The 922,746-nt window shown below is 46.9% G+C and carries 739 protein-coding genes, 45 tRNA genes, 18 rRNA genes, 2 other RNA genes, 3 pseudogenes and 10 riboswitches (2 of these 817 running past the window's edge); of the genes and pseudogenes, 606 read left to right on the plus strand and 201 right to left on the minus strand.

Annotated features, from left to right (window positions below; all coding sequences use genetic code 11):
* The 3 genes from MHI06_RS00545 to MHI06_RS00555 form a co-directional block, all read right to left on the minus strand.
* A protein-coding gene (locus tag MHI06_RS00545) for a C40 family peptidase (protein WP_340402025.1) crosses the window boundary here: on the minus strand, positions 1 to 63 show its start. 393 nt of this gene lie to the left of the window's left edge; 63 of the gene's 456 nt are visible here — the first part of the coding sequence; its start codon is at positions 61 to 63; its stop codon lies beyond the left edge, outside the window.
* An 18-nt stretch (positions 64 to 81) separates the two neighbouring features.
* A riboswitch (cyclic di-AMP (ydaO/yuaA leader) is annotated at positions 82 to 219 on the minus strand.
* Between the two features lie 253 nt (positions 220 to 472).
* Entirely contained in the window at positions 473 to 1,315 is an 843-nt protein-coding gene (locus MHI06_RS00550; RefSeq protein WP_340400083.1) for a hypothetical protein, read from the minus strand.
* Positions 1,316 to 1,325: 10 nt separating this feature from the next.
* Entirely contained in the window at positions 1,326 to 3,317 is a 1,992-nt protein-coding gene (locus tag MHI06_RS00555; protein ID WP_340400084.1) for a M1 family metallopeptidase, read from the minus strand.
* A gap of 101 nt (positions 3,318 to 3,418) precedes the next feature.
* On the opposite strand from MHI06_RS00555, the gene MHI06_RS00560 reads away from it, so the two are divergent.
* Entirely contained in the window at positions 3,419 to 3,922 is a 504-nt protein-coding gene (locus MHI06_RS00560; protein WP_017691308.1) for a YwhD family protein, read from the plus strand.
* 198 nt (positions 3,923 to 4,120) lie between these two features.
* Here MHI06_RS00560 and MHI06_RS00565 read toward each other — a convergent pair whose 3' ends face one another.
* Positions 4,121 to 6,199: a PBP1A family penicillin-binding protein gene (locus MHI06_RS00565; protein ID WP_340400085.1), complete on the minus strand. Its 2,079-nt coding sequence runs from the start codon at positions 6,197 to 6,199 to the stop codon at positions 4,121 to 4,123.
* Between the two features lie 413 nt (positions 6,200 to 6,612).
* Between MHI06_RS00565 and speE the strand changes: the two genes are divergently transcribed.
* Positions 6,613 to 7,440 carry a polyamine aminopropyltransferase gene (gene speE, locus MHI06_RS00570; RefSeq protein ID WP_017691306.1) on the plus strand — a complete coding sequence of 276 codons (828 nt, stop codon included), beginning with the start codon at positions 6,613 to 6,615 and terminating at the stop codon, positions 7,438 to 7,440.
* A gap of 14 nt (positions 7,441 to 7,454) precedes the next feature.
* Positions 7,455 to 8,324, plus strand: coding sequence for an agmatinase (speB, locus tag MHI06_RS00575; protein WP_169483070.1), 870 nt, complete (start codon positions 7,455 to 7,457; stop codon positions 8,322 to 8,324).
* 425 nt (positions 8,325 to 8,749) lie between these two features.
* On the opposite strand, the gene MHI06_RS00580 is transcribed toward speB, so the two are convergent.
* Entirely contained in the window at positions 8,750 to 8,881 is a 132-nt protein-coding gene (locus MHI06_RS00580) for a hypothetical protein (protein ID WP_017691304.1), read from the minus strand.
* A 618-nt stretch (positions 8,882 to 9,499) separates the two neighbouring features.
* On the opposite strand from MHI06_RS00580, the gene MHI06_RS00585 reads away from it, so the two are divergent.
* From MHI06_RS00585 to argS, 5 genes are all read left to right on the plus strand, one after another.
* Positions 9,500 to 10,687, plus strand: a complete 1,188-nt coding sequence (locus MHI06_RS00585; protein WP_340400086.1) for a hypothetical protein — start codon at positions 9,500 to 9,502, stop codon at positions 10,685 to 10,687.
* Between the two features lie 218 nt (positions 10,688 to 10,905).
* On the plus strand, positions 10,906 to 12,387 hold the full coding sequence (locus MHI06_RS00590; protein ID WP_340400087.1) for an alpha-N-arabinofuranosidase: 1,482 nt from the start codon (positions 10,906 to 10,908) through the stop codon (positions 12,385 to 12,387).
* Between the two features lie 3 nt (positions 12,388 to 12,390).
* Complete coding sequence (locus MHI06_RS00595; protein WP_340400088.1) at positions 12,391 to 12,657, plus strand: DUF6171 family protein; 267 nt, start codon at positions 12,391 to 12,393, stop codon at positions 12,655 to 12,657.
* Positions 12,658 to 12,922: 265 nt separating this feature from the next.
* Positions 12,923 to 13,348, plus strand: a complete 426-nt coding sequence (locus tag MHI06_RS00600) for a DUF1934 domain-containing protein (RefSeq protein WP_340400089.1) — start codon at positions 12,923 to 12,925, stop codon at positions 13,346 to 13,348.
* Positions 13,345 to 15,024 (plus strand): arginine--tRNA ligase, encoded by a 1,680-nt coding sequence (gene argS, locus MHI06_RS00605; RefSeq protein WP_340400090.1) that lies wholly within the window; start codon positions 13,345 to 13,347, stop codon positions 15,022 to 15,024. Before MHI06_RS00600 ends, argS begins: the two co-directional genes overlap by 4 nt.
* A 287-nt stretch (positions 15,025 to 15,311) precedes the next feature.
* Here argS and MHI06_RS00610 read toward each other — a convergent pair whose 3' ends face one another.
* A complete protein-coding gene (locus MHI06_RS00610; protein ID WP_169483065.1) occupies positions 15,312 to 16,466 on the minus strand; it encodes a S8 family peptidase in 1,155 nt (384 codons plus the stop codon).
* 462 nt (positions 16,467 to 16,928) lie between these two features.
* Here MHI06_RS00610 and rpoE point away from each other — a divergent pair, with 462 nt between their 5' ends.
* The 49 genes from rpoE to MHI06_RS00855 all read left to right on the plus strand — a co-directional run bounded on the left by rpoE (position 16,929) and on the right by MHI06_RS00855 (position 61,772).
* Complete coding sequence (gene rpoE, locus MHI06_RS00615) at positions 16,929 to 17,498, plus strand: DNA-directed RNA polymerase subunit delta (RefSeq protein WP_340400091.1); 570 nt, start codon at positions 16,929 to 16,931, stop codon at positions 17,496 to 17,498.
* Positions 17,499 to 17,952: 454 nt separating this feature from the next.
* Positions 17,953 to 19,557: a CTP synthase gene (locus MHI06_RS00620; RefSeq protein ID WP_062838120.1), complete on the plus strand. Its 1,605-nt coding sequence runs from the start codon at positions 17,953 to 17,955 to the stop codon at positions 19,555 to 19,557.
* A 230-nt stretch (positions 19,558 to 19,787) separates the two neighbouring features.
* Positions 19,788 to 20,174 carry a response regulator gene (locus tag MHI06_RS00625; protein WP_340400092.1) on the plus strand — a complete coding sequence of 129 codons (387 nt, stop codon included), beginning with the start codon at positions 19,788 to 19,790 and terminating at the stop codon, positions 20,172 to 20,174.
* A gap of 260 nt (positions 20,175 to 20,434) precedes the next feature.
* A complete protein-coding gene (gene fba / locus MHI06_RS00630; protein WP_169483062.1) occupies positions 20,435 to 21,289 on the plus strand; it encodes a class II fructose-1,6-bisphosphate aldolase in 855 nt (284 codons plus the stop codon).
* Positions 21,290 to 21,436: 147 nt separating this feature from the next.
* Positions 21,437 to 22,690 carry a UDP-N-acetylglucosamine 1-carboxyvinyltransferase gene (locus MHI06_RS00635; RefSeq protein ID WP_169483061.1) on the plus strand — a complete coding sequence of 418 codons (1,254 nt, stop codon included), beginning with the start codon at positions 21,437 to 21,439 and terminating at the stop codon, positions 22,688 to 22,690.
* 467 nt (positions 22,691 to 23,157) lie between these two features.
* Entirely contained in the window at positions 23,158 to 24,483 is a 1,326-nt protein-coding gene (gene rho / locus MHI06_RS00640; protein ID WP_062838116.1) for a transcription termination factor Rho, read from the plus strand.
* A gap of 94 nt (positions 24,484 to 24,577) precedes the next feature.
* Positions 24,578 to 25,852 (plus strand): radical SAM protein, encoded by a 1,275-nt coding sequence (locus MHI06_RS00645; RefSeq protein WP_169483060.1) that lies wholly within the window; start codon positions 24,578 to 24,580, stop codon positions 25,850 to 25,852.
* Positions 25,853 to 25,954: 102 nt separating this feature from the next.
* The gene (gene rpmE / locus MHI06_RS00650; protein WP_036607255.1) at positions 25,955 to 26,152 is read left to right on the plus strand and encodes a 50S ribosomal protein L31; all 198 of its coding nucleotides are present in this window, start codon (positions 25,955 to 25,957) and stop codon (positions 26,150 to 26,152) included.
* A gap of 147 nt (positions 26,153 to 26,299) precedes the next feature.
* Positions 26,300 to 26,567, plus strand: an RNA gene (gene ffs / locus MHI06_RS00655) — signal recognition particle sRNA large type.
* Between the two features lie 174 nt (positions 26,568 to 26,741).
* The gene (gene dnaX / locus MHI06_RS00660; RefSeq protein ID WP_340400093.1) at positions 26,742 to 28,487 is read left to right on the plus strand and encodes a DNA polymerase III subunit gamma/tau; all 1,746 of its coding nucleotides are present in this window, start codon (positions 26,742 to 26,744) and stop codon (positions 28,485 to 28,487) included.
* 41 nt (positions 28,488 to 28,528) lie between these two features.
* Positions 28,529 to 28,840, plus strand: a complete 312-nt coding sequence (locus tag MHI06_RS00665) for a YbaB/EbfC family nucleoid-associated protein (protein ID WP_036607248.1) — start codon at positions 28,529 to 28,531, stop codon at positions 28,838 to 28,840.
* Positions 28,841 to 28,875: 35 nt separating this feature from the next.
* Positions 28,876 to 29,475, plus strand: coding sequence for a recombination mediator RecR (gene recR, locus MHI06_RS00670; RefSeq protein ID WP_062838113.1), 600 nt, complete (start codon positions 28,876 to 28,878; stop codon positions 29,473 to 29,475).
* Between the two features lie 243 nt (positions 29,476 to 29,718).
* A complete protein-coding gene (locus MHI06_RS00675; RefSeq protein ID WP_340402026.1) occupies positions 29,719 to 29,946 on the plus strand; it encodes a DUF2508 family protein in 228 nt (75 codons plus the stop codon).
* A 34-nt stretch (positions 29,947 to 29,980) separates the two neighbouring features.
* On the plus strand, positions 29,981 to 30,250 hold the full coding sequence (locus MHI06_RS00680) for a pro-sigmaK processing inhibitor BofA family protein (RefSeq protein WP_340400094.1): 270 nt from the start codon (positions 29,981 to 29,983) through the stop codon (positions 30,248 to 30,250).
* 348 nt (positions 30,251 to 30,598) lie between these two features.
* Positions 30,599 to 32,151 (plus strand): 16S ribosomal RNA (locus tag MHI06_RS00685).
* Between the two features lie 158 nt (positions 32,152 to 32,309).
* Positions 32,310 to 32,426, plus strand: a 5S ribosomal RNA gene (rrf, locus tag MHI06_RS00690).
* 36 nt (positions 32,427 to 32,462) lie between these two features.
* Positions 32,463 to 32,539, plus strand: a tRNA-Ile gene (locus MHI06_RS00695).
* A 22-nt stretch (positions 32,540 to 32,561) separates the two neighbouring features.
* A tRNA-Ala gene (locus tag MHI06_RS00700) sits at positions 32,562 to 32,637 on the plus strand.
* 207 nt (positions 32,638 to 32,844) lie between these two features.
* A 23S ribosomal RNA gene (locus MHI06_RS00705) occupies positions 32,845 to 35,771 on the plus strand.
* The 16S, 23S and 5S rRNA genes sit together here with 10 tRNA genes alongside, the layout of an rRNA operon.
* An 81-nt stretch (positions 35,772 to 35,852) precedes the next feature.
* Positions 35,853 to 35,944: transfer RNA gene (locus tag MHI06_RS00710), tRNA-Ser, on the plus strand.
* Between the two features lie 43 nt (positions 35,945 to 35,987).
* Positions 35,988 to 36,064: transfer RNA gene (locus MHI06_RS00715), tRNA-Met, on the plus strand.
* Between the two features lie 9 nt (positions 36,065 to 36,073).
* Positions 36,074 to 36,149, plus strand: a tRNA-Val gene (locus tag MHI06_RS00720).
* A 5-nt stretch (positions 36,150 to 36,154) separates the two neighbouring features.
* A tRNA-Thr gene (locus MHI06_RS00725) sits at positions 36,155 to 36,230 on the plus strand.
* Positions 36,231 to 36,239: 9 nt separating this feature from the next.
* Positions 36,240 to 36,317, plus strand: a tRNA-Asp gene (locus MHI06_RS00730).
* A 21-nt stretch (positions 36,318 to 36,338) separates the two neighbouring features.
* Positions 36,339 to 36,411 (plus strand) — tRNA-Phe (locus MHI06_RS00735).
* Positions 36,412 to 36,423: 12 nt separating this feature from the next.
* Positions 36,424 to 36,509, plus strand: a tRNA-Tyr gene (locus MHI06_RS00740).
* Between the two features lie 7 nt (positions 36,510 to 36,516).
* Positions 36,517 to 36,589 (plus strand) — tRNA-Lys (locus MHI06_RS00745).
* Positions 36,590 to 36,732: 143 nt separating this feature from the next.
* On the plus strand, positions 36,733 to 37,929 hold the full coding sequence (locus tag MHI06_RS00750) for a helix-turn-helix domain-containing protein (RefSeq protein WP_340400095.1): 1,197 nt from the start codon (positions 36,733 to 36,735) through the stop codon (positions 37,927 to 37,929).
* 103 nt (positions 37,930 to 38,032) lie between these two features.
* Positions 38,033 to 39,157 carry a sn-glycerol-3-phosphate ABC transporter ATP-binding protein UgpC gene (ugpC, locus tag MHI06_RS00755; protein ID WP_062837775.1) on the plus strand — a complete coding sequence of 375 codons (1,125 nt, stop codon included), beginning with the start codon at positions 38,033 to 38,035 and terminating at the stop codon, positions 39,155 to 39,157.
* Positions 39,158 to 39,576: 419 nt separating this feature from the next.
* Positions 39,577 to 40,515: an HPr(Ser) kinase/phosphatase gene (gene hprK, locus MHI06_RS00760; RefSeq protein WP_017691278.1), complete on the plus strand. Its 939-nt coding sequence runs from the start codon at positions 39,577 to 39,579 to the stop codon at positions 40,513 to 40,515.
* A gap of 121 nt (positions 40,516 to 40,636) precedes the next feature.
* Positions 40,637 to 41,662, plus strand: a complete 1,026-nt coding sequence (lgt, locus tag MHI06_RS00765) for a prolipoprotein diacylglyceryl transferase (protein WP_340400096.1) — start codon at positions 40,637 to 40,639, stop codon at positions 41,660 to 41,662.
* A gap of 6 nt (positions 41,663 to 41,668) precedes the next feature.
* The gene (gene ppaX, locus MHI06_RS00770; RefSeq protein WP_340400097.1) at positions 41,669 to 42,325 is read left to right on the plus strand and encodes a pyrophosphatase PpaX; all 657 of its coding nucleotides are present in this window, start codon (positions 41,669 to 41,671) and stop codon (positions 42,323 to 42,325) included.
* Complete coding sequence (locus MHI06_RS00775) at positions 42,322 to 42,864, plus strand: DapH/DapD/GlmU-related protein (protein ID WP_169482095.1); 543 nt, start codon at positions 42,322 to 42,324, stop codon at positions 42,862 to 42,864. The genes ppaX and MHI06_RS00775 overlap by 4 nt, the downstream gene beginning before the upstream one ends.
* A 402-nt stretch (positions 42,865 to 43,266) precedes the next feature.
* On the plus strand, positions 43,267 to 44,466 hold the full coding sequence (locus tag MHI06_RS00780) for an ATP phosphoribosyltransferase regulatory subunit (protein ID WP_169482096.1): 1,200 nt from the start codon (positions 43,267 to 43,269) through the stop codon (positions 44,464 to 44,466).
* Between the two features lies 1 nt (position 44,467).
* Positions 44,468 to 45,127: an ATP phosphoribosyltransferase gene (gene hisG, locus MHI06_RS00785; protein ID WP_340400098.1), complete on the plus strand. Its 660-nt coding sequence runs from the start codon at positions 44,468 to 44,470 to the stop codon at positions 45,125 to 45,127.
* Between the two features lie 139 nt (positions 45,128 to 45,266).
* Entirely contained in the window at positions 45,267 to 46,571 is a 1,305-nt protein-coding gene (hisD, locus tag MHI06_RS00790; protein ID WP_340400099.1) for a histidinol dehydrogenase, read from the plus strand.
* Positions 46,564 to 47,193 carry an imidazoleglycerol-phosphate dehydratase HisB gene (gene hisB, locus MHI06_RS00795; RefSeq protein ID WP_197997954.1) on the plus strand — a complete coding sequence of 210 codons (630 nt, stop codon included), beginning with the start codon at positions 46,564 to 46,566 and terminating at the stop codon, positions 47,191 to 47,193. Before hisD ends, hisB begins: the two co-directional genes overlap by 8 nt.
* Positions 47,194 to 47,196: 3 nt before the next feature.
* Positions 47,197 to 47,823, plus strand: coding sequence for an imidazole glycerol phosphate synthase subunit HisH (gene hisH / locus MHI06_RS00800; protein ID WP_340400100.1), 627 nt, complete (start codon positions 47,197 to 47,199; stop codon positions 47,821 to 47,823).
* Positions 47,824 to 47,885: 62 nt separating this feature from the next.
* A complete protein-coding gene (gene hisA, locus MHI06_RS00805; RefSeq protein ID WP_047841450.1) occupies positions 47,886 to 48,620 on the plus strand; it encodes a 1-(5-phosphoribosyl)-5-[(5-phosphoribosylamino)methylideneamino]imidazole-4-carboxamide isomerase in 735 nt (244 codons plus the stop codon).
* A gap of 30 nt (positions 48,621 to 48,650) precedes the next feature.
* The gene (gene hisF / locus MHI06_RS00810) at positions 48,651 to 49,412 is read left to right on the plus strand and encodes an imidazole glycerol phosphate synthase subunit HisF (protein ID WP_017691268.1); all 762 of its coding nucleotides are present in this window, start codon (positions 48,651 to 48,653) and stop codon (positions 49,410 to 49,412) included.
* A gap of 1 nt (position 49,413) precedes the next feature.
* Positions 49,414 to 50,133, plus strand: coding sequence for a bifunctional phosphoribosyl-AMP cyclohydrolase/phosphoribosyl-ATP diphosphatase HisIE (gene hisIE, locus MHI06_RS00815; protein WP_169482178.1), 720 nt, complete (start codon positions 49,414 to 49,416; stop codon positions 50,131 to 50,133).
* A gap of 12 nt (positions 50,134 to 50,145) precedes the next feature.
* Positions 50,146 to 50,970: a histidinol-phosphatase HisJ gene (hisJ, locus tag MHI06_RS00820; RefSeq protein WP_169482099.1), complete on the plus strand. Its 825-nt coding sequence runs from the start codon at positions 50,146 to 50,148 to the stop codon at positions 50,968 to 50,970.
* A 302-nt stretch (positions 50,971 to 51,272) separates the two neighbouring features.
* On the plus strand, positions 51,273 to 52,220 hold the full coding sequence (locus MHI06_RS00825; protein ID WP_036616184.1) for a ribose-phosphate pyrophosphokinase: 948 nt from the start codon (positions 51,273 to 51,275) through the stop codon (positions 52,218 to 52,220).
* Positions 52,221 to 52,471: 251 nt separating this feature from the next.
* On the plus strand, positions 52,472 to 54,733 hold the full coding sequence (locus MHI06_RS00830) for a helix-turn-helix domain-containing protein (RefSeq protein ID WP_340400101.1): 2,262 nt from the start codon (positions 52,472 to 52,474) through the stop codon (positions 54,731 to 54,733).
* A 447-nt stretch (positions 54,734 to 55,180) separates the two neighbouring features.
* Positions 55,181 to 56,770 (plus strand): extracellular solute-binding protein, encoded by a 1,590-nt coding sequence (locus MHI06_RS00835; RefSeq protein ID WP_340400102.1) that lies wholly within the window; start codon positions 55,181 to 55,183, stop codon positions 56,768 to 56,770.
* Positions 56,771 to 56,912: 142 nt separating this feature from the next.
* Positions 56,913 to 57,812 (plus strand): ABC transporter permease subunit, encoded by a 900-nt coding sequence (locus tag MHI06_RS00840; RefSeq protein WP_062837760.1) that lies wholly within the window; start codon positions 56,913 to 56,915, stop codon positions 57,810 to 57,812.
* Between the two features lie 70 nt (positions 57,813 to 57,882).
* On the plus strand, positions 57,883 to 58,755 hold the full coding sequence (locus tag MHI06_RS00845) for a carbohydrate ABC transporter permease (protein WP_169482102.1): 873 nt from the start codon (positions 57,883 to 57,885) through the stop codon (positions 58,753 to 58,755).
* Between the two features lie 50 nt (positions 58,756 to 58,805).
* On the plus strand, positions 58,806 to 59,756 hold the full coding sequence (locus MHI06_RS00850; protein WP_340400103.1) for a TIM barrel protein: 951 nt from the start codon (positions 58,806 to 58,808) through the stop codon (positions 59,754 to 59,756).
* Positions 59,757 to 60,020: 264 nt separating this feature from the next.
* Positions 60,021 to 61,772, plus strand: coding sequence for a hypothetical protein (locus MHI06_RS00855; protein ID WP_340400104.1), 1,752 nt, complete (start codon positions 60,021 to 60,023; stop codon positions 61,770 to 61,772).
* Positions 61,773 to 61,868: 96 nt separating this feature from the next.
* On the opposite strand, the gene MHI06_RS00860 is transcribed toward MHI06_RS00855, so the two are convergent.
* Positions 61,869 to 62,321: a hypothetical protein gene (locus MHI06_RS00860; RefSeq protein ID WP_340400105.1), complete on the minus strand. Its 453-nt coding sequence runs from the start codon at positions 62,319 to 62,321 to the stop codon at positions 61,869 to 61,871.
* Between the two features lie 331 nt (positions 62,322 to 62,652).
* Between MHI06_RS00860 and MHI06_RS00865 the strand changes: the two genes are divergently transcribed.
* From MHI06_RS00865 to MHI06_RS00910, 10 genes are all read left to right on the plus strand, one after another.
* A complete protein-coding gene (locus tag MHI06_RS00865; RefSeq protein WP_340400106.1) occupies positions 62,653 to 64,386 on the plus strand; it encodes a tetratricopeptide repeat protein in 1,734 nt (577 codons plus the stop codon).
* A gap of 173 nt (positions 64,387 to 64,559) precedes the next feature.
* Positions 64,560 to 65,519, plus strand: coding sequence for a thioredoxin-disulfide reductase (trxB, locus tag MHI06_RS00870; RefSeq protein WP_340400107.1), 960 nt, complete (start codon positions 64,560 to 64,562; stop codon positions 65,517 to 65,519).
* Between the two features lie 162 nt (positions 65,520 to 65,681).
* On the plus strand, positions 65,682 to 66,713 hold the full coding sequence (locus MHI06_RS00875) for an AI-2E family transporter (RefSeq protein ID WP_076333536.1): 1,032 nt from the start codon (positions 65,682 to 65,684) through the stop codon (positions 66,711 to 66,713).
* A gap of 443 nt (positions 66,714 to 67,156) precedes the next feature.
* Positions 67,157 to 68,107 (plus strand): ROK family glucokinase, encoded by a 951-nt coding sequence (locus MHI06_RS00880; RefSeq protein ID WP_169482108.1) that lies wholly within the window; start codon positions 67,157 to 67,159, stop codon positions 68,105 to 68,107.
* Positions 68,108 to 68,158: 51 nt separating this feature from the next.
* A complete protein-coding gene (gene rapZ, locus MHI06_RS00885; RefSeq protein ID WP_340400108.1) occupies positions 68,159 to 69,058 on the plus strand; it encodes an RNase adapter RapZ in 900 nt (299 codons plus the stop codon).
* Between the two features lie 13 nt (positions 69,059 to 69,071).
* Positions 69,072 to 70,058, plus strand: a complete 987-nt coding sequence (locus MHI06_RS00890; RefSeq protein ID WP_017691250.1) for a YvcK family protein — start codon at positions 69,072 to 69,074, stop codon at positions 70,056 to 70,058.
* A 6-nt stretch (positions 70,059 to 70,064) separates the two neighbouring features.
* A complete protein-coding gene (gene whiA, locus MHI06_RS00895; RefSeq protein WP_036616210.1) occupies positions 70,065 to 71,003 on the plus strand; it encodes a DNA-binding protein WhiA in 939 nt (312 codons plus the stop codon).
* A 257-nt stretch (positions 71,004 to 71,260) separates the two neighbouring features.
* Positions 71,261 to 71,530, plus strand: a complete 270-nt coding sequence (locus tag MHI06_RS00900; RefSeq protein ID WP_017691248.1) for an HPr family phosphocarrier protein — start codon at positions 71,261 to 71,263, stop codon at positions 71,528 to 71,530.
* 157 nt (positions 71,531 to 71,687) lie between these two features.
* On the plus strand, positions 71,688 to 72,440 hold the full coding sequence (locus MHI06_RS00905; protein WP_340400109.1) for an SIMPL domain-containing protein: 753 nt from the start codon (positions 71,688 to 71,690) through the stop codon (positions 72,438 to 72,440).
* A gap of 386 nt (positions 72,441 to 72,826) precedes the next feature.
* The gene (locus MHI06_RS00910) at positions 72,827 to 73,924 is read left to right on the plus strand and encodes a DUF4163 domain-containing protein (protein WP_340400110.1); all 1,098 of its coding nucleotides are present in this window, start codon (positions 72,827 to 72,829) and stop codon (positions 73,922 to 73,924) included.
* 170 nt (positions 73,925 to 74,094) lie between these two features.
* Here the strand turns inward: MHI06_RS00910 and clpP are convergent, their stop codons facing one another.
* On the minus strand, positions 74,095 to 74,691 hold the full coding sequence (clpP, locus tag MHI06_RS00915; protein WP_169482112.1) for an ATP-dependent Clp endopeptidase proteolytic subunit ClpP: 597 nt from the start codon (positions 74,689 to 74,691) through the stop codon (positions 74,095 to 74,097).
* 178 nt (positions 74,692 to 74,869) lie between these two features.
* A tRNA-Arg gene (locus tag MHI06_RS00920) sits at positions 74,870 to 74,944 on the minus strand.
* Between the two features lie 427 nt (positions 74,945 to 75,371).
* Between MHI06_RS00920 and MHI06_RS00925 the strand changes: the two genes are divergently transcribed.
* From MHI06_RS00925 to MHI06_RS00990, 14 genes are all read left to right on the plus strand, one after another.
* Positions 75,372 to 76,397 carry a sugar-binding domain-containing protein gene (locus MHI06_RS00925; protein ID WP_169482113.1) on the plus strand — a complete coding sequence of 342 codons (1,026 nt, stop codon included), beginning with the start codon at positions 75,372 to 75,374 and terminating at the stop codon, positions 76,395 to 76,397.
* A 108-nt stretch (positions 76,398 to 76,505) separates the two neighbouring features.
* Positions 76,506 to 77,513 carry a type I glyceraldehyde-3-phosphate dehydrogenase gene (gap, locus tag MHI06_RS00930; protein ID WP_017691243.1) on the plus strand — a complete coding sequence of 336 codons (1,008 nt, stop codon included), beginning with the start codon at positions 76,506 to 76,508 and terminating at the stop codon, positions 77,511 to 77,513.
* Between the two features lie 149 nt (positions 77,514 to 77,662).
* On the plus strand, positions 77,663 to 78,844 hold the full coding sequence (locus tag MHI06_RS00935; RefSeq protein ID WP_340400111.1) for a phosphoglycerate kinase: 1,182 nt from the start codon (positions 77,663 to 77,665) through the stop codon (positions 78,842 to 78,844).
* Positions 78,845 to 78,877: 33 nt separating this feature from the next.
* Entirely contained in the window at positions 78,878 to 79,630 is a 753-nt protein-coding gene (gene tpiA / locus MHI06_RS00940) for a triose-phosphate isomerase (RefSeq protein ID WP_076333467.1), read from the plus strand.
* Between the two features lies 1 nt (position 79,631).
* A complete protein-coding gene (gpmI, locus tag MHI06_RS00945) occupies positions 79,632 to 81,176 on the plus strand; it encodes a 2,3-bisphosphoglycerate-independent phosphoglycerate mutase (protein ID WP_169482115.1) in 1,545 nt (514 codons plus the stop codon).
* A gap of 242 nt (positions 81,177 to 81,418) precedes the next feature.
* Positions 81,419 to 82,705 (plus strand): phosphopyruvate hydratase, encoded by a 1,287-nt coding sequence (gene eno / locus MHI06_RS00950; protein ID WP_169482116.1) that lies wholly within the window; start codon positions 81,419 to 81,421, stop codon positions 82,703 to 82,705.
* 212 nt (positions 82,706 to 82,917) lie between these two features.
* On the plus strand, positions 82,918 to 83,151 hold the full coding sequence (secG, locus tag MHI06_RS00955; protein ID WP_036616231.1) for a preprotein translocase subunit SecG: 234 nt from the start codon (positions 82,918 to 82,920) through the stop codon (positions 83,149 to 83,151).
* A 555-nt stretch (positions 83,152 to 83,706) separates the two neighbouring features.
* On the plus strand, positions 83,707 to 86,505 hold the full coding sequence (rnr, locus tag MHI06_RS00960; protein ID WP_340400112.1) for a ribonuclease R: 2,799 nt from the start codon (positions 83,707 to 83,709) through the stop codon (positions 86,503 to 86,505).
* Between the two features lie 261 nt (positions 86,506 to 86,766).
* Complete coding sequence (gene smpB / locus MHI06_RS00965) at positions 86,767 to 87,249, plus strand: SsrA-binding protein SmpB (RefSeq protein WP_062837738.1); 483 nt, start codon at positions 86,767 to 86,769, stop codon at positions 87,247 to 87,249.
* 582 nt (positions 87,250 to 87,831) lie between these two features.
* Positions 87,832 to 88,196: a transfer-messenger RNA gene (ssrA, locus tag MHI06_RS00970) on the plus strand.
* An 88-nt stretch (positions 88,197 to 88,284) separates the two neighbouring features.
* Entirely contained in the window at positions 88,285 to 88,482 is a 198-nt protein-coding gene (locus MHI06_RS00975) for a hypothetical protein (RefSeq protein ID WP_340400113.1), read from the plus strand.
* 283 nt (positions 88,483 to 88,765) lie between these two features.
* Positions 88,766 to 90,019: a mechanosensitive ion channel domain-containing protein gene (locus tag MHI06_RS00980; RefSeq protein ID WP_340400114.1), complete on the plus strand. Its 1,254-nt coding sequence runs from the start codon at positions 88,766 to 88,768 to the stop codon at positions 90,017 to 90,019.
* 191 nt (positions 90,020 to 90,210) lie between these two features.
* Positions 90,211 to 92,130 (plus strand): AraC family transcriptional regulator, encoded by a 1,920-nt coding sequence (locus MHI06_RS00985; protein ID WP_340400115.1) that lies wholly within the window; start codon positions 90,211 to 90,213, stop codon positions 92,128 to 92,130.
* Positions 92,131 to 92,271: 141 nt separating this feature from the next.
* Positions 92,272 to 93,126, plus strand: a complete 855-nt coding sequence (locus MHI06_RS00990) for an aldo/keto reductase (RefSeq protein WP_340400117.1) — start codon at positions 92,272 to 92,274, stop codon at positions 93,124 to 93,126.
* Between the two features lie 422 nt (positions 93,127 to 93,548).
* Here the strand turns inward: MHI06_RS00990 and MHI06_RS00995 are convergent, their stop codons facing one another.
* On the minus strand, positions 93,549 to 96,719 hold the full coding sequence (locus MHI06_RS00995; RefSeq protein ID WP_340400118.1) for an alpha-mannosidase: 3,171 nt from the start codon (positions 96,717 to 96,719) through the stop codon (positions 93,549 to 93,551).
* 199 nt (positions 96,720 to 96,918) lie between these two features.
* Between MHI06_RS00995 and MHI06_RS01000 the strand changes: the two genes are divergently transcribed.
* Positions 96,919 to 97,842 carry a helix-turn-helix domain-containing protein gene (locus MHI06_RS01000; RefSeq protein ID WP_340400120.1) on the plus strand — a complete coding sequence of 308 codons (924 nt, stop codon included), beginning with the start codon at positions 96,919 to 96,921 and terminating at the stop codon, positions 97,840 to 97,842.
* Positions 97,843 to 98,054: 212 nt separating this feature from the next.
* Here the strand turns inward: MHI06_RS01000 and pdxA are convergent, their stop codons facing one another.
* The 4 genes from pdxA to MHI06_RS01020 form a co-directional block, all read right to left on the minus strand.
* Entirely contained in the window at positions 98,055 to 99,056 is a 1,002-nt protein-coding gene (pdxA, locus tag MHI06_RS01005) for a 4-hydroxythreonine-4-phosphate dehydrogenase PdxA (RefSeq protein ID WP_340400121.1), read from the minus strand.
* Complete coding sequence (locus MHI06_RS01010; protein ID WP_340400122.1) at positions 99,053 to 100,348, minus strand: four-carbon acid sugar kinase family protein; 1,296 nt, start codon at positions 100,346 to 100,348, stop codon at positions 99,053 to 99,055. The genes pdxA and MHI06_RS01010 overlap by 4 nt, the downstream gene beginning before the upstream one ends.
* 95 nt (positions 100,349 to 100,443) lie before the next feature.
* Positions 100,444 to 101,430: a 2-keto-3-deoxygluconate permease gene (locus MHI06_RS01015; RefSeq protein ID WP_340400123.1), complete on the minus strand. Its 987-nt coding sequence runs from the start codon at positions 101,428 to 101,430 to the stop codon at positions 100,444 to 100,446.
* 167 nt (positions 101,431 to 101,597) lie between these two features.
* On the minus strand, positions 101,598 to 103,280 hold the full coding sequence (locus MHI06_RS01020) for a PrpR N-terminal domain-containing protein (protein ID WP_340400124.1): 1,683 nt from the start codon (positions 103,278 to 103,280) through the stop codon (positions 101,598 to 101,600).
* A 230-nt stretch (positions 103,281 to 103,510) separates the two neighbouring features.
* Between MHI06_RS01020 and MHI06_RS01025 the strand changes: the two genes are divergently transcribed.
* The 9 genes from MHI06_RS01025 (at position 103,511) to MHI06_RS01065 (ending at position 111,553) form a co-directional block, all read left to right on the plus strand.
* Positions 103,511 to 103,729: a hypothetical protein gene (locus tag MHI06_RS01025; protein WP_340400125.1), complete on the plus strand. Its 219-nt coding sequence runs from the start codon at positions 103,511 to 103,513 to the stop codon at positions 103,727 to 103,729.
* Between the two features lie 109 nt (positions 103,730 to 103,838).
* Entirely contained in the window at positions 103,839 to 104,792 is a 954-nt protein-coding gene (locus MHI06_RS01030; protein ID WP_340400126.1) for an alpha/beta hydrolase, read from the plus strand.
* Between the two features lie 204 nt (positions 104,793 to 104,996).
* Complete coding sequence (locus tag MHI06_RS01035; protein ID WP_340400127.1) at positions 104,997 to 105,701, plus strand: PspA/IM30 family protein; 705 nt, start codon at positions 104,997 to 104,999, stop codon at positions 105,699 to 105,701.
* 36 nt (positions 105,702 to 105,737) lie between these two features.
* Positions 105,738 to 106,769, plus strand: coding sequence for a TFIIB-type zinc ribbon-containing protein (locus tag MHI06_RS01040; protein ID WP_264934806.1), 1,032 nt, complete (start codon positions 105,738 to 105,740; stop codon positions 106,767 to 106,769).
* Between the two features lie 44 nt (positions 106,770 to 106,813).
* A complete protein-coding gene (locus tag MHI06_RS01045) occupies positions 106,814 to 107,566 on the plus strand; it encodes a TPM domain-containing protein (RefSeq protein WP_340402027.1) in 753 nt (250 codons plus the stop codon).
* Positions 107,567 to 107,612: 46 nt separating this feature from the next.
* Complete coding sequence (locus tag MHI06_RS01050) at positions 107,613 to 108,647, plus strand: SPFH domain-containing protein (protein ID WP_340400128.1); 1,035 nt, start codon at positions 107,613 to 107,615, stop codon at positions 108,645 to 108,647.
* Positions 108,648 to 108,898: 251 nt separating this feature from the next.
* Entirely contained in the window at positions 108,899 to 109,126 is a 228-nt protein-coding gene (locus tag MHI06_RS01055; RefSeq protein ID WP_076333539.1) for a DUF896 domain-containing protein, read from the plus strand.
* 132 nt (positions 109,127 to 109,258) lie between these two features.
* Positions 109,259 to 110,215: a ring-cleaving dioxygenase gene (locus tag MHI06_RS01060; protein WP_076333492.1), complete on the plus strand. Its 957-nt coding sequence runs from the start codon at positions 109,259 to 109,261 to the stop codon at positions 110,213 to 110,215.
* A gap of 249 nt (positions 110,216 to 110,464) precedes the next feature.
* The gene (locus MHI06_RS01065) at positions 110,465 to 111,553 is read left to right on the plus strand and encodes a low temperature requirement protein A (protein WP_340400129.1); all 1,089 of its coding nucleotides are present in this window, start codon (positions 110,465 to 110,467) and stop codon (positions 111,551 to 111,553) included.
* A 121-nt stretch (positions 111,554 to 111,674) separates the two neighbouring features.
* Here MHI06_RS01065 and MHI06_RS01070 read toward each other — a convergent pair whose 3' ends face one another.
* Entirely contained in the window at positions 111,675 to 112,355 is a 681-nt protein-coding gene (locus tag MHI06_RS01070) for a PBECR4 domain-containing protein (protein WP_340400130.1), read from the minus strand.
* 673 nt (positions 112,356 to 113,028) lie between these two features.
* Between MHI06_RS01070 and MHI06_RS01075 the strand changes: the two genes are divergently transcribed.
* The 19 genes from MHI06_RS01075 (at position 113,029) to MHI06_RS01165 (ending at position 140,664) form a co-directional block, all read left to right on the plus strand.
* Positions 113,029 to 115,812, plus strand: coding sequence for a glycoside hydrolase family 3 C-terminal domain-containing protein (locus tag MHI06_RS01075; protein ID WP_340400131.1), 2,784 nt, complete (start codon positions 113,029 to 113,031; stop codon positions 115,810 to 115,812).
* A gap of 189 nt (positions 115,813 to 116,001) precedes the next feature.
* Positions 116,002 to 116,193 carry a hypothetical protein gene (locus MHI06_RS01080; protein ID WP_017691199.1) on the plus strand — a complete coding sequence of 64 codons (192 nt, stop codon included), beginning with the start codon at positions 116,002 to 116,004 and terminating at the stop codon, positions 116,191 to 116,193.
* Positions 116,194 to 116,647: 454 nt separating this feature from the next.
* Complete coding sequence (locus MHI06_RS01085; RefSeq protein WP_340400132.1) at positions 116,648 to 117,412, plus strand: copper homeostasis protein CutC; 765 nt, start codon at positions 116,648 to 116,650, stop codon at positions 117,410 to 117,412.
* A gap of 30 nt (positions 117,413 to 117,442) precedes the next feature.
* Positions 117,443 to 118,924: an alpha-L-fucosidase gene (locus MHI06_RS01090; RefSeq protein ID WP_340400133.1), complete on the plus strand. Its 1,482-nt coding sequence runs from the start codon at positions 117,443 to 117,445 to the stop codon at positions 118,922 to 118,924.
* Entirely contained in the window at positions 118,905 to 120,662 is a 1,758-nt protein-coding gene (locus MHI06_RS01095) for a beta-galactosidase (RefSeq protein WP_340400134.1), read from the plus strand. The genes MHI06_RS01090 and MHI06_RS01095 overlap by 20 nt, the downstream gene beginning before the upstream one ends.
* 191 nt (positions 120,663 to 120,853) lie before the next feature.
* Complete coding sequence (locus tag MHI06_RS01100; RefSeq protein ID WP_340400135.1) at positions 120,854 to 121,720, plus strand: sugar phosphate isomerase/epimerase family protein; 867 nt, start codon at positions 120,854 to 120,856, stop codon at positions 121,718 to 121,720.
* 253 nt (positions 121,721 to 121,973) lie between these two features.
* Positions 121,974 to 123,032 (plus strand): Gfo/Idh/MocA family oxidoreductase, encoded by a 1,059-nt coding sequence (locus MHI06_RS01105; RefSeq protein WP_340400136.1) that lies wholly within the window; start codon positions 121,974 to 121,976, stop codon positions 123,030 to 123,032.
* A gap of 885 nt (positions 123,033 to 123,917) precedes the next feature.
* A complete protein-coding gene (locus MHI06_RS01110) occupies positions 123,918 to 125,330 on the plus strand; it encodes an alpha-L-fucosidase (RefSeq protein WP_340400137.1) in 1,413 nt (470 codons plus the stop codon).
* A gap of 347 nt (positions 125,331 to 125,677) precedes the next feature.
* Positions 125,678 to 126,622, plus strand: coding sequence for an ABC transporter permease subunit (locus MHI06_RS01115; protein ID WP_223868815.1), 945 nt, complete (start codon positions 125,678 to 125,680; stop codon positions 126,620 to 126,622).
* Between the two features lie 15 nt (positions 126,623 to 126,637).
* Positions 126,638 to 127,546: a carbohydrate ABC transporter permease gene (locus MHI06_RS01120; RefSeq protein ID WP_017691189.1), complete on the plus strand. Its 909-nt coding sequence runs from the start codon at positions 126,638 to 126,640 to the stop codon at positions 127,544 to 127,546.
* 129 nt (positions 127,547 to 127,675) lie between these two features.
* Positions 127,676 to 129,313, plus strand: a complete 1,638-nt coding sequence (locus MHI06_RS01125) for an ABC transporter substrate-binding protein (protein WP_340400138.1) — start codon at positions 127,676 to 127,678, stop codon at positions 129,311 to 129,313.
* A gap of 175 nt (positions 129,314 to 129,488) precedes the next feature.
* Positions 129,489 to 131,708, plus strand: coding sequence for a helix-turn-helix domain-containing protein (locus tag MHI06_RS01130; protein ID WP_340400139.1), 2,220 nt, complete (start codon positions 129,489 to 129,491; stop codon positions 131,706 to 131,708).
* Between the two features lie 50 nt (positions 131,709 to 131,758).
* Complete coding sequence (locus MHI06_RS01135) at positions 131,759 to 134,071, plus strand: glycoside hydrolase family 3 N-terminal domain-containing protein (protein WP_340400140.1); 2,313 nt, start codon at positions 131,759 to 131,761, stop codon at positions 134,069 to 134,071.
* Positions 134,068 to 137,214, plus strand: coding sequence for an alpha-mannosidase (locus tag MHI06_RS01140; RefSeq protein ID WP_340400141.1), 3,147 nt, complete (start codon positions 134,068 to 134,070; stop codon positions 137,212 to 137,214). The genes MHI06_RS01135 and MHI06_RS01140 overlap by 4 nt, the downstream gene beginning before the upstream one ends.
* A 38-nt stretch (positions 137,215 to 137,252) precedes the next feature.
* On the plus strand, positions 137,253 to 138,128 hold the full coding sequence (locus MHI06_RS01145; RefSeq protein WP_036674684.1) for a sugar phosphate isomerase/epimerase family protein: 876 nt from the start codon (positions 137,253 to 137,255) through the stop codon (positions 138,126 to 138,128).
* A 12-nt stretch (positions 138,129 to 138,140) separates the two neighbouring features.
* A complete protein-coding gene (locus MHI06_RS01150; protein ID WP_340400142.1) occupies positions 138,141 to 139,013 on the plus strand; it encodes a sugar phosphate isomerase/epimerase in 873 nt (290 codons plus the stop codon).
* Between the two features lie 187 nt (positions 139,014 to 139,200).
* A complete protein-coding gene (locus MHI06_RS01155) occupies positions 139,201 to 139,428 on the plus strand; it encodes a DNA-binding protein (RefSeq protein WP_169482155.1) in 228 nt (75 codons plus the stop codon).
* A gap of 79 nt (positions 139,429 to 139,507) precedes the next feature.
* The gene (locus tag MHI06_RS01160) at positions 139,508 to 140,068 is read left to right on the plus strand and encodes a hypothetical protein (RefSeq protein ID WP_340400143.1); all 561 of its coding nucleotides are present in this window, start codon (positions 139,508 to 139,510) and stop codon (positions 140,066 to 140,068) included.
* Positions 140,069 to 140,235: 167 nt separating this feature from the next.
* Positions 140,236 to 140,664, plus strand: coding sequence for a VOC family protein (locus tag MHI06_RS01165; RefSeq protein ID WP_047841503.1), 429 nt, complete (start codon positions 140,236 to 140,238; stop codon positions 140,662 to 140,664).
* Between the two features lie 102 nt (positions 140,665 to 140,766).
* On the opposite strand, the gene MHI06_RS01170 is transcribed toward MHI06_RS01165, so the two are convergent.
* Entirely contained in the window at positions 140,767 to 141,624 is an 858-nt protein-coding gene (locus MHI06_RS01170) for a hypothetical protein (RefSeq protein WP_340400144.1), read from the minus strand.
* 222 nt (positions 141,625 to 141,846) lie between these two features.
* Between MHI06_RS01170 and ytxJ the strand changes: the two genes are divergently transcribed.
* The 3 genes from ytxJ to MHI06_RS01185 all read left to right on the plus strand — a co-directional run bounded on the left by ytxJ (position 141,847) and on the right by MHI06_RS01185 (position 144,501).
* Positions 141,847 to 142,386, plus strand: coding sequence for a bacillithiol system redox-active protein YtxJ (gene ytxJ, locus MHI06_RS01175; RefSeq protein WP_340400145.1), 540 nt, complete (start codon positions 141,847 to 141,849; stop codon positions 142,384 to 142,386).
* A gap of 112 nt (positions 142,387 to 142,498) precedes the next feature.
* Positions 142,499 to 143,266, plus strand: coding sequence for a hypothetical protein (locus MHI06_RS01180; RefSeq protein WP_340400146.1), 768 nt, complete (start codon positions 142,499 to 142,501; stop codon positions 143,264 to 143,266).
* Positions 143,267 to 143,304: 38 nt separating this feature from the next.
* Positions 143,305 to 144,501, plus strand: coding sequence for an XRE family transcriptional regulator (locus tag MHI06_RS01185; protein WP_340400147.1), 1,197 nt, complete (start codon positions 143,305 to 143,307; stop codon positions 144,499 to 144,501).
* A 169-nt stretch (positions 144,502 to 144,670) separates the two neighbouring features.
* On the opposite strand, the gene MHI06_RS01190 is transcribed toward MHI06_RS01185, so the two are convergent.
* Positions 144,671 to 145,972: an alpha-glucosidase/alpha-galactosidase gene (locus MHI06_RS01190; RefSeq protein WP_169482159.1), complete on the minus strand. Its 1,302-nt coding sequence runs from the start codon at positions 145,970 to 145,972 to the stop codon at positions 144,671 to 144,673.
* 203 nt (positions 145,973 to 146,175) lie between these two features.
* Here MHI06_RS01190 and MHI06_RS01195 point away from each other — a divergent pair, with 203 nt between their 5' ends.
* Positions 146,176 to 147,003: an AraC family transcriptional regulator gene (locus tag MHI06_RS01195; protein ID WP_340400148.1), complete on the plus strand. Its 828-nt coding sequence runs from the start codon at positions 146,176 to 146,178 to the stop codon at positions 147,001 to 147,003.
* 77 nt (positions 147,004 to 147,080) lie between these two features.
* A riboswitch (cobalamin riboswitch) is annotated at positions 147,081 to 147,273 on the plus strand.
* 674 nt (positions 147,274 to 147,947) lie between these two features.
* Here the strand turns inward: MHI06_RS01195 and MHI06_RS01200 are convergent.
* The 4 genes from MHI06_RS01200 to udk form a co-directional block, all read right to left on the minus strand.
* Positions 147,948 to 150,851, minus strand: coding sequence for a DUF5704 domain-containing protein (locus tag MHI06_RS01200; RefSeq protein WP_340400149.1), 2,904 nt, complete (start codon positions 150,849 to 150,851; stop codon positions 147,948 to 147,950).
* 490 nt (positions 150,852 to 151,341) lie between these two features.
* The gene (locus tag MHI06_RS01205; protein WP_340400150.1) at positions 151,342 to 152,607 is read right to left on the minus strand and encodes an S-layer homology domain-containing protein; all 1,266 of its coding nucleotides are present in this window, start codon (positions 152,605 to 152,607) and stop codon (positions 151,342 to 151,344) included.
* Positions 152,608 to 152,954: 347 nt separating this feature from the next.
* Positions 152,955 to 153,284, minus strand: coding sequence for a chaperone CsaA (gene csaA / locus MHI06_RS01210; RefSeq protein WP_340400151.1), 330 nt, complete (start codon positions 153,282 to 153,284; stop codon positions 152,955 to 152,957).
* A gap of 112 nt (positions 153,285 to 153,396) precedes the next feature.
* Complete coding sequence (udk, locus tag MHI06_RS01215; RefSeq protein ID WP_169482164.1) at positions 153,397 to 154,029, minus strand: uridine kinase; 633 nt, start codon at positions 154,027 to 154,029, stop codon at positions 153,397 to 153,399.
* A gap of 314 nt (positions 154,030 to 154,343) precedes the next feature.
* Here udk and MHI06_RS01220 point away from each other — a divergent pair, with 314 nt between their 5' ends.
* The 4 genes from MHI06_RS01220 to MHI06_RS01235 all read left to right on the plus strand — a co-directional run bounded on the left by MHI06_RS01220 (position 154,344) and on the right by MHI06_RS01235 (position 159,717).
* Complete coding sequence (locus MHI06_RS01220; protein ID WP_340400152.1) at positions 154,344 to 155,189, plus strand: PRD domain-containing protein; 846 nt, start codon at positions 154,344 to 154,346, stop codon at positions 155,187 to 155,189.
* A 127-nt stretch (positions 155,190 to 155,316) separates the two neighbouring features.
* Complete coding sequence (locus tag MHI06_RS01225; protein WP_340400153.1) at positions 155,317 to 157,245, plus strand: beta-glucoside-specific PTS transporter subunit IIABC; 1,929 nt, start codon at positions 155,317 to 155,319, stop codon at positions 157,243 to 157,245.
* A 48-nt stretch (positions 157,246 to 157,293) separates the two neighbouring features.
* A complete protein-coding gene (locus MHI06_RS01230; protein WP_340400154.1) occupies positions 157,294 to 158,751 on the plus strand; it encodes a family 1 glycosylhydrolase in 1,458 nt (485 codons plus the stop codon).
* Between the two features lie 6 nt (positions 158,752 to 158,757).
* Positions 158,758 to 159,717 (plus strand): 2-keto-3-deoxygluconate permease, encoded by a 960-nt coding sequence (locus tag MHI06_RS01235; RefSeq protein WP_340400155.1) that lies wholly within the window; start codon positions 158,758 to 158,760, stop codon positions 159,715 to 159,717.
* A 103-nt stretch (positions 159,718 to 159,820) separates the two neighbouring features.
* Here MHI06_RS01235 and MHI06_RS01240 read toward each other — a convergent pair whose 3' ends face one another.
* Positions 159,821 to 160,504 carry a type 1 glutamine amidotransferase domain-containing protein gene (locus tag MHI06_RS01240; RefSeq protein ID WP_340400156.1) on the minus strand — a complete coding sequence of 228 codons (684 nt, stop codon included), beginning with the start codon at positions 160,502 to 160,504 and terminating at the stop codon, positions 159,821 to 159,823.
* 385 nt (positions 160,505 to 160,889) lie between these two features.
* Here MHI06_RS01240 and MHI06_RS01245 point away from each other — a divergent pair, with 385 nt between their 5' ends.
* Positions 160,890 to 161,354, plus strand: a complete 465-nt coding sequence (locus MHI06_RS01245; RefSeq protein WP_340400157.1) for a hypothetical protein — start codon at positions 160,890 to 160,892, stop codon at positions 161,352 to 161,354.
* Positions 161,355 to 161,465: 111 nt separating this feature from the next.
* Here MHI06_RS01245 and MHI06_RS01250 read toward each other — a convergent pair whose 3' ends face one another.
* Positions 161,466 to 164,486, minus strand: a complete 3,021-nt coding sequence (locus tag MHI06_RS01250) for a DEAD/DEAH box helicase (protein ID WP_340402028.1) — start codon at positions 164,484 to 164,486, stop codon at positions 161,466 to 161,468.
* A gap of 5 nt (positions 164,487 to 164,491) precedes the next feature.
* Entirely contained in the window at positions 164,492 to 166,270 is a 1,779-nt protein-coding gene (locus MHI06_RS01255; RefSeq protein ID WP_340400158.1) for an SWIM zinc finger family protein, read from the minus strand.
* A 280-nt stretch (positions 166,271 to 166,550) separates the two neighbouring features.
* On the opposite strand from MHI06_RS01255, the gene MHI06_RS01260 reads away from it, so the two are divergent.
* Positions 166,551 to 167,369: an endonuclease/exonuclease/phosphatase family protein gene (locus MHI06_RS01260; protein ID WP_076320084.1), complete on the plus strand. Its 819-nt coding sequence runs from the start codon at positions 166,551 to 166,553 to the stop codon at positions 167,367 to 167,369.
* Positions 167,370 to 167,535: 166 nt separating this feature from the next.
* Here the strand turns inward: MHI06_RS01260 and MHI06_RS01265 are convergent, their stop codons facing one another.
* Complete coding sequence (locus MHI06_RS01265; RefSeq protein ID WP_169482172.1) at positions 167,536 to 168,363, minus strand: methyl-accepting chemotaxis protein; 828 nt, start codon at positions 168,361 to 168,363, stop codon at positions 167,536 to 167,538.
* Between the two features lie 370 nt (positions 168,364 to 168,733).
* Here MHI06_RS01265 and MHI06_RS01270 point away from each other — a divergent pair, with 370 nt between their 5' ends.
* From MHI06_RS01270 to MHI06_RS01435, 34 genes are all read left to right on the plus strand, one after another.
* The gene (locus MHI06_RS01270; protein ID WP_340402029.1) at positions 168,734 to 170,980 is read left to right on the plus strand and encodes a glycoside hydrolase family 88 protein; all 2,247 of its coding nucleotides are present in this window, start codon (positions 168,734 to 168,736) and stop codon (positions 170,978 to 170,980) included.
* Between the two features lie 348 nt (positions 170,981 to 171,328).
* Positions 171,329 to 172,669, plus strand: a complete 1,341-nt coding sequence (locus MHI06_RS01275; protein ID WP_340400159.1) for an ABC transporter substrate-binding protein — start codon at positions 171,329 to 171,331, stop codon at positions 172,667 to 172,669.
* A 48-nt stretch (positions 172,670 to 172,717) separates the two neighbouring features.
* Positions 172,718 to 173,668, plus strand: coding sequence for a sugar ABC transporter permease (locus MHI06_RS01280; protein ID WP_248278232.1), 951 nt, complete (start codon positions 172,718 to 172,720; stop codon positions 173,666 to 173,668).
* On the plus strand, positions 173,665 to 174,513 hold the full coding sequence (locus tag MHI06_RS01285; RefSeq protein WP_340400160.1) for a carbohydrate ABC transporter permease: 849 nt from the start codon (positions 173,665 to 173,667) through the stop codon (positions 174,511 to 174,513). Before MHI06_RS01280 ends, MHI06_RS01285 begins: the two co-directional genes overlap by 4 nt.
* A gap of 28 nt (positions 174,514 to 174,541) precedes the next feature.
* Positions 174,542 to 176,392 (plus strand): sensor histidine kinase, encoded by a 1,851-nt coding sequence (locus MHI06_RS01290; protein ID WP_340400161.1) that lies wholly within the window; start codon positions 174,542 to 174,544, stop codon positions 176,390 to 176,392.
* Positions 176,389 to 177,999 (plus strand): response regulator, encoded by a 1,611-nt coding sequence (locus tag MHI06_RS01295; protein ID WP_169482176.1) that lies wholly within the window; start codon positions 176,389 to 176,391, stop codon positions 177,997 to 177,999. Before MHI06_RS01290 ends, MHI06_RS01295 begins: the two co-directional genes overlap by 4 nt.
* Positions 178,000 to 178,053: 54 nt before the next feature.
* Positions 178,054 to 178,599, plus strand: a complete 546-nt coding sequence (locus tag MHI06_RS01300; protein WP_340400162.1) for a GNAT family N-acetyltransferase — start codon at positions 178,054 to 178,056, stop codon at positions 178,597 to 178,599.
* A gap of 627 nt (positions 178,600 to 179,226) precedes the next feature.
* Positions 179,227 to 180,779 (plus strand): 16S ribosomal RNA (locus MHI06_RS01305).
* 307 nt (positions 180,780 to 181,086) lie between these two features.
* Positions 181,087 to 184,013 (plus strand): 23S ribosomal RNA (locus tag MHI06_RS01310).
* Positions 184,014 to 184,089: 76 nt separating this feature from the next.
* Positions 184,090 to 184,206: ribosomal RNA gene (rrf, locus tag MHI06_RS01315) — 5S ribosomal RNA — on the plus strand.
* 39 nt (positions 184,207 to 184,245) lie between these two features.
* Positions 184,246 to 184,319, plus strand: a tRNA-Ile gene (locus MHI06_RS01320).
* A 34-nt stretch (positions 184,320 to 184,353) separates the two neighbouring features.
* Positions 184,354 to 184,429 (plus strand) — tRNA-Ala (locus MHI06_RS01325).
* A 1-nt stretch (position 184,430) separates the two neighbouring features.
* Positions 184,431 to 184,506 (plus strand) — tRNA-Asn (locus MHI06_RS01330).
* A 4-nt stretch (positions 184,507 to 184,510) separates the two neighbouring features.
* Positions 184,511 to 184,582: transfer RNA gene (locus tag MHI06_RS01335), tRNA-Glu, on the plus strand.
* A 6-nt stretch (positions 184,583 to 184,588) separates the two neighbouring features.
* Positions 184,589 to 184,664: transfer RNA gene (locus MHI06_RS01340), tRNA-Val, on the plus strand.
* Between the two features lie 17 nt (positions 184,665 to 184,681).
* Positions 184,682 to 184,755 (plus strand) — tRNA-Met (locus MHI06_RS01345).
* A gap of 25 nt (positions 184,756 to 184,780) precedes the next feature.
* Positions 184,781 to 184,858: transfer RNA gene (locus MHI06_RS01350), tRNA-Asp, on the plus strand.
* Between the two features lie 17 nt (positions 184,859 to 184,875).
* Positions 184,876 to 184,951, plus strand: a tRNA-Phe gene (locus MHI06_RS01355).
* Positions 184,952 to 184,970: 19 nt separating this feature from the next.
* Positions 184,971 to 185,046, plus strand: a tRNA-Thr gene (locus MHI06_RS01360).
* 9 nt (positions 185,047 to 185,055) lie between these two features.
* Positions 185,056 to 185,141, plus strand: a tRNA-Tyr gene (locus MHI06_RS01365).
* A gap of 9 nt (positions 185,142 to 185,150) precedes the next feature.
* Positions 185,151 to 185,226: transfer RNA gene (locus MHI06_RS01370), tRNA-Lys, on the plus strand.
* A gap of 6 nt (positions 185,227 to 185,232) precedes the next feature.
* A tRNA-Leu gene (locus MHI06_RS01375) sits at positions 185,233 to 185,313 on the plus strand.
* A gap of 10 nt (positions 185,314 to 185,323) precedes the next feature.
* Positions 185,324 to 185,398, plus strand: a tRNA-Gly gene (locus tag MHI06_RS01380).
* Positions 185,399 to 185,405: 7 nt separating this feature from the next.
* Positions 185,406 to 185,482, plus strand: a tRNA-Arg gene (locus MHI06_RS01385).
* Positions 185,483 to 185,499: 17 nt separating this feature from the next.
* Positions 185,500 to 185,578: transfer RNA gene (locus MHI06_RS01390), tRNA-Leu, on the plus strand.
* A gap of 7 nt (positions 185,579 to 185,585) precedes the next feature.
* A tRNA-Pro gene (locus tag MHI06_RS01395) sits at positions 185,586 to 185,659 on the plus strand.
* Between the two features lie 10 nt (positions 185,660 to 185,669).
* Positions 185,670 to 185,740 (plus strand) — tRNA-Gly (locus MHI06_RS01400).
* A 392-nt stretch (positions 185,741 to 186,132) separates the two neighbouring features.
* Entirely contained in the window at positions 186,133 to 187,998 is a 1,866-nt protein-coding gene (iolD, locus tag MHI06_RS01405) for a 3D-(3,5/4)-trihydroxycyclohexane-1,2-dione acylhydrolase (decyclizing) (RefSeq protein ID WP_340400163.1), read from the plus strand.
* A gap of 64 nt (positions 187,999 to 188,062) precedes the next feature.
* The gene (gene iolE, locus MHI06_RS01410; protein WP_340400164.1) at positions 188,063 to 188,965 is read left to right on the plus strand and encodes a myo-inosose-2 dehydratase; all 903 of its coding nucleotides are present in this window, start codon (positions 188,063 to 188,065) and stop codon (positions 188,963 to 188,965) included.
* A 197-nt stretch (positions 188,966 to 189,162) separates the two neighbouring features.
* Complete coding sequence (gene iolC, locus MHI06_RS01415; RefSeq protein ID WP_100528699.1) at positions 189,163 to 190,173, plus strand: 5-dehydro-2-deoxygluconokinase; 1,011 nt, start codon at positions 189,163 to 189,165, stop codon at positions 190,171 to 190,173.
* Positions 190,174 to 190,271: 98 nt separating this feature from the next.
* Positions 190,272 to 191,747 (plus strand): CoA-acylating methylmalonate-semialdehyde dehydrogenase, encoded by a 1,476-nt coding sequence (locus MHI06_RS01420; RefSeq protein WP_340400165.1) that lies wholly within the window; start codon positions 190,272 to 190,274, stop codon positions 191,745 to 191,747.
* A 69-nt stretch (positions 191,748 to 191,816) separates the two neighbouring features.
* Positions 191,817 to 192,869, plus strand: coding sequence for an inositol 2-dehydrogenase (gene iolG, locus MHI06_RS01425; protein ID WP_340400166.1), 1,053 nt, complete (start codon positions 191,817 to 191,819; stop codon positions 192,867 to 192,869).
* A gap of 101 nt (positions 192,870 to 192,970) precedes the next feature.
* A complete protein-coding gene (gene iolB, locus MHI06_RS01430) occupies positions 192,971 to 193,777 on the plus strand; it encodes a 5-deoxy-glucuronate isomerase (RefSeq protein WP_169483204.1) in 807 nt (268 codons plus the stop codon).
* A 126-nt stretch (positions 193,778 to 193,903) separates the two neighbouring features.
* Complete coding sequence (locus tag MHI06_RS01435; protein ID WP_340400167.1) at positions 193,904 to 194,911, plus strand: LacI family DNA-binding transcriptional regulator; 1,008 nt, start codon at positions 193,904 to 193,906, stop codon at positions 194,909 to 194,911.
* A 167-nt stretch (positions 194,912 to 195,078) separates the two neighbouring features.
* On the opposite strand, the gene MHI06_RS01440 is transcribed toward MHI06_RS01435, so the two are convergent.
* Positions 195,079 to 197,058 carry a methyl-accepting chemotaxis protein gene (locus MHI06_RS01440; RefSeq protein ID WP_340400168.1) on the minus strand — a complete coding sequence of 660 codons (1,980 nt, stop codon included), beginning with the start codon at positions 197,056 to 197,058 and terminating at the stop codon, positions 195,079 to 195,081.
* Between the two features lie 479 nt (positions 197,059 to 197,537).
* Here MHI06_RS01440 and MHI06_RS01445 point away from each other — a divergent pair, with 479 nt between their 5' ends.
* Both MHI06_RS01445 and MHI06_RS01450 read left to right on the plus strand, forming a co-directional pair.
* A complete protein-coding gene (locus MHI06_RS01445) occupies positions 197,538 to 198,065 on the plus strand; it encodes a hypothetical protein (RefSeq protein WP_340400169.1) in 528 nt (175 codons plus the stop codon).
* Complete coding sequence (locus MHI06_RS01450) at positions 198,062 to 198,613, plus strand: GNAT family N-acetyltransferase (protein WP_340400170.1); 552 nt, start codon at positions 198,062 to 198,064, stop codon at positions 198,611 to 198,613. Before MHI06_RS01445 ends, MHI06_RS01450 begins: the two co-directional genes overlap by 4 nt.
* 109 nt (positions 198,614 to 198,722) lie before the next feature.
* Here the strand turns inward: MHI06_RS01450 and MHI06_RS01455 are convergent, their stop codons facing one another.
* From MHI06_RS01455 to MHI06_RS01465, 3 genes are all read right to left on the minus strand, one after another.
* A complete protein-coding gene (locus MHI06_RS01455) occupies positions 198,723 to 199,082 on the minus strand; it encodes a hypothetical protein (RefSeq protein ID WP_264936225.1) in 360 nt (119 codons plus the stop codon).
* A 262-nt stretch (positions 199,083 to 199,344) separates the two neighbouring features.
* Positions 199,345 to 200,145: a DUF4261 domain-containing protein gene (locus MHI06_RS01460; RefSeq protein WP_340400171.1), complete on the minus strand. Its 801-nt coding sequence runs from the start codon at positions 200,143 to 200,145 to the stop codon at positions 199,345 to 199,347.
* 115 nt (positions 200,146 to 200,260) lie between these two features.
* Entirely contained in the window at positions 200,261 to 200,617 is a 357-nt protein-coding gene (locus tag MHI06_RS01465) for a DUF1304 domain-containing protein (RefSeq protein WP_201028122.1), read from the minus strand.
* 267 nt (positions 200,618 to 200,884) lie between these two features.
* Between MHI06_RS01465 and MHI06_RS01470 the strand changes: the two genes are divergently transcribed.
* The gene (locus MHI06_RS01470; RefSeq protein ID WP_340400172.1) at positions 200,885 to 201,418 is read left to right on the plus strand and encodes an MOSC domain-containing protein; all 534 of its coding nucleotides are present in this window, start codon (positions 200,885 to 200,887) and stop codon (positions 201,416 to 201,418) included.
* Positions 201,419 to 201,513: 95 nt separating this feature from the next.
* Here the strand turns inward: MHI06_RS01470 and MHI06_RS01475 are convergent, their stop codons facing one another.
* Positions 201,514 to 202,251 carry a WecB/TagA/CpsF family glycosyltransferase gene (locus MHI06_RS01475; protein ID WP_340400173.1) on the minus strand — a complete coding sequence of 246 codons (738 nt, stop codon included), beginning with the start codon at positions 202,249 to 202,251 and terminating at the stop codon, positions 201,514 to 201,516.
* On the minus strand, positions 202,248 to 202,787 hold the full coding sequence (locus tag MHI06_RS01480) for an SUKH-3 domain-containing protein (RefSeq protein ID WP_340400174.1): 540 nt from the start codon (positions 202,785 to 202,787) through the stop codon (positions 202,248 to 202,250). The genes MHI06_RS01475 and MHI06_RS01480 overlap by 4 nt, the downstream gene beginning before the upstream one ends.
* Before the next feature lie 167 nt (positions 202,788 to 202,954).
* Here MHI06_RS01480 and MHI06_RS01485 point away from each other — a divergent pair, with 167 nt between their 5' ends.
* On the plus strand, positions 202,955 to 203,404 hold the full coding sequence (locus tag MHI06_RS01485) for an SRPBCC family protein (RefSeq protein WP_340400175.1): 450 nt from the start codon (positions 202,955 to 202,957) through the stop codon (positions 203,402 to 203,404).
* Positions 203,405 to 203,585: 181 nt separating this feature from the next.
* Positions 203,586 to 205,115: a PAS domain-containing protein gene (locus MHI06_RS01490; protein WP_340400176.1), complete on the plus strand. Its 1,530-nt coding sequence runs from the start codon at positions 203,586 to 203,588 to the stop codon at positions 205,113 to 205,115.
* 140 nt (positions 205,116 to 205,255) lie between these two features.
* On the opposite strand, the gene pyk is transcribed toward MHI06_RS01490, so the two are convergent.
* On the minus strand, positions 205,256 to 206,671 hold the full coding sequence (gene pyk / locus MHI06_RS01495; RefSeq protein WP_074093123.1) for a pyruvate kinase: 1,416 nt from the start codon (positions 206,669 to 206,671) through the stop codon (positions 205,256 to 205,258).
* A 113-nt stretch (positions 206,672 to 206,784) separates the two neighbouring features.
* Between pyk and MHI06_RS01500 the strand changes: the two genes are divergently transcribed.
* Complete coding sequence (locus MHI06_RS01500) at positions 206,785 to 207,564, plus strand: AraC family transcriptional regulator (protein WP_169483192.1); 780 nt, start codon at positions 206,785 to 206,787, stop codon at positions 207,562 to 207,564.
* 134 nt (positions 207,565 to 207,698) lie between these two features.
* On the opposite strand, the gene MHI06_RS01505 is transcribed toward MHI06_RS01500, so the two are convergent.
* Positions 207,699 to 208,370 (minus strand): phosphatase PAP2 family protein, encoded by a 672-nt coding sequence (locus MHI06_RS01505; protein ID WP_169483191.1) that lies wholly within the window; start codon positions 208,368 to 208,370, stop codon positions 207,699 to 207,701.
* Between the two features lie 305 nt (positions 208,371 to 208,675).
* On the opposite strand from MHI06_RS01505, the gene MHI06_RS01510 reads away from it, so the two are divergent.
* The 4 genes from MHI06_RS01510 (at position 208,676) to MHI06_RS01525 (ending at position 210,859) form a co-directional block, all read left to right on the plus strand.
* A complete protein-coding gene (locus MHI06_RS01510) occupies positions 208,676 to 209,464 on the plus strand; it encodes a CPBP family intramembrane glutamic endopeptidase (protein WP_340400177.1) in 789 nt (262 codons plus the stop codon).
* 142 nt (positions 209,465 to 209,606) lie between these two features.
* On the plus strand, positions 209,607 to 209,843 hold the full coding sequence (locus tag MHI06_RS01515) for a hypothetical protein (RefSeq protein WP_169483189.1): 237 nt from the start codon (positions 209,607 to 209,609) through the stop codon (positions 209,841 to 209,843).
* A gap of 395 nt (positions 209,844 to 210,238) precedes the next feature.
* The gene (locus MHI06_RS01520) at positions 210,239 to 210,439 is read left to right on the plus strand and encodes a cold-shock protein (RefSeq protein WP_024633772.1); all 201 of its coding nucleotides are present in this window, start codon (positions 210,239 to 210,241) and stop codon (positions 210,437 to 210,439) included.
* 192 nt (positions 210,440 to 210,631) lie between these two features.
* Positions 210,632 to 210,859: a cold-shock protein gene (locus MHI06_RS01525; RefSeq protein ID WP_017691121.1), complete on the plus strand. Its 228-nt coding sequence runs from the start codon at positions 210,632 to 210,634 to the stop codon at positions 210,857 to 210,859.
* Between the two features lie 246 nt (positions 210,860 to 211,105).
* Here MHI06_RS01525 and MHI06_RS01530 read toward each other — a convergent pair whose 3' ends face one another.
* Positions 211,106 to 211,453, minus strand: a complete 348-nt coding sequence (locus MHI06_RS01530) for a hypothetical protein (RefSeq protein WP_340400178.1) — start codon at positions 211,451 to 211,453, stop codon at positions 211,106 to 211,108.
* A gap of 163 nt (positions 211,454 to 211,616) precedes the next feature.
* Between MHI06_RS01530 and MHI06_RS01535 the strand changes: the two genes are divergently transcribed.
* Positions 211,617 to 212,351 (plus strand): class I SAM-dependent methyltransferase, encoded by a 735-nt coding sequence (locus MHI06_RS01535; protein ID WP_169483187.1) that lies wholly within the window; start codon positions 211,617 to 211,619, stop codon positions 212,349 to 212,351.
* A 56-nt stretch (positions 212,352 to 212,407) separates the two neighbouring features.
* Here the strand turns inward: MHI06_RS01535 and MHI06_RS01540 are convergent, their stop codons facing one another.
* On the minus strand, positions 212,408 to 213,052 hold the full coding sequence (locus MHI06_RS01540; RefSeq protein ID WP_169483186.1) for a GntR family transcriptional regulator: 645 nt from the start codon (positions 213,050 to 213,052) through the stop codon (positions 212,408 to 212,410).
* 321 nt (positions 213,053 to 213,373) lie between these two features.
* Here MHI06_RS01540 and MHI06_RS01545 point away from each other — a divergent pair, with 321 nt between their 5' ends.
* The 25 genes from MHI06_RS01545 to MHI06_RS01665 all read left to right on the plus strand — a co-directional run bounded on the left by MHI06_RS01545 (position 213,374) and on the right by MHI06_RS01665 (position 225,231).
* Positions 213,374 to 214,195 (plus strand): transporter substrate-binding domain-containing protein, encoded by an 822-nt coding sequence (locus MHI06_RS01545; RefSeq protein ID WP_340400179.1) that lies wholly within the window; start codon positions 213,374 to 213,376, stop codon positions 214,193 to 214,195.
* Between the two features lie 23 nt (positions 214,196 to 214,218).
* The gene (locus MHI06_RS01550) at positions 214,219 to 214,875 is read left to right on the plus strand and encodes an amino acid ABC transporter permease (protein WP_340400180.1); all 657 of its coding nucleotides are present in this window, start codon (positions 214,219 to 214,221) and stop codon (positions 214,873 to 214,875) included.
* A 142-nt stretch (positions 214,876 to 215,017) separates the two neighbouring features.
* Entirely contained in the window at positions 215,018 to 216,223 is a 1,206-nt protein-coding gene (locus tag MHI06_RS01555) for an ornithine--oxo-acid transaminase (protein WP_340400181.1), read from the plus strand.
* Positions 216,224 to 216,228: 5 nt separating this feature from the next.
* Positions 216,229 to 217,194, plus strand: a complete 966-nt coding sequence (rocF, locus tag MHI06_RS01560; RefSeq protein ID WP_340400182.1) for an arginase — start codon at positions 216,229 to 216,231, stop codon at positions 217,192 to 217,194.
* Between the two features lie 607 nt (positions 217,195 to 217,801).
* Positions 217,802 to 219,354 (plus strand): 16S ribosomal RNA (locus MHI06_RS01565).
* Between the two features lie 309 nt (positions 219,355 to 219,663).
* Positions 219,664 to 222,590: ribosomal RNA gene (locus tag MHI06_RS01570) — 23S ribosomal RNA — on the plus strand.
* A 76-nt stretch (positions 222,591 to 222,666) separates the two neighbouring features.
* Positions 222,667 to 222,783 (plus strand): 5S ribosomal RNA (gene rrf / locus MHI06_RS01575).
* A 59-nt stretch (positions 222,784 to 222,842) separates the two neighbouring features.
* Positions 222,843 to 222,916, plus strand: a tRNA-Ile gene (locus tag MHI06_RS01580).
* Between the two features lie 34 nt (positions 222,917 to 222,950).
* Positions 222,951 to 223,026 (plus strand) — tRNA-Ala (locus MHI06_RS01585).
* 1 nt (position 223,027) lies between these two features.
* A tRNA-Asn gene (locus MHI06_RS01590) sits at positions 223,028 to 223,103 on the plus strand.
* A gap of 3 nt (positions 223,104 to 223,106) precedes the next feature.
* Positions 223,107 to 223,198 (plus strand) — tRNA-Ser (locus MHI06_RS01595).
* A 15-nt stretch (positions 223,199 to 223,213) separates the two neighbouring features.
* Positions 223,214 to 223,285 (plus strand) — tRNA-Glu (locus MHI06_RS01600).
* A 6-nt stretch (positions 223,286 to 223,291) separates the two neighbouring features.
* Positions 223,292 to 223,367 (plus strand) — tRNA-Val (locus tag MHI06_RS01605).
* A 17-nt stretch (positions 223,368 to 223,384) separates the two neighbouring features.
* A tRNA-Met gene (locus MHI06_RS01610) sits at positions 223,385 to 223,458 on the plus strand.
* A 25-nt stretch (positions 223,459 to 223,483) separates the two neighbouring features.
* Positions 223,484 to 223,561 (plus strand) — tRNA-Asp (locus MHI06_RS01615).
* Positions 223,562 to 223,585: 24 nt separating this feature from the next.
* A tRNA-Thr gene (locus tag MHI06_RS01620) sits at positions 223,586 to 223,661 on the plus strand.
* Positions 223,662 to 223,758: 97 nt separating this feature from the next.
* Positions 223,759 to 223,834, plus strand: a tRNA-His gene (locus tag MHI06_RS01625).
* An 11-nt stretch (positions 223,835 to 223,845) separates the two neighbouring features.
* A tRNA-Gln gene (locus tag MHI06_RS01630) sits at positions 223,846 to 223,920 on the plus strand.
* A gap of 9 nt (positions 223,921 to 223,929) precedes the next feature.
* A tRNA-Lys gene (locus MHI06_RS01635) sits at positions 223,930 to 224,005 on the plus strand.
* A 9-nt stretch (positions 224,006 to 224,014) separates the two neighbouring features.
* Positions 224,015 to 224,101 (plus strand) — tRNA-Leu (locus MHI06_RS01640).
* Between the two features lie 8 nt (positions 224,102 to 224,109).
* Positions 224,110 to 224,184, plus strand: a tRNA-Gly gene (locus MHI06_RS01645).
* A 6-nt stretch (positions 224,185 to 224,190) separates the two neighbouring features.
* Positions 224,191 to 224,267, plus strand: a tRNA-Arg gene (locus tag MHI06_RS01650).
* A 16-nt stretch (positions 224,268 to 224,283) separates the two neighbouring features.
* A tRNA-Pro gene (locus tag MHI06_RS01655) sits at positions 224,284 to 224,357 on the plus strand.
* 12 nt (positions 224,358 to 224,369) lie between these two features.
* A tRNA-Gly gene (locus tag MHI06_RS01660) sits at positions 224,370 to 224,440 on the plus strand.
* Positions 224,441 to 224,625: 185 nt separating this feature from the next.
* Positions 224,626 to 225,231, plus strand: a complete 606-nt coding sequence (locus MHI06_RS01665; protein WP_340400183.1) for a short chain dehydrogenase — start codon at positions 224,626 to 224,628, stop codon at positions 225,229 to 225,231.
* Between the two features lie 223 nt (positions 225,232 to 225,454).
* Here the strand turns inward: MHI06_RS01665 and MHI06_RS01670 are convergent, their stop codons facing one another.
* The 4 genes from MHI06_RS01670 to MHI06_RS01685 form a co-directional block, all read right to left on the minus strand.
* On the minus strand, positions 225,455 to 226,501 hold the full coding sequence (locus MHI06_RS01670) for an ABC transporter substrate-binding protein (protein ID WP_340400184.1): 1,047 nt from the start codon (positions 226,499 to 226,501) through the stop codon (positions 225,455 to 225,457).
* 97 nt (positions 226,502 to 226,598) lie between these two features.
* A complete protein-coding gene (locus MHI06_RS01675; protein ID WP_340400185.1) occupies positions 226,599 to 228,281 on the minus strand; it encodes a helix-turn-helix domain-containing protein in 1,683 nt (560 codons plus the stop codon).
* 369 nt (positions 228,282 to 228,650) lie between these two features.
* A complete protein-coding gene (locus MHI06_RS01680) occupies positions 228,651 to 229,511 on the minus strand; it encodes a hypothetical protein (protein ID WP_340400186.1) in 861 nt (286 codons plus the stop codon).
* A 146-nt stretch (positions 229,512 to 229,657) separates the two neighbouring features.
* On the minus strand, positions 229,658 to 230,566 hold the full coding sequence (locus tag MHI06_RS01685; protein WP_169480923.1) for a LysR family transcriptional regulator: 909 nt from the start codon (positions 230,564 to 230,566) through the stop codon (positions 229,658 to 229,660).
* A gap of 367 nt (positions 230,567 to 230,933) precedes the next feature.
* On the opposite strand from MHI06_RS01685, the gene MHI06_RS01690 reads away from it, so the two are divergent.
* From MHI06_RS01690 to MHI06_RS01705, 4 genes are all read left to right on the plus strand, one after another.
* Positions 230,934 to 231,950 (plus strand): ABC transporter ATP-binding protein, encoded by a 1,017-nt coding sequence (locus MHI06_RS01690; protein ID WP_340400187.1) that lies wholly within the window; start codon positions 230,934 to 230,936, stop codon positions 231,948 to 231,950.
* A gap of 69 nt (positions 231,951 to 232,019) precedes the next feature.
* Positions 232,020 to 233,093, plus strand: coding sequence for an ABC transporter substrate-binding protein (locus tag MHI06_RS01695; RefSeq protein WP_340400188.1), 1,074 nt, complete (start codon positions 232,020 to 232,022; stop codon positions 233,091 to 233,093).
* Between the two features lie 160 nt (positions 233,094 to 233,253).
* A complete protein-coding gene (locus MHI06_RS01700) occupies positions 233,254 to 234,852 on the plus strand; it encodes an iron ABC transporter permease (protein ID WP_340402030.1) in 1,599 nt (532 codons plus the stop codon).
* Entirely contained in the window at positions 234,849 to 236,438 is a 1,590-nt protein-coding gene (locus MHI06_RS01705; protein WP_340400190.1) for an MBL fold metallo-hydrolase, read from the plus strand. The genes MHI06_RS01700 and MHI06_RS01705 overlap by 4 nt, the downstream gene beginning before the upstream one ends.
* Positions 236,439 to 236,517: 79 nt before the next feature.
* On the opposite strand, the gene MHI06_RS01710 is transcribed toward MHI06_RS01705, so the two are convergent.
* From MHI06_RS01710 to MHI06_RS01720, 3 genes are all read right to left on the minus strand, one after another.
* Positions 236,518 to 237,078 carry a GerMN domain-containing protein gene (locus MHI06_RS01710; RefSeq protein ID WP_340400191.1) on the minus strand — a complete coding sequence of 187 codons (561 nt, stop codon included), beginning with the start codon at positions 237,076 to 237,078 and terminating at the stop codon, positions 236,518 to 236,520.
* Positions 237,079 to 237,112: 34 nt separating this feature from the next.
* The gene (locus MHI06_RS01715; protein ID WP_340400192.1) at positions 237,113 to 238,525 is read right to left on the minus strand and encodes an N-acetylmuramoyl-L-alanine amidase family protein; all 1,413 of its coding nucleotides are present in this window, start codon (positions 238,523 to 238,525) and stop codon (positions 237,113 to 237,115) included.
* Between the two features lie 154 nt (positions 238,526 to 238,679).
* On the minus strand, positions 238,680 to 240,080 hold the full coding sequence (locus MHI06_RS01720) for a serine hydrolase (protein WP_340400193.1): 1,401 nt from the start codon (positions 240,078 to 240,080) through the stop codon (positions 238,680 to 238,682).
* A 267-nt stretch (positions 240,081 to 240,347) separates the two neighbouring features.
* Here MHI06_RS01720 and MHI06_RS01725 point away from each other — a divergent pair, with 267 nt between their 5' ends.
* The gene (locus MHI06_RS01725) at positions 240,348 to 242,321 is read left to right on the plus strand and encodes a methyl-accepting chemotaxis protein (RefSeq protein ID WP_340400194.1); all 1,974 of its coding nucleotides are present in this window, start codon (positions 240,348 to 240,350) and stop codon (positions 242,319 to 242,321) included.
* 215 nt (positions 242,322 to 242,536) lie between these two features.
* Entirely contained in the window at positions 242,537 to 243,733 is a 1,197-nt protein-coding gene (locus MHI06_RS01730; RefSeq protein WP_340400195.1) for a DUF2087 domain-containing protein, read from the plus strand.
* Between the two features lie 117 nt (positions 243,734 to 243,850).
* Here the strand turns inward: MHI06_RS01730 and MHI06_RS01735 are convergent, their stop codons facing one another.
* Positions 243,851 to 245,851 (minus strand): methyl-accepting chemotaxis protein, encoded by a 2,001-nt coding sequence (locus MHI06_RS01735; RefSeq protein ID WP_340400196.1) that lies wholly within the window; start codon positions 245,849 to 245,851, stop codon positions 243,851 to 243,853.
* Positions 245,852 to 246,255: 404 nt separating this feature from the next.
* Between MHI06_RS01735 and MHI06_RS01740 the strand changes: the two genes are divergently transcribed.
* The 6 genes from MHI06_RS01740 (at position 246,256) to MHI06_RS01765 (ending at position 253,534) form a co-directional block, all read left to right on the plus strand.
* On the plus strand, positions 246,256 to 246,930 hold the full coding sequence (locus MHI06_RS01740; protein ID WP_145325773.1) for an AzlC family ABC transporter permease: 675 nt from the start codon (positions 246,256 to 246,258) through the stop codon (positions 246,928 to 246,930).
* Positions 246,921 to 247,250 carry an AzlD domain-containing protein gene (locus MHI06_RS01745; RefSeq protein ID WP_169480914.1) on the plus strand — a complete coding sequence of 110 codons (330 nt, stop codon included), beginning with the start codon at positions 246,921 to 246,923 and terminating at the stop codon, positions 247,248 to 247,250. Before MHI06_RS01740 ends, MHI06_RS01745 begins: the two co-directional genes overlap by 10 nt.
* A gap of 141 nt (positions 247,251 to 247,391) precedes the next feature.
* Positions 247,392 to 248,048, plus strand: a complete 657-nt coding sequence (locus MHI06_RS01750) for an SGNH/GDSL hydrolase family protein (protein WP_340400197.1) — start codon at positions 247,392 to 247,394, stop codon at positions 248,046 to 248,048.
* 298 nt (positions 248,049 to 248,346) lie between these two features.
* Positions 248,347 to 250,344 carry a heparinase II/III family protein gene (locus MHI06_RS01755; protein ID WP_340400198.1) on the plus strand — a complete coding sequence of 666 codons (1,998 nt, stop codon included), beginning with the start codon at positions 248,347 to 248,349 and terminating at the stop codon, positions 250,342 to 250,344.
* A complete protein-coding gene (locus MHI06_RS01760; RefSeq protein WP_340400199.1) occupies positions 250,337 to 252,295 on the plus strand; it encodes a glycosyl hydrolase in 1,959 nt (652 codons plus the stop codon). Before MHI06_RS01755 ends, MHI06_RS01760 begins: the two co-directional genes overlap by 8 nt.
* A 102-nt stretch (positions 252,296 to 252,397) precedes the next feature.
* Positions 252,398 to 253,534 (plus strand): glycosyl hydrolase, encoded by a 1,137-nt coding sequence (locus MHI06_RS01765; RefSeq protein ID WP_340400200.1) that lies wholly within the window; start codon positions 252,398 to 252,400, stop codon positions 253,532 to 253,534.
* A 381-nt stretch (positions 253,535 to 253,915) separates the two neighbouring features.
* Here the strand turns inward: MHI06_RS01765 and MHI06_RS01770 are convergent, their stop codons facing one another.
* Entirely contained in the window at positions 253,916 to 254,521 is a 606-nt protein-coding gene (locus MHI06_RS01770; protein ID WP_340400201.1) for a class I SAM-dependent methyltransferase, read from the minus strand.
* A gap of 212 nt (positions 254,522 to 254,733) precedes the next feature.
* On the opposite strand from MHI06_RS01770, the gene MHI06_RS01775 reads away from it, so the two are divergent.
* Complete coding sequence (locus MHI06_RS01775) at positions 254,734 to 257,106, plus strand: Ig-like domain-containing protein (protein WP_340400202.1); 2,373 nt, start codon at positions 254,734 to 254,736, stop codon at positions 257,104 to 257,106.
* A 187-nt stretch (positions 257,107 to 257,293) separates the two neighbouring features.
* Here MHI06_RS01775 and MHI06_RS01780 read toward each other — a convergent pair whose 3' ends face one another.
* From MHI06_RS01780 to MHI06_RS01805, 6 genes are all read right to left on the minus strand, one after another.
* Complete coding sequence (locus tag MHI06_RS01780) at positions 257,294 to 257,839, minus strand: chromate transporter (RefSeq protein ID WP_340400203.1); 546 nt, start codon at positions 257,837 to 257,839, stop codon at positions 257,294 to 257,296.
* Positions 257,840 to 257,841: 2 nt separating this feature from the next.
* Positions 257,842 to 258,429: a chromate transporter gene (locus tag MHI06_RS01785; protein ID WP_017691071.1), complete on the minus strand. Its 588-nt coding sequence runs from the start codon at positions 258,427 to 258,429 to the stop codon at positions 257,842 to 257,844.
* A gap of 12 nt (positions 258,430 to 258,441) precedes the next feature.
* Positions 258,442 to 258,936 carry an Lrp/AsnC family transcriptional regulator gene (locus MHI06_RS01790; protein ID WP_036616550.1) on the minus strand — a complete coding sequence of 165 codons (495 nt, stop codon included), beginning with the start codon at positions 258,934 to 258,936 and terminating at the stop codon, positions 258,442 to 258,444.
* A 271-nt stretch (positions 258,937 to 259,207) separates the two neighbouring features.
* Positions 259,208 to 260,323 carry a PAS domain-containing protein gene (locus MHI06_RS01795; RefSeq protein ID WP_340400204.1) on the minus strand — a complete coding sequence of 372 codons (1,116 nt, stop codon included), beginning with the start codon at positions 260,321 to 260,323 and terminating at the stop codon, positions 259,208 to 259,210.
* On the minus strand, positions 260,316 to 260,966 hold the full coding sequence (locus MHI06_RS01800) for a response regulator transcription factor (RefSeq protein ID WP_336763934.1): 651 nt from the start codon (positions 260,964 to 260,966) through the stop codon (positions 260,316 to 260,318). Before MHI06_RS01800 ends, MHI06_RS01795 begins: the two co-directional genes overlap by 8 nt.
* Before the next feature lie 109 nt (positions 260,967 to 261,075).
* On the minus strand, positions 261,076 to 261,507 hold the full coding sequence (locus MHI06_RS01805) for a GAF domain-containing protein (protein ID WP_340400205.1): 432 nt from the start codon (positions 261,505 to 261,507) through the stop codon (positions 261,076 to 261,078).
* 376 nt (positions 261,508 to 261,883) lie between these two features.
* Between MHI06_RS01805 and MHI06_RS01810 the strand changes: the two genes are divergently transcribed.
* Complete coding sequence (locus tag MHI06_RS01810; protein ID WP_248278147.1) at positions 261,884 to 262,660, plus strand: Crp/Fnr family transcriptional regulator; 777 nt, start codon at positions 261,884 to 261,886, stop codon at positions 262,658 to 262,660.
* 93 nt (positions 262,661 to 262,753) lie between these two features.
* Here the strand turns inward: MHI06_RS01810 and MHI06_RS01815 are convergent, their stop codons facing one another.
* The 3 genes from MHI06_RS01815 to MHI06_RS01825 all read right to left on the minus strand — a co-directional run bounded on the left by MHI06_RS01815 (position 262,754) and on the right by MHI06_RS01825 (position 264,038).
* Complete coding sequence (locus MHI06_RS01815; protein WP_340400206.1) at positions 262,754 to 263,311, minus strand: GNAT family protein; 558 nt, start codon at positions 263,309 to 263,311, stop codon at positions 262,754 to 262,756.
* A 124-nt stretch (positions 263,312 to 263,435) separates the two neighbouring features.
* Complete coding sequence (locus MHI06_RS01820) at positions 263,436 to 263,591, minus strand: hypothetical protein (RefSeq protein ID WP_167350941.1); 156 nt, start codon at positions 263,589 to 263,591, stop codon at positions 263,436 to 263,438.
* A 153-nt stretch (positions 263,592 to 263,744) separates the two neighbouring features.
* Positions 263,745 to 264,038, minus strand: coding sequence for a hypothetical protein (locus MHI06_RS01825; protein WP_076332602.1), 294 nt, complete (start codon positions 264,036 to 264,038; stop codon positions 263,745 to 263,747).
* A gap of 228 nt (positions 264,039 to 264,266) precedes the next feature.
* On the opposite strand from MHI06_RS01825, the gene MHI06_RS01830 reads away from it, so the two are divergent.
* From MHI06_RS01830 to MHI06_RS01850, 5 genes are all read left to right on the plus strand, one after another.
* Positions 264,267 to 265,781, plus strand: a complete 1,515-nt coding sequence (locus tag MHI06_RS01830) for a DUF6359 domain-containing protein (RefSeq protein ID WP_340402031.1) — start codon at positions 264,267 to 264,269, stop codon at positions 265,779 to 265,781.
* Between the two features lie 220 nt (positions 265,782 to 266,001).
* Positions 266,002 to 266,631 (plus strand): sporulation-specific diadenylate cyclase CdaS, encoded by a 630-nt coding sequence (cdaS, locus tag MHI06_RS01835; RefSeq protein WP_169480903.1) that lies wholly within the window; start codon positions 266,002 to 266,004, stop codon positions 266,629 to 266,631.
* Positions 266,632 to 266,767: 136 nt separating this feature from the next.
* Positions 266,768 to 267,874 carry a Glu/Leu/Phe/Val dehydrogenase gene (locus MHI06_RS01840; protein WP_340400207.1) on the plus strand — a complete coding sequence of 369 codons (1,107 nt, stop codon included), beginning with the start codon at positions 266,768 to 266,770 and terminating at the stop codon, positions 267,872 to 267,874.
* 235 nt (positions 267,875 to 268,109) lie between these two features.
* Positions 268,110 to 270,185 carry a methyl-accepting chemotaxis protein gene (locus tag MHI06_RS01845; protein WP_340400208.1) on the plus strand — a complete coding sequence of 692 codons (2,076 nt, stop codon included), beginning with the start codon at positions 268,110 to 268,112 and terminating at the stop codon, positions 270,183 to 270,185.
* A gap of 169 nt (positions 270,186 to 270,354) precedes the next feature.
* The gene (locus MHI06_RS01850; protein WP_340400209.1) at positions 270,355 to 270,723 is read left to right on the plus strand and encodes a VOC family protein; all 369 of its coding nucleotides are present in this window, start codon (positions 270,355 to 270,357) and stop codon (positions 270,721 to 270,723) included.
* Positions 270,724 to 270,867: 144 nt separating this feature from the next.
* On the opposite strand, the gene MHI06_RS01855 is transcribed toward MHI06_RS01850, so the two are convergent.
* The gene (locus tag MHI06_RS01855; protein ID WP_340400210.1) at positions 270,868 to 272,076 is read right to left on the minus strand and encodes an MFS transporter; all 1,209 of its coding nucleotides are present in this window, start codon (positions 272,074 to 272,076) and stop codon (positions 270,868 to 270,870) included.
* 285 nt (positions 272,077 to 272,361) lie between these two features.
* Here MHI06_RS01855 and MHI06_RS01860 point away from each other — a divergent pair, with 285 nt between their 5' ends.
* Positions 272,362 to 272,940 carry a TetR/AcrR family transcriptional regulator gene (locus MHI06_RS01860; protein ID WP_340400211.1) on the plus strand — a complete coding sequence of 193 codons (579 nt, stop codon included), beginning with the start codon at positions 272,362 to 272,364 and terminating at the stop codon, positions 272,938 to 272,940.
* Between the two features lie 99 nt (positions 272,941 to 273,039).
* On the opposite strand, the gene MHI06_RS01865 is transcribed toward MHI06_RS01860, so the two are convergent.
* Complete coding sequence (locus MHI06_RS01865; RefSeq protein ID WP_340400212.1) at positions 273,040 to 274,164, minus strand: LLM class flavin-dependent oxidoreductase; 1,125 nt, start codon at positions 274,162 to 274,164, stop codon at positions 273,040 to 273,042.
* 264 nt (positions 274,165 to 274,428) lie between these two features.
* On the opposite strand from MHI06_RS01865, the gene MHI06_RS01870 reads away from it, so the two are divergent.
* The 6 genes from MHI06_RS01870 (at position 274,429) to MHI06_RS01895 (ending at position 279,900) form a co-directional block, all read left to right on the plus strand.
* Positions 274,429 to 275,814 carry a transcriptional regulator gene (locus MHI06_RS01870; RefSeq protein WP_340400213.1) on the plus strand — a complete coding sequence of 462 codons (1,386 nt, stop codon included), beginning with the start codon at positions 274,429 to 274,431 and terminating at the stop codon, positions 275,812 to 275,814.
* Positions 275,815 to 276,070: 256 nt separating this feature from the next.
* Positions 276,071 to 276,568: a helix-turn-helix transcriptional regulator gene (locus MHI06_RS01875; RefSeq protein WP_340400214.1), complete on the plus strand. Its 498-nt coding sequence runs from the start codon at positions 276,071 to 276,073 to the stop codon at positions 276,566 to 276,568.
* 103 nt (positions 276,569 to 276,671) lie between these two features.
* A complete protein-coding gene (locus tag MHI06_RS01880; RefSeq protein WP_340400215.1) occupies positions 276,672 to 277,628 on the plus strand; it encodes an IS30 family transposase in 957 nt (318 codons plus the stop codon).
* A 97-nt stretch (positions 277,629 to 277,725) separates the two neighbouring features.
* Positions 277,726 to 278,523, plus strand: coding sequence for a hypothetical protein (locus tag MHI06_RS01885; protein WP_340400216.1), 798 nt, complete (start codon positions 277,726 to 277,728; stop codon positions 278,521 to 278,523).
* Between the two features lie 353 nt (positions 278,524 to 278,876).
* Complete coding sequence (locus MHI06_RS01890) at positions 278,877 to 279,401, plus strand: pyruvate kinase (protein ID WP_340400217.1); 525 nt, start codon at positions 278,877 to 278,879, stop codon at positions 279,399 to 279,401.
* A 310-nt stretch (positions 279,402 to 279,711) separates the two neighbouring features.
* Entirely contained in the window at positions 279,712 to 279,900 is a 189-nt protein-coding gene (locus MHI06_RS01895; RefSeq protein WP_340400218.1) for an aspartyl-phosphate phosphatase Spo0E family protein, read from the plus strand.
* A 144-nt stretch (positions 279,901 to 280,044) separates the two neighbouring features.
* Here the strand turns inward: MHI06_RS01895 and MHI06_RS01900 are convergent, their stop codons facing one another.
* The 4 genes from MHI06_RS01900 to MHI06_RS01915 form a co-directional block, all read right to left on the minus strand.
* Positions 280,045 to 280,695, minus strand: a complete 651-nt coding sequence (locus tag MHI06_RS01900) for an amino acid ABC transporter permease (RefSeq protein ID WP_169480891.1) — start codon at positions 280,693 to 280,695, stop codon at positions 280,045 to 280,047.
* A gap of 85 nt (positions 280,696 to 280,780) precedes the next feature.
* Positions 280,781 to 281,503 carry an amino acid ABC transporter permease gene (locus MHI06_RS01905; RefSeq protein WP_340400219.1) on the minus strand — a complete coding sequence of 241 codons (723 nt, stop codon included), beginning with the start codon at positions 281,501 to 281,503 and terminating at the stop codon, positions 280,781 to 280,783.
* A gap of 102 nt (positions 281,504 to 281,605) precedes the next feature.
* Positions 281,606 to 282,436 carry a transporter substrate-binding domain-containing protein gene (locus MHI06_RS01910; protein ID WP_169480890.1) on the minus strand — a complete coding sequence of 277 codons (831 nt, stop codon included), beginning with the start codon at positions 282,434 to 282,436 and terminating at the stop codon, positions 281,606 to 281,608.
* Positions 282,437 to 282,475: 39 nt separating this feature from the next.
* Positions 282,476 to 283,228 carry an amino acid ABC transporter ATP-binding protein gene (locus MHI06_RS01915; RefSeq protein WP_340400220.1) on the minus strand — a complete coding sequence of 251 codons (753 nt, stop codon included), beginning with the start codon at positions 283,226 to 283,228 and terminating at the stop codon, positions 282,476 to 282,478.
* A gap of 454 nt (positions 283,229 to 283,682) precedes the next feature.
* Here MHI06_RS01915 and MHI06_RS01920 point away from each other — a divergent pair, with 454 nt between their 5' ends.
* Positions 283,683 to 285,296, plus strand: coding sequence for a glycoside hydrolase family 28 protein (locus tag MHI06_RS01920; protein ID WP_340400221.1), 1,614 nt, complete (start codon positions 283,683 to 283,685; stop codon positions 285,294 to 285,296).
* Positions 285,297 to 285,447: 151 nt separating this feature from the next.
* On the opposite strand, the gene MHI06_RS01925 is transcribed toward MHI06_RS01920, so the two are convergent.
* Positions 285,448 to 286,299, minus strand: a complete 852-nt coding sequence (locus MHI06_RS01925) for an AraC family transcriptional regulator (RefSeq protein WP_340400222.1) — start codon at positions 286,297 to 286,299, stop codon at positions 285,448 to 285,450.
* Between the two features lie 257 nt (positions 286,300 to 286,556).
* Here MHI06_RS01925 and MHI06_RS01930 point away from each other — a divergent pair, with 257 nt between their 5' ends.
* Positions 286,557 to 287,018 carry a cupin domain-containing protein gene (locus MHI06_RS01930; RefSeq protein ID WP_169480886.1) on the plus strand — a complete coding sequence of 154 codons (462 nt, stop codon included), beginning with the start codon at positions 286,557 to 286,559 and terminating at the stop codon, positions 287,016 to 287,018.
* Positions 287,019 to 287,104: 86 nt separating this feature from the next.
* On the opposite strand, the gene MHI06_RS01935 is transcribed toward MHI06_RS01930, so the two are convergent.
* Positions 287,105 to 287,932 carry an aldo/keto reductase gene (locus MHI06_RS01935; protein ID WP_340400223.1) on the minus strand — a complete coding sequence of 276 codons (828 nt, stop codon included), beginning with the start codon at positions 287,930 to 287,932 and terminating at the stop codon, positions 287,105 to 287,107.
* A 332-nt stretch (positions 287,933 to 288,264) separates the two neighbouring features.
* On the opposite strand from MHI06_RS01935, the gene MHI06_RS01940 reads away from it, so the two are divergent.
* The 4 genes from MHI06_RS01940 (at position 288,265) to MHI06_RS01955 (ending at position 291,837) form a co-directional block, all read left to right on the plus strand.
* The gene (locus MHI06_RS01940; RefSeq protein WP_340400224.1) at positions 288,265 to 289,521 is read left to right on the plus strand and encodes a DUF445 domain-containing protein; all 1,257 of its coding nucleotides are present in this window, start codon (positions 288,265 to 288,267) and stop codon (positions 289,519 to 289,521) included.
* 353 nt (positions 289,522 to 289,874) lie between these two features.
* On the plus strand, positions 289,875 to 290,156 hold the full coding sequence (locus MHI06_RS01945; protein WP_169480883.1) for a hypothetical protein: 282 nt from the start codon (positions 289,875 to 289,877) through the stop codon (positions 290,154 to 290,156).
* 15 nt (positions 290,157 to 290,171) lie between these two features.
* The gene (locus tag MHI06_RS01950; protein ID WP_340400225.1) at positions 290,172 to 291,512 is read left to right on the plus strand and encodes a hypothetical protein; all 1,341 of its coding nucleotides are present in this window, start codon (positions 290,172 to 290,174) and stop codon (positions 291,510 to 291,512) included.
* 52 nt (positions 291,513 to 291,564) lie between these two features.
* The gene (locus MHI06_RS01955) at positions 291,565 to 291,837 is read left to right on the plus strand and encodes a hypothetical protein (protein ID WP_017691024.1); all 273 of its coding nucleotides are present in this window, start codon (positions 291,565 to 291,567) and stop codon (positions 291,835 to 291,837) included.
* A gap of 245 nt (positions 291,838 to 292,082) precedes the next feature.
* Here MHI06_RS01955 and MHI06_RS01960 read toward each other — a convergent pair whose 3' ends face one another.
* From MHI06_RS01960 to MHI06_RS01975, 4 genes are all read right to left on the minus strand, one after another.
* Positions 292,083 to 292,859, minus strand: a complete 777-nt coding sequence (locus MHI06_RS01960; protein ID WP_340400226.1) for a YcnI family protein — start codon at positions 292,857 to 292,859, stop codon at positions 292,083 to 292,085.
* Between the two features lie 458 nt (positions 292,860 to 293,317).
* The gene (locus MHI06_RS01965) at positions 293,318 to 295,033 is read right to left on the minus strand and encodes a copper resistance protein CopC (RefSeq protein WP_340400227.1); all 1,716 of its coding nucleotides are present in this window, start codon (positions 295,031 to 295,033) and stop codon (positions 293,318 to 293,320) included.
* Positions 295,034 to 295,234: 201 nt separating this feature from the next.
* Entirely contained in the window at positions 295,235 to 295,891 is a 657-nt protein-coding gene (locus MHI06_RS01970; protein WP_340400228.1) for a response regulator transcription factor, read from the minus strand.
* A 1-nt stretch (position 295,892) separates the two neighbouring features.
* A complete protein-coding gene (locus tag MHI06_RS01975) occupies positions 295,893 to 296,723 on the minus strand; it encodes a histidine kinase (protein ID WP_169480880.1) in 831 nt (276 codons plus the stop codon).
* Positions 296,724 to 297,028: 305 nt separating this feature from the next.
* On the opposite strand from MHI06_RS01975, the gene MHI06_RS01980 reads away from it, so the two are divergent.
* The gene (locus MHI06_RS01980) at positions 297,029 to 297,196 is read left to right on the plus strand and encodes a hypothetical protein (RefSeq protein WP_169480879.1); all 168 of its coding nucleotides are present in this window, start codon (positions 297,029 to 297,031) and stop codon (positions 297,194 to 297,196) included.
* A gap of 133 nt (positions 297,197 to 297,329) precedes the next feature.
* On the opposite strand, the gene MHI06_RS01985 is transcribed toward MHI06_RS01980, so the two are convergent.
* The 3 genes from MHI06_RS01985 to MHI06_RS01995 all read right to left on the minus strand — a co-directional run bounded on the left by MHI06_RS01985 (position 297,330) and on the right by MHI06_RS01995 (position 301,948).
* The gene (locus MHI06_RS01985) at positions 297,330 to 299,162 is read right to left on the minus strand and encodes a diguanylate cyclase (RefSeq protein WP_340400229.1); all 1,833 of its coding nucleotides are present in this window, start codon (positions 299,160 to 299,162) and stop codon (positions 297,330 to 297,332) included.
* Between the two features lie 532 nt (positions 299,163 to 299,694).
* Positions 299,695 to 300,285 carry a DUF5317 domain-containing protein gene (locus MHI06_RS01990; RefSeq protein ID WP_340400230.1) on the minus strand — a complete coding sequence of 197 codons (591 nt, stop codon included), beginning with the start codon at positions 300,283 to 300,285 and terminating at the stop codon, positions 299,695 to 299,697.
* A gap of 241 nt (positions 300,286 to 300,526) precedes the next feature.
* A complete protein-coding gene (locus MHI06_RS01995) occupies positions 300,527 to 301,948 on the minus strand; it encodes a hypothetical protein (protein WP_169480876.1) in 1,422 nt (473 codons plus the stop codon).
* A gap of 278 nt (positions 301,949 to 302,226) precedes the next feature.
* Between MHI06_RS01995 and MHI06_RS02000 the strand changes: the two genes are divergently transcribed.
* The 6 genes from MHI06_RS02000 to MHI06_RS02025 all read left to right on the plus strand — a co-directional run bounded on the left by MHI06_RS02000 (position 302,227) and on the right by MHI06_RS02025 (position 308,550).
* The gene (locus tag MHI06_RS02000) at positions 302,227 to 303,258 is read left to right on the plus strand and encodes a BMP family protein (protein WP_169480875.1); all 1,032 of its coding nucleotides are present in this window, start codon (positions 302,227 to 302,229) and stop codon (positions 303,256 to 303,258) included.
* 342 nt (positions 303,259 to 303,600) lie between these two features.
* Positions 303,601 to 305,100 (plus strand): ABC transporter ATP-binding protein, encoded by a 1,500-nt coding sequence (locus MHI06_RS02005; RefSeq protein WP_340400231.1) that lies wholly within the window; start codon positions 303,601 to 303,603, stop codon positions 305,098 to 305,100.
* On the plus strand, positions 305,097 to 306,164 hold the full coding sequence (locus tag MHI06_RS02010) for an ABC transporter permease (protein ID WP_169480873.1): 1,068 nt from the start codon (positions 305,097 to 305,099) through the stop codon (positions 306,162 to 306,164). The genes MHI06_RS02005 and MHI06_RS02010 overlap by 4 nt, the downstream gene beginning before the upstream one ends.
* Positions 306,148 to 307,071, plus strand: coding sequence for an ABC transporter permease (locus MHI06_RS02015; RefSeq protein WP_169480872.1), 924 nt, complete (start codon positions 306,148 to 306,150; stop codon positions 307,069 to 307,071). The genes MHI06_RS02010 and MHI06_RS02015 overlap by 17 nt, the downstream gene beginning before the upstream one ends.
* Before the next feature lie 47 nt (positions 307,072 to 307,118).
* Positions 307,119 to 307,790 (plus strand): sulfite oxidase-like oxidoreductase, encoded by a 672-nt coding sequence (locus tag MHI06_RS02020; protein WP_017691010.1) that lies wholly within the window; start codon positions 307,119 to 307,121, stop codon positions 307,788 to 307,790.
* Between the two features lies 1 nt (position 307,791).
* On the plus strand, positions 307,792 to 308,550 hold the full coding sequence (locus tag MHI06_RS02025; RefSeq protein ID WP_340400232.1) for a nucleoside phosphorylase: 759 nt from the start codon (positions 307,792 to 307,794) through the stop codon (positions 308,548 to 308,550).
* A gap of 563 nt (positions 308,551 to 309,113) precedes the next feature.
* Here MHI06_RS02025 and MHI06_RS02030 read toward each other — a convergent pair.
* Positions 309,114 to 309,983, minus strand: a complete 870-nt coding sequence (locus tag MHI06_RS02030; RefSeq protein ID WP_340400233.1) for a hypothetical protein — start codon at positions 309,981 to 309,983, stop codon at positions 309,114 to 309,116.
* Positions 309,984 to 310,268: 285 nt separating this feature from the next.
* On the opposite strand from MHI06_RS02030, the gene MHI06_RS02035 reads away from it, so the two are divergent.
* From MHI06_RS02035 to nfsA, 9 genes are all read left to right on the plus strand, one after another.
* The gene (locus MHI06_RS02035) at positions 310,269 to 310,454 is read left to right on the plus strand and encodes a hypothetical protein (protein WP_017691007.1); all 186 of its coding nucleotides are present in this window, start codon (positions 310,269 to 310,271) and stop codon (positions 310,452 to 310,454) included.
* Positions 310,455 to 310,577: 123 nt separating this feature from the next.
* Positions 310,578 to 311,066 carry a GNAT family N-acetyltransferase gene (locus MHI06_RS02040; RefSeq protein ID WP_340400234.1) on the plus strand — a complete coding sequence of 163 codons (489 nt, stop codon included), beginning with the start codon at positions 310,578 to 310,580 and terminating at the stop codon, positions 311,064 to 311,066.
* A 55-nt stretch (positions 311,067 to 311,121) separates the two neighbouring features.
* Positions 311,122 to 312,384, plus strand: a complete 1,263-nt coding sequence (locus tag MHI06_RS02045; RefSeq protein ID WP_340400235.1) for a hypothetical protein — start codon at positions 311,122 to 311,124, stop codon at positions 312,382 to 312,384.
* A 95-nt stretch (positions 312,385 to 312,479) separates the two neighbouring features.
* Positions 312,480 to 312,881, plus strand: a complete 402-nt coding sequence (locus MHI06_RS02050; protein WP_340402032.1) for a metal-sensitive transcriptional regulator — start codon at positions 312,480 to 312,482, stop codon at positions 312,879 to 312,881.
* Positions 312,882 to 312,942: 61 nt separating this feature from the next.
* Positions 312,943 to 313,143, plus strand: coding sequence for a copper ion binding protein (locus MHI06_RS02055; protein WP_169480867.1), 201 nt, complete (start codon positions 312,943 to 312,945; stop codon positions 313,141 to 313,143).
* 219 nt (positions 313,144 to 313,362) lie between these two features.
* Positions 313,363 to 315,840, plus strand: a complete 2,478-nt coding sequence (locus tag MHI06_RS02060; RefSeq protein WP_340402033.1) for a heavy metal translocating P-type ATPase — start codon at positions 313,363 to 313,365, stop codon at positions 315,838 to 315,840.
* Positions 315,841 to 316,191: 351 nt separating this feature from the next.
* On the plus strand, positions 316,192 to 317,352 hold the full coding sequence (locus MHI06_RS02065; protein ID WP_340400236.1) for an ABC transporter permease: 1,161 nt from the start codon (positions 316,192 to 316,194) through the stop codon (positions 317,350 to 317,352).
* 165 nt (positions 317,353 to 317,517) lie between these two features.
* Positions 317,518 to 318,117 carry a TetR family transcriptional regulator gene (locus MHI06_RS02070; RefSeq protein ID WP_169480865.1) on the plus strand — a complete coding sequence of 200 codons (600 nt, stop codon included), beginning with the start codon at positions 317,518 to 317,520 and terminating at the stop codon, positions 318,115 to 318,117.
* A complete protein-coding gene (gene nfsA / locus MHI06_RS02075; protein ID WP_340400238.1) occupies positions 318,110 to 318,853 on the plus strand; it encodes an oxygen-insensitive NADPH nitroreductase in 744 nt (247 codons plus the stop codon). The genes MHI06_RS02070 and nfsA overlap by 8 nt, the downstream gene beginning before the upstream one ends.
* A 122-nt stretch (positions 318,854 to 318,975) precedes the next feature.
* Here nfsA and MHI06_RS02080 read toward each other — a convergent pair whose 3' ends face one another.
* The 6 genes from MHI06_RS02080 to MHI06_RS02105 all read right to left on the minus strand — a co-directional run bounded on the left by MHI06_RS02080 (position 318,976) and on the right by MHI06_RS02105 (position 324,155).
* Positions 318,976 to 319,806, minus strand: coding sequence for a TatD family hydrolase (locus MHI06_RS02080; RefSeq protein WP_340400239.1), 831 nt, complete (start codon positions 319,804 to 319,806; stop codon positions 318,976 to 318,978).
* Between the two features lie 81 nt (positions 319,807 to 319,887).
* Positions 319,888 to 320,796, minus strand: coding sequence for an ABC transporter ATP-binding protein (locus MHI06_RS02085; protein WP_340400240.1), 909 nt, complete (start codon positions 320,794 to 320,796; stop codon positions 319,888 to 319,890).
* 38 nt (positions 320,797 to 320,834) lie between these two features.
* Positions 320,835 to 321,593 carry an ABC transporter permease gene (locus MHI06_RS02090; RefSeq protein ID WP_340400241.1) on the minus strand — a complete coding sequence of 253 codons (759 nt, stop codon included), beginning with the start codon at positions 321,591 to 321,593 and terminating at the stop codon, positions 320,835 to 320,837.
* The gene (locus MHI06_RS02095) at positions 321,593 to 321,883 is read right to left on the minus strand and encodes a thiamine-binding protein (protein WP_090904115.1); all 291 of its coding nucleotides are present in this window, start codon (positions 321,881 to 321,883) and stop codon (positions 321,593 to 321,595) included. The genes MHI06_RS02090 and MHI06_RS02095 overlap by 1 nt, the downstream gene beginning before the upstream one ends.
* A gap of 263 nt (positions 321,884 to 322,146) precedes the next feature.
* Complete coding sequence (locus MHI06_RS02100) at positions 322,147 to 323,187, minus strand: ABC transporter substrate-binding protein (RefSeq protein WP_340400242.1); 1,041 nt, start codon at positions 323,185 to 323,187, stop codon at positions 322,147 to 322,149.
* A 308-nt stretch (positions 323,188 to 323,495) separates the two neighbouring features.
* Positions 323,496 to 323,608, minus strand: a riboswitch (TPP riboswitch).
* 160 nt (positions 323,609 to 323,768) lie between these two features.
* Positions 323,769 to 324,155 carry a VOC family protein gene (locus tag MHI06_RS02105; RefSeq protein WP_340400243.1) on the minus strand — a complete coding sequence of 129 codons (387 nt, stop codon included), beginning with the start codon at positions 324,153 to 324,155 and terminating at the stop codon, positions 323,769 to 323,771.
* Between the two features lie 233 nt (positions 324,156 to 324,388).
* Between MHI06_RS02105 and MHI06_RS02110 the strand changes: the two genes are divergently transcribed.
* The gene (locus MHI06_RS02110) at positions 324,389 to 324,874 is read left to right on the plus strand and encodes a hypothetical protein (protein WP_340400244.1); all 486 of its coding nucleotides are present in this window, start codon (positions 324,389 to 324,391) and stop codon (positions 324,872 to 324,874) included.
* A gap of 407 nt (positions 324,875 to 325,281) precedes the next feature.
* Here MHI06_RS02110 and MHI06_RS02115 read toward each other — a convergent pair whose 3' ends face one another.
* Positions 325,282 to 326,517, minus strand: coding sequence for an MFS transporter (locus MHI06_RS02115; protein WP_340400245.1), 1,236 nt, complete (start codon positions 326,515 to 326,517; stop codon positions 325,282 to 325,284).
* 388 nt (positions 326,518 to 326,905) lie between these two features.
* On the opposite strand from MHI06_RS02115, the gene serS reads away from it, so the two are divergent.
* From serS to MHI06_RS02190, 15 genes are all read left to right on the plus strand, one after another.
* Positions 326,906 to 328,204 carry a serine--tRNA ligase gene (serS, locus tag MHI06_RS02120; protein WP_340400246.1) on the plus strand — a complete coding sequence of 433 codons (1,299 nt, stop codon included), beginning with the start codon at positions 326,906 to 326,908 and terminating at the stop codon, positions 328,202 to 328,204.
* Positions 328,205 to 328,694: 490 nt separating this feature from the next.
* Positions 328,695 to 329,801 (plus strand): Ig-like domain-containing protein, encoded by a 1,107-nt coding sequence (locus tag MHI06_RS02125; protein WP_340400247.1) that lies wholly within the window; start codon positions 328,695 to 328,697, stop codon positions 329,799 to 329,801.
* A 163-nt stretch (positions 329,802 to 329,964) separates the two neighbouring features.
* Positions 329,965 to 330,516, plus strand: a complete 552-nt coding sequence (locus tag MHI06_RS02130; protein ID WP_340400248.1) for a GrpB family protein — start codon at positions 329,965 to 329,967, stop codon at positions 330,514 to 330,516.
* A 4-nt stretch (positions 330,517 to 330,520) separates the two neighbouring features.
* The gene (locus MHI06_RS02135; protein WP_340400249.1) at positions 330,521 to 330,925 is read left to right on the plus strand and encodes a DUF2809 domain-containing protein; all 405 of its coding nucleotides are present in this window, start codon (positions 330,521 to 330,523) and stop codon (positions 330,923 to 330,925) included.
* Between the two features lie 32 nt (positions 330,926 to 330,957).
* Entirely contained in the window at positions 330,958 to 331,515 is a 558-nt protein-coding gene (locus MHI06_RS02140) for a GNAT family N-acetyltransferase (RefSeq protein ID WP_340400250.1), read from the plus strand.
* A 51-nt stretch (positions 331,516 to 331,566) separates the two neighbouring features.
* A complete protein-coding gene (locus MHI06_RS02145; RefSeq protein WP_036673184.1) occupies positions 331,567 to 331,896 on the plus strand; it encodes a DUF952 domain-containing protein in 330 nt (109 codons plus the stop codon).
* A 68-nt stretch (positions 331,897 to 331,964) separates the two neighbouring features.
* Complete coding sequence (locus MHI06_RS02150) at positions 331,965 to 332,555, plus strand: DUF1572 family protein (protein ID WP_340400251.1); 591 nt, start codon at positions 331,965 to 331,967, stop codon at positions 332,553 to 332,555.
* Positions 332,552 to 333,142 (plus strand): histidine phosphatase family protein, encoded by a 591-nt coding sequence (locus MHI06_RS02155; RefSeq protein WP_340400252.1) that lies wholly within the window; start codon positions 332,552 to 332,554, stop codon positions 333,140 to 333,142. Before MHI06_RS02150 ends, MHI06_RS02155 begins: the two co-directional genes overlap by 4 nt.
* Before the next feature lie 3 nt (positions 333,143 to 333,145).
* Positions 333,146 to 333,979, plus strand: coding sequence for a DUF2785 domain-containing protein (locus MHI06_RS02160; RefSeq protein WP_340400253.1), 834 nt, complete (start codon positions 333,146 to 333,148; stop codon positions 333,977 to 333,979).
* Positions 333,980 to 334,030: 51 nt separating this feature from the next.
* Positions 334,031 to 334,747, plus strand: a complete 717-nt coding sequence (gene pxpB / locus MHI06_RS02165; RefSeq protein WP_340400254.1) for a 5-oxoprolinase subunit PxpB — start codon at positions 334,031 to 334,033, stop codon at positions 334,745 to 334,747.
* Positions 334,744 to 335,778: a biotin-dependent carboxyltransferase family protein gene (locus MHI06_RS02170; protein WP_340400255.1), complete on the plus strand. Its 1,035-nt coding sequence runs from the start codon at positions 334,744 to 334,746 to the stop codon at positions 335,776 to 335,778. The genes pxpB and MHI06_RS02170 overlap by 4 nt, the downstream gene beginning before the upstream one ends.
* A complete protein-coding gene (locus tag MHI06_RS02175; RefSeq protein WP_340400256.1) occupies positions 335,775 to 336,548 on the plus strand; it encodes a 5-oxoprolinase subunit PxpA in 774 nt (257 codons plus the stop codon). Before MHI06_RS02170 ends, MHI06_RS02175 begins: the two co-directional genes overlap by 4 nt.
* Before the next feature lie 87 nt (positions 336,549 to 336,635).
* Complete coding sequence (locus tag MHI06_RS02180; protein WP_340400257.1) at positions 336,636 to 337,094, plus strand: NUDIX domain-containing protein; 459 nt, start codon at positions 336,636 to 336,638, stop codon at positions 337,092 to 337,094.
* 457 nt (positions 337,095 to 337,551) lie between these two features.
* Complete coding sequence (locus MHI06_RS02185) at positions 337,552 to 337,968, plus strand: pyridoxamine 5'-phosphate oxidase family protein (RefSeq protein ID WP_340400258.1); 417 nt, start codon at positions 337,552 to 337,554, stop codon at positions 337,966 to 337,968.
* A gap of 484 nt (positions 337,969 to 338,452) precedes the next feature.
* Positions 338,453 to 340,696, plus strand: a complete 2,244-nt coding sequence (locus MHI06_RS02190) for a bifunctional 2',3'-cyclic-nucleotide 2'-phosphodiesterase/3'-nucleotidase (RefSeq protein WP_340402034.1) — start codon at positions 338,453 to 338,455, stop codon at positions 340,694 to 340,696.
* Positions 340,697 to 340,781: 85 nt separating this feature from the next.
* Here MHI06_RS02190 and MHI06_RS02195 read toward each other — a convergent pair whose 3' ends face one another.
* A complete protein-coding gene (locus MHI06_RS02195) occupies positions 340,782 to 340,922 on the minus strand; it encodes a hypothetical protein (protein ID WP_340398421.1) in 141 nt (46 codons plus the stop codon).
* Positions 340,923 to 341,631: 709 nt separating this feature from the next.
* Between MHI06_RS02195 and MHI06_RS02200 the strand changes: the two genes are divergently transcribed.
* From MHI06_RS02200 to sdaAA, 10 genes are all read left to right on the plus strand, one after another.
* Positions 341,632 to 342,669 (plus strand): EAL domain-containing protein, encoded by a 1,038-nt coding sequence (locus MHI06_RS02200; protein WP_340400259.1) that lies wholly within the window; start codon positions 341,632 to 341,634, stop codon positions 342,667 to 342,669.
* A gap of 196 nt (positions 342,670 to 342,865) precedes the next feature.
* Entirely contained in the window at positions 342,866 to 344,962 is a 2,097-nt protein-coding gene (locus MHI06_RS02205) for a methyl-accepting chemotaxis protein (protein WP_340400260.1), read from the plus strand.
* Between the two features lie 178 nt (positions 344,963 to 345,140).
* A complete protein-coding gene (locus tag MHI06_RS02210; RefSeq protein ID WP_340400261.1) occupies positions 345,141 to 346,433 on the plus strand; it encodes an arsenic transporter in 1,293 nt (430 codons plus the stop codon).
* A gap of 687 nt (positions 346,434 to 347,120) precedes the next feature.
* A complete protein-coding gene (locus MHI06_RS02215; RefSeq protein WP_169480840.1) occupies positions 347,121 to 348,047 on the plus strand; it encodes a phosphate ABC transporter substrate-binding protein in 927 nt (308 codons plus the stop codon).
* 141 nt (positions 348,048 to 348,188) lie between these two features.
* Complete coding sequence (pstC, locus tag MHI06_RS02220) at positions 348,189 to 349,097, plus strand: phosphate ABC transporter permease subunit PstC (RefSeq protein WP_100528178.1); 909 nt, start codon at positions 348,189 to 348,191, stop codon at positions 349,095 to 349,097.
* 2 nt (positions 349,098 to 349,099) lie between these two features.
* Entirely contained in the window at positions 349,100 to 349,987 is an 888-nt protein-coding gene (gene pstA, locus MHI06_RS02225) for a phosphate ABC transporter permease PstA (protein ID WP_026081329.1), read from the plus strand.
* A 12-nt stretch (positions 349,988 to 349,999) separates the two neighbouring features.
* Positions 350,000 to 350,755, plus strand: coding sequence for a phosphate ABC transporter ATP-binding protein PstB (gene pstB / locus MHI06_RS02230; protein WP_169480839.1), 756 nt, complete (start codon positions 350,000 to 350,002; stop codon positions 350,753 to 350,755).
* 202 nt (positions 350,756 to 350,957) lie between these two features.
* Positions 350,958 to 352,010 carry a phosphotransferase gene (locus MHI06_RS02235; protein WP_340400262.1) on the plus strand — a complete coding sequence of 351 codons (1,053 nt, stop codon included), beginning with the start codon at positions 350,958 to 350,960 and terminating at the stop codon, positions 352,008 to 352,010.
* A gap of 361 nt (positions 352,011 to 352,371) precedes the next feature.
* Positions 352,372 to 352,495: riboswitch (glycine riboswitch) on the plus strand.
* 251 nt (positions 352,496 to 352,746) lie between these two features.
* Positions 352,747 to 353,436, plus strand: coding sequence for an L-serine ammonia-lyase, iron-sulfur-dependent subunit beta (gene sdaAB / locus MHI06_RS02240; protein WP_340400263.1), 690 nt, complete (start codon positions 352,747 to 352,749; stop codon positions 353,434 to 353,436).
* Positions 353,426 to 354,397, plus strand: coding sequence for an L-serine ammonia-lyase, iron-sulfur-dependent, subunit alpha (sdaAA, locus tag MHI06_RS02245; RefSeq protein WP_340400264.1), 972 nt, complete (start codon positions 353,426 to 353,428; stop codon positions 354,395 to 354,397). Before sdaAB ends, sdaAA begins: the two co-directional genes overlap by 11 nt.
* Positions 354,398 to 354,566: 169 nt before the next feature.
* On the opposite strand, the gene MHI06_RS02250 is transcribed toward sdaAA, so the two are convergent.
* Positions 354,567 to 356,333, minus strand: a complete 1,767-nt coding sequence (locus MHI06_RS02250; protein ID WP_340400265.1) for an alpha-glycosidase — start codon at positions 356,331 to 356,333, stop codon at positions 354,567 to 354,569.
* Positions 356,334 to 356,558: 225 nt separating this feature from the next.
* Here MHI06_RS02250 and MHI06_RS02255 point away from each other — a divergent pair, with 225 nt between their 5' ends.
* From MHI06_RS02255 to MHI06_RS02275, 5 genes are all read left to right on the plus strand, one after another.
* Positions 356,559 to 357,242 carry a response regulator transcription factor gene (locus tag MHI06_RS02255; RefSeq protein WP_169480835.1) on the plus strand — a complete coding sequence of 228 codons (684 nt, stop codon included), beginning with the start codon at positions 356,559 to 356,561 and terminating at the stop codon, positions 357,240 to 357,242.
* A gap of 56 nt (positions 357,243 to 357,298) precedes the next feature.
* Positions 357,299 to 358,804, plus strand: a complete 1,506-nt coding sequence (locus MHI06_RS02260) for a HAMP domain-containing sensor histidine kinase (protein ID WP_340400266.1) — start codon at positions 357,299 to 357,301, stop codon at positions 358,802 to 358,804.
* Positions 358,805 to 358,890: 86 nt separating this feature from the next.
* Positions 358,891 to 359,805 carry an ABC transporter ATP-binding protein gene (locus MHI06_RS02265; RefSeq protein ID WP_145325645.1) on the plus strand — a complete coding sequence of 305 codons (915 nt, stop codon included), beginning with the start codon at positions 358,891 to 358,893 and terminating at the stop codon, positions 359,803 to 359,805.
* Positions 359,802 to 360,518, plus strand: coding sequence for an ABC transporter permease (locus MHI06_RS02270; protein ID WP_340400267.1), 717 nt, complete (start codon positions 359,802 to 359,804; stop codon positions 360,516 to 360,518). The genes MHI06_RS02265 and MHI06_RS02270 overlap by 4 nt, the downstream gene beginning before the upstream one ends.
* Position 360,519: 1 nt before the next feature.
* Positions 360,520 to 361,254 carry an ABC transporter permease gene (locus MHI06_RS02275; RefSeq protein ID WP_340400268.1) on the plus strand — a complete coding sequence of 245 codons (735 nt, stop codon included), beginning with the start codon at positions 360,520 to 360,522 and terminating at the stop codon, positions 361,252 to 361,254.
* Between the two features lie 94 nt (positions 361,255 to 361,348).
* Here MHI06_RS02275 and MHI06_RS02280 read toward each other — a convergent pair whose 3' ends face one another.
* Entirely contained in the window at positions 361,349 to 361,774 is a 426-nt protein-coding gene (locus tag MHI06_RS02280; RefSeq protein ID WP_340400269.1) for a DapH/DapD/GlmU-related protein, read from the minus strand.
* Positions 361,775 to 362,066: 292 nt separating this feature from the next.
* Here MHI06_RS02280 and MHI06_RS02285 point away from each other — a divergent pair, with 292 nt between their 5' ends.
* On the plus strand, positions 362,067 to 364,775 hold the full coding sequence (locus MHI06_RS02285; protein WP_340400270.1) for a PAS domain S-box protein: 2,709 nt from the start codon (positions 362,067 to 362,069) through the stop codon (positions 364,773 to 364,775).
* Positions 364,776 to 364,913: 138 nt separating this feature from the next.
* Here the strand turns inward: MHI06_RS02285 and MHI06_RS02290 are convergent, their stop codons facing one another.
* Entirely contained in the window at positions 364,914 to 365,867 is a 954-nt protein-coding gene (locus MHI06_RS02290) for an L-lactate dehydrogenase (protein WP_340400271.1), read from the minus strand.
* A 543-nt stretch (positions 365,868 to 366,410) separates the two neighbouring features.
* On the opposite strand from MHI06_RS02290, the gene MHI06_RS02295 reads away from it, so the two are divergent.
* From MHI06_RS02295 to MHI06_RS02305, 3 genes are all read left to right on the plus strand, one after another.
* Entirely contained in the window at positions 366,411 to 367,097 is a 687-nt protein-coding gene (locus tag MHI06_RS02295; RefSeq protein WP_340400272.1) for a hypothetical protein, read from the plus strand.
* A 63-nt stretch (positions 367,098 to 367,160) separates the two neighbouring features.
* Positions 367,161 to 368,054, plus strand: a complete 894-nt coding sequence (locus MHI06_RS02300; protein ID WP_340400273.1) for a protein kinase — start codon at positions 367,161 to 367,163, stop codon at positions 368,052 to 368,054.
* A 163-nt stretch (positions 368,055 to 368,217) separates the two neighbouring features.
* Positions 368,218 to 368,466, plus strand: coding sequence for a hypothetical protein (locus tag MHI06_RS02305; RefSeq protein ID WP_340400274.1), 249 nt, complete (start codon positions 368,218 to 368,220; stop codon positions 368,464 to 368,466).
* A gap of 420 nt (positions 368,467 to 368,886) precedes the next feature.
* On the opposite strand, the gene MHI06_RS02310 is transcribed toward MHI06_RS02305, so the two are convergent.
* Positions 368,887 to 369,096: a hypothetical protein gene (locus MHI06_RS02310; protein WP_340400275.1), complete on the minus strand. Its 210-nt coding sequence runs from the start codon at positions 369,094 to 369,096 to the stop codon at positions 368,887 to 368,889.
* Between the two features lie 208 nt (positions 369,097 to 369,304).
* Between MHI06_RS02310 and map (MHI06_RS02315) the strand changes: the two genes are divergently transcribed.
* Positions 369,305 to 370,051: a type I methionyl aminopeptidase gene (gene map, locus MHI06_RS02315; protein WP_340400276.1), complete on the plus strand. Its 747-nt coding sequence runs from the start codon at positions 369,305 to 369,307 to the stop codon at positions 370,049 to 370,051.
* 174 nt (positions 370,052 to 370,225) lie between these two features.
* The gene (locus MHI06_RS02320; protein WP_340400277.1) at positions 370,226 to 371,239 is read left to right on the plus strand and encodes an NADP-dependent oxidoreductase; all 1,014 of its coding nucleotides are present in this window, start codon (positions 370,226 to 370,228) and stop codon (positions 371,237 to 371,239) included.
* Between the two features lie 122 nt (positions 371,240 to 371,361).
* Here the strand turns inward: MHI06_RS02320 and MHI06_RS02325 are convergent, their stop codons facing one another.
* Complete coding sequence (locus tag MHI06_RS02325; RefSeq protein WP_340400278.1) at positions 371,362 to 371,847, minus strand: cytochrome c biogenesis protein CcdC; 486 nt, start codon at positions 371,845 to 371,847, stop codon at positions 371,362 to 371,364.
* A 217-nt stretch (positions 371,848 to 372,064) separates the two neighbouring features.
* Here MHI06_RS02325 and MHI06_RS02330 point away from each other — a divergent pair, with 217 nt between their 5' ends.
* Genes MHI06_RS02330 through MHI06_RS02340 form a run of 3 tightly spaced genes read left to right on the plus strand, consistent with a single transcriptional unit; the run spans position 372,065 to position 375,827 of the window.
* Positions 372,065 to 373,219, plus strand: coding sequence for a HEAT repeat domain-containing protein (locus MHI06_RS02330; protein WP_340400279.1), 1,155 nt, complete (start codon positions 372,065 to 372,067; stop codon positions 373,217 to 373,219).
* Positions 373,200 to 374,642, plus strand: coding sequence for a glycosyltransferase family 2 protein (locus MHI06_RS02335; RefSeq protein ID WP_169480822.1), 1,443 nt, complete (start codon positions 373,200 to 373,202; stop codon positions 374,640 to 374,642). Before MHI06_RS02330 ends, MHI06_RS02335 begins: the two co-directional genes overlap by 20 nt.
* A 54-nt stretch (positions 374,643 to 374,696) precedes the next feature.
* Positions 374,697 to 375,827: a hypothetical protein gene (locus tag MHI06_RS02340; protein ID WP_340400280.1), complete on the plus strand. Its 1,131-nt coding sequence runs from the start codon at positions 374,697 to 374,699 to the stop codon at positions 375,825 to 375,827.
* Positions 375,828 to 376,003: 176 nt separating this feature from the next.
* Here MHI06_RS02340 and MHI06_RS02345 read toward each other — a convergent pair whose 3' ends face one another.
* On the minus strand, positions 376,004 to 376,576 hold the full coding sequence (locus MHI06_RS02345; RefSeq protein ID WP_340400281.1) for a TetR-like C-terminal domain-containing protein: 573 nt from the start codon (positions 376,574 to 376,576) through the stop codon (positions 376,004 to 376,006).
* Complete coding sequence (locus tag MHI06_RS02350; protein ID WP_169480819.1) at positions 376,573 to 377,304, minus strand: MBL fold metallo-hydrolase; 732 nt, start codon at positions 377,302 to 377,304, stop codon at positions 376,573 to 376,575. The genes MHI06_RS02345 and MHI06_RS02350 overlap by 4 nt, the downstream gene beginning before the upstream one ends.
* A gap of 430 nt (positions 377,305 to 377,734) precedes the next feature.
* Here MHI06_RS02350 and MHI06_RS02355 point away from each other — a divergent pair, with 430 nt between their 5' ends.
* Together MHI06_RS02355 and MHI06_RS02360 are read left to right on the plus strand one after the other, a co-directional pair.
* Positions 377,735 to 378,199, plus strand: a complete 465-nt coding sequence (locus MHI06_RS02355) for an Rrf2 family transcriptional regulator (RefSeq protein WP_169480818.1) — start codon at positions 377,735 to 377,737, stop codon at positions 378,197 to 378,199.
* 262 nt (positions 378,200 to 378,461) lie between these two features.
* Positions 378,462 to 379,088 (plus strand): nitroreductase family protein, encoded by a 627-nt coding sequence (locus tag MHI06_RS02360; RefSeq protein ID WP_169480937.1) that lies wholly within the window; start codon positions 378,462 to 378,464, stop codon positions 379,086 to 379,088.
* Positions 379,089 to 379,267: 179 nt separating this feature from the next.
* Here MHI06_RS02360 and MHI06_RS02365 read toward each other — a convergent pair whose 3' ends face one another.
* Positions 379,268 to 379,951: an S-layer homology domain-containing protein gene (locus tag MHI06_RS02365; protein WP_340400282.1), complete on the minus strand. Its 684-nt coding sequence runs from the start codon at positions 379,949 to 379,951 to the stop codon at positions 379,268 to 379,270.
* A 158-nt stretch (positions 379,952 to 380,109) separates the two neighbouring features.
* Entirely contained in the window at positions 380,110 to 380,970 is an 861-nt protein-coding gene (locus MHI06_RS02370; protein ID WP_340400283.1) for an AraC family transcriptional regulator, read from the minus strand.
* Positions 380,971 to 381,202: 232 nt separating this feature from the next.
* Here MHI06_RS02370 and MHI06_RS02375 point away from each other — a divergent pair, with 232 nt between their 5' ends.
* The 7 genes from MHI06_RS02375 to MHI06_RS02405 all read left to right on the plus strand — a co-directional run bounded on the left by MHI06_RS02375 (position 381,203) and on the right by MHI06_RS02405 (position 389,853).
* Entirely contained in the window at positions 381,203 to 382,258 is a 1,056-nt protein-coding gene (locus MHI06_RS02375) for a lactonase family protein (protein ID WP_340400284.1), read from the plus strand.
* 236 nt (positions 382,259 to 382,494) lie between these two features.
* Positions 382,495 to 383,889 (plus strand): helix-turn-helix transcriptional regulator, encoded by a 1,395-nt coding sequence (locus tag MHI06_RS02380; protein WP_248278141.1) that lies wholly within the window; start codon positions 382,495 to 382,497, stop codon positions 383,887 to 383,889.
* Positions 383,890 to 384,284: 395 nt separating this feature from the next.
* A complete protein-coding gene (locus MHI06_RS02385; protein ID WP_340402035.1) occupies positions 384,285 to 386,030 on the plus strand; it encodes a rhamnogalacturonan lyase in 1,746 nt (581 codons plus the stop codon).
* A gap of 480 nt (positions 386,031 to 386,510) precedes the next feature.
* The gene (locus tag MHI06_RS02390) at positions 386,511 to 387,590 is read left to right on the plus strand and encodes a sulfate ABC transporter substrate-binding protein (protein ID WP_340400285.1); all 1,080 of its coding nucleotides are present in this window, start codon (positions 386,511 to 386,513) and stop codon (positions 387,588 to 387,590) included.
* Between the two features lie 87 nt (positions 387,591 to 387,677).
* The gene (cysT, locus tag MHI06_RS02395; RefSeq protein WP_017690928.1) at positions 387,678 to 388,514 is read left to right on the plus strand and encodes a sulfate ABC transporter permease subunit CysT; all 837 of its coding nucleotides are present in this window, start codon (positions 387,678 to 387,680) and stop codon (positions 388,512 to 388,514) included.
* 67 nt (positions 388,515 to 388,581) lie between these two features.
* Positions 388,582 to 389,457 carry a sulfate ABC transporter permease subunit CysW gene (cysW, locus tag MHI06_RS02400; RefSeq protein WP_169480811.1) on the plus strand — a complete coding sequence of 292 codons (876 nt, stop codon included), beginning with the start codon at positions 388,582 to 388,584 and terminating at the stop codon, positions 389,455 to 389,457.
* 156 nt (positions 389,458 to 389,613) lie between these two features.
* A complete protein-coding gene (locus MHI06_RS02405) occupies positions 389,614 to 389,853 on the plus strand; it encodes a YezD family protein (RefSeq protein WP_036607453.1) in 240 nt (79 codons plus the stop codon).
* Positions 389,854 to 389,951: 98 nt separating this feature from the next.
* Here MHI06_RS02405 and MHI06_RS02410 read toward each other — a convergent pair whose 3' ends face one another.
* Entirely contained in the window at positions 389,952 to 391,592 is a 1,641-nt protein-coding gene (locus tag MHI06_RS02410; RefSeq protein WP_169480810.1) for an extracellular solute-binding protein, read from the minus strand.
* A gap of 211 nt (positions 391,593 to 391,803) precedes the next feature.
* Positions 391,804 to 394,125 (minus strand): AraC family transcriptional regulator, encoded by a 2,322-nt coding sequence (locus MHI06_RS02415; RefSeq protein ID WP_340400286.1) that lies wholly within the window; start codon positions 394,123 to 394,125, stop codon positions 391,804 to 391,806.
* 364 nt (positions 394,126 to 394,489) lie between these two features.
* Between MHI06_RS02415 and MHI06_RS02420 the strand changes: the two genes are divergently transcribed.
* Positions 394,490 to 397,201: an S-layer homology domain-containing protein gene (locus MHI06_RS02420; RefSeq protein WP_340402036.1), complete on the plus strand. Its 2,712-nt coding sequence runs from the start codon at positions 394,490 to 394,492 to the stop codon at positions 397,199 to 397,201.
* A 246-nt stretch (positions 397,202 to 397,447) separates the two neighbouring features.
* Here the strand turns inward: MHI06_RS02420 and MHI06_RS02425 are convergent, their stop codons facing one another.
* Entirely contained in the window at positions 397,448 to 398,335 is an 888-nt protein-coding gene (locus MHI06_RS02425; protein WP_169480808.1) for a hypothetical protein, read from the minus strand.
* 111 nt (positions 398,336 to 398,446) lie between these two features.
* Here MHI06_RS02425 and MHI06_RS02430 point away from each other — a divergent pair, with 111 nt between their 5' ends.
* Together MHI06_RS02430 and MHI06_RS02435 are read left to right on the plus strand one after the other, a co-directional pair.
* Positions 398,447 to 398,875, plus strand: coding sequence for a GNAT family N-acetyltransferase (locus MHI06_RS02430; RefSeq protein WP_340400287.1), 429 nt, complete (start codon positions 398,447 to 398,449; stop codon positions 398,873 to 398,875).
* Between the two features lie 319 nt (positions 398,876 to 399,194).
* Positions 399,195 to 399,827, plus strand: a complete 633-nt coding sequence (locus MHI06_RS02435; RefSeq protein WP_169480805.1) for an NAD(P)H-binding protein — start codon at positions 399,195 to 399,197, stop codon at positions 399,825 to 399,827.
* 127 nt (positions 399,828 to 399,954) lie between these two features.
* Here the strand turns inward: MHI06_RS02435 and MHI06_RS02440 are convergent, their stop codons facing one another.
* The 4 genes from MHI06_RS02440 to MHI06_RS02455 form a co-directional block, all read right to left on the minus strand.
* On the minus strand, positions 399,955 to 401,607 hold the full coding sequence (locus MHI06_RS02440; protein WP_340400288.1) for a methyl-accepting chemotaxis protein: 1,653 nt from the start codon (positions 401,605 to 401,607) through the stop codon (positions 399,955 to 399,957).
* A gap of 26 nt (positions 401,608 to 401,633) precedes the next feature.
* Positions 401,634 to 402,647 carry a BMP family ABC transporter substrate-binding protein gene (locus MHI06_RS02445; protein WP_340400289.1) on the minus strand — a complete coding sequence of 338 codons (1,014 nt, stop codon included), beginning with the start codon at positions 402,645 to 402,647 and terminating at the stop codon, positions 401,634 to 401,636.
* A gap of 367 nt (positions 402,648 to 403,014) precedes the next feature.
* Positions 403,015 to 404,625, minus strand: a complete 1,611-nt coding sequence (locus tag MHI06_RS02450) for a gamma-glutamyltransferase family protein (protein ID WP_340402037.1) — start codon at positions 404,623 to 404,625, stop codon at positions 403,015 to 403,017.
* Positions 404,626 to 404,771: 146 nt separating this feature from the next.
* Positions 404,772 to 405,671, minus strand: coding sequence for a glucose 1-dehydrogenase (locus tag MHI06_RS02455; RefSeq protein ID WP_169480803.1), 900 nt, complete (start codon positions 405,669 to 405,671; stop codon positions 404,772 to 404,774).
* A gap of 155 nt (positions 405,672 to 405,826) precedes the next feature.
* Between MHI06_RS02455 and fosB the strand changes: the two genes are divergently transcribed.
* Positions 405,827 to 406,246: a metallothiol transferase FosB gene (fosB, locus tag MHI06_RS02460; protein ID WP_169480802.1), complete on the plus strand. Its 420-nt coding sequence runs from the start codon at positions 405,827 to 405,829 to the stop codon at positions 406,244 to 406,246.
* 135 nt (positions 406,247 to 406,381) lie between these two features.
* On the plus strand, positions 406,382 to 406,585 hold the full coding sequence (locus MHI06_RS02465; protein WP_169480801.1) for a hypothetical protein: 204 nt from the start codon (positions 406,382 to 406,384) through the stop codon (positions 406,583 to 406,585).
* A 128-nt stretch (positions 406,586 to 406,713) separates the two neighbouring features.
* Here the strand turns inward: MHI06_RS02465 and MHI06_RS02470 are convergent, their stop codons facing one another.
* Positions 406,714 to 407,964, minus strand: a complete 1,251-nt coding sequence (locus MHI06_RS02470; protein WP_340400290.1) for a helix-turn-helix transcriptional regulator — start codon at positions 407,962 to 407,964, stop codon at positions 406,714 to 406,716.
* A 185-nt stretch (positions 407,965 to 408,149) separates the two neighbouring features.
* Here MHI06_RS02470 and MHI06_RS02475 point away from each other — a divergent pair, with 185 nt between their 5' ends.
* The 17 genes from MHI06_RS02475 (at position 408,150) to MHI06_RS02555 (ending at position 425,982) form a co-directional block, all read left to right on the plus strand.
* Positions 408,150 to 408,341: a hypothetical protein gene (locus MHI06_RS02475; protein ID WP_169480799.1), complete on the plus strand. Its 192-nt coding sequence runs from the start codon at positions 408,150 to 408,152 to the stop codon at positions 408,339 to 408,341.
* 121 nt (positions 408,342 to 408,462) lie between these two features.
* Positions 408,463 to 409,473 carry a 3-oxoacyl-[acyl-carrier-protein] synthase III C-terminal domain-containing protein gene (locus MHI06_RS02480; RefSeq protein ID WP_100526941.1) on the plus strand — a complete coding sequence of 337 codons (1,011 nt, stop codon included), beginning with the start codon at positions 408,463 to 408,465 and terminating at the stop codon, positions 409,471 to 409,473.
* Entirely contained in the window at positions 409,412 to 410,800 is a 1,389-nt protein-coding gene (locus MHI06_RS02485) for an ATP-grasp domain-containing protein (protein ID WP_340400291.1), read from the plus strand. The genes MHI06_RS02480 and MHI06_RS02485 overlap by 62 nt, the downstream gene beginning before the upstream one ends.
* Positions 410,801 to 412,087, plus strand: coding sequence for a diaminopimelate decarboxylase (gene lysA / locus MHI06_RS02490; RefSeq protein ID WP_340400292.1), 1,287 nt, complete (start codon positions 410,801 to 410,803; stop codon positions 412,085 to 412,087).
* Between the two features lie 18 nt (positions 412,088 to 412,105).
* Positions 412,106 to 412,366 carry an acyl carrier protein gene (locus tag MHI06_RS02495; RefSeq protein ID WP_340400293.1) on the plus strand — a complete coding sequence of 87 codons (261 nt, stop codon included), beginning with the start codon at positions 412,106 to 412,108 and terminating at the stop codon, positions 412,364 to 412,366.
* Positions 412,366 to 413,244, plus strand: coding sequence for a hypothetical protein (locus MHI06_RS02500; RefSeq protein ID WP_340400294.1), 879 nt, complete (start codon positions 412,366 to 412,368; stop codon positions 413,242 to 413,244). The genes MHI06_RS02495 and MHI06_RS02500 overlap by 1 nt, the downstream gene beginning before the upstream one ends.
* A 20-nt stretch (positions 413,245 to 413,264) precedes the next feature.
* A complete protein-coding gene (locus tag MHI06_RS02505) occupies positions 413,265 to 414,221 on the plus strand; it encodes a 3-oxoacyl-[acyl-carrier-protein] synthase III C-terminal domain-containing protein (protein ID WP_340400295.1) in 957 nt (318 codons plus the stop codon).
* 15 nt (positions 414,222 to 414,236) lie between these two features.
* The gene (locus tag MHI06_RS02510; RefSeq protein WP_340400296.1) at positions 414,237 to 414,959 is read left to right on the plus strand and encodes a hypothetical protein; all 723 of its coding nucleotides are present in this window, start codon (positions 414,237 to 414,239) and stop codon (positions 414,957 to 414,959) included.
* Positions 414,959 to 416,116 (plus strand): acyl-CoA dehydrogenase family protein, encoded by a 1,158-nt coding sequence (locus MHI06_RS02515; protein WP_237177696.1) that lies wholly within the window; start codon positions 414,959 to 414,961, stop codon positions 416,114 to 416,116. The genes MHI06_RS02510 and MHI06_RS02515 overlap by 1 nt, the downstream gene beginning before the upstream one ends.
* Positions 416,109 to 417,077, plus strand: a complete 969-nt coding sequence (locus MHI06_RS02520; protein WP_169480792.1) for a hypothetical protein — start codon at positions 416,109 to 416,111, stop codon at positions 417,075 to 417,077. The genes MHI06_RS02515 and MHI06_RS02520 overlap by 8 nt, the downstream gene beginning before the upstream one ends.
* An 18-nt stretch (positions 417,078 to 417,095) precedes the next feature.
* The gene (locus tag MHI06_RS02525; protein ID WP_340400298.1) at positions 417,096 to 418,484 is read left to right on the plus strand and encodes an MATE family efflux transporter; all 1,389 of its coding nucleotides are present in this window, start codon (positions 417,096 to 417,098) and stop codon (positions 418,482 to 418,484) included.
* Between the two features lie 27 nt (positions 418,485 to 418,511).
* Positions 418,512 to 419,693, plus strand: a complete 1,182-nt coding sequence (locus tag MHI06_RS02530; RefSeq protein WP_340400300.1) for an arginase family protein — start codon at positions 418,512 to 418,514, stop codon at positions 419,691 to 419,693.
* 2 nt (positions 419,694 to 419,695) lie between these two features.
* Positions 419,696 to 420,673: a hypothetical protein gene (locus MHI06_RS02535; RefSeq protein WP_340400301.1), complete on the plus strand. Its 978-nt coding sequence runs from the start codon at positions 419,696 to 419,698 to the stop codon at positions 420,671 to 420,673.
* Between the two features lie 25 nt (positions 420,674 to 420,698).
* Complete coding sequence (locus tag MHI06_RS02540; RefSeq protein ID WP_340400302.1) at positions 420,699 to 422,006, plus strand: insulinase family protein; 1,308 nt, start codon at positions 420,699 to 420,701, stop codon at positions 422,004 to 422,006.
* The gene (locus tag MHI06_RS02545) at positions 421,999 to 423,222 is read left to right on the plus strand and encodes a pitrilysin family protein (protein WP_340400303.1); all 1,224 of its coding nucleotides are present in this window, start codon (positions 421,999 to 422,001) and stop codon (positions 423,220 to 423,222) included. Before MHI06_RS02540 ends, MHI06_RS02545 begins: the two co-directional genes overlap by 8 nt.
* 34 nt (positions 423,223 to 423,256) lie before the next feature.
* Positions 423,257 to 424,045: a 4'-phosphopantetheinyl transferase superfamily protein gene (locus tag MHI06_RS02550; RefSeq protein ID WP_340400304.1), complete on the plus strand. Its 789-nt coding sequence runs from the start codon at positions 423,257 to 423,259 to the stop codon at positions 424,043 to 424,045.
* 125 nt (positions 424,046 to 424,170) lie between these two features.
* Positions 424,171 to 425,982, plus strand: a complete 1,812-nt coding sequence (locus tag MHI06_RS02555; RefSeq protein WP_340400305.1) for an alpha/beta fold hydrolase — start codon at positions 424,171 to 424,173, stop codon at positions 425,980 to 425,982.
* A gap of 173 nt (positions 425,983 to 426,155) precedes the next feature.
* On the opposite strand, the gene MHI06_RS02560 is transcribed toward MHI06_RS02555, so the two are convergent.
* Together MHI06_RS02560 and MHI06_RS02565 are read right to left on the minus strand one after the other, a co-directional pair.
* Positions 426,156 to 427,193 (minus strand): aminoglycoside phosphotransferase family protein, encoded by a 1,038-nt coding sequence (locus MHI06_RS02560; RefSeq protein ID WP_340400306.1) that lies wholly within the window; start codon positions 427,191 to 427,193, stop codon positions 426,156 to 426,158.
* 21 nt (positions 427,194 to 427,214) lie between these two features.
* Positions 427,215 to 428,189 carry an SMI1/KNR4 family protein gene (locus tag MHI06_RS02565; protein ID WP_340400307.1) on the minus strand — a complete coding sequence of 325 codons (975 nt, stop codon included), beginning with the start codon at positions 428,187 to 428,189 and terminating at the stop codon, positions 427,215 to 427,217.
* 212 nt (positions 428,190 to 428,401) lie between these two features.
* On the opposite strand from MHI06_RS02565, the gene MHI06_RS02570 reads away from it, so the two are divergent.
* On the plus strand, positions 428,402 to 429,109 hold the full coding sequence (locus MHI06_RS02570; RefSeq protein ID WP_340400308.1) for a hypothetical protein: 708 nt from the start codon (positions 428,402 to 428,404) through the stop codon (positions 429,107 to 429,109).
* Between the two features lie 386 nt (positions 429,110 to 429,495).
* Here the strand turns inward: MHI06_RS02570 and MHI06_RS02575 are convergent, their stop codons facing one another.
* Positions 429,496 to 430,527 (minus strand): ribonucleotide-diphosphate reductase subunit beta, encoded by a 1,032-nt coding sequence (locus tag MHI06_RS02575; RefSeq protein ID WP_169480780.1) that lies wholly within the window; start codon positions 430,525 to 430,527, stop codon positions 429,496 to 429,498.
* 209 nt (positions 430,528 to 430,736) lie between these two features.
* Positions 430,737 to 433,055, minus strand: a complete 2,319-nt coding sequence (locus tag MHI06_RS02580) for a ribonucleoside-diphosphate reductase subunit alpha (protein WP_340400309.1) — start codon at positions 433,053 to 433,055, stop codon at positions 430,737 to 430,739.
* Between the two features lie 774 nt (positions 433,056 to 433,829).
* On the opposite strand from MHI06_RS02580, the gene MHI06_RS02585 reads away from it, so the two are divergent.
* The 3 genes from MHI06_RS02585 to MHI06_RS02595 all read left to right on the plus strand — a co-directional run bounded on the left by MHI06_RS02585 (position 433,830) and on the right by MHI06_RS02595 (position 436,008).
* Positions 433,830 to 434,156 (plus strand): MTH1187 family thiamine-binding protein, encoded by a 327-nt coding sequence (locus MHI06_RS02585; RefSeq protein ID WP_340400310.1) that lies wholly within the window; start codon positions 433,830 to 433,832, stop codon positions 434,154 to 434,156.
* Positions 434,157 to 434,382: 226 nt separating this feature from the next.
* Positions 434,383 to 434,751, plus strand: coding sequence for a hypothetical protein (locus MHI06_RS02590; RefSeq protein WP_340400311.1), 369 nt, complete (start codon positions 434,383 to 434,385; stop codon positions 434,749 to 434,751).
* Positions 434,752 to 434,775: 24 nt separating this feature from the next.
* The gene (locus MHI06_RS02595) at positions 434,776 to 436,008 is read left to right on the plus strand and encodes an exo-alpha-sialidase (RefSeq protein ID WP_340400312.1); all 1,233 of its coding nucleotides are present in this window, start codon (positions 434,776 to 434,778) and stop codon (positions 436,006 to 436,008) included.
* Positions 436,009 to 436,093: 85 nt separating this feature from the next.
* Here MHI06_RS02595 and MHI06_RS02600 read toward each other — a convergent pair whose 3' ends face one another.
* Entirely contained in the window at positions 436,094 to 437,218 is a 1,125-nt protein-coding gene (locus tag MHI06_RS02600; RefSeq protein WP_340400313.1) for a PsbP-related protein, read from the minus strand.
* A gap of 15 nt (positions 437,219 to 437,233) precedes the next feature.
* On the minus strand, positions 437,234 to 437,623 hold the full coding sequence (locus tag MHI06_RS02605) for a helix-turn-helix transcriptional regulator (protein WP_340402038.1): 390 nt from the start codon (positions 437,621 to 437,623) through the stop codon (positions 437,234 to 437,236).
* A 576-nt stretch (positions 437,624 to 438,199) separates the two neighbouring features.
* On the opposite strand from MHI06_RS02605, the gene MHI06_RS02610 reads away from it, so the two are divergent.
* From MHI06_RS02610 to MHI06_RS02635, 6 genes are all read left to right on the plus strand, one after another.
* Positions 438,200 to 438,304 carry a hypothetical protein gene (locus MHI06_RS02610; protein ID WP_017690880.1) on the plus strand — a complete coding sequence of 35 codons (105 nt, stop codon included), beginning with the start codon at positions 438,200 to 438,202 and terminating at the stop codon, positions 438,302 to 438,304.
* 43 nt (positions 438,305 to 438,347) lie between these two features.
* Positions 438,348 to 438,455: a YjcZ family sporulation protein gene (locus tag MHI06_RS02615; RefSeq protein WP_211175653.1), complete on the plus strand. Its 108-nt coding sequence runs from the start codon at positions 438,348 to 438,350 to the stop codon at positions 438,453 to 438,455.
* Between the two features lie 343 nt (positions 438,456 to 438,798).
* Entirely contained in the window at positions 438,799 to 438,927 is a 129-nt protein-coding gene (locus tag MHI06_RS02620) for a sporulation protein YjcZ (RefSeq protein ID WP_139331927.1), read from the plus strand.
* 775 nt (positions 438,928 to 439,702) lie between these two features.
* Positions 439,703 to 440,299: a sigma-70 family RNA polymerase sigma factor gene (locus MHI06_RS02625; protein WP_062837286.1), complete on the plus strand. Its 597-nt coding sequence runs from the start codon at positions 439,703 to 439,705 to the stop codon at positions 440,297 to 440,299.
* A gap of 188 nt (positions 440,300 to 440,487) precedes the next feature.
* On the plus strand, positions 440,488 to 441,276 hold the full coding sequence (locus MHI06_RS02630) for an anti-sigma factor (RefSeq protein ID WP_340402039.1): 789 nt from the start codon (positions 440,488 to 440,490) through the stop codon (positions 441,274 to 441,276).
* A gap of 251 nt (positions 441,277 to 441,527) precedes the next feature.
* Positions 441,528 to 443,039 carry an HD domain-containing phosphohydrolase gene (locus MHI06_RS02635; protein WP_169480775.1) on the plus strand — a complete coding sequence of 504 codons (1,512 nt, stop codon included), beginning with the start codon at positions 441,528 to 441,530 and terminating at the stop codon, positions 443,037 to 443,039.
* A gap of 4 nt (positions 443,040 to 443,043) precedes the next feature.
* Here the strand turns inward: MHI06_RS02635 and MHI06_RS02640 are convergent, their stop codons facing one another.
* The gene (locus tag MHI06_RS02640) at positions 443,044 to 443,697 is read right to left on the minus strand and encodes a phosphatase PAP2 family protein (RefSeq protein ID WP_169480774.1); all 654 of its coding nucleotides are present in this window, start codon (positions 443,695 to 443,697) and stop codon (positions 443,044 to 443,046) included.
* A gap of 241 nt (positions 443,698 to 443,938) precedes the next feature.
* Between MHI06_RS02640 and MHI06_RS02645 the strand changes: the two genes are divergently transcribed.
* The 4 genes from MHI06_RS02645 (at position 443,939) to MHI06_RS02660 (ending at position 448,126) form a co-directional block, all read left to right on the plus strand.
* Positions 443,939 to 445,354: an ATP-binding protein gene (locus tag MHI06_RS02645; protein WP_340400316.1), complete on the plus strand. Its 1,416-nt coding sequence runs from the start codon at positions 443,939 to 443,941 to the stop codon at positions 445,352 to 445,354.
* Positions 445,355 to 445,508: 154 nt separating this feature from the next.
* Positions 445,509 to 446,720, plus strand: coding sequence for an MFS transporter (locus MHI06_RS02650; RefSeq protein WP_340400317.1), 1,212 nt, complete (start codon positions 445,509 to 445,511; stop codon positions 446,718 to 446,720).
* 197 nt (positions 446,721 to 446,917) lie between these two features.
* Positions 446,918 to 447,604: an oxidoreductase gene (locus tag MHI06_RS02655; protein WP_340400318.1), complete on the plus strand. Its 687-nt coding sequence runs from the start codon at positions 446,918 to 446,920 to the stop codon at positions 447,602 to 447,604.
* A 147-nt stretch (positions 447,605 to 447,751) separates the two neighbouring features.
* Positions 447,752 to 448,126 carry a RidA family protein gene (locus tag MHI06_RS02660; protein WP_017690870.1) on the plus strand — a complete coding sequence of 125 codons (375 nt, stop codon included), beginning with the start codon at positions 447,752 to 447,754 and terminating at the stop codon, positions 448,124 to 448,126.
* 113 nt (positions 448,127 to 448,239) lie between these two features.
* Here MHI06_RS02660 and MHI06_RS02665 read toward each other — a convergent pair whose 3' ends face one another.
* Positions 448,240 to 448,998: a tryptophan-rich sensory protein gene (locus MHI06_RS02665; protein ID WP_339196825.1), complete on the minus strand. Its 759-nt coding sequence runs from the start codon at positions 448,996 to 448,998 to the stop codon at positions 448,240 to 448,242.
* A 232-nt stretch (positions 448,999 to 449,230) separates the two neighbouring features.
* Here MHI06_RS02665 and MHI06_RS02670 point away from each other — a divergent pair, with 232 nt between their 5' ends.
* Entirely contained in the window at positions 449,231 to 450,193 is a 963-nt protein-coding gene (locus MHI06_RS02670; RefSeq protein WP_340400319.1) for a bile acid:sodium symporter, read from the plus strand.
* A 361-nt stretch (positions 450,194 to 450,554) separates the two neighbouring features.
* Here MHI06_RS02670 and MHI06_RS02675 read toward each other — a convergent pair whose 3' ends face one another.
* A complete protein-coding gene (locus MHI06_RS02675; RefSeq protein ID WP_340400320.1) occupies positions 450,555 to 452,183 on the minus strand; it encodes a response regulator in 1,629 nt (542 codons plus the stop codon).
* 5 nt (positions 452,184 to 452,188) lie between these two features.
* Positions 452,189 to 454,018, minus strand: coding sequence for a sensor histidine kinase (locus MHI06_RS02680; protein WP_340400321.1), 1,830 nt, complete (start codon positions 454,016 to 454,018; stop codon positions 452,189 to 452,191).
* A 143-nt stretch (positions 454,019 to 454,161) separates the two neighbouring features.
* On the opposite strand from MHI06_RS02680, the gene MHI06_RS02685 reads away from it, so the two are divergent.
* The 6 genes from MHI06_RS02685 to MHI06_RS02710 all read left to right on the plus strand — a co-directional run bounded on the left by MHI06_RS02685 (position 454,162) and on the right by MHI06_RS02710 (position 461,740).
* Positions 454,162 to 455,043: a sugar ABC transporter permease gene (locus MHI06_RS02685; protein WP_340400322.1), complete on the plus strand. Its 882-nt coding sequence runs from the start codon at positions 454,162 to 454,164 to the stop codon at positions 455,041 to 455,043.
* Positions 455,043 to 455,879, plus strand: a complete 837-nt coding sequence (locus MHI06_RS02690) for a carbohydrate ABC transporter permease (RefSeq protein WP_340400323.1) — start codon at positions 455,043 to 455,045, stop codon at positions 455,877 to 455,879. The genes MHI06_RS02685 and MHI06_RS02690 overlap by 1 nt, the downstream gene beginning before the upstream one ends.
* Before the next feature lie 508 nt (positions 455,880 to 456,387).
* The gene (locus MHI06_RS02695) at positions 456,388 to 457,686 is read left to right on the plus strand and encodes an ABC transporter substrate-binding protein (protein WP_340400324.1); all 1,299 of its coding nucleotides are present in this window, start codon (positions 456,388 to 456,390) and stop codon (positions 457,684 to 457,686) included.
* Positions 457,687 to 458,117: 431 nt separating this feature from the next.
* A complete protein-coding gene (locus MHI06_RS02700) occupies positions 458,118 to 458,684 on the plus strand; it encodes a TetR/AcrR family transcriptional regulator (protein ID WP_340400325.1) in 567 nt (188 codons plus the stop codon).
* Positions 458,685 to 458,745: 61 nt separating this feature from the next.
* The gene (locus MHI06_RS02705) at positions 458,746 to 460,698 is read left to right on the plus strand and encodes an alpha/beta fold hydrolase (protein WP_340400326.1); all 1,953 of its coding nucleotides are present in this window, start codon (positions 458,746 to 458,748) and stop codon (positions 460,696 to 460,698) included.
* Between the two features lie 94 nt (positions 460,699 to 460,792).
* Positions 460,793 to 461,740: an aminopeptidase gene (locus MHI06_RS02710; RefSeq protein ID WP_340400327.1), complete on the plus strand. Its 948-nt coding sequence runs from the start codon at positions 460,793 to 460,795 to the stop codon at positions 461,738 to 461,740.
* Positions 461,741 to 462,142: 402 nt separating this feature from the next.
* Here MHI06_RS02710 and MHI06_RS02715 read toward each other — a convergent pair whose 3' ends face one another.
* Positions 462,143 to 464,122, minus strand: coding sequence for a methyl-accepting chemotaxis protein (locus MHI06_RS02715; RefSeq protein ID WP_340400328.1), 1,980 nt, complete (start codon positions 464,120 to 464,122; stop codon positions 462,143 to 462,145).
* A 351-nt stretch (positions 464,123 to 464,473) separates the two neighbouring features.
* Here MHI06_RS02715 and MHI06_RS02720 point away from each other — a divergent pair, with 351 nt between their 5' ends.
* The 5 genes from MHI06_RS02720 (at position 464,474) to MHI06_RS02740 (ending at position 471,082) form a co-directional block, all read left to right on the plus strand.
* Positions 464,474 to 464,905, plus strand: coding sequence for a chemotaxis protein CheW (locus MHI06_RS02720; RefSeq protein ID WP_062837311.1), 432 nt, complete (start codon positions 464,474 to 464,476; stop codon positions 464,903 to 464,905).
* Between the two features lie 261 nt (positions 464,906 to 465,166).
* Entirely contained in the window at positions 465,167 to 468,370 is a 3,204-nt protein-coding gene (locus MHI06_RS02725; protein WP_340400329.1) for a DEAD/DEAH box helicase, read from the plus strand.
* Between the two features lie 46 nt (positions 468,371 to 468,416).
* Positions 468,417 to 469,229, plus strand: coding sequence for a hypothetical protein (locus MHI06_RS02730; RefSeq protein WP_340400330.1), 813 nt, complete (start codon positions 468,417 to 468,419; stop codon positions 469,227 to 469,229).
* A gap of 308 nt (positions 469,230 to 469,537) precedes the next feature.
* Positions 469,538 to 470,503 carry a M15 family metallopeptidase gene (locus tag MHI06_RS02735; protein WP_340400331.1) on the plus strand — a complete coding sequence of 322 codons (966 nt, stop codon included), beginning with the start codon at positions 469,538 to 469,540 and terminating at the stop codon, positions 470,501 to 470,503.
* Positions 470,504 to 470,680: 177 nt separating this feature from the next.
* Positions 470,681 to 471,082 (plus strand): RidA family protein, encoded by a 402-nt coding sequence (locus MHI06_RS02740; RefSeq protein ID WP_169480754.1) that lies wholly within the window; start codon positions 470,681 to 470,683, stop codon positions 471,080 to 471,082.
* A gap of 545 nt (positions 471,083 to 471,627) precedes the next feature.
* On the opposite strand, the gene MHI06_RS02745 is transcribed toward MHI06_RS02740, so the two are convergent.
* On the minus strand, positions 471,628 to 472,698 hold the full coding sequence (locus tag MHI06_RS02745) for a copper amine oxidase N-terminal domain-containing protein (RefSeq protein ID WP_340400332.1): 1,071 nt from the start codon (positions 472,696 to 472,698) through the stop codon (positions 471,628 to 471,630).
* A 249-nt stretch (positions 472,699 to 472,947) separates the two neighbouring features.
* Here MHI06_RS02745 and MHI06_RS02750 point away from each other — a divergent pair, with 249 nt between their 5' ends.
* Both MHI06_RS02750 and MHI06_RS02755 read left to right on the plus strand, forming a co-directional pair.
* Complete coding sequence (locus MHI06_RS02750; protein WP_340400333.1) at positions 472,948 to 473,424, plus strand: GNAT family N-acetyltransferase; 477 nt, start codon at positions 472,948 to 472,950, stop codon at positions 473,422 to 473,424.
* 47 nt (positions 473,425 to 473,471) lie between these two features.
* The gene (locus MHI06_RS02755; RefSeq protein WP_047840275.1) at positions 473,472 to 474,542 is read left to right on the plus strand and encodes a Gfo/Idh/MocA family oxidoreductase; all 1,071 of its coding nucleotides are present in this window, start codon (positions 473,472 to 473,474) and stop codon (positions 474,540 to 474,542) included.
* Between the two features lie 88 nt (positions 474,543 to 474,630).
* Here the strand turns inward: MHI06_RS02755 and MHI06_RS02760 are convergent, their stop codons facing one another.
* Complete coding sequence (locus MHI06_RS02760) at positions 474,631 to 474,999, minus strand: hypothetical protein (RefSeq protein ID WP_169480750.1); 369 nt, start codon at positions 474,997 to 474,999, stop codon at positions 474,631 to 474,633.
* 98 nt (positions 475,000 to 475,097) lie between these two features.
* On the minus strand, positions 475,098 to 477,677 hold the full coding sequence (locus tag MHI06_RS02765; protein WP_340400334.1) for a UvrD-helicase domain-containing protein: 2,580 nt from the start codon (positions 477,675 to 477,677) through the stop codon (positions 475,098 to 475,100).
* A gap of 349 nt (positions 477,678 to 478,026) precedes the next feature.
* Between MHI06_RS02765 and MHI06_RS02770 the strand changes: the two genes are divergently transcribed.
* Together MHI06_RS02770 and MHI06_RS02775 are read left to right on the plus strand one after the other, a co-directional pair.
* Positions 478,027 to 478,842, plus strand: coding sequence for a zinc ribbon domain-containing protein (locus MHI06_RS02770; RefSeq protein ID WP_169480748.1), 816 nt, complete (start codon positions 478,027 to 478,029; stop codon positions 478,840 to 478,842).
* A 73-nt stretch (positions 478,843 to 478,915) separates the two neighbouring features.
* Positions 478,916 to 479,722, plus strand: a complete 807-nt coding sequence (locus tag MHI06_RS02775; RefSeq protein ID WP_169480747.1) for a TrmB family transcriptional regulator — start codon at positions 478,916 to 478,918, stop codon at positions 479,720 to 479,722.
* Between the two features lie 278 nt (positions 479,723 to 480,000).
* Here the strand turns inward: MHI06_RS02775 and MHI06_RS02780 are convergent, their stop codons facing one another.
* Complete coding sequence (locus MHI06_RS02780) at positions 480,001 to 480,693, minus strand: NUDIX domain-containing protein (protein WP_340400335.1); 693 nt, start codon at positions 480,691 to 480,693, stop codon at positions 480,001 to 480,003.
* A 79-nt stretch (positions 480,694 to 480,772) separates the two neighbouring features.
* Here MHI06_RS02780 and MHI06_RS02785 point away from each other — a divergent pair, with 79 nt between their 5' ends.
* A complete protein-coding gene (locus MHI06_RS02785) occupies positions 480,773 to 481,075 on the plus strand; it encodes a hypothetical protein (RefSeq protein WP_169480745.1) in 303 nt (100 codons plus the stop codon).
* 242 nt (positions 481,076 to 481,317) lie between these two features.
* Here the strand turns inward: MHI06_RS02785 and mscL are convergent, their stop codons facing one another.
* Positions 481,318 to 481,812 (minus strand): large conductance mechanosensitive channel protein MscL, encoded by a 495-nt coding sequence (gene mscL, locus MHI06_RS02790; protein WP_169480744.1) that lies wholly within the window; start codon positions 481,810 to 481,812, stop codon positions 481,318 to 481,320.
* Positions 481,813 to 482,078: 266 nt separating this feature from the next.
* Positions 482,079 to 482,178: riboswitch (purine riboswitch) on the plus strand.
* Between the two features lie 300 nt (positions 482,179 to 482,478).
* Between mscL and MHI06_RS02795 the strand changes: the two genes are divergently transcribed.
* From MHI06_RS02795 to MHI06_RS02805, 3 genes are all read left to right on the plus strand, one after another.
* Positions 482,479 to 483,066 carry a xanthine phosphoribosyltransferase gene (locus tag MHI06_RS02795; RefSeq protein WP_036613196.1) on the plus strand — a complete coding sequence of 196 codons (588 nt, stop codon included), beginning with the start codon at positions 482,479 to 482,481 and terminating at the stop codon, positions 483,064 to 483,066.
* Position 483,067: 1 nt separating this feature from the next.
* Positions 483,068 to 484,429, plus strand: coding sequence for a nucleobase:cation symporter-2 family protein (locus MHI06_RS02800; protein WP_340400336.1), 1,362 nt, complete (start codon positions 483,068 to 483,070; stop codon positions 484,427 to 484,429).
* Between the two features lie 436 nt (positions 484,430 to 484,865).
* Complete coding sequence (locus MHI06_RS02805; protein WP_169480742.1) at positions 484,866 to 485,024, plus strand: DUF418 domain-containing protein; 159 nt, start codon at positions 484,866 to 484,868, stop codon at positions 485,022 to 485,024.
* A 117-nt stretch (positions 485,025 to 485,141) separates the two neighbouring features.
* Here MHI06_RS02805 and MHI06_RS02810 read toward each other — a convergent pair whose 3' ends face one another.
* Positions 485,142 to 485,480: a hypothetical protein gene (locus MHI06_RS02810; RefSeq protein ID WP_062837331.1), complete on the minus strand. Its 339-nt coding sequence runs from the start codon at positions 485,478 to 485,480 to the stop codon at positions 485,142 to 485,144.
* 280 nt (positions 485,481 to 485,760) lie between these two features.
* Here MHI06_RS02810 and MHI06_RS02815 point away from each other — a divergent pair, with 280 nt between their 5' ends.
* The 8 genes from MHI06_RS02815 to MHI06_RS02850 all read left to right on the plus strand — a co-directional run bounded on the left by MHI06_RS02815 (position 485,761) and on the right by MHI06_RS02850 (position 496,244).
* Positions 485,761 to 487,341 (plus strand): hypothetical protein, encoded by a 1,581-nt coding sequence (locus tag MHI06_RS02815; RefSeq protein ID WP_340400337.1) that lies wholly within the window; start codon positions 485,761 to 485,763, stop codon positions 487,339 to 487,341.
* A gap of 25 nt (positions 487,342 to 487,366) precedes the next feature.
* Positions 487,367 to 488,515, plus strand: a complete 1,149-nt coding sequence (locus MHI06_RS02820) for a pentapeptide repeat-containing protein (RefSeq protein ID WP_340400338.1) — start codon at positions 487,367 to 487,369, stop codon at positions 488,513 to 488,515.
* Positions 488,491 to 488,988, plus strand: coding sequence for a DUF1629 domain-containing protein (locus MHI06_RS02825; protein ID WP_340400339.1), 498 nt, complete (start codon positions 488,491 to 488,493; stop codon positions 488,986 to 488,988). Before MHI06_RS02820 ends, MHI06_RS02825 begins: the two co-directional genes overlap by 25 nt.
* The gene (locus MHI06_RS02830) at positions 488,985 to 489,635 is read left to right on the plus strand and encodes a hypothetical protein (RefSeq protein ID WP_340400340.1); all 651 of its coding nucleotides are present in this window, start codon (positions 488,985 to 488,987) and stop codon (positions 489,633 to 489,635) included. Before MHI06_RS02825 ends, MHI06_RS02830 begins: the two co-directional genes overlap by 4 nt.
* A 20-nt stretch (positions 489,636 to 489,655) precedes the next feature.
* A complete protein-coding gene (locus MHI06_RS02835) occupies positions 489,656 to 490,033 on the plus strand; it encodes a DUF4280 domain-containing protein (RefSeq protein ID WP_340400341.1) in 378 nt (125 codons plus the stop codon).
* 30 nt (positions 490,034 to 490,063) lie between these two features.
* Complete coding sequence (locus MHI06_RS02840; protein WP_340400342.1) at positions 490,064 to 493,282, plus strand: AHH domain-containing protein; 3,219 nt, start codon at positions 490,064 to 490,066, stop codon at positions 493,280 to 493,282.
* A gap of 19 nt (positions 493,283 to 493,301) precedes the next feature.
* A complete protein-coding gene (locus MHI06_RS02845) occupies positions 493,302 to 494,579 on the plus strand; it encodes a suppressor of fused domain protein (protein ID WP_340400343.1) in 1,278 nt (425 codons plus the stop codon).
* Positions 494,580 to 495,005: 426 nt separating this feature from the next.
* Positions 495,006 to 496,244, plus strand: coding sequence for a hypothetical protein (locus MHI06_RS02850; protein WP_340400344.1), 1,239 nt, complete (start codon positions 495,006 to 495,008; stop codon positions 496,242 to 496,244).
* 115 nt (positions 496,245 to 496,359) lie between these two features.
* Here the strand turns inward: MHI06_RS02850 and MHI06_RS02855 are convergent, their stop codons facing one another.
* Entirely contained in the window at positions 496,360 to 496,635 is a 276-nt protein-coding gene (locus tag MHI06_RS02855; protein WP_169480740.1) for a transposase, read from the minus strand.
* Positions 496,636 to 497,034: 399 nt separating this feature from the next.
* Between MHI06_RS02855 and MHI06_RS02860 the strand changes: the two genes are divergently transcribed.
* The 9 genes from MHI06_RS02860 (at position 497,035) to MHI06_RS02900 (ending at position 504,684) form a co-directional block, all read left to right on the plus strand.
* Entirely contained in the window at positions 497,035 to 497,223 is a 189-nt protein-coding gene (locus MHI06_RS02860; protein ID WP_017690840.1) for a hypothetical protein, read from the plus strand.
* Positions 497,224 to 497,356: 133 nt separating this feature from the next.
* Positions 497,357 to 498,118 carry a type I methionyl aminopeptidase gene (gene map, locus MHI06_RS02865; RefSeq protein WP_340400345.1) on the plus strand — a complete coding sequence of 254 codons (762 nt, stop codon included), beginning with the start codon at positions 497,357 to 497,359 and terminating at the stop codon, positions 498,116 to 498,118.
* 598 nt (positions 498,119 to 498,716) lie between these two features.
* Positions 498,717 to 499,769, plus strand: a complete 1,053-nt coding sequence (gene coxB, locus MHI06_RS02870; protein ID WP_062837334.1) for a cytochrome c oxidase subunit II — start codon at positions 498,717 to 498,719, stop codon at positions 499,767 to 499,769.
* 32 nt (positions 499,770 to 499,801) lie between these two features.
* Positions 499,802 to 501,691: a cytochrome c oxidase subunit I gene (gene ctaD / locus MHI06_RS02875; RefSeq protein ID WP_340400346.1), complete on the plus strand. Its 1,890-nt coding sequence runs from the start codon at positions 499,802 to 499,804 to the stop codon at positions 501,689 to 501,691.
* Positions 501,688 to 502,314, plus strand: a complete 627-nt coding sequence (locus MHI06_RS02880; protein ID WP_047840264.1) for a cytochrome c oxidase subunit 3 — start codon at positions 501,688 to 501,690, stop codon at positions 502,312 to 502,314. The genes ctaD and MHI06_RS02880 overlap by 4 nt, the downstream gene beginning before the upstream one ends.
* A gap of 3 nt (positions 502,315 to 502,317) precedes the next feature.
* Positions 502,318 to 502,638: a cytochrome C oxidase subunit IV family protein gene (locus MHI06_RS02885; protein WP_340400347.1), complete on the plus strand. Its 321-nt coding sequence runs from the start codon at positions 502,318 to 502,320 to the stop codon at positions 502,636 to 502,638.
* 108 nt (positions 502,639 to 502,746) lie between these two features.
* The gene (gene ctaG, locus MHI06_RS02890; RefSeq protein ID WP_340400348.1) at positions 502,747 to 503,670 is read left to right on the plus strand and encodes a cytochrome c oxidase assembly factor CtaG; all 924 of its coding nucleotides are present in this window, start codon (positions 502,747 to 502,749) and stop codon (positions 503,668 to 503,670) included.
* Positions 503,671 to 503,705: 35 nt separating this feature from the next.
* Entirely contained in the window at positions 503,706 to 504,170 is a 465-nt protein-coding gene (locus MHI06_RS02895; protein ID WP_169480736.1) for a DUF420 domain-containing protein, read from the plus strand.
* 142 nt (positions 504,171 to 504,312) lie between these two features.
* Positions 504,313 to 504,684: a hypothetical protein gene (locus MHI06_RS02900; RefSeq protein ID WP_169480735.1), complete on the plus strand. Its 372-nt coding sequence runs from the start codon at positions 504,313 to 504,315 to the stop codon at positions 504,682 to 504,684.
* Between the two features lie 110 nt (positions 504,685 to 504,794).
* On the opposite strand, the gene MHI06_RS02905 is transcribed toward MHI06_RS02900, so the two are convergent.
* On the minus strand, positions 504,795 to 505,124 hold the full coding sequence (locus tag MHI06_RS02905) for a hypothetical protein (protein WP_340400351.1): 330 nt from the start codon (positions 505,122 to 505,124) through the stop codon (positions 504,795 to 504,797).
* A gap of 201 nt (positions 505,125 to 505,325) precedes the next feature.
* On the opposite strand from MHI06_RS02905, the gene MHI06_RS02910 reads away from it, so the two are divergent.
* The 10 genes from MHI06_RS02910 to MHI06_RS02955 all read left to right on the plus strand — a co-directional run bounded on the left by MHI06_RS02910 (position 505,326) and on the right by MHI06_RS02955 (position 517,224).
* Complete coding sequence (locus MHI06_RS02910) at positions 505,326 to 506,039, plus strand: hypothetical protein (protein WP_340400352.1); 714 nt, start codon at positions 505,326 to 505,328, stop codon at positions 506,037 to 506,039.
* A gap of 89 nt (positions 506,040 to 506,128) precedes the next feature.
* A complete protein-coding gene (locus tag MHI06_RS02915) occupies positions 506,129 to 506,518 on the plus strand; it encodes a GntR family transcriptional regulator (RefSeq protein WP_340402040.1) in 390 nt (129 codons plus the stop codon).
* A 15-nt stretch (positions 506,519 to 506,533) separates the two neighbouring features.
* Positions 506,534 to 507,430, plus strand: coding sequence for an ABC transporter ATP-binding protein (locus MHI06_RS02920; protein WP_340400353.1), 897 nt, complete (start codon positions 506,534 to 506,536; stop codon positions 507,428 to 507,430).
* Between the two features lie 20 nt (positions 507,431 to 507,450).
* Positions 507,451 to 508,353, plus strand: coding sequence for an ATP-binding cassette domain-containing protein (locus MHI06_RS02925; protein WP_340402042.1), 903 nt, complete (start codon positions 507,451 to 507,453; stop codon positions 508,351 to 508,353).
* A complete protein-coding gene (locus MHI06_RS02930; protein ID WP_340400354.1) occupies positions 508,346 to 509,641 on the plus strand; it encodes an ABC transporter permease in 1,296 nt (431 codons plus the stop codon). The genes MHI06_RS02925 and MHI06_RS02930 overlap by 8 nt, the downstream gene beginning before the upstream one ends.
* Before the next feature lie 217 nt (positions 509,642 to 509,858).
* A complete protein-coding gene (locus MHI06_RS02935; protein WP_340400355.1) occupies positions 509,859 to 511,079 on the plus strand; it encodes a TraB/GumN family protein in 1,221 nt (406 codons plus the stop codon).
* 536 nt (positions 511,080 to 511,615) lie between these two features.
* Positions 511,616 to 513,168 (plus strand): 16S ribosomal RNA (locus MHI06_RS02940).
* Between the two features lie 307 nt (positions 513,169 to 513,475).
* Positions 513,476 to 516,401: ribosomal RNA gene (locus MHI06_RS02945) — 23S ribosomal RNA — on the plus strand.
* Between the two features lie 77 nt (positions 516,402 to 516,478).
* A 5S ribosomal RNA gene (rrf, locus tag MHI06_RS02950) occupies positions 516,479 to 516,595 on the plus strand.
* Positions 516,596 to 516,870: 275 nt separating this feature from the next.
* Positions 516,871 to 517,224: a FlxA-like family protein gene (locus MHI06_RS02955; RefSeq protein WP_340400356.1), complete on the plus strand. Its 354-nt coding sequence runs from the start codon at positions 516,871 to 516,873 to the stop codon at positions 517,222 to 517,224.
* 157 nt (positions 517,225 to 517,381) lie between these two features.
* Here the strand turns inward: MHI06_RS02955 and MHI06_RS02960 are convergent, their stop codons facing one another.
* Positions 517,382 to 518,737: an MATE family efflux transporter gene (locus MHI06_RS02960; protein WP_340400357.1), complete on the minus strand. Its 1,356-nt coding sequence runs from the start codon at positions 518,735 to 518,737 to the stop codon at positions 517,382 to 517,384.
* Positions 518,738 to 518,899: 162 nt separating this feature from the next.
* On the opposite strand from MHI06_RS02960, the gene MHI06_RS02965 reads away from it, so the two are divergent.
* The 10 genes from MHI06_RS02965 (at position 518,900) to MHI06_RS03010 (ending at position 527,488) form a co-directional block, all read left to right on the plus strand.
* Positions 518,900 to 519,634 carry a class I SAM-dependent methyltransferase gene (locus tag MHI06_RS02965; RefSeq protein WP_340400358.1) on the plus strand — a complete coding sequence of 245 codons (735 nt, stop codon included), beginning with the start codon at positions 518,900 to 518,902 and terminating at the stop codon, positions 519,632 to 519,634.
* A gap of 230 nt (positions 519,635 to 519,864) precedes the next feature.
* Positions 519,865 to 520,443 carry a sigma-70 family RNA polymerase sigma factor gene (locus MHI06_RS02970; protein WP_340400359.1) on the plus strand — a complete coding sequence of 193 codons (579 nt, stop codon included), beginning with the start codon at positions 519,865 to 519,867 and terminating at the stop codon, positions 520,441 to 520,443.
* Positions 520,440 to 521,708: a hypothetical protein gene (locus MHI06_RS02975; RefSeq protein WP_340400360.1), complete on the plus strand. Its 1,269-nt coding sequence runs from the start codon at positions 520,440 to 520,442 to the stop codon at positions 521,706 to 521,708. The genes MHI06_RS02970 and MHI06_RS02975 overlap by 4 nt, the downstream gene beginning before the upstream one ends.
* A 59-nt stretch (positions 521,709 to 521,767) precedes the next feature.
* Complete coding sequence (locus tag MHI06_RS02980) at positions 521,768 to 522,226, plus strand: DUF523 domain-containing protein (protein WP_340402043.1); 459 nt, start codon at positions 521,768 to 521,770, stop codon at positions 522,224 to 522,226.
* Positions 522,227 to 522,391: 165 nt separating this feature from the next.
* Positions 522,392 to 523,069 carry an NAD(P)H-dependent oxidoreductase gene (locus tag MHI06_RS02985; RefSeq protein ID WP_340400361.1) on the plus strand — a complete coding sequence of 226 codons (678 nt, stop codon included), beginning with the start codon at positions 522,392 to 522,394 and terminating at the stop codon, positions 523,067 to 523,069.
* 135 nt (positions 523,070 to 523,204) lie between these two features.
* Positions 523,205 to 523,648, plus strand: coding sequence for a MarR family transcriptional regulator (locus tag MHI06_RS02990; protein ID WP_340400362.1), 444 nt, complete (start codon positions 523,205 to 523,207; stop codon positions 523,646 to 523,648).
* Between the two features lie 167 nt (positions 523,649 to 523,815).
* Positions 523,816 to 524,397, plus strand: coding sequence for an NAD(P)H-dependent oxidoreductase (locus MHI06_RS02995; RefSeq protein WP_340400363.1), 582 nt, complete (start codon positions 523,816 to 523,818; stop codon positions 524,395 to 524,397).
* Positions 524,398 to 524,511: 114 nt separating this feature from the next.
* Entirely contained in the window at positions 524,512 to 524,823 is a 312-nt protein-coding gene (locus MHI06_RS03000; RefSeq protein WP_062837657.1) for a helix-turn-helix transcriptional regulator, read from the plus strand.
* Positions 524,824 to 524,979: 156 nt separating this feature from the next.
* Positions 524,980 to 526,014, plus strand: coding sequence for an LLM class flavin-dependent oxidoreductase (locus MHI06_RS03005; RefSeq protein WP_340400365.1), 1,035 nt, complete (start codon positions 524,980 to 524,982; stop codon positions 526,012 to 526,014).
* Between the two features lie 313 nt (positions 526,015 to 526,327).
* Complete coding sequence (locus tag MHI06_RS03010; protein ID WP_169482783.1) at positions 526,328 to 527,488, plus strand: AI-2E family transporter; 1,161 nt, start codon at positions 526,328 to 526,330, stop codon at positions 527,486 to 527,488.
* Between the two features lie 154 nt (positions 527,489 to 527,642).
* Here MHI06_RS03010 and MHI06_RS03015 read toward each other — a convergent pair whose 3' ends face one another.
* The gene (locus MHI06_RS03015) at positions 527,643 to 528,014 is read right to left on the minus strand and encodes a metalloregulator ArsR/SmtB family transcription factor (protein WP_169482782.1); all 372 of its coding nucleotides are present in this window, start codon (positions 528,012 to 528,014) and stop codon (positions 527,643 to 527,645) included.
* Between the two features lie 227 nt (positions 528,015 to 528,241).
* Between MHI06_RS03015 and MHI06_RS03020 the strand changes: the two genes are divergently transcribed.
* The 7 genes from MHI06_RS03020 (at position 528,242) to MHI06_RS03050 (ending at position 536,441) form a co-directional block, all read left to right on the plus strand.
* Positions 528,242 to 530,587: a heavy metal translocating P-type ATPase gene (locus MHI06_RS03020; RefSeq protein ID WP_340400366.1), complete on the plus strand. Its 2,346-nt coding sequence runs from the start codon at positions 528,242 to 528,244 to the stop codon at positions 530,585 to 530,587.
* Between the two features lie 106 nt (positions 530,588 to 530,693).
* Positions 530,694 to 531,050, plus strand: a complete 357-nt coding sequence (locus MHI06_RS03025) for an SdpI family protein (RefSeq protein WP_062837654.1) — start codon at positions 530,694 to 530,696, stop codon at positions 531,048 to 531,050.
* 200 nt (positions 531,051 to 531,250) lie between these two features.
* A complete protein-coding gene (locus MHI06_RS03030) occupies positions 531,251 to 531,703 on the plus strand; it encodes a MerR family transcriptional regulator (protein WP_101315043.1) in 453 nt (150 codons plus the stop codon).
* Positions 531,704 to 531,933: 230 nt separating this feature from the next.
* A complete protein-coding gene (locus MHI06_RS03035) occupies positions 531,934 to 533,154 on the plus strand; it encodes an MFS transporter (RefSeq protein ID WP_340400367.1) in 1,221 nt (406 codons plus the stop codon).
* Positions 533,155 to 533,172: 18 nt separating this feature from the next.
* Positions 533,173 to 533,595: a universal stress protein gene (locus tag MHI06_RS03040; RefSeq protein ID WP_340400368.1), complete on the plus strand. Its 423-nt coding sequence runs from the start codon at positions 533,173 to 533,175 to the stop codon at positions 533,593 to 533,595.
* A 239-nt stretch (positions 533,596 to 533,834) separates the two neighbouring features.
* Entirely contained in the window at positions 533,835 to 535,259 is a 1,425-nt protein-coding gene (locus tag MHI06_RS03045) for an aldehyde dehydrogenase family protein (protein WP_340400369.1), read from the plus strand.
* Positions 535,260 to 535,628: 369 nt separating this feature from the next.
* Positions 535,629 to 536,441, plus strand: coding sequence for a TipAS antibiotic-recognition domain-containing protein (locus MHI06_RS03050; RefSeq protein ID WP_340400370.1), 813 nt, complete (start codon positions 535,629 to 535,631; stop codon positions 536,439 to 536,441).
* 110 nt (positions 536,442 to 536,551) lie between these two features.
* Here the strand turns inward: MHI06_RS03050 and MHI06_RS03055 are convergent, their stop codons facing one another.
* Positions 536,552 to 537,031 (minus strand): GAF domain-containing protein, encoded by a 480-nt coding sequence (locus MHI06_RS03055; protein WP_062837648.1) that lies wholly within the window; start codon positions 537,029 to 537,031, stop codon positions 536,552 to 536,554.
* Between the two features lie 185 nt (positions 537,032 to 537,216).
* Here MHI06_RS03055 and MHI06_RS03060 point away from each other — a divergent pair, with 185 nt between their 5' ends.
* The 3 genes from MHI06_RS03060 to MHI06_RS03070 all read left to right on the plus strand — a co-directional run bounded on the left by MHI06_RS03060 (position 537,217) and on the right by MHI06_RS03070 (position 540,021).
* The gene (locus MHI06_RS03060) at positions 537,217 to 537,513 is read left to right on the plus strand and encodes a hypothetical protein (protein WP_076254765.1); all 297 of its coding nucleotides are present in this window, start codon (positions 537,217 to 537,219) and stop codon (positions 537,511 to 537,513) included.
* 195 nt (positions 537,514 to 537,708) lie between these two features.
* Positions 537,709 to 538,281: a GNAT family protein gene (locus MHI06_RS03065; RefSeq protein ID WP_076334264.1), complete on the plus strand. Its 573-nt coding sequence runs from the start codon at positions 537,709 to 537,711 to the stop codon at positions 538,279 to 538,281.
* Positions 538,282 to 538,515: 234 nt separating this feature from the next.
* Positions 538,516 to 540,021: an MDR family MFS transporter gene (locus MHI06_RS03070; RefSeq protein ID WP_211175789.1), complete on the plus strand. Its 1,506-nt coding sequence runs from the start codon at positions 538,516 to 538,518 to the stop codon at positions 540,019 to 540,021.
* A gap of 83 nt (positions 540,022 to 540,104) precedes the next feature.
* Here MHI06_RS03070 and MHI06_RS03075 read toward each other — a convergent pair whose 3' ends face one another.
* Complete coding sequence (locus MHI06_RS03075) at positions 540,105 to 540,566, minus strand: MarR family transcriptional regulator (protein ID WP_062837645.1); 462 nt, start codon at positions 540,564 to 540,566, stop codon at positions 540,105 to 540,107.
* 348 nt (positions 540,567 to 540,914) lie between these two features.
* Between MHI06_RS03075 and MHI06_RS03080 the strand changes: the two genes are divergently transcribed.
* The 3 genes from MHI06_RS03080 (at position 540,915) to MHI06_RS03090 (ending at position 545,024) form a co-directional block, all read left to right on the plus strand.
* Positions 540,915 to 542,246 carry an MFS transporter gene (locus tag MHI06_RS03080; RefSeq protein WP_340400371.1) on the plus strand — a complete coding sequence of 444 codons (1,332 nt, stop codon included), beginning with the start codon at positions 540,915 to 540,917 and terminating at the stop codon, positions 542,244 to 542,246.
* 207 nt (positions 542,247 to 542,453) lie between these two features.
* Positions 542,454 to 543,803, plus strand: a complete 1,350-nt coding sequence (locus tag MHI06_RS03085) for a hypothetical protein (protein WP_340400372.1) — start codon at positions 542,454 to 542,456, stop codon at positions 543,801 to 543,803.
* Between the two features lie 48 nt (positions 543,804 to 543,851).
* The gene (locus MHI06_RS03090; RefSeq protein WP_340400373.1) at positions 543,852 to 545,024 is read left to right on the plus strand and encodes a hypothetical protein; all 1,173 of its coding nucleotides are present in this window, start codon (positions 543,852 to 543,854) and stop codon (positions 545,022 to 545,024) included.
* 80 nt (positions 545,025 to 545,104) lie between these two features.
* Here the strand turns inward: MHI06_RS03090 and MHI06_RS03095 are convergent, their stop codons facing one another.
* Both MHI06_RS03095 and MHI06_RS03100 read right to left on the minus strand, forming a co-directional pair.
* Positions 545,105 to 545,497, minus strand: a complete 393-nt coding sequence (locus MHI06_RS03095) for a type II toxin-antitoxin system death-on-curing family toxin (RefSeq protein WP_221818669.1) — start codon at positions 545,495 to 545,497, stop codon at positions 545,105 to 545,107.
* Between the two features lies 1 nt (position 545,498).
* Positions 545,499 to 545,792: an AbrB/MazE/SpoVT family DNA-binding domain-containing protein gene (locus MHI06_RS03100; RefSeq protein ID WP_105405851.1), complete on the minus strand. Its 294-nt coding sequence runs from the start codon at positions 545,790 to 545,792 to the stop codon at positions 545,499 to 545,501.
* 194 nt (positions 545,793 to 545,986) lie between these two features.
* On the opposite strand from MHI06_RS03100, the gene MHI06_RS03105 reads away from it, so the two are divergent.
* The 3 genes from MHI06_RS03105 to MHI06_RS03115 all read left to right on the plus strand — a co-directional run bounded on the left by MHI06_RS03105 (position 545,987) and on the right by MHI06_RS03115 (position 548,482).
* Positions 545,987 to 546,718: an ABC transporter ATP-binding protein gene (locus MHI06_RS03105; RefSeq protein WP_340400374.1), complete on the plus strand. Its 732-nt coding sequence runs from the start codon at positions 545,987 to 545,989 to the stop codon at positions 546,716 to 546,718.
* Between the two features lie 21 nt (positions 546,719 to 546,739).
* A complete protein-coding gene (locus MHI06_RS03110; RefSeq protein ID WP_340400375.1) occupies positions 546,740 to 547,987 on the plus strand; it encodes an ABC transporter permease in 1,248 nt (415 codons plus the stop codon).
* 111 nt (positions 547,988 to 548,098) lie between these two features.
* Positions 548,099 to 548,482, plus strand: a complete 384-nt coding sequence (locus tag MHI06_RS03115) for a hypothetical protein (protein WP_340400376.1) — start codon at positions 548,099 to 548,101, stop codon at positions 548,480 to 548,482.
* A 145-nt stretch (positions 548,483 to 548,627) separates the two neighbouring features.
* Here the strand turns inward: MHI06_RS03115 and MHI06_RS03120 are convergent, their stop codons facing one another.
* On the minus strand, positions 548,628 to 549,899 hold the full coding sequence (locus MHI06_RS03120) for an NAD(P)/FAD-dependent oxidoreductase (protein WP_340400377.1): 1,272 nt from the start codon (positions 549,897 to 549,899) through the stop codon (positions 548,628 to 548,630).
* Positions 549,900 to 550,094: 195 nt separating this feature from the next.
* Here MHI06_RS03120 and MHI06_RS03125 point away from each other — a divergent pair, with 195 nt between their 5' ends.
* The 3 genes from MHI06_RS03125 (at position 550,095) to nadE (ending at position 553,394) form a co-directional block, all read left to right on the plus strand.
* Positions 550,095 to 551,789, plus strand: a complete 1,695-nt coding sequence (locus tag MHI06_RS03125) for an ATP-binding protein (RefSeq protein WP_340400378.1) — start codon at positions 550,095 to 550,097, stop codon at positions 551,787 to 551,789.
* 221 nt (positions 551,790 to 552,010) lie between these two features.
* The gene (locus MHI06_RS03130; RefSeq protein WP_017690788.1) at positions 552,011 to 552,445 is read left to right on the plus strand and encodes a BrxA/BrxB family bacilliredoxin; all 435 of its coding nucleotides are present in this window, start codon (positions 552,011 to 552,013) and stop codon (positions 552,443 to 552,445) included.
* Between the two features lie 139 nt (positions 552,446 to 552,584).
* Entirely contained in the window at positions 552,585 to 553,394 is an 810-nt protein-coding gene (gene nadE, locus MHI06_RS03135) for an ammonia-dependent NAD(+) synthetase (protein ID WP_169482764.1), read from the plus strand.
* A gap of 160 nt (positions 553,395 to 553,554) precedes the next feature.
* Here nadE and MHI06_RS03140 read toward each other — a convergent pair whose 3' ends face one another.
* A complete protein-coding gene (locus tag MHI06_RS03140) occupies positions 553,555 to 554,370 on the minus strand; it encodes an alpha/beta fold hydrolase (RefSeq protein WP_340400381.1) in 816 nt (271 codons plus the stop codon).
* A 250-nt stretch (positions 554,371 to 554,620) separates the two neighbouring features.
* Between MHI06_RS03140 and acpS the strand changes: the two genes are divergently transcribed.
* Together acpS and mutY are read left to right on the plus strand one after the other, a co-directional pair.
* Positions 554,621 to 555,019, plus strand: a complete 399-nt coding sequence (acpS, locus tag MHI06_RS03145) for a holo-ACP synthase (RefSeq protein WP_340400382.1) — start codon at positions 554,621 to 554,623, stop codon at positions 555,017 to 555,019.
* Positions 555,020 to 555,048: 29 nt separating this feature from the next.
* The gene (mutY, locus tag MHI06_RS03150; RefSeq protein WP_340400383.1) at positions 555,049 to 556,416 is read left to right on the plus strand and encodes an A/G-specific adenine glycosylase; all 1,368 of its coding nucleotides are present in this window, start codon (positions 555,049 to 555,051) and stop codon (positions 556,414 to 556,416) included.
* 264 nt (positions 556,417 to 556,680) lie between these two features.
* Here the strand turns inward: mutY and MHI06_RS03155 are convergent, their stop codons facing one another.
* Positions 556,681 to 557,292, minus strand: coding sequence for a superoxide dismutase (locus MHI06_RS03155; protein ID WP_017690783.1), 612 nt, complete (start codon positions 557,290 to 557,292; stop codon positions 556,681 to 556,683).
* A gap of 416 nt (positions 557,293 to 557,708) precedes the next feature.
* Between MHI06_RS03155 and MHI06_RS03160 the strand changes: the two genes are divergently transcribed.
* The 9 genes from MHI06_RS03160 to MHI06_RS03200 all read left to right on the plus strand — a co-directional run bounded on the left by MHI06_RS03160 (position 557,709) and on the right by MHI06_RS03200 (position 568,546).
* Positions 557,709 to 558,134 (plus strand): GNAT family N-acetyltransferase, encoded by a 426-nt coding sequence (locus MHI06_RS03160; protein WP_340400384.1) that lies wholly within the window; start codon positions 557,709 to 557,711, stop codon positions 558,132 to 558,134.
* Positions 558,135 to 558,431: 297 nt separating this feature from the next.
* A complete protein-coding gene (gene lepB / locus MHI06_RS03165; RefSeq protein WP_340400385.1) occupies positions 558,432 to 559,037 on the plus strand; it encodes a signal peptidase I in 606 nt (201 codons plus the stop codon).
* A gap of 171 nt (positions 559,038 to 559,208) precedes the next feature.
* Positions 559,209 to 561,089: a tRNA epoxyqueuosine(34) reductase QueG gene (queG, locus tag MHI06_RS03170; protein WP_340400386.1), complete on the plus strand. Its 1,881-nt coding sequence runs from the start codon at positions 559,209 to 559,211 to the stop codon at positions 561,087 to 561,089.
* A 15-nt stretch (positions 561,090 to 561,104) separates the two neighbouring features.
* Positions 561,105 to 562,136, plus strand: coding sequence for an HD domain-containing phosphohydrolase (locus MHI06_RS03175; protein ID WP_340400387.1), 1,032 nt, complete (start codon positions 561,105 to 561,107; stop codon positions 562,134 to 562,136).
* Between the two features lie 165 nt (positions 562,137 to 562,301).
* The gene (locus MHI06_RS03180; RefSeq protein ID WP_017690778.1) at positions 562,302 to 562,565 is read left to right on the plus strand and encodes a YneF family protein; all 264 of its coding nucleotides are present in this window, start codon (positions 562,302 to 562,304) and stop codon (positions 562,563 to 562,565) included.
* Positions 562,566 to 562,798: 233 nt separating this feature from the next.
* The gene (folE, locus tag MHI06_RS03185) at positions 562,799 to 563,392 is read left to right on the plus strand and encodes a GTP cyclohydrolase I FolE (protein ID WP_036668229.1); all 594 of its coding nucleotides are present in this window, start codon (positions 562,799 to 562,801) and stop codon (positions 563,390 to 563,392) included.
* A gap of 196 nt (positions 563,393 to 563,588) precedes the next feature.
* Positions 563,589 to 564,443, plus strand: a complete 855-nt coding sequence (locus MHI06_RS03190) for a lipoate--protein ligase family protein (RefSeq protein ID WP_340400388.1) — start codon at positions 563,589 to 563,591, stop codon at positions 564,441 to 564,443.
* Between the two features lie 70 nt (positions 564,444 to 564,513).
* Positions 564,514 to 564,738 carry a hypothetical protein gene (locus MHI06_RS03195; RefSeq protein ID WP_036614132.1) on the plus strand — a complete coding sequence of 75 codons (225 nt, stop codon included), beginning with the start codon at positions 564,514 to 564,516 and terminating at the stop codon, positions 564,736 to 564,738.
* Between the two features lie 199 nt (positions 564,739 to 564,937).
* Positions 564,938 to 568,546, plus strand: a complete 3,609-nt coding sequence (locus MHI06_RS03200) for an S-layer homology domain-containing protein (RefSeq protein ID WP_340400389.1) — start codon at positions 564,938 to 564,940, stop codon at positions 568,544 to 568,546.
* A 96-nt stretch (positions 568,547 to 568,642) separates the two neighbouring features.
* On the opposite strand, the gene MHI06_RS03205 is transcribed toward MHI06_RS03200, so the two are convergent.
* Positions 568,643 to 569,923 (minus strand): Fe-Mn family superoxide dismutase, encoded by a 1,281-nt coding sequence (locus MHI06_RS03205; RefSeq protein ID WP_340400390.1) that lies wholly within the window; start codon positions 569,921 to 569,923, stop codon positions 568,643 to 568,645.
* A gap of 204 nt (positions 569,924 to 570,127) precedes the next feature.
* Positions 570,128 to 571,153 (minus strand): alpha/beta hydrolase, encoded by a 1,026-nt coding sequence (locus MHI06_RS03210; RefSeq protein WP_169482755.1) that lies wholly within the window; start codon positions 571,151 to 571,153, stop codon positions 570,128 to 570,130.
* A gap of 359 nt (positions 571,154 to 571,512) precedes the next feature.
* Between MHI06_RS03210 and MHI06_RS03215 the strand changes: the two genes are divergently transcribed.
* On the plus strand, positions 571,513 to 572,256 hold the full coding sequence (locus MHI06_RS03215) for an IclR family transcriptional regulator (RefSeq protein ID WP_017690772.1): 744 nt from the start codon (positions 571,513 to 571,515) through the stop codon (positions 572,254 to 572,256).
* A 148-nt stretch (positions 572,257 to 572,404) separates the two neighbouring features.
* Positions 572,405 to 572,518, plus strand: a riboswitch (TPP riboswitch).
* A 422-nt stretch (positions 572,519 to 572,940) separates the two neighbouring features.
* Positions 572,941 to 574,725 (plus strand): phosphomethylpyrimidine synthase ThiC, encoded by a 1,785-nt coding sequence (thiC, locus tag MHI06_RS03220; protein WP_340402044.1) that lies wholly within the window; start codon positions 572,941 to 572,943, stop codon positions 574,723 to 574,725.
* A 336-nt stretch (positions 574,726 to 575,061) separates the two neighbouring features.
* On the opposite strand, the gene MHI06_RS03225 is transcribed toward thiC, so the two are convergent.
* From MHI06_RS03225 to MHI06_RS03245, 5 genes are all read right to left on the minus strand, one after another.
* On the minus strand, positions 575,062 to 575,757 hold the full coding sequence (locus MHI06_RS03225; RefSeq protein ID WP_340400391.1) for an aspartate/glutamate racemase family protein: 696 nt from the start codon (positions 575,755 to 575,757) through the stop codon (positions 575,062 to 575,064).
* A gap of 177 nt (positions 575,758 to 575,934) precedes the next feature.
* Positions 575,935 to 576,102: a hypothetical protein gene (locus MHI06_RS03230; RefSeq protein ID WP_017690769.1), complete on the minus strand. Its 168-nt coding sequence runs from the start codon at positions 576,100 to 576,102 to the stop codon at positions 575,935 to 575,937.
* Positions 576,103 to 576,593: 491 nt separating this feature from the next.
* Entirely contained in the window at positions 576,594 to 577,772 is a 1,179-nt protein-coding gene (locus MHI06_RS03235; RefSeq protein WP_340400392.1) for an IS110 family transposase, read from the minus strand.
* A gap of 333 nt (positions 577,773 to 578,105) precedes the next feature.
* Positions 578,106 to 578,924: a zinc ribbon domain-containing protein gene (locus MHI06_RS03240; protein ID WP_340400393.1), complete on the minus strand. Its 819-nt coding sequence runs from the start codon at positions 578,922 to 578,924 to the stop codon at positions 578,106 to 578,108.
* Positions 578,925 to 578,997: 73 nt separating this feature from the next.
* Complete coding sequence (locus MHI06_RS03245; protein WP_340400394.1) at positions 578,998 to 579,948, minus strand: YafY family protein; 951 nt, start codon at positions 579,946 to 579,948, stop codon at positions 578,998 to 579,000.
* Positions 579,949 to 580,032: 84 nt separating this feature from the next.
* Here MHI06_RS03245 and MHI06_RS03250 point away from each other — a divergent pair, with 84 nt between their 5' ends.
* From MHI06_RS03250 to MHI06_RS03275, 6 genes are all read left to right on the plus strand, one after another.
* On the plus strand, positions 580,033 to 580,728 hold the full coding sequence (locus tag MHI06_RS03250; RefSeq protein WP_307415030.1) for a response regulator transcription factor: 696 nt from the start codon (positions 580,033 to 580,035) through the stop codon (positions 580,726 to 580,728).
* Complete coding sequence (locus MHI06_RS03255; protein ID WP_340400395.1) at positions 580,721 to 581,809, plus strand: HAMP domain-containing sensor histidine kinase; 1,089 nt, start codon at positions 580,721 to 580,723, stop codon at positions 581,807 to 581,809. The genes MHI06_RS03250 and MHI06_RS03255 overlap by 8 nt, the downstream gene beginning before the upstream one ends.
* A gap of 99 nt (positions 581,810 to 581,908) precedes the next feature.
* Positions 581,909 to 582,772 (plus strand): M15 family metallopeptidase, encoded by an 864-nt coding sequence (locus MHI06_RS03260; RefSeq protein WP_340400396.1) that lies wholly within the window; start codon positions 581,909 to 581,911, stop codon positions 582,770 to 582,772.
* Between the two features lie 28 nt (positions 582,773 to 582,800).
* Positions 582,801 to 583,361: a VanZ family protein gene (locus MHI06_RS03265; RefSeq protein WP_340400397.1), complete on the plus strand. Its 561-nt coding sequence runs from the start codon at positions 582,801 to 582,803 to the stop codon at positions 583,359 to 583,361.
* A 236-nt stretch (positions 583,362 to 583,597) separates the two neighbouring features.
* Complete coding sequence (locus MHI06_RS03270) at positions 583,598 to 583,996, plus strand: hypothetical protein (RefSeq protein ID WP_340400398.1); 399 nt, start codon at positions 583,598 to 583,600, stop codon at positions 583,994 to 583,996.
* Between the two features lie 35 nt (positions 583,997 to 584,031).
* The gene (locus tag MHI06_RS03275; RefSeq protein ID WP_340400399.1) at positions 584,032 to 584,346 is read left to right on the plus strand and encodes a hypothetical protein; all 315 of its coding nucleotides are present in this window, start codon (positions 584,032 to 584,034) and stop codon (positions 584,344 to 584,346) included.
* A gap of 107 nt (positions 584,347 to 584,453) precedes the next feature.
* Here the strand turns inward: MHI06_RS03275 and acnA are convergent, their stop codons facing one another.
* Positions 584,454 to 587,168, minus strand: coding sequence for an aconitate hydratase AcnA (acnA, locus tag MHI06_RS03280; RefSeq protein ID WP_340400400.1), 2,715 nt, complete (start codon positions 587,166 to 587,168; stop codon positions 584,454 to 584,456).
* Positions 587,169 to 587,545: 377 nt separating this feature from the next.
* Between acnA and MHI06_RS03285 the strand changes: the two genes are divergently transcribed.
* From MHI06_RS03285 to MHI06_RS03350, 14 genes are all read left to right on the plus strand, one after another.
* Positions 587,546 to 588,550: an amidase domain-containing protein gene (locus MHI06_RS03285; protein ID WP_340402045.1), complete on the plus strand. Its 1,005-nt coding sequence runs from the start codon at positions 587,546 to 587,548 to the stop codon at positions 588,548 to 588,550.
* Positions 588,551 to 588,687: 137 nt separating this feature from the next.
* Positions 588,688 to 589,788, plus strand: a complete 1,101-nt coding sequence (locus MHI06_RS03290) for a D-alanine--D-alanine ligase (RefSeq protein ID WP_340400401.1) — start codon at positions 588,688 to 588,690, stop codon at positions 589,786 to 589,788.
* A 30-nt stretch (positions 589,789 to 589,818) separates the two neighbouring features.
* Complete coding sequence (locus tag MHI06_RS03295) at positions 589,819 to 590,142, plus strand: hypothetical protein (RefSeq protein WP_062837611.1); 324 nt, start codon at positions 589,819 to 589,821, stop codon at positions 590,140 to 590,142.
* 155 nt (positions 590,143 to 590,297) lie between these two features.
* Entirely contained in the window at positions 590,298 to 591,299 is a 1,002-nt protein-coding gene (uvsE, locus tag MHI06_RS03300) for a UV DNA damage repair endonuclease UvsE (protein ID WP_340400402.1), read from the plus strand.
* A 98-nt stretch (positions 591,300 to 591,397) separates the two neighbouring features.
* Positions 591,398 to 592,270, plus strand: a complete 873-nt coding sequence (locus MHI06_RS03305) for an inositol monophosphatase family protein (RefSeq protein ID WP_340400403.1) — start codon at positions 591,398 to 591,400, stop codon at positions 592,268 to 592,270.
* Positions 592,271 to 592,499: 229 nt separating this feature from the next.
* Positions 592,500 to 592,790, plus strand: a complete 291-nt coding sequence (locus MHI06_RS03310; RefSeq protein ID WP_340400404.1) for a hypothetical protein — start codon at positions 592,500 to 592,502, stop codon at positions 592,788 to 592,790.
* A 201-nt stretch (positions 592,791 to 592,991) separates the two neighbouring features.
* Positions 592,992 to 594,314, plus strand: a complete 1,323-nt coding sequence (locus MHI06_RS03315; protein ID WP_340400405.1) for a stalk domain-containing protein — start codon at positions 592,992 to 592,994, stop codon at positions 594,312 to 594,314.
* A gap of 250 nt (positions 594,315 to 594,564) precedes the next feature.
* On the plus strand, positions 594,565 to 596,352 hold the full coding sequence (locus tag MHI06_RS03320; RefSeq protein WP_169482738.1) for a histidine kinase: 1,788 nt from the start codon (positions 594,565 to 594,567) through the stop codon (positions 596,350 to 596,352).
* A complete protein-coding gene (locus MHI06_RS03325) occupies positions 596,327 to 597,880 on the plus strand; it encodes a response regulator (RefSeq protein ID WP_340400406.1) in 1,554 nt (517 codons plus the stop codon). The genes MHI06_RS03320 and MHI06_RS03325 overlap by 26 nt, the downstream gene beginning before the upstream one ends.
* A gap of 221 nt (positions 597,881 to 598,101) precedes the next feature.
* On the plus strand, positions 598,102 to 599,385 hold the full coding sequence (locus MHI06_RS03330) for a sugar ABC transporter substrate-binding protein (RefSeq protein WP_169482736.1): 1,284 nt from the start codon (positions 598,102 to 598,104) through the stop codon (positions 599,383 to 599,385).
* 141 nt (positions 599,386 to 599,526) lie between these two features.
* Positions 599,527 to 600,429: a sugar ABC transporter permease gene (locus MHI06_RS03335; RefSeq protein WP_169482735.1), complete on the plus strand. Its 903-nt coding sequence runs from the start codon at positions 599,527 to 599,529 to the stop codon at positions 600,427 to 600,429.
* Positions 600,430 to 600,431: 2 nt separating this feature from the next.
* Positions 600,432 to 601,271, plus strand: a complete 840-nt coding sequence (locus tag MHI06_RS03340) for a carbohydrate ABC transporter permease (protein ID WP_169482734.1) — start codon at positions 600,432 to 600,434, stop codon at positions 601,269 to 601,271.
* A gap of 72 nt (positions 601,272 to 601,343) precedes the next feature.
* Entirely contained in the window at positions 601,344 to 602,585 is a 1,242-nt protein-coding gene (locus tag MHI06_RS03345) for a rhamnogalacturonan acetylesterase (protein ID WP_340400408.1), read from the plus strand.
* A gap of 370 nt (positions 602,586 to 602,955) precedes the next feature.
* Positions 602,956 to 603,372: a sensory rhodopsin transducer gene (locus MHI06_RS03350; RefSeq protein WP_340400410.1), complete on the plus strand. Its 417-nt coding sequence runs from the start codon at positions 602,956 to 602,958 to the stop codon at positions 603,370 to 603,372.
* 69 nt (positions 603,373 to 603,441) lie between these two features.
* Here MHI06_RS03350 and MHI06_RS03355 read toward each other — a convergent pair whose 3' ends face one another.
* The 4 genes from MHI06_RS03355 to MHI06_RS03370 form a co-directional block, all read right to left on the minus strand.
* On the minus strand, positions 603,442 to 604,638 hold the full coding sequence (locus tag MHI06_RS03355) for a Ger(x)C family spore germination protein (protein WP_340400411.1): 1,197 nt from the start codon (positions 604,636 to 604,638) through the stop codon (positions 603,442 to 603,444).
* The gene (locus tag MHI06_RS03360; RefSeq protein WP_340400412.1) at positions 604,635 to 606,107 is read right to left on the minus strand and encodes a spore germination protein; all 1,473 of its coding nucleotides are present in this window, start codon (positions 606,105 to 606,107) and stop codon (positions 604,635 to 604,637) included. Before MHI06_RS03360 ends, MHI06_RS03355 begins: the two co-directional genes overlap by 4 nt.
* Positions 606,088 to 607,194: an endospore germination permease gene (locus MHI06_RS03365; RefSeq protein ID WP_340400413.1), complete on the minus strand. Its 1,107-nt coding sequence runs from the start codon at positions 607,192 to 607,194 to the stop codon at positions 606,088 to 606,090. The genes MHI06_RS03360 and MHI06_RS03365 overlap by 20 nt, the downstream gene beginning before the upstream one ends.
* Positions 607,195 to 607,308: 114 nt before the next feature.
* Positions 607,309 to 608,244, minus strand: coding sequence for a DMT family transporter (locus tag MHI06_RS03370; protein WP_340400415.1), 936 nt, complete (start codon positions 608,242 to 608,244; stop codon positions 607,309 to 607,311).
* A 159-nt stretch (positions 608,245 to 608,403) separates the two neighbouring features.
* Between MHI06_RS03370 and MHI06_RS03375 the strand changes: the two genes are divergently transcribed.
* On the plus strand, positions 608,404 to 609,798 hold the full coding sequence (locus tag MHI06_RS03375; protein ID WP_340400417.1) for a PLP-dependent aminotransferase family protein: 1,395 nt from the start codon (positions 608,404 to 608,406) through the stop codon (positions 609,796 to 609,798).
* Between the two features lie 137 nt (positions 609,799 to 609,935).
* Here MHI06_RS03375 and MHI06_RS03380 read toward each other — a convergent pair whose 3' ends face one another.
* The gene (locus MHI06_RS03380; protein ID WP_340400418.1) at positions 609,936 to 611,255 is read right to left on the minus strand and encodes a glutamate-1-semialdehyde 2,1-aminomutase; all 1,320 of its coding nucleotides are present in this window, start codon (positions 611,253 to 611,255) and stop codon (positions 609,936 to 609,938) included.
* Between the two features lie 131 nt (positions 611,256 to 611,386).
* The gene (locus MHI06_RS03385; RefSeq protein WP_340400419.1) at positions 611,387 to 612,430 is read right to left on the minus strand and encodes an LCP family protein; all 1,044 of its coding nucleotides are present in this window, start codon (positions 612,428 to 612,430) and stop codon (positions 611,387 to 611,389) included.
* Between the two features lie 128 nt (positions 612,431 to 612,558).
* On the opposite strand from MHI06_RS03385, the gene MHI06_RS03390 reads away from it, so the two are divergent.
* From MHI06_RS03390 to bcp, 4 genes are read left to right on the plus strand one after another with little or no spacing between them, the layout of a single operon-like run.
* Positions 612,559 to 613,605: an ABC transporter ATP-binding protein gene (locus MHI06_RS03390; protein WP_062837593.1), complete on the plus strand. Its 1,047-nt coding sequence runs from the start codon at positions 612,559 to 612,561 to the stop codon at positions 613,603 to 613,605.
* Between the two features lies 1 nt (position 613,606).
* Positions 613,607 to 614,401 carry an ABC-2 family transporter protein gene (locus tag MHI06_RS03395; RefSeq protein WP_036614077.1) on the plus strand — a complete coding sequence of 265 codons (795 nt, stop codon included), beginning with the start codon at positions 613,607 to 613,609 and terminating at the stop codon, positions 614,399 to 614,401.
* 5 nt (positions 614,402 to 614,406) lie between these two features.
* Positions 614,407 to 615,192: an ABC-2 family transporter protein gene (locus MHI06_RS03400; RefSeq protein ID WP_036614076.1), complete on the plus strand. Its 786-nt coding sequence runs from the start codon at positions 614,407 to 614,409 to the stop codon at positions 615,190 to 615,192.
* Between the two features lie 46 nt (positions 615,193 to 615,238).
* Complete coding sequence (gene bcp / locus MHI06_RS03405) at positions 615,239 to 615,703, plus strand: thioredoxin-dependent thiol peroxidase (protein WP_340400420.1); 465 nt, start codon at positions 615,239 to 615,241, stop codon at positions 615,701 to 615,703.
* A 91-nt stretch (positions 615,704 to 615,794) separates the two neighbouring features.
* Here bcp and MHI06_RS03410 read toward each other — a convergent pair whose 3' ends face one another.
* The 6 genes from MHI06_RS03410 to MHI06_RS03435 form a co-directional block, all read right to left on the minus strand.
* Positions 615,795 to 616,904 (minus strand): endospore germination permease, encoded by a 1,110-nt coding sequence (locus MHI06_RS03410; RefSeq protein ID WP_340400421.1) that lies wholly within the window; start codon positions 616,902 to 616,904, stop codon positions 615,795 to 615,797.
* A 46-nt stretch (positions 616,905 to 616,950) separates the two neighbouring features.
* Positions 616,951 to 618,075 carry an endospore germination permease gene (locus MHI06_RS03415; protein WP_340400423.1) on the minus strand — a complete coding sequence of 375 codons (1,125 nt, stop codon included), beginning with the start codon at positions 618,073 to 618,075 and terminating at the stop codon, positions 616,951 to 616,953.
* Between the two features lie 20 nt (positions 618,076 to 618,095).
* The gene (locus MHI06_RS03420) at positions 618,096 to 618,332 is read right to left on the minus strand and encodes a hypothetical protein (RefSeq protein ID WP_340400424.1); all 237 of its coding nucleotides are present in this window, start codon (positions 618,330 to 618,332) and stop codon (positions 618,096 to 618,098) included.
* Between the two features lie 5 nt (positions 618,333 to 618,337).
* Positions 618,338 to 619,540 (minus strand): Ger(x)C family spore germination protein, encoded by a 1,203-nt coding sequence (locus MHI06_RS03425; RefSeq protein ID WP_340400425.1) that lies wholly within the window; start codon positions 619,538 to 619,540, stop codon positions 618,338 to 618,340.
* Positions 619,541 to 619,561: 21 nt separating this feature from the next.
* Complete coding sequence (locus MHI06_RS03430; protein ID WP_340400426.1) at positions 619,562 to 621,076, minus strand: spore germination protein; 1,515 nt, start codon at positions 621,074 to 621,076, stop codon at positions 619,562 to 619,564.
* Between the two features lie 165 nt (positions 621,077 to 621,241).
* The gene (locus MHI06_RS03435; RefSeq protein WP_169482718.1) at positions 621,242 to 621,886 is read right to left on the minus strand and encodes a DedA family protein; all 645 of its coding nucleotides are present in this window, start codon (positions 621,884 to 621,886) and stop codon (positions 621,242 to 621,244) included.
* Between the two features lie 241 nt (positions 621,887 to 622,127).
* Between MHI06_RS03435 and MHI06_RS03440 the strand changes: the two genes are divergently transcribed.
* From MHI06_RS03440 to MHI06_RS03465, 6 genes are all read left to right on the plus strand, one after another.
* Positions 622,128 to 623,429: a polysaccharide deacetylase gene (locus MHI06_RS03440; protein WP_340400427.1), complete on the plus strand. Its 1,302-nt coding sequence runs from the start codon at positions 622,128 to 622,130 to the stop codon at positions 623,427 to 623,429.
* A gap of 103 nt (positions 623,430 to 623,532) precedes the next feature.
* Positions 623,533 to 624,522, plus strand: coding sequence for a MoxR family ATPase (locus MHI06_RS03445; protein ID WP_340400428.1), 990 nt, complete (start codon positions 623,533 to 623,535; stop codon positions 624,520 to 624,522).
* Entirely contained in the window at positions 624,519 to 625,778 is a 1,260-nt protein-coding gene (locus tag MHI06_RS03450) for a DUF58 domain-containing protein (RefSeq protein WP_340400429.1), read from the plus strand. Before MHI06_RS03445 ends, MHI06_RS03450 begins: the two co-directional genes overlap by 4 nt.
* Positions 625,765 to 628,128: a transglutaminase domain-containing protein gene (locus MHI06_RS03455; RefSeq protein WP_340400430.1), complete on the plus strand. Its 2,364-nt coding sequence runs from the start codon at positions 625,765 to 625,767 to the stop codon at positions 628,126 to 628,128. Before MHI06_RS03450 ends, MHI06_RS03455 begins: the two co-directional genes overlap by 14 nt.
* Before the next feature lie 381 nt (positions 628,129 to 628,509).
* Positions 628,510 to 630,048: a glutamine-hydrolyzing GMP synthase gene (gene guaA, locus MHI06_RS03460; protein WP_169482713.1), complete on the plus strand. Its 1,539-nt coding sequence runs from the start codon at positions 628,510 to 628,512 to the stop codon at positions 630,046 to 630,048.
* A 158-nt stretch (positions 630,049 to 630,206) separates the two neighbouring features.
* The gene (locus tag MHI06_RS03465) at positions 630,207 to 631,136 is read left to right on the plus strand and encodes a tyrosine-type recombinase/integrase (RefSeq protein ID WP_340400431.1); all 930 of its coding nucleotides are present in this window, start codon (positions 630,207 to 630,209) and stop codon (positions 631,134 to 631,136) included.
* A 118-nt stretch (positions 631,137 to 631,254) separates the two neighbouring features.
* Here the strand turns inward: MHI06_RS03465 and MHI06_RS03470 are convergent, their stop codons facing one another.
* Together MHI06_RS03470 and MHI06_RS03475 are read right to left on the minus strand one after the other, a co-directional pair.
* Positions 631,255 to 631,494, minus strand: coding sequence for a hypothetical protein (locus MHI06_RS03470; RefSeq protein ID WP_340400433.1), 240 nt, complete (start codon positions 631,492 to 631,494; stop codon positions 631,255 to 631,257).
* Positions 631,491 to 631,718, minus strand: coding sequence for a helix-turn-helix transcriptional regulator (locus MHI06_RS03475; RefSeq protein WP_340400435.1), 228 nt, complete (start codon positions 631,716 to 631,718; stop codon positions 631,491 to 631,493). The genes MHI06_RS03470 and MHI06_RS03475 overlap by 4 nt, the downstream gene beginning before the upstream one ends.
* 170 nt (positions 631,719 to 631,888) lie before the next feature.
* On the opposite strand from MHI06_RS03475, the gene MHI06_RS03480 reads away from it, so the two are divergent.
* From MHI06_RS03480 to MHI06_RS03500, 5 genes are all read left to right on the plus strand, one after another.
* Entirely contained in the window at positions 631,889 to 632,374 is a 486-nt protein-coding gene (locus MHI06_RS03480) for a hypothetical protein (protein ID WP_340400436.1), read from the plus strand.
* A gap of 758 nt (positions 632,375 to 633,132) precedes the next feature.
* Positions 633,133 to 633,747: a hypothetical protein gene (locus tag MHI06_RS03485; RefSeq protein ID WP_340400437.1), complete on the plus strand. Its 615-nt coding sequence runs from the start codon at positions 633,133 to 633,135 to the stop codon at positions 633,745 to 633,747.
* Positions 633,748 to 633,827: 80 nt separating this feature from the next.
* Positions 633,828 to 634,034: a hypothetical protein gene (locus MHI06_RS03490; RefSeq protein WP_340400439.1), complete on the plus strand. Its 207-nt coding sequence runs from the start codon at positions 633,828 to 633,830 to the stop codon at positions 634,032 to 634,034.
* 203 nt (positions 634,035 to 634,237) lie between these two features.
* Positions 634,238 to 636,265: a hypothetical protein gene (locus tag MHI06_RS03495; protein ID WP_340400441.1), complete on the plus strand. Its 2,028-nt coding sequence runs from the start codon at positions 634,238 to 634,240 to the stop codon at positions 636,263 to 636,265.
* Between the two features lie 145 nt (positions 636,266 to 636,410).
* A complete protein-coding gene (locus tag MHI06_RS03500; protein WP_340400442.1) occupies positions 636,411 to 637,376 on the plus strand; it encodes a DUF2971 domain-containing protein in 966 nt (321 codons plus the stop codon).
* A gap of 958 nt (positions 637,377 to 638,334) precedes the next feature.
* On the opposite strand, the gene MHI06_RS03505 is transcribed toward MHI06_RS03500, so the two are convergent.
* Complete coding sequence (locus MHI06_RS03505; protein WP_340400443.1) at positions 638,335 to 638,859, minus strand: pyruvate kinase; 525 nt, start codon at positions 638,857 to 638,859, stop codon at positions 638,335 to 638,337.
* 156 nt (positions 638,860 to 639,015) lie between these two features.
* Complete coding sequence (locus MHI06_RS03510) at positions 639,016 to 639,816, minus strand: hypothetical protein (RefSeq protein ID WP_340400444.1); 801 nt, start codon at positions 639,814 to 639,816, stop codon at positions 639,016 to 639,018.
* An 880-nt stretch (positions 639,817 to 640,696) separates the two neighbouring features.
* Between MHI06_RS03510 and MHI06_RS03515 the strand changes: the two genes are divergently transcribed.
* Positions 640,697 to 641,542, plus strand: a complete 846-nt coding sequence (locus MHI06_RS03515; protein ID WP_340400445.1) for a hypothetical protein — start codon at positions 640,697 to 640,699, stop codon at positions 641,540 to 641,542.
* Positions 641,533 to 642,669: a hypothetical protein gene (locus MHI06_RS03520; protein ID WP_340400446.1), complete on the plus strand. Its 1,137-nt coding sequence runs from the start codon at positions 641,533 to 641,535 to the stop codon at positions 642,667 to 642,669. Before MHI06_RS03515 ends, MHI06_RS03520 begins: the two co-directional genes overlap by 10 nt.
* A 208-nt stretch (positions 642,670 to 642,877) precedes the next feature.
* On the opposite strand, the gene MHI06_RS03525 is transcribed toward MHI06_RS03520, so the two are convergent.
* A complete protein-coding gene (locus MHI06_RS03525) occupies positions 642,878 to 643,210 on the minus strand; it encodes a hypothetical protein (protein ID WP_340400448.1) in 333 nt (110 codons plus the stop codon).
* A gap of 192 nt (positions 643,211 to 643,402) precedes the next feature.
* Here MHI06_RS03525 and MHI06_RS03530 point away from each other — a divergent pair, with 192 nt between their 5' ends.
* Both MHI06_RS03530 and MHI06_RS03535 read left to right on the plus strand, forming a co-directional pair.
* On the plus strand, positions 643,403 to 643,897 hold the full coding sequence (locus MHI06_RS03530; RefSeq protein ID WP_340400450.1) for a hypothetical protein: 495 nt from the start codon (positions 643,403 to 643,405) through the stop codon (positions 643,895 to 643,897).
* Between the two features lie 356 nt (positions 643,898 to 644,253).
* Positions 644,254 to 646,125 carry an AAA family ATPase gene (locus MHI06_RS03535; RefSeq protein WP_340400451.1) on the plus strand — a complete coding sequence of 624 codons (1,872 nt, stop codon included), beginning with the start codon at positions 644,254 to 644,256 and terminating at the stop codon, positions 646,123 to 646,125.
* A 1,440-nt stretch (positions 646,126 to 647,565) separates the two neighbouring features.
* On the opposite strand, the gene MHI06_RS03540 is transcribed toward MHI06_RS03535, so the two are convergent.
* Complete coding sequence (locus MHI06_RS03540) at positions 647,566 to 647,931, minus strand: helix-turn-helix transcriptional regulator (protein WP_340400453.1); 366 nt, start codon at positions 647,929 to 647,931, stop codon at positions 647,566 to 647,568.
* A 146-nt stretch (positions 647,932 to 648,077) separates the two neighbouring features.
* Here MHI06_RS03540 and MHI06_RS03545 point away from each other — a divergent pair, with 146 nt between their 5' ends.
* The 8 genes and pseudogenes from MHI06_RS03545 to MHI06_RS03580 form a co-directional block, all read left to right on the plus strand.
* Positions 648,078 to 649,400: a stalk domain-containing protein gene (locus tag MHI06_RS03545; protein ID WP_340400454.1), complete on the plus strand. Its 1,323-nt coding sequence runs from the start codon at positions 648,078 to 648,080 to the stop codon at positions 649,398 to 649,400.
* Between the two features lie 21 nt (positions 649,401 to 649,421).
* Positions 649,422 to 650,105: a hypothetical protein gene (locus MHI06_RS03550; RefSeq protein WP_340400455.1), complete on the plus strand. Its 684-nt coding sequence runs from the start codon at positions 649,422 to 649,424 to the stop codon at positions 650,103 to 650,105.
* Positions 650,106 to 650,369: 264 nt separating this feature from the next.
* Positions 650,370 to 650,573, plus strand: coding sequence for a type II toxin-antitoxin system HicA family toxin (locus MHI06_RS03555; RefSeq protein WP_340400456.1), 204 nt, complete (start codon positions 650,370 to 650,372; stop codon positions 650,571 to 650,573).
* Between the two features lie 31 nt (positions 650,574 to 650,604).
* The gene (locus MHI06_RS03560) at positions 650,605 to 651,009 is read left to right on the plus strand and encodes a type II toxin-antitoxin system HicB family antitoxin (protein WP_340400457.1); all 405 of its coding nucleotides are present in this window, start codon (positions 650,605 to 650,607) and stop codon (positions 651,007 to 651,009) included.
* Between the two features lie 71 nt (positions 651,010 to 651,080).
* Positions 651,081 to 651,896, plus strand: a complete 816-nt coding sequence (locus MHI06_RS03565; RefSeq protein WP_340400458.1) for a toll/interleukin-1 receptor domain-containing protein — start codon at positions 651,081 to 651,083, stop codon at positions 651,894 to 651,896.
* 14 nt (positions 651,897 to 651,910) lie between these two features.
* On the plus strand, positions 651,911 to 652,558 hold the full coding sequence (locus MHI06_RS03570) for a hypothetical protein (protein ID WP_340400459.1): 648 nt from the start codon (positions 651,911 to 651,913) through the stop codon (positions 652,556 to 652,558).
* A 209-nt stretch (positions 652,559 to 652,767) separates the two neighbouring features.
* A pseudogene (locus tag MHI06_RS03575) lies at positions 652,768 to 652,878 on the plus strand (sporulation transcription factor Spo0A); the annotation flags it as partial.
* 198 nt (positions 652,879 to 653,076) lie between these two features.
* Positions 653,077 to 653,283 (plus strand): annotated as a pseudogene (locus MHI06_RS03580) (GMP synthase (glutamine-hydrolyzing)); the annotation flags it as partial.
* 104 nt (positions 653,284 to 653,387) lie between these two features.
* Here MHI06_RS03580 and MHI06_RS03585 read toward each other — a convergent pair.
* Complete coding sequence (locus MHI06_RS03585; RefSeq protein WP_340400460.1) at positions 653,388 to 654,644, minus strand: hypothetical protein; 1,257 nt, start codon at positions 654,642 to 654,644, stop codon at positions 653,388 to 653,390.
* Positions 654,645 to 654,886: 242 nt separating this feature from the next.
* Between MHI06_RS03585 and MHI06_RS03590 the strand changes: the two genes are divergently transcribed.
* From MHI06_RS03590 to rrf (MHI06_RS03610), 5 genes are all read left to right on the plus strand, one after another.
* Positions 654,887 to 655,138, plus strand: a complete 252-nt coding sequence (locus MHI06_RS03590) for a hypothetical protein (protein ID WP_340400461.1) — start codon at positions 654,887 to 654,889, stop codon at positions 655,136 to 655,138.
* Positions 655,139 to 655,541: 403 nt separating this feature from the next.
* Positions 655,542 to 655,641: riboswitch (purine riboswitch) on the plus strand.
* A gap of 171 nt (positions 655,642 to 655,812) precedes the next feature.
* On the plus strand, positions 655,813 to 657,189 hold the full coding sequence (locus MHI06_RS03595) for an NCS2 family permease (protein ID WP_169482711.1): 1,377 nt from the start codon (positions 655,813 to 655,815) through the stop codon (positions 657,187 to 657,189).
* A gap of 770 nt (positions 657,190 to 657,959) precedes the next feature.
* Positions 657,960 to 659,512: ribosomal RNA gene (locus MHI06_RS03600) — 16S ribosomal RNA — on the plus strand.
* Positions 659,513 to 659,818: 306 nt separating this feature from the next.
* A 23S ribosomal RNA gene (locus MHI06_RS03605) occupies positions 659,819 to 662,745 on the plus strand.
* A gap of 77 nt (positions 662,746 to 662,822) precedes the next feature.
* Positions 662,823 to 662,939 (plus strand): 5S ribosomal RNA (gene rrf, locus MHI06_RS03610).
* Positions 662,940 to 663,119: 180 nt separating this feature from the next.
* On the opposite strand, the gene MHI06_RS03615 is transcribed toward rrf (MHI06_RS03610), so the two are convergent.
* On the minus strand, positions 663,120 to 663,674 hold the full coding sequence (locus MHI06_RS03615) for an NADPH-dependent FMN reductase (RefSeq protein ID WP_340400463.1): 555 nt from the start codon (positions 663,672 to 663,674) through the stop codon (positions 663,120 to 663,122).
* A gap of 302 nt (positions 663,675 to 663,976) precedes the next feature.
* Here MHI06_RS03615 and MHI06_RS03620 point away from each other — a divergent pair, with 302 nt between their 5' ends.
* The gene (locus MHI06_RS03620) at positions 663,977 to 664,984 is read left to right on the plus strand and encodes a ketoacyl-ACP synthase III (RefSeq protein ID WP_340400464.1); all 1,008 of its coding nucleotides are present in this window, start codon (positions 663,977 to 663,979) and stop codon (positions 664,982 to 664,984) included.
* 174 nt (positions 664,985 to 665,158) lie between these two features.
* Here MHI06_RS03620 and MHI06_RS03625 read toward each other — a convergent pair whose 3' ends face one another.
* Complete coding sequence (locus MHI06_RS03625) at positions 665,159 to 667,093, minus strand: amidase family protein (protein ID WP_340400465.1); 1,935 nt, start codon at positions 667,091 to 667,093, stop codon at positions 665,159 to 665,161.
* Between the two features lie 371 nt (positions 667,094 to 667,464).
* Here MHI06_RS03625 and MHI06_RS03630 point away from each other — a divergent pair, with 371 nt between their 5' ends.
* From MHI06_RS03630 to MHI06_RS03745, 24 genes are all read left to right on the plus strand, one after another.
* Positions 667,465 to 669,594, plus strand: a complete 2,130-nt coding sequence (locus MHI06_RS03630) for a DNA topoisomerase III (RefSeq protein ID WP_340400466.1) — start codon at positions 667,465 to 667,467, stop codon at positions 669,592 to 669,594.
* Between the two features lie 164 nt (positions 669,595 to 669,758).
* Entirely contained in the window at positions 669,759 to 669,896 is a 138-nt protein-coding gene (locus MHI06_RS03635) for a hypothetical protein (RefSeq protein ID WP_017690703.1), read from the plus strand.
* Positions 669,897 to 670,023: 127 nt separating this feature from the next.
* Positions 670,024 to 670,287, plus strand: a complete 264-nt coding sequence (locus tag MHI06_RS03640; RefSeq protein ID WP_017690702.1) for a DUF1294 domain-containing protein — start codon at positions 670,024 to 670,026, stop codon at positions 670,285 to 670,287.
* A 244-nt stretch (positions 670,288 to 670,531) separates the two neighbouring features.
* Complete coding sequence (locus tag MHI06_RS03645; protein ID WP_062836206.1) at positions 670,532 to 670,966, plus strand: universal stress protein; 435 nt, start codon at positions 670,532 to 670,534, stop codon at positions 670,964 to 670,966.
* Positions 670,967 to 671,236: 270 nt separating this feature from the next.
* Positions 671,237 to 671,338, plus strand: a riboswitch (purine riboswitch).
* Between the two features lie 193 nt (positions 671,339 to 671,531).
* A complete protein-coding gene (gene purE, locus MHI06_RS03650; protein ID WP_017690699.1) occupies positions 671,532 to 672,017 on the plus strand; it encodes a 5-(carboxyamino)imidazole ribonucleotide mutase in 486 nt (161 codons plus the stop codon).
* On the plus strand, positions 672,014 to 673,216 hold the full coding sequence (gene purK, locus MHI06_RS03655) for a 5-(carboxyamino)imidazole ribonucleotide synthase (protein WP_340400467.1): 1,203 nt from the start codon (positions 672,014 to 672,016) through the stop codon (positions 673,214 to 673,216). The genes purE and purK overlap by 4 nt, the downstream gene beginning before the upstream one ends.
* On the plus strand, positions 673,213 to 674,511 hold the full coding sequence (gene purB / locus MHI06_RS03660; RefSeq protein ID WP_340400468.1) for an adenylosuccinate lyase: 1,299 nt from the start codon (positions 673,213 to 673,215) through the stop codon (positions 674,509 to 674,511). Before purK ends, purB begins: the two co-directional genes overlap by 4 nt.
* Positions 674,512 to 674,746: 235 nt before the next feature.
* On the plus strand, positions 674,747 to 675,619 hold the full coding sequence (locus MHI06_RS03665; RefSeq protein WP_340400469.1) for a phosphoribosylaminoimidazolesuccinocarboxamide synthase: 873 nt from the start codon (positions 674,747 to 674,749) through the stop codon (positions 675,617 to 675,619).
* A gap of 570 nt (positions 675,620 to 676,189) precedes the next feature.
* Positions 676,190 to 676,435: a phosphoribosylformylglycinamidine synthase subunit PurS gene (purS, locus tag MHI06_RS03670; RefSeq protein WP_090923368.1), complete on the plus strand. Its 246-nt coding sequence runs from the start codon at positions 676,190 to 676,192 to the stop codon at positions 676,433 to 676,435.
* Positions 676,436 to 676,439: 4 nt separating this feature from the next.
* Positions 676,440 to 677,129 carry a phosphoribosylformylglycinamidine synthase subunit PurQ gene (gene purQ / locus MHI06_RS03675; RefSeq protein ID WP_169482943.1) on the plus strand — a complete coding sequence of 230 codons (690 nt, stop codon included), beginning with the start codon at positions 676,440 to 676,442 and terminating at the stop codon, positions 677,127 to 677,129.
* The gene (gene purL, locus MHI06_RS03680) at positions 677,107 to 679,350 is read left to right on the plus strand and encodes a phosphoribosylformylglycinamidine synthase subunit PurL (RefSeq protein ID WP_340400470.1); all 2,244 of its coding nucleotides are present in this window, start codon (positions 677,107 to 677,109) and stop codon (positions 679,348 to 679,350) included. The genes purQ and purL overlap by 23 nt, the downstream gene beginning before the upstream one ends.
* On the plus strand, positions 679,335 to 680,813 hold the full coding sequence (gene purF / locus MHI06_RS03685; protein ID WP_340400471.1) for an amidophosphoribosyltransferase: 1,479 nt from the start codon (positions 679,335 to 679,337) through the stop codon (positions 680,811 to 680,813). Before purL ends, purF begins: the two co-directional genes overlap by 16 nt.
* Before the next feature lie 290 nt (positions 680,814 to 681,103).
* Positions 681,104 to 682,144: a phosphoribosylformylglycinamidine cyclo-ligase gene (gene purM / locus MHI06_RS03690; RefSeq protein ID WP_340400472.1), complete on the plus strand. Its 1,041-nt coding sequence runs from the start codon at positions 681,104 to 681,106 to the stop codon at positions 682,142 to 682,144.
* Positions 682,144 to 682,761 (plus strand): phosphoribosylglycinamide formyltransferase, encoded by a 618-nt coding sequence (gene purN, locus MHI06_RS03695; protein WP_340400473.1) that lies wholly within the window; start codon positions 682,144 to 682,146, stop codon positions 682,759 to 682,761. The genes purM and purN overlap by 1 nt, the downstream gene beginning before the upstream one ends.
* Positions 682,762 to 683,089: 328 nt before the next feature.
* Positions 683,090 to 684,637, plus strand: coding sequence for a bifunctional phosphoribosylaminoimidazolecarboxamide formyltransferase/IMP cyclohydrolase (purH, locus tag MHI06_RS03700; RefSeq protein WP_340400474.1), 1,548 nt, complete (start codon positions 683,090 to 683,092; stop codon positions 684,635 to 684,637).
* Between the two features lie 127 nt (positions 684,638 to 684,764).
* On the plus strand, positions 684,765 to 686,030 hold the full coding sequence (gene purD / locus MHI06_RS03705) for a phosphoribosylamine--glycine ligase (protein ID WP_340400475.1): 1,266 nt from the start codon (positions 684,765 to 684,767) through the stop codon (positions 686,028 to 686,030).
* Positions 686,031 to 686,744: 714 nt separating this feature from the next.
* Positions 686,745 to 688,082 (plus strand): hemolysin family protein, encoded by a 1,338-nt coding sequence (locus MHI06_RS03710; RefSeq protein WP_169482949.1) that lies wholly within the window; start codon positions 686,745 to 686,747, stop codon positions 688,080 to 688,082.
* A 232-nt stretch (positions 688,083 to 688,314) separates the two neighbouring features.
* Complete coding sequence (locus MHI06_RS03715) at positions 688,315 to 689,397, plus strand: hemolysin family protein (protein ID WP_340400476.1); 1,083 nt, start codon at positions 688,315 to 688,317, stop codon at positions 689,395 to 689,397.
* A gap of 394 nt (positions 689,398 to 689,791) precedes the next feature.
* The gene (locus tag MHI06_RS03720; RefSeq protein ID WP_153028258.1) at positions 689,792 to 690,745 is read left to right on the plus strand and encodes a ring-cleaving dioxygenase; all 954 of its coding nucleotides are present in this window, start codon (positions 689,792 to 689,794) and stop codon (positions 690,743 to 690,745) included.
* Between the two features lie 14 nt (positions 690,746 to 690,759).
* On the plus strand, positions 690,760 to 691,365 hold the full coding sequence (locus tag MHI06_RS03725; RefSeq protein ID WP_340402046.1) for an alpha/beta hydrolase: 606 nt from the start codon (positions 690,760 to 690,762) through the stop codon (positions 691,363 to 691,365).
* 200 nt (positions 691,366 to 691,565) lie between these two features.
* Entirely contained in the window at positions 691,566 to 693,857 is a 2,292-nt protein-coding gene (locus MHI06_RS03730) for a glycoside hydrolase family 3 C-terminal domain-containing protein (RefSeq protein WP_340400478.1), read from the plus strand.
* A 359-nt stretch (positions 693,858 to 694,216) separates the two neighbouring features.
* Positions 694,217 to 695,107 (plus strand): alpha/beta hydrolase, encoded by an 891-nt coding sequence (locus MHI06_RS03735; RefSeq protein ID WP_340400480.1) that lies wholly within the window; start codon positions 694,217 to 694,219, stop codon positions 695,105 to 695,107.
* 292 nt (positions 695,108 to 695,399) lie between these two features.
* Positions 695,400 to 696,692: a threonine ammonia-lyase IlvA gene (gene ilvA / locus MHI06_RS03740; RefSeq protein ID WP_340400481.1), complete on the plus strand. Its 1,293-nt coding sequence runs from the start codon at positions 695,400 to 695,402 to the stop codon at positions 696,690 to 696,692.
* Positions 696,693 to 696,706: 14 nt separating this feature from the next.
* A complete protein-coding gene (locus MHI06_RS03745; RefSeq protein WP_340400482.1) occupies positions 696,707 to 697,294 on the plus strand; it encodes a GNAT family N-acetyltransferase in 588 nt (195 codons plus the stop codon).
* A 151-nt stretch (positions 697,295 to 697,445) separates the two neighbouring features.
* Here MHI06_RS03745 and MHI06_RS03750 read toward each other — a convergent pair whose 3' ends face one another.
* On the minus strand, positions 697,446 to 698,414 hold the full coding sequence (locus tag MHI06_RS03750) for a hypothetical protein (RefSeq protein ID WP_340400483.1): 969 nt from the start codon (positions 698,412 to 698,414) through the stop codon (positions 697,446 to 697,448).
* Between the two features lie 316 nt (positions 698,415 to 698,730).
* Between MHI06_RS03750 and MHI06_RS03755 the strand changes: the two genes are divergently transcribed.
* The gene (locus MHI06_RS03755) at positions 698,731 to 701,886 is read left to right on the plus strand and encodes a copper amine oxidase N-terminal domain-containing protein (protein WP_340400484.1); all 3,156 of its coding nucleotides are present in this window, start codon (positions 698,731 to 698,733) and stop codon (positions 701,884 to 701,886) included.
* A 324-nt stretch (positions 701,887 to 702,210) separates the two neighbouring features.
* A complete protein-coding gene (locus MHI06_RS03760) occupies positions 702,211 to 703,116 on the plus strand; it encodes an AraC family transcriptional regulator (RefSeq protein ID WP_340400485.1) in 906 nt (301 codons plus the stop codon).
* A gap of 26 nt (positions 703,117 to 703,142) precedes the next feature.
* Here MHI06_RS03760 and MHI06_RS03765 read toward each other — a convergent pair whose 3' ends face one another.
* On the minus strand, positions 703,143 to 703,955 hold the full coding sequence (locus MHI06_RS03765; protein ID WP_340400486.1) for a hypothetical protein: 813 nt from the start codon (positions 703,953 to 703,955) through the stop codon (positions 703,143 to 703,145).
* 412 nt (positions 703,956 to 704,367) lie between these two features.
* Between MHI06_RS03765 and MHI06_RS03770 the strand changes: the two genes are divergently transcribed.
* The 3 genes from MHI06_RS03770 (at position 704,368) to MHI06_RS03780 (ending at position 706,574) form a co-directional block, all read left to right on the plus strand.
* Complete coding sequence (locus MHI06_RS03770; RefSeq protein WP_036606058.1) at positions 704,368 to 704,601, plus strand: hypothetical protein; 234 nt, start codon at positions 704,368 to 704,370, stop codon at positions 704,599 to 704,601.
* Between the two features lie 253 nt (positions 704,602 to 704,854).
* Positions 704,855 to 705,685 (plus strand): alpha/beta fold hydrolase, encoded by an 831-nt coding sequence (locus MHI06_RS03775; RefSeq protein ID WP_036606057.1) that lies wholly within the window; start codon positions 704,855 to 704,857, stop codon positions 705,683 to 705,685.
* A gap of 103 nt (positions 705,686 to 705,788) precedes the next feature.
* Entirely contained in the window at positions 705,789 to 706,574 is a 786-nt protein-coding gene (locus tag MHI06_RS03780; protein WP_340400487.1) for a class III extradiol ring-cleavage dioxygenase, read from the plus strand.
* A 170-nt stretch (positions 706,575 to 706,744) separates the two neighbouring features.
* Here MHI06_RS03780 and MHI06_RS03785 read toward each other — a convergent pair whose 3' ends face one another.
* Positions 706,745 to 706,957, minus strand: a complete 213-nt coding sequence (locus MHI06_RS03785; protein ID WP_340400488.1) for a hypothetical protein — start codon at positions 706,955 to 706,957, stop codon at positions 706,745 to 706,747.
* 158 nt (positions 706,958 to 707,115) lie between these two features.
* On the minus strand, positions 707,116 to 707,655 hold the full coding sequence (locus MHI06_RS03790) for a DoxX family protein (RefSeq protein ID WP_062836230.1): 540 nt from the start codon (positions 707,653 to 707,655) through the stop codon (positions 707,116 to 707,118).
* 338 nt (positions 707,656 to 707,993) lie between these two features.
* On the opposite strand from MHI06_RS03790, the gene MHI06_RS03795 reads away from it, so the two are divergent.
* The 5 genes from MHI06_RS03795 (at position 707,994) to MHI06_RS03815 (ending at position 712,865) form a co-directional block, all read left to right on the plus strand.
* Complete coding sequence (locus MHI06_RS03795) at positions 707,994 to 709,067, plus strand: DUF3048 domain-containing protein (RefSeq protein ID WP_340400489.1); 1,074 nt, start codon at positions 707,994 to 707,996, stop codon at positions 709,065 to 709,067.
* A 317-nt stretch (positions 709,068 to 709,384) separates the two neighbouring features.
* On the plus strand, positions 709,385 to 710,005 hold the full coding sequence (locus MHI06_RS03800; protein WP_017690670.1) for a DUF47 family protein: 621 nt from the start codon (positions 709,385 to 709,387) through the stop codon (positions 710,003 to 710,005).
* 14 nt (positions 710,006 to 710,019) lie between these two features.
* Complete coding sequence (locus MHI06_RS03805) at positions 710,020 to 711,009, plus strand: inorganic phosphate transporter (RefSeq protein WP_036668387.1); 990 nt, start codon at positions 710,020 to 710,022, stop codon at positions 711,007 to 711,009.
* 306 nt (positions 711,010 to 711,315) lie between these two features.
* On the plus strand, positions 711,316 to 712,275 hold the full coding sequence (corA, locus tag MHI06_RS03810; RefSeq protein ID WP_340400490.1) for a magnesium/cobalt transporter CorA: 960 nt from the start codon (positions 711,316 to 711,318) through the stop codon (positions 712,273 to 712,275).
* Between the two features lie 128 nt (positions 712,276 to 712,403).
* Entirely contained in the window at positions 712,404 to 712,865 is a 462-nt protein-coding gene (locus MHI06_RS03815) for a DIP1984 family protein (RefSeq protein WP_036606052.1), read from the plus strand.
* 403 nt (positions 712,866 to 713,268) lie between these two features.
* Here MHI06_RS03815 and MHI06_RS03820 read toward each other — a convergent pair whose 3' ends face one another.
* Together MHI06_RS03820 and MHI06_RS03825 are read right to left on the minus strand one after the other, a co-directional pair.
* The gene (locus tag MHI06_RS03820) at positions 713,269 to 714,357 is read right to left on the minus strand and encodes a DNA alkylation repair protein (protein WP_340400491.1); all 1,089 of its coding nucleotides are present in this window, start codon (positions 714,355 to 714,357) and stop codon (positions 713,269 to 713,271) included.
* 133 nt (positions 714,358 to 714,490) lie between these two features.
* Positions 714,491 to 715,129 carry a tyrosine protein kinase gene (locus MHI06_RS03825; RefSeq protein ID WP_169482963.1) on the minus strand — a complete coding sequence of 213 codons (639 nt, stop codon included), beginning with the start codon at positions 715,127 to 715,129 and terminating at the stop codon, positions 714,491 to 714,493.
* Positions 715,130 to 715,585: 456 nt separating this feature from the next.
* On the opposite strand from MHI06_RS03825, the gene MHI06_RS03830 reads away from it, so the two are divergent.
* The 11 genes from MHI06_RS03830 to MHI06_RS03880 all read left to right on the plus strand — a co-directional run bounded on the left by MHI06_RS03830 (position 715,586) and on the right by MHI06_RS03880 (position 725,900).
* Positions 715,586 to 715,876, plus strand: coding sequence for a YerC/YecD family TrpR-related protein (locus MHI06_RS03830; protein WP_017690665.1), 291 nt, complete (start codon positions 715,586 to 715,588; stop codon positions 715,874 to 715,876).
* A 1-nt stretch (position 715,877) separates the two neighbouring features.
* Positions 715,878 to 716,651 carry a CbiX/SirB N-terminal domain-containing protein gene (locus MHI06_RS03835; RefSeq protein WP_340400492.1) on the plus strand — a complete coding sequence of 258 codons (774 nt, stop codon included), beginning with the start codon at positions 715,878 to 715,880 and terminating at the stop codon, positions 716,649 to 716,651.
* Positions 716,652 to 716,965: 314 nt separating this feature from the next.
* Complete coding sequence (locus tag MHI06_RS03840; protein ID WP_340400493.1) at positions 716,966 to 717,634, plus strand: RraA family protein; 669 nt, start codon at positions 716,966 to 716,968, stop codon at positions 717,632 to 717,634.
* Positions 717,631 to 719,214 (plus strand): ABC transporter substrate-binding protein, encoded by a 1,584-nt coding sequence (locus MHI06_RS03845; RefSeq protein WP_340400494.1) that lies wholly within the window; start codon positions 717,631 to 717,633, stop codon positions 719,212 to 719,214. The genes MHI06_RS03840 and MHI06_RS03845 overlap by 4 nt, the downstream gene beginning before the upstream one ends.
* Before the next feature lie 143 nt (positions 719,215 to 719,357).
* Positions 719,358 to 720,167: a carbon-nitrogen hydrolase family protein gene (locus MHI06_RS03850; RefSeq protein WP_340400495.1), complete on the plus strand. Its 810-nt coding sequence runs from the start codon at positions 719,358 to 719,360 to the stop codon at positions 720,165 to 720,167.
* 47 nt (positions 720,168 to 720,214) lie between these two features.
* Positions 720,215 to 721,147, plus strand: coding sequence for an ABC transporter permease (locus tag MHI06_RS03855; protein ID WP_169482968.1), 933 nt, complete (start codon positions 720,215 to 720,217; stop codon positions 721,145 to 721,147).
* Positions 721,148 to 721,149: 2 nt separating this feature from the next.
* Entirely contained in the window at positions 721,150 to 722,052 is a 903-nt protein-coding gene (gene nikC, locus MHI06_RS03860) for a nickel transporter permease (RefSeq protein WP_340400496.1), read from the plus strand.
* A 79-nt stretch (positions 722,053 to 722,131) separates the two neighbouring features.
* Positions 722,132 to 723,109: an ABC transporter ATP-binding protein gene (locus tag MHI06_RS03865; RefSeq protein ID WP_340400497.1), complete on the plus strand. Its 978-nt coding sequence runs from the start codon at positions 722,132 to 722,134 to the stop codon at positions 723,107 to 723,109.
* Positions 723,106 to 724,077, plus strand: a complete 972-nt coding sequence (locus MHI06_RS03870; RefSeq protein WP_169482969.1) for a dipeptide ABC transporter ATP-binding protein — start codon at positions 723,106 to 723,108, stop codon at positions 724,075 to 724,077. The genes MHI06_RS03865 and MHI06_RS03870 overlap by 4 nt, the downstream gene beginning before the upstream one ends.
* 67 nt (positions 724,078 to 724,144) lie before the next feature.
* Positions 724,145 to 724,888 carry a creatininase family protein gene (locus MHI06_RS03875; protein ID WP_340400498.1) on the plus strand — a complete coding sequence of 248 codons (744 nt, stop codon included), beginning with the start codon at positions 724,145 to 724,147 and terminating at the stop codon, positions 724,886 to 724,888.
* Positions 724,889 to 724,964: 76 nt separating this feature from the next.
* Entirely contained in the window at positions 724,965 to 725,900 is a 936-nt protein-coding gene (locus MHI06_RS03880; RefSeq protein WP_340400499.1) for a dipeptidase, read from the plus strand.
* Between the two features lie 80 nt (positions 725,901 to 725,980).
* On the opposite strand, the gene MHI06_RS03885 is transcribed toward MHI06_RS03880, so the two are convergent.
* Positions 725,981 to 726,547, minus strand: a complete 567-nt coding sequence (locus MHI06_RS03885; protein ID WP_340400500.1) for a TetR/AcrR family transcriptional regulator C-terminal domain-containing protein — start codon at positions 726,545 to 726,547, stop codon at positions 725,981 to 725,983.
* A 175-nt stretch (positions 726,548 to 726,722) separates the two neighbouring features.
* On the opposite strand from MHI06_RS03885, the gene MHI06_RS03890 reads away from it, so the two are divergent.
* Positions 726,723 to 727,649, plus strand: a complete 927-nt coding sequence (locus MHI06_RS03890) for a 2-dehydropantoate 2-reductase N-terminal domain-containing protein (protein ID WP_340400501.1) — start codon at positions 726,723 to 726,725, stop codon at positions 727,647 to 727,649.
* A gap of 71 nt (positions 727,650 to 727,720) precedes the next feature.
* The gene (locus MHI06_RS03895; RefSeq protein WP_340400502.1) at positions 727,721 to 728,137 is read left to right on the plus strand and encodes a DUF4395 domain-containing protein; all 417 of its coding nucleotides are present in this window, start codon (positions 727,721 to 727,723) and stop codon (positions 728,135 to 728,137) included.
* 112 nt (positions 728,138 to 728,249) lie between these two features.
* On the opposite strand, the gene MHI06_RS03900 is transcribed toward MHI06_RS03895, so the two are convergent.
* Positions 728,250 to 728,966 carry an NPP1 family protein gene (locus MHI06_RS03900; protein WP_340400503.1) on the minus strand — a complete coding sequence of 239 codons (717 nt, stop codon included), beginning with the start codon at positions 728,964 to 728,966 and terminating at the stop codon, positions 728,250 to 728,252.
* A 518-nt stretch (positions 728,967 to 729,484) separates the two neighbouring features.
* Between MHI06_RS03900 and MHI06_RS03905 the strand changes: the two genes are divergently transcribed.
* Together MHI06_RS03905 and rlmD are read left to right on the plus strand one after the other, a co-directional pair.
* Positions 729,485 to 730,366: a diacylglycerol kinase gene (locus MHI06_RS03905; protein ID WP_017690659.1), complete on the plus strand. Its 882-nt coding sequence runs from the start codon at positions 729,485 to 729,487 to the stop codon at positions 730,364 to 730,366.
* A gap of 469 nt (positions 730,367 to 730,835) precedes the next feature.
* On the plus strand, positions 730,836 to 732,437 hold the full coding sequence (rlmD, locus tag MHI06_RS03910) for a 23S rRNA (uracil(1939)-C(5))-methyltransferase RlmD (RefSeq protein WP_340400504.1): 1,602 nt from the start codon (positions 730,836 to 730,838) through the stop codon (positions 732,435 to 732,437).
* Between the two features lie 1,264 nt (positions 732,438 to 733,701).
* Here the strand turns inward: rlmD and MHI06_RS03915 are convergent.
* Positions 733,702 to 734,202 carry a transposase gene (locus MHI06_RS03915; protein ID WP_340400505.1) on the minus strand — a complete coding sequence of 167 codons (501 nt, stop codon included), beginning with the start codon at positions 734,200 to 734,202 and terminating at the stop codon, positions 733,702 to 733,704.
* Positions 734,199 to 734,837 carry a transposase gene (locus tag MHI06_RS03920; protein ID WP_340400506.1) on the minus strand — a complete coding sequence of 213 codons (639 nt, stop codon included), beginning with the start codon at positions 734,835 to 734,837 and terminating at the stop codon, positions 734,199 to 734,201. The genes MHI06_RS03915 and MHI06_RS03920 overlap by 4 nt, the downstream gene beginning before the upstream one ends.
* 132 nt (positions 734,838 to 734,969) lie before the next feature.
* On the opposite strand from MHI06_RS03920, the gene MHI06_RS03925 reads away from it, so the two are divergent.
* Both MHI06_RS03925 and MHI06_RS03930 read left to right on the plus strand, forming a co-directional pair.
* The gene (locus MHI06_RS03925; RefSeq protein WP_340400507.1) at positions 734,970 to 735,641 is read left to right on the plus strand and encodes a hypothetical protein; all 672 of its coding nucleotides are present in this window, start codon (positions 734,970 to 734,972) and stop codon (positions 735,639 to 735,641) included.
* A 181-nt stretch (positions 735,642 to 735,822) separates the two neighbouring features.
* Entirely contained in the window at positions 735,823 to 738,657 is a 2,835-nt protein-coding gene (locus MHI06_RS03930; protein ID WP_340400508.1) for a caspase family protein, read from the plus strand.
* Positions 738,658 to 739,008: 351 nt separating this feature from the next.
* Here the strand turns inward: MHI06_RS03930 and MHI06_RS03935 are convergent, their stop codons facing one another.
* Positions 739,009 to 740,874, minus strand: a complete 1,866-nt coding sequence (locus tag MHI06_RS03935; protein ID WP_340400509.1) for a leucine-rich repeat domain-containing protein — start codon at positions 740,872 to 740,874, stop codon at positions 739,009 to 739,011.
* A 501-nt stretch (positions 740,875 to 741,375) separates the two neighbouring features.
* Between MHI06_RS03935 and MHI06_RS03940 the strand changes: the two genes are divergently transcribed.
* The 7 genes from MHI06_RS03940 (at position 741,376) to MHI06_RS03970 (ending at position 750,430) form a co-directional block, all read left to right on the plus strand.
* Complete coding sequence (locus MHI06_RS03940; RefSeq protein ID WP_340400510.1) at positions 741,376 to 741,984, plus strand: restriction endonuclease subunit M; 609 nt, start codon at positions 741,376 to 741,378, stop codon at positions 741,982 to 741,984.
* The gene (locus MHI06_RS03945; protein WP_340400511.1) at positions 741,981 to 745,193 is read left to right on the plus strand and encodes an HsdR family type I site-specific deoxyribonuclease; all 3,213 of its coding nucleotides are present in this window, start codon (positions 741,981 to 741,983) and stop codon (positions 745,191 to 745,193) included. Before MHI06_RS03940 ends, MHI06_RS03945 begins: the two co-directional genes overlap by 4 nt.
* Before the next feature lie 50 nt (positions 745,194 to 745,243).
* Complete coding sequence (gene rhuM / locus MHI06_RS03950) at positions 745,244 to 746,245, plus strand: RhuM family protein (RefSeq protein WP_340400512.1); 1,002 nt, start codon at positions 745,244 to 745,246, stop codon at positions 746,243 to 746,245.
* Positions 746,242 to 747,408: a restriction endonuclease subunit S gene (locus MHI06_RS03955; protein WP_340400513.1), complete on the plus strand. Its 1,167-nt coding sequence runs from the start codon at positions 746,242 to 746,244 to the stop codon at positions 747,406 to 747,408. Before rhuM ends, MHI06_RS03955 begins: the two co-directional genes overlap by 4 nt.
* A 15-nt stretch (positions 747,409 to 747,423) precedes the next feature.
* Positions 747,424 to 748,041, plus strand: coding sequence for a Fic family protein (locus MHI06_RS03960; protein WP_340400514.1), 618 nt, complete (start codon positions 747,424 to 747,426; stop codon positions 748,039 to 748,041).
* Between the two features lie 36 nt (positions 748,042 to 748,077).
* The gene (locus MHI06_RS03965; RefSeq protein WP_340400515.1) at positions 748,078 to 749,679 is read left to right on the plus strand and encodes a type I restriction-modification system subunit M; all 1,602 of its coding nucleotides are present in this window, start codon (positions 748,078 to 748,080) and stop codon (positions 749,677 to 749,679) included.
* A 115-nt stretch (positions 749,680 to 749,794) separates the two neighbouring features.
* The gene (locus tag MHI06_RS03970; RefSeq protein WP_340400516.1) at positions 749,795 to 750,430 is read left to right on the plus strand and encodes a hypothetical protein; all 636 of its coding nucleotides are present in this window, start codon (positions 749,795 to 749,797) and stop codon (positions 750,428 to 750,430) included.
* Between the two features lie 131 nt (positions 750,431 to 750,561).
* On the opposite strand, the gene MHI06_RS03975 is transcribed toward MHI06_RS03970, so the two are convergent.
* Positions 750,562 to 750,768 carry a DUF2536 family protein gene (locus tag MHI06_RS03975; RefSeq protein WP_340400517.1) on the minus strand — a complete coding sequence of 69 codons (207 nt, stop codon included), beginning with the start codon at positions 750,766 to 750,768 and terminating at the stop codon, positions 750,562 to 750,564.
* 388 nt (positions 750,769 to 751,156) lie between these two features.
* Between MHI06_RS03975 and MHI06_RS03980 the strand changes: the two genes are divergently transcribed.
* From MHI06_RS03980 to MHI06_RS04000, 5 genes are all read left to right on the plus strand, one after another.
* On the plus strand, positions 751,157 to 752,149 hold the full coding sequence (locus MHI06_RS03980; RefSeq protein ID WP_340400518.1) for a tRNA-dihydrouridine synthase: 993 nt from the start codon (positions 751,157 to 751,159) through the stop codon (positions 752,147 to 752,149).
* 223 nt (positions 752,150 to 752,372) lie between these two features.
* Positions 752,373 to 754,382, plus strand: coding sequence for an AraC family transcriptional regulator (locus MHI06_RS03985; protein ID WP_340400519.1), 2,010 nt, complete (start codon positions 752,373 to 752,375; stop codon positions 754,380 to 754,382).
* Between the two features lies 1 nt (position 754,383).
* The gene (locus MHI06_RS03990) at positions 754,384 to 755,412 is read left to right on the plus strand and encodes an iron ABC transporter permease (RefSeq protein ID WP_340400520.1); all 1,029 of its coding nucleotides are present in this window, start codon (positions 754,384 to 754,386) and stop codon (positions 755,410 to 755,412) included.
* A gap of 35 nt (positions 755,413 to 755,447) precedes the next feature.
* Entirely contained in the window at positions 755,448 to 756,422 is a 975-nt protein-coding gene (locus MHI06_RS03995; protein WP_340400521.1) for an iron ABC transporter permease, read from the plus strand.
* A 17-nt stretch (positions 756,423 to 756,439) separates the two neighbouring features.
* A complete protein-coding gene (locus MHI06_RS04000; RefSeq protein ID WP_340400522.1) occupies positions 756,440 to 757,486 on the plus strand; it encodes an NAD(P)/FAD-dependent oxidoreductase in 1,047 nt (348 codons plus the stop codon).
* Positions 757,487 to 757,704: 218 nt separating this feature from the next.
* Here the strand turns inward: MHI06_RS04000 and MHI06_RS04005 are convergent, their stop codons facing one another.
* Together MHI06_RS04005 and MHI06_RS04010 are read right to left on the minus strand one after the other, a co-directional pair.
* A complete protein-coding gene (locus tag MHI06_RS04005) occupies positions 757,705 to 758,304 on the minus strand; it encodes a hypothetical protein (RefSeq protein ID WP_340400523.1) in 600 nt (199 codons plus the stop codon).
* Positions 758,213 to 758,539 (minus strand): ankyrin repeat domain-containing protein, encoded by a 327-nt coding sequence (locus MHI06_RS04010; RefSeq protein WP_340400524.1) that lies wholly within the window; start codon positions 758,537 to 758,539, stop codon positions 758,213 to 758,215. The genes MHI06_RS04005 and MHI06_RS04010 overlap by 92 nt, the downstream gene beginning before the upstream one ends.
* Before the next feature lie 70 nt (positions 758,540 to 758,609).
* Here MHI06_RS04010 and MHI06_RS04015 point away from each other — a divergent pair.
* From MHI06_RS04015 to MHI06_RS04030, 4 genes and pseudogenes are all read left to right on the plus strand, one after another.
* Positions 758,610 to 759,146, plus strand: a pseudogene (locus MHI06_RS04015) (tRNA-dihydrouridine synthase); the annotation flags it as partial.
* Positions 759,147 to 759,277: 131 nt separating this feature from the next.
* Positions 759,278 to 763,603: a BREX system ATP-binding domain-containing protein gene (locus MHI06_RS04020; RefSeq protein WP_340400525.1), complete on the plus strand. Its 4,326-nt coding sequence runs from the start codon at positions 759,278 to 759,280 to the stop codon at positions 763,601 to 763,603.
* 163 nt (positions 763,604 to 763,766) lie between these two features.
* On the plus strand, positions 763,767 to 766,328 hold the full coding sequence (locus MHI06_RS04025; RefSeq protein ID WP_340400526.1) for an S-layer homology domain-containing protein: 2,562 nt from the start codon (positions 763,767 to 763,769) through the stop codon (positions 766,326 to 766,328).
* A gap of 199 nt (positions 766,329 to 766,527) precedes the next feature.
* Positions 766,528 to 768,087, plus strand: a complete 1,560-nt coding sequence (locus tag MHI06_RS04030; RefSeq protein ID WP_340398831.1) for an IS1182 family transposase — start codon at positions 766,528 to 766,530, stop codon at positions 768,085 to 768,087.
* A 131-nt stretch (positions 768,088 to 768,218) separates the two neighbouring features.
* Here the strand turns inward: MHI06_RS04030 and MHI06_RS04035 are convergent, their stop codons facing one another.
* On the minus strand, positions 768,219 to 769,274 hold the full coding sequence (locus MHI06_RS04035) for an ankyrin repeat domain-containing protein (RefSeq protein ID WP_340400527.1): 1,056 nt from the start codon (positions 769,272 to 769,274) through the stop codon (positions 768,219 to 768,221).
* 250 nt (positions 769,275 to 769,524) lie between these two features.
* Between MHI06_RS04035 and MHI06_RS04040 the strand changes: the two genes are divergently transcribed.
* The 5 genes from MHI06_RS04040 (at position 769,525) to MHI06_RS04060 (ending at position 775,113) form a co-directional block, all read left to right on the plus strand.
* Positions 769,525 to 770,094, plus strand: coding sequence for a hypothetical protein (locus MHI06_RS04040; protein ID WP_340400528.1), 570 nt, complete (start codon positions 769,525 to 769,527; stop codon positions 770,092 to 770,094).
* 170 nt (positions 770,095 to 770,264) lie between these two features.
* Positions 770,265 to 771,425 carry a cobalamin-independent methionine synthase II family protein gene (locus tag MHI06_RS04045; protein WP_340400529.1) on the plus strand — a complete coding sequence of 387 codons (1,161 nt, stop codon included), beginning with the start codon at positions 770,265 to 770,267 and terminating at the stop codon, positions 771,423 to 771,425.
* Positions 771,426 to 771,586: 161 nt separating this feature from the next.
* Positions 771,587 to 772,675 (plus strand): TIGR04053 family radical SAM/SPASM domain-containing protein, encoded by a 1,089-nt coding sequence (locus MHI06_RS04050; RefSeq protein ID WP_340402047.1) that lies wholly within the window; start codon positions 771,587 to 771,589, stop codon positions 772,673 to 772,675.
* Between the two features lie 21 nt (positions 772,676 to 772,696).
* Positions 772,697 to 774,157, plus strand: a complete 1,461-nt coding sequence (gene hemG / locus MHI06_RS04055; protein WP_340400530.1) for a protoporphyrinogen oxidase — start codon at positions 772,697 to 772,699, stop codon at positions 774,155 to 774,157.
* 248 nt (positions 774,158 to 774,405) lie between these two features.
* Positions 774,406 to 775,113 carry a DNA alkylation repair protein gene (locus MHI06_RS04060; protein WP_340400531.1) on the plus strand — a complete coding sequence of 236 codons (708 nt, stop codon included), beginning with the start codon at positions 774,406 to 774,408 and terminating at the stop codon, positions 775,111 to 775,113.
* Positions 775,114 to 775,325: 212 nt separating this feature from the next.
* On the opposite strand, the gene MHI06_RS04065 is transcribed toward MHI06_RS04060, so the two are convergent.
* Positions 775,326 to 775,865, minus strand: a complete 540-nt coding sequence (locus tag MHI06_RS04065; RefSeq protein ID WP_340400532.1) for a hypothetical protein — start codon at positions 775,863 to 775,865, stop codon at positions 775,326 to 775,328.
* A 23-nt stretch (positions 775,866 to 775,888) separates the two neighbouring features.
* Complete coding sequence (locus MHI06_RS04070; protein ID WP_340400533.1) at positions 775,889 to 776,443, minus strand: hypothetical protein; 555 nt, start codon at positions 776,441 to 776,443, stop codon at positions 775,889 to 775,891.
* Between the two features lie 331 nt (positions 776,444 to 776,774).
* Between MHI06_RS04070 and MHI06_RS04075 the strand changes: the two genes are divergently transcribed.
* On the plus strand, positions 776,775 to 777,956 hold the full coding sequence (locus MHI06_RS04075; protein ID WP_036668338.1) for a DUF4317 domain-containing protein: 1,182 nt from the start codon (positions 776,775 to 776,777) through the stop codon (positions 777,954 to 777,956).
* A gap of 170 nt (positions 777,957 to 778,126) precedes the next feature.
* Here the strand turns inward: MHI06_RS04075 and MHI06_RS04080 are convergent, their stop codons facing one another.
* Together MHI06_RS04080 and MHI06_RS04085 are read right to left on the minus strand one after the other, a co-directional pair.
* Positions 778,127 to 779,245, minus strand: a complete 1,119-nt coding sequence (locus MHI06_RS04080; RefSeq protein WP_340400534.1) for a response regulator — start codon at positions 779,243 to 779,245, stop codon at positions 778,127 to 778,129.
* Positions 779,242 to 782,373 carry an ATP-binding protein gene (locus tag MHI06_RS04085; protein ID WP_340400535.1) on the minus strand — a complete coding sequence of 1,044 codons (3,132 nt, stop codon included), beginning with the start codon at positions 782,371 to 782,373 and terminating at the stop codon, positions 779,242 to 779,244. The genes MHI06_RS04080 and MHI06_RS04085 overlap by 4 nt, the downstream gene beginning before the upstream one ends.
* A 242-nt stretch (positions 782,374 to 782,615) precedes the next feature.
* On the opposite strand from MHI06_RS04085, the gene MHI06_RS04090 reads away from it, so the two are divergent.
* Genes MHI06_RS04090 through MHI06_RS04100 form a run of 3 tightly spaced genes read left to right on the plus strand, consistent with a single transcriptional unit; the run spans position 782,616 to position 796,212 of the window.
* A complete protein-coding gene (locus tag MHI06_RS04090; RefSeq protein WP_340400536.1) occupies positions 782,616 to 783,326 on the plus strand; it encodes a serine protease in 711 nt (236 codons plus the stop codon).
* A gap of 22 nt (positions 783,327 to 783,348) precedes the next feature.
* Positions 783,349 to 788,511, plus strand: a complete 5,163-nt coding sequence (locus MHI06_RS04095; RefSeq protein WP_340400537.1) for a hypothetical protein — start codon at positions 783,349 to 783,351, stop codon at positions 788,509 to 788,511.
* Positions 788,512 to 788,532: 21 nt separating this feature from the next.
* Complete coding sequence (locus MHI06_RS04100) at positions 788,533 to 796,212, plus strand: S-layer homology domain-containing protein (protein ID WP_340400538.1); 7,680 nt, start codon at positions 788,533 to 788,535, stop codon at positions 796,210 to 796,212.
* Between the two features lie 106 nt (positions 796,213 to 796,318).
* Here the strand turns inward: MHI06_RS04100 and MHI06_RS04105 are convergent, their stop codons facing one another.
* Positions 796,319 to 797,260 carry an AraC family transcriptional regulator gene (locus tag MHI06_RS04105; RefSeq protein WP_340400539.1) on the minus strand — a complete coding sequence of 314 codons (942 nt, stop codon included), beginning with the start codon at positions 797,258 to 797,260 and terminating at the stop codon, positions 796,319 to 796,321.
* Between the two features lie 171 nt (positions 797,261 to 797,431).
* On the opposite strand from MHI06_RS04105, the gene MHI06_RS04110 reads away from it, so the two are divergent.
* The 3 genes from MHI06_RS04110 (at position 797,432) to MHI06_RS04120 (ending at position 801,106) form a co-directional block, all read left to right on the plus strand.
* Positions 797,432 to 798,451 (plus strand): glycoside hydrolase family 88 protein, encoded by a 1,020-nt coding sequence (locus tag MHI06_RS04110; RefSeq protein WP_340400540.1) that lies wholly within the window; start codon positions 797,432 to 797,434, stop codon positions 798,449 to 798,451.
* 13 nt (positions 798,452 to 798,464) lie between these two features.
* Positions 798,465 to 800,645 (plus strand): 1,3-beta-galactosyl-N-acetylhexosamine phosphorylase, encoded by a 2,181-nt coding sequence (gene gnpA / locus MHI06_RS04115; RefSeq protein ID WP_340400541.1) that lies wholly within the window; start codon positions 798,465 to 798,467, stop codon positions 800,643 to 800,645.
* A gap of 239 nt (positions 800,646 to 800,884) precedes the next feature.
* Complete coding sequence (locus MHI06_RS04120; RefSeq protein WP_340400542.1) at positions 800,885 to 801,106, plus strand: hypothetical protein; 222 nt, start codon at positions 800,885 to 800,887, stop codon at positions 801,104 to 801,106.
* Positions 801,107 to 801,247: 141 nt separating this feature from the next.
* On the opposite strand, the gene MHI06_RS04125 is transcribed toward MHI06_RS04120, so the two are convergent.
* Together MHI06_RS04125 and MHI06_RS04130 are read right to left on the minus strand one after the other, a co-directional pair.
* Complete coding sequence (locus MHI06_RS04125; RefSeq protein WP_340400543.1) at positions 801,248 to 801,571, minus strand: hypothetical protein; 324 nt, start codon at positions 801,569 to 801,571, stop codon at positions 801,248 to 801,250.
* A gap of 112 nt (positions 801,572 to 801,683) precedes the next feature.
* Positions 801,684 to 802,628, minus strand: coding sequence for an alpha/beta hydrolase (locus MHI06_RS04130; protein ID WP_340400544.1), 945 nt, complete (start codon positions 802,626 to 802,628; stop codon positions 801,684 to 801,686).
* Between the two features lie 179 nt (positions 802,629 to 802,807).
* On the opposite strand from MHI06_RS04130, the gene MHI06_RS04135 reads away from it, so the two are divergent.
* The 3 genes from MHI06_RS04135 (at position 802,808) to MHI06_RS04145 (ending at position 806,206) form a co-directional block, all read left to right on the plus strand.
* Positions 802,808 to 803,137, plus strand: a complete 330-nt coding sequence (locus tag MHI06_RS04135; RefSeq protein ID WP_062836296.1) for a metalloregulator ArsR/SmtB family transcription factor — start codon at positions 802,808 to 802,810, stop codon at positions 803,135 to 803,137.
* Positions 803,138 to 803,305: 168 nt separating this feature from the next.
* Positions 803,306 to 805,081: a sulfate permease gene (gene sulP, locus MHI06_RS04140; protein ID WP_340400545.1), complete on the plus strand. Its 1,776-nt coding sequence runs from the start codon at positions 803,306 to 803,308 to the stop codon at positions 805,079 to 805,081.
* Positions 805,082 to 805,216: 135 nt separating this feature from the next.
* Complete coding sequence (locus MHI06_RS04145; protein WP_340400546.1) at positions 805,217 to 806,206, plus strand: phosphotransferase; 990 nt, start codon at positions 805,217 to 805,219, stop codon at positions 806,204 to 806,206.
* A 113-nt stretch (positions 806,207 to 806,319) separates the two neighbouring features.
* On the opposite strand, the gene MHI06_RS04150 is transcribed toward MHI06_RS04145, so the two are convergent.
* The 6 genes from MHI06_RS04150 to MHI06_RS04175 form a co-directional block, all read right to left on the minus strand.
* Positions 806,320 to 807,309, minus strand: a complete 990-nt coding sequence (locus MHI06_RS04150) for a DUF4003 family protein (RefSeq protein ID WP_340400547.1) — start codon at positions 807,307 to 807,309, stop codon at positions 806,320 to 806,322.
* 37 nt (positions 807,310 to 807,346) lie between these two features.
* Positions 807,347 to 808,129 carry a hypothetical protein gene (locus MHI06_RS04155; RefSeq protein ID WP_340400548.1) on the minus strand — a complete coding sequence of 261 codons (783 nt, stop codon included), beginning with the start codon at positions 808,127 to 808,129 and terminating at the stop codon, positions 807,347 to 807,349.
* A gap of 382 nt (positions 808,130 to 808,511) precedes the next feature.
* Positions 808,512 to 808,730, minus strand: coding sequence for a hypothetical protein (locus MHI06_RS04160; RefSeq protein ID WP_340400549.1), 219 nt, complete (start codon positions 808,728 to 808,730; stop codon positions 808,512 to 808,514).
* Positions 808,727 to 808,906: a hypothetical protein gene (locus MHI06_RS04165; RefSeq protein ID WP_340400550.1), complete on the minus strand. Its 180-nt coding sequence runs from the start codon at positions 808,904 to 808,906 to the stop codon at positions 808,727 to 808,729. Before MHI06_RS04165 ends, MHI06_RS04160 begins: the two co-directional genes overlap by 4 nt.
* A 169-nt stretch (positions 808,907 to 809,075) precedes the next feature.
* Positions 809,076 to 809,441, minus strand: coding sequence for a DUF6713 family protein (locus MHI06_RS04170; RefSeq protein WP_340400551.1), 366 nt, complete (start codon positions 809,439 to 809,441; stop codon positions 809,076 to 809,078).
* 37 nt (positions 809,442 to 809,478) lie between these two features.
* Positions 809,479 to 811,164, minus strand: a complete 1,686-nt coding sequence (locus MHI06_RS04175) for a helix-turn-helix domain-containing protein (RefSeq protein ID WP_340400552.1) — start codon at positions 811,162 to 811,164, stop codon at positions 809,479 to 809,481.
* Positions 811,165 to 811,396: 232 nt separating this feature from the next.
* On the opposite strand from MHI06_RS04175, the gene MHI06_RS04180 reads away from it, so the two are divergent.
* The 3 genes from MHI06_RS04180 (at position 811,397) to MHI06_RS04190 (ending at position 815,794) form a co-directional block, all read left to right on the plus strand.
* A complete protein-coding gene (locus MHI06_RS04180; protein WP_340400553.1) occupies positions 811,397 to 812,386 on the plus strand; it encodes an ABC transporter substrate-binding protein in 990 nt (329 codons plus the stop codon).
* A gap of 316 nt (positions 812,387 to 812,702) precedes the next feature.
* Positions 812,703 to 814,082, plus strand: coding sequence for an amino acid permease (locus tag MHI06_RS04185; protein ID WP_340400554.1), 1,380 nt, complete (start codon positions 812,703 to 812,705; stop codon positions 814,080 to 814,082).
* Between the two features lie 182 nt (positions 814,083 to 814,264).
* The gene (locus MHI06_RS04190; protein WP_340400555.1) at positions 814,265 to 815,794 is read left to right on the plus strand and encodes an acetylhydrolase; all 1,530 of its coding nucleotides are present in this window, start codon (positions 814,265 to 814,267) and stop codon (positions 815,792 to 815,794) included.
* A gap of 26 nt (positions 815,795 to 815,820) precedes the next feature.
* Here the strand turns inward: MHI06_RS04190 and MHI06_RS04195 are convergent, their stop codons facing one another.
* Positions 815,821 to 816,804 carry a MerR family transcriptional regulator gene (locus MHI06_RS04195; protein WP_340400556.1) on the minus strand — a complete coding sequence of 328 codons (984 nt, stop codon included), beginning with the start codon at positions 816,802 to 816,804 and terminating at the stop codon, positions 815,821 to 815,823.
* A gap of 190 nt (positions 816,805 to 816,994) precedes the next feature.
* Here MHI06_RS04195 and MHI06_RS04200 point away from each other — a divergent pair, with 190 nt between their 5' ends.
* On the plus strand, positions 816,995 to 817,897 hold the full coding sequence (locus MHI06_RS04200) for an SDR family oxidoreductase (RefSeq protein WP_062836304.1): 903 nt from the start codon (positions 816,995 to 816,997) through the stop codon (positions 817,895 to 817,897).
* A 129-nt stretch (positions 817,898 to 818,026) separates the two neighbouring features.
* Here the strand turns inward: MHI06_RS04200 and MHI06_RS04205 are convergent, their stop codons facing one another.
* Positions 818,027 to 820,537 carry a transglutaminase domain-containing protein gene (locus MHI06_RS04205; protein ID WP_340400557.1) on the minus strand — a complete coding sequence of 837 codons (2,511 nt, stop codon included), beginning with the start codon at positions 820,535 to 820,537 and terminating at the stop codon, positions 818,027 to 818,029.
* Between the two features lie 303 nt (positions 820,538 to 820,840).
* Between MHI06_RS04205 and MHI06_RS04210 the strand changes: the two genes are divergently transcribed.
* Complete coding sequence (locus tag MHI06_RS04210; RefSeq protein ID WP_340400558.1) at positions 820,841 to 821,260, plus strand: ester cyclase; 420 nt, start codon at positions 820,841 to 820,843, stop codon at positions 821,258 to 821,260.
* A gap of 129 nt (positions 821,261 to 821,389) precedes the next feature.
* Positions 821,390 to 823,768: a glycosyl hydrolase family 65 protein gene (locus MHI06_RS04215; RefSeq protein ID WP_340400559.1), complete on the plus strand. Its 2,379-nt coding sequence runs from the start codon at positions 821,390 to 821,392 to the stop codon at positions 823,766 to 823,768.
* A 110-nt stretch (positions 823,769 to 823,878) separates the two neighbouring features.
* On the opposite strand, the gene MHI06_RS04220 is transcribed toward MHI06_RS04215, so the two are convergent.
* Entirely contained in the window at positions 823,879 to 824,646 is a 768-nt protein-coding gene (locus tag MHI06_RS04220; protein ID WP_340400560.1) for a GNAT family N-acetyltransferase, read from the minus strand.
* Between the two features lie 153 nt (positions 824,647 to 824,799).
* Here MHI06_RS04220 and MHI06_RS04225 point away from each other — a divergent pair, with 153 nt between their 5' ends.
* Complete coding sequence (locus tag MHI06_RS04225; RefSeq protein WP_340400561.1) at positions 824,800 to 825,462, plus strand: SprT family zinc-dependent metalloprotease; 663 nt, start codon at positions 824,800 to 824,802, stop codon at positions 825,460 to 825,462.
* Between the two features lie 118 nt (positions 825,463 to 825,580).
* Here the strand turns inward: MHI06_RS04225 and MHI06_RS04230 are convergent, their stop codons facing one another.
* Entirely contained in the window at positions 825,581 to 826,663 is a 1,083-nt protein-coding gene (locus MHI06_RS04230; RefSeq protein WP_340400562.1) for a saccharopine dehydrogenase, read from the minus strand.
* Between the two features lie 99 nt (positions 826,664 to 826,762).
* The gene (locus MHI06_RS04235; protein ID WP_017690570.1) at positions 826,763 to 827,083 is read right to left on the minus strand and encodes a metalloregulator ArsR/SmtB family transcription factor; all 321 of its coding nucleotides are present in this window, start codon (positions 827,081 to 827,083) and stop codon (positions 826,763 to 826,765) included.
* Positions 827,084 to 827,266: 183 nt separating this feature from the next.
* On the opposite strand from MHI06_RS04235, the gene MHI06_RS04240 reads away from it, so the two are divergent.
* Both MHI06_RS04240 and MHI06_RS04245 read left to right on the plus strand, forming a co-directional pair.
* Entirely contained in the window at positions 827,267 to 827,653 is a 387-nt protein-coding gene (locus MHI06_RS04240) for a DUF1801 domain-containing protein (RefSeq protein ID WP_169482394.1), read from the plus strand.
* Positions 827,654 to 827,694: 41 nt separating this feature from the next.
* Positions 827,695 to 828,225: an isochorismatase family protein gene (locus MHI06_RS04245; protein ID WP_340400563.1), complete on the plus strand. Its 531-nt coding sequence runs from the start codon at positions 827,695 to 827,697 to the stop codon at positions 828,223 to 828,225.
* A 282-nt stretch (positions 828,226 to 828,507) separates the two neighbouring features.
* Here the strand turns inward: MHI06_RS04245 and MHI06_RS04250 are convergent, their stop codons facing one another.
* A complete protein-coding gene (locus tag MHI06_RS04250) occupies positions 828,508 to 829,959 on the minus strand; it encodes a CAP domain-containing protein (RefSeq protein ID WP_340400564.1) in 1,452 nt (483 codons plus the stop codon).
* Positions 829,960 to 830,135: 176 nt separating this feature from the next.
* Between MHI06_RS04250 and MHI06_RS04255 the strand changes: the two genes are divergently transcribed.
* From MHI06_RS04255 to MHI06_RS04295, 9 genes are all read left to right on the plus strand, one after another.
* On the plus strand, positions 830,136 to 831,719 hold the full coding sequence (locus MHI06_RS04255; protein WP_340400565.1) for a glycosyltransferase family 39 protein: 1,584 nt from the start codon (positions 830,136 to 830,138) through the stop codon (positions 831,717 to 831,719).
* A gap of 4 nt (positions 831,720 to 831,723) precedes the next feature.
* Positions 831,724 to 832,272 carry a hypothetical protein gene (locus MHI06_RS04260; RefSeq protein WP_340400566.1) on the plus strand — a complete coding sequence of 183 codons (549 nt, stop codon included), beginning with the start codon at positions 831,724 to 831,726 and terminating at the stop codon, positions 832,270 to 832,272.
* Positions 832,273 to 832,676: 404 nt separating this feature from the next.
* The gene (locus MHI06_RS04265) at positions 832,677 to 833,672 is read left to right on the plus strand and encodes a phosphotransferase (protein ID WP_169482401.1); all 996 of its coding nucleotides are present in this window, start codon (positions 832,677 to 832,679) and stop codon (positions 833,670 to 833,672) included.
* 339 nt (positions 833,673 to 834,011) lie between these two features.
* Positions 834,012 to 838,634, plus strand: a complete 4,623-nt coding sequence (locus tag MHI06_RS04270) for an amino acid adenylation domain-containing protein (protein WP_340400567.1) — start codon at positions 834,012 to 834,014, stop codon at positions 838,632 to 838,634.
* A gap of 12 nt (positions 838,635 to 838,646) precedes the next feature.
* On the plus strand, positions 838,647 to 839,669 hold the full coding sequence (locus MHI06_RS04275) for a TauD/TfdA family dioxygenase (RefSeq protein ID WP_340400568.1): 1,023 nt from the start codon (positions 838,647 to 838,649) through the stop codon (positions 839,667 to 839,669).
* Positions 839,670 to 839,760: 91 nt separating this feature from the next.
* The gene (locus MHI06_RS04280) at positions 839,761 to 842,856 is read left to right on the plus strand and encodes an amino acid adenylation domain-containing protein (RefSeq protein WP_340400569.1); all 3,096 of its coding nucleotides are present in this window, start codon (positions 839,761 to 839,763) and stop codon (positions 842,854 to 842,856) included.
* Complete coding sequence (locus MHI06_RS04285; RefSeq protein WP_340400570.1) at positions 842,857 to 846,882, plus strand: amino acid adenylation domain-containing protein; 4,026 nt, start codon at positions 842,857 to 842,859, stop codon at positions 846,880 to 846,882.
* Positions 846,879 to 848,156: a diaminobutyrate--2-oxoglutarate transaminase gene (gene ectB, locus MHI06_RS04290; protein ID WP_340400571.1), complete on the plus strand. Its 1,278-nt coding sequence runs from the start codon at positions 846,879 to 846,881 to the stop codon at positions 848,154 to 848,156. The genes MHI06_RS04285 and ectB overlap by 4 nt, the downstream gene beginning before the upstream one ends.
* A 125-nt stretch (positions 848,157 to 848,281) precedes the next feature.
* A complete protein-coding gene (locus tag MHI06_RS04295) occupies positions 848,282 to 849,625 on the plus strand; it encodes an MFS transporter (RefSeq protein ID WP_340400572.1) in 1,344 nt (447 codons plus the stop codon).
* A 188-nt stretch (positions 849,626 to 849,813) separates the two neighbouring features.
* Here MHI06_RS04295 and MHI06_RS04300 read toward each other — a convergent pair whose 3' ends face one another.
* Positions 849,814 to 852,054, minus strand: coding sequence for an S-layer homology domain-containing protein (locus MHI06_RS04300; RefSeq protein ID WP_340400573.1), 2,241 nt, complete (start codon positions 852,052 to 852,054; stop codon positions 849,814 to 849,816).
* Positions 852,055 to 852,297: 243 nt separating this feature from the next.
* Complete coding sequence (locus MHI06_RS04305) at positions 852,298 to 852,897, minus strand: hypothetical protein (protein WP_340400574.1); 600 nt, start codon at positions 852,895 to 852,897, stop codon at positions 852,298 to 852,300.
* Between the two features lie 312 nt (positions 852,898 to 853,209).
* Here MHI06_RS04305 and MHI06_RS04310 point away from each other — a divergent pair, with 312 nt between their 5' ends.
* The 3 genes from MHI06_RS04310 (at position 853,210) to MHI06_RS04320 (ending at position 854,800) form a co-directional block, all read left to right on the plus strand.
* Positions 853,210 to 853,692, plus strand: a complete 483-nt coding sequence (locus tag MHI06_RS04310) for a GyrI-like domain-containing protein (RefSeq protein WP_340402048.1) — start codon at positions 853,210 to 853,212, stop codon at positions 853,690 to 853,692.
* A 221-nt stretch (positions 853,693 to 853,913) separates the two neighbouring features.
* Complete coding sequence (locus MHI06_RS04315; RefSeq protein WP_340400575.1) at positions 853,914 to 854,363, plus strand: hypothetical protein; 450 nt, start codon at positions 853,914 to 853,916, stop codon at positions 854,361 to 854,363.
* Complete coding sequence (locus MHI06_RS04320) at positions 854,360 to 854,800, plus strand: hypothetical protein (RefSeq protein ID WP_340400576.1); 441 nt, start codon at positions 854,360 to 854,362, stop codon at positions 854,798 to 854,800. Before MHI06_RS04315 ends, MHI06_RS04320 begins: the two co-directional genes overlap by 4 nt.
* 114 nt (positions 854,801 to 854,914) lie before the next feature.
* Here MHI06_RS04320 and MHI06_RS04325 read toward each other — a convergent pair whose 3' ends face one another.
* Positions 854,915 to 855,319, minus strand: a complete 405-nt coding sequence (locus tag MHI06_RS04325; protein WP_062836321.1) for a CBS domain-containing protein — start codon at positions 855,317 to 855,319, stop codon at positions 854,915 to 854,917.
* A 177-nt stretch (positions 855,320 to 855,496) separates the two neighbouring features.
* On the opposite strand from MHI06_RS04325, the gene MHI06_RS04330 reads away from it, so the two are divergent.
* Positions 855,497 to 857,596 (plus strand): penicillin-binding transpeptidase domain-containing protein, encoded by a 2,100-nt coding sequence (locus MHI06_RS04330; RefSeq protein WP_340400577.1) that lies wholly within the window; start codon positions 855,497 to 855,499, stop codon positions 857,594 to 857,596.
* A 113-nt stretch (positions 857,597 to 857,709) separates the two neighbouring features.
* On the opposite strand, the gene MHI06_RS04335 is transcribed toward MHI06_RS04330, so the two are convergent.
* Entirely contained in the window at positions 857,710 to 858,465 is a 756-nt protein-coding gene (locus tag MHI06_RS04335; RefSeq protein ID WP_340400578.1) for a class I SAM-dependent methyltransferase, read from the minus strand.
* Between the two features lie 278 nt (positions 858,466 to 858,743).
* On the opposite strand from MHI06_RS04335, the gene MHI06_RS04340 reads away from it, so the two are divergent.
* The 14 genes from MHI06_RS04340 (at position 858,744) to MHI06_RS04405 (ending at position 873,871) form a co-directional block, all read left to right on the plus strand.
* On the plus strand, positions 858,744 to 859,160 hold the full coding sequence (locus MHI06_RS04340; protein WP_340400579.1) for a VOC family protein: 417 nt from the start codon (positions 858,744 to 858,746) through the stop codon (positions 859,158 to 859,160).
* Positions 859,161 to 859,450: 290 nt separating this feature from the next.
* Positions 859,451 to 860,566: a hypothetical protein gene (locus MHI06_RS04345; protein ID WP_340400580.1), complete on the plus strand. Its 1,116-nt coding sequence runs from the start codon at positions 859,451 to 859,453 to the stop codon at positions 860,564 to 860,566.
* Positions 860,567 to 860,577: 11 nt separating this feature from the next.
* Positions 860,578 to 861,726, plus strand: coding sequence for a trypsin-like peptidase domain-containing protein (locus tag MHI06_RS04350; protein WP_340400581.1), 1,149 nt, complete (start codon positions 860,578 to 860,580; stop codon positions 861,724 to 861,726).
* A 121-nt stretch (positions 861,727 to 861,847) separates the two neighbouring features.
* Positions 861,848 to 862,447 (plus strand): TetR/AcrR family transcriptional regulator, encoded by a 600-nt coding sequence (locus MHI06_RS04355; protein ID WP_062836340.1) that lies wholly within the window; start codon positions 861,848 to 861,850, stop codon positions 862,445 to 862,447.
* A 32-nt stretch (positions 862,448 to 862,479) separates the two neighbouring features.
* Positions 862,480 to 863,700, plus strand: a complete 1,221-nt coding sequence (locus MHI06_RS04360) for an MFS transporter (protein WP_100526411.1) — start codon at positions 862,480 to 862,482, stop codon at positions 863,698 to 863,700.
* 139 nt (positions 863,701 to 863,839) lie between these two features.
* Positions 863,840 to 864,007, plus strand: a complete 168-nt coding sequence (locus MHI06_RS04365) for a DUF3934 family protein (protein WP_076333364.1) — start codon at positions 863,840 to 863,842, stop codon at positions 864,005 to 864,007.
* Positions 864,008 to 864,172: 165 nt separating this feature from the next.
* Entirely contained in the window at positions 864,173 to 864,604 is a 432-nt protein-coding gene (locus tag MHI06_RS04370; RefSeq protein ID WP_340400582.1) for a MarR family transcriptional regulator, read from the plus strand.
* An 80-nt stretch (positions 864,605 to 864,684) separates the two neighbouring features.
* Positions 864,685 to 865,860, plus strand: coding sequence for an ABC transporter permease (locus tag MHI06_RS04375; protein WP_340400583.1), 1,176 nt, complete (start codon positions 864,685 to 864,687; stop codon positions 865,858 to 865,860).
* A gap of 702 nt (positions 865,861 to 866,562) precedes the next feature.
* Positions 866,563 to 868,115, plus strand: a 16S ribosomal RNA gene (locus MHI06_RS04380).
* Positions 868,116 to 868,426: 311 nt separating this feature from the next.
* A 23S ribosomal RNA gene (locus MHI06_RS04385) occupies positions 868,427 to 871,353 on the plus strand.
* 76 nt (positions 871,354 to 871,429) lie between these two features.
* Positions 871,430 to 871,546, plus strand: a 5S ribosomal RNA gene (gene rrf / locus MHI06_RS04390).
* 237 nt (positions 871,547 to 871,783) lie between these two features.
* A complete protein-coding gene (locus tag MHI06_RS04395; protein ID WP_169482874.1) occupies positions 871,784 to 872,407 on the plus strand; it encodes a deoxynucleoside kinase in 624 nt (207 codons plus the stop codon).
* On the plus strand, positions 872,404 to 873,060 hold the full coding sequence (locus MHI06_RS04400) for a deoxynucleoside kinase (protein ID WP_340400584.1): 657 nt from the start codon (positions 872,404 to 872,406) through the stop codon (positions 873,058 to 873,060). Before MHI06_RS04395 ends, MHI06_RS04400 begins: the two co-directional genes overlap by 4 nt.
* A gap of 328 nt (positions 873,061 to 873,388) precedes the next feature.
* A complete protein-coding gene (locus MHI06_RS04405; RefSeq protein WP_340400585.1) occupies positions 873,389 to 873,871 on the plus strand; it encodes a hypothetical protein in 483 nt (160 codons plus the stop codon).
* A 482-nt stretch (positions 873,872 to 874,353) separates the two neighbouring features.
* On the opposite strand, the gene MHI06_RS04410 is transcribed toward MHI06_RS04405, so the two are convergent.
* The 7 genes from MHI06_RS04410 to MHI06_RS04440 all read right to left on the minus strand — a co-directional run bounded on the left by MHI06_RS04410 (position 874,354) and on the right by MHI06_RS04440 (position 881,049).
* Positions 874,354 to 875,097 carry a MerR family transcriptional regulator gene (locus MHI06_RS04410; RefSeq protein ID WP_340400586.1) on the minus strand — a complete coding sequence of 248 codons (744 nt, stop codon included), beginning with the start codon at positions 875,095 to 875,097 and terminating at the stop codon, positions 874,354 to 874,356.
* Between the two features lie 331 nt (positions 875,098 to 875,428).
* Positions 875,429 to 876,094, minus strand: a complete 666-nt coding sequence (gene thiE, locus MHI06_RS04415; RefSeq protein WP_340400587.1) for a thiamine phosphate synthase — start codon at positions 876,092 to 876,094, stop codon at positions 875,429 to 875,431.
* On the minus strand, positions 876,094 to 876,906 hold the full coding sequence (thiD, locus tag MHI06_RS04420) for a bifunctional hydroxymethylpyrimidine kinase/phosphomethylpyrimidine kinase (protein WP_340400588.1): 813 nt from the start codon (positions 876,904 to 876,906) through the stop codon (positions 876,094 to 876,096). Before thiD ends, thiE begins: the two co-directional genes overlap by 1 nt.
* Positions 876,903 to 877,715, minus strand: coding sequence for a hydroxyethylthiazole kinase (thiM, locus tag MHI06_RS04425; RefSeq protein ID WP_340400589.1), 813 nt, complete (start codon positions 877,713 to 877,715; stop codon positions 876,903 to 876,905). The genes thiD and thiM overlap by 4 nt, the downstream gene beginning before the upstream one ends.
* Before the next feature lie 513 nt (positions 877,716 to 878,228).
* A complete protein-coding gene (locus MHI06_RS04430; protein ID WP_340400590.1) occupies positions 878,229 to 879,302 on the minus strand; it encodes an ABC transporter substrate-binding protein in 1,074 nt (357 codons plus the stop codon).
* Between the two features lie 162 nt (positions 879,303 to 879,464).
* Complete coding sequence (locus MHI06_RS04435) at positions 879,465 to 880,295, minus strand: ABC transporter permease (RefSeq protein WP_340400591.1); 831 nt, start codon at positions 880,293 to 880,295, stop codon at positions 879,465 to 879,467.
* Entirely contained in the window at positions 880,282 to 881,049 is a 768-nt protein-coding gene (locus MHI06_RS04440) for an ABC transporter ATP-binding protein (RefSeq protein WP_340400592.1), read from the minus strand. The genes MHI06_RS04435 and MHI06_RS04440 overlap by 14 nt, the downstream gene beginning before the upstream one ends.
* Positions 881,050 to 881,207: 158 nt before the next feature.
* A riboswitch (TPP riboswitch) is annotated at positions 881,208 to 881,310 on the minus strand.
* Between the two features lie 205 nt (positions 881,311 to 881,515).
* On the opposite strand from MHI06_RS04440, the gene MHI06_RS04445 reads away from it, so the two are divergent.
* Both MHI06_RS04445 and MHI06_RS04450 read left to right on the plus strand, forming a co-directional pair.
* On the plus strand, positions 881,516 to 883,504 hold the full coding sequence (locus tag MHI06_RS04445; RefSeq protein ID WP_340400593.1) for a beta-L-arabinofuranosidase domain-containing protein: 1,989 nt from the start codon (positions 881,516 to 881,518) through the stop codon (positions 883,502 to 883,504).
* An 87-nt stretch (positions 883,505 to 883,591) separates the two neighbouring features.
* A complete protein-coding gene (locus MHI06_RS04450) occupies positions 883,592 to 887,563 on the plus strand; it encodes a DUF5695 domain-containing protein (RefSeq protein ID WP_340400594.1) in 3,972 nt (1,323 codons plus the stop codon).
* A 190-nt stretch (positions 887,564 to 887,753) separates the two neighbouring features.
* On the opposite strand, the gene MHI06_RS04455 is transcribed toward MHI06_RS04450, so the two are convergent.
* Positions 887,754 to 888,662, minus strand: coding sequence for an AraC family transcriptional regulator (locus tag MHI06_RS04455; RefSeq protein ID WP_340400595.1), 909 nt, complete (start codon positions 888,660 to 888,662; stop codon positions 887,754 to 887,756).
* Between the two features lie 157 nt (positions 888,663 to 888,819).
* On the opposite strand from MHI06_RS04455, the gene MHI06_RS04460 reads away from it, so the two are divergent.
* From MHI06_RS04460 to MHI06_RS04480, 5 genes are all read left to right on the plus strand, one after another.
* Positions 888,820 to 890,139, plus strand: coding sequence for an extracellular solute-binding protein (locus MHI06_RS04460; RefSeq protein ID WP_340400596.1), 1,320 nt, complete (start codon positions 888,820 to 888,822; stop codon positions 890,137 to 890,139).
* Between the two features lie 139 nt (positions 890,140 to 890,278).
* Positions 890,279 to 891,151, plus strand: a complete 873-nt coding sequence (locus MHI06_RS04465) for a sugar ABC transporter permease (RefSeq protein ID WP_169482929.1) — start codon at positions 890,279 to 890,281, stop codon at positions 891,149 to 891,151.
* 7 nt (positions 891,152 to 891,158) lie between these two features.
* The gene (locus MHI06_RS04470; protein ID WP_169482930.1) at positions 891,159 to 892,013 is read left to right on the plus strand and encodes a carbohydrate ABC transporter permease; all 855 of its coding nucleotides are present in this window, start codon (positions 891,159 to 891,161) and stop codon (positions 892,011 to 892,013) included.
* Positions 892,014 to 892,153: 140 nt separating this feature from the next.
* On the plus strand, positions 892,154 to 893,029 hold the full coding sequence (locus MHI06_RS04475; protein ID WP_340400597.1) for a radical SAM/SPASM domain-containing protein: 876 nt from the start codon (positions 892,154 to 892,156) through the stop codon (positions 893,027 to 893,029).
* A gap of 326 nt (positions 893,030 to 893,355) precedes the next feature.
* Positions 893,356 to 894,024, plus strand: a complete 669-nt coding sequence (locus MHI06_RS04480; RefSeq protein WP_169482887.1) for a pectate lyase — start codon at positions 893,356 to 893,358, stop codon at positions 894,022 to 894,024.
* 44 nt (positions 894,025 to 894,068) lie between these two features.
* Positions 894,069 to 894,177, plus strand: a riboswitch (TPP riboswitch).
* Positions 894,178 to 894,392: 215 nt separating this feature from the next.
* Here the strand turns inward: MHI06_RS04480 and MHI06_RS04485 are convergent.
* Complete coding sequence (locus MHI06_RS04485) at positions 894,393 to 894,533, minus strand: hypothetical protein (protein ID WP_340398421.1); 141 nt, start codon at positions 894,531 to 894,533, stop codon at positions 894,393 to 894,395.
* Between the two features lie 817 nt (positions 894,534 to 895,350).
* On the opposite strand from MHI06_RS04485, the gene MHI06_RS04490 reads away from it, so the two are divergent.
* From MHI06_RS04490 to MHI06_RS04535, 10 genes are all read left to right on the plus strand, one after another.
* Positions 895,351 to 895,944 (plus strand): ECF transporter S component, encoded by a 594-nt coding sequence (locus MHI06_RS04490; protein WP_340400598.1) that lies wholly within the window; start codon positions 895,351 to 895,353, stop codon positions 895,942 to 895,944.
* Entirely contained in the window at positions 895,945 to 897,522 is a 1,578-nt protein-coding gene (locus MHI06_RS04495) for an ABC transporter ATP-binding protein (protein ID WP_340400599.1), read from the plus strand.
* Complete coding sequence (locus MHI06_RS04500) at positions 897,497 to 898,291, plus strand: energy-coupling factor transporter transmembrane component T (protein ID WP_340400600.1); 795 nt, start codon at positions 897,497 to 897,499, stop codon at positions 898,289 to 898,291. Before MHI06_RS04495 ends, MHI06_RS04500 begins: the two co-directional genes overlap by 26 nt.
* A 100-nt stretch (positions 898,292 to 898,391) precedes the next feature.
* Positions 898,392 to 900,695, plus strand: coding sequence for a PQQ-binding-like beta-propeller repeat protein (locus tag MHI06_RS04505; protein ID WP_340400601.1), 2,304 nt, complete (start codon positions 898,392 to 898,394; stop codon positions 900,693 to 900,695).
* Between the two features lie 131 nt (positions 900,696 to 900,826).
* Positions 900,827 to 901,636, plus strand: a complete 810-nt coding sequence (locus tag MHI06_RS04510; protein WP_340400602.1) for an ATP-binding cassette domain-containing protein — start codon at positions 900,827 to 900,829, stop codon at positions 901,634 to 901,636.
* Positions 901,633 to 902,304, plus strand: a complete 672-nt coding sequence (locus MHI06_RS04515) for a methionine ABC transporter permease (protein WP_340400603.1) — start codon at positions 901,633 to 901,635, stop codon at positions 902,302 to 902,304. The genes MHI06_RS04510 and MHI06_RS04515 overlap by 4 nt, the downstream gene beginning before the upstream one ends.
* 46 nt (positions 902,305 to 902,350) lie before the next feature.
* The gene (locus tag MHI06_RS04520) at positions 902,351 to 903,208 is read left to right on the plus strand and encodes a MetQ/NlpA family ABC transporter substrate-binding protein (RefSeq protein ID WP_340400604.1); all 858 of its coding nucleotides are present in this window, start codon (positions 902,351 to 902,353) and stop codon (positions 903,206 to 903,208) included.
* 382 nt (positions 903,209 to 903,590) lie between these two features.
* Positions 903,591 to 905,549: a methyl-accepting chemotaxis protein gene (locus MHI06_RS04525; RefSeq protein ID WP_340402049.1), complete on the plus strand. Its 1,959-nt coding sequence runs from the start codon at positions 903,591 to 903,593 to the stop codon at positions 905,547 to 905,549.
* Positions 905,550 to 905,626: 77 nt separating this feature from the next.
* Positions 905,627 to 905,932 (plus strand): PAS domain-containing protein, encoded by a 306-nt coding sequence (locus MHI06_RS04530; RefSeq protein ID WP_340400605.1) that lies wholly within the window; start codon positions 905,627 to 905,629, stop codon positions 905,930 to 905,932.
* 194 nt (positions 905,933 to 906,126) lie between these two features.
* Positions 906,127 to 909,351 carry a response regulator gene (locus MHI06_RS04535; protein ID WP_340400606.1) on the plus strand — a complete coding sequence of 1,075 codons (3,225 nt, stop codon included), beginning with the start codon at positions 906,127 to 906,129 and terminating at the stop codon, positions 909,349 to 909,351.
* Between the two features lie 25 nt (positions 909,352 to 909,376).
* Here MHI06_RS04535 and MHI06_RS04540 read toward each other — a convergent pair whose 3' ends face one another.
* Together MHI06_RS04540 and MHI06_RS04545 are read right to left on the minus strand one after the other, a co-directional pair.
* Positions 909,377 to 910,051, minus strand: a complete 675-nt coding sequence (locus MHI06_RS04540; protein ID WP_169482896.1) for a response regulator transcription factor — start codon at positions 910,049 to 910,051, stop codon at positions 909,377 to 909,379.
* Positions 910,052 to 910,220: 169 nt separating this feature from the next.
* A complete protein-coding gene (locus MHI06_RS04545; RefSeq protein WP_340400607.1) occupies positions 910,221 to 911,066 on the minus strand; it encodes a helix-turn-helix transcriptional regulator in 846 nt (281 codons plus the stop codon).
* A gap of 138 nt (positions 911,067 to 911,204) precedes the next feature.
* Between MHI06_RS04545 and fabF the strand changes: the two genes are divergently transcribed.
* Complete coding sequence (gene fabF / locus MHI06_RS04550) at positions 911,205 to 912,443, plus strand: beta-ketoacyl-ACP synthase II (RefSeq protein ID WP_340400608.1); 1,239 nt, start codon at positions 911,205 to 911,207, stop codon at positions 912,441 to 912,443.
* Between the two features lie 122 nt (positions 912,444 to 912,565).
* Here fabF and MHI06_RS04555 read toward each other — a convergent pair whose 3' ends face one another.
* Entirely contained in the window at positions 912,566 to 913,795 is a 1,230-nt protein-coding gene (locus tag MHI06_RS04555; protein WP_340402050.1) for a nitrate/nitrite transporter, read from the minus strand.
* Between the two features lie 429 nt (positions 913,796 to 914,224).
* Between MHI06_RS04555 and nirB the strand changes: the two genes are divergently transcribed.
* The 4 genes from nirB to MHI06_RS04575 form a co-directional block, all read left to right on the plus strand.
* Complete coding sequence (gene nirB / locus MHI06_RS04560; protein ID WP_340400609.1) at positions 914,225 to 916,378, plus strand: nitrite reductase large subunit NirB; 2,154 nt, start codon at positions 914,225 to 914,227, stop codon at positions 916,376 to 916,378.
* A 21-nt stretch (positions 916,379 to 916,399) separates the two neighbouring features.
* The gene (locus MHI06_RS04565) at positions 916,400 to 918,532 is read left to right on the plus strand and encodes a molybdopterin oxidoreductase family protein (RefSeq protein ID WP_340400610.1); all 2,133 of its coding nucleotides are present in this window, start codon (positions 916,400 to 916,402) and stop codon (positions 918,530 to 918,532) included.
* Between the two features lie 335 nt (positions 918,533 to 918,867).
* Positions 918,868 to 919,287: a hypothetical protein gene (locus MHI06_RS04570; RefSeq protein ID WP_340400611.1), complete on the plus strand. Its 420-nt coding sequence runs from the start codon at positions 918,868 to 918,870 to the stop codon at positions 919,285 to 919,287.
* A 24-nt stretch (positions 919,288 to 919,311) separates the two neighbouring features.
* Positions 919,312 to 922,746 carry the 5' portion of a DUF4132 domain-containing protein gene (locus MHI06_RS04575; RefSeq protein ID WP_340400612.1) on the plus strand. 1,536 nt of this gene lie beyond the right edge of the window, so only the first 3,435 of its 4,971 coding nucleotides appear in the window; it begins with the start codon at positions 919,312 to 919,314; the stop codon falls past the right edge of the window.

Here is a 922,746-nt window from a genome sequence, read left to right on the forward strand (position 1 = left end):
TGCGAATGCGCTGCCTGCACCAAGCGATAATGCGAATGTGAGGCTAAGTACAGCTGCGGTTATTTTCTTCTTGAACAAGAGATATACCCCTTCCAACGCCTGCGAGGTTAGCTTAAGGATTCGGTTGAAGGTCCCCTATGATCCCTCTGTAGCAAGATCAATTCACCCATAACTGGTTCCCCCGCTTCCCAGGTGCCAGGAATTTGGCTATGCTAGTTATGCACCTGCGAAATCAAGAAATGACGATTTAATTTTAAGTAGTTACAAATATGAATGTAAAGATTACAAAGTTGTTACTAAAAACTCACTGCGATTATTGTAACAGAGGAGTACCGGTTTGGCAACGTTTAACAACAAAATTAGCAAAAAAACCTCGACCTTTGACGGGGAAAGGTTGAGGTTTGCCTATTTATAAGTACATATTAGGCCATAAGTTTAACATGTGATGGTAACAATTTTTAAACTATCTGCTCTAACCTTTGGATGTTTTGGACTGCCATAATCGGAAATGGGCGCATATTTTCCATAGGCTCAATAGACATCTGGCAAGTGGATACGTCTGTTGTAGTATAAGTCCGGTGAGTCCTGTTAGTAACCATGAGGCTGAAGTGAATGCCCCGAAGACAAGCAGGTGAGCTCCCCCCAGCAGCAGTGCAATGCCGATCACGGTGATGAGATGGCGCATTGTAATCCAGAGCGCTTTGAGTGTGCCGTGAGCGCCACCTTCCCCTTCCGGTGCGGAAACACCAAACTGCATGTAGAGCAGGGTATGGTGGATGATCCAGCCATATACGATCCAGGCGGCAACATAGGGTATGCCTGGCAAGAGTAATTGAAGGGAATGAAATCCATCCATTAGAATGGAATACAGCTTCGGCACGAGCCAGTAGCCGGGCAAAAGCATCAATAATGTACGAATGGTATGGAGCAGCAGCATCGGTTTCCATAGATTTTTAATCCCGCGGACGAATGGAATTCGCTCTTCTGTACTATTATAGTGCTGAAGCGAATAGAGCAGTCCTGCCTGAATGAGGGGGCTAATCAACATGCGAAGCAGCAGCATGGCCCCCAGAATCCACAGATAACGATGAACCTCCGGATGGGTAGACAGGTTAAGTTGGCTTTCCATTTTGAACAAAAGCGTACTTAGCTCCCCGGCATCGGGATCCGGATAACGCAGGAGTAGTGGGACGACAGCCGATTGTATCATTCGATAGAGGAAATATCCCCATATAAGTTGATAAAGAAATAAAAGTGCTGCAATGAACATATGCTGACGGACGAGAAACCAGCCTTCACGTATTTTCGCTTTCACCGTTTCCACCTCACCATGACAGACTTCCGAATATGGCTTCTATTAGTTTGGTTACACTCATGCTCCAGCGGGACTTCGCCCGCTCATCCAGTCCGGCATTCAGGAAATTGTTCATATGGCGGTTCTCCAGCACGATCGTGTACAGGGGATCGGTCATGGCCCAGGACACGGGAGATGTGTGAATTAATTTATAGGTGATGCGATCTTCTTTGCCATCCCATTGCTTGGTGAGGATATGTCCGTCTTCAAAAACAATGCGAACAGGAACGGCGCTGTAGTCGCTGCCTTTTTTCGCGATCGTCACAGATGACTCGTACCATGTTTGGCCGTCTTTCTGCACGGGTGTAACACGGATCTTCTCTACAGCAAAGTCAGCCATTCCGTTACCATAGACATATTGGTTAAAATAATCAGACCAGGAAGTACGGGTCACTTGTTCCACAACTTTTTGAAAATCAGCCGAAGTGGGATGTTTGAAGCGGTACTTCTTCACATAGGTAGAGAGAATACGTTCCATCTTTTTCACACCAACTTGATGTTCAATACCGAGTAATACAAGCTTGCCACGTGTGTAGACATTGGCTGCATACTCATTCTGTGAATCGAACTTCCAGGATTCTTGTGTTAAAGATGAAGGAGACGTAATCAGTCCCGATTGTACCGGCAGGTTCGGGATCAGTCCGTATTCCTGCTCCATCAGTTTGTCTTCTGCATAAGAGGTGAATCCTTCATCTAGCCAAGCTTCCTCAAATTCGTTGCTGGCAACCATGCCGTAGAAGTATTGATGTCCAATCTCGTGGACTACGGTTCGTTCCAGGTCATAACCTGGCGTGGTATCATCGGCTCCAAAGGCTGTGATTAGCGTGGGATATTCCATGCCTCCGGCACCGTTCCCCGTTTTGGGTGGAACAACGATGGATAAAGTGGCGTAAGGATATGGACCAAACCATTTGCTATAATTGGCTAGAGCGGCCTTCGCGGCGTAGAAATAACGTTCTTTCAGATCCTGATGAGCAGGGTCCAGATATAACTTGATTCGTACACCAGGTACATTGGGTGCAGAGAAAGGCTCCTCGGCATACACAAAATCGGGTGAGGCTGCCCAGGCGAAGTCATGCACATCATCAGCATAGAATTGATAGACTTTTTCTCCATTCTTCACCACGGCTTGCTGCGTCGGAAATCCGGTAGCAGCCACCTTGTATGTTTCAGGCACCCGAATACGTACACTATATATACCGAAGTCGGCGTAAAATTCCGAATTGCCGTGGTATTGGTGCAGATTCCAGCCTTCCGTTGTTCGTCCGCGCCTGCCCACAGGTTCATAGGCACTTAGTTTGGGAAACCATTGACCTGCCATGACAAAATTATCAGCAGTTCCCATCCTTGCAAAAATCTTGGGCAGATTCACTTCGAATCGGGTGTGGAGTGTGATGCTTTCCCCGCCTTTGACGGGTTTGGGCAAACGTACTTTAATGAGGGTGGTGTCCTTGATATTTCCGTCATCTGGCTGCACATACTGCATCCGGTGCAGAAGAGAGAGCCCGTCCTCCGTTTTCATTTCGGTAATATGCATGGAACCATAGCCATTGGTAGGCATGACATCACCCCGAAGCTTTCCGCCGGATTCCTTCATAAAGGTGGTGTCAGCAGAAGAGAAGGCATTAGGGTACATATGAAAATAAAGCTCATTGACGGTTTTTTTACCTGGATGTGTCCATGTAATCGTCTGAGTTCCTTCTAATACGTTCCCTTCTGCCAGCTTTACATCCATGTGATATTCCACAATGCGGTCGCTGTACACTTCGGCGGTAGGGGTCTGTACACTTTCTGGAGGTGCTGGGGTTGGAGCTATTGCCTTGGGCTTGCCCGATTCGGGGGCGAGTACTGGCAATTCGGAATGAGTTGAGCGAGTGTAACCCAGAGTGATCCATATCCCTCCGGCCAGCACACACAGGGCCAGGGATGCGGTGAGCCAGCTCTTGGCGCGTCGTGGAATCATCGTTAAATACCTCCCGTTGACAAGCATCTACAGCATGTATATGTTTGCAATGGGCCAATTATTAGTTAAAATATTTGTATCAACCCTTGGAGGCTATAAACATGGACCAAAACGAGCAAAACGGCAAAAAACAGATTGCCTTGAATATCGTTAGTGCAAAAAGCAAGCATAAAGGCTTCGGTGCGGGCTCCATTGAACTGAATAACCTTTCCCCGGTCATTATTGATAATGGCGAAGCCAAAATCGATATTGGTGCGATGCATGCGAAGAGTAAAGTGGAACGCAATATCAAGTTCTCTACCAATCGTGAGGATGTGCCCAACGGACGCCAGGTATGGCTGGTATGGGTAGCTGTCGATCGCACGGAGGAAGGCCAACTGTATGGTGGAGCAACGGCATGTGAGATGTGGATTGATACGGAAGCAAGACGTGGATGGAAACTGCTGGCCGAACATGTGAATCGCATGGATTATGCCTTGAAGCGTCGCTTCATGCTGGATGAGCTTGGACCCGAAGCTCGAGCTGCACTTAAGACACTGTTGATCTCACACAACGAAGACTGGTGGAATGCTTCTCCGGATGTATTGAAGGAAGCACTTGCCTAAGTTAGATCATTCAACACAGTATAAAAGAAAAAAAGCAAAAGGCCCTTTAACCGGAAAATTCGGTTGGGGCCTTTTTGCTTGTTCATTAACAGTATTCATCGATCTGAATAATTATGAGTTTTCATCCGAAGTGAATTTCCAAATGATCAATATAACCAGGGGTCGAAGGTGACGTAACTAAGTCATCGCGCATTTGCGTCATTCTACCCACCAACGTTTGAAATCTCCCCACCAGGAATGTTTCTCTTCCTGTATGCCTTGTTGATTCTGTACCTGACGGGTCTTCTCATCTTCTCCAGAATCCGAATCATCCGCCGTACCATGACATACCTCTGTCGGTTCAGTGCCATCAATAAAAACTTCCAATCGCTTCTCTTCACAGCCGTTGCCTGCCAGTTTGCCGGATTCGGGGTCGATATAGACACTTACAACACGATCAGGTACGGTAAAGATTTTGGGTGGTACGCTCGCAAGGGCCTGCTCTGTGAACTGGGCAAAGATCGGCGCCGCCCGTCGGCCATCCGAAGTCGAGATGGCTTTGCCTTGATCGTAACCAACCCATACCGCGGTGGAGAGCTCCGGTGTGAATCCGACCAGCCAAGCATCCGTATTGGTCGTTCCTGTCTTTCCGGCTACTGGACGTTTGATCGCAGCAGACACCCGGTTACCCGTTCCCCCATTTTCGAAGACACTTTCCATTAAACGAGTCAGTACATAAGCTGCCGCAGGTTCCACCACGGTCTCAGCCTTCGTCTGGGGCGATTCATAGAGCACACGTCCTGCGGCATCCGTCACTTGCAAAATGGCTACAGGTGGCGTCCGTTGTCCACTAGCCGCGATGACAGAAAAGGCCGACGCCATCTCTAGCGGACTGACAGGTGAGGTTCCCAGTGCAAGAGAGGGCACGGCGCTCAGGTTGCTTGTAATGCCGAGGCTTTTGGCCATGCTCACAACTTGCTCAGGACCAATCTGCATAATGGTGTTCACCGCATAGATATTGTCTGAAGCGGCGATCGCCTGTCTTAGATCAATCTCACCCAGATACTTGTCTCCAAAGTTGCCGGGTTTATAGGTTTTGCGGTCGTTGTCATAATGAAACAGGGTAGGTTCACTGTTAAACATGGATGCACTGGTGAGTTGCTTGGATTCCAGGGCTGCCAGATACATAATGGGTTTAAACGCCGAACCTGGCTGGCGTGTGGTCGCCAGTACATGGTTAATCTGATTGGTGCGGTAATTCTTGCCGCCTACCATGGCTTTGATATAGCCCGTTCGAGGGTCAATGGACACGAGGGCCGTCTCCAGCTCGCTTTTGGCATCCATACCTTTCGCTATGGCGTCTTCAGCTGCTTTTTGTACACGCAGATCCAGTGTAGTGTAGATGTTCAAACCCCCGTGATCCAGCATCGCTTCACTGATTCCCAGTTCTTTGATGGCCAGACTCCGAATATAGTCACGGAAAAACGGTGCGCTTTCCACTGTTTTACGCTCACTTTCCGGTTTGAACGAAAGCATTTTCTCATAGGCTTTATCCGCTTCGGCCTGGTTGATCTTGCCGATATCGGCCATGGCATTCAGCACAATCTTCTGTCGGTCTTTGGCATTCTTCATATGGTTATAGGGTGAATAGTAGGTGGGCCCTTTCGGGATTCCTGCCAGCATGGCGCTCTCTGCGAGATCCAGCTGTTTGGCTGATTTGCCAAAATACATCCGCGAAGCCGCTTCGATTCCGTACGCTCCATGCCCATAATAGATTTCATTCAGATACATCTGCAAAATTTCATCCTTACTGTATTTCATCTCCAATTGCGCCGTGTACATGGCTTCCTTGGCTTTACGAGTCCATGTTTTCTCATGAGATAGATACAGGTTACGCGCCAGCTGTTGAGTCAAGGTACTCGCACCCTGCGACATCTGCATATGTTCGAGGTTAACGAGCACAGCCCGTCCCATCCCTTGCACGTCGAACCCGTAGTGATTATAGAATTTTCGGTCTTCTACAGCCAGAGTGGCATTGACCAGATCTGGCGCGATATCTTCCAGTTGAACAGGTACAGAATCTTTGCCACCTGCGGAGAAGGTAGCGATGACTTCACCTTGACTGTCCAGCAATCTGGAATTCCGGTCCGAGTCTGCGAGAGGCAGGCTGGTTGCGTATAGATACACTAGTCCCGCCGCGGTAGCAAGCATGGCGAGCACGGCGAGCAGAGACAGGTTTTTAATGAATTTTCGTACACGGAACCCGCGTTTGCGGGTCTTTTGATTTGGCTTGGTCATGGAACGGGCTCCTCTCTTTTCTTCCAGTATGGGACTTGATTGGCAGGGATATTCAATCGGGTGCATAAGCGAACAAAATGTAGCATTTTCGCCGGAAAAACCGTTTTGCAGTATAAACGTCAATCGCGTATAATGCAAAAGGGTAATGAAAAGGTAAGATTCGGCACAAGATACTAAAGCGCGTAAGGACGAACAGACGAATGGTCATTGATTCATTGATTAGTCAGACGCTCTGCACGCTCTGGTCAAATTTAATCTATATAATGAAGTGAACCGCGGACCTTTCCCGCAGGCCAGCAATCATAACGCGATATGGCGCCGAACGCTGGACGTGCTTGGGCGAACCGATTATAGTGCATAGCGCTTGGTCGGATATGGCTGATCATTAACTTTACGGAAAGAAGGTAGAGATTATGGAATTGTGGTTTACGGAGAAGCAGACCCCGGTATTCGGGATCACCGCGAAGATTAAGCAGACCTATGTTACAGAGAAAACCGATTTTCAAGATTTGGCCATGGTAGAAACCGAGGAATTCGGTAACATGTTGCTCCTTGATGGCATGGTGATGACTACCGTAAAAGACGAATTCGTATATCACGAAATGGCGGCACACCCTGCGCTGAACACTCACCCGAATCCCAAAAAAGTTCTGGTTGTTGGTGGCGGCGATGGCGGAGTCATTCGTGAAGTCATTAAGCATGCTGCTGTAGAAAAAGCAGTTCTCGTCGAAATCGACGGTAAAGTCATTGAGTACTCTAAAAAATATTTGCCTGAAATCGCCGGCAAGTTGGACGAGCCTAATGTTGAAGTGCTCGTAAACGACGGCTACATGCATATTATTGAACATAAAAATGAATACGATGTGATTATCGTAGACTCCACGGAGCCTGTAGGCCCGGCTGCGCCACTGTTTGAGCGTGGTTTCTACCAAGGTATCTACGAAGCACTCAAAGAAGACGGAATCTTCGTTGCCCAAACGGACAACCCTTGGTTCAAGGCGGATCTGATCCAGAAGGTGAACAAAGACGTCAAAGAAATCTTCCCGATCGTACATGTGTACGGCTGTAATATTCCAACATATCCAAGTGGTTTGTGGACATTCACCATGGGTAGCAAGAAACATGACCCGCTCGAAGTGGATGAGACTCAAATCCCGGAGATGGATACCAAGTATTACTCTCCGCGTCTGCACAAAGCAGCATTTGTACTTCCTAAATTCGTGGAAGATTTAACGAAATAAAGGGGAAATCATTAATGAAACTGGATCAAGCTTATTCAGGAAACGTATTTATTTGCAGCTCTGAGGATTATGAGAACTCGAAAGCAGTTATCTATGGAATGCCGATGGATTATACCGTCAGCTTCCGTCCGGGTTCCCGTTTTGGCCCATCTCATATCCGTCAAGCATCGGTTGGACTTGAAGAGTACAGCCCGTACCTCGACAAAAGCATTGTAGACATGACGTACTTTGACGCTGGAGACTTGCTCTTGCCTTTCGGTAACGCGGGACGCAGCCTTGAAGTAATTCATGAATACATTGGTAGCCTATTGGCTGACGACAAATTCCCAGTTGGTCTCGGTGGCGAGCATCTGGTTACTTGGCCGGTCATCCAACAAATGTACAAGAAATACCCGGATCTTATCTTGATTCATATTGATGCACACGCAGATCTTCGTGAAAACTATGAAGGCGAGCCACTGTCACACTCCACACCAGTACGTAAAGCAGCTGAGTTGATGGGTGGCAAAAACATCTATCAGTTCGGTATTCGTTCTGGCTCCCGTGAGGAGTTCCAGTATGGTCGCGAGAACATTAACTTCTATCCATTTGAAGTGGCAGCTCCGATGAAGGAAGCTCTTCCGAAGATGGGCAATCGTCCGGTATACGTAACCATCGACATCGATGTACTTGATCCGTCAGCAGCACCAGGAACAGGTACAGCAGAAGCGGGCGGTATTACGTCCAAGGAACTTCTGGAAGCCATCCACATGATCGCTGGATCTGATGTAAATGTAGTTGGTTGTGATCTGGTTGAGGTTGCACCAATCTATGATTCAACACAACAGACACAGATTGTAGCTGCGAAGCTGATCCGTGAAATGCTGCTTGGATTCGTGAAATAATCACAGAATAATCGATAAGCAAGTATAATGCTCTCTGTCTGCGCGGGTTCAAATCTGCGTAGGGGAGGGCATTTTTTTATTACTAACGTTACCGCGTGTCTTCAACTATTCCAGCTTAAGGAACCGGCTGCATGATAGATCCGAAACTATTCTGCCAAGCGAAATAACGAGGTTGAATTCAATTAACTTAATTTAACTTCTGTCTGGAGCTATGTTATACTGGCTACATCAGTATTCAGTAGTATATGAGTTTATATATTACACTCGTGAAGTATATGGTGATCGGGTTCGACCATATACTAAAAAAAGAGCCTTTACCGCGCCAACGGCAAAGACTCTTAGGACCTGAAAGGCTGTGGATTGCCACGGCGTGCATGAATTAAATACTGTTATTCAAGCGAAAACCCACCGTCAGGCGTCCAACCTTATGAGGTGGGTTTTCGCTTGCTACGAAACTTTTTGCGTAACCAACGGTAAAGCTTTCGTCCGCTCAGTACAATACTGAGGATCGCAGCAATCCATCGGATCACATCAAGCAACGCCACAAGTTTGACCATCGACGTCACCCCCTCTCGGGAAGCTACGCCGTGATCCGAAAACATCCACCGTTATTCAAAAGTCCATAACATTAATTATAGCACGTACGTTCCTATGACTCTACCATTTATTGCATGTGTTAGTATAGGCTCGTTTATGCAGATATCCTGCTGTGGGATGATTCTATGTTAGTATTTATGTATAATATGGAAATAGAGGAAGGTGAACGTGTATGCGTGTGATTCGATCTCAATTGAGTATGTATCCCAAGTGGCTAACTGCAGTTTTTATAGTGTTTGTCATAAATTTTGTATTAGCAGTGACGGTATTTCTCAACTTCACATTGATGGTGGCTAACCTCGTGATGCTTTTTGCTGCATATAGTATTCGGGTATATAAATACAACAAAATATATTTTAGTTTATGCCTTTTCTTAAGTGTCAGTTTTGTTATCATTGGTATCAGGACATTTCCCATTTAACTTAGAGTACACAACGTTTAGTAATCAACCACCCTTTCCTACATGATCCAATCATGGGTAAAGGTGGTTTTTTTCTTGCGAAATTGTCATCGGAGTTCATCGGATTGTTACGTTAAAAGCATCCAATTTGGGTAAAACCATAGAAGGAGGTGTTACGATGACAACCAAGAGAACGATGACATGGAAACGGATTGGTGCGCTGGCATTATCGTTAACGCTGGCTTGGGGGATGGGACCGGTACATACGCTATCAGGTGCTAACGCTGCATCCTCACAGGCATGTGGAAAGGGAGACCATGGACTATCTGCTATTTTGAAAAAGGGTAGTGGTGTGGAAGAGCAACACCTGCAATTTACTGATATTGATTTTCTTAATGATACAACTGGACGAGCCGGGGGCGAGGGGTTTCTAATCGGTACATCGAACTCAGGCTGTACATGGCAGTCCATATATACCGGGCAGTGGCAATTCACACAGCTTGATTTTCCGAATAATGTGAACGGTTATGCGCTGGCACGAGTGAAGGATTCACCTGCAACCTATCTGATCCGTACCAATGATGGAGGATCTCACTGGACGCGGCTCGATACACCGGGTATTCAATTCAAACGCATTGATTTCCGCAATAAAGATGTAGGTTATGGTTACACCTATAATGGTGCATATCAGACGAAGGATGGTGGCGTAACCTGGAGCAAAATGAACACTCCTGTCAACACGCGTGCAGCTACCTTCGCGACAGAGAAGCAAGGGTATGCTGTCGTGGTTGTACCCGGATTGGGATATCAATTAAAGCAAACGAGTGATGGTGGCAAGAACTGGACCACTTCTCTCCGGGTTACATCGGATACATGGAGCGGAGCGGATCTGTATGCACATGGTCAGCAAGTATGGGCCCTTCTGTATGGTGATGCAGGCATGTCCCAACAATCCTACTCCCTCTATGCGAGCGGTAACCAAGGGAAGGATTGGACACAAGTATTTGCGCAATCCACAGCAGGGGGAGGGCCTGCACCGGGTGCGAACAGTACGGCTAAAGGAACTGGACCTGCCAATCCTGGCGGTCATCCAGGCAACATGGCGCTGATCGGTAATCAGACGGCTTATCTGTCCGCAGGGTCGCCTGCAGCTGGTAAAGTGGGGATTGGGCGTTCATATGATACAGGTTCCACGTGGAAAAACGTTGACCTGAAAGATCCGGGATATAGTTCCCGTATCTCGTTCCCATCTGCGAAGACAGGCTGGCTGGTAGTGACAAGTGATAACTCACCTGCGATTTATCAGACTACAGATGGTGGAACGACCTGGACACAAAAAATCTTGTTACCTTCAGAGCAGGATTAAATAGCCTGTTATTCTGAAATAACAACCAAGCAAATCCAAATTAGAAATGAATGAAAATCAATTTGGTATGTCTCTGCATGAATTTCTATAACAAACAAGTCTCTTCCTGATCAATTACACAGGAAGAGGCTTGTTTGTGTAGAAATAAAAACGGTTGAAACCTACTCCGAAACGAGTTATTGTAAGCGATAACAATACATTTTATGGAGGTTGAAATCATGGTCGATGTTATTTTAAAGGCGGATTCAGATCAAGGATTAATAAACCGCAACATATATGGTCACTTTTCTGAACACTTGGGGCGTTGTATATATGAGGGGTTGTGGGTAGGAGAGGATTCACCTATTCCGAATACGGATGGCATTCGAAATGATGTGTTAACGGCCTTGCAGAAGCTTAATATTCCAGTGCTTCGCTGGCCAGGAGGTTGTTTTGCCGATGAGTATCACTGGAAAGATGGTGTAGGTCCGAAGAGTGAGCGTGCTCGTATGATCAATACACACTGGGGCGGTGTGGAAGAGAACAATCACTTTGGTACACATGAGTTCTTGAGATTATGTGAGCTGCTCGGCACGGAGCCATATATTAGTGGCAATCTGGGTAGCGGTACAGTGCAGGAGATGCAGGAATGGGTGGAATACATCACGTTTGATGGCGAATCCCCGATGGCGAACTGGCGTAAGAGTAATGGTAGGGAAGAACCGTGGAAAATGAAGTATTTTGGCGTGGGAAATGAGAACTGGGGATGCGGCGGAAACATGCGTCCTGAATATTATGCGGATGAATATCGCCGGTATGCTACATATGTACGTAACTATTCCGGTAACGAGATTTATAAAATCGCTTGTGGGCCCAACGAAGGCAACTATGAATGGATGGAAGTCCTGATGCGGGAGGCTGCTCGCTTTATGGATGGAATCAGTCTTCATTATTACACCATCCCTACAGGAGAGTGGAATGATAAAGGTGCAGCAACAGGATTCGGCGAGGCTGAATGGTTCACCACCTTGAAGAAGACGCTATATATGGAAGAGTTGCTGGTGAAGCACTCCGAGATTATGGATAAATATGATCCAGAAGGCAGAGTCGGCATTATTGTGGACGAATGGGGTACATGGTACAACGTTGAGCCGGGCACCAATCCAGGGTTCCTGTATCAACAGAATACAATGCGGGACGCTGTGCTTGCAGGCGTTAACCTGAATATTTTCAACCAACATAATAAACGGGTACACATGGCAAATCTTGCGCAGATCGTCAATGTGCTTCAATCGCTTGTGCTCACGGAAGGGGACAAAATGCTCCTGACCCCTACGTATCATGTATTTGATATGTATCAGGTTCATATGGATGCGCAGCGACTGGACTTGAATTATGAAAGCCCTGGATACACCTTCGGAGAAGACACCATTCCTCAGCTCAGCTTGTCAGCCTCCCGTAACAAGGATGGGGTCATTCATGTGACAGCTTGTAATCTGAGTCACACGGATGAGTTAGAAGTCGTGTGTCAACTGGAAGCGACTCAAGCGGCTAAAGTATCCGGGCAGATTCTGCATCATGCTGATTTTGGTGCATTCAATACGTTTGAACAGCCGAATCACGTTCAGCCTGTGACGTGGGATGGAATCACACTTGAGAATAATACCTTGCGTTTTGTCCTTCCACCAGCATCGGTTGGGGTCATCGCTGTAGAGGGTTAATAAATGAAGAGGCAGGAACCTTGCAAGGGCTGTAATGATCAGTATGATGTGAAGATTAGTGATGCCAAAATGGCCAGACTTATTGAGATTGCCTCACGCTCACGATCGACGGTACAGGATGAGGAATATGAGCGTAGACTCTCCATCTGCTCGACATGTCCGGGATTGCAATATGACACAACCTGTCGGCATTGTGGTTGTCTCGTACAGGTGCGAGCGAAGCTGAGCGAGTCGACATGTCCTTTTCCTTATGAATCGCAATGGGCCTGATCGGATGAACGAATCTTATTATAATGAAGCAAAAGGGGGTTGCACTTTACAGGTGCGGCTCTTCTTTTTTGGCTTGATGAGGAAAAAACTCTGAATTTGGATTTGAATTGAGCGAGGGAACTGGATATAGTTATACAGTAGAGTGTAGGATAGCGAGCTATCCGGGAATATGAGCGCGTATAGCGACACAACAATACAGGAAGGGCTGTTCTCACCGGCCGTGCCTGATTTTGCGTCGCCTCGAATATAATGGAGGTTAACATTCATGTCGAACATGCGACCGGTACACATCCGGCTGCACAGCCGTTATGAAGGTGAAGATGTGCTGCAGGAAATGAAGGGTGAAGCCGTGGTGAAAGGGTCTGTTCTTTATGTTCGTTATGAAGAACCACAGGTTGGACCCGAGGGAGGCACAACCCGCACCACATTGAAGCTGGGCGGACAATCCATCAAGATTATACGTCATGGTGAGGTTGAATCGGAGCAGACTTTTGAATTGAATCGGAAGCTTCCTGGTTTCTACCGATCGCCATACATGTCGTTTGCCCTGTCCACGCATACACAGAAGCTGGAACTTTCCATTCAGGGATTGAGCGCACGCGCAGCGTGGAGCTACGACTTTTACCGCTTTGATGAAGAATCCGGACATTTCGCGATTAGTTTGCATATACAGGAGGAACCAATTTCATGACACGTAATCCACTAGATACGATTAACGAACGGGTAAGCACAGCCATCGGTAACGCCATTGTGGCGGCCGGGATTGTTACGCAGGACGAATTGCCAGCTATCACATTGGAAGTGCCGCGTGAGAAGACACACGGGGACTTGGCGACCAATGCTGCCATGCAGCTTACCAAGATTGCCAAGCGCAATCCGCGTCAGATTGCTGAAGAGATCATTGCTAATCTGAATCTGGCTGAAGCTGGAATCGAGAAGGCTGAAATTGCTGGTCCAGGGTTCATTAACTTCAAGTTGGACAAGAGTTACCTTTACCCAGTACTTGCGCTTGTGCAGGACCAGGGTGAAGATTACGGAAGAATTAACATCGGAGAAGGGCGAAAAGTCGAGATGGAGTTCGTTAGTGCCAACCCGACAGGTAGTTTGCATCTGGGTCATGCCCGTGGAGCAGCTGTAGGTGATGCACTATGTAACATCCTTGACTACGCAGGATATGATGTAACTCGTGAGTACTACATTAATGATGCAGGTAATCAGGTGTTTAATCTGGCTCGTTCCATTGAAGCTCGTTATCTGCAAGAGCTGGGTCAGGATGCTGAGATGCCTGAAGATGGTTATCACGGTGAAGATATTAAAGGATTCGCCAAGCAGCTTGTTGCTGAAAAGGGCGAAGAATTGCTGTCCATGCACCCGGGTGACCGTGCGGCTTATTTCCGTGACTTTGGCCTGGAGAAGGAACTGGACAAGATCAAACGTGACTTGAATCGCTTCCGTGTTAACTTTGATATCTGGTTTAGCGAAACTTCCCTGTATGACAACGGAGAAGTGCTGCGCGTACTGGATGAATTGCGTGACCGCAATGAGATCTATGAGCAAGACGGGGCAACTTGGCTGAAAACGATGCAGTATGGCGACGACAAAGAACGTGTATTGATCAAGAACGATGGCACGTATACTTACCTGACGCCGGACATTGCTTATCACCGTGACAAATATGCGCGTGGATACGACACGATGATCAACATCTGGGGTGCAGATCACCACGGATATATTCCACGGATGAAAGCCGCGATGCAAGCACTGGGCAATGACCCTGAGAAATTGGTGGTCTTGATTGCACAGATGGTAAGCTTGTTCCAGAACGGTGAAAAAGTGAAAATGTCCAAACGTACAGGTAAAGCTGTAACGATGGAAGACCTGATGGATGAAGTCGGCATTGATGCCATCCGTTACTTCTTCACAATGCGCAGCATGGACTCCCATCTGGACTTTGACATGGACCTTGCGATTTCGACATCTAATGAGAATCCGGTATTCTACGTACAATATGCGCATGCCCGTGTATGCAGCGTATATCGTCAGGCTGAAGAACAGGGTATTGAGCTGCTGCCACTGGCACAGATTGACCTGTCCAAGCTGACAACAGAGCATGAGTATGACCTTCTCCGCAAAATGGGAGAGCTGCCTGAGGAGATCTCGGCAGCGGCAACAGGATATGCACCTCATCGTATCATCCGTTATGTATACGAGCTGGCATCCCTGTTCCACAGCTACTACCGTGCAGAACGTGTTATTACGGAAGACGCGCAGCAAACTCAAGCACGTCTGGCACTGATCGGTGCTGTGCGCACCGTTATCGCCACAGCGCTTCGTCTGGTAGGCGTAACCGCTCCAGACAAAATGTAAAATCCAGGCTCGCGACACATCGCCGCTCTGCCTAAGGAAAAAAGTCTCCATGCCCACGTTGTGTCATCAACGGGGTACATGGAGACTTTTTTTGTTGTGTACCCAGGGCTACAGAAACCGGCCTATCCACTGGATACACAAGCCCGCCCTGCTCTGTCATCACAGCGGGCGCCAGCTAAAGGCTCTGCCGCTACGCCATGCTCTCTTTGCGCGTACGGTGCCGGGTGAACTACTGTGTTTCACCGCCAAGCTTCAATTGAGTCCTGCTGACCGCTGGCAGAGCCGGATCACTCCCCGCACTCTTGCATTAGCCGCAGGGCGTCAATCTCGCCACCGCGTACCTTGCTTTTGGCGGTGGTGGTCTTGCGAGCGCGCAGCGGGATCGTAGCACGCTTGACGAGTGCCTTGATTTCACTAGGGGATAACCCCGGATGTTTTGCGAGCAGCAAAGCGATAGCGCCACTCACATGTGACGTCGCCATGGATGTGCCGCTCATCTCGTGATGCTTGCCCTGTACCCAGGAGGAGACGATCTTATCGCCAGGAGCATACACATCCACGTATGCGCCGCGATTGCTGAAGGACGCAATACGCCTGTTTTTGTCGGTTGCCCCAACCGATATGGTCTGCGGATACCGTGCCGGATAATCAATACTGCGGCGTTTGCCGTCATTTCCTGACGAAGCAACAATGACGATTCCAGCATGGTATGCACGATTGACAACGTCAAGAAGCGCCTTGCTGCGTGTTTTCATGCCAAAGCTCATATTGATGATATCGACCTTGTTGCGTACACACCAGTCGATGCCAAGCACAATGTCGGATACATAAGCCGATCCATTGTGGTCAAATGCTTTCACCGGATAGATTAGGGAGCGTGGAGCTACACCGATCATACCTGCGGTGCTGTTGGCTGCGGCGATGGTCCCTGCAATGTGGGTACCGTGTCCATTATCATCATGGGGAAGCAGGCTGCGGTTTAACAGATTGATTCCGCGTGCCAGAGAGTAACGAAGATCTGGGTGATGGTAGTCAGCACCCGTATCAATCACACCGATTTTAATCCGGTGTCCTGTAGACACAGACCATACTTTGGGTGCCCGAATCTGCTTCACTCCCCAGGGTATGCCTTGAGCATTGCTTGGTTTGCTGTGGAGTGCGGTGGCGTGAAGTGAGATGGGCACGTCTGCTTCAATCGTAATCTCATCCCCATAGCGGTACAGATCCTCCGGGCGTTGCACTGGAGCGATAATGGAACGAGCGAGTCGCGAGGAGCGAACAGCCCCAAGGTCGGTGAATTCATTCCGCATTCGGGACAATTCCAGGAGACAGGCTTCGTACTGCTGCGGTTTGGCAAATCGGATCAAATATCGCCCTCCCTGTTCTGGTTCAGGGCGTCGCATTCCGTCAATCAATTGATGCAATAAACCAGTATAGTCCATAATGGGCAGCCCCCTTCGGGATGAACATGCTGAGGTATTCTATGAATGCGCTCATCCCGCCGCATGGGGAACTTGCCCTTTTTTTACAAAAACACATTCTCTTCGTGTCAAAACGGGCGCAGGGACATATGATGGATGGAGAGCTAGAGGGCTCTTGCGGGGAACCTGGTGAGGAGCAATCCTTCAAGGGTATACAGTCAGAAGGCGGAGGGGACTCCGTCTTTTTTATTATGGAGTTGTCTTTTTTGCAAATGAGGATAATTCTAGGAGTTCGATGTTACTTTGCGTTGAATATATGGACATATTGTTGCTGCTATCCGCATTTGCGTCACATCCGTACATAAAAACTTGCTTTTTAACGCTAAATAGGTTTTACTTAGGTTTGTTAATGGATATGTTATACGTAACAGTCCAGTTCGTAGGGGTTAAAAAGTGAATTTTGTGTGAGAGGAAGTGTCTGCAGTGAGTACCTCGCTCAATTTGAAAATTGATAAAGAAAAGGTAAAAGAGATCCCTTTGGTGGACCTTGCCTTTATGGTGCTGAAAGCGGCTAATACGCCGTATTACTATCGTGACTTGATGAATGAGGTAGCGAAGCAGCGCGGAATGACTGATGAAGAAATCAACGAGTTTATCGCCCAGCTATATACCGAGATTAATATCGATGGTCGTTTTGCTTGCGTCGGTACGAGTCTGTGGGGCTTGAAGCGCTGGTATCCGGTAGCTGGAACAGAAGATTCCATGACGGGTGCGAAACGTCCGCGTATCATCAACGATGAAGACGATGATCTGGAAGATGAAGACTTCGGTGAAGAAGACAGCTATAACAGCGACGAAGACTTCGACAGCACGAATAAAGACGAAGATGAAGACGAAGAAGATGAAGACGAAGACGACATCTTTGATGAAGAAGACAGCGAAGAAGAAGAAGTGCTGGTCGAAGATGACGATCTGGAAGATGAAGACCTCGAAGAAGACGAAGAAGAGTCCGAAAACGAGGATGAATTTGACGACGATTCTGATAATCGGTAGTCATTTTTGACGTCTATAATTTACCCGTTTCCCCGGAATAGTCAGCCTTGACAGCAGACGGGGTAACGGGTAAACTATTGCATGGGCTTATGAATGAGCGATAATATATTTATGTTTTTTATAGAAGGTGCCCCGTCCTGCGGGAGTACTTTTTTTTGTATTTTTAGAGGCATAATTTTGCAAAATGTTTTCATTTCCGCATGCTCCTGGCCAACATTTCGTGGCCCGTTTTTGTATATCAAAAACACCAAATGAAATGAAGGCTACCGGAATGTTTGCACCATTTTTTTGCTGTAGAACAACGTGTATTTAAACCGTCTTCGCAGAAAGAGCAGTTCGCAGATGCAGGGAATTTCTGCCATTGCTCTTTTTAACGATGATTACCTGGGAAACAGGTTACGATAACACCATATATCGCCTGAATTTCTGTACTTATATTAGGAGGGTAATAACAGTGACAAAGTATATTTTCGTGACGGGCGGAGTTGTGTCCTCCCTGGGCAAAGGAATTACGGCTGCTTCGCTGGGCAGATTGCTGAAAAACAGAGGGCTTAAGGTAACGATTCAGAAATTTGATCCATACATCAACATCGACCCAGGGACAATGAGTCCTTATCAGCACGGCGAGGTTTTTGTTACGGATGATGGCGCGGAAACGGATCTGGACCTTGGCCACTATGAACGTTTTATTGATATCAATCTCTCCAAAAACAGCAACGTCACGACTGGTAAAGTATACTCTTCCGTCATCAGCAAAGAGCGACGCGGGGAATATCTGGGCGGAACGGTACAAGTTATTCCACACATTACGAACGAGATCAAAGAGCGTGTATTCCGCGCTGGACGTGAAGCTGGTTCGGATGTGGTTATTACGGAAATTGGCGGAACAGTGGGCGACATCGAGAGCTTGCCTTTCCTGGAAGCTATTCGTCAAATCAAGAGTGATGTAGGTCGCGACAATGTAATGTACATCCACGTAACCCTTATTCCTTATATCAAAGCAGCTGGTGAAGTGAAAACAAAACCAACGCAGCACAGTGTTAAGGAATTGCGTAGCATCGGTATTCAACCGAATGTGATTGTATGCCGTACCGAGTATGAATTGTCTGACGACATGAAAGCTAAAATTGCTCTCTTCTGCGATATTGATGAGAATGCTGTAGTTGAATGTCGTGATGCAGACACGTTGTATCAAGTACCTCTGAACTTGCGTGAAGAAGGCTTGGATGAGATTGTGGTAAACCACCTCAAACTGACTACTCCTGCACCGGATATGAGCGAGTGGGAAGGGTTGGTTGACCGGATCAACAAGTTGGAGCATACGGTTGAGATCGCTATTGTTGGTAAATATGTAGCGCTGCACGATGCATATCTGAGTGTTGTTGAGTCCTTGTCTCATGCAGGATTTGCATCCAACGCTGATGTGAAAATTCGCTGGGTTCCTTCTGAAGATATTACGGATGAGAATGTAGGCGACTTGTTACATGGTATTGGCGGTATCCTTGTTCCTGGTGGATTTGGAGATCGTGGTATTGAAGGTAAAGTATCGGCAATCCGTTATGCTCGTGAGAAACAAATTCCGTTCTTCGGTATTTGCCTGGGTATGCAGGTTTCCGTTATTGAGTATGCACGTTCCATCGTTGGCTTGAATGGTGCAAACAGCTCCGAGATTAATCCGGCTACGGAATTCCCTGTGATCGATCTGTTGCCTGAGCAAAAAGATATCGAGAATCTGGGTGGCACGATGCGTCTGGGTCTGTATCCTTGTAAGCTTCAGGAAGGTTCTTTGGCGATGGCTTGTTATGATGACGAGCTGGTGTATGAGAGACACCGTCACCGGTATGAGTTCAACAATGAATACCGTGAAACGATCGAAAAAGCAGGACTGGTTATCTCGGGTACATCCCCGGATGGACGTCTGGTTGAGATCGTGGAACTTCCAGGACACCCATGGTTCTTGGCAGTACAATTCCACCCGGAATTCACTTCCCGTCCGAACCGTCCGCAACCATTGTTCCGTGAGTTTGTAAAAGCTTCTCTGGAGAATGCACAGAAATAATACATGGTTTTAGTGTTAACGTAATAGATATCGGGGATGTTCCTGGCAACCATTTAGCGGATGCCGGAACATCCCTTTTTTTATGTAAAAAGTAGGTCGAAATGCTTTTTGTCATTTTGTGAAGGTAGCAGGATTTTAATGGAAGAGGTAGAATACTTATCATGACGACTATGGGATAGTTATCCAGATTCGAAGACGTACATGCTTTCCTAATTCTAGGAGGTTACAGAGTGGAAGATAAAAAAGTTTTGATTGTTGATGACCAGAATGGTATTCGAATCCTGTTAATGGAAGTGTTCAGCAGTGAAGGATATAACACGTTTCAAGCACCCAACGGCAAGGTTGCCCTGGAGATTGTGAATAATGACAAGCCTGATCTGGTATTGCTCGATATGAAGATTCCTGGGATGGACGGTCTGGAAATCCTGAAGCATATTAAAGAAATTGATCCGGATATCAAGGTCATCATGATGACCGCTTATGGTGAATTGGACATGATCAAGGAAGCCACGGATCTCGGAGCGCTCATGCATTTTACAAAACCGTTTGATATCGATGAGATGCGAGTGGCTGTGAATATGCAACTTCGCAATAGTGCCGCCAATAAATGCAGCTGAATCCTGTAGATACAGGATTTTTTTGCGTGTGAAGAACATAGATGGTACTTGGTGGAACAATGGGGTATTTCGCTCCTTCATCCGGGGAATATTGGAAATGGGGAAGTCATAAAGCGGTGTCTATGAAAACTGTGCTGCAAAGCACAGCATTTTTGCAAATGCTTGTTTAGTATTTGACATGGGATGTGGTATAATAAGCCCGTATGTGATTTCGGCTAAAAACCATAGACACAACCCAAACCCCTAGGAGGATTGAAACCATGCCATTAGTATCTATGACAGACATGTTGAACAAAGCACTCGAAGGAAAATATGCAGTTGGTCAATACAACATCAATAACCTTGAGTGGACTCAAGCGATTCTTGGTGCTGCTGAAGAAGAGAAATCCCCAGTAATCCTGGGTGTATCCGAAGGCGCAGCACGTCACATTGGTGGCTTCTACACTGTAGTTAAAATGGTAGAAGGACTTATCCACGACATGAAAATCACTGTTCCAGTTGCAATTCACCTGGACCACGGTTCAAGCTTCGACAAGTGTAAAGAAGCGATCGATGCTGGATTCACATCCGTTATGATCGACGGTTCCCACCACTCCATCGATGAGAACATCGAAATGACTAAAAAAGTTGTTGAATATGCACACGCTAAAGGCGTTTCTGTAGAAGCTGAAGTAGGTACTGTAGGCGGACAAGAAGACGACGTTATCGGTGGTATCATGTACGCTGACCTGAACGAGTGTATCCGTATCGTTAAAGAAACAGGTATCGACACATTGGCACCAGCTCTTGGTTCCGTACACGGTCCTTACCATGGCGAGCCTAACTTGGGCTTCAAAGAGATGGAAGAAGTTCGTGACGCGGTACAAGTTCCACTCGTATTGCACGGTGGTACTGGTATTCCTAAACACGACATCGACAAAGCCATTTCCCTGGGTACATCTAAAATCAACGTAAACACAGAGAACCAAATCTCTTTCGCAAGAGTAGTTCGTGAAGTGCTTGCAGCTAAACCAGATGCTTACGATCCACGTACATTCATCGTACCAGGCCGTGACGCAATCAAAGAAACAGTTAAAGGTAAAATCCGTGAGTTTGGTTCCAACAACAAAGCGTAATTTATCTTTACCAGTTCCATACTGTGAAATGGAAGAACACCGCCTAGCCGGTGTCTTTCCATTTTCACACCTTATTTCTACATCGGAAGCCAACATCACGTATTGCCGTTCATCGGCTGCAAAACACGTAGGGGGACATTAAGCTTTATGGAAAAATTGATGATTAGTGGCGGACGTCCGTTACAGGGAACTGTAACTATAAGCGGCGCCAAGAACAGCGCCATTGCGCTTATTCCTGCAGCATTGCTTGCCGAGTCAGAAGTCGTGTTGGACAACCTGCCACTTTTGAGTGATGTGGCGGTTTATGCAGAAATTTTGGAGGAACTCGGAGCACATGTGACTTGGGAAGGCAGTCAGATGAAGATTGATCCTTCTGACATCAAATCCATTCCTATGCCGAATGGTCCCGTGAAGAAGCTTCGCGCTTCGTATTATATGATGGGTGCATTGCTAGGGCGCTTTAAAGAAGCGACCATAGGTTTACCAGGGGGCTGTAATTTTGAGCCTCGTCCAATTGATCAACATATCAAAGGGTTTGAAGCGCTTGGCGCAACCGTAACAAACGAACACGGCTCCATTCATTTGCATGCTAAAGAGCTGCGCGGAGCAAAGATTTATCTTGATGTAAGCAGTGTCGGTGCAACCATTAACATTATGCTGGCGGCTACTCGTGCCAAAGGCTCTACAATTATCGAAAACGCGGCTAAAGAGCCTGAGATTATAGATGTAGCAACACTTCTGAATTCCATGGGTGCCAGCATCAAGGGTGCAGGTACCGAAACGATCCGTATTGAAGGAGTTTCGGAGCTTAAAGGCTGTCGTCATTCTATCATTCCGGACCGTATCCAAGCAGGTACGTATATGATCGCTGCAGCGGCAACGCGCGGAGATGTTCTGATTGACAATGTGATTCCCAAACATCTGGAGGCTTTAACGGCAAAGCTGCTGGAGATGGGTGTTGGCATTGAGGAATTGGATGAAAGTATACGTGTCATGGGTAAACCGAATTATAACCATGTTGACGTGAAGGCACTTGTATATCCTGGTTTCCCAACAGATCTACAGTCACCGATGACCAGTGTTTTGACACAGGCAACCGGCGTGAGTGTCCTGAGCGACTTTGTATATAGTAATCGATTCAAGCATGTGCCTGAGCTGGTGCGGATGGGCGCAAAGATTCGGGTAGAAGGACGGTCAGCGATTATTGAAGGCAGTGCATTGAACGCGGCCAAAGTAAAAGCATCCGATCTTCGCGCTGGAGCGGCGCTGGTGATTGCAGGTCTCACCGTCAGTGAAGGTGTGACTGAAGTAACGGGGGTCGAATATATCGACCGTGGTTACGATCATCTGGTGACCAATCTGCGCCTGCTTGGTGCAGATGTATGGCGGGAAACCGATTAATATGGCAGTATCATGCATGATTCAGTCATACACATGTTTATTTTAGCTGAACTGCATATCCTTTCAGTAATTGGGTAAACCTGTTTTAATAGAGTTCTCAGTCTCTCCGGATAAAACGAAATGTTTCTGTTTCCTTTACCGGAGGGTCTTTTTTTGAATCAAACTTCATATGGCTGTAAGAACATCATTTCTCTTCCCCAACCCCCGGTTTTGTTTGAACTGCGCTCCATAGCCGGTCTATCCGGATTGATCGCCTCAATGCATCGTGTTCACTCATTAGCGGATCTTGCCGAATATTGGCCATCCCACCCGGAAACTTACACTCAAAGACAAGTATTTGCATTATAACGGTTACATTCCGTACAATGGACAGAAGAGATTGTGGCAGATGCTGCGCTCTATAGCCGGAACATCTAGCGAAACTATCCATTTCACACGGACTTATTAATTGAATAGGTGGTTATTATATGGATCTACAAATTTCCGATTTGGAAGAAATGAAACTAACGGACCTCTACAAGCTGGCCAAAAAATATCAGATACCTTACTATGGTACGTTAAAAAAGAAAGAATTAATCTTTGCTATATTACGCGCACAAGCTGAACAGAGCGGTCTGATGTTCATGCAAGGCGTACTCGAGATTCTACCTGAAGGTTACGGATTCTTAAGACCCATTAACTACTTGCCAAGTACGGAAGACATCTACATCTCAGCTTCTCAGATTCGCAAGTTCGACTTAAGAACAGGTGACCTCGTATCAGGTAAGTGTAGAACGCCTAAGGAAAACGAGAGATACTTCGGTTTGTTGCAAGTCAACGCTGTAAATGGTGAGAATCCATCGGCGGCTGCAGAGCGACTTCACTTCCCGGCACTAACCCCACTGTATCCGCAGAAAAAACTGGTTCTCGAAACATCCCCCAACCATTTGTCCACACGCATTATGGATGTGCTCGCCCCGGTAGGATTGGGACAGCGCGGATTGATCGTAGCACCTCCCAAAGCGGGTAAAACGCTTCTCCTCAAAGAAATTGCCAACAGCATCTCAACTAACAATCCTGAAATTGAACTATTTGTCCTGTTGATTGATGAACGTCCAGAGGAAGTAACGGATATGTCGCGTTCGGTAAAAGGGGAAGTTGTGGCTTCTACATTTGATGAACTGCCTGAGAACCATATCAAGGTGGCGGAATTGGTGCTTGAACGTGCACTTCGTCTGGTTGAGGCGAAAAAGGATGTCGTTATCCTGCTGGATAGCATTACGCGTCTTGCCCGTGCATATAACCTGGTTATTCCACCATCCGGTCGTACACTTAGTGGTGGTATTGACCCAGCTGCATTCCATCGTCCAAAACGTTTCTTCGGTTCTGCCCGGAATGTGGAAGAAGGCGGAAGCCTGACCATCCTGGCAACGGCATTAATTGATACCGGATCACGTATGGATGACGTCATTTATGAAGAGTTTAAGGGTACGGGTAATATGGAGCTGCATCTGGACCGTCGTCTGGCTGAGCGTCGTATATTCCCGGCGATCGACATTCGTCGTTCTGGTACGCGTCGTGAAGAGGTATTGCTCAGCAAGGAAGAGCTGGATACGATCTGGACGATTCGTAAGAACATGAATGATTCACATGACTTTGTCGAAGGTTTCCTGAAGAAACTTCGTAACAGCAAGACGAATGCAGAGTTTTTGGCGGCATTTGATTCAGCTGGTAATGGTCCAACAAGCAATTCGGGGACAACAACAACCCGTCGCTCACCGAGACAGACAGCTACGTCAGGTACATCGACTTAAGTGTCGTTCGACCAATAACATGCTTTTACAGCGTTGCTGGAATTTAAAATACACTCGTCGTTAGGTTTAACCCATTAGATGTGAGGAGAACATCATGTATTTAGTATACGCGGATGAAAAAGGTAATGTATTTGATCACCCTTCCCTGTACGGGCTTGCCCGCAGTGGAGATATGATCGTTGAGATTATGGAGGATGAGTTGATTCCTCTGCCAGAAGGTGCAACGTTGGTTGGACTCCCGAGTACCCGGCCCATTGGTATGGACCCGGACACCGGTGAGATGCTGCCAATGCCAACAGACACACAGGCTGTAGGTGCATTGCTTCCACAGGGATTCACTCGTTTGTGTCTCCCTGGTTATGTGAAGACGGATAAGGAATATAAGTTGCCGTTGTTCGGTTATTCCGCAGTAGTTTGGAAAGATGGCGGGTTCTATGTCACAGCTTCGAAGTCGGATAGTCCTGACCAATGGAATCCGCTGAACTGTGATCGTGATGATGTGCGTTCGGGGGTTAAACGGTTGACGGAGCAATATCCCGAGAACCGTCTATATACCCATCTGTCCAACTGTGCGCTCGGATATGAATGTCTAACTTCGTCGAACACGTTCCTGAATCGTTGGGAAGGCGGAGTGCCGGTATCCTATTCCTGTAATGCGGGCTGTTTCGGATGTATCTCCGAGCAACCGGATGACAGTGGCTTTGTTTCACCGCAGACACGTATGAACTTCCGTCCGCGTGTGGATGAGATTGTCCAGGTCATGATGGAACACCTGAAAACACCAGAATCCATCATTAGTTTTGGACAAGGTTGTGAAGGGGAGCCTTCCACGCAGGCCAAGCTGATTATTGAAGCGATTCGTGAAGTACGTTCTGTAACGGATATGGGGTATATCAACATTAATACCAATGCCGGTCTGAATGATCACATTAGAGGTATTGTAGACGCTGGATTGGATCTGATGCGCGTAAGTACAATTAGTGCACTGGATGACCACTATAACGCATACTATAAGCCGCGTGGTTATACCTTGGCTAATGTCGAGAAGTCGATGAAATACGCGGCGCAGCAAGGTGTATACACGTCCATTAACTATTTGATTTTCCCTGGCGTAACAGATCGTGAAGAAGAGATTGAGGCGATGATTGAGTTTGCACGAAGAACGGATCTACGTTTGATTCAGATGCGTAATCTCAATATTGATCCCGAGAGCTATCTGGGGTTAATTCCTCCAGCTCAAGGTGATATCCTGGGCATGAAGCAGATGATTGAGATTTTTGAAGACGAGCTGCCTGATGTGGTGATCGGATCGTATACCCACGTTCCACCAGCTGGAATGGCGCGTCCTAAACGGTTGATTACCTCTTAACAATAATGGATTGCAACAGGCAATAGGCCGTGTTATAATCTCAGAGTTGTGCCATTTACTCTGGGTCCGCTTGAGGCTCAGGGCGGAAAGAGGTGAAAGGTAATGAAAGAAGCAATTCATCCTAATTACACGATTGGTCAAGTATCTTGCGCTTGCGGGAATACTTTTGAGACAGGTTCGGTTAAAGACGGACTTCGTGTAGAGATTTGCTCCGCGTGCCACCCGTTCTTCACAGGTAAACAGAAGTTTATCGATGCTGGCGGCCGTGTTGATCGTTTCAAGAAGAAATACGGAATCTAATAGGACAATTCTTGGAGTTGTCTGCTAATTGCATTCAACATACCCCTGCTGATCTGGCGGGGGTTTTTATATTTTTTATGCATGCCTAGTTGCCTCCAAGTTCCTTCTGGTTGCAATTTGGATAACCTTACGTTATACTATTTCTTACCGTGCTAGATGGGGAGGTAGCGGTGCCCTGTAACTCGCAATCCGCTATAGCGAGGTTGAATTCCTGCTAGAGGTTTTGTCGATGTGAGGTTTGGTCCCTGAACGTGGTGTTGACGGTTGGGTCCTCCGCAATGAGTGCTCATGAACCTGGTCAGGTCCGGAAGGAAGCAGCCATAAGTGAGATTACTCTTGTGCCGGAGGGTCGCCTAGCCCGAGCTATTGTTCAGGGGTGCCACTTGGATCGCAAATATCGATAGCAGGTGCACGGCTTACCATTTAAATGTAGAGACCTTTGCAGTTGTATGTATGCAGAGGTCTTTTTGATATGTCTTAAAAAACCACGCATGAATGAGTCAGATAAAGTTTGGATTCACCCCGGAATATAGTATAATAGGGGAACGACAAAGGACTCGAATGCGAAGTGGAAGGAAGGTAACGCATCATGGAGCATATCGCGTTATACCGGGCTTGGCGTCCCCAGTCGTTTCAAGATATGGTGGGACAACAGCATATTATTCAGACCTTGCAGAACGCGATTCGTGAACAGCGGACTTCCCACGCCTACTTATTTAGCGGGCCCAGAGGAACGGGAAAGACAAGTGCCGCCAAGATTTTGGCCAAAGCTGTGAACTGCGAACGTGGGCCTGCGCCTGAACCTTGTAACGAGTGTGAAGCTTGCCGCAGGATTACGACTGGCGCTGTGATGGATGTACAGGAGATTGATGCTGCATCCAATCGTGGTGTTGAGGAAATCCGTGATCTTCGGGAAAAGGTTAAATATGCGCCAACCGAAGTCCGGCAGAAAGTCTATATTATTGATGAAGTGCACATGCTGACGACGGAGGCATTCAATGCTTTGCTCAAAACATTGGAGGAGCCACCGCCACATGTGATGTTTATTTTGGCAACAACGGAACCACATCGCCTTCCGGCTACCATTATATCGCGTTGTCAGCGATTTGATTTTCGCCGGGTTTCCTTGGAAGAGCAGACAGCAAGGCTTACACTGATCTGTGAACAGGAAGGTATGGAAGCTGACCAGGATGCACTCCAATACATTGCCCGTTTATCGGACGGTGGAATGAGGGATGCACTTAGTGTGCTGGATCAGATCTCTTCATTTACGGATGGACGAGTAACGTACCAGCAGGTTATGGATATGACCGGCGGAATTGCTTCGGAGCAATTTGCCAAACTTGCTGCTTCACTGCTTAAAGGTGATGTTGGTCAAATTTTGCAGATGATTGAAGGCTTTATGCATGAAGGAAAGAGTGCAGACAAGTGCATGGAGAATCTGCTTTATTATTTCCGTGATTTGCTTATGATTAAGATGGTACCTGATGCAGATAAACTGACGGACCGGGTACTTAATCCGGAATCTTTCCGTGATATGGCGGAGTCGTTTACCAAGGAGCAACTGTTCCACATGATCGACACCCTTAATCGGTATCAGAGTGAGATGAAATATGCGGTACAGCCACAGACATTATTTGAAGTTGCGTTGCTTAAACTGTGTAGTATTCCAGCACAAGGAGAGGTCTCTGTTCAAGTTGGAGCTTCATCACATGCGGCACCTGCTGATGGGGGAGAGATCAACCGCTTGAAGCAGCAACTTGCTGAGCTGGAGAAGAAGTTGGATCGTGCACTTAAGAGCGGGTTGTCTGGTGGAGAGGGTGCATCAAGCGCTCCATCGCGACCGGCAACGAGAGCCCCTGTATCGAGAGGGAACTCGCCTGCGAAGCTTCCTGCACAGTTGGATCAGTATGTTGCCCGCAAGGGAGCCCCTGAGTTCGCAGATCTCAGCAAAAAATGGAGTCAGATCCTGCAACGAGTGAAGGAAGAAAGGGTTACCGTTCATGCCTGGTTTGTGGATGGTGAGCCAGTATCATTGCTTGAAGACAATGTTCTGGTTGCTTTTAAAAACAATATTCACCGCGAAACGACGGAGAAGCAGGCTAACCGTGAAGTCATTGAGCGGGTGTTGTCCGAACAACTTGGGCGTCCAGCACGATTGGTGACGATGATGCTCAAAGATTGGACCGGGGCAATGGAAGGGGCTTCTGAAGCGCCAAAGGAGGACTTTAAGCTTGAACCTGAGCATGAAGACGGCGGTTCAGGCAACAAACAGCCTTGGATTGATGAAGCTATCCAGCTCTTTGGTGAGGACCTTGTAGTGATCAAAGAATAATGCGCACAGCGCGATAACTATAACAAAGGAGATGAACAATTATGAACAACATGAACCAAATGATGAAACAAGTGAAGAAAATGCAGGAGCAAATGCTGAAAGCACAAGAGGAACTGGCGGACAAGACAGTCCAAGGTACTTCGGGTGGCGGCGTTGTGACGGCTGAAGTTAACGGACACAAGAAATTGCTTGCTATCACGATCAAACCGGAAGCGGTAGATCCGGAAGATGTTGAAATGTTGCAGGATCTCGTTATGACGGCTGTTAATGATGCAATGGCCAAAGCTGATGAGATTGCCAACAAGGATATGGGCAAGTTCACAGGCGGCATGAATATTCCGGGATTATTTTAATTAAAAATTGATCCTGTCAAAGGAGACACAATCGATTGTATTATCCCGAACCAATAGCAAAGCTGATTGATGCCTTCACCCGGTTGCCGGGTGTGGGTCCCAAGACGGCAGCGCGTTTAGCTTTTCATGTGCTTAACATGAAGGAAGATGACGTTATCGACTTTGCCAAAGCACTCGTGAGTGTGAAGCGTAACCTTCATTACTGCTCTGTGTGTTGTAATATCACCGATACGGATCCGTGTCGCATCTGTCAGGATAAGTCCAGAGATGTCTCTGTAATCTGTGTAGTTCAGGATTCGAAAGATCTGGTGGCGATGGAGCGCACCAAGGAATTCGATGGGTACTATCATGTGTTACAGGGTGCAATTTCACCTATGGAGGGAATTGGCCCAGACGATATCCGTTTGAAGGAACTCCTGATTCGATTAAGTGATGAACGGATAAAAGAGATCATTCTGGCGACGAACCCCAATATTGAGGGCGAGGCTACAGCAATGTACATCTCCCGCTTGGTGCGTCCGTTTGAAATCAGTGTGACCCGGATTGCCCATGGATTGCCTGTAGGTGGCGATCTGGAGTATGCGGATGAAGTGACCCTTTCCAAAGCGTTGGAAGGGCGCAGGGAGATGCGTTAGTGTGTTTGAATTGGTTTAGCACAGCGTGCTTCCTTAGAAACTTCGGAGGCTGAATATGTTTGGATGTGCAAAGAGAGCCTTGGGGCTCTCTTTTTTTTTTTTTTTTGTGGTGAAAATGAAACGTCCAAGTTCTAAGTTTGTCCTTTCCCTGATATGTATGAGAATATGCTGTGCTGATCAGGAGGGGGAGAGTTTATGTTTATGTGGCGAAATGCACGGAACTCGGTAGAGAAACACAACAGAATGTTGAAGGAGCTTGAGGCAAATCAGATTTATGCGGATATTCAGACGGCAAAGCAGGAGTGGGAACGGGCGATGAGGCAGTTTGAAGATGCTCAGGGGCAGGATGAGATTGATTATGCCATCTATGTATTGGAGGCAGCAGAGCGGAAGTATCAGATCCATTTGAAGAGAGCCAAGCGTGCCAGAGCTAATAATGAGGTTGAAACACAGCGAGGGATTAGTATGTAGATTCAGGTTTGCACTATACATGGAGGTGTTGGATATGAAGAGTATCATACTGGGATCTGTATTGGTTATATCATTACTGGGGCTTATCGTTATTTTATTTAGGAAGAGGATGGGGTTATCGTTTTTCACATCATTTGGAATTCATTTGGTGCTGGCTGCAGTTGGGATATACATCGTTAATTATTCCGGCTGGTTAACTGGAACCTACATCCCTCTGAACCCTGCAACCATAGGAACTGTGACTGTTTTAGGGTTGCCAGGTGTGGGGCTATTATTGGGGTTGAAAATTTCTTTGTTTGGATAGTTGACTTCTGGAATATTTATATGGTACATTATATCTCGTTGCTTTGCTTGCTTGGTTACATGATTTTGATGAAATGAAGAAGTGCATTACGAGCTTCGAAAAAGAATTTCAAAAAAACACTTGACCAAAACAAACGAAGTATGATATATTATAAAAGTCGCCGCTGAGAGAAAATGGTGACGAAAAAACAAGTTTGATCTTTGAAAACTGAACAACGAGTGAGTAAACATTCTGCTTGCAGAATGAACGCAAAAGTTTGAGACAAGCCTTGGCTTGAATCGACTGGAGCACAAATGAGATTTTTAATCTCGTCAGATTCAAAATGAGCATATCGCTCTTTTCAATACTTTATTGGAGAGTTTGATCCTGGCTCAGGACGAACGCTGGCGGCATGCCTAATACATGCAAGTCGAGCGGACTTGATGAGAAGCTTGCTTCTCTGATAGTTAGCGGCGGACGGGTGAGTAACACGTAGGCAACCTGCCCTCAAGTTTGGGACAACTACCGGAAACGGTAGCTAATACCGAATAGTTGTTTTCTTCGCCTGAAGAGAACTGGAAAGACGGAGCAATCTGTCACTTGGGGATGGGCCTGCGGCGCATTAGCTAGTTGGTGAGGTAACGGCTCACCAAGGCGACGATGCGTAGCCGACCTGAGAGGGTGATCGGCCACACTGGGACTGAGACACGGCCCAGACTCCTACGGGAGGCAGCAGTAGGGAATCTTCCGCAATGGGCGAAAGCCTGACGGAGCAATGCCGCGTGAGTGATGAAGGTTTTCGGATCGTAAAGCTCTGTTGCCAGGGAAGAACGCTTGGGAGAGTAACTGCTCTCAAGGTGACGGTACCTGAGAAGAAAGCCCCGGCTAACTACGTGCCAGCAGCCGCGGTAATACGTAGGGGGCAAGCGTTGTCCGGAATTATTGGGCGTAAAGCGCGCGCAGGCGGTCATTTAAGTCTGGTGTTTAATCCCGGGGCTCAACCCCGGATCGCACTGGAAACTGGGTGACTTGAGTGCAGAAGAGGAGAGTGGAATTCCACGTGTAGCGGTGAAATGCGTAGATATGTGGAGGAACACCAGTGGCGAAGGCGACTCTCTGGGCTGTAACTGACGCTGAGGCGCGAAAGCGTGGGGAGCAAACAGGATTAGATACCCTGGTAGTCCACGCCGTAAACGATGAGTGCTAGGTGTTAGGGGTTTCGATACCCTTGGTGCCGAAGTTAACACATTAAGCACTCCGCCTGGGGAGTACGGTCGCAAGACTGAAACTCAAAGGAATTGACGGGGACCCGCACAAGCAGTGGAGTATGTGGTTTAATTCGAAGCAACGCGAAGAACCTTACCAGGTCTTGACATCAGCATGACCGGGCTAGAGATAGTCCTTTCCTTCGGGACATGCTAGACAGGTGGTGCATGGTTGTCGTCAGCTCGTGTCGTGAGATGTTGGGTTAAGTCCCGCAACGAGCGCAACCCTTATATTTAGTTGCCAGCACTTCGGGTGGGCACTCTAGATAGACTGCCGGTGACAAACCGGAGGAAGGTGGGGATGACGTCAAATCATCATGCCCCTTATGACCTGGGCTACACACGTACTACAATGGCCGGTACAACGGGCTGCGAAATCGCGAGATGGAGCCAATCCCAACAAAGCCGGTCTCAGTTCGGATTGCAGGCTGCAACTCGCCTGCATGAAGTCGGAATTGCTAGTAATCGCGGATCAGCATGCCGCGGTGAATACGTTCCCGGGTCTTGTACACACCGCCCGTCACACCACGAGAGTTTATAACACCCGAAGTCGGTGGGGTAACCGCAAGGAGCCAGCCGCCGAAGGTGGGATAGATGATTGGGGTGAAGTCGTAACAAGGTAGCCGTATCGGAAGGTGCGGCTGGATCACCTCCTTTCTATGGAGAATCGTTTCCTGCAACGGAAACATTCAAATAAGCAGGTTCTAAGAACCTGCGACAGCAATTCATTTCGGTTCATTACTTCGGTGTGGATGAAATGAAGAGCACAAGCAACTCACTCGTTGCTCAGTTTTGAGAGCTCAAACTCTCAAACGTTTGGTGGCGATAGCGAAGGGGTTCCACACGTTCCCATCCCGAACACGACCGTTAAGCCCTTCAGCGTCAATGGTACTTGGACCGCAGGGTCCTGGGAGAGTAGAACGTCGCCAAGCGTAACCCATTTTGGGTTCAAATAGTATAAATAATGTGGGCCCTTAGCTCAGTTGGTTAGAGCGCACCTCTGATAAGGGTGAGGCCGGTGGTTCGAGTCCACCAGGGCCCACCATCTATACCTTTAAACTTTATACGGGGCCATAGCTCAGCTGGGAGAGCGCCTGCCTTGCAAGCAGGAGGTCAGCGGTTCGATCCCGCTTGGCTCCACCAAAAATGATTTACAAGTTTGTTCTTTGAAAACTAGATATCGAAACGAAACAAACGCGAATTAGAACATTCCTTTTTAGCTGAACTTGTGCAAACAAGTTTCAATAAAAACGGTAGTTAAATTGCTTTTGCGATGGTATTGAATGGGAGCGACTTTTGGCTTTGCGCAAGCAAACCAAGGGAAGCGAGCAGTCAAAACCGGAGCAATATGGTTAAGCTACTAAGAGCACACGGAGGATGCCTAGGCGCTAGGAGCCGATGAAGGACGTGGCGAACAACGAAACTGCCTCGGGGAGCTGTAAGCAAGCTTTGATCCGGGGGTGTCCGAATGGGGAAACCCAGCTGGGGTAATTTCCAGTTACACCTAACTGAATACATAGGTTAGTGTGAGGCATACCAGGGGAACTGAAACATCTAAGTACCCTGAGGAAGAGAAAACAATAGTGATTCCGTCAGTAGCGGCGAGCGAACGCGGAGAAGCCCAAACCAGAGAGCTTGCTCTTTGGGGTTGTGGGACGTCTCACATGGAGTTACAAAGGAACCGGTTAAGCGAAGAGGTCTGGAAAGGCCCGCCAAAGAAGGTAAAAGCCCTGTAGTTGAAAGTTGGTTCCCTCCGAGACGGATCCCGAGTAGTGCGGGGCACGTGAAACCCCGTATGAATCCGGCAGGACCATCTGCCAAGGCTAAATACTTCCTAGCGACCGATAGTGAAGCAGTACCGTGAGGGAAAGGTGAAAAGCACCCCGGAAGGGGAGTGAAATAGAACCTGAAACCGTGTGCTTACAAAAAGTCAGAGCCCGTTTTAGGGGTGATGGCGTGCCTTTTGTAGAATGAACCGGCGAGTTACGTTCCCGTGCAAGGTTAAGGTGAAGAGCCGGAGCCGCAGCGAAAGCGAGTCTGAATAGGGCGAATTAGTACGTGGACGTAGACCCGAAACCGGGTGATCTACCCCTGTCCAGGGTGAAGGTGCGGTAACACGCACTGGAGGCCCGAACCCACGCATGTTGAAAAATGCGGGGATGAGGTGGGGGTAGCGGAGAAATTCCAATCGAACTCGGAGATAGCTGGTTCTCCCCGAAATAGCTTTAGGGCTAGCCTCGGAAAACAGAGTCGTGGAGGTAGAGCACTGATTGGGTGCGGGGCCCGCAAGGGTTACCAAGCTCAGTCAAACTCCGAATGCCATAGACTTACTTCCGGGAGTCAGACAGTGAGTGCTAAGATCCATTGTCAAAAGGGAAACAGCCCAGACCATCAGCTAAGGTCCCCAAGTGTGTGTTAAGTGGAAAAGGATGTGGAGTTGCACAGACAACCAGGATGTTGGCTTAGAAGCAGCCACCATTGAAAGAGTGCGTAATAGCTCACTGGTCGAGTGACTCTGCGCCGAAAATGTAACGGGGCTAAACACACCACCGAAGCTATGGCTTGATGCTTTGCATCAGGGGTAGGGGAGCGTTGTATAAGGGTTGAAGGTGTACCGTAAGGAGCGCTGGACATTATACAAGTGAGAATGCCGGTATGAGTAACGAAAAGATCAGTGAGAATCTGATCCGCCGAAAGCCTAAGGGTTCCTGAGGAAGGCTCGTCCGCTCAGGGTAAGTCGGGACCTAAGGCGAGGCCGAAAGGCGTAGTCGAAGGACAACAGGTCGAAATTCCTGTACCACCGTAAGCCGTTATGAGCAATGGGGGGACGCAGTAGGGTAGTGACGCGGACTGATGGATGTCCGTCTAAGCAGTGAGGCTGATGTGTAGGCAAATCCGCACATCATTAAGGCTAAGCTGTGATGGGGAGCGAAAATTGTAGTAGCGAAGGTCATGATCTCACACTGCCAAGAAAAGCCTCTAGCCAGGTGATGGTGCCCGTACCGCAAACCGACACAGGTAGGCGAGAAGAGTATTCTAAGGCGCGCGGAAGAACTCTCGTTAAGGAACTCGGCAAAATGACCCCGTAACTTCGGGAGAAGGGGTGCCCCGGTAGTGTGAATAGCACGAGGGGGCCGCAGTGAAAAGGCCCAAGCGACTGTTTAGCAAAAACACAGGTCTGTGCGAAGCCGTAAGGCGAAGTATACGGGCTGACGCCTGCCCGGTGCTGGAAGGTTAAGGGGAGTGGTTAGGAGCAATCCGAAGCTGTGAACCGAAGCCCCAGTAAACGGCGGCCGTAACTATAACGGTCCTAAGGTAGCGAAATTCCTTGTCAGGTAAATTCTGACCCGCACGAATGGCGTAACGACTTGGGCGCTGTCTCAACGAGAGATCCGGTGAAATTTTAATACCTGTGAAGATGCAGGTTACCCGCGACAAGACGGAAAGACCCCATGGAGCTTTACTGCAGCTTGATATTGAATTTGGGTACGATCTGTACAGGATAGGTGGGAGCCTTTGAAGTGTGAGCGCCAGCTTGCATGGAGGCAACGTTGGGATACCACCCTGATCGTATCTAGGTTCTAACCTAGTACCGTAATCCGGTACGGGGACAGTGTCAGGTGGGCAGTTTGACTGGGGCGGTCGCCTCCTAAAGAGTAACGGAGGCGCCCAAAGGTTCCCTCAGAATGGTTGGAAATCATTCGAAGAGTGCAAAGGCATAAGGGAGCTTGACTGCGAGACCTACAAGTCGAGCAGGGACGAAAGTCGGGCTTAGTGATCCGGTGGTACCGCATGGAAGGGCCATCGCTCAACGGATAAAAGCTACCCTGGGGATAACAGGCTTATCTCCCCCAAGAGTCCACATCGACGGGGAGGTTTGGCACCTCGATGTCGGCTCATCGCATCCTGGGGCTGAAGTAGGTCCCAAGGGTTGGGCTGTTCGCCCATTAAAGCGGTACGCGAGCTGGGTTCAGAACGTCGTGAGACAGTTCGGTCCCTATCTGTCGTGGGCGTAGGAAATTTGAGAGGAGCTGTCCTTAGTACGAGAGGACCGGGATGGACGTACCGCTGGTGTACCAGTTGTTCCGCCAGGAGCACCGCTGGGTAGCTATGTACGGACGGGATAAACGCTGAAAGCATCTAAGCGTGAAGCCCCCCTCAAGATGAGATTTCCCAGTATGTAAGACCCCTTGAAGACGACGAGGTAGATAGGCTGGGGGTGGAAGTGCAGCAATGCATGGAGCTGACCAGTACTAATCGGTCGAGGGCTTATCCAATAGCAAGTTGTAATTCGCGTGTTTCGTTTCGAATCTAGTTTTCAGGGAGCAATCCTTGAATGTTGTTGAAGATTGTTACTCGGAGAGATACCCAAGTGGCTATAAGGGGACCCTCTGCTAAGGGGTTAGACTGCGTAAGCGGTGCGAGGGTTCGAATCCCTCTCTCTCCGCCATCTTTACCTAAAGATGGACAAGCAATCAAGACACAATTAATATGGCGGTGTAGCTCAGCTGGCTAGAGCGTACGGTTCATACCCGTAAGGTCGGGGGTTCGATCCCCTCCGCCGCTACCATATTACCCAGGAGGCTTAGCTCAGCTGGGAGAGCATCTGCCTTACAAGCAGAGGGTCGGGGGTTCGATCCCCTCAGCCTCCACCATATACGCCGGTGTAGCTCAACTGGTAGAGCAACTGACTTGTAATCAGTAGGTTGGGGGTTCAAGTCCTCTCGCCGGCACCATTAATGCCTGGAACCGTGGTGTAGTTGGCCTAACATGCCTGCCTGTCACGCAGGAGATCGCGGGTTCGAATCCCGTCGGTTCCGCCATTAATCCTAAAAATTAAATATGGCTCGGTAGCTCAGTCGGTAGAGCAGAGGACTGAAAATCCTCGTGTCGGCGGTTCGATTCCGTCCCGAGCCACCTTTAATCCTTGGAGGATTAGCGAAGTGGCCAAACGCATCAGACTGTAAATCTGCTCCCGTACGGGTTCGGTGGTTCGAATCCATCATCCTCCACCAGTTTTATGAGTCATTAGCTCAGTTGGTAGAGCACCTGACTTTTAATCAGGGTGTCGAAGGTTCGAGCCCTTCATGACTCATCTTTAAGAAAAGAGTGATTAATCATTAATTTGATTATTCGCTCTTTTTTGTTATGTAATTTTAGCTGAATATGGATATTTATTAATGCTGTGCAAGATATGATAAAATAGTAGAAAACAAGCAGAGTGGTGGCGTTCATTATATGAAGCTCATACCTGATCTAAAACAGCAAATTGAAGTCATTATAGGCACAACTTTGGACGAATATGAAATCACAATACAAGAATGGACGCAATCCGTGGCAAATTTGGTTGGTCTTCATGGGAATTCAGAGACCAGTGGTGACGAAGGTGAGATTCAGGGGATACCTAATCAATTTATATCCCGAAGTACATTATCCGATGTGATCAGTTTGAATACGGGAGAGCGTATATTTTTTAAAGTTCGGATGAATGAGAAAGAAGAGACCGTCGTATGTTGGGGATGCGCTGCTAGATCTATTACCGTGGAAACACGTCGATTGATTGAGCTTTTGATCCGTACTAACATGGGACTACCTGATGAGATACAGCCTGTTGTATATGAGAATGATAGAGAGCAATATCTGACTGAATTGGGTCTCTGGCTTAAAGAGCAGATCGAACAACCAATCAAGCGGGAATCTGAAAGTGTTCCTGATCGCTTTGTTGTGGCTGCAGGGTTGAATGCTGAGAAAATTCTGTTCTTGCTACAAGGGGATACCCCTGATGCACATCGTTTACGATCCAAAGAACTGAACAAGTTGCTTGAGAGTTACTTTGGCGAGGAGATTGTATTAATTCCTTTAGGGGAGCAAGAATGGATCTTTATGGGTGATAAAGAGATTGTTACAGAAGAAGCCGAGGAAGATACAACGGAAGCCAAAAAAGATTCACTGAACGCTTTTTGTCTGGGATTACATGAACTGGTCGCCAGTGAGTGGGCAGGTGTATTCCATCTCTCTGCATCATTACCATGCATTCCCGCACAACAACTAGTATCGGTCACTGCCCTACTTAAAGAAAGTATTCACTTGGGCAGAGCATTCCATGTTACGCAGCACATTCATCTCCCATGGGATCTGCATCTGGAGCGATTAGTAGCAAGCATTCCAGATGAACAACGTATACGCTTTATACAGGAAACAGGCAAAGACACGTTAATCTTCAATGACAGTGAAACGCTTGCTACGCTGGAAACCTTTTTTAGCTTGGATTGTAATGTTAGTGAGACAGCCAAACGACTTTTCATTCATCGTAATACGCTTGTGTACCGTCTGGACAAAATAAAACAAGAGATTGGTTACGATGTAAGGCACTTCGAAAGTGCTGTTCTAGTGCAGTTTTTACTGCTTATGTACAAAGTGACGAAAAAGCATTGATATTTTTGTGCAGTTTGCGAATAGTCAGATCTCATGCAGATAGGGTATTATAAAAATACAAATTGTATTCGATTACAAAATGATCTCTGAGGAGGCAACAATCATGGCTGGAGTACGTTTAGAGCATATTTTCAAAAAATACCCGGGTTCTGATAAAGCAACTGTAGTTGATATTAACCTGGACATTAAAGATAAAGAATTTCTGGTACTGGTAGGCCCGTCCGGTTGTGGTAAATCAACAACACTGCGTATGATCGCAGGCCTTGAGGAAATTTCTGAAGGTAAACTCTATATCGGTGACCGTGTCGTTAATGATGTTGCACCTAAAGACCGCGATATCGCGATGGTATTCCAATCCTATGCCTTGTATCCGCATATGAGCGTATATCAAAACATGGCGTTTGGTTTGAAATTGCGTAAGGTTAAAAAAGATGAGATCGACAAACGTGTACGTGAAGCAGCTAAAATCTTGGATATCGAGCATTTGCTTGAGCGTAAACCTAAAGCATTGTCCGGTGGTCAACGTCAACGTGTCGCTTTGGGACGTGCGATTGTCCGTGATCCACAAGTGTTCTTGATGGATGAGCCTCTCTCCAACTTGGATGCCAAACTGCGTGGTCAAATGCGTGCAGAGATCACTAAACTTGCGAAACGTTTGGAAACAACAGTTATCTACGTAACGCATGACCAGATCGAAGCAATGACGATGGGTGATCGGATTGTTGTTATGAAGGATGGTATCATCCAACAAGCAGCTTCTCCGGAAGAGTTGTATAACCTGCCTGCTAACCTGTTCGTAGCTGGTTTCATCGGTTCCCCGACAATGAACTTTATCTCGGGTAAACTGGCTGAGCAAGGTGCTAACTTACACTTCGTAGCTCCAGGCGTGGACGTTGAAATCCCGCAAGGTAAAGCACAAGTGTTGAAATCTAGAGGATACATTGGCAAAGAAGTGATTCTGGGTGTTCGTCCAGAAGATATTCATGAAGAGCCAGTATTCCTGGAAGCATCCCCGAACTCCGTATTCTCTACACACGTAGATGTTACAGAGAACCTGGGTCACGAAATGCTCCTCTACTTGAGCGGTGTTGGTAACGATACAACGATCGCACGTGTAGACGGACGTTCTAACACTCGTGATGGTTCCACAGTTAAAATGGCCATTGACATGAACAAGGTTCATATCTTTGACAAAGAGACTGAAGTGAACGTACTTCTTCAAGACTAATATAACTGAGATTCCTCGTTGACGATGGAACCTGACAGTTAACGCAATTATACATTGTAATGAGAGCCCCTTCCGTTATTGCTGGAAGGGGCTTTTTTTAAGATTATAATTTATAAGTTTTCAGCCGGGCTAAAGGATTTGATAACCGTAATAAAAGCAACCGCTAAAACACGAATGTAGCATCGTCGATAGTGTTCGATGAGAGGTTTTTTTTACCAATGGTTGTGGGAGGCCGCGATTGCATTCAGCCCGGAATTCATTTAAGATTATTTGAAGGTCTGTCTTCTTATCATTAAGAGAATGGGCTGTTGGAAGGGCATGCATTTGTACCCAATGTTGTGAATGCGCTAATAATGGAAAGAACTGATACACGATCTGATGTACATAGAGGCACAGCGAATGCTGAAAGGAAGAGACAAATGGCGAAAAAAGTGAAAGTATCCGAATTGGTGCAGCAGTTTCAGTTAGAGGTTGTTTCTGGATCTCATGGACTGAAAAGAGTCATTACGGTAGATGATCTGAACCGTCCTGGTCTGGAAATGGCCGGTTATTTTGAATACCATCCACAAGAACGGGTACAGCTGCTTGGAAGAACGGAGTTAGCCTTTTTTGCAATGTTACCCGAGCAAGAGCGGCGCGATCGCATGCAACGTCTATGCACGGAAGAGACGCCTTGTATCGTTGTAACGCGTGGACTGGAAGTTCCACAAGAGCTGATTGATATCAGTGAAGAACAGAATCTGGCGGTACTTCGCAGCAACATGGCGACAACGATTCTATCCAGCCGGATTACCGGTTTCCTGGAGAAGAAACTGGCACCAACAGCAACCATCCATGGTGTACTTTGTGACGTCTATGGCGTAGGTATGCTGATCACGGGTAGTAGCGGTATTGGTAAGAGTGAAACAGCCCTTGAACTGGTTAAACGTGGACACCGACTGATTGCCGATGATGCGGTAGAGATCCGTCAAACGTCAGATTTTCAGCTGCACGGTACAGCACCTGAATTGATCCGCCATTTACTCGAAATTCGTGGTGTCGGCATTATCAACGTCATGACATTGTTCGGAGCCGGTGCGGTTCGGAATAACAAGCGGATTACCTTGGTTGTACGTCTGGAAGCTTGGCAGCAAGATAAACAATATGATCGTCTGGGTCTGGATGAAGAGACTACACGTATCATTGATACCGATGTGCCTCTGGTTACGATCCCTGTTCGTCCGGGACGGAACTTGGCCGTTATTATTGAAGTGGCCGGCATGAACTATCGTCTGAAACAAATGGGTCTGAATGCTGCACTGCAATTCACGAACAAGCTGACAGCAACCATTTCGGAAGATATGGAAGACATGGATTAAGAAACGTTTTATACAAGGAAAAGAAGACAGATGGTTGACATGTACTGCTTTTCTTAAGGCGCAGTGCATGCCAACCATTCGTCATGCGTGCGATTGAGCGAATTTATAGGAGTGTGAATGAATGGATACATTATTACTGTTGAACCCGATTGCGTTCTCTATTGGAGCGTTAAAGGTTCACTGGTACGGGCTTATTCTTGGTGCCGCGGCACTTATAGGATTACTGCTCGTGATCCGGGAGGGCAAACGCTACAATATCCCGCAGGAAGTGTTCATGGACATGGTTCTGTTGGGTGTGCCATCTGCCATCATCGGTGCCCGCATCTACTACGTCGCATTTAAGTGGGAAGATTATAAGGATAATTTCTGGGATGTCTTTAAAATATGGAATGGCGGTATCGCCATCTACGGTGCGCTTATAGGTGCAATCATCTGTGCAGTTATTTTCTTCCGTCGTAAAGGGTATAACTTCTGGCGTATGGCCGATATTTGTGCGCCTGGACTGCTCGTTGGACAGTTGATCGGACGCTGGGGAAACTTTGTAAATCAGGAAGCCTACGGCGGTCCTGTGGAAGAAGCATTTTTGAGAGACAAGCTTCATCTTCCGGACTTTATTGTGAATCAAATGAACGTGGATGGCGTATTCCACCATCCTGCATTTTTGTATGAATCGATGTGGAGTCTCGTTGGTCTGGTCTTGTTGCTGGTTCTGCGTCGTCAGAAGTTTCTCCGTTCAGGTGAACTGTTCATGTCTTATTTCATCTGGTACTCTATCGGCCGCTTCTTCATTGAAGCTCTACGTACGGACAGTCTGGGCTTCCAGGCTCCGCAGTGGGTTGCTTCATTAGTGAACGGGCTGTGGTCTCCAATGACTGCAATGGGCTTTGAACAAGGATATCTGGATCCTGCTTACGGTAACGTACGAATCTCGCAACTGCTCGCGATTGGCATCATTATTGTTGCTGTTGTATTCATTGTGGTGAGAAGAGTGACAGGCAAAGCGGACGTTCGTTACAGTGATCCAATTGTATCGTCCAAAGTTCCTTCAGATGATATGGAGCATACGGGAACGGTTGCTGGCAAAGAGAACAAGGTAACCCCTCCAACCAAAGATGAATCCAAGCAAGTTGATGATAAAAAGGAGTAATGCAACATGATTGACACGGTATTGTTCGATCTGGATGGAACGATTATTGATACCAATGAGCTGATTATCAGCTCATTCCAGCACGTCATGGGGGGATGGGAACATTCAGCTCCATGGACACGGGAACAGATTATTCCGCATATGGGTGGCACACTGGAGCAGCAAATGCGCACCTTCTCTGGCCAGGAGGAAGTCTCCGAGTACGTGAAAGGTTACCGTGCCTATAATGATATACATCATGAAGCGATGGTTAGACCTTTTCCACATGTTATTGAGGTAGTAAAAGCTCTACATCAGGCTGGTATTGTGATGGGTGTGGTCACAACCAAAATTCGTCCATCTACATTAAAGGTGCTGGAGCGATTTGATCTACTGAAGTACATGAAGACGATTGTAACAGTGACCGACGTGACGAATCCGAAGCCGCACGCTGAACCGGTACTGAAAGCGATGACGGAACTGGGGGCAGATCCTGCCAAAACGTTAATGGTGGGTGACAGTCCGGTGGATATCCAATCGGCACAGAATGCGGGCGCTCTCTCAGCGGGAGTTGCATGGTCTCTTAAAGGAGAAACGATCCTGAATGGATATGGCCCGGATCACATGTTGCATGATATGAGAGACTTGTTGAAACTCATCCGGGTTGAAACGGGACGTTCATGAGAAAAGTAACCCGCTATCCGGTAGAGGACCAGAATGCACTTTGGCATATCTACAAGACAGTGAGTCCGTGGAAGGGCGTGCGTAATTTTATCTGGATTCAGTTGTCACGCTACTGTCCGATTCTCTCGGTGAAGAACTGGATTTACCGCCGAATGCTCGGTATGAAGGTGGGAAAACATACGGCCTTCGGCTTGATGGTGATGGTGGATGTGTTTTTTCCGGAGAAAATATCGGTCGGTGAAAACTCGGTTATCGGTTACAACACAACGATTCTCGCTCATGAGTATCTCATTAAGGAGTACAGGCTCGGTGAGGTGATTATCGGGGAAAATGTACTGATTGGTGCCAATACAACGATTCTGCCCGGGGTAACGATCGGGGATGGAGCCGTTGTGGCTGCGGGAGCAGTCGTACATAAGGATGTTGCTCCAGGAGCTTTTGTTGGAGGCAATCCACTGCGTGATTTATCCCGTTCAGCAGCTTCCACGGAAGAGACTGTCTTTTACACGGATGATTCTTCTCAGGGGAGTGTGCATTAAATCAATAAAGTGATGAATGAAGAGGAATTAATGAAGATGGATTGAAGTAAAAAGCTGCTGATGGCAGCTTTTTTCGTATATAAATACCGATTGGTGAGGGTAGCGGTGTGTGTATAAAACATTATGTCCATCCAAGGGTGATCAAGCTTCGGTATTGTTGACTGTGGTGAGGATTTCATGTTATCATATCCCATATCCTTTAGTTTGTTAGCACTTTACCATGTGAAAGTATTTCGAGAGAATTTAACGTGATAAAGGTTGAACTAAACCAATAGTTGAAGATTTTTGCAGCAAAACGGTGATTCAGGGTTACAAGATAGAATGGGGATTTACACTACATAAATCCTGTTGAAATAGAACGAGCGCCACTCTTAAATTACTGACTCGGGGTGAATAATACCAATGTCCAAACCAAAAGGCTTTGAAAAACCGACCGGATTTCGTGACTACACACCACATGTAGTATCCAAGCTACGGACGATTGAGCGGAATGTACTGGAATGTATGGAACGCTGGGGTTACCGTCAGATCATCACACCAACAATTGAATACTACGACACGGTAGGTGTAGCAAGCTCTACATCTGATCGCAAATTGTTTAAATTACTGAACAGTCGGGGAACCACGCTGGTGCTGAGATCGGATCTAACGGCTCCGATTGCACGCGTCGTTTCATCCATGCTCAAAGATGAGCAGTTACCGCTGCGTCTGTCCTACCATGCGAACGTATTTCGTTCCATTGAAGAGGAAGCCGGACGTGAGGCTGAATTCTTCCAAACTGGCGTGGAGCTAGTAGGGGACGACTCACCTGAGGCGGATGCAGAAGTTGTTGCGCTTGCGATTGCCTCTTTGCAGGCAGCGGGCGTGTCTTCTTTTAAAATAGCCATGGGCCACATGGGATTCCTGAACGGATTACTGGAAGAAGTGATTCCAGGCCAGACCGCTGAGCAGGAGCAATTGAAGGAAGGGTTGCTTGGACGTGATTATGTCGGATATCGCCAGTCGATTGAAGCATTGAATCTGGAGCCGAAGCTGAAAGAACAGCTTGAAGCGATCCTGCGTTTGCGCGGAGGTAAGGAAGTATGCACACATGCGGCAGAGCTAAGTTCAAGTGCTGAAGCAGCCCAGTCGATTGCACATCTATGTGCAGTATTCGAAGTGTTGGAAGCTTACGGTGTATCCGAACATGTGCTGATTGATCTGACGATGATCGGTGATTTCTCCTATTATACGGGCATGACGTTTGAAGGGTATGCAGCAGAACTGGGCTCACCGGTATGTAGCGGCGGACGGTATGATAATCTGTTACAACAGTTTGGGCGCTCGTTGCCAGCTACAGGATTTGCACTGAAAACCAACCGGATTATTGATGGCGTTCACGGCATCATCATTGAAGAGAAAAAACCAATACTTATCCAATATAGCCCGAAAAGTCGGGCCGAGGCACTAACAGAAGCGGCAAGATTACGTAGTATGGGACAAAATGTAGTCACGCTCCTCCTTTCTGAAGCCGGAGCTGAGGCAAATGCTGTATCAAATGGAGCAACAACCGTTCAAGCGGAGCAGGTTATTACTTACGGATCTGAAGAAGGAGGACGCTGAGATGTCGGATATTCTGAAGGTGGCCATGCCGAAGGGCCGAATCTATAAAAAAGCCTCCAAACTGTTCCGTGAAGCGGGGCTGGATATTCCAGAAGACGTGGACGATACACGCAGATTGGTCATTGAAGTACCGGAAGCGGGAATGGAATTCATTATGGCGAAGCCAGTAGATGTTCCAACGTATGTGGAGTACGGTGTTGCTGATATCGGAATTGTCGGTAAAGACGTGCTGCTGGAGGAAAATCGGGACGTGTACGAACTGTTGAATCTGGGAATCGCTCAGTGCCGTATGTCTGTAATCGGACTTCCCGACTGGAAGCCCGGCATCCAGCAACGTGTCGCAACGAAGTATCCGAGGATTGCTTCGCAGTATTTCCGGGAGCAGGGACAACAGGTCGAGGTGATCAAGCTGAATGGTTCCATTGAGCTTGCACCTTTGATTGGTCTAGCAGACCGGATTGTCGATCTGGTGGAGACAGGTCAGACGCTACGCGAGAACGGATTGGTGGAGATGACAGGCATTCTGGACATCACCAGCCGTCTTATCGCCAATCGGGTAAGTTATCGGATGAAAAATGCACGAATCCAGGCTTTATGTGATGCGCTTCAGCAGGTCATTCCGGCATCGAATGAGATTTCGACGGGAAGCCTTCGGGGATAAATTAATGTTTTGGAAACATAGATGAGAAACATACAAAGCAGAAGCAAAAGTAAGAGTATGAGTAAGAGTAAGAGACACAACAAAGAAACGAATCGGCCATAATTAGGCAGGCATTACAGGGGATAAGGAGGTTGTACGCATGAAAATTGTACCTGCACGGGAGTTTGATCTGAAGCGGGAAGTAGAGTATGGTACGCCGGAGCAAAATGAAACGGTACGGCGCATTGTCAGCGACATTCGCCGTGAAGGGGATGCGGCACTGCTGCGTTACACAGAGCAGCTGGACCGCACGAAGCTGACGGCCGCGGATTTGCGCGTGCCGCAGGAAGAGCTGCAGGCGGCTTATGCAGCCGTGGAGCCATCCTTTGTGACGGCGATTCGGCAAGCCGCCGCCAACATTCGTGCGTTTCACGAGAAACAGAAACGCAACTCGTGGATGGATTGGCAGCCGGACGGCAGCCTGCTGGGCCAGGTCATCCGACCGCTGAAGCGGGTCGGCGTCTATGTACCTGGTGGCAAAGCAGCGTATCCATCGTCTGTGCTGATGAATGTGATTCCGGCACAGGTGGCAGGCGTGCCGGAGATTGTTCTTGTGACGCCGCCGTCAACGAACGGTGGCGAAGGTATTAACCCGTACATTCTCGTTGCTGCTGCGGAAGCAGGCGTGAGCGAGATGTACCGGGTTGGCGGCGCTCAAGCTATCGCCGCCCTGGCTTACGGCACGGAGAGTATTGCCCCGGTCGACAAGATCTGTGGACCGGGCAATATTTACGTGGCGCTCGCGAAGCGCGAGGTGTACGGTGCGGTCGATATCGACAGTATCGCCGGGCCGAGTGAGATTGTGGTGCTCGCCGATGATACGGCGAATCCAGTGTACGTCGCCGCCGACCTGTTGTCGCAGGCGGAACATGACGAGATGGCATCGGCCATTCTCGTCACGAATTCGACCACGCTGGCGGAAGCCGTGCAGGGCGAAGTGCAGCGGCAGCTTGAAGTGCTGCCGCGTCGTGATATCGCTGCTGCTTCCGTGGAGCAGTATGGCGCGATTATTGTGGTCGATTCCATCGATGAAGGGATCGACGTGGTGAACCGGCTCGCACCGGAGCATCTGGAGATCATGGTGCAGGAGCCGATGGCTTACGCTGGCCGGATCGAGAATGCTGGCGCGATCTTCCTCGGCCCATACAGCTCGGAGCCGGTAGGGGATTACTTTGCCGGACCGAATCATATTATTCCAACCAATGGAACCGCGCGGTTCAGTTCACCGGTGGATGTGGATGATTTTATCAAGAAGTCGAGTCTGATCTATTATAGTAAAGAAGCGCTGCTGCAGAACGGAGCGGCTATTATAGAGTTGGCCCGCCATGAGGGTCTTGAAGGGCATGCCCGTGCAATCGCTGTACGGTTAGAACAGGAAGGAAAGGCGGAATTGGACAATGGATAAGCAAAATAATGGTGTGGAACTTGAAAACAAAGGTGCAGTGCGCCAAGCAGAGGTTGACCGCAAAACAAACGAGACCAATATCCAGTTGGCTTTTACTGTAGATGGAACTGGACAATCCACGATTGAAACGGATGTACCTTTCCTGAACCATATGCTGGATCTGTTCACGAAGCACGGACAATTCGACCTGAACGTGCAGGCTCGCGGAGATATTGATATCGACGATCATCACACGGTTGAAGACATCGGAATCTGTCTGGGACAGACGTTGCGAGAAGCGTTGGGTGACAAACGCGGTATTAAGCGTTATGCCAGTGTTTTTGTACCGATGGACGAGGCGTTAGCTCAGGTCATTATTGATGTGAGTAATCGACCTCACTTTGAATACCGTGCAGAATACCCTTCCCAACAGGTTGGCAGCTTCTCCACAGAGCTGGTACATGAATTCCTGTGGAAATTGGCATTGGAAGCTCGGATCACGTTGCATGTCATTGTGCACTATGGTCAGAACACGCACCACATGATTGAAGCGATCTTTAAGGCGTTAGGACGTGCACTGGATGAAGCAACGATGATTGATCCACGTGTAACGGGTGTACCTTCCACGAAGGGAGTGCTGTAGACGATGGCGATTGCAATTGTCGATTACGGTATGGGGAACCTGCACAGCGTCGGCAAAGCGGTCGAACGTCTTGGCTACGAAGCGCTGGTCACGGGTGACCGGGAAGAGATTCTTGGCGCAGATGGTGTCATTCTGCCAGGCGTAGGTGCTTTTGGTGATGCGATGGTTCATCTGAAGGAGAGTGGACTGGATACGGTGGTGAAGGAAGCCGCTGCCGGGTCCAAACCACTGCTCGGTATCTGTCTGGGCATGCAATTGTTGTTCAGCTCAAGTGAAGAGCATGGAGATAATGAGGGACTGGATATTTTGCCAGGTAAAGTGGTGCGATTCGCACCAGGAGAACTGAAGGTTCCTCACATGGGTTGGAACCGTTTGGAATTCCTGCAAGCCGAAAACCCGCTATTTACGGGTCTTGAGGCAGGTCATGTCTATTTTGTCCATTCTTATCATGCACTTACTGAAAACAGGGACGATCTGCTGGCAGTGACGGATTACGGACATCCAGTTACAGCCATTGTAGGCAGAGGATCGAACTTCGGTATGCAATTCCACCCGGAAAAAAGCGGCGAGCTTGGTATGAAGCTACTCGGCAACTTTCTGGCTCTGACAGGATCGGTTGTACAAAGGTAAAACATCATCTCTTTTTAACTACAGAAAGCGTACAAATCTAATCAATATTCAGGAGGCCTTGTATGTCATCTTTTATCCTATATCCGGCGATTGATATCCGGGACGGCAAATGTGTAAGACTGGTGCAGGGAGATTATAATCAGGAGACCGTGTATAACGATGACCCGGTTCAAGTGGCTTTATCCTGGGAGAAGCAAGGCGGTACATACGTCCATCTGGTGGATCTGGATGGTGCCAAAGCAGGACATCCTGTTAACGATGAGCTGATCGGACGGATTGCCTCGGCGGTAAACGTACCCGTTCAGGTTGGTGGCGGACTTCGTACGGTAGCGGATGTAGAGCGTTTGCTGGGTCTGGGTGTTAGCCGGCTCATCATTGGAACAGCAGCGATTGAAGATCGTGCTTTTACAGAGGAAGTACTGGGACGTTACGGCGACAAAGTGGCAATTGGTATCGACGCTCGAAATGGTTACGTAGCAACTCGCGGATGGCTTGAAACATCGGAAGTACAGGCAGAGGTGCTCGCGAAGGAACTGGCGGCATATGGCGCAGAAACGTTTATCTTTACGGATATATCCCGTGATGGCATGATGCAGGGTCCTAACGTAGAAGCGATTGTATCTCTTGCCAAGGCGAGCGGACGGACGGTTATTGCTTCCGGTGGTGTAAGTGTGATGGATGATCTACTTCGTCTGAGTCGTCATGCAGATGATGGTGTTGGTGGAGCGATCGTGGGTAAAGCGCTGTATACTGGGAGTATCGATCTGTCTGAAGCAGTACGTGCGGTAAACAAGTAAAGGATATTCGGGTAGAGAGGAAGAGGTAGCATGCTGGCAAAAAGAATCATCCCCTGTCTGGACGTGAAGGACGGCCGGGTCGTCAAAGGCGTCAACTTCGTTAATCTCCGCGATGCGGGTGATCCGGTAGAGCTGGCGGCGCTATATGACCGCGAGGGCGCGGACGAATTGGTCTTTCTCGATATCTCCGCTTCAGTGGAAGGTCGCGAAACGATGGAAGAAGTCGTGCGGCAGACAGCAGGCGAGATCGCTATTCCCTTTACGGTAGGTGGTGGCATCTCGAAGGTGGAGGACATGAAGCGTATTCTCCGTGCAGGAGCGGATAAAATCGCAGTGAATACAGCCGCGGTACTTAATCCGCAGTTGATTGCAGATGGTGCACGTCGCTTTGGCTCGCAGTGTATCGTCGTAGCGATCGATGCCAAGTATAATGAAGCTTGGGGCGAGTGGGAGGTCTACACGCATGGTGGACGAAAACCCTCTGGGATCAAGGCATTGGAATGGGTTAAACAGGCAGAGAGCTTGGGCGCGGGAGAAATTCTGCTGACAAGTATGGATGCAGACGGAACGAAAGACGGCTTCGATCTGAAGCTGACGGCAGCGGTATCCGAATCTGTGCGTATTCCGGTCATCGCATCGGGCGGTGCGGGCAAGGAATCTCATTTCTATGATGTATTCACCACAGGCAAAGCGGATGCAGGTCTGGCCGCAACAATTTTCCATTACAAAGAAATCGCCGTACCGGCGCTAAAACAACATTTGAGAGAACAAGGGGTGGAGATCCGTGACTAAAGTGAGCGATGAAATCAAGGAACAGCTGTCCTTGGAGCAGGTTGTGGAACACATTCGTTGGAGTGATGGTTTGGTTCCTGCCATTGTGCAGGATGTGAATACTCGTGAAGTTTTAATGATGGCTTATATGAATCGTGAATCCCTGAAGTTGTCGCTGGAATCCGGTGAGACCTGGTTCTGGTCACGTTCTCGTCAGGAGTTGTGGCATAAAGGGGCAACATCCGGCAACGTGCAGACGATTACTTCCCTGAAATATGATTGTGACGGCGATACCTTATTGGTTGAGGTCAAACCAAATGGTCCTGCTTGCCATACAGGTGCGGTAACTTGTTTCCATAATGAAATTATTGGTTTGCCAGAGAAATCAGGAGACGAGACTTCAGATGGAGCGGATGCCGTTGCTGCAAATTCAAGTTCCGAAAGCCGCTTCGAGGTATTGGCTGAGCTTGAATCCGTTATTGCAGAGCGTGAACGTGAGCGCCCTGAGGGTGCATATACAACGTATTTGTTCGATAAAGGTGTAGATAAAATACTGAAAAAAATCGGTGAAGAAGCGTCCGAGACGATTATCGCCGCCAAAAATAAAGATAATGACGAGCTTCGTCTGGAAGTCAGTGACCTAATGTATCACCTGCTCGTCCTGTTACAAGAGCGCAAGTTGCCGCTGGACGACATTATGTCAGAGCTGAGCCGCCGTCATGAACGGCCTCGCCGCGATTAGGAGGCGAGTTACGTGCGTATAGACTATCATACACACCATGAGCGGTGTGGACATGCCGTTGGCAAACTGGAAGAGTACGTGCAGCGTGGTGTGGAGATCGGACTATCCCAGATTGGATTGTCCGATCACATGCCCTTGTTGCATGTGGATCCAGCTCAATATTATCCGGAAATGGCGATGCCTATGGATGAACTGCCGCGTTACGTGGAGGAGTGTTTCTCTCTGAAAGAACGTTACCGTGGGCAGATTGACGTACGTGTTGGTCTAGAAGGTGACTATATTGAAGGCTGGGAAACAGAAATCCGTGCAATCATTGAGCGTTATCCATGGGATTATGTGATTGGCTCCGTTCATTTCCTTGGTGAATGGGATATTACAGACTTCCGCCAGACCCATCACTGGGAGGGCAAAGACGTCCTTGAAGTATATCGTCAGTACTATGATGCCGTAAGCAAGGCAGCAGCAACGGGCATGTACGATATTATGGGACATGCAGATGTTATTAAACGGTTTGGATTTGTTCCTTCAGCGGAGCAGACAGAAGAACGTATCACATTGGAGAACGCAGCTCTGCAGGCTATTGCCAAAAGCGGCTGCGCCATGGAGCTGAATGCTTCCGGATTGTCCAAGCCTTGTGCCGAGATGTTCCCGAGTCGCAGAATGCTGACAGAAGCTATTCGCTTGGGTATTCCGTTAACCATGGGTTCTGATGCACATGACCCAATGAAACTGGGCGATTATTTGCCCGAAGCTGAAGCACTTTTACGTGAGTTGGGCTGTACAGAAGTCGCTGTTTTTGAAGGCCGTCATCGTTCTTTCATTCCTTTAAATGTATAAGCCAGTGGAGTATAATGAGGGTAGGAAATAACCTTTTAAAGGTAGTTCAAAAAGTCCGCTTTTGATTACGTAGGATGCCTAATGGCATCATCAGCATCGAAGCTGGAATTCAGCCGAAATGGGTGGATGCTTACGAAGTATGTTTCCTCTGGAAACATTGTAGTTGCTCACGTAGTTTTGCCTACGCTCCGCTACTCCATTTCTAGCTTTATCCCATCTTCTCGGTACTGAAAACCGGTCTTTTTGAACACTCACTTTTAAATAAGGGATTATATAGGGATTTCAACCCTCGGGAGGGCATTATGCAGCATTCGTTACGTATTTTTTCCGGTTCATCGAACCCTAAGCTGGCAGAACAAGTATGTGACAAGCTGGGAGTACAACTGGGCAAGATCAAGCTGTCCCGGTTCAAGAGCGGAGAAATTTACGTTCATTATGAAGAAACGATCCGTAATTGTGATGTGTTTCTGGTACAGTCGTTGTCTCATCCGATCAATGAGCTGTTTGTTGAGTTGCTTGTGATGATTGATGCCGCCAAGAGGGCTTCAGCGCGCACTGTGAACATCATTGTTCCGTATTACGGCTATGCTCGTCAAGAGCGTAAATCCGCTCCTCGGGAGCCGATCTCGGCCAAGATGGTAGCAGATGTATTAACGACAGCTGGCGCCAATCGGGTCGTAACGATCGATCTGCATGCAGCGGCCATACAGGGATTCTTCAACATTCCGGTTGACCATATGACATCGCTGGATCTGATTAGTGACTATCTGTTAAGCAAAGGCATTGAGAACCCTGTCGTGGTCTCCCCGGATGCGGGACGAGCATCGATGGCAGAGAAGCTGGCGAATCGTCTGGATTCTCCATTTGCCATTATGATCAAGAAACGTCCAAGCCATAATGAGTCGGTGATTACCCATGTCATTGGTGATGTAGAGGGCCGGACACCCATTATTATTGAGGATCTGATCGACACCGGAACAACGATTCTGAATGTCGTGGAAGGCTTGAAGGAACGTGGGTCCAAAAATGTATATGTGTGTGCAACACACGGATTGTTCTCGGATGGGGCAGTGAGTAAATTGAATCACCCGTCTATTGAAGAGGTGGTGGTTACGGACTCGATCGCACTGCCCGATGACCATCCTGAATGCTTCAAAGTGTTACCTGTTGCGCCCATGCTGGCCCGCGCCGTACGCATTATTGTGGATGGTGGCTCCATGGCCACATTGTTTAAGGATTCCGGAATTTAGAGCATCGAGGATTTAACGGTACTGCCAGATTAACTGATCCGTGTCTGAGTTGATATCTGCTCAGCACGGTTTTTTGCTTTTGACTCTGTGAATTCAATTCTTGCTTTGCTGCTCGGAGGCTTGTGCTATAATAACATAAAATCAGTTATGATAGCGTTATCATATAGTATTCAGCCCTGAGGTGAGATGGATGCTGAACAGTAGAACCACGGCTGAGAACATTGGCATCGTGGAGTGAGGAGTGGGGTCTATTGTCTCGTAATTGGTACTACCGGTTACTGTTCTCGTATTTCCCGATTTTTTTTCTTACGGTGACCATACTCATTTTCATCGCGTTTGTCTTCATTAATGACATCTCCAAGGAGGAAACGAAAAAAGCAGACCGGATCTCCTCCAGTTATATGTTAGACACGGTGGATCGTACAATCAGAGATATTGAACTATCTATCCTTGAAACGGCACAGAGTCAGCAGGCCTACAAACTCTATTTTAATAACACAAACCAGACCAGCTCAGACACGGTATATGCGATTGCGCAGAGTTTACGTGAGCTAACCAATTCGTCCTCATGGATTCAATCCATCTATCTGTATGACAAGCGAAATAAACATGTACTGACCGTAAGTGGTTCCAGAGAAGTGGAAAGTTTCTCGGATAAGGCATGGATCGATAAGATGGTTACCGGGTCTATCAGTTCGGGCTGGCAGCCGGTCCGGGAATTCGATGCGGACTCTGGTCAGCGTACCCCGATTCGTGTATTAACCGTGAACAAGGATATGCCTTTGCCTTTTGGCTCTCAGGGTACATTGGTCATTAATATCAAGATGAGCAGCATTGAACAGAGCGTAGACAGTATGGTTAATGGTCAGCTCTCGTTCCTGACAATTACGGATCGGGACGGTAAGGTTGTGTACAATGCACACTCGGACCAAGAAGGCTCGATAGACGGTCAGGAACTGAATACGCTACCGCTAGAAAGACTGGGCTGGACAATATCCAGTGGAATTAAAGCCGGCAACTTATTTGGCTGGGTATCTGTCGTGTCTTATGTATGGGTAATCATTGCGATTGTGACTGTCATCTGTGCGATTGTTTATATCGTATACATTACTCGCCGTAACTATAAACCTATTCAGATCATCATGAACCGGATTGAGTCACATCAGATTCGGGCGTTTGAACACACGGGTGCTCGCACGGATGAGATGAAGATGATTGATGGTGTGCTTGAGAATCTGATTAATCATATGATGGATTATGACAAGAAAAGCAGGGAAAATGTACTCATGCAGCGCAGCAAGTTGTTCAATGCCCTGTTGCATGGGGAACATATCGAAAATACTGCAGAGCAATTAAAAGAGCTTTCTCCACTGAATGATGTGCATGATTCGTCGCGCTTTGTCGTTGTTGTTGGAGAGATTAACCGTTATGAGAAGGGTTTTCAGGAGAGGTACACGAGAGGTGAACAAAATACGCTGAAGTTTGCCTTGATGAACGTTTTGCAAGAGCTGTCACGTAATACTGGAGTACAATGCTGGACGGAATGGATTAGTGTAGATCGAATTGCGATCCTTTTTGTGTTTAAAGAACAGAGTGATAACAACTTGGACATGTCTGGGCAGATTCGTATTTTAGCTGAGGAATGCAAATCCTGGGTAGAACAAAATCTACGCATTTCCTTAAGTTTTGCTATTGGACCTATCGCTCAGGGAATCGGTACAATACGAGACTCCTATGCGGCCGCAGAAGGAGTAATGCATCGCAAACTGTTGATGAATGGAGATGTCGGCCAAGCCGACTGCGGCGAACCACAGCATCCTTTGCTGGATACCTATACTTATCTACAGATGATTGCGGACTTTGTGAAGCGGTTCCGGATGTCGAGTGGACAGTGGCGGGAACAGCTGGAGGAGATCTTTACAGCATTTGAAAAGAACAAACTGCCAGATGACGAGATTCGTTCTCTGATTCAAGCCATGTTACAGATGCTCAGCCGAGAAGTGGCTATGATGTCGGAAGGGCTTCAGGAAGAGCTGTCCGAAGAAAACATCAACAGATGGTTGAGTGCTGTGGAAGAGGCAGAGACGCTTACGGATGTGAAAAATCTTTTGTTCGATGGTCTGACAGACTTGTTTAGAACATACGTGGCGGTAACGGAAACCAAGAGTTACAAAGCAATGGTCAACGAAATGAAAAATTATATTGAAGAACAGTTTGCGAATCCCGATCTTTCATTGCAACATCTGAGCGACCGATTCCAGATTACGGGCAAACATGCGAGTTATTTGTTCAAGACAGAATTCAACATGAAGTTTGTTGATTTTGTTACAGAGCTTCGAATGAAGGAGACAGAGCAGCTTCTGCTCAATACTGATTACTCTTTGCAGGATATTGCCCTGAAGGTTGGGTATGCAAATGGAATTACGTTGGGACGTGTATTTAAACGGGTAACGGGCATTACACCAGGAGATTATCGTCGTTTGAAACGTGAACATCGAGAACCCGAAGAGTAACGCAAAAGTGATCATATTCTGAGATCTGTACATCAGGATAGCACAGGGTGAATTTCATGCAGTCACTTTCCACCAGGAGAGCAGGCTTGCAGAGGTTCGCCCTGTTTTCGTTGAACAGTTCTCTGCTGCCTGAGATCGAGGCAACTGTTTTCGCAGGATAGCAAGCTGGTATTCCTGTTTTTTCCCCGTTTACGAAAATAGGCAGTGTGTGAAAATGGTTTATCCGAATGGGGACAGGAAGTTCCGAGTCGTGAGGCGTTGAGAGCCATCACAGCCTAGGGCAGTGCAACTTTGGGAAAATAATCAGTCTGCGAAAAGGGGCTTAACACATAAACTAAATTCCTTTTGTAAGCGCTTCCGAAATTGGTTTATTGCTAGAGTTCGGAAAGATGTGGAATACTCGGAGCAAGCCTTAAACATTCACGCAAAGTAAAAGGGGATGACAAAATGATTGGAAAAGCAACCAAGGGGAGTAAGAAGAAATGGATGGGTCTGGCACTTACGTTAGTAATGGGAGTGTCCTTACTTGCGGGGTGCTCGTCTGCATCAGAAAAAGAATCAGCAGAAGGCGGGGCAACAACTAAAGGTGAGCGTGTTACTTTGAAAGTGGAGGTTTTCGATCGTGGTAACAGTCCTTCTCCACATACGATCACGAACAACTACTTAACTAAATTTGTTCAAGAGAAATTCGGCGATCCGAATAACATTGATGTGCAATTCGTACCTGTTCAACGTTCAGAAGAAACAACCAAGCTCAACGTGTTAATGGCCAGCGCTAGCGACGTTCCGGACATTGTATTTGTATATGACTCAAGTGTGTTCTACCGCTATGCCCAGCAGGGGGGACTTACTGACGTAGGTGAGCTTATTAATGAACATGCACCTAATCTAAAAGAATATCTGGGTGAAGACTTGTTGAAATTTGGTCAGCTTGAAGGTCAGCAATTCGCTATTCCGGGTAAACGTGCCATTACGGCTCGTTACAACTCATATATCCGCCAGGATTGGCTAGATAAAGTCGGCATGAATGCTCCAACAACAACGGATGAGCTTTACGCAACACTGAAAGCATTCAAAGAGAAAGATCCGGGCAATCTGGGCAGCAAAAACATCCCAATGGGTATGGCACTTGCTCCAGCGCAGTACGAAACATTGATTTACTCCTTTATTAAACCCGTACAAGATGGGCTTACGTACAGTCAGCGATACGAGCTACCATTGCATGATGGCTTCAAAGATGCGATGCAGTTCCTTAACAAGCTTTACAATGAAGGTCTGATCAGCAAAGACTTCAGTCTTGATGAAGAAAAAACGCAATTGGTCAAAGACTTCCAGAACGGTAATATTGGCTACATGTCTGAGGACGTAGGTCAGATTCTATATGCAGATGGTATGCTTGATAATTTGTACAAAAATGTACCGGATAGCAAAGTTGTAGCAGTTGACGCTTACACCAACCTGAATGTGGACAACAAACACATCAAATCACGTTATGGCAGCAACGGTATGTACATCATGATTCCAAAAAGCAGCAAACGTTCGGTTGAAGCAGTGAAATACCTAGACTGGATGGCTTCTGGAACGAACTTGCTGGAGATGAACACCGGTGTCGAAGGTGAAAATTACGATATGGTTGATGGTGTTCCAGTTGTTAAAGATGATGCACCACAGGATGTCAAAGATCGTCTCTACAACGGTGGTGATATGGCCATTATTGCCAACGGTAAAGTAGTTGGAGATCAGGCAGCCAATGAAGCCGCATGGATTGCAGGCTTCCCAGAACGTAACCATGAGCTGATGAGACAGTCTATTGATATCGCTAATACGGATACGATCGGCCCGGTTATCTTCAGCAAACCAATCGAAGCAGAATCTAAATATGGTACAGCGCTAAATGATAAGTTAAAAGTGCTTATCGTAAAAACAGCCATGGCTAAGCCGGCTGAATTCGATGCGGTATATGAAAAGGAAATAGCTGATTTCATGTCATTGGGTGGTACAGAACTGAAGAAAGAGCTTGAAGAAGCACTTCAGTAACTTGCTACAAAGTAAATAAACGTTACATTTCTCACCTCATGATTTGAAGACAGATGTTCGTTTAATCGCATAACTTTGAAGGGACGTGTGCCGCCGGACTTAAGCGGCACAGCCGTTTCTTTGTTGATAGGAGGAAACCGACTTGACCATCACATACTTGAAAAGGTATTGGCAATTGTACGCACTGATTTCCCTGCCACTCATCTACTTTTTGATCTTTCGTTACGGACCAATGTACGGTGTACAGATTGCCTTTAAGGACTTTAACCTGTTTCAGGGAATCAACGGCAGTGAGTGGATCGGTTTCGATGCTTTTCGCGAGGTATTTGGAATGCGGGACTTCTACACCACATTGCGAAACACCTTCATGCTAAATTTCCTCGACCTGCTTGTTTCGTTCCCTGCTCCAATTATATTGGCCATCATGCTCTATGAAGTTCGATTCAAATGGTTCAAAAAAATATCGCAAACGATTCTGTACATTCCTCACTTTATCTCCTGGGTTATCATCGGGGGAATTGTATACCAATTGTTCGGTAATCAATCCGGTATGGTTAACGGTGTGTTGGAGAGTATGGGCTTGAATTCAATACCATTTTTGACAGAGAAAAATCCATGGCTTGTGACATACCTGTTCACAGGTGTCTGGCAGAGTGCAGGATGGGGAACCATTCTTTATTTGGCGGCATTAACCGGTGTGAACAAGGAATTGTTTGAGGCTGCCGAGATTGATGGAGCTTCAAGGCTGAAGAGAATCTGGCATATTACATTGCCAAGTATTAAACCAACTATTGTGACCTTGCTCATTCTTAATCTCGGACATATGGTCAGCATCGGTTTTGATCGGCCTTATATTATCGGTAACACAGCCGTACGTGAATATTCAGATGTACTTAGTACCTTTGTTTACAGGGTCGGCCTTGAATCAGGACAATACACACTTGCAACTGTCGTAGGACTATTCCAGGCCGTTGTGGGACTAATCTTTGTACTCGGTTCTAACTATATTTCGAAGAAAGCAACCGGCGAAGGCATTTTATAAGTTGTCAAAGCATGAAAGATACGCCAATCGGCTTGTATGTATAGACCATCAGTAAAGGAGTTGTGCGCATATGAGTGAACGCACCTCAAATCGGATTTTTGATATCGTTAATATCTCCTTTATCAGTTTGTTTGTTATATTCTGTCTGGCTCCATTTTTGCATACCATTGCGATATCTCTAAGCTCTAACCGCGCGATTACTTCGGGAGAAGTGACCATATTTCCTAAAGAATTTAACTGGGATGCGTATATCCAGGTATTCTCTGATCAATCCATGCTCTACTCACTGGGCTTTACGACTGTTCTGACAGTGGCAACCACAGTGTTGTGCATGTTATTCACACTTGCTGCTGCATATCCGCTAACCAAGAAAAAAATGAAAGGGCGCAAGCTCTTCATGTATGTCATCATCATTACGATGTTCTTCAGTGGCGGGATGATTCCAGAATACTTGCTCATTCGTGATCTCAATATGCTTAACTCAGTCTGGGCACTGATCTTACCGGGACTGGTGAGTCCATTTAACCTGATTATCCTGATTTCCTTCTTCAGAGGCATTCCTGAAAGTCTGGAAGAATCAGCAGAAATTGACGGCAGTTCACATGTGCACACGCTATTCAAAATCATACTTCCATTATCCATGCCTGTAATTGCGACATTAGCGCTTTTCTATGCGGTTGGCCGCTGGAATGGATTCCAGGATTCACTGTTGTATATTAATGATCCGAAGTTGTATCCACTACAACTGAAGCTCTTCCAAATGGTTCAAAACAACATGGTAAGCGAACTTACATTGATGGAAGGTGCTAACCGCACACCACTAACTCCGGAAAGTCTCAAAGCAGCTACAGTTGTATTCGCAACGGTACCCATTCTGCTTGTCTATCCGTGGCTGCAAAAGTATTTTGTCAGCGGTGCCATGCTTGGCGCGGTAAAAGGTTGATATAAAACTGCTGGGCAAGCTCTAGCTGTTGGGGAGGAGAAGGAAATCAGATGCAGCAAAAAGATAAAGGTATATATTCATTTTCGACGTGCTGGAATATCCGAAAACATGATGTCGGGGAAGACATGATACGGGAGATTGCGGATCTCGGCTTTCGCCGAGTGGAGCTCAACTATAATGTCACGAAGGAAATGCTCAAGACGATTGAGCCCATGATTGAACGCGGAGACATCGGCGTCTCCAGTGTTCATAACACGTTTCCACATGACCCTGACCCCGATTATGGTACGGATTCCATCTTGCTTGGCTTCGAAGATGAAGTGAAACGTAAGCGGGCGATCGAGTTGCTGGTAGAGTCGGCTGAATATGCCCAGCGTTATGGTGGAGAAGCTGTTGTTGTACATCCCGGAGAGGTGCCTTTTCCTCAGGATATCAGCAAAGATCTTGGAAAGCTCTATAACGAGGAAGGTCCAGATTCACCGAAGTATCGCAGCAAATGGGCGGAACTGATGGAGCGGCGAGAGGCACTCAGTTCTGGCTATGTGGAGAAAATTATCGCCAGTCTGGATGAGGTGTGTAATCGAGCGGCAGCTAAAGGTCTGAATGTTCGTTTTGGAATCGAGACGAGATCCAGACCACAACAGATTCCTACCCTTGCCGAGGCCAAGACCATCATCACGGCCCTCAAAGGAGCCCCGGTTGGTATCTGGTACGATACGGGTCATGCCATCATGATGGACCGAATGGGTCTCTATGATAGTGTGGGAGAAATGCAGGGGCTGATGGATGATATCGTGGGTGTTCATATCCATGAGACACTGGGTCTCTCTGATCATTGGTGCCCTTATGTACACAGTAAGGACATGAATTTCTATGACGCCTACCTGCCGATGATACGCCGGGCACAGGTGAAGGTGTATGAGTTGAAGTCTGCCTGTAAGCCAGAAGAGATCCACGAGAGTCATGACTTGCTTATGAAGAAGCTTGGAGTGGCAGAGTAGCAGAATGGAGTCGTGACATTAGGAACAGTTTGCGTGTTCAAAGCGTGCGTTGAATGGCTGTTTCCCTGGTGATGAAGACCACACAAAAATGTGGTGAAACAAGAACGGTTTTTCTAGCGACTTTTGTCGGTATATGGTATATACTGACGAGAAAAAATGAACTCACCTAAGGGCGGTATGAGTAAGCTTCCAGTCTAAACTCAAGGGGCTGAAGCAACATACTTCGCACATCGGGAGAATGCATTGGTATGGAGGGGACTGCACATGTACAAACAACTGGTAGACAGTAATGACAGAGCGGTAGAAAGAGGCATATCCCGGCAGATGCTTGACCCGGAAAGCCGTTACTATGGAGGAACAATCGATCCCTTCACAGGTGTTGCCTGGGTAAACCACACGACTGGAACGCCCACGGATATGTGTTACTGGGGAGCTGCGATCTCTCATCCCGATTCTATCTATTACCGGGATGAGGCGTTGTTAAATCGACTGCTGTTAGCTACGGAATATGTACTTCGCTTCCAGCATGAAGATGGTTCAATATCGCCTGGCTGGACCAATTACCATTCCCCTCCCGATACCGCATTTGTCGTAGTAGGGTATTCACAGTTGTATCAGCTTCTTCAGCAGCAGGAATGGGAGCCACTGCAACCTGTACTGAACAATATGAGGCTGTTTCTGGAACGTACAATCCCAACTATGCTTACGGGAGGCTGTCATACGCCTAATCATCGCTGGGTGCTATGCGCGGCGCTCGGTTTCTTGCATGAGCTATTTGATCTGGAGGAAGCTGTGCAGCGCGCAGAGCAGTGGATGGATGAAGGGATGGATATCACACCCGATGGGGAGTGGACAGAACGGAGCAATGGGATATATAGCGCAGTTAGCGACATCATGTTAATTCATGCCGCGCGTCTGCTCAATCGTCCTGAACTGCTGGAACCGGTGAGGCTTAATCTCCGCATGATGGTGTACCTTGTGCATCCTACCGGTGAAATTGTTACGGATTATTCAGGTCGACAGGATCTGGGCAGTGTTCATGATCTGTCACCTTATTATCTGCCTTATGCCATTTTGGCCCGGCTCGACGGTGATCCACTCTTTGCAGGCATGGCAGCGTGGGCGGGAGATACATTAACAGATCCGGGAGTATGCTCAGTGAATACGCTCATTCGTTTGATGCTTGAGCCTGAGCTTCAGCAGGCGGTTGAGGCGCGTGATGCATTACCGGAACAGTATGAGGTCATGCTGAATGAGCATTTTGTACGCGACGAATATCTGGAGCAGATGGACGCAGTAGGGCATCACGGACGTATCTCACACAGTCGGATGCATACGGACTTTGGTGCTCCCGTAGCCCGAATTCGGGATGGTGCTACTAGCGTGACGGTGATGACAGAGGTTCCTTCCTTCTTCGCTCTTCGTCATGGCAAGGTGCGTCTGCTGGCGGTACAACTGGCCTCTTACTTTAATCCAGGGTATATACCTATGCAGCAAATGACGAGGCTTTCCGAGGGATATCAACTGACTGGTGAGCAGAAAAAAGGCTATTACAGCCCAGTTCCTGCGAATCTACTGCCGGAATCGGCCGCATCGGCTATCAGTCCATGGTACTTGTTACCTCATCAGAGCCGTCAGCTCACTCATGAGCAGACCTTCCGTGTAGGGGCAGAAGTGCGACCAACGGAAAACGGATGGACCATGCATCTGTCAGGGCAGGAACCGGAAGACATTATGATGCAGCTGTCCTTTGTATTCGGAAGCGAAGGGGAGCTAACCTGCGAGGACGCGATTGAAACGAATGAAGGCCACTACTTGTGGAAAGGCGGTACAGTGCGCTATACCTGCGGAGATGACTGGCTGGAGATCACCGGGGGCGAACTGGGGCATCTGGCAGCATCGGTGCGGGAGGCGAAACTGCCCGATAAGTGCAAGGTTGTGCTGGTCAATTTCATGACGCCATTTGATAAAACCATTCAAATTTCACTTTCTCCTTCGATGGCATTGAAGCTTTAAATCCATGGAGTCTTTATAGGGATTTTGAAATTACGACTGTGCTTTCGTTTTAAGTCATAACTGTAGAAGACCGAGCCAAAAGGCTCGGTCTTCTTATCATTCCAGTTGCTCTAATGCAGTTTCAATTGGTGTAGTTAACAGAGGATTCTCTTTGGTCTTACTCCAGTAAACGATAAGAATATTTGCTTTCTCATATAGGAAAGGAAGCGTTGTAAAATGGGCACCTTCCATGTTCTTATTGAATTCTTTATTCCCCTTTATACGATCCTTTGCAGAATTGAAAATATAAATATGTATAAATTCAGGGTTATCCGGTTCTTCTTCCACGGGGACTCCAGTGGAATACACCTCAGGTATAACATTATTTAATTTCATTGGATATCCGGTTATGCCAAAGGATATTAAATTCAGATTTTGAGATTCAAGCGCTGTTACTACATCATCTAGTGTGAGATTATTTTCTTCATTTTCTATATCTTCTGAACATCCACTCAAGGCAAACAAACATATTAAGATAAATAGAAGTGGTTTTATTTTTGAGATAATCAATATACCCTCTCCTTAAAAATGATAATGATGCTACCTTGTAATATGAAGTGACACCGTAGTTGAAGAATAAATAAATGGCACATGGCTGATTCGTAAACAATGCAATTATGAAAAATATTCAGATGGAGCATCAAATCAAGAGCTACATTTATCTTACCATCTTACCGTAGTCGAAAGAAGCCAGTTGAGCGTCCTTAACCGACAAGGATGGAAGGTCATCTTTATTTGCATTTTTTTCATAAACGACATGAAACTACATATTGAGAAGTGGGCCATAAGATGTGGTATACTGAAGAGTATGAATGAAATGCAAAGAGGAGGTGCCTTGGAGATGAAGGGCAAGCTAGTGCGGGCTGAGGGACACCTTGCCAATATTATACCGATTCACTTGGATGCTTCTTTCTTTTTTGAAAGAGCTGTCCGCTCGCTGGACCGTAATCATGTCGACAAGGCATTAAAATATTTTCGCAAAGCTGTTGAATACGAACCGGAAAATCCGGTGAATCATTGTAATATGGCGGGTATATTATCGGAGAAGGGCGATTACGAAGCGTCCAATGCTATTCTGGCTAACGTGCTGGAAGTGGTAGATCCGTCGATGACGGAATGTTATTTTTACATGGCGAACAATTATGCAAATATGGACCGGTTTGAGGAAGCCGAGCAAGCACTTGTTACCTACTTGGAGGAGGACACCCAGGGTCAGTTCATGACAGAAGCTGAAGAGATGATGGAGCTTCTGTACTATGAGCTGGATCGTCCGGCCAAACTGAATCGAATTAAATCACGTAAAGGTGTAGTGGAGCACGATCAGGCACGGGAACTGTTGGAAGAAGGGAAATTCGCACAGGCTGCTGAGCTGCTCGAAGGCATGTCATCGGATTATCCTGACTACTTGGCTGCCCGTAACAATCTGGCACTTGCCTACTATTATATGGGGCTGTTTCCCAAAGCCAAAGAGACCATTGCCGAAGTGCTTGAACAGGAGCCCGGTAATCTGCATGCACTCTGTAATCTGGCCATTTTCCATCAAAATGAGAACCGGGCTGATCAAGTGCTGCTTCTGATAAAAAAATTGCGTGTTATCGTGCCATTCCAGCACGAACAAGTCTACAAGCTGGCTACAACGATGGGAATTCTGGGTCAACACGATACGGCTTATGTTCACTTCCGTCGTTTGCTTAAGGACGAAGAGACAGCAGCAGATCCGGCACTTGCTCACTATGCAGCAGTGGCAGCTTATAATACAGAGCGTTATGACGCTGCTGAGCGTCTATGGCATCATGTGTCTAAGCTTGATCCGGGTTCCGAAGTATCTCGGTACTATCTGTCAGGTCTTGAGGCTGTACGGCAAGGCGAGCAAGAGCCGGAGAAGCTGAGTTATCACTATCATCTGCCGTTTGACGAGCAGTTCAGACAGTGGGAGAACTATGGTAACGGCATACCTGAAGAAATGAAGAATGATCCACTAATTCGTTCATCGTTCTTCTGGGCTTTGCGACATGGTGATCGGGCAACGAAGCTGCAGGTTATTCATGCGCTTGGAATGATCGGTGATTATGAGGTGCAGCAGGCGCTGCAATCCTTTATTGAGGAACCGGGAGAAGAACAGGATCTGCTTGAGGCAGCACAAGCTGTGCTGGATGGATTGAAATCGGCTGAACAAGAGGAGCAGAATACACAGGTGGTTCGACCCTTTTCTCCTGTAGCTTTGAAGTCCATCGGGAAGGCTCAATCCACATCAGAGCAATCGCAGACTCACTCAACCTCCCATTGGCAGGCTGTTGTTGACCGTGCGCTCCAGATGTCTGAGGCGAAGGCTGAGTTGCAGCAAGAGATGGAACGGCTCTGGACGGATTATGTATCCCGGGTACATCCCGAGGTTCCGGGAACGAAGCAGATTGAAGGCTGGGCTGCGGGACTTGAATATTTGGCTGCCAAGAATCACAGTCGACCTGTTACCTATCAAAGCGTAGCTGAGCGGTATGGGATATCGGCATCAACGGTTAGCAAGTATGCTAAACAGATCCATCGGGTTTGTAACAGCACCCCACCACTTGTATAGAAAGAAAGTTCGCTTCAACTCGTTTTCAGAAAGACATCATAAGGTGAAGGATACAACAACCGGGAAAACGGGTAAACTTAACGAATGGGCCTCGTAAACGCCTGTAGGATATCATCTTGCAAGTTCATCGCTAGTACAACACACTCTCACCTTATTAAGGAGGCTGTATCTATATGTCTAAATACAGAACGATTGTGATCGGAACGGGACCTGCGGGTCTGACAGCAGCGATATATCTGGCTCGTGCTAATCTGAACCCACTGGTTATCGAAGGTCTTCAGCCGGGTGGTCAATTGACGACGACAACGGAAGTTGAGAATTTCCCTGGTTTTCCGCAAGGTATCATGGGTCCAGAACTGATGGACAACATGCGTAAGCAAGCAGAACGTTTTGGAGCCGAATTCAAAAATGGTTGGGTAGAAGAGGTGGATTTCAGCAAACCTCCCTTCAAGGTCAAAGTTGGAGGGATGGGTGAACTGGAAGCTGAATCGATCATCATCTCCACAGGTGCTTCTGCTCGTTATCTGGGTATTCCGGGCGAGCAGGAGAATGTGGGACGTGGTGTAAGTACATGTGCGACATGTGATGGCTTCTTCTTCCGCGGTAAAAAAATCGTGGTCGTGGGCGGTGGTGACTCCGCCATGGAGGAAGCAAGCTTCTTGACTCGTTTTGCAACGGATGTCACATTGGTTCACCGCCGGGATGAGTTGCGTGCATCCAAGATCATGCAAGATCGGGCTCGCAGCAATGAGAAGGTAAAGTGGGCACTGAACCGTACTCCTCTTGAGGTCGTACCTGAAGCGCTGGGTGTCAAAGGGCTGAAGGTGCGTAACAACGAGACGGGGCAGGAAGAGTTACTTGAAGCGGATGGCGTATTCGTTGCCATTGGTCACACACCGAATACCGGATTCCTGGGTAATGCGATCTCACTGGACGAACATGGCTATGTTGTCGTTAAACCGGGAACAACGGAGACCAATATTCCGGGTGTATTTGCCTGTGGTGATGTTCAGGATACGAAGTATCGTCAAGCCATTACGGCAGCCGGATCAGGTTGTATGGCCGCGATGGATTGCGAGAAATTCCTTGAAGGAAGCATTGTGCATGATTGGAGCGAAACGTTGGATAAGTAAGCATGACATGCGTGAGGGTAGTCATATGCTAGGAATAAGAGACAACGGGAAGTCTCATGAAATGAGAGAAGCCGGAAGGCTTCTCTTTTTTTGAAACTACAGTGGGCATGAGTTCGTATACATATGGGGCATATTAGCTGTGAGGTGAAGATTTTGGGGGAAATGATAAAAGATTGGTTACAGAATGCAACAGTGAGACGGTTTTTGATTCTGCTCTTGTTCTGTTTAATTTTGTTCAGTATGGGGAGTATGCTGCACATGATTCTGCTGTTGTTCCTGGTGACGTATGTCATGAACAGGTTACAGCACTTCATTACAGGTGGTTTGAATCGGTTATTTAAGATCAATTATAAAGTCGTGGTCATCCTGCTCTATATGATCGTTATCGCAGTGATTGTGCTGGGTATCTCCAGATATTCACCACGGATCGTGGATCAGGTTGTGCAGCTGACGAACGAGATTATGAAGTTTCTGGACAGTGCAGACGGTGATAATTTTGCTTCCAAGATTGCCGGTTACCTCCAATCCTTCGATATCAAAAACTATACCAATGATGCATTGAAATATATTTTCGCTTTGAGCAAATGGTTGGAGTTTATTCTGCTCGTTATCATTCTGAGTCTGTTCTTCTTGTTGCAGAAGCAGGAGATATCCAAATTCACGTCCAAGTTCAAAACAAGCAAAATCGGCTGGTTTTATACTGAAGTAGCTTACTTGGGCGACAAGTTCGTTTCTTCTTTTGGTAAAGTTATTGAAGCGCAATTGCTGATTGCCGTATTTAATACGGTGCTGACGATGCTGGGGCTCTGGATTCTGGGCTATCCGTATTTGTTCGCGCTGACCATTCTCGTATTTATGTTAAGTTTGGTGCCAGTGGCAGGGGTGATTATCTCTCTGGTGCCGCTCTGTCTGATTGGGTATCAGATGGGTGGACTGAAACTGAGTATTATCGTGATCATCATGATTATTATCATTCATGCATTGGAAACCTACTTCCTGAATCCGAAGCTGATGGCACACAAGACCAAATTGCCGATGTTCTACACCTTTATCGTACTGATTCTGTCGCAACACTTCCTGGGGATCTGGGGACTGATCATTGGTATTCCAATCTTCGTCTTCCTGCTCGATATTCTGGATGTAAACAAGATGGAGAAGACAGAAGAGCCGGTGCGTGTGGAAACGAAGTTATAATGTAAGAAGATTAACTGAGTTCAATCAATTGAACAACTTCAGTTTTTTTGAAAAAGTAAGGGCGCCTTCCATCTGCGGAAGGCGCTTTTGTGTTGACTGTCCTGTCATTCGATAGCTCTCTGCATGAGAATGACTGGTGGTGGGTTGAGTGAGATGGGTCACCACGATGAGGTGACGATGATCATCTTTTATGAATGGAACGAGTGGTGATGCAATATCATGAGTTGAGGCTTCCTCTGTTATAGAGGAAGGAATGAAGCATGCGTTTATAAATGAAGGTAATGAGGATGTATACGTATTCAAAAACGGTGTGTGATGTGGTTCACAACCCCGGCGGAGCAGGAGGTACTAGAGGTCTTCTCGTCTTGACCCAGGCGTATCCTTCAATTATAGTTGGTACGTAGGACTTAAACTATTTTAGATAGATAAAGGTGGCTTGCAGCATGTCTGAGAAAATCTACGTTGGGGTCGATCTCGGCGGAACAGCAATCAAGGTCGGTATATGCGATGAACAAGGTCAGCTAATGCATACGTTTGAAGGACCGACAGAAGTAGATAAGGGCGTAGACACGGTCATCGCCAACATCGAGAAGTATGTCCGACATATCGTAGCCGAATCACCTTACAGTTGGGAACAACTTGAGGGTGTAGGTGCTGGAGTGGCCGGTTTCACGAATGTACGTGAGGGAATTATCGTTCATGCCCCTAACATTGGATTTCGGAATGTAGCCATTCGTTCGATTCTGGAAGAACGTCTGGGCAAGCCAATCAAAATAGATAATGATGCCAATGTTGCTGCACTGGGTGAAGTATGGGCAGGTGCTGGCAAAGGCGTAGACAATTGCGTATGTTATACCCTTGGTACGGGCGTTGGCGGAGGCTTGATCCTGAATGGTAACATCTATCAAGGATTCTCCGGTATGGCGGGAGAGCTGGGTCATATCAGTGTTGTCCCTGATCTGGAAGCCATCAAGTGCGGCTGTGGTAAAATGGGATGTGTTGAGACGGTATCGTCTGCAACAGGTATTATCCGGATGGCAAAAGATGCAGTAGAACGCGGTGATCATACGTCACTGGCACTCGTTGACAAGATTGCAGCCAAAGAAGTATTTGATGCTGCCAAGGCAGGCGATGAAGTGGCACAGCGTATTGTAAACCGTGCGGCCTTCTACTTGGGCAAGTCCATGGCTACTGTAGCAGCTGTCATTAACCCGGAGATGTTCATCATCGGTGGTGGCGTATCCAAAGCGGGCAATTTCCTGTTCGATGAAATACGTACCGTATTTGCTAAGTTGACACCGGAACCGTTGCAAGATGGGGTTCAGATTCTGGAAGCTACCCTTGGTAATAATGCAGGTATTGTGGGTGCAGCAGGTCTTCTCTTGCGTTCCTAGTAACCTCGTAACAATATATGAAGACAGCAATATGATAAGGAGGGGACATTTATGCTTGAAGGTGAAGGCTCACCAGGCACAGGCGCCACGCTCATTATCATTACGGGCATGTCCGGGGCAGGTAAAACCATTGCAGTACAAAGCCTGGAGGATCTGGGTTTCTTCTGTGTGGATAATCTGCCACCGGTATTGATTCCAAAATTTGCGGAACTGATTGAACAGTCAAACGGCAAGATCGGTAAGGTTGCATTGGTTATCGATCTGCGCGGGCGTGAATTCTTTACGGCTCTGTCCGAGTCTTTGAACTATATTAAAGATCATTTTACCATTCATTGCGAAATTTTATTCCTGGATGCTACAGATTCTGTACTTGTTCAGCGTTACAAAGAAAGTAGGCGCAGACATCCATTGGCTCCTGAGGGTATGCCGCTGGACGGCATCAGGCTGGAGCGCAAGATGTTGGAGGAACTCAAAAACTCCGCGACTCAGGTACTGAATACAAGTACAATGAAGCCTGCTCAATTGAAAGAACGCATCATATCCCGCTTTTCTCATCTGGAAAGCCAAATGTTGTCGGTGAATATTACGTCGTTCGGATTCAAGTATGGCATTCCGATCGATGCCGATCTGGTATTTGATGTACGTTTTTTACCGAATCCGCATTATATTGATCATTTGCGTCCAAATACGGGACAGAATAGTGATGTGTATGAATATGTTATGAAATGGACAGAGACACAGGCGTTTCTGACGAAGCTGCTGGATATGCTGCATTTCCTGATTCCGCAATACCGGAAGGAAGGCAAAAGCCAGGTTATTATTGGAATCGGCTGTACCGGAGGCAAGCATCGTTCGGTAGCAATATCGGAATATTTGGGCAAGATGTTGGGAAGCAGCGAGACTGAAGCTGTCACCGTGAGCCATCGCGACGCTGACCGGGACCGTCATTGAAGAGGGTGAAGGGATGAAAGAGGCCGGACCACGAAGAGAACGTCCGAGAATAGTTGTAATGGGCGGCGGAACCGGATTATCCGTGATGTTGCGCGGTTTAAAAGAAAAACCGCTGGATATCACGGCCATCGTCACAGTTGCAGATGATGGTGGAAGTTCAGGCATCCTGCGCAATGAGCTACAAATGCCGCCTCCGGGCGACATTCGCAACGTGCTTACGGCACTGGCTGATGTAGAACCATTGCTTTCAGATATGTTGAAGTACCGTTTCAATACAGGCGCGGGGCTTGCAGGCCACAGCTTGGGGAATTTGATTTTGGCTGCAATGACGGATATTTCGGGCGACTTTGTGACCGCGGTGCGGGAACTTAGCCGCGTGTTTGCCGTTCGAGGTGAGGTATTACCAGCCGCCGGTCAGGCCGTTGTGTTGCATGCCGAGATGGAAGATGGGACAATTATTACAGGTGAGTCCAAGATCCCGGAGGCAGGCGGACGCATCAAACGCGTTTTCCTTGAACCGGATCACGTGGAGCCGTTGCCAGAAGCGGTAGAGGCTATTCGTCAAGCTGACGCCATTCTGATCGGACCAGGCAGCCTTTATACAAGCATCCTTCCTAATCTGCTCGTACCGAAGCTCGCAGAGGCTGTGGTAGAGGCTGATGCGGTGAAGATGTTTATCTGTAATGTCATGACACAGCCGGGAGAAACAGATAACTATACGGTAAGTGACCACCTTAAGGCGGTACACGAGCATATAGGTCATCAGCTCTTCGACTATGTTATCGTAAATAATGGTGATATTCCGCTGCAAGTACAGAATAAGTATGCGGAAAAAGGAGCAAAACCGGTTGTACTGGACATGAATGTACTCGAAAGTGCCGGCTATCAGGTGGTTGCAGATACCCTTGTTCTGTTCAAAACCTATCTGCGTCATGATGCCGACAAGTTAAGTCATCACATCTACCAACTGGTACAAAATTGGATGTTACGGAAGAGGTGAAGTCCCATGTCGTTTGCAGCACAGACCAAAAAAGAATTAACCATGATCGAGAGCGAACCGTGCTGCGAAAAGGCGGAACTTTCAGCCCTCATCCGTATGCTTGGTGCAGTGCAGTTATCGAATAAAAAAGTGATCTTGGATATTTCGACGGAGAATGCTGCGATTGCAAGACGGGCATACTCTCTGCTTAAAAAGCATTTTCAAGTGCATACGGAATTACTGGTCCGCAAAAAAATGCGGCTGAAAAAGAACAATGTATATATTGTTCGTATTCCAACCATGGTACAGGAGATTCTCAATAGTCTTCATATTGTATCTGAGGGCTTTCTGTTTACGCCAGGGATTAGTACGGAGTTGTTTCAGCAAAACTGTTGTAAACGGGCCTATCTTCGCGGTGCATTTCTCGCAGGTGGATCGGTTAATAATCCGGAAGGTTCTTCATACCATCTGGAGATTGCGTCCATGTATGAGGAGCACTGTCAGGCACTGGTCGATCTGGCGAATGAATTTCATCTGAATGCCCGGTGTATAGAACGGAAAAAAGGATTCATCCTATATATCAAGGAAGGCGAGAAAATCATTGAACTGCTTAGCATCATTGGTGCTCATCAGGCCTTGTTCAAGTTTGAAGACGTACGGATTATGCGCGACATGCGTAACTCCGTTAACCGGATTGTCAATTGTGAGACCGCCAACCTGAATAAGACCATCGGAGCGGCGGTAAGGCAAATTGATAATATCCGTTTGTTGCAAAAGGAAGTTGGTCTGGAATCGCTACCTGAGAAGCTTCGCGAAGTGGCGGAAGTTCGGCTCGCTCATCCGGATATCAACTTGAAGGAAGTGGGCGAACTTCTTAAAGGTACAGTCAGCAAGTCGGGAGTGAACCATCGGCTTCGCAAAATTGATGAGCTGGCTGAGAAAGTGCGCACAGAACGTTATGGTTAAGACGGAGTAGGGTAAAGTAACAAGGTCGGCTGTTTCTGTTGAACAAAACGTAGCAGGCAAGCCTGATGTTAAGGAGCCAGAAGAGTCACTCAGGCAGCTTGGTGCCATGTGAAATGGTGATGAAAAGGGGCATGATAATGCCTTCCAAAGCACCCTGAGTTTTTTCTTCTAGTGTCCGGCACAGGTTAATGTTATAATGTTGTATAAATATAATTGTGTATTTAATGTCCAGATTTCATAATAGGGGGTAAGTTTCCATGACAAAGCACCCGGTAGTTGTCCGTTTGAAAACGGGTCTCCATGCCAGACCTGCGGCACTGTTCGTTCAAGAAGCGAATAAGTACTCATCTGAAGTGTTCGTCGAGAAGGACGACAAAAAAGTTAATGCAAAAAGTATCATGGGGATCATGAGCCTTGCGATCAGCACAGGTACGGAAATCCAGATTAGTGCAGAAGGCGCGGATGCCGAACAGGCTGTAAACGCTTTAGTTAGTCTGGTAAGTAAGGAAGAGCTCGAAAACCAATAAGATATGATTCATTTCAATGAAGAAGTCCCGAAAGGGGCTTTTTTGCGTTTTTATTGTTTTCGCCATCGTCAAGTGCAACATTATGGAATTTGTCCCGTCTGTTAAGGTATCAAATGCTTTAAAGTTTGAGATGTTAACACATAAGGGGGCTATCGTGATGGGTAAACAATGGATGAAACCGTTTGGTGCGGTGCTGGTGGCAAGTACGTTGCTTGTTGGAGGAACAGCATGGGTTGCACCAGGTAACTATGCTTACGCTGCAGAGGTTCAGGGCGTACAACAGAATGTGATTAATGTCGTGGGTAAAGGTGAGATTCAGGTGAAACCTGATATTGCTTATCTGTCCATTGGTGTGAACAGCACTGCAGAGACAGCTGCATCTGCCCAAAAAGCGAATGCTGCCAAAGTTCAAAAGGTATCCAATTTGCTAAAAAATACGTGGAAGATCAGTGCAGACGACATTCAAACGAGTCAGTTCTCTGTACAACCCAACTACACGTATAGCGAAAAAGACGGACAACAAATTAAAGGATACACAGCGCATCATACGCTGACGGTCACATATCGTGAGATGGACAAAATCGGCGAGCTGCTCGACGCTGCTTCACAAGCAGGTGCCAACAACATTGAAAACGTGCGCTTTACTGTAGAAAATCCGGAAAGTTATGAGTCCCAAGTGATTGAGAAAGCTGTTGCCAATGCAGATGTGAAAGCTGGAGCTATTGCAAAAGCAGTTAAACGTCAACTGGGTGCTGTTCTTTCCGTGAGCCAAGGCGATGCCAATGTGCCTGTATTCTATGCAAGTGAGGCTTTGATGTCCAAAGCAGCAGATACAGCAGGTGGCACTGAGATTGAAACAGGCCAGGTTAAAGTAAGCACAATCTTGAATATCACGTATGAAATGAAATAAACAAGATTGAATTAGGATTGTAAGCTAGAGTAACCTTTTAAGTGTCATTCGAAAGAGTGCAACGAAATAATGACAAAGACTTTGTCCTCAGGACAGGGTCTTTTTTGTTGCAAAATCAGACTTTGATGAAGTTAGAAGAGAGGGCACCCTTTTGAAGCTGATTGAAATGCTGTCTTTAGGTGTCTTTTTTGTATAGTTGTTCGTGACAAAAAGGTCATATCCCGTTATATTTTCCCTCTGATATTCATCAACATTGTAACTCCAGCTGTAAACCTTTCCGAAATCGGGTTAATTATAATAGAGAGGTGAGCGTATGAGATATGCGATCAGTTCAGGATTACATACGCAATGATCCCTAATTGTAAATTCAGAGAGGAGTTTTATATATGACATCATGGAAAAAATGGACAAGTGCGTTGCTGGCAGCAGGAATTATTGTGGGGAGCGGTGCAGTGTGGCAAGATAGTTCGGTACAAGCGGCTTCTGTATCCTCCAAAGTAACAACCCCGGCTGAGGTGACCCTGAAATCAGGTGGGAAAACACTGACTCAAAAAGGACTTCTACAAGGAGGCTCAACCTGGGTATCGCTTACGGCAGTCAAAGATGTAGCAGGTGGAACCTTGAAATATGATGCGAAAACCAAAGAGTATGCTCTGACAGCAGCGAATAACACGATGACCATCAGCCTTTTGGACGGCCAGCCGAGTGTTCGGATCAACAACTATTATCCTCAAGTGGACGCGAAGCTGATCAACGGCAGATTATATATTCCATTCTCAGCGATGAGAGATTATCTGGGTGTACAGGGGAACTGGGATGGCAAAACCAAAACGTTGACGCTCAGTAAGGTAAAACAAAATAGTGTGAAAGTTAAAGCGGCGACAGTCAAAGTTACTGTGAAAAATGCTGAAGTGGATGTTCAGTACCCGCAAGTGAGTGGACTTGCAAGCAAAGAAGCTGAAGCAGCGATCAACAAAGTGCTGAAGGACGAAGTGGATGCATATGTAGCTGACTTCAAGAAACAGACTTCTGAGTTCGGTGGCGCAACCGCCAACCGCCCGTATGCATTTGAGAGCTCTTATGTGGTGACCTACAATGAAAGTGGCGTACTGGGACTCATTACACAACGATACGAGGATTATGCTGGCGCTCACGGTATGACATTCCGCACGGGCCACACCTTTGCACTGGACACAGGCAAGGAGCTTACTTTAGATGATGTGCTGCAAAATAACAAAACGATGCGCGAGACGTTGGGTAAAAAAGTCGGCGAACAGCTGAAAGCTCGCGGTGGATACCTTGAAGGCTACAAAGGGTTAAATAAAGATCAGGATTTCTATGTGACACCAACGGGTGTGGTCGTGTTCTTCCAGCTGTATGAGTATACGGCGTACGCAGAGGGATTCCCTGAAATGCCATTTACGTATAAAGAGATTCTCCCTAAAGGCACAGAACCTTTTAGTGACGTAACGGGAACGAAATAACGGATCATTATTGTGCACTCATACGTTATTTTTCTTAATAAATAAAAAGAAGAAGCCCCCATCATGTGTTCATGATGGGGGCTTCTTCTCGTATAGACAACACAATGATGTGTTGCTGATTACGTTGGTTGTTGATTATGTTAACGCGTAGACCGTAGTCTACGTCACACTTAGATGCCTTGGGAACCTACGTTTTCGATAACTTTATCAATGATACCGTAATCGGCAGCTTCAGCAGCACTCATGAAGTAGTCACGATCCGTGTCTTTCTCGATCTTCTCCAACGGTTGACCTGAACGCTCAGAGATGATGCGGTTCAAGGTATCACGCATTTTCAGGATGCGGCGAGCACGAATTTCGATGTCGGTAGCTTGACCTTGAGCACCACCAAGTGGTTGGTGAATCATGATTTCACTGTTAGGCAACGCAAAACGTTTCCCTTTCGCACCGGCATTCAGCAAGAATGCACCCATGGAAGCCGCCATACCTACACAGATGGTAGATACATCCGGTTTGATGAATTGCATTGTATCGTAAATGGCCATACCAGCTGTAATGGATCCGCCTGGGCTGTTGATGTATAAGTGAATGTCTTTCTCCGGATCTTCCGCAGCTAGGAACAACATCTGCGCCATGATGGCATTTGCCACAACGTCATTAACGTCGCTACCAAGGAAAATAATACGATCCTTCAGCAATCTGGAATAGATGTCATAGGCGCGCTCACCCCGGTTGCTCTGTTCAACGACCATAGGAATAAAACTCACGTGAAAAACCTCCTCGGAAATGTAAATGTTATTGGTGTTTATACTTAAACTGTTACCGTATTACCCACATAATAAACAATTCCAAACAAAAAGTCAAAGAAAGTCAAACTAACTTGCAAAAAAAAGAAACCTTTCCGGTTTCATTGGTTAAAAGGGTTATGAGCTGTTAAATAAAAAATGGCGCGCCCGCCAAGAATCGAACTTGGATCTCAGGCTTCGGAGGCCTACGTCATATCCATTGGACCACGGGCGCACATTATGTGACAGCAATACTGATTATAGCTCATGGAATATTTAATTGCAAGCAGTTCGTTTTGTATGTTGGTTTGGATTGAGCTAAAAATGATCATGATGAAGAAGAGTGGATAAAGAGTGCATTTAAGTAAATGCTATTAGAGGTTTTGGACATGCCGTATGAAATGTGATTCTGAGCGATATGTAGACGAGAATAATTTGTTTCTTCTATATATGGTATGCGTGAGGCAGTCCTAGATCATGGAAGTCTAGGATTGTGAAAATAGGCGCGTACAAACGCTGAAAGCGTGTCGAAATAACACGTTGAAACACTTGCATGTCACGTCAGTTTTAGGTAGAATAGACGTGGGACTTAAAAAGTTAACCCGGGACGTTTTAGGGCCACGAAAGAGAGCTTGGAACGAGAACTTGCGGGAGTGGAAAGCATGCGAACGATTTTAGAAATACAAAAGCAGCTTCTGCCTGATCTCATGGATATCTTGAAAAAGAGGTATACGATTCTGCAACAGATCATGTTATCGGATGTGATCGGACGGAGAACGTTAGCTAATTCCATGCAGATGACCGAGCGGGTTCTGAGGGCTGAGACCGATCTGTTAAAGGCTCAGGGACTTATTGAAATTGACAGTGCAGGAATGAAGATCAGCGAGGCAGGGTATGATTTGCTGCAGCAGTTAGAGCCCGTTGCTAAAGAGTTGTTCGGATTATCCGAGCTGGAAGAGCGCATCAAGCAAGCCTACGGTCTGCAAAAGGTAGTTGTGGTTCCTGGCGATTCGGATGTTTCTCCATTTGCCAAAAGGGAACTGGGCAGAGCCGGAGCGAAGGCTCTCGGCAATATCATGAGTGACAACGACGTTGTCGCCGTTACTGGCGGATCAACAACGGCCGAAGTCGCAGAGCAACTTAATCCACCAACATCGCTCAAAGGTGTCTGGTTCGTACCGGCACGCGGTGGACTTGGAGAAAGTCTTGAAATTCAGGCGAATACGATCGCATCCACAATGGCAAAACGGGTAGGAGCGCAATACAAACTCCTGCATGTACCGGATTTGCTTAGTGATCATGCCTATGAATCATTAATCCAGGACCCGAGTGTTCAGGAGATTCTGCAGCTGATCAGGCAATCGCGGATTGTTATTCATGGAATTGGTGATGCCGTGGAGATGGCAACGAGACGCAAACTTGCGACGGAGATTGTAGATGAACTCCAGGAGCAAGGGGCCGTATCTGAATCTTTCGGTTATTACTTTAATGATCAGGGTGAGGTGGTACATACCATGCTTACACTGGGAATGCGACTTCAGGATATTGAACGAACCGATGTCGTGATCGGAATTGCAGGTGGCAAAAGTAAAGCTGCTGCCATACACTCCGTGCTGCGATTTGGTCAGGAAGATATTCTGATTATTGATGAGGCAGCTGCCGAAGTCATCGTAGCCGAAATGGAATAAGAATTTACTTTTCATCACAACCATTGTTGTCTTGACGGACTTCACCGTCTGTCTTGAATATATAAGTTTCATAAAAAAAATTAATCAAAACTTGGGAGGAACTTACTCATGATTAAAGTAGGTATTAACGGTTTTGGACGTATTGGACGCTTGGCATTCCGCCGTATTCAAAATGTAGCAGGCATCGAGGTAGTAGCAATCAACGACTTGACTGACGCTAAAATGCTGGCTCATTTGCTCAAATATGATACAACTCAAGGTCGCTTCGATGGCGATGTTGAAGTACACGATGGCTTCTTCAAAGTGAACGGCAAAGAAGTTAAAGTATTGGCTAACCGTAACCCAGAAGAACTTCCTTGGGGCGACCTGGGCGTAGATATCGTTCTGGAATGTACTGGTTTCTTCACAACTAAAGAAGCAGCTGAGAAACACTTGAAAGGCGGAGCTAAGAAAGTTGTTATTTCCGCACCAGCTACTGGCGACATGAAAACCATCGTTTACAATGTAAACCATGAAATCCTCGACGGTACTGAAACTGTAATCTCCGGCGCATCTTGCACAACAAACTGCCTGGCACCTATGGCAAAAACACTGCAAGACAAATTCGGAATCGTTCAAGGTTTGATGACTACAATTCACGCTTACACTGGCGACCAAAACACGTTGGATGCTCCACACCCTAAAGGTGACTTCCGTCGTGCTCGCGCAGCAGCTGAAAACATCATCCCTAACACAACTGGTGCTGCTAAAGCAATCGGTCTGGTAATCCCAGAACTGCAAGGCATCCTTGATGGTGCAGCTCAACGTGTACCAGTAGCTACTGGTTCCCTGACTGAGCTCGTAACTGTTCTGAACAAAAAAGTAACGGCTGAAGAAGTTAATGCAGCTATGCAAGAAGCTTCCGATCCAGAAACTTTCGGATACACAGAAGACGAAATCGTATCTTCCGATATCCAAGGAATCACTTTCGGTTCCCTGTTTGATGCAACTCAAACTAAAGTTCTGACTGTTGGCGACCAACAATTGGTTAAAACTGTAGCTTGGTATGACAATGAAATGTCCTACACTGCACAATTGGTTCGCACTTTGGAGCACTTTGCAAAAATGATTAAGTAATATCTGCAATAACATAGAGCGGAAACAGATGCTATTGTTTCCGCTCTTTATATATCTACATTTTGCAAATTTCTCAAAAACACCAGGATTGACAAGGGATTTTAGCTCTTGATTGGTCCACCAAATACATGGGTGCGGAGGAAATACAGATGAACAAAAAAAGTGTACGCGATATCGAATTGACAGGAAAACGGGCTTTTGTCCGTGTAGATTTCAATGTGCCGCTCGAAGATGGTAAAATTACAGATGACAAACGTATTCGTGCAACGCTTCCTACAATCAACTTCTTGATTGAAAAAGGCGCTAAAGTCATTTTGGCAAGCCACATGGGTCGTCCTAACGGCGAAGTGGTTGACTCCTTGCGTTTGACTCCAGCAGCTGAGCGTTTGTCTGAATTGCTTGGTAAAACAGTGGTTAAAGCTGACGGTTCTGTTGGCGACGCTGTTAAAGCTCAAATCGCTGAACTGAACAACGGCGACGTATTGTTGCTTGAGAACGTTCGTTTCCACGCAGGCGAAGAGAAAAATGATCCAGAACTCGCAAAACAATTTGCTGAACTGGCTGACGTTTTCGTTAACGATGCGTTTGGCGCGGCTCACAGAGCACATGCTTCGACTGAAGGAATCGCTCACTTGCTTCCAGCAGTGTCCGGTTTGTTGATGGAGAAAGAACTTGAAGTGTTGGGTAAAGCAATCTCCAACCCTGAGCGTCCTTTCACAGCTATCATTGGCGGATCCAAAGTTAAGGACAAAATCGATGTGATTGACAACCTGCTGAACATTGCAGACAACGTAATCATCGGTGGCGGTCTGACTTACACGTTCTTCAAAGCACAAGGACATGAAATTGGACAATCCTTGCTGGATGATTCCAAACTTGATGTAGCTCTCGGTTTCATCGAAAAAGCGAAAAAACTGGGCAAAAACTTCTACCTGCCGGTAGATATCGTAGTGTCTGACGATTTCAGTGCGAAAGCTAACACACAAATCGTTGACATCGATGGTATCCCAGCAGATTGGGAAGGCATCGACATCGGTCCTAAAACACGTGAGATCTATGCTGACGTAATCAAAAACTCCAAATTGGTTGTATGGAACGGACCAATGGGCGTATTTGAAATCGAGCCATTCTCCCACGGTACTCGTGCAGTAGCAGAAGCTTGCGCTGAGACAGAAGCTTACACTGTAATTGGTGGCGGCGACTCTGCAGCAGCAGCTGAGAAGTTCAAATTGGCTGACAAAATGAACCACATCTCTACAGGTGGCGGTGCATCGCTCGAGTTCATGGAAGGCAAAGTGCTTCCAGGCGTAGTGGCATTGAACGACAAGTAAGTTTTAGTCTATAGCATGAAGGAGTTGAAACCCATGAGAACACCGATTATCGCAGGTAACTGGAAAATGTTTAAAACGGTTTCCGAATCCAATGACTTCATTCAGGAAGTTAAAGGAAAAGCGGAAGTTGAAGGCGTAGAGACTGTAATCTGCGCACCGTTTACAAATCTGCCATCCCTGGTAGAAGCCGTTAAAGGCACAAACATCAAAATTGGTGCACAAAATCTTCACTTTGAAGACAATGGTGCATTCACAGGTGAAATCAGCGGCGTAATGCTGAAAGACCTTGGTGTGGATTACGTTATTATTGGTCACTCGGAGCGCCGTCAATATTTTGCGGAAACCGATGAGACTGTCAATAAAAAGTTGCATGCAGCATTCCGTCACGGATTGACTCCAATCTTCTGTCTTGGTGAGACGCTCGAAGAGCGCGAAGCGAACCAAACAAAAGACGTATGCAAAGTACAAACGGTGGCTGCTTTTGAAGGTCTGTCCGCAGAGCAAGCTGCACAAGTCGTTATCGCTTATGAGCCAATCTGGGCGATTGGTACAGGCAAATCCTCCACTTCCCAAGATGCGAATGAAGTTATTGCTTACATCCGTACGCTGGTGAAGGATCTGTACAACGAGACGGTTGCGAATGCAGTTCGTATTCAATACGGCGGCAGTGTTAAACCAGAGAACGTAACAGAATACCTCGGACAAAGCGACATCGACGGCGCACTTGTTGGCGGTGCCAGCTTGCAGCCGGCTTCGTTCATCGCGCTTGTTGAGGGGGCGAAGTAAGATGACAGCTCCAAAACCTGTAGCACTGATCATCATGGATGGCTTTGGTCTGCGTAACACGGTGGAAGGCAATGCGGTAGCGCAAGCCAAGAAACCGAACTACGACCGTTTCATGAGCCAATTCCCACATACAACACTCACTGCTTGCGGTGAAGCTGTAGGTTTGCCAGAAGGGCAAATGGGAAATTCCGAGGTAGGTCACCTGAACATTGGTGCCGGCCGGATCGTATACCAGGATTTGACCCGTATCTCCAAATCCATTCGTGACGGCGAGTTCTACGACAATGAAACACTTGTCAAAGCTGTTCGCGAAGCGAAACAAAGCGGCAAAAAGCTTCATCTCTACGGCTTGTTGTCCGATGGCGGCGTACATAGTCACATCGACCACCTGTTTGCTATGCTGGATCTCGCCAAAAAAGAAGGAATGAATGATGTATATATTCATGCTTTCATGGATGGCCGTGATGTTATGCCAGACAGTGGTAAAGACTTCATGCAGAAACTGATCGCTAAGATTGAAGAAGTCGGTGTAGGTAAAATCGCAACGGTTCAAGGTCGCTATTACGCGATGGACCGTGACAAACGTTGGGAACGGGTTGAGAAATCATACCGCGCCATCGTTTATGGAGATGGACCGAAATACACTGACCCACTCAAAGCGGTTGAAGAATCGTATGAGAAATCCGTATTTGATGAATTCGTTGAACCAACGGTTATTGTCAAAGCGGATGGTGAGCCGGTAGGTTTGGTAGAGAGCGGCGATTCCGTTATCTTCCTCAACTTCCGTCCTGACCGTGCGATCCAGTTGTCGCAAGTATTCACGAACCAGGATTTCCGCGGTTTCGATCGTGGACCGAAGTTCCCTGTGGGCTTGCACTTTGTTTGCTTGACTTTGTTCAGCGAGACAGTTGAAGGTTATGTGGCTTATTCGCCGAAGAACCTCGACAACACGCTGGGTGAAGTTCTGGTACAAAACAATAAAAAACAACTGCGTATTGCAGAAACGGAGAAATACCCGCACGTTACCTTCTTCTTCAGCGGCGGTCGTGATGTGGAGCTTCCGGGCGAAACTCGCGTACTGATCAACTCACCAAAAGTTGCAACGTATGACCTGCAACCGGAGATGAGCGCGTATGAAGTGGCTGATGCATGTGTTCGCGAGATCGAAGCAGACAAACATGACGCCATCATTCTGAACTTTGCTAACCCTGATATGGTTGGACACTCCGGCATGCTGGAACCTACCATCAAAGCGGTTGAAGTAACAGACGAGTGCATGGGCCGTGTTGTGGATGCAGTACTTGCCAAAGGCGGCGTTGTACTGATCACGGCGGATCATGGTAACGCGGATATGGTGTTCGATGAGCGAGGACGTCCGTTCACAGCTCATACAACGAACCCAGTTCCATTTATCGTTACCGATGCAAATGTAACCCTGCGTGAAGGTGCAATCCTGGCGGATATCGCGCCAACGATCCTTGACCTGATGCAATTGCCTAAACCGGCTGAAATGACAGGTACATCCGTCATCGCTACCCGCAAATAAGTTACGTAACAACATATATGAAATTGGGAAGTTTGGAGTTTACCCCTGAACGAAGGAAGCAGAAATTGTCTGAAGAAGCGTTAGCGTTCGCCTTTATCACATGATTCCAACTTATGAAAATAAGTTCAAAGGAATCAGGGGATAACAGCGATCAGAGGACAATTCTGCTAACGTAGTGGAAAAGGGAAAACACAAGTGGTCCTAATTTATAATAAATTTAAATTTAAAGGAGATTATCACAAATGACTATTATTTCTGACGTGTACGCTCGCGAAGTCCTCGACTCCCGCGGTAACCCTACAGTAGAAGTTGAAGTATACCTGGAGTCCGGCGCAATCGGACGCGCAATCGTTCCATCCGGTGCATCCACTGGTGCCCACGAAGCAGTTGAGCTTCGCGATGGCGACAAATCCCGTTACCTCGGTAAAGGCGTTCTGCAAGCTGTTAAAAACGTAAACGAAACAATTGCTCCAGAAGTTATCGGTATGGACGCATTGGATCAACTGGGTATCGACAAATTGATGATCGCTTTGGATGGTACGCCAAACAAAGCTAAATTGGGTGCTAACGCAATCCTGGCTGTATCCATGGCAGTAGCTCGCGCAGCTGCTGACGCTCTGGACCTGCCATTGTACGTTTACCTGGGCGGATTCAACGCTAAAGCACTGCCAGTTCCAATGATGAACATCATCAACGGTGGTGAGCATGCTGACAACAACATCGACGTTCAAGAGTTCATGGTTCTTCCAGTTGGAGCACCAAGCTTCAAAGAAGCTCTTCGTGTAGGTGCGGAAATCTTCCACAACCTGAAATCCGTATTGAGCTCCAAAGGCTTGAACACAGCTGTAGGTGACGAAGGTGGTTTTGCACCGAACCTTGGTTCGAACGAAGAAGCAATCACTACAATCATCGAAGCTATTGAAAAAGCAGGTTACAAACCAGGCGTTGACGTATTCCTGGGTATGGACGTTGCTTCCACTGAGTTCTACAAAGATGGTAAGTACACACTTGCTGGCGAAGGTAAATCTTACACTTCCGCTGAGTATGTTGACCTTCTGGCTTCATGGGTTGAGAAATACCCAATCATCACAATCGAAGACGGTATGTCCGAAGATGACTGGGATGGTTGGAAATTGCTCACAGAAAAACTGGGAGACAAAGTACAACTCGTTGGTGACGACTTGTTCGTAACGAACACTGAGCGTCTGGGTAAAGGTATCGACCAAGGTATCGGTAACTCCATCCTGATCAAAGTTAACCAAATCGGTACATTGACTGAAACATTCGATGCAATCGAAATGGCTAAACGTGCAGGATACACAGCTGTAATCTCCCACCGTTCCGGTGAGTCCGAAGACAGCACAATCGCTGACATCGCTGTTGCAACTAACGCTGGTCAAATCAAAACGGGTGCTCCTTCCCGTACAGACCGTATTGCGAAATACAACCAATTGCTTCGCATTGAAGATCAACTGGGTGAATTGGCTCAATACAATGGTCTTAAAGGATTCTACAACCTTAAAAAATAAGCTGGATATCCAGCTTTTACGGGCAAGCCGGGTAACCGGCTTGTCTTTTTTATTGAAACGTAATAATGGTATGCCTTACGGATTAAGTAGATGGTGAAATTTAGGGCATTCTATGAACTGTACTACTTGTAGTACAACAATAGCTATGTTACAATTAAAGTAACTGTTTTTATGGTGAGATGTTATGCCCACATGGGTAGGAGGTGGAAAGAATGGATATTGCTTTGAAATTGCTGCTCGTTGTCTTCTCGATCGGTCTAATCACTGTAGTATTGCTGCAGCACGGGAAAAGCGCTGGTTTGGCGGGTGCCATCTCCGGTGGTGCGGAACATCTTTTCGGTAAAACGAAAGCGCGCGGATTGGATCTCTTCCTGCAACGTGCAACGGTGGTACTGGGTGCAGGATTTATGATTTTGTCTATTGTTGTTACGGTTGTTTCCAAGTAAGACTTGGAACTGCTGAGCAATGAATAGCTTAAGCTAATGGCTTAATTGATGAACCTTCGTTTCGTGGAGAAACGGGGGTTTTTTAATAAATTCTTACGCGTCCAAAGTTTTCCAACGATATATAGACTCCATGATTTCGGTCTTCTTCTCACTTCTGTTCGGTTTTCCTTCCTTAGTGTGCAACACACCCCTATCATGTATGGTATGTCCCTCGCTTATTCGTTACGCGAACTTACTCCTTATAATGAATGTCATGTGTACAGAAAATTCTCGGATATAGTCTTTTTCCAGATGCGTACAGCACTTGTATCGCATAAAATGTCTGTAGAGATACGTGAAAGCGTGATTATAGAGGAGCGCCCCGCAACTGTGGTTTTTTTGCGAGGTACGGATGGGCCGGATTGAATTCGTGTATACTAGGGTATGAGATAGTAGGGATGCACTACTACACTCTTCACGACAGTGACATGGTATTGCATGAAAATGGTAAGTATTCCGATACATAAAGAGATGAGACTTGATTACACTTTTATGTTTCCCGAGGTGAATATATTAATGATAACAGAACAACAATTGCTCGACTTCATGCGGGAAACCGCTTATAAACCGATGACTTATCAGGAGTTGGAACAGCACTTCGCGATCGAAGATGCAGCTGATTTCAAAGCCTTTTTGATTATGCTTAATACGCTAGAGGAATCCGGCAAGGTTTTGCTGACCCGTAACAATCGCTATGGCATGCCAGAGCGCATGGATTTGGTACGCGGACGTTTACAAGCTCACGCCAAAGGGTTTGCTTTCCTCATTCCTGAGGATCGGGAGCACCCAGATGTGTACATTCATGCCAATGATATGAAGAGTGCGATGAATGGTGACACGGTATTCGTTAAAGTAACATCGCAAGGACCTTCTGGCGGTCGCTTGGAGGGTGAGATCGTTCGTATTGTTACTCGTGCTGTAACACAGGTTGTTGGTGTGTTCCAAAGTCATGAGGTGTACGGCTTCGTCATTCCGGATGATAAACGGATTAATCGCGATATTTTCATCCCACGTACCAACTTTGCAGGGGCTGTTGATGGACAGAAGGTCGTAGCAAAGATCGTCAGCTACCCAGAGGGTCGTGCTGCAGCTGAAGGTGAAGTGATCGAGATTCTCGGTCATAAGGATGAGCCGGGTATTGATATTTTGTCCGTTATTCGCAAGCATCAGCTGCCTGAAGCTTTCCCGGATGAAGTGGTAGAAGAGGCTGAGAAAGCACCAGACTCCATCACCGATGAAGAGATTGTACAACAGGGTCGCCGTGATCTGCGCGGACTTAACATTGTTACGATTGATGGCGAAGATGCCAAGGATCTGGATGATGCTGTAAATGTAGAGAAGCTGCCTAACGGTAACTATCGTCTGGGTGTTCATATTGCCGATGTTGGCTATTATGTGCAGGAAAATTCCAAGCTGGATCAGGAAGCCTACAACCGTGGATGCAGTGTGTATCTGGTGGACCGGGTTATTCCGATGTTGCCACAGCGTCTGTCCAACGGGATCTGTAGTTTGAACCCGCAGGTAGACCGCTTGACTTTGTCTTGTGAGATGGAGTTTAACGACCAGATGAAGGTTGTGAAACATGACATTTTCACGAGTGTAATCAAAACCAAAGAGCGGATGACGTATTCCAACGTTCGCAAAATCCTTGAAGGTGAAGAGCCGGAATTGCTCGAGCGTTATAAGGATCTGGTGGATGATTTCCATTTGATGAAAGAGATCGCCTTGAAGCTGCGTGCCATGCGTATGCGCCGTGGTGCGGTTGACTTTGACTTTGAAGAATCCAAAATCATTGTGGACGCAGAATGTAAACCGGTAGATATCGTGAAACGGGAGCGTTCTATAGCGGAGCAAATCATTGAGGAGTTCATGTTGGCAGCGAACGAGACAGTGGCAGAGCATTTCCATTGGTTGAAGGTTCCGTTCATTTATCGTGTGCACGAAGACCCGGATCAGGAAAAACTGCAAAATTTCCTCGCCTTTGCGGCGAATTTCGGACACCAAGTCAAAGGACGTGGCAACGCAATTCATCCACGTGCACTGCAATCGTTGCTTGAGGATATTAGCGGTACGAAGGAACAGACCGTGATCAGTACGATGATGCTGCGTTCCATGAAACAGGCGAAGTATGATTCCGAAATGTCAGGTCACTTTGGCCTGGCGGCAGAATTCTATAGTCACTTTACGTCTCCAATTCGTCGTTATCCCGATCTTGTGATTCACCGGGTGATTCGCGAAGTGATCGAGAACAAAGGCGCTTTACCGGAGAACCGTCAGGAGTACCTGGCTGGACGCATGGCCGATATTGCGCAGCAGTCTTCGGAACGTGAGCGTGTTGCGGTAGAAGCTGAACGGGATACAGAGAAGATGAAGAAAGCTGAGTACATGTTAGATAAAGTAGGCGAAGAGTTCGAAGGCATGATCAGCAGTGTGACCAGCTTCGGTATGTTCATTGAACTGGAAAACACGGTTGAAGGTCTGATTCGCTTGAGCGCGCTCACGGACGACTATTACCATTTTGACGATCAGCATATGGCTCTGATTGGTGAACGTACCTCAAAAGTCTTCCGCATCGGTGATGAAGTGAAGATCCGTGTGGCACGTGTAAGCATGGAAGAGTATACGATTGATTTTGAAATGGTGGATATGAAACCTCGCGGTGAACGTCCTGGCGGCGGCTTCGGTGGCGGACGTGGCGGTAAAGGTGGACGCCCAGCAAGCGGGGGCGGACGCGGTGGTGCCAAGGGTGGACCAGGTGGATTCAGTGGTTCGCGTGGCGGCAAAGGCGGCTCAGCTGGTGCTGGAGCCAACCGTGGTGGTAGATCACCGGAAGAGAGCAGCAAAGGTAGCCGTGGCGGTCGTAGTGGAGCTGCGAGTGCAGGTGCGGGCGCAGGCTCATCCGGTGGCTATGCAGGTAAAGGCGGGGGCAAACCAAAAGGCGAGCGTCGTGCTGGTGAAGCTAGCGGATCGACTGGCCGTGGCAAAGGCGCGGTAAGCTTTGGTTTTGGTTCAGGTAAAGGCGGTTATAGCTCTACATCGGGTGGACCGGATAGTGGTTCAACGAGTGGACAAGGAAGTGGCCTGAACAGCGGCAGCGGTCGCGGTGAGGGAAGCTTCAAGTCCGGCAAGGGCGGCGGTAAAGGTGGCAAAGGCGGAAGTGGACGCAAGAACACTTCACCGAGCGGCGTATTTATCGGAGAAGCAGCAACACCTGGTGGCGCTCAGGAAGGCGGAGCACCACGTCGTAAGCGGAAGAAGAATAAAGATTCTTCTGGCAACGGCACAGCGGCTTTTGTACGTAAAAAGAAAAAATAATAACGTTAAAGCTACTTGGAGAACTGGATTGCAATTAGTTCCTCCAAGTTAAGCGTTAGTGAGATAGTCACTTCAGTTGTGTGTTGTTTCGCACAGTCTGAAAGTGGTGTAATGAGGAGGGGCGGCAGAGGTCGCCTCTTTCTTGATTTTAACAGCCGTACTTGCTACAATTAAGGTCTGGCACGTGGTACCTGGGTACAACATTGGGTGCGCTGCTATACAGCATGGTACCGGCTTATTTTACGGAGAAGGAGTGAGGACATGGGCAAGAATGATGGACAGAGTAAAGTGCTCGCACAGAATAAAAAGGCTTCCCATGACTACTTCATTGAAGATACTTATGAAGCGGGCATGGTGCTTACCGGAACGGAGATCAAATCTCTTCGTAACGGCCGTGCGAATATTGGTGATGCATTTGCCACGATTCGGAACGGTGAGATTCATATTCACAATATGCATATTAGTCCTTTTGAACAAGGAAACCGAAATAATCCACTTGATCCAACACGTACGCGCAAGTTGTTGATGCATAAAGTGCAAATTCACAAGCTGCTCGGGCTGTCAAAACAGGACGGATACAGCATTGTGCCGCTGAAGATCTATATCCGCAACGGTTATGCGAAGCTGCTGCTCGGACTGGGTAAAGGTAAGAAACAGTTCGACAAACGCGAGACTGCAGCCAAGCGGGATGCACAACGTGATATTCAACGGGCAATGCGCGAGAAACAGAAGGTTGCACGTTAAGTGGATCGCTGGGCGTGGAAAGCATTATTTTAGGTGTAAGTTAGTTTTCGTGATGGAGCTAGAAGTGTGATACGAGTTAAGGAGTCTCAAGGTTTGTCCTGTAATGGACAAGATTGAGGCTTTTTTTATTTGTAGTGGGATAGGTAATGTGATGTGAAATGCTGAAGTGTACTGTGATTTTTGTTGATATGGATACATGGAAGACCCTGGGAGTATAAGCTTTATGCGGTGCTGAAATGTAAATCATGAGAATGTTGCGTAGTTTGTCTGGAACGTGGGTAAGATACTTAGGTGCCGATGTTCGTGATCTGATCTGGGTAAACTTTACTTCCGATTGGTGACGCGGTATAATATGTAGACGATTGAGCATGTTGTATTGGATAACCTTGCAAACGTGCTCAGCCTGCTGGAATGTCTTCCAGCAATCTGTACTATATCGGTGATGTGTCCTATGTTATGATTACTCATGTAGCAGACAGGAATGCCGAGTTTGAAAGAAGCATCTTTTTACCTTGGAGGAAAAAGATGTGCAGCACCTTTGCTCCGTATTCACGGATTAATCCTGGAGCCCTTCTTCATTGAGGGGGCGTTTATGGATTCGACGGGGATAGTTCGAGCATGGGTAGCGGGTAGTGGGGACGCGTCCGCTTCATCAACGCTAAAGCCTATTAAACGGCAAACAACAAACAAACTACGCTTTCGCAGCCTAAGAAACTGTGTGCGTGCTTCTAACCTGCATCGCCCATGTGACAGGATTAGGGGCTAACAAGTAGTGGGATACGCTGTCACATCTCCGCCTGGGGTGTGCTGAAGAAGACAATCAGGCTGACCCAACGTATAGCCGGTTACGGGGCGATACTCGGGTGACATCAAAACTGTGACTACACCCGTAGAAGCTTATGTGTCGTTATCTTCGGACAGGGGTTCGACTCCCCTCGCCTCCATTAGAGTCAAAAAACCATCAACCAGCGTTCTGGGTTGGTGGTTTTTTAGTTTATGATATAATAAACAGAAATTTAGATTGGGGGACTCCAGATGTTTGAAAATCGAGAACAGCTCCAAGAAATTTTAAAAAAAGCAAATCAACATGCATGGAAACAAGCTAAAGAATCAGGTGCCTCTATTTATTATATAAAGAATAACAAACGCGTTCGTGAGGATGCTGAAGGCAATAAATTTGAAATTATTTTTGATGCTACTGGGAAACGGCATGAGTTGGAATATAATGAATAGTGGCAAAAGATACTGTTGGCATAACGCTGGCAGTACCTTTTTTTGTTTATATGGTCTCATTAAGTAGCATTCATTAATAGTCTATATGTATGGTCGTTATTGAAAACCAAGAATAATCGCGCTTCTTATCCATTAAAATCTAAAAATATAAAGTCATGACTACAATGTAGTTGGGTAATGACAAGTGTCTACCATTATATAGGATGTATTACTGCCAATTTTGCTTACCACCCTAATCTACTTTATAATAATAGGCTAAACTAGACTGCGTTAGGAGGAAACAATGGACTTTATTAGAAATCAACTAGAGGGAATGGGCATGAGTGAGCCATCCATTGGATATCTTTCGAATATAATTATGGTTATTTTTATAGCGGTGATCTCGGTGGTGGCGAATTTTATAGCCAAAAAGATTGTGCTGAAGACGATTAACCACATCGTTAACAACAATCGGTACAAGTGGGGCAACATCATTGTGGAGAAAAAATTATTCCATAAGCTGTCGCATCTCGTGCCGGCGCTTATCATCTATTATTCTGCTTATATTTTTCCACCCTATCAGGCCCTGATTGAAAAGGCTGCGATGACTTACATGATCGTTATCATGATTACGGTACTCAACGCACTACTGAATGTGTTTGATGATATCTATCGTTCCTATGAAGTCTCCAAGATTCGACCAATTAAGAGTTACATTCAGGTCGCTAAAATCTTCCTGTTCATTATAGGTGGGATTATCGTCATCTCGAACATGATCGGACAGAATCCGTTGATCATTCTAAGTGGACTTGGTGCGTTGTCGGCCGTATTGATGCTGGTTTTCAAGGATTCCATATTGGGTCTGGTGGCGGGCGTCCAACTATCCTCGAATGATATGGTGCGCGTAGGCGACTGGATTGAAATGCCCAAATATAATGCAGACGGCGACGTCATCGATATTACATTGAACACGGTAAAAGTGATGAATTTTGATAAAACGATTACGATGATTCCAAGTTACGCCCTTATTTCGGACTCGTTCCGGAACTGGAGAGGCATGCAGGTCTCTGGTGGCAGACGGATTAAGCGAAGTGTCTATATCGATATCAGCAGTATTCGTTTTTGTACCGAGGAAATGGTCGCGGAATTTGAGAAGATTCATTATTTGAACGATTATATCTCAGCCAAATTGAAGGAAATTCAAGCATACAACATGGAGCACGAGGTGAATACGGAAAGCAATGTGAATGGAAGACAGCTCACCAATGTGGGAGTATTCCGAGAATATATCCATCAGTATTTGAGAAATCATCCGAAAATCAATAAAGATATGACGATGATTGTGAGACAACTAGCACCGGAAGATCGCGGACTACCCCTTGAAATCTACGCATTCAGCAATGATATTAACTGGGGTGTGTATGAGAATGTGCAAGCAGATATCTTTGACCACATTTTTGCGGTTGCGCAAACCTTTGGGCTGCGTGCATTCCAGAATCCAACCGGGCATGATATTGTGCAACTGAAAGAGGATAAACAATTTGCACGAGAGTATTAGGATTTTTTTCGAAAATGGATGCGATAAAACTATTTCATAGTAATCCATTACGATAGATATGACATCATAACAGCTCTGCCTTTTCGAATATATCGTTTCAAATCATAAGCCGTTAACCCATCTGGGTTGATGGCTTTTTGTCTGTGATATAATAGGCATATTTTAAGAACGAAGAAGTAGGGGGAACGTATATGGATTGGGAAGCGCATATCGAACGGTGGAGCCGAACTGCCGTTAGATTGCTGGATATTCGGCATTATCGTGCGGAGCATGGAACGGTTCCTGATCACTATGTGGCGCATACGAACTTTTTCTTGATCACTACTCATGGAGAGGCTAGGGTGAGCATATCGGGCAAGGCCTACCAGACCCGTTCATCTTACATATTACATGGGGGAGCAGATGCTGAGCTGAGTATTGTGCCGCTGGGTCAGGACTTTGCCTGCTATCTAATTTTATATACAGCGGAGTGTGCATCCCTGGAAGATCGGGAGAGCTTCCAGGTGACGTATGGGTTTGCTCCGTATGCAGTGCTCCCTGTTCAGGAAAAGTGTAAAGCCATGAACCGTCTGTGGCAAGAGCCCACTCCTATAGACAAGCTACAGGCGCAGTCGGTCTTTCTTCCATTGGTGTACGAGATCATGCAGCAACAGATCCAGACATCGGCCAAAAAGGAAAGTGGCAGGCCCAACATCGTCACTGAGGCAATCCACTATATTCACGATCACTATAGCGAGCCGATTACAGCCGAGGAACTAGCCAAGAGATACCATTGCAGCGCCAGCTATTTATCCCGTTTGTTCAAAAACCAGATTGGACTAGGACCCATTGAATATCTCATTCATGTGCGCGTTCACAGATCAAAGCAGTACCTTCTAAAGTCCGAGGCCCGTATCCAGGAAATTGCGAGCAACGTAGGTTATGCAGATGTGTATTATTTCAGTCGCTTGTTCAAAAAGCATACCGGCTTATCGCCACTTCAGTTTCGTGCGGAACATCGGCAAAAGATTCAGGTTCAGTATAATCCATTGCGCGGGTTAGAATCGTCTATTGTAACCCTTAACTCCGGTTCTCATAATGAGAATGAGACTTATTATCAACGGATTGGGGAAGGGGACACATCTATGTTTAGATTTTCACGACCAGCCTTTGGAGCGATGATGTTATTATGTACATCCTTGCTTCTAAGTGCATGCCAGACAAGCAGTACTCCAGGAGCAGCGGCTTCCCAGCCAGCTTCATCAGATACGAATACTGCTGTAACTACAGATAGCGCAGCTGCGGAAACGCGGATGTATAAACATTTGAAAGGCGAAACCGAGATCCCTGTGAATCCACAGCGAATCGTCAGCTTCTATCACATGGGTGAGATGATGGCGCTTGGGGTGAAGCCGGTTGGCACAACGACATTTATTTTAAATAATCCACTCATAAGTGATACTTCCGGTATTTCAGATGTGGGTGTTCCGCCAGATGCCGAGAAAATTCTGTCACTGGAGCCAGATCTGATCGTGACAACGGCAGCATTTGCGGAGGCTGTGGAAGGCGGATATGATGCACTGAGTCAGATCGCTCCAACCATTGTTGTCGAGCAGTACAACGACCCGATTAAAGATGTGGAGATGTTTGGTGATATTCTTGGGAAGCAAGAAGAAGCGCGGTTATGGAACGAGAAATTCAAGGCCAAAATCACGGAGTACAAAGAGAAAATTAGCCCTTATGTAGGTGTCGATGAGACGTTCTCCATACTAAACGTGCGTCCAGATGCACTTTTTGTATACGGGGATACCAATATGGGAGGCAATATCATCTACAAGTATCTCGGGTTGAAGCCAACCGCCAAGGTAGAGACAGACGTGATCAAAGGTGAGACGTGGGAAATTTCTTCTGAGGTGATTCCCGACTTTATTGGTGACCGGTTATTCCTTGCTGTGAATGACGGGGCGGAGGATAAACTCAAGGATGTACAGAAACTGATTGAACAATCGCCAGCAGGGAAAGCGAATAAGGTCTACAATATTGATTTTGACGAGTTTCTGCTCAGTGACCCCATTTCGGTAGAGCAACAGCTGGACATCATTGTTGATATACTGGTCGGAAATAACGAATAGAACGTCCAACACCTTGTGGTGCCTCATATGCCAAATTGATTCAAGCCCACTGGGAGGGGTAGAATAACGAGAGGACGATCAATTTCTAACAGTCTAATCTCGGAACGAAAATCTAACCTTTTGGCAAAGGAGAGTTCTCACATGAATCATCACATTCCGGAATATACATTGAACGATGGCTTGAAAGTACCCGCAATTGGATTCGGTACTTATAGTTTAAAAGGTGAAGATGGCGTTAAATCGATAGCATCCGCGATGGATGCGGGCTATCGGTTAATTGATACGGCATACAACTATGAGAATGAGGCAACAGTCGGTAAAGCAATCAAGCAGAGCTCTGTCGCCAGAGAAGAACTACTGATTTCCTCGAAGCTACCAGGGCGCTATCACGCTCATGATAAAGCAATCGTGGCAATCCAGGAATCCCTGTATAGAGCCGACCTGGATTATTATGACCTCTACCTGATCCACTGGCCCAATCCCAAAAAGGATGTGTATGTGGAAGCATGGCAGGCTCTAATTGAAGCGAAAAAACGCGGATATATCCGTTCCATCGGAGTGAGCAATTTCCTGCCCGAGCACAATGAACGCCTGATTAAGGAGACGGGGGTAGCACCGAGTCTGAATCAGATTGAGCTGCATCCGTTCTTTGACCAAGCCGATCAGCGCGAACAGGATAAGAAACATGGCATTGTGAACGAGTCCTGGAGTCCAATCGGACGTGGCAATGATGCCGTGCAGGATATCGTCAAAGACGAAAAAATTCTCCGCATCGCGGAAGCTCATGGCAAAACGCCTACCCAAATTATCTTGCGCTGGCATATCCAGCTAGGCTCTATTCCGATTCCGAAAGCCAGCTCGCTTCAGCATCAGCAAGAAAATATCGATATTTTCGACTTTGAGCTGAATGCGCAGGAGATGGAGGTTTTCTCTTCATTCAGCCGTCCAGATGGACGATTGTGGGATCAGGACCCGAGTGAGTACGAAGAATTTTAAGAACAACGTATCCGATGGCTAAGTTGGTTGCTGTATAATCTACCATCTGTGATCAGAAACCCCTGTGAATAAACATGGTAAAGCCTGCTGGCTCTACCGATGTTATTCCGGGGGTGTTTTGTATTTCTAGGGAAAGAGGATATATTAGTTTAATTAATGATTTACACGGTAACGGAGAGGACAGAAAAATCCTGAAAAAGCGAAGCGTGCGCCTTTATCCCCAGATTCCCCCTAGAGAAATAATCAAAAAATCTGGGGGTAACAGCGATTGGAAGGATGTTCTGTCATCGTAGTATCAGTGTGAATAATTTTTAGTTGAACTTATATAGTCACAAAGAAAAAGAGTGCCCTTGTCAGTAATGACAAGAAGCACTCATAATATGAACGGTTATGGCTACATAACTTACCCGTAAATGTGCCCGCTACGCTCTCGGAATCCGGAAGGTTAGAATCTCATACGGTTTGATATCAAAAGAAATTCTGCCGTTGTCCACGGCGCATTCTGCCTCGTTATTTTCCAACAGATCACAGGCATATGCCACGGAGCCTGATCCTTCAGGCAACTGAAGGGAAGCCCGACAGCGGCGGCCATGTGCTTCGTAGACCCGGATGATCATATCATCGTTGTTCTCGGCTTTTTTGATAACCTCCAGCACGACATTATCCTGATCAACCGATGCGAGTGACCACACCCCAGGTAACGTGCCGGTTTGCGATGCAATCTCACGGGCAACCAACGGACGGTTGAGATCGTAAGCAGCTTGGATGACACGTCCCTCACGGAAATCCCCTTTGTGCGGGTAGAGGGAGTATGTGAATACGTGCTGCTCTTTGTCGGCATTTTCATTCGGGTACGTTGCGCTCTTGATCAGCGACAGTCGCATCACCGAGTTATGAATATCATATCCGTACTTGCAGTCGTTCAGCAGAGCAGCGCCGTACCCGTTCTCTGCCAGATCGGCCCACTTCTGTCCGCATACTTCGAATCGTGCCTGATCCCAGCTCGTATTACGGTGGGTAGCACGCTCAACGTTGCCGTACTGGATTTCATAGACCGCTTTTTCACTCCAGATATCCAGCGGGAAAGCGGTTTTCAACAACAGATGCTCCTGCTTCCAATCTACGAATGTGCGGAAATCAATCCGGCGCGTGTGCGCATAAAAGATGATCGTTTGCTCAATGACAGAGTCTAAGAACTGTCGCTTCACTTGCAGCACGGAACGCACTGGCCCGCTTTCAACCCACTCCAGCGACTGCAGGTCGTTAATCTCCCACATATGCTGTTCATAGTAATCGTCAATGTTCCACGCTTCGTATTCCGCAGGTCGATCCTCGAACACTTGCAGCACGTTACCGCGCTTGCCAGACTGAAGCAGCTCACGGCCCTCTAATTTGTCCCAGACCGATACGAACTCGGCAGATTCATTCAGGTGAATATCATACCAAGGCGTCTGAATGTGGCGTTGTTCCGATTCCCACTGTGCAACCGACACGCCAGCACCCAGTTCAGCGGCTACATCCGGCGTGATCCGGAAGGTTTTATATCCCGATGCCGGTACATTTTCAGCCAGAAATACCAATCCACCATCCGGTGTACGCTGGCTCGCTACAGGCCGATCACCATCATAGACCGTTACTTTTCTCGCAAAAGAAGGCAGTTCAACCACATCCGTCCGCTCGAAGCCGGTCGTATTGAATACAACAATGGCTTCGCCGTCAGACGTAATGCTGCTCGCAATGCCGTTCAGCGCGCTGTCTTTTAGCTCATCCGTGACACGCAGAACTTCTTCATATTGCTCTTTTGAATCCACATAGACCTGTTCAATGGAGCTACCCGGAAGAATGTCATGGAACTGGTTCAGCATCGTCAGCTTCCATGCGTGCTCCAGTGCATCGGTCGGGTAGACCGCTTGTGCATTCGCTTCACGATGAATCATGGAATACAGCTCGGCATCGGCCAGCGCAAATTCACTATGGCGATTATATCGTTTGTTACGAGCCATCGATGTGTAAGTCCCCCGGTGGTATTCCAGATATAGCTCTCCGGACCAGCGTGGAACGGAACGAACATCGTCCAGATTCTGTTCCAGCTTCTCGAAAAACTCGCGTACAAAAGTACGTTTCACGTCCGGCACGCCTGGTAATCCTTTTTCAAGCCGTCTGCCATGCTCCAGCATTTCCTCCGTTGGACCGCCGCCTCCGTCGCCGAAGCCGTAGCACTGTAACACATCTGCATTGATGTTTTTGTTCTGGTATCGCTGCCATGTGCCTTTGACTTGGGATGCATTGAATCTTCCATTGTAGGTCGTTTCGAACCGGCGCTGCCTGAAATCGGGGTGCTTGTCATAGTCTGTCGCTGTGATGAAATGCGTTAATACCTCAGAGCCGTCGATTCCTCTCCAGTACATCGTGTCGTTCGGAATCTGGTTCGTATCGTTCCAGGCAATTTTGGTTGTCATAAAATAATCTATCCCGCTCTTGCGCATAATCTGCGGCATCGCTGCACTATAACCAAATACATCCGGCAGCCAGAGAACACGGTTCTCCACGCCAAACTCTTCCTTGAAGAATCGCTTTCCGTAGATAATCTGACGGATCATGGATTCGCCCGAAATCAGGTTGCAGTCGGCTTCCAGCCACATCGAACCTTCCGCCTCCCAGCGGCCTTCGGCTACCTTTTCCTTGATTTTCTCATAGAGAGACGGGTAGTCTGCTTTCAGGTACGCATATAACTGGGGTTGCGAGGACATGAAAGTATACTCCGGGAACTTGTCCATCAGATACAATACACTCGCGAAGCTCCGGATGACCTTTTCCCGCGTCTGATCCAGTGTCCATAGCCACGCCACATCAATATGAGTATGACCGATGCAGTGAACGGTAGGGATGTGATCACCCGCAGGGCGAGTTTCACCGTAGATATGATTTTGCATATAAAGGCGGGCTTCCAGAACCGATGCATGAAAAGCAGTACTATTTTCCTGACGCAAATCCAGTAGATTTACCGCCTGATTCAGATGTTCGATCAGCTTCAGCCGCTCCAGATCATCCTCACGCAGTAGATCAGCGGCATCCAGCGCAGCCTTAAGATCGTAATATAAATCCGTGACAGGCTGATGATGCTCAGCGATATATACATTGAGAAAGACATCCGCTGCCGAAGTACTACAGTACGCATATAGTGCCAGTTCGAATTCTTCACCTTTTACCGCAGCGGGTGTCAGGTCGATTTCCGTATGGTTCACGTCCAGACCGCAGATCAGTTCCCCATTGAGGAATGCCAGAAATTGCGGGTTATCATAGTTCCAGATGTCATCAGCACCGGTGACAATGGTACAAACGACTTTTTTTCCTTCCATATGATCCGGGATGCGAATCTTGGTTTTGAAGCAGCTGTGTACATCCTTACCGCCCCAGCCATCACCTTTACGGAATACGTTCCAGGAGGAAGGGTCCTCATGAACCAGTTCCCAGGAGTGGTAACCACTCTCTTTATGATAAAGCTCTGGTATATATGTCTTTGAGGTCAGTCGTGCACGTTCCAAGTGTTTCACAATGGTATGGATCCGAGTATACAAGGAATTCATTTTCATGTTGGTTTCCCACCTTGGTTTGTAGTAAGTACAGGCTGTAGTCGTTGTTGGAGCGAGAATTCTGCAAGCGCTAACATATCAACTTTATCATACCAAAAGAGAAATGGGCGAAACTATGTATTGTATGCTGAAAATAACGTCTTTTTATTGCATTTCATGCTAAAATAAACTCATTAGAATCGGGATAGGGGGCATGTCCATGACACCATCGTTTTTGGCATACGAGCAGGGATATGCGATCCATGTGAACGAACCTGGAGATTCACTTTTTTACCATCTGGATTATGATGAACGCTCTCATGAACTGAATATGGAGTTTCAGCATTTTCATGATTTCTATGAAATCTGTATTCTTCTGGATCGCACGGCTGCACATATCATTGAAGGCAGTTTGTACGAGATTCAGCCGAATGATATCGTTCTGCTGAGACCCTCTTTACTGCACAAAACGCAATATCCCAAGGGAGTGCCACCCAAACGCTTAATGATTACCTTTGCCATGCCGCGCAATACACCCGGTCTTGAGAACGGTTACACAGAACTGTTTTCGATCTTTGATGAACCAATCCCGATATTCCGATTTACAGAAGAGCGGCGCCAGGCGGTAATGGCTCCTTTAAACGAAATCTTTGCTCTATCGCAGAATCCCTCCGTACTTCATTCGGTTGCAATTCATAGCAAATTCGTTGAGTTTCTCTGTACAATCCATCGATACTCAGCGGAGAATAGCTACGTTCGTGAAGAGACAGGTTCGTCTATGTCGCAGCGGATGTATGCCATTGCATCGTATATTCACAGCCATTATCAGAATGAGCTGTCACTTGAAGAGATCTCCAAACGGTTTTTCGTGAGTGCCCATCATCTATCCCGTCAGTTCAACAGAGTCACAGGCTTTACGTTCACCGAGTATATTCAGATGACCCGAATTCGCAACGCCCAACAAATGCTCCTGAACTCTACCAAAAAAATTACCGATATTGCGGCACAGTGCGGCTTCGCCAGCTTTTCGCAATTCAATCGCATCTTCAATAAACTCAATGGCATGTCACCGAGTACCTATCGCCGAAGCAGACAATGGCAGAGCGAGCGTGAAGTGATATCCTTGGGTAGACCTGAGCGCTGACTGAAGACAAAGATGATATGGAGATATCCGTATAGTAAAGATGTGCTGCATGAATGGCGACTGCCAAATAAAATGGAAGATATAAAAAAAGGCAAACCCTCTGAGTTACAAAGGGAATGCCTTGTTCCTTCTATATAAAGATACGTCTACCTGGAGATGGTCCTCCTGGCCAGACTCACACACTCTCTCATGTGCCTGTATGACGGCTACTCTTATACTTGACCCTTCGGCGCCAGCTCAATAGCGGAGCGGATGGCAGCCAGCATACTTTTATCATCGGCGATGTTTTTGCCAGCGATATCGAAGGCTGTACCGTGGTCGACAGACGTACGGATGATACCGCCTTTCAGGCCAACGGTGATGTTTACGCCTTCCTCGATGCCCATCACTTTGATCGGCGCATGGCCTTGGTCGTGATAGCAGGCTACGACGATATCGAAGTCACCGCGACCAGCGCGGAAGAAGAGTGTGTCCGCCGGGAGTGGACCAACGACGTTAATGCCTTCCTTCTGCGCACGATCAATGCCGGGCTGCAGCTTCTCTTCTTCTTCTCCGTTGCCGAACAAACCGTTCTCTCCGGCATGAGGATTGATTCCGCATACGGCAATGCGCGGATTCTCAAAGCCTGCTTTTTTCAGCGTATCATGAGCAAGCTTCACGACGGTGTAGGTTCTTTCCGGATTAATACTCGCAATGGCATCGATCAGACCCATGTGTGTTGTCAGGTGAATGACTCTCAGATTAGGCGTTGTCAGCATCATTGAGAAGTCCTGCGTATCCGTCAGGTCAGCCAGAATTTCGGTATGCCCCGGATACAGGTGTCCTCCTTGATGCAAAGCTTCTTTGTTCAAAGGCGCGGTACAGATGGAGTGAATTTGCTGCTTTTTGGCAAGGTCAATGGCTTTGGCGAGAAACTGAAATGCTGCATCTCCAGCCACGGCAGATACTTTACCGTATTCCAGATCGGCAGGAACAAGATTCAGATCAATCACATCCACAGTACCGAATTCATACTTGGCTTCGGAAGGCTCTTGAATAGCGTTGACGTTCAGACTTGAGCCGATGACTGGCAACACACGCTCCAGAATCTTCGCATCACCGATAACGAGTGGGTTGCACTGATCGTACATCTCTTGATGACCCAGTGCTTTCATAATAATCTCCGGTCCAATACCTGCTGCGTCGCCCATTGTAATTCCAATTGTAGGTTTCATACGAGAATACCCCCTTTTAATTTTTGAATCGCATGGATAAAGACATCGGGTTTGCCGAATCCGCCTGCTTTGGTAATCACATGCAGATCATCAATCCCTATAAACTTGGAGATCGGCACACCGATTTCAAGCTCATCCAGCAGCTCGAAGCCGCTAATATTCCATTTCAGACAGATTTGTTTTGCCGTATCGCCACCAGTCATAGACACCCCCTTGAAAAGTCCCTCTTCCAGCAGTCTGGCACAGATCTCACCCATCGCGAGTACGATTTCATTGCTGACTTCCGTGTGATTGAGACCGCGAATTTCGCCCGTTGCCCGTGCCAGTTCGATATCCACCTGTTCAGCGGTGGAGTAGAGGACAACATCTTGTCCTTCCAGCGCTTTGGATCTTACCTCTGCATACACACGTTCCATTTCCTCAGCTCGGTCTGCTGATGCAGACACAGCCTTGAAGGAGTGGAAAGAAACGGATGCAATCTTAGATTGGCGCAGCAAGCGATACAACTGCTCGCGGGAGTTTTTATTTACGCTGCCAACCACCGTTAGAATCGGACCGGGATTCTCCGGTATCGTGAGTTCGGCGGACTTGGATTCAAGCTCGTAGTGAGCAGGGAGGTAGTTGGCAATGCCAGCAGACCCCGCCCAGGCAAAGGTATAATCCAGCCCGCGAGTCATCTGCAAGATCATCTCCAGTTGCCGTTCTTCTGTGGAATCTACGAGTACATATGGAATGTTATTTTGCTTAAACTGTTCTAGTTTCAATTGAATATGGTCTTGGCTAACCTCCAGATCAGCAACCGTAATTTCGCCCACCTCATAATTCGTCTGCTGTTTCAGCAGGTCCGGAAGGTAGGAAAGAGTTACGGGGGTCTTCGGATCATTCGCAATCTCGGTTTCCGCGAGCGGAATGCCGTTAAGATAATGAACACCCTTTAGAATGGTACGGTTATTCTTCGGATAGCCCGGAGCGATCATCATAAAGTCCGGTTTTACGACATCATATACAGCATCAATCTCGATACCGATATTTCCACGCATGGTGGAGTCCATTTTTTTGAAAATCGTCTCAAATCCATTGTTCTTCAGCAATTCAGCAGCACGATATACACGGTCATACGCTTCCTGCGGGGATATGGAACGACTATCTGTATCAAAGACGACGGCATCGTAACGCGTAAGAGGCTCCTCATCCATATTAAAAAGAACACTGGTCTTCAAGCCATGACGGGCAAGCTGCACCCCGCTGTCATTGGCACCGGTCAAATCATCTGCAATAATGGCTAATTTCATGCAGTCATCCCTCCTTTGTAAGCACAATTTAGTAAAAGTCCGTTCAGATCATCCATTAAGCATAGATTGAGCACATTAAATCAGGTGAAAACCATTTATATGGTTGGTCGTTGATTGTATTTCTCGACTCCGCCTGATTTCTCCAATCGTTTGGAGAGGAACCCGATGAAGATCGGTAGCAGGATGGCCGTAGTAACAACACTCGCGGCAATCTGTACTGTTGCAATCTCAGCAATAGGTCCAAATGAAGCATTAGCAGCCACGATGGCAGCAGGTGTACCTACGGCATTTCCGGCTGTTGAACCTTCGGAGGCACCAACGATGGGATTCCAGCCGATGGCTTTAAAGAGCAGGAAACCGATTCCGCCTGTGAGAAGCACGGTCAGAACACCAAGCATGATTCCACCAAGTCCACCTTGGATAATCGATGAGAAGTTAATTCCCATACCCAGTGAGAATGCGAAGAACGGAACAAGTTTGTCACTGCCTTTGTGCAGCCACTCCGCCAGATTGCGGTCCAGATTACCAATAATGACACCAACGATGAGCGGAAGCAATACAGCAACGAATGCCATAGGAGAGAACATGCCATTGGCGAAGCCCATCGCACCGAAGATGGAGAGCGCTACCATGGTTAGGAATGGACCATCGCTAAGCGCGAGGAACGGATAGGCTGCTTTGTCATCTTCTTTACCGTATTGACCAGCGAGTGCAATGTACAAACCGCCGTTGGAGTTGGTCATTGCAGCAATAATGGCAAGTGGGGCCAGACCCAGGAATAACCCGCTTGAGTCGGCAAACAAAATGGCAACGAGACCAAGTGCTGCACCGATCGCCCACTTGACGACAAGCAAGGTAACACCCTTGCCGACGGATGAACCTGCTGTTTTGAACGTAATCTGTGTACCCGCAATCAACAGGAACAGTGCAATCAACGTACTGGAACTGTTAACGAAGAGAGCTTCCGTGAATCCGCCAATGCGCAGGGCATTTGGGAAGAATGTATTAATGGTAGCACCAAGTAGCAGGGGAACGACCATCATACCGCCAGGGATGCGATCTAAAGTTGCTTTAATGTTCATAGTAGTAGCTCCTTATGAAGTAATCGTTTTTATGAAGCGCTTGCAGGGAATATGTTATCCCATATCGTTTAATATAGCAACAATAAATTATTGTAAATTTTAAATTCATACTTAACTGTTTAAAAATGCAACACATAAAGGCGATAAAAAAAGACGCAAACTTAAAGTTAATCTTTAAGTTTACGCCATAATGTGGCCCGGTTAATCCCCAGACGCTCTGCAGCCTTCGATTGATTATTATTTTCCTCCTGAAGCACGAACTGAATAACTTCCTTTTCGATGTCCTTCAGAGTTCCATTCAACTTCATTTGGCTTGAAACAGGTTGCTGATCCAGCAAGCGGGACAAGGTAGCCGTGGTAATTACATAATCCTGTTCATTAAGTGCAGCCTGCTTGATCAAATGCTTCAACTGGTTGACGTTCATATGTGTGATCTGATCCCGGATCAGCTGTAGTGCATCTTCTTTTATCCTCACCGCAGTAGTTCCGTATTTCTGGTAGTAACCCGTTAGGAAATGCTGCATCAGTGGAGCCAGATCCTCTGGTCTATCCGCAAGATTTGGCATCATGATCGTATTAAGCTTCAGGTCGAGAGACCACTGTGGGTTCAAGGTCTGTTCCCCGAGTATAAACACCCCAATCTGGTTTTGAAGGCAGCTCTGGATAAAGGCGAGCAACTCAGGATCTTCCATACGTGTTTCCATGTGGTTAATCTCTACATTTCTAACCTTGGCGAGTGGTATCTTGTGCAAATGACCGGGCGGAACTTGCGAGAGATCCATCTGTAATAAGAGTCCGCCACCGGAGTACATCTGATGAATATGTTTGACCAGAAAAGATTTACCGGAATCTGCTTCGCCCCGCAGATAGATCGGTTCATGATTCTCGTAAAGTGCTCGAATGTTCTGTAATACCGCCTGCATGGCAGGGGATTCGGCAACGATAGGCTCCATCGATGCGTCCGTAAACGTTGTTATGCCGAATTGTGCAAAGGCATAGGGTTGTCCTTTTTCCAGCATATATACCTTGTATTTCTTGTTGTCCAGAGTCGTTTCATAGGCATTAACCGTGAGCTGGTAATCGTCCACCATGAACACATTCTGGATCTGGGATTGATGGAACTCCAGACTGGTGTTGGTCAGATATATGTGATTATCGGTCAGTGGATTTTGCTCAAAATCGGTCAGGTTCTCGAATACGACTTCATTCCGTTCATTTAAAATAAGAAAATTCGGATGTTCCCGTGTAACCAGGTCATTCAGTATGATCGATATCGCATGATTTTTGCTCAAATAACGGTAGACCAGCTGCGCATCCTCCAACGCTCTAAGGATGGATTCCTGGCCGGATTGGATCAACAATCCCTCCAGACCATAGGTCTTCGCGGTGTTGACGGTGATCACATCTCCGACAATCTGTCGGTACCCGGAAGCTTTCAACTCCAAGAGTAATCGTGCCACATCTTCCGAGCTATGTATGGTATAGACCTTGAGGGGCAGATCCATCAGATCAATAATCGATTGTGCACCAGAGGTGATGTTGGAGAAGCCAACAATGGCTGTTTGGCCGTTAAATTGGCTTGCCAGTGTAAGTGAACGAATCATATCATAGCCCGATAACTGCACATCAATGACGGGAATGGTCACTGCTTTTTTAATGAGTTGGGCCGTTCCGCCGCGGCTAATGATAATCTCTGCACCGTTTTTCTCAGCTCGAGTTGCTAATTCCACACCGTTTGCCAAGTCTCCCACGTCCGTCTGAATGGTTAACTGGGGAAAGCGAGGAATGCACTCTTGTATAATAGGAATCATCGATTCGTAGGGAGCGATAAAGTGAACTCGTGTACGCATAATTTTCCTGCCTTTTATAGAAATCATTGATCCCCTTATTATAGCCAACTTGCGGAGGAATGGCACCTTTAAGGGGAACCAACACGGTCATGTCTGCAAAATGCCTAATTGGTATGTCGCCATAACTCATTGAGTTGAATGTGATGAAGTGCACTGAATCGAACCGTTATCTATTTCAAAATTAATGGATAATTGCACACGATAAGTGCGGAGAAATGAGGAGATTTCATATGGGAGACATTCATAAAGTAGCTGAGCCGGATCACATCATTAAGGATGTTGTCGGAAAGTTCCCGTGCAGGGTGCTGTGGAGTGAAGGCCGTCCATGTCTGGAGTATCAGAGGGAAGAGGATGTGGCGTTAATAACCGAATATGTCCTTAAAACGTATAACGTTGAATTATTGGATGTATTTTTCACAGCGGTGGAGAGTCTTCCGGTTGAGCCGTAGATCAGGTAATGATTTATTAGAGCGCGATGAGAAAAGGATTAGATCTCATATAACTTCCAAAGTACATGGTAAAATAAATAAAAGTGTATTTCATGTTGGAGGAGAACCAATGAGAATTGTGTTAAAGAGATTGGGATATGGTGCCTTGGCAATATTGGGTGTCATAATATTGTTCATTGTAATTAGTTTCACGAATCATACGATTAAACTCAAAAGTGAGTTGAGTATTCTGTCGCCGCCAGGTGCGATGGTTAACGTGAATAATCACCAAATGCATGTCTATACAGAAGGTTCAGGGTCACAGACGCTAGTCTTTCTGTCAGGTGGGGGTACATCCGCTCCTGTATTGGATTTCAAGGCACTTTACTCCAGATTGTCTGAACAATACAAAATTGCTGTAGTTGAGAAGGCAGGTTACGGCTTCAGTGAAACGGCCAAGGTGTCACGAGATATCGATACGATATTGGAAGAAACCAGAGCAGCTCTGACTTTGGCAGGCCAGAATCCACCGTATGTGTTGTTTCCACATTCCATGTCAGGCATTGAAGCATTATATTGGGCACAACAGTATCCAACCGAAGTGAAGGCAATCATTGGATTGGACCCTACTATTCCAGAGGTATATGAAGCATATCCTTTGCCCTCGGGAGGCATGATGAGTCTGACAGGTTTGGGAGCACGAATAGGGATTACACGCTTTTTCCCCGGGATTGTGGATTCATCCGCTGCGATTAAGGAGAATCACCTGTCTCCGCAGGAAGAGGAACTTTACCGGGCGCTATTCTACAAGAATACGCAGACATCGAATATGAATGATGAAGTCAACATAATTAAACAGAATGCAGCAAAAGTTGCCACACAGGGAATTCCGGATGTGCCGATGTATTTTTTCATATCTAATGGTGAAGAGTTACCGCTTGAGAATTGGCAAACGTACCTAATACGTTATATCGAGTCTGTGAAGAAGGGACAATATCAGGTTTTAAATGGTGGTCATTACTTACATAATACGGATCCAGATCGGATTGCAGAGGAAAGTGCGCTATTCATCAAAGGACTGTGATCTAGGAAGAAAGATACTCAGAATTAGGAGAGGATTTTTGGATTATGAGGTGACACTATAAGTGCTCGTCTTTTCTTATATTGCGTTGTTATAGTATGGATTTGGATCGTAATAACTCCACTTGCAATCGTGAAATGTGAAACGTATGTCGCCGTATTCATGTATTATAGTATACATATGAACTTTTCGGAGGAGGAACAAGTCATGGGAATCTTATCGAGGTTTAGAGACGTGATGAAGGCCAATGTGAACCACATGCTGTCGCGGGCGGAAGACCCGGAGAAGAGTGTGAATGAGTATATGCGCAGCCTGAGCAGTGATCTGGGTCAGGTAAAAGCGGAGACGGCAGCGGTGCTGTCAGATGAGAGCCGGGCGAAGCGAGCATTGGATGAGTGTAGTGCCGAGGTCAAAAAGTTACAGCGGTATGCGGAGAAATCAGCGGAGTCGGGAGACGAAGACAAGGCACGTGGTTTTCTGGAGAAGAAAGTGAAGCTGGCTGACAAATTGAACGAATTGCAGGCTGCTTATGAACGGGCTTCCGCCAAAGCCAAGATGATGAAGCATATGAATGATAAACTGGTTGCCGATCTGGGGCAACTGGAAGCGCGGCATACAGAACTGAAAGGTCGAATGGCAGATGCGAGAGCGCAGCAACAGGCCAATGAACGGAAAGCATCTACGGGCAGAGCTGATGCCGCATTGAAGGCCATGGAAGATAAGGCGAACCAGGCGCTGAACGAAGCAGAGGCTTTGGCGGAACTACGCGCTGGAGCACAGGAAGATGATTTGGACGAATTAATTGCCCAGTTGGAGAGAGACATGAACGCGGATGCGGGTAATAATGAGAGTACGTCGCCAAGTGCGGAGGAAGAACTCGCAGCGATCCAGGAGAAGCTGAAGAATAAGTAATACGTTATACCATTTCGTTAACATTGAGGTGAGCAGATGCCGGTAATCGAATATAAATGTCCGAACTGCGGCAGTGGCATGATCTTTGACAGTGTGTCAGGTGCATTATCCTGTCCCAGCTGCGGCCGCCAAGACAACATAGAGCAGATCCCAGATCCGTTGAAGAGACAAGTGTTCACGGAAAATGAGGTCAAGGAATACCACTGTAATAGCTGCGGAGCTGACATTGTGACAGAGCCGGAGACCAGTGCGACGACATGCAGTTTCTGCGGTGCAGCGGTTGTACTCAGTGATCGGCTGACGGGCAATCTGGCCCCTGCGATGGTGATTCCCTTTTCCATTAACAAGGATCAAGCCAAGCAGGCTTTCAAAAAGTGGTGCAAAAACGGCCTCTTAACGCCAAGTGGATTCATGTCCGCCGATCGGATTCAGAGCATTACCGGCATGTACGTGCCGTTCTGGTTGTACGAGTTACATAACAAAATCGAAGTGCATGGTCGTGGCACCAAGGTCAGATCCTATACCCAGGGTGACTACCATTACACGGAAACACAGCATTTCGATATATACCGCCGAATTCGGCTGAATTACGTGAATCTGCCCATTGATGCATCGGAGAAAATGAAGGATGAACTGATGGATAAGCTCGAGCCTTTTCCATATAATCAGTTGAAATTGTTCAAGACCCCGTATCTGGCGGGGTATATTGCGGAAAAATACAGTTATACAGACGAGGAACTTTTTCCACGGGCCAAGGATAAAACGAGATCGTACATTGATTCTTATATTGCTTCAACCGTATCCGGTTATAGCAGCGTGAGCTACACGGACAAACAGATTGATACCACGCTCAAACATGCGGACTATGTGCTGCTCCCGGTGTGGATGGTCAACTATGACTATAATCGTGCACAGTATACCTTTGCCATGAATGGTCAGACAGGTAAAGTGGTCGGCAAACCACCGATCAGCAAAGCCAAAGTGGCCGGATGGTTCGCAGGAGTCTCTGCGGTCTCGTTGCTGTCACTGAAGCTGGTTTCCTGGATGATGGGAGGTGGATTCTTATGAGAAAAAGAACCCCTTTGGCCGTGATGGCTACGCTCATTTTACTTATGATCACCCTTGTTGCTCCGTTGATTCCCATGTCATCGGCATCCGCAGCGGAGAGCAAAAATCTCATCTACGATGAGGCCAACCTGCTGAGTGAGCAGGAGATAAGTGAACTGAATCTACTTGCGAATCAGTATGGCGCGGAACGGCAGACGGACTTTGTTATCTATACAACGAATAATGTTGAGAATAAGGATGTTATGCTCCTAACTGAGGATTTTTATGATGAGCAGGGGTTAGGATACGATAAGAAATTTGGTAATGCTGTCATATTGACGATGGATATGAATAATCGCGAAGTGTATCTGGCTGGATTTTATAAGGCAAAAGAATATCTGAATGATCAGCGGCTTGATGCTATCCGTACCCGAATTACCTCTGAATTGTCCAGTGGAGATTATAAACTCGCATTTGAGAAATACATTGAGCTCTCTTACAAATATATGGGGTATGAACCCGGTGTGAATCCGAACAATATTTTGTTCAACGGCTGGTTTCAGTTAGGAGTATCTGTGGTTCTTGGCGGTATTGTTGTTGGTATGATGACCTATCGTTCCGGTGGGCGTGTCACGGTCAATCGTGCGACTTATGAGGATTCAAGCAATTCCAGTGTAATTGATCGTCAGGATCGTTACATCCGTACAACCGTAACCAAGCGCAAAATCGAGAAGAACAATAACAATGGTGGCGGAGGCGGCGGTGGAGGTACCTCACGAGGCGGTCATTCACACAGTGGAAGTAGAGGGTCGTTTTAGTAACGGAGTATGCGGATTACGTTAAATAGAAGGGATGCGAACGAGTATGGGATTTTTCAGAAATCAATTTTCGAATGTGGTGGAATGGGAAGAGTTCAGAGATGACATGATATTTTGGAAATGGAGTAACCGGGAGATTAAGAAGGGGAGTAAACTCATTATCCGTTCCGGTCAGGACGCCATTTTCCTGAATAACGGTAAAGTGGAAGGCATTTTCGAGGACGAAGGATCATTCAATATCGATTCGGAGATCATTCCGTTTCTTTCTACCTTAAAAGGATTCAAATTTGGATTCAACAGCGGCATGCGGGTCGAAGTACTATTTGTAAATACGAAAGAGTTCACCGTGCGCTGGGGCACGCAAAGCCCTGTATTGATTCCAACACCACAACTCCCGGGTGGGATGCCGATTCGGGCCAACGGAACATTTAATTTCAAAGTAAGTGACTATGTGACCCTGATCGATAAGATTGCAGGCATCAAGCAGAGTTATCTGGTGGAGGATGTCAAAATCCGAATCACTTCCGTGCTGGATCAGCTTCTAATGAAGTGGATTAGCCGCGAAGGGAAGGATATGTTCAATCTGCAGGCCAATGCATCGGATATTGCCAAAGGTATTCAGGAAGATCTGGATATGCAGATGATGGATATCGGCATTGGGATTACCGGTTTCCAGGTGATGAGCTTCAATTATCCGAAAGAGATTCAAGATATGATTACAAAGACCGCTTCGCATGAGATGATTGGTAATCTGCAAAAGTATCAGCAGGTCAGCATGACAGACGGCATCTCATCCGGTAAAGTGCAGGGCGGCGGCGCGGCCTCGGATATGGCTGGTATGATGATGGGTATGAACATGGCCAATGAAATGATGAAAAACATGAACCAGAACCAAGGCCAGAATCAGAACAACAATGCCAATTCGTCTTCGAATCAAAATAACGACCAGAAGCCAGCGGGAAATAGCAACGGTGATTCAGGTAACTCAGAAGGCAACAAGAAGCCAAACTTCTGCCCGAACTGTGGAGCCAAAAATGAAGGAGCCAACTTCTGTCCAAATTGTGGTCAAAAGCTGGGCTAATCAAATAAATACATGTAGGGCTAGGTTCGTAGTAAGTGAAATTACTGCGGAGCTAGCCCTTTTTTTTGTGGAGTGCATAGTTGAAGCAATATGACACAGAGCGGGAAGCAAGTTCATTTAATTTAGTTTAGATAAAAGAGTTGACAACCGATCACAAATCATTTATCTTTAACTTAAGATATTTAATTTAAATATAAATAACAGCCAAGAACAAATATCTTTAATCCATTATATGAGGAGAGATCAAGATGATGATCCCAACATTGACCAGAATAAATGAACTTTCAAGAAAAGCCAAAGAGGGCGGATTGACGGAGATGGAGAAAGAGGAACAGGCTCGTCTTCGCAAGGAATATCTGCAAACTTTTCGCGGTTCGGTCAACGACATTCTGCTGAATGCAACCATCTATGATCCAAACGGCGATGACGTGACTCCTGATAAATTGAAACAAGAACAGGCCAATCAAAATAACGACTAGCATATTATTCGCTAGACCATATATCTTAATTTAAAGATAATACAAACTAACTATAAATCAACTAACTAACTCAAATATCTCTAACACCTAATTAATTTAAAACATGCTTACCAAACCAAGGAGGAATTAATCATGACTATTCAAACAGCAGGTATTCACCATATTACAGCTTTCGCAGGCGATCCACAGGCCAACGTTGATTTTTATGCCGGAGTTCTGGGACTTCGTCTCGTGAAAAAAACAATCAACTTCGATGCACCTGATGTATATCATCTGTATTTTGGCGATGAACACGGAAGCCCAGGTACCATCATTACCTTCTTCCCATCGGCTGGATCACCACGGGGCAAAATTGGCGGAGGTCAGGTCGGCATCACTTCCTATGTCATTCCTCCTGGGTCGATTGGCTTCTGGCAGAACCGGTTGGAACAGTATAACATTGAGGTAACCAAAACAAGTCGCTTCAATGAAGAGCTGCTTCAATTCGAAGATAGCGAAGGCCTGCGGCTTGAGCTTGTTGAACGGGAAGAAGGAGCAACCAGCACTTGGGCGCATGAAGGAATTCCAACCGATAAAGCGATCAAAGGCTTCGGCGGCGCTGTCCTGTTCAGTGTTAATCCGCAAAGAACGATGGATGCTCTTGAGAAAATCATGGGATTTGTCAGAGTGAGTGAAAATGAAGAGTATGCTCGTTTCCGGTCCAGCGGGGATATCGGTAATGTCGTAGATGTTCCAGTGACCCGTATACCTCTGGGTATGGGCGGCGCAGGAACCGTGCACCATATTGCATGGCGCGCAAAAGATGATGAGGAGCATGCACAGTGGAGCGAAGCTGTACGTGATTACGGGTACCAACCGACTCCAGTCCGGGATCGTCAGTACTTTAACGCAATTTACTTCAGAGAAGCTGGTGGCATTCTGTTCGAAATTGCTACAGATCCTCCGGGCTTTGCCAAAGATGAACCTGCTGATTCGCTTGGACAAAAACTGATGCTGCCTGAGTGGTTTGAGAAATACCGTCCACAAATTGAGGACAATCTGCAACCGATTGTTGTAAGAACGCTCGTACCTGCTACAGCTGCGAATTAATAAGAGTTCTATTACTATATAGGTTGAACTATCTATTTGCACAATAACGGAGAGGACAGAAAAAACCTGAAAAAGCGAAGCGTTCGCCTTTATCCCCGGATTTTCCCTTAGGAAAAGGGAATCAAAACAATCTGGGGATAACAGCGATTGGAGGGTTATTCTGTCATCGGAGTGTATGTGTGAATCATCTTTAGTTCAACTTATATAGCTGACGTTAGATTATGAGAATAACCAAAGGAGCATTGAAGGATGATGGAGAAAAAGGTTACCTGGCTGGAGCTGTTCTACGATCTGCTCTTTGTAGCAGCGGTCTCCAAAGCGGGCCATGTCTTGTTGCATGCCGAACACGGAGTAATTACGTTTGAATATTTAATGAAATTTGTGCTTATCTTTATCCCTGTTTGGTGGGCATGGGTCGGTCAGACCTTGTTTATTAACCGCTATGGTCAGGACATCCTGATCCATCGAATATTCCTCATCCTTCAGCTTCTGTCCGTGATGGTCATGACGGCTAGCCTCTCTACCCATTTTGACCAATACTACCTGTCCTTCTTCATCGGGTATATCGGTTCACGGGCATTTACGGCGATTCAGTATCTGACGGCTCACAAGTCAAAAGGCGAGCATCAACAGCAAGCCGCTCGTTATTTGGGCATCTGTTTCCTTATTGGGATATTAATCTCATCAGGTTCACTGTTTTTCGATTCATGGTTACGCTACTTGATTCTGTATGTGGGGATTGCGGTAGACATTGTGCTTCCGCTGATCGGTCGGAAAAATCTGGTGAAAGTACCGGTTCAGACCCATCACTTGTTGGAACGCTTCGCACTCTTTACACTTATCCTGCTGGGTGAATCGGTGGTAAGCATTATCGCTGTGCTGCAAGCCGATCATTGGGATATGAAATCGATTTTGTTTGCCGCCTTTACGTCCATATTTGTCATTGCGATGTGGTGGCAGTACTTCGACAACGTGGAGAAAAAGGTCAGTAAAGAGATTCAGACTGCCGGGCAAGCGATCATATACGGCCATCTATTCATCTACATCTCCATGAGTATGATCGCCGCGTCCATTCAGCTGTTGTATCAGAATCAGTTGAACTATGTGTTCATGATAGGGTTTGTATTTGGATCAGCGCTACTGTATTTCTTGTCAACCTCACTTGTGTTCCATCGTTACAGACACGCACATCTACGACTCGGCCCGCGTCATCTGGCGGTGATGGTAGGACTACTGGTGGCATTTGTACTGGTGGATCTGGTCTATCGAGTTCCAAGCTATGTCATCATGGGCGAAGACATGTTGTTCTTCCTGGTGTATGCGAAACTTACGACTTGATATATCAAAGGAATTCTATAACCTTCTAGGTAGCAAAACAAACTAAATAAACGTTTTCCAGTAGTATACCGGAGAACGTTTATTTAGTTTATACCTGAAATCGATCCCAGATGAGCCACCATTAATAGTTATCTGATGATTCAGTGATGGTGATAGCAGTAGAGGCTGTTACTTGTGTATCGGGTCTTAAGGTTTTTAAAGTCTTAACAATGGGTATGGGTCCTTTTTGACCATCAATGAAAGTAGTGCCCGAATTTTTTTGTGTTATCGGTTCGATAAGAAACGTTCTTGCTACATATGTTCCTTCCACTATTTTATCTATTCCAAGATGGATATAGGCATTGTGATAGACATCAAATATCAATAGGGCACAATTAATATTATTAACAGGTTGAGTGTAGTAAACGACTTGTGTTGAAGACATAAGTAGCTTGGGAATGAGATGGAAATTAACTAATTTACTTTTTACACTATTGAATCCACCCTTGTTTTTCTTCTTTAAATCTTCAAACGTAATTATACCGTTCATTACACCATTGAAACCTGGCATGCCCCTATATTTTGAAGCTGCGCGTTCCTTCAAAGTTTTATTGACAATACTTTGTAAGCCTACAAGGTGACAGAAGTTTTCTTTGTTAAAATCTAAGTGAAGTATGGAGCCATCTTCCAAATGGTATGTAAATCGATAAGGTAATAGATAGCTGATGTAGTAGTCGAGAAGCAATTTTAGGTTAATCTGATCTATTCTTGGTTTTACATCTAGTGAGTGTAAGTCCTGGACATGTGATATCCTTTCGAGCATATAGGTTCCCTCACAATTTCTATTTACAAACTAAAAAAGACGCTAGGTAGATAGAACCCGCGCCTTCACAATTACAATATGGTGGCGACTAAAAGCTCTGTTCCGCGTCTTATTTAAAGTCCACCGCGGAGTGGAACTAGGGGTCGCCTTCCCCAGTGACCCTAAGGGTCCAAATATAGTATATTCCGTATTACCATGTGTTATGCAACTAACTACTCTGTTCCGCATCTTATTTAAAGTCCACTGCGGAGTGGAACCAAGAGTTGCAGCCCTGGTGAGCGTATTGCGCTCCTAATTTGTATATATCACTAGTATACCACAATAGCCTTGTAGTTCAACGAAATAGGAGGCTTTATCCATACGTTTATCAAATTTAATTTTTTATATTATGCTTAAATTATTGTATTCTCAACGAATAATTGTTTGAATGAGCGTATTCTTATATCATGGAACCGCGTAATTGTGTCTACAACTTTTTACGTCAGGGTAATTTCTTCTCAAAAGCACAAATCTAATTTAATTTCTCCGATAGAATCTGTTAATATGAGACTATGTACAAGTGAATCTACCAGATCATAGAATATCTTTTTTTATAAAATGAGTGTACGTTTTGTTAGTTCATTTTATATATAGCCATTCGTAGATATGGGGATGACAATCAGGAGGGAAATCATTGAGCACACATCAAATCGGAGTTCCATTGGAAGGGTTTGCAGAGTTTAGTCGTACGGTTGCCGCAGAAGGAGCCGTTTTACTCAGAAATGAAGGCCAAGTGCTTCCACTTCGCGAAAACGAAAACGTTTCAGTTTTTGGACGAATTCAAGTCAATTATTATCGCAGTGGTACGGGTTCAGGCGGTAGTGTCCATGTGGCCTACACAACAAATCTGCTGGATGGTCTTCGCAGCAAAAAGAATATTACTGTTAATGAAGAGCTTGCAGCTGTCTATGAGAAGTGGATTGAGGAAAATCCATTTGATGATGGCGGAAAAGTATGGGCGGCCGAGCCATGGAATCAGAAAGAAATGCCTTTGACGGATGAACTGGTTGCACAGGCCAGAAGTAAGTCTAGCAAAGCCATTATCGTGATTGGACGTACAGCGGGGGAAGATCAGGATAATGCGGATGCGGCAGGAAGTTACCAACTGACAGAAGATGAGAAAGCGATGTTGAAGCAAGTTACTTCGCAATTTGAACACACAATTGTTGTGCTGAATGTCTCGAATATCATCGACATGAGCTGGTTAAACGAAACGTATCTACATCCGATCCAAGGCGTAATTTACTCCTGGCATGGCGGTATGGAGGGTGGTAACGCGATTGCTGATGTGCTGGCGGGCGACGTTACACCAAGCGGTAAACTGACAGATACGATTGCATATTCCATTGAAGATTACCCTTCGACAAGCAACTACGGCAATGAGTTCAAGAACCTGTATCAGGAAGATATCTATGTAGGTTATCGTTATTTCGAAACGTTTCGACCTGAGCGTGTTCAGTTTGAATTCGGTTACGGCCTGTCTTATACGACGTTTTTGGCTCAGCACGAAGAAGCAAAATCAGTAACCAAAGATGGCGAAACCTACATCGAAGTTCGTGTCAATGTGACCAACTCCGGTACAACATATGCGGGCAAAGAGGTTGTGCAAGTCTATTATGAAGCACCACAAGGCAAACTGGGACAACCGGTGAAGGTTTTAGTGGATTTTGGAAAAACAGGATTGTTGCAGCCGGGCGAGTCAGAACTTTTGACGATCAGCTTCCCGATCCATGCCATGGCATCTTACGATGATGCAGGTGTTACAGGTCTTGCTTCCGCATACGTATTGGAAGAAGGCACATACCGACTGCATGTAGGAACGAGTGTGAAACAAGTGCAGCATATCAGCATTGATGGCCAGGATGGATATGTGATTGAATCCCTTCAATTGGTGGAGCAATTGCAAGAAGCGATGGCCCCAACTGAAGATTTTACACGTATGAAACCAGGTACGCGCAAGGAAGATGGATCGTATGAACTGACTTATGCAGAAGTACCGAAACGTAAGATATCCATGGCAAACCGGATCGAGCAGAATCTCCCGCAAACGCTGGAGCAGACAGGTAACCAGGGCCACAAGCTGAGTGACGTTAAGGCTGGAAAAGTGAGTCTGGAAGCCTTCATCGCTCAACTGAGCGATCAGGATCTGGCGGCAATTATCCGTGGCGAAGGCATGAGCAGCCCGCTCGTTACTTCGGGAACGGCATCTGCATTTGGTGGTGTCAGCGACAGCCTGTTTAACTACGGTATTCCGGTAGCATGTACGGCAGATGGCCCGTCCGGTATTCGTATGGATAGTGGCGAAAAGGCAACACAGGTATCCATTGGTACGTTGCTTGCGGCGACATGGAACAAGGATCTTGTTGAAGAGTTGTATGTGATGGAAGGACAGGAATTGCTAAGAAATCAGGTGGATACCCTGCTCGGACCTGGACTCAATATCCGCCGGAGCCCGCTTAATGGCCGGAACTTTGAGTACTTCTCCGAAGATCCACTGATCTCGGGTGTATTTGCCGCAGCATGTACGAAAGGTATCATGAAGGGTGGTTCCAATGCCACACTGAAACACTTTGCCTGCAACAACCAGGAGAAACACCGCAGTAAAGTAGATGCTGTTGTGTCCGAACGTGCACTGCGTGAAATTTACCTGAAAGGGTTCGAAATCGCTGTAAAAGAAGGCGGAGCAAACTCCATCATGACCTCCTACAACCCGGTTAACGGACACTGGGCAGCATCAAACTACGACCTGAACACCACGATTTTGCGTGGCGAATGGAATTTCGAGGGAATCGTAATGACCGACTGGTGGGCGATTATGAATGATGTGACCGAAGGTGGAGAAGCTGATCGCAAATACACCAACTGGATGATTCGTGCGCAGAATGATCTCTACATGGTTGTACCGAACTACGGCGCAGAGATTAATGGCTGGGACGATAACACGATTGAATCCTTGGAAAATGGAACACTCACGCGCGGAGAGCTGCAACGCTCGGCGATCAACATCTGCAAGTTCATCATGAATGCACCGGTGTCCGGCAGAAAACACGAGATAGTGGAGAACGTCGCTTCGTTCCAAGCGAATGCATCCCTATCTGTTGCACAAGCTCAGGCACTGGTTGAGAACGCACAGGTGAAACCTGAAGTAGCTGAACCCGTCTACATGAAAGTGGACGAGGCCGGCCATTATCGGATTATCGTACAGATCATGTCCCCTGAGCCGGAACTCGCTCAAAGTGCATGTAACCTGCTCCTGAATGACCAGTTGGTAACCACCATTCAAACGAATGGTACGGAAGGTAAATGGATCAGACAGAAACTTGTTAAAGTAGATCTTGAAGCAGGACTGTATGAATTGAAACTGGACTTCACGAAACCAGGCCTCCAGATTGACTGGATCGAATTCAAGCAGGTGTAGAAGATAATAGGAAATATCAGGTGGTAAGAGCAATCGAAAGGTTGTTCTGTCATCCAAAGCAGAATACGTGGGTATATGACAAAGGACACTGTACGCAGGTGTCCTTTGTTGTAACACAGAATAGCTACTGTTATGATAGTGTTATGAGATTCGTAGTTCTGAACAATGGGGTCAGGGGTGTTGCGAGGAATGAGAAATTATAATTTTTTGAGTCCAATTCTGCTGGTTGTGGTGGCGCTGATTGTAAGAGGCCTGGTGACTAACCTGGGAGTTCTTTTCGGACTATCACAAGAAGTGGCGAGTAATATTGCCATGATAGCCATGATTATTGCTGCACTGATTATGTTTAATCGAATGACGAAGGCTCGGCGTAGAAAATAGAAAAAGCTCGGATAACCAGAAGGTTATCCAAGACACGAAGACATCCTCCGGGTGTCTTTTTTGTATTGACGTTATGATCCTAACGTTTTAGACTATTGCTAATAAATGATAACATTATAAATAACAAAAATAACAAAATTAAAAACAGGTAAGGTATTGATGTTCGTTGCACTCTCTATTTGCCAGCCTCCCCCATTCCGATCCCAAAGGAGAACCCATTCATGAAGATCATTGCCCACAAACAATATATCTTTCAGGAAGGTCAGCCTATTCGGATTGCGTTCCGGGAAGCTGACCGTCGCCCATAATGATGAAGAAGGACCGCAGGAGCGCTGATGAAGCGTTCAGTCGGTCCTTTATGTCATGGATCAAGCTGTGTGCAGTTCGAGAGATGTGTATCGATACGGGTTAACGGTTCTGGAATAATCTACGATGAAGTGAAGGGAGCGACCTTATGGAAAGACAGCCTGTATTGGAAGTCATTGCTGTGAATGTGGAAGATGCCAGAGCAGCTGAGGAGGGAGGGGCTGATCGGATTGAGCTGGTGTCTGCGATGTCTGAAGGAGGACTTACCCCCAGTTATGGCGTCATGGAGCATGTGGTGTCCCAGGTATCCATTCCGGTGTATGTCATGATCCGTCCCCATAGCCGCTCGTTCCGCTATAGCGCAGATGACATCCACGCCATGACCAGGGATGTACGCGTGGCGAGGGAACTTGGAGCCGCTGGCATCGTGATCGGCGCTCTTACAGGAGCTGGTGAAGTCGACCTCATATCCTTGCAATTATGTATGGCCGAAGCTCAGGGTTTGGGCGTTACGTTTCATCGTGCAATTGATGTGAGCACAAGCTTGACTGAGGCGCTCAAGGCTATTAACACATTGGGCAACGTGGAGCGTGTTCTTACATCGGGAGGGAAACAGACAGCGCCTGAAGCCATACTGGAACTGAAACAACTTCAGCAATTGGGGCAAACCTTGAACATCGCTGTCATGGCAGGGTCGGGGGTCACCATAGAGGGAATTCAAACGCTAGTGAGTCAGACGGGTATCACGGAAATCCATATGGGATCAGGCGTGAGGTACAAAGGCAGCTTTAATTATCCCATTGATCCACATTTGGTTGAAGAAGCCCAGCAGCAGTTATTGCTTGCATCACAGCCATTCATGGACAGTAGTGAACTGAGTAGCGGTCCAAGCAAGGGTGGTCCAATGATATAGGGATGCGCTAAATAAAAGGAGTGATACGCCATGAATTATGAACTGCAATCAGCCGAATGGATTAAGTCCGCAGCACAGGTCAGCCCATCCGAACGCCAGCTGAGATGGCAGGAGATGGAGTTCTACGCGTTTATTCATTTTACGGTAAATACATTTACGGATCAGGAATGGGGCACTGGGGAGGAAGACCCGGCGATTTTCAATCCTTCTGAACTGAGCGCAACGCAATGGGTGCAGGCGTGCAAGGTTGCGGGGATGAAGGGGCTGATTCTGACATGTAAGCATCATGATGGATTTTGTTTGTGGCCAAGTCAGTTTACACCGCATACGGTCGCGGCTAGTCCGTGGAGGAATGGTACGGGGGATTTGGTTCAGGAAGTCGCCGATGCCTGCCGTGAGGGCGGGTTGAAGTTTGGCGTGTACCTGTCTCCTTGGGATCGGCATGAAGCCTCCTACGGGGATTCCGAGAGGTATAACGAGTTTTTCCTCCAACAGTTGCGCGAGCTGCTTACGAACTATGGCGACATCTTCTGTGTATGGTTTGATGGTGCGTGTGGTGAGGGTCCGAATGGCAAAAGGCAGGTTTATGACTGGGATGCCTATTATGCGCTTATTCGTGAACTCCAGCCCGAAGCTGTCATCTCGGTATGCGGCCCGGATGTTCGCTGGTGCGGTAATGAGGCGGGGCATACGCGGGATTCGGAATGGAGCGTCGTGCCAGCGCATATGCAGGATAATGAGAAGATTCAGGAGCAATCGCAACAGGTGGATGATGGTGAGTTTGCCACAAGGATCAATACGCAGGACAGTGATTTGGGAAGCCGAGAGGTCATTCGTTCCCAAGGTGAGCAACTGATCTGGTACCCTGCCGAGGTGAATACCTCAATTCGCCCGGGATGGTTCTATCATGCCAGTGAAGATGATCAGGTCAAAACATTGGAAGAACTGCTCGCCGTCTATTACGGCGCAGTTGGGGGCAATGCCACCTTTTTACTCAATCTGCCACCGGATACGCGTGGTCTCATTCACGAAACGGATGTACAGCGACTACAGGAACTGGGAGATTCGCTACGTACCATTTTCCGGGAAAATTTCGCCTTGCAGGCGCTGGTAAAAGCATCAGAGACGATGGATGAACAACATGCCGTATCGGAGGTGCTGATAGAACGCCGGGCTACGTATTGGTGCCCCCTTGAAGGAACGGAGCAGGCTTGGATTGAGCTGGATTTGCAGGAAGAAAGATCATTTGACCGAGTGGTGCTGATGGAACATATCCAGACAGGCCAACGCATTGAGCGTTTTACACTGGAGTCACAGAGGGAAGATGGTGGTTGGGAAGCATTCTACACGGGGACGGTGGTGGGCTACAAGCGAATTTGCTGTTTCCCACAGGTCACATCCAGAAGGATGCGATTAACCATTCATGAATCCAGATGGTACCCTACGTTGTCCGGGTTAGGCATATATATGAGTGAACGGGGAGGGCTGTTACATGCCGGTACTGACGTATAAAGGTTCACAATTCATCTATGGTGACGAGCCCATTCGGATTTTATCGGGTGCCATCCATTATTTCAGAGTGGTCCCCGACTATTGGGAGGATCGGTTACTCAAGTTGAAAGCCTGCGGTTTCAATACGGTGGAAACGTATGTGCCGTGGAATGTTCATGAGCCGCAGCCGGGGCAGTATTGTTTTGAAGGCATAGCTGATCTGGAACGTTTTATTCGCATTGCGGGAGATGTGGGTCTGCATGTGATTGTTCGCCCAAGTCCTTATATATGTGCCGAGTGGGAGTTTGGCGGATTACCTGCCTGGCTGCTTGCTGATGATGAGATTCGTCTGCGGTGTAATGACGCAAAATTTCTGGCGAATGTGGATCGTTATTATGATGTGCTTTTGCCCAAATTAAAACCCCTTCTTAGTACCCAAGGCGGGCCGATCATTGCAATGCAGATTGAAAATGAGTACGGCAGCTTCGGGAACGACGCGAGTTACCTGCAATATTTACGTGATGGCATGGTGGAGCGCGGTGTGGATGTGTTGTTATTTACCTCGGACGGACCGACAGACCACATGCTGCAAGCGGGATCAGTGACAGGGCATCTGGCTACAGTCAATTTTGGTTCAGGGACGGAAGGAGCGTTCGCCAAACTGCGTGAATATCAGACGGACGAACCTTTGATGTGCATGGAGTACTGGAACGGCTGGTTCGACCACTGGGGAGAGTCACATCATACCCGAGAAGCCGCAGATGTGGCTGGTGTGTTTGAAGAGATGCTTCGAGCGGGAGCTTCAGTTAACTTTTATATGTTCCACGGTGGAACAAACTTCGGGTTTTACAACGGGGCGAACTGTCAGCAGAAGGATCAATATGAACCGACGATTACAAGTTACGACTACGATTCACTGCTTAGTGAATCTGGGGAGCCGACAGCAAAATTCCATGCCGTACGTGATCTTATTGCTCGGTATAGCAATGAAGATCTGGGTGAGCTTGTGCTACCTAAATCGAAGGGGACTATCGCCTATGGGCGAGTGGAGTTGAACCAGCAGGCGCCATTACTGGCGCAGTTGGACCGGATATCAGCCCCGGTGCAGCGTACGAATCCGGAACCGATGGAGAAGCTGGGTCAAGATTATGGCTTTATTTGTTATCAGACCCGGATATCCGGGCCCAGGGAGCGACAGGAACTAGTGGTTCAGGAGGTGCGTGACCGTGCGCTTGTGTTTGTGGATGGGCAATTTCAGGGCGTTCTGGAACGGGGGAATACAGCAGTGTCGATTTCCTTTGAAGTGCCGCCAGGGGGCGTAGATCTATTGATCCTTGTTGAAAATATGGGGCGAATCAACTATGGCCCGTACCTGAGAGATCCGAAGGGCATTACGGAGGGGGTGCGACATGGCTTTCAATTTTTATATGATTGGACGATTCATTGTCTGCCGTTAACTGATCTGTCGGGTTTACAATTCAGCGATGCAATTAGCGAAGCACAGGGGCCTGCTTTTTATCGGGGGAATTTTCAGATCACGGATGTAAGAGATACTTTTCTGCGATTGGATAACTGGACTAAGGGAGTTGTATTTGTAAACGGATTCAATCTGGGGCGCTACTGGGATAAAGGACCGCAAAAAACATTGTATGTACCTGCCCCGCTCCTTCGTGAAGGTGAGAATGAAATTGTGATATTCGAGCTTCATCAGACGACTGATCTGGCCGTAACGTTTGTAGATATACCGGATTTGGGCTAGGAAAAGGAAAATAGGTGAGCCAAACGATTATTGAGAATTGTCGTGTCCGCCGGAAAAAGGTATACGTTGGGTATGGACATTGACTAGGGCGTGTCTGAAAACTCCGAAGGACGCAGCAGGGGGCGAAAAGGTGGTAAAAGATGCACTTCAGTGAGTTTTGAGACACGTCCTAAAGGAGAGGATGAGGAAAAATGAAAGTTGGACTCAGCACCTACAGTCTGCAACAAGCACTAGATCGCAAAGAATTGACCGTACCGGATGCCATTCGTTGGATCGCCGATCAGGGTGGGGAACATGTGGAGATTGTGCCGATGGGGTTCAGTCTGATCGATAACCCGGAGTTGATTGATGAGATTAAAGCTGTGGCAAAAGAGGTAGGGATCGACATTTCTAATTATGCCATTGGGGCTAACTTTGCTGTGCAGGAAGACGCCGAAGCGTTGGAGCAAGAGATCCAGAATTTGATGCGACATGTGGATGTGGCTGCAGCGCTCGGTGTGAAGTTAATGCGTCATGACGTGGCTTTCCGCCCTGCACCAGAAGGAACCGTAACACAGTTCGAGATCGACCTACCGGTACTGGTGAAAGCCTGTCAGCGGATAGCCGATTATGCAGCGGGTTTTGGAATTACAACAAGCGTCGAGAACCATGGGTACTATGTGCAGTCGAGTGAGCGAATTCAGCGTGTGTTACACGAAACATCGCGAAGTAACTTCAAGACCACGCTGGATGTCGGTAATTTCCTCTGTGTGGATGAAGATCCAGTGAGTGCCGTGAAAAATAACATTCCGTACGCGTCGATCGTGCACGCCAAAGACTTCTACTGGAGACCTTCGTACCGAAATCCCGGTGAAGGCTGGTTCCAAACCTCGCATGGCAATTACCTCCGCGGTGCCATTGTGGGCCATGGCGATATCGACATGCCTGAGGTATTCCGTGTGTTGAAACAATCCGGGTATGACGGATATATCTCGGTTGAATTTGAAGGCATGGAGGATTGTAAAACGGCCTCACGCATTGCCATGGATAACGTCCGCCGCCTATGGGAAGAGGCATAGGGCTGAGTACTTGTTTTAAATGAATAAAATTGAATCCAATTCTAAAGAAGGCGTGAGTAACAGAGGGGGAGCTTGGAACTGTAGGAGCGTTAGCGACCGCCTTTTTCTGCGGATTTCAACCGCTAGAGCGGTCAATAAAAGAAATTTGCAGACAACAGCGGCCGAAAGTCCAAGCATTCACCGTCGTTACGTTAAGCCGAATATTATAATTTCTTGAGTCAATTCATATGAAAACGATGGAGGAATCAGCACTATGTCCAAATTGAAAGTCGCCGTCATCGGTGCCGGATCCATATCCGATTGCCATTTGCAAGCCTACGCCAGTAACCCGGACGTTGAAATATATGCCATCTGTGACCTGAATGCAGAACGTGCCGCAGAAGTCGCGAAGCAATATAATGCACCTCATGTGTTTACCGATTACAAAGAATTGCTCGTACTGCCCGAGATCCATTCCGTCAGCATCTGTACATGGAACGACTCCCATGCGGAGATCAGCATTGCTGCTCTGGACGCGGGCAAAAACGTGTTATGTGAGAAACCACTCTGCCAAACGGTGGAGGATGCTCTCGAAGTAGAGAAGGCAGTTCATCGCAGCGGAAAGCTGCTGCAAGTGGGTTTTGTTCGCCGCTATAGCGACAATGCACAGATTCTGAAGAAGTTTATCGACGAGGGTGAACTGGGCGAGATCTATTATGCTAAGGCCTCCAGTCTGCGTCGTCTGGGCAATCCGGGTGGCTGGTTCTCGGATATCAACCGTTCCGGTGGTGGTCCGCTGATCGATATCGGGGTGCATGTAATCGACATTTGCTGGTATCTGATGGGCAGACCAAAGGTTAAATCCGTCTCCGCTAACGTATCCAATCGATTAGGGAACCGCTCGAACATTAACAATCTGTCGTTCTACAAAGCAGCGGACTATGATGCGGAACAGAACACCGTTGAAGACATGGCAAATGCCCTGATTCGTTTCGAGAACGGTGCGAGCCTACTCGTGGATGTCAGCTTCACGCTCCATGCCAAAGCGGATGAGACTTCGGTCAAACTATATGGGGACAAAGGCGGTGCCGAGCTGGAGCCGGAAATTTCGATCATAGGTGAGAAATTCAACACCATTTTGAACATGACCCCACAGGTGGATTTCAAATCCTTCGATTTTATGGGATCGTTCCGCAATGAAATCAACCATTTTATCGATAGCACACAGGGCCGCAAAGAAACACTTAGCCCCGTCGAAGACGGCGTCGAGGTAATGAAAATGCTCTGCGCCATCTACGAATCAGCCCGCCAGGGACGCGAAATCACGCTGTAAAGGGCATTGCAATAAGGGAATATTCTACGTTGATACTTTACTACTCCCGTGGCATTGAAAGTTATGAGTACTTCGCTCCCTTTCAATGAAAAGCTCCGCTCCGGGCGGGTATGGATTCGTCCTCTCCGCTCATGGTTGGAGCAGAGCATGGAGCGAGCGCTAACGAATCTGAGGCGTCTTATTAAGGGTTTGGAGCGCTAGCCGAAATCTAAGGAAATTGACACACGCTATGTCAGAACAAACAGCCGATTACAGCGTTTTTGGTAGGAGATTTTTGGGAATAACGTGTCTGATGTTCCTTACAATTTAAAAGAGAACTATAAGGCTAAATAAGACGCCCTCAGTTCCTTAGAAAATTTTCTACCTATTCGCTAGGATCAGCCAGCTTGGATTTCAAAACGTTATAAACGCGCTGACATCCATCATCGTATATCTTCCCTGAACTAAAGTTGAAGACACACCCTATAGAAGACTTACCGTTTACGCTACAACAGAGAGTGCAGAACCAATCCAAAACAACGAATCGCACTCTCTCTGATCTTGTATTCCCTATAGAAACGAGGGAAATAAGGGGTCCATAGTGATTGGAGAGGGCACCGCACTCAAAATAACAGAGTTACTAAGCCCCTTAATAGTCACACTAAAAATGACAGGATTTACGATGTCCTTCTTAGTTGAATTAAACGTTTTACACGATAACGGAGAGGGCAGAAGAAATCTGAAGAAGCGAAGCGCTCGCCTTTATCCCCGGATTTCCCCTCTAGGGAAATAATCAAAAAAATCTGGGGATAACAGCGATCGGAAGATTATTCTGACCGCGCAGTGGCCGAGTGTAAACCTATGTGTTCAGCGTTTGACATTGAAATCTAGAGGAGATGAAACAGAATGAGCGAAACCAATGAAACCGTACTGGAGCAGGAAGAGCAGATCGTCGAAGCCGGCGTGCACAATTTTAGCAAAGAGGACGAATGGATCAAACCGGAAGATCCGCTGCTGAATGAGCGGCTGGAGTGGTTCAAAGACCAGAAGCTGGGGCTGATGATGCACTGGGGACCCTATTCCCAGCTTGGTCTCGTGGAATCCTGGGCGCTGAGCGACGAGGATGGCGATTGGTCGCGCGATGACATCGACTGGACGGATGACATGGAAGACTTCAAGCGGGAATATTTCGATCTGAATAAAACCTTCAATCCGATTCGTTTCCAACCCGAGGAATGGGCACAGATGGCGGTAGATAACGGGTTCAAATACTTCCTGTTCACCACCAAGCACCATGACGGTTTCTGCATGTGGGATACCAAGACGACGGATTACCGGATTACGGGTAAGGACACGCCTTTTCATACCCATAAGTATGCGGACATCTGTCGAGCACTGTTTGACGCTTTTCGGGCGAAAGGACTCGGCATCTCAGCGTATTTCTCCAAAGCGGACTGGCATACCCCGTATTACTGGGCACCGGGCATGGAGCGTGGACGTCATATGTGGCGCGGCCCTTCGTATGATCCCCATAAGTATCCATGGCTGTGGGAGAAATTCGTGGAGTTCACACATGAGCAGATCATGGAGTTGCTGACGAATTACGGGCGAATCGAATGTCTGTGGCTGGATGCCGGCTGGGTGCGCGAAGGTCGCCATGGTCAGGATATCAGGCTGGGAGAAGTCGTGGAACGGGCGCGTCAGACCACACAACCTTGGCTTCTGTCCGCAGATCGCACCGTGGGTGGGCCGTATGAGAATATTGTTACCCCCGAGCAAACCATACCGGAACATCCGATGAACATTCCATGGGAAAGTTGTATTACCGTGGGGAACTCCTTTGCTTTTGGATTTGATGATCAGTATAAAACGGGAAGACAGCTGGCACATATTCTACTCGAAGTCGTGTCCAAGGGTGGTAACCTGGCACTGAATGTAGGACCGCAACCCGATGGGCGTCTGCCAAAAGGGGCTATTCGAGGCATCAAGGGCCTCGGTGAATGGTTGGGTACTCATGGAGAAGGCGTCTATGGAACCCGGATCTGCGGGCCATATTTTACGAAAGATTGGGCTTTCACCCAGAAGGAAGAGATCAACACCGTATATGCCTTCCGGTTATACCGTAACGGGAATGAGACCGTACAACCACAGTTAATCATTCCTTATCTGGAAAAGGTAGAGCGGATCGAACTCATCGGTAGCGATGACGTACTTTCGTATCAGCATACGGAAGACGGGCTGCTCGTGGAACTGCCACAATCCGCTGCAACGAGTGAAGCGCCGATCACACATACGTTCAGATTGATCACAAGCACATAGAACGCCATGTCAATTCCGGGGTAGATATCACAACCTCCGGGATTTTTTTATTCATACATAAGGGACATAATTTCCGACAGAAACGGCTCGTAATCGCTTGTCACACAAGGATTTATGGAATAAAGAGAAGTGGGAGAAAATTGCGAATTGATGAAAGTTTACTGTTCGAGGTACTATCAAATCAAGAAAGCGCTACCTGGTATGAATGTTTACATCGTTTGTGTTTAACAAAGAAACGAGAACAGAAAAAAGGATGTTTAAGGGATGTAAATGTAATGTATTATTACACTTGAGGTGTAGAAGGAGTGACGCAAATGAGTCGAGCTACGGAAAGCATACCCGCCAAGATGGAACTCCAACAGAGGAAGCATGTGGAGCCCAAGCGGCAGCATCCATTCATCAAAAGCCTCAAGAAACACTGGGAACTCTACCTGCTCGTGTTGCCCCCGGTATTGTATCTGTTGATCTTCAAGTACATCCCTATGGTGGGTGTCCAAATCGCCTTCAAGGACTTCAGTGTAGTCAAAGGAATCTGGGGAAGCCCGTGGGTCGGATTCAAACACTTTGAAGCCTTCTTCCAATCTCCAAACTTCTGGCTGTTAATCAAAAACACGATAGGCATCAGCTTCTATTCCTTAATTGCCGGTTTCCCAATCCCCATCTTGCTGGCGCTGGCGCTGAATGAGATTCGAACGGGTTACTTCAAGAAGACCGTGCAGATGGTCACTTACGCTCCGCATTTTATCTCAACGGTTGTTATGGTATCCATTATCATTCTGATGCTCTCCCCGCATGTCGGCGTGGTAGACAAGCTGTTCACACTGCTCGGCTTCCCGATGACGAACTTCATGGGTATTCCGGAATACTTCAAATCGATCTATGTCTGGTCAGGTGTGTGGCAGGGCATGGGATATTCATCAATTATATATATCGCAGCTCTTGCTGGTGTTGATCCATCTCTCTATGAAGCAGCAAAGATGGACGGCGCATCAAGGCTTCGGAAAATATGGCACATCGACCTCCCGTCGCTCGTTCCAGTCACCGTTATCATGCTGATTCTGAGTCTGGGCAGCATTATGGGCGTGGGCTTTGAGAAAATATACCTGATGCAGAATCCACTCAACACAAGCGCTTCGGAGGTCATCTCCACGTATGTGTACAAGGTGGGTCTGATCGGAGCGAATTTCAGCTTCTCCTCGGCAGTAGGATTCTTCAACTCCATTATCAACCTGATCCTGCTGGTTATCGTCAACGGCATATCGCGCAAAGTATCCCAGAACAGCTTGTGGTAAAGGAGGAGTTTATCCATGTTCAACCTGATTAATCGTAACCGGATCAAGGACCCGCTCGGTGACCGCATTTTCATGACATTCAACTATATCTTTCTGTTCGCCATACTGCTAACAGTGTTTTATCCGCTTTTGTATATCATCAGTTCTTCGTTCAGCTCTTCACGAGCCGTGACATCCGGTCAGGTGTGGCTGTTCCCGGTAGACTTTAACATCAAGGCGTACATCTCCATTTTCAAAAGCCAACAGCTTATGCTCGGTTTCTATAACACGATCATCTACACCGTGGTGGGCACGTTCATTAACGTGGTGCTGACCGTCATGCTGGCGTATCCTTTGTCACGAAAATCGTTTTATGGACGAGGGGCCATCATTATTTTCATGATGATCACGATGTTCTTTGATGGCGGTCTGATTCCCACCTACCTCTTGATGAAGGATTTGCACCTGCTCGATACACGTTGGGCGATGTGGCTGCCGGGGGCGCTCGCAGTATTCCAGGTCATCGTGGCAAGGACTTTCTTCCAATCTTCCATCCCGGAAGAACTCGGGGAGGCCGCGGAAATGGACGGTTGCCGGGATATCCGGTATCTGATCAGCGTAGTTCTTCCCTTATCAAAGCCCATTCTGGCGGTCATGACACTCATGTATGCCGTAGGTCACTGGAATGCGTACTTTGATGCACTGATATACCTGCGTTCCGAGAAATTGTTTCCTCTACAATACGTGCTTCGCAATCTGCTTATCCTGAACGCGGCTGATCCGGCGATGCTCGCCAATACCAGCCAACAGATGCGGGACCAAGGGTTCGAGCAGGTGTTGAAATATGCACTGATCGTTGTGGCGAGTATTCCAATTCTGATCATGTATCCATTTGTACAGAAGCATTTTGTTAAAGGAGTCATGGTTGGTTCCCTCAAAGGTTAATCCTAGTGAGTTAAGCCCGGTTGCCTCTTGAAAGGAGGTGCAAGGAACACGCCGGCTTCCGGGGTCGATTTTATACACGTGCAGTACAAGTCAATAATTTGCCGTTATGAACAAAAAGGAGGAGTCAGATTGAGAAAATCTTGGATTTCGATGTTGTTTCTGGTCTTTGCTTCGATGGCTTTGTTGTCCGCATGCAGTTCATCCGAGGAATCGGGTGGAAGTAGCGACGGTAGCGGGGAGAGCGGCGGTCCTGTAACCATGACCCTCTTTGCTCCGCAAGGCAAAGCGTCCATGGAAGAGAATGAATTTACCCAATTTATCGAAGACAAGTTCGACGTTACCCTAAAATGGGATCTGGCCCCAACGGACGCTTTGCAGGATCGCAGACAATTGCTGCTGGCTAGTGGTGATTATCCGGAAGTATTTCTTCACGGCAAGTTCACCACCTCAGACCTTCAAACCTATGGAAAACAGGGCGTGTTCCTTCCGCTACAAGATCTGATTCAGAAGTATGGTCCGAACCTGACCAAGATTATAGAAGAGAAGCCATACTTCAAAGAAGCCATTACGGCACCGGACGGCAACATCTATGCGCTGCCTATCTTCAATGAATGTTACCACTGTACGTATGCACAGAAATACTGGATCAACACGGAATGGCTCGATAATTTGGGCCTGAAAATGCCAACCACAACTGATGAACTGTATACCGTTCTGAAGGCGTTTAAGACACAAGATCCAAACGGTAACGGGAAAGCGGACGAGATTCCACTTACAGGCGCACCGAACAAGTATGTATGGAATGGCAACATTGATGCCTACCTGATGAATAGCTTTATATACAATGACAACGACAAATATCTGATCGTGAACGATGGCAAGGTGAGTTTTGCCGCCAATCAGGAAGGCTGGAAGAAAGGGCTGGAGTACATGAACAAGCTCTATGCAGATGGCCTGATTGATCCGGCTTCCTTTACACAGAATGATCAGGCGATTGGACAGCTGGGGAACAAGGAAGGCGATGAAGTGGTCGGCTCCATTACAACGGCGCTGGTCAGTTATCTCGTGAATACTTATGACAAAGATATCACCCGTCACCAGCACTGGGAGATCGTTCCTCCATTGAAAGGACCAGATGGAGTGCAGACGACAGGCGCCACGCAGAGCGTAGGTGAGTTTGAGTTTGCCATCACGAACAAAGCGACAGAAGCACAGCAGATTGCCGCCATCAAAATTGTAGACTACATGTTCAGTGAAGAAGGTGCTCTGTACGCGGAGTATGGACCAACTGAAGGCAAGGGCTGGAAGAAGGCAGATGCCGATGAGAAAAACATCAATGGCGAGCCGGCCAAATACAGCTACTACAACCTGCCTGAGCGTGATCCAAACGTTGTTGTGAACGAGAGTTGGTCACAGATCGGAGCACATGACTTGTCCAACACGTTCCGTAATCTGTTTGCGGAAGGACAGAATCCTTTAGAAGCAGAGGGTTATGGTACACGTCTGGCTCAAGCTACCAATGTGTATGAACCTTATGCACCCAAAGAAGTATACCCTGCGAACGTGTTTATCCGTCCGGAGGATACGGAATCAGCTGCACAACTGACTACGGCCATCAAGGATTATGTGCAGACGAATATGGCACAGTTCATTATTGGCAGCAAGAGCATTGATAAGGAATGGGATTCGTATGTCAAAGGCTTTGATGGTCTCGGACTGAGTAATTACCTTGAGATCTACCAGCGTGCCATTGAGAAGAATCAATAATTGAAGGATTCAATATAGAGGCTGTCCCGTCTGTCACCCGTGACCGGGACGGTCTTCTCCTATGACAACCCCACGTCATCCGATATAATGTACTGAATATTTATGGAAAATTAGCGATCAGCACAGATGTTTGTCGTCATTCAGCATGAACAGTAATGGTGGGGGGATCTCGGAGATGAACAACAATTGGTTTAGGCGTTTGCTGTTATCGTATCTGCCTGTTTTCTTTATTGTGACGACCATTCTATTCTTTATTTTCTTTCAAGTATTCAATGAACAGAACCGTAGAGAAGCGCTCAAGGCCAATGAATTTCTGGCCTCTCAGGTCACGCAATATTTGGACAACTCCCTGCGTTCCATCGACTTCAAGGTACTGCGTGAGATTTTGACCAACCCTAACTTGAAGAATTATTTCTCGGTATCTGGCAGCGATGATGTGTATGCCGGCATTCAGGCGGTCCAGGTGGTTGATGAATTGAAAATAGAGTATCCGCTGATTGATTCAATTTATCTCGTTCGATACGGGGATGGCACGGTCTTCAGTAACGGGAAGGCTGTTCCGATTGAAGAGTTCCCGGATGCAGACTTTATTGCAGATAGCCGGTCAAGGGATGAACAGAAGTGGGCAGGGGCACGAGCGTTCCGAGCTTTTCCTTCGCAAGCGACGGAGCAGGTGATTACGATTGTGCGAAGTGTAGGAAACGGCAAAGGACTTGTGGTGACAAATGTGGACCTGAGTACCCTGAGGAAATCCATTATGCAGATGTATGATCCGGAATTTACGTTTGTGAACATCTTCAACCGTTCGGGCGGCAACCTGTGGGATAGTAGCATGTCAGAAGGGGTTACAGCTTCTACGAAAACCACGTCGGGAGAAGTCTTCTCCGAATTTACGTCGAGTTATAGTGGTTGGAAGGTGCAGACAGGTCTCAACAATGGAAAAATCGTCAAATGGACGCTGCAATTTTATAATATCTGGTTTGCCTTTGCTGTAGTGGTTGTGTTGATTGGTGTGGTGTGGGTGATCTATGTTACCCGCAGAAACTACAAGCCGATTCAGCAAATTGTCACGTTAATTCAGACCGTCTCTTCGCAGAAGCAATCGGGGCTGAACTATGGCAAAGAGAATGAGTTCCGATTCATCCATACCACGCTGGAACGCATGATTGATCAGACGAGACAATATCAGGAGGAGCATGAAGAGAATCTGATTTTGCAGAAAAAAATGTTCTTTCAGGAGTTGCTTGAGGGCACGCGAGACTTTACGAGCAGCGAGGTGACAGCAGAGATGAAGAAGTTCAAACTACCTGAGCTGGAGCATCGTTGGGCCGTCATGGTAGTTGAAATGGATCGGTATGATGCATTTGTGACGGAGTATCATGATCAGGACCAATCCCTCTTGAAATTTGTGTTATCCAGTATCCTGCAGGAGAGTGCACGTCATGAAGGAACGGAAGTATGGGCTGAATGGATCTCCGATCAGCGTCTGTACGCCATCCTCTGGATTCCGGAAATGGAACAGGCCGAGGAGACTGAGCATCGATTGCTCGCTGGTTATCTGGACAGAATCGATCAGTATCTGAACTTCACCGTGACCATCGGTGTTGGTCGGGTTGCTGTTGATATTCGGGGACTGAGAGCTTCATTAAAAGAAGCTGTGCACGCGCTGGAGTATAAGGCTGTACTGGGCATGAATCGCATCATTCCGTGTAGCGATGTACCGAATTCGACCAATGATGTGTATGAGTTCCTGAAGACCATCTCACTGCTTGTGCAGGCGATGCGCTTGTCGGACGATGTCTGGGAAAAACATTTTGAAAGACTGTTTGAACAGATTAGTAAGTCCGTTCTGTCCCGTCAGGAGATTATGAATACGATCCAATTGTTATTTCAACATTACAATCGGGAATTCGCCGAACTTCCACGGGAGTACCAGGAGTCATGGGCTGCTATATTCACTCCACTGCTTCCGAGGCTTGAGGGCTGGGAGACGTTAAATGACCTGCGTGAGCTGTGCTGGGAAGGGTTCAGAGAACTGGCGCTGCAGATGCAGACGCTGCATTGTTCCCGAAAACACAGATCAAATATTCTGGAGATTCGCAAATACATCGAAGAGCATTACAACAATCCAGATCTGTCACTGAACTACCTTAGTGATCTATTCGATATTAATCCGAAGTATCTGAGCAAGCTTTTCAAGGATGAGATTGGGGAGAAGTTCGTGGATCTGCTCATTAGTCATCGTATCGAAAAAGCCAAGCTGCTCATGCAGGAGACAGATAAGGCTATTCAGGAGATCAGTGAGGAAGTGGGATACACGAACTATAATTCCTTCAACCGGGCTTTCAAGAACGTGGTGGGTGTGGCACCAAGTGACTACCGCAAAGCCATGTGATGTAAGTGCACGCGCCTAACTAATTCCGAACGCATAAGGAGAATGTGCATATGGACTATAAAGATGCTTCGCTTCCCATTCATGAACGGGTTCAGGATCTAATCGGACGAATGACAACGGCAGAGAAGATCGGACAACTCATTCAGCCGATGGGCTGGATGACGTATGATAAAGCAGCTGATGGTACAGTACGGGTGACGGAAGAGTTCAAAGCGGACATGGAACAGGGCGGTGTCGGTTCTCTGTACGGTGTGCTTCGGGCCGATCCATGGACTGAAGTGACGCTGGAAACGGGGCTTACCCCACGGCAGGGAGCCGTTGCCACGAATGTCATTCAGCAATATGCCATGGAGCATTCTCGGCTGGGCATTCCCATTTTGTTCGGAGAAGAGTGCTCCCACGGGCACATGGCGATTGGAGCGACAGTATTTCCCGTACCGTTAACGGTGGGCAGCACGTGGAATATGGAGTTATACCGCAGGATGTGTGAAGCCATCGCTGTGGAAACCCGGAGCCAGGGGGGAGCGGCAACGTATTCCCCGGTGCTTGATGTCGTACGTGACCCAAGATGGGGACGGACAGAAGAATGTTTTGCCGAAGATCCTTACTTAATTGGTGAATTTGCAGTAGAAGCCGTGAAGGGACTACAGGGTGAACGCCTCGATTCCAACCAGACGATTGTCGCTACACTTAAGCATTTTGCGGCTTATGGCAGCTCGGAGGGTGGGCGTAATGCAGCTCCAGTGCATATGGGCTTACGTGAATTACATGAAATAGATCTGTTGCCGTTCAAAAAGGCAGTGGAAGCCGGGGCTTGCTCCGTGATGACCGCTTATAACGAGATTGATGGCGTACCTTGCACGTCCAGTACGTATCTGCTGAATGACCTTCTGCGCGAGCAGTGGGGTTTTGATGGGTTTGTGATTACTGATTTTGGCGCCATTCAGATGCTGGTCCATGGGCATAACACCGCCGAGAACGGGGAGCAGGCCGTGGCACAGTCACTTCAGGCAGGTGTGGACATGGAGATGTCCGGGTACATGTATCGCAAACATCTCGGTCAGGCGTTAGAGCAGGGACTGATCGAAGAGAAGGATCTGGACTTGGCTGTGTGGCGGGTGCTGGAGATGAAATTCAGACTTGGTCTGTTTGAACAACCTTTCGTAGATCCTGACTTTGCAGAACAGGTCATCGGATGTGAGGACCATATTCAGGTGGCGAGGGAAGTCGCACAGGAGGGGATTGTTTTACTGAAAAATGAAGGAAATACTCTTCCGCTTGCCAAAACAGGTCCAAAGCTAGCTGTCATTGGTCCGAACGCAAACCATATCTATAACCAGCTTGGGGACTATACCTCGCCACAACCGAGAGAGCAGATCGTCACCGTACTGGATGGCATTACGCGCAAGCTTGGCGCGGATTCGGGTCAGGTGCTGTACGCGCCTGGCTGCCGGATTAAAGGCGACTCCAGAGAGGGCTTTGCGCAAGCGCTGGCTTGTGCGGAACAGGCAGGTGCCATCGTGATGGTGATGGGCGGGTCCAGCGCCCGCGATTTTGGTGAAGGTACGATCGACTTGCGGACAGGTGCGTCTGTGGTGACCGATGATCCATGGAACGATATGGAGTGCGGTGAGGGCATTGACCGGGCGTCTTTGAATCTCATGGGTGTTCAATTGGAGCTGGTTCAGGAGGTACATAAGCTGGGGAAACCCGTTATTGTGGTGTATATTAACGGCCGCCCCATTGCTGAACCTTGGATTGATGAGCATGTCCATGCCATTGTGGAAGCGTGGTACCCCGGACAGGAAGGTGGTAACGCGATTGCGGATATTCTGTTTGGCGACGTGAATCCATCTGGTCGTCTTACCGTCTCCATTCCCAAGCATGTTGGGCAACTTCCGGTCTACTATCATGCCAAACGCACTCGTGGCAAACGGTATCTGGAGATGGATCTGGCGCCGCAGTACCCGTTTGGATATGGACTGAGCTACACCGAATTCAAATACGAGAATGTAAGAGTAATGCCAGAAATCATCGGCCCGGACGATGAAGCTCAGGTGATGGTTGAAGTCACGAATACCGGAGCGGTTGCGGGAAGCGAGGTTGTGCAGTTGTACATCACCGATGTGTCGGCTTCGGTTACGCGGGCTGAAATGTCACTTAAGGGTTTTCGTAAAATTCATCTGAAGCCAGGACAGACCCAGACCGTTACATTCCCTGTGCAAAAAGAACACCTCGCACTGATCGACTCTCGTCTCCAGTCCGTCGTAGAACCGGGTGAATTCAGGCTCATGGTTGGTCGGAATTCTATGGATTGGACCGCCTGCAGTCTGCACATTCAGAAGGTGGGGGTGGAGGTATGATTCGAATTCAGCGATTCATCGAAGATCTGAAACAGCGGCAATGGCTGGATACGATCGAGCTTCCGGCGTGGGAGATGCAGAGGGCCAGATACATTCGGCCAGGGGAATACGAGTACGAGCAGGGATTTGAAAATGAAGATGAGCAGGCAGAAAAGGCCATGCAAAGCTTGAATCCGCTGAACAGCGTACATGGAACGACGTATTTTCTGAGCAAAAGTGTGGAGATTCCTGCGGAATGGCAAGATCAGGCTGTTGGGCTGATCTTCGAGGCTGGAGGAGAAGGGCTGCTGAAGGTGAATGGTATGCCTTATCACGGGCTGGATCGAAATCACGGATTCGTACCTCTTCCGAGAAGTCGGGTTGGCAATACGCCGCAGTTGGAGATTGAACTCTACGATCCAATTCCAGAGCCACATGATCCACTCAACAGACAAGCTGTTATTCAGCCGCCTATTCAGGGCATTCGGGCAGCATTGGTTCATGTTAATCAGCCACTGCAGAGCCTGATGTACAGCGTTACGGTACTCGCCGAGTCGCTCCGGGCATATAACGAGAAGGAGCCCAAGCGGATGGCACTTGTTCAGGCCATTCATCAGGTGATGGATGACATGTACAATGACCCGAATCGCTGGAGTGATGCAGCCTGGATACAGAACTTCGAACATGGATTAGTACAGTCGGTACAGCAGGAAGATCCGGAGGAGTATCGAAGTGGCTTCATGCATCTGGTTGGACAATCCCACATTGATATTGCCTGGCTGTGGCCTGTACGTGAGACGGTTCGCAAGTCCAGTCGCACGTTCTCGACCATGTGTACGTTGATGGACACATACCCGGATTTTGTGTATTCCCAGAGCCAGCCGCAGTTGTATGCCTTCGTGAAGGATCATTACCCGGAGCTGTACGAGCGAGTTAAAGCGCGCATTGCCGAAGGACGCTGGGAATTGGTTGGAGGCATGTGGGTGGAGCCGGATCTGAATATTCCGAGTGGAGAATCGTTGGTTCGGCAGATTCTGTATGGACAGAACTTCTACCAGGCGGAATTTGGCAAGCGCTCCAACATCGAGTGGCTACCGGATACCTTTGGTTACTGTGCTTCTTTGCCGCAGATGCTGAAGCTCGCGAATATCCCTTATTTTATGACCACCAAGCTGAATTGGAATGATACCAATGCGTTTCCGTATGACCTCTTCGACTGGGTAGGCATTGACGGAACTTCCGTGCTGGCGTATCTGAATCATGGCGTGAATGAACATACGCGTCCCAAAGATGTGGATGAACATTGGCAATCATTTAAACAAAAGGATGTGCACCCTGAGCAAATGTTGCTTTACGGACATGGCGATGGTGGTGGCGGCGTGACAAATGAAATGGTGGAGTTTGCGGAGCGATCCCATTTGATGGTTGGACAGCCAATCAGCAAATTCAGCACAGCTGGCGCTTTTTTTGAAGACATATCATTAAATAATCCGACGTTGCCAAAGTGGCACGGGGACTTGTATCTGGAACTGCACCGCGGAACCTATACGACCCATGCAAGGAACAAACGTAGCAACCGTAAGGCAGAGGTATTGTACCGGGAAGCGGAGATCTGGGGGCAATTTGCCGGAGCTTGCGCCGCACACACGAAGAATGATCTGGATGAAGGCTGGAAGTTGATTATGCTAAACCAATTCCATGACATTATTCCGGGAACGTCGATTCCAGAAGTTTACGTAACGTCCACCGAGGAGTACATGAAAGTATTTGCATTAGGTACATCCGCACTGCGGGAAACGCTGGATACCCTTGCGGAGAACATTGCAACAGATGAAGTCGATGGTCTCCCCTATATTATATTCAACAGCCTCGGCTGGAAACGCGGAGAAAATATCACCATTACAGGGGATGCTCACCTCGCCAGGATGGCTGCATTTGATCGTCAAGGAAACCGTCTGGCCTGTGATCTTGAACAAAAGGAAGACAAGTATACGTTGCTCGTGCATGTTCCGTCGATTCCTGCTTTTGGGTATACAACCATATGGCTGCGCGAAGCATCGGATGTTATCCTTCCAGTAAGGGAAGAAGAACAATTCCCTTCCATATGGGAAACCGAATTTTACACCCTTGAGTTCAATGACGTGGGAGAGATCACCCGATGGTATGACAAAACGGTAGGACGCGACTGGCTGAAGCCCGGTGATCGGGCGAATGAGTGGCAGTTTTTCCACGACAAACCGACGTACTGGGATGCATGGGATATCGATCCACGATTTGAATCCCAGCGAGCAGGTGCCGTGCAGTTGATCTCCAGAGAGATTGTACAGCGCGGGGCTACGCGAGATGTACTGCGTTTTGTCTGGAAGCTGAATCAATCGGAGATCAGCCAGGATATCATTTTACATCGCCACCAGCGGCGTGTTGATTTCCATACGAAAGTGAACTGGAAGGAGAGCCATAAGCTGCTCAAGGTGGCCTTTCCGGTGGATCTGTTGGCAGCCAAAGCAGCCTATGAGATTCCATTTGGAGCGTTGGAGCGTCCAACTCATAACAACACCAGTTGGGAACAGGCGCAGTTCGAGGTCTGTGGACATCGTTGGGCGGATATCTCGGAGGGCAATAGCGGTGTGAGTTTGCTGAATGATTGCAAGTACGGATACGACATCAAGGATCGGACGATCCGCCTGTCCCTGCTTCGTGCCCCGAAATGGCCGGATGAACATGCCGATCAGGGCGATCATGAATTCACGTACTCGATCCTGCCCCACCAGGGCGATTGGCGACAAGCCGCCGTGGTTCGCCGGGCGATGGAGCTTAATTATCCGGTGGAGGTTGTTGCATCGAGTCAGTCTTCCGGTCACTTGCCAGCTGAACATGCTTGGGTTCAGTTCCACAGTGAGCATGTCATTCTGGATGCCATTAAGGCTGCGGAAGACGGCTCTGGAACGGTGCTGCGTTTCTACGAATCCTCAGGAGGTCGGGAAACGGTGCAGCTTCAGTGGGCTGAAAAGGAAATCAAAGCGTCCATCATTAATCTGCTGGAGGATGAGATCCATCCGTTGGCTTGTCCGAACGGCACATTCGAACTGACATTCAAACCGTATGAGATTAAGTCGGTGAAACTTGTTGATATCAGTAATGAGTCGAACCTTACATTTACATGAGAACGTAGAGTTCCTCACTCAATCACAGGAGGTATGACATGAAATTAACAAATAAGATCGGTGTCATCGTGGATAGCTTTGGCGTAGGTGTACGGGAAGGGTTGAACAAGGCCAAAGACGTGGGTGCAGAAGGTGTACAGATCTATGCCGTCAAGGGAGAGATGGACCCTGAAAATTTGTCACCTGCGGCGCGTAAGGAGTTGAAGAGTTACATCGATTCGTTGGGTCTCGACATTTCAGCATTGGTTGGTGATTTGGGTGGACATGGGTTCCAGGTCAAGGAAGATAATCCGTGGAAAGTAGAGAAGTCGAAGCGGATCGTGGATCTGGCCCTCGATCTGGGCACCAACATCGTCACAACACATATCGGCATTGTTCCACATGATCCTTCATCGGAAGTCTACGCTACGCTGCATGCTGCTTGTGAGGAATTGGGCCAATACGCCAAAAGTGTTGGCGCATACTTTGCCATTGAGACAGGACCGGAAACGGCTGCTGACTTAAAAGGATTCCTGGATACGCTGTCGACCAACGGAGTATCGGTGAATTTTGACCCGGCGAATATGGTGATGGTGACCGGAGATGATCCGGCGCGGGGCGTTCATCTGCTTAAGGATTACATCGTACATACCCATGTGAAGGATGGTGTGCGGCTGAAGGAAGTTGACCCACGAGACGTATACGGAGCGGTCGGTTATGCCCCTATGGATCACGATAAGATTGCCGAGATGGTCTCATCCGGAACGTTCTTCCGTGAGGTGCCGCTGGGCGAGGGTGGCGTTGATTTTGACGGATACTTTGCAGCGCTTCAGGAGATTGGTTACACCGGTTATCTGACGATTGAACGTGAGGTTGGGCATCAGCCGGAGCAGGACATTCGCAAGGCGGTTCAATTTATCCAACAATATCGATAGGGAGCTGAGCAGATGAAAGTGGGCCTGAGCACGTATAGTTTGTTGAACGATTTGAATTCGGGTGAGATGACGGTGCTGGATGTGATCGACTGGATTGCGGCGAACGGCGGCGAGCATATGGAGATGGTACCTTACGGTTATACCGTGGAGGATAATCACGATCTGGCGGATGCGATTCGGGAACGGGCAGCGTCTGCGGGTATTGAACTGTCCAACTACTCGATGCCAGCGAACTTCGTGCAGGAGACGGAAGAGGCGTTTGAAGAAGAGATGGCTCGGGTCAAAAGGCATGTGGATGTCGTACACCGGATGGGTGTAAAACATCTGCGTCATGACGTCACGGCGTTTACCCTGCCGAAGGAGAAGATGACCATTGCCTGGTTCGAGGAACATCTGCCTCTGATGGTGCGGGGAAGCCAGATCATTGCGGACTATGCTGCGCAGTTTGGCATCACCACAACCATTGAGAATCACGGCTTCAGCGTGCAGGCGAGTGACCGGGTGCAGCGTGTTCTGCATGCTGTAGATCGTCCGAACTTCAAAACAACACTCGATATTGGCAATTTCATGTGTGTGGATGAGAACCCGATCATTGGTGTCATGAAAAATCTGCCGTACGCTTCTCTGGTCCACTTTAAAGATTTTTACTTCCGTCCTTATGATGAGCATCCGGGTGAGGGTGAATGGTTTACGACAGCCTACGGTAACTTCCTGCGAGGAGCGATCGTTGGGCAAGGGGACATTCCAATCCGCAAAATTGTAAAGCTGATCAAAGACTCCGGCTATGATGGCAACATTACGGTGGAGTTCGAAGGCATGGAGGAATGTAAATCCGCATCCAAGATTGCCATGGATAACCTGCGTCGCTTCTGGGAAGAAGCGTAATAATATCATGGAGATACTATCAAGGGCCACGTTCAGAAGTGGCTCTTTTTGTCATGCAGCAACAGTCGAATAAGCCTAACAGAATATGGTTCTGTGCAAGGATTAAGCTATAAGTAGCACAAGTATGGTATAATAGATACATTCAGCCTGATAATAACTGGCTATGGATAGGAGAGGTCGCTGATCTATGCAGGTATTCGAGGACTGGAATCAGAAGGTAAAGAAGACGTTTAATGCTACGAACCCAGAGGTAGTATTGACGGTATCGGAAGCTGGAAGTTTGCTCGGTTTGACCAAAGACCAGATGAAACTGTACGTGGACAAGAACAAACTAACGAAGGTCCCGATCATGAGAAGTGTTCACCGATACCTCTTATTGAAAAGTGAAATAGATAGCATCGTTCAAACGCGATAACTTCATAGGATTGAACACAACCATTTTACCGATAGGATTCGGGAGAGTGGTCTTTTTTTTATCGGAAAGGGGACAGAATGTGCTGAATAAAGTGTCCAATTGGTTCTATCAACGAGTAAATTGGAAATGGCTTGTAGCTGCGGTTGTTGTATTTGCCTGTTTTATTGCATTCATTTTGCCCTGGCAGGCGGCGAAGTCGGAGGAGGCCACAGGTGGTGGGCAGTCCCCGGATTCATCGTTTCTGTACACGGCGGATGATCTATATCAGATGGCTGAGCAATATGGGGAAGCAGGGCGGAGCGCCTATATTCAGGCAAGGTTCACATTTGATCTGATCTGGCCGCTGGCCTATCTGTTCCTCTTGGTTGTTCTGTTATCAGTACTATATCGCGTACTTCCGGTAAAGAGTCGCTGGTGCTGGATAAATCTGATTCCGGTCTTAGGTTGGGCTATGGATATGCTTGAAAATATAGGTGCGTCCCTGATCATGTCTCGTTATCCCGAACGTACGCCTGTGCTTGCTGAACTCACTCCGATATTTACCTTATTGAAATGGTGTCTGATCTATGCCAGTTTTGCGGCACTGGTTCCGGGTGTTCTGATCACGGTTCTCTACTATATACGCAAGCGCAAGAAGTAGTGGAGAGAGGGATGGATTAAGAATATGTTGGTAACCCTAATCGTGTAAAGGTCCGCAGAGATGAGTGCAGAAATATACGCTTGTCAAAGGACAACCTGTTCATATATACTCATGTCGCAAGTGGCGTGAATCGTATAATTACAAGAGCCCAAGGAGATGAAGAACGCATGTCGATCAGCTTGAATGTGTATCTGGTAACAGACGGTAATGGGCGCGAAGCGGTAGATTTTTATCAAAAGGCATTTGGGGCCGAAGTGCTCGCGCTTCAAACATTTGGCGATGGTCCATCTGACCCGAATCACCCCATCCCGCCAGAAGCGAAAGACCGTATTATGCATGCTTCTCTGCAGATTGGCAGCTCGGTATTAATGTTGTCCGACACGTTTCCAGGTATGCCGTACACTGTAGGTAATCATGTTACGGTTACAGTGAATACGGATACAGCGGATGAAGCCAAAGCAATTTTTAACCAACTGCAAGATGGCGGCGAAGTGAAAATGCCGATACAAGAGACGTTCTGGAGTCCAGCCTACGGCTCGGTTGTTGACAAGTTCGGCGTACAGTTTCAGATCAGTGCTACACCGGGACAAGCTTAAGAGCGTACTCTTCGCTAATATAACCCTCAAAAGGGAAAAAACCTCCGCGGTCTGCTTTGAGCAGCTGTAGAGGTTTTTTGCTTTTTTTGTAATGAATCGTGATTAGTCTTCCTTCTGAATCTTGGAAGGGTTGTTGATTTTATAGGGAACCGGGTTACGTGTGAGCTTCTTCTTGATAATTTTCGCCTCAAACGTGATAACGTCTCCCACTTCCAGTTCCTGTTTCTTAACGGTGGCACTGTGGCTCGACCAGGCTTCCCCAACATCGATGACGTCTGGCTCCGTGATGGTAACTGCTTCATAGATGATGACTTCATCGTCATTGTCCGAGAAGTGATTCGGTACGGTGGTGAACTCTTTGACAACGGCACTCATCTTCACTTTACCTTCTGGCAGATCAATCTTGACGGTCTTGTTTTTGCTCGCTGTTTTGGCTTTGGGTTTGGCTTCACCGGCTACCCCGGTTTGAGGTCCAACATACTCTTCCACCAGCCCATCCGGATCACCCTTCAGCCCCGAGGAGAATTCATCTGTGTCCGTGTCGTCGGAATCATCCAGATCCGCCGGAATTTCATCTGGGTTAGCCAGAGCATCGGGAGTTAGCGTAACATCAGCAGGGGTATCTGGTGCGACTGTATCCGAAGTTGAGGGTTCTGTGCTTCGATCTGATCCTGCTGTTCCTATGCTTCGTGCGTTGTAACTGGACGCTTGCATTTCCTTCAGATAAGAAGGGTGAATGCAATGCTTTTGTCCATTATCCAGTTGAATAACAGCTGCCATGTGATCGACATATCCAATGATGGTGCACGGCATGTTCAGACCATTTCCTTTATAATAGAACGTTTTGAGTTTGGTCGCTTTACCGGAAAGCAGGCCCCACTCCTGACATTTCTCAATTAGCTCATCTTCGTTATCCAGCGCAATAAAATCCTGCGGTTCAATCATAAACGCGTATGTCATATGGAATTTCCGCCCTTCCAATCCATTCTTCATGTTCATCGTTTCCAAATTACAACCAGTGTATCACAAATGAGCATTTTGCATAAATCCAATCACTGAAATCTGTACCCGGAGACGAAGATTATCAAGGCCTACCCGCAGAAGCCTATGCTATAATTTGATCAGAATATAAGTTGGGAAGATATAGCCCTGATATACATATTTCATGAAGGGAAGATCTGCATGAAGAAAAAGGTAAATCATCAAGCCGTATGGCTTGCTATAGGAACGGCCATGGGAGTCGGCATTGGTACGGCTACGCAGCAGCTTGGACTCGGGATTGCTTTTGGCGTGGCGCTTGGCATTGTGATTGATTCGATGGTTAGCAAACGTGTGGGATCAGACTCGGAACATATGCTCAGCGAGCATGTTCGTGAATTGCACAAATCGGGTGACTGGGAAGAGGCACTTCAGCGTTCGCAGGATCACCCGGTGCTCATCCTGAAGCACAGCACGACTTGTCCGAAGAGTGCGAGAGCGTACAGAGAGTTTATGGGGTTTGTAGGCACCAATGCATCAGATCCCAAACAACCCATGGACTACCGCATTGTCAAAGTGATTGAAAATCGCTCCTTGTCCCGCCATATTGCGGAAGAGACAGAGGTTCATCATGAGTCACCACAGGTACTTCTTCTCGATCAGGGAAAAGTCGTCAATCATACCTCTCATGGCAAAATTACAAAAAAAAGATTATTGCAGTGGGCAGAGAATCCGTTTGGATAAAGGCTATTGAATTTCGTTTCACTTTAAAAATAACAAAAAAAATCATATCCTTGCATGCGAATTTCGATTAAAATATAACTTGCCTTCATATTTCTGAATCGGAGTGATCCATATGGAACAATATAAGTTCAAGTCGGAACATAGTCAGATGATTGTTGATGCTATTGTTGAAGGATACCATGACTATATTGAGCACCGTAAAGATCGGAAAGCGAACATGAAGATTAGTTCAGCCTTTGCTTGGACAAAGGGTAATTTTATCGAGAGCAAAATCGCAGATTATTGCGTTGAACGCGGTGAACAAGGATTCACTCACAAAAAATCAAAAGCAGGTTTAACGTGGGATTATCTTCAGTTCACACACGAAGATTCAAAAGTTCTGTTCCTGATTAAGAATGCTGCCTATTTTAACGAAAATAGCTTTTCCAGAGCCAAGATACCTATGGGTGATGATAACAAGGGTGCGTTCCGTACGTATCTACATGATCTCTCCAAGATTAATAAAGACTTAAAATTCTCCTTAAGCCAACCATTCCATAGTGGACAAGGTAAGGTCGAGAGAGTGGAGCAACTGTCTTTTCCCCTCTCAGAGAGTCAGGTCAGTCGTGTGAAAGAAGAACTTGAACATTTTGCATCTACGTATAATGAATTTCATATACTCACTTATGCTATTGATGATGCATACCAAATTTCGAAGGTTCAGCATTATCTGCCCAATCCGCATGATAATATCGCTTATTTTATAGAAGATTTGTCGGATCTGATCTCAGGTGCTGAGTTAAATGAAAGTGACCGTGAGGTACTTGCACCAGATATGGAAGATATCGTTGATCCGGCGGCTTATGATATTGAAATTTTGGAAGAGGAACAGCGGGGTTAATTCCCTGGTTCTTCGCAGTCCAGTAAGGAGGGAGCAGCATGTTCGTTGGTGAAAATTTGACCAATTTACGGATCATGCATGGATATTCAAGAAAGCAGCTCTCCGAACAATTAGGTGTGACAGAACAAGCAGTCTGGCAATATGAAAATGCGTATACCTCTCCCAAAGTGCCAATCGTGAACGAGATGAAACGCATTTTCAGTGTGAAAAGTAAGTATTTTTATGCGAAAGATATGTTAGCGCAGCAAATGAATACTGCCAATATTGATGTCATGAACATCGCCTATCGTTCAAAGGTGTTGAATGTAATCTCAAAGACACAGACAGAAGCAAAACACGTAGAATATTTGGATACGTTCATTAATTATATTACCGCCCAGATTAGCCTCCCCACGCTGAACATTATCAAGTTGCGGGAAGAGGCCATTGAATATATGAATCATTCAGATGATGATCGTGCTACTCAGATCCGTTATGTTGCCCATCTTGCGAGACAACGGCTGAATCTGGAGCCATCCACGAATGAGAACCTGATGTTCCGGATCGAAAAAAGCGGTGTGTACGTCTTTGAGAAAGCAATTGGTGAAGAAATTGATGCGTACAGTCTTTGGACGCGGAATGATCGTCCGTTTATCATCCTGGGCAACATCAAACGTTCTGCGGTTCGTAGGAATTTCGATATTGCACATGAGCTTGGTCATTTGTTGCTTCATTATCGTCTGGAATTTGTCAATCTGGACCGAAAAGAACACAAATTGATTGAAAATGAAGCTAATCTGTTTGCGGGTGCATTTTTATTGCCCGAAGAAGAGTTTTCATCGGACATGAATGATATCACTTATAAGACGAATCCCGATCAATATCTTGATTTGAAAAATAAATGGAAGACTTCCCTACAAGTGCTGGGATACAGAGCAGCACATCTAGGAATGATGGAAGCTAAGGATCATCGTAATTTCTATGCGGCGATGCACCGAAGAGGATATCTGGAAAAGGAGCCTTTCGACAGGGAGATTCCACTTCAAAAGCCGATGCGAATTAAAACCATTATTGACCTGCTTTCCAATAAAGGTCTTGTGGATATCCGTTATATGATTGAGGAAGATTGGAAAGTGGAGGCTTCCTTCTTTCATCATATGACAGGAATAAACACGGATTTTTTTAATAAATACATGACGAACAAGCCACAAACTAGTATTCAAAATGTTAGGAAAATGCCTACACGCAGTTCTTGAAATGGACTATATGTGATGAACCAGATAGAGTGGCGCACTTGTTTTCAATAGATCATATGTAGTTGTTAATTTTTTGAGCAAATTGGAATAAACACATTTTATAATGAATTCAACAATTAAAGTACAAAGCACCGTCCCCTTTAGCTACAAAGGAAACGGTGCTTTTATATTATGACGTGTATTTTGGCAACCAGTCGCCGTGAGCCTCAATCAACTCATCACACATCGCTACGATATCATCGATAGACAGCTCCGCAGCCGTGTGTGGATCAAGCATAGCGGCGTGATAGATATGTTCTTTTTTGCCGGTAATTGCCGCTTCAATCGTCAGCAGCTGCGTGTTGATGTTGGTCCGGTTCAATGCCGCGAGTTGTGGGGGCAGGTCACCAATGAACGTAGGGCTGATCCCTGATCCATCCACCAGACAAGGTACCTCGACACATGCCTCGCGCGGCAGGTTCGTAATCAATCCGTTGTTCATGACGTTGCCGCCAATTTTGTAAGGTTGGTTCGTCTCCATAGCCTCCATAATATGCGATGCGTATTCCCGGCTACGGGTATGTTCAATATTTTCGCTGGCAAACAGCTTGGTACGCATCTCTTTCCAGCCTTCAATCTGGTTCACACACCGGCGTGGATACTCATCCAGTGGAATGTTGAAGCGTTCGATTAGTTCCGGGTAGTTCCGCTTGATGAAGTAAGGGTGGTACTCGGCATTGTGTTCGGAGGATTCCGTTACATAATAGCCAAAACGCTGCATCAGCTCAAAACGAACCATGTCGTCATGCTGTTCCTTCTGTTTTTCCTTCGCCAGGCGTTTAATCTCGGGGTACAGATCCTGCCCATCTTTTGTAACTTCGAGCAGCCACGCCATGTGGTTGATGCCTGCAATTTTGGCCACGACACCTGTCTGATCGATCCCCAGTGCATCGAACATATGCGGCACACATACCTGCACACTATGACACAATCCTACCGTTTTGATCCCACCATGCACGTTCATGACGTTGGTAAGCACGGCCATCGGGTTGGTGTAGTTCAGGAACCATGCATCCGGACATACTTCCTGCATATCCCGGGCAAAATCCAGCATGACCGGAATCGTACGCAAGTTACGGAAAATTCCGCCGATGCCGAGTGTATCTGCAATCGTTTGACGTAGTCCGTATTTCTTCGGAATCTCGAAGTCCGTAATGGTACATGGATCATATCCACCGACTTGAATGGCGTTGATGACATATTTGGCTCCGCGCAGCGCTTCTTTGCGGTCATGATATACGTTAATGACACAACGACTTCCAATCGAACGGGCCAGACTGGTCAGCAATCGCTCTGAGTCGCTCAAACGTTCAGCATCGATATCAAACAATGCCAACTCAAAATCCTGCAGTGCTTCGGTCATCATGACATCACCCAATACATTTTTAACAAAGACGGTGCTTCCTGCACCGAGAAACGTAATTTTGTTCATCTTAAGTTCAGCCTCCTGAAAAATGTTGTACCCCAACTATAGGCCGATCCGGCGCATATAACTATGGCTCAACTCCTCTCAAACATGGCATAATCCCATTTTTGTTTTCGCTTTCAGCTGATATTTATCCACTTTAGCTGTTATAATTTTATTAGGTGTATAGATAGTGATCATCGAAAGGAAGTAAGGAGGGAGGGCGTAGAATGAGTCCGATCGAGATGAATGTGGTTCCCATGGGCTGGACACAGATGGAGCTGGTCTTGCTGTTTTTCGGGTGGGAGGCTTGTGACCCAGCCCATTATTGGGGACCGGGTGTACGTGATTCCTACGTTGTACATTACATCCATGAAGGACGGGGCACTGTGTATATGGGGGACCAAGAATACAAGTTGACCCAGGGGCAGGGTTTTGTCATTCTCCCGGACACACTTATTCATTATGAGGCAGATCCGCAGGAGCCATGGACGTATTCGTGGTTTGGATTCAAAGGTGTTCAAGCCAAGGCATTCATGCAACGTGCCCGATTGAGCCCGGAGCATCCAGTGTATGATGCGCGTGATACGAATACGATGGATCAGTTGTATACGGAGATGGTTCAGGCTTCCACGCGTCCGGGAGGCGATGTGATGAACCAGAGTCTCTTGTACCGCCTGATAGCGGAGTTGATCTCATCGTCACCGGTAGAGGAAGAGGAGGGACAGCTTCTTTCGAACAAAGAAGAGTACATCAGGCAAGCAGTTCAGTTTATGGAGAACAGGTACAGCCAGCGAACCTCCATTCTGGATATTGCTCACGCCGTGGGGCTAGATCGCACGTATCTATCGGGATTGTTCAAAGAGCGATATGGCATGTCGCTACAGTCTTTTTTTCTGGAGTACCGTATGAATCGTGCTGCCGAACTTCTTCAGAACCCGGGACTTTCTGTTAGTGAAGTAGCCCACTCGGTAGGTTATACGGACCCATTATTATTTTCAAAGATGTTTAAGCGTGTGACGGGTATATCCCCAAAGGGTTCGAGAATTCGTGATTAGATGCACCTATTGCTTCAAATTTAAAAGAAAAGTTTTGATCATTATTCGTCGTCCCGCTAAACTGATACAGAAGTGTAATTGAATATGTGGAACTTGGTGCTTGCCCGTCAGGGTGGAAGCTTAATAGGGAAGTCCGATGTAATACTGGCGCGGTCCCGCCACTGTAACAGAGGAGTCAGGTAGCGATAATCCAATGGTTTAAGCCGGGAAGGAGCTGCAAGTGACGATGATTCTGGAGCCAGAAGACCTGCCAGGTTTAACAAACACAGTAGTACCCTACGGGAGATAGGAAGGTGTTTAGAGAACATGATTTTTTCTGAAAATCTGTTTGTTTAAGGCGTCTCATTCAGTAATACGGAGAGGGACGCTTTTTTTATGGACGAAGAACATCATGGCACATACATAAAGTTGTGGGGAAGGGCGTTAGAGCACTTGAACAGATATATCGTTAAACGATTATTACAACTGGTCGCCGTATTGTTCGGCATCACGTTCCTGCTAACCTACCTGTCTCCTGGAGAAAGTCTGTCAGGATAATACTGATGTGCGGGTTTTCTTTATAGTCTAAGTAAGGTTATGAAAAGAGAATGATACAAGAAGGGTTACCTCAGAAGTCCATAGATGACTTTCAGATAACCCTTTTGTTGTATAACAGGCATGTTGTGTGTAGTTGGGATGTGACACTGGAATCACTTGTGAATGCTTTATCGTATGTGGTTCAGTACACCTATGTCATTCAGTACACCATAATTTTGCGTAGGCTGTATAGTACTTAGTCTGACACTTCATAGCTTTACATCTTACATTTATATTGCTTCATTGGTTGCTTAACGCTCTACGGATATTCAGTCTATTTTGGAGAGGTACTCTGCATAAGACTCTTCTGTCCACATGTAGTTGTCTACATCTGCTTGGTCAGTTGTATGGACTTCGGTGATTAAGTACTAGTGTGGTACTTGGGATTGGAAGTCGTTTCGGCTGGACTGATCAGCATGATAAAAGACAATATCACCATCCTTCAGCGGCCAGGTTCTGCCTTGGCTGTCAGTTGGCGTGTTGTTGAAACCTTCCATCTGCCATTGATTCATCAGCGGCGCATGAATATATTGCAGATGGGCTGCCTCTGTATTTCCATTCCGCAGGCTTTCCATGTTGAAGTTGACTACGATATAACCATTCTTTAGAAAAATCTTCGATTTCTCATCTAGCTGATTTTGTCGGGCAAGGGGTTCGAGATCCTTCCCTTTTGGTACAGCATATACATCGGCGGGCAAGCTGTACTCCCCGTACCAACGTTGGATTGCTGCATGGGCCCGGTCCACGTTGACCCCGGAAGGAATGTCCGTTTTGGGCCCGATGAGTGTCCGAATCGGAGCGGACAGGATCATCCAGTCATAACGACCTACCCACGTTTTTTGATGAGAAGTCTGATCGACCAGGCGAACCATATGTTCTGCCAACGTACGCTGGCTGCGTTCTTCCGCTGTCAGTTCATAAGTATACTGATAACGCGCTGTATCGCCTAACTCTGTGCCGGGTACATTTCGAAGCCGTGAGTTCAGCACAACAAAGCGTTTCTCCATATCCTGTGCCGATCCGATACGGATCAGGCGTTCCTGACCGCGATGGTAGTACAGATCGACTTCTTGCCGGGAGGACCCATCTTTACTCACAAAAGCAAAAGTGGGTGTAATTCGAATACCATCCTGTTTGCCAAACATATTGCCCTTGGTCTTCAGATCGAACTTGAAATGGTATCCTGTCTTCACAGTCGCGTTAGCGAATCCCTGCACCGGATGGCTTCCTGGTCGAATAGGCAATACAAATGGAGCCAGGTTACCTCGCGGATCACCATCAATGCTATTCATCCCTGTCCAGTAGCTATAGCCCGTTGGTTCGGGACTACCCAACCGCTTGCGAAATACACTTTCCCAGTTGTAATCAGAGATATCAGTGACGTGAAAATCATATAACCTTCCGATAACATCTACCGGCACGGTGTCTGCTGCAACATGATGTGCCAGATTGGTATTGGCATCCTGTTGCTCGGTAAAGTTTGCAGGTGCATTCTCTGCAATATTGCGGAATGCAATGTGATACTTGCCTTCATCTACCCATACGGGAAGATAGAATGTGGTGTCTAGTTGATTGACCGGAATATCCACCCATGTCTTGGACGAGATAAACTGACTCCGATCAGCGTTATAGACATCAAACGGGAATTGCACCTGTTTGATCCGAAAATATTTGGCATAGTCCCGATTTCCATAACCGGGATAACTCGCTGCGTCCAAGTGCTGTCCCGATGTAGGGATTCGCACAATGAACGGGCGTTCCAGAATGAGTGCAGCGCTGGTGGGATCCGGTACGGTTTTCTGATTATGCGGCTGATCATCCGACACCCAGGCATAGTTGACGACAGGAGTGTGCACTGTGACGGTGTTGATGCCGTTAATCGGCAATATTTTGTTGGCGCCGCCATTCACGTTACCCGGTAACAAATCATAATAGATCTCACCCGAGCTTGTGGTGTTCGCTTTATTCAGCAGGGAATTGCTGATCATGTTGCCTGGTTTGTACAGCACATCACGCCCGATCGTCGTTGGATTAGGAATGTTGGATGGCGTGGGGCCATCTTTGGTTGCTTCCACATCATTCATAATGGTTGTGTTGTTGAATTTGACCAAATCATTGTTCACTTTACTTTGAGGTGTGTTGGATTCAGCCATCCCTTTTAGCCTTGATGTATCATCAGGCACACTGGGAGGTTGGTTCAAACCACCTGTTAATTTGGGTGGAGTATATGTGATTGAAGTGGTTTGTCCTGGTCGTACATGGCTTTCTACGGATTCATCATTTCTAGATTCCAGTGTTGGTGGTGTGTATCCTGTTGGATTCATCGTAACGGTCTCTCCGGGCAAAGCGTAACTGTTCATGGTTGCTTTAGCGATCTTATATACTTCCAGATTGTTAATTTTCCAGTAGGAGTAGTCTCTTGTGATTTGGAAGGTGTATGGCTTGGATACCGTGTCATTCGCGGGTACAAGCGGCCCTGGCGTACAACCATCATCATCACATATTTCTGGTCCAGGTACTGTCCATTCTCTGTCGTAAGAGATTGTGATATTGCAGTTGTATGTAACTTTACCGCTCATTTTCGCCCAGGCTTGTTTAAACAGGTAATTGTCAGCAAAGGCATTCGTGTAGAGTGATTCAGAAGTAGGGATTCCTTTCAATACATTGAATGTCTCATTATCTCTGTTATCTGACTTAATAACACCGTTGGCACTTGGATCGAGATCATTCATGCTCATGATGGTTCCAGCAGAAGGTGGACCAATTGTTGGCGTGCAACCTCCACCACCGCCTCCGTTACCGTCGCCCCCGCCAGTACCTGGGTTCTCTTCAACACCAATGTTTGTTGTGGTAGTTAACTCAAATCCATCTTTCTTCCACAGTACGGTTATGGTTGTAGTTCCCCTACTGACAGCTTGGACTAATCCAGAATTACTAACGGTAGCGACACCAGGATTGGATGATTCCCATGTAGTTGTACCACCGCTGCCGGTGTTTACATTGGTCTCGGCTCCAAAGTTTCCATCTCCAGTTTTCGTCTTGACTGTTGCATTAAGTTGTTTGGACTGGTTCAAGCTAAGTTGCCCACCAGCAGTGAGGTTGATCTCTTTGGTTATTTCGGCTTGGCCTTCCCAGTATAGATCTGTGTTAAATAGATAATCTGCAGAATATTTGGGTAACTCATAGGGTCTGTATTCAGTAGGCTCAATAGCTGCACCAATTTGCACAGAAAATTTTGTCTTTTTCTCAGTAAATGATTCTACATTTAACAAGATAGGTAGTCCAGGCCGATAGTATGCTGTGTTATCCATATAGATAGGAGAAATGGAAGTAGAAGTAATCTCAGTTCTTGGATGCGGATTACCTTGTTTATCTAAATACTCTAAAGGCTGATAACTAGGGGATTCTAAAGACAAATTAACACATATTATCGAAGAATTTGGCTTATTGGTAGCAGGATTATTACCTAACTCTTGTCCGTTACATTCTCCAACTACTTTCCATTTCATATTATCTAGTTGAAAGATATAAATCCCGATATTAGTAGTTCCCTTACCTTGAAGAGGTATTATTTTTTTCTGTGATTTTGAGGGAGTAGAAGGTTCTATTCTGGAAGATTGCAAAATGGGTTTGTCCCCAGGACCACCTCCTGCAAAAACAGCAGGAGGTGAAATGAAGACTACACTTAATGCGAGACTTGCGAGAAGTATTTTTTTCAATAGTTTAAGCAAATACACATTATTTCACCCTTATCATTAATTATTAATTAGGTCTTACTCTGAAAACCGTTCCATTTTTTAGAGTGAGTAAAACTTCTGGATTGAGTTCTTTGTCGAAATGTAATAAACCTTCTGCCCAATAAATAGGATTCTTAACATTAAATACTCCCTTTGTACCAAGTAAATTACTGATACGAGGCGCGCTGTAACTAAAAATTGCTTCGCTATTAGGTGATTTAAGAGGGTTAATAGTAGGAGAGTTAATTAGACTTCCCCCTTGTAATTGATTCATAGTGTTCTTTATTCCAAGATCGAATTCAACAAATGAATAATATGCACCTCTTACCAGTTTGTCTTTCTCATCTACAAAGACAGGGTAGTAAATGCTTCTATCGTTACCTGTAACATAGGGGTTAACAACAATCCAATTTCTCACCTTGAGATCAGCGTAATTAGTTTTGGTAACTATTTCTTGATTGCGAATTTTGGAGAAGTCCCCAGTTACCTTGCTGTAGTCGTAAGGATAATTGTTCTCGGAAATCACCTGATACTTAGGCGCAATAACACTCAAATTCGTCCCCGTCAAACCCACTGCTCGCAGTTCATTCAGACCCTGAAAATCGGCAGGTTTTGTCTTGGCAACTGCTGCATAACGAGCAATTAACACAGCAACCTCCGCCCGAGTGGTAGTACGATCCACACCAAATGTTTTATCGTTTGCTACACTCATCAGTCCCGTTCCCAGGGCAACGGCTACTGCATTTTTTTGAGCGCTCGCGAGTTTACCTGTGAAATATTCCTTTGCAGGCACAACAGTGTTTGTCACATCAGAGAGTGCTTGTTTGTACTCAGGATCAACTACGGTTAATCCTTGCGTCAGCCACGTAGCCATTTCGCCTCGTTGAAGAGCACCTTGTGCATCCAGTTTCCCATTGTAATTAGAAGGGCTGATGAAACCTTTTGCTATAGCAATAGAGACACCGCTTTTTGCCCACTCGGGTATGTCCGTGAAATTGTTTTGTTCTTGTGTTGATGCAGTAGGCTGGTTGGATAAACGTCCCAGGATACTTGCCATTTCAGCTTTGGTGACAGGGGAGCTTGGTTTAAATGTTCCATCGGCATACCCTTTGAAATAACCTTGTTCCACGGCCTTATTAATCGCTGAGGATGCCCAATGTGTAGCCGGAACGTCCTTGAACTTAATGGTAGCTTGTGCGGCTTCTACAGAACTCCCAACGCCTCCGAAACCTACGATACCCCCTGTTAATAAAGCCAATGCCGTTACGCCGGAAATCATCATTTTTTTCATGAATCTTACTCCTCTCAATTGTGATTTTCTCTCCTTGATATGTACTGTTCAGGCTACTAGATACTAAATTTGTAATAATAATCAATATTCTACCATGTAGAACTAGGCAGTTGGTATGATTTATCAATAAAAATCCTCCTCTGTATAGAACTCTTACTAATCCTCCAGACCTATATTTCCTCCGAAAAACACAAAAAAAGGCCACGAATCCGCAGATTCATAGCCTTATGCTTTAAGGTCTCCAACATATGTAGTTCCATCAATAGTCAATTCAATAATCAATACATCAAGAATACTCGATTTCCAAACATTTGAAAAGCCCATATTCTTCTTAATCAAAAATAAAATCAGGCTATCGGTGTTCCATTAGGCAATGGATTATCCGGTGTGAGCAAGACAACATCGCCTTCACCAGGCACGCCGCCAAGCACAAGTACTTCAGAGACAAAACCGGCAATCCGCCGGGGTGGGAAATTAACTACAGCAACGACCTGTTTGCCGATCATCATGTCAGGCGTGTAGCGCTGGGTAATCTGAGCACTGGAATGTTTCAGGCCAAGTGGACCGAAGTCGATCGTCATTTTAATAGCGGGAATGCGAGCCTTGGGAAAGGGTTCGGCTTCCACGACTGTACCAACCCGGATGTCATGTTGCATGAACTCTTCAAAAGTAGCCATAGGGGTGAATCTCCTTTCAACTATTGGGGACTATTATAAATGAAAAATCAACAAAAAATCCAGATTACGCTGTATCGTAACCTGGATTTCTGTTGTGTTGCTTTGCAACAAATTAAGAGCCGTTCCAATTCTCTCCGGTAAGGTATTTCTCGGTGAGGATGGATAACATCTGAATGCCTACTTCATTATGTCCGCCTTCTGGAATAATGATATCGGCATACTTCTTGGATGGCTCGATAAACGCATCGTGCATCGGTTTTACCGTTTCGAGATATTGTTTGTACACCGATTGGATCGTGCGTCCGCGTTCCTCAATATCCCGCAGTACTCTCCGCAAAATCCGCACATCAGAATCAGTATCAACAAATACTTTGATGTCCAGCAAACTGCGAAGATGTTCGTCGATTAGCACGTGCAATCCTTCTACAATGACAATATGGTTCGGTGCCAGTTCAACCGTCTCATTGGCAGCACGGTTATCTATGGTGAAGTCATATACGGGAGCATAAGCCGCTTGGCCTTTTTTCAACAGGGTGAGATGCTCAATCAACAGATCATTATCGAATGCAAACGGGTGATCGTAATTGGTGAGTCGGCGTTGTTCAGGTGTGAGCTGCGACTGGTCTTTGTAATAATTGTCTTGGGATATAAATGTGACCTTACCTGATCCCAGACGGTCTATGACGGAGCGAGCTACCGTCGTTTTACCGGAGCCGGTTCCTCCGGCGATACCAATAATGAGCATGGTTGTTCCATAAGCCTCCCTAGAATGGCAGCATAATCATGGATAAAGAGCGCTGATCCAGAATCAATTCAGCACCTTCATTCACTTGTCTGTCTGTGAATACACAATTCCTTCATTGTACCATAGCGCATTACTTTTTTCATCTGCTTTGCAGAGGCATGTATTCCCTGACAAAGAAGGATTGACATTCTTGTGAACAGGCCTATAATAATACTTATATTCATAACACGGACTGTTACTGGGCGAACCAGGCATGACCGAATTCGATTATTTAACTGTAATCGCTTTCGGTCTTTTTTTATTTTCATCGGGGGGTGAGGACATTGAAGGTTATTAAGAAAGTGAATAACAACGTGGCGATTGCCATTAATGATAACAATGAAGAAGTATTTGTCGTAGGTAAAGGGGTAGGATTTCTGAGAACGCCTTATGAGCTGACAGAGACGGACTTGGTGGAGAAAATTTTCGTAGCACCGAAAAATATCCGTATGTATGACCTCCTGAACAGCATTCCAATTGAGGATATTTATCTCGCTGAGGAAGTCATTAAGCTGGGCAGTCAGATTCTGAATAAAACATTTAACCCGAACCTGCTCCTCACCCTGTCCGACCATATCAGTTTTGCATTAACTCGCACCAGAGAAGGCATCAGTATCAAAAATCCGCTGGAATGGGAAGTGCGGACACTCTATCCGGACGAGACCCGGGTGGGGGAGGCTGCGCTGAAGCTGATTCAGGAAAAAATGGATATTACTCTGCCGACAGCCGAAACAACACTGATTGCTCTGCATTTTGTTAATGCACAGGTTGGCTCCGGAGAGATGACGGATACCACTAAGGTGACCACAGTTACGGGCGAGATTCTGTCCGTGATCAAATATGCGCTCAAAATTGACTTTCAGGAGGATTCCATCCATTTCATGCGCTTTGCCACACATATCCGGTATTTCATTCTGAGGCAGATGAGCGGTAAGTCCCTCAAGGATGAGAATGAATCGCTGTTCCTGATGGTGAAGGAGAAGTTTCCGAAAGAACTGGCTTGTGTGGAGAAGATTGCTGATTTCCTGAAAAATAATTACTGCTGGACCTGTTCGGATGATGAAAAATTATATCTGATCTTGCATATTCAACGATTGATCTCAAATGAACCAACGGAATGAACTAACCGAATAATCCATATTGGACTGTTACTGATTCGATCAGGCATGACCAAGCGTAGGGAATGACGATTCCCCGGCTTGGTCATTTTTTATATAAACATTTCAGTTGATGTAGAGGAGAAGGGTCATGAACAACAAAGACTTGGCTAAAAACGTACTTGATCTTGTTGGCGGCGAGCAAAATATATCGGGTCTGACACACTGTGCAACCCGTTTGAGATTCGTATTGAAGGATGATAACAAAGCAGACCTCAAGGCGCTAGATCAGCTTGAAGGCGTGCTCAAGGCACAAAATTCCGGTGGACAGATTCAGGTTGTTATCGGTGCCAAAGTAGACGCGGTATACAGTGAACTGAAGAATCTAACTTCTGACCATATTGGCGAGCTTACGGAGTCTACAGACAGTGGACCAAAAAAGAGACGTAACCCTGTCAACGTAGTGCTTGAAACCATCGCAGGTATATTCACGCCTGTTCTGCCAGCACTTGTTGGTTGCGGGATGATCAAATGTTTGGCTACCGTTATAACCGCAATGGGTTACCTGGAAGGCTCCGGCTTCCTGACGATCATTAACATGATCGGGGACTGTATTTTCTACTTCATGCCGTTCTTCCTGGCTGTTAGTGCAGCAAACCGTTTCAAAACCAATCCCTATTTGGCGGTAGCTCTTGCTGCGGGATTAATGCATCCAACCATTTTGAACGCTGCGGCTCAGATTGCTGAGACGGGTGTAAACAGTATTGATTTTCTCGGCATGCCGATTCTGTTGATGAAATATTCCTCTTCCGTCATTCCAATCATTCTGGCGGTATGGATTATGAGTTATGTGTATCCGATCGTCAATCGGGTGATTCCCAAGTTTCTACAGGTCCTGCTTACCCCAATGATTGTTTTGTTCATTATGATTCCAGTGGAACTGATTGTGCTTGGCCCAGTAGGATCATATATCGGTGACTGGTTGACCAATGGTATTAACTCATTGTTCTCAACCGCAGGTGTGCTTGCTGGTGCGATTCTTGGATTTTTCAAACCGATCATGGTCATGTTCGGTATGCACTATGCCATCATGCCGATTCAGGTTCAACAAGTGGCTACACTGGGTGCAACCGTACTTTTGCCAACGGCACTAGCGGCGAATTTGGCTCAGGCTGGAGCAGCCTTCGGTGTGTTTGTCCTAACGAAAAGCAAAACGATGAAATCAGCGGCTGCTTCAAGTGGATTCACCGCGTTGTTCGGGATCACCGAGCCGGCGATCTATGGTGTAACGCTGAAATACAAACGTCCCTTTTTCGCAGGTTGCCTGGCAGGTGGATTAGTCGGTGGATTCTACAGCTTGGTGCATACAACAGCGAATGCAATTTCACTTCCAGGTGTATTGGCAATTGGCACGTATACATCTGATCGTTACATGTATGTCGTTATTGGTTGTATTGCCGCAGTTGTGCTCGGCTTTGTGTTCACGCTGTTGGCGGGCATCAAGGAAGATACAGATGGAAATAAATCGAAGCAGCAAGCTACGAATAAAGTAAATAGCAATCAGACAGTCGTTGCCACAGAGGTAACTCCAGCGTCCGTATCATCACAGACATCCACATCTTCTGACATGCTTATCGTTAGTCCAATGACAGGGGAGATCAAACCGATCTCTGAAGTGGAGGATCAAGCGTTTGCCCAAGAGTTAATGGGTAAAGGCATTGCAATCGTACCGACAGATGGCAAGGTATACGCTCCATTTGACGGGGTAGTCGAAGCACTTTATCGCACCAAACACGCCATCGGATTGAAAGCTACGAATGGTGTCGAGATTCTGATTCATATCGGGGTGGATACCGTCAGTCTGAAAGGGAAATATTTTAACGCCCATATCGAACAGGGACAGACAATCAAGGCCGGCGATTTGTTGGTGGAGTTTGATCCAGAAGGCATTACGTCAGCAGGATATAACACCATTACATCCATCGTGGTAACCAACCTGCAACAGTATGGAGATGTGCTGACTACAGCGACCAGCGGCCCGATCCGGGAGAGCGAAGCGCTAATGAAGCTGATCCCATAAACCCTGAAATAAGACTTTAATAACACGTAATAACAGGAGGAAACTAAAATGACAAATTCCAATTTTCCAAAAGATTTTTTGTGGGGCGGTGCACTGTCTGCCTGTCAGGCAGAGGGAGCTTATAATGTAGATGGTAAGAGCCTGACCATTCCAGAAGTGATGAAATTTAACGAGAAGAACGACCGTAAAGTGACCAAGCAGATTAGAGTGAATTGGGAGATGATTGAAGAGGCTAGGAATGATCCGGATACCGTGAAATATCCGAAGCGCCGGGGGATCGATTTTTATCATAACTTCCGTGAGGATATCGCCTTGTTCGCCGAGATGGGCTTCAAAGTCTTTCGTTATTCCATTTCATGGGCCAGAGTATTTCCAGGTGGCGACGATGCCGCTCCGAACGAAAAGGCACTAGAGTTCTATGACCAGGTGATTGATGAATGTCTTAAACAGGGTATGGAGCCCTTGATCACCATCAGTCACTTTGATACGCCGATTGTACTGATGGACAAGTTCGGAGGATGGTATAACCGCAAATTGATTGATCTGTATGTGAACTATTGTGATGTGCTGTTCAATCGCTACAAGGGCAAAGTGAAATATTGGGTTACATTCAATGAGATCAACATGAGTGTGAAAGCATCGGCCAAAACGCTAGGAATCATTGATTATGATGCTCCGAATTATGAGGAAATGTTGTTCCAGGGGTTGCATCATCAATTTGTAGCTGCGTCCAGAGCAACCAAGATGGCCCATGAGATTGATCCAAATAATCAGATCGGAAGTATGGTGGCTTATTTTACAACGTATCCTTACACTTGCAAGCCGGAGGACGCACTCCAGATGCAACAGGATGATCAGATGAAAAATCAATTCTACTTGGATGTGCTTAATAAAGGCGAATACCCTTACTATAGTAAAACGTATTTCAAAAACAAGGAGATCCAGCTGAATATCGAGGACGGCGATCTGGATAGCATTAGTGCACACACGGCTGATTTCGTGGGGATGTCGTATTATAACTCGATGATTTCCAGCAGTGATACGGAGCAGCTCGAACTAACGGCAGGTAATGTACACAGCGTATATAAAAACCCGCATCTGCCCGCTAACGAGTGGGGTTGGCAGATTGATCCGATTGGCCTGCGGTATACGCTTAATCTCGTCTATGATCGGTATCAAAAGCCTGTCTTCATTCTGGAGAATAGCTCAGGTTTCTACGATAAACTGAATGAAGATGGAACGATCAACGATCCTTACCGGATTGATTTTCTGAGCAAACATATCGAACAGATGGGACTCGCCATTGCCGATGGGGTCGAGGTGTTGGGATACACGATGTGGGGACCAATCGACATGATCAGTTCAGGGACCTCCGAGATGAGCAAACGGTACGGATTTATCTACGTCGATCAGGACGACTATGGCAATGGTACGCTCGAAAGATATCGTAAGGATTCCTTCTTTTGGTATCAGAATGTGATCCGTACCAACGGAGCAGAACTGTAACGCACCATGAACATTTTGGGTCGTATCAAAAAAATACCCGGCGGCTTGCTGATTGTTCCTATGCTGGCCGCCGCGGTCATCAACACGGTGTTTCCATCGTTTTTTCAGATCGGGGATCCAACGACAGCGCTGTTCACTTCGAAAGGTACCATGGTGCTGATCGGCATGATTTTACTGATATCAGGAACACAGCTTAACTTGTCACAGCTTCTGGTGACCTTGAAGAGAGCAGGGGTGCTCTGTATCTCGCGTATCCTCATCAGCTGTCTGTTCGGCTGGGCGTTTGTACACTTTTTTGGCATAAGTGGGGTCGGGGGAGTTTCTGCGGTAGCCTTCATTGCTGTTCTGACCAGCTGTAATCCGGGATTATATCTGGCCTTGATGAACACGTATGGAGATGATGTGGATCGTGCTGCGTTTGGCATTCTGAATCTGATCGCCGTACCGGTTATTCCGGTCATGATATTGAATTCGGCAAGCAGTGTCGGTATCGATTATCTCAGTGTACTTGCTACGCTAGTACCTTTCTTCATCGGCATACTGCTTGGTAATCTGGACAGTAATATACAGAAGATGTTCGCTCCGGGAACACTGGTTCTGCTGCCTTTCCTGGGTACAAGCTTTGGGTCCAATATTGATCTGCGTACTGCATTTCAGTCCAGTTTGTCCGGCTTGCTGGTCACCGTGTTGTTTTTGCTGATCTGCATGTTGCCGCTCATTGGAATCGATCGCACGATATTAAGACGACCCGGTTACGCAGCGGCTGCGACATGTTCGGTTGCTGGATTGTCCATGGTGGTGCCTTCGATGGCTGCCGAGTTCAATCCGGCGTATGCGCCATATGTAGACACAGCTATCGCTCAGATTGCGTTTGCCGTGATCTTGACGTCGGTGATCGTGCCTTATATCGTGAAGCGTTTGGCTGGAGGAACAGCGATGGAAGCTCTTATACGGGAAAATCACTAGCAAAAACAGCACGTGCTCTGTCAGGTCATGACGGATCACGTGCTGTTTTGCTTTGTACATCTATATGATCTCCTGGGGGAGGAGAGGGATCGATCGGTTTATTTTACAGACCCAGCAGTTGTTTAACACTTTCAGCTACAGCTTTGCTGGATTGCGGATTCTGTCCTGTGACCACGCGGCCATCTGTTGTGACATAGGAGCTGAAGGCAGCAGCTTTATCGTATTGTGCAGCGCGTTCTCTCAATGCATCTTCCAACAGGAAAGGAACATACTCGGTTTGTTGAGCCAATGTTTCTTCTTCATTCGTGAAGCCGGAAACCGTTTTGTCGTTGATCAAAAGCAAGCCGTTGGACAGCTTCACATTCAACAGTGCTGTAACCCCGTGGCACACGCCGGATACAACGCCACCTTTTTCATAGATATCACGAGAAAGCTCTTGAAGTTCGGCATTGTCTGGGAAATCCCACATCGTACCGTGCCCCCCTGTGAAGTAGATTGCATCGTAGTCACTCGCGTTTACTTCGCCAGGTTTCAACGTATATTTCAATTGTTTCATGAACGTTTCGTTCTCGAAATAGGCTTTGGTGCTCTCATCCAGAGAATCGCCGAGACTTTTCGGATCAAGAGGTACATTCCCACCTTTAGGGCTAACCAGATCGATCTGAACATTCTCGTTGTGATCAAACTCTTCAATAAAGTGAGTTGCTTCGCTTAGCCACAAGCCGGTAGGCTCGTCCTTCGTTGCGTACTTATCTACATTTGTGAGAACAACTAGTATCTTTTTCATATAAAAAAACCTCCCGTAAAGTATATAACATTCATTTATATTAAATATCACAAAATTAAATTGTGTAAAATCTATTACTAAATATAACATAACCATTTTCTAAAGTAAAATCATGAGCGTATCCGCGATCTCCAATGTGACTTTCAAGCGTAGGAGTAAAGAACAATCTAGTCGTAGTAAATATGCCCGTAAGAATATACTTTTACTTAGTATGCCCTGCTTAATTTACTCAAATTGTAAGCGGAGGTAGGCGGGTGTAAGGGAAATCGAGATTAATTCAAATTTGAAGTTATTTTGATTGAACAACTAGTTCTTTTGATTTAGAATGGCGGAAGATGCCAACAAAAAACTGGTACAAATTACATATATACTTGGAGGAACATTCATGAAACGTTCAGGCAAACTTTTCGCTTCAACAGTAGTTGCTGCTGTTGCTGCAGTATCCATCGTCTCTTCAGCTTCAGCGAGCACAGTTTCCGTCTCCAATATCTCTGGCGTAACACCTATCAACATTAGCGGTATGGATATCGAAACAGCTTTGATGATGGTCCAACAAGAACGTACCAAATTACTGGATGCACAATTGCAAACGCAAATCCAGGAGGTACAGAACCGTAATCAACAGATCGCGGATTTGAACGCTAAATTGCAGATAGCCCAGCAAAATGGGGATGAAGCAGCTGTTCAAAAGCTGAAAGGTCAAATTGATGCTGCGAGCAACTCCCAACAGATGGACATGCTTCGTCTGCAGTCCATGTCCAACAAGCGCAATGAAGCGTTTGATGTCATGACAAACTTTGTCAAAAAAATGCAGGATTCAAGATCATCCATCATCGGTAACATGCGTTAAGAACGGATAATTAACTGCAACAACACAAAAAGAGCGAAGCCGGAATTTACTTTCCGAAACTTCGCTCTTTTTGTATTTCTCTTTTTTATGATATATCTCATCTAATCCAAGTTAGCCCGACCAGTCTCGACGCCGAGTGAACAGATCCTGCAACTCATCCGTCGACAATTCGGTAATCCAGTTCTCGGAGCTTGTGATGATGTTATCGCTAAGCTGTTGTTTGCTCTCCAACATCTCGTCGATCCGTTCCTCCAATGTGCCAAGAGAGATGAACTTATGCACCTGAACATCCTTGGTCTGACCCATACGATAAGCTCTGTCGGTGGCTTGATTCTCTACAGCAGGGTTCCACCAGCGGTCAAAATGGAAGACATGATTGGCTGCGGTCAGATTCAATCCCACACCGCCAGCCTTGATGGACAGAATGAAGACGGACGGTTGCTTGTCCTCAGGCAATGTACGGGATTGGAATTCCTCAATCATACGATCCCGTCCCGTTTTGGACGTACCCCCGTGCAGATATAGCACAGGTTCCTGCAACTCCTGACGCAATACCTGTTGCAGCATCTGACCCATACCGATGTATTGGGTGAAAATCAGGCATCGCTCGCCCTCGTCCCGTAATTCGCGGACAAGTTCCATCAGTCGTTCCAGCTTCGCGGAGCGACTAATCAGCATCGCCATATCCTGCGGGCTGTACACGTCATAAGCAGATGTCAATGTGCCGTCTTCGGGCAGTTCCTCTGGCAAGGCTTCTTTGGTCAGCAGAAGTGGGTGATCACACAGTTGCTTGAGTTGGGTTAAAGCTGATAGAATTGCGCCTTTGCGCTTAATACCTTCCAGTTCTTTCATTTTATCCATCAGAGCCTGCACGGACTGGTCATACAATGCACTTTGTTCGCCCGTAAGGTGAATGTAAGTCTTCATCTCGTTTTTGTCCGGCAGATCAAGCTGGATATTGGGATCTTTTTTCTTGCGGCGCAGCATGAATGGTTTCACCAATTGCTGTAGATCCTGCATCCGCTGCTCATCTTTGTCTTTCTCTATGGCACTGATGAAGCGAGTCTGGAATGCCCGGCCGTTGCCCAGATATCCTGGATTGATAAAGTCATAGATTGACCACAGCTCGGATAACCGATTCTCGATCGGCGTACCTGTCATGGCAATGCGGTGTTTCGCAGGGAAGCTGCGGACAGCCAGCGACTGTTTGGTCTGAGCATTCTTGATATTCTGTGCTTCATCGAGACAGATGCATGACCACGTATAGTTTTGTAACATCTCCTGATCCAGTGTAGCCGTAGCAAAGGACGTGATAATAATATCCACCTGCTCGGTCTGCTCCCGGAATTCTTCTCCACTTAATCGGCGTGCGCCATAATGCAGACTGACATTAATGGAGGGCGCGAAGCGGCTAATCTCCTTTTGCCAGTTGCCAAGTACGGAAGTTGGGCAGATCAGAAGTGCCGGAGCTTGTCCCGGCTTACGTGGTTCATGTTCTTTGATGTGTAACAGATACGTGATGAATTGAATGGTTTTCCCGAGACCCATATCATCGGCAAGACATGCCCCAAGGCCGAATCTGCGCAGGAAACCAAGCCATGCAAAACCTTCCTTCTGATACGATCGCAGCTCGGCATGGAGTCCTGTAGGAATGGGAAGAGAAGGCGCGCCACCTTGTCCGCCCCCGAGTTGTGCAATAACCCGGTTCAGGTGCTCATTCAGTTCTACTTCCAGCCGAATGTTCTGGTCATCCTGTGGTTGCTGCTCTTCCTCGGTTTGTTGTCCTTCCTTCCATTTCTGGTTGCGATATTCCCGTTGCTCATTGTGCAGCAGATGCAGGTGCAGAATATCCTGGAATGAGAGTCCCTGTTCCCGATCTACACCGCCCATGGCACGACGTATCTGTTCCAGCAGGTCGGGGTCAAGAGGAACCCATTCTCCACGGAAGCGAACCAGTCGTTCATTACGGGCAACAAGGTCGGCGAATTCATCTTCGCTGAGATCCGTGTCACCAATCGCAATTCGCCAGTCAAAATGAATAATCGAGTCCAGTCCGAAGAACGATTGGCCCCGCTCACTACCTTCCTCCGGCTGTACCTTAGCACGCAACTTTGGTTTCTTCTTACGGGCTGCTTCCCACCAACCAGGCAGCAGAACTTGCCAGCCCGCTGCGAGCAACCGCCCGCTATCCTGCGTCAGAAACTGCCAGGCTTCCTGATCTCCCAAAGGATCACTCAGCACATCCCGCCTGCCGCTAATGGAGCTTCCAAGACGCGGCAGATGTGCACGCAGCTGATCCAGCCATCCGGCGGAGCGATCCAGAATGAACGGTGTCCATAACTCGGGCCATTCGCCTTCAAGTCTGCCCCGTGAATCCAGCATGACGGGCACCAATACAGCGGCATCCAGCTTGTTCTGCAACACCAATCGCAGCCGCCAAGATGGCTCATCCTCGTCCGGTTCCTGCAACTGCAGCATGGGTCTGAATGGTGCGGCATCTGCTTTCCAGCCAATAGATACGAGCCAGGACTGGGCGTCCATTCCGGCTGTCTTAGGGAGAGTGCCGCGCTCTGGGAACAACTGCGGAAATTCACGCCTCAGATCCGTTGCAGCTTCTTCCGAACTGTACCAGCGTTGGAATACGAAGGCGGAATAGGCCGCCCCGAGTCCTTCGGCATAACTCTCGTCCGTTTGCTGAATCGCTTTGGTAAGCGAAGATCGATCCTGCTTTTTCAAGCTATCCGGGTCCCAGGTCCACTGAAGCTGTCCTGCACGGTAGGCCTCGAAGCTAGGTACGTATTTTCGTTTCTCTATGGAGGATGCCAGTGCTGGAGCTAGTCGAATCAGATGTTCCGCTTGCTCGTCCCACTTCCATTCAATATGAAGCAGCGTATGCATCTCGGCAAAAAAGGGAATCACTTCTTCCGCAGGCAGAACAACCAGCTCAATCTCCTCAATCTGCCGAACTTCCAGTTCGGTACCGTAGAAGGAAGGGGCATGCCAAGCGAATAATCGATGCTTAAGCGACTGTCCCGGTACAAAGTGGTGTGTGTTGAGTGCTCCGTAAAACAAAGCATCGCCATATCCGGTTAAAGCGACATGAACCTCAATCGTTTCAGTGTAAGGATGAATTAAGCTCATGAGATCAGTTTACCTTTCCGAAGCTCTTCCTGCAGGGCGCGCAGCCGACTGTTACGAACAGCGAGTGTGGTGATGAATTGCTCCCAGTGCGCTTCTTGCTTCATTTTTTTATAAATTTTGGACAGACGTTTCAGCAGCTTTACCGCTGCTTTGTATCCGTCCCTGTTCTTGTGTCCGATATAACGCTCTACCGCTTGATGATAGAAGGGGAGCAGCAACTCAGGTGCATCTTTTTCGATTGGTTGCAGCATCGCTACGCGGAATTCGAGAGGTTCCGTTCCCGTACTCAGCTGAAAATCAATCCACCTGCGCCACTGTCCACGCGAATGCATGGCATCCTCGTAGGCTGGGCGGGAGTGGGGAAGCATACTGACAAGCGTGTCCCACATGCGGTTCTCTGCATCGGGCAGATGTTGAATGGCCGAATCCCACAGATGCATGTAATCATTCAAAGGTGTGTTGCGCCGATTCGCCAGAAGGGGTCCAAGTTGTACCAACCAATCCCCAAGCCGCTTCCATTCAGCCGAATCTGCGAGTACATGAAGAAAATGCAACAGCTGTTCTGGCGGGAAACCGTAGGCCGAGCTTCCATGGATGAGTCGCTGCCATGCCTGATCATCTTGTCCCAGATGGAAGTGCATCCAGCTCTGCGCGAGTAACAGCGGCAGGGGAAGTGTTACGGTTTTGCTCGGTCCCTCACTACTACTTCCATTACTTTGAGTGCTACCCAAGACACTTCCACCTGACTGGTGAGGTGTCGAAGCGGCGGTTATACCACGCTCTATATCATTTAAGATAGCCTGTTCCGATGATAGCATGTCCCGTGGCCCTTGAAGCTCAGGCACAATCCAGTTCAACCACAGTTGACGATAGATCGGAGTGAAGAACATCATGCTGGCTGTCTCCGACATCATCTGTTTACGTAAATAAGCCGATGTTTCGGCCAGTCTGTTCCAATGTTGCTCAAGCTTGTTTCCCTTTAGACCTGACAGGTCTAACGCATGGTTAAAGATCCGTTCAATGTCTTTCTGAAGTGCATCCACCGCGAGCTGGGCAGGGTAGCTCAAGTACACGGGGGTATGCGTGATGGAGTTACGAGCCGGAGGCACGCAGAATCGGATGAGGTACAGCTGTACATGAAGTTCAAAAAGTTGGTCCATTGCAGCGGACAGCCTTGGTTTAATGGCATATAGCTCGTCCGTTGCTTCCTGTACGTAGGATGTGCTTGCTGTGCCAGTACCCAGCCGTCTCAGACAGGAGTGGAATAGTTCGTGCCATTCCGAGATTTCGAGATCGGCAAGTTCTGTTGCACGTTCCTTGACCTGGCTGTATTGGTTATCCGGAATGTCCATATCCTGTTGTTCATCGGATTTTGTATAGCTGGATAGTCCTGCTGACATGGCTCCGACGGGTTTAGTCGTTTGTTTGAGCGCAGTACTGGAGTGCGCATTCACAATCGCATGCACAGGTCGCTCCAGTTGCTCGGCATAACTCATCAATACAGCAGTCATATGTTTGCATAGGGAACTCACCGGACAGGTACAATGACTGGTAGACAGAGATTGCATGCTCAGGGTGACCTCATATTCTTCCGATCCTTGTACAATGGCCGAGATCCCTTGTTGTTCGGAATAGGTTAATGGTCCGACACGTTTTTGTTTATAATATTGGAATCCGCGCATGATCGTCAGGTTATTAAAATGCTCCGCAATCTGCCTGATCCACTGTTGCCACTGCGCATCATCCATCCTCATGTTATTCGGTATGTTCATCATTCCATCTCCTGGGGTAAACATAGGTTCAGTAATCACCACGTTTATAACGTGATGTTGTGAATTTGTTGTATCCATCATATCAGTTATGAGTCAATCCGTGCATGGGTTATGAAGAATTTGAAGTTATTTTAGACCAACAGGAGTCAGGATGAACACGTCGGTTCTGCTGGCGGACGACATGCAAGAATGCACCATATTGTGTATGCTTATGGTATGTATTCCTTTCAGGAACGATGCAGGCCGAGGAAAAGGCCATACTACAAACAACAGGAGAGAGCATATGAAAATACTTACGTTAAACACACACGCCTGGGCGGAAGAGGATCAACTGAACAAGATCAGTCAACTGGCTGATTTTATTAATACACATCAATTTGATGTGATCTCCATGCAGGAGGTCAACCAATCCATGCAGGAAGCGGCGCTTTCTGAAGAAGAGCTGAAGATGTATTATGCCACTGAATCCGACGCTGTGATTAAAAAAGATAACTATGCCTACGTCCTGCTTCAGCAGCTGACAGAGCAATATTACTGGACGTGGATACCCGCCCATGTCGGGTTCCAAAAATACGATGAAGGACTGGCGATCCTTAGCCGGACGCCGATTAAGCAGGCTTTTGGGGAATACGTGTCCCACATGCGAGATTATAACAACTATCGTACACGCAAGATTGTGGGAATTCAGACGGTCGTCCAAGGTGAAGCAACCTGGTTTGTGAACGGACATTATAACTGGTGGGATGATGCGCAGGAACCCTTCAAGGGACAGTGGGAGTTGACGGAGAGCAAGCTTGCCCCCTACATGGACCAGCCGTTATATATAATGGGTGATTTCAATAATGTCGCGGAAGTGCGTGGTGAAGGCTATGATTATATGATGAATAAAGGCTGGAATGACCTGTACACCACAGCATTGCAAAAGGATGAAGGAGCAACCGTGGTGAAGGCCATTGCCGGCTGGGCAGATAACAAACGCGATCTTCGGATCGACTATATTTTCTCCAATCGTCCGATTCAGGCTAAATCTTCTACCGTGGTCTTGAACGGTAAAAACGGGCCGGTAGTGTCTGACCATTTTGGCGTCGCTGTAGAGATATAACAGCCGTGTGAGCATAAACAGTAAAGGTGATATCACCGCAAATACGAAACAAAGCCTCCGCTGACTTCCTGTAAAGGGAAGTGGCCGGAGGCTTTTTACATTCAAACATAATTTCCTATGTACATGTAATATGGTTTGTTCTTCTTGGTGCTGCGGAACTGGACTACTATTCGAGCGCCAGCATCTGATGTACAAACTTTTTCAGATTCGCGCTTGTCTCACTAAGCTGTTCGATACTTTCCATGAACTCGGTAACAAGCTTGGCCTGATCCACTGTTGCGGTTGTAATCTGACTGATCTCCTGCTCCATATGTTTCATGGAATCTTGCACGCTGCCTAGGGATGATTCGATATCAGCAGCTGCTTGTTTCGTATGATCCGACAACTTGCGTACTTCACTGGCTACCACTCCGAAGCCAGCTCCCTGATCACCAACACGGGCTGCCTCAATCATGGCGTTCAGTCCAAGCAGATTGGTTTGTTCGGATACTTCACGAATAACGTTCGTTACTTTAGATACACTGACCGAGTTCTCTGAAGCTTTCTTGGAGTTACGAAGAATCTCTTCTGAGGTCGCGGTAAGTTCCTCCGAATGTGCTGCGATCTGCTGGATGCCACCGACTAGCGCATTGATGGTCGTTTCATTTTCGCGGATCAGCGTTTCCAGTGTCATGTGACTATCCAGTGCGTAGTTCACACCCAATATACCCACGACCTGATCGTTCTCTTTAATAGGGATTAGAATGGCATCAAAAGGTCTGCCCTGCAGATCACCAGGCATGCGTGCCACGGTACGGGAATCTCTGTTAGTCAGCATTTTGAAATGTTTATAATCATCATGTAGCTCATCCCCAACCTTCACGCCAATCTCCAGACTTTTTGCTTCGGAAAAATACAATACTTTCTCATGATCATTAATGGATATGGATATGTCGTCACGGAACATTTGGCTAACAAAAGGCATAGCATTTACCAGAGATTCAAGAGTATTCAATGTGCATCTTTCCTTCCCGATACAAAAAGTGGAATTTTTTAATCTAGTATTTATATCGGTAACGTTTTCTCGTTTTTAAACCATTGTTCAAATTTAAGTTAATCTGAAGAGACCAGGCGACTAAATCGAATATAATTGTAAGCGTAATCAAAAATCTGTAGCCACCACCGAACATGTCAGTTATACTGGGATTATTATTCGGATATTCAGAAGATAACCAAGAGACATACCTATTTCCCGGTAAGGGGATTATCCACCTAGGTTAAGCGCTATACTTTATTGCTGTATATCAGTTTGGTGCTCCAGTGTGGATGGTATGAATGCAATGATATAAGACTTTATTTCAACGGGAGAGGGATGTGTGCCATCGATGACGACCTATTTCAGTGAACCGCAGAGCATGTATTACCGATTTGGAGAAGATCAGGATCAGGTGCTGAAGGTACTGGCCGAGAGATATATTGGAGCTAATGCACAGGCTGATTTTGTATATCGGGTATTCCAGAAGTCTGGTATTTTGCAAAATGAAAAAGGGCTTTATGATCTGAACCTAGGTAAACGCTTTCCTGATGCGCCAAAAGACCATATTTCCTATGCAGCTGCGCTGGTATGGGGGGATGAGGACCGAAATCTGGATGTGCTGGTCCGCTGTTATGGGCCTGTTCGGTTCTATTTCAATGAGCAGCTGATTTATCGCTCTACGGTAATGGATGAGATTAGTCCTGATGCAACGGTGAAGCTCAGCATCGACATCAAGCCCGGTTGGAACACCATTTGGCTGGAAATGAAAAACACGCCTGCCGGCTTTGGCTGCCAGTTTGGATCAGATGAAGGAAAAGTGCGCATTTTGAATGTATTTGCTCCGTTCCAGGAGAGACAGGGACAAGCCGGATGGGTGTTCTCCCAACCGAACCGAACCGCGAGTAAACAACCGGACCTATTGGGAAAAGAAGCAGATTACAGTTTGAAGTGGCTGCCTGAGACAGGCTGGTCTGATGAGGATGAGACCAAGCCAGCTCTGGAAAGAATATACGGGCATCTTCCTGGACGGCACGCTTATGCTTGGACTCACCTGAACAATACCGATTCAACGGGAAGTCCGGTGCGACTGTCAGGTCAATCTTCCGGTTCTCTGAGTATATGGATTAGCGGCAAGTCTGTGGCGCAAGTGAAGGAAGCGGGTCCGTTCGAGGTGGATGTACCAGCCTCTTTTTGGCGGAGTGACCTGCTTGTCCGAAGTGAATGCAATGATACGGCGGCGGGACCTTGGCATTTTAATTTGAATGCAACCGTGTCGGGCAAGCCGCTCTCACTGGAACTTCCTCAGCGTGTGCATGGTGCTAATGGAGAGTCTTGGTTATATGTTGGACCTTTTGAATCGGTGGTTGAACCGGACTTGGCGGATCTGACTCGAACGGACCGAGTGTACCAAACGGGGCTAGAACAGACGTACTGGCGCTTAGATCGACCGGATGCTTGGATCAGACCTTATTATGAAAATGCCATGTTAAGCAACAAATGGACCGTGGGCAGTGTAACCAATTATGGTCGCTGGGATTATCCATTGGGTGTCACTGTATATGGTCTATTACGGACGGGGCGTTATCTGCAGAGACCAGATATTACGCGTTATGCGGCTGAGCATGTGCAGGCATGTACCCAGATGTATGAGTACTCATTATGGGATCGGGAGCAGTATGGTTTCCCGGCAGTCAATCAACAATTGGTCATGCTGAAAATGCTGGATAACTGCGGTTCTTTTGGTTCAGCCATGATGGAAGCGTATTCAGAGTGTCATGAACCGACGTTTCTTCCGATTGCTGAACGGATTGCGGATTTCATGCTTTCCCGCCTGGAGCGGCAGGAGGATGGTGCGTTTTATCGCACATGCGTAGGGGAGTATGCCGAGAATACCATGTGGGCCGACGACCTCTATATGAGCACGCCGTTTCTTGTTCGTTATGCCCGGGTGACCGGAAACTCATCCGCACTGGATGAAGCCGCCAGACAATTTTTATTGTATCGAAAATATCTGTTCATTCCTGAGTTCAAGATTATGTCTCACGTATATGATTTCAAATACGGACAGGCAACGCAAATTCCATGGGGACGGGGGAACGGCTGGACACTGTTTTCCTTGACAGAGGTATTGGAAGCTTTACCTAAGGAGCATCCTGAGCGCCCGGCTTTAATTAATTTCTTCAACGAGCTGTGTGAAGGGTACGCGGCACTTCAAGGGGAAAGTGGGTTGTGGCATCAGGTGTTGAATGCTCCGCAGACGTATGAAGAAGCCTCCTGCACAGCGATGTTTGCCTATGGTTTTGCGAGAGGTGTACGCTTTGGCTGGTTCAAAGACCCTGAAGTTTACGTCACGGCTGCCCAGCGAGCTTGGAAGGGACTTATCTGCAAAGCGATTGATCGTCAAGGGAACGTTCATGGGGTGTGCAGCGGATCGCGATATGCGTTTACGGCAGAGTATTATGATCAGGACTTGCGTACCGTCACCAATGACAATCACGGAATTGGCATTATGATGTTGGCAGGAACTGAGGTAGCCAAAATGAAGAATCATTTGGCTGATCACCAGGTGACTTCACCTGCCGTCACACATTCCTGACAGACCATAACTATATGAAACACAACGGTGATGACGGCTGATCGTCGCGCTTCTTCGAACGAGTCTGAGGCCGTAAAAGAGCTGTAATGGAATGATTTCCATACTATCTTTTCCATACCAACCCGTTAACTTCTGCTTAATTAATGCACTAGGCTTGTATCCCCGTAATCATATCTGATACGGGAACATCACCGCCGGGAATGTTATTCCCGGTGGTTTTTGATTCCTGTAACTCCTTACTTTTTTGACAGGAAAGCTTACTTTTGTTTATGTCATGTGCAGCAATGGACCGATACAATAGGTTTTGTAAGCGATTCCATAAATGCAAGAAGGGGAGGAAATTCATTTATGATGATCACGAAAAAGTGGGTAACCCTGTTCTGCCTGTCCCTGTTATTGTTCGCTACAGCCTGTTCTGGAGGGGCCACCGATACACCATCTTCTTCTGGTGAAGCAAGTGGAAGTGAGGGGAATTCATCAGGTAAGGTTGAACTGCGCATGACCTGGTGGGGATCACAGACTAGACATGATCTGACAACCAAAGTGATCCAATTGTTTGAAGAGAAACATCCGGGAATCACCATTAAGCCTGAATACTCCGGTTGGGACGGTTATTTTGACAAGTTGACTACACAGGTAGCTGGTTCGAATGCACCGGATATCATCCAGATGGATTACGCCTTTCTGACTGACTTTGCCCGGCGTGGTGCCTTGCTTGACCTGACTCCGTTTGCAGAGAGCAAAGAGCTGCGGACAGAGGATCATGATCAGAGTATGATTACAGCCGGTTCGATTGACGATAAATTATATGCAATTACCCTCGGAGTTAACGCACCAGGTGTCATTTATGACGCCACCGTATTTCAGGAATTAGGTATTGAAGAACCACAAGAGAGCTGGACATGGAAGGATTTTGGAGATATTGCGACCAAGATCGCCGTAGCCAAAGGTGAGGGGTTCTATGGATCGGCAGACATCTCAGGTACAACCAACATGTTTGAAGTGTTTATCCGGCAATCCGGGAAAGGATTGTTCGACGGTGGCACGATGACCGCTACCAGCGAGGAGCTTCAACAATGGTTCGATATGTGGGGTGTACTTCGTGAGAATGGTGGAGTCACCACAGCGGAGATAACGGCATCCACAACGAATGCGCTGGAGACACGCCCGATCTCACTTGGAACAGCTGCCATGGATTTTGCGTGGTCTAATCAATTGCTGACATTCCAGCAGGTGAATAAAAACCAGGATCATAAGCTTGGCATACAAGTGCTTCCGCATGGTGTAGATGAGAAACAGATCGGGGAATATCTGAAACCAAGTCAGTTCATCTCCGGTTATGGCAAAACAAAGCATGCCAAAGAAGTGGCCATGTTCATTGACTTTATGGTCAATGATCCAGAAGCTACTGCCATTCTCGGCTCTGAACGTGGGGTGCCAGTCAATTCCAGCATTCGTGAACAGCTGCAGCCTACATTACCGGAAGCAGAGCAAGCCATTTTCCAATTTATCGATATTGTATCGAAGAACTCCAGCGAGATTGACCCGCCATACCCGCAAGGATTTGCTGAAGTGGACACGAGTTTCAAGAGCGCAAGCGAGCAGATTGCCTTCGGTCAAGGTAATACTCCGGATGTGATTGCACAGTTTATTGAAGGAGCTAAGGCTACGCTTGGATCGAGTCAATAAACCGTTGAAACCGTTCCAGACTTCTAATTCTGCGGGGAGGTTGCGAAAATGACTACATCTCAGGTCAGTCAAGCCCGAATCGAGAGTGTAGCTACCCGGCGGGTAAAACGGAGATATGCGCATAATGGAGCCGCGCTTCTGTTCCTCGCCCCATGGCTTGTCGGGTTGTTATTTCTCACTTTGGGTCCCATGTTGGTATCGTTATACATTTCGTTCACCGATTACAGTATCCTGGCCGCCCCTTCCTGGGTCGGTCTGGATAACTACACGACCATGTTTACGTCCGATAAACTGTTCACCAAATCACTCCAGGTAACGTTCACATATGTCGCTGTATCCGTACCGGTCAAATTGATCTTCGCACTGCTTGTAGCGATGTTGCTCAACAAAGGGATTCGAGGGCTCGGTATTTACCGGACGGTGTATTACATCCCGACATTACTTGGAGGTAGCGTGGCGATTGCGATGTTGTGGCGTAAAATGCTGGGTGGGGACGGGCTGCTCAATAGTGTTCTTGCCATGGTAGGAATTAAGGCGCCCGATTGGGTTGCCAATCCGAAGTATGCGCTGTACTCCATTGTGCTGTTATCCGTGTGGCAGTTTGGATCATCGATGATTATTTTCCTGGCAGGCCTGAAGCAGATTCCACCCGAGTATGATGAGGCCTCGGCGGTAGATGGTGCAGGTCCTCTGCGGAGATTCTTCTATATAACGTTGCCGATTCTGTCACCCGTCATCTTCTTCAATCTCGTCATGCAGCTGATTACGTCCTTTCAATCGTTCACGCAGGCTTTCGTCATCAGTAACGGCAGCGGAGGGCCAGTGAATTCAACCTTAATGTACTCTCTGTATCTGTACAAAAAAGGATTCTCATTCTTTCAGATGGGCTATGCTTCCGCGATGGCCTGGGTGCTGGTGATCCTGATTGGCGTATTTACATTGCTCGTATTCCGCAGTAGCAAGCTGTGGGTGCACTATGAGGATGGTGGAAAATCATGATTGGACAACGAAACTCCACAGCATGGGTCGTCGGCAAACATGTGCTGATCTCTGGCATCGCCTTTGTCATGCTCTATCCGATTCTCTGGATGCTCGGAAGCTCGTTCAAACCGGGACATATGATCTTTACAGAGACCTGGTTCTGGCCGCAGGAATGGAATTGGAAAAATTACATGAATGGCTGGTCGGGAATTCAGGGTAATCCGTTCTCCCGTTTCCTGACCAACTCTGTCGTACTGTCGCTCGGCGCCGTGCTGGGCAATGTCATTTCCTGCTCTATGGCGGCGTATGCCTTCGCCCGACTGAATTTTCGTTTCAAAGCCATCTGCTTTGGTCTGATGCTCATGACGATCATGCTGCCACATCATGTGACGCTGATCCCACAGTATATCCTTTTCAACCACCTGGAGTGGGTGAATACGTATCTGCCCCTCGTCGTGCCGAAATGGCTAGCGACCGACGCATTCTTCATTTTTCTCATGGTGCAGTTCTTCCGAGGGTTGCCCAAAGAGCTGGATGAAGCGGCCACTATTGATGGATGCGGTCCTGTGAAAATATACACCAAAATCATCATTCCACTGGCTTTCCCAGCATTAGTCACTACGATGATCTTTACGTTCTTGTGGACATGGGACGACTTCTTCAGTCAGTTGATCTACCTGAGTGATGTGAGCAAATATACAGTGCCGTTAGGTCTACGCCTGTTCCTTGATTCCAGCTCTCAATCCGATTGGGGTCCGATGTTTGCGATGTCGGTGTTGTCGCTAGTGCCATGTTTTATCGTATTTATCGTGTGTCAAAAGTACTTCGTGGAAGGAATCGCAACCTCTGGGCTCAAAGGGTAATTCCAAGACGAAACGAGTTGATTTTCGCATGCGGAAAGGAAGATGGTCTTCATATATTAATCAAAAGCTGCAACAAAGCAAGCTCTCCACATTGATGGTGACTTGCTTTATTGCGTTTAACCTGCTGCTCGTCTCGGTGATCGTCTGGCTGTCATATCAGTCCTTCTCAGCGGTCACCTTTGCCGAGATTAGCAAAGCACGCCTGGCTCTTCTGAACGAGAGCACACGTCGGGGATTCGATTTCATCACAGGGGTAACCGGAACAGCCTATGCTTTGGCAAGCAATCGGGAACTGTCCAATCTGCTCGAAACGATGGAGACTGGAAGACTTTCGCAGATTCATCAACGGCGGGAAGTTTCCCGTATATTGGATCATACGCTGGTCGTCAGTGAAGGCATTACTTCTATAGAGTTGTACACGGATGCATTTAACGGTGTAGCTGTTACCATGCCTGATCGCATATTCCCGGTAGGCACAATATCCGGTGATTCCTGGTTCGATGCACTGGAACAGGCAGATGCAGCATGGGTACCTTTACGCGAGAATGAATCTGGTCAATCGTTAATTGGATACTCCCAGCGAATCTTTGACAGCCGAGGGGGTACGGTTGCCTATGTGCTTATCCGGCTGAGTCGCGCAGATATTGTACGCAGGTTTGCGGATATGCCTATGGTATTGGATGGCAAGGTACTGCTGGTGGATACGGCTGGCAATGTCGTCATGCAAATGGGTGAAGCTGATCCCATCGAGGGATCTAAGTGGCCAGATGACCCCGCTACAAGTGGTGAGGGTGAATACTCTTCTTCTATTATAGATAGTGCATGGATTCAGCAACACGTCCAGCGTGGAGAGGACGGGTTCGAAGTGGTCTCCGGTAAACCCGGGGGCTCTCAGCTTGTTCTATATTCCAGACCAGCGATGCTTCAGTGGCGTCTGGTGCAGACTATTCCTGTTTATATGCTGTTATCCCCTGTCAGACACGCAGGGTGGCAGATTCTTGGCATTGCAGTGCTGGGGTTGTTATGCTCGGCAATACTTGCGTATTTGTTCGTGCGGCGGATTATTCGTCCTCTACGTCAATTGATTAAACGAATGAGACAATTGGAGAAAGGGGACTTCGATACTCGGGTGCAACTTTCGTTTACGGAAGAATACGCCCATTTGGCGTATGGTTTCAATCATATGGCTTCACAGCTCACAACGCTGATGGAACAGGTGAAGGATGAGAGCCGTGCTAAGCGGGAAGCCCAGACGGGCTTGCTTGAGGCCCAGATCAAACCCCATTTTCTATACAACACCCTCGACATGATCCACTGGCGCGCGCTTGATTACGAAGCTAAGGATATCAGTCGTATGATTGTACAACTCAGTAAGCTGTTACGGATCGGACTGAGTGGGGGGAGATTATTTATTCGGGTACGGGATGAGTTGGAGCATGCGCGTTGCTACGTCAGCATTCAGTCAGAGCGTCTACCCTTCTCTATTCAATATCAGGAACATATCGATCCGCGTATTCGCGGTTGTTACATCCCCAAGATCATTTTGCAGCCCTTTATTGAAAATGCTGTTATGCACGCACATCCCGAAGAAGGCACACTTCGAATTCAGGTCCACATGCACGAAGCGGAAAGCACCCACGCGGATATCGTCATTCGTATCACGGATAATGGGCAAGGTTTGCCGGAGGGGTGGAAACTCGAAGAGACGTGTGGCATCGGTGTACGGAATGTACATCAGCGTATTAAGCTGTATTGCGGAAAAAGATATGGCGTTCAACTAAGCGATGGAGAGTTGGGCGGCGTGGAAGTGACCATTACGCTGCCGCGCATAGAGACAGACGAGCAATTAAATCTGTGGCTGGACGGTGAAAAAGGATGAAGACCATTATGCTTGTAGATGATGATCCGCATATTGTTAAGGCACTAACTGAACATATTGATTGGCCTTCCCTGGGCCTCAGCATTGCAGGTACTGCTTCGAATGGCTTGGATGCAATTGATCTTTTTCAACGCATGCATCCCGATCTTGTTATGACGGATGTCTATCTGCCGGGGATGACCGGGCTTGAGATTACGCAGACGTTACGACGTGATCATCCCCATCTGCCGATCATCATCCTCAGTGGATATGACGAATTCGAGAACGCCCGGGCAGCTATGCGCTGGGGGGTAAATCACTTTTTGCTAAAGCCGGCGGAGGTGGAGGAGATTGAGTCTGTGCTGAGGGAGGTATTGCTGGAACAAGATGTGCGAGAGCGGCATGAGCGACTGGAGCAGACGTACAAGCAGGAGGTTGGACGGGTACTTCCGTATTTGCGCAAACAATTTCTTCACGAACTGCTGACTACGCGATATCGGGCAGACGAGCTGCCTAAAGAACGCATGGACTATATAGGCATTCATATGTCCTCCCAGACACGCGCCATTAGTCTGCAACTGAATCGCCCCGTATTTTTGACAAGGATGAAAGAACGAGACTGGCAGCTTCTCCGCTATGGGGCGGCCGATATTATTCTGGAGACAGTGAAAGAGCATACGGCGCGCATGAATGGTCAGGTAGAGATTGTTGATTATTCGGATCAGGTATTTGTGTTGCTTCTATTAGGAGACCAAGAGGATGAGGATCAGCTGGAGGAGGTTTTGCCACTCGTGGAGAGGATGATCGATCAGATCTTTACGTATCTTAAAATCGAAGTAAGTGCTGGAATAGGAAGATCCAAAAGTCACCCATGTGAGGTGATAGATTCTTATCTGGAGAGCCGGGAAGCGGTGGAAACAGCAGAGTTTCAAGGTGGAAGTCGTATCTACCACTATGAAGCTTCAGAGGATACAGAACCAAGTGTGACCGATTATTCGTTAATGCTTCGTCAATGGAATGAGGCTTGGACGGATATCAGACCTGATCTGGCGGAAGAGGTATGGCATCATATTCGCCTTCTGCTGAAAGAGGGTAACTGTGTTGGGATACAGGATGTACAGGTGGTGGCCGTCAGTCTGTTTGACACGTTGATTCATAGTTGGAACCGACTTCACCCTATGTTACCCCAGCCAATGGCGATGAGTGATTTTCTGCGTGAAATTCAATCGAAATATGCTTTGCATGATCTGGTAAGCTGGATGGATCGTATTATCTGCAACTGGCTCGAACAGATACGCAAAGAGATGGGCGAGAAGAAAACCAATAAACTGATAGAGCAGGTGAAACAGTATGTGGAGCTGCATTACGCTGAAGAGATCAGTTTTGAAGCGATAGCCAAGGGATTATTTGTACATCCGAAGTATCTGAGTCAACTGTTCAAAAGGGTGACCGGTGAGAATTTTGTGAGTTATTTGAACGGGTACCGAATTCAGCGAGCGTTGGAACTGTTGCAGTCGGGACATTACATGGTATATGAGGTGAGCGAGATGACCGGGTTCCGTAATGCGACGTATTTCAGTCAGGTGTTCAAAATGCTTACGGGCAAGAGTCCGTCTGAGGTGGGGTAGAGCGGTAGGGAGTATAGAATATTTAATTAAAGTGGAATAGGCGGAATGGTTCTTATGATTATCGAACAGCAGGATTATTTCATTAAAGGAGTATCTTACTCGATTAGATCGGCACAGGAAAAGGATGCTGAAACCCTGTCTTCACTTCGTGTACAACTGGACGGGGAAACTGTGAACATGGATCGTGAAGAGGGCGAGGTGTATATCGACCCAGCCGGGTTTAGGCGTATCATCCAGTTGGACACCGAGAAGTCGCGGAATCTGTTCCTCGTTGCTGAAGTAGCGGGCGAGATTGTGGGGTACTCCCGATGTGAAGGTACGGAGTTGAAGCGATTTAGCCATAAGGTTGAGTTCGGGGTGTGTGTAGCCAGAGAGTTCTGGGGACATGGGATTGGGAAGAACCTGTTGGAACAGTCAATAGAATGGGCGGATCAGACTGCTGTGGAGAAAATGACGTTGAACGTGCTAGCATCCAACAAAAAGGCAATTGAGCTATATCAAAAGAGTGGGTTCGAGATCGAAGGCATTTTGAAAAGGGATCGTAGACATGCGGATAGACAGTATTACGACACGATAGTGATGGGCAGGTTCAAAGAGTAACAAGTATAGAAGTGAAGTCCATAACTTATCAAGCTCACAGAAGAGTGAGTTCAATTACTATATTCGATATCTATAAAATAGATAGCATTATTCTCCCGTATGATATTGTGGTTCTTATTATATAGAACGTAATGATGCTGATCGGTTCTATTCGTAACCTGTATTGAGACAGAATAGACTGGCGAGTGTATGTAGGGTATAGTAAGAGGATATTGCCATCGAGAAGAATAGTTTGAAAAGAGATTATTTCAAATAAACGCGAAGTTCAAAGATGGGATATTTTACAAGTAGTAATTATGTTGTGCATATGGTATATTCTATTTCCGGCCAAAAAAACACGAGAAACATAGTGCCGCAAGCAAAACAAATAAGCTTCGAAAGAAACTTTAAAAAAAGAGCTTGCTAAGTTGGTTCGGAAGTGTTATGATATAAAAGTTGCTGAGGAGAACAACGCCCGGTAACAAAAACAAGTTTGATCTTTGAAAACTGAACAACGAGTGAGTAAACATTCTGCTTGCAGAATGAACGCAAAAGTTTGATTCAAGCCTTGGCTTGAATCAACTAGAGCACAAATGAGATTTTTAATCTCGTCAGATTCAAAATGAGCATATCGCTCTTTTCAATACTTTATTGGAGAGTTTGATCCTGGCTCAGGACGAACGCTGGCGGCATGCCTAATACATGCAAGTCGAGCGGACTTGAAGAGAAGCTTGCTTCTCTGATGGTTAGCGGCGGACGGGTGAGTAACACGTAGGCAACCTGCCCTCAAGTTTGGGACAACTACCGGAAACGGTAGCTAATACCGAATAGTTGTTTTCTTCGCCTGAAGAGAACTGGAAAGACGGAGCAATCTGTCACTTGGGGATGGGCCTGCGGCGCATTAGCTAGTTGGTGAGGTAACGGCTCACCAAGGCGACGATGCGTAGCCGACCTGAGAGGGTGATCGGCCACACTGGGACTGAGACACGGCCCAGACTCCTACGGGAGGCAGCAGTAGGGAATCTTCCGCAATGGGCGAAAGCCTGACGGAGCAATGCCGCGTGAGTGATGAAGGTTTTCGGATCGTAAAGCTCTGTTGCCAGGGAAGAACGCTTGGGAGAGTAACTGCTCTCAAGGTGACGGTACCTGAGAAGAAAGCCCCGGCTAACTACGTGCCAGCAGCCGCGGTAATACGTAGGGGGCAAGCGTTGTCCGGAATTATTGGGCGTAAAGCGCGCGCAGGCGGTCATTTAAGTCTGGTGTTTAATCCCGGGGCTCAACCCCGGATCGCACTGGAAACTGGGTGACTTGAGTGCAGAAGAGGAGAGTGGAATTCCACGTGTAGCGGTGAAATGCGTAGATATGTGGAGGAACACCAGTGGCGAAGGCGACTCTCTGGGCTGTAACTGACGCTGAGGCGCGAAAGCGTGGGGAGCAAACAGGATTAGATACCCTGGTAGTCCACGCCGTAAACGATGAGTGCTAGGTGTTAGGGGTTTCGATACCCTTGGTGCCGAAGTTAACACATTAAGCACTCCGCCTGGGGAGTACGGTCGCAAGACTGAAACTCAAAGGAATTGACGGGGACCCGCACAAGCAGTGGAGTATGTGGTTTAATTCGAAGCAACGCGAAGAACCTTACCAGGTCTTGACATCCCTCTGATCGATGCAGAGATGTATCTTTCCTTCGGGACAGAGGAGACAGGTGGTGCATGGTTGTCGTCAGCTCGTGTCGTGAGATGTTGGGTTAAGTCCCGCAACGAGCGCAACCCTTATATTTAGTTGCCAGCACTTCGGGTGGGCACTCTAGATAGACTGCCGGTGACAAACCGGAGGAAGGTGGGGATGACGTCAAATCATCATGCCCCTTATGACCTGGGCTACACACGTACTACAATGGCCGGTACAACGGGCTGCGAAATCGCGAGATGGAGCCAATCCCAACAAAGCCGGTCTCAGTTCGGATTGCAGGCTGCAACTCGCCTGCATGAAGTCGGAATTGCTAGTAATCGCGGATCAGCATGCCGCGGTGAATACGTTCCCGGGTCTTGTACACACCGCCCGTCACACCACGAGAGTTTATAACACCCGAAGTCGGTGGGGTAACCGCAAGGAGCCAGCCGCCGAAGGTGGGATAGATGATTGGGGTGAAGTCGTAACAAGGTAGCCGTATCGGAAGGTGCGGCTGGATCACCTCCTTTCTATGGAGAATCGTTTCCTGCAACGGAAACATTCAAAACCGCAGCTTAGCTGCAAAACACTCACTCGTTGCTCAGTTTTGAGAGCTCAAACTCTCAAACAGCTTGCTTTTGCATGGAGCTTGTTCTTTGAAAACTAGATATCGAAACGAAACAAACGCGAATTAGAACATTCCTTTAAGCTGATCTTGTGTAAACAAGTGAAGTGTTTTTATAAGGTAGATTGCACGTACGATGGTATCGAATGGGAGCGACTTTTGGCTTTGCGCAAGCAAAACAAGGGAAGCGAGCAGTCGAAACCGGAGCACGAGGTTAAGCTACTAAGAGCACACGGAGGATGCCTAGGCGCTAGGAGCCGATGAAGGACGTGGCGAACAACGAAACTGCCTCGGGGAGCTGTAAGCAAGCTTTGATCCGGGGGTGTCCGAATGGGGAAACCCAGCTGGGGTAATTTCCAGTTACTCATAACTGAATACATAGGTTATGCAGAGGCATACCAGGGGAACTGAAACATCTAAGTACCCTGAGGAAGAGAAAACAATAGTGATTCCGTCAGTAGCGGCGAGCGAACGCGGAGAAGCCCAAACCAAAGAGCTTGCTCTTTGGGGTTGTGGGACGTCTCACATGGAGTTACAAAGGAACCGGTTAAGCGAAGAGGTCTGGAAAGGCCCGCCAAAGAAGGTAAAAGCCCTGTAGTTGAAAGTCTGTTCCCTCCGAGACGGATCCCGAGTAGTGCGGGGCACGTGAAACCCCGTATGAATCCGGCAGGACCATCTGCCAAGGCTAAATACTTCCTAGCGACCGATAGTGAAGCAGTACCGTGAGGGAAAGGTGAAAAGCACCCCGGAAGGGGAGTGAAATAGAACCTGAAACCGTGTGCTTACAAAAAGTCAGAGCCCGTTTTAGGGGTGATGGCGTGCCTTTTGTAGAATGAACCGGCGAGTTACGTTCCCGTGCAAGGTTAAGGTGAAGAGCCGGAGCCGCAGCGAAAGCGAGTCTGAATAGGGCGATTTAGTACGTGGACGTAGACCCGAAACCGGGTGATCTACCCCTGTCCAGGGTGAAGGTGCGGTAACACGCACTGGAGGCCCGAACCCACGCATGTTGAAAAATGCGGGGATGAGGTGGGGGTAGCGGAGAAATTCCAATCGAACTCGGAGATAGCTGGTTCTCCCCGAAATAGCTTTAGGGCTAGCCTCGGAAAACAGAGTCGTGGAGGTAGAGCACTGATTGGGTGCGGGGCCCGCAAGGGTTACCAAGCTCAGTCAAACTCCGAATGCCATAGACTTACTTCCGGGAGTCAGACAGTGAGTGCTAAGATCCATTGTCAAAAGGGAAACAGCCCAGACCATCAGCTAAGGTCCCCAAGTGTGTGTTAAGTGGAAAAGGATGTGGAGTTGCACAGACAACCAGGATGTTGGCTTAGAAGCAGCCACCATTGAAAGAGTGCGTAATAGCTCACTGGTCGAGTGACTCTGCGCCGAAAATGTAACGGGGCTAAACACACCACCGAAGCTATGGCTTGATGCTTTGCATCAGGGGTAGGGGAGCGTTGTATAAGGGTTGAAGGTGTACCGTAAGGAGCGCTGGACATTATACAAGTGAGAATGCCGGTATGAGTAACGAAAAGATCAGTGAGAATCTGATCCGCCGAAAGCCTAAGGGTTCCTGAGGAAGGCTCGTCCGCTCAGGGTAAGTCGGGACCTAAGGCGAGGCCGAAAGGCGTAGTCGAAGGACAACAGGTCGAAATTCCTGTACCACCGTAAGCCGTTATGAGCAATGGGGGGACGCAGTAGGGTAGTGACGCGGACTGATGGATGTCCGTCTAAGCAGTGAGGCTGATGTGTAGGCAAATCCGCACATCATTAAGGCTGAGCTGTGATGGGGAGCGAAAATTGTAGTAGCGAAGGTCATGATCTCACACTGCCAAGAAAAGCCTCTAGCCAGGTGATGGTGCCCGTACCGCAAACCGACACAGGTAGGCGAGAAGAGTATTCTAAGGCGCGCGGAAGAACTCTCGTTAAGGAACTCGGCAAAATGACCCCGTAACTTCGGGAGAAGGGGTGCCCCGGTAGTGTGAATAGCACGAGGGGGCCGCAGTGAAAAGGCCCAAGCGACTGTTTAGCAAAAACACAGGTCTGTGCGAAGCCGTAAGGCGAAGTATACGGGCTGACGCCTGCCCGGTGCTGGAAGGTTAAGGGGAGTGGTTAGGAGCAATCCGAAGCTGTGAACCGAAGCCCCAGTAAACGGCGGCCGTAACTATAACGGTCCTAAGGTAGCGAAATTCCTTGTCAGGTAAATTCTGACCCGCACGAATGGCGTAACGACTTGGGCGCTGTCTCAACGAGAGATCCGGTGAAATTTTAATACCTGTGAAGATGCAGGTTACCCGCGACAAGACGGAAAGACCCCATGGAGCTTTACTGCAGCTTGATATTGAATTTGGGTACGATCTGTACAGGATAGGTGGGAGCCTTTGAAGTGTGAGCGCCAGCTTGCATGGAGGCAATGTTGGGATACCACCCTGATCGTATCTAGGTTCTAACCTAGTACCGTAATCCGGTGCGGGGACAGTGTCAGGTGGGCAGTTTGACTGGGGCGGTCGCCTCCTAAAGAGTAACGGAGGCGCCCAAAGGTTCCCTCAGAATGGTTGGAAATCATTCGAAGAGTGCAAAGGCATAAGGGAGCTTGACTGCGAGACCTACAAGTCGAGCAGGGACGAAAGTCGGGCTTAGTGATCCGGTGGTACCGCATGGAAGGGCCATCGCTCAACGGATAAAAGCTACCCTGGGGATAACAGGCTTATCTCCCCCAAGAGTCCACATCGACGGGGAGGTTTGGCACCTCGATGTCGGCTCATCGCATCCTGGGGCTGAAGTAGGTCCCAAGGGTTGGGCTGTTCGCCCATTAAAGCGGTACGCGAGCTGGGTTCAGAACGTCGTGAGACAGTTCGGTCCCTATCTGTCGTGGGCGTAGGAAATTTGAGAGGAGCTGTCCTTAGTACGAGAGGACCGGGATGGACGTACCGCTGGTGTACCAGTTGTTCCGCCAGGAGCACCGCTGGGTAGCTATGTACGGACGGGATAAACGCTGAAAGCATCTAAGCGTGAAGCCCCCCTCAAGATGAGATTTCCCAGTATGTAAGACCCCTTGAAGACGACGAGGTAGATAGGCTGGGGGTGGAAGTGCAGCAATGCATGGAGCTGACCAGTACTAATCGGTCGAGGGCTTATCCAATAGCAAGTTGTAATTCGCGTGTTTCGTTTCGAATCTAGTTTTCAGAGAACAACAACTCTGAAATGTAAGCTACGCGTTTGGTGGCGATAGCGGAGGGGTTCCACACGTACCCATCCCGAACACGACCGTTAAGCCCTCTAGCGCCGATGGTACTTGGACCGCAGGGTCCTGGGAGAGTAGGACGTCGCCAAGCGAAACCCCTTTGGGGGTATTTTTTTTCGAGAATTGATAAGGGCCCTTAGCTCAGTTGGTTAGAGCGCACCTCTGATAAGGGTGAGGCCGGTGGTTCGAGTCCACCAGGGCCCATAGTAAGACCACAACAAGAAATACACCAGTGTATGGGGCCATAGCTCAGCTGGGAGAGCGCCTGCCTTGCAAGCAGGAGGTCAGCGGTTCGATCCCGCTTGGCTCCACCATTCCCTGATAGCTCAGTTGGTAGAGCACTCGACTGTTAATCGAGTTGTCACAGGTTCGAGCCCTGTTCGGGGAGCCAGTAAGGCCCGTTGGTCAAGGGGTTAAGACACCTCCCTTTCACGGAGGTAACAGGGGTTCGAATCCCCTACGGGTCATAATATGGAGGCTTAGCTCAGCTGGGAGAGCATCTGCCTTACAAGCAGAGGGTCGGGGGTTCGATCCCCTCAGCCTCCACCATATAAACTTTATAACGACGCGGGGTGGAGCAGCCCGGTAGCTCGTCGGGCTCATAACCCGAAGGCCGCAGGTTCAAATCCTGCCCCCGCAATTAACTTTCCTTGAGAAAGTGATCTGGAACCGTGGTGTAGTTGGCCTAACATGCCTGCCTGTCACGCAGGAGATCGCGGGTTCGAATCCCGTCGGTTCCGCCATTTTTTTAATGTAGTAAGGCTCGGTAGCTCAGTCGGTAGAGCAGAGGACTGAAAATCCTCGTGTCGGCGGTTCGATTCCGTCCCGAGCCACCATATATAACACCTGTAATACGCCGGTGTAGCTCAACTGGTAGAGCAACTGACTTGTAATCAGTAGGTTGGGGGTTCAAGTCCTCTCGCCGGCACCATGTAATCCTGGAGGATTAGCGAAGCGGCCAAACGCATCAGACTGTAAATCTGCTCCCGTACGGGTTCGGTGGTTCGAATCCATCATCCTCCACCAGTTTTCTATGAGTCATTAGCTCAGTTGGTAGAGCACCTGACTTTTAATCAGGGTGTCGAAGGTTCGAGCCCTTCATGACTCACCATTATATGCGCGTGTGGCGGAATTGGCAGACGCACTAGACTTAGGATCTAGCGTCTTTGACGTGGGGGTTCAAGTCCCTCCACGCGCATCCCTTATTTGCGGAAGTGGCTCAGCGGTAGAGCATCGCCTTGCCAAGGCGAGGGTCGCGGGTTCGATTCCCGTCTTCCGCTCCAATATTTTGCGCCCTTAGCTCAGCTGGATAGAGCGTTTGACTACGAATCAAAAGGCCGGGAGTTCGAATCTCTCAGGGCGCGCCATTATAACTTCATATTTTGCCGGCGTGGCGGAATGGCAGACGCGCTCGACTCAAAATCGAGTGGGAAACCGTGGAGGTTCGAGTCCTCTCGCCGGTATAGATAACGGGATGTAGCTCAGCTTGGTAGAGCACCTGGTTTGGGACCAGGGGGTCGCATGTTCAAATCGTGTCATCCCGATTGTTGTTATGCGGGTGTAGTTCAATGGTAGAACTTTAGCCTTCCAAGCTAATAGCGTGGGTTCGATTCCCATCACCCGCTTATATATTGAAAAAGAAAGAGATGGTACTAACCGTCTCTTTCTTTTTTTGCGTTCACAGGTATAATGGCAATTTAGTGCGTGGTGCTCTCAAAGAGTATATGGATCATTATCCTGTATCAGGATGTATCCCATGCTTTCATAAATTTCCTCACCTTAAATTTGTCCTTGATAATGGTGGGCGCTGTTCAAATGAAACAGGTCTAACGCATCGTATAACGCCTGGATATACTCTTCTTTATCATATTTTATAAAAACGCTTACAAAAATAGCTTGCGTAAATCATCAGCCTGTAATACCATATCAATTAAGCGCTTAACCTTTAGGGGTAAGGCGCTTAAACTTAACTTAGATTAAGCGCTTAACCCGTAGAGGAAAGGAAGGCGATCTATTCATGACAACAATTCGATTGACGATGGCTCAAGCACTGCTTCGATACCTGGATCAGCAATATATCTCGGTTGACGGGGTGGAAACCAAGTTTGTGAAGGGCATCATCGGTATTTTTGGACATGGCAACGTAACAGGCATTGGAGAAGCGCTGGAGCGTAGTCCCGGAAGCCTGACGTATATGCAAGGGAAGAACGAACAAGGTATGGTGCATACGGCAGCAGCCTATGCGAAGCAGAAGAACCGCAGACAGATCTATGCATGTACAACATCCATTGGACCTGGTGCTTTGAATATGATTACGGCGGCAGCTACCGCAACGGTGAACCGGATTCCGGTTTTATTGCTTCCTGGAGATAACTTTGCTACACGGGAACCGGACCCGGTACTTCAGCAGTTGGAAGTGAGCAGTGATTATACAATCTCAGCCACTGACCCATTCAAAGCAGTTAGTAAATACTGGGATCGTATCGTTCGTCCCGAACAGTTGATGATTGCTGTTACACAGGCCATGCGTGTACTAACCGATCCAGCAGAGACAGGAGCGGTAACGCTCGCACTACCACAGGACGTGCAGGCAGAAGCGTACGATTACCCGGAATCGTTCTTTGCCCGCAAAGTACATTATCTGGACCGTCGGCCCCCTGTACAAGCAGCCATTGAACGGGCAACGCAGCAGATTGCCCTTGGCAGAAAGCCGCTGCTCGTTGCAGGCGGCGGTGTATTGTACTCTGAGGCATCCGCCGAGCTCGTGGAATTCGCCGAGGCATTTGGCATTCCGATCGCCGAGACGCAGGCGGGTAAGAGTGCAGTCTCTTGGGACCACCCATTGAATGTGGGGGCCATCGGGGTTACCGGCTCTCTGGCAGCCAACAGGCTGGCGAGAGAAGCGGATGTGGTGATCGGCGTCGGTACCCGTTTCTCGGATTTCACGACGGCGTCCCGCTCTGCTTTTCAGCATCCAGAAGCATCATTCATTAACATCAACCTGAACGGCATGGATGCCGCCAAGCTAGGAGGGGAAGCCATTCTGGCCGATGCACGTGAAGGGTTGCAGGCTTTGCAAAAGGAATTGCAGCAAAGACAATACCGCAGTGCATATGGCGCATCCGAAGTCGCTGATCTCCGCACTGAATGGAATGCAGAAGTGGATCGGCTGTATGCAGCACAACATGAATCTGGACTGGCGCAGACCACAGCAGTCGGCGTTGTTAACCGGACGATTGATCCATCCTCCGTCATTGTGTGTGCGGCAGGTAGTCTGCCAGGCGATCTACATCGTTTGTGGCGTGCGGCTGAACCAAAGACGTATCACATGGAGTATGGATTCTCCTGTATGGGGTACGAGGTAAGTGGAGCGTTCGGAGCAGCACTTGCCGAGCCGGATCGTGAAGTGTACGCGATGGTAGGGGATGGCAGTTATCTGATGCTGCATTCGGAGTTTGTGACCAGCATGCAGGAACAGAAGAAGATGACTATTTTATTATTCAACAACAATGGATTCCAGTGTATTCATAATCTGCAGCGGGAACATGGTAGTGATGGGTTCGGCAATGAGTTCCGTTATCGGGAGTCAGAGAGCGGACGATTGACCGGGGATTACATGCCAATGGACTTCGCAGCTCACGCCCGAAGCATGGGAGCCAAATCCTATAGAGCAGAAACGGCAGAACAGTTGGAACAAGCAATCCGAGATGCGAAGAACGAAACGGTGAGTACGCTGATTGAGATTCCGGTTGTGCCTGGAACCAACGCAGGTGGATACGAGTCGTGGTGGAATGTAGGTGTACCAGAAGTATCTGCCGAGGAAAAGGTAGTGCATGCTCATCATACGATGCAAGCCAACCGTGCCAAAGCAAGACCTTTTTAATCCGGTTTTGAGCACTGCATTCCGAGTGAACCACAATGTTGAACGACAAAGGAGACGTGGAGCAATGAGCAAGCTGCCATTCCAGCTTGGGATTCATCCGATCAATTGGGTCGGTGAGGATGTGAAGGAGCATGGTGATGCGACAACGTGTGCACAGATTCTGGATGACATTCAGCGTCTTGGGCTGACAGGCACAGAGATGGGACGCAAATATCCAACCGATCCTGCTATATTGCGTGAGGAATTGAGTAAAAGAAATATCAATCTGGTCTCCCAGTGGAAATCGGTACTGTTCTCCGATCCGGCGTATCGTCAGTCGGAGTTGGACGGTTATCGCAGACATGCGGAATTCCTGCAATCCATGGGCAGTAAGGTGATTAGTACGGCGGAGGTAGGTGGGTCACTTCATTTTGATCCAAGACGGACACCGAATGAAAAAGAAGTGCTCAGACTCAACGAATCTGAATGGCATATCCTCGCTGAAGGGTTGAACGAAGCAGGAGCTATTGCTCGCGAACATGGGTTGAAGCTTACGTACCATCATCATGGAGGTACAGTGGTAGAGCAACCGGATGAGATTGATCGACTGATGGAGCTGACAGACCCTTCTCTCGTGTACCTGCTCTATGATACTGGTCATGCCTATTATGGCGGAGCCGATCCACTTGAACTGCTACGCAAACATTATGATAGGATCGCCTATATCCATCTGAAAGATATCCGCCCGCATGTGCTGGATGAAGCACGCGCGGAGCAGTCTGACTTTGTCGGTTGTATTCGTAGAGGAGTGTTCACCGTACCAGGAGATGGATGCATTGATTTTGCACCAATTCTGCAAGAACTGATCACACGAGGGTACGATGGCTGGGCGATGCTTGAAGGAGAGCAGGACCCTGCAATTCATAACCCGTATGAGTATGCGAAACGTTCTTTGAACTATATGGAGTCCTTATATCATCACAGCTGATTTGTTCAGCATTGCTGCAGTCAGAGGCCATACTCATGAAGTGAAAAAGGAAGAAGGCCAGCAAGAGTATAACGTTACGATTGGAAATTAAACTGACCTATTCTAGCCGTTTACTAATCCTCACGAGGAATGAATATACAGTCTAGATATCCATATACAACATGTAAAATCCCACCACAGAAAGGGGCTCACATGCAATGACTTACGTATCCTTTCCCGTATCCAGGAAGAAGGATTTCACCGCGATTGGCCGACTGTGTATTGACTTGAATGCCAATGAGATCAATCGCCCGATGGAAGAGACGATGACGTTCACGAAATATGTAGGTGGCTCTCCCGCCAATATTACGATTGGCATGTCCAGACTGGGTATGGAGACGGCTTTTATCGGTAAGATCGCCAACGACCAAATGGGCAGATTCATCCATAGCTACTTGGAGAAGAACGGCATCGACACATCGAATGTGGTAACGGACGACACCGGAGCGGTGACTGGGCTTGCTTTTACCGAAATCAAGAGCCCAACCGATTGCAGTATCCTGATGTACCGGGACAATGTAGCTGATCTGTTATTACAGGCACAAGAGGTACAGGAGCAGTTAATTGCTGACTCCAAAGTGCTGCTAATCTCAGGCACAGCCCTTGCACAGAGCCCATCCCGTGAAGCCGTATTACAGGCACTAACGTATGCGAAAAAGCATGGCACGGTTATTGTGTTTGATCTGGACTATCGCCCATACACATGGACATCGGATGAAGAGACAGCGGTTTATTACAACCTCGCAGCCGAGAAATGCGATATCATCCTGGGCACACGTGAAGAGTTCGACATGATGGAAACATTCGACCACAATCCGGATCATAGCGATCAGGTGACTGCACAGAAATGGTTTGATTTCTCAGCGAACATCGTTGTAATCAAACACGGCAAGGAAGGGTCCATTGCTTATACGCGTGAAGGGCTTTCCCACCGTGCGGACAGCTATCCGGCAAAAGTAGTCAAAACGTTCGGCGCAGGCGACTCTTACGCGGCTGGGTTCCTGTATGGATTGATGCAGGGCTGGACAATTGAGCGCAGTATGGCGTATGGCAGTGGCGCAGCAAGTATCGTTATTTCAAGCCACAGCTGTTCGGATGCAATGCCAACGGTCGAACAGGTAAATGACTACATTGAACGTTGCAATCGGGGCGAGATTACCGTGTCCTGAAGCACGTTGCAATACTTTGAATAACGCACTCATGCAGATCTATAACAATGAAACAGTTGAATATAAGGGATCACACATAAGCGAAGGGAGACAGGGCTATGGGAAAAGGGATTTCTGAAGCGTCTGCAACAGCGACAATGGTACAAAACTGGATCGGAGGTGCCTGGGTAACCCCGGTGGCAACTCGTACGGAGCCGGTTGTGAATCCGGCTACAGAAGAAGTTATTGCACACGTGCCACTGTCTGAACAAGCAGACGTGGATCTGGCCGTACAGACGGCACGGGAAGCGTTCAAGTCCTGGAGCAGCACACCGGTTCCACGCCGTGCCCGTATTCTGTTCCGCTACCAGCAGTTGCTGGTTGAACATTGGGAAGAGCTCGCTCGCCTGGTGACACTGGAAAACGGTAAAAGTTATGCCGAAGCGTACGGCGAGGTATTGCGTGGCATTGAATGCGTCGAGTTCGCGGCTGGTGCCCCGAATCTGATGATGGGCAAACAACTGCCTGACATCGCTACAGGACTGGAGTCGGGCATGTACCGCTACCCAATCGGTGTTATTGGGGGAATTACCCCTTTCAACTTCCCGATGATGGTGCCGTGCTGGATGTTCCCGCTGGCTATTGCGTGCGGTAACACCTTTGTCCTGAAGCCGTCCGAGCGTACACCGCTGCTGGCAGGCCGCCTGGCAGAGCTGTTTAAGGAAGCAGGGCTTCCGGACGGCGTGCTCAACATCGTACACGGTGCACATGATGTCGTGAACGGGTTGCTGGAACATAAGGATGTTCAAGCGATCTCCTTTGTCGGATCACAACCTGTGGCTGAATACGTCTACACTACTGCATCCAAGCATGGCAAACGGGTACAGGCACTCGCAGGTGCCAAAAACCACTCCATCGTTATGCCGGACGCCGATCTGGATCTAACCGTGAAAGAGATTACCAGTGCAGCTTTTGGCTCAGCAGGGGAACGTTGCATGGCATGTGCGGTGGTTGTAGCTGTGGGTGATGTGGCTGACGAACTGGTACAAAAGCTGGTGGAAGCAGCAGACCGCATTACCATTGGTAACGGGATGGATGAGGGCGTGTTCCTCGGTCCAGTAATCCGTGGACCACATAAAGAGCGCACACTCAGTTACATTGAAGCTGGAGAGCAGGAAGGCGCGGCCTTGATCCGGGATGGACGTAAGGATCAGGCGACAAGTGAATCTGGTTATTTTGTGGGACCAACGGTATTCGACCAAGTTGAGAGCAATATGAAAATCTGGCAGGATGAGATCTTTGCTCCAGTACTCTCGGTGGCAAGAGTATCTACGCTAGAGGAAGCTGTGGAGCTTGCGAACCGTTCCGACTTTGCCAACGGGGCGTGTCTGTTCACTCGCAGCGGGGCGAGTATGCGTCAATTCCGTGAAACGATTGATGCGGGCATGTTGGGTATTAACCTTGGTGTACCTGCGCCAATGGCATTCTTCCCGTTTTCCGGGTGGAAGAAATCCTTCTACGGTGATCTGCATGCCAATGGCACGGATGGTGTTGAATTCTACACTCGCAAGAAGATGGTAACGGCGCGCTGGTAACAACCAGAGCATCACTCGGGCTAAGGGGAACGCTCAGCCCATATGGACGCACATAGGGAGGATAACGGAATGGGCAAGGACAAAGTGAGAATTGGTATCATCGGTGCTGGACGGATTGGTAAAATTCATGCAGACAATCTCCTGCGCAACCCGCATGCCGAGATTGTGGGAATCAGTGATTTGTTCGCGGGTCCTGAATTGGAGGCTTGGGCCTCCAGACGTGGTATTCCTGTTGTAACGACGGACAGCAACCAGTTGATCTCGATGCCTAATGTAGACGCGGTGCTGATCTGTTCTTCCACAGATACACATGTGCCGCTGATCGAACAGGCCGCCAAGGCAGGTAAACATATCTTCTGCGAGAAGCCGGTGAGCATGGATCTGGCACAGACCCAAGCAGCGGTAGCAGCGGTAGAGAAGGCTGGCGTGAAACTGCAAATCGGATTTAACCGCCGATTCGATCACAACTTCAGACGGGTACGTGCACATGTGCAGGATGGTACGATTGGTGATCCGCATATTATCAAAATTACGTCTCGTGACCCGAGTCCGCCGCCTGCGGAATACATCCGGGTGTCTGGTGGGATCTTCATGGACATGATGATTCACGATTTTGACATGGCTCGGTATCTGTCCGGCAGTGAAGTGGAAGAAGTGTATGCTCAGGGCAATGTGCTGATCAATCCGGTCTTTGCAGAACATGGCGATGTGGATACGGCGATTGTAACGATGACGTTTGCCAATGGAGCGATTGGTGTTATTGATAACAGCCGTCAGGCAGTGTACGGGTATGACCAGCGTGTTGAAGTATTCGGTTCGATGGGCAGCGCCGCAGCGGCGAATGATCATCCGAATACGGCTGAGATCAGTACAGCGACCGGGCTCATGCGCGACAAACCGTTACACTTTTTCCTGGAACGCTACAATGAAGCGTATGTGCAGGAGACAGCCCTCTTTATCGATGCAATCATCCATGATACACCAGTTATCGTAGATGGCCACGATGCAGTACAGGCAGAACGAATTGCGCTGGCAGCAAAACTGTCCATGGAGCAGGGAAGACCTGTGAAGCTGAGTGAAGTCCCTGGGGTGTCGCTGGAATCGCAAACGGCAACGCCATAGGTGGATTAATGAATAGAGATATTTTTTCCTCATAGTTATAGCTCTTATTTTTATAAGTATCAGATTGTTAAGGACGACTACAGAAAGGAGTGGATGACAAGATGTCAGAACGTATTGTGAAACCCGTGGTCAACCCGGAGGGGGACGGTACGCTTATAAACGTAACACCGGAGTCAGCTGGGTGGGAATATGTTGGTTTTCAGGTAGCGAAGTTGGCAGAAGGGGAGACGTTAACCCGTGAGAGCGGTGATCAGGAACTCTGTGTGGTGCTTCTCAGCGGTTTCGCCAATGTAAGTACCCGGGAGAACACATGGGATAATATCGGGAAAAGAATGAGTGTTTTCGAGAAAATTCCGCCGTATTCGGTCTACGTCTCAACTTCCGATCAAGTACAGATCACAGCACGTACCGAACTGGAAGTCGCTATATGTGTTGCACCCGGTAAAGGCACGTACCCTGCTCGTCTCATTGCACCCGAGGATGTAGGGGTAGAGGCGAGAGGATATGGCAATCTGGAACGCCAGATTCACAACATTTTGCCGGAACAAAAGGAAGCGGACAGTTTGCTCGTTGTTGAGGTATTCACGCCAGATGGGCATTGGTCTAGTTACCCGCCACATAAGCATGATCGGGACGCACTCCCGGATGAATCTTTGCTGGAAGAAACGTATTATTTCCGTGTGCAGCCTGAGCAGGGGTTTGCCATTCAGCGGATATACACGGATGATCGTTCTGTGGACGAGACGCTTGCAGTGAAGAACGGTGAAGTGGTGCTTGTTCCGGACGGGTATCATCCGGTAGGTGCTCCTCCGGGGTATGAGGTGTACTACTTGAACGTAATGGCTGGACCAACCCGGACTTGGAAATTCCATAACGACCCTGACCATGAGTGGTTGATGAAAAAGTAAAACAGTTCATGCTACGCGCATTGTGCTGGCTTCAAGTTGCGTATGCAGACTTCCCCCTGCATAATGAGAAGAGAACAATTATCTATGTATAACGAAACTTATATATAGCACAAATGGGGAACAACAATGAAAGCAACCATATACGATATCGCACGCGAGGCAGGTGTATCCATTGCAACCGTCTCGCAGGTCATTAATGGAAAAGGCAAGATCAGTGAAAAGCGGCGCGCCGAGATTATGGAGATCATGGAACGCCTCCACTATCAACCCAGCGCGATTGCAGCCGCACTTACAGGTAAGCAGACGTATACATTAGGACTGCTTGTACCGGACATATCCAACCCGTATTTTGCAGAACTCGCGAGAGCGGTAGAGGATCGAAGCCGTCAATTGGGCTACAGCGTAGTCATCTGCAGTACGGATAATAAGGACGAGCGGGTAGAGCGTTACCTGAATCTGCTCCAGCAAAAAAGGGTAGATGGCATGATGATCGGAACCGGAATCGATAATGCCGAAATTTTGTCACCTCTTTTGCAGCAGTCCATACCTGTGGCCTTGATTGCCCGACATATGCCATCCCTATCCGTGCATACAGTCACCATTGATGACATTCTCGGTGGAAGACTCGCAGCGGAACATCTACTTGAACTTGGCCACACCCGTGTAGCGGTGCTGTCTGAACCGTCCAAAGTCAGCAGCAGTCAGGAACGTGTACATGGATTCCGTGAAACACTGATTAAGGCTGGCTATACGCTGGAACCAAATCAGATCCGAGAATCGGCAGCTGATCTGAGCTCGGCCAAAAAAGAGGCGCTACTGCTGCTCGGTGAGATCGATCATCCCACAGGCTTGTTCTGCTGTAATGACATTCAGGCTATTGGCGCACTTCAGGCAGCCAAAGAGCTGGGGCTACGCGTGCCAGAGGATGTGTCCATTATCGGATTCGATAACACCATTCTGGCCTCGGTAACCAGTCCACCGCTTACGACTGTTGCTCAGCCGATTGAAGATCTGGGACATCGCGCTGTAGATCTGTTAATTGAAGAGTTGAAGGATGAGCGTAAAGAACCGCAGAAGATTGTGCTGAAGCCGGAACTCGTTATCCGTGATTCAGCAGGCCGTGTATTGGGCTGAAAATAATGAGGTTTCCAGCATACGCTAACCAGCCGTGAGGCCAAGCTTAATTGAGTCATATCTTTTATTCGGATACGGGTGCCGTTTCATCTCTCATTTTGAATATGTAACATAACAACGTAACAAACAAGCCGCGTTCCCCCAATGGGAGAACGCGGCTTGTTGATTTAAATCTTGAACTTTTTCACTTCTTCAGCGAGCGTATTGGCTTGTTGAGCCAGTTCATTGGAGCGCTCCGAGATACTTGTAATGTAATTGAACTGTTCCTGCGTAGAAGAAGCAACCTCTTCTGTGGAAGCGGCGCTCTGTTCCGACATGGCCGCTACACTGGAGATCACTTCAGCGATCTTGCCAGAGCTGTTATCCAGTTCAGTTGTTGCGGATGATACTTGCAGCAGCTGATTGTCGATGCCTTCAATGGATTGCTTGATTCGCATAAACGAGTTGCGCATCTCATGCACCGCAGCCACCTGCTGCTCAATACCATGTTCAGCAGAATCGACTTCACTCACACTTTGGCGGCTAGCTGCCTGGATTTCATTCAACAATACGATGATGTCCTGAGCAGAGCCTGCAGATTGTTCAGCCAGTTTGCGTACTTCCTCGGCAACCACTGCGAACCCACGTCCATGTTCACCCGCTCTGGCCGCTTCAATGGAAGCGTTCAGGGCAAGCAGGTTGGTCTGGGAGGCGATACCTTGAATCATGCTGACGATGCTTTCAATCTTCTGTGACTTATCTGCGAGTAGGGAGATCGATTCACCTACACGGTCAATCGATTGGCGGTTGCCATCCGAAAGTTCGACCTGGTGATCCACCGCCTGTAGTCCAACCAACATGGCTTCTCCTGCCTCACGCATCATCGTTACGGACTGTTCTACACTGCGATTAATACCGCCCACACTATTGCTCATCTCCGACAGACGGCTTGAGCCATCATACACGGATTCAGCCTGTGTACTGGAGCCTCGGGCGAGTTCATCGGTGGCAATGGAGATCTGCTCCGCGATGCGCTTGGTGTTGTCCGTATGCTCATGCATCTCACCCGAGATACTTTGTACGCGATCAGCAGAGGCCGTTACTTGTCTGAACAGCGTGCTAAGCTGATCTGACATCTGATTGAATGCCATGCCGAGCTCAGCGAACTCATCTTTGCCTTTGATCTGAACCCGTCCTGTAAAATCACCACTCGACATCTGGCGGGACGTTCCATGCAGACTTTTCAGCGGCTTGATGAAGAGTGTTGCGATCCAATAGGCACCTGCCAGCACAACAAGCAACGTAATACCGATAATCAGAATGTAGTTGTTGCGCAATTCATAATACTCAGCGTAGGCCAGCTTCTCGGAGATGATGGAGCCTACAGCCCAGCCAGTGCTTGGAATCTGATGATAGAACAACAGATATTTCTCATCATTGTATTGGAAGGGCTTCTGACCTGACGGATTCGCCTGCATGTCTGCCAGCAGCGGGTTTAACTCCGTATTATCAGCGGCTGAGGTATTCACGAGTTTATCGTCAGGGTGAGCCAAAAGCAGCCCATTTTTATCGATTAAAAAGCTATAGCCCAACCCATCCAGGTTTATTTTCCCCACGGTATCGGTAAGTGTAGAGAGCAACAAGTCGCCTGCGACAACCCCTTGCATTGTGCCTTCTTTGTTTTGAACCGGCATGGCAATCGATACCGCATATTGCTCCGACATCATATCCAGATAAGGATCAGAGTATGTCAACTGATTGGTTTGCTTCGCTTCTTGGTACCATGGACGCTGTCTTGGGTCATAATCTGCATCGGGAGTCCAGTCTGAACCATTCATGAAGCTGCCGTCCTGCTCTGAACCGTAATACAGATCCGACAGACTCTCTTGGTTACTGCCTAGCTTCATAATGTTAAAGTATTCTTCCGTGAGTTCCCCTTCAGGCACGCCTTCCTGGATGACAAAACCCAACGTTTCGATGACTTTGGCATTGCTACTGATCCAGCCATCCAACTGATTTGCCGAAGAGGCCATTAAGCCATTTAATTTGGAGTCAACATTACGTGTGGCTTGTTTTTCGGTTTGAACCAAACCAAGGGAGGCCAGTGGCAGTGCAGTAATCAACACAGCGGCCAGAAACATAATCATTAATTTCGGTTTGAGCTTCATTCCAATTCCCCCTAGCATTTTACAATTACATGCCTATACTTCTTCAAATAACATATTATCGTGTGTGGCGAGTATGATGTTCCAAGCTGATTTGTTGATCATGCTCACGTGTTGAAACAAGCCGAGTATTGCTTAGGGATGTCATGGATGTGTAAGAATGAATGGAGCTTATGAAGTATATCGTCATTTTTAGTTCAAATTTTAGCTAATCGAACAAGTTAGTTAGCGAGTATAGAATTATATTTTGTCCACCAACATTGAAAGCGTATTTATAAAATGCAGTTCTTCTATAATTGTTTATATGCACTTTGTGTTGCCGTTCAAGCATTATCAATAATTATAGTTTAGACAAAAACGTTATCGAAATAGAAGGAAAGGAACTGGAAATGAGATTGGAACAGAAAGATTGAGATGATATACTAAGAAGTATCATTAATTACCATTTCATATATGTTTTGTAGTGTGTGGAGGAGAGAGGTATGATTAAAAATATTAAAATCATTATGGGTATCGCCACGATTATTGTTGTTGTAGCTTTTGCAGTGCGTATGTATACCTCGGGTCAATATACTATGTATATCCCCAGCAAACATACGACGTTTAGAGCAGAGGTTACAGATCATATGAGTATGCTGGATAGATTGGATCGACTGACAATTAGGAAAATTTCAAGTGCAGATCCGTATAATGAAGAAGATGCAGTGACGATTACAGATCCCACAGAGATTAGAGATATGCTGGAGCTATTGAAGGATGTTGAACTTAAAAGAGTACGGGAATTCGACGTTTCCGAAAGGAGTCCATATTACTATGAATGGCGACTTACCATTAATAAGGAAGGTCGATTTACCGATGGATTCGGATTAACATTCTATAATGAGCATGCCGTTTCAATCTATAGTGGGTACAAGACACGAGACCGATCTCAAGATTACGAAATTACTAATGAGCTTAATATAAATGAGATGGAGCGCCTTTTTGAAAAACTGAAGGAGGAGCAAACGTGACCAAGACCAACTATTATGTACGCCCGATTGAGGAACAGGATATCCCCTTTCTGTGGGAGATGTTATACGCGTCCCTGCACACACGAGAAGGTGATGAACCTATCCAACTCGAAAGTGTACATACTCCTGAGCTATCCAAATATGTTGAAGACTGGGGAAGAGAAGGGGATTTTGGGTATGTTGCGGTAGACCAGCATGGTAAGAAATCAGGTTCAATAACATTACGATTCTATACGGATCAGAATGCGGGTTACGGTTATGTGAATGCAGCTACGCCAGAGATGGGGATGGCTGTAATTGAAGATGCACGTGGAAAAGGCGTAGGCACCTTACTGCTTCAGACTGCACTGGATGAAGCCAAACGGCGGGGAATTGAAGCAGTCTCGCTCAGTGTAGACCCGGATAACGAAGCGATTCGCTTATATAGGCGGTTAGGGTTCGTGGAGGAAAGCTTCTGTGGTACATCGGTAACGATGGTACGTGTAAGTAGTCTGGAATCTTATATGGTCTGCGATCTTTCTACGGAGTATGAAAAACGGAATAAGTAAAAGCATTACTGAATAAGAAAAAGGCGCTCCCTCATGGGAAACGCCTCTTTCTTTTGCCACGTATAGCACATACAATATTATATTTAAACTTACGCTGTACTATCTCGTTTTATTTCAACAAAAATGCCAAAGCCTCATCATACGTTTCCCATTGGAATTCAGTCTGATGAGCCGATTCTTTGGAAATCCGATTCAATTGCATTTTGGCGATTGCACCCCCTACGGCTACACTGGCCCGCTTCATACCCCACGCTGTCAGTAATTTCTGATGCTCTACAATTTTTTCTTTTGTATCCTGAGGGAATGCCTTCATGCTTCGCATATCGACTAGCACATCAAACGAATTTCCCAATTGCTCCGCTAATCTCTGGATTTCTGTATTCGCTTGTTCGACATGTTCAGGGGAGACAATACCTTCCCAAGTAATTTCAATAATAGATTTAGTTGAATCCAAACGTCTAACAGACATGTAGGCAACTCCTCGATAATAAAATGATATGTATGATATGAGACTATAAGCCTATTAATTATACCTTTTTATAGCACGAATGAAAACTTAAATCCTAATTAATTGGTTCTTATGAACTACTTCTTCCTAGTGAAGTTAAATTCAGGGATTGCTTCCATATCGTCAATTGAAAGGAAGTTGAATAGCTAAAAAGCCGCCCCGAGTATGAACTCCAGACGGCTTCTACAAAGGTGACACGATAAAGTTAAGATAACTACGTAAGCTAGAATCCAATCTTCAAACTGTTACCTTCCGTCGCTACACCTTTGGAAAGGGAAATGCTCAGCTTTTGTTCTGCCGAGAAACCAAGTGTTTCCCCGTCATGCAGCGTGACGTCGTTTTCAACCACATACGTTGTGGTCATGAACATCATCTCAAATACATCGCTTAAGGACTCCGACGATTGCATAATCTCCATCTCTTCTTTGCCAAAGTTACGTAGTCCGTAAGTGTAAGCTGAAGCGCCTTCGACATTCTGATATAATCCGATGAAAATCCAGAGCGAGACGGGTAACTCATCATGCTTGATTCCACGGCTGGTCTCCACATATTGACTGGCTTCGACAACAAGCGGGGCCATGTATATTGCCAGCGCGTGATCCAACTGTAATAAGGCACTCGCTGTCTGAGTGAACAGAACATGTCCCTCAATAGCATTTGTTGCGTTCAGAACAGAGACAATAATCTGTGACTGGTGCCGTGAGGTAACTTGCTCCGCTTCTCGCCAAAGGATGTTGAGTTTGGCATTCTCCTCAACTTCACGGTCAGGCACAGGGGCGGCAATGTGAGCACATACCACCTGCATCCCATTCACTTCAAAAAAGAGATTGCCCTCCTCCGGGCGTTCTTCAATCTCGACATCCCATTCGTTCTTCATGTTCCTGATGAAGAGGTCAAAATCACAATCGTCACGCTCCAGCAGGACAAAACCCACGATGGTTTCATTGTAATTCGTCGATTCGACAGCACCACCTGCAGGTACCTTCTCCTTTTTGCGCCGCCGAAGCTTGTCAAACAATCCCATGACATGTTCTCCTTTCAATTCCAGAACGATTCTGGTCATTGTACACTGCTATCTATTCACTACCTTACCATAAAGGAGTTAACATGAATCGATGCAATGCACCATTCGACAGAAATTACAGGAACAGAACTAGCAACAATGCAATGATCGCAGGTAATCCTTGCTTAATAATGATGGAACGTGAAGAAGTAGCCCCTCCATAGAGAGCCGCGATAATCACACACGCGAGGAAGAAAATCTGAATATGCTGTCCGACGGCAGCATCCGGATATACGAGTCCCCAGATCAGACCTGCCGCAAGAAATCCATTGTAAAGACCTTGATTGGCCGCGAGAGATTTGGTGGATTTGGCGAATTCCGGCGTGAGATTAAAGGTTTTCATTGTGCGTGGACGAGTCCACATAAACATCTCCATCACCATGATATAGATGTGTTCGACAGCTACAAGAGCTACAAAAATGATACTAATCAAAGGAAACACCTTACTTTCTGATATGTAATTTATTTACTTGTCTATCTTAGTATAGATGTTTGCGACGAGAACGGAAAGAGTAAAAATAATTTGTAACAATTTAATTGTGTATTATTTAAATGATTTATCATTTTCCAAGTGCGTTATGATGTTGAAAATAAAAAAATGGATACAAAGGTAAGCATACGCCGATTGTCGAAAATCCATTCATTGGGTAATAATGAACAATAAAGAAGCAATATTGCTAAGGAAAGAGAGGCGATTACTATGGGAACTGTTCAATTCGTCTTGTTGGCTGATGATCCATCCACATTTGTGACACGAGTTATCCCTTTTATCGACATCGAGCTTGCGGGAATTCCGGGTGACCGTCACTATGGTTTGCTCCGTCCGGCGGACTCCCGTCAGAAGGTCTACAAGCGTGGCACACCGATTGCGAATCGCCGCCAGATCAGTATTGTGTCTGAGGAAGAATGTGCTCTTATTGCTGAGAAAATGAACATTCCTGAAGTGCGTCCAGAGTGGCTTGGTGCCAATATGCTGATCCGTGGCATTGATCGATTGACTGAATTGCCTGCTGGAACGCGGCTTCTATTTCCGAACGGTACGGGGTTAATATGCGAAGGAGAGAATCTTCCTTGTGTGCATCCGCGAAAAATGATTGAGCAATTCTACGAACAGGACGGTTTGCGCAAAAAGTTCGTGCCAGCCGCTCGCAAAAAACGTGGAATCGTCTGCTCGGTTGAACGGGAAGGTGTAATCCACACGGGGGATACCATCGAAGTCATTCGCCTGTCCTGATTTTCAGGACAGGTTTTTTAATTCATCAGCCCATAGCGCTCGCCATTCGGTTGTTTAGAGTGTATATACTACTCTGGTGTGCTGCTGATTTCACTTTATTTAGGCTCTCTGAACAACAATGCCCGCACAGCAAAACGGGGTAAAATGAGTTGCCTGCGCCATCTCGAAGGTTGACTGAGGAGGCGATAGAGCCATTCCAGGTTAAGCTTCTGCCACATCGCAGGAGCACGTTTGGTTTTCCCCGCCAGAATATCGAGACTACCTCCTACTCCCATGGCTACACGAGCGTTCAACTGATGGCGATACTTGTTAATCCAGTGTTCTGCATGGGGGGCGCCAAGAGCTACGATAAGAAAGTCCGGTTGAGCAGTACAAATCTCTTTTACAATCTGTTGTTCCTCATCTGCCTGAAAAAAACCATGGTGTCTGCCTTTGACGACAACTCCCGGATAACGTTGCGCAATAACTTTCACGGCCTGTTCACTGACACTTTCCTCTGCTCCCAGCATGTAGAATGACCATTGTTTTCGATCGCCTTCCTCCAATAAACGAAATAGCAGATCACAACCGGTTACCCTTTCAGTCAATTGTCCCCCCCGCAAACGGGATACCATCACAATGCCAGCACCGTCAGCGGTAACCAACCCGGCTCGATCGACGACTTGGCGAAGAGAGGCACTCTTTTGACAGGACATGACGATCTCGGGATTGCCTGTGATGACATGGAACAGTTCAGTGCTTTCCTGATCTACGACTTCACCAAGGATCGCAACGGTTTGATCCATCGTGACATTGGGAAAAGGGATACCCATAATATTTGTTGATTGGCTCATGTCTCATTTCCTTTCCGATTCCGTCCCATGAGTGAATGGGGGACAAGCTTATGCGTGTGAAGTTCATGTATCATACTGTCAATCAGATTATCGAATGCATGTACGTTTGGATCATAATCGTGTAACAGATACAGTTTGCCTGAACGGCCAATGGCTGTGACTGCGGAATAGTAGTATCCGGTTAATCCTAGACAATAACAATCTTCATTAGCGTAGTTTAAGATCGAATGCATCTCTGCGGAACAACGTAGCTTCTCTGTAGCATCCGGAATAAAATGAAATTCATATTCATGCCAAGGGCTTTCAGCAGGCGGTTCCCCGGAGATGTGGCTATAGTATTTAAAATATATAAGTTCATCTATTCCCCAAAACTCTTCAAGAAACGATCGGGCAGCCGGAAATAAATCAGCGGATGTAGAGCACTGTTCTATGTATGCCGAGATATCAACGCATCGCTTCTCATACCAGCCCGCCTTCTGTAGCAACTGAATCATTTGTTGATAGGGTAACAATGAGGATTGTGACGTTTCAGTCATATTGAACAACTCCTGTTATTTCATTCCAGTTTAGTATATCTGATCTTCTGGAAAAGGACTATATAACCTGATGTCGCGTTTTTACAATACGACCTTTGGGGTATAACGATAGGATAGGAGTGCGAGGTTGGCAGATCGCATATCCAATACATAAAGGGAGTGAGTCCATGGAACTCAAATATGAGTTTTATATCAATGCAGGGCTGGAAGATGTGTGGAATGCCCTCATTTCACCAGATGGTACACGGAACAGCTTTTTCGGCAGTGAACTTCGTACGAATTTTCAGCCAGGTCAGCCGTTTGCTTATGTAGGGCCAGGCAATGATGGTGCGGAGACTGTCCATGTGTATGGGGATATATTAGAATTCGAACCGTTGTCCAGACTCAGCTATCAAGAGCATCCCGGGCCGTCATACCATGCGAATCATGCAGAGCTTCAATCCAGAGTGGCCTTCCAGTTGGAGACTGTGGGGGAGTGTACGAAGCTGACGCTGATCAATGATCAATTTACAGATAACCATCCTTCCTTTGCCAATGCACAGAGCAGTTGGTGGATGATTTTGAGCAGCATCAAAACTTGGGTGGAGACGGGGAAATCGCTGAATTTTGGCGGGTAGTTAGCTGGTAAGAGGCAGTCATCAATGATGGATTATAATCATAAAAAAATCTATATAACACATGAACCAGTGCTAATTCAGCGCTGGTTCATTTTCTTTATACAAATTAAGACTATAGCTCTACATTTAATGTCTAATGATGTCGAAATATATATCATATGACCTAAGAGGAGAAATGGATATGTTTCGTAAAAGCACTGAATCTACCAAACAACTTCGTATAGATGCGCATCAAAAATTACTAGAGTATAGTCGTAAACTGGTTGCAAACGCAGAAAAGGGCGACTATGGTACAGGGGTCGAAGATGGCATTGAATTTCAGGATAACGATGAAATAGCCAGTAACATCAAAAAAGCAGTACATATGATGAAAGCACAAAACGAAGCCGTGGAGATGCGTCTTAGAATGCTAAATCAGGCGATGAATGTGGGATTATGGGAATCTGAAATTGTTGCCGGTGATCCGCTGGATAACAATAATATCATTGCATTTTCGAATGAATTCCGCCAAATGTTAGGCTTCCATAATGCCAAGGATTATCCCAATACGTTTGCAAGCTGGGCTAAATCCATATATCCGGATGACAGACCTCAACTGGTGCAGGAGATTATGAAACATGTGAATGACGCTGGAGCAACGAATGCGTATAACATAATCAGTCGTATGATTACAAAAAGTGGAGAAGTCCGCTGGTTCCGATGTCTTGGACAAGTCGTCCGAAATCAGGCTGGCGTTCCGATCAAACTTCTGGGTATCATGTTTGATATTCATGAGGAGAAGAGTAAGTCGGATGAGCTGGAAGCACTCGTCACCCGATATGATCTTGTTAACCGCGCCTTGGTCGAGGCTCCATGGGATATGACCGTTGTGGCTGGAGACGTGGTTAATCCGAATAATGAATTTTGGTGGTCACCCCAGTTCCGCAGAGAATTAGGGTTCAAAGACGAGCAGGATTTCCCGAATGTGTTCAGCAGCTGGAGCAGCCGACTGCATCCGGAAGACCATGATCGGACGATCAACGAATTTGCCAGACATATGAATGATTACAGTGGTCGTACGCCGTACGATCTGGATTATCGTCTGCAACGTAAAGACGGGGAGTATCGGTGGTATCACGCGGGTGGGGAGACCATTCGGGATCATGATGGAGTACCGCTCCGCGTAGCTGGAACCATTCGAGATGTAACCCATGAGAAGAACAAGGAACAGATCGTAGAAGCCATGAATCTGAAAACCAAACAATTGTCGGAGTCCATTGGCGAGATGGTACGTGGAATCAACTCAATTACCGATCAGGCACAGGACTTGGTGACGGCACAGGAATTATCTGCCGATGCAGCCATTCAAGTGAAAAGCAGTGCAGATGATACGAAGAATATCACCGTGTTTATACGAGAGATAGCCAGTCAGACCAATCTGCTCGGGTTGAATGCAGCCATTGAAGCGGCGCGAGCGGGAGAGCTGAGACTGGGGTTTGGCGTCGTTGCCGGTGAAGTGCGTAAACTGGCTGATCATAGTTCAGAGGCCACAGTAAATATCGAAGACAGCATGCAAAAGATGAAAACGCTGATTGATCAGATTCTTGAGCACATCGGTAACATGTCTACGTTAACGCAAAATCAGGCTGCCCTGACACAGCAGGTAAATGCTTCAATGGATGAGATCAACACCATGTCACAGGATCTGGTTAATTACTCGCGGAATCTATAATCTCGAACCCGTTTGTTGTAACATCACGATCATTGGCATACATCATCGACAAAAAATCCACCGGGGGTATTTCTGCTCCCGGTGGATTTTTGTATTTCTATTGATAGCTAAGATGTATAGCTACAGTTTCAGCTAATGAATTATACTTGTTGAACTTTGATCAGGTTTGTATTACCGGATTGACCGATTGGAACACCAGCGGACAATACAATGATGTCACCTTTTTCAATGTAACCTGTTTTGATTGCGTTACGTGTAGCCGATTCGAACATTTCATCCGTAGTGGTTACTTTGTCGCCCATAACCGGAATAACACCGGAGAGCAGGCAGATTTTCGCCAATACTTCTTCATGTTGTGTAACTGCGATAATTGGTGCTTTTGGACGATACTTGGAGATCATGCGTGCTGTGAATCCACTCTCAGTCGAAGTGATGATTGCTTTTGCATTCAGTACGAGGGAAGAACTTACAGCGCCCTGACTGATAACTTCAGTAATATCAGCGATCTGTTGAGCCGATTTTTGTGCGAATTGCTCTTTGTAATCAATCATCGTTTCAGCACGGCGAGCAACAGCAGCCATCGTGCGTACGGATTGTACCGGATATTTACCAGCAGCTGATTCACCAGACAACATCACAACGTCAGCACCTTGAAGTACAGCGTTCGCCACGTCACTAACTTCGGAACGAGTAGGGCGTGGGTTCACTTGCATGGACTCCAGCATGTGTGTAGCTACGATAACCGGTTTACCAGCGCGGTTACATTTATCGATCATTTCTTTTTGCATCATTGGTACGTCTTCGATCGGTACTTCAACTCCGAGATCTCCACGAGCTACCATGATACCGTCAGAAGCCAAGATGATGTCGTCCAGATTAGTCATACCCTCTTGATTCTCGATTTTGGAGATGATCTGTACGTGCTCTACACCGCGTTCTTTCAGAATGCTGCGGATTTCACGGATATCGTCGCCTTTACGAACAAAGGATGCTGCGATAATTTCGATATCGTTTTCGATCCCGAATCCGATGTGCATAACGTCACGCTCAGTTACACCTGGCAGTGTCGTTTTGATTCCTGGCAAGTTAACCCCTTTGCGTGGTTTCAGAATGCCGCCGCTGATGATTTTACAATGGATATCGGATCCTTCCACGGACAGTACAGTCAGATCCACAAGGCCATCATCGATGAGAATACGATCGCCAGGTTTTACAACGAGGTTCAGTTCTGGATAGTTTACCGAGATACGCTCAGCGTCACCGAGAATTTCTTCAGTAGTCAGAATCAGTTCTTTACCTGCTTGCAGGTGGCAGGATGCTTCTTTCAGTTTGCCGATACGCACTTCCGGCCCTTTGATGTCCATCATGATCGGTATATAAGTGTTCAGTTCGGAAGCTGCTTTACGGATATTGTTGATCCGTGTCACGTGATCTTCCAGTTCGCCATGAGCCATGTTCAGACGGGCAACGGTCATACCTTCCTGAATCATTACTTTCAACAATTCGATTGAGTCACAAGCAGGTCCCATGGTACAAATAATTTTTGTTTTTAACATGCTAATTTCCTCCTCATATTTTAAGCTTATATGTGTATTGTAGCGTTTTCTGTCGAAACAGGGTATGAACTATAGTACAATGATTAGAGTATAGTCCACTAATGAGGTGTGTTATGGTCACTCCACTTGAAGTACGACACATTAATGGTGTTGGTTGGTACGAAGAAGCTGTGCAATCTCAAGAGACTTGGCGGCTTAGTTTGGTTACTTATGGAAAATGTGTATATTGGGTGAACGGTGATAAACAGATCATGGAAAAGGGTGAATTGCTACTCATTCCAGGTGGTGTACCGTATTACGGCAAGAGTATTCCTACGGTAACGCACACACAGATTGTGATTCAACTGCAACGTGATCATACGGAAGGTCTTCCTGCACTTGAACGGTATGAGGCTTTGCGTCATAAACCTGGTTGTTATGAACTGATTCATCAACGCATGAGCGCTATTTATCAACAATGGCAGGAGCGTCCGTCTTATTATGTCATGATGAGCCAAGCCTTATTGATGGAAGTGTTGATTTATATGAACAGGGAGCTGGATCGGGGAGTTATTCCTCCGGAGAGACATGTTCATGTGGAACGGATGAAGCGATACATTGAGCGGCATTATCGGGAGAGAGTGACGAAGGAAGAACTCGGAGACGAGATTAACAAGACGCCCAATTATGCTGCAGCATTATTCAAAAGCATGACAAATCAGACCATCAGTCAGTATGTCCATGATCAACGGATGAAAAGAGCCATATATCTGCTCACTGAGTCACAACTTTCAATTCAGGAAATTGCCGAATTTCTCGGCTACCGGGACCTGTCTTATTTTTACCGCATATTCAAGCGTATAACGGGAAGTCCACCATCCGATCTGCTCCATGAGCGCCCACCTATAGCATGAAACGCGTAGTCCAACCCAAATAAGTTCTTCTATATAATAGGTTCAATTAAATGAGTACAAAAAAAGAGGGCCTAGGCCCTCTTTTACTTTTATGGCAGGATCATCATCCTACCTCTTACAATATATATGTGCCACTATACATGACTGCTTGGATTAGAAGCTGTGAGTGGTTGCTTGCCTTTTTTTCGTGCCTGCCCAAGACGAACGGCAAAGACATGTACAGTCCAATACGCGGCCTCTGCAAACAAAATGCCTCCGGCGATGTCCAGCAAGGAATGCTGTTTTACAAATACCGTCGAAGCAATAATCAACCACAACCATACCGACCAGGAGATCCGGGCTAATGGCTTAAAGTTCAAGTGTCTGTTGATGATAATAAATAACAAGTAGCTGGTCAGGACGTGAACACTCGGGAAACAGTTGAAGGGCGCATCATTCGTATAGATAAACTGAACTAACACGCTGCTCAGATCGGTTCCGCCGACCTCCGGGCGGGGTACATGGGTAGGGAACACCGCAAAACAGACATTGGCTGCCATGACACCAACATTATAGGTGATCAGCGTACGCCAGAATAGCGACTTGTTCGTCAGACCCAAATAGAGAAATCCTAGATACAGAATGGGCATCCAGCTGATGTATGGATAAATAAATTCTTTGAGAAAAGGAATCTGTGTATCAATCCAGGCATAATTGTAGAATACATCACTTCCGGTGTTGCTGCCTAGAAATACGTAAATGGAGCCTTGGAGCGGTATGCACAGAATAGCCAGTAAATGCCCCCAGCGCTGAAAGAATGCTTTCATAGTATCCCCCTGATTTCATTATGCATTGTGAAACTATCGTTATGTGTACTTCATAGATATATGACGTTGGAGAGTCGCCGCACCCCTGCAGCATTGGACTCTTGTAATACTATAATGGACAGATCAAGGTATAAGCCATACCTGATTTTAGGGGAAAAGCAGTCAGGATAAGTCTCTTTTTTGTTACTTTTATAGTTTTATCCATATTAGGGATATTCAATATACGGATGATGTGATACAACTATATTGGCATATAAGTTCATATGACAACGAAAAAAAGTAAATGAAACGAGGTAGGCAAATGTATGATTAATCCGCAATCCAAGCCAAAACATTCCTTTTCCGAGCGCAAACCTGTGCTCACCGTCGTGATTATTGAGCTACTTCTCTTGTTAGCCGTATTTGCAGCAGGGGCCATTGCGACGATAAAGCAACTGGACTACACTTCCCCTGTACTCATCTCTTTTACACCCATAGCCATTGTGCTGATAATCTATTTGACGTTAAGACGCAAGTGGGGAGAGACTGGATTCCGTAACTTGCGAAGTATTCCGGCTGGCCACGCAAAGTATTATATTCCACTACTCCTTGTACTGGGTACACTTGCTCTGAAAGGATTTGGCGAACTGAGCTTGTCCCGGGTAGCCTTTTTCATCTTTTTCACCTTGCTCGTGGCGTTTGTTGAGGAAACGATCTATCGTGGGCTAATTTTCAAGACCTTGCTTCAAAAGAGTGCAGTGGCCGCAGTCGTGACTTCCAGCATCTTGTTTTCAATTACACATCTCCTGAATGCATTGTCTGGTCAAAATCTGACAGATACGATCATGCAATTGGTCTATGCGCTGCTTCTGGGAGCGGCACTCGCGTTATTGATGCTGAAGAACGGAAATATTGTACCGCTTATTTTGTTTCATTTCATACATAATCTGATTCAATTTCTCGGGAATGACCTAGAGGACACAGGAACACTTCCCTACGATCTGTTTATACTGGGGGTAATGATCGCATACTGCGCATGGTTAGTTTGGAGCCATCGAACGAATTCACCCATTCCTTCCAAAGAAAGTGAGCAGGCCAATACGGTTGTTCATTAAGGTTATTGCTTGGAAGTAGTTATCATACAGTTTCCCGTCAGCAGTTGGATCATGGTATACTTCAGTCTGGCGGGAAGACAGGGTATGTTCATGATACGAGGTCTGCCTATCCGTACATTAGATTCAGACAGTAGGTGATATTGTGGAAAAGACAGCACTAGAAGTAGCAGAATGGATGGTTCAAGAAATTAAATTCACAGGAACACTTCATCAGGAAGCTGCCATAGAATATGTGAAGACCCATTTTGGCGAAGAGTTTGTTTTTGTGAACGAGAACGGCAATACGTCATTGTCCAAGGAAGTGAAGAAAGCTTTCCGGAAGCTTCACCGTGGGCAGATCGCCTGGGATCGGGATGCATTTATGTGGGCATGGACATAGTGTGTTAAACTATAGTAAGATGATTCTTTGGTTGTGTTGGATATGCATGTCAGAAATATATATATAAAATGTATAAGTTGGATTAGATCTGCATATCCTTTCATAAGACCGCACACGAGCGACCGGGCACATAAGTGGGATAAACCCTGTTCCCATGCTAGTTAATAACATGTATTTCCAAAGCTGTTTGAAAAGAAAATACAAAGATTTGCTTTTTGGCTGAATTGGAGTTATAATAAAAACAAGTTGTAGAGAGTGGAAAACCTAATTCATATATTGTAAAGGGCGATCACTTATAGGTTTATGACTGGTACCTTTTTCAATGTGTGAATTTTTATTTGCTTGCTGCAAAGAACAAAGGAACATGTTAATCTTTATTTGGAGGTGTAATTCACATGCAAAACGGAACAGTAAAATGGTTCAACGCTGATAAAGGCTTCGGTTTCATCGAAGTTGAAGGCGGAGAAGATGTATTCGTACACTTCAGCGCTATTACAGGCGAAGGCTTCAAAACGCTGGACGAAGGTCAACGCGTGCAATTTAAAATTGTACAAGGAAACCGTGGTCCTCAAGCAGAAGAAGTTGTAAAACTGTAATTAAAGCATAGCTGCCTTTAACATGTTAAAATGGTAAAGGCAGCTTCTTTTTTTTGATCAGTTATATGTATGAAAGTCGGCCCAATAGTTGTCGAGGCAGAAGTTCAGTGGGACGTAAGACTTCCGCTAAGTAGTGTCTTCTGTGAAATAACGTCGGTTAGATGTTTTTCCATAACAAAGGGGGTAGAAGTCATGTATAATCGCAAAAAACCGTTGGAAGAGATTCCACAAGCTGATGCGGCAATCTGGGAATGTACGAGTGATACGTGCAAAGGATGGATGCGGGACAATTTTGCGTTTGATAACGTACCTACTTGTCCGATATGTGCTTCTGAGATGGTTAGCACGACTAGGATGCTACCATTGCTTGAGAATTCGAATAGTAATCTGAAAACGATGCCTAAAGGAAATCGGATTTAACATAGCTTACCCGCCTCTAACGAGGTGTTTTTTTTTAAGATCAAACAGACACCCTGTGCGAAGGTAAGGGTATTAAATATGAAGTTCCCGGCATTCGTTTTGACGAATGCCTTTTTTTGTATCATTTTTAACAGAAAATACATTGCAATTGATTGGTATCGTATGAAAAATACAAAGACCCTTTTCGCTATATGCAAAAAGGGTCTTTGTTATGACTATAATTTTAGATCACTCTCATATTCGAGTTTAGATGAACAGGAATGGCAGCAGAAACAATGTGGCGACCAGAGCCAGATCGATCCCCGCTCCATAGCCGTAACCCCCACCGTATCCTCCGTAACCATATGGACCGTAGGCCGAAGATTTGACTTTCTTTGTTGCAACAGTGTTTTTCTTGCTGCTTTTTACCAGCTGCTGTTTGGATTTGACGGAACACAGCCGTGGTCCTTCGAAACACCCGTTCAAATAAACTTTGCCATCCCGACATTGACTAAGCGTACCATACATATGCTTACCGTCGTTCATAACGAGACAAACGGAACGTCCAACGTGTGGAGAAACCGTTTCTTCACATACCCGATTAATTCTGTACATGCAAATCCTCCTCATTAGGTGCGGTTGCCGCTTGAATTCAACGGTTTGTATATCATAGTAAAAAGAAGAGCAATTGGTATGGACGAGTACCCGGGAAATCGAATAGGGAGGAGCCGTTTTTGAATCTGCTCCATACACTGGGAGGAGTGAGGAGGGGATGTCAATGGATTATCATGACATGCTGGCTCGGTTAGGGGAGGGAAGTGCCCATCCCGGAGGGTTTTTGGCAACCATGAAGTTGCTGGATGGCTTATCTCTGCCTGAGGGTAGTCATATTCTTGAGATAGGATGTGGCACCGGGAGGACCGCGTGTTACCTGGCTAAAAGTGGGTATCGGGTAACTGCGATTGATCTTCATCGCAATATGCTGGATAAGGCAGTTCGGCGAGCGAGACGAGAACGAGTGGATGTTCGATTTGTTCAGGCGGATGTAGCAGCGTTGCCTTTTCCAGAAAATCATTTTGATGTGGTATTTGTAGAATCGGTTACGATATTCACCCCATGGCGGAGTGCGCTTGCTGAATATAGAAGGGTGTTGAAGCCGGCGGGACTTTTGGTGGATCGAGAGATGGTTCTATCAGGCAGAAAGACCGAATTGATGTGCCGCAGATTGAAGAAATTTTACGGTATACGAACTCTGGCAACGGTGACAGCATGGAGAAAACGCCTCAAACAGAGTGGTTTCACCAAGGTTGAAGTCAAAGAGCAATCGCGATCCATGGGAAAATGGGGCGTGGATCATGATCCACATCGGGAGATGGATATGAATTGGTTTGAGGATGAGCGTATGCAGCGTATGAGTCTTACCAATGACCGTTTACTCGCTAAATACGGCAAAAAATTGGGATATGCGGTTTTTGCGGCAAGGGCACCGTTGGAAGTCAAAAAGGAAAGATAGGAAAAAGGCAACTCACAATAGCGTGGGTTGCCTTTGGTTTGTTTTGACAGAACGTACTACAGCATATCGTTGTCGATAATCCGCCAGTGGTGTTTGAGCAGGGCTTCCAGTTGATTTTTATCCTTGGCTCGAAAAGCGCTTAAAATTTGACGATGCTCTTCATTAACTTCGAGTAGTACCTCAGATAGCTTCGGTTTATTATCACTAACATAGGACTGCCGGATGAAGCTGTTCTTCAATGTGTTTAACATCTCAATCACTGTGGCGTTACCACATCGCTGGATGTACAGGTTATGGAACTGATATTGGTTCTTGTTGTAGGCAGCAAGATCAAGCTGGCTGATATCTTCTTCCATTCGGACAACCAGAGTTTCCATCTCCAGTAGTTCAGATGGTCTGAGATGGTCTGCTGCAAGTGTGGCAGCAAGTGCCTCCAGCACACCGATCGCTTGGGAGAACTCCAGTTTTTTGCCTGCATCAAAAGGAGTGACAATAAATCCCCTGCGTGGGATGTATTGCAGCAGATTGTCTGAAGCCAGCTGGAAAAGTGCCTCCCGAGTAGGAGTACGACTGATGTCCAGCTTTTTGCATATCTCGGCCTCGTTGATCTTCTGGTTGGGAAGCAAGGTCCCGTCCTGAATCTTCTGGGCAATGTAATCGTATACGTGATCTTTCAAGGACCGGTATTTAGGTACCTCCATACCGAATCCTCCTTTCTATGTATAGTGATGATTGGATAAGTGTGGGGCCGTGCTGCGTGCGCCGTTCAGGAGTTTCAAGTTTTTATCATCTTAACACCGAGGGGGAAGTTGGGCAAGCAAACTTCATGTTTCAGCTGATGTAAGTGATGTGTTATATATAGTACATTTTATGGAATTAGAGCGTATAAATGTTTAAATAATGATTGTGATAAACCGAATTGTTTGTTAGTATTACTTACATATAAGTCCATATAATGTCTTATGTATATTGTATACAAATTATTATGCTACTCATTCAAAAAAAGAATAGGGGTATGATGTGTGAAAAAAGTGCTTTTGCCAATGATGCTGTTGTTAGTGGTTGTAATCATGTCTGCTTGTGGGCAGGAAAAAACGACAGGAACCGGATCGGACGCTGCTTCGTCTTCGGGAAGTAGCTCTGCTGAAAAGAAAGTAATTGTACTTGGAACCAGTGCTGACTATGCACCTTATGAATTTCATAAGAAAATCGATGGTAAAGATACCATTGTAGGTTTTGACATCGAGATTGCCAAAGCAATTGCGGCTGATTTGGGAGCCGAGCTGAAGATTGAGGACATGGACTTTGACGGCCTTCTTATGGCCCTTGGTACAGATAAGGTTGATTTTGTAATATCGGGCTTGACCCCTACCGAGGAACGAAAGAAGAACGTTGATTTTACGGATATCTACTATTACGCAGAGCAGGCTGTACTTGTTAGAGAAGGCGAAGATGTGGCATTGAAGTCTATTGATGATCTATCGGGCAAGCAGGTTGGCGTACAAAAGAGTTCCATTCAGGAAGGGATCGCTCAGGAAATAGAGGGAGCAAAGCTCACTTCTCTACCTAAAATACCTGAACTGATCCTGGAGTTGCAGACAGGGCGCGTGGACGCACTCATTCTGGAGAAGCCGGTGGCTGAACAGTATGTGAAGAACCAAGAGGGGCTGGTTGTTGCGGGTGTAGAGATTGAACAGGCTGAAGATGAGGGTGGTTCGGCCATTGCGGTGAAGAAAGGTAATCAGGAGCTGCTCGATCAGATCAACACTACATTGGAAAAGCTCAAAACGAACGGAGATATTGAACGTTTCGTCGTTGAAGCGAATGAGATGCTCGGCGAATAAACCGGACGAGTGAGGGATATGCCGTGAATTTAGATTTTTCCTTTCTATCAGAGCATTGGCAGGATTATGCACAAAGTGCGTGGGTTACGCTTGAGCTTTCCTTCTTCGGCGTATTGTTTGGTACGTTGCTTGGTGTGATCATGGCGCTAATGCGAATATCCCGAATATGGCCAATTAAATTTGTGGCATTGGCGTATATTGAACTCATTCGAGGAACACCGATGCTCGTACAGATTCTTATTATTCATTATGGTCTGACGGTTATAGGTGTGAACTTGCCGGCATTTATGTCGGGGGTGGTAGCTCTGACTATGAATAGCTCCGCTTATATGGCGGAGGTGTTCAGGGCCGGGATTCAAGCGATTGATAAAGGACAGACGGAGGCTTCGCGCTCCCTTGGTATGACACATGGTATGACACTTCGCTACATTATACTGCCGCAGGCTTTTCGTAACATGCTTCCAGCCATCGGCAATGAATTCATTATTATCATTAAAGATTCTTCGCTTGTTTCCATGATTGGTATAGCCGAGATTATATACACGGCCAGAACGGTTCAGGGGGTTACGTTCCAACCACTTGCTCCGCTCCTTGTTGCCGCAGGTCTCTACTTTATCATCACATTTACACTGGCTAATTTACTTTCCTGGCTGGAACGTAAACTGTCTACTTCTCGATAACTATGGATAAAGGATTTGATTCGAAGAGGAGCTAGGAGTAGGCTGCTGTGGAAATAGTGGGATGTAGTCGTAATTGGCGGTGGTATCGCATACATTGATATTGTATTTTGTATACAATATTTTGGAAAGGTGTTGGGCGTGTATGTCAGATTCCAAAATGTTAATTGATTGGTCGGAGCGTTATGCTGCACCTAATTATCATCCGCTCCCTATTGTGATTGAACAGGCGGAAGGGGTATGGGTGCAAGATCCTGAAGGCCGTCGTTATATGGATATGTTAAGTGCATACTCTGCATTGAATCATGGTCACAGACATCCTGTAATTATACAGGCGCTCAAGGACCAGGCAGACCAGGTTACGCTGACATCACGGGCATTCCACAGCAGCTCCGCTTCTCTTTTTTATCAGAAACTCTCACAATTCACGGGAAAATCAAAGATTCTTGCCATGAATACAGGAGCGGAAGCAGTGGAGACGGCGATAAAGGCAGTACGCAGATGGGCTTATCGTTGCAAAGGTGTACCGGAGAATCAAGCCGAAATCATCGTATGCTCTGGTAACTTTCATGGAAGAACTCTGACGGTTACGTCCTTTTCTTCTTCAGCGGATTATAAAAAAGATTTTGGACCGTTCACACCTGGGTTCCGGATTATGCCCTATGGAGACATTGAAGCACTGAAGCGAGCCATTACACCGAATACGGCTGGTTTTCTTGTAGAGCCTATTCAGGGCGAAGCTGGAATCATAATTCCGCCTGATGGATATTTAGCCGAAGCTTTTGCATTGTGTAAGAGCCAGAGGGTGTTGACTGTAGCTGATGAGATCCAGACCGGATTTGGAAGAACGGGTCGCCGTTTTGCCTCCGATTGGGAAAGTGTTGAACCAGACATCTATATTATGGGCAAAGCGCTGGGGGGAGGAGTAATGCCTATCTCGGCTATTGCTGCTGGTGCGGATATACTGGATTTGTTTGAGCCGGGGTCTCATGGTTCTACGTTTGGAGGGAATCCACTCGCCTGCGCCGTGGCTATAGCGTCTCTGAAAGTTCTTGAAGATGAGAAGCTTGCTGAGCGATCGGAACGTTTGGGGAACTATTTTATGAAAAGGCTTCGTGATATTCGCAGTTCAGCCATACGGGAAGTTCGGGGTAGAGGGTTATTTATTGGTGTTGAACTGCAGGAATCAGCACGTCCCTATTGTGAGCGATTGATGTCTGCTGGTTTGCTATGTAAAGAAACCCATGAGACGACCATTCGGTTTGCTCCGCCTTTGACGATTAAAGAGTCCGAGATTGACTGGGCGCTGGAGAGAATTGAGCAGGTTCTGATCAACAATGCAGGAGGCTGAACTATATGAAAAATGAAGATGATGTCCATGGTGGAATAAAAGATACTCCTATTAATTCAAGTCATACATCTGTACGGCGCAATGTTGCCATCATTAAGGTTCCTTTCGGGCTAGGGGGAGCAAGAGGGGGTGCAGAGTTGGGGCCGGACGAACTGATTACAGCTGGACTGAAGCGGGAGATCGCGAGTCTTGGGTTAGTGCTTTCCAAAGAAGTGCGGGTAGAGTGTCCTTCTGAACCTGCTATCTCTGCTGGGCGGAATCGTGTAAAACATTTAAATGAGGTACGTCAGGTCAGTCAGAAGGTGTGTAGTGAAGTATCAGGCGCAGTAGAAGAGGGGGCTTTCCCACTTGTGCTTGGGGGAGATCATAGTGTAGCGATTGGTACATTTGCCGGGTTAACTGCACACTATTCGAATTTGGGTGTGATCTGGTTTGACGCGCATGCAGACTTGAATACGGAAGAACGCAGCTTATCTGGTAATATGCATGGGATGAGTGTGGCTGTAGCTTTGGGACATACTGCTTATAATCTGTCGCACATTGCTGGAGCAGGAGCGTTTATTAACCCCTCCAACCTGGTCTATATTGGTCTACGTGATCTGGATGAGTATGAGAAAGAGCAGATTAGGGGACTGGGAATCCGAGCATTTACGATGCATGATATTGACCGAATGGGGATACAGCAAGTTATTGAACAAGCAATAGCTACAGCAGGAGAAGGGACAGACGGTATTCACGTTAGCTTTGACATGGATTGTCTGGATCCGCGTGAAGCTCCGGGCGTAGGTACTCCAGTACCGGGTGGTTTGAATTACCGGGAGGCGCATTACGCATTAGAGATACTTGCTTCCACGAATCAAGTTACGTCTATGGAACTGGTGGAAGTGAATCCGTTGTTTGATCATAACAGGCATACGGCAAGGCTTGGTGTGGAACTGATCGCTTCGTTACTTGGTAAGCGCATTTTGTGAGCGTTGAGATGAGAAGCGGAGAGTGTATTTATAAACCAAGGATTGATTGTCCTCTTTATATAGAAGGAAAGAAAATAGATATTCAAAAACCAGGGCTAGCCACAATGAATGTCCTCTTCAAGCTTAGGGGATTTGGCTTCCCCTGGTTAAGTTTATTGGATAAGAGTAATAGAAGCTTCGTAATAAGGATAATGAGGTTATTAATAGTGGGGGCGAAAGATTACATATAGTGCGGATGCAGCAGGATATTATCATTTATCAAAAAAAGACTTGCAATCAAAAACTGTACATGGTATATTCTAATTCCGGCCAAGAAAACACGGTTTACACGGTGCGGCAAGCGAATGAAATAAGCTTCGAAAGAAACTTAAAAAAAGAGCTTGCAAAGTTGGTTCGGATGTGATAAGATATAAAAGTTGCTGAAGAGAACAACGTTCGGCAGCGAAACAAGTTTGATCTTTGAAAACTGAACAACGAGTGAGTAAACATTCTGCTTGCAGAATGAACGTGAAAGTTTGAGACAAGCCTTGGCTTGGATCGACTGGAGCACAAATGAGATTTTTAATCTCGTCAGATTCAAAATGAGCATATCGCTCTTTTCAATACTTTATTGGAGAGTTTGATCCTGGCTCAGGACGAACGCTGGCGGCATGCCTAATACATGCAAGTCGAGCGGACTTGAAGAGAAGCTTGCTTCTCTGATGGTTAGCGGCGGACGGGTGAGTAACACGTAGGCAACCTGCCCTCAAGTTTGGGACAACTACCGGAAACGGTAGCTAATACCGAATAATTGTTTTCTTCGCCTGAAGAGAACTGGAAAGACGGAGCAATCTGTCACTTGGGGATGGGCCTGCGGCGCATTAGCTAGTTGGTGAGGTAACGGCTCACCAAGGCGACGATGCGTAGCCGACCTGAGAGGGTGATCGGCCACACTGGGACTGAGACACGGCCCAGACTCCTACGGGAGGCAGCAGTAGGGAATCTTCCGCAATGGGCGAAAGCCTGACGGAGCAATGCCGCGTGAGTGATGAAGGTTTTCGGATCGTAAAGCTCTGTTGCCAGGGAAGAACGCTTGGGAGAGTAACTGCTCTCAAGGTGACGGTACCTGAGAAGAAAGCCCCGGCTAACTACGTGCCAGCAGCCGCGGTAATACGTAGGGGGCAAGCGTTGTCCGGAATTATTGGGCGTAAAGCGCGCGCAGGCGGTCATTTAAGTCTGGTGTTTAATCCCGGGGCTCAACCCCGGATCGCACTGGAAACTGGGTGACTTGAGTGCAGAAGAGGAGAGTGGAATTCCACGTGTAGCGGTGAAATGCGTAGATATGTGGAGGAACACCAGTGGCGAAGGCGACTCTCTGGGCTGTAACTGACGCTGAGGCGCGAAAGCGTGGGGAGCAAACAGGATTAGATACCCTGGTAGTCCACGCCGTAAACGATGAGTGCTAGGTGTTAGGGGTTTCGATACCCTTGGTGCCGAAGTTAACACATTAAGCACTCCGCCTGGGGAGTACGGTCGCAAGACTGAAACTCAAAGGAATTGACGGGGACCCGCACAAGCAGTGGAGTATGTGGTTTAATTCGAAGCAACGCGAAGAACCTTACCAGGTCTTGACATCAGCATGACCGGGCTAGAGATAGTCCTTTCCTTCGGGACATGCTAGACAGGTGGTGCATGGTTGTCGTCAGCTCGTGTCGTGAGATGTTGGGTTAAGTCCCGCAACGAGCGCAACCCTTATATTTAGTTGCCAGCACTTCGGGTGGGCACTCTAGATAGACTGCCGGTGACAAACCGGAGGAAGGTGGGGATGACGTCAAATCATCATGCCCCTTATGACCTGGGCTACACACGTACTACAATGGCCGGTACAACGGGCTGCGAAATCGCGAGATGGAGCCAATCCCAACAAAGCCGGTCTCAGTTCGGATTGCAGGCTGCAACTCGCCTGCATGAAGTCGGAATTGCTAGTAATCGCGGATCAGCATGCCGCGGTGAATACGTTCCCGGGTCTTGTACACACCGCCCGTCACACCACGAGAGTTTATAACACCCGAAGTCGGTGGGGTAACCGCAAGGAGCCAGCCGCCGAAGGTGGGATAGATGATTGGGGTGAAGTCGTAACAAGGTAGCCGTATCGGAAGGTGCGGCTGGATCACCTCCTTTCTATGGAGAATCGTTTCCCGAGTGGAAACATTCAAATACGCAGCTTAGCTGCAAAACACTCACTCGTTGTTCGGTTTTGAGAGCTCAAACTCTCAAACAGCTTGCTTTTGTATGGAGCTTGTTCTTTGAAAACTAGATATCGAAACGAAACAAACGCGAATTAGAACATTCCTTTTTAGCTGAACTTGTGTAAACAAGTTTCAATAAAAACGGTAGTTAAATTGCTTTTGCGATGGTATTGAATGGGAGCGACTTTTGGCTTTGCGCAAGCAAAACAAGGGAAGCGAGCAGTCAAAACCGGAGCAATATGGTTAAGCTACTAAGAGCACACGGAGGATGCCTAGGCGCTAGGAGCCGATGAAGGACGTGGCGAACAACGAAACTGCCTCGGGGAGCTGTAAGCAAGCTTTGATCCGGGGGTGTCCGAATGGGGAAACCCAGCTGGGGTAATTTCCAGTTACTCATAACTGAATACATAGGTTATGCAGAGGCATACCAGGGGAACTGAAACATCTAAGTACCCTGAGGAAGAGAAAACAATAGTGATTCCGTCAGTAGCGGCGAGCGAACGCGGAGAAGCCCAAACCAGAGAGCTTGCTCTTTGGGGTTGTGGGACGTCTCACATGGAGTTACAAAGGAACCGGTTAAGCGAAGAGGTCTGGAAAGGCCCGCCAAAGAAGGTAAAAGCCCTGTAGTTGAAAGTTGGTTCCCTCCGAGACGGATCCCGAGTAGTGCGGGGCACGTGAAACCCCGTATGAATCCGGCAGGACCATCTGCCAAGGCTAAATACTTCCTAGCGACCGATAGTGAAGCAGTACCGTGAGGGAAAGGTGAAAAGCACCCCGGAAGGGGAGTGAAATAGAACCTGAAACCGTGTGCTTACAAAAAGTCAGAGCCCGTTTTAGGGGTGATGGCGTGCCTTTTGTAGAATGAACCGGCGAGTTACGTTCCCGTGCAAGGTTAAGGTGAAGAGCCGGAGCCGCAGCGAAAGCGAGTCTGAATAGGGCGATTGAGTACGTGGACGTAGACCCGAAACCGGGTGATCTACCCCTGTCCAGGGTGAAGGTGCGGTAACACGCACTGGAGGCCCGAACCCACGCATGTTGAAAAATGCGGGGATGAGGTGGGGGTAGCGGAGAAATTCCAATCGAACTCGGAGATAGCTGGTTCTCCCCGAAATAGCTTTAGGGCTAGCCTCGGAAAACAGAGTCGTGGAGGTAGAGCACTGATTGGGTGCGGGGCCCGCAAGGGTTACCAAGCTCAGTCAAACTCCGAATGCCATAGACTTACTTCCGGGAGTCAGACAGTGAGTGCTAAGATCCATTGTCAAAAGGGAAACAGCCCAGACCATCAGCTAAGGTCCCCAAGTGTGTGTTAAGTGGAAAAGGATGTGGAGTTGCACAGACAACCAGGATGTTGGCTTAGAAGCAGCCACCATTGAAAGAGTGCGTAATAGCTCACTGGTCGAGTGACTCTGCGCCGAAAATGTAACGGGGCTAAACACACCACCGAAGCTATGGCTTGATGCTTTGCATCAGGGGTAGGGGAGCGTTGTATAAGGGTTGAAGGTGTACCGTAAGGAGCGCTGGACATTATACAAGTGAGAATGCCGGTATGAGTAACGAAAAGATCAGTGAGAATCTGATCCGCCGAAAGCCTAAGGGTTCCTGAGGAAGGCTCGTCCGCTCAGGGTAAGTCGGGACCTAAGGCGAGGCCGAAAGGCGTAGTCGAAGGACAACAGGTCGAAATTCCTGTACCACCGTAAGCCGTTATGAGCAATGGGGGGACGCAGTAGGGTAGTGACGCGGACTGATGGATGTCCGTCTAAGCAGTAAGGCTGATGTGTAGGCAAATCCGCACATCATTAAGGCTGAGCTGTGATGGGGAGCGAAAATTGTAGTAGCGAAGGTCATGATCTCACACTGCCAAGAAAAGCCTCTAGCCAGGTGATGGTGCCCGTACCGCAAACCGACACAGGTAGGCGAGAAGAGTATTCTAAGGCGCGCGGAAGAACTCTCGTTAAGGAACTCGGCAAAATGACCCCGTAACTTCGGGAGAAGGGGTGCCCCGGTAGTGTGAATAGCACGAGGGGGCCGCAGTGAAAAGGCCCAAGCGACTGTTTAGCAAAAACACAGGTCTGTGCGAAGCCGTAAGGCGAAGTATACGGGCTGACGCCTGCCCGGTGCTGGAAGGTTAAGGGGAGTGGTTAGGAGCAATCCGAAGCTGTGAACCGAAGCCCCAGTAAACGGCGGCCGTAACTATAACGGTCCTAAGGTAGCGAAATTCCTTGTCAGGTAAATTCTGACCCGCACGAATGGCGTAACGACTTGGGCGCTGTCTCAACGAGAGATCCGGTGAAATTTTAATACCTGTGAAGATGCAGGTTACCCGCGACAAGACGGAAAGACCCCATGGAGCTTTACTGCAGCTTGATATTGAATTTGGGTACGATCTGTACAGGATAGGTGGGAGCCTTTGAAGTGTGAGCGCCAGCTTGCATGGAGGCAACGTTGGGATACCACCCTGATCGTATCTAGGTTCTAACCTGGTACCGTAATCCGGTACGGGGACAGTGTCAGGTGGGCAGTTTGACTGGGGCGGTCGCCTCCTAAAGAGTAACGGAGGCGCCCAAAGGTTCCCTCAGAATGGTTGGAAATCATTCGAAGAGTGCAAAGGCATAAGGGAGCTTGACTGCGAGACCTACAAGTCGAGCAGGGACGAAAGTCGGGCTTAGTGATCCGGTGGTACCGCATGGAAGGGCCATCGCTCAACGGATAAAAGCTACCCTGGGGATAACAGGCTTATCTCCCCCAAGAGTCCACATCGACGGGGAGGTTTGGCACCTCGATGTCGGCTCATCGCATCCTGGGGCTGAAGTAGGTCCCAAGGGTTGGGCTGTTCGCCCATTAAAGCGGTACGCGAGCTGGGTTCAGAACGTCGTGAGACAGTTCGGTCCCTATCTGTCGTGGGCGTAGGAAATTTGAGAGGAGCTGTCCTTAGTACGAGAGGACCGGGATGGACGTACCGCTGGTGTACCAGTTGTTCCGCCAGGAGCACCGCTGGGTAGCTATGTACGGACGGGATAAACGCTGAAAGCATCTAAGCGTGAAGCCCCCCTCAAGATGAGATTTCCCAGTATGTAAGACCCCTTGAAGACGACGAGGTAGATAGGCTGGGGGTGGAAGTGCAGCAATGCATGGAGCTGACCAGTACTAATCGGTCGAGGGCTTATCCAATAGCAAGTGATAATTCGCGTGTTTCGTTTCGAATCTAGTTTTCAGAGAACAACAACTCTGAAATGTAAGCACCGCGTTTGGTGGCGATAGCGGAGGGGTTCCACACGTACCCATCCCGAACACGACCGTTAAGCCCTCTAGCGCCGATGGTACTTGGACCGCAGGGTCCTGGGAGAGTAGGACGCCGCCAAGCGATTTCCCTTTGGGGTATTTTTTTTGCCCCCCTTGCCAAGGAATAAGGGATATATATTAGGGCCCTTAGCTCAGTTGGTTAGAGCGCACCTCTGATAAGGGTGAGGCCGGTGGTTCGAGTCCACCAGGGCCCATAGCAAGACCATAATAAAGAAATACACAGTGTATGGGGCCATAGCTCAGCTGGGAGAGCGCCTGCCTTGCAAGCAGGAGGTCAGCGGTTCGATCCCGCTTGGCTCCACCATTCCCTGATAGCTCAGTTGGTAGAGCACTCGACTGTTAATCGAGTTGTCACAGGTTCGAGCCCTGTTCGGGGAGCCATATGGAGAGGTGTCCGAGCTGGCCGAAGGAGCACGATTGGAAATCGTGTAGGCGTCACAAGCGTCTCGAGGGTTCGAATCCCTCTCTCTCCGCCAGATAATTTTTAGCAAGGCCCGTTGGTCAAGGGGTTAAGACACCTCCCTTTCACGGAGGTAACAGGGGTTCGAATCCCCTACGGGTCATATTATGGAGGCTTAGCTCAGCTGGGAGAGCATCTGCCTTACAAGCAGAGGGTCGGGGGTTCGATCCCCTCAGCCTCCACCATATAAACTTTATAACGACGCGGGGTGGAGCAGCCCGGTAGCTCGTCGGGCTCATAACCCGAAGGCCGCAGGTTCAAATCCTGCCCCCGCAATTAACTTTCCTTGAGAAAGTACTATGGAACCGTGGTGTAGTTGGCCTAACATGCCTGCCTGTCACGCAGGAGATCGCGGGTTCGAATCCCGTCGGTTCCGCCATTTTTTTAATTAAATATACACCGTGCCGGTGTAGCTCAACTGGTAGAGCAACTGACTTGTAATCAGTAGGTTGGGGGTTCAAGTCCTCTCGCCGGCACCATTTTTAGTATTTACATCTGAATTTGTGATAGAATGTATATTACAAGCAAAAATGTTAATACTAAGATTCTCTTAGTGGATGAATGGCTTACTCTATGGCGGTCGTGGCGAAGTGGTTAACGCACCGGTTTGTGGATCCGGCATTCGGGGGTTCAATTCCCCTCGATCGCCCCATGATTTTTTAATGGGGATTAGCCAAGCGGTAAGGCAACGGACTTTGACTCCGTCATGCATAGGTTCAAATCCTATATCCCCAGCCATTTCACTATGAGTCATTAGCTCAGTTGGTAGAGCACCTGACTTTTAATCAGGGTGTCGAAGGTTCGAGCCCTTCATGACTCACCATTATATTTTGCGGTCGTGGCGGAATTGGCAGACGCGCACGGTTCAGGTCCGTGTGGGCTAACCCCCGTGGAGGTTCGAGTCCTCTCGACCGCACCATATGTTTTGCGGAAGTGGCTCAGCGGTAGAGCATCGCCTTGCCAAGGCGAGGGTCGCGGGTTCGATTCCCGTCTTCCGCTCCAATTTTTGCGCCCTTAGCTCAGCTGGATAGAGCGTTTGACTACGAATCAAAAGGCCGGGAGTTCGAATCTCTCAGGGCGCGCCATTATTTTCATAAGTATCGGGATGTAGCTCAGCTTGGTAGAGCACCTGGTTTGGGACCAGGGGGTCGCATGTTCAAATCGTGTCATCCCGATTTTTTTATTTTGCGGGTGTAGTTCAATGGTAGAACTTTAGCCTTCCAAGCTAATAGCGTGGGTTCGATTCCCATCACCCGCTTCCTAGTAACATATAGAAAAGCCTTTGCTTATAGCAGGGGCTTTTTTTGTGCGTTAAATGAACAAGTGTATTCCTTTTAAAATAGGGTCAAATGTCATTTGAATAAGAATGGAATCTTTGTTTAAATAAATAGAACAATTCGTATATGATTAACCGTATTTATTTATAAAGGAGGACAAACAGTAATGAAAAGAGCTCTGGTCATTGGCGGAAACGGAACGCTAGGTAAAGCTGTTGTTGCGAAGCTGAGAGATTATTCCGTTGAGGTTATTACAGCAGGTAGACAATCGGGCGATGTTCAGGTGGATATGACGTCGACAGAGAGTATCACTACCCTCTTTGAAACGGTGGGTAATATTGATTACATCATTGTGGCGGCGGGCCAGACCCATTATGCGAAACTCGAAGAACTGACACCAGAGAACAATTTGATTAGTGTGCAGGGTAAACTGCTTGGACAGGTCAATATTGTGTTGATTGGTCAGCACTATATTAACGATAAGGGGAGTTTCACGCTGGTCAGTGGCATTATACAAGATCACCCTATTGAGCAAGGTGCATCAAGCGCTATGGTGAATGGGGCTATTGATTCGTTTGCCAAAGCGGCAGCGTTTGAGTTGCCAAGAGGTATTCGTTTGAATTCGGTTAGTCCTAATCTGTTTGTAGAGTCGGCGGAAAAATATAAGGATTTCTTTATTGGATTTAACCCCGTACCTGTAGAGCGGGTTGCCAATACGTTCATCCAGAGTGCACTTGGGATTGAAACAGCCCAAAATTTTAAAATATATTAAAACCCTGACAGTTATATATGATTTTGATGATTACCTATCCCTAATTAATTGTAGAATGAGAAAGGTGTACATGAAGTACATTTAGCTGTTAAGCATGTAGAATGATTTTTCATGAAACAGGACTGAATGAGGCCATTTGGAATATTAAATATAAAGGAGATCCACCGAAAATACGGTGAATCTCCTTTTGTTTATTGTGGATGAAACAGAGGTACGTTTACTATTATGGAGCAGGTAGCCCAAGAACTTCGAGCATTTCATTACGTTTGAGCGATTCGGCAATGGGGCCGTCAATGAGCCATTTCTTAGCATTGAGGACATAGACATGATCATTTTGAACAGCGGGTAGGCTTTTCCACACTTGGAGTTGCTGGATTTCGTTTAGTTCATCTTTTGTTTTTTGCAACGCTTCAGCTGACCCATCTGAGCTAATGGACACGATAAACAGATAGTCTGCTTTGATTTCAGGCAAAAGCTCAACCGAGATACTGGCATTCATCCGTTCCGGATTCTCTGCCTCGAGTTTGGTAACGAGAGCATCGGGAGTGAATCCAATTTCATAGCCCGCTCCTACATAACTGGAAGCTGGGAATGGCGTGGATGGAATGGACGAGAAGAACAAACGCATATCTTTCTCTTCTAGGCGCAGGAATGCAGCTGTAGGTTTGGTCTTGGTGATATCGGCTGCAAGCTTGTGAGCTTCAGTTACTTGATCTTTATTTTTTTGTAAAAGCTGTTCAGCCCGCTCTTCAATATCCAGTGCAGTAGCTATCTGCACGATAGATTCCTGCCAATTACGTCGATCATAAGTGATCGTAGGCGCGATTTTCTCGAGTTGTTCGAGAATCTTGGCATCCAAACTGGCATTGGCAATAATAAGGTCTGGATTGGCGCCGACTACAGCTTCAAAATTGACACTCTCATTAATGGGTTCGACAGCCACGCCTTGGGCTTCAAGTTGCTCATTCAGGTAATCTTGCCGGCCAATAGGTGTAGCAAGTACCAGTGGTACCTCCAAGGAGAGGAGAATGTCCTCCATATTAATGGACACAATCCGTTCAGGATGTGCCGGGATTTCTTTGCTACCACTGGCGCTCTCCACGGTCTTAGTAGCTGATTCAGTGGATGATTCCCCATCTGTCCCCGCAGCTGATTTCACGCCATCTGCAGATGGCTGCGAAGTGCTTGCAGGTGTCTGTCCACACGCAACAAGTAGCATGGCGAGTATGAAAAGGATCCCCGTTATTTTGACATAATGCTGTTTGTACATCATAATCCCCCTGTGTTTCTAATGATATTGATTCTCAGTACACTTTATATTGTAGCGGTCTCATGTTGGGGGAGACATAGCCTTATGTGCTATTCAGTCATGGATTAATGTGCTGAGTGCTACCAAAAAGTTTGATAGTTTCATCGATGATCTGATCATGGGCATATGGTGAATAATCCAGCCAAGGCATTTCATCTAGCAGATATACTTGTTGGTTCTGCACGGGCATCAAATCTTGCCATAGCTGAGTATGTTGTAGTTTATGCCAACGTTGCTGGGATTCGGAGTCCTGGTCCACAATCAGTAACATGCGATCTCCAACCATTTGAGGCAACTCCTGTTCATCCAATGCACGATAGACTTGTCCTGGAAGCAGATCGTGTGAAGGGGACACGCCCAGGTCGTTATATAGAACAGCGCCCCCATTGCGTCGCCCGTAGATTAACAGATGACCCATCATGATATGAACGATGGAGACCGTATCCTTACCGATTAAATGAGTAAGCTGCTCTTTGGCATGCGTTACCTTGTCATCATACTGCTCCAACCATTGTTGAGCTTCTTGTTGCTGTCCCACAATGGAGGCAACTTGTACGAAATGTTCCCGCCAGCTCAATCCTTTCCATGGAATAACGATGGTAGGTGCAATTCGCTGCAGGGTCCTTTTTAACGTATGGGCTTCGTACTCGTTACAGAGTATGAGGTCTGGGCTTGCTTGCATCAACAACTCAACGTTGGTTTGCCAGATACGAGGATTCATGCGTTTGCTACGTCCCAGATGATAAGGGATATTCGAGAAAAACAGATTCCTATGTTGATCCCTTAGGTTATCGATCAATGCCGCATGGGGGATGATCTGCAATGCCAGCAGGTGGCCAGTCGTTCCGAAGGAAAGGGCAGCGATTTTACTGCGTTTCTGTCGTTGATAGGTAGAGGGAGACACGCCAACATATTTTTTGAATTTGCGGCTAAAGTAAAACTCGTCCTGAAAACCAACCTGTGAGGCGATATGTTTGATGGTTTGGCCGGGGACGAGCAGCATCTCTTTGGCCCGGTCCATGCGGATGCTATTCACGTATTCCATGGGACTGATGCCAGTGCGGTTTTTGAATACCCGCGAATAGTGCCATACACTCATGCCTGCCACTCCGGCAAGAACTTCACGAGAAAGATGCTCAGCATATCCAAGCTCAATAAGTTCAAGCGTTTGATCTAAAGCAGAGGTGTGTTCGGAATCTCCTATTGCACTTTCTTTGGGAGGAGCATACACATGGGTCAACAATTCATGCATCAAAGTCTGAATACGAAATGGACGATTTTCTTGAGGTACAGAGATGCATTCATGGAGCTGTGAGGCAATTCTGGTACATTCCTGAAAAAGTTCATGCGGTAACTCATCGGCATAAGCCGAACGAAGTAACCCTTTTTGGTATACCTCCATTACAGTAGATCCGGAAGTAGCTTTATTGATATCTGAAATGGGTTTTAACAGATCAAAATATATCGCGAGTCCCTGTAAAGTATGAATTTCATCCGGTGTATATTCTATGGCTGTTCCTGGCAGGATTAGATACATCTTGCCGAGTGTGGCATGATTTTGCCTATGCCCAATACGGATATTGGCTTCACCGCCAGTACAGATGAGCAAAAGATGTGAGTCCGTTAATACGAATGGTGGAAGAAAAGACGCTTGATCGAGAACTTCGGATGTCTTGAATCTTGCATATAGGTCACGGGTATGGTCACCGTTAGATATCAGTGGAAAGACTTGCAAAGTCACCAGAATCCCTCCTTAACTTGCAATAGTAACATTACATATGATGTATTTGAGAATCATTATCAATTATCGCATATTGTCATACAAATAAGAAGTCCATATGATAATATGAAATGATTTAGCGAATTCTGATTATTGAACCGCTTAACTCTCCACTATAACTTGAATTAAACAGGTTACCGAGTTGGAAAATAGCCAATACATAGTTCGCATCATCTAAACCGTTGAGCGAATAACCAGTAAAATCTCAACTGATGTTAATTGTAGAATTACTTAAATAACAGATCATTTAATTCATACGCAAAAAAAGACAAGCCCTCTCCTACGATGTCCGCAGGAAGAGGAACTTGTCTTTTTAATTAGAGCTAGCGATTAGTATCTTTCCAGAATCGTCTGTGTTTTCAAGCCATCGGCAGGAATCAGCCAGTTGTTGTTCTCCAGCAATTGCAGCAGTTGGGTACGCAGTCCGGATACGGCTACAGCATCATCGGTTTTGAAAGAGACCTCTACGATATTCTCAATACCTGTACCTGCTGCGTTGCGGATCGGCCATACTTCGAATGTAAGCTCTTGACCATTCCATGTACCTTCATATCGTTGGAACGTTACCGGACCATAAGCACGGGATTGTGTAAGCTGCTGTTTGCCCCAGTTGGAGGAAGTCCAGTTTTTCAATTTGCCCGGAAGCTTGTCCAGTAACATGTTCAGGGCATCTTGCTGTGAAGGAAGTTGGAGACCTGTCGCTTTGGTATCGACTTTTTTGGTATTGGAGAAGCTCAGCGTTTGTTTGCCATATCCCCAATCAATCTCAGCCTCGTAATTATCATCCGATTTATCAAATCCCTCTTGGTTAGCCAGAGTCAGCGCTGCGTTGATGTCGCCATTGATTACAGGGTAGCGTTTTTTATAAGTCAATTCGTAGTTATTCTTGTCATCTTTTTTGCGAAAACGAACGTTCCATCCTTGTTGATCCAATCCGAGAGCATTGGTGTCGAAGTACTCTACGTTGATATTTCTTGGCGTGGAATTCAGTCCGAGGGTCTGAATCACTTCACTGCGTGGTGTCCCATCTGTATTCAATACAAGTTCCGGCTTGGCCAGAAACTTTACTTCATAAGCAGGAACGGCATTGGCAGCAGCAGAAGCCTGTGGTGTTCCCACAAATGTCATTCCACTTCCCAATGTTACGATGCTCAGCATCAATGAGGCAGTTACCTTTTTCCACTTTTTCAAAACCAATCACTCTCCCAATCTGGATTAACGTACAGACTCACTTTATCGCCCGAATATATGAAAGCGATTAAAGGGGAGCGCACATTGCGTTAACCCTGCATAGATTTGATGAATGGCAAACGATAGTTTATAGCGGATCAGGGCAATCAGCCATGGAAAATGGGGAAGCCGTGACTCACCTCTCGCAGCACTTCTTTGAAGCGGTTTACCTGAACGGAAGGGTGGCGGTCCTTGTTATGTACCGTATAGATATGGCGCGGCGCTTGCTCTCCGGGAATGGGAAGAACTTGAATGAGCCCCTGCTGTTCCTCCCACTGTACCGCCATCCGAGACATGAATGAGACATGCCCCCCGATTAACACGAGCTGTTTGATCGCTTCCAGGGAATCCATCTCCACCGTGCTCCGTAAACGAATGTCATGTTGCGCAAGCCATTGATTGGTTAGCCGCCGTGTACTGGATTCATTGCCATGTAAGGCAAAAGGAATCTGCGCGATATGATCGGGTGTTAATGCATCCTTCTGGGCCAACCCATGTTGTGGAGAACAGATCAATACCAAGTCATCTTCACACAGCGTCTCAGCTTGCAGGGCGGGTCCAACAAATGGCTCGGAAGAGATCACCCCCAGATCAATCTGATGACGAATTAACATTTCGCGAATAACAGGTGATGGTTTGACGGATAAGACGATACGGATGCCCGGGAACTCCTGAGAAAAGGTGTTGAGCATGGCGGGCAGCAGATATGTAGCTGGTACATAGCTTGCCCCAATGTGCAGGGTACCCCGATAGAGGCTGTCATATTCCTTCACTACCCGCCTAGCCTCTTGGGTCAGAGCATTGATTTTGACAGAATAGTGCAGTAGAGCTTGTCCCGCCTCGGTTAGAAAGGTCTTTCCACTGCGCGATTCGAATAATCGCACACCCATCTCTTCCTCCAATGACTTCATATGAAATGTAACGGTAGGTTGCTTGATCCCCAGTAACTCGGCCACGCTTGTCATGTGATGATGCTTGTCGATCAGCTCAACAATTTGTAATTTGATCAGATTCAATGTCCCAACACTCCTCTCACTTCTACTAGCCCAATATATAAGATGATCTAATATTTTTCATAAAGACGGAGAGTACAGAACCAATCTGAAGAAGCGGAGCGTTCGCCTTTATCCCCGGATTTCTCCCTTTATAAAGGAAATATAAGAAATCTGGGGATAACAGCGATCGGAAGATGGTGCTGTAATCGGAGCGACAACATGAAAATTAATTTAGTTCACCTACTATAGATTTAATCTATGAACATCAACAGAATTCATCTAAAAAGTTAATTCCAATTTTACATACAAGACATACAACTCGCGAAAGCGGACGTTAGACTGAGAACAGTGCAAGAGATCAAGTAACAGAAGACAGGCAGGGATGCTTATGAAATTAGAGATGACAGGAATTCAAAAATCATTTAATCAAACACCCGCACTGCTGCCGACAGATCTAACGCTTGAACATGGAAAGTTCACGACACTGCTCGGCCCATCGGGCTGTGGCAAAACAACACTGCTCCGCATGTTGGCCGGGCTGGAACAGCCGGACGCGGGGGAGATTCGTGCAGATGGTCAGTGTATCTACTCTGCGGCGAAGCGGATTGATATACCGACACACAAGCGTAATCTGGGCATGGTGTTTCAGGATTTTGCACTATGGCCGCATATGACCGTATACGAAAATGTAGCGTTTGGCCTGAAGGCCGGAAAACAGAAATCCGATCTGCGGCAAAAGGTGAACGAAGCGCTTGGCATGGTTCGCCTGCAAGGCATGGAAGATCGATATCCTCATCAGCTGTCTGGTGGACAGCAGCAACGGGTTGCTTTTGCCAGAGCCGTAGCGGTCAGACCTGGTGTGATCCTGTTCGATGAGCCACTAAGTGCACTGGATGCTGTACTCCGGGAAGAGATGCGGATTGAGATGATGTCGCTGGTTCGGGATATGGGACTGACTGCGCTGTACGTCACACATGATCAGATTGAGGCGATGTCGATGTCGGATGAGATTGTGGTGATGCAGAAGGGGCGGATCTTGCAAAAGGGAAGCCCGGAAACGATCTACTCGGCGCCAAGTGATCCGTATGTCGCTTCGTTTATCGGAAAGTCCAACTGGCTCACGCCTAATCAGTCGATGGTTCGTCCAGAGCATGTCACCTGGAACAAAACAGGTCATGATGATCTGTGTTACCCGGGGACTGTACTCAGCGTCAGCTATGTAGGTGAGCGTTACGAAGTGCGAGTGCAGATGGAAGGGCTGGGCGTATGGACAGCTTATATGAATCAAAGAGTGCGTGTGGGAGAGCGGGTTCAGCTTCATGTAGCCCCCGAGCGGATATGCCGAATGGATGGTTATGACAACCCGAGTATGAAGCACAACGAAGCGATCGCAGTGGCATATTAAATTGTTGAACGGCATGCAGTTGGAAGCAGGAGTACACATTTTATAAGAAAACAAGGGAGATGGACGAATATGTTGGGTATGAAAACACGGAAAAAGAGCGCAATGCTGTTATTAACTGCGGTAATGAGTATCAGTTTGTTCGGATGTAGTACGGGGAACACAACTACAGGCAACGCGGCACAACCCGCAGGTGAAGGAAACACAGCAGCGGCTGCGGAAACAACGAAACCGGCTGGCGGCAAGCTTGTCTTGTACAGTGCTGGCCCACAGAAGCTGGCGGATAACATCGTGAGCGGATTTACAGACAAAACGGGGATTGAAGTCGAGATGTTCCAGGGAACGACAGGCAAAATTCTGGCTCGTATGGAAGCAGAGAAATCCAATCCGGTTGCAGACGTTGTAATCCTGGCCTCTTTACCTTCCGCACAGGCTCTGAAAGCGGATGGACTGACTATGCCTTACCCGGACGCAGCCAATGCAGACAAGCTGAACAAGGATTGGTCGGATGCAGAGGGTAACTATTTCAGCAGCAGTGCTTCCGCACTGGGGATTGTGTATAACACCAAACTGGTATCTTCACCACCGACAAGTTGGGCAGAGCTTGCTACCCCTGCATGGAAAGATGCAGTGAACATTCCGGACCCTACATTATCAGGTTCAGCACTCGACTTCATCACAGGATACCTGAGTGCGAATGGTGAAAAAGGATGGGATCTGCTGAGTGCCTATAAAGCAAATGGTGTAGCGATGGCAGGTGCCAATCAGGAAGCACTTGATCCTGTCATTACGGGTGCTAAAAGCATCGTAGCGGCAGGTGTGGATTACATGGCGTATTCCTCCAAAGCAAAAGGTGAACCCCTGGATATCGTATATCCTGAGGAAGGCACGGTGATCAGCCCAAGACCGGCAGCGATTCTGAAATCCAGCCCGAATGTAGAAAATGCCAAAGCGTTCATTGACTATCTGTTGTCCGATGAAGCTCAGAAGCTCGTTGCTGATGCTTATCTGATTCCGGGCCGCGAAGACATTGAAGCGACTAACCGTGCTAATGTGAAGGATATTCCACAGCTTAAAGTGGATTGGAACTGGATGAGCGAACATGGCGAAGAGACAGCGGCGCGTTTTTCGGAGACTTTTAAGTAAGACACAATACGAAAAAGACATTTAGGCAAAAGGAATACCTGCTGTCTGTGGAAAGTCATGTGAGGTGAACGTAGTGAAACCTGTTGTAATAGACAACAACCGAATTTTTCGGAGAGTGGGCGTGATTCTGGCCCTCTTTCTGCTGACTATAAGCATTGGCATGCCGCTCTTGCTGATCTTCTGGCAAAGTGTGTATCCGGATGGACAATGGGACTGGATGGCTCCGATTCGCACGATTACAGGTCATCATCTATCAGGTGTATTGCTGAATTCCGTCTGGCTTGGCATCTGCGTTGTAGCGGTAACCACACTGCTGGCGCTGCCGCTTGCCTGGATGATGGCGAAGACCCGAATGGGTGAGCATCGCTGGGTGGATGTGATCCTGATGATCCCGTTCATGACTCCGCCGTATATCGGATCAATGGGCTGGATTCTGTTTATGCAAAAAGGGGGATACCTGCAGCAATGGGTGCCTTCATCAGCAGGCTGGAGTGAGCTGTTCTTCAGCTTCTGGGGCATGGTGCTCATCATGAGCTTACACCTGTTCCCCTTCCTGTATCTGCTGCTTCGGGATGCATTGATTCGCATCGGTGGCAATCTGGAAGAAGCGGGAGCTGTGCACGGTGCACGTGCGGGGTACCGTTTCAGACGCATTATTTTACCCCTGTTGTTGTCGTCTTACGGCATGGGCATCATGCTGGTCTTTGTCAAAACGATTGCGGAATTCGGAACACCGGCGACCTTTGGACGCAAGATTGGCTATTATGTCATGACCTCCGAGATCCATAAGTACATATCCAGTTGGCCGATTGACTTCGGCAAGGCGACTTCGCTGGCATCGGTGCTGCTGTCCGTGTGTCTGGTGATGTGGTATATGCAGTCTGCCATGAGCCGGAAATTCACGTATCGTCTGGTAGGTGGCAAAGGGCAACGTTCGAAGCGATATTCCCTTCGTGGCGGAGCAGGATGGTTATGCGGGGCATATCTTGCGATCCTGTTGATCCTGTCGATAGGTATCCCGTATTTCTCCATCATCGCCGCTTCGACCATGAAGCTACGGGGATCGGGACTCGCTTTTGATAACCTGACACTGGATCATTACAAGGAGCTGTTATCTTGGGGATCGGTGAGCATGAAGGCAATCGGGAACAGTCTGGGACTATCTCTCGCGGCTTCCACCGTTGCCGTTATTATCGGAACCGGGTTTGCGCTGGCGATCGGCAGATCTTCTTCATTCATGCAGCGTGTGATTGACTTATTCAGTCTGTTGCCTAATACGGTGCCGGGCATCGTGATGGTCGTGGGTCTGATTCTCTTCTGGAACTCACCTTGGATGCCAGTCACGTTGTATAACACCTACGGCATGGTTGTTCTCACGTATGTTGTGCTCTTCTTGCCTTACACCGTGCAGTATGTAAAATCGAGCTTTACCCAGATTGACGGAACGTTGTTCCAGGCTGGGCAAGTATTTGGCGGGAAGCCGCTGTATATTTTACGGCGTATCCTGATCCCGCTGATCCTGCCTGGCATGCTAGCGGGTTGGATGATGACCTTTACGATTGCTACCCGGGAGCTGGTAGGTTCGTTGTTGATTCTTCCGCCGTCGATGCAGACGTCGGCTACGTATATTTTTGCCCAGTTTGAACAAGGTCAGGTATCACTGGGAATGGCGATGGCCGTGGTGACTGTAGGTATGACGGTGCTGATGCTGCTGGGAATCGAACTGCTGAATTCAAAGAGAAAGTGGAATGCATCATGATCAAACTGAATGTATGGGGCGGTGCAGGGGAACACGGACGTTCCGCCTATCTCCTGAGCGGCAGCAATGTTCGCCTTTTGCTGGATTGTGGTGTGAAAAAAGAAGGTACGGGCGAGTATCCGATGATTGACCCGGAGATTGTCCCGCAACTGGATGCGGTCTTCTTGTCCCACGCCCATGAGGATCATTCGGTCGCCATCCCATTGCTGTATAAGATGGGTTACCAGGGTGAAGTGTGGACGACGAGGGAGACGAGGGCGCAGCTGCGTACGTATTTTGCCAACTGGCGCAGGTTTGTAGAGCGTGTAGGCGAAGAACTTCCTTATGATGAAGCAGATGAGCAAGCTATTCGTTATCGGTATCTGGAGGATGAGGTTGTATCCCAAACCTGGTTCGAACCCATTCCTGAAGTAAAAGTGATGTGGGGACGGAGTGGACATCTGGCTGGATCGGTGTGGTTTGGGCTTGAAGTGGAAGCTAAGCGGATTTTTTATTCCGGTGACTACACGTCCGAATCGATGCTTTTACAGGAGGATTGTCCAGCGGAGGTGTTCACGCAGGCAAGCATGATTTGTGAAAATCCGGTGTTCGATGCTTCGAGCAGCGAACGGTGGGGCGCGGAGGAACTAGTCGCTATAAACAGTGGGCAAAAGGCTGGAGAATTCATAACGTCACAAGATCAGACATCTGTTGCATCAGAGGCGTCGTCAAGCACCTTCGTATCCACGGAGACACTCATGAAGCAGGGATATTTCACATCCAACGAAGCAGATGGAGTAGGCAGAGCAAATGTAGCAGGCAGAGCAGATAGAGCAGCAGTATCTTCCGTCGGGCTGGTGGATCTGGCGATCGTTGATGCGGCCTATGGTACGGACCAAGATACACAGGCTGACAAACTGGAACAGCTGGAACAAGCCATTCGCCAGACGATTGCTCAAGGTGGAAAGGTGCTCTTACCCATGCCTGTTGTAGGGCGTGGACAGGAGATCATACTGTGGGCACAGCAACAATTCCCGGCTATTCCAATCGTAGTGGAACAAGGACTCGTGGATGGCATGAAGCAACTTATGCATGTTCCATACTGGTTGAGGGACAAGGGAGAGCATATCACCGGAAGTTCGTTGCCAGACGAAATTGATGGCTTTCTGACCGGACGAGGATGGGATCTGCCTACGACCACCCAAGAGCGGGAACAACTGTTGGAACTACATGCTGCTTCGCTATGGTTCATTCCTGACGGCATGATGCAGTCATCCCTTGCCCGTTGGTATTATAGCCAATTATCGGACAGGGAGGAGAATCTGATTCTGCTCACCGGGCATGTTGCTCATGGTACATTTGCTGATAAGCTGCTACGGGTTCCTGACAAGTATGGAGTGAGTGAGGTGCGGAAAATACGTTATAAAGTGCACCAAGGCTGGAAGGATGTCGAGCGGATGCTGCATCAGATTCCAGCAAGGCATACGGTCCTTGTGCATGCTGACCGGGAAGAGACGGACAGATTAAAAGAAGGATTGCTCAGAAATAGCCCGTCACCGGGAACAGTTATACATTCACTGTCTACTGGTGACGAGCTATATGTGTGAATTGTGCATGAAACGTAGTATTGCGTTCGTTATCTGAGAACGTCCCTGGGGACGTTCTTTTTCCATTGTTGTGAATCATTCAGGGTTCGCGATGAATGGGGTGCTCCAGCTCGGCATGACCCATCAAACTATCAACGGCTTCACCGTCCACCAGTATATCCAGGCTGTTCACTTCATCAAATTGAAACATCGTTTTTGTTAAAGCTTCCAATGCGAGCAATTCTCCACTGGTACCGAGATTGGCTTCAGTGGGGATATGAACATCCAAAGTCACTGTACCCTCAGCATATTGGATAGACAGCAATTCCACCTGCTCCCACAGGGAAACGAGCTCTGAATCGGTGTTCGTTTGCATAGCTGCAAATGTTTTTTCATATTTTTCGGAGTCATCCTTGTATTCAATTTCCTGTTCTGTTTTCTCAAGCTCCAGTACCTGAGAGTCTGCCAAGTAAATGTCGACGACTTGTGTATTCATTTTGTCCAGATCCACCTCCGGTTCAGATGGGTTTGGTGACTGTGCCTGTCCTCCCTGAACAGCAGGTTGATTCGATCCGGATTCACTCACTGGCTTCTGGGCACATCCGACTCCGATAAGGATCAAGCATGATAATATAAGTGCACAACCTAGATTCTTATTCAAAGAATCACTTCCTTCATCTGATTTATTTGATAATTTATAGGCCCAAATACTCCTTGATTCCATCGGCTATCGCTTGAGCGGCTTTCATCTGAACAACTTCGGACGACATCAGTTCTTCATCGAGCACATTACTCAAGAATCCCACTTCCAAAAGCACTGCAGGCATGGTTGTGTCTCGGATTACTTCCAAGTTGCCATTTTTCACACCACGATCTCTGAGACCCATGGCTTTCACCAAACGTTGATGAATGATAGTGGCTAATTCCTGGCTATTACTGCGTTGATAATAATATGTCTCCGTACCTGTTGCTTGGGGGGCGGACTTCACACTATTGCCATGGATAGATACAAATACATCCGCATTTAATTGATTGGCGAGTTGAACACGCTCAGGGCGGGTCGGATATGTATCACCTTCACGAGTCATCACCAATTCGATATTTGGCTCATTGAGCAACAGGGCTTGTACTTTGTGAGCCAATGCCAGATTGTAGTCCTTTTCGGGTTTGTTCGTGATGCTAATCGTTCCTGGATCACTGCCACCATGTCCTGGATCGATCACAACGACCTTGCGTCCTGAATCGCCTACGGGAGTTACAGGAGCAGGTGCGACGTTGTCTCCTGCAACATTCAGATTAATAATCAGTTTATCGGCAATGACGTTCTTGCTATACTGGATATCCTTCACATGATTCAATTCTACAACAATTCGAACTTGCGCCGGTTCTCGTTTGAACAGTGAATATCTCACTTCTGTCACATTGGGATAACCGCTCACATCCAGCTTGCCATTGAGTCCTTGATCCAGCGGCTGGGGGATATCACCAAAGGTAGCTCCCGGCAAGTCCACAACCAGACGATCAGGATACTTGAGTGTCGTTACTACCGGCTGAACGGCCCCATCGGTGGATAAAACGAGCTGATTATTGGCAAATTGGATATCGGTAACCTGAGCGGTAGAGCTGGAATCCCCTTTTCCAGAACTGTTGCCTGGTTCGATAGCAGGTTCCTTACTAGTGTTCGTTAAGTATACGATCTTGTCTTGATTGTTCCATCTTACCTTAAGCCCCATTTGTTCACTGACAAATCGAATGGGCACCACCAGCGTTTTATTCAAAATCTGCGGTGCTGTGTTCAAAGTGACTTGTTTGTCAGCAACCATAGCTTGCTTTTGATCGACGGTTAGGGAAATCGTCTGTTGATCTTGCTGAATTTTTACACTGCGTGCTTGTTGGTTCCAATCGACTTTGAATTTCAGATTTTCGGCAACGACACGAATCGGGATCATCACGTTTTTATTGATAATCGTCACCTGTACATCACTTGGGAGGACTAATTCCTCTCCATCCATAAAGATTTTCGACGTGCTTGCAGCGGCATTTCCCTGATTAGGGAGCAAAACGAGTAAGAACAGACTCAAAAACAGTAGTAAAATGGTTTTCTTCATTATGCACCTCGACTAGTATTAGATCTGTTTTTTAATTCCAGAATATACCTACATAATATAAACGGAAAAATTGTAAAAATGTTTCTTTTTTGACTAAATAAAAGAGACGATCCTGTTGAAGGACCGTCTCCTGTTACTCTTTATGAAAATAAAATTATTGCAGTTGCAGTGCTTTGGCTGTTTTTGCCTCAACTTCGTCTAAAAGTGAAGTCATGTCCATACCTGCATGATTGCCGAGCAGGATAATGGTGATATCATCGGACAGATTACGTGAAAAAGCTGTGGCAAACCCGCCACCACTACCGTTGTGGAAGACGGTACGATTCGTGCCGTTCTCTTTCAGAATCCAGGCGTAGCCATAGTTTTTATCAGAATAAGGCTCATACATCTGTTCAATCGTATCCTGGCTTAGAATCTGTTCTGTATACAGCGCACGATCCCATTTCAGCATATCGTCTACCGTGGAATAGATGGTTCCTGATCCGGATTGAGATACATAGTAAGGAGCAGTTACCCATGCGTTATCTTGTTGAACAAAACCACTAATCGTATGCACTTTACGGGAAGCCTCGCCCGAATTCTTCATGCCAAGTGGCTTCAGTATCGTCTGTTGCACGTAGTCGGCATAACTCATGCCAGATACCTGTTCAACGACGTATGCGAGTAGAACATACCCGCTGTTACTATACAGATAGGCACTCCCGGGTTCGAATTTCAGCGTTTTGTGACGAATCTCTTCCACAGTCTCTTCTATAGAAGTTCCTTCACCCCGACCGAATGCGGATGGCAGACCTGAGGTCTGAGATAACAACATATGCAGCGTGATCTTATCTCCCTTAGGTATACCGGAGATGTACTTGGAGATTGGATCTTGCACATCAACCTTTCCTTCTTCCGCCAGACTAAGAACGGAAGCGGCCGTGAAGGATTTGCTCAGCGATGCGATTCGAGTCTTCTGATCCGGACGATTCAGTGTCTGTTCGTCGGCAAGTCCGTAGCCTTGCTTCAGAAGTACTTCACCATCGCGGGCAATCAGAGCCATGCCTGGATAGTTGATCTCGCGCAGATACGTATCTACGCTGGCAACCTCGCTGTTCAGTAAGCTGACTTGATCGGTTACCATATTCACGCTCATCTGACCCGTGGCTGTGCGTTGGACTTTGATATCCGCCTTGATTGCATTAGACATGGCCCGGACAGGCACCATCAACGTACCGTTAACCGTACGTGAATTCACACCTGTCGCCAGATCGACCTGGTTTACTTTAATGGAATTGCTGCCAGCCTGATGAATCAGCTTGTCTCTGCCAACGGTAATGGTAGCCGTCTTGGTGCGATTATCCCATTTCAACGTGCCTTTAACCGATGTGACCACATCCCTCAGTGGAACAAACGTTGAACCTTTGATGATAAGTGGTGCGTTCTTCCAGGATTGTTGCTCACCATTCACTTCAATGTGAACTGCTTGCGTCGCCTGTACTGCGGATGCCGTGATACCCGCTTGTCCCAGAATCGGGCCTGCGCACAGGATGAGCGCTAACAGAATGCGGAACATGGATGAATAAACAGTGGAAATGCGTTGTCTTTCATTTGCCTTGCGTAAGATTTGAATCCTCTCCTTCCAATCGTTTCATGAATAGCCAGCTTATGAGCATTGTAAACGATCTCGCTTAGAGGGTCAAAACGAAAAGACGGATAAGGTAAGTCCATCTAACCTGACCGAAAAGATTAAATTTATTCTAATTTAGTATATATACATAATATTTTTACAGCGATTGTCCGATAAAAGGATGGGTGAAGATTATGATGGGGGATAGTTAAAATGAAGAAAAGGATTCGAAATTGGTTTACTTTAACCGTAAAAAAACGCCTGATTGCTGCATTGCTCCTGTTCCTGATAGTACCGAGCATTACCGTGGGATGGTTGTCTTATCAAAAAGCTGCTGACCAGGTTAAAATGGAAATTATTCGTTCTGCACAGGCCAAAACAGAAATGCTTAGTCTGCAGATAAATCAAATGCTGGAAATGGAGAAGGATAACGCAGCACAGATGGCCGCGGGTATTACTTCAAACGATATTATTAACAAATCTCCTGCACTTCAAAGGCAGATGGATCGAATGTCTCAGAATCACAAGGAACTGGGAGTACTTACCGCAGGTGCCGAAGATGGTAGCTGGATGAAGTCCCCTGATCCTGGAGAACAGATCTATGACCCGCGAGAACGTTCATGGTATACGATGGGCATGTCCCAGGACGAGCCAGTAATCTCGGATACGTTCCAGTCGGTTACAACAGGCGAATGGGTTGTAACGGCATCAGCCAAATTGGCTGACGGCAAAGGGGTATTCGGGGCCAATGTCAGTCTCAATCATCTGAAAGAATCCGTTGATCAGATACGCATTGGTAAAGAAGGAAAACTGTACATGCTGGATAACGGGGGCAAATTCCTGTTCCACTACAATATTGAATCGGGTACGCAATCGGATGAAAGCTACATTAATGAAATGTATACGAAGGAAAGTGGGACCGTGAAGTATACATACGATGGTCGCGAATTGGAAGCCGTGTACTTTACCAATCCGGTGACGGGTTGGAAAATTGTTGGTGAGATGGTTCCTTCCGAAGCAACGGAAGCGGTAATGCCTATTTTGATCCGTGCAATTACAATTGTGGCATCTGCATTGGTTATTGGGTTGATTCTGCTTATTTTCATTATCCGCAGCATTCATCGGCCATTGCTGCAATTAACGCAGGCAGCATCCAAAGTAAGCGCCGGGGATCTTACCGTTCGGGTTGGTTTGCAGCGCAAGGATGAGTTCGGACAGCTTGGAGAAAGCTTTGACACGATGACGACTTCACTGCGTAGTGTGCTTGGAGAGGTACATGATACGTCCAGCCAGTTGGCAGCATCTTCTGAAGAGTTGATGGCAAGTTCCGAGCAGACATCCAAAGCCACAGAACAGGTGGCTGAACTGATGCAGGATGCAGCGGCGGGAACGACTCTGCAGAACAACAGTCTCGCGGCTACAGGCCAACTCGTGGGCGAAATGTCCATTGGAGTCAAAGAAATCTCATCAAGTGCTGAAGACACCGCTCGTATCGCTCTTGATGCATCGACCAAGTCGGAAGCGGGTATGGTTACCGTAGAAGAAGCAGTTACGCATATTCAACAGGTGAATGACGAGAGTAAAGCCATGTCTGTGGTCATTGAGGATCTACGCGCGAAAAATGAAGAGATTCTTGTGATTGTGGCCGAGATTACGGCCATCGCCAAGCAGACCAACATTCTCGCATTGAATGCATCCATTGAAGCTTCAAGAGCTGGCGAGCAAGGTCGCGGATTTGCGGTCGTAGCCAACGAAGTGAAGACACTGGCTCACAGTTCAGGCGCATCAGCCGAGCGCATTAACGAGCTTATGCATGAGATGCAGGAGAAAACCAATGCAGTGCAATCGACCTTTGCCCGTACAGGAGAAGGTATGGTCAAGAGTTCGCAGATGGTTACGGAGGCAGGCGAAGCCTTCCATAACATTCGTACTGCCGTACAATTAGTTGCTGCACAAGCTGGAGAAGTATCTGCGGCTTCCCGTCAGATTGATGGGGGTATGGGGCATATCAACAAGGCAGTAAATGATACGATGGTTCTATCGGACAGAATTGCCTCTGGAACGGAAGATGGATCAGCGGCTGCTCAAGAGCAGTTGGCTACAATGGAAGAGGTCGCAGCATCTTCGGCGGCATTGTCACGTATGGCTGAAGATCTGCAAAGCATGATTGAACGGTTTAAGTTGTAACACGGATTGAAATGAGACTGCGGGGTTGCGACCCTGCGGTCTTTTTCTGTTGAACAAAGGGGTATCCACTATGTCTTCAACCAAACACTTCTTTCAGTTATATTGACATTAACCAAACGAAATTATATTATGTCTATAAATAAACAAACAAAAATGATAATAAATTGATTTGTGTTCGCTTGAAATGACCATAACATGATAAAAAGGAGCTTTACATGAAATCATCAGAATCCTGGTTGCAAACAGATTCGCTGGAAGAGATTAAGCGTGGTTACATGGAGGAAGGTCCCGCCTATATATGCGTCTGCTGTGGATACAGGACGGAAGCGGGGATTATATACCCTGAAGAAGGGGTGCTCTATGAGGCAGCCCGCTATATGCGTGTTCATATCGAGAAAGCTCATGGATCGGTATTTGAGTATTTGCTGGAGTTGGATAAAAGCATAACCGGATTGTCTGATGTGCAACGGGGCTTGCTGGCCCAATTCTATGAAGGCAAGAAGGATGCTGAAGTACAGAAGGCCCTTGGCATTGGGAGTTCTTCCACAATCCGTAATCACCGGTTTGTATTGAAGGAGAAGGAACGGCAGGCCAAGATATTCCTGGCATTAATGGAGCTTCTCAAGAGTAAGGATACCCAGGCTCCAGCTGAGTGGGTATCGCCTGTGACAAGGCATGGACATACGATCCATCGTGACTCATTTGATATTACAGAACAGGATCGGGATAAGGTACTGAACAAGTATTTTCCAGAGGGTACTGGCGGTCCGCTAAAGACGTTTCATATGCAGCAAAAGCATAAATATATCGTGCTCACCGAGATTGCCAAACGATTCGATCCAGAACGCAAATATTCCGAGAAACAGGTCAATGAGCTATTGAAGGAAGTCTATGACGATTACGTGGAAATACGAAGGTATCTCATCGACTATGGCTTGCTGGAACGTGAGCCAGATGGCAGTCAGTATTGGCTGGAGAGCCGTGCAGATCAACAGAACGCCGAAGATAGCACACAGGGGCGCAAAGAAAAGGGGGAGCAGGAGAACATGAATCGTCGCAAAGAATTGCAGGAACAGGCGAAGGAAGTCAAAACGGAAGCGGGCGTCTACCAGATTCGGAATGAACGTAACGGCAAAGTCTATATCGACAGTACACTTAACCTGAAAACCATTAATGGACAACGGTTTATGCTACAGATGGGTAGTCACCTGAATCGAAGGTTGCAGGCTGAATGGAATGAATATGGTGAGAATGCCTTTGTGATCGAAGTGCTGGAGACATTGAAGAAAGACGATAACGCGTATTACGATCCCAAAGATGCACTGGCCAAATGTCTGAACCGCTGGTTTGAACAGTTAGAGCCTTACGGAGATCAAGGGTACCATGGAGATAAAAAGCAATCTGCTGAATAGGAGAGGCATTTCTTTTCTAAAAAGCTTGTTCCTTATAACTCAAATATAACTCAAAAGCCCCTCTGCCAATATGATGGCAAAGGGGCTTTTGGTATGTGTAGAGACTACTTGTATAGTTTACAGCTTAAATTGTTCCACCAGCTTCTGCAGCTTGTGAGCCAGATGGGCGAGCGAGTCAGCAGAGGATGATATCTCCTGCATGGAAGCAACCTGCTCCTCTGTAGCTGCAGAGATGTTCTCTGTTCCATCTGCATTCGTTTCCGAAATGGTGTGGATCTGATCAATGGATTGTACGACTTCGGCTGTACTTGCAGACATCTGCTGTGAGGCAGCTGCAATATTCTCAAGCTGATGATTGACGACACCCACAGCCTGACTAATCTGGGCAAAGGCTTCATCTGCAAACTGCACGGCACGAATGCCGTTGCTTACATCCTGTTGCCCGATCTGTACATTGTGATTGGCCATCGATATCTCCTGTTGAATCGCTCCAACCATCTCTACAATCTTCTGGCCGGAAAGGCTGGATTGTTCCGCGAGTTTGCGGACTTCGCTGGCAACCACGGAGAAGCCACGTCCATGCTCACCTGCACGTGCTGCTTCAATAGAAGCATTGAGAGCAAGCAAATTGGTCTGTGCAGCGATGTCTGTAATGACAGATACCATCTCGCCAATAGATGTGGAATGCTGTTCAAGTCGTCCAGCGGTATCGGCCATACCCTGCACAAAGCGACTGACGGAATCCATCTCGGATACGGCCGTCTGCATGGTGGCATTTCCTTTATCCGCGAGCTCACTTGCTTGCATGGCAGCTTCAGATACTTGTTGAGTACTGTGCGTTACCTGTCCCACACCTCCAGCTAGCTCATTCATCTGCTGTGCCGTATGCTTCAGGCTGCTGGCTTGTTTCTCAAGTCCAACTGCGGATTCTTCCGTGATCAAGGCAACTTGCTCTGTCGCTTTGGTTGTCTCGGATGAGTTGACTGCCAATTGTGTTGAAGAAGCAGTTAGCTCATCAGCCGTGTGTCGCACGTCCTGAATAACGGTTCGCAAGGATTCGCTCATTTTATTGAAGCTGGTGCTCAGCTTGCCGAATTCATCCTGTCCCAATACAGCAACCTCGATGGTCAGATTACCATTACTAATTTCATCAGATGCCTTCACCAAGCGGTTCAGTGGTTTGGTGATTGACTGTACAATCCAGAAAATAATGATGGAGCTTACCGCAATTGCAATTGCTATAACGACAAGTGTGGTATAGAGGATCGGACGAACAGACGCTGTCACTTCACCATTGTCAATGACACCGACCACGGTCCAGCCTGTCGTTTCATTGGTGGAGAAAAAGGCGTGTTCCTGGTTTCCATTTAGCGTATAAGTCAGGCTTCCGTTTTTCTGTGCAAAAATATCTTTATAGGGTGCCATGGTTCCTTCGGTCCCTGGTTTTTCGGTAGGATGTACAATGATTTTATTGGCATTATCAATGATATAGACATAACCCTTCTCGCCAATCTTTGTGGAATTAACCGTCTTGGAGAGGGCTTCAAGCGACAAACTGACAGAGACGACACCATGGCCATCCGCTGAGGTCTGAGCTACCGAAGCAACAACATTGCCGGTATTGCTTGATATGTAGGGTGTAATTACGGTAGGGACATCTTTGTTCTGCGTAGCAGCCTGATACCACGGGCGTTCCCGCGGGTCGTACCCTTCTTTGTTCACTGCAGTTACAGGGGAGTTAATGTACACACCCTGATCGGTACCGATGGAGGCAAGTTCCACGTCATCATGGGTTTCCTTATACGCGTCAAGCAAGGTACGGATGGTATCTGTCTCGTCACCCTGGTTGGGTCCGACATTGCCTGCATCCAGCTGGCTTGCCAAGAAATCAACATTTTTGCGCGTTGCACCAATGATTTGGTCAATGGTCTGGTTAAGTACGGTAACACTGCTGATTGCGTTCTCATACATTTTCTCTTCAACCTTGGCATCGGCTGTTTGGAACGAGATAATGCCCAGACTGATTGTTGGAATGAGTAGCACGATGGCAAATGATAAAATCAGTTTTTCTCTCATCTGCAGCGTTCTTTTGGTCCCTTGTTTACGAATCTTCTTCATACACATTCCCCCTCTGTGTAACCCATCCCTATGTCTGGTGGACAAGTCAATCTGGTAAAAGATAGTTCATTCCATCCTTTCCAGATGTTTCTGGTGCTATCGTATGACAAAATTCGAGTTTATTCAACATGAATTATGATTTTTACGAAAATATTTTTCGGGTTTGTAGGTATTTAGGATTACATCTGTTCTATAAAAATTAATCTGTCTCTCCCTTAGTGCACATCTTGTGGTATATTTCTGAATTAATGTGACATGAAAAATGAACCTGAATGGATATACATCGATATATATCGGTTTATGGAGACCAAAATTGGAGAGGGGATGTACCAGAGTTGGACCAAAGTACATTACAGATATCTGGACAAGAGAACACGAAAGAGGTCCAGGATCAGGCTACATTCATGCAGGGGGTCAAAGATTGTATCCCAACTCTGCTTGGTTATTTGAGTATTGGTTTTGCTGCGGGTGTCATTGAAATGACCGCAGGTCTGAGTTTGGCGGAAACGGCCCTGCTCAGCCTGATTCTATATGCAGGATCGGCTCAGTTCATTGCAGCAGGCATGCTCGCATCGAATGGGTCAGCGCTAGCCATCATGTTCACCATATTTTTCGTGAATCTACGTCATTTGCTGCTCAGTGCAGCTGTATCACCGTATTTTCGTCACCTGACCCCGCTTAAAAATATGTGGATTGGTTCACTGCTTACCGATGAGTCTTTCGGTGTGGCGATGACACGTGCGATCGGCAGGGAAAGGCTCAGTGAACGCTGGATGCACGGTCTGAATATTACCGCGTACCTGAACTGGTTTGTGGCCAATATGGCGGGAGCGTACTTTGGACGCTGGATCACTAACCCGGAACGACTGGGTCTGGATTATGCCCTGCCAGCGATGTTTATTGGACTGGTTGTACTCCAGTTGGTGCATCGTAAAAACAAAAAAATACACATTAATGTGGCTATTATCGCCGTTGTCTGTGTAATCTTCGCCAGCATGGCTTCACTTGGCAGCATGAGTGTCATTGTGGCTGCGGTCATTGCGGCAACGATGGGAGTGTTCATGGAACGATGGAAGTAAGATGGGATGTATTTTGGATTATTATGGGCTCGGCACTGTTAACATTTATTCCGCGTGTACTGCCACTGATGCTGTTCAGCAAGATACAGATTCCAATGTGGTTGTTGCGCTGGCTTGAGTATGTACCCGTAGCGGTCATGGCAGCACTAATCGGTCAGGAACTGTTCATGTCGGACAACCAGTTAGTGCCGATTACGCACAATGCAGCTCTGTGGGCATCCCTGCCTACGATTGCAGTAGCGATCTGGACACGCAGTCTGCTTGGAACTGTACTGGTTGGTATTGTGGCTATGATGATTCTGCGGTACTTGATGGGGTAGAGTGTGGATTGAAATATGAAATACCTGAAGGAATAGAATTGTGATGAAAACGCTATTTTCTATTGTAGCCGAAAGGGATAAAATGGAGACTGAGGTGTTCAGTGTTTCCATTTTGCACAAGAGGAAGGAACGATTTCAATCATGAGTACAAGTCCATCCGTTATATTGTTTCAGGGAGACTCGATTACAGATGGGGGAAGATCACGCAATGATGATCCAAATCATTTTTTAGGACACGGCTATGCGTATCTGATCTCCAGCAAACTGGGTATGGAATTGGCGGGCAAGCATAAGACGTTCTATAACAGAGGTATAAGTGGAGATCGGGCATCGGATCTGTACGCACGGTGGAATGAGGATACGATTAGTCTGAAACCGGATCTGATCAGCATCCTGATTGGGGTTAATGATGCTTGGCGCACGATGAATGGTGAACCTAGCGGAATTACGGATCGTTTTGGACGAGCGTATCGCCATTTGCTCGAAGAAACACGGGAAGTGATGCCGGATACGGGGCTGGTTTTGCTGGAGCCGTTCATTCTGAAAACCGGAGCGACTGTGGAGAAATGGGAAGCCTGGGAAGAGTATATCAGTCAATATCAGAAACTGGCCCAAGGTCTCGCTGAAGAATTCGGAGCGGTGTGGGTGCCATTGCAGCAGACGTTTAATGATGCTCTGAAGCAGGCGGATGCAGCGTACTGGTTATGGGATGGCGTACATCCAACCGCGGCAGGTCATGAGCTAATTGCACGTCAGTGGTTATCTGTCGTACAGAATTCCCCGCTTGTGATTGTGTAATAACAACAGCGAACAATTGCGATATGGGCAGCAGCATTAAAGGTGTTCAGGATTAGTTGAGGACATAAGATATTTAAGAATATGAGATAGCCATAAAAAGCCTGTGGTGACAGGCAAAATGTAACGGAGGACCTGACGAAGGTTCTTCGTTTTTTTGTGTTGGGAAGGAGAAGGACGTAACGTCGTGGAAAGGGTTCTAGTGGATAATTCTTCAAAAGTGTTATTATATCCGGTAAAATGAAATCGATTACATTATAATATTGGTATGACAATCCATTAACGAAGAGTGGTGAATCCAGTGGAAGATTCCATTCACGAAGTCGAAAATGAAAACATAAACCAACGTGGAACTGAGAGCAAAGCAGTGAGTTCCATAAGTGCTGACAGACTCTTGGAGAAGTTATCCCGGCCTGAATTGGCTACGGTATACACGGACTTGAAGGCTTATGGTGAACGCGCTTTGAATGAACCCATGCCTTCCTTGTCGTTCCGTCTATATCGACAGTTCAGCGATACGGGTGAGCGGAAAGCCTATGAGCAGGCTTATTTCGATCGAAGGGGCAGATTGGCTGCTATGGCGATGCTCGCATTGGACAAGGCTAGGCCGGATGCACTGCAAGTGCTGGGAGAAATGTTGTGGGACGTATGCGGGGAGTATACGTGGTGCTTGCCAGCGCATCTGGGTACAGGTGAGGTCAACCAGGTGGATGGAAACATCGATCTGTTCGCCGCAGAGACGGTACATATGCTGGCCGAGATTGTGACCATTCACGCTGAGCGGCTGGATCGCCTTATCATAGAGCGGATCAGGTCTGAAGCAGAGCGGCGAATCTTCATTCCGCTTTACCGGGATCAACGGAAGTACCACTGGCAGACAGCGGATCACAACTGGTCGGCGGTCTGTGGTGGGTGCTGTGGTATGGCCGCGCTATTGCTGCTCAAGGATGAGACCACGCTGACGGAGTCGATCTCCCATACGGTCAGCTGTATGAACGCATTCCTGAGCGGTTATGGCGAGGATGGCGGCTGTGCTGAGGGCATTGGATATTGGGTATATGGCTTTGGTTACTTCACCTATTATGCCGAGATGCTTTGTGAGTATAGTGAGGGCGAACTAAATCTGCTGGCGGGTTCAAAAATCTCAGCAATCGCAGCCTTCCCGCTGCGAGTTCACCTGTCGGGAGGCACATTCGTGAATTATTCGGACAGTGCCGAGCAGGAAGAGATCCCTTCCGGATTGCTGTCGCTGCTCGTATCCCGGATCGGGTTGCAGGTTGATCTGCCGCTTCATATTCCACTGCTGACCGATGATCCTTGTCATCGCTGGGCTCATCTGTTGCGGAACGTCATGTGGAGCGATCCGGCAGTGTACGGTGATGAAGGTGCCTATGCACAGGCGGAACGAGGATTTATTTTCCAAAATATGGGCTGGATGATTGCAAAGGGTTCGCTCGATTCTCCGGATACAAAACGTACGAATGGCGCACCCCTTCATGTGGCTATTTCCATTAAAGGCGGGCATAACGATGAACCTCACAATCATAATGATCTGGGACAGTTCATTATCCATTGCGGTGGTGAGAACATCCTATGTGATCCCGGAGCAGGGTTGTATACCCAGGCGTATTTTGCACCAGGCAGAGAGCGACTGTTCCACATCTCATCATCCGGTCATAGCGTTCCGCTCATTGAAGGACAGGAGCAAAGCTCCGGTCGGCAAGCGCAAGCCCAAGTGATAGAGGCAAAGTTGGCAGAGGGTGGCGGTGAGCTGGATACTACTTTGGATCTGACATCCGCATATTCTGGGGCTGCTTCGTTGGCTCGGTATACGCGCCAATATCATTGGGAAATAGCTCCTGACGGTAGCAGAGATAGAGCAGAATTGCATCTGATTGACCGTTTTCAATGGAAGAGCAGGAGTATGTCTTCAGCTGCACGATCATCTTCGGTGGACGATTCAGATTCACATGCAGAGTGCTCAAGTGTTGTGGAACGATGGATGAGCAGAGTGCAGCCGGAAGTGATGAAGAGCGGTAATCTTCGTTGGCAAGGTGTACATGGAACGGTCCATATGACGTATGATGCGAACCAGTGGCATGTCCATACGGAGGCAATACACACAGTCGATCATGACAATGTTCCAGTCACATTCTATCGGACGTCACTATCATGGACAGGTGTGGTTGATGAGACGGATGTTCGGATAGAAAGTTCTGATCTGATTGAAACGGTATGTGAGGTAATCTTCATCATTGAACCGAAAATGGGAGAAACCGAGGTGAACATGATTGAGTAAATATACATCCGCGTCCACGTATCCATGGAAAGATGAACTCGAACGTTACCGTACATTGGCAGAACAAGCGGGTTCTGCTCCGGCAGACGGCTGGAATCGTGATCGCAAGTTAGCACTTGTTGAGAGTGTTGTTCGCGCTTACACTTCATATCAAGATAATGATGGTGCAATTATAGATCCGTTCTCGGGTGTGGAGAGGTATTATTCAACACCAGCCTATGCGATGGCTGCAGCAGTTCTGGTTGATGCGGGGCGTACAGATCTGCTTGATTCCGCAGCGGCAGCCCTGTCACAGAGCATTGATGCCGTGGTCAAAGGTAGCGTACCTGACAATCACCCTGATTTTTATCCGGTGCTTATGATGAGAGCTTATATGTTGTTGAAGTCACATCTGCCTGAACAAGCACAGATCTGGGCTGAGGCATTCATGACGATTGATCCAGAACAAGATTATATATTTACGATGAGCAAGATGAACAATCCCAACCGCATGATTAACTGGAACGCGATTATGATCTCTGGCGAATATCTGCGCTGGCGTGAACAGCTGGCGAGTGAGGATACCAGGTGGATGGATCGTTATCTGGAAGCCTATCATGTGCCCCGATTTACGGCGCTTGGGTTGTATCAGGATGGACCGCTGGATCGACCCAATTGTCCATTTTCCTATGATATTGCCACCCGGTATCACCTTGGGGTGATGCTTGATGCTGGTTACGAGGGAGCCACTGCCGATACGTTACGTGAGCAGCTACGCCATGGTGCCTTCAGCTCGCTACTGACGCTATCACCGCTAGGTGAGATTCCACCGCGTGGTCGCAGCTCGCAGCATCAGTGGAATGAAGCAGCGGCGGCTTATGTATGCTCCACACATGCAACACTAGCGTTACAGGCGGGAGATCCGGTGATGGCGGGTGCTTTCGCACGTGCGGCTAATCGGTGTTTTGCTGCTGTAGAGCGCTGGAAAATGGATGATGGGCGTCTAAAAATTGTACGCAATGAATACGCGCCAGAAGATCGTCATGGGTACGAAATCTATACCAACCATACTTGTTACAACCTGTGGACTGCAGCAGCACTGGCTCACGCTTGTCTCAGTGATCCGGGAGACGATGTGAGCGAAGTGTACCTTCCTTCCGAGGTGGGCAGCAGGGTTTTGCAGACCGATGGGTGGTTCGAAACCGTGATTGCTTCCGTACCTGGTCAGCAACTGGTATTGCACACGGCGATGAATGATCCGTATACGATCCCTGGTTTGGTTCGGATTCAGCAGATGGGGTTACCTGGTCTGATTGGTCCGTCCGCTGCCAGCCATGTGCAGGCCGGATTCACGGAATTTGCCGAAGGGGAGGTCCGTCCGCTCAGCTATTGTCCTGCCTGGAAGACACCAGATGGGGTATGGCACAGTCTTGCAGAGGGCATTCCATCCGGTGGTGCATATGATCGGGATGTTGGATTAGACCCTGCTCAGGGAGGTGGTTCCATTGTGTATGAGAAGGTGGACCATGATAAGCGGAACCAAGTGGAGCAGTCTCTGGCGGAAAGAGCGGCAGAAGATGGCGTAAGCGCCTCGGAGAATTCTTTTGCCGTGAGATGGGTTGGTCCATTCCCCGGAATTGAATCATTGCGTACCCATTATGTGCAACAGGCGGATGTGCTGACCATAACGTATGAATTCGAAGGTGAGATCGCGGCGGCAGGGGCACTCATTCCATTGATGTTCAGTGATGGTCGCGAACAGGCCGTGATTACCCATACGGATCAAAGCGTGCGAACGGAGTATCGGGGGGCGTATGTAGAATCCACAGCGCTGGATCAGGGAGCTATTATTCATCTGGAAGAGCAGCCTGTGGCTTTCCGTAATGGATTGCTGAAGGAAGCGCGGATTGAAGTGAGTGGAGCCCGCAGTCTGACATTTTCGATCCGATTGAGTGAGGTTAGTGATATTTAACTGATAGATATTGAGTCAGGGCATACGACGCTATAGATAAGTTGAGGATGAGCTGGAGCATCAATAACGGTGTCCGGTATTGAATCGAGGAGGGATATGTTCATGAACACATCAACGTCGGTAAAATGGCTGGAGGAAGCGTGGCAGCAGGGAACTGCCAAAACGATTCGGAATGCAAAGCGGATTAAGGATACATTTCCGCACATTGCCCCGCAGGGGACGTATGACCGGAATGATCCGGAATGGTGGACAGCAGGTTTCTGGCCTGGGTTGTTATGGCTGGTCTATAGGGATGCTCCAGAAAGTGAAGCGGTCGCTCCGCTATATCGCATTGCCGAAAGCTGTGAGCGGCAACTGGAAGGTTGCCTGCGTGATCCCGGATCGGTGGATCACGATCTGGGGTTCATCTGGCTGCTTAGTGGCGTAGCCAACTACCGCCAGACGGGCAGCACGGATGGACGGCGGCGTGGCATGCTTGCCGCCAACCTGCTCGCTGCCCGCTTCCACGTGCGCGGTGAGTTCATCCGCGCCTGGAACTTCAGCTCGTCAGCAATGGATACGCGCGGCGTAGCCATCATTGACAGCATGATGAACCTGCCGCTGCTCTACTGGGCATCCGAGCAGAGCGGCGATCCTCGCTTCCGCTGGCTGGCGGAAGCACATGCGGACACCGTGGCGCGCGAATTCATCCGCGCTGACGGGTCCATCTGCCACGTGGTGGAGTTCGATCCACACACGGGGCAGAAGCTACGAGAGCATGGCGGACAGGGCCATGCTCCAGGTTCCGCCTGGGCGCGGGGGACCGCCTGGGCGTTGCACGGGTTTGCGCTGTCTTTCCGGTATACGGGCGAAGCCCGATATCTGGAGACAGCGGAGCGCGCGGCCGATTTCTTCCTCGCCATGCTTGGCGAAGAGATCGTGCCGGTGTGGGATTTCCGCGCACCTGCGGAGCATCAGGTGGCGTGGGACTCGTCCGCTGCGGCGATTGCCGCGAGCGGGTTGCTAGAGCTGGCGAAGCTGTCGCCACGCGGGGAAACCTATGCCGCCGCAGGAGAACGTATCGTCCGCGGCTTGCATGAGAACTATAGCTCCGGCGACTCGGCAGCGGAAGAAGGTCTGATTATGCAGGGAACGGTGCATTACCCGGAAGGGCGAGGGCTGAATGTGCCGATTATATACGGCGATTATTTCTACATGGAAGCGCTGGCGAAGCTGCGTGGACGTGAGGGGTTATTTTAAAAGAAGAGATAAGAACTACGCACAGGATGAACTGAAGGTGAAAACTGCTCAGTAGGGTCGTGTTTGTGTTATTAGCCTGCGAGTTGTTTCATTAGATTCAATCCATAAAATCAGTTATATATTCAGTAGTCAGTAGCATCATTAGCCAATCATCATCACCTGTCCGCGTGCTCCGCCTCCAATACTAGGGAGGATATCTCTTCTATTGAAGGCAGAGCACACCTAAGGGTAATCTTGAAATAGACGAGTCAAGGGCGGTGGACAGGAAGATGATGTACATAAGTGAAGGAAGACGAAAGAATCTAACATACGAAGATCCCACTCGTGCGGTTCGCGTTGGGTTGCAGGCTTAATTAGTATGTTCTATTGAAACAAAGAATCTCACTTCGAAGGCGTACGTCTCAGAATAACAAAGTCGGCCGAAGACTGATCCGGATAGCGCTGCGGAATAATCTCATGAACTTTGAAATCAGGGTAGTCGAAGAGATAATCGAACAGATTACGGTCCTGGATTGTATCGATCCCCGGGTTGCCGTTTTCTTTCAATCGCGTGTATAACACCACCCATGCTGTGGAAGAGTGTAGAACATCATAGAGGGTATTGCGAAAATCTGTTTCATCCGTAATGTGATATAACACATCCAGACAGACCGTCAGATCGGCTTGCAGGAAACCTCGGTTAATCCACAGACCTGGTGTATACAGCATGAAACTTTTAGATGAATCTTTGGCAAACTGGGAAGCACAGCGTTTTACGGAAGAAGCAGCCACATCAACGCCGAGGTAATCCTCATAATTCATGTATTGCAACTGGTTGCCATCCCCACATCCAAACTCAATGACACGATGAATACCTTCACGTTGAATCAGTCCGTTCACGACCTCGGCCTTGAATTCAGCCAAAACCCCGTATGAACCCCTCCCAGAAGTTTCACCCGAACGATATGTTTCCTCCCAATACCCGATGTAATCAAAAGGCTGACGCATATGTTTCCCCCGATCCTGTGAAATGAAGTTCAAGACAGTCACTATACATAGGTTATGCGTATTATTCGCAGGTATGAATTAGTTGGAACAGTAGGAGCAAATGAATTAATTTCCACAGAATTCCCTGAAAATTTCCTGAAAGTCTAAACATCTGGAAAGAACTTGCCGACATTAAACATAAGGAAAAAAATGATGATAATCGGGGGGAAATGATGTTAAAGCCAAGATTGACCAAGTACATGGTGATGATGCTGGTGTTGATACTGAGTATATCCAACGTAGGCTTGGCCGCTGCGGCAGATAAAGAACTGTCCAAAATTGTGGTTTCCAAGAATGAAATGTCGCTCGAAGTTGGTGATTCCGGGTCTGTTACGGTGACGGGGGTTTATTCAGATAATACCTCGGCTAACGTGACGATTAGTACAACCTGGAGTAGCGAAGATACTTCGATAGCAACTGTATATAATGGTGCAATTACAGCCAAAAAGGAAGGTAAAGCAACCATTACGGCAGCTTACCAGGGTCAGAGCCAGACCGTTCAAGTGAAAGTGACGAAGAAGGTCAAAGCCCTTTCGAAAAACGTGCAAAGTCTTGATTTGCGCACGGGAGATACGAAGGACATCGTTTTGACAGCAACGTATAGTGACAATGAAACAAATAATGCAGCAGCAAGTACCGCAGAATGGTCTACCAGTGATGAGAAGGTTGCTACCGTTGTGAATGGTAAAGTAACTGGACAAAGCGCAGGTACGGCAGTTATCACAGCCAAAGTTGGCAGCCAAAGCGTGACGGTAGATGTTAACGTTGAAGTGGTAAAACGTGTAGATGTAGACAAACAACAGGTTAACCTGTTGTTGAACAAAAGTGAAAGTGTGAAAGTGACGGCTACTTATCCAGATGGCACAACCAAAGATGTAACGGATCTGGCGGAGTGGACATCCAGCAATGAGAAGGTTGCAGACGTTCTTAAAGGCGAAATTACAGGATACTCGGCAGGTTCTGCCAAGATCACAGCCAAATACGGTACGAAATCAGTATCCGTTGACGTGGATGTGGATCTGACCAGCAAACTGAGTGTGGTGAAACAAAGTATTTTCTTCCGTTTGAGCGATACAACCAAAACGGCTAATGTCGTTGTAACGGCTTCTTATCCAAACAGCAGCGATGTGAATGTAACTGATCAAGCAACATGGACATCTAGCAACGAGAAGGTTGCAACGGTATTCAAGGGACAGGTTACAGCGATTAGTGCAGGTTCAACAACGATTAAAGCAACCTACAGTGGCAAAACCGTAGAGGTTGCTGTGGATGTAGATACGGCAAGATATTTGGATATCAAAGATGTGACTGACAAGCTCGCCATGAGTGTTACAGGTGAGAACAAGTCCAAAAAATTGGTAGCCAATGCAGAGTATATTGATGCAAGCACAGAAATTGTAACTTCCAAAGCAACATGGACTTCAAGCAATGCAGATGTTGTATATGTATCGAACGGCGATCTGATCGCGTACAAATCCGGTACGGCTACGATCACTGTAGCTTATGGCGGTAAAACGGTTAAATTTACAGTAAATGTAGACGTTCCGGACAAGTATGAAATGGATAAGAAAAAAGCATCAGTAGCTGTTGGTGGAACGACTTCTGCCAAAGTACTGGCGTTGTATGGTGAAACATCCAAAGATGTATCCGAAGATGCAACCTGGAGCAGCAGCAGCGACAAAATCGCTGAGGTAGATAGCAAAGGGGTTATCACAGGTGTTGCTACAGGTAAAGTAACCATCACAGCGAAGATTGAAGGCAAAACACTGACTCTGCCTGTCGAAGTGGGTATGGCTAGTGGGCTGGAAGCAGATGTGAACTTCGTTGTTCTGTCCGCCAAAGAAACACAGACCATCCTTCTAACAGGTACGGATGAGGACGGCAATACGCTGGATGTTACATCCGAAGCAACTTGGAAATCCAGCAATGCACGTGTAGCTGACGTGAAAAAAGGTGTGATCACAGGTAACAGTAGTGGTAAAGCCAACATCACGGCAGAATACGGCTCCAAAAAAGTGACCATTCAGGTCGAAGTGGATGTCATCTCACGTATTGAAGCTTCCGAACCAGCTCTTTCCCTGAAATCAGGCGATACAGCTGATCTGACGGTAACTGCTTTCTTGAGCGACGGTAGCGAGCGTGATGTTACGGACAAAGCTGAATGGAAAACGAACAGCTACAAAGTAGCTCAAGTGACCAAAGGTAAAGTCAAAGCTACAGGTTCTGGTAAAGCCAAAATTACTGCAAAATACGGTAGCAAGTCTGTCACCATTGCTGTAGATGTAGATACACTGAAATATTTGCAGACAGATAAAGTGACGTTGACCATGAAACCTGGTGAAAAGGTAACTGTAGCTGCTACTGCAACGTATGCCGATGGCAGTGAAGCCAATGTATCCAAACCGGCTCTCTGGAAATCTTCCCGTATTGCAACAGCATCGGTGAAAGATGGAATCATTCAGGCGAACGGCAAAGGTAAAGCAACGGTTACAGTAACATTTGCAGGTGTGAAAACCAAAGTAACGGTAGTGGTTGAAGCGAAGTAATGGGTTATTCCAATATGAGCTTGAAACGCGGAATATAATAAAGCGGTGATGCCCAGCTTAATAGCGGGTATCACCGTTTTTTTTGTATATAATCTAAAGTAAAAAAAGAAACGTCCTAAACCCCTGCATACACCCATTGCAGATGTATAACCAAGTGATTCTGTGACGTTCCTTGTATGTTCTATAACTACATCGTATGAGACAGTACCAGTGCACCATACGCAAAAGCGATTACGATCAGAATGGCTGGATGCAGCTTGGTCTTGGTCATGACCCAGAGCGAGATGCCTGCAATGATCAACGTCTGCCAGATGCCGATGGAATCGGTGGATAGCTGACCGAATTCCCATGTGAGCAGAATCATGAGCACAGCGATAACAGGCTGCACAAGCAACGTCATACCTTTGACTTTTGGTGACGTGCGATGTTTGTTTAATAAACGAAGTAATAAAATTAATGCGGTTGCGGAAGGTACGATTGTGGCAAAGCTTGCGATAAATGCCCCAAACCAGCCTGCTACGTGATATCCGACGAATGCAGCAATTTTGGTTGCAATCGGACCGGGAAGGGCGTTACCAATCGCCAGTACATCACCGAATTGCTCTGTGGTTATCCATTGGTAGTGGTTCACAATCTCTTCCTGCATTAGCGGAATGGAAGCTGGACCGCCCCCATATCCCAAGATGTTTGCTACGAAAAATCCCCAAAATAATTCCCACCAGGTCTGGAGCATCCTTAGGACACCCCCTTATCGGACTCGCCTTTGGACTTGAAGCGCTGAACCAGATCCAGATGGAAGACACCATATCCCAGGAAAACCGCGATCACAATCCCCGGATGGATATCCAGCAGCTGCAATAGTACAAAGGCAATCACGCCGAATAGGGCGGCAAAAACTTTGCCGAGTCCCTTCCAGGCTTTCATGGCGAATTCATAAGCCATCATGCCCAGCATGACAAAAATGACCGGCCGCACGGCGGCTACCATGCCTGCGACCACTTTCGACTCGCGCAGGGCGTACATGGAACCGAGCAGCGCAATAATGGCAATGCTTGTCGGCAAAATATGAGCGAGTACGGACACAATCGCGCCCAGCACACCTTTGGTTTTATAACCGAGATATGCGGCCATCTTGGTCGCGATGGGACCCGGCAGGGCATTGGCGATAGCCAAAATCTCGCCGAACTCCTCATCACTGACCCATTTATAACGCGTAACGGCTTCATAACGGATTAACGGGATCACCGAAGGGCCACCGCCGTATCCGAGAATTCCGGTTCGTACCATTCCGATGACGAGACCGTTGTAATCTTTCCAACCCATGCTGATTTCCTCCTAGAGTCTCATGCCCATCCGGCTTTTATAGCGTTTCAACAATAGCTGTGATTCCACTTTGACGATACCCGGCATCTTATAGAGTTTCTCCAGCAAGAACTGCTCCATCTCTTCCATATCCGCAAAAATACCGTGCATGTGTAGAGTACTCGGGCCTGTCATATGATAAAGGCTGGTGACGGCCGGTTCTTCGTCCAGTTTCTCAGCCACTTCATCCAGGAAGGGCGGTTCGACATCCACATTGAAAAAGGCCGAGACCTGAAGCCCAACCTTGCCAGGGTTAATGACTACGGTGAAGCGTTCGATGATTCCTTTTTCAGATAACGCATTAATGCGTGCCTGAACAGCTACACGTGATAACCCGATCTGTGTACCCAAATCCGTATAGGATATTCGGCTGTTGTGGTGAAGCGCGGCGATGATTTTGCGATCCATCTCGTCCAGATTGTACATTTGAGGAATTTCTCCACCCTTGGAGGAGCGTTTCTCTGACATGTTGACCATCCTTTTCTCTCGCTATATGAAATGAACATTGAGATTTTACTAAACATACAATGTGTATGTGGCATTCATATTTTAATGACGAATCGTAATTGAAGTCAATCTATTTATCATGATTATTGAATTTAACTGATTTTATGCTTTCATTTTGTTGTTTTGACCAATCAAAAAAATAAAAAGGCCACTCGCGCAGTCCAATAGCGAGCAGCTGTTAAATAATAGATAGCTTAATTGTAGCGCAAAGCACGATAAGAAGCATGTCCGGTTATCCCTGTGCTGTCTTGGGCAGCAAAAGGGTAACGGTTGTGCCTTCGCCAGGATCGGAAGAAACTCTCAATGTTCCACCTGCACCACGAGCACGCTCTTCCATGCTGAACAATCCAACGCCATTGCCAGCGGTTGCTTCGCTGAATCCAGCCCCTTGGTCTTCAATAATAACCATCGTCATGTCCTCAGCATCTTCTACCGTAACACGTGCCTCGGCAACATCGGCATACTTCGCGACATTCGTTAAGGCTTCCTGAATAATTCGGTATATGGCAATCTCCCGGTTCATCTCCAGTCGCTTGCGCAAATTACATTCCAGATCGATTTCGATCCCGTAGTGACGGGTGTAATTCTCGATATAGGTCCGAATCGCCGGAACAACACCAAGGTCATCCAGAACGGATGGTCTCAGCTCCCATGCCATACCGCGTACATCTTCCATAATGCCCGTGACCTGTTTACGAAGTGCTTCAACCCCGGGGTGAGGCTGGTCTGCCAGCAGGCGATCCATCTGAATCACCAGAGAGAAGAGACTCTGTCCAATCCCGTCATGCAGTTCACGCGAGATCCGGCGTCGTTCCTCTTCCTGAATATTCATCACTTGGGACATCATCTTTTGCAATTCGGCTTCGACGGATTTCAGCTTGGTGACCTCGCTACGTACAGCCAGGTATTGATATGGCTCCCCGTCGTTATCAAGGAAAGGCACGATGGTGGTGTTGACCCAATAATGACTGCCATCTCTGGCACGATTGAGAATTTCCCCGTTCCATACCTTACCTGAGGATATCGTGTCCCACAGGTTTTTCATAAAGCTTTTGCCATGGTATCCGGAATTAATGATTCGATGATCCTTACCGATCAGTTCCTCGCGCTCATACTGTGAGATTTCACAGAATTTATCATTCACATACTGGATTTTCCCCTTGCGGTCTGTCAGGGCTACAATGGAGGATTCATCCAAGGCAAATTTCAGATCACTCAGTTGATGCAGGGAACCCTTCAGCCTGCTGCGAAATTCATTATCCGTAATGTGATTATCTATTTCGTTCAGCAGGAGGCGTACGGGCTGGTCTGCGAGTCCACTTAGTCTGTTCTTGCGTGCACTACTCAAAGTTCAGCAACCCCTTTTTCATGGCGAACTTCACCAGTTCCGGTCGTGTACGCAGGCCAAGCTTCTCCATCAGATTGCTTTTGTGGGATTCGACCGTTTTGACACTGATGATCAGATGTTCGGCGATTTCCTTGTTGGCGTATCCCTTCGCAATCCAGGACAAAATCTCTTTCTCCCGCTCGGATAACGTGTCATACGGTCCGGCGTTTTCCTGTTTGGCTTTGTCCAGGTATTCGCTCATTAGCCGTTTGGTTGCACTTGGGTACAGATAGGCGCTACCCTCTGCTACGGAACGAATCGCGGCAAGCAATTCTTCATGCGGCGCACTTTTGAGTATATATCCGGATGCTCCCGCGTGGATGGCGCGGAACAGATATTCTTCATCATCATGCATGGTTAGAATCAGGATCGCGAGATCCGGCATTAATTTTTTTAATTCAGCTGTAGCGGTCAGACCGTCTTTGCCCGGTGGCATGCTGAAATCCATCAAGACGACATCTGGCTTCAATTCTTGAGCCTTGGCAATGGCTTCATCGCCATCTGCGGCATCTCCAACGATATGTATATCATTCTTTCCTTCGAGTAAGGCGATCAGCCCGGAGCGCACGACAACATGGTCGTCTACAACTAATAGTTGAATCACATCATTTCCCCCTGTCCGCTTCCTCAGTTCTATCTCTATCATAACAAAAAAAGAAGCAATCCAGAGCTTTAATCTCCGAATAGCTTCTCTCACTTTCTAGTTCAAACTTTTATCCAAACACCTTCGGCTGAAGATGTAGAGCGACTTGCTCAGTCTGCCGGACCATGTCCGGTGAGAAGGTGCAAGGCAGTCTGCTGCCAACGAGCAACACGGCGCCAGGCACGCTTCCTTCCTGGAACACAGGTACCGCTATGGCACTTACCAGCCGCTCAGCAAGCATTAATGGGCAACGACCGGGTGTATGCTCCCCGGTGGATTGTGCATCAGATCGGGCTGGGCGTCCAGTCCGAAGGGCTGTGCCTACCAGATCTTGTCCGGGACGCATTTCCATGCGTTTTACTCGTTCATTACTAGCCCCAGAAGTATACTTCCAGCGTAGCATCGTCCCGTTCAGACAGGCAAGTCCGCAGAAGTCGCTGGATGTGTTCAGGCGCAGGCCGTCGATCATCTCCTGAATGCCAGATGGCAGTTCATCATGCATGAGAGGACACTTCCTTTTTCGGAATTATAACGTACGTTACGTGTAATTATTATCATTAACCTTTGAACCGGATCATCTTAAAGTAAGGGTATTACGATGTTAGTTCTATTGTAGACCCTTTCTCGTACATTGTAATTCAGGGAAAACCCCTATTTCCGTTCTATAATTTACTGAACCTGGGCATAGGGGAGCTTTTGAATCAGGTACACCAAGGGATTGGAGAAATGCAAAGGATGAGGCATATCGGTGAAATGTGACTTTTCTCACAGCAAATTCAGGGAGTTTCTCGTTAATGATCAGGTAATCCCCCGATAACCCTGAAGCTACTTTCGCGATATGATGTATACATAAGGAATCACCGAGGGGGACGAAGGGTATGGGTACAGTATTTGTAGAAAGAACAACCCAAAGAACAGAGCAGAAACAAACGGAGGCGGGCAAAATGACACGAGAAACAGGCGGAATCCTTTCGTTCGTTACACCTGAGCAATGGGACCTGATTGAAGCGAAAATGCAGCCCAAACGGGTGAAGTCGGGGTATAGTCTCTTTCTTGAAGGCGATGAAGCCGGATATCTGTACTACATTCGTTCGGGACGAGTGAAAATGACCAAGTCGACGGAGGATGGCAAGGAAATTATTTTATCCATTCAACAAAGCGGCGATCTCATCGGTGAATTCGGCGGCATCGGCGGATTGAATCATAGCTACAGTGCAGAGATGGCGGAAAAAGGGGAACTGGCCATTATCTCGCTCAGCGATCTGGAAAGTATACTCAGCAAACATGGCGACCTTGCCTTGAAATTTTTGCAATGGATGGCACTGTCGCAGCGGATCACCCAGTCGAGATTCCGTGATTTGCTGCTTTACGGCAAGGCGGGTGCACTCGCTTCGACTCTGATCCGTGCCAGCAACTCGTATGGGAAGATTACACCGGATGGTATTGTGCTAGACATGAAGCTGAACCATACCGAGCTTGCCGAGATGATTGGAGCTACCCGGGAGAGTGTAACGCGGATGCTGGGGGCATGGAAGGAACAAGGTACGCTGGATATGATGGACGGCAAACTGATGATTCGGGATCTGGCAGCCTTGCGCTGCATGTGCGGATGTCCGACATTCCCAAGCTGCCCGGCAGAGCTGTGCCGGTTGTAACATAGCTTGTTCCGAGGCTTCACCTCCATTGGCGATTGGGGTCGTTACGGAGAAAAAGAAAGAAACGAAAAGCTGGCGTCCCATATGTGGGAGTCAGCTTTTTGCGTTTCCATGAAATTGTTCATTAGTATATTCTCTGGCGAGAATCGAATAGAGCACCGAGTCATGAAAGGAACCTTTGTAGAACCAATGCTCTCGCATTAGACCTTCACGCTGCATACCAATCTTCTTCATAACGTTCTCCGAAGCCGTGTTGTGCGGACGACATTTGGCGTAAATGCGGTGAATGCCAAGTTCGTTGAAACCGAAACCCAGTAAAGCGCGGGCTGCTTCGTCGGCATAACCTTTCCCCTGGTAAGCAGGGTTGAGGACGTAACCGATCTCTGCATTGGTTTTCTCCATAACGTGAATGCCCACTCCGCCAAGGAGAGAGTCGTCACTTTTTAAACATATCGCAAGTTCAAAGCCTTCTCGTGGTTGTGCCTGCTGTGTGTCCAACACAAACTGCACGTATGCCCGTGTATCCTCTTCCGTATTCGGTCCCCATGCTGTATGCTGTGTAACTTCCGTCATGGAGGTATAGGCATGAATCCTCTCCCAGTCGGTCTCCCGAATCTCCCGGATAATCAGTCTGTCGGTCTCCAATTGCATCGTTGTTCACTCCTTCACGTTTGAATAACTTTAATGTACATTGTACAACAAAAATAGCCCACAACAGATTCAACGAATGAATCGGTTATGAGCCATGATGTAGATCTATGATGTATGTCGAATGCTATTGTGGTTGTTTACATTGAACTGCGGGATACGTATATGCCAGCTTGCGAATAATTTCCTTTTGCCATTTCGTATCACCCAGATTGGTTGCCAGGTTCAGAAGATCCAAGTAATCGTCAAGCTGCAGGTCAGCCTTTTGCAGAGGTGTATTCATTCGATGTTCGTTCCCCTTTATCTATAAAATCGTAAAATCATATGCAGTAGACAGGTACATAGAGACAAGTTCAAGAATGATAATCATTATCATAGTTATATACTTATTATGCAATGAACGATGGCAAAATGCAATCCCAAGTCCGTAATGAATTCAACTTTTTTCTGAAAATAGGCTCATCCACAGCACATAGGGGATATATACACCCAGATAAGCAGCCGGATACAGGAACCAGCCATTCAGCAGGAAATGGTGAATCTCGGTGGTGAATGTGGTCATATGGGCATTCGTCGCATACACATCGCCAGCGATGACCGTTGCCGCACTATAAAAGCAGAGCAGTGCAACAATATGAAACAGTCGCGTAACCATCCGAGAACGAAGTGCAACATAAGCCATAATCAGTGGCACAATTAACAAAGGTATTAAAAATATAAGCTTCGTCATAATCTATCATCTACTCCTTCGACATATGTAAGGTATGATCATCATTATGGGCAAATAGACTCAACTTCTAAACTTTTTCATAAATTTTACAAAAAGAAAGAGGAATTCAGCATATGAACAATTAAATTAAAGGAGGATAACCCATTATCAGGTAATTTGGAGGAGGAGAAAGGGAATATGAAGAAGGCGTTATGGCAGCACTGGATCGGGGCATTCCTGGTCTTTATCATGATGGCAACCGCATTGCTGGGGCCGGGTTCGCAGAGTCCGGTACAAGCTGCAGCACCACTTACGGTATCTCAGGCCATCGCTGCCCAGAGCGGTGGAGGAACGGCAACGGTTGAAGGAATCATCGTTGGACATGCTACCGGGTCACTTACCGCGAAGTTTACATCTCCGTATGCCAATGATTTTAATGTTCTGATTGCGGATTCAGCGTCAGAGCGAACCAACGCCAGATTATTGGATGTACAAGTTCCCGCATCTTTCCGTTCGCAATATGGACTGGCTTCCAATCCGAGTCTTGTAGGCAAAAAGATCATCGTAACCGGAACTTTAGGCGCCTACAATAGCTATGCAGGAGTCAAAAACCCAACGTCCATCGCGCTTTCCTCCGGAACAACCAATCCTGATCCAGAACCGAACCCAGGTACAACACTGCCGGATGGTACCGGCAAGAAAGTATTGTTCGATAATACCCACGCCCAGACAGCAGGTGCTGCCGACTGGATTATCGACGGGGCATTTTCTGATTTTGCCAATGGTTTGCGAAACGCAGGCTTTGCCGTGGATCAGCTGGAACGCAGCATCCCGTATACATTTGGTGAGCAAGCCATCACCTATAATAAATTGAAAGATTACCACGTCTTCATCATCGGCGAAGCCAACGTGCCGTTCAAAGCGACTGAGCAGGCTGCGCTGGTGCAGTATGTACAGAACGGAGGAAGTATCTTCTTCATCTCCGATCACTACAACGCAGACCGCAACAAAAACCGCTGGGATTCTTCCGAAGTATTCAACGGCTATCGCCGTGGTGCCTTCCTGAATCCAGCCAAAGGTATGTCTTCGGCTGAAGCGGAATCACCTGCCATGCAAGGTGTGATCAGCTCCGATTGGCTGGCGACGAACTTTGGTGTTCGTTTCCGCTACAATGCACTCGGCGATGTGAACGCATCGGATATCGTTACACCGGCCCAATCCTTCGGCATTACAGCTGGCGTTAATTCTGTAGCCATGCATGCCGGATCGACCATTGCAATTATGGATCCGAACAAGGCAAAAGGCTTGGTGTATGTACCAAGTGGTGTGTCCAAGTGGGGCAATGCCGTGGATCAGGGCGTATACAATGGTGGTGGACGAGCTGAAGGAGCCTATGCCGCCATTGCGAAGATTGGTGCGGGCAAAGCTGCATTTATCGGCGACTCTTCCCCAGTGGAAGATGCTACTCCGAAATATTTGCGAGAAGAGACCGGCGCCACCAAGAAGACCTATGATGGATTCAAAGAAGTGGATGATGCTACTTTCCTCGTGAATACCGTGAAATGGCTCGCAGTCAAAGAGAGCTATACCAGTCTTGCACAAGTGCCAGGACTGACATTGGATACGGCAACAAGCCTGCTTCCGATGGAAGCTCCGGCTGCATCGACCGAGCCGCAACTTGAGCCGTGGGCTGCACCCGCAGCAGGGTACAAGTGGTATGACCCGACTACATTTAAGACAGGTTCATACGGCAAAGCTCAATAAGTGAAATAGGCAAACATCAAATTATTATGCGAATAGGGCCTGACCGTGAAGGTTTGCGGACAGGCTCTTTTTTTGCTTGTTATACCCGTTACAATCAAGACCTTTATTAGCTCATACAGCCTACTGCCATTGCATAAATACCTGCTCCGAAGGGGAAGTTATGGGTACTAATGATGTGGAGCGAGGTACGACAGGTCCAACCCAAAAAAGGAGGCGGAGAATGATGACTCAGCAAGCAGACTGTGACAGTTCCTCGATGAGGCAGAAGCTCAAGGCAGATCTGCACCGTGTGGCGGATCGAATGAACATGACGTTATCCCGTTTTGACAATGACAGTGTCTGTCTATTGGGACAATTTGCAGAGATTCGAGCGGAGATTAAGCAGATCGAGGTGCTCGCCTCTTCTTTTTATCTGGATTGTTATCTTTCACCTTTTACCGAGAAGTTTGCTGAATTAACATCAAGCGTACAGCATCTGTCTGACCGGAGATATGGTGCGCTGATTGTGATTGAACGCGAAATTCCGTTGGAGACGATTATCCATTCAGGGGTGGCAGTGGATGCCAGAGTGACGCATGCGCTGCTGGAATCGCTGTTCATTCCCGGTGCGCCTCTGCATGATGGGGCTGTTCTCATTCGTGGCAATCAGATTGTATCCGCTGGTAATGTGTTGCCTTTATCGCAGGCGGAAGTGCATGAACGAAAGATAGGCACTCGTCATCGGGCTGCGCTTGGATTAAGTGAATTGACGGACGCCGTTGTACTGGTTGTCTCCGAAGAGACGGGACAGGCATCATTTGCGGTGGATGGAGATCTGCATCCGATTAATGTGGTTGAGACGTTATCTTAAATGGTAAACGATGCTTCTCTGACATTGCGATGTGATTTTGCACAAACTGGGTATTCATGGGTACAATAGAGGATGGTAATTAAATAGAGAACATTGCGATTGGATCGCAAAAATGGTTGGAGGAGACGGTTAGCACATGAGTTGGTTTGAAGCAATGGAGCAACACGATTATGAGGAACTGGTTCTGTGCCAGGATCGAAATTCAGGTTTAAAAGCAATTATCGCCATACACGACACAACACTCGGCCCTGCGCTGGGAGGCACACGGATGTGGACTTATGCTTCAGAAGAAGCCGCCATTGAAGATGCCCTGCGCCTTGCCCGTGGTATGACATATAAGAATGCGGTATCCGGCCTCAATCTGGGCGGCGGCAAAACGGTCATTATCGGAGATCCGCGGCGTGACAAAAACGAAGCAATGTTTCGGGCGTTTGGACGATATATTCAGGGATTGAACGGACGTTATATCACGGCCGAAGATGTGGGAACGACGGAAGAGGACATGAACCTGATCTATCAGGAAACTGATTATGTGACAGGCATCTCGGCAAGCTATGGTTCATCCGGTAACCCATCGCCTGCAACGGCTTGGGGTGTATATCGTGGGATCAAGGCAGCAGCCAAAGAAGCATTTGGTACCGATCTGCTGGAGGGTAAAACTATAGCGGTCCAAGGTGTCGGCAATGTGGCGATGCATCTGTGCAAATATCTGTATGAGGAAGGTGCACGTCTGATCGTTACGGATATCCATAAGGACTCGGTGAAGCAGGCTGTGGATCGCTTTGGCGCGACCGCTGTTGATCCCGCAGACATCACGGGTGTGGAGTGTGATATCTATGCACCATGTGCGCTGGGTGGCACAATTAATGACGATACGCTCAAGACGCTCAAGGCGAAGGTCGTAGCGGGTTGTGCCAACAACCAACTGCTGGAGACCCGTCATGGAGATCAGTTATATGATATGGGCATCGTATACGCGCCTGACTATGTTATCAATGCGGGTGGCGTGATTAACATTGCAGATGAGCTGAACGGTTATAACGCGGATCGAGCGTGGAGCAAGATCGGAGAGATCTATACCAATCTGGAGAAAATATTCGAAAGCTCACGTACCGAAGGTATCGCAACCTATGTTGCCGCAGATCGTCTGGCTGAGCGACGGATTGAACAGATGAAGAATACGCGTAGCACATTCCTGCAGAATGGTCATCACGCACTGAGTTCCCGGAGATTGCGCAAGTAAACATAATCCATTCATCGGATAATCTGAAAACGGTCTGTTAGGTAACGGCAACATCCATTCCAGAGATGGATATTGTCGATCTGACAGGCAGTTTTTTTTTTTTTTGCTTTCAAAATATAAAAACAGAAAAACAGTGGCAATTTTTCCCTAATACATCAATTCTACTATGCATTTTTCCGATAAAGTATATACATCGTTCAGATGGAGATGGTTCAGGGAAATGGGGAGAAGTGGAATGGGGAAAACGGGGGAAAAGCAAGGGATAGGGCATAAGATTAAAAATATGTCGCTTAAAATCAAGCTGCCCATCATGATCAGTGTACTGGTTGTTTTGGTTCTGCTCGGTGCAACGACTACAAGTTATATGATCTCATCTGATGTTGTGGTCAGGAAAAGCAAGGATGAGATTAATGTGATGGCTGACCGCCTTGGGGAAGGGATCTGGACAGCGATGCAGCTTCAGCAACAGATGAGTCATGCGATATCCGTACATAATACTTTCAAAGAACTCTTGGAGTTGCGTAATACCAACGAAATGACAGATGAGACCTTTTTCACAGAGGAGAATCCATACTTCAATAGAGCGAATTCGATTCTCACCGACAGTATATCCGACACGGTAGGCACCAAGCCTGACCTGTTCGTGTTTGATAAGGAAGGAACCATGGTGGCGGGAACCATGCCAGAAGTCATTGGGCAGTCACGGGGAGATCGGGAATATTTTAAGGAGTCTATACAGGGGAAATCCTTCATCAGTGATGCCGTGGTCTCTAAGACTGGCAAAAAGCTCATAATTGTATTCTCTGAGCCCATCACCGATGAAGAGGGGAATATACTCGGTGTGTTAGCGATGTCGGTGGATAGCAGCTTCTTCTTGGGACAACTTGGAGACATTAAGATCAATGGTCAAGGCAAAGTTGAAGTGCTGAGTCGAAGCGGCATCATTATGTATGATTCACTGGACCCTTCCTTTGTGGGGCAAACACTGGGAGAGGATAAGGACGCCATGGGGATCATAGAGGCCAGAGCCACTGATAAAGTGAAGGTCACTTCGATGGATCGAGATGACATCTATTATCGTATCAATCAGATTCCTGGCTCAGATCTTTCTGTGGTCATTGTAGATGATTATGATGATATCAAACGACCATTAGAAGATATGCAGCGCCAGATGGTTATCGTGACATTGATCGGAGTTGCTCTGGCTATTGGCGTAGGATTATTGATCTCTCGTAGTATTACGAGACCTATCATTCGTCTGATCGGGCTGTTCCAACAGCTTGCTCAAGGGAATCTGATCGTCAAGGCCAATGGTAGATATAACAGTGAATTCAAGGATCTGGCGGAGAGCTTCAATGGCATGGTGGAGCAGAACAGAAACCTGATCACCGATATGAATAGTTCGATCCATGTCCTTCAGGCCAGTACTCAGGAGCTGGAGGAAACATCCAGACAGACGGCAAGATCCATTGATGAGACGTCGGCGACGTCCATGGGGATTGCGAAGGCGATGGAGGCCCAATCCGAAGATACCGAGCAGATTGCAGGCAAATTCAACAGCTTCGGCGATAAAGTGGCTGCCATGAACAGCAGTGCACAGGATGTGAAGGCAAGAGCAGATGAGATCGAAACGGTATTCCACAACGGGAATGAAGTCGTCAATGAACTGATGCGTATCAATGAGGTGAACGAACGGGAAGTGGAGAAAATCTCGGAGATTACCGTCAAACTTCAAACAAGTTCGGGCAGTATTAGTCAGATCACGGAAGCCATCAGCCAGATCGCCAAGCAGACGAACCTGCTTGCATTGAATGCTTCAATCGAAGCATCACGAGCTGGAGAGCATGGCAGAGGATTTGCAGTTGTGGCTGAAGAGATTCGCAATCTGGCAGAACAGAGTTCACGCCAGTCCAAGGAAATCTCCAGCATTATCGAGCAGAATCTGGCCGATGTCGCCGAGAACAACCAAAGTGTTGCCGAAATTCACACCATCTCTTCCAGACAGGATGAGCTTGTCATTCAGACTCGTCAGGCATTTGATGTGATTTTGGAGAAGGTGACGGTCATTAATCAGCAGATCGCCACGATGGCAGGACAGATGCAAGAGATGTTGCAGAACAAGGACGACGTACTGGAGTCAGCACATAGCTTGTCGGCTTCAGGAGAACAGGTATCTGCATCGGTTGAAGAAGTAACGGCAACCATGATGGAGCAGTCTTCGACGGTACAGCAGTTGGCGAACATGGTCGATACGATCGATCAATTGACGCAAAAGCTGGCCGAATCTGCCGCAAGATTCAAGGTGGAATAAGCGTTAGTTGAATATGATATAGAAGCAAGAGTAAGATGACAAATGAGCACTCCTTCGGAGTGCTTTTTTGGTTTGTATTTAAAAAAATGAAAGAACACTACTGACATACTGTTGGCAAGAGCGACCTTGTATGATCAAGATATACAAATACGAAGGAGGACATTACATTATGTCAGCAATTGGACCAGATTTCATTTCACTTCAGGTTAGCAATCTTGAAAGCTCTGCCGAATTTTATCAAAACTATCTCGGACTGGTACGCTCACAGGCGGGACCCCCTCATGCGGTGGTCTTTGAAACAAAACCTATTGCATTTGCTCTTCGTGACTTATTGCCAGGAACAGAACTTGGTTCAGGTAATCAGCCAGGACTTGGTATCGCTCTGTGGCTTCATGCCCCAGATACGCAAGACATCTACGACAAGCTTGTTGCAGCAGGTGTAAAGATTACATCTGCCCCAATAGATGGACCATTCGGGCGAACCTTTACATTCTCCGACCCAGACGGGTACCAAGTTACCCTTCACAGTAAAGCCTAATACGCTAATGTATCCATCTTAGATAATAGTGATAACTTCCTGTCACAGGGAGCCGAGTGAGTATTACAACATTAAAGGACAGAGCTAATCTTGATGATTAGCTCTGTCCTTATTCCGTTATTCGGATTCAGCGATATATTCATTCTATTCACTGCTGACGACTACGGCTTTCTTTTCCGTAAAGTAATACACCAGAGCGAGCAGTGGCATGATCAGGCCAATCAGTGTTGTGAGACTCCAACCTCCGTTAGCATAAGACCAGCTTCCGAGAGATGAACCAAGCGCACCTCCAACAAAAAAGATCGACATGAATATACCATTCACACGTCCTCTCGCTTCACTTCCTAACGAATAGATGATGCGTTGACCCAGCACCAGATTTCCCGAGACAGCCATATCCAGTGTGATCGCCACGATCACAAGCAGGATCAGTGCTAACGTGGAGTGGCTCTGGAACACATAAGCAAGACCGAACGAAGCAACAGCGATCACCATGGCAGCACCCGTCAGAATACGTGTTAGTCCGCGATCAGCAAGTCTCCCGGCAATGGGAGCGGCAATAGCACCTCCGACACCAGCCAGTGCGAACCAGGCAATGCCTTGCTGTGACATGTCAAAATCGTTAGCGAGTCTGAGCGGAACCGTAGTCCAGAATAAGCTGAAAGCACCAAACAGACTGGCCTGATAGAACGCCCGACGGCGTAGCAGAGGCATCGTTCTGAACATTGTGCCCAAGGATACGATTAATTGGCCGTATTTTAAGGTGGGTTCAGGCTTCCGGGCAGGAAGAGCACGTGACAGAAGCAGCATTAGAAGTGTTATAACAATGGCGGAGAATACAAAGACTGTCTGCCAACCGAAGAGGCTGGTGATGAAGCTTGCGACAGGACGAGCCAGCATAATGCCCAGCAGTAACCCACTCATTACATTGCCCACAACACGTCCGCGTTGTTCCTCGGACGTAAGATACGTCGCATAAGGCACCAGAATCTGAGCGACAACAGAACCTATGCCAATGAACATAGAGGCGGTCAGAAATACAACAGCCGTGGGCGAGAAAGCCGCAGCAATCAGGGCGACGACCAGTACGCTGAGGAAAAGCACGACCAGGCGCCGATTCTCGGTAATGTCACTGAGCGGCACGATGAACAACAAACCAATGACATAGCCAATCTGTGTCAACGTCACAATCAATCCGGCAGCGGCAGAAGACAGACCCGTTGTAATACTAATCGGTCCGATAACGGTCTGAGCATAATACAAGTTTGCCACAATCAATCCACAAGCCGACGCCAATAAGAAAATAATCCAGGTGGGCACAGGTGCCTGCTTCACTTGTTGTCTCATATCCATCGTAATCAACCTCCACAGATTTCAAATTTATGTTCGATCTAAACAAGTGGTATTTAAAAACGCAAATTACTAAACGTTGTGTTCACTAATTACAAACATATAATAAACTAAACGTATAGTATTGTAAATAGGCATTACATAATTCTAATGAAACTTTAAATGAGAACGAAAAGGTAAGCGGAGTATGAATTGTGTGTACTCATCACTGTTTAGTATAATGAACGTATCGTTTTTATGAATATTACTGATGATGATATATATGATTTACAGCCAGGAGGGCTCAAAATGACTGCAAAAAGAGGACGTCCGCGTAACATGGAAACCCAGAATGCTATTCTTACAGCGTCGTACGAGTTGTTGTTGGAGCACGGATTCGGGACAGTTACGATTGAGAAGATTGCTGAACGTGCACAGGTAAGTAAAGCCACTATCTACAAATGGTGGCCGAACAAAGGCGCCGTCATCATGGACGGATATATGTCTGCCGCAACGGCAAGATTGCCAGTACCGGATACAGGCTCGGTATTGGAAGATATACGCATACATGCGAGTAATCTGGTTCGTTTTTTGACCAGTCGGGAAGGAAAAGTGATTACGCAGATTATTGGAGAAGGGCAGTCAGATGAAGGGCTTGCCGAAGAGTACCGTACAAGATATATCCAACCACGTCGGCGTGAAGCTCGGGGAATTCTGGAGAAGGGTGTGGAGCGCGGCGAATTGAAGAGTGGGATAGACATTGGATTGTACATTGATCTGATCTACGGACCAGTGTTCTATCGCATGTTAGTGACGGGTGAAGCAATGGATGATGGGTTTGTAGATGTGTTGCTCCGTTCATTGTTTGAAGGCATTCAGTCCAAGTAGGTACAGAGAGAGCGAGCGTTGATACAAGTGGGAGGAAGAGGGAAGAGGGCGATTCGTAGGAATCACCCTGGAAGGAACTCGTGTATATTGTACGGGGAACTAAACCTGGAATATAGGTGAGATGGCTGTGGGCCATGAATCTGTAGCATTAGAGGAAAGGAAGGATGAGTGCTGGGTTAACACCGGGGGTTCACTCCATACCGAACTGGGCAGTTCGCGGCGTAATACAGGGGCCACTTCCTTGGCAAAACGCTCCACTTGCTCCAGCTGCTCGCTATGCGTCAGTCCATCTACGCTGATACTCAGCACCTGATGTCCGTAAGCGGCATGATAATCCAGAATTTTCTCAATGACCTGCTCTGGACTGCCGATCAACACAGGACCTCGTGCGATGTTATCCTCAAGATCGGTAAATGGAGACTGGTTATGCTGTGCAGCGGCACTGGCATGGAACGCTTCATAGTATGGCTTGTAGCGGCGGATGGCTTCTTCACCCGTATCGGCAAGATAGAGACTGCCGGCACCGGAACCAATCACTGCCTGCTGCGGATCATGACCATAATAATCGAGGCGCTCCCGATAATGATCAATTAACGCTTTATATTTGGCCTGAGGGTGAAAAGAGTTCGACGTGAAGAGCGGCTCGCCATATTTGGCAGCGAGTTCGGTCGAGACCGTGCTGGACGCGCTACCATGCCAGATCGGGATGGATTGCTGAAGCGGCCTTGGCCAGGTGGTTACTCCCTCAAGAGGAGGGCGATACGTTCCCTGCCAGGTTACATTCTCTTCAGACCACAGCCGTCTTAGCAGATGATAGCGTTCATCTAGTGAATCCCATTGTTCCTCTTCGCTTATACCGAACAGCGGATAGTGCCGAGGGTCATTGCCTTTCCCGATGATCATCTCCAGCCGTCCGCCCGATAATTGATCCAGCGTGGCATAATCCTCGGCAACCCGGACCGGATCAAGTATACTAAGAACAGTAACGGTGGTTAGTAACCGGATGCGTGTGGTTGCTGCGGCTATTGCGGTTAATACGACAGGCGGCGAGGAAGATAGAAAAGGGGCACCGTGTCGTTCACCGATTCCATAGGCATCGAATCCGAGTCGTTCAGCCAGCTTCGCTTGCTCTAATATATTGTGGAATTTCTGCTGAGTCGTCAGAGCTTCCCCGGTTACTGCATTAGGCAGATTCATCATGAGACTAAACAAGGCAAATTTCATCTGACCTTCTCCTTGAACTGAATTGATAATATCTGTGTCGTATAATCCTATTGAAATAGTAGGATATGTAAGTTGGATTAAATGTATCACGTTCTCACGAATTCTTCTAATGGATTTTTTCTATAAGCAGGAATATTCAAGCTTCCAAGTATTCATGTGAAGGAAATTGCCACGATTTTTATTGACCGCTGTAAAATTTAGGATTAAAATTGTGCATATCATATAAATTCAAAATTATGGATTTTCATTGTGGAGGTGGGATACATGGAACCTACAACTACGATACGCTCATATATTGAGGACTACATCAGGAAACAGGGATATACCCTGCAGTATTTTGCCGATATATCGGGGGTTAACGCTGGAACGCTTAGTGCAATTATTAAGGGGACTCGGCCCATCGCTATGGCTCAACTGGATCTGATTACCCAAGGCATGAAGCTGGAAGAGGGGTATTTCTACGAGGTTTATGGGGCTGAATGTTTCGTGGAATCGGCACCCCATTGGAGAAGACTGGAGCCGTTCCTGCAGCGTTGTGCTGAATTGGACAAGCTGGAATGTATTCAGAAGGTTATCCAGCAAGTGACGGATGATCGCTCGTATATCTCGGAGTTGTTCGAGATGGCGGAAGGCATGCTTGAACGTGGACAGACGAAGGCTGCACGGATGTTGTACGAATGTGTGGCGGAATGTGAGAAGTATCAACACTCGGAGCGTCTCGCTCTATGCCAATATCGCATTTTCACGCTATCTCTCGGTCAGGACCAGCATGAGAATCTTCGTGCGGCCGTACATTTCGAACCGTATATTAATCGGTTGGATGAGGAACGGCAACTGGATGCGATAAAAGACCTGGCGAATACATACTTGGCTCTAAGATACTGGGACAAGGTATTCACTTTGGCTGAAGATCTGGAGCAGAAAACTAAAATTTTGCAATCCTACACAAAGAAAAAAACGGATAAAAGTGATCGGATAACGGCATATCCTTTGTTTGTATATAGAGCATATTCAAATTTGCTGAAGTCTTCCGCATGTGAGAGACAAGGACGCTACGAAGAAGCTCTACAATATACAGAGCTCTACGCCAGTCTTACAAAAATTGCTGAACCGGATGAAGAAGATCAGATTTATATTGATAAATTCGAGGGTTGGACGGAAGCAAATAGCTATCTATATAAGTTAATGATGGGCGATCAAGGTGTTTTGCCGGCTTACGTGAATTATATAGAGCAAAATGAAATGGAATTGCTGCCAGCAATGATAAATATTTTGGAGGCGGCTAATAAATTTGATCATAATATTGATGATATCATTTACAAGTTCAGCGATCAGATTAATTCAGAAGTTACGCGATTAAAGGGATATACTGAACAGGTGGAATTAGATATGTACATCACGTTCTTACTTGAACGCACTATCTATCATCTCAATCGTTGTGAGTATCCAGAAGGTATGAGGCAGCTGATGCATTGTTTGGGAGAAGCCGTCAAAATAAAAAATCAAACAGACATTATCCATTGTGTAGCGTTATATGAGAGATATAGAAATATAGCAAATGCTGAAATTGAGGATCAGTATAAATTAATAATGATGGAGGTTCAGAGCTATTATGATAAAAAAGAAAATCCTGCATTTAATCTTGCTTAGCTTTATTGTTATTAACGTTAGTCAATTGGTTACTTTCGACGATGTGTCACCTATTCAAGCATTATTCCATGTGCATGGAGGCGGCGGTCTGTAGTTATTAAATCAGAAATTTGTTGGTTGCTATAAACTTACTTCCGGAAAGGGGAGTGAGTTTTTTGTTATGTGGAGATTGACCACTGTAAAACACAAGATTAGAATTACATTTATTATAACTTATTGAATAATTAATTCATTTTGGTTGATGGAGGTGGGAGAATTGAAACTTGCACCTACGATACGCACATATATTGAGAATCACATGAGGGAACATGGATTTAAATTGCAGCAATTCTCTGATATTACTGGTGTTAACGTTGGAACCTTGAGTGCTATTCTTAAAGGTAGCAGACCAATGGCAGTGAGTCAGCTAGATCAGATCACTGCAGGTATGGGATTGGAAAAGGGTTACTTCTATGAAATGTACAGTGTGGAGTTCTTTATTGAAGCGGCTCCGCATTGGAGACGTTTAAAGCCTTTCCTTCATCGTTGTGCTGAGTTTAATAAGTTAGCTTGCATTCAAGAGGTTGTCATTCAAGTTACGGATGATCGCTCCTACATTTCAGAATTATTTGAGATGGCCGAAGAATTTAATAAGAATGGGCTGAGTGAAGCTGCACTTATTTTATATGAATGTGTGGCAGAGGGAGAAAAATATCAGCATTCGGAGCGGTTGGCTTTATGCCAGTACCGTATTTTTTTGCTCGACGAATTGTAATATGAAGTGCGACACCTACTGGAAATAAATAAAAAATGGCCCATGGCCGGATTCGTGTAGAATGAAGTCACCACAACACCATTCACACAAGGAGAATCCAACCATGAGCTACAGACATCTTAGCATAATTGAACGTAGCAAGCTAGAAGTCCTCCACAGACAAGGTAGAAGCTCAAGAGCCATTGCGAAAGAACTGGGTAGGCATCCATCGACGATTTGTCGTGAGTTAGATCGGGTGACTTCATCACATCCGTATCAGGCAGAACAAGCTCAGCATGCTTATGAGGAGCGTCGTAAGGCTTCGGTCTCTCCAGGGAGTTGGTCCGATGCCTTGGCTGCTTCACTGGAGGAAAAATTGGAGGCAACGTGGTCTCCGGAACAAATCACCGAACGTTTCCGTATCGAAGGGCGGCATGCAGTCTCTTTCAAAACCATCTATCGCTGGATCTATTCAGGGCGCCTGGTTCGAGGCATATTACAGGTTCTTCGGCATAAGGGGAAGCGTCAGAAACCCGCAGAAACGCGCGGCAAATTCGCCATTGGAAGGACGATTTCAGATCGCCCAAAAGAAGTCCATTCCCGTGAAACATTTGGGCACTGGGAGTTGGATACCGTTGTATCGGGTCGTGGGAGAAGTAAAGGCTGCGTAGCGACGTTGATTGAACGCAAGACACGTCTATATACCGCTTTTCTCATGCCTGATCGCACCGCTTTGTCGATGGAGATTGCGCTCGGTGTAGCGATCTCACAGTATCCCACGGGAACCTTCCTCACAGCCACGGCTGACCGAGGCAAGGAGTTTGCATGCTACGCCCATCTGGAAGCCACCCATAACCTACACGTTTATTTTGCCGATCCGTATTCATCCTGGCAACGCGGTTCCAACGAGAATGCGAATGGATTACTTCGAGAGTTTTTCCCTAAAGGTACCGATCTCGCGAGGGTATATGATGATGATCTCGCTCATTCACTCGACCTAATAAATCACAGACCACGAAAATGCTTGGGTTGGAAGACCGCTCACGAATCTTTCGCAGAAGAACTGTCGCACTTGGTTTGACAATCCGTCGCTCCATAAAACCATTAAACAATTCGATAATCTAAGTGCAGCGATAAAATTTGAGCCATATATTGAGAAGCTCGATGAAGAGATACAATTGGATGCAATCAAGGACCTAGCAAATGTTTATAACACAATACATCATTGGGATAAAGTTGATAAATTGGCGGATGCACTTGAACGGAAAGTTGATTTTCAGCTCGAACTTCAATCTCGAAGACGGAAAAATATAAAGAGGGTTGCCTTTTATCCCATATTCACATATAAAGCGTACGCAAATTTATTAAAGGCGAGTGTATGTGAAGCACGAAAGGAATTTGAAAAGGCGCTGGAATACACAGATATTTATGCAAAAGTTGTTGAAGTTTCTAACCCGACTGAGGAAGAACAGATATTAATAGATCGTTTCAAAGGATGGGCAGAAGGGAATCGATATTTATATCGCTTAAGTAGTGGAAAGCATGAGGTTATTGAATATTATTTAGATTACCTTGAATCCAATCCTCACGAAATCTTAATAGCATTCGTAAATATTGTTCAGTCAGCTAATCAACATTTGCTTAACATTGATTTTGCATTGGATAGATTTGATTCGTATATTACAGATTTTAATACGGAGAGACATTTAGAAGGAACCTACAACCAGCAAATGTTAAATCATAGGTATATACGCTTTTATTATGAGTTAGCGAAGTACAGGCTCCACCAGCAAAAGTATATGATGGGTATTGAAGCTTTGCTGACAAGTTTGGAACTGGCTTCAAGTAGTAGAGATGACCTTATGTCTATTAAATTAATTGATCTTTATGGGAAATTTAGAAGCCAAGCAACTATTGAGCAGGAAGAACTGTACACTGGATTAATAACAAACCGAAGTATAGAAAACTATATATAAAATACTACTCTACAAAGAATATAAGCTCGTGCAATGCACTTAAACATATTGCTTAAGGTGAGGTTTAGATTTTTGCAAAGTATTCGATTATCCATTGTTTAGAGAATGTACCCTAGAATAGGTTGAAAAAGGGGTGCATGCTGTGAGTGAACTGATACAGATCAGAGACCAAATAGAACAGAGTAAACAATATCTTAGTCTCTTGGCAGAGCAACATGGCATGCAGGACTATAAAGTTCTTCAACAGTCTAGGGTTCTAGATGAACTGATTAATAGATATATTCGACTTGCTAAGAATAATTTAAAAAGAAAGTAGCTTGTTAAATTTTCCATAACGAAAAGAGGATTCTCCATTGCAGATTGATATACAGAAGCTTTATGACAAATATATAACGTTAAACATTCCTAATCCATTCACTTTAGAGCAGATCCATGAACGACTGACAGAGAAATACTACGCTGAGAAGGTAGATTTAGAAGAGTTTTCCGACTTGCGTAACGACCCTTATGCCGGATTTGATCAGGCGGTTGCAGCTTATATATTTAAGGATGAGAGGGGAACTAAGCAGTTAATTAGCCTGAACAAGGATGAAGATATCCATGAGCCACTAGAATTTGCATGGATAATCGGATCGACTGTACAAGGGTTTTCATATTTATTAATGCTTGAAATCAGCGTATTTTATGGAGTGGAAGAGAGCGAGGTGATTCTGGGTAATCAACGTTTTGAGGAATATCTGATTTTGCTCTATTTAACAGGTCATATTGAGTTTGAGAATGACCGCTTCATTGGTCCGTTAAGTTCTCGTTATCGCGAGGGCTACAATCTTCGTTATTTTGGCATCCAGAACGGTTCTGATAATTATCTATATGAATAGATTACTTTCTGATAAAGTTATTAACTTTTTTAGAGAGAAAGGTACCAAAAATACGTGAGGCTAAAATGATAATATGTCCATAGTTCACTTTGGTGTTAGTTGATTAGAGCTTTCTTGAATACGATATGTAGACATGTTATAAATTTCTTTGCCCACATCTTGTATAGATCAGGAGTCTTCATGTCTCTATGCAAAATGCTTGATGTTGAAAGTATCTCTATGTAAATAAATATTTTATTCTGCAAAGGAATAAAATATGAATTTTTTGGCAATGTATCCTAAAATGTTATACAAAGAGGGGGTGCATGCTGTGAGTGAACCGGTGCAGATCACAGATAAAATCGAACGGAACAGGCATGAATTGAGTCGTTTGGCGGAGAATCATGGCATGCAAGACAACAAAGTCCTTCAACAATCCATGCTATTGGATGAACTGATTAATGAGTATAATCGTTTTAAATATAAGAGCCGATTTATGAATAGACAACCGATTGCATGATGCAGTCGGTTGTTTTTATTTAGAGTGTATGGCGCGAAGTGGAATGGGAGAGAGGCTCCGTTCCGAGCCTAAGCCAATAGAGCTAATAAAGACAAACAAGACTCCAAAACCACGTTGAAGTGGGGTTGGAGTCTTTGGACTGTCTCAATTCATCCGTGCCTCAAGTCGCCTTGCGACAATAGACAGCGCGTAGTTGATGACAAAATACAATACGGCTGCAAGCAGCAAGGCCGGGATGATGTAATCGAAACTTTGACCGCCAAGGATCTGCACGTTGTGCATCAGCTCAGGCAGGGAGATGATGATCGCCAGTGATGTATCCTTCAGGAGTGAGATGAACTGGCTGACCATCGGTGGGGACATGCGGCGTAGCGCCTGTGGCATGATAATACCACCGAGAGTCTGCATGTAGCTTAGGCCCGAAGAGCGGGCAGCTTCCACCTGGCCACGCTCAACGGACTTCAGACCGCTACGGACGATCTCAGCGATCATCGCGCCTTCGAACAGACTCAGTCCAACGACTGTGGACCAGAAGACGGACATTTTGATCCCGAGTTGTGGAAGTACGATGTGGATGAAGAAAATGATGAGCAGCAGCGGCAGATTCCGGATCGTATCCACGATCACCGCCACGATCTGAGATAGAATAGGGATACGGGTAAACCGCACCGTTCCTAGCACGGTGCCGAGCACGAAGCTGAATACAATAGATAGCCCTGCTACCTGCAGGGTAATCAGGAATCCTTGAAGCAGAAAACGAAGGTTGGGCCAGGCATAGGCCCCGCTAAAGTCCATATTTCATCAGCCTCCTTCTCTGTGCAGGAATGAAATATCCGATATATCTCCCAAAAAAATCTGTGCCGAGAAAAGGGTCAATCTGTTACATGGTGACCTGACCTGCTGGTTTGTTTTTCTTCGGTTTGCCCTTGGTGCTACGCGCCTCTGCATCGCTCTGACCGAATCTGCGCTCCATATAATGCACCAGGAAGCTGAGTGGTAGTGTCAGGACCAGATAGAACAGGGCAACAATGGTGTATACACTTAGCGGCTGGAACGTATCCGAGTTAACGAGGTCGGCAAAATACATGAGATCCATGCCGGCGACGACGGCAAGAATAGATGAGTTTTTGACCAGGTTGATGAATTGGTTACCAATGGACGGCAAGACAATCTTGATGGCTTGGGGCAGAATGATCAGGTTCATGGCCTGTACATAGGACAAGCCTGAGGATCTTGCTGCTTCCAGCTGTCCACGCGGCACAGTCTGAATGCCCGCTCGGATCGCTTCGGCAATGAAAGCGGCGGTATAGATGGTCAGACCCAGAGTACCGGAGACAAATCCATCCAGCGAAATGCCAAGTGCAGGCATTCCGAGATAGAAGAAAAATACAACCAACAGCAGCGGGATGTTCCGGATAAATTCCACAAAAGCCGTACCGATCCAGTTGAGCGGTTTCACAGGAGATATCCGAAAGATGGCCAGGATTGCGCCAAGGATAAAGCTGCCGATTAGAGCCATAATGCTCACTTGAATGGTATTCAGGAAACCTTCCAGGAAACGATCCGAGTGTCGCATCAGTACGTTGAAATCCAATGTGCCCATATAGGCGAAGCCTCCGTTCTCCAGATGTAGAAACGGCGATTACGCCTGCTCATGCATCGCATCCAGCAGACGAATTCGCCGCTTACTCATCATTAATCGGGGTTACTCGGGCTTCGCGCCCAGCCATTTCTCATGTAATGTGTCGTATTCCCCGCTGTCTTGCAAGCTTTTGAGCAGTGTGTTGACCTCTTCGACGAAGGCAGTGTCGCCTTTGCGAATGGCCATACCATAAGGTTCACTTGTGAAATTGCCACCAACCAATTGGAAGCTGTTATCCGTCTGTTGCATGCCGATGAGGATGATGTTATCTGTGGTCAGCGCTTCGCCTTTACCGGCTTTGAGAGCGGTGAACGCGTCCTGATAATTATCGAATTCAAGCACCTCAGCATCCGGGGCTTTCTCGCGAATGTTCTGAGCGGATGTGGAGCCTTTCACCGCGAGCACTTTCACACCGCTGAGACTTTCCAGACCGGTAATGGCACTATCATTTTTCACGAGCAGGGATTGGCCTGCTTCAAAGTAAACGTCACTGAAATCCACCTGTTCCTTACGCTCATCTGTAATCGTCATCGTGGCGATGATGATGTCGATGTCTCCATTTTGCAGCATGGGAATACGCGTCTTGGAAGTAACCTCTTTCAGCTCGACTTTCGTTTCATCTCCGAGGATCTGCTTGGCGAGTGCCTTGGCGATATCAATATCGAACCCCTCAACGTTGCCACTTGCGGGATCTTTCAATCCGAACAGCTTCGTATCATATTTCACACCGGCAATGAGTTTGCCGCGCTCTTTAATCTGCTCAATCGTGCCTTTCGCCACGGCGTCACCACCACCGCTCGCCGAAGGTGTATCTGTACCTGTGCTACAACCGGACAATACAAGCGAGAGAATGAGGACAAGCATAAATGATGGCCATTTCAATAATTTCTTCATGAATAAAGACCCCTTTCAAAATGGAATATTGGATTATTCTCAATGATGAATCAGACGGCTCAGGAATTGCTGTGCTCGTTCTTCTCTGGGGTTGTCAAAAAATTCTGCAGCTTGGGCCTCTTCTACAATTCGGCCTTCGTCCATGAAGATGACCCGGTCCGCAACTTCGCGGGCGAATCCCATCTCATGGGTAACGACGACCATGGTCATGCCATTATGGGCAAGGGAGCGCATAACATCGAGGACTTCCCCGATCATCTCGGGATCGAGTGCAGAGGTGGGTTCGTCAAAAAGCATGATTTTGGGCTCCATGGCGAGTCCCCTGGCGATGGCTACCCGTTGTTGCTGTCCACCGGACAACTGGGAGGGATAACTGTCTGCTTTGTCAGCAATGCCCACCCGGGTCAGATACTTCATTGCTGTTGATGCTGCCTGTTCTTTGGGTTGTTTGCGCACCTTCATGGGTGCAAGGGTGATGTTATCGATGACTTTTTTGTGAGGATAGAGATTGAAGTGTTGAAATACCATGCCGATGTCACGGCGGAAGAGGTTAATGTCCACCTTTTTCTGATGTAGAGGGATCCCACTGACGACAAGTTCACCTTCGGTAATAATCTCCAGGCGATTAATACAGCGGAGTAATGTGCTTTTGCCGGAGCCGGAAGGTCCGATAATGACGACAACCTCTCCTTCTTCAATGTGAAGATGGATATCCTTGAGGACATGAAAATGACCGAAATGCTTTTGGACACCCCTAAATTCAATCAAGAGTACACCCCATCCTTTCTGCAACGTTTGTGTGGAAAAGGAATAATAAGGAATTAATTGAAACTAGTTATTTAATCATACATAGTCATCCTGCTTCTGGCAATTGGTTTGTGATAAAACATGACATAAGTAATGGTCTTTCTAGGGCTATAGCCAGTAATTGTGTTATATATCTGTCATGTTATTAAATCTCTTGTGACGAATCCTGACAGAAAAATGAATCTAATCTCCTAGTTATTTACCAACCTTTGGAATAGATGTATAGAGTATACTGAAAGTAATGTTTGATTTATGACTCTGATCAACAAAACAAATACCATGAAGTTCTAACCGTACATGGCAAAAAAGCTCAACCCTGTGCATCCTGCCATTGATATGATGGAGCGGAGAGCACCCGTCTGAACGTAAAAAAGAAGGTCGTAGCGAAATATTGATCCCATAACGATTCCATTACAGGTAGAGAGGATGATTTTGCACGATGAATACATATCACTCCCCAATGTCGACAGGAGCAAGTGCTCAGTCCGATGTTCGAGCTTATGAAGTTAATTTGCCTGTCATTCCTGCTCAGGATTTTCAGCTTACAGACTATGGTGCTATTGGAGATGGTGTAACGGATAATACGGAGATGTTCCGACTCGCCATTGCGTCATGTGCCGAAGCGGGAGGTGGCAGAATCGTTATTCCTGCCGGGGTATGGCTTACAGGCCCGATTGTAATGCGCAGCCGGATCGAACTGCATGTGGAAGCAGGGGCACTGGTTACATTTAGCCGTGATTTTGATCAATATCCACTGATTGCATCTAGCTTCGAGGGCTGGCAGGTGGTACGTTGCCAATCCCCGATCGATGGTGATCAACTGGAGGATATTGCGATTACCGGTGAAGGGATATGGGATGGGGGCGGTGAAGCCTGGCGTCCGGTGAAACGCTCCAAAATGACCATTTCACAGTGGAACCGATTGGTTGCTTCGGGTGGCGTTGTTGAGCAATCCGATGGAGTTGAAGAGATCTGGTGGCCGTCCGCATCTGCACGTGAAGGCGGTGCCATTGCGAATCGTTTGCATCAGGAGCAGGTACGTGATGTGGCATCTTATGAAGAAGTCAGAGACTTTCTGCGCCCTAACATGGTCAGCTTGCGCAGATGCAAACGGGTACTGCTGGACGGTCCAACGTTCCAGAACTCGCCTGCATGGAATCTGCACCCATGGGCATCTGAGCATGTAACTATTCGTAACGTGAGTGTACGGAATCCGTGGTTCTCACAGAATGGAGATGGGCTGGACATTGAATCCTGCCGTCATGTGGTGGTGGAGCAGAGTGTATTCGATGTTGGCGATGATGCGATCTGTCTGAAATCAGGCAAGGATGCCGAAGGTCGTGAGTTGGGTCTTCCATCGGAGTACATTACCATTCGGAATTGCACGGTGTATCATGGGCATGGCGGTTTCGTGATTGGCAGTGAAATGTCCGGCGGCGTGCGGCATGTGCGTGTGTCGGATTGTACGTTTATCGGAACGGACATTGGACTTCGCTTCAAAAGCGCACGTGGACGCGGCGGGGTGGTTGAGGATATTCAGATTGAGCGCATCTATATGAAAGATATCATTATGGAAGCTATTTCATTTTCCTTTTTCTATGCGAATCAGGAAGGGTCTGCTCGGGGCAGTGATCTGTCTCAGGAAATTAGCGAAGAGACGCCAGTGTTCCGGGATATTCGAATATCGGATGTGGTCTGTGCCGGTGCTGACACTGCGTTGCTCGTAAGTGGGTTGCCGGAGCTGCCTTTGGATGGCGTTAGAATCGAACGCTACAACGTGCAAGCCCGCAGTGGTGTCCAATGTGCTCATGCAAAACATCTGTATATCGCTGAATTACATGCTCAGATTACGGAAGGTCCGCTAATTCATTTGCATCAGTGCAAAGGGGCAGAACTGGAAGATATTAAAGGCAAGGGTGCAGATGGTCGCCTTCTGATGGTGACCGGACACGAATCTGCAGGCATTGTATGTCGTGAATGTGATGCCGACACAGACGGCCGCCAGATCTCTGTTGGTCCTGAGGTACGAAATGGTGTGATCATTCGGAGGTAAACGGTATGTAATAAGGTTTATACAAGTTGGTCATATTCAGCCGCAGTGGCGTAGCCATCGATCCAGTAATCGTGGTGCTTCTCGATATAAGGGGGCGTATTCTCTGGAGCAAGGCTACCCACTCGGCTTCTATATGATGATATCTGATGATCTACCGATGTTCCTTGCGATAGCGCAGCGGTGTTGTACCGGTGACCTGTTTGAATGTTTTGTTAAAATGAGCCGTATGCTCGAATCCTACCTTCTCTGCGATCATTTGTACGCGCTCTTGTGTGGACAGCAATCTTCGCTGTGCCTCCCGGACACGAACAACACGCAAATATTCGCTAAACCGAAACCCGGTAAATCGGCTGAACATCCGGCTTAGATAGGATGGGCTGATATAGAAACGATTTGCTGCACCCTCCAGCGTAAGTGGTTCGGTATAGTTGTTATTTACATAAGTGACAATTTCGCTGATTTTGTCCTGCATCGGATGCAACGGACCTGGGCATGACTGCCGGATGATCTCTTCTACCCGATGAATACGGATCAAAAGTTGGGCAAGCAGACTTCGTACCGCGATCTCATAGTGAGGACGGCGCTCTTTGCACTCTTGCAGCATCTGCCACAATATGCGCTCCATCTCAGGCTGTTCCTCTTCAGGCAGGCGAAGGAGTCTTGAACAATTAAAAGGCAACAGGCCACATATGCCGAGTTCCATTCCCGTCGCAAAAGCAGGCGAAAAACCGATTAGAATCCGTTCGAATCCGGGAATGCTTCCTTTGGAGGTGGTATGTACATCGTGTGGATTAATCAGAATAAAATCACCCTTACGGGCAGACAGAATCTGACCATTCATGGAATAGACCCGCTCTCCTTCAAGCAGGTAATACAGTTCGTAGAATGGATGAGCGTGAGGCTGTGGCATACCGTTTCCATCATGTCTGCGCATATGTTCAATGGTAAATGAATGTCCCCCGATTCGATATTTGGGTCCAATTCGATCCTCTATGAGACTCATGGTACAGCACCCCTCTGCTTCACGGATTAACAACGATATCCATATCATAACGGAAAATCCATCTTTTTGTAAACGCTATCATTGGAAATGAAATATTTCTTTAATCCTATTGTTAAATACCAGGAGAACGAATCTGGCATGGCCCATGTGCGCTGTCAAGGTGACAAAACTTGAATGATGTTTTAGAGTAGTGAGAGAGAGGCAAAACTCTGGTTAAGGAGTGTCTCGACTATGATTTGGAAGGAAGGAAACAGGTTATGACGACACATGAATTATCGCCATTGGTTGCTGCGCTCAATATGCAACCTCACGTTGAAGGCGGTTGGTATAAGGAAGAATGGAAGGCATCCTATCAGATTCCTCAATCCGTTCTGCCGGATGCATACTCCGGCCCACGATTCTCGGCAAGTTCCACGTATTTCTTGCTGCACGCACATGAGATCTCCGAGTGGCATACGGTTCTGTCCGATGAACTTTGGCTGTGGCACAGCGGCAGTCCAGTTGAACTGAAGCTGGGCGGCAACGGGGAGAACCCGGAGAACGAGGAAGTTCTCGTTCTGGGAATGGATATTGCTGCAGGACAATCGCCACAGGTGCTCGTTCCTGCCGGCGTATGGCAGACAGCACGCCCGCTGGGCGATGAGCCTGTACTGGTAACTTGCGTAGTAGCGCCAGGTTTCCACTTTGATGATTTCAAGCTGGTATCCAAAGGCGAATAGTAAGTACTTGATATGAGAAATGAAAATCCCGATCCGAGATGCTCAGGCATCCGAATCGGGATTTTTTAGTTATTTGAATGATGTAGTTAGAAGTTAAAGTTGTCTGGATCAGAACCAAAGCGCTTGTTCTCGTTCAGGCCGTTAATCTGCTCTACTTCTTCCGAAGTTAATTCAAAATCATAGAGATCGGCATTTGCGTGAATACGCTCAGGCGTAACGGATTTCGGTATCGTCACGATGCCGTTCTGCAGATCCCAGCGCAGAATTACTTGTGCGGGGGACTTGCTGTATTTGGTGGCGATGTCCTGAAGCAACGGATGATCCATCAGATGACCTTGTCCGAGCGGAGACCAGGCTTCGATCTGAATCTGATGTTTGTTGCAGTACTTACGAAGCTCCGATTGAATCAGTAGTGGATGAAGCTCCACCTGATTTACCGCAGGTTTGATCGTGGCATCGATCATCAGGTCTTCCAGATGGTGAATCTGGAAGTTGCTCACGCCGATCGCGCGGATACGTCCTTCTTTATGGAGTTTCTCCAGCGCTCGCCATGTGTCTTTGTACTTGCCTTTGACCGGCCAGTGGATGAGATAGAGATCCAGGTACTCCAGTTCGAGTCGTTCCATGCTTGCCTCGAAGGCAGCCAGCGTGGATTCATATCCCTGATCACTATTCCATACTTTAGTGGTAATGAACAGATCTTCACGGGCTACTCCGGATTCACGAATACCTTGAGCAACACCTGTTTCGTTGTTATACGCTTTGGCGGTATCGATACTGCGATACCCGGCTTGAATCGCCGTTTTGACAGCATGAACGACTTCGTCTCCGTCTTTAACTTTGAATACGCCAAAACCCAGCCATGGCATTTTGACTCCGTTGTAGAGCGTGGTTGTGTCCTGCACGTGTTTCATGATCCGAAATTCCTCCTCTTATTGATCCTTTGTTCCACTATGTAATTACCCTGCTGTTCCGCGGCCAATCGATATCGAAGAGCCGTCTTGATTGATTATACTAAAAACTTCCTTGTATTGGAAAATAACATGATCTATCTTACGAAGTAAACGCCGCTATTATCCTTTTTCTTCAACCAGAGGTTTGGTTTTGACGCTTGTGGGTGATAAGATGAAGTATACGATATATGGAAGTCAAGACTGTACTATTGGAGATTTTACATAAGAAACGAAGAAGTGCGGAATCGGGTACACGCCGGCCGTGCGATTAACGATAAAGGAGCAAGAATACAATGGCTAAACCTAAACAAACCAAAAAAGCAGCAGCCTGGTCTCTCGTGGTGATGGGAGCGGGATTTGCTGCATCCTTGCCGTTCCAGGGCGTTCCGGTGGGCAAGTTGCTGGTAGGATCATTTGAAGCAGGACTCGTGGGTGGACTGGCGGACTGGTTCGCAGTTACGGCGCTATTCCGTCACCCGCTGGGCATTCCCATTCCTCACACAGCATTGCTGCCAAAAAATCGGGATAAAATGACCGAAGGTCTGGTCTCCGCAGTAGAGAATAACCTACTCAACAAAGACAGTATTACCGAGAAAATTGCAGATTTCAAAGCAGCTGAGACGGTGCTCGATACATTGACGCGTGAGCTTCACAATGACGGGATCAAGACGATGATTGATACACTCTGCAAACGAATTCTGGCGGGTCTGCCGTTAGAGCAGATTGCTCCACTCGTAGCGGGTGAGATCAAGTCACAGGCGGGCGCCTTCGATCTGGGGCCGATTCTGGAACGGGCTGCCCACCAGATGACAGAGCGGGGCTACGACGCCAAAGCGTTGGACTACGGACTGAAGCAAGCCGAGGAGTGGCTCGTTAAACCGGAGACAATCATGTTTTTGGGTGAAAGCGGCATGAAAGCCATCAGCGGTATTCAGATGAACGGGTTGATGCAGTTTGCGATGAATGCATTCCTTGGTTATATGAACGAGGAGCGCCTGGGTGGCATTTTGCAAGGATATCTCTTCGATCGGGTAGAGGATATGAAACGTGAAGGTAGCGCGCTAAGGTACAAAGTGTTGGATCTGGTACGTACCCAGACAATAAGGCTCGCGATAAGTGATAGTGTGCAAGATGGAATCAACAGCTGGAAGAACAATATGCTGGATGGCTGGAACGCCGAGGAAACCGTGCTGAACAAGCTCACCGAACTGAGAGATAAAGCGCTCGCCGCGATGGAAGATGGACAGTATGTAGATATGTATGCGCTGCCTGCCATTGAGCGGGTATTGGTTGATCTGCGGACAGATCATGAGTTGATGACGGGTATGAATGCCAAGATTGTAGATGGCGTCACAACATTGCTGGAGAAAAACCATTCCAAAATCGGTAAACTGGTGCGCGAAAATGTGGACAAAATGGACAATGCTACTTTGGTTTCGATGATTGAAGATAAGGTTGGACAGGATCTGCAATGGATTCGGATCAACGGAGCCGTTACCGGATTTGTTATCGGGATTGCGCTGACTGCGCTGCAGATGGCATTGGCATAACAGTTCAACATGGTAAAATAAAGGGCCGCTCTTTCGAAGAGCCGGCTCTTTTTGTCGTAGAAGGGAAAATTACATGTATATGATGCAAGAAATAGGAAAGTGGGTAATGTACACCAAAGTGTCTAATTTGAATCATATAGGAAGAAAGTTACATGAAAACGATGCTCTCAGCCGATGTGGTCATGTTGATTTTGTACTATGATGCAGGTAACAGATGAATAGGGCGTGCTTCACATATCGTGAGTGCCTCCATTCTACCAAGAGGGGGGATCGGTATTAAACGTGCAGGATCGCTAATGAGTTTATTCACACTGATGATGGTGTTAACTATATTTCTGGGAGGTTGTCAGAACATGAATGCAAGTGAGAAGGAAGCTCTATACCAAGAGGCTGAAGCAACCGTAATCCAGCACTTCAAACAGAAGTTCGAACTGGATGTTGTGATTACAAGCAAAGAGTTGTTGCCGGAAATGGCAGTGTCCCAGATTGGACTGAAAGGGCATGTGAAAGATCATGAAGATCAGAGCTTTGGCATTTCGTACGACTACAAAAAGAAGGTCACCAAGAACCTAGTTATCAGCCCTGAAATTGAGGAAGTGATGATGGCCAAGGGACACGATCCATACGTCAAATAAAGGGAGGTGCAGTTATTGAGTAACGGGTCCAATATTGATGATGAAACGTACAAAACGATGTCTGATCTAGCCTATCAGGATCAAAAGGCTGGAGATCGATTAACGGAACTTCCCGGATGGGAGGTCCTTGAGGGGACGGAAAGTAACAATTTTTCCGGTTTTGATGCCGTAACATTTTATAATCCCGAGACCAAGGAAGCTGTCATTGCTTATCGTGGTACAGAAGGGAGTGCGTCCTTGGATCGCTCTGTACCTGACTTTGTCATGGATGGGCGCATCGGGGGCGGAGAGTTAATTCGTAAGGGCCAGCAGGAGGCCGGAAACTTTGTCAATAATCTTACGCCGGATTGGCTCGACAAAGGGGTCGAAGGCGTCAAGGACTTCACCGGCATATCCAAAGTGGAGGATTGGGCTGGTGACAGGGTAAGAGGCGTAGAGAACTGGACGGGTGATCGTGTAAAAGATATTGAAAAAACTGTCTCCCCTACAGGCTGGGCCAACCAGATGTATCAATCCGAAGACTATGCAAATCACATGCAGAACAAGCATAAGGATCTGAATTTTTCGATGACCGGACATTCCCTGGGCGGTGGAAATGCACAATATGCATCCGCTTATACCGGAATTCCAGCCGTGACGTTTAGTGCACCATCTGTAATGGGTAATTTGACGCCAGAAGTGCGGCGCCAGGCTGAAGCGGGTGCATTTGACGGGCAGGTTGTGAACTATGCAAATCCCAGTGATCTGGTAGCTAGCGGAACGCTCGGAGGATATGATCGGCATGTGGGATCGACCTATTACATCAACTCCGATTATGACTCGGCGAATGATGGCGTGAGCATCATCGATAAAGCCAAGAACTCGTTTGGCGGGGAAAACTACCACAGTCTGGATCAATATGATTTCAAAAATGGTTACATATCCAATGACCTGTATGATCCGATTACTGGAGAAAGAATCCGCTATTCACCGCGCCTTATGGATCACATGGGGCCGTTCAGCAAGAACTTCGGTCCGTTACGTTCCAAGTCTGGTGGCGGTGGAGGTATGGCTTCGGCTGCTGCGGCTTCCGGTCTGATTCAGGTAACGCCGGAAGAACTGAAAAGTGTCGCTTCACGGTGGAAGCAGAATGCACAGCAGTGCAATGCGGAGTTGAATCAGGTACGAACCCGCATGGCTCAATATCTGCATACGAGTCGCAGTCGCAGATTGGAGCCGATTGTCACCCAACTGGACGCATCCATTCATGAGCTTGGCACATGGCATATGAAACACACCAGCCAGTTCCTTAACTTTATTGATGAGAAGGCGGATGCTTTCCGGCAGGCGGACGAGAGTCCGGTTCATTTTAATTAGGATTCTTGGGTGGCTAGCGTTGATATCACGTACATAGGGGAGGGGAACACGAGTGGGTGGACAATTGCTGGTGGAATTGAATGATCTTCGGATTGCGGAAAAAGAACTGACACAGCTGCTTGCCCGTCTGCAAGCCGATGAACAGGAAGCGAGGGCGCTATACAGTCGCCTAAACGATTGGAAGGGGCAGTCTGCAGATCATACAAGGCAGCAGATTGAAGAGTTTTTTGCGGGCCTGTCCAGACGCATTCAATCCATTGAACAGCAGAAGAAAAGCTTGCTGCAATACATTGAGATTATGATCCAGACGGATCAGGAACGCTAAATAGTGGTAAGGCTGATGCCATATTGCGGGTGGTAATCAGCGTTAATATGAATGTGACCGTGGAGCGGCATGATTAGTGCCTAAACCACGGATTGTAAAGAACATGGGTAGTCAATCAAAGATGATGATGATGATGATGATGATGATAGCTAAAAAGCCTATGGCAGATCGGGTTTGATCCCGACGCCATAGGCTTTTTTCTACTCTTAACTTGTCTCAAGTTATCGTAAATTGCAATTTAGTTCTTAACGTTTTTTGCGACGTGTAGCCAAAGCGATCCCCAAGAAGGACAAGATCAGGGCCAGAATGGATACGATCAATGTTGCTTGTTGAAGCTTCAGCGTACCCGGGTCTGTATCCGTGTTGTTCGGCTCACCTGTAACGGTGTCATTGAGTGCATCGCCCAGCGTGGTGTCATCGTTTGCTTTGCTATCGTCGGTAGCTGCATTATCCCCAGTGGCTCCTTCTGTACCTGCACTATCATGTCCATCGTTGGCATGACCTCCACCTGCCGCAGCATTACCAGCAGCAGCCGGATCTTCGCTAATCGTCGTAATACTATGCGGGTTGGCGTCACTTGGTTGGCCTGTCCATTCTACAATGCTGCCATCGCTGTAATATTGGAATGCATCCCAAGCCACTTCAGCTTCAGCCGTAGGGTTCTGTGCAACAAAGTTGAACTGTTGGAATTGTCCTGCCAGAATGCCCTCGTTATCGCCGTCAATTTCCCACGTAATCGATGTTACTTCATTGGAATCGTTCTTCTCGGTGGTGATTTTCCAGCCTGCCAGTGGTTGGTATTGCTTGAATGCAACACCTTCTGGAACTTTCATCGTGATTTTGGTCGTAGGCAGTTCTTTCTCGGATGGAATCTTAATCGTATACGTCTGCCATGCGCTTGTCTGTGCAACGGATGGGCTAACGGTAACGTGAGCGCTCGCGAATCCGGCGAATAACATGAATGCTGCGGTACCTGTTGCGATAGTGGATGTTAGTTTGGAAATCCATGATGTTTTCTTCAAAATAAAAAACCCCTCTCAGTTCTTATCATATATGATGCGGCCCATTTTCTTAAATGAGTGTCTACGTTCTGCAAAGGCCGTTTCGGTTACGAATGGTTCTTACGAACTCCGTTATTCCGGGATTTTTATACAACTTTATAAATTTAACTAAATTCGGTTTACACATACACTCCGATGACAGAATAACCCTCCAATCGCTGTTATCCCCAGATTTTTTTGATTCCCTTTTCTCAAAGGGAAAATCCGGTGATAAAGGCGAACGCTTCGCTTTTTCAGGTTTTTTCTGTCCTCTCCGTTTCAGTGCAAACATTAGTTCAATTTATATTTAGTAAGATGAAATCCCGGAATAAAGGCTGAGCTTCGCTTCTCCAAAATCAATTCGTTCCCTTCACTACATTTGCAGTTTGTAGAAACACTAATTTTAGATTGGGTCACTTTTCAATATAAACGTTGTGTAACTATGGCTTGGCGGTGTCGATCTCAAATTCGGCATCCAGTGCATCCAACGTCTTGGTCAGGAGATGTACCTTGATATTCCAACGTCCAGGCATGGAGATGTAATCTTCAGCCTTGTACACACCGGTGTCGTTTTTCGGAATGGTGATCTCATAGATCCCCATATCCATGTCCAGATGTGTGAGTGACAGTGTGATCTGTTCCAGATCGTTAACGATGCTACCGTCTGCACGTTTCACATCGACTTCGAATTGGTTCTCTCCCGTTACATTGGGACTCACCTGAAGTGTGATCGCCGAGCCGTCTTCTGTAGTTTTTGTCTCCTGATACGGTCCGACCGCTGCCGGTTGTCCTGGGGACAGATGGGTCAGTACGGCGGCCAGAGCGAGAATCACAGCACCGGTGGCAAGTTCGGCTTTTAGGCTACCGGATAATCTGCTTCCCGTTGCTGCTCTTGCCAATCGGGCATGACGCCACGCGAAGACAAGCATCACAATAAGCAGGACAATCTTGCCGATCAGGACAAGACCATAGGCTGTTGTGAACAAGGAGGTCAGCACGGGTGCAGGCAGAATAATCAGACTGCTGTATATTCCTGTAGCGACCAGAGCGGCTACGGCACCAATCCCCCAGGCGGTAAACCTGCGAATGGCAACCCAGTATACTTCCCCTCGAACCTTCGATGGTAGCTTATCCGCCAGTGGAGGCAGACATATCGCCATGGCCGTCAATGCGCCAATCCAGAAAGCGGCACCGATCAGATGCACGAAATCCATAGCAATGGCGAGTCCACGTTGATCGGCAGCAGCAGGGTGTCCGGTCATGGCATGTGTGAACAACCAGCCGAGCACGAGCACAAGTGAGCCATAGGAAGACCAGATGCGCACACGGATGGAGCGATCCCGATCATATCCGGACAGAATAGTGACTGCCAGCAGCATCACGACCAGCATCTGCACCATCCAGATCTGGCCAAAGGATGTCAGCTTGAGCGCACTTCCGATTAGTCCCCAACTTAACTCGCCCAGCGCCACGCCAGATTCATATAACGTGTTCAGTGGCAGGCTGACCAGTGCGGCAAAAGAAGCGGCAGCATAGCTGATCCATAACAGTCTGTAGCTGCCCGGAACGTCCATAGGTTCTCTTGTCATGGAAGTCGGAGCGATCCGCAGCAGCAGGAACGCGAGCGTACCCAGAATGACAGAAAGCCCGAGATACTGAATCCAGTCGGTCAGGGATACGATCCATTTGAGAGGTCCACCTGTTGAACCGGAACCGGATGTGAGATCACTCAGCCCGGCAGGCGATCCGGAAGGCTCACCAATATGGAAAACATACACTCCCTGAATCGGATGCCCATCGGCAGATACAGCTTTCCAGTTGACGGCATATGTTCCGTTGCCAAGTCCGGCCAGAAGGCCAGTCTCCAGAATATGAGGGCGATCCGCATCGATCTGCACGTTTCCATCGTCTGCCTGAGTGCCGTCAGGAGCGGTAATTTTGATATCATAAAAGGCCGTCTGCAAGGATTCGTTGAACTCCAGCGTCAACCGCTCCGGAGCAGTTACGAGTATCTCATTCTCACCTGGCGAAGCCTTAACAATATAAGCATGGGCAGATGCCCACTGTGGCATAACAAGGCAGCATACGAGCAACAGGCTGATGACCAATGCCCAGTGCCGTTTGCCCCATTTCAGGGTAAAGCTTGTAAAAATCAAAAAAATCATCACCCTCAGGTTATAGATTTGTAGTCATTCATGGCGTTTTAAACACAATCTAACCCATTATAACTTTGTCCAAAATGATTGCGTATGACTACATTGGGCTATAAAAAAACGATTAAGTCTACATAAATGTGACAAAAGCATGAATGATATGCAACTTGTTTCTTATGTATCCTGATTCGAAGCAGCAAAAGTTTATTTGCGAAGCTTGCGGCCTGCAAGCCCGCTCTCCAGTGCATAGCGGGTGAGTTGTACCCGATTTTCAAGCTGCAACTTCTGCAAAATGTTCTTCAAATGATTCTTCACTGTCTGGTCGGAAATGCCGAGCTGATCAGCGATCTCCCGATTGGTATATCCTGCGGATACCCACTGCAGAATCTCAAGCTCCCGCGCTGTTAGCGGGTTATTTTGCACATCTTCACTGCGTGGTGCGGGAAACTCCTGCAAAATCCGGTAGGCCAGTTCCTTGCTGAGTGGTGCATCGTCACTGACGATGGCGCGCAGGTACTCCAGCCAGGTGGAAGGCGTTAGATTTTTAAGCAAATAGCCTTGAGCGCCTTGTTTCAGTGCTTCGAACAGAAAGGTCACATCATCCGACACCGTGACCATCACGATAATAACATAAGGGAAGCGCAACTTGATTTGACGGGTGGCTTCCAGTCCATCCATGTCGGGCATCTGCACATCCATCAGGATCAGGTCAGGCATCCATTGTCCGGTGAGCTCTAGCGCTTCCTGTCCATTCTGAGCTGTGCCAATCACTTCAAACAGACTGTCCTCGGATAAAATACTACAGATCGCTTCACGCGCATGCGCATGATCATCAACAACCAATACACGTACATGTTCCATGTTAGGCATGCTCCTTTCCAATCGTCATTCGTGTATGCCCCGGTCTTGAATCGAGGGTAAAAGACCATCCCATCTCGGCAGCACGCTCCTTCGTAATTCGCAGTCCGTACCGATCCTTCAGATGAAGAGGATCTCCACTCAGTCCATTCCCATTATCCTGAATATAGATGAACCAGGCAATCGGGTTACCTTCTGCGTGAACCTGAACGTGTGTAGCCTGCGCATGTTTGCGTACATTTAATAAACCCTCCCGGATACAGGCCAGCATCTCCACTTGCTCCTTGGCAGAGAACGTTACACCGCTTAGATCCCAGTGAATCTGTGCACCAGGTACTGTTTCCTTGACGAGCACTTCGACCTGCGCATGTAGTGAGATAATCTCGGGTGCCGCGGTAGAGGAGGGAACATAGCGCAACTGGGCAATGGCTTGTCTCACATATGTATTGACTTCATGCACCGTTTTTTGAATCTCCTGGATCTCATACTCATGTCCGCTTCCGGCCAAACTACGGCCCGCTTTATCCGTCTTTACCGATAGCAGAAAAAGGGACTGGGATATGCCGTCATGAAGTTCCCGGGCCAATTGATCTCGGGCTTCCAGTGCGGCTTTGGCAGCCCGCTCTTGCTCCAGAGCAGCCCTGGCGCCTTCGAGCATGCGGAACAAGCGGCTGAGCAGTGTCACGCTGACAAGGTACACAATGACGGGGGTTAACCAGTTCCCGGCATCCATCGAAAGGTACGGCATCAGGAACTGATGGCGAATATATTCCCAGATGCCTACTGTGAAAGTGGGGATCAGCAGAATCATCCATTTGATTTGTTTATAGGACATGAATGCAGAACTCCTTTGATCTAGGATTAGCTGAATAACGTACTTTATTTATGCAGGGATGGGACCATTATAACGCAAGCTTGCCCAAGACCCTAGTCTGTATCTCTGGAGGAACTTGGGGAGGATCAGGGAGTATTTAGAAGGATATCTAAGAACAACAAGTGGTGAAATGTTGTCACGCTAGGTGAGGGTTGGTGTGAACAGCTGAGGAAGGCTGAGTCCGTTTTCCCTATCGGAGAAGGTCCTCTATACTTAATATAGAACGTGAATTCATTACAAAACATGTTAAGGAGTGACGCAACAACATGAGTCAAGAAGTATTGGAACGTCGCAGTGAATTGCTCAAAAAGAACATTCATCAGATGCTTGTTCAAGACAATCAGCACGGTATCAGTCGCCAAGACAACATGTTTTTGCAGCAGATGATTAGAGAGCTGCATCAGACCTCACATGAACTGAATACCAAATCTTAATGTAGAATCTGCACGAGAATGAAGTTGTCTGGTGTACGATTCATTCCATGAAAATGAAAATGGCGCTATCTCCGATCAGACCGGGGATAGCGCTTTGACTTTTTCAGGGGATATGGAATCAACTTTGTTCATCTTACAGCAACTGTTGCTGAGCGGTTCTTTTCTCAATATATCGAATGAACAACTCCGCAAGCTCCGGATCGAACTGTGAACCCGAACACGCGCGTAGCTCCCGAATGGCTTCCTCCACGTTCTTGGTCTCCTGATACGGTCGCTCTGTCGTCATGGCATCAAAGGAGTCGATCACGGTCAGCATCCGGCACAGCCGGGGGATCTCGTTACCCTTCAGACCGTAGGGATAGCCTTTGCCATCATAGCGTTCATGGTGTAGTTCAATATACGGAATTAGATCGGCGAAGCGATCGTTCGTAATCACCATTTTTTTGCCCCAAGTGACATGACCTTTAATCGTTTCCCATTCTTCTGCGGTGAGTTTGTCCTTCTTGTTCAGAATGGACCAGGGAATCTCCAGTTTGCCGATGTCATGAATCAACGCCCCCAGCACGAAACGCCGTTTCTCTGCATTGTCCAGCTTGAGCGATTCACTGATATCCAGAGCATACTTATAAACCCGTTTGGAATGTTTGAACGTATCCATATCCTTGTATCTGAACAGATTGAGCTGCTGCTCGATGTCACGAACATCCTGTACCAGATCAATCTCATGCTCCATGCCATCATTGCTGCCGTGACGGTGCACGTTGTTCTTGCCTTGTTTCTTCGCATAATACAGTGCTTTATCGGCCTGATCCACGAGTTGGGATTTGTTATACATATCCACCTCATAGGGCGCGACGCCACCAGAGAAGGAGAGACAACCGTGCGGAAACACTTCAACACCTTCAAACGGCGTGTCGTTCAGTTGTTTGCGCAGCTTGTTCATGAACTTGTAGGATTCGTCCAACTCCATGCCCGGCATGAGCAACGTGAACTCTTCCCCGCCATAACGAAATGCGGTAACAGGTGTACCCTCCGTTTTTCGCATCAGAAAATCCCCAAGCAGGGCTAGCAGGCTGTCACCTTGAAGGTGACCAAACCGGTCATTATACTTTTTGAAATCATCGATATCAATAAGTCCCAGACAGAGCGGCGTTCCCTGCGTTCGAGCGTTAGTCAGTTCGCTTTCTAACATGCTTTCGAAATAGCTATGGTTGAACAGACCCGTACGTTGATCCGTGTTGGCCTTTTCCTCAATCGTCTGATACATCACGAACAACTGCCTGAATGCATGGGAGAGCAGAATGCTAAGACTCAGATACAACAACAGGCCAAGTACGCCATTGTGCACAACCAAAATTGTCAGGACCAGCGCCAGAATCAGCGTACACAGATAAACCAGCAGGGATTCGGTAACGAATGCCCGCTTCATCTGCTGTAATGCATCCTTCGTCGAGAAATGAAAGAACAAGCCGAGCGTGATCGTGTTAATAATGAAGTAGGCTGCGAGCGCTGCGAAATAAGGAAACAGGTTATATCCATTCAACGTTCCCGATTGACCACCCGTCCACTCAAACACGGCAGCTGCTCCCGTAATCATAAGACTGTAGATGCTGAAATTGACGATATGTTTCCACCAGGTGAGTTTACGCTCTTTGATTAGCAGGATGATGGAGACAGGCAGCAACACCGATAGACTGAAAGCCCCGCCAAACATGAATATACAGGCGAGGTATACCGATGAGTCCATGGATTGCTGATTGCCTTTGGGTGGAATCTGGAACGTAAAATAATCCAGAATCAACGCTGCGCCCAGCATGGTGTAGACCATAACCCAATCTGCCGTGGATAGATGAAGATAAGACCACTTGTTCATGTACAGAAAAACACCGATACCGGTGCAGCTAAGCAAAATAACATACAGACTGCTTCGATCTGCCTTATGGATAAGGTTACGAATAAAGTTCATAAAAAATCTCCTGCTTGGGTTTAGTCTACTCTTGATGTGTATATAAATTGAGCTGATAGGTATTAACACTTACACTTCGATGACAGAACAACCTTCCGATCGCTGTTATCCCCAGATTTTTTGATTTTTTTTCCAAAAGGGAAAATCCCGGGATAGCATATGCTTCCGATGTAGCTTTCTTTCAGAAAGCTTTTAGGCGAACGCTCCGCTTCTTCAGGTTATTTCTGTCCTCTCCGTTCTAGTGTAAATGTTCAGTTCAATATATAATTGGTGTTCTTGTATTGAGGTATACTATATAGATGTATAACATATCAAGTTGCCTACCAAAAATCCAGAAAGAAAAAACAGGCCGCGGGCAGCCTGTTTATCTTGTTTGGCGGTATGGATACTAGCCGCCCAGCTTGTATCCTGAAGTTAATGCCACAACGACAGAAGCCACGATGATTGCGTTGATGACAATGCGGGAATATTTCACACCTTCAAATTTTTTCATGGAGAAGACCTCCCTTCCTTGGAGTCTGACTGAGCTTCTTCAAGCCTGATGAGTTTTAGCAGGTTGAACAGCCTTTTTGTCCCGATTCACCATCATGTACTGGATAAACAGGAATATGCCAACATTCATGACCACATCACCGATGCTAATCACCTGAGTCCGTGGATATGGGCTGGACAGCGGGATGATATCACCGAGAAAGGGCAGGTGTGTAGACGCATCCATCATGAAATGCTTCGACACGGCGCCGCCTTCCCGGAGCATGTCTACATAGTAGGGTCCCAATACAGCGGAAGCTTCCACAGAAACCGGCATGCGCCCACCGTTTACAGCCATCACGGCAAAATTGAGAAACACACCAATCCAGATGAGCATGAAACCGGTATGGTGCCTGTTTAGCCACAGAAATGCGAGACCTGTAATGTAGACGGCAGCAAAGAGGTAACCATTAATGGATGCCACCCATTCGAATCGTTCCTGTAAATAGAAAATAAAGAACTGGATTAGCAGTAATACAGGGAAAATCCAACCACTTCGCAGCTTGAGTGCTGCAAACTGATTGAGCCCATGCCGCAACCCGCCCCGAAAAAATCCAACGATCAAGCCTAGAAGAATACCGTCGTATACCATGTGTAACTCCTGTTCGTTCGGAAATGTGCAAGTTGATTGCGTGTTTATGTACTTAAGACATTCGACTTGATATTGGTAATTCCTGCATGGGGAAAATGAATATTAGGAAGAAATTTGCAATATACTAAATAAAAAACCGTCTTTACGAACCTATGGGTCGAAACCCTTGTAAGATTCGGTAAAGACGGCTACTTATGATGCCAAAATACGAGTTTTAATTCGGTTGAAGATGGGAATTATTTTATTCGGAACCACCGTTCAGATAATTGAAGAAAGGCTGGTCCACCCAGAAGTCATACGTCGTAATATCCGCATCAGGCGCCAGCTTCAGGAAGCCTTCCCGAATGGCTTTGGCATTCTCTTTCAGAGAGAAGGATTGAGCGTAGTAATTGCCAAGCGCAATCTTATTATTGGAAATGACCGGATAGTTCGCCAAAGCAGTTGGTGAATAATACAGCGGCTGCCACCAGGAGCTGAGAATCAGTGGAGATGTACTGTCACTGTTCTTCTTGGCATATTTCAGAACAATGTCGTTGAAGCGAACTTTGTCAGCTACATTGTTGAACTCGAATTGAATGTCATATTCCTTCGCAGAAGCAATATAGTTGCCATTCTCGATCTGTGTCACTTTATAGTCAGGCGTTTCTTTCGGCTCGCCCCATTCCTTCAAATAAATGAAGGCAGATGTCTTCGGCTGGAATTGCACATCGGCGTCAATGCCTTCGCTACGCAGCAAACCAACCAACTGTACAGCATGCTGGATATTATCGTGGCCGTAAGTAAGTGTCAGCTCATCGATAAAGTTGGAATCAAAGCGGCTATCCTTCAAGTTGTAACCTGTTACGAGATCATCTCGAAGGGCCTGATCCACAATTTTTCTCAGTTCAGGTGACTCGATCAGATCCGCTGTGCGATATGCAGCATACAATTTGGAGTAGATGTCTGCATCGCCGGAACGTCCGATCTCGTGTTTATATTTTCCTTGGCTGATCAGGACGCGTCCAAGCAACGTATTAGCAAAATCTTTGCTTGCTACGCCACCCTTAAGGAGAGCAGGGTACAGGCTTTCGGGAATCAGACCTGTATCAATCGCCGCAGCCAGCTCCTGTGCGGCTTGTCCCTGAACACGGTTCGGGCTAATGCCAACTTTGGCAAGCGCTTTGGCTGTTTTCTCAGCAGGATACGTATAGGCGAGTTCCTTGAATCCAGCTGCTTTCACCGCGATGAAAACTGCTGCATAGGCGCTCAGTTGATCCTTGGCACGTACTTCTGTACCTGTAAGAACCCCATTATTGTATAAGGATACGGCAGCATCATAGGAAGAATCACCAGAGGCCAGATCGGTAAAGGCCGGGGCCTCAGCTGCGCTGTCGCTTGCTTGAGCTGCTGTCGTGATGGCTGCAATGGCTTGAATGAAATCACCTTTGGTAATCTGTTGCGGCAATTGAATGCTGTATTTCGCTTGCAAGAATTGAGCAAAATCCGCTGCGCTTTCCGTATAAGCAACTGGAGCCTGAGCTACTGGTCCTTTGACACTTTGTGAGGTGGTTGTTTTAGCCGGAGTTGCAGATGCTGCAGAAGCAGAAGCGGGCAAGCTTAGGCTGCCGAGTGTTACCGGAGCGGCGAGCAGGGCCGCCAGCGTGATCTGGGTGATTTTTTTCAAATGAATAGCCTCCTTAAAATGGGTTGGAAAATAATCAGCTTTGGGTTATAATTCTGACAAATCCTATATGAATAGAATAATTGGATTGACTTTAGCACGGAGACGCGCTGGATGTCAACGAAAAAAAAGCTTGATACAGAGCGGTTTCCAGAGCTTGTAAGAAAGCGAATCGTCAATTATATTCTAATTAAGTGTATACGCTCAAAGATTTATTGACAAGGATCGACAGTATCCGCTAGGATAAGAAAAAAAGAATGTTGAAAAGGGGTATTTTCAAAATGAAAAGAGGTTTATCGTTCGTCTTATCGATCATCATGTTGGCTATTTTGTTGGCAGCTTGTGGAACTTCGGCTTCCAAAGACGAACAATCCGCCCAAGGCAGTGATTCGGAGAAAACTCTTCGGATGGCTCTCGTACTTCCCGAAAAAATAGGGGTTAACCCTTTCTTTGTACAGATGGATGAAGGCTTCAAAAAAGCAGGCGAAGAATTCAAAGTAGATACCAAAACGATTGAATCAACAGACCCGGCAGCATTTGAACAAAATCTGCGTGCTGCAGTTGCCGAGAATTATGATCTGATTATCACAGCAACTTTCCAGGCAGAAGATGCATTGAAGAAAGTCGCTGCAGAAAATCCGGACAAGTCCTTTGCGATTGTAGATACAACCGTTGATCTGCCTAACGTTCGTAGCGTTGGTTTCCGTGAATATGAAGGGGCGTACCTGCTTGGTGCAGCTGCCGGATTGTCCACCAAAACAGATAAAGTCGGCATGATCGCAGCAATGGATGTACCATTGATCAAGAAATATACGGAAGGTTTCAAAGCTGGATTGGAATCCGTGAATCCGAGTGCAGAATTCTTCGTGAACTATGTAGGTGGATTTAATGACCCAGCCAAAGCGAAAGAATTGGCGCTGGTACAATTCGGCAAAGGCGCTGATTTCATCGCTGGCGCATCTGCTGTAGGCGATCTCGGCGTGTTCGAAGCAGCAAAAGAAAAAGGCTTCTATACTTCCGGTCAGGATACGGACCGCACAGTTGAAGATCCAGAACATATCGTATTGTCTCAATTGAAATCAACGGATACCGTTGCTTATGAGACTGTGAAAGATTTCGTAGAAGGCAACTTCAAAGCAGGCGCTGTTAACTACGGTTTGAAAGAAGACGGTGTAGGCCTGACTTACGTTACACGTGATAGCGAATCTCCGCTGAATGCTTTTGTTGGACAAGAAGTGATCGACCAAGTCAAAGCAATCAACGATGATATCGTATCTGGTAAAATCGTAGTCAAAGATCCATTACAACAATAGTTACGAATGCTTCTAATGTTCTTTACAATGAATGAGTGATGGAATGGATCAGCCGGCTGCCCGATCAGGCAGCCGGTTTTGCTGCTATTAAATGACCAGTATGTGTTCAACTTATCGTTTACACGATAACGAAGAGGACAGAAATAACCTGAAGAAGCAATGCTAAAAGCTTTCTGAAAGAAAGCTGCTTCGGAAGCATACACCTCGCATTTATCCCCGGATTTTCCCGTGTCAAAAGGGAATCAAAAAAATCTGGGGATAACGGCGATCGGAAGGTTGTTCTGTCATCGTAGTGGCGAGTGTAACCTTTTTAAGTTGAACTGAGGGGAGCGAACGCAAGATATGCTGTTGGAGATGGAGCAGATTACGAAGAAGTACGGCGACTTCACCGCTAACCGGGACATCCGTTTTAATTTGCGTGAGGGAGAGATTCATGCCCTGGTAGGTGAGAACGGAGCCGGTAAAACAACCCTGATGCGCATGCTGTACGGTATGGAACAGCCCACGTCAGGCACGATCAAAGTCAGCGGAAGTGAGGTGAGTTTCGCCACGCCGTCCCAGGCGATGGCCAGTGGCATCGGCATGGTGCACCAGCATTTCATGCTGTTCCCTTCCTTTACGGTGGCGGAGAACATCGTGATCGGACGCGAACCGGCTAAGGCAGGCGCATTTGACCGCAAAAAGGCAGCAGCCCAGGTAAATGAGCTTGGCAGACAATATGGCATGCCGGTTGACCCATGGAAAAAAGTGTCCGAGTGCCCGCTTGGCATGCAGCAGCGTGTTGAAATTCTCAAGGTGCTGCATCAGGGCGCAGACATCATTATATTGGATGAACCTTCGGCGGTACTGACACCACTTGAAGTGAAGGAATTGCTGGCGAATATGAAATCTCTCGCCAAGCTGGGCAAAACCTTTGTACTGATCACGCACAAGCTGCAAGAAGTCATGGATGTAGCCGATCGGATCACGGTTCTTCGGGATGGTCAGGTGACAGGCACGTTGGAAGCCAAAGATACACATGTGGAGGAATTGTCTCGTCTGATGGTTGGTCGTGAACTTGTGCGTATGGACAAGCAGCCATCGGTACCAGCTGAAGCGGTGCTTCAGGTGGAAGGGGTTAATCTGTCCGGAGCGAAGGATCGTTCGGCGCTCAAGGACATCCACATGAAGGTACGAAAAGGCGAGGTCGTGGGTATAGCAGGCATCTCGGGTAACGGCCAGTCGGAACTGATTCAGGTCATTGCCGGACTGCGTAAGGCAGACAATGGTCGTGTCTTGCTCTCAGGGCAGGATACAACCAACTGGCCTGTGCGGCGCATTCGGGAGCATGGACTTGCTCATATCCCGGAAGATCGTTATATGTGGGGAGCGGCCAAGGACGCAAGCGTTCGTGAGAATGGACTGATGGGACATCATCATCGCTTGCAGTCACGTGGCATTATCAAAGCCAAAGCAGCAAGAACGATGGTAGAGAGCTGGATCAAACAGTTTAGCATCAAGACAGGTTCTGCGGAGACCAAAGCACAGTTTCTGTCCGGAGGAAACTTGCAGAAGCTGATTGCAGCCCGTGAATTTGCACAGGATACACCGTTTCTGATTGCGGCCGAACCGACTCGTGGTGTGGATATCGGAGCGATGGAGACGATTCATGCTGAATTGCTGCGCAAACGTAGTGAAGGTGCGGGCATTCTGCTTATCTCATCCGAGTTGTCCGAGATTTTGCAATTATCTGATCGGATTATTGTCATGTATGAAGGCGAAATTGCCGGAGAACTGAGAGCAGAGGAAGCGACTGAGGAACAGATCAGCTTGTTAATGGCAGGAGGGAAAGAGCGGATATGAATCGGGTAAAAGAAACACTTCGCGGACTCGTACAGCCGCTGCTTGCCGTATTCATCGGTCTGCTTGCAGGGGCTGTGGCGATTCTGATCGTTGGCGGTAATGTGGTGGATACGTATGCGGAGATGTGGAAAGGGGCCTTCGGCAACTTCTACTTCTTCACCAATACGTTGGCTCGTTCCACACCAATCATCTTGGCAGGACTGGGTGTGGCGCTTGCATTCCGTGCCGGATTTTTCAACATGGGAGCCGAAGGCCAGATGATTCTTGGCGGGCTCAGTGCTGCGCTCACGGCGCTCTATCTGCCAGGGCCAGGCTGGTTCGTGTGTATTGCTGCGATTGTGGCAGGTATTCTTGCTGGGGGAATCTGGTCCCTGTTTGCAGGCTGGCTGGATGCACGCTTCGGTATGAACCTGCTGATCACAACCTTACTACTTAACTATATTGCGATTTATTTTGGCGGATACATGGTCTCTTATCCATTCAAGGATCGTACAGGATCGGCTGCAATGGCACAGACTCCGATGATTGATCAGAGCATCTGGTTGCCGAAGTTGTTCCAGGGTATGGGACTGCATGCAGGCTTCATCATTGCCATTGTAGCGGCTATTCTGATCTACTGGTTCACTCACAAAACGGTGACTGGTTACGAGATTCGCATGCTCGGCAGCAATCCGTCCTTTGCAACCTACGGCGGTGTTCGCCGCATTCGCATGATGATGCTGTCCATGGTCATCAGTGGCGGACTTGCTGGACTCGCAGGTGCAGGGGAAGTGCTCGGTACACAATACCGTTTCCTTGATGGCTCGCTGTCATCAGCAAGTTACGCATGGAGCGGCATTATGGCGACGCTGCTTGCCCGCTCGCATCCGCTCGGTACAGCTGTGGCAGCTATTTTACTGGCTGCGTTACAGACGGGGGCCATGGGTATGGAACGGAACACGGATGTGCCGCTGGAAGTCGGCAGTGTCATCCAGGCGGTATTGACGTTATTTGTATCAGCTCAGATCGGTTATTCATTCCTGAAGCGGAGAAAGGAGAAAAAGTCCAATGCAACAACTGTTTGATGCAGCCATGTTTGGCTCAACCTTGCGGATTATGACTCCAATCCTGCTTGCAGCGCTCGGTGGGGCTTTATGTTCTCGTGTAGGTCTGTTCAACGTGGGACTCGAAGGACTGGTGCTGATCGGTGCGTTCTCCGCTATTGTCGGTAATTATCTGTTTGGTAATGTGCTGCTGGCTGTACTGTTCTCGATTATTATTGTGATGTTATTTTCGGCGCTCTTTGCCTTTATAAGTATTAATCTGAAGGCTAACGCCATCGTGGTCGGGATCTCGCTGAACTTTCTGGCTGCGGGGGTGACGACCTTTGCATTGCGTGCGATTTTTGATGTAAAAGGTGCATACTACGATAAAGACATGGTGGGACTTCCCAAGTGGGATATTCCGCTGATCAAGGACATTCCGTGGGTGGGCGATGTAATATCTGGACATAGTCCGCTGGTCTATCTCGGCATTGTACTCGTGATTGCACTGCAATTTTATCTGTTCAAAAGTGTATCCGGCTTCCGTCTGCGCTCGGTCGGTGAGAACCCGATTGCAGCACAGAGCATCGGGATCAAAGTACGCGGCATCCAGTATGGTGCCGTTCTGATGTGCGGCGTGTTGTGTGCTCTGGCTGGGGCACAGTTGTCGCTCGGTCAGGTGACGATGTTTACCGAAGGCATGACCGCTGGGCGTGGTTTTATCGCGCTGGTGGCAACGATGCTTGGACAAGCCAATCCGCTTGGCGTCCTGGGCTCCAGTGTGCTGTTCGGCTTCATGGAAGCATTGAGTATTCGTCTGCAAGGATTTTCCTTGCCAACGCATTTCACGTTGATGCTGCCGTATATTGTAACGCTGGTCGCGATGTTCTTTTTCAAAGACCGTACCTATGCACAGGATGCACTGAAAGCGGGCGGAAGCTCGCGTTAATTCCTGAATGCCTATGCTAGAGACAGTAAAAGAAGGAGGGATTCCACTTGCATAACAAGGCTGAACGTTTGAAAAAAAGTAAAACCCCGGCACCCAAAACAGGCAACGATCACGGAGATCGTCTGCCGCCGGGACAGATGCTGACGGAGAAGTTCCCGATTCTGCATGAAGGGGAAGTGCCGGAATATGACTTGTCCACGTGGGATCTGAAGGTATTCGGCGAAGTGGAAGAGGAGAAGGTCTTCTCCCTAGCTGAGTTGCAGGCAATGCCTCAGGTGAACACGGTGAGTGATATTCACTGTGTTACCCGTTGGTCGAAATTTGATACGCCGTGGGAAGGTATTCGCTTTTCCGATTTTGTGAAGCTTCTGGGGGTTAAACCGGAAGCGAAATACGTCATGATCCACGCGGATCATGATTATGAGACGAATGTACCACTTGAAGAATTGATGCATGATGATGTATTGCTTGCATTCAAATATAACGGCGAGCCACTGACACCCAAGCATGGTTTTCCGCTGCGTATGGTCGTGCCACAACTCTACTTCTGGAAGAGTGCGAAGTGGATACGTGGTCTGGAGTTTATGACAGAAGACCGTAACGGATTCTGGGAAGTGAATGGTTTCCACCATTTTGCCGATCCGTTCAAGGAACAACGCTTCTCGGGTGAAGATCTGCCGATTCCGGAAGACGAGTGGACGAAGAAGGAGTTTGATTGATATGTTGATGCCTATTTTGCAAATTCATTCAGAAGACATGCCGGCATATGCCATCGTCTGTGGTGATCCGGCACGTGCGGAGAAGATTTCCCGCAAGCTGGAGCAGGCGAGAGAACTGGCGTTCAGTCGGGAGTATCGCACGTTTGTTGGATTGTATAAAGGGGTACAGATCGCTGTGGTCAGCCATGGTGTAGGTTCACCTGGAGCAGCTGTCTGCTTCGAGGAATTGATTCGGGCGGGTGTAACGACTCTGATTCGTGTAGGTACAGCGGGATCGTATACAGCCAAATATCCGGCAGGTAGTGTGATTGTGAGTACAGCAGCCGTTCGTACAGACGGGTTGACTCGCCAACTGGTGCCGGATGGTTTCCCAGCGGTAGCGGACATTGGGGTGACGCAAGCACTGATCGAGGCTGCTCGTGAGCAGGGGAGCGCGGATACTGCAACGTTTGCAGGCAAAGTGGGTGTTGGTATCACCGTAACGCTGGATGCGTTCTTTGCAGGCGTGGAAGAGATTCCACACCGCAAGTATAAGCAGGCTGGAGCACTTGCGGCCGAGATGGAAATTGCGGCGCTTTACATCGTCAGCAGCTTGCGTGGCGCTCGCGCCGGAGCGATTGTCGCGATCGATGGATTCGCAGACAGCGATCTGGCAGCCGAGTATGATCCGCATACGGATGCGGTTGGACAAGCGGTGGAGCGCGAGATTAATGCAGCTCTGCGTGCGCTAGCGGTGCTTGCTCGTCAGGATCAGGCGTAGGCTGGTTAAGACAAGGATGCATTTATGCTCATTGTTACAAAGCAAGACAGTAGATGATTTCCATTTGAGGTGGACAACATAAAAGGGCGTCCTGTAAGGTCACGAATATGACCTTGGGGACGTCCTTTTTAAAAATTTGTATTCGGAATTCGCAGCAAAAAAGAAACTCATCTTCCAGCTGAACGTGGAAAATGAGTTCCTTTTTATGAGTTTTGATCAGCTCTATACATAGCCTTTAGAGAGTTGATTTTTTTTTGTTATATTTATCTGAGTTCATTTTCCATACATAACAGTTTTTTATGATGCTTGAAATTGAAGTGATAATACAAAGCGAGACAAGTATTATTATTCCGGGTGAACTCCATTGTATACGAAAGACCTCTAAAGTATGCATAAAGCCATAGCTAAAACCATACCAGGTTAAAATTAAAACCGTACAAAATACAAATGTATAAACACCAATAAGAAAAGGTTTCAGGAAACAGAATTTTAAAATGCCAGTTGCTTGCATCTTCATCCATTTATCATGATTAAAATTCAAGTAAACAACCCCTTAGTAAACATTATCTGTTCGTATAAGCGGTAATCGTGGTCTGAAGAAAATCAGTAAAGTCGAAGGTATAGCCAAGTGGAGCATAGTTAGTTGGTTGAACAACTGTTTTGGAAGAAAGATTAGAGATTACACGTAAGTATCGAATCCCTTGTTTATTATCAAATTCCCAAGAGTTTACAACTCCTTTCCATAACGTCCACCGATCCTCGTAATGTGCATTAGGACTGATATCTCTAGTGAAGTAACCATCAATAATTATACTACCGTAAGCACCCGTGAGAGCTCCTATAATAATTCCTGCAGTTAAGGGGCCGCCCAATGCTGCGATAAAAAGAGAAACTCCAACGCCTATTGCCATACTTCTGGTAATGCTGACTTTCTTTTCTGATGTACGAGTAATTCCACCATCCTTAGTATACCCTTTTGCTGTTAACCCTGTAATAAAATGATCAGTATATGAACTTTTATACGTATAACCTGCAGTGGAGAATGGAGTTATCAAGTCGGATGCAGGTTCTTCTGAAAAAATACTTGATCCCGTATCTTCTGTAATGTAGTCACTTGGTTTCAGAATCGTCGTTGTATATGTTTCATTGTTAAATGTAAGGCTATTCTGGGAAACGGCATTATATTGTTTGTGGACTAGAATATCATTTTCCAGATCTGTTTTTGCAGAATGATCCAGTAAACCATTAATATATACTATAATCGTGCCGTCCTCTTCTTGAACTACTCTGGTCGTATTATCATTTTGATCAATAAATGTAAATTCATTATCATTAGCTGAATTTGGTGTTTGTGGAGCTGCAGCTGCAGTTAAAACGGGTGTGAGTAACAAGACAACAGATAACATAAAAGATAATATAGTTTTATTTTTCATACTTGCCTCCAATTTCTATTTAATGTATATATTATCCATCTTAATTAGATCGATGTCCATCTGTTTGAGATAAATAGGAATAAAGTTTCATAGTCATTTAACTAATGAATTAATACGAAATCTGTTTATATTGGTGGATATAGAATCACTTTATATTTTATAAAATCGGTTCTTAAGACCTGCATTTTAGTATCTTAAAATGTTGTTAGGAGAATGATAATGCAGAAAATGGGCACGTTATATAAAGGAACATCAACATGAACACGAAAAAGGGAGGACTCTACGATGACACAGAACAATCAACCTCAGGACGAGGCGGAAATTCGCAACAAGCTGGATGAAGACGGGGATTCCTTGATGGAGAAAAAGAAAATTTTAAGCGGAGTGGACATTGAGCCGCAGGCGGACGAATGGGCAGCGAAGCCATCACCCGTTGCTTTTAATGAAGGAAATGCTTCTTCGAAGAAATAAACAACATGAGCATCATATGGACTTGATGAAATAAAATTAAATTTAGCGAAGCAGGTACCCTGATGGTATCTGCTTTTCGTTGTATAATAATGTAAAAATTTATGTGACGAAAGAGTGATGGGGATGAGTACGGGTACGATTAACATCAGAAAGGCTGAAATAAGGGACTACTCGGGCGTGTCATTGCTGATGGATGAGCTGCACCAGATGCATGTCGAGGCGCGGCCGGATCTATACAGAGCGTTAGAGACCAGAATGGAGGAAAAGGAGTTCACCGAACTGCTGGAAACGGACAAGCGTTACCTGTATGTTGCCGAGTCTTCGGAAACGGGCTTGATTCTGGGTTACGGGAGTGCGCAGTTAAGTATTATTCAAGATAACCCATTGACGGTGGATCGCAAGATGCTGTACATCCATGAACTTGTAGTTGATACCAAGCATCGGGGTCAAGGGACAGGAAAGCTGTTAATTCAAGCTTTGATTGAACTTGGAAGAGAGCTTCAGGCAGACAGCTTGGAATTATCCGTGTCGACTTTTAACTCTGGCGCGCAGGCCTTCTATGAACAGATGGGTCTGGTCGTCCGTAGCAGCAGGATGGAGTATACCTTGTAAGGCGGGACCAGTAGAGTGGAAGGAACATTAGCATGGAGGGGAGGGTCACGAGGATATGGGAAGCATTAATAAAAAAGAACAACTGGGCGAGACTAGCATTCTGCAATCTTCTGAGGATGTGGAATATCTTGTTCACAGTGTGCAAAAACTGTTGGAGGAGCCTGACGCAGTAATACAATCATGGGAAGTTGAACGCATTAATCTGGAGCTACTTAATTTCACCACATCAGGTATTTATCGAATACGTGGAACGGCTACCATAGTTGGAGCATCACTGTCATGGTCACTTATTTTGAAATGCATTAAACCGGACTCAGCAGAGAAGGAAGATGTTACATACCATAACTATTGGAAAAGAGAAGCAGAGATATTCTCATCAGGGCTACTCGATCATTTACCGGGGCGTATCATAGCTCCGCGTTGTTTCGCTATACAGGATAGACCGGACCACACCATTGGGTTGTGGATGGAAGATGTGTCTCGTCATTCGAGGTTTGATCATGTCTGGCATCTGGATGATTGGGGATGGATCGCCGAACGCCTTGGTGAATTTCACGGAGCTTATCTCACGGGAACTTCACTACCCCAACAAGAATGGATCTGTCCGTATTGGCTCAAATCTTGGGTTAGGGGGTGTCGTCAGTATGCCCCTTCAATCCAAGAGCCTAAATTGGAAAGTGGACATGGTGTTGATGGTACTAGAGCTGGAGAAAGGCATATTGGCATAGGAGATTCGCAGAGGAATGCCAGTGGGGGAAGTAAACAGGAGCAGGCCCATTCGATCTGGCAGTGGTTCAACCAATATAGCGAACAGATGGACAAGATTTTAATTACACTTGAACAATTGCCACGAGTTCTGTCACATCAGGATTTGGGTAAAGGCAATATATTTTTGCCATCAGAACGTCTGGACGATAGCGTACTTACTCTCATTGATTGGCAATTCATGAGTATTTCTGGCGTTGGTGAAGAATTAGGGAAGCTGTTTGGGGTTAACGCAAGTTTTGGGCATATTTCAGCAGAGGACATATCTGCAGTTAAAGAGGAAGTGTTCGATCGCTATGTAGACGGACTTCGGACAGCAGGGTGGATGGGTGATGAAAGAGTTGCAAGGTATGGCTACTGTGTCGCAGTTGCAGCTCGAAGTATGTGGGAAGTTCCTGAGTGGTTGAAATGGGTCGAGCAGTCATGTACTGCTTCAGATATTAATGAGGAGCTTGATCAGAAAATAAGTACCCGTGCCCGGATTATAACTATTCAGAAAGAGATGTCATTCGAAGCAGCTGAGCTGGCTCATGCTTTATTTAATCAGGAATAAGCCAATCCATTTTCATCAAAATATCAGAATACTCTTGAATACCCCCATGGGGTATGTTAATCTTAGAAAAGAACGAAAGAAAAGGGGTGTTCATGATGGATCATCAGAGCCATCCCGAGGAACCTTTGCAATCCTCCGTAACTGATTCAACAACTGAAGCTTCGGATATAGTTCAAGAAGCGGTATCTTGTCATACCGAAGGCAGTGACGGGAAGCATGTGCGTAAGAGTCACCATTCGCAGGAGATGAAGAGTAACCTGGTTTCTCGTTTGAACCGTGTAGAAGGTCAGATTCGCGGGATCAAGGGATTGATCGAAAAGGATACGTACTGTGATGATGTGCTGACGCAGATTGCGGCGGCTCAGTCTGCTCTGAATTCGGTAGGTAAGCTTCTGCTTGAAGGTCATATGAAGAGCTGTATCGTTGAGCGCATTCAGGCTGGTGAACATGAGGTTGTGGATGAACTGCTGGTTACAATGCGGAAGTTAATGAAGTAAGTTATATCAAATTTAACAAATCAAGTTATCATTTTTAATATACCCCAAGGAGGAATTTACAATGTCTAATGTTACGTTGAGCGTTACAGGAATGTCTTGCAATCACTGTGTGAAGTCGGTTGAAGAAGCTGTGAAGAATGCTGGAGCGAGCGGTCAGGTGGATCTGGCAGCGGGAACGGTAGCGGTGGAATATGATGAGCAGACGGTGAACGTGGATCAGATCAAGGCTGCGATTGAAGATCAGGGGTACGATGTAGTCTAACTGCATCACAGGCTTAAACCTGGCTCATGGCGAAAAAAGAGGTCAAAGGCCTTTCCCACGAGCCAGGTTTAAGCCTAATTTTCTGTCTAATATATACCCCTAAGGGGTATGTTGATGCAATATACAATAAATTGAATCGATATGAAAGGAGCTGACATGATGGATAACTCAACGAGTAAACCAACGGATAGATCATCTGAACCCACACCAATGCCAACTATGGCAGACGCACCAGGACTAAAGACAACACTGCACATCACGGGTATGACGTGTGCTGCATGTTCCACGCGAGTGGAGAAGGGCTTGTCCCGCATGGAAGGGGTACATCAGGCCAATGTGAACCTTGCCATCGAACAGGCAACCGTATCTTATGATCCGAAGACAACCAACGTGAATGCGTTGCGGGATAAAGTAGAGGCGCTTGGCTACGGTACGGTGTCCGAATCGGTTGATCTGAACATCACGGGTATGACGTGTGCTGCTTGTTCTGCCCGGATCGAAAAAGGTCTTTCCCGACTGCCGGGGGTATCTCAGGCGAATGTGAATCTGGCGCTGGAAACAGGGCATATCGAATATGCCGCTGGCGCACTCAAACCTTCGGATATTACCGCCAAGATCAAGCAGATGGGCTACGGTGCTGAACTGCAATTGACGCAAGAAGAGACCAAATCGGTTCGTGAACGTGAGCTGCAACGCAAAAAGTGGAAATGGATGATATCTGCTTTGTTATCGATTCCGTTGCTGTGGGCAATGGTCGGGCATTTCTCGTTCACATCCGGAATCTATGTCCCAGAGCTGTTCATGAACCCTTGGTTCCAGCTGCTACTGGCCACGCCAGTACAGTTCGTGATTGGGTGGCAGTTCTATGTGGGGGCATACAAAGCACTGCGCAACCGCAGCGCCAATATGGACGTTCTCGTCGCACTGGGTACCAGCGCAGCGTTTTTCTACAGTCTGTATCTGACGCTATCCAGTGGGTACTTACCTTCTACAACCATGGATCATGGGGCAATGGGAACGAGCACAGCCGCCATGCCTTCGGTAGAACTTTATTATGAGACAAGTGCAATTCTAATTACGTTAATTTTACTGGGAAAATGGTTCGAGGCTGTAGCGAAAGGTCGCTCTTCACAGGCAATTAAAAGCTTGATTGAACTGGCTCCACGTGAAGCTCGTGTCATTCGTGATGGACAGGAAGTTGTGGTTCCTGCCGCATATGTTGCAGTGGGTGATCTGGTCCTGGTGAAGCCGGGGGACAGCATCCCGGTGGATGGTATCGTTGAAGAGGGGCAGTCCTCTGTGGATGAATCCATGCTAAGCGGAGAGAGCCTTCCCGTGGATAAAAAACCGGGAGATGCCGTTACAGGTGCTACGCTAAACAAAAACGGGGTATTACGACTGCGTGCGACCCGAGTGGGATCGGACACGGCTTTGTCCCAGATTATCAAAGTAGTCGAGCAAGCTCAGGGTTCCAAAGCACCGATCCAGCGGATTGCTGATGTCATATCAGGTATATTTGTTCCGATTGTCGTGGGTATTGCTGCGCTGACATTCCTGATCTGGTATCTGTTCGCAAGTCCGGGTGACTTCGCCGGTTCCCTTGAAAAAGCGATTGCTGTGCTCGTCATTGCTTGTCCATGTGCACTGGGGCTGGCAACGCCGACCTCCGTCATGGCTGGATCAGGACGTGCGGCTGAATATGGCATTCTGTTCAAAGGCGGTGAACATCTGGAGTCGGCACAACAGATTCAGACTGTGGTGCTCGACAAAACAGGTACAGTAACTCAAGGTAAACCGGTGCTTACGGATGTCGTCACGGCTCCGAATTGGACGGAATCCGATCTGCTTGAGCGAGTAGGAGCGGCCGAACAGAGTTCCGAGCACCCGCTGGCAGAGGCGATTGTTGCAGGTATCCGTGCCAAGGGTCTGGAGCTGACCCCAACAGAGAAGTTCGAGAACATACCGGGATATGGCGTGCGAGCTTCATTAAACGGGCAGGAAATTCTGGTGGGTACGCGGCGGTTACTTGCGGATGCACAGGTGAATGTCTCCGAGGAAACCGTTCAGCAGATGAACCATCTGGAGGAGCAGGGACGTACAGCGATGCTGGTTGCAGTAGACGGTCAGTGGGCAGGCATCGTCGCTGTGGCTGACACCATCAAGGATACCTCTCGCGAAGCCATCGGTCGTCTTCAGGCGATGGGAATCGATGTCATCATGATCACAGGAGACAATGAGCGCACAGCTCGCGCTGTGGCAGAACAGGCAGGCATCGGTAAAGTACTGGCTGAGGTTTTGCCGGAAGGCAAAGCTGTGGAAGTGAAGAAACTTCAGGAGAGTGGTCTGAAAGTCGCGATGGTAGGTGACGGCATTAATGATGCTCCGGCACTCGCTACAGCGGATATTGGAATGGCCATCGGAACAGGAACGGATGTAGCGATGGAAGCGGCGGATATTACCTTGATGCGCGGGGATCTGAACAGCATTGCAGATGCGATTGAGATGAGCCGGCGCACGATGGGTAACATCAAACAAAACCTGTTCTGGGCACTCGGTTACAACGTTATTGGTATTCCTATTGCGGCAGTTGGCTTCTTGGCTCCATGGCTGGCAGGGGCGGCGATGGCATTCAGCTCCGTGTCGGTTGTCCTGAATGCGCTGCGTCTGCAACGCATGAAGTTGAAGAGAACTGACTGACCGACCTTTTTTTGGAGATATATTCAACGCCTCATTGTAATAAAGAGTGGATATACAAATGCGCGGTTCGCTGCGGCGGACCGTGTTTTTTGTTGAGAAAAATACAGTTAAGTGGCCAGGAAATTACGCACTGTACGCTAGACTATAAGTTATTTCCTTCGGGAAAAGGATAGCGTAATGACCTTTTTTGAAAATGGATCAATTGTATTCATGAATGAAGCTTGTGTTTTCTGAATTTTTCAAAAATCAGTTGACATTATGGACATATTCACATAAAATTTAAACGATCGTTTGATTCAAACAACTGTTTAAATCAAATTAGAACTAATTGAGTAATGGAGGACACCTTTTATGTTACAGGCTTTACGTACATTGTTTAAAAAACCGCCAGTGATTGTAGGGATCGTAACAGCACTTATGTTCCAAGTGATCTTTAGCGTGATCTGGATGACCGCATATTCTGGAGTAAATGACCGTACGAAAGAATTGACGGTTGCGATTGTGAACGAGGACGGCGAAATGTCCAAAGGAATCGTGGATTCACTCGCAGGAACACTGCCTTTCCACACCGTATCCAATCTGAGTGCGGCTGAAGCGTTGGATCAGCTGAATCATCACAAAGTACACATGGTGCTGGCTATCCCGGCTGGATTTAACGAATTGCTTCAGACGGCTGGCTCAACCGCCGAGATTAAATACACCATTAATGAAGCAAATCCGGTTACGATTAAAAGCATGATGCAAGGTGTATCACAAAGTGTGACAAACACGATTAACAAACAAGCTACAGCACAAGGCGTACAGACGGTGTTGACCGCTTCAGGTGCACCTGCGGATCAGGCAGCTGAAGCCGCTACGAACCTGACTACCCGAGTGGAAGGAACGACAACATCCATCAACCCGGTTAACGGGATGAATAATCAGATGGTACCAATGATGATGGTACTGGCTTCGTATGTAGGAGCCATGATCATGGGGATGAATCTCCAGACAGCGATGGGCATGTTGTCCTCTACCTATTCCCGCTTGACTTTGTTTGGCGCAAGAGTAGTTATTAACGTGGGTTCTGCATTGGTCGTTTCCTTGCTGGGATCATCATTGATCATGGCATTGGGCGGACAGATTGAACAAGGATTCGTCGCATTCTGGTTGTTCCAGGCGCTCTTCCTGTGCACGTTCATGTTCTTCTCCCAGTTCTTCCTGATCTGCTTCGGACCGGCAGGAAGTCTGTTCAACATCATCTCACTGTCATTGCAACTGGTATCCTCCGGTGCAATGGTACCGCGTGAATTGCTGAACAGCTTCTATAGCGGCATCGGGCAGTACCTGCCTGCAACATACGCCGTTCAGGGTATTCTGAGCGTGCAGTTGGGAGGCCCAGGAGTTCAGTCTGCTGCGGGCTCTATCGTGATTGTATTGTTGGTTGCAGTTGCTTTGTCACTGGTCGTGACATTGTTGAAAAAACAACGCATGCCAGCTGGGGCACCAAGCCCGGCTCAAGCGAACAACTAATACAGCAGATGTATAAGATGCATATCTTTGCTTTATAGGATAGGACAAGCACCCCGATGATTTTCATCGGGGTGCTTGGTGTAATATAATAGACAGATAGATTACCTGACTACAGCTCTTGAGCTGGAGCGAATGAAATGAACGGACAAGAGGGAGCGGGACGGAATGACGGAACCGGAGTTGGATATCAAAACGAGGATACTGCTTGCAGCCAAGAAGCTTTTTGCACAGCAGGGGTATGACGGGACGAGTGTTCGTCAAATCTGTGATGAGGCGGGTGCGAATGTGTCGCTGGTCTCATACCATTTTGGCGGAAAAGAAAAGGTGTTCGAAGCATTATTTGAGCATTTCTTCCCGGATCACATGATGAATTCGCTGGCTGAAGAGTCCATGTCCTCGCCTGTGGAAGGTATCCGACGAATTATTGGTGAAGTTGTGAAGTTCACGATGACGGATCGGGAGATGAGCGATATTGTGCAGCTTGAAATTACGCTGCGTACACATCGCACAGCTACCGTATTTCGTTTTCTGGACCCTGTCTGGACCCGAGTGAGAGAACTGCTGCAAGAAGGAAAAGACCAGGGGTTGTTCCAGATCGAGTCGGTATCTTATGCAATGCTTCAGGTTATGGGTGTGGCTTTGGCGCACAAACGGGCCAAGAATTCACGATTTGGCTTTGATTATCAAGATATGAATACAGACGAGCTCGCTGAGCAGACGATTGAGTTCGTACTTCGAGGATTGGGAGTGAACAGCCATGAATGAAACCATTGAGTTGATGATGAAACACCGTTCTGTACGCAAATTCAAGCCAGACCCAGTAAGTGATGAGCAGCTTGCAGCCATCGTAGCGGCTGGACAGATGGCTTCTTCTTCAAGTAGTGTGCAAGCATATACCGTAGTTGCTGTGACTGACTTAGAGCAAAAAGCCAAGCTGGCTGAATTGGCAGGCAACCAGGCCTATGTCAATGAATGTCCGGTGTTTCTTGTATGGTGTGCCGATCTGTATCGGTTGAGTGATGCTGCGAAACGTCATCTTCCTGAGAAGGAATCGTATGCCGATTCCACAGAGAATTTCATGGTAGCCACAATTGATGCCGCACTGGCTTCCCAGAATGCCGCTCTTGCAGCAGAGTCACTGGGATTTGGAATTGTATATATTGGCGGGCTTCGTACTCGAATTGAGGAAGTCGCTGAGCTGTTGGGATTGCCGGAGGGCGTATATCCGGTGTACGGCATGTGCATTGGTGTTGCAGATCAGGAAACGGGAATTCGCCCGCGTCTGCCACTGGATGCAGTTCTGCATCGTAATCGTTATAATGCCGAGCAGAGCATTAAAGGTGTTGAGCAGTATGATGAGACTACGACAGCGTATATGAAAGAACGGACCAATGGAGAACGAACGACCCCATGGTCCGAGCTAATGGCGAAGCGCCTGACTGAGCCAACACGGTTGCAGGTGAGACCGTTCCTGGAAGGCAAAGGATTTTTGAAGCGTTAAGATTTATATATAGATTAGAAGTCAGTCGGTGCGCAGCCGACTGGCTTCTTTGTGCTGAGCTGTAATGTGTTGTGCTGAGTTGGCAGGGCAAGCGAGTGTGCTTGCTTCTACCTAATTTTGAATTAAGTTAAGCCGTAGAAACGCTTCGTATTCTGATAAAAGAGACGGGCGGCCCGCTCAGTTCCCATGCCGGTGATCTCACTCCAAGCCTGAATGACCTGTCTGGTCATGGCCGGGTGTGTCATTCTTCCCTGAAAAGGTCCTTCGAAGGGCCAAGGTCCGTCAGTCTCCGCCATGACTTGTTCCGCTGGATATTGCCGGGCGAGTTCACGAATCTCTTCTTCATACCGAATATCCGGCGTGAAAGAGATGAAATAGCCGTTGTCCGCCATGCGCCTTACGGTTTCGCGAGATCCTTTGAACCAGTGGAAATGAGCACGTCGGAACTGGTATTGCTCCAGTAGATCACAGACGATATCCGCATCTTCGTATACCGCATGAAGGACAAGTGGTTTGTTATGCTTTTTGGCGAGCTGGATGAAACGTTCGAGCAGCTCGATATACCCGCTCTGATCGAAGTGCTGCCCTGCCTGCTCAGCCTCCTGACGGTTGTAATAGGGAAGACCGACTTCTCCTATGGCTGTGGCTTGTCCCATATGCTTCTCGATCCATTGGAAGAACAGATCCATTTCTGCAGTGGAAGGCAGCTCCTGTTCCGGATGGAAACCGAAAGCCGGATAGATGGTGCGTGGATGTTGCTTTGCAAGCTCCAGATTGGCCTGGGCAGAAGAGAGGTTCATGGACACGGCGATGACTGCTTCGACTTGCTGAGACGGGAATGATAGCAGCATCTCACGTTGTTCGTCAGATGTATACTGATCGAAGTGAATGTGAGCATCAATCAATGGTGCAAAAGCTTGAGAATGCACGAGGGAATTCCTCCTTGTGTTCATTTATATTTTAACTATGTTACGTAGAATTTTTTATGGTGGATCACCCATTAAAGGAAAATAATAACTTAAAAACCCGCGCTATCATGATAGGCGGGCTTTCTGCTGTTCTTCTCTCATCCACTGTGCAATCTGCCGTTTACGCTCAAGGAATGCGGATTCCTCCGTAATTTCTTCTCGTCTTGGGCGATCAAAAGGAACATGTACCTCATGCAACACCGTTGCAGGTCGGTTGGATAATACATAGACTCGATCCGCAAGCAGCAATGCTTCTTCGATGTTGTGGGTGATGAACAGCACCGAGCGGCGGTTCTGTTCCCAGATATCGAGCAGCCAGCGCTGCATGTCACTACGTGTCAGTGCATCCAGCGCGCTGAAAGGTTCGTCCAGCAGCATCAGTTCCTGCGGACTGAGCAGGGCACGCAAAAAGGCAGCACGCTGCTGCATTCCGCCCGACAGCATATGAGGATAGGCCTGCTCGAACCCGGCAAGTCCCACGCTGCTTAACCACTTTCGAGCCTCTGCAAGTGCTTCTGCCCGAGGGGGAGCATTTATCGCTACTTCACCAGCAAGTAGTACATTATCTTCAATGGTACGCCATGGGAAAAGAGCGGGCTGTTGAGGCATATAACTAATCTTGCCACGCTGTCCCGTCACATCATGACCATTCATCAGCACTTGCCCTTCCTGTGGCTTCAGCAGACCGCCGACGATATGGAACAGGGTGCTTTTGCCGCAGCCAGAAGGACCAACGATAGCGACAAACTCACCTTGCTCGACAGTCAGGGACAGGCCGTCCAGAACCGATAGCCTACTCCGTCGCTCGCGGAATGATGCATGAACATTAACAACGTCCAGTGCAGGTGGAACCGGAGCAGGAGTAGAATTGGCAGGCCGATCAGGTGTAGCCGGGTGAGGTTTTTCACCGTGCTTTGGCTCCAATGCACTTGCTCCTCGTCCAGGCTGGACTTGTTCGTCCTGTTGCCGATTCATATGATCATCACTTCCTAATATACAGATTACATGCTTTACTACCGCTTCTGTGGTCGCCAGCGTACGAGCAGCTTCTCCAGCAGCGCAATGAACAGGAAGAGCAGCAAGCTGAGCGCGACAATAATCATGATCGCCACGAATAGGCGATCCGTGCGATAAGCTGACTTTTGCAGCATCATATAATAACCAATACCCTTGTCTGCACCAATCCATTCGGCGATGATGGCACCCATCACGCTATAGGTAGCGGCGATTTTGACACCGGAGAACACGGATGGCAGGGCATGGGGGAGCTCCAGCTTCCAGAAGATATGACGACGCTTGGCACCAGCCATGCGCATATAGTTCATCATGGCCGCGTCAGTACGTGTCAGGCCATCCATGGCCGCCACCGCAACGGGGAAGAAGCAGACGAGGATGATGGTAATCAGTTTGGGCAACAGCCCGAATCCGAACCAGATTAACAGGAGCGGCGCGAGCGCGATGGTCGGAATATTTTGACTAAGAATAAGTAAAGGATACAGGGCTGACTTGAGAAAAGGGACCAAATGCAGCACCATAGCAATCAGTAATCCAACCGCGGTGCCAGCAGCGAATCCGATCAGCGTTAATTGAATGGTAGCAGAGGCGTGCATGACAAGTCGCTCGGCCTGTGTTGCCGCTTCGCGGGCGATATCGGACGGTGCGGGCAGCATCCATTTCTCAATATGGAATAGGGAGACGGCTCCCTGCCATATTGCTATAAAGAGAATAACCGCCACAATGGGCGGCCATACGCTTTTGAAATAGGCATGCATTAGCGATATTTCTCCGTCAGGGTATCCATGCTGAAGCCAGAAGGGCTATGGGCAATCTTGATCTGGGAGATGATGCTTGGGCTGCCAGCCTCCACGAGTACCTCGTGCATTTTACGGACAACCTCCAGCAGTTCCTCCAGTTCCCCCTCCATCGTGGTGTCGAGCGCGTTCACCTGATACTTCAGGCCAGATTGCTGAATAACTTCAATGGCGCGATCTACGTAAGGGTAAGAGTTCTCGCCATTTGGCGTTTTCGGAATAACTTGAATGCTAAGTAATGTGCTTGCCATGAGAGATCACGGCTCCTTTCGTGATAAATTGCATGAATTGAACCAGATTTACACTTATAACTTCGATTGCAGTACCCTCTTCCGATCGCTGTTATCCCCAGATTTTTTTTGATTCCCTTTCTCTAAAGGGAAAATCCGGTGATAGCGTATGCTTCCGATGCAGCTTTCTTTCAGAAAGCTTTTAGGAGACCGCTTCGCTTTTTTACGTTATTTCTGTCCTCTCCGTCCTCGTGTAAATATTAAGTTCGTTTTATATGAGAATTTTATTGGGGTAAAAACTCGTTCGTATATGCTTTGCTCACATCGATCTGTTCATCCAGCAGTTTTTTGCTAAACATCCAGTCGGTGTAGTTCTGCCACACTTCCTGTTTTTGTTCTCCCCAGCGTGGGGCGTCATCTGTGTACTTGGGACTGAGCCACTTCTGGCTTGCTAGTACCAATTCCTTGTCCAGATCCGGTACAGCTTTGATCAGAATGTTCGCTGCGTCTTCGGGATGATCAATCGCATATTGATACCCTTCGGAAGTGGCTTTCAGGAATGCTTTCACCAGCTCAGGGTCGTTCTGAATCGTCTGTTCGTTTGTCACGAGGACAGGCGTGTAATAATCCAGTGCATCTGAATAATCTTTCACGTATAACATGTCGATCGGTTCCCCGCGCAGTTCGGCTTCAATACCTGTCCAAGCGTAGAAAATCCACGCGAAATCAATGTCCCGTTTTACTGCAGTGAAAAAGTCAGCGTCACCCATGTTAATGTTTTTTACTTTGGATACATCGGCGCCTTCGCCTTCCATAATGGATTGCATCACGGCTTCTTCCACTGGGGAACCCCAACCGCCATAGGTTTTACCTTCAAAATCTTTCGGCGATTTGATATTCCGATCCGCCGGAGCAGCGAACCCGGATGTATTATGCTGAATAACTGCTGCAATGGAGACGAGTGGGACACCCTGTGTGCGGGCTTGAGTTACACTCTCCTGATAGCTTACACCAAAAGGCACTTCATTCGATGCAACCATCGTATCTGCGCCACCGGCACCTGGTTGAACAATCTCAACATTCAAGCCTGCGGCCTTGTAAAAACCTTGATCCACGGCCGCATACAGGCCGGTATGATTCGTATTCGGTGTCCAGTCGAGCACCACTTTAATATCTTTCAGGGCGAAAGTGTCACCTTCGTTGCTGCTTTCCGTATTGGTGTTGCCGTTCTGTGCTGCCGGGGCAGCTTCTTTGCCGCCACATGCGGCTACCGTCACCAGTAGTACGCATAAGAGCAACAGTCCCATTGTTTTACGCCAATTCATGTTTGATTCTCTCCTTCGGTATGTCCGGCCGATTGGCACGGTGTACTCCTTGGCTTCATATCCAATCATCTTGCATAAATCGACAGATTTATACCAGTTGAGATCTGGATGACGTTATTTTTGAACGTAAGTAAAACGTCCATCGATGTCATTCAAGGAAGCCAGACCGCGTTTAGCGGCAGTTTTTCTTGCCATATCAGGAAGGTGATGCTTCCAAACTTATACTTCTGATAGTAACAAAAAAAGCGCCCCGTATTCCGGGACGCGTGCAGGCGTTAGAGAGGTGGCGTGCAGCCATAGGGCTGTGCCATTTCGATATACTCCGATTCCTACGCTGGCATGATCCAGATCAGGTCTAAGGGTTAGTATCTTGGTGGGATACACTCTCAGCCGGCCAATTCCGACTCCCCTGGGAAACTATGAAGTTACGGGCATTACTAGGTGTTATTATAGGCCAGTGGGTGGAACGTGTCCAGTCAGGAACTGGATAGCGTGCGGTCGAGTGGAGCATGCCATCCATCAAAGGAATTACACAGGTTACTATTGAACCGTCCTAATTGTTCACGCTCTAGCTGATGTACTTAACGTTGGAAGAATTCGATCCATTCTTTCTCCGGACCATAGATGAAGAAATAACGGTAACCGTTAGGCAGTGTAATGATTTCTCCATCGATAAATTCGGCTTCGGTGGCTTGGATGCGTTTGTACTCAGAATCAAGGTCATCCACATGGATGGCAAAATGGTGCACAGTTCCTTCGGCAGGCAGCTTGTCGCTGTACCCTTGAATTAACTCTATTTCAGTCTCATTGCTGCCATTGAAGCCGAGAAAGGCAAGCTGAATGACGCCGTTTGTATGCGTTACCCGGTCTTTCAGTTCCAGTCCAACAACCTCCGTATAGAAACGGAGTGTAGTATCCAGATCACGAACGGCAATGCCGACGTGGTCGATGCGCTTTTGAAAACTCATCGAAGTAATCCCCCTTATGATCCGTGAATGTATTCGGCCAATATTTCCCTTACATAATAAGGAGTATGATAGATTTATAAAACCTAGTTGTCAAGTGGGGATTATTGATATATGCACGTGTGAAATTGAGCTGTAGTAACCATCCAATGATTATGTAGTTCACAGAACGTTCACTTATGTGGGGGTATCCATGATCTCTATAATTGTCAAAGTAAACAGAGAGGATGAGAGAATTGCCAACAAGCAAGAAGGAACAAATTATTTTCGGATTAATGATGTGTACAGGGATGGTCGTGGTCATGATGTTCTTCAATCTATGGCACAGTGGGTTACTCGGCAAGATGTCCCCGCTTGAGATACTGCTTCAATTCATATTATGTTTTGTCATCGCGTTTTTGGTGGAGTCTTTCATTGTTGGCTCTGTGGCGAGAAAGATTGCATTCTCCTTGCCCTTTGACAAGTCCAACAAGATTCTTGGTGTGCTCGCCATGTCATTTTTCATGGTGATTGGCATGGTTCTGATCATGTCCTTGTATGGGATGATTTCGGCTTATCTTGCGAATCAGTTAAGTGGGGGTTCCATATTCCATACGTACCTTCATACGATCGCTCGTAACTTCAGCCTGGCGCTTCCATATCAGTTAATTATTCTGGGACCACTCGTGCGGTATGTATTCGGTAAATTCATTAGGGAAAAGGCTACTGTCGTCGTGTCTTAAAAATGGAATAAGGCATGTTGGTTTCTAAGGTGTTCAGCAATGTCTCGCATTCGAGAAAGTATTTCCTGGGCAATCTTGTGCAAATGAATAAATCGTATTATAGCGTTAACGAATCAAGAACACCTTATTAGGCCAGTTTTTAGGGAATGAAAAATCTAACGAATCTCAGCGGCGTTATTATGCAAAAAAACTGCAACGAGACCTTAAATTTTGATAACTACCTAACAATAAAGTCTCTAGGATTCGTTAGATTTCAAACATGCAGAAATGGATGCGAACAACTTGTGCTAGGTTCGTTAGAACAGAATAACGCTACAAAAAAATGTCCACCGTCAAGTCATGACAGCGGACATCTCGATTTCTTTAATAGGTAATTCTAATTCTTAGGACTGCCTCGACGCATAACGTTAAGTTGCTGGATCGGCCACATGTTTGTTCTGCCATTGATACGTGATCACACTAATGACAAGTAGGCCAACTGCAAAGATGGCAAGCATCCATGCAGACTGATTAACCTCCAAATGATCAAGACTCCATCCCGTCGTCAAAGGTAGAATGGCACCGCCAACTCCACCTGAGGCAATCAAAATGCTGGGCGTGGATTCTTCGGTTCCTGGCAGCAGTTTACTGGCGAAGACAAGGGCAATGGAGAAAATGCCTGACATCGCAAGTCCAAGCAGTAAGATAATGAGAAATGCAGACCAGATTTGGTTTGTAAATGGAAATACCATTAATAAGAGAACAGATGCGAGACAACTGTACAGGACATAGACGCGGTATTGGAATTTCTCTGCGATATACCCGGCGAAGAGTCTTCCCACAGACATGGCAATCCAGAAACAGGTGACGCTAAGCGCTGCTCCGGCTTCCTTCATGTTCATTTTCTCAATCAGGATCGCTGGCATGAAGTTCGCAAGACTCATCTCCGTGCCAACGTATAGGAAGAAGAACAGGACGAATAGTACTAGCAGAGTCAGGTTACGTCCGCGATAGGTTGGGCCGGATGAACTGGCAGGTGCGGTGTGCATCTCACCCGATGTTCCAGCAGAGTGCGTATGTACCGAAGCATGATTTGAACCTCGTCGATCCAGCACCTGGTCTAGCTCACCGAATGATCCTTTCGCCCAGAATATAAAGGTTAGTGCTGCGCAGATCGCAACAACGAGAAAGGAAAGGCGCCAGTATCCGGCAGCAATCAGACCACTGGCAATGAGCGGCATGACCATCGCCCCGATTCCGAATAACACTTCCAGTCGACTCATGGCAACGGCCGTATTGTCTTTGATTGCAGCGATGATAATGGTGCCAATGACAGCTTCAACCATTCCGAATCCAAAGCCGGCTGCGGGTGCGATGACGAACATCCAGCCCCATGGTGGCAACAGCATGTAGGATAATTCTGCAATACAGAGCAACCCTGTGGCGATTAACAGACCTCCCCGTTTACCGAAACGTCTGTTCAGCCATGGGGATAACAATACACCACCTAGGAATCCGGCAAATTGAGCGAAGATCAGCGTTCCGCCTTGGCTATAATCTTTGCCGTAATGTTCAAGTGCAACCGGTAGAATGGAACCGAGTACAACGTGTGCCAGTCCAATCAGGAAATAGGACAGACATCCGATCCACAGTAATTTTTTCATAACGAACTCCTTCTACTTATATACATAAATTGAGAATCAGAATAAAGCGTAATCATGGAGACAAAGTCTATCATAACAGGACATGTCAAGTTGTGCCATGAATTCCTGATCGATACAGAAGGTTGCAATTTGGTCTGACGATCGTATATACTGAGACACAACAATTACAGATCGGACCATGCCGTTGAAGAGCATCCAACTCGGAGGCGTTTTCGCCAGGGGAGCGATATTTCCCCAAGTTAACCGGAACCGCCCGTTATCGCGGACCAAGAGGCTGGAAGCAGGATATCCTGATTCAGCAAGTTGGGTGGCACCGCGAGCAGAGCGCTCCTCGTCCCAAGGGATGAGGGCGCTCTTTGCATTTTTACAGCCAAAGGAGACGGTGACCATGTTAGAAATGAAATGGATTCGGGCACATGCAGAAGAGGTTCAGGCCGCAGCGGACGGGAAAAAAATCAAGATCAACATTCGTACATTGCTGGAGCGGGATGAAGAACGCAGAGCACTTTTGCAGGAATCGGAAGAAGGGCGCAGACTGCGCAATACGTTATCCGCGGACATTGGCAGACTCATGCAAGCCGGGAATCGGGAACAGGCCGAGGGTTTGCGGGCACAGGTGAAACAGCTCAATGAACAGTTGGAACACGTGGAAGCTAGGCTTGCCCCTGTGCAGGAGGAAGTAACCAAGCTGCAATGGCTGGTACCCAATATCGTGTCCCCGGATACCCCCAATGGCTTGTCGGACGCAGACAATGTAGAGCTACGACGTGTGGGAGAGGTGCCAACGTTCGAGTATAACACCAAAGATCACGTCCAACTTGGGGAATTGCACGATCTCATCGATATTCCCCGTGGAGTTAAGATTGGCGGGACGCGAAGCTATGTATTGAAAGGTGCTGGCTTGCTACTGCATCGGGCTGTACAGCAACTTGCGCTTGATCTGCTGCTGAAGCATGGGTTTACACCAATGGAGGTACCGCTGATGGTCAGGGAGGATGCATTGGTGAACACCGGATTCTTCCCAACCGGTCGAGATCAGGTCTATGAACTCGAAGGGGAGAACAAGTGGCTGGTGGGGACTTCTGAAGTGCCGCTGGTTTCGTATTATGCGGATGAGATTGTTGATGTTGCAGAGCCAGTGAAACTGGCTGCGGTATCGACTTGTTTCCGCAGTGAGGTTGGCTCCGGCGGACGTGATGTACGTGGGTTGTACCGTGTGCACCAATTTGCCAAAGTCGAGCAGGTAATCCTCTGTGCCCCTGATGCGGAAGAATCGGAGCGCATGCTGCAAGAGATTACGGGACACGCCGAGGAATTGCTGCAATTACTGGAACTGCCGTATCGTGTTGTCGCTGTATGTACCGGTGATATGTCGCAGAAAACGTACAAACAGTATGACATCGAGACCTGGATGCCAAGCCGCGGTGCCTATGGAGAAACGCATTCGTCGTCGAATCTGCATGATTTTCAGGCTCGCCGTTCGAACATTCGTTGCCTGGATGCCGAAGGCAAGTTGGCCTACTGTCACACCTTGAATAATACGGCGGTAGCATCGCCGCGTATCCTGATTCCTTTGCTTGAGAATCATCAGCAGGAGGATGGAAGCATTCGCATTCCGGCAGCCCTGCGGCCCTATATGGGCGGGGCCGAGAGCTTGATTTTGCCAGAGCAGGATGAAGTGAAGTAGAGAGGTTAGTTAAAGCTCTAGTAATTCAAAAAGGGGATGTTCCACACGTCATGTTGCATGTGACGATGGACATCCCTTTTTCAACGGTAACACTATTTAACGAACCGATCTCCTACTATGTTGTGCTGAACTGATCCGGTAAGTGCTTGGACCTAAGATATAGCTTACTTCCTTGATCACAAATTTCTTCGTTTATGTAAGTAAATAAAATTATTTCTTTAATTGTCAACGCAGCTTCCATTCACGCTCGTTAATGATTTCAATTTGTCCAGATTCAAGGGCTTTTTTGAAACGATTGCGGGCTGTTTTCATCAATAGAACCATTTCGTCTTCAGGACGAATCTTGGTGGATACGCGACCTTCCCATATTATACAATGAAAATTATGAATTGTTCCAAGACTCCCACTTACGTTATTCAACTTTATGCAATTCATATCCGATATAATATAATAGAAGTAAAATATTGGATTATGGGAGATGGAGATAGAAATGAGTAGAATCAAACTGGCGCTTCGAGGCACACTTGCTCTAATTATGGCATTAACCGTACTGGTCCCTTCGTTGGCTTTGGCGGCTACCGGTGACGTGACATCGATTGAAATAACCAACAGCAGTCCGCAGAAGATGAGCGTCTCCGAAACGGCTACGCTTCAGGTGATGGCAACGGTAGAAGGTTTTGATAACAAACAGGATGTTACCGAAGGCGTAACATGGTCTACCAGTAACGCAACAGTTGCCACGATGGTGAAAGGCAAAGTCAAGGCTGTGGCCGCGGGCGAAGCAACCATTTATGCAGAGGTAGACGGGGCTAAAGCTCAGTTGGTTGTGCAGGTACAGGAGAAGATCAAAAGCATCAAAGCTTCACCGAACTCTTACAGTTTCGTTAAAGGCAGTGAAAGCACCCTTCCCAAAGTAAGCATTACTCGTGCGAATGGTAAGGAAGAGGATGTGACGTCTGAGATTGTGTGGTCCGTATCCACGTCTTCGGCTGTGCTGGAAAACGGCAAAATCAAAGGCGTTACACCCGGCAGAGTATTGCTGCAAGGCAAGTACGGAACAACGATTGTGAAAGTCCCTGTTGCTGTGACGGACGAAATTACCAAAGTCGAGGTCACTCCTGCCACAATGCAGCTAAACATCAAGAAGTCCAAGGCGTTGAAGGTTATCGGGACCTACGCGAACGGCAAAACCATTAACCTTTCGAAACAGGTCATATGGACCTCTTCCAATACAAATGTAGCTATCGTGAAAAATGGAGCAGTCAAGACGCTGACAGAAGGACAAGCGACCTTGACAGGAACTTATCAAAATCAGACAATAAAGGCAGAGGTTACCGTTGTGCCTTTGCTTAAAAAGCTGATTACAGGCCAGAAAAAACTGGTCTTGTCTCCGCAGGGAAGTACAACGCTGAGTGTTATGGCTCAGTATGATACAGGCAAAACCACTGTTGTGACTAACAGCGCGGTGTGGAGTAGCACAAAGCCGGGCGTAGCAACAGTAACAAATGGCAAGATCGTAGCTGTAGGCAAAGGTAAAACGTCCATAACGGCCAAGTGGGGCAACAAAAAAGTGACGATTCCTGTTACGGTAAAATAAATATTTATATAATGAAGTGCTTTGCATCAATTCAAAGATAAAATCAATACATGACACTTAAAATCATCAATATCATCAAGGTAACAGACAACCAAGGGGCGTAGACATACGCTTCTTTTTTGGATATATAGAAATCTGACGAAATCAAGGAGTGAGCTTGGTAATGACAGATCCATTGCAACCGGAAAATTGGCCTGCCTGGGCGACAGAGTCGGTAGAGATTGCTAAGGCCAACCCCAATTGGGGCGCGCAGGCTCAGGAAGAAATCCGGCAACTCAAACTTCTTCTACAGCAGTTTAACATCCATCAATTCGAACATATCGGAAGCACGTCCATTCCCGGATTACCCGCCAAACCCATCATTGATCTGATGGCAGAGGTACATTCATGGGATGACATGGATCTGATTGCGGATCAGCTGAATCCGGTGGGCTGGAACTACGTTCCGCCTGAACTGGATGGACGGGAATACAGACGATTCTGGGTCAGGGTTAAGGATGGCAAGAGAGCTGTACACCTTCATCTTATGCGCCCAGGAGAGGAACGTTGGGATCGTCAAATTCGGTTTCGGGATGTACTGAGAAAACGCCCAGATCTGGTGGAAGCTTACGCCGTCCTGAAGACGAAGCTTGCTGCTGAGAATAAAGAAGATAGGGAATCGTATACCGCTGCCAAAACGCAATTTATTTTACAAGTGCTTGATGAAAGCGTGTGATTGATTGAAAAGCGTATTTATCAAAGACAGGCTGATCTATTTCTTCGCAGTTATGGTGACCATGGCGGCAGGACTGGCATCCAGACACTATGGTGAACGATTGCCGGATTGGGTGCATGAACATTTCGGTGATGCATGTTGGGCAGGCATGATTTATTTCGGAGTTCGCATGATATGGCCTCATTGCAGCTTGGTATGGGCGATGTGTTTTAGCTGTATATTCAGCTGGTTGATTGAGTTCTCGCAGTTGATTCAGATGCCTTGGCTGATTGAGATACGCTCTACCGTATTAGGTGCTCTTATTTTGGGACATGGGTTTCTGGTGATCGATCTGATTCGATATACGGTCGGTATTCTGTGTATGGCTGTAATCGATCGTTATTTCCTGAGAAATAAGATGACTAGATGATGCACTCAGTTTGAGTAATGGAGGTGTTCTGAGTGAATGGAGAGAAACTTTTTGCCGAATCGCCCGAATTCGAAACCCATCGGCTGAAGCTGAGACGCCTTGCGATGGATGATCTTGATGAATATTATGCGTTTGCCTCTGATCCGCGAGTGAGTCAGCAAAGCTTGTGGAACTGCCATGAGACGACGGAGGATTCGATTCAATATATTCAGCGGGTACTGGATAATTATGAACGGAAAACGGTCTATATCTGGGCTTTTATCCTGAAGGAAACAGGGACCTTGATCGGGAGGGGTGGCATTTTTCATCTCAACGAACCCATGCAGAGTGCTGAACTAGGGTACGCGATAGCCAGCAGTCAATGGGGTAAGGGTCTCGCAGCAGAAGCGATGCAACCTATCGTGGATTATTGCTTTCGGGAACTGGACTGCAATCGGTTGGAGGGGAAATGTAATGCAGACAACATAGGCTCTGCACGCGTAATGGAGAAGCTGGGCATGTCGTACGAAGGTTTGCTACGCAAACAGTTGAAGATCAAAGGTGTATTCACGGATCAAAAATTGTACTCCCGTATCCGGGATGATCTATAATACTCCCAATGACACATAGGGTACATCGCAGAAATTGAAGGAGGCGGAACCATGATCTATAGTATTATTTCCCGTTCGTTGTGGGAGCAAGTGTCAAAGGGGACTGAGTATGCACCAGATAGCCTGGAGACAGACGGATTCATTCATTGTTCCACTAAGGAACAGATCCCATGGGTAGCCGGGCAATATTATGCAGGCCGCACAGATCTGTTATTACTTAGTATTGATGAGAAGGCGTTAAAGCCGGAACTGGTATATGAGGATCTCTACGAATTGAATGAACTATATCCACATATCTATGGAGAGCTGAATCTGGATGCTGTTCGCAAAGTCATTCCATTTGAACCGAATGCAGACGGCACATTCTCATTTCCTGAATAAATAACATGTGACGCTTCTATTTGGACGTGATCTGGGGACATTATACTTTTTCGAAGGGTGGTTAACGGATGGATATGAATCAGGTTTTTCTGGAGACAGCCGAGAAGCAATTCTTGTATTACAAGCAGCTCGGGGAAAAAGCCATGGCACAACTGGATTCCGAGCAATTGTTTCAATCCTGGAATGAAGACGCGAACAGCATTGCGGTGATCGTAAAACATCTATGGGGCAATATGCTGTCCCGTTGGACGGATGTACTGACAACAGATGGTGAGAAACCGTGGCGTGAACGGGACGCCGAGTTCGTGAATGATATTACATCCCGGGAAGAGTTGCTTGCCAAATGGGAGGAAGGCTGGACATGCCTACTCGAAGCCATTCGTTCGTTTACCCCGGAACAATTGTCTCATATCATATACATTCGCAATGAAGGACATACCGTCATGGAGGCAATTATTCGGCAATTGGCGCATTATCCGTATCATGTAGGGCAGATTGTATTTGCCGCGAAAATGCTCAAAGAAACATCTTGGGACAGTCTCTCGATTCCGAGAAACGGGTCTTCTCAATATAATGGCGGCAAATTTGCCAAACCGAAGGCGCGCAAACATTTTACAGAAGATGAACTTCATATAGAAAAAGGTGAGGAACAACAATGACTCAAATTACATTGATTCGCCATGGAAGCACCGCGTGGAATAAGGAAAAACGTTCACAGGGACAGACGGATAATCCGCTGGATCAGGATGGAAGAGAACAGGCGGTATTACTTGCCGCGAGACTGGCCGAGGAATCCTGGGATGCCATCTATGCAAGTGACTTGGAGCGTGCAAGTGAGACGGCTCGCATCATCGGTGATCGCTTGGGCATTCAGGAGATTCATCTGGACCCTAGACTTCGCGAGATGGGCGGAGGACAGGTCGAAGGAACGACGGAAGAGGAACGGTTAGCCAAGTGGGGAGCGGACTGGAGTACTCTGGATCTGGGACGGGAGCTTGCAGATGCAGGGACTGTTCGAGGCAGTGCGGTGCTTGAGGATATCGTACAGCAGCACCCCGATGGAAGAGTGATCGTTGTCAGTCACGGAGCTGTTCTGCGGAATACACTGAGAGGTCTGGTGCCTGAGCTTGATATCAGCGTGAAGCTGTCCAACACATCCATTACCCGGATCGCCAAGAATGAGAATGTGTGGCAATGCGAACTGTACAATTGCAGCGTACATTTGGATTCGTCCAGGGAGTCTTAATAGATGGATGCTCTGACGTTAAAACAAAAATTACAGCATATTCAGTCGGTTGATCTATCCATCGATAACGTGGAACAGCCTTATGAATTGGCGCTGTATATGATGAAGCATATTGGCAGTCCTGACCCTGTTCTGCGGGATGAATTGATCTATGTTACCTTAGCGACCTGGATTGGGCAGGGTGTATTTTCGGAAGAGCAGCTGAGGGATGTGTTGCAGTTGTCGCTGGACGATAAGCACCTTTTCTATGGGATCGGAGAGCAGGGAACAGATAGTGTGTTTACGCGGACGTTCTCCGTGTTGTTGCTGCCTCCAATTCTGAGTGTGGATCGTGAGCGGCCTTTCTTAAACAAGGAGGATATCGCAGGCATTCATCATCGGTTGACTACATATCTGGAATGTGAAAAAGATGTTCGCGGCTACGCCGATGATAAGGGCTGGGCGCATGCTCCGGCACACGCGGCGGATGCGGTTGAAGACTTGGCACAATCGCCATATCTGGAGCGAACGGATCTGCTGGAACTTCTGCATGCACTCGCTGTAAAAATAACGGAATCAAGTGTAGTTTACATCCATGATGAAGATCAGCGAATAGCGCATGCTGTAATTACCATTCTTCGTCGGAATCTGCTAGAGCCAAAGGATATTACGGTGTGGATCGATTCCCTTCATCAGGGAGATAAGGCAGAGAACAGATCCCTTCTTGAAACCAGTCAGATGAGCCTGAATATGCGTCTATTCTTGCAGACACTCTATATTGCCATACGTACAGAAGAAGCTGAGCCGTTTCCGGCTGTTCGTTCGATGGTATTGCAGGCATTAGGAAAAGAAAAGTAACGGGATACTAGATATATGGGTATTGGGTATGGGAAAAGGAGGAAATGGCACATGAGCGCAATGTCGTATTCATGGACGGAGGAGATCCTATCTCCGCTGGGTGAGACAGCGGTTATTATCGATTGCGGGGATCACTTGTCTGAAGCGGTACAGCGCAGAGTGATGTCTGTATGTGATTTATTGGAAAAGCGTACGCTGCCAGCCATGATCGAATGGGTGCCTTCTTACACGTCGGTTACGCTGTTCTATGATCCGTTCATCTCCTCGTACCCCGAGTTATGCCTGATTCTGCTTCAGCAGTTGAATCAAATGAAGGAATCCGTACAAAACAAGCCCAGGACGGTCACGATTCCCGTATGTTACGGTGGTGAGTGGGGACCTGATCTGGACTATGTTGCCAGTGAACATGGACTAACCACAGAGGAAGTTATTGCGATTCATACATCTGGGGACTATCTTGTGCACATGATTGGATTCGCACCGGGTTTTCCGTATCTCGGCGGGTTATCCGAACGGATTGCTACGCCCAGAAGAGCGACGCCGAGGCTCCGGGTTGAGGCGGGCACAGTAGGTATCGGTGGCAAACAGACGGGAATCTATCCGGTGGACACACCTGGGGGATGGCAATGTATTGGACGAACGCCACTCCGGTTGTTTCGGCCGGATGAGAACGTACCGAGTTTGCTGGCAGCAGGTGATCGGGTTCGATTCAAACAGATTACGATGCGGGACTATCTGGCGTTGAAGCGGAAGGAGGGCGAACAATGAGTATTGAAGTGATTCGCCCTGGTCTGTTATCTACCGTTCAGGATGAAGGCAGAACCGGCTATCGCCGGTATGGTATTCATCCTGGCGGGGTCATGGACACCTTTGCAGCCAGAGCAGCCAATATGCTTGTGGGCAACTCCCGACATGCGGCAGTACTGGAGATGACGATGACGGGGCCAGAGCTTCGATTTCAGGAGAGCCAGCTAGTCTCATTATGTGGAGCCGATCTGACGGCAACGGTGGATCATCTGTCTGTACCTTTGTGGCGTCCTGTGCTGGTGCGGGCAGGAAGTGTAATGAAGTTTGGCCCATGTCGTCATGGTTTGCGCGGTTATCTGGCGTTTGCGGGTGGAATAGCTGTGCCTGAAGTGATGGGCAGTCGAAGTACGGATCTCAAGACAGGTCTTGGCGGTTTGGAAGGTAGAGCCCTGCGCGTGGGGGATCTGTTATCCATAGGTGAACCTTCTGCCGAAGCGCAAGGTTGGATGCAGCGTATGGAGCAGCAGGTAAAGCAGAGTGAGCGGGACCACCGAATATTGGCGCCTGCGTGGCTTTTATCTGAACGTGAAAGACCTGACTATTTTGGGCATCCTGTTATTCGTGTGATGGAGAGCAAGGACAGTTTGCTGTTCAGCCAAGAAAGTCTGGTGCAGTTCTACGTGGAAAAATACGTGATTTCTCCGCAATCGGATCGGATGGGTTATCGATTACAAGGTTCAAGATTGGAGCTGGAACAGCCGCTGGATCGGCTGTCTGATGCCGTTACCTATGGCACGGTGCAAGTGCCTCCGGATGGGCAACCCATCATCTTGATGGCAGACCATCAGACGATTGGAGGTTACCCTGTGATTGCACAGGTAGCCCGGGTGGATATGCCAATCCTGGCTCAGGCTAAGCCAGGAACTCGAATTGCTTTTGAACAGATTACGCATGATCAAGCCCGTCAGTTGTACATGGAACAAGAATGCAACATGCAGCTTATCGATAAGCTGATACGCAGAAGAATGGCAGAAATGGAGGGCGCTCAATGAATACCTCGAATACCTTGGATATCAATTGTGATCTGGGCGAAAGTTATGGTATATATCGCACGCTATCGGATGAGGCTATTCTACCCTTGATTACATCAGCCAATATTGCCTGCGGGTTTCATGCAGGAGACCCGGCTACAATGCGGATGACGGTGGAGAGGGCATTGGAGCATCAGGTTGCAATTGGAGCCCATCCCGGATTGCCGGATTTGCAGGGGTTTGGTAGAAGACGTATGGATATTACGCCACGGGAAGCATATGACATGGTGGTGTATCAGATCGGAGCGCTGGATGCCTTTGTCCGTGCAAGTGGGGGGCACATGCATCACGTGAAACCACACGGAGCCTTATACAATATGGCCGCAGAAGATGCGAAGCTTGCTGAAGCCATCGCCGAGGCAATCTATCGAGTACAGCATGAACTGTATCTGTATGGTCTGGCGGGCAGTGAGCTGATTCGCGCTGCGGATCGTATCGGTCTGCGCAGTGTGAGCGAGGTGTTTGCGGATCGAACCTATGGGGCGGATGGCAAGCTAACCCCTCGCAGCCAAACCGGAGCCATCATTGAAGAGTCAGGACAAGCGATTGCGCAAGTGCTCCAGATGGTGAAAGACGGTGTGGTTATATCCACGGATGGTACGCTGGTTCCCATTAAGGCAGAGACAGTCTGCATCCACGGTGACGGAGCGAATGCCCTTGAATTTGCGCAAGAAATTCGTCGTGTGCTGGAATCGGAAGGCGTTGTGCTGTCCGCGCATACAGCTGGATAATACGTCTGTTCAGCAGAACAACAGTTAACAGATTGTTTTGTTAATTGAACTTTGAAACTTTGGAATGACAAGGAGTGAAGAATCAGAATGAAACCCATACGCAACTCGGCGAAGGCCGTTATTGTGCAGGATGCACGATTGCTGGTCATCCGGCTGGAAGATCAATATGGTACTGCTTATGTGTTCCCAGGTGGAGGACAGGAGAAATGTGAAGAACTCAAAGATGCGGTCGCACGCGAATGTCTGGAGGAGATTGGTCAGGCCGTGAACGTGGGAGAGCTGTTACATATCCGGGAATATATCGGAAAAAATCATGAATTCGCCGAGTGGGATGCAGACATCCACCAGGTTGAATTTTATTTTGCGTGCAGCCTGATAGATCCGGAGGCAAGCGTTTTTGAAGGCTCTAATCCAGACGATCATCAGGTCGCCGTGGAATGGATTGCCCTTGAAGACCTGTCCAAGATTCGTTTATATCCAAAAACGATTGGCGAATTGCTGCTTCAATCGGGATCTCCCTCAATCTATCTTGGAGATTTGAATTAAATCAGCCATGCAGAAATTTCGTACTAATCCCTTTATGTAAACATTTTTATAAAGAACTTTTCCATTTTTGTCACGTTTGCATACAGGTTCATTGGATTCACCATAGGTGAGGTGGGTACACTATAAGTACAGGCGTATTACACAAGCATTTGCATAAAGCTGGCTCTAGTGATGCGCGAATAATGAACTCTCATTAAACACAAAGAGATAGTAACAACTAAACTTCTCTTTGTACTTTTATTATTCACACTAAATTGGGAGAACGGTAGACGTAGTGGAGGGGACGGAATCGATTCTGAGGAAGCAAAGCGTTCGCCTTTATCAACGGATTTTCCCTTTGAGAAAAGGGAATCAAAAAAATCCGGGGATAACAGCGATCCAAAGAACGATCCGTACCCGGAACGACCTTCTACACTGTCCTTCCAACATTCCCCCAAAACCGAAAGGAGCACTTCTCATGAACCAGACTGAATTGGAACAAAACATTGTAAAGGCTTTGGAAAACAACCCTTTTTGCAGCTTCTCCACTGTGGAGGATGGTAAACCGAAATCCCGCTATATGGCGCTTTTCAACGATGGACTGAACATTCATCTGGCAACGAACCGCCGTACACACAAAGTAGAGGAACTGGAGAATAATCCGAATGTTAGCCTACTACTTGGTTATGAGGCTGGTGGTTCCAAGGAAGTGGTTGAGATTGAAGGAACCTGTGAAGTGACGAAGAACGAAGGTTTGCGTGAGCAAGTGTGGAACGACGAACTGAAGGCCTGGTTCGATGGACCTAATGATCCGAACTATGTCATCCTGGATATCACGCCTGCTCGTATTGAGTATACGGGCAAAGACCATGAACATCACGTGTGGGAACATTAAGTCGAATAAAGAAAATATCCTTTGCGAAGTAGCGTCCTTATGCGAAAAATCGCACAGAGTTCAATCCAACCGTGAAAGCCGTTCAGGCTTCACGGTTTTTGTTGTGAATGAAGAACGCTGAATTGGATATAGATGTAAGGCGTATGTAATATACGTATTTTGAAACAAATAAGCACTAAATACCTACTAAAATGTTGAAAAAAATGTCGAAATCACGCATGATAATGTAAACTTGGTCCGGTATGTGCGGGTAATGTAAAAAATAATGCTTTTCAATGGCTGAACATTGCGTTATGATTTGGAATGTAAACGACAAGCACAGACATAAATAGATGTTCATGTGAGATAAACTTACCTGAAATTCCGATGCATGTCATCAGAGCGTCAGTACGCACAACCCATGAAATCTATCTTTTTTCTGCGCTCTTCGTTTGCCCATTAATGCATGATTCAATGTACATAACCGGGAGGGGTTATTTTGAAAATGAGAAAAAAAGTATTATCGAGCCTGACTGCCGCTTTGGTTGCATTAAACGTGCTTGCGGTATTTCCGGTACCTGTGTCGGCTGCGGATGCTGCCAAAGTTAAACTGCGGATCATGGAGACCACAGACATTCATACCAATCTGGTTAACTATGATTATTATTCCGACAAAGAGACAGACCAATATGGACTCGCCAAAACAGCAACACTGATTAAGAAAGCCCGTGACGAAGCGAAGAACAGCCTGCTGTTTGATAACGGGGATCTAATTCAGGGGAATCCGCTGGGAGACTACGCTGCCAAAATTGATCCACTGAAAAAGGGTGAGACTCACCCTGTATATAAAGCGATGAATCTGCTCGATTATGATGCAGGGAACATCGGTAACCATGAATTCAACTATGGTCTGGATTTCCTGGACATGACGCTGGAGGGAGCAAACTTCCCTTACATTAATGCCAATGTCTATGTAGACGATGGTGATGATGATGAGACAAATGACAAGAATTATTTCACACCGTATGAGATTTTGGATAAGAAAGTAACGGACGAAACGGGTAAGGAACATGCGATCAAAGTGGGTGTGATCGGATTCGTGCCGCCACAGATCATGCAGTGGGACAGTGCTAACCTTGAAGGTAAGGTCATCGCCAAAGATATTATCGCTACTGCGAAAAAATTCATTCCTGAGATGAAAGCAAAAGGTGCCGACATTATTGTAGCTATTCCTCACTCCGGATTTGAGGAAATTCCTCAAACGGATCTGATGGAGAACTCCGTATTGTATCTGAGCCAAGTTGAAGGCATTAATGCCATTTTGTTTGGACATGCCCACAAAGTGTTCCCAAGTGCTGATTTTGCTGGCAAAAAAGGGGTAGACCTGGAGAAGGGCACAATCAATGGCGTTCCTGCGGTTGAGCCAGGATTCTGGGGGGATCACCTGGGAATTATTGATCTGGATCTAGAACAAGTGGATGGTAAATGGAAAGTGGTGGATTCCAAAACGGAAGCACGCCCAATCTATGACACAGCCAACAAAAAGGCACTGGTAGAAGCGGATCAGGACATCATTGATGCGGTTCACGAAGAGCATGAAGGCACATTGGAGTATGTTCGTGGTCCGGTGGGCGAAACGACTGCACCAATCAACAGCTTCTTCGCTCTGGTTCAGGATGATCCATCCATTCAGATCGTAACGAATGCACAGAAATGGTATGTTGAAAAACATATGCAAGGTACGGAATATGAGAAAATTCCTGTATTGTCCGCAGGTGCTCCATTCAAAGCAGGTGGACGTTCAGGCGCTTCGTATTACACGAATATTCCTACGGGCACCATTGCGATCAAAAACGTTGCTGACTTGTACGTGTATCCAAATACGGTACATGCTGTAATGGTTAACGGCGCAGAACTGAAAGAATGGCTGGAATGGTCTGCAGGCCAATTCAACCAGATCGACCCGGCAAAAGGTGGACAACAACAACTGATCAACAATGACTTCCCAACGTACAACTTCGATGTTATTGATGGCGTAACGTATCAGATTGATGTAACTCAACCAGCCAAATACGATAGCAAAGCTACGATCGTTAATGCATCCGCAAGCCGGATCAAGGATCTGAGCTTTAACGGCAAACCAATTGACCCAGCGCAAAAATTCATTGTAGCGACGAATAACTACCGTGCTTCTTCATCCAAACTGGCTAACCCGGACGGCAAACGCATCGTTCTGGCTGCACCGGATGAGAACCGTCAAGTGATTATCGACTACATCCGTGAGAATAAAACGATTAATCCAGCAGCGGACGGCAACTGGTCCCTGGCACCAATCAAACCATCTGCTGGTGTAACTGCAGCAGCGCTGAACGATCTTGAAGTTGTGTTTGCTTCTTCCCCGGATGCGAAAGATCTGGTTGAAGCGAATCCGGCAATGTCATTCATTGGTACGAACAAAGAAGGTTTTGCAGAGTATGGCTTGAAACTGACAGGTGAAGCAACGACAACACCTGAAACAGGTGTGGAGCCAGCTCCGACGCCTAAACCAACACCAACGCCGACACCTAAGCCACAACCTGAGAAACCGGCAACCAACAACAAGGTTGTATATGTGGTGAAAAAAGGGGATAACCTGTACCGCATCGGTTTGAAATATGGTGTGGACTGGCGCAAGCTTGCGACAGCGAACAAAATCTCAAATGTGCATAACCTGAAAGTTGGACAGAAAATCGTGATTCCCGCTTCTTAAGTTTAATAAGCGGTGAGGGGGAGACCGACAGTCATCAGACTGCCGGTCTTTTTTTCTGCAGCGTGCCCAGCTAAGCACGCATCTTCTAGCCGATGAAAATCCGGTCGCGGGAGAGGCCAAGCCCCGTGTAGCTAGGATACTTGCGTATGGAGAAATCTGTGCGTAAAAGCGTATCGACGAAAGTACCTGTCAGAGACAGGGCGAGCGACAGTCCAGGCCGTAACATCAAGTGAATCCTGCCGCGTCGTCAAAAAGGCCTTGCAAGAGGGAAAAGAGGAAGCCGAGTCTCGTGTAGATGGACGAAGGCCAGGGAAGCTGTTTTGAACTTGGAGCGACAGCGAAGAATCCTCCGGCGTAAGGGGAGCGGCATGGTCTGAAAGAGGATGTAGTGAACTGGGGAGACCCTCCCCTGCACGGATTTTTTTTTTTTTATGAATCCGTAAAGTGGTACTCTATAAGCCAGAAGGTGAAGTGAGTGAACAGCAGGAAGGGAGTCCGAGGGGCTCATACTACCTGGGAACGCAGGACAACACAACCTGCGGGAGGGAAGGAGCCCTACTTTGTTCACGTTTCACCAAGAGGTACGAGTTCGTGAATGCCAAAATGGCTAACGACACGCTAGAAAACACTCAACAACTCTTATAGGGGAAACTAGGTCATGAGGCCAAAGCAAATATGCTGCATGCCCATGAAAGATGAACATCGGAAAGCCGTATGAGGGAAAACCTCACGTACGGTTTGATGAGGAGGGGCTGGGTTTTGCCCAGCCTTTTACTCTAGATTTTGAATATATTTGTTTCAATAACCGTCATACAGGAAGTCATCAAAACAGTAGAGATTAATTTCTAGACCCATGATATAATATTTACAAACTTTGGGTATATACCAGTGAACATTAATGGACATGGAATCATAAATTGGCAAGGGGGTCCTACATGAATTGCAGTGGCTGCAGTCCAATCTATCCTATAGAGGGTGAAGGTACCTTGTACCTGCGTCCCATTTCCCCCGCTTTGCTGGAAGCGCTGCAAACGCCGGGAAGACATATCGAGACGTCGGATGACATGATGTGGATGCATTTTACGGATATTGAGGCGGTTCAGAGCTTAATAGAAGAGATCGGTATAATTGATCCCACTTTACGTGATTCCCTAACCGTTCAGATTACGCCTTTATACGAACAGGCTAATGAAGAAGGCTGGATCAGTCTATACATGCAGGAGTCCCGTTTCAAGCATGCGGAGCTCGTTTCCATTATTTTGGAGCATCAATTCAGCAGTCATATGCAGCCCATTGTTGATGCCTCGGAGCAGATTATTGGATATGAGTTTTTACTTCGTCCTGCTGAAAATGGAAAATCCTTCAGTTCCTATGAATTATTTGAAGTTGCGCGCGAGACCGGATTACACTCTTTTCTGGATCGAACGGCGCGTATTACCGCCATTGAGACCAGTGCCCTTTTTCTGCCGCATGGTGTCAAACGCTTCGTTAATTTCCTGCCTTCCTCCATATATAACCCCGACTATTGTCTGACACATACGTTTGAAGCGATTGAACGTCTTTCACTTGACCCTAAAGATTTTGTGTTTGAAGTCGTGGAAACAGAGCAGATTCAGCATATGTCCATCTTGCAGCACATCTTTGAGGTATATCGTTCACGCGGAATGTCGGTTGCGTTGGATGATGTGGGTGCCGGATATTCGACAATAGAGTTGATGAGTCGATTAGAACCGGATTTTGTCAAAATAGATCGAAGTCTTATTGATCGTTGTGATCAAGATTCGACCAAACAACAGAAGATTCTTCATATTGTTGAGATGTCCAGTCGATTTGGGGGTCAAGTACTTGCCGAGGGGATTGAACGAATGGAGGAGTTTGAATTCTGTCGTTCTATCGGTATTGAGCTTGCGCAAGGTTACTATTTCGGTAAACCTGCGGCACAACCTCCAGACGGTACATGTTCCAACACTTGATCTAAATTTATGAAATAATTAGTAACCCTTACCTTGTACAAGTCACTTCTAAGTAAGAAGTGGCTTGTTTGGCGTGCCTGCACATTTTTCTCTCAAATAAATACCCTCACCCAGCCGATATATAAGATAAGCCTTTTAGATTGATCCATACATACAAAGAAAGAGGGCATTTTTACATTTAGAGGGGGAGAAATTCATGAGTGAAGCTCAGGATACTAAAACAATGAAAGCAGCGAAACCTGCCAAACCAAAACAAAATAAAAATAAAAAGAAGAATAAAAAGAAAGGTTTCGTCTGGAATATAAGGAACAAATTATTGGTCTCTTTCCTGGCAGTTCTACTCCTGCCGAGTCTGGCCATAGGTTTGATCACGCTAACGATGGCTGAAGGTGGCGTGCAGGGACAACTAGTGGACAGCGCTCAGCAAAGTGTGAACACGGCCAATACAATTGTAGAAAGCCAAGTGAGTTATAAAATTCATGACATTAACTATTTTGCGGATGCCCTTGATCCGAGCCTGATTAAAGGGGAGAACGATAGTCCTGAGGTTCAGGTGAAGCTGGAGCAATATCTGGGCTTACATCCGGATGCCTTGAATATTTTTGTGGGAACGACAGAAGGAGTCATGGTTCGAGGTAAACCAACAGCGAGCAGCACGCGGGGAGATGCATATGATCCACGGGAGCGGGAGTGGTACACGCTTGCGATGGAGAAGCCAGGTACGACTGTGGTTTCACCTGTATCCATCAACACGGATGGGGCTGCGGTTGTATTTATCTCCAAAACATTAAAGGATCAATCGGGTGTTATCAGTTTATCTTTGGACCTGACAGACTTGCAAGAACAGGCATCCATTAAGGTGGGTAAAGAAGGCTACGTCATTATTCTGGATGAGAACAAAAATTATGTCGTTTCTCCTGTAGTTGATGCAGGCACGCAGGAAACTAGCGGCTTGCTAGATGAAATGTACGAGGGTCAAGAAGGCCAATTCGATTACGAATTCAACGAGCAACCGAAAATGATGATTTTTTCAACGAATGAAGTAACGGGTTGGAAGATTGCTGGTACGATGTTCAAGAGTGAAATAACCAATGCAAGTAAGGATATTCGCATGGCGACGTTTGCTGTTATTCTTGCGGCCACGTTCCTTACCCTGATCTTTATTATTTGGTTTACTCGTTCCATGCTACGTCCGATCAAACGATTGCAGGAATCTGCCAGAGCCGTGAGTAAAGGTGACCTGACCGTGAAAATGGAAACAGGGCGTAAAGATGAAGTCGGTGATCTGGCGAAGTATTTCGAGCGTATGGTTGATAACCTGCGGATGATGATTCTTGGTGTACAGGAAACGACAGAGCAGGTATCCGCTTCTTCTCAAGAATTGTCTGCCAGTGCAGAACAAACAACCAAAGCGATTGAACATTCAACACTGGCCATACAGGAACTGGCTGAAGGTGCTGAGCAACAGGTGAACAGCGTGAAAGACGGATCTGGACAGATGAGCCGAATGGCAGAAGATGTTCGAATGATGTCGGAGCGTGTGCAATCGATCACGGCGAATATGCGGAATACGTCCGGAGCCGCTTCTTCTGGTAATGAGGCAGCTGGACAGGCTGTAGAGCAGATGAACAGCATCCAGGAAACGGTGGAGCAGCTGGGAACAGTGGTTCAGTCACTGAATGCCCGTTCGGTAGAGATCGGCAGCATGGTTGATGTCATTGCCTCCATCTCCAAACAAACGAACTTGCTCGCATTGAATGCTTCCATTGAAGCGGCAAGAGCGGGTGATGCGGGTCGTGGGTTTGCTGTTGTAGCAGGAGAAGTACGTAAACTGGCAGAAGAATCCGGTAGCTCGGCAGCACAGATCGGTGAGGTGGTTCACAATATCCGTCAGGATATGGATGCCGCCCTAATCGCCATGAATGCCGCCCAGACTCGGGTGGGAGAAGGAATTCAGGCCGTGAATACGTCCGGACAATCGTTTGCCCAGATTCGGGAGGCAGTGGAAGATGCTGTTCATACATTGGATGACCTGTCCGAAACAACGAAGCAACTGGAGAACGGTGCATCCCACGTTGCCAAAGCGATGAGCGATATTTCGAATGTGACTCAGGAATCTGCTGCAAATACAGAATCCGTGTCTGCATCTTCACAAGAGCAATTGGCGTCGGTAGAAGAGATTGCATCATCCTCGGCACATCTGAATAGCATGGCAGAACAATTACAAGGACTGCTTGGCATGTTCAAGATGGTAGAGGATACACCGAAGGATAAGGGTAACGATAAATCCTAACATTTGGATAGCGAAACTTACTACAGATTCTATAAAACAAAATAAAGATAGACATTGCTCCTGCGGCCCTGTATAAATATATCGTCTGGTTCTTCCGCGCATCTTGCGGTGTAATCTTACAATATAATGATGGAATGAACGATAGAATATATCGAGACAGGGTACAGCAGGAGGCTCTATGGTATACGTAGCAATATTGATTTTTGCAGTAACAATCACCTTGGTGATCTGGCAACCTCGTGGATTGGGTATCGGCTGGACTGCCTCGGGTGGGGCATTGCTTGCCCTGCTGTGTGGAGTCGTCAGCTTGAACGACGCATCGGATGTGGCATCCATTGTATGGAATGCAACGCTGGCTTTTGTCGGTATTATTATGATTTCTCTTATTCTCGACGAGACGGGTTTCTTTGAATGGGCTGCCCTTCACATGGCACGGCTCGCTGGAGGAGACGGTCGCAGACTGTTCTTCTACTCCATTTTGTTGGGTGCCGCAGTATCTGCGCTGTTCGCGAATGACGGTGCGGCGCTCATTCTGACGCCAATTGTACTGGCAATGGTGCGTGCATTGAAGTTCGATGAGCGCATGGTGCTGGCTTTTGTGATGGCGAGTGGATTTATCGCCGATACCACATCATTGCCGCTGGTCGTCAGCAATCTGGTTAACATTGTGTCTGCTGATTTCTTTGGTATTACATTTGTGGAATATGCGGTGCGCATGGTCGTACCCAATCTGTTCTCAATCGTAGCGAGTACGGGGATGTTGTTCTTGTTTTATCGTAAAAGCATACCCCTTCGCTACGACATCTCCGCGGCACGCGACCCGAAGGAAGCGATACGTGATCCACGGATGTTTCGAATCGCTTGGTTCATGCTGGGGCTGTTACTGGTGGCCTATGCATCCAGTGAGTTTCTGCCGATTCCTGTGTCGGTTATCGTTGGCTCCGTTGCGTTGCTATTCGCCTTACTGGCACGCAAGAGTGAGGCGGTTGATCTGAAACGGGTAATCAAGGAAGCACCGTGGTCGATTGTGGTATTCTCGGTGGGCATGTACATCGTCGTATATGGACTGCGTAATGCAGGTTTAACTGATCATCTGAGCCGTTGGCTCGATGCCATAGCGGAGCATGGCCTACTGGCTGCCTCCCTCGGAATGGGCATCATCGCTGCCGTATTGTCATCAGTGATGAACAACCTGCCGACCGTGTTGATTAACCTGCTAGCCATCCAGGGTGCACATACCGAAGGTATCGTTCAAGAGGCATTGATCTATGCTAATGTCATTGGTTCCGATCTGGGTCCCAAAATGACTCCAATTGGATCCCTTGCCACATTGCTGTGGCTGCACGTGTTGTCCCGCAAAGGTGTGAAGATTACATGGGGATATTATTTCAAGGCAGGCATCATCCTGACGATTCCTACATTGCTAATTACCTTGGCCGGATTGGCAGTGTGGTTATGGATTCTGAGTTAGTAAAATTAGATTTTACATTAGGTATTAATAAAGATAATCTGTTTTAATGTAAAAGCTGCTCTCACAGCTGGTGCCTATGCACTGGCAGTGAGGCAGTTTTTTTATTTCCTGCTTTTGCACCTTCTATAGAAGAAATGAATTTTGTTTCTCTATTAAGTACTTAAGCATTTACATCAGGTCAGCCTATTATAGGGCTGGCCTTCTTTGCCTACACCCCAGGCAGGAGATTGAAATGCCTGAGGCCTAACAAGCGCTGACACAGCGAAGGGAAACCGCGAACGTAGTGGAGGGGACGGAATCGATTCTGAAGAAGCGAAGCGGTCGCCTTTGTCTCCAAATTTCAACAATTTAATTATTAATTAAAGAAAATATGGAGACAACAGCGATCAGAAGAACGATCCGTAACCGGAACGGCCACTCAGGGTATTAGTTACTTAATATATCTATAAGTAATTTTTTTCATGGAAATCTGGACACAATACGGATTGAAACAACGTCCGCTCCCGAGCGGCCACTTCAGCACCGAATAAATCCCAAATATTTCAAAATGATGCCGATATTTTTAACATTGCGTTTACAAAACACTGATTTTAAGATGACATACCGAAACTACAATGAGTAAAGAGTTGATGGTGAACAAACAAATTCACAAAACGCCATCACCACATTGGGGGAGGAAAACAAAACATGTTTAAAAAGTTGCCGTTTATTTTGATGACCTTAACGTTCGTACTGGTGCTCGCTGCATGCGGATCGAAAAATGACGCTGGTACAGAGGGTGCTGCAAGCAATGGATCAGGAGAGGCTGCTACTGAGCTTAGCGGTAACATTCTGGCAGTCGGATCGACAGCATTGCTACCTCTGGTAGAACAAGCTGGACAGAAATTTATGGCAGTTGATGAATATAAGAACGTAACGGTTCAAGTTCAAGGTGGCGGTAGTGGTACTGGTTTGACACAAGTATCTGACGGACAAGCTACAATCGGTAACTCTGATGTATTTGCAGAAGAGAAGCTGGAGGACGAAGCCAAAGTAAAAGAATTGGTTGACCATCAGGTAGCAGTAGTAGCTATGGCGCCAGTTAGCAACAAAGATACAGGTGTAGAAGATTTGACGAAGCAACAACTGATCGACATTTTCTCCGGTAAAGTAACGAACTGGAAAGACGTTGGCGGTGCGGATCAAGCAATCGTTATTGTAAACCGTCCGAGTAGTTCCGGTACTCGTGCAACTTTCGAGAAGTATGCATTGGGTGAAAAAATGGGTGATATCCAAGGTTCCATTCAAGAAGATTCTTCAGGTAACGTAAGAAAATTGGTAGCTGAAACACCAGGCGCTATTGGTTACCTGGCCTTGTCTTACCTGGATGACAGCTTGACCGTTCTGAAATACGAAGGTGTGGAAGCAACAGTTGAGAACGTGGAAGCAGGAACTTATCCAGTATGGGCTTACGAGCACATGTATACGAAAGGTACGCCAGATGCAGCAACACAAGCATTCTTGGATTACATCTTGAGTGACGAAATTCAACAAAATGACGTGACTGAACTTGGATACATTCCAATGTCAGGTATGAAAGTAAAACGCGATGTAGCAGGTAATGTGGTTCAATAATCTTTGACTTGCGCATACAGCGAAAGAGGCGGACTTAGGTCCCGCCTCTTTACGCGGTTTGCTCTGAAATAATCCCATATTTTGCACTAATTCTACTATAGAAGGATGGTTGTTATGGAACAGACCGAAGGGGGAACGGTAATGAATAACAAGTTGAAACCGCGCCGGCCCTTAAAAGAGAAACATTATTGGGAAGAGTGGACGGGACGGATCTATACGTCGATTTGTGTCGTTTTCCTGATCGTTGTCATGTTTTCCATTGTTTATTTTGTAGCGTCCAAGGGACTATCAACATTTTTCCAAAATGGAATAAGCATAAGTGAATTCCTTGGTGGAAAAACATGGAATCCAACGGGGGAACCTGCTTTCTACGGGGCATTGCCGTTCATTACAGGTTCTTTCATCACAACCTTGCTTGCAGCACTGATCGCAAGTCCGCTTGGTCTGTGTGCAGCACTCTTCATGACAGAGATTGTTCCGGGTAAAGGGAAAAAGATATTGCAACCTGCGATTGAGCTTTTGTCTGGAATTCCGTCCGTTGTGTACGGATTTATCGGTCTGAGTGTCATCGTACCTTTGCTTCGTAGTATCTTTGGTGGAACAGGCGTCGGGATTGCAGCCGGATGTCTTGTTCTCGCTGTAATGATTCTTCCTACGGTCACAAGTATTATGGCAGATGCATTGTCCGCGTTGCCCAAAGGATTGCGTGAATCCTCCTACGCACTGGGTGCCACTCGTTGGCAAACCATCTACCGTGTCATTATTCCAACGACTTTGCCAGCTTTGTTGACAGGTGTCGTTTTGGGTATGGCCCGTGCTTTTGGTGAGGCACTTGCTGTGCAGATGGTTATCGGTAATGCACCGCATGTTCCAACATCCTTGCTCGAATCGGCTTCAACATTAACAAGTGTAATTACACTCAGCATGGGTAACACCACGATGGGTTCTGTTCATAACAATGCACTGTGGAGTATGGCGCTTGTCCTGTTGGTGATGACATTTGTCTTCGTCATTCTGGTTCGCCTGCTTGAAAGGAGGAACCGGGTATGAAAATGAAGGCAAAAACGGTAGATAAGATTGCAACATCCGTTATCGTTGTATTGGCCCTATTCATTGTTATTCTATTGCTCGGTCTGCTTGGATTCATCATGTATAGAGGAATTGGACATATTAGCTGGAACTTCCTGACGAGCGCACCACAGTTGCTTAAGGGTGGCGGCGGAATTGGTCCACAGCTCTTTAACTCCGTATTCTTGCTTGTTCTGACCTTGATTGTTACCATTCCACTCGGATGGGGCGGCGGAATTTACATGGCGGAATACGCCAAGCCAGGTAAGATTACCAGCTTCATTCGTCTGGTCGTTGAAGTATTGTCATCATTCCCATCCATCGTTATTGGTTTGTTTGGTCTCTTGCTGCTAGTCAATCAATTTGGTCTTGGTTTCTCCCTGATCTCGGGTGCCTTGGCTCTGGCGATCTTTAACTTGCCACTGATGGTACGGACAACGGAGCAGGCCTTCCGGGCCGTTCCGAAGGAACAAAAGGAAGCAGGTCTGGCGCTTGGACTGTCCAAGTGGAAGATTATCACTTCCATTCTGCTGCCTGTGGCATTGCCGAGCTTGATTACGGGTACGATCCTGGCATCGGGCCGGATCTTCGGTGAAGCAGCCGCGCTGATGTTCACCGCAGGTATGAGTAGCCCACCATTGGACTTTACAGATTGGAATCCGACGAGTCCAAGATCACCGCTTAATCCTTTCCGTCCGGCAGAGACACTTGCTGTCCATATCTGGAAAGTAAATAGTGAAGGCATTGGGCCAGATTCCAAAGAAGTGGCAGCAGGGGCATCCGCCGTGCTTGTCATTCTCGTGCTGGCGTTCAATCTAAGTGCACGCTGGATCGGTCGGGTTGTATTCCGCCGCATGACAGCTTCGAAATAAGGAGGAACCAACATGGCCATACCTTTTGGTACGGAACAGTTAAGCATATATTATGGACATTTCCAGGCGGTCAAGCAGATCAGTCTGACGTTTCCTGAAGCAAGCGTAACGGCGCTTATTGGGCCGTCTGGTTGCGGTAAATCCACGTTCCTCCGGTCGCTGAACCGGATGAATGATGAGATCGCGGGTTCCCGCACAGAGGGACATATCTGGATGGACGGTAACGATCTGAATGAGCCTGGAACTGATGTAATCAAGCTTCGTCAGAAGATTGGCATGGTATGGCAGAAGCCGAACCCTTTTCATAAGTCCATCTACAACAATATCGCGTTTGGCCCCCGCTACCGTGGTACGAAGAGTAAGAAGGCACTGGATGAAATTGTGGAAAAAAGCTTGCGCCGTGCTGCGCTCTGGGACGAAGTGAAAGACAGACTGCATGAGTCAGCTCTGTCTCTCTCCGGCGGACAACAACAACGTCTGTGTATCGCTCGCGCTTTGTCTGTTGACCCGCAGATTCTGCTGCTCGATGAGCCGGCATCTGCACTTGACCCGGTATCTACGGGTAAAGTTGAGGAATTGATTACCGAGCTTAAGAAAGATCTGCGGATCGTCATTGTTACCCATAATATGCAGCAGGCGGCACGCATCTCGGATTACACGGCATATTTCTATCTGGGCACCATGGTTGAGCACGGGGATACGGAGCACATTTTCACGAACCCGGACAATCGTCTGACGCAAGAATACATTATGGGTCGTTTCGGTTAATTGGATCATGGAGTGTCACATAGAGCAACAGACAGAGAGATAGAGAAATAATAGAGACAAAAGAAAGCACAATGCCTGAACGGTTGTTCGGGGGTTGTGCTTTTTTTATTTATAATTTTAGTGGGATTTTCTGTATGCCAGATAAACATTATGCTACGATATTTAATATAAAGAGAGCGTTTACATAACTTCAAAGGAGATGATGATAATCACTACGGATCAGACGTCTTACGACCCTATGGCAGCTCAGATTATACAGAACTATAACATGGAGAAACCTGTCGTTTCCTATATTCGCCACAATGAGAATCTGACGTATCATGTCGATGATGAAGCAAGTGGGCAGAAGTATCTGCTACGTATCCATCAAGCCGCATATGCAAGTATGACAGGCATTCAGCATACGCTTCCTGCACTGGAGGCGGAGATGAACCTGCTTCATGAATTAAACGCAACGACAACATTGCGCGTGCAGCATCCGGTACGCAATGTGTCGGGAGACTGGGTCACGGTATGGACAAGTGAAGCGGGTAAAGAAATCTGCTGTACCGTACTAGAGTGGATTGAGGGCAGGGACATCCAGCAGGGAGAACGCCTGACAACAGAGCAAATCTATGACCTAGGTGTCCAACTGCAGATGCTTCATCAATATGGACGTGTACAGGTGGAAGGCAACGATCATCAGCGGACAGGAAGAGAGATGAGCCAGCTAGATCGAACGAAGGTACGGCCGGCATATGGCAACACCCATGAGAATTTGGTCATGCTAGGGCAGTTGGAGGAAGGCGTCCGACTTGGGATTTTTACAACGGAAGACTTTGATCTGCTTCGAGAGACGTTCGAGAACATTAATGAGCAGCTGGAAACATACCCGCACGATGAAAAGACACGGGGAGTTATTCATGGGGATATTACGCGCAACAATCTGCTGATAACGGATGAGGGGATTTCCATGATTGATTTTTGTCTACACGGTTATGGTTATTATCTTTTCGATGCCGGAGGGGCAGCGCTGATGTTCAATCGGGAGGAACGTGACATATTTTTATCCGGTTACACGAAACAGATCGCACCACTGACAGATCGTGATATCCGATTAATGGAAGGGTTTATGTTGATCTTTACGCTGGGTTATTATGCCTTTCAGATGGCAAATGAATCGAGACATGAATGGATGAAAGATCGCATGCCGAAGTTATGCAGCAAGTATTGCAGACCTTATGTACAGAGCGAGAGTATTTTCTATGAACTGTGAATTATAGTCCAGATGTACAGATCCAGATGGGCTACTGAGCAGTGTGGTTTGAAGAATATGGTTGCAGAATACCCGAACGTTTTCGTGGACAACATCATAAATAGTAGTAAGCACATCATGGCATTCATTGAAGGAAAACAGAAATGAGCTTTTCTATAAGCTCTTTTTAACGCATTAATGTAATGAAATCTGACAAAATATTCTGGTTATTATCGGTTCAATCGAAAATGAAGGAAATATACCCAAGGAAATCGTTAAGTTTGTTGACACTGATCTTCCGGTCGATTAATCTTAATGAAGAAGAAATCAACGACTTCCATCACTGTTCTGACATAAGCTCAGAATGGTTCCATACAGCGGATGATAACGAGCGGGAGAGACCTGATCAGCCGAGTCAAATGGCTAGTTTTCAGGCACCGAAGGAGCAAGCTGCTGCGCACCCGGCGCAGTGGTTAATCTCTCAGGTAAATGTACCATCGTTGGACGCAACTCTGGAGAGTGCGCGAACTTGCGCCACCCAAGGGGTATATGATCAGTCAGTCCGGTGACTTGTCTGTAATCACAGGCAAGTACCTTGTCGTGAGACACTCCTGATCGTGAAACTCTCAGGTATCGAGGACAGAGAGAGGGCCTGAGGCCTTCTTCTGTCCTTTTTTGATGTCATCATTCAGTGAATAAGGAACAATATGGATGATATTCTGGATGGAAATGACGAATACAATTGGAGGGTTACAAGGTGCGATTTAAAGATGTTTTTTCAATTATTGGTCCGTCCATGACGGGACCTTCAAGTTCACATACAGCTGGAGCAGCAAGATTAGGGAGAATTGCTCGCCAGTGGCTTGGTTGCACGCCGGATCGGGCGCGACTGACGTTGTACGGTTCATTTGCAGATACGTATCAGGGGCACGGCACGGATCTGGCATTGATCGGCGGTCTGCTGGACTATGTCACAGACGATCCGCGTATCCCTGATGCAGAACAATACGCAGAAGAAGCGGGCATGGAGGTTGAGTTTTATACAAGCGGCCTGCCTGCTCCTCATCCAAATACCGTCAAGATTGAGTTATGGCATGGCGAACGTGCCTGCTCATTGATCGGCGCATCTATTGGTGGTGGTAGTGTATCGGTACATGCGATGAATGATTTTCGTGTCCAGATTAGTGGTGAATTCCCTACACTCGTTCTGCGACATGCAGACAAAGCGGGCGTGCTCGCATCAGTGACGTCCACGATCAGCTCATCAGGGGTTAACATTGGCTATATGCAGGTGGACCGGAAAGCCCGAGATGGCGAAGCACTGACTGCAATGGAGATGGACGGCGTGCCGAATCCGGATATGCTGAAGCGTCTGCGTTCGCTCGACCATGTACTGGACATTCGTGTCATTGATTTGAAGAGAGGAGTTGATTCGGATGCGCTTTAAACATTTGCATGAACTGAATACGATCTGTACAGCGGAATCCAAAACCATTGCTCAGCTAATGATCGAGGAGCAGGTTCAGGAGACCAATACGCCGGAAGCGGATGTTGTGCAGCAGATGTCTGAATATTATCAAGTGATGAAGGAAGCGGTACGCAAAGGGTTAATGGAAGACACCACTTCACGCAGTGGATTAACGGGTGGAGACGGCAAAAAAATGGCCGAGTACATTCGCAAGGGTGAGACATGTTCTGGTGATGCTTCTGCACTTGCGATGGCGTATGCCCTGTGTGTATCTGAAGTGAATGCTTCCATGGGTCGCATCGTGGCAACACCAACAGCTGGTTCTTGCGGGATTATCCCTGGTGTGTTTATCAGTTCACAGGAGCGGTTTGGCTGGACGGACGAACACTTGGTGAACGGGTTGTTTTGTGCGGGAGCGATTGGTTATGTCATTGCTAACAATTCGTTTATCTCCGGGGCCGAGGGTGGTTGTCAGGCGGAAGTGGGTTCCGCGATTGGTATGGCTGCGGGTGCCATGGTTGAGCTGCGTGGAGGTACACCGGAGCAGGTCGTTCATGCCGTTGGCTTGGCGTTAAAAAATACACTGGGCCTGATCTGCGATCCGGTTGCAGGCCTCGTTGAAATTCCGTGCATCGTCCGTAATGGACTAGGTGCAGTCACCGCGCTGGCTGCGGCCGACATGGCATTGGCCGGAGTGCGTAGTGCCATTCCGTCAGACGAAGTCATCGACGTCATGCTGGAAGTGGGTAGTGCGATGCCGAGCCGTCACCGGGAGACTGCCCAAGGTGGACTGGCTCAGACGCCAACAGGCCGCAAAATGATGCAGAAACTGGCTAAACCGAAGGCAAAGCGTGCAGAGCCAGATACGGAGACACAGGGTTCTAACACAACTGACGCAAACACAACGGTAAGTGAGGCGGACACGGATTCTCAAGGTTAATCTGAAAACAAGTCCTTCCGAATAAACGAGTCAGTGACCTTATGCATAACGGAAAATACACCAAATAAGCGTCCGCAACCCTGGAATCCAGGTCTGCAGGACGCTTATTTTGTTGTTGCTAGGTGAAGCTAAGCTGGATTCTTTAAATGTGACCCTAGATGTATGCGTATTAAGATGATCCCTGATTCACACCTGTACTCAGTACGGCATATCCGTACGCAGGCAGTTCAATGGCGAGCACGCCATCTTCCTTGGCGGTACGATGGTTTCCGCCGAATAACTCGGTCCACTCCTCGTCACCAGCCTCCAGCTCGACAATAGCCGTCTCTTCTGAGCGATTGAACAGAACCAGAATGCGTTCCTCCTCATTTTGCCGCTCGAACACCAGTTGGCTGCCATCGGGGCGAGCCTGCAGGAAACGAATGGTGCCTTCCGCACGCAGGGCAGGATGAACATGACGTAGGGAGATCAGTTTCTGATAAAAGTCGAACAGTTCTCGGTCCTGCTTCGCTTCATCCCACTCCATGCATTTACGGCAGCCCGGATCATGCTTGCCGTCCATTCCAATCTCGTCCCCGTAATAGATGCACGGCGCGCCCATATAAGTGAACTGGAATAGCGCAGCCAGCTTCATCTTGCGCTGGTCGCCTTCACACAGCGTGAGCAGCCGCGGGGTATCGTGGCTGTCCAGCAAGTTGAACGCCACTTCGCTGGCCTGAAGCGGATAACGGGATAGCTGTCGTCCGATGGAGTTCGCGAACTGTTCGGCGTGCATCGTATTTTTCACAAAGAAAGCATTCACGGCATCTGTAAACGGATAGTTCATGGACGCATCGAACTGGTCGCCTTGCAGCCAGGAGGAAGACTCGTTCCATACTTCGCCCAGAATATAGGCATCCGGATTAGCGGCCTTGACTACACGGCGGAAATCGCGCCAGAATGCATCATCCACTTCGTCTGCGACATCCAACCGCCATCCGTCCGCACCCACGTCCTTGATCCAGTACTCGGCAACCTCTAACAGATAGGCCTTCACCTCGGAATTCTCCGTATTCAGCTTCGGCATGTGTTCTTCGAATCCGAAGGTCTCATACGTAGGAATGCCATTCTTCACGTCCAGCGGGTATTCATGTACGTGGAACCAGTCCTTGTATTTGGATTGCTCCCCGTTCTTCTGTACATCTACAAACGGCGCAAACGTCTTCCCGGAATGGTTAAACACAGCATCCAGCAGTACGCGAATTCCGCGTGCGTGGCATAGCTCGACCAGTCGTTTCACGGTATCTGCGTCACCGAAGTGACGATCTACCCGTAGATAGTCCTCGGTATCGTATTTGTGATTGGTGGTGGCTTCGAAGATAGGTGTGAAGTAGATCGCATTAATGCCTAGCTCGCTGATGTAATCCAGATGGTCGATCACGCCCTGAAGGTCACCACCGAAGAAGTTGAAAGGGGTCGGCTCACCGCCCCATGGCTCAACCTTCTCCGGACTAATATCCGGGTTACCATTGGCGAATCGTTCGGGGAAAATCTGATAGAACACCGCATCCTTAACCCATGCAGGGGGTGTGAAGACGGCTCCGGGGTGAATATAAGGGAACTGGAACATACGACCCGGATCGTCCGGTTCTTCTTCCTGGAAGTCAGTCTCGGTCATCCAGATTTGTTCGTCTCCGCTTTTGAGCAGAAATGAGTACTTCAGTCGGTGGTACGGAGGTTTCACTTCTCCCTCGTAATAATCGAACATGGAGTCCGAGGTGAATCTGGTCAAGGGAACCAGCGCTTTGGTTGCATCCCACGCATATTTGTCCCCAGTCAGGGCATGTACCTCGGTCAGGTCATTCTTTTTGGCACGCAGGCGCAGATGGATTGTATCTTGGTCATAGGCATAGGCCCAGTTCCGTTTCGGTTGATGATAGATGGCTTCCAGCAGCATAATGAAATTCCTCCCGTCAGGTGTAGGTATAATATGTACTTGATAGACTTGATGGATATGACATTATCCAAGGTAATGGATAAGCTATAATTAGAATGCGTGTTAACGTAAGAGATCTAAACATTGCAATAAGACATGAATTCATAGGTTATATACAGCTTTTATCATGATGATGCTCAGATATATCATTAACCCAATGGGGGCAGAAAGGAAACGAACATTCGAATGAAAACCAAACTGTTATACATTGAAGATGATACGGAAATTGCAACATGGGTCAGAGCCGATCTGGAGGAACGCGGTTATGAGGTGCAATGGCTCGGAAGTGGTGAAGGTGCAGCGGAGGCTGCTGTGGGTTGCTCTCTCATTATTCTGGATGTCATGTTGCCAGGATTGGATGGATTTACGGTGGGTCAGCGACTGAAAAAAGAACTTCCCGCCGTGCCCATTGTCATGCTCTCGGCCAGAACGTCCATTGACGACAAGCTGCATGGTCTCGATTTTGCCGATGACTATGTGACCAAACCATTTCACCCCGATGAATTGGCTGCCCGGATTGAGGTTCAACTGCGTAAGGCGGGAACTGCGGTCTCATCGGATACAGCCCTGAAGCTGGATCATCTCTCCATCTATGAGAAGGACAACCGGATCATCAATGAGGAGACGGGGGATGAGATTATTTTATCGGGAAAACAGTTCCACATCTTCGCCTACCTGCTACGACATATGGGCATGATTCGAACGAAAGAGCAGATCTATGAAGCCGTCTGGAACGAGCCCTATCTGGATGGGGACAAGACTTTGATGGTACATATTCGGCATCTACGCGAAAAGCTGGAGCTTGATCCGGCCAATCCTGTAGTTATTCAGACGGTCCGCGGTGTGGGATATCGGGTGAAGAAGCCATGATTCGGCGGTTCAGGGAACGGAAAATCATGAAGGGAGAACAGAAGGGAGAACGAAGCATGGATCAAAAGCAGTATGGGCGGCGCAGGCTTCGCTTTGGGCGGTCCTTGATGTCCAGGTATATTATCCTGATTCTGGCGGCAGTATTATTCGTGCCCGTCGTTCTTCCGATCATATCCATCATTTATGTTGTGGTGGTGAATAATACGAATCCGAATCAAGCGTCACCATATGGTGACGTTACCCGGATCAGTAACCTCTGGTCACGTGAAGCGGAGAAGCTCGATGGTGCTTCAGATGAAGAGGTTAGCACACGGTTGAAGCAGGTACATCGCAAGTATCCCAAATCTTCGATGTATCGAGTGAATGCTCGTGGTGAGACGGTCTTTATTCTGAGTGGTGAAGATGTATCGCTGGTGAAATCCACGTCAGCAGATGGCGTAACAGACACGATATTAAAGTGGTCATTGAATTCCGGGAGAACGGCAGAGACTCGAATCCCAGCCGAATGGAATGCGAACAATACCCTGCAATTCATGAAAGAAGCTTCCTATCGTGATCCACTGACCGTAGTTGCCTATGTAGGCGGAGATGAACAGGATAGAGGACAGGGCTTCATGGTCATTGAAGTGCCGCGATCGCTTTTGCAAAAGACACAAAATAATTTTCCAATGGAACTCTTGTATCTTGGCATTGTCATGATCATCATCTTCATGATATTCATCATCATGTCCATTCTCTTCTTTGCACGCATTCGCAAGCGACTTATTCGTCTGCAGACGGCGATGATGACCCCAGGCAAGGAAGGCATTCCGCTTCCGGTGGATATCCGCCGGTCAGATGAGATCGGCCAGTTGGAGGAATCTTTCAATCAGATGGTGCATCAACTGTCCGATAGCCGCCATCGTGAACGCGAAGAAGAACAATTGCGCAAACGTCTCATTGCCGGGCTCTCCCACGATCTGCGCACCCCGCTAACGGTGATTCGTGGACATATGCATGCTTTGCACAAGGAAGTGCTGAGCGAGCAAGGTGACCGTTCATTACATCGCATGGAAGCGAAGATGGAGGACCTCGGCGGGCTCATCGACAACATGTTATCCTACAATTTGCTCACGAGCGGGAAATATACGTTGAAGCTGGAAGAGAAAGATATGCTGCGGATCGTCAGGGAAACGGCGGCGGCCTGGTACCCAGTCTGGGAGAAAGAAGAGTTTGATATTGATATCGACCTGCCGGAGGAACCGCTGATCTGGTACGTGGATGAACAGGGCATGCGCCGTATTCTCGATAATCTGTTTCAGAATGTGATCCGTCATGCCGCCAGAGGGAAGTATATTGGTATATCAACCCAGGAGATTCAAGGCGAGACGGCGATTGTTATTCAGGATCGTGGTCCAGGAATGCAACCGAATTCCAACACGAAGGGGACTGGCCTCGGCTTATCCATAGTAGACCTGTTGATCCGTGAAATGGGACTGCGCAAGCGGGTAGACAGTTCCGATACAGGTGTTCGGACATATATCTACAGTGGAAAGGGAAACAGGGAAATACCAAACCGCTGAAATCCCTTTTTTTAAACTAAACTTAAACTGGAGACTACCTTGGCTTTAACCTTGGAAGGTTACGATAGTTCCGAGGTGATCATACAGTGAGTGAAAATATTATTCAAACGGCGAATTTATGGAAAACATACCGGGACCGTGCAGCGGTCCGTGAACTTGATCTGCATATTAAAAAGGGAGATATCTACGGCTTCCTCGGTCCCAATGGCGCCGGCAAAACAACAACGATTCGCATGCTTCTCGGCTTGATTAAACCAACCAAAGGTGTGATCCGGGTCTTCGACAAGGATATCCGCAAAGATCGCATGGATATTCTGCGCCGTGTGGGCTCTCTGGTCGAATATCCGTCCTATTACGGGCATCTGAACGCGGTGGAGAATCTGGAGACCTTACGCCGCATTATCAATGTACCGAAATCGAGAATTGCGGAAGTGTTGTCCATTGTAGATCTGACCAAGGATGCCAAACGTTCAGTAAAAGGATACTCCCTCGGGATGAAGCAGCGTCTCGGTATTGCTAGCGCTTTGCTGGGTGAACCGGAGCTATTGATTCTGGACGAGCCGACGAATGGGCTTGATCCTGCCGGTATTCAGGAGATTCGGGAATTGATCAAACGCATGCCTCTGGAACATGGCATTACTGTTCTGGTGTCCAGCCACTTGCTGAGTGAAGTCGAACAGATGGCAAGTCGCGTCGGTATTATCCGTGAAGGCAAGATGGTGCTTCAGGATACCATTGCGAGTCTGCATAGTCAGACGGGCAGCTCTATCCGGTTAACGGTTTCGGAGCCGGAAGAGGCCATGAAGCTGGCCAGAGAACAGGGGCAATTCGGTCAGCGGCAGGGTTCTGCGTTAACGTTCCCTTATATGGATAACCCTTCGGTGGCACTGCTTGTGCGCCGATTAATTGAGCAGGATCATGATGTGTATCGTGTGGAGGAACAGCGTCAGTCTCTGGAAGATCTGTTCATGCGGGTCATCGGCGAGGGGGCATCCATATGACCGGGCGTGCATTATCATCGGATTGGCTCAAGATTCGCGGGAAAGGCATCTGGTTTCTCGTCTTCCTGGCTCCGATTGGATTGATAGCCATGCAGGCGCTTAATTTCGGGCTACGGCTGGATTATCTGAAAGAACAGTACGCCGATAACCTGTGGGGCGGGCTATTGGGCAATGTGGTTATCTTTGTGCCCTTGTCTCTGATGTTGGGAGCAACCATTCTCAGCTCCATGATCGCCAATGTTGAGCATGAACAGGGATCGTGGAAACAGTTGCTCGCGATGCCGATCCCCAGACCGGCTGTGTATCTGGCTAAGTTCCTGCTTGCCTGTCTGCTGCTGGTGATCTCCTGCCTGCTATTAACCGCTGGAATTGTGAGTCTGGGTCTGATCCTCGGGTTCCATGCTAGTGAGATCCCTTGGACGCAGGCGATCAAGTTGGGGCTGCTACCTTTGGCTGGTGCGCTTCCCGTGTTGTCACTGGAGTTGTGGCTGACGATGGTAAACAAGAATCAGGCGCTTCCGGTAACCCTGGGTATCGTGCTCGCGATAACCGGCATGTTCGCACTTAGTATCTCGCCGAACTTTCCGCTTGCTTGGGCGCAGATGGCTTGGAACGGACCTAATCCATATCTGTATGCAGGCATGGGTGCAGGTCTGGGACTATTGATCCTGTTGCTGGGTATGGTGCATTTTAGCCGGAAGGATGTGGCCTGATATGAGCTTTGCGACAACGTATTTCCGAATTCTGTCCGCTGAACGATTGAAAATGGGTAAATCGCCCATATGGATCCTGATTCTGCTAAGTCCACTCATTGCGCTGCTCATCGGACTGTTGTCCACGCCTTCGGGGAATTGGCAGGTATTGATGACCACGATGGTTTTCCTGCACGGTTTGCTATTGTTACCGATGCTGACTGGCGTGTTTACGTCCTTTGTCTGCCGTTTTGAACATGCAGGAGGAGGGTGGAAGCAGATGCTGGTTCTACCGCTCACACGTTCAGGCGTATATGCAGGTAAACTGACGATTGTGCTCATGCTTCTGGCGGGTACGCAAGTATTATTGCTGATGTCCATTCTGCTGGCAGGGTTGATTCATGGTATCACGGGGCCCGTCCCTTGGGGATTTTTGGTAGGCAAACTCCTGCTTGGGTTGCTGGCCTGTGTACCACTGGCTGCCCTGCAGATGTTCGTTTCATTGGTTTGGAGCAGCTTTGCCGCGCCGCTCGCACTGAATTTTGCACTGACCATACCGAATATTCTCATTATAAACTCGGCGACATATGGGCCGTATTATCCATGGGCACAACCAATGATTCTGATGACACCCGTGGACGGCGCAGGTTTCGGAGCCTACAACGTGCCACTGATGACGATGCTCGCAGTCGTCGGAGGAAGTGCTGTTATTTTCATTGGGATAGGTATGATGTATTTTGCAAAAAAAGAAATTTGAATAATCCGTTACGTTCTTGGTTATCGTAGATCAAAATCCTCTTTAAGCAAAACATGCAAAGCTCTATTGTATGTAGGCTTGAGGAGGATTTTTTCTAATGTCTGACCCATCCATCATGAATGGTCAACTCCCGAATGATTTTGGCTGGCGCTCCGGCTACAAGTGTATTCTTGGGTACGTCTTTGGTTACCGTGCTTCCTGCAGCCACGACTGCATTTCTGCCAATGGTCACTCCGGGCAAAATAAGCGCGCCTGTACCAATCCAGGCATTATCTTGGATCACAATCCGCTTGGCAGTCTGGCTCCCGTCATCCAGCGAATCAATCCGGTGATAGGCACTGTCGAATATGCTTGTTCGAGGACCAATCATGACGTTATTTCCGATGGTCACTTCAACGTTAGCCGCAATCCCTACACCTGCATTAATCATGACGTCATCGCCAATGGTTAATCGCGCGCCTTTGACCACGGTTAACTGAGTTCCCCACGGTTTGCCTATGATGTTAAGCCGTTTTCCCACCTGCAAGTCACCCAATTTATTCAGATAAACCTTACCTCTGATTCGTGGCAGCAGGCCCATAGAGGGCTGGATTTAAGTATAATAAAGTGAAAATATAAATTCCAACTATTACATCACACATCATGTGAATTGAATCATAGATTGTAAGCAAAATGAGACGAGAATCTGGTAAAATAAAAAAAGCTGTTTCTAGGCAGGCTTACATGGTTATTCGAGGGTAGGCCCATTTCTACGGGATTAATCAATTCCTGTTGTTAGATGAAGATATTGGCTAAGAAAAGAGGGGTAAGCCTTGGATGTTAATAAAACGGAAACCCTGAAGCGCATTATTTCTGAGGGAAGTTCTTACCAATCACTGTTTTTTAACCATCCGGATGCCATATATGTAATGGACATCCATGGAAACTATATTGATGCTAATCCCTCAGTAGAGCGGATGTCAGGGCATACACTGGATGACTTGATTCGTATGAGTCGAAATCAGATCTGTCCTCCGGACAGTGAAAATTCACGCAAAGGATATATTAAAGAGGTACTGGCTGGACGTTCAGTCAGTAATTCCATTACTTTTTATCATAAAGATGGTTCCCTGAAACAGGCACAGATAACGTATGTGCCCATCACAGAGGGGGAAGAAGTTGTAGGTATCTACGGCATTGCCAAAGATGTTACCGATATCTTGAAAGTGGAACGCGAGCTTCGGGAGGCGCAGGAGAAATATCAGGTACTCGCTGACCATGCGCAAGATCTAATTACGACCTGTGCTACAGATGGTGAGTTGTTATACGTTTCACCTTCCGTGTACACCTTGCTGGGTTATAAGCCGGAAGAAGTTACAGGAAAGTCCTTCAAGGATTATTGTTATCCGGGAGATTATCCTGATCCGATGGAGCTTTCCGAGATTGGTAATGGCTGCAAGATGCGTGTGTTACACAAAAAAGGACATTATATCTGGATGGAGACATTGGCGAAGCCTGTGGCTGGAGAGCGGGGCAAGACAACCCAGATTGTTAGCATCAGCAGGGATATTACTCAGCATAAGGATGCGGACAGACGTCTTCGAGAAAGTCGTCAGCGATACAGATCGCTGTTCGAACATAATCCGGCAGCCGTGTATTCATTGAATATGCAGGGCCAATATAGTGCGGTGAACAGCAAGCTGATGCAGATGCTGGATGTTTCACGCAATAAGCTTATTGGCAAATCGTTTTTATCCAATCTGGATAAACGCGAAGTGCAATACGGCCAAACGAGTTTTGAAATGGTGAAGCAGGGCGAACCGCAATATTATGAGACCCGGATCGTCAATTCAAGTGGTCGGAAGATCGAAGTATCTGTTACGAATGTGCCTATTATTGTGGATAAAGAAGTGGTAGGTGTCTATGGAATCGTGTCCGATATTACCGAGCGTAAGGAATATACGGAGCGAATTCAGGAGCTTAGCAAGCAACATGAGCTGATTCTTAACACCGTTACGGAAGGGATATATGGATTGGATGCGGATGGAATCACCATGTTTATGAATCCTGCAGCAGCTTCGATGTTCGGTTATGAAGCGAAAGAATTCATCGGCAAAAACTCACATCCCATTATCCATCATACCCGTGCAGACGGAAGTCATTTTCCAAAAGAAGAGTGCCCAATCCACATGACCGTGTTGGATGGACAGAGACGCACAATCAAGGAAGATGTGTTTTGGCGTAAAGATGGCAGCAGCTTTCTGGTGCAGTATCAAGTGACGCCGATTATTGAACAGGGACAGATTCAGGGCGCGGTTGTCGTGTTCAATGATGTGACTGGCGAACGTGAGATTGTACGTGCCAAAGAGACAGCTGAGCTGGCAGCTCAGGCCAAGTCCGAGTTCCTGTCGATGGTCAGCCATGAGATCCGTACACCAATGAACGGGATCGTGGGCATGACCGAGTTGTTGATCGGTACCGATTTATCGGAGGAACAGCGAGAATATGCCGAGATTATTCAAGATAGCGGCGATGCTCTGCTGAACATCCTTAATGATATTTTGGACTTCAGTAAGCTGGAATCCGGGAAAATGTCGCTATCCTATGAGCCGTTCGCATTACGCAAGATGCTGGAACAGGTTGCCGAACTGTTTAAACCTCGTGCAGATGAGAAACATCTGGAGATCAGATATCGTCTCAATCCAAGTATTCCTGAGTTCATGGTAGGCGACTCCATACGTATCCGGCAGATTCTGGTGAACCTGGTTGGCAATGCGCTCAAGTTCACAGACCGGGGAAGCATTGATGTCACGGTAGATATCATCAAGGGCAGAAAGCCTGAAGACAGCGTTCTTGATTTTGCGGTACAGGATACGGGAATCGGCATCCCGGCTGACAAGCTGGATCAGTTGTTCCAGTCCTTCTCTCAGCTGCATCCGGTAATTAACCGGAAGTATGGTGGTACTGGCCTGGGCCTGGTCATCTCCAAGCGACTCGTGGAGATTATGGGAGGCAGTATTAGTGTCGAGAGTATAGAAGGGGAAGGTTCGACCTTCCGGTTTGCTGTTCCTGCGACGAGTGTAGATGCTTCAGCGGAACAGACGGCAAGTCAGTTCCATCATGATCGCACACGTCAAAGTGACAAGGTCGCCATGCGTATTCTGGTGGCGGAGGATCATCCGGTGAACCGGAAGATTCTGCGAGAATATCTGGAGAAGCTCGGATACCAGGCAGATGTATGTACCAATGGTGTGGAAGCAATCGATGCCATCTCTCAGAATGCTTATGATATTGTTCTGATGGACATTCATATGCCTGTGATGGATGGACTGAAGGCGACAGACCTTTTACACCGCCTAATTCCACAGGATCGCATACCGCCCATCATTGCAGTTACAGGCAATGCCAAACGTGAAGACAAGGAAGCTTGTCTGGAGATGGGTATGCGTGACTTTATTAGCAAACCGGTTATGCTGAGTGAGTTGAAGCGAGTGTTACAGCAATGGGGACCAAGGGACGAACCTCAGCTTGCACCGAATTGAACAACTACCGATTGTGAAAAATAATAAACGCAAACATGCCAATAAAACTCCTCGTATGGAGTGTTATTGGCATGTTTGCGTTGGCAAGGCTTTTGAAGTTGAGCTGAAGCATACAACGTGGAGATGTATACGAATGGCTTATGCCAGTGTCAGACGATTGATGTTACCTGATAGGATTTCACAGGAATTGTTGAATTTCTCACGTTCCGTTGCATCCAGATTCAATTCGATAATCTCTTGAATGCCATTACCACCGATGATTGCGGGAACACCGACGCAGACGTTATGCTGCTCATACTCTCCGTCCAGGATAGCCGATACGGCGATAATTTTATGTTCGTCATTGAGGATGGAACGCGTGATGTGCGCCAGAGCGTTGCCGATTCCGAATTGGGTGGAGCCTTTACGGGTAAAGATCTCCCATCCGGCATCTTTCGTTTTGCGTGCGATATCGTCCAGATCCAGATGTTTGAAACGCTCCTTGTGTTGATCCATAATATGCAAAATCGGTTTGCCACCAATGGTCACATGCGACCAAGCCACGAACTGGGATTCTCCATGCTCCCCGAGAGCATAACCATGCACACTGCGTGGATCGATGGAGAAGACTTCAGATAGCAGCGTTTTGAGTCGTGAAGAGTCAATGGACGTGCCTGTACCGATGACGTGTTCGCGCGGTAGGCCGGATAATTTCCATACCATATAAGTTACTATGTCAACCGGATTGGCAGCGACGACAAAAATCCCGTTAAATCCACTGTTCATGATGGGAACCACGATGTCTTTGGCAATGGACTCCGCTTCTTCCAGAATATCCAGCCGTGTCTGTCCTGGCTTGGGATTCACCCCAGCGGTTAAGATAATCACATCCATATTGCCGCAATCGGCATACGTTCCTGCATATACTTTGGTGCGGTTATGTGTGAAGTCCATACAATGGGAAAAATCCAGTGCCTGTGCTACAGCACGGTCATACGTCCGGTCCACCATCATAATTTCCCTGCATATCGATTGATTAATCATGGAATACGCACAACTCGAACCGACAAGACCCGCCCCGATCACCGCTACTTTACCTGATTTGCCTAACACTGCCGTTCAGCCCCCATTACATTGATATTTATCCGTCACTTACGCGTCCTATGTTAAGTATAGTCCTTTATTTTATGCTGAAATGTACTTCTACGTTACATAAGATAACACATGGAAAAGCTGTGCAGCAATGATATCCGCTATCGCGGGAGCGTATTGGAGTAAAGGAGTTAACAAAATTGACATGAATAATTCACAATCCTATGATTTGACGGCATTTGCACCAGTATCATTCGACATGACAGCATTCATGTTCGTTGTCGGATCAAGGGTTATTTGTGCGAATCGTATACCTGACAAAAGTTCTTAGGAATCCGCAGAAACAGAACAAAACCGCCAAAGGGATCTGCCGAGAAGCTGACGAATACATACGGACAAGCAAAAGATAAGCATACTTGATCCATGAGACAGGTTGCCCCGATCCGATGACGGTTCCAAAAGGAACGCTGAAGCCATAATGTTTTTATCCAAGAATCAATTTCATAACTCACTAAAGGTATTATGAAATTGATTCCCAAAAGACTTCATTCCGGGAGGGAATTAATGATGATTGAAGAAGCAGGAGCAACGACGGAAACGGCCAAGAGCCTGGGCATAGGCGCCAGTACTCTTCGTAAATATGCGGCGGCACTGGAAGAACAGGGATACCGGTTCGAACGTTCCGCCAACAAATCGAGACTATTCAAATCAGACGATATCGAGTGCATTGAACGCCTGATGACCGAACTCAGAGAGCATAATCTACCCCTTGCTGATGCTGTGGTGACTGTATTGGCTCCAGACATACCTGTCGTAGAAGTAAATGTAGATGTACCCGCAGTGAGAATCGAAGGTCTGTCAGAGCCGGAATGTGCAGCAACATCAATGTCATCCGTATTCCCTGAAGAACCTGAAGTAACGGGTAATCTTAGATCCTATGAGGGTCTGGGACAGCTGGTAAGTGAGGTCACTTATGGTGCTGTAGAACAACAACAGGACGATCGGGTACAGCTGCTGCAACAGCGGGTCGATGAACTGGAGTTGACCCTTCAGCATCTGGCCGATACACATATGGCTCTTCAGGAACAGATGGATAAACAGCGTCTATGGATGAATGAGAAGTTAGAAGAGGAGCGGGATCGTGAACTCGTAACCAATCTGCGCAGTTTCCAGGGAAGAAAACCCAAATCCAAAGGAGTATCCCTGCGTATGTTGTTCGGGTTGCTGCCCAAGAAGCATAAGGAAGCTTGAGCAACAGGCATTTACCTATCGTGATTTTACAGTATCGGCCTGATATAATAAGCTCCATACAACATGAAGACTGGCAACGGATTGCTCGATATAGAATTAGTCCGGGAGCATCGGGAAGCTGGCGTGGGAGGATCTGTGGAGCTGCGACGAAGTTGGCAAAGATTGCTCGGACTATGGACTGACCGTTCTCGGCGTGAGGGGACGGCCATTGCTGAGCGTTATACAATACAGGAATTGCTGGGTATGGGGAGCTATGGGCTAACGTATCTGTGTACAGATGACCGGACCGGCAATGAAGTGGCATTGAAGGAGTCAAAGCCCAGCAAGGGCAGACTCTCTGCGCATCTGTTGGAGCGGGAGGCGGACGTGATGAAACGTCTGCACCATCCGGCGATCCCTGATCTATTGGACGTGTTCACATCCGGGAGACGAAGTTATATCGTTACCCAGTATATTCGTGGACAGACGCTGGAAGATTGCATATTTGAGCAAGGTCTTCAATATACGGAGCGGGAATGCCTGGAACTGGCAGGTCAACTGCTGGCCCCGGTAGCTCATGTGCATGAGCAGGGATATATTCATGGAGATGTGCGGATTCCCAATGTTATTTTACGTGAAGGGACGGTGCATCTGATTGACTTTGGCCTGGCAAGACGCTTGGGGGAGCCGTTGTTGCCGGAGCTGAAGCGACGTATGCGAGAAGTACCTGAGCCTGAAGATGAACCGGCTACACCGGATCATGATCTGCAGGACATCGGTCACTTTCTTCTATTTATGCTGTATTCCGCCTATGAGCCAGAGAAGGGCCGAGAACCAGCGAGCTGGCAGGAGGAACTCAAGCTTACACCGGAATTGCACCAGATGCTGGAGCGACTCCTTGGACTCCGTCCAGGTTATGAGGGTGGGGCGACAGAGTTACAGGCAGAGATTGAGAAAGTGTTGCTGAAATTACTATGAAATAAGCTCTATAGTCGGACCTATATATGTTATCCGTGACCTCTTCGTTATGATATCTGCAGGGGTCTTTTTCCTTTTTGCTGATAAATGCAAAACGTATCAAAACAGTGGGTTGAATGATATAATGAATAACAATTATACGTTGAAGGAGGCGATTCATCATATGCTAAAAAAACTGGAAGGCGATCATGCCGAATTATTCAAAACGTGGTCTCATAGCAAAAAAGACACCATCGTGGATATTGAAGGTAAGCATTATTTAATCAAGCCGCTGGAAAACGTGGTTCAGGAAGAAATAGAAAGTGATCGGGAGCTTAAAACTTTAATTATGCAAGCCAAAAAGGATATTTCTTCGGGTCGGGTCTACTCTACAGATGATATAATCGACGCAATTGAAAAAGGGAATTTATAGATGTTGATCCAGTGGACACCTTCAGCAAGACAGGCTCTCGCTCAAATCGGAAGTGTTCGTTTCACTCAGGAAGAGACAAAGCTCTATAAGATTGAACTAGTTAGGAGAATTGAGATGAAGGTAGCTGTCATGGCAGAATCCATGCCAGCTCAGGAACCATCCTGGCAAGGGACGTACCGGATATTAGTTGATAAATTTAAAGTGTATTATTCGTTCTCCCTAGATAAGCGAATTTGCTATATTGAAGCATTAAGACATCAAAATCAGCAAAATTGATACATACTTATATAGAAACAATAGAGGGGTGTTCTGCAGGCCGTGTGTATGGCTGTCGAACACCCCTTTGTTACATATTTATATATTGTAGCATCCACTAAGCCGGCACGAGCATTGCTCTTTAAAAGCAGTAGTGAGAGCAGCTTAGCTGGAGCTGTATTTTCTGCTTTTGTAATACCCAGAGCCACTGCGGTTATCCCGGTATTTTACATCCGAAGAAGAATAGCGTTTGTAGGAGCGCTTGCCTGAGGAACTGCTGTGACGTTTATATGAGCGCCTGTCCGAGGAGCTATGACGTTTGCGGTGAGATGAAGATTTCGAATCGATCAGTTTGCCAATAATCTTTTTGAACATGAGCTTTCACCCTTTCGACTTCAACTGTTTTAACCATATACGTGGCCCGATATGAAGGGGTTTCGAGTTTTTTATGGAAAATTATATTCATTGGACAGGAGCTTGGCGTATAATAGGATGTTGCTGATTATACGGAATTTTTTATTTTGAGCGTTTAGCGTTACAATAGAGGACAGGATAAGATTTTAACGGACAAGGAGTAGTTGTTATGATTACGTTGAAGACCAAAGAACAGATTGAATATATGCAAAAAGCCGGAGAAATTCTCGCCGCGTGCCATAGAGAAATTGCAAAAATGATTCGTCCGGGCATCACGACACAGGAGATCGATCAGTTTGCAGAGGCTTTTATGAAGAAAAATGGCGCTACGCCGGAACAAAAGGGATACAATGGATACCAATATGCGACATGTGCGTCGGTTAATGATGTGATCTGTCACGGGTTCCCGGGAAAATATGCACTGAAAGACGGCGATATCGTCACAATCGACATGGTTGTTAATCTGAATGGCTGGCTGGCCGATTCGGCCTGGTCTTATGCCGTAGGTGAAGTGACTCCGGAAGCACAACATCTGCTGGATGTAACCAAAACCTCCTTGTACAAAGGAATTGAACTTGCCGTGGTTGGCAACCGGATCGGAGATATCTCCCATGCCATTCAAGTGTATGCAGAGGGTGAAGGTCTGTCGGTTGTACGTGAGTTTATTGGACACGGGATCGGTGAGAAGATGCATGAGGAACCACAAGTCCCTCATTATGGTCCACCACATCGGGGCCCACGTCTCAAGGAAGGCATGGTTATTACCATTGAACCGATGCTGAACATCGGTACGTACCGCAGCAAGCTGGATTCGGATGGATGGACTGCGCGTACTATGGATGGAAGTCTGTCTGCCCAGTATGAACATACGATTGCGATTACAGCAGACGGTCCTGTGATTTTGACAGCACAATAATAGCTAAAAGCAGCTACAATGTGACGATATTTGCATATTTCAAGGCGGCCCACGTTTGTGATCCGCCTGTTTCGGTTTAAACTAATAAGAAGTGATAACATAGAGCCAGTGGTGAGTGATCTCAGCTGACAAGGGTTAACCTTGCGTCCACTTGGCAACAAGGAGGTAATTTTGGTGTCTGTAAATAAACAGATCGTACTTGCGTCTCGTCCTGAAGGTGCCCCATCCAGAGAGAATTTCAAATTTATTGATGCACCCCTTCCTGAACCGGAAGCTGGGCAAGTCCTGGTACGTACATTATATTTGTCGGTCGATCCGTACATGCGGGGCCGCATGAAAGATACAAAATCATATGCTGCACCGTACGCATTGAATGAAGTGATTAAGGGTGGAGCCATTGGACAGGTTGTGGAATCCTCGGAACCGAACCTGCGCAAAGGAGATCTCGTATCCGGCATGTGGGGCTGGCAGCAATATGCCGCAGTGAATACGGCGGACCTTTCGCTGATTGATACCGAAGAAGCACCAATCACGGCTTACCTGGGTGCGCTGGGCCTGACGGGTCTGACGGCTTATTTTGGTATGGAGGACATCGGCAAACCCAAGGACGGCGAAACGGTAGTTGTATCGGGAGCAGCCGGAGCGGTAGGTATGATTGCAGGTCAGATTGGTAAAATCGTAGGAGCACGCGTGGTCGGCATTGCGGGCTCTGACGAGAAATGTGAGTATTTGAAAGAAAAACTGGGCTTCGACGTGGTGTTGAACTACAAGAAGGAACAGGATATGTCAGCGGCCATTGAACGGGCTTGCCCGGATGGCGTAGACGTCTACTTCGACAATGTGGGTGGTGACATCTCGGATGCCGTCCTACGCCACATCAATCGAAATGCACGTATTCCGTTATGCGGTCAGATCTCGTCCTATAATCTGGAGAAGCCGGATATCGGGATGCGCCCACAGACGCTGCTGTTAACGAATACAGCATTAATGAAAGGTTTCCTGCTGGGTGACTATACGAAATCCTTCAAGGAAGGCCGCGCCAAATTGGCGAAATGGATTAAGGAAGGTCACATCCAGTATGAAGAGAACATTGTAGACGGGTTCGAACAGACACCGGAAGCATTTATGGGTCTTTTCTCGGGAGATAATCTGGGCAAGCAGCTGGTTAAAGTTGCAGATCCTGAATAGATATCGAATGGTTTTACATTTATAAATAGGTTGAAAAGGAAAAAAGACACGTTCTGCACACCAATGGTGCAAGAGAACGTGTCTTTTTGTCTGTGAATCCGTGCGTGGTTTGTGTATGACGGCTAGTTTTCAGCAACCAGCACTTCTTTGTAGTGTTTGTACATATATACACGCCAGCGTACAATCATGCCGAATGCGAGCAAGAAGAATAATCCACCTGTTTGCGGAATGCTTACATATCGCTGAATGATTTCATGCAGGATCAGGCGTACGGCCAGCAATCCGAGCAGAATGAAAGCAAAGCTGCGGGAACGTGTGGCAAAAATCTCTTCACCTACTCGTTCGAACCGTGTACTGCGAATGAGGGGATACGAGAAGAGAAACCAGCCCACCAGCAACGCAATGAATGCCCAGAGTAGAGGAACATGTGTCTCCGGTACAACAAACATGAGAAATCCTGTGCTCATGCCGAGCGGAGGAATAAGGATTTTGCGAATGGTCACCGGTCTGTGACTGGCTTTCATGCGGATGAAGATGGCAAGCAGGGCCATGACGAGCATACCCACGGTTGCTCCGATTTGCAGGTAGTACGGACTGATTTGAGCCACGTAGAACTCCCTCTTTCTGGAATAATATGTTATCCGGAGATCCGGAACCCAGTACGAATTGCCGGAATTTTCAGTTCCTATTATATCACAAACGCATATAGCCGATAGAAAGCTTAGTGTATCATATACCCGATATGTATTCACAGGGTGTATTTGAAAATTTTGTATTATTGTGCCCGTTGTAAGGCCGTTTATTCGATTAAGGGGAAATCATGCAATGATTGGACAAAAATGGATGTACATTAAGCTCATCGGTTCACATCGTACAGGTTGGCTTGCCAGTAATACCGATTGGTTAGTACATATGGTCAGCCTGATCTGTGCAAGTGTACTGTTTCTTTTGCTAGTTATCTACGGTTATATCTTATGGACGAAATATAGCAGCAGACGCAGGGAAAAGGTTAAGACAGCGCTGGTTCAGGATTTACTTGCAGAAGGCTCGGCTTTACAGCGGTACCTTGACCAAGGGGAAATTAGCGTAGAATTATCGAATATGAGTGGAGATCAACAAAGCGTGTTGCAGCAGTTATTATTGCAACAGCTCGCTCAAGGGCCGGAAGAGCACGAGATCTTACGGATTCGCCTGTTATCCTGGCAAGTCTTTGGAGGTTCATATCGGTCGGTACTGAAGACGGGAAAGTGGAGCGAACGGGTTAACACACTATTATATATTGAACAGTTTCATATGATGGAGCTTCTGCCCAGATTAGAGGATATGCTGCGGGTTAGATCATGTACGCTACTTGAACGCTTTATCATTTTGCGCATATATGCCAGAACCGGTTATTTCAGAATCGTGAAGGAATTAATGCGTGAGCAATATGTATTGTCCGATTCACAGTATCTTCAGATCTTACTGTTGCTTACCGATTCATCCTGGACTCGTCTAAAGGATCATTTCAAAGATGTACCTTACCAGGTCCAGTCTAATATCATCCATGCCATTCGTATTCGGGATGATCAGACGGATGGCGCTGTTGTTCTACTGGAGAAGCTCATTCTAGGAGAAGATGCGAAACTACGTACTTGCTCTTATCAGGCACTGGCGTATGTGGGTAGGCGTCGTGAAGATTTGTTGAAGGGGCTATTGTTGGTATGGAACGAACATGGTGAGGAAAGGCAACGTGCTGAACGACTAACCGTGACCCAGCTCATGGGAACTGTTCATGCGGATGCTTTTATCCCTCGTTTGAAGATGATGATGGGTGATCCTTCCTTTCAGATCAGGCAGGAAGCGGCGAACTCCCTTGCCCGGTACGAACAGGGACTTGAAGAACTTCGGGATACGGCTGTTAATCATCCGGATAAATATGCAAGGCAGATAGCGGAAGAAACGCTGGAAAGGATGCAGTATGGACGAGAGATGGATTGAGATGCTGCGGGGGTTTGTTTTGGCGTGTTATGAGGGGATGTTTATTTATCTAGTGCTGGCGATTGTGATGTGCAGTGTACTGGTTGCCGCCGCCGCTCGGACATTGATCCGCAGGAGGGATCTGGACCCGCTGCAATATCATGAGATGTTAGATGAGGAACTGGCTCCGGCGGTCTCCCTGCTTGTTCCCGTGCGGAATAGCGAGGATACGATCGTACAGCGAATTAGCTGTCTGCTGGATATTCAGTATGCACGCTATGAAGTCATTATCATTAATGATGGGTCAGAGGATGGGACCATGCGGCGTCTAAAGGAAACCTATGATCTGATGCCCATTCAAAGTAAAGTTCATTATTCGGGACTTGGTCAGGAGACAGGTCAGATTAATGGTGTCTACCAATCCAGGTTGCATCATCGTCTGATTGTGATCGACAAGGCGTATGGAGGACGAATGGACTCCCTGAATGTAGGATTGAATATCTCGCAGTATCCCTACATCGCCTCCGTTGGCCCCCGTACAATTCTGGAACGGGATGCATTGGTGAAGATCATGAAACCCGTTATGGATGCTCTTCCGGGAGAAGAGGTCATGGCTTGCAGTGGACGAGTGGATCTCATGGCCCCCGGAAATACGAATCTGACGAACTCAGCCGACAACAGCACAAGACGGACGGGCAGTACGTTGTTTGTAATGCAGACCATTGAATACGTGCGTGCTTTTCTGATTAGCGGCGTGGGACTTGTTCGGTACAATATTAATGTGCTTTTATTTACATCCGAAGTATTCGGTGTATTCAAAAAGAACCGGGTGTTGGAAGTTGGAGGATACAAGCGAGATGACCAGGTCGCTCACATGGAACTGGTGATGCGGTTACAAAAACATATGAAGCAGATCCGGCAACGGGGGCGTATTATATATATTCCCGATCCGATCTGCAGGATAGAGGTACCCGGCACATGGCGTCAGCTGTGCAGACAGCGTACCGGTTGGCATATGCAGCTTGCAAGCAGTCTATGGACTCAGCGGAGCATGATCTTCAATCCGGCCTATGGTTGGATGGGGATGGTATCCATCCCTTATTTTATTTTGATCGAATTGTTGGGGCCGGTGTTAGAACTGGGAGCGATCGTGCTGTTCATTGCAGGCATAGGGCTACAGCTGGTGGATATTAATCTATGCATCATTCTCGCGTTGCTGCTGATACTTTATGGTTCCCTGTTGTCCGCGGGTGCGGTGATGTTCGAAATATGGTGCTCACGCAAGGCATATACGTCCCGAGAGGTAACACGTCTGCTGTTGTATGCATGTACGGAGACGTTCTGGTTCAGACCGCTGAATAATATATCCCGTATATATGGAATGTTGCAGGCGATGGGATTGAGGAAGGCAGAGGAAAAGGACAGCAGACATGGATTAGGGTAATCTACCGATCAATCCTGGCAATGCCTTGGAACAGAGCAAGGAGGAATACGTTTCATGAAAAAAAGTTACAGGCCAGCTACGATGTGGACGCTGGCTTGTTTTACAGTGGTATCGGTGGTGCTGGTTGTCCCCTGGATTATGTGGCAATCTCAGGCGCCGGTTCCGCTTAACATCATGATTATTGACAAGAGCAGACCGGACGAGTCCTACCAGGGACACAAGGGATTGGTCTGGCTGCTGAATCAGCAAAAGATCGTACAGCAAACCGGGGAACACTATTCCTATGAAGAGGATTATTACGGATATGATCTTCAGGACGGGCTTCCTCAGATGAAACGATTAATGCCTGATGAGGTGACGGACACGGATCTGATCTATCTGACAGCGAATCGGAGTAGTCTGTCTACATCCAAGAATGAACGTAGACAAGATGGAATCTATGAAGGCTTAACGATCTATGATGCGCAGAAGATTCGCGAGGCTGCTTATAAAGGCGTAACGATTGTTGCCGAATACAGTGCATTGGCGAATACGGCTTCCAAGATGACAAGGGAGCAGCTATACCCCATCTTGGGCGTGAATAGCAGTGGATGGCAGGGGAAATCGGTATCTAATCTGCAAAGTATAGAAGAAGTACCCCGTTGGGTTCGCACGAACTATGAGCAGCGGGAGAAGAAGAAATGGCCTTATCGCGGAGCTGGTATGCTGCTGGTACATATGGATGGACAGGTCATGGTACTGGAGAAAGGTTCGGATGTGAAGACAGGCAGGATACAGGTTGCTTTCACACAGGAAGGCAAGGAGTGGTGCGGCATAACCCAGGATATTCATTACAGTGGCTGGTTCGATATCATTGTGCCGCAACAGAATAGTTCCATACTGGCCTGGTATAGGACGGATCTGACGGAGACAGGCGAGCAGAAGCTGGTGGATGCAGGAATTCCTGCGGAATTTGCTGCATTGGTCCGGTACGACGACTATAACCGGTCGTATTACATGGCAGGATCATTCGGAGAGATGAAGCATTATTCATTTTGGCGCCGAATTCGGGGATGGGAAGTCGTCCGCTCCAAGCTTACGCCGGATCAGAAAGAGATTCCTGACATGTTCTACTGGAAGGTGTACGTGCCAGTGATGAAGCATATTTTAGAGGAAGTGCAGGAAAGTCGGCAGCAATGGCCGTAGAATGGTTATAAAAACGTTCGGCTGGAGAGTAGACAGCGAAAGTCCGTTCTACTGTAATGAGGAACGGGAGATGTACATAGTAGAGAAGCGCGTAGATGGGATGTACCATTACACGACAACGTAAAAAGGACTGCAGCGGATCTGCAGTCCTTTTTCGTAATGCCATGCAGTCTTTACTAGTTTTTGTGAAGATGCCGGAGTCCGTGCAGGAATGCGGATACGGTCAGACGCAGACTTTCGTCCGGATCAAAGTCCATGCCGAAGCCGCCTTGTGCCTCAATGGAGGCAAACCCATGGCAGAGGCTGCGCAAACCACGAACGGCATGCAATGCTTCCGCTTCGGTTAGTGGGTAGGGCTGCAAGCTGTGCAGCAGCAACTCCAGTGTGGCTGTGCTGGCCGCGGCGAGCTGTGGCTCCTCGCGGTCCGGGGCATGAAATGAGGCTTCGTAGAGCCCGGGGTGCTCGCGGACGAAGCCGATGTATGCCGCGGCGATGGCCTGAATGGCATCATCGCCAGTGAGGTCAGCGATAGCCGCAGTTAATGCGCGGCTAAGCTGTTGTACGGACATCAGCGCCATTTCCTGGCGAAGCCCGGGCAGTCCGCTGATGTGGTTATAGAGCGACGGTGAGCGCACATCCAGCCGCTGGGCCAACGCGGCCAGTGTCAGCGCCTGAAAGCCGTCGCTGTCAGCAAGCTGGGTGGCGGCGCTAAGCAGAGCGCCGCGATCCAGCCCTTGCCGGGGGCTCATCGTTGCCCCCCGGCAAGACCGAGCCGCTGCTGTGCATCAGCGGCTGCCGCGCGCATGGCGGCCGCGGGCTGGCGCAGCATCCGTCCGTGGCCTACAGCCAGCACGGACGGTTCCAGCTCTGCCAGGCGCTTCGCGCTGGCCAGAGCCGCTTCGCGGTTCCACGTCGCCAGCGCGGGGAACGGGAAGAGCGGGCGCACGCGGCCGGATACAGCGAGGCCGCCTTGCAGCTGGTAGGCGTCGCCAGCGATAAGCACGCGGCTGCGCGTATCCATGAAGGCCATGTGCCCTGGCGTATGGCCTGGTGAGGCAATGGCGACCAGTGATCCAATCTGGTCACCGTCATCCAGCAAGTGGTCCGGCTGGGTACGCACCGCTTTGGGTTTGGGCACGCCGCCGCGTACCGGGGTCTGTGGCTCACTTGGAAGCAGTGAGGTATCTCCCGCCAATAGCCGGGCATCCCGTCTGGAGATGAAGAACTCCGCTTGGGGTAACGCCTCCTTGAGGCTATCCAGTGCACCAATATGGTCGCTATGAGCGTGAGTCAGAATCATTTTGGTAATGGGTTTGCCAAGGGAAAGGGCAGTTGCCAAAATCCCCTTAAGACTGAACGGCATTCCGGCATCAATCAGGGTTAATCCATCTTCCTCTTCAACAAGATACACGTTCACAGGGAAGAGCTTCGGAAGGAATGTAACTTGAACGACATCAAACTCTCGGGTAATGCGCATCGATAAACCCTCCTTAAAACTAATGATATTAGTATAATAACTAATGGCATTAGTTTTAGCAATACCTATAGTTCATTTTGTTTCAATAAAAAAAATTTTAAATAATGATGCACTTTACAAAAAAAGCGTTTTCAAAATGAAGATTACCGATTATAATAATCACGTAAGCCCTTTCATATGTCTATCTTATTGGAGCCCTTCGCCTAGCGAAAGGCTCACTTTTTTGTTCTTTTTAGATTAAAATGCAGATGGAATGTGAATCCTGGCCAGATTGTATATAGAGCTGTAAGTATTGGTATAACAGGAAAAATCACGTTTGGTCTCCAGCTTGGGTGAAAGTTGACAAACATAACTGTTATTCATATAATGACAGTTATACTTACCTTGGGTTGAAGTTCATCGGTGTTGTATACCGGGAAGGGAGTAAGTTATGAACAGCGAATTTACCATAGCGGTGCATTGTCTTGTTTTTTTATCGATGAGAGATGAGTGTATGGCCAATAGTGAGGATTTGTCCCAAAGTGTGGGTACGCACCCGGCCAGAGTCCGTAAGGTACTTAGTGTTCTGCGCAAGCATGGTTACCTGACAACCAAGGAAGGTGCTCATGGTGGGTACTTGCTTAGCCGTCCAAGTGAAGAGATCAAGCTTGGAGAATTGTACAGACTGGTAGCTGGTGGTTCGCTCGGTCCGAACTGGTGCTCAGGGGAGTCTGGTTCATCGTGCGTGGTATCTTCCAATATGCAGGATGTGATGGGGAACATTTATAACGGAGGCGAAGAGGCGCTCAGCGCTTATTTTGATCGTATATCTATACAGGATGTGAAGCAGCGTATAGGTCATGGGGAAGAATGCACTTTGTCGTTGAATGGATTGCCTACGAATGAGAAGTCCTGACGATTCCACAACCAATGGTCCTTCATGATATGGCCTTGGTTTAGTCAGGCAGGGTGGACAAGTTATGGCATGGGCGTATGCTCCGGTGAAAGATCAATTGATGGTTCCAGGCGATTCCGGGCATAACGTGAACACAGATGGGGAGAGATCGTCTGCGCTGATGTTATTTTCGGAAGGTAAGTACTTGGTGGAGTTAACTTCAAGATTGCCTTGCGAACGTAAAAGAAGAACAAACAAAAAAAGAGTTTGGGGAGTGGAACACATGTCAGGCATTGAAAAAAATGAAACACTTCGCGTCATTAGCGAACGCCATGCTGTCAAAAAGTACGAAAAAGGTTTTGTATTGCCTGAGGCTGATCTGAATGCGATCTTGACAGCGGCTTCTGAAGCACCATCTTCATGGAACCTGCAACACTGGAGATTCCTCGTGATTGAATCCGAAGCAGACAAAGCGAAATTGTTGCCAGTTGCTTACGGCCAAAGTCAAATCACAGATAGTTCAGTTACGATTGCTGTTCTTGGTGATCTGGAAGCGAACCGTAACACGGTAATCTACGATCAAGCTGTTGAAGCAGGTGCATTGACTGCTGAAATCCGTGACGCATTGGTTGGTCAGATCAACGGTGCTTACCAAAGCGCGCAAACAGCTCGCGATGAAGCGATTCGTAACGCATCCTTTGCTTCCCAAAATATTATGCTTGCTGCACGCTCCCTGGGTTACGATACTTGCCCAATCGGTGGATACAATCCACAACAACTGATCGAAACATTCAACATTCCTGCACGTTTCGTGCCAACGTTGTTGATCACTGTAGGTAAAGCTGCACAGCCAGCTCACCCGTCAGGACGTTTCTCATTGTCCGAGGTTGTTGTTAAAGGTTCTTTCTAAGTTAAAAGTACATCCGATGCTTGCATCAGCGATATAGGTATACAAACAGCCGCACTTTCCTGTTGAGGGAAGGTGCGGCTGTTTGGCATATTGGAGTTTGTGCGGAAAAGGCCATTCATTGGGACTCCAATCGATCGGATTACCACTCAAGTGAGTTCTTAGCTTCCACCATGAAATGATTACTTCTCAGGTGTTTCCGGGATTTGTGGTGCATGGAACGATTCCATGTACTCGATTGCGTTATACATCATAACGGCTGCTTCGGCACGGGTAATCGTTTGTTTGGGATGGAAGTTTCCATCGGCATCCAGTGCATTAATTTTGAGAACGAGTGAACGTTGAATAGCACCTTGATACTCAGGGGTAAGTTCCTGTTCGTCGGCAATGTCCACAGGTTTGATTTTAATCATCGGCAGATCGCCTTTGGCCTCGATGCCTTGCATCAGGAACAACGTGTATTGTTCACGAGTGAGCGCTCTGGATGGATCGATATCCTGTGACATTTGAATTCCATTAAATTGGGCGCGGATAAATGCATCACTGTACCATACGCCATCTTTTACATTAGAGAAGTAGTCACTTGGCAGTGGCTGTTTGATAAAACGAATCGTGTCCAGATTCAGATTCAGTCCATCTGCAATCAGTTGAATGCCCTGAGAGGTATTTAACTCCAGCTCAGGCTTGAACAAGTTGTCTCTCACGCCTTTGATGAATCCATCCTGATGGAGAGATTCAATTTTGTCTGCTCCTGCAATACCTTGAATATCCGTGAATTGGGCCTGCGCAGCGTGGATTGGACCTGCACTTAGAGAAAGCGTGAGCAGAGCTCCCGCAGTTAATGTAGCAAGAATATTTTTCTTCATTTCGAATTCGCCTCACTTTTCCAGGAATGATCCCTTTATATAAAAGTTATTTGCCCCTATAGACGACCCTACTGTTCAAAAGGTTGCTGTAATTTCCCAATAGAATGGACGACAACAATTCTGAAAGAGGGAAGTGAAGCGCTGTGAAGGTACTGCCTCTAACCTTTGGATTTATTTCGATAATCCGTGGGGGAACGGCCCATCATTTTGCTAAACAGACGGGAGAAGTAGTACGGGTCCTTGAATCCAAGCTCGGAACTGATCTGCTTCACGGTCCAATCGGTAAAATCCAGATAGCGGCACGAATGCTGGATCTTGAGACGCAGGAAATAATCGATGGGCGAATGTCCTGTAGCTTGTTTGAACAACTGAGAGTAATGGGGGACAGAGAGCCGGGCGTGTGCCGCCAGTTCCTTGAGAGTGATTCCGTTCTCCAAATGCTTCAGCATATATTGAACGGATTGTTCAGCCGCACGTTTGCTACTAATGACCCCGCCATCTGTTCCTGACGTCTCCGGCCCATAAGCGAGCATACCAAGCATATAACCGATAATCTGGGAGGCGTATGTCATCGTCTGCATGGAGTAACCCGTCTCTAACGCGCCGTAACATTCATGGAAAAGCTCAAGCCATTTTTGAGCCTTAGCCGGTGGCATAGTAGAAATATGATGGGTTAACAAGGGTTCTATGTAGGATAAAGCATGTTCCCCGCGCAGATGAATCCAGAAGATGCTCCATGGTTCGGCTGCGTTGGCTCCGTACACATGAGGAACATGTGCAGGCAATATGATGAGGTTTCCCGGGCGGACATCATATGTCTTGCCGCCATCCATCGTATACCAGCCTGTGCCTTGGGCACAGTACATCAGAATGTGTGATTCACAACCTTCGGGACGGTCACGGTAATGATGCTCTGCTTCGTGAAAGTAACCGATATCGGTAACATATAATCCGGACGTGACCGGATAAGCTGCAGCTTCTTGCAGCAGCGGGTCCGGAAGTACAATGAGTTTTTGCATACGAAATCCGTCAGATTTACGCTGTAGGGGAGGTCTGTTGTTAGGTCTCATACTTTGTATTATGGTGAGAGGTGATAAGAGAGTCAATGACAGATATGAGAGCTCACCGAGGTTGTACTCGATTTAGAAAGCCACGTTACAGGAAGTGAAGCAGTTGCCCGTGAATTGGGTAAGTACATACCAGTGGGAAGAATCTGACCAATGAATATATAGGACAAGGGAGAGATTAGATATGGAAACAGTCACAACCCAGGAAACGCTTTTCTATACAGGTACGTATGCTTCAGCAGATGAACCAGGAATATTCCTATGTGCATTGAATGCGGATACAGGAGAGATGCGAATCGTCAATCACATGGAGGGTGTAAGTAATCCTTCTTATCTGGCGTTATGCCCGGATGGAAACTGTCTGTATGTGGCGAGTGAGACGGACGAGGGAGAGGTGCTGGTCTATCGCAGAGATGCAGCAACGAGTGAACTGCACTTAATGGATCGAAAGCAGACCAGAGGGGCTTCTCCATGTTACGTGTCTGTCTCCAAGGATGGTCAGTGGGTATTCACATCCAATTATAGCAGTGGCAGTGTCAATGTATTCCCGGTAGGCGATCAGGGTACGCTCGGTGAGATGAGTGCATGGGTGGAACACACGGGAAGTGGAATTCACGAAGAACGTCAGGAAGGGCCGCATGCACACTCCATTCAGCCAGATCCGTCCGGACAGTATGCTGTCGTATGTGACCTCGGTCTGGATCAGATCATTGTGTATCGCTTGGAAGAAGGACGTCTGGTTACCCATCGTGAAACGGATCAGCCACCAGGCGCAGGGCCAAGACATCTTGTATTTCATCCCAACTCGAAGTGGGCTTATGTAATCAATGAATTGGACAACACGGTTACAGCATTCCTGTACGATGAGCGTAGAGGGGAGTTTACTACGGTGCAGCACATCTCGACACTTCCAGAAGGGCATAAAGGAGAGGGTACGGCTGCGGACATCCGTGTATCTCCATGTGGTCGTTTCCTGTATGCATCCAATCGGGGAGATGACAGCATCGTGCTCTATCATATTGATCAGGAGAGCGGTGAGTTGGAAGCCGTAGAGTGGACGTCTACGATTGGGCAGACACCGCGTAACTTCAATATTTTGCCTGGGGGGATTCTATTGGTGGCGAATCAGGACAGCAATAACCTCGTAAGTTTCCAGATCAGTGAAGAAGACGGACGTCTGACGCATAACGGGTTCAAGCTGGAACTACCTCGTCCGGTATGTATTGCACCTGTGGTATAAGTTGTAATACGGTGAAGTTAACGTGGAATATTACATCTGAAAAGTGTTCCAGAAGCTGTGAAATCATGGAGAAACACATGGTTTTACAGCTTTTTTTAGTCTTTTTATATGATTAACTTGAAAATAGTGGCAATTATCACATTTTTTTATTGACCATCGTTCGAACGTTCATTATGATCAGAATATATGGTGATAAAACCTAAAATCTGGATGTTGCACGAAGGGTGGTGCTTTCCTTGGAACCTGCAAATTCAATTCGGGAGCAATTAACCCAGTTTATTGATAAGAACAGCATGACGCTCTCCCGATTCTCGGAAGGATCTGGCATTAATACAGGCACAATTAGTCGTATTTTACATGGGAATCGTCCGATATCCGTGAGTCAATTGATTGCGATCTCATCAGGAATGGGCGTGGCAGCGGATCATTTTTTTGCCGACTATGTGGAAGAGTGTTTCGCTTATTCCGTATCCATGCGGCGAATCAGACCGTTTATTCTCCTGAGTGCGGAGCTGAATCGGCTGGACTGCATTGAGCAGATTCTTCATCGGCTACTGGACGACCTGGATTATGCGACAGAACTATTTGAGATGGCAGAACAGTTATTTGAACGAAATCAGCGATCTGCGGCGGCATTGTTATATAAGAGTGTGAGTGAAGTCGAGAAATATCAGCATTCCGAACGACTTGCGATGTGTCAGTATCGGTTGTTTTTAATTGGACAAGGAGAAAACTTGGAGGACAATCTAAGGACGGCTATCTTGTTCGAGCCCTATGTAGACCGGTTGGATGAGGGCTACCAATTGGATGCGCTGAAACATTTGATTCATGTGTTTATGGCAGTTCATAAATGGGATAAAGTGGATGGTTTAGCGCAAGAGATGTACAAGTTGGCGAAGATTTTTTATGAGTCTAAGCACCTTTCTAGACGAAAGGAACACCATGAAAATCACACCGAACGTCCACTCTATACTTATATTTTATATGCTTGGTTGATTCGATCCACAGTGTATGAGGAGTATGGAGATTATAAAAAAGCTTTGGAGTTTGTATCGTTGTATGCATATGGACAGGGCTGGTTACAGGAACAGGATGAAGAATCGGAGCGCATACAGCAACAATTTGGGGAATGGGCTACAGCTAATACCTATCTTTATCGAATGTTATCCGGAGAAAAGGAGATCGTTCACGAATACGCGGACTATATTTCGAAGTATCCAGATGAGATTTTTTTAGCTTTACGTTACATGATTCAGGCAGCCAATCAGTTTGATTGGAACATTGATGACATTTTGAATCGCTTCTCCGAACATACGCCTCTACGTACCTACAAGACTGAGTTTGGCGATTATAATAAACGTATCATTAATGAAAGTTATGCGCGGTTTTTAAGTGATCTGGGGATGTACCAACTTAAGAGAGATCGTAATGATGCAATGAATCTTATTCTTGAAGGATTGCAAATGTCAGTTAAAATAAATAGTGATCGAAATATTATTACATGTATGACATTATTTGAGCAGTACAGAGATCAAGCTGATTCAGAAGCAAAACAGAAATTCAAATCCTTATCAAGTGAGGTGCAACGGCTCAATGCGAAAAAAAACGTCTTTGTTGCTAACCATTTTTAGTGTTACAGTTACAATCTGCCCAATCATTTATGCCTTAATGGGCCACGGAGCAGGCGGAGTGTAAATTATGAATTCATTCAAAAGAGAACGAAGTCGGAGGAGAAATCCTTCGGCTTTTTTATGTACGAACCATTTAATTACTAAATTAGACCTATAGATGGAATTATATGTTTAATTTAAAATGAATATATTAAAGCGCTTACATATAAGATGGCGCTACAAGGGCATCGGGCTTACCAATACAATTGGGGAGGCAATTGTTTATGGGAAATCGATCATCATTGTGGAAGCGCACATTACGTACAGCCGGAGTATCGCTGCTGAGTTCCGCGTTACTGGTCACTTCGCTTGGATTGGGCAACCCGTCAGTAACACATGCAGCGGGAGCAAGGCAGATGGAATATCTGGATCGCGGTGTGGTGGCTGTGAAGACCGGGGCAGGTGTGTTTGTCAGTTGGCGGCTTCTGGGAACGGAAGGATCGAATGTATCGTTTAACGTCTATCGGGATGGAACCAAGGTGAACGCTACGCCCATAACAAACAGCACCAACCTTCAGGATGCAAGCGGGACAAGCAGTTCCAAATATACGGTTCGCGCTGTCGTGAGTGGAACGGAGCAGGCTGCTTCAGCGGTAGCAAGCGTATGGGGTAATAACTATCTATCTGTACCGCTCAGTGTACCCGCAGGTGGGACAACGCCCGATGGAGTAGCCTACACCTACAGTGCCAACGATGCCAGTGCAGGTGACCTGGATGGTGATGGTGAGTATGAATTGATTGTGAAGTGGGACCCTTCCAACTCCAAAGATAACTCCCAGAGCGGTTATACCGGGGAAGTGTTTATCGATGCCTACAAATTAAACGGAACACGCCTCTGGCGGATTAGTCTGGGCAAAAATATCCGTGCGGGTGCTCACTACACCCAGTTCATGGTGTACGATCTCGACGGTGACGGAAAAGCCGAGGTTGCGATGAAAACGGCCGATGGTACCAAGGATGGTACTGGCGTGGTCATCGGGGATGCAAGCAAGGATTACCGCAATTCCAGCGGTTATGTGTTGTCTGGACCCGAATTCCTGACGGTTTTCAATGGGCAGACTGGAAAAGCACTCTCCACGGTGAACTACGAACCAGCACGTGGTAATGTGTCCGACTGGGGAGATAACTACGGCAACCGGGTGGACCGATTCCTTGCTGCCGTTGCTTATCTGGATGGGGAGCGGCCAAGTCTGGTCATGGCGCGTGGGTACTACACCCGGACAGTGCTCGTGGCTTATAACTGGCGAAATGGACAGCTGACCAAGCAATGGACGTTTGATTCCAATACATCTGGCAATTCGGGTTATGCCGGGCAAGGAAATCACAATCTGAGTGTGGCGGACGTGGATGGAGATGGGAAAGACGAGATCGTCTATGGTGCCATGGCGGTGGATGATAACGGCAAAGGATTGTACACGACAGGACTTCATCATGGCGATGCCATGCATCTGAGTGACCTGGACCCGGATCGCCCTGGACTTGAGGTATTTCAGGTTCATGAGACACCATCCAATGCCGGAGTGGAGTTCCGGGATGCAGGTACAGGCCAGTTAATCTGGGGTGTCAAAACAACGAAGGATATTGGACGCGGCATGGCGGCAGATATTGATCCAAGATATAAAGGTGCTGAAGTGTGGGCAGACGGCAGTCTGTATACAGCCAAAGGGCAGAAACTTGGGACAACCCTGCCGTCCTCCACGAATTTTGGCATCTGGTGGGATGGGGATCTACTCCGTGAACTGCTGGACAGCAACCGAATCGACAAGTGGAACTATGCTAACAGCACAACGATGAACCTGCTCACCGCTTCCGGCGTATCTTCCAATAACGGAACCAAGTCTACGCCGAATCTGCAGGCTGATCTGTTCGGGGACTGGAGAGAGGAAGTGGTATGGCGGACGAATGACAGCTCAGCACTGCGGATCTATACCACAACAGCAGTTACGGACAAACGCATCTATACGCTGATGCATGATCCAGTGTACCGTCTTGGCGTCGCTTGGCAAAATGTAGCCTACAACCAACCGCCACACACCGGTTTTTATCTAGGAGAAGGCATGAGCACACCACCGGTACCCAATATCCGGTATGCGGGCAGATGAGGAATGGACAAGGTGTGGCCGTCCAATTCCGTTCATGTTTACAATAGCCAGCGAAGCATGGGATTCGCTGAAAGGAACAACGGACGCTGGTTCGTTGTTCCTCTTTTTTTGCCAATAGCGCAGAAATACGGTAAAAATCGGAAAAAACGTTTGACAGGTATATAGACTGCCTTTATTATACGTATATAACTTACTAAACAGGTAGGAATAATAAAAATGAATCTGTTTTCAATGTGAAAGCGGTCATTTTACAGACACATGCAACAATGCAACCTGAACAGAATAACGTTCTCACCGTATAGACGGAGGAACACCGCAGCGCATCCTTTCCAGATGGAGCATGCACGGCCTTAAGCCGGCATGACTTTATGGGGAGAAGTGCGCGGGGGTTCCTCCGTCTTCTTGTTTTTAATGGGGCGTTCCATCCTGTTCAGCCGGCCTGAGGTAGTCATGCAGATCTATATCGGGGGAGTGTTATTAATGAAAAAGAGAATTCACAAGGGTATTCTGGTTGGTCTGGCACTGGTGTTAACAGGGGTACTGGCAGCATGCGGATCGGATAGCGGCGGGTCCAGTGCAGCAGGAACATCAGGGGGAGCGAAAGGCAGTACAGAAGGGGCCAAGGCCATTGAACTGCTGAATGTTTCCTATGATCCAACACGGGAACTCTATGAGCAATATAACAAAGCGTTTGCGGCGCATTGGTTGAAAGAGAAAGGCCAGGAAGTGACCATCAAACAATCCCACGGGGGATCGGGCAAACAGAGCCGTTCTGTCATTGACGGATTGGATGCGGACGTGGTGACGCTGGCATTGGGATATGACATTGATGCGATTGAAGATAGAGGTCTAATTAACGAAGGCTGGCAAGATAAATACGAGCATAACAGCTCTCCGTATACCTCTACGATTGTATTCCTTGTACGTAAAGGCAATCCAAAAGGCATCAAAGACTGGGATGATCTGATTAAAGGAGATATCGAGGTCATCACCCCGAACCCCAAAACGTCCGGTGGAGCACGTTGGAACTACTTGGCGGCATGGGGATATGCATTGAAGCATAACAACAATGATGAAGAGAAAGCGAAGGAATTCGTTGGAGAATTGTTCAAGCATGCGCCTGTGCTGGATTCGGGTGCTCGCGGATCTACGACGACGTTTGTTGAACGTGGCATTGGTGATGTGCTGCTTGCCTGGGAGAATGAAGCTTTCTTATCGGTAAAAGAGCTGGGTCCGGACAAATTCGATATTGTCGTGCCTTCAGTTAGTATCTTGGCTGAACCACCCGTTGCGATTGTGGACAAAAATGCAGACAAAAAGGGAACTCGCGATGTAGCGGATGCCTATCTGAAATATTTGTACAGTGAAGAAGGACAGACGATTGCTGCTGAAAATTATTACCGTCCAACGCTGGACAGCGTGGAGGAAAAATTCAAGGATCAGTTCCCGGCGCTTGAACTGTTCACATTGAAAGACATATTCGGTACATGGCGGGATACTCAGGCCAAACATTTCAATGACGGTGGTATCTTCGACCAGATCTATGTTCCAGGCAGCTAAGGTTGCTCTGTTCAATGAACGCCCGATCAATCGCGCTGTGAGCGGCCAACCAGCCTTACCGGCTGAAGGCAGAGAGGATGAACGTACATGAGCAAGGTGATGGTGGCGCGGAGACGAACATTGCCGGGATTCGGATTAACGATGGGGTACAGTGTGTTCTACCTAAGCCTGGTTGTACTTATTCCATTGGCTGCCCTGTTGTTTAACTCAACAGGGCTGACGTGGGCAACCATGATTGAGGTTGCGACCAATCCCAGGGTGCTGGCTTCTTTCCAGGTCAGCTTCCTGACCGCAGGTGCAGCGGCCTTGATTGATCTCGTGCTGGGGTTACTCCTGGCATGGGTGCTTGTTCGGTATGAGTTTCCTGGCAAAAGGCTGTTTGATGCGGTCATTGATCTGCCTTTTGCCTTGCCGACGGCAGTAGCAGGGGTTGCCCTTACAGCGATCTATGCCGGCAATGGCTGGATTGGACAGTTCGTAGAGCCTTTGGGCATTAAGCTGGCCTATTCACAGGCCGGAATTACGCTGGCGCTGATGTTTATCGGAATTCCGTTCGTGGTTCGTACGGTGCAACCGGTGTTGGAGGAGTTGGAGGCAGAAGTGGAAGAGGCGGCTGCCACACTGGGAGCAGGGAGATGGCGGATATTCCGTACCATTCTGCTTCCGGATCTGATCCCACCGCTACTGACGGGGTTTGCTCTGGCCTTTGCCCGGGGCATCGGTGAATATGGCTCCGTTGTGTTTATCTCAGGCAATATGCCGATGAAAACGGAGATTGCCCCCTTGCTGATCATGGCCAAGCTGGAGCAGTTCGATTATGCAGGCGCTACAGCTGTAGCTTTGCTGTTGCTTTTGGTTTCTTTCATCCTGCTGCTGATCATTAATTCCTTGCAGCGTTGGAGCCGGAAGGCGGGCAGAGCATGACGATGAAGCATGATGGAATATGGATACAAACAGATGTCACTCACCCAAACCAAAGGAGGTGCAGCATATGGCGGGTTCCGTTCCACTGAGCCCTGTTCCACCCGTTAAGACCAGCCGTGGAACTAACCGTGCAACAACGGAAGCTCCCTGGGTCAAATGGTTGTTGATTGGACTGGCGAGCCTGGTACTCATATGGCTGCTTATTTTGCCACTGGTCATTGTGCTCATGGAGGCGTTGAAGCAGGGCTGGGGTGTGTACATCGCTGCTCTTACCGAGCCGGATGCCATGTCTGCACTGAAACTAACGTTATTGGTTGCGGGGATTACAGTGCCGCTGAATACGATATTTGGTGTGGCCGCTGCATGGGTCATTACCAAGTTCCAGTTTAAGGGCAAAGGACTCATGATCACCCTGATTGATCTTCCCTTTTCAATCTCGCCTGTGGTGGGCGGGTTGATCTTTGTATTAGTCTTTGGTTCAAATGGGTGGTTTGGGCCGTGGCTGTCCGAACATGATATCAAAATCATTTTTGCGCTGCCAGGCATTGTCATTGCAACGTTGTTTATTACCTTTCCTTTTGTAGCGAGAGAACTGATTCCGCTGATGGAGGACCAGGGAACCCGGGAAGAAGAAGCGGCCGTTACGCTGGGTGCTTCAGGATGGCGAATCTTCTGGAGTGTAACTTTGCCCAACATCAAATGGGGACTGCTGTACGGTATTATTCTGTGTAATGCCCGTGCCATGGGCGAGTTCGGAGCGGTATCTGTGGTGTCCGGACATATCCGCGGGGAGACGAATACGCTACCGCTGCATGTCGAGATTTTGTATAACGAATATCAATTCTCAGCTTCATTTGCCGTAGCTTCCCTGCTCCTGATTCTGGCTCTCGCCACGTTGCTGCTCAAGAGCTGGCTTGGACACAAAGCCGTTTCAGAAAAGTGATTATGAGAAGAAGAAAATACAGATTGACAGCTACTGGAAGCCCTGCTAATGTATAAACCAAGTATATAGGTTGGATAAGAATGATTTATAAATCCGTTGGATGACAGCGCACTTAGGAATATGGCGGGCAGTAGCCCGAGAAGAGGAGGCGGCTCTATGGCTAAGCCGTTAAAAGTGGATGAGGTATGGTTGGACCGAATTGCCGGACAGCTGAATGACATGGAGTTTGGTTCTTTGCACATCGTGGTGCACGAAGGTCAGATTGTGCAGATGGAGCGGACCGAACGCAAGCGTTTTGAAAACACGCCCTCAGGCAGCGCCTCCAAATCCGGAAGCACGGCACGAAGCAGTTCAGCCCGTTCACTACGCGGATCAAATGCGAGTGCGAAGGGATAGAGAGTGACTAGCGTGAGGGAAGCGAGGATAGGTGCATAGGAACACACATGTATACTTTCCAGAAACTCATGGGAAATGTATGTTCCATACCGTCCCACCTATTGCGTGTGAATTGTCTCCTTATGCTCGTTATACCAATGATTCGCTTCAAGCAGCACTTGCTGCCCACCTGCATCCATGAATTCTTCCACAAAGGTATCGAAATACTCCACAGGCTGATCGCCAGTGATGATGGAGATATATGCTCTGTCTCTCATGCGAATCAGCTCAGATGAATATTGAATCAGGGCAGGGGTTGCAACCTCCAGGCGATTATAGATCCCATTCTCCGTTAGCCCTGCAGATGCAGCCCACTGTTCACGTTTGTCCGTTGTTGTACCTGGAACTGTCATGCCGATACTTGAGCCGATCATATTGGTGTAATTCTCCATTCGGTTGTATGGGCGAAGCAAGTGGAACGATTTTGAATCTTCAGCGCTCCAATCCCAGTGCTTTCCTGGAAGGCCATACTCCATTTTGATCCGCTCGACCGGATCGGGGTTGGCACTTACATAATCGAGTATCTCCAAGATTTTCTCCAGTTTTCCGGGCTCGTTCGCAGCCTCAGCCCCTATAGCAATAAAATTCATCAGCAGATTATTCCCTTTAGAACCGCTATGTCCATCCGGACCAATAACAGGAGAACCAAATACAACCTCTGCAGCTGCATTCTTCTGTATTAGCTCATTGACATTGAACGAGGGTTCCACCGGCGTTTCCTCGCCATGTTCATTGAGAACGCTGTAATCTCCCTCTTGATTCCAATGATAGTAGTTTCCCATCGAGGTCATCCCAATTTTTCCATTAATAAAAGCATGGGATAGATGCTTATAGCCGCCTTTATTTTCGCCGGTTATAAACTCAGGGTCGATAATCCCGTCCTGATACCACTTTTGCATATAAGCCAATGCTTTTTTCATCTCAGGCTCCAGAGCACCGATCACGAGTTGGTTGTTTTCTTCATTAAAATACAGCTGCTCTGTGAAAACGGACTGTCCAAAAGCGCCAAACACAACATTTAAGCCCTCTCTGGATAGGCCATACGTATCTTGTTTACCATTTCCGTCCGGGTCACCTTTGGCAAAGGCATACATGACCGTTTCAAATTCATCTAATGTCTTCGGTACGTCCAGACCAAGCCGCTTAAGCCAGTCCTCTCGATATACGACAGGAGTTCGATAGATGTTGGTCTCATTGATGGCCGGTATTCCATATAAGCTGCCGTTTATTTTTCCAAACTCTAAGTAACGTGAGTCATAATCGCGAATTCGCTGTACAATATTTGGCGCATATTGTTCAAGGACCTCTGGGGGGATTTCCGCTAAAACCCCTTGCATTTGATACTTAAGCAGATCATGCGGCTGCCTGATCCGGAACAGATCCGGTATTTTCCCTTGAGCCAGCTCCATATCCAGCAGTTCCTCGTATCGTTTGTTCTCAAGGTTCCACACCTCCAGATCGACATCAAACCGATCCTCTATATATGCAATCATCTCAGCGTCCGCAGGAACAGGGATATTTTGATGCATGGTCCAGGATATCGTATACTGCGGTGCTGTATCCTTCTCAGCACTTGCCGAGTGTTCCTGCTGCTGCACTTGTGCTGTTTCTCTGTTTAGAAAGGTACAACCGCTCATCAATCCTATAAGAATAGATGTAGCAATCAATAGACATAGCGTTCTTAAATGGTTGATGTTCATAGCAGCTCCTTTACTAATTTTAAATTCTATATAGCTTCAATTTAACATTTACACAAAAACGGAGAGGACAGAAAGAACCTGAAGAAGCGAAGCGTTCGCCTTTATTCCCGGATTTCCCCTTTTAGAAAAGGGATCGAAGAAATCTGGGAATAACAGCGATCGGAAGGTTGTTCTGTCATCGGAGTGTCCGTGTAAATATTCCTAATTGATCCTATATAGATCCCTGCTCCATTAGATTGCGCATGAAGTTTTTTGGTGTACAGCCGTGAATTTCTTTGAACTTCTTAATGAAATAAGCAGGAGTACGGTAACCGACCGTATTTGCGACCTGCTCAACTGTAATTTCACGCTGTGTCATGAGTTCCCGTGCACGTTCCATTCTCTGGTTCGTAACATATTCGGAATAGACAATCCCGGTTTCTTCCTTGAAAAGTTTACTCAGATATTTAGGGCTGATGAATACTTGTTCTGAGACATGATCCAGCGTAAGATCGCCCGAAAGATGCTCATGAACATAGGCTTTGACAGCCGAGATGGTATCCACACTCCGTACCTCGCTTCGCTTCTCCATATGCATCACAAATTCGGTCACGAGATGAATCATCCACTCCGAATAGCGGTTGATATTGTAGAACAATGAAAATTGCTTGTACAGATTCATCGAGCTTGCCTCGGCGGGTTGCAGGCGTACCTGCTGGATACATTCAGCGTAAATCGATACTGTTTTTAATAGTATGATACGACTGTATTCGGCTGAATAGGGGCCTTCCTTTATTGTCGCTACCACTTCCTGAATGGCCTGAACCGTACCTTGCACATCCCGAGCCTGCAATTTCTTTTCAAAGTTTACGAGGTATGATTCTGAAATTTCCAAGCTGCTGGATTCCCTGTTTAGAAGACCAAGATCCTGAATGGCAGACTGCTCGGGAAAGAAGTAGCTGTATCGGATCAAGGTATTCGCCTGATGATAGCTTGTATGAATTTTCGTGAAATGCTCTACCCAGCCGCCCAGTGATAGTACAAATTCCAGACCGAATCTGCTCTTAGCCTCAGCGTGAATAAAGTCTACAATGTGATCAGAGAGAGGTTCCTCGGGTTGATTGGTACAGATGATGACCGCGATTTTGTGATCCTGCAACTCCTCTGCGAGCAGTTGAGTCTCGTCCATATCTGCGATCTCCAGTTGCTGAATCATCGTGTACAACGTATGCTGCAACTGTCGTGGCTGCAGATCCTTCCATTTCTCATTGACCGGATCAATGACGATGCAACGGAAGCGTGAGTAAGCCATCGAAATGTGAACAGACTGCAGTTGCTCCGTAAGTTCCTCGGGTGTAAATCGGTTATTTAACATATTGAGCATGATACTATGCTTGATCATCTTATGATTGGCTTGTAGTGTTTCCTCAAGACTATCGACTTTGTTGGACAGACTGTTAATCGTTGTATCGATGAACCGGTACTCGTCCTGCTTTAAGCTGGTTGGGCTATCCATCCGGCTCTTGATGTTATTCAGGATTCGCTTAAGAGGACTATAGTTGGCAGTGGTAAAGACGGATGACATCACGATCCCAACCGCAACAGCCAACAAACCAAGAAGAACCGAAATCTCCTTCAAGCTATCCAATTTATAATAGAAGCTTTTATTAGGTGTGGTCGTGTAAATCCGCCATGCATTTCCTTTAAATTGATCTTGGGTAACGACATATGAGTCATGGTTAAATACAGGTGCGAAGCTCTCATCTGAAGAATGAAAGGAGAGCAGCGACTGCGTTAGATTTTCCTCCGTGGAGCTGCCTATCAACGTTTTGTCCGCAGCAGATATGACAGTTCCGTCCTGATCTATGATTAATGTATTCGCATAGTCAGCAGGGAGCATATTTTTAATGATCTGACTGATCGCTGATTCTTTTATATCAATCGCAATTATGGCCTTATTGTCTTGCCCAGACGATTGAAACGGGTAACTGTGGACATAAGAAATCAGAGGACTCATGTTGCTCTGTTCCCGTGATTCGATATAAGCATCCTGAGGAACCATGCGAGTCTGCATCCATAAGGAGCTTTCTTTGGTTTCTTTCATCGCAGCAATCCAATCCGTCGTATGATCCACACTCGCAGGCGTGTCCTCATAGAGCATCAGCCCATATACAGATGAAACAATAAAGTGGTTCTTCGCATCGTACACATGAATAGCTTCAATGAGATCGGAATAATTTTGCACCATATTTTTGAGGGACTGTTCGATGTCCAGAATTTTGCTATGGTTTCCTTTTAAGCTATCTAAATCGATACTTGCAGCGTTACCCAGTGCCAGGGACAGATAGACCTGATTCACCTTCTGGATCACGGAGCTCTCTATATAATTGACAGTGCTTTTCAGTGAGAGTTGATTATTGATGCGGATTTCTTTGCTGTATTGATGGGAGAAGAAGAGATAAAAAATGGAGCCGAAAAGAAGCGCAATGACAAGAACGACAGCGAGGTAGGAAAGAACCATTTTGGATCTCACAGACTGAAATGGCTTACGCATTCTTTTTCCCCCTTCATTTCTCGTTTCTAAACAACTTCATCATTATATAGTAGGCCGAGGACGAGAAATCATGTTGACCGAAATTTAACAAACTTCCCCCTCTCATTTTACACACATTTAATAAAGCGTTTACATAAAAAGATATCATAATTAACGAAAGTAGTATGCACTCCATTTTTTTAGGGTGAAAAGTGTCAGAACGTACGATTTTGATATAAAACGGAATTTGTTCTATAGATACCAAACGTCCCCTAATGCTACAGTAACGGCAGATCAGACATCTGGATAGAGACTTTCTTACTCATATGCTGACGCAGAAGCAAAAAAAAATTATTTCTATAATGGGAGCGTGTATTTGCAAGCCATGAGAAAACCACTTAAAAAGTCACTGGCACTACTTCTGATGTTGTCTATGGTAGGTCCAACGTTTGCAGAGAAGAGTTTTGCAGCCGATCAGAAAATTCAGTTCTCTGATATTAAGGGACACTGGGCGGAAGCAAATATTCAAGCATGGGGTGATGAAGGATTAATTAGAGGCTACCTGGATCGTTCATTCAAACCGAACACGTATATTACCAGAGCAGAATTTATGAATTTGGTAAACGGTGCATTTGGATATTCCGGACAAGCTAAAATTACCTTTAACGATGTGTCTGAAAGTGCATGGTATTATGAAGCAATTTCTATTGCAAATGCGAATGGATATATAGATGGATACACTGATGGCACTATGAAGCCGCAAGATCCGATCACACGTCAGGAAGCAGCTAAAGTGATCGCTGGTATTCTTAATTTGGAGTTAAATGAAACAGCTGCGAATGTCTTTAGTGATTCGTCGTCTATTGCAGCGTGGAGCAAAGGAGCTGTAGGTGGAGCGGCAGCAGCGAAAATTATCGCTGGATATACAGATGGAAGCTTCAAGCCGCTTAATTCCATTACTCGGGCCGAGGCAGTCTCTGCACTCGTTAAGGCTGTGGAAACGGATGCGACTACAGCTGCCAAACCAGCTAAGCCAAAAGGAACAGCAACCGTACTGAGTGTTAATCCTCCAGCAGATGAAGCTCGTTTGTCCGCCGTGGAGCATGGAGGCAATGCGGCTGACGGCACATTGAAAAATATTGCAGAAACCAATCCGTTTATTGATATTTTGGATGGTTTTGATCAAGTATGGTCCTTGAACCAAGCGGATTGGAGAGATGGAACAGCGGCAACCAAACTTGGTGCTGATGGCAAGAATGCAAAGTATGGAGATGGACCGACCTTATACTATGACGGTTTTAAAAACGATCCAAGCGTAGCTGTCGCTGATCAGAAGACATTTGCGAATGCAGAGATCCGAAATAAAGCGGCGTGGGAAGCGAATATCAAGTATGTAGAAGATGCCACGCAAAATCGCACGGCTGAAGAGACTTTGGCAGCTTATTATGATGACCAAAGAGATAAGATCTATAGTATGATGGAAGCTTTTGGGCCGCTGGCTAATACGTATGTAGATGTTATCAAGCCAAAGACAAGCGTTGAACGAAGTGTGGACGAGATGAATGTGTTATTGACAGAAGAAACGGTGGAAGATGAAAGCCAAGGTATCGGAAGTGATTGGGCGGATACGGAACTTGCAGATATGGTCGCTTTAGTTGATCTGGTGCGATTCAAAATTCCTGCCTCATCAAACCCTGCGAAATACTTCTACTCTACGCCTAGACCGTGGAGAATGAATTCAAACGGAGAAGTGAAAGAGGTCGTCGATAGCAAAGGGTTACCCGTATGGCAAACAATTGGTGAAGGTGAAGCGACAGAAGTACCACTGGCTTCAGGTGGAAAGAAATCAACAGGAGAAAAGCATTACCAGCAATATGAAACGAACGTTGTGCTTATCCCTGCATTAAGCTATGTCAAACGAATTGCTGAGGATGGAAGAGGAAAAGACGGAGGATTTCCAAGTGGTCATACAAGTGCATCGTACTTATCTGTACTTCCTTTTGCCTACGCTACCCCAGAACGATTCTCTGAATTCTTAACGAGAGCAGCTCAGATGGGTGAGAATCGAATTGTCACGGGAATGCACTCACCGCTTGATGTTGTAGGGGCGAGAATACAAGCAACAGCTATGACCGCATATGCCTTCAATCAGGCGGAGAATAAAGACTTGTTAGAGAAAGCCTATGAAAATGCAGGCGAGGTATTTGGAGCAGAAGCCAAGGAAAAAAATATGAGTTTGTACGAATATGCACACACCGTAACAGAGGAGTACACTTTCAAAAGTGCATACGATGAGAATAAATGGGAAGATCACGACGCTAATAAAGCCTTCTATAGAGAAAAGATGACTTCCGGTCTGCCACAAACAGGAACTAAAGGTTTGGCCCCTGTTGTTCCACAAGGAGCAGAAGCATTGTTAGAGACGCGTCAACCTTATTTAACAGATGAGCAACGCAGAGAAGTATTGTATACGACATCCATCGATTCCGGATATCCTGTCCTGGACGAATCCAAAGGTTGGGGTAGATTGGATCTGGTATCCGCAGCGGATGGCTACGGCGCATTCTTGAACAATGTAACTGTGGATATGGACGCTTCCAAAGGACGGTTCAATGCAGAAGACTGGTGGAGAAATGATATCACTGGTAGTGGAATGCTTACGAAAAAGGGAACAGGCACCCTTACATTGACAGGGAAAAATAGCTATACAGGCGGAACGTTGCTGCAAGCAGGAACACTGGTAGCCGAATCAGCAACTGCTTTTGGTACAGGTGATCTGTATGTAGAAAATGGAACAGTTGTTGTGAATGTCGATGGAGCATTAAACTTGAATAAGAACTTCACCATGGATAACGGTACGTTAGAATTGGTTGTGGCTGACGGCAACAGTCAACTGAATGTCGGCAGAAAGCTCTACATTGATGGAGGAATTCTCAAACTGGACTTGTCCAACTATAAGATCGAAGGTTCCAAAGATATTACGTTAATCACGGCTAATGGAATTACAGGTGAATTCGACAGTATAACGGCAGATGGTTATGACGTGACTGTCACGTACGAAAATGGCCGTGTCATTGCACATGTTGTAGCGAAATAAGTGAAGTAATTATGCATGATATAAAGTGAACTGAAAAATGTTACACGTGCCACTTCGATGACAGAATAACCTTCCGATATTCTTCGTAAGAAAGATTATAGAAAAGAGCTGAAACTACATTGTAGTTTCAGCCCTTTTTGCGTACAGACTTGAAGAATTTAGAGTGTTCTTTCAAAACCTACTTAAAGCCGAGGCACCCTGAACAGGTCCAGAGTAGGCAACTGCGCAGCATACTGAATGGGTAAGTTATTCGTCGGTGTTGGTACCAGATGTACGACTTGTATTCCCTTCAATCTCCGTAGAGACTTTCTTCGCTGGTTCCAGCTCCGTATGTCCTGCGTAGGGGCGGTCACTGCGAGAGCGTGTCCCCGTCAACCCGAAACCCGAAGTGAATATAATCAGCTGTAATCCCAGAGCATAGGGAGCAGCAACAGGTCCAATCAGATGGAGTAAGGAGCATAGCGCGATCAGCAAAGAGAGCGTTTTGGTTACTGTACCCGGCGTATCCCGGCGTGGGCTTGCCCAGAGCAGATATCCATACATAATGGTGATCATCAGGGAAACCGCGCGAATCCAAGGCAAGATGCTGTCCCATGAGTCCACAGGGACGTCCAACATCCGCTGACGAAATACCAGATCTGTAACCAGAAATCCTGTGGCCGCCAGTGCGGCTGGTTCGGCTACGGGCCGAAGGATGGTCCAGACCGCTGTGCCCCAATGATCTGCATGCGTATCCCGACTGAGTTCATCTGATAATACGGTGCATTCTCTTTCCAGTGCTCTGTGCATCAATCCGAGTCGGGCAGGATCATGTTCCTTAATACAGTCCCGGATCTGGTCCTGTAGCTGAGGGGATAGGTAAGATGCAGCTTTGCAGGCTAACATTGCCGTTATCAAATCGTTATGTTCGTGTTCCGACCGTTCATATTTCCGATTTTCCTGGATGGTAAGCTGTCCCAAGAGGGCTGTACTTATGTATAATGTATCTCGTATCCTTCTCATTCGCCTTTCGTGGCTGCGGCGAACTTCAGTGGCAGACCATATGTATATCCCTAGAAGCACTGCCATGACTCCAAGCAGCACAGCCACAGCGCCTGGGCGCGATGTTAGATCTTCAATCCAACGTTGAAACACAATTGTTCCTCCTTTGCAGCAACTTCACGTATCAAGAAACACGCTTCACGTAAGCTTTCTCTCACTATTACACAGGAAGTAGATGAATTCAAGCAGAAAGGGGCACAATTCATGGATCAAGTGAATATTGAACACTCACCACCAGCAGCAGTGGAGTACCTTGCCCTGCGGCAGATTGCCGGTCTTAGTCCAATGAGCAGGGAAGGGGCGGAGATTGGACTACCGAACAGTCTGTTTGCCGTATGTCTGCGTGAGAAGGATATGCTGGTAGGTATGGGGCGAGTGATTGGAGATGGCGGTTGTTTCTTTCAGGTCGTCGATATTGCTGTTCACCCGGATGTTCAGGGGATGGGTTATGGAAAACTGATCATGAGCGAGATTATGAATTATCTGCGTGATGTTGTACCTGCTCGCGGTTTGGTCAGTCTGCTGGCGGATGTTCCGGCTGATCGTCTGTATGCTCAATTTGGATTTGAATATACCAGCCCGAAATCGGAGGGCATGTGGTGGAGGCAGGGAGAAGAAGGGCCGACTACCTAACGGAACGGAAACTGAATTTTGATGTAAGATTAAACTTCATATCATTAATGAAATTATCTGTGTATAGCCGCATTAGCGGCTTTTTTTCATGATCCGTGTTGCTTGATGGTGGGGAGAGGGGATACTTCTGAGTGGCGGTGTTTCTTCCGTTAGAGAAGTGAAGATTGGTTTTCTACATATAAGCTGTAAGAGATAGGTTTACAAGTGTTCATATCCGGTTTAAGATGGCGTGAGCCGTTTAAGGTATATAACAATAGGATTAAGTATTAAAATAACGGTAAGTTGACGAGATGATATCTACAGAAAAGAGGGAATTGATATGAAAGTAGCCATTTTTGGAGCGACCGGAGCGATTGGCAAGACGATACTGTGGGAGCTGATGGATCGTGGGCATGAAGTGACAGCGGTGGTGCGTGACCCGTCGAAAGTCGAGATGGTGCACGAACGCTTACGTGTGGAACAGGGAGATCTGCTTAACCCGGATCAGGTGGCTGATTTTGCAGCAGGTCAAGAAGTGGTTGTGAGTGCGTATGGTCCGAAGTTCGGTGGAGAAGAAGAGATGCTGGAAGTCACACGTTCGTTGATCGAGGGTGTTCGCCGTGCAAAAGCAGGACGTCTGGTTGTAGTTGGTGGAGCAGGAAGTTTGATGACCGATTCTGGTGAGATGCTAATGGACACGCCGGGATTCCCGGAGGAAGTTAAACCCCTGGCAAAAGCACATGCAGAAGCATATGACCTGATTGAAGCATCAGGTATTCACTGGACGTATATGAGTCCTGCCGCGACAATCACAACAGGACGTCGGACCGGCCAGTTCCGTGTTGGCATGAACCGGGTGATTACGGATGATATCGGGGAAAGCTCGATTTCGGTTGGTGATTTTGCAGCGGCTTTGGTGGATGAACTGGACGATCCGCAGTTTGTTCAAGCACGGTTTACGGTAGGTTATTAAGCGTAAACAGGCCAAATAAATAAACCAACGAATAAAAAACCTCCAGCTTCTCTCATTACAAGAGAAACTGGAGGTTTTCTGCTATTCCAGCCTTTTCATCCTTACTGTATTCAGGAATCACGCCTGCCTACAGCCGGAAACGCAGCAACTCCTGATGCATCTCTGCACTGATATCACGCAATGACTTCACCTTAATACTCGCTTCAGCGAAGGAACGTTGTTGTTCCGAAGTGGAGGCGGTGATCTCTTCACTGCTGGCAGCCGACTGCTCAGTGATGGCACTGATATTTTCAATGGCCTGTTGCACCTGCGTACTGAGTTCATTGGAGTGCTGCATGTCCTCAGCAAGCTGATGGATGCCGGTACTAATGCGCTCCACACTTCCGCGAATGGCAGAGAAGGATTCCCGGGTCTGTCCGGTGGCTTGTTCCTGTTCCCCGAATAGTTGCATGCTTTGCGCTACCGAGTTCTTCACCTTGTCCATGGAGGTTGTGATCTCGCCAACAGCCGCGTAGATATGCTTGACCGATTGCGCAGATTGTTCGGCAAGTTTATTCACCTCACCTGCAACAACAGCAAAGCCACGTCCGGCTTCTCCGGCGCGAGCAGCCTCAATAGAGGCATTTAACGAGAGCATGGTCGTCTGCTTGGCAATCTCTGATACATATGCAGTCATCGTGGTGATTCGAACCGCGCTGTCTTCCAGTTCTCGCACCGTCTGCTCCACCTCGGACATCGCCAGACGATTCACTTCGGCCAGACGGAGTTGCTCCGCTACAGCCTTATGGCCTTCCTCAACGGTAGTTAATACTTCACGACCATCGATCACCGATTGGGAAGTGGCCTTTAGATTACTGTTGAAGGTAGATTGCATTTTGTCCACGACCATCACCGTTTCACTCAGATCCTCAGCAATCTTTTGACTACCAATCGATAGTTCCTCCGTGGTACGGGATACCTGCTGCACAATCGCTTGGGCTGTATCATTGCCACGATCAATGTCTTGCGCCATCAGATCGACACGATGACCGGCTGCACCAATGGATTGAATAATGCCGCGGATATTATGGGTCATGATACCGAAGGAGCGACTAAGGTCATCAAGTTCATCTTTGCCCAGAGCTTCCGGTAATTGTCCGGTAAGGTCACCGTCTGCAATTTGTCCTGCCGCGTCTTTGAGCGTACGAATACGCTTGGCGATCTGACGTGAAGTATACATATTGAACAGCATCACGGCGACGAGCAATATGATGGCTCCACCGAGAGCGACTTGCCACGTTTGCTGGATATCACGCTCCAAATCAACGGTATATTGATCATATCGATCCTGAGTTATTTCATCCAACGAATAGATATCATTCTGTATGCCCCGAACCCGAGTGCTATACCGTTTCGCTTCCGCCCCGTCCATCGCTGTCATGGCTTCGGTGGCTCCCTGACTCAGAGCAGTGAGTTTCATTTGGATGGACTGAATAAGCTGCAACTGTTGATCCGTTTCAAGTAATCCGTCCGTAAGCTCTTGAATCATCGTTTGGCCTTCATCCAGCAAGCGGAGCACTGCGTCCTGGTTGCCTGCTGTCATGGAGAACGAATAGACATCCAGCGCCTGCTGGGTCTGAATCTGATTGGCGTTTAACCCGCTTACCTTGAGCATGGCAGGTACCAGATTTTGATTTTTAGCATTCATGCCGAGCAATTCCATAATGATATAAGCTACTAGCGCAAGGCATAGAAGTAGCGAGATTAGAGCATTAAGTATCAGTTTTCCCTGTAGTTTCATATGCGTACCTCCTCGAATCCGATAGGTTATTGATCAAGCGTAATTTTGATTTGACCGGAAGAGATCTGTGTTTTCAGATCTTCGAAGGTTTTCTTCTGTTCATCACTGAGCGTGATATTATGTAGAGCGGTCAAGCCCACGGCGTTCTCCGCCAGTCCCTCCACGATTTCCTTTTGAGGGAAGGCATGATTGTTTTGAATAAACGAGTTAACGGCATTATAGATGGATACATCCACATTTTTCAGCATGGACGTAAGAATGGCTTTTTCCGCCAAAAAGAATTGATCGGTATCTACGCCGATGGCGTATTTCCCTAATTTCTGAATCTCCGTCAGTGCACCCACACCTGTGAGACCGGCAGCTACATAGATCACGTCAGCACCCTTTTCTTGAATCATCTGTGCAGCGAGTTGCTCACCCAGATCGGCATTACCGAAGTCCCCTGCGTAGACGACATCAACGGTTGCATCCGGCTTGACTGCCAGAACACCTTGTTCAAAACCCTGCTCGAAATTATGAAGGACCGGTATCTCCATGCCACCAATGAAACCGACATGATCCTCTGTTGAAGCCATAGCGGCAATAACACCCGCCAGATAACTTCCCTCTTCCGCCCGGAATGAAATAGAGGCAATGTTAGGCAGTTCGGACTGGCTGTCAATTAGAAGGAACTGCTGGTCGGGATATTTGGCTGCAACCTTCTCCATATCTGCTTGGACCGTATCACTCAGACCGATAATCAGATCGAATTTGGATTCCGCAAACTCCTCAAAAGCAGCTTCGGCAGTTAAATTCCCGCCCGGTTCACGATAGTCAAAGACAATGCTTTTCTCGTCTCTGGCCTGAACCAGTCCATCAAAAGCAGCATCATTAAAAGAACGGTCTCCCAGACCTACTTCCGTCAGCACGATTCCAACTTTTGTTCTTGTGTCTGTTGCCGTTGTTGTATTATTGGCGGAACATGCCCCCAGGATCAGTGCCGTCAGGATCATCATTAATGTGAGACCTAGACCTGCGCGTCTGTTCTTGTTTGTTTTCATGTGTGGTACCCTCATTTCTGTAGTCGCATTTTTCTGATTTGAATTGTTCTTCAGCTCTAGGGAAATACGCATATATGGATGACACGTGTGGTGAGGATTTCCCTTTATCTATATCGGACAGAAAGGTACTGTGTTTTATGGTATGTAGTGAAAATTTACGAAAATCTAAATATGTTTCATGATTTATACATTAGTTTTACATTTCTCTGGTTAAAAGGGTGCCTGAATAACTACAGTATGTTGTTTACTGACGTTTAAAGCTCCAAAAAGACACAACAGAGATGACATGAATCATCTCTGTTGTGCCTTTGAATAACATCATATATGGTTCAAAGGGTGAACTTCCCTATATTGAAATGACATGAGTTTACCAAGCCGCAATCGAGCCATCCGCTCGGGTTTCCGTACCCCCGCATAATACGCCATTGTCCGGGTTGCGCCAGATGATCTGACCGCGTCCAAACTGGGATGGATCGAGCGCCACTTGAATATCATGTCCCTTGCGGGCGAGTGCCTGTGAAATGTGCTGCGGGAAACCCGGTTCCACGAGAATCGTTTTGCCCTTGGTCCACTGCCAGCGTGGAGAATCCAGTGCAGCCTGTGGGTTCAGGTGATAATCGACCGTATTCATGACCACCTGCACATGACCTTGCGGTTGCATGAAACCGCCCATGACACCGAATGGCCCAACCGCTTCACTGCCGCGGGTGAGAAACCCCGGAATGATCGTGTGATACGTTCGTTTGCCTGGCTCCAAGGCATTTGCATGATTCGGGTCCAGTGAGAAATTATGTCCGCGATTCTGCAAAGCAATGCCTGTCCCCGGAACAACCAATCCAGACCCGAAGCCCATATAGTTACTCTGGATAAAGGAAACCATGTTACCTTCACCGTCCGCCGTAGCCAGATAGACTGTTCCACTTGCACGTGGATCACCTGCCTCAGGTGCACGTGCGATATCACCAATGAGTTTGCGCCGTTCTTCCGCGTATGCTTCGGATAGTAGTTCCTCCACCGTCACACCCATTTTGCGTTCTTCAGTAATATATTTCTCCCCATCGGCAAATGCCAGCTTCATAGCTTCGAGCTGCTGATGATACGCCAGAACGGATTCTTTCTCGTCGAACTCGTAACCCTTCAACAGATTAAGCGCCGCGAGAGCAATCAGCCCTTGTCCATTCGGCGGGATCTCCCACACATCGTATCCGCGATAGGAGACGGAGATGGGATCAACCCACTCGGGCTGGAATGCCGCCAGGTCATCTTTGGTCAGATAACCACCGTGCTCTGCCATAAAGGAATGAATGCGTTCCGCCAGTTCTCCTTCGTAAAAGTCTCGCGCTTCGCTCTCGCCAATCTGGCGCAAAGTCGCCGCATGATCCGGCGAGCGCCACATCTCTCCAGCTGCGGGAACACGCCCGCCTGGAGCAAATGTCTCAAACCACGCACGCCCTGCTTCCGCATCACCCTGGCGTGCATAGATCTCGGCTGCCCTTGCCCAGTGGCGGGCCAGCCCAGGCGCAAGCGGGTAACCTTCCTCCGCATAGCGGATGGCCGGTTCCAGCGCTTCCGCCAGTGTGAGCCGCCCGAAACGGCGGCTCAGCTCAGCCCAACCCGCCGGTGCGCCAGGCACCGTCACCGGAACAACCCCAAGCTTCGGCATCTCCGTATGGCCTGCCGCTTGAAGCGCCTCAATGGATATGCCCTGAGGCGCAGGGCCGCTGGCATTCAGGCCATGCAGTTTGCCCTCGGTCCAGACGAGGGCAAAAGCATCGCCGCCAATGCCATTGGACGTTGGCTCCAGCACCGTGAGTGCTGCCGCAGTTGCAATGGCGGCATCAATGGCGTTGCCGCCTTTTTTCAAAATATCGAGACCAGCTTGTGCAGCCAGTGGCTGTGACGTCGCGACCATGCCTTGCTTGGCATACACAGGCACGCGGTAAGAGGGATACGGTTGGTAGAGTGGATCGAAGTTCATCAGGTTGTTCAGCTCCTTGTCGCAAGATGTCAGGTTCGGGTATAACCGGATCATACTCCTAACCCTCTTCGTAACCGGACCACCGATATCCTGCCACACCTGCCAAATCCAAGCTGACATCAGTTAACGATATCACCCACATTACCCTAAGTCGTTACCATATCGCCGCCATTCACATGAATGCATTCACCGGTGACGTAGGATGAATCGCGGGAAGCGAGATAGACGTAAGCTGCCGCCAGTTCGTAAGGCTGACCAGCCCGACCCATGGGCGTACCCGTTCCAAATACCTGCACATCCTCAGCCGAGAAACTGGCAGGAATGAGGGGTGTCCAGATGGGGCCGGGGGCAACGGAATTCACGCGGATTCCCTGTGCAGCGAGCGATTGGGCGAGTACACGAGTCAAGGAGATCACGGCTCCCTTGGTGGAAGAGTAGTCGATCAGTTGGGTATCGCCTTTGTATGCCGTGATGGAAGCCGTATTGATGATGGAGGCACCTTTGCACAGATGCGGGAGCGCGGCCTGGATCAGAAAGAAATAGGCGAACACATTCGTCTGAAAGGTATGGTACAGCTGCTCTTCCGTAATATCAACAATGCTTGGCTGCACATACTGTACACCATGGTTGTTGACCAGAATGTCGATCTTTCCATAGGTTTCCATCGTCGAGCGAATGACAGCCTCACAGTTTTTCTTTAGGCGGAGATCAATCTCGATTAACAGACAGCGCTGTCCCAGTTCCTCAATCCGCTCGCGAGTCCTTTCGGCATCTGTCCGTTCATATAGATAAGCAATGACGATATCCGCACCTTCTTTGGCAAAAGCGATGGCCGCCGCCCGGCCGATTCCACTGTCACCACCCGTAATAATGGCTACTTTGTCTTGCAGTTTGCAGCTACCGATATAAGCAGGATCTTCGCTAATTGGTTCAGGCACCATCAGGGTTTCCAGACCGGGTTGCTGGTCCTGATGCTGGGGTGGGAATGCCAGCTTTTGCTCTTTACACACCGTTTTCTCACCATAAAAAGGATAGACAGGATTCATTCGCTTTACATCCTCCTCAAGCGTTCATTGATACGGATAAACTATGCATTCGCCCAGAAGAAGGTGCGAGAAGAGGCAGCAGAGCTGTTGTTTTTTGCGCAAAATATACCATAATAAGGATAGGTCCTTAAATTGATGGAGGTGTCAGGAGCCACATGAATATTCAGGGAATTAATCATTTGTGCTTTTCCGTATCCAATCTGGAGCGGGCCATTACCTTTTATGAGCAGGCTCTCGGTGCCCAGATTCAGGTGAAAGGACGCAAACTGGCGTATTTTGAACTTGCCGGTCTGTGGATCGCCCTGAATCAGGAGGATGTTATTCGCAACTATACGGAACGAACCTATACCCATATTGCATTTACCGTTACAGAAGAGGAGTTCGAAGCGTCTGTGCAGCAGCTGCGTGCAGCCGGGGCGGATATTCTTTCGGGAAGGCCAAGGGATCCGCGGGATGCATTATCTGTTTATTTTACCGATCCGGATGGTCATCTGTTTGAACTGCATACAGGTACGATGAAGCAAAGGCTGGATTATTATCGCGAAGACAAAGCTCATATGACCTTTTATCCGTGAAATGGTTGTGCAAGTGGAGGTAAATGGGGATTAACGTGTTTAAAGTCATTGCGATTATCCGTAAAATACGTCTTAGGTTGCCAGGAATCGATGGTGGATTATGCTACCCAATTATAAACATGAGGAGAGATGAGCATGGAGCGTAAAGGAACCAAATTCGTTACAACCGCAAGTGAACTCTGCATGGTTACCATCATGCTTCTACCTTTTATTGCAGGACAGCTTCATGTTTCGGGAGCACATGCAGGATCGGCTATAGTTAATGGCCAGCAGGGACAAGAATATGCCATATCGACGGAAACGCTGCTGGATCTGAATGATCCTGTTCCTACTCGATGAGCGGTTTAAGATGATCCTATGCCCTGTCACCAGGGATTCCCGGAATTAAGGCCTCTGTTACAGAGACCCCAAACTCCAGTATTTCTTTTCCCTTTATCCTCAGTTGTTAGGTGAAGAAGGTATCTGCTTTATTTGATAAATGACTTATAATCTTCGTAGTTCATTTTACGATCCTGCATGCTTAGCATAAGGAGTTGATGGCTGATGTCAGCCTCGCGGTTTGCAGAGATGCGTTTAAGCAGATCGTGACTCATTCTTAGAAAATAATAACCTTCATTGCTGTTGTTTTTCTCATGAAATACAATACCCAGCAAGCGATACAGTTTGGCACGAAGCATCCCTTCATCTTGCTGATCCAGCAGTTGGAGGGCTTCTTTGATGATGGCCTCTGCCTGTTCTGGCTCACGCTGCTCCAAATAAACTTTACTGATTTCCTCTAATATGGAAGCCTTCTTGTGGGGAAGATTGCGTTTATCGTAAATTCGTGCGCATTCATCCAGCAAGGGGAGGGCTTCTTTTTTTTGCCCCATATGAAGCTGGATCACGGCGAGGTTGTGAAGCGCTAGAACGTAGGATTCGCTGTTCGCCTGTTTGTAGGCCTGTACGGATCTCTTAGTCCAGTCATAACTTAACAGCATGTGTCCGTCCTGTTCGGACATATAATAGGCTTTGCCCAAACCTAGCGTAATCTCGCCATACAGCTCCGGTTGCCCCGCCATTTGGGCTTCCTTCTCCGCTTTGAGATAGTAGTTCAACCCCTCATTCACATTGCCCAGCCTTAAATGGGTTGTGCCAAGAAAGGTCAGCGAATGGATGTGTTCTTCCTGTAGATGTTTGAGTCTGCTGCTGTACGTATACGCCTGTTCATAATGTTTCCGGGCAGCATGAAACAGCTCTGCATGAAAAGCCGCTCTCCCCATTTCCAGATAATATTCAACAATACGTTGCCTGTCACCCGTTCGAATGACCGTAAATGCTGCAGTTTCCCCTTCATCCAAGGCTTGTCGATAATCCCCAAGTCTGTTGTGACTTCGCAAAATGAGCAGATAGGCCTCAGACTGATCCGATGTATCCTCCGTCAACGTCAGCACTTTATGGGCTATACGGATGCAGGCAGAATCATTCTGCTCGGCATAACAGGCTTTGGCCTTGTCCAATACAGCCTCACCAATATCCGAATCTGTCGATGTACTTCCTCCCAAAAAAAACTCCATGGGTGTATTGAGCCTTTTGGCAATAATTTTCAACATACGCTGCGAGGGAACGGCTCTACCTTTTTCGATAAGGCTGATGTAAGAACGCGTCATATCCTCACCTGCCAGTTGCTTCTGAGACAGTCCAAGCTGCTCCCGGATTTGCCGGATTTTGAGTCCGAGCATGATCGTTCACCGTCCCTTGATATAGTTTGATTGGAATGGAGATCTGATTGGTATGTTGGGTCTATCGTGTGTGTCCAGAAGCAGGGGTAAGGAGAGCGAGAGGTTCATTTACCTCCATTTACAGTTTAAATCCAATTTGGGAGATTATAGAATCAGAGTATCCAAGATGAAAGGAGGAGATATGAATGGTCATTAAAGCGACTCCCATTACACTGGAGCAACTGAAGCGTAAAGAAGTTGAAGCAGCACAATTGGAAACGAGTGGACTGGGCGAGGCACGTGAAGTCAGTGCACGCGCGGCTTCCGCTCGCGCAGTTGAAGCCCGTGCTGTAGCGGCTCGTGCTGTAGCAGCTCGTGCAGCGGCGGCTCGTGCCTGATTTTTCCTACTTACTTATCGTATTACGCTAGATTCATAGATGGGAGCTTCTGCGGAAGCTCTTTATCTCCCTATATTTCAGTGAGATTCGTACGTTAGTGATAACGAGGTGTCTGAAGCCGATGCATATCAAGCAAATATGGTCTTACATTCCGGAGCACATTGTGCCGATCAGGGAACTGAACGAGGTGCTGGGACTCAATAATGCCCAGACGAAGGTACTGGAAAAAATTCATGGTTTGAAACAGGTTCGGCAAGACAGGGATGGAGATCTGGCTTCGTTGCTTGGGCGCGTATTAACCCAGGTGGTAAATAACCCGGAGATCGCTCCTAACTCGATTAAGTATATCATTTATTGCCACACAATTCAGGAAAATTTCCCCTTTCCTATGAAAGTTTTGCAAGCCCTGAAACGGGCTTACGGGTTGCAGCATGCCATCGCGTTTTCGCTTACGCAGCAGAACTGTGCATCGGGCTTAATTGCCCTGAATGTTGCCGAAACATTGCTGCCTTCATTGGAAGCGGATGATCATATTTTAATTTTGACAGGTGAAAAAACCTTTAGTCCCGTTGTGCAATTGATCCCCAATACCACCGTGATGGGAGAGGCATCAGCCGCCGTGCTGGTGGGCAACAAGGGCAACGGAAGTCGTGTCGTTGGACTTACGAGTGTTACCTTGGGCCAATTCTGTAATGTACTAACGGGAACCCCACAGATTCTTAGGGAGTTTCAGGAAATCTACACGCCCCGGCTATGTGAAGCCATTGTTGCAGCCGTGGAGCAGGCGGGTCTGACGTTGCAGGATATTCGATACATCGTCCCACACAATGTGAATCTATCCTCGTGGAAGAAGGTGGCTATCCGTTTATCCTATCCCCTTGAACGCATATATACGTCTAACGTACAGGAAATCGGACATTGCTTCTGTTCGGACCCATTTATTAATTTGCAAGCCATTCTAGAGCAGAAGTTGTTGCAACCAGAGGAGTATTATCTGCTTGTTACGGTCGGACTTGGGGTTACATTCAGCGTAGCAGTGATGCAATATGCAGGAATAGGAGGGGATGGCCTTGACCACCGTATTGACGGATTTTTCGAGCAAGCTCAAGTGGGCGTTAACGGGCCAGCATGACGTTACTTTTGTCTATCTGAACAATTTTGAGGTGGAGGAGTACTGGAGTGAAACGGGTATTCTCAAGCTGCCCTCATTAAGCATTGGCTCGGCTGCGGATGTCGTTAATCGGATGGAGGAACTGGGTGTTTTCCTCGCCGGAGAGAACGATATCATCCTGCTCAAGGGTCCGCCGAATCAGGGATTCATGGCAGATGCACAGGCGCTTGGGTTTGGTCGCTCCCGATGCATAACGGTGGAGCACAATGATCCGGCACTGAACATTACCGCGAATCTTTTGAATTGTCCAAGGACGATGGACAAGCTGCGAGAGCTGTCACAGGCTGCTGGAACGAATGTTTATCTGGTTCCCTTTGGAACCTCGGATCAGGAAGAGGAATTCTCCCGACAGATCGGCATTCCGCTGGCTGTTCCATCTTCAGATATCTTCCGCAAGGTGAATGACAAGGGGTATTCCCGCCGTCTCAACGCGGAGCTGGGCATTCGCCAGATTCCAGGTGTTGAATGCACGTCTTTGGATGAACTGGTGTCTGGTTTCGATCAGCTAAAGGCCGTTCTAGAGCAGGGTGGACGCCTTGTGTTGAAGGATTCCATGGGTGTATCAGGCAAGGGAATTACCGTCATCACCGATGAAGCCAGGTTTCACAAATGCATGAGTATGCTGGAGAAACAGGCAAGCAAAAAGGGGATACGGCAAATCAACTACGTGCTTGAGCAATGGATTGATAAAATCTGTGACCTGAACTACCAGATTCTCATCGATCGCTCCGGTGGAGTTGAGTTTCTTGGCGTAAAGGAATCGTTGGTAGAGCAAGGCGTGCATCAGGGGCATCTCATGCCTTCGCGGCTCAACGATGTTCAACTTGAGGTTATTCGCGAAGCGGCCATGCGAATTGGAGCAGCTCTGCATCGAGATGGATACTACGGCATTGCCGGCATGGACGCTATTCTGGACGAGGACGGTACAATCTGGCCCAATCTTGAGATTAATGCCAGGTTTAATATGTCTACCTATCAGACCAACATTCAGCATCAATGGCTGCCCGAAGATCAATGTGGATTGGCCAAAAAATATACGCTCCGGCTCAATCACCTGCTGGAATACGGAGTACTTCGTTCCCGGTTGGGTGCGTTGATGTTCGAACCGGAACGCGGCGAAGGATTATTGATTAATAATTTTGCCACAGTCAATGCGGCATTCAGAAGTGAGGGGACCTTGTTCTCCGGACGTCTGTATGGCGTGATTATTGCGTCCTCCCCTGAACGGCTGGGAGTGATCGACGAAGCGATAGAAGCCGTCCTATCTTCCATTAACGAGGTGATGTGAGTGTCTAAGGAATATCAGATTCAGCAGTTGCCTGTTTCGGACATCGCCGAGAGATTCGGGACCCCGCTGTATGTATATGACGGGGATGTGTTGCAGCAGGTGTATCAAGAGCTCCGGGGATTGCTTACGCCTCAAGTGGAGCTGTTCTATTCATTGAAGGCCAATCCCAATATTTCGATCGTACACATGCTCCGGGAGATGGGAGCACAGGCAGAGGTATGTTCCCTGGCCGAATTGCATACGGCTGTACAGGCTGGAGTAGCAGCAGAAAGCATTATTTTTCTGGGACCGGGAAAAAGCGATGACGAGATTACGGCATGTATACGTCTGGGCATATATGCGATCGTGTGTGAATCATTTCAGGAGCTGGAGCGTATTGAGAGCATCGCTGCAAGCGAGGGGCGAATCGTGTCGGTGGCGCTGCGAGTGAATCCATCCTTTTCTGTTAAAGGCTCCAGGCTGACCATGGGTGGCAAACCACGTCAGTTTGGTATGGATGAACAAAGTGTGCTCCAGGGAAAAGAGCAGTTCGAGAGCTTCTCCCATGTGGAGATTATGGGACTTCACGTGTACATGGGAACCCGCATGTTGGATGTAGAGCCGATCGTTCAGAATACCCGTCATATTCTGGAATTGGCTGATCGAATCGAGAACGAGCTGGATATCACGCTGCGTATGGTCGATGTAGGCGGGGGATTGGGCGTGCCCTACCATGAAGGTGAGCAGTTCCTATCCATAGCCACATTGACAGAACAGTTGAATCCAATGTTCGAATCGTTTCGGAATAGTCATGCCAACACCCGGCTGTTCATGGAGCTTGGGCGATATCTGGTAGGCACCTGCGGTATGTTAGTCAGTCGAGCCCTATACGTCAAGCAATCGTATGGAGAGCACTTCGTCGTAACCGATGGTGGAACGAACTGCCATATGGCGGCTGTGGGCACAGGTTCTTACGTGAAGCGTAACTTTCCGATTGCCTCCCTGACGCGTTATGGTGAGTCCCCTGTAGCCGAATACAATATTACGGGTCCCTTATGTACGCCCAATGATGTTGTTGGGAAACGGGTATTGCTTCCTCCTGTTGAACGGGGCGATCTAATCGGTGTTTTTCATTCGGGAGCCTACGGACCAACGGCTTCTCCCACACACTTTTTGAGTCATGGAAGTCCGGCGGAAGTGCTGATTATCGCTGGGGAGGCTCATTTGATCCGTGAGCGAGATACTCCGCAGGACCTACTGTCCAAGCAACGTTTGATTCAAGTGTCCCACACGGCAATAACCAATTGATGAGGAGAGATGATGATCATGACGACTGCAGTATTGCTTGAAGAGATCAAGGGTGCCCTTGCTGAAGTGTTGAATACCGAAGCCAGGCAGGATATTCAATTAAGCACATCTTTATTTGACGAACTCTATCTGGATTCGACCTCGGTTCTGGAATTGCTCATGACGCTGGAAGACCGGATTGAAGGTCTGGAGATTGACCCGGATGATCTGGAACCCGATGTATTTGATACGGTAGGCTCCCTGGCTGCTTATATTGAGAAGCAACTCTTTGCGGCCTGATGGCTTCGCCTGTTGCCATACGGGAGATGGGAGTCAGGCTGTTCTCGGAGAAGAAGCCTCCGTTCGATCATCCGGAACTGCTGCGATTTCATCAGGATATGCTCGCGGGTACTCCGATCAAGTACGATGTTCAACTTTTGCAGGGGCGTAACAACAATGCCTATCACGAGATGAGTGTGGAACTGCTGGAGGAGACGGGACTTGATCGGGTCATGCAGGATGTGGATGTGCTGCTGCTGGCATACAATTTTCCGAATACCCGCCCGGATATATCGATTGTGAATTATTTGATGGATCGTTATCAGGCCCGTTTTATCAGTTTTGCTGTAAATGATCTTGGTTTTGGTGCTCCTTTTGCGGCGCTCCACATGCTTCAGCATTATCTGGGCAGAGAAGGTTACATGAAAGGCATGCTGCTGGTCATGGATCAGACGGCTCTTCCCTATGAAACGATGGAACTTGATTCACCGCCTGGGCCGGACACGGCTGCAGCAATATACCTTGATCGGATGACAGGCGTAGGACCTTCCCTGCTTGGTGTAGAGATGCGACATGCCGAGCATTCCATAGCCGATACTGCGGAGATGGTACTGGATCGATTATGTGCCCAGGCATCCATTCACCGGAATCAGATTAACCTGCTCATCCATCCTGATCTGGAGCAGCTGTGCAATCAGGCTGCCTGGTACAGCGAATGTGGATCGAAGAGTTATTATGATCCATCGCGCTGGAGTGCAGCGCCATTCTTCGCATTACAGGAGTTACTGGAAGAGAAGGACGGAGGCGAGTACATATGTCTTATGCATCTGGAGCAGACGGATTCGTTTATTCACGCCTTGCTGATCCGAACTTGTGAATGGAGTATGGCTGGACACTAATCGTAGAAGGAGGGAGAACATTGGGGTTCGGTATTGTGGATATTGGCGTCTATTTGCCTGAACAGATTCAGCAGCCGGAAGAGGTGCTGGCTGCCCTGGAGCTTGGGAAAGGCGAACTTCAGTTTCTGCGCAAGTACCACCGCCTGGAAGGTGTGCCTGTAACGGAATCAGGCCAGATGCTTGACGATACGATCGCACAGGCTGTGGAACGGCTCCAGACCAGACCTGCCCTTTCCGGAATCGACCTTGTTCTCTATGTCCATTCCTTCCAGGTGCAGACACCGAGCGATTACAGGCTTGTGCAGCGTGTCCTCCAGCGCTTCGGGCTGGAACATGTACCGTTCTATGGCATATCCCAAATGAACTGTGCATCGTCGATAGCCGCTCTTCAATGGCTTGAGCGAATCTCGCAAACGCAGCCTCACATTCGGAATGTGTTGTTGATCTGTGCGGATCAATTCAATTTTTTGCCTCCCGAATGGCGCTATCTGCGCAAATCAGCCATTCTGGGTGATTCTGCTGTAGCCGTTCTATTGAGCAGAGAGAGCTGTCAGCATGTCGTTCAGGCGGCGCATGTGCTGCGAGATACCCGGTTCCATACTGGTTATCATGCAACCGCCGATGAGATCTCGGCATTTAACCGATTGTATGTGGACCATATCATTCAAGGGATGGAAGAGCTGCTGTCAACGCAAGGCCTGAGTTTCGAAGATGTGGATCATATTTTTCCCCATAATGTGAACTGGACTACCTGGAAGGAATTCTCGCGACGTACGGGAGTTGGACTTGAACGGATATATCTGGATAACATTCAGCGAATCGGACATACCTTTTCCACCGACCCGTTCATTAACCTGAGTTCGGGATTGGAGCAGAACTGGGTGTGCAGGAAGGGGCGCTCCATCATGGTCAGTATTGGGCTCGGCAGTTTTTTTGGTTTTGCACTGGTGGAGCATGGAGGATGCGAAGAAGAATGAACAGGAGGAATGACAATGCACGTTATTGAATTCCAGGGCCCGGATGCAAAGCCCGTCGGATCAAAGGCAGCAGGCAACCCCGTTGCTCCGATATCGGAAATGTTGGAGGCAAAAACCTTGCTGGTGAACAATTGTCCAGTGCTTTTGGCAACAGGTCCCTACGTGCTCGCGACCGCTCATCTCATGGAACAAGATGCTTTACTTTGGCATGAAGAATCAGCAGGGCTGTATCTTTGGAATCAACTACATGCTGTTCATGTACAGGATCGGATGCTGGAGCCCTCCGGACTACTGTTATACAAGGTACAGCCGAATGAGGGTGAGAAGGCTGAGATATCAGGCGAGAAAGTGACCTCGAATGAGCTGAGAACACGCCTGCTTGAGTTCCGCGTAGAGCTGTGCAAGGCTGGATTGGAGCAGGTTCGCAGGCATTTGTCGGTGCGAATATCGGGGGGACAATCCACGTTTCAGCACCAGCTCGTGAAAGGCATGGTCGCTGACATCCTGACAACGCTCTACATGGCGAAAACGTTGCCTGAAGACCGCTTCCTCTCGGCAAATCCAGGTCTTCCATCGGTCCGGGTCCATGCGTGGATACATCAGGAATTGGACGAAGCCTTCAGACAGATTCAACGTCTTGGCGGCGGTTTCGGTTTTTTGAGGCATGGCGTATCGGCATATACATATGCAGGCCAACTGGTGAAAAACATGCTGTTGCCAGCTAAGGAGGAATATTGATGATTACTCCATCAACGATTGCGATCTTCGAGCAAGTGATGAAGCAGTATGCTGCGGAGCTTCGTCAGATCGGCCTGACGATTGACCGGGAGCCAGACCGACTCACCGAGTTTTTGCACACGTCTGCCCTGCAGGCCATCAATCATATGATGATTCCCCCGGAGTATGGCGGCCAGCCGATTGTAACCATAGGTCAGGATCGATATTATGGACTCTCTTCGCTGGAAAGAGTCATTACGATCGAGCAGTTGTCCGCAGGAGATGCGGGCGTTTTTCTGGGAGGACCTGGTCCTTCCATGTCCAGCATCGTCATGATTGACTTGGGCGATGAGGAACAGAAGGAGCGCTTTTATAGCCACTTTCTGAAAGGTCCGGCCTGGGCTGTTTTTGCCTTATCAGAGCCGGAGAAGGGTTCAGATGCAACCGAGATCAGCACGCGGATTACGCGACATCCGGATGGGGGAATGGAGCTAACCGGACATAAATTCTACATTGGCAACGGACACCGGGCGAGTATTGGACTGGTATTCGCCCAGACTAATCGTACGCCTCTAGGCATTCAGGTCGCTATAGTTGATCCTTCTCTGCCGGGTTTCACAGCAACCCCGCTGGACACGATGGGGCTTCGCGGTCTGCAACTCAGTCATCTGCAATTCGAGGCTTTCCCACTGGAAGAGAAAGATATTCTGGGTCGTCATTTAAGCCCAACCAAGCGTGGACTGTGGGGAGCACTGCGTACATTCCACCGGATGCGCCCTAGTGTGGCGGCATTGGCGCTTGGTGTTGCACAGGCTGCTTATGATTATGTTGTGGAGCACAGAACGATCTTTACAGAACGTGAAAAGACAGAATTGGAGCGACTGGAGATGCGTCTGCACGCGCTGCGCAGCATGATTCGGAATGCAGCAGCAGAGATTGACCATGATGCGAATAAGGGATATCTGGCTTCCCTTAGTAAAATACGGGCTGCGTCAGTTGCCGAGGAAGCGACGGAATGGGCACTGGAGATGATGGGGCCAGGTTCCATGCTGGAGCATCCTCTGCTGAACAAATGGTATCGCGATGCAAGGGCCTTTGAGTTCATGGAAGGCACAACGTCCATTCAGAAGATTAACGTTTTTCAGGCGTATGCCAACGGGAAGATGCAGCATGTCTGATTCACTTCATGGTGATATTGGCGCGCCAATCTATGTGGATCATATTTGCTGGCTTACTGCGGAGGATCATCTGTACACGCTGGATTGGCCAACACCGGATGATTATGTTTATGTATCGCCGCACATATACATGGAGGATCACTATTATGGTCGCGTGGGAACGCTGACTCGCTCCCTTATGGCAGATGGGAGACGGGTGACGGCCGGTGATCTTGCGCTTATGGTGCTGGAGCAGTTGTCCACAAAGCCGCATTGGGATTGGTTGATCCTTGCCCAGACCTGTCCCGAACGACATGCATTGAATGCCCCACTTGCCCGAATGCTTGAAACGGCTCCGTGGCGAGTTGATCATCCCATTGGTATTACCCATATGGGTGCGCTCGCAGGCACCGAGGCCATTCAGGTTGCTCTTTGGAGCATGCTTCCTAACGAACGGACTGCGATTGTGCTGGTGGAGCAGCGGATTCTCCATGATGACGGACAGATTGGATATGGTCAACCATCTGAACCTAAGGGCGATCTGGGCGACATGGCGGTTGCACTTGAGGCAGGCCTAGGTCAAGGAGCGTTGCAGGTACACTATGCGGGAAAACGGATCATCAGATCGGATGAAGCCATGGCTTTTGCATCCGAGGCACTCGGCATGATCCGCGATTGGATGGATAGCCATGCAGCCGAGCACGTCATTCTTCAGTCGAGACTGGGATTACGTCTCAATAGCAGTGCTGTTTTGCATATTTCCCCTTCCAAGACCATCTGCGTACCACGAACCGATTATCAGAGCGGAGATGTATGGATACAGCTGGCAGATAAGCTAGAGCGGGGGATTATCAGGCCAGATGATCGGGTCATGCTGGTCTCATGGGATGATGATCGGATGATATCCGCTTGTTGCGTGCATGTGATACGTCTGCCGATCCTCAGCAGGCTTGCGATGAATCAAGAAATTATGACTTCATGAATTGTGGAGGTGAACCCCATGCAGGGGATCGATTATACGGCCGGCTCGATCCATCGTTTGTTATTCCGTACGGCCGTTCCGATGCTGCTCGCTTCTCTGGTTAACGTGATTACACAACTGGCCAATGTATTTTTCCTGGGTCATACGAGTCAAAGTGTATTATATGTGCTCTCATTGTATATTCCTGTCTCCTTCGTCATGATTGCCATCATCGAAGCGATGCAGCTGTCTGTTCAGGTCGCGGTGGCGCGCAGTCGTGCCGGGGGCTCTCGTGCATTTACCCAGCTATTCGTGCACATGATGGGCAGTGCAATGCTGCTTGCCATTCTGACCGGGGGAATTGTGATGTTACTGACCCCTGTGCTCTCATGGTTTTACCATGTGCCTGCCGACATTGGGCCCATGTTTACGCTGTACGTAGGGGGCATGATGGCAGTGAGCATCCCGGCCGTCCTGGCGGCAGTGACCAGTGCGGCGTTACGAGGACTGGGCCGGGCACAGTCAGCGTCGTGGAACGCGGTTGGTATGGCGATGCTAAACATTGCTCTCGTGTACACATTTGTGTCGGTCTTCGGGTTGGATCTGAAGGGCATCATCTATGCTAACCTGATCACTTCCGTCTTGTCCTTGGCTATTTCTCTGCTTATTCTGTTCATTCGTCGGGAAATGATCTTTGAACGCTTTGCTTTTGCACAAAAACATCTGATGGCCCTCAGGCATGTCGGTATTCCTGTGTTCATCTCGTACTGCATGATTTTTCTGAGTACATTTTTTTTTAATAAAATTGTCAGTCACTTTGGCGAAGGGGCGGTTGCTGGCTTTGGCGTTGGTTATCGAATTCAGACGATGGCGATCCTGCCGGGTATCGTCATTGGATCGGCCATTGGCATTATCATCAATCATAATTTGCAACCACCACACCGGCCAAGGGCCTATGCAAGTTATCGCCAAGGTCTGCTGCAATCCTTTGCTCTGTACGTAATCATTGCCGTTGCCATCTGGATCTGGCGAGATCCGCTTATCGCATTCCTGATCGAAGATACGGCAACCCGTGCAGAAGCAGCGCGGTATCTGTCCATCGTGGCTCTTTCCTATATTGGCATGGGTCCCATGATGACAACTTTGCTGACGATGGAACAGAGTGGGCGCGGATACCAGGCCATACTTCTGAATGCGGTGTATTTTCTGATTATTATTGCACTTGGCTGGGGATTGACTCGGGCTTTCAATGAGGTTACTTACTTCTATGCGGTAATTGCTGGCATGAATGTGGTCGGCATGTCGTCGTTCTTCCTGCCTTTCATGCGAATGCTGAAGCGGGAATACGTCGAACCTTCTACGGATAAGGACATCAGTACAGAAGGTGAAGCGACGTTGCCGAATAAAAGCTATTCCACACAGACTTGACTCTAACTACGTACAGGAGGCTTTTGCATGAAAACATCAGAACCTGCTTATCTGGTACGTCGCATTGCAGATGCGTGGATCGCTGCGGATGAAACGTTCAGCCAGTTTTATGAGCTTGAACCGGCGAAAGAACTGGAGCCACAACTCCCCCCGGATTTGCCGGGGGTGGAACCTGCGGAAGCGCCTTTTTTTTTGTATGAGCCTCTCATCGGTCATCGGGCTCCTCAACTGGGGATCTTGGGTATCCCTCATTCTGGTGGGACAAGCATGTTAAACTCCTCCGTTGCCGGACTTGCACATGCATTACGCGTAGAATCGTGGAAAAAGGTCATCTATCCATCGTTACAAGAGTCCGGGAATTCGAGCTTGTACGATATTGGAAGTGGGAGACGATTGCTTGAGATCGTAACCATGCAGGATTGGGGTACTTGTCTTATGAATGAAGCGGAGGCGGATACAGCTGTTCCTTATCAAAAGGGGCTTGCGGCCGCACTGGATCATGCGCTGGATCAACAGGCGCTATTGTGCTGCATTGGCGGAGACCATTCTATTACGCATACTGTGCTTCAGATGATGGCAAAGGCCCAGGGCAGTCGAAGAGTGCTGGTCCAGTTCGATGCCCATCATGATTGCGGTATCGATGCCATCCATCAGGAGCATCCCAGTCACTCCAATTTTGTGAGACATTTGCTAGAGCAGGGTACGGTAGCTGCTGTTGTACAGATCGGCCTGCGTGGTCTTCGCTCAGCAGATCAGATGTACAGCCATCCTGGCTTGATTCAGATATCGGCAGAGCATATGACACCCGAGAGGGTGAGCCATGTTCTGAACGAGGTAAGGCAGAAGTACGATGTCGACTCGGCTTATTTAACGTTTGACTTGGATTCCCTTGATCCGGGAATCTTCCCATTTGTTGATTTTCCGATTGCTGCAGGACCGACCTGGCAGAACATTCGAGACTGCGTTATTGCAGCGCTGGAAGTCCCGTTATCTTATGAAGGGATGGATATGGTTGAAGGACAGGGTGTGCAATCGGATCGGCACATTCCTGGACAATATGAGCTGGCGCTTCGAATGTTGGTCTATATGATGGATGGTATCGACCGGAATCGTCGGCGGTTTGAATCGTCTTCTAGAACTAGCGCAGCCAGGGAAGGAATGCTGTCGGGAGCGGGAGTATCCATGAATCAGGGCATACAGGAGGTGTAAGCATGGAGGATTTTCATACATTATATACGTTACATAAGGAACAGGTCAGGGAGGAGTTGTATAGGGAAAAGACAGACGGAATTCAACTGGGATTCTTCTATGCGCTAATGAATATTGTTAAGGAGCTTGCACCACTTCAACCGGAATCGTCACCGGAATCGATCTGGATGGATTATCTGGCTTTTTTGCGGACGGTTGACGAACACAAAAAAAGTCCGTACTCCTTTATGGATTGGGATGAAGTCGAGGGGCTTGAACATCTGCAAGCGACGTTGCAGGAAGGTGGCGCCTTGTTGACCTGGCATTATGGATTTGTCAGACATAACATGATCACTATCGGACAGGAGATTCGCGCAGGCCACATGAAGTCCGGATTACCCTTCTATCTGGTGGCTGAACAAGGTACCGTAGAGCAGGAGCAGAAGCTGTCGTCCTGGAACACCCTACGGCAGTTTGCAGGTGCTGATCTGCTGAACGCCGAGGATGAGATGATTGGCATACGATTATATTCTCATTTGCGGAAGGGAGGTTCATTCAACCTTTTCGTAGATGGTCAGACCGGGTTCAACGTGGATAATCGGGCAGTGGAGCTTCCTTTCCTGAGTTCACGCATCCGGACGAGGAGCGGTATTTTTCGTATTTTAGCCAAGACACGCAAGCCTGTATGCCCCTATTTCATGACATTGACTGAAGATTTTCGTTCCAAAATTGTTTTCTTGCCGCCTTTCATCTTAGAAGGCGATATTCAGGAATCAGCAGGACGTGTATATGAGCCGTTTCGCAATCAACTGCTGAAGCAGCCTGCATTATGGAGATTCTGGGACCGTCACCATCAGCAAGTGATTCACTGGAAGGAGGATGAGACTAACCTTCATTCAGCGGAAGCTGAGAGTCAGGTGGACTGGTTCTCCAAGCCGCTGGAGGGATTTGGTCAGCTTGGACTGAACACCGCGAGTGGCATGATCTACAATTTGGGTTAACCGTCAGATAAGGGGGGAGGCAAGGATGCAGTCTTTCATTACGGAGCAATACAATCGTCTATCGGTCCATGTGATGCCAACAAGCCAATACGCCAACTATTATCTCCATCTGGGCATTGTTAACGAACAGGGGAGAATTCCATCAGCGGTGTTTGCAGTCATTGTGCGGCTACTTTTCAGGCAGGATTCTCTCGGCAAAAGAAAGCTACAGCAGCAACTATGGTCCATGTATGCCGATGAGCTGAGATGCGAATTGGAGCAGAAGGGGGAGACTCAGCTCGCATCCATCCGGTTGCGTATCCCTGCAGGGTTGCTGCCCGGGACCGATGCACGGACGCTCGATGCGCTGAAGCTGCTCGCAGACATGATGTTCGAACCGAGCCTTAAGGGCGGATTTGATTTTGATGAAGCGCAGATCCAGGAGGAACTTGCTTGGGCAGAACATCATGCTGGCTATGATGTGTCCAATTGGGACAAGGTGGTACAGGGGCGCAGTCTGGAATGGCTTGGGTATACGGAACGAAGCAGGGATGCCGACGTGGAGCAACTGCAACATTGTGTGCATGATGGTGAATTGCAGCAATGGTACCGGGAGGTGCTTTGCAGCCCACTACATATTCATGTGATCGGTGATTTCCAGTCGGATGTGATGATAGCTCAGGTCATGGAGGCCTTTTTGCCTTCGGTTGTCGCAGCTGAGGGGGGAGAAACTCCATATGTGATTGGGCATGATGAGCCTACTGAGCGCCGGGAGGAAGGCGAGATGATGCTTGAACTGATGGATGTTCAGCAATGCAAGATTAATGTGACCTTCACCACCGGGGTGACGTATGGATCCTCGGACTACGCTGCCCTGTTTCTGTTTCATTCCCTTTTTGGCGCTACGCCTGCGTCCAGGCTTCAATCCGAGCTTCGTGAACGAAAGCAATGGGTGTATCAGATCTACAGCACGCTGGATGATTATCGGGGGACGCTTCATGTGACAACGGGAACAAGCAGTGGATATGTGACAGAGGTGCTTGAAGCGATAGATGCTGAATGGCTGAGGATATGCAGCGGAGACATTCAGGAAGTAGAGCTGAATAGAGCTATTCAAAATGTGATGCATTATGTGCAAGTGGGATACGATCTGCCTGAGCAGGTAGTCAACCTTCATATCGATCGATTGCTCAACCGGGTCCAGATGACAACTCCGCAATTCCTGGAAGCCATAACCTGCGTTACTGGGGAACAAGTGGCCGAGGTAGCCTCTGGCATGAAAAAGGCTGTCACCTGGATTTTGTATCCTGAGAATGAATATTCCGCACCAGTGCAGGAGGTGACTCATGAATAGTACTGTGAATATCGCACCTGTCCGCAGGCGCTTGTCCAATGGTCTGTCGGTCCACATTTTCCCCGAACCCCAGTTCCATCATACTTTTGTTTCGTGGTCCGTGTCCTATGGCTCAATCCATGATGCAGCCCTGCCTGGCAGAGCACATTTCCTTGAGCATATGATGTTCTACAATCCGGATCAACGGCCCGTCAAGCCGCTATTTCATACTCTGGGAGCTTCGACATCTGCATTGACACGTTATGATGTAACGACTTATCAAATGGCCTGCACAGGCGATTTGAAACGAAGTCTGGAGTTGTTCACCGGCATGCTTGCTGCTCCATATTTCACCCCGATGCATCTGGAACAGGAACGGTCCGCCATTCATCAGGAGCTGTCCATGTATGCAGACCAGCCCTCGTGGCGAGCTTTGCAGCAGTTGACTCAGATGATGTATGGCAGCAATCACCCCATCACGATGGATGTTGCAGGCACACCGGATAGTCTGTACCAAATGACAACGGATGAGCTGAAGCATGCCTACAACACTCGCTATGCCACAGGGAGCATGGCGATAGCGGTTGCTGGTCCGGTTGAAGCGGAGTTCATTACGGATATGCTGGAACAATTCCCTGCGATGGAACCACTGAATGGTGCCTACCTGCCAGAAGTTACACTCCACTATTTGGGCGAGGACTCCAATGAGCAGTATCGGGAGATTGAATGCGGATTGTCCTTGCCGCTTGTAAGGTATGGGTTCCGTGCCGAAGATGGGATGCAGTTAAAAGAGCAAATTTCTTGCATGATCGGCATTGAAGCCTTACTGGGTGAAACTTCCGATTTCCACGCGGAATGTATGGAGTTGGGTCTGCTTCATAAGGGTGCAGAATGGGACCACTATTATCGCAGGGAATTTGCCTTTTCGAATGCTTGTGGGTATTCAGCAGATCCCGTTTCTTTATATAACCGGGTTGAGGAAATGTGTGAGCATATTCAGAACGGGACGCTGTCCCTATCCAACTTGAACCATGCGCGGATGAAGTGGTTAAGCAAGTATTATGCAGACATGGATTCATTAAAACAGCGATGCATGCATGTCTCCGAATATGAGGTGATCGGACTGGATTATATGCAGCTTGGCACGTATGCACTTGAATTGACAGAAGAAGAGGTTAGGAGTGGTCTCAGAACTATTGCAACGTCTGCTCGTCTGAAGATGGTTGTTATACGATAGCATGTACGTAACCCCGGATAGGGAGGAGGGCCTTATGGATTCCAGAACCGGAACAATCAGCAGCCTTCTGGCAATGAGGGAACAAGGGAATAATACGTTCACGCCATTTTCAGGAGAACCGGAGGTCCATATTTGGACACAGACTTTGCCCATAAGGGAGGATCAACTGCAGACAGCGGCTGCCATAGACTCCGATGCAATGACTTCAGAAGAACATGAACGTATGGTCAGAATCAGCACAACCTCACGGCTACAGGCTCATTGCTGGATGATTTCAAGGATTTTCTTGCGAAGAGTACTGGCACAGTACATGCAGCTTCAGGCAAGGGATATTCGATTTGAATACGGTACTTCCGGAAAGCCTTATCTCGGGGGAGGTCCGCAATTCAGCCTTTCGCATACGAATGGGCTATGTGTACTGGCGGTTACATCCACTAACAACGAGCTTGGCGTGGATGTGGAATGGGTACGTCCACTACTGCGAGAGAAAGCCATCATCCAACGTTTCCTGACGGAAGAGGAGCGGGATCATGTGCTGGAAGCCATATGTTCCGGGGAGGATTCTTCTTCCCTGTTGTGGAAAGTCCTCACAGGCAAGGAGGCCTGGATCAAGGCTTCAGGTCAATCTTTATGTGGACAGTGGAGAAATCTGAATACGGTACAGGCTATACGTAATGATGAACATGTGCTGGAATGGGCCGGACAGAATTATGTATTGCATTCCCTGAATATGGGCAAGGGTTATTCCGCATCATTATGCGTGACAGGGACGGAGAGGTCACTCGTACGCCGGATGAATGTGGCGGATCATATACAATGCTAAAGGAAGATAGGAAATTAAATCTTACATATCTATTGTCTAAACATTGTCATTACCTATAATATGGATAAATGGTACCTTAATTTACCAATGTTAAATTCATTGGTTCAATTCCAAGGAGGTTTGTCATGATTCAGTTCCCTAAACCGGATGTCGAGCAATATTTTCAGACGTACCGTATTTCGCATTTTGCCGTATCGGCAGACGAGAAACGTTTGTTCATGGACAGCAATCTGAACGGTCAGCCAAATATTTGGGCGATGGATTTGCCCGGAGGGTACCCGTATCCTTTAACGTACTTGAATCAGAGTAGTCAATTTATCAAAGCAGACCCGCAAGGACGTCATCTTCTTACCGCCTTTGATCGGGATGGTGACGAGAACTATCATCTATACGCACTTAAGCCAGAGGGCGGTGTTCCACTGCCTGTTGTTCCGGCAGAGCCGAATGACCGCTGTTATTACGCCCACTTATCTGAAGATGGACAGCGTTTGTATTATATAACCAGCGCAGGTAACCCGAATTACCTCAATTCGCGCCGGCTTCATCTGGAGACGGGAGAGGACGAGCTCCTGCATCAAGGGGAAGAGGCCACAAGCAATCTGGTTGCTGTAAGCTCGGATGAACAGGCCTACGTCATCTTGAAAATATATTCGAATACCTACCAGAAGGCATATCTGTATCGTGACGGTGAAGAACAGGAGATCCTGCCAGCATCAGAGCGACAGAGTCAGATCCCGGATCTGATTTTCGCAGATGACAATCGCCTTCTGCTGATCACGAATGATAACTCACCATACTCGTATGTGGCTGAGTATCGTATCGATTCCGGTGAGTTCCGTCCATTGTGTAAAATTGAAGGGGAAGATGTGGAGTTCATCCGCTGGCATCAAGCTTCCGAAACCTTATATTTATGGACACTTATAGGGCCGGAGAATCGCATGTACGTATTGGACAAAAATGCAGATCAACCTCGGCGTGTAGATATGCCGCTGGATACAATTGAGCAGGTCACTGTTACGAAAGCGGGTAATATCTATATTCTGGGGCGTGGAGCAATCCAGCCGCATAACATTTATCGCAAAGTGGCAGGTGCTGAATCCTGGGAGCCGCTGACTGCCAATCGGGTAACCGGACTGGACCCCAGTGATCTCGTGTACCCTGACGTCATTCGGTATAACTCCTACGACGGACTGGAGATCGAAGCGCTTTTGTTCAAAGCAAAGCCGGAGCAGGCCAATGGCTACACGGTATTTTGGCCGCATGGTGGGCCGCAGGCATCGGAAGCGAAGTTTTTCCGGCCGATGTTCCAGATGATGCTCGCTCAGGGCTATCATATTTTTGCACCGAACTTCCGTGGCAGTACCGGATATGGTGCGGAATTCGTCAAATTGGTTGAGCGGGATTGGGGCGAAGGCCCGAGGCTGGACTGTGTTGCCGGGATCAACTGGCTATTTGATCAGGGAATTACCTCGCCTGAGCGGTTGTTTGTGGTGGGTGGTAGTTACGGTGGATACATGACCCTGCTACTAGCAGGGCGTCATCCGGAGCTGTTCCGGGCTGCGGTTGATATTTTTGGGCCGAGCAACTTGTTCACATTCCTGGAATCCGTACCGGAAGACTGGAAGCCGATGATGGATAACTGGCTGGGGGATCCGATCCGTGACCGCGAACGTCTAACGAAGGATTCACCGATTACGTATCTGGATCAGATGGTGAACCCAATGCTGGTTATTCAAGGGGCTAATGATCCAAGAGTCGTGAAGGCCGAATCCGATCAGATCGTGGCTGCGCTTCAGTCGAAGGGACTGGATGTGGAATACATCGTTCTGGATGACGAGGGCCACGGCTTCTCCAGAAAGGCCAACGAGATTCTCGTGTATCGCCGAATGTTGGAGTTTTTGCAGAAACATCAGGAGTCACCGGTCGCACAGGCTTAAGCTGAGCGGGGTTTCATCGTTGATCGAAATATATCGTGGTATGACGAAAACCGCCAGAGATCATCATTGATCTTTGGCGGTTTTATGCGTGCACCTGGATGTTGGGCGACATATATGGAACGATACATACGTAAGTTTGGAAGGCCGCTATCCATTGAGCACCCTGTCCAAATCTACTCATCCAGTAATGCAAGAATCGAATCGATGGACTGCTCCGCCCACTGTGCAAAAGGCAGGTCGGCTGCCCACGTCACTTGTCCTGTCGCTTTGGCTTCACCCCACCACAAGATACGTTGATAGAGCAAATGCACGCTGAGACGTGCACGGAACTGCTGACATTTCTCCACGTCCCCTGCACAGACCAGATCCCGGTAGCAGCGAAGGAACTGTGCGGCCAGCTCTGGTTGACCCTCACGGACATACCTGGTGGACATTTTGGTTAAGTCGGCTATGCCGTCTCCGAAATAGGCAGTTGTAAAATCGAATAGACCGCTAATTTGCCACGCTGAGGAACGGTCATCCTTTTTTTGAACTAGCACATTCTCGACCTTGAAGTCACCCATGACAAATCCCGGAACAGCTTTGGACCGAAATGCCGGTTCAGCATGCTTGAACTGCTCGTCCACCCACTGAACATCTTCATCCGTAATCACCGAGTACTGTTCAGCATCATGTAACCAGTGGCGGATGGTTCCGTACAACCAGTCCAGATAATCGCCTGCAAAGGAAACAATCTGCTTCGCTACAGGATCATATTCCCCAGCATCAGGCACCTTCCAGCGGTGCAGTTCAGCCAAAGTATGGGCAAACATACAGGCGATCTCTTCCTGATCTTGCTGTGACAGTGAGGCCTGGAATGCTGGATCATACAGGTGATTACCCGGCATGCGCGGCATGATGGCATAACTCCAACCCATATGATTGGTATCTTCATGTAATAAATAGGGTTCAGGAACAGGAATGGACGTATGCTTTGCCAGTTGTTCTACAAAGAACTTTTCTTCCTGTAACTGTCCTGAATATAACGGATTACCTTTCAAAATATATTCTCCACGGGAAGTATGTATGAGCAGTGTCTGACCCATAACGCCTTTATCCGTTCGTTGATAATCTTCAAGGGTTCCCAGATCAAATTCATTCAGCGCTTCTTGCAATGAAGCTGCGGCCACTTCGCCGAGCTGATTGGAACCAAAATATATACGGGTTGTCATATGGCCTGACCCTCCTGGGTTTTAGTCCTCATCCTCTTCGTCAGACAGGTCATACGTATCCTCATCCAGCAAGCCACGGATGAAAGCTTCAAAATTCGGTGCAAGATATGTAATCTCATAATCATTTTCCTGATCCACGTGAACGACACACGGCTCGCCTTCTGGACCGCAGAATCGATAATCCAGCATAACGACATCATGACCAGCGGATGGACAATCACAGATTACAATCCCCAGATCGGGGTATCCCCACTCTTCAATCATGAATCGGCTACCCAGCTCACCACCGAGTGCGTATATTTTATCGTGTCCGATCCCCATAATGCTTGAAATAGCAATGTGATCCTCAGACCAGGAAGTCGCTTCTTTGGTGGGAAATACAGTGAGCGCGGGGATACCGCCGTTCTGGGTATTCATTAAATGAATATAGGAAGCGGGCAGCTTGTAGCCCAGTTCCTTCTCAATAGACACAATCTCTTCTTCGTCAAAAGGTTCCGAGACATGATTTTCCTGCGCATAATCGCTGTGTACCCAGAACGTTGCGGGAGCGTAAGTCCCTGAGGCGGCTCTTAGATGGTTCTGTGTGCCGCTCTGCTCCAATGCTGCAATACCCTCTTCATGGCGTTGTCGATCAAGCCGCATTTTCTCCGCTTGGGGACGAATCTGGCGAAGGAATTCAAGCGTAGATTCATCATGAGGCAGAAGTTCATCAGCTCTCTCAAAAGCGAGTAGTGCCTGTTCATAGCTCGCGATGTAACAGTATGCGTAACCCAAACGGTATTGCCAGAGGGGATCGTTTGCTCCTTGCTCATGTACAGACAATAAATGTTGAACGGCTTCGCGGTAGCGTTCGTCATTGTTATAGGCTCTGGCGAGTTGACCGATTAGATCATAATCTCGCTCAGATTCAGGTATACGTTCAATACGTTCGATAATGAGACTGAATTCGTCCTGCTCATGCCACAAATTGATTTGTTCCAGCAGTTCTCTTTCCATGAATAGGCCTCATTTCCGTAGGAGGGATGTGAATCTCTTCCATTATATAATAAGTGTGTGTTGGTTGGAGAATGTATAAATCAACATCTTCGTAGCATACTGTTTAAGTATACTTTAAGTTTAGTCTGTAAAGTTTAAATTTAGTTTAACTTTGTTTAAGTATTGTGTTGAAAGTTAAACTTTATTATCCTATACTAGGAGTGTGAGGTGAAATGGATATGGGAATCACGAGAGTCGAAAAGAATATATTTAGTCAGAACACGGATGAGATTGCTTCTGAATTAGTTCAGAGTTTGAGTAATACGGATAATAGTATTTTATTATTCAAAGTACTGGCACTTGCAGTCAAAAATAATGCTGAATTTGTTCGTAGCCTGGATGAATCTATCTTTGAAGATGCTGATATTTTTAGAGAAAAGTATGTTACTCTTCTCAAACATGCGTTAAGTCAAGCAGTGGATGTACCGACAGGTAATATAAACAGTGATGCTCCTTCTACTGTAGCTATAAAGTCTTATACTCCCAAAGAGTTATCTACATTTTTTGGAGTGAGTATCACGACGATCTTCAACTGGATTGATCAAGGCCGTTTCATGGGTATTCAAAGAGCCGGGTCCAACAAACATAATCTCATTCCAGATGATACTACATATGTGTATGGATCTGGTAAGAGAACAACGATTAAAGACATTGTGAATATGTGGAAAAAGGAAGAGGCAGAACACCAATCCACAATAGAAGTCAGCGACTTGGATTACCACACAGGGCAAATTGCCTTATATGAAGATAAATACAAAGGGGAATTCGAACGGACACTCGGAACTAAATTGAACTTAACACCTGAAGAAGAAACCGATGCACAAGTTTGGAAACACCATTTGGGGAGGCAGCGTCTTGGCTTTAAAGATACCGAAAAGTAATTTTCGTTTTATTGAGAATGATTTTTCAGATATTATCTTGAAAAGAAATATCTCTATTAAATTATAATAGTTCAATACTGATATGAGATTGTACATACGAATTAAACAACACTCCCTGAACTTAGGCGTAGTAGCCACAGTTCAGGGAGTGTTGTTTTTATTTATAGTGTATGTGATTAAAACGATATGAATTGAACTAATCATTTACACAACAACGGAGAGGACAGAAAGAACTTGAAAAAGCGAAGCGTTCGCCTTTATCACCGGATTTTCCCTTGAGAAAGGGAATCAAAAAAATCTGGGGATAACAGCGATTGGAAAGTTGTTCTGTCATCGTAGTGTCAGTGTAAATAATTTTCAGTTTAATTCGATATGGGGAATCTTTATTACAAATCGTCAAATCCGTTATCGTCGCCAACTTTACCGTAGTTACGGGATTTGGCTTCGAAGAAGTCTGTTTTTGTTGCATTTAGTGCTTCATCAGAGAATGGTTTGATCCAAGGCATGCAGTTTACATCCACACCTTCATACGCTTTTTCCATACCCATCAGACGCAGACGTTTGTTGGCGATGTACTTGATATAGTCTTCCAACTCGTTCAGATCGATGCCGCGGACGTTACTGAGCGTGTAGTGTGCCCAGTTGGTTTCGAGCTCAACAGCACGATTGATGGTTTTGTATACGTAGTCCATGTTCTCAGGTGTGTTCAGTTCAGGGAAGTCTACCAGCAACTGTTTGTACACTTCAGCGAAGAAGTAACAGTGTTGGTTTTCGTCACGCTGGATATACGAGATCATCTGGCTGGTTGCCATCATTTTCTGGTCACGGGCCAGATTGTAGAAGAAGGCAAACGTACTATAGAAGAAGATACCTTCGAGTACCAGATCGGCTACCATAGCCTGGAAGAACGTCTGTGGAGACGGCTCGTCCCGGAATGTTTGGTAAATGTCTGCGATGAAACGGTTACGGTCAAGCAGTACCGGATCATGTTTCCAGTATTCGAATATTTCCTTTTGCTCCCGATCAGATACGATCGAAGACAGAACGTAGGAGTACGATTGGTTATGAACGACTTCCTGTTGTCCAATAATGGCCGAGATTGCTTCGAGTGAAGAATCGGTAAAGTAACGTTTTACGTCACCAACAAACATCGTCTGCATGGAATCAAGTACCGCGAGCAGGGAGATGTTGATTTTGAACGTACGTTGTTCTTCCTCGTCCAGTTGAGCAAATTGTGAAGCATCTTTGGACATTGGAATCTCGTCTGCGATCCAGTGGTTGAGCAATAGTACTTTGTACAATTTGTACATATGAGGCATGCGAATGTCGTTCCAGTTCAGGATACCGGAGCATTCACCTTCAATAATACGGGTTGATTGGTTAGGGGCTTCGGTGTTGAAAATTTTCTGTACTTGCATTGTTCCGTTCACTCCTTGAAATTTCATAATGTTCTGCCGACAGAACTTTGGGAAATCATCTATATCAACATCTTGCGATGCTGTGATCGTGTTTTAGGCAAAAAAGAACCAGGGCAACGCCATTTTGCAATCAAAACAGGATGCACTGGTGGTCACCTCGAATCTAGTAAATCTTCTCTATCATGGATAAAACGGATCTTGCGCAAAAATCAAGATTCTTCAATCGTTAATGCCCGGCTACGAACATAATAAGTCGATTTCATGCCAGCTCTCCAGGCGTGCAGATGCAATTCCAGGAATTCTGTTGCTTTGATATCCGGTCGAACGTAGAAGTTGAAGCTTTGTCCCTGATCGACGTGGCGCTGACGGGCAGCCGCCATATTAATGGAAGCATGTTGATCCACCTGGAACGCCGTTTGGTAATAAGGGCTTGTTTTTTCAGACAGATCCGGAGCCGGGTTGGCAATTTTGTAAGTTGTTTTCTCTTCATAAGATAACAGCTCATAGAGCGGATCAATACTAGCCGTTGAACCGGCAATGATGGACGTGGAACCATTAGGTGCAATGGCGAACAACCATGCATTACGTACACCGTTTTGCTGTACTTCGGCTTGCAGTTCTTTCCACTGTTCGGTTGTCACGAATTCGCCTACGCGCTCACCGGATGTGTACTCGCGTTGATCGAAGTAATGACCACTTTCCCAATCGGAACCTTTGAACTTCGGATAATGTCCTTTTTCTTTGGACAGCTCCATACTGGATTTCACGAGCAGATAGTTAATTTTTTCATACAGATTATCGTTATATGTTACCGCTTCGTCAGACTCCCAATGAATGCCTTCGAGAGCAAGCAGGTGGTGAAGTCCAAACGTTCCCAGACCGACTGCGCGATATTGGCTGTTGGTATATTGGGCTTGCAACACTTCAATGTTGTTAATGTCGATAACGTTGTCCAGCATGCGCACCTGAATTGGAACGAGACGCTCCAATACATTATGAGGTATAGCACGTGCCAGATGGATGGAGTTCAGGTTGCAGACAACAAAGTCGCCAGGCACTTTAGAAATCACGATGCGAGTTTGTCCATCCTTGGTTACGAGTTCTTCCTTTTCAATTACAGTGGCAGACTGGTTCTGCATAATTTCGGTACACAGGTTGGAGGAGTATACCATACCGTGTGCACGGTTAGGATTCGAGCGGTTAACCGTATCCCGATAGAACATGTATGGCGTACCTGTCTCCAGTTGGGATTTCAATACACGCTTCATGATGTCAATCGCCTGTACTGTAATCCGGGACAGCAATGGGTGATTCACCGCTTCTTCGTATTTATCACGGAACGCACCTTCGCCAAAGGACTCATCATAGAAATCTTCCAGTCCAAGTGCACGACCATTCTCGTCCTTCCAACCCATCACTTTCTTCGTTTCGTGCGGACAGAACAGGCTCCATTCCCCACGGGAGGATACCCGCTCCATGAACAAGTCAGGCAGACAGATGCCGTGGAATACGTCATGCGCACGCATACGCTCGTCACCGTTGTTCAGCTTCAGATCGAGGAAGGCCAGAATGTCTTTGTGGAAAACGTCCAGGTACACGGCAATGGCACCTTTACGCGTACCGAGCTGGTCTACGCTGACCGCTGTATTGTTCAGTTGGCGAATCCAAGGGATTACACCGGAACTTGTATTTTGGTGACCACGGATATCCGAACCACGAGCTCTGACTTTGCCGAGGTAAACGCCGATGCCGCCACCCATTTTGCTCAGACGAGCTACATCCGTGTTGGAATCGAAGATACCTTCGAGTGAGTCGTCCACCGTATCAATGAAGCAGCTGGAGAGTTGTCCGGCTACTTTTTTACCTGCATTGGACATCGTAGGAGTAGCTGCGGTCATGTACATGTTGCTCATTGCCCAGTATGCTTCCTTGACGAGATCCATACGTCTCTCGGCAGGCTCTTGGTGCATTAGGAACATGGCGATAACCATATAACGCTCTTGCGGCAATTCCATTACTTTTCCATCAAAATCGTGAGCGAGGTAACGTTCTGCCAGTGTGAGCAAGCCGATGTAATCGAAGAGCAGATCGTTGCGGTAGTCAATGCACTCCGCAAGTTCGTCGATCTGTTCTTTGGTGTAACATTCCAGCAACTCTTCGCGATAGATGCCTTTCTTCACGAGATCTACAAGAAGAGGATGGAATGCGCCATAAGGCTCGTCCGGGTAAGACTTGTATCTGCGGTTGGTAGCCGCTTTTTTGTACAGGGAAGTGAGCAGGGAGCGTGCCGCTGCAAATTTCCAGTTAGGCTCCTCTTTGGTTACCAGTTCCAGTGCGCTCATGATAAAAGCGTTGCTGATTTCGTCTCCGGTAACTTCATCACGGCGGAGCTTGCTGTTTACCCCACGTACCAGACGTTCCTTGTCCAGCATTTCCAGTCCTTCCAGAGTACGGTCGGCATATACCGAGATGCGCATATCATCAAAGGCAAGCTGGCGGTTGTTCGGCTTGGTCACAACTTGTGGCATGAATATTCCTCGCTTTCGCATGTTTAAGAGATAAATTGGAGAAATTCTTTATATAAAGAATTGAGTGTCTTCTTACGGTGAGAAAAAGGTAAAGGTTGCGTTTGGCGGACTGAAACGGCGGTGACAGGTTATGTCTTAAATCGCTCAACTTGAGGAGCACAAAACAGCACAATGCAGAACATGCTCATATAAAAAGCATTCTCCCCGCCTAGCGGCTGAAAATGCCCATGGATGCTCTGGCTTCCTTACTGTCTTAGAGGTTCAGGATATCGACAGAAAAGGGTGCTTATGTAAGCTTTTGTCTATTGCAGATGTGCCTGTAGTTTGAGGATACCGGATGCAGTCCAAACAGCCCCGTTAACCTCCGTGTCAACTCTGTTTCGAGAAAGCGATTTACACCTACAGGGACGTGCCTTTGGAGGTGATTTCATCCTGTTTTTCGCGAGAATGCAGAAGGTGACTAATAGAAGCGGAGAAATCTAGTGTTACTACATTTTGTAGCTGTCAACATACTGTAACCCAACATATTGTGTTTGTAAAGTGGGCCGATACAGTAAAACGTAATTCCGAGTATACCATTTAAGCCAGGAATCCGCAAAGGAAAAGGACTGGAAGATTTGAAGATTTATCAAAAAAAAATTTTGACCAATTTGAATGACGTCTTCACGTCAGTTTGAATTATAACGTATTCAACTGGTAGAATAAAAACAGTCAAAAACCGACTAAAAATAAGTGGCAGCGGTTGTTCACGGGGCCCAGAGGAGGCGGAGCGAAATGGCAATAGCAGAAGTGACTGTCATTCCAATTGGAACGGGTACGACCAGTCTGAGCAGTTATGTGGCAGACATGCAGAAGGTATTGGAACATCAACGGGGCATTACATATCAGTTAACTTCCATGAGCACCATTATTGAGGGGCCGCTTAACGAGGTCTTTACAGCAATTGCGGCTTTGCATGAAGCGCCGTTTTTGTCAGGAGCTCAGCGTGTATCCACATCCGTCAAGATCGATGACCGTCGTGATAAACCGGATGCCTCAAGCATACAGAAGTTACAATCGGTTCAGGACAAATTGACATCACTTCAGAGAAGACCTAATTAACAGAGCACAGCGTCAGCGAATAAAATAATCTCATATCACAACTGCAAGTCCTGGTTCGGGGCTTGCAGTTTTTGCATTTCATTCTGGTTTTCAAAGTTAGGCGATTCTTTCAAGGATTCTCTCGAAAGTTAGCAAATTGAGCCGTGTCTTTCAAGCACGATCGACATATTTTATAGTATACTGTCAGCCTTTGTCGGCAGTGATATAGAGGAAGGGAGGCATGACGATGCCCTACAGTACAGGTCTCATCTTCAACACTCCGATGGGAAATGACCGTGCGACACAATTGATCGTTACCTGTCTGAATGATTCTCTCAATATTCCCTCCAATATCGAACTTCAGGTCTTTCGCTGGGACACTTCCCAGAACGCTAGAATTCCAATAGGCCATGATCTGTTCCAGTTACCAGCCCAAGTGTCCAAAACGTTATTGTATACCCTGAACGCAGCGGATTATTTTGAGGTTCAAAGCGACTATTTCAGTGCAACCAGCACGATCATTCAGGTTTATAGTCTGGATTCCGCAGGTAACATTGCGCAGCGTGTGCTGCAATCGGAGATGGTATGGGTGGACCGCTTTACGAATATTCCTTAACTCGAACGGATGGAGGTGTATGCAATGCCGGTTGTAAATATTACAGGGGCACTCGGAGGCAGTCAATTTGAACCATCGATTGCAGTGAACGAATTACTGCCTAATATTATGTGTGTTGTTGCAGTCGATACAAGTACTGGGCCGACAAGAACCGGATTCTACCGCTCCATTGATGGAGGGCAGACCTGGGTGACAACGACCCTGCCGCAACCAGCAGGGTATGAGGGGGCGGAAGCGCCTACGATTGATTATACCTTTCCCAGCACATTCATTGTGACGGTGCATGTATTCAATGGGGAGAACGACGGAACGATTATTAGCTATACATCGCTTGATGATGGATTGACCTGGACCCCGCCTGTATTTGTTAACAGGGGTTATGGACTGGTTGTTCACAATGATGAACCGTTTGTGGCCTGTGATCGTACACCAGGTAGTCCGTATCGAGGCAATATTTATGTCGGCTATACTCCGCTGGCAACGGCAGCTTCGTCGATATTCTTACAACGATCTGAGGATGTGGCGTCAACCTGGCAGATTCCAAGCAGGATTTCCAATCCAAGAGGTTTCCATGATCGGGCGACCATCGGGATTGGATTCACAGGCGAAGTCTACGCCGGTTATATCCTCACGGGTCCAGGCAGTGCGTATGCGTTGCTTCGGACTTCCTATGACGGAGGTGCTACATTCCAGCCACCTATAAGCAATCAGTCCACGCTCATTGCTTCTGTTGTGCCTTCACCACAGGTTCTGCCTGTGCCCAATTATGCATTTCGTGTTCAAACCAACCTGAATCTGACTGCAGATATCTCCAACAGTATCTACAGTGGTACAGTTTACGCGGTATGGAATGATGCCCGGAATGGCTATACAGATGTATTTATGTGTAGCTCGCCGGATGGATTGCTCTGGAGTGAGCCTGTGAGCATTACAGGGGCACCGGTGGGAACACAGAATTTCTTTCCTTCCATTACCGTATCTCCGTTCACTGGTGTAATACGGGTCATCTATTACACCAACCAGCTCGATGGTTTTTTGCTGGATGTTTTTGTGGCGGAATCGTTTAACGGGGGGGCAACGTTTACGAATCGGAGGCTTACTACAACATCGTTCAACCCGAATGGGAACTCGCCTACACCGACCGTACTCATTGGTGACTATATTACGGCTTACACCCAGGCACCCGACAATCTGGCCGCGGTATGGATGGCAACAACCCCGCCTACAGGGAAGCTGGATGTATATTTCGGTTCATAAAATAGAGATGTGTCTATAAACTGAAAGACAAAAAGACCAGCTTAACGTTCATTAAGCTGGTCTTTTTGTATATGCATATAACATTTTAATCTGCAATTACCAATGAGGCACCAATCAACGTTGCGTTGGTATAACCACCACCAACATTTTCAAAAGAGAAGTTGGTAATTGGCGCACCGATCACAGTAGCGTAATCGCCGTCAAGCAGATCTCCAGTCGTTGCAGGGTACAACGCTATAATATCGTTTCCGTTCTCATCCATGACATGAACGACAGAGAAAGTTGCTCCGAGAGAGCTATCTTCTTCAACGGAAATGACTTCCCCGTTAACTTGTACGAAAGTATTGTAATAGTTGGTCACATTTTTATTCAGATGACGGGTCGTTACATTGGAGTCAACGAGACCCTGTACCTTTTTGCTTAGTTCTGCCGTAATGGCCGGGAATACATCGTTATGTTTACCAAAGAAATCGTAAGATGCCTGCTCCATAAAGGCCGTATCTTCTGTAATGTACGGAGTTAACTCATTAAAGAAATCGGCAGCTGATGCCGTAACAGATGAATTAACAGTCGTTGCAGTTGGTGCTGTTTGCTCCAGAGGAGCAGTAATGGTCAGGGAATCAAGGATATCTTTGATCTCATCCTGATTATAAGTATCCTTGGCGTAGGTTAACGTCATGCTATAGAGTTCTGTATTGGTCGGAATCAGATACTGCATAAGGACAACATCTGTACCCGAGGAATGCTTATAGGATCCTTCCAATACACCAGCGCTATATTCTTTATAAGGCTTGTTCGTGTAGCTGGTTTTTTTATAATCGGAAATACCGATACTTGAACCGTTTTGTGTGTAATAATCAACCACATTATTGGCGTATTCTTCAGGGTTGATTGAACCGGATGGGCTAGCCTCAATCGTCAAGTTAACGTTATCTGCGAATGTGGCAGATGAAGATTGGTCCGAAAAAGCAGCCTTAATTGCTGGAACATTCATTTGACTTGTATCTACGCTTTTCCAGGATTCAGGATATGCAAAAGAAAATCCTTCTCCACTATATGTAGTGTATTTCGCAGCTTTAGCTTCCGTTGAAACAGTTTCAGTCGCTGTGGTTGCTTCTGAAGTTTGAGTATCGGCTGTTGTGTTTGTTTCTGAATTACCACAAGCGCTAAGCAATGCGGCTAGTGCCAGAATCGTAATAAGTTTCTTCATTATGTCTAATTTCTCCTAATGTGCTTCCCATCGGTTGGGATTTTTTCTAAGGTCATCATTTTGTCTGGGATAATCCAGTTTAGTTGCCCGTGATTGCTCGCTAATAAACTTAAAGAACTGCCTGGTTTCATCCTTGAGCTGATCCGGGGCATGAAGATATTTTCGGAAGAAGGCTCCATGTACAGGATGCTGCAGGTAAGAATAAAAATGTTCATCCGGATCTGGGGTGACATCGGGAAAAGGTTTTTTGGTAAGTCCAATAAGGTAATCAGCGGTTGTTCCCAAAACACTCACCAGGCGACCTAAAGCATCTGGATCGGGTTTCCTGTGGTTGGTTTCATACCGGGACAATTGGACTACTGTAAGATTGGTTTGTAGAGGTTGTTCAAAAAGCCCAATTTTGATTACAAAAGATGCCTATCGGCATCATCAGCATCGAATATGGAATTCAGCCCAAATGTCCGTTGCTCACGTAGTTTTCCCTACGCTCCGCTACTCCATTTCTAGCTTCATCCCATCTTCTCGGTACTTAAAACCGGTCTTTTTGAACACGCACTTGTAATGAACATTCTTTCTGTGATAACCCCTTTATTTCCCGTAAGTGTTTAATACGTTCACCAAGAGTGGGCATAGACACTCCTTTCTACTTTATTAGTAAAATAATAACATTAATAAAGATTTCAGTATTCATAATTACCAAAAAGGTAATTTGTCTGTATTTAACAAGTTTTAATCTAATAATATACCGTTTTGGTATCTTTGTTGAATGATAGTACATTAATTTTACGAATGTAACTGTGAGATTTATTTATGCGGTAGCCCCATTTGAATATCACAGTCAGACTAAAGAACTAACCTTGTATGTATGTGCAATTAGAGAGTGACCTGTGGAAAAGAACTGCCCATTTTCGACCTGAGCCCGGTCCCATGTGTGATTGGTGCATATAGTGAACTGTACCTCAAATCGAAGGAGGGGTTTACATGAGTGGAGTAGTAGGTGGATACGGCGGCGCATGGACATCGACTGGCGCGATCTTGGTTCTCTTTATCTTGTTGGTCATCATCTCTAAAGCATTCTTGATCTAATAAACCATTTGGACCCTAATATATTGGTAAAGGAGGGTTCTGCATGAGCAAAGTAGTTGAAGGCGCAGGATACGGCGGCTGGACATCGACTGGAGCAATCCTGGTTCTGTTCATTCTTCTCGTAATCATCACTAAATCTTTCTGGGTATAATATGGCGAGCTCTGCCGGGCAACCGGTGGGGTTTTTTTTGTAGCGGACAAGCATGGGAAGAATACCCATCGGTTAAACGCCCATTTTGTCAAAATGAGGGCAATAGCCCGGTCCAGAGGTAGGCTAAATACATAGGTTAGGGGTGTAGGCAAATGTTAAGGAGGAATGAACAATGAGCGAAGTAAAACCAAACTCACCGAACGGACAGGGGCATGTATACGGACATATGGGAGGAAATGAACACATGTATGGATATCAATACACAGGTCACACTATGCACGGGTATGGTTGCGGCACAATGCCAATGGGCTATGGTTACGGACACCAGCCTAACCAGGCTCCAATGATGCACGGTTATCAACAGGGCTGTGGAGTATCCTATGGTCATGGTGGCTCAAGCTGGGGTTCCATGGGTACGATCCTTGTACTGTTCATCCTGCTGGTCATTATCTCCAAAACCATGTTTATCTAAGTAGTTGTGAGTGCAAGACCGCTTTGCTGAATGTGGAGCGTTACAATAGAGCTGGTTCAGAAAGCTCTAAATAAACCCTGTGTTCGATGACGGGGGGAACGTTTCTGATGATTCAGATCGGGACAGCGTAGGAATTCATCCTGCGTTGTTTCTTTTTTTGCTTCGGGAATAGTTTCTTTAACGAACTCCACAGGCTCTATTCCATGAATTCCTGCTGTTTCGAAAATTTAACGAATCGTCTGTAGATGATGCTGAAATGGGTATGTAGACATGGATAAACACCCGGAACCCAATTCCGGGTGCTTGTGTATGTTTTCAATCTTCTCAAGAATAAGTGATATCCAAAACAACAAAAGCCCTACCTCTCTTTTGTCCTTGCGGCTCCGATGACCGCGCCAGTGTGAATGGGAACATCTTGTGCAACTCTGTACTACCGGGTTATTGTTATGCAGGTTCTTCAATCTTCATAGGTTGATTGTACTTATTCGCTGCGGTCGCAGCATGAAGAAAATATTCCGGGGTTTAAAGAAGACAGAAATCATATGAGGTTGTTTAATACAACTCTTATACTATACCACAGCTTGTAATTTTTTGCAATAAAAAGGAAAGCGCGAACAGAGCAACATGTTTTCGGACTGTTTTTAAGTTAGAGGTTGAAAGGTTAGTTTGAAAAGATACAGAAAATTTTTCAAAATATTTCTCCACAGAGGTAATCCTCTTCAAAAGTTTCTGCGTAGGTTATAATAAGAGGGAAGAAACAGAAAGGGGCCCTCGCATGACTGAATCGATGGAGGACAGCAGGTTAATGCGGCAGATTGCGGAACGCGATGCTTCCGCACTGGAGCTTTTATATGACCGTTATGAGCGAGCGGTATACTCTTTTGCCTACCGGATCGTTGGTGATCCCATGACAGCAGAGGAGACCGTTCAGGAACTTTTCCTGCGGGTCTGGAATAATGCTGAACGATATGATGCCTCACAGGGGAAGCTGACCACATGGATGTTTGCGATTACGCGTAACATTGCAGTGGACATGCTGAGGCGGAAATCAAAAGGGGCAGCGGCTACTTCAGTTGAACACGAGACACTGGCGGCCTATGCCGATGAAGATACGAATACGGAAGAAGAAGTACAACGTAAATGGGAAGGCACTCGGATTAAAGAGGCGTTGTCCCAGTTGAACGGTGATCAGCAACAAGTTATCGAATCGATTTATTATGCGGGATTAACCCAGCAGGAAGTATCCAGCCGATTCGGGATTCCGCTGGGTACAGTAAAGAGTCGTGTCAGGCTTGCCATGCGGCAGCTCCAAAAGTTGCTGGCCGATGCTGAATTGCATCCGGACGCGGGAAGGGAGGGCATACATCCATGATAGAACGACATGAGGAGTGGTCTGATCTGGCACCGATGTATGTGCTGGGCGGACTGGAAGCAGAGGAAGTGGCAGCGTTTGAAGCGCATATGGCGAATTGTGAACCTTGTCGCCAGGAGGTGAGGGAATTGCAGGAAGTGACTGGCTTCCTGCCACTTGCGGCGGAACCTGTAGCGCCGCCGCCAGGCATGCGAGCACGTGTGCTGGGCAACGTGCTCGGACATGTGCAGGAGAGCGCCGAGGCGAAGCCGGCGGCTCCTGCAGAGCCTGAAGCACCCGTGGTGCTTCAGGAGGACCTTGCGCCGCAGCACGAACGTGCGGCGCAGCCCGGGCCAGGCTTGCCGCCGGTAACGGCGGTGCCTGCGGCCCGGGTGGAAGAGGCTGCCCAGGCACAGCCATGGCAGCCACAAGGGCGCGCGCGTGCGCGCAGCAGCCGCGCGTGGCGCGTGGCTAGCGCCGGCCTTGCGGTAGCGGCACTGGTGCTGGGCGTGTACACGGCGCAGCTGCAGAGCCAGATCGACTCGCTGACGCAGCAAGCGGCGGGCTCGTCGGCTACGCAAGAGCAACTGGTGCAGGCACAGGCGCAGAATGCGCAGCTGCAAGAGCAGCTGGCCTCAGCTCTGGAGCCTGCACAGGGCATGCAGACTGGCGAGGCAGTGAAGCTTAATCCTGCAACGCAGGATATTGTAGCTCAGGGTCTCGCAACCATCGTTATTGACAGCAAGGGCACTCACTTGGTTGTGCAGGCTGAGAACTTGCCGAACCTGGAAGGCAACGAGGCATTTCAGGTTTGGTTGATCAAGGGAGATACCCCTCAGAATGCGGGTACTTTCCTTAGTCGTGACGGTACGGGAGCGGTTTACTATACATTGGATTCGGCGAACGACTATGATACGGTTGCGATCACGCTTGAACCGGATGCCATGGGAGATGAGCCGCGCGGTACGATGATTTTGGCTGCCAAGATCAAAGGATAAATATAGGATATATCACAAAAGGCTGCTCCTTCGTGGAGCGGCCTTTTCTTGTTGTCCGAAGTGCCACCAAGTTACCGCGGAAAGGGTCAAATATTTTGAAACGATTCGACATGTGAAGTCCTGGTTTCCAATCAGCAGATTTTATTAATTTTTTTGGTTTGAATAACCGATAAACAAATAGGAGGCTATACCCTTAATCTCCCCGTGACATCAAGGGAGAACTGGTTGCACATAGAGAGCGAGGGGTTCAGTTGGAAGTATACCGTTCATTTATTTTTCGTCTGCTACGCAATTATCTGATCGGTTCACTGGCAGCTGTTTTTGTTGTCGGTACAATGGTTATGGTATCTACCTTGCAAATACCGAATATTCAATTTGTTCGTCTCATCTTCATTGTGTTGATATCACTCTTGTTCATGCTTGTTGCAGAATTAATTACGCTGTGGGCGCAGCTTGGACCCATAAGGCAATTTTTCACTTCCGAGCATCATGAGAAAGATGAACTGAATCGCATGTATGAGAGTGTTCATCGATTCCCCGGACAGACTATATATCGTATTATGGGTCCGCACATGCTTGGTTTTTCACTTCCAGCAGCGGGATTAACAATATGGATGATATCCACGGGCTGGCTTGAGTTCCCTTACGGGTATGTTGTGGTGGCAGCTGCGTGTGCAATTCTGATTGCCGTCATGCATGCGCTAATTGAGTATTACCTGACGGTACGGGCAGTTAGACCCTTGCTGCTGGAGATTCGTCATCGAGGCAAAGTCCAGTATGGGATGGAGCCTTCACTCGGAGGGCGTGTCCTGGTATCCATTCAACGTAAATTTCAGCTAAGTACAGCACTGATCGGCTTATTTCCTTTGTTTTTGTTTTTCCTGGCTACATATATCCGGCTTCAATATATGGATAGTGAGTTTGCAAAAGAGTATATCCTGTGGGGAGTGCTTATCGTCATTCTGGGTGCCGGATTTGCACTGGTTGGCAGTTGGCTCTTGATCCGGGATGTTCGTGATCCGGTTGCTGAACTGACGCACGAGATGAACCGTATTCAGGAGGGTGACCTTGGCAGAAGAGCTCCGGATCTGTATGCGGATGAGTTTTCGGCGTTGATCTCCGGCTTCAATATGATGATTAATCGGCTTGAGATGAGACAGGAACGTAATCGGCAGCTGCTGCAAAGTTATTTTTCTACACTGGCGGCTGCATTGGACGCCCGAGATAAATATACGGCAGGGCATTCCATGCGTGTGGCAGAGTATTCGCTGATGATCGGCAAGCTGAGCGGAATGGATGAGGAACAGGCGGATTTATTGTACAAATCAGCCTTACTCCATGATATCGGGAAAATCGGCATACCTGATGAGGTGCTGCTGAAGGATGGAAAACTAAGCGATGAAGAATTCGCAATTATTCGGACACATCCCGTGCAGGGAGAGAGCATTCTGCTCCAGATAGAACCCATTGATGCCATGGCTGACTTTTTGCCTGGTGTACGATCCCATCATGAAAGATATGATGGCAAAGGGTATCCGGATGGAATGGCAGGTGATGAAATTCCACTATTTGGCCGCATCATTGCGGTAGCGGATGCTTTTGATGCCATGACGTCTGATCGACCGTATCGGAATGGGATGAGTCACGAGAAAGCGCTAACGATTTTGGAAGAAGGAAAAGGGACCCAATGGGACCCCTATTTTGCAGGTTTGTTTATTGATGAATGGAGAAGACAACAGCATATGCAGAAACCGTCGAAGTGAGGGATCAGCTGATCCCCTCTGTCCACTTCGATTCTTTTCTGCGTCTACGGTATAGAGCGAGGCCTGTTATGATGGTGAGAACGCATTCGCCGAGTATGACTGCGCCCAGAGCATCGTAGATCACATGTTGTTTGATCATTAGCGTGGATACTATAATGGTTGCTGCCCCGGCGACCACCAAAATCTTGATGGGTTTACGGATGCTTGGAACCGAGAGAACGGCACGCATAACGAGATAAGAGTGAAGAGAATGAATACTTGGAAAACAATTAAAAGGGCGATCCTGGCTATAGAGCCATCCGAGAACAGATGCTCCAAGGCCTGTACCTGTTAGTTCCGGGCGCGGTACCATGGTCTGAAAGTTGAAGTAGATCAGATAACAGATCCAGACGCAGATATTCATGGATAACAAGACGCGGTAATACGTCAGGCGATCCTTGGCACACAGGTAAGCGAGCACACCGAATACAAATGGGTACCAGCCCAAATATGGAATGGACATGGCAGGTACATAGGGAATGATTCGGTCAAGCGAGGAATCAAGCACTACGAACCCACGTTCCGGACTATTAAGAATATCATAGAACAGCCCCATGACGGCCAAAGACAGCATTAAACTTAGTGACAGCCAATAGGATTTGCTTTTTAACAATTGCACAACACCTTTTCTCCTTTCATTCATGCTCCAGATGAACATGACCCCAGCAAATAACTAATTCAAATTTAAACAACAATATATTCTACTACGTCCAGCGCACAAATTGAATCCTGATTTGTGTATTTTTGTGTATTTTTTTGCCGAAGAAGGAATGCCGAAGTTTCAATGGGCATGATATGATAGAAACACATACGGACGAAGGTAATTTGGTCAGTAAAGTCGGGACAACAGGAGTGAGTGAATGCAATTTTCAAAAATGTTCGTATTGAATATGGGGATGCTTATAACGATTGCCTATCTTGCTAGTGTGTTCTATAAATATATCGTAATACGTATCTCTTCCCGAATGAAGCAGATCAGTTCCGTATTTGTCCTTGTATTTGCGGGTTGGATCAGTACGGTTTTTGGCTTTCAACTCACCGATGAAGTGGTCTTTGATCTTCGTTATGTCCCTTTAATTGTAGCTGTTCTAACGTATAGACAACCCTATAGTGTGATCATCGTGGGTGTCGGGATTGGACTGTCGAGGCTGACTTTTGGCATCACGGATGCTACCGTAGCAGCGGTGATTAATATGTCTCTTCTTGGCCTGATATGTGCGGGTTTGAATATATGGATGAGACGCAGCAACTTTAGATTAATCAGTAAAGGCATATTAGTGATACTCATCGTCAACGTATCTAATAGTATAGGGATAGCTATTTTTGGGGTAATCCCGGCTACATATTTTTTCTCGCATATTATGCCATATACGCTTCCTACAGGTATTGCGCTCAGTTTGATGTTTGCTTTCATTTTACGTGATTTTCAGAATGAACAAAATCGAATTTTGCTTATCCAGAGTACGAATCGTCTATTGTCTGTGCAAAAGGAAGAATTGCAGAAAGCCCAGATTGTACTGGAGGATCGAGCGAAGCAATTAATGATTGCCTCACAGTACAAATCCGAATTTCTGGCGAATATGTCACATGAGCTGCGTACACCACTGAACAGTGTCATTAACTTCGCCCAGATGATCAGCGAGAACGCGGATACGATGGATCAGGAAGAGATTGTACGTTTTTCCACCATGATTGATCACTCCGGACAGGAACTGCTCACGCTCATTAACGATATTCTGGATCTGTCCAAAGTGGAAGCGGGACGGCTGGATATTGTACTGGAAGATATCAGTGTGGCACAACTTACAGAAGATGCAATGAATCACTTTCAGCTGGTTGCCGAGAAAAAAGGTATTCAATTGCATATGAATAAGAAACCGGGACTGCCCGAGACACTCTGGTCTGATCCTCAGCGGGTTCAACAGATTTTGCGGAATCTGATGTCGAATGCCATCAAGTTCACTCACCGGGGGAGGGTTACGCTGACCGTAAACACCAAGCAGATTAAGAATGCAGGTATTCAGAATCGATGGCTCGTTTTCTCTGTTCAGGACACAGGCATTGGTATTTCTGAGGACAAGCATCATTCCATATTTGAAGCATTTCAACAGGCAGATGGATCGATTAGCCGCAAGTTTGGCGGAACCGGACTCGGTCTTTCGATCAGTCGGGATCTGGCCAGATTACTGGGAGGATCGATTGAACTTGAGAGCGTTGAAGGCAAGGGAAGCACCTTCCATCTCTATCTTCCGTTGAACCGTGAAAAAATGAGTTGACAACCTTCGCGCCGTGAGTAGAATTTGGGGTGACAACTAGCATCGACCGGCTTTCAAGACCCGGTCTAAGGAGTGTATCCCCATACAGAAGACGGTCAACGTTAACCCTCCCCCGTTAGCAAGCAAGCCACGGCGCAAGGGTTCGACACAACGCATGAATTTATCGATTGCAACATGGGAGGGTGTACCGGCAATTATTTTACAGACATTGCTGGGAGGCCCGTTTTTAACCGGGTTTCTGCTGTATCTTGGGGCCGGGTCGAGACATATCGGCTTTGTGCTCGCGATTACCACGTTCGTGAATATTGCCCAGATCGGAGCGGCTTACTGGATGCAGCGTATTCGCAGCCGAAAACGCATGCTGCTGCTGTTTGTGGGCACACATCGTATCTTATGGAGTGCGACGGGACTGATCCCGTTTATATTTGCCAAAGAGTGGTGGGTAAGCGTATATATTGGCGTGTATACGGTTGCTTTTATATCGAATACCATTGGCGGCATGATCTGGACTTCACTCATTGGCGACATCGTACCTGCCAAGGTGAGAGGGCGTTATTTCGGAATTCGAAATACGATTCTGAATGCACTTGGAAGCGTATGCTTATTCGCAGGCGGTATTGTTTTGGACCGTTACCCCGGAGAAATGGGTTTTTTGATCCTGTTTATTCCGGTTTGGATCTGTGCCATTGCCAATACAGTCATCTATTTCTTCTATCCCGATGTACCCTTTGAACGTTCTACCGAAAAGGTTTTCTGGCGGATGTTTATCAAGCCGTTCCAGGATCGTTCTTTCCTGAAAGCAACGCTGTTCCTGGCTTCCTGGTTATTGATCCAGACCTTGATTGTTCCGCTTTATTCCTATGTGATGTTGGATCTATTGAACATCAATTATCAGACCGTATCCCTGATCACGGTAGTCCAGACACTGGTTATGATGGTCGGTTTCTATGTCTGGGGCAATCTGAACGCCAGATTCAGCAACAAAACCTTGTTATTTTGGACATTGCCTGTTATTGCACTATCCTGTCTGTCGTGGGGGTTAATGTCGTTCATGCCCGTATTGATCGCGCTCTTTCTATCTCATATCTTCCTTGGGATCGGTGTAGGTGGATTCAATCAGCTGGCATTTAACTTTACGATCGGAGATACACCCAAAAGTGAAAGACCGATGTTTGTTGCCGTGTATTCGGCGCTGACCGGAGTAACCTCTTTTGCTGGGCCTCTGATGGGTGGCTGGTTGTATGAAAAGATGGAAACCTGGTCCGATGCACTGGCCTGGATCTCTGCCTACGGATTTCAGGTGGGCGTTGGTGTCGTGATGCTGATTCTTACATTTACCCTTGGACGTCGTGTGCTGTTAAAATAGATATTGAATATTTACACGGGCACTTCGATGACAGAACAACCTTCCGATCGCTGTTATCCCCAGATTTTTTTGATTCCTTTTAGAAAAGGGAAAATCCGGGGATAAAGGCGAACGCTTCGCTTCTTCAGGTTATTTCTGTCCTCTCCGTTATCGTGTAAATGATTAGGTTGATCATAAAAAGATGGCGAAGTGGAGGGATGTATTTGAATCGTCTCGAACGGAAAGCCATGGTGATTGGAGCCACCGGGCTTGTAGGCGAATTACTGGTTCATAATCTGCTGGAGCACTCGGCATACAGCCTGGTTCGCGTTCTAGTTAGACGTCCGCTTAAGCTGCAACATCCCAAACTGGAACAGCATGTGGTGGATTGGGAACAGCTGGAGAGCCAAGACCATTTATTTGACGGAATCGATGACCTGTACTGTTGTTTGGGGACAACGATCAAAAAAGCAGGCAGTCAGGAAAATTTCCGCCAGGTGGATTACCATTACCCGGTTCGTGCAGCTACACTTGCGAAGCAGCATGAAGTACCACAGATGCTTGTGATCTCCTCTATGGGAGCGAGCGCAGGTTCCCGTGTCTTTTACAGTCGGACCAAGGGGGAAATGGAGGATGCGCTGTCCAATCTCGGTTTTCAGTCATTGCATATCTTCCGCCCTTCTTTAATCCTGGGAGATCGAAACGAGAAGCGGTTCGGTGAGCAGATGGCTGCCCATGCCATGAAGTTTCTGGATCGCTGGATGAAAGGCAGAGCGGATAAATATCGGGCGGTTCACGCCGCAACCATTGCCCATGCCATGACGAATATTGCGCTGGTGCAAACCAAGGGAAACCATGTGTATCCGAATGATGTCATTCATGTTCTTGGTGCGGACGAGGGTTAAGAAACTTTGAACGAGCTGTTTGCTTCATGTGGCTAGGGAGGAGCGTTTCTCGCTTGAGGTAGATCGTGGTATAATAGGCAACAAAAATGAGTTCGAACCCTGACTCCTTAAGGTAGCAGGATAACGAACATGAAGGAGAACTCGTCCATGAAAAAACCAATCTCTACCGATCAGGCGCCAGGCGCCATTGGTCCATACAGTCAAGCCGTTGATGCAGGCGATTTCATCTACACTTCCGGACAACTCGGCCTGAATCCCCAAACGGGAGAATTCGGTGCAGATGTACAGGAGCAGACGCGTCTGTCCTTGAGTAATGTGAAGGCTATTCTTGAAGCAGCAGGCACAAGTATGGATAAAATCGTGAAAACGACGGTGTTCCTAAAAGACATGAACGACTTCGTTCCTGTGAATGAAGTGTATAGCACGTTCTTCGAACAGCCTTATCCTGCACGTAGTGCAGTGGAAGTTGCTCGTTTGCCAAAAGATGCACTGGTGGAGATTGAAGTTATTGCCCTGAAATAGGACAACCTTCATTCGCTCCGGTATACATAAAAAGCCGATTTCAGGTCGAATGACCAGAATCGGCTTTTTGCATTTTTGCGTTATATTTAAGCGTTATATATGATGGAAACTACTCAATCACGATCCTGATTACGGGCGAAGAACAACCATACCGCGTAGATGGCCAGTACGATCGCAATGATGATTGCCGTATAATATACGGAAGTGACATCCTTTTGTTTAAGTGCAATGGCGATATACGCCCATGTGAATACAAGTGGGTACACGCTATCCCGATAACGGAAGCTAACGAGAACAGCCAGCACCATACCGACAATCAGCATGATGATCGTCCAGGTCGGTTCGCTGATACCAAAACCATCCCAGCCTATTTTATATAACAGCACCGCTGCATTGACAATCGTTGCCACGCTAATCCATCCGAGATAGATGCTGAATGGCAGCTTCACAAGCCAGATCTCAGCAGTGGTCGGAACAGTAATGGTGCGTGTTTTTACATACAGCATGATCAGGCACAACAGAAGCAGTACAATAATCAGTAAAGCGAGACCGGTCTGCAGATTTTGAAAAGCAAAAATCCACGCTACATTGAAGGCACAGCTTGCCAGAAACCAATATCCGAGACGGGTAATCGAATCCCTTTTCCAGGAAGCGGGTACGAACTGATAGATCACAAATCCTGCAAGCAGCAGGTAGATCAGACCCCATATAGAGAAGGCATAGCCTGAAGGTGTGAGCAGCACAGGGTACATATCCGATACTTCTTTGTTGGTCTTGCCTCCGATTGGCAGAGCGTTGGAAAGGTAGTTCACGATAATTACAGCGATAAAACCAATGGCGTTTAACCACTTGTACGGATTGTTACGTGACATTGAGTTTCCTCCTTGGTTTAACGAAATGAATGAACCACGGGTCAGTCTACAATGAATATACCCAGTTCTTGCACATTCTAATAACAGCCGCAAAAAATTCACAAGATGATCTTTCAAACTCTTGTGTGCTGCGGCTACGTTGGAATGGTACTCTGTCCCAATGTACGCGAAACGTAGCAGGAATATGTCCACATGATATTATGCCCCAAATGTCCAACGTAGGAGGATAAGAATGCTTTCAAGAGAGACGATGGAGAAACAGCAGACTTGGTTCTATGTAGTTGCACTATTCGTAGGAGCAGCGATAGGACTAAGCAGTTCGGCATGGGGGAATATTTTGCACTACACCGTGTCTCCGGTACTTGCCATTTTGTTATATAGCATGTTCGTACAGATTCCCTTTTTACAGTTAAAAGAATCCTGGTCCAACATGCGATTTATGGGCGCGTTACTGGTAGCTAATTTTGTCGTTGTACCTGTAGTCGTATGGTTGCTTACACTGGTCTTTCCACAATCACCTGGCGTTCTGATCGGAGTCTATCTGGTACTGCTAACGCCCTGTATTGATTACGTCATTGTGTTCACGCAGCTCGGCAGGGGCAATGAGAAACTGATGCTCGCCGCTACACCTCTTCTGTTTGTTATACAAATGATTCTGTTGCCGGTTTATTTATGGCTATTGATGGGTGCTGAGGTAGCACAGGTCATGCAGGTTGGGCCGTTCGTGGAGGCTTTTCTGTTCCTGATCGTTATTCCACTGCTGCTCGCTGTCGTTACACAAGTCTTCTCAAAAGGTAAAGCGAGCGGGGAGCGTGTCATGAACGCAACGGCATGGCTCCCGGTTCCGATGATGGCACTCGCACTGCTCGTGGTTGTCGCCTCCCAGATTGGCAAAGTCTACAATGATATAGCGATCATCGTGAACGTGATCCCGATCTATGTTGCTTTTATGATTATTATGCCTTGGATATCTCGGATCATTGCCAAGCAGTTTCGATTGAATACAGGTGCGGGGCGGGCGTTGATCTTCAGTTCAGCCACACGGAATTCGCTGGTTGTTCTGCCGTTAGCGCTGGCACTCCCGCCAGAATGGGCAACCATAGCTGCGGCTGTTATCGTTACTCAGACGATGGTGGAGCTTGCAGGAGAGCTAATCTACATTCGGCTTGTACCTGCGGTAATTTTGCGCGATTGATGAGCCGACTAGGACGTGTCTATGTTATGATCTAATATAATTAATAAAACCATTTTTGGTAAATCAAAGGGGGAGATGAGAGTTCTTACTTATCGGAAGATCATGTTCTACCTGGATATTGCACTGGTTCCGTTCATTGTTGTCTTTTTTCCCATAGCAGCTCATACAACGGGAAATAAAGTTTATTATCTCTACTTGGGTATAGCTGTAGCCGCAATCTTTCGGATCGTATTCTATCTTAGAAAAGAAAGAGCCAACAAATCGTCATGATATAGGCTATTTTCTGTAAAAGTAAAATTAAAAAGAGTACTTCCGATGGGCCATGCCGGGAGTACTCTTTTTAATTCGGATCAGGTACTCGTTACGTACCAGCCTGAAATACAGTTTTACGATATTCCACTGGCGTGATGCCCTCCATTTTTTTGAACACTTTGCTGAAATACTTTTCATCCTGGAATCCAACCATCTCCGAAATTTTAGCGACACGCAGGGAAGGGTTTTGCAGTAGCAGCTTGGCGTTGTTGATTCGCAGTTTACCCAGATATTCCGACCAGTTCAGACCAAATTGCTGTTTGAATTTGCGCGAGATATACTCCCGGCTCAGGTAGAAACGCGCAGCAATCTGCTGTAAGGACAGGTCCTCCTGATAGTGGGCGTCCATATAACGTGCAATCTCACTCATGGGATCAGGATTGGCGGGGTGATGGGCGGTGAGCGCCTTCCCGGCCGCAAGCAGCCGTTGTTCCAATAATGAACGAAGCAGAGGGAAGGATAACAGTCCTTCAGCGTCAAAAGGTAATTCGGCAAAAGGAATAGACTGCTCCTCCGTTACTTCCTCCTCTTTGGATGGCAAATCTGCCGTATCATCAAGCCAGCGGCTCAGCATCCATTCCAGCTCATCGATCCATTGCTGGATCTGCTCGGCACTGACAACCTCAAGATCAGTAATCGGGTCAAGCCATTCGGCGACCGCAGCCGATACACTGGAAGCCCGGCAGCTCATGGCTGCCATGCGCGTGGGCTCTTCATGGGCGGTTAAACGCCGGCTTTTATTCCCATTCGATGATTCTACTGAAGCATGGATTCGCTGCTTGGTCTGCAAAGCATTACGTCGCCACAACCTTGAACTTGCTTCCAGATAGGCTGCTTCGATTCCGCCAGGGTAGGACTCACAGGTGGAAATGCCAAAATGAAGCTGGCGCTGAATCGTCTGCTCCAATCCATGATTGACCTTGTCCAAAATATGTTCCAATGAAGTGGAGAGGCCCCAATGCAGCAAAACAATCTCATCGGGCTGATCCAACTGACGAAACATTACACCTTCATCTGGTGTGGATAACATCTCCGCACAGATATTGAGCACCGAGAACACAAGCAGGTCCGGTTGACTACGGTATTTTGCCAGACAATCTGCATCCAGATGGGACAGGCTGGTGACAGCGACACGACAGACAGGGATTAGACAGGGGAGATTCAACTCATCCTGTAATCGCTGCATGTGTGATGGGCTGCTGCCTCTTCCGACGGCAAGTTCAGTGAGCAGACGATCCTGGTAGTGTGGGCGCATTCGATTAACGACAATGGATTGTCGGGTGGATTGTACCCGAATGGCGTCCTCCTCTTCCCAAGCAGTAACCGCCTTTAATAGAGAGGCGTTCAGCTCATCTGCTTCCACAGGTTTCAGGAGGTAGTCCATACCACCATGCCTGATTGCATGCCTCACGAGTTCAAAATCATCATATCCACTAATAACGAGCACCTTGCTGTGTGGGGCATGAGCCGATATCCATTCAAGTAATGCCATACCGTCCTTGCCCGGCATACGCATGTCACTGAGTATGATTTGAGGTTGATGTGCCGTGATAGCGGCGATGGCATCATCCCCGTCTGCTGCTTCAAGTAATGTATCAATGCCAAACTCTTCCCAATGACCAAGCAACCTTATGGCATTGCGGACATGTTTTTCATCATCTACAAGCAGTGCCTTCATGTTGTTCACTCTCCCGCGTATAGTTTAACCGTGATCTTCACACCATTTGGTTCCCGATTGCTGATCTCAAGTCTGGCTGAGTGACCGGGATGTGAGTTCAATTGAAGTCTGCGTATCACATTTCGTAGACCGATGGACTCGGACTCGTCGGATTCCTGCGTGACTAACCCGGTTGCTGTGTGATTTTGGTGCAGCCATCCCCGGATCTCCAGTAATTTATCTTCAGGTATGGAGGGTCCGTTATTATTCAATTCGATTTCAATCCAATGATCGTCGATCCGACGGCTGGATAGGGAGATATGGCCTTTACCTGGCTGAATATCTGCCCCATGTTTGAAATAGTTCTCAATTAAAGGTTGTAACGTCATTCTTGGCATTTCGACACATAGGCTATCTTCGGCAAAATACAAATCCACCTCAAGGCGGTCACCGAACCGCTCCTGTTGCAGTTCCAGATATAATCGGGCATGCTCCGCCTCTTCACGTAAAGTCACGCAGGTCTGATCCCGCATGCTGTAGCGCAGCATTTTGGACAGGGAAGAGAGTAGGGTATACGCCCGCTGTCCTTGCTGTTGAAGGGCAAGTGTACCGATGGATTGCAGTGTATTATACAGAAAATGCGGATGAATCTGTGCTTGCAATGCTTTGAGCTGATTCGTTTTATTGGCGATTTCGAGTCGATATTCCCGCAAAATAAGATTGTTTACCGTATCCATCATATCTCGGAAATGACGAGCGAGTACCCCGAATTCATCTCGGCTGGATAGATGGATATCCACATGCAGACGCCCGGCTTGAATCTGGTTCATATACCGCATGAGTTGCTTGAGCGGACCGGTGATTCGGATGGAGATGAACAAGGTTGCAACAATGACAAGTACAAGTGCCGCGATGGCAATCAGCGCGTTATTCCACGTGAGTGTGGTAGCTCTGGCATATAACGTCTCATTCGGGATCTGTTTGACGATGGTCCAATCGGCGTATGTGCTGCCAAGTTGCTGGTATACATACATGGATCGATCCTGTTCAAAATGCCCTGCGACATTCTGGGCTGTACCTGCGCCAGATCGTGCGATATTCAGTTCACTAGCCGTTTCCTCTCGTAGTGCATCCGTATGATTGACCTCGGACCGTCCCTGGTAAATGATCTGATTCTGTCCATCCACAACATAGATCTGTTCTTTAGTCGGATCATACAACCTGCCGGTTATCGCTGCAATGGTATTCATATTCAGATCAATAGCGAGCACACCCAGGCGCTCGGTGGACGGAATATCCTTGATCACTCGATGTAAGGTAATGACCGTTCTTTCAGGGTCATCGGGGGAGGCAGCCTTGAATCCGTACGTGTGACTCATATGGGCCGATTCCACCCAGATATCTGAGCTGCCACCGCCCATTTTTCCATGAAGTGAGTCGGAATAGGCCTGTTTGCGTTCCTCCCGCTTCGGAAAGGGGTTCGTAATTAACGTAGATTGATTGGCGGCAAAAGAGTGCAAATACAGCTGGAATACATCCGGCACAGCAGCGCGTATTGTCTGCAAAGTGGTGTACACCTCGGCAACCGCACGATAATCCCCAGGAATCTTCACCAGGTTACGCAGAAAGTTCGGGTCGTTATACACAGCAAGCGACGCCCTAGCCACGTTATCCACATAGTTATTGAGATTCGTGGATGCTTGGTAGATCAGGCGTTTGTTCTCTTCAACAGCCTGTTCCCGCAGGGCTGTCTTGGTCTGAATAAACGTCATGCTGATCGACGCGAGTAGCGGAAGTGTGGTAGCAATGAGCATAAAGGCAATCAATTTGGTGCGTATACTGTAGTATTTGGACATCGGAACACCCCTTCTGGTTGCAGGTTAAGAAAGGACAATATTTTACCCCCAACTGTTCACAAGGGTCGGTGTTCCCCTCGGAGATATTGGGGTTTAATAGAAAAAGAGACCAATTTCATCCATCTATAGAAGGGGAGAACGATATGAAGCATCGCAAATCTTCACAGCTGTTACAGCAGCTCGTGTTCGTGGGTCCCTCCATCGTGTTTTTTATTCTCATCATCGTGGTCCCTTTCCTGCTTGGCATGGTGTATTCCTTTACGGATTGGAACGGGGTATCCGAGAACATTAATTGGGTAGGGTTGGATAACTTCGTGCATGTTTTTGCGAATGATCCCAAGTTCCAAACGGCGTTTTGGTTTACGGTGCGCTTCACCGTGGTTGGTGTGGTACTGACCAATGTGATTGGCTTTTTCCTGGCGTATTTCCTGACCAAACCGCTTAAGACGAGAAACATTCTGCGTACGATCTTTTTTATGCCTAACGTGATCGGTGGGTTGTTGCTCGGCTTTATCTGGCAGTTCATATTTGTGAAAGGGTTTTCAGCAGTGGGCGATGTAACAGGTTGGTCCTTCTTCAACCTCCCTTGGCTGGGAGACGAACCGACCGCCTTCTGGGGAATCGTGATTGTGTTTGTATGGCAGACCGCAGGATATCTGATGGTGATCTACATCTCATCCCTGACGAATGTATCCCCTGATCTGCTAGAAGCTGCCGAGATTGATGGCGCAAGCCGCTGGCAGGTATTGCGGAGCATCATTCTTCCGCTCATTATGCCGGGTGTAACGATCTGTCTGTTCCTGGCGATCTCCTGGTCGTTCAAAATGTTCGATCTCAATCTGTCGCTAACCAAAGGTGGGCCATTCGGATCGACAGAGTCGGTTGCACTCAATATTTACAATGAAGCCTTTGTGAATAACAGATATGGCATCGGAACCGCCAAAGCGCTCGTGTTCTTCGTAATCGTTGCCATCATCACCATGATTCAGGTACGTCTGACGAAGAGCAAGGAGGTAGAAGCCTAATGGAGACGACGAAAAACTACCGCTTGAGTACCATCCTAACCGAGATTGTCATGGTGCTCATTGGACTTTTATTCCTGGTTCCGTTCTACTTCCTGTTCGTGAATTCGGTCAAAACCTTCGGTGATCTGCTCACCAATTCGGCCGCATGGCCGGAAGTATTCCAGTGGGGCAATTATGCAAACGCCTGGGAGAAAATTAACTTCCCGTCTGCGCTGATGAACTCGCTAATCGTTACCGTGGTCAGCAATCTGTTGCTTGTGCTGATCAGTTCCATGGCCGCGTACCGAATGGTCCGCAGCAATACCCGGTTCAACCGGATTTTGTTCGGCATGTTCATTGCCGCCATGGTGATTCCGTTCCAGTCTATCATGATTCCACTCGTTACTGTAACCAGTAATCTGGGATTGATCGACAGCCTTGGCGGCCTCATTATCTGTTATCTCGGTTTCGGAGCACCGATGTCTGTCTTCCTGTTCCACGGATTCGTGAAATCGGTCCCACTGGAGATTGAGGAAGCGGCTCGTGTGGATGGAAGCTCGGTCTACGGAGTGTTCTTCCGGATCGTATTTCCACTTATGAAACCGATGTATGTAACCGTCATCATTTTGAACACACTCTGGATATGGAATGATTATCTGCTCCCATCCCTGATCCTGCAGAGCTCCAACCTGCGTACTATCCCGATTGCGACTTTTGCACTCTTTGGTCAATATACGAAACAATGGGATCTCGCTTTGCCGGCACTTGTACTCGGCATCATGCCGATCATTATCTTCTTCCTGCTGATGCAGAAGTATATCATTCAGGGGATTACCGCTGGATCAGTTAAAGGGTGAGTGCGAGGGAAAGGTCGCTGGCGGGATCAAGTTGCGCTTTCGATCGCTGTTGCTCCTCGGTGGCCTGAATGTATTAGGGCAAGGAAGCCACCGAGTATCAAAGGCGAACGCTCCGCTCCTGCATCGCATCCTGATCCCTTTGCTCCCACCTCGCACGGAGGTGTGCAAAGGGAGTCATGCCCGCATAGCTTGGGCATGACTCCTGAAGAGAGAGGCCCAGATAGAGGGGGCTCCTTCTCTTGATAAATGCTAGATGAGTTCAACTAAACATTTACAACGATAACGGAGAGGGCAGAAATAACTTGAAGAAGCGAAGCGTTCGCCTAAAAGCTTTCTGGAAGAAAGCTACTTCGGAAGCATATGCTATCCCTGGATTTTTCCCATTAATAATGGATCAAAAAAATCTGGGGATAACAGCGATCGGAAAGTTATTCTGTCATTGGAGTGCCAGTGTAAATATTCATTAGTGGAACTGTTATACTGAAACTACTATAGGGAGAGTGTATGTATGAAAAGAATGACGAAGTTGACGTTGCTTATGCTGATTGCTTTTTCGGTAATGCTCGCGGGTTGTGGCAATGGGGATAAAAGCGGCAGTCCGGTCAACACGGATACTCAAGGTGGCGGCGAGGCAGCTGCTGGGGACAAAACCATTAAAATCTTTCAATTCAAAGTCGAAATTGCGGAAGCGCTTAATCGTCTTAAGGCGGAATATGAATCCTCCCATCCAGGCGTCAAACTGGACATTCAAACCGTGGGTGGCGGAAGTGACTACGGTGCTGCACTGAAAGCTAAGTTTGCCGCTGGCGAACAACCAGACATTTTCAACGTAGGTGGTTATCGTGAACTGGATACATGGCTTGAATATTTGGAAGATCTGTCTGGAGAATCATGGGCCAAGGATGCACTCGAAGTAGCCAAAGAGCCAATGACCAAAGACGGCAAGCTCTATGGACAGCCACTCGCGCTAGAGGGTTATGGTTTCATTTATAACAAAGACCTTTTCCAAAAAGCAGGCATTACCGAAGTTCCAACGACACTGGAACAATTGGATCAAGCTGCACAGAAACTTCAGGCCGCAGGCATTACGCCTTTCTCGAACGGATATCAGGAGTGGTGGGTGCTGGGTAACCATAACGTAAATGTGGCATTTGCGAATCAAGCAGATCCGGTGAAATTCATCCAGGGACTCAACGAAAACCCGGAGAAAATCCCTGGCAATCAGGTGTTCACCGACTGGATTAACTTGCTCGACTTAACGTTGAAATACAGCAACAAAAACCCGCTGACAACTGACTACAATACACAGGTAACCCTGTTTGCAACTGGAGAAGCAGCGATGATGCAGCAAGGAAACTGGACTCAAGTTCAGATTGATGGAATCGATCCAAATCTGAATCTGGGTATCCTGCCAATGCCAATTAACAATGAACCGAATGACAAATTGTTTGTCGGCGTGCCGAACTACTGGGTTGTGAATAAAAATTCCCAAGTGAAACCGGAAGCGAAAGAGTTTCTGGAGTGGCTCGTAACTTCGGATATCGGAAAGCAGTACATGACCAAAGAGTTCAAATTCATCCCGGCGTTCAGTTCCATCACGGCATCGGAAGAGGATCTGGGTGACCTCGCTACAGAGATTATGAAGTATAGCCAGGAAAACAAAACACTCAGCTGGAACTTTAACCGTTTCCCTGAAGGGGTTCCACAGGAGTATGGCAGCACAATTCAGGCTTACGTTGCAGGCAAATCGGATAAAACCGGATTGCTCGACGCATTGCAACAGAACTGGGATAGTCTGAAAAAATAATCCGGATCATGCGGTATCCACAGGTTACCGAAAACTGTTCAGAAACTTTTGGATAGAAAAGTTAGTCTATCGGATATATAAGTTAATTGAAACGGGCCAACCAGAAATTTTATTCTGGTTGGCCCGTTTATTGTTTTCTGGAGAGCAAACAGCTCTCTCTGAAAAGTTCAAAGTCAGTAATATCCCTGAAATGTGGATAACCCAAAAGCAGTTTAACGATCTTATGACGTATTTAACACAGAGTTAATACTATATGTGGATATCCTGTGTGTATAATGACCTAAATGTGGACAAGTAAGGAGAAGTTTGAGCCAGAGAGTATCTTTTGTTAACAGAAATACTTGTTTTCAATTTACTAGTACTGTATAGTTCTAAATATGACAAATCAAAAATCGAACACAGGACCTGCCAAATCCAAGAGTTCCAATCCGGTGAACCGGACCAAGGCAGTTGAAGTGGCGGCACAATTATTTCTGCGTCAGGGGTACAGCTACGTCAGCATGGATGAAGTCGTGCGAGTGAGTGGGGTATCGAAGTCGAATATTTATTATCATTTTAAAAACAAGGAGGAACTGCTCCAGGCCGTGGTACAATACTGGATTGCCCAGTATGAGTCGGAGCTGTATCTGCTGCTCAGTCAGCGCGAGCGAGGGGTAGAGGAACGTATTTACTCATTCATGGCTATGCTGTCAGCAGGCATTGAGGGCCGGAATTACGAAGGAAGTTGTCCGTTTGTCACGTTATATATGCAGACACCCGACAGTGCACCCCAAGTGAAGGAAAGCATATCCAGATTCTTTCGTGAGCTTAGACCTATGGTGGAGAAGCTGTTTCAGCAAGGTTTGGATCGCGGTGAATTTCGCAAAGAAATCGAGCCAGAACCGGCTGCTTTGTTGTTTATTGCAGCATTAGAAGGTTCATTAATCCTAGCGGGAACTGCCCGTGATGTTGGGATTATAGAACAATCGGCACGTACATTTTGTCAGATGCTTCGTTAATCGAAGCTCTTTTTTTAAAATATAACTAGTACTATGTAGTACTAAAAGGAGTCGTAACAGAATGAATATACATACAACAAATATGAATCAGGTAATAAGCAAGTCCAATATTGCAGCCACGACCATTTTCATGACAGGGAGCACAGGTTTTATTGGCAAAGAAACGGTCAAACAACTCACGCAGGGAGGCGCACAATTGCTCTTGCTGGTTCGTTCGGAACAGCGAGCCAGAACTGTGCTGAAGGCTTATGGAGTGAAGGATTTCGACCGGATTACCTTTATTAAAGGTGATTTGTCCATTTCGGGTCTTGGCCTTACCGCACCAGATTGGGAGCGTGCTCTTGAAGCGAATGTGATCATTCATGCGGGAGGAACGATGGACGTCACTTTGGAACGAAAAGTAGCCGAGCAGATATTCATGAACGGGGCCAGAGAAGTGGCACAGCTAGCGCAGGAAATCCACCGTACTCATGGATTGAGACACTTTATCCACGTTGTTGGTTATATGAGTCCTTATGGAGAGCGGAATGAACAGGGGAATTATCTACAGGTTAAGCATGTGGATAACAATGAAAGTGCGTATGAAGAGATGAAGTTTCATGCCGATCTGCATATTCGCGAGCATGCAGAGAAGCATCACTATCCCTTATCCGTTGTGAATCCGAGTACAGTGGTTGGACCGCGTCCCACCGGTGTAACCGAGCAAATGGGTGGGATTGGGCTGCTCATTCAGGCGATTCAGAAAGGACTTATGCCGGTAGTGCCGGGAGGTTCATCCTATTGGTTACCACTTGTGGAGAATGACATTGTTGCACGGACGCTTATTTTCTTATCCAGGGAAACCGCTCCAGTCGGAGGAACTTATCCACTGTTGGCGCGGAAGGAAGACAGTCCCAATATGAAGGAACTGTTGCAACTTCTAGCGCAGCAATTGGACGTACCCAAGCCCAAAGGGGCTGTGCCACTACCATGGATTCAATGGATCATGAAATCAGGGGGCACACGCATCAGTGGTGTTCCAGCGGAGTCGGTTGCTTTTATTACCAACAGGTCATTCCCGGTTGAAGAGACGGAGGCTCTGTTCACACGTATGGGACAATCTTGGCCGGACATCAGGGAACAGCTTCCGCTGGTTACAGCCGATCTGGATTATCGTTTTCGTTATACGCCGTTACCTGAGAGTTTTCCGACAGACTATATTCGGTCGCGGAGCGGAAATATGGCTATGCTTGGTTGGGAGGGTGAGGGCGAGCCTTGGATTATTGTACATGGTTTGCTCCAATCTGCCGATGAGATGTTACCTTTGGGACAACAGCTTAGGGAACAGACCGGGAACCCGGTATGGCTAATCGATCTTGCTGGATTCGGACGGTCCCCCGTGCATCAGGGAGATGAAGCATTTGAAGGTCAGGTGGAGGCATTGCTTCAGGCGCTTGGTGAGTTTGAAGGTCCGGTGAAGCTGGTTGGTCATTCGATCGGTGCAGCTATTGCAGCTGCGGCACAGATGCGTAGTGGGCGGACAGACATTCGGCTGGGATTGCTTCAGCCAGTCGCTAACAATTCGAATCCGAACGTACTGAGATGGATTTCCCGTTTGCCAAGAGGTGTGATGCGCTCCATGCTGCGTGGCAAAACGGAAAAAAGTTGGAACCGGATGTTCAGTGCATATAGCGGCGTAGGTGACAGCAGTGTTATGGCTCATACCATCGGCAAGAGAATACGCTCCAGCCTCCAATCCCCTCGCATTGCAGGAGCACATGCGGACTTGTTACGGTGGATCCATTCGGGTCAGAGGAAAGGCGCCAGATCAACGTTGTGGGCGAAAATGGAAAGTCAGCATTATGCCAAGAATGTATTAGTTGTATGGGCCAATCAAGATCAGGAATATCACTATCCCCAGGATATGAAATCACAGGTCAAACGCATAGATGTGCCCTATGGGCATTACTTTCCGACGTTTCAATATAAGGAAACAGCAGCGATCCTCACCGAATGGTCTAATAACTTGAGATGAGTCCAGATTCGGACATGCAGGATTCTCATACCAACTGTCGAAAGGGTCAAGTCGAGTTGTGAAGAGATGAACCATAGACAGGAGAGATGAATGTATGAGTCAGCAACGTGTGGAGATTAGTAAAAATGTATTAACAGAGTGTCTGGGACTACGTAGCGGAGAGAATCTGGTGGTTGTCGCAGACGATATGAAACGGGATTTGGCAGAATCCATCTATGAGGCAGGCAAAGCTCTTGGAGCAGAATCAGTCCTCTTAATCATGGAGGAACGCAGCAGATCCGGCGAAGAGCCGCCTGCCCCAATTGCAAAGGCCATGATTGAGGCGGACGTAGCCGTGTGTGTAACGAAATATTCAGTAACACATACCCAGGCACGCAAAAAAGCCGCTGCTTCAGGGACCCGAGTGGCAACCATGCCTGGCATGACAGAGGATATGTTTGTGAACGGAGCCATTACAGCTGAATATTCGCAAGTAAAGGCGTTGACCGAGAAGGTAACGGCTCTATTAACCGCAGGTCGCCATGTGCGAATAGAGAAGCAGGGCCATAGTCTTTCCTTTTCCATTGAAGATCGTAACGGTGTACCAAGCACAGGTATGTATTTGAACCCTGGTGAATCGGGCAACTTGCCGTCAGGAGAAGCTTATATTGCTCCTGTTGAGGGCAAGGGCGAGGGCAGTATTGTTGTAGATGGTTCCGTTGCTGGAATTGGGGCACTCCGTGAACCGATGTTATTAGCTGTTAGTGAAGGACGGTTGGTGTCAGCTGAGGGACCAGATGGGGCTCAATTACTGGAAACGCTTGGTGAGGGCGATGGTCGTTTTCTCGGCGAATTCGGGATCGGTACCAATAACAAGGCACGAATCACGGGTGTGGTGCTGGAAGATGAGAAGGTGTACGGCACAATTCATGTGGCCTTTGGCAGCAATAACACATTTGGTGGAACGATTGCCGCGGGTGTTCATATTGATGCAGTTGTGCAAAAGCCGGACGTGTACATCGATGACAAGCTGATCATGCGTCAGGGTGAATTGGTCGAATAACTGAATAACTGCATTGAAGGCAATTGGGCATGTCCACAACGTGTCCACAGTGATGGATAACTGGAGCGAAAATTCAGATTTTACGTCAGATTTACAAACAAATACACAACATGTCCACATTAAAATAATGAATATCCACATGAAATGCTAAACATATCCACAGCATGTGTGCAATATGTGCACAACTTATCCACAAATCAGGTATAACTCATGTTTTCACTTGATAAAACAGTCCTTTTGGAGTAATAAAACGAGTTATCCACAGAAATGCCGTTTTTTTGTTCCAAGTATTTGAAAACATAGAAACAGATCCATAAATATGGGGATAAAAAAGACCAAAGATCAGCATCAAGCCGATCTTTGGTCTTTTTTTGCAACTAAAATAATGAAACTGATGTCAGGTTACTTACTCTCCGTATTGAAACGACTGACTTCCAACAGTAACTGATCCGCATGATCCGATAATGCTTTGGCGGCATCTGCGATATTACCAATGGACTCGGATTGCTCCGTGGTCGAGGACGCAGCTTCTTCGGTCGAAGCTGCACTTTGCTCGGCAACTGCTGCGAGCCCGGTAATGACATCAGAGACCTGAGCAGCACCTGATTTGATACTGTTCATGCCCGAAGTAATGGAATTGATCTGATGAATAATCTCCTCAATGGACTGACGGATATTCTCAAAAGATGCTGACGTCTCTGCCATAGAGTCGGATTGGGCTGCACTATTCAATCTGAATTGCTCCAGCTCTGCTGCACTTTGCTGACCTGCAGTATTCAGATCTTTCAGCAGCTGATCGATACCCGCTACAGACTGTGAGGACTGTTCTGCTAGTTTCCGAACTTCACCCGCCACCACTGCGAATCCTCTGCCATGCTCTCCAGCACGGGCAGCTTCAATAGATGCATTCAAGGCCAGCAGATTGGTTTGGGCCGCAATATTCTGAATACTGCCCGTAATTTCGGAGATTGCTCCAATTTTGCTGAGTAGTAGTTCATTGGATGTTTCAACACGAGTCGTGGATTGTTGCCCAACTTCAGAAAGATCCATCTGGCGGCTAATAGCACTTGTGCCACTTTCCATGGCCTGAGTAACATCCAGTATCGTTTGCGAGGCTTGATGAGCCTCATCTGTAATCTGATCAATGACTTGATTAATGCCAGATACCATTTCTGCACCGGATTGGATCGATTCAGCCTGTTCACCTGCACCCTTGGCAATCTCTTCAATGACTGTGGAGATCTGACCTGCAATTTCATTGCTGCCGGAAGCTTCCTTGTACATCGTTTGAGAAGAGGCTTGTACTTGCTGTGCAGAGTGATCCACCTGTTGAATCAATTGACGCAGAGAAGTGGACATGGCATTGAAAGAAGTACCTAATTGGGCAATTTCATCTTTACCTTTGACGTCAACTTGCACCGTAAGATCTCCTGCGGCCAATTGTTGCGCACTGTTCTTCATATTCAGCAGGGGTTTGATCGTTCTGAGCGCGAAGAAGTAGGCCAGAGCCGCCAGCACCACGGTGAAAATAACGATAAACGCCAGATACAGCTTTCTTGTTTTGGTGAATTCCGCCAAGGCGGCAGCTTTGGAGATGGAGGTTGCTACAATCCAGTTGGTATTCGGAATTTTCTCGTAATAGATTAACTGCCGATCGTTATTATACGTATATTCGGACAATCCGCTAGGTTGATTAAGCATCGTGCCCACGATCTCTGTATAGTCACTCTGTTCAGCGAGTGGTGTATTCAATAGCTCTTGATTCGGATGTGAGAGCACAACACCCTTCTGGTCCAGCAAAAAGGTGAATCCGTTGTCTGTGTGGATCGAACTGATCTCATCCTTAATGGAATCGAGTGATATATTTTCCGATATGGCCCCTTGGAAATTCCCGTTCTCGTCATGTAGCGGCACGCCGATGAAAATGGACTGTATACCGGCTTTGGTGACATAGGCATCACTGAACGTAAGTGCGTTCGAAGCTTTGATGGCTACGTACCATGGACGCTCGCGTGCATCAAAGGTGGCATCTGGTATGAAGCCTGCTCCGTCTAAATATGTACCGTCTTCGAGGCCGAAGTAAATGGTGGCGATATCCTCTTTGTTAGAGGCCAGTTGGAATGCTTGTAAATGTTCCATGCTGATCTCATTGAGTGGTACCGTATCATCAATGACTTTGCCCAGTGTTTCGATGACTTTGGCTTGAGTCAAAGCCCATCCATCGACTTCTGTTACTGCTTTTTGAACTGTGCTTTGCAGCTCATTGTCTACGGATTCTGTCGCTTGCTTCTCAATCACGTACAGCGCGATATAGCTGAGCGGCGCAGCGAGCAGAATGCAGATGGTGGTGACGATGACAATGACTTTGGTTTTGAGCGTCATGATTTTCCTCTTTTCTAATCCTGTATATACTATTTATATCGGCAGTTGATGCAGTAATTTTATATGGCATTTAATAGGAGGTGAGCGGTTCAAGATCAGATTTCTTCACGGGCACAAGCAGCTACACAAGTAGCTCTTTCACCCGGCATGATCCAAGAAAATGGAACTTTGTTGAATCCGACAGGGCAAATGAGCAGAGCGGAGACAGCAACTGTAATGCAACGTTTGTTGAAGTTGGCAAAATTGATCTGAAGCCTAAACATTTGACTGAAAATAACCGATACACCAAAGTAACATCTAATGGGACGAAAGTAGTCTGATTATACGGAATGAGAGGGTATGGGGATAATTATGGATGAGGGCATGCAATATATTAATTTTTCGGTAGGAGACCAGATCTTTGCACTACGAATTGATGAAGTTCATGAGATCATCAGAATGGTGCAGGTGACAACGGTCCCATTTGGAAGTCCGGAGATCCGAGGTTTTGCTTCGTTGTATGGTAAGGTCGTTTCGGTTGTGAGTCTACGTGTATTGTTAGGCATGCCGGACCAGGAGGATACTACTTCTACACGTATTATTGTGGTGCCTTACAAAGGTGGATTTGTACCGCTGATCGTAGATATGGTCGATTCTGTCGTAAGTTATGATCGTTTCGAGGAACCTGCTGAGGAACATCGCCGTTTCATGCTTGGAGTTTTTGACAAAATCGGGTTCTGCGAAGATCATCGCGCAGGCATTTTGAACTTGGATGTATTGCTGGGCAGCTTGATCAGATCATAGTAATATAACGATCCGTAATTCTTTGAATATTCAGTGTTATCCTTCGTTTGACCCAAATGTTCCTCATCCGCTTTTCGGGAGAAGGGACATTTTTTTGTGCCGCTAGGGCGTGTCTGAAAACTCCGAAAGATGCACTTCAGCGAGTTTTGAGACATGCCCTAACCATCGAAATATCCACTTTTTGTGGGTAAATGTTTTTAAATCCGGTCATTTTCGTATATGATGGAGAGTAACAATGCGAAGGGATGACGGGAGACTTTAATGATGCAATCGCTGTATGGAGTATGGCTTGGTGACGTATTTTTTTGTTTTTCCGGTGAAACATCGGAACCACGTGTGGATGCATGGAGCCACGTGGTAAGAAGGTTGAATTTTGGCGACGGGGGTCGTCTGTTTCAGCCTGCCGCTCTGCGTCTTGCGGAGCTGCGCTGGCCGAATCCGCTGAGGAACACGGCTGAAGCCAAGAACACGAAGCGGCGTCAGCTGCTGGGACGCACATTGGAAGGATTGGCAGTCTCGCCCAAGGATGCCTTCAGGCTGCTGCTACAATGGGATGACCGTTTGTTAAATGCAGCTGGAATTCAGGTTGGAGAAGAAATGCGTTACTGGATCAAGGCGGCGCAGTTCACACAGGAGCTGCTGTTGCGGGGAGCAATTGCTCCATCGGCTGAATTCGCAGCAAAGACCGGCGCAAGGCGACGGACCGGACAAGAGACATTGACGGGAGTATGGCGGCCACGCTTGGAGCAGGAGGAGGACATCGAACGATTCCGCGATCTTGCTGAAGCGATGCCTCCCATTGGTTTGGCTGCTCCCGGAGCCTATGCTTCATTGGAACCGGAAACGCGTGAAGAAGCAGGGGCGGCGGTATTATTTTCATTCATGAGTGGAATGATTCATGCTGTAGTGACAAGTGAACTGGAAGGGATGGACAGTGAACTGTCCCGATACCGCACTCCTTATCGACGCGGATCTTCGCCAGTAGCTGAGTTATGGTGGAACAGTCTGATCTCGATGTTCCGTCCTGTAACGGTGCAAGGTCCGACCGACGACATGACAGCATTTATTCATACGTTGCAAGAAGCTGGTGGAACGACGATGCCGATCGTGGGAGCCGAAGAAATGGCGCCTGCTGAAGGCCAATTGAAGCTGGTACTCCGCTTGGAGCCGCCACTGGGCGAACATGAAACGATCTGGGGAATAAGCTTTTGGGTAGACAGTGAGCAGGAAACGAGCCTGAGGTTGCCTGTACGCACCGTCTGGGCACATCCAGAGCGTGATCTAGACCGGGGGAAAGTGTTATATACCTCGGCGGCAGAACAGTTGTTGATGGCACTCGGGCATGCAGCAGAACTGGCACCTGAGCTGGAGACGGCGCTACTCACCGCTCGTCCAGAGGGAATCAAACTGGAGCAGCAGGGTTTCTTTGAATTCCTTACGCATGCCGTTCCGCGTCTGCAAAAAGCCGGGATAACCGTTCTCATGCCTTCCAAATGGAGTCGTGCCGGTAAACGTCGTGCGGGACTGCGTCTGCAGATGTTGAATCGGGGAAATGAGCGGTTGCCTGGAGCTACATCGGCCCTTGGCATGGAACAATTGGTTGCTTTCAAGGCGGAGCCTATGCTGGATGGTAAACCAGTCACGGCCGAGGAACTTGCAGCACTGGCTGAATCCACAGTCCCGTATGTCATGTTCCGCGGTGAATGGATTGAAGTGGATACGAAAGAGATTCGCCAAGTCCTGCGTTATATGAAAAAAGAAGAAGAACAATATATGCCTCTTTCCGAATGGCTGCATCTGGCCGCGGATGAAGGGGAAGATTCCGCATGGAAGGGGCTATCCGTCTTTGGTGCAGAATCTGATGGGTTGCTCGCTTTCCTGCTTGATGGACAGGTGCTTCGCAGCATTGAACCTCGTCAGGTTCCGGCAGAATTGCATGGTGAATTGCGTCCTTATCAGGAACGGGGATACCAATGGTTATCCGCTATGCGTGAGTTGGGCTTTGGCGTATGTCTCGCGGACGATATGGGACTTGGGAAGACCATTCAGGTAATTACCTGTCTGCTGGACCGAAAACATGAGGAACGGCAGGCAGCCGAAGAGGAAGCGCGTGAGAATGACATGCTGAACGAAGCAGATGATTCATTCACGGCGGCTGAGCACACGAATGTGCAACCCGTTCATCTGCCTGCGCTCATTGTGTGTCCAACCTCGTTGCTTGGGAACTGGCAGCGTGAACTGAAACGGTTTGCCCCGGATCTGTCGCTGTACATTCACCATGGCGGACAACGGTTGCACGGGACCGAATTTCAGGCAGAAGCGCAGACGCATGACATTGTACTCACGACCTATCATCTGGCAGGCAGAGATGGGCCAGATCTGGCTTCGCTGCACTGGTCCACCATCGTGCTGGATGAGGCTCAATATATTAAGAACTACCGTACCAAACAAGCGCAAAGTGTGATGCGTCTGTCTACACTTCATCGTATTGCGATGACAGGAACACCAGTAGAGAACCGACTGAGCGAACTCTGGTCCATTTTCCAGTTCCTCAATCCGGGGTATCTGGGCACAGCTTCATCGTTCCGGCAGCGGTATACGGGGCTCGGCCCATCCGAAGAAAATGCAGCATCCTTGCGTGAGCTTCATCGATTGGTATCTCCGTTTATGCTGCGCAGGCTGAAAAGTGATCCGGATATTCGCAAGGATCTGCCAGAGAAGCTTGAACTGAAATCCTATTGTTCTCTAACGCCAGAGCAGACGGTGTTGTATCAACGTGTGGTGGACGATCTCATGGGTGGTTTGGACGGCAGAAACGGTATTGCCCGGAAGGGGATTGTTCTGTCCTCTCTGACCAAGCTCAAGCAGATCTGTGATCATCCGGTGCTGGCGGACAGCAATCGGAAAGACCACGGTAAGGCCGAGGCATCTGGTAAGATGGAACGTTTGCTTGAACTGCTGGATGCCATCCGTGATAACGGGGAATCTGCCCTGATCTTCACGCAGTATGTTGCCATGGGAGATCTGTTAGTGTCGAGGTTGAAACAGCGATACGAGGAAGAACCGTATTTCCTGCATGGCGGTGTATCGAAGTCGCAAAGAGACGATATGGTGGAGACTTTCCAAAAAGGAGAGGGACCGTCCATGTTTGTTCTATCTCTTCGTGCCGGAGGTGTAGGTCTGAATCTGACACGCGCGAGTCACGTGGTCCACTATGATCGGTGGTGGAATCCCGCGGTCGAGAATCAGGCGACGGATCGTGTATTCCGAATTGGGCAGAATCGCAACGTGCAGGTGCACAAGCTGATCTGTCAGGGAACGCTGGAGGAACGGATTGATGAGCTGATTGAGAGCAAGAAGGCACTTTCCGAGCAGGTCGTTGGTTCAGGTGAGAACTGGCTGACCGAGATGTCGGATGATGAGCTGCGTGGCCTGATCTCGCTTCAGGGAGAGACGTGGCTGTGACCTTGAAATATCAGGAGAATATAGATGTTGAGAAAGGGGGATTGTTGTGAGTGAAAAATGGAAGATCGAGCTGCATATGTCCCCCGGTGGATGGACAGCAGAAGTAAATACAGCAGCGGATGCGGACCAGGAAGTTTCCGTTCCGGCTTCCGCTGCTGAGGGCAAGACTGGATCAGCCGCAGGCATGTTCACGGTCACGGGAACGCCAGCGCGACTGAGCGAAGCCCAGCGCGAGGCAGTACTGGCTCAGCTGCGGAAGCGTCCGCTGACGCTGTACGCCCTGCTGCGCGGCGGCTCGGCGCCCGAGGAGCTTGCGGGGCTACTGCCGGCGACGCTCGCGCCCGAGGGCTCGCCAGGCGCAGCAACGGCCAGCGTGGCCGTGGCGTGCACCTGCGGCCGCCTGAGCTGCGCGCATGCGGCAGCCGCTGAGGCCGCCGTAGCCGCGCGCCTCGCGGCTGAGCCGCTGCTGCAGCTGGCGCACGCCGGCCTGCCGCGCGAAGCGCTGCTCGCCGGCGTGCTGGGGGCATGGGCGGAGGAACTCGCCCATGATCCCAGTGGCCCCGGCCGCGCAGCGGAAACGGCTGGCCGCCCGCAGGTGCGGGGCGGCGAAGGCGGCGCAGCCGTCGGCGAGTGGATCGCCGAGGCAGCCGCGGACGGCGCCATGCACCAGCCGGGGCCAGGCTTCGGCGCCGTTGAGGTGCGCCTCGCGCAGCCGGGCAAGCCGCCGGCGTTGCCGGAGCTGACGGCGCTGCTGCCGGGCGTGCCGGCCACTGCAGGGCTGGATCTGATCCGCGAGCGTGTAGCCGCGCGGATGTGGCAGGCTGTCCAGAAGAAGACGGACAGCCCGGCAACCAAATGATGCACCCATTAGAGCGGGGGAGATCTCAGATCACCCCTGCTTGTTTTTATTGCATAATCACTTTTTGAATATTGGATATATGAAGACATATTCCCATTTCACTGCTATTGTGTACAGGCACTGGGATGTTGCTCTAAAAGTCCAAAAAACGATCATACAGGCTGTACAGCGCGTATACGTCCATCCGGATCTCTTCTAAAGGAGGTCTTTACCGGTGGAGCTTCGCTCCCAATTAAGGTATACTGTCGCAGGAAGACTGCGAGCAGACAACTAGACTACATTTATATTATGGCGATAGGAGTTTTTACATGAAATCACGTACAGGAAGACAGCGCCGCATGGCGGTTATGCTGTCCTCATTGATGATATGCGGAGCAATGCTTGCCGCGTGCCAGAATGGCGCAGAAGAGAGCCAGGATCCGAATGGAACAGGCAACACACAACAAGAGTCCGACGGCACAACGGTTCATTTTACGGAGGACAAGGGAACGGACGGCGACAATGCTGGTGGTGATACGTCATCTTCTGGCAACAGCGATGAGGGCACAGGCAGTGAGTCAGGTAATGGTTCATCAGACGAAGAGCAGGATTCTTCAGACGATGGCAACGGGGCGACAACGGAAGATCCATTGATGGAGAAACGCAGCATCAGCGCACTGCAAACGACGATTGATGCACAATCTGTGGTGACCAATGCCGAGTCTATGACCGTCATTGTGAACAAGCAACGTAGTCTGCCTGAAGGGTACGAGCCGGACGATCTGGTGGAGCCGAATGTACCGTTCTCCTTCGACGAACCACACGAGAAGCGGCATATGCGCAAGGAAGCTGCGGAGGCGCTGGAGAAGTTGTTTGCAGGTGCAAAAGCGGATGGCATTGAGCTTCGTGCGGTGTCCGGTTATCGTTCATATCAGCGTCAGGTATCCATCTACAACAACAATGTCAAAACCAAAGGTCAAGAATACACAGATCGCGTGAGCTCTGTGCCAGGCCGAAGCGAACATCAGACGGGTCTTGCCATCGATGTATCGAGTCCGAGTGTGGGCAATGTGCTGGAAGAGGTATTTGGTACATCGAAGGAAGGCCAGTGGTTGGCTGAACATGCTGCAGAATACGGATATGTCATCCGTTATCTGCAAGGTGAAGAAGATACAACAGGATACGTCTATGAGCCTTGGCATATCCGGTACATCGGTACGGATTTGGCGTTGGATGTAGCGAAGAGTGGATTAACTCTGGAAGAATACTTTGATGAGGCTAATATCAAGTTGTAATCCGAATGCTTTATTCTTAAAGATACTAATTTTCCTAAAATTCCTTGAATGTCTGTCCGCGATCTAACCAATGGGCAGCCATTCAGGGATTTTTTTGTGCGTGAATGATGTTGGACTGCTATAATTCATGTTTAATCAGAAGAAGAGACAAATACAACCAAAGCGAGGGACGAGAGAATGAGTAGACAGCAGGTATTTACCGGCTCCCCATGGGAACCGTTGGTGGGATATTGCCGTGCCATCCGTGTAGGGAACCGAATCGAAGTGGCGGGTACAACCGCGATGCAAGATGGTGTAGTTGTTGGGGCAGGTGATCCGTATGCACAGACGAGGTTCGTTTTGCAGACGATCGAGAATGCACTGAAAGAATTGGGAGCTGACATGTCGCATGTGGTGAGAACCCGGATGTTTGTGACCGATATCTCCAGATGGGAGGAAGTTGGCAAGGCACACGGTGAATTTTTTGGACAGATCCAGCCTGTAGCCACCATGGTTGAAGTTAGCGCACTCATTGATCCCTTGTTGATGGTTGAGATTGAAGTGGAAGCGATCGTTGAAGATGAAGTCCAATCCGGCTAATCCTGGCGATGATCTGAGGGTTTCCTAAGGAACACAGGACGTCTTATTTGGCCCTCAGGTCCTCTTTTTAAAATGTAAGGAACATCAGGCAGTTTATTTCCCGAATTTCTCTGATAAAAACGATGTAAAAGGCTATTTATTGTGATATAGCTTGTCTCAGGTTCCTTCAATTTCTGCGAGTGCTTCAAATCCTTGAATAATACGCCTCAGATTCGTTAGCGCTAAGTCCACTTGCTCGTACATTCAGTAGGCAATGCATGTCGTATGCAGCGCACATCGCGCATGCCTGCTCTGGACAAGTCCAGGTACGCTTGGGTTTGAAGCAAGTTTGAAGACGCATTCTACAAACCATAAACCATAAACCAAAAAATAACCTTACCCGTGTCTGTCATAAGACAGGCGGATAAGGTTATTTTGATTAGGCTAGCCGTATAGCTGCTGGCTGGTCATCGTGATGCGTTACACTCATTTACAACACATGCCAGAAGATACATGCGGTTTGCAATATTCAGCATCAGCTTAGCCCGCACTTCTCACTAACCGTATTATTTCGCTTCCAGCTCTGCTGCGGGTGCTTCAACAACCACTTTCCACGCTGTTCCGATCGGAGGCAGGCTGCGTGTCAGCACAGGACTGTAGAACCCAATGACTTTAGTTCCTTTAGTCAGTTCTTCAGCTTTCACCGTCTCTCCTTCGTGGTTCACAAGAAGTGTATCTTTAGCGATATTCAGCACGACATGGTCAGGAGCTGTTTCTGTTAACCGTGTACCTGTGATCTCAATTTGTGAGATGCTGCCCTCAGCTGTTGTTACATTTTCAATCGTACCAGCCGTCCCCAGAACTTCTTTCAATTGTGTTTCAGATTCTGCAGCGTCATCCAGTACAGTGACTTTATAGGTCGGCGTTTGTGGTGGCAGACTGCGTGTTGTAATCTGGGAATGTTCAGCCTCCACGTTCATGCCAATGGTCAGATCGGTTAGTGCAATCTCTTTCCCCTCAACTGAGGTGAATTTAGTCTCATCGCTCAGATTGAGTACAATACCATCCATACCCGCACCGCCAATCTGAATCGATCTATATTCACCATTATTCGTGATTTTGGTAATTACACCATGTTCAGTAACCGTCTTCACGTCCTCTTCACTAGAGATCGTCACCTGATTTCCTGTTGTGTTCACTTGTCCATGTAGTACCTTTTCGGCAAAAGAAGCCGGTACATACAATGTGCCACCTGTGATTTCGGGCGCTGTACCCAGCGTGAGCAGCATTTTATTTACGGAATATTGATCCTTGCCTGTGGTTACTTGTGTCCAGAGAACACCTCGTGTCAGCTCTGCGGATTTGTTTTCTTTATTCCATTTCAGTTCAATACCCAGTGCTTCGGTAAGATCACGCAGCGGGATCATGGCTACTTTACCATCCTTGTTCCAATAACCATCGGAGATGGATGCACCATTCACGGATACGTTTACTGCATCAGCTGCATTACTATTCGCTGAAACGGATGTTTGATGGACTGGCTGTGTGTTGTCCAGTGCTGATGCGTAAGCGGCTCCACCGCCCAGTGCCATGGTTAAAGCCATCAGGGCACTTACTTTTTTCATGTTGTTATTCATCAATAATCATCCCTTCTAATCTGTGTACTGTCGCGGTAAAATCTTCCTTAGGGCCGCGATACATGTTTATAGACGGGACAACTTGATCCATTGTTGCAGTTGGAATGCAATGAATGTAAGCAGCATGTTAGTTTAGTTTTGAAATATCGTATGTATTGCAGGTTATCAGCAGCAAGATCAGGTTAATTTCAGGTAAGTGGCCTAACCTTTGTCCTATTTCACATTCAAGTACGAGGAGGAACGAATTAGATGAGTGATATGTTGGTAGCACTCTATCGTTTGCCGGAACAAGAGAGTGGACTGAGAACGTTGGAGAAATCCTCCATTGTGATTCGAAGAGCCATTGCCCCAGAGAAGCAACTTGTACTGGATTGGGTGAGGTCACATTTTAGCCAGGCTTGGGTGGATGAATGTGATGTCGCTTTTGCGCGTCAGCCCGTATCTTGTTATATTGCGGTTGAGCATGGGAAAATGATCGGTTTTGCCTGTTACGAAGCGACATGTCGCAACTTCTTCGGCCCGACAGGTGTGAGCCAGGATGCGCGGGGCAAAGGTGTTGGCACAGCCCTGTTACTGGCCTGTATGCATGCGATGAAGGCGGACGGTTACGGATATGCCATTATCGGGTCAGCGGGACCTGTGGATTTCTATGCCCGAACGTTGGGTGCTGTGAAGATCGAAAATTCGACGCCGGGTATTTACGAAGGCATGCTGCGGGCAGACTAGACGATAATGAAGTTGTGGAAGTTGTGGAAAAGGAAGGGAGGATGATTATGAGCACGAAACAAATGCTACACATTGGAATGATCGGTACGGGGTCTATCTCGGATCTTCATATGAGGTGTTATGCCAAGAACGAGGATGCTGTCATCTATGCGATCTGCGATCTGAACGAGGAGCGGGCTAAAGCTGCGGCACAGAAGTATGATGCTCAATCCGTGTACACCGATTATCGGGAGATGCTGGAGGACCCGCATGTGGATGCCGTCAGTATCTGTACCTGGAACAATACACACGCGGAATTCGCCATTGCTGCACTGGAGGCAGGCAAGCATGTACTTCTGGAGAAACCGGTCGCAACCAATGTGGAAGATGCACTGCGGATTGAAGAAGCGGTGAAGAAGAGCGGACGTACGTTTATCGTTGGGTTTGTGCGTCGGTATGATAACAATATGCAGATGATGCGCAGATTCATTGATGCCGGGGAGTTTGGTGAACTGTATTATGCCAAAGCTTCCATTCTGCGGCGTCACGGCAATCCAGGCGGTTGGTTCGCTGACAAAAGCCGTTCCGGCGGAGGCCCCCTGATTGATCTAGGCGTACATATCATTGACCAATGCTGGTATCTGATGGGCAGGCCGAAACCTGTTTCGGTCAGTGGTAATACGTATCGGAAGTTGGGCAATCGTGCCCATATCGAACATCTTTCTTTTTACAAAGCAGCCGACTACAGCGCAGCTGTAAATGACGTGGAAGATATGGCGAATGCGCTCATTCGATTTGAAAACGGAGCTTCGCTGGCGGTGGATGTGAGTTTTACCCTGCATGCACGCGGAGATGAATCATCGGTGAAATTATACGGTGAGCGCGGTGGATTTGAACTGGAGCCGGAGACACTGATCGTCACGGAGAAAAATAACACCATTCTGAATATTGAACCCCAGACCGACAATACGGGTCTCCATATTCATAGTGCATTCCAGAACCAGATTGACCACTTTGTGGATTGTTGCCTGAACGGGACAGAGCCGATCAGTCCAATTGCGGATGGTGTGGCTTCCACGCGCATGTTGTGCGGAATCTACGAATCCGCTGAGAAAGGGCAGGAGATTCGTCTGGATTAAGCACGCTTCAAGTTGCAGTTATGCTTCATATAACAAAAGCATGCGTCTTCCGCGTGTTCTGCGGCTACGCATGCTTTTTGGCATCAGGTCATTTATTCAGTGGTGAATTCTCATATCCCGGATCATCGTAATCCGTATCCTGCAGTCTTGGAAGCACGTTCATGCTCTCAATTGCCTGCCGGGTGTCCGGCGTGCCATGGTCATACAAAAAGGTGTACAGCAAGGTCATACCATCCGAAAATTGCTCTGTTGCCTCATCATGGTCTGCCGATTTGTAGGGTACCGGAGCCCGTTGCAAAGTATAGGCATCGTCATCCTCCAGCACCTTCATCAGATCCTTCAATCGGCCCAACTGCCCGTCATCCACCAACACTTCAAAAGGTGTAGATTCGTTCTTTGTTCGTTCAATCAGGTTATGAGTGACCGATACATACAGATGTTGTTTGCCGTCCTGCATAATCCAACCCCCATTCTGAAATGGAAAAAAGACGCTTCTACTGTTAATAAACAGCAAAAAGCGCCCTGAAACGAAGCTATAACGGTATCCTGTTTTGTTTATTTCCCAAATCTCCCCGTTACAGGAACCTGGCGAGTACCGGCGTCCATCGATCCTGAACATAGAGGGCAGGCAGGTGGACCCGATGATGCCTTCTTGGTTGCTTTTGAAGGTACAGCCGGTTTCTGTCTTAGCCACGCTTTGCAGGTGGACGAACTGCATTTCCAGATCGCAACGGTCTCCGTACGCTCAGCATTACCTGAACCTGAAGTGTGCGACTGCGAACTGGAGGAACTCGCAGCGGTCGGACTCACACCCGGAGTGCTGAACGCCTTATGGTTGCGAATTTCACCACTGCCACGCCGTTCACCAAGGCGATCCTCGTCACGTTCGTTGTGGACCTCGTAGTCACGACGGTCACTATGGCTGATGGCACGACGCTGAGCCATATCCCGACCCTCGGAACGAACACTAGAGCCCGAGCGTGTATATTGTCCATTACCTTTACCATATGAAGTCTGACCGCTCGTCCGGCTCTCCTCACGAGGTTTGCGTTTGTCCGGAACTTCCATGCCGAAGGCTTCAAGCAGGAAGCGGGACACATCCGCTGGCTTTCCGTGATGACTTGCCGGTGAGGTGACATACAAGTACTGCTTGGCCCGTGTGATAGCAACGTAGGCGAGCCTGCGTTCTTCCTCCAGCGCCATGTCCAGCTCGGCGTCTGTCTGTTGCACAGCAAGCGCAGCTTTCTGATCCTCAGGGATATCCTGGCGCAGTGCTGTACTATGAGGCACAATGCCTTCACTGGCTCCAATCCAGTATACACAAGGGAACTCCAATCCTTTGGCCCGGTGAATGGTCATCAGCTGTACCGCGTCACTGTCCTGTGTACGGCGTAGAGATTCCATCTCACGGTGTCTGCGGGAGAGTTCATCCGCGAATTGAATGAACTCTTCTACCGTTTCGAATTTTTTGACGGCAGCTTCAAATTCATCCAGAGTTTCCAGCATCGTTTCCTTATAATGGGTGAAGATGCTGGGATCGCCGCTTTCCATATACTTGTCGTAGAACTGCCTGCGCATCTCCTGAATGGCGATGATGGGCTTTAGTTTGTGCAGTGATTTGATCAGCTTGATGCGTTCCTTGACCTGTTCCTGTTGGAAAGGTTTCAGCTTGTCCCATTTCACCAGATGGATGAGTGGGTATTTCTTGGCTTGTTGTTGCTCGGAGCGTTGAATCCATTCCAGACCCGCATCCCGTGATACATAGAGCGGTCCCAGCGCACTGGGAAGAGCATCCATGGCACGTGGATCAAGAGACAGACGCAGATGATCCATCAGGGGTCTGATGAGAGACTGGTCATAGAACACCGGAGAAGCACCATGCTGTACAAAAGGTACGTCTTTCAACACAAGCTGCTCGAAGACAGCCCGGCTGCTGCTGGCTGTCCGGTGCAGAATCGCAATATCACGATAGGTGTGTTGCCCTTCTTCAACCTGCTGGCACAGCTGGTTTACGACCCACGCGGCTTCTTCCTCCGCATTGGATGGTGTAGCGAAACGAGGCGCATCTCCGCGATTTCCGGCGGCACGAAGCCGTTTGTCACGTCTACGTTTATTACGAGCGACCAGTTCGCTTCCGAGTCCCAGAATGCGTGCATCACTACGATAATTGATATCCAGCGTCACAATGCGTGCGCCGGGGTATACTTTATCGAATTCCAAAATCGATTCCTGGCGTGCGCCATTAAAGGTATAGATCGTCTGGTCATCGTCTCCCACAACCATCAGGTTGCGGTGGGCGGAAGCCAGTTTTTGCACAATTTCATACTGCAGATGGTTGGTATCCTGGAACTCATCTACCATAATGTACTGGAAACGCTTCTGAAGTGGCCCCAGAACAGCAGGATCACGTAGCAGCGCGGCTGCCCGCAGTAAAATATCATCAAAATCCATTTTGCCCCGATCCTGCTTCCAGGCTTCGTAACCTAGCAGGACACGCTTGGCATCACGTTCTTCCTGTGATTTCTCAGGCAGATCGGTGGTTTCCGATCCTTGCATCTTCCATGCGGACAGCATCGCCAGCAGACTTTCAGGCTGGAAGGCCTCACTCATGCCGTTTTGGCGAAGAAGCATCTTCAGCACCGTATGCTGAGCCCGTGACTCGCCAAAGATCTCTTCCTGCACACCGTAATGACGCAATAATGTCAGCGCAAAAGAGTGGAAGGTGCGAGCCTGTACGGCTCTTGCGGCTGCCGGGCGTATACCTGGCAATGCGGCGATCCGGTCTTTCATCTCGGTGGCGGCCTTGTTCGTGAACGTCACCAGCAGGATGCTGCCTGCATGTACGCCACTGACCTCTATGAGGTAGCCGGCTCTTGCAGCCAGCACAGTCGTTTTGCCACAACCAGCTCCGGCGAGCGTAAGAATCGGTCCTCTGCCGTGTCGGACTGCCGAGATTTGTGGTGCGTTTAGTTTGATGCCTGCCTCTTCAAGTAAACGAAAATAAAAGGCATCCTGTTGATCATTGCCCACGAGTTGCCGACTGGTCTCTAGCGGAGCAGACGGGGACTGGGGCAGGGACGCCGCCGGGGTAACCCCAAGCGGACGGGGGTAGAACGTTGAGTTCGGACTTAACATGTTTCATCCACCTCTGTATGCATTCAGGGATAGGACTATCCCGGTTAAAAGTAAACCATTTGCCCTTTTCACAATCGCATTGTAAATTGGTATGATAGAGTTAGTCGCCTAAACAGGCGGTTAAGTATGGCCAAAGCTTCATTATACCCGAACATATGGTCTTGACGAAAGCCCCCGATTTCATCCAGTATCGGTATAAAACGGGCAACTGCACGAGATTACGCAACTTTTTGGCATGATATCGTATAAGTTATAGGCCTGAGCATTTTGCATGAAGGATGTAATATGCTAATTTACTACTAAATAGAAATGATAATATTGGTTTTGACGGGACAGAGGAGGAATGGTCATGAAACTGCTTCAGCGCATCAAAGACGGAGCGAACAAAGCAACAGAGCGTGCCCAGCACGCCGTTGAGATTGGGAAACTGAACAACCAGATTGTGGGCTTGCAACAGGAACAGGAAGTCCATTTTACAGATATGGGTCGCATCTTCTATGAGGGTTATCGGGCACAGGATATGACACGTGCAGAAAAAGAAATGGTGGATCTGTCGCAGCTCTGCGACGAATTGCAGGACGAGATTGATGGTCTGCGCAACAAGATTGCACAACTCAAGAATGAACGGTTGTGCGAGTGTGGACACGTCGCTTCCCTGGATGCCAACTTCTGTCCTAAATGCGGACGCAAGTTGGGTGAATTCAAGACACCAGCACCTACAGTAGGAGCTGTAGGAGTTGCAGGAGCCACCACAGCCGCGAGACAGGAGGCAGCTGTAGCTCAAACCCAAACTCCAGAGCCGGACTTCTACGATGCGCCACCTGAATTGGAACTGGAGGAAGACGAGCCGTATCACACGGTCATTCCGTCCATAGCCGATCTGGAGACGGAATCGGAATATAACAGTACCGAGTTTACCCAAGAAGAAAAGGAAGCGTTCGATGCGGAGTGGGAACGTCGCAGAGATGAAGAGATGCAACGGGAACGTGAGCGTCAGCAGGAGTTGGACGAACGCATCCGCTACTGGAAAGAAAATAACCCGATCGTGAATACGGTGGATGTACAGACCGAAGTGTCACGCGAAATGGTGAGTTGTCAGATTTGTGCAGCCGAGCTGCCCAAAGGTTCAAAATGGTGTCCGCGCTGCGGTGCCGAACAGATCTGATCTGATGCAGTAGAAGCTCTGCCGCATCAGTGTGAGGCAGTGTGGGTTGCTGACAGCATGGGGGGACGGGAATATGGACCAACTGCTGCATCATTTGCGTCATCTCGGGTTTACCGAGATGGAATCTAAAATTATGGTGGAACTCGCTCGTCAGGGATCAGCCTCAGGATATGAGGTTGCGAAGCGGCTGGGCGTGTCCCGTTCCAATGTATATGCGACCCTGCAACGGCTGGAACAGCGTGGGTTCTTGCGGTGTAGTCCGGGGGAACCAGCGAAGTATAGTGTGCTGAAGCCTGAGGAGATGACACGCATGATCTCCGATCAAATGCGTACCTCTCTGAATTATGTCCAGAGCAGCATGCCCAAGAGTGAACCAGAGAAACCTGTCTTCTATAACATCGAGGGTGACAAAAATGTGTTTGAGAATCTGAGCCGTGAATTGGCCGAGGCTCAGCATGAGATTGTCGTAGATGTTTGGCGTGAAGAGGCAGAGCTGCTACGTAATGACTTACAGCAGGCTGAAGCTCGCGGTGTGCGGCTGTTATGGTCATGTGATGGTGGCGAAGGCATGATCGATCAGCCCGTTCCTTTGCCGGGATTACCTTTGTACGGCACAGGTAATGGTCGGAAATTCTCCCTGGTGGTGGATCGCCGCTGGTGCATGCTGGGCATGCGCGGTGAATCATGCGCTACACAAGCAGTGGTGACGGAGCATCCGGTAATGACCGGACTGCTGCTGAATCATTTTGCTCAAGAACTGGTGTTGTACGAACTGGAACAGGATATGGGTGAGGAACTGGGGTCCCGCTATGGGCACCGGTACGAAGATCTCTCTGCACGTTACTGGTCTTCTCCTTCAGGAGAGGATAACAAGAGCTAGGCAGATCGATGATTAATCCACTTCTGATGGAGTGAACACGCCAGCACAGGTTATCTTTCTTGATGAACGAATATGTGTGTACATAAAGCAGGCGCTGCCCAGAGGCAGACGCCTGTTTGTGCTGGTTTGAGATATGACAGTGATGTTCGTCACAGCATCTGTTTCCAGTCAAGTCGATAGTAAGGGTATGAAGTTATGCTATTTTTGAGAAAATGAAGCTATGAACATTCGATTGAACGGGATCGGGTTTGAACAGGATTGCAAATGATTCTACATGATCAATCTTTAGGCACGTGATACAGAGCTTCCAGCACGTCCGTATAATAAGCTGTGCCATGGGGCACGAAATCCGTTGCCCGAATCTCGCGAACAATACGTTCCGGTTCATGAGCTGCATGATCGCTTAACGGGTCCTTATGACCGATGGAATGTGGCGGTGATGTCAACGGGTGAGTCTGAACTCCGGTAGCGTAAATGACGTCGATCTCACTACGGAACAAAGCGAGCAGATCAGCCAAAGGCACTTCATACAGGCTATCTACCTCGCTGGGTTGCAGAACGTAGGATTCGAGAGGCTGATTCAGACATAATCCATAGACCGAGCTGAATTCCCGATCTACAAATGGCACACCACGGACCTCTCCTTGGAGTTGCTGTGTAGCCGTGAGTAGATAGGTTAGTGCATCGAAAGATACATGCACACCCAATTCTTCCTCTAGCTCGCGACTTGCGTCTTGCAGTTGCTCACCAGCGGTGAGATGACCTGCTGCTGTAATGTCATAACATCCGGGAAAGGTATCCTTAATATCACGTCGCCGCTGAAAAAGAACCTGTCGCTGCTCGCCTTCGTCACGCACGATCCAGCAGTGGAATGAACGGTGCCAATATCCTTTGGCATGGACCTCGCTGCGTAGCGCTGTACCGATCCAATTTTGCATATTGTCATAAATGTCGAAACGTTCTGGGGTCATGAAACGTATCTCCTTATATAGCCATTTTTAAAGTTCAAAATTTCACAAAGTATGTTTTAAACGAAAGGGGAACGATCGTATGGAATGCATTGTACACTTTCAGGTGATTTATCCGCAACCTCAGGAACGTAAAAGTCTTAGAGGACTTATATTTGTAGGGCAAGGTCAGGAACCGGCTAACAGTCAGTTAACCACCATGTTTAAGGATATGGGATTCAATGTACGTTTGGAAGATGAGGCCCAACTGTTGTTCAAGCCATTGGATGCTTCGGCTAACTTTGAATATATTCGTGTAACGGAGCTTGATACCGGGGAAGAAGTTTACAAGGAAGATAAGGATCTGAAGTCGATCCTGGAGCATTTGCTGCCACGCCGTTTCTAGTTCATGAGCATGGGTGCACATGAAATTCATGGGGGAGCACATATAATACATGTATGTTAGGCATAAAAAAGGCCCCACCTTTACGGTGGAACCCTTCAAACCTTTAAGCTACGCAACGAATTGTTAATGAAGCCCATATGGCTAGCTTTTCATACATAAACTCTAGCACGTGAGAGGTTGTCCCCCGCATCAGGATTTATATCCGTAATTCAACTCGGAGAGTCTTTATACGCTCATTGCGGTTACGCCGGTGCGCCGCTGCCTTCTGCTTCAAGCTCTGAAGTACAGTGCGAGCAGCGGGTAGCTGCAGCTGGAATTTCAGATAGGCAATACTTGCAAGCCTTGGTCGTTTTTTTCGGCTCGGGCTTTTTGTGTTCTTTGCTTTTCAGATAGTTGATACCCTTCACGAGCATGAAGATACAGAACGCAACGATGAGAAAATCAATCATGACGTTGATGAACTGTCCGTAAGCAATCACCGTAGCGCCAGCTTCATTCGCTTGAGCAAGTGTGGTGATGTCCTGTCCGTTTGCTGTTTTGATATCTCCATCCAGGTTGATGATTTTCTGACTGAAGTCGATTCCACCCATCAGTTTTCCAACCGGAGGCATAATGATATCATTCACAAGGGACGTGACGATTTTACCAAAAGCAGCCCCGATAATGACACCGACTGCCAGATCGATGACGTTGCCGCGGACGGCAAACTCTTTGAATTCGTTAAGTACGCCTTTCATGTCTACATATCTCCTTTGATCATTTCATAATATAGGCCGCGTCTCCATGCATTCTCCGTTCAGATTCGCGCTTCCGTTCTCATATTGTACATAAAAAACACATTCCAATCACCCCTTGTTTGCAAATTAAGACAAGTTTCCGCAACTTCCATGAAAATACTTCTTTATTTCACGCCGCCGATTGGGTATACTTCTAACATTGTCAGTTATGTTTAACCATTTACATTCAGGTTCGCGATCATACATTGTAACGAATCATGGAGCCAAAAATTAAATATGCCGTTACTCGTATATGTGCAGGAATAGGCCTGCATGTCTCTACCCGATCACCGGAATGATCGGACTACGGGAAAGATGTTGCAATATTTTGTGTGGTTGGAATGAGATCATTCTCAGACAGTTTGACTGAAGAGCAGGTTCAGGTAGCTTCGATCTGTTTCTGATGAGACTGTTTGGAATTTCTCGCGTCAGGAGTGAACTCCTGACTTTCTGTTCTTCCATTACACTTGCAGCATCCATACGGCTTGTCCATATACGTACAAGTCCGTCTTTCCCGTCTCCGGTTATTCCGCAGCGCGTGAAAAGGCGGGCTTTTTGTTTTTTCACAGTGATACTGGAGAGGCATGTGGGCTTCTGTGCGGAGGGCATTCAGGGGGAAGAATTGCAATGCAATTGTTAAAAGACAAGGTAAGACAGGAAGGCATTGTCCTGTCCGAACAAGTACTCAAAGTGGATTCATTCCTGAACCACCAGATGGACCCGGTTCTGATGAAGGAAGTGGGCAAGGAGTTCATTCGCCGCTTTGAAGGCGAGAACATCACACGTGTGCTGACGATTGAATCTTCTGGCATTGCGCCAGGGATCATGACAGCGTTGGAGCTGAACGTACCGCTTATTTTTGCGCGGAAGCAGAAGTCGCTCACACTGACGGAAGACATTCTGGTGGAGAAAGTATATTCCTTCACGAAGCAGGAGACGAATGAGATTACCGTTGCCAAGAAATTCATGAAGCCTGGTGATCGCGTGCTCATCATTGATGATTTCCTGGCGAATGGTGAAGCGGCATTTGGTCTGGCTCGCATTGTGGAGCAGGTTGGAGCTGAAGTGGTTGGTATCGGTATCGTTATTGAGAAAGCATTCCAGCCAGGAGGTCGCTTGCTGAAAGAAGCAGGATACCGTGTGGAATCGCTGGTTCGCATCGGGGCACTGTCGGATGGACAGGTTACATTTGCGGACGAGGAGGGCACGAACTAATATGGCACGCGAACGTATTTTTCAGCGGCATCGGCATCCAATCAAAACTTTCTCACTCGGACTTCAACACGTGCTTGCGATGTATGCAGGAGCCGTCGTTGTTCCGCTGATCGTCAGTAACGCATTGGGCTTTACGCAGGAACAACTAACCTATCTGATTGCTATCGACTTGCTTGCTTGTGGTGTGGCTACTCTGCTTCAGGTATGGGGAAATAAATACTTCGGCGTTGGGCTGCCTGTCATGCTCGGTTGTGCATTCCAGGCTGTGTCTCCGATGATTCTCATCGGGATAAACAGTGGGGTATCTGCCATTTACGGAGCGATTATTGCCTCAGGGTTGTTCGTATTGATCTTCTCCGGTCTATTCGGGAAGCTCATCAGGCTCTTTCCTCCAGTAGTAACGGGTTCCGTTGTGACCATTATTGGTCTGACTCTGATTCCGGTTGCTTTCCACGATCTGGGTGGCGGACAGGGGTCAGAAGATTTCGGTAGCGGAGTGAACTTGTTACTCGGTTTCGGCGTGCTGCTCTTTATCATTCTGATGACTCGTTTCACGACAGGCTTTATCCGCTCCATCTCGGTACTGATTGGTCTGCTCGCAGGTACGATTGCGGCAGGGTTTATGGGTGAAGTTAATTTTGCTCCTATCCGCGATGCAAGTTGGTTCCATGTTGTTCAGCCGTTTTACTTCGGTAGACCGACATTTGAGATTGTACCGATCCTGACAATGATTCTGGTGGCGATTGTCAGCGTGGCCGAGTCTACAGGCGTATTTATGGCTCTGGGCAAAATTATGGACAAGGACCTGTCCTCCAAGGATCTGGCCCGTGGTTATCGTGCGGAAGGTCTGGCTATTGTCTTAGGCGGTATTTTCAACTCGTTCCCATATACAACGTATTCGCAAAATGTAGGACTTGTACAGATGACACGTGTGAAGACACGTGATGTCATTGTGGTGGCTGGTGGAATCCTGGTGGTCATTGGATTTGTACCAAAAATTGCAGCGCTCGCACAACTCGTTCCAGGGGCAGTTCTTGGCGGAGCCATGGTGGCCTTGTTCGGTATGGTGGTCTCCTCCGGTATTCGGATTATCGGCAGTCAGGTTGATCTGAACCGACATGAGAATCTGTTTGTCATCGCTTGTTCTGTAGGAATGGGCCTTGGGGTTACAGTTGTGCCTGAGTTGTTCGCTGGTGCACCGGACTGGGCTCAGATTATGCTCGGTAACGGCATCATTGCAGGTAGCTTCACGGCGATCTTCATGAACCTGCTGTTTAATGGTCTTGGTACCAAAGAAACGGCTGCCAAGATGGCTGAACAACAGGCAGATGCCATCCTTGGAGATACGGGGAAATCGGCTTAATTAGCCAAATTAGGTTAGGCTTATCATCCAACAGGATTGTTATGTTAACTGTTATAAATAGACGATTCACAAGATAAATAATGAAGCAGGTTAATCATGAGGATATACAGCATGAATGATTTATGACATACATCATTTATGCTATGAATATTCAATTACATGAACAAGTCCTCTTTACATTGCGAAACACCGAATATACAGGCTCAACAGAGTCGTGTTTTCGGTGTTTTTTTTGTTTTTTTTATCATCAGCATAGCGTTCGATGTGCCGATGTACAGGAACAATAAGGGAACAGGACCTTATGCCGGATGTAAGAAGATATTCACCTAATTCGATGGCAAGGCAAGTTGGATGAAGGATAGACTGTTATCATGCACGGGGGCAGAACGAATGAAGTTTCTGGATTTGTTTCGAGGGTTTTCCTTGATAGGTCTAAATGGTTATTGTGCAGGTCATCGCGAGTAATCTTTGGATGCGCTGGTTCCAGTATGGACCACTGGAATGGATATGGAGATGTGGTACCTATTTAAGCTTCATGCCGATTCGTAAAAAGCAAACTGAGCCATGTGTTCATGACACAAGGAGCAAAGGTTAAAAATTTTGCTGATCTTTATATCTCGTTTTCCTCTTAATGATCAAAAGACGATCCACACCCGGTTGAAAGGGGATGGACCGTCTTTTCTTTTGGAACACTTGTACCTTTTGCTTGAAGTTACAGGTGACGCATCTGTTTTTCTGCAAAATCGCCAACCCATGGCAGCTTCAACCATTTCCCCTGCAGGCTGGTGACGACCATGATGAGCCAGACCACCACGCCGAGCAGGGATAATAGCGATGCCACCAGGGGGCCAAACAACGGAAGAAAGGCCGATAGTACATGTCCGACCATAATGATGCCAAAGACCGTTACGGATTGCAGCGCATGGAATAGCACGAATCGACTCCGCTTCTCTACAGCGAGAAAGACAATTCCACCTACAAAGGTAAACAGATAACAGAGCATACCGGCAATATTTTCATCCAGACCGCTAGACGATTTCATGGGGGACATCCGGTCCAGCCTCCTTTGTCCTTTTTAACTAGGCTATGAAGGAGATGGACAGAACTGAACCGGTTTGACCAAGGAATGTTCCGGATGGACAGAACAAAAGGTAAGACACAATATAGGTAAACAAGTGAGACTATAGATTCATTTGAAAATATAAGTGCGTATACACACATTCAATATGAGACTTTCTACATATTCAAAATATTCCATAAAATTCCGATTTATATAAATACATTTATAAAGTTTAAACCATGAATTCATTCGAGATGCAAGGAGGCTAATCATGAATATATCCGCAACAACATACGGTCAGGTTCGGGTAACACCTTACGAAATTGTTCGTCTTCAGACCCTTGAAGTAAACAAAACGATGAACGGACATGCGCGAATGAAATTGACGGCAGTGATTCCGGAAGCCCGAAAAGACAGCTATGTTCAGGCAACAACATCCCAAACCGATATTAACGTGAAAATTATCAATGATGATGGACATGAGAAGGTCTTTTTCTCTGGTGTGGTACTACATGTGAAAGTGAACGTCATTAACGATGTACATACACTTATGGTTGACGCTGTATCCCATACCTATTTGCTGGATGTAAAGCTGCACAAGCGTTCCTTCCAAAATCCCAATCTGTCCTACAAGAATTTGGTACGCAAGATTATTTCTACCTATGAAGGTTCAGATATCATTGACTTTGCTACAGATGGCCGTAAAATCGGAGATTTTGTGATGCAGTATGAGGAAACAGATTGGCAATTTATCAAAAGGATGGCCTCCCATTTCTACACTGGAGTTGTACCGGATACAGCGTCAGGCAAACCTAAGTTTTATTTTGGCCTACCCGAAGGCCAGTATAAGGGAGAATTGCAAGCAACCCATTACACAGCAACCAAACGAATTGCCGACTATCGTTCTGCCAAGGAAAATAAAGTGCCGTGTGCCAAAGATCCGGATTATATCGTATACGAAGCGGACAGCAGGCAATGGTTCGAAGTAGGGAATGAAGTAGAATTCAAATCCAAAAAGTGGATTGTAGGAGAGGCGAAGACCCGATTCATCGATAGTTTGCTAACTCATACATATTCCTTATTTCCAGCGGAGGGGCTTCGTTATAAGAAGAGCCACAATACTTCCATTATTGGCGCTTCTATTCAGGCTTCGGTTCTTCAAGTTAAGGGAGACAAAGTTCGTGCCAAGCTGGATATGGATGAGCAGCAGGATGAGAGCACGGCCTATTTCTTTCCCTATTCAACGATTTATGCTTCCGAGAACAATACGGGTTGGTATTGCATGCCTGAAGTGAATGATAACATCCGTATTTATTTTCCAAGCAAAAAAGAGGAGGACGGCATTGCCATAAGCTCTGTAAAAAGGCAAGACCCCGAGATTGTACCGTCTGCACCAAAACAGGCTTCAACCGCATCACCAGCGGCTGGAAAGGGTAGTTCTTCAGGACAGTCTGGGAAAAGTTCAAGTGGGAGCAATCGTAATAGTTCAGGCGCGGCTACAGGCGGAGGATCATCAAGTGCGGTTAGCCGAGTAGCTCCACCCCCGGTGCCCGAAGATCGTATGGGCAATCCAGATATCAAGACATTTCGAACCAAGTATGGGAAAGAGATCATGCTTGCTCCAGACAAAATTGTGATCTCAGCGGGCGGGATGTATATCACAGTCAGTGACGAGAATGGCATTGAGATTGTAAGTGATCAGAATGTCAGTATTACAGCTGGTCAAGATGTCGTCATGTCTGGACATACCATTCGGATTGCAGGAGAGAAGATTGAGTTAACTGGAAAGGGCAATACCATCACTCTGGAAGAAGAGCTGAAGATGCATGGAGCAGAGATCAAGATGAATTAGCTATGGATGATAGAAAGGAAGAGAAATGAACAAAGCGGAAGCGATCGTACATTTGCAACAGGAAATTTTGGAACCTGCACTTCAGGATCATCTCTCAAGTCTGAGGACGTATATCAAGCAACATCAGAACACGTTAATCCAATCATTCGTGGAGTCTATGCGGCAACTCTGTTTAAAAGCAGCGTTGGCACAACAGGAACTCGGAAAAGAACCAATCTCAATCCTTCATTGTTCCATGTTGAGAACATCTATTTTGGAAGGTAGCTACACCTGCCTATTGGAAGCCTACTCCAATCAATGGTATTGGGATGAGGTAGAGTGCCTGCGTACATATGACGCGACGTGGGCGTTCCAACGATTGTCTTCGTTACAAGAGCTTCTTCATATCGAAATGAGACGTTATGGAGGTGTGCTTAATGCTTCTGACGTGGAACGGATGATGCTGCAGTCTGCGGATAGATTCCATGCCTATGTCACTGCGCTAGCACGTATGGCCGTTCCTCATATTGTGAACTTGAAAGAGATGGAACATATGGAACGTGGGGATCAGTTTCAGATCAGGGTAGGTGAATATAAGGACTGGAGTGAACCCGTATATATCAGGGATTATGGGGATAAGGACATTCAGAACATTCGCAAGAAATTGACAGTAGCGGAAGGGCTGGTATGTGCTTATGGAGATTACACGTCACTATCCTTGTCAGAGGGGTTATTTGATCACGTGGATATCAGGTATTCCGATTTCAGTCATTCCGATCTGAGCAAGAGTGACTTAAGGGGTGCAGTGATGATTGGAACAAGATGGGAACAAAGTGAACTGAGTGGAGCTGACCTCAGAGGGGCACTACTCATGGATGCTGTGTTCCGGGAATGTAGTCTGAGTGGAGCTAACCTGTCTGATGTCAGTGACGGAGCGAGTATGGAATTTCAGGAAGGTGCTCTTGGGATTCAGGGAATCTGTTTTGCCGGAGCTAATCTGGAAGGCGCTGACCTCAAGGGAGCGCAGTTATTCCATGCTGATTTCCAGGGAGCTAGGCTGAGTCAGGCACAGATATGGCTTCATGACCGTGAACAGTATACGCATGTTTTGAATGAAGAGCAGATTGAATCGATACTCTGGGTTGTCTCTCATGAGGAGGAAGAGGAGCTATGGTCCCACGATTTTATGAACTGACCGAAGATCATCGGATATTGAATCCCTTCAGGCCTCCTGTACTAAAAGCCAGTTTTGAGGAGTTGCCCATTTCATCTGTCATGATGATTGAACGCAACCCGAATGAAGAGCCGACCGATTGGATAAGTAGACCATCATATTTTGTCAGTGATCGCATGAAGCGGCTGATGGAAATGGTCGATGAAGCACTGATATTTAAATCCGTCACCTTCATCGATCATGGTAGCGGGGAACAGTTGAGCTACTGGGCATGTGATATCCCTGCTGTGTTGGCTTTGTCTGACAGGAGCCTGTTTTATCCGAATGGTTCAATACAACAACTGTTATTACAGAGTGAGAGAGTTAAAGATCAACGCATATTTACAGTGGAGGGAGTAAGAGGGAGCGGTGTAATCGTTCGTCTTGATGTAGCGGAAAGTATGCTTCGCAGAGGGTTGAGTGGCTTTATTTTGCGAAAGGTGGATCTGGAATGAACCGATATGGTGATGAGATACTGCTGAAAATGGACCGGGATTTCCGTTTGGCGAAGCGCATCCAGGAAGCTGAAGCATCAAGTGGGCAGCTTATGACGCAGGAAGAGGTTACATACGGAGTACGCCAGGGATTGATAGAGACCGAAGAAGAAAGCATCATGTTGAACAATCAACGGATCTGGGATGGGCTCCTAACGCTTCCTATACCGGATCACCTGGTCCAGGTTCCCCGTGGCAAACTGCAGGATGACCGAAACAGCCATGAACGAGATGAGGTCATGTGGATCGATGAGCAAAAGGGGATCAGCTTAGGCCTATCCAGATCGTCTCATCCATTGCACGTCAGTCAGATTGAGAGAATGGGCAGTGTCATCACAGATCAGATACGAATGCTCAAAAAGGATGCGCAATGGTTAAATGAGGAAACGGTACAAGGAGATAGCCTGATTGTCTTCTATGGAGAATCCATTCAACCCTCCACCTTGGGAATGGCGTACGACATCGTGTTCGTTACGTCTGTAAGAGGAAGAGCGGTCACAGGAAATGTCCGTTTTCCGGTTGAACAGCTTCATCCATGGCGGCTTCTAACAAGGGCGATATTCACATGTGCGCAAATGAGTGAAAACGGAAATGAACCAATCCAATAATTAACATAGGGGGAATTAGAATGCTGCTACCCATGCTGTTCAAAGCTTTGATGTCAGGAGGCTTCGGTGGTGAATTCACCTATGTGGTCAGAGGTGCCGAGATTTCCTGTAGTCAGGGATCAGATCCGGGTGTACTGAACCTACCTCTTTCCCACGGCATCTATATCAAGGAACAGCCTGTATTGAATGTTGCGGACGTGATTCCGCTGGCTAACGTTGGACGATGCGGGTTTTGCAAAATGGACGGAGCATTGTGTGATCCGGATACGTTCTTCAACAAATGGAGCCAGGGCAAGGAGGACGTGCTGGTGGAAGGAGAGGCTGCTTTGCTCAGTCGATCTGAACTGATATGTCGAAAAGGCGGGATTATCAAGATTGAGGTTGATGGTCAACTGTAAGATAAATACAGATAAGAAAGGGGGAACATTGTGCAGACCTTGGAAAAATCAACGCTAACCTATAGGGATATCCATGTTCATTGGCCATATGGCAAGATACGCCTGGACAAGCTGGAAATGAACCAGCAAGCGGGGGGACATGCTCGGTTATTCTTCAGTGGATGGGTAGATGAAGAATGGGAAGAGACCATGATCCAGAAGGCTGGAAGTCATGATCGAGTCGGATTCATCCAGAAGGATGATTCCGGGAGGGAGTTACCCCTGTTCAAAGGACAACTGCATGAGATTAAAGTCGAAGCCGCCAGAGGGGTTGTGTATGTGAAGGCTTCCGTCATCTCACATACCTATGAACTGGATACCTTGCAGAGAACGAAATCTTATCAGAACGAGAAGTTGCGTTATTTGGACATTGTTAATCGTGTTATGAAGGGTTATCCTGAAGGAGACTATATTGATTTTGCCTTTGATGACACGAAGACGGGCGCTTTTATTATGCAGTATCAGGAGACAGACTGGTGCTTTCTGAAACGGCTGGCTTCTCATCTAGGAGCAGAACTGGTGCCGGATGTGACTGCACACAAGCCCCGGTTCTGGATTGGATATCCTGAAGGCAGAGGGGCATTTGAGCTAAAATCCATCCCTTTTGAGAAGAGTCGTAATATTGAGCGTTTTTTACATACTGAAGCCCAAGGGAAACATGTAGTAAGCGAGGAAAAATATACAACGTATAGTTTTAATCTGGGGCAGGAGCTTCAATTGGGGGATGAAGTATCCTCAGATGGCCATATCTACAACATAACCTCTCGACAGGCGATGCTGGAACGGAGTTTGCTACAGTGGAAATATACATGTGCATTGCCCGCATCGCATCCCCTGCCCAGACAGCTTCAGACAATGATCACGGGTGCTGCTATCGAAGGGAAAATCATTGATGTGAAACGTAACCAGGTGAAGGTTCATCTGGATATGGATGAGGGTCAACAGGCCGGAGAGGCACGCTGGTTCCCGTATGCCGCGGAAGGCAGCCAAGTATGGTACATGATGCCTGAACCGGGCGCGAAGGTGAAACTGTATTTCCCAAGTGCAGAAGAAGACGAAGCCATGGTGATGCAGTCGGTTCGTCAGGAACCAACGGAAACGGAACATGTGGAGAAGAGCAGCAAAGCGATGCAAGACCCCGGTGTCAAGTCCTTTGGCAACCCGCAGGGCAAATCGTTCACCCTTGGCGACAGCGAACTTGTCATGAACGCCCAAGAGGGCGCCTTATTTATCTCGATGGCTGCGGCTAATGGAGTTACCTTGAATAGCACAACCCACGTACAGATTCAATGCAAGGGTGACCTGAACATCAGCGGAGCCAGCGTCAGTCTGGAGGGTACAGAGGGCTTGTATATTCAGACGATGACAGATCATGTGGAGCTCGTGGAAGAGGTCAACGGCAAGAGTGAGAATGTTGTACTGGAAGCCGAGATCCATCGTTCCTTCGACATGATTCAGTCTGCATTCGATCAGAGTCTTGCCATGATGGGAGAGAGCGCACTGAAGGAATCCCGGCTGAAGCGAAATCGGGATGCGCGAGAAAAGGGCAAATTGGACGGTGTGATCGAAGAAGGCAAAAGCCTGCTCAGTATGGTAGGCGATGTAGCTGATCTGGCCTTTACGGGTGTCATGGGAGATGACAATGCTCGGGAAGTCTACGGCTGGGTGAAGGGAGAAGCAGTCGGAACGTTAACGGAGCGGAATGCCACCGTGCAAGGAACGATCACGGGCGTAAGTAACGTCATCGATTATACGGGGGACCTGGTCACGGGTCAGAAATCGTGGAATCAGGTGAAGCAGGACGGAGCCAGTGCGGCAGAGGCGTATGCCAAACCGTTCATGGACCTGAAAGGTGAAGACTACCGCACCATGCTGACGATGACGGAGCAAGAGAGCCACGACGCGGGGTTAAACGATGTTGGGGCTACGATGAGAGTCGTAGATACGGCGGGGGCTTTATTTGGTGGGGCATCCTTGGTCAAAAATGGCGTCAAGGTGCTCAAGGGTGGTGGCAAGAAGTCTGGTCATGGAGATGGAGCCAAGGGTGGCGTTCCGCATGGTCATGGAGATGGGCCAGATGGAAGCTCAGGCGGGGTGATGAAGGATGGCAAGCTCAAGACCAATGCGGCATTAATGCCTTCATCTCTCGCAGAACTGGGAGAACGAATCAGCCAGGCCTTGGGAAAAATGACCGCAGGTGCAGCAGCCAGTGTTCCATGGCGAGTTCGGCTTATGCAGTCAGTAGACGGCAGGCCGTTCATGGTGATTGTGAAGAAGGACAATCACATGTTCTCGGATACAGGTGGGAATCGTGGCAAAGGCGGTGGCTCTGGCAGTTCGAAGGGATCGCCAAACACATCTCATGTGGATTCGAAAGCGGCGGGGGAGCCCCGCAATGTGGAGTCTAGTCCTTCTTCCCCTGGGGCATCCAAACCCCAAAACACATGGGTTGCCAAAGATAGTCCATCGGCAAGCACCAAGCCGAAGACTAGAACTCGCGAAGAATACTATGATCCACATTTGAATCAGCAGAGTATATCCAAGCTAAATGCAGCAGCAGATGAAGGAATTATAACTCCCAACCAATGGACTGGGAAATTGGAATGTAAGAGCGGGGATCTGGAACATCTAACGCAACGTGAGTTGCAAGAGATTAATAAGTTGCTGATCGCTGGAAAAAATGTGAATGCAGATCGGATACAGACGTTACGCACTCAGTCTTCGAAGCTTGCAGGAGATTATTCCGATAAAGTTAAGGAAAGTAACGGATGGGAGCTCAGCAAGGAATATCCTGCATCCAGGCAGGACTCCGTAGTGCTTGGAAAAGAACTGGAAGAAGCAGGTATTACCCGTCCGCCGGATTCTCAAGCGCATCACCTCGTGCCTGTAAATCAAGGGGGACTCCGAAAGTTAATTGAGAAGTACGGAATTAACATCAACTCTTCAGCGAACGGAGTGTTTCTTCCTCAGAAAGCAATGTCGGATTGGCCAGGGCAAGTGACACATTTCCCGTTCAACAACATAGATAAAAAAGGAAATCCGATGTTCAGGCATGGTCAGGAGTATATTGAATATATAGGAGAAAATTTAAAAAAAATAGACAAGTTACCTCTAAGTTCTCAAGTCAAGAAGGAGCGTATACTATCATTTCTAGAAGAGACAAGAGAAGGCTTGTTAACAGGTAAACTGGAGATTTTATATCAAGATTAATGAAATGAGGGGAATGTCGTTGAAAATATGGAAAATGACTAATGCAGTTGATACTAAAGAGCTCGATGTTGTCAAAGAAAGAGGGTTAATGGATAATATTGGTAAAGGTATCTCTCTCGGTAATCAATGGACAACACTAGAAATGAAGCATACTTATGGAGAAGACAACACTGATATTTACGGAATCACTAGTCAGCTAGCAGATATGGTTATCAACGCTCGGGCAATAGAAGCTTTAAAAGATTATCTAGTAAATAAGGTAGAGCTTTTACCAGTAGAATATAATAACGAAGAATATTATGTAATGAATGTTATAAATATTCTAGATTGTATTGATAAAAACAGTTCTATTGCCGACAAGTACGGGGGATTTAAAAATTATATTTTTATAGAAGAAGAAATTAACAACGAACATATATTCAAGACAATATCATACGATTATGAGCTAACGGAGCTCCCGATTATTTCGAGTCAAACGTTTGTTTCCGATGAGTTCAAACAACGCGTCGAAGAGGCAGGGTTACAGGGATTTCGCTTTCGTTTAGCTTGGTCAAGCGAACCCGAAGTATACGTGGAACGCAATCCACGGATTCGAGTAACGGATCGTCAGGATGCGGAGACACATATCAGTACATTCTATGGACCTATTCAGCATATGATTCCAGCCGATTCGAATGATGCGGGCGACCCGGAAATCTATATAACCGAACCGACTGTTGCTGTACCATATCAAACGCTAGTTTCATTTGGGAACAGTTACTTCCGGGGGATGACGCCAGCTTCACTGGATACCGGATATGCAGAAATAGTCATGCATCTGCCGGCGAATGCGCAGTTGACGAAAGAAAACTGGGAGAATCGCCCTTTTGGGTGGGTCGTACCTATGATGCGACACTTTGTGAAAGAGATCATGCAACGTGGCTATTATACAGGACAGTGGCTTGTCTTCCCTAACCAAAGTGAAGAGGACCTGGCGGACACCTATCAGGAGATGTTTAGTGAGACAGGAGTACCGGCACATACACAAATCCTGGCGTACGACGATAGTACCTCCTATTGTGGAGTGATGATTGTCCCGCCGCTGCCGCAATGTGCGGAAGCGTTAACCATGCCTTACCGGGATGCAGGCAAGGAGATGGAGGGCGAATGGCCGATTTACTTCCATACGTTGTTGCCATTGTATCGGGAGGAGATCATACACTTTTTTGAACAGGGCCGGGATGCGCTGATCAGCAAGCTAATGGTCAATGGTGTGGAGGCAGTATATCAGTGGGATCGGAAAAATAGTTGCCTGTAGGCAAGTGAGTCCAGGTTTGAGAATATAAATTAGTAGCTCCCAAACATAACAGATTGATCTCGGTCAAAGGGCCAATGGGATCAATCTGTTTTATTATAATATCCTGTATACTGCGAAAGGAAAATTACAGAAGATTTACATACGGACGATGACAGATCATGCAACGGGTGTGATCGAAGAGGGAAAAATTTGTTCACGGCAAAAGAATCTTTTGATTAATCAAGTTGGAAGAGTTGAGAGAATTAACATGATATTGCAATCTGGTGTGCACATATACACATTCAATATGAGACTTTCTACATATTCAAAATATTCCATAAAATTCCGATTTATATGAGTGCGCTATAAACAATATCTTTTTAGGGAGGAAGAAGATTTTTCTAGCGATTGTCTGCCCAATACATAGTGTAATCAAGGAGTGGAAGAATGTTGTATCAGACTGAGCAAGAACACTGTCCGGAATGCGGACATCAGATGGAGATAAATCCAGCGTATATGACCTGGTGCGTGAATTGTAACTGGAACATTTACGGAGAAGGGGATCAAGGGAGAGAATCTGCATCTGAAAAATTGAACAAAGAATCGGGGGAGTATTCCTCTGATAGATTGCTTGAAGCATTCAAGTATAGTATAGATCGAAGTCTCCCCTTCACCAAACAGAGTGTATTTACCTATTCGATTGCGCTTCTCGTTCATTTTTCAACATTAGCCATCTTGGGCGTGGCAATCTATTTCTTTTCAACCAATTCAACATGGCTAGGTATATTAGGTATTGCGCTGCTTTTCCTCTGGATCACAATTATATTGCCATATCGGAAGCGACTTCCGGGCAGGGTGATCTCTAGAGACGAATATCCAGAATTGTGTGGAATGATTGATGAGATTGGTGAGCGCTTGAATGTTCCACCTGTGGATATGGTCATCATTAGCGAAGAATATACCACATACAACCTGCATCTCAAAAGAAAAAAGAGAGTACTTGTCATAGGTATTCCCTTTTTTGCAGCCCTAACGTTACAGGAGAAGATAGCCGCGATCAGTCACCAAATGAGTCAATTTGCACATCCGAACATTTCCAACAGCTCACTGGTCGAGCGAGCCAGGCATGTACTGAATTCTTGGATTGATACCGTTGATCCACAAGACAGCGGTCTGTTATATTGGGTGGTATTTCCACTCATAATACTACGCTTATTGTTATTTGCTATTATAGCCGGTGTCTATTCATTGTTAATCAAAAGCATGCGGAATGAGATGCAGCGAGTATTCTACATCGCAGATCATGAAGCATCAGAGACAGCTGGCAGTGAGGCAGTGTTATCTCTATTTTTGAAGTCCGAGATGGAAGGCCTTTTTGCACATACGGCTGAACAGGTGGCAGAATATCAATATAACAAGGAGCTGTATGAGGAGTTTAGAAAACGGATTTTTGCCGTTCCAACTCAAGAGCTCCTTCGTATTCAGCGGGTACAGGAAATGAATGATACTCAAAGCCGTAGCTACCATCCTCCAATGAAGAATCGCATCGGATTGATAAAGGAGCATTGGGCAATGATTCCTGGTTATCGACCTGATGGAGCGAAAGAACGGAGAATTAACGAGGAGTTTCGTCTATTGGAGCAAAGCTCCCAGAAAATTCTGCTGAGTGATCTGAGGGGGAATTAATCAGCACACTTTTAATGGATATCATTGCAAATGAAAACAAGGGCAGTAGCAGCCGAACTATGGCTTGTTCTGCCCTTGTTTTTTGTGGTTCAGCCTACTTTAACGAAAGAAATCCTTATCCTCCCTTGATCTGCCTGCGAGGGTTAGTGATCTTGCCAATTTTATCGGTGTCGTTTTCTTTGGGCACCAAACGTTCATCGGTACGTCCTTCGTGGTGATTATCAAATGCATATTCCGTCAGTTTCCATTCCGACTTGCCGAGAACGGGATCAGCCGGGAAGTGTTGCCCCCGATGCAGATGTTCCTCACGTCCGGCTTCGTTGATGTAGACTCCGTCTACTTCCACCTTTTCATGTGAAAGGGGCAGCATATCCTGTTCTTTGCGTTCCATGAAACGGCGCCTCCTTTGGATACCAGTAATTTAACTATATGGGTTGTCCGTGATAATATCCCCCGAATAGTTCAGTGTTATGCTGGATATATTAATTCCGTATAGAATGGTGGCAATCATAACATATGATTCGGAATTAAACTTTTTGGGCATGAAAACCGTTATATTTATTAGAGGAAATCGTCAAGTCGTAAGATACTTCCGAATATGATACAATAAGATTATGATTCATTCCGAATCATATCGGGTATTTATAGTGTCAGGTACTTGCTTTCTAGCGAGGTTCCCGACCTAAAGCTTGCTTTAAGCCGCGCACACAACTTCATGGATGGCATTTAAGACTTATTCGGCATTCTCTAAACGGAGCATTCACTTTCAACGTTTTGGGAGGGAATTACAATGGCAACGAAAGGTCACAATGAGGTCAAAGAAAGTTTGAGGGAAATGACTCGGATTTTCCGTCCTAAGGATCCAAAAAAATTCGTGAAGGAGTACGTGAGAAAATACCGGATTACGGGTGGATATGAGGAAGAATTGACTTCTGTGGTTGAGCATGAGCTTGTCAAGATGGATTCTTCCGTGTCCTGAAACAACACACAACTCTGATTATACTGTTCCGATAATGAATAGAACCGTCTCTCGGGCGTTAAGCTCCGGCAGGCGGTTTTTTTTGCGTTCCTGCTGCATATATATGGGAGTACACCTACAGCGGGAAGGATGAATGCATGTGGACCCTATACTGAAAACCAAAGAAGAGATTGGCTACATGCGGGAAGCAGGACGTATTTTGCGAAGCTGTCACCAACATATTGAGCAGTGGATGGTCCCCGGTATCACGACAGCAGAGATCAACGAGCGGGTGGAAGAATTTCTCGCAGAACATGGGGCCACACCGGAGCAGAAAGGGTACAAAGGATATCCTTACGCGACTTGTGCCTCCGTCAATGAAGTGGTCTGCCACGGATTTCCGGGTGATGAGGTGCTGGCGAGCGGAGATGTGGTGACCATCGATATGGTGGTAAACAAAGACGGCTGGCTTGCTGACTCGGCCTGGACATATGGAATTGATGAACCAAGCAGATCCGTTCGCAAGCTGATGAGGCGTACAGAGAAGGCGCTTGAGCGGGCCATTGCACAAGCAGTTCCGGGCAACACGCTCGGAGATATTGGAAGCGCCATTGAACGAACAGCCAAACTATATCGATATGGCATTGTGAAGCCCCTCATCGGTCATGGGATTGGTCAGTATATTCATGAACCGCCGAATGTACTGCCTTATGGCAAACGCAGAACGGGTTTGATGCTTACCGAGGGCATGGTTATTACCATTGAACCGATCTTTACGAAAGGCAGTTCAGGAGCCGTTGTATGGGATGAGGATGGGTGGACGGTGAGGACGGTGGATGGCAGCTGGGGAGTTCAGTATGAGCACACGGTTGCCATAACCGGAGACGGCCCATTGATCCTGACCAATGGTACGTGAGGTGAGGTCAGTGAAGATGATAAGTTGATCGGTCTATAATTCAAGTGTTCGGATTCAAAATAATTCAGAATTCTTCAAATGCTCCATGCTGTTTTGGACTTGAATAAAGCAGTATGGAGCGGTATGTATGCTTTCCAGATGAATATGGAATATGTTTACCATTAAATTGGATCTTTCTTTTGCATAATCCCGCATGTTTTCAATGTGAGAAAAATCGCCAATAAATCAAGTTTCATCACCGAAATTTGGCAAAAATTTTCAAATGTAGAGAGTAATATTTTTAACTGAAATCGTTTACAAATCAAGTTACAGAGCGGTTTTTTACATAAAGTGAACATTTTGTGAACATGTGTCCAAAGATTGACAAAATCATACCCTCAACTTATATTTAATAAGTGATTGAAGCATATAGAATGAATTGGAAGAATACGCAGACATGCCCTGAGCAGGAAATGACGGGAGTGCTGGAAGCGTTATTTTTGTAAGCGTTCTGTATGACGAAGAGGATTATGCGTATCGTGCTGAAACGTACCTTTTGTTGCCTTTCTACCGAACGACAACGGTAATCTACGAAAACGTAAAAAAGTGGGGTAGATCAATGATGAAACAGTGGCAGGTTGCAAAGCGAATTCTCCCCTTGCTGGCGGTGTTCTCTTTGCTGCTATCCGCATGCGGGCGGGAAGACTTGTCGGTAATGAAACCTCAGGGTCCTGTGGCGCAAGGCCAATATGATCTGATGAAGCTGTCCATCGCGATTATGATTGTGGTGCTCATCATTGTATTCGCCATAGCGGCCTATGTCCTGATCCGGTTTCGCAGACGGGCCGGGCAGACTGAGATGCCCGAACAGGTTGAAGGGAATTTCAAGCTGGAAGTAATATGGACAGCCATTCCGTTATTGTTGGTTATTGTGCTGGCAGTACCGACGGTACAAACGATTTTTGCCCAAGGCGAAGATTTGTCCAATGACAAAAACGCACTTAAGGTCCAAGTCACCTCGCATCAGTACTGGTGGGAATTCACTTATCCTCAATATGACGTAACCACCGCTCAAGATCTCATCATCCCGACCGGAACCAAAATCGCATTCGAATTGAAAACCGCTGACGTGCTTCACTCCTTCTGGGTGCCGTCACTTGCGGGAAAAATGGACACAAACCCGGATGGAACGCTTAATAAGTTCAGTTTTTCCGCACCAAATGAAGGCGTTTACCGCGGTAAATGTGCCGAGTTATGCGGCAGATCGCATGCTTTCATGGAATTCAAGGTAAAAGCAGTGAGTCAGGAATCCTTTGACAGATGGGTGAATCAAATGAAAGCACCCGCAGTCCTTCCTGAAGATGCTCAATTGGCCGAAAAATTCAAAACAAACTGCCTTTCTTGCCACGCTGTTGGCGATCAAGGTGGACCTGTTGCACCTGACCTGACGGGAATCGGCGGCAAAGAATCTGTCGCAGGCATTCTGTTGAATTATCGTGAGGGACAAGAAGAAGGTAATCCGGTACTGGATAACATGAAAGAATGGCTCCATGATCCACAATCCGTGAAGCCGGGTAATACCATGCCGAATCCCAAAGATCTTGGGTTGACGGATGAAGAAATCGACGGAATTGCCGAATATCTGGCCAACTACAAATTGGACTATGAATAGAACAGCAAGGACGAAGAAGGGGGTACACAACCTTGGCTCATGCGCATAGCGTCAAGAGGTACAGGGGCTTGATGGATTGGATCACCACCGTCGATCACAAAAAAATCGCCATTCTCTATTTGGTTGCGGGTGGATTTTTCTTTGGAATCGGCGGCATTGAAGCCATTTTGATTCGGATTCAACTGATGAAACCGATGAATGATTTTGTATCAGCACAGGTCTTCAACGAATTGATTACCATGCACGGAACAACGATGATTTTCCTTGGTGTCATGCCACTTATATTTGCCATTATGAATGCTGTTGTGCCTTTACAGATCGGGGCACGGGACGTTGCTTTTCCATTTCTTAACGCACTCGGTTTCTGGACGTTCCTGTTTGGGGGGTTGTTGCTGAACTTGAGCTGGGTTATGGGCGGAGCACCTGATGCGGGCTGGACTTCATATACGCCGCTTTCGGGCAGTGAATATAGTGGAACGCATGGCGTGGATTTCTACACCATCGGTCTCCAGATCGCGGGTCTGGGAACACTCATCGGGGGCATTAACTTTCTCGCAACGATTATTACCATGCGTGCTCCAGGCATGTCTTACATGCGGATGCCGATGTTTACATGGACGACATTTATTACATCTGCCATTATCCTTTTTGCTTTTCCTGCCATCACGGTAGGGCTTGTACTTTTAACGTTTGATCGTATTCTGGGAGCGAATTTCTTCGATGTCGCAGGTGGCGGTAACCCGGTACTCTGGCAGCACATCTTCTGGATCTTCGGGCACCCGGAAGTATACATTCTGATCTTGCCGGCATTTGGTATCATCTCGGAGGTTATTCCGACCTTCTCGCGTAAACGGTTGTTCGGATACAGCTCCATGGTATTTGCTACCATCCTGATTGCCTTTCTGGGCTTCATGGTATGGGCGCATCACATGTTTACAACAGGTCTTGGTAATGTAGCCAACGCGCTTTTCTCCATCTCCACGATGTTGATTGCCGTACCTACAGGGATCAAAATCTTTAACTGGCTCTTTACGATGTGGGGTGGACAGATCCGCTTTACGGCGGCAAATCTGTTTGCGGTTGGATTCGTCCCAACCTTCGTTATGGGCGGTGTTACAGGCGTCATGCTGGCATCTGCTCCGGCGGATTTCCAGTTCCATGATACGTACTTTGTTGTCGCCCACTTTCACTACGTTATTGTAGGGGGACTGGTGCTCGGATTGTTCTCGGGACTGCATTACTGGTGGCCTAAGATGTTCGGACGTATTCTGAGCGAAACATTAGGCAAATGGACATTCTGGACATTTATGATCGGTTTCCAATTAACGTTCTTTGTACAGCATTTCCTCGGTCTGATGGGGATGCAGCGCCGGATCGTTACATACTTGCCGAATCAGGACTTTGACCTGCTCAATCTGGTCAGCTCTGTCGGTGCGTTTCTGATGGGTGTTGGGGTGATCATGTTCCTTGTGAACATTGTGATCACAACAAGAAAGCCGGCTGGTGCGCCGAACGATCCGTGGGAAGACGGCCGTACACTGGAATGGTCCATTCCTTCACCGCCACCGGAATATAACTTCAAGCAGACGCCACTGGTACGCGGAATCGATGCGTATTGGAAGGAAAAGATGGCAGGACATACAGAGATGACACCGGCAGAACCCGTAGGTTCGATTCATATGCCTTCAGCAACGCCGTTGCCGTTTGTAATGTCCGTAGGTATCTTTATCGCAGGACTTGGCTTGATGTTCAGCAAGGATGACTTTGGAAATGCATTTATGAACGCAATTTTCAACAATTATATTATAGTTATTATTGGTCTCGTAATCACATTCGGCGCAATGGCCCTTCGTTCACTCTATGATGATCATGGCTGGCATATTGAACCGGAGGATCAGGATGAGAAGGGGGCGAGAACATGACAACCTCACATGCCGAACCGGTGAACGACAAGTTGCCGCATGAACCGGAGAAAGCAACGCTGGAAGGACGTAACAAGCTTATCGCCTTCTGGTTGTTCCTTGGCGGCGAGACGGTACTGTTCGGTACACTCTTTGCTACCTTCCTGGCTCTTCGTGGTCAAACCAATGATGGACCTACGGCGAATGAATTGTTCCACCTGCCGCTCGTGGCCGCTGCAACGTTCATACTCCTGGTTAGTAGTTTGACGAGTGTATTTGCGATTCAGGCTATGCATAAGGGTAAGCGTGATGCACTGGCATTGTGGCTGGGTATCACGGTAGTACTGGGTATGGGATTTCTTGCACTGGAAATATACGAGTTCTATGAGTATGTGAAACATAAAGAGTTCGGCATGACCACGAGTGCATTCAGTTCAGCATTCTATACACTGGTCGGGTTCCACGGAGCCCACGTTGCTTTTGGTATTGTGTGGATCGGAATCATTATCGGGCAGCTGTTCAAAAAAGGATTGACGGTCGTAACTGCACCTAAAGTATACGTCTCCGCAATGTACTGGCACTTTATTGACGTGGTCTGGGTGTTCATCTTTACGGTCGTGTACCTGCTCGGAAAGGTGGGGTAACACATGTCGGCACAGGATAAGACAGATGAACAGCCTGTGAAACACCGTCACCGGACGGAAGGGCCACAGAAACACGTCGTGGTGTTTATTTTCTCCATTATTCTCACGCTGATTGCGTTTGCGGCTGCTACTGCTGGAGGGGTCAACACAACCTTTACGATTATTATTTTGCTCGTCATGGCGATTCTTCAGGTATTCGTTCAATTGGGTTACTGGATGCACATGAAGGATAAAGGGCATTTGATGCCAATCCTGTTCATGGCCTTTGGATTTTTCGTAGCCTTTACGTGCATCATTATGGCACTGTATTGGGTCTGGTGGTAAAAGAGATGGCGGCGGCGCATTGCCGCCGTCTTTTCCCCTTTGTAGCGAGTGGATCTTCTCAAAGGAATACTGGCAACAATTAAATTAGGTCACGGGGAGGTTTCCCGTATGCTCGGGTTGCAATACTTTAGTTTTAACGACTTATGGAGTCCGCTTGTATTGGCTTTATTTCTGATCATTGCTGCAGCTTATTTGGTGCTTGTCGGACCATTAAGCGAGCAAATAAAGGATGCAGAGCCAGCGACTGCTGTGCAGAAAATCATGTTTATTACAGGGCTGTTTGTCCTGTATCTGGCTCAGGCAGGGCCCTTTAATCTGCTCGGTCACGTGATGTTTAGCTTCCACATGGTAAGCATGGCGTTCTCCTATCTGGTAGCCCCGCCGCTGATGATGAAAGGATTACCGATCTGGGTATGGCGCAGAATCGTACGCTGGTTGCCTACACGCCAGCTATCGTTCCTGGCTCATCCAATCGTTGCGGCAGTGCTCTTTAATGGACTGTTCTCGCTGTATCATCTGCCGATTGTGCATGACTACGTGATGTTGAATTTTACCGTTCACCGGTTGTATTATATCGCACTGTTCATCACTTCCATGCTCATGTGGTGGACATTACTGAATCCGTTACCAGAAGGTAGACAAGCATCGGGGTTATCCAAGATCGGTTTTATTTTCTTGAATATGGTGCTGCTTACGCCTGCGTGTGGATTAATTATCTTTGCATCTGAGCCTTTGTATCAGACGTACAGCAACCCGGCGGTGTGGGCTGAAGCTATGCGGTATTGTGTGTCTGGAGATTCTACGACGTTACTTCGCTCATTCGGTGGGCCGTCTTTCTTCAACTTTTTGTCTTCCGCGAAGGAAGATCAGCAAGTCGGAGGGATTGTAATGAAGTTTATTCAAGAGGGGATCTTTGCCTCCATGCTGGCCTATGTATTTTTCCAGTGGTATCGGAAAGAGAAACAGGAAGATGACGATGATTCGTATCCTGCAGGTGGCTCTGGAGGGCCGCTCAATCCGGCTGCCAAATAATGAAGTCAATGTTCTAACAAGAGGGGGGACACACGATGGATATGTATTTTTTGCTACCCACGATCAGTACTTCTTTCATTGTGATTAGTGCAGTACTGGTGGGAATCGGGTGGGCACTGATTATTCGGGGCAAACGTGAGGCACACCAGTCTGCTATGGTCGCAGGAGCGATTGCGGCTTTAATCTTTTTTGTGATCTATATGTCGCGCACGGTGTTCGTGGGCAATACAGCTTGGGGCGGGGACCCGGATCTGGAGATCTTTTACCGGATATTTCTGATTTTTCACATTATCTTGGCTACCGTGGCTGCGGTATTCGGCATCTCCACACTGGTGTTGGGATTCAAAAAGAAGTTCGGAACGCATCGCCGCTGGGGCAAGTTCACGTCCATGATCTGGTTCGGCTCAGCACTGACAGGTGTTGTCGTGTATGTCCTGTTGTATCTCTTATATCCTGGTGGTCATACACGTCCGGTATGGGAAGCTATCCTCGGCGTATAAAAGTAGAGACATACCCTCAGGTTACTTGGGCGTGCGTCACTACTTTCTTCTGAAAATATGAAAATGGACGAATCTAGCAGATCATTCGTCCACGCTTTCCCTCTCATTCGTTCATAGAATGAGTTCGAGAGGGGGAAACAAAATGAAAAAAACAGTCAACGTCAGTCAAACGTATCCACGTCTTACCGTGTATTCAGAAGAGAACTACAGAGGGAGAAGCCGCATTTATCGTGGCAACACGGGTCTTCGTAACCTGGACAATATTTTGGACGGGGTAGAGAGCCTGCGCTTCTTCTCAACAAGTTCCAATGCAACACTGGTTGTGTTTACGCGGCCTAACTTTCAGGGTGGATTCCGTGTCTTCCGAGGCAACACCAACTTGAGAGATTTGGATGATCTGATCCGTGGCAATGACGTGGAATCCCTGATCTCTACGAATCAGCGGTTAACTCTGGCTGAGATTCGTGCGATCCGTAGCAACCGCAGTCTGCCTAGTGGCTATAACCTCATTTAATCGCAAGGCCTCTTCTTTTAACAGGTGCTAGAGAACGGCAAAGGGCTGTATCCGAATTGTGTTTACACAATAATGGGTACAGCCCTTCTTTTGTATTTGCGGAATGAAGTCTAATCCCCGCCACCTCCACTGTCTCCGCCACCGCTATCTCCACCGCTGTCATTGCTGCTACCACTATCGCTGTTGTGATGAGAATGTGTGCCTGATGAAGAATCCGAATCATGATGTTTGTGATCCGGTGTGTGTTTGGCATGTCGATCATAGGAGTCATCTTCTGTAATGACCGAATATCCCGGAGCAGAGTCGGCATAACCGTTGTTGCGGCGGATGCGGTATCTGCCTTTTTTGGCAGAATGACGATGAGATTCATCCCGGAGGATCAACCAGATGACGACGATAAGAAAAAGGAGGACAAACCCGATCTCGATTAGCCAATCCATAGCTGATGACTTCCTTTCTCTAATTCGGTACTGTGTTCTATTTTAACGTAAATTCGAACTGTGTCCCATCCCATTTTCCTGATTCAGGAAATTAGGGGTTGACGGAATGGGAATTGGGTCTATATACTGTGTATATTGATATATACAGTAAACACAGTGAGTACAGTAAGCAAGATGAGTGAGTGAAAGGCAGGCAGGCATATGAACGAATGGAAGCAGGCGTGGTGGTTGACCCGTAGTCAGATGCATAAGGATAAGCTCCAATGGCTATGGTCTGCATTATTCATGATATACACTGGCAGCATGAGCGGTGTGATGTTACTAGGACAACAACAGACAGATTTCATTAATCCTGTAGTGGATTCCTTCTTTTTAATCATGGTGCCATTTCAAGGGTTCATGTTCTGCAGGCGCTCCTTCCGTTATATACAGGAGGATTCCTATACGCAGATGCTGGCCTACTATCGGAGAATTCCTATCCCTGAACAAGCGGTGATGTGGTCCAGGTTACAGCAGTCTCTGATGGCGTTTGCTTACAATGGTATCTTTTTCTACGGATCGCTATATGTGGTTAACCTTCATGCAGAAGGATTCAGGTGGGATCAATATCTGGCCTTTAGCCTTACCTGTACAGGTTATGGACTTATGGTAACGGGATTGTATATTTACGGAGAGTTTCTGAACAGTGGCAAGAAATACTTGGTTCTCAGTACGCTTTTTATACCCATCGCCATTGGCATATCCTTGCTGATTCGAATGTCAGGCAGTTACGGATTGCGGATTGTAATGGATGAAAGTAAATCATGGGGGCTGCTTTCCCCGGTCATGTGGATTGCTCTGGTGGCTGGCGTAGCGGGGTTATGGCTACTTAGTCGCTTGACGCTGAAGAAGCTGGTTCTTCGGGATTTGAATTAAAATGAGAGTTGAGTTTAAGTACGAATACAGGATGGAACCGGCACGGTCAGGTAACAGACTGGAGTGTACCGGAGGGCGAGGTGCAAGATGTGAAAATACCCATTCAAATTAATGAAAATAGCGCTGAACCTTTATACCACCAAATTGAAAATCAGTTAAGATCGTTAATTATTACGGGTCAGTTAGGGGAGGGAACACATTTGCCGTCCATTCGTGAGTTCGCCGGAGCGCTGAATTGCAGTGTTATTACGGTTAGACGGGTCTATCAGGATCTGGAGAATGAAGGTCTGCTTCGTACGAAGCAGGGGACAGGTACATTTGTGGCCCAGGTAGAAGCCGTCGACAGAGAAAATTATAGATTGAAGGCCGCACAGGAAGCGATGCAGGCAGCGGTGCAGTCCGGGAAATCGGTAGGCTGTACGGAAGAAGAGATGGAGAGCCTGTTCCGGGAAGTCCTGAAGACTATTTACGCGAAGTAAGGGAGTGATGCATACATGGAACCCATAGCAATCCAGTTGAACGGCGTATCCAAAATGCGAAAACGCAGAATTATTGGCCCGATTGATCTTTCCATCCCGGAAGGGTATGTAGTCGCTATTCTCGGTCATAACGGTTCAGGTAAAAGTACACTTCTTAACATGCTGCAGCAAGTAGTGCTGCCAGATGCCGGACAGATTATATGGTTTGGGAAGGAACATGAGGGGCTGCTCCCCATTGAACTGAGACAACAGATCGGTTTTGTGGCAGATAACGCTGGTTCGGAAGAGAACCGGATAACAGCTCAGGAAGCAGCCCATTTCCGGTCCTACTGGTACCCGCGTTGGGATATGAAGTTGTTCGACCAACTGATACACGATATGGAAGTGCCTGCTGATGTGAAGCTGAACAAGATGTCCAAGGGAGAACGGCGAAAGTTTGAGATTGCAGCTGCAATTGCAGCTCGCCCAAGATTATTACTTTTGGATGAGCCTTCATCAGGACTGGACCCCTTTGCCTGGAAAGTGATGGTTGAGCAGTTCCGTACCTTCATGGCGGGGGGAGACACCACGATTCTGATTGCCACACATATTGCGGACGAAGTCAAAAGGCTTGCGGATTACATCGTATTGATGCACCGTGGTCAGTCGCTGGGGATGGCCGAGAAAGATATGGTGCTCGATCAGTGGAAGGAAGTCTGGTATGAAGGAGACTTAAGACCAGAGAGTATCCCTGGTGTTGTGGAATCTGCTTTGGAAGAGGGAGGTCTGGTTCGCGTAATTACAACCCGGGTCAGCGAAGCGCAGGAAAGGCTGGAGCTGTCGAATAACCGAGTATTGAGAATCCGTAACTTGGAATTGGATGAAGTGCTGGCATTCTGGATTGCCGGGTATGCACCCGTACAGTGGAAATAACCGAAGGGAGACGATAAATGATGAACCGATTGGAATTAAAGCAAGTCGTTAAGCAATATGCAGACAAAACAGCCGTTAATGGAGTCACGCTCAATGTAAAAGAAGGGGAGATTTATGGATTACTCGGAGCCAATGGTGCAGGCAAAACAACAACAATGCGCATGGTGCTCGGACTGATTCACCCGGACGGAGGGAATATCCTGTACAACGGCAAGTCCTATAATACGGAGCTGCAACAGATTATGGGTTATCTTCCGGAAGAGCGCGGTTTGTACCCGAAGGTGAAAGTCAGCGAACAAATTAATTATCTGGCACGGCTTCGTGGTATGAATGGCAAGGATGCAGACCAGAGCCTCAAGTACTGGTTGGATCGTTTTGAGGTACCCGAGTATTACGACAAGAAGATTGAGGAGTTATCCAAAGGTAACCAGCAGAAAATGGGCTTTATCGCCGCGGTGGTTCATAGACCCCAGATTCTCATTCTGGATGAAGCGTTCAGCGGACTGGACCCTGTCAATGTAGAGATACTCAAATCCACCGTTAAGGAATTGCGTGATGAAGGAACAGCGATACTGTTCTCCACACACCGGATGGAACACGTTGAGGAGTTGTGTCGTCAGATCACCATTTTGCATAGTTCCAATACCGTAGTGCAAGGAGAGATCAAAGAGATCAAGAGCCGTTATCCGCGTGAGCAAGTGTATCTGAGTACGCTTGGAAATGTGGATGGATTGGAGCTATTGCCTGGTGTGAAGAAAGTCGAGCGGAACGAGCGTGGATACCTGATACATATTGGACAGGTGGAAGCCGCTCAGGAGATTCTCAGAACAGCGATGGCACAGACGACAGTGGAGCACTTTGAGATCAAGGAACCAACGCTTAACCAAATCTTTATTCGTGAGGTAGGTGAGTCGAATGAATAAAATGGGAACGATTACGGGATTTACTTTTAAGAACAAGGTTAAAACGAAATCATTCATGGTGACGACCATTGTACTTGCACTTTTAATTTCTATAGGACTCAATGTTCCATATTTCATTACCTTATTCAACGGGGGTCCCATTGGCGGAGCTTCAAGCAGTAATCCTGTAAATATTGGTCTTTTAAGTACGGGGCAGCCTGAAGTTTCCGAGAAACTGGAGAGTTTCTCTGCGGCTCAAGGAGATCAGGCCTATCGATTCATCACCAGTGGTGACAAAGATGAGGCAGCTCTTGCGGCGGATGCGGAAGCAGGGCTTACGGATGGTTATCTGAAGTTTGAAACTGTCGCTGGACAGGAGTTCCCGCAGCCTATTCTGTATTCAGCAGAAGACGTATCACCTCAGATCATTGCATCTATTGAAGCTGCATTGCAGAGTGTGAAGCTGGATGTGGTTGTGAAGGATGTACTCACAGCGGAGCAGAAGGAACTGATTACAACACCTGTGAAGCTCACCGAGCAAAGCTTGAGTACAGATGAAAGCGGAGCAGATACTGAGTCTGAAGGCGCAATGAGCCCGATAAACTATATTGTGGTGTACTTGTTGATCATCCTACTGTTTACCTCGACTATGATGACAGGCAACATGATTGCCTCCGAGATCACAGCTGAGAAGAGCTCACGTATTATGGAGATTCTGATTACGAGTGTATCACCGCTCAGTCAGATGTTTGGTAAAATCATCGGTATTTTCATGGTGGGGATGCTGCAAATTGGGATCTTCGGAGCAGTGGTTGCCGGAAATATCTTGCTGCCGCATAACCGTGCAGTATTAGGTGACTTCAATATGAATGTAAGTGATGTGAATATTGCGGTTATTGTGTACGGACTCATCTTCTACATTCTGGGTTACTTCCTGTATGCCGTGTTGTTTGCTGCCATTGGTTCAATGGTAAGTCGTACTGAAGAACTCGGTCAGGCTGTTCTGCCAATCACGATGCTGTCGCTCGTTTCCTTCTATATTGCGATCTTCAGTATTGCTACGCCGAACATTCTGTTGTTGAAAATCGCAAGCTTCATTCCGTTCACGTCGCCGACCGCGATTCTGGTACGAATTGGCGCAGGAGTTGCACCAACTTGGGAGATTCTAACGTCCTTAGCGATTCTCATCGTATCCATTATCATCTTCGGATGGCTTGCAGCGAAAATTTATCGCACAGGTGTGTTGATGTACGGTAAACGTCCAACCTTTAAAGAGTTATTTAAGGCCATGAAGGCTTATAAGATCTAAGATAGATTGTGGTATGTGTTGTTTTGCAAATATCTAGCAGTGATCCTATATGAGGGTTTCGTTTCTATTGTTTCTTGTCTAATGAGAGTAATGAAGGGAGAAAGTGCTGCTCCTTTTTGGAGTGGCACCAATTCTTACCTTTATCCGTAGTATCTAAGGATGTCCATTCTATCAAAGTTGGCTTGGAAAATATATTCAATAAAGGAGAATACATAATATGAAGAATTGGAAACGCATGCTCTTATCTCTTACAATCTCGGTAGGTTTGCTCGCATCTGCAGTACCAGCTATGGCTGCTCCACAAGAAACATCCGTCAAGGTTAATGATCAAGCTGTGAAATATGCTACAGGAGCGCCAATCCTGGAGAAAGGTACAACATTGGTTCCACTGCGGACTACGCTTGATGCTATGGACGTGAAGCTAACAACTGCGACAGATGATACGATTACTGCTGTGGTAGATGGCAAAACGATTACACTCAAAAGCAAGCTTACGCGCATCAACGGTGTAACGTACGCACCAATCCGCATCGTCGGTGATGCAGCGGGTTATGAAGTTCGCTGGGATGCTGCAACGCGTACGGTGCTGCTGGTAACCAAAGGTGGAGCAACTGAAACTGCTCAAACCGGTGGACGCGGCTTCATGTGGGAAGTTGAAAGCAATGGCAACACGGTCTATCTGGTAGGCTCAATGCATATTGCGGATGAGAGCTTCTACCCGTTGCGTCCGGAATTTGAAGAAGCTTTTGCCGAAGCTGATTATCTCGGCGTAGAGATTGATATTAGCAAAGCCGCTGATGAAGAACAGCAAAAGCTCGTTCTGAGTTTGGGTTCGTATCAGGATGGAACAACACTGAAAGACCACATTTCCAGTGAAACGTATACTAAGCTGGGCGATGTTTTGAAGAAAAATGGTCTGGAGCCTAATGCTTTGGATGCATTCAAGCCTTGGGTGGTAGAGAGTACACTTGCAAGTTTGAAGTCGGCAACGGCAGGATACGAAGCGTCAGCAGGAGTGGATCTGTATTTTATCCAGAAAGCGATCGAGCGCAAAATCCCCGTTATTGAGCTCGAGACATATCAATCTCAACTTGGCATGTTTAACGACTTTTCCAAAGAGTTACAAGAAGAAACGCTAAAAGCGACAATTGAAAACTACGATGTGCTGGATAGCAGTGTGAATGAAATGGCTGAGATGTGGAAAACGGGTAATGACGAGCAACTGCTTGAACTGACAAACAGCTTCTCCACTAACGAGGAATATAACAAAGCAATGCTGGTTGATCGTAATATCGGTATGGCAGATAAAATCGATGGCTACCTGAAAAACGGCAAAGGCGAGGAATATTTCATTGTTGTTGGCGCGGCACATTACTTGGGCGATCAAGGCATCGTGAAACTGCTTGAGGATAAAGGATATAAAGTAGAACGTAAATAAATATAGATTACTTTAGAAGGTAACCCTTTTGTCTCGATTATGAGAGTTGAGAGGGTTATCTTCTATATATAGAAGATAGACGGATTTAGTAGAGATGATTAAGCTAAAAGATACTACAATTAAAATTAAGATATCATCCTAGATTCAAGGTCTTTGATGAAGTTAAAATGTGGATATAATATTTTTAATAATTAACTCTTTACAAGTGCTTGTTCTGCGTGGTATATTATTTATCCGGCCAAGAAAACACGGTTTACACGGTGCGGCAAGCGAATGAAATAAGCTTCGAAAGAAACTTGAAAAAAGAGCTTGCAAAGTTGGTTCGGACATGATAATATATAAGAGTTGCTGAAGAGAACAACGTTCGGCAGCGAAACAAGTTTGATCTTTGAAAACTGAACAACGAGTGAGTAAACATTCTGCTTGCAGAATGAACGCAAAAGTTTGATTCAAGCCTCGGCTTGAATCGGCTGGAGCACAAATGAGATTTTTAATCTCGTCAGATTCAAAATGAGCTTATCGCTCTTTTCAATACTTTATTGGAGAGTTTGATCCTGGCTCAGGACGAACGCTGGCGGCATGCCTAATACATGCAAGTCGAGCGGAGTTGAAGAGAAGCTTGCTTCTCGGATGGTTAGCGGCGGACGGGTGAGTAACACGTAGGCAACCTGCCCTCAAGTTTGGGACAACTACCGGAAACGGTAGCTAATACCGAATAGTTGTTTTCTTCGCCTGAAGAGAACTGGAAAGACGGAGCAATCTGTCACTTGGGGATGGGCCTGCGGCGCATTAGCTAGTTGGTGAGGTAACGGCTCACCAAGGCGACGATGCGTAGCCGACCTGAGAGGGTGATCGGCCACACTGGGACTGAGACACGGCCCAGACTCCTACGGGAGGCAGCAGTAGGGAATCTTCCGCAATGGGCGAAAGCCTGACGGAGCAATGCCGCGTGAGTGATGAAGGTTTTCGGATCGTAAAGCTCTGTTGCCAGGGAAGAACGCTTGGGAGAGTAACTGCTCTCAAGGTGACGGTACCTGAGAAGAAAGCCCCGGCTAACTACGTGCCAGCAGCCGCGGTAATACGTAGGGGGCAAGCGTTGTCCGGAATTATTGGGCGTAAAGCGCGCGCAGGCGGTCATTTAAGTCTGGTGTTTAATCCCGGGGCTCAACCCCGGATCGCACTGGAAACTGGGTGACTTGAGTGCAGAAGAGGAGAGTGGAATTCCACGTGTAGCGGTGAAATGCGTAGATATGTGGAGGAACACCAGTGGCGAAGGCGACTCTCTGGGCTGTAACTGACGCTGAGGCGCGAAAGCGTGGGGAGCAAACAGGATTAGATACCCTGGTAGTCCACGCCGTAAACGATGAGTGCTAGGTGTTAGGGGTTTCGATACCCTTGGTGCCGAAGTTAACACATTAAGCACTCCGCCTGGGGAGTACGGTCGCAAGACTGAAACTCAAAGGAATTGACGGGGACCCGCACAAGCAGTGGAGTATGTGGTTTAATTCGAAGCAACGCGAAGAACCTTACCAGGTCTTGACATCAGCATGACCGGGCTAGAGATAGTCCTTTCCTTCGGGACATGCTAGACAGGTGGTGCATGGTTGTCGTCAGCTCGTGTCGTGAGATGTTGGGTTAAGTCCCGCAACGAGCGCAACCCTTATATTTAGTTGCCAGCACTTCGGGTGGGCACTCTAGATAGACTGCCGGTGACAAACCGGAGGAAGGTGGGGATGACGTCAAATCATCATGCCCCTTATGACCTGGGCTACACACGTACTACAATGGCCGGTACAACGGGCTGCGAAATCGCGAGATGGAGCCAATCCCAACAAAGCCGGTCTCAGTTCGGATTGCAGGCTGCAACTCGCCTGCATGAAGTCGGAATTGCTAGTAATCGCGGATCAGCATGCCGCGGTGAATACGTTCCCGGGTCTTGTACACACCGCCCGTCACACCACGAGAGTTTATAACACCCGAAGTCGGTGGGGTAACCGCAAGGAGCCAGCCGCCGAAGGTGGGATAGATGATTGGGGTGAAGTCGTAACAAGGTAGCCGTATCGGAAGGTGCGGCTGGATCACCTCCTTTCTATGGAGAATCGTTTCCTGCAACGGAAACATTCAAAACCGCAGCTTAGCTGCAAAACACTCACTCGTTGCTCAGTTTTGAGAGCTCAAACTCTCAAACAGCTTGCTTTTGCATGGAGCTTGTTCTTTGAAAACTAGATATCGAAACGAAACAAACGCGAATTAGAACATTCCTTTAAGCTGATCTTGTGTAAACAAGTGAAGTGTTTTTATAAGGTAGATTGCACGTACGATGGTATCGAATGGGAGCGACTTTTGGCTTTGCGCAAGCAAAACAAGGGAAGCGAGCAGTCGAAACCGGAGCACGAGGTTAAGCTACTAAGAGCACACGGAGGATGCCTAGGCGCTAGGAGCCGATGAAGGACGTGGCGAACAACGAAACTGCCTCGGGGAGCTGTAAGCAAGCTTTGATCCGGGGGTGTCCGAATGGGGAAACCCAGCTGGGGTAATTTCCAGTTACTCATAACTGAATACATAGGTTATGCAGAGGCATACCAGGGGAACTGAAACATCTAAGTACCCTGAGGAAGAGAAAACAATAGTGATTCCGTCAGTAGCGGCGAGCGAACGCGGAGAAGCCCAAACCAAAGAGCTTGCTCTTTGGGGTTGTGGGACGTCTCACATGGAGTTACAAAGGAACCGGTTAAGCGAAGAGGTCTGGAAAGGCCCGCCAAAGAAGGTAAAAGCCCTGTAGTTGAAAGTCGGTTCCCTCCGAGACGGATCCCGAGTAGTGCGGGGCACGTGAAACCCCGTATGAATCCGGCAGGACCATCTGCCAAGGCTAAATACTTCCTAGCGACCGATAGTGAAGCAGTACCGTGAGGGAAAGGTGAAAAGCACCCCGGAAGGGGAGTGAAATAGAACCTGAAACCGTGTGCTTACAAAAAGTCAGAGCCCGTTTTAGGGGTGATGGCGTGCCTTTTGTAGAATGAACCGGCGAGTTACGTTCCCGTGCAAGGTTAAGGTGAAGAGCCGGAGCCGCAGCGAAAGCGAGTCTGAATAGGGCGACTTAGTACGTGGACGTAGACCCGAAACCGGGTGATCTACCCCTGTCCAGGGTGAAGGTGCGGTAACACGCACTGGAGGCCCGAACCCACGCATGTTGAAAAATGCGGGGATGAGGTGGGGGTAGCGGAGAAATTCCAATCGAACTCGGAGATAGCTGGTTCTCCCCGAAATAGCTTTAGGGCTAGCCTCGGAAAACAGAGTCGTGGAGGTAGAGCACTGATTGGGTGCGGGGCCCGCAAGGGTTACCAAGCTCAGTCAAACTCCGAATGCCATAGACTTACTTCCGGGAGTCAGACAGTGAGTGCTAAGATCCATTGTCAAAAGGGAAACAGCCCAGACCATCAGCTAAGGTCCCCAAGTGTGTGTTAAGTGGAAAAGGATGTGGAGTTGCACAGACAACCAGGATGTTGGCTTAGAAGCAGCCACCATTGAAAGAGTGCGTAATAGCTCACTGGTCGAGTGACTCTGCGCCGAAAATGTAACGGGGCTAAACACACCACCGAAGCTATGGCTTGATGCTTTGCATCAGGGGTAGGGGAGCGTTGTATAAGGGTTGAAGGTGTACCGTAAGGAGCGCTGGACATTATACAAGTGAGAATGCCGGTATGAGTAACGAAAAGATCAGTGAGAATCTGATCCGCCGAAAGCCTAAGGGTTCCTGAGGAAGGCTCGTCCGCTCAGGGTAAGTCGGGACCTAAGGCGAGGCCGAAAGGCGTAGTCGAAGGACAACAGGTCGAAATTCCTGTACCACCGTAAGCCGTTATGAGCAATGGGGGGACGCAGTAGGGTAGTGACGCGGACTGATGGATGTCCGTCTAAGCAGTGAGGCTGATGTGTAGGCAAATCCGCACATTGTAAGGCTGAGCTGTGATGGGGAGCGAAAATTGTAGTAGCGAAGGTCATGATCTCACACTGCCAAGAAAAGCCTCTAGCCAGGTGATGGTGCCCGTACCGCAAACCGACACAGGTAGGCGAGAAGAGTATTCTAAGGCGCGCGGAAGAACTCTCGTTAAGGAACTCGGCAAAATGACCCCGTAACTTCGGGAGAAGGGGTGCCCCGGTAGTGTGAATAGCACGAGGGGGCCGCAGTGAAAAGGCCCAAGCGACTGTTTAGCAAAAACACAGGTCTGTGCGAAGCCGTAAGGCGAAGTATACGGGCTGACGCCTGCCCGGTGCTGGAAGGTTAAGGGGAGTGGTTAGGAGCAATCCGAAGCTGTGAACCGAAGCCCCAGTAAACGGCGGCCGTAACTATAACGGTCCTAAGGTAGCGAAATTCCTTGTCAGGTAAATTCTGACCCGCACGAATGGCGTAACGACTTGGGCGCTGTCTCAACGAGAGATCCGGTGAAATTTTAATACCTGTGAAGATGCAGGTTACCCGCGACAAGACGGAAAGACCCCATGGAGCTTTACTGCAGCTTGATATTGAATTTGGGTACGATCTGTACAGGATAGGTGGGAGCCTTTGAAGCATGAGCGCCAGCTTGTGTGGAGGCAACGTTGGGATACCACCCTGATCGTATCTAGGTTCTAACCTAGTACCGTAATCCGGTACGGGGACAGTGTCAGGTGGGCAGTTTGACTGGGGCGGTCGCCTCCTAAAGAGTAACGGAGGCGCCCAAAGGTTCCCTCAGAATGGTTGGAAATCATTCGAAGAGTGCAAAGGCATAAGGGAGCTTGACTGCGAGACCTACAAGTCGAGCAGGGACGAAAGTCGGGCTTAGTGATCCGGTGGTACCGCATGGAAGGGCCATCGCTCAACGGATAAAAGCTACCCTGGGGATAACAGGCTTATCTCCCCCAAGAGTCCACATCGACGGGGAGGTTTGGCACCTCGATGTCGGCTCATCGCATCCTGGGGCTGAAGTAGGTCCCAAGGGTTGGGCTGTTCGCCCATTAAAGCGGTACGCGAGCTGGGTTCAGAACGTCGTGAGACAGTTCGGTCCCTATCTGTCGTGGGCGTAGGAAATTTGAGAGGAGCTGTCCTTAGTACGAGAGGACCGGGATGGACGTACCGCTGGTGTACCAGTTGTTCCGCCAGGAGCACCGCTGGGTAGCTATGTACGGACGGGATAAACGCTGAAAGCATCTAAGCGTGAAGCCCCCCTCAAGATGAGATTTCCCAGTATGTAAGACCCCTTGAAGACGACGAGGTAGATAGGCTGGGGGTGGAAGTGCAGCAATGCATGGAGCTGACCAGTACTAATCGGTCGAGGGCTTATCCAATTAGCAAGTTGTAATTCGCATGTTTCGTTTCGAATCTAGTTTTCAGAGAACAACAACTCTGAAATGTAAGCACCGCGTTTGGTGGCGATAGCGGAGGGGTTCCACACGTACCCATCCCGAACACGACCGTTAAGCCCTCTAGCGCCGATGGTACTTGGACCGCAGGGTCCTGGGAGAGTAGGACGCCGCCAAGCAATATAAAGACACACTTGATGATATCGAGTGTGTCTTTTTGTGTTATTATTTTACACTGGAAAACAACTAACTTTATAGATGAGACGAAAATAAGATCCTTCACTTATTATGAAGACTTTCAATATTATTGATCAGACTATTAATGCTGGTATGTATATTTCCATCTATTCGACTTCCAGCACTTGGTTTCGTTCAGCAACCTTTCAGTTGAATTTAACGTACACTTCAGTGGATTAGGGTATAGTGAAGCGAAGTAAAGAGGAGGAGAACCGCAATGAATATATCTTCTGCATCCAGTTCCACTACATCTTACATATCGACATCTTCGAGTTCAGACAATTCAAGTAGCTTGGAGAAACAAAAGACGAAGCTTGAGGCTCAATTGGAGAAAGTGCAATCCAGCAAGGACGATGAGAAGACCAAGGAGACTAAGACCAAACAGCTTGAACAGCAGATCAAGCAGATTGAGGCACAGATTGCACAGCAAAGCGCTCAAGGAGCCGGTACAACTGCTACGAAGGAAGCGCCACCTGTCCAACCACCATCCAATGGAATGGGCGTAGCTACCCCTAAGGAGATTGCAAACGCAACAACAGACAGCAATGGTCGATTTGATATACGTATCTAATTACATCTAATTTAGGATAAAATAAAAGCCCCGACCGATCTATATTGATCGTGCAGGGCTTTTGTTTATTTGTTTGTTAGATTTATTTATGAGGTCTACCTACATTCTATCTACGTTCCAATTATTTGCTATCTGATGCCGTTACGATCTGTTAACGTTACTCAGACTGCAACGCGTGTATTCGATCCGTTAGGGATCGTTTTCTATAGTACAAGGCTATAGTTGCGAGAACCAGCATTTCGGACAGCGGTACAGCAAGCCATACACCCGTGATACCAAAGAAGGAAGGGAGGATCGCAATCAACGCAATCATGATGATCATTTCACGCGCAGCTGTAATCCAGATGGCCATTTTGGCATTACCTACAGATTGGAAATAGGTGCTCATGACAAAGTTAACACCCATAAACACATAGGCAAATGTAAATATACGTAATCCGTAGACGGCATTATCTGTTACGCCGGTACTGAAGTTTCCAAAGATTTGCACGAAGTAAGGTGCACCAATTTGAACAACAATCAGTAATAGTAGACCGCATGCCAGAGCCGTTTTAGTAGCTAAACGTATCGTTTGTTGTACCCGTTGAATCTGATTGGCACCGTGATAATAGCTGATCAGAGGTTGGGCAGCAGACGCCAGACCCAGGAACGCTAACAGTACCACACCATGAATATAGTTCAACACGGTAAAGGATGCTACACCATCGGTACCCGCAATGCGGTCCATGGAGATATTGTGAGAGACAGAGAAGACCGACATGCCGAGTTCAGCCAGAAAGCTGGGGAAACCAATGAGTAGCAGGGAAGCCAGCAATTTGTTGTTCCATTTGAACCGGGTGAACGTGAGATTATTTGTCTTTTTGAAAAAGTGAGTGAACAGGACAAGTAGCGCCAGAGATGCCGACACGATTGTACCTAGGGCAACACCGCGTACACCCCATTCGAGTACATATAATGTTATATAATTGATGATGATATTGGCTACAGCAAACGTAATCTGAGCGTACATGGATGTGTTGGGATTCCCATCGTTCCGAACAAAAACAGAGAGTGCATTCTCAATGGTGAAGACGAACCCGAACAACAACATGATATTCATATAGTCCGAAGCAAACGGGAAGGTCTCGGCGTTGGCACCGAGGGAGTATACCAGCTTGTCTTTGAATGTAAAAGCAACATATCCAATGGCCATCGTAACGAGCATAATGAGCATAATAGATTTGGTGAAAATTTGTTTGGCTGTTGTGATATCTTTTCTACCCATAGCGTTGGAGTACAGGGTTGCCCCGCCCATACCAATCCACAGCGACATGGCAACAAAAAGCGTGTAGACAGGTGAGGCAATGCCGATCCCGGCCATCGCGGTAGAACCCAGTTTGTGTCCAACCATAATGCCGTCGATAATAAAATTAAAAGCAACTACCAGCATCCCCAATACGGAAGGCACGAGGTAGCTCATAAAAGCTTTACCTACAGATTGCCCTTCCAATGGATGCGTCCAATTCGTATTCATAATGACCTCCGTTAGTAAACTGAATGTTCATTCTGTATTTAATAATACTGAACGTTCGTTCTGTATGATAACACGGCTTGAATTCGCTTGGCAACTTTTGCGTTTAAATATCGTTTATGTGGTAGAGTAGGTGGATATTTATAAGGCGGGAGGAATCTCTTAATGAAACAAAATAAATACGATGAAGCTGAGTTTTTCCACAACTACAGTAAGATGGCTCGTTCCGTTCAAGGGTTGGATGCAGCCGGGGAGTGGCATGAATTACAGACCTTGTTGCCTGATTTGAAGGACAAGCGTGTGCTGGATATGGGATGTGGTTTTGGTTGGCACTGCCGGTATGCGCGTGAACAACAAGCGAGTTCAGTTATTGGTGTAGATCTGTCTGAAAATATGCTCCAGCGTGCTCGTGAAATGACGGACGACCCACAGATCCAGTACAATCAACTGGCGATTGAAGATATTGATTTTGCAGCTGGACAATTTGATGTTGTGATCAGTTCGCTGGCTTTGCATTATATTGAACGGTTAGACACGGTGTACGCCAAAATCAATGACTGTCTTGTCCAAGGAGGCACGTTTGTCCTTTCCTCTGAACATCCCATCTTCACCGCTCGTGCTGCGCAGGATTGGCATTACGGACCCGAAGGTGAGATCCTGCACTGGCCCGTGGATGATTATCATGAGGAAGGGAAGCGTGTGGCAAACTTTCTGAATCAGGACGTAGTCAAATATCATCGTACACTGGCAACACATCTCAATGAACTGATTAAGGCAGGGTTTTCCATTCAACAGGTATCTGAATCCAAGCCATCGCTGGAGATGATCGAACAGGTTCCAGGCATGAGAGACGAGAACCGGAGACCAATGTTTCTGATGATTGCTGCGGTGAAAGTATAACGATGAAAATGATTCGTTAGACCAGAGGGCAGAAAGAAACTGTTGAAGTGGAGCGTTCGCCTAAAAGCTTGCTGATAGAGATTACTAACTACGTAAACTTGAAGGAAAACAGCGTGTTCAGCGATGTAGAACATGCTGTTTTTTATTTTGCTACAATAATAAGAAATAATGTCCAAAATAGGGAACTAAACCACATTAGACTCAGTCATATTAAATGAGGTGAACAACAGTTGGATTATCAATTTCTGGCACAGGCTCAGACGATCGACAATTACACACTTAGCAGCATGATGGATGACTACGGAAATGACGTATGGAATTACGCTTATTTTCTAACTAAAAGTGCCGAACAGGCAGATGACTTGTCACAGGAGGTATTTAGCCGAGCGTATTCGGGGATCGCTCATTATCGGGGAGAGTGCTCATTGAAGACGTGGCTACTGACAATTACTAGGAACACGACTTTTACATATCGAAAATCCAGATTTTTTCGCAGCAGTCTGTGGGGAGAGACATTATCTATTGAGACAGAGCGGGGGCTTTCGGGCCAGAGAGTCATGGTTCCATCTCAGTCTGCTCATCCTTCGGCAGAGATGGAAGTGATGCGCAAGGAGCATGTCCATGAAATCTGGGATATTGTTCTGGCGTTGCCGAAGAAATTCCGGGAGATTCTTTTGCTGAATCTGAAGTATGAGCTTACGACAAGTGAGATTGCAGAGATGTTGAAAATCAGCTTAGGCACAGTGAAATCCAGACTATCCCGAGGTAAGGATAAGGTACGGAAACATTGGGAGGAGCGAAGCGAATGAGACACAAGGATGAGCAATGGGAAAAGGAAATCCGGAAGGGACCGTTTGATTCGACTCCTTTTACAGAGGATCACAAGCGGAATGTGCTTCAACAGGTGGAGTGGATGAAGAAGTCGGAAGTTGGAAGCAAGGGAGATAGGTCAGAAGGCATTTCCAGGTTGTCTAGACCGCAAGTAGGCAACGTTTCACACAAGCGTCGCTCTAAAAGAGGGCCTCTTGTTGCAGGTACGGGTGCGTTGGTTATTGCTGCTGGATTGTTCCTATGGAGCTGGGATGATGGACAGCTGGTGAAACCTGTGATCGAACAGGTCTATCCGACGGCAGCGTTACAGTTGTCCGATGATCTGAGCGTCAATCTACTAACGGATAAGATGAAAAGGAATGTTGCGACTACCATGCGAGACGATTTGGGTAAACAGCTGAAGATTACGAAAGTGGAAGACTTGCCTGTGTCCGGCAGAATATATGTAGAGGCTGGAAATGAAAGTGAGAAGGAGTACGCGCAGATATGGCTCGATGCGACAACAGGCAATCTGCGTGAAGTACAGATGAGACGTGAGATGCAGCCGAACGAGCTAGAGCACCGTTATCTGCGTCAAGTTCCATCGCTTTTGCAAAGTATAGGCAGCACTCCAACGCTTAAACCTGCATCAGCACGACGTTATGTGAGTATGAAGCAAGGGGAAACGGGGCCGATATCGCATACGACATTATGGTTAGAAAATGAGACTGGCTATGGGGAGATCATATGGGAGCAGGATAAAACTGTTTCGATCACGGGCGAATTGAGACCAGATCAGATATCCCACACCTCGATGAAAGATGCCAAGATAGCTGTTGAAGCCTTGTCTGGAAAATCAACTTCAACTGCAAAAAGTATGATTCGCACAAAAGATAATGAGCTTGGTAAGGATACCATTTTTATTAGATTTGAAAATAACTACTTTGTGCAGATGACCGAAGGAAAAGAGGGCTTGGGCTACACTGTTGGTGATGCCAATTATTATAAGCAAGACTTTGCAGACTGGGAAGAAATAGAGGCTTACCATGAGAATTTATATAATATAGAGGAGTCTCTGCTGAGAGAAAAAGTGGAACCCATCATTAAAATAATATTTAAAGTGAATCTTCAAGCGTATAAACTTCATCGTAATCCTGACCATCCAGGAATGGTCACATTTGAACTGGAGTCGAGCACGGATGTTTTTCAGGTTGAATACAGGGAAGATGGACGGATCAAGATGATTACCAGAGGTGAGCTATAGGGCTTGATCTTATGTGTTACAATTTACTTTATAGATGGAACGCGCATAAGGAGATAATGATGAAATATTTGGTGAGTTCATGTCTGGCGGGGGTAGCCTGCCGTTACAATGGAACAGCGAGCCTGGATGACAAGATTCAGGAACTTGTGGAGCAGGAGCAAGCGAAGATGGTGTGTCCGGAATTGCTCGGTGGATTTTCCACACCCCGTGAACCAGCTGAGATTATCGGTGGAACGGGCAAAGATGTGCTGGCAGGCACGGCGAAAGTGATCGAGAAAAGTGGCAAGGACGTCACAGAGCTGTATATCAAGGGAGCCTATCAGACATTGGAATGGGCCAAAAAACTGAATGTGTCGTGTGTTGTGTTGAAGGAGTTCAGTCCGTCCTGTGGCACGAAAACTATTTACGATGGAAACTTTGCCAATCACAAAGTACAGGGTGAAGGTGTCACTTCCGCACTGCTTCAGCAAGAAGGATATACCGTCATTTCGGAAAAAGAATTCATGGAACAATTGTAAATTCCCTGTGTAAAAATATGCCGTCTAGGAGAGAATGTATGATCCTGCAGCGGCTATTTTCCTTGTAAGGATGCAATACTTACTTTTAGAAACTGAGAAACAATAATGTGCGACACTAACGATTGAACATACAATAATACTATAAAGAGAAGGACGTGGAGATTCATGGAAGATAAAACACAGGCAAAGAAAAAGGAAGATATCTTGAAGGCATATCATTTCCGGCATGCAACGAAGATCTTCGATGATACTCGCAAAATTGCGGATGAGGATTTCCAATTTATACTGGAAACAGGTAGATTATCTCCAAGTTCCATTGGGTTTGAGCCATGGAAATTCTTGATTGTTCAAAATTCGGATCTGCGCAAACGTCTGTCTGAATTCTCGTCTGGCGCTCAAAAGCAATTGGCAACGGCAAGCCACTTTGTTATTATTTTGGCCCGGTCGGACGCCAGTTTTAATTCCCCCTATGCCGAATACATGCTGAAAGAGATTAAGGAAATGCCGGATGACGTATTTGAGCTAACAAGTGCGGCATATGGAAAGTTCCAAAATAACCAGAGAATTCTGGAGAATCCGCGATCACTATTCGACTGGGCATCCAAACAGACGTATATTGCACTCGGCAATATGATGACGGCAGCAGCTCAGATCGAAATTGATTCCTGTCCGATCGAAGGTTTTAGCCGTGAGGATGTCCATCGTATGTTGGAAGAAGAGGGTTTACTGGAGGATGGCGCATGGGACGTCTCGGTGATGGCAGCCTTCGGTTATCGGGCAGAGGAACCCAAACGTGAGAAATCCCGACAATCTGTTGAAAAAATCACCCAATGGATTAACTAAAATTAGTATGAATCCAACAACCGTGATCTAACCTTACAGGAATAGAACCAGATCGAAACAGCCCGATATTTTCCACATTAAAAGGATGGAAAGGGCTGTTTTTGTTTATTTAAAAAAGCACTTGAAATTACATAGATGTCTATGTATAATAAGGTCATGCCAAAATACAACGCAATTGCACTGATTGCAAGAATCAGAGATCATGTCAACAAACGGATTGTTCACGAATTGGAACAGCATGAAGTGACAGGCATTGTCCCATCTCATGGGGATGTATTAATGTTTTTGTACCGGGAAGAGACGCTCTCGATCAAGATGCTGGCGGAACGCGTTCAACGCACGCAACCAACAGTAACTGTACTGGTCAATAAGCTGGAGAAGCTTGGATATGTCGAGCGCAGTAAGAGTGCCGAAGATAGCCGAGTGACGATGATTCGCCTTACCGAACAGGGGAAGCGGCTTGAACCGATATTCCATCAGGTATCAGAGCAGATTAATGACATCATCTATAGCGGTCTGTCCGATGAACAGTCGGAGCAATTGGAGAGCTTGCTATCCATTATTGTCCGAAAGTTATAATGAATGAACTCTTCTGTCTGCAACCCTTCCAGATTTGACTAAGGTGGAGGCAGAGGAGCCCAAATATTTTTTTGCCCATATACATAGATATCTATGTATGCGGGAACGTATCAAAGTAACCCCATTTTCGCAACCTAACTCAAACCAAACCTGGAGGGATTAACACTATGAAACACCTTATCGTATATGCTCACCCGCACACAGACAGCTTCAATAACGCAATCCTCAATACTGCTGTAGAAGCTCTCGAAGCTCAAGGCCATGAAGTGGTCGTTCGTGACTTGTACAAACTTGGATTCCAACCGGTACTGACTGAAGCTGACACAGCTTCCATGCGTGCAGGACAGACACCACAGGATATCGCTACAGAGCAACAGTTTGTTACGGATGCAGAAGCCATTACATTCATCTATCCGATCTGGTGGACAGGTCTTCCTGCCATTCTGAAAGGGTATGTTGACCGTGTATTCGCCTATGGTTTTGCTTATGTAGCGGGTGAAGCGGGAATCGAGAAATTGCTGACAGGCAAAAAAGGCCTCATCATTAATACACATGGTACTCCTAGTGAAATCTACGATCAGATTGGCATGACTGCTGGTTTGAAAGTAACCTCAGACGTAGGTATCTTCAACTTTGTAGGCATTGAAGCCGTAGATCATCTGCTCTTTGGAAGTATTGGATACCTGGATGCACCAGCATATCAAGCGATGTTGGATCAGGTTAAACAAACGGTTACGACCAAATTCTAATATGGATTTGGATTCGCTATAAGAATTCCATATGATACCAGACCGACTCGATTATGAGTCGGTTTGTTTGTTCATGTGTTTGCAAAATGGATGAAAGGGGGTATAATCGTACCCATGGAACCTATACTTATATTCAAAGCATTATCGAACGAGACACGTAGACAAATCTTGTTGTGGCTCAAAAACCCGGAGCAACACTTCCCACCGCTGGAACTATCTCAGCATCCGGATGGTGGCAAGAACGGAATCTGTGTTGGCACGATTCAAATGAAGGCTGGACTGGCTCAGTCGGTTATATCCAGTTATCTGCTGACCATGCTCAAAGCAGGGTTACTGCTCTCCGAGCGAAGAGGACAATGGACGTATTATCGGCGCAACGAAGAGACGATCCGTCAGTTTGCCGAGTACGTGCAGAACGAGTTATAAGCCGGATGCCGGAACGGAAGCTAGGATGCACATGCAGGCAAGGATTCCGTCCGGATGTAAACGGCTATTTTATGATCACATTTTATCCAGTCGCGATTTAATTAATCTATATATCTGGATATACAAAAATATAATCATCGAGGAGATTAAACAATAATGACTACAGAAAATACGGCTTCATCCCATAAAGAACATATTCATGACGTTAAGCTTTCCATCCTGGATCTGGCTCCTGTCGTAGTGGGTGCAACACCTTCTGATGCTTTGCGCAACAGTTTGGATCTGGCACAGCATGCAGAGCGTTGGGGATATCACCGTTATTGGGTAGCTGAACATCACAACATGCCGGGTATTGCCTCTTCCGCAACTTCGGTTGTTATTGGATATCTGGCTGGTGGAACCAAGACGATTCGTCTTGGTTCAGGAGGCATCATGTTGCCCAACCATGCACCGTTAGTTATCGCAGAGCAGTTCGGTACATTAGAGTCCCTGTATCCAGGCAGAATTGATCTCGGACTGGGTCGGGCACCAGGCAGTGACCGCCGTACATCGCTGGCGCTGCGCAAAGATCTGAACAGCGGAGAAGATTTCCCGGAACTGCTGGCAGAACTCAGAGCATACTTTGATGCTTCGGCGACATCGTATCACGCGCCTGTTCGCGCTGTACCGGGAGAAGGACTGAATATTCCGATTTACCTGCTGGGTTCCAGTGATTTCAGCGCACGTCTGGCGGGTCAGCTGGGATTGCCATTTGCTTTTGCCAGCCACTTCTCGCCCGATTACACCCGAATTGCACTAGAAACATATCGAAATAACTTCCAACCATCTGACAGCTTGAAGGAGCCGCATGTGATTGTGGGTGTTAACGCTGTTGTTGCGGATACAGACGAGGAAGCAGCATGGCTGGGTACAACGATGCAACAGCAGTTCCTGAACATTATTCGCGGCACAACCGGATTGGTACAGCCTCCGGCAGAGATGGAAGGCAAATGGACGGACCGCGAGAAGGCGGGTGTTGAGCAGACGCTGAAAGCAGCTGTTAACGGTTCACCAGAAACGGTACGTGGACAGCTGGAATCCTTCATTCGGCAGACGCAGGCAGATGAGCTGATTATTACGTCGATGATCTATGATCATAAGGCACGTCTGCACTCCTATGAATTGATCGCACAATTGGCGGGAAAAGCTTAATCTTCATTTTCAGCGTAAAAGCTGGTTTGATGGTAAGCTTATAGCTACAAATTAACGGTTCGTCTCCCAGTGAGGCGAGCCGTTTTTGAATAGGGAGAATTTGCAAATGATTGGTGTGGGGCAGAAGACTCATTTTGGGGTAAAATGACTTTACCGGGTTAATTTGAAACGGTTAAACAGCACCATACGTATAAATCCAGAGTGTTATACATATGTTGGCTTGTACAAGGTAATTTTTTTACATGCAAGGGGCATTCATCTAGAGTTATAGTTTAGTTTTGATTAAGGGTACATGAGAGAGGACGACACGCCTATGGAGCAACCTGAGCAATCCCGCGTTTGGCCGGATCGGTTCAAGCGATTTTTTCTTAACAACAAGTTTGTCCTATTTCTGCTAATTCTGTTGCTGGTAGGACTGAATGTGATGGTTCTGACCAAAGTATCTTTTGTTCTTCATCCGCTTGCAGTACTCATCAAGACCATTGTGCTACCTATTATTCTGTCGGGCATACTCTACTACCTGCTCAATCCGATTGTGGATGTGATGGAAAGGTGGAAAATCAAGCGAGGCTGGTCCATTCTGATCCTGTATCTAGCGATTGGAGGCATTCTGACCGTCGTAGTGCTGGCAGTCATTCCAGTGCTTCGCAATCAGATTATGGGGCTTATCGCGAATTTCCCAACGTACAGTGAGACGGTAAGACAGCAATTTGAGGAATTGACGGGTAGTCAGCTGTTTGGTCAGGTCCAGGAAACGCTCAACATGAACTGGCAGGATCTGTGGAGAACAGCTTCCCAGAAGGCTGCGGAAATTCTTGACTCAACCTGGAGCACATTGGGTGGGTTCCTTGGAGCTTTCACTGAGATCGTACTGTCCATCGTAACGGTTCCGTTCATTCTGTTCTATCTGCTGAAAGACGGCAAGAAGCTGCCATCGAAAATTCTGTCTTTCCTGCCGATTAAGAGCCGTACGGGTGCAATGCATGTGCTGGAAGACATCAATCATCAGATCAGTTCATTCATTCGTGGACAGATTATCGTCAGCTTCTGCATCGGTATTCTGCTCTACATCGGTTATATGATCATTGGTCTGGATTACGCGCTGATTCTTGCCATCATTGCATCGTTCACGAGTGTTGTTCCGTATCTGGGACCTGCAATTGCGATTACCCCTGCGTTGATCGTGGCTCTCGTTACTTCACCGGTGATGCTGCTGAAGATGGTTGCTGTATGGACAATCGTGCAGTTAATTGAAGGTAAATTCATCTCGCCACAGATCATGGGTAAAACGCTGAAGATTCATCCCATCACGATTATCTTTGTCATTCTGACTTCGGGTAATCTGTTTGGAGTCGTGGGCATTCTGCTTGCTGTTCCAGGATACGCGGTGCTGAAAGTATGTGTATCGCATATCTTCAACTGGTTCAAGGACAGATCTGGCCTGTACGATCCGAACAAGAACAATCTTTTGTAATGGAGTGGCAAGCACCAATTGATCGGTAATCAGAAGGAGTAGTTACTTTATATCCATCCTGTAAAAAACGGTATCCTTACCAAGAAGAACCCCCGTCCATCGGCATATAGCCGAGAGGCGGGGGTTCTTCTTCATGAACAAGCTTGGCTGCTGCCTAGCTGTGTTTAATATGCTGGAGCGTTTGCAGGAAGATCTGCTCAATATGAGTATCGTCAAGAGAGTAATACACGGTCTTGCCTTCCTTGCGCCGCTTGACGATCCGCATGTTGCGGAGTGAGCGTAGCTGGTGTGAAATGGCCGATTGACCCATATCCAGCAAAACCGTCAGGTCATGAACACATAATTCCTTCTGTAACAGCGCATCAATAATACGTAGACGTGTTGGATCACTGAATGCCTTAAACCAATCCGCCATCTCGGTAGAGGTCTCCCGATCTATGAGTGAAGTGCGAATCGTCTGCACGTCGGCTTCAGTACCCGAGCAGGCTGCATCACATTCGCTTGGTGCTTTAACCGGTTGTTCCATTTCCTATCACCGCCTATGTTAACAACTATAGCTCTATTATATCCAAAACCCGCCTAAAGCGAAATGATTACTATTAGCATAATCTGTATGAAAAATCAACAACGATTGTTGACACTCATGTTTAGGCGCGCATATAATAGGGGTAACCAAACATATGAATGATTGCTCATATATTGAATGTAATTGAATAATAACATCGTTTTCGTACTGCAAAGGGGAGAATTCACATGGGAACCGGACAGGAACAGGTGAAAAGGGAACTGCTGCTTGATGGATTGGATTGTGCGAACTGCGCATTAAAGATTGAAAATGGCGTCAAAAAAATTAAAGGCATCAGCGAATGCTCTGTCAATTTCGTTACCAAAACGTTATCGATGCACACCACTTCCGATATGGATGAGCAGGTAGTGGAAGAAGCCAAACGCAAAGTGCTGCGGCTAGAGCCGCATATACGCATCTCGGAAAAAGGAAAACATGTGAACGGACATGTGCACACTCATACAGGGAGTGCAGCTGGCACGCATAACCACAGTCATGACCATGCAGGACATCATCATGGACATTCACATGGCAAACACTCGCATACACATGATCACTCAGATTCAGAGGGACACACACATGGTCATGTGCATGAGCACGGAAGTCATGCTGGGCATGATCATAGCCATACGCATGATCATGATGCTCATGCAGGCCATTCGCATGAACACGGTGCTGGACAGACGAAAGTATTACTTGCTCGTCTTGCTGCTGGTTCTGTGTTGCTCGCAGCTGCCATCTGGTCGCCGCTGGAGGGTTGGGTGCAATTTGCTCTCTATGCGCTCGCGTATCTGATCGCCGGGGGAGATATTGTGCTTCAGGCGTCCAAAAACATCATTCGCGGCCAAGTGTTCGATGAATACTTCCTGATGTCCGTGGCTACCTTAGGTGCCTTTGCTATTGGAGAGTATCCGGAAGGGGTAGCCGTCATGCTCTTCTATCAGCTCGGGGAGCTGTTTCAGGGTATGGCGGTTAATCGATCACGCAAATCCATTCAGGCGCTCATGGACATTCGCCCGGATTACGCGAATATTCTGACGGGTTCGGGTGACGAAACCCGGCGTGTATCTCCTGAAGAAGTACAGATTGGTGATCGAATTGTGGTGAAAGCAGGCGAGCGAGTACCGCTGGACGGTATCGTAAGAACTGGACGTTCTATGGTGGACACTTCTGCTCTGACAGGGGAATCGGTACCTCGTGAGTTGGAGCCAGGTAGTGATGTACTAAGCGGTTTTGTGAACAAAAACGGTATGTTGACGATTGAAGTGACCAAAACGTTTGGTGAATCAACGGTATCCAAAATTTTGGATCTGGTGCAGAACGCGAGTAGCCGGAAGGCGAAAACAGAACATTTTATTAGTAAATTCGCTCGTTATTACACACCGGTTGTTGTTATCCTTGCTGCCTTGATTGCATTTGTTCCGCCGTTGATACTTAGTGGTGCAACATTTGCTGATTGGATCTATCGAGCCTTGGTCTTCCTGGTTATCTCATGCCCTTGTGCGCTTGTGGTCTCTATTCCACTTGGATTCTTTGGCGGCATCGGAGCGGCTTCACGTAACGGGATTCTCGTCAAAGGCAGTAACTACCTTGAAGCGTTGAACGATGTGAAAGTCGTTGTTTTCGATAAAACGGGTACACTAACCAAAGGTGTATTTAAAGTAACAGCCATACGTCCCGAAGGTGGACGTACGGAAGAAGAACTGATGAAGCTGGCGGCCATTGCCGAAGCGAATTCCAATCATCCGATTGCCGAATCCATTCGTACAGCTTGGGCCAAAGATATCCCAACGCAAGGTGTGGAGGGCTATGATGAAGTTGCCGGACACGGGATCAAGGTGAGCGTCGATGGTCAGGAAGTGCTTGCAGGCAACGCCAAACTAATGGAGCAGGCGGGTATATCGTATAGCACACCAGAGACGGTAGGAACGATAGTCCACGTTGCTCAGGCTGGGGCATATGTTGGTCATCTGATCATAGCCGATGAAGTGAAGGACGATGCAGCTGCTGCCATTCAAGCACTGAAGAGGCTCGGCATCCGCAAAACGGTCATGTTGACAGGTGATGCCAAAGCCGTGGGTGAAGCGGTAGGACGTGAGCTGGGTGTGGATGAGGTCTATGCTGAATTGCTGCCACAGGATAAAGTCGAACGTCTGGAACAACTGGAAGCTGCCAAATCTCCGAAGGAAAAAATGGTGTTTGTCGGTGACGGTATTAACGATACACCTGTGCTGGCACGCGCTGACGTGGGCGTAGCGATGGGTGGACTCGGTTCAGATGCCGCGATTGAAGCGGCTGATGTGGTCATCATGACAGATGAACCGTCAAAACTAGCCAGCGCAATCCGTATTGCGAAGCGGACACGAATGATTGTATGGCAAAATATTGCGTTCGCCCTAGGTGTTAAGGCGATCTTCCTGCTACTGGGTGTGTTCGGTATTGCCACCATGTGGGAAGCGGTATTCTCCGATGTCGGTGTTACGGTGCTGGCTGTTCTGAACGCCATGCGTGTACTTCGTGTGAAGAATATCTAAGTTTACGAAACGAATCAGGCGGCTCTTCGTATATACGTAGAGCCGTTTTTATATTTTTTCAAGGCATTATGTTGATGAGAAGTTATGTAGAGAAGGGGAGAACGTTTTGACAGGAGCAGTAGTGGGAATCATCATCGGGGTGTGTTATTTCATTCTGGGGTTAATGGTGTTCAAAAAACCACCGAAAATGATTAACGGAATATATGGGTACCGGACCCCGCGTGCAATGAGTAATCCCGAGCTATGGGACGAAGCGCAAAAGTATAGCGCCAATCTGATGATGCAGTTCGGTGTGATTATCACGATATTCGGCATTATTGGTTTCTGGCTTACAGATGTACGAGCTTTGGTTCTGAGTCTGGTTGCTACAGGATTCTATACGTTCAGACTATTTACCAGAGTGGAAGGCCGTTTGAAGCAAATGCAGCGTGCACAACAGCAACAGAATGAGCAGAACGCTTAAGGTAAGATTAGTGAATAGGTTTAGAGAAGAGGACTCGCGTGTGAAGCGGGTCTTTTTGTGTTGAAGATAGCGAATGGAAGGCGATGTTCAACTCGCTAAGACTTCATATATAAAATCTAACGTTGACGTTAACGTTAATATTATATATAATTATGTACATAACATTATGGAGATATAAAAAGAAGAAAGAGGTGAAGGAAATGAGTTTATATAAAATCGACGACGTAGCCAAGGAGTGCGGTTTGACCAAGCGAACCATTCGGTATTATGAAGAGATTGGTGTCATGCCTTCACCTCAGCGGACAGATGGCGGGACGCGGTTGTACACTCGGGAGGATATAGATTATCTAAAAAAGGTGGTTCGCGCCAAAGAGGTACTTGGATTCTCCCTTCAGGAGCTACATACCTATGTGGCAACGGCAGATGCACTGAACGAACAACGTTTTGACTACCAGCAGACGACCGAAGTAAGAGAACGGATCGAGAAGCTTACCGCGATGGAAACAACGCTGGATGGTCAGTTGCAACTGATTGAGCAGAAACTTCAGAGCATACATGCCGTACAGACTGAACTGGAAGAGCTGCGTGAACGCGTTCGGAGTGGTATTCAGAAGTTACAGGCACATGATCCGCAGGGTGATGAAGACGGCTAACCGAATTAGCATCTATTTTCAAATAAACAAAACTGTATACACATAATCGCTACATGGAGTGAGCACCATAGTACCTGTAGCGATCCTGTACAAACACCGGATGTTTCGGTGTCATTTGTGCCGTTTTGTTACCTCTAATTCTGAAAATGTATAGAATGTTTTCATTATTTTCACGGTCGTTTTCAAATATAAAGCTTAACCACATAAATTATTCACAGGAGGAATTACGTATGAAAAGAGAGCCATCATTACCGGACGAATTGCCGTCATCACGTGGGGGCCTGTTATCCCAGCCGCGAGCGGTATGGGCGGTTGCTTTTGCATGTATCATATCTTTTATGGGTCTGGGGCTGGTTGACCCGATCCTGCCCGCGATTGCAGATCAGCTGCATGCTTCGAAAAGCCAGGTGTCACTGCTATTTACCAGTTATAACGCTGTAACCGGGGTAGCGATGCTGATTACAGGTGTTGTATCCAGCCGGATTGGTGTGAAGTGGACGCTGCTCAGCGGTATATTGTTGATTATTATCTTCTCGTTCCTCGGCGGTACCTCAGACACGGTAGGTGCACTGGTTGGTTACCGTGGCGGTTGGGGACTGGGTAATGCCTTGTTCATCGCAACGGCGTTATCTGCCATTGTGGGACTGTCCACGTCGGGGACAGCCAAAGCGATTATTTTGTACGAAGCAGCGCTTGGTCTCGGGATTGCGGTTGGACCGCTGCTTGGTGGTGAGCTAGGTTCCATCTCTTGGCGTGGCCCGTTTTATGGGGTGGCTGTTCTGATGGCGATTGCCTTTATCAGCATTACATTTATGTTGCCCAAGATGGCCAAACCGAAAACACGCAGTTCTTTGTCCGATCCATTCAAAGCATTAAGTTATCCTTCATTGAAAACATTGGCGATTACCGCCTTCCTGTATAACTTTGGTTTCTTTACCTTGATGGCTTATTCACCATATGTCATGAATCTGGATGAGCACGGCCTGGGTTATGTATTCTTTGGCTGGGGACTGATGCTGGCGATTACGTCTGTATTCGTGGCACCAAGATTACAACGCCGATTCGGATCGGTTCCGTCCATGAGTGTCATGCTTACATTGTTCGCGATTGATCTGGTTGTTATGGCCATTGGTACGGTGATGGGTTCACCAACTACTGTTATTGTGGCGGTCATTGTAGCAGGGATCTTCCTTGGGATTAACAACACGTTGATTACAACGGCTGTTATGGAAGCTGCACCTGTGGAACGTTCTGTTGCTTCCGCTGCATACAGCTTTGTTCGTTTCCTGGGTGGTGCACTTGCTCCATGGCTTGCGGGTAAATTATCCGAGTGGTTCCTGCCGGAAACGCCGTTTTATTTTGGCGCATTAATGGTTCTGGTTGGTGTCGTAGTACTGCTGGTGCGTCGCCATCATCTGCGGGATATCGATTCCGCCATTACATCTCATTAATTCACAGGAGGAATTGCAATGCTGAAACGTATATTGGTTGCTGTTGATGGATCGGATCATGCGCATAAGGCTTTGGAGCAAGCACTGATCCTGGCTGAAAATATGAAACAACCCGCAAGTCTGTTGATCGTGCATGTTAATCCTGCCATTTCTATTAATGAACCTGCATTGGGTGTCGATCTGGAAGCTCGGATTGCCAAAGAAGGCCAACATGTTATAGAACCGGTGACCAGACAGTTGTCCGGACGGGACGTTGCGTATGAAACGCTGCTAATTGCGGGCGATCCCGTTAATGAGATCTGCCGTGTGGCGCGTGAACGAGATTGTGGAATGATTGTGATGGGTACAGGCGGGAAAGGCATGCTGGCAGAGATGATCGTGGGCAGTGTCAGTCATGGCGTGTTAAAACATGCAGAATGCCCCGTCCTGACGGTGAAATAAAATGGCATATAAATTTAGCCTGTATGATATAGGCAGTATGAAAGCCTGTTTAACGACGTCTGATGGTGACCACTGGAATCCTCTGCTGGGTTGATGACACGGAAATAGTGTATAAATAGATTATATAAATTGAACTGGACTTTTACATGCGACAGCGATTGGAAGGTTGTTCTGTCATCAAAGTGGCGGTGTAACATTCTTTAGTTCAATAGGTTCGAAAAGAATGGAGGATGCAGCATATGAAAAAACAACATCTGTTTATCGGTGGCAAACCGACCGAATCCGTAGATTATAAAGCACTTCAAGCACCATACTCCGGGGAAACGCTGGCAGAAGTCTCGTCGGCTTCAGCAGAGGAAGCGGAGGCTGCTGTTGCAGCTGCGGTGCAGGCTGGGAAGGAGATGCGCCAGATGCCTGCACATCAGCGTGCAGATATTCTGTACAAGTTGTCCTCCATGCTTGAAGAACGCAAGGAAGAAGCAGCGCGAATCATTGCACTTGAAGCGGCGAAGCCGATTACTGCAGCGCTGGCTGAGGTAGACCGTACGGTGGAAACGTATCGTTTTGCCGCTGAGGAAGCCAAGCGGCTGACCGGAGAGACGGTTCCGATGGATGCAGCGAAAGGTGGAGAAGGGCGTATCGGGTATACGATGCGACAACCGTTAGGCGTTATTGGAGCCATAACGCCGTTTAATTTTCCAATGAACCTGGTAGCTCACAAGGTGGGTCCAGCGCTGGCAGCGGGCAATACGATTGTTCTCAAACCTGCGGAGCAGACACCCCTGTCATCCTATTACATTGCTAATTTGCTTCAGGAAGCCGGACTACCAGATGGTGCACTGAACGTGGTGAGCGGTGATGGTAAAACGATTGGTGATGTGCTTGTGGAGCACCCCCGTGTTGCTCGCATTACGTTTACAGGCAGTCCAGCGGTAGGCACGAGCATTCGTAGCAAAGCAGGAATGAAACGCGTGACACTGGAACTTGGGTCGAATGCAGCGGTGATCGTGGATAAGGACGCAGATCTGGACAAAGTGGTTCCTCGATGTGTGACGGGAGCTTTCACGTATCAGGGACAGGTATGTATCTCGCTACAGCGGATTTACGTACATCGTGATATTTCGGATGAATTCATACGGAGCTTTGCTGAAGCGGCCAAACAAGTGGTGGTCGGAGACCCGCTCGAGCCGGATACGGTAGTTTCTGCGCTGATTACGTCCAAAGATGTACAGCGCACGCTCGATTGGATTGAAGAAGCCAAACAGGCTGGGGCTGAAGTAGCAGCAGGCGGTCAAGCTGAAGGAGGCGTTCTGCGTCCAACCGTGCTGGTTAACGTTCCACGTGATGCCAAGGTATCCTGTCAGGAAGTGTTTGCACCCATCGTGGTGATCAATACTGTGGATTCGGTTGAAGAGGGCATTGAATATGTCAACGATTCCATCTATGGGCTTCAGGCAGGTGTGTTCACAAATGATATTCATACGGCCCTCCATGCTGTCGATCAGATCGAGGCAGGCGGAGTTATGATTAATGATATTCCAACGTTCCGGGTCGATCACATGCCTTATGGTGGTGTGAAGCAGAGTGGTATTGGGCGTGAAGGTGTAAAATATGCGGTAGAGGAAATGACGGAATTGAAGTTTGTCATGTTTAACAAAGGATGATTCACTTCATTTCTGGTGCTTAACATTTCGTATGCCAATGAAAACATAACAATATGATCCTGTGCCATGATCATGGTACAGGATTTTTTCATATGTAGATGTTGGAAAACTGTTTCAAAAATACATACCGATTCTTTATTGACTGCGGGTTCACATCTGATGAGACGGGTATAAATAGTTAACATATCGCAATTCATTTGATTAAATGCCGCTCATATCACCTAAGCATGATGTACCTATCCAGAGCGCGAGCGGAATAATGCGGTACAGCATTGCCGAAAGTCTTATAATCTCTCACTATTCAAATAAAATGCAGTATGAAATAAGCCTGAACTCTGGAGTTGCAGGACAGGCAGGAGGTGTATTCAAATGGCATATTCCATGGTTGATGTATCCGGAATGTCAGGCGTAAGTCTGAACGAGCTGAGCCAGTATGCGGAGACAGGTCTCTTGAATCCGGCCTTTGGTGGTTTGGATGAGGATATCTATTATGAAAAGCAAGAACTGTTGAGACTTCAGCAAATTCTCTTCTGTAAGGAAGTAGGCATGGAGGAGAATGAGATTGGATCAATGCTCCGGGACAATCCTCAAGATGTTATTCGTATCATGCAGCAGCATCGCATAGAGATTCTGGAGGAGGCACTCCGTCTACATGGATTGATTCAGACACTGGACAAAACGATTTCTCATTTGCAAGGCGAACAGGAACTTGATGAACATGAGCTGTATATCGGTTTTGTAAATCAGGGACGTCACCAGATGCTGAATGAGGGGAGTTCTGACCATGCAGTCAATAATGATATGAACCAAGTGCAGACAGAGGACGTTCAGAGGTCCGACATCCAATCTTTCAATTCGTCCACAATGTCTGCAAACCAGGAACTGAAGTCAAAGGAAGATTATCTCGATTCCCAGGCCAAAATTGATCAGGTTCATCTCGACTTGCAACAGGCCATTGAGGATGGATTGGAACCGGGGAGTTCGAAAGTGCAAAGTATTATTGGCAGGCATCTTGAATGGATTAAGAGTTATTATACGCCCACCGCTGAGATCTATCAGGATCTGGCCAATCTGTACGTCGAGCATCGAGATTTCCGCAAGATGTACGATGGTTACCACCCGAGGCTGGCTGAATTCCTGCGTGACGGGATGATGATTAAAGCGGAACAGGATCTAACCTAGATGCATAAAGTAACATGGGCGAGCAAGAACATGGGTGTGAAACTATAATGGATACCAAAGAGCGCAGACCTCTGAGAGGACTGCGCTCTTTGGTATTACCGGTTGTTCGCTTACAACTGCTCTGTGAGCAGGCTTACGGCTTTCTCTAGGAAGACGCGGTCTTCGTCGTCAAAACGGTTTTTGATCGGGCTGTCGATATCCAGCACCCCGTACAGTTCGCCGTTTTTGATAATCGGTACGACAATCTCACTGTTGGATGCTGCGTCACAGGCAATATGGCCTGGGAAAGCATGAACATCGTCAACGACCATGGTACGTTTTTCGGCAGCAGATGTACCGCATACGCCACGTCCTAATGGAATTCGGATACAGGCAGGTAGTCCTTGGAATGGCCCGAGGACCAGTTCTTTTCCATCATACAGATAGAAGCCGACCCAATTGGTGTCGGTCATGAATACATTGAGCAGCGCAGCAGCGTTCGCCAGATTGGCAATCGCACTAGGTTCATCGCGGATCAGAGCACTTAACTGTCCCAAGACGGCGGTGTGCTGCTCACTTCGTGTTCCTTCATAGGAAACAGCTTGAAACATGGTAAATCACCCTCCCGAGCAAAATGGTACTTATTTTCAAGATAGTGCAGAGGATGCGGTTAGTCAAGCGGAGGATTTCGGAAAGGGAAGGGAATACCAGAAGAATCCTCCTGTTTCTCAGCTTCTTGGGTGGGGTAATTACTTAGCAACCACGGAGGGCTATAACCCGGGAAGGAGCTTGGCTTATGCATGCAGAGGTACAGAATCTTTTTGTACGGATACATCTACTACATTTCGCGCAAAATCAGGATTTGAACGTTAGCGAGGCGCTGCCTTTATTGGAAGAACGGGGATATCGCGTTGGAGAGCGGGAGATCAAGCAGGAGCTTGAACACCTGACACAGGAAAACTTCCTGACCGCCCACGGGGACCAATGGAGCCTGACCGGGACTGGCATTGAAGAGTTCAAGGAAATCACGGCTGTGTTTGGCCGGGTTAGCGATGAATTACTGGGGAAGGGCAAGAAAACGTCCAAAGCTTAAAGTTCACTCGGACAAGCCCTGATGTAACTCACTTAAACTTGAATTGATCCATACGTACAACAAGACCGGGAGCGACATTGGCCCGGTTTTTTGACGTGTGTTCATGACTGAATAGTTGCCATTCGGCGCAGGTTATGATTAGATGACTAGTGAATCTTATGGTCTGCAGAGATAGATCGGATCGGAGTGTCTTATATGTATAAATGCAAAGGGAGAATTCCCGAAATGGAGACTGCGCGGCTTCGTCTGCGCAAAATGCGTCGCCGGGATGCGGCCCAGATGTTCGCATGCTGGTCAGATCGCGAGGTGACCCGTTATATGAATCTTGCGCCCATGATTGGGACAAGCGAGGCGGCGGACATGATTGGACTGCTTAATCATATGGCAGGGGAAGAGGATGCGATTCGGTGGGGGATCGAACTCAAGGAGACAGGCAAGCTCATCGGCAGCTGTGGATTTAACACATGGCAGCTTGAAGGCGCATTCCGGGGTGAGATCGGTTATGAGCTGGGACGTGACTACTGGCGCCACGGTTATATGACGGAGGCTTTCTCGGCATTGTTGCCCTTCGGATATGAGACCATGGGACTTAATCGGATTGAAGCGCTGGTTGATCCGCGCAATCTCGCTTCCGGCGAGTTTCTGACGAACCGCGGTTTTACGCGGGAAGGGCTGCTGCGTCAGGTGCAGCATACGTCCACTGGCTATAAGGATATGGTGATGTATTCCATGCTGTATGATGAGTTCCTTCGCAAGAAAGGCAAATAAAAGAGACAATATATAATTGTTTTTATAGTTACACTTCAACGAAGAAACAGAACAAAGCTGGAGAAGCGAAGCGTTCGTATTTATCACCGGATTTCTCCTTTGGAGAGGAGAAGAAAAAATCTGGGGATAACAGCGATTGGAAGCTTGTTCTGATTCGTAGTAGAGGTGTAAATTAACGTACCAATTATATAGAGAAACGAAGAGAGAAGGGTTTGTGTGAATGCAACCGGAGGTTTGAAGCGCAGTTTCATCTTGACGGGGCTGTTGCTCGCGACATTTCTGTCAGCGATTGAAGGTACCGTGATTGGCCCGGCGGGACCAACCATTGTCAGTGAATTGGGGAGTGTACAGCTGCTGAGCTGGATTTTCACCGCATACCTGCTGACGATGGCTGTGAGTACACCCATTTTCGGCAAAATCAGTGACCTGTATGGACGAAAGCCTGTATTTCTGATTGGCTGTGCCTTATTTTTATTGGGTTCACTCCTGTGCTGCCTATCGCAGAACATGGAGCAATTGATTATTTTTCGTGCCATTCAAGGGATTGGTGCGGGTGCGGTAGTTCCTGTTACGTTTACGATTATCGGGGACATCTACGCCATTGAAGAACGTGGCAAAATTCAGGGCTGGATTAGCTCCGTGTGGGGTATTTCCTCTCTGGCGGGTCCGCTGCTTGGTGGTTATTTTGTAGATAATCTGGGCTGGCAGTGGATCTTTGGTTTTAATGTGCCATTCGGCCTGCTCGCGATGTGGTTTGTATTTCGTTATTTGAAGGAAGATATCTCTCCGCGAACGGCCAAAATTGACTATGTCGGTGCGCTGACCTTCACGGTGGGCATTACCGCGTTGCTATTTGTTCTGTCAGCGGGTGGGCAATATTATGCCTGGAGTTCTCCGTTGATTGTAGGACTGAGTGTGGTTGCCGCTCTGTTTATCATTTTATTTTTCGTGGTGGAAAAAAGAGCTCAGGCCCCGATGGTTCCACTACATCTGTTCCGAATTCGTGACATCCGTGTGGCGAATATCGCCGGACTGCTAACCAGTACTCTGATGATCGGCCTGACCAGTTATTTGCCGCTCTGGGTGCAGGGGGTTCGGGGAGGTAATGCGACGGAATCCGGGCTGCTGCTCGCGCCGATGTCGGTGGGTTGGCTCATTGGTAGTGTGATGGCAGGCCGCCTGTTGATGAAAATTGGATCTCGTATGACCGCATTGATTGGATTAACCGGAATTGCGATCGGATCGGGTGGACTCTTTCTGGTGGGCGGGACATCCCCGCAGGCTGTACTATTCATATTGACCTTTATATATGGTCTCGGTTTTGGATTTGCGTTCACGATCTTCACCATTATTGCGCAGTCTTCTGTAGGGTATAAGGAACGTGGTTCCTCTACAGCACTGCATACGTTCATGCGTACGTTGGGACAGACGATTGGTGCAGCAGCTTTTGGTACTTGGTTGAACTATCGGATCTCCACGTTATCCAGTGAGCAGAATCTGGCGGATGCCGGAATTTCGGAGAATGATCTGAATGAACTGCTCGCACCACATACGGATGCTGCTCTATCGGATGACAAATGGGGGCTGCTGCGTAACGTGCTGGAAGGAAGTTTGCATTCCCTGTTTGTCATTATGTTTGTCATTGCATTGGTCTCATGGGTAACTACGCTGGCATTACGCAAACGTTTGATCGTACCCGAAGATGCAGATGCTCCACCGCAGCCACAAGGCTCAAAGTAAAAAGAAGATATACGAAAAACCGGATTCGCCGATGTCAGGCAAATCCGGTTATTTTTGTTGATGGCACGCGTGCAATGAATGGTCTAGCTACTCGCCGATAAACGGTCTGCACTGTGTGCTAGCCTTCCCAAGAGTTCGGACAGCAGCTCCTTGTCTTCCTCGCTCAGTCCACTGACAGCGCGGTCGATCTTCACCGCATAACCTGGATAGATGTCATCCATGGTGCGCTGACCTTCTTCGGTCAGTTCCACAAAGATGATACGTCTGTCTTGCGGACAATGCTTACGGAGTAACAGTCCTTTTTGCTCCAGCTTATCAATCACATAGGTCACATTTCCGCTTTGCAGCAGAAGCTGTGCACCAACCTGTTGAATCGGCTGAGCGCCTTTCATATATAACACTTCGAGCACCCCGTATGCGGTGGGGTTGAAGCCATGCACTTTGCTTCCGGATACAGCGTGTTCATTCACGCTCTTGAATGTCTGGGCCAAGGTGCGGTACAGATGAAGTGAACGTTCGGCTCCAATTTCTTGTAATTCCAGCATGCTGATCCCGCCTTTTCAGATTAGTTTATAAGTTGAAATGATGAAGAGTGGTCCTCTTCGTTATGCTGTTCATGTAAAAGATTATTTCAACTTATATGAGTTGGTTAGTTATGTTTGACGATTCAGGTTGTCGCCATGCTCTTATTGTAAACCTCTGTTTCCGCGAAAAACATGCGATATGTCACAAGATCTGCATTTTTAGCATTTAAAATTTGATCATTCATCATGAATGAAAATCATCCTTCAGATGTCGCTTCTTCTCCGCCTCTGGCAGGAGGTTGAGTCAAGCCTGGCTCTCTTATAATGAGTTCATATTATGAATTCGGAAAACAATGGAGGAGAAGAAGGATGACAAGTGAGTTAACGTTTGAAGCAAAACGACCGCTGAAGAATAACCGATCTTTTGTAACATTGATGGTGGCACAGGCCATCTCCAATCTAGGCGACTGGTTGCATCTCCTGGCGATCCTGACACTCGTAGGTATCCGCTGGAATGCAACGCCATGGGAGATTACGTTTGTGATGTTGTCCGCTGCATTACCCATGCTGTTAACGGGACCGTTTGCAGGTGCACTCGCGGATCGGATGAACCGCAAGTGGCTGATGATTGCTGCTGATGGCGCGCGGATCGTCATCGTGGGTGCGTTAATTTTTGCCGACCAGATCTGGCACGTTTACATACTGCTTGTCCTCAAATCCCTGTTCGATGTAGTGTTCTCTCCTGCCAAGAACGGAAAGCTGAAGGAAATTGTACCGCATGAACAGCTTGCGCAAGCTGTATCCATCAGCTCGGTGATCGAACAGATGTCCAAAATTATCGGTCCAGCGCTTGGTGGACTATTAGTAGCCGCTTTTGGCATCACCTGGTGTTTTGTTCTCGATTCAGCGTCTTTTCTGATCTCCGGCATCATTTTATTGTGGATTCCTGAAACTCGGGTGATCCAAACCGCAATTCATAACGTAACAGAAGTAGAGGATGAGACAGCTGGGGATGTTCGCAACCGCCCAAAAGACTCTTTTTGGAAGGAAACACAGGAGGGCATCCGCATGCTAGCATCTCTCCCTCATGTAGGAACGTCTCTGATCTTGCTTGCTTCAGCCATACTTTTTTTGCAATTTGCCGATTCACAGACTGTGGTGTTATTTAGACAGCTTCCCGGAATTTCAAGTGATCTGCTGGGATGGTGCGTGGCGGCCAGTGGTGTAGGTACATTAATTGCAGCGATGAGTGTGCGGAAGTGGAAGCATGCAGGGCATGTTTTGAAAATGGGTCTGGGAACCTCGCTCACGGGTCTGGTGATTGGTGCAGCCGGGATCATTGTTGTGGTCTGGCCGTCTGCTGGACTTAGTGCGCACTTGCTGCTTATAACCTTGTTTGCTCTTGCAGGAATCGGAATCGGGTTTGCAGTGGTGCCTTTCCAAATCCTGTTGCAGGAACAGACACCTGAGGCGATGACAGGCAGGGTATTTGGAACGGTAGGCAGTGTGATGACAGCCAGTAATATTATGGGTCCGGTAGTAGGTGGATTCATGGTCACTTCATTCGGTGTAGTACCGGCTTTTGTCTGTTCAGGCATTTTGCTGACCTTGCTTGGGTTGATTTATTTGATGAAACGTAGCAGGAAAAAAGTCGATCTGAATGACTCTATTGCGGCCAAGTCCATGACTGCGGGCGACTGAAAACATGCCGGACCTACTTAGGTTAGAACAGTTGAAATGAAGGTTTGAATTTACTTCAAATTTTAAGTTTTTGATGAAGAAGCGTTTGAGTAAACGCCTTCACGTTTAATGAGGAACAGGCAGAAATCCCTGTATTCTAATTATTCATAGGGGAAAACTCATATGCCTTGTCCCACCAACGCATTAGCGGAAAGGGGGTGAAGCAACTTGAATGTAAAGTTACCAAAATCCATCGTACGTCTTGGAAGCATACCACTGGCAATACTTGCCGGGACTTTGATGCTGGGGTTTGGATCGTCGCATGTATATGCGGATGATGCTCAGGTATCTTCTGAAAAACCGTCCAGCGGATTGTCGCTAAATCTGTTTTCACGCGATTCGGATGGCGGGTTGAACCTGACTCCATCGGTATCGGTATCCACACCACTACTTGATGTTGAAGTTCCGTCGATCAAAGCGAATGAATCCACAGGTAAGCTGAGTGTATCTGAGCTGAAAGTAGATACACCGCTTGGATCGGCCGGAACATCAGAGATTGGGATTGATGCGAAGAAGGGAACCGTCGAACTGCCGTCTGTAAAGGCGGATACACCGGTGATCAAAGCCGATGTATCAAGCAGTCAGGTGAACCTGAATGAAGGTACAGCTTCCTTGCCTGGCATTACCGCAGAGGTACCCGAGGTCATCAAGGCAGAGACGTCTGCTGTGAAAACAGACCTTCGGCAGGGTAAGGTTGAATTGCCTTCCGTGAAGGTGGATGTACCTGAAGTTACTTCGGTCAATATCTCCTCATCCCGTGTGGGTCTGAGTAAGGGAAATGTCCAGCTGCCATCTGTGAAAGCAGAAGTTCCAGTTGTAGACGTATCCGCTGAACTCAATCCTGATCAGGAAAAGGTGGAGATTCCAAGTGTGAATCCGGAACGGCCTGTAGTCACTCTGGAACAGCCGATGGTCGTCAAAACACCGAAAGTTGAAACTTCCAATACGAATTCACTCGCAGATCCTGTTTCATCTCAGAACAACGAGGAAGGAAAGGACGTAGTACAGGTTACGGGCAAAGTGATTGAAGTCAACCCAGAATCAGAAGTACGTCCAGAACAACCTGTTGTTCCACAGGCATTGCCTGTGGAAGGAACCGATCTGACGCAGGATTCCGATGTCAATGCAGGATTGCCAGATAACGAGCTAGTCCTGGTAGATCAGCTATCTGCTGAACCATCTGTCACTGAACAAGTGCAAAGTAACCAGGAAGTCGATATGAAACAAGATGATGCTGATGCAGCATCTCCATTGCAGCCTCGCACAGAACGACCAACAAGTTGGTCTGTTGCAGCAACTTCTCCCGGAGCAGCTAATGCTTCCGCAGGGACAAGCTCCGGTTCGTCCGGTGTAACTGGAGGTGGAGCAACCGCTCCAGCCGCTGCACTTCCAGGAGCAACAACGGGTCTGGTTACGCCAGATTACGATTTTGCTTTCCGAATGGAACGATTGGATGGGTTCAGTCAATGGTCACAGGCACCGCCCGGGCGGCCGCCGCAATATACCTCTTTCTCTTAGCAACAATGGCGTTAATTCAACCAAAATTGAGAAGGAGTGTATATCATCATGAAAAAAGTGAATCGTTGGGTAAAATTGTCGGTATTGTCGGGTACGTTGGTGGCTGGATTGCTGGGAGCTTCGCAGGCAACTTACGCAGATAGCTATAGCAATAACAGCAGTGGCAATCTGGATCTGAATGCAGGTTTGCGTCTGGAACTGGGATCTCTTCTGTCAGGACACCGTGACACAGGTTACGATAACCATGGTAGCTACGGAGGTTCATCCAGTGCAAGCGGAGCATTGAATTTGGATCTTGGACTCAATGCCGGCTTATCCTCAGAGAGCAAGAACCGATACAATGATCGTTCTTCCGATTACACTGCTGAGCGTAGCAGTTCTGGCAAGCTGGGCCTTGGCCTGAATGCCAATGTGTCGGGAGAAGGTACAACGATGAGCGATTATTCACGAGGCGGCGATCATCGGAACGTGAACAGCAGCTACACGAGCGAAAGCCGTGGAGCACTGGGCCTCGGTCTGAACGTGAATGCGGAAGGAGAGAGTGCAACAATGGCTCAATCAGAACGCAACAGCAGCGTGAAAGACAGCGAGCGTAACGTGAACCGCAACTACGCAAACGAAAGCCACAGCGCATTCGATCTGGGTCTGAACGCAAAGGCAGAAGGAGAGAGTGCAACGATGGCTCAATCCGAACGCAATAACAGCGTGAATGACGGTGAACGTACCGACAACAGCAGCTATGCGAACGAAAGCCGTGGAGCACTGGATCTGGGTCTGAACGTGAAAGCGGAGGGTGAGAGTGCAACGTGGACTCAATCCGAACGCAATAACAGCGTAAATGATCGTGAGCGTAACGTGAGCAGCAGTTATGCGAGCGAAAGTCGTGGAGCACTGGATCTGGGACTGAATGTGAAAGCCGAAGGAGAGAGTGCAACGTGGACTCAATCTGAACGCAACAACAGCGTGAATGACCATGAAAGTAACGTGAACAGCAGCACTGCGAGCGAAAGCCGTGGAGCACTGGATCTGGGTCTGAACGTGGATGCGGAAGGAGAGAGTGCAACGATGGCTCAATTCGAACGCAACCACAGCGTGAATGACCGTGAGCGTAACGTAAACAGTAGCTATGCGAGTGAAAGCCGTGGAGCACTGGATCTGGGTTTGAACGTGGATGCGGATGCAGAGAGTGAAACTACATCTGTGGTGGAGACAAATCGGTAATATGAGATTTTCATCGTAATATAAAGAAGCAGGGGCTCCGGAACCCCTGCTTCTTTTTTTGCATTTATAAGACATATGAGCTAGCGTTCTTCTGAATGTTCTTCTAATAAGCGTACTATCTTTTCAAATGTATACTCGCCTTCGGCAATCTTGACCATAAATTCAACGGCATATTTACGTTCCATCTGCAAATGGTACCCATTCACTCGCAGAAAGGACTTGGTTACAAGATAAGCTGTACGTTTATTTCCGTTATAGAAACAGTGGTTTTTAACCAATGACTCTAATAAGGCAGTAGCTTTATCAAATATGGAAGGATAGGCATCCTCTCCAAACAAACTTTGGAGAGGTCTATTTATCGCAGAATCCAACAAAGCAGAATCCTTGACCCCAGCTTGTGCTGTATCATTCATCTTCTTCATCATAAAATGGTGAGCGGCTACTACTTCTTCAATGGTAAGGAATATGGTCATCTTAACGATCCCTTAAATCATTGAGGATATCCTCATCTTCTTCGAAAACGTCGAAGAAAGCTTCCAGTACTTCGGGTCTTACATTTTCGGGTATTTTCATTTGTTTCACCTTTTTTAGTACAATTTCTCCCTGACTGTTTTCAATAAATTCAATCTCATCGCCCTGAGAAACATGGAGCTTATCAATCAAAACTTTGGGCAAGCTAATGCCCAAGCTGTTTCCCATTTTGCCTATTTTGCGAGAAAGGATTTTTCTTTTGGAATGCTCTTCTTTCATCTGAGCCCCACCATTCATGATATATTCCTCCTATAGTATGATCCAACTTATGAAAGTAATACATTTGTATGTATTAATGTTAGTATGTAATAACATTATAACATGGTTTGTACTTCAAAATGCTCAGAATGATCAAACAAACAGCCCGTAACTCGATTACAATAAAACTAAAGAATGAAATAAACGCCTGATTAGAACAGGGAGTGAATGATATGGGAACGGAATATAAAAGCACGGAAGTACACGAGTCTATATTAGACGTACATATTACAGAGGCAGGATACGAGCCAGGACAATCAACCATACGCAATATTCGAATGAACGTGGCGCGAGGAGAGCTGGTCGGTATTATCGGACCGAATGGTGCGGGTAAAAGTACCACGATCAAAACGCTGCTGGGTCTGCTGGAACATGCCAAGTATGAGGTGACGATTGGGGGAGAGGGTCGCTATGCCTATATCCCGGAGCAACCGGTTTTTTACGAATACATGACCTTGTGGGAACATCTTGATCTTGCCGCAGCGGCGTATGAAATGGAGGAAGAAGCTTTTGTTGCCAGAGCGGAGGAGCTGTTGGTTCGTTTCGGCATGGACCACGTTCGGAACGATCTTCCGGCCAGTTTCTCAAAGGGCATGCGGCAGAAAATGATGCTGCTGATCGGATTTCTGTCTTCGCCGGATATCTATATTGTGGACGAGCCGTTCATCGGACTGGACCCTCGTGCAACCAAGGATTTTCTAAAATTACTTGATGATGAACGTCGCCGCGGCGCGGGTGTGCTCATGTCTACGCATGTACTGGATACCGCTGAACGAATTTGCGACCGGTTTATTCTGATTGCTTCAGGCAGGTCGGCTGCCGAGGGAACATTGGATGAAATCCGTGAAGTGGCAGGATTACCGGAAGCCTCTTTGTTTGACTGTTTCGATATACTGACGTCTTAGATAGAGAAAGGGTGAGAGAGGATGGAAACTTCCCAGCGTTACACACCACTTCGTTTATACAGACGGAGACGCAAAGAGCATTTCAGGGAACAGATGAAAAATCTCAGACTCGTGGTAGATTGGACGGTGTGGGTATACCTGCTTGTTCCGGGTCTACTCTATCTGATTGGGTGGTACACGAGTCTGTGGACCAAACCGCTGCCTGCATGGGCGACAGGATTACCGCTGCCCGTACTGACGGGGCTGATTGACGTCGTTATGCTTACCGGGGGTGTGTTGATATTTGTGGAGGAAGCGGATGTACTGTTTCTGAAATCAAGACCGTTGTGGACGCGCACGTTAATGAGGCAAGGACTCTACCGTGCCTGTCTGCAACATCTGGGCAAAATGATCCTGATTACAGCACTGACTGCCCCCTTGTGGTCCCGTGTCTATGAGATGTCGAATCTCCAGATTGCACTTATGGCTGTCTGGTTCGGTGCAGTAGCTTCATTCCAAGCCATAACACTACATATGACGAAGGTTCGACATACAGGATGGCGACGCTGGATTCGGATGATTCCTCTTGTCATCGGCATAGGTTACGTGACCATTCATGCGACATCATGGATGCATGGACAGACGTGGAAAATCATATTTGGTGTCGGGGTGATCATGCTTCTTCTGATTACAGTCGGACAGATGAGGCTGGTGATGAAGGGAACCTTTGGAGGGGATGTACGGGAGGATCTGCGGAGCAGGCTGCAGCTTACAGCTCTAATGTTAAGCCGGGCGGTTAGCAAGCCGAAAGCCCCACGAACAAGGTCCATTATCTTCCGCAAACCGCGTAAACTGCTGCGCAATCGTTCCATCGCGAATCGGACAGCGGAGATTGCATTCAAGGCATTTTTCCGAAACTCAGCTACGATGAAATTGTATTTGCAACTTGGCGGACTATCCATCGCAGCAGTCGCATTACCGCCTTTTCCGGTCAATGTCATCGTGTGTGCGTTATTAATCATCATGCTGACGGTGATGTTTTATCGTTCCTGGGATGTTTTTGCCACGTCCGACTATGTTCAGCTTATAACATATGACTCGGAGGCGCTGCATCTTGCAGGTTCAATGATGGTTCGGATGTTGTTCATCCCGATTGGTATTCTTATGGGATTCACGCTGGGATTGGCCTGGCTCGGTTGGGTCGTCGGTATTCTGACAGCTGCAGGTACGGTGGCCTTCGGACTCTGCGTCTTATCTATTGCCGGATGGGTTCGGCTGACCCGGGCCTAAGCAATTCCTTTCTAAGTCAGAGCATATCGTGCGCTATATCTGCCCATGCTATAGAAGAAGAATCTCATCTATGGATGATGAGAGATTAGCTGTAGCAAGGAGGAAGAGACGATGATGGATAATAGCGAACTACAGGTGCATTTCTCAGACGGTTCAGCGTTGAATGCCGCAAGGGCAACCTTGGAGGAATTGGGATATAAGCCGTATCAGTCCGGCCCGCTGGAGTTGTATATCCCCACAGATCGCCAAGATCCTCAGTCTGCCGTAGAGATTGTACAATCTCATGGAGGAAGTGCCGTATTTGCTTCACAAACGGAAGAACTGGATCAGTTTCAGAATATATCGATTCCGGCTCATCTCGTGAATGAAGACTGGCATGAGGGTTATGCGAGCCAAAACCAGGGGAGCCAGGCTGAGCAAGGTGCACATAACTATAGCGAGGACCCGGCATACGATGATTCGGCGGATGGATTCTCTGGCAGTGTCAAAGCATAGAACGCGAAACTCACAAGCTTAAGGGTGGTTCGATCCGCCTTTTCTAAAATGGAACAATGCTGAAAACCCCGATACTCCACGGATAGTGGATATCGGGGTTTTTGACATCTGAAGCAATTCATCATGTGTATGAAGTGTGTAATACCTAGTGTGATGTAGCGTGTTTATATTCTGCTGCATGCATACCAGCCGTATATCCCGTGGAGAAAGCAGCGGTGATATTATATCCTCCGGTGTAGCCGTGAATATCCAAAACTTCACCGCAAAAGAATAGTCCAGGCAGCAGCTTGGATTCCATTGTTTTTGGGTATATCTCCTTTAAGTGGATTCCTCCCCCAGTAACGAAAGCTTCTTTGAGCGATCTTGTTCCGTCTGCACGGAAGGTAAAAGCCTTCATTAGCCCGCACAAATTGCTTAACATGCCTTTGGGGAAATGGTGGAACGTGAGGTCATCGCTGATCTCCGCGCGTTTCATCATTAATGGAATCATGCGTTCGGGAACCCATGTTTTCAGTATGTTTTTGACAGCCTTGCGGGATTCTTGTTCCAATACCTGTTGGACCTGGGTTTCCAATGCACCAGCGGACAGCTCAGGAAACAGATCAATGCTCATAATGACCTGTGGGTTTCCAGCCTTCATCTGAACCTTGCGGATAAATTGGCTGCAGCGCAGTGCAACCGGTCCAGACACCCCAAAATGCGTGAAGATCATATCCCCCCGATGGGAGATGACGGGTTTTCCTTTGGCATCGATAACAGATAAAGCGACATCCCTCAAGGATAAACCTTGTAGTTCTTTGGATTGTATCCAACTCTCCCCAGACACAATAGGCACTTCGGTTGGATATAACTCCGTAATCGTATGACCAGCAGCTTCAGCCCAGGGATAACCATCTCCCGTTGATCCGGTTTGGGGTACGGATTTACCGCCAGTAGCGATAATAACAGAGCGTCCAAGGATGGTTTTACCTGAGAGCAATTTAACACCCTGTACCTGCTGACCGTTCTGAATGAGTTCCTTGACCGGTTCTTTGGTGCGAATCTCGACGCCGAGGGAGACGATTTTGCCTACCAATGCATCCACGACTGTTTTCGCTTTATCGGTTACGGGGAACATTCTGCCGTTGTCTTCTTCTTTCAGGGCAATTCCGAGATTCTCGAAGAAACGCATGATCCCCAGGTTGTCCAGATTCTGAAATGAACTATATAAAAAGCGGCCATTACCCGGAATATGCCGGATGAGTTCATCCGTTTCCTTGGCATTGGTTACATTGCACCGACCTCCGCCAGAGATGCCGAGTTTACGACCCAGTTGGTCTCCTTTATCCAGCAGAAGCACGGAGGCTCCATGCTCGGCAGCTGCAACGCAAGCCATCAGGCCCGCAGATCCACCACCAATTACAATGACATCATACATACGTTATTACCCTCTTTTTTCATTGATTTTGTCTGTTTTACGTAAAACGTGTCTACTCCTGCCTTTTTCTGAAATATAATGGAGTTACGGGCAGTTCTATTATGCAGTCTTAAGGGATATATTGTAATATACTGTCGCCTATGTTTTAATCAGAAATACATGAGGGAATGTGCAGGCAGAGGAGGAGATGGCATTGTGGTTGCGTTAAAGGACATTCTTTTACAAGTACTGCTGGCAGGGTCGGCGGTATTCCTGATTCCCTTATTCCATCTGGGGCTCTCCAGGCGGGCTATTGCCAAAATGGAACATGCCGGAACAGTACAAACCAGTTTTGCTGTGACAAGTGTCGCGAGCATGCTGCTGTGTTTGCTGTTTGCGCTTTATGCGAGTCCAGTGGCCGTACCCATATCATTAAGCATCGTACCTGTGATACTTGTTATTTTGTATTGTAAGTTCGCTATAGGCTTAACGCTGTCCATTCTACATATTCTCTTCTATTTTCTTTTTGCGCATCCCTATGATCTGTACGGATTTCTCCTTCATACGGGCATTCTTCTCTATCCTATTGTATGGTTGTCTGCCAAACGATTCAAGCATAATACATCTTCGCGCAAAATGGTGATTCTGATCACCCTGATTGCAATGGAACTGATTGTAACGAGCCTGTTGTGGATCGCATCCCACCAGAATGACCCCACATACTCTGCGACCTACATGATACTTACGGCACTTGGATATACTGCTGGAGCCATTGTTGCGGGCAGTCTGAGTCTGCTATGGCTGGAACGGATGAAACATTATCGTGGGCTGGAGCAGCATCTCTCTGAAGTTCACCACCAATACATAACGGAAACGGAGAAACTTCATCAGATTCTGAATGCAGTTCCTCTCTCGATAGCCACTGTAGATAAAGAGGGCACGGTCATGTTCGTCAATGAGATGATGGAGCAAACAGCGAGAGAACAGTTACCTTGTACCTCCACGCCTGATCTCATTGGACAGCCTGCCAGTCAATTTGTTGAACAAGGTCAGGCGGACAAGATGGACAAAAGCATTCGCAGAGCCGTCATTCATGGTGAGATTAGTGGATTGACCGTTCGTTACGGTGCTCACGTATTTCAGTCTCGAACCGTGCCAATCTATGCCTTTTCAACAGAGCCTGCCAGAGAAGTTACAGGGGCCATGCTAATTATTCAGGATATCACGGAGCTGGAGATGTTGCGAAGTGAACTGGATAATGTGGATCGCCTCAGTCTGGTGGGCCAGATGGCTGCAAGCATTACGCATGAGGTGCGCAATCCAATGGCGGTTGTACGTGGCTTTCTTCAACTCATGCAGGAAAAGAGTCCTGAATCCATGGATCACTATTACCGAATCGTCCTGGAAGAGCTGGACCGGGCGAACAGTATCATTAATGATTTTCTGTCTCTGGCTCAGAATCGCGTTGCGGAGAAAGAGGAATCCCAGCTGCATGATATCATACATGAACTGAGTCCATTGTTATGGGCGGATGCGAATCTGCGTGGTCAGAGCATTGAACTCATGCTGGCACATGATGTGCCAAAGCTGCATCTCAATTCAAAGGAAATTAAACAGGTGGTGTTAAACCTGGCCCGTAACGGGATGGAAGCCATGAGTGAGAAGGGCGTGCTCACGTTGGAGACGCGGATGGTAGATGATAAGGTGGAACTGTGTGTACGTGACACAGGACCTGGTCTACCCAGAGTGAAGAAGGAAAAGCTGTTTGAACCTTTCTATACGACCAAAGCCAAGGGAACCGGACTTGGATTGTCCATGTGCCTGAGTATTGTGGAACGGCATAATGGAACCATTACTGTGGAATCGGAGGAAGGCCAGGGCACGACCTTCAAAGTGGCGTTTGAACAATAGGCATTCAGCATATTTTGCCAGACAATGAGACATAATATTATGGAAGAAGCCTTTCCGCAGGCGGTTTCTGAATCTTGCTTTCATTGCTTATGGATGTATAATAGGAATAGCACATCATTACATCCATAATTTTCGATATGAGTGTAACGTTGTTTTGGATAGCTATTCGCCTCTAATTCTAACGAGATTATAGAACAACCATTTATAAGGAGTGAAACCGAATGTCGATGTCATTTGATCAATACATGAAAGATATGGTTCAACCGATGCGGGATGATTTAACTCGTCTAGGAATCCAGGAGTTGCGTACTCCTGAAGAAGTGGAAGCAAGTCTTCCGGATGCAAAAGGAACAGCGCTGGTTGTCATTAACTCTGTATGCGGATGTGCCGCAGGTCAATGTCGCCCAGGTGTGTCCCAAGCACTGCAGCACGATATTACACCGGATCACCTGTACACTGTATTTGCTGGTCAGGACAAAGAAGCAACTGCAAAAGCACGTGAATTCTTTGCACCGTATCCTCCATCTTCACCGTCCATCGCTCTGATGAAAGACGGAGAACTCGTTCACTTTATCGAGCGTCATCAAGTGGAAGACCGTTCTGCAGAGGATATTGCGGCTGATCTCAAAAGTGCATTTGACCGTTACTGCCGTTAATTCGCTCCAATAGAACGCCCCGCCCTTCGGATCACCGATGCCGGGGCGTTTCATTTTGGATAGATAAGGTTATTGAACCATTCGGACCTTTCAAGCTGGACATCAAATTTCATTCATTTAGAAACGGGGTGTGTGAACGATGAGTTTGCAACAACAGATCATCGCTGAATTGAAGGTTAAACCAAGCATTAATGAAGAAGAGGAAGTACGCAAGCGTGTTGATTTTCTGAAGACGTATGTGAAAAATGCGGGTGCCAAGGGTTTGCTGATTGCGATCAGCGGCGGTATTGACAGTGCAGTGGCTACGGCGCTTTGCAAACAAGCGACGGACGAGCTTACGCAAGAGAACAACCAAGAGTACAAAACGCTTGGTGTGTTCCAACCTTATGGTGAACAATCCGATATCGATCACAGCTACGCTGTAGCCAAAGCATACGATCTGAAGCATGTCGTGGAAACCAATATTGAAGATGCAGTTAACGAGATTGCGCTGGAAGTGGAGCAAGGCTTCAAATCCTTGGGCAGTCCACGCCATATGACTCACCAAGGCAAAGGTAACGTTAAGGCGAGAACTCGTATGGTTATGCAATATGCGCTTTCGTTTGAAGAAAACCTGCTCGTTGTAGGTACGGATCACGCGTCCGAAGCCATCACGGGCTTTTATACCAAATGGGGCGATGGCGCTGTGGATATCACGCCACTGAGCACTTTGAACAAACGTCAGGTACGCCAACTGGCAGCATATCTGAACGTGCCACAAGCTATTTTGGACAAGGCACCATCTGCAGGACTATGGGAAGGTCAGACGGACGAAGATGAGCTGGGGATTTCGTATGAATCGAACAGCGACTATCTTGAAGGCAAGCAGATCGATCCGGCTGCACAAGAGCGCCTCGAAGCGTTCTATACGCGTACACATCACAAACGCAATGCCATCCCTGGTATCTAATACGGTTGGATGAGCATGAGTGTTATAAGCTGTTAACACCAATATTGAAATACCGTCCCTCTTAGGGAATGCAAAAGAGTCACTGCTCACGCAGTGACTCTTTTTTTTGTATGGATTGAGGAAAAACAAAAATCCAGATGACTACTATATTAAAGATAAGTTAGCTATTCCAGTCTTTGATCTGTTGCAGGGTTTGGGTGATGGCTTGCTCCAGTTGCGGAGTGGTTTCTTTGAATGGATGTACGGTATTAAAGGTGTGGTTACCTTCAGGGATTTGGTGCCACGGGATATCTGGCCGGGCTTGAACTAGTGCGGCAGAACCGTCTCGCAGACGCTGGGGATCTTCTGTTCCCTGAATGAGTGCTACGTGTACAGGTGAAGAAGCCAAGCGATCAATGATAGCGTAACGTTCGTGATGCTTGTCCAGGTCTTCCAGAATAGACACGTCGAGTGGCATCTGCTGGCCTGTACGTCCGTTAACGACATGGCTACGGCCATGCGTACGCATTTCTTCTTTTTGCTCCGCTGTGAAGAGATCCAGATTGGTTACCCCATTCCAGGAGATTACACCGGCCACCTGCTCGGGATGATCGAGTGTATAGACGAGACTTACGCCCGCACCGCGGCTATGGCCAACCAGGTATACAGGAAGCCCTGTGAGTTCAGGTTGTGTAGCCACATGTTCCAGTACCAGGGCCAGATCGGCAAGCTCCCGGCTGTAGGTATTCACTGCGAACTTTTCAAGTTCAGAGAATTGCTCCAGATATTCGCCGATACCGTTGTGAGAGAAATTAAAGGTCAGCACATGATGCGTCTGGCTTAGCTGTGAAGCTGCATAGGGGAACATGCCCCAGTCTTTGAAGCCTTTGTATCCGTGAGACAGAACGATGACACCTTGAGCGGGTTGTTGTGCAGGGAAAAAGTCTCCGCGAATGATCGCATCTACGTCAGTGGGCAATTCAAAAGTTATGGGCATTATTCAGACCTCCTAAGAATTTCAGACGATTCCTGATTCATATTTTAGCATATATGGTAATGCGGATAGGTACTCGCTTCTGATCGCCCCTCCTGCTACAATAGAATACGTGTTCGGAGAGTTACGGATCATGTGATTGAATGGAGATCTTTTACAATTCATGTTCAAAAAGAGCGGTTTTCAGTACCAAGAAGATGGGACTTTTTGAATAACCTCTTACAGTATAAAAGATTAAGCGGGTGAAGCGTTGATGATATATGGCATAGGCAATGATGTGCTGGAGATTGGGCGTATGCGCAAGCTGCTGTTCGGTCGCCATGCGGAAGCTTTTGTAAAACGAATTTTAACACCAGCAGAGCGAGAGATCGCGGCTCAACGAGGGAAGCGGATGACGGAGTTTGTATCTGGTCGATTTGCAGCGAAAGAAGCGGTGTCTAAGGCATTTGGCTGCGGGATTGGTGGCATTATGGGTTTCACTGACATTGAAGTGCTGCCTGATGAGACAGGACGTCCAGTTGCTTCGCTGTCCAGCCAGGCTTGGGAACGTCTGCAGCTGCCATACGACAAGCAGTATGACATTCATTTGAGCATTACGCATCAGACGGAACTGGCGGCGGCCTTTGCGATCGTGGAGCAGATGGAAAAGTAGTTAGCTTGGCAATAGGAGAGGACGGAAATATGGGTTTAATGGAACAGAAACGACATTTCAGCGTCAATTTGCTGGATTGGTATATGATCAACCGACGGGATTTGCCATGGCGTCGCCACAACAATCCGTATTTTACGTGGGTATCGGAGATTATGCTTCAGCAGACTCGGGTCGATACGGTAATTCCGTATTTCAATCGTTTTATCGGGAATTTCCCGACTGTGCAGGCGTTGGCGGAAGCACCTGAAGAGGATGTCCTGAAAAATTGGGAGGGTCTCGGTTATTACTCCCGTGCACGTAATCTTCAGGCAGCCGCTAGACAAGTCATGGAGCTGCACGGAGGCGAAATGCCGCAGGACAAGCAGGACGTCTTTGCATTAAAAGGGGTTGGCCCCTACACGGCCGGGGCCATTCTCAGCATTGCCTTCAATCAGCCGCAGCCTGCGGTAGATGGCAATGTCATGAGGGTACTGTCCCGATACTTCCTCATCGATGAGGACATTATGAAGGGCAGCACCCGGGTGTTGATGGAAGAGCTCGCAGGAGAGCTCATTCCGGAAGGGCGGGCGCGTGATTTCAATCAGGCGCTGATGGAGCTTGGAGCGTTGGTGTGTACACCCAAAGCGCCGCACTGCCTGACTTGCCCGGTCATGGAGCAATGTTCCGGCCGCATCGCCGGAAGAGAGCTTACGCTGCCGGTCAAGACCAAGGCGAAGCCGCCGCGCCCTGAGCAGCGGCTGGTCGCGATTGTGGAGGGCCGCGGTGCTCATCGCGGCCAAGTGCTTGTGCGCCAGCGCCCAGACACGGGCCTATTGGCCCGCATGTGGGAGCTGCCGCATGTGCTCGCGGCGCCCGCCGCAGCGAGCAAGAAGGCGGCGCCGCTGGCGGATGAGCCGGCCATGGCATTGCTGGCCGGCAGTCTATGGGCGGAAGGCTTCGCTGCCCGCCCTGAAGGGCTGGCTACCCATGCGGACCATGTGTTCAGCCACATTGTCTGGAGCCTGCAGGTGTACAAGTGTACGGAGCAGGACCAGAGCAGTGAGCTTCCGCTGATCGCAGCGGAAGCCAGAGCCGCCTATGATGCACAGGCGGCAGCAAGGGAGGGCGCAGCCTCATCAGCGGCTGTGTCACCTGAGTCAGCCACAACGCATTCATCGGAGCCAGGCACGCCTAATGCGCAGAACATCTCAACATCGCTTAACGATGGAGAGATGTTGATGTCATCATCTGACGTTAGTGACCTAGCACTGAGTACTACGACACTGACAGGTAAAGGCGATGGCTTGACCTACCGCTGGATTGGTCCGGAAGATATGGACAAGATGGCGTTCCCCAACATATTTCTGAAGCTGATCAGCAGTTATTTTGCCGGAGCTTATGATCAAGTGAGTGATTAAATGGGGGAGCTAACGAACCTGAATGACGTTATCATAGCCAAATCAACCCAAAAGTGCGCATCAAAGCCCCTTTGGGGAAATAGCTACTCTGAGATTCGTTAGGTTCGCGATACGATGAAATATGGAGAAATAATGTGTCCTGGGTTCGTTAGAAACAAAACACCCATTAACTATAACTATAGCGATAGCACAAAGAGAGCCTGATCACGGTCACGACGACCGAATCAGGCTCTCTTTTATGTTAACTGTTGCATGCTAACAGTCTTATTTTGCAGAAGCGTAACGTTTGTTCACTTCATCCCAGTTGATTACATTCCAGAAAGCGGCGATGTAGTCAGGACGTTTGTTTTGGTAGTTCAGGTAGTAAGCGTGCTCCCATACATCCAGACCCAGAACCGGAGTCAGACCTTCGAAGAGAGGGCTGTCTTGGTTAGGTGTGCTAGTGATGGACAGTTTACCATCTTTACCAACTACGAGCCAAGCCCAGCCGGAACCGAAGCGAGTTGTAGCTGCTTTAGCGAAATCTTCTTTGAATTTGTCATAGCCGCCCAGTTCGCTATCGATAGCTGCTGCGATATCGCCTGTAGGAGCGCCGCCGCCGTTAGGTCCGATGATTTCCCAGAACAAGCTGTGGTTAGCATGTCCGCCACCATTGTTGCGAACCGCTGTGCGGATGCCTTCAGGTACGCTGTCAAGGTTAGCAATCAGATCTTCCAAGCTTTTTTCTTGCAGTTCAGGAGCGCTTTCCAGAGCTGCGTTCAAGTTAGTTACATAAGTATTGTGATGGCGATCGTGGTGGATTTCCATCGTTTTTGCATCGATATGTGGTTCCAGTGCGTCGTTAGCGTAAGGAAGTGCTGGTAATTGAAAAGTCATAATGAAATACCTCCTGAGATTTTAAGTTTTTTGAACAGGTACATATGTAATAATACCCTTGCCACTAATATTAAACCGCATTCGGGCTAATTAAGCAACATTTTTGTTTATTAAGTCCCCCGAAGTGTTGATCTAATGATGGGCCAGAGATAACAAACATATTTTACCCTTTATGAATATTTTTATGTGATTTTAGTAGAAATAAAAGCGAAAATATGAAGGATTTCATTGTAAACGGTTACAATTAAGCGCTTTCAAAAGAAAATGCGTGTTTTATGGAGTAAAGTATGGTTTAATTGACGAAGAAGCGGTATTTTCTCGTTTTTTGTCATTATATGAACATTGGGTTTTTGGTAAAAGGGAAATCCTTTTTGTAAAAAACCTCATCTAAGCTAACGAAAAGGGAGATTTAAGACATGCACGTTCGTTCCTTTCAGTTGAGTGATGCAAGCCAGATGACGGAGCTTCTCCAGGTTGCACTATCGGAAGAGTGTTATGAGAACACGATGGGCCCGTTTGCCCGTCAATTGTCATGGGATTCTGACCTGATCATGGTTGCGGAAGAAGAGGGAGACCTCGTCGGCGCTTTGATTGGTACGATTGATCACAATCAGGGTTGCATCTATCGTATTGCGATCCATCCAGACTATCGTCGCCGCGGAGTCGGCAAAACACTTGTCGAAGCCATGGAACAACGGTTCCAGCAGCGTAAAGTCAGCCAAGTATGGGTGGCGGGTGATGAGCACAACAAAGTAGCCATGCCTCTATATGAAGCAATGGGTTACGGTGCCAATCAGATTATGAGCGCTTTCCAGACTCTTAGTATTTTGTCCAAAGCTTAGTTTGCATGTTTAAAAAAAGAAATAAAAAAAAGATCTTCATTTCATATTAGGCATATCTCTTAACGTGTAAGAACGTGAGGGATATGCCTTTCTATTTATATGAGCGTTCTTCGCGTAATATTCGGTGTCTCCGAATTCGATTCAATCACTGCGCCTAACCCTGCTATATTTCACGATACCCAAGGTATTGGTGCTCATAACCAATTGTTTCACTCTCCCAAATGAAGTAGACTGAAATGGAGTATGAACATCCATTCTACACGTTTAATTCAACTAATTGATAAACGAGGTGTCCCTTTGAATTCCAATAACCTTTCAATGGAACATGTGACTTCCGAGGAACGTAACGAACCGCCAAAGCCTGAACAACCGGGGAAATCCTGGGTAGCCGAGCTGTGGGACTGGGTCAAAACGATAGTTGTTGCTTTTGTAATCATGATGCTGCTGAACCTGTTTGTGTTCAACCTGTCGATGGTTAAGGGACAGTCCATGCAACCGACACTGGTTGAGCGAGATCGCCTTTTCGTTAACAAAATTGTATATCATCTGGGTACACCTTCCCGATCCGATGTGATTGTACTTCGTGATCCAAGTGAAGGCGTGGAGAAGAAGGATTTTCTGGTGAAACGGATCGTTGGACTTCCGGGAGATACAATTGAAGTTAGGGATCACCATCTATATGTGAACGGCGAGCAGCAAGCGGAAACGTATACTGATATTGAAGTGCAAGACCCGGACTTTGGCCCAATTACACTTGCGCCGGATCATTTCTTCGTGATGGGGGATAATCGTCATGAAGGTAAAAGTAAGGATAGCCGAGTGTTTGGCAGTATTACATCTGATGAAATTGTAGGCAAGGCTGAATTTATTTTCTGGCCGTTTTCTGAATTGAAGAAATTGTAAAATGATTACAGGACAACAACTTCAGCGCGCATTTTGCGTTAAACCATATAGACTCGTTCCGTTTGAATTTAAGTATGCAAGGCATATATAGAAATTAACGCCTGTCCTCTTACCGTGAGGCGGGCGTTCACTATTTACGGAATAAGTGTCGGAAGAAAAGAGGAAAGAGAAATGACGAGCGTACAGACCGGGGCAGCAAATGCAGCCTCCGTATGGGAAAAGTTAAAGCAGGAGATCAAGGCAGCTGGCCCCGGACTGGGCATTGATGATATCGGATTTGCTTCGGCAGAGCCCTTCGTAACGCTAAAATCCATACTGGAACAGCATCGGGCTAAAGGATATGAATCCGGATTTGAAGAGCCTGATCTTGAGAAAAGGGTTCGTCCCGAGTTAAAAGATGGCGAGCCTGCTTCACTCATAGCGATAGCCGTGGCCTATCCATCGAAGATGGTCAATCCGCCGAAGTCGGAGCCGGGAGCCTACCGGGGGATTTTTGCCCGCTCCGCGTGGGGTCAGGATTATCATCAGGTTCTGCGTACAGCGATGGACAAGTTGGTTAATTTTATAAAGGAACGCGTACCTGAAGCCATGATCGAAAGTATGGTAGACACAGGTGCGTTGGTGGATCGTGCAGTTTCCCAGCGTGCGGGGATTGGTTTTAGCGCCAAAAATTGTGCCATTATCTCACCCAAATTCGGTTCATGGATTTTCCTCGGGGAACTGGTGACGAATATTCCTTTTCAACCGGACACACCTGTGACCGAAGATTGCGGTGAGTGTACGAAGTGTATCGATGCCTGTCCTACAGGAGCATTAGTGGGGCCTGGACAGTTGAATTCACAGCGGTGTATTTCTTTTGTAACCCAGACGAAAGGTTTCGTGGATGAAGAATTTATGCTGAAAATTGGCAACCGTCTATACGGTTGTGATACGTGTCAGATTGTTTGTCCGAAGAACCGGGGCAAGAACTGGGATCACCATCCCGAGTTTCATCCCGATCCGGAGATTGTGAAGCCACTGTTGCTACCACTACTGGACATCGGTAACCGGGAATTCAAGGAACGTTTCGGTCAGAGCTCCGCCGCCTGGCGGGGCAAGAAGCCGATTCAACGTAACGCCGTTATCGCCCTGGGCAATTTCAAAGACAAAAGTGCTGTACCCAAACTTACAGAAGTATTAAAACGTGATCCGCGCCCCGAGCTGCGGGGAACCGCAGCCTGGGCGTTAAGCAGAATTGGAGGAGAAGACGCCATGAGAGCAATTGGGGAAGCTGCCGCTAACGAACAAGATGAGAACGTACTAAGCATGCTGCAGAAGGCCGAGGAGCGACTGAGTTCGTCCGAGACCTTACCCAAACAGCCACAGGCTGAGCAAGTGAGTGAGAAGCAACCAGAGGAACAGAAGAACAATGAACATAATTCTATACAGGCGTTACAACAGGATTTGAAAATGGAAGCCGCGACGGAACCGGGTAGTGAGCAGTCTGCACAGCCCAAACCGGAAGCCGCGGCGTGGAAACCTTCAGCAGTTACAGGTCTTCATGGCAAGCCTGTATACTACGATGAGGTACTGACACCGATTGGTACACTCACGTTATGTGCTACCGATGAAGGACTGTGTCACATTGATTTTGGCGCCTTTCACGTACGCGAAGCCCACCTGCAACAATGGGCCCGTACCTGGATTGGCGAGTATCGATATGAGAAGAATGAAGAGAAGCTCAGCGAAGCTGCAAAGCAGTTACAGCAGTATTTTGCAGGGGAGAGAAAAACGTTTGATTTACAGCTTGATCGGCTTGGAACACCATTCCAGCTACAAGTATGGCAAGTTCTGTCCGATATATCTTATGGAGAGGCCTCATCACACCAACAGGTTGCGGAAATTATCGGCAGGCCCAAGGCTGTTCGTGCAGTTCTGGACGCCATTAGCAAAAATCCGATTCCGATTATTATTCCCTGTCACCGCATCAGCGGTAAAGACGGCACCCTGGTGGGTTATGTAGGCGGGCTGCAAACCAAGGAGCAATTGCTCGCATTGGAGCAGCAATCGTAAGAGCGGGGGACGTTCATGAAGTATGTAAACGTGGAGAGCGTGGAAGCGGGGGAGCTTCTGGGCAAGACGGTATATTCCAGTAACGGCACGGTATTGCTGTCTGCCGGAGTCCAGCTCACCGTATATATGGTCAATACGCTGAAGCGTATTGGCGTGACCATGCTATACATCCAGGATGAAGCGTACAAAGATGTGGATACAGAAGACATTCTGGATGAAACCACGAAACGGGCAATAATTAACGAAATGAGTGTCACACTTGAAGCGGTTCGTTCCGGGAAGGATTGGAGTCCCAGAAAAGTCGCCCTCAGTATAGAAAAGTTGCTGAATGATGTACTGAACGGGCGTGAACTGCTAGTGCAGCTCACCGATATTCGCACCAAAGACAATGCGCAGTATGTTCATGCGATGAATGTGTGTTTGTTGTCTTCGGTCATCGGAATGAATATGGGACTCAACTATAATCAACTGAAGGATCTTGCTGTGGGAGCACTGTTACATGATATTGGCAAAGTGGGGGAACCTCCCGGCAGTAGTTCTGCCGCCAATTCTTCGCTGCATCATACGTGGCGTGGATTCGAAGTGATTAAGAACAAGAGAGAGTTTAGTCTGTTGGTCGCTCATACAGCCCTGCAACATCATGAGCATGTAGATGGTACAGGCATGCCGAGAGGGATCAAGGGGAGTGACATTCATCTGTTTGCGAGAATCGTTAGTGTGGCTAATATCTATGATAATCTCATTAATGGTTTATCCAAGGACAGTTTGATGCCACATGAGGCCTGTGAAGAGATGATGGCGTTGTCTGGTACGAAGCTGGATCGGGACATTCTGATTGAGTTCAACAAGAGTGTATCCGTGTATCCCAATGGTACAGCTGTGAGGCTGTCCACTAAAGAGACTGGAGTCATTGTTCGTCAGCATCGGGGATTGCCAGGCAGACCTGTAATCCGAGTGGCGCGCGGTAGTACGCGTTATTCACTGGATGTGGTTGAAATTGATCTGGCTCAGCATACAACCGTTTTCATTGAAGCTGTCATGACGTAGCTAGTGTGCGGTTCAACTGGAAAATCCGTTTGCTCAAGGCGTGCGGAAATGCTATGATACTTTCAGGAAATCCGCTCTGTGTCAGGTTTGCAACATGTGTGTCGAACATCATGAAGTGACACAGATTATCAGGCTTTTTAGAATGCATACAGAGGTGTCTAAGAGATGGATATTGTTATACCGATTATTACATTGATTGTTGGTCTGGTCGGGGGATTTTTCATCGGGGTGTTCTACTTGCGTAAACAACTTGAGAAAATGCAAAGCAATCCGGACATGCTTCAGAAAATGGCGAAGCAAATGGGCTACAACCTGAATGGCAAGCAAATGCAGCGTGCCCAGCAGATGATGAAGAATCAGCAGCCAGGAGCAAAAATGCCTCAGCCGCAACAGCATCCTGCGCGTAAAAGTTCGGGCCGCCGAAAATAATAGCAGTGAATAACTGCTTAAAGTGCGTGTTCAAAAAGTTGGGTTTTCAGTACCGAGAAGATGGGATGAAGCTAGAAATGGAGTAGCGGAGCGTAGTAAACTACGTGAGCAACGGACATTTCGGCTGAATTTCATATTCGACGTTGATGATGCCGTTAGGCATCCATCGTAATCAAAAGCGTACTTTTTGAACAACCTCTTAAAGTATGTGGTTCGAAAGGAGGCGTTCGGCAGTGGCTGGCGTTAAAGATTATTTGAATTCAAAAGTATCCGACAATCGGGAGAAGATCGAGTATCATGTAGAGCAGATCCTGAAATTGATCGGAGAAGATAGTACACGTGAAGGGCTGCTTGAAACGCCTGCACGTGTGACCCGAATGTATGAAGAGATTTTTGGCGGATATGAAGTAGACCCGCGCGATGTGCTCGGTGTTACTTTTGACGAGAATCATGAAGAACTGGTTATCGTCAAAGATATTGTCTATTACAGTCAATGTGAGCACCATATGGCGCCGTTCTTCGGCAAGGTCCACATTGGGTATGTACCAAGCGGCAAGATCGTCGGTCTGAGCAAAATGGCTCGTCTGGTCGAAGCGGTAACACGTCGCCTGCAGGTTCAGGAACGCATTACTTCACAGATCGCTGACATTCTGACAGAGGCCGTTGAGCCTCACGGAGTTATGGTCGTGGTGGAAGGCGAGCACTTGTGCATGTGTTCCCGCGGCGTGAAGAAACCGGGAAGCAAGACGGTAACGTCTGCTGTACGTGGTTCTTTCCGTGAGAATCCGGCACAACGTGCGGAGTTCTTGTCTTTGGTGAAAGATTAAAATCAGGTATGTCCATTTGCTGGACAAGCCAGATGTGCAGGTTCCTTTGGTTTTGGAAGCAGCAGTTTCTAAGCCATTGGATGTGATATAAATAAGCCGTGTTCCCTGGGGAACCGGCTTATTTATATATGGCGTTTTTTTCACTCCTATATATACTGAATACATATGAATTCGTTAAGCCGGAGGTAATGGAACGATGAGTGAACCTTCCCATTCAGATCAACCGGTTCAGCCGGAAAAGGGACTACAAGCGGATCAACATGCTGCACTGCGTCTGCAAATCTGGGAGACACCACTCATGCGACAAGGCAGTAGTGTACTCGAAGCTTTTGCATGGGAAGAAGTCATGTGCCGGCGGGTTGGAGCAGGGCATCTGCCTGTTGCACATATATGGAGACACCCAGATGCCTTTGTAGCGGGTCTGCGTGACCGCAGGTTGCCACAGGCTGTAGAAGCCATGGAACAGATAAGAAGCCAAGGCACAGCGGTCTGTGTTCGTCCTTCCGGTGGAGCGGCGGTACCCCTGAACCCAGGGGTAGTCAATGTGTCGCTGATCCTGCCTAATCCCGGACATGCCATCAATATTCATGATGATTTCCGGGAGATGGCTTCGATTATTGCCGAGTCGCTAACGCCGTGGTCCAATCAGGCGCAGACAGGCGAAGTTCAGGGTGCATTTTGCCCAGGGGATTATGATGTCAGTGTAGGTGGCCTGAAATTCTGTGGTATTGCCCAGCGCAGGCAGGCCAAGGCGTATATCATTACGGCTTTTATCATCGTGGACGGTCAGGGTGATCAATTGGCAGCAGATGTGCGACAATTCTATCAGTATGCAGCAGGCGGGGCGAGTGAAGGATATCCCGATGTTCAGCCTGGCACGATGGCAAGTCTGAAAGAATTGGCAGGTGTACCTTCAGCTGCGGCATATACGGCGGCGTTGGTTCGAACACTGCGCGATCGCTATCCGCAGGCGGAGACCAGCAGGGTGCTTAGCGTTGGCTCTGAAGAAGTACGCCTGACAGCTGAGCAGATGAAGCTGCGCTACGATTAACACTTTTTACTAAGGCTTGGAATTGGTTAATAGAGATGATATGATGTGATTTCGGAAGGAGAGTGTTAGGATGGACACATTGAGATATACGTATTTATATGAGGTTGTATCAACAGGCGAAAAATCCGAGTTCAGCCAAATGGCAACAAGCAAGGAAGAGGCTGCTGCACTGATCGTTGCACGTATAGCCGATCTGGAGTTTACAGATGAGTCTGATATCAAGCTGGGCGATCTGATCTCCATTAGCAAACAGGTTGGCGACAACTATGTGGCGTGCGAGGGCTGTGCTTCTTAAGTGAGCATTTAGAAATAGGAAGTCTCTCAAAATACAAGCAAGTCTCTTTTACAGGAGGCTTGCTTTTTTGTATGCAAATTTTTTGAGGGGATGCGAAAAATAGTCTTTTTACATGGAAAATGTCGAGTAATGTTCAGAATTGGTTCAGAGCTGACAGTTATAATCTCTTCATAAACAGAAAGAGAAGGGACAGATTATAATGCAGCAGCAAGGTTACAAGAAAAACACTATTTTCAGGAGAGCAAATATGATATTACTGGTCTTCTTATTTGTCTGGGCCACCTTGCCCGGATTATTTGGACAGGCTGGGGTTAAGGCGAGTAGCTGTTTTGAAAACACAGAGATAGATGGGGCAGGTCAGCTATGGAATTTAATATCTACTCCCCAGGAATTGGACTGTGTACGGCAAGATTTGAGTGGAAATTTCAAATTAACTAATAATATTTCGAAAGAAGACATGGAAAGCTTTTTGATGGATTCTAGCACTCACACGATTCGCTCTTGGGAGCCTATTGAAGGGGCAGATGATGAACCTTTTACAGGGAGATTTGATGGAAACGGTCATAGTATAGAGGGTTTGACGACGCAGATACCAGATATGGAATATGTGGGTCTCTTCGCCAGACTGAAAAATGCAAACATCAGTAATTTGAAAATCGTTAATGCGAATATTGTTGGTAATGAATCTGTAGGTGTACTTGCGGGAAGATCCGATAATTCAATGATAGATAAGGTCCATGTAACCGGGCTGGTCAGTGGTTATTATCGGTCAGGAGGATTAGTAGGCTATTCTACTGGAAGTCTCATTAGTGGTAGCAGCGCAACGGTGGATGTATCTAGCCTTGAGAGTGCTAATGGAACGTTTGGAGGATTAATAGCTAGAAGTAAAAATGATATCATCGTCGGCAACTGGGCTTCTGGAAATGTATTGGTCCAAGAAAACGCCGATTCCGCTGGTGGATTAATTGGAAAAGCGGAGAACAGTAGCATCGCACGTAATTACGCGTTGGGCAATGTGGAGGGAAATTATGAGGTCGGGGGCCTCATTGGTGAATTAGAATATGAAAAGCCAATGAGTATTGTTAATAACTACGCTGTCGGCAAAGTTATATCCAAAGGTAATGGTACAAATGGAGACTTTAGTGCCGAGAAAATTGGGGGTTTGTTTGGCGCACTGGATTTAAACTTTGATGAGCCTAATGAAATCCTTGAAATTCATAGTAATTACTATGGAGGCTCTCTTGAAATCATAGACGACAGTACGGATGGACTTAGTATTGATTCAGGCAGTGTGGGTGCTTTTCTGGGTGAAAAGGGCATTACTAACGATCATGTGGAGTTTTTAAACAACTATTTTGTATCGGTTAATGATCCAGCATTTGAGCTTGACCAATCTAACTATGCTACAGGAAAAACTCCAGCTGAAATGCAACTTATGGATACTTTTAAAGAATGGGACTTCAATATTATTTGGGATTTCCAACTAGGAGTAAACAATGATTTCCCTGTATTACGGCCATATCCTGGTAACCAAACACCAGCACCAGCTTTTGAACCGGGTTATCCAATGTTGAGTACAGTTACGCCGTCAATGACCAAAATAGTCGTGAAGCTTAATAAGGCTGGAAGAGTATATTTTGACAATCAGCCTCTGGATGAATTATCCGACCAGACAAGTGAAACCACAAAGTTAAATGCAATAAGTCAACAAGCTTATGTTGATGTGCAAGCAAATGAAGAAAAAGCATATCTCATTAAAGATTTGAGTCCTGGTACTGATTATAGTATTTTTATTACTGCTGAGGACACACAGAGTAAATTAGTAGACTATCCAGAAAAAAGGAATTACAAAACTCATAAAGCTTCACCAATCATTCCGCATAATGTCATCGCAACGGCAGATGATGGTCAAGCGATGTTAACATGGACATTTGAACAAGGTGCTATGTACGAGTTATATCTATATGAAGGAAGCGAAGGACCAGAAGATCCAGAGGATTGGGTCGCGGTAGGAAACTATCAGAATCAGTTTGTTACAGGGCTGACGAACGGTATATCTTATGTCTTTGCTGTCAAAGCATATTATATCGAGGATGGTAGTGTATCCGAATTCATCCCATCCAATATGGTTACACCACAAGCAGCTGGGACGCCAGTGCTACCTGATGCACCTGAAACTATTGTTGCACAAGCTGGAGATGGAAAAGCTACTGTCTATTGGGCTGGAGTAATCAATGTAAATCAATTTGTACTCTATAAATATCAAGGAACCCAAGCCCCCCAAGATACGAAAGATTGGATTAAGGTTAAAAGTGGTATTGAAGCCGCATCTTATACTGTTGATGGGTTAACGAATGGTCTTCCTTATGTATTTGCAATACGATCATCGAATGAGAATGGGCTATCCAATTATAAGGTGTCCGGTCCTGTTACACCTAAAGGATCAGGAAATGAAGGTGGCGGAACACCTACACCAGGACCAACACCAACGCCTTCTCCATCACCATCTACACCTGTTGTAACTCCGGCACCGCAGAAGGAAGTTATTAAGGTAAACGTCGAGAATGGAGATCAAGCTGCTACCGTTGCATCGTTGGAGATCAGTCGCACTCGGGGAACAGATGGTACAGTGAAAGACGAACTTCAGCTCAATCAGAGTAAAGCACAGTCAATCATCGATCAGTTGAAGCAGACGGGTTCTAACACAGCAGTTATTCTTATTCCGGATGCAAAGGACGAAGTATCGCAATGGGACCTGACTCTTTCTTCAGGATCGTCTGCGTTGTTGGCTGAGCAAGGTGTGAACCTGGTTATTTCTAACCCTAACGTTCGTATCACAGTTCCAGCCAGCTCTCTTAAAGATAGTACAGATGATATCTACTTCCGACTGGTACCCATCAAAAAAGAGGCTGAACGTGCAGATATTCAAACGAGAGCACAAGCTAATGAGTCGATTATACAATTCGCAGGTACAAAGGATATTCAGATTCTTGGCCGTCCAATGACCATCGAAACCAATTTGCAGAGTCGTCCTGTAACGCTCGTATTGCCGGTTGTAGCTAACCAGCTTGCAGGTGTGAACTCTAAAGAGCTGGGTGTGTATATCGAGCACAGTGACGGGACTAAGCAACTTGTACACGGTAAACTGGTTACACTAAATAGTGATAATCAACAAGGTGTGGAGATTGAAGTAGACCATTTCAGTACGTTCTCCATTGTTAAAGTAAAAGACTGGGCAGACAACACCCTGAAAGAACAGCCTTATATTCAAGGGTATGCTGATGGCAGTTTCAGACCGGAACGCTCCGTAACTCGTGCGGAGATGGCTACGTTGATTTCCCGTGTTCTGGGTACGTCAATAGCGGAAGGGAATCACACGTTTAAAGACGTGAAATCTACTCACTGGGCACAATCGGCCATCGCGGCCGCTGCACAATCTGGTTATGTTAAAGGCTACACAGACGGCAGTTTTAAGCCGGATCAAGCAATGACTCGTGCCGAATTGGCAAGCGTGTTACAGCACTTGCTGAAGACCGAACAGACAGATGATACAACGAGTACATTTAATGATGTGAACAATCATTGGGCGCAGCAAGCCATAGCTCAGCTCAATGCAGCAGGAGTGATAACAGGATATGCGGATGGTACCTTCCGTCCTGGGCAGCCTGTAACTCGCGCTGAAGCTGTTACGATGCTCAACAAACTGATAGGTCTTGAATCTGCAACGAATGCAGCAAGACAGTGGTCGGATGTGCCGAATACACATTGGGCTTATAAAGCAATTGAAGCGGCATCAATCAGTCAATAATACTGATATATTAATATCAACGTTATACCAAAAAGAGATATCTTTCAGTCATTCGGCTGGAGATATCTCTTTTTTCTAAGCCATCTAACCCCAAGCTTAATAAGGCGGCCACAACAGCTTGCGTGCTGTTTCATACCGCTCTGCCACAGCTGGCCAGTAGACCACATTCCACCAGTCTTCAATATACTTTTTGCGTTCGTTCTGATGCTTCAGATAGTAGGCGTGTTCCCACACATCCAGTGGCAGGAGTGGTACGATGTCGGACTGGGACAGGTTCTGGTGTTTTTCCGCCTGCAAAATCTCCAAACGGTGTGCTCTCGGGCTCCAGACAAGCATCGCCCAGCCACTGCCTTCCACCTTGTTCGCAGCTTCCGTGAATTGATTCTTAAACGCTTCATAACTTCCGAAATCCCGCTTGATCTGCTCTGCGAGCATACCGGAAGGTTTCCCCCCGCCAACAGGGTTCATAATCGTCCAGAAGATCGTATGCAGATAGTGACCTGCCCCGTTAAAGGCGAGTTCACGTTCCCAGTGCTTGATGAGTTCAAAGTTATTCTTTTTTCGCGATTCCGCCAGCTTCTTCTCCGCTACATTTAGTCCGTCCACATAGGATTGATGGTGTTTGTCATGGTGGATACGCATCGTCAGCTCATCAATATGCGGCTCCAGCGCATTGTACGCATAGGGGAGGGGCGGCAGTGTGTGACCACCAATGGGAACCGGCTTTTCTTTGACGGGAGGTGAGGTAGAAACAGGCTGGCTCGAAGCACTTTCGCTGGGTGAAGGCTGAAGTGCTGCGGATTGGATCTGAGCTGAAGCAACAGGTGCATTTACATTTCCCTCTGGGGAAATTGGAGTTTCTGAAGCTTGGCGATGGACGCTTCCTGACCCTGAGGCATGTAATGCATTTTCCAGCAAAAGTGATGGCTCGGAATCCGTTTCTCGCAAGATGCCAGGTTGACCGAGCGTATCCAATACCCCCAGAAAATACTCCGATTCGCGGATAAAATGCAGAATGAGTACTTTGGCAAGCGGAACAGCTTGCACAGCAGCACTTTGCTCCAGAAGAACATACAGCTGTTTGATGAACTCCCTTGATTGCTGACGAGCTGCCGCCACAAGTTGATCGATACAACGAATGATGTAAGGAGCGGGCGGATGGGTTGCGGGTAATAGTTGTTTTAAAATCTGATTCGCTACTCGCTCACTGTTTGCAAAGGTAGCCTCCCATTCCTCCAATAGCTTGACGTATGCGGGCTCCAGATCAGGAACCAGTGCACGAATAACGAGCGTATGTTCCTTCTCCTGCTCTTTCCAGAAACGAATTTCCTCCAATATCCGCAGAGGCAGCAGGTGACCATATTCATACCAGTTCATGTACGTTAGACCTCCTTCAGATGAAATTCAAAATGCAAAATAGTTCATACAGGTAACCTAATCCGACAAATGATCTATGCGTTCAGACCGTCTGTTCATGCGTCCCAAGAGTATATTCCGATAGTCTGTTGTCCTATGAGTGCAAAAAAAAAAGAGCCCCTGAGGGCTCTGGAATTAACGAAAAGTTCGATGATTGAAATTTGGTTATTGTCCACTATTCGTGTTTTGCACATCGTCACTGCTTGTCTTCGTTACATGACTCAGGAATGTAGAGACACGACGAAGGTATTCTTTCGGATGCTCCCGGAAAATAAGTTCATGATGCGCGTCCTGGACAATCCATACATCCGAGTACGGATTAGTCTGATTGGCAGCGAGCTGCTCTGCAATCGGGTAAGGTGCCTTCTCGTCCTCCGTACCATGAATGAAGAAGATCGGGAACGGATAGTCCTCTTTTTTCACTTCCTGATAAGGGATCTGTTGCAATCCGGTACCATTCAGAACAGGGAACAACAGTTTCATAATCTCCAGTGTAGGCTGACGCGGAAGATCGATCTGGTTGTGAATGTTGTGGTACAGCGTATCTGGCTCCAGCAGGAACGCACTGTCCAGAATCATTGCATCCACTTCCTTCGTAATAAGTCCCGTTTGTAACGCTGTACCGGCACCCATCGAGAAGCCCCAGACAACCAGTTCCTGTGCACCACGTTGCTTGGCGAACTGGATCGCGCCCAGCAATTGCTGTGACTCAGCTTTGCCACCTGTGGCTACAGCTTTGTTCACCTGTGAGGCGAAGCCATAATCGAACATGACCACGTTGAACCCGAGTTGATGGGCATAATGTGCCAGGTCATACATGGGTACCCATGTTTCTTCACGATTGGCACCATAGCCGTGACTGAAAATAATCGTTTTGCTCGCGGCATTGTCAGCAGGAATATACCATCCTTGCATCGTTCGACTGCCATCTGCTGCCGGGAACGTGATGTCTTCATACTTCATGTTCTTGGCTTGCATCGGATTGGAGAAGACGGGTGCTACCGTTGGATTGGATAATACCCATGCGATATAACCATGCAGTGCAATAAAACAAAACAGTAGAAAAAATACAACGGAGAGCAGCAACGCTACGATAATATGTTTGAACCGAATCAGCCTCGGTGATAGCGAAGAGGGCAGATCGGACACTTTTGTTTGCAGCGGGGCTTCGCTCTGGGATGTTGGATACATGAATGCCCCTCCTTTGAAGTTCAGTTGAAGATAACAACGACATGAAAAGAGAATTGCGTCTATTTCAGAGCCTGCTTCAGAGCGATATCTTAATGTAATGTATCTTTATCGTATGTTCCAATATAGTCAAAGTCAATTGATTGAGGGCATTTGTTACGCAATTGTTATATAGTTCTTAAGATATATGGGTAACATTACCTTAGTGTGTAAATTACAGGGGATTAAGTCTTATAAAAAGGAAAAATTTACACTATAACCTCTTCGGGTATTGGCTCTTTTTGGTTTACAGATGAGACCGTTTCTCATATAATTTATGTAACCAAGTTTCATGTGATGAAACATGAGGAGGGCATTATGCCATGGAAGATCGAAAGTTAACCGTCCGGGCTGTGGAACGGGCGCTGGATATATTATTATGTTTTACCACACGCAGTGATCTTGGACTCACCGAGATTGCCAGCCAGATTGGCTTGCACAAAAGTACAGTGCACCGCCTGATGGCGACGCTGGAGGATCGAGGGTTTGTCATCCGGGATGCGGCAACGGAGAAGTACCGACTTGGCATCCGAATATGGGAGTTATCCGCTCATATGTCCCGAAGTGATGATCCGGCTATTCTACTGCTGCCTGCGATGGAGCGACTGAGAGATCGATTGGGGGAGACGGTAAGTCTGTACCTGCGTGATGGCAGTGAACGGATTCGTATTCAGGCTGTGCAAAGTGATCAGGCGATCCGCCGTGTCGCTCCCGTAGGCGTTAGACTCCCGTTGTCTGTCGGGGCTTCCAGCAAAGTCTTGATGGCTTTTGCCACGGACGAGGATCGTGAAGAACTGATGAACGGACCAGAATGGCCGGTGTTTATTGATCCGGCGGTGTATTTGGCACAGATGGGAGACATCCGGGATAACGGATATGCCACGAGTTACGAGGAACGTGAGCCGGGAGCTGCCGCAGTATCGGTACCGATTATGGATCGTAGAGGTAATATTGCAGCTGCCCTCTCGGTCTCAGGGCCTGTCAGTCGACTCTCGCAGGAGACATTGCATGAATACGCACCTGTGTTGAAGGATGCAGCTACGCAAATGGGACTCATGTTATCCTGATGTTGAGGTAAGGTTTTTCTCCAATGGAGTTGGTCATTTGGAATATAAAGGTTGTTTTTATGTTCCGGTTGCGCTACTCTGTTATGGACGGCCCAGCGGGGCCAGCTTCATTGAATATGAACTGCGGCGTGTGTATGCCGTAACTTGTTAACGTTACTGGGGGAGTCCGAATTGTCCGGACTGAGACGGAATCGCATGAGATTCCGGACCCTTTGCACCTGATCTGGATCATACCAGCGTAGGGAAGTAATCGGCGATATGACCACAACCACCACATGATGTGACCCTTGTAGAGCTCCGTTAAGGAGCTGCATAAAGGTGCATTATTGGTGTTGGACATTAAAAGTCGGTTCCTTCGGGGACCGGCTTTTTTATATACAGGGAACAGGCGATATAGCACGTACTCCAGGGACTTCTTTTTCAATAATCTGCGAAAGTGGGCTTGGATGAAGAGAGAAGTCACCATAGATCCATGATCTGTGGTAACCTCCGTTCTGTTGTTAACTGTACATGAATGATGTCTCCTCTGGTCTGGTGTAGGATCGCTCTTTCTTCTCTGCATTGCGCATGATTTGGAACAGGTACGTAACCAAGCTAATGATGATACCAACCAAACCAAGCGAATGTACACTAAGGAGGAGACAAGGGAACATGAGTACAGGAAATCAAACGGGACAACAAGCGATGGAACAGGAACATAATGGTCAGCCGGTGGAAAAAGAAATAGGAGCGGCCGGACGGGTTCAGCCCTTTCCCGGTAGCCGCAAAGTCTACATTCAGGGCTCACGGCCGGACATTGCTGTACCGGAGCGTGAGATAGCCCTTCATGACACGAATACTCCCCAAGGGGTGGAGCATAACGAACCGCTGCGTGTCTACGATACGAGCGGCCCGATGACCGATCCCGCATTTCATGTGGATATCCGTGCAGGTCTGCCATCCCTGCGCACTCGCTGGATCACAGAGCGGGGCGATGTCGAGGCTTATCAGGGACGCACAGTTAAACCGGAGGATAACGGACTGAAGGCTGGTGGGAAGAGAGCGGGAGCCGAGGAGTACCCTGGATTACGCGGCAAACCGCTGCGGGCACAGATCGGACGTTGCGTGACCCAGATGCACTACGCGAGGCAGGGAGTCATTACGGCAGAGATGGAATTCGCCGCAATTCGTGAAGGCGTGGAACCGGAATTTGTGCGGCAGGAGCTGGCGAGTGGACGGGCCATTCTGCCATCGAACATCAATCATCCAGAGAGTGAGCCGATGTTGATCGGTCGTCATTTTCACGTGAAGATCAATGCCAACATAGGTAACTCTGCCGTATCTTCCTCCATTGAGGAAGAGGTGGAGAAGATGACTTGGGCGGTACGCTGGGGATCGGATACCGTGATGGATCTGTCCACAGGCAAAGACATTCATACCACCCGGGAATGGATCATCCGCAATTCACCTGTGCCGATTGGCACGGTGCCGCTGTATCAGGCGCTGGAGAAGGTGAATGGCGAAGCGGAAGCGCTGACCTGGGAGTTGTACCGTGACACGCTCATTGAGCAGGCAGAGCAGGGCGTGGACTACTTTACGATTCATGCAGGCGTGCTGCTACGTTATATCCCGATGACCGCCAAGCGAATGACAGGCATTGTGTCTCGAGGCGGGTCCATTATGGCGGCATGGTGCCTTGCGCATCATCAGGAGAATTTTTTGTACACCCATTTTGAAGAAATCTGCGAGATTATGAAAAGGTATGATGTGGCATTTTCACTGGGAGATGGACTCCGTCCAGGTAGTATCTACGATGCCAACGATGAAGCACAGATGGCGGAACTGGCTACGCTTGGGGAACTGACGCAGATCGCGTGGAAGCATGATGTACAGGTGATGATCGAAGGTCCGGGGCATGTGCCGATGCATAAGATCAAGGAGAATGTGGACTTGCAGATGGAGATCTGTAAAGAAGCACCCTTCTACACACTTGGGCCGCTAACGACCGACATTGCGCCAGGGTACGATCACATCACGTCCGCCATTGGGGCGGCCATGATTGGCTGGTTCGGCACGTCCATGCTCTGTTATGTTACGCCAAAAGAACATTTGGGCCTGCCCAACAAGGATGATGTGCGGGAAGGAGTTATCGCCTACAAGATCGCAGCTCATGCCGCCGATCTGGCAAAAGGTCATCCACGTGCTCAACGCCGCGATGACGCATTGTCCAAGGCACGCTTCGAATTCCGTTGGCGTGACCAGTTCAATCTGTCGCTGGATCCGGAACGTGCGCTGTCCTACCATGATGAGACGCTGCCAGCAGAAGGGGCCAAGGAAGCTCATTTCTGCTCCATGTGCGGACCGAAGTTCTGTAGCATGCGCATTACGCAGGACATTCGTGCCTTTGCCGCGGACAAAGGATTGTCTGATCATGAGGCTGTAGCAGCGGGCATGCAGGAAAAGGCCGAGGAATATCGAACACGTTCCTAGGCGTCACTACAGCGTAAGCTGGGCAGTCTGAAATAGAGATAAAGCCGTCTCTCTCTGTCATTGCAGAGAAGAACGGCTTTTTTGATTCTGTGACATGAGTTTATTTTAAACTAGGCTAGTGCTCTCCATGTTCTTCAGAATTAGCTTTATGATTGTTCTGGGTCCATATCTTATACAGAATGCCTGCGATAACAAATAGGAGGGCGTCACTGAGTTTAGGAGCTCCTCCATATAGAAATGCAGAGCAGGCAAAACCCACTATAAACAGTACAATAATATAGAGGAAACGCATATTAGTTCACCTCGTTAATGAATGGTGTTAGTCAGTAAGTGATTTCATTGCGGAGCCAAGCCCAAATTCTTCTCCAAATACGCCGCAAGCAATGCCAGCGGGCTATGAATCGCAATTCCCGTGTCTAACGTAACCTGTGCAGCTGCGGGAGCCATAGAGAGCTGGGCTGCAACTAGCCTTTTACCGGGATACTGTTCAGCAATCTGTTGTAAGCCTTCACGTACCGCTTCGAGGTACCCTTTCTGATCTCCACGCATAATCAACTCAAATGTCCCAGGGATGCACACCGCTTCCGTCTGAGATACCTTGGCAACGTGTAATTGCCCACTCTCATCCTCATGCTGTTGCTGTAACGCCTGATTCACCCGTGCCATCGTTCCTTCAACGGTTGCCGGGTTGGTGAACACGATGATGAACTCTCCCGGTACTCTCCGCATTTCCTGCAATAGCGGATCATCTATGCCAATCACCGGCACGGGGACCTGTTTGGCTTCCTGCTCCAATACTGTCGCAAATAGGGTGCAAGTGACCAGAATGGCATCGGCATGACACTCAGCGATCCATTGGAGCGTCTGGGCTACCTTCTCATGAATAACGGCATCGGAAAAGTCAGCATCATGTTTAAGACGATCCAGACCTGGATCGACGTAATGGACCAATTCTATATCATATTGAGCAAGCGTCTCTTCAATCAATGCGATGTTGGAATAATGAGCGTGAAAACAACCAATGGTGATCATGTGATAAGTCCCCTTTTACAGTTCGGATATGTCATGGATCTCGTAGATATTTAAACCATTATAGAAACATGACTGAGGACTGTACAGTCGTTTATTGCTCAACGCCAATAACCGCCATTCCGCCAAGCTGCGGAAAGACGGTTGATAACCGGACTCGAATACGGTCAGGTGTCCATTTTATCGAAGGGAAGGAGAAGCATTCTTCTTCGCCATTTTTTGCTGTAAAATTTCATGAAAGGATAGACCTTGAGTGTTCTCATTCTCCTTTTTAGGAGCAGTGGTCGCCGTGTTGCGCGGATATTGGTGGTGGTACGGGATCATTTGCTGAATAGGCATGCGGATCATCTTGGTTCCTCCTTTGATGCATTTTTTGAATTATGTATTTCGACTGGTGATATTGCCAGGTGCGCATATAGGTACATATGACTTGTTAGACGAAATAGATGACTTTAGAATGTAATTCCAATTGGATTGTAGTGATTTTACCCGGTTTTAAGGAGATGTAAACGTTTTTAGGGAAATTCAGGAGGAAAGGACCTGATATGAGAGGTTTGATATGGGAGGATCGAATTGGTTGTTATGTGAATAGTCCCAATTTTAAGGAAGTCAATGGTACCCGCATATGAGGCATATTGTCTGGTTGAATGATGCAAAGCATGCTAACTAACTTGGTACCATGGTCGGGTTGTTTCGATGGTAATGTAGTTCCGGATATAACAAAAACCAGCTAATGTTTGTCAAGCATTTCTGGTTGGATGAGTTCTCTTTTCGTGATATACTTTTTCCGACCAACACGAATAACCTCCACGGCTATGGAGGTTTTGGTTAAATATGGATTACACTTGGTAGGGCTGGCTCTTCTGCAAGATGGCGAAAATGTGATGCAACAGCTTGTTCGCGCAGGCAATTACGGCCACCTTGCAGGGCTTGCCCTCTTTTCTTTTTTTATCGTAGTACGACCGGATTCTTGCATTGGCATTCTTTCGCATTCCGCATTGCACCGCTAAATACAGTGAACGTCTAAGCCTTTTCGAGCCTCTTTTCGTGATTCGTGTACTGGTCGCTGTGAACTTTCCCGAACTGAAAATCCCTGGGTCAAGGCCTGCAAACGCCACAAGTTGCTTCGCATCACTAAACTGTTTTACATCACCTAGTTCAGCTACAATGGCTGCGGCCAGTTTCGTTCCAATCCCCGGAATACTTTTCACCAGTTCAACCTCGGGCAGACCTTTCGCCATGTCCTCCATTTGCTTTTCAAGCTCCTCCAGCTGTCGGATCATCGTCAATAATAAAGAGACCATTCCGAGCAGTGCCTTGCTTTGAGATGGGCTACGCCGAGTTTCTCCCCATTCACCCACTATTGCCTCCAGTTTTTTGGCTTTTTCATTGACCCATCTCTTGGAATGGGATCGTCCCGAATTTCCCTGAATGACTTCATTCCAATTCGTCACACTTCCCTCCAAACAATGAGACAGCACCGTCAATGATGTTGTTGAAAACACATTGTAAAATATCTGCTCATACGCCGGAAACACTTGCTCCAGCAAGGCTCTGCTGTTCAGCTTCGCCTGCACAAAGATTCCCGTGACAAACTCATGCTGCCGAGTCAAATGCTGTAGCTCTGTAAACATCTCATCCCAATTTCGATGCGGCTTCACGTCGCCGCGATAGTACATCTCTGCCAGATGCCAAGCATCTGCAGCATCTGTTTTAACTTTGCGTAACTGCGTTCCCTTGGCTCGCTTGGATTGCAAGGGATTCACAATGTAGTAGGTGTAGCCACTCCGATTTAGACAGGATACCAAAGCACGATGATAATGTCCCGTCGCTTCCAAAACGACCACTGGAGCAACACCTGTTTCGACTTGAAGCGCGCCTAACATCTCCGTAAATTGTTCGAACCCACTCGCTCCATGCGCAATGACTACTGCTTTACCAACGGGCTCATTTCGTTTTCGAAATGCCTGTACCACACTTGAACCTTTAGCGACATCTACACCGACAACAGGTTCCATGTCCTCACTCCTTATCTTTCGTTTCGCCGGTCCTTTCCACGATGGTTCCAAACCCATAGCTTCGCTTGTTATACGGGGTCAACTGCCCCTACCAGCCCAAACATGGTCTTTTGGAGGTCGTGGGAGAACTGTTTTTGTTACGAGGTCCAAGCCCCTAAAGCCGCCACGTTCTCCCGGCTCCCCCCATCGTAAAACGACCACAAAAAAAGGCCAACCAGTAATTACTGGCTAACCTGATAATACGAAAAACTGCCGAGCAAACTCGGCAGCTGATGTGATATGAAGAAGGATGCGAATTAACTTTGATTCTGTCTGAGATGTATATCTTACTCTTTATCTAGTTTGGCGAACAGCGATGTATATATCCACTTGTACACTTTCGGGATTCAGGCTGCGTTCATCATATAATTCAAAATCCCCGGTGAACGTACGATCGCTTTGTTTATCCCATGCCCACACGGCGCCCCAAGCTTCGCCAACAACCTCTGCCATCGGTCCTTTTCTGGAAGTGAATACGGCGTAAGTTGCAGGAGGGAACAGAATGTCATTCAATCCTTCAGGTAATGTTTCATCAGAGCTGACCTCATGCCCCACTAGTATGGTGTACTCTCCAGTAATGCCATGGGTGTAATCTGCGTAACAGCCATAGCGAGCAACTTCAGGTGCAGGGAGGTGCTCTGAGGCAAAATAATTGTTCCAGAGTCCCTGAATATAGCCTTTGCCACTGATCTCAATGGCGTTGGTTGTGCGGGCGGATACGCCGGCAAGACGTTTGCCGGGGAGCGTGACATAACGAACGGGCTGGGCAGAGAACGAATGATCTGTTGTTACCTGACCCGGATGAGTAGCAGCAGCTGAGTTCTCCGTCAGAGAATTTGCATGCTGATCCGTTGTATTTGTGCGCCAACGTTTCAAAAAAGGAAGCTGGTTACGCAGCATCGAACGAGCCGATTCTTCATCCATGCCCTCGTCCTTCAGAATGGCAGTGCACATCTCCGTCATGCTTTCGAGTGAAATACCGGGCTGCTCGAATTTTCCCTCTTTGTAACAATAAATACAGTATTCGCGGGTTGTGCTTCCATCTGCTTCCGTTCCGAATTGGGCAGGGGTTGTGAGCGGCATGCCGCAGCTTTGACATACAGTGACGTTCATGATTAGTTCCTCCTTGTATATGTACAGATTGAATATATCTGAAGTATACGGGGAGGAACTGGACAGCTGTCTGTCAGGTTTGAGTCGGAGGTATATAATTTTGTACAATTTGCTCGGCGATACGGCAGATCTCGTCTCGAATATGCTGAGGTTCCAATACCTCAACATCTGCGCCGAAGCCCAGAATGAACCCATATAACCACGCATCCTCTGGAAAAGCAACCTGGCTGATATAATACCCAGTCCCATCAGGCATGACGTTCTCGATCCCAAACCATTCTTCCGCAATATGACGGACGCGAGCATGGAATTTCAAGGTTAACCCAGCCTGATTGCATGTACGAGTCCATTCCTGCTGCCAGGGTCTGTCCTGTGGGTTGATTACTTTACGCTCGAAGCGCTCATCAGCAAGTGTGACATCTTGCATGCGTACGAGTTTGAACATGCGAAATTGATTCCGCTCGTGGCAAAAGGCATACAGGTACCAGGAATGCTTTTTAAGCACGATGGTATGAGGATCGGCAGTTCGGTGAGTCCGGGTACCTTCCGCACTGCAGTAGGTAAAGGTGACGGGGCGTAATTGATCCATGCCCTGTTCGATAAGCTGAAGCTTGATTTGTAGGGCTTCGGGATGCGTCCAGGTTGAATAATCAACGATGAAACGATTGGTATTGGCCTGAAAATCATCATTCTTGGCTTCAGGCACGATACTGCTGAGTTTTTCGACCAGAAGCTCACGCGCCGCATTGGCATGGGAGGTGGATACGCTGCGCAGTGCAGTGACGATGGACGCGAGGTCCTTGTCTGTTAATACGTTTCGATCCAGACGGTATCCTTCTGCCAGACCAATCCCACCGCTTGCCCCCTGATACGTCACCACCGGAATGCCAGCTTGTCCCAATGTGTCGATGTCTCGATATATGGTCCGAATCGATACTTCGAACGTATCTGCCAAGTCTTTGGCTTGTACTCGTCCGCGATTGATTAGTAACACCACGATAGCTAACAAACGCTCAAGTTTCATATCTATGTATTCCTTTCATTGGTTTATCTGTTGGATTCAAATATGTTATATTGTTGAGCATCACACATAGGAGTGGAATAAGCAATGAAGCGAATTACGATTCTAATCGCAGACGATGAAGTTGAGATCGCTGATCTGGTTGCTTTACATTTACAAAAAGAAGGATATCACACCGTTAAGGCCTTTGACGGGAAGGCGGCGGTACAAGCCGTTCAGACCCAAGCGATAGATTTAGCGATTCTGGACATTATGATGCCTGGCATGGACGGGTATGAGGTGACTCGTAAAATTCGGGAGCAGCATCACTTACCGATCATTTTCCTGAGTGCCAAAACGTCAGATATGGACAAAATTACGGGACTCGTGATGGGCGCGGATGATTATATGACCAAACCATTCAATCCGATGGAGCTTGTTGCCCGGGTGAATTCCCAGTTGCGTCGTTCCCTACAATTCAGCCAGTCTGCGCCTGTTCAGCGCTCCATTCTGGAGAAGGGCGGGCTTATCATCACGCCAGATCAACATCGCGTTACACTCTACGGCAAACCAGTGGAACTAACACCGAAGGAATTCGACATTCTGTATCTGCTCGCGAGCCACCCCAAGCAGGTGTTCAGTGCAGAAAATATTTTTGAACAGGTATGGGGAGAAGCCTATTACGAGAGTGGTAATACCGTGATGGTCCATATTCGCACCCTGCGCAAAAAGTTGGGAGAAGATGTGAACAAGAACAAGTTTATCAAAACCATCTGGGGTGTGGGGTACACGTTTAATGACTAAACGAAGAAGTTTTCGCACAACCATGATTATGTTGTTAGGGTTAAGCATGCTTGCCTCTGGCGCAATTACCTATGGGATTTATAAGCTTATGCAAGCCTATTATTCGGGTGTCCGTGCAGAAGATCAGCTCGCTGAATATCGTCATTTTATGAGAAGTATCGGGGATATCTATTTCTTCCTGATCTTATTTATCCCTCTTGCCATTCTATTTTTCTTCTGGTTTACCAAACCCTACGCGACGTATTTCAAGGACATTTCCACAGGGATCAGGCATTTGGCCAGTGGAGACTTTCAGCATCGTGTGCAGATTTCCTCGAAGGACGAGTTAGGTACGATTGCGGAGGATGTGAATCTGGCAAGTGAGAAGCTGAAGGAAGCTGTAGAACGAGGGGATTTTGCTGAAAATAGTAAGGACCAGCTAGTTGTTAATCTGGCGCATGACCTGCGAACACCGCTGACCTCTGTGCTTGGATATTTGGATCTGCTCATGAAGGATGACCAACTGACGGAGGAGCAGGTCAGGCACTTTACGGCAATTGCATTTACCAAATCACAGCGTCTGGAGAAACTGATTGATGATTTGTTCGAAATTACTCGCATGAACTATGGCATGTTGCCTATAAACAAGACACAGCTGGATCTTAGTGAGCTACTAAAACAGATGAACGAAGAACTCTATCCTGTATTCGAAAAGAACCAACTAGTCGCCCGATTAAAAATAGACACTGACCTTACGGTCTCCGGTGATGGCGAGTTGCTGGCACGTGTGTTCGAGAATCTGCTAATTAACGCTGCACGGCACGGCAAGGATGGCATGTACGTGGATATTAACGGATATCGTGATACAGAACAGATCATCATTCACGTGATTAACTATGGTGGACATATTCGTCTGGAGGAATTGCCGCATATCTTCGATATGTATTATACCGGAGATCGTGCCAGAACCCCTCAGGAAGGTGGGACAGGCCTTGGTCTGTTTATCGCTCGCAATATTGTGGAGCAGCATGACGGTACGATCTCGGCTCAGAGCGATGTGGTAAGGACGTTATTCGAAGTTCGTTTGCCCGTATTCCAATAAGGTTCGACGTCAAATTTAAGAAAAACTTTAAAATTGCCCTGCTTTTTCTTTAACTTGTGTTGTCTATCCTTGATGTATGAGGTAAAAGGAGGAACAAGCATGAAGAAGTGGGGCTTTTTGATATGTATCATTTTGATCGGATATATCGTTACGCAATCACCGGGAGGGCTTCAGCAGAAGAATGAGTTGCCGATCGAGATTCAGAATACGCGTGAAAATCCTGCAGGTTATACCGTATCTGTCACCGGAAACATTCAGGATCAGGTACACAAGGGCAACTTGTTACTGGTTGATAAGCAATACCCCGTTCACCCGGAAGGGGTTAAATCCGATATTGTATATGTGGCACATGAGGATGAGCTACTTCGTGGTTATGGAATACTGAATCAGAAAATCATGTTATCCCGGCAAGTCGCGCAGGAGTTTCGGAAGATGGTTGAAGCAGCAGGCGAAGAGGGAGTCCGATATTTCCTCATTAGTAGTGGTTACAGGGACTTTGCGAAGCAGGACGAGCTTTATCGTGAAAAGGGTTCAGACTACGCACTTCCTGCGGGTCACAGTGAGCACAATCTCGGCTTATCCCTGGATGTTGGTTCAAGCTTGGCTGCCATGAATGAAGCACCAGAGGGTGCTTGGCTGGAGAAGAATGCATGGAAATACGGATTTATTTTGCGTTACCCAAAGGATAAAGTGCGCATCACGGGTATACAGTATGAACCATGGCACTTTCGATATGTAGGGCTGCCGCACAGTGCTGTCATGTATAAAAATAATCTGGTGCTGGAACAGTATCTGGATTTGCTAAAAGAGAAAGAGAACATTACTGTGGAAGTAGAGGGTGAGGAGTATCACATCCGCTATTATAGGGTCACCCAAGATACGACCGTTTACATACCTGAGCAAGGCCACACTGAAATATCGGGAGATAACATGGATGGCGTCATTGTCACCGTAAAGAAATAACAAGGCAACGCAAGGGAGGCAAAACAACATGAAGCACAACAACCAGAAGAAAACCAAACATTACATCCTTTGGATTGCCGTTTTCATTATCTATTTATATCTACTTACTAAGCTAATCCTGTTCAAAGGGAGCCCGGTCGATTTTGGCATCGTGAAGGATCGACTTATGGCGTTCTTGCAACAACCTGATCTGATCCATACGCGAACCGTCAACCTGACACCGTTTCAGGAAATCTCACGAGACTGGAACAGTCTGTCGTTACATCGTCCGGGCACCGCAATCCATCTGGTAGGCAATATACTGGCCTTTATCCCACTGGGCATCTTCATTCCTGTATTGACGGGCAACAAGTTATTCTCTGGCGTAAAGGTACTCTTGCTGTCGCTGCTGCTCAGTCTGGGCTATGAAGTGACACAGTTAGTGACTGGCATGGGCATATTCGATGTGGATGATCTGATGCTTAATACACTCGGCGGCTTGATTGGATATATTGTTTTCACTATGGCTATGGGTCTGAAAAAGGTGCTGGTGGGAGGAGAATCCCGCGTGACAACGAAGAAGTTGAATTCTAAGGAAAGTCACGTGTAAGAAATGGCATTGGGCATTAAAAGGAAGTTGGCCTTGAAGCAACGGAGAACACACACATACTGAAACCAAAGGCTCTCCATCACTGTGCAGATTGCACGTTACGGGGAGTTTTTTTGCTGTTTCGTAAGGTGTAATATTTAGGATAGAATCAGTGAACTTTGCGAGTAGCATCGCAAATGAGGTAGAGTAGAGATGATGCGTTAGTACCTATTCCTTACAAAAAAGGAGGACATACATTGTATTCATTAGCTAAAGAACTAGCAGGAACAATGAAAGCCATTATACAAATTGAAAGCGAAATTGTTGAAGCTAAGATTGATCAAGAGGGTGAAGAGATCATACTTGGTATGGAAAAGAGAAGATCAGCTTTATTAAATAGTGTCACACGTGATGAATTAATGGTCATCCAAACAGTGATGAACGTAGGAAGGTCAGAAAGAGGGTATCGGTATCATTTTAATTCGGAAGACGTTGAGATTATTAACCTTCCCATTGAGTTAAACGAGCATGAGTTGATGCAGAAATATTCCTATTATCTGATACATAAAACCAAAGAGGAATTAGCACATGGAATTGAATATCATACGCTTGTCTCATCATTTCTAAAAGAAGGTATAGAGATCTTAAAACTCTAGACCGTTACCCGACATGCTGATAGGAGGTCTGCAAGATGATAATGAAAATTTCGTATTATACGCCAGATGGATTCTACTATTATGTCCCCGATCAATATGCAGAGAAGATGGAAGAGTGGAGAATTGAATTTTCAGATTTTTTGCAGAGTATAGAGGGGAAACATCCATTCACAGAATACACAGAGTCCATTAATTATGAGGGTGAGCTGGAATATGCCGTTTTTGTAAGATGCTACGGAGGAGATGAGTTTGTAGACTGGATTAACGTAGAGAAATTAAACTGCAGAGGTATATATCGTATAGCTGAGCCACCTGATGATTCGGAAGTTGACTTGAAGATTGATTTTTAAACATATCCCGATTATGAAAAGCAAAGCCAAAAAGCTCCCCGTCACGTGCTGATTGCACGTGGCAGGGAGCTTTTTGTATAACTTCATCACATTAATGATTCATGTCATTAAGCTTTTTTCATCATTTGACGCAATACGGTTTGCAGGATACCGCCGTTATGGTAGTAATCCACGTCAACCATGCTGTCCAGACGAGCGATAACAGGGAAGTCGAACTGTGTACCGTCTTCACGAGTTACGGTTACTTTCAACTCTTGTCCTGGTTTCACGTCATTGCTGAGGCCAGTAATGTCATACGTTTCACGTCCGTTCAAACCAAGGCTGGACCAGCCGTGACCTTCCTGGAATTGCAATGGCATTACGCCCATGCCGACCAGGTTACTACGGTGAATCCGCTCGAAGCTTTCTGCGATAACAGCTTTGACGCCGAGCAAGAATGTTCCTTTTGCCGCCCAGTCACGGGAGCTTCCTGTACCATACTCTTTACCAGCGATAACGATCAGGTTCTGTCCTTCATCCTGATACTTCATGGAAGCATCGTAGATGGACATTTCTTCGTCGGTTGGCAGGTACTTCGTAATACCACCCTCGGTGCCCGGAGCCACCTGGTTACGAATACGAATGTTGGCGAATGTACCACGCATCATCACTTCATGGTTACCACGGCGTGAACCGTAGGAGTTGAAGTCCTTGCGTTCTACGCCATGCTCTTTCAGGTACAGTCCAGCCGGGCTGGATGCTGCAATATTACCTGCTGGCGAGATGTGGTCCGTAGTTACGGAATCCGCAAGCAATGCCATAACGCGTGCAGAACGGATATCTGCGATATCGTTCAACGTGTCGCCAAGCTCTTGGAAGAACGGAGGATTCTGAATGTACGTGGAGTTCGGATCCCACTCGTACAATTCACCTTCCGGTACAGAAATTGAATTCCAACGCTCATTAGCTGTAAATACGTTCTCGTACTTGTTGCGGAACATCTGAGCGTTCAGGGAACTAGCGATGGTATCCTTGATTTCCTCGGAGGTAGGCCAGAGGTCTTTCAGGAACACAGGCTCATTGTTAGTATCATAACCGATTGGATCGGTTTCAAAGTCAATATTCACTGTACCCGCAAGTGCATATGCCACAACGAGTGGTGGTGATGCCAGGTAGTTGGCTTTAACCTGTGCATGCACACGGCCTTCGAAGTTACGGTTACCGGACAATACAGCCGCTACGGTCATATCGTTATCAGCAATAGCTTCGCTCACTTCGTCCGGCAGTGGGCCGGAGTTACCGATGCATGTTGCACAACCGTAGCCGGCAACGTTGAATCCGAGTTTGTCGAGATACGTGTTCAGGCCTGCTTTTTCCAGATACTCCGTAACAACAAGGGAACCTGGTGTCAGACTGCTTTTCACATATCCTGGTTTGGTCAGGCCGCGTTCAACTGCTTTTTTCGCCAGCAGTCCCGCTCCGACCATAACGCTTGGATTCGAAGTGTTCGTACAACTTGTGATCGCAGCGATCACAACAGCGCCTGCTTTCAGTTCACTGTTGGAACCGTTCGGGTGCTTCGCAGGTACGCTTTGTTCAATTTTCTCATCGCTCAGCCCGTAGCCGCCTTTATCTACAGGTGTGCGGATGATGCTGTTGAAGCTTTCTTTCATTTGTGTCAGCTCGATGCGATCTTGTGGACGTTTTGGTCCTGCAAGACTTGGTACAACAGAGCCGAGATCCAGTTCAATCACATCTGTAAATTCAGGATCAACGGTGCTGGAAGTACGGAACATGCCTTGAGCTTTGTAGTAAGCTTCAACCAATTCTACCTGTTCGTCAGGACGACCCGTGCTGCGCAGATAGTTCAATGTTTCACTATCGACAGGGAAGAAACCGATGGTAGCGCCGTACTCAGGTGCCATGTTGGCTACTGTTGCACGGTCAGCCAGACCGATGTTGGCAAGACCTGGTCCATAGAACTCAACGAATTTACCAACAACGCCTTTTTTACGAAGCAATTGGGTAACGGTGAGTGCCAGATCCGTTGCTGTTGCGCCTTCGCTCAGGCTGCCTGTCAGTTTAAAACCGATAACGTCTGGTGTTACAAAATAAAGCGGTTGGCCCAGCATGCCTGCTTCGGCCTCGATTCCACCAACACCCCAACCAACAACGCCAAGTCCGTTGATCATGGTGGTATGGGAGTCTGTACCTACAAGGGAATCCGGGAATACAACGGTCTCGCCGTCCACGGTTTTTGTCGCTGCCACGGAAGCCAGATACTCCAGGTTAACCTGGTGAACGATCCCTGTGGATGGTGGAACTGCACGGAAGTTGTTGAATGCCGTTTGTGCCCAACGCAAGAAGCGGTAACGCTCTTCATTACGCTCGAACTCGACTTGGATATTATAATCAAGTGCATCGTTGGTACCGAATGCATCAACCATGACGGAGTGGTCGATAACGAGATCGACGGGTACGAGCGGGTTGATTTGTTTCGGGTCGCCGCCTGCTTTTTTCACGGTATCACGCATTGCAGCGAGGTCAACGACAACCGGTACACCGGTGAAATCCTGCAGAACGATACGTGCAGGGATGAATGGAATTTCCTTGTTATTGTCACGGCCATCTGCCCAGCCGGTCAGTTGTTTCACGTGTTCTTCGGTAATGGCACGTCCGTCGAATTGACGAATTGCTGCTTCAAGCAACACTTTAATGGAGAAAGGGAGCCTGGAAAGATCGCCGTGGCCGCCTTCTTGAAGAGCATCGAGACTGTAGTAGCGGTAAGACTTGCCTCCAACCTCAAGACTGCGAGCGGCGGAGAAATGATTCTTTGCTGACATACATGTACCTCCTTGGAATGTGTCGGTGAGATGAAGAAAACGTTCATTTAGGTGAAGAACAGGCCTTCATCGTTCCGTGTTCTCGTTCGTTAGTTTCATCAGGTGAAACGTAATTTCATAATCATAACTTTAGTTTTAAGTATACCGTTTTCACCTTCGTACGTAAAGGGCTTTTTACCTGTTCAATCAAGCTTTTGAACCAATGAAGGCGTTTTCGTGAAGCGAGAAGGAATAAGATATATCATGCACCTGTATTTGCCGAATTTAGAGTCTTCATCCCGAGCTATGTACATACAACCGAAGACCCTCTCATATGAATAGTAGGAGTTTATATATGCAATGAAATATTCCAGACAGAACTCATGCCAAAGGGGGACATAGGCTTGGAACGGGAATGGAAGAGTGCCTTATATACTTACGTGAACCAGTACAATCGCTGTGAAATCGACTACCGTCCACAGACCAGCGAACGGATCGTTACTGATCCTGACTTCGTGGTGGAACGGGGAGAGCGTATGGCAAGGCTGGACGAATGGTACCGTAAGCGGCGCGCCGTGCCTCTTCGCAGCGAGACGAGCGCCAAGCTTGTGCGTACGCTTATGGATGGACAGGAAGAAGCGGTGGTGGATGTACAATTGTACAGCAGACTGTTCTACGAGAAGAGCGGGATCACCCACCGGGAGGACCGGATTGAGCGGGAGCGGTTAACCTTTCTGCGGCAGAGTGGTGGATGGATCATTGGACGGGTCGAGCGAGAAGTGCCGGAGCGTCGCCCCGCTGGGGAAGGACGTCCGTTTCAACAGGCCGATTTTGTACAGGCGATGAATCGGCCGCTGCTGAATCGGGAAGTTTTGGGTCAAGGCAGAAGCTCACGTCAGCAAGCATATCGCAGGGATCTGGCGGTTGCCTATGCGGATCGCTGGTGGAATGCGGGGAATCCCGCCTTTGAGGAATTTGATGTGGATTGCACCAATTACGTGTCCCAATGTCTCTTTGCAGGGGGCGCACCCATCCACTATACTGGTAGAAGAGAAGCTGGTTGGTGGTATAAAGGGTATGTGAATGGCTCCGAAATGTGGAGTTACAGCTGGGCAGTCTCCAATAGTCTGGAGCGTTATTTATCAGGCAGCAGCTGGGGTCTGACTGCGACAGTCGTAGATCGTCCGGAGCAGCTGATGCTGGGAGATGTTATTCTCTATGATTGGGACGGAGATGGGCGATTTCAGCATAGCACCGTTGTAACCGCGTTTGATGCGGGTGGTATGCCTCTTGTTAACGCACATACGGTTAGCAGCCGTCACCGATATTGGGATTACCGGGATTCATACGCTTGGACGGAGCGGACGGTATACCGGCTTTTTCATGTTGCAGATGAGTTTTGATGACGAAAGATTTTCGGGATGCGGTGACGTAGACATCCAGTTCCGTGTAAAATAAGATCAGGTAACGCAAGCAGAATAACAAGGGTGCTGAGCATGCAAGGATGACAGCATCAGGCACAGATAATCGGAGGTTACGCATGAGTATGGATAAATTAAAAGTAGGCGTCGTGTACGGCGGAAAATCGGGCGAGCATGAGGTTTCGCTGCAAACGGCGTTTGCTGTAACGAACGCATTTGATTATGAGAAGTATGAATTGGTTCCTTTTTATATCTCCAAGCAGGGTACGTGGAAAAAAGGACCTGTCATGCATGCGCCGTTCGCGCAGATTGAAGGTTTGAAGCTGGAGCAATCGGCAGGCGGAACTCAGGATGCACTGAACGCACTGTTTGGCCGTTTGTATGGCGGAGCGGAAGCGCTGGACGTTATGTTCCCTCTGCTGCATGGTACGTTTGGAGAAGATGGTACCATTCAGGGCATGTTCGAGATGGCGGATATGCCATATGTAGGTGCAGGTGTACTCGCTTCGGCTGGTGGCATGGACAAAGTGGTCATGAAGAAGCTGTTTGCACAGGCTGGCATTGACCAATGTGCCTTTACGTATTTTAATGCGACACAATGGAAACAGACCGAGCACGAAATGATCGTACAGGTCGAAGATCAGCTGGGATATCCTTGTTTTATCAAACCGGCTAATCTGGGCTCCAGCGTAGGCATCTCCAAAGCGCGTAACCGTGATGAACTGAAGACAGCTGTCGAGTTCGCACTTCGGTATGATACGAAGGTGGTCATTGAGGAGTTCGTTGAAGCACGCGAGGTTGAGGTCAGCGTTCTTGGCAATGACGAGCCAATGGCTTCCGTTCCAGGCGAGATCGTATCCTCAGGTGAGTACTATGACTATGCAGCCAAGTATATTGATGGTCAATCACAGATGCTGATTCCGGCTCCACTGGACCCTGAGGCCGCAGATCGCATTCGCGAAGCCGCATTGCAGGCATTCCGTGCGATTGAAGGTAACGGCATCTCCCGTGCAGACTTCTTCATTCGGAAAAATGACGGCGCATTACTTATTAATGAAGTAAACACCATGCCTGGTTTCACACCGTATAGCATGTATCCACTTCTGTGGCGCGAGACAGGTGTATCTTATGCAGAGCTGCTGGATCGCATGATTGAGCTGGCACTGGAGCGTTACAACCGCAAGCAGGCACTGAATTACGAGAACGGCGTACAGGCGTAGCCTGAGACGACAAGATCAGGAGGGGTATGCATGGGATTTCAGACTGAATTCAATTCCGTATGCAAATTCAAGAGTGAGCAAGAGTTATTCGAACTGCTTGAATACGGTCGCGGAAAAATGGTTAAACAGGGCTTCCGGGTATTTCCTACCGGCCAGAAAGTCATTGCTTATACACCGGATAACGTGGCTGTAGCCATCGTGAAGATCGTGGTTTCCATTGCAGAAATCAACTTCCAGGGGCAAGAGGTAACCGAAGTGGAGATGCAACTGATCCGCAAGTTGACCGAGGAAGAATCACGTATCCAGACCGCACTTGCGGATGAGATGTTCTTTGGAGAGCAGGCTCAGGAATAGTTATTGATTGTGAGTGTGGGTCAGATTGGCTGATTTGCGAAAATACGATTATGGTCACTCTTTTAGGGTAAAACTTGGTTATATACAGTGACGGTACATCCTGACGGTTGAATATGCCGAGCAGGTTTTCCGCCCTAACAGAGAGGAAGAAATTCATGCTTGTACGTTTTGGTTATGTGGCGATGTCCGTGCTTGTTGAGAATGCCTCACCTTCCCGGACCATGACCATGTCCAGTTTTAATAAAATCGATGACAGGGAAGCAGCCATCCGCAAGCTCGAACGGATTGCAGCCGAGAACCTGCACAATACACTACGATTGCTCCGGCACAACAAGGGCAGCCATATTCATGTATATCGCTTCTCTTCCAAATTGATTCCACTGGCAACACACGAGGATTTGAATGATTGGGACCCGTTTCCGGCACTGAAGCAGGACTTTGCGGCCATTGGTGATTTTGTGAAGGAGAATCATATGCGTGTGTCCTTTCATCCGGATCATTTTACCGTACTTAGTACACCCCGCGAGCAAGTTCTGCACAACTCGATTCGCGACCTTCGTCATCATGTTCGGATGCTGGATGCCATGGGTCTGAATGCCACTGCCAAGAACAATATACATATTGGTGGTGCATACGGGGACAAGCCTTCGGCGGCGCTTCGTTTTGAAGAAAACTTTTTGAAGCTGGATCGGGACATCCAGGAGCGACTGACACTCGAAAATGATGACAAAACGTTCAATGCGGCCGAGACACTCGCTGTAAGCCAGCATTTGGGATTGCCCATGGTGCTGGATATTCATCACCAGTGGGTCAATAATGAGGGTGAACAGCCATGGGATCTATGGCCTGATATCCTGAAGACTTGGGAGTCATCGCTCGCGCAGGCAGACTCACCAGCTGATCAGCCATTACCACCCAAAATTCATGTGTCCAGTCCGAAGAGCGAGAAGGATCTGCGAGGTCATGCTGATGGTGTAGAGGTAGAGCCTGTGCTCGACTTCTTGCGTCATATCGCAGCAGATACCCCAAGGCTGGACGTGATGATCGAGGCTAAACGCAAAGATGAGGCACTTGTGCAACTGATGCAGAAGCTGGCATTCTATCACGAAGAGGGTGTGGAGTGGGTGGACGAGTCTACCGTCATCATTCATCCGTAGTGCCAAAAGGGGCCTGGGCAACGAGAAACTTTACGACCTGTCGGGCGTATACTTTTAACAAGAATTTCAACTTTTCGTAGATTGATATAGAAAGTAGAGTGAACGCTTTGAATGAGAAGGAAAAGATACCTTATGTCGTGACAAGCAAAAGCTATACTGCCGTTGCCATTAATGCAGCTTCCAAAGCTGGAGAATGGATCAAAAGCCGTCTTGGGACGGTAACTGAACCTGGAACCAAATATTCACCCCAGGATCTGGTGACTGAAGTGGATAAAGGAGCGGAGCAGATGATCCGCCGCCTGATTCTTACGCATTTTCCCCACCATGCCATTCTGGGTGAAGAAGGCGTCGAACCGGGACCGGAAGCTTCGGCAAAAGCACTGAAAGAGGCAGAGGAAGAAGAGTTCCTCTGGATTGTTGATCCGGTGGATGGAACAACGAACTTTGTACACGGATTCCCGTTTTATTCGGTGTCCATCGCATTGGCTCACCATGGTGAAGTCATTGTCGGCGTAATATACGACCCTTCCCGTGATGAACTGTTTGTTGCGGAAAAAGGGAAAGGAGCTTATGTCCACGGAAACCGGATGCTTGTATCTGGTGAAAAGGAACTGGCTCAGAGCCTGATTGCGGTTGGATTTCCGGCAGACACAACCTTTGCATTGCCACTGAATATGGCTGCTGTGCAGGCTCTTGCTCCGCAAGTTCGTAACTTGCGTGCAGGCGGATCTGCCGCCCTTCATCTGGCATATGTGGCCGCAGGACGTCTCAGCGCCTACACTGAAGTCGGATTGAAACCGTGGGATATTGCCGCAGGTGCGCTGCTGGTTGAAGAATCTGGCGGTAAGGTGACCGATACCATCGGAACGCCTTATCAACTGTCTGTGAATCATGTCGTTGCCAGCAATGGTAAAATCCATGATGCACTGACGGGTGTGCTGAAGGAAGCGAAGGCTACGGGTTTGGAGTGAGTTTATTCAACTCATCCATGCTTTAATAACCTGTAATTGTACATTAACGGAGGGGACAGAAAGCATCTGAAGAAGCGGAGCGCTCGCCTTTATCACCGGATTTCTCCCTTGGAAAAGGGAATCAAAGAAATCAGGGGATAACAGCGATCGAAAGATGATTCTGTACACGAAGTGAAAGTACAATAGTATAGGTAACGCAGGTATGACTTTAATTAAAGGAGCGAAAACAATGGATGAATCCAAAGAACTGGAACGACGGCTCAGTGATATGCTGACGGAAGGGGACATGGAAGAGTCCGGCGACACCGATCAGCGTGAACGCCAGCTGATTCCTCCCAAATATGAAGTGCGGATTCAGACGGAACGTGATCCAATCGTCGAGGAAACGTTAAAGTACCGGAAGTTGGCACGTGAAGTGGACGATCGTTATGATCGCTATCTGGAGCGAACTACCGGGAACAAACTGGAGAGCGACATGGATCATTCGAATTCTAAAGACCCGGATAAGCCGCAATCTTAATTATCACTGAACGTCATAGCTGAGCTTAACCAATAACAGGCTCCCCATCAGGGAGTCTGTTATTTCATGCGTGCTTCTAGCAGAGAGGACAACGCCTACTTTAAAATGATAGAATAGAGTAACACGAACCGATGTCATTGGAATGACCAATGTACTATACAATAGTGTAATTATAGATTAGAAGAAGGAGTGTTACCCCGAATGAAGCGTAAACGTATATGGGAAAATACAGCTGCAGGCTTAACGGCCAGCATGCTGGCAGGGATGCTGCTCTTCACATCGTCTGCATTGCCTGCACATGCTGCAGACGTTAAGACTGGCGGATTGCCTGCGGGTACTAACGAGGCATCACTGACTGCCAAGAAAGATGCCGTTGCCGTAACGAAGGAGTTCCGCATCGTTACATTGGGAGACTCTATTACCGTAGGTTATGAGCCCAACACAAAAGAGCTGCCTTATGGTTATGTAGAGCGTTTGCAGGAGCAGGGATTGCTGCATGGACGTACACAGGTGGACAACTATGGGATTGCTGGATTGAAAACCAGTGGCCTGAAAAACTTCACCACTGCAATTAAGGATGGCAAGACACTAACTTCTGAAGCCATTCAACCCAGTCTTCCCGATCCAAGAGCGGGACAGATTGGAGCCAATACTGCTGCAATTCGCGAGAGTATAGCGCAGGCGAATCTGGTTGCAATCACCATTGGGGGGAATGATGTATCGGAGTTGCTCGGTACAGCAGACAAACTGAGTGATCAGGAGCTCCAAGAGAAAGTAAAAGAATTACTCGCAACCTACACAGCCAATATCAGTGCAACGATTAATGATATCCATGAGATTAACCCGACAGCTAAAATTGTCATCGCTGACCAGTATCAACCGATGCCAGAAGTAGCGGGCAAGGCCCTCTATGCCAAACTTATGGAGGCATCCCAAGGTTTCACACAGACTATTGATGGTATTGCAGCACAATTCACTGCTCAGGGTACCGATGTCAAAGTCGCACACGTGGCTAAGGAATTTGTTGGCGGCGAAGGCACCATGACACATATGATCAAAAATCGTGATTTCCACCCGAATCAATTCGGATATGCAGCCATTGCCGAAGTATTTGCCAAAACGATCTGGGGCGACTACACCAAGCTGACTGCACCTGCGACGGGTGAGCCGATGAACATTATTGTGAGTGGCAAAACATTGAATACACCGTACAAACCGATTATCCGTAACGGCAAAAACTTTGTGGCGATCCAGGACATCGTGAACGCGGTCGGTGCTACTACCGTGTGGGATAACAAAACTTCAACCGCAACGATTACATACGGAGACCGTAAGGTAGCCGTGACGATTGGTGCCAATGCGGTGAAGGTCAACGGAGCATCCGTTACTGTGGATACACCTGCCTTCCTGAACAAGGTAGGCAAAGAGTCCAAAACATATGTACCGCTTGCGATGGTAGCTGAAGGTCTTGGCTTTGACGTGCAGTATGTAGCGAAGCTGAAAACGGTTTTTGTTAATCCGTAAAATGCATTTCGTGCTCTAACATAATATGTTATTCATTAGCCAGAATTCCTTGATCTGTTCAAGGCGTTCTGGCTGTTTTACGTTCTGTGAGAGTTCCTTACATAGGTGTATACCTTCTCTAATGACCTCAAATGTTGCATAAATATATCTTGTCAGATGACCATGGATGTGTAAATATGAAAATAACTTACAATAAAACCACTAACCCATAGCACGATAGCACCCTTCGCAAGCCAAAGGAGCGCTTAGGATGAGTAAAATTAAGAACGCTTTCACAACACTGCCGATTCATCACAAAACGATTCTTCTCATCGGACTGTTGATGCTAATCAGCTTTACGTTTTATGCGTCCGTACTCCGATATGTGTTCAGTATCTACGACCGCCAGATTTATGAGAAATCCTCACAGGTCCTTAATATGTCTTCGGTAGGTATTGAGAACCAACTGCGTGAGATTTCCAATCTTTCCTTCAAGGTGATGTCGGACGAGCCGCTGCAACAATATCTGCTCCAACTGAAAAAGGTCGAAACGGGTTATGAGAAAAATGGATTGCGTAAAAAGATCACCAACAGGCTAGTCGCTTACGCGGGTTCCGAAAAATACGTCTATTCCATGTTATTTATCGATAATGATAATAACGTTATGGCCGCAGGAAATCGGGAGGGAATTTCGGAGTCGAAGCAGAAGGAACTGGTTGCACTGGGACAGCAATACTCGGGCTCCAATGCCTGGCATACCAGCGGGGATAAACAGTCCCGACTTTTGTCCGTCCGACAGGTGAAATCCTTTATTGGCGGAGCGTTTACATTGGAAGACCTCGGGACATTGATCATCCGCGTACGTCTGGACCGAATTGTACAGGATCAGATGCAAGAACCAGCCGAGGACTCTCAACTACTGATTACGGATGGAAAAGAAGTGATCTACCCAACAGAATCAACAGTCAGTGAAGCTGAGATTGAATCTGAATTGAAGCGCACCCAGCCCTACGGAATTGCGATGTTGGAGCAGGGAAGACACTTTGTTGCCCGGGCCCATTCTTCCTATTCGGATTGGACTTATTTGTACACAACCCCGTTTGACCAGATGTTCAAACAGGTCCAATTTGTCAAACAGTTGGTCACGGTCATCTTTATCATGATTTTTCTCGCAGCGCTTATTATTGGAGCGAGATTCTCTCGCAGCATTACCCACCCGATTGCACAGTTGATCAAAAAGATGCGTAATATCGAAAAAGGCGATCTGGATAAACTGGAGGAGGCAGCCCTTGGCAATGTTCCGATATCTCCACAGAATGAGGTCGGACTGCTACATCGCACATTCAAGATGATGCTTCAACGGATACGTGAATTAATTGATGAGAATTATGCGAAGCAATTGGTGATTCGTGAGACCGAATTGAAAGCGCTTCAGGCGCAGATTAATCCCCATTTTCTGTACAACACGCTTGAATCCATTAACTGGCTAGCCAAAGTACAGAAGCAACGACAGATCTCGGAAATGGTTGAGGCGCTTGGATTCCTGCTGCGCAGTTCTGTGAATATGACCGAGAAGTGGATCACGCTGGAAAGAGAGCTGGATATTGTCCGCAGTTACGTGACGATTCAGCGCACTCGTTTTGAGGAAAGACTGGATTTCGACATGGAGATTGCCCCAGAGGTTGGGACGGCGCGAATTCCGAAGTTAACATTACAGCCTTTGGTGGAGAACGCCATACACTATGCACTCGAACCAAGCATTGACCCTTGCCGGATTCGGATCCGGGCGAGAGCAGATGGAGATAAGGTGATTATTGAAGTCGAGGACGATGGTCCGGGGATGACACCGGAATTCCTGGAACAACTACATGAAGGACGTATTCAGACAAGAGGACAGGGCATTGGGTTATCTAACATCCAGGAACGAATCAGACTGACCTTCGGTGATGAAGGTGGAATGGTGATGAGCAGCAAGCCCGGATCAGGAACTGTAGTATCGATCAGCATACCTTGGATTAGAGAGGACGATGACGATGTACAAAGTGATGCTCGTAGATGATGAACGTGTCATTCTGGAAGGGATTTCTCAAGTGGTCGATTGGGCCGCGGCAGGTACGGAATTGGTGGGCACGGCGAGGAATGGAATTGAAGCATTGGACAAAATCGGGCAGTCGAGACCCGATATTATCATTACGGATATTTCCATGCCGGGCCTGGATGGTCTCGGGCTCATAGAGAAGGCATCCGAAGCATATCCGGGTGTGCGCTTCATTATGTTATCCGGCTATAAAGAATTCGAATATGCCCGCAGAGCGATGCAATATGGTGTGAAGCATTATTTGCTCAAGCCCTGTAACGAGAATCAGATCCATGATGCGCTGACTGAACTGTTGCAGGAGCATCAGGATGCTCAGGTGAAAGAGCATGTTGCTGGTGAGATGAAACAGCGGCTGCAACGGGTGCTTCCGCATGTGAAGGAGCAGTTTCTGCTGGAGTTCATGACCAACCGAACCTATGGTCCGGTTGATCTGGAGTATTATCAGGAGCTGTTCGATCTGGAGCTTGAAGAGAACGCGGTTCGATTACTGCTGTTCCGAATTGTGGATGAACATGATTACAGTCACTTATTTGCGATTAAAAATATTGCCAGCGACCTGCTCCCACATGTACTGTTAAGCACAACCATTGAAGGCAAACTCCTGATTCTGCTGGCTGATTCAGCTGATTCGGTTGGATTGAAAGAAAGTATTGAAGAGGTTCGGGCTGCATTTACCAGACTATATAAATTGGAAGTGACCGCTGCGCTGAGTGAAGCAGATCGAATGATTCAGTCCCGGCGGTTGTTTCGTGAGGCGTTGCAGTATCTGAACCATCGCTTCTTTATCGGTGAAGGCAAGCTGATTACGAAGAATGATCTGATACTGGCCGGAGAATGCGACGGGGTGCATGTAGAACAGGATGCGGAGCAACTGTGTCAGTTGATCAAATCGGGCAATACCGAGGAAACAGCGGTAGAAGTGGATCGTCTGTTTGATCTATTATCGCGTCAGCAGCTGGAAATTGAGGTGACTCGCTCTTACGTAGTACAGCTCTACTCGGCGATGGTTCATGTCTGTCCGCCTGAGGAGGCAACGGAATTCACCCAACGTATGGCAGAATTGCCTCATATCGATACGTTATCTGGTTTGAAGTCTTTTGTAGCAAGCAGTACAGCCCGATTAACGTCCGGTTATTACAAAAATCATATCAGTCGCCAGTCTTCTGCCGTGGAGAAGATGATGGATATCGTGGATCGTCATTATGGAGAGGCAGATCTCTCGCTCAATGGAGTCGCCCATCAGATGCTGTATATGAATCCAGATTATTTGGGCAAAATTTTCAAAAAAGTCACAGGCGAGAATTTCTCCAACTACGTGAATCGTCTGCGCATTGAACGCGCATGTGACCATATTCGCAGAGGCGGGGATGTGAAAGTATTCGAGCTTGCTGAATTGTTCGGATTCGGCGGGAATTCACAATATTTCAGTCAGGTGTTCAAAAAGTGGACTGGTATGACACCTACGGAATTCCGTAGGATCGGCATATAACAATGGACTACCAATCATGTGATTCATGTCTGAGGAGGACGAACAGCGCCGAGAGGGGGACTGTTGTCCTCCTCTGTTTTTTGAACCAACAAGACGGTTTTGTGTATTCAACTATGGTCGTACATTTGCGAAAATGACATTAACAAGTTTGTGAAAGCGTTATCAGTAACGGAGGGATAACTCGTTCACACAACCATATCAACATAAAAGGGGAGATTGACATGGTGAAAAAGGCAATATTCCTGATGATGGCTGCTTTGCTCGTGTTTACAGCGGCATGTAGCTCAGGTGGAGGAACTGAAGGAGCATCTGGAGATGACTCAGTTACCCTGCGGATCGCTTGGTGGGGCTCGGATGCAAGGCATGAATATACACAGAAGGTCATCGACCTGTACAAAACGAAAAACCCGAATGTCAAAATCGACGTGGAATATGCTTCATTTGATGACTACTGGAAAAAGCTCGCACCACAAGCAGCGGCAAATCAGTTGCCTGACATCGTTCAGATGGATATTTCCTACATCAGCCAATATGCACAGAATGGTCAACTTGAGGATCTAGCACCTTATCTGGGCAACCAGATCAAAGTGGACGATGTGTCCGAGAATGTTATCAGCACAGGTGTAATTAACGGTAAACAATACGGTGTACCTGCCGGTGTTAACGTTCTGGGCTTCCAGTATGATCCAGCGTTGCTTAAAACAGCAGGCGTGGATGCAATCCCTGACAATATGACTTGGGAATCGTACGAAGCACTGGGTAAACAAACCGCAGATAAAGGTCTGTATTTGGATGGAGGGATAGCTCCGGATATTTTCTTCCACTACTTCCTGCGTACCAAAGGATTGTCGCTTTACAATGCAGAAGGAACAGGTCTTGGCTATGATGATAATCAATTGTTTGTGGAGTTCTTCGGGCTCATGCGCCGCATGATCGAGCAGGGCGCAGCACCTACACCGGATGTAGCTAACCAAACCAAAGGCATTATTGAGGAATCGGATCTGGTGAAGGAAAAAGGAATTGGCGTATGGCAATGGTCCAACCAGTTCGTAGCCTTGCAACAAGTCGCGAACCGTCCACTCGAAATCGCTCCAATGCCAGGACCGGATATGGAAAAAGGACTTTATATGCAGCCAAGTATGTACTGGGGTGTGACGTCCAACTCCAAAGTGAAGGAAGAAGCAGCTAAATTCATCGATTTCTGGGTGAATGATGTGGAAGCCAACAAACTGATCAAAGGTGAGCGCGGTGTGCCAATCTCAGGAGCAATCAAAGAAGCCATCGCACCTGAGCTGAGTGATGCAACGAAACAGGTCTTTGAATTCGTAGCAGCGATGGAGCCTAAGGCTTCACCAATGAGCCCTCCGCCACCGGTTGGTTCACCTGAAGTAATCTCTTCCCTGGCAGATGTGGTTGAAGAATTGAACTTTGGCAAAATTACACCCGAACAGGCAGCAGAAACTTTCCGCAAGAACGCCGAATCTGTACTTGCGAACAATAAATAACAGTTGAATGATAGCTTGCTCGTCCCACTGCAGGGATGGTCGGGAAAGGGGCTACTCGCGAATGCGAGGGCCTTTCCCCGTCCAGATAACCCGAAGCAAGGATTGAGGCAGCAAGCTGATCCATGAAGGAGGTTCGTTCCATTGAGGCAGTATTCATCGCTACGTAGAAACTTAACCGGATATGCGTTCATCAGCCCGTTTATTATTGGATTCCTGGGCTTCACGCTCATCCCCATGTTTGTTTCCCTGTATATGTCGTTCACGAGTTATAACTTGTTCACTTCTCCGCGGTGGATTGGGCTCGATAACTACACCAAAATGTTTTTTGATGACCCGAAATACTGGAATTCGGTCAGAGTGACGTTTCTGTATGTATTCATTGGGGTACCGTTAAGATTGATCTTTGCTCTCTTCGTAGCGATGGTCCTGAACACTGGCTCTCGTATGATTGGAACGTACCGGACACTGTACTACCTGCCATCCATTATCGGTGGTAGTGTGGCCGTATCCATTATGTGGCGTAACCTTTTCAGTAATGAGGGTGTTGTTAACAGCGCACTAACGGCAATCGGGATTGGGCCTATAAGCTGGTTCGGTGACCCAAATGCGTCCCTCGTTATGCTTATCTCTCTGTCTGTGTGGCAGTTCGGTTCGTCCATGCTGATCTTCCTCGCTGGTCTCAAAAATATCCCGACTGAGATGTACGAGGCAGCAGGTGTAGATGGTGCGAATCCTATTCGAAAATTTTTCAGCATTACCTTGCCGCTCCTTAGCCCGATCGTTCTATTCAATATGATTATGCAAACGATTGGTGCATTCATGACGTTCGTACCAGCCTACATTATCTCCAAAGGAGAAGGCGGTCCAATGGATGGTACGATGCTGTACTCCCTGTATCTGTTCCGTCAGGCATTTATGTTTAACAACATGGGTTATGCTTCGGCCATGGCCTGGATCATGCTTCTTATGATTGGTGGACTTACAGTAGCAGTATTCTTAACATCCAAGTACTGGGTGTTCTACGAATCTGAAGGAGGGAAGTAACGATGGTTTGGAGAAATGTAAAATGGCCCATTTATCACCTGTTCGTTGCAGCGCTTGCCCTCCTGATGTTGTATCCCGTACTCTGGATGCTCTTCAGTTCATTCAAGGAAAGTCGTACGATATTCGTCACTGCCGATACCCTGTTCCCTACCGAGTGGATTTGGAGTAACTATGTGGATGGTTGGAAAGGTACCGCTGGAAGACCGTTTATGGATTACATCACCAATTCACTTGTTATCGTAATTATTTCGACCATCGGTGCCGTGATATCGTCATCGCTGATCGCTTTCGGATTTGCCAGACTTAACTTCAAGGGACGTACATTCTGGTTCTCCTTGATGATGTTAACACTGATGTTGCCACATGACGTGGTATTGGTTCCTCAATACATTATCTTCACGAAGCTGGGTTGGCTAAATACGATTCTGCCAATCGTTGTCCCTACATTCTTCGGAATGCCATTCTTCATCTTCCTGATGGTACAGTTCATTCGAACGATTCCGAAGGAGTTGGATGAGGCTGCGACCATCGACGGATGTAACAAATTCAGACTGTATATTCAGATTATTATGCCACTGATCAAGTCTTCTCTGGCGACTGCAGCCATCTTCTCCTTCTACTGGAGATGGGAGGATCTGCTCGGTCCGGTATTGTACCTGAACTCACCTGATAAATACACCGTGTCGATGGCGCTGAAAATGTTCCTGGATAGCGAATCTGCTTCCAACTGGGGCGCGATGTTCGCCATGTCCATCGTCAGTCTGGTTCCGGTTGTAGCTGTGTTCTTCATCTTCCAGAAACAGATTGTTCAAGGAATGAGCACCAGTGGATTGAAAGGATAAGCAGGATTCAATGCATCTTCATATCTTTGCCCGAATGAACGTTACGAAAGTTAAACAAGGAGGTTGTCGCTTTTGAATAAAGCTCAGGGTAGTCAGGCCGTTGCCATGGAGGCAGCGGCAGAGGGCCAGGCAGTGTCCGTGACCAGCTGGAAGTTTAACTTTGGACCGGACTCGGGAAGAGAAGAAGAGACAGGAGATTATCTGAATGTGACTGCAACAACCACATATGAGGACCGTGGAGGGTATGGATTCGAAGCTGGTTCTCTAGTGTATGAAAAACAACGCATTAGTGATGACGATGTGTCTTATTCCACGAAACAAACTCAGAGCAATCAGGGGCAGACGACCATGTCTGCCCGATTGCGTTCAAGCTTCTGTATTCCGCTCAAAGCATCGTTCATCGTAGATCTTCCCGATGGAACCTACCAAGTATTACTCGTTGCAGGGGATGAATTGGCTGAGACAGTGACCCGCGTGAAAGCTGGTGAAGGCAGGCTTGTACTGCCAACCATTCGCACACTTCCCGGACAATACGCAGAGGTTAGATTCTCGGTGGTTGTTCGCGGCGGCAGACTTCGTCTGTCATTTTCCGGTCCTGCACCTAGAATTAATGCTTTGGAGGTTACTCTTGCGAATCAGACCATGACCGTATTCCTTGCCGGGGATTCAACTGTAACGGATCAGCCGGAAAGTGGGTATCCGTATTGTGGTTGGGGCCAGCTGTTGCCTGCACAGTTCAAACATGATGTGGTAGTAGATAATCACGCCCAGTCAGGCCGAAGTTCCCGCAGTTTTATCAATGAAGGCAGACTCAGCGCCATTATGGAGCAGATCAAGCCCGAAGATTTTTTGTTTATTCAATTTGGACATAACGATGAGAAGCCGGACCCTGAACGTGGGACCGACCCATTCACAACATATAAGGAATATTTGAAAGAGTATATCGATGCTGCCCGCGAGGCCAAGGCTCGTCCAGTGCTCGTGACCCCGGTGCATCGGCGCTATTTCGCGGACGACGGCACATTGAATGATACCCATGGCGATTATATCATCGCCGTGCGTGAGCTGGCGCAAGAGGAAGATGTTCCATTGATCGATCTGGCTGAGCGCAGCCGTCTTCTGTTCGAGCAGGCGGGCGTGGAAGGCACCAAGGACGACTTTATGTGGGTGCTACCAGGCGAGTATGTGAACTTCCCGTCAGGAGTGGAGGATAACACACACTTTCAGGAGCGCGGCGCCTCACGCCTTGCCCAGCAGGTGGCAGTAGCCATCCGCGAGTTACAATTGCAACCGCTGCAAATGTATCTGCGGTAGGAGAGTAATCGTAGAAGTTGAACAGGACTTGATTTTACTACTCTAGGAGATAACTTACCGCAGGATTTTAAGTCCTGTGCGTCTGTATTTACGCGAAGCGAGTTAAACGAATTAACGAGCCAGCAAAGTTGCCCAGCGAGTAGCGAAGGCAATAATCTTTTAAATCATTCCGGCGAGCGTTGCAGCGAAGGAGGGCGGAATCGGGTAGAGGGAGCGAAGTGTCCGCCTTTGGAGTGGGATTTCCCCTGCTGAGGGGGAATGAATAGAAATCCCGAGCCAACAGCGGCCCACGGCCCGATCCGCCCGCCGAAGCGACTGCATCGCGAGCCGCCCCCACGTTTTTAATTTAATTATTGGAGGATATACTCAAATGACATTGGACCCGACCAAACAAGGTACTTCAGCCCATCAGACGGCTCCAGCAGCTACAGGTCACACCTATTGGGTGATTCCGGATGGCTATATCCCGCCGAAGAGTAGCGGCACACTGGAGAGTCATGAGAGCATCTGCGTATTAAACACAGGTGCAACAGATGCGGAGCTGCACATCACGATCTATTTTGAAGATAGAGATCCACTTGAAGATATCGTCGCTGAAGTGCCAGCAAGAAGGACCAAACATATTCGTACCGCATCGCTCCGATCCGGAGAGCAGTCTATCCCGTCAGGCGTACCTTATGCCATCACTGTTTCGAGCAACATCCCTGTCATCATCCAGTACAGCCGCTTGGACACGACCCAGCCTGAATTGGCGTTAATGAGCGTAATTGCTTTTCCCATCGCATAGATGACAGTAGCAAATATGAATGCAAATAGACGGTTCCAGCCCTGAGTGATCCGGGCAACGGAGCCGTCTTTACTTTTCTGAGGATGGATTGTATTTGTAGGTATTCGCATTAAGAATGTTCACTTGAACGTCCACGGTTCCAAGCTTGAACTGTTCTAGTGGGTTATTGCGGTTGTTGGCATGGTCAGCCCATAACTTATGGTTGTATCGATACAAGTGTTCGACCAGACCATAGGTGTCGATTTTCATGGATTGTGTTTGTTGAAAAGTACTGCGAATCTCGTTCTGTATTTGCCGCTCCGCTTCTTGTTCCATTGTACGGGTAGGCCGTGGTGTACCATGATCTTCAATGATGGTGCCCTTTACCGTCGTAGTTAGGTCAAACCGTACTCCATTCCCGTCTTTCCTGGCTCGCATGATCGTGCGTGGGTTGCGAAGCATAAGAGATAGACGGGGTACCTTTTCATTATCCTGATGAACGTATAGAGGATACTGATAGACTTTGTCATAGTTAACGTACCTTGCTCCAGTGGCCTTCTCGGCATCCACTTTCCCTTGATTTTCCCCACTGGTGATGACATAGAATCCATTCATCTGAACAAGTGGAGGCTTCTTATCCTGATAGGTCCATGTACGATTGATATTGGTAACCGATGGGACAAGAATCGTCGAGGCAGGCTCGCGAAATCCATCCAGCAACTGATGCAACCGAATGGGTTCGAACGCAGAATATTGCCTGTACAGCTTCATGGGCTCAAACAATTCAATGGTCTGTGCGGACTGATTCAGGAGAGCGGAGGAAGAGAGCAGATCCTTCATATCGTCTTCTGTCCCATAGATCCAAGGGGTGTAACGAAGCTGGCCGGAATGCAGGAGGGTGTCGAAGATATCTTGTAAATGTCCATCCATTGCATTTTGAGTTAATACGATTGCTTTCACATGTGTCCACAAGGTCTGCTGCTGCGAGCTGCGATACAAGTCATTTACCGCCATATTTAAGGTTATGCCTTCACCCTGGCCGATCCAGATGTCACTTTCTTCCCTGGGCGTAGGCCCTTCCTGTTTGGCAATGCTCGAAAAATCAATCATTTGCGCATAGGCCACATAGTGGTCCTTCACATAATCAATGCCCAGGGCCGTGATGAAGTTAATACTTTGCACTTCCTTCGAATCCCAACATCCTGACAGTAGAAAGGTCAGCGTACAGGCGATCAGAGTCAGTCCAATTTTTTTGCTCCAGTATACTACTGTTATAGAGCACTTCATGAGTCTCCCCCTCTTCGAGTGGAGTCCTGCGTATGAAGGGCGGTTGGTCGTTTTTTGCGACGTGTGGAAGGCAACATGGACACCGAATGGGAGAAATCTCCCCGAATGAATGGGGACACGGGCGACAGATAGGACACACCATAACATTCCAGAGAAACCAGATGCACAATTAGCGCGAATAGCCCAATCATGAACCCGTATAATCCGAGAACAGAAGAGGCCAGAAGCATATAGATTCGAATCTGGGAGGTAACGCCACTTAGAACGGAGTTCACCAGGATGTAGCTGGAGATCACGGAGATCGCAACAGTCACAATAATGGTCGGAGATGTAATACCTGCGCGGATGGCAGCGTCCCCGATAATTAGCCCCCCAACAACGCTGACCGTCTGGCCTAAAGCCCTGGGGAGCCTACGTCCCGCTTCGTTAAACAATTCGAACATGAAGATCATCAGAAAAGCTTCCAGCGTAACTGGCATAGGCAGACCGATTCGGGTGCCTGCGATGGTTGCCAAGAGAGGCAGGGGAATCTGTTCCACATTGAAGCTGGTTAATCCAATATAGAAGGCCGGAAAAAAACAGGCAATAAACAATCCGGCGATTCGCAGAATACGTTCAAAGGTGACGATAAAGAAAGGGGTACTTTCATCCTCCGGTGACTTGAGTTGGTTAAATAAAGTGGTGGGTGCGATGGTAGCGATCGGAGACCCGTCAAACAAGACGGCAAAGCGTCCGTTAAGCAGAGAATCTACCACATAGTCCGGACGTTCCGTGCTGTCCGTTAGTGGGAAAATACTTTTCATTTCACCCATAATACTTCTCTCCATCAGAGACGTTCCGATCACGCCATCAATGTCGATCTGATCCAGATTTTTACGGGCTTCGCTCAGAATGTCGGGGTTAATGATGTCATCAATGTACAATAACGCAATAGACGTTTGGGTTCGTTTTCCTTTCACAAACTTTTCGTAACACATCGAGTCGGTCTTCATTCGTTTGCGGATCAGTGCGATATTGGTGCTGAGTTCTTCGGTGAACCCGTCACGGGGGCCTTTCACGGAGGTTTCGATCGCCGATTCTTCCGGTGAACGGCCCGGGATTGAGGCGATATCCATGCTGTAGGCGGCATCACCTTTACCGAAGAACAATATGAGTTGTCCGCTGAACAGGAGATGATTGATATTGGGTATATCTGTAATATCCTGAATTGGATTCAATGCGAGCCTTAGTTCAGAAGGCAAGGGGATATTGGCAGTTATCTCAGTTTGTTCAAGACGCGGTACGATGAACTTGTTGATCTGCTGAATGTCGGTCAGACCTTCGCAATATAACATGATAACAGGCACAATCGGATGATGATTACCAACGGAGTAGGATTGGACAACAACGTCGGCACAAGGCTGGAACATCTGCTGTAGTGAGATAAGCAGTGCTTCATGGGACTCTAGGTTAATCCGTGTGTGCTCCATGATGTTTCCTCCTCTGAGAGCGCGAACTGAACCAGGCAACAACCGTTGCGATGACACCAAGGCTGCCCAGATATAACACATTCAACGGGAAAATATAATGTACCAGCATTAATTCAAAAGTAATATCATCCATAGGATATAACATCATCATAATGAACAGGACTGTTAGTGCCCCGCAGGCAGCTTGTCTTCTAATGGCGGTTTTAATATTCCAAATCTCAACCACAATATACATGGCGAGGGAAATCCGTGTAAAAGAGCCTGCTAGCCACTGGTAGATGGAAAAAAAGTCAGTCTGTGCAATGTATTTGCCCAAGGAAGCAATTCTCCACTCCTCATAAGCCGGATAACGCATTTTGGCTGCTTCAAACGGATCAAATTCAACAATCGCCCCAATTAATGGACCCAGTGTTAATCCAATCATGATGAATGCAAGCAGCAGATACTGCCATAATCGAATACGAGAGCTCAGATGAGGCTGAATAAACCAGATGAACAGCAGTTCGAACATCCCGGCCAGACTATAGAGTGTACCTTCAAAAACGGGTGTCCATCCATGTTCAAGCACAGGTAACAATCGGCTGTAGTCCTTGTACTGTATATTTACAATGGCGACATAAAAGCCAAGCAGTACAACAACAGGTAACAACAATCCTGCTGTGAAAGCCAGTGATCGCATGCCTTTATAGGCGGTATATCCACATACCGCCATCAAGGCTATACTTGTCGCGATGACTGGCGTGTCAGGCAAATAATTTGTTTTGGCCCATGTGGTTGTATCAAACAAGGTGAAATAGATGACAGATAAAAAGAAGAGGCTGTTGCCAATACGGAAGAGCATTCCGATTGGTTTGCCCAGATGTGTGGTCAGCCAATTATTTAGCGTCTGGTGCTGAAGCTGTCGGGAGACATAAGCAAGCATGAGGGTGAACAGCAGAAAAGGACCTGCAGACACCAGAATCGATATCCATGCATCCCGCTTGGCCGTAGCCAGCAGGGCAGGGATAATCAACACGTGACTGATCAGGCCCATGGTTAGCATAATGAGCATTAAAGCTTGCAAAAATGAAGGTTTGGTAGGTTTCATGCTGAGGGGAACCTCTCTCTCCCTTATGGTCTGTTCTCAGCAGTGTTAACGTGATGAAGTCTTATCATACTGTTAGTAGAAATAACGAAACAAAGAAAATATTTCCATAAAGGATCACGCTTTTATCCCATTGACCAGCCTATGTTTCCTCCCGCTCATATTGGTGCCAAGTACACCGGCGATGATCAGTAATGCTCCGATAAAGTGATAGCCACTAACAGGTTCGTTCAGTATCCATGCACCCCCTACGATGGAGATGAGTGTGGACAGATTGCTGAATACACTCATTTGAGAAGCCTCCAGATGGGTCAGGGCATAGCTAGCGAGCAGGGTGGAGATCATGGTGGATAGGATCGCCAGATAAGCGAGTGCACCCAGATAGGATGCATCACCAAGTGGTTTGATGTAGTCCATCATGGAACCGCTGGACGCATGTCGGATCAGGGAAGCGGCGTTAAACACAATACAGCCAACCATCAGTGTGACCCATGTTAATTCCATCGGTTTATACTTCTGGGCTAATGGTCTCGCAAGCACACCATAACCTGCAAAACAAACTGTGGATAGCAGCAATAATGCAATGCCCTTCAGGTTACCCACTGACATGACACTTCCTTGCATCATGAAAATAAAAACCACTCCAGCGACAGACAGAAGCAGGAACAGCTTCTGCATCGTGGATGTGCGTTCCTTCAGGAAGACTGAAGCGAGAACGAGTGTGAATACAGGAGCCATAGCCTGAATAATACCGGCTTCCGATGAGTTGGAAGATACGAGTCCAAAGGCTTGAAAGGCAAAAAATAAAACGGGAGATAGCAGCCCCAGTGGAATAATTCGCCACAGATCACGAAGGCTCAGTCGTATTTTGATCCAGCCAAAAATGACAGGAATGCTGACAACGATCAGCGACAGGGCGAATCGGTGGGCAAGCACATCAATCGGATGTGCAACAGTGACGGTCATTTTAACAAATAGAAAAGATAGACCTATAATAGCCGCGTATAGAATAGCTGCGATATAAGCGTATCCCCTAGTGTGTGTTGTGTTCATGAATGCTCCTCCAATACAGTAGTCATAGCGTTTTATCTTTTATTATCTTGAAATATGTCAGGTTCGAGGCACATGCTGGCCTTATTCAATATACTGCCGGGTGCATCGTGCTACAATAGATAAAAGGTTGAACTGTATCGGTACAGTTGTTGGAGAGGGATGGGTGCATTGAGAAAATACGAAGTGATTGCCGAAGCATTAAAGCGGTGGATTCAGGAACAGATGCAGCAGCAGGATCGTCGCCAGTGGGCAGATAAGGGCATTCGACTGCCAGCAGTTCGAGTTGTAGCAGAACAATATCAATGCAGTGTAAGTACGGCGATTCGTGCATATGAGTGGCTGGAGCAGCGGCATTTGGTGTATGCCATACCTCAATCTGGCTATTATGCTGTACAGAACGGGACAGGTGCTCGGGACATGGACTGGCAGGGAGCATTGGACTTCGCTTCGGCTGCTCCCGATCCAAGGGTGTTCCCTTATGCAGACTTTCGTCATTGTGTGGATCAGGCGATGGAGAAGAAGCAGGCAGAGTTATTCATGTATGGAACGGATCAGGGATTACCTTCGCTTATTCTGCTGTTGCAGAAGCAGTTTGCGGATTATCAGGTGTTTGCGAGAACGGAGCAGTTCTTTATCACATCAGGTGTGCAACAGGCACTGGCTGTACTTGCATTGATGCCTTTTCCCAATGGAAAGAGAAAAGTATTGGTGGAACTACCGACCTATCACAATATGCCCTCCCTGCTGAGTGGGTTGAATGTGCCGATTGCCGGTGTGAGACGTGCCCTGGATGGACTGGACTGGGCCTCGCTTGAACGTCAGTTTGCTGAGGGAGATATCAAGTTTTTTTATGTCATGCCACGTTTTCACAATCCGATTGGCACTTCGTTAACGGTTGCTGAGAAGAAGAGACTAATCCGGCTAGCACAGCGGTACGATGTCTATCTGGTGGAGGACGATTATTTGGCCGATCTGGAGGACAACACGAAACAGGACCCGCTATGGTCTTATGATACGGAAGGTCGGGTCATCTATCTGAAGAGTTACTCCAAAATTTTGTTTCCAGGCTTACGCATTGGTGTAGCTGTTCTGCCCGCACCTTTAATCCAGTCCTTTGGTGCGTACAAAAAAATGATCGATATCGACACTTCCGTCCTGTCTCAAGCTGCTCTCGAAATCTATGTGCACAGCGGTATGTTTGCCCATCACAGGAAAGTGATCCGTAACCGGTATGCTACCCGGATGAACACGGTGCATGAGCAACTGGACTCATATCCAGATTTTGCTCCATTTATGGAGGCTCCTCGAACAGGAGGAGAGCATACCATATTGCCTTTGGCGGGTGATATGCCGCTTCGTGTTCTGGTGTCCCGGCTCAAAAAGCGCGGAGTCATCGTTGATACGACTGAACGGTATTATCCGGAGGGAACATATCAGGCGAATCAGGATCAGATGCTGCGCTTGAACATCTCCAATGTGCCGAAGCAGCGAATCGAAGAAGGAATACAGAAGATCCGGGAGGAAATTTTGAAACTTCAGATTAGGCAGAGATAACGTGAAGAATCGCAGTGTTGTCCGTAAATAACAAAAGGCGTCCACACAAGTTAATCACTTGTTGGACGCCTTTTCCATGAGTTGCTATCCATCAATCATACAGCTTGTACGCTACATGTGAATGAAATTAATCCGATTTATTCCTGAGCCATTGCCTTGAAGGAAGCTTCTGCGGCTTCCAAAGTAGCTTGAACATCCTCGTCTGTATGAGCCGTGGTCAGGAACCATGCTTCATATTTGGACGGAGCGAGGTTAATGCCACGGTCCAGCATGTGACGGAAGAAGGAAGCAAACAGCTCTCCATCCGTGTCTTGAGCATGATCGTAGTTCGTAACTGGGTGGTCACAGAAGTGGGTGGAGAATGCACCACGAATCCGGTTGATCGTTAGTGCAATGCCATGACGGTCAGCAGAAGCTTGCAGGCCTGCTGTCAGGTCGATAGCAAGACGTTCCATCTCTTCATATACACCCGCACTTTGCAGGACCTCCAGACAAGCGATACCAGCCGAGATGGATGCAGGATTACCAGCCATCGTTCCCGCCTGATAAGCCGGGCCGAGCGGAGCAACCTGCTCCATAACGTGTTTACGGCCGCCGTAAGCACCGATTGGCAGGCCGCCACCAATAATTTTACCAAGAGCCGTCAGATCCGGTTCAATCTCTGCATGATTATCGAGTCCGGCATACGTCTGAGTAGAACCGTAATGGAAACGGAAAGCCGTAATGACCTCGTCATAGATAACCAGTGAACCGTTAGCCCGTGTCATGGCACAGAGGCCTTCCAGGAAGCCAGGCTCCGGCATAACCATACCGAAGTTACCAACGATGGGTTCAACCATGACCGCGGCAACATCATCACCCCACCGCTCCAAAGCATCTTTCAGGGCTTCCAGGTCATTGTAAGGCACAGTAATGACTTCTTGTGCAATACTGGCTGGAACTCCCGCACTGTCGGGAATACCGAGCGTGGACGGGCCTGAACCGGCAGCTACAAGCACCAGATCGGAGTGACCATGGTAACATCCGGCGAATTTTACGATCTTGTTGCGTTTGGTGTAGGCACGAGCGACCCGAATTGTAGTCATAACCGCCTCTGTACCGGAGTTTACAAAACGAACTTTATCCATGGAAGGAATAGCTTCCTTCAGCATTTTGGCAAGCTTGATCTCAAGCTCTGTCGGGGTACCGTACAGCACGCCATTTGCTGCTGCTTCCGTAATTGCCTGTGTAATATGAGGGTGGGCATGTCCTGTAACAATCGGACCGTAAGCGGCCAGATAATCAATATAATGGTTGTCATCGACATCCCAGAAGTGAGCGCCTTGGGCTTTTTTCATAAATACAGGTGCACCGCCACCAACGGCTTTGAACGAGCGTGAAGGGCTGTTAACACCCCCAACAATATGTTCGAGTGCTTCTGCGTATAAAAGTTCGGAACGGGAACGTGATGTATTCATAAGATAACTTCCTTTCGTAATTCAAAATATAATAAAATAACAAGCTACAGAAAGATATGATGATTTTCTCATAAAGATATAGCCGGGCACAACGAGAGGGCAGCGTAATGGCTGCCCTCTGCATGTTTACATTACTGAGCCGGTTGCTCTGACTTTTGATCGTCACCACTGGCTGTTTTATCTTCGGTGCTGGTCGTACTATCATCCGTTGTAGCAGGTGGATGAATAATATCCTGAATATGCTGCTTCAGCTTCTCTTCATTTGTAACCGTCAATACTTGTGCTCCGCCTGCTGTACGTTCTTCTTTCAACAGGTTCATTGGCGGAATTTGCTCACTGCCATTCATGCTGCTTTGGTATCCAAGTCCACCGAGCTTCCACATATCAGAAAGCGTGAGATTCGTATCCACATACGGATTGACCTGTTCCAGAATGGCAGGCAGCTTGGCAATGGTAGTCGTTGACTGCATTTTCGCCGTTACAGCTTTCAGCAATTCACGCTGACGTTCGGAACGAGCAAAATCCGACATCGCATCATGACGGAAACGAACGTACATGAGCGCAGTCTCGCCATCCAGATGCTGATACCCTTTTTTGAGATCAATATCGTATTCATTATTGTCTGCTTTACTTGTATAGTGCATGTCCTTCTCCACATCAAAATCGACACCGCCAACGGCATCCACCAATTTGATGAATCCTTGGAAATCCGTATACACATAATACTGTACAGGAATGCCAAGCAGGTCACCGGCAGCTTGCATTGCTGCGTTAGGGCCATGGGTGATGGCTGTGTTGATCCGCTCCTTGCCATACCCGTCAATATCGACGTATGTGTCGCGCAGAATGGAGAACAGATTAATTTTTTTGGTAAGGGGGTCAAGCGATACGACCATCATGCTGTCGGAGCGGGGAACTTCGCCTTTTTTCAATCCACGTGCATCGACACCCATAACGAGAATATTTACCGTTTCTGTGCCTTCCCATTTTGGTGGGTCAGGAGTATTTACTTTCTCCACATTTTCGATACCTGCGAAGGGTGAATCGTCACCGTCCTTTGCCAAACCGTCCAACTGATTGAGAATAGAACCGAAATAGTATGCCGCTGCTCCTCCGATAATTAACACGAAGGCGGCAAGAGAAATCCAGATGGTTCTCTTCGTCTTTCTGGTCATGCTAGCTCTCCTTTGTATTTGAGATGAAATAAAAAACGAGTTCGGGTATTGCTGAATTTTGACTGATACCATTATAATTTCTTTTTGGGCTACAAGCAATTTCAACAAAATCCAAGTGAGGTATAATCATGCTGGCGATTGATGTCAAAGATTTGCGCAAGTCGTTTAGCGTCCAGAAAAGCCGAGGTGGGCTGAAGGGCGCATTCCAAGACCTGTTTGCACGTCAATACCAGGAGGTATTGGCTGTAAATGATATTTCATTTCAGATTCCGCAAGGCGAAATATGCGGATATATTGGGGAGAACGGTGCCGGTAAATCAACAACAATTAAGATGTTGACCGGCATTTTGGTGCCTACTTCAGGGCAAATATCGGTTGGTGGATATGTTCCGTATCAGGAACGGGAGAAGTTTGTACAGAATATTGGTGTTGTTTTTGGTCAGCGCAGTCAATTGTGGTGGGATATTGGCGTTATTGAATCCTTCCATTTATTGCGCAAAGTATATCGTGTAGGAGAGGCTGATTTCCGCAAACGTCTGGATGAACTGGTTGAGCGGCTGCAGCTGCAGGACCTGTTAAGCCGTCCGGTACGTAAGCTCAGTCTCGGTCAGCGCATGCGCTGTGAGTTGGTGGCAGCCTTGTTGCATAACCCGAGTATTGTTTTCCTGGACGAGCCAACCATTGGCTTGGATATTGTCGTGAAGTCGGAGATTCGAGATTTCCTGAAAGACATGAACAAGGAGCATGGAACGACTATTTTGCTCACAACCCATGATTTGCAGGACATTGAGGCCTTGTGTTCCCGGGTCATCATGCTTGATGCAGGCAACATCATCTATGATGGGGGTCTGGATCATCTGAAGTCCCAATGGGGCAAAGAACGGGAAATCCGCTTCAAATTCGGTTCAGCGCACAACATTAGTCAGATGCAGGAATGGACTGCGGCATTGCCTGTACGTTGGACGGTTGAGAATGAATTGTCCGCATCCGTATGGATTCCGCTGGAACTGAACGTTTCGGATGTACTCGGACGTGTCGTTGGACAAGCTGATATTACCGATATTCAGATTATCGAGATCAACACGGATGAGATTGTGCGCAGTATATACCAATCCGGTTCCGCAGAGCGTCCCGAGATTGTGGGAGCAGGGAAAGAAGCGGTGGGTGTATCCTGAGATGAATAGTGCATTTATTGATTTTATGCGCATCCGTTTTCTAACGATGCTGGCATACCGGGTGAATTATTACTCCGGCATTTTGATATATACGCTGAATATCGGCGTGTATTACTTTACCTGGCAAGCCATTTACGGTAGCAGTGGTGAACTTGGCGGCTTCACGGCAGCGCAGATGACCACGTATATCGCCGTATCCTGGATGGCACGTGCTTTTTACTTTAACAACCTGGATCGGGAGATTGCCGCAGACATACGGGATGGCTCCATTGCGATTCAATTCATCAGGCCGATCAATTACGTTATGGTCAAAATGATGCAGGGTCTTGGCGAAGGCATTTTCCGTTTCCTGCTGCTCATGATTCCGGGGATGCTTATTGCCATTCTGTTGTTCCCGGTTGAATTGCCTACGGCGCCATCCGCTTGGATTGGCTTTCTCGTCATGCTGTTCTTCAGTTTCCTCATTAATTCCCAGATTAATGTGATAACGGGACTGGCGGCATTCTTTGTGGAAAACAATGAAGGCATGATGCGTATGAAACGCGTCGTGGTTGATTTGTTCTCCGGTCTAATCATCCCGATCAGCCTGTATCCAGGCTGGATGTCCGCGGTGATGAAGGTATTGCCTTTTCAGGCCATTACGTATCTGCCCGGTTCCGTGTTCACTGGAAGAGTGGAAGGTACCGCCATCTGGAGTGTACTCGGTATTCAGGTGTTCTGGTTTGCCGTGCTGCTGCTTCCGATGGTACTGATCTGGCGTAAGGCGCGCAAGCGTCTGTTCGTGCAAGGGGGATAACGGATATGTACTATATGGGTCTGATCTGGGAATATTTGAAGAACTACATGAAAACACGTCTTACGTACCGTGCCGACTTCTGGGTGGAGATCTTATCGGATCTGCTGTTCCAGGCGACCAACCTGATCTTTATCTTCGTGGTCTTCCGTCATACGGATAACCTGGGCGGCTGGAGTGAGAGTGAAGTACTCTTTGTGTATGGATATTTTATGGTGCCCTATGGCATCTTTAGTTGCTTTATTAATCTGTGGGGATTCAGTGAGCGGTACATCGTCAAAGGTGAGATGGATCGGATCCTGACACGCCCTGCACATAATCTGTTCCAGATCTTGCTTGAAAATGTAGACCCGCCTGCACTCGTGGGCTCGTTTATCGGCTTGATCATCATGATCTTTAGCGGAGCAGAGATGGGTCTGATGCTGGAATGGTGGCATATCCCTGCATTGATTATTTTGGCACTCAGCTCAGTCATGATCTATGCGGGTATCTATACCACACTGACTTCGTTGTCCTTTTACTCGGATGCGCCAACAGGTATTCTGCCGTTGATGTATAACATTCAAGGATACGGACGCTACCCGGTAACGATCTATAACCGTGCCATTCAGGTGCTGTTAACCTGGATCATTCCGTTTGCCTTCGTGGGGATCTATCCCGCAGCCTTGTTCTTGGAAAGGTCCGAGATGCATCGCATGGCGCTGCTTACACCTGTGATGGGATTGGTGTTTGGCTCCATGGGCTTGCTTCTGTGGAATTTTGGCGTGAAGCGGTATCGCGGAGCAGGTTCATAATAACGCCCTATAGCAATTCATGGGGGAGATTTAGGGAGGAACTGACATGACGTTAAATATAGGCGAATTGGCACCGGATTTTGAGCTTCCGTCCAGTACGCGAGAACCGGTAAAGCTTTCGGATTACCGCGGACAGCGGGTACTGCTTTATTTTTACCCCAAGGATATGACTTCGTCCTGTACGCAACAGGCTTGTGATTTCCGGGATCGACATGCTGAATTTGAAGGACTGAACACGGTCATTCTCGGAATCAGCACCGATCCGATGAAACAACATGACAAGTTTATTGCCAAATATGGACTTCCGTTCACTTTGTTATCGGATGAAGAGCACGTTGTAGCCGAGCAATACGGTGTATGGCAGCTGAAGAAAATGTATGGAAAAGAGTATATGGGGATGGTTCGCTCTACATTTCTGATTGATGAAGAGGGGACGTTGATCAAGGATTGGTCCAAAGTTCGGGTCAAAGGACATATTGAGGCGGCCCTTGAAGCGCTGAAGGCCATATAGGCTACCCAGGTAAAATATTTACCAATAATATAAAGGCTGTGCTCGCGGAAGTTGCCGTGAACACAGCCTTTTGCATATTCGGATTTTTCAATCAGAGGGAATTGTTTTGCTTCCTTTTGTTGGAACGAATGCGATGAACCAGCAGGAGGAACAGCGGGATAATGAAGCTGACGGTGATATCCCAGTCTACCCAAGCAGGCATGATCGTAGTGGTGTAGAAAATAACATTTGGAGCAATCAGGACACCGAGGGCGAATAATAACAGAGCCGAAGGCAGAATGAGAGGTTTATACGTCTTTAATCGAAATAATTGTGCTGTTCCCAGCACAAAGGCGAATAGATATAGCAGACTTTTGAAATAGGTAGATATTAACCAGGCGATGGCCATGAACGCTTCGATACGTTCGAAGAAATTACCTATATTAATTTTCTGCGAAAGGGCGTATGAGATATAGATGCTATGCTGCGTCAGTATAGGTCCCATCACCATGAGCGAAATGAGCAATAGCAAGCTTAACAGTAATCCTCCGAAGAAAGTAGCTAACAGAAAATCCCGCTTAAAATGAGGCCCTGAATTTACATATGGGAGAAACACGGAGAGAACGATAAGCTCGCCAAAGGAAGTAAATGCTGCGCGGATGATTGATTCCACAAGATGTATCCAGGGTGTGTTAAAGTACGGCTGCAGATTTGCGCTTTCAGCTTGAGGCATGAGTCCCAAATAGAGAGAAATAATAAACAACAAAACGACAGGGGTCAACAGTTCGGAGCTTAACCCAATAGTCCGAAAACCATGAATAAGCCCCCAGGCAAGGGTGCAAATGATCATCAGAATAATGACCCGAATTGGGGTCTTTAGATAAATTTGGGTAGTCAAGAAGTCACCGACCTCACGGACACATATGGATGCACCAATGGCAAAATAAAATAGATAAGCAATTGAAAGCACGGAACCAGCCCATGTCCCGAGTATTTTTTTGCAAATTTCAAAAAGACTCAACTGAGGATATGTTCGATGGAGTTTGTACAGAATCCACATGATACCAACACCGATCGGCAGACTAACTAGAGAACAAAACCATGCGTCCTGCTTGCCTACTGCGGTAACGAGTGAAGGATAGATGAGAACCATATCTCCAACCATGACCAGGAAAGTGAGCAGGGTGAACTGCCGAATCGTGAGTTTTTCTTTCATCAACATGTTCTATACTCCTTCCCGTGGATTAATACTTTAGCATCTTTCAAAATTATCCTTCCGTTGTTGGTTGGGGTTGTGAATTGGATTTTCTGCGCGACTTCACTAAGGTTATTAGAACCAGCATACCCGGCAGTATGATACCTAACGTGGTATCCCAATCTACCCAGTACGGAACGATGGTGATGATGATAAACGTCAGACTAGGCGCTATGAGATTGGCCATTCCATATACGAGCATGGTCGATGGCAGAATGAGCATCTTGAACTGCTTTAGCTTGAAGAGTTCTGCACATCCAACAATAAAGGCATACAAGTAGATCATTGCTTTGAAATAGGTGGAGATGAGCCACGAGCAAGCCATGATCACCTCGATTCGCTCAAAGAATCCGCCAATGCTAATCTTCTGAGACAAAATAAAGGAAGCGTATATATTGTGTTGGGTAAGAAAAGGTCCGAGTACGAGCATGGATATCGTAACCAGAACAGCAAGGATCAGGTTGCCCAGCCCCGCAGAAATAATGATGTCACGCATACGATGGCGGCTTCTTGCAACGTAGGGCAGGATCATCAAAATGGGAATGGTTTCGCCGATGGGGTATATGATACTCACCAGAATACCCTGAGCTATGGATACAACGCCCGTATCTGTTACGGGCTCCAGATTACTGGTGTCCACCTGTGGCAGAAGACAGAAGGCGAGTACCACGATGAACAATATAGCGATGGGCATGAGCAGTTCACTAGTTCTCGCGATGGTCTCCAAGCCATGGTATACACCCCATCCGATAGCAATAACAAACATGAGAATGATGACACGTATAGGCGTATACTGAAAAATTTGGGAGGTCATGAAATCACCAACCTCCCGGGTATGTGTGGATGTACCAATCAAGAAGAAGAACAGGTAGAAGCATGAAAAAAGGGTGCCAGGCCAAAAACCCAAAGTACTTCGGGCAATCTGCACCAGATTTTTCCCCGGATGCATACTGGCCAATTTCATAATCAGGGCCATGAGAGCCATCCCGAGTGGGACACCAATAAGGGCACATATCCAAGCATCTTGCTTGGCATAGGACGTGATGACGGAGGGGTAGATCAGCATCATATCTCCAACCACTAACATAAATGTTAGGGTGGATAATTGTCTTATTCCGATCTGTCCCTTTTCAAGCATGATGTACCCTCCTCCCTCTTCTAAGTTCCAGTCAAACGTGCTAATAAATGGTTCACAGGCTCATAGATCCACATAATGATATAGAGTGGGCTGGGGAATTCCCACAAATTGGACGCTATGACACCGAAGACTGTAGCCGTAAGAAGCATTGCACTATATACGGCGGTTTCTCTCCACTCCTTCCGGCGAATGAGACCAGGCAGATCAACCCAGCCAATAATCACTGCTACGATGATAACCGCGAGTGTAAGCAACACTTCTCTCACTCCTTCATTTCATTCTTGAATGAATCGTCCAGTGTACCCACACGTTTAATCTGCACAGTGGCTTTGTATTCGATATCCAGATCTTCAAAATGTTTGTCCCAGTCACTTTCCATCGTTTTGAATAGTTTGGGGTCAGCATGGTACACTTCCTGTCCAAAACCAAATATATCGACATGGAATTTGCGTCTTACTGAATTGACAGATTTCTGCATTAGTTCAATTAAGCGCTCTTCACTATCGGATTCCAGTTCTTTGAGAACTTTCATCGAACCAATCTTGATGTCACATTCGACTGCACCGATGGAAGAGACATTCTTGATATCAATGTTGATAACAGGCTTGCCGTTTACGATTTTGGCTTTTCTCTTCGTTGTTGTGCGGAGTGCCTTAAATGTCACGTTGCCCTTCTTGCGACAAGGCAGGTGGCTGACGGTAGACTGCACATTGTCCCGGATGTAATTGTATCCTTTGGATTCATCCTCCGTTAACCAGCCAATCAGCTTGTCTTTATGGAATACACTCAGTCCCGTTGTATTGAGGCGTGCTGGTGATCGGATGGTGGCTATATTCTCCTTATGACCACTTTGTTCTTGGTTACCGAGGATCTCTACACCCGTAATGACAGGCTGAATGCCGGGAGATAACATGAACTCCATTAATTCATCCCCGGTTACCGTAGTGGTAGGGGACCAGGTCTTGGAGGATACATCCAGAGAATTAAACAACTTCTCCGCAGGAATATTTTCTAAAGGTGTAAGTACATCAAGGACATGGGAGGCCGTTGTATTCTTTGCCACCATAACGTAATAATCAGGTCGAGCTGTAGGCTCACGCATTAATGCTTCGATAACATCGTAAATTCCCTCTTTACGGGCATATTCTTCGCCAAATACCAGCACACGGACATGCGCCATGAATATGCGGCGTGGACTGGTCTCCGTTAATTTCTGAATCGCTTCAAACAAAGTGGTAGCAGATGCTTGATACTGGGTAACTGGCGTACCTTTCCCTCCGCCTGCCTTGGAAGATACCTCATTCGGAACAACGACTTGAGCACTTACTTTGATCATGTCGCCATCTTTGTCCACGCCGAGACCAAGCATAATGCCAAGTTCATTCAATTCCTGGCGATCCCAGCATCCGGTAAGGAGAGGAAGCAGAATGGCACAGGATAAAATTAAGCGTAAGCATCTGTTCATTGAGGTGCACTCCTTACCGAATTACCGCTTCGTTTTTTTGGTGGACTGTCTGACTTCATTCGTTGTGTTAGTAGAGAGCGGTCGTGTTTTCATATGGGACCAGGGCACACGAAAGATCGTGTCTTTGAGATCTTTCTGAATAAAAGGTGCAAAGGGAGACATGTAGGACACCCCGAAGGAACGCAAGCTACATAGGTGGGTCACGGTAATTAACAGCACAATCAGGATGCCATAGAATCCAAAGGCAGCTGCCAGAATCATTAATACGAATCGTAAAATACGGACAGAAATAGATAATCCATTTTCAGGGATGACATAGCTGGATATCGCAGTAATCGATACGATAATAACCATTGCAGCGGATACAACCCCCGCATCTACCGCGGCTTGACCTATAACAAGCGTTCCGACAATGGACACGGCCTGACCGACCGTTTTCGGTATCCGAATGCCCGCTTCCCGCAAAATTTCATATGTTAGCTCCATAAGTATGGCTTCAATGAAGGCGGGAAAAGGAACTCCTTCACGCTGGGCTGCCAGACTAATGAGCAGGTTGGTAGGCAACATTTCCTGATGGAAAGTGGTAATGGCAATATAAAAGGATGGGGCGAGCAGGGCGATAAAAAAGGCTAGATATCGGATCATTCGAATCAGCGTACTGATATCGGCTCGTTGATAGTAGTCTTCTGGAGACTGAAAGAAATGAACAAACAAAGCGGGAACAAGCAATACAAAAGGTGTCCCGTCCACAATGATTGCAACACGCCCTTCAAGCAAAGCGGCCGACACGGTATCGGGTCTTTCACTGTTATAGACCGTGGGAAAGATCGTTCCCGTCTTGTCCTGTACCAGTTCCTCGATATAGCCACTCTCAAGGATACTGTCGATATCGATCTCATCGAGCCTTCGACCCAGTTCTTCTACAATTTCCTGATCCACGATATGTTCCAGATAGAGCACAGCAACTCGGGTCTTGGTAACCTTACCGATTTCTCTTTCTTCGATCCAGAGATGAGGATTGCGGATTCGTTTGCGAATTAATGAGGTGTTGGTCCGCAGGTTTTCGTTGAAGCCCTCCATCGGTCCCCGAACGACGGTTTGGGAGACCGGCTCTCCAACGGATCGATCCTCCCAGCCTGCTGCACCAATCTTCAATCCTCGTACAGATCCTTCAAGAAGTAAGATAGCTGATCCCGAAAGAAGTGCATTCATTACATCCTGCATATCATCCACCAGTAATACATCACTGGCGATCAGAATATCATTCTGAAGGTAGCTGAGATGTTCATCGTCTGCGGAGAATTCAGGGAGATCACGCTTTTGCAATAATGATTCCATGATGGAATGATTCAGAATCTGCACGTCCACCAATCCATCGATGTATAACATGACGGCAGGCCATTTATGTAGACACTGGAGAGGGCGCATCATTAAGTCGTTGCTGTTCCCCATCACCTGCTTGCAGTATTCCATATTTTCGTGCAGATCCGGAGAGATTTGCTTGTGATCTTGACCGTCCAGCTTCGATTCGCGCATACCTTCACCTCCCTATACACCCTATATTTGCAAGTTAGTATGACCTGGATGAATTCGGATTATCACAAAAAAGAATGATGGATGCTCCTTCCGTTTGGATAAACGCAAAAAAAGGAGCCGCGATGACACGCAGCTCCTTACTTATAGATAGACGTTGGATTAAATTTATTTTTGTCGTTGTCGAACAGGGGTAGGCTTGGATACGGATCTCGCTGCCAACGCTTTGCGGTAACGGTAAAGTACGGCTGCGATGAGCAATAAGCCGATTCCTCCCACGATATATGCTGCATATTGATGTGCCAGATGGAATACGGCATTCCACTGGGGGCCAAATATTTTGCCAATACCCAGAAATAGCACGACCCAGAACAACGCGCCTGAATAGGCGTAGAGAGCGAATTTACGAAAAGGAACAGCGGCTATGCCCGCGAAATATCCGGTGAAATGCCTTACTCCCGGAATGAAATAACCGATGAAGATCAAGGCATTACCATACTTGGCAAACCACTTTTGTGTTTTATCGAGCTTGTCCTGCTTCAGTAGAAACCACTTTCCGTATCGTGTTATGAAGGGCAGGCCTGCTTTGGCACCAATAAAATAAGTGATGGTCATGCCAATCGTTGTTCCTAGAAACGCCAGTATGGTGAGGATTCCGAAATCGAGATGTCCCTTGTACGAGAGAAACCCTGCGTAAGCCATCGTCGTTTCACCCGGAAAGGGGAGTGCGATGAATTCAAGCAACAAGCCAAAAAACAAGACGCTGTATCCGTAGGACCCAAACAGATGTTGGATCTTCTCAAGCAATTCCAATAGATTTCACTCTCCTGAAGACGGGGTGGGAGCCTAATTCCTCTCCAAGGTGTTTTGAATACGTTCTGCCTGTCCATTATGCTACCTAATCCGAGGCGAAGAATCAATCACGCTCCATACCAAATTGTGAAAAATTATTAAACAAAATCGCGTCTTTTTTCAATGAAGCCCCCATATAATTCTAACAAATCTGCTGAAGTCTATCAGCAAATTACTAGAGACGGTGGAGGTCGATTCGTAAATGGTACAGAGACCGGAATTCAGAATCAAGGAAAAAGGGGAAATCTCCGCAACACCTATACATATGTTTTTATCTGGACAATGGTCTGTCATTCTAGTACGAATTGCGATATTACTATGTGCATTTGCTGCATATATAGGAACGGCTAACGCATCTTCTGCTTTCGGCTCAGATGAGCCTGTCTCGGCAGAAAAGAATACCCAAGATAAGGTGGTCTATCTGAGTTTTGACGACGGACCGGGTAACCATACCCGTGAAGTATTGGATATTTTACGCAAGGAGCAGGTTCCGGCTACATTTTTCGTACTGGGTGAGCAGGCTGAGCGTTATCCCGAGTTAATCCGGGCGCTTGTGGAGGATGGACATGCTCTGGGCAATCATACGTTCAATCATCAATACGAACAGCTGTACAGTGATTTCAAAGTGTTCTGGAAACAGATTAAGCAGACAGAGGAAGTGCTGGAGCGTATAACCGGTTTCCGTCCGGATTTGTTGCGAGCACCTGGCGGTACCTATGGACATTTTGACCAGAGTTATTTTGATTTGCTCCAACTGGGCGGATACACGGTCATGGACTGGAACGTCGACAGTGGGGATTCCAAGCGCAAAGGTGTTCCGGCCAAAGAAATTCTCAGCAATTCGACCAAAGTACCTGCGGGAGCACGTTCGGTCATTGTTCTGATGCATGACGGAGGTGCACATGCGGAAACGGTCAAAGCACTTCCGGGTATTATCAAATATTATCGTGATCACGGATATCGTTTTGACACGATGAAGAGTACGGATCAACCGGTTCAATTCCGTGTACATCCAGATGGTAAGTATAAGGCCCGCAAGGCACCAGGAAAGGCCTGGATCGCAGAACATGTAGAAGCGAATGCGACGTTGTGGCTCGAAAGCAAGAAGCTGAAGGTAGAGGTGGGATTGGCTGCGGCTACCTTGCAACCGGGTGAGTTCCGCATGGAGGGTCAGCGAATCATGGTGCCTTTGCGTACGTTTATGAAAAAATTCGGGGGCAGCACTCGCTGGGATCCTGAAACAAGGACAGCCACAGCTGTATGGAAGGAAAGAACGATTCATGCAGACAGTGTGAGTGGAACGCTGACAACGACAGGGGCAATAGAAACGGGAGCAGTACAGAGTCAGGGGGGAACCATCTGGGTTCCGTTACGTGAGTTGCTGGAGCAGATGGGATTACGGGTGAATTCCTTAACCAGTAATGAAGCAGAGTGGACGGTGAAGGCAGGCTCTTCCATATCCATTTCGGCAATGAATCTCATATTTAAGTATAAAATGATCTGAAGAAAGTCATTCTTGCAGGACTATTCTCTCTACTTCCGGGCAACACTGAATCATAGATTACTATGGCTCAGGAATGCCGATGGATGGAAGGAGATTGAGAGAAATGTCTTATATTCGAATGGAACATGAACATGCGGTTGAATTGTTAAACAGGGTCATGAAGCGTGTTGAAAGTGTGATTATTGGCAAAAAACAAGAGATTCGTTATGTCCTCACTGCAATGCTTAGTGGGGGTCATGTACTTCTGGAAGATGTGCCGGGTACCGGGAAAACGATGCTGGTTCGTGCTGTTGCTTCTGCGCTGGATTGCTCTATGGGGCGGATTCAGTTCACGTCCGATGTGATGCCGGCAGATGTGACGGGCACTTCAATCTATCAACCCCATACAGCTGAATTCAAGTTTCGGCCCGGGCCCGTCATGTCCAACATCGTCCTCGCTGATGAAATAAATCGGGCTTCACCCCGTACCCAGTCTGCCCTCCTGGAGGCAATGGAGGAACGACGTATTACGGTTGATGGCACAACCTATGCCTTGCCACGCCCCTTCTTTCTGCTGGCGACACAGAATCCGTTACAGTTCGAGGGTACGTACCGTCTGCCAGAAGCTCAGTTGGATCGATTTATCATGAGGATTGGACTGGGGTATCCCGATCCGGAACAGGAATTGGAATTGTTAACCCGCATGCAAAATAGAGAAGCGATTGATGATCTTCGCCCCGTCCTGCTTGCGGAAGAGGTCGTAGCTATGCAGCGTGAAGTCAAACAGGTACATGTTGATCCGGTCGTCAAACAGTATCTGGTGGCAGTTGCTGTGGCCTCTCGCAGCCTTCCGGCGGTAAGACTGGGCATCAGCCCGCGTGGAACACTGGCCTGGATGGCTGCGGCGCAGTCATATGCTTACCTTCAAGGACGCAGTTATGTCATTCCGGATGATGTGAAAGAGGTCGCTGTGCCTGTTCTTTCCCATCGTATTCAATTGAAGGCTCAGAACAGAGCGGAGATTTGGGGGCAAGTACAAGTCATTGAAGAAGCATTGTCATCGGTCCCGGTGCCTGTACAAATGGCATCACAGGGAAGGGGACGTAGGCAATGAATGCGCTGGGACAACGGATTTTGAGTGCTGCCTTGGTGGTGGCTTTCGCTTCCTTGTATCAGTGGCGTGGGGGCAAAGCGGCGTTATTTCTATCCATTATGGCTTTCTTGATGTTCGCAGGAGGTCTGCTTCTTCATTGGTTCAGACCACGGCGTATTAATATCCGTCGGAAAATGCACGCGAGCCGGATTGAGGCAGGTGAGCGGGTACGGGTTCTGGTCGAGCTGGAATTCGAATGCCGTATTCCATTGCTATGGATCGTTCTGTGTGAAAACACCCCTGCAGGTGTTCATCGCAAATTGATTTTTCCGGGAACACGTCGTCAATTTACCTATCAATATGAATGTTCTGGTTTACGCAGAGGAGTCTACAGATGGAATACAGGAAGATTGTACTGGGGGGATATATTTGGCTGGAATACGCTCTCCGCAGAGACCACAGGCGACACGCCCTTGATTGTTGTTCCTCAAGCAACGGCTTGGGGGACAGGGGATTCGGTAGAATCTGCAGCCATGATCGAAGGGACGCTGTCTGAACGGAGAAACAGCCAGGCAAACCGTAGTCCTGAATTCCGTGAATATCAGCCGGGGGACCCGCTGGGACGTGTTCATTGGAAAAGCACAGCCAAAACGGGTCGACTTCAGACCTTTTTGCCCGAAACCACGGATTTAGCTTCGCTGGGCATCTTTGTGTATGAAGCCGCGTCGGGTTACGACGTGAAACAGGCGGAGATCATGGATTCACCTGCCTTTGAACGTGTGGTTTGTGCAGCTGCCCGCTGGATTCATACGGCAGAACGGGATGACATCCCTTATCATCTGTGGATGGAAGGCGGCAATGAGAGCTACGCTGCACAAGATCATTGGCAACAGGGACCATTCCATGTAGATGATGAGAATCATGGACTGGACAAGCTTGCGGGGGCACGAATATCCAAGGCACAGTCTGTTTCTATTTCGCTTTGCACGGAGATGTTGGATAGACTGGCGAGCGGGTCGCAAATTGTAGTTCTCACAGGTAAGCTGGATCAGGCTCTGGCGGAATGGATCATGTCTGCAATGGGGTTGGGTTACCGCGTAGAGGTGCAGCTGACTGAAGCGACTCAGTTAAGATCAACGGATCGATTGATGAATGGATTGGAATATGACAGTTTGAGCGTGGAGCAGCTTCGTCACAGCGGGGTGTCGATCCATTCGGTTACAGACCATGCGTTATCTTCAATGGGAAAGGCGGAGGTAACGGATGTGGGAGCGTAATGGAAATGATCGACCGAATTCTACTGTGGCTGACAAAGAGTCGACAGCCCGTCTGAGAATAGAATCGGCCCATTCTGTATATGAAGCTGTGAACAAGACATTGGTAACCGATTTGAATGATGAAGGACATGTTGCAGTACCTGTGCTGTACAACATTTTTATTTCGGCCATTTTACTCATACTGTCTCTGGAATGGATATATCCTGTTACGTCATCGAATCAGCCGGGCAGTGAACGGTTCTTGTCCGTGATGGCGGGATTAACGGGAGCTTTGCTGCTCGCGGGGTTAATTCGTACAGGCTGGGTCACGGGAGTACTGATCCGATTGTTCATTGCACTCGCTGCTCTATGTCTGATGTACGGAGGAAGTGATCCTGCCCGTTGGGCAGTTGCATACCCGGGAATACTTTCAGAGGATATGCACACTTATATGAATAACTGGCGATTCCATTCGATTAGTACAGAAACGAGAGGTTTGTTCATGATGTGCGGCTGGAGCATGCTCATGGCTTCGGTGCAATCCCTTGTATTGCACCGTCGAAGCGTTATGCTGTTTTGCAGTGCAACGCTGCTCTATTTGCTTCTGCTCGAATCCTTTGCTGGGCTGGATGTGTATGCTTCAGTGATACGGTCTGTCCTATGGATTTTTCTTATTCAGGCTCTGCTTCAGCTACTTCGTCTTAACGGGGGAGTTACTACCCCGAGTTATCGCAGCAGTCCCTATGGCCGTTGGAGTGTGGTAACCATTGTGGCTTCCGCAGGTATGGTGCTTTTCTCTGCATTACCCGGTCAGTTCGCTTCCATACCTCAACCGGAACGCATTTCCCTAGAAAAGATGGGTGAACGCTTAGCTCGCTGGGCAGGTTATACGCAGAACAATAGTATCCCTGCTGCAACGGCGGTCACGGGATATAGCACAGCGGATGCGCCCATGGGAGCACCTTTGGTGCAGGGGAATTCCATCTTTTTTACGGCGAAAAGTCCGGAAGTGACGTATTGGCGAGGAGAGACTCGTTCATATTATAACGGTAGTACCTGGAGTGATCCTGGTCAAAGCTTCGAGACGGCGAGTCCGTCCGGATTGCTGCGCACAGATGGATGGGAGAATCCAACCTTTTGGAATCGCATTCGCCAAACCGTTACGATGCAGCGAGAGTGGAAAGGACCGAATCCACTCTTTACCGGGGGCATACCGGTCGACGTATCGTTCCAGGATAAGAACAAGGATAATCAGGAGAACATGCTTTCTTTGCTGTCTAATCGTGAGTCGGCAACATTGTGGCTCGCAGGCTCCGGAAACGATAAGATGGTTAAAAATTATTCTGCAGACGTCATGGTTTCTGTGGCATCCCCGGAACAGTTACGTCTGCTTGGGGAAACGAATAAAGAGAAAGATCCGGCAGCCATTCGTAGGACATATCTGCAACTACCCGCGACACTTCCTGGTCGAGTGCAGAGTCTCGCCAAGGAAATCATACAAGGGAGCGATACCCGTTATGATGCTGTGCAGGCTGTAAAGACTTATCTGGCTGCACATGCCGAATATACGCTAGATACCCGTATGCCACCGCGTGGAACAGATTTTGTGGACGATTTTCTATTCGTCACACGGCAGGGATATTGTAATCATTTCTCGACAGCCATGATTGTGTTACTTCGTGCGGAGGGGATTCCTGCACGCTGGGTTAAAGGCTTTGGGCCTGGAGTAGCTGACCCGGAAATACCTGGTCAGTACATGATTTCCCAAGGAGATGCACATTCTTGGGTAGAGGTGTATTTTCCAGGTGCAGGCTGGATGCCGTTCGAGGCTACGCCAGGCTTCACCATGGCGCAAGGCGCGGGCGAAGATGTCGCGGCGCTCGCCGGGCCGCAGCCTGTTGCGGAGACTCCGCCGTACATGGGCGGCGGAGTGGGTTACGCGGGCGCATGGCTGCTCGCCCGCGCACGGGCCCTTGCCGCGGAGCCATGGCTCGCGGCAGGGCTTGTGGCAGCGGCCCTGCTGGGCGCCGCTGCTCTGGTCCGCATGCGGCGGCTACGCCCCGCGCTGCGGATCAGGCTGCTGCTGGCGTGGCCACGCAGCAGCTTCCCGGACCGCGAGCGGCTGCTGGGCGCCGCCGCTCCGGTCTGGACCGCGCTCGCGCGCCGGTACGGCCCGCGGCCGCCGGGTATGACGCTGCGTGAATATGCAGCGTCACCGGCATTGGCCGCAGGCGCGGACGGCGCGGACATCGCGCGGTTTGCAGCCGACTGGGAACGGCTGCTGTACGGGCCAGACCGTCCGCTGCGCGCGGACAGTCTGGACTTCCTGCGCCGGGCACTTCGTTTGGCCCAGCGCTTACAGGCGTTGTAACACAAGGATGTTACAACAAGGACGCCACACAACCTGTCGTTAGTTAACTCTCGCTATCGCTTTCCGAGACAGTTTGGCGGGTTGTTGACGGATGATGATTATCACTGGCGCCTCTATTCTATTGTTTACTGTGCCGTGTTTGTTGATCGTTGCATGCCATACATAAGACGCCTTTCTCGCTATGCTGAGAACGAGGCGTCTTTCCACGATCATACACTTGAACCATCATCTTGCTGCCAAGCTTTCTATTCGAAATTTCATATTCAGAGGTATTCGGTAACCCTTGTTTTGAAATGTCGAAAAAAGGAGTTTCGCCTTTCCTTGACGGTATGTTTTGTCGTTGCGTATAATTAGCTTCATTGAATTGAGGGAGGCACGGTTATGAATAAGCAGAATGAAATTGTGGTTGTCCTTGACTTCGGGGGCCAATACAACCAGTTAATCGCCAGAAGAATCCGGGATCTTGGCGTATACAGCGAGCTTTTGCCGTATAATACACCGGCGGAAAAGATCGCAGAAATAGCACCAAAAGGAATCGTATTTTCGGGTGGTCCGTCGAGCGTATATGCTGAGAACGCTCCGCACGTGGACCCGGCTGTCTATGACCTAGGCTTGCCGATCTTTGGTATCTGCTACGGAATGCAGCTTATGGCCCAGCAACTCGAAGGTAAAGTAGAACGTTCCGAGAAGCGAGAGTACGGTAAAGCAGACCTTGAGTTTGCCGCTGGCTCTACACTGGCAAAAGGCATTGAAGGCGAACATACCGTATGGATGAGTCACGGTGACCACGTGGTTACACTTCCTCCAGGTTTCAAACTGGATGCAGGCACGGAAAGTGCGCCAATCGCTGCCATGAGCGACGATGAGCGTAAATTGTATGCTGTTCAGTTCCATCCGGAAGTACGTCACTCTGTTCGCGGTAACGACATGATTCGTAACTTCCTGTTCGAAGTTTGTGGTTGCGAAGGTAACTGGACGATGGAGACATTCATCGATGACACGATCAAAGACATTCGTGAAAAAGTTGGCGACAGTAAAGTGCTGTGTGCGCTTAGCGGCGGTGTAGATTCTTCCGTTGTAGCTGCATTGCTTCACAAAGCCATTGGTGATCAACTGACATGTATGTTTATCGACCACGGTCTGTTGCGTAAAGGCGAAGCAGAAAGTGTAATGGAGACGTTTGTCGGCAAATTCGACATGAAAGTTGTCAAAATTGATGCACAAGAGCGCTTTATGTCCAAACTGGCTGGCGTGGATGATCCAGAACAAAAACGTAAAATCATCGGTAACGAGTTTATTTACGTATTTGATGAAGAGTCCAAGCAGTTCGATGACTTTGCATTCCTGGCGCAAGGTACACTGTATACGGACATCGTAGAAAGTGGTACAGCAACTGCACAGACGATCAAATCCCACCACAACGTGGGAGGTCTGCCTGAGGACATGAACTTTAAACTGATCGAGCCACTGAACACGCTGTTCAAGGATGAAGTGCGTAAAGTGGGTACCGAGTGTGGCCTGCCGGACGAAATTGTTCACCGTCAGCCGTTCCCTGGTCCGGGTCTTGCGATCCGTGTTCTTGGGGAGGTTACTGAAGAGAAACTCACCATCGTTCGTGATTCAGACTACATCCTGCGTGAAGAGATTGCCAAAGCCGGTCTCGACCGCGAAATCTGGCAGTACTTCACAGCCCTGCCGAACATGAAGAGTGTCGGCGTTATGGGTGATGCACGTACGTACTCCTACACTGTAGGTATTCGTGCCGTAACTTCCATCGATGGTATGACTGCGGACTGGGCACGTATCCCTTGGGATGTGCTGGAGAAAATCTCCGTACGGATCGTTAACGAAGTCGATAACGTAAACCGTATCGTGTATGACGTAACTTCGAAACCGCCTGCAACAATCGAGTGGGAGTGATCTGGGTAGTTTTCAATTGATTAATGACTGTAAAGCCTTACTGTATAAGGGTTTGTAGACAACGGTTGAAAATTTCATTTCATTCACCTGCAACTATTGGTCTTTAAAAATTACTCTCTTTTATTTGTGTTATTTCACAAATAGAGGGGAGTTTTTTTATGTCAAGAATCAATGAATTAATTGATGACTTTAAGCTGAATCAAGAAATCCAAGGTAGAAAAAAGGAATATATTACTGGTTGTATGTATCGCTTGCATCGTTGGATGGAGTTCACTAAGGAGCAACTAGAAATCGAGGAAGCCGAAGACGTGACTTCAATGCATATTAAGAAATACATTCAGCATTGTCAGAGTAGAGGTAAAGAAGCCAATATTACAATCAACGGTCATATCGCTACAATCAAAGTTTTTTTCCAGACTCTTGTTGATGAGGAATATATAGATGAGAAGGATAATCCTATGCGGAGAATTAAGAACTTGAAGGAAGAGAAGCGGGTAATCATCACATTCAATGATGAAGAAGTAAAGCGTATCATCAATGATGTGGATGAAGTAACCTACTCTAATATAAGGGATAAGTTAATTCTTATCATGCTATTTGATACTGGGATACGTGTTTCAGAACTGTGTAATATCAAGAGTGATGATGTATCACGAGCACACATTCTCATCCATGGTAAAGGCTCTAAGGAGCGTCTAATCTACATTAGCAAGATAATGAGAAGGTATATGCGGAAGTATGAGGAAGCGAAGAAGGAACGCTTTAAGCACAGATTGGATGACGAGATTGAGGATTATTATTTCCTAGACCAATCTGCTGAGCGGTTATCGCGTTCTCGTATCAATAAAATACTAAAGGAGCATTGTAAAAAAGCAGGAGTAAGAAAGGAGGTACGGTGTTCACCGCATGATTGTCGTCATTATTTTGCTCAGAAGCAATTAAAGAATGGGATAGATGTATATAGTTTAAGTAGACTAATGGGACACTTCGATACGCAGATTACTTCCAAATATCTGAGAGGGCTAGAGCAACATGACATATTGGAGATAGGGAAAGTGTATAGTCCATTAAATAAGGTAAGGATATAAGCAATAAACCTCAATAAGTGAAAAATGAAAAATGCCGATATTATCAATGTTGCAAGATGATAATATCGGCATTTTATGTATTTTTAAAAGTGTCATGTATGGTAACAAGTAACAGAATTTAATCTTCTTCAACAATCCTCTGTTTTAAATACTTCTCATTTGTCCCATCACAAATTCCTAAATCAAGCTCAAGATGGAATAGGAAGTTTGTAATGGCTTGGTGTTGGTCATCAGTCAGCATAATATCCTTCGTTTGATACCAATTGAGCAGAGAAACTAAACAGAAGTCTGTTGGTAGGAAAACTCCCTCAGTATTTTTCACAACTCCCAGTTCAGCAAGTATGTTGTCTGAGATCATGACTTTTCCTCCTCGACGTCCACAAATTCAATAATCTGAGTAATTTCTTTAATTTCAAAATGATTAGCTATCTTTTCAATGATGGGGATGTTGATCTCTGAACGTACATTTCTACACATCTCAGACAATGTTGCTTGTCTGACTTCAATGTCTTTCGAGAGTTTGCTTTGGGTTATGTTGTGTTCTTTCAGTAATTCATCAAGTTTCAGGCGCAGTTTTAACATAGAGAAGTCACTCCATTAAGTTTTATAGTTGACACTATACGATCTAGCGTATAATATCAATATATACGCTAGATCGTATAAACTATATCATTGTCGAGTAAGAAAATCTATATTCAGATTTTATCTGGTACGGATACAAGAAAATTCCAATAACGAAGGAGCAACAACCTATGAAATTAACAACAAACTTTAACCAAAAACACAGCGAAGCCCTACAACAAATCCCGTACCATATGATACTCACTAACCTTGGTAATACAAAACAGTCGTGGATTAATTTCCTGTCATGTAATGACATTAGCAACATCTGGATTGGGCAGCTTGAATACCTTATACAGTCAGAGAATGATCTAGTAGAGTGGAATAGCTACTGGAATGGTGACCTAGATGAGCTTGTAGCCTTCATCAGTGATTTCAAGCAATACAAAAAAGATCAACTGCATGCTAGCCTTACTTTGCCAGAGTTTGAACAGATGTATATCAATGATATAAATAATGCAATTCAAACAATATTCATGGAGCCATTGCATGCAGAAACTATTGAGAGAATTGAGAGATTGGGCTATTCAAATGAGGATATTTTTGAGCTAGCAGTAAACAAGCGAGTTGATAACGCTCATGGCTTGCTCTCGTATGTTGTCTTACAAGATGAATAATCGCTAGGTGTCCTTCGCACTGAACATGGTGATGAGACCGCGTCAAACAAACTGTGAGCGTCCCAATTGCTGATTGGGTATAAATTCACAATATTGAATTTAAAGCGCTTAAAACGGAGCTGGTAGAGGATTAAGAGAATACACTTGTATCCTCCCCGACAGGGGAACAGGGCGAAGCCCTCATTAGCGTCAGCGAACCAAGGCTTTAGCCGACCTGATATGCCAAGTTTTCTTTGGCATGATATTTATAAAGATATATTAAAGATTTAAAAGAATATATTATATCGGAAATCTGGGGCAAAATATCACGCGACGAAGACCGTCACAGAGCCATTTTGGAGCAAAATATCACGATCCAGATTTCTCGAAATTGACCTCAATCCCTTGCCACATAAGGTCGACTTGAACTTTACCCAGTGTATCCGAATTTCGGGGTATCAGATCACGTTGCAGACGACCCATCGGGGCTGTTTTTGAGCAAAAAATCAAGGGAAAAAGAGGTGGGTTAAAACCCTCTAAATCCCTTGTTTAATATACACTTTATGTAGCTTTCTAAGATGAAATTGTAACATTAAAAAAATATATAAAGGCACTATAATAAACCAAAAAAACAAAACTCAAATAAACCATTTGTATATGAAAATAAAATAGTGTAGACTGTTCATATCAAACGGAGGGGAAGTAATTTGATTTATATGAATATAATAATCGAAAAAAAAAGTATTGTCAATACCATTGACAGTAGGAAGGACGGATAAATGGCTCATAAAGGATTCAGTTTTCACCCCTTTGCAAAGCATGTGATCTTAAAGCTCGATGTTTTTCCATGGTCTGGATACCGCGAGTTGGAGAACTATTCTTTTGTATTTTCTATTTTTCCTGGAAAGGAAGATGATGAAAAGTGTTATGTAAAAATAGAAATTGTTCATGATTCTGATCTAGTTGCAATGAACGAAGGTGTAATTCAAGCCGATAAATTCATATTTAAAGAAGGAAGCTTAGTTATAAATGATTTCATCGAAGTGGTTCAGGAAAAGACTCGTTTTCATACTCAATATGTAGCAATTTTGAGAAACCAATTAAAATTTATTAACGATAATAAATATGTAGGAACGAGGAACGTACTTCTGTTTACGAACAATCTTGATGGAGAAGGATTAATTGACGGATATTCAGCCTTTTATGCGAATGAATTTGAGTCGAGTGTCAATTGGCAAAAAGCTCAATTTGATCATCAGCTCTTTATTAAAGTTTATAGATATTTGGAGACATCAACAGAAAAAGTATACTTCAAAAAGCTGTTGAAGGAGAAGGAGGAGATATTAAAGGTTAAGTGGGAGTTGTATATGGACACTATAATCGAAAAGTATTAAAAATAAAAGTTTAGTGTCAACTTTCCATATGCAAAAGAAGTTAGATGACAAGGACAATAATCAACTAAGGAGGCTTATACATGGACGATTTCGTACCTAATATATGCGTTCATTGTGGTGGTAACGAAATGCTGAAAGTCAATTGGTTCTATCGTGATGATGAAGGGCAGATCATATCAGACAAAATCCCAGCCTATGAATGCCAAAACATGAGCTGTGGAGAGCATACCTTTACGAGAGAAAGCATGCTTACAATGGAAGAGGCACGTAAATGTTATAAAAAATAATTGTTCTTATAGAAGACTGCATCTATTTTGATGTAGTCTTCAAAAAAAACTTGACAAGACATTTGGATCATTTTCTTTATAAAGTGCTGAAAAACTAATCACTTTTAGAAGGAGAATCTTAATAAAGTCGTTTGATATAATAAATTAAGAGTAACTAAATCGAATTTTGGTTGTGGAAAATTAAACAAAGGAGAAATGAACGTTTGAATGAATTGAAGTGTTTTTTTAGTGAATTGTTTGGAGAAAGAGAGGTAGCATTTCGATGTATAAAGAAAAATGCTAAGACTGTAGACTATAACCAAAGGTTTAGTCTGTCTACATTTACGAAACTAGGTGAAGTGAATGAAAAGGGATACGAGGTGTATTTCGTAGTTAACAGTGGGGGTTACAAGGACTCTGACATTGACCATATAAATGCAGTCTTCATTGATTTGGACTGTGGTAGAGATGAGTCGAAGAATTACTTCTCCTTGGAAGCAACAAGGGAATATAAAAATAAAAAGTTGAAAGAGATCGATGAATTTCCCCTTAAGCCAAGTTATATTGTAGAGACTAGAAATGGATTGCATTGCTACTGGTTACTCGAAGTTGGAGCGACTACAGATCAGTTTAAAGAGTGCCAAGATAGATTGATCAAACATTTCAACGCCGATACAAGCGTGAAGCGACTATGTAACTTAATGCGTGTGCCTGGTACGAATTGGTGTAAAGACCTACATAATAAATTCCAGATCGAAATTATTCGAAACACAAGGACTCGGTACAGCATAGAGGACGTCATTGATCAATGCCCAACAGGATTAAATCCCCAAACCAATTTGGAGGGAGGGTTTGGGCACAGTGATAAGAAGAAAGATGGGTGTGCTAAGGTTATTACTGTGCCAAAACCCCTCAAGCATCAACAAGCCAGTACATCCCATACGACACATAACTGGCAATTGATAAAAATGAGAAACGATCAGCACTTACATGAAAGAGTAAATGCTGCACCAGTCATACTAAACGATCATGATGAGGTATATGACTATCTAAAAAAGCAAAGGTTGTCTAACTTCTTAGGACTACCAAGTTCGAGTAATTTCTCGTGTATATTTCACGCTGATCACAATCCTAGTGCTAAGATATATATTGATGATAAAACGGGACATCAAATCTATTATTGTTATAGCAGCAACTGTCCATTGCATAGAAATGGACTGACTATAATCCAGATTACAGAAAGACTGGCGAATTACGAATCCTATGATGCATTGAGATTCTTACGTAGCATTTACAATGTAACTTATTACGAAACTCCATGGAAAAAGGAACAAAAAGAAATTTTTGAACGAAATTTAAAATTCCTTGATAGTCCTGAGTTCAAAGAGTGCTATGCTGAAGTGTTAAAACGAATACGGAACTACCAAAAAGAATTGGCAGATCTAAACGAATTTGCAAAAGAACGTGTTTCTACCGAGAACTTTACATCAGAAGATGGAACTCCAATCTTCTTCGCCAGCAACAAATTTCTTGCTGACGAATTAGACAAAAATATTCAATCAGTCTCTAAGATTTTGGGTTTATTTACTTACCTGGGTCTATTAATCAAAGTAAAAGACAGAGAATTACCAGAATACTTGTATACGCGTGCAAAACACGAAGCCGCAAAGAAAAAAAATTATGAAACCATACAATATTACTCAATTCCACTTTATGATGATAGTGTTTTGGAGTTTGCTATGAGTAAAGCTAAAGAATTTATGGAAAAAGGATTCACCATGAAAGGATTTGGCAGAGAGCTGCTCCTACGAACGCTAGGTAAGGAAGAGGCTGATCGTGTTTACCCTAAATTGGATGGGAGGAAGCTCTCGGAAAAAAGTGAACAAACGAGCCGATTGATCGAAAGTATAGTGTTAGAGACGGTAGGAAGAAAAGGTTGGGTTACCGAAAAGGAGATTTTGGAGAACGAGATTCTCAAGAAGCAAGGGTTGGTTCTAAGGAATGTGAAAATGGTTCTACCTGAAATATTGGACAAATACGGATTCATTAAGACAAGATTGAACGAACGTTTAAAAGGTGCTATAGCATATGAAGGAGATAATAATAGTTACCCGTTTATCATTTACAGACCGCAAATGTTAGAGTCTGCTATAAATAGCTCAGTTGATGGCAATACGCAAGAACTGAAACGATTAACGAATGTTATAACTCCCCACTTTGAAATTACTAAGAAACCCAATGTTGTTGTGTAGCCAAGAACGGTACTGAACCACGAGTCCAAAAAAGTGAGACAGATTATACAATGGGTAGACAATCCTATCAAGAAGTTTTGCGATACACTAGGATGGGAAAGTAATGAGATAATTCAACTATAGCCAAGCTATGGAGGTTCAAGTAATGTGGATTGAACAATATATAGAAATGAAGTACCAAAAAAATTCAAAAGAAATAAAGCTCGAAGAAGCTATGGAATTGAAGTACAATCATATCCCTTCATCACTATATAAATATCGTGGGTATAGCGAATATTCAGTTCAAAACTTAAAGAATGATTCGGTTTGGTTTAACAGTGCTGATAAATTAAATGATCCGTATGATTCTGCTTTAGTGATGAGAACGGAACAATATATGAAAAGAAGAATTGCTTTAGCAACTTTTGAAGATCTTCCTAATTTCGTCCATAAACATGGGATTGAGATTTCGGAAGAAGAGCTTAATACTCTTAAAAGGGAGGGTATTGAAGATATTTTCAGGACAATATTGAGACGTGTTCCCGATTATACAGAAGAAATAATAGAACAACTGATAGAGTCAGTTTTTGGTGTGATGAAAGACTTGGAAGAGTCGTATACACTGGAGAAGGTAAGAAAATCAAGAGAAATGACATTTTTGAGTTGTTTCAGTGAAATTAACGATTCAATGCTTATGTGGAGCCACTATGCTGATAGCCACAAAGGATTCTGTCTTGAATACAATTTTAAAAAGCCTGGGAGAGACTCAATTCTAACTAGGGCGCTTAATCCAGTGATTTACAGAGAAGAATTATTAGATGTCTCAGAGTACTTGCTTGATGGTACGAAGTATGGTTTGGAATTCAATAATTTGGTTAGTACTTACTGGACTATGATTAAGTCTTTAGATTGGGCATATGAGAAAGAGTGGAGAATGATTTTCCCCCTTTTTAAAGGCGAAGGCTTCAATCGTGCGTTTTTTAAGCCGGAAGCAATCTATTTAGGAACCGAAATTTCTCAGGAGCATAAGGAAGAGTTGGTAGAGATCGCTAAGACCAAACAAATCCAAGTGTTTCAAATGAATAAGAAAACTAATGGCGTCTTCGGTCTCGTGCCGGAGCTAATTCTGTGATCTTGTGTACATGGACTGACCTGCGATGCGCCGCCTGTTATCTTTACGATACGATATATTGGAATATATGCTTTTGTAGTTCAAGCCTTCTATCGTAAAGAGCGATGACATCACTTTTCTATTTTTTATTAAAAAATTGGATGAGAGTGAGTTGACGATGAATGAGTCAAGTAGAAAGTACATGACTTGCTGAGGTTGGTGCGCAGTCAGTGATGAAATAAGTAGAGTTACAATGAAGAGCCTGTAGTAAGGCTCTTCTTAATTTTTCTGACGAGTGAATCACGACTCATGGTTGTTCAAAGAAGACTTAACATGCTAAAAGCTACATGAATTGATGCAGTCTGAGATGAAAGATGGATTTGAAACACAGGTTTATGCACGCTTAATTGGAAGAAGTAGAGGATAAGTAGAATTGGAGTGTGTTAAGGGCTTAATCTTCAATGATTATACATTATAGTAGTCCGGTCAATTGTCATGAAAGAAATGAAATTGGTTTAAACAATATTTTGAGGCATAGAAATTTAATTTAACTTCCGAAAAGTATGCTAAATTAAGCTGAAATGACAAGTCTTAATGAATAAATATGCAGAGGTATAGTATATTAGTGATTTTAAGTGAATTTATTCTAATATATGGGTATTTTAAGGTTCTAACTGTTGTCTAATCCATATTAGACAACACTTTTAAGAGACTAGGGGAGGGGGTGGGTTTAGATCATAATGATATTCCATATGGTATTTTTTACAAGTGACACTTCTACCGCGACGGGCTGATAATTCTAAGAATCGTGTCCTAGGAGCTAAATGAGTAATAGCTTTCTTCTTATTCAAAAGGAACAGTTAAGTAGAGGACTCCTCATTGAATATTTATTTCAAACGACGGTCCTTTTTGAATTGTTTAAAATGAAAATAGCCCTCCCTAACGAAAGAGCCGGATAAGTTTATACATATATATAAACTTATTTGTACAAGTATTTCTCAGCACCATTCTGCATTCCAAAGTAACGAAGGCGGTAACCATCCCGATATTGAGCACGCAGTTGGTCAATTAAACTGTCATTTTCGAACTGGATGTAACCAGTTAAATAGAGTGTAACTAAGAACTCTTCGTAACGAGGGTTTCCAAGATACATTTCCTCATTATCCATCCCGTAAAACACGTCAGTTTCAAGAATTAACTGGTGAGCCATTCCTCGCATAGTTGAATTTATGATCCAAGCAATTTCCATACCTTCATGTTGCTCCTCTACGTTGTTCAACTGAAGTAATTCTTTAGTTCCTCTTTCATCTTCAAACACGTAAGCAGCAGTTGCCTTATCGAAGTTAGCGTGAGGATCGCGACTTAAGTCAGCAAAAAAACTAAGGTCTACTTTTTCAGCATAGTATTTTTGGGTTAGTCGAGAATGGATTTGTTCCATAGAGAAAGGATTGGGAATTTCTAAAGACATATACTTCTCGTGTAACAGTTGGATATCAATTGTCATGTTCTTCCTCATTTCTTTGGCAGTAGGTAAAAGATTTTAAAGAGATCGTTGAGATCCTATTGGAGTCAATTCTAGGGAATCAGAATCCTTTTGTGATTAATTGTTTGTTTAGTTTTGAAGAGGGCTTATGTATCCTAAGATAACATAATAAAAACCTTATGGTCTTGGAAATTTACCCATTCTACTATCTGTGCCATAAAAAATATGACCAGTGCGAGTTTTGTTTGGCTTCTCCCCATGAAAATGAGTAAAGTAGCGAGTATCATTATAATTAGTATCCCAATGGTTTTCTGGACCTACTACTTTTCCCTTAGCGGTTGCGAATTTAAAGGCAAGCTCTCTACCGCTATTGTAATCTGGTGTCCATAGTTCATTGAATGGATTACTAATGTGCCTTAAAGCATCATCGTCAGACATTGGCTTACCGACGTACATAGCACTATTATCTTTATAGACTCTGTAGTACCTAGGTCTATCTTTCTTTTTGCTCTTATTATATTCACTTAAGAAGTTAGCAGCCTCTACAACCTCTACGCCAAACTTCGTAATGGTTACAATAGCAGCAGCTCCTCCAGCCAGCCAACCTAAAAGTTGACCAATACCCATACCTGCCCACACTATTGGATGAGCCATAGGAGTTATAAATGAAGTGTCTTCTCCCATAATTTCCAAATCGCCAACGTTCACATTGTGGAAACTCTCATCTAATGAAGTTTCTTCATCGCTATTTAGGGTCTCATCATTTAGTGCTTCTTCAGTAATATTTGGGGTTTCATTGTTTGTAGGCTCATGAGAGTTACCTTCAACTGTGCTACTTACAGTTTCTTGATCTCTTTGCAGAGTTTCTGCACCTGCGGCTAATGAATAGGATTGAGCACCAGTTACAGCAAAAATTAAGAAAGCCATAGTCAGAGCAGTGATGCGGAAAAGCGCTTTAATTGATGTCTTCTTTAACAAATTATTTCCCTCCGAATTTATCTATTTACACCCTCTCCAATAACTAAACGTTGATCCTATATAGTGAGTTTAGAACCAATGTTTACCATGCTAGTATAATTTAAATTAATAAGCAAGTATGTATGTTTTTGTATATTAATCTTAATATAAGATAAGTGTTGGTTATAGTTCCATATTCCTATAGTTAAAATATCTCAATGATAGGCATAAAGGAGGAGAGTCTGTATAGAATGATGTTATTTCATTAGCAAAGGTACTAGATGGAAATGGTAGAGAGGTGTGTTTGATGAGAGGAACTTGTCTCGGAGTCTTTGTCTTGATATAATATAATAAGGTGAGCACTCCTCTGTATACTTTAATTAACCGAGGAATACTATGAATTTTATTGAATTGATTATTTCTATTTCGATTGTGTCATTATCGATAGGTTTCCTTGGCAAGAAGATTAGTCTGCAATACAAAAAGGAAACAACTGAAGTTATATCTAAAAATGGACGAAAACGAAGTAAAACAGAACACAGGTCCTTTAAAGCGGGCTAAAATACTACTTTGATATATGAGGTTGCTCACCTGTAACTTCCTTCTCAGAGAAGCTACAGGTGAGTAATAAACAAAAATAATACTTGAGAAGATCGCTGATATCATATGGCGGTCTTTTTGTCATTTAAGAGGAGTACACAATAGTATGAAAGAATGATTGTAATACAATGATAAACATTAATGTTGACAAATGTAAATATTTATGGTATAATAAAGTTGTAGAAGTAATTCATTTTGATTATAAATGAAAACGCTTACAAATAATAATTCATAGAAATAGGAGATAACAACATTGACATGTAACAAAAAGAAACACCACTTTAGTAAAGAGAGACAGCTCATGAAGACGAAGGGATCGTATTGGACGAGGAGAAACGAAGTCTTCTGTAAAGAGATGCTAGAATCCATCGAATTTCAACAAGACAAGCTTGCCTTATCTTCTAATGATATGAAGATAACGCTAGTATTGCTCTTGAATTCATGCAGGAATTCAATTTCCAGAGTAAAGGACAAGAGTAAAAGAACTTATTATGGGAAGGAGCATGAATTCAATAACTCCAGAGAGATGGCTGTAGCTTTGATAGAAAAGGAGAACTTCCTACAAGAATGGTTTAGATGTTGTGAGATGTACATTAAAAATGACTATAAGCTAGAACATAGACCGACACTGGGCAGAATAGATCATGATAAAGGATACACGCTAGACAATCTTGAAGTGCAGGGATATTCAAATAATACATCATCGAGAATGAGAGAACGTTCATCTATAGAGTGTGTAGCTATCGTTGCATTGAAGGCATCCGAGAAACTGATTCTATTGGAGTGTTCTAGCGGGAAGAAAGCTATTGAAAAAATCAATGAATTTTCTGACTTAGGGGTCACATTAAACATGTTAAAAGGTAATCTTACCAGTGGGCTAAGGCGTTTAAACAAAGAGTATTCTGTTTTGATTATAGGAAAAGAAAGCTTAATGGGCACTCCAGAAATCATGGAACTTCCATTTCCATTTACCGAGATCAACTATGAGAAACATAATAGTCTTATTTCTCGCCCAAATGATAGCGTTACCAAAATTAGTATGTACATAGATGAAAAGGATGCTGTACGTATCGATTGGATAGATGAAGAAAAGACAATCAATTATGTGAATATAATACAAGGAGATGAAAAAGACACATGGCAATAGTAAACATAGATGCAAACAGCGCAAGTTACAACTATATTTCGGTTTCTGCTAGTTTCCAAACTGGTGGTGGACTAGCGAAATACTATAGGTTTTTCAAGAATGGAGTAGGAGACTCAGGGCTTGAAGCACTTAGTAGCCCAGTAGGATCGACAACAAAGTACTGGACGTACTCAGGACTGTCAGAGAACACGTACTACAGTCTGAGCGTCACGTTCTACGACTCGAATAGGAATGTTCTTGGAAGCGTATCCATAGGTCGGAGGACGACTGTAGCGCCTGACACAACGCCACCATCCATCAATAGCTGGTTCATGAACGGTAGTGCATCTAGAAACTCAATCCCAATGTATGCATCTGCATCAGACAATAGGGGAGTCAGCGGATTCTATTTCTATCGGGATGGTGTATATGATGGCTCTATGTATGGTTCAAGTGGTGGATATACATTTACAGGACTGAATCCTGGTACGAGATATTCTCTTGGAGTAAAGGCGTTTGATACTAGTGGAAACACTTCTGGTATGGTGCAATATGGAGCCACTACAGCGTATGATTTTGCTCCTAGCATCTTGTCTTGGTCTGTATCCAACACGGGCGTAAACACTGTTCAGATGTATTACTCAGCGTCAGATGACCATGGTATAGGCTATGTACAATTTTATGTGAATGGTGTTCAAAAAGGGACGAGTTATAGTGCGAGTGGATATTATACCTTTGATGCATTGCAAGCAGATACGAATTATACGCTCGGGATCAAAGCAGTGGATACAGCAGGACAAAGCTCTACAATGAGGACGTTGGCTGTCAGAACAAAGAAAGCACGACCAGCCAATTTTGAATGGGATACGGCAAAGAATGCTGGTGCAGATTTTAATATTACTGCTTTTGAATGGAACGGACTCACGGCGAAGGTGAACGAGTTCAGAGCCTACAAAGGCATATCAAATTATACATTTACAAGAGCGGTTTCAGGTTCGGATTTTAAGGCGATCTACTACAATGATGTAATTAGCATAATAGGATCAATGAGTCCGTCAACTGCAATACCAAGCAGCAAAGTGGCTGGAGACAGCATTCTTGCAAGTGACATCAATAGAGTTCGAAACTCACTAAATTCAATTAACTGAGTTTGTATGTTGGGTGAGTTTGCAACATTTTACTTGCGGTTCTAACGCATGTAGATAAGAAGAAATAACCCACTCATTGGTTCGCGCCTAAGTGTGGTAATACTTGTTCCATCCAACAACAAACTCGTTTGGAGACGATGTGGCGCATCGTTAACTCACTCCATATGGATATTATATACCTGAAATTGGAGAATTGAATACAGCTAAGTTAATTTAAATCATATATTTTCAGGAGATAGTATTTCTTTTTCTTTAAAAGGCTTATTTGTTTCCTTACAATGTTACGGTATTCTTCAGATGAAATAGCATAATTTCTTTCGGATTCTTTTAGTATGCCAATTTGCGCATCTAATTGAGCAATCTTCTTTCTGTAGTAAGCAATTTTCTCTTTTTTGGTTGATGAAGTTTTTTTTGCGATGGTAACAAGTTCTGTTTTTGTACTTGCTGTGTTGGCTGTCAATTGTTGTGCTGAGATTACTGGAGCAAGAAGGCTCGTAGTAATAATTGAAGCAATAAGTAGAAAACATAGTTTTTTGTTCATTGAGTATCTCCCTGTTAATTGATACACTGCATCACTTAGTTCCTTAGATATATTTTTTTGCCTTTAATAGACCTTAATACCCATTCTATCATTATTCCCATTTACTATAAAGGAAGAATTTGAGATATTATAAGTATGGAGTATCTAGTTCTGACCTGATATCGAATGTTGTTAAGAATGGGAGGATAGATTTTGGGAAACTTATTGATAAAATATATTCAACCTGAGAAGATCAATGATCGTGTTGATCCTAATTTTACTTTTCTAACCTATGGTGACAGTGATAATAAGAAAGTTCATTCAGTCATGAAACACATAAGACCTGGTTCTTATGTATTCTTTCACACATCATATAACAAACAAGCATATATAACGGCATATTTTATTGTGGAGAGGGTGCTTACCAAAAAAGAAAATGCAACAGAAATAGCTTGTATTCATACCCATTCCAGTGATGATGAAGTTGTGATCTTAGGAAGTAGGCAACATTCCAAAATTCTCACGTTTCCATTGCCCTTCGACAAACGCGTTGTAGATAACCTTCCTTCATTAAATATAGATTGGGGTCATGTGACCAGTGAGAGGCAGTCAGAACTGAAAACGATATCTGATCCAACTAGAGCGCATCGTGAATTGTCCGGAGCTGAGGTTGATTGGCTAGTGGGAGAGTGTGAGTATCGAGGCTAAAGGTGAAATGGAATGATATAAGGTTTTCGCTTTCTTTGGCTACTCCAGCAAGCTACTTCTTCAACTTTCGTTTTAGCTCTGCTCAAGTATATTGAAAGAAAGAAGAATAACCCACTTTTAGGTTGCACACCTAGTGGGTTATTTCCGCTCTAAACGTTTTACAAATCATTGGGGATGGCAATCACTGCTGAATACTAACCTGTATGGAGACGAGGTGGCGTCATCGTATTTCTTTCGATTTGATTCTTTATTTACTACAGAAGGGCATTCTGAGACAATATCTTATATTAACCATACCGTTCCCTGATTTCATGTATTTATATTACGTAAGTAAACTGATTATAAGGAGAGTAAGCATGAACTACATAATCAATTCATTGAAGTTGAATAACGAAAGATACAAGCATAGCGGGAGTGGTTCTACACTTGAATGGCTAGAGCATTTGTCGAAGATCAACATTTTTGTTGGATCGAATAACTCTGGTAAGAGTCAGATGCTTAGGAATATTTTCAAAACTCCTACACTTGAATTTGTGCCTAATGATTTAGAGTTATTACTGTTGAACTCCTTACAAATAGAATTAGTAGGGGAAGTTGAAGCGGTGATGTCAAAGAATAGGTCTACAGATTACGGTGGAATTATGAAAGCAGTAAGAACGCTAACTGACGTTAACTGGATAGTTGAAGATTTTGATGTTTTGGAGAAAATTATCTCAATATTGGAAAGGTTAATAAATATCACAAATAACGAGAGCATTACGACAAGTGTTAGATTTTCTGGTTATGGGAAACATGGAGACCTATTCAAACAACCTCTTCAGGAGATTGGTAAAAAGTATATGGATAAGTTGCAAACGATTGTCGGCAATGAAACAGAGCGGAAGTATCATTTTGATAATGTATATATTCCTACATTGAGAGGCTTGCGTCCATATAATGCAGATGGTGATGATTTTTACTCTGAAAGAACAATAAAGGATTATTTTCAAAGTGACATTAAAGGTAGTGTTTTTTCTGGATTAAGCTTATATGATCAATTAAGGAGTATGCTTCTAGGGGATTTAGAAGAAAGAGATAAAGTAGCTAGGTATCAAGAATTCTTAGGAGATACATTTTTTAATGGAGAGAAGATAGTCTTGATTCCTGCCTTAAAATCAGATGTAGTCATCGTAAAAATAGGCGATGAAAAAGAAATGCCAATATATAACCTTGGTGACGGGATACAATCAATTATCATCCTCACATTCCCCCTATATGCGCATTTAGGTGAAAATTTGCTGGTGTTTATTGAAGAACCAGAGCTGTATCTCCATCCAGGGTTACAACGGAAGTTGATAGAAACGTTTCTTAGAGATGAGTTTTCAGGTTATCAGTTTTTTTTAACAACTCATTCAAATCATTTTTTAGATATAACACTAGATGTAAACCAGATTTCAATTTATTCCTACAAGAAAGAGCTTGCAAGTTCTGAAGCGAAGGAGAAACAGGCTTCGTTTGTGATTGAAAATGTAAGCAATGAAGATAATAGTTTGCTGGAGATGCTTGGAGTGAAGAATTCGTCTGTTTATTTGTCAAACTGCACTGTTTGGGTGGAGGGGATAACTGATAGGTTCTATATTCGAAGATTTTTAAAGCTATATCAAGACCATCTTGCGATTCCAGAAAAGGATCGTTTCAAAGAAGATTATCATTATTCTTTTGTTGAATACAGTGGTAACAATATAACTCACTGGTCTTTTCTGGATGATAATAGCGATGAAGCATTTAAAAATATGAACGTAGATCGATTATGCTCTCGTTTGTTTCTTATTACAGACAAAGATAGCGAGAAGAAGTTGAGTCGGCAAGAAAAGTTAAAAGCTAGACTTGGGGAGCGATTCTATTGTCTTGATTCTAAGGAGATAGAGAATACTTTGTCAGCAGATATTTTGAGAAAAGTTATATCTGATTACGAGAAATGTGACGTAGATACTCTATGCTTTAATCAGAATTTTGAAACGAATACCTATCAGAACAGATACCTTGGGAAATTCATTGATAATATTCTGACAGATAGCACACGAAAAGGCGGCTATGCATCAGGATCTGGAACTATTAAAGATAAGGTTAGATTTAGCGCGAGAGCCATCGAGCATCTAAAAGAGTATTCAAATTTAAGTGAAGATGCTAAGAAGCTTTGTGAGTGTCTGTTTGAATTTATTCATCAGAATAATAAAAACATGTTATAAGCTGGGAACTTGGTAAGTTGAAGTAATCTCAAATAGGGAGCCAGCGAGGAGTAAAAAAGCTGCCGTGCTGTGTAGAAAATGTCTGGGTTGATCTAAGCGCATGTACCATAGAATCTATTGTAGTGTCTCTATGCATATTACAGAAGAAGAAATAACCCACTCACTGGTTAGCGCCTAAGTGTGGGTTATTTCTGTCTCTACAAGATATTAAACGGAGATGGGAATCCCTACTCAATAAGAAACTGTGCAGGGAGACGGTTGGCGTACCGTCTAACTCTCCATACGTAGAGTATATACCAAACAGGCTGAGGTTTAAACTCGTTATGTTTCCTGCACATGATGATCTGATAAGTTGCTTAGCCTATTTCACAATAGGAGTGATCCCGTTTTTTTTATTTTCACAGAGATCAATCAATACTTTCATAGCGTTTCTTACCGACAAGCGCTCATCATATCTTTTAACTTCCACATACTTGTAACGTACAATGTCATTGGTGTATTTTTCTGATCGTATTTGCGTTAATCTTTTTCGCATATCATGACTGTGCGACACGAACTTCATCCCGTTGTTATCAACAGAAACTATAATGCCAGGCTTGTCAGGGATGTTCCAGTAGGAGTCTACTTCAAAAGTTTTGCTTAGCTTTATCCCTCTAAGAATACAACTAAGGAGTTCCATAAGACTAGAAAGTCTTGTTTCATTGGTTGATATGTTATGCATAGTAGTCTCCCTTGAAAATAAAATATGTTCCTCCTCTGAATATATAATTGAGGAGTTCTTGGGAATGAAATTCACTTATCATTCCTTAATCGTAGAATCTATAATAATGGGAATGGATTTTAGCGACTCCGCTTAGATGAAGATTGAGAGAGTGCGCTTGCCGCGAGGGACTTTGTCAATTTGCTAGTGGACTTGCTTCTTAGTGCTTTGGAAGCTTTAGTTGCTATAGAGGATGAAGTTACTTTTCTTGAACTAGGTTTAGCCATATATTCACCTCCAATCAGAAATTGGTATATACTGCATAAAATTAGACTACAATACTACATGCAGTGTGTCAATATCATATTCGTGTGCACATATTGTGTTTAATTCAAGTGTTACAAACAGAAGGCGCATGCTTTGGTCTTGTTAATAGATCCGATCTCTCAACGTAAGCAAGTGATTAGCCTCACTTTAAAATTGTGATTTTAGGAAGTAGAGAACATTCCAAAATACTTACCTTTCCATTGCCCTTCGACAAACGTGTTGTAGATAACCTTCCTTCATTAAATATAGATTGGACTCATGTGACCAGCGGGAGGCAGTCAGAGAAGTTAACTGTTTCGAATCCCACAAGAGCGCACCGCGAATTATCTGCTACGGAAGTTGAGTGGTTATTGGGAGAATGCAAATATCGAGGCTGAGAAGGAAAAAGCACATAGTCATTTGACTACGTGCTTTTAATCATTCTTCTTAAATGTTTGGATAATATCGTTTAGTACACGATAGGTCATATTGACCTCTGCTTCATTACATAGTTCTAACTGGTTGCTAATTGCCTGTATTGTCTCCTGTTTTCTGGCTTCTTCTTCGAGAACCAGCGTGTCAGCGAAGTTTAACATTTGCATAGGATTAATTTCGAGCGCTTCGATAATCTTCCCTAGACTTTCCAATGACATGTTGCGTCCTCCACGTTCCAACGATGAAAGATAGCTATAATTTAGGTTTGCTTTCTCGGCAAGTTGCTCCTGTGTCCAGCCACGTTGCTTGCGCAAAGCTCTAATTCTATTTCCCACTGCAATAGAGAATTCAGACAAGCTAATCACCTCTATTTAAAGGTAGGTTAGCCAATTCGTTTAAAACAGATAATGATAGAATCAGAAATGTTTGAAAATTTTACTGATAAGCACTATTATGATTGTTGTGTGCCTATATCAAGTGGTTGTAAACAAAATAGAATGGAGCGAATGACTTGAAAAATTTAATGACGAGGATTGGGCTTATTGCGGCAATGACAGGATTACTCTTATCTCCAACCCAAACACTAGCCAAGAACAATGAGGCGATAAAGGTGTATCTTAATGGCAATCAAATGAATTTTCGAACTGCACCAGTGATTGAAAAAGGAACGACTCTAGTTCCATTTAAAGTACTATTCGAAGCCTTGGGAATGAGAGTTACGTGGAATCAGAAGCTAAATGAGGTTGTTGGCGAAGGAAATGGGCAGACCATTAAATTGAGAATAGGTTTACAATTCGCTTTAGTCAATGGTAAGGATGTTTCTCTTGATAGTGCTCCTAAAGTAGTCAATGGAACTACGATGATACCACTTCGATTCGTTAGCGAGAGTACTGGTAGCAAAGTGAGATGGGATAAAAGAGCGCAAAGTATTTATGTTACTACCTTAGAAGATACCTCAGATTCAGATCAGGAGAAGGTTTATTATAATAGCTTGGGGTATAAATACATTGGAGAAATATCAAACAACAGACCTAATGGCTTGGGTAAGCAATTTGCTCCAGATGGGGAATTGATTTACGAAGGGAACTTTGAGGACGGGTTAAAGAGCGGAAAAGGAACATATTACTCAAAAGATGTTACATATGTAGGTGATTTCAAGAACGATAAGCCAAATGGGATTGGTACATTTACATTTTCTAATGGTTCTTCATTTGTTGGTGAATCTGAAGATGGAAAAATAGGTAGTTACGGAACGTTTATCTTAACTGACGGAAGCAAGTATGTAGGCAGCTTTAAAGATCAAATATTTGATGGAGAAGGGACGATGTATTCTCCATCTGGTGAGATAGTGGGACAAGGTGCATTCAAGAACGGAAAACTTGTAGATGATAAAAGTGCTGAGAAGAATGGCGATTCTGTAGATAGTGCTGATAGTTCCTTGGTTGTTCTGAATGATTTAAAGTCGAAATTTTCTGTGATTTCTATTAATGGGACGGATATTCATTTCACATACCAGCATCTTAACTATGGCGAGGCGGGGGATATTTTGATTTCAGCTCTAATTAATCCTGCAGACTATAGTGATTATCGGAATCTTGTGATCAAAAATGGAGTGGAAGTACAAAGTGAGCTACAAAAAATAGCGGAAGAGCTAGTAAGTAGTGCAAAACGAAATGGTTACAAAGGTAGTTTTATGAGTGCTAGTTATCAAGATAGATTTCAAACGTTCCCTTCGAGCTATAAGCCTTCTGAAATGAGCGTGAATAATGATGGGAGTATTACGGTCACACATTCAATTTTCACTATTTATAACGGTATTCTGACAATTAAATGATTAATGACAGGTGGTGTTGAAATGAAAAAAATAATTCTAGGACTTAATCGAGAGACTGTGGTAATGGTGTTATCATGCCTTATTATTATTGGTGCTTGTTTTGGATATATGGCTTACAAATCTATTAAGGAAAGATACAACTACAATCTTTTTACAGAATCTATTGAGAATTGGTTTATAACAGATGCGAAAAGCGAATTTACCTTACTTACGAGTTATGAATGTGACCAAAACTATATAAACTGTGCAAAATTAAGGCTGATGGTGAACGACAACTTCAATTCCTTCTCAATTGTAGACAAATATGATTATGTCACTCAGATTTCTGACGATTTTAAGCATAAAAGAGTGCAATTCCTAGTTGATTCAAAACAAGTTGAAGATGAAGTGTCTGTTTGGGTTGATGTGCCCGATCCGACTATCGTTTTAATTTCTTCGATAGGAGAATACGAATATGATGAGAAATTTAAAGATTTTGATGGAAAAGAGTATACATCGAAGGATATATACAATTTGAGGGATAATGTTGAACTAAGAAGTGAATCAAATGTATCTAATGAAAGTGAATCCGCTCCCCCAAAAAACGAACTATATAATGAAGAAGATTATAATCATGAAGGCGAATACAAGCCTGTAGATCAGATGACTCAACAAGAAAAGAAAGAAGAGTTAATAGAAATGTTGGAGAGAGCGATGTCTCAATAAATGTACAGGTGTATTTGGTTCTAGAAGTACGTTCAAGGTTGCATCTATGGCTTTATGTAGCGCATTACTGGGAGGATCGGAACTGGTAGAGGGGGATCAAGAGCAAATAATTACTTCAAAGGTACGAACGTTGCGCTATTCCAAAGTTGATACTATAAATAGACTAAAGAAATGCTGTCAGCGCGTTGCTGGCAGTTTTTTTATGCGCATGAATAATGCTTGTTTCATTTGACGTGCATAATTTATGCATGTTAGTATTATAATATGAAGGGAGGATTATTTTTGAGCTACTCATCACGCAGCGTATTCAAATTAATTGAAGCGGATGGGTGGTACTTAGTTAGGGTCAGAGGCAGTCATCATCAGTTTAGACATCATTCGAAACCAGGACTTGTAACAGTGCCGCATCCGAAAAGGGATCTAGACCCTAAAACAGCAAAATCAATTCTCAAACAGGCGGGGCTTTAAGCCCCTTCCTAAGGAGGTTAAGAATATATATATGGATAAGCATATTTATCCAGCAGTTTTTGAAAAAGGTGAAGTTAAGGGTTTCACAGTGACTTTTCCTGATCTGCCTGGAGCAATAACTGAGGGTGACGATATCGAGGAAACATTAAGAATGGCTCGTGAGTGTCTTGAGTTGCATCTTTATGGATTAGAAGAAGACGGAGAAGAAATTCCTCTACCTTCTAAACCAACTTCTATAGTAGTATCAGAAGATTCATTTGTATCATTAATTGAAGTTAGAATGGGACCAATAAGAGATGAAATGATGAATAAGTCTATAACCAAGAATGTAACAATACCACGATGGTTAGAGAGAGAGGCTGCAAAAGAAAAACTAAATTTCTCTCAAGTTTTGCAATATGCTTTAAAAGAAAGACTAGGTATAAAAGATAAATAATATCAGTTTGTAATTTTTGTTGGGATAGTTCAATAAACAAGCTAATGAAGGTTCCAGTCGGGAGGATTTATATGTCTACTGATAGTAGTAAAGATAATATTCCAAGTACCCTTTTTATTAGTCATGCTAGCAAGGATGAAAAATATGTAAAGGAGTTAGTTAGTTTACTTATGCCTTTGCATATTCCTAACATAGTATGCAGTAGTCTTCATGGTTATCATATACCAAATGATGTTGATATCTATGATTATCTAAGAGAACAAATAAGTGGAAATGGAAGAGTTGTATTTGTTCTATCTGATAATTATTACCAAAGTGTAGCTTGTTTAAATGAGATGGGGGCTTGTTGGGTATTAAACAAAAATTACTCAACAATTTTGACTCCGAATTTTGCTTATTCAGAAATTGCGGGAGCTGTTAACCCGCATCAAATGGCTTTTAAACTAAATGACCAAGATAGACTTTGTGAATTTGTTGAAACTATAACTGAAGAATTTGAGACAAAAGGTTTGCCAACGATGGCATTTGCACATTTAGTTAAGCAAACTATAAAAACAATAAATGATATTGAGTATGATGAAAAAGTGAAGATTGAGAACGCTGTGGGTATAATAGAGGGTTGTAGAAATAACGATGGGAAATTATCTATCGCTTTAAGAATAATAAACACCACACAGAATAGATTGAAGGTTGAATCAATTCTATTTGATCTTATGGATAACTCTAAAAACACTTTTAAGCGAAAAGAGACAGTAGACTTAACACTTCATAAAGAAGAGAATAAAATTATTCATTTTGAATTAGATTATGGTGAGAGTTCCTATAATTTTTTTGACTCTCCTCTACTTGAAAAAGTTGAATTAAGAACATATTTTGATGTTTTTTAATAGGAGGAAATAAAATGAAAGTAAACTTAAATCAAGAGCAAGAACAGACTAAATTACAGATTAAAGAATTGTTTGAAGAGGCGATGGGATATTTTAGTGGTAAAAGTTCAGATATCCCTTCCAAACGAATGCAAGAAATTATTCAAATTATGGGTGATTTATCTCACGAATTACACATGCAATTAGAACCGAAACCAAAGCATCATAAGTATATGATTCAGAATAGAGGTAGGAAACCAGAAGACCCTGAATTTTACTATCAAATTCATGCTATTGAGGATTTGTTGAAATTTTTAGAAGATTCTAATGCTAATAATGACCCAGAAGATGTCACTTTAGGTAAGAAATTTGAGTTGAAAATATATACACGCAGATGGAGAGGTTATGATTTATATAGTATAATCCGTAATGATACAGGATGGTTTATTTCTCATATGTCACATAATGGACAAGGCGGAAAGAACGCAGAACCGATTTTGAGTTATATTCTGAGAAATGACAGTATCTCTTTTCCTCAAAATCTTCCAAGCATTATGGAAGATATATGGGTGAGAGCAGAAGAGGAAGGATTAACAAAAGAAGAGGTACAGAGCATGTTAGATCAGGTAGCTGAATGGATTAGTATTGTTGAGAAGCACTATCCTGATAATATAGCTAGATAGTTATTAAAAATGGGAGAAGTAACTGATTTTTGAATACTTCTTTTTTTCTAAACGAACTATAATATTTCTAGTGTTTCTCTTTTTGTATCGAGAACAAGTTGAGTATAACGAACTCCACTTGAATAATTTTGACAACTAATTGTTCGTTTCAAACCCGATAAATGATGAATAGTTGAATGAAGATCATAGAAGTTTTATATAGACTACAAGCCATTGCGGATAAATTCAAAACAGCGCCTCCCCGCGTCGAACATATCATTGAGATAGCTTGGATTTGCGCCAACATCGACAGCATCAGCCACCTGTTTGGTTATGCAATTAAATCAGCAATTCGAAAACTACGAATTTCCAATTAGTAGAATCGTATGCGTAGTAAACAGTACCATGCTGAAAAATGCGAAAGTCTCTCAGTTGTATCGACATTAACATAATTAAGCTTGAGTTTACCGTGTTCACCCGCTACAATTGATCTATAAAATAACACAATAATAGACATGTAATGACCAAGTATTGAAGCTGGCGTTATGGGTGACGCGCGTACGTACTCCTACACTGTAGGTATTCGTGCCGTAACGTCCATCGACGGTATGACAGCGGACTGGGCACGTATCCCTTGGGATGTGCTGGAGAAAATCTCCGTACGGATCGTTAACGAAGTCGATAACGTAAACCGTATCGTGTATGACGTAACATCCAAACCACCTGCAACAATCGAGTGGGAGTAGAACGTAATATAAATTTAAATGTATAATTAAAATACTCTTCTCTATCTGTGAATTTCAGCAAATAGAGAAGAGTATTTTTTGTGCTCAAGCTATTTTGTTGAGTATTAAGGTTTGGAAGGATACTCTATATACAATTTCTTAGTTGCATTGCTCCATTTAATGTTTGCGCCAAGAAGAGACGGGAGATCCTTTGCTTTAACATATGAAGTTCCCGAGATATTTCTGGACTGTGTCAGGGGACTGCCATAGAGCACTGGTAACTTCTTGGAGGAATCATAGCCTACGACAACACCGAAGGATTCGCTGATAGCACGTAAAGGAATGTATACGGACCCACTAACGATGCGGCCTGAATCTGAAATTAGTTTGCCATTTATAATAACTTCAACTTCTATTGGCTTGGAATCTGATCTAACTACGGTAGCATATGGCTCGGGCTCTGCATTCAATATGGCGGCAGTGGCAGGTGTTACAACTTTAATCTTCTTCTCACCAGTTATAGAACCGAATGTGACCTTTATTGAGGCGGTTCCTAAGCCAACAGCTTGAATGTTGCCGTTTCCATGGGGCTGTAATACTTCTGTGTTTGTTGAATGCCATGTGACCATATCCGTTACATAGACAGCATCCCCATTTTCAAAGTATGCAAGTGCATTCAGTTCGTTGCCATCATTTAAACCGAAAATGAATGGTAGAAAGTCAGGTCGCATTGTCCCCGCAACAACGAAAATGCTCTTCGGCATAGAAACGAAGATATTTGCTGGTGTTGTGTTATAACTCTGAATCGATTCTCCAGTATGATTTACCAAGAGAGTCATAGCGGGTAAAACTTCAATAGACGTTTGTTTATTCAAACTGTCCTCTTTAGTTTTTAGATAAAACGATATAAATGCTTCTCCGGAGGAAGAACTAATTGATTTACCATTTTTGGCTGAAATGGAAATAATAATTTCTTGTTTACCGTCATTAGGGTCAAGATCTGCGGGTTCTGGATTTTGGATCGTGTAATCCTTGGATTCAAAATAGTCGTTAGGAATAATAAAGGTATCGTCTCTCCATATGTATTTTCCTAGTGTTTCGTCAAACCGTAGTACTTCATCTTCATCCGTTGTAAAAATATTCTCATCATAGCTCAAAACGATAGTCGCTGATTGGATGTCCCCTTTTTCAGGAGGATTGCTAGTGTTGAGAATTCCAACGTTCACCGATATACCTTGACCCGGGATTAGGGTTGAATCGCTTGTTACATCAATAGAAACCTCCTTGGCTTTAGATTCCTTTGCTACGATAGCGCCCGCCAGACATCCCGCTATCAATAGAAAAGATAACATTCCCATAATTAACTTTTTTCCGAAATACATCTCATAACCCCCATAATACGTAATTTTCTTGTTTTATATCGGTAATTTTATAATGAAAGTTAAGTTTGTAGAGGTAGTCAGTATCTCTTCCTTTGATCCAAATAATTAGCCTCTACCTTATAGTTGAATTGGAATTTAGATTTCATCCCATTTTAAAGCTCACTTCATGATCCTTTCAGGTCCGGCCTGTACACTAAGTACATACTAAAGGCTATATGGCTACTGAAGGGAGAATTGAATGTATGCGTAAAACCGACTATATGAACAAATGGAAGATGGGCATTGGAAGTGCGTTTCTGATGGTGATGCTGGCAGGATGCGGTTCGGGTATGCAAGATCTGGCTTCCGGTTCGGGGGACTTTCCATTTGTGAATTTAGAGGCAGCGGATGCTTCTTCCGATCAGACCAGAAACCAGGAGTTATCCTCTGACGTAACAACGAACACGAATCAGGATCGACAAGAGATACAGGATGCTCCGCAGACAAAGATTTAATTAACATAGGACTGATCCGGTAAAAAATAGCTCCGGAACATGTCGCAAATTGCTCCATATACCTAATCATTATATGCTTTTGAAATACCAGACATCGTTATTCCTAGATCATGACTCACCTGATTGCTAAAACGCATCAGAAACATAAGCTACCCTGATCAGAGCGCTTCATGGCCTTTTATCAGGGTAGCTTTTTTATATTAATCTGCTGATCTTTCAGTCTGACAGAATGAACATATTCCCTTGAGATTTCATCCAAAAAAGCGTATTCAATTGGGTTGTAAACCGCTGAACTGGTTCAATCTGTTAAATAATACGAACGATATTATAAAAGGGTGAGATTAATATTCGTTTTTCTCATTGACAAAAACATACTGCCCTCCTAAAATAGTGATGGGAAACAAACAAATAGCGCATACTTATTCGTATAATCCTGGGGATTGGCCCGGGAGTCTCTACGAGATCACCCTAATGATCTGGCTACGAAGAGGAGAAGGCTAAGCACATGAATTCTACATGATTGCGGGACATCACGCACATTAGAATTTTTTTTGTTCTTAGTAAAGGCATCGTGCCTCTCCTTGTCAGCTGAACCCTGGGTGAAGAATCTTCTTCAGGGTCATTTGTCGTTTTTCAATATGGCTTCAACATCTCTAAGGGGGAGTTAGTGAATTATGGATCGTTTTTTTAAATTAAAAGAAAACGGAACAAACGTTAGAACGGAGATTGTTGCGGGTCTCACTACCTTTATGACAATGGCGTACATTCTTTTTGTGAATACGTTGTTCTTGGGTCAAGCCGGGGCGGGGATGTCAGATAATGCAGTATTCTTTGCAACAGCCGTCGGCGCTGGATTAATGACTATTATTATGGGATTGTTCGTGAATATTCCGATCGCGCTCGCACCAGGTATGGGATTGAATGCGTACTTCATGACTGTCGTTCTAAGCTCGAATGGAGCGATTACTTGGCAGGCTGCTCTCGGAGCGGTATTCCTTTCCGGTATTGTGTTCATTATTTTGACCGTGACGAAGATTCGGCAAATGCTGCTTGTTGCAGTTCCGCAATCGATCAAAATGGCCATTACGGTGGGTATCGGTCTCTTTATTACCATTATCGGTTTCAAACTTGCTAATCTCGTGGCTGTAACAGTTAATGTTGCACCAGACGCAGATCTGAGTCAGCCGATTCCGGGTAGCAGCTTTAATCTATCGTTGGGTAACTTTATAACGCACCACGATGCTTTGCTTGCACTGATTGGTTTGCTCCTTATTGCTATATTGATGGTTATGCGCGTCAAAGGCGCTCTGCTGATCGGGATCGTAGCAACAACACTGATTGGTATTCCAATGGGCGTTACAAATCTGAGTGGTCTTTCAGGCGCAAGCTGGTTGCCTAACTTCAGTGATCTGGCGGTTGGACAGCTGGATTTGAAAGGTGCTATCAGTCTGGGATTGTTTGAGATCATCTTCATCTTTACCTTCGTTGAATTGTTCGACACGTTCGGTACGATGGTAGGTACTGCAACACGTATGGGCATTATGAAGGATAAGAAAAAAGGCGAGAAAACGATCGGTAAAGCAATGCTCGTCGATGCAGTTGGTGTCAGCGCAGGTGCTGCACTGGGTACGAGTACAATTACAGCATACGTTGAAAGTGCTTCAGGTGTTGAGGCAGGTGGACGTACGGGACTGACTTCGGTGACGACGGGTTTGCTGTTCATTTTGGCCCTGTTTATCGCTCCGCTCGCTTTGGTTGTTCCATCCGCTGCGACTGCTCCAGCTTTGATCATCGTGGGTGTACTTATGATGAGTCAAGTGCGCAGCATCGAGTGGGATGATTTCCTGCAAGCTTTCCCTGCTTTCCTTACGATTGTATTGATGCCTTTCACAGGCGGAATCGCGAACGGAATCTCTGCTGGTATCGTATCTTATGTAATTCTGGCGGTGTTCAGTAACTTGGTGACAGAGCGCAAAGTGAAAATTCACTGGCTCATGTGGATCTTGGCGATCATCGTAATCTGCCGATACGTATTTATTGGCGGGGAGTAGGGTTCGTTAGGTGTAACGAAGAATTATCTGAGATACGTTTGTTATCTTATAAATGAAGAAGCGGAAGCCCCGGGATTTAGACCCTGAGCTTTCGTTTTTTTTGTATTCTTTTCTTGAGCAAAATGAATTTCAAAAATGTTTTCCTTCTATATAGAAGGAATGAATATAATGATCTATGATTTGTTGGTTGTTTATCCGATGAAATCATCGGTTAATAGGTTCTATAACGCGAAGAATCTGTACTGTATACAACATGAGTTTCTCTATAATTGATTAGGAATCATACGGGAAACCTTTTGCGTATGTAAGTTAATTAATCCGATTCATTAAAGTTAGTGCGCAGATGTATCATTTGGCCCACTATAAGGAGATACTTGTTAAAAGGACTAAAGGATACTTGTTTTATAAGGATTAATGTTTTTTGAAAAAAGACTTGCGTTCCTTATCTGTACATGGTATATTCTAATTCCGGACAAGAAAACACGGTTTACACGGTGCGGCAAGCGAATGAAATAAGCTTCGAAAGAAACTTAAAAAAAGAGCTTGCAAAGTTGGTTCGGACATGATAATATATAAGAGTTGCTGAAGAGAACGAAGTTCGGTGATGAAACAAGTTTGATCTTTGAAAACTGAACAACGAGTGAGTAAACATTCTGCTTGCAGAATGAACGCGAAAGTTTGAGACAAGCCTTGGCTTGGATCGACTGGAGCACAAATGAGATTTTTAATCTCGTCAGATTCAAAATGAGCTTATCGCTCTTTTCAATACTTTATTGGAGAGTTTGATCCTGGCTCAGGACGAACGCTGGCGGCATGCCTAATACATGCAAGTCGAGCGGAGTTGATAGGAAGCTTGCTTCCTTGATACTTAGCGGCGGACGGGTGAGTAACACGTAGGCAACCTGCCCTCAAGTTTGGGACAACTACCGGAAACGGTAGCTAATACCGAATAGTTGTTTTCTTCGCCTGAAGAGAACTGGAAAGACGGAGCAATCTGTCACTTGGGGATGGGCCTGCGGCGCATTAGCTAGTTGGTGAGGTAACGGCTCACCAAGGCGACGATGCGTAGCCGACCTGAGAGGGTGATCGGCCACACTGGGACTGAGACACGGCCCAGACTCCTACGGGAGGCAGCAGTAGGGAATCTTCCGCAATGGGCGAAAGCCTGACGGAGCAATGCCGCGTGAGTGATGAAGGTTTTCGGATCGTAAAGCTCTGTTGCCAGGGAAGAACGCTTGGGAGAGTAACTGCTCTCAAGGTGACGGTACCTGAGAAGAAAGCCCCGGCTAACTACGTGCCAGCAGCCGCGGTAATACGTAGGGGGCAAGCGTTGTCCGGAATTATTGGGCGTAAAGCGCGCGCAGGCGGTCATTTAAGTCTGGTGTTTAATCCCGGGGCTCAACCCCGGATCGCACTGGAAACTGGGTGACTTGAGTGCAGAAGAGGAGAGTGGAATTCCACGTGTAGCGGTGAAATGCGTAGATATGTGGAGGAACACCAGTGGCGAAGGCGACTCTCTGGGCTGTAACTGACGCTGAGGCGCGAAAGCGTGGGGAGCAAACAGGATTAGATACCCTGGTAGTCCACGCCGTAAACGATGAGTGCTAGGTGTTAGGGGTTTCGATACCCTTGGTGCCGAAGTTAACACATTAAGCACTCCGCCTGGGGAGTACGGTCGCAAGACTGAAACTCAAAGGAATTGACGGGGACCCGCACAAGCAGTGGAGTATGTGGTTTAATTCGAAGCAACGCGAAGAACCTTACCAGGTCTTGACATCCCTCTGATCGATGCAGAGATGTATCTTTCCTTCGGGACAGAGGAGACAGGTGGTGCATGGTTGTCGTCAGCTCGTGTCGTGAGATGTTGGGTTAAGTCCCGCAACGAGCGCAACCCTTATATTTAGTTGCCAGCATTTCGGATGGGCACTCTAGATAGACTGCCGGTGACAAACCGGAGGAAGGTGGGGATGACGTCAAATCATCATGCCCCTTATGACCTGGGCTACACACGTACTACAATGGCCGGTACAACGGGCTGCGAAATCGCGAGATGGAGCCAATCCCAACAAAGCCGGTCTCAGTTCGGATTGCAGGCTGCAACTCGCCTGCATGAAGTCGGAATTGCTAGTAATCGCGGATCAGCATGCCGCGGTGAATACGTTCCCGGGTCTTGTACACACCGCCCGTCACACCACGAGAGTTTATAACACCCGAAGTCGGTGGGGTAACCGCAAGGAGCCAGCCGCCGAAGGTGGGATAGATGATTGGGGTGAAGTCGTAACAAGGTAGCCGTATCGGAAGGTGCGGCTGGATCACCTCCTTTCTATGGAGAATCGTTTCCCGAGTGGAAACATTCAAATATGCAGCTTAGCTGCAAAACACTCACTCGTTGTTCGGTTTTGAGAGCTCAAACTCTCAAACAGCTTGCTTTTGCATGTAGCTTGTTCTTTGAAAACTAGATATCGAAACGAAACAAACGCGAATTAGAACATTCCTTTAAGCTGATCTTGTGTAAACAAGTGAAGTGTTTTTATAAGGTAGATTGCACGTACGATGGTATCGAATGGGAGCGACTTTTGGCTTTGCGCAAGCAAAACAAGGGAAGCGAGCAGTCGAAACCGGAGCACGAGGTTAAGCTACTAAGAGCACACGGAGGATGCCTAGGCGCTAGGAGCCGATGAAGGACGTGGCGAACAACGAAACTGCCTCGGGGAGCTGTAAGCAAGCTTTGATCCGGGGGTGTCCGAATGGGGAAACCCAGCTGGGGTAATTTCCAGTTACTCATAACTGAATACATAGGTTATGCAGAGGCATACCAGGGGAACTGAAACATCTAAGTACCCTGAGGAAGAGAAAACAATAGTGATTCCGTCAGTAGCGGCGAGCGAACGCGGAGAAGCCCAAACCAAAGAGCTTGCTCTTTGGGGTTGTGGGACGTCTCACATGGAGTTACAAAGGAACCGGTTAAGCGAAGAGGTCTGGAAAGGCCCGCCAAAGAAGGTAAAAGCCCTGTAGTTGAAAGTCTGTTCCCTCCGAGACGGATCCCGAGTAGTGCGGGGCACGTGAAACCCCGTATGAATCCGGCAGGACCATCTGCCAAGGCTAAATACTTCCTAGCGACCGATAGTGAAGCAGTACCGTGAGGGAAAGGTGAAAAGCACCCCGGAAGGGGAGTGAAATAGAACCTGAAACCGTGTGCTTACAAAAAGTCAGAGCCCGTTTTAGGGGTGATGGCGTGCCTTTTGTAGAATGAACCGGCGAGTTACGTTCCCGTGCAAGGTTAAGGTGAAGAGCCGGAGCCGCAGCGAAAGCGAGTCTGAATAGGGCGACTGAGTACGTGGACGTAGACCCGAAACCGGGTGATCTACCCCTGTCCAGGGTGAAGGTGCGGTAACACGCACTGGAGGCCCGAACCCACGCATGTTGAAAAATGCGGGGATGAGGTGGGGGTAGCGGAGAAATTCCAATCGAACTCGGAGATAGCTGGTTCTCCCCGAAATAGCTTTAGGGCTAGCCTCGGAAAACAGAGTCGTGGAGGTAGAGCACTGATTGGGTGCGGGGCCCGCAAGGGTTACCAAGCTCAGTCAAACTCCGAATGCCATAGACTTACTTCCGGGAGTCAGACAGTGAGTGCTAAGATCCATTGTCAAAAGGGAAACAGCCCAGACCATCAGCTAAGGTCCCCAAGTGTGTGTTAAGTGGAAAAGGATGTGGAGTTGCACAGACAACCAGGATGTTGGCTTAGAAGCAGCCACCATTGAAAGAGTGCGTAATAGCTCACTGGTCGAGTGACTCTGCGCCGAAAATGTAACGGGGCTAAACACACCACCGAAGCTATGGCTTGATGCTTTGCATCAGGGGTAGGGGAGCGTTGTATAAGGGTTGAAGGTGTACCGTAAGGAGCGCTGGACATTATACAAGTGAGAATGCCGGTATGAGTAACGAAAAGATCAGTGAGAATCTGATCCGCCGAAAGCCTAAGGGTTCCTGAGGAAGGCTCGTCCGCTCAGGGTAAGTCGGGACCTAAGGCGAGGCCGAAAGGCGTAGTCGAAGGACAACAGGTCGAAATTCCTGTACCACCGTAAGCCGTTATGAGCAATGGGGGGACGCAGTAGGGTAGTGACGCGGACTGATGGATGTCCGTCTAAGCAGTGAGGCTGATGTGTAGGCAAATCCGCACATCATTAAGGCTAAGCTGTGATGGGGAGCGAAAATTGTAGTAGCGAAGGTCATGATCTCACACTGCCAAGAAAAGCCTCTAGCCAGGTGATGGTGCCCGTACCGCAAACCGACACAGGTAGGCGAGAAGAGTATTCTAAGGCGCGCGGAAGAACTCTCGTTAAGGAACTCGGCAAAATGACCCCGTAACTTCGGGAGAAGGGGTGCCCCGGTAGTGTGAATAGCACGAGGGGGCCGCAGTGAAAAGGCCCAAGCGACTGTTTAGCAAAAACACAGGTCTGTGCGAAGCCGTAAGGCGAAGTATACGGGCTGACGCCTGCCCGGTGCTGGAAGGTTAAGGGGAGTGGTTAGGAGCAATCCGAAGCTGTGAACCGAAGCCCCAGTAAACGGCGGCCGTAACTATAACGGTCCTAAGGTAGCGAAATTCCTTGTCAGGTAAATTCTGACCCGCACGAATGGCGTAACGACTTGGGCGCTGTCTCAACGAGAGATCCGGTGAAATTTTAATACCTGTGAAGATGCAGGTTACCCGCGACAAGACGGAAAGACCCCATGGAGCTTTACTGCAGCTTGATATTGAATTTGGGTACGATCTGTACAGGATAGGTGGGAGCCTTTGAAGCATGAGCGCCAGCTTGTGTGGAGGCAACGTTGGGATACCACCCTGATCGTATCTAGGTTCTAACCTGGTACCGTAATCCGGTACGGGGACAGTGTCAGGTGGGCAGTTTGACTGGGGCGGTCGCCTCCTAAAGAGTAACGGAGGCGCCCAAAGGTTCCCTCAGAATGGTTGGAAATCATTCGAAGAGTGCAAAGGCATAAGGGAGCTTGACTGCGAGACCTACAAGTCGAGCAGGGACGAAAGTCGGGCTTAGTGATCCGGTGGTACCGCATGGAAGGGCCATCGCTCAACGGATAAAAGCTACCCTGGGGATAACAGGCTTATCTCCCCCAAGAGTCCACATCGACGGGGAGGTTTGGCACCTCGATGTCGGCTCATCGCATCCTGGGGCTGAAGTAGGTCCCAAGGGTTGGGCTGTTCGCCCATTAAAGCGGTACGCGAGCTGGGTTCAGAACGTCGTGAGACAGTTCGGTCCCTATCTGTCGTGGGCGTAGGAAATTTGAGAGGAGCTGTCCTTAGTACGAGAGGACCGGGATGGACGTACCGCTGGTGTACCAGTTGTTCCGCCAGGAGCACCGCTGGGTAGCTATGTACGGACGGGATAAACGCTGAAAGCATCTAAGCGTGAAGCCCCCCTCAAGATGAGATTTCCCAGTATGTAAGACCCCTTGAAGACGACGAGGTAGATAGGCTGGGGGTGGAAGTGCAGCAATGCATGGAGCTGACCAGTACTAATCGGTCGAGGGCTTATCCAATTAGCAAGTGATAATTCGCATGTTTCGTTTCGAATCTAGTTTTCAGAGAACAACAACTCTGAAATGTAAGCTACGCGTTTGGTGGCGATAGCGGAGGGGTTCCACACGTACCCATCCCGAACACGACCGTTAAGCCCTCTAGCGCCGATGGTACTTGGACCGCAGGGTCCTGGGAGAGTAGGACGCCGCCAAGCAATATAAAGACACACTTGATGATATCGAGTGTGTCTTTTTTTATCCTAAATGCTTATATAAACCTTATAACAGCCCGGGTTATTCACCAGGCTGTTTTTTTATTTCAATATTTTAAGAGTATGTTAATTAACTTTAAATTGTTCATTTCTATATCATCCATTTAATGAATAAGCACTTGTTTAAAATTTCATTTGGTTGCAAGCTTCCCCAAGGATTGCAAGGGAGTTCTGCAATGCATGGTGGGTTTCCGAATCAATGATGACTCCTTCTTTGTTCATTTTCAATGTAATATGAGGAATGGTTAAGCAGCCATCCTGTAGAACGTGTGCATTAATCATATTTAGTGTCAGCAATAGGGAAGCATGAGCTTTGTCACCTCCCATGGGGCTTGGGGAAGCAGCGATCACAATGGTGGGTTTATTGAGCCAATCTCCAGAAGATACAATCCAATCTAATGCATTTTTTAAGGCTCCAGGAACTCCATTTCCATACTCTGGCGTGCAGATAAGAACTCCATCCGAATGCTCCAATCGCTCTCTCCAATTCTGCACGGACACTGGGCCCTCTTCGACATCGAGGTCAGGGTTAAAATGCGGTAGATCATTTAATCCATCGTATACTTCAAACTTAAGATTAGGAGTAGTCAGTTTAATCATGGCGTGCATTAATAGCGTATTGGAGGACGGATTGCGCAGACTTCCGGAAATGGCAAGGATATTTAATTCTTTCTTCATGGGATATATCATCTCTATTCTTTAGTGATGTAGGGCAATCTGCTTATTTTCCTCCTGTTGCAATGAGCTGTCTATAGAAAACGCATTGAATTAAGATATTCTTCATGTTAATCAGGAGATATCCACCATTCTTCATCAAAAATGCACGCGATAGTTTGTATTACTCTGGGTAATAGGATGAAGAGATCACTTACAATTAACAACTGACGAAAGGATCATCATAAATATTTTTAAAAAAATTAGTACCAAGTACTAAGACTTAGTGCTATAATAATAAAAAAACAAATGAGGTGACTACCGGTATGAATCATCAATCAAAGGCAACCATCACGGCAATGGGGACGTATGTACCGGATCGAATATTAACGAATGCTGATCTGGAGAAGTTGGTCGAGACAAGTGACGAATGGATTGTGCAACGTACAGGTATGAGAGAACGGCGAATTGCAGCTGAAGATCAGTTTGTATCTGACCTGGCTACCAAGGCTGTGGAAGATATGATACGCCGTTACCAAGTAAGTGTAGAAGATGTGGATATGATCCTTGTGGCTACAAGTACACCTGAATATGCTTTCCCAAGTACGGCATCCAGGGTACAGGCTAACCTTAAGATCCCACACACTGGAGTGCTGGATTTGAATGCTGCATGTGCAGGTTTTACCTATGGGTTGCAGTTAGCCGACAGTCTAGTGACCAGTGGGATGTACCGTAAAGTGCTGGTTATTGGAGCAGAGACATTATCTAAAATTACGGATTACACAGACCGCACGACTTGTGTACTGTTTGGTGACGGGGCAGGAGCTTTCTTGGTGGAGAGATCAGCAGCTGCAGAAGGTGACTTTATGGCAGCCATATCAGGTACGCATGGAGATGGCGGTGTACATCTCTATAAGAGTGGTTTGTCTTCAGAGATGAATGGTGTGCCTTTACAGGGCGAAGGTTGTTTAGTTCAGAATGGCCGAGAGATCTATAAGTGGGCTGTACGAACGATTCCAGAGCAGTTGGGTAAACTTATAGCAAAAGCTGAATTGAGACCTGACCAGATTGACTGGTTTGTCCCACACAGTGCCAACATGAGAATGATTGAGGCTGTTTGCGAACGTGGACCGGTACCCTTGGAACGTACTTTAACCAGTGTCGAGTATCGTGGGAACACATCTGCCGCTTCCATTCCGCTGGCGCTGCAGATTGCAGTGGATGAAGGGAAGTTGAAAGAAGGACAGAGCGTGGCTCTCTTTGGATTTGGCGGTGGTCTGACGTACGCAGGTCTGGTGCTGAAATGGGGCGTGCCGGACAAGATTCAGGAATGAGTAACATACGACTGTATGCAACGCAAAAATAAATAGAGAATATAAAACAGACCACCCAAACTTCATGCAGTCATGAAGAGGGTGGTCTCTTTAGTGGGTTAACTCGTTTCAAAAAAGTGAAATGATTGCATCTATTTTTTGTGTTAACCGGAATTGCTTAATCCCATAAATATTTTACGGCGTAAGCTTAGGAGCTTGGCGGTGATGAGTTCCTTGTTCGTAGCTATAAGCTAGCTTGATCAAGGTTCCTTCATCAAAGGCACGACCCAGGAATTCCATACCTACTGGCAATCCATCGGTTGTGAAACCGGCAGGTACAGTGATCGCCGGGAAGCCGGAGAAAGGACTCAATCGGTTGTTACCACCGGAGTTTTGTCCTTCGCCAATAACACCAGCGGCTTGTGTGGACGTAGGATAGATGATGGCATCCAGGTTGTTGTCTGCCATAACTTTCAGCAGGGACTCACGTGTAACTTGGGTGCGTTTCAGGACGATGTCCTTGTATTCGGTAGTCTCCAACGTTTGGCGTGCATCCCGAGTCTTCATGGATTGCTCCTGAGATTTGTCGAACTCTCCGGAAGCGATGATCTCGGACAGACTGTGATATGGAGCGTCTGCACCCAATGAGTCCAGATAGTCATTCAACTGGAACTTGAATTCATATCCGCTGAGACTTGGATATTTATTGATCTCAGTCAAGTTCGGGATGGAAATGGGAACTGCGGTAGCGCCCAGTGTCTTCAGTTCTTCCACAGCGGTGTTGATCACGTCAGCAACGGCTTTTTCTTCAGCTTTGGTACTTGGGATGAGTTCTGTGGCCACACCGATGCGTGCACCTTTCAGTCCGTTTACATCTAAGAAGTCTGTATAGCTGGAAGGGATTTTTCCAACCGCGTAAGCTGTAGCTACATCCTTTTTATCATAGCCGGCTGTAGCATCCAACATGATTGCAGCGTCACTAACTGTACGAGCCATTGGTCCACCTACATCCTGTGTCAAAGCCAATGGGATAATGCCTTCACGGCTGGACAGTCCGATGGTTGGACGGATACCTACAAGGCTGTTGAAGCTGGATGGGATTCGGATCGAACCACCAGTGTCTGTACCCATGCCGGCTGCTGCAAAGTTAGATGCAATGGCAGCACCTGTTCCACCACTTGAGCCACCTGGATAGTGGTCCAGAGCATAAGGATTCAGTGTTTGTCCACCCAATGAGCTGGATGTCGTGATGCCAAATGCGAATTCATGCAGGTTCGTTTTGCCCAAAATAATGGCGCCAGCTGCTTTGAGTTTCTTCACTTGTTCAGCATCGTGAGCAGGGACGGAGTCTTTCAGACAGATACAGCCTGCGGTTGTAGGCATGTCATTGGTATCGAAGTTATCTTTGACCAGAATCGGAACGCCATGCAGAGGCCCGCGAGCACCTTGAGCTGCACGTTCCTCATCCAGTTGCTCCGCAATTTTGAGTGCATCCGGGTTCAGAGTTAATACGGCATTGATGCTTACACCTTGATCATCGTATTTTTCAATGCGGTCCAGATATTTCTGAACTAGCTCTTTTGATGTCAGTTTTCCTTGCGTCATTGCGGCTTGGAGATCCATGATGGTTGCTTCCTCCAGCACAAACGGTTTTATGTAGTTATAAATGCGATCTTTCAATATGGAGAGGTCATTCTCCGTAAGTACAGCGTTTGGAAGGAAGAGGGATTCCGTATAACCTTTCATCAACCCCGCAGTGTTCAATGCACCAACAGCACCTGCGAAAGTGGCTTTATCCGGGACATCCTTGAATGATTCGGAAGTCGAATCAAGTTCGAGCCATTGTTGCAAGGCGACCGCAGCATCTTTACGTTGAACGGTTGTGCCAGACAGCTTGTCCATGGTGAAAGGAACACCTGCAAGTGTAGCCGCTTCTTCCATAGCCTGAACAAATGCTGCCGGAGTAGCAGGCGCTTTGCCTTTGGATACCGCAGCAACTGTTGTTTTACTCGTAGGCGTTGCCGTTGCAGCTGATGCCGAAGGCACCGTTCCTCCCCATGTTGTGGCAACAACAGCTCCCGCCAATAACAAAGCCCCACTTTTTTTCAATACAGATCCATGATAAGTCATGCATCCACGCTCCCTTCCTGTGTCTCATTGATGTGTTTTAGCAGCGATTCTGTTTCTATGCTTTTGACACATTGTATAGTCATGTTAGGTAAACTTACAATGTTTATATTTATCCAAAAAAACGTATACATCAATGCTGTACAGTGCTAATACTTATTGATGCTTCTAATTCCGTGTACTCAGGAAAACTATCATTCTCCTTTGTGTAATGAAATATAACATACATACGACATTACGATTGAACATGTGGTTACATGATGTGCATTCATTAAAAAAGAGACATGACAGAGCATACCTTTACCGTGAAATGATATAATGAAAAGATAGGAATCGAAGAGACATAAGGCATTACAGAGAGGAAGAGATATGAAGTGAAGACATTGGTACTCGCAGAAAAACCATCTGTAGCACGCGAAATAGCCAGAGTCATGGGTGCGCGTGATAAACATAAAAGTTATATGGAAGGCCCGAAATATATCGTTACCTGGGCGCTTGGACATCTGGTTGGATTAGCTGAACCGGAGGATTACGACAAGAAGTATGCGACATGGAATCTGGAGGACCTACCCATTCTGCCAGAGCGTACGAAACTGAAGGTGCTTAAAGAGACCAACCATCAATATAAAGCAGTACAGCAGCTGATGAAACGTCAGGATGTGGGGGAGCTTGTCATTGCGACGGATGCGGCACGTGAGGGAGAATTGCTGGCCCGTTGGATCATGCAGATGGCGGGGTGGAAAAAACCTTTCAAACGCCTGTGGATATCATCCCAGACAGATAAGGCGATTAAAGACGGATTCGAATCGCTGAAGCCAGGAAGTCAGTTCGACCGTCTCTATGAATCTGCGCGTTGCCGGGCGGAAGCTGACTGGATGATCGGACTTAACGTGACCCGTGCATTAACCGTTCGTTTCAATGCGCAGTTGTCTGCTGGACGTGTACAAACCCCGACCTTGGGCATGATTATGGACAGGGAAAACGAAATTAACGGTTTCCGCTCGCAGGAGTATGAGACGTTAACGGCAGATTTGGGAGATTTTCAGGCTGTGTGGCGGGCAACTGGGGGAGATTCGCGAATCTTTGACCCTCAGGAAACGCAGGAATTGAAGAAACGGGTAGACGGCCGTAAGGGTACGATTGCCCAAGTGAAGAAAAGCGAGAAGGTTGAGCCGCATCCACTGGCATATGATCTGACGGAACTACAACGGGATGCCAACCGGAAGTATGGTTTCTCTGCAAAGCAAACATCAAATGTCCTGCAACGTCTGTATGAACAGCACAAGCTTGTGACGTATCCGCGTACGGACAGTCGATACCTCACTTCGGATATGACAGCTACGTTGAAAGAACGGCTGGATAGTGTAGCCATTGGACCTTATGCGTCTTTGGCACGTCCTTTGCTGCGCAAAAATCTGAATATCACCAAACGTATTGTGGATGACAGCAAAGTTACGGATCACCATGCGATTATTCCAACGGAGCAGACGGTACTTTTGAATCAATTGAATCCAGAGGAACGCAAACTGTACGATCTGATCGTACGTCGTTTTATCAGCCTATTCTATCCGGCAGCGAAGTACGATTCGGTTGCGATCACGGTTCAGGTGGGGAATGACTCCTTCCATGTTAAAGGTACAACGGTGAAAGAAAGTGGATGGCGTGAAGTATACGGCGGCGATTACAGCGATGATGACGATGACCGTACTGATGATGCAGCAGACCATGAGCGTGCGCTTTTGCCAGATGTGCAGCAAGGACAGTCCGTGACGGTTCAGCGTTGTCATATTAAAAGTGGACGAACGATGCCGCCCAAACGGTATACCGAAGCTGCTTTGCTTTCCCAGATGGAAAAGCATGGACTGGGCACTCCGGCTACACGTGCGGATATTATCGAGAAACTGGTCAGTTCCGATACAATAGATCGTCAAGGCAACAGCATGCATCCAACCGGTAAAGGAAAGCAGTTGATTGAACTGGCTGCCCCGCAGCTTCGTTCACCGGATCTGACCGCCCGCTGGGAAGCTGAACTGGAGCGGATTGCCCGTGGGCAAGGGAAACCGGGACCATTCCTGGATAGTATCCGTTCCATGGCGAAAGAGCTGGTGTCTACGGTAAAAGGCAGCAAAGCAGAGTACAAGCCGCATAATGTGACCAATAGCCATTGCCCGGACTGTAATGCACGACTGCTGGAGAAGAAGGGCAAGCGCGGCAAGTTTCTCGTATGTCCTACTGAGGACTGCGGGTATCGTCGTTCGGCAGAGAAAAGATTGTCCAATCGTCGTTGTGCGCAGTGTCACAAAAAGATGGAAATCAAAGAAGGCAAGGCGGGGTTATACGTGCAATGTCTGCCTTGTGGTATTACAGAAACATTGGATAAGGACAAACAGCATGTGAACAAACGCGATCAGCAAAAACTGGTGAAACAGTATGCGAAGCAAGAGTCGATTGGCTCCAATCTGGGCGATCTGCTGAAGGCGGCTATGGAGAAAAAAGGGGAGTAACACGCTTGAGGTAGTTGAGATCTTACCTCGTGCGGTACGAGCCATGCGAACGGTGTGCTCATTTACTCCAAAGGGACTGATTATAACTTTTGTCTACTCATCTATGTGAAGTCGTATAAGATCCTCCGTTTTCAGGCAACGTAAGCCAAGGAGGTGATACCTATATGCCGCATAACAAACCAGAGAAAATCCATAACCAGCAAAACAAAGACAGTATTCGGGAAGAGAGTATCGCTGTGCGTCCGGACAAAGCTGCCAAAAGAGCGCCAAGTCTGAACGGTATTCCCAAACAGGAGTCCTAGAGTCAGAGCGAGGTTAGCGTTCTTACACAAACTTGCGGTTCCCTACCCGGTGCGTTGAACATGTCTCTGATGAGGATTATAATGGAGGCAGGGAGATGTCCCGGGACAGGGGGATCGCTAGAATTATATGCAAACCGGACTTATATTGTGGTTTCTATTTATTAATGTAGTTGGTTATCTGGTGATGTCAGATGATAAGAGGCGTGCACAGCAACGTCGTGATCGTACACCTGAACGGACGTTATTCTTGCTTGCTTTTATTGGCGGTGCTTTGGGAGTCTGGATCGCGATGTATCGGAAAAGGCATAAAACCAAACATCCCAGCTTCACGATTGGCATTCCGTTGTTGTTGTTCTTGAATGCGGTAATATATGGTTACTTTATTCAATGAACACATGGAACGCGTACGTAACCATTCCTTCTGTCTTTTTAATTGTAGGATTGGAGATATCGAACTAGGCTTACGCTGAAGTGAAGGTGTATCGTTAATTTGTCTGATATGTAAATTCATTCGTATAAATGGTTCATAGTGGCTCCGGAACGTTTAAGGAGTTATATGGTTGTGTTAGTTTATTGGATGTCAGACCGAAGCTTGCTTCGCGTGCTCTACATATAAAGGAAGGGACGGGATTCACATGTTATTTTCCAAAATATTAGTAGCTTATGATGGTTCCAAAGCTTCAAATAAAGCACTCGATCGTGCGATTGAGCTAGCTAAAGTGTCCCCGGATGCTGTATTGGATGTTATTCATGCTTTTGATTTCCCGCGTGTATTCATTGGTGAGGGGTTGGCTCCACTGCCACCTTCACTTAATAATGACTATTACAATCTGGCGGTGCAGACAACGGATGAAGCGAAAGAGCGAATCCAGGCTGCTGGTGTAACGGCCAACGTGGACTTGATTCAAGGAGCGGCTGCGGAAGTGCTGCTTGATTTTGCCAAAGAAAATGATTCTGATATCATTATTATTGGTAGCCGCGGACTGGGCGGAATTCGGGAATTTGTCCTGGGTAGTGTCAGTCACAATGTGGTGCAGCATGCTCAGGTTCCAGTACTGATCGTAAAATAATGGATGAAGTGTGTACACACGAAAGAGCAGGAAGCCGGTTGTCTTCGAGAGATTGAAGAGGAGCCGGCTTTCTTTTATGGGATGAAATGGATGACTAAGCGAATTTAATGAAGCAATTCCCGAACATTATATTTGTCAATATGTTAAATGTTCGTCTTTAAGTTGACATTAGCTGTAGGGGATTGTTAGAATGTTAGATGTGTCGATCAGGTAAGAATAAGGTCGAGTAGGAACGAATTGTGTAATAAGATATTACAAAACGAATGAAGATGGTTTGAATAGATATTTGCTCGTATAACGCCGGGAATAGGGCCCGGAAGTATCTACCCGGGAACCGTAAATTTCCGGACTACGAGGAGATACGGCTGAGAGTCGCATGCAACCAGATGCGGACAGCAAGCCCCCTTTTGGCATGCCCAAATGAGGGAGACGTATTTCTTGGAGTCCGGTGTCCGAAGAAAATGTGATGTTTTCGAGGGTAGCGGATTTTTTCATTTCAAACGTTAAAAGAATTCATTAATACCAGATGTAATCAAAAAAGCTCAGACGGGAGTTGGATGTATTCATGTCACTGCAAGTCGCTGTAATTATGGGCAGCAAGTCGGATTGGGAAACGATGAAGCATGCGTGCGAGGTTCTGGATGAACTGGAGATTGGTTATGAGAAAAAGGTTGTCTCAGCCCATCGTACACCGGATTTGATGTTCGAATACGCAGAGCAGGCAATTGATCGAGGATTCAAGGTGATCATTGCAGGCGCAGGCGGGGCGGCACATCTACCCGGTATGGTTGCAGCCAAAACGATGCTTCCGGTCATTGGTGTTCCGGTTCAATCCAAAGCATTGAACGGTCTCGATTCCTTGTTGTCCATTGTTCAGATGCCTGGTGGTATTCCCGTCGCAACTGTGGCGATTGGCAAGGCAGGGGCAACCAATGCAGGATTGCTGGCAGCTCAGATGATCGGTGCTTTTGACCCGGATGTCCAACGTCGCTCTGAAGCTCGAAGAGAGCGCATCAAACAAGAAGTACTCGAAAGCAGTGAAGAACTATGAGTAGCACAGGGAACCAATCCGGTATAGCAGGAGAGCTGAAAAAAATCCTGCTGCCCGGGAAAACAACCATCGGCATTCTTGGAGGCGGACAGCTCGGACGCATGATGACGCTCGCAGGAACGGCAATGGGGTATCGATTTGTTACTCTTGATCCAGCTCCGGATGCGCCTTGTGGTCAAGTTGCTCGTCAGATTGAAGCAGGATATGACGATGCCAAAGCTGCACTTGAACTGGCTCGACAATGCGATGTCATTACGTATGAGTTCGAAAATGTAGATGCAGAAGTCGCTGCGTTGCTCGAACGGGAGTCCTACGTTCCACAAGGAAGTGCGTTATTGTACACCACACAACATCGATTGCGTGAAAAACGGGCGATTGAAGCTGCTGGAGTAAGAGTCGCGCCTTATCGTGAGATCACAAGTGCGGATACGATGCTTGCTGCTGTAAGCGAACTTGGAGTGCCCTGCGTACTGAAGACGGTGACTGGAGGCTACGATGGCAAAGGTCAACGGGTGATCCGGGAAGCAAGTCAGGCTGTTGCGGCATACGAAGAACTTGCAGCTACTGGTGCGGAACTGGTGTTGGAACAATTCATCAAGTTTGAATGCGAAATATCGGTCGTTGTAGCGCGTAGTACAAATGGGGAGATCAAGACGTTCCCGCCAGCGGAGAACATTCATGTGAATAACATTTTGCATGCGTCAATCGTACCGGCTAGAGTTGCTACAGACATCCAGATTGAAGCTCAAAAGCTGGCAGCAGCGGTGGCAGAATCGATGAAGGCTGTTGGGTTGCTTGCTGTGGAACTGTTTGTAGCGGCAGATGGAAGACTGTACGTCAACGAACTGGCACCAAGACCACATAATTCTGGTCACTATACGATGGAAGCTTGTGCGACTTCTCAGTTCGAACAACATATTCGTGCCATCTGCGGATTACCACTAGGGGACACTTCGTTATTGAGTCCTGTCGTCATGGTCAATGTGCTTGGAGAACATTTGGAAGGCATTATCGCCAGAACAGGGCAACCTGATGCAGAAGCGATTGAACTCGGTGTGATTCCCAAGCTTCACATATATGGTAAAACTGAAGCGAAAACTGGACGTAAGATGGGGCATGTGAATCTGCTCTGTCAGGATGTTGAAGAAGGATTGCAATGGATTGAACAAACTAATCTCTGGAGGAATACAAATTCATGATTGAACGTTATAGCAGACCCGAAATGAGAGCCATCTGGACGGAAGAGAACAAATTCCAATCATGGCTGGAAGTTGAAATTTGTGCATGTGAGGCGTGGGCTGAACTGGGTGTTATCCCTAAGGATGAAGCAGCACTGCTTCGTCAGAACGCATCTTTTGATATCGACCGCATCTATGAGATCGAACAAGAAACACGTCATGATGTTATCGCATTTACACGTACGGTATCTGAAAGTCTGGGTGCGGAGCGGAAATGGGTGCACTACGGACTGACTTCCACAGATGTCGTGGATACGGCCCTGGGATATGTACTGCGTCAAGCGAATGAGATTCTGGAAAAAGATATCGTGAATTTCATTGAAATTCTTCGTGAAAAAGCACTGGCATATCAGCACACACCAATGATGGGGCGTACGCACGGGGTACATGCAGAGCCAACAACATTTGGACTGAAAATGGCGTTGTGGCATGAAGAGATGAAACGGAACCTGGAGCGTTTCCGTCATGCAGCAGACAATGTACAATACGGCAAAATCTCAGGCGCAGTAGGAACGTACGCGAACATCGATCCGTTTGTCGAAGAGTTTGTCTGCGAGAAGTTGGGCACGAAACCTGCGCCGATCTCGACTCAAACATTGCAACGTGACCGTCATGCGGAATATATGGCTACACTGGCGTTGATCGCAACGTCTCTGGACAAGTTTGCTACAGAGGTACGTGCACTGCAGAAGAGTGAGTTCCGTGAAGTGGAAGAAGCTTTTGCTAAAGGTCAAAAAGGATCTTCTGCGATGCCGCACAAGCGTAACCCGATCGGTAGTGAAAACATCTCCGGTCTGTCCCGCGTCATTCGCGGACATATGGTATCGGCATACGAGAACGTAACGCTCTGGCACGAGCGCGACATCTCACATTCTTCCGTAGAACGTATCATTCTGCCAGATGCAACGATGCTGCTGAACTACATGCTGAACCGTTTTGGCAACATCGTGAAGAACCTGACGGTATTCCCTGAGAACATGAAACGCAACATGGAGCGTACCTACGGTGTACCATTCTCCGGTCGCATTATGACGAAGCTGATCGACAAAGGCTTCAGCCGCGAGCAAGCGTACGATACCGTTCAACCACGTGCGATGCAAGCATGGGAAGAGCAACGTCAGTTCCAGGATATCGTGAAATCCACACCGGAAATCACGGAAGTGCTGAACGAAGAAGAAATCGCAGATGCATTCAACCCGTCATGGCACCTGAAGCACGTTGACACGATCTTCAAAAAGCTCGGCTTGAACGATTAATATATAACTCCCATAAGGCTACAGCGCAGAATGATGGACTAGCAGGGAACGCAGAGGACAGAAATAAGCTGAAGAAGCGAAGCGGTCGCCTTTATCCCCGGATTTTCACTTTGAAAAAGTGGAATCAAAAAATCTGGGGATAACAGCGATTGGAAGATTGTTCTGTCATCGGAGTGGAGTCCGCACCATCAGGATTCTGACCTTAGCCTTACATCTCCTGAAAGAAGGTGAGCCCATGGCACTGTCCACTGCGGCAGTTCTCGTTAAAGCACCTCTGTTATATAAAGGAAAAGTACGTGAATTGTACGATCTGGGTGAACATTTTCTAATCGTGGTAACTGACCGAATCTCGGCATTCGATTACGTGCTGGACCCGGCAGTTCCCGAGAAAGGAAACGTACTGAATAAACTCAGCAGTTTCTGGTTTGAACTGACAGGAGACATGATGGAGAACCACGTCGTTCATACTGATGTAAATCAACTGGGTGATATCATCACAGACCCTGAATTGCTCAAAGACCGCATCATGGTAACTCGCAAAGCGGAACGCATTGATATTGAGTGTGTCGTACGTGGATACATCACTGGTGGTGGATGGAGACAATATGAGACAAGCGGTGAAGTGAATGGGATTAAGCTGCCTGATGGACTTCGCAAGAACGCTAAGCTCGAAGTTCCCATTTTCACCCCAGCAGCCAAAAACGATGTTGGTCATGATGAAGATATCCCAATGGATCGCATGAAAGAACTGGTGGGAGACGCACTCGCAGTTGAGCTTCAGGAAAAAAGCCTGCGACTGTACGAATTCGCCCGTGATTACTGTGATCAGCGTGGCATCATTCTGGCAGACTGCAAATTCGAGTTCGGCATCGTTGATGGCAAGGTCATTCTGATTGACGAAATCTTCACTCCAGACGCTTCACGCTTCTGGGCCAAAGAGAATTATGAACTCGACATCGAGATCGACAGCATGGATAAAGAGCCAGTGCGCACCTATCTCGCCGGAACCGATTGGGACAAGAACAGCAAACCCGATCCACTCCCACAAGAGGTAGTAGAGACAACAACCGCAAGATACGTCGATATTTATAACCGTTTAACGAAATAATAAAGTTTAACGTTTGAGCGAGAGCTGCGGGAAAGTTTGGCTTTCGATCGCTGTTGCCCCCGGAATGTTTTGATTGGAATCCTTTTTTCAAAGGAAACATTCCGGTTGCAAAGGCGAGCACTTCGTTTCTCTAGCTCAAATCTTTCCCTCCGCCAGTGTTCAAACTGGTGGGTGAGGCAATTAAGAGCGGTGGCTTCCCACAGGTAGGAGAAGCCTGAAGAGATTGCAAGATTCAAATTCATTGATTCATAAAGTAACTTAAAGACCATTCGCCATTCACTGTTTTGAAGAATGGTCAGGCTAGACCATTACACACCGTGCAACGTAAAAGGTTTAGGCCTTTAAAAAAACGTCGCATGGACTAGCGGAGGGGCGGAATTGTTCTTAAAGGAGCGATAGCGTTCGCCTTTGTCCCCGGGTTTTGACCGCACAGCGGTTCAAAATAATCAAAAAACCTGGGGACAACAAGCGACCGGAAGAACAATCCGCCCCGGAGCAAGCGCCCCAAGTCACTTTTTTAACAGCGTAAAGCATTTATCCCGTTCATTACTGAGGAGGAACATAAGGATCATGATCAAAGCAACCGTATATGTCACTATTAAGCAAAGCGTACTCGACCCGCAAGGCGTAGCTGTACAAGGAGCCCTGCACTCCATGGGATTCAATGAAGTGGAAAGTGTACGGATCGGTAAAGTCATGGAACTGAACCTGGATACAACAGATCGTGTGGAAGCGGAGAAACGTTTGAAAGTCATGTGTGAAAAGCTGCTGGCCAACACCGTTGTTGAAGATTACCGCTACGAATTGGAGGGTTAATCTCATGAAATTTGCAGTTCTTGTGTTCCCTGGCTCCAACTGCGACATCGACTGTTACAAGGCAGTGGAAGATGCGATTGGGCAAGAGGTTGATTATGTATGGCACACGGCTACAGATCTATCGGCTTATGATTGTATTTTAGTTCCGGGTGGTTTCTCTTATGGTGACTACCTGCGCTGCGGAGCGATTTCCCGCTTTGCACCGGTAATGAACGAGGTAGCGAAAGCTGCTGAACAAGGTAAATATATCCTGGGTATTTGCAACGGATTCCAGATCCTGACCGAAGCTGGATTGCTTCCAGGTGCATTGATCCGCAACACTTCCCTGAAATTCCGTTGTCACGATACAGTATTGAAAGTGGCGAATGCAGATACACCATTTACACGTGACTATGCACCCGGCGAAGAGATTATCATCCCGATTGCTCATGGCGAAGGCAACTATTATTGCGACGAGGAGACACTTGCGAGTCTGCAAGCGAACAACCAGATCGTATTTACGTATGGCAACAACCCGAACGGTTCCCTGGGTGATATCGCGGGAGTCTGTAATGAGGCTGGAAACGTGGTCGGCATGATGCCGCATCCAGAGCGTGCAGTGGATTCACTGTTTGGTTCGGAAGACGGCAAACGTATGTTTACATCTATTTTGAAAGCATGGAGGGATCGGCATGACGCAGCAGTTATCCGCTAAGGAACCGACAGCAGAACAGGTCGCAGAACATAAACTTTACGCACAAATGGGCGTATCTGACAGCGAGTATGCGCTGATCTGTGAGTTCATGGGGCGCAAGCCAAACTACACGGAAATTGGTGTGTTCAGTGTAATGTGGTCCGAGCACTGTGCTTATAAAAACTCCAAGCCATTACTGCGCCGTTTCCCAACCACTGGACCACGTGTCCTGATGGGACCTGGTGAAGGTGCCGGTATCGTGGATATCGGTGATAACCAGGCCGTTGTATTCAAAATTGAAAGCCATAACCATCCTTCCGCGGTTGAGCCTTATCAAGGTGCGGCAACAGGTGTGGGCGGCATTATCCGTGATATTTTCTCCATGGGTGCAAGACCAGTAGCAATACTGAACTCCCTTCGTTTTGGCAAGTTGGAGAGTGATCGCGTTAAATATTTGTTCGAACATGTGGTAGCGGGTATTGCTGGATACGGTAACTGTATCGGTATTCCTACTGTTGGTGGCGAAGTGATGTTTGATGAGAGCTATGAAGGCAATCCGCTGGTTAACGCCATGTGTGTGGGTCTGATTGATCATGACAAGATTCAGCGCGGTGTAGCTAAAGGTGTAGGTAACCCGGTTTACTATGTGGGCCCGCCAACAGGCCGGGATGGTATTCATGGAGCAACCTTTGCATCGGTTGAACTGACGGAAGAATCCGAGTCCCAACGGACAGCGGTTCAGGTTGGCGATCCATTTATGGAGAAACTGGTAATGGAATCCTGTCTGGAATTGATCGACACGGGCATCGTGCTCGGAATTCAGGATATGGGTGCTGCGGGTCTGACATGTTCGAGTGCAGAGATGGCAAGTAAAGCGGGTAACGGTCTGGAATTGTATCTGGATCAGGTGCCACAGCGTGAAGAAGGCATGACGCCTTACGAGATGATGTTGTCTGAGTCCCAAGAACGTATGTTGTTCGTCGTTGAGCCGAAGGATGAGGCGCAGGCGATGGAAATCTTTGAACGTTGGGGCGTAATCTGTGCCAAAGTCGGTAAAGTAACGGATGACGGTCGTTTGAAATTGATCCACCACGGCGAAGTGGTCGGAGATATGCCTGTAACGGCTTTGGTTGACGAATGTCCAGTGTATGACAAACCATCTTCTGTACCTGCCTACTACGAGCAAAGTGCTTCCATCGACACGCTTCGTTACGACGAAGTGTCGGATCTCGGCGGAGCATTGAAACAAGTACTGGCTTCACCAACAGTAGCAAGTAAAAAGTGGGTGTATGACCAATACGACTACATGGTGCGTACAAGCACTGCCGTTCGTCCAGGTTCGGATGCAGCCGTAGTCACGATTCGTGGAACACGCAAAGGCCTCGCAATGACAACGGACTGTAATGGACGTTATGTGTATCTTGATCCTGAAGTTGGTGGACGGATTGCTGTAAGTGAAGCAGCGCGTAACATTGTATGTTCTGGTGCAGAGCCGCTGGCAATTACGGACAACCTGAACTTCGGTAACCCGGAGAAGCCGGATATTTTCTGGCAAATGGAGAAAGCGGTAGACGGTATGGCGGAAGCTTGCCGTGTGCTGGATACGCCGGTTATCGGTGGTAACGTAAGTCTGTATAACGAAAACGCCAAAGGCTCCATCTATCCAACGCCAGTTGTCGGTATGGTAGGTCTTGTTCATGATACGGATCATATCACGACACAATCATTCAAATCCGAAGGTGATGTTATCATCCTCCTCGGTGAAACGAAAGCTGAGCTGGGTGGCAGCGAGCTGCAATACGCGGTTCATGGTCAGACGGAAGGTCGTCCACCAGAACTGAACTTGCAAACGGAAAAAGCGCTGCTCAGCACGGTGCTGGAAGCGATCCAATCCGGACTCGTTCGCTCTGCACATGACTTGTCTGAAGGCGGCTTGGCTGTTGCACTCGCAGAGTCTTGTATCAGCGGTAACGTAGGAGCACAGGTGAATGTGGAGACTGCACTGCGTGCAGATCACGCCCTGTTCAGCGAGAGCCAATCCCGTATCTTGTTGTCGGCTACGCCTGAGCAAGCGGGTAAACTTGAAGCATTTGTACGTGAGCGCGGTGTGCCTGTAGCTGTGATTGGACGTGTAGAAGGAAGTAACCTGACGATTGAATTGAACGGAACATCAGCCGTGAGCGAACCTGTAGGAGGTTTAGCTCAGGTCTGGGAGGATGCGATTCCATGTCTCATGAACTGACGACAGGACCGTTGTGGACAGGCGATTATTATAATGAAGGGTCCGGCAAGGAAGGACTCGACAAATTGAAGGAAGAATGCGGCGTGTTCGGGGTGTTCAGACACCCTGACGCGGCTTCGCTCTCCTATTATGGCCTGCATGCGCTGCAACATCGGGGCGAAGAAAGTGCAGGCATGTGTGTGAGTGATGGCAGCCAGTTTAATTATCATCGCGGCATGGGTCTGGTGAAGGAAGTGTTCACCAAAGACCTGATGCAGACGTTGACCGGGGATATCTCCATTGGGCATGTCCGGTATTCAACGAGTGGTGATAGTAAACTGACGAACGCACAGCCATTGGTATTCAAATACCGTGATGGTGATCTGGCAGTAGCGACTAACGGAAACATTGTGAATGCACCAACGATCCGGCGTGAGCTGGAGCAGAGCGGTTCCATTTTCCAAACAACAAGTGATACCGAGGTTATTGCGCATCTAATTGCACGATCCTCCAAAGGGCTTGTGGAAGCGGCAAAAGAGGCATTCCAGCGCATTGTGGGTGGTTATGCATTTCTGATCATGACCAACGACAAGTTGCTGGTTGCTTCCGATCCCCATGGTCTGCGTCCATTGACGATGGGCAAACTGGGAGATGCGTATCTGTTTGCATCCGAGACCTGTGCACTGGAAACGATCGGCGCAGAGTTGATTCGTGATATCGAACCGGGTGAACTGCTTGTGCTGGATGCAGATGGTCTGCACGAGGATCGTTTTGATCATCACAAACACCGCAAGGCATTATGCGCGATGGAATATATATATTTTGCTCGTCCGGATAGTGATATGAATGGTACGAACCAGCATGCGGCCCGTAAACGGATGGGAAGCCGGATGGCGATTGAGTCGTTTGTGGATGCGGACCTGGTTACAGGTGTACCGGACTCCAGCATCTCGGCAGCAATTGGATACGCTGAACAGACAGGTATTCCGTATGAGATGGGTATGATCAAGAATAAATACACCGGACGTACGTTTATCCAGCCAAGCCAAGAATTGCGGGAGCAGGGCGTGAAGATGAAGCTGAGCGCTGTGCGTCGCGTTGTGGAAGGCAAACGTGTGGTCATGATTGACGACTCCATCGTACGGGGAACAACCTCCCGTCGGATCGTGAACATGCTGCGTGATGCAGGAGCTACCGAGGTTCATGTGCGCATTACATCACCACCTTTCAAAAACCCGTGTTTCTACGGTATTGATACGCCTGACAGCCGTGAATTAATTGCTTCACAGTTGTCGGTGGAAGAAATTTGCCGTGAAATTAATGCGGACTCCCTGGAGTTCCTCAGTCCCGATGGACTGATTGCATCGATTCAGGGAGATAATCAGGATGATCCTAAAGGCGGACTATGTCTCGCATGTTTTGATCATGATTACCCAACCCGCCTCGATTTTGACGGCGAAGAAAAATTCGGCTGCAGCTGTTAGCCTTATAGCCCCGCCTTGCGGAGCAACAGGGGCCAGGCAGCCAGGCGAAGCAGCTGCCCAGCGGGCTTGCCCCGCAGCGTAGCTGAGCGGGGTTCGCCGACCGATGGCTTGCAGGCAACGGAATCGGCGAACAATCCCGCGAGATCACGCACGAATCAACCATAGCAAGATCACACCAGCCACCTCTGCACCGCTTTTTTGGCGGGTGTCCAGAGGGCCTGCCAAGGTCCTATGGGGTCCTCCCGGGCGGGAGGATTTAGGTGGGGCGAAAAAAAAGGAGATGATTCCACTTGTCTGAAGCATATAAAAAGGCCGGCGTCGATATCGCGGCAGGTAATGAAGCGGTTGAACGGATGAAAAAACACGTGAAGCGTACCTTCCGTCCGGAAGTGATGACGGATCTGGGTGGATTCGGTGCCCTGTTCGGTTTGAACAAAGATAAATACGATGAGCCGGTGCTTGTATCCGGTACAGACGGCGTAGGCACCAAGCTGAAAATTGCATTTGCCATGGACCGTCACGATACCATCGGAATCGACGCGGTAGCGATGTGTGTGAATGACATTGTGGTACAGGGTGCAGAACCACTCTTCTTCCTTGACTATCTGGCATGTGACAAAGTCATTCCTGAGAAAATCGAAGCTATTGTTTCGGGCATCGCTGAAGGTTGTCATCAGTCTGGCTGTGCGCTGATCGGTGGCGAAACGGCGGAGATGCCGGGCATGTACAGTGAAGGCGAATACGATATTGCCGGATTCACGGTGGGCATCGTGGACAAATCGAAGATCATCAATGGTACAACCATCGCCCCTGGCGATACAGTGATTGGACTTGCGTCCAGCGGTGTGCATAGTAACGGATTCTCGCTGGTACGCAGACTTTTGTTGGAAGATGCGGGACTTGATCTGCATGATGAAGTAGCGGAACTTGGCGGTAAGCTGGGTGATTCCCTGCTGGAACCTACGAAGATTTATGTTAAACCTCTGTTATCTTTGCTGGAAAAGGTAAAAGTAAAAGGCATGGCTCACATTACAGGTGGCGGTTTCATCGAGAATATCCCACGTATGTTGCCGAGCAACGTGAATGTGGATATTGACTACGGCTCTTGGCCGATCCTGCCGATCTTCAACCTGTTACAGGAAAAGGGTGCTGTCTCGAACCGCGACATGTTCACCACATTTAACATGGGTGTGGGGCTTGTACTGGTCGTTAATGAAGCAGATGCAACGGAAGCGCTACAACAACTGAAAGCATCTGGTGAAGAAGCGTACATCATTGGCCGTGTTACTGAAGGAGATGCGCGAGTAACCTTCACGGGAGCGGATGTTTAATGGCGAACTACCGCATAGCTGTATTTGCCTCGGGTGAAGGGTCTAACTTTCAGTCATTGGTCGATGCAGTACGAAACGGTGGGCTGGATGCATCCGTAGATCTGCTCGTATGTGATAAACCGTCTGCACGCGTTGTGCAGCGGGCACAGGACGCAGGCGTGGACTGTCACCTGTTTACTCCGAAAAATTATGCTTCACGTGAAGCCTATGAGGCAGAGATCGTGGAAGTTCTTGAATCCAAAAAGATCGACTTGGTCGTTCTTGCGGGATATATGAGATTGCTGACTTCCGTTATGGTAGATCGTTACGCAGGACGGTTGATTAACATTCATCCGTCCTTGCTACCGGCATTTGCAGGTAAGGATGCGATTGGACAGGCATTGGAATATGGTGTGAAAGTTACGGGCGTGACGGTGCACTTTGTGGACGGAGGAATGGATACCGGACCGATTATTGCACAGCATCCCGTTCCTATTTTGCCAGGGGATACTGCTGAATCAATCAGCCGTTCCATACATGCTGCCGAACAGCAGCTTTACCCTGAAGTGGTATCCTGGTTCGCTCAAGGTCTGGTTCAGTTAGAAGGACGTCATGTTACTGTTAACAAACCGGTTTGATATAAGTTGAATTTTTTTACACATTAACGGAGAGGACAGAAAAAACCTGAAAAAGCGAAGCTAAAAGCTTTCTGAAAGAAAGCTGCATCGGAAGCATACGCTTCGCCTTTATCACCGGATTTTCCTTGAAAAGGGAATCAAAAAATCTGGGGATAACAGCGATTGGAAGGTTATTCTGTCATCGAAGTGTCCCGTGTAAACATCTGGGTTCCACTTATATAACAGAAGTCGAATATTGGTACGCATTTTGTGATATTTCTCGGGAAATAAATCGGCTGTGTTTCGTCATGAAACGCGAAGCCATGGGACATTAAAGGAGGAGCATATTGTGAGTATCAAAAGAGCGCTGGTTAGCGTATCGGATAAAACGGGCATCGTGGACTTTTGCCGCGAGCTGTCGAAAATGGGTGTGGAGATTATTTCGACAGGAGGTACAAGCAGTCTGTTGTCGAAGGAAGGCGTACCTGTTATCGGAATTTCGGATGTGACCGGATTTCCGGAAATCATGGACGGACGTGTCAAAACATTGCATCCGGCAGTTCATAGTGGGTTGTTGGCTGTACGTGATAACGAAGAGCACACACGCCAGATGGAAGAACTCGGTCTTGGCTATATCGATCTGGTTGTTGTGAACCTGTATCCATTCCAAGAGACTATTGCGAAACCGGACGTGGCATACGAAGATGCCATCGAGAACATCGATATTGGTGGTCCAACGATGCTTCGCTCGGCAGCCAAAAACCATGCCTTTGTCAGTGTCGTTGTAGACGCATCTGATTACAGCCAAGTGCTGGAGGAAGTGCGCAACGATGGAGATACCACTCTCGAAACTCGCAAACGGCTTGCGGCAAAAGTGTTCCGTCATACGGCGGCTTACGATGCACTCATCTCCGACTACCTGTCCAACGTAAATGGCGATCCGTTGCCAGAGCGTCTGACGGTTACTTACGAAAAACTCCAGGATTTGCGTTACGGCGAAAATCCACACCAACAGGCGGCATTCTACCGCAAACCGTTGGCTGCTCAAGATACGTTGACAACAGCCGAGCAATTGCATGGCAAAGAGTTGTCTTACAATAACATCAACGATGCGAACGCAGCATTGCAGATTGTCAAAGAGTTTGAAGAACCGGCCGTTGTCGCGGTTAAACATATGAACCCATGCGGCGTAGGTATTGGTGTAAGTATCTATGAAGCTTACAGCAAAGCATATGCTGCAGATCCAACATCTATCTTTGGTGGCATTGTGGCAGCAAACCGCATAATCGATAGCGATACAGCAGGCAAATTGAGCGAGATTTTCCTGGAAATCGTACTTGCTCCTGACTTTACACAAGAAGCTCTCGATATCCTGACGAAGAAGAAAAACATTCGTTTGCTCAAAACGGGTGAGTTGAATGCTGCTCGTAAACGGGAGAGCCAATTCGTGGTAACGTCTATCGACGGAGGCATGATCGTGCAACAGTCCGATGTTCACTCCATTGAAGCGAGCGAGCTGAACGTGGTAACCGATCGTGCGCCATCGGAAGAAGAACTGAAACAGCTCTTGTTTGGCTGGAAAGTAGTTAAACACGTGAAATCAAATGCGATTGTACTTGCAGCAAATGACATGACGGTAGGTGTGGGCGCTGGACAGATGAATCGTGTGGGTGCAGCCAAAATTGCCATTGAGCAAGCTGGCGAGCAAGCAAAAGGTGCTATTCTGGCATCCGATGCGTTCTTCCCAATGGGTGATACGCTGGAACTGGCAGCAAAAGCCGGAATTACAGCAGTGATTCAACCGGGTGGATCGATCAAAGATGAAGAATCCATCAAAGTAGCCAATGAATACGGAATTGCTATGGTCTTCACAGGCGTTCGTCACTTCAAACACTAGAACGAAAAGGTTTAATAAGGGGTGTCGCCAGTCATACTTATGACTTATGGTACACCCCCTCTTTTTTAGGTTTTTTAACATGCGATAGCGTAACAAATTCAGTTATGCACGGAGGGGAACAGAACAAATGGATATTCTGGTAGTAGGCGGCGGTGGCCGGGAGCATGCAATCATCTGGGCGCTGGCAAAGAGTCCAAAGGTAGACAAGATTCACTGTGCACCGGGAAATGCAGGTATTGCTCAGCTCGCTGAGTGTCATGCCATTGCGGTAAATGAATTCGATAAACTAACGGCTCTTGCTGTAGAGCTTAAAGTAGGTCTGGTGGTTATTGGTCCGGATGATCCGCTCGCGGATGGAATCGTGGATGCATTTGATTCGACAGGTATTCCGGTATTTGGACCTCGTCGTAATGCAGCAGAGATCGAAGGAAGTAAAACGTTCATGAAGGATCTGCTGCACAAATACAACATTCCAACCGCAGCCTATGAGAAATTCGACAATTACGAACAGGCTCAAGCATACCTGAATGAACAAGCAATTCCAGTTGTCATCAAGGCAGATGGACTGGCAGCGGGCAAAGGTGTGACGGTAGCTTATTCGCGTGATGAGGCTGATCAGGCTCTGCGTACCATCATGGTGGAGAAGGTATTTGGTGAAGCGGGAGCCAAAGTCATCATCGAGGAATTCCTCGCAGGTCAGGAAATGTCCATTCTGGCTTTTGTCGATGGGGAGACGGTTCGCCCGATGGCGGCGGCACAGGATCACAAACCTGTATTCGACAATGATCAGGGGCCAAACACAGGCGGTATGGGTACATACTCACCATTGCCACATATCCCAGCATCGATTATTGAAGAAGCCGTGGAGACGATCATCAAACCAACGGCTAAAGCGATGGTATCCGAGGGACGTCCGTTCCAGGGTGTATTGTTTGCCGGGCTGATGATCTCGCCAGATGGCAAACCCAAAACCATTGAGTTCAACGCACGTTTCGGTGATCCCGAGACACAGGTTGTATTGCCACGTCTGAAGAGCGACTTGTTTGATATCTTCTGGGCAACTGTTCATGGCAAACTGGCGGACATTGAGATTGAATGGAGCGATGAAGCCGCGGTATGTGTAGTGCTTGCTTCAGGAGGTTATCCGGGGCCTTATGCCAAAGGTGTAGTCATTGAAGGACTGGACCAAGTAGATGACGCCTTGGTATTCCACGCAGGTACAGCGCGTAGTGAAGCGGGAGACTGGGTTACGAATGGTGGACGAATCCTGGGCGTAGTTGGCCTTGGTGCGGATATTGCCGAAGCTAGAAACAAAGCCTATGCACAGGCGGAGCGTATCCGGTTTGATGGTAAACATCAGCGGACAGACATTGCTGCCAAAGCACTCGTATAGAATGAATACAGGAGCCCGTAAAGATGTATACCGGAAAGGTATTTGCATCCTGCGGGCTCTTCGCTGCGTATATAGATGTATCTTGTGTAAACTGCCGGACTTGTCCATACGAGAAAGCTAGGGGAAAGAAGCAAAATAGGAATAAATCAGGGTGATCACGCATGTTTAATGCCCTAAACTAAAGGGTAGTATTTTTATAAATTGGACTATACTAGACATGTGAAGATTATCACATTATAAGGTAATACCAAACATATTATATAAAGTAACTAACATACATAAAGACTAATTTGTGAACATTATACTGTAACCTTGTTCCAAACCATAACGTGCAACTGGATGGTTGAGCGGGAAACATGGTATACTTTTCGGAAACAGGAATGAGTACGAGGGGAGGTGGATATCTATTGGGTAGGCGATATTGTAAATTGTCCAAATGGCGAATCTAGGTGGAGTTAAGCGAGGAACAATTGACAGCATGAGGGGTAACCCGATTTGAATGGAGAAGTTTCTGCAAGTCATTGACTTCATCTTGAATTCCTGTTTTGTAATTTTACAAGGTCAAACGTAAGACTTATACAAAAGTTATCATTGAAATCGATTTTATATAAGGCAGACGTCGTGTTGAAAGACTAACAGCTGAATGGTTAACACAGTTAACGGATCACGCTGTAACTATCTCTGGAGGTGAATCCCTGAGAACCGGGGAAATCATTGGACATAATTACCATATTGAATATCGCATTACTTATTATCTTGATTGCATTGACTGCATTTTTCGTAGCATCAGAGTTTGCTGTAGTCAAAATTCGTACATCAAGAGTGGATCAACTGGTCGCGGAAGGCAATAAAAAGGCTGTACTAGCCAAAAAAGTTGTCTCGGACCTGGATTATTATCTGTCAGCCTGTCAGCTCGGTATTACAGTCACTGCACTAGGACTGGGAGCGCTCGGAAAACCGACGGTTGAGAGATTGTTATATCCGGTATTCAATTATTTAGACGTACCTGCTTCAATCTCGTCGATTGCTTCCTATGCAATCGCCTTTATACTCGTCACGTTTTTGCATGTGGTTATTGGTGAGATGGCACCCAAAACGCTGGCGATTCAGTTTTCGGAAAAACTGACGTTGATGCTCTCCCCATCCCTATACTGGTTTGGTAAAATCATGTATCCGTTCATCTGGGCGCTTAATGGAACTTCACGTGTTCTTCTGCGAGGATTCGGTGTGAAGCCTGCAGAACATGATCAAGCCTACTCGGAGGATGAGATCAAAATCATCATGAACCAGAGTTATGAAGGGGACGAGAACAACAAGACCAAGCTTTCATATCTGGAAAATGTATTTGTGTTCGATGAACGTGACGCCAAAGACATCATGGTGCCGCGTACGGAACTGGTGACTTTGAATCAGTATATGACCTATGACGATATTATTCCTATATTGGATGAACATAACTATTCACGTTACCCTGTCATCGAGGATGGGGACAAGGACCGCATTATCGGCGTCGTGAATGTGAAAAAGATTTTGCCTGACATGGTTGCCGCAAGAGCATATCAACTGAGCGAATTCGTTCGTGAAATTCCGTTCGTTTCCGAAGTTACAAGTATCCAGGATGCGATGATTAAAATGCAGCAGGAACGTGTACACATGGCCGTGGTCGTAGATGAATACGGTGGTACTTCGGGAATCATTACGATGGAGGATATTCTGGAGGAGCTAGTTGGTGAGATTCGTGATGAATTCGATGCCGATGAGGTGGCTGATATCCAGGAAACCGGAGAAAATCAGTATCTCATTAATGGCCGGGTACTTTTGGATGAAGTGGAGCGGCAGTTCGGGCTTATCTTTGAAGGTAATGAAGAGATGGATACCGTTGCCGGATGGATTCAGTACCAGAAGGGTGTAGGTGTGGAAAAAGGTGACACGGTAGAACACGGTGATTATGTCTGGACCGTTGTCGATACCGAAAATTATCACATCAAGCAAGTTCTTCTGGAACGAGTGAGCGGCGCGCAGGTTGAGGAAGCTACAAGCGATCTGGCGTGATCTTGCCCGAAAATCTTTTAAAAATTTTAAATGTTTTTGCGATAACGTAGAGGACAGAATAGACTGAAGAAGCGAAGCGTCCGCCTTTATCCCCGGATTTTCCCCTTTTATATAAGGAATAAAAAAATCTGGGGATAACAGCGGTCGGAAGGTTATTCTGTCATCGGAGTGGTCTGAGCAACCTTAATATAAATTTTACTTGGAGGTGAATCCCTCAACCTGAGGGAAATCATTGGACGGAATAATAGCCTTGAATTTATTTTTAGTAGCCGTATTTATCGGCCTGACAGCCTTTTTCGTTGGAGCTGAATTTGCAATTCTTAAAGTACGGATGTCCCGAATCGATCAATTGATCTCGGAAGGCAACAAAAAGGCAGTACTGGCCAAAAAAGTGGCGTACAACCTGGATTATTATCTGTCTGCATGTCAATTGGGGATTACCATCACGGCGCTGGTATTGGGAGCACTGGGTGAACCTACCGTTGAGAAAATGCTGCATCCGCTGTTTGAGCGATTGGAAGTACCAGCGGCGTTATCTACTGTGCTTTCCTACGGTATCGCTCTGGCAATCATTACGTTCCTGCACGTGGTTATTGGTGAGTTGGCACCGAAAACACTGGCGATCCAGTTTGCAGAGAGAATGACGTTGTTGCTGGCACCACCACTGTACTGGTTCGGTAAAATCATGAATCCGTTCATCTATGCTTTGAATGGAGCTGCTCGTCTGTTGCTTGGCATATTTGGTGTAAAACCTGCTGGGCACGATACCGTTCACTCCGAAGAAGAGCTGAAGCTGATTATGGCACAGAGCTATGAGAGTGGCGAGATCAACCAGACGGAGCTAGACTATCTCAAAAACATTTTTGCTTTTGATGAGCGTCTGCTTCAGGAGATTATGATTCCAAGAGATAAAATCGTTACGTTGAATAAAGAAATGCCGCTTGATCAGATCATTGAGATGCTGAATCGACACGAATACACGAGATACCCTGTTATTGCGAATGGGGATCAGGCTCATTTTGTTGGCTTTATTAATACGAAAGAAATGCTGACCAGTGTGGCTGCGGGCCGCGCCTTCAATATGGAGACATTTGTTCATAATACGCCGAGTTTCTCCGAGCGTTCTCCAATTAAGGATGTGCTGATCCAGATGCAGCAAAGCCGTGTACACATTGCAACCGTGAAAAACGAAGCAGGTGCTACGGTAGGTATGGTTACGATGGAGGATATCCTTGAAGAGATTGTCGGCGATATCAAGGATGAATATGAGCACAAGGATTTGGTGAATCCACCAAAAAGAATGAAATTGGTTTAAGAAGTATTGATACAAAGGTAATACACGATTAACGAAGCAACGTAATCGTTCTAACGATAAGCAGGCTCCCGATGTGATCGGGGCCTGTTTTTGTTATAAAATCTTAATTTTAAAATAAAAGCTTGCATATCATGGTTCAATGGATTAATATAAATTTAAAGAATCTTAATTTAAAGATAAATAACCAAAACGAAATAAATAAAAGAAGCAAAATAAGTCGAACTAATAACTTACACGTAACGAAGAGGACAGAAAAAACTTGAAAAAGCGAAGCGTTCGCCTTTATCCCCGGATTTTCCCTTAGGAAAAGAAATCAAAAAAATCTGGGGATAACAGCGATTGGAAGGTTATTCTGTCATCGTAGTGTCTGTGTAAATAAACCAAGGGAGTGGAGATTATGTTCAGAACTTCAGGAATTCATCATATTACAGCTTTTGTAGACGATGCACAGAAAAACGTTGATTTTTATGCAGGTGTGTTGGCGCTCAGACTGGTGAAAAAAACCATTAACTTTGATGCACCAGACGTGTATCACTTGTATTACGGAAACGAGCAGGGTGCACCGGGCACAATTATCACCTTTTTCCCACAGCAGAATTCAAGAAGAGGTGTCATTGGTTCAGGTCAGACTGGAGTTACGGTATATGCGGTTCCTGTGGGCAGCCTGCCTTTCTGGAAAGAACGTCTTGCTTCCTTCGATATTCCATATGAAAATAAAACGAGATTCGGTGAGCAGTACATTCGTTTCTTCGACAAAGGCGGTCTGCTGCTTGAACTGGTTGAGCGCGAAGGTGGTCAGCCAAGCAAATGGTCTTTCAACGGTGTAACACCAGAGCATGCCATCAAAGGGTTCGGCGGTGCCGTATTGTTCAGTCATGTTCCTGAGAAAACCATGGACGTATTGGTGAGCAAACTGGGTCTGGAGCAGGTTGGCGAAGAGGACGGACTCCTTCGTCTTCAGGCAAGCGGCGATATTGGCCAGATCATCGACATTCAGTCTACAGGTATCCAACGCGGGATTGGCGGAGCCGGAACGGTTCACCATATAGCATGGCGTGCCAAAGATTACGTGGAGCATGAACAAATTCAGCAGGATCTTGAACAATCCGGGTATCATCCAACGCCAGTCATTGACCGTCAATACTTCAACGCTGTGTATTTCCGGGAGCCGGGAGGCATACTGTTCGAATTGGCTACGGATCCTCCGGGATTTGCACGGGATGAACCAGCAGAGAGCATGGGCGAGAAACTGATGTTGCCTGAATGGTATGAACCACAGCGTGAGCAGATTGAACAATTGTTGCCACGAATTGAAGTACGTGAATGGAAAGGAGAGTCCAAATCATGACCACAACCAATACAATGAAACATATCTATAAAGCAGGTGCTCAGCCGGATGCTCCAACGATTCTGTTGCTTCACGGCACAGGCGGAACCGAGAATGATCTGGTAGGTCTGGCGGAGATGATCGCACCGGGAGCGGGCATACTTGGGGTGCGGGGTAACGTATCGGAGAACGGGATGCCCCGTTTCTTCCGCCGCCTGGCCGAAGGTATTTTTGATGAAGAGGATCTGATTGCTCGTACGGCGGAGTTGGGATCTTTTGTAGATGCAGCTGCGGTGGAATATGGATTCGACCGTTCCAACGTGTATGCACTGGGTTACTCGAATGGTGCCAACATTGCGGCGAGCCTGATCTTCCATCAAGCGGATGTATTCAAAGGTGCAATTCTGCATCATCCGATGGTACCGCTGCGCGGACTCGAACTGCCGGATCTGAAAGGTCTGCCTGTGTTCATTGGTGCGGGCGAGAACGATCCGATTGTACCAAGACGTGAAACCGAGGAACTTGCTTCGTTGCTGAGCGGTGCAGGTGCCGATGTAAACACGCATTGGGAGCGTCAGGGTCATCAGTTGACTCGTACCGAGGCAGAAGCTGCGGCAGCTTGGTTTAAGACACAGGCGTAAGATATGAAACGTATAGAGACAGCCTGATCGTGAAGATCGGGCTGTTTTTCCTTTTTATTTAGTCATCGTCAGGAAGAGGAAATGATTTACTGGTGTTATGTAACCGTTACTAACCGGGTAAACATTTGAATGTGTGGTAGATAACCTTGTATGCTTAGTGATATAGCTATGCATCAACATCATGAACTGGAGGGGTTAATGTGGAACGTAACATCAAGGAACTGGTACAGCGGATGACACTGGAAGAAAAAGCGGGTATGTGCTCGGGACTGGACTTTTGGCATTTGAAAGGGGTGGAGCGTCTTGGCATTCCATCCATCATGGTGACGGACGGACCTCATGGGTTGCGCAAGCAGGATGGGAGTGCAGATCATCTGGGTCTAACGTCGAGCGTGCCTGCAACCTGTTTCCCGTCTGCGGCAGGATTGGCTAGTTCATGGGACAAGGAACTGGCGCGTCAGGTCGGAGTGGCCTTGGGTGAGGAATGTCAGGCCGAGGATGTAGCGGTACTGCTTGGGCCGGGTGTGAATATTAAACGTTCCCCGCTGGGCGGGCGTAATTTTGAATACTTTTCCGAAGATCCGTTGTTATCCACGCAGATGGCTACCGGTCATATTCAGGGTGTGCAGAGTCAGGGTGTGGGTACATCTCTCAAACACTTTGCAGTCAATAATCAGGAAGAACGGCGCATGTCGATTGATGCGGTAGTAGATGAACGGACGCTGCGCGAGATTTATCTGGCGAGCTTCGAAGGTGCGGTGAAGGATGGACAGCCGTGGACGGTGATGTGTTCCTACAACAAGGTGAACGGTACGTATGCAGGTGAGAATGAATGGTTGCTTACGGATATCCTGAAAGACGAATGGGGTCACGAAGGTCTTGTGGTATCAGACTGGGGTGCGGTCAATGAACGTGCAGACGCCCTTGCAGCAGGACTGGAACTGGAGATGCCAACAAGCGGTGGAATCGGTGAGCGTAAAGTGATCGATGCCGTAGAGAGCGGACAACTGCCGTTGGACAAGCTGGATCGGGCAGTGGAGCGTCTACTTAAGCTGATCTTCAATGCCGTTGATCAAAAGCAAGAAGGGGCTACATATAACAAGGATGAGCATCACCAACTTGCGCGCAAGGTAGCAGCCGAGAGTATGGTTTTGTTGAAAAATGAAGAAGGTCTCCTGCCGCTGAGGCGTGAAGGCGAAGTGGCATTAATCGGGGCATTTGCGCGCAAACCTCGCTTCCAGGGCGGCGGCAGTTCCCACATTAATCCGACCAAAGTGGATGATATTGTGGAAGAGATGACGCAGGTAGCTGGAGAAGGTGTAACCTTCTCGTATGCCCCAGGTTATCGGATTGAAGCAGATGATGTGGATGAGACATTGATGCATGAGGCTGTACAGGCAGCACAGTCAGCGGATACCGCTGTGGTATTCGTCGGATTGCCCGATCGTTATGAATCGGAAGGATATGATCGTGCCCATCTGCGTCTGCCTGACAATCATATTCGGTTGATCGAAGAGATTGCCAAGGTTCAATCACGTGTGGTCGTAGTTCTGAGCAACGGATCTCCAGTGGAGATGCCTTGGCTACCCCAGGTACAAGCGGTGCTTGAAGCTTATCTTGGTGGACAGGCCGTTGGTGGAGCGATAGCTGATCTGTTGTATGGAGAGGTGAATCCATCCGGTAAACTGGCAGAGACATTCCCTGCCAAGCTCAGCCATAATCCATCTTATTTGAATTTCCCTGGTGAAGGGGATCGTGTTGATTACCGTGAAGGCATCTTTGTTGGTTACCGCTATTATGACAAAAAAGAGCTGGAGCCACTGTTCCCGTTTGGCTATGGACTGAGTTATACGACATTTGAATATGCTGATCTGAAGGTAGATCGCACAGAACTGACCGATCAGGATGAAGTGAATGTGCATGTTCGGGTTACCAATACCGGAGACATTGCTGGCAAGGAGATCGTACAGCTGTATGTCAGCGACGTAGAGAGCACAGTTATTCGTCCAGTCAAAGAACTGAAAGCTTTTGTCAAAGTAGCTCTGGAACCTGGCGAATCCGAAGTGGTGAGCTTTACACTAAACAAGCGTTCATTCGCCTATTACAACGTGGATATGAAGGACTGGCATGTGGAGACCGGTGAGTTCGAGATTCAGGTCGGCAGTTCCTCACGGGACATTCATGTTCACACACGTGTGAATGTAGAGTCTACAGCGACATTCCTTCCAACCTATACGCGTAATAGTACATTGGGTGATATCCAGCGTGATCCGGCCCATAAACAGCTGCTGGAACAGGCTTTGCAGCAATTCCAGGAGGCTAGTGGATTTGGCGGTGATGATGCTGGGGATCACGCGGATATGATGGATGCGATGATGAAATATATGCCGCTGCGTGCACTGGTTGCGTTTAGCGGTGGGGCCATGACGGAAGAAGCGATGAATGAGCTTCTGGGGCAGCTGAACAACAAGGATCATGGTATTCGGGAATAAGGGGCAGCGGCCTTAAACCGAGATTTGTCCTTCCTTGGATTAAACGAATGTGCAATCCGTGCAGGCACTGCGCACGAAGCAACAAGAAGGTGTATATGAGGGCCAGCCGTTTAGTGGCTGGTACAGTTACCCGATCCGATCATGGATCGGGTTTTCTTTTTGTATAAGGAAAAAAGAGGGTTACCGAAACTGTGGGATAGGGATGATCCTTGCAACGTGACAGAGGAGACAGGACTGCTGTAACTAGATGAAGCAATATGGTTGTCGTATAGCATGGATTATTCTATAATGAAGTAATTGATAATCATTTTCAATTAGATTCGGTGAAAGATGACTATGCTTGTAATCAGGAGGGGAACATGGATCCTAATCCTAGCTCACATACGTTTGGTTCAAGTGCGTTTGTTCAGACCCGCGATGGTCGCAAACTACATTATATGTCTAGGGGAACAGGGGAACTGACGGTTGTATTTGAATCCGGTATGGGCGCCTCCAGATCCAACTGGGGACTGGTAGCACCAGCCATTGCTGAGCATGCACGTGCTGTCGTGTATGACAGGGCAGGGGCGGGGCGAAGTGATATCGACTCGTCTCCCCGCAGCCTTCAACGCATTGCAGGGGATCTTGGGGAACTGCTGACAGCGCTGGGCTCGGGCCCATTCATTCTGGTTGGACATAGCTGGGGAGGTCCGATTGTACGGGCTGCGGCGGCTGCACATCTATCTCGATTACGTGGCATTATCCTGGTAGATCCATCAGACGAGCATTGCGAAATGTATTTCTCCAAGCTTACTAAAAAGAGTTTTGCCATTAACGGTTTCATTATTCCAATCATGGCGCGTACGGGCTTATATAAGTTGCTCGGCAGCAAAGCGGGAAGCATTCAGCCTGACGATGTGGCAGCGGATCACCTCAAGGAGGATTTCACTGTACGAGCTGCCAGCACAATGCTTGCAGAAGGCAAAACATTTCTGGATGACATGGCAGGGCTGCTGGAACATCCCCCAGCTCTGGGGGATCTGGAAGTCAGCGTGATCTCGGGTACGAAACCGGGCAAGGGAGAGGGGAAAATCAGGCCGGCCCTCATCACGGCGCATCGCCAGACGGTGAGCCTGCTGTCCAATGCGAGATGGATTGGGGCGGATCAATCGGGACATATGGTTATGTTTACAGACCCACAGGTTATTATTGATGAAATTGTACGAATGATAAATGATGTGAGCTCAGGCGCAAGAACAGAACAAAAGTGATACAATACAAAGAAAAGCAGTGCGCGACATTGCTAGATAAGTTGAATTAATGATTTACACGATAACGGAGAGGACAGAAAGAACCTGAAAAAGCGAAGCGTTCGTCTAAAAGCTTTCTGAAAGAAAGCTGCATCGGAAGCATACGCTATCACCGGATTTTTCCCTTGAGAAAAGGGAATCGAAAAAATCTGGGGATAACAGCGATTGGAGGGTTATTCTGTCATCGTAGTGTCAGTGTAAATAAAATTTAGTTCAACTTATATAGACCATAAAAGCGGAGTGTGGAGACAACATGAAACCAGTTGAACAAGAACCAACGGGAACCACAAGTCCCGGTCGTGCCAGTGTTGGCATGGAAGATATCGTGCGCGCACATCATGTGCTGCGTGAGGTCATTGTAAGAACGCCGTTACAGCGGGATGCTGTACTGTCGGCCAAATATAACTGTAATGTGTATCTGAAAAGGGAAGACCTTCAAGTGGTGCGCTCGTTCAAAATTCGGGGCGCCTATAATATGATTCGCAGTCTGACACCAGCCGAGATGGAGAAGGGTATTGTCTGTGCAAGTGCGGGCAACCATGCTCAGGGTGTCGCTTTTAGCTGTAATGCGCTCGGAATTAACGGCAAAATCTTCATGCCGAGTACAACGCCAAATCAGAAGGTGAAGCAGGTGCGACGCTTTGGCGGCAGCAACGTTGAAGTAGTGCTGATCGGGGATACGTATGACGATGCATACGCAGAAGCAATGCGTGCATGTGACGAACAGGGTATGACGTTCATCCATCCTTTTGATCAACCGAAGATTATTGCAGGTAATGGTACGGTAGCGATGGAAATCATGGAAAGTCTCGATGAGAATGCCGACTATGTGTTCGTTACGATTGGTGGCGGTGGGTTGGCAGCCGGCGTGGGAACCTATATGAAGACCGTGAGTCCGGAGACACGCATCATCGGTGTTGAGCCACTTGGGGCAGCTTCCATGAGTGAGGCGATGTTCCGTAAACAGGTTGTTACGCTGGATGATATTGATAAATTCGTGGATGGCGCAGCGGTGAAACGGGTTGGTGATCTGACCTTTGAGATCTGCAGCAGCGCACTGGATGACATTGTGAAAGTGCCAGAAGGCAAAGCCTGCACAACCATTCTGGAGCTATATAATGAAAATGCGATCGTTGTCGAGCCTGCCGGTTCCTTGGCTGTTGCGGCGCTTGAGCAGTATCGTGACCAAATTGTGGGCAAGACGGTGGTCTGCGTAATTAGCGGCGGGAACAACGATATTGACCGGATGCAAGAGATCAAGGAACGTTCCCTGATCTATGAAGGTCTGAAATATTATTTCATGGTTAATTTCCCGCAGCGTGCAGGAGCTTTACGTGAATTCTTGGAGGAAGTTCTAGGGAAGAACGATGATATCACGCGATTTGAATATACGAAAAAGCATGATAAGGAAAATGGCCCTGCATTGGTGGGCATCGAGCTGATGTACAAGGAAGATTACCAACCGCTCATTGAACGTATGAACCGCAAAGGTATCGCCTATACCGAGCTGAACAAAAATCTCAATCTGTTCAACATGTTAATCTGATGAATCATTCCAGTATGCAATCAGATCACCAAGAAACATCTCCTCTGATCAGACCTGCGCGCATAGAAGATGCAGATCAGGTCATTCCGTTACTGTATCAGGCGATAGGGGATATTGCATATGCGCTTGCGGGTGAGGCGGATCATGAGAAGGCGATGCAGATTTTGCAGGAGCTATATGTGCAGGAAGACAACCGGATTAGCTATCGTCATGTGACAGTGATGGAGCAGGCTGGGCTAATCGCAGGGATTCTAGTAGCCTATGATGGCGGTGAAGCAGATCTTCTGGATCAGCCGATTCTGAATCGTCCTGGACGAAATCAGGATGAGAAGTATACTTTGGTCAAAGAAACCCGTCCTGGTGAGTATTATCTGGATACTCTCTCGGTAAGTGAAGCTTATCAGGGGCAGGGCATCGGCCGGGCACTGATGGCTGCTTTTGAGGAGCAGGGCAGAGATCTGGGTCACTCACAGGTATCCCTGATTGTAGAACGGGACAACGGCCGTGCGCTAATGCTGTACGAACGGCAGGGATATGTCAAAGACGATGTGATTGTCATCGCAGGACATGAGTATAATCATATGGTCAAACCGATTCAATAGGTAGGGAGCTGACGGGTTAAGACAGTTTTTCTGACTATAGAAACAAGAATAAACCGTCACAGGGTGAATCCTGTGGCGGTTTTTGTTGTGGTTTTCTGTTGGAATTGAGCCAGAGTCTTGGCCCGGATAGTAACCCTGCGAACGGACTAACTCAATAATTCGCATAATCGATGGCCGGCACATTCTGCTCCAGCCATTTCTCCACAGCAGCTGTTTTCTCGAATTTGGCTTCGGTGACGATATCCATGAACTTTTCGAGTTTGGTCAGGAAAGCACTATCTTCGGATGCGTTACGTTGTAAGACAGCTTTGTAACCTTTCTGGGCATTGGCAGTCATTTTATTCGTTTCATAGTCAAATAGAGGCGTATTATTCAGGCCATAAAACGTATACAAGGTATAGTTATTCATCAGGTTGTTCACTTGTTTTACCCGATTGGACTTCGGATATTCGTTCAGGAATCGTTCCTGATTCATAGCGCGATTGAGTATTTCCTGATAGCCAACGACCAGTGCACCATCATCTGCGGCAAGGTTACTGGTTTCGACTGCCATAATATTGATGTATTGTTTGATGTCCGGTTTCACGTACGAGATATATTTCTGAAAAGCCATATAATTCATGATCGGATAGAGGGAGCCTTCCAGCATGACCAGGCGATAACCGCTATCCCTTGCTTGCTGGAGCAGTGCACGCAGACTGGTGTCATTGGTGCGGCTCATCAGTTGGGTGAAGCTGTCATTCCACTTGTAGGCCTTGATCATCTTGTCTTGAACATTAGGCACCAGTAGACGGTCCGTCATGGCTGTTAACGCCTTATTGCGTGCATTCTCCAGTTGTAAGACCATCAGAGTTGCATGATGAGTGGTGACTTGATTGATATGAGATTCGAGATAAGCATCCGCGGCAGGCAAGCCGTTCTTTTTGTAGAGCATGGACTGAAATGTTTTATATATCGTTGTTGAACTGGCAGTTGTGACTTTGGTATCTGTACTGGAAGAAGCGGCAACAGCGACTCCGGATAATGGAGTGACAGCCGTTTGGAGCAGCATGAGGATGGCGGTGGCTGTAATGAAGGTGCGTATGCCTTTACGTTTGGCAGATTGGAACGATGATGTCATAGATATGAACCTCCCGTAGTTAAGAAAATGATAGGCGTTATTCACTAGTCACTATACATTAACCCATGTAGTGCAGGATGTGGTTGCGGAATGGTGACAAATTCTTCTGTTATTTTTAACTTTTGGAGGGTGGAAGATAGAGGGATATTTCTGCGAAAATATTTTTTGTACAACTGGAAACTTTTGAGGTGATCGGAACGTCTTAGATGTGCACAGGTAAATACAGGAATTAATGAAAAGAACAGCGAATCTATTTCGATGTTAACTAATTGCGAGAATGGGGATATGAGATATGAGGAAAGCGGGAGGAAAACAAGTGAAGAAGGTCATGTCAGCGCTGGCTGTATCAGCTATGCTGATGTCCGCACTTCCAACGTCGGTTATGGATGCAGCTGCGAGAATCAGTATATATATCAATGATGCAGAGTTATCATCTGCTCAGGCACCTGTCATGAAAGGTGGACGCGTACTGGTTCCACTTCGATCGATTTTTGAAGGATTGGATGCGAAGGTACAGTACACCAACAGAACCAAAACGATTGTTGCAACTCGCGACGATCAGGAAGTTACGTTGACACTCGGTTCCAAAACGGCATACATCAACGGAGAAGCGATCTCACTGGATGTACCTGCAAACACGATCAAGGGCAACACGATGGTTCCCATTCGTTTTGTCAGTGAAGCATTTGGAGAGAAAGTGTTCTGGAACTCGCGTAACCAGCGTGTAGATATCAAGACAACGGCAACGCCTCCAGTGGATGAGACACAATATGCTGCATGGAACATCTATGGTTCGGTATCCGGAAGTAACGGAGATGGTCGTGACTTGACCGTGAGCTTCACCCGTCCAACTTCAGAGAAGGCGGTATCTGCTTACCGGATTATGCTTGTAAAAACTCGCGATGTGAATAGCTTCACGGAGTCCTCAGCAACTGCTGTACCTTCTGCGAACTATACATCTGTTACACCAAATGGCAGCAACCCGAAACTGACACTTAATGCACAGACGCGTGACGTAAACGGGGATTTGCTTAACAGCAATGAAACGTATCGCCTGTATGTACTGACTGTTGGTAACAGCAGCAATAATTATAAAAATGCATTGAACTGGTCTTCCCAAGCATTGAAGCTCAATAATGTGAAATCCACAGTACAGGCGGTTACAAGTCTGCGTGCCGCAGATATTAGTGACTATGGCGATGGCCGCGATCTGGAGATTAACTTCACGCAGCCGAGCACGACATCTAACATTACGTATTATCGTGCTTTTGTAGTCAAAGCGAAGGACTCTTCCGCATTCAATTTGGCAGCAGCGAATAAAGTGTCTAGTGCAAACTCCACGATCATATACAAAGGCAACACTGCTGCGGTCAAAAGCCAGCTGACTTCTTCGACACGGGATACGTCCGGCGAATTGATTAAAAGCGGTACAGCATATGTAGTTTACATCTTGTCGGTAAGCACTAATACAACAACAGACAGCAAGCTGTCCGCAGCATCATCTTCACTTACGTTGTCCGTGAACACAGCAACGTCTCCAGTAATTACGCAGGTGAAGGATAACTCGGATTATGGAGATGGTCGTGACATTCAGGTGAGTTTCAACCGTTCATCAGATGAGTCCAAGGTGGCGAATTATCGCGTCTTTGTGGTGCGTAACTCGGTTGCCAGCAGCTTTAATCTGACAACGGCGACTAACCTGTCCTCCAGTCTGTACTATACGGTGAATAAAACAGGTAACAACATTACAACGACTTTACCTTCATCCATGAAGGACACAAGTGGTTATAACGTAACGAATCTGCAAGATTATCGCATCTTTGTGATGGCGGTGGGCAATCAGCAAAATGGATACACCAATGCGCTGTCAGCTTCCTCCACAGCTCTGAGACTGACAACGACCGGTAACGCGGGAGTCATTAGCAACCTGGCTGTTGCGGATATTGGTGACAACGGTGATGGGCGTGATCTACGGGTTTCGTTCAACAAGGCCGCGGATGAATCCAGAATCTCTGGATATCGAGTATACGTTGTTCGCTCCGGTAATGCGGGCAACTTCACACTAAGTGCAGCTAATGCGTCGAACTACTATACGCAGGTGAACAAAACGGGTGGTAACCTGTCCGTTACGCTTCCGAATGCATATGATACAAGCGGTTCTAAGGTCCAAGAAGGTGTTAGTTATCGTGTCTTTGTTGTATCGGTGAGCAACAGTGGGAACGCTAGCCAAAACGCAATATCAAGTTATTCAGCATTAATCACATTATCCAAAACTGCTGCGTTGACTGCACCAACAAGCATTACAGCAACAGATATCGGCGATAATGGTAATGGTAGTGACATAAGTGTGAAGTTTAATAGATCGGCGAATGAGACTAATGTTCATCACTACCGTGTATTCGTGGTAAAGAAAACGAATGTAAGTGGATTTGATCTGGCAGAAGCGAATCGGAATCCTAATTTTACCCTCCAGAGTAAAAATGCAGGAAGCGGAGACTACATTTTGACTTTAGAGAATGCTAAAACGACAGATGGTACAAATATTCGTAATGATGAAGACTATCGTGTATTTGTACTGGCGGTGAGCAATACCGGTACTATTTCGAATGCTCTATCTACGGTTTATTATGATGTTAGGTTGTCTGTAACTAGTGAAGTTGGGAAAGTTATAATTACTAACGTTGAAGTTAAGAAAGAAGAGCAAGCTGCAGGTAATGCTACCGATGTAAAAGTGACATATACAAAACCAGTCCCTGATCAAGCCATTGGACGTTATGTGTTAATGGTAGTACCTGCATCTACAACTTTCGATCTAAATGCGGCCAAAAAAACTGCCAAATCCAGCAATTCACTCGATGTTTCTACAAGTACAGTTACAGAACTTCCTATTTCTTTATCCGATAGTAATGGTGACGAGATCAAAGCTGGAACATACAAGGTTGTTATTTTATCCGAATCATCTGATGGTAAAAGGGAATCAAATATAACTACGTCGACTCCTTTCATAATTAAAGCAAAAAAACAGGAAGCAACGACTGTCGATAAGGTAATAGATCTAAAAACAACTGTAAGTACTTCTTCCATTAATATAAGTTTCACTAAGCCAAATGAAGTAGGCATCGCTCGTTACGATGTGTATATCATTAAAGAAGAGAGCAGCTCAGGAACTACTGGGAGAGTTTTAACAGATGTTAGTGTAGGTGGTACTTCTTCAGGGACAGCAATAGTGGATATTGGAAATTCCGCCAATGATTCAAATAATATGGCTTTTGGAGCGGGTAAATACAAAGTTTTGGTAGTCTCAGTGGTGAGTGAGCCGACGAAATATACATCTGTCAGTGCAGAAGGCACATTTGAGATTTTGCCAGCTTCTTCTGGCAATGGTCAGGGAACTGACAATCCGGGCGCGGGAAATTCAGGTGGTAATGGCACTCAATCATCTGCTGCAGACCTCTCTACGCCAGGTTCATGAATCCGGATAGACAAATGCGGTTGAAACGCATACTGGGTAATTAATTTTTAGGAATTTAAAGCCATTAACTCCCTTTCCAACCGGAAAGGGAGTTTTTAATATTCCCGCGTAGACACCGCTTAACATCCTCGCGGCAATTCACTTGATAAAAAAATTGTCGCCAAAAAGGTTCCTAAGACCATTGTTACATCGTGAACAAATAATGGATAATAAAGGGAAGTTGGCTATATAGATTGAACTTACATTTACATGAAACGGAGTGGCCAGTGTAAATTTCTTTAGTTCACCTTATGTAAAAGCCTATGAGCCGAAAGGAATGATGGAATGCTTGCATTTCGTTTGACGGGTCTGCCGGATTCCCGGTTGCCGTTGTACCTGTATTGTGTGGGCACGCAGGAAGAGAAAGTTCTGCATAGACCGGATGGATTTCCGGTGTATCAGTTGTTTTTGTCACGCGGTGGTGAAGGGCAGTTCAAGATAACGGGAAAAGGGACATGGACGATGGGAGCAGGGCAGTTATTCATCGTGGAACCCGAGGTTGCGCATGAGTATGTGCCTCATTCCAAATCCACAGGAGAACTGGGTTATATCGGCATTGGCGGTGCATCGGCTGGATCGGTACTACAATCCACGGGTTTGCTTCAGAACGAACCGTGCCATATCTCCGGTTTTGAAATCATCTGGTCACGGATGACCAATCTCTGGCATGCGCTGGATCGAGGTGCAACGGAGATGTGGAACACATCAACCCTGATCTACCAGCTTATTTTAGATATAGCACAATCGATAATTCCATCTGATGTTGCTAACGTAGGTATTGGATCATCTAGGGCACAGGGCGGCACTGTAACACGTTCTAATCGGGAGCCCGATCCGAGCAAGGATGCACTCATCCGAGCAGTAGCATTGATGCATACGCACTACCAGGATGACCTGTTATTGAAGCACATCGCTGACGCAGTGGGTTATTCGGTGCAGCATCTCAACCGACTATTTCACCAGCATTATGGCGTGACAGGACATCAATATATGCAACGATTACGTTTGCAGAAGGCTTCGGACTGGATGGACAAGCATCCACGAGCAAGTGTGCGAGAGGCGGCAGAGACCGTAGGGATGGAAGTGAACTATTTCATTCGGATGTTCAAGCGGGAGTTTGGAGAGACACCTGGCAAAGGAATCAAGCATAGGAACCAGCTCCAAATGGAAAAAGACCTCACGAGTTCGTGAAGTCCCTTAATCGATTATATAACGTGTTATGCTGTTTTCTTTTGCCCAAATAAAGGCCTTACCGTTGCAAGTCCCACAACTCCGATCACTGCACTCACCCACGGAGCCAGTGCAAATACCGGAAGTTTATCACGCAGTGGATACCCTACAAAGAGCACAAGGACCACGATGACGATGTAAATGATGATTCCCTTAAGGTTAACCTTAGGTACGGTGTTCTTGTCCGCTCCTTCATCGTCCGGTCGTTCAGCAAGACGGCGAAGCATCTCCACCAATGCGATACCGCCAACTGCCGCAACGATCAGAGAGAACAGACTGATGTGTTGGAACGGCTCCGTATCTCCGCCAGTCCAACCCACGAACAATCCCACACATCCTTGAATCAACATGACAAAAGACAAAGCCGCCCAAGCGATCATGGCATACCACTTTGGTGTCCGTTTCACAGGCTCTGGATTCTCAGTTGGCTGTGGTTCTACAGCGTTGGCATTCTTTTTCGATGAAGCTGTTGAACTATTATCACGGGTTGGGCTGGATTTACCCACCTCAACGGCAGCCGTCTTCTCCGGTGCTGTATTTGTAATCCCGAGCTGTGCATGGATGTCTTGTTCCAGATCAGGTCCGTATAACTCACGAGCGGGTTTGTTATCCCGCTGAGCCTGTACGATTGCTTTTCCTGCGGAGAGTATCCACTCTTCCTGTGTTCTCTCGTCCGCTGGCGCATAACGCGCAATTGTGCTGATCTCGTCATACAATTTCACATGTTCAGGTGTCATTCGACTCATCTCAGTTATTTGCCGATTCTGTATTTCTTTAAGCTTCTTATAGGAAATCCCCAATGATTGCTCCCCCTGTCTACACACGTTCTGATCTTCCAATTGTCTGAAGACCCTGACGGTATTTTAGTATACGGGAAGGGCTCTCGTTTCGCAAAGTTATTCCTTATAAAAAAGCTGCTCATGGTGGACCCATATCCATACACAGGCCAGTATAACGCAGGTGCATAACAGCACCAGTTTACCGTGATGTTGAATCCATTCCAGTAGATGTTCCATGAATTCATTCCTTTCGGCAGAAGGATTCCGAGGCAGATGCTGCCTATGTTTGTTCGTTTATTTTCCCCTGTTCATGTGAAAAAATACCCTCACGCCTCACAGATCTAACGATTGTGTGAAGTATGCATAAAGAGCAGCCAATTCCATCACAATAGTAGCATTTCCAACAGAAATCCAAGATTGGAGTGTGCTTGTTATGGATAAACAAACAGAATTGACGCGGAAGCTGCTACTGAACAGCAACTCCCGTGGAGTCGTGGACGAAGTTGTATCCTTTGAAGAGAACCTGGAGGATACGGAGTATGCAGAAGAACTGACAGATGGCAATTTGAAGGGAAGAAGTTTCTGGGACAATACTGATTCGGGTCATGAGCATGAGTGGAATGGACGGGTGGAGACCCACGAGATGTTCCGTAGAAGCTACGAATAACGATCCTGCAACACTTGGTTTGAATTCCAAATGATATCCGGGCCAGCTGTCATCAGCGTGGCTCATTTTTTTGTGCTTATTATCCGATAAAATGTAGATTGGTAGTCGACGTAGAAAGGTTTTTACTTACGTTGACTTGAAGGTTACGGGATGATAATATATGAATAACATCTTAATACACACTAAACTTATCGGATTATATATATTTAATAAATGGAAGTTAACAGGCTAAGCGTGGAAAGGGGAAATCGGTATGGAACGTCAGATCAGTATCCGTCATGGACAGGAAGAATTAACAGCCACGATTCATTATCCGGTCGTGAAAGATATCAAGGAGGAGAAGAGTCAGCAGCGAGTCCCTCTGGCGGTCATCTGCCACGGCTTCGTTGGTAGCCGGATCGGCGTGGATCGTTTGTTTGTAAAGACTGCACGGGAGCTGGCTGAAGACGGTTATCTGGTCCTGCGTTTCGATTATATCGGTTGCGGAGAGAGCAGCGGGGAGTACGGAGCGGAGGGACTGGAGTCCATGGTGCTGCAGACTCGTTCGGTGCTGGATTACGCGGTGAATTGCAGTGATGTAGATCCTACGCGTGTTACGCTGATTGGTCATAGTCTGGGTGGTGCCGTTGCATTACTAACTGCTGTACGTGATAAACGTGTCAAAAACCTGGTTATGTGGTCCTCCGTGGGTTATCCATTCAATGATATCGTGAAGATTACAGGGCGGGAAGTATACGATGAAGGCGTGAAACTGGGTGCGGCTGATTATCTCGGATACAAATTCACACCGACGTTCTTCGAGTCTCTCGCTGAACAACAGCCATTCCAGGAAGCAGTCAAATTTAGTGGCGATGTTCTCGTCGTGCACGGCACGTCAGATGAGATTATTCCTGTAGACTACGCATTCCTGTATCAAAAGGTATTCTGGATGCGCCAGGAAGGCCGTTGCGACAAGGAGATCATCTTCCAGGGCGATCACACCTTCTCTTCAGGTAAAGAGCGGGAACAGCTGATTACGCGTACCAGAGAGTGGCTGGGTGAACGCCAGAAGATCGAGCAGGATTGGCAGCACTGGATGATATAAGTGGCAGGATTGCAACTGTTTGGGGATGTCAGCTTGGAAAAGCGCCTTCTAAGGGGTAAAATAGAGGAGTAAGCATTCTATCCGTGTCTGGAGGTTGGCAGCAATGACATTACCCGCACTTTTCATTGCGCATGGTTCTCCCGCTCTGGCGGTGGAGAGCAATGACTACACTCATTTTCTGAACCAGCTTGGAGACAGGCTGCCGGCTCCGAAAGCCATTGTTGTATTTACGGCGCATTGGGATTGTCCCGAACCGTCCGTGACGATGGATGATACACATCAGACCTTGCATGATTTTTACGGATTTCCCTCTACGATGTATACCATGGAATACCCTGCATCTGGACAGCCAGATCTAGCGAATGAGATATGTGCTTTGTTCACCCGCAGCAATCTGGCGCATCAGCCGATTCGAGGTCGGGGCCTGGATCATGGCGTATGGGTACCGCTGCTACATATGTACCCCGAAGCTAATATCCCTGTGATCGCCGTATCTGTAGACTCGCTGCGTACGCCGCAGGAACAGTATGATATTGGCCGGATACTGGAACAGCTGCGTCATGATGATGTGCTGATCATTGGCAGCGGTGGAACGGTCCACAATTTGCGATTGCTGGGCAATACGGATGAGCCGCAAGAGTGGGCAGTGGAATTTGATAACTGGATCGGGGAGCGTTTGGAGCAGTGGAACACGAGAGAGCTGTTTCAATATGAGAAAAAAGCCCCTCACGCACGCACGGCAGTTCCGTCTTATGGTACAGAACACCTTGCGCCTTTGTTCTACGCTATGGGTACAGCGGATATGTCCCGATCAGCGAAGCGTCTATTCCAGTCTTATCCTTACGGAACGCTCAGTTTGAACTGCTGGCAGTTTGGAGACGGCGTGTAACTTGGAATAGACAAGAGCCTGATTATGGCTAACAAGTTAGATTTGTATGGATAACGTGGGTTAGAGTATACGATTAAAATATATAAACAAAAGAAGGTTCCTGTACCCGCTTGATGGGCTACAGGAACCTTTTTTCGATATCATGCCTTATTTATTTGTGTCATGGGTCTTTATTTGCGGATTTCGAACAATTCACAGTCTGTACGTGAATGATAAGCGAGTTCACTAACACTGGATTGTACAACTACGGTATTGCTGTCAAAACGGATAATGAAGCCACCGGAGTCAATCTGGTGATTATCTTTGAAAACGCGAACCTTATACTTCATGTTCATGGCTTCCTGAAAGTCCGCATCGGTCTCAAGACGGCGCTGGGTCGGCATATCGTGTACTCCTTTGATGTTCAACTTTATGTTCATCATAATACGATTTTTTGTGGCAGGGCAAGTCAGGCGGGGTCATCCGGGCTAATCTTGAAAAGCAAAAAGCCCTGCTCTCCAGGGGGATTGGGAGCAGGGCCGAGAATGTTGTGAATAATTACTTAAGCTGTTTTTTGAGTCGGGCTAATAGTTGGTGTGTCTTTAGGATGATTACCTTTGTTGCGAGTAATCAATCCGCGAAGGTAAGGCAGTACCCAGTGATCCAGACCGATTTTACCTGCATTTGCACCAGCAACAACCAGGAAGATTTGCATCAGAACCAGTTGAGCGTTCGTGCTTACTGTACCCGAGAAGAGGAACGCGAAGTTCATCACGAGAGCCATCAGTGCAGCCAGTGTTGTGAAGCAACCGAGTAAGAGGCCTACACCTACAAGGAATTCACCAAGCGGGATGATGAAGTCGAACAATCCTGCGTTTGGTACAGCGAATTTCTCAAGGAATGTTCCCCACCATGCTTGAACTGTAGGGTTTTCACCCGTAGCTTTGCCGACTGCCCCGGCTAGGAATCCGCCAGCTTGGAATCCGCCGGTCAATTTGCTCCATCCGTGAGTCATCCAATCGTAACCGATATACACCCGAAGTACTGTCAAAATCCACATTGCTACTTTGTTTTCTCTAAGCCATTGGTTGAAGCTGAACATATGAACCACTCCTTCATGGAATTTAGTGTGTGTTGTTTTTGTTTTTTCTAAGTGATCACCTTTGATGTCTTTATTGTATAGTTCAAAAGTCGTTTTGTTTGTGATTAAAATCACAATCTAGTTCAAATTTTAAGTAAGGTTTGAGAAGTTCACATTTAGGACATATTTTTCTGGCGATATGTTGTTTCAAATGTGAATTTGATGTTGTATCAAGGCCTTCTGGGCGCAGACAAATCAGATGGTGTGTGATTAAATGGAAAGAAATACGTGAAATGGTTGCCTGCATGAGACATATATCACAACTTAGAACCAGGCCATATCGTTCAGGAGGTCCTATATTGAAGCTTTTTAAATGGAACAAAGCAGCATCGGCTGCATCCCTTTGTATTCTTGCATTAAGTCTTGCAGCCTGCCAAAACCAGGAGGTGGCCCAGATGCCACTTCAGCCAGAATCGGCCCCAGCACCTGTGCAAGAAGAACAGAATGTGGAGGAGCCCAGTACGTCTCTTTACACTGCACCACTGACAGGGCTGCCTGTAGATGAAGCGATTACGCGGCGTCCACTCGCCGTGATGATTAATAATGCCCCAGCAGCTCGGCCCCAATCGGGTCTGAGTTCAGCCGATATCATTTTAGAAGTCCTCGCAGAGGGAGGCATTACCCGTTTTATAGCCATCTTCCAGAGTGAAGGCGGTGCTGAGACGGTCGGACCCGTGCGCAGCATACGTCCGTACCTGATTGAGCTGGGCGAGAGTTATGATGGTGTACTTGTTCATGCCGGAGGTAGTCCGGAGGCGTATTCCATTTTACAAAGGCAGCAGAAACAGCATATGGATGAAATCTCGAATGGTGGACCTTACTTCTGGCGTTCCTCTGATCGTAAAGCTCCGCATAATCTGTATACTTCAGCGGACAAGCTGAGAGAAGGGGCGGATATCAAGGGCTACAGCCATGACTTCAAGTCGCCGGTATACATCTATAATGAAGAAGGCGCGACATCCGCAGGTGAGACGGTGAAACAATTCGATATCCATTATTTATTGGATAGTTACCAGGTGACGTATGATTATGATGAAGTTAGCGGACGATATATGAGAATGGTCAATGGCAAGGCAGATCAGGATCTGGATAACGGTAATCCAATTGGCGCAGCAAACATTATTGTGGCGGGTGCAGATCACAAGGTGCTCGACAGTGTAGGCCGACTGTCCGTCAATCTGGAGCAGGGCGGTGAGGCCATGCTGTTTCAGAAGGGCAAGATGATCCGTGGACAGTGGGTGAGGAAGCAGGGGGACATTATTCGTTTTGTTCAGGGTAGCAGTGAAGTGGCTCTTGTACCTGGCAAAACCTTTATCAGCATTGTTCCGAATCAACCGGAATTTGCGAGTCATGTGAAGCTGGCTGTTCAATAAAAGAATGAAATGAAAGAAAACGATGAAACAAGTATCCATTTTCTCGTCGAAAAGGCATCATATTATAACCTTGCGTGAAAAGTAGAATGGTGTCGGATCTGCATTTTGGTGTCGAATTGTAAACGCAGTGTAAAATCTCGACTTGAATTTGCCATTATTCCAAATAATTAAGATTCATTTCAGATTAATGTGATAAGAATATAAAAAAGGATCGCACCTTTTGTACAAACCATGAAACAAATATGATAAGATATCAAAGGTTGTCATTTCATGTTTCATCGGTTATCAGCAATTTTTCTCGTAAAGGGGATAGAGCTATGAAGCTTAAGAAGAAGAAGGATATATTTTTTGAAACACTGGAGAACATGGCAGATACGGTTGTTCAAGCGGCAGATTATTTCTCCCAGCATGTTTCCAACCTTCAGGATGTGACTCTTTTCGCTAATGAAATGAAGAAGTACGAGTCGAAATGTGATGATTACGTGCATACGATTATTACAGAGCTCAACAAAACATTTATCACGCCGATCGAACGCGATGATATCATGGAGCTGACAACAACACTTGATGACGTATTGGACGGACTTGAAGCAACAGCTTCCCGTTTCTATATGTACCAACTGACAGATCCAGATGATGAGTTCGTCATACAGTTTGCTGAAATTTTGCGTCAATCTGCCTACGAAATTCAGAAGGCGATCCATTTGCTGTCCCAGAAAAAATTGCTCGCGATCCGTGAGTACACCATTCGTTTGAATGATCTGGAAAACCAAGGCGACGAAGTGCTGCGCATGTGTATCAAACATCTCTTCGCTACCGTGTCTGATCCGATTGAACTGATCAAGCGTAAGGAAATTTACGAACGTCTTGAGACGACAACGGATGCTTGTGAAGACGTAGCGAACGTGCTTGAATCCATCATTATGCGTAATTCTTAAGGAGCCAGAGAATAATGGAAACAACGATTTGGGTATTAGGTATAGTCGTCTTCCTTGCACTGGCGTTTGACTTCATCAACGGTTTTCACGACACGGCCAATGCCATTGCGACTTCGGTCTCAACCCGAGCGCTGACGCCACGTCGAGCTATTCTTATGGCAGCGGTGATGAACTTTGTCGGTGCGATGATGTTCACAGGTGTTGCGAAGACGATTGGGGGGAGTGTGACCGACCCCACCACGCTGGATAACGGGATAGAAGTCGTCATAGTCACCTTGATATCAGCGATTATCTGGAACCTGGTTACATGGTGGTTCGGTATTCCGTCCTCATCTTCACATGCACTTATTGGAGCCCTTGCAGGTGCCGTGCTCGTTGGCGCAGGATCTGATAAAGTGAAATGGAGCGGATTCATTGATATCGTCGGAGGTTTGCTATTATCACCTCTGATCGCATTTGCCATCGGTTATGTGGTCATGACGATTCTCAAATATATTTTCGCCAAACGCAGTCCGCATAACGTGAACAAAGGTTTCCGTACGGTACAGATTTTCACGGCAGCACTGCAAGCATTCACGCATGGTACGAATGATGCACAGAAAGCGATGGGAATTATTACCTTTGCTCTGGTTGCAGCAGGTGTGCAGGATAATCTGGATGTTCCGCTGTGGGTTAAAATCTCAGCAGCAACTGCGATGGCTTTGGGTACATCCATTGGTGGTTGGAAGATCATCAAAACGATGGGTACCAAAATCTTTAAAATTGAACCGATCAACGGATTTGCCGCCGATCTGTCAGCCGCATCCGTTATTTTCACAGCAACGTTGCTTCACCTTCCAGTGAGTACAACGCACGCGATCACATCGGCTATTCTGGGTGTGGGTTCCGCGAAACGTTTCTCTGCTGTGAAATGGGGACTTGCTGGACGTATTATTATTACGTGGTTCATTACGATTCCGATTACAGGGGCACTGGCAGGATTGTTATACTGGATTATTTTCTAAAGAGAGAAGTTATCCCGAACGAATTCGGGGTTACCAGACAAACTGTTCATAACATTGTGAATATCGGGATATGTGGACAATTATACAACCAAAATCAAGAGACGCCTGTGCATGAACGTGTGGACAGGCTGGATATGTGGATAGCCATCCGTGGAATGATAAACCAAAAGAAGATATTCCTGTGGATACAGGGAACTGTGGATAGGGAAATGAGAGAAGCCAACAGGGTTGGCTTTTTTTGTTGTCGAGTTTGAAGGTACCTGTGTACAATAACGTAAGATACAGGACAAGGACGTGGTCTAATTTATGATTCGTACACTCGCCATTACACGAGAGCATCAAGTCTCCGTGAACGTACCCCTTACACAGCTGGATCTGAACGATTACGCCTGGGTATGGGCAGATTTTAACCAGCCAACGGAAGAGGAAAGCCGTTTGCTGGATACATATTTTCATTTTCACCCATTAGCTATAGAGGACTGTCTGCATGTGTTGCAGCGGCCCAAGCTCGATTATTATGATAATCTGCAGTTTCTTGTGCTGCATGCATTGAATCCGTCCACACTGGAAGCCGAGGAGGTTGACTTGTTTCTCGGAGCGAACTTCCTGGTTTCCTTTCATCATGGCGTATTGGAGGAAGTGGATGAAGCGTGGGATCGCTTGTTGCACCATGCGCATGAACGAACCATCTGGGCGAGAGGTCCAGTGGCAGCAGCGTATACGGTGATGGACAAGCTGGTCGATCATTATTTCCCGTCTCTATTTGCCATTGAGGATGAACTGGCTGAACTGGAGAACCGCGGTGGACAAGAGTCGGTTGAAGATCTGATGAACCAGGTGTTTGACCTGCGTAGTCGATTGCTGAAGCTCAGACGAACGGTTGTACCGATGCGGGATCTGCTCTATCGGGTGGTCAACTCCCAGCATGTGCAGCGAACAGGCGAACATACGGCTTATTTTACCGATATCTACGACCATTTGTTAAAGCTGACAGATATGATCGAAGCTGATCGGGAGATGACGGCGGACCTGCGTGACAGTTATATTTCTCTGAACTCCAACCGGATGAATCAGATTATGAAGACACTCACGGTGATTACCACGGTGTTTATGCCACTCACGCTGATCGCGGGAATCTATGGCATGAACTTCGCCTATATGCCTGAGCTGCAATGGAAGTTTGGGTATGGGGCTGTGTTGCTGTTGATGTTTGTGCTTGGGGGAAGCATGGTGGCCTGGTTTGTGAAGCGGGGCTGGTTTAAGTGAGAACCAGTGTAATCAGATGTTAGTAACATAAACTTGTAATAACGTGTATCCACAGGTAAAATATAACGATATGTGAATAGATTCTGGATGAATTATCCATACATATCATTGTGGAAGGATGGGATACGATGAGATTGGCAGAGGCTCTTGTACTGCGTGCAGATGAGCAGAAGAAGATAGCTCAGCTCAAGCAACGTCTGGAACGCGTAGTTAAAGTTCAGGAAGGTGAACAGCCAGCAGAGGACCCACAGTTGCTTATGATTGACCTGGAGAATACGATCCGGAGCCTGACGGTATTGGTTAAGAAAATTAATAAGACCAATGCACAGACTGACTTCACCGCTGGAGTTACGCTTGCAGATGCCCTTGCAGAGCGGGATGGAATCATGCAAGAAAGAGCATCGTTTAACGAAGTTTTGCAGAATGCGTCCATTCGCCAGGATCGGTATAGTCGTTCTGAAGTGAAGTATGAGCGAACCGTGAACATAGCAGATATTCAACATAAAGTGGATAGCCTTTCGAAATCCTACCGGGAACTGGATTTTAAAATTCAGGAGAAGAACTGGACCATAGACTTAATCGAGGAATAAAACTGCGTCGGTAACCCTATCCAAATGAAGCGAGCATAACCCACCAACGGGAAGTTGGAAACCTGGTAGACGCTGGGCCATGTCTAACCCACATCATCATTTAGCCCAATATTGTTACAAGAATGCGCAGCATGGATGTATCGTGTATCTTTCTAATTGTTACGACCATATGCAGGTCTTTGGATAGCGGTGAGGGTGGGTAAGGGGAATTGCAGTTTGAACTACATATGAAGAAGGCCACTGGGCCATGATCTCAGGCAGTAATATCTGTCGGGAGATGATGTTTGCCAGGTGGCCTTTCTGATTCTTCTATAAAAGTACTAAAGGTGTTGAAAGTTTTGTATCCACATGTGTATAACTATTCCGCTGCAATAAGCTGTGTATAACTTAGGATGACTTCCTGTTACTCCATTTCAAGAACAAAAGAAGTTGTAGCTGCTTCTTTGCCATTCACAAGAATGGTTAGCGTATGCAGACCGGCATAATATTTTCTCGTTGTAATGACTTTGAACGATTGTTTGGTGGCTACCTTGGATGTGCCTGTCGGGTACATTTTATCGGAGCATTTGAATCGTTTGGGAGCCTGCTTGCCGTTCGCCTTCATATAGCCCATCTCGTATTCAATTCTCAGCATCTGTGACTCGTCACTCTCATTGACCACATCAAATGAAAAATGAAGATTCTCGCCGATAGCGACTGTGTCGTGAGCAAGCTGAAGTTGCTCAATATGAATCGCATCCTGCTCATTGTAACCAAAAAGACTTAGCGCTTTGCGATGTCCTTTCTTCAGTAATGACCTGCTGGCATGCCGGACAATCCAGTCCGTGTGCGTATGTTGTCCGTACCAGGTCGTGGCTAGATCCATCACCAGTTCAGGGTGGTCTTTGGAGATGTCATTCAGATGATTGGCCACACTTTTCCGGACATAGAGGGACTCGTCCGCTTTTAACGCGTGAAGAATTGGCAGTACAGGTGTTGGATCGGTGATGAATCCCTGGAGTTTAGCTCCCCATGGCAAACGGGGCCGACTACCTTCACTGGCAAGTCTGCGAATATGCTCGTTGTTGCTATCTGCCCACGCCATCATATGTTTCATAGATTGGATCGGATAACGATCAATAAACGGGCGTACCGCGAACTCGGAGCTGGAATAAGGTGTGAAGACGGTCAGATATTTCATGGATAGCTCGTAATCTTCTGGGTCCAGTCCGTTCACTTCGATAAAATCCGGTACAAACAGATATTCAACGCCTCTCATATGGGGGGCAGCTTGTTCGATGATATGTAATGATTCTTCATAATTATCGGGCAGCACTTGGGTTAAGGCCAGTGTGATTCGGCGTATCCGTGCTTTGAATTCCAACTGTTCCCAGCCTTCAGCGAACACTAATTCATGAAATTGCTGGGTATCCAGCTTCGGGTAGAATTGACGCAACAATTCACCAGTCCGACCGATTAATGCGGGAGTGTATTTGTCTTTGAAAAGTTCCATGGTCCGCCTCCTTCAGTTACTATTCAGTATACCTCAAATTACAGGAATAAGAACATAAGTTCCTGAATTTTCTATGTATATTGAAGAAAAGAGTTAAGGCACCCACCTTCTATAAGGGGGTGCCTGGATGGTTTTAACCTTTGCGACTTTTGGGACGGCGCTTCGTGGAATTGGATTTGCGGCGGGTTGGCGTCGTATTGCGGCGACGTGGAACACTCGTTGGTTTGTTCCGACGCTTGCGTGTACGTTTCCGGGGCGGCGTGTATTCTTCATAGTCTGCATCAGCCGCGCTGTCATTCGTTTTTCCTTTTCCAAAAGGCAGAATGCCCATAACGAGCTTCATCATCGGAGCCATCTGCTGGATGCCGCCGACGACCTTCTGCATTTTGCCTATTCCACTCATGATTCCATCAATCCCGCCGAAGCGGTCGATCATTCCTTTTAACTCACCAATGTTGGCTAACGAAAAGCCGGAACCACCTGTTGAAGCAGGCGCCTGTACCGGAGCTGGGGGAACGACCTGGGCTCCACCTCCATAAAAGTTCCCGCCAGGGACACCTTGCCCATAGGGTACAATGGCTGATGCTTCGACTTCACCGAAGCCAGGGTAATGGGGCTCTACGCCAGGATACATCGGTTGGATCTGAGTTTCATTCAAAGACCGCGGAACCACACCGGGCGGCATATAGGCAGAAGTATGTGCCTGCCGATGAGCATGAGAAGACGGACGCTGCCCTTGTGCTGGCTGGCGGTGATAATAATGCTGTGGCATGAACGATCACGTTCCTTCTATGTTGGATTTCGGAATTGCGTTCCATGAGTTGCATGACAGATGAACATCATAGACCCTAGTGGAACTCCCTTTTGCTATACTGTATGTCATTAGCGGAGAGACGGCGTAGGCGGGTATCCCGGAAAACGGGATATTTGCGGATTTGGGCGCGTAGACATGCCGTGAGGTTTTCATACAGGAAAATGCAGTTTAGACACAAAATTGTAACATTTAGGTTGATTGAATTCCTACATAAGTAATCGGAAATATACAGGTGAAAACTGGGATATAGCGCTATAATTTCGCTAGTTGTGCGCGAGGAGAGGACAATAGTACCTTTTGTAAGCGGTAACATGTATTTTTATTCTGTAGTGCGTGAAATCGGTAACGCTTGAAATACCAACTCAGGGTGAGTACAATGTAGGTACACAGTAACCGCTAGGGGATGATGATGAAATGCAGCTGAAAAAGCTAAATGATAAAAGCATTGAACAACTATTTGAGGCTATTTTGACTTTAAAAGATATTGAAGAGTGTTATGTCTTCTTTGATGACCTCTGCACGGTAAACGAGATCCAATCCATGTCCCAGCGGCTGGAAGTGGCTCGTATGTTGGGCAAAGGCAATACGTATAACCAGATTGAAGCTGAGACGGGTGCGAGTACAGCCACGATTTCACGTGTCAAACGCTGCCTGAATTACGGCAATGATGGTTATAAAATGACGTTGGAACGCCTGGGACGCTAACATGAAGAAGCCGGGTGTACTCATCATCAGTCACGGTTCTCAGGAGCAGACCTGGGTGGAATCCGTCGATGACGCGATCTCCCGGTTGAATCTGCCCCTCCCGTTGCCGGTTGAAGCCGGATTTCTTGAGTTGGTGGAAGGACGCCTGATCCAGGACGGTATCGACCGACTGGAAGCGCAAGGCGTAACCGATATCTTAGTTGTACCTTTATTCGTTTCGTCCGGGAGTACACATGTGGATGAAATTGAATTTGCCATTGGTGCAAAGGAAGCACCTGAGCGGGAAACAGATCTGGAACCGTTCCAGGTCACAGCCCGGGTTCACTTTGGTTATCCAGTAGATAATGATCCGGATATTGCAGTGATGGTGTGGGACAAAGTCCGATCGCTCTCGCAGCAATCGGAGCAGGAAACGATTCTGCTGGTGGGACACGGTAGTATTCATGATGGATTTCGTGAGCGTTGGGAAGCGGGAATTGCCTCCCTTTCGGAGCGTGTGCAGGAAGTTAGTGGCGTAGCCTATACGGATTATGCATTGCTGAATCCAGAGAGTCTGTACGACAAAGTGAAGTATTGGAGCGAAGAGCGGGGGAACCGAGTCATTGTGGCGCCGCTGTTTTTGAGTGCCGGTTACTTCACGAGGAACGTAATCCCGGACCGGCTGAAGGAACTGGATTATGTGTACAGCGGTGAGACGCTGTTGCCACATCCATTGCTTGGGCAGTGGCTGGAGCGCCAGATCCAGATTTTGCTGGAGAGATGTAACAAAGCTTAGGCTTCCTTCTTGAATCGAACGCATTAGGTTAATTTTTTCATAAAACAATTAAACCACGTCCTTGGACGTGGTTTTTTTTGTGATGATTGAAGTAGTCTCAACCCTTGTTTATCCCTTGAATAATACCCTGTCGATAACACATTTTTACGACAAAGATCGATAGTTTTCGCCTATTCAACGATTGGAATTATCTATATGCTAATGCATTGACTGCCAAGGACAGGCAATGCTATTCTCTTCATTAAGTTTAAATCTTACTATTCTTATAAGATTTATTATTTACCATTTTAGTAAGCGGGGAGAGAATTCATCTTATGTATCGCATTGAGCCAAGAGTACAGGGGGTTACCGATGAGCTGCTAGAGCTTTATTCGGATATTAGTCCATCAACAATCGGACATATGACTGATTTTGGTTTTCTAAATGGCTTACAGCCACTGTTCCGTCCCATTCGATTGCTGGGAAATGCCGTCACTGTGCGCATTCCTCACCTTGACGCATCTGCAATCCGTCACGCTTTTGAGATTGCCCAGCCGAACGACATTATTGTTGTGGATATGTCAGGCGATGAGCAACGCGCTTGTTGGGGTGAATTTGTAACGTATGCAGCATTGGACAAAAAAATTGCCGGAGCGATTATATCTGGTTGTGTGACCGATGTTCGTCCGATTACAGAGCTGCGATTTCCCATTTACTCCAAAGGCATTAGTGCACTAACGACTCGTTCATTGCAGCTTGAGGGCGAAGTCAACACACCGGTGAGCGTCAGCGGCGTCAGTATTCAGCCCGGTGATCTGATCGTTGGTGATGATGATGGTGTCTTTGTCATTAATCCGCGGTACGCCAAGGAGATCGGGGTCATTGCTCAGGACAAACAGCGTAAGGAAGAACAACACCGACAGGAACTCGGATATGGGAAGCTCTTTACAGCCCATTCCACCGATCACGATGCAACAGACCATAAAGGGGGAACCACGAGATGAAAAAGAGACCTTTGATCCACAAGTTTAGCGGTATCCTGATTGCCTTATCACTGTTTGCCGTTGGCTGTGGCAACGGAGCTGATTCGAACACGAATGCCAATTCGTCTGCAAGCAATAGCAGTGGCTCAGCCGAGAACGCTTCGCTCAAGGATTTGACCATCGCATTAACGGGGGATGCCATTGGTTTCGATCCACATAACTCCACCGATTCCATCTCCAACTTTATTAATTATCAGATCTATGACCGCCTGGTTACATTCAATGACAAACTTGAGATTGTCCCACAACTGGCCGAAAGCTGGGAGACATCGGAAGATGGAAAAACGTGGACCTTCCAGCTGCGCCAAGATGTGACGTTCCAGGATGGAACACCCTTCAATGCGGAGGCAGTAAAAGTGAACTTCGACCGTCTGATCAATCCGGATAAGAAGCTTTCCCAATATGCAACGTTGGGGCAGTTCATTGAATCCGTCACCGCGTCGAGTGATTCCGAGGTCGTGTTCCAGTTAAAAGAGCCACAGGGCGCCTTTCTGAACAATATTGCAGTGACCTCTGGTGGTATTATTAGCTCCAAATCCATTCAGGAAAATGAGGAGGGTATTGCTAAAGAACCTGTAGGTACGGGCCCCTTCAAGCTGAAGAACTGGAGTTCAGGCAATGAGGTTGTGCTTGAAGCCAATGAGCAATATTGGGGTGGCAAACCTGATGTCAGTGGCATTACGTTCAAAACGGTCACTGAAAATGCTGCTCGTGTCATCATGCTTGAATCCGATGAAGCTGACATCATCGATAAAGTGCCAGCTACAGACATTGAACGCCTGTCCAATGATAGCAACTTTACGGTGAATACCCGTTCCACCAACCGTGTGGGATATATCGGCATTAACACGAAGAATGCACCATTTGATGATGTGAAGGTTCGCAATGCTCTTAATCTGGCGATCGACCGCGAAACGTTGGTCAAGAAACTGTATGAGGGACGTGTTGAAGTCGCCACTTCGTTTATTTCTAAAAATTCCTTTGGTTATGCGGACGTAGGTGCCTACGCTTACGATGTGGAAGCCGCGAAGAAGCTGCTGCAAGAAGCAGGTGTTGCGGAAGGAACACCACTGCGTATTATTCTGGCTGCCAACACGGTTCAGGATCGTCCTGCTGCGGAATTCGTTCAGAACAGCCTTCAACAACTGGGATTCAAAGCAGAGCTACAGGTGCTGGAACTTGCGTCTTATCTCGATGCACTCAAAAATCCAGATAGCTATGATCTGTTTGTTCGAGGCGCGTCTTCATATACTGGCGACGGGGATGCTCTGCTTAGGGATAGTTTTATCTCCACAAGCAAGTCCAATTATGCGTACTACAACAATCCCAAGGTAGATGAACTTATTCTTGCTGGTGGTCAAGCGCTGGATAAGGAAGAACGCCAAACTGCTTACAACGAGGCTCTGCAACTGATTAAAGCGGATGCGCCATGGATTCCACTGTACGAAGATAGCGTTCAAGTCGGTTATTCGAGCAAGGTTGAAGGCATTACATTCCTGCCTTCACTGTTATGGGATCTGCGTGGTGTGAAGTTCAAATAAGCAGAAGGGTGCCGTGCAGACGGCACCTTTACCCTATGTGAAGCAATGAATAAATGGGCGTATGAACGAATTAAAGTACCAATCTATGACTGAAATGAAGAGGATGTTTTGCAAAAAAACGAATGAGGAGTGTGAGTACAGCTATGACCTTTCAACTCGTTATGGCACAGTTCGGGTCGTCCAGCACCAAGCAGGAGAACCTGGATAAAGCGGAAAAAGCACTAGAGGAAGCAACGCGTATTCATCACGCAGATATCGTTGTTTTCCCGGAAGCCTTCATGAGTTTCTACCAAATCGGCACGCCGCGGGAACAGAAGCTGGAAGATGCAGAGCCGCTCGATGGGCATTTTGCCACAACGATGCGCGCGCTTGCCAAGCAATATGGTGTCTGGGTTGTATTCGGTACGCGGGAGACGACGGAGGATTCCAATGATGATCGGGTCTATAACACGGCTGTCATCATTGATTCCGATGGGGAGATCGTAAGCAGCTATCGTAAAACCCATCTATACGATGCTTTCGGAGCGAAGGAATCACGTGATATTAAACCGGGCACAGCATTGTTCGAGCCGATCGATACGCCTTTTGGCAAACTGGGATTGTTCGTATGTTATGAGCTGAGATTTCCGGAGATTGCTCGTTACCAAGCACTGCATGGTGCGGACATCATTCTGGTTCCATCCGGCTGGGTACGCGGACATGTCAAAGAGCAACATTGGGAAACACTCGTCACTGCACGAGCATTGGAAAATACCGCATATGTCGTTGCCGTGAACCAAATCAACGAGTTTTATATCGGGCAGAGCCTGATTGTTGACCCGATGGGGGTTGTCGTTGCACGTGGCGACGAGACGGAGACGTTAATTCCTTACCGCATTGACCTGGAGCGGGTTCGCGATGTTCGTGCCAAGCTCCCTTCCCATTTGCATAGACAAGCTCATTTGTACGGCTAACCGTCAGGATGGCCTGAACCGGGCAATCAGCCAGGAAGGAGCACAACGTGTTTAACTATATTCTGAAGCGATTGCTTCAAATGATACCTACCTTAATCGGTGTTTCTCTACTCTCGTTCGTCATCCTTCAGCTTGTTCCCGGTGATCCGGCAGAGCTGATTGCCGGGATGGATGCGAGTCCGGAGGAAGTTCAGATCATTCGGGAGCGGCTGGGCACGGACAAACCGCTGTATGAGCAATATGTGCAGTACAATCTGCAATTGCTGAAAGGTGATCTTGGCACGTCGATGCGTTCGGATAATCCGGTCCTTCAGGAAATTCTGGAGCGTTTTCCGAACACGGTCATTTTGACATTGCTTGCCACGCTTGTAACGGTTGTCATAGGCTTATTCACCGGGGTGATCGCTGCAACCAAGCCAGGTAGTGCGCGGGATCACGCTTCAATGGCCTTTTCGTTATTCGGCATATCGATGCCTGTGTTCTGGCTAGGCATTATTCTGATTCTTGTTTTCGCATATTATATTCCCATTCTGCCTTCCGGCGGCAGTAGTGAATTTAAGCATTTTATACTGCCTGCGCTTGTACTTGGCATATCCTCCGCTGCTGTACTTGCCCGCCTGACGCGATCCAGTATTCTTGAGGTGATCAATCAGGATTACATTCGGACAGCCAAAGCCAAGGGAGTACGCGAGTGGCTCATTATTTATAAGCATGCACTTAAAAATGCCTTCGTGCCTATCATTACCGTCATTGGAATGGAAATCGGCAATCTGCTGGGTGGAGCGGTGCTGACGGAAACGGTATTTTCGATGAACGGGCTGGGCAGATATATCATTCAATCGATTCAATTCCGGGATTACTCGGCTGTACAGGGGAGCATTCTGTTTGTTGCCTTAATCTTTGTCATTATTAACCTGCTCGTGGACCTGTGTTATGCCGCTGTAGATCCGAGAATACGCTATGACCGGAAGGAGGCATAACCGTGAGTGAACCTAAGGCTGTGCCCATATCCGTCCAGGTAAGTCCAGCAGCTGCACCCATCAGAAGTGGATTGTTAAGGCAGATTCTGAAAAGAGTAGGCAGCAATAAACGCTCGATGATTGGCCTATGGATCGTCACCTTGTTTATGTTGATCGCGATTCTGGCGCCATGGATTTCGCCATATGATCCACTGGAGCAAAATATGGATAAGCTGCTGCAGTCACCGTCTCTCAGTCATCCCTTAGGAACCGATGAGTATGGAAGAGACATGCTCTCGCGTATCTTCTACGGTTCACGTATTTCGTTGATGGTCGGTATGGTTGGTGTGGTTATCTCTGTTGTATTTGGCGTCGCACTCGGCACAATCGCCGGTTATTTTGGGGGCAGAATCGAAGCGCTGATTATGCGGATTACCGATATTTTTATGGCTTTTCCAGGCTTTTTGCTCGCACTGGCCATTGTTAGCGTTCTTGGACCCGGCATGATGAATCTGATGATTGCCATTGGCATATTCTCTGTTCCATCGTTCACCTGGATCTCGCGCAGTGCGGTGCTCTCCATTAAGAGCAAAGAGTATATTGAAGCTTCGAGATCCATGGGAGCGAAGCATAGCCGAATTATTTTCAAACATATTATTCCGAACAGTATCGCTCCAATCATCGTTCTATCCACGTTGCGGGTTGCAACGGCCATCCTGTCTGCGTCTGGACTGAGCTTTCTGGGGATGGGGGCTCAACCGCCTTCTCCGGAGTGGGGGACCATGCTGAGCACGGGCCGGGAATTCCTGCGAGCTGCACCTCATATCTCTATCGTGCCAGGTGTGGCGATTATGCTTGTTGTCCTGGGCTTCAATATGCTGGGAGATGGACTGCGCGATGCGCTTGATCCCAAGATGAAGGTATAGTTTGCTCCGCTTCACAAGGAATGGCAGCAGACAACAAGAGCGCAGCTTACTGTGCCGGAAATGACAAGGAGGGCTCGCGTTGAAACGCAAATTACTTGAAATGAAGGCACTCAAGACGTATTTTCACACAAGCGAGGGTATCATTCCTGCAGTAGACGGTGTCGATATTACGATCTATGAAGGAGAGACGGTTGGGATTGTTGGTGAGTCTGGTTCTGGCAAAAGTGTTACCTCGTTAACCGCCATGCGATTAACGCAAGGAAAGGTCGAAGGCTCCGTTACCTTCGACGGCAAAGACATTCTTGCCCTCTCGGAGAAGGAGATGCGAACCGTAAGAGGCAATGAAATGGCGATGATCTTCCAGGAACCGATGACTTCGCTCAATCCGGTGTTCACGATTGGAGACCAGATTCGGGAAGCGATTCGTAATCATCGGAAAGTCAGTCGATCCGAGACCAAAGAGAGAGCGATTGAGATGCTGCGCCTTGTCGGTATTCCACGCCCTGAGCAGATTCTGTATGAATACCCACATCGCTTGTCTGGTGGCATGAGGCAGAGGGTCATGATTGCCATGGCAATGGCCTGTAGCCCGAAGCTGCTCATTGCCGATGAGCCAACTACCGCGCTCGACGTTACCATTCAAGCGCAAATTTTGGAGCTTATGCAGCAGCTGAAGGCTAGCGAAGGGACTTCCATTTTGCTAATTACCCATGACCTCGGCGTTGTTGCGGAGATGTGTGACCGTGTAGCCGTGATGTATGGCGGTCAGATTGTTGAAGAGTGCGATGTACTGACACTATTTACGAATCCGAAACATCCCTATACACAGGGGCTGATCAAATCGATGCCAACACTCGACACCAATGAACGCAGGCTCTATTCCATCAAAGGTAGCGTTCCGCCGCCCGGCAGTTTGAGACAAGGCTGTCGCTTCAGCCCCCGCTGTGAATATGCGCAAGATATTTGTCATGAACAGCTACCACAGCTGGAGACGGTAGAGAACGGACACACAGCCAGATGCTGGCTTCATGCAGATGCGAAGGAGGCGATTCAATGAATGAGCCGCTGCTTGAGGTGAACAATCTGAAGAAGTATTTTCCGATCAAGAAAGGCGTTTTTAATCGTACGGTGGGACAAGTGAAGGCCGTAGACGGTCTGAAGTTTACTATTTTTAAAGGGGAGACACTGGGGCTCGTTGGAGAGAGTGGATGCGGCAAATCAACAACAGGTCGGACATTACTACAGCTCCTTCGTCCAACAGAAGGTGAAATTATCTATGAGGGACGAAATATGGTTGGACTGCCGCCGGAAGAGCTGCGCAAGATGCGGAAAGATATGCAGATGGTATTCCAGGACCCGTACGCCTCCCTCGATCCCCGCATGACTGTAGGCGAACTCATCGCCGAGCCTCTTGATATCCATCAGGCAGCAACGGGCAAAGAACGAGCGAGGCGTGTGGATGAGTTGTTGGAAATCGTCGGTTTAAGCAGCCGTCATGCAGACCGCTATGGTCATGAGTTTAGTGGGGGACAGCGACAGCGGATTGGCATTGCCAGGGCACTTGCTTTGAATCCGAAGCTTATCGTTGCCGACGAACCTGTATCCGCGCTGGATGTATCCATTCAATCACAGATTATTAATCTGCTTCAGGACTTGCAGGAGCAGTTCAAGCTAACCTACTTGTTCATCGCCCATGATCTGAGCGTAGTCAAACATATTAGCAGCCGTATTGGTGTAATGTATCTGGGCGGCATCGTTGAGCTTGCGGATAAAAAAGACTTGTTCGAAGCACCGTTGCATCCCTATACACAGGCGTTATTGTCCGCGGTACCTAGTCCGAACCCGCTGATCAAGAAGGAGCGAATTGTGCTACAAGGGGATGTACCCAGTCCAGCCAATCCGCCTTCCGGATGCAGTTTTCATACGCGTTGTCACGCGTGCATGGATGTTTGCCGGACGGATAAGCCGGAGTTGCAGGATGTGGGAGGTCGCTACGTCGCCTGTCATCTGTATGCCAAAGCATAAGCGAAGCATTTGAAGCCTTTGAAGGATTTATTTTATTCACATAACTATACCGACAGGAGAGATCACGATGACACAGAGCCGTAAACTTAGAGAGATTAGCTGGACGGTGTTCGAGGAATATAAAAAGCAAACGGAGCTTGTGATTATCCCCGTAGGCGCAATCGAGGTATATGGCCCTCATCTGCCCCTTGGCTCGGATGGCCTGCTTGCGGATCGGTTAGCCGAGTTGGTAGCCGAACGTGTCGGTGCTGTTATTGGACCATCGGTAGAAACTGGTGATTCCAATGTTCTGAATGATTTTCCCGGAACCATTACGATTCGTCCAGAAAGTCTGAAGGCGTATCTTGGCGATATCGTACATAGTGTGATTACATGGGGATTCAAACGTATCCTTTTCATCAATGGTCATGCCGGTAATGTCCCGGTGATTAATCAGATTGTTCATCAGCTTCGGGAGCAGCATGGTGACGTGCAGGCCGCGCAGATTGATTGCTGGCGATTCATCAAGGCACAGGATCATGGCATATCTGAATCCGGCAAATGGGCTAACGGTCACGCGGCGGAGATTGGCACCTCAGTTCTGCTGCATCTGCACCCTGAGCTCGTAAATCAGGATAAGATCGCAGATGAAGTGCCTTCCTATGAAGATTCTTTTCCAGAGATCGTGAAATATGGCCGCCTTTCGTCCATCTCCAAGTCTGGTGTGGTCGGTTCTCCGTCGCTTGCTACCGTGGAAAAAGGTGAGGCATTGGTTCAGCAATCAGTGGATCGCATTGTTCAATTTCTTCATGAGGTCTGGGACATCAAATGATGAAGGGCTGGAAGATCAGATGATGAAGGTATGGAGGGTCACAACATTATCATTGGTTTCGAGAGGAGCATAATCTGTGCACATTATAGATCTGCATTGTGATTCGCTGTTTAGAATATGGCTTGCCAAGGGTCAACTCTCCTTCCATGACGCACCTGAGCTGGAGACCAGCAAACAACGCCTGATCGAAGGTGGGGTTAAGGTGCAGGGATTCGCAGTGTTCGTGCCTCCCAATCTGAATGATACGGAGAAGTTTCAATCTGCGCTGGATCAGATCCACTATTTTTATGAGGAAGTGTTGGAGAAAAATCAGGACATCAAACACATCACCCGCTGGAGTGATATTGATCAGTTGCAGGAGCATGAGATCGGTGCCTTTCTTACACTGGAAGGTGTTGATCCTATCGGGAATGACCTCCATAAGCTGAGCATTCTGTATCGCCTTGGAGTCCGCTCGGTCGGCTTGACCTGGAACTATGCTAATCTTGCTGCGGATGGGGCTTTGGAGCCTAGAGGGGCAGGGTTGTCCGCATTTGGACGTAATATCGTTGAGTTTAACAATAAGCATAAAATCCTGACGGATGTCAGTCATTTGAACGAACGCGGTTTCTGGGATACCCTCGACATTGCCGATTATCTGATCGCGAGTCACTCCAATGCAAAAGCGGTATATGATCACCCTCGGAGCCTTAGCGACGAACAGGCCAAGGCACTCTTTGCTAAAGATGCTACGGTACATGTGGTCTATTTCCCTGAGTTTATCAAATCTGTTGCAGAGGGTAACGCTACGATCGCTGATCTGATCAAGCATATCGATCATTTTTGCTCCCTTGGAGGAGTAAGCCATATTGGTCTGGGTTCTGATTTTGACGGGATCACCAGCCATGTTGAGCAGCTTGAACATGCAGCCCAAAGCCAAAATCTGATTAATGAGTTGCTTAAACATTATTCGGAAGAGCAGGTGCGGGGCTTTGCCTATAATAACTTCCTGCGGCGTGTGAAATCACTGTAGGCTTGAGATTAAGTTGTAGGCGGGAGATTAGTGGACGTCCTCCACGCCTGCATAGACTAGTCTTTCAGGAGACAGGGTGTTCATTTTACCGCTAAGGCAGGCAGGCTCAGATGGAGTTCCAGCAACGCGATTAACTGGTCAACCATCTCTTCCGCAGAATAAGGCATGGCATTCATAATCCACCATTCCATCAGGCCAACGGCAGCAGAAGCAAGAAACTGTGTCGTTATCTCTTTATTCATGCCTCCTTGGACGCCGCATGCATTCATTTGTTCCTCAACGCCCTGAATCATAAGCATCATCAGCTTTGCTCGGAATGCAGGAATCCCTTCTTTGGTTAGAAGCGTGGTATAAGTGGATGCATGTTCTTCGAGATGGCGGAAGGTGCGGAGCAGGGCGTCCTTTGCAGTTAGTGGAGTCTGAAAATGATCATTCATGCAGGCTTCTACTAATTGTTGCAGATAGGTTTCAATGCAGCGGTCCAGCAGATCAAACTTGTCTGTATAATGCAAATAGATCGTTCCCCGGTTAACATTCGCTCGATCGGCAATGTCATTGATGGTCATTTGCTCGAAATCCCTTTCTGCCAGCAATCCCACAAAAGCCTCCATAATGGCCTTTCTTGTTTTTAGCACACGTCTGTCCATGGCGCCTCCTCTAATTTTTTATGATTATCAACAATAATGAGTATTTCGTTGATTATTGAACGAAAGCGGATATTTTAGCGATTGAAGCACGCCAGTTGCTTTGATACTCTTATTTTATCAACAAATGTTCATAAAGCAACGAATATTGATAAAATATGAAATAGAGGGATATCCAATGAAGATATTAGTGTATGGTGCAGGTGTTTTGGGCAGTCAACTGGCGCAAGTTCTGGTGCGTGGTGGCAATGATGTCACTATTCTGGCTCGAGGGAAGCGGGCAGAGGAGCTGGAGAAGGATGGAATCGTTATCCGGCATGTTTTCCAATTCAAAACGACAGTTGATCCGGTTCGGGTAGCCAGAACGTTGGAGGTGGATGACCAATATGATCTGATTTTTGTTGTAATGAAATACAACGATTTTCCTTCCGTGTTACCTATTCTGGCAGAGAATCAGACTAGCAATATTGTGATCGTGGGAAACAACGCAGATGCACGAAGCATGCAGACCTATCTGGAAGAGCATAGTCCAATGGGAAAACAGGTCGCGTTCGGATTCCATGTGAGTGGAGGTAGGCGTGAAAAGGACCGCATGTTATCCATCGGTGGAGGGAGCGCACAAATGGTGATTGGCAGTCTGGATGGTGAGATAGCCTTTAAACCTTTGCTGGATCAAGCTTTCGAACATGTGAAATACAAGTTGAATGTTCTAAGCGATATTGATGCCTGGCTGAAAAGCCATATCATCCCCATACTAATGCTTAATGCAGTGAGTTTTAATGAGCAGTATGAGTTGAAAAAACTGGATGGCAACAAGCGGCAACTTGTGCATATGATTGAGGCGATGGATGAGGGTATCAGCGTACTGGAGGCTATGGGTATATCGGTTATACCCGAGATTCAGGGCAGATTGATTCGTAAACATAAACGCGTGTTGTATCTATTATTGAAAATCTATAGCTTTCTTCCGATGCATAAACTCTTAGCTGGTGCTTTTGGTGAGATCGAAGCGTTAAGTGACGCATTCACGGATTGGAAAAAGACAACAGGCACCCCGACTCCCCATTGGGATGTATTGAAAAGAGATTTTACTCCCCTTAAATGAAGTGTTGCTCATTGCCCCAATACCGACTACAATAAAACCAACTAATAAAATGGGGATAAGGAGATATGCAGATGCGGGAAGTGCCTATGCGCTATGTGAAAGCGAATCAGGTTGGGATTGTATTGTTTGTTTTGCTCTCGTTTGTGTTCAATCCGCTGGTAGTTCTGGGCGTGCTGTGGATCATTCAGGTGGTTGGGCTAGCTTCCGGCGGCAAATTGAATCTGTTCGTCCAGATTGGCAAAGCCGTGCTGACTGGGAAAGGTACAGAGACGCAGGCGGTGGAGCTACAGCGATTCAACAATATTCTGGCCGTGCTCTTCCTATCTCTGGCACTCATCTCGTTTTCGCTCGGCTGGGTAGTCGCAGGTTATGTATTCTCGGTCATGCTTCTTGGGGCCGCAAGTGCAGCTTTGCTTGGTTATTGTGTAGGCTGCACCGTGTATTTCTGGTATAAACAGTTACGTGCAGGGAGAAAAATTGGATTTTGAGGTTGGCTGAAGAAGCGGTAAGAAGACAGGGCTGAAAAGGTAAGCTATCGATTCACGATAGCCTTATATGAAAATCCCCCTCAAGTGAGCTGTTCACTTGAAGGGGATTTTTTTATCTAAACCAGGCTTTATTTAAATTATTGGTGAAATTGTTATCGTTGAAAGGCACGTTGGCACTGCCAAAGTCCGTGGTGTTGAGCGCATTTCGTGCCGCAGAGGTCAGATCATCCCATCCGATTAAAGGCTGAGTTCCGCCAACAGCGCTGGTAACGCCAAGTTCATGGTTCAGCGGCCAGGTACTATTATAGGAGATCAACGGATGGTTACCTTGTGTATTGGAATTGCTCGGTGTGACTTTTGTAAACTGGCCGTGACCGGAATATGCGATAGAGAGGATTTTGGAATTGGCAGCTGCCGGATTGTCTACCCACACGACGATTCCTTCCCAATCATGACGATGACCGAGTCCAGTGGAGGGTGAGTCTTTGGGAAAATACCACGAATACATGATGGCCCATACCCCATTGTGCCAGGCGGAACGGGAATAGATCTGTCCTGTACTTGAGCTACAGTTTCCATTCGATGACCCGGAGGTATTCAAGCCAGCGCTGGTATTGCCCTGTTGATCCACTGCGGGGAAAGGTACGCATCCATGATAGACTTTCAGAAATGGCTGAAAACGCTTGGCTGCTTGCTGTGTTACAGTGACTGGTGTGACCTCCTGGAATCCGACAACCTGATCATGATTAATTTCTGCCGCTTCAACAATGGTGACCCAGGGAATACAGGCCATAAGCGAAATCATGAGCATTAACACGATTTTTTTCATTCACAGTTCTCCTTCACAGGTATGATGTGGTGCGGGGTTGGGGGTGCACTAAGACTATAGTGGAAAAAAGTTTGTTTTATTTATCTTTTCATCTTAAGATTTGTAAATTTGTAGCATATCTATGTCATAATAATATGAAAGTACCGAAGACTAATTCCTGCCCAAGCGGGCAGAATGGTTGATTAATGAGACTATTTTACAGAAAATCCAGTAGGACAGATTCAAGATAGGTGCGAGAGGTTTATTGGGTATTGGACGGAATAGTGGGTATGTATATGTTAAAATATACTTATATATTACAGGCTAGGACATCTTTACATTTGATGATATGATAGGAGTTAAAGGCTTTGGAATGAGACGGAATTCCTGATGCATAGATATAGGTAAGACGAAAGATTAGAGCAGCATTAACGGAAGTTCATATTTGTGTTAAAAATATGCCCTTTTGTGGACTCGTGTAACGTAAGAATATGAGGTCGTTCAGACTCATGGATAATGTGGAATAGGTGGCGTATGAGATGAAAAAAGCTCGCTTAATATATAATCCGACCTCAGGCCGGGAAGAAATGAAGAAACGTCTGGCTGATATTTTGCAGCGTTTGGATCAAGGTGGTATTGAAGCTTCATGTCACGCAACAACGGGTGAAGGTGACGCAACCCGGGAAGCTGAACTTGCGATTGAGCGCGGATATGACATGATTATTGCTGCTGGTGGCGATGGCACATTGTACGAAGTCATTAACGGTATGGCTGAGCGGGAGAATCGTCCTCCGCTGGGTGTGTTTCCGTTGGGAACGACGAATGATTTTGCACGTGCACTCGGCATTCCGAGACAGTGGGAAGATTACGTGGATCTGGTCATTAACCAGCAGCTTCGCCCGCTCGATCTGGGCAAAGCGAATGATAAGTATTTTATCAACATCGCCGGTGGCGGATCATTGACTGAACTGACCTATGAAGTACCAAGTCGTCTGAAAACGATGATTGGGCAACTGGCCTATTATATGAAGGGTATTGAGAAAATGGCGAGCCTGTCTCCTCAGGAGCTGATTATTCGCGCCGACGGTCAGGAAGAGATCCATGATGAATTCATGTTATTCCTCATCGCCAATACCAATTCGGTCGGGGGCTTTGAGAAGCTGGCTCCAGGTGCAACCATTGATGATGGTCTGTTCGATGTGATCGGTGTCCGCAAATGCAATCTGGCTGACATGATCCGCCTCGTAACACTCGCGCTACGTGGGGAGCATCTGAACGACAAAAAAGTGGTTCATTTCCAGACGAGTCATATGGAAGTTACGTCCCCGGGATATGTACAATTGAACCTCGATGGAGAGTTGGGCGGCACGCTGCCAGCTACATTTACGAATTTGCGTCATCATCTGATGTTGTATCGTTAAACTTGGCACTTGGCGGAGAATGTGATCGCTTGCGGAAAAGCAAAGATGCCTAAGTAGTGGTTGCACAGCATCGCACAAGAGTGATGAGGAGAGTTGGATACAGCTCTGCGCTAAGGCGTGATGGAAGTGTATTTACCAGTTGCTGTGTAAGGTGGGATCGCGTATAATCTCATGTGGTCACTATGCGTTGAGCTTAACGAACTCAGAAAGTCTTAATGTGGCGAAATCGCCGAAGATGTCAATCTAACGAATTTCAGCGGCGTTATTTTGGAGAAATTGACCGGAAAAGGTCGGAAAACACCATTCGAGGATGATATAACGTTTCTGAAGTTCATTAGAAATTCGGAACGTTATTTTTGATGTGAATAAGGTGTGCCAGGTTCGTTAGAATCAGGAACAAATGAAATAGAGCTTTCTCCCTCGCCTGCATAGGAAGGGTACTATATAAGAAGAAAGAAGTGAATGTACGTTGTCTAATACGAACCGCAGCGGTCGTGGAAAAAACCGCCGGAATTCGGCTGCCTCTCAGGGGCAAGGGAACGCTTCAGCGTCCCGTCAGCCAAGTCAATCATCTCGTCCATCTACACGTCAGCAAGGGAAAGAGGTGCGGCCACAAGGCGCATCTCTTTCTGCCGTTCGTCCAAAGGGGAGAGCGCGTGAATCTGCACCAATTGAAGGACTGCCCGTTAGCAAAAATGAAGAGACCGTCATCGACATCATTGGCATGAACCATGACGGTGAGGGTGTAGGTCGTGCGAATGGATACACGCTCTTCGTGCAGGGGGCGCTTCCGGGCGAAACCGTGCGTGTGCGCGTAATGAAAACCAAAAAGCAGTATGGCTACGCCAAGTTACTGGAGATCGTGAAAGCAAGCCCGGATCGAGTGTCCGCGCCTTGCCCGATCTACGATCAATGCGGCGGCTGCCAGATCCAGCATATGAGCTATGCTGGACAGCTTGCGTGGAAACGCCAGTTGGTGGTCGATAATTTGCAACGGATTGGCAAGTTGAACGTGATGGTGGAGGATGCAGAAGATGCGGAGCAGGGCATTCGTGTCCTGCCTACGATGGGTATGGACGAGCCATGGCGCTATCGGAATAAGGCACAGGTACCAATTGGAGCATCCGAGGGTGGTCTGGTAGGTGGATTTTACGCTAAAGGAAGCCATCGGATCATCGATATGGAGAGCTGCCTCATTCAGCATGAGCACAATGACGAAGTGGTTGCGAAGGTTAAGGAGATCGGCAGTCATTTTGGAATTAGCGCCTACAACGAAGAGACAGGTCGCGGCTTATTGCGCCATGTGGTTGTGAAGAAGGCATTCCGTACTGGCGAGATGATGCTTGTTCTGGTTACGAATGGTCGAGACATTCCGTACAAAGACGAATGGATTGGCAGTATCCGTGAAGCGATTCCGCATGTAGCGAGTATCTGCCAGAACGTGAACAAGAAACAGACCAACGTCATCTTTGGCGATGAGACGCGCGTCCTCTGGGGCCGTGATGTAATCTATGATTATATCGGTGATGTACAGTTTGCGATCTCGGCCCGTTCATTCTATCAGGTGAATCCGGTGCAGACGGAAGTGCTGTATGGCAAAACGGTAGAGTACGCAGGGCTGAGCGGCAAAGAGACGGTGATTGATGCCTATTGCGGCATCGGTACGATCTCTCTTTTCCTAGCGCAACATGCGGATCAGGTGTATGGGGTAGAAATCGTGCCTGAAGCGATTGAAGATGCTCGCAGTAATGCGATGTTGAATGAGATGAAGAACGTCAAGTTTGAAGTCGGCGCTTCCGAGGACGTGATCCCACGTTGGAAAGAACAAGGCATCGAAGCCGATGTGATCGTTGTCGATCCACCGCGCAAGGGCTGTGATCCACGTTTGCTGGAAACGATTCTGGAGATGAAGCCGGAGCGCGTGGTGTACGTGAGTTGTAATCCGAGCACGTTGGCACGTGATCTTCGTGTTCTGGAGGATGGCGGTTATCGCACGGTTGAGGTCACGCCGGTGGACATGTTCCCGCATACGGTGCATGTGGAGTCGGTGGCGATGTTGGTAAGAAGCTAATGTGAACATCCCAAAAAGTCGATCTAAAGCCTAAAAAGTCGTATCACAAAGCCGAGCGAAACTCAGGTATCCAATCCTGTTTTCCTCGGCTTTTTCTTTTGGAGCAGGGGGAGGTCAAGGGAGAGAGCATAGGAGAAAGGGAAGTTCTTAAACTTAACCGAATCCCTTTTTCTATCAAGCCTTTTTCTCAATATCTTCCTCCAATATTCACTCCGATTTCTCTTCCCCTAATCTCTGTTTTTTCCTGCTCTCCCCTATCTTTCCCCCTGCTTTTTAAGTCGATTTTATTTACTTTTCCCCACCATTTTTCTCCGGTTTGCCCCTGATATTACTCCGATTTGTAAGACGACTTTATTTACTCGTGCTGAAATAGGGGAGTAAGGGCGAGAGGCGTTCAAGCCGAGTGGGGCAAGGGTTTGGAGTGATTTGGTGGGGGAGGGTGGCGTAACACGACTTTTTAATGAATGCACAACATTTACCTGTCAAATTATGAAATATAGCCCGAAGCTTCTTGAGTCTAGCCTATATTAGTTTGCTTAACTGTTACTGCTTAGGTCTCTCTAAAATCGAGAATAGTCTTTCTGTTTTTAAAGAATTGATTGCCAAGTGCTGAAGAAACAAATAAAGTTAGAGTTACAGAGAGCAGACGAGGAGTGAGAGCATGAAGCTAACCCTGCAACAAGTTAAATAAGATATGCAAAGGAGATCAGGAATTTGCAGTCTACTTCTATGCGTTCTTTCTGTTGTGGATTGTTAAGCCAAGTGAATCAAAAAGTTAGAAGAACGTGTAAACGAGCGCGAATGTCAGCTCTGTCAAAATAGCAACAACAGCAGTCCCCTTCAACTGATGGCCTGCGTAAACCTACAAATCTTCGTCAGTCGGGCGGGAAAAAAGAAGCGCCTAAAGGCGATGATGGACCTACCCTCCGATCCTTGGACTCCCTGATGGAATTGTCCTCCATCAAGTCACGATGTGTAAGAGTTGCCCATATTTGCTTGGAACGGTAACGGTTGAGAGATAAGTGAAACGTTAAGTGTTCAACTTGCCGCCTCTCGTATAAAATCGCAGTCTCTAAACCCGATTTGATGTAGCGAAGAAGCAGTAATTTGATACATTGATCCAATTCTATTAATTTGAAATTAACTTAATATACTGTACTTGCCAATAATCGCTTCAAATATTTGTAAGTAAAAAGAGCTGACAGTATCCCTATGCCACTCTGAGTCGTTTTTTAATTTGGTCTACTGTAGCTCCGCTTTGTGCTTAGTTGTAAATATATTCAATTAAGTCGCACTTTTTCTGGAGGCGGTAGTGATGTAAACCCTCGATCAAGTTTCCATGGCTATCATGGCTGCAACATAGTACAGCAAACATAAGCAGGGTCAGGTAACGGTCAATGGCTTGAGTCGATCGAATCTGGTAGCGATTCATGGCCAGATGGACTTTCGCAGTTCGAAAATGCGTTTCTATCGCCCATCGTTTACTGTAGTAACGCAGAATTTCTTCATTACACAGGGAAACATCCGTACTCAGAAAAGCTCTCATTTGCTTGGGATCAAAGCCATCTCCTTCTTTCCAACATAGGAGCAATACAGCATTCTCCATGAGATTGAGCTTCCCTTCATAGCGATATACCCGGTAAGCGGAGGCGCCGATGGTCACTAGATCGGTATCCGATTTCGAGATGTAGGAAGTGAAGCTTTTGAGCGACTGCCGGATGCCTTGAGGATAGAAAATACGGTTGGTTTTTAAACCACTAATCACATGAAAGCCACGCTCCGCACTCTTTTAAGCACTGAAGCAGGCGGATACCAGGCGTCCATGAGGACGTAGGTTGAGCACATCGACATGGGGACAGCCTGAATCATTTCACAAGCCAAATCGATTTTACTTTTTCCTTTCGGATCGTACCGCTCTGTAGCAAAGGGAAACACCTGATCCTCGAAACGAAGCAACGTTTGAACCAACGCATGCCCGTAGACATGCTGCCCCTTGAGATGAGAATGTTGAAACGAGGCGCCTTCAATCATGTGCGTAGCCTGTGACGAGGGCTTGGTTTTTTCATACACGGTGTCATCCAGGATGACAAAAATAGGACTGCGATCTCGCTGAGCACACGCCTTGATCTGCTGAAAAGCAACACGTTGAGTGATGCGTTTCAGGTAAGACGTGTTCCAATTTCCGTGAGCTAAGAAATGACTCAGGGTTCTGCGGTCTCGTTCTTGTAGGCTTTCTCGGTGAATATCGGTTAAAGTACCTGTAAATCCATTCGAAAGCATACCATCTACGAAGTACTTGATGTGTTGAAGCACAGGCTTGGAGAAATAAAGTGGAAGTTTCCACTCATTTAACCGATTGTTCCAATGATTTTCATGTGATAAAGTAGACGTAAGAGACATATCTTGTTCTCCTCTGCGTGGGGTGGTTGGTGGTACTTCTATTTTACGCAGAGAGTCAAGTGTGTCTCTTTTTACATTTCATGGAACTGATTTTGAGCAAGTACAGTTAATATAGAAAGGATTGAAAGATATATGTTAAATATTGATAAAATCATTAGAACTGAGCTAAGCTTATCTGAGTTTCTCACCAATTTTATTAATCAAAAGCTGACTATTTATGAAGAAGTTCATCTTGAGATTAGCGAGATTTTTGAAGGTTCAGATTATTGCAAAGCAATATATCTACCTGAATCTAACATTATTTTCTCTAAATCTCATGAAGAGCAAGAGATTTTAGATACTAGAATAGCACACGAACTAATACATCTTTCAATGCGAAATGAAGGGTATGATGAGTTGTTACAGCAAGATGATCTTTCAACAAGCTTAGCAAACTTACTGGACCATATTATTATATATAGAAGACTTAATGGGAATGGATTTAATATTTCTGAAGATTTTGAAATGGTTTACAATACTTGGGAAGTACATAGTTTGAATTTTATTGATCTGTTGAAACAAGGTGATGATGCAAGGTCTTATGTTATTATTACTATGATAAATGACCTCGTTAGAATGAGTGGTATCAATGATACATACAGTGCTCTTATTCCAACTAATCTTAATGAAGCCTATATGATAGCTCAAACTATATATGATAATGTAAAAGAAGCTGATACACCTGATCTAATAGATGATGCAAAAAAATTTATTGAACTTTCGTTGCAAATTGAACCTCCTACGGTTTGGAAAAGGTTTTTTTAATAGAATACTCTTTTGTGTGCTGTGTATATGATTTGCACATTACTTTTGAAAGGGTTATCGTTGGTGAGCAAAAAAAAGTGAGAGATGTTCAACAATGATTCATAGCTTCTGCTCTTCTGGAGCATGCGAAATGTTGTGATTTTAGGGACGATAAATTGAATACTAGAAATGAGGTAATGATTTGCTAAGACCAACAATACTACTGGTGGGACAATCTGAATCAGGGAAATCAAAATTTATAAGTCAATTTATACATAATGACCTGAAGGGTTTCTTGCCAATTAGAAGAGAAGGACAAACCACAAGAGTTTCAACAGTGTACTCAATAAAACCATATAGTTCAGAAAAGGTTGAATATTCTATTAATTTTGCCAGTGCATTAAGTGTCAAACAAATTTTTGAAGAAAAATTTGTTCGTTCGATAAAGAAAATTATGCAAGAGGCAAATGAAATACCTAATCTTGCTTCTGAAGATTATGTTCAAAATTATGATTATAATAAAATAGATCGTAAATATACTGAAGTAGAGGAAGAAAAAAAGATTTTCTTTTCTGAATTAGAGAAAGATGCTAATAAATTATTTGATTTGAGTACAATTCTGGATAATATTCCAGGTGGAGATATGCGTGATTTAATCTATAGTTCTTACATGAACGAAGGAATCGAATATGCATTGAATGTTATGATAAAAAAATTATATGACGAATATATTTCAAGTTTTTTGGGGTCTGAATTTATAGAATTAGTAGTTAATAAAGAGATGGATCTGACTCTTTTTAGTAATAAAGAACTTAGGAGACTTAAGGATATTGAACCATATATCCAATCAATTGAATTTAAAATACCTGCAAGTAGTGATTATGCAGAATTGCTCTTCAATGATAATCGAGATGGGATTGTTTTAATAGATACAGTTGGGACAGATCACACAGGGATTGATAGTGTTGATAGTATTTTTGGTGTTTATGAATATAATAAATATATTCCTGACATGATTGCGTTCATAAATGATGTTAATAAGTTTCGAAGTAAAGAAAATGGTATGAAAAGTATTTTCAGTAAAATAATAAAAGAAAATAAGTTGAATAATTTTTTGTTAGTGAACACAAAACTAGATAAAGAATTATGTAAGGATGATATATTCATTGACTTAAGAGAAAATAAAAATAAAAACAAAGACATTCCAATTGAAACAAATAATCTGGAAAAGTTTATGATTAACGAACAAAAGTTTATTACTCAAGTTCAAGAAGACATAAAAGGTGGGTTAGAATTAGCTATTGATGATTACTTTGAGTCTTCAGGAATGAAGGAGAATATTTCAGGAAATGTAAAAAAAGAGCTCATAATTGAAAAAATAATGATAAAAGCAATATGTAATTCCATTTATCTCTCTAACCCGGAAACTGATAAAAGGTTTCATCGAGGAACAATTGATGAAGAGGATGTTGAGTTACTAAACTCTCTTAGTAATTATAAGTTAAATGATGAAATAGTGAAATTTATTAATACATCATTTGAGAATTATGTGCTGTTGCAAAATGCAAATAACGTTTATCTGAAGATAATTGATGAAAAACTTCCTCTATTATCAGTGAAAAGTGAAACGGATTTAGAAAAATTCGCGGAAAGTATCATAGAATATTTTATTTCTCAATATGAAAATTTGCAATTTCCTTATTTCAATTCAATGAGGGCACTTAGTAATGGCTTTAGTAGAAAAACTTTCACCGCAGATAGTAGTTATTTCAGATTGTGTTTTCCTAATTCCTTTTTTATTGATACTATACATAAATTTATAGTGGATAACAAAAGGCTGGATTTCCTCACTATCAATTATGAGATTGATAGTAATCGTATCAATAGAGATGATATGATATTTGAAAACATTGATCCTATACTTTCCGAGAAGCTTCCAGCCAGTTTTGACTATTATTTTTTTGTGAATAATATATGGGAGGAACTAAAAAAAGAGTTGGTAGAACTAAAACAGTATGATTTCCCGAAAAGGGTTGATCAGAATTGGAATACAAGTAAAAAAGAAGAAATGAAATTAATATTTTTTAATTATTATAAAGAGAACAATATATCAGAATACATTGGGGACGTCAAACTTTCTGATAATAGATGGGATTTAATGGGCGACCTTATAGGATATCAAATTAAGTATATCTTAACTAAAAATAGAAAAATATTTAATGAAAAAATTGTTTATTATATTAAAGATGCAATAGATAAACTTCATGCAAAAGTCGGAATTGACATAAAAATATCTGATAAAGATACGAATCAAGGAGAAAATCTTGAAATTAAAATAAAAGGAAGAAATTCAAGGTTGGCATACGTCATTGGAATTAGTGAGTATACTGATTGGTCCAAATTAAATAATCCTAGGAATGATGTAGAATCTATGAAGAATGTTTTAGAGAAATCCGGGTTCGATGTTAAAACTTTCAAGGACTTGAATTTTAAAGATTTTAATCAGGTTATTTATGAATTTGGTCATGATTTAAAGAACTATGATACTGGGTTACTTTATTATGCGGGCCACGGGGTAGAAATAAGCGGGGAGAATTATTTAATTCCGACTAATGCTGAAATAAGTTCTATTACGAGAATAAGTCAAACTTCAATTAATATCTCTAGACTCTTTGAACAAATGATGGATGACAATAGTTATACTTATTTAGTCATCTTAGATGCATGTAGAACAAAATTCTCTCTTTCTGAAAGTAGGGGGGTAATAGAGTCAGGACTGTCTAATATCATGCCACCGAAAGGTACATTTATTTCCTTTTCTACTAGTCCAAATTCTACTGCAAGTGATGGCGTAGGGGATAATGGTCTATTCACAAAAGTACTAACTGAGTGCATGGTTGAAGAAGGAATAAAAATTGAAGAGTTATTCAAAAAGGTTAGGACTGAGGTTCTTATGATTTCTAAAGGAAAACAAATGCCATGGGAACATTCTTCACTAATAGGTGATTTTTACTTTGTGGAATCTAAAAGGGAATGATGTAGGAAACCTCTCTGAACCAGAACGCTTGAGCGCAAGTAATAGTTTTTATGGGGACGGATTGGGGACGAAAGCTGTTATTTCCAAGTATAGGGCAACCAAACAGAACCATACAGGAATAAAGAAAACCCTTATAGATTAAGGTTATAGACCACTGCGACGAATGAGAACAAAGTAACCTATGTTCCCGCATACGGTGCATGTGGAGTCGGTGGCGTTGTTGGTGAGAAGCTAAACATAAACAGAAGGGGTTCGAGAATTTATACATGATTCTCGAACCCCTTCTTGTCTTTGTTTCAATACCATCCATTAACTGTAGTAGTCTAAAACTCGCCATAATCCAGGCAGTCATTAATATACATTTACATCCGTACCAACAACAGACTTGTTTTGTACGGAATTACCGGATAGATATACCTTTTGCAGATTAGGCAGTTGGCTTAGGGGCTCGATATTGGAAATGGCATTGTTCTCGAGATGAAGCTCTTCTATGGCCTGCCAGTTGCTCATGAATTCGAGAGAAGCCAAATTGCTGTCTTGCAGAGCGAAGGAACGTAGAGCGGACATGTTGGCAAAGTAAGGCATCATTTGATCAATTTCAGTAACAGAGGTATTGTTCATGCTAAAATATGACTGGTTTAAGGTCAAATGTTCAAGTACGCTGTTCTCCGCGGCCGCCTTTTGTTCAAAGTTCAGCCTGCACTCGGAGCAAACCAAAGATTTCACCTGCTTCAAACGATATAAGGCGTCGCTTTCCTTGAACAGTGACGAGTCGTAAATTTTCAGAGTCTCTAGGCGGGACAAGCCGTCCAGGGCGGCAAGACGGGTTATTTCACTGATCTCCCAGAGGGAAAGCTGCTTCAGCTTCGGAAATTTCCCCAGCGCAGCCAAGTCCAATTCCCCACTTCCGCCACGGAGCGTCAGACTGGTTGTAGTCGGGGCCTTTAGCCCGGGGAGAAAGGAGCTCGGAATTTCCACTCGCTCTACTTTAGACAGTGTCAGCGCCTCTGCATTCTCGTAATAGCCGGACAACGTTAATTCCCGCAAAGAGGAAAGGTTATTGATGGCTTTTACCGAACCAAGTTGACTTAGAGAAGCCAGGCGTAGTGTAGTAATGGAGTTTTTGCCGGCCAAGCGCTCCAGACTGGAGAAGTTTACATTTTCAATATCTAACGTTTGTAGAGCAGGCATATTTTGCACAAAGTCGATGGACTTTACGTTCGTTAAATAGGACAACTGAAGCTCCTGAAGCTGGGTCAAGGCATATAACGGCTGCAGGTCTGTGGTTTCACTGTACTGTATAGACAAGGATGATAACCCGGTCATGGACGACAACCATCCGAGTTCATCGACAAAGGTGAGCGACAGGGACTTGATTGGCAATTGGTTTAACAAGTGAAAATCTGTTACAGACTCATCCACATAGGTAATGGATAAAGAGTTCAGATTGGGAAATTCCAGCAGCATGGCCAACTCCTGATTGCTGCGAAGCTGAGTGGAAAGCTCCGTAATTTTAGACTTGTCGCCAAAGTAGCCCGAAAATGTACTGAAGGATTCGTTAAAAGCGCCAGCATAACTTTTTAATCCGGGCATATGGGCCAGAGTGGTTTGGTCCGTCTGGGATATTTCATAGGTATTCGTCAGGTCCAATGCCGTCAGTCCCTTAAAAGCTTCAAAATCTCGCTGATCAATCCGCTGGCTATTCAGTTTCTTGTCCTGAGTAACATAAGTGATTTTCTCGGCCTGTTCATCGCTGAAGGGATCGGAGAAGCTGTATGTAAATTTCCACTGATCATTCTCCGAATGCTCTACGGTTAAATAGCGAATACGAGCCAATTCCTCCTCTGTTGGCAAGGCAGACCCTTTATCGAAGATATCTCGCAAAAAGAAGAGCAGAACCTCGCTTTCAGGCATCTTTCGCACAGGCAGATTGGCTTCTGTTTTTGGATAGGTGGAGCTGTTGCTATAATAAAAATATGTACCGATCGCGCCAGTTAGGACTAACATCAGTATCAGCATTAGCTTTACGGAGGCAGTCTGCTTCAGCGGTGCTTTAGGGGGCGTTCCGTGGTAATGATTAATGGTCTGGTCTACGTAATAGACATGATTTTGCTTCAATATAAGCTCTGTTTCACAATAGGGACACTTTAAAACCTCATCCTTCTTGTATTCAATTTTTCCGTTGCAATTGGGACAGTTTAACGGGATAAATGCCACGAATGTCCCCTCCTTCATTATGATGGTCATAAGATCATGCTGAACGGTCATCTGATTTCATTATACCTTGTGAATTTACGTTTGATGAGAGAAAGAAGTTTCACATAGCGAAGGAGCAGGGGAATCCTGCTCCTCTTTGATCTTTTTAAAAGTATGATCTGGAACATGACATTAAATGACTGGATTCTCATCCGCTTGCCCTTGAATTTCTGTGGACGATGGGACGTGATATGAATCTGCCGCTAAGAGATGTGTTGGAAGGAAAGTATGGTGGATTGGGTGAACGACATTGAAATGACTTTTTACATCAGTACCCTCATGCCTCGTGGTGGATTAAAGATTACTGAAGCATTATAGAAATGTAATGAGGAAATTGGGATACAAGGGCTATCTGTTCTTTAAGGGAATAGGCGACTTCTGTTATTGTATATGTAATTTCTGAAAATTAAGAAAATGACTTATTGATTTTCTGATTTAGATTTGATAAAGTGTACACATTCAATGAAACTTAATTTAAGAAAGGCACGAATACATATGATAAGATTGGATCATATCGCTCAGTTTGTAAGTGGATCTCCGCAGTTCAGGATTGCCGAGGCAATCGATGATAAGGCACGGCTTTATACGTATTACAGGCAATCCGAGATCGAAAATGATCTAACGGGTATGGATTCTAATCATGGTGATCGGAAACAAATACGAACCTTTGATCAGCTGAACACGTTATGTCAGGGCGATCTTGTGTTTAGTTTAGTATCGGGAAAATCTACAATCGTTAGTGCAAGACACGAGGGTTATCTATACACACAAAACTACGTTAAGCTAGTAACGGGTGAGAACGTGGACTCCAAATATCTTGCTTACTTGCTTAATGAAGATAAATTCGTAAGAAAGCAGTTACTATTGGGTTTACAAGGTTCTCAAGTTCTAAAATACACGCTAAAACAATTGAAAGAGCTTGAATTATTCAATATTCCTAAATTAGAAAAGCAGCAAATGATTGGTGAGCTTTATTTCAATCAATTACGGTTGGAAGCGTTACGAAATCGTAACTCAAAATTGGAAACGATCCTGGTATTAGAGGGACTTGAGGAGGCAAATAATAAATGAACGAGACTCAGTTTGAGACTGAATTAATTCAATACCTTACAAGCGGAACAATTACACAACCCGAATATCTAGAAGGAATAAGTGACTTTGTTGTAAAAGAATCCAATACGGATTACATAGTGAAGACGAAACGGTGGAAATATGAATCGAAGATTAAAACGAACGAACAACTCTGGGACAACTTCAAAGGCATTCTGGAACAACACAATCAGAATACACTTGAACGTCCCCTGAGTGTTGTGGAGTTTAATCAGGTTAAGAAAATTATCTCTGACATTCAATCCCCTTACGAAGCAGGACAGTTTTTATATGGTTTAAACGGAGTTTCGCAAATTGAGATTGACTTGGACGATGGACGTCATGTGTTCCTTACTGTATTTGATCAAAAACAAATCGGAGCTGGGGATACCATATATCAAGTGGTCAATCAGATTGAACGACCAGCCGTTATTGCTGGGAAACAAACTCGATATTTTGACACGACTCTGTTAATTAATGGTCTGCCTATCATTCAAATTGAAGAAAAGCGTGATACACGTGATGTCAATGAAGCGCTTAATCAAATGAATCAATATGCTGATGAAAATCAATATCGTGATATTTTCTCAACATTGCAAATTCTGGTTGCCATAACACCTAGCAATGTGAAGTATATGGCGAACACAACGTCAGATAAATTTAATAAGGATTTTGCTTTTAACTGGCAACGTAAGAGTGACAATACAATTGTACGTAACTGGAAAGAGTTCGCAGATTCTATGCTTTCAATTCCAATGGCACACCAAATGGCCACCAATTATATGATTTTGGACGGAACAAAGAATAAACAGATGTTGAAAGTCATGCGTCCGTATCAAGTGTATGCTACTCAGAATGTGATTGAGGGCTTGAAACGTTCAGATTTTGAGCTTGGCACACATAAGATCGGCTACATATGGCACACGACTGGAGCGGGCAAGACCATCACAAGTTTCAAAACAGCATGGCTGGCAAGTCGTATGCCAAAGGTGGACAAGGTGGTCTTTGTTGTGGACCGCATTGCGTTAACCAAGCAAACCAATGAAAATTACAAAGCCTATGATCCTGATGCTACAGAAGATAACTTTGGCAGCGTTCAAAACACGAACAATACAACTGATTTGAGCAGAAAGCTTAAAAGTAAAGACAATAACATCATTGTGACTTCTGTCCAGAAACTGGACACATTGGTGAAACGCAAAACATTTACAGCTCCAGATAAAAATATTGTGTTTATTGTGGATGAAGCCCATCGCTCAACAGGTGGTGACTCGTTCAATAATATTCAAAAAGCATTTAAGAAGTCAGCTTGGGTAGGGTACACAGGAACGCCTATGTTTGATGAAACGACAACGGGTCTTCGAACAGAAGATATTTTTGGGCCCCTATTACATGCCTATACGATTCGTGAAGCCATTGCTGATCGCAATGTACTAGGGTTTAAAGTAGATTTTGAGACCACTATTGATGAAAAACAAATGAAGGAAAAATATCTTCCTGCATTCTACAGTGAACGTTATCCCAAGTGGAGTGAAGAACGAATTCAGGAGAAAATCGACAATCTCTCCCAGGAAGATATGGATGATGCGGTTGAACCGAGTTTCTACGACGAGAATGTGGATCATGTCAGATTGGTAGTCGAAGACATCTTTAAGAACTGGCGCAATCGTTCGAATGAAGGGAAGTACAATGCTTTATTTACGACTCATGTGGGTGGTGGTAAAGCGAGTACGCCAATGGCAATGATGTATTTTGATGAGTTTCAGCGTGTTAATGAAGAACATAAAAAGAATAGTGGACAAACACTAAAAGTTGCTGTGACATTCAGCCTAAATACAACGAATAATGACGGTATGCTTGCCTCCAATCAAGGTTTGTTCAGGGCGATTACTGCGTACAATGCTGAATTTGGTACGTCATTTGGTATGGATGATATCTCTGGTTATACGCAAGATGTGGCTTCACGCTTGAATAAATCTTCCTATGATCGTAATTATCTTGATCTTGTTATTGTGGTTGACCAATTGTTAACTGGTTTCGATGCGCCTGAGCTGAATACGCTATATGTGGATCGAACACTAAAAGGTGCAGGGTTGATTCAAGCTTATTCAAGAACAAACCGGATTTCGGATATGCAATTGAAACCATGGGGACGTGTGGTGAACTATCGCTGGCCTGCTCAGAATGAAAAGCTGATGAATAAAGCTCTTGCGATTTATGCTAATAAAGACTCAGCGATTTTATCCGATGAACTAATGCGTGAATTTAATCAGCAAGATGGAATTATTGCCGAACCATTTGAAAATGTATTTAATGAAGTGGAAAAAGTAGTTAATAAGTTGAGTGACCTAACATTTGATTTTCAACAGCTGCCTCCATCGGAAAAGAAAAAGGAAGAAATGCTTGATTTGCTTCGAGAATATAACAAAGGTATGGCCAAATTAAAACAATATGATCCAGATGAAGTTGATGGTGAAACAGTTGGATTTAATTATGATGATCCCGAGGAGCTATTAGAGAAGCTAGGAATGACGTCAGAGCAAGAAGTCATGCTAACAACGGTCTTAACGAATGAACTCAAGTCGCATATTGCAAAAGAAAAGAAAATCCCTGTATATCAGATCGAGCTGAGAATGACACATGTGAAGGATGTTAAAGTGGATTATGATTATCTCACTGAACTCGTTGAAAAACTACTAAATCAGGTTCACGAAGGTAGAGATCAGGAAGCCAAAGAGACACAAGAAAAAATCAATCAATTTGCCAATGGATTGGATGATCGTAACTATGCTACCCAGATTATGAATGCGGCTTCGGCTATTGTTGAAGGGTATTTCCCCCCTGCCGGTGCTAACTTCAAATATCCTGCGGATCTAAACGGAAATAGTGAACAAATTATCCAGCAAGCGAGCAACATCAGCTTGGATCGTATGTTTCTTGATTTTCGAGTGAAGTGGGGAATCACGGATATAATTACGAGCGCTCAAATGCGGGAATTGTTCAGCCGACATCGCTATGGTGTGCAGGATTTGGATGATACAGGGCAGATACGTGACATTATTGTTCAAGCCGCTTCTAACTATACAACACTCGCTCATGATGAACATATACAGTCCTTGTCCAAAATGAAATATCGCAATAGTTTGCGTGACGCAATTTATGAATTGGCAGATACTTTGGTGGAGAATTAAAGTTAATAAAGTCTAACTGGTTTAATCACGTGCATAGATGGGAGATCCTGATGAAAGAAATCCAATTTTTGATGTATGATGGGGATGAGAAAGTAGAAGTTCTTGTGCAAGATGATACGATCTGGGCGACGCAGAAGATTATTTCACAGCTTTTTGATGTTGGAATCCCGGCAATCAGTAAACATCTGAAAAATATTTTTCAAACTGGGGAACTAGATGAGAAAGTGGTTGTTTCCATTTTGGAAATAACCACTCAACATGGAGCAATAGACGAAAAAACTCAAACCAAACCAGTGAAATATTATAATCTGGATGCTATTATTTCAATTGGCTATCGTGTTAATTCACAAAAGGCTACGAAGTTCCGGATCTGGGCAACAGATATCTTGAAAGATTATATCCTTAAAGGGTTTAAAATTGATGTTGAACGCATGAAACAAGGGGAACATGTTTTTCGCAAGGACTACTTCCGTGAGTTGATTGAAACAGTCCGTTCCATTCGCGCAAGTGAACGGCGGATATGGCAACAAATATCAGATGTATTTGCAGAAATTTCATACGACTATGACAAGAACGCAGACGTCACTAAGAAGTTTTATGCGACCGTTCAGAACAAGTTTCATTATGCGATTACAGGCAAAACTGCGGCGGAAATTGTGTATAACAGTGCCGATAAAGATAAAGAGCATATGGGGCTTACGTCATGGAAGAATTCACCTGATGGCCGAATCTTACAATCCGATGTAACTGTTGCGAAGAATTATTTAACGGAAAAACAAATTCGCAGTCTGGAGCGTAACGTATCCGCTTATTTTGATTATGTAGAACGATTGCTCGAAGATGAGGTTTTATTGGGTATGCAGGACTTTGCCAAGAGCATTGATGAATTTCTAACATTCAATCGCTATGAAGTATTAGATGGTACCGGACGTATTTCACAAAGTTCGGCTAAAGAGAAGGCGATTGGGGAGTATAGAGAATTTAACAAACACCAAAAAATAGTGTCAGATTTTGATCGAGTCATTAAGACGCTACAGGGAGAGCAGCAATGAGTGAACATAAAGAAAATGTACCGCAAATAAGGTTTCCTGGGTTTAGTGGAGCTTGGAAAGAACGAAAATTATCTGATTTAATGTTTTTTTCTAATGGTATAAATGCTCCAAAAGAAAGTTATGGTAGAGGAAGAAAAATGATTAGCGTCATGGATATACTCTCAAAAGAACCCGTAACTTATGAAAGGATCAGGGGTTCCGTACTAGTTGAAGACAGGATAGAACAAAAAAACAAAGTAGAAAAAGACGATTTAGTATTTATTCGTTCTTCTGAAATTCGTGAAGAAGTTGGATGGGCGAAGGCTTATCTACAAGATGAATATTCACTCTATAGTGGATTCACAATTCGAGGAAAAAAGAAAAGTAACTACGATGCTTACTTTATCGAGCTTTCATTGAACTATATTAACAGAAAGCAGATTGAAAATAATGCTGGTGGAAGTACACGTTTCAATGTTAGCCAGGGAATTTTGAATAATATTATTTTGTTGGAGCCAACTTACGATGAACAATTGAAAATTAGTGGATTCTTTAAGGAATTAGATAATAATATTCTCCTTCATCAGCGTAAGTTAAATAACATTAAAAATCTGAAGGATGGACTGCTTCAAAAAATGTTTCCGAAAAATGGTGAAAATACCCCTGAAATTCGTTTCCAGGGATTTGCTGATGCTTGGAAACAATATAAGCTTGGGAATGTGCTAAAATCTCATGCTTTTAGATCATATCTAGCTGAACCAACTGAAGATGGAGCTTATAAAATAATCCAACAAGGGGATAAACCTGAAGTTGGTTTTGCTAAAGGTAATCCCTTTATAGACTTTGATGGTGTTACGTTATTTGGTGATCATACAGTTTCACTCTATAAGCCATCAGAACCCTTCTTTGTTGCCACAGATGGCGTAAAAATCTTGAGCGCAGATGGATTAGACGGGAAGTATCTATATTCACTACTGGAGCGGTATAAACCTGAATCAGAAGGCTATAAACGTCACTTTATTATTTTGAAAAATCAATATGCTTGGTTAACAAACAATTCTGATGAACAACGCGAAATCGGCACCTTTTTCTCACAACTCGACCACCTCATCTCTTTGCATCAACGCAAGCTAGAACATTTGCAAGAACAGAAGAAAGCATTGCTTCAACAAATGTTTGTATGATTGGAGGTTTAAGTGATGGTTATGGAAAACAAGTTAGGCTTTACTAATTCTGCAGAACTTGCACGTGTTGAAGAAAAGCTCAGCAAGAAAAAAGCGCTGGAAATGTTCGAGACGGGCTTGCTGGATACATTAGAAGTTGGCACATTTAAGGCATTATCCTATATTCACAAATGTCTTTTCGAAGAAATATATGATTTTGCTGGAAAAGTACGTGATGTTAATATAGCCAAGGGTGGTTTTCGATTCGCACCTGTGATGTACCTTGAAGTTGCACTGGAGAATATTTCAAAGCTACCGCAATCCACTTTTGATGAAATCATCGAAAAGTATGTTGAGATGAACGTGGCTCATCCTTTTCGAGAGGGGAACGGGAGGAGTGCAAGAATATGGCTTGATTGCATCTTGAAAAAGGAAATCAGGCAAGTTATCGATTGGAGTAAGGTTGATAAAGAAGACTATTTGCTTGCCATGGAAAGAAGTCCTATTAAAGACGTCGAGATTAAGTTTCTTCTTAAATCAGCTCTTACGGATCAGATCAATGACCGTGAGATTTATATGAAAGGCATCGATGCGAGCTACCATTACGAGGGTTACTACGTGTATAAGACAGAAGATCTCCATAACGAACAGTAAATGGAGCGATTGTATATCTGGGAGGAAGTAAAAAAAATGAGCAACAATCTACAAAGCATAACAACGAAACTGTGGGCGATGGCGAACGAGCTACGCGGAAGCATGGATGCGGCAGAATATAAAAACTACATTCTAGCCTTTATGTTCTATCGATATCTGTCCGAGCATCAAGAACAATATCTGGTTGAGAATAATATTCTTGAAGTTGCTGAGGGGGAATCAATTAATAAAGCTTATTTAGAACAAGCATTTGGTGACGATTTGAAAGATTACCTGGAAGATATTTCTTCTAGTTTGGGCTATGCCATTGCTCCACTGGATACTTGGGAATCGTTGGTTCATAAGATCGAGAATAGTATGGTGATTCCAAGTGATTATCAAACACTTTTTGATAACTTTAATAAGAACGCTGAATTAAACCAAGAAGCGGCGAAGGATTTCCGAGGTGTATTTAACGACATCAATCTTGGAGATTCGCGTCTGGGTTCTTCTACCAATGAACGTGCAAAATCACTTAACCGCATTGTGAAGCTCGTTGATGGCATCAATTATAAAGGTGAAGATGGCAAAGATATTCTTGGGGAAATCTATGAGTACCTAATCGGTCAATTTGCCGCAAGTGCAGGTAAAAAAGGTGGAGAGTTCTACACACCTCATGAAGTGTCTAAAGTGTTGGCTAAAATTGTAACGGATGGTGTTGAAGCTTCAGGCAATACATTCTCTGTCTATGATCCGACTTGTGGATCAGGATCACTACTGTTAACGGTAAAAGGTGAGTTGCCTGGTGGGGATAAACCTGGAGCTATTAAGTTTTATGGTCAGGAAAAGAACACAACTACCTATAACTTGGCCCGGATGAATCTGATGATGCACGGTGTTTCATATAACAATATAACCCTCTCTAATGCGGACACACTTGAAAGCGATTGGCCTGATGGAGTAGACGCCCAAGGTAACGATCATCCACGTTCTTTTGATGCCGTCGTTGCGAATCCGCCTTATTCTGCCCATTGGGATAACAGTGAAACAAAACTCAAAGATCCTCGTTTTAGAGAGTATGGTAAACTTGCTCCTAGAACAAAGGCAGATTATGCATTCATTTTGCACAGTGTGTATCATCTTCTGAATGATAAGGGAACAATGGCGATTGTATTGCCGCATGGTGTATTGTTCCGTGGCGCAGCAGAAGGTGTGATCCGTCAAACTTTAATTGAGAAAAACTATCTTGATACAGTTATAGGCTTACCTTCCAATTTGTTTTATGGTGTAGGCATCCCAACTACGATTTTGGTGTTTAAGAAAAATCGTAAAGCAAAAGATATTTTGTTTATTGATGCAAGCAATGAATTCGAAAAGGGTAAGAATCAAAACAAACTTACGAATGAGAACATTAATAAAATTGTTGAAACTTACCGAAATCGTGTAGATGTCGATAAATACGCTCATGTGGCGTCACTTGAAGAAATTAAAGCCAATGAGTATAACTTAAATATTCCTCGTTACGTGGATACGTTTGAAGAAGAGCAAACGATAGATCTTGCTGAAGTGAATAAGCTATTAGAGCAAGATCGAAAAGAAATTGCTGAACTTGAGGCCAAGATTAATGAACAGTTAAAAAATTTGGGGATTCATATGTAAGAGTCAGTGTAAAAGGGTCAGGGATATTATCTCTTGACTCTTTAACCTTACATATCAGAAAGCTAGTGGCTCATGAGTGGAATGGTTATATCAATAGAAAATAAGTGAGGTAAAGATGGGGAAAAACCAAAAAAATAATAATCAAAACAACTTTAAGGGAGAAGTAAACTTTCATGGGCCGGCACAAATTGCTGCTGGAGATATAATTAATCACCATGCACCAAATACCAATAATCAAGAGGCTAATTATACGCCTGAACCAGTATGGCGAAGCCCATTTACGTTGGCTATTTTAACGTGGATTAGCTTTGTTATAACAGTTGGTGGATTGATCCCTATTGTTGTTAAAATGGTGAAAAATAGTTTAGATATTTTCAATGGAGAATTGAAGCCAGTAGTAGGGTTTGAATTTTCAATATATTTAATGGCATTTGTAATTCTGATTATCTTACTTGTGATACTTCTTAGTCTTAGAAGAATTGCTAAAACCGAAACGAGGCATCCCTTATTTTTTAATTTTGCAATTAATGGATACGATAATAGGTTGACATTGGAAAAAATACATTCGCACAAATGTCCTAAATGTGGTGGGGAGATGAAATATTATAATAAACCAGTGGAATGGATAAATAGACCCAACAATGATGGCAGTATTAAGCGCAAAGTTACAAAAAAGGTTCCTGCATTAGAGTGTAAGCGAAATCCAAATGAGCATTGGTACAAGGTTGACCCTGCAGAAGATATGTTATAAACATTGAGTTGAGTGAGTCAATATTTATTAAGCACAAGTTTGAAAAAAATATATTATAACGAATATAGAAAAAACGGATTGGGCATGATCAATCCGTTTTTTCTATTCCCCCTAGACTACTCTATGTTCAATCAATCTACGGCAAAATGCACAACGGCACTATATAGCATCTTGTTGCGAAAAGGGTCAAAGGTCACTTGATGCTGAACTTGGTTCACCCGCAGTAGCAAAGCTTTGTTCATTCCGACTCGTTCTTCAATGGCTCGTTCCAATTCACGGAAGTCATAAGCCTGCAAGCATTCGACTTTGTCTTTGATTATATCTAGTGAAATTTCCATGTTTAATTCAGGCCTCCTCCAAAACTCAATTTGCAGGTTAAAAGCCTGCCGAGCTTCATTTTAGAGTAGCTTTTCCAGTTCGGCAAGAGCAATCGTGCTGAAAATCAACTAAAGACGTGATAAAATCGGGAAAGGGAATTTCGAAATCACCGAACTTTCAATAATCTGAAGGTCTAATGGAAGTGCTAACAGATACTGATGTTTGAAGGAAGTTCATTTGCATGGTATAAGTGAAGAAGCAAGGACATCATAATATGAATTTCAATGAAAAATTGTAATGTTAATGCTAATGCTAATGTAAATGATAGGCAAGTAGATGCATGAGTTAAGATTTTCTACTATTAATGAGGACAAAGACTGTCCTGGAATGTATAGAGGAGCTTTTGAGATGACAAAGGAAAACTTTTGGCGTGAATTGCCACGACCATTTTTTATACTGGCACCCATGGAAGATGTGACGGATGTTGTGTTCCGGCATGTCGTAAGTGAAGCGGGCAGACCGGATGTATTTTTTACGGAGTTTGCGAATACAGAGAGTTATTGTCACCCGGAGGGGCACCATAGTGTGCGCGGGCGGTTGACGTTTACAGCGGATGAACAGCCGATTGTGGCTCATATCTGGGGAGATAAACCAGAATTCTTTCGTGAGATGAGTATCGGTATGGCAAAGGAAGGCTTTAAAGGGATCGATATCAATATGGGTTGTCCGGTAGCCAATGTAGCCGAGAATGGAAAAGGAAGCGGACTGATCTGCCGTCCCGAAATTGCAGCTGATATCATTCAAGCAGCCAAAGCCGGAGGACTACCCGTCAGTGTAAAAACAAGGCTTGGTTTCACAGCTGTAGACGAATGGCGCGACTGGTTGACCCATATTTTGCAACAGGACATTGTGAATCTGTCCATTCACCTGCGGACGAGAGAAGAAATGAGCAAAGTAGACGCTCACTGGGAACTGATTCCGGAGATTAAGAAACTTCGTGATGAGATAGCACCCAAGACACTACTGACGATTAATGGGGATATTCCTGACCGTGAGACAGGCCTCAAACTTGTGGAGCAATATGGTGTGGATGGCATTATGATTGGACGCGGTATTTTCCAGAATCCGTTTGCTTTTGAGAAGGAGCCGAAGGAACATAGCAGTGAGGAATTGCTTGATCTGCTGCGGCTGCATCTGGATCTCCATGATCAATATTCAGGACAGGAGCCACGTTCGTTCAGTGCGCTTGCCCGTTTCTTTAAAGTCTATGTCCGTGGATTTCGAGGTGCAAGTGAACTTAGAAACAGCTTGATGAATGCCAAGTCGACAAGTGAAGTTCGTACGTTACTTAATGAATTTGGGAGTAAGGATCAAAATGAGGCGGAGGAACGTGGGATTTAAGTTTCCGAGTTTGGAGAAAAAATGAAAATTGATTGATATACACCCCTTAGAAAGACATTGAGATAAGCCCTTGGTTTATCCGATGAGATTCTAGGGGGTATTTTCATGATGAGACCCGCAGATACAAACCGAATAAACATGTCATCTTCAATAATGATATTGATAATCAAACTCATTTAGAATACGATCTATATTAAAATGTGATTTGAAGGAGTGAAGATAGATGCATGAAGAACCGAGCTTAACCGATTATTTCACCAATGAAATGATTGAGAAGATTGCTCGATTATGGTCACACACTCCCATTTCATTAATAGACGTTCGCAGTAAATGGGTCTATCCGAATCGTCCTATCGAAAATTATCGAATGCCTAGCAGCATGCTGGTTTATGCATATGGTGGACTCGCGGATGTAAAACTGAATCATATTCATTACAGTATGAATCGTTTTGGAATTTTTCATGGAGGCAAGGGAGCAGAATTAAGTATTTCGCCTTCAGATTCACAGATTCATACGATCATGGTTCTTTACAAACCGGAGCCGCCTTCCTTCTATAAGAAAGAAATAATTCGGTTATTGGACCAGATTGATCCATTTATACAGCTGTACGGGTACGTTCCCCAAAACCCGATACAGTTCCAAGACAAATTCCAGCAGATGTTGGACAGTTGGCAACGTATAACGGCAATGAACCAATTTCGTGCCAAAAATCTCCTGTATCAAATTATTTACGATATTTACAAGGATATGCAAACGGAAGGTGTGCATTATCTTCAACCCGATCCGGTCAATTCGGCCAAACAATATCTTAATGAACACTACAGAGAACCAATTTTGTTTCAGGAAATAGCCGATATGTTTTCCATTAGTAATGGCCAACTGACTCGTTTGTTCAAAAAAAAGGAAGGCATAGGATTGCAAGAGTATCTGATTCAAAAGCGGCTTGAAGTAGCGCGAAATCTTCTGACCAATACGGAATCGACAATCAAGGAAATTGCTCTGGGTTGTGGTTTTATAGATGAGAAGAACCTGTTTCGTATGTTTAGAAAGCATTATAAGATGACCCCTAACGATTATCGGAAAATAAAAGCACCAGGCATGCCGGATTATGGTATTGATAATAATTCTCACCGTTTATACAATGAGGAAGGGCTAGACAACCTAGCCAAAATACATAGTGACGGGGAGTTAACCATGTTTGGACAAACAAGAAGCAAGGAAATGATAATGGCCGCGATGATGAGCTTGATGTTGTTGTTATCAGCGTGCTCGGGTACTGTACCGGCCAATAACGGAGCCACAGCAAGTGAGACACCGGCGCAGACGCAACAGGTACAATCATCGTCAAGTGCGGAGACGAAGGTAGCCGAGTCCACTCCGAAGACAAGGACGGTCAACACGATTATGGGGGAAATAGAAGTTCCATCTAATCTTAATCGAGTAGTCGTGAATTGGTACGCTGGAGATGCGGTTACTTTAGGCTTAAATATTGTAGGTACAACGGTTGGGCAGAGTACCGAAAGTTCTTACAACAAGCTTCCTTATTGGGATGAGTTATCCAAATATACGTTCATTGAAAAGTGGGAACCGGAAGATATAATGGCACTTGAACCAGATTTGATCATTACGCATAAGGAAGAGGACTTCGATAAATTCAGAAATATTGCTCCGGTGCTTGTGATTTCAGGTAATGAAATGACACCAACAGAGAGATTGAAGTTTCTAGGAGAAGCAACTGGACGTGGCGAGATTGCGACTCAAGTGTTGGATAACTTCGAGACCAGGCTAACTACTGCCAAACAATTGATAAACAGCGATCGATTCAAAGACCAGACGTTTACTATTAATCAGGATTGGGGTTCAACCGGATCGTGGGCTGGCATTGGATTTGAAAGCGAGTCTCGTGGCGGAACGCTTCTATACAATTTCCTAGGAACAAAATTACCGGATAACGTGCAGGCTCTGCTCGACAAATCGGGGGATGATTATGCCATCCTTAGTTATGAAGTTGCCCATGAGTATTTTGGTGACTATGTATTATGGTTCGAATCTCCGGGCAAAGAATCGGAATATCAAAAGACAGAAATTTGGAACAGTATTCCAGCCGTTGCCAATCATAAAATTGCAATTATTCCGGCAGAGGAATATGGGCTATTCTTTTTCTCCGACGTAGCTGCCATGACTGCGCAACTGGATTATATCACGAACCTTCTGCAATCATTAGAAGGCTAATATGGAAGCCAGTCGATCTTCTGCTTCTCTGCTCCCCAAAAGTCGACTCCTGTTGTACACAATAACAGGAGTCATTCTTCTAATTATCATGTCGTTTCTCTCTATTTCTCTGGGTGCGGCAGATATGCAATTTTCAACCGCTTGGGGAGCCATTTTTGGCTTTGATGCTGCAATTACAGAGCATCAGATTGTTAGAACGTTCCGATTGCCTCGAACCTTTGCGGACATTATAGTCGGCAGTAGTCTTGCCCTTTGCGGTGCGATCATGCAGGGAACGACGCGTAATCCATTGGCCGACTCGGGACTGATGGGGATCAGTTCCGGCGCGGTGTTTGCCATAGCGCTGAGCATGGCCTTTTTCCCGGCTTCTACTTATGGTGTGACCATGTTGTTTGCTTGTATGGGGGCAGCTATTACAACGGGACTGACATATTTTATTGCTTCAGTCGGAAAGCGCGGAATGACTCCCCAACGATTGGTACTGGGAGGAATGTCCATTTCGATGCTGTTTGGTGCATTCTCCCAATTTATTGCTATCAGATATCAATTGGGAGAATCACTGGCATTTTGGACGGCAGGAGGAACAGCAGGAGCAACGTGGAGTGAAGTAATGTTTGTTACTCCTGTTTTTCTAGCAGGTGTAGTTGCGTCCATTGTGTTGTCCCCATTCGTAGCTGCCATGAGTTTAGGAGAAGAGGTAGCCTCTGGATTGGGATTGAAAACACGATATATTGTACTAATGTCAACGATTGTAGTGCTTGTTCTAACGGGGTTGTCGGTTATCGTAGTAGGCCCTGTCGGATTTGTCGGCCTGATAACCCCACATATTGTCCGAGGGCTAGTTGGTGTGGACTATCGTTATATCATTCCGGTATCGGGCATATACGGTGCGCTCTTGACTGTTTCAGCGGATCTGGCAGGTCGTCTGATCAATAAGCCATATGAAACGCCGATTGGCGTCACATTTGCTGTAATTGGTGTTCCCTACTTTCTTTACCTGGTTCGCAAGCAGAGGAAGGAGATTCAATGAAAGCACGCCGATCTCCCGCAGTGAGAGCTGTCATCATGATGCTGACCACGTCGATTATCATCCTTGTCATTGCATTGATTAGCATCAATTCAGGAAAGATGAATCTGACGCCGCTTGAAGTATGGCAAGTGTTAATTGGTCAAGGAACAGATCAACAGAACATGATTGTATATGAATTTCGTCTTCCTCGTATTGTGCTGGCGGTCATTGTCGGTATAGGAATGGGAGTCTCAGGCTGTGTAATGCAAACATTGCTGCGAAACGATATGGCTAGTCCCGGTACGCTGGGGATTAATTCTGGAACAGGGCTGTTTGTCCTGATTTTCGTGGTGATTTTCTCCGTGCAAGGTGTTTCTTCTGCGATAGTTTTACCGCTACTAGCATTCGTCGGCGGGATGACAGCAGCTATTTTAATTTTTGTTTTGGCTTATCGGCGTGGAAAGGATATTTCTCCTACTTCATTGATTTTAACTGGTGTGGCTTTGGCAAGCGGCTATAGCGCATTTACGATCATGTTGACGCTTAAGCTGGATCATACTCAGATGGATTTTATGGTTCGCTGGTTTGCAGGGGAACTGTGGGGAGATGATTGGAGATATTTGCGTGTCTTAGTCCCATGGACCCTCATCCTGTGTTTGTATGTTTTCTACAAATCCCGGGTGCTTAATGCGTTGAAACTTGGTGATTCATTGGGCAAGGGACTTGGAGTGGCTGTAAAACCCGAGTTTATAGGTTTGGCGGTTGCGGCGGTTGCCTTATCTTCAGCAAGTGTTTCACTTGGCGGAAACTTTTTCTTTGTTGGACTGATTGCTCCTCATATTTCCAGAAGATTGGTAGGTCACAATCATAAGTTTTTGGTGCCAACCTCTTGTCTGACTGGAGCCATGATTGTATTGTTGGCGGACACGATCAGCCGTACGATCAGCTTCGGTGTAAGTATTCCGACAGGAATTTTAATTACGATCTTGAGCACTCCATATTTTTTGTATTTGTTGTCAAAAGCAAATTGAGTAGAGGAGGAATAGTCTTGGATGAACTTTATGATCTTACGATTATTGGCGGTGGACCAGCTGGTCTCTATGCTGCCTTCTATAGCGGAATGCGAGATATGAAAACCAAAATTATTGAGGCTAATGATGAATTGGGTGGCGTATTGCGTACGTTCCCGGAAAAAATGATCTGGGATGTCGGCGGTACTACACCGATTCGCGGCGAAGAATTAATTCGCAGGACGATTGAACAGAGCCAGACCTTTCAGCCGACCATTTTATTGGGACAAAAAATAACCAACTTCGAGCGGCTGGAAGGTGGCACAATTCGTCTATACACTGAGACAGGCGAACAGCATCACACCAAAACGGTACTACTCGCCGTAGGTTACGGCATACCTAAGCCAGTTAAACTCGAATTGGAAGGTGTAGAACGTTTTGAAGTAAATAATCTGTTCTATACAGTGACCCAAATGGATTATTTTCGGAATAAGCGTGTCCTCATATCCGGGGGTGGCGATACAGCGGTGGATTGGGCGAATGAGTTGGAGGGGATCGCAGCCGAAGTTATTATAGTTCATAGACGTAACCAATTTGGCGGTCACGAACAGCCTGTTAAACAAATGCTGGAGTCTTCGGTCAGAGTATACACACCACATACCATTTCCGGTCTGCATGCCAATGCTGTTGGGGATGCCATAGAGTACGTGACGATATCTCGTTTAGATGAGAACGGGGAGATGGAGAATGAGAAAGAACGAATTGTCGTGGATGCAGTTATTGTAAACCATGGTACACGTAGTGATTGGGGAGATCTTGGTGGTTGGGAGATGGATCGAGGCGAGTGGAACAAGTTCAAAGTAAATGACAGAATGGAAACCAGTTTGCCCGGTTTTTACTGTGCGGGAGATGCTGCGGGTTATGCAGCAAAGATTGGTTTAATTGCTACGGCATTCAGCGACTCCATTATAGCAGTCAACCAAGCCAAAGCCTATATTGATCCAACTGCCAAAAGAATGGCGTCGGTTTCTTCACATAGCGATGTATTTTATGAGTGGAACAAGGCGCTTCAGGAAAATAAGTAACATTTGTGAAAAACATAGCCGATCAGGCTGTGTTTTTTATGTTGTGGCGACTAATAGTAGATGACAGAACAACCTTCTAATCGTTATTCTCCACAGATTTGATCGATTCCCTTTTCTAAAGGGGAAATCTGGGGAGAGATGAAAAGAAGATTACATTTATTGGACATTTTTAGCCTGATTCACACATTTCCATGCCGTTTATCCTTAGAATATTAATATTAACGCGAGTACTCTGGTTGGGCCATCGTGATCGGCTGAGGATTGGCAAGCACCCATAACACCGCCAACTCGGATAATCTGGCAGGCGCATCAAAATCGTATCCATTACGAAGCCTGTTTGCTAAATCTGTTGCCTCTTGGAGAAGTGCAGGAGATAGTGGCGTACCACTGCTCAGGTGATGAATCAGTGCATCCAGCATCTTGCGATACTCCGCATCCCAGTTTCCTCCGCCATTATCCAATACTTCATGGGACACGCGCCCAGTGATGCGGATAACCTCTCCCTGCACCGTTTGCGCATGCCCCTGGGCTGGAATGAGATATTCCCACAACTCTTGGTGCTGTTTGGTCCGGGTGGTTGCCTTTACCTGAATGGGGGTAGTCCCATCGTGCATGATCCGATTCGCTACCGGCTCGACATCAAATAACTGGTACAGTTTGATCAGCGCGTCTGAAACTTCATCGACTTTGTCCTTATTGAACTTCTCACGGACGAATTCAAAATCCTTACCGATCCGCTTCACAGACTCTTTCATTTCCGGGGTGACTGTTGCACCAGCATCCAGCAGAATCGCTGAAATCTTCGACATACGCTGCATGTAACGGTGTTTCATTTTGGTAATCCACAGCGTCCAGATCCGCACCTAATTCAAGGAACAGGGGTACATTTCCTGACCAGTGTGAAGCATGGGCATGTAAAGGCGTACGTTGATATTTGTCGGGTGAATTAATATCTGCCCCTTGCTCTACCAGCCAGCGGACCAGTTCATCCGAAATATGCCGAAACTGAGGGCCGTACCTTTGCTGTAGCCCCCGCGGGCATCCCATTCGCATTGCTCGAAAACCTCTTTTACGGTAGCGATATCATTATCTTTAACGAGTTTTTCCATATGAGCAGGTAAGGTTGCTTCAACAGGACATTGTGAATCTGTCTATTCACTTACGAACGAGAGAAGAAATGAGCAAAGTAGACGCTCACTGGGAACTGATTCCGGAGATTAAAAAACTTCGTGATGAGATAGCACCCAATACTCTTCTAACGATTAATGGGGATATTCTTGACCGTGAGACAGGCCTCAAACTCGTGGAGCAATATGGTGTGGATGGCATTATGATTGGACGCGGTATTTTCCAGAATCCGTTTGCTTTTGAGAAGGAGCCGAAGGAACACAGCAGTGAGGAATTGCTTGATCTGCTGCGGCTGCATCTGGATCTCCATGATCAATATTCAGGACAGGAGCCACGTTCGTTCAGCGCGCTTACCCGTTTCTTCAAAATCTATGTTCGTGGATTCAGGGGGGCAAGTGAACTTCGCAATGACTTAATGAACGCGAAATCAACAAGTGTAGTGCGTACATTACTTAATGAATTTGGGAGTAAGGATCAAGATGAGGAACGTGAAGAGGTCTCTCCAAAAGTAATAACTTGGTTAACGGCATGACCAAACGATTCGATCTAATAAAAGCTATTTCTCATGGAATGGAGGATTAGCTTCTTTTTTATGTCTTTGTAAGGGCTTAATAATGATAGAATAAGAAGAAGCACGGTGTACGGATTGGAGAGAGAATGGGTATGTCATTAGTAATGATGAAGGAATTGATGAACGGGACTGAAATGAACATCACCTCCTTTTTAGATGTAGCAATAGGGTTGACTGAATCAGTACATAGGGCTCATAAGCAAAGTACATTTATGGGTCATTTGAATCCGAGTGGGATTCAAATTCAAATGGATCTGAATGTGGCTATTCTTACTGATCAACGATTGATAGATTACACGTACGTATCTCCCGAACAAACGGGAAAAATCAATCATATGCCGGACAAGCGCAGCGATCTGTATGTCCTGGGAATGATCTTTTATGAGATGTTAACCGGTCATCGGCCGTTCCATGCACAAAGTACAGAAGAATGGATACATGTACATCTTGCCGTTGTGCCCAAGCCTTTAAGCGACTGGCGTTCAAGTCTGGCAGGCTCGCTGGAGTCGATGATTATGAAGCTGTTGTCGAAGAAGCCGGAAGAGCGTTATCAGAGCGCATATGGTTTATTAAGTGACTTGAAGAGATGTGCTACATCGATGAAGGAAACGGGAGAGGTGGTTTCTTTTGAGATCGCACGTGCAGATGAGGCTAGTCGATTCAGGCTTCCTCGGACTCTCTTTGGTCGTGAGAGGGAAGAGAAGGCCCTCCAAGATGCATTCGAACAGGCAAGAGCGGGCGCATCTTCGTTTGTCTTTGTTAGTGGAATGGCAGGCAGTGGTAAAACGGTGCTCGTTCGAGAACTTCAGATGGTAGTTAGAATGGCTGGTGGTCGGTTCGTTAGTGGTAAATGTGATGTGCTGAATCGAGATATTCCGTTTTCTTCATTGCTGGAGGCCTTGCGAAGCTTAATTCGGCAGATATGGAGCGAATCCCCTGACAGTGTGGCGAAGCTGAAGAAGAAATTAACAAAGGCATTAGGTACAGGAGCAGCTGTGATTGTGCAGATTCTACCAGAAGCTGCGGAACTGTTTGATGAGATTCCAGCCATAGAACCGCTGCACCCTGCCGAGGCCGCTATTCGCTTTAACCGCCTGGTACCTATTTTTATAAAAGTTTTTGTGGATACACAGCATCCTCTGGTCATTTTCCTGGACGATCTTCAATGGGCAGACCCCGCTACTCTAGATGTTCTTCGCACCATCGTACATGATCAGGCACGACCGGGCTTACTGTTGATCGGTGCATACCGGGAGGAGCTCGCTACAGGAACGCAAATTCATGAAGAAAATCAAGTGGATGCAGTCGCATGGATGAAGGACTCGTTGCACTTGCATGATGAATCACAATTAACGGTTGATCATATCAAACTCGAGACTCTGTCCTACATTGAAGTAAGACAATTCGTATCGCATGTTCTTGCGGAGAACTCTAGTCGAATTCGGTCGCTCGCAGAGGTATTATACCACCGAACAGGTGGTAATCCGCTGTACTTGAATCGTCTTCTGGACAACCTGTATCGGGAAAACAAGCTCTATTATAATGAGTTCGAGGCATCCTGGGCCTGGGATCCATCAGTCATCACACAGAAGCCTGTGAACCCGGACATCCTTCATTTGATAGAAGCTCGTATTCATATGCTGTCCGGCGAAAAAATCGAGTTACTAACGATTGGCGCAGCGATCGGACATCGTTTCTGTTCATCAACGCTTTCTTTAGTTAGTGGTTACACTGTGCTGTATGTCCGTCAACTGTTGCATGTGCTAGAGGAAGAGGGATTACTACGCCGAGAACATGATAATGATGAAGCAGACGGGGATGAACGTTATTATACGTTCTTGCATGACCGTATTCAGCAGGTAGCCTACAAGAGAATGTCTGATTCGGACAAAACGAGCTTGCATCTGACGATTGGCCGTGTGATCCGCGATCATCTGTCCAACCAGAGTGAATTTACGATATTTGATATGGTGTATCACTTGAATCTGGGCAGTGAGAAGATGATGGATAACGCAGAGAAGAAAGAACTTGCTGAATTCAACTATCAGGCGGGTTTGAAATCTAAGGCGTCAACAGCCTATACGGGGGCTCTGCATTTTTTTGATATCGCTACACGTTTGTCTGGTGATGACTGGAAAGATACAGCCTCGCTTAACTACCGTATCATGGTTGAAGTGTCCGAATGTGAATATATGTGTGGTCATACAGATCGTGCGGAGGAGCTACTTGCAAACTTAATGTCTTGTACCACTAACGTGGTTGAACGTATTCATATTTACTTGATACGCATTGCCATGTACACGTATTTGAAAGAAGACGAAACAGCTGTAAATATTGGGAAGCAGGCACTAACAGAATTGGACTGGCATTTACCGAACCGACCTTCCAAAGCATTGGTTATAAAGGAAATCATGATGACACAGAGTGCCCTGTTCAACAGGCGTAATGATGTACCACATCTTCCCATTAATCGGGACCCCCATTATAAAGCATTATCAGATCTGGTTATGGCGATTTCGCTCTCGGTCTACGCACAGAGTCTCGGACTGTCAGCCGTGTTGTTTTCAAGATTTGTTCGTTATGGTCTCAAACATGGGAACAATGAAGCATTCTCCTACATGCTTGCCAGCTATGGTATGGTCGTCTATAAAATGTCTGGTTTCTATACGGGAGCTCAGTATGTAGATCGAGCATTCCATCTGGCATCTTCTTTTGACAGTGCAGATCTTCGGAGTAAATTATATTATCTTAGAGGTCTAATCCGAATGATGAATCCGGAGGAAGCAGCTAAGCAATTTGAGCAATCCATTCAATATGGGATGGAATCGGCTAATCTAAACTATGTTAGCATTGCGATGATGACGCATATCACCAACTACAATGGTGATCTGAACGCATTGTCTGCTCTGCTAAAACATTATGAAGAGATTTCGCAGCAGCTTGTGGACGGAGTCACGCTTAATATTTTTCGTATTACAAGAGGGTACATTGCACAAATGCAGGATGGGGCCTTGGAGAGCGATGAAGTGGTTACACCCTTAAAGAGAGAGCAATATAGAGAAATTTTGAACAACGAAGTGTATTATACATGCACCTGCAAAATCGAAACGGCTTATCTGTTTGGACGGTATCGGGAAGCCCTTGAATGGGTAGAGAGAGGAGAATGGAATACCTATCTCCAGACTCGTGTGCATATTCGTAAACAAAGGATATACCACTCGTTAACCCTTGCTGCCATGTATCCAGAAGTATCCGTAGAAGAGCAGAAGGAGATCCGTCTCGTGCTGCGCAAGCACTTGCGTGCGATGAAGCGATGGTCCGGTTATTATGGTAAGGATTCGGCAACCTATGTGCTCCTGACAGCTGAACTCCATCGAATAGAAGGCAATTGGGCTGCTGCTGCCTCGGTATACGAGAAAGCGACCCGGTTAGCCCGAAATGCGGGCGAGGGGCTAATGGAAGCGATATCTTGTGAACGAGCATCCAGTTTCTATCGGCAGTTGGGAAGTGTAAACGGCGCGGAGGCTCTTATTGCCGATGCTTGCGATGCATATTCAAGATGGGGAGCCCATACAAAAGCAAGAATACTGAGAGCAGTGGATCAACATAGAAGATCGGCTGTGATTAAGTTCGAAGGGGCAGCAGTTCAGGGAGTCACGGAAGAGAATATAACAGTGGATACCCTGCGTGAATCTCCGTCTGTTTATACTATAGAACATGTGGAAGATAAGCCATATCCGGAATGGGTGAGTTCGCTCGACAATTGTAAAACACCGTTGGAATTCCTAACATTGGCCATTCGTTATTCGGGTTCGGAGAAGGGATATATTCTCAATAATGATGGTAAAAGCTTTTCTGTGAAGGAAGCAGCGGGTACTGTGAATCATGAAGGGGTCGTTTCATACGCAGAATCTATCGTTCGTTATGTGGTGAAAACAGGTGAACCCGTTATACTTGCGAATGCTGCACGCAGCTCTTATTCGGCGGACCCCTCTATTATTAGAAATCAGTCCCAATCCGTGTTGTGTATGCTTATTCTTTTTCCTGGAGATGGATCGCCATCGATGCTCTACCTGGAGAACAATCTCTTATCTGATGTCTTCACGAAGGAAAGGTTAGAGCTATTGGAGCGAATGATTGCCCGGATGATGTATGTGAAATCATTGAAGGAGTCTAAGAGCCAGCACAATGTCGTGAGTGCTTCAAAGGCACTGGTTGAACCGCTGACGAATCGTGAAAAAGAGATCCTGTACGCGTTGACGGATGGATTGACGAATAAGGAGATTGCCTATCGCTTCGGATTAACCGAAGGCACAGTCAAAAGTTATATACACAATGTATATGGGAAACTGGGAGTGAAAAGAAGAAGTCAGGCAATAGCCCGTGCCGTGGAATTAGAATTAATTCATTACTCATAGAGGTCATACCTGCGAAAAGTCAGGAATAGAGCCATGAAACGGCTCCATTCCTGACTTTTTTCTACAATATTTGCGAAACCCTAACTTTAGTTAGTGTTTTTTTGTATGGCTTGGGACCTATGCTTATGTTCGAATTCAATAGTGGTATGGAGGAGAAAACGACATGAGTACAAGATTTCGAGCAAGTAGGAAAGTAACATCTATCATCTTAGTAATGTTGATGGTACTAGGCGGATGGAATGGGCTGTTCGATAGAGGGAATCAAGTATCTGCTGCGTCAGGAGTAGAATTCGCAGGAGGAAAGGGTACGAGCAATGAGCCTTATCTCATTGAAACGGCTGCCCAGCTCGACGAGGTCAGATGGCATTTGGGCAACAACATACATTTTAAGCTGACAGCGGATATCGATTTGAGCGGTTATGCGGAAGGCGAAGGCTGGGAGCCAATAGGTAATGTTTACAGTTTGTTTTACGGGAATTTGGACGGCAATGGTTTCAAAATTTCAAATCTTACAATTAATCGACCACAAAGTACTGGTGTTGGGCTTTTCGGAGAAATTAGTAGTCCAGGTTCAATTACTAATATCGGATTGGAAGATATCGATATTGTGGGTGCAAGAGAAGTAGGAGGCTTGGCAGGGCGCAGCTCAGGAACAATTACCTCTAGTTTTACAACTGGAAGCATAAGAGCTGCAATAGATGGTGTCGGAGGCTTGGTAGGGTATAATAGTGGGGTAATCCGCAATAGCTACAGCAATGTGAGTGTGGAAGCGCGGCAGTACGCAGGAGGTTTGGTGGGGGTAAATTATTCTAGGATCTACAATAGTTACGTTTCAGGGACGGTAAATGCAGACTATTTACCTGGAGGCTTAGTCTCTAATTCTTATGATATAGTCCAAGATAGCTTTTACGACAGTGACACAACTAGGCAAAATGATACGGGCAAAGGAATAGGTAAACAGACTTCAGAGATGAAGAATCCCAGCACGTATGCAAATTGGGATGACGTATATTGGGGATTCAATCCGGATGTGAATGAAGGCTATCCCTATTTGAAAGCTTTCTACCGTGAAGTGAACTACGACGGTAACGGTAACACTGGTGGAGATGCACCAATTGACAGTAAACCGTACTCCAAAAATGCAACGGTTACCGTGAGTGTAGCTACCGATTCTTTAGTCAAAACCGATTACGCTTTCGGGGGATGGAATACGTTAGCGAGCGGTAGTGGTACGAGCTATGTGCCTGCAGATACATTCTTGATAACCGAGAATACAACCCTGTATGCACAATGGCTGAGCACCAAAGCTACTTTGACATCTGGGATTGGAATGGTGAGCACGGGCGGGACAGCGACTGAGACGATTACGAACATTCCAGGCGATGTGACGTTAGAAGAGTTCAAGGCAGCAATCACACTGGCAGCGAATGCTACGTTCGAGATTTATGAGGCGGACGGAACCACGGTAGCGACAACATTAGCAAATGGGTATAAGGTCATCGTAACTGCTGAGGATGGAATGACCCAAGTTACGTATACTCTGACGGTGATTGCACCTCCAACACCACCGAGTGGTGGAGGTAATGGCGGAAGTACACCACCACCGAGTGGTGGAGGTAATGGCGGAAGTACACCACCACCGAGTGGCGGAGGCGGTGGTGTAAGTGCTCCGGCTCCATCAAGTGGTGGGGGCAATAGCGGAAGCACTCCAGCACAGGCTCCAGGGAAAGTAACGTCCACAAACGGCAGCCTCACGCTTCCGGTGGGAACCCCAGGCGAAGTCAGCTTGGAAGATGGATTAACGATCACCGTTCCTGCGGGCGCAGTGAATCAGGAATTAAAAATAACGATGACAAAATTGTTGGATACGACAAATGTTGTCGTGAACCAAGAGGTTTTTGCAAGCCGGGTCTTCGAAGTATTGAAGAACGTACCAGGTAAGTTCACAAAACCTGTCACGTTAACCTTTGCCTTCGATGCGAGTCTGGTGAAGAGCGGCCAACGGGCAGGAATCTTCTATTTCGATGAAGTGAATAAGGTATGGGTAGAAGTGCAGGGCAGCAAGACAAGCGGGAATTCCATCGCTGTCGAGGTGGATCACTTTACGAAGTTTGCAGTTCTGGTTGTGGGCTCCGCGACAGAAATTCCCGGCACAACACCTGCTGAATCGGAAGTTAGCGTAAGTGATATCGCAGGACACTGGGCTGAGGCACAGATCAAGCAAGCCATCCAGGATGGGATCGTGAACGGTTATACGGACGGAACGTTCAAGCCAAGTACAACGATAACCCGTGCGGAATTCACGGTCATGCTGATAAACACATTGAACACTCAGGAAGCAGGCGCAGAACTGGCGTTCACGGACCAAGCGAAGATTGGGACGTGGGCACAGGCAGCGGTAGCACAAGCCGTGCAAGCGGGCATTATTAACGGATATACGGATGGAACTTTCCAGCCGAATGCGAACATTACACGGGCAGAGATGGCAACGATGATTGGCAAGGCATTCGAGTTGTCCCTGGACGGTTCGGCGGTGACTTCGTTTGCCGATGATGAGGCCATTCCAGCTTGGGCGAAACATGCGGTAGCAACGCTGCAAGCACGTGGGGTAGTCCAAGGTACGGGAGCGAACACCTTCAATCCTCGTGCGCAAACGACAAGAGCAGAAGCGGTCGTGATGCTTCTGAATATGTTGAATGTAGCCGAGGGACAAAACGTTCAGTAAGTAGAAGTATACGAAAAGTCAGGAATAGAGCCATGAAACGGCTCCATCCCTGACTTTTTTCTACATTATTTGCGAAGGGGCTGTCCCATAAGTCATAAAATGGCTAGAGACAGCTCTGTTTTCAAAATTGTAAAACAAAAAGAAACCGTTCCTTGGTAAAATGGAAGTGCGACCCACCATTTGAAAGGAGACGGTTTCTTTGTACATTCAATATACCATGGATCAACTTTTCTTGCCAATGGATTTGGAGACAGATATCCCCAAAAATCACCTCGTTCGTGTTGTGAATAACGCAATCAATCGCCTCAGCGATTCCATTTTTAACTCGGCGTATCCTGGCGGGGGTCGCCATAGCTATCATCCCAAAATGCTCACCAAAATCATCATCTACGCCTACACCCAGCGCATCTATTCTTCCCGGCAAATTGCCAAGGCGGTTCGCGAAAATATCATGTTCATGTGGATAGCCGGGCGGCAACAACCGGATTTCCGGACCATTAATCGCTTTCGTTCCGAGCGGATGAAAGAGGTCTTGGAAACTGTGTTTACCCATGTGCTGGAGCTGTTGGTTCAGGAGCAATACGTGTCCTTGGATCACTATTTTTTGGACGGAACCAAGCTTGAAGCGAATGCGAATCGCTACACCTTTGTGTGGAAAAAAGCCGTCGTCAAGCACCAGGCCAAGCTGCAAGAAAAAGTACATACCTTGTTTCAAGCCATCGAAGAAGCGGAAAACGAAGAAGATACCCTCCACACCGGAACCGACCTGCCTGAACTTGGCGAAGTCTCGGCTCTCACTGCGGAAAAACTGGAACAAGCCGTCAAGCAATTGGAGGAAAAGCTAAGCGAAAAACCGAAGAGCAAAACATTAAAAAAAGCGGTGCGACAGTTGTGCAAAGACTTCCTGCCCCGGTTGCAAAAGTATGAGCATCAGATCCAAACTGCTGGTGAGCGGGGCAGTTACAGCAAAACCGATCCAGATGCGACGTTCATGCGAATGAAAGAAGACCACATGCGAAATGGTCAACTAAAGCCTGGATACAATGTACAAATCGGAACGGAAAACCAGTTTGTATTGGGCTACAGTGTACACCAGCGGCCCACGGACACCAAATGTCTGAAACCGCACCTGGATCATCTGGAAGAGCAGCTTGGTAAAAGAGTGAAAACCGTCATTGCCGATGCCGGGTATGGAAGCGAAGAAAATTACAGCTATTTGGAAGAAAAAAACATCCACGGCATCGTCAAATACGGAACATACCATAAAGAGAAAACGAGGGCATGGAAGCAAGCGCTGGGCAAAGTGGACCACTGGAGCTACAACGAAACCGAAGATACATGGACCTGTGCGGCAGGGCAAACGTTACCATTCCGGTATGAAAGTCAGGCGGTCACGGAGAGTGGCTACGCGATTCGAACCCGCCATTATCGAAGTGCAGACTGTAGCGAATGTCCCCTGAAAACCAAATGCACAACAGCGAAAGGCAATCGGGAGATTACCGTCAGTCTTACCTATATGCGTCAAAAAAACGAGATGCGGGAACGGTTACGTAGTGAGGAAGGATATACCCTTTCAGTTCGGCGCATGACGGAGCCTGAGAGTGTGTTTGGACAAATTAAAAATAACCGGGGATTCCGAAGATTCCTGCTTCGCGGCTTGCAAAAAGTGAGCCTGGAGGTTGGGTGGCTTTGCCTTGCCCACAATCTACTCAAAAAAGCCACATTGACAGAAAAACGCAAAAAGGACAAAGCAGAATAAACCTCTGCTTTGTCCTTTTTTGAACGTATGCGTGGTATTTCTTTTTGCCTATACTTTTTTCAAGGGCTTTTGAGACAGCCCCTTCTTGCTTCTCAGTCCTGAAGTGCAGCGGACCGACGTTCCTTAGACCATCAGCGGGAATATGCCGGCTGTTCCATCGCCACCGGCTGAGGATTGGCAAGCACCCATAACACCGCCAACTCGGATAATCTGGCAGGTGCTTCGTAATCGGATCCATTGCGAAGCCTGTTTACCAAGTCTGCTGCCTCTTGGAGAAGTGCCGGGGCGAGTGGCGCACCAGTACCCAGGTGAAGAATCAGTGCATCCAGCATCTTGCGATACTCCGCATCCCAGTTTCCACCGCCATTATCCAATACTTCATGGGACACGCGCCCTGTGATGCGGATAACCTCTCCCTGCACGGTTTGCGCATGTCCCTGGGCCGGTATGAGATATTCCCACAGCTCTTGGTGCTGTTTGGTCCAAGTGGTTGCCTTTACCTGAATGGGGGCAGTCCCATCGTGCATGATCCGATTCGCTACCGGCTCGACATCAAATAACTGGTAAAGTTTGATCAGCGCGTCTGAAACTTCATCGACCTTGTCCTTATTGAACTTCTCTCGGACGAATTCAAAATCCTTACCGATCCGCTTCACCGATTCGTTCATATCCGGGGTGAGCGATGCTCCGGCATCCAGCAGAATTGCTGCAATCTCTGCCAGATTGACTATATCGCTATTCCTGCAATTGACTAACCCCTTAGCTAATGGGGTATTTCCCTGTTTATTTTCTACGTTAATAGTAGCGCCATGTTTTACCAACTCTTGAACCACTTTGGTTCGATACCCACTGACCGCTGCATGTAACGGTGTTTCATTTTGATAATCCACAGCGTCCAGATCCGCACCTAATTCAAGGAATAAGGGTACATTTCCTGACCAGTGTGAGGCATGGGCATGTAAAGGCGTACGTTGATATTTGTCGGGTGCATTAATGTCTGCCCCTTGCTCTACCAGCCAGCGGACCAATTCATCCGAAATATGCCGAAAGCTGAGAGCGGTACCTTTACTGTAGCCTCCGCGGGCATCCCATCCGCATTGCTCGAAAACCTCTTTTACGGTAGCGATATCATTATCTTTAATGAGTTTTTCCATATGAGCAGGTAAGGTTGCTTCCTTCGTAGCCATTACACTCTTCCTCTCCTTTGTGAATAACAACGTATGTTCCAATGGTAGGCTATGACGATTTAATAGTCAGCAGATAATTTTCTGCAATTTTATCACATAGGGGAATTTAAAACCAATAACTGGGTTTCTTGCATCGTCAATTTGTTTGGCTGTGATATAATTTAGGTGAATGTTGATTTTGGAGATTGGTTGAAAAAGTTAAAATGAACGCCGTAACTTATGCGGTAGTTTTTCGATAATAGGAGGATCTATGTCCTGGAGTAAATTGAAGCAACAACTGGAGAGTTTTCTGAGTCCAGCGTTAATTGGGAGAGTAGAGTACCGTGCAACCAGCTACAGATATGCTCCTGATAAGTCTGGAAATTGTTATATTACTGTAGATAAAAAGAATGTACTTAACATGAGTGATACAACAACCCCAATTCGATGGTATCAGACGGAGCAGGAGATCAAAAACGACCCGGAGATCATGATCCCTGTGAACGATGAAGAGATTGAAGCTATTCGAAAAGATTCCAAAGGGCCTATTCCCGAGGATCGTCTTCAAGTCATGGCAAGAAGTAGAAAAATATCGGTACATGCCAAAGAGCTTTTGTTGGCCCAGGCCGCACTCAGTAAATTGAATTTTACCGTTGCAGCGACGACGTATTTATCTACTTCTATAGAAGATAATCTGGAGAGCAATGATATCTTGTTTAATATTTTGGCTTTAATGGACAGACGCGTTGGCAAAAAGCGAATTCTGAACATGTCGGAGCAGATCAAGTTAAAGCACCCAGCTGTGCAGTATTTTTATGAACTGCGTCGTCGTACATTGTGAAATTGAATAACATTCATGGATAAAGATACACTGTGTCGGTGACGGTTTCACTGAAATGTGCCTAACAAGTGGATATAGCTTTTAACTATAACCAGTTATGGTTTTTAAGTATCTCTTCTAACTCATATCCGCGTGATATGATATGGGTATACAACGAGGGGGTTTTTTACATGACTGATAAGTTCCAGATCGTAGGAAGTTTATTGCGGCCGGACGAGCTGCTGAAATATAAAACGCAAATCGAACATAATGATGATATCCAATATCCATTCTATGAAAACTACGAAGGATATGAGAAGTGCGAGACTGAGGCTATCAAACAAGTTGTCGCTAAGGAAATCGAACATAACTTGTCCGTTGTTACAGATGGCGAATTCTCCAAATCGATGTGGCATCTGGACTTTGTATGGGGATTTGGCGGAGTGAAGCGTTATATCGCGGATCACGGCTATTTTTTCAGAGATGTGGACGGAACTTCGAAATATGAAACACGCAAAGATATTGGACTGCGCATCACTGATAAATTGAGTGGAAAGAACCATCATTTCATTCAACTGTTCCAACAACTGCAAGACACAGCTGGTGAGCAACAAACGAAACTTTGTGTACCGTCTCCCTCCCATATTTTCGGTGAGCTTTCCTGGTCGGATAACATTGGAGGTGCGGATTCTGTATATCAGAATAAACAAGAGCTTAAAGAGGGTCTTGTGATCGCGTATAAGGAATTCGTCGAAGAATTCGCTGCTATAGGCGGTAAAATCCTGCAATTCGATGATTGCTTGTGGGAGCTGTTTGCAGACGACAACCCGAACTCTCCGTTTACAGGGGAGCATATTAATCAAGATGAAGTATCAGGTCTCGCAACTGAATTTATTGATATTAACAATACTGTGATTGACTTCGGACATAGTCTGGGCTTGAAAATGTGGACACATAACTGCCGCGGAAATTATGATTCCCGCAACATGGGCGGTGGATCGTATGTGAAAATCGCTAATCTGTTCCTGAAGCAATTGAAATATGACCGTTTCTTCCTGGAGTGGGATGATGACCGCGCGGGTTCGATCGAAGCCCTGGAAGTGTTCAAGGACAGACCTGAAACGGAAATTGTACTAGGGTTGCTTTCATCCAAAACGAGCACACTCGATGATGAAGCGCGCGTTGTTCGTTTGTTGGACGAAGCATCCAAAATTATCGATAAGGATCGGCTGCTGCTGTCTCACCAATGCGGCTTTGCATCCTGCGATGGCGGTAACGAATTAAGTGAAGCTCAGCAATGGGCGAAGATTGACCAAGGTCAGAAGATCGCCAAGCAATACTGGAACAACTAATTTGAAATAGCACCATCTTGAATGAATAGAGATGACTCATGGGCCGTTAATGGACCTGTGAGTCATCTTTTTTTATGAGACACGAATGTGATTCATCTCACTTTCATGCCCTGCCAACTACTTTACACTTAATGGAATGTGTATGAGGAGGAGAATGGATGATGATGCCTCAGATGAAGCCACGCGACTATGCGAAGTATCCGTTCATCGTGATCTGGGAAGTGACTCGGGCGTGTGCGTTGAAATGTCTTCATTGTCGTGCAGAAGCCCAGTATAGAGCCGACCCAGGGCAGCTTACAACAGAGCAGGGGAAAAGACTGATCGATGACATTGCGGCAATGGAAGAGCAGCCGTTGTTTGTCTTTACGGGTGGCGATCCGTTAATGCGTCCGGATTTATTTGAACTGGCGGAGTACGCAATTAAGGAGAAGCAGCTTCCTGTATCTATGACACCCAGTGCGACACCGAAGGTGACGAGAGCAGCGATTACCAAAGCCAAGGAAGTGGGCTTATCCCGCTGGGCGTTCAGTCTGGACGGGTCAACAGCCGAGATCCATGATCATTTTCGCGGAACCAGAGGTTCTTATGATATGACGATGAAAGGGATCGAGTTCCTGCGAGAAGCTCATATTCCGGTTCAGATCAACACGACCGTTTCCCGGTATAACTTGCACGATTTGGAGGCAATAAGCCACAAGGTGAAAGAGATGGGCGTGGTGCTATGGAGTCTATTTTTCCTCATTCCAACAGGTAGGGGCCAGGAGAAAGACATGATTAGTCCGGAGGAGCACGAGCAGGTCATGAAGTGGATGGTACACATTGCGCATGAGATGCCTTACGGGGTGAAGTCAACGGAAGCACCTCACTATCGCCGGGTAATGATGCAGGAGCGTACGTCAGCAGGATTGGAGAAAAGCTCAGTGAAACGTGTGGATATGCTGGGGCGTGCACCGCAAAGTGTGAATGATGGTGATGGTTTTGTATTCATTAGTCACACGGGGGATGTCTATCCCAGCGGGTTCCTGCCGGTAGTCTGTGGCAATGTGAAGGAACAGTCTCTCATTGATGTATACAGGGAATCCCCGGTGATGCAGACGTTACGAGACAAGTCCCAACTGAAGGGCAAATGCGGAGTCTGTGAATTTAAGACCATGTGCGGTGGCTCAAGGGCAAGGGCGTATGCGATGACGGGAGATTATGTGGCGAGTGATCCTGCGTGCGCTTACATCCCAGCGGCGCTGCGAAAATGATGATACGGTGGGAAGTGTGAAATGGAAAAAGAGCGCAGGAAGCGAGTGGTTATTGCTGGCGGTGGTATAACGGGATTAAGTGCAGCTTATTATGTGGATCAGTTGTGCACTGTGCATAATGTGGATGTAGAAATCGTACTAGTGGAGAAAAGTGATCGATTCGGCGGACATGTGCGTACTGGAAAACGGGATGGTTTTGTAATTGAACGGGGACCGGACTCTTTTCTCGCGCGCAAAACATCGATCATTGAACTCATGCAGGAACTCGGCATGGAAAATGAAATCGTCGGCACACGACCGGGGGTGTCGCATAGCTATATTGCATATCGGAATCAGCTGCATCCCATTCCAGATGGTTTTATGCTGGGCGTGCCGACAAAGTGGAAGCCGTTCATTACGACAAAGCTCTTGTCGGTACGAGGGAAAGTACGCGCTGCTGCAGATCTTGTTTTGCCACGGAAGCCTGGCGCGGAAGATGAATCCCTGGGTCAACTGTTACGCAGGCGACTGGGAGATGAAGTGCTGGAACAGATTGCAGAGCCGCTGCTGGCAGGCATCTACGCGGGTAATGCGGATGGGCTAAGTGTGCAAGCGACATTTCCCATGCTGCAAGAAACAGAACAAAAGCATCGAAGCCTCATTGTAGGCATGCTTGGTGTGAGCAAGAGTCGAAGCCCGAAGCAGCAGGCCACACGATCGCCCCGAACTGCGAATACGGCGAAGAAGAGTATGTTCCTAAGTGCACGTGGAGGACTGGAAGAGGTCGTAAACCATCTCGAAAAGGTGTTAACTTCCAGAGCACTTATGATAAAAAATACAGAGATATCAGGTGTTGTACAGGAAGAGAACAGTTACGTTGTTCATTTGGAAAATGGCACGATGCTCCATGCAGATGCGATGGTGATCGCTACACCAGCCCATGTCGCAGCAAGGCTACTACCACATGAAACGATAGCTAATCTGCTGCGTTCCATTCCATATGCGTCTGTGATGAACGTCGTGCTTGGTTATCGCGAGCAGGATGTGGGAATCTCTCTTAATGCGTCTGGCTTCGTTGTTCCCCGTAAGGAGGAGCGTACGGTTACTGCGTGCACTTGGACATCGTCCAAATGGGAACATACGGCTCCAAAGGGGCATATCCTTTTACGCGCCTACGTGGGCAAATACGGTCGCGACCATACGAACCAGCAGCTTTCGGACGACGAATTGATATCCAATGTACGTCGTGAATTGCAAGAGATGATGGGCATATCTGCACAGCCGATCTTTACCGAGGTGAACCGTCTGCCGCTTTCCATGCCACAATATCAAGTAGGTCATCTGGAACGGATAGGAGAGCTTGAGGCAATGCTGGAGAATCTCATGCCAGGTGTTTATCTCGGCGGTGGCGGTTACCGGGGTATTGGAGTTCCAGACTGTATATCCCAAGGTAAAGATATGGCGAAGAAAGTGTTAAGCAGGTTAATGGATGCTAGGATGTAGGCTAAACATGTTGAATATGACGAATGTGCTGCACATGCAGTTATATGGTTTATCTGACTTAATCATAATCGTCGCGGCTCCCTGGAGTGGCGGCTATTGTGGTTTTTTTAACATGTCAGTGTGCAGGAAGTAGGGGGTGTGAGTCGGTTCTAAATGTATGGCTGATGTACAATTGTGATAAAATAAAGAGGTCCAATTAAACATTAAATTATACATATAAATTTTATATTGAAAGGGGCTATCGCCTGATGAACATGGAAGAGGTTATGCAAGAGCTTGAGGCGCTCGGCAAAAAACGAACGAAAAAAATCTATATCTCCAATGGTGCGCATGAACCGCTATTTGGCGTAGCAACCGGGGCGATGAAACCTATCGCGAAGCGGATCAAAAAGGATCAACCTTTGGCGGAGCAATTATACGCGACGGGGAATTATGATGCGATGTACTTTGCGGGCGTGATTGCCGATCCCAAAGTGATGACGCCAGCCGATTTCGATCGTTGGATTGATGCAGCGTATTTTTACATGATCTCTGACTTCATCGTTGCTGTGACGTTAGCCGAGACAGACATTGCGCAAGAGGTTGCCGATGCGTGGATTGCTAGTGGGGATGAACTGAGAATGTCAGCGGGATGGAGCTGTTACTGCTGGCTGCTTGGAAGCCGAAAGGATGCTGAGTTTGCCGAAAATAAAATGATGGAGATGCTGGAACAGGTGAAAAAGACCATTCACCAATCTCCGGAACGAACGAAATATTCGATGAACAATTTCCTATATACTGTCGCTACATCCTATCAACCTTTGCACGATCTGGCGGTAGAGACGGCCAAGGCCGTTGGCCCTGTTGAAGTAAATAAGGACAAGCCCAAGAGCAAGCTGCTGAATGCCTACGAGAATATCCAAAAGGCAGTGGATGCAGGGCGGACGGGGTTCAAGCGCAAATATGTAAGGTGTTAGCGACGAGGAGCGTTCACGTTAACACCAGTGTAGACAGGAGTGACTTTGTACGTTTAGGATTTTCTAAAAGAAAATACAATCCAATAGACCGTTACCTTTTTGGGGGACGGTCTATTTGTGTTTATTAGGCGGTGGAACTACAGATCAATGAACCAAAGGTGAAAATATGTATCTTTGCTTCAGTCACTTTCACAGAAGTATACTCTCTAGTACTATTCCTTAATTCTGATGATAGGGTCTTGGTCGTGAAAAGCGATACATACTGCGAGTGAACTTTCATCGGAGAGTACCTGATATGCTTTTGCATATGATATTACTGTTCTTGCTATTAAGTAAATGGTTGAACCGACTGCAGTTTCATTAATGTCGAATCCATCTATTTCATAAATATCAGCAAATTCTTTTAAGCGTGGACCTTGCAAATCCTCATTCCAATTGCTCGCCCAATCATCATTGTTATCTTCTAATACACTGTATTCCTTACAAATGAAGAAGGTACTATCCCAGTTATTATCCAAATCGTATTCAAAATAGATTGCACGGGCTGTTTGTTTTTGAGCCATTTTTATTGATTGTTTAAGGCATAGCTTTAAATCATTTACATATTCATTTAAGCCTAATTGCTTAATCGAATCAGCTCGGTTAGGTCCAGCTAACGTAGAACAAATATTGAAATACTTCTCTTCAATTTCTTCAAGATTTTTTCTTCGTATATCTACTTGTAATTCATTCAAATGATCGAAAATGTCCATAGTCATGCCTCCTATAAGGAAAATTATGTTCCATGGTTGAGGGCTTTATACAATTGTTCTTCGTAAGCTTTCACACTATCGCTATCAACATCTGCTACACCTGTAAATACATTTTTGGTGTTGTGATAAAAAGCAAGAGCGAAGTCCCTGACGACGTGAACATCGTGATGTTCTAACACAATCGATTGAAACAGATTGCTTAACATATATTCAGCATTCGAGCCGTCTTTTAGATAATTGAAACTCATAAATTCTTGAAGAACATGATACTTAAATTCTTCGAGTTCTTCAGTAGTAGGATTGTATTCCCGAGCAAGCTTTTCTGTTGCTTCGACTTTTTCTGTAGGTGATTGATCGCTTCTAGCTAGTTCGTTAATCGATGTCTGCCAATCTATTGCTGCTTGCTCCGTCTGTTCGACGGCATCAGATGTAGATGCTTCCTCTGTTACCACATCTGTATTCTCAATCTGTGATACTACTGTACTGACTTGTTTAGTTTCCTCTGTTTTGGTCACAGTGCACGCACTTAATAGAGAGGACAACACAAGAACTGATAAAATTAGTATTGATTTCTTCACAATATTTCCTCCATTGGTATGTAATCTTAGTTAGTCTACCAGACTGAAGGTTATGTTACTATGTTCAGTTAAAATCGTATTCAAAAAATGGATAGTGATCGTAAGGGGGAAATACCATAGATTGTTTCTCATTAATCGTCATCATTATATGATATAATTTCTCACTGAGAGTACAGAAGTGGAGAGCAAGAACGGCTTGATCCAGCTACTCCATAGCTGCGCCCATTTGTGACCTACTGCTCAGATGAAGACTTCCAAGGGAGCACTGGCTTTTAGGATATAGAGCTGCACGCAGATAAAATTATATATTGTGGGAGTTGTCTAACGAATCATGAATAAAAAAGAAGTCGCGCATATACGCAAGCAGTTTAAACTCGATCACGATCTACTGAATATTTACGATATTCTCAACGTGTATATTACGAAGGAAACCAATGAGGTGTATCACTGGGAGCGTCATCCGTTCGAACTGGTGGACAGAGAGAAGCAGGAGCTGTACATGGGCAATTTCAAAAAATTGCTGACAGGTGATTTGGATCAAAAGTTGTTCGAACTGAAGTTCCAGGAAGCGGCGGAGGACCCGGCACAGGTATTGCTTCACCAGGCTCTGGTAACGGGTGATCCGGATGAATGGCAGGATCTGATGCTGCTGCTCGTGGATCGAATGTTGGTGGATACGAAGTTTGAGCGAGACATGGTAGCTACATTCGTGCGTGGACAGTATTATCTGCCGACCAAGGCTAGAAACGAAGCCACGGAGGAGAGTGAGAAGAACGAGGTGTTCGCCCATCCGTTCATTCTGTGCAGCGTGAATTCCACGGAGAAGCAGCGGAAGACGCTCTTGTTTGATTACGTGGAGAGAGAATTCAAATACAACATTATTGTCGATCCGATTATCAAATTAAGCACGCCAGAGCAAGGGTTCCTGTACCCTAGCGTGACGGACAACTACTCCGATGTGAACCGTGTTCTATATTGTACAGGGAAATCCAATTTCCCGGATCCGCATTTTGTTGAAAATGTATTGAATGGAGAAAGATCCGTAACCGCACTGGAAGAACGGGCGATCTTCGAAGATATCGTCAAGGAAGTGGCCGGTGAACAGCTCGATTCAGCCACCATTGCTCATGTGTACGAGGAGATCAACCGAGTCATTGAAATTAACGAAGAGTCCCATGAGGAAGAACCTCCGAAACTGGATTATAAAGATCTGGAACGTGTACTGACCGCAAGCGGTATAGAGGATCTGACGACGGAGAAAGTGGAACGTGCCTTCGAAACGATTGTGGACAACAAGAATTATGAAATGAAGGCGACTAGTGTTATGCCGAAGTTCACGTCCAAGTCTATTAAGATTGAAACCAAGGTTGCTACGATTTCGGTTAGCCCGCAAGACCTGAGATATGTGAAACAGGTGAACTATCAAGGCAGACGTTGTATCATGATTGAAGTGGACGAAGATGTCGTGATTGAAGGGTTTACCCTTAATACAGAAAAACTTATAAATGAATGATTGATTCTAGACCAGGATGATGTAAAATCATCGGACAAGGACGAATGAGCGTCCAACTATTGCAAATAGCCCAAGCCTAAAGCAAGACTTAACTGCTCCCTGTCATAGTAGATCGTATAAGACTATGATGGAGCAGTTAAGTATGCCAGGGCATGGGCTTTTTTGCTGTTTCATGATTGACGAAGTAGTTGTTTGATATCCGCTGCCGGACTGGAGCCGAGCTCCTCTTTGAGCAATTCCTCCAGCACCAGATACTGGCGCTGCGCTTCAGTTCTTCGTCCAAGGGACAGATACAGCAGGATGATCTCGCGATGAATATCTTCCCGAATCGAATCAATCTGGAGGATACGTTCAAAATAATACAGCGCCCGTAACGGCTCGCCTGCCTTCGCATGATAGTGGGCAGCAGTTTCCATCGTCATGATGAAATCCAGCTCCAGCTGTCTGGACCACGCGAAAGCCCACTCATAATGCCTTCCCTTTAGAAGTTCACCCGTATACAACGTGTCCATCCGCTCGAAGAGCTCGGGGCGATGTGCCGATGCCTGACGCATTTGCCGGAACAAAACCTCGAACTCGTACAGATCGCAGTCAATCGCTTCCCGGTCGATCCGGATACCGTTCCGGTCCTTGAGAATAATCGGCACGTCACTATTATCGCCGATGGCACGCCGCACGTAGTACAGTGTGGAATTGATGTTCGTCCAGGCCTTCTGCGGACTGAGGTCCTTCCACAACGTATCGGCCAAGGCATCGCGGGTAGTTGATTTGGTATAGAGCAAGAATGCCAGCAATTCTTCCGTCTTGGGAGTTCTAAGCTTGATGGGACTGTCTGCTCCGCCTCCGCCGAACACGGTGAATTCACCGAACAGACGAACATTCAGCTTGGGTGCGGGAACCGTCGGTTCGGATGGGGCGACGGACTTGTGAAGCTTTTCCTGCAACCGTTTGATGCTGCGGTTCAGTCGCTCAGCCGTGACCGGCTTGATGACGTAATCGATCACCTCTTTGTCGAAGGCCTGCACTGCATATTCCTCATATCCGGTCACCAGCACAATGGGGAGCGAAGGGTGATACTTACGCAATTCACCAATGAGGTGCATTCCCGAGATGCGGGGCATCGTAATGTCCAGAAATGCCGCATCGAAGCTATTTTCCGCCGCATATTCGCAGGCTTCCTCCGGGTCATGAAATGCGCGAGACACCTCAACTTCTCCACTCTCTGTCAAAATGCGATTCAATCGCTTCAGCGACAAATCCTCATCATCCACGATGATGACTTTTATCATGTTTCATAACCCCCGTTCCCATCTGTGCTTAGACGTTGATTTGGAAGATCAAATGTAATCCGCGTTCCCTCGCCGTCCAGACTTTCCATCTGAAGGTGTCTGCCATACAGCAGATTCAACCGGCTGGAGATATTCCATAATCCCACGCCGTTACTGCCATCTGTGGATTGCCGAATTTCATCCATCCGTTCCCTGGTTATGCCAATTCCGTTGTCCTCGATGGAGAAGCGTGTTTCCGTATCATTCAGATTACGTATAGACAACATGACGCGACCACCGTGAATGCTGGACATCAGGCCGTGCCGAATCGCGTTTTCAATCAGGGGCTGTAACGTGAGCGGTGGAATGTCCATGTTTCGGTTCACGTCCGCATCCACGTCGATGATGACCTCCAACCTTGATCCAAAGCGAGCTTGCTCAATCGCTACATAGGCCTCGATCATTTCCAGTTCATTCATCAGGCTAGTCTTGGAATCTAAATGTTTGAAGTGCACACTGCGTCTTAAGTAACTCGATAATTGCAAAATCAATTGTTCTGCACGATTCGGTGCATCCACGCACAATTCGGCAATGGCATTCAGGGCGTTATATAGAAAGTGCGGGTTCATCTGTGACCGCAAAAAGGATATTTCGGCATCTCGCGCAGCTTGCACGGATGTTTTCATCCGAGTCAAACCGCCGATCCGTGCCAGCAGTTCCTCCGATTCGAACGGCTTGGATACGAAATCATTGGCGCCTTTCTCCAAGGCCAGCTTCAATTGATTGGCTTTATTACTCGCCGTTAGCATGAGTACAGGCAACTCGGAAGGAGAAAAACGCTCCCTGATTCGTTCCAGCAATTCGTAACCCGACATGTCAGGCATCATGATGTCAGCAATGACAAGATGCACAGTAGGTAGCTTGTCCAGCAGCTCCAGTACGGAAGGGGAGCGTGAAGTGACCGCATAACTGTAACCCTCCAGCTTCAAGAGATTCACAATGGTCTGCAAATTAGCCGAGTCGTCGTCCACAACGATGATCCATTCGTCTTTATTTCCTTTTACAATTGTTGGTTCTTCGAACCGGAACAGCCGTTTACCAGGACTTGTAGGAGCTATGGCGAGTGGCATGACGTTGGATCGCTTCTCTCCTTTGCCATCCGCCAGCGGGAAGGTCAGGATGAACGTGGCACCCATGCCGGGCACCGATTTCGCATGAATAGTTCCACCATGCAGCTCGACCAACTTACGCGTAATGCTCAGACCAAGACCAGTTCCTCCAGCAACGACTGGCCCGGTATCTGCTTCCTGCTCGAATGGCAGAAAGATATGTTCCAGTTTATCTGTGCCAATGCCGCGTCCGGTATCGATAATACGTAATTCAGCTTTACCTTGGACAACCGCAGCTTCAATGCTTACGGTGCCACGTTCCGTGAACTTGACGGCATTACCGATCAGATTATGCAAAATCTGAATCAGTCGATTGCCGTCTGCATAGATCGGCGGGAAATGGGCCGGGATGCGGTTGATGAGCTCCACCTTTTTCGCGCCAAGCAGGAAGGAGTGCATACGCATAACTGATTCGACAAACGAGTACAGATCGGTCGAAGACCGGTGGAGCGGGATGTCGCCATGTTTCATTTTCGAATAATCCAGCAATTCATCCACCAGATAGGTTAACCGTCGGCCGCTTCCCGTCACGATCGCTAGATTGTGCGCCTGTTCGTCGGTAAGTGGGCCTTCGGCGCCTTTGAGCAGGCTCTCACTGATATTTACAATCGCGTTCAGCGGTGTTTTAAGCTCGTGCGAGGTATTGGACAGGAAGTCGTCCTTCACCTTGTCTAGCAAGAGCAACTGATCTTTGAGGGTACGGACCGTACGATAGGCCTCGAAGAATCGAAGCACCGCCAGAAACAGCATCAGGATGCTGAACAGGACAATCGAAGCTTGTCCGATGTTCATGTTTTCCTTGAGCGAGATTGAGAAGAGATTAATGTCCAGACAGTACAGCATGATGCTTAAGAGAGCCGCATACCACAAGAAAGTAGACAGCCGTTCGCCCGTCTCACTGGTTAGGAACTGTGATGCGCATTGATACAGCAACCAGAGCAGCAGCAACGTGTACATAACGACAACATAAGGTGCAGCAATCCCATAGACGGAAATAGGCAGAAGCGCGACCATGCATAAGTAAGCTCCGAAGATGATCAGAATCACTGCCGTGAGCATACCTGACAGGATACCTGTTTTGAATCGATAGAAGTAAAAGGTCAACAGACCCAGACATGCCACGGAGCAGAAATCTTTTAATTTATAGAGTGTGCTAAAGGAGATTTCCGTGCCCACAAGGGACAGCACACGTTCACTGATCATGCCGTTATAGAGGGCATACAGCAGACAGATTAGACCAAGCAGCAGCAGGGAATCATCTCTGTTTCGGTAAAGTGCAGACCCCAGGTAACTGATGAGGAATATGATCGAAATGGTGGCCAGTACAGCCAGTGTGCCGAATTCGATAGCTGTGCTGGTTTGATGTTTTTTCAGCATGGCCGCTTGTTCGCCGAAAAAGAGTGGACCCGGAATGCCAGAGTCCGTGTAATCGTAATTAGCCACCCGAATCAAAATCTCAATGTCACCGCCGTGATAGGGGAAAAAGCCAATCTGGGGGGAGTTGCCTGGGCGGTAACCAGCGGTTTTGGCCACGGCATGCCCGTCTTCCAGCAATTTGTTGCCATTGATATAGATTTCGCTGGCAAAACGAATGTTCATTTTTTTGATCGCCAGCGTTCCATCAATAGGTGCATTACGCAGCACTAGTCGATACGTGGCGTAGCCATGGGTAGGCAATCGTTCCCCATCCACTTCAAGACGATTCCAGGAGCCGGGAACGGTTGCATAGGTATCGGGTGCTTTCGTTGGACCAGCCTGACTCAGAGGTGTAGATTCGTCAGGAAGCAATCGCTCCCAGTAAAATTCCCACTCCCCGTCCAGCTTGATCCTCTCGTCCTGTTCAGGATTCCAAGCCGAGAGGTCCAGGACACCTTGACGAGCATGAAGCGCCGCAGATTGTGGTTCTCTGATCGTTGACAGGAGCAGTACGGTAATGGCAAGTATAACAGTCAGGACAACGCCTGAAATTTTTAATAACACGAAATGCTGCTCCTTTAGAGTTGGTTCGAAACCTTCGATAGATTCAAACAAAATCTCTTGTATTCTATCGGCATTGTAGCGAATATCTCTGGGGCGCGCAATCATATTTCGACAAATTTCTTCTGTTTATTGCTTGTTTATTGTGATCCATTATAATGCGGAAGCAAGATATGTCGAACGGGCACAGAAAAAGCATCGAAAGACCTATCTTTGCGCGACTATGGGCTGATGGAGTTGAGAAAATGGAGAGAAGCATCACATCTTGGCGTTTACGGCGTCAGATGATTGGCATTTTGGCTGTACTGATTGCTGTGGCGTGTCTGAACGGGTATACGGGGTCATCTGTCGCCAAAGCGGCTGGGACCGGGCAAGTGGCCGTATCGGGAGCTGAAAAAGCGTATCAGTCCGCGGCGCAAGCTGTCTTTTACCTGAAAGCGTATCGCAAGGACGGAACGCTCAAAACGGTAGGTACCGGTTTTCTGATCGGTAATGGTAGAGCACTTACAGCAGCCCATGTTGTGAAGGACGGGGTTTCTTTCGAGGCAGTATTTGAAGATGGTTCCATCCAAAAGATAACAGTTCTGAGCGCTGACACCGAAACCGATGTGGCTATGCTGTCTGTGCAGAATAGCAAAAAACGTCCGGTCCTTACCCTGTCAGCGGACAAGCAACCTGCAAGATATGGGCAACAATCGTTTGCCATCGGATACCCGCTGAAGGATGGCAAGATCATTACGGAGGGCATTGTGAATGCACCAACCGCCGAGGTGAACGATGTCATTCGCTTGCTGACTTCCGCGCAGGTGTCTGCGGGCATGTCGGGTGGTCCTTTGTTAAATGAAGATGGTCATGTGATCGGATTAATCTCCGGTTCGTTCCGGACAATGACTGGCATTCATATCTGTGTAACGATCGAAGATATTCGCAAGCTGATGAAGAAGTCGAATACATAACGGGAAAAAAGGGGAATCTCGCATGTTCAAAAAGTTATTACTCTGCCTGCTTGCCGCTTTGCTGACGTTGACGTCTGTGAGCTGGCCACACCTGCCGACCGTTTCCGCAGCTGCGGAGTACGCGTATGTTAATATTCCGAACGGCGGTGGTAAGATCATCAATCGGGGAGACATGTCTTCCTGGAACAATAAAATCGACAAGTTTGAGGCGAACAGCTTTGGTATATTTGCTGCCGGTGCGCCGGGTACTTCAATGGAAAAGGAAGATATTGAAACCGTAAGTGCAAGTCATGTTAGAACGAAGGGAGCAGGTTTATTTAAAGCCAAGATTTCGGTAGCGAACAATCCGTCATTAAGACGATTGGCTGAAGGTGGAGACGCCAGAATGCTCCTTAAGATTGGATCGATTGACGTTTTTATCGGTGGTATGAACGTCCGCGTCGATGTTAACGGCAAAGAGAAGTTCAATCAGTTCAATCATGATAAGTCGGCTAATTCGTCATGGATCGCTTTCGGACCCAATGATACGATCGAAATCACATTGTTTGGTTTTTTTAAAAGTGCCAGTGACATTGAGCTCTATTTCGCGGATATCACCCCTCCTACGTACAACGGCAATACACTGACCCATACCGGGGCAGTTCGATTCAATGCCGATCCGGCAGTACAAAAGAATGAGTTGTTCCTGAAGCAAGGGAGCAACCTCAACCTTGCGCTGAACTTCAGCGAGCCAGTGTTTCCTGATTTTGCAGAGCTTGCCTCTGACCGAATTGATGGCAAATTCAGTTTCATGCGTACGGAACTGTTCAGTAATCCGGGTGGAGACGGCTTCGATCCGTCCGTTTATTATCTAACGAGCGCAGATAGCGGATACGGTGACTTTGCGCAGGGTGGACTGGATCGGAACATTCATGCACGCTCCACTTTTAACTTTCGTTATCAGGCTGCGTTAAATGATAGCACAGGCAACATTCCTATTGATCCGAAACGCCTGATCGCGCCCTCCGAGGAGGACCGTCCAACATTACTGGAACGGATGAATGCAGCAGGCTTTAGTGATGGTGCGGGTAATCCCGTTGCCGCTTTTAATGGCATTGGAACAGTTCCTTTTGCCGATAACGCGAACCCGGGCGGTACGTTCCGTACCATTATCGACGCGCGCGTACCACAGTACTCAGCATCTCGCAACGGCGTGCAGCCTGAAGTACTAACGGGACTTGTGCTGAACAAGGGCGACGTTGTTGATTTTACCGTGTACCTTAACGAACAGGTCATCAGCGCGTTTACTCCGACCGAGGATACACGACTCAAGTTTGCCAATGGCTTAACTGCCGCATATGTTGGCGGCCAGAACACGAATACATGGACGTTCCGTATGACGGTACCAGACGGCAAGAGCATCGAAACGTCATTGCTGGAGACAGCTGCTTTGGAGCATGCCAGCAATCCTGGCGACGGGAAGGCTCTGACGGACTACGCGGGTAACGTGCTCACTGAGCCAGTCAAGAAGATTGATTGGGCTGGATTGTCTGTGGACAATACGGCACCTGAAGTGAATTTTGTCTATGAGAATCAGGACGGAGAAATTATTCCCGAAGGACAATACGTGGGAAATGGATCATTCACAATCAATGCGTTCGATCCCGACTTGAACGGCCAGACGAGCAAAGGATTATTCCGGCCAGGCAGTGGTTCAGGGCTCGTGTATTATGTGCTGAACCAGAGTCCGAATGATCCCTTCGCTGGGAAAAACGACAACTTTGCGGCAGTGAAACGGTATTCCCTGACGCAGAAGCAGCCTTCTGATGAACTATATGCATCTGGTTTCCAGGGCGTTGTACTGACTACCGGACAGAATGGCGTGAAAGTAGAACTGCCGGATGACGGCACAGGTTTGAACGGGAACTGGTATTTGCATACATGGACTGCCGATATGAGCTGGGACTCGGCACGTCAGCGGATGCAATACGACAAAGGCAGCAGTGAACGTGCAGCTTACCTTGCCCAGCACCCGGATGCCACACCTGCTGAGCTGGAGGAATATTATCGCTCAAGCATTCTGCCGAATCTGTCCGATTACGGCAATACAATGCAGTGGCCTTTGGTCGATTTCAAACAAGATGATTCCAATTGGTCGTACCATGTCGGCTTGTTGAAAATTGACACTGACGATCCAACCGTCGAAGTTGCAAACATCGTGGACAATAACTCCGACAATGTGAAGATTACGGTTAAGGCAGCTGATCCGACTTCTTCTATTAAAAATAACAAGGTGCAATACCAGTTCGTGGCCGTGGGCAAGAGCCCTGTCGCTTCCGGGTGGCAGGATGCCGAGCTGAACGCACAAGGTGAAGCTGAGATATCAACATTGAATGATCCGGCGATCTCCAAAGGTGGACAATACGAGCTGCATGCGAAAGCCGAGGATGTGGCGGGCCATTCAGCTTCTGCCGATCCAAAAGCAGTTGATGTGCTTGTCATCTCAACCAAGTTCAAAGCCTATCCGGGTACCTATGCGATCAATGACGGACCCGACTTCACCGTAGCTGGTGTTCCAATCGATACGATTGAATATCAATACAGTGAAAGCTCTGAACGTCCTGTGGGCAACAGTAAATGGGTTGCTTTTGAGGATGAACCGAAGGAAACAAAGCTGGGGGATGTACCCGCCGAGCGCTACAGCTTCCCTGCCGACAAAACGTTGAACGGGACCTGGTACGCCCATGTGCGCATCAAGCAGCAGGATACCGGACGTTATTACTACTATTATCAGGAGTACAAATTCGACCATCTGCCACCTGTCACGAAATTCGGTTCGCAGGGTTATCTGTATCCGATGCCAGAGCAGACGGTACAGATTGATGTGTCTGACACGTTGGTGGACTTTAACGGTGTTGCAGCCAAGAACATTCGTTACCAATGGATCAAGGTGGTTGACGGGCAAGACGAGAAGGAACCAGATCCGGAAGGCAAGGGCTGGAGCGTGTCCCCTGCGGATCGTTTGATCACTTTGCAGGTAGACAACAAAAAGGACAACGGTAATTACCGTCTATATGTCCATGCCAGTGATAGCTTGGGTAACAGTAAGCTTTACCACACAAGTGGTCTGTTCTCCGTGTTCTATCTGAGCAGTGAACCACCTGTTGGCAGCGCGCGTTTGATTCGGACAGAAGGTCCAGGAGATGACGGGTACACCGCCATCATGGAACTGACGGTTGATGTGCCAGCACAGGAAGGTTACTTCTATTCCGTTTCCACCAATGGCGGAGACAATTGGAGCACTTGGCTTCCTTACACGAACTATGTTGGCGTTCCTGTTGATACGAATGATTCAGGACAACTCAAGTCACAGGTTCGGGTCAAATTCAAAGGTTACTACGACAACATTAGCGATATCGTAACACCTGAGATCGAGCTTCAGGATGCCCCTGCATATGGGCTTGCTTCATTGGAGCAGATCATGCCGGTTCGCGGAGGCGAGAAGTTGCAGGATGGTGGGCAGAACGAAGGACAAGAGATCCTGTTCGACCTCGTTGATGGCAAGACCGTGAAGCCAACGAACAGCAACCCGGAAATGCCGGAAACGCTTGAGGTGAACAAACGGTTCAACATATACCGCAACGGAAGCTACTCCTTCACCGTGAAGGATGGCAGCAATACAGCAACCGTGTTCATCGTGGTCTCCAACTTCGATGATACGCCGCCAATGGTAAACGTGAAGTATTCCACGATTGCGGCAACGAATGGCACGGTTAAAGTAAATCTGCAATCGAGTGAACCGATCCGCATCACCAATCTGCCAACGTCGTCCAAAACGTTCCGCGAGAACGGAGAATTCACGTTTGAGTACGAAGATGCGGTTGGCTTTACGGGTAGTGTCACGGCAACGGTGAGCAACATCGATACCACGCCGCCGGAAGCAGATATTGTCATGCACTACAACCATCCCGATCTCAAAGCGTTGATCCGTTACGGTAGTGGTACTGCTGTCGTGGATAGCGCGGGTGACGGGTACAATGCAAACGGAGAATTTACTCATTTCGCAGCACCGACAACAGGTAATGTGATCGCGTCTAATCTGATCGTGGCGCAAGTGCTGCCGAAACAGGGACAGGTTCAGGATTATCAGGTGGTTTCCAATAGTTCAGGGACGAACCAATCCTCATTGGTCATGACATCAGGTAGTAAAGCACGCTTCTCGCTGGCAGATGCCGCAGGGAATAATGCGAAGCTGGAATCCGAAGCGATTACAACACTCGTTGGATCGATCCCGGCTGTAGAAGAGATCACGATGGTTCGAGTAGACAACGACGGACAGACCATCGATGATAGCAAACTGGTGCAGATCGGCGATCAGGCTTACTCCAAAGGCAAAGTGCGTGTAGGTCTTGTGATGCCATCATCTGTAGTAGAAGGCAATACGATCTATGCCGGGGCAACCCCGGTAGCGAGCTTTAGCGCCGACTACGCCAGCAATGGGGAACATTCGATTTTACTTTCAGACGTACTTGGTAACAAGAAACAGGTCAACTTTACGATTGCGGGTCTGGATAACACGGCACCAACGATCCGTCTGAACAAAGCATCCACCACGGTTCTGCAAAACAAACAAGGCTTCGATTTGGTCACGTATCTGGGCGGATACACAGTGAGCGACAATCTCACATCTGCGGAGCAGATTCAGGTGACGGCTGCGGAGTACGTGCTGGAAGGCGGACAATACGTGGAGAAACAACTGAACCTCACGGTGACGGGTAAACACACGATTCGTTACACGGCGAAGGACCAACTCGGAAATGCAGGCTACGCGCTGCAAACGGTGTTTGTTCGTTCGACAGATGGCATGTTCGTTACAGCCAATGGCATTCCGTTGTCGGATACCGAATCCGAAACAGCAATTGTGAATACAGGTACGGTCACGTTCAATGTGAGCAACTTCCGCACGATCGAGACTACTGGCGGAACCAAGCTGGAGAACGAACTCGGCACGTATGACATTTATTATTTCCCGGGTCTGGTTCGCGAAGGACAGATGAAATATATCGCGACCCGAGTGACTTACAAGGATCTGATCAGCAAAGATTTCAAGGTTACACTGCCCAAAGCAGGATGGTACACCATCATTGTGCAGAATCAGGAGCGCGAACGCGTATACTCCACGCTGCTTGTTAATCGGGCCAATTAGAGAAACGGAAGGGGTTCACCCATGCGACGGAACAAAATCATTCGGATAATCGCAACGTTGATGGCCATGGTCATGCTGATCAGCGTCTTGCCGCTTCACATCGCGGTAGCGGCCGTTTCCTCAGCGGGAACGACATCCATTAAGAACGGGTTTATCAAAGTAACAGTGGACAATGCAAGTGGGCGCTTCAGTATTCGTACTGAAGACGGACAGCCAATCCGCAAAAAGGATAACGGCGTGGATATGATCTTTGGTGGAGATAACCCGGAGACGTCGTTCACGACATTCCGCATTAACGGAACGGATCTGATCTTCGGTAATCCGTACAAAATGGCACCGAACTGGACCTCGGAGGTTACACCTCCAAAGGTCGTTACGGGTAATGACGGTACCCAAAGTCTGGTTACCGTATGGACCGTTCAAGGTATTCGCATTAGCCAAGTGATCACTTTGCTGTTGAAGGAAGACAAGGATCAGGGTGGTAATGCGCGTGTTCAATATGTGGTGGAGAATACGACAAATGCCAAGGTAGAGATCGGGTCACGTGTGTTGCTGGACACGTCGGTTGGTGGCAATGACGGCCCGGCCTTCCAGATCGGGCAGAATTATTCCGTTCCACTTACGGTGGAGCGCAAACTGGTTCACGAGCCAGAGAAGCTCGGTTATGACAAAAACGTGGACGAGCAGGCATACAATTTGCATAAACTGCCACCGTACTGGGTGATGCGGGACAAGCTTGATCTGAGCAATCCGCTGGCGACGAATGTCATTGCCTATGGATTCAACAACTTGTTCGAGGGCGGCATTAACATTGTTGATGAAATGGTGGTAGGCCATTGGGCCAATCTCGCCGGAACGAAATGGGAATATGAACCGGACGAGAATCTTGATTTTACGCAGGATACAAATGACTACGGTACAGCCGATACGGCCGTGGCTTTCTATTGGGAGCCTGATGCGGTTCAAGCTGGTGGCCAACACTCGTATGAACTGGTGTACGGCTTGGGCGAGATTGTATCCCCGGAGAAGGTATTCGATGTTCGTTTCCTGGATCCAACGCAGAAGCTGGAGACCAATGAGGAAGAGACGGGTTACGTGAATGACGGCGTGTTCGAAGTGAACACGGAGATCGAGAACCTGGAGATGTTCAACACAAACCATAGCCAGATCGATGTGACTCTGACACTGGAGAAAGGTCTGAGCTTTGTGGATGAGAATGGGAAGGAACTCAATGCAACGAGCCAGAAGCTTACCTTCCGAAAGGATGTTCCGCCGGAACAAGCTGCACAGGGCATTGAATTCATTCCGTATAAACCGGGCGAGGTCGTCGCAGCCAAATGGCGAGTGAAGGGTACAGGCAAAGCCTGGCCTTCAACGCGCCAGTATATGGTGACGGTGAGCAGCCCGGAGACAGAGAAAAAGCTGGAGACGGCTGCTCAAGAGAACGAGGGGCTTCCGGAATCGGAAATTCGTGCAATCTATGAATCGTCAAGAGCAGGTTTTATTTTCCTGCCACCGGTTGGCGAATTAAGAGAGACGTTGGTCTACGCCATGTCACCGGAGGAAGCGTACAGCAAGGACGAGAAGTACATCACGCTGAACGTGTCCAATATTGCTGCCTACAATGTCGGCAATGAAGCAACATCTACCGCTGCCAACTTTGACATGTATCTGGTGAACGTGAAGAACGGGGATCGTTACAAAGTGCCGGTGACCCGATCTGTAACATCCCAGCCACTTGGAAACGGGTTCGCGGGAGATTTGAAGCTGGTATATCGTGGCGGGGAAAAGGTGAAGGCGGATGGCACAACGCTCGAAGTGCTGAACGACGCGATCTTGCCACTTGGTGAATATGCCGTGCAAGTGGACTATCGGGACAAGTCCATTCCCGAGATGGCTGAAGCGCTGAGCTTCAAGACAGACCAGACCTTTGCTATAACCGAGAACGAAGAGAACCGGGTTCGCAAAGCCGGAATTCTCGCTGTGTTTAAAACCAAACTGGACCTCAATGCAGGTGCTGGTGAGAAAGCGACGTTTGCCAGCGTGCTGCCATGGACGTATGGTAACCTGACGGATACGCAGTTCAAAACAAAGCTGGATCAGGACCGGGCGAGACTGACAGCTGCCAAGCAGGAAATGGTAGCAGCTTCACGCAAGCTGGACCCTGCCCTGGATGTAGCTGGGGCAATCGATACATCGGCTTCGCCGGTATATGCGGTCCAAACGTTCGAAAATGAAGCAGCCTTCGAAACGTTCAAAAAAGGACTTGATGAGGATACCGAGCAGGAGGTTGTTCTGGAAGTGCGCGGTAAGATCGTGCAGTCCGGTACGGGTGCAAACGCCCAATACACGGTTCAATCGGATACAGAACCTGCGATTCTCAACAAGAGTGTAGCTTACAGCGGGAAAGACCTCACCATTTCAACAGGGAATTTTCCACTCGCCAAAGATTTGAGAGCCAATACAGACACGCCGTTCTTGCAAACCCTCTTTGTGGGTGGCGACGGTACCCTAAGTGTGGCGAACAGCGGTTTCGTATTCCACTCTGGTGAATGGACCGTTGATTTCTACAACGGATTCGATAAGTCACTCGGAACGGAATCAAAGCTGACGGATGAAGAGCAGGCATGGGAGGAAGGACGCAATCCGGAAGACCCTACCCTGAACGGAACTCTGACTTGGGCTAACGGTATGCTGGGCGATGCGCTCAATCCATACCGCAATCTGCTTGTCTCCTATGTGTACTTTAATAAACACACGTTGTTTTCAACACCTACCTTCTCGCTGAATGGCTTTGGGTTGAAACTCAATGACTTTGTGCTACGGCAGGATGGGGTGTCCTTCGGTGGTGCAATGAAGATGTTTATTGTAAATGGGGAAGTAAGCAACGTTATGTTCAACCAATCGGGCTTTGTAGGCATTGATTCCTCACTGGCGTTTGAACTGGATAATAGAATTGGTTTGTTCAAACCGGACTCCGAGGATAGCGTAAAGGGCGGTATCAATGTTACGCACTATAAAGACCCGAACAAATACGGCGTCATGAATTCGTACGGCGTTAACTTCGAGGCGAAGCTGGAGAACTTGTTCTCCATTAGTGCGGAGCTTGCCTTTAAACGAGTTCCCGACGGACGAATTATTCCCGACGTCATTGCTTTTGGATCGGACCTTCCTGATCCGGGCATCATGATCAATCCGGCTACCAAAATCTCAAGTATTCGCGGCGCGATCCGTGAACTTGCGATGACGATTGCCGGTGGTACCGAGCGCTTGCCACTGACGCTGGAGGCAGGCATCGATATGGAGCTGGGACAGAAACCGGCTGTTTTCTCAGGTAGTGTAGACCTGACGCTCAAAGCTACCGGATTCAAAGTAGTGGGCAAACTCGGCTTCGGTGAAGGCAGCAAAGTCATCCCGATGCTGACGGAAGCGCTTGTCCAGACCCAATGGGCCAGCCCGATGTTTATCCGAGCCAGGGCACAGATTGATGTCGGTGGATGGGATATCATCGTGGGCAGTGCCAGCTTGTTTATCGGCGAGAACCTGGAGAAGGGACGAGTCGATTTTGAGGGTATGGTCAGCTCCAAAATACAGATACCAAGTTCAGTGCCAGTTGTCGGCGGTTTAGGATTTGGAACCCGTGCAGGCGTTAATAACGATGAACTGTGGGCAGGGATATCCTTGTTATTCCTCACCCTGGGCATCAAATATTACTGGGGCGGCGGTATCTCGTTTATGACCGATGGATCGGCATTGGATAACGAGGCACTCGCACACCTGTCGATTAATGATCCAGAACAGGGTCCGCGCCTGTTACAGATCGGAACGGGAATCGAGACGCTTGCGACCTCATGGGAAAATGAGGAGCCTGAGCGTTACGAGATTCGGTATACGGCTGTTGGGGACGGCATTGATATGATCGAGGATAGCTCGCAAAACCTCGGCATTGGCGGCATTCGTACGTCCAATGGAGGGAAAACGCATGTGATCCCGATGAGCGGAGTGACAGGGGATGCGCTCCTTGAATTGGAGTATTTTACAACAACCAGACCTACCCTGACTCTGAAACGTGATGACGGAAGCACGTACGATATCGTGTACGGAGAAGCAACGGATCGGAACGCAACGGCGTTTGAACAGATTATCAAAGCACCTAAAGAGGGTGATCTGAAGAGCGATGGTACAACAGTGACCAAAAAAGAAGAGCTTCAGGGAACCGATATCCGTCGGATCTATGTTGCGATTCCACAAGACGATGCCAAAATGGGAAGCTGGACGCTGACGTCCAGTCAATCGGTCAAGTCCAAGCTGATGAACATTCCAGTACTTCCTGAACTGTCATCGACGGAACTTGTGGTAGATCCACAGGATGCGGACCAATTCACAGCAACCTGGACCGTGGACAACGCTTCACCGGGAGATACGGTTGATCTGTATCTGTCTTCGGATCGTTTGCAGGCAACACCTACACCGGATGAATCAGTAGATCCGGGGATCATGATTGCCAAAGGCATCGAGATCGAAAGTGCCGATATTGGTGCTGACGGTCGTGCATCCGGCGAGAGGACCTTTGACGTGAAGCAGATTGCGTACCTCGGCGGAGCAGACCTTCGTGGTTTGCTGCAACAAGGGACATATTATCTGCGTACGGAACTGAAAACGGATATGGCATTCTCTGTCTTGTCTTCACAAGAAGGGTACACGCTCGTAGATCCGTTTGCTCCCAACGCCGTGCCGGTAGTGGAAACGAGAAGCATCGGTAACGGGCAGTTCGAGGTCGCTTTCCCAGCGATCACCAAAACAGCCGAAGAAGAAGCGGAGGAGTTCACTTACATCCTGACCGCTTCGGATGAGCAAGGACATCTGTATGATCCGTTCGGCGAAGAAGGATACAGTGAATCCGACTTGAAGGCCACGCTCAAGGATGGCAAGTATCATGTGACCGTGGGTGGATGGAATGCACTGGGTACGCCTAAGCTGGGTGCGGATGGCAAAGTGCTGCGCAATGCAGACGGCACCATTGTCATGGAGGATAAAGAGGTACGCCATTCCGGCCTGGAGCCGGGCAAATCGTATCGTATGGGCGTTACGGTCGCACGCAAACGGGCATCGGATGAGCAAGCGAATCTTCGTTTATCCACAACGACGTATAGCGGGACGAAGCTGCTTCCTGCCCCTACAGGGCCAGTGCTTTCGCTCGATAACAAACAAGTGGTCAACAATAAATACGAGGTTGTTACAAGTTCGAATCAGGTAACCGTGAACGTGGCTTCGAATCAGTCAAACGTTGTTGTAGAGGCTTCAACGGACGATGGTTCGCTCGGCACCACTAACCTTGCAACAACGGACAAGCTGAAGTTCAACTTTGAGGTAGATGGTGTATACGCAGTCCAGCTCAAAGCTCGTAATACCAGCACAGGGGATACGTCAGTCACAATGCTGTACGTGACGATGGATACGACGGCTCCGATGATCTATCTGGATTCACCTTCACAAGGCGAACGGGCACAGGGAGGTGTTGCGCTCGTACAGGGTACAACGATGACCGACGCCCAAGTGACAGTTACGGATGCCGATAGTGATCAAGAATTGGCACAGTTCAAACCGGACGAGAACGGAGTCTTTAAACATGAGGTGCCGATTGATGTGAACCGCATGAAGACCCGTCTCCGAATTAAAACGGAGGACGCGGCAGGCAATGTGAACTCTGCCGTTGTCGAGGTGCTGAACGGTGACTTCAAGCTGCCGCGCAGACTGAAACTGGTTATGCCGGAAGAACTTGTTGCTGGTGGAGAACAAGCTGCGGTTCAGACTTATGTGGAGTATACGGATGGAACTCGTGAACTCGCAGACAATGACAGCATCACCTACAGTGTGGTTATGGGTGAAGCGAACGCAGCCGTTCAGGATGAGGGCCTTCTTGACGGAAAACGTGTTGGAGCTGCTCTAATCCAGGCCGATTATACATGGCAAGGTACGGAGCTTAGCACGACGGATATCGTATCCGTAGTTGCACCGAAGACGGGAGCTGCACCACCGGATTACATGGATACGATCAAAGCATCCACGATCGGAACGGGCAAAAAGGGAGAGACACGTGTCTCGATCAGCGCTGCCGGACACAAAGGCAACATGGTTGACAGTGAACTGGCATACCGTATTTTCACGGACCAATCGCAAGTGATGCTACCAACATTTGAACAGGATATCAGCGGATGGAACACGCTGCCTTCCGATAAAGTCATCAAAGCAAAACCAGGCGAGTGGGTTGTTATCGCCAAACGAACAACGAGTGAGCCAAAACTCACGACAGCATCCTCTGCTGCGGTGAAGATGAATGAGCGGATCTCATCAAGCGTGGAACCAAGCGAGCCAAGCTCGGGCGGCAGCAAACCACCGGCATCCAATGTGCCTGTTGGCCCGTTGACGGTCGGTGGCGTAGCGATCGATAGTGCCGTTGGAGGTCGCGACATGAAGGTACCTCTGGAACTGGATGCAGTGCAGAAGGATGGATTGTTGCTGGTCGATGTTACGCCAGGCGTCAATGGCCCAACTGTGGTTGCTCGTCCTGTGCGAGAAGCGCTGCTTGATGCAGCCAAGCAAGGACAGCGAATTCGTTTGCACGTTGCAGGCCAACTGGAGCAGTTACGCTTCGAGCTGGATGCGGATCTGATTAAACAACTTGCTGCCAAAGACATTTCGATGGATTTGGAAAGCGATTGGGGCAGCTACCGTTTGGATTGGAATGCCATCGATCTGAACGCACTCGAAGCAGCATTCCCGGCGCAAAAGGCCGAGGATATCAAAGTAAGCTTGAATGTAGGCAAACCGGATCAGGCATACGAACGGCTTGCTAGTGAAGGCCGCATGATTCCAAGAGGAACCCCGGTTACCTTCAACATGACGGCAAGTGACGGTAGCAAGTCAGTCGAGATTGATAAACTTTTGAAAATGACAACCAAAGAACTGTACCTGCCGGTTGGAGAGGACGAGCGCTCCGTATCGACAGTGGTCGTTCTTGAGGCTGATGGCAGCTTGCGGCATGTGCCTACTCGCTTCGAAGTGCGGGAAGGCCGGATGGTTGCCATCGCCAGCAGTATGACCAACAGCGTATACTTGCCAATCCGATATGACGCTTCGTTTAGCGACATGAAGAGTCACTGGGCAAGCGAAGCGGTTCACGATCTGGCATCACGTCTCATCGTGAATGGCGTGTCATCTACTCGATATGAGCCTTCGCGTAGCATGACTCGGGCAGAGCTTGCTGCACTGATGGTGAGGGCCTTTGGCCTGAAACCAGACACAGGCGTAAGTTCAACATTCGCAGACGTTAAGGCAGCAGATTGGTACAACGATGTGGTACAAACGGCAACTGCTTATGGCCTCATGACGGGCTACAGCGGTAACCGTTTCGGTCCACAGGATGCCATGACACGTGAGCAAGTGATGGTCATGCTGATCCGTGCATACGAGATGGCAGGACATACTGCACCAGCTGTGAGTAGTGCAGCTAATAGCCTTGAAGGTTATACCGATGCATCAACGTTGTCTGATTGGGCCAAAGACAGTGCCGCGCAAGCGGTGAAACTGGGTCTAATTCAAGGAAAATCGGCAACGACACTTGAGCCAAAAGCTCCGGTAACGCGTGCCGAAATGGCGACGCTTGTCCGCAGATTACTTGTGGAACTGGATTTGCTGTAAACATGAAGTTGTTGATTTGAACTGGAAAAGCCCGAAAGTCATCACGACTTTCGGGCTTTTTTTGTACCCTTTTTTATGAGCAGGGTTATTACCTGTGCAAGTGAATTCATACCCACCCCGTAAATTCCAGTATGGACGCTTTTGCAGACTGTGCTTCCGTATGTGCCCCTTTGCGCCAGGTTTTGGGCGATTCTCCCATCAGTTTGGCGAAGCAACGGTTAAAGCTGGAGATGGATCGGAAGCCGACCTGCTCGGAGATGGACAGAATGGAGGCCTCTGTGCTTTTCAATCGCTTGCATGCCTCTTCGACCCGGGTACTGTTCAGAAAATCAAGCGGCGTGGTTCCCATAATTTCATGGAACTTGCGGCGAAAATGCGTTGTACTCAGATGACACAGATCAGCGAGATAATCGATGGTCACGGGCATCATATAATTTTTCGTGATAAACTCCAGCACGGGTGAAATGACCAAATCACCTTGGAGATCTCGTTCCTGTTCTTGCGCTGACCAACTCTCGTTACTCGCATGAACTCGAAGCAGTTCGATATATAGAGACATCAACAAGCCGTACGCGCTCTCCCGATAATAGGGGGACTGCTGCTTCATTTCTTCAACGATTGAAGTTGCGAGCATATGAATTTTGGGATGCTGTTCCTTATTCAGAATGCAATTGGTTCCCTGAATAGCCCATAGATTCGGTTCAATGTGACTTTGGGCGGTTTTGAGCGAATGACGGAAGAGCTCTTCCGGTGAAAAGAAGATATAGGCCCACAGGCTGGCGTTATTAGGCGAACTATATGTGGTATGCGGAAGATAGCGGGGAATGAACGTGACGTCGCCTGCCCGAAAAGGTACAGATTCCCCCTTAATCTCCATGATGCCTCCATCTGAATAACAGATGCCAATCTCCATGTGGTTATGGAAATGAAGATGCTCACTCTTGATATCAGATATTCTCCAGCGGTCTCCACTGAGTAACAGGACAGGAAAATCAATGGGCAGGCTGTAGTGGCGATATTCAATGACAGGTTTCTTCGGTTTGGGCATTTTCGAGGACTCCTATGTATAAATGATTGAAATTGCACAGTTTTGTTGCGAATATGCTTAGATTGAGACTATTTTACTGCGTACAATGGAATAAGTAAAGCGTTTACAAAAATGGACGGACACCTCTCAGGGCGCACTTGGGGGCGTGTGCGCAGGGAGAGGGGAATAACAATGCTTCAAGTGAAATATGACAGGGAACAGATCCTACACGTAATCGAGAACGTTACCAAGAAAACACTGGATATGGATCTGACATGGGATTGGCCCGGCGGTGTGGCTTATTATGGCGTATCCAGAGCCTATCAAACGACAGGCAACCAAGAGATTTTGGACAGGCTGGTGAAATGGGCGGACGAATATATCGAGCTGGGGCTGCCAAGTTGGACGGTAAATACATGTGCCATGGGCCATGTGCTCATCACTTTATATGAAGAAACCGGAGATCAGAAATATTGGGATATTGTCCTGAGCAAAGTTGATTATCTCCAGAACCATGCGCTTCGCTTTGGAGACAATGTGCTTCAGCATACGGTATCCGTTTCCAATGATTTCCCGGAACAGGCTTGGGCTGATACCTTGTTTATGGCGGCATTTTTTCTGCTCCGCGTAGGTAGCAAATTAAAAGATGAGGCCATGATTCAGGATGCGCTGAATCAGTATTACTGGCATATCAAATACCTGCAAGATCCGACCAGTAGTCTTTGGTATCACGGTTATAACAATATTAACAAGGACCACATGTCCGGATTTTACTGGGGAAGAGCGAACGCTTGGGGAGCCTATACGATGTCTCAAGTGAAACCGCAATTGAACGACTGGTATTTGTATCCGCAGTGTATGGATGTAGAATGTGCTCTTCGCGATCAATTGGCGGCTCTCAAGCTGGTACAGACCGAGAACGGCTTGTGGCGTACGGTTCTGGATGACGAAGAATCGTATGAAGAGGTGTCAGCTTCCGCGGGTATTGCAGCAGCGATGATCAATAATGGCAATCCACTACATACCAAATACGTGCAAAAGGCATTGGAAGGCATCCTGAACAACATTAGCGAAGATGGACGCGTGCTAGGTGTATCTGGAGGTACCGCGGTGATGAAGGATCGGGATGGCTATCGTAATATTCCAAAAGACTGGATTCAGGGCTGGGGTCAGGGCCTGGCACTCGCTTTTCTGTCCGATATGTTGAGATAGGGAGGGAACCACATTGTCCAAACCAACCAAAGGCTCCTTTACACTACCGGGAGAATCCGGTTATGAGGCACTGACGCTGGAACTTGCCAATCGCTGGGGTGCCGATGTGATCCGTGACAGTGACGGTACGAAATTGTCCGATGAGATTATCAATGCCGGATATGGCATCTATTCAACCATTTGCATTATTCGGGATCATAATGAATGGGCATCCCGTAATCTGGATAAGCTGCAGCAATGTTTTCTCATTACGAATCCGAAGGTTGCTGTGCAAGATTATGTATCCATCTATCTAATGGAGGACTTCTTCGCTGAACAATTCAGGGTGAATGATTCCAAAGAAGCGTTTAAATATTGGCAAGTTTATGATCGAACGACTGGGGAAGAGGTACCTAGAGGACAGTGGAATTATGAAAGGGAATCTGGCAATGTTGTCATTACTGGTGTTGCTCCTTGGCATAAATACACGGTGAGTTTCATGGTTTATCGGATATGGGAAGAGATTTCCATGTACAATCACACGACGAATAATTGGGACAAAGAGCATCTGATGCAGATTGACCCGATATATACAGACACCCAAACCTATTTGCTGGATTGGATGGAAAACTGGTGCCAAGGCCACCCGGAAACAACGGTTGTACGTTTTACGTCCCTATTTTATAACTTCGCCTGGATCTGGGGCAGTGATGAGCGGAATCGCCATCTGTTCTCGGATTGGGGTTCATACGATTTCACGGTAAGTTCGAGAGCGCTGGATCTGTTTGCTCAAAAATATGGGTACTCACTCTCCGCCGAGGACTTTGTAAATGGCGGTAAATATCAGGTCACTCATATGCCTGCGGATCAGCGCAAACTGGACTGGATGGCATTTATCAATGATTTTGTGATTGAATTCGGTAAAAAGTTGATTGATATTGTGCACAAACATGACAAGCTGGCGTATGTCTTCTATGATGACAGCTGGGTAGGCATGGAGCCGTACAATGATCGCTTTGAGGAATTTGGATTCGACGGTATGATCAAATGTGTGTTCTCCGGTTATGAGGCAAGAATGTGCTCAGGCGTTAAGGTTGATACCCATGAGATTCGCTTGCATCCATATTTGTTCCCAGTTGGCTTAGGCGGACTTCCTACCTTCAAGGAGGGCGGAGATCCAACCCTGGATACGAAGAAATATTGGATTAATATTCGGCGTGCGTTGCTTCGGGAGTCGATTGACCGGATTGGACTAGGTGGATATTTGCATCTGGTTGAGCCTTACCCGGACTTTGTGGATTATATCGAGAAGATTGCCCATGAATTCAGGGAAATGAAAGAGCTGCATCAAGAGGGAAAACCATATCAGATCAAGACAAAGGTAGCCGTTTTGCATAGCTGGGGCAAGTTAAGATCGTGGACCTTGTCCGGTCATTTTCATGAAACGCATATGCATGATCTGATTCATGTGAATGAGGCGTTATCGGGTTTACCGATCGAGGTCCAATTCATTGATTTTGATGATATTCGTCAGGGTGCATTGAAGGATGTGGATGTCGTCATTAATGCGGGTTCCGCTGGTTCTGCCTGGAGTGGTGGAGAGCATTGGAATGACCACCAAGGTGTAGACATCCTGACCCAGTGGGTGTACGAGGGCGGTACCTTTATGGGTATCAACCAGCCTTCAGCAATTGAAGGGTACGACAGCTTTTTCAGAATGGCGCATGTGCTTGGGGTAGATGAGGATACAGGTGCAAGAGTTGTTCATGGAAAATGGTCGTATGAGGTTGGGGATGAGCATGGTTTGGTACCGGAAGATGCTAATATCGCATCAAAAGGTAAAGGTAACATATATCTTACGGATGGGACAGCCAAAGTATTGCACGAGACAGATGGCAACATTACATTGTCCACGCATACTTTCGGTAAAGGGCAAGGCATCTACTTGTCTTCATTCGAATTCAATTGGGAAAATACGAGATTGCTGCAGAATCTAATTCGTTTTGCCGGGAATGAAGTGGGTGAGGCGAAGTATGTTCCAGATAACTTATATACTGAGTGTGCTTACTACCCTGAGAGCAACATATTGGTTGTGATAAATAATAGTGATCAGGTTCAATCCACAACGATTGATACGGAGCATGGAAAACAAACTGTAGAATTAGATCCGTATGATACGGTGATTACCAAGATTGGCTTAATTAAATCAGTGTAGGAACGGATAGTAGTTCTATTTCATAACGAAAAAAGCTCAAGCCTGCGGCGATCAGCCAATGCTTGAGCTTTTGTTGTATTCAGTGTCTATTAAAGCCTGTATTCCCGACTGGATTGATAAGTTAAATGCGTATTATACAAGAAATTTTATGGAAATGCAAGAGGAAAAAGATTGCTTTTACGTAGGCTATCGTTTATTCTAAAAAAAGGAAGTCTACTACATTTTAATAGGAGGTACGGATGATGGAAAATATGATGATGATGAACATGATGATGAATATGTGCATGGAAGAAATGATGTGCAAAATGAAATCCATGAAGATGATGATGGAATGTATGGAAGACAAGAGCATGATGGAAGGCATGGATATGAATAAAATGATGTCCTGCATACAAGAGTGCGACGAAATGATGACCACTATGATGGGCATGATGAGTAACATGAAGAAAGCATCCATGTAATTCATTGATTACAAGTTCGATTTGTAAAGCTGGCGGGCTTTACAACTCTGCTGCAGAACAGTTCACTGTATGCAGTCCAAAGAATAGTAAGCCTTTTAATAGGGCGGGTTGAGCAGACGAACTGCAGACCGGCTTTTTTTCTTATTTATATTGAAGAATCTTCCGCGATACATCGATCCGCATCAGCTTTAATTTGAACCATTGCTCCTGTAAGGATTCCGTCTGGTATCCTTCTGAAGCGACTCTTAGCTTGCTGAAAATATCCACCAGTTGCTTATTAATTCGGTCATAGCTTATAAGCAATTCACGGAGCAGTATAGCTTTCCGTTCTTTCTCCAGCAACGCATCTTTCTGATCACGAAGCTTTCTGAGAATATCTTCAGCCCATTCCGAGTCTTCTATTGTACGGGCAAAATTATATAAGTCCAAATAATCGTTAACCCAAGTTTGTGTCAAAGAATCCATGGCGTTATTCACTCCAGTCAGCTACGCTTTTCTATATACCGAGTATTATACCCGGAATAATATAATTTACAAGTAGTGAATGAGAATTTTCTGGATTTTATCCGTTGTAGTCTTATATATGCGATTCATGTGATACATGTTTAATGATATTAATGATTTTGTGCTTAGCGTCTTTGGCTTCAGGAATCGGATACAGTACGAAGACGTGGTTCATTTTGGGATAAACGAAAGTATGATGGTCAATGCCTTGGTCCGTCAGCTTTTTATCAAGCTGCATGTTGTCCGGAAATAAACCTTCATGGGTTCCGATGAAGATACTAATCTTGCCAAGCCCTTCGAAATCCCCGTAGATTGGACTAATCAGCGGATCGTCCAACTGTTTATCGGCTGCCCAAATCCGTCGAATCACATCATATCCTTCCACAGCCAGCATGGGATCTCTGGTCTCATAGTCGAATATCACTGGATTATCCAGAACCATATCCACACACGGTGATAATAGAATAATGTCTTTCGGCTGAGGAAGAGAATGCATCTTCAGGTAATGTGCAAGACTTAGCGAGATATTTCCTCCTGCTGAATCTCCCATAATAGTTAGCTGTAAGGGACTTTTTATGGATGCAATGATATCGCGATACAGATTTAGAAGTTTGGGATACGTATGCTGATAGTTGAAGTGTGGCAATTTGGGATAGATGGGGGCAATCACTTTGGCATTCAGTGCCTGAGCCATATGATCCATGAACTTCCAATGAAAAGACAGTGGTTGATGCGTATGGGCACCTCCATGGATATAGAGAATCACCCGTTGTTCAGGGGAACTCTGGTCATTTAAAGTAAATACCTGCATGTCTTCATAGGAACGCTCCTTCATAGGCGAAGTTAATTTAACTTTACCTAATTGATAGGGCTTAATGTTCTCAACGCCCATGTGCTCCAGATGTTTCTGCGTAAGTTCCCGTGTCGATAGATTTTTCTTGGTATCTAATGTTCCGATGTATTTTTCTAATAGATAGCTCGTTACAGAGCGTCTTTTATTATAAATTTGTATGCTCATTTAAGGTTCGTCCTCTCATCATTGAAGGTTGATATGTACAGTATAAAGGTTGAAGTATACTTCAAGGTCAAGGCTGTTATGTAGCAGGTGCCGATCGTTACGGTATAGAATGAAACTTATGATCGCATCTATGTTATGATCTTTATATATTCAAAAGTTTGAATAAAGGGGTATAACGTATGAATCAGAGCATACAACAGTTTAAAGCGGATTTTTTCAAAGCCTTGGCTCATCCCATGCGGATTCAGATTCTGGAGTTGCTGAGTGAAGGGGCGAAGAACGTCAACGAGTTGCAAAGTATCCTGGGGTCAGAAGGCTCCGCCGTTTCGCAACAACTGGCTGTATTACGTAGCAAAAATGTTGTACAGGGTCTGAAAGAAGGAACCACGGTCATATATTCTCTGCGAGACCCTTTGATTAAAGACTTGCTGGAGGTTGCCAAACAGATTTTTGACAATCATCTGGTCGATGCCATTTCCATGTTGGAAGATATCCGCAAAGAAACATAAACACGCGAAACAAGAGGAACCGGAAGTAAGTTCAGGTAACTTCTTGTTTTTTTGCATGTAATCAACGTCTCAGGTGTGAGCATTACGATTGACAGGGTGCTCGCAGGGGCGTAGTCTTCTTATTATATTCAAATATTCAAATATATGAAGAAAAGAAGGTTAAGTCAGATGAAATGCATGGGGAGATATGCGGGGTACAATGGTTCTGCTTTTCGGAAGGATCTGTTATCAGGGTTAATTGTAGGTATTATTGCGATTCCACTCGGTATGGCGTTTGCTATCGCTTCCGGGGTCAAACCGGAGTATGGCTTGTATACAACGGTGATCGCAGGGATTCTCATTTCCTTGCTAGGAGGTTCCAAGTTCCAGATTGGCGGCCCGACAGGGGCATTCATTCCGATCCTCTTCGCCATTGTGATGCAGTATGGATATGAGAATTTACTGATTGCCGGTATCATGGCTGGAGTAATGCTTGTAGTGATGGGACTTTTTAAGCTTGGGGCTTTAATCAAGTTTATCCCACGACCCGTGACCATTGGATTTACGGCAGGTATTGCCGTTATTATTTTCAGTGGGCAGATTGCTAATTTTCTGGGACTAAGCGGGATTGAGAAGCATGAAGATTTCTGGTCCAATATGAAAGAAATCGGGGTGCATATCTCAACCATTAATATATATAGTTTGCTGACAGCAGGCTGTTGTCTGGCTGTTATTCTGCTTGTGCCGAGATTTGCACCGAAGGTGCCTGCATCACTGGTAGGTCTGGTGCTATCGACGGTAGTCGCAGCGTTGTTTTTTGAAGGGCAGGTGACTACGATCGGATCGTCCTTTGGTGCGATACCAAGCTCCTTGCCTCAATTTCATGTGCCTGAGATTACGTGGGAGCGAATCGTAAACTTGCTACAACCCGCTTTTGTCATCGCCATGTTGGGCGGAATCGAATCATTGTTGTCTGCTGTTGTGGCCGATGGCATGACCGGAAGTCGCCATAACAGCAATCGGGAGCTTATTGGACAGGGGATTGCTAATATAGTAACACCGTTATTTGGTGGTATTCCTGCAACAGGAGCGATTGCACGTACGGCAACGAATATTAAATCTGGAGCTGTATCACCATTGTCTGGGGTTATTCATGGTGTAGTAGTCCTACTAGTAATTATTCTGTTCGCGCCATATGCTTCCCATATTCCACTTGCCAGTATGGCTCCAGTCCTGATGATGGTGGCTTGGAATATGAGTGAACGGAGATCGTTCATGCATGTCATGAAAACCAAAACGAGCGATTCGCTCGTTTTGCTCATTACCTTTTTACTGACCGTATTCACAAGTTTAACGACAGCTGTAGAGGTTGGGTTGATTCTGGCTGTCCTTTTATTTGTTAAGCGAATGAGTGAGATGTTGAAGGTTGCCAAAGTACTGCCCGATCCCAATCATAAACATGAGAAAGTCATGGCCCACATGGTCCACGAAGGACATGATTGTCCACAAATAAGCCTGTATACAATTGAAGGGCCGTTATTCTTTGGTGCCTCAGATAGGTTTGAGAAGTCGGTCATGGATTCGATTCATCGGCGACCAGGTATCTTGTTGTTGCGTATGGGCAAGGTGCCCTTTATGGATACGACAGGTGAATCCAATCTGGCCCATGTTGTCAAACATATGGAGAAATCTGGGGGGAGGATTCTACTTTCAGGCATTCAGGCACAACCTTTGGAGATGCTGAAGAGAACAGGCTTGATTGAACGGATTGGTCCTGATCATATGTTTGAACATACGGGTGAAGCCATCAATTTTGCATTAAGGCATCTGGATGATCAGAAATGTAGAGGGTGCAAACATTTTGCATTTCGTGAATGTGCTGCATTGTCGAGCGCTGTAAGCGATCCAGAGCATATGAGCAAGCTTAATACTGGAAAGCGAGTTAATGAAAATATTCCTGTATAATCCGCTGAAGAGATCGTGTTAAAATATATATTCTGGAAAATAAATGAAAAATATACTATGTTATAGATTGATAGGTGAAATATCACATCGTTCATCAGAAGAGAAAGAAGCATATTAAACTGAAGGAGCAACCATATGTCCATCCAACCGACTGCTTTACGTTCAGTGCTTAATCCTAGGTACCTTGAGTCTGCATTGAGGGATCAGTATGATATTGGAACATGGGAAGAATGTTTATTTTGGCTTAGAGGATTGAATGATACCTATCGGGTTCGCACGTCTACTGGCATGTATATTCTCCGGATCTACCGCACTGAAATTGCGGAGGCAGATGTTCAGTACGAACTATCGCTGTTGTCTCAACTGAAGAACGTTCTAGCTTCTGCGGAATACACCGACATTGGAGAATACATCGAGAAGAAAGATCATACGGGATATACGGTGTTGGAGGCTGCGGAAGGCAAGCGGGTTGCTGTGATGTTTCGGTATATTGAGGGTACCGAGAACAACCTGGAGGATGAGGAGTCCTGTTACGCCTTTGGTCAATCTGCCGCTGAATTGCATAAGGCAATGGATCAGGTGACCGTGGAGCTGCCACGTTATGAGCTGGATTTGAAGTTCCTTGTTGATGAGCCGCTTGAGGGAATCATCAACTACATCGGTGAGAACAATGAAGCAGCAGCATTTCTTCAAACGTTTGCAAGAACATTAAAAGAGCGCATTGTTGCCGTCACTAATCAAGGTCTTGACTTCGGCTTGTGTCATGGCGATATGCATGGGAATAATAATGCTTTTCAACAGGATCATCAGTTTATCCATTATGACTTCGAGTGGGCAGCCAAAGGCTGGCGTGCCTATGATTTAGCTCAAGTGAAAGTTCGAAAAAGACAGTCTGATGAGCGAAAAGCAGCATTATGGGATGCGCTAATGGCAGGATATCGTTCAGTCAGAAGTTTCTCTGCTGAAGATGAACAGGCGGTTGATCTCTTTATTGTTGCTCGCCGATTCTGGGTGATGGGTCTGGATGTTGCTTTTATTGAGAGTGATATGGGTGCGCTGGACTATGGTTCGGATTGGCTGGATAGTTTCGTGGAAGAGTTCCGGGATACGGGTATTGTATCGTAGTGAATGAGGAACATTATTTTAGGTTTAGACTTGAATGCTTTAAGACCCTTCCGAATGAACTTGAACTCGGGAGGGTCTTTTTCAACTCATATTGAAGGTAACATGGTCATTTGTTAGCTCGATGATGATGAAGCGGCAGCAGCCGATGCTGCGGCAGCTGCGGTCAAGGCGGCCTGCTGGGCGATAATAATATTCGTGATACTGGTTGAGATCGCTGTCGTAAGCACACCGTTTCGCAGATTCTCCACATGTTGAATGGCTATCAACGCAGAGGAGAACAGGAGCAACTCCTGTTTGTCAATCGACCAAGCACCGAACCCTTTTTGATTCCGTAACCAGTCATTTGTTTCCGCGACTTCATCCACTAACGAGTCTCTGTCAGAAGGCAGTAGGGAAAGGATACCGAGAGAGGGCAGTGTGTATGTTTTATCCATTCGAAGATCCCTTTTGCGAAAAGCTTCATTTAACGCAATCACACGAGCACTTGCTTCCGGGATATCATCTCCAAGAACGAGTGTCTGTGTTAACGCCTGCACACTGTTTCTGGAGGAGAACTCCGGCTTTAATTCGCCATAAAGTTGTTCCATGCGTGCCACACCGGTATCCACTTCGAGATCGGAGAGGGCTAACATGGCAGCGAAAATGTAGTCATCCTGTCCAGTAAGGAAGCGATGCTTTGCTTTCATGCCGTCATAAAATGACTTGGCCCGCTCGACCGTAGGTTGAAACTGGTCAGGTGATACCTGAGTAGCGATCTGATAGGCGGCAATAACCAGATAATCCGAGGTGCGAAATTTGATCTCTTTCATGAGGTCATAGACATGTAGGGTATCTGCCAGCTTCGTGTTCTCATCCGTTGTAAGGGAGAGCATGGTAGCAATACTAATAGCCGAATTACCTCTGAATGCAGAGAAGAGTTTCGTGTTTTGCTTGATCAACTCTTGGTTTTGGCGAATGGCTTCTGTATCAGCAACTTTATTCTCCGCTGCATAGAGAAAGGCACCCAGACGGTGAATCATCCCATGTTGCCATTTGAACGACTTCTTGATGATCTGAGTGTTGGAAACGAATAATTCAACTCGTTCTGCATGATGCTGCTGCATAAGTAGACCTCCATAGTCATTGTTAGTTTATAGAATTCTATTTCATGATTAGATTACCTTCACGCTGCAACATCAGCTCTTCCAACGCCTTGAAGCTGCTGGATTCAGGGTCTACCTCACTGCTAGACAATCGTACTTTCTTTAACTTAGACAGATTCAGAAGCAGACTTGGATCGGAGAACGATGTTTTACATAAATCCAATATCTCCAGGCCGGTTAGGGTAGAAATGAAATCCCATGACTTGGGTTTAAGCTTGGTCACATCAAGGTTTTTCAATGTTTGCATATCCGCCAGATGGTGCAGATCCTTCACTTTGGTTTTCTCTGCATAAAGTACTCTTAGGTTGGGACAGACGCCCATTCCCTGAAAACTTTCCACTGCTGAGCCTCTAAGCCGTATTTCTTCGATACCTTGGTGCTCATGGAATGAGCTTAGATCGGATACTGCGGCAAAGTTGGCATCCAAAATCTTTAAATGCTGCAACTGGGCTACATATGAGATATCGGCCAATTTCTTGGGAGCAATCAAGTGGATTTCTTCTACATCAGGAACGGCTTTGAACGAATCCAGTGATTGGAATTGGCAGGTTTGAGAACCAAGCAAAACGTTGCGTACACTGGAGACAGGCGCGAAGTCAGGTATGAATTCAACGTCACTAAACGGCAGGGTGATATGCTCTACGTGATCCGGGAGAACGCTTTGGCTCTCGTAATTATGTTTGGAGAAACTGACGTTTTGCAATGAATACAAAGAAGATAACAGATGATCAGGTAAGTTCTGCTCCACGTTGAATAGCTGCAATGATTTCAGATTTTTCATCTGCGATATGACTTCTATGTTTTTCTTGATCTTCGTTTTGCTGGTGAAGGCCAGGGGTGCCACTTCCACAGATAAGAGATTTAACGAACCATTTACACGAGAACGTAGAGGACAGAAAGAACCTGAAGAAGCGGAGCTAAAAGCTTTCTGTAAGAAAGCTACTTCGGAAGCATACACTGCACCTTTATTACCAGATTATCACCTTTGAAAATTTAATTCAGAATAATCTGGGGATAACAGCGATCGGAAGGTTGTTCTGTCATCGGAGTGGCAAGTGTAAATATATTTTAGTTCAATCTATTCTTGCAAAGAAGTGTATCAATATAAAAAAAGACCGCAATCAGCGGTCGTAGGTTAGTTTGATCGGTAATCTATGTTTAATCTAATTGAAAGAAATCGTGTAGGCTACGTTAGGGTATGCCGTTGTCGAACCTGGAACACGTTCTACTACAGTGATCAGCGTCCCCGGGCTGTAGTAGGCTGAACCGCTGTTATAAATGGTTTTGTTTACGATGGCTGTACCCAGATCAAGTGTCGTATTATTGTAGCTCCAGTAATAGTGCAGTTGAAGGGTATTAGCTGTGTTTGTCGTAATTTTCACGCTGGTACCGGTCGTTTTGGCGTTAGGAAGAATGTAGGCGTACCCTTGTCCGGCGAGAGCGCATTGTAATATGTACCTCCGTAACTTACAATGGCGGGATTAGCGGAAGCCGTTAGGCTAAACAGAAGGGAGATGCCTAGAATAAGTGCAAAAAATGTGCTAATGCGTTTTTTCATAGAATGCCCATCCTCTCAAAATAAAGTGTTTTTATAGTTTAACTCGATGTAAACCAAAAACCTTTTCGAAACGGATTGGAGCCCCTCCTTATTCAGTTTGTGTTAGCGCTAACATTCCTAACGGCTATACTATATACCAATAAAATACAGATGTAAATAGTGGATCAAATTAGATGATTAGGAATATCAAATGAATTAAAGCGATTATTCCCATAGGGTAGATCAATGATCTGGAAAATCCATTCTTAAATTCATTGCGAGGGTGCTTTTCGAAAAAGAAGTGCAATACGGTATGTATGATGAAAAAGATATCCAGGACCCAAAATGTAATGGTTTGATATGAGCTAAAAAGTAGAGAAAGAATGATTGTGTACATAGGTAAATGAATCCAAGTGAAATATCTGTAGGCTTTATCATCTTCCATATCTTTTAACACGATAAACAGTTTCCACTCGGATCGCCTAATGGCATCCATTTCGTGAAGAAGGAAGAGAGATAGGTTAAACAAAAATAAAACTAACAACAAGTCAGGCATGTGAAGCCTCCCATTTTTGAATGTAATCACAAGTAGGTTAATTCTTCATTACAGATCTACGCAACAGTTCTGGCAAAGCATGTAGCACTTGCATTCGTTCCAGCGCACCATCCATATTCCAATGCTGCCCTACGTGATACACTTTGCCGTTACACACCGCAGGAAGATCACGCCAATAGGGGCTTTCCATCCAACTCATGTCGCGCTCATAAGAAGTAGGGTCAGTGACGTCCCCATCTCGAGTTGCAGAAATCATAAAAATACGATCCCCTACATAACGCTCAAAATCACTTTCCGCGAACTCAATAAAAGCCTCGCCTTGCTCTATTAATGTCGCTACTTCATGAGGAGGTCTGAATCCATTGGCATGGTACAGTGTGTTTGTGAGACCTTGAGAGGCCATGACATAGAGTTTGCCATCATTACTGTCGACAAGAACTGTGGCAGTTTCACCGGGTACGAATGCATCTTTGCATACATTCCACATATATTCGGCGATAGCGTCATAGCGGATCAGCCAACGTTCCGCTTCTTTTTCTTTGCCGAAAATTTGGCCCAAGGTCCGCAAGCGGCTTTCCAATGTTTGCTCACGATCCAACACAATGGTTGGAGCAATGGTATTCATCTCATCCAGAGAGATGCCATAGTAGTTGGCGACGAGAATAAGGTCGGGCTTCAGCTTTCGAATCTCCTCAGGCTTGGGGGGGAAGCTGATTTCGGTTGTGTTTTGCATTGGAGCGGTATCGATGAATTGGCTTAATAGACTCTTGGGACTACCGACTGGGAACAAATCCAGGGCCATCAAGTCACTTGCGGTATTACGATCCAGATATACAATACGTGATTTGTCCTTGGGGAGTTGCAACAACCTTCCTGTAGAGTCACGGAAAAGAATGTCCTTGTCCGTGTGGCTTTGCTTATACATCGCTGCATACTCTCTAGGAGGCAACCCGGTCTTCTGACGAAAACGTCTGACAAAGTAATAATGATCATTGAATCCAACCTGATGGGCGATGGACTCGATGGTTTCTTCGGTCTGCAAAAGCAATTCCTTGGCTCGATTCAAACGAATCTCGGTTAGATATTCAATCGGAGTTTTGTCTGTCAGTGAGCGAAACAGCTCATTGTATTGCCATAAGGAAACCCCGGATATATCGGATAGTTCCTGCACTTTAATTTTCTCGGCGTAGTGTTCCTGCAAATAGATAAGGGTGCGTTTAACGGCATCTCTGGTATTTTCCAAAGAGGGAGCTTTCGTATTCTGTTCAGAGAGAGACAGCATCAGCATATGGAACATGGGTTGATAGGCATTGCTTTCTGCTTTGTTGATATAGGGGCGTTGACGAATCATATCCTGAATAATGGTGTGCACGCTGGAATAGGAACGATCGGATCGCAACGTACTTTCATCAAAGGCAGGACTTGTGTCGAACCAGACGGACGAAGTCTGAACATTGATTACATGAAAAGAAAACATATAGACAGCGAACGGCTCATGATCCTGCCTGGTTAGTACAATGTTGCCTCCGGGTCGAATATAAAAACACTGTTCTTCAATGGCAGTAAGCGTCTCTTCCCCCAGATCCAACCTGAAGTTTCCCGAAATGACAATGAGGAGACGATGCTCTTGCGAAGGCAGTATATTGACGGGTTCCTCCATAAAATCAATCTCGCTAAGCGAGTAGACTTCATGTTCCTGATCGGTATGTAATAGAAGCTTCATGCCACAATCCCCTTACTAATTGATAACAATTCTCATGGAATAGCATAGTGTAAATACGCTCTATTTTCAACCAATTGATAAGCGAGATAGAACATAACTTGGTGTTACACCTGCTAAGTATTGTCTGAAAAGCCCTAGAATTGTCCATTGATGCGCCTATGCTGGATCGTTACTATAGGTAGAAGATAGTGATAATGATTATCATTAAAACAGAGCGAATGGGGAGAACGTCATGTATAGTGTTAAACGATGGGGATGGTCTATTGGTGCGGTTCTGGTGCTGAGTATCGGGCTAAGTGCATGTAGTAGCAATGAAGGTGCGTCGGTAAATGAGGGAACAACGCAGCAGACAGCCGTCAAAGAAACGGAAGCCGCTGCGGAGAAGCCGGAAACCAAAGAGTACGTGGACTATCTGGGACGTAAGGTAGAGATACCAACTGATCCGCAGAGGATCGTCTATTATGATAATAAAACCTTCGGGGACATGCTGGTACTTGGAGCAGATGCAGTCGGTCAGGATAGCCGATTCGAATCAATATATCAGGATCAAGTCAAGGACATTGAAGATCTTGGTGCGCCGTTGAATCTGGAAAAGCTGGTTGAGCTCGAGCCAGATCTGATCATCACAGGTCTTCACGCTCAAGGGGAGGAGTTGGATCAGATTGCGAAAGTGGCGCCGACGGTCGGAATCGATGTAGATGCTCCATTGGAGCAGCGCCTGCCTATACTTGGTCTTCTGGTGAATAGGGAGGCAGAGGCACAGCAGTGGCTGGAAGATTATGATGCGAAATCGGAGCAAGCCTGGAATGCGTTCAAACAGAGTGCGAACATCGGTCCGGATGAGACGGCAACGATATTTTTAAACACAAATCGTACGCTGTATGTTATGACGACAGGGCTAGCTGCCGATTTATACTCACCTTATGGACTGGATATACCGGATGAGGTGAAAAAGGTAACGATTGATGAAGAAATGCCATGGGCTCAAATATCACTTGAGAGTCTGCCATCATTTGCCGGGGATCACGTATTCCTGATGGCAGCTGGGGCAGGGGAAGATTCCGCTGAGAATGACGAACTGATGAAGTCAGCGATATGGAAGGACCTTCCTGCGGTTAAGAACGGTCATGTGTATGTGGTGGAGCAAAAGTGGAATAAACGTGATGCCTACACGATGCATGAATTTTTGAATGAACTGCCTGCCATGATGAAGCAGCAATAGTTCGGTAATAAGTAGTAGAGTTGAGAGAGCCTCCTGTTGAAGGGGGTTCTTTTTGTATTTTTTGTACTATCGTTCTACTCCACACTTTGAAATGGGCTCAGCCTGTACAATCAGACTTCACCTTATCTGACTGCCATATTCATTAAGCGGTTATCCTATACCTATATGTGTAGTGAATCCGTTTCCTCACATTCCTTGTTGTATTTCTGCGGCACATCTCGTACAATTTGGTGGAGTAATTCTGCATTGCGTTAATGTGAATTTGAAAATTAAAGATTACATCAGGAAGCTGTACACAAGAAAAGGGGAGAATCGTTTGGAATCAAAGCAACTATCTAGAGGGCTAAAGCCCCGCCATGTAGAGCTGATTGCACTCGGAGGTACAATCGGCGTTGGTTTGTTCATGGGATCGGCGAGTACGATCAAATGGGCAGGACCATCCGTGCTGCTGGCCTATTTACTGGCCGGTATCGTTATCTTTTTTGTCATGCGTATTATGGGTGAAATGTTGATTCAGGAGCCGGTAACCGGTTCGTTTGCTACATTTGCTCACAAATATATTAGTCCGCTTGCCGGATTCCTGACCGCCTGGAGCTACTGGTTCCTGTGGGTTGCGGTTGGTATGGCTGAAGTTACGGCGATTGGCATCTATGTCGGGTATTGGTTCCCGGATATTCCGCAGTGGCTGCCAGCACTTGCTGGGGTGCTCATCATTGCGGCGGCGAATCTGGCGGCCGTGAAGTTCTATGGGGAATTTGAATTTTGGTTTGCGATGATCAAAGTGACGGCTATTGTGGCGATGATCGTGATCGGAACCGGGCTCATTTTCTTCGGTTGGGGGAATGGGGGTCAGGCCATTGGTCTGTCGAATCTGTTCAGCCATGGTGGCTTCTTCCCTGGAGGCATCAAAGGTTTCCTCTTCGCGCTGTGTATCGTAACGGCTGCATATCAGGGGGTGGAGATGGTCGGTATTACAGCAGGCGAAGCGGAGAATCCGAAATACACCTTGCGTAAAGCGATCAAAAATATCGTATGGCGTATTCTTATTTTCTACGTTGGCGCCATATTCGTAATCGTAACCCTGTATCCTTGGAACGAGGTAGGAGAGACGGGCAGCCCGTTTGTGCTCACCTTTGCCAAAGTTGGCATTGTTGCTGCAGCGGGGATCATTAACTTTGTGGTGCTCACAGCGGCCATGTCGGGATGTAACAGCGGGATCTACAGTGCGGGACGGATGTTATACACGCTGGCTGAGAATGGGCAGGCACCTGCTTTTTTCAAAAAGCTGTCCAAAGGCGGGGTTCCCCGCAACAGTATCGTCATTACAATCTCCTTGCTGCTGATAGGGGTTGTGCTGAACTACCTGATGCCGGACTCCAAGCTGTTCTTGTACATCTACAGTGCAAGTGTTCTTCCGGGTATGGTTCCATGGTTCGCGCTGGCGTTCAGCCAGTTCCGATTCAGAAAGCGTTGGGGCAACGAGATGGCGGATCATAACTTCAAGTCCAAATGGTTCCCGATCAGCAATTACATCATTATTGTGTATCTGATTCTCGTCATTATCGGTATGGCGTTTAACCCGGATACGCGCTTACCCCTGATTGTTGGAGCTACATTCATGGCCATCGTGGTGGCTGGATATTTCGCATTTGGCATCGGAAAAAGACAACGGGTAGATGACGGCGAAGATCGCTAGTCTCGTATTCCAAAGTCAACTTATAACGTAATTTCATACGTGCATTCCTTGAAACGATTGGAGAACCTGCGGGTGATTCAGCGTCATTCAGGGAGTGCATTTTTTTATTCGGAAAAATTATGCTTGAATCTCCTGTAACTGGAGGTTTTAAGATGGAAGGCAGACAAGGGGGCATACATCTTATGAGGACAGTAGAATGGATTTATCTTATTTTCAACCTGCTTATGTTCGTGGGGATAATCGGGATCGGGAGACAGCATCAACATTTTCGGAAAATGGTATGGGGTGGATTCGCCATATCGGGAGTGCTGCTGATCATCCATGGTGTGGTCGAAGGACTTCGTTGGCCGATGATTCCGGCGTATCTGCTCACGTTGGTTCCACTGGTCGTGTTATTTACAAAGGCAAGACGCCAGCAACAGTCAGGTGTAACCTCGCTGAACAGTAAACGTTCCGAGGCGTCATCTTCCACATCCACTGTGGCGGGGAAATTCGGACGTGTTCGAATCATCGCAACGTCTCTCCTGGTGTTGGCATACGCTGTTGTGAGCATGGGCTTACCATTGCTGTTCCCAGTGTTTTCGTTTACCAAGCCAGCAGGTCCTTATGGAATCGGAACGGTATACTACGACTGGACAGATAGTAGCCGGGAGGAACTTCTGACGAGTACCACCGGTGACCAACGGGAGCTGATGGTACAGATCTGGTATCCAACGAATCCAGAAGCAGAGGGAGCAACAGCCCCTTATGTTAATAAGCCGGAGATCTACGGGACAGCCTTCAATGAAGTGCTGAAACTGCCAAAGCTTTTATTTTCCAGTCTGAGTCAGGTCAAAACGCATGCGATTCAGGAAGCTCAGTTATCTGATGCCGAAGCCAAGTATCCTGTTGTTCTTTTCTCCCATGGTCTGCATGGCTACGAAACTCAGAATACGTTCCAGGTCGAGCAACTGGTCAGTCAAGGTTACATTGTTGTAGGCATTAATCACACGTATAGCAGTCTGGTATCCGTATTCCCGGATGGACGTGTGGCGCAATTTGAATCCGAAGGAAAAGAAGGCTTTGAACAGCTGCAATTCAGTTACATGGACAAGTTGAATGAGACATGGGTGAAGGATGCACAGTTTGTACTGGATGAGGTAGAGAAGTTGGCTGAGGGGGACCCGAGTGGGCGCTTTACTGGACATATGGATCTGGACAACATCGGCATGTTTGGGCATTCATTCGGCGGAGCAACGACAGTGCAGATGTTAATGGATGATCCACGTGTGAAAGCAGGCATGAATATGGATGGCGTATTGTTTGGCGAGAAGCGTATCCCTGCTGAAGGCGTGGGCAAGCCGTTCCTGATGATGAGTGCAGATTCAACCGTTGCAGGCACAAGTGTGATGGGTGATGAAGAGATCGCTGCGATGGGCACGACCCGTCCAGAAGCCGAGAAATATTATGAGGAAGTGTATGAGCGCTATGAGCCGGTCACCGTAGGAGGGAACTACTGGATGGAGCTGACCAACACCAAACATCTGAGTTTCTCCGATCTTTACCTGATCTCTCCACTGCTCGAATGGACGCAGGGTGTAGATGCGCGCGGGACGCAACATTTGGTCAACGATACGACGATTGATTTCTTCAACCACTACTTGAAAGGGCAACCGCTCCATATGGACACGGAAGTGGGAGAACATGAATCCTATTCGTTGAAAAAAGGTTAAACGTATAAATGGAAGGAGACTGAAATTCAGTCTTCTTCCATTTGTTTTAAACGTAACCGCATGCCCTCCTGCAGCAGGTTAATGCCATCTACAATCTGGCTCCATTCGGGATTCATCACCTTGCACAGCTTGTTAAAACGCAGAATGCGATCGGTCACGGAGTCCAGCATAAATCGGGCCTGTTTACGAAAAAATACTTCAGGTGCTACGGCATGCTCAGCACTGGCGTACATCAACACAAAGTCCCACACCATGCTTTGCACAGCAGGGCTGTCGATAGCCCACCGCTTGTCCAGCGCTTCGGTAGTGCGAATGCGAATAGCCTCCATTTTTTTCACCCAGACGTCCGCTTCGACTTGTGGCTGATTCGCCATAATGAAGAACGGAACCTCCAGCCGAGCCAGATCCGCCCAATAGGCCGGATCATTGATCAGTTCCTGAATTTCCTTCCAGGCCAGTGTTTGCTGAGCCGTCAGTTTCGTATCTTTCATCATGTATTTATCGAAAAAGTGTAGAAACGATACTCTCCAATCCTGCGGAATGCTGTCCAGCAGATGAGATTCATCCACCTTGGCAGCAACGAATTGTTTCCGACTGCTCGCATGGGCCGTTAGGGATTCAACCAGACTGGAGATGTAGGTAAGAGACTGTTCCGAATGCAGTGAAGTGTCTTCTTCATGCTGCTTCGCTTGCTGCAAAACGGAGAGCATGGAATTCATCGTGCCGATCTGGGTTTCCAAGGCTTCAATCTGCAGATCTAACGCCTGTGCTACCGCCAGTTCACCAGACATGAGCTTTCGAATATCCGGTATGCTGAAATTCAGATAACGAAGCGTTGTAATGAGTTCGAGTTGCCACAGGTCTTGCATTGTATAGAGTCGATGTCCGCCTTCCGTATGGCTAGAGGGCTGTAACAGTTCAATCTCATCATAATAACGGATCGTTTTCACCGTGGAGCCGATCAGTTTGGCTGCTTCACCGATGGAATAGGGTTCTTTGTTTGCATTCAACGAGATCACCTCATGTTCTATTATACAATCTCCAGCTAGGGGAGATTCAATGTTAGACGACGGTCAAGGAATTCGGGCGGGCTTAGTTTAAATTTCACCCATCTCGGTTACAAAGGAAAGAGTGCAACATTTATGAAAACAACTTCTGTGATCACAGTAATCACTGTAAATAACCGAGGAGGAATTGAACATGGCTAATCAAGACCAGCACACCATGCAAGATCCAACGACACAATATCCGAAGGCTACACCGGAGTGGAAACAGCAACAGGATGAGCCGGGGCTCCAGCGTGAGATGACTCCTGTTCCCGATGCGGGTGAGAAAAGTTATAAAGGCAGCGGACGTTTAACGGGACGCAAAGCGGTTGTGACAGGAGCTGACAGTGGAATTGGCCGGGCAGCAGCGATTGCGTTTGCCCGTGAAGGTGCAGATGTCGTTCTGGCTTATTTGCCGGAAGAGGAAGCAGATGCACAGGAAGTCGTGAAGCTGATTGAGGAAGCTGGGCGCAAAGCGATTACGAAGCCAGGTGACCTGAAGGATGAGAAATACTGCGAGGAACTCATTGAATCTGCGGTAAAAGAGCTTGGCGGAATTGATATCCTCGCTAACGTGGCAGGTAAGCAGCAGTTTGTCGAGCAGATTGCAGATCTGACCACCGAGCAGTTCGATGCGACGTTCAAAACGAATGTCTATTCCATGTTCTGGCTCTGCAAAGCAGCTGTAAAACACATGAAGCCGGGCAGCTCCATTATCAACACATCATCGATTCAAGCGTACAAACCTTCGCCAATCCTGCTGGATTATGCGACAACGAAGGCATCGATTAACACGTTCAGCAAAGCACTGGCCCAACAGGTAGGTAGCAAAGGGATTCGTGTCAACGTTGTTGCACCGGGACCGGTATGGACTCCGCTTCAGGTTGTGGGTGGGCAGCCAATCGAGAAGCTCGCTGATTTTGGCTCCAACACACCGCTGGGTCGGGCAGGACAGCCTGCTGAGATGGCTCCGGCATTTGTGTTCTTGGCAAGCCAGGAATCCAGCTATGTGAGCGGCGAGACACTGAATGCGAATGGCGGTACGGTTAGTCCGTAAACGTTGGATAAAAAGGTCTATAGACCGACCATAGGTCAGTGATCATAGGCCAGTTAAGCAAAGAACTCCATTCCCGATGAAGGTGAATGGAGTTCTTTGCTGTTATGTTATTTGTTCATAATAATAAATTTACTTCTGCTCTGGTTTCGGGTCTAGGATTGCATAACTACCTAGCGTGGCCAATTGTGCTGTATTCAGAAGAGCTTCATCGACTGCAGCGAGGGCTTCACCGGCAGCTGTCATGAGCTCATCAGAGTCAACAGGTGAGGCGAAACGGAGAATGACCCGGCTCTCTCCTTTTTTGAGTTCACTCTCAGCCTTGGTTTTGTACTCATTAATGGATGCGACTTCGAGGTCATTTTGCACATAATAATCATTGGCATCGCTCTCGCCATTGAACATCGCGAGCTCGGAATCAAGCCAGTAATCCTTATCCGCTATCGTTTTCTGACTTGCAGCAGTTTCATCGTTGGCATTATACAGGAAGTACGGGATGCCGGAGTTCGTCAGGTTGTTGGTGGCATCGACATGGAACCATTCGTTCCCGATTTTGACCTTGTTCCATGCATGTGGAACGCCGCTTGAAGCTCCCGTTACAACGATGCTTTCCAGGCCCGAGAGATCGGAGAGCAATTTGTAGACGGAGGCATAACTGGCACATACCCCAACCCCTTTGACCAGAATACCGTATGTGGTAAACGAGTCATTGAACTGCGGATCGACATTTTTGAAGTTGTTCTGCTCCGCATTCTCCAGCGCTGCATCGTCATACTTCGCGTTATCGTTCAGATAATCGTAGATGGCTTTTCGTTTCTCGTCTTCGTTCATGCCATCCTTGATAATGGAAGCTACAACTTCGTTTGCTTTGGTAATAATCTCATCTTGCTTCTTCTGGATACCACCAGCCGATTCATTGTAATAAATGGAAAGGGTAAGTGTACCATAGTTGTATTCGAAACCTTCCACACCAAGAATCAATGGATTCTGGTACATCACTTTCAGGACAACATCCGAGAGTGTCGTGAAATTTTGAGCTTCGGGGAAAGCTTTTAACGAAATTTTATCTTGTGCCGCAATCATGTTTTTGGCTAAAACTTCTTCCAATGCGGAATCTGCATTAATCATTGCATCGCCTGTAGCAGGCTGAGGCACAGTTTCCTGATTCCCTTGTTCTACATTTTGCTGTGTATTGGACTTCTGTTCATCTACCAGATTGTCTTCTTCAGCTTCAGGAGCTGGAGCAGGGGCTTCATTAGAAGTTTCCTCGGAAGCATTCCCGGAAGTATCATTAGAAGCTTCGGTGGATACAGGATCAGCTGCATTCTCTGAAGTCTCAGTATCGGTTGTGGACTCTGTAGTTGGAGTTTCCGAAGCCGGTGCTTCTTCTGTTTCCGTTGCAGACTCAGGTGCATCATGATTGTTGATGATCGTTGGCACATCAGGTGCAGGGACGTAAGGTGTATCATTCTTCGGTTCCACCAATCCGTTGCTGGACTCGGCTACGGTTTGCTGAGCGAGTCTGTCCAGGTCTGCTTGGGTCACATTTTCTACACGTACGTAACTTTTCAGAGCGGTTCCTTTAACGTGAAAAGGAATATTCGTTTCATTGAACTCTGAAATCTCTACGCTTTTGGTATCATAGACAATGGTTTCACGGGATAATGAACCGTCATTGTACTCAACTGTTGTTTTCTGAGGGAGTACATCTATATTCTTTAATTTCTCCCTATACAATTGTTCTTTCAGAGATGTTGGTAACTGGGAAGCAAGCGGAGCTGTAGGGACACCTCTGCTAAAATTGGATTCTTTGCCTCGACCGATTGCAGTGACGTAATATTCTCCTCGTAAACCATGGTTCTGATGAGTAGTTATCAGTTCATCATAAGTGCCGAGCCCGCCTCTTCCATCTTTCATAAAATCATTGAAAGACGTTTCTGTCGTTACCGCAATATCTAAAGGCAGACTATTACTGAAAGCGTCCTCTGCGCCAGTTAGAGGTACATTTGTATCGAAATTGGTTAGGTCAGAACGTTCATAAATTTTATATTCGGTTGCACCCTCAACCTTGTCCCAGACTAACTTTAACCGTCTCTCTTTATCAATCTCGTATCTTAGGTTGGGCACAGGTAACTCCGATTTCACTGTAAACGGAATAATGATGGGTTGATCGAGCAGTGTTAGCTTCTCGGCATCCGGATCATAATTCAGACGAATGTAATAAATGGGGGCACCGCCCCAAGAGCCTTGATCCTTGTTCTTCATGGAATCTGAGGTTAAAACGCCCCACCCAAGAGGCCTAATGGAAACGTTGTTGCCATTGGTATCGCGAAGGGCATGTACATCGCTTGCTTTGAGTGCTTTAATATCGGTATGTACACTTATAATGTCAATAGCTGACAGGTTACTTTTACGTAAATCTGCTTTAAACTTGAACGTAAATTCTTCATCCTGAGCTACGTTGTACATCGGCATGATCGCTTGTTCCGATTCAGAGCCATATTTCTGCTTCAAACTTAAAATGGTAGAACCTTCTACTACTTCTGTTGGATTATTCTCGGACGGACTGCTTTCCTGCTCAGTACTCTGGCATCCAGCCAGTAACAGGGTGAACGCAAACATAATGAAAAATAGACGTTTCATGATACACCGCTTTCTTGTTTTTCTGAGTTGCTCTAATGGCTACATTCTACACACCGAAAGATTATCAAATATGGTTAAAACCCATACTCGAACCTCTAAACGGCTAAACCTCCTATTAATTTCCTAATATCCTTTGCTAGTTTATGGTTATATTGACGCATTGTCAAGGTGAGAGGATAGGGTTTAAGTCCTGTAGAACAATAGAACAGTTGTAATTTCGTAGCGTGTGTTCCATGTTAAAATACAAGAGTTACTACATATTTATATATAAGCGGAACATTTTAATAGACTGGAGGGGCTCAGATGACAGCAGAACAGATTGTCAGAACCTTTTTTGAAGAAGTCCGATCAGGTCGGAATCCTGATTATGCAAGCAGCGTGATGGCGGAACAGGTACTGGCCCATCAAGTGATATCTGAAGAAGAGGTCACGGTGATTCGAACCCCTTCCGATTATGCGGATCATGTGCGAGAGATGATCGAAGCATACGGGGAGTTTTCACTCGAAATTCTGGAGTTGCTGACGCAAGGCGACAAAGTCTATGTGCGCTGGAGACAAACGGGTACCCATGTTGGCGAAGTGGACGGATACAGCCCAACCAACCTGCCAGTGATTGAAATTGCGAGTGCGGTATACCGAGTGGAAAACGAACGAATAGCAGAGTATTGGATACAGATCGACAGGTTGGGCATCGAGAAACAATTGGAACGTAATCGGAGCTGAGTTTCTCAGCTCTTTTTTAGTTTTCAGTTCTTTGTAAGCGTTCCCGTGTTATAATGAACAAAGTTGTATACAAGTTATCTAAAACGTTTTCTGTCTTTTGACTCCATAATCTGAAAGTGAGGTTCAGTGATGATTAAAGCAACGGAAGATAATCAATATGTTGAACTAACAAGCCCGACAAGCTTACCGAAGGCATCCGGATTCCTTTGGAATGAGAAGATGATGATTCATGTGAATTGCCGGGGGTACGCGGTGGCCCAATTCATGCAGCCCGAACCTGCCAAATATTCGTACGCGCCCAATCTGGAAGCCAAGACGTTTATGCAACCGGAGCAGCCATATTATGCCCATCATCCGGGACGGTTTGTCTATATTAAAGATGAAATAAGTGGCGAAATCTTCTCAGCCCCGTATGAACCGGTTCGCAAGCAGGCGGATAGCTATACGTTCGCTGTCGGTAAACACGATATTCATTGGAAAGTGATTCAGGACGACATTTGCATCGAGATGTCCCTGCGTCTGCCGAAGGAAGATGTCATGGAGCTATGGCGTGTGAAGGTAACCAATCTGTCTTCGAGAAAACGCAAGCTTAGTATCTACCCGTATTTTACGGTCGGCTATATGTCATGGATGAACCAGTCCGGTTCGTATGTGGAAGATTTGCAGGGCGTTGTCTGCTCGGCAATTACGCCTTATCAGAAATATCAGGATTATAGCAAAATCAAAAATTACAGCGACAAAACCTATCTGCTTGCAGATCACCAACCGACCGGCTGGGAAGTAAATCATGAGAACTTTGAAGGCGAAGGCGGACTTCATAATCCTTCTGCCCTTCAGTCAGAGACGCTCGCAGGTGGAGATGCACGGTACGAGACACCTGTAGCTGTATTGCAATATAGAGTCGAACTGGAAGCGGGAGCGGAGCAGGCGTATCGATTCATCTTTGGCCCGGCTCATGATGAGACAGAGATCGAGGGCATTCGTCAGCATTATTTTGTGAAACAGAATAAGGATGGACAGGATGGTTTCACCGCAGCGGAGCAGGAGTATGCTGAGTATATTGCGGAAGGGCAAGGAAACATCCAGTTAGAGACACCGGACAGCTGGCTAGATAATGTCGTGAATCACTGGCTACCTCGCCAGATGTACTATCATGGCAAAACCAATCGTCTGACAACCGATCCGCAGACGCGGAATTATTTGCAGGACAACATGGGTATGAGTTACATTCAGCCGCAGATTGCGCGGGCTGCGTTCTTGACTGCTCTCTCTCAGCAGCATATAAGCGGCGCGATGCCAGATGGCATTATTTTGCACCCGGATGCAGAACTGAAATATATCAACCAGGTTCCTCATACCGATCACTGTATCTGGCTTCCGGTCTGTATGAAGACCTATTTGGATGAAACGAATGACTATAGCATTTTGGAGGAACAGGTTGCTTTTACAGACAGTGAACAAAAGGTTTCCGTACTGGAGCATATGAATCTTGCAATGCGCTGGTTGATCCATGAGCGTGATGCGCGCGGGTTGAACTATATCAATCAGGGTGACTGGTGTGATCCGATGAACATGGTGGGATACAAAGGCAAAGGCGTATCCGGCTGGCTGACCATTGCGACGGCATATGCGTTCAATGTGTGGGCAGATATTGGTGAACAGGCAGGGCATGCCGAAGTTGCAGCGGAATTCCGTCAGGAAGCCAACCAGACCAATGCGGTAGCCAATGAGTATCTGTGGGATGGGGACTGGTATGCGCGCGGAATTACGGATGATAACGTCGTGTTTGGCGTAAGCAAAGACGTGGAAGGACGCATCTACATCAATCCTCAGAGCTGGGCACTTATGAGCGGTGCTGCGGATCAGGATAAACAGGAGAAGTTAATCCGTGCCGTAGAGGAGCAATTGGAGACACCATATGGTGTCGAGAAGCTCGCGCCGTCTTTCACCGCGATGCGGGAAGATGTAGGCCGTGTCACGCAGAAACATCCGGGAAGTGCGGAGAATGGTGCAGTGTACAATCACGCGGCGGCGTTCTATATATATGCGTTGTACCTGGTGGGCGAGAAGGAGAAGGCGTACCGTTTGCTGCGTAAAATGATTCCTGGCCCCGATGGCGAGGATATTCTCCAGCGGGGTCAGCTACCCGTATTTATCCCGAATTATTATCGCGGAGCCTATCGTCAATTCCCACGTACAGCTGGGCGCTCCAGTCATCTGTTCAACACCGGCACGGTGCCTTGGGTGTATCGTTGTCTGATCGACGGATTGTTTGGCTTACAGGGTCACGCGCAAGGGCTGCAGGTGCGTCCGCAGTTGCCAGAAGATTGGAACGAGGCGTCGGTTACGCGGTTGTTCCGCGGGGCTGAGCTGCATGTGAACATGAAGAAGGATGCAACTGTCCAGACAATTGAGGTGCATGTTGACGGCCAACGGATTGAAGGCGATATCATCAAGAATATACAGGCTGGCGTGAAATATGAGGTGCTGGTGAAACTGCCTTTGTAGAAAAGAGTACAGAGTACTGCTGAACGATGTGAAGAGTTTTGGACGATCACGGCCGAATTAAAAACTGCCTTTCCTCTATAAGAGGAGGGCAGTTTTTGGTTTCAGTATGGTCAGGACTCATTCCATTCTTTGACTCTGTACCAATAGCTATAAATCTCCGAATAACCCAGTTTGGCGTAGAGCTTTAACGCAGGGGCATTATTAGCTACAACTTGTAGATAACTGGCCGTAGCGCCCTGTCTTTTTGCCCAATGCAGGAGATGCAGGATCATCTGTTCAGCAAGTCCCCGATTCCGGAAGTTAGCGTCTGCAATGATGTCATATAATCCAATGTAGCCACGCTCGATTACACCGAACCCACACGCGACGACTTGCCCGTCGATCAACAGCGAGATGAAACCTACCTGTGTGCGGATATTGTTCAACATTAGTTCTGTCGTTTCCCGTTGCAGATCATTCACCTGATTCAGTCGGCAAAAGTGATCTAGCCACGTTGTGGTCAACTGTTCGTCGATCTGTACAGTTTGGTGCACAGGCTCTTTGATCTCTTCCAGACTCCGAGTCTGGATACGGGTCAGATCGACAACGCCATACCCTTTGTCTTGCAAAAGCTGGTCGAGATGATCCGGCTGAATAAACGGCGTGATTTTGAATATGGTACTTAACTGATTAGAAGCATAGATGCGCTCACATTCCTCGATCTTTTCATGCACATCCAGAGTGGAGTAGTGGATCGGTTGAACGGAGTTGGCACGTTTGGTATATCCTTTGGCAAAACGCAGTACCCAGCCGTCATACAGTATGTTGGACAAGGGCTGCCAGTGGTTAAGCGATAGTTCTTCAATGGTTTTGTATTCTGTATCCGTAGTATGCGTCATATCTAACCTCCGATTTCAAGATTAAATAATAATACATAATAATGTATAAAAATACAATCCAAACATATATATCTTCGAACAGTATGCATTATGGTCGGAGATGGTATACAATTTGATTTGATTGAATGATTAACTTCAGGAGCGGAGCGCATTATGTTAACTATAGAATTAAATAATCACAGCATTAACTGTCATATCGAATATGGCAAACGCAAGAAAGTGTCCATCACGATGGATTTGCCTTATATGGTAACGATCAAAGCACCCAATGGTACCGGTGAAGACATGATCCGACAACTTGTAGAGCAGCACGGGGATGTGATTTTGAAGAAATCCGCTCTCATGCAGCAGGCGCTTGACGGTCCTCAAGCCAAGGAATACGAAGATGAGGGCAAGGGGAAGTTTTTGCTTTTTGGCAAGGAGCATGCACTGCATGACTTAATCCCTGTAGAGGGGCTTACAGAAGAGGAGCTACGAGCGAATCTGAAGAAGTTTTATTTTGCCGAGTGTAAACGTATGATTGGGGAGCGCATCGGACGCTATCAGCAAGAGTTGAAGGTGAAGCCGAAGTCAGTAGAGATCGTAGATTCTCCCACCAAGTGGGGCAGTTGCAGCTGGGACAAAAAGCTGACGTTCAATTATCGGCTGGCGATGGCACCACTGGAAGTGATCGATTATGTCATCATTCATGAACTTTGCCATATTCACCACATGAATCATGATCGCTCTTTCTGGCGGCGTATTGGGAGTATCATGCCGGATTACAAAACAAAAGAAGATTATCTGATGCGTAATGGTCGAGCCATGACGTTGTGATTCCATACCCAAGCTTTCACTTGGACACGATACATTTCTCTATTATCATTCGTAAAATCCGCGAAGGTCCCACTGTTTGCAGTGAGCGGCTTCGCGGATTTTTTGTTATGTCTGGATATTAGGAATAAGATAATTGAACGCCGTATTGCTTGAAAAAATGAGTAACCACATCCATGTCCATTCGATCATCGAACAGATGCTCAGGATAATAGATGCCTGGAACCATAGGCTCATCCGCAGGCATCTGCAGTATCTTCTCGGCTTGCACCGCAGCGCCGAGAGCAGTCATGTGGGTCTGACCGAGTGGGTCAGAGACCGTCATCGTTCGTTCAACCTGGTTCCCTTTCGTATCCAGTCCTTTCAGTTGAATGACGAGATGATGTGCACTCCCGGTTCCCGGATTATAGAGCAATTTCCGCCGGAATGGCTGGAAACGTTCACCACTGATCATCTTCCATACTCCAGTTTTAACCAGTCCCGTGAGTGCATAGGTAGATACTTTACTATCGAATGCAATGCGGAAGCTGGTTGAATCAATATGACTGGTATGAGGTAATGTGACGTGATCGGGTGTATCCAATCTGTAACATGGAGTCGTATACCCGTTCGGGAAATGAACTTTGATCGGATCTGTCATGGGATAGACGAGTCGATGTGTATTGGATTCGGTTATCTGAAAAGGAATACTCATCCGGTCCATGAAGGCTGCCGAATCAGGGCCGGCCTTATCCCGCAGCGACCATAGGGCATGAATGTTTACTTCGACATGTTGCAGAGAGTTAGAAAGTATCATGGCAAAGAGTGACGCCGTTCCTGCCATCCATCCAGAGGACAGCACTACCGGAGCATGAAGCTCTTCCTTCTCTATTGTACGGATCGCTTGATTGAACACCTCAGTCCAGCGTGTTACATCGATGAGTGGAATTTTTCTTCGCACTGCTGATACCAGTAGCCGATCATCCAGATCGTTCACTGCATTAATGATTAACGATATATGTCCTCCTGCGTGAATCAGTGGATCGTCTGCATTGGTATCAACAACAACCGTTTGGACACGATTGGATGGAAAAGGTGCTGCTTTACCCGCAGAACGACCTCCCAGTATCAATTCCAGATCAGGATGCCTGTCGTGCAAAATGCGGGCAAGCTGTGCACCTACAGCACCATAGCCTCCAGCGATGAGAACTCTTTTTCTAATCATTCGTTAAACCTCCGTTGATATGTTTATGTACTTATATGTTTAAACTTTTAAACATAATAGGGTGAAGAAAAGGAATGCAGTTCACCAGCGCGTTATGCGCTAGCTCTGACATTCCACTTCCACGAGATGAACGAGCTGTTTGAGCAATTCGATCGCATCGTTGAACTCCAGCTTGTAATACATCTCCGTACCTTTTTTCTGAACCGATAACAGTCCGGATTGACGTAATATTTTCAAATGATGAGAGACCGTAGGGCGTGACATGGGAACATGCTCTGCAATCTGTGATACGTTCATGCTCTCTTGATCAATGAGCAGCGATATGATTCGCTGACGAACAGGGTCTCCCAAACCTTGAAGATAAGGGCTTAGATTCTCGAAAATATCAATAACTTTTTGGTTACCCATCGACTCGTTCATGGCTCACTCCGTTATAATGTTTAATTGTTTAAACGTATTATAAGGCTTAGTTCACTTGAAAATCAAATTTAACATTGCAAGTTGCAGGAAAATAGCTGTTCCGCTTGTCCATTTGAAGTACAATATAAGCAAATATGCCCGTACCACGAATCCATTGATGTTCCGTGGTGGAAGGAGTCCAAGATGGCTGAGAGTAACCATTATTCTGTGCTGGTAGATGAATATATCTCGGAGTTTGCACCTGATGTACAGGTGAGATTACAGGCAATAAGACAGATTATTCGTGAAGCGGCTCCGAACGCCGAAGAGAAGATCAGTTACAAGATGCCGACGTATGCACAGCATGGGAATCTGGTTCATTTTGCCGCATACCAGCATCATATTGGGTTTTACCCTGCTCCCAGGGGAATTCAAGCTTTCCAAGAGGAACTCTCCAAGTATAAAGGGGGAAAGGGGTCCGTCCAGTTTCCTCTGGATCAGCCATTGCCCGAGGATCTCATCCGCCGGATTGTGGAGTATCGGGTGAAAGAAAATGTGGAGATCGCACTGGAAAAGAAACGCAAAAATTGAGTGTTGGCGGCTGACAAGCCTACTATGGAAGGAGATACCGGGTGAATAAAGGGTTAATTGTACTTGATGTGCAATATGGGCTCACAAGTCTAAGGGATGTAACTGTTCCAATTGCGAAGATTCAGTCTGTCATCACTATTTTTGAAAAGATGAACTGGCCTATTGTGTTTACCAAACATCTGGACCGGGACAACGAAGAATCCTCTCTCTATTATGAGAAAAGTGCCAATTTGGAGATTATTGTCGATACTGGGGAACATCCTATTCTGGAGAAAAGTAAACCGAGTGCGTTTAGTAATACGGAGCTGAAAAAGTGGCTGCTGGATCATCAGATTGAACATGTATTCATTGTTGGATTTAACCTGGAGTATTGTTGTCTGTTTACAGCGATTAATGCTGAACATGAGGGGTTTAAAGTAACCCTGATTGAAGATGCGGCGGGTACAGTAAATACAGCAGAAACGTATGAAATGAAGGGACTAGACATACAGGATTTTATTGGTTCGATTCTGAATTGGTCAGGTTGTATTGAGGTTCTATACATGAATGAATTCAAGGAACAGTATACTTAGATATTTTTGAATTTAATCTGCACTACAGCTTATAAATTGAACTAGACGTTTACACGTGAACGTAGCGATCAGTAGGTTGTTCTGTCATCGAAGTGGCAAGTGTAAATAATCTTTAGTTCGATCTATGTAATAAACAAAAGCTCATATCGTAAACGCTCCTATCATAAACAAAAAAACAGTCGGATGCCTATGCATTCCGACTGTTTTTGTTTTTAGATTCTAGGTTTTACTCTGGTCGTACTTCATTTCACTTTAGTTTATTCCTATGCTCTTGCTTCACTTCTATTCAAAGGAATACGTAACGTTTGAATTACTTGCTGTAGGGATGAAGTACATAAAGCTTGGATCCACTTGCAAGTAGATGGTCAGGTCGGACACGCCCAGATTAGGGACAGTCAGACTGAACCGACCGTTAGCATCCAGCTTCACCGTTTCAGTGCGAATATGTTTTTCGTCAGGTGAAGGACCGTGGATCTGGAATGAGAATGATTTACCTGCATAAGCAGTGAGTGTTCCCCGTACTTTCAGCGTACGATCCGCTGTATATTCGAACTGCATCAGATGATTATCCAGGTAATCTTCATTGCCTGTATCCGGTTCTTGCGGCTCGGTTCCAGGGTCTTGTGGTTCTGTCCCAGGATTCTGTGGATCGGTTACAGGTTCTTGTGAAGGATTGCTAACCGAGAAGAAACGTGTCTGATATGAAATTTCTGCTTTGGACCCGTCTTTCTTTTTCAAACCGGTAATGCGAACGTTGAACGTGTCGCCTGCCTTCAGGGATTTCAAGTTATCCGGGCGGAAAATGACAGCGTAGTTATACCCATAACCATCGGTATTTACATTGAAAAATGCCTTTGCAGGATCACTGCTAACCGGGGTTTTCGCTCCCAGTACCCAAGTTTTCTGATCCGATGAACGCACAATCTCCACCTGTACCTCAGAATTGGAAGGCTTCGCAAAGACGTCCGGATTCAGCTGTGCAGACCAGGCTTGTGACACATTGAATGCCTCAATCGGGAATGCCCCTTTGTTAGGATACAAGTTGTAATTGTAATTGAGTTTTCCAGAACGACTCGTATCCATCACTTGCATGGTGCTGAAGTGGCTCGCATAGTTTTTGTTGTCCCGGGATGCAATCCCGAAACCGACCTTCTTCAGTTGCGGACTCAAAATCCAGCGGCGATGGCCGAGTGCAGCAATGTTGCTGGCATCCGAATCATCCATATAAGCTTCAACGCTTTTGACTGCAAGGTTTCCTTGAGAACCATAAGAAGCGTACAGGTTGGAGCTGGAAGTCGACTTGGCTCCCAGATCAAAAAAGTCTTTCGCCATATCTGCCGGACGAGCTGGGAAGTGAGTCAATTCTCCGGTAGACACAACGACCGCTCCATGTTGGGCTTGACGATTGAGAGCAGCATCCAGAACGAGATCTCCATCCAGACCGGAGAGATAACGATAGAAGTTGGCTGCACCTAGAGCCTGCTCTAATGTGGAATCACTTACTACACCAGCGACGTAAGGTGCCTTGGTCGATGGATTCTGAGTGAATGTGGCAGGTTGGTCCTTGCCACTCATCCATTGCGTCCATTTCTGACTGATTTCTTGCTCACTTCGCTCAGGCAGCAGACTATCGACAGGGGCTGCAGCGATCTGCTGGGTGCCGAGCAGCATGAACAACAGGCCTGCCAGAGGAAGAGAGAGTAACGAGCGGATGTACCTTTTCTGAATAAACATGTTCTAATCTCCTTCTAGTATGAAATGATAATATTATGTATCCGATGTATATTATCGACATTAGAGGGATAATTCGTTAGTTTTAATGAATGAAATTGTTTGTTCGAATTCAGCGATTTTTCAGCCAGAGCCATTATAATACTCACGGAATCCTGTATTCGAAAAGGAGTTTTGGCATGTCTAAGATGCTGCATAAGTCGTTTTATCTCATTTTGCTCGTATTTGTTGCGGTGTTTATTGCTTCGTCCCTGTTGGTGCGGGCACAGTACAACTACGCCTTGTATGGGGACAATCCCATTTTGGGCATGCAGCAGTGGAGTATTTTTCTCCCGGTCATTCTTTTGCTTCTTGGTTCAGGTGTCCGGTTATATGCTCTGTGTCTGAAACTGAACAAATACAGCCCAAAGGTTGTCATTCCGATCGTGCTGCTATGTTCTCTGGCTATTCAGATCATCATCATTTTCGTATTTCCGAGAGTACCCACCGATGATTCACAGACCGTGCTCTCACTCGCCATGAACATGCTGTACGATAAGGACTACTCGTCGTTTGAAACGGGTGGTTATCTGCACATGTTCCCGTTCAATTACTCTATCGTGCTGTACCTGAAGACATTGCTGTACCTGTTCCCAGATAACTATCTGGTCATCAAACTATTTAATATTTTGTTTTCAACATTAACGACGTTCATGATTTATCTTATTTATAAACAAGTGAACGACAGATCCACGGAACGTGATTACGGTGTGTTGATCTTTGCAGCGACGTACCTGCCATCCCTGTTCCTGAACAACCTGATCTATAACGATGTGATTGCCACAGCATTTCTGACATCATGCCTATACTTCTTAATTCGTTTTGTACGTGAAAAGTCTTGGAAAACAATCGTCATTGCCGCCGTTTTTCTCGCGATGGGCAACTACTTCCGAAGCATCGGCGTAATCGTGCTGATCGCTGCCATTATATATATCCTGCTGAATATGCGGAGCATCGGAATGAAGAAAGTCATCATTTCCATCGGTGTGCTGGGTATGTTGTTTAATGTACCAACCTGGACTCAGAATGCGGTTCTTCAATCCTCCGGTGCCGTGAGCGCACCTGTTGGAGAGAATGCGGCACCGGTCTACATGTGGCTGAATATGGGCATTAATCTGGAGCGCTTTGGTTTCTGGGACAATATGGAGAGTTATCAGATCTATCAGCGGCAGGCCAACTACAATAAGGCTGAAAGCGCAGATTTGTTCAAACAAGAGATTAGCAATAAACTGTCCGAAGCAAGTGCAAGTGACTTGGTGCAGATGTATTACAAAAAGATCATATGGACCTGGACGGAAGGAACGTACCAGATGGATCGATACGGAATCGGCAATGAAAGTTCCTTGGGTGCCGGAAGAGGAAGGGGGGGCGGAATCGCAGGCTCCTACAGTTATACCAATGCGATAACAGAACTGTTGCAGGGGGATTCGGCTTATCGGACAGGTTTGCTCTGGATTGTATATGTGATGAATTTCTTGATGTACTGTTTTATTCTCATCCGGTTGGTCGGTGGAATTCGTCGTAAACGGGTTGACGAAGTCTCATTGATCCTGGTCATTCTCGGATTCATCGGATTTTATATTCTGTGGGAGATTAAGTCCAGATACATCTACCCTGTATATCCACTGTTGGTGGTGCTGTCCTATATGGGATTCAAAGATACGTATGATCTCATATTCCATCGTAAAGATACCTTGGAGAGATATTCCCTGAGAAAAAGGTGATCATATGCGAAAAAATAAATATTTCACATCGGTTACGCTGCTCCTGCTGCTAGGATGCTTGGTTATGCTGACGGCTTGCGATGTGATAACCGCCCAAAATATTACCAACACCGGTTCTGCACAAGGCATGAACGGTGGCGGCATGCCGACTGGCGGTGGCCTGGGCATGAACGGAGGAACGCCTAGAGGTGGAAGGGGAGGCACGGGCATGAATGACCGTACAGGCAGTCCGGACATGATGCAGGGGATAATGGATGCAGACATGACAGGTAGAGTCCTCTCCGTGAATGGAAACACAATCACGCTGGCGTTACTTGAGGTGCAGGACACCTCATCTCCAAGCATGGAATGGAGGGATACCGGAATGGAAATGAAATTGAGTATAAGTGATGATGTCACTATTACTGAAGGTATGGGCACGCCGCGTTCGGGCAATTCCAGCCCAAGTGCAAATTCGTCCATTCCAGTGTCTGATCTTCAAAAAGAAGACATCGTGATGGTGTGGTATAAGGACAACACCGAGACCGTGGAACGGGTGATGGTTGTCCAGTAAAAGATGATGGAAATATCGTCATTTTGTAATTGCTTACATTTCTCGTATGGGTTATTATGGAAACAACTGTTTTTTGAAGGGAGTGAGCGTCATGAAACGACGGTCTAAGATGGTATGTTCTAACACTACAATGAAGGTAAGCATAAACTGAATAATTCCGGCGGACTATCAGACGAAGGGAGAAACACATCTTGTTCCCCAGTTGGGTCTGAGATCTGCCGATATATAGGGATATAACTGCTCAATTTTTCTGGCGTATGCGAGGTTTATTTGCTTGTGCAAATTTCTCATATACTCAGAATTTTTAAAAGCCGCAGGCATAGCCTGCGGCTTTTTGCGCGCAAAAATAGGCATTCGGTGGCTACAAGCAATGCACATAAAACGATCAAAAAGGAGAAATGCCCATGTTAAAGTTAAAATATTTATTTCAACATAATGACCTTGCCGAGATGATCCTGAAGAATTGGAACTATGATCCCGAGTCACTGGACATGTTTCAGTATTATCGCATATCCTCCAATGCCGTGTATCCGTTCAGAGATCAGGGGGAAGTTCATTTGCTTCGTTTTGCCCCGGTAGAGGAGAAAAATCAAATCAACCTTAGTGCTGAACTGGAGTTCCTGCGTTATCTTCATACGAATCATTATGGAGCCATGGAGGCGGTACCGTCCCATTCAGGGACAGAACTCATAGAGGCTCACGCCCCATGGGGAATGTACTATGCTTCCGTATTCAAGCGAGTGCCTGGATCGCAGTTAGGAAGCATTGATTTGAATGACTCCATCCTGTACAGCTATGGTCAGGCATTGGGTGAGCTGCATCATCTATCGCGCGAATTCATGCCTGAGCAGGAGGAGAAGCGACGCTGGGACTATACGGAGGTATTGAATTGGATGCAGGAAATCCTGAAGGATTTTTCAACAGAGACGGCTGCTCTGAACGAGGTGGAGGTTCTCCGAACGTATTTTGCGACTTGGCCGATGACACAGCAAAATTTCGGACTCATCCACTATGATTTTGAACTGGACAACGTTTTCTATGACGAAGGAAGCAAGTCTTGTTATGCCATTGATTTTGATGATTCCATGTATCACTGGTACGCGATGGATGTGGAACAGAGTCTGGATAGTCTGCGTGAGGAAATCCAGCCTGAGCAGTGGGAGCAGAAAAGGCAATTGTTCCTGAACGGGTACTGGTCGAAGGCAGGAGAGCGTTATGATTTGGAGAGCATGTTCCCCGCATGTCGCCGTTTTGCCAATCTATATGGATATGTTCGTTTGCTTCGGTCTGCTGCAGAACAGTGGTTACATGAGCCGGAATGGATGAGTGGATTAAGAGCAAGATTGAGTAGGAAGATGACGGAACAAGCAGAGCAATTCGGAAAGGTATTCGACAGCTGAGATTTGTTCCGAATCTCCCAGGTTAGTCGCAATTCATGAGCACTGAAGTTTGGAATAATTCACGTTAATTCGGTCCCGCGGTCAGATGCAGATGCTCTGTATCGATCGCGGGGCTTTTCATTTTGTTCGAACTTTACCGAATAATGAAACGGAAGTGGATATCTTGTAGAAGGGATGGTTGGGACTTTCATTCTTTCCATACGAAAAATGGTATTTTAATGTCGTATTATATATAAATTTGTTAAAAAAACAAATAAAATAGTTATTGATTAAATTTTGGTGGAATGATAAGTTGTAATTAACTTATTTTAGGATAAATTATATATAAAGGAGAATTAGATGGGAAATGTATGTGTCGATCTGCATCCTTTAACAGAGCATCAACGAAGAATATGGTATATGGAAATGATATATCCGAATTCAGATGTATGGATGATTACATCCAAAATGAGCATACCGGAACCGATCGATTTTACCTTGTTAGAGCGGTCGATTAACAGGGTTTTGAAGAATAACGAACTGCTTCGAACTCGAATTATACTGGATCAAGGTGAGAACAAACAATACATCCAACCTTATGAGTATAGATCACTCAAGCACATTCAAGAAGACCCAGCCTTGACTGGTGTAACATGGACTGAGTATGTGGGTAACCATCCGATTCATGTACACAGTGAAGATCTATGTCAGTTTTATACGTATGAGGGTCATGGACAATACGGATACATCATTCAGGTTCACCATATCATCTGTGATGGCCTGGGGTTATTCCAGTTGACGAATGAGATTACGGAAACCTACCATGCCGAACTGAAAGATGGTAATGCAAGCAGGATGGAATCTACGATTCACGATTATGAATATTATATAAATAGTGAACAACAATATCTCGCTTCCAAACGCTATGCGAAAGATCAGGCATTTTGGAGAGAGAAGTTTCATACGATTCCCGAATTTATGGAACTGAAAGCACACAATCCCCTTCTAACTCACACCGCAGCCAGAAGAAAAACGATGAATATGGATCACTCCATGTATGTACGTTTGAAAGAGTTCTGTCGTCAGAAGAATGTCAGCGTATTTACCTTTTTTCTCTCAACCCTAGCTATTCTGCTGAATAAACTCACTCACCAAACCGACTTGGTCGTTGGAACCAACTACGCGAACCGCACTAGTAAAACAGATAAAGACATGATTGGCATGTTTGTCACGACCGTACCTGTCAGGATCGGGATAGAACCCTCTGAATCCGTGTTAACCTTGCTGCAACGCATCTCCAATGAACAGAAAGAAATGTTGCGTCATCAGAAATATCCGTATAATCAGCTGATCCGTGATCTGAGAGAGTCGCTCTCGTTACCGGAACTGAACAGATTGTTCGGCATATCACTAGTTTATCGTCCAGAACGCTTTGACAAGATGCAGGGACATAATGTTTACATGGACAACAAGTTTAACGGACACGAGACGAATGATCTGCTTATCAACATTATTGAGAAAATCAATGAGGATCGTATCATATTTCAGATGGATTATCGGACCCAGTTATTCAGTGAAACGTTCATGGACAATTTGCTCGATCAGTTTCTTACGGTTACGGAAGCCATTCTGGAACATTCCGAACAAAGCATTGAACAGATCAGTATTGTAAGCGAAGCCGATAAACAATCGATGCTAACCGAGTTTAATGATACCGGGGCGGTGTACCCGAGCGACAAAACCGTCATCCAGTTGTTTGAAGAACAGGCAGCGGCTACCCCTCAACATGCAGCACTTATCCTGGGAGATCATGAGATTAACTATGAACAATTGAATGCCAGAGCTAATGGGTTAGCTACAGTATTGATCGGCAGAGGAATCAAGCAACGAGAACTGGTAGGTATTATTGCAACACACAGTATGGAAATGGTTATCGCGATTCTGGCTGTTATGAAAGCCGGATGTGCTTATATTCCGATTGATCCCGAGTATCCCGATGAACGAATTCAACATATTTTGAAAGATTCTCAAGTAAGGTTTGTTCTGGTTAACGAGCGTATTACTCTGCCGGACAGTCTAGAAGCCATTCACATGCTTGAAGATAGTGAGGGGCAGCTATCAACAGATAATCTGAACTTGACCATAGATATGAAGGATCTGGCTTATGTCATCTACACATCAGGTTCAACAGGAGCACCAAAGGGTGTATTGGTGGAACATAAGGGATTGACGAATTATATATGGTGGGCAAGTCAGACGTATGTTACTGACAGGAAAACGACTTTTTCACTGTATTCATCCATCGCGTTTGATCTGACCATTACCTCCATCTTTACGCCGTTAATTACGGGCAACACGATGATCATCTATAACTCGTCTCATAACAAGGCGTTGATTGCTGATGTTGTCCTGGATCCACGAGTGGATCTGGTCAAGCTGACGCCAGCGCACCTGCAATTGATTCAAGACATGAACATTATGGACAGATCCAATGTCCGAACATTTATTGTGGGCGGTGATAATCTGAGTGCTTCACTGGCTGCGAATATTACCCGGCAAAGCAAACATGAGGTTACCATTTTCAATGAATATGGACCGACAGAGACGGTGGTGGGCTGTATGATCTATGCCTACAATCCACATGTTGACCAAACGGAGTATGTGCCCATCGGCAAGCCCATTCAGAACACATCCATATATGTGCTCGATCATTCATTGCAATACGTTCCTGTCGGTGTTCAGGGTGAATTGTTGGTCGGGGGAGACGGAGTGACCAGAGGCTATCTGAACCAACCCGAATTGACGGGCAGAAAATACGTCGAACACCCGGATCATCCAGGCGAGAGATTGTACCGGACAGGTGATCTATGCAGGTTAAGGGAAGATGGTCAGATGGAATACCTTGGAAGAATGGATGACCAGGTGAAGATTCGCGGGTATCGAATTGAACTGGGTGAGGTCAAGGCAGCTTTCTTGAAAATCCAAGGAATCCGAGATGTTGCTGTAAGCGTCAAGACGGATCAGCAATCCCGTCAGTTATGTGCTCATTACGTCAGCGATGCACATGTGACCCGGAGGATGATACGGGATAATCTGGTATCTCTGTTGCCGGAGTATATGGTTCCTACACATCTGATCAAGGTGTCTTCGATTCCACTTACCATTAACGGCAAGATTGATTACTTGGCGTTATCGATAGAGAAGCCGCAATCGGATGAAGAAAATGTGTATGTGGCACCGAGTACTGTCATGGAACAGACGATATCTACCATCTGGTCTGAGATTCTTAGTCTGGAAGAGGTGGGTGTGACGGACCACTTCTACGAACGGGGTGGTGATTCCCTTAAGTTGATTCAGATCTATACCAGACTTTCCGAGATAGGTTTTGATTTTTCGATTAACGATATGTTTAATTTCCCTACAATCCAATCCTTAAGTTCATATCTGGATCAGATCATGGAAGGAAAGGAAGGCATGATGAGCATGGAACACAACACGATGAAGAGATCCAAAGTGGATGTATTGAACGGAATTATGGACAAGCCGATCTTCCTGTCTACAGATATTCCCAGAGTTGATCCGGCACTCAAAGGTGTAATGTCATTCAACCAGGAATCCCTGTGGCTGGTTGAACAGTTCGAGGGGAAGAGCACCAAATATAACATTCCCGGACATGTCCTTTTTGAAGGCGCATTCTCGGAAGAGGCTTACATTTATGCATTGAATCAGATTGTGCAGCGGCATGATGTATTGAGAACGTATTTTGTTATCGAGAACAATACACCAGTGCAGCGAATAAGGCCTTATGAGCCTTTTGACATCGAGGTCCAGCATACGCTGAGGGATAATTCCCAAGCCAGTCTGAAGCGTGTGATTGAAGAAGAATCCAGACACCAGTTCAATCTGGAAACCGGACCGATGTATTATTTTGGATTGTATCAGATCCATGCACATCAATATTTTGCCTATTTTAATTTTCATCACATTATCTTCGATGGCTGGTCTCAGGATATTCTGATGGCTGAACTGGGGGCGTACTATAATGCTTATCTGAAGGGAGAAAATGCAGCAACAGAGGATTTGAGCATTCAGTATTCCGACTATTCACATTGGCAAAAAGTAAAATGGATGACTGCCGAATTTCCGACAGTTCTTAATTATTGGCGCAACCAGTTGGGAAGTACTGTTAACCGATCGGTGAAAGTATTGCCGTATGACCGGGAGCCTTCGCTGAATAATGGGGATACCGGAGATATTCTGCTCTCAGAAATTCCGATCCAAACCATTGACATGATCAAAAGGGCCGGTATGAAAAACAATGCCAGTCTGTACATTACCATGCTCACCGCCTACAAAATGTTGCTGTACTTTTACTCGGGTGAAACCGAGATCGTTGTTGGCACACCTGTAGCAAACCGTAATCGTGCCGAAGTTCAGAGATTGATCGGATATTTCTCCAACAGTCTTGCTTTGAAGACGACCATGGACCCGGAGCAGTCCATAGACGCCCAGATTGTTTCCGTTAGAAATACGGTATTTGAAGCATTTGATCATCAAGAGATGCCTTTTGGCAAGCTGATTGAACTACTGAACCCGGATCGTGCTTCCGGGCTGACCCCGTTCTTCCAGACATGGTTCGTACTTGATGTCAAAAATACGTACAACATCGAAGGACTGAATATTGCTCAGAATGAAATTTTGTGGGGCCACAGTGGCAAGAGCAAGTGGGATCTGACGTTGAATCTCATCGAGGCTGACCATGTCATGAATGCAGTAGTTGAATACAAAACAGAGTTGTTTGGCAAATCCACCATGAAGAGATTTCTGCATGATTATATGGCTGTAGTGAAGTTGATTGCAGCTGACTCCTCACGGAGTCTTCAAGCTGTACGCCATGATTGGGAGGTGATGGCCCACGAGTACAAGATGGAGTTGCTGAATAGCAGTAAGAGCAAAAAGAAATTCAACAAAATCAAATCTTAGGAGGAATTAACCATGAAGAAGAAATTTGATAAAGGTGCGCAGATGGTCATTCAGAAAGAAATCGTAAAGCAATCGTTTCTGGAGGAGGGTCAAGAGCTGCCATTGGTAATCAAACCAAATCTGGCCGGGTTGGATCTGAATCAGTGGTATCTCAACAATAAGGATATGGTGGAAGAGAAAATTTTGGAATACGGCGGCGTCCTGTTCAGAGGTTTTGATACCACCACACCAGAGAGCTTTTACGGGTTTATCGATGTAAGCTGCCCCGAGCCGCTTAGTTATAAAGAAGGAGCGACACCGAGAACTAAAGTACAGGGCAAGGTGTATACGTCAACGGAATTCCCGAACGAGGAGACCATTGCACCGCATAATGAATTGTCCTACGTCATGACCTGGCCCAAAAAAATCTGGTTCTCCAGCATTGTCGTCGCCGATGAAGGAGGAGAAACGCCTATTGTGGATGTACGGAAAGTATATAACCTCATTGATCCGGACATTCGGGACGTTTTTGCAGAGAAAGGCTGGATGTTGGTTCGAAACTACGGCAACGGCTTCGGGCAGACCTGGCAGTATGTTTTCCACACGGAGTCCAAGGAAGAAGTCGAGCAGTATTGCCTGGACAACAACATGTCTTTCCACTGGAATGAGGATGGAACTCTCACAACGAAGCAGGTGAGACCGGCCATCACGATTCACCCGGATACGAATGAGAACCTGTGGTTCAATCACATTGCCTTCTGGCATAGCAGTAGCCTGAACGAGGAAGTTCGCAACTTGATGCTCGAAGAATTCGGAGAAGGTGGCTTGCCATACCAGACGTATTATGGAGACGGAAGTTCAATTGATGCCGATGTGGCTGCTCATATTCGTCAGGCTTATGCCGATGCCACGATTGCCTTTCCATGGCAAGAGGGAGATATTCTCATGCTGGACAATATGCTGGTTGCCCATGCACGGAACCCGTATCAGGGAGATCGAAAAGTATTGGTAGCCATGGGAGAACCTGTGAGTCGTGAAGCAGCAATTCAATCGTAAGATTATTCTGTCATTGAAGTGGCAAGTGTAACATTCTTTAGTTCACCTTATATAGAACTGAAAATACATTAGAAATGCAGGAGGATTGAACATGGAAAATGTAATGCTGGGTTATCCCCTTTCACCACAACAGAAACGACTGCATGAACTGAATAATAATGGATTAACATCACTGGTCCCAAATGTAATTGCTGTTAACATCGAAGGTGAGTGCTCGAATGGTCAGATTGAATTAGCCGTGAAGAGAATAGCCGAGAAATACAGCACGCTCCGCACCTCCATTGATGCTGACCCCAATTATGGGGTGTATCTTCAGAAAGTCGATTCGGAGACCAGAAGTCGATTCCGTACTGCTTATTCAGAAGAACCGATTCAGGAACAGGATATCCAAGGGCTGATCCGAAAAGAGTTGGGTACATGGACAGGTGACTATTCGCTGGAAGCCATTAACGTGGATCTGTCCGAACGTTCCAAAGTATTGATTCTCGCCTTTGATCCACAGTTCTCGGATATTGAACCTGCCATTATACTTGAGGATGTATCACAATTAATCGCTGCCGAGGTAGCACCGGAACTATTGGAAGAAGAGGTCCCGTATTACGCTGTATCGGAGTGGTTGAATGACCTGCTGACCAATGATGAGCACGCGGAGGAAAGAAGTTTTTGGAATAATAAACGGTTCGATCATGTTGCCAAACAATTGTCCATGGCATCCGGTAGCGGGTCCCCGAGTGTTACGATGGCAAGTTTCCCTGTGGAAGGGTCACCAGAATTGTGGGCTGAACTTGAGAAGGTAGCGGAGAAGGCTGGAAGTACAATAGATAACGTTACGCTCGCCTGCTGGAATCTGACTTTGCATCTGCTGGGCGAGGATAAGGAATTAACGGTTGGCGTACATACGCGTGGCCGACAAGATGAGGATTTGGAGAAAGTTGTCGGTGCATTGAATCGATACGTACCTCTGTACTCCGGTTGGAAAGAGGATGATACGCTGGCTCAGTTTTTCCATAGAACGACGAGTGAAGCGAAAGATAGTGCGGAATATGCAGATTATTTTGACTTCAAAATGTTTGGCAGATCGGATTCGAACCAGTCTGTGTTCTCTTATGGATTCGAGAGTCGGGATGCATCATCCGTGGTGGAATCAGGAGATAACACGTTCCGGGTCGTGTATCAGTCGGAACAGATTGAACCGGTTCACCTTGGTTTGAATATCCAACAATATCCAGAACGTAGGGACATCGTTCTTCGATATAACGAGGAAGCGTACACTCCGACAGAGATTGGCTACGTGGCGGCTATATTTACACATATTTGCAACAATGCCTATGTGAATCTGGCTGAACCCGTATCGACCAATATCATCCCTGATCATCTGACAGTTACATTGCATTCGATTCTTCAAGGAGAGGTTCGGGAATATGCCACATCGACATTGGTAGAGATGCTGGACGAACAAGCCTTGAAGACGCCAGATCAGATTGCGGTTGTATCTGGTAACACTCTGCTTACGTTCCGGGAAATCCATGAGAAGTCCAGACAGCTTGCCCACTATCTGCAGCGGACAAGAAATGTCGGACATGGAGATGTAGTCGGCGTAAGCGTGGAGAGATCTCCTGAGCTGGTGATAGCCCTTCTGTCGGTACTTCGAGCGGGTGCGGCTTATGTACCGCTTGATCCGGATTATCCGAATGAGCGATTGTCCTATATCCGTGAGAATGCCCGCATTGAGACGGTGCTGTTGTTGAATCAAAACAATGAACGGCTCAACTCCCTTTTTGCCAATCCTGTATTCCTTGAAGAAGAAGGCGAGGTAATTGCGAACGAGCCCAAGGACGCACCGGCAATCGGAGTAGATGCCAGAGATATCGCCTATATCCTCTATACTTCCGGTTCCACAGGCAGACCCAAAGGGGTCAAAGTGTCACATCAGGCCATCAGCAACCATATGCATTGGATGAACAATGAATTTCCATTGACCGGAGAAGACGCTGTATTGCAGAAAACATCAATTAATTTCGATGCATCCGTATGGGAATTCTATGCACCGCTCACTACGGGCGCAAGGCTGGTTCTTGCTGAACCGGACAAGCATGCGGATCCCGACTATCTGCTCGACATTATTCATAAAGAACGGATTACGACGTTACAGGTTGTACCTACCATGCTTCAGGCTCTGGTGGAAAAAGAAACCCTCTCTTCAGCACCGTTAAAAAGGGTGTTCAGTGGTGGAGAAAGATTGGGAATTCCGCTTCAGAAGGCTTTCTTTGCCGGATCCAATGCGCAGTTGATTAACTTGTACGGCCCAACGGAGGCAAGTATTGATACGACTTATCATATCTGTGACCAAGATAACGTTCATGAAACGATCGGCAGACCCATTCATAATACCAATCTGCTCGTACTGGACTCGAACCTGAATCTTGTTCCGCCAGGTGTTGCCGGAGAGTTATATATCAGCGGAAAGGGTCTGGCAGATGGATATGTGGACGAACATTTAAATGACCAGGCTTTCCTGGCACATTCTTATGCGCCGGACAACGTGATGTACAAAACCGGAGACAGGGTCCGTTATTTCCCGAATGGTCATATCGAATACATTGGCAGGGTTGACCGACAGGTGAAGTTAAGAGGTTACCGGATCGAACTCGGCGAGATCGAGAAGGTTCTGAACGAACACCCTCATGTGCGACTTGCAGCAGTGAAGCTGCTAGAGAAGACAGAATCGTTGCTGGCTGCCTATGTAGAGCTGGATAGCACTGGAGAGATTAAGGATGTCAAACAGTGGATTTCGTCCGCGCTTCCCGAATATATGATTCCTAACGTCATCCAAGTGCTAGACCATTTACCGCTGCTGAGCAATGGAAAAATTGATTATCACGCTCTACCGGGCGTAGATGTAAGTTCCGGGGCAGAATATGCCGCACCAACGACAACCGTTGAGCAGATTGTTGCGCAGATCTGGAGAACGGTATTGAAGCGGGAGCAGATTAGTATTGATGAGAATTTCTTTGCGCTTGGAGGGCATTCCCTTATTGCAACGCAGGTTATCTCTGGAATCAGACAACAGGCAGGTGTCAATCTGCCGCTACGTAAAATATTTGATGCGCCTACCATTCGTGAATTGTCCGAAGTGATTGAGAATCTGTTATTGGAAGCGAATGGATATTCTACGGAGGGTAATTAAGTGAAAAAATCTGGTGCAGTACTGAACAAAAGCGAACTGATTGATCGAATATTAAGTCAGATGAACGTGACCAATACAGTAGAGCGCACTTCTCGCGATATCAATCACTTTCCGCTATCTTTTGCTCAGAAGAGGTTGTGGCTTCAGCAGCAGATTGAGCCGGCAAGTACGGCATATAACATGGTATTCGCTAATGAGATTGTGGGAGAGTTCGATAAGTCTGCATTTGAACAAGCCATCGGACTGCTGGTGGAGAGGCAAGAGGCATTACAAGTTCGGATTGATGCTGAAGAAGGCATACCGTATCAATATATTCAGGAAGACCAACCGGATTATGAATGGGTTGATAGTTCGATGTATCCGGGCGATCAGGCCAATAGAAAGATTGTAGATAGAATTGAAAGGGCCGATGGCCCTTTTGATTTTACCCGGGACAGACTGTGCAGATTCAAAGTGTTTAAGCTGAACGATCAGCGCCATATTTTTGTTCTGATGATGCATCATATCATCTCGGATGGTCAGTCGATCGAGATCATACGAAGAGACCTGTTATCTTATTATGAACATTTCCGTGGATTGGGCTCATTGCCATCATATAGTCCTTCCGCGACCCAATATATAGATTACTCGGTATGGCAGAATCAATTACTGGAAAGTAACGAGTTTGCTAATCAGAAGAGGTACTGGCTCGATCAACTGAAGGAACACTCCTATACGCTCAATTTGCCATATGACCATGAGCGTCCACAGAAACGGAGTGAAGAGGGGATATCAATATACTTCACGATTCCAGCACCTCTTACCAGCAGATTAAGAGAGATTTCGGAGAAGCATCATTCCACGCTATTTATGGTGATGTATACCTGTTTTGCGATTTTGTTACGTAAGTATTCGGGTGAAACGGATCTGATGATCGGGACGCCTGTCTCCAATCGGCCCCAGTCCGATCTAGAGAAGATTGTTGGTTTCTTTGTCAATACACTCGTACTGCGTAGCCGTATTGATGATCAGCAATCATTTCTGGAACACCTGGACGCTTCCAAAAATACGATCCTTGATGCTTTCGACCATCAGGATGTACCGATCGATCTGTTGTTCGATGATCTGATCCAATCCAGAAATACGGGATATTCGCCGTTGTTTCAGGTTATGTTCAGTCTGGCGAAGGCGAATCAGATCGAACAGAATGATCAACAGGCCGTATTCAGGGAAATCAAGCTGAAGCAGAACAACACATCCAAATTCGATATGTCCCTGGACTTGACGGAAGATCTGGATGTGATTAAGGGGACGTTTGAATGTAGTCGGGATCTGTTCCACGTGAGTACGATCGAACGCTGGGCTAATAATTTTATAGCGCTGCTTGAACATATTGTGAATCATCCAGGGAAGCCAATCGCAGGGGTTGGAGCCGTTAGTGATGAAGAACAACAGAAGGTTCTATATGAATGGAACGATACCGTAATGGATTACCCTGATCATATCTGTGTACAACATCTGTTTGAAGCATCTGTAACCCGAGCCCCGGATCAAGTGGCTGTGGTATATGGGGGAGAACAATTATCTTATCGCGATCTGGACCGCCAAGCGAATCAATTGGCTCATCTTCTGATCGAAAAGGGAATCGGACCTGACAAGGCGGTAGCCATTGGTATAGAACGTTCGCTTCATTTACCCATTGCCCTTCTTGCCGTGTTAAAAGCGGGAGGAGCTATCGTGCCTCTGGATCTGGATGCACCTGTGGAGCGAAATCGTCACATGTTAACAGATTCGGGAGCGTGCATCTGTCTCATCAATACGAATACGTTGCCGATCCCGGATGATGTTGCCGTTCTGATCGACGTATCTCAACCTGAAATGTATATGGACAAGCCGATAACAGTTCCGTCGACGCCGGTGGGGCCTGATCATCTGGTAGCTATTTATTATACGTCAGGCACTACAGGGAAACCCAAAGGGGTATCTGTGCGGCACCAGGGGTGGGTGAACCGTATCTGCTGGATGCAGCACCAATTCAAGCTGGAATCCCATGAAACGGTACTTCAGAAAACAACCCTGACCTTTGATGATGTCGGTCTTGAATATTTCTGGACATGGATGGCAGGTGCCAGGGTAGCACTGTTGGAACCAGGATTTCATCGTGATCCGTATGCGATCATTCAAGCTTTGAAGCAATATGAAGTGGCCATCGTCTTTTTTGTTCCGAGCATGTTGAAGATGATTTTGGAGCGAATTGATGTGGCGGATCTGGAGCAATTAGCATCATTACGGGATGTATTCTCCAGTGGAGAGGCATTGAAGCCCGAGATGGTTGCGGCGTTCCACAACCATCTTCCCGAGCGTAATCTGCATAACAGTTACGGAGTAACCGAGGTTTCCATTGATTCGACCATTCATATGAATGTGCAGCCGGAAGGTCAGCGCGCTCGAAGAAATATATCCATTGGTCGTCCAATCGGGAACAATTTCATCTACGTTCTGGACGAAATGCAGAAACCAGTGCCCATTGGGGTTCATGGTCATTTGTATATTGGTGGTGTTGGTCTGGCGAGAGGTTACTATGGAGATCCCGTAAAGACCGAGCAGGGTTTCTTTGTGAACCCGTTTACGGATGGACGGATGTACAGAACGGGCGATATTGCTTATTACGATGCCACTGGCAAGTTATACATTGTCGGACGAATAGATAATCAATTGAAGATCAGAGGCATGCGTGTAGAATTGGGAGAAATCACCGATGTAATCTCCAGACACGCTGATATTCAGGAGTGTGCGATGCTGGCTGAGAGATGGGGAGATGATGAAGAACTGTCACTGAGTGCTTACATTCAGCTGGCTCCCTCCTCTGAGATTCTCAGTACAGATCTTCGCAACTTCTGCCGAACGCTGCTGCCGAGTCACATGATTCCCTCACGCTTCATTACGATTGAACGTATTCCTCTAAACAGTAATGGCAAGTTGGACAAGGCAGCGCTGAAGCATCTGGACCGTGGTACATTGAACGATTATATTGCTGCTCCACAGGATGAACTGGAAGAAAAGATCATGCAGATTTTCATGGATATCCTTGGCGTGGACACCATCCATCTTCATGAAAGCTTTTTCGATCAGGGTGGACATTCCATCAAAGCCGTCCGTCTAATGGACGTTTTGAACAGAACATTCCAGACCGAGCTATCCGTGATCACTTTGTTTGATTACTCCACCGTGACCGATATTGCACATATCATTCGGGAGGGAAATTTGCCCCAAGATCAATCGGTTGTTGTGTTGAAAGAAGACGGTCTTGCGGATGCAACTCCACTGTTTCTTATTCCGACGGGGGGCGGCAACCTGATCAATTATTATGAGTTGGTTAGCCAGCTGGAAGGCTTGAATATATACGGATTTGTGCCAAAAGGATATGAAAACGACGACGAACCGCTCTATACCGTTCAGGAACTGGCCCATTATTATTATGGTGTTCTTACGCAATTGAATCCGATAGGCCCGTACCGATTGCTGGGTTGGTCCTTTGGTGGCAATGTGGCCTTTGAGATGGCGCGGATCATCGAAGATGCAGGACAGCAGCTGGAGTGGCTGATCATTCTGGATGCACCTGCCCGAAGCCATGAACGGGATGTTCGTCCAATAAACAAGATGGAGGTTCTTGCCGAATTAGCACAAAACAATGGGTATGAGTTCAAGCACAATGCAGACTATGAAGCTCAGTTACAAGAAGCTATGAATCATTTCCCTGGTGAAAACACGCTTAGACATTTGAAAGTGCGCCTGGCCAATGAAGTGGCTTTTGATAACTACTATTCAGCAGAACCGATTCGGTCCGACATCCATCTGTTGTACGCAACCGCTCAGGATGAACGAACTCCAGTTCCGTTAACGGATGCACAGGTTTGGCACGCCAAGACGACAGGCACATGCACTTCAACGCCTATTCCAGGTCATCATGAGAATCTGATCGACTACAATCATGCTGTGAATGTGGCCCAATATGTGAATCGAATGGTGAAGGGATGGATCAGATGACTTTTGAAACGATGGAATCCAATGTGAGAAGTTATTGCAGACATTTCCCGGCCGTATTTGATAAAGCCAAAGATGATCAACTCTATACCGTGGATGGTCGTCCGTATATTGATTTCTTTGCAGGTGCTGGTGCACTTAACTATGGACATAACAATGAATATATCAAAAACGAAATCATGGCCTACATTGAATCGGATCGAATTATGCATGGGCTCGATATGTACACGCAAGCGAAGCTTGATTTTATTGAATATTTCTCTGAATCGGTACTGAAGAAAAAAGGGATGGAATACAAGCTTCAATTCTGCGGCCCTACCGGAACCAATGCGGTAGAAGCTGCGTTGAAGCTGGCACGCAAATATACGGGGCGGTCGGGTGTGTTTTCTTTCATGGGCGGTTATCATGGTATGTCCCTGGGGAGTCTGGCCGTGACCAGTAATCGGGACAGCCGACAGGGTGCAGGCAGAGCATTAGACGGTGTAACCTTTATTCCATATCCGAATGAGCATAATCATTATTTTGATAGTGCTGCCTACATCGAATATATTTTGGAAGATACCCACTCGGGTATTGAGAAGCCGGCTGCCATCATATTGGAGACGGTACAGGCAGAGGGTGGTATCTATGTTGCGGAGACTTCGTGGTTGAAGAAAATCAGGGCCATCTGTGATCGCTACGACATATTGTTAATATGCGACGATGTGCAGGTGGGATGCGGTAGAACGGGGCCGTTCTTCTCCTACGAGCGAGCCGAGATACTTCCTGATCTGGTCGTTCTCTCCAAATCTATTAGCGGGTATGGATTGCCGATGTCCTTGTTGTTGATGAAGCCGCATCTCGATATCTGGAATCCGGGCGAACATAATGGAACCTTTCGCGGAAACCAGCTGGCCTTTATCGCAGCCAAAGCAGCACTGGAATACAGGGAACAGGTATCTCTGGAAGAGCAGGTGTACGCGAAAGAGACCATGTTGAAGCAGGTATGGAATGAGGAGATATTGAAGCAACACCCTAACATTGATATTCGGGGGATTGGTCTGATCTGGGGGCTGGATTTCTCCAAATTCGAACCGGATATTGCAGCAAAGGTGCAGAAGGCTTGCTACGAGCGTGGACTTATTGTAGAGAGAGTAGGCAGGCATGATAGCGTGGTTAAGGTCATGCCTCCATTGAACATCTCCAATCACAATCTGCGAAAAGGAATCGACATCCTGAAGGAAAGCATTGCTTCGGTGTTGACGTTGCAAGAGGAGAAGGTTGTACAAAAGATTTAACTTTCTAACAGATCATTCGATTGAAACAAGCGGAGCAGGAATGACTTCGCTTGTCTTCATTCTTTATAGCCGGATGGAAGAGATGGATGAATGAGATACAGGTTCGACGTAGGCGGAGGTGAGCCATGGAGATTTTCAAAAACAAGAACTTCAGTTTGATGTTTTTTGGCAGAATCTTGACCAATATTGGAGATAGTTTATACGCCGTATCCGCCATGTGGCTGGTCTACAATCTGGGAGGATCCTCATTTTATACAGGACTCGCAGGTTTTTTGTCCATTTTGCCGAAAATTATTCAACTGTTATCCGGACCAATGATAGATCGGATTCCGATTCGGGGGATTCTGGTATACAGTCAGTTAATTCAGGCCTTATTGTTATTAATTGTGCCGATTGCAGCGTACTATGATTTTCTGAGCGTAGGCTTGGTATTGGTGATCACCCCTATTCTGAATATCTGTAATACCTGGGTGTATCCGGTTCAGATGTCAGCTCTGCCAAGAGTATTGGAGAAACACCAACTCACGCAGGGCAATTCTCTGTTCTCCATCGCTTATCAGGGTATCGATGTGGCTTGCAATGCCATCTCCGGGATCCTCATTGTTGCACTGGGCGCGGTATCTCTGTATTTTTGGAATGCCATCGGTTTCTTCATAGGTGCGCTGTTATTCTCCCAATTGCGGATTGCTCCTTATATCATGGAATCGAAAATGAAGAAGGAACAGGATACATACGATGAGATCATTGAACCGGTGAACAAGAGTACACCGTCAAGAATGCGTTTGTTTTTTCGAAATTACACGGATGATTTAGTGAGCGGAATCATGCTGCTTACACGGTCGGCATTGGCCAAATTGCTCTTTGGCATTATGGTTATTAATGCTGCGGGAGGAGCGACATTCAGTGTGCTACCCATATACAGTGATGAGATCGGCGGAGCTGGTATCTACGGGTTGATGCTGATGGCACAGGCGCTCGGTAGTGTCATTGGCGCAACATGTGCACCGTATCTCAGACTGGAAAATGTGCGTTTGGGTCGGTTGTATTCTGTGGCATACATCATCTCCGGGATCGCTTGGATCGGATGTATATTTACCCCATGGAGCTGGCTGAGCATTCTGGTATACGGACTGGCCTGGGTTCCCGGCGGAGCCGTTAACGTCATCATCAATACCGTTGTGCAGAAGGGGGTGCCGCAGCAATATTTGGGTTTGGTTTTCTCCGCGACGATGGCTTTAAGCGGCATAGCTATGCCAATAGGCAGCTTGATCGGCGGTACGTTGGGGGTCTGGCTACAGAGTTCTACAGTCATTACCTTATGTGGAATTACCGTTGTTTTGGTAGGTGTATACTGGATGTTCGATCGCGTATCCCGCAACCTTCCCAAGACGGAGCAACTGGATGAAGGATATTTCAATTTCACACCACGTGGCGGCACGGCTCGCTCCAATAGCGAAATGGGGGTTTAACGCTGACACAGCATAATAAGCCCGTCGTTTATCTCTAAATTTCATATGTGAAAAAAATAAAAAAGGCACCTCCAGAATGGTATGAGGATAACGCTTGGTTATCCCGTACCTGTTCCGTGAGGTGCCCTATTTAGGTTAGTTCATATTGAATGCTACCTGAGTAATGGCACATTACAGGTTAATTGTTGTTACTCCGTATAGTCACTTATCGCAGTGTGCCCTGCCTCTACACTGATCCAATAGGAATAATCTTTGCGTACTTCCACATAGAGGTTAAGTTCCTGCGCATCAAGGTTACTTACCGTTAGTTTAAAATTGCCATAGGCATCTGTTGTAACCTGCTGCGTCTGGATGTGGTTTACAGCAGGCGAAGGACCATAAATTTTGATCGGCATTGTCTGGTTAGCATACGCCGGGAACGTACCTTGAAGGACCAGCGTGTGCTCGGCAGAATAGACTGCTTTCATAGTCTGATCCGGAAGCCCGCCGTTCTTTTCGTTTTCGGTAGCTTCAGTAACATTCTTCGGTCTGCCCCGTAGTTCGAAGCCTTTTTCCTTCAGGTTCTGGAGAAAAACAACGGCCTCTGCCCGGGTCAAGGATTCATGTCCCGCATAACCTTGCACCGTAGCTGCCGTTTTGCCGGATGAGTAGCCCATGTTCAGCAGATACCGGATGGCATCTTCATCCTTGATATAATTTTTACCGCCAAGACCAGATACAATCACAGCTACTTCTGTCCGGTTCAAGGCATGATTGCGCAACTTCGGATTTTGCTTGCTGGCATCCAGATTCAGATTCAACGCGGAAGCATAGGTATAGTAACGATCACTCCAGATGTTCCCTTTGGCACCTTGTCCCTCCACAGCATCAATACTCTGAATGACATCGGAATTCGCATACAGCTTGAACAACATGGAGAGGAATTCGGCTTCACTCACCTGATTGTTGGGTTTGAACGTTCCATCCTCGTATCCACTGACCATCTCCTGTTGAACGGCCCATTGAATGGCATCTTTCGCCCAATGTGTACGGATATCAGTTAATTGGGGGATTCCTGTGACCGTAACAGAGACAACCGCTTCTTTCCCTTCAAAACGAATCCGGATTTCGGCTTTACCGGCCTGAAGTCCGACTATTTTTCCATCCTTGATGGCAATGCGATCTGACGTCGTGGTGAAGGAAACGTTAGACTGTGGAACATAGGATGTTCCGTTATCATTCACGGCAGTGATCGAAGGCAGATCAATCTGTTCTCCTGCTCGAACGTTCAGGTTTTGTTGTCCTGGCGTTATGCGGGTAAGAGTGGTATCTTGAACACCGTCAACATGGAAGAAACGCGTGGAGTATGAGATTTCCGCTGCTGTACCGTTCTTCTTTTGCAGACCTGTAATTCGAATGTTGAACGTATCGCCGTTCTTTAACAATTGCACATCATCGGGACGGAAGATAATGGCGTATCCATATCCATATCCACCTGTCTCTACATTGAAATAGGCTTGATTAAACCATTGTGTATCCGCAGGGTCCACATTGTAATAACCGGTTGGAAAGCCACTGTTCTGGTTCTTGGCATTAAAGGTCCACGTACGTTGATCGGAAGTCCGAGTCATCTCGACCTTTACGTCAGACAATGATGGCTTCGCGAATACATCTGTATTCAGTTGAACAGACCAGGCCTGTGTGCTGCCAAAGGCTTCGATTGGAAAGGCGCCCTGATTTGGGAACAGACTGTAGTTAAACGAAGTTCCCCCAGTTCTGCTCTTGTCAAATACCTGCATGGCACTATAGTACTGATCATATGTCTTGCCTGCTTCACTACGAGTGGCGAGTCCAAATCCGATTCGTTGCAGTTGTGGACTCAAAATCCAGCGCCGATGACCGAGTCGATCAATATTGGAGGCATCTGAATCATCCATGTAGGCCTGGATGCTCTTTGTCAGGACGTTATTCTTGGCACTGCTGGTAAGATACAGATTGGAGCTGCTGGCAGACTTTGAACCTGTGTCAAAGAAATCTTTTGGCATATCTCCTGGCTGTTTTGGATAATGGGACAGGTACCCACCCGTGGAGACCACAACAGCCCCATGCTGGGCTTGACGATTCAATGTAGGATCAAGGACGAGATCGCCCTGTAGACCTGTGATAAAACGATAAAAGTTGGCTGCGTTCAGCCCCTGTTTCAGATAGGCATCATTTACCACACCAGCAGAGTAGGGAGCACTTGTGGAAGGTGTCTCTGTATACAGGGGAGATGTATCGTTGCCATTCATCCACTGATTCCACTTCTGGACAATCTCCTGCTGACTTCGCTCTGGCAGCAAACTGTCGATCTGTTCTGCATGTGCCGCTTGAGCACCCCATAACAGAAACAACAGGCCTGCCAAGGGCAGTGCGAACAGCGAATGCATTTTACTTTTCGGATAAACCATGTTTCCAACCCCTCTCAATTCTGAACGTACGAAGAACATATGCATGTACAGCATCATGCTATATTCATCGTCATTACAGTTGGTTTTGCTTAGAGAAAGGTATGGAGTGCATGGGTCGAGCGTGTGAATTAGGGTATTTGAATTAGCAGGAATGGTGGTTCAATTTGTGAAAAAAAGAGCACACGCTACCCTGCTAATTCGGGACAGCTTGTACTCTTTCTACATATGTATCTACTTTTTTAGTCAAAGACTCAGGTCGAAATCAGGCTCACACATATAATCTAAAGGGTACAGATCATTTCGGGACGAGATTAGTGCACGGAAATGCAGGTAAAGATTATCAGGTTGCACCACAACGCCACCAACACGATACGGAACAAGTTCAGCTACTACAAACACATCTTCCGCACGATTACATTTAAAAAGAACGTTCTTCGGATGAATGACTTCCTCCAGGTAACTGTATGTCATTACGTGAAATGTTTGTCCGCGCCAGTTTGTCTTGATCACTTTATAGGATTGTGTGCGAACCAGATCCAGATAACGTTCCAGCTGGAACGTATGCTCAAATTGCGTAATGTAACCTTTTTTGTCCACGTCAATCGTAAACTCGACATCATAGCTCACATGCATTTCATCTTTATAAGTTCCGTTCATGATCTTCATGGCGTCAAAGTGTGATCCGAATTCTGGATCTTCCACATAGGGAATGGTAACGAGTTCAGGATCAACATGATCTGTAATCTGGCTGTTACTGGAAGGTGGGGTGTAATACTTCGATGGCTGAAGATCAATCGATCCAATCATGCTTCCAGGAAAACCGGGGCTGCAAGATATTCGCATAGTCATCTCCTTTAAATTTAATCAGTAGTTAGACGAACGTCTAGGGAGAAAGTTGCACCAGAATAAGGAAATGAAGGACGGGAAAGAGCCTGCATACTCTATCCCTCTGTATTGAGCAGGAACGATTGGTAGGTAAGTTTTCTTTTCATATGGACAGGAGTACCTGCGTTATTTCCAATCATTCCTCTCTTTTGATACAGTATCTGTAGGACATAACGGAGATACATACCGTATATGAAACAATGGTTTCATGAATGGGTCATGGAGAACCATGCCCCATATCGCTCTCGGAGAGGAGTTCATCTATTGAATGTGAATCATAATGTGATCGAACAACAGTCTCTTACCTTTGTCGGCATCAAACGAACGTTCTCTTGTGTGGATGGTGAGAATTTAAGAGAAATTCCTAAGATGTGGCAGGATGCTTTGGCAGACGGAATTGAGGAACGTTTAAACGGGTTCAATAACGGGGCCATTCCCGGTTTGGTGGGCATCTGTATTGATCAGCGAGAGCTGCAGGACAAACAAATGGAGTACTGGATTGCTACCTCCCACGCAGGTGAAGTGCCTGAAGGTTTGGTGTCCATCGAACTTCCCGCGTCCCATTGGGTTGTATTTGAAGCTGAAGAACTAGAACCGGAAGCGATACAACGGTTGTGGCACTATATTATGACAGAGTGGTTTCCTTCCACTTCATATCAGCATGCAGGGATTCCGGAACTTGAAGTGTACAGAGGTCACGGCGCACCACCGCAAGTGTGGATACCTGTGGTTGTTCAAAAAGTCCGTTTTTGATTACGAAGGATGCCTGGAGGCATCATCAGCATCGAATATGGCATTCAGCCGAAATAAGTGGGAGGCTTACGAAGTATGTTTCCTTTGGAAACATTGCGGTTGCTCACGTAGTTTTCCCTACGCTCCGCTACTCCATTTCTACCTTCATCCCATCTTCTTGGTACTGAAAACCGCTCTTTTTGAACATGTATTATGAGCAAAATTGAATTTGGAGGTCTACGATGTTATCCAATAAAGTGATTGATCATTGCCGGGAGCAAGGCTGGTGGCATGAAGATGTTCCAGCAGAATACGAAGAGGCAATGCGAAAGCTGGAGATTGATCTTCAGTCGGATTTTTCACAGTTTTATCTACATGCAGAGGATGGGCCGACCTTCTACAGCAGGCATCAGGAGTTGTATCAGATCTGCTGGTTTATGGAGAATACCGTATATATGGAAGACGTGACTGTAGCACAGCTCACATTGGGATTACCGGAAGCGTATATTCCACTGGATAGTTTTGAAGGTGAGGGTGGATTCTTCTACAACCGTCAGACGGGAGAAGTGGTGCTGGTGGAATTAGGCGAGTCCATCGAACGATTTCTTAATGGTGAGAGTAAGCCGCAGTGGCTCAATTTCAATGATTTTCTGGAGTGGTATTTCGTACTGGAGGAGGAGATGGTGCAATGAAAGATCTCACACCGGAACATGCCGAACTGGAGCGACAAATTATTGAAACGGTAGAAGCTGGTAATGTGCTGGATGAGACGCAGCAGCATGAACAAGCACTTATCTATTATGATCAGGCATGGGGCATGTTGCCCGAGCCGAAGATGGAATGGGAGATTGCGAGCTGGATCGCATCCTGTCATGCGAATGCACATATCGATCTGAAGCAGTATGGACTGGCGAAGCCGTGGGCTGAGATATCGTTAAGTACGCGGAGTTCGGATAGAAGTACAAGTCCGTTGATCGATCTCGGTATGATCTGCATGAGGCTTGAACAGCATGACGAGGCATATTCGTATCTGCATCAGGCGTATGAGTTCGGCAAAGAGCGTGCATTTCAAGGAAGCCCAAGGGACGTATTGATTTATTACAAGGAAGAGCGGGCTAAACGCAATTAGAGTGATTCCGACCATACCTTGAAATGGAAAGGGTACTCCAGTCGGCCAATGATTGACCATAGGAGTACCCTTTCGAGTTGAGTATTCGTTTATTACAGGATGTTTCACTTAAATCTAATCCGAAATGTTACGCGTATAATATTCGATAATATCCTTACGACGGATAATACCGAGGAAGACACGATCGACATCTACCACGGGCACAAAATTTTGGTCTGCTGCAAGTGTCAGCATATCCTCCATTTCAGCCTCAATGTATACACATTCATTATATACCCGATTGTTAATCTCATGGACTTGAACCTGATCCATCGTATCAAAAGTCAATCCGGGTGTATTTCGCATTTTCCATAACAAATCGCCTTCGGAAAGGGTAGCAACATATTTTCCATCCTGGTCAATCACGGGAATGGCGGTGTAGTGCTGCGATTCCAGTTGCTCAATAGCATCTTTCATGGAAGCGGTAGACTTGATATAGGCCACTTCGGCTTTGGGGAGTAAAAAATAGCTGATTTCCATCATCGGGCTCCTTTTCAGCCTTTTGCATAGCAAAAAAGCTTTAGTATGTAATCTCACTCTTCTTATTTAAACATATTATGTGAGCTTTCGGCTATTTTTAATGATAAATTCGTCAGATTTGTTTCATTGTTTAAATGGCTCTGGAAATCTATAGTGTATATTAGAGGTGATGTAACCATGAAATCCAAACGTAAATTAATGTACGGACTGCTACCCATCTTATTTGCAGGTGGAATCGGAATGTATCTATACATGCAGAATAACAATAACAATAACAAAGAAGCAGAAGCCAAGCCCCAGACCACCGTGAATCAGTACATAGAGCATCTGCAGAAAAAAGAGTATGACCAGCTGTATACGTTGATGACGCCTGCTTCGCTACAAGACTCGGGCATGAACAAGGAACAATTTGTCGAAAAATACAATGCGATCTATTCAGGTATGGAAGTATCCACCGTCAAGGCGGAGGTTAAACCTGTGGATGTTGCCGAAACGGCGTCTGATGACAGTAAGACAGCTGCAGAGAATAAAGACGCGGATACGTATGAAGTGGACTATGACCTGCAACTGACAACCTTTTTGGGAGAAGTTAGTGAGACACATACACTGAAACTGGTCCGGCAGGAGCTTGAGGATGGGAGCAAAAACTGGCAAATTAACTGGCAGCCTTCGTTGATCCTGACTGACATGATTAAGGGTAGCAAGGTACGTGTGAGAACACTGTTCCCGGATCGTGGAAACATTGTGGATCGTGATGGCTTGCCGCTGGCTACCCAGGGTACGATGAATGAATGGGGTATTGTACCTGAGAAACTGGGTGATAACCCGGATCAGATGATTGCTCGAATCGCGAGCCATTATCAGATTTCGGAAGATGCCATTCACAAGGCGCTTGCGCAGACATGGGTGAAGCCGGAATATTTTGTTCCGATTGCTTCCACGGAGGAGTTTGACGTACCAGCGTCTTTAAGCGGGGTTACGATGCAAAGCAAGGAAATCCGTTATTATCCACTCGGTGAGGCAGCTGCACACCTGATTGGTTACGTGCGCAAAGCCACCAAAGAAGATCTGGATAAGGATACAGAAGGGTATTATCGCGCAGAGGATTGGATCGGCAAAGCAGGCTTGGAGCAGTCCATGGAGAAACAGCTGCGCGGTGAACGTGGCGGTCTGATTGAAATCACGGATGAGTCCGGCAACTCCCGCTCCGAGCTTATTCGTAAGGATGCTGTAGACGGACAGGATGTGCAACTGACGATTAGCTCCAAACAACAAAAGCAATTGTATCAGACATTATCCAGCGGAGGAGACGCCGGTGCGATGGTTCTAATGAATCCGGCGGACGGTAACCTGCTGGCGTTGGTCAGTGCGCCTTCCTATAACCCAAACAAGATGGTTACAGGACTTACTCAGGCAGAGTGGGATGCGTACTCGGCAAATGAGAAGCTTCCTTTTATCAACAGAGTCACTACCCGGTATGCTCCGGGATCAACCTTCAAAGCGATTACAGCCGCAGCGGGTCTGATGGAGAAGGTGACCACAGCGGACAAAACACATGATATTTCTGGTTTGCAATGGCGTAAAGATGATAGTTGGGGCGGTTATTATGTCAAGCGTGTGAAGAGTTTATCTCCGGTGAATATGGTCGATGCACTGGTGTACTCGGATAATATTTACTTTGCCATGGAAGCGATCGAGATGGGCAACGCCAAGTTTATTGATGGGATCCAGAAGTTTGGTTTTGGCGATAACTTTGGACTGGATGAACTGTATCTGAAGCCGAGCCAATATGCCAACGAAGCAAATCTGAATCTGTCATCTGAGGTGTTACTCGCTGATACGTCCTACGGGCAAGGGGAGATGTTAATGTCCCCGATTCATCTTGCGTCAGCATTTACACCTTTTATTAATGAAGGAAAACTGGTGAATCCTGTTCTGATCGAGGGAAAAGAAAGCACTGACCCTGAGGTGATTATTACTCCGGAAGCCGCTAATACGGTTAAGGATGCTTTGGGAGAAGTTGTTTCCCGGCAGGGAGGCACCGCCCATACCTTGAACTCAATATCTGGAGGGCTCGCGGGCAAGACGGGAACAGCGGAACTGAAAGCGAAGAAGGGAGAGAAGGGGCAAGAGAACGGATTTTTCGTGGTGTTTGATACCGACTCTCCGACCTTCCTGTTATCGGCTGTAATTGAAGAGGTGAACGGCCGGGGCGGAAGCCACTATGTCGTGGATAAATTGAAGCCTTTCTTGGAGAAGTTGGAGATTACGCAGTAACTCTGATTTAATATATAGCCTCGCAAGCATAATAAAAAGACCCGGTCTCCATGTTATAGTTCGAACATGAGACTGGGCCTTTTTTTGTTTCATTTTATTCAATATGGAATCATTTATTTCCGAGCAGTAATCATGAAGCGTGCCGAGTTGGTACGAATGCCCTTCTCGTCGTGATTTTCTTTCACAAACTGCTGGAATCGCTCAAAGTCAGTGTCTACCTTTCCAAAATCAGGAATGATGGGTGCATGGGTTAGGAGAAACATCAAATCTTCGGGTGTAGCGTAATGCTCCACTACATTATATTCACGGGCCTGAATGTCCTTGAAACCTGCTTTTTGAAGTTCATGCTTGTATCGTTCCATCAATGTGCCAGGTTGAATGCCAAGACTTTGTCCACGGCCAAAAGCTTCTGAAATGTTGGATTTATCATGTTCACTGACCTGCTGGGTTAGAAATATCCCGCCCTCAGCGAGCACTCTGAAGACTTCTGAAGCAGAGAATCTGGAGTGTCTGGATGATACTACTTGAAAGAAATAATCTGGAAATGCCAGTGTCTCTGCGTCCATATACAGAAAGCGTACATTGGGATGGGCTCCCGCAGCGAGAAGATTACGCTGTGCGGTATCAATCATTCCTTGAGCAAGGTCGATTCCCACCAATAACAAGGCTTCTTTGGCAATGGACAGAATAGCTTCTCCACCACCCGTCCCAATATCCAGCAACAAGTCGGATGATTTTGTATGGCGAACAACTTCCTCATAGAAGTTCCATCCGATGTTCTCTGAGACAACATTCAGAGAGCTGAAGTTCCAGCCATTCGTCCGGCCTACTCGTTCATAAAAGTCAGCGTAATCTATTTTGTTTTTCATTTTTATGTTCCTCCAATGTGAGTTTGTTTGAATAGGACAAGAGAGTTGTGCGAAATCGTTCTATTGTAAATGGTCGAATCGGATCAAATGGACAGACGTGTCCCTTGATAGCTGGTACGCGTTTTGACCCAGCCCGACGACTAATTACTTCGAACAATACGGAGCAACATCCGTGTCACCTCACAAGTTGGAATGTCTCCATTATATTCAATTGACAGCGTATTCGCGAGGTGTTATTTTGAGGTGGAATGTATTCTATGAGTTCGAGGTGATCCATGGTGGCTATTCGTGCTAAGCAGATTTTTGTCAATTTACCTGTCCAAGATTTGAAGAAATCCGTTGAGTTTTTTACCAAGGTGGGGTTTGAGTTTGACGCCAATTTTACGGATGAGTCCGCTACTTGTATGATCATCGGGGAAAATATTTACGCCATGCTTCTGGTGGAGGAACGTTTCCAATCCTTCATCTCGAAAAAAATCTCCAATGCTGCTGATACAACCGAAGTCATCGTTGCCCTGTCTGTAGATAGCCGTGAGCAGGTAGATGAGATTGTACAAGCTGCCCTCGATGCAGGAGGGAAGCCATCCAACGAACCACAGGATCATGGATTCATGTATGGATGGAGTTTTCAAGATCTGGATGATCACCTGTGGGAAGTTTCCTATATGGATCTAAGTGCTTTTCCTTCGGAGTGACAAAATGAAAATAACTAGAGCCTTCCTATATTAAAATAGGAAGGTTTTTTGCATCCAGTATGACTCGTTCAAACGTGATATCTATAGAACATATGGTGTATTTTACCTTTTTGCTATATGATAAATGTCGATTCACGTTGGCGATTTGAATCGAAGCATGCAACATGCTGAAGTATCAGAGAGTGAAGGTTACATATGTTTTTTTAGATGGAGGGATCAGGGTGTATTGTCACGTATGTGGGACGAAAAACAGCCCGGGGGATAACACGTGCAGAAAGTGTAGTGCCAAATTGAAAGAAACAGCACCAGCCGAATCACTATCCCGGCAACAACAACCTGCACCAAGGCAAGAAAGTGCCAATCAAGGTCGTACATTTAGCTGGGTCATTCCCCTGCTATTGGCAGCGGTAATGGGCGCTCTGTTGACGTACTATTATAATCAGGAGAGCGGTATAAACGCAGAGGTAAAAGCGCTGCATCTGCAAGCAGAACAAGCTGCACTGGACGGAAAATACAAAGAGGCTTTGCAACTGCTGGATACGGCTCTCGCGAAACGCCCGAATGTGGATGCACTTATACAGGATCGCCAAATCACGGCGAAAGCGTTCAATCTGATGAATCAGTTGAACGAGGCTTCAACAAGTCTGAAAACAGGAAAATTGTCCGCAGGAGACAAGACAATTCAGGCTGTATCCAAAGTGTTGAAGGAGCGAGAGGAGCCGGTTTTTGCCAAAGTCCGTGCCGCATTAAGTAACAGAAAGGTCACGCTGGCTGTACTGAAGGTGAAAAAGGAGATTGATACTTTGACGACGGTTGAGGGTCTGGCAGAGAAACTCAAAACAGTATCAAACTTGAATGGCAAGGAAGCCGAAGCAGTAGGGAAGCAGATTGTAGATAAACTGACCGGTATTAGCTATAAACAGGCGGAGCAGCAAGTGAAGAAAAAGAATTTTACAGCAGCACTGCAAACCGTTGATCAAGGGCTGTCTTATGCTCCGGAGGAAGTTAAACTGACAACGTATCGAGAAGAGATATTGCGTGAGAAGAAGGCATTTGAGAAAGCGGAAGAAGAACGTATCCTGTTAGCGGAACAACAAGCAGCTGAGGAAGAATTGAGAAATCGCACAGGAGCAGTAAGTGTTGTAGAGCTGACAGCGGAACTGGACATTTATGGTGATCTACATATTAGTGGGATGGTAACTAACAAGGGTACACGCCCGATCTGGTCAATTGCACTGATAATCAATATTAATAGCACGGATGGTGATTATATTGGTGAGACAGATGCATATGTTTATCCAGTCACACTGGGTACCGGGGAGCAGGGTTATTTTGAAACCTATTATTATGGTGTGTACGAAGCAGCAGACGTATCTGTTTCGAGTGCAACATGGTATCTGGAGTAGGGGGAGTTAGAATGTCCAAAAGAACCTGGAGTACAATCCTATCCAGTGCAATCATTATCGGGGCTGGGGCAGGAGGCGTGTTATGGATACATCAGCACTCGGCTGATGAATTGGAGGTTGGTCCCAGATTGGCTGTCGTCACTGCAAAGGAGGTTGTAACCCCTCAAGCGAAGTCTGCCTCCAAGACAATCGTGAAGAAAACGCGTAAACAGATCATTGAAGAGAGTCAGAAAAAAGTGGTTACGATTGAGAGTAGCAGTGGATTGGGTTCCGGTTTTCTATACAATGAACAGGGAGATGTTGTGACTAACGCGCATGTCGTGGAGGGATCAAAGGAAGTGACCATCCGTACGTTGAATCATGAGGAATATAAAGGTACGGTTATCGGGATCGGGGAAGAAACGGATGTTGCTGTCATCAGAGTACCTGATTTAAAAGAAGTACAGCCGTTGCCCATTGCGAAGTCTAAAGCGGAAGTTGGAGATGAGATTCTGGCGCTTGGCAGCCCGTTAGGCTTCGAAAACACGGTAACAACGGGAATCATTAGCGGTGTCGAACGCAGTTTCGAGATTGCACCATACATTTATACGAATATGTACCAAATCTCCGCGCCCATCACCAACGGTAATAGCGGTGGCCCATTGATTAATGCAGAGACGGGTGAAGTGCTTGGTATTAATTCAACTGGGGTAAAACAGGAAGCCGGACTGGGATTTAGCATCCCGATCACTAGTGTGTTGAAGCAGGTGCAGGCATGGTCCAACAATTCGTCCATCACAAAAGCTGTCCAAATGGTAGGTGAAGGTACTTCGAGGTTATCTGCTTCTTCTATTGAAGCCGAGTCACTGGTTACTGACTTTTATAGCTATCTGAACTTGAGTGACTATGTCGAATCCTATGCATTACTCGGAAGTGACTGGCAAAGCGGCACAACTTATGCCAAATTCCGTGAGGGGTATCTTAACACCGGTTATGTGGTTATCGGGGAGGTCTCGTCTGAAGACAAGGGTAATGATGAGATAGAAGTCACCGCCGTCATTACAGCAGATGAACGTAGGGATGGCGACTATGTAACGGCGAAATATAAGGTTACGTATCAGGTTGGTTACGAGAATGGTCAACTGAAAATATTACATGGTCAAGGTAAAAAGATGAAATGAATCAGGTAAGGAGAGTTGGCATAATTGCCGATTCTCCTTTTTCATTGCTTATATTCAATGCATCTGTTAAAATACAGAACGAATGTTCAGTATGCATGGGACGGAGTGAAATGGAATGAATATGAATAAAAAACAACTTCAAACCGAGCAGACCAAGAAGAAACTTGCGGATGCTTCCAAAGCCCTTTTTGTACAAAAAGGCTATAAAGCGACGTCCATTGAGGATATTGTAGCTGCGACGGGCAGCAGCAAGGGCAATATATATTACCATTTTAAAAGTAAAGAAGGCCTGTTCCTCTATTTAATCGATGAGTGGGATCGGGAGTGGGAAGCGAGTTGGGCGGCCAAAGAACATCTCTACCGCACCTCCACGGAGAAGATCTACGGCTTGGCGGAACAATTGATATTGGATGATATGAATCATCCTTTGACCAAAGCAGCCGATGAGTTCTTCACTGGGGAGAAGAAAGAAAATGATATCGAGGAGCGTATCTCCTTGATGTTTGAGCGGCATCTTCAATTTAACAAACAAATGATCGAACAAGGCATTGAGAGCGGTGAGTTCAAAGCAGACAATGTAGATAATCTTGCGCTCATATTGGAAAGTACCATTATTGGTCTTAGCCAGATGTCACGGGGTATGGAATCCGATCAGGCTCTCGCTCTATATCGTCAGGCCGCTAGTGTATTCTTGCACGGGATTGCAAAAGATAAAGATTAAGCAACATTTTGACAACTACGGAGGATGGAATCATGGCATTACTAACACGGAACAGGGGCGCATTGCTGCTGTTAATGTTTAATATTTTTCTCGTTTTTACAGGTATTGGTCTGGTTGTGCCGATCATGCCTGCGTATATGGATCTACTGCACATCACCGGATTCACGGTTGGTTTGTTGGTAGCCGCGTTCTCCTTCACCCAGTTTCTGTTCTCCCCACTTGCGGGTCGATGGTCGGATACATGGGGACGTAAAAAAATTATAGTCGGCGGTATGCTGATCTTTGCCGTATCCGAGTTTATGTTTGGTGCGGTCAATGCACCAGTGCTGCTCTTCGCAGCCCGGATGCTTGGTGGTATTGGAGCCGCGATGATCTTCCCTGCAGTTATGGCATACACCGCGGATATTACAACAGAGGAAGAACGCGGCAAAGGTATGGGTTTGATTAATGCAGCCATTACAACCGGGTTTATCATCGGTCCGGGAATTGGTGGGTACATTGCGGACTTTGGCATTCGAATTCCGTTCTACGCCGCTGGGGTTGCCGGTCTGCTGGCATCCATCATTACATTGATTATTTTACCGGAATCTGCACGAAGCACAGGAGAACAAAGTAAACCGATCCCTGGCTTAACGAAGGTCAAAGCTCCGGGTATGGTATCTCAATTGCTGAATTCGTACCGTGAACCATACTTTTTCAGCTTGATTATTGTATTTGTTATGGCATTTGGTCTGGCGAACTATGAGACGGTATTTTCACTGTTTGTGGATCACAAGTTTGGTTTTACGACAAAAGACATTGCATTTATTATTACATTTGGTTCCATCGCGGGTGCGGTTGTGCAAGTATCCCTGATCGGTTGGTTGCTCAATCGGTTTGGTGAAAAGATGGTCATTTCGGTCTGTCTGTTGTTTGTAGCGGTATTTGTACTGTTGACCTTGTTTGTGCATACGTACTGGCTCATTCTTGTCGTAACATTTATCGTGTTCCTGGGTATGGACATTTTACGTCCGGCGATCAGTACACAGATGTCCAAACTGGCACAAGAACAACAGGGCTTTGTGGCCGGACTGAACTCGGCGTATACCAGTTTGGGGAATATCGCAGGTCCAATCGTAGCTGGAGCATTGTTCGATGTGAATATTAACTATCCTTACGTTTCGGCAGCTGCCGTTCTGGCGATCTGTTTCCTGTTATCCTTACGGGTACTCAGAGGGGTCAAAACGGTGAAACAACCGAAGCCTGAAATGTAATTGTCTCTTGAAAAGAGGTAAGAGCATCGATTTTTGGTATAATAAGAATTGCTGGAAGTGAATTAGATGGGCTAGGTTGCATAATAAGTTACCGAGGACGGTCATTTTTAAGCATATACAGGATTATTGGAGTGATAACATGAGCAAAGCAAAAGGAAAAGGCGGCACTGGCCGCGGTACTGGCAAAAAAGGCTGGAACCGTTGGCAAGCAGCTGCTAACCGGGCGAAAAGTACCCCGAAGCCTTATAAAAGTAAAGGTACGAAGAAGAAGGACGATACCGAAACTTCAAGTGGCAAGCCAGAGTAAGTCTGGCTTGACGATGCAAGAGGAGAGAGCTGCCTGACTATCGGGTGGGTCTCTTTTTGTGTGAAAATATAAAAAATTAAATTGACAGTATTGTAGATATGGTAATAATATAGAGCTTACGCAAATTAGATGGTAGTGCTACTATATGGAGAAAGGAGCATCAGCATGCCTGTTAATATGGATGAAAATCCACTTGGACTGATTTTGTCACGTACGTATCTGGCATACAAAAAAACAACAACCAGAAATCTGAGTGAGCAGGATATTACTCCGGAACAATTTGCCGTTCTGAATGAATTGAGCAAGGCGGGAAGCCATATATCACAGAAGAAGCTGGCTGAATTAACGGTTCGGGACCAGACAACTGTGGGTAAAATTATAGACAAGTTAATTCGCAAAGGTCTGGTGACGAGAGAAGAAGATCCACAGGACCGCAGAGCGGTATTGCTTTGTTTGACGGCGGAAGGACTGGAAATGAATAACGTTCTGACACCAAAGGCAAAACAGCAAGAGCAAGAGGCACTTGCCGAATGTTCCCCTGAAGAGCTTGAAGCATTCATGATTGTGATGAATCGGATATATGAGAAGATGAAATAAATTTTTTTGGTCTAATATGTGCATGTGCATATATATGTAGTGCAATTATTTTGATTTTAACTAATGGGAGTCGTGAACAAATGAAAAGCTTCAAAGAATTTCTGAAAGTACCACAGACAAAAATAGGTTTGGTATTCGCGTTGATTGTTCCGTTGTTATTTGTTGTGATCTGGATGACGGGTTATCATCAAGCCACGGAGAGAGTAGATCAACTTCAAGTTGCTCTGGTGAATGAAGATGGGACACAGGGGACAGAGGTACAGAAGCAGATTGAGACGCTTGCGCCGTTCCAGGTAAATGTGCTGGATTCTGCGAAGGAAGCCGAGCAACAGATGAATGCAGGTAATTATGCCATGGTTATTGTGATTCCGGAAGGGTTTGCTGACCAGATTGGCGGCGGTACAGACGCAAGCTTGTCCTTTTATATCAATCAGGGAAATGCGGATGTAGCCAAATCGATTGTGGAACATGCTGCGAACGGAATGACTGCACAAATGGGTCAAGGGATTCTGGAATCCAAGGTTCAAGTGACACTCAATAACGATAGTATGAACAGCGAAGACTTAAGTGCAGCCATTGGACAAGCGATGGCGAAGATGAATGAAGGGCCTGTTAAGGCTGAGATTAATAAAACGAACAGTGTCAGTGATTTTGCAACATCGATGCTCCCCATGATTCTGGGTTTTATCACCTACATTGCTTCAATGACCATGAACATTCAGTTCAATATTACGTCGAATATCATGAAGCGTAACCATTCTAAATGGGAAATCTTCTGGGGACGACAAATGCTGTTATTGTGTATAGCAGTGATCGTTCCCCTAATTGTGGATACAGTAGCTCTACAGTTCACGGATGTTGCGAGCTCCTTCGGCGCTTTGTACCTGTATCATGTGCTGGTGAGTCTGGCTTGTATCTGTTTTACACAAATGAGTTTTGCCCTGTTTGGCAATGCAGGCCCTCTATTTAATGTAGCGATGGTTCCGCTCCAGTTGATGACCGCAGGAAATATTATTCCAGCCGAGATGCTGGCGCCATTCTACCGTTATATTGGAAACTTTCTACCTGCTTCCAATGGGGTACAGGGATTTATGCGTTTGATCTATAATGCAGAAGCAGTGGGGGGATACATGGTTCATCTACTGTTGATCTCAATTATAACGTGGGGAATTACGTTGCTGAGAGTTGGCATGCAAAAAGCAGGTAATGGACAAATGACCATGACGCCTCCAGCATCAGCACAGGCACAGCATTAAAATTTTCTTTCTATATAATCTACTAACACACAGAAAAGTGGTTTGCGTACAGTTATATGCGCGCACCACTTTTTTGTTTATCTTCTATAATACTGCTACTTATACTGGTGGGTGGTAACTTTAAGTGTACCCCTGTAATCTTGCATGACGTTGATAAAGGATAGGTCATATTGAGCTTATTAATGAAGCTAAAATATATCAGAGGAGATTAAGTGTTAATAATTCTAAAAACAATTAGAGATGTATTTCGTTGTATGAATGGAAAGAATGTCATTTAGGCAATAATAAACTTTACAACTGAGATAGAGTAGAGCAATGCAGTAAAGGTAGTCAATTAGCGGTAAAAGAGTTTTAATAAATTAAGTGTTGTAATTAATATCTATACGTGATATATTATTAATCCGGCCAAGAAAACACAGTTTACACGGTGCGGCAAGCGAATGGAATAAGCTTCGAAAGAAACTTAAAAAAAGAGCTTGCAAAGTTGGTTCGGACATGATAATATATAAGAGTTGCTGAAGAGAACGACGTTCGGCAGCGAAACAAGTTTGATCTTTGAAAACTGAACAACGAGTGAGTAAACATTCTGCTTACAGAATGAACGCGAAAGTTTGAGACAAGCCTTGGCTTGAATCGACTGGAGCACAAATGAGATTTTTAATCTCGTCAGATTCAAAATGAGTTTATCGCTCTTTTCAATACTTATTGGAGAGTTTGATCCTGGCTCAGGACGAACGCTGGCGGCATGCCTAATACATGCAAGTCGAGCGGACTTGAAGAGAAGCTTGCTTCTCTGATAGTTAGCGGCGGACGGGTGAGTAACACGTAGGCAACCTGCCCTCAAGTTTGGGACAACTACCGGAAACGGTAGCTAATACCGAATAATTGTTTTCTTCGCCTGAAGAGAACTGGAAAGACGGAGCAATCTGTCACTTGGGGATGGGCCTGCGGCGCATTAGCTAGTTGGTGAGGTAACGGCTCACCAAGGCGACGATGCGTAGCCGACCTGAGAGGGTGATCGGCCACACTGGGACTGAGACACGGCCCAGACTCCTACGGGAGGCAGCAGTAGGGAATCTTCCGCAATGGGCGAAAGCCTGACGGAGCAATGCCGCGTGAGTGATGAAGGTTTTCGGATCGTAAAGCTCTGTTGCCAGGGAAGAACGCTTGGGAGAGTAACTGCTCTCAAGGTGACGGTACCTGAGAAGAAAGCCCCGGCTAACTACGTGCCAGCAGCCGCGGTAATACGTAGGGGGCAAGCGTTGTCCGGAATTATTGGGCGTAAAGCGCGCGCAGGCGGTCATTTAAGTCTGGTGTTTAATCCCGGGGCTCAACCCCGGATCGCACTGGAAACTGGGTGACTTGAGTGCAGAAGAGGAGAGTGGAATTCCACGTGTAGCGGTGAAATGCGTAGATATGTGGAGGAACACCAGTGGCGAAGGCGACTCTCTGGGCTGTAACTGACGCTGAGGCGCGAAAGCGTGGGGAGCAAACAGGATTAGATACCCTGGTAGTCCACGCCGTAAACGATGAGTGCTAGGTGTTAGGGGTTTCGATACCCTTGGTGCCGAAGTTAACACATTAAGCACTCCGCCTGGGGAGTACGGTCGCAAGACTGAAACTCAAAGGAATTGACGGGGACCCGCACAAGCAGTGGAGTATGTGGTTTAATTCGAAGCAACGCGAAGAACCTTACCAGGTCTTGACATCCCTCTGATCGATGCAGAGATGTATCTTTCCTTCGGGACAGAGGAGACAGGTGGTGCATGGTTGTCGTCAGCTCGTGTCGTGAGATGTTGGGTTAAGTCCCGCAACGAGCGCAACCCTTATATTTAGTTGCCAGCACTTCGGGTGGGCACTCTAGATAGACTGCCGGTGACAAACCGGAGGAAGGTGGGGATGACGTCAAATCATCATGCCCCTTATGACCTGGGCTACACACGTACTACAATGGCCGGTACAACGGGCTGCGAAATCGCGAGATGGAGCCAATCCCAACAAAGCCGGTCTCAGTTCGGATTGCAGGCTGCAACTCGCCTGCATGAAGTCGGAATTGCTAGTAATCGCGGATCAGCATGCCGCGGTGAATACGTTCCCGGGTCTTGTACACACCGCCCGTCACACCACGAGAGTTTATAACACCCGAAGTCGGTGGGGTAACCGCAAGGAGCCAGCCGCCGAAGGTGGGATAGATGATTGGGGTGAAGTCGTAACAAGGTAGCCGTATCGGAAGGTGCGGCTGGATCACCTCCTTTCTATGGAGAATCGTTTCCTGCAACGGAAACATTCAAATAAGCAGCTTAGCTGCAAAACACTCACTCGTTGTTCGGTTTTGAGAGCTCAAACTCTCAAAACAGCTTGCTTTTGCATGGAGCTTGTTCTTTGAAAACTAGATATCGAAACGAAACAAACGCGAATTAGAACATTCCTTTTTAGCTGAACTTGTGTAAACAAGTTTCAATAAAAACGGTAGTTAAATTGCTTTTGCGATGGTATTGAATGGGAGCGACTTTTGGCTTTGCGCAAGCAAAACAAGGGAAGCGAGCAGTCAAAACCGGAGCAATATGGTTAAGCTACTAAGAGCACACGGAGGATGCCTAGGCGCTAGGAGCCGATGAAGGACGTGGCGAACAACGAAACTGCCTCGGGGAGCTGTAAGCAAGCTTTGATCCGGGGGTGTCCGAATGGGGAAACCCAGCTGGGGTAATTTCCAGTTACTCATAACTGAATACATAGGTTATGCAGAGGCATACCAGGGGAACTGAAACATCTAAGTACCCTGAGGAAGAGAAAACAATAGTGATTCCGTCAGTAGCGGCGAGCGAACGCGGAGAAGCCCAAACCAGAGAGCTTGCTCTTTGGGGTTGTGGGACGTCTCACATGGAGTTACAAAGGAACCGGTTAAGCGAAGAGGTCTGGAAAGGCCCGCCAAAGAAGGTAAAAGCCCTGTAGTTGAAAGTCTGTTCCCTCCGAGACGGATCCCGAGTAGTGCGGGGCACGTGAAACCCCGTATGAATCCGGCAGGACCATCTGCCAAGGCTAAATACTTCCTAGCGACCGATAGTGAAGCAGTACCGTGAGGGAAAGGTGAAAAGCACCCCGGAAGGGGAGTGAAATAGAACCTGAAACCGTGTGCTTACAAAAAGTCAGAGCCCGTTTTAGGGGTGATGGCGTGCCTTTTGTAGAATGAACCGGCGAGTTACGTTCCCGTGCAAGGTTAAGGTGAAGAGCCGGAGCCGCAGCGAAAGCGAGTCTGAATAGGGCGAATTAGTACGTGGACGTAGACCCGAAACCGGGTGATCTACCCCTGTCCAGGGTGAAGGTGCGGTAACACGCACTGGAGGCCCGAACCCACGCATGTTGAAAAATGCGGGGATGAGGTGGGGGTAGCGGAGAAATTCCAATCGAACTCGGAGATAGCTGGTTCTCCCCGAAATAGCTTTAGGGCTAGCCTCGGAAAACAGAGTCGTGGAGGTAGAGCACTGATTGGGTGCGGGGCCCGCAAGGGTTACCAAGCTCAGTCAAACTCCGAATGCCATAGACTTACTTCCGGGAGTCAGACAGTGAGTGCTAAGATCCATTGTCAAAAGGGAAACAGCCCAGACCATCAGCTAAGGTCCCCAAGTGTGTGTTAAGTGGAAAAGGATGTGGAGTTGCACAGACAACCAGGATGTTGGCTTAGAAGCAGCCACCATTGAAAGAGTGCGTAATAGCTCACTGGTCGAGTGACTCTGCGCCGAAAATGTAACGGGGCTAAACACACCACCGAAGCTATGGCTTGATGCTTTGCATCAGGGGTAGGGGAGCGTTGTATAAGGGTTGAAGGTGTACCGTAAGGAGCGCTGGACATTATACAAGTGAGAATGCCGGTATGAGTAACGAAAAGATCAGTGAGAATCTGATCCGCCGAAAGCCTAAGGGTTCCTGAGGAAGGCTCGTCCGCTCAGGGTAAGTCGGGACCTAAGGCGAGGCCGAAAGGCGTAGTCGAAGGACAACAGGTCGAAATTCCTGTACCACCGTAAGCCGTTATGAGCAATGGGGGGACGCAGTAGGGTAGTGACGCGGACTGATGGATGTCCGTCTAAGCAGTGAGGCTGATGTGTAGGCAAATCCGCACATCATTAAGGCTAAGCTGTGATGGGGAGCGAAAATTGTAGTAGCGAAGGTCATGATCTCACACTGCCAAGAAAAGCCTCTAGCCAGGTGATGGTGCCCGTACCGCAAACCGACACAGGTAGGCGAGAAGAGTATTCTAAGGCGCGCGGAAGAACTCTCGTTAAGGAACTCGGCAAAATGACCCCGTAACTTCGGGAGAAGGGGTGCCCCGGTAGTGTGAATAGCACGAGGGGGCCGCAGTGAAAAGGCCCAAGCGACTGTTTAGCAAAAACACAGGTCTGTGCGAAGCCGTAAGGCGAAGTATACGGGCTGACGCCTGCCCGGTGCTGGAAGGTTAAGGGGAGTGGTTAGGAGCAATCCGAAGCTGTGAACCGAAGCCCCAGTAAACGGCGGCCGTAACTATAACGGTCCTAAGGTAGCGAAATTCCTTGTCAGGTAAATTCTGACCCGCACGAATGGCGTAACGACTTGGGCGCTGTCTCAACGAGAGATCCGGTGAAATTTTAATACCTGTGAAGATGCAGGTTACCCGCGACAAGACGGAAAGACCCCATGGAGCTTTACTGCAGCTTGATATTGAATTTGGGTACGATCTGTACAGGATAGGTGGGAGCCTTTGAAGTGTGAGCGCCAGCTTGCATGGAGGCAACGTTGGGATACCACCCTGATCGTATCTAGGTTCTAACCTAGTACCGTAATCCGGTACGGGGACAGTGTCAGGTGGGCAGTTTGACTGGGGCGGTCGCCTCCTAAAGAGTAACGGAGGCGCCCAAAGGTTCCCTCAGAATGGTTGGAAATCATTCGAAGAGTGCAAAGGCATAAGGGAGCTTGACTGCGAGACCTACAAGTCGAGCAGGGACGAAAGTCGGGCTTAGTGATCCGGTGGTACCGCATGGAAGGGCCATCGCTCAACGGATAAAAGCTACCCTGGGGATAACAGGCTTATCTCCCCCAAGAGTCCACATCGACGGGGAGGTTTGGCACCTCGATGTCGGCTCATCGCATCCTGGGGCTGAAGTAGGTCCCAAGGGTTGGGCTGTTCGCCCATTAAAGCGGTACGCGAGCTGGGTTCAGAACGTCGTGAGACAGTTCGGTCCCTATCTGTCGTGGGCGTAGGAAATTTGAGAGGAGCTGTCCTTAGTACGAGAGGACCGGGATGGACGTACCGCTGGTGTACCAGTTGTTCCGCCAGGAGCACCGCTGGGTAGCTATGTACGGACGGGATAAACGCTGAAAGCATCTAAGCGTGAAGCCCCCCTCAAGATGAGATTTCCCAGTATGTAAGACCCCTTGAAGACGACGAGGTAGATAGGCTGGGGGTGGAAGTGCAGCAATGCATGGAGCTGACCAGTACTAATCGGTCGAGGGCTTATCCAATAGCAAGTGATAATTCGCGTGTTTCGTTTCGAATCTAGTTTTCAGAGAACAACAACTCTGAAATGTAAGCTACGCGTTTGGTGGCGATAGCGGAGGGGTTCCACACGTACCCATCCCGAACACGACCGTTAAGCCCTCTAGCGCCGATGGTACTTGGACCGCAGGGTCCTGGGAGAGTAGGACGCCGCCAAGCAATATAAAGACACACTTGATGATATCGAGTGTGTCTTTTTTGTTTTTATTACATTGTATACAACGTGTTATTTTATTAATTACGTATGTGACAGAAGGTTTGCATCGTATTGGATCAGATTTGACTTGTTTTATACATAAAATACTGGCGTTCCAATCCTTAAAGCTGTGATACAATAGGTGAGGTCTATATAGAAAACGGAAACACGCATAAGTACGAGGAGGAACAGTGAACACGATGAAATCAGCCCCGTTTATTGCCGTGGAAGGTCCGATCGGAGCGGGGAAAACAACGTTGGCAACGATGCTTTCCCAAGAATTGAACCTTCCGCTGGTTAAAGAAATCGTAGAAGAGAATCCATTTCTGGCTTCCTTTTATCAGGATATCGACGAGTGGAGTTTCCAATTGGAAATGTTTTTTCTGTGTAATCGGTTTAAACAACTGGAAGACACGGGCGCTCATTATGTAGAGCAGAATACCCCTGTCATTTCGGACTACCATATCTATAAAAATATGATTTTTGCCGATCGTACCTTAAAGGGAACGAAACGGGATAAATACCGTCAAATCTATCATCTGTTAACGGATGATCTGCCGAAGCCTAATCTGGTGCTCTATATTGAAGCTGAACTCGATACATTGATGTATCGCATTAACAAACGTGGGCGCTCATTTGAGCAGGACATGGACCCGGCATATATGGAACAACTAATCGTCGATTACAAAACAGGCATGGACTACTTGGCGAATAGCTCAAATCCGCCAGTAATCATTAAGGTCAATGCGGAGCAACTTGATTTTGTGGAACATCCTGAGCACTTCAGGCAGATTGTTAATCAGGTAAAGGAGTATATCATATGAATAACTATGGCATTCCAGCGAATGCATTAATTACAGTAGCGGGTACGGTTGGGGTGGGCAAATCCACGTTAACCGCTGCACTTGCACAGCGTTTGAATTTCAAGACCTCTCTGGAGCAAGTGGATCACAATCCTTATTTGGAGAAGTTCTATCATGACTTCGAGCGTTGGAGCTTTCATTTGCAGATTTATTTCCTGGCAGAGCGCTTCAAGGAGCAAAAGAAGATTTTTGAACTGGGTGGCGGCTTCGTACAAGATCGTTCCATCTATGAAGATACAGGCATATTTGCACAGATGCATGCGGATCAAGGAACCATGTCTGCTACCGATTTTGAAACATACAGCAGTTTGTTTGAAGCGATGGTGATGACACCTTATTTCCCACATCCGGATGTACTGATTTATCTGGAAGGCAGTCTGCCATCGATTTTGAGCCGCATTACGGAACGCGGACGCGAGATGGAAATTCAAACGGATCGTTCGTACTGGGAGCACATGCATGAACGCTATTCGGTATGGATTAATCAGTTTACGGCCTGCCCTGTGCTACGTTTGAACATTGATGAGTATGATGTTCATGATCCAGCATCGGTGGATGCCATTTTGGCACAGATTGCAGCTGTCATTCAGCCTTCCAAGGAAGCGCAAATATAAGATAGAGAGAGCTTTTTAATGTAGTATTCTCGGTTACATTGGCTATATCTATGATAGAGATTCGGACAACATCCCTTCTACGGCTATTATGCTGTTGGAGGGATGTTTTTTTATGTGCCAAGGGAATGATTATGAGAGGTTTGTGGACAAAACTAAAATATATTCGAGCGAATAAGGAAATGGATGCTTAATATATCTTTTCTATTATGTAAATACATGGTCACCAAAAGTAGAAAAATGTTGAATAATAGGTCTTTTTGTGGTTTCATAGGAAAGGTGAATTCTGGAAAAGAAGCATATGCATGACTCAGGAGGGAAAGACAACAACGTGGAAGAGAAACAAGGAGTTAAAATCGGTATGCCAATCATTGGTGGCTTAATTGTAGCCATTCTGGGAGGCATCGTATGGGCAGCTATTGCTGCAATGACCGAGTATGAGGTAGGACTAATTGCGATTTTAATTGGAGCGCTCACAGGCTACGCGGTCGTTTTGTTCTCGAACAAACGAATTGCGACGGTACATAAAGTCATTGCCGTACTTTTTGCGCTCGTCGGCATTTTGTTGGGGAAATATCTGACGGTGGTTTATTTTACCTCCGAACTGTTTGGTGATGTAAGCGTGATGGAACTTGTGTTTGATAGCGAGATGATCAGTGCGTTTGTGGAAACCTTCCAGGAGTATTTCAGCCAACCGATTGATTTGTTATTCATCGTGCTTGCGATTGTGTCTGCATGGCAGATTCCTGGGCGGATGGCGAGAACCAGTTTAGCTACGGATGCATCTTCATCGGATCACGCGCCAAGAGCTTAATGGGATAGACGGCGGACGATGGCAGCAAATGAAAAACATAGTAAGAGCAATCTACTTTAAAAGATATTCATAAAGTACTCAGAGTGAGCAGCAGTTAGGCTTGTTCACATTGCGGCTGGATTACTTGAAGACACAAAAGGGACGTGACGCTTGAGAGAGCGGACGTCCCTTTTATGTATCTACTGGGCAGTAGGCGGATATCGCTCATAACGGCTGTAGTAACTCGGATCGATTCAATTTATTTAAAACGTAGCCCTAGTATATATTCAGCACTTTCATAAGGTTAATTACAAGAAGGATGGTCACCACAGGAGGAAGCTTCGAATGCCCTGATGTTATTTACAGCGAATAAAGCTGATGACAAGAGATTACTTTTACCACTGCAGATTGAGGTCTAAGTTCCAGACTATTCTTTACAGCGCACCTCTGATTGCAATGAGCGTTGAATAATACTACTGTATGTGGTTGAAGACAAGTCTAAATTATTTGTTTTGATCAGCAAATATAGCCATGGTATCTCTCATAAATACTGCCAAACCATCGCCAAACTGGTCAATATTGTGTGTGAAGCGTTCATCGTCCACGTACATTTGACCGAGTCCTCTGAAGGCTTCAGGTGAGTAGCTTCCCATCTGATTCAGCCAGGTGTACCATTCTTGAATACCGGCCTGTGCCTCGGCAGATGCTGGTTCTGTGTGACGAAGTACGGCCAGACGTTTGTAGATTTCGTTCATTTGTCCGGATAGAGCCTTGTGCTCTGTGTTTAATTTACTGTTCAGCTTCTGGTTTGCCTGATCGACGGAATGGTCTCCCCAGCGCTCCCGCGCTTCCTGTTCAAATGGATTTTGGCTAAAATCAAATCCTTCGAATTGTTCTTTGGCTGTCATTTTAATCTCTCCTCTCACGTGTAAAACCGTTCTATCGATGGTAGCAATCATTTGGTCCAAGCGTTGTCGCTTCTCCAATAAAATAAGTCGATGCATGTTTAGTGCTTCTTCTGGATTGAAGGAGGGGTTGGTTATAATGTTTTTGATCTCCTTCAGAGAGAAGTCGAGTTCCTTAAAAAATAATATCTGCTGCAACCGTTCCAGGTTGGCATCTGAATATAATCGATACCCGGCAGAAGTCACTTCGTCCGGGGTTAATAGTCCGATCTCATCATAGTGATGCAGTGTGCGCACACTGATCGAGGCGAGTTCGGCAACTTCTTTTACTTTCATAGCCATGTGAGAAACCTCCTTACAACATCGATTGTACAGTGTCACGTTACGTGAGAGTCAACAGTTGAAAATAAAAAAACAAGATGCGAGCATGAAGGCTGCATCTTGTTTATGGATTGATGACTGGATGTGAATAGGTGTGAATAGATATGATGAAATTATTGTATCATCCAGTCACTGTAGGAGAGCGGCTGTGCTTCTATGTCGAAGACATGGGCTGCTGCCGCGCCGCAGGGGGGGGAGGCTCCTCTGTCATGGAGAGGAGAGCGAACGGTTTGTGTGGGCTGCACCATGTATTCAGTGCAGCCCACGGGGCTGGCAGTGCAGGGAAGCATGGCTACGCCTGCATCCCGCGCACTGCCGCAGCGAACTGCGCAGCCGCTGCGCGCACGTCGGCCGCGCCCGCGATGGCGGAGATAACGGCTACGCCGTCGGCTCCAGCCGCCATCACGGCGGCCGTGGTATCGGGCGTAATGCCGCCGATACCCACAATCGGAACTGCGATGCCTGCGGCGCGCAGTTCCGCCAGCCCCGCGGGGCCCAGCACAGCGTGGGCATCCGCTTTGGAGCGCGTCGGGTACATGGGCCCGACGCCAAGATAGTTGGCGCCCGCCTGCACGGCACGGCGCGCCTCATCCACAGAGTGGGCGGATACGCCAAGCATCCGCCCATCTCCAATGCGGGCGCGTACTAGCGCCGCGTCCGCATCTTCCTGGCCGACATGCACGCCGTCGGCCTCCACCGCTACAGCCAGCTCCACATCATCGTTCACGATGAACGGGACCCCGTGCTGGCTGCATACCTCGCGAAGCCGCATCGCAAGCTTGATGCGAGCTTCGCCAACCAGGGCGCCAGTTCCCTTTTCCCGGAACTGGAACAGCGTGATGCCGCCAGCAATGGCCTGGCGCAGCACTTCCACAGGGTCTTGCGTTATATTGACGCTGCCCATCACTAAATACACCTGCATCGCGCGTCGTACCGCTTCTGCATCCCAAGGGCGCATCACTGCTCACCCCGCTGTCTGCGCTGATACGCAAAATGATTTGTTGGCCCATGTCCGGCCCCAATCCCCAGCTCATCTTCGATGGCTGCCTGAATGAATGCTCGCGCGGTCGTAACGGCAGCCAGAACAGGTGAACCCTTGGCTAACTCTGCGGTAATGGCTGCAGAGTACGTGCATCCTGTTCCGTGTGTATGACGTGTTACCACACGAACATTCTCCAAGTAATGAAAAGACTGCCCATCGTAGAGCACATCCACGATCATGCCACTTCCTTCATCATGACCACCTTTGACCAAAGAATAAGTTGAGCCCATCTGTACAATCCGTCTTGCAGCTTCTTCCCGCTGGCTCAGATTGGTGATAGACATCCCGGTAAGCAGTTCCGCTTCCGGAATGTTGGGTGTTGTGATCAGGGCATGGGGCAACAGATCGGTAACCAACGCCTTTACAGCTTCCTGCTGGAGAAGGGGGGCGCCACCTTTGGCTACCATCACAGGGTCGATGACCAGATTAGCCCAACGGTATTGCTGCCATTTCTCAGCCACTAGACGAATAATCTCGGCACTATATAACATGCCGGTCTTCGTTGCGGTTGGTTGAAAGTCTTCGCCGGTCGAGTCCAATTGCTGGGCAATGCCATCGTAAGGGATGGGAAAAACGCCCTGCACACCTGTTGTATTTTGGGCAGCAATAGCGGTGATAACGGTCATGCCGTATACACCAAGTTCTTGGAATGTTTTCAGATCGGCCTGAATGCCTGCGCCGCCCCCGTTATCGGAGCCTGCAATGGTTAGCGCTTGAGCAATACTCATACTGCACCTCCACGGATCTGACGGATCTGTGCGCGTTCTTCCAAGAGGTCTGGTGTTACTTGTGCCAGTTGATTCAACAATTCAATCTGGAAGCTGCCCGGCCCCTGATGAGCTGTCCGCTCTGCCGCCAGTTCAGCTGCTACACCATAAAACGCTAGCGCTTCAACAACACTGCCTAGAAGATCGGCTCCTGATTCCGCTATGGCTGTAAAAGCACCAATCACTGAACTGAGCAGACAGCCAGCACCTGTGACCTGAGTGAGCAGGGCATGACCATTACTCGTGAGGAATGTGGATTGTCCATCAGTAATGATATCCTCTTTTCCCGTAATGACCACGACACAGCCAAGTTGTTGTGCTGCCCGCTCAGCAATTCCAATCCGGTCACCTTCACCTGATCCTGCGTCGACACCTTTGATGCTCCAGCTCTCACCGATGACATTAGCGACTTCCGCCACATTGCCGCGCAGTACCGTGAGACGAAGTTCACGAACGAGCATCTGCACGGTTTCCGTCCGATAGGTGGTTGCCCCTGCGCCGACGGGATCAAGCACCACAGGTACATGATGTATATTAGCCGATTGACCTGCAAGTCGGATCGCCTGAACGACTTTGTCATCGAGTGTACCAATGTTGAGTACTACAGCTCCTGACATCTTGGCGACATCAGCGACCTCTTCGTGAGCATAGGCCATAAAAGGGGACGCACCGAGTGCAAGCAGACCATTGGCTGTGAAGGGAGCCACGACAAGGTTAGTGATATTGTGTACCAGCGGATTTTGCGTACGAACACGTTCCAGATAAGACATATAATTTCCTCCTTGTTTTGAAGTAACCCGATCGGCGGAAGTCCGATATCTGGAGTCACTCAACAGAATAATAGGATATGAGTTGCCTTGTTGAGTTGGGGCGCAGAGTCTAACAACAGCCAGATGCATTAATGCGGGAAAAGCAGAAACGTAAAATCTAAATCAATTTCATAACTCACTAAAATGTATTTTTGGAACTGGATATAGACAAATTGAATCATTCTGATCGATATCTAGCGAACCAATAAAAAACGAAACGATACAAAATACAGAAAGTGAACAGAGTGAATTTCTCCAAACTCAGGCAAGAGATAGTATGATGGATGTTAGCATCCAACCAGTGTCTTGAAGTCTAGGCTGGTCGATACCCAACTGATTGGGGCATGATTGGGGTACGACTGGTCAGACGATGTTTCTAAAGAACACAGGACGTCTTATTTGGCTGTCAGGTCCTCCTTTTGAAATGTAAGGAACTTCAGTCACTTTGTCTTGATTGTCTTTGCTCTCCTTTACTTACTCTCCGTGCAGAGTAATAAAAGCATCCTCGGCTTTCACCGATTCAGGAATCAAATCCTTTTCAACGAGCCATGCACGTACATTCTCCCACGATTCCATTTCCTGCCGGCCAAACGGTTGACCTTCTTCATTCATGAGTGGCAGTAGAATCGCCAGGCTTTTGGTTTCGATCTCCGGGTCAAGTGGAGAGGTTTCATTCTCATGAGCGAGCAGAATATTCAAGGCTTCTTCTGGATGCTCCGTTACATATTTCTGTCCTTCCTGGACCGCTTTGACGAACTGGGTAAGTTGGTCTTTTCTCGCTTCAATGCCAGCTTCACTCGCGGTCAGGACCAATTCATAATAATCAGGCACACCATAATCGACGGGGTTAATTGATTTCATGGCATGTCCTTCTTTCTCCAAAATCAATTGCTCATGGTTAATAAAACCACCCATAATCGCATCCGCCTGTCCGGAAGCCAGCGAAGGAATCAGATCGAACCCAACGTCGACCAGATTCATGTTGTCGGGAATGCCGCCATCGTGGCTGATCATCGTACGTACCATCGCTTGGTACAGAGGAATGGAGGAATAGCCGACAGTTTTTCCTTCAAGATCTTTAGGTGAACTCACGCTGCCATTCGCTTCGGTCAACAGATGCACAAGTGGGTGCCGAACAACAGCAGCAATGGAACGTACAGGAATGTTCTCCCCACGAGCGAGCAAAATTTGGGGCTGGTAGCTTAGGGCCAGATCAATTTTTCCGGCAGCAACAAGTTTGAGTGAATCATTGGTATCCGCAGGCATCTGAATTTCGACATCCAGACCTTGGTCTGCGAAGTATCCTTTTTCCTGAGCAACATAGATGAAGGAGTGTACTGCATTCGGGTACCAATCGAGCATGATGGACAGTTTATCTTTGGCATCTGATTCTGGTTCGGTTGCAGACAAATTTATTTGCTGTGCATTGGTTGCTGAATCTGTTGTTGGCGTATTTTGGCTATTGTCTGTGGTGCTGCATCCGCTAACGACCAGCAACAGGCTTATGAGCATGATGGGAAGCAGGGAGTATATGCGCTTGGTATTCATAATTGGAGTTCCTCATTTCATCGTTTTAATTTGTAGAAAATGGACAGCAGCATGTTAACGGACAATGTAACAATGTACTGATTAAAGTTTGCTGCTGAAATTGTACGTAAGTATGTTTTGGAAACCGTAATTCCTATACTTAAATCAAGTTTCTCTCGAAGATTATTCAACTTTTCTTTTGCCTTCATGACGATGACGCTGGATGCTAAACCGTTTCTCTAGCCAGGCAATCAGTACAAACAAAACGATACCCAGCAGGGATAACAGTACAATAGCGGCAAACATCGCATCCGTGTTCATGTTGCTGGACATGCGGCGGCTGAAGTATCCGAGACCTTTGCTGCCACCAAGCCATTCGCCAATCGTTGCACCAACCACGCAGTACACCACAGACATCTTTAGCCCCGAGAAAAAAGAGGGAAGTGCCAGTGGAACCTGGAGTTTGCGAAAAATATCCCACTTGCTGGCGCCCATGGTGAGCAGCAGTTCACGCTGCTCCGGATCGCCTTGGCGGAGTCCATCATAGGTACTGACCACAATGGGGAAGAACGCGATCAGGAACACCACCGCGACTTTGCTCCACAGCGTGTAACCAAACCACAGGATGAAAACGGGTGACAAGGCAATCAGCGGGATGGTCTGACTGATCACGATGAAGGGATACAAGGCCTTTTCAATCGATCGGTTCATATGCATGCCTGTCGCCAGCATAATTCCGGTCACTATGGACAAGCCAAAACCAACAAGAACCTCCATAAAGGTAGCAGGCAGATGTATGGTCAGCAGCAGACGGCGATGCTCAATTAGTGAGCTTGCAATGGCCGTGGGTGCAGGAATGATGAAGGAGGGCACCCATCCCATACGCACAATCGTTTCCCAGATCGCCAGTAAAGAGAGCATGAGCAGAATAAACAAACCATATTGGGAAAAGGACTTCGACATCCACTTCGAACACCACGTCCAGACGCTAACCTCGCCTCTATCGCTTTGCATGCAATTGTTCCTCCAGTTGTCGTCTCATCTGCACGAGAGCCGGTTCGTAGATCATGTCCGAATGCCTTGGGCGTGGTAAAGGAACCGTCATCTCCCGCAACTGCTGACCTTGCCCCCCTGGAGTTAACAGAATGATACGGTCACTTAACAGCAGGGCTTCTTCGATGTCATGTGTAATGAACAGCACGGTTTGTCCAAAGTCCTCCCACAGCTCCAACAACCAGCGATGCATTTCTCGTTTGGTTAAAGCGTCGAGTGCACCGAAGGGTTCATCCAGCAACATGAGCTGCCCGCCTGTAAGCAAGGTACGCAGCAGTGCCACCCGCTGCCGCATGCCGCCGGATAACTCATCCGGATAGGCCTGTTCATAACCCGACAGGCCGAACCTTGCCAATCCTGCGATGATATCGGCTCGTAGTTTGTCATTGTCCTGTCGGCCTCGTGCAAGCTCGGCAGGCAGCATGCAGTTCTCCATGACGGTACGCCAGGATAACAGCAGATCTTTCTGCGGCATATAGGCGACTCGTCCGAGCCGTTGTCCTTGCGGTACATCAGCAATATCTATGGTACCGATGGTGGGCTCATGCAAGCCTGCAAGCAGCTTGAATAGCGTGCTTTTACCTGATCCGCTAGAGCCGATGAGCGAGACGAATTCGCCTTGTTGAACCTGAAGCGACACATTGGCGAGTAAGGGTGAATCCTTTTTTCCTGGAAAAGCGAAGCTAACGTTCTCAATGGTTACATGGTTGGTCATCTGATCCTCACCCCCTTAATGCCAGACTGCAGGAATAACAACGGCATCCTGTACTCTGCAAAAGAAACAAAAAAGACCCACCCATTTCCGGAGAAATGAGTGGGTCTGTAAGTTAAATCCGCAATTTATCTTCACATACATGAAAAAATTCCGCTTACTAAAAGGCCGCTCCACTTCCCTCCGCTGGTATGATCCAGATCAGGTTCAAAGGGTCCGAATAGTCATATTCGTCTCAGCCGCAGGGCTCCCCTAGTGCAAAAGTTCAAGATATGCAGTTGTGTGTTCAGCATATATCACTTGAACATGAACTGTAAAGAGGCAGCATGATGGATTTCTTGAGATGAGCGTGGAGTCAGATCCTGAGAGTGAGGTTGTAATCATACAAATTCCAGTTGGAAATGATGATTTCATCGACCTGTAATGATTTGTAAAATGAGGATATTGAATAGAACAAGGAGAGGTTCCAATGAGAAATAAAATAAAAGATCCATTCTGGTCCCATTATGTTGATCTGGTGCGGACCGTGGTTGTCCCCTATCAATGGGAGGCGCTAAATGATCGCATCGAGGGGGCTGAACCCAGCCGGGCCATCCGTAATTTTCGCATTGCTGCGGGTGAAGAAGAGGGAGAGCACTATGGCATGGTATTTCAGGACAGTGATGTAGCCAAGTGGATCGAAGCTGCGTCATACCTGCTTGCAGCCCAACCAGATCTGGAACTGGAACGCATTGTGGATAGGGTCATCGAGACCATTGCTAAGGCTCAACAAGCTGACGGTTACTTGAATACCTACTTCACACTAAAGGAACCGGGAGCACGCTGGACGAATCTCGCGGAATGCCACGAGCTGTACTGTGCAGGTCATATGATCGAAGCGGGTGTTGCTTATTATGAGGCAACGGGTAAGCGTAATCTGCTGGACGTGGTCACTCGTCTGGCCGATCACATTGGAACGGTATTCGGTACAGAACCGGGACAACTGCCCGGCTATGATGGGCATCAGGAGGTTGAGCTGGCCCTGTTCAAGCTGTATCAGATCACAGGGGAAGAGAGCTATCTTAATCTGAGCCGTTATTTTCTGGAGCAGCGGGGGAGCAGTCCACACTATTTTGTGGAGGAGTGGGAGAAGCGGGAGCGTACGGTGCATTTTGGAGAGCTGGATATGGTTCACCGTCATGCCTACTCTCAGTCTCACCTTCCGATTCGAGCGCAGAATACAGCCGAAGGTCATGCGGTTCGCTTGGTGTATATGTGTGCTGCAGTGGCAGACGTAGCGGCAGAGTCGGGCGATGAGTCGTTGAAAGAAGCATGTGAGCGATTATGGAACAATACGGCCAACAAGAGAATGTACATTACCGGCAGCATCGGTTCATCCGCAAAAGAAGAGGCATTCACAGGGGATTACGACCTGCCGGGAGATACCGCATATGCGGAGACTTGTGCGTCGATTGGATTGATTTTTTGGGCAAAACGCATGTTTCAGATCAAGCCGGATAGCAAGTATGCGGATGTGTTAGAGCGAGCACTGTACAATACCGTGATCAGTGGTATGTCATTGGATGGACAACGTTTCTTCTATGTGAATCCGCTCGAAGCCGATCCGGAGCTGCACAAGGTCAATCCCAATTATGCACATGTGCGGACACGTCGGCAGGGATGGTTCGGTTGTGCCTGCTGTCCACCTAATATTGCAAGGTTGCTAGCTTCACTGGATCAATATGTGTATACAGCAGATGAGGCTGCATCGACACTGTATGTGCAATTGTATATCGGCGGCGAAGCCGGGTTTGCGCTGAATTGTACGGACATTTCCGTGAATATGAACTCGACCTATACCTCCAACGGAGAAGCGGTGATTCGGATCGAGTCTGTTTCCGGGGAGGAAGCAGGATTCACAATGGCATTACGAAAACCGGATTGGTGTGTATCTCCGGAGTTGTGGATTAACGGAGAAAAGGCAGATGTAGACAACACCATAATTGAATGCGGTTACATGAAAGTACAACGATGCTGGCAAGCCGGAGATGAGATCAGGTTACGGTTTCCCATGGAGGTATTACGCATGAGAGGACATGATCACATCCGAGATACGTTTGGTAAAGTTGCCATTCAGCGAGGACCCTTCATGTACTGCCTTGAAGAAATGGATAACGGTGCAGGATTATATCGTATTCAATTACCAGCATCAGCGGATTTTGAGGTGAATAGTGGGGGAGTGAATGTGCTGGGTGTTCCTGATCTTACCGTGGAGGCAAGGAGAATCGTCTCGCATGAGAATGGTGCGATGCAATTATACCGCAGTGATGTGAAACGGGAATCTCAGGCCGTGACGCTGCGATTCGTTCCCTATTTTACCTGGGCCAATCGGGAAGAGGGCGAAATGAGTGTCTGGGTTCGAGAGTGGGACGGGGAGGGACAACAACAAGACGGAGAGGAGGTGATTCAGAGGGGCTGAAGTTAAGACGGCAAAATGAAGAACGGTTATAAGTCGTGTACCTGCCTGTGAACGTTAACGATGAATCCATAAGAGGAGGCCAAGTTCATGAGGTTTAAAATGATGTTGACCGCAGTGTTATCCCTGGCGGCTGCGCTTGTATTTGCTACGGATCAAACGTATGCCCACGAGTTGTCCACCGACAAGCTCATTCTTCAGACGGGAAATCATGGCGAAATCTCTTCCATTAAGATCAAGGGCGATGCTTTTCCGACGGAATACGTTATGAATGCAACCGTTGCGCCAGAACAAAATACAGCAGACCACCAGTGGCTTGGTGAACTGATGTTCACGTACCGACTGAATGGTGGGGCGTGGACCAAAGCCTGGACCAATCTGTCGGCAGATGGTCGGACTATCACGAATTCCGGTAATCAGGTGACGGTGACGTATGCCAATGCATCGAATGCCCAGGGGATTCGCAATTTCAAAGTGATCGAGACCTATACCACCCAGACGGATGGCTCCATTCTGTGGAAGATTGAAGTGCAGAATACGAGCGGCCAGAAGCTGGAGATTGGCGATTTGGGTCTGCCCTTGCCATTCAATGAACAGTGGACCTACGGTGATGCAATCTATGAGACAAGGGTTGTTACACACTCGTTTGTTGGTAATAACAGCTCCTATATTACGGCCAGCCGTCCAAGCGGCATTGGTTCTTATCTGATGCTGATTCCGGATGCAACGACCGGAGCAGGATTCGAGTACCAGGATCGTTGGCGTAATGAGGAACATCCGGGTAGTAAGTGGGCCTGGAATCCGGCAAATGAAGGCAAATGGATTGAAGGACTCAACGTCTTCTATATCCATTCCAACGTGATCAAATCCACCAACCGGGGATATCTGCCAAATACGAGCCTGGTTCTGGAAGCAGGCCAGTCGAAGACGTACGGATTCAAGTTCCTGGCTGTTGCGGACGAACATGCAGCGAAGAATGCACTGTATAACGCGGGACTTATTGATGTAACCGTAGTTCCAGGCATGATCGTGCCGACCAATCAGAAAGCGAAGGTGGATCTGCGTACGTCCAAGACCATCACCAAAGTGCAATATGCGAATGGAACGGTTGTACCGTTAAAGGAAAGCAAGCCTGGCGATCATAAAATCTATGAATTACAGTTCAGCCAGCTAGGACCCAATAACGTGACTGTGGAGTATGATGGTGGCAAAAAAACGGTGCTGCAATTCTACGCCATTGATCCCGTCGACAAAGCGTTGCAGGATCATTCGACCTTTATGGTGGATAAAACCCAGTGGAACCTGCCGGGAGATATCCGGGACAAAGTGTTTGATGACTGGATGATGAATACCAAGTCCAAGCGCAATGTATTCAACGGCTACTGGGGTTGGGGAGATGACTGGGGACTGACGCATGGACAGTTTTTGGCTGAAAAGAACACGCTAACACCCGTTGCCCGGGAAATTCGAGCCGTGGACGATTATCTGGAAACAGCGATCTGGACCAATCTGATGAATGGACATCATGAAGATTATCTGATTCACGACTTTCTGATGCCAGAGCCGAATACAACACCAACCTACCGTGGATATGCTTATCCACATGTGTATAACACCTACTTCAGCATGTATAAAATTGCGGATTTATACCCTGATCTTGTTACTTACAAGCATGACAAAGAAACCTATCTGCTGCGCGCTTATAACATTTTCAAAGCTCTCTACGAAGGGCCTGTCGCCTACAACTGGAACACCGGGCTGATGGGAGAATTGACGACTCCGGATATCATTCAGGCTTTGAAAAAAGAAGGATATGACACTGAGGCGAACGATATTATCACGAAAATGAGAACGAAATACGGAAATTTCAAGAATACAACTTATCCTTACGGTTCGGAGTATAGCTATGACAATACAGGCGAAGAAGCTGTATACACGCTAGCGAAGCTGCATTCGGATCAAGTAACAGAGCAGAGTAGAGCATTGGAGATTATGGGCAAAATCAATCTCAAAACCCGTGCTTCCCGTGGACACATGCCGGTGTGGTATTACTACACGGACCCGGTAACGATTACCGGGGAGAATTGGTTTAACTTCCAGTACACAACCTCTCTGGCCGGATACGCCATGGATGACTGGATTCGGTTCCATGAGGGCACCAAGCGGGAAGAACAACAACGCTTGTCCTACGCCGCTAAGATCGCTAACGTAGGGGCCATTAACTCGGGACAGATTAGTGCTGACCCGGACAATTTTGGTGCAGCTTCCTGGACGTATCAGGCCGAGAAAGGCAACTATGGTACGAATGGAACTGGCGGTGGAGCCAATGTACCGTTATTGAATGGCTGGCGCGGGATGACAGGTGAAGCAGACCTGGGCCTGTTCGGTGCATTGCAGACATTGAGTGCAGATATTGCGGTGGACCCGATCTTCGGACTAACAGGGTACGGTGCAGATGTCACGCTTACGAATGGACAATATAACATCACGCCACTGGATGGATTGTTCAAGCGGCTTAATCTGATTACTGAAAAGATGTACATTGAACTGAACAAAGACCAGTACACAGGGGCCAAACTGGCTGTAGCGAAGGATTATGTCTGGCTGGATATGAAGAATCTGACACCAGGCCAGCCACACCAGACGTCCATTACGTTCCAAGGTCTGAAAACCGGCACATATCTGATCAAGGTGGACGGTCAGGTGAAAGGCAAATTCAATGCCTATCAACCGGTGAACACCTTGAAGGTAGATGCAGGTACAGCAGCGTCTTACACCGTGGAGCTTACGCCTACGACGCCGGATGCCAACGCGGCTCCAACGGTTGATGCAGGAACGGATTCTTCCATCACGTTGCCTGACAAGATCCGTCTTCAGGGAACGGTTATCGATGATGGACTGCCGAGTGGTCAGTTAACATTGGGATGGAGTTTGGTAAATGGACCAGCAGGAGCACAGGTCTCTTTTGCATCGCCAAATTCAGCGTATACGCAGGCAACCGTTTCTATTGCGGGCGTGTATACATTCCGTTTAACGGCTAATGATTCGATATTATCGGCAAATGACACGGTGCAAGTGACGGTGAATGCCGCACCGCCACTTCCGGAGAAGATGGCACAGTACAATTTTGATGAGAACACAGGCACGGCTGCCGCGGATTCTTCTGGTAGTGGCAACCATGCGACTGCCAAAGGTACAACATCCTGGGTAACAGGTAAAAAGAATCGTGCCATTAGTCTGTCCGGTACGGACGGTTATGTGCAATTACCTGAAGGTATTGTCAACATGGCGGATTCTATCACGATTGCAACCTGGGTGAAGGCGAACTCACTCAGTGATTTTACCCGCATTTTCGATTTTGGTACGGGGACGGGAACCTATATGTTCCTGACACCGAAGGTGGGGAGTAATATGAGATTTGCGATCACCACCGGAGGTAATGCCGCAGGCCAGGAACAGACGATTAATGTACCGGGTCTCCCGGTAGGCGTATGGAAACATGTGACCGTTACGCTGACAGGCAACACGGGAATCATCTACGTGGATGGTGTGGAAGTCGGGCGGAATAACAATATGACGTTGAAACCGTCCAGTCTCGGTCAGACCAAGAATAACTATATTGGCAAATCGCAATACCCTGATCCGTATTTTAACGGGCTCATTGATGATTTCCGCATCTATAGCCGTGCATTGAGCGCAGCCGAAGTGGCAACCCTTGCATCTAGCACTTCGCTGGCCTTGAATGGGGAGGATGAAGCTGTTATACTGCCGGATCTGAGTGAAGAGAACACACCTCAGCTGGACGTTAGCGAGGTGGGAAGTGTGGATGTGACGGCTGTGGTGGGTGAAATACCTGCTTTACCTACCGTTGTTACTGTGACGTACAGTGATGGTACAACAAAGGACGTTGCGGTGGTCTGGAATGAGATAACGGCTGAGCAATTAGCAACGGTGAGCACGTTCATGGTTGAAGGAACCGTGGAGGGTACGGAACTGAAGGCGCAAGCGAACGTGACGATCATTGCTGCAACGGGAGAAGAGCCAGTGGCAGGTGAAAGTTGAATGGATGTAGCCGTTAACCGTACGTAACATAACAGGTACTAGGTAGCATCCCGTATCTGACAACCGATAATACGGTGCATTATTACGGATTACACATGAAGAAGCGCCCGGTTTGTCCGAAGATATGCGTTGCAGAGCAACGTGATCTCGACCTACCGGGCGCTTTTTTGTTATATCAATTTGGACAGACTTATAGCGACTTGGGTCTATATTCGGTACCGGTAAATTTGTTACGGAAGTTGGAGGGTGAGATGCCTTCTTTTTTGGAGAAGCAGGAAGAAAAGTAGGATACATGGTTGAAGCCGATCTCCTCGGCAATGCGAGCAACGGACCAGGCAGTTTGCAGCAGCAGCTTTTTGGCCTGTTCAAGTCTGTAGTGTAGCAGATATTCCATCGGTGTCATGCCGTAGACCTTCAACATACTTCGGGCCAGATAGTTCGGGTGATAGTTCAGTTCCTTTTGCAACAATGGATTGGAGATCGGAAGTGAGTAGTTATGGCGGATATATAATTCAATCTTCTCGGCGATGCGAATGGCCGTTACATCGGACAGGGAGGATAGTCCACGATCCAGATGCTGCATGAAATGCTGAAAGCTCGCCTGTCGTTTCCAGTTTCGCATGGATTGTGGCTCCTGATCAAGCTGTGAAAAGTGTTCCAGCATCTCCATTTCCTTGGGTGAAATTCGCATATGTTTCGGAATGAAGATGGAACATACATCGCAGTGATTCAGATATGCACTTTTCTTGTGTGTATCAATGAGCTGAGCCTGATTCGCCAGACACTCATCCATATCGGTGGATTCTTTCCAACTGCCATAGGTTTGAAAATGAATCCAGAGCAGTTCAGTCTCCGTTTCACATGCAGCACTGCCATAATGGTGGCCATCAGGCATCAGAATCAAGGCGTCTCCTTCCTGAAGTCGCCATTCCGTTCCATTCTCGTTGACGGCGAGAGAACCACGGGTAACGACAATGAGATCAAATACACCAATGTCACTGCGGCTGATATGATATTCACCAGCTTCGTAATATGCACGTCCACAATCGATAAAATAGGGAATGGGCGGGGTGATGAAGTGAAGTATGGGTGAGTCCAATCCGGCACCTCCGAACAGGTTGGAATATTTAAAATTCATGTTGGCATCGAGCATTTATTTTTTATGATACAGCAAGTAACATAGAAAATAAAGCGCTTACGAAATTAGCTTTATCCTTCATCTGATTCATATCACAACCTTGGGAAGGGGATTTTACATGAAGAAAATGTTGGTTTGGTTAGGGGTATGTATTCTTGCGGTGATGACGGTCTTGAGTGGATGCAGTACGGCAAAGGAAGCGTCCAATGGGTCATCTGGGGGAAACGGAGGAAACGCACAAGGGGGAGCGACCAAACTCATTTTCTGGACGTTTGTAGATGCGCATCAGAAGTTTTATGAAAGTATGGCAGAGCAGTGGAATCAGGAACATCCGGATCAACAGATTGAATTGGAAGCGACTACGATTCCATACGACGATATGCATACGAAGTTGCTGCTTGCATTACAGTCGGGTGTAGGTGCACCGGATCTGGTAGATATTGAGCAGAGCAAATTCCCCAATTTCATGAAAGGTGTTCCGCAACTGGTGGATCTGACAGACATGATCAAGCCAGAACTGAATAACATCGTACAATCCCGTGTTGAGATCTACAGCAAGGAAGGCAAATATTACGGTATCGATTATCATGTCGGTGCAACCGTCATGTATTACAACCAAGAGATTTTGGATCAGGCGGGTGTGAATGCAGATGATATCAAGACCTGGAGTGATTTTGAACAGGCAGGGAAACAGGTGCTCGCGAAGACAGGCAAACCGATGATTACATTTGAGGGTAACGGTAACTGGTCTTGGTGGCCGGCCATCAGTCAACAGAAATCAGATCAGGTGGATGCAGATGGAAATGTTACGGTGAATGCGCCTGTGAATGTGCAGACGATGAAATTCTTCCAGCAGATGGTCAAGGAAGGGGTAGCAGCTGTCGCTCCTGGGGCGGGTCATGATACGGAAGAATACTTCGGTTATATGGATCAAGGCAGTTCGGCGGCGGTATTTATGCCATTCTGGTTCATGAATCGGTTCACGGACCATATTCCGGATCTGAAAGGGAAAATGATCATTCGTCCGATGCCAGCATGGGAAGAGGGCGGCAATCGTTCAGCGGGTATGGGTGGAACGGCAACATCCATTACGAATCAGTCTGGCGCTGTGGAGCTTGCGGAGCAGTTCCTCGCTTATGCGAAATTATCCAAGGAAGGTAATCTTCAGATCTGGAAACAGCTTGGTTTTGACCCGATTCGTACCGACGTATGGACCGATTCAGCGATGAAGGAATCGAACAAATACACGGATTATTTCGGGGACGATATCTTCGATACACTGCTGAGTGTGAAAGATGAGATTGCTCCGGTCAACATTCGGGAGAAGTCACCTGAAGTGTTCGATGCCGTACGTAACAAAGCCATGCCAGATATCTTCATTAATCTGAAAGATCCTGAACAGGTATTGAATGATTTGCAGGCTGAATTAACTCGTTGAGGTAGGAAAGGCTTAAACGTCAATTACATTTCTTTCATACAGAGTATACGGTTCATTCCAGGTTGGAGGTTGGTCTACAGTGCAGCTGCAAAAGGAAACAACGGTTTCTGTACGCGCCATCAGGCAGCGGAGAGTACGGATGAATGCCAGAACATGGGCACCTTATCTGTTTGTGTTACCGTTCATTTTGTCTTTTCTCATCTTCTTTGCCTACCCGTTATTTCGAGCCGGGGTAATGAGTTTCCAGCAGGTGCTCCCCGGAGACGTACAGTTTGTGGGGCTTGAGCATTACAGTAAGCTATGGAATGCCGATTTCCGGGCAGCACTGTGGAATAGCACGCGTTACACGTTCTGGACGCTGCTCTTGCTGGTTCCCATCCCACTCGTGCTTGCTGTATTGCTCAATTCAAGTCGCATGATGGCTCGTAATGTGTTCCGCTCTGCTCTGTTTATTCCGGCACTGACCTCCGTTGTTGTAGCGGGGGTTGTGTTCCGGCTTATCTTCGGCGAGCTGGATGGTGCGCTGATGAATTCCATCCTGAACCTGCTGGGTATTCCGAGCCAGCAATGGTTGTACAGTTCGTCCCTTGCGATGGTCGCACTGGTTGTACTGGCAGGTTGGCGCTGGATCGGTATTAATATGCTGTACTTTCTATCGGCATTGCAGAGCATCCCTAAGGATCTGTATGAAGCGGCAGATATCGATGGAGCGGGTGTGCTGAACAAATTCACCAAGATTACCGTACCGATGCTCAAACCGATCACGATCTATGTGGTGACGATTACTTTGTATGGCGGATATGCCATGTTCACGGAGAGTTACATGCTCTGGGCAGGCAAACCGTCTCCGCAAAATATCGGGTTAACGATGGTGGGGTATATCTACCAACAAGGTTTCCAGTATTTCAATCTGGGATTCGGTGCAGCAATTGGCATTACGCTGTTGGTGATTACACTCGTGATCAGTATGCTTCAGTTGACGGTGCTCGGCATGTTCAGGAAGGAGGATTAAGGCCTTGATGCGTAGATGGGGAATCAAACTGAATGTGGCTTCACTGCTCTTACTGATGTTGTTCGTGATCTTGGGTATCTTGATGCTGTTTCCGCTATATGCACTGATCCTCGCTTCGCTGAAACCGGCTACGGAACTGTTTCGATATGGACTCAATGTCCGATGGGATTGGGCATTAATGAGCTTCGAGAATTACAAATCGATCTTCACCGGAACGGGAGCAGCAGGGAACTATTTTATATGGTACAAAAACAGTCTTGTCATCACAGCATTATTCACGGTATTAAGTCTGCTGTTCTCCTCGATGGTCGGATATGGGCTGGGGGTCTATCGGTTCAGGGGCCAGAATCTGATCTTTACCCTGGTGCTGGTTGTTATGATGATCCCGATGGAGATTATCCTGCTTCCCTTATATGAACTGACGATTAAATTGAAGCTGATCAATACGGTGTGGGGCGTTATTCTGCCTTTTATCGTGGCACCCTTGCCCATCTTCTTCTTCAGGCAGTTTGCCCAAGGTTTGCCGAAGGATTTTATGGATGCAGGGCGGATTGATGGTTGTACGGAGTTCGGGATCTTCTTCCGCATTATGGTGCCGTTGATGGCTCCTGCATTTGGGGCGATAGCTATCTTGCAAGCGATGAACAGCTGGAATAACTTTCTCTGGCCACTCGTGGTGCTTCGTACCACAGAACAATTCACCTTGCCGATCGGACTCGCTTCTTTCGTATCACCACTCGGCAATCATTACGAAGAACTAATCGCTGGAGCCGTGCTTGCCATTGTACCGATTCTGATTCTATTCCTGTTCTTCCAACGCTTTTTTATCTCAGGACTTACGGTTGGCGGGGTCAAAGGATAATGGCATAAATCTTTAAACCCGTAAACAGTTCAACAATTTACCTCGGCTCACGAACCCGATATAATAGGGATGGCGCATATTGGCCGGATCACAAATGCAGGCGGGATTGTTCTCCCTCCGAAGCAGAATGGGGACCCGAGTTGAAAACGTTCAAAAAAGTATATATTGAGATCACGAGTATCTGCAATCTGGCGTGCAGCTTCTGTCCGCAGACACAGCGTGCCAAAGGATTCATTGACCCTGAAGTCTTCAACAATATACTGGATCAAGTTAAACCACATACCAACCATATTTATTTACATGTCAAAGGTGAACCCTTGTTGCATCCCAAAATAGATTTGCTGCTCGATTCCGCACATGAGAAGGGACTCAAGGTGATCATTACAACGAATGGTACACTGTTGCCCAAGACTCAGCATAAATTGCTCGGCAAACCGGCGCTGCGGCAGATGAACTTCTCCTTGCACAGCTTCGATGGGCATGAAGGTTCAACCGACCGTGACGGGTACCTGAGCAATATTCTGTCTTTTGTACACGAGGCCGTTAAGCACAATGTCATCATCTCATTCCGGTTGTGGAATCTGACACAGGATAACTTCACGAATGCTCAGATGAATCGAAATCGGGAGACCCTTGAAGTACTGGAACGTGAATTCAATCTGGACTTCCGCATTGAGGAAAAAGTAGTTCCAGGCAGCGGGGTCAAAATTGCCCCGAATGTATACCTGAATCAGGATCATGAGTTCCAGTGGCCAAGTCTGGATGCACCCGAAGATGACGGCAAAGGCTTTTGCCATGCACTTCGCGGTCAGGCAGCTGTACTTGTCGATGGAACGGTGGTTCCATGCTGTCTTGATGGCGAGGGTGTCATTAATCTCGGTAACGTGCACGAGAAATCATTCTCGGAGATTATTGAGGGTGAGCGAGCGAACAATCTGGTGTATGGTTTCTCCAAGCGGGAAGCTGTGGAAGAGTTGTGCAGGAAGTGCGGGTATCGTCAGCGTTTTGGAGCCTAGAATATATAGTAAATTAAATTATTTTCCTATAAGATCACGTTGTCTGTAACAGATGATGTGGTCTTTGTTGTGTTACTGAGGCTGTAAATAGAGCATATCCGAAGTTGATATTGGTACATAACAAGTAGACATTATACCGCAAAGCATACTGAAACATCAGGTTCTATGCTGGAAAATGATTACGTGACCTAATGATTATTCTCGTAATATTCCTTTATTTGGTAGGATCAGGGTAGGTTCCGAGGACAGAGATTTTTCTCTTAGTTTATAGGAAGACAAGTCTCTGCTTGAACCCATTCAATCCAAATAAGGGAGGATGTTTATTAATGAAAAAGATGTTGACGGTATTGTTGTCAGTTGGTCTGCTTGCTTCTACATTTGGTGCAATTCCGGTGTCTGCAGCTCCCGAGATCGTGAAGACAACGATTATTGTTCCTAAAGGAACGACGTATGATGGGAAAGGCAAAAGTGTTGCCGCAGATCCCAAAACATTAGGAGATGGCAGTCAGGCCGAGAACCAGAAACCTATTTTCCGACTGGAGGCAGGGGCTACGTTAAAAAATGTTGTGATTGAAGCACCGGCAGCCGATGGGGTGCACTGTTATGGCAACTGCAATATTGAAAATGTAACCTGGAAGGATGTCGGTGAGGATGCGCTCACGCTGAAATCTGCAGGGACTGTAAACATCACAGGTGGTGCGGCGTACAAGGCCTATGACAAAGTGTTCCAGATGAATGCATCCGGTACGATCAATATTAAAAATTTCAAAGCAAATGATATCGGCAAGCTGGTGCGTCAAAATGGCGGAACGTCCTATGCAGTCACCATGAATGTGTCCAACTCGGACATTTCCAATGTGAAGGATTCCATCCTGCGGACAGATAGCAGTTCTACTGTAGGTAAAATCACAAATACACGGTATTCCAAAGTGCCAACGCTGTTCAAGGGCTTCGCTTCAGGGAAAACGAGCCAGTCCGGAAACACGCAATATTAAAGCATTGCCACAATTACCCATCTGATGTACATTAGAAGCAATGAAATAAGTGAACCGGGAGCTCAATGAAGTTGGGCTGAGAGAGTGGCCTTGTGCCGCTGACCGTACATCTGATCTGGGTAATGCCAGCGTAGAGAACATGGATTTACAATGTGTAAGGGTGAAATGTGCAAATTAATGAGGAAAACAACATGACTTCTTTTAGCTGCGGTGGTTGGTCTGCTGCAACGGAGAGGGAATGATTGATATTCCGTCTTTTCGACATCCATCCCATACATCGTTGTGAGGATTGTATACTGTGCGTAAGGCCTGCCCGGAACCGGGGAGGCTTTTTTTGTTTATTGCGTGCCCAGCTAAGCACGCATCTTCTAGCCGATGAAAATCCGGTCGCGGGAGAGGCCAAGCCCCGTGTAGCTAGGATACTTGCGTATGGAGAAATCTGTGCGTAAAAGCGTATCGACGAAAGTACCTGTCAGAGACAGGGCGAGCGACAGTCCAGGCCGTAACATCAAGTGAATCCTGCCGCGTCGTCAAAAAGGCCTTGCAAGAGGGAAAAGAGGAAGCCGAGTCTCGTGTAGATGGACGAAGGCCAGGGAAGCTGTTTTGAACTTGGAGCGACAGCGAAGAATCCTCCGGCGTAAGGGGAGCGGCATGGTCTGAAAGAGGATGTAGTGAACTGGGGAGACCCTCCCCTGCACGGATTTTTTTTTTTTATGAATCCGTAAAGTGGTACTCTATAAGCCAGAAGGTGAAGTGAGTGAACAGCAGGAAGGGAGTCCGAGGGGCTCATACTACCTGGGAACGCAGGACAACACAACCTGCGGGAGGGAAGGAGCCCTACTTTGTTCACGTTTCACCAAGAGGTACGAGTTCGTGAATGCCAAAATGGCTAACGACACGCTAGAAAACACTCAACAACTCTTATAGGGGAAACTAGGTCATGAGGCCAAAGCAAATATGCTGCATGCCCATGAAAGATGAACATCGGAAAGCCGTATGAGGGAAAACCTCACGTACGGTTTGATGAGGAGGGGCTGGGTTTTGCCCAGCCTTTTACTCTAGTTTAGAGGTTGTTCAAAAAGTCTGCTTTTGATTACGAAGGATGCCTGACGGCATCATTAGCATCGAATATGGAATTCAGCCGAAATAAGCGGGAGGCTTACGAAGTATGTTTCCGAAGGAAACATTTTGGTTGCTCACGTAGTTTTCCCTACGCTCCGCTACTCCATTTCTAGCTTCATCCCATCTTCTTGGTACTGAAAACCAGTCTTTTTGAACACACACTTTTACAACCCCCACAGGGAGCAGAGGAAGGAAGTAGAGAACATGGCAGTAACAGCAGGCAACAAACGATTGAAACTAACGGATATTCTGGTAACCATCGTGATCGCAGTGGTGTTTGGCGTGATTTACAAGATATGGGGACCTACGTATGACCTGATGAAACCATTCGGCGTTCATGCGGAGCAGATGATCTACGGCATGTGGTTTATGGCGGGCACGTTTGCTTTTGTCATCATTCGTAAACCGGGTGTGGCGATTCTTGCTGAGGTTGCAGCTTCAACGGTGAGTGCTTTTCTGGGCAGTGAATGGGGCATGTCTACACTTGTATACGGTCTGTTGCAAGGATTGGGAGCCGAGATATTCTTTGCCGCATTTTTGTATCGTAAAACCAATCTGTTCGTCACGTGTCTTGCAGCCATAGGAGCCGCCTCGGCTTCACTCTTGCTGGATTATCAGTACGGGTATATTGATTCACTCTCGGCGTGGAACTATACGTTGTTTATCGGATTCCGCTTCATTGGAAGTATTCTGATTGCTGGAGTGTTCGCTTATTATCTCGCCAAAGCATTGGAACTGACCGGTGTAACGCGTTCGCTCAGACCGGTATCCAAACAAGATTATGAGGCTTTGGATTAGATGAACGGGGAAGGGAATTCGCAAGCGGTAAGTGTGACGAATCTAAGATGCAAGTTCCCGGGAGAGAAGGCCTTGGTATTTCAAGGCTTGTCTCTCTCTGTGCGTCAAGGGGAGAAAGTTCTGCTGCTCGGTCCGAGCGGCTCCGGTAAATCGACGTTGTTACAAATTCTGAGCGGTCTGATACCACGTTCGGTTGAGATCCCGATGAAATGTGATGATATTCAGGTCCCTGCCAAAGCAGGAGTGGTCTTTCAAGACCCGGATACTCAGTTCTGCATGTCCTATACAGATGAAGAGATCGCATTTGTGCTGGAAAATCGAAATATTCCGCGTGAAGAGATGGCAGGTCTGATTGAATATCATTTGGAACAGGTGGGGTTATCCTTTGAACAAAATCGGACATTGATCCAATCGATGTCTCAGGGGATGAAGCAGCGTCTTGCGATTGCTTCGATGCTTGCCATGGACCCGGAGGTGCTGTTTCTGGATGAGCCCACGGCATTACTGGATGATGAGGGGACTTCCCAGGTGTGGGATACCGTCAAACAGATCGCCAGTGACAAAACGTTAATTATCGTTGAACACAAAATCAATGAGATTGTGGATATGGTCGACCGTATCATTGTGTTATCACCTGAAGGAAAGATCGTGGCGGATGGGCCAGCACAGCAGGTATTTACGGAGGAAAGGGGCAAGCTGAAGGCTTATGGAATCTGGTATCCGGGTGTGTGGGAAGAGCGGGAGCAGGAGAAGGCAACAAAGGAGGAAGTAGGAAGTATTTCTGGAGAGCACTGGGCATGTGAGGATCAGGGCTTTCCGAGCTTGGAAGCACAGCAAGCGTCTGGTTTATCCGAAACAATGGGGATATTCCCCGTATCTCACGTATCATCCTTACCGCCTGTATCGCCTCCCTATCAGCCTGCACTGGATTTGCAGCAGTTTACCGGATGGCGTGGGAAAACATCATCCATTCAGGTGGAACAGGCCAAGGTATGGCATGGAGACTGGATCGGTGTTGTGGGAGTCAATGGTGCAGGCAAGAGTTCGTTGTTATTATCCCTGATGAATATTCTGAAAACGACAGGTCACTATGAGGTGGATGGTCAGCACTCTGGCAAAACGGAGCAGCTCGCAGATCGAATTGCATTTGTATTTCAGAATCCGGAATTTCAATTTGTGACCAACACTGTTGCGGAAGAAGTGGGATTTTCCTTGCTTGGGGGCAGGCTTACTACGGAAGAAAGACATGCTAGGACTGAGCATATGCTGAAGCAATTTGGGCTAATCGATCTGTCCGAGCGTCATCCTTACCAATTATCGATGGGGCAGAAACGACGCTTGAGTGTTGCCTCCGCTCTGGTGAGGGAGCAGCGGATTTTGCTGCTGGATGAACCTACTTTTGGACAGGATGCCCGCAATACGTTCGCCATGCTGGCACAACTGGAGCAATTGCGGCGTGAAGGAACAGCCATCGTTATGGTTACCCATGACCGTGAGATTGTAAAAAGATATTGCACCCGAATCTGGACGGTGGATGACGGGAGGTTATCTGATGCAACTGTCGTTTCCTCACCGTGAAACCTGGCTTTATGCCGTCAATCCCGGCTTGAAGATGATTATTCTGACATTGATGTTTGTCTTCGTTATCCTTATTCACAATCTGAATGTAATGGCCAACGTCGCGGTAGCTATGATGCTGTTACTGTGCTGGACAGGCCACCCGTGGTACAGATTGATACTGTACGCATCACCATTCATTCTGGTATTTATCTCTACATCTACAGGCATGATGATGTTTGGTAAGGGAGAGACCACGTGGTATAAGTGGGGACTGATTCATATTACAGAAGAGAGCTTCTATCGCGGACTACACTTAGGATTTCGCTCGCTCAGCATGGCAGCGGCCGGCTTACTTTTTGGACTGACAACGAAGCCGGTAAGACTGTTTTATTCTCTGATGCAGCAGTGGAGGCTTCCCGCAAAATATGCTTATAGCTTTCTGGCCGCGATGCGCATGATCCCGATTTTGCTGGATGAATTCCAGACGCTCCGTTATGCGATTCGCATTCGTGGAACAAGGCAACGCGGCTCTAGATGGAATGTGTATGGTACTCTCAAGCGTTATGCTATTCCGCTGCTGGCACAGAGTATTCGCCGTGCACAGCGAATGGCGGTAGCGATGGAAGCGAAGGGATTCACGGATGGCGCGAGCCGAACGTATTACATTCAGATTGGCTATTCCCGAGCTGATCTGTGGTTTGTATTTTATTATATGCTGACCTTAACCGCTGCTTATTACATTGGGGTCATCTTTCCTTATCATGCTACTATGTTGGATGTAAGGTAATACGGGAAGATGAAGAGAAATATATTGAGGTAAACGGTAACTTTTTCCTGATCACAGCGTCTATATGGAAATAAATTCTAATGGATGGGGATGAACGAGAGTGAAGACGGATCCTGACTGGCAGAGAATAGGCTACAAATGGATTACCTTGACTGGAGTATCTGCTGTGTTGTTGACGGGATGGATGCTGCTGGATTCCAAAATGGTCGTGCTTGGAGGACAAGCTTCGGCTACAACGCCACAAGCGTTGGGGGCAAGTTCCCAAGCCTTAACTGCAAAGTTGGCTTACAAACAAGGAGAACCCGTTACGCTCATGAATGACATCCCTTTGTTCAAAAACAGAAGGGACGGCAGTGTGGCTGCTGACCAGATGGGGATTGAATACTATACGACGAAAAGCGAAAAGTATACCCTGGCATCGGTTCGTGGTGAGTGGATACAGCTCAAATCATCCGAGCATGGAGACTTTTGGCTGCCAAGTTGGTATGCGCTGAAGGGGAGCAGAAGCATGACGAAAACGGCTCCACAAAGCTTCACGCTTCAATCGGGCAGTAAGCTGTATCTGGCCCCGGGTAGTTCTACAACCTGGTCTTTTGAGAAAAAGCTAACAGATAAAGCTGTTATTGTTGCAGCGTGGGATGGATGGTATGGCATCTCCATTGCCCCACGAATCTGGAATAAGGAATCGTCCACTTATCGCCCTGTACTGCTCTGGATCAAGGAAAAGGATATCAAACAACGAATGAATGTGGCTGATGGCTGGTTCAATCAGGAGACATCGCTGCCGACTTCGGTTATACGCCATCTGACAGATATGAAGCTGAACAAGGCAACCACCTCCAAACAAATGGCTGGGTGGTTAGGCGAGCCGGATTGGAAAGAGAGTTCAAGCAATTTGAATGATACGGGTTATCCAATGAGTATTGGACAGACTTGGAGATATGAGCGGGAAGATGCACAATTTCTGGTCACATTCAACAAGAATGGCAAGGTGGTCAGGACACGCTGGAATCTACCACAGGATATACGAAATGCTGTGGTTTCCGATTGGAACATCAGTCGGGCGGATGAATATGAATTCACGACAAAAATTTATGGCACAACGCTTCCGCTGACAATCCCCTGGAAACCGATATGGACTAACCGTGGTGATATTAATTACACTTTTTTACAAGCAGCCACGGATGACGTACTTCTGATGAAAGGGGATGACGGTGGATTTAGCGGGGATTACTACGAAGGTTCCATATATGCTCTTGACCGACATACGGGTCAGAAATTATGGGGAATTAATGGAGGCTTTGGAAGACAGCAAGCAGAGGTGGATACAGCACGCCAATACGTTACAATCTACAACGATTATGACCCTGATAAGAAAAAATACGTGGATCGTATTCGTCATCTGAACTTGAAGAACGGAAAGGTCACGTGGACGTACACCCCTAAGCAAAATTTCAGACTAAATGGCATTACCGCTGCGAAGAACGTCGTGGTTGTGGACAGCCCTGTTGTTGAGAGCTCAAGCAACAGCTGGTTGATGGTTCTGGACAGTGCGAATGGAAAAACATTGTGGACGCGAAAACTGGCTACGGGTTATGAATTATTGAACAAGAGTGCAGATGACCCTTATGTGTTGTACTGGGAAAAGAATAAACTGGTTGCAGCCGATCCGCAATCAGGCCGAACCGTATGGAGCTTGAAGGCCAAACGATCCACCATAGAACAACTTGGGAATGATCCATATTTTGATGGAATCGAACGTCTGGATCCCTTTGCAACCACGAATGCTGAAAGATGGTTATCGCTAGATAATCAGTGGCTGCTGCTTGATCTGAACACGGGGAAAAAGCTTGCCCAATTTCCTGCTCGGGTAGGACAGAGATTTGAGGAGCTGAACGATGGCATGCTGCTGATCCGTGAGAACAAAAACGGCGATCATTACGGAAAATATGAAGATTTTACAACCACCCTGTACGATGCCAAGACCGGCAAAACACGCTGGATGCTCAAGGGCAAGATTGAACGAGGACTGGTGGAAGAGGATCAGTTGTATGTAATTAAGAACGGTTACCCAGCGGCTTTGGATTATAAAACGGGGGAGACGCGTTGGAATGCCAAAGATACGATTGCAACGCTAAGGTATCCGACGAATCAGGGAAGTTACCTGATCATTGATGATCAGTTGCTGTTGCCCATGGACGAGAATCTGCTCGTATTGAATAAAAAGAATGGGGCATTGCTAGGTCGTGTACATGACGTTGTGATGGGAAGCCCGGAGCACCGGGACCGGGATGCGAAGAATGGAATGATTAACCGAATCGGAAATGAAGTGTATGTGGGTTCGTCCAACGGACGTTTTCGTGTATATGAAGCCAGCCGCCTTCAGGAGGCAATCTCACCTTAAAAGCTTGTCTCGCAAGGGATGTTGATTTATTATAAATGAACAGGCTTGCTCGCGCTCCGGTTATCGGCTGTGCGGGCTTTCTTCATGTGTTCTTGAAGAACCATGCATGATCATTCACGGGAGGACTCTCCATGATCTCATTATATGGTGTAAGCAAACGTTATAACGAGCGCGGTTCCCGTGCAGATCAGGGATTCGAAGCATTAAGCTCGGTGTCCCTCGAAGTGGGACAAGGAGAAATACATGGCATCATCGGATCGAGTGGAGCAGGTAAATCCACGCTTCTGCGGATGCTCAACGGATTGGAAAAGTCGGATGATGGTGAGGTTGTTGTGAATGGGCAGCACCTGACCCAGATGAATGAACAGAGTCTGCGCCAGGCACGTAGATCCATTGGCATGATCTTTCAACATTTCAATCTTGTCAGTAACCGAACGGTGAGTGGTAATGTCTGCATGCCATTGGAACTCGCAGGTATATCCCGTGCTCAGCGAGTTGAGCGTGGACTTGAGGTACTGCGGTTTGTTGGACTGGAAGACAAGGCAGATCAATATCCAGCACAACTTAGCGGAGGACAGAAGCAGCGTGTAGCGATTGCCCGAGCACTTGCCAGTCGTCCGGATGTGCTGCTCTGTGATGAACCGACCTCTTCGCTTGATCCACAGACCACAAACGGTATCTTGGATGTGCTTCGTCATATCAATGAAACGCTGGGCGTGACCATTGTTGTAGTGACGCATGAGATGGAAGTGGCTCGTAGACTATGTCATAGAATATCGGTGATGAAGGATGGGCGACTCGTTCGAACGTTGTCTAAAGCTGAAGTGAGCAGTATCCCTGCTCCACAGCCTGATCTGCTGACCTCCTTGCTTGCGGGTGACGAATACGGGATGACAGGATCGTCTTGGTTACGTCAGGCAGAACAGGAGGACAAGTCATGAAGATACCTGAGTCTGTGCTAAAGTATCAGCATGAGATATGGCAGGCGATCGGAGAGACTTTTGTCATGGTGGGCATCTCCATTGCGGCAGCTGTTCTGATTGGGTTACCTCTGGGTACACTGCTGTACTTATTCCGGAGAGGACAACGGTATCAGAATCAAACGTTGTCCTTTGTACTCGGTAGTGTCGTCAACATCGTTCGTTCGTTTCCGTTCTTACTGCTGGTTGTATTCATGATTCCATTCACACGGATCGTCGTGGGAACGTCCATCGGTACACTGGCGGCTACCGTGCCACTCTCGATCATTGCGATTGCCTACTACGCCAGACTGGTGGAACAAGCGTTGCTGGATGTACCCAAAGGAGTGGTTGAAGCGGCCGCATCCATGGGAGCATCGACGATGCAACTTGTGGTGAAATTCTTGTACGTGGAGGCACGATCTGGCCTTGTACTGGGACTCACGACAGCTACGATTAGCTTCATCTCCTACTCGACGGTGATGGGCATCGTAGGTGGCGGCGGGGTTGGCGATTTCGCCATTCGCTACGGTTATCAGCGCTTCGAAACGGAGATTATGGTATTTACGATCATCATTATGATTATCCTGGTACAGATGATCCAATTCACAGGTAGCAGACTGTCCCACTGGCTGGATCGCAGATCCTGAACGGTTGGACCGTGCATTATCACGAATAACCAATACAGATTATACGATGAGGGGTAGACAGGACATGAAAGCAAAAATGATGCTTATGTTGCTCGCAGTGATGCTGGTTGTAGCTGCTTGTGGACAAAAAGAAGAAACACCTGCGGCTGAAGGAACAAAGGAAGACACACAAGCTGCACAAGAAGTTACGCTGAAAGTAGCCACGTTGATTCCACCGATGACAGATGTACTGGATATTGTTAAACCGCTGTTGAAGGAAGATGGCGTCAACTTGGAAGTTGTCGTGCTGTCCGATAATGTTCAGCCGAATACGGCACTCGCGAACAAGGAAGTGGATGCAAACTTCTTCCAGCACGTACCTTACATGACCCAATATAATGAAGCGAACAATGCCAATCTGGTGGCTGTACAGCCTATCTATAATGCCATCTATGGAGGTTACTCCAAAAAGTATAAATCCATTGAAGAAGTGCCAGAAGGTGCAACGATCGCCATTGCGAACGATCCTTCCAACATTGGTCGCTCTCTTGTAATGCTGGAGCAGAACGGACTGATCAAGCTGAAAGAGGGCGTAGGTTTTAACGCCACACAGGCAGACATCACCGAGAATACGAAGAACTTCAAGTTCGAGGAAGTGGACTTGTTGATGCTGGCTCGCATGATGGATGATGCTGATCTGGTAGCCATGACTCCGGCATATGCCAGCCCGCTCGGTCTCACACCGAAAAAGGATGCATTGTTAACCGAGAAGGATGATTCCCACTTTGCTATCACTATGGTTGCTCGTGAGGATAACAAGGACTCCGAAGCCATTCAGAAGTTGGCTAAGCGCATGGCGGGTCCAGAGGTCAAAGCCTTCTTCGAAGAGAAGTACGCAGATATTGCTATCCCGGCATTTGAATAGAGAATATGTAGTCCAAATGTGAACACCCTTTGAGATCTGAGCGATAACGCTTGGGTCTTTTTTTTATGAAATCCGCGGGGCTATTAATAAGTGTTTAGAAACTTAACACTTTGGTCATACCGCTGATTTACTTTATTTAATAGTTTTTTCGTATAATTTGTTTGAAAGTAGTTCTTTAGGATTATAAATTAAGAGATTCAAGTAATTTATTTGGTGCGAAAAATGTCTTTTACGAGAGGTAAGACCTAGTTTTTAATATCTTGAGGAAGAGGAAAGTTGACCTGCACTTTATGAGAGCTAGATCAAGTAGAACTATAAATTAATCTGGAAGAGGTAGAGAAATTTGTCCCGAAAAAATAGCAAATCGACCTGGTTCAACAAGATGCATAAGAACTTTAAAACGAAGCTGGTGGTGTCCTTTATTGCGTTCTTGGCCATTCCTTCGTTAAGTATTGGCGTTTTATCGTATAGCAGTGCGAAGGGTGAAGTGGAGAAACAAATTTTACATAGTGCGATGGAAAACGTGAACCTTGCCAGTGCAACCATTGACCTTTCGATCAATGCCAAGCGCAATCACATTGAATACTCTGCGAGTACACTCGCAGAGGAATTACGTCAAGAAGATGCCGAGGTTCGGGTCGTGAATGAATTGAAGGGATATGCTGCGCAGAACACCGATATTATCACCATAGGTGTGGGAACAGAAGCGGGTGTGTATCTGATGTCCTCCGATGCGGAGATGCCTGAAGATTACGATCCGCGAACGAGACCATGGTATACGGAAGCGATGGGAAATCCGGAACAGGTAATTGTAACAGATCCTTATATTTCTGCCGAGACGAATGAGATCACAATCACGATTGCCAAGGCACTGAATGACCAATCAGGTGTGGTCCAACTGGATCTCGATCTGTCAAATATCAGTACCTTGGTGAGCGGCATTAAAGTAGGAGAACAGGGTTATCTAATTCTGCTGGATGCTAGCGAAAAGTATATCTATCATCCGACGGTACAACCCGGTACAGATGCAACAGAAGATTTTTGGACACAAGTGTATACGAATGAATCCGGCAACTTCAACTATACCTTTGATCAGGCTGATAAAGTCATGTATTATGCTACAAATGCATCCACAGGATGGAAGGTCGCTGGCACCATGTTTTCTTCTGAAGTAGAGGATGCGGCTGCACCTATCCTGAATCGAATGATCATCGTCATTGTGTCCTGCCTCGCCGTGGGTATTTTGATTATCTGGCTGGTCATGCGATCTATCATTAAACCGATCCGTCAGTTAAAGGACCAGGCGATTCAGGTGAGCGAAGGGGATCTAACCCAAACGATTACTTCCACAAGCCATGATGAAATTGGTGAACTAAGTGATGCTTTTGGCAAAATGCAGCACAATCTGCGTGTACTGATACAGAATGTGGAAAACAGCGCCAGTCAGGTGGTCATCTCATCGGATGAAATGACTCAGAGTGCGGAATCAACCAGTGCAGCCAGTGAACAGGTAGCGCGAGCCATTCAGGAAATTGCGAGTGGTGCGGAGAAGCAGACCCAAGGTATTGACCATAACCATCAGGCCATGAATGAAATCACGATCGGAATTACACGAATTGCCGAACGTTCCATACAAGTTGCTGATTTGGCGAAACATACAACCGTACAAGCGGAAGAAGGCGGCAACACCGTCAAGCAGACGGTGGGTCAGATGCACTCGATTCAAGAAACGGTAGCGCAGACGAATCAGATAATTCAGGCGTTATATGAACGATCACACCAGATTTCAACGATCACGGAGTTAATCGGAAGTATAGCTAAGCAGACAAACCTGCTCGCGCTGAATGCATCCATTGAAGCTGCTCGTGCAGGTACGCATGGGAATGGATTCGCCGTTGTAGCAGCAGAGGTTCGGAAGCTGGCAGAGCAGTCTGGGCAGTCCGTAAGTGAAATTACCGTGCTGACTACGGCAGTACAGGAAGACATGGCTGCTTCCGTTCGCATGATGGAAAAAGTGACCACAGAGGTTGGAGAGGGCATGGAAATCTCCACAGAGGCGATTCGGAAGTTTGAACGTATTCTGGATAGTATGCGGGAAACGACACCTCAGATTGAAGAGATTGCAGCCACTTCTCAAGAGATCACAGCAGGTGTACAGGAGGTATCTGCTGTGTCCAATGAGCTGGCAGGCATTGCTTCAGGTAACGCAGCGGCCTCCGAAGAAGTGGCCGCTTCTTCGGAGGAGCAGTTGGCAGCAATGGAGCAGATTTCTGCCTCGGCTCGGGGCCTTTCTTCCATGGCTGAAGAGCTGCAACGCCTCATTAGACAGTTTAAATATTAAACGGGTATGCAGCAGTAGCAGAGAGTCTCACACAGGGACGGCATCACATCATGTTTCATCAGAGGGAGTGGATAACCATGCAACTAGAACTCAGAGCCTTCTTACTGCTAATGGATGCGGTTATGATTACAGATGAGGATGGTGTGATTCTTGATGTGAATTCCGTTTATGTTACCAAAACGGGATTCTCACGGGAGCACACGGTAGGTCAGCCTGCCCGATTGTTAATGGATACCCACTGGAGAGGCAACCAGACCTGGTCTGGCGTTGCCAAACTGATGAAGGCTAATCAGGAAGTGTGGAATGCCCAAGTCACGATTACATCGGTACATTTGGATGATTCTCTCTTTTATATCAGCATATTTAATGATGAACTTTCATGAGAAAAAAACGTTATCTAGCGATAAGTGTATGTTAGCTGAAAGGTTATGTTATTTTCAAAAAAATGGTCCATATCGTCGATTGAATAAGGGAGCCTGGCATACTATGATTTGTATACTGGGGAACTGCGATCGTGAATCCGGCAACATTCATTGAATGCATGAATTCCTGAATTCGTATTGTGGACGGTGACCATTTGCTACGCGATCTTGTATTAAATTTTACGCTGATTTTGATCTTTGTTTTCCTGATTCATCATTATCTGAACCAAACAAATGCTACGAGAACATCTTCCATCACGACTCGGATTATTATTGGCATTGCACTGAGCATGTTGGGTACAGCGTTATATTATTTCTCCATTGTACTAAGTGATGGGACCATGTTGAATTTCCGGGCAAGTGTGTATCTGCTCGCCGCTTATTTTGGTGGAAGTGGCTCCGCAATCGTTACTTTTGTATTCATGTGGATTTTTCGGATTAATATGGGGCGTAATCCCTTGTTGGAGAACTGGCAGTATGCGTTGACAGAGTTGTTATTTGTTGTAGCCATATGTCTGATCTTCAAGTATGTCAGGGGATATATGCAGAAGTGGTTGTCCGGAGCGTTGCTGCTGATTACTGTGTATGAGTTAATTGTGGTAAAGACATATTCGCCTTCTTTATCCATTTTGGGGATGATTCTGCTTTTTCAATGTATTTGCTTTTTGGCGATTGTACTATGCCTGTACTATCTGAACCAAAATCATCGATACAGGCGATTGGTCATTCAAAGGGATCGGGAAATGCTGGAGATGCTTCGTATGCAGCCCGGCTTTACGTTTAAAATCCATAAACAGAACGGAAAATTCGAATATCTTTTACTTGAAGGAGAGATGCTCTCCCAGCTGGGCTTGGATATGAGTAGTCTGAAGCAAGATTACACATTGGGCACGTTGAACATTTTACCTCAGGAGAAGGTAGAGTTTCTGCGAAAGCAGTTTAACCGGGCATGGGAAGGGGAATCTTTTTTTTACGAGATTGAGCATGAAGGTTATTATTCACTGGTGAAAGTTCGGCCTTTGCGAGAAGATGGTGTGGTGAAGTATGTCATGGGATATGGACTTGATATTACGGAGCACAGAGCAGTTAAACGAAGAATTCAAGAGAGTGAAGAGCGATATCGAACACTTGAGCGAGTGTCGGCAGACTGGTTTGTCGGTTTGGATAGCAACAGGTGTATTGTGTCGGTTAATCAGAAATTTCTGGATGTTCTCGGTCTCGACAGGCATGAAGTGATCGGACATCAGCTTGAAGAATTGTTGTTCATTGAGCAGTCGGAGAACTGGTTGTTCATTTTCCAAAAAGCCTTACACCACAATATAGTCCAGGAGACGGAACTGAGTTTTATTGTTGGAGAAGGTCATGAGCAGCATGTTCGGGTTCATCTATATCCGGATAAAGCGCTTAACTCAAGTGAGAAAATTAAGGCAGTTATTCATGATATTTCGGATCAGTATAAACGTGTTAAGGCCGACAAAGCCAGCCAGGCGAAAAGTGAGTTTCTTGCCTTCATGAGTCACGAGATTCGCACCCCACTGAGCGGCATTATCAGCTTTTCGTTGTTGCTTCAACGGACAGATCTATCCCCACAGCAATTGGATTATTTAAGTAAAATCAACGCGTCCTCCCAGAACATGCTTACCCTCTTGAATGATATTCTTGATTTTTCGAAAATTGAGGCAGGCAAGCTGACTTTGGAGAAGGTTTCTTTTTCACCAGAGGATGTATTCAAGCGTATGGCTGATCAGATCGGTGTGGCTATCGGGCACAAAGACATCGAAGTGATCTTTACAACCGATTCCGATCTGCCGTTAACGGTGATTGGTGATCCGTTCCGACTTGAACAGGCGTTATTGAATCTGCTGAGTAATGCGATTAAATTTACGGAGTATGGATATGTAACATTGCGGGCAGAGGTGCTTTCATTAGAAGCGGAGCAAGTTCAGGTCCGTTTTGAGGTAGAGGATACGGGGATTGGCATCTCACCTGAACAAATGGAACGGCTTTTTGTCCCGTTTACTCAAGCGGAACCTTCGACGTATCGAACATATGGTGGTTCTGGACTTGGGCTGGTGATCTGTTATCTTCTGGTGACCTCCTTGGGAGGAAACTTGCGTGTGGATAGTGTGCTGGGAGAGTACAGTCTGTTTTCATTTGACTTGATATTTGAACTTGCAGATACGGAAGAAGAGAGTTCCTTTCTGCAAACATTCCCTTTGCTCTATTGTGTGAATGATGTGGTTATCATTGAAGAGGATGAACGGATGGGCGAAAGTCTGAAGCAGATGCTCTACTCATTCGGAATGAAGCCGACAGTGTATCCTTCCTTGAGCCATATGATAGAGAGCGATTGGTGTGTATCTCATGCAGATGGGGCAAGTTCCCTGTTAATGATGATGGATATGGATGCAGAGGACACCATCAACGGGTCGTCATGGGACAAATTCATGAAGCGATTGAATCGAACCAAATTTCAAATGGTGGGTTATACCCATGCCTTTAGTGATAATGCCTTGTGGAGTGAGGAGAGGTCCTTCCGCCCGGATATGATGATGATCAAACCGATTACACGTCTGGGGTTGTTCGAAGTGTTACTTGCACTTCAGGGTGAAGGGCCACTGGAGAACCATCGGAGGGTAGAAGGCGAAGAACCCTATTTGCTCAAATCCAAAGGGCATATTCTGATCGCTGAGGACCAAGAAATCAATCAACTGGTTATTCGAGCGATGCTGGAACATATGGGATTCGAGGTGACGCTGGCAGACAGTGGCACAGAGGTTCTGAAGAAATTGGGCGAACAAACATGGGAACTGATTCTGATGGATATGTATATGCCCGAAATGAATGGAATGGATGCAACGCGACACATTCGCAAGATGAGGCAATATGATCGTACGCCCATTATCGCGCTAACAGCGAATAGTCTGCAAATAGATCATGAGACTTGCTTTGAGGTTGGCATGAATGCCATCCTGACGAAACCGATTCATGAACAACAGATGACAGATACATTGGAAACATGGATTGATGTGAAAGGCATACGAGAGATCAGTGGAATTGATGCAGATAAGGCGATTAGGCAGATGGACGGCAAGCCGCATATTCTGCAATATGCGCTCACGAAATTCAGAATAGAATATGGCTCGTTTCAGAAAAAACTTACGATTCAGCTTCAGCAGCAGCAGATTGCTGCTGTGATCCGCAACGTTCATTCACTCCGTGGCGTATCTGCCAATCTGCATGCAGTGGACCTGTTACGTCCGGTTCTTCAACTGGAATCGCTCTTGTCCCGTCCGTTATTCGAAGAAGAGGAATTGAATTTGGTATTGGAGAAGGTACAACAGGAGATTGATATTATTACCGGGTCTCTGCCATGGTGAACGAGCTGAATGAAGCTGTGTTGTGTTAAGGTGTGAACTTATATCCGACCCCCCAGATGGTTTGAATAAATTGGGGGTTTTTCGGGTTGTCCTCAATTTTTTTGCGAAGCTTGGTAATGTGTACATCTATGGTGCGATCATTAATGTAGGCATCAATACCACGAATGGCTTCAATTAGGGCATAACGACTGTAGACTTTGCCGGGATTGAGGACAAACAGCTTCATGATCTCAAATTCCGAAAACGTCATTTCGACTCGCTGGTTATCCAATAGTACGGTCCTTCGGGCCAGGTCCAGAGATATTCCGGTTTCCTGTTCAGTAACAATAGGGTTGTTCAATATGGAGTAGCGACGTAATACAGCCTCAATACGTGCCTTCAGTTCCTGCATGCTGAAAGGTTTGCATACATAGTCATCAGCCCCATCGGTTAACGATCGAATCCGCTCCGCCACTTCGGTTAACGAAGAGATGACGATGATGGGGATGGCCGTATGTTGGCGCATGAGAGAACAAGGATTCTTATCTCCGGAATCAGGGAGCATCAAGTCAAGAAGCAGGATATCAGGCCGCGCTTGAAGCTGTAGAAGACCATCTCTTGCGTTATCGACACGGATAACATCATACCCTTCACCTTGTAAATACAGGGATAATGTATCACCTAACATGTTGTCGTCCTCTATGATAAGCACTTTGGTCATGATATTCCTTTCTGAATCCACTTCGTGTAGAAGAACTAAGATCCATGGGTTAGCTTAATATCCCTGATAATGTATACCCTGATAATTAGAACATGCAACAGGAGGAGGTCAAGATTCCAACATGACTCGCCAAGAAGGTGGAGGCTCCGATTCATTAATTGCCAAGATATCAGTTAGCTTCACGCTCGATCAGGCGCATGAGTTTGCGCTCGGTAGCGGTGTCTGGTGCCGGCGTGTATACACTGCATCGCAGATCGGAGCTGCCTTGAACCTGCAACGAAGTCAGATCAAACAACATTTTGCCTGCTTTGGAATGTCTGAATTCGATTAACACATCCGGGGCACTGCTGACACTGCTTTGTTTCCAGAGGGTATGAAAATCGGGATGTCTGTTCATCATGTCATCCAGAAATAAATTATACCATTCATCATCGACATACTGACCATAATAAGCACGAAAAATCGCCAGAAATCCGCTAACAAAATCCTCCCAGTTCACCGCGAGCCTGCGAAATTCCTTTCGATCAAATAACAGACTGATCATATTCCGCTGTTCGGGGGGAATCTGTTCAAAATCCATAAAAACATGACGGGCTGCATCATTCCAGCCTACAATGTAACAACGCCGATCCGAGATCACGGTAGGACAGTGGTGAAGCTCTTGCAAGATTTTCTGCAGGGAAGGGTGAAGTTGAACAGGTTCTTCTTCCAGCGTGGGCAGCTCCGAGTGATGTTCCATAGCGAGCGAAAACAGATATTTTCGTTCATCCGCAGTAAGCCTTAGTGCTGAAGCAATGTTGTCCAATACGGAATGAGATACCTGAATATCCCGACCTTGCTCAAGCCAGGTATACCACGTTGTACTTACTCCTGCCAGTTGGGAGACTTCTTCTCTCCTCAGCCCAGGCGTTCTGCGCCGACTTCCGGTGGGTAAACCGACCGATTCGGGTGAAATTTTGGAACGCTGTGTTTTCAGAAAAGTGGACAGGGCTTGTAGCCTGACATCGTAGTTCAATCCATCACCTTCGATCCTCGTTATCATGGTAGTCATTATACTATTATAATTGACAACTTGTAATAGGATATTCGAAAGTGCACTATTAGTGGCAGAGCGTAAGAGTAAGGTAGACAACAGCGCTGAAGGAGGATGGACATGGAACGAGTCGTGATTACAGGAATGGGAGTCATCTCTCCTTTGGGAAATGATGTAGATACATTCTGGAATGGATTAATTGAGGGTAGATCCGGGGTATCGCCTATAGAGCATTTTGATACAGCTTTGTACAAAACCAGAATCGCTGGCGTGGTCCGTGACTTTGATGGTGAAGAGCGTTTTGGACGCAAGGAAGCAAGGCGCATGGACCGATTCGTTCAATTTGCTGTTGCTGCTGCGGATCAGGCTGTATCGCAATCGGGTCTCGTGATGGAGGAACTGGATCGCGAACGCGTAGGTGTATATATTGGTTCAGGCATAGGCGGCATCCAGACATTGATGGAACAAGGCAAGGTCCTGTCCGATCGGGGACCTGCGCGAGTTAGCCCAACACTGGTACCGATGATGATCTCCAATATGGCTGCGGCTATGGTCAGTATGAGATTTGGTTGCTGGGGGCCGACATTATCGCCAGTAACGGCTTGTTCCATTGGCAATACAGCCATTGGAGAGGCTTTCCGGCTTATCCGACATGGTGGAGCCGATGTCATTATTGCTGGAGGAACAGAAGCAGCTGTAACCGAAGTGTCGCTGGCAAGCTTCGGTAATGCGACAGCGTTGTCTACACGAAATGAAGCGTTCCAAGCAGCCAGCCGTCCATTTGATGCAGGGAGAGACGGTTTTGTCATGGCGGAGGGCGCCGGAATTCTGGTCGTGGAATCACTGTCTCATGCTCTGGCAAGAGGGGCGAATATTCTTGCCGAAGTGATTGGATATGGTGCCAGTTCAGATGCGTATCATATGGTAGCTACCCATCCGGAAGGGCGGGGTGCATATCTGGCGATGAAAGCATCACTGAAAGAGGCTCAGATTGGACCTGAAGACATTGATGTGATTAACGCTCATGCCACCAGTACGGAGGCGGGTGATCTGTCTGAGACGAGAGCCATTAAACAACTTTTCGGAACAGCTGCCTATGACATTCCGATTACGGCGAATAAATCCATGACGGGGCATATGCTTGGTGCAGCAGGTGGTGCGGAGGCGATCTCACTTATTCAAAGTCTGCGGCATGGCATCATTCCTCCAACTATTAATCAAGAGCAGAAGGACCCCGAATGTGATCTGGATTACGTACCCAACGAGGCAAGAGAAGCAGAGCTGCGGATTGGGATGTCTAATTCCTTTGGCTTCGGTGGACATAATGCCGTTATTGTTCTTCAAAAATACCCATCTTAAGCCAAAAAACAGCCTTAAGTAGAAAGAACAGCGTAGCCCCATAGGGCTGCGCTGTTCTAGGGTTAATCCAGGGTCATCTACAACCACCGCACCATTGGTTAACGGCCGAGTGGTTGTACGCCTCAGGAAGAGAGGGATGTCGAGTCGGCCATGCCTTTGTTGCCTCGGCTCAGCCAGCTTACACGCCAGCGGGATTGCATGAAGAGAACGAGGATTAGGGAAGCTGCTGCAATCAGGCTAAGAATGACAAAGCCTGGCGTATAGGATTGATAGCTGCTATACAGTTGACCGAGAATCAGTGGCAGTGCATATCCGCCCAATCCGCCTGCGGCACCTACAATACCTGTCATCAGACCAATCTCGTTACCGAAGCGTTGGGGAACCAGTTGGAACACCGAGCCATTTCCGGCGCCCAGACACATCATGCCGAGGAATAACATGACTACCACAACAGGAAGTGGTGGCATGAAGGATACACCGATCAACATGATACAGGCTCCTGTGTACAGGAAGGTCAGCATACGGGTTCCACCAATTTTGTCCGCCAGGTATCCCCCAACAGGCCGGAAGAAACTACCTGCGATTACACAGAAGGTGGTAATGTCTGCGGCACGAACAGGAGAGAGTCCATACTGGGTGTTGAAGAAGATGGTGAGATAGTTACATAATCCAACGAAACCACCAAAGGTTACACAATAGAAGGCACAGAATACCCAAGCATCTTTTTGTTTAAGCAGACTTCCGTATTGCGACAATTTCTTGGGTTCAGGCCGGTTAGGGCTATTCTTGGCAAAGATAGAAAAGAGAATGAATACGATAACGATCGGTATAATAGCAAGTCCGAATACAACTTCCCAGCTGCCAAAATGCGTAGCCAAGCGATTGGCAAACAACGTTGCGAGTACGGTTCCGCTGTTACCTGCCCCGGCAATACCCATGGCCAGACCCTGATGCTCTTTGCCATACCATTGGCCTGCGAGAGGTAGCGCAGCAGCAAAGGAGGCGCCTGCGACACCCAGCAAGAGTGCCACCACGTACAGTTGGCTTAAAGAGTCGACCCATAGCCAGCCGAGTAATAAAGGAACAAGAGTGACGAGCATCCCGATCTGTGCGGTCAGTTTCGGACCAATATAATCAGACATGAAGCCAAGCACAAGGCGCAGGATGGAGCCGCCGAGAATAGGCAATGCGACCAGATTGGCCTTTTCCAGCGGTGTCATCGGATAATCCAATGCAATGACAACTGCGAGTGGACCAAGCATCCCCCATATCATAAAACTGATGTCAAAATACATAAACGCCCCGAAGAGGGTGGGCTTATGCCCGCTTTTCCAAAAACTTTTGCTCTCCATCATCCATCATCGCTCCTCATCCAATTGAGATCTTCGTAATTTGTCTATGTGCTTGTGGAGGCAGAAAAAGGCCGCAATTCGTCCAGATAAGAACGATTTGCGGCCCCGTTGCCGACAGGCGGTACACGTCATTGTGTTCCCGCATCTGAGTTGATCACAGCACTGTGATTTTGATTCAAATTATAATCAAGTGAAAATAGATATGTCAACAAAATTTACACGTAATTTTAAATAATTCATTTTTTAATCGCATTTCATATTTATGATGTTAATTTAGTTGACATATGATTGAGATTCCCTTAATCTGAATCTAATATGAATCCACACAATGGCGTGTGGATTCCGGAGGCAACGGTGCCCTTTTCCGAATCATGGAGAAGGGATTTTTCTGTTTATTTTCAGGTGAGAGAGATAGATAGGGGGCAGCCCATGAGCAGAAGCAAACTGGTGATTATCGGGAATGGCATGGCTGGAGTGAAGTGTGTCGAAGAGATTATCGCACTGGAGCCTGATACGTATGAGATTGTAATTTACGGCAATGAACCCCGTCCCAACTACAATCGGATCATGTTATCGAAAGTATTGCAGGGTGAGCATTCGTTACAGGATATCATTATCAATGATTGGACCTGGTATGCGAAGCATCATATACGGCTATGTACAGGTGAAACGGTACACCGGATTGATACCCGTGGAAAATATATAGAGACTGAATCGGGACTAAAAGAAACATATGATGTTCTGATTCTGGCAACAGGGTCATCACCGTTTATCCCACCGATTCCGGGAATTGATAAAGAGCGAGTCATGTCCTTCCGAACCATTGATGATTGTACGCGCATGTCTGACTATTCCAAAGAATATCGGAAGGCCGCAGTCATTGGTGGCGGATTGCTGGGACTGGAGGCGGCACGGGGGTTGCTGCATCTGGGTATGGAAGCTGTGGTGGTCCATAATGCACCTTACATTATGAACCGACAGTTGGATCAGAAAGCGGCCTCAATGCTTCAACAGGAGCTTGAAGATCAGGGCATGTCCTTCCTGTTGGCCAAAAATACGCAGAAAATTACCGGACGATCGCAGGCCCAGGGACTGCTGTTCACAGATGGTTCCAAGCTTGAAGCTCAGGTTGTCATTGTCGCTGTAGGGATTCGGCCGAATGTGGATCTGGCCAGACGAAGCGGGATCGCCACCAATCGGGCAATTATGGTAGATGACTATATGCGCACCAGTGTACCGGATATTTACGCAGTTGGGGAATGTGCCGAACATCGGGGAATCAGTTATGGTCTGGTGGCCCCCTTATACGAGCAGGGGAAAGTACTCGCACGTACGCTCTGTGGACAGGAAACGCCTGAATACAAAGGATCAATTCCATACTCACAGCTGAAGGTATCGGGGGTTGATGTTTTCTCGGCCGGCGAGATCAGCGGGGAAGGCATGCAGACTGCAATTCAACATTTGGATGGCATTCAAGGCACATATAAAAAGGTGCTGATGCAGGCTGGCAAAGTGCGCGGAGCCATTTTATTTGGAGATATAGCCGAGGGAACGGCATTGCTTGGATTGGTGCAACGAGGTGCCGATGTGGCAGAATTGGCTCCGCGTGAAGGGTCCCCGGACCCGGCTGAGATGGCTGCTGCGGCATTACCGGCTCAAGAGACCGTATGTGCCTGCAACAATGTGACCAAGGCTACGATAATGAAGGCCATTCAGGAACAGGGTCTCGAAACGGCAGATCAGGTGAAGGAGCAGACCAAGGCGTCAGGTTCATGCGGTGGCTGTCGCCCGATGGTGGCTGCTCTGTTGAAACATACGCATAACCTGAAAAAAAGCGGGGGTACTGGAGTGGTAGCCACACCGGATAAACCTGCTCCAATGCCTGTATGCAGTTGTACGGAGCTGGGGCATGCAGAACTGAAGGAAATGCTGAATAACAGTGTTGGCCCCCGTAAAGTTCATGTGGATAGACACGATTATCAACCTGTAATATCTCTCAAGAGAGACCTACCTTTGATCCTGCAGAAGCTAGGTTGGGGTTCGGAGCTTGGCTGCACGGTATGTCGCCCAGTGATCCACTATTATTTGCAGGTATCCACTCGAACGATACATGATCAAGAGATTGAGAGTGCCCAAGAGATTCAGGTGCGCTGGGATAATCAGATCCCGCTTTCATCTTATGCGAGGGATGCGGGTGGCTTGGCAACACAGCTTCGTACGTATTGGATCGGCGCAGTGATGCCGTCACCCGTGAGTATAGGCGTCGCACCAGGGCCCGGGTCATTGGTGAGCGCACTGGTGCAGGATATTGGTTTGCTGGCTTCACCGGCTGGATGGGAGATTTACGCAGGCGGTCATGCTGAGCATCCGGTCAAGCAAGGTGGCTTGCTCGGGGTGGCTGAAACAGAGGTGCAGGCGGCGACACTCGCATCAGCGTGCCTCCAATGGTATCGCCAAACCGCCTGGTATGATGAGCCGTTATGGGCATGGACGGAGCGATTGGGATTCATGTCGATTCGAGAAACGCTGCTGGATGACCAGTTGCAGAGGGAACTTGCAGCTACACTTCATGCTGATATATAGATGAAAGGCGGGGATGGGAAGATGGGATTATCCGTGAGTTCAGAACCAACAGCCTCTAAGCTCTATGTAAAGGAAACCCAGTGTCCGTATTGCAGTGTGCAATGCAAGATGACGGTTGAAGAACTGGCCGCACCTGTTGCAGGCCAGCGTCGTGGTGAGTATACGGTTCAGGGCGTTCCGAATGAAGCCTCGCAGGGCAGGCTCTGTGTTAAAGGCATGAATGCTCATCAGCATGCACTCAGTGGACAACGATTAATGCATCCACTAATTCGTCGTAATGGCGAGCTTGAACCCTGTTCATGGGGCGAAGCCATTCAGAATATCGCTGAGCGGTTTCGACAATTGAAAGATTCATACGGAGCAGATACGGTCGGAGTATACGGAGGTGGATCTTTGACCAATGAGACAGCCTACCTGCTTGGCAAATTTGCCAGGGTTGCATTGGGGACAAAGTATATCGACTATAATGGACGGTTCTGCATGTCAGCTGCGGCTTCAGCTGGCAGTAAAGTGTTTGGGATGGACCGTGGATTGACGTTCCGCCTATCCGATATTCCCAAGGCGGGCTGCATTGTACTCGCAGGAACCAATATTGCTGAATGCCAACCTACCCTGTTACCCTACTTCAATCAGGCCAAGGAGAATGGGGCATTCATTATCGTTATTGATCCCCGCAAGACGGCAACCGCAACCATTGCCGATCTCCACTTGCAGGTGAAGCCCGGCATGGATGCTCTGCTGGCGGATACCATGTTGAAGGCGATTATGGATGCCGGATTGGTGGACCCTCATTTTATAGGTGAACGAACGCATGGGTACGAACAATTGATGCAAGAGTTAGCTGATCTGCAGCTCGAACAGGCGGCACAAGCATGTGGGGTGGATCTGGCCCTGATTCGTCAGGCGGCGATAGCCTATGGTGAGGCAGAGACAGGTATGATCATGACAGCGCGTGGTGTGGAGCAGCAGACAGATGGGCATATGGCCGTCAGGCATTTTCTGAACCTTGTGCTGGCGACTGGCAAAATTGGCAGAGAAGGCTGCGGATATGGTGCCATCACAGGACAAGGGAATGGGCAAGGTGGACGGGAGCATGGGCAAAAGGCTGACCAGCTGCCGGGCTATCGCTCCATTGAAAATGAAGCTGATCGTGCCTATGTGGCATCCGTTTGGGGCGTGGACCCTGCAAGTTTACCGGGTAAAGGGGTCTCGGCCTATGAGATGATGGAGAAGGTTCATGATCAGGAGATTCGGGCGTTGCTCGTAATGGGCTCCAACCCGGTCGTATCCAATCCCAATGTGCGTTTGGTGGAAGAAGGTCTGCGCAAGCTGGACTTTCTGATCGTGGCAGATATGTTTCTGTCTGAGACAGCGCGCATGGCTGATCTGGTTCTGCCAGTTACATCTTATATGGAGAATGAAGGCACACTCACCAATCTGGAGGGGCGTGTTCTACTCCGTGAACAGGGGCGACCTGCGCCGGGAGAGACGCTCGATGATTGGGATATATTATGCCGAATTGCTGCAAAAGTGGGCAAAGCCGCTTACTTTCAATATGACACTGCTGAGGATATCTTTAATGAGCTTCGGGTGGCGAGTCGTGGCGGAGTCGCTGATTACTATGGTATTACCTATGAGCGTTTGCGTACCGAGAAAGGGGTATACTGGCCGTGTTCTGCCCCGGAGGATCAGGGAGAAGGTTTGCTGTTCGGTGAACGATTCGCTCACCCGGATGGTAAAGCGGCATTCACATTCGAATCAAGCACAGGCTGGAATGATGTAACTCCGGAATTCCCCTTGATTCTGACTAATGGCCGTGTGCTTCCTCATTATCTTACAGGGGTGCAGACACATCGTAGTCCGGCACTGGCAGCCCGTGAATTGGAGAACTTCGTTGAACTTCATCCGGCTACCGCTGCCCGTCATCGCATTCACGATGGAGAATGGGTCGAGATTCAATCGGTGTACGGAAGCTTCACGGTACGTTCGCGCATCAAAGACTCCATTCGGGAGGATACTTTGTTCGTACCGATGCACTGGGGTGGCGTTCAAAATGTGAACCGGGCAACTCGACCGGAGCTGGACCCGTTCTGCCGAATGCCTGGGTTCAAGACAGCGGCCGTAACCATTCGACCGTTGCGATTGGCGAGATGATTCATACAGATTACAGGTAACCAGATGTCCTAATCTGCTCTAATGGTAGCTTAGCGGCTGCGCAGTCCCATATTTATATGAGACTGTGCGGCTTTTTTTGCGTATATGTACGCAAGTAGGCCATAGTTCCGTGGTTCCACGTAAACATGAGGATTGGCTCATGAATATGGATTGAATTTTGGTTATGATGTTCATTAGGGGTACATATGTACGCATTTTTGAATATATTTTGAGGCCGACAGCAGTTTCGAGTTTAGGTTATTACGCAACGTGGTATAGATATCGGAGCTTATGGAAGCTTCTTCAAATAGGGCAAGACATAGGGAGGGAACGCGGTGAACGTATGGATAACGGTAAAAAGTCTGGGTAAGCGCAAGCCGGCACTTGCCAAGCAAGCTGCCGAACTTCCGGAAACAACCCATACGCTGAGGCAGCTCATTGAGAATATGGTGGCACTGCAAGTGAACGCTCTTCAGGACAAGAAGCAACAGGCAGAATTGCTCGCTTATCTGATGCCGGATGATATTGAGGCACAGGGATCGGTGGGGAAAGTCGGGTTTGGCGCAGTATACAATGAGGGCGTTCCTGATCTGAATGGTGCGATGGAGACAGCTATAACCGCTTATGAGGATGGGTTGTACAAAGTGTTTCTCAACGATGAAGAATTGCAGGAACTGGACAAGTCCATGGTGATACAGGACGGCGATAACGTGGTGTTTATCCGTTTTACAATGCTTGCCGGACGTCTGTGGTAGAGAGTGATGAAGGAGGAGAACAGGATGAATAAGGAAGATCAAGTACAGGTATATATGGATGAATTGCAGGTAAAAGCAAAGTCGTTAACAGGGGTACAGCTTGAGCTGGCAAACTATGTTGTGGAGATCGCCGGGTCTACGTATTTGCGTGGAGACGAAAAGATGTTTTTGAATACAGAAAAGTTGCTTGGAAGGCTGGCTGCGGAAACGCAGAACCCATTATTCCAGCCACTATTGGATGTACTCCAGCATCTGGCGAGCGAGTCATTGGTTGCACGATTCCGTTATATCGCAGAACGTGCGACTCGTTTCCCATACAGTAACCACTATGAACGCCGGCCTTTTCGCACATCCGATCCGGAGCAGCATGTAGAACAGGTCATCCGTAAACTGATGGGATTATTCCGAATGGAAATGAAGAATTTCTCCCTGAGTGAATATGTGTCACTTCGTGAGTACAAGTTGGATTATCTGCATGAGATCCGTTCGGTACTGCCGGATTGCATCGCGTATGAACTTGATCATCAGGGCGGAGATATGAAGCAGGCACTGCACGATATTATATATGGTGACAATCAGACGGCGCTGTTAACCCATGAAATGATCAAAGGCATATTCATGAGCGATCAGGCAGATGCCTATCAGATGGTGGGTGAGCTGCTCATTGCAGCAAGGTTGCAGGAAGGGTTGCGCCAAAGCATTGTGGAGCGGATGGATGAAGGAACACTGGAAGCCTATATTTACATATTAAAAATCATCATCGACAACAACCTGATCCGTTTCAGTTCAGTGGTAAGAGCGCTCGCCGTATGGACAGGAATCGGCATAGAAGCAGCCAATCAGCGTGTTGCCGCACAGCTCATTGAACAGGCCTATGAGGCGCTTGTGCAACCAGAAGTACGCGAAGCCTGGCAGCAGGAAGTGAACGCCAACAAGCTCTTTATCAGCCTGTGGGCGACAGCGGTCATTGAAGAGAATGAACTGAAGAGCAAGATATTCGAAATTATGGATCAAGGCCAATTATATCAGAAGATTGTTGCCCAATATGTACTTGCTAACAGCCAGAACAGAGAGCTTCGTTTGCACATTGCACGTCGTTATCTGGAGGCGCAGGATACCGAGTTGATGCACTGGATTGTAACCAACTATGATGCCATGTATATGTACAACTGGAGTTTCGAAAATGGAGAAAATCAGCGTAGCGTCTACATATGGCCATTACCTGCGCTTGAAGATAAGACATTGAGACGTCAGGACTTTGATCAATTCAAACAGATGCTGACTGTCATTCCAAAAGGCGGTTCAGGTGGACCATCGGGTGTACTTGAGTATGTTCACTACCGGATTGATACGGATGATGTAGTGAAGAAAATGTTATATCTGGCCGCCTATGATATGGACCCGGAATGGATCGGGGAAGTCATCGCAATCAAGGACCGTTTGAGCCCGGAACTGCGCGGAGAACTGTTGTCCCAGTTTGTTCAGCATCCCGATAATGAGGTGCAAAGACAGTTTGTGTTTGAGAGTTTGTCTGATAAAAGCATCAGTAATCGGGAAAGTGCGCTCTCCAAAGCGAAGCTACTCACGTTGACGGTTGAAGAGATGAAACAGATGGAGGCGTTGATGAAGCTCAAGACAGGCTCACTTCGCCAGAAGGTCATCCATGTATTGTTACTACAACCCGTGGACCAATTGGCGGTTTCACTGAAGCGACTTTTGCAGGCGAAGAGTGAGTTGCAGCGTCTGGGTGCGCTCGAATTGTTGACGGAGATTGCGGCAGATCCGGAGCGGGCAGATCAGCAGGAGCAATTGCAGCCATTGGCACAGCTGATTGAGACGCCAACCGCGAAGGAACAGAAGTTGCTCGACAAGCTGACGGATCAGGGGAGTCGTTATACGGCCGCTAATGGGTTTGGTTTATTCGATCCGAAGCGACGTGAGCCATTGCTGGATGAGAAGCGTGAGCTCAACGGCCACAGTCCGAAGGATATCTTTACGCTCTCTCTGGATCAAACCAGACCATTCCTGCAGGGGCTCAATGAATTGGTGCATGAACACAGGGATCATGAGTATGAAGTGGAGTACTATGCTGGCTACAAAGACACGTTGTTACTTGGAGCGAGTCTTCGCTCAAAGGTTCCGTATGCAGAGCGCAATGAAATGAAGCAGTTGGAGCAATTTCCACTTCATGACGTATGGGAGAACTATATTCAACAAGCAGGGTTTAGCAGTGTGGAACTGATGCAGCTATACATGGTTATACAGCTCCGGGAGTTCAATGGCAATTTGGGTGATCATTACAGTTATTTCCGTGAACAGTATGACTATGATGAAATGCAGAAGGTTCCGTTAATGGAAGGCTGGCGTAAGTCGTTTGCCGAACAGATATATCCTCTGGATGATATCGAAAAGCTACAGCAGCTGCTGGATTCGTTAACGTATAAGGATCAGGTGACTTCTCTAATCTCAGCGGCATATCTGGATAGCAATCCGGAGGATACATTTGAGATCGCAGAGAAAACGTGGGCGTCCATTATCTCGAGTATGCCTGCCGAGCGACTGGAGAAGGAATCGGGTATGCTGCACATTCTAACGGGACCATGGAATTATACGGTTCGGAGCAAAATCCATGACGATGACAGCTTCAAACGGTTCTTCCAGACGGCTTACCAGTTCGCCAGTCTTGTAGAAAATAGTCAACCGTTGTCCTTACTGTCACTTGAAGATTTCCTGCGCGCGTACCAGCTGAACCTGATTGATGATCAGGAGATATATCGACAGGTACTGGTCGGTGGCAATCGTCTGTTATTTATTCGTGACTTAACATCCACTCGTACAGAAGGGATCGCGAGTGATCCGAAGCTGGTTCAATTACGAGATGCGGTGGTCGATCGCATTCTGGAGATTGAGCTGACCCGGGGAGAGCTCTCTACAGAGGTAAGCACGCTTGCCATGAAACTGGATCGAATTGAAGGCATGGAACACTGGGTACATCTGGTCTCGGCGATGGATCAGGATACATTTGTCCGTGGATATATCTACAGCTATGGAGACAACACAATACGCAAAGAGACGTTCAGCTATCTGATTCAGAATTGTCATCCACGGGATGGAGAAGATGAGAAGCGGCTTGGAGAATTGCTCCAGAAGTATCCGGTGAATGAGAAGAAATTGCTGGAAGCAGCCATGTATGCACCACAGTGGATGGAGATTGTTGCGAAACATCTAGGATGGGAAGGTCTTCGCAGTGCAGCCTGGTACTTCCATGCCCATATCAATGAACGCTTTACTGCGGAAAAAGAGACCATCGTGGCCCACTATTCGCCAATATCACCACAGGACTTCAATGAAGGTGCATTTGATATCGCGTGGTTCGAAGAGGCCTATGCGGCTGTCGGGGAGGAACGGTTCAATCTGTTATACGATTGCGCCAAGTACATTTCCGGGGGAGCCAATCAC

The organism is Paenibacillus sp. FSL H8-0079, assembly GCF_037991315.1.
Classification (GTDB): Bacteria; Bacillota; Bacilli; order Paenibacillales; family Paenibacillaceae; genus Paenibacillus.

Bases quoted from the DNA above. Each gene is read 5' to 3' on its own strand.
- MHI06_RS00580 (WP_017691304.1), bottom strand. From the start codon at position 8,881: ATGGTCAAACTTGTGGCGTTGCTTGATGTGATCCGATGGATTGCTGCG.
- MHI06_RS04105 (WP_340400539.1), bottom strand. From the start codon at position 797,260: ATGCCCAAACCGAAGAAACCTGTCATTGAATATCGCCACTACAGCCTG.
- MHI06_RS02010 (WP_169480873.1), top strand. From the start codon at position 305,097: ATGAATCGGGTAAAAGAAACACTTCGCGGACTCGTACAGCCGCTGCTT.
- MHI06_RS02810 (WP_062837331.1), bottom strand. From the start codon at position 485,480: ATGTCCCCCATGAAATCGTCTAGCGGTCTGGATGAAAATATTGCCGGT.
- MHI06_RS02235 (WP_340400262.1), top strand. From the start codon at position 350,958: ATGATAATCACTACGGATCAGACGTCTTACGACCCTATGGCAGCTCAG.
- pstB (WP_169480839.1), top strand. From the start codon at position 350,000: ATGGCCATACCTTTTGGTACGGAACAGTTAAGCATATATTATGGACAT.
- MHI06_RS01500 (WP_169483192.1), top strand. From the start codon at position 206,785: ATGGTCACTCCACTTGAAGTACGACACATTAATGGTGTTGGTTGGTAC.
- MHI06_RS02530 (WP_340400300.1), top strand. From the start codon at position 418,512: ATGAAAACATCAGAACCTGCTTATCTGGTACGTCGCATTGCAGATGCG.
- MHI06_RS01035 (WP_340400127.1), top strand. From the start codon at position 104,997: ATGGGAATCTTATCGAGGTTTAGAGACGTGATGAAGGCCAATGTGAAC.
- MHI06_RS04200 (WP_062836304.1), top strand. From the start codon at position 816,995: ATGGCTAATCAAGACCAGCACACCATGCAAGATCCAACGACACAATAT.
- MHI06_RS04260 (WP_340400566.1), top strand. From the start codon at position 831,724: ATGCGAAAAAATAAATATTTCACATCGGTTACGCTGCTCCTGCTGCTA.
- MHI06_RS04365 (WP_076333364.1), top strand. From the start codon at position 863,840: ATGAGCAAAGCAAAAGGAAAAGGCGGCACTGGCCGCGGTACTGGCAAA.
- MHI06_RS01695 (WP_340400188.1), top strand. From the start codon at position 232,020: ATGTTGGGTATGAAAACACGGAAAAAGAGCGCAATGCTGTTATTAACT.
- MHI06_RS00780 (WP_169482096.1), top strand. From the start codon at position 43,267: ATGTCCAAACCAAAAGGCTTTGAAAAACCGACCGGATTTCGTGACTAC.
- MHI06_RS03905 (WP_017690659.1), top strand. From the start codon at position 729,485: ATGAAAAAAGCTCGCTTAATATATAATCCGACCTCAGGCCGGGAAGAA.
- MHI06_RS03800 (WP_017690670.1), top strand. From the start codon at position 709,385: ATGAAGCTTAAGAAGAAGAAGGATATATTTTTTGAAACACTGGAGAAC.
- MHI06_RS04470 (WP_169482930.1), top strand. From the start codon at position 891,159: ATGCGTAGATGGGGAATCAAACTGAATGTGGCTTCACTGCTCTTACTG.
- MHI06_RS03515 (WP_340400445.1), top strand. From the start codon at position 640,697: ATGAAGACGAAGGGATCGTATTGGACGAGGAGAAACGAAGTCTTCTGT.
- eno (WP_169482116.1), top strand. From the start codon at position 81,419: ATGACTATTATTTCTGACGTGTACGCTCGCGAAGTCCTCGACTCCCGC.
- ctaG (WP_340400348.1), top strand. From the start codon at position 502,747: ATGCTCGGGTTGCAATACTTTAGTTTTAACGACTTATGGAGTCCGCTT.
- MHI06_RS01190 (WP_169482159.1), bottom strand. From the start codon at position 145,972: ATGAACAAAATTACGTTTCTCGGTGCAGGAAGCACCGTCTTTGTTAAA.
- MHI06_RS01530 (WP_340400178.1), bottom strand. From the start codon at position 211,453: ATGTACAGAATTAATCGGGTATGTGAAGAAACGGTTTCTCCACACGTT.
- MHI06_RS02930 (WP_340400354.1), top strand. From the start codon at position 508,346: ATGAATAAAATGGGAACGATTACGGGATTTACTTTTAAGAACAAGGTT.
- map (WP_340400276.1), top strand. From the start codon at position 369,305: ATGATTACGTTGAAGACCAAAGAACAGATTGAATATATGCAAAAAGCC.
- MHI06_RS02260 (WP_340400266.1), top strand. From the start codon at position 357,299: ATGGATCAAAAGCAGTATGGGCGGCGCAGGCTTCGCTTTGGGCGGTCC.
- MHI06_RS02190 (WP_340402034.1), top strand. From the start codon at position 338,453: ATGAGAAAAAAAGTATTATCGAGCCTGACTGCCGCTTTGGTTGCATTA.
- MHI06_RS02775 (WP_169480747.1), top strand. From the start codon at position 478,916: ATGGACCAACTGCTGCATCATTTGCGTCATCTCGGGTTTACCGAGATG.
- MHI06_RS03360 (WP_340400412.1), bottom strand. From the start codon at position 606,107: ATGGAGCACACACGGATTAACCTAGAGTCCCATGAAGCACTGCTTATC.
- MHI06_RS02770 (WP_169480748.1), top strand. From the start codon at position 478,027: ATGAAACTGCTTCAGCGCATCAAAGACGGAGCGAACAAAGCAACAGAG.
- MHI06_RS01745 (WP_169480914.1), top strand. From the start codon at position 246,921: ATGGAAGTAAGATGGGATGTATTTTGGATTATTATGGGCTCGGCACTG.
- MHI06_RS01505 (WP_169483191.1), bottom strand. From the start codon at position 208,370: ATGAAAGCATTCTTTCAGCGCTGGGGGCATTTACTGGCTATTCTGTGC.
- MHI06_RS03945 (WP_340400511.1), top strand. From the start codon at position 741,981: ATGAACGAGACTCAGTTTGAGACTGAATTAATTCAATACCTTACAAGC.
- MHI06_RS04240 (WP_169482394.1), top strand. From the start codon at position 827,267: ATGGCTGAGAGTAACCATTATTCTGTGCTGGTAGATGAATATATCTCG.
- MHI06_RS01825 (WP_076332602.1), bottom strand. From the start codon at position 264,038: ATGACGAAGCTTATATTTTTAATACCTTTGTTAATTGTGCCACTGATT.
- MHI06_RS02445 (WP_340400289.1), bottom strand. From the start codon at position 402,647: ATGAAAACAAACAAGAACAGACGCGCAGGTCTAGGTCTCACATTAATG.
- MHI06_RS02925 (WP_340402042.1), top strand. From the start codon at position 507,451: ATGAACCGATTGGAATTAAAGCAAGTCGTTAAGCAATATGCAGACAAA.
- MHI06_RS01285 (WP_340400160.1), top strand. From the start codon at position 173,665: ATGATTGGACAACGAAACTCCACAGCATGGGTCGTCGGCAAACATGTG.
- MHI06_RS03065 (WP_076334264.1), top strand. From the start codon at position 537,709: ATGTATAAATGCAAAGGGAGAATTCCCGAAATGGAGACTGCGCGGCTT.
- MHI06_RS00610 (WP_169483065.1), bottom strand. From the start codon at position 16,466: ATGGACTATACTGGTTTATTGCATCAATTGATTGACGGAATGCGACGC.
- MHI06_RS02550 (WP_340400304.1), top strand. From the start codon at position 423,257: ATGGATTCCAGAACCGGAACAATCAGCAGCCTTCTGGCAATGAGGGAA.
- MHI06_RS02650 (WP_340400317.1), top strand. From the start codon at position 445,509: ATGAATTTATCGATTGCAACATGGGAGGGTGTACCGGCAATTATTTTA.
- MHI06_RS02175 (WP_340400256.1), top strand. From the start codon at position 335,775: ATGAATACCTCGAATACCTTGGATATCAATTGTGATCTGGGCGAAAGT.
- ectB (WP_340400571.1), top strand. From the start codon at position 846,879: ATGACTTTTGAAACGATGGAATCCAATGTGAGAAGTTATTGCAGACAT.
- MHI06_RS04525 (WP_340402049.1), top strand. From the start codon at position 903,591: ATGCATAAGAACTTTAAAACGAAGCTGGTGGTGTCCTTTATTGCGTTC.
- rnr (WP_340400112.1), top strand. From the start codon at position 83,707: ATGATAACAGAACAACAATTGCTCGACTTCATGCGGGAAACCGCTTAT.
- MHI06_RS04130 (WP_340400544.1), bottom strand. From the start codon at position 802,628: ATGAGCATACAAATTTATAATAAAAGACGCTCTGTAACGAGCTATCTA.
- MHI06_RS03225 (WP_340400391.1), bottom strand. From the start codon at position 575,757: ATGATCACCATTGGTTGTTTTCACGCTCATTATTCCAACATCGCATTG.
- MHI06_RS02935 (WP_340400355.1), top strand. From the start codon at position 509,859: ATGAAGAATTGGAAACGCATGCTCTTATCTCTTACAATCTCGGTAGGT.
- MHI06_RS02085 (WP_340400240.1), bottom strand. From the start codon at position 320,796: ATGAATCGGCAACAGGACGAACAAGTCCAGCCTGGACGAGGAGCAAGT.
- MHI06_RS02335 (WP_169480822.1), top strand. From the start codon at position 373,200: ATGGACGAGAGATGGATTGAGATGCTGCGGGGGTTTGTTTTGGCGTGT.
- MHI06_RS03205 (WP_340400390.1), bottom strand. From the start codon at position 569,923: ATGAACTGGTATGAATATGGTCACCTGCTGCCTCTGCGGATATTGGAG.
- MHI06_RS02160 (WP_340400253.1), top strand. From the start codon at position 333,146: ATGGATGCTCTGACGTTAAAACAAAAATTACAGCATATTCAGTCGGTT.
- MHI06_RS04220 (WP_340400560.1), bottom strand. From the start codon at position 824,646: ATGACGCATACTACGGATACAGAATACAAAACCATTGAAGAACTATCG.
- MHI06_RS02215 (WP_169480840.1), top strand. From the start codon at position 347,121: ATGTTTAAAAAGTTGCCGTTTATTTTGATGACCTTAACGTTCGTACTG.
- MHI06_RS02370 (WP_340400283.1), bottom strand. From the start codon at position 380,970: ATGCAAAAACTCATTGTACTTCCGGACCCGCTGCTGCAAGAAGCTGCA.
- MHI06_RS01225 (WP_340400153.1), top strand. From the start codon at position 155,317: ATGAACAACAAAGACTTGGCTAAAAACGTACTTGATCTTGTTGGCGGC.
- hisF (WP_017691268.1), top strand. From the start codon at position 48,651: ATGCTGGCAAAAAGAATCATCCCCTGTCTGGACGTGAAGGACGGCCGG.
- MHI06_RS02815 (WP_340400337.1), top strand. From the start codon at position 485,761: ATGAATATATCCGCAACAACATACGGTCAGGTTCGGGTAACACCTTAC.
- MHI06_RS04025 (WP_340400526.1), top strand. From the start codon at position 763,767: ATGAGTACAAGATTTCGAGCAAGTAGGAAAGTAACATCTATCATCTTA.
- MHI06_RS04400 (WP_340400584.1), top strand. From the start codon at position 872,404: ATGAATAACTATGGCATTCCAGCGAATGCATTAATTACAGTAGCGGGT.
- MHI06_RS03595 (WP_169482711.1), top strand. From the start codon at position 655,813: ATGGATCGTTTTTTTAAATTAAAAGAAAACGGAACAAACGTTAGAACG.
- MHI06_RS01120 (WP_017691189.1), top strand. From the start codon at position 126,638: ATGTTCAACCTGATTAATCGTAACCGGATCAAGGACCCGCTCGGTGAC.
- MHI06_RS02690 (WP_340400323.1), top strand. From the start codon at position 455,043: ATGGAGACGACGAAAAACTACCGCTTGAGTACCATCCTAACCGAGATT.
- MHI06_RS02470 (WP_340400290.1), bottom strand. From the start codon at position 407,964: ATGCTCGGACTCAAAATCCGGCAAATCCGGGAGCAGCTTGGACTGTCT.
- iolG (WP_340400166.1), top strand. From the start codon at position 191,817: ATGGGCAAGGACAAAGTGAGAATTGGTATCATCGGTGCTGGACGGATT.
- MHI06_RS02125 (WP_340400247.1), top strand. From the start codon at position 328,695: ATGAGTAGAATCAAACTGGCGCTTCGAGGCACACTTGCTCTAATTATG.
- MHI06_RS03310 (WP_340400404.1), top strand. From the start codon at position 592,500: ATGGATGAATCCAAAGAACTGGAACGACGGCTCAGTGATATGCTGACG.
- MHI06_RS00985 (WP_340400115.1), top strand. From the start codon at position 90,211: ATGGATTGGGAAGCGCATATCGAACGGTGGAGCCGAACTGCCGTTAGA.
- MHI06_RS04020 (WP_340400525.1), top strand. From the start codon at position 759,278: ATGTCATTAGTAATGATGAAGGAATTGATGAACGGGACTGAAATGAAC.
- MHI06_RS03815 (WP_036606052.1), top strand. From the start codon at position 712,404: ATGAGATTGGCAGAGGCTCTTGTACTGCGTGCAGATGAGCAGAAGAAG.
- MHI06_RS02525 (WP_340400298.1), top strand. From the start codon at position 417,096: ATGCAGGGGATCGATTATACGGCCGGCTCGATCCATCGTTTGTTATTC.
- MHI06_RS01205 (WP_340400150.1), bottom strand. From the start codon at position 152,607: ATGAAAAAAATGATGATTTCCGGCGTAACGGCATTGGCTTTATTAACA.
- MHI06_RS03015 (WP_169482782.1), bottom strand. From the start codon at position 528,014: ATGGAACAACCGGTTAAAGCACCAAGCGAATGTGATGCAGCCTGCTCG.
- MHI06_RS02785 (WP_169480745.1), top strand. From the start codon at position 480,773: ATGGAATGCATTGTACACTTTCAGGTGATTTATCCGCAACCTCAGGAA.
- MHI06_RS03250 (WP_307415030.1), top strand. From the start codon at position 580,033: ATGAAGCGAATTACGATTCTAATCGCAGACGATGAAGTTGAGATCGCT.
- MHI06_RS03120 (WP_340400377.1), bottom strand. From the start codon at position 549,899: ATGTATGATGTCATTGTAATTGGTGGTGGATCTGCGGGCCTGATGGCT.
- MHI06_RS03375 (WP_340400417.1), top strand. From the start codon at position 608,404: ATGGGTGCATTGAGAAAATACGAAGTGATTGCCGAAGCATTAAAGCGG.
- MHI06_RS02405 (WP_036607453.1), top strand. From the start codon at position 389,614: ATGGCTAAGCCGTTAAAAGTGGATGAGGTATGGTTGGACCGAATTGCC.
- MHI06_RS03920 (WP_340400506.1), bottom strand. From the start codon at position 734,837: ATGTCTCTTACGTCTACTTTATCACATGAAAATCATTGGAACAATCGG.
- cysT (WP_017690928.1), top strand. From the start codon at position 387,678: ATGAGCAAGGTGATGGTGGCGCGGAGACGAACATTGCCGGGATTCGGA.
- MHI06_RS02465 (WP_169480801.1), top strand. From the start codon at position 406,382: ATGGAGCGTAAAGGAACCAAATTCGTTACAACCGCAAGTGAACTCTGC.
- MHI06_RS01665 (WP_340400183.1), top strand. From the start codon at position 224,626: ATGAAAAGAGCTCTGGTCATTGGCGGAAACGGAACGCTAGGTAAAGCT.
- MHI06_RS04210 (WP_340400558.1), top strand. From the start codon at position 820,841: ATGACAGCAGAACAGATTGTCAGAACCTTTTTTGAAGAAGTCCGATCA.
- MHI06_RS03790 (WP_062836230.1), bottom strand. From the start codon at position 707,655: ATGTTCAGCTTCAACCAATGGCTTAGAGAAAACAAAGTAGCAATGTGG.
- MHI06_RS03990 (WP_340400520.1), top strand. From the start codon at position 754,384: ATGGAAGCCAGTCGATCTTCTGCTTCTCTGCTCCCCAAAAGTCGACTC.
- MHI06_RS04465 (WP_169482929.1), top strand. From the start codon at position 890,279: ATGAATGCCAGAACATGGGCACCTTATCTGTTTGTGTTACCGTTCATT.
- MHI06_RS02905 (WP_340400351.1), bottom strand. From the start codon at position 505,124: ATGGATTGGCTAATCGAGATCGGGTTTGTCCTCCTTTTTCTTATCGTC.
- MHI06_RS01180 (WP_340400146.1), top strand. From the start codon at position 142,499: ATGGAACAATATAAGTTCAAGTCGGAACATAGTCAGATGATTGTTGAT.
- MHI06_RS03725 (WP_340402046.1), top strand. From the start codon at position 690,760: ATGAAACATATCTATAAAGCAGGTGCTCAGCCGGATGCTCCAACGATT.
- MHI06_RS01690 (WP_340400187.1), top strand. From the start codon at position 230,934: ATGAAATTAGAGATGACAGGAATTCAAAAATCATTTAATCAAACACCC.
- MHI06_RS02705 (WP_340400326.1), top strand. From the start codon at position 458,746: ATGAATATACATACAACAAATATGAATCAGGTAATAAGCAAGTCCAAT.
- thiM (WP_340400589.1), bottom strand. From the start codon at position 877,715: ATGTCTTATCTGGAACGTGTTCGTACGCAAAATCCGCTGGTACACAAT.
- fba (WP_169483062.1), top strand. From the start codon at position 20,435: ATGCCATTAGTATCTATGACAGACATGTTGAACAAAGCACTCGAAGGA.
- MHI06_RS03520 (WP_340400446.1), top strand. From the start codon at position 641,533: ATGGCAATAGTAAACATAGATGCAAACAGCGCAAGTTACAACTATATT.
- MHI06_RS00990 (WP_340400117.1), top strand. From the start codon at position 92,272: ATGAATCATCACATTCCGGAATATACATTGAACGATGGCTTGAAAGTA.
- MHI06_RS02475 (WP_169480799.1), top strand. From the start codon at position 408,150: ATGGTCATTAAAGCGACTCCCATTACACTGGAGCAACTGAAGCGTAAA.
- MHI06_RS03445 (WP_340400428.1), top strand. From the start codon at position 623,533: ATGTCTTATATTCGAATGGAACATGAACATGCGGTTGAATTGTTAAAC.
- MHI06_RS04440 (WP_340400592.1), bottom strand. From the start codon at position 881,049: ATGACCAACCATGTAACCATTGAGAACGTTAGCTTCGCTTTTCCAGGA.
- MHI06_RS03020 (WP_340400366.1), top strand. From the start codon at position 528,242: ATGGGAACCGGACAGGAACAGGTGAAAAGGGAACTGCTGCTTGATGGA.
- MHI06_RS04555 (WP_340402050.1), bottom strand. From the start codon at position 913,795: ATGGAGAGCAAAAGTTTTTGGAAAAGCGGGCATAAGCCCACCCTCTTC.
- MHI06_RS02205 (WP_340400260.1), top strand. From the start codon at position 342,866: ATGAGTGAAGCTCAGGATACTAAAACAATGAAAGCAGCGAAACCTGCC.
- MHI06_RS03315 (WP_340400405.1), top strand. From the start codon at position 592,992: ATGAAGCGTAAACGTATATGGGAAAATACAGCTGCAGGCTTAACGGCC.
- MHI06_RS03160 (WP_340400384.1), top strand. From the start codon at position 557,709: ATGCACGTTCGTTCCTTTCAGTTGAGTGATGCAAGCCAGATGACGGAG.
- MHI06_RS00875 (WP_076333536.1), top strand. From the start codon at position 65,682: ATGATAAAAGATTGGTTACAGAATGCAACAGTGAGACGGTTTTTGATT.
- MHI06_RS01785 (WP_017691071.1), bottom strand. From the start codon at position 258,429: ATGGGTTGGAAAGATTACAACGGTCTCGTCATCGGAATGGTACGAACC.
- MHI06_RS04075 (WP_036668338.1), top strand. From the start codon at position 776,775: ATGAATAAAAAAGAAGTCGCGCATATACGCAAGCAGTTTAAACTCGAT.
- MHI06_RS04520 (WP_340400604.1), top strand. From the start codon at position 902,351: ATGAGGGGTAGACAGGACATGAAAGCAAAAATGATGCTTATGTTGCTC.
- MHI06_RS00560 (WP_017691308.1), top strand. From the start codon at position 3,419: ATGGACCAAAACGAGCAAAACGGCAAAAAACAGATTGCCTTGAATATC.
- MHI06_RS03320 (WP_169482738.1), top strand. From the start codon at position 594,565: ATGAGTAAAATTAAGAACGCTTTCACAACACTGCCGATTCATCACAAA.
- MHI06_RS00925 (WP_169482113.1), top strand. From the start codon at position 75,372: ATGCGAACGATTTTAGAAATACAAAAGCAGCTTCTGCCTGATCTCATG.
- MHI06_RS02755 (WP_047840275.1), top strand. From the start codon at position 473,472: ATGAGCACGAAACAAATGCTACACATTGGAATGATCGGTACGGGGTCT.
- MHI06_RS01245 (WP_340400157.1), top strand. From the start codon at position 160,890: ATGAAACGTTCAGGCAAACTTTTCGCTTCAACAGTAGTTGCTGCTGTT.
- MHI06_RS02745 (WP_340400332.1), bottom strand. From the start codon at position 472,698: ATGAATAACAACATGAAAAAAGTAAGTGCCCTGATGGCTTTAACCATG.
- pstC (WP_100528178.1), top strand. From the start codon at position 348,189: ATGAATAACAAGTTGAAACCGCGCCGGCCCTTAAAAGAGAAACATTAT.
- MHI06_RS02410 (WP_169480810.1), bottom strand. From the start codon at position 391,592: ATGAACATCAACCATTTAAGAACGCTATGTCTATTGATTGCTACATCT.
- MHI06_RS02735 (WP_340400331.1), top strand. From the start codon at position 469,538: ATGAAATCACGTACAGGAAGACAGCGCCGCATGGCGGTTATGCTGTCC.
- MHI06_RS01235 (WP_340400155.1), top strand. From the start codon at position 158,758: ATGAACATTTTGGGTCGTATCAAAAAAATACCCGGCGGCTTGCTGATT.
- MHI06_RS01905 (WP_340400219.1), bottom strand. From the start codon at position 281,503: ATGGGCACATTGGATTTCAACGTACTGATGCGACACTCGGATCGTTTC.
- MHI06_RS03265 (WP_340400397.1), top strand. From the start codon at position 582,801: ATGAAGCACAACAACCAGAAGAAAACCAAACATTACATCCTTTGGATT.
- MHI06_RS02310 (WP_340400275.1), bottom strand. From the start codon at position 369,096: ATGTTCAAAAAGATTATTGGCAAACTGATCGATTCGAAATCTTCATCT.
- MHI06_RS04485 (WP_340398421.1), bottom strand. From the start codon at position 894,533: ATGTTACGGCCTGGACTGTCGCTCGCCCTGTCTCTGACAGGTACTTTC.
- MHI06_RS01115 (WP_223868815.1), top strand. From the start codon at position 125,678: ATGGAACTCCAACAGAGGAAGCATGTGGAGCCCAAGCGGCAGCATCCA.
- MHI06_RS02725 (WP_340400329.1), top strand. From the start codon at position 465,167: ATGATGCAATCGCTGTATGGAGTATGGCTTGGTGACGTATTTTTTTGT.
- MHI06_RS01435 (WP_340400167.1), top strand. From the start codon at position 193,904: ATGAAAGCAACCATATACGATATCGCACGCGAGGCAGGTGTATCCATT.
- hisB (WP_197997954.1), top strand. From the start codon at position 46,564: ATGGATAAGCAAAATAATGGTGTGGAACTTGAAAACAAAGGTGCAGTG.
- MHI06_RS04355 (WP_062836340.1), top strand. From the start codon at position 861,848: ATGAATAAAAAACAACTTCAAACCGAGCAGACCAAGAAGAAACTTGCG.
- MHI06_RS01150 (WP_340400142.1), top strand. From the start codon at position 138,141: ATGAAAGTGGGCCTGAGCACGTATAGTTTGTTGAACGATTTGAATTCG.
- MHI06_RS03890 (WP_340400501.1), top strand. From the start codon at position 726,723: ATGAAGATATTAGTGTATGGTGCAGGTGTTTTGGGCAGTCAACTGGCG.
- MHI06_RS01860 (WP_340400211.1), top strand. From the start codon at position 272,362: ATGACTGCAAAAAGAGGACGTCCGCGTAACATGGAAACCCAGAATGCT.
- MHI06_RS02270 (WP_340400267.1), top strand. From the start codon at position 359,802: ATGACCGGGCGTGCATTATCATCGGATTGGCTCAAGATTCGCGGGAAA.
- MHI06_RS02210 (WP_340400261.1), top strand. From the start codon at position 345,141: ATGGTATACGTAGCAATATTGATTTTTGCAGTAACAATCACCTTGGTG.
- MHI06_RS00905 (WP_340400109.1), top strand. From the start codon at position 71,688: ATGGGTAAACAATGGATGAAACCGTTTGGTGCGGTGCTGGTGGCAAGT.
- MHI06_RS03925 (WP_340400507.1), top strand. From the start codon at position 734,970: ATGTTAAATATTGATAAAATCATTAGAACTGAGCTAAGCTTATCTGAG.
- MHI06_RS03850 (WP_340400495.1), top strand. From the start codon at position 719,358: ATGACCTTTCAACTCGTTATGGCACAGTTCGGGTCGTCCAGCACCAAG.
- MHI06_RS02520 (WP_169480792.1), top strand. From the start codon at position 416,109: ATGTCTGATTCACTTCATGGTGATATTGGCGCGCCAATCTATGTGGAT.
- MHI06_RS03785 (WP_340400488.1), bottom strand. From the start codon at position 706,957: ATGCCGACCCAGCGCCGTCTTGAGACCGATGCGGACTTTCAGGAAGCC.
- MHI06_RS01460 (WP_340400171.1), bottom strand. From the start codon at position 200,145: ATGGGATTGTTTGACAAGCTTCGGCGGCGCAAAAAGGAGAAGGTACCT.
- MHI06_RS00750 (WP_340400095.1), top strand. From the start codon at position 36,733: ATGAAGCTCATACCTGATCTAAAACAGCAAATTGAAGTCATTATAGGC.
- MHI06_RS04495 (WP_340400599.1), top strand. From the start codon at position 895,945: ATGAACGGGGAAGGGAATTCGCAAGCGGTAAGTGTGACGAATCTAAGA.
- MHI06_RS01910 (WP_169480890.1), bottom strand. From the start codon at position 282,436: ATGAAGAAATTATTGAAATGGCCATCATTTATGCTTGTCCTCATTCTC.
- MHI06_RS02795 (WP_036613196.1), top strand. From the start codon at position 482,479: ATGCAATTGTTAAAAGACAAGGTAAGACAGGAAGGCATTGTCCTGTCC.
- MHI06_RS02625 (WP_062837286.1), top strand. From the start codon at position 439,703: ATGACTGAATCGATGGAGGACAGCAGGTTAATGCGGCAGATTGCGGAA.
- iolD (WP_340400163.1), top strand. From the start codon at position 186,133: ATGACAACAATTCGATTGACGATGGCTCAAGCACTGCTTCGATACCTG.
- MHI06_RS03430 (WP_340400426.1), bottom strand. From the start codon at position 621,076: ATGCGCGAATCGAAGCTGGACGGTCAAGATCACAAGCAAATCTCTCCG.
- MHI06_RS01670 (WP_340400184.1), bottom strand. From the start codon at position 226,501: ATGTACAAACAGCATTATGTCAAAATAACGGGGATCCTTTTCATACTC.
- MHI06_RS03230 (WP_017690769.1), bottom strand. From the start codon at position 576,102: ATGATCCGCATGCCTATTCAGCAAATGATCCCGTACCACCACCAATAT.
- MHI06_RS01085 (WP_340400132.1), top strand. From the start codon at position 116,648: ATGGAAAGACAGCCTGTATTGGAAGTCATTGCTGTGAATGTGGAAGAT.
- argS (WP_340400090.1), top strand. From the start codon at position 13,345: ATGACACGTAATCCACTAGATACGATTAACGAACGGGTAAGCACAGCC.
- MHI06_RS00680 (WP_340400094.1), top strand. From the start codon at position 29,981: ATGAAGAGTATCATACTGGGATCTGTATTGGTTATATCATTACTGGGG.
- MHI06_RS00845 (WP_169482102.1), top strand. From the start codon at position 57,883: ATGAGTGAACGCACCTCAAATCGGATTTTTGATATCGTTAATATCTCC.
- hisG (WP_340400098.1), top strand. From the start codon at position 44,468: ATGTCGGATATTCTGAAGGTGGCCATGCCGAAGGGCCGAATCTATAAA.
- MHI06_RS01470 (WP_340400172.1), top strand. From the start codon at position 200,885: ATGGGAACTGTTCAATTCGTCTTGTTGGCTGATGATCCATCCACATTT.
- MHI06_RS02740 (WP_169480754.1), top strand. From the start codon at position 470,681: ATGAGTAGACAGCAGGTATTTACCGGCTCCCCATGGGAACCGTTGGTG.
- MHI06_RS03825 (WP_169482963.1), bottom strand. From the start codon at position 715,129: ATGCCACAGCATTATTATCACCGCCAGCCAGCACAAGGGCAGCGTCCG.
- MHI06_RS03970 (WP_340400516.1), top strand. From the start codon at position 749,795: ATGGGGAAAAACCAAAAAAATAATAATCAAAACAACTTTAAGGGAGAA.
- MHI06_RS02675 (WP_340400320.1), bottom strand. From the start codon at position 452,183: ATGAAGGCACTGCTTGTAGATGATGAAAAACATGTCCGCAATGCCATA.
- MHI06_RS02200 (WP_340400259.1), top strand. From the start codon at position 341,632: ATGAATTGCAGTGGCTGCAGTCCAATCTATCCTATAGAGGGTGAAGGT.
- MHI06_RS03940 (WP_340400510.1), top strand. From the start codon at position 741,376: ATGAAACTTAATTTAAGAAAGGCACGAATACATATGATAAGATTGGAT.
- MHI06_RS04165 (WP_340400550.1), bottom strand. From the start codon at position 808,906: ATGAAAAAACGCATTAGCACATTTTTTGCACTTATTCTAGGCATCTCC.
- MHI06_RS04280 (WP_340400569.1), top strand. From the start codon at position 839,761: ATGGAAAATGTAATGCTGGGTTATCCCCTTTCACCACAACAGAAACGA.
- MHI06_RS03560 (WP_340400457.1), top strand. From the start codon at position 650,605: ATGGATAAGCATATTTATCCAGCAGTTTTTGAAAAAGGTGAAGTTAAG.
- MHI06_RS04275 (WP_340400568.1), top strand. From the start codon at position 838,647: ATGAAGAAGAAATTTGATAAAGGTGCGCAGATGGTCATTCAGAAAGAA.
- MHI06_RS03010 (WP_169482783.1), top strand. From the start codon at position 526,328: ATGGAGCAACCTGAGCAATCCCGCGTTTGGCCGGATCGGTTCAAGCGA.
- MHI06_RS04255 (WP_340400565.1), top strand. From the start codon at position 830,136: ATGTCTAAGATGCTGCATAAGTCGTTTTATCTCATTTTGCTCGTATTT.
- MHI06_RS02030 (WP_340400233.1), bottom strand. From the start codon at position 309,983: ATGAAAAATAAAACTATATTATCTTTTATGTTATCTGTTGTCTTGTTA.
- MHI06_RS02955 (WP_340400356.1), top strand. From the start codon at position 516,871: ATGAATATATCTTCTGCATCCAGTTCCACTACATCTTACATATCGACA.
- MHI06_RS04500 (WP_340400600.1), top strand. From the start codon at position 897,497: ATGCAACTGTCGTTTCCTCACCGTGAAACCTGGCTTTATGCCGTCAAT.
- MHI06_RS01525 (WP_017691121.1), top strand. From the start codon at position 210,632: ATGTATAATCGCAAAAAACCGTTGGAAGAGATTCCACAAGCTGATGCG.
- MHI06_RS02150 (WP_340400251.1), top strand. From the start codon at position 331,965: ATGGATATGAATCAGGTTTTTCTGGAGACAGCCGAGAAGCAATTCTTG.
- hprK (WP_017691278.1), top strand. From the start codon at position 39,577: ATGGCGAAAAAAGTGAAAGTATCCGAATTGGTGCAGCAGTTTCAGTTA.
- MHI06_RS02060 (WP_340402033.1), top strand. From the start codon at position 313,363: ATGGCAGACGCACCAGGACTAAAGACAACACTGCACATCACGGGTATG.
- MHI06_RS01015 (WP_340400123.1), bottom strand. From the start codon at position 101,430: ATGAACATTAAAGCAACTTTAGATCGCATCCCTGGCGGTATGATGGTC.
- MHI06_RS01865 (WP_340400212.1), bottom strand. From the start codon at position 274,164: ATGAAATTTGCCTTGTTTAGTCTCATGATGAATCTGCCTAATGCAGTA.
- MHI06_RS04150 (WP_340400547.1), bottom strand. From the start codon at position 807,309: ATGCAGCAGCATCATGCAGAACGAGTTGAATTATTCGTTTCCAACACT.
- nadE (WP_169482764.1), top strand. From the start codon at position 552,585: ATGAGTTTGCAACAACAGATCATCGCTGAATTGAAGGTTAAACCAAGC.
- MHI06_RS02835 (WP_340400341.1), top strand. From the start codon at position 489,656: ATGCTGCTACCCATGCTGTTCAAAGCTTTGATGTCAGGAGGCTTCGGT.
- whiA (WP_036616210.1), top strand. From the start codon at position 70,065: ATGTCGTTTGCAGCACAGACCAAAAAAGAATTAACCATGATCGAGAGC.
- MHI06_RS04100 (WP_340400538.1), top strand. From the start codon at position 788,533: ATGCGACGGAACAAAATCATTCGGATAATCGCAACGTTGATGGCCATG.
- MHI06_RS01880 (WP_340400215.1), top strand. From the start codon at position 276,672: ATGAGCTACAGACATCTTAGCATAATTGAACGTAGCAAGCTAGAAGTC.
- MHI06_RS02585 (WP_340400310.1), top strand. From the start codon at position 433,830: ATGGCAATAGCAGAAGTGACTGTCATTCCAATTGGAACGGGTACGACC.
- dnaX (WP_340400093.1), top strand. From the start codon at position 26,742: ATGGAGCATATCGCGTTATACCGGGCTTGGCGTCCCCAGTCGTTTCAA.
- MHI06_RS04460 (WP_340400596.1), top strand. From the start codon at position 888,820: ATGAAGAAAATGTTGGTTTGGTTAGGGGTATGTATTCTTGCGGTGATG.
- MHI06_RS02480 (WP_100526941.1), top strand. From the start codon at position 408,463: ATGCATATCAAGCAAATATGGTCTTACATTCCGGAGCACATTGTGCCG.
- MHI06_RS04445 (WP_340400593.1), top strand. From the start codon at position 881,516: ATGAGAAATAAAATAAAAGATCCATTCTGGTCCCATTATGTTGATCTG.
- acnA (WP_340400400.1), bottom strand. From the start codon at position 587,168: ATGTCAGCAAAGAATCATTTCTCCGCCGCTCGCAGTCTTGAGGTTGGA.
- MHI06_RS03625 (WP_340400465.1), bottom strand. From the start codon at position 667,093: ATGACTTATCATGGATCTGTATTGAAAAAAAGTGGGGCTTTGTTATTG.
- ytxJ (WP_340400145.1), top strand. From the start codon at position 141,847: ATGAAGAAAAAGGTAAATCATCAAGCCGTATGGCTTGCTATAGGAACG.
- MHI06_RS04175 (WP_340400552.1), bottom strand. From the start codon at position 811,164: ATGAAGCTTCTATTACATACCGATCAGGAACATGAAGTCTACTCGCTT.
- MHI06_RS02025 (WP_340400232.1), top strand. From the start codon at position 307,792: ATGTTGATGCCTATTTTGCAAATTCATTCAGAAGACATGCCGGCATAT.
- purF (WP_340400471.1), top strand. From the start codon at position 679,335: ATGTCTCATGAACTGACGACAGGACCGTTGTGGACAGGCGATTATTAT.
- MHI06_RS02500 (WP_340400294.1), top strand. From the start codon at position 412,366: ATGGCTTCGCCTGTTGCCATACGGGAGATGGGAGTCAGGCTGTTCTCG.
- MHI06_RS01130 (WP_340400139.1), top strand. From the start codon at position 129,489: ATGAACAACAATTGGTTTAGGCGTTTGCTGTTATCGTATCTGCCTGTT.
- MHI06_RS03365 (WP_340400413.1), bottom strand. From the start codon at position 607,194: ATGAAACCTACCAAACCTTCATTTTTGCAAGCTTTAATGCTCATTATG.
- MHI06_RS02630 (WP_340402039.1), top strand. From the start codon at position 440,488: ATGCGAGCACGTGTGCTGGGCAACGTGCTCGGACATGTGCAGGAGAGC.
- MHI06_RS03500 (WP_340400442.1), top strand. From the start codon at position 636,411: ATGTGGATTGAACAATATATAGAAATGAAGTACCAAAAAAATTCAAAA.
- MHI06_RS03455 (WP_340400430.1), top strand. From the start codon at position 625,765: ATGTGGGAGCGTAATGGAAATGATCGACCGAATTCTACTGTGGCTGAC.
- purS (WP_090923368.1), top strand. From the start codon at position 676,190: ATGATCAAAGCAACCGTATATGTCACTATTAAGCAAAGCGTACTCGAC.
- MHI06_RS00590 (WP_340400087.1), top strand. From the start codon at position 10,906: ATGGTCGATGTTATTTTAAAGGCGGATTCAGATCAAGGATTAATAAAC.
- MHI06_RS02065 (WP_340400236.1), top strand. From the start codon at position 316,192: ATGTTACAGGCTTTACGTACATTGTTTAAAAAACCGCCAGTGATTGTA.
- MHI06_RS03475 (WP_340400435.1), bottom strand. From the start codon at position 631,718: ATGTTAAAACTGCGCCTGAAACTTGATGAATTACTGAAAGAACACAAC.
- MHI06_RS03005 (WP_340400365.1), top strand. From the start codon at position 524,980: ATGACTACAGAAAATACGGCTTCATCCCATAAAGAACATATTCATGAC.
- MHI06_RS03955 (WP_340400513.1), top strand. From the start codon at position 746,242: ATGAGTGAACATAAAGAAAATGTACCGCAAATAAGGTTTCCTGGGTTT.
- MHI06_RS03325 (WP_340400406.1), top strand. From the start codon at position 596,327: ATGTACAAAGTGATGCTCGTAGATGATGAACGTGTCATTCTGGAAGGG.
- MHI06_RS04045 (WP_340400529.1), top strand. From the start codon at position 770,265: ATGACTGATAAGTTCCAGATCGTAGGAAGTTTATTGCGGCCGGACGAG.
- MHI06_RS03100 (WP_105405851.1), bottom strand. From the start codon at position 545,792: ATGAATGGTGGGGCTCAGATGAAAGAAGAGCATTCCAAAAGAAAAATC.
- MHI06_RS00595 (WP_340400088.1), top strand. From the start codon at position 12,391: ATGAAGAGGCAGGAACCTTGCAAGGGCTGTAATGATCAGTATGATGTG.
- rocF (WP_340400182.1), top strand. From the start codon at position 216,229: ATGAAAAATGAAGATGATGTCCATGGTGGAATAAAAGATACTCCTATT.
- MHI06_RS04120 (WP_340400542.1), top strand. From the start codon at position 800,885: ATGATGGAAAATATGATGATGATGAACATGATGATGAATATGTGCATG.
- trxB (WP_340400107.1), top strand. From the start codon at position 64,560: ATGTCTAAATACAGAACGATTGTGATCGGAACGGGACCTGCGGGTCTG.
- thiE (WP_340400587.1), bottom strand. From the start codon at position 876,094: ATGCGCCCTTGGGATGCAGAAGCGGTACGACGCGCGATGCAGGTGTAT.
- MHI06_RS03275 (WP_340400399.1), top strand. From the start codon at position 584,032: ATGATAATGAAAATTTCGTATTATACGCCAGATGGATTCTACTATTAT.
- MHI06_RS03870 (WP_169482969.1), top strand. From the start codon at position 723,106: ATGAATGAGCCGCTGCTTGAGGTGAACAATCTGAAGAAGTATTTTCCG.
- MHI06_RS02780 (WP_340400335.1), bottom strand. From the start codon at position 480,693: ATGACCCCAGAACGTTTCGACATTTATGACAATATGCAAAATTGGATC.
- MHI06_RS02115 (WP_340400245.1), bottom strand. From the start codon at position 326,517: ATGAAAAAATTACTGTGGATCGGATGTCTGTCCTATTTCCTGATTGGA.
- MHI06_RS00880 (WP_169482108.1), top strand. From the start codon at position 67,157: ATGTCTGAGAAAATCTACGTTGGGGTCGATCTCGGCGGAACAGCAATC.
- MHI06_RS02105 (WP_340400243.1), bottom strand. From the start codon at position 324,155: ATGAGTTTTCAAAAGCGCATCGACCACGTCGGCATTGCCGTTCGTGAT.
- MHI06_RS02710 (WP_340400327.1), top strand. From the start codon at position 460,793: ATGAGTCAGCAACGTGTGGAGATTAGTAAAAATGTATTAACAGAGTGT.
- MHI06_RS01510 (WP_340400177.1), top strand. From the start codon at position 208,676: ATGATTAATCCGCAATCCAAGCCAAAACATTCCTTTTCCGAGCGCAAA.
- MHI06_RS01485 (WP_340400175.1), top strand. From the start codon at position 202,955: ATGGAACTCAAATATGAGTTTTATATCAATGCAGGGCTGGAAGATGTG.
- MHI06_RS03080 (WP_340400371.1), top strand. From the start codon at position 540,915: ATGACAAGTGAGTTAACGTTTGAAGCAAAACGACCGCTGAAGAATAAC.
- MHI06_RS02570 (WP_340400308.1), top strand. From the start codon at position 428,402: ATGGATATGGGAATCACGAGAGTCGAAAAGAATATATTTAGTCAGAAC.
- MHI06_RS02620 (WP_139331927.1), top strand. From the start codon at position 438,799: ATGATGCACGGTTATCAACAGGGCTGTGGAGTATCCTATGGTCATGGT.
- MHI06_RS02345 (WP_340400281.1), bottom strand. From the start codon at position 376,576: ATGAGCCCCCGGCAAGGGCTGGATCGCGGCGCTCTGCTTAGCGCCGCC.
- MHI06_RS03440 (WP_340400427.1), top strand. From the start codon at position 622,128: ATGGTACAGAGACCGGAATTCAGAATCAAGGAAAAAGGGGAAATCTCC.
- MHI06_RS03030 (WP_101315043.1), top strand. From the start codon at position 531,251: ATGAGTTTATATAAAATCGACGACGTAGCCAAGGAGTGCGGTTTGACC.
- coxB (WP_062837334.1), top strand. From the start codon at position 498,717: ATGATGAAACAGTGGCAGGTTGCAAAGCGAATTCTCCCCTTGCTGGCG.
- MHI06_RS04265 (WP_169482401.1), top strand. From the start codon at position 832,677: ATGTTAAAGTTAAAATATTTATTTCAACATAATGACCTTGCCGAGATG.
- MHI06_RS03485 (WP_340400437.1), top strand. From the start codon at position 633,133: ATGGCTCATAAAGGATTCAGTTTTCACCCCTTTGCAAAGCATGTGATC.
- MHI06_RS01070 (WP_340400130.1), bottom strand. From the start codon at position 112,355: ATGCTCGAAAGGATATCACATGTCCAGGACTTACACTCACTAGATGTA.
- MHI06_RS00565 (WP_340400085.1), bottom strand. From the start codon at position 6,199: ATGACCAAGCCAAATCAAAAGACCCGCAAACGCGGGTTCCGTGTACGA.
- MHI06_RS02720 (WP_062837311.1), top strand. From the start codon at position 464,474: ATGGATGAGGGCATGCAATATATTAATTTTTCGGTAGGAGACCAGATC.
- MHI06_RS02555 (WP_340400305.1), top strand. From the start codon at position 424,171: ATGATTCAGTTCCCTAAACCGGATGTCGAGCAATATTTTCAGACGTAC.
- MHI06_RS01715 (WP_340400192.1), bottom strand. From the start codon at position 238,525: ATGAAGAAAACCATTTTACTACTGTTTTTGAGTCTGTTCTTACTCGTT.
- MHI06_RS02365 (WP_340400282.1), bottom strand. From the start codon at position 379,951: ATGAAGAAAAATATTCTTGCTACATTAACTGCGGGAGCTCTGCTCACG.
- MHI06_RS02515 (WP_237177696.1), top strand. From the start codon at position 414,959: ATGATTACTCCATCAACGATTGCGATCTTCGAGCAAGTGATGAAGCAG.
- ugpC (WP_062837775.1), top strand. From the start codon at position 38,033: ATGGCTGGAGTACGTTTAGAGCATATTTTCAAAAAATACCCGGGTTCT.
- MHI06_RS02895 (WP_169480736.1), top strand. From the start codon at position 503,706: ATGGATATGTATTTTTTGCTACCCACGATCAGTACTTCTTTCATTGTG.
- MHI06_RS03845 (WP_340400494.1), top strand. From the start codon at position 717,631: ATGAAAAAGAGACCTTTGATCCACAAGTTTAGCGGTATCCTGATTGCC.
- MHI06_RS01870 (WP_340400213.1), top strand. From the start codon at position 274,429: ATGGAACCTACAACTACGATACGCTCATATATTGAGGACTACATCAGG.
- tpiA (WP_076333467.1), top strand. From the start codon at position 78,878: ATGAGAACACCGATTATCGCAGGTAACTGGAAAATGTTTAAAACGGTT.
- MHI06_RS02665 (WP_339196825.1), bottom strand. From the start codon at position 448,998: ATGTCACGTAACAATCCGTACAAGTGGTTAAACGCCATTGGTTTTATC.
- MHI06_RS01260 (WP_076320084.1), top strand. From the start codon at position 166,551: ATGAAAATACTTACGTTAAACACACACGCCTGGGCGGAAGAGGATCAA.
- MHI06_RS01255 (WP_340400158.1), bottom strand. From the start codon at position 166,270: ATGATGAACATACCGAATAACATGAGGATGGATGATGCGCAGTGGCAA.
- MHI06_RS03965 (WP_340400515.1), top strand. From the start codon at position 748,078: ATGAGCAACAATCTACAAAGCATAACAACGAAACTGTGGGCGATGGCG.
- MHI06_RS03380 (WP_340400418.1), bottom strand. From the start codon at position 611,255: ATGAATACATCACGTTCCCGTTCCGAACTTTTATACGCAGAAGCACTC.
- MHI06_RS03330 (WP_169482736.1), top strand. From the start codon at position 598,102: ATGGTGAAAAAGGCAATATTCCTGATGATGGCTGCTTTGCTCGTGTTT.
- MHI06_RS03215 (WP_017690772.1), top strand. From the start codon at position 571,513: ATGGAAGATCGAAAGTTAACCGTCCGGGCTGTGGAACGGGCGCTGGAT.
- MHI06_RS01045 (WP_340402027.1), top strand. From the start codon at position 106,814: ATGATCACCCTTGTTGCTCCGTTGATTCCCATGTCATCGGCATCCGCA.
- MHI06_RS03480 (WP_340400436.1), top strand. From the start codon at position 631,889: ATGAAATTAACAACAAACTTTAACCAAAAACACAGCGAAGCCCTACAA.
- MHI06_RS00825 (WP_036616184.1), top strand. From the start codon at position 51,273: ATGCAGCATTCGTTACGTATTTTTTCCGGTTCATCGAACCCTAAGCTG.
- MHI06_RS01705 (WP_340400190.1), top strand. From the start codon at position 234,849: ATGATCAAACTGAATGTATGGGGCGGTGCAGGGGAACACGGACGTTCC.
- MHI06_RS00980 (WP_340400114.1), top strand. From the start codon at position 88,766: ATGGACTTTATTAGAAATCAACTAGAGGGAATGGGCATGAGTGAGCCA.
- pstA (WP_026081329.1), top strand. From the start codon at position 349,100: ATGAAGGCAAAAACGGTAGATAAGATTGCAACATCCGTTATCGTTGTA.
- MHI06_RS01935 (WP_340400223.1), bottom strand. From the start codon at position 287,932: ATGAAACACGTGCAGGACACAACCACGCTCTACAACGGAGTCAAAATG.
- MHI06_RS03245 (WP_340400394.1), bottom strand. From the start codon at position 579,948: ATGAAACTTGAGCGTTTGTTAGCTATCGTGGTGTTACTAATCAATCGC.
- iolE (WP_340400164.1), top strand. From the start codon at position 188,063: ATGAGCAAGCTGCCATTCCAGCTTGGGATTCATCCGATCAATTGGGTC.
- MHI06_RS02435 (WP_169480805.1), top strand. From the start codon at position 399,195: ATGAAAGTAGCCATTTTTGGAGCGACCGGAGCGATTGGCAAGACGATA.
- MHI06_RS01940 (WP_340400224.1), top strand. From the start codon at position 288,265: ATGGCTAAACCTAAACAAACCAAAAAAGCAGCAGCCTGGTCTCTCGTG.
- MHI06_RS04225 (WP_340400561.1), top strand. From the start codon at position 824,800: ATGTTAACTATAGAATTAAATAATCACAGCATTAACTGTCATATCGAA.
- MHI06_RS01855 (WP_340400210.1), bottom strand. From the start codon at position 272,076: ATGGATATGAGACAACAAGTGAAGCAGGCACCTGTGCCCACCTGGATT.
- MHI06_RS04305 (WP_340400574.1), bottom strand. From the start codon at position 852,897: ATGCGAATATCTTGCAGCCCCGGTTTTCCTGGAAGCATGATTGGATCG.
- MHI06_RS03635 (WP_017690703.1), top strand. From the start codon at position 669,759: ATGCCGCATAACAAACCAGAGAAAATCCATAACCAGCAAAACAAAGAC.
- MHI06_RS04435 (WP_340400591.1), bottom strand. From the start codon at position 880,295: ATGCAAAGCGATAGAGGCGAGGTTAGCGTCTGGACGTGGTGTTCGAAG.
- MHI06_RS02995 (WP_340400363.1), top strand. From the start codon at position 523,816: ATGAAACACCTTATCGTATATGCTCACCCGCACACAGACAGCTTCAAT.
- MHI06_RS02560 (WP_340400306.1), bottom strand. From the start codon at position 427,193: ATGACAACCCGTATATATTTTGGTTCCAATCAGCTCGGCGAAGTGGCC.
- pxpB (WP_340400254.1), top strand. From the start codon at position 334,031: ATGAGCGCAATGTCGTATTCATGGACGGAGGAGATCCTATCTCCGCTG.
- MHI06_RS03055 (WP_062837648.1), bottom strand. From the start codon at position 537,031: ATGTTTCAAGCTGTTTCCTATGAAGGAACACGAAGTGAGCAGCACACC.
- MHI06_RS01480 (WP_340400174.1), bottom strand. From the start codon at position 202,787: ATGACTGAAACGTCACAATCCTCATTGTTACCCTATCAACAAATGATT.
- MHI06_RS01065 (WP_340400129.1), top strand. From the start codon at position 110,465: ATGATGGAGAAAAAGGTTACCTGGCTGGAGCTGTTCTACGATCTGCTC.
- MHI06_RS04565 (WP_340400610.1), top strand. From the start codon at position 916,400: ATGGGATTATCCGTGAGTTCAGAACCAACAGCCTCTAAGCTCTATGTA.
- MHI06_RS03490 (WP_340400439.1), top strand. From the start codon at position 633,828: ATGGACGATTTCGTACCTAATATATGCGTTCATTGTGGTGGTAACGAA.
- MHI06_RS01930 (WP_169480886.1), top strand. From the start codon at position 286,557: ATGACGACACATGAATTATCGCCATTGGTTGCTGCGCTCAATATGCAA.
- MHI06_RS00585 (WP_340400086.1), top strand. From the start codon at position 9,500: ATGACAACCAAGAGAACGATGACATGGAAACGGATTGGTGCGCTGGCA.
- MHI06_RS02590 (WP_340400311.1), top strand. From the start codon at position 434,383: ATGCCCTACAGTACAGGTCTCATCTTCAACACTCCGATGGGAAATGAC.
- MHI06_RS02070 (WP_169480865.1), top strand. From the start codon at position 317,518: ATGACGGAACCGGAGTTGGATATCAAAACGAGGATACTGCTTGCAGCC.
- MHI06_RS02920 (WP_340400353.1), top strand. From the start codon at position 506,534: ATGGAACCCATAGCAATCCAGTTGAACGGCGTATCCAAAATGCGAAAA.
- MHI06_RS01195 (WP_340400148.1), top strand. From the start codon at position 146,176: ATGAGTCCGATCGAGATGAATGTGGTTCCCATGGGCTGGACACAGATG.
- iolC (WP_100528699.1), top strand. From the start codon at position 189,163: ATGACTTACGTATCCTTTCCCGTATCCAGGAAGAAGGATTTCACCGCG.
- cdaS (WP_169480903.1), top strand. From the start codon at position 266,002: ATGATGACTCAGCAAGCAGACTGTGACAGTTCCTCGATGAGGCAGAAG.
- MHI06_RS04510 (WP_340400602.1), top strand. From the start codon at position 900,827: ATGATCTCATTATATGGTGTAAGCAAACGTTATAACGAGCGCGGTTCC.
- MHI06_RS02090 (WP_340400241.1), bottom strand. From the start codon at position 321,593: ATGCATGCCTATTTCAAAAGCGTATGGCCGCCCATTGTGGCGGTTATT.
- MHI06_RS03645 (WP_062836206.1), top strand. From the start codon at position 670,532: ATGTTATTTTCCAAAATATTAGTAGCTTATGATGGTTCCAAAGCTTCA.
- MHI06_RS03210 (WP_169482755.1), bottom strand. From the start codon at position 571,153: ATGTATCCAACATCCCAGAGCGAAGCCCCGCTGCAAACAAAAGTGTCC.
- MHI06_RS01780 (WP_340400203.1), bottom strand. From the start codon at position 257,839: ATGCTCCAGACCTGGTGGGAATTATTTTGGGGATTTTTCGTAGCAAAC.
- MHI06_RS03340 (WP_169482734.1), top strand. From the start codon at position 600,432: ATGGTTTGGAGAAATGTAAAATGGCCCATTTATCACCTGTTCGTTGCA.
- MHI06_RS04090 (WP_340400536.1), top strand. From the start codon at position 782,616: ATGGAGAGAAGCATCACATCTTGGCGTTTACGGCGTCAGATGATTGGC.
- purB (WP_340400468.1), top strand. From the start codon at position 673,213: ATGATTGAACGTTATAGCAGACCCGAAATGAGAGCCATCTGGACGGAA.
- MHI06_RS02305 (WP_340400274.1), top strand. From the start codon at position 368,218: ATGCTAAAAAAACTGGAAGGCGATCATGCCGAATTATTCAAAACGTGG.
- MHI06_RS02680 (WP_340400321.1), bottom strand. From the start codon at position 454,018: ATGTCCAAATACTACAGTATACGCACCAAATTGATTGCCTTTATGCTC.
- MHI06_RS03370 (WP_340400415.1), bottom strand. From the start codon at position 608,244: ATGAACACAACACACACTAGGGGATACGCTTATATCGCAGCTATTCTA.
- MHI06_RS01275 (WP_340400159.1), top strand. From the start codon at position 171,329: ATGATGATCACGAAAAAGTGGGTAACCCTGTTCTGCCTGTCCCTGTTA.
- MHI06_RS03735 (WP_340400480.1), top strand. From the start codon at position 694,217: ATGGATCCTAATCCTAGCTCACATACGTTTGGTTCAAGTGCGTTTGTT.
- MHI06_RS04370 (WP_340400582.1), top strand. From the start codon at position 864,173: ATGCCTGTTAATATGGATGAAAATCCACTTGGACTGATTTTGTCACGT.
- MHI06_RS01765 (WP_340400200.1), top strand. From the start codon at position 252,398: ATGAACACATCAACGTCGGTAAAATGGCTGGAGGAAGCGTGGCAGCAG.
- MHI06_RS02975 (WP_340400360.1), top strand. From the start codon at position 520,440: ATGAGACACAAGGATGAGCAATGGGAAAAGGAAATCCGGAAGGGACCG.
- MHI06_RS02185 (WP_340400258.1), top strand. From the start codon at position 337,552: ATGAACCAGACTGAATTGGAACAAAACATTGTAAAGGCTTTGGAAAAC.
- MHI06_RS00995 (WP_340400118.1), bottom strand. From the start codon at position 96,719: ATGAAAATGAATTCCTTGTATACTCGGATCCATACCATTGTGAAACAC.
- MHI06_RS02415 (WP_340400286.1), bottom strand. From the start codon at position 394,125: ATGCGTAAGCCATTTCAGTCTGTGAGATCCAAAATGGTTCTTTCCTAC.
- MHI06_RS04395 (WP_169482874.1), top strand. From the start codon at position 871,784: ATGAAATCAGCCCCGTTTATTGCCGTGGAAGGTCCGATCGGAGCGGGG.
- MHI06_RS04515 (WP_340400603.1), top strand. From the start codon at position 901,633: ATGAAGATACCTGAGTCTGTGCTAAAGTATCAGCATGAGATATGGCAG.
- MHI06_RS02565 (WP_340400307.1), bottom strand. From the start codon at position 428,189: ATGGAAAGAGAACTGCTGGAACAAATCAATTTGTGGCATGAGCAGGAC.
- MHI06_RS02545 (WP_340400303.1), top strand. From the start codon at position 421,999: ATGAATAGTACTGTGAATATCGCACCTGTCCGCAGGCGCTTGTCCAAT.
- MHI06_RS02170 (WP_340400255.1), top strand. From the start codon at position 334,744: ATGAGTATTGAAGTGATTCGCCCTGGTCTGTTATCTACCGTTCAGGAT.
- MHI06_RS03590 (WP_340400461.1), top strand. From the start codon at position 654,887: ATGCGTAAAACCGACTATATGAACAAATGGAAGATGGGCATTGGAAGT.
- MHI06_RS01555 (WP_340400181.1), top strand. From the start codon at position 215,018: ATGTCAGATTCCAAAATGTTAATTGATTGGTCGGAGCGTTATGCTGCA.
- MHI06_RS01030 (WP_340400126.1), top strand. From the start codon at position 103,839: ATGAGAATTGTGTTAAAGAGATTGGGATATGGTGCCTTGGCAATATTG.
- MHI06_RS02495 (WP_340400293.1), top strand. From the start codon at position 412,106: ATGACGACTGCAGTATTGCTTGAAGAGATCAAGGGTGCCCTTGCTGAA.
- MHI06_RS04040 (WP_340400528.1), top strand. From the start codon at position 769,525: ATGTCCTGGAGTAAATTGAAGCAACAACTGGAGAGTTTTCTGAGTCCA.
- MHI06_RS01535 (WP_169483187.1), top strand. From the start codon at position 211,617: ATGGATTATCATGACATGCTGGCTCGGTTAGGGGAGGGAAGTGCCCAT.
- MHI06_RS03130 (WP_017690788.1), top strand. From the start codon at position 552,011: ATGTCGATGTCATTTGATCAATACATGAAAGATATGGTTCAACCGATG.
- MHI06_RS02800 (WP_340400336.1), top strand. From the start codon at position 483,068: ATGGCACGCGAACGTATTTTTCAGCGGCATCGGCATCCAATCAAAACT.
- MHI06_RS04155 (WP_340400548.1), bottom strand. From the start codon at position 808,129: ATGAAAAATCTGAAATCATTGCAGCTATTCAACGTGGAGCAGAACTTA.
- sulP (WP_340400545.1), top strand. From the start codon at position 803,306: ATGAAATGCATGGGGAGATATGCGGGGTACAATGGTTCTGCTTTTCGG.
- bcp (WP_340400420.1), top strand. From the start codon at position 615,239: ATGACGTTAAATATAGGCGAATTGGCACCGGATTTTGAGCTTCCGTCC.
- MHI06_RS01980 (WP_169480879.1), top strand. From the start codon at position 297,029: ATGAGTCAAGAAGTATTGGAACGTCGCAGTGAATTGCTCAAAAAGAAC.
- MHI06_RS03000 (WP_062837657.1), top strand. From the start codon at position 524,512: ATGGAACCTATACTTATATTCAAAGCATTATCGAACGAGACACGTAGA.
- MHI06_RS02575 (WP_169480780.1), bottom strand. From the start codon at position 430,527: ATGCAAGTACAGAAAATTTTCAACACCGAAGCCCCTAACCAATCAACC.
- MHI06_RS02375 (WP_340400284.1), top strand. From the start codon at position 381,203: ATGGAAACAGTCACAACCCAGGAAACGCTTTTCTATACAGGTACGTAT.
- MHI06_RS03060 (WP_076254765.1), top strand. From the start codon at position 537,217: ATGCATGCAGAGGTACAGAATCTTTTTGTACGGATACATCTACTACAT.
- MHI06_RS03975 (WP_340400517.1), bottom strand. From the start codon at position 750,768: ATGGAAATTTCACTAGATATAATCAAAGACAAAGTCGAATGCTTGCAG.
- MHI06_RS03770 (WP_036606058.1), top strand. From the start codon at position 704,368: ATGGATAAACAAACAGAATTGACGCGGAAGCTGCTACTGAACAGCAAC.
- MHI06_RS01100 (WP_340400135.1), top strand. From the start codon at position 120,854: ATGAAAGTTGGACTCAGCACCTACAGTCTGCAACAAGCACTAGATCGC.
- MHI06_RS01110 (WP_340400137.1), top strand. From the start codon at position 123,918: ATGAGCGAAACCAATGAAACCGTACTGGAGCAGGAAGAGCAGATCGTC.
- MHI06_RS01520 (WP_024633772.1), top strand. From the start codon at position 210,239: ATGCAAAACGGAACAGTAAAATGGTTCAACGCTGATAAAGGCTTCGGT.
- MHI06_RS03075 (WP_062837645.1), bottom strand. From the start codon at position 540,566: ATGCTGGAATTACAAGAAATTGGAGCCGAACGTTCACTTCATCTGTAC.
- MHI06_RS00975 (WP_340400113.1), top strand. From the start codon at position 88,285: ATGTTTGAAAATCGAGAACAGCTCCAAGAAATTTTAAAAAAAGCAAAT.
- MHI06_RS02355 (WP_169480818.1), top strand. From the start codon at position 377,735: ATGAACAGCGAATTTACCATAGCGGTGCATTGTCTTGTTTTTTTATCG.
- nfsA (WP_340400238.1), top strand. From the start codon at position 318,110: ATGAATGAAACCATTGAGTTGATGATGAAACACCGTTCTGTACGCAAA.
- MHI06_RS03885 (WP_340400500.1), bottom strand. From the start codon at position 726,547: ATGGACAGACGTGTGCTAAAAACAAGAAAGGCCATTATGGAGGCTTTT.
- MHI06_RS03570 (WP_340400459.1), top strand. From the start codon at position 651,911: ATGAAAGTAAACTTAAATCAAGAGCAAGAACAGACTAAATTACAGATT.
- uvsE (WP_340400402.1), top strand. From the start codon at position 590,298: ATGCTTGTACGTTTTGGTTATGTGGCGATGTCCGTGCTTGTTGAGAAT.
- MHI06_RS02155 (WP_340400252.1), top strand. From the start codon at position 332,552: ATGACTCAAATTACATTGATTCGCCATGGAAGCACCGCGTGGAATAAG.
- MHI06_RS04450 (WP_340400594.1), top strand. From the start codon at position 883,592: ATGAGGTTTAAAATGATGTTGACCGCAGTGTTATCCCTGGCGGCTGCG.
- secG (WP_036616231.1), top strand. From the start codon at position 82,918: ATGGATATTGCTTTGAAATTGCTGCTCGTTGTCTTCTCGATCGGTCTA.
- MHI06_RS04110 (WP_340400540.1), top strand. From the start codon at position 797,432: ATGCTTCAAGTGAAATATGACAGGGAACAGATCCTACACGTAATCGAG.
- MHI06_RS01010 (WP_340400122.1), bottom strand. From the start codon at position 100,348: ATGAAATTAGCCATTATTGCAGATGATTTGACCGGTGCCAATGACAGC.
- MHI06_RS02300 (WP_340400273.1), top strand. From the start codon at position 367,161: ATGAAGACTGGCAACGGATTGCTCGATATAGAATTAGTCCGGGAGCAT.
- MHI06_RS03190 (WP_340400388.1), top strand. From the start codon at position 563,589: ATGAGTGAACCTTCCCATTCAGATCAACCGGTTCAGCCGGAAAAGGGA.
- MHI06_RS02855 (WP_169480740.1), bottom strand. From the start codon at position 496,635: ATGGAACGCAAAGAACAGGATATGCTGCCCCTTTCACATGAAAAGGTG.
- MHI06_RS02600 (WP_340400313.1), bottom strand. From the start codon at position 437,218: ATGAAGAAACTTATTACGATTCTGGCACTAGCCGCATTGCTTAGCGCT.
- thiC (WP_340402044.1), top strand. From the start codon at position 572,941: ATGGAACAGGAACATAATGGTCAGCCGGTGGAAAAAGAAATAGGAGCG.
- MHI06_RS02180 (WP_340400257.1), top strand. From the start codon at position 336,636: ATGAAACCCATACGCAACTCGGCGAAGGCCGTTATTGTGCAGGATGCA.
- MHI06_RS00635 (WP_169483061.1), top strand. From the start codon at position 21,437: ATGGAAAAATTGATGATTAGTGGCGGACGTCCGTTACAGGGAACTGTA.
- rpmE (WP_036607255.1), top strand. From the start codon at position 25,955: ATGAAAGAAGCAATTCATCCTAATTACACGATTGGTCAAGTATCTTGC.
- fabF (WP_340400608.1), top strand. From the start codon at position 911,205: ATGGAACGAGTCGTGATTACAGGAATGGGAGTCATCTCTCCTTTGGGA.
- MHI06_RS01900 (WP_169480891.1), bottom strand. From the start codon at position 280,695: ATGGACTTTAGCGGGGCCTATGCCTGGCCCAACCTTCGTTTTCTGCTT.
- MHI06_RS03995 (WP_340400521.1), top strand. From the start codon at position 755,448: ATGATGCTGACCACGTCGATTATCATCCTTGTCATTGCATTGATTAGC.
- MHI06_RS02015 (WP_169480872.1), top strand. From the start codon at position 306,148: ATGCAACAACTGTTTGATGCAGCCATGTTTGGCTCAACCTTGCGGATT.
- MHI06_RS01095 (WP_340400134.1), top strand. From the start codon at position 118,905: ATGCCGGTACTGACGTATAAAGGTTCACAATTCATCTATGGTGACGAG.
- MHI06_RS01230 (WP_340400154.1), top strand. From the start codon at position 157,294: ATGACAAATTCCAATTTTCCAAAAGATTTTTTGTGGGGCGGTGCACTG.
- MHI06_RS03035 (WP_340400367.1), top strand. From the start codon at position 531,934: ATGAAAAGAGAGCCATCATTACCGGACGAATTGCCGTCATCACGTGGG.
- udk (WP_169482164.1), bottom strand. From the start codon at position 154,029: ATGCTCATTATTGGTATCGCCGGAGGAACCGGCTCCGGTAAAACGACG.
- MHI06_RS00600 (WP_340400089.1), top strand. From the start codon at position 12,923: ATGTCGAACATGCGACCGGTACACATCCGGCTGCACAGCCGTTATGAA.
- MHI06_RS02670 (WP_340400319.1), top strand. From the start codon at position 449,231: ATGCTTTCAAGAGAGACGATGGAGAAACAGCAGACTTGGTTCTATGTA.
- MHI06_RS02195 (WP_340398421.1), bottom strand. From the start codon at position 340,922: ATGTTACGGCCTGGACTGTCGCTCGCCCTGTCTCTGACAGGTACTTTC.
- MHI06_RS01770 (WP_340400201.1), bottom strand. From the start codon at position 254,521: ATGCGTCAGCCTTTTGATTACATCGGGTATTGGGAGGAAACATATCGT.
- MHI06_RS00665 (WP_036607248.1), top strand. From the start codon at position 28,529: ATGAACAACATGAACCAAATGATGAAACAAGTGAAGAAAATGCAGGAG.
- MHI06_RS02805 (WP_169480742.1), top strand. From the start codon at position 484,866: ATGGTTATTGTGCAGGTCATCGCGAGTAATCTTTGGATGCGCTGGTTC.
- MHI06_RS01810 (WP_248278147.1), top strand. From the start codon at position 261,884: ATGGGTACAGTATTTGTAGAAAGAACAACCCAAAGAACAGAGCAGAAA.
- MHI06_RS01945 (WP_169480883.1), top strand. From the start codon at position 289,875: ATGAATGCAAGTGAGAAGGAAGCTCTATACCAAGAGGCTGAAGCAACC.
- MHI06_RS03050 (WP_340400370.1), top strand. From the start codon at position 535,629: ATGGCATATTCCATGGTTGATGTATCCGGAATGTCAGGCGTAAGTCTG.
- MHI06_RS03155 (WP_017690783.1), bottom strand. From the start codon at position 557,292: ATGACTTTTCAATTACCAGCACTTCCTTACGCTAACGACGCACTGGAA.
- MHI06_RS03095 (WP_221818669.1), bottom strand. From the start codon at position 545,497: ATGACCATATTCCTTACCATTGAAGAAGTAGTAGCCGCTCACCATTTT.
- MHI06_RS01490 (WP_340400176.1), top strand. From the start codon at position 203,586: ATGTTTCGTAAAAGCACTGAATCTACCAAACAACTTCGTATAGATGCG.
- MHI06_RS04080 (WP_340400534.1), bottom strand. From the start codon at position 779,245: ATGATAAAAGTCATCATCGTGGATGATGAGGATTTGTCGCTGAAGCGA.
- MHI06_RS03260 (WP_340400396.1), top strand. From the start codon at position 581,909: ATGAAGAAGTGGGGCTTTTTGATATGTATCATTTTGATCGGATATATC.
- smpB (WP_062837738.1), top strand. From the start codon at position 86,767: ATGGGCAAGAATGATGGACAGAGTAAAGTGCTCGCACAGAATAAAAAG.
- guaA (WP_169482713.1), top strand. From the start codon at position 628,510: ATGAATAAGCAGAATGAAATTGTGGTTGTCCTTGACTTCGGGGGCCAA.
- MHI06_RS02050 (WP_340402032.1), top strand. From the start codon at position 312,480: ATGGATCATCAGAGCCATCCCGAGGAACCTTTGCAATCCTCCGTAACT.
- MHI06_RS03290 (WP_340400401.1), top strand. From the start codon at position 588,688: ATGAGTATGGATAAATTAAAAGTAGGCGTCGTGTACGGCGGAAAATCG.
- MHI06_RS02910 (WP_340400352.1), top strand. From the start codon at position 505,326: ATGAACGAATGGAAGCAGGCGTGGTGGTTGACCCGTAGTCAGATGCAT.
- MHI06_RS03040 (WP_340400368.1), top strand. From the start codon at position 533,173: ATGCTGAAACGTATATTGGTTGCTGTTGATGGATCGGATCATGCGCAT.
- MHI06_RS03175 (WP_340400387.1), top strand. From the start codon at position 561,105: ATGAAGTATGTAAACGTGGAGAGCGTGGAAGCGGGGGAGCTTCTGGGC.
- MHI06_RS04135 (WP_062836296.1), top strand. From the start codon at position 802,808: ATGAATCAGAGCATACAACAGTTTAAAGCGGATTTTTTCAAAGCCTTG.
- MHI06_RS01055 (WP_076333539.1), top strand. From the start codon at position 108,899: ATGATCCCAACATTGACCAGAATAAATGAACTTTCAAGAAAAGCCAAA.
- ppaX (WP_340400097.1), top strand. From the start codon at position 41,669: ATGATTGACACGGTATTGTTCGATCTGGATGGAACGATTATTGATACC.
- MHI06_RS03255 (WP_340400395.1), top strand. From the start codon at position 580,721: ATGACTAAACGAAGAAGTTTTCGCACAACCATGATTATGTTGTTAGGG.
- MHI06_RS02390 (WP_340400285.1), top strand. From the start codon at position 386,511: ATGAAAAAGAGAATTCACAAGGGTATTCTGGTTGGTCTGGCACTGGTG.
- MHI06_RS04270 (WP_340400567.1), top strand. From the start codon at position 834,012: ATGGGAAATGTATGTGTCGATCTGCATCCTTTAACAGAGCATCAACGA.
- MHI06_RS04170 (WP_340400551.1), bottom strand. From the start codon at position 809,441: ATGCCTGACTTGTTGTTAGTTTTATTTTTGTTTAACCTATCTCTCTTC.
- MHI06_RS04205 (WP_340400557.1), bottom strand. From the start codon at position 820,537: ATGAAACGTCTATTTTTCATTATGTTTGCGTTCACCCTGTTACTGGCT.
- corA (WP_340400490.1), top strand. From the start codon at position 711,316: ATGATTCGTACACTCGCCATTACACGAGAGCATCAAGTCTCCGTGAAC.
- hisD (WP_340400099.1), top strand. From the start codon at position 45,267: ATGAAAATTGTACCTGCACGGGAGTTTGATCTGAAGCGGGAAGTAGAG.
- MHI06_RS03780 (WP_340400487.1), top strand. From the start codon at position 705,789: ATGACATTACCCGCACTTTTCATTGCGCATGGTTCTCCCGCTCTGGCG.
- MHI06_RS01985 (WP_340400229.1), bottom strand. From the start codon at position 299,162: ATGAACTTTATTCGTAACCTTATCCATAAGGCAGATCGAAGCAGTCTG.
- MHI06_RS00865 (WP_340400106.1), top strand. From the start codon at position 62,653: ATGAAGGGCAAGCTAGTGCGGGCTGAGGGACACCTTGCCAATATTATA.
- hisH (WP_340400100.1), top strand. From the start codon at position 47,197: ATGGCGATTGCAATTGTCGATTACGGTATGGGGAACCTGCACAGCGTC.
- MHI06_RS03105 (WP_340400374.1), top strand. From the start codon at position 545,987: ATGGGAACGGAATATAAAAGCACGGAAGTACACGAGTCTATATTAGAC.
- MHI06_RS03750 (WP_340400483.1), bottom strand. From the start codon at position 698,414: ATGACATCATCGTTCCAATCTGCCAAACGTAAAGGCATACGCACCTTC.
- MHI06_RS02960 (WP_340400357.1), bottom strand. From the start codon at position 518,737: ATGAATACGAATTGGACGCATCCATTGGAAGGGCAATCTGTAGGTAAA.
- serS (WP_340400246.1), top strand. From the start codon at position 326,906: ATGTTAGAAATGAAATGGATTCGGGCACATGCAGAAGAGGTTCAGGCC.
- MHI06_RS02350 (WP_169480819.1), bottom strand. From the start codon at position 377,304: ATGCGCATTACCCGAGAGTTTGATGTCGTTCAAGTTACATTCCTTCCG.
- MHI06_RS02080 (WP_340400239.1), bottom strand. From the start codon at position 319,806: ATGAACACAAGGAGGAATTCCCTCGTGCATTCTCAAGCTTTTGCACCA.
- rhuM (WP_340400512.1), top strand. From the start codon at position 745,244: ATGAAAGAAATCCAATTTTTGATGTATGATGGGGATGAGAAAGTAGAA.
- MHI06_RS03585 (WP_340400460.1), bottom strand. From the start codon at position 654,644: ATGTATTTCGGAAAAAAGTTAATTATGGGAATGTTATCTTTTCTATTG.
- MHI06_RS03960 (WP_340400514.1), top strand. From the start codon at position 747,424: ATGGTTATGGAAAACAAGTTAGGCTTTACTAATTCTGCAGAACTTGCA.
- MHI06_RS01790 (WP_036616550.1), bottom strand. From the start codon at position 258,936: ATGTCAGAGAAACGCTCCTCCAAGGGTGGAGAAATTCCTCAAATGTAC.
- MHI06_RS03895 (WP_340400502.1), top strand. From the start codon at position 727,721: ATGCGGGAAGTGCCTATGCGCTATGTGAAAGCGAATCAGGTTGGGATT.
- MHI06_RS02645 (WP_340400316.1), top strand. From the start codon at position 443,939: ATGCAATTTTCAAAAATGTTCGTATTGAATATGGGGATGCTTATAACG.
- MHI06_RS03830 (WP_017690665.1), top strand. From the start codon at position 715,586: ATGCAGCTGAAAAAGCTAAATGATAAAAGCATTGAACAACTATTTGAG.
- MHI06_RS02045 (WP_340400235.1), top strand. From the start codon at position 311,122: ATGGGAAGCATTAATAAAAAAGAACAACTGGGCGAGACTAGCATTCTG.
- MHI06_RS03980 (WP_340400518.1), top strand. From the start codon at position 751,157: ATGACAAAGGAAAACTTTTGGCGTGAATTGCCACGACCATTTTTTATA.
- MHI06_RS01420 (WP_340400165.1), top strand. From the start codon at position 190,272: ATGGGAAAAGGGATTTCTGAAGCGTCTGCAACAGCGACAATGGTACAA.
- MHI06_RS01300 (WP_340400162.1), top strand. From the start codon at position 178,054: ATGATTATCGAACAGCAGGATTATTTCATTAAAGGAGTATCTTACTCG.
- MHI06_RS02880 (WP_047840264.1), top strand. From the start codon at position 501,688: ATGACAACCTCACATGCCGAACCGGTGAACGACAAGTTGCCGCATGAA.
- MHI06_RS03615 (WP_340400463.1), bottom strand. From the start codon at position 663,674: ATGAAGAAAGAATTAAATATCCTTGCCATTTCCGGAAGTCTGCGCAAT.
- MHI06_RS02765 (WP_340400334.1), bottom strand. From the start codon at position 477,677: ATGTTAAGTCCGAACTCAACGTTCTACCCCCGTCCGCTTGGGGTTACC.
- MHI06_RS02860 (WP_017690840.1), top strand. From the start codon at position 497,035: ATGGCAACGAAAGGTCACAATGAGGTCAAAGAAAGTTTGAGGGAAATG.
- MHI06_RS04325 (WP_062836321.1), bottom strand. From the start codon at position 855,319: ATGGAAATCAGCTATTTTTTACTCCCCAAAGCCGAAGTGGCCTATATC.
- MHI06_RS02145 (WP_036673184.1), top strand. From the start codon at position 331,567: ATGATCTATAGTATTATTTCCCGTTCGTTGTGGGAGCAAGTGTCAAAG.
- MHI06_RS03180 (WP_017690778.1), top strand. From the start codon at position 562,302: ATGGATATTGTTATACCGATTATTACATTGATTGTTGGTCTGGTCGGG.
- MHI06_RS01720 (WP_340400193.1), bottom strand. From the start codon at position 240,080: ATGTTCCGCATTCTGTTAGCGCTCATCCTGTGCGCAGGCCCGATTCTG.
- MHI06_RS01700 (WP_340402030.1), top strand. From the start codon at position 233,254: ATGCCGCTCTTGCTGATCTTCTGGCAAAGTGTGTATCCGGATGGACAA.
- MHI06_RS03875 (WP_340400498.1), top strand. From the start codon at position 724,145: ATGACACAGAGCCGTAAACTTAGAGAGATTAGCTGGACGGTGTTCGAG.
- MHI06_RS02255 (WP_169480835.1), top strand. From the start codon at position 356,559: ATGAAAACCAAACTGTTATACATTGAAGATGATACGGAAATTGCAACA.
- MHI06_RS04335 (WP_340400578.1), bottom strand. From the start codon at position 858,465: ATGAAAAACAAAATAGATTACGCTGACTTTTATGAACGAGTAGGCCGG.
- MHI06_RS01850 (WP_340400209.1), top strand. From the start codon at position 270,355: ATGTCAGCAATTGGACCAGATTTCATTTCACTTCAGGTTAGCAATCTT.
- MHI06_RS01290 (WP_340400161.1), top strand. From the start codon at position 174,542: ATGCGGAAAGGAAGATGGTCTTCATATATTAATCAAAAGCTGCAACAA.
- MHI06_RS01000 (WP_340400120.1), top strand. From the start codon at position 96,919: ATGACACCATCGTTTTTGGCATACGAGCAGGGATATGCGATCCATGTG.
- MHI06_RS03640 (WP_017690702.1), top strand. From the start codon at position 670,024: ATGCAAACCGGACTTATATTGTGGTTTCTATTTATTAATGTAGTTGGT.
- MHI06_RS03775 (WP_036606057.1), top strand. From the start codon at position 704,855: ATGGAACGTCAGATCAGTATCCGTCATGGACAGGAAGAATTAACAGCC.
- MHI06_RS02990 (WP_340400362.1), top strand. From the start codon at position 523,205: ATGTCTATGTATAATAAGGTCATGCCAAAATACAACGCAATTGCACTG.
- gap (WP_017691243.1), top strand. From the start codon at position 76,506: ATGATTAAAGTAGGTATTAACGGTTTTGGACGTATTGGACGCTTGGCA.
- MHI06_RS01135 (WP_340400140.1), top strand. From the start codon at position 131,759: ATGGACTATAAAGATGCTTCGCTTCCCATTCATGAACGGGTTCAGGAT.
- MHI06_RS03985 (WP_340400519.1), top strand. From the start codon at position 752,373: ATGCATGAAGAACCGAGCTTAACCGATTATTTCACCAATGAAATGATT.
- MHI06_RS04250 (WP_340400564.1), bottom strand. From the start codon at position 829,959: ATGTTTATTCAGAAAAGGTACATCCGCTCGTTACTCTCTCTTCCTCTG.
- MHI06_RS02830 (WP_340400340.1), top strand. From the start codon at position 488,985: ATGAACCGATATGGTGATGAGATACTGCTGAAAATGGACCGGGATTTC.
- MHI06_RS01090 (WP_340400133.1), top strand. From the start codon at position 117,443: ATGAATTATGAACTGCAATCAGCCGAATGGATTAAGTCCGCAGCACAG.
- MHI06_RS01840 (WP_340400207.1), top strand. From the start codon at position 266,768: ATGAGTTGGTTTGAAGCAATGGAGCAACACGATTATGAGGAACTGGTT.
- MHI06_RS04190 (WP_340400555.1), top strand. From the start codon at position 814,265: ATGAGGACAGTAGAATGGATTTATCTTATTTTCAACCTGCTTATGTTC.
- MHI06_RS04360 (WP_100526411.1), top strand. From the start codon at position 862,480: ATGGCATTACTAACACGGAACAGGGGCGCATTGCTGCTGTTAATGTTT.
- MHI06_RS02295 (WP_340400272.1), top strand. From the start codon at position 366,411: ATGATGATTGAAGAAGCAGGAGCAACGACGGAAACGGCCAAGAGCCTG.
- MHI06_RS01845 (WP_340400208.1), top strand. From the start codon at position 268,110: ATGGGGAAAACGGGGGAAAAGCAAGGGATAGGGCATAAGATTAAAAAT.
- MHI06_RS04350 (WP_340400581.1), top strand. From the start codon at position 860,578: ATGTCCAAAAGAACCTGGAGTACAATCCTATCCAGTGCAATCATTATC.
- MHI06_RS03505 (WP_340400443.1), bottom strand. From the start codon at position 638,859: ATGACAATTGATATCCAACTGTTACACGAGAAGTATATGTCTTTAGAA.
- MHI06_RS01925 (WP_340400222.1), bottom strand. From the start codon at position 286,299: ATGAGTCTCATAGAGGATCGAATTGGACCCAAATATCGAATCGGGGGA.
- MHI06_RS04010 (WP_340400524.1), bottom strand. From the start codon at position 758,539: ATGCGAATGGGATGCCCGCGGGGGCTACAGCAAAGGTACGGCCCTCAG.
- MHI06_RS02250 (WP_340400265.1), bottom strand. From the start codon at position 356,333: ATGCTGCTGGAAGCCATCTATCATCAACCGAAACGGAACTGGGCCTAT.
- MHI06_RS02760 (WP_169480750.1), bottom strand. From the start codon at position 474,999: ATGCAGGACGGCAAACAACATCTGTATGTATCGGTCACTCATAACCTG.
- MHI06_RS03900 (WP_340400503.1), bottom strand. From the start codon at position 728,966: ATGAAAAAAATCGTGTTAATGCTCATGATTTCGCTTATGGCCTGTATT.
- MHI06_RS00855 (WP_340400104.1), top strand. From the start codon at position 60,021: ATGTACAAACAACTGGTAGACAGTAATGACAGAGCGGTAGAAAGAGGC.
- fosB (WP_169480802.1), top strand. From the start codon at position 405,827: ATGAATATTCAGGGAATTAATCATTTGTGCTTTTCCGTATCCAATCTG.
- MHI06_RS04230 (WP_340400562.1), bottom strand. From the start codon at position 826,663: ATGATTAGAAAAAGAGTTCTCATCGCTGGAGGCTATGGTGCTGTAGGT.
- MHI06_RS01725 (WP_340400194.1), top strand. From the start codon at position 240,348: ATGAAGAAAAGGATTCGAAATTGGTTTACTTTAACCGTAAAAAAACGC.
- MHI06_RS03550 (WP_340400455.1), top strand. From the start codon at position 649,422: ATGAAAAAAATAATTCTAGGACTTAATCGAGAGACTGTGGTAATGGTG.
- MHI06_RS02275 (WP_340400268.1), top strand. From the start codon at position 360,520: ATGAGCTTTGCGACAACGTATTTCCGAATTCTGTCCGCTGAACGATTG.
- purD (WP_340400475.1), top strand. From the start codon at position 684,765: ATGGATATTCTGGTAGTAGGCGGCGGTGGCCGGGAGCATGCAATCATC.
- purE (WP_017690699.1), top strand. From the start codon at position 671,532: ATGTCACTGCAAGTCGCTGTAATTATGGGCAGCAAGTCGGATTGGGAA.
- MHI06_RS03525 (WP_340400448.1), bottom strand. From the start codon at position 643,210: ATGAACAAAAAACTATGTTTTCTACTTATTGCTTCAATTATTACTACG.
- MHI06_RS02430 (WP_340400287.1), top strand. From the start codon at position 398,447: ATGGATCAAGTGAATATTGAACACTCACCACCAGCAGCAGTGGAGTAC.
- MHI06_RS00775 (WP_169482095.1), top strand. From the start codon at position 42,322: ATGAGAAAAGTAACCCGCTATCCGGTAGAGGACCAGAATGCACTTTGG.
- MHI06_RS04295 (WP_340400572.1), top strand. From the start codon at position 848,282: ATGGAGATTTTCAAAAACAAGAACTTCAGTTTGATGTTTTTTGGCAGA.
- iolB (WP_169483204.1), top strand. From the start codon at position 192,971: ATGTCAGAACGTATTGTGAAACCCGTGGTCAACCCGGAGGGGGACGGT.
- MHI06_RS03235 (WP_340400392.1), bottom strand. From the start codon at position 577,772: ATGGAACCTGTTGTCGGTGTAGATGTCGCTAAAGGTTCAAGTGTGGTA.
- MHI06_RS01975 (WP_169480880.1), bottom strand. From the start codon at position 296,723: ATGTCCTATAAACAAATCAAATGGATGATTCTGCTGATCCCCACTTTC.
- MHI06_RS04145 (WP_340400546.1), top strand. From the start codon at position 805,217: ATGTCCATCCAACCGACTGCTTTACGTTCAGTGCTTAATCCTAGGTAC.
- pyk (WP_074093123.1), bottom strand. From the start codon at position 206,671: ATGTTAAAAACAAAAATTATTTGTACCATGGGACCTGCTTGTGACTCA.
- MHI06_RS04060 (WP_340400531.1), top strand. From the start codon at position 774,406: ATGAACATGGAAGAGGTTATGCAAGAGCTTGAGGCGCTCGGCAAAAAA.
- thiD (WP_340400588.1), bottom strand. From the start codon at position 876,906: ATGAGTATTGCTCAAGCGCTAACCATTGCAGGCTCCGATAACGGGGGC.
- MHI06_RS01735 (WP_340400196.1), bottom strand. From the start codon at position 245,851: ATGAAGAAGATTCGTAAACAAGGGACCAAAAGAACGCTGCAGATGAGA.
- MHI06_RS04480 (WP_169482887.1), top strand. From the start codon at position 893,356: ATGAAAAAGATGTTGACGGTATTGTTGTCAGTTGGTCTGCTTGCTTCT.
- MHI06_RS04410 (WP_340400586.1), bottom strand. From the start codon at position 875,097: ATGGCTATGAAAGTAAAAGAAGTTGCCGAACTCGCCTCGATCAGTGTG.
- MHI06_RS02980 (WP_340402043.1), top strand. From the start codon at position 521,768: ATGAAATATTTGGTGAGTTCATGTCTGGCGGGGGTAGCCTGCCGTTAC.
- acpS (WP_340400382.1), top strand. From the start codon at position 554,621: ATGATATATGGCATAGGCAATGATGTGCTGGAGATTGGGCGTATGCGC.
- MHI06_RS01060 (WP_076333492.1), top strand. From the start codon at position 109,259: ATGACTATTCAAACAGCAGGTATTCACCATATTACAGCTTTCGCAGGC.
- ilvA (WP_340400481.1), top strand. From the start codon at position 695,400: ATGAAACCAGTTGAACAAGAACCAACGGGAACCACAAGTCCCGGTCGT.
- MHI06_RS02695 (WP_340400324.1), top strand. From the start codon at position 456,388: ATGAAAAGAATGACGAAGTTGACGTTGCTTATGCTGATTGCTTTTTCG.
- MHI06_RS04320 (WP_340400576.1), top strand. From the start codon at position 854,360: ATGAAAGATCTCACACCGGAACATGCCGAACTGGAGCGACAAATTATT.
- MHI06_RS02535 (WP_340400301.1), top strand. From the start codon at position 419,696: ATGGAGGATTTTCATACATTATATACGTTACATAAGGAACAGGTCAGG.
- MHI06_RS02825 (WP_340400339.1), top strand. From the start codon at position 488,491: ATGGTCCCACGATTTTATGAACTGACCGAAGATCATCGGATATTGAAT.
- MHI06_RS01830 (WP_340402031.1), top strand. From the start codon at position 264,267: ATGATGGCAACCGCATTGCTGGGGCCGGGTTCGCAGAGTCCGGTACAA.
- MHI06_RS01990 (WP_340400230.1), bottom strand. From the start codon at position 300,285: ATGGTATACGACGGTATTCTTCTAGGCTTGATCGTTGGATTTTTTCGG.
- MHI06_RS01740 (WP_145325773.1), top strand. From the start codon at position 246,256: ATGCAGGGGGTCAAAGATTGTATCCCAACTCTGCTTGGTTATTTGAGT.
- MHI06_RS04125 (WP_340400543.1), bottom strand. From the start codon at position 801,571: ATGGATTCTTTGACACAAACTTGGGTTAACGATTATTTGGACTTATAT.
- MHI06_RS02440 (WP_340400288.1), bottom strand. From the start codon at position 401,607: ATGAAACTACAGGGAAAACTGATACTTAATGCTCTAATCTCGCTACTT.
- MHI06_RS01815 (WP_340400206.1), bottom strand. From the start codon at position 263,311: ATGCAATTGGAGACCGACAGACTGATTATCCGGGAGATTCGGGAGACC.
- MHI06_RS04330 (WP_340400577.1), top strand. From the start codon at position 855,497: ATGAAATCCAAACGTAAATTAATGTACGGACTGCTACCCATCTTATTT.
- MHI06_RS01105 (WP_340400136.1), top strand. From the start codon at position 121,974: ATGTCCAAATTGAAAGTCGCCGTCATCGGTGCCGGATCCATATCCGAT.
- MHI06_RS01050 (WP_340400128.1), top strand. From the start codon at position 107,613: ATGGGATTTTTCAGAAATCAATTTTCGAATGTGGTGGAATGGGAAGAG.
- MHI06_RS03805 (WP_036668387.1), top strand. From the start codon at position 710,020: ATGGAAACAACGATTTGGGTATTAGGTATAGTCGTCTTCCTTGCACTG.
- hisA (WP_047841450.1), top strand. From the start codon at position 47,886: ATGTCATCTTTTATCCTATATCCGGCGATTGATATCCGGGACGGCAAA.
- MHI06_RS01020 (WP_340400124.1), bottom strand. From the start codon at position 103,280: ATGCGTACACGAGTTCACTTTATCGCTCCCTACGAATCGATGATTCCT.
- csaA (WP_340400151.1), bottom strand. From the start codon at position 153,284: ATGGCTACTTTTGAAGAGTTCATGCAACATGACATCCGGGTTGGTACA.
- MHI06_RS03415 (WP_340400423.1), bottom strand. From the start codon at position 618,075: ATGCTTGAAAAGGGACAGATCGGAATAAGACAATTATCCACCCTAACA.
- speE (WP_017691306.1), top strand. From the start codon at position 6,613: ATGGAATTGTGGTTTACGGAGAAGCAGACCCCGGTATTCGGGATCACC.
- MHI06_RS03140 (WP_340400381.1), bottom strand. From the start codon at position 554,370: ATGCCCATAACTTTTGAATTGCCCACTGACGTAGATGCGATCATTCGC.
- MHI06_RS04035 (WP_340400527.1), bottom strand. From the start codon at position 769,274: ATGGCTACGAAGGAAGCAACCTTACCTGCTCATATGGAAAAACTCATT.
- MHI06_RS01295 (WP_169482176.1), top strand. From the start codon at position 176,389: ATGAAGACCATTATGCTTGTAGATGATGATCCGCATATTGTTAAGGCA.
- MHI06_RS03200 (WP_340400389.1), top strand. From the start codon at position 564,938: ATGCAGCAGCAAGGTTACAAGAAAAACACTATTTTCAGGAGAGCAAAT.
- MHI06_RS02000 (WP_169480875.1), top strand. From the start codon at position 302,227: ATGAAAAGAGGTTTATCGTTCGTCTTATCGATCATCATGTTGGCTATT.
- MHI06_RS02385 (WP_340402035.1), top strand. From the start codon at position 384,285: ATGGAATATCTGGATCGCGGTGTGGTGGCTGTGAAGACCGGGGCAGGT.
- MHI06_RS01440 (WP_340400168.1), bottom strand. From the start codon at position 197,058: ATGAAGCTCAAACCGAAATTAATGATTATGTTTCTGGCCGCTGTGTTG.
- MHI06_RS01185 (WP_340400147.1), top strand. From the start codon at position 143,305: ATGTTCGTTGGTGAAAATTTGACCAATTTACGGATCATGCATGGATAT.
- MHI06_RS01270 (WP_340402029.1), top strand. From the start codon at position 168,734: ATGACGACCTATTTCAGTGAACCGCAGAGCATGTATTACCGATTTGGA.
- MHI06_RS04540 (WP_169482896.1), bottom strand. From the start codon at position 910,051: ATGACCAAAGTGCTTATCATAGAGGACGACAACATGTTAGGTGATACA.
- MHI06_RS01455 (WP_264936225.1), bottom strand. From the start codon at position 199,082: ATGTCTGTTAGACGTTTGGATTCAACTAAATCTATTATTGAAATTACT.
- lgt (WP_340400096.1), top strand. From the start codon at position 40,637: ATGGATACATTATTACTGTTGAACCCGATTGCGTTCTCTATTGGAGCG.
- MHI06_RS02595 (WP_340400312.1), top strand. From the start codon at position 434,776: ATGCCGGTTGTAAATATTACAGGGGCACTCGGAGGCAGTCAATTTGAA.
- MHI06_RS03760 (WP_340400485.1), top strand. From the start codon at position 702,211: ATGCTTGCATTTCGTTTGACGGGTCTGCCGGATTCCCGGTTGCCGTTG.
- MHI06_RS02610 (WP_017690880.1), top strand. From the start codon at position 438,200: ATGAGTGGAGTAGTAGGTGGATACGGCGGCGCATGGACATCGACTGGC.
- MHI06_RS02420 (WP_340402036.1), top strand. From the start codon at position 394,490: ATGAGAAAACCACTTAAAAAGTCACTGGCACTACTTCTGATGTTGTCT.
- MHI06_RS02340 (WP_340400280.1), top strand. From the start codon at position 374,697: ATGAAAAAAAGTTACAGGCCAGCTACGATGTGGACGCTGGCTTGTTTT.
- MHI06_RS03665 (WP_340400469.1), top strand. From the start codon at position 674,747: ATGGCACTGTCCACTGCGGCAGTTCTCGTTAAAGCACCTCTGTTATAT.
- MHI06_RS03110 (WP_340400375.1), top strand. From the start codon at position 546,740: ATGGAAACTTCCCAGCGTTACACACCACTTCGTTTATACAGACGGAGA.
- MHI06_RS01920 (WP_340400221.1), top strand. From the start codon at position 283,683: ATGAATACATATCACTCCCCAATGTCGACAGGAGCAAGTGCTCAGTCC.
- MHI06_RS03555 (WP_340400456.1), top strand. From the start codon at position 650,370: ATGAAGGGAGGATTATTTTTGAGCTACTCATCACGCAGCGTATTCAAA.
- MHI06_RS02035 (WP_017691007.1), top strand. From the start codon at position 310,269: ATGACACAGAACAATCAACCTCAGGACGAGGCGGAAATTCGCAACAAG.
- mscL (WP_169480744.1), bottom strand. From the start codon at position 481,812: ATGAAAGGCGTACTTAACGAATTCAAAGAGTTTGCCGTCCGCGGCAAC.
- MHI06_RS01970 (WP_340400228.1), bottom strand. From the start codon at position 295,891: ATGGAACATGTACGTGTATTGGTTGTTGATGATCATGCGCATGCGCGT.
- MHI06_RS03620 (WP_340400464.1), top strand. From the start codon at position 663,977: ATGAATCATCAATCAAAGGCAACCATCACGGCAATGGGGACGTATGTA.
- MHI06_RS02100 (WP_340400242.1), bottom strand. From the start codon at position 323,187: ATGAATTGGCGTAAAACAATGGGACTGTTGCTCTTATGCGTACTACTG.
- MHI06_RS01750 (WP_340400197.1), top strand. From the start codon at position 247,392: ATGAGTACAAGTCCATCCGTTATATTGTTTCAGGGAGACTCGATTACA.
- MHI06_RS03195 (WP_036614132.1), top strand. From the start codon at position 564,514: ATGGACACATTGAGATATACGTATTTATATGAGGTTGTATCAACAGGC.
- MHI06_RS04180 (WP_340400553.1), top strand. From the start codon at position 811,397: ATGTATAGTGTTAAACGATGGGGATGGTCTATTGGTGCGGTTCTGGTG.
- queG (WP_340400386.1), top strand. From the start codon at position 559,209: ATGACGAGCGTACAGACCGGGGCAGCAAATGCAGCCTCCGTATGGGAA.
- MHI06_RS01445 (WP_340400169.1), top strand. From the start codon at position 197,538: ATGATTAAAAATATTAAAATCATTATGGGTATCGCCACGATTATTGTT.
- MHI06_RS03425 (WP_340400425.1), bottom strand. From the start codon at position 619,540: ATGAACAGATGCTTACGCTTAATTTTATCCTGTGCCATTCTGCTTCCT.
- MHI06_RS01820 (WP_167350941.1), bottom strand. From the start codon at position 263,591: ATGAATACACCTCTGCAAAAGGCTGACCTGCAGCTTGACGATTACTTG.
- MHI06_RS00910 (WP_340400110.1), top strand. From the start codon at position 72,827: ATGACATCATGGAAAAAATGGACAAGTGCGTTGCTGGCAGCAGGAATT.
- MHI06_RS02885 (WP_340400347.1), top strand. From the start codon at position 502,318: ATGTCGGCACAGGATAAGACAGATGAACAGCCTGTGAAACACCGTCAC.
- MHI06_RS00890 (WP_017691250.1), top strand. From the start codon at position 69,072: ATGAAAGAGGCCGGACCACGAAGAGAACGTCCGAGAATAGTTGTAATG.
- MHI06_RS03470 (WP_340400433.1), bottom strand. From the start codon at position 631,494: ATGATCTCAGACAACATACTTGCTGAACTGGGAGTTGTGAAAAATACT.
- MHI06_RS01475 (WP_340400173.1), bottom strand. From the start codon at position 202,251: ATGAGCCAATCAACAAATATTATGGGTATCCCTTTTCCCAATGTCACG.
- MHI06_RS00935 (WP_340400111.1), top strand. From the start codon at position 77,663: ATGAACAAAAAAAGTGTACGCGATATCGAATTGACAGGAAAACGGGCT.
- MHI06_RS02455 (WP_169480803.1), bottom strand. From the start codon at position 405,671: ATGAATCCTGTCTATCCTTTTTATGGTGAGAAAACGGTGTGTAAAGAG.
- MHI06_RS01240 (WP_340400156.1), bottom strand. From the start codon at position 160,504: ATGAAAAAGATACTAGTTGTTCTCACAAATGTAGATAAGTACGCAACG.
- MHI06_RS02715 (WP_340400328.1), bottom strand. From the start codon at position 464,122: ATGACGCTCAAAACCAAAGTCATTGTCATCGTCACCACCATCTGCATT.
- MHI06_RS01080 (WP_017691199.1), top strand. From the start codon at position 116,002: ATGAGAAATTATAATTTTTTGAGTCCAATTCTGCTGGTTGTGGTGGCG.
- MHI06_RS04095 (WP_340400537.1), top strand. From the start codon at position 783,349: ATGTTCAAAAAGTTATTACTCTGCCTGCTTGCCGCTTTGCTGACGTTG.
- MHI06_RS04490 (WP_340400598.1), top strand. From the start codon at position 895,351: ATGGCAGTAACAGCAGGCAACAAACGATTGAAACTAACGGATATTCTG.
- hemG (WP_340400530.1), top strand. From the start codon at position 772,697: ATGGAAAAAGAGCGCAGGAAGCGAGTGGTTATTGCTGGCGGTGGTATA.
- pdxA (WP_340400121.1), bottom strand. From the start codon at position 99,056: ATGAAACCTACAATTGGAATTACAATGGGCGACGCAGCAGGTATTGGA.
- MHI06_RS01170 (WP_340400144.1), bottom strand. From the start codon at position 141,624: ATGACATACGCGTTTATGATTGAACCGCAGGATTTTATTGCGCTGGAT.
- MHI06_RS04065 (WP_340400532.1), bottom strand. From the start codon at position 775,865: ATGGACATTTTCGATCATTTGAATGAATTACAAGTAGATATACGAAGA.
- purL (WP_340400470.1), top strand. From the start codon at position 677,107: ATGACGCAGCAGTTATCCGCTAAGGAACCGACAGCAGAACAGGTCGCA.
- MHI06_RS02615 (WP_211175653.1), top strand. From the start codon at position 438,348: ATGAGCAAAGTAGTTGAAGGCGCAGGATACGGCGGCTGGACATCGACT.
- MHI06_RS03820 (WP_340400491.1), bottom strand. From the start codon at position 714,357: ATGGAACTTTTCAAAGACAAATACACTCCCGCATTAATCGGTCGGACT.
- MHI06_RS00835 (WP_340400102.1), top strand. From the start codon at position 55,181: ATGATTGGAAAAGCAACCAAGGGGAGTAAGAAGAAATGGATGGGTCTG.
- MHI06_RS02330 (WP_340400279.1), top strand. From the start codon at position 372,065: ATGATTGGACAAAAATGGATGTACATTAAGCTCATCGGTTCACATCGT.
- map (WP_340400345.1), top strand. From the start codon at position 497,357: ATGCATGTGGACCCTATACTGAAAACCAAAGAAGAGATTGGCTACATG.
- MHI06_RS01730 (WP_340400195.1), top strand. From the start codon at position 242,537: ATGAAATCATCAGAATCCTGGTTGCAAACAGATTCGCTGGAAGAGATT.
- MHI06_RS02655 (WP_340400318.1), top strand. From the start codon at position 446,918: ATGTATTTGAATCGTCTCGAACGGAAAGCCATGGTGATTGGAGCCACC.
- MHI06_RS04215 (WP_340400559.1), top strand. From the start codon at position 821,390: ATGATTAAAGCAACGGAAGATAATCAATATGTTGAACTAACAAGCCCG.
- MHI06_RS03090 (WP_340400373.1), top strand. From the start codon at position 543,852: ATGAAAAAAGTGAATCGTTGGGTAAAATTGTCGGTATTGTCGGGTACG.
- MHI06_RS02580 (WP_340400309.1), bottom strand. From the start codon at position 433,055: ATGCCACAAGTTGTGACCAAGCCGAACAACCGCCAGCTTGCCTTTGAT.
- MHI06_RS01155 (WP_169482155.1), top strand. From the start codon at position 139,201: ATGCAGGTATTCGAGGACTGGAATCAGAAGGTAAAGAAGACGTTTAAT.
- rapZ (WP_340400108.1), top strand. From the start codon at position 68,159: ATGCTTGAAGGTGAAGGCTCACCAGGCACAGGCGCCACGCTCATTATC.
- sdaAA (WP_340400264.1), top strand. From the start codon at position 353,426: ATGCGCTTTAAACATTTGCATGAACTGAATACGATCTGTACAGCGGAA.
- MHI06_RS01025 (WP_340400125.1), top strand. From the start codon at position 103,511: ATGGGAGACATTCATAAAGTAGCTGAGCCGGATCACATCATTAAGGAT.
- MHI06_RS03400 (WP_036614076.1), top strand. From the start codon at position 614,407: ATGTACTATATGGGTCTGATCTGGGAATATTTGAAGAACTACATGAAA.
- MHI06_RS03450 (WP_340400429.1), top strand. From the start codon at position 624,519: ATGAATGCGCTGGGACAACGGATTTTGAGTGCTGCCTTGGTGGTGGCT.
- MHI06_RS02540 (WP_340400302.1), top strand. From the start codon at position 420,699: ATGCAGTCTTTCATTACGGAGCAATACAATCGTCTATCGGTCCATGTG.
- MHI06_RS02820 (WP_340400338.1), top strand. From the start codon at position 487,367: ATGAACAAAGCGGAAGCGATCGTACATTTGCAACAGGAAATTTTGGAA.
- MHI06_RS03840 (WP_340400493.1), top strand. From the start codon at position 716,966: ATGTATCGCATTGAGCCAAGAGTACAGGGGGTTACCGATGAGCTGCTA.
- MHI06_RS04300 (WP_340400573.1), bottom strand. From the start codon at position 852,054: ATGGTTTATCCGAAAAGTAAAATGCATTCGCTGTTCGCACTGCCCTTG.
- MHI06_RS03295 (WP_062837611.1), top strand. From the start codon at position 589,819: ATGGGATTTCAGACTGAATTCAATTCCGTATGCAAATTCAAGAGTGAG.
- MHI06_RS01540 (WP_169483186.1), bottom strand. From the start codon at position 213,052: ATGGAGGTACCTAAATACCGGTCCTTGAAAGATCACGTATACGATTAC.
- MHI06_RS02985 (WP_340400361.1), top strand. From the start codon at position 522,392: ATGGAAGATAAAACACAGGCAAAGAAAAAGGAAGATATCTTGAAGGCA.
- MHI06_RS03115 (WP_340400376.1), top strand. From the start codon at position 548,099: ATGATGGATAATAGCGAACTACAGGTGCATTTCTCAGACGGTTCAGCG.
- MHI06_RS02005 (WP_340400231.1), top strand. From the start codon at position 303,601: ATGCTGTTGGAGATGGAGCAGATTACGAAGAAGTACGGCGACTTCACC.
- MHI06_RS02360 (WP_169480937.1), top strand. From the start codon at position 378,462: ATGTCAGGCATTGAAAAAAATGAAACACTTCGCGTCATTAGCGAACGC.
- MHI06_RS02450 (WP_340402037.1), bottom strand. From the start codon at position 404,625: ATGAACTTCGATCCACTCTACCAACCGTATCCCTCTTACCGCGTGCCT.
- MHI06_RS04005 (WP_340400523.1), bottom strand. From the start codon at position 758,304: ATGCAGCGTATGTCGAAGATTTCAGCGATTCTGCTGGATGCTGGTGCA.
- MHI06_RS04375 (WP_340400583.1), top strand. From the start codon at position 864,685: ATGAAAAGCTTCAAAGAATTTCTGAAAGTACCACAGACAAAAATAGGT.
- MHI06_RS03390 (WP_062837593.1), top strand. From the start codon at position 612,559: ATGCTGGCGATTGATGTCAAAGATTTGCGCAAGTCGTTTAGCGTCCAG.
- MHI06_RS00555 (WP_340400084.1), bottom strand. From the start codon at position 3,317: ATGATTCCACGACGCGCCAAGAGCTGGCTCACCGCATCCCTGGCCCTG.
- purN (WP_340400473.1), top strand. From the start codon at position 682,144: ATGGCGAACTACCGCATAGCTGTATTTGCCTCGGGTGAAGGGTCTAAC.
- MHI06_RS02130 (WP_340400248.1), top strand. From the start codon at position 329,965: ATGACAGATCCATTGCAACCGGAAAATTGGCCTGCCTGGGCGACAGAG.
- MHI06_RS03565 (WP_340400458.1), top strand. From the start codon at position 651,081: ATGTCTACTGATAGTAGTAAAGATAATATTCCAAGTACCCTTTTTATT.
- purK (WP_340400467.1), top strand. From the start codon at position 672,014: ATGAGTAGCACAGGGAACCAATCCGGTATAGCAGGAGAGCTGAAAAAA.
- cysW (WP_169480811.1), top strand. From the start codon at position 388,582: ATGGCGGGTTCCGTTCCACTGAGCCCTGTTCCACCCGTTAAGACCAGC.
- MHI06_RS01805 (WP_340400205.1), bottom strand. From the start codon at position 261,507: ATGCATGATGAACTGCCATCTGGCATTCAGGAGATGATCGACGGCCTG.
- MHI06_RS00900 (WP_017691248.1), top strand. From the start codon at position 71,261: ATGACAAAGCACCCGGTAGTTGTCCGTTTGAAAACGGGTCTCCATGCC.
- MHI06_RS02900 (WP_169480735.1), top strand. From the start codon at position 504,313: ATGAAAAAAACAGTCAACGTCAGTCAAACGTATCCACGTCTTACCGTG.
- nirB (WP_340400609.1), top strand. From the start codon at position 914,225: ATGAGCAGAAGCAAACTGGTGATTATCGGGAATGGCATGGCTGGAGTG.
- MHI06_RS02095 (WP_090904115.1), bottom strand. From the start codon at position 321,883: ATGGCAAGCACATTACTTAGCATTCAAGTTATTCCGAAAACGCCAAAT.
- MHI06_RS02660 (WP_017690870.1), top strand. From the start codon at position 447,752: ATGAAAAAACCAATCTCTACCGATCAGGCGCCAGGCGCCATTGGTCCA.
- purQ (WP_169482943.1), top strand. From the start codon at position 676,440: ATGAAATTTGCAGTTCTTGTGTTCCCTGGCTCCAACTGCGACATCGAC.
- MHI06_RS02055 (WP_169480867.1), top strand. From the start codon at position 312,943: ATGTCTAATGTTACGTTGAGCGTTACAGGAATGTCTTGCAATCACTGT.
- MHI06_RS03350 (WP_340400410.1), top strand. From the start codon at position 602,956: ATGACATTGGACCCGACCAAACAAGGTACTTCAGCCCATCAGACGGCT.
- MHI06_RS00850 (WP_340400103.1), top strand. From the start codon at position 58,806: ATGCAGCAAAAAGATAAAGGTATATATTCATTTTCGACGTGCTGGAAT.
- MHI06_RS03535 (WP_340400451.1), top strand. From the start codon at position 644,254: ATGAACTACATAATCAATTCATTGAAGTTGAATAACGAAAGATACAAG.
- MHI06_RS01165 (WP_047841503.1), top strand. From the start codon at position 140,236: ATGTCGATCAGCTTGAATGTGTATCTGGTAACAGACGGTAATGGGCGC.
- MHI06_RS00675 (WP_340402026.1), top strand. From the start codon at position 29,719: ATGTTGAAGGAGCTTGAGGCAAATCAGATTTATGCGGATATTCAGACG.
- MHI06_RS02510 (WP_340400296.1), top strand. From the start codon at position 414,237: ATGCACGTTATTGAATTCCAGGGCCCGGATGCAAAGCCCGTCGGATCA.
- MHI06_RS03410 (WP_340400421.1), bottom strand. From the start codon at position 616,904: ATGTTGATGAAAGAAAAACTCACGATTCGGCAGTTCACCCTGCTCACT.
- MHI06_RS03045 (WP_340400369.1), top strand. From the start codon at position 533,835: ATGAAAAAACAACATCTGTTTATCGGTGGCAAACCGACCGAATCCGTA.
- MHI06_RS01775 (WP_340400202.1), top strand. From the start codon at position 254,734: ATGTTAAAGCCAAGATTGACCAAGTACATGGTGATGATGCTGGTGTTG.
- MHI06_RS04315 (WP_340400575.1), top strand. From the start codon at position 853,914: ATGTTATCCAATAAAGTGATTGATCATTGCCGGGAGCAAGGCTGGTGG.
- mutY (WP_340400383.1), top strand. From the start codon at position 555,049: ATGGGTTTAATGGAACAGAAACGACATTTCAGCGTCAATTTGCTGGAT.
- MHI06_RS01140 (WP_340400141.1), top strand. From the start codon at position 134,068: ATGATTCGAATTCAGCGATTCATCGAAGATCTGAAACAGCGGCAATGG.
- MHI06_RS03745 (WP_340400482.1), top strand. From the start codon at position 696,707: ATGCAATCAGATCACCAAGAAACATCTCCTCTGATCAGACCTGCGCGC.
- MHI06_RS04235 (WP_017690570.1), bottom strand. From the start codon at position 827,083: ATGAACGAGTCGATGGGTAACCAAAAAGTTATTGATATTTTCGAGAAT.
- MHI06_RS03835 (WP_340400492.1), top strand. From the start codon at position 715,878: ATGAAGAAGCCGGGTGTACTCATCATCAGTCACGGTTCTCAGGAGCAG.
- gpmI (WP_169482115.1), top strand. From the start codon at position 79,632: ATGACAGCTCCAAAACCTGTAGCACTGATCATCATGGATGGCTTTGGT.
- MHI06_RS02850 (WP_340400344.1), top strand. From the start codon at position 495,006: ATGTTGTATCAGACTGAGCAAGAACACTGTCCGGAATGCGGACATCAG.
- MHI06_RS00645 (WP_169483060.1), top strand. From the start codon at position 24,578: ATGTATTTAGTATACGCGGATGAAAAAGGTAATGTATTTGATCACCCT.
- MHI06_RS02965 (WP_340400358.1), top strand. From the start codon at position 518,900: ATGAAACAAAATAAATACGATGAAGCTGAGTTTTTCCACAACTACAGT.
- MHI06_RS01145 (WP_036674684.1), top strand. From the start codon at position 137,253: ATGAAATTAACAAATAAGATCGGTGTCATCGTGGATAGCTTTGGCGTA.
- MHI06_RS01280 (WP_248278232.1), top strand. From the start codon at position 172,718: ATGACTACATCTCAGGTCAGTCAAGCCCGAATCGAGAGTGTAGCTACC.
- MHI06_RS01040 (WP_264934806.1), top strand. From the start codon at position 105,738: ATGCCGGTAATCGAATATAAATGTCCGAACTGCGGCAGTGGCATGATC.
- MHI06_RS03385 (WP_340400419.1), bottom strand. From the start codon at position 612,430: ATGACCAGAAAGACGAAGAGAACCATCTGGATTTCTCTTGCCGCCTTC.
- MHI06_RS04050 (WP_340402047.1), top strand. From the start codon at position 771,587: ATGATGCCTCAGATGAAGCCACGCGACTATGCGAAGTATCCGTTCATC.
- MHI06_RS03395 (WP_036614077.1), top strand. From the start codon at position 613,607: ATGAATAGTGCATTTATTGATTTTATGCGCATCCGTTTTCTAACGATG.
- MHI06_RS03240 (WP_340400393.1), bottom strand. From the start codon at position 578,924: ATGAACGTCACTGTATGTCAAAGCTGCGGCATGCCGCTCACAACCCCT.
- MHI06_RS03465 (WP_340400431.1), top strand. From the start codon at position 630,207: ATGTCAAGAATCAATGAATTAATTGATGACTTTAAGCTGAATCAAGAA.
- MHI06_RS02750 (WP_340400333.1), top strand. From the start codon at position 472,948: ATGAGTGATATGTTGGTAGCACTCTATCGTTTGCCGGAACAAGAGAGT.
- rho (WP_062838116.1), top strand. From the start codon at position 23,158: ATGGATCTACAAATTTCCGATTTGGAAGAAATGAAACTAACGGACCTC.
- MHI06_RS02040 (WP_340400234.1), top strand. From the start codon at position 310,578: ATGAGTACGGGTACGATTAACATCAGAAAGGCTGAAATAAGGGACTAC.
- MHI06_RS04430 (WP_340400590.1), bottom strand. From the start codon at position 879,302: ATGAATACCAAGCGCATATACTCCCTGCTTCCCATCATGCTCATAAGC.
- speB (WP_169483070.1), top strand. From the start codon at position 7,455: ATGAAACTGGATCAAGCTTATTCAGGAAACGTATTTATTTGCAGCTCT.
- MHI06_RS03355 (WP_340400411.1), bottom strand. From the start codon at position 604,638: ATGAAGTGCTCTATAACAGTAGTATACTGGAGCAAAAAAATTGGACTG.
- MHI06_RS04530 (WP_340400605.1), top strand. From the start codon at position 905,627: ATGCAACTAGAACTCAGAGCCTTCTTACTGCTAATGGATGCGGTTATG.
- MHI06_RS02685 (WP_340400322.1), top strand. From the start codon at position 454,162: ATGAAGCATCGCAAATCTTCACAGCTGTTACAGCAGCTCGTGTTCGTG.